Below are 820,067 nucleotides of genomic sequence, written 5' to 3'. Positions count from 1 at the left end.
TTGGTTGAATCGTGAGCTCGATCTGACTGAGACAAGTACCAATGGCGGCTCGAGCGATACCGACATAAACGCATTCGCGGTCATCCCTGCCGGTTGGCCGTCAGCGGTATAGGTGACAACCGTTACGCCGGTGGCGAAAAGTCCCATGGTCGCGCGCAACAGCTTCGGATCCACCGGACTCGTCGCCTGAGGGGAAGAAATATCGTCCATGATCACACCAGCGGGGTAACCGTGTTTTCCACGCCGAGCAGTGCCTTGCCGTACACCTCACTGCCGATTGCCGGAAGGCCGATCGCGTGACGGGCAGCGGTATTCGAATCGCGCCACCAGCGCTGCATCGGGCTGCCCTCGGCAAAACTGCCTGCGCCGTGGGCGGAAAGCAGAACATTGATCGCATCAGTGATTAGCGTCGTGATCATGCCGGTATCAGCGCGAACCCGGGCCTTGACCACGTAGTCGAGCTGCACACCGCGCTTTGCGGCGTCGTCAATTTCGTCTGCCGAACGGAATGCGCGCAGTTCGGCCGTATCGACCTTGAGGGCCGCATCGGCGATCTGCATCTGGAACACGGTGGAGTCTGTCTGCTTTTCGAACGACGTATAGGCGATTGCGCGTTGCGACGCTTTGTCGATGACGTACCTGAGCGCCGCGCGGCCCATTCCGAGTTGCGGCCCCGTGAGAATGAGCGCCGCGAGCGGTACAAACGCTGCGCGATAGCTTGCCTCGTCCTTGAGTTCGGTCGGGTAGACGCCCTTTACTGCCGCCATAATGTCCATCAGGCGGTGATCCGGCACGAACACGTCGTTACCGACGATGCAGTTGCTTCCTGAGGCACGCATACCCGCGGTGTACCAGGTGTCCTCGATTGACAGTTCGCTCATCGGAACGAGCGCCAGATACTGAGCCTTGAATGCGCCGTTCTGGTCGTGCTCGATGACGCCGACCATGGCCCAATCCGCGTGAAGCGAGCCCGATGAGAAATACCACTTGCCGGAAATGACCAGTCCGCCTGCGACGCGGCGCGACTGCTTCGACGGCGTGAAGACACCGGACACGCGGGCATCGGCATTAACGCCAAACACCTCGTCCTGTGCCTGCTGCGGAAACAGCCCGGTGAACCATGCGCAGACATTGATCAACGCAACCACCCAAGCGGTCCCGCCGCACGCTTCGCCGAGTGCGGCCGAGACTTCCAGATGCGACCGCACGTTACCTTCGTAGCCGCCGTAGCGCTTTGGCACCATCAGGCGGAAAAGGCCCGCTTCGGCGATCGCACGGATATTTTCTTCGCTAGCACGGCGATTCCTGTCGGATTCGGCCGCGTTCCTGAACAACAGCGGCTGCAACGCTTCGGCGCGCCGCGTGAGTTCCTGCAGGCTTGCCCCATTCATCGGGCGGTCCGGTACGTATGCTTCGGCGAGTGCCAGTGCTTCCTTGATCATTTTTGTCTCCGCATCATAATGTACATTGATGTTACTATTAAATGTCTGAGCCGACTGCCAGACACTAGGTGAAAAGCAACTAGTCAGACCGTCCATCACCAAGAATCTGGACGATTCTAAATGTTTCATATCAACACTTTTGTCACTCCGACACCTGAGTCAGATATTAGAAGCCCGTTGGGTGCTGTGCAAGCTAAACTGGCACCAGTTAGGGTTTCCGATTAGAATGATTTTGTCACTATGACAAAACGTCACTTCGGTATTTCGGCGTACTGCATTTCCATAAGGATGAGGAACGCGATGGTGGATCATCGTTCGAAGGTCGCGGAAAAAAAGCGCCTGCTGATGAGGGCGAAGCTCCTCGACGCCGCGATGCGTGTCTATGCTGATCATGTCGGCCCGGGGCCTGTCATCGACGACGTGATCCGCGAGGCGAAGGTCTCGAGGGGCACGTTCTACAAATACTTCGACTCGCTGGAACAGGTGCTCGTGGCGCTCGGCCAGGAACTCAGCAATCAGATGACGAGCGACATACTGCCGGTGTATGACCTGCTGACCGAACCGTGGCAGCGTGCCGCCGTCGGCTTTCGCGTCTTCCTCGTGCGTGCCCTTCTCGACCGGAAGTGGGCCGGCTTCGTCACGCGGGTCGACGTCTGGCCGCATCACACGCTCGTCGCGCAGTACATGGCCGCGGACCTGGAGAATGGGAAGGCGCTCGGTCAGTTCACGTTCGATCTCGTCGACGTCGCCACCGACTTCCTTATGGGTGCGTCCGCTCACGGAATACAGGCGATCCGGCAGGGCGTGCCTGACCCGATTCGATATATGGACGGGAGCGTGCGCATGGCGCTCTCAAGCCTCGGTTGTGACCAGCAGACCTGTGAACGCGGCGCTGCCTTTTCCTACTCTTATTTGAAATCGTGGGCGCGCGGCGAACTCGCCGCAGCCAGGCCTTTCTGGGCGCTGAACATGAATTCGAAGGACGGCAGACTGTTTCTCTCGCACACTCCCGGCTCGGTCCTCGACGCGTCCGGCGACGGGAGTAAGCCTGCTATCGTCGCAGATTCGTAGACCCACGACAGCGTCCGTAGATGCGGCACGCGCCACACGTTGCGCTTCAAAGGCAGGAAAGCGCAGCGCTGCCGACTCGCGTGGCCAGTGGGAGCACAGGTGGGATTGAATCCGGGCGCGGCAGGTTGCCGTGATGTGGATCATTGGTTTCAAGTGACGGAAATCGCAGTTGAATACATGACCTGCTTGAGCGCGACGCTGGAGCGGATGCTCCGGACGTTCGGGATCCTTGTGAGTTCATCGACGATGAGGCGCTCGAGCGCCTGTGTATCCCGTACGAGAACCCGTAACAGGTGATCCGCGTCGCCCGTCATCAGGTAACACTCCACGATGCTCGGCAGCGCGACAACGGCGCGTTCAAATTCGTCCAGTCCCTCGCGCCGTTGATTCTCGAGCGACACATCGATGAACACGCTTAGGTTCAATCCCGCTGCGCCCGGATCCAGGAGGGTCACGCGCCGGCGGATAATGTTGCACTGCTCCATTGCCTTCACCCGAGCCAGACAGGGAGACGGCGACAGATTGACTCGCGAGGCAAGCTCTACGTTGGTTAGACGCGCGTCCTCCTGCAGTTCCTTGAGTATTTTGCGATCGATCGCATCGAGTTCTGTTGAAGACACCATGAATTGCAAAGACGTCCACCTCAGGCAGGCTGCGGCGGCTCGCGCGCGCTCTTGGAGAATGCAGCCGCACGCTCGCACAACGCAACGTCAGCCGCGCTGTGCGCTGAGGAACTTTGCCTCGGGTTGGCATCCGCAGCTCAGTGTGGCCACGGGGCGTGGTGGCCAGAACAGCTTCCCAAAGGTAGCCTTGCGGATGACGCGCTACACGGTTGTGTACTGCGCGGATCAACCAATCCACCCCGGCGGGGCGTTCGGCAGAAAACAGTTCGTACAGGTCGCTCTCGCGGTCTCCAACACAGACAAACCGCGTCTTTGCACAACGTAACCTGAGTGCCGCGAGATGGTCGATCCCTTCAAGCCATTTGATGCTTTCTTTCTGTTCGATGGGGCGCGTAACTGCGGGAGCCCTCTTGCCGAACACCTCTTCGGGGCGCACCCAGGTCTTCATGCCAAGCACGCCTGGCGGCAAGCCCTCAGGCGTGACTGCCAGCAGACTGTGCAACATGAAGCCCTGCTCATTGTTGCCGGTGCCGCGACCCAGACCTTCCGTCGCGTGCAGATGCGACAGGTTGAACTCCGTTGTGTCCTGAACCGCCAGCACGATCGGCACCTGTCTCATGCGATCGAGCGTTTGCGCAATGTGGGGCGCGAGGATGCCGTTCGTGTCGACCTGCGTATTATCGAAGAAACGGTAGGCAGCCTTCAGTTCGGCAGGCTTGAGCGATTGTGGAAACGAACCTTGCGGACTGCACGCGAGTCGGCGAGCCAGCGCAACGAGACGCTGCGCCAGGCGCGCATCACCCAGATTCGCCTCGCCAAATTCGGCACTTGCCCAGTCATCTGTCTCGTTCTCGTCGAACAATCCCGACTACCGTTGCGAACAGAATGGGACAAAGTTAACATCGACATCGACGGTTTACAAGCGATCATTCATCACTCCGCTCGCAAGGTGTGGGTAATCCTGAGACATAGGGCGGCGTCCCGCAACCGGCTCAACCCAATACGCCTACGAGCTGGATCTCCCCGGCCTGCGGTCCTGGTCGCTTTCACGTTATCCCTACCTCGTTTTTTATTTTGAACGCGACGACCACATCGACGTATGGCGCGTTCTCGTCAGCTGCGAAGAACAGCGACGCGTCCAGCTCCGGACAGGTTCTGCCCACACGGATGAGCCGCGCGATACGCCACGATACGACCATGTACAGCGCGAGCGCCTTCTCCACCCGCTCCATCTGTGAGAGTTGCAGCGCCTCAACCCGGCAGGCGTTCTTCAGGACGTTGAAGACATTTCTATTTCCCACCTCGCGCGGTACCAGTCAACGAGTTCGATGAGCGCATGCGCATCGCCCGCGGCTCTGGTGCAAATAGTCGATATGACGAGATATTTTGTTATATAAAGGATACCTGATCAGACAGACAGGACGGCCATCCAGTTAGCGGGCGCAGCGGTATCTTTGAGGCGGAGTTTCGCGAGGCTGAATTGGCCCTTGCGAATGCGATGTACCAGTTCAATACCTGAGAGAGTGATCGCTGCGTTCCGGAAACGTTTGAAGCCAAGCATGACTTTCGTCCGGGACTTGATGTTGCGGTGGTCCTGCTCGACCAGATTATTGAGATATTTCGAGGATCCGACCTTCGTGTCCTCCGGCAGCAAGCCATCAGCCTTCATCTCGCGCACGGCGCGGTGCGAGGCGGCGTAGCCATCAAGCGTGATGGTCTTCGGTGGCTGGCCTTGATGTTTGATTGCCTTCCTGAAAAACGCTTTTGCCGCCTTCACGTCGCGCCTGGCGCTGAGCATGAAGTCGACCGTCTGACCAGCCCGATCCACCGCCCGATAAAGATAAACCCACTTGCCGCGCAGCTTGAGGTAAGTCTCGTCGACACGCCACGACTGGCCGGTGGGCCTGCAAAAGCGGTTCCACCGTTTGACGAATTCCGGCGCAAAGCGACGCACCCAGCGCAGGATCGTCGTGCGCGCCAGCGACAGACCCCGTTCCGCCATCATCTCGACCAGATCGCGCAGGCTAAGCTTGTAGCGCAGGTACCAGCGAACACACAGAATGATCACATCGCGGTCAAAATGACGGCCCGCGAACAGTTCCTCCAGACTCTTCAGCTTGCTCATCGGCGGCTCTCAATTCGTTCAGACCGACACCTAACCGATTCCCCCCCGCGCTATTTGCACCAGAGCCCTCAATATGATCGTGTTGTGGAACACCATCTATATCGAGGCCACCATGATGCAAGTCCTGTGTTGACTTCTGTTTGTCGTAAAAGACCAGGGTAAACATCCATAAGTATGCGCTTCCAGATAGTTGGTGTACGGAGTATATTCAGGCCAAATTGACATGCACTCCTGGAGAACCCTCATGCAGTTTCATCTGAACGGCTTTCACGTCGGCGATCCGATGATTGAGCCAGCCGCTGACAGCTCGCCGAGCGTCGCGATGTCCGATACAGTTGACGTCCTTATCGTCGGAAGCGGTCCCGCGGGACTCGTGCTCGCGGCGCAACTGTCGCAATTTCCGTCCATCAGGACACGCATCGTCGAACGTCGCAGCGGGCCAATGCAGATGGGACAGGCCGACGGTGTCGCGTGCCGGACAGTCGAGATGTTCGATGCATTCGGGCTCGCCGACCGCCTGCTGCACGAAGCTTACTGGGTCAATGAAACAGTGTTCTGGCGGCCCGACGCACTTAACCGCGGTGCGATCAGGCGTACCGGACGCGTTCAGGATACCGAAACAGGGTTGTCTGAGTTTCCGCATGTGATTGTCAATCAGGCGCGTGTGCAAGACCATCTGCTGGACGTGATGCGCCGCTCGTCGCAGCGACTGGAGCCCGACTACGACCTCGAGGTGATCGACGTGCAACGCGACGATTCCGGCGACTATCCGGTGTGCGTCACCATGCGCCGCATGGATGTCGCGCGTCTCGATCAGACCGTGAGCGTGCGGGCCCGTTATGTCGTGGGTTGCGATGGCGCTCACAGCTGCGTGCGCACCGCTATCGGTCAAACGCTACGCGGTGATGCGGCCAATCACGCATGGGGCGTAATGGACGCGCTTGCCGTTACTGACTTCCCCGATATCCGGTTAAAAGCGGCCATTCAGTCCGCGAGCAAGGGCAACCTCCTCATCATTCCGCGCGAAGGTGGATATCTGGTGCGCTTTTACGTCGATCTCGGCGACGTCACGCCCGACAACCGTGACAGCATCAGGCAGACCACGGTCGATCGCATCATTCAGACCGCACAACAGATCCTGCATCCCTATACCCTCGATGTAAAAGAAGTCGCATGGTTCTCGGTCTATGAAGTTGGACAGCGCCTGACGGACCGCTTCGACGATGCACTCGCCGCCAACGGCACAGCGCGCGAGCCTCGCGTTTTCATCGCGGGCGACGCGTGTCACACGCACAGCGCGAAGGCCGGCCAGGGCATGAACGTGTCGATGCAGGACGGGTTTAATCTCGGCTGGAAACTGGGCGCGGTGCTGCAAGGGCGTAGCGGCCCGAGCCTGTTGCGCACCTATTCGGATGAGCGTCAGCCGATTGCGCAGGAGCTGATCGACTTCGACAAGGAATGGTCGGCAATGATGGCTGCTCCGCCCAGGGATCCCGGTCGCCCCGAAGCCGGCGGCGTCGATCCCGAGGAGCTTCAGGCATATTTCGTTCGCGCGGGTCGTTATACTGCAGGCGTCGCGACACGTTACAGGCCCGGCATGCTGACAGGTGATGTTGCGCATCAGGCGCTTGCAAAGGGCTTTCTGATCGGTACGCGCTTCCATTCCTCGCCCGTAGTCCGGCTTGCGGATGCAAAGCCCTTTCAACTCGGACACGCGGCGCAGGCAGACGGTCGCTGGCGTCTGTACGCGTTCTCTGACGCGGATCGAAGCGCCCTTCATGCACTGTGTGACCATCTGACGACATCGCCCGAATCCGTTTTGCGGCTCGTCACTCCAGACGATGCCGATGCGGACAGCGTACTCGATCTGCGCAGCGTGCTGCAGCAGCCTCATCGCGAAGTGCGTCTGGAAGACCTGCCTCCGCTCCTGCTTCCGCGCAAGGGTCGCCACGGCCTGATCGATTACGAGAAGGCATTTACGAGCGAAGCAGCGACTGATATCTTCGACGAACGCGCAATTGATCGACAGCGGGGCGCGCTCGTCGTAGTCCGTCCGGATCAATACATCGCGCATGTTCTTCCGCTCGATGCCTATCCGGAACTCAGCGCCTTCTTCCGGCCCATATTTCTCACGCAATAAACAGCCCAACACTGACAAATTACCGATCAAACAGCACAATCACGATACGCTGGTGAAATTTACCGGCAGCCTCGTGCGCCGGGCCCAACAGCGTCACGTAGCGGTATGGCTCAGCGAAGTCTCCGCTGAAATCACGAGCGTCCAGTACGCGGCGCTCGAGATCTTGCAGAGAACACCCGGTGTCAATCAGCGGCAACTCGGCGACGAACTTGACGTGGACCGCTCGACGGTCGCTGATCTGGTCGCCCGCATGGTTCGTAATGGCCTGATCGAGCGGAGCGACGATCCCGTTGACAGGCGCAGCTATGTGCTGTCACTGGCGGCGGCAGGCAGCAACCAGCTTGCTGCGTTACGCCCGCGCGTCGAGGAAGTGGAGCGCATCCTCACTTCAAAGCTGACGCCCCGTGAGTCTGTTGAGTTGCGGCGGCTGTTGCTCGCACTCCTGCCGCAAGGGACATAGTGCGCGGGATGCTCGGGGAGACGTTGCTGCTGCCACGCAAAGAGCGTAACGACGATGCAGTCTGTCGCCGGATGCAAGCGGCCGGCGTACCCTGTTTCGGAAGTTCATGATTAAATTGTGCTGACCGTCTTCATCGCCCTGATGATGGCGGAATATGCTCAGGGATGTCCGAACTTATTCAATGTGGCGCAACTCGCTGATCGATTTGTCCTGCGCCCGTCAGACCCTCATCCTGAGGGACATCGGCCTACTTCTACCCACGAGCCCATCGAGCTACTCTTCCACAATGAAGAATTTCCAGGTCACAGTTCAGTCCAATGCCGAAACGTTTCAATTATGCGATTGCCTCAACTTTCTTCTGCCTCGGGTTCACTCGACCCTTAGTAGTATGGTCAACCATCACACGATAGGGGAGCTGGGCGTCACCGGCACGCAAAGCGGCATCCTGTGTATGTTGAGTAGTGGCAAGCTCCGACTTGCGTCCGAGTTGGCCCGAGAATGTGGCATTGACGCAAGCTCTACTACACGGTTAATAGATCGGCTGGAAAAGCGCCGACTAGTTACCCGCCAGCGCGGAGGACGCGATCGGCGGACCGCCCATTTGACGCTGACTCCGGAAGGTCAGGCCGTAGCTGCCCGCATGCCGGCCTTCTGCACGGTCATCATGGACCGTGCGCTGGACGGGTTTACTGCGCACGAAAAACGGTCTCTGACAGATATGCTTCGTCGGATCCTCGAGAATAGCGAGGATTTGGCTTGAGGGCTCAGTCAGTGGACGCGCTTGAACCAGATCTATGGCTAAAAGTAATCGTCCTAATTATTGACGAGGCTCCGCAGACCGACGAGCTACGTTTATTGTCTGCATCGGGACTTCAGCCTGTCGGCGAGGCCACCCATGCTTTGTGCCATTCGAGAGCGAGAGAGGCTAACTGCAATTGTGGGGCGCGAGATGCAGACGCCAAATGTTTGGGCCTGCGATATATATCCGATGCCCGTATCAGGCTTTGTCAAGATGACGACTGTGCCGGGTAAATGGCGGGATGAAGAACAGCAAATCACCTTACTACGGTTTCCGTTTCCCGGCATCGGTCATCAGCTGCGCAGTACGGTGGTACCACACGCTTCAACCTGGGCCTGCGGGCCACGAGGAATTACTACTCGAGCGCGGCGTAAGTGTCACATACGAATCGGTGCGCAACTGGTGCGACCGGTTCGATTCGCAGTTTGCGCGTTGCGCGAAGGGCGTGCGTGGCAGGGCGGGTTCGACCTGGCACCTCGATGAAGTGTTCGTGAAGCTGCGCGGCAAGCCGTACGTGCTGTGGCGCGCGGTGGACGAACACGGCACCGAACTTGACGTGCTGTTACAAAAGCGGTGCGACAAGGCTGCGGCCAAACACTTCTTCAGGAAGGTATTGCGCTCACACCCGGTGCCCCGAACGATCGTCACCGATCAACTGCATAGCTATCCGGCAGCAAAGGCGGAGGTCCCCAAACTGGCCGGCGTGAAACATGCATTCGTGAAAGCGTCTTGGGGCGATCCCGGAACTGTCGCCCCACTCACTGTCACTGCCAGGCGGCCGTTGGATTCTTCGTTCACAAGGTCCGCAAATTTGATCATGCCGCGCACTGTCGGTTGATCCGAGTTCAGGTGCGGCCGGTATTCCATGATCGTGAGCGTTTGTACCGGTTTAGCATGCGCCCATATCGGCTGCGCAATCAGAAGCGTTCCGAACAGCGCTCCGATAACGTCATGGCAAACTTGGTTCAGCGACCAGCCTGATTTGAACCGTGCAAATCGCTTCATCATGTTTCCAGCATCCTTCTAGACGATGAAGTGAGGGCGTAGATGAGCTGTGGACGGCGCATCTATCCAATTATCGCTCTGACAACCCGGCCCGGAACATCATCGCCAAAGTAATGATCCCGGCGCCCAGGGGCGGACTATAATTTCGGAAGCGCACAGCGCCGCGCATGGCATGACTGTCGCCACGGAATGCCCCCTCATCGAAGAAGCGCTCGTTCGGCCGTCAGATGACCATCGATGAGGGCGGGCGCCGTGACGGAATGCCACGTGCGGTCCTTGATGAGGTCGGACAGCGCGGCATTCACGGGGCAGTTGGCGTTACAAGATCGGGACCTTCTTGAATCTCAGCGCCCATCATTGTTTGTATTCATTTTAGCCTACAAAGACCACTTTCAACGCGTCTGAAGTGAAGATCGGGGATTCCCCTATTTCCGTCCGTGGCGAACCGGTGCACGATTGCCGCCTATATTGCCTACACTTATTGCATACCAAACCGCCGTCTAAAATGAATATAACGCAAGGAAGATCAGATTTTGGTTAGCTGGGTGAGTGTCCCTAAGTGGATTGAATAGGATGGATTTTTTATCTAAGGCTACGCTGAAGAAGCCAGCGTTTTCGCCAACAGCTTGTCGCTGAATTTCGGAATGCGAGATCAGCGACCCGACTGGTTCGATTTTCTGGCCCTGAAGGGCCTTGCAAGCGGGTCTCTCGACCCACTTTGGCTACTCATGGACGCAGCTGTGCCATCAGCCGCGTGCGGCTCATGTAGATGTTGGCCAGCGCGAGTGTGGTAAAGGCGCGCGTGGCGTTCTTCGCGAGGCCGCGATAGCGCACCTTGCCGAACCCCCACAGCCGCTTGACCACCGCAAAGACGTGTTCGACCCGGGCACGAATCTTCGACTTGCTGCGGTTTTTCGAGCGCCTGGCTTCATCGACTTCACCACTGCGATTGCGCACACGCTGGTTGGTGAAGTCCTTGGCTTTCGGCGCCTTGCTGGCGATGAGTTCCTTCTGGCTCGCATAGGCGCTGTCACCGTACACACGCTGCTCGCCGCCATGCAGCAGCGCCGGCAGCGGATGCTTGTCGTGCACGTTCGCCGCTGTCACTACCGCGCTGTGTGCCAGACCCGTCTGGCTATCCACACCGATGTGCAACTTCATGCCGAAGTACCACTGCTGGCCCTTCCTCGTCTGATGCATTTCGGGATCTCGCGCCTTGTCCGCATTCTTTGTGGAACTCGGCGCACCGATGATGGTGGCATCCACGATGGTGCCGCTGCCTACCTTCAGTCCGCGCCCTTGCAGTACCTCGCCGACCTTGGCGAACAATTGCTCGCCGAGCTTGTTGCGCTCCAGCAGCCGCCGGAACTTCAAGAGCGTCGTACCATCAGGAACGCGCTCGCGCCCCAGGTCAATGCCGACGAATCGCCGCAATGCGGTGCTATCCAGCAGCGCTTCCTCGCAGGCTTCATCGGCCAGGTTGAACCAGTGCTGCAGAAAGTGCATGCGCAGCATGCGCTCCAGACCCACTGGCGGGCGACCGCCCTGACCCTTCGGATAGTACGGCTCGACAACCTCGCACAACTGCGCCCACGGCACGATCTGCTCCATCGTCTCAAGGAACACATCGCGTTTGGTTGGCCGACGGTACTGTTCAAATCCGGCGCCTTGATCGGCCGCCATCGCAAGGGTCTGTTGTTTCATGCACATCTAACGATTGAGCGACCAATGCCGTTGACCTTTTTCAGCGTAGCCCTAATTCGATCGATGCGCTATCCAGACGCTCACTTTGTAATTCAGTGCTCTTAGAAGGCACCAAAAAGTAAACGTAATCAGGATACCTTTGCATGAAGAAGTTAGTCTATGCGGCACTTTGCGCGGCAACGCTTTTCTCGGGCGCAAACTATTCTTATGCCCAATCCAGTGTGACCTTGTATGGCGTCGTCGATGACAGCCTAAGGCTACGCTGAAGAAGCCAGCGTTTTCGCCAACAGCTTGTCGCTGAATTTCGGAATGCGAGATCAGCGACCCGACTGGTTCGATTTTCTGGCCCTGAAGGGCCTTGCAAGCGGGTCTCTCGACCCACTTTGGCTACTCATGGACGCAGCTGTGCCATCAGCCGCGTGCGGCTCATGTAGATGTTGGCCAGCGCGAGTGTGGTAAAGGCGCGCGTGGCGTTCTTCGCGAGGCCGCGATAGCGCACCTTGCCGAACCCCCACAGCCGCTTGACCACCGCAAAGACGTGTTCGACCCGGGCACGAATCTTCGACTTGCTGCGGTTTTTCGAGCGCCTGGCTTCATCGACTTCACCACTGCGATTGCGCACACGCTGGTTGGTGAAGTCCTTGGCTTTCGGCGCCTTGCTGGCGATGAGTTCCTTCTGGCTCGCATAGGCGCTGTCACCGTACACACGCTGCTCGCCGCCATGCAGCAGCGCCGGCAGCGGATGCTTGTCGTGCACGTTCGCCGCTGTCACTACCGCGCTGTGTGCCAGACCCGTCTGGCTATCCACACCGATGTGCAACTTCATGCCGAAGTACCACTGCTGGCCCTTCCTCGTCTGATGCATTTCGGGATCTCGCGCCTTGTCCGCATTCTTTGTGGAACTCGGCGCACCGATGATGGTGGCATCCACGATGGTGCCGCTGCCTACCTTCAGTCCGCGCCCTTGCAGTACCTCGCCGACCTTGGCGAACAATTGCTCGCCGAGCTTGTTGCGCTCCAGCAGCCGCCGGAACTTCAAGAGCGTCGTACCATCAGGAACGCGCTCGCGCCCCAGGTCAATGCCGACGAATCGCCGCAATGCGGTGCTATCCAGCAGCGCTTCCTCGCAGGCTTCATCGGCCAGGTTGAACCAGTGCTGCAGAAAGTGCATGCGCAGCATGCGCTCCAGACCCACTGGCGGGCGACCGCCCTGACCCTTCGGATAGTACGGCTCGACAACCTCGCACAACTGCGCCCACGGCACGATCTGCTCCATCGTCTCAAGGAACACATCGCGTTTGGTTGGCCGACGGTACTGTTCAAATCCGGCGCCTTGATCGGCCGCCATCGCAAGGGTCTGTTGTTTCATGCACATCTAACGATTGAGCGACCAATGCCGTTGACCTTTTTCAGCGTAGCCCTAAGCTACAACTCGAATTCCAAGGGGCACGCGATTTGGTCCCTCGCAAGCCAAAAGCGTTCGCCGAACTTTTGGGGTATGACGGGAACCGAGGACCTCGACAGCGGTTTGTCGGCGATCTTCAAGTATGAATCCGGTATCCAGTTGAATACCGCGTGGCTTCCAGTGAAGATCAACCTGGCCCAAAGGGATGCCGGGGGTTCAGGATTTGACGGACAAGCAGCGCGAGGCGATCGATCTGGTCACTCAACTTGCAGAAAGCGAGGAATTCGCAGTGTCGATGAAGTTCGAGCCGGGTGACATGCAATTCGTCAACAATTACGTATGCGTTCATGGCCGGACTGCCTTCGAGGACTACAAAGACGAGGGCTTGAAGCGCCACCTGTTCCGGCTTTGGCTCTCCATGCCAAACTCGCGAGAGCTACACGAAAGCCTAACGCCTACATATGGTGAGGTCCGCGCCGGTATGGTCCGCGGTGGAATCGGTGGCGAATGTGGTCTGAGAAAGTACCGGTCATATGAGGCTTTGGCGGACCAACAGGGTAAATTTCTTGACAATATGGATTCCTAAAGACGAGGCGTGACTGTAGAAATCTACGCTCCCGCCTCTCTCTTTTTTATTTCAGACGTTGGATGTTGAGGATGATATCAAAGTAGCCGGTTTGGCAAATTAAAACCTTGCATGGCTCCGCGTACCTGACGCTGCTGGTCATACCTGCGATGCCGGCATCTTGAGCCTGAATCAGGGGGCTAAATCTGCCGTTTATCGTCCGTAATGATCGAGAGGGCGGATATGCTGCTCAGCAGCCCGTTCGGCCCGGTCGAGTTGTGACTCTGAAGACGCAAGATCAATGGTTGAACTAGTCCTTTTAGGAGATGAAATGGCCAAATTAAATCGCAGATCGTTTATCCAGACCTCAATGGCATCAGTCGGCGGATTGATGCTGACTCCGGCGTCCGCTCATGCTGATGGGACGTTGGCACAGAAGTCCCCAGGACAGGAGTCCCCTGTGCCGGATGACATTGTTGTACTTGCAGATTATTGTTTAAAGACCGCCTACGACAACCTACCGAGTGCGGTGGTTGCCATAACAAAGAATCAGATTCTGGACACGGTGGGCGCGGCTCTAGCGGGCACCAATGAGCCCGGAGCCAAAGAGATACGCGAGTTCACCATCGATATGGCCGGCAAGCGCGAAGCCGCAATCTGGGGTACCAATATTCAGGTGCCCGCCCAAGATGCTGCTCGCGTCAATGCAATCATGGCTGACGCTCTCGACTATGACGATACCTATGAGCGGTCTTTCCTGCACCCCTCAGTCATCACGGTTCCCGCCGCATTGGCCGTAACTGATATGCTCGGCAATGTCAGCGGCAAGGATCTAATTGCGGCTACGGCTTTGGGCGTGGACCTTGCCTGTCGTTTGGCCAATTCGGCACAGCCTGGCGTCGATGCATTCATTGTCGGCTGGCACAACACCAGCCTCTATGGCTATTTTGCTTCGACTTTTGTCGCAGGTAAGCTGATGGGGTTGACGCGTGATCAGATGGTATCCGCACTGGGCATTGCATTTCACCAAGCTTCGGGTAATTCCCAGGCACATTTGGACGGTGCATTGACGAAGCGTATGGGCGCTGGCTTCGCTTCCTATGCCGGCGTAATGGCTGCGCGTCTATCAAAGCGTGGCGTCCAGGGCGCCAAAAATATTCTCGAAGGTCCCCGTGGTTTTTATTATCAGTATCACGGTAATAAGTATTCGCGCGATTTCCTCTTCGAGGGACTGGGAAGTACCTTTGCCGCGACTGATGTCTCGTTCAAACCATGGCCGTCGTGCCGTGGTAGTCATACGGCGGTGGATGCTGCACTGACTATGTTCGCCGAGAACAAAATTGAAACATCCGATGTGGAAAGCATCACCATCTACAATGGGCCGGGCGAGTATCCGCTGCTCGATAGTCCGTTGAGCAAAAAGCAGAACCTCACGTCTGTCGTGGACGCACAATTCAGCAATCCTTGGATTGTGACGTGCGCGTTGGTGGACCATAAGGTGGGATTCGAACATTTCACTACGACGGCAATCAAGCGCCCTGATCTCTTGGCTATGGTCAAACGCATTAACACGGTGGAAGATCAGAGCTTAGAACGTCCGGGCGGTGGACCTGGTGCCACGCGCCTTGAAGTTCACCTGAAGGACGGCCGGACGTTCACCAAGACGTCGGCCTATGCCAAAGGCGGACCCAAGAATCCAATGTCGCCCATCGAGTTCCGTCAGAAATTCCTCGATTGCACGGAAAAGGCGGGAATGAGTAGTGCACAGGCCCAAGCGCTGATGGTCGATATCCAACAACTGGAGACCCTGCCCAACGCTAAAAAGTTGACCACAGCCATGGTCTTGAAACCCTGATTCCCCACAAAATTCTGTAGGCGGATTTACTAATCCGCCCCAAAACCACTGTCGTAACGGAGCGGGGTTTCTTACTACTGCGAGCTGGTATCAAGTCGACAGTCGAAAGGCAACCACCATCGGCTTCTGGTCGCGGCCAATTTTCTGCAGTTTGCCTGCTTTTGCGGAACGTACCCAGCAACGTCTAGAGCGAAACCGACAGCCGGCGTGCCACTTCCGAAACACCGACGCGGTCAATGCCAGCCTGGCAGCCGCATCACAAAACCCTCTCGTGTTAGAGCGCCATGGAATCCAAATCATTCATACCTGCGTTTCACGATTTCACGAAACGTTGGCCATCCGCTTTTTTCTGCCGATCTCAAGGCGTTATCGGGCGCTCGTCACATGCATGACGGATGGGTTCCGACCGCGTTAGATGCCGCGCGCCGCGAGCACCGCCATCAGCCCTTCCAGCACGATGGAGCGACCCTTGTCGCAGGTCTCGAGCGGTAGCTTACGATTCTTCGTAGCGAGGGCCTCGACCAGATGCACTTCGATGCGCTCGTCGAGATGCGCTCCCTGGCGGGTACCGTCCCGGGCTCGCCGTTGTGTCTGATTTCTTAAAGTACCGGCGTGCCGCAACCTTGTCCCGGTGGGCTCACAACAGGAAATCGACGGTGGCGCCGTCCTTATCCATGGCCCGGCCCAGGTATCGCCACTGGCCGTTGATCTTGAGTAGAGTAAGAGACAGGGCGTAGTCGAACTATTTCCCTGCCTCTCCTCCCCGGTAGGGTCGAGAACTGGCGCGCGCACGGTAGGTCCCGGTGGCTTCTCCCTCGCTTTCGCGGTGGGCCTCAATCCGGTTGCCATGGTCACGTTTCCAGCTCCCGCCACGTCAAACGCAGCAGGCGGTTTTCCCGCACTACGCTTTCCTGCCTGCTTCATGTCAAGGTTTATGGGACCTATCGTGCTGGGGACGCTTTCGACGACGACCGTTGACGAACCCGATAGCCATTGAACAGCTTCAGTTCTTCATACAGCCAGCGCCTACTCCACCTCTTCCAACCGAAGCCCCGTCGATTCCGGGATCGACCCATGTGGCGGCGAATCTTCTTTTCCACCCAGTCTTTGATGAAGCTGAAGCACTCGCTGGAATGTCCTACAGCGAAGTAATTCACCCAGCCGCGTAACACCGGATTGATCAGTTCTACCACCCGATCTACCGGCTGCGACTGGTATCGCCGGAACACCTCTTTGAGCTTACGCAATAATGCCGTCCGCTTCTTCAGCTTGGGCGTGTAGTGCGCTCGCCACACGTGCTTCTTTACGCTGCGGAGTCGACGAAAGTCGAATCCCAGAAAGCCGAAGCTCTCTGCGCGGTCCAGATCCACAGTGCGGCTCTTCTCTTCATTTACTTCGACCTGCAGCTTGGCAAACTCTTCCCGAAGTCGCGTGGTCACCGCCCTCAGCAGCCACGCATGCCGCGGATGGGCATCGATCAGCACCACCAGATCGTCAGCGAATCGGGCATACTCGACGTAGGTGTACTTCCCGTTGCGCGTGGCTTCTTTCGCCCGCTCCAGCATACGGTCTACCTCAGTGAGATAGATGTTACTGAGCAACGGTGAAATCACCCCGCCTTGCGGAACGCCTTGTTTGCCCGACGCCGTCAGCATCAGCTTCAGCAGATGCATTACGTCGTCGTCATTGACCCGACGCGCAACCTTTCCAAGCAGTATGTGATGCCGAACTGTGTCAAAGTAAGCGCGTAAATCCAGATCTATGACGCGGGTCTTCCACTGAACAATTGCCGTCGCCACCCGATGCACCGCTTCATGCGCGGTACGCCTGGGGCGATAACCGTACGACCCCGGCTGGAAGTCTGCCTCGAAGATCGGCTCCAATATGAGCTTGAGCGCGCCTTGAACCACCCGGTCACGGATAGCCGGAATCGAAAGGACACGGACCTTGCCCCCGTCCTTCGGTATCTCCTGCCGCCGCGCCCGTAACGGCACGTAGGTCCGCCCGATCAGTTCGCCCTGTATCTGCTCAAGAAACGCCTCCACGCCCTGCGCCTCGATGGCCTCGAACGTCACCCCGTCGATACCCGGAGCGCCGTTGTTCTTTCTGGCCAGCGCATACGCCTCGCGCAGTGCGTCCATCTTGCAGACATGGACGTACAACCCCCAGAAACGCCAGGACGGTTCAGCCTTCGCCTTGACGTATATTCCCCGCCTCAGGTCCTGCAAACTGCTGGACGCCTTTGTCATTTCGTCCTTGCCTCCCATGTTGTCGAGGAAACTACAAACAGCAGGGCCCCTTCGCTCCACCAGCGTTACCCGGCTTCACAGCTACTACGGACCCATCCGCCACCCTCTCGCCTTCAGCCCACTTCCCGGGTTCGCCGGTTATAGGACCTACCTTGCTCCGGCGATTTCGCGCCGGGGCGAGGAGGGCTTCTCCAGTTGCTTAGCATGTCCTTGTCATCGTGCCGTCGCTTCCACCCCGCCGAAGTGGAATAGCCGTATCGGTCAGATTTCGGCTACCCATGCTGCCTTCACCCTCACGGTTGCGGGCTCGGCCCTCGGAGATTTTCATTTTCGAGGCCACATCTACGTTCACTTTTGTTACGGCCCGATGACTCGCGCATTCCCCAAGGAAATGCCTGTCGATAGGCTTCAAGGTCTTGGTTTCCCGCCACCCTGCTATCCAAGCTACGGGGCTTCTGACTTCTACCCCGGCAGGTCTATCCCCTGCTGAACACGCCAGCCTTAGCTGGACGCACATCCGGACGTGCACCTCTCAGCGCATCCGGCTCTCCATCCAAACGCCGCTCAAAGCGGAAAGCGAAGACAATCTACCGCTGGAGCCAGCGAGCATCCGTTGATCTCCACGCGGCATCTCATCAGTTTGCTTTGCATTTCACTGATTATCAAAGGTCTTCACCTCACTACGGTCAGTTAATCTGCCAGGCAAACCACTCGGACTGCCTCCCTTCGCCATGTGGCCGGCTTTCCCGGTCGCGGATTACTACGGAGGCTCCGCCAGCTTGCACATCATTGGGGGCACACTCCCTTAACATCTGTGCAAGCCTTCCCCAGTTCACATGCTGGACTCAATCGCACGGGCGAGGTTGCCTGTCGCAGTCTTTATCCTTGCTTTCCGCAAGTCGTCGCAGATATCACGGTCTAGCTGCGCGCTCTCCGTGATGCCCTGCTGGCCGGCTTGCATCTCCGGCCAGCATTCGCGGCGTCGGTCCGTACATGTGACCAACGCCGATCCGCGTCCTGCCTGTTAAGCGGTGTAGGCAGGGGTGACGATTCAACCCTCAGATGCGTTCAAACAGGTTCGTGTCCCTCAACCGTCCCATGCTCAGCCTGGAAGCTCATCTCGGCGTAACCGCTTCGCCTCAAGCTGCGTTTCCCACGGACTTCGTCACGTTGCCAGTGTCGGCAAGTCACCGCCGCTTCGGCTCACTTCCTCTCGCAGCAGAGAAAGGGCATGCCCCGGTACCGCAACATCAACTCCACCGGGTCTTGCATTCCAAGCATGCTCAAGCAACTTCACCCCCATGCGGGCGGGCTTCGTTGGCTGGGCGTACTATACGTTTCGTCCATGCACCAGCTCTTGCCCACCGGGCGTTTGCGTCGCCGAAAGAGCTTCTCCATCACCGGCAGCAACTTCACTGCCCATCGGTGCACGGTTGAATGGTCGACCGAAATGCCGCGCTCCGACATCATCTCTTCGAGATCTCGCAGGCCCAGCGGATAAGCCACGTACCAGCGCACGCACAGCAGCATCACGTCCAGCGGATAATGCAAGCGCTTGAGCACCCGCCCGAGCGCTGCATTCATCCCGTTGATCATCGTCCCTGTCGCCTCTGCTTTCATGACCTCAGCATATCAGATCGTCTTGTTGCGACAGAACCGCACAGACTTCCCCCAAACCGACCAGCGGTGGGTCCGACACGTCTGCCTATCGCGAGACAGCGCCGGCAATATCAGTGTTTCGACGCAAGCGGTACGTGCGGCGACGACCTAAAGTATCGCTGCGACAGAAAAATCCCCGTCGTGAACGGCGCCCCAGCAGTTGGACTTTGCCTAACTTCATGTGGTCAGTCCGTCGTGACGGGAATTCCTCTTTTTAAGCGATTAGGTCCGAGGTGATCCTCCGCAACGTCAACTCGACTATCCGATGGGGCCGAGTATGAAGCATGGGAAGTGACTGTAGCGTCGTCGCCACCAAAATGCTCGGCTAAATCCCGTCCGTAATCGTTGCTGACTGACGGTGCATTTCCCTTATTCATCGTTTTATCCTCGATTATCGCAGCTCAGCACCTTCATCAGCCGGAAGACGGATGAACGCGGCCGCTGACAGACAGCTCAAGGCTCCGACGATAAAGAACGTCATCGGAAAATCGCTCATCGTCAAATGTTCCTCGCTATGCCCGTGAGCCTGTGCGGTGATCGTCAGGCAGGAAGCACATAATGCGACACCAAAACTCATCGACGTCTGCTGCATCATAGTCGAAAGTGCTGTTGCCTTACTCATGATAGCCTTCGGAACACCCGAAAATCCGACCGTATTCATCGTGATCATACCAAGCGAGTTGACGATGCCCGCTATGAGGAGCACAGCACACATGAAGTAAATTGATGTTCCCGGCGAAAACAAACCATAGGCTGCAAATGAAGCACCCGACAATACGGTCGCTGTAATCATAAGAGGCTTAAACCCGAATTTATTAATGGCCCGCCGCATGATTGGGCGAATTCCAAAGGCACCAACCGAAAGCCAAGCACTCGTCAATCCGGATTGAATAGGCGTAAATCCTACCCCGACTTGCAAAAGCAGCGGAACGAAAATAGGAGACGAACCAACCGCTATTCGTAACGGCATACCACCGATATTTGTGATACTGAATGCTTTATATCGGAAAAGGCCGAGCGGAATGATCACGTCAGTACGATCTCGGCTATAGATCCAATAGGCGATCGACGCCACGATACCGATGCCCGTGACGCAAATTGTAGCGCTGAGAGGAACAAAATTGTGCCCGATAGTTTCCAGGCCGCAGATCACTCCAGAAAGCCCGATCGCCATCAGAACGCATCCTGTGAGGTCGAATCGTTCTGTTTTTTCTGATCGCGAATCCGGCACGAACTTTAGTGACAACAATATTCCCGCGACACCAAAAGGGATGTTGAGCAGGAATATCCAGCGCCATGACGCCAGCGTGACGATGAAGCCACCGACAAGTGGTCCCAGGACACGACCGATGGTCCCCGGCACGGTAAACCACACCATCGCCATTACCAACTGCGCAGGCGGGATGCTACGCAAGAGGATCAGCCGTCCGACCGGCACCATCATCGCGCCGCCGAGGCCTTGCAATATCCGGAACAGAACGATTTGGGTGATAGAGGTTGCGGCTCCGCACAGTGCCGACGCCAGCGAGAATATCGCGACTGCCGAACAGAAAACGCGGCGGGTACCGAAGCGATCCATGAGCCAGCCGCTCGCGGGCAGAAACAGCGCCAAACTCAAGAGATACGCGGTGATGGCAAAGTTGAGGTGAAGTATCTCAACGTTCAACGACGCAGCAATCGACGGAAGTGCCGTCCCCAGTATCGATGTATCGACAGCCTGCAAAAACATCGGCACAGCGACGATCATAGGAATCAGTCGCGTGTGCCGAGAGAACGACGCCAATTTGGCGCCTTGTTTTGCCCCGAGGCTTATATTTTTGTCAATCACCGAATTATCTAGCGCTTTGCTACCTGACGCCGGTAGATATCAAGAATTTTTGGATCGTAGTTGCGGAAGAATTGCTGCCTGACAGGCTCTGTCATCGCTTCCATCTTCGCAGTCTCTTCTGGCGAGAGGCTATAAACAATCATCCCTTGATGTGCAAGTGTGGCACTGTCCGTCTTCGCCTGTTCTCGAATCAGATCGCGTTCATAGCGTCCTGCTTCTACAGCCGCGTGTCGTAAAACATTTCGGTCCCGAACCGACAACCCCTGCCATACTGAGGAATTGACAACGACTGCAATCGCACTATAGGAATGATTCGTGACCGTCACGGCTGATTGAACATCATACAGGTGGCCGACCAAGATTTGTGAGTAAAAGTTGTCTTGAGCCTCCACTTGTCCTGACTTGAGAGCCTTATATAGCTCGGGATACGGAAGACCGATGACCTTGGCACCCAAAGCCTTAAACGTCTCGACGAATGCCGGTTCGGGAATTACACGAACTGGACGGTCCGTCAGATCATTAGCGTGTTTGAATGACCGCCCGGACGTCGTGATCTGGCGGAATCCATTTTCCCACCATGAGAGACCTACCAGTCCATGGCCCTGGAGACCCGACATCAATTTCTGCCCGAAGGGACCGTCCAGAAGTTCATGCGCTTGGCGATCGCTGTGGACCACGAACGGAAGGTCCATGATTTCGAATTCGGGTTCGACATGACGCAGTGCCGGTGTGACCAGCAGCATCATATCGGGGGCACCATGACCGCCGTTTTGCAACGTCTTGATCTGATCTTCGGGCGACCCCGGAACCGTCGCCCTACTCACTGTCACTGCCAAGTGTCCGTTGGATTCTTCGTTCACGAGTTCCGCGAACTTGATCATGCCGCGCACTGTCGGTTGATCCGAGTTCAGGTGCGACCGATATTCCATGATCGTGAGCGTTTGGACCGGTTGAGCATGCGCCCATATCGGCTGCGCAATCAGAAGCGTTCCGAACAGCGCTCCGATAACGTCATGGCAAATTTTGTTTAGTGACCAGCCTGATTTGAAACGTGCACATCGCTTCATCATGTTTCCAGCATCCCTCAAGGCGGTGAAATGAGCGTACAGATGCGCTGCGGACGGCGTATCAATCCAATTATCCTTCAGACAACGCCGCCCGGATCATCATCGCCAAAGTAATGATCCCGGCGCCTAGGGGCGGACCATAATCATAAAGACGCAGGTGGCGCACGAAGAAAATCGTCGAAGTAGAAATCACGATCAGCGTGACCGCCACTACGACTGCAAAAACCACAATGAAATCCTTTTTCATGACTCACTCCTCGGCTCAAGACCTTCGCGTTTCATCCCATCCCAAAACCAAAACGGCTTCGCTTTTATACGGCAAAAATTCGCGTAGTATCCGCCGTACGCCAGCAAGAGCGCGCCGTTCAGAAGCAACTCTTGAAGGCCGGTGAACAATTCACGCGGATCAGGCGAGACGAAAAGATTCAGAAAGACGATCGTTGCACTGATACCAGCCATGACGATCAGCGCCAGCGGCACCGCGATATCGAGTAGCAGCAACGTACCGAGTATAGTCTCAAGATACTTGACCATTTGATAGAAGCCCACGTCTGCCATCGCACCGATATAAGTGCCAACTTTCCCCGCGTGGCTGAAATCCGGCACGTATCGAAAAATTACGTAGTAAAGGCCTGACTCAAGATAGTGGAATGCGAAGTACAACCTCGCCCACATGACTAGGTATTTCCACGGTGATTCATGTGCCATCCTCATTGCGCTTTCCTTTGACGCAGATAAAAAGGGCTACGTCACCTATGCAACGTAGCCAACCCTCACTCGCGTACATCAGTTGCGAATTCGTATATCCGATATCCGGACTTACGCGACGTCCTGCTTGAAGATGTTCGGCAACCTCCTCCAGTCGGCGATACGGCCGATCGTCGGTTTGAACGTCATCATCGGAAAGTAGTACTTCATGTACCACACCATCAAAATCAGATTCATGTACAGACATCCGACGCCCATGTAAGGCGTGAACATCTTGTCGAAGCGTTGGTTCAACACGATCGCGTTGTACCAGACCACGAACGACACCGGCAGCAGCATCAGCAAGCCCACGGGCACAAAGCAGCCGGTAATCAGGCAAATACCGCCCACGATTTCGCAAGTCTTCACAATATGGAAGAAGTGCGTGTGAACCATCGTGACCAGCAGTTCGTTCGATGCGTGCAACGTGCCGAACGGTTGCGGGAAGATCGGCGCATGGCCCGTCGCCGCGAGCCAATAGCTTGTGCCGCTGACGCACATCCAGCCACCGAGATACAGGCGACAGAATAGGAGAATGACTTTGCCAACGAGTTGCGGCATCGTTTTCTGATCGTTATACATAATCTACACTCTTTATTGGTTATTCCGCAGATTTGGCCGGTGCTTCCGCCTTTGCCGGCGTAGCGACGCTCGTCTGTTCAACGCGATCGTGGCGGATGATCCAACCCGACCCGCTGATTTCGTAGACATCGACGACGTCTTGCGCAGGCTGACCGCGCGCGGCTCCGATCGTTTGGAAGACCGCGACGTCGTTACCTTCGACGATCAGTTTCTTCACCGTATGCGGGATCGGTTCGCCGTCTTGGTGATCGATTGTGTTCGGCGCGCTATCAACAGCCTTCTCTGCAAAGTATGTCTTGTATGCATCGACGCCCTTACCCTTTGCATAAGCTTCGTCCAAGAACTCCGTAACAATTTCATGCGGGAGCTTACCCGTGCCAGCGTGCCAGTGCCAACGCGGGTCTGAGTGGAGTCCGTGAGCGATCTGGAGAATGAACAAGACGCCCAGAAGCGCGGTGGCGACCCGTCCCTGCACACTGTCGAGCCACGCATCTGCACGCGTAGCACTGCTATTCGAGGAGAGATCCTCTTGGTTAACCGACATCCTGCCTCCTTGGGAGCATTTATGAAAAGAGGGACACGTAGCTCGCATTTTTGTATGCAATTTAGCCTACCGAATGGTATAGCACGCTGGCGAATCATGTAAACGCCGGGAAAACCCCCATTCGAATTCATGCCGGCTCATCTCGTGCGACCGGGGCTGTTCCGCCTCTGACTCTCGATGCTGAATTCCCGTGAACTGACGTGAGCCTGAAGCCGACGTATGGGAGGCGGGGCTGGCCAACTCTGTGCTGGCATCGGCAGTGAATGCGGGCTGCGCAAGTATTGCGAGTACGACCCTCTGGTAGATTGACCTTGTAAGAAATTGGAGGCGGGGAGTGTGGATCGCCACACTCCCGCCTTTTTCTGGATTTACTTCGGAATCCTACGTTAACTAGATGCATAAATAGCCCTGATACAGCATCTAGGGAATACCCGTGTGCACAACAGTTGTGAAATACCTGTCATTCGGTAGGCATAAAAGAATATTATTATGCATTCGTAACGTCGTGCCCGGACTGCTCTCCTGTTGCAGGGTGGTCCGTACTTTGCGAAAATAAATCCAATACGTAGGAGATACTTGAATTGCGTAAACTTCTTGTCAGCTGCGCTATTGCCGTAGCATTCGCGCCTGCGGCTCACGCGCAGAACAGCGTGACCCTGTATGGCGTTGCCGATACGTTTGTCGGCTACTTCGCTAACTCGACCGGTCAGCACGTCGTCAGCCTGAACAGCGGCGGTGGCGGTGGTTCACGCTGGGGCTTGCGCGGCAATGAAGACCTCGGTGGCGGTCTTTCCGCAATTTTCACCCTCGAAAGCGGCTTCAACATCAACAACGGCACGTCCGGCCAGGGCGGCCGTCTGTTCGGTCGCCGCGCCTATGTCGGCCTCGACAGCAAGCAATACGGTCAACTGATCGCCGGCCGTCTGCAGACGATGGGTTATGACTGGGGCGGCACGTTCGATCCGATGCTGCTCGCACCGGGATCGCCGCTGGGTTCGGTGGGCGGTGAAAACCCCCGTCCGTGGCTATACAACATGCTGCAAGACCCGGCACGCTCGGACAACACAATTCAATACTCGTCGCCTCAGTTCCACGGTTTGAGCGGCACCGCCACGTATTCGTGGGGGGACAACCAAGGCCTGCAAACTGCGCAGCATTTCCAGTTGGTCACCGTCCGTTATCAGAACGGTCCGCTGCTGACTGAATACGGTTTCGGCCACAGCTTGCAACCATCTGCTGCCGTTGCTCGTAACACGTACGAAAACGTGCTCGGCATCCGTTACAACCTGAACTTTATGGAACTGTACGCTACGGGTCAGATCCGTACGAACGATCCGGGCCGAATGGACAAGGGTTGGCAATTCGGTTTCACGGTGCCGACCGGCCCCGCTGGCACGATCCGCGTCTCGTATGGTGGCCTGAGCGATCAGAATATCGGTCCTGATGGCAAGCAGTTGACCACGAACAACTTCTACGGTAACTGGATCATCCGCTCGGCGGCTATCGGCTACACGTATTACGTCTCGAAATCGACAATGCTTTACGGCTTCTACAAGAAACTGTGGAACAGCGGCATCGCCAACCAAGCAGTCTATCCCCCGGGTGGTCTGGGTGCGCCGACTGGCCTGCACACCAACGTGACGGCAATCGGCTTGGGCATGGCAACGCGTTTCTAATAGCGCAGCTGTCCGAAGTATCAAAAAAGCACCTATCAAGATGAACTGCACCCCAAAAGTTGGACACCAATCCAACCTTTGGGGTGTTTTTCATGGCGAAGTACAGTGAGCAGTTAAAGCTGAAGCTGGTTAAGCAATACCTGGCTGGCGTCGCCGGTGCAGGTGTAATTGCACAGCGGTACGGTGTGGGTCCCTCTGTTTTGCGGCACTGGGTGGCGACTTACGAGCAGCATGGCCGTGATGGATTACGCAAGAAATTCAGTCACTACGACGCGCAGTTCAGGATGTCGGTCCTCACTCATATGTGGCGCAAGGATCTGTCGTGTCGGCAAGTGGCTGTGGTGTTCGACATTCGCAACCCCAGTTGTGTAGGGAAATGGGAACGCCGGTATCATGAGGGCGGTATGGATGCTCTGGCGCCCCGCCCACGAGGGCGCCCCAAAACAATGACCCACCCGACACCCGAACAGCCGACCGGAGAGAGTGCGCCGGATGAGCGCACACGTGAGCAGTTGCTCAAGGAAAACGAGTACCTGCGCGCGGAGGTGGCGTACCTAAAAAAGCTCGATGCCCTGCTTCAGGCGAAGAAGCAGGGCGCGCAAAAGAAAAAGCGCAAATAGTGCAGGAACTGCGGCAGCACCATGCGACGCTGGCCTTGCTCAAGGCTGCGGGTCTGGCGCGCAGCACGTTCTACTATCAGTTGAAGGTGATGGACGGCGTCGACCGGCACAAGGACCTCAAAGCCAGGATCAAGACGGTGTATGAGCGCCACAAGGGCCGTTATGGCTACCGGCGCATCACCCTTGAGATCCGGAAGGCGGGTCAGCTGGTCAACCACAAGACAGTGCAATGTCTGATGGGAAAACTGAACCTGAAATCGCTGGTGCGCGCGAAGAAATACCGCTCATGGCGCGGCGAAGTCGGGCGTATCGCACCGAATCTGCTGAACCGCGAGTTCAGCGCGTCGCAGCCCAATCAGAAATGGGTGACGGACGTGACGGAGTTCAACGTGCTCGGACAGAAACTGTATCTCTCGCCGATCATGGATCTGTATAACAACGAAATCGTGGCTTACCAGATGAACACGCGTCCGGTCTTTGAAATGGTGAACGGCATGCTCAGGAAAGCACTGGCGAAACTGGGAGACGAGGACAGGCCATTGCTGCATTCGGATCAGGGCTGGCAGTACCAGATGCGCGCTTATCGAAGGCTGCTGGATCAACACGGCCTGACGCAGAGTATGTCGCGCAGGGCAAACTGCTACGACAATGCGGCAATGGAAAGCTTCTTCGGCACGCTCAAATCCGAGTTCTTTCTTCTGAACAGGTTCGAGAGTATTGAGGCGTTAAAGGCGGGTATCAGACAGTACATCCGTTACTACAACCACAAACGCATCACGTTGAAACTGAACGGCCTGAGTCCTGTGATGTACAGGACCCAGGCCTGCCGGCCCTAGCCGAAAACTGTCCAACTTTGCGGGGTCAGTTCAAGATAGGTGCTTTTTCTTTTGTGCGCCCAGAATGGGCGCACTCCTGCGGGTGCAAGTCCCGCCATAAGCTGGTCATAGCGAATGAAGTGAAGCGCAAATGCATGAGGGCGACCGAGTGTGGGAAGGAAGCGCAGAGCGTAAATCGCGAGCCAATGAACAAGAACCGCAGAGAAGGCGCTGCCAAGACAGGGCAAGCAGCGCAAGCAGGCAAAACACCACAAAACTCTTGTGACCAAGGCAAAGTGGCGTAGATGAGGCGGTTGTGCGATGAAGGAGAGCGTTCTTACCTGGGATACTCGGCTTGCGCCTGAAAGGGCAACGGCGTCGAGCCGGAACGAGGAGTCAGCAGCGGCCATAGTAGTGAGCGGGGCAGCCGGTGAGGCTGAAACCGCGAACGAAGGGCCAAACGAAGAGAGGTGTTCAACGACATGCCGACGCAACAGGCCCGGTGTCAAATGCCCGCGCAAGCTGGCCGAGCGGTAGCGGCGCGCGGTGAAGCTGCGCGTGAAGCCGTGAGTGACGAAGTCTGCGACCCGCGGCGTGAAACGAGGACCACACAGGGTAGGCGCTGCTGGATGCGGTGCTGACTAGAGAGAACCCGTGGCAGGCGTTCAAAGAGGTGCGGGCCAACACGGGTGCGCCGGGAGTCGGTGGTCTAGACGTTGATCAGACTGCGCGGCATCTGGTGACGGCGTGGCCGGCCATACGCGAGCAACGGTTCTGTCGCAGTAAGGAAAAACAGGAAAAGTCGGGGTGAAACGAAGAGGAATGCTTATTTGGCAAGATCGTAGAACTGCTCGGCGACTGAACGATGCCGTCCACTGTCACACTTCATTTGCCCTTTTGCTATCATGTGCATGAGTTCGATACCGCCTAAAATGATGCGGGCACAACGAAAGCTCTGGAATCCTAGCATTGGTCGTACGATGCGTTTGATCGCTCGATGGTCCTGCTCCACCACGTTGTTCAGATACTTCGATTGTCGAATTTTGATCGGCACTTCGCGATCAGCATTGATCGCATTTAGCCCTGCAAGATTCGCCCCGCTCTTGTCGATCGTCACCGTCTCCGGTACGCCGTTTCCAGCGATCACCCTTCCGAAATAGCGCCGGGCGGCGGCCTTGTCCCGCTTGGCGCGGAACAGGAAGTCAACCGTGTCGCCGGCCTTATCGACGGCCCGATACAAGTATTTCCATTCGCCCTTGACCTTGAGTGGAGTAAGAGACAGGGCGTAGTCGAACTATTTCCCCGCCTCTCCTCCCCGGTAGGGTCGAGAACTGGCGCGCGCACCGGTAGGCGCCGGTGGTGATTCCACCGCTTTCGCGATGGCCGCAATCCGGCAACCGTAGTCACGTTTCCAGCTCCCGCCACGTCGAACGCAGCGGGCCGATTTCCGGCACTACGCTCTCCTGTGTGCTTCATGCCAAGATTTATGCGACCTATCAGGCTGGGCGCGCTTTCGGTGCGGCAGCACGACGAACACGATAGCCATCGAACAGCTTCAGTTCCTCATACAGCCAGCGCCTACTCCACCGCTTCCAGCCGAAGCCCCGCCGATTCCGGGAACGCCCCATATGGCGCCTGATCTTCTTTTCTACCCAGTCTTTGATGAAGCTGAAGCACTCGCTGGAATGTCCAACAGCGAAGTAATTCACCCAACCGCGTAACACCGGATTGATCAGCTCTACCACCCGATCTACCGGCTGCGACTGGTATCCTTGCTTTCCGCAAGTCGTCGCAGATATCACGGTCTAGCTGAGCGCTCTCCGTGATGCCCTGCTGGTCGGCTTACATCTCCGGCCAGTATTCGCGGCGTCGGTCCCTACATATAACCGACGCCGATCCGCGTCCTGCCTGTTAAGCGGTGTAGGCAGGGGTGACGATTCAACCCTCAGATGCGTTCAAACAGGTTCGTGTCCCTCAACCGTCCCATGCTCAGCCTGGAAGCTCATCTTGGCGTAACCGCTTCGCCTCAAGCTGCGTTTCCCACGGACTTCGTCACGTTGCCAGTGTCGGCAAGTCACCGCCGCTTCGGCTCACTTCCTCTCGCAGCAGAGAAAGGGCATGCCCCGGTACCGCAACATCAACTCCACCGGGTCTTGCATTCCAAACATGCTCAAGCAACTTCACCCCCATGCGGGCGGGTTATGTTGGCTGGGCGTACTATAGGTCTCGTCCATTCGCCAACTTCTGCCGACCCTCTGCTTTCGCGGTCCAAACGCCTTGCCGAGCACAGGCAGAAGCCTGATTGCCCAGCGGTGCACCGTCGAATGGTCGACCGACACTGCCCGCTCGGACATCATTTCTTCAAGATGACGTAGGCTCAATGGGTAGGCGACGTACCAACGTACGCATGTCAACATCACGTCCAGCGGGTAGTGCAGCCGTTTGAGGGCCTTGCTCACAGCGGCGTTCGGGGTCGTGATCATTCGTTACTTCGTTCGTCTCGGGACCGACCACCATAGCAGATCGGCTTACTGCGACAGAACCGTATCAAGTGCTACACAGAACACTTTAGTACGTGATCGGCATCATTCAATGAATTTTTAACTCAGGACTCTAGGTGGCGGTCCCCATTCGCACGATGAGCCGTCCGGTATTCCGTCGGCGTCTGCGATAAGCGCCTGCGAAAAACCCGCGAAATATGCTCGCCGCTGCCCATCCCGCACCGCCGTGCAATCTTATCGACTGGAAGAGTTGTCTCCTGGAGAAGCCGACAAACCATTTCGAAACGGACATCCAGAAGATATTCAGATGGAGTCTTGCCCGTTACGAGCTTGAAATGCCGCAGAAAAGTTCGCTCACTCGTTCCAGCCACCTCCGCCACTCGCGCAATTGAGATTGAACGCCTGCAATTCTTGCGAAGCCATTCCACCGCCGAATGAACTCTATCCGTCACGCTCACCTCATTGAGCGCGTCCTCATCGACACAGGACAGATCGAGGCTGGGCACAACCACATGCCGGTTAATTCGGTGTGCGATCTCCATACAAAGGTTCCCTGGAATAAAGGATAGTGCGGCGGCAAGCGAACTGCTCATACCGCAACCAACGATTGACTTCTTATTTCCCGAGGAACCTTGTTCCCGACGACATGATTCGAACCTGCCCCCCGCACCTGCCGAAGGGGGGTTGTAACCTGAAGCCGCGATGATCTCCCATCCCTGCTCGCTCCACTTCACCAGGTCCGCGTTCAAAAGCACTTTACGCAATGCCCGAAGATCCGCTGGGTCGATCGAGGCGGCATTCTCGGAGTCCCCACCAAAAACGAAGACCCCATCAAAACGCTCGAATAAGTGCTCGTCGATTGCGTCGGTCTTGATACGAACCGATAGCGAATTTGTAACGTAGCCTCCGCGCGAGGAAAGCATCGTGACTGAAGCACGATTGTCAATCGAGCGTGCAATGTCTGAAACCTGATTTACTTGCCGAAACACCTCAGCTACAAGACTAACGTCAAGCAGGGAGAAGCCGTCGCACAATACGATTGCCACATTACTCATAAGTCAGAAACATAGCGGACAGATGGATGTCTGAAGAAAGAGCGCACGAGTGTTGGGTCCCGTCCAATTTGAGCAAGCTGCTCGTGAATTCGCGGACCCAGCTTTTCGCCTTTTTGCAGAGGGCGTCGCGCAACGCCGGTGCGCTTGACGTGACTCCACACCAGCTCATCCGGATTGAGGTCAGGCGCGTAACCCGGCGGGAAATGCAAGCTCAGCTTGCCCTGGGTGCTGGCGACGTAGTCCTTGACGATAGCTTTCTTATGCGCCGGCAATCCGTCGACAATCAGATGGACCGGCTTCTTGCGATTGAACATCAACTTCCTGAGTAGCGTCACGAACAACTCACCGCTGAGGCCGCCTTCGTACGTTGCAAACCAGAAGGCCCCTTTCGAGTTAACGGCGGACGCCGCGCTCATGCTTTGCCTCTGGCCCGGGCGTTCAACGACTGGCGTTTCGCCGCGTTGCGCCCAAGTCCTGCCGTGCACCGAGTCGGCCCGAAACCCAGATTCGTCCCAGAAGAAGATGTCAGCACTTTCCTCGCGAGCCTGTCTGACAATGGCCGGATACGTGTCGCGCTGCCAGCGCTCGATCGCCTCCGGATCTCGCTGGTAAGCGCGCTGCAACGGCTTTTGTGGCGTCAGGTCCAAGCGCGCGAGCATCGCGCCGACCGATGCAAGGCTCAACGTGACACCGAACTCCCGCTGAACCAGTTCGCGAACCAGGTTGCGCGTCCACAGCCCGAATTCAAATCCATACTGCATTGGATTCTTGCCGTTGATCCAGCGTAGCACCTGCCGTTCCTGTGCTTGCGTAAGCTTGCGAGGGCGGCCCGTGCCTTTGGTCGAGAGCAGCACACGCACCCCCCGGCCGCGACCACGCGCCTGAGCCCGGATCTTATATGCCCAGGAACGATGCATCCCAAACGAGGCTGCAACGTCGTCCGGATGTTCTCCCTCAGCCATGCGCCGAACTGCCAGGATGCGCATCTCCTCTAGAGTGTTGTGAGTCAGGCCCCGGCCGTCTCGTTTCATGAGCGATCCTGTCAGTAACACTCGCTCAAGCATAGACTATATGTCCGCTAAATTTCTGACTTATGAGTAACTGCCGGCCTCGGCGCGTCGACCACTACACACTGATCCACTATTCCCCGCTGCCCCTTAGGGTTTATTTGTGTCTGCATAAACCGCACTCTCACCGGCAATTCATCTGGATCTGTCGCAGTAACGCGTCGGGTATCATGTGTCGTAACAATGCGAACGATCGGGCACTTGATGAAGACTCTGAATCCAGCCGTGGCACGGGTGCTCAAGCGTTTGCATTATCCCCTCGATGTCATCCTCACGTGCGTGCGCTGGTATGTGGCCTATCCGCTGAGTCTTCGACACCTGGAAGAGATGATGGCGGAGCGCGGAATTTCGGTCGACCATTCGACCGTGCACCGCTGGGCTATCAAGGTGTTGCCGGTTCTGGAGAAGGCGTTTCGCCGCCACAAGAAAACGGTCGGCCGGAGCTGGCGAATGGATGAGACGTATATCAAGGTCCGAGGCCAGTGGAAGTATTTGTATCGCGCAGTCGACAAGGAGGGCAACACTGTCGACTTTCTGCTGCGTGCCCATCGTGACAAGGCTGCGGCGCGTCGCTACTTCGAAAAGTCGATTGAACAAAACGGCGAACCCGAGACGGTGACAAACGATAAAAGCGGTGCGAACCTGGCCGCGCTGGATGCTCTTAACGCGGAGCGGGAAATACCGATCAAGATCCGCCAAAACAAGTATCTGAACAACGTTATAGAGCAAGATCACCGGGCGATAAAGCGGCGCACACGGCCCATGCTGGGCTTCAAGAATTTTCGTTGTGCCCGCATATTGCTGAGCGGCATCGAACTCATGCACATGATCGCCAAGGGTCAAATGGAGGAGCGAGGAATTGGATGCACTCGTGCCGAGCAGTTCCACCTCCTCGCTGCATAAATAATCCTTACCATAACGATGCATGTTTCGTCATCTCGCCCTTATCGCGACAAAACCTTTTTAACTATGGTGACTCAGGCTTCGCCCTTGATCTTGTCGCGGATGAGCACGAAGATGAAAAGCAGCCAGGAAATGCCGAGACCAAAGTAGTCGAAGTTGCGCAGCGGACGGTAGTCCGCCCAACCCCAACCCGTCGAGCCGTCGATGGCCAGCAGCGTCAGAGCGATACAGATGGCGGTTGCGATCCAGGTATTCTTTTTCATGCGAATGCTCCTTAAGCCGATTCTTTTTCTTCGATAGAAACGCCGACCAAGCTCGGGTTGGTGTTCACCAGACCACCTTTGCCCTTCAGGTGGAACCCCTTCCAACCGTCCCACAACCACATCGGATTCAGGCTCGGACGGAAGCATGCCGCCATGTAGCCGCTATACGCGAGCAGCAGCAAACCGTTCATCAGTAGTTCTTGCGGGCCCGAAAACAATTGACGCGGTGTTGCCGAAATGAACGTATTCAGCCAAAAAATCGTGACGGTGGTCGGCATTTCGAGAATCAGCGTCAGGAAGACAAAACGGTTTGTCAGAAGCAGGAGACCATAAATCGCTTCCATATATTTGACCCAGTGATACATACCGATTGCGTCGGCACCGGCCAGATATTCACCAGCGAGACCTGGAACCATCGGTACATAACCGTCGATCACGAATCGAATGCCGGAAAAGAAAAGGTGTGCGCCGAAATAAAGACGAAGCCACGTAATGACGTACTTCCAAGGGGAAGAATTAGCGCTTTGCATAGTGAAATAATTCCAAGAAGTTACTGCAGTACAGCGACGAAATATGCCGAGAGCATATCCCAAAGGTAGTGGCACAGCCGCTACCACCGGAGAGCCGGTTATACAATGCCTCTGCGACGATCGCGAATCAAGACGATGACGACGCATATCCATGGAATTGCCAGGCCGAACATATCGCGTGCGCGCAATGCTCGATATTCGGTATAGCCCAGTCCTGTGGACCCGAAGAATACCCAGCACGTCATGATCACACAGCAGGCGAGGCCGATATAAAGATTCCGATTACTTTTTTTCATTTGCGCACTCCTTTACGCGACGTCGCCCGATACTTCAACTGTCGCGGCCGGTTTAGCACCTTTACTCAGCCTCAGGTGCTCTTTCCAGACATCGACCTTGAAGCCTTCCCATACCGCGAGCGGCTTGTTTGGCTTGAACACGCTCGCCATATATCCGCCATACGCCAGCAGAATGAGGCCATTCATCAGCAGCTGATTCGGGCCAGAGAACAATTGACGTGGGGTTCCAACGATGAAGGTATTGATCCAGAAAATCGAGATCGATGTCGGGAATTCGAGAATCGCGCCGAGCAACACGTATCGGTTCGTCAGCAGCAGGATACCAGCCAGCATTTCCATTGCCTTCACGGCATAGAACATGTGAATGGCATCAAGTGCCTGCACGTATTGACCTGCGATGCCGGGAATAAACGGAACCCAGCCTGTGGAGAGATAGCGGAAACCAGACCACAAAAGATCGGCGCCGAAATAGACCCGGAGCCAAAGTACCGCGTATTTCCACGGTGGCGAAGCAAGTCCTTGCATCGAATTATCTCCTCTGTCGGATTACGTTTATGCGACGCGGCCGAATCGTGTCCGCCGCTGTGTGCTCTGCTATTGCGCTTCGGCGACCCGATGCTGCTGTCCCGGCGAATGAATCTTGGCCAGTAGTTCTTGATTCAATTCGAAGCCGAATCCGACGCCTTCACTCGGATATGCAAAGCCGCCGCTAAAGCGCTGGCCACCGAAAGCCAAGTCCTGATCTACCCGGATATCGCCACTGTTCCAAGCCGCGTGAATCGCGAGCGGCCCCATACTTTCGCTCATGAACTGGCATGCCCAATCGTTTGCGACCATGAGATGCGTGCTCGGCCCGGATTCGACGCCCGATCCGATCAGAGTGCTGCAAAACACAGGAATGTCGTACATGCGACATGCAGCTAGGAATCGCTGTGCCTTGACCAGTCCGCCTACCTTTTGAATCTTGAGAACGACGCCATCGGCCGAACGACGCTCTGCGATTTCACGCAGATCGCCCAACTCTTGCGCCCCCTCGTCTGCGTATATTGGCGTGTTGACACGCTCACGCAGTTTCGCCAGGCTGTCGCGGTATTGATGCGCCAGAGGCTGTTCCATGAACGAAAGGTTGTATTGATCGAGGCGTTTCATCGTCGTCAACGCCTGTTCATAGTTCCATGAGCCATTCGCGTCCAAGATGATCTTGGCTTCCGGCCCGAGCGCCGCTCGCACTTCGCGGACCGTAGCCACGTCGGTGTTGAACGTATGACGGCCGACTTTGAGCTTGACCGCCGAGAAGCCATTATCGCGGACCTGGATCGCCAGTTCTGCGACCTTTTCGGGCTCACCCGCCGACAATACCCAACCGAGCGGTATCTTCTCGCGAGTGCGGCCACCCAACAGGCTGTAGACTGGCACGCCCAAAGCTTTGCCCTTCAGGTCATGGAGCGCACAGTCAACCAACGCCTTCGCCTGATTGTTGTCGCGTGCGAGTTGATCCATCATGCCGACGATCTTCTCGATATTGCTCGGATCTTCACCAAGCAGGATTCGCGGCGCGAAAATATCGGAAATCATCGCCGTCATGGATGCCTGGCTTTCACCGCGATACCACGATGATGTGTCACCCGATTCCGCATAGCCGACGAGACCGTCGTCGGCTGTAATAGCCAAGAAAAGCGTATTCAGGCAAGTGATTGTGACATTCGGAAGCTTAATCGGCTTCTTCAGCGGCATCGAAATCGGAATGCACTCAACGCGGGTAATCTTCACCTGATTTAAACCTATATGAATTCGTAGAAAGGGACGTCAGACATGATGCCCCGAGACGACTACCAGTTATTGCACAACCGGCCCACGCAATGCACCGCAGACGCGGATCAGCAGAATCACCGCCAATGTCACGGAGACCACGTAGCAGATGACGAACGAGGCGCCGAGTGCATTCGGACCGTCGAAGAATTTAGCGACGAGCGCCACCACTGTAGGGCCGAGTGCCAAACCGACGAGATTCGTGATCAAGTAATAGATGGCGGTGATCTTGCCCATCATGTTACCGGGCGTGAAGTTGGCATTCGTTGCACCGCCTGCCACCGCGAACATCGCAAACATGAACATTTGGATGAAGTAGAGGACGATACCCGCGCTCATCGTATGGACAAGCGGGAAGCATGCCGTAGCGACTGCCGCGATTGCCGTTGTTACCGCCGCCACCCGAACAGGCGCATCGACCATACCGCGCTTGCGCAGCCGGTCCGCGATACTGCCGCAGATCAGAAGACCGAGCGGGGAAGCGAGCAGTGCAACGCCACCGATTGCCTTACCGATTTCCGGACGCGCAACATGTAGCGTACGAGCGATGATTTCCGGAAGCCATGCCATCTGCGAGCCGATGGCAATACCGTATAGACAAATCGCAGTCCAGAGCGGAATGTACACGCCACGATTCTTCCATACGAAGCACATGGTCTGCTTGTACGTCACCTCGGAAGTATCGGTCTGAAAGCGACGGGCCGGCTCACGCAGCAGCAAAAGGAGAATCGCGAACGGAATCCCAATGATGCCGGGCACCAGCAGCACATAGTGCCACGGCTTCATGCCGCCGACGAGGGGTAGACTATCGAATGCGCCTGCCGATGCTGCCTTCAACAGGACGGCACCGAGAGCCATCGACAAACCCGTACCCAACATCGGGCCGATATTGTAGATACCGAAGGCAATACTGCGACGATGCGGCGGAAATGCGTCACGAATCATCGACTGAGAACCGGGAGCCAGCGCCGATTCACCGACACCGAGACCAACGCGCGTCAAGAACAAATGGATATAGGTCGTGCTCAGACCACACAGCATCTGCACCACCGACCATGCCATGATCGCGCCGCCGAGGAGCGTCTTACGCTGGTACTTATCGACCAGTATGCCCATTGGAATACTGAGCACGCTATACAGCAACATGAAAGAAAGGCCAAGCAACAAACTGACCTGAAGATCGGAAATTCCGAGGTCTTCCTTGATCGGCCCGACGACGAGAGCCAGCGCGCCCCGATCGATAAACGAGATGACATACGTGGCCGTCAAGACGATGAGCATCCACCATGCACCTTTGGACGTCTTTGAATCTTCCACGTTGTCGGCGGGCGCCGACTTCGTTTGTACTTCTGCGGTCTCACTCACTACGGTGTCTCCTTGTTAATTATCCGTACAACTATTAGCGACTTTCCCGCGCCTCACTGTCGGCAAGTGCGGTTCTTGCCGCAGTCACGCCAGACACGATGAATTCGGCGATATCGCCCATCGAGTTGTAATACGGACCCCATAGCGATCCACACTCCCCGATTGCATAAAGACCGGCAATCGGCTTGTTCTGGTGATCGAGAACACGCTGACCGGCATCGTGCTTCGGACCGCCGTGCGTGTTCAGATATGTCGGTAGCATCGGCCCAATCGCGTAAAACGGGCCTTCATCGTTGAGCGGCACGAGGAACGTTTCGCGACCGCAATCTCGATCGACGTTGTTGCGGCATTGATCGTTGTAACGCTCGACCGTCTCGCGAAGTGCGGCCGGATCGAGGTGGCCTGCCTTGCACACACCCTTGATTTCCGGCCACTGGCACTTCAACGCCAGTTCTTCGAGCGTATCGGCCTTGATGATCAGACCTTCTTCGAGTTCCTTGACGTTGTCTTGCGACCACGGCGGCACGCGCGAATTCAGCGTCGTCATTGCCGCGCCACCGGAACGGACCTTCTCATCGAAGATGTGAAATGCCGGCACGTTCGTGAATTCCGGGGTGCCCGGCGTCGTTGCCAACCATGTATCGCGGTTTGCCAATCCGTGTTGAACAACCGATGTATCCACGGTTTCGTTATGGAAGCGCTTCGCCTGTCGGTTCACCCACAACAGACTGCCGCCGTCCTTAAAGGCACCGTTTTTGTAGCCGAAGCCCGCGACCTTGTTCAGATCGTACGTCACGTAGACGTAGCCTTCCTTCGTCTTGATGCCCATGTTTAGCGGGCCCGCTACGGCGTTCATGTGCCATAGTTGCGCACCAACTTCCTGCGCCATGCGGATGCCGTCGCCGGTCAGATTCGGGCTACCAAGGAAGTAGATCGGGCATGCAGTCAGGAACTGTTTGCACATGGCATCGTTGGCTTCAAAGCCGCCGCTGGCCAACACTACTGCCTTGCGAGCACGAACTGCGATCGTCTTGCCATCATGTTCGGCTTGAACGCCAAGGATCCGTTTCGTCACCGGGTGCTGAACCAACCTGGTGACCCGTGTATTGCACTGAACGCGGGCACCCGCCTTCTCCGCTTGTGCGGAGATCGCATTCCAGAGGCCTGCACCGCCCGGTGCGGCTACGACGCTCATACCCTTGATGCTTTCCCCGCCCGGAGCGCCCGGGAACTCGGGAAAAAACCCCGGTGCCGAGAACGGCTGCGGGTTATCCTTGAGCGGCAATTCGAGTTTGTGCTGCCACGACGGTATGTTCTTGAGACTCGAAACGAAATGGCGAAGAACGCTTTCATCTGTTTGGCCTCCGCACAGCCAATCCAGATATTTGAACGACTCGTCTTCATCCACGGAGGTCATGATCAGACCACCCGCGACACAGACCGAGTTGCCGCCGCCCTGCACACCCTTTTCGAGAATGAGCACGTCGGCGCCCTGTTCAGCGGCTTCGAATGCAAACACCGCGCCTGCGCCGCCATAGCCGACAACAACCATATCGGCTTGCTCATCCCATTGGGGCTCGGTCCAGTTCAATTCCATTTTCGTCATTCCCTGTGTCTCAGAAAACATACCAGCGCCGTGCGATCTACTTACGCTGAGGGCGCAGCCGCGGCTTGCTCAGTCTCCTCCGCCGAGCGAAGACGGTTGTAGATTTCGTTGTAACGCAGCACCGGCTGATCCATCACCAACATAATCATCTTGCGAGCCGGCGTTTTCGAGATCGTTGCCTGCTGCGTCTCGATGATTGCCCTGTCTTCGGCGAATGCTGCTTCGGCGATCGCGAAAGCGTGATCTGCCAAATCGGCATGCTCGTGATCCGGACCGAAGTTGTAGAAGAACATCGATTCCGTATCGTTGATCGGCGTGATCATCTGGCATGTGCAACGGCGAAAGATCGGCTCTTCTGCAGGCTTGCCATCGACGAGACGATCCTGAACGCCCGGTGCGTACGAATGGATCTTTAGGATGAAGACGCCCGGTACGAGGAACGTGCTGACCACGTTATCGTCGGAGGGGATTTCACCGAAGTAAGGATTTGACGGACGGCCCAGGTGCCAGCGGTCAGCAACGACGCCACGCTCGATCGTATCGATACCGCGTTTTGCTTCGCCTTCCTTCTGAATCTTGATCGACACCTTGTTGTTGGCACCGAACGTCGCTTCGTGAACATAAGGTGCGTGTGACAGGTCGAGCAAGTTATCAGCGACAATTTCCGCATTGCCCTTCCATACTTTCTTCGAGCATTTCATCGCGAAGATAGCGCTGTCCGGACCTTCGATCGGCGGAATCAGTGCGGGATCGGCCTTTGCAGCGTCACCCATCCAGACCCATGCAGCACCATGCTTTTCTTCGATCGGGTAGCTACGAACGCAGACCTTCGACGAGATACGATCGGTGCCCGGGATTTCAGTGCAGCGTCCATCTGCGGCGAATTTCAGGCCGTGGTACATGCAGCGCAGTTCATCACCTTCCTTACGGCCGACCGACAGCGGAACCAGGCGGTGCGGACACAGATCTTCGAGTGCTACCAGCGTGCCGTCTTCTTTGCGATAGAGCGCCAGTGCCTCGTTCATCAGCGTGAACGGGACGATATCAGTAGCCGACAACTCGCTCGACCATCCAACCATATACCAGCAATTCCGGAGGAACTTCATTTTCAGTCTCCTGAGAAAGGAATCGAGAACGGATAAATCGAGAACAAGGTGCGACACACAACGGACCTGCCAGTTTGCGCATCCGACCTCCTTGACCTAACCGGATCAGCATCTCATATAGTATTCAATTAAGTATTCTTCGAATCTTATCGCGTTACCCCCCGCGACATGACTCGGGATAACCCTGAAATGCACATAAACGGCGTTCTCAGTAACTAGAACGCCGTTTATGTCTACAAATTCGTTAGCTAAAGTAGACGCGTTCAGCTGTCGTATGCAGGACCTTCTGCTGATCTTCAGCCGACAGTGTGGACACGGAGTCCTTAGCCATCTGAACCATGTCCTTGTACTCGCCCTTCGACTGAGCGATGTCGGAACCCCACATCACACGATCGGCACCGAACGAACGCACCACGCGCTCAACAACCGGCGCGGACGGCAGGTCGAGCGCCTTCAACTTGCCGAGGTTGATCATGGAGTACAGCAGGAAGACGTTCGGGCTGTCCACGAACTTCAGCAATGCTTCGTCCACACCGTAGTCCGGTCCCGGGTCTTCGCCGACGATATTCGAGAAGTGATCGAGAATGACCGGCGTATCCGGGAACTTCTTCACGACGTCCTGGAGTGCTTCGAGTGCTGCCAGACGATTCCAGCGGTAGAAGTGCAGACGCACCGAGCCGCCGAGATCCGTCACTGCTGCCCAGGCACGACGCGCTTCCGTCGATGCGAACCAGCTGCTGTCTGCACCTTTCTTCGGTTCCGTCAGACGGATGCCGACAGACTTGCGCTCGCCGACCCAGTATTTCACCGTTTCTTCGACGTTCGGTGCCAGTGCGTCGAGCATACACAGCGAACGCAGACGATTCGGGTATTTCTGTGCCGAATCCACGACGTAGTCGTTGTGGAAGCCGTAGAGGTGCGCACGTTGGACCGCGAGCGCCTTATCGATACCCAATGCGTCGAGCAGGTCGATCAGGCGCTCGGCCGTCACGGGGTTGTCGAATGCGTTTTCTTCGAGAACACCGCTCAGCGGCGACGGCGGATACTTCTCACGGTCGGTCGAAATCAGGTGTGCGTGGCTGTCGATCATGAAGTTACCTTTATCAAATTCAGTTTAGCCAACGATGTGCGGCGTTACTTCCAAGGGTCCACGCACACGTGGATCGCACCTTGAACCCCCCGACCCGCGGTGGCCAGAATCGCTTCGTGAACCTGCGACAGGCCGAATGTGTGCGAGCACACTTCGTCGATCGGATAGCGGCCGGAGCCAACATAGCGCAGTGCCAGTTCGACCGCTGCGTAGCTACGACCACGCGGTGCACGAACGGTCAGATAGCGCTTCTTGATCTCGCCGATGGGTACCTGCTGCTCCAGGCCGTTCAGGCTCAAATAGGCGCCCTTTGCCGCCAGAGCGATCGACTGCTTGACGATCTCGCCCTTGGGGTCGCCGGTCGTATCAACCACGACGTCGACGCCCCGACCCTTGGTGATACGCATCACTTCGGTCTCGAGGTCTTGCGTTTCGACGTTGATTGCGTAGTCCGCGCCAACGCGCAGCGACAGATCGAGACGGCTTTGATCGCGTGTCATGCCGGCCAGAATCACCGTATATGAGCCTGCGGCCTTTGCCGCCAGCACGCAGCCCAAGCCCTGCTGGCCCGGTCCCCACACGAGTACGACCTTACCGGGACCTGCGCCGCCGTCGAGACACGCCCACTGCACGCCGTTACCGAACGGCACCGCCAGCGTTGCGTGCGTGGCCGGCATGTCTTGCGGAATCTTGTGCATCACCGTGTTGAGCGGCATATGCATATATTGCGCGTAGCCACCCCACAGGTGCGGTGCCTTGTTGGCAGTCGACATACCGAAACGATCGGTATTCAGGCGGTCCTTCACATTGAAGAAATCGACCTCCATACACAGACGGAAATCGCCCTTCATGCACCATTCGCAGTTCCAGCACGGGAGATATTCGTGGAGAGCAACGCGGTCGCCAGACTTGACGCCCCAACGCTTGGCCGCGACTTCCCCGACTTCCTCGATGGTTCCGACGTTTTCGTGGCCCATAATGACAGGAACGTGACCGGCCTTACGGTACAACTCAGGATCGCTGCCGCCGACTCCGCTGGCTTCGATGCGCAGAATTCCGGTTTCAGGCCTGACAGTCGGATAATCAAATTCACGGATTTCCGTGGTTTCGACATCTGTCTTGACTGCGGCCAGTACCTTTTTCGTCATGTGTTTGTCTCCTGCTCGTTTTCGATCTCAGAGTTTCGAAAATACGCGACGTGCGGTAGCGCCAAAGATCGCATTGAGATCCTCATTAGGTAATCCGTTGAGTGCAATACGGGTGAGTTTCAATGCATTCCCGTAGCCTTCGCGAGAACTCACGACGGGGAAATCGGAACCCCACATCAGGCGATTTGCGCCGAATGTAGTTACCGCCTCGTGGACAAGCGGCGACGTCGCGTCCCCGAAGGGGCGGTCCAAATGACATGTTTTCGGGTCGCGAGGCATCAATTCGCCGAGCCCCGGAACTTTTAGCATGACATTCGGATAGGCCGCGAGTTTGAACACCTGGCGACGAATAGCCAACTGCTCATCCGTCGTGACGGGGGTGCTGTTGCCGCCTAAGTGTTCGAGGACGACAGTCGTCCCTGCCAACTTCGCAACCAGTTCGATAAACCCCGGCGCGTTGAATGCTTCGGCCGACCCCACACAGCTGACGGGCAGTCCAGTTTCCTGAACTGCACGCCACGCTTCCGGAAGACGGCCGTCCGGAAGACACGAGGAGGGGCGAAGCCGAATACCGGACACGCCTTCGCGTGCCAAGCTTTCGATCGTCATTGCAACGTCCGGGGCTTCGACATCGACCCAAGCCACGCTCGATAGACGGCCTGGATATCGCTTGACGCAGTCTTGCTGATATCGGTTATCTGTCTGTCCGATCATCTGAGTGAGAATGGCCATATCGACACCATATTCATTCATTTGATCGAGCAACGTCCCGACAGGCTCGTACCAATAAGGCGAAACGTGCGCGTGACTATCGACGATCATGTGGAACTCAGGCCTTCAGGGCGACGTCCGGATTGAGGGGCACTTCTTCCTTCCACGTACGATCGTTCGCGAAGATCACCGTCGAAGCGTGAATCTGATTCCACGGGATTGTGTTCGTCAGCACGCTCGGCAGTTCGCCGCTTTCTGCGTAAGTACGAGCCGAACGGATCATCTGACGACGCCATGCAACAACCGCGACGTCCGACGTGCCGAGGTGTTCCTTCGTGCGGTCGAGAATACGCCCCTGCGTTTCGCTGACTGCGTGGTCCTGCGTCAGGATGCCCTTGATGCCCGACATCGACGACGTCTTCATGGCTTCGCGGTCCTGTTTGTACCAGTTGTCGATGTTGAGTCCCTTGCGGAAGTTTTCATTGACCCAGTGACCGCCTTCCTGAATACGATATTCGATATCGACAGGCTGCGTTTCGTCGAAGAACCACTGGATGTGCCACGTCGATTCGTCATCGCGCGGAACGAATGCATTGGCCATGCGACGGTTCTTGCGGACGCCGAAGCCATCGGGCGGGATCAGCGTGAAGAACGGCAGGATAACTTCCGTGACACGGGCGTGCAACTTGCCTTCTTCACGGAAATTGCGGACGCCGGCGTAGCGCAGGCCGTACAGGGTGTATTCGACTTCGATCTTCGGACGCAGATCGCGTTCGTGTTCGTACTTGGCCGGCTCCGACCACGGTTGTTCGCGGTGCAGGACTCCTGCGTGTGCGGAGTCGATCGTGCCTTCGACGGCTTGAGCGTAGTTGCAGTCTTCGAGTACCTTGAACGCAGCAACCTTTTCTACCGGGTACGACAGGAAGTCGAAGTCGGGGAATTGCGGAACCCTCGCCGGATCGCCCATGTACGTCCAGATCACGCCAGCGACTTCACGAATCGGATAGGCCACTGCCTTGATACGCGAGCACAGCTTCGAATCTTCCGGCTCCGTCGGGGTGTCCATGCACTGGCCATCGACGCCGAACTTCCAGCCGTGGTAGAGGCAACGCAGACCGCCGTCCGAGTTGTCGCCCAGTGCGAGCGACGCACGACGGTGCGGGCACTGTTCTTCGAGCAGGCCAACCTTGCCGTGGCTGTCGCGAAATGCCACGAGGTCCTCGCCCATCAGACGCAGACGCACGGGCTTACCGCCTGGCTCGCTGATTTCCGATGCCAGCATCGCCGGAATCCAGAATTGACGGATCATATCGCCGGTCGGCGTGCCTTTACCAACTTGGGTCAGGACGTCGTTATCTTCGCGGGAAAGCATGGGTTTGCTCCTAGATTTTCTTTATCTGTGAATACACGTGGGAGATATTTGCTCTCCCGCTAGCCTTAAACGAGTTCGACGGACTTCAGCAGTCGATCACGCGCGTCTACGGTGTTGCTGTCGTTGCCAATGAAATCGTGCGCGTCGACAATCAGTTTGCGCAGGGCAACAAGGTTCTGCACCTCCCGCGCATTCGAGCCCTGCCGTGCAGCGGCCACGATATCGTTATCGAGCAGCCGCCAGACTTCATCCAGCTCGGATTCGCGGTAAATCATGTGTTCGAACGTACTCGACTTGTCCACGCGCCCGATCAGTTCACGCAGCGTTTCCGGCGAGTAATCTTCGATCGAGTGAATATCATCCACGTTCATAGCTAATCCTTATTTCTTGAGACCAGGACCGAACTGCGAAGGCGGGAGGCCGAGCGCATGGCGACCAAAGGCCGTCAGCGCCGAATCCCACGTGAAAGCGAAGTGCTGTGCGGCGGAATTGACGTCGCGCCAGATACGTTGGAGGTCCGAAGCGTTGTAAATACTGGTGCCGCCTGCAGCTTCGAACGCACTGTTGGCCGCGCGACGAGCGGTTTGAGCCGAATACGCCCAATCGCGCGGAATACGCGACCATTCGAGTGCCGTCAGTGACTCTGCACTTTCTGCCGTATCGATGCGGCGCGTGTCTTCGAGAATCAACGCATAGGCCGCGTCGAGATCTGCCGTCGCATGTGCCAGGCGTTCGATCGTCGCCGACTGTTCTGCCATCTGATCGGCCGGCATTGCCTGGAGACGCGGTGCCAAACCCTCGCCGAACGACCGGAGTGCTGCGCGTGCCATGCCCAGCGGTGCACCGATGAGCGAGAACGGCGTGACGTTCTGGAACGGCATCCGGTAGATCGGGGCACGCATTGCGTCAGCGCCTTCGACGTTGCCCGTCATCATGTCTTTGACCGACACCGAACGATGCTTCGGAATGAACGCTTCCGCGACCTTGATCGTGCGGCTACCGGTGCCACGCAGGCCTGCCGTGTGCCAGTCATCGACAATTTCGATATCGGAACGGGGGATCACGAAGAAGCGCGGTTCAGGCGTGCCGTCCGGAAGCTGCACGGCGTTTCCGATGATGACCCATTGCACATGGTCGATACCCGAACAGAAGCGACCGTCGCCGTTCACGAGTTTGTAGCCGCCTTCAACTTCGGTAATCGTGCCGCCCAAGCGGAACACAGTCGCCGTCAGCGCGTGGCCTTCGCCAAGCACATCTTGCTGTGCTCGCAGAGGAAACAGATTCAACATCCAGCTATGACCGGCCAGAACGCCGAACACCCAGCCTGTCGAGCCACAGGCCGAAGCGATTTCTGCCGTAGCTTCGACGAGCGTCGTAAAGCCCAATTCGGAACCGCCAAACGATTTCGGCGTAATGATGTTGAAGAGACCCGAATTGCGCAGTGCATCGATCGTCTCTTTAGGCACTACGCGATCGCTTTCGGTCTCTTTGACGCGCGAACGAATCGCATCATGCAAACCACGAGCGATATCAAGGGCTTCCTCGCGACTGTTAATACGGCTCAAGACATTCTCCTGGTGGGACTTGCTGCCGTGGAACAGGGCCCGGCGCGCAGAATAGTTCTGTTTATAAATCGGTCAGTGTTCGTTGCGACCGTAACGACCCTCGACGTTCATACGCTCCTTGGCGTCGAGGAACCAGCGATAGTGCCCGCCCTTCGAGATCGGCGGGACATCGTCGGAAACGAGGTACCAGCTTTCGCCATCGTTTTCCGTCGCATAGATTTCGCCCGTTGCGGTACCGGCGATGAGCATGATCTTGTCATCCCAATGGTGCAGCCCCATGCCCTCGATGTTGCCGATCACTTCCTCGGGCAGACCATTGCGCATATGTCCCCAGGTAACACCACCATCGGTGCTCTTGAGAACAGTTGCGTTCGCCGACTTACGGGCGCCCCAATCACGCGGTGCGTTGCCCGGCCCGCCGAGATACAGAACGTTTTCGTCGCGCGGGTCGATGAACATGGCGTCGGGATAGCCGATAAGGTCTTGACGCGTCATCAGGTGAACCCACGTTTCGCCAGCGTCTGCGCTGTAATGCAGGCCTTCGCCGCCGCACATGAACATCTGCTTCGGGTTCGACGGGCGAATCAGCACGCGGTGGTTGTCGTGGTAGAACTTGTCGTTTTCTGATTCGTACGAACGCGGCTCGGTCCACGTCTTGCCGTCGTCGGTAGTCTTGAGAAGTGCGCCCTGTTCAATACAGACATAGAGCGTTTCCGGTTCGGCCGGGTGAAACGAAATGTTCTTGACGTGTGCAATATGCGGGGGCGGCGGAAACGTCCACTTGTCCTGGTCCGGTACCGTCATCATTTCGGGGATTTCGACCCACGAAGCACCCAGATCGCCGCTGCGATAGAGCGCGGACGGCTCGGTGCCCAGGAACAGGACGGTCTTCCCCTCGCGCTCCTGCTGCGCCATCGTATAGATATGCGTGCTGTTCAGGCCATTGTTGGCCGGTTCCCACGTCACGCCCAGATCCTTCGAGATCACGAGACCGCCGTGGCCGTGTGCGCCCGCGAACAGCAGGCCGGCATTCGGAACATAGAGCAATGCGCTCACGTGGCGATCTTCCAGCGTCTTACGCGTGAGATTCCACGGGGCACTGGTATCTGCACGCTCGAACACGAGCATGCCGCGAATCGTAGCAACCAGCAGCGTCGTTGCCGCGCCATCACCGTGCGTAACGGTCCCACCGTTGGTGGTCAGAACTGCGATCATTTCTCCTCCTTAAGGGAATACCCTATCTGATGTCGCCTGTTTTGCTCTGAAGAGCCTTTGACTTTTTTCTGTCTAGCCCAAATAATATGCAAAAAAGAATTCTTCGTCAAATGGGTTGAGAGAGACTTTCGATGATTGGTGATTGCGATGCAACAAGCCGGTACCTGAGAAAACGTGATGTGTAATGCTTGCGCACCATTGACGGGGTTCCGTGCGTTCTACGATTTTGGAGGTGACATGACCGAAGTTCATGATGTGATGACTCTGCGCTTAACAGCGAGTCAATATTTGGCGCGCAACACGCTGGCTCTGACATTTGAAGACCCCGAAGGCGAGCGTCTGCCCGCGGCCGACGCGGGTTCGCACGTCGCACTGTTCCTGCCGAACGGATTGACGCGTCAGTACTCCCTCCTTCAGTCCAGCAATAGCCTGACGCAGCGTTCGTACGTCATCGGCGTCAAACTCGACCCGCGGTCGCGTGGTGGCTCCCGCTACATCCACGAAACGATGCGTGTCGGCGACCTCGTGCAGGTCGAAACCCCGCGCAACAACTTCCCTCTCGACGAAGACGCTGAGCACACGGTTCTGGTTGCCGGTGGTATCGGGATCACGCCTATTCTGTGTATGGCGCGTCGCCTGAAGGAAATCGGAAAGTCGCCGCGTATCTATTATTCGTGCCGAGACCGGGTCGACGTCGCCTACGCCGAAGAATTGAAGACGTTCGAAGGTTCGGTCGTTCACGTCGATGCCGAAGTCGGCGCATTCCTCAATATCGCGGACGTCGTGAAGCAGGAGCCGGGGTCGGCCCACTTCTACTGCTGCGGCCCCGGCCCGATGCTTGAAGCATTCGAAAAGGCCTGCAACAGGTTGCCCCCGGAACAAGTCCACGTCGAGTACTTCAGTGCCAAGCACGAAGCCGCACTCGATGGCAACTTCGTCGTTGAACTGCGCAAGAGCGGCAAGACGCTGACCGTCCCGCAGGGCAAAACGATTCTCAACGTCGTGCGTGATGCCGGTGTACCGATTTCGTATTCGTGTGAAGAAGGCGTATGCGGCGCATGTGAAGTCCGCGTGCTGCAAGGCGAGCCGGACCACCGCGACGCCATTCTCTCGGAGCCCGAGAAGGCTTCGAACAAGACGATGATTATCTGCTGTTCCGGCTGCAAGGGCGATCGTCTCGTCCTCGATCTTTAAGAAACATAGGCGTGCCTATCGGCACACGTTAGTTTAGGAGACAAGTAAGTGATTATCGATTGCCACGGTCACGTCAGCGCACCCGCAGAATTGTGGGTATACAAGGCACACATTCTGTCGCATCGCGGCGAACACGGTCGCAAGATGCCGGAAGTGACCGACGAAGAAATTCTGCACTACGCCAACAAGAAGGAAATGGCACCCGTCGGCCACCTCGACATGCTCGACCGCGTCGGCACGAACGTCCAGCTGATGTCGCCGCGTCCGTTCCAGATGATGCACAGCCAGAAGCCGGGCAAACTCGTGCACTGGTTCACGGAAGAAACCAACAACATTATCTCGCGCACGGTCAAGTTGCTGCCGAAGCGGTTCATCGGTATCGGCGGCCTGCCGCAAGTGTCGGGCGACCCGATCGAAGTCGTGCTGCCGGAACTCGAACGCTGCATCAAGGAACTCGGCTTCAAGGGCGTGATGCTGAATCCGGACCCGTTCGAAAACAGCGGTGTCGAGGCCCCGGGCCTCGGTGACCGTTACTGGTACCCGCTGTACGAAAAGCTGTGTGAACTCGACGTGCCGGCCCACATCCACGCTACCGGCTCGCACTCGGCACGTTCGCCGTACACCGTTCACTTCATCAACGAAGAAACCATCGCGGTGTTCAACCTCGTCAACTCGAACGTCTTCAAGGACTTCCCGAATCTGAAGATCATGGTGTCGCACGGCGGCGGTTCGATTCCCTACCAGATCGGCCGTTTCCAGTCAGGCGCTTCGCGCGCCGGCCGCAACTTCCTCGACGGCATGCGTAACCTGTACTACGACACCGTCCTCTACTCGGAAGAATCGCTGCGTCTGCTGATCAAGACGGTTGGCGCTGACCGCTGCATGTTCGGCGCCGAGTGCCCGGGCGTGGGTTCGGCTATCAACCCGGACACCGGCCGCACCTTCGACGACATCAAGCCGTACATCGAAGGCTTCGACTGGCTCTCGCAGGCAGAGAAGAATGCGATTTTCTTCGGCAACGCTCGCGACTTCTTCAAGCTCAACCTTGCGGATTACGAATAATCCCGGCGGCCACAGGACTTTATATCATGGCAAAAATCGTATTGGGAATGGGAACGTCGCACGGCCCCATGCTCATCACGCCACCTGAGACCTGGGGCGCTCGCGTACCCGATGATCGACTGACCAAGCATGACTTCGAGGGCCGCGAATGGGCCTTCGATGAACTCGTCGAATATCGGCGTAACGAAAACCTCGCGGACCAGATCACGCCCGAGAAGTGGAAGGAGCGGCACGCTCAGTGCCGGGCGGCTATCGAGGAAATGGCGCGCGTGCTGGCTGAAGTCAAACCTGACTTCGTTGTCATTGTCGGCAACGATCAGATGGAAATCTTCACCACGGATTGCATTCCCGCATTTGGCGTGATGCACGGCCCGACGATCGTGAACAACATGATCAGCCACGATAAATTGATGCAAATGCCTCCGGGCGTGCGTCATTCGATGCCGGGTTACAAGCCGGAAGCTGCCACGCATGAAGGCGTTCCCGAACTTGCAAAGCACATCATCAAGAGCGCGATCGTCGACAACTTCGACGTGGCCGCACTCAGCCGCTTGTCGGAAACGGAAACACCGCATGCATACGGCTTCGTGTTCCGCCAGTTGATGAAAGACCAGGTCGTTCCGACCGTGCCGGTGTTCGTCAATACGTTCTATCCGCCGAATCAGCCGACACTCGCACGCTGCCACGCCTTCGGTGCATCGATTGCTCGCGCAATCGAATCGTGGGATTCGGACGCACGAGTGGCTGTCATCGCCTCCGGTGGTCTTACGCACTTTGTCATCGATGAGCGCGTTGACAATCTGGTACTCGACGCGATGAAAAAGCACGATCTCACGCCGGTGTTCGCGTTGGGCGAAGAGATCTTCCAGGCGGGCACTTCGGAAATCAAGAACTGGATTCCCGTCGCCGGCATGATGGATGAACTTGGCTTCAACATGACGGTGGTCGATTACGTGCCCTGCTATCGCAGCGAGGCCGGTACTGGCAACGCGATGGGCTTTGTGTACTGGAAGCCCCAGCCCGAATAAGGAAATATCAAATATATGGCAACCAAAGACGAATATGTCCACCGCCTTCGTCGGTTGGACTGCTGCGCTGTATCGGACGCACTGGACAAACTCGGCTTGTCCGGCGTCGTGAGCGGCGTCGCCCAAGCCTCAGGCACGAAGCGCATTGCCGGTCGCGTTATCACGATGAAACTCGGTGTTGGCGATCCGCCTCCGGGGGCGCCGCGTCATCTGGGCACCACGGCCATCGAACTCGGCGGCTCCGACGATGTGATCGTTGTCGAGCAGCGTACCGGTATTGAAGCCGGTTCGTGGGGCGGCATCCTGTCGTTGGGCGCCAAGGTTCGCGGGATCGCTGGCGTGATCGCGGACGGTCCGGTTCGCGACATCGATGAATCCCGCGAGATGGGACTGCCGGTGTTCGCGAATGAGTTCACCGCCCTCACCGCTCGTGGTCGTATCGTCGAAAAAGGTGTGAACGTTCCGGTTGAAGTGTTCAGGGTCTCGGTAGAAGCCGGCGACTACGTGATCGCGGATAGCAGCGCCGTGATCTTCATCAGCCACGTAAACATCGCCAAGGTGATCGAGACTGCCGAATCGATCGTGGCACGCGAAGCCTTGATGGCGAAGGCCGTATTGGCGGGCACGCCGATCCATGAAGTCATGGGCGGAAACTACGAACTTATGCTTAAGGATTAACCATGTCGGAAATCGAACAAGACACGAACGTTGCGCGCGCAGCGAAACTCGAAACGGCTACCCTGAGCGACGCACTGGACCGCATCGGCCTGAACGGTCAGTGCTACAAGATCAAGCCGCATGATTCGTCGTTCCGTATGGCCGGTCGGGCCTTCACAATTCTCTACGGCCCGGCCGCATCGCCCGCAGGCACCGTGGGTGACTTCATCGACGACGTTCCGCCCGGCTCGGTCATCGTCCTCGACAACGGCGGTCGCGAAGACGCAACGGTATGGGGCGACATCCTGACCGAGATCGCTCATCGCCGTGGTATCGCCGGTACCGTGATCGACGGCGTCAACCGCGACGTACACCTCTGCCTGTCGCTCGGCTACCCGGTTTTCTCCAAGGACAACTGGATGCGAACGGGCAAGGATCGCGTTCAGGTCGAAGCCACCAACGTTCCGGTGAATATCGGTAACGTGCGTGTTGCTCCTGGCGATCTGCTACGCGGTGACGCTGACGGCGTGATCTCGATTCCGAAGGAACACGAAGAGCGCGTGCTTGCTGCTGCTGAAGAAATCGATGCCGCCGAGAAGGCAATCCGTGAGGCTGTTGCAACAGGTATGCGCCTGGACGAGGCTCGCAAGCAGTTCAAGTACCACCAACTGCAAACACGCCGGATCGGAGAAAAAGCATGACGGGACCGCTTTTCAATCGTCACGAGACCACGCGCCTCGATATCCGGCGACCGGACATCACTCTGATTAACGCCGCCGCAAAACTGCCGGCAGCAACGCTTCACGAGGCTGCCGGAAAGATCGGAGTCCTTCCTTATGAAATTAAGCCCGTCGCGCCAGGATTCAAGATTTGCGGACCCGCCGTGACCGTCCATTCGCCCGGTGGCGATAACCTCTGGCTTCACCGTGCGATTTACTCAGCCGAACCGGGAGATGTTCTGGTCGTCTCTGTAAGCGAAGCGTATGAGCATGGGTACTGGGGCGAGATCATGTCAACGGCCGCAAAAGTTCGCGGGCTTGCCGGTCTCGTCATTAACGGCTGTGTTCGCGATCAGCGACTGTTGTCCGAGATCGGTTTTCCGGTTTTCGCTCGCGGACTTTGTATCCGTGGCACGGGAAAAGATTTCGGTGCCAGAGGTTGGATCAACGCCCCGACTCGGTTCGACGACGTGACGGTAAATGCAGGTGACCTGATCGTGGGTGATGAAGACGGTGTCGTGTGCATTCCGCGGGAGCGAATCGCCGAGGCGATCACAGCATCGGAAGCACGCGAAGCTGCAGAAGCACATCAGATGAAGCGACTAGAGGCGGGCGTGAGCACGCTCAGTATCTTCGGTTGGGACCAGTAAACCGGCTGAGACTTGCGGGTCTATCGCATGAGGTGGTGTCAGTAAAGATAACCACCCTATCATCTTGTCCGTCTAGTTTTTATGATTAGGAAGGTGAAGTGAGCGTAGAAGAATCTGAATTCAAACGCGCCATGCGCTGTTTGACCGGGCACGTGTGTTTGATCACCACTGGTTCTGACACGGACGGCCCGCTTGCCGGCATGACCGCGACCGCTGTGACGTCTGTTAGCGCGGTGCCCCCTATCCTGCTGGTCTGTATCAATCGTGCGAACTCGTCTCTGGCGCACGTGCAGGCCACTGGCAACTTCGTCGTCAACGTTCTGGCGCGCAGCGAGCAGGAATTGGCACAGCGTTTCTCGAGACCGATTTCGCCGCAGGAAAAGTTTCAGGCAGGGACGTGGAATCGTATTAAGACGGGTGCCCCGGCTTTGGCCAGTGCTATGGTCAATTTAGATTGCAGCGTCGAACGCATCATCGAGATAGGTACGCACGCCGTGATTTTTGGGCATGTCGAAGGCACGGCCATCAATGGCCACACAACGGCGCCGCTGCTGTATTCCCAAGGATCCTACGGCGAATTTCAGACGAATAAGGCCATCGATTTCCATGATTTGCTGTGGATCTCCAACTGGGGGGCAAACTAATTTAACAATTTCGGAAGGCGGTACGGCACGCATCATACTGCACGCAATAGAAAAACAGTTATACTAATAAAAAACAATAAGGCGGAGATGAATCTGGTTATGAGAAAAAGTTTTGGTATGGCTCTCAGTCTTTGTGCTCTCGCCGTGAGCGGTGCTCAGGCACAAAGCAGTGTTACGATCGGCGGCCTTCTCGATGAAGGCATCGCGGTGTATGGGAACTCGAATGGCAAGCGCTTGGTCCAGATGTAGGACTCAGCAATCTTTCCGTCGAAGTTCTTCTTCCGTGGTCGTGAAGACCTCGGCAACGGCCTGCGTGCGACGTTCAGTCTCGACTCGATGATCAGCATCAGCACGGGTGAGCTGGATCCGCAGTCGGGCGGCGCGTTGTTCGAAAACTCCGCGTGGGTCGCTTTGGGCAAGGCCGGTATCGGTGACGTCCGCTTCGGCCGTCAGAACGATTTCAATTTCGATGACTTCTTGATCACTGGCATCGATCCGGCAACGGGCATCGCAGGCGGTATGCTGAACTTCCGCACGGGTTCGTTCGGCTCCGATCTCGTCGGCCACCCCGGTTATGCCAGCGGCGGTCCGTTCGCGCCAATTACCAATGCACAGGGCATCCCCAACGGCATGGGCGCCATCGATTGGGATCGCGTCGGCGGCAAGCGCATGAGCAGTGCCATCAAGTTCATGAGCGATGACTTCGGCGGATTCTCTGGCGGCGTCATGTACAGTATGGGTGGTGTGGCCGGTGACTTTAACAATAGCTCGGGCAAGAGTGCGTCCCTGATGTATTGTCATGGCGACACCCGCGCTACCGTCGTTTACACGGTACAGAACTGGCCATTGATCAACGCCGGCCACGGCGGACTGGCCAACCTGACGGCAGGCGCCCGTACCAGGTTCGGCGGCCTGTCCGTAACGGGCTTATACGCTCAAGCACGCAATACGGAGTCGGGTGCGCGTATCTCGGCACTGGCGACCGGCGCTGGCTACGATCTGACGTCGGCGGTGAATGTCGGTGTGGCGTATACGTACGAATTTGGCAACAACCTGCTGAAGAACGTTCGCGTCAATCAAGTCGCCGTTCAGGGCACGCACACACTGTCGAGGCGCACGAGGGTCTATCTGACCAGTGTGTACCAGCATACGAATGGCGCCTATGCTGCTGAAATCGGCAACATCGTTTCCAGCGGCAAGGTTCAGAGCGTAACCGAACTCGGACTGCTGACGTCGTTCTAACGCGGGCTGTACATTAAAAAGGATACCCTCGGGGTGTCCTTCTTCGTTTATTCCCGGGCCGCAAGCACTCTCATCAATCCCTCAAGAACCACCGTCCGCCCTTTCTCATAAGTTGCAAGCAGCAATCCCCGGTCTTTGCTCTCCAAAGCCTTCACGAGTCTTGCTTCGATATTAGCGCTACGATGTTGCGGATGCGCTGAAATATCAGCAGCTAGCGCCCGATAACGATCGGTGAGTCGCATCAATCGTAGGACTTCCCGTTTAAACACCTTATTAGGCGAGAGGTCGAAAATCTTGTCGTGAAGTTCACGGTGTAATTCAATCCAGCCCTCACGATTACCCGCTTGAATCAATTCTTCAAGCCGGGCGAGCAAGATCTTGAATTCCCTGATCTGCGCGGATGTCGGCCATTGGACCGTCATGAGCACCTCCGCTTCGAGGAGTTGGCGCATCCGATACAATTGTCGGGCCTCATCGCTTGACAACTGAGCGACGAAGAATCCACGGTTCGGATCGTGTTCGATTATGCCTTCTGCCGCCAGCAGCTTCAACGCCTCACGCACCGGTACACGACTGATGCCGAATCGTTCAGCGAGGTCCGACTGTCGCAATTGAAAGCCGGGTGCGAGCGTTCCCCTATTGATCAGTTTCCGCGTCTCTGACGCCACCTGAGCTGGAAAGTCAATGCCATCCAGTTCGGGGAGGGTAGCGGCAGGCGCTCGGCTTTGCGTCACGATCGTATTCATTTTCATATTATATCGCAGAATTTTTGTCCGACAACGTTCGCAAGCAGGTTGTCAAGGCGATTCGTTAATCTCCCTCAATTAATGAGTCAACATCTTTCTGCCATCCTAGTCATGTGACTGATCCTGCTATGCCAGCCTGTTCTTGTTGAGTGAGCGAGTCAAACGAGTTTCCCGATCCGGGTTTCCAAAATCGGGATAGGGGCGAGCCTCACGGCCAGACCCCTCCACACAACTCCGTGCGTACGGGTCCGTACACGGCGGTTCGGATCAGTTGATCGACTATGAACCGACCGATGGAAGCCCAAGCGAGCGAAGTAGTGATTGGACAGGGCGATGCTCAGCGCAGGGCTGCACCTGAGTCGCCATCCCCCGTGAGGTGAACCCACCGTCTGGGCAACAAGATTACGGCTACCGCCGCGCGCCGTCAGTCCCTGGAATCGGGCAGGACTGTGTTTCCACTGCTTCCAGAAGAAGCAGCGCATGCGCCGTCTGATCCACTCATCCAGTTTCCGAAGCACGCCAGGTGTCTCGCAGTATCCAAAGTAACCACGCCAGCCCGTCAGATATCCCTTCAGCATGCCGATCATCTGGTCGACGCTGATTCCGCGCGTGCGCTGAGTCAGCTCCCGGATTCGATCCTTGAAGCGGGCCAGCGCCTTGGGCGCAATGCGCCGTGTGGCCTGATCCCGGTTCGAGAAGGTGAATCCAAGCAATTTACGCGTGTGTGGAAGCGCGACCGCGCTCTTCGCCTCATTGACCTTCAGCTTTAGCCTGCCGGTGAGGAAGGCCTTCAGCCCCGCCGTCACCCGCTTGCCTGCGCGTTCGCTGCGTACGTAGACGTTACTGTCGTCGGCGTACCTCACGAAGTGCAAGCCGCGTCGCTCATGCTCACGGTCGAGGTCGTCGAGCATCAGATTGGATAACAACGGTGACAGCGGACCACTGCGACGTCCCTTTGTCCGTTGCGCCAACTAGCCCGTTTTCCAGCACACCTGCCGTCAGGAAGCAGCGGATCAGTTTCAGGACACGGCTGTCGCCAACCCGCTTTGCGACTCGACTCATCAGAATATCGTGGCTCACGCGATCGAAGAATTTCTCCAAATCCAGGTCTACAACCCAGCGATACCCCGCCTGAATGTAACCCTGTACGCGTCCCACTGCCTGATGTGCCGAGCGTCCCGGACGGAAGCCGTAACTGTAATCCGAGAACGTCGGGTCCCACTGCCTTTGCAGCACCTGCTGCAACACCGCCTGCTGAACAAACCAGTAAAGCGCAGAGGGAATGCCGAGCTTGCGCACGCCACCTCCATCCGGCTTGGGTATCTCGACCCGTCTCACAGGCTGCGGCCTGTACATGCCATTCAGCAGCGTGGCCCGTATCGACGGCCAGTGCTCCCGCAGGTACGCCGGCAGTGCATGAACCGTCATACCGTCCACGCCCGGTGCACCCTTGTTCGCTTTCACACGCTTCAACGCCTGCTTCAGGTTCTCCCGTTCACAGAACGCTTCCATCAGTCGGTCACAAGCTGACGGACTTTCAGACTCCGGGTTCGCCGCCATAGGTTCAGCCCCTCGATCAGCGGCGCTCAGGGCTTCACCCCTGCCTCCGCTGTCAAGGACGCGATGCGTTTTCTGCTGCGCTCCCATGTCGGGTTCTCCGGCTTAATTGCCGCTCCTCTCCGTTTGGGCCGTCAGGCGTGTGCGCCCTACCTACTATGCCCGCTGCTGACTCCTGCACAGTGGTCGACGTCCCTCGCCGTCCGTTCAGTCCTGATTCCAGGACGTCGGGCAGGTCTCCCGAGGTAAGCTGAACCGCCTTCACCACACACCTGACAGATTTACCACCCCGGCCCTTGATGGCTATGGACTTCGCAATCACTTGCTTGCTCGTCCGTCCGGGTAGGCATCATATCTGGTTTCTGTTCGTCAGGTCGTGGCTTTGCTACACGCTTCTTTCAGACCCCGCCTCCCGGCGACACCCTCGTGTTTCGCTAGCCCCTCACCACCATCAGGTTGGACAGGAGACTCGCACCCCCAAGCTGTTGCGCATGCTCGGCACACAAGAAAAAGCCTGCACGATGCGGGCTTTCCCTCCTCGCTACCGGGATGCAAATCAGTACACGAAGCCGGGCATCACTTCGCTAGCGGTGGGGATGTCCTTGATTGCTGGGATACGCGCCGAACCGAAGACCACCAGGGGACGCATCTGACCATTCTTGATGTACGGGGCTGCGACATCGTACGGAACCGGGATCACTTGCACCTTCGCTTTCATCAAGCCTTCGATTTCTGTCGCTGTGTCTTTGTAGGACAACTTAACCATGCGAACGCCGTTACGCTTTTGCAATGTGGTCATCGCGGCCAGGTCGCGCGCACCGTCAACCGTCGTACCGAAGGTATAGCAATCCGGATTGTCTTTCAGGCGGCTAATCAGATCCGCGTAGTCCTTGATGTCGGTTCCGGACACGCCTTTGCCTGTTTCAGCGACCAAGACAACACCCGTGGGCGCAACAACCGGCGCAGGCGCTGCCGGTTTAGCCGCAGAAGCAGGTGCCGCTTTAGCAGGTGTACCCGCGAGGGCGACGCCCGAGTTCAGTGCGCCTACTGCGAGGACTGCCGAGAAGAAGAGTTTCCGGTTGAGTTTCAAGATCGATTGTCTCCACGTATTCGAAATGACGACTGAGAGGCGGGTCTGTTCGACCACATCAATGTAATACTGTTTTGTATTATATGTCAATCTACGTTGCCGTTGCGTGATATCATGCACTGGTCTCGTTGAGCAAAAGAGAGAGCGACTGAACACTCCCGGTTAAACAGAACTCCGGTTCGGGGAATCGACACAACCCGCTTCGAGACTGATGTTTCGATGGCTCATCTGTAGTCCTAGCATATATTTCCAAGCGCATACTGAAAGACCGCCGAATGCGCGGCGGCGCAATCCATACGAAGAATCTGAACCCCGCAAAAAAGCGCGAGCCTACCGTCGCGCCTTACGTCCATTCGCCGCTGGTGGAATCGCGCTGATATCCAGACCTCAGCCAATCCCTACAGTAAGAACACATGATCCTACCTCTGTGTGGCATCAAAATACGCGATCGGTTGTTTTCAGCTTTTCAATCGTCATCGTGCTCCTGTGCGCTTCCGCTGGCTTCGCGCACTACCAGGCCCACCAGATTCAGTCGCATCTGCTGGACATTAAAGACACCTGGATGGCTTCGGTCGAAACGATCAGCGATCTACGTCGAAATTTCGATGGTGCTCAGCGCGCTACATTGGGGGTGGTCCTGTCGGACAACTAGCAGTCCACAGATACCAACATCGCGATTCGGGCAATGGCGGCAGAGCGACTCAAAAAGGACATCGACACCTATGAGAGACTCCATCTTCCGTGTGAAGATCGTCAGTATTCTGAAAACGACAAGAAAACGATTGCTGCGTTTCTGGTGGTGTACGACGAACTCTACAATCTCGCGACGTCGGATATCCCGGACCTTGATGCCGAGCGGGTTCCGAGCAGCAACAAGAGCTTCGCACTGTTCAAAATAGCGGGGGAAGCACTCAGTGCTCAGAGCGACGCGATATTCACGAACGACGATGGCTCCGGCGTTATCCGCCTGCTGATGTTGACGTTCTCAGTGATGCTGATCGCAGTGCTCGTAGCAATATATATCTGCACTGCTGTCGCGACGTCGATCACTCATCCGCTGAATGTTGCCGCGAAGATTGCAGAGGCTGTTGCGGCGGGAGATTTGACCTCGCAGGTCACCGCATACACTCACACTGAGCTTGACCTGCTGATGCGCGCGCTTCGCAACTGAACAGGAATCTCATCGATATCGTCAGGCAGGTACGCGCCGGAAGTGAAGCTGTTCTCACGGGCGCTGCCGAAATCGCCGCCGGCGATGAGAACCTGAGTCAGCGTACCGAGGAACAGGCAGCATCGCTCGAACAGACGGTAGCCAGCATGGCTCAAATGACGGCGATGGTACAGAACAATGCAACGAACGCACAGCAGGGCCTTAAACTCGCGCAAAACACGTCCGATCTCGCAAACAGCGGCGGTCAGGTCATGGGACAGGTCGTCCAGACGATGTCCGGCATTGCGGGGCAGTCTAAGAAAGTCGCCAACATCATCATGACGATCGAGGGCATCGCGTTTCAGACCAATATTCTCGCCCTGAACGCAGCGGTTGAGGCCGCTCGAGCAGGCAACGAGGGACGTGGCTTTGCCGTTGTTGCACAAGAAGTCCGGACGTTAGCTCAGCGCTCTGCTTTAGCCGCCAAAGAGATCAGGGAGCTGGTGAGTCACTCGGTGGAACGCATTGATGAAGGATCCCATCTGGTGAACGATGCGGGGTCGAAAATCAACGATGTGGTGCGCGAATTCGCCCACGTTTCCGCCCTGATGGACGAGACCACCAGCGCTTCCAACGACGGCCACCAAGCCATCATCGAGAACAACAAGGCTATCGCCGAAATCGATCAGGTGGCGCAACACAACGCGGCCCTCGTCGAGGAAGCGGCGGCAGCTGCGCGTGGTGTTCACTCGGAAGTCGAACGCCTGCAGACGTTGGTCGAAAACTTCAAGATCCCACGCTGCATATGATCTAGCGCGTCCCAGGACGGCTGCTTAACGTGACCCCGGAAAACGCCGCTTCTCAAGCGGCGCTAATGAGATGGTCAGCCTGACCAAACGGCCCGATCGCCGTCCGCTGATCGGACCGTTTCCTCGTGGGCTATCTGCGAGGCGGCGTCGCGATCGTCCATGCGCTTCACGGCCGTCAATGCCCGAACAGCGAACACTGCTCGCTTCACAGTCTGCGCGATACACTGGTGGCCGAACGCAGGGTTACCACCAATCGGCTTCCCGGCTTTCTGCTCGAATGCGGTGTAAGCCTGAGCGCCCGCACCAGCATCCGCCTGCCTGCGCGGATCGACGATGCCGCCCATGAAACAGCTCTGGCTGCAGGCGAACCACGTAACGCTTAGAGCCCGCGCCCGGCAAGCACGGCCAGTATCGACTGATTTATTTTTTCTCGCTCGAGTTCGTAGACTCGCATGACTTTTTCACGCTCGCGAGTGCGAATTGCAGTCATGAGCCGGTGTTCGAGGTGCGCCTTCGGACGTTCGCCCGGCCGATGCGCTTCGGTCGCTAGTGCGCGGTACCGGTCGGTCAGTCGAATCAAGCGCAGGGCCTCGCGGCGTATAATCTTGTCGGGTGAAAGATCAAAGAGCAGCCCGTAGAATGCGTAGTATTCATCGAGCCATTCGGCGCGCTGATGGCTTGCCAGGTACTCGTCGAGCTTGGCAAGCATTCCATTGAGCTCGGCCATTTGAGTTCGATCGGGCCACTCTATGGATTGAAACAAATCGCGCTCTACCAAATAGCGGTAGCGGTAGAGCTGCGCCGCCTCATCCGACGATAGCGGCCCCACAAAAAAACCCCGGTTTGGATCATGCACGATCACGCCCCACGCTGCGAGCAGATTCAATGCCTCGCGTATAGGCACCCGACTGACGCCGAAGCGGTCCGCCAGTTCCGATTGGCGCATTTGTTGCCCTGGCGACAAGACGCCTCTGTTGATCAGCTTGCGCACCTCATCAGCAATCTGCGCCGGAAGATCGATATCAATGAGTTCGATTTTGCCCACGTGTGTAGTCATATAGTTCGCCGTGTCCGACGCAGCTCGTCGGTTTCGTCAGTTCGAATTTCGACCATATTGTATGCGATTCGCGAACCCATCCCCAAAAGCGGCGCATGTGTCGAATCCGCGAGGTACTAGACACAAAAAGCCCGCGGGACTACCCGGTCCGCAGGCTCTCACCATTCACCTAAAATCGGCGAAGCCATCGTGGGCACAGCTAGGACCTGGAATTCCAAAGACCCATCTGGGGCGATAGAAAGCCGGAATAGTGAAGATCGCGATAGATCGAAGAGGCAACGCAGGCCGACCCGGTATCGTCACCGAGCGCGAGAGGTGCGCGGCGGTGCGGACATTGCTCTTCGAGCAAGCCGACCTCACTGTCGCTATTGCGAAATGCGACGAAGTCTTCGCTGAGCAAGCCTCACGCGAACGGCATCGATTTGCGAGACCGCTTCAGCGAGCGACTGCGGCGCGGCGTCGCCCCCCCTGCAAACCTCAGGTTTACCCACATTTTTACTGAGCTTGCTATCCGCTTTGCCTGAAGAGCTGATACATCTTCGTAATTTCGTGCAGGACGAGAAATCCACGCCATATGACGGTCGGTCCTGGCGGCCGGTCATGCTTGCGATTCAGGTAGCCGCCGCGCATGCCTATCCAAACGATGGTTTGCTGCAGCGTTGGGACCTGCGCTGGCAGTTGCGTCGTTCGGTGGGTATGGCAATACAGCGCCTGCCATTCAACGGGTTGCAGCAGTACTTCGCAGCACAGCTCCGTATCAGTTCGCGCAAGCAGTGTTGCATACAGGATGTGCCACGCGATGACGGCAAACAGAGCAGTCGCTCTCACAAACCGGTCGAGCGTGCCGAACTGGCGCGCCTCGATTCGGCAGCCGCTTTTGAGCACACGGTGCCACGTCTCAATGGTCCAGCGCCGCGCGTACCAGGCCAGCCGTTCGAGAGCCTCTTCAAGCGAGGTCGTGGGTACCGAACTCAGCAGCATCCATTCAAGCGGTTCAACGCCGTGCGGTGGATTATCCTCAATAGCATGAATCGCAAAGACGTCCACCTCAGGCAGGCTGCGGCGGCTCGCGCGCGCTCTTGGAGAATGCAGCCGCACGCTCGCACAACGCAACGTCAGCCGCGCTGTGCGCTGAGGAACTTTGCCTCGGGTTGGCATCCGCAGCTCAGTGTGGCCACGGGGCGTGGTGGCCAGAACAGCTTCCCAAAGGTAGCCTTGCGGATGACGCGCTACACGGTTGTGTACTGCGCGGATCAACCAATCCACCCCGGCGGGGCGTTCGGCAGAAAACAGTTCGTACAGGTCGCTCTCGCGGTCTCCAACACAGACAAACCGCGTCTTTGCACAACGTAACCTGAGTGCCGCGAGATGGTCGATCCCTTCAAGCCATTTGATGCTTTCTTTCTGTTCGATGGGGCGCGTAACTGCGGGAGCCCTCTTGCCGAACACCTCTTCGGGGCGCACCCAGGTCTTCATGCCAAGCACGCCTGGCGGCAAGCCCTCAGGCGTGACTGCCAGCAGACTGTGCAACATGAAGCCCTGCTCATTGTTGCCGGTGCCGCGACCCAGACCTTCCGTCGCGTGCAGATGCGACAGGTTGAACTCCGTTGTGTCCTGAACCGCCAGCACGATCGGCACCTGTCTCATGCGATCGAGCGTTTGCGCAATGTGGGGCGCGAGGATGCCGTTCGTGTCGACCTGCGTATTATCGAAGAAACGGTAGGCAGCCTTCAGTTCGGCAGGCTTGAGCGATTGTGGAAACGAACCTTGCGGACTGCACGCGAGTCGGCGAGCCAGCGCAACGAGACGCTGCGCCAGGCGCGCATCACCAAGATTCGCCTCGCCAAATTCGCCACTTGCCCAGTCATCTGTCTCGTTCTCGTCGACCAATCCCGACTACCGTTGCGAACAGAATGGGACAAAGTTAACATCGACACCGACTGTTTACAAAGCGGCCATTCATCACTTCGCTCACGAAGATGTGGGGAATCCTGAGACCTTGGGCGGGTCGTTCACCAGAAGCTGCACATGGTCGTCCTCTCCGTCGAACTCCGCTAGCTCGGCTTCGAAGTCGGCGCACACACTCGCAAACACGACGCGCATGTCGTCCAGTATCCCTTTCGTGAAGACGCCGCGCTGGCACTTGTTCACGAAGACCAAATGGACGTGCATTAAGAAAACGCAGTGGCGTCCGTGTCGAAGGTCATTGTTAGCAGCCAGGTACCAAAATATACTTCTGGCTATGGAACGACTTCAAGCCTTCCGATTCGAACTCATGCCGACCGGCGAACAGGCGCGCAAGATGCGCCAGTTCGCAGGCGCGTGCCGGTTCGTCTATAACAAGGCGCTGGCGTTCCAGAGGGAAAACCACGAGGCGGGCGGAAAGTTCATCGGCAAGTTTGCGATGAAGAAGTGCTTCACGGAATGGCGTAACAGCGCGGAAACCCCGTGGCTTGCGGAATCTCCGCGTCATCCGGTAGACGAGGCGATTCTCGACCTCGATCGCGCGTTTCAAAACTTCTTCGCCAAGCGCGCGGACTTTCCGAAGTTCAAGCGCAAGGGGAAGTCGGCTGACAGCTTCCGCTATCCCGACCCCAAACAAATCAGGCTGGACCGCGAGAACGGCCGCATATCGCTGCCGAAGCCCGGCTTCATCCGCTATCGCAACAGCCGCATGGTGCTCGGCGACGTGCGCAGTGTCACGGTATCGAGCAGGTGCGCAAAGTGGCATGTCTCGATCCTGACGCGCCGCGAGGTAGAGCAGCCGGTTCCGCAGGGGTCTGCCGTTGGCGTCGATGTCGGTATCGCCCGCTTTGCAACCCTGAGTGACGGCACGTTCATCGCGCCGCTCGCAAGTTTCAAAAAGCACGAACAGCGGCTCGCAAAGTATCAGCGGCGCATGGCCCGAAAGGTCAAAAGCTCCTCGAACTGGAAAAAGGCGAAGGCCCGCGTGAACCGCATCCACGCGCGTATCGCGAACGCCCGCTACGACTTCCTGCACAAGGCATCAAACACGATCAGCAAAAACCACGCAATGATCGCCGTCGAAGACTTGCAGGTGCGCAACGTGTCCAGGTCAGCAAAGGGCAGCGCAGAAGCGCCGGGATGCAATGTCCGCGCCAAGTCGGGCCTCAACAAGGCGATTCTGGACCAGGGCTGGTTCGAGTTTCGTCGCCAGTTGGAGTACAAAACGGCGTGGCGCGGCGGATTCTTTGTCGCCGTCCCTGCTGCCAACACGAGCCGCACGTGCCCGTCATGCGGGCATATTTCAGCCGGGAACCGCAAGACGCAAGCCCTGTTCGCGTGCGTTCGCTGCGCACACGAAGCAAACGCCGATCACGTCGGCGCGATCAATGTTTTAGAGCGCGGACAGCGCTTGTTAGCCTGTGGAGACGGTGCAGTCGGGCCGCTCGAAGAAGCAGGAACCCGCCGAAGTGACTCAGGCCATCGCGGCCTGAGCGCTGTAGAATCCCCGCCGTTCACGGCGGGGAGATGGTATGAACACCTCCCTCCCCTCGGGGAAGTGCCAGGGCCGAAAGGGGCTCTCGCTTGACCGATGGCATCGATGTGCCAAAGTGAAAGTTCCACGAGTCACTTGAGGTAAGGAGAGCCCAAATGAATGCTACGACATATGGTCTGGATATCGCAAAGGCCGTGTTTCAAATGTACTGGGTAGATGGACAAAGTGGCGAGATCTGTAGTCGAAAATTCCGTCGTGAACAGCTGATCCGGTTTCTCGCAACCCGGGCACCAGGAAAGGTGGCGCTGGAGGCATGCGGAGGGGCGCACTGGTGGGCGCGAAAAATCCAGAGTCTCGGACATCAGGTGGTGTTGTTGCATGCGAAATACGTGCGTCCGTTCGTCAAAACCAACAAGACGGATGCGGCAGACGCCCAGGCGATCTGGACGGCGGCCCAGCAACCCGGGATGCGAACTGTGGCGATCAAGAGCGTAGACCAGCAAGCCATCCTGAGCCTGCACCGCATCCGGTCGGGCCTGGTGGCGACACGAACCCGCGAAACCAATCAGATTCGCGGGTTGCTTGCGGAATATGGACTGTACTTCCGATATGGCCGCAAGGCGCTCATGAATGAGCTCAAGGCACGTATGGCCGAGATAGAAGAGGTCGTGCCGCAGCTTGTCTGGCGGGCGTTGTTGCGTCAGCTCGAACAGCTCCAGCAGGTCGAGCAGGGGATTGACGAAGCCGAGCGGGAAAATCTGCAGTGGCTGAAATCCAGTCCCCAGGCAAAAACGCTCGATGACATAGCCGGCGTGGGTCCATTGACAGCCACAGCCACTGTTGCGGTCATGGGCTCGCCAAAGGCATTTCGCTCCGGACGCGCATTTGCGGCGAGTATCGGCCTGGTACCCCGTCAGAGTGGGACTGGGGGCAACGTCAGACTCGGCGGCATCAGCAAAAGGGGTGACCCCTATCTGAGACAGCTATTGATCCATGGCGCGCGAATGGTCGTGACCCATTCCAAACAACGTCCCCAGTGGGTAGAAGCGTTGCTGAAACGGCGTCCGGTCAATGTGGTGGTGGTCGCGTTGGCCAACAAGATGGCACGAACGGCGTGGGCGTTGCTCGCGCATAACCGGTCTTATGAGCGGGAATTTGTGAGCGAGCGACCAGCCGTCGCGGTATAGATTGAAACGATGAGTCTTTGAACACAGGAGTTGCGCAGAGCAAGGGTAACGTGTGATGGCAAACCAGGTCGGACCGTGGAAACGCAAACCTGATGACGTCCATGGGCGTGAAGCCCGCCGTGGGAGATGAGGTCGTTTCCAGCAGATTCCATCAAGGCCAGCGGGCACCGTCTCGCAATGAAGGTCGGATATAAGACTGCAACCGCTTCTGCTAGCCAAAACATCAACCCCCTGCCTTGCGGAACGGGAGGTGTTCATATAAGGATGTCAAGGTAGTGGCGAGCAGTGCGACATCGGTTACCAGAAAGTTGTGCTTGACGATCGGCCGGGTGATGCCGATCGTGTCGCATTCCTGGAAAGCGTCTTTGCCAATTGCGTCCGTGGGCACGTTACCCGAAATGACGACCAGCGGGATCGAATCGAAATACGCAGTCGCGATGCCAGTCACCGCATTGGTCACGCCAGGTCCGGACGTGACAAGTGCGACCCCTACTTTGCCCGTCGCACGCGAATAGGTTCTCAAGTTCCATATCCACGCCTGCAGAAAGGTCGCGCCCCCTCTGTGCCGGATGCTGTCAAACCCACCTTCAGGTTGCCGTTTGACTGATCCCGAGGCGTTGTCGAGTCCTCGGTTTTGACATCATTGCAATTATCGACACTTCTTCGATGATTCACTTTCGTTCGCCTCCTTACTGCACACCTGACGGGATTCATCCCGCCTTTTCCACAGACGCTCACCACACCCGCTCTTACCGAGTGCAGCTCTGGGTGGTTTGGTATCACCGCCTGATCGGCGACACCGAGGGGCCGGCCCTCATCACGGATACAGCATGTACAGCGACTTACTGTCGCTTTCCTTCTTGGCACACCGACATCTAGCTTGAAATTTACCGGTAGGCTGCCTTCAGTTCGGCTAGCTTGAGCGATTGTGGAAACGAACCTTGCGGACTGCACGCGAGTCGGCGAGCTAGCGCAACAAGACGCTGCGCCAGGCGTGCATCACCCAGATTCGCCTCGCCGAATTCGGCACTTGCCCAGTCATCCGTCTCGTTCTCGTCGACCAATCGCGACTACCGGTGCGAACAGAATGGGCCAAAGTTGACATCGACGACGACTGTTTACAGGCGACCATTCATCACTTCGCTCACGAAGATGTGGGAATCCTGAGATCTGCAACGTCGGCAGGGATTCGAACCGGTGACCTACCCGAGCGACGCACTCAGAACGGCCTTGGGACGAACGCTGGGTGTGCCGATCTTCCAGGAGCAGGTGATGCAGGTGGCTATCCTCGCCGCCGGATTCACTGCCGGCGAAGCAGATCAGCTACGGCGGGCCATGGCCGCATGGAAGCGCAAAGGCGGTCTTGAGAAATACTACGACCGCATCGTGCTCGGCATGCAGGAGCGTGGCTACGATCTGTCGTTCGCAGAGGCCATCTTCAGCAGATCAAGGGCTTCGGCGAATATGGCTTTCCGGAAAGCCACGCGGCCAGTTTCGCACTGCTCGTCTACGCCAGCAGCTGGCTCAAATGTCACGAGCCCGAGGCGTTCCTGGCGGCGATGCTCAACAGCCAGTCAATGGGTTTTTATTCGCCCTCGCAACTGGTGCAGGACGCGACGCGGCACGATGTCAAGGTATTGCCCCTCGATGTGACCATCAACGGATGGGATTCAGCACTTGAACGGAGCACCGGTGCGCCGCGACCCGCCGTCCGTCTGGGGCTATCACTGCTTCGCGGCATGAAGGATGGTGCCGCGGAAAGGATCGAGAACGCCCGGGCCGTGCGGCAGTTCGATAGCGTCAATGATCTCGCACGTCGGGCACAACTCGACAGGAAAGATCTGCAGGTACGGGAGGATGCCAACGCGCTGGTGTCACTCGCGGGGAACCGCCGGCAAGCACTCTGGCACTCTGTCGCAGCCGTACCCGACAGGGACATGCTTGCGAAAGCGGCTATCCAGGACGAAACGCCCGAGCTTGGCGCGCCGACTGAAGCACACGACATCGTCGCCGACGACCGTTCGGTCGGGCTAACGCTTGGCCGACACCCGCTGGAACTGCTCAGGCCTCAGTTAAACTCGAACCGGCTGATGCCGGCGTCGACATTGCGCACCTATCGCGATGAGCGACTTGCCCGAGGCTGCGGACTGGTGACGGTCCGTCAGCGTCCTGGAACGGCCAAGGGCGTCATATTTGTGACGCTGGAAGATGAGACTGGCAACGTCAACGTCATCATCTGGCCGGGTCCGCTTGAGAAGCAGCGAAAGGAGGCACTCGGGGCCTCACTGCTTGCCGTTTATGAAACATGGCCGTGTCAGGGAGAGGTCCGGCATCTCGTGGCACAACGGCTTGTGGATATGTCACACCTTCTGGGCGGTCTGATCACGGCAAGCAGGGACTTTTGCTAATCAGACAAAAGAACTGCGTATCATCGGAACACAAAACGGAGGATGCATGTGCTACTCGGCCCAGATTCAAGCTGACTACCGGAAATTCGTGCGTACCTTCGGCGCCATCATCGACATAGGCGAATTCGCGCGGCTATTTTTCGCGTGCTGAAGGTATTAGCAAGGCGAAGGTGCCAAGGCGAGGATGCGTTTGCCGAACCGCAGACTGAGGCAGAGGGAAAAATAAAAGCCGCCATCGAACGGTTCAATGCAGTTCAGAGCGCGAAGCTTGAGCAGGATCTGTTCAGGCAACGTAAGCGGCTGGCCGACGCGGATTGCGCGCTTCAAACTAAGGTCACGAAGGCCGCCACAGAAAATCAGCGAATCGCAACCGACAGGATTGCCCGGAGTCTCGGCAAGCTTGAGGACATGCAGCGAACCGTGCCCAAGCCACGCGACTCGCGCATTTTTCCGGGTTACTACGCGCCTGTGATGGTCATGGAAGATGGGCAGCGCGTTGTCAGGCCAATGCGATATCAGTGCCGCATTGCTGGCAAGCCTGCGAGCTATGATGTGAAGTACCCTGGCACCTTACAACGCTCGTCGAGACAACCTCACGGGCTTCTGGAAGCCGTGCTTCGGATATACGCAGGCGCGGTTGATCCAGCGCCGGAGCTCCTCAGTCGCCAGTACGCCGATACCGCAACTCCCTTTGGCTGCGAACAGCGGCCACCAATACGACGTCCAGCTCGGCCACGAACCGATACAGCGCCAGATAGCCATAGGCTCCATTCGAAATGACCAGCTCGCGCATCGTGTCACTAACAGGTCGCCCGATCTGCGGACTTGACTGCAGGATGTCTAGCGCCCGAACGATATCGTCAATGTGTTTCGCGGCGGCTTCGGGGGTGCGTTGAAACAGAAAGTCGAAGATCCGGTCAAAATCGTCGCGGACTTCAGGCGCAAGAACTACTCGCGCCATTTCTTGACCTTCGGTGCTTCCGGATCGCGCCCTGCGGCCCGCTGTCCCAAGTAGTCGCGCATGTCACCCCACTCAATGCCGAGGCCGCTTTCCAGCATACTTGCCAGGCGATCGTTACCTTCGCCAAGGAATTTACGGCGCAGCTCTTCGTTGGCAACCCTCTCGGCGATCGCTTCCAGCATGAAGCTGTGGGCGGTCGTTCCCGATTGTTCAGTCAGTCTCGAAATGCGATCGCGCAGATCCTGCGGCAGGCGAAGTGTGGTGGTAGACATTGGAAACCTCATAATGTGTCACATCTGTGCTACATCATACACGCTGACGCTCGTCAGCGCGCACGCCCGTTTGAATCCGCGCAGACAGGTCGAGCTGGATAATTTCTCCGACGCCGCTTATCGAGTTTGCAGACTTGACGTTAAAGTCGAGCCTATTCGACACTTTAAATTTGCTTCGGTCTCGTGCCACCCGCGCCCCGGGAAAAGAGTCCAGGATCCGGACACGGAGGGAGGGAGCGACGACACATGTCGCACGACCGCCGGAAACCGGCATCCTTCGAACTCTTTACCTTCCGTTGTCGGCCTGATCCGCCCCCGTTTCCGCAGCAGCCGGCGGATCGAACTTCGATCGCCTGTCCGATATCCGGACGTTTCGCGTCATCGGCGGAACGCGAGATTACGTGATGCTTCACAGGCTAAACCTGAACGGAATGCGAGCGGAATATGCGAACGCTGACCAACTGCCGCGCTGGGGAGTCCCGCCCGGGCGTACATGTGCCCTCCATTGAACTGCTGACGCATCAGACGCCAACATCGCCTCGTCTATAATCAGGAAGTCAGAACACAATGATTGCAGGGAGCCCTACTTTATGAGTCAAGCCCGCGGACGATATGCGGGTTCTCGGGACAGCGGCCAGCGCCAACCTCGCCACGGAAAAAAATCTCCGTCCAACCGGCAGGGACAACCGGACGTAAAGGCACCTCCTCGAGAGTCCGCCCAGACTGCCTCGATTTTCAAAACACGATCGTTTCAGTTCCTGGTCGATGCGGTAGGCGCAGAGAATATCGCGTTAGGACTTGAGTCGAACATGACGCGCGTGGCTGAACTGATGAAGGGCGAGAAATTCACGCCGGAAACCGCTTTTCATATGGAAACGACGCTTGGGCTGCCGCATGGCTTTTTCGACCAGCCCAATCCTGCGCTCGCGGCCGAAACGATCGCCCGCCTGAGGTCGCCGCTCGACTTCGTCCGAACAGACGAATCAGAAGTAGTGTCTGAAACGCCTGAACCAGCTCGCGCCGTGAACGGCGACCAACAACCATTTCTTAAAGATAGTCTGTTCGAGGAAGCGCAAATGCCCAAGAAAGCAACTGGCGGGTCACCCAGGGCCGTCAGGAATAGTCGAAGCGAGATGGCCGAACCGCCCAAGCCCCATGCGCTGCGGAAAGGTTCGTCTGCGAAAGACAGAACATCGCATGAAACGACGCAGCAGCAACCGCTGGCACTAGATGACAGCGCCGTGGTGGAAAACATTCGACGCGCTAACCTCCATGTCCTCACGGGTCGCAACGGATCGAAAGCAAGACTCGGTGTAGTCATGGCGATGAGCGGTTCCAATATGGCCCATCGGCTATATGGCAAGAAGCGTCTGGACAGTGTCGAAGCAAACCGTTTTACGCAGCGACTTGGTTTGCCAACGGGCTGGCTGGATACGCCGCGATCCGAAGCCGAGATCCCCGAGTCGGTGTCGCGTTTGCTTGCGCCGGCTTCGCGCGGGCGTGCATCCGTTGAACGACACGAGTCGCCCGAGGCTGCAACGAACGATGAGGTCTCAGGCAAAACTGCCGATGCGAAGGCGAAAATGCGGCGCACCCACGCGCGCGTCCCCGCCGATGCGGAAAGCTCCTCACCGCTTTCGGCGGATGTCGCGGTCGAGAAAGAGACGATCGGCGTCAGCCCGAACGATCATGTAAGTGATGCCCGCGACCAGCCGGCCGGTCGCTCAACTGAAGAAAGTGATGGCGACGTTCCGGCAGCCACACCGGCCGCCCTGCCGTCGCTCCCAGCCGCAGCAGCACCGCAGCGAAGCGCGGTGTTGCTCCCCTTCCCGTCCGTGACCAGCCTGGACAACCTTCGCGGTATCGAACCGATCGCGGAAGCATTGCTCAAGACGCTGGCAGGCAAAGCACGCACCGGTCGACTGGACGAATTCAAGGCTCTGGAACTTTTGCAACAGGCGGTCCTGTTGTGAGTCGGCGGTAGCGTGGCACGCCTTTGCCATGACGCATGAAGCGCATCGAGGTAGCCTGGGTACGGTGCCGAAGAATCACCCTGTTCATGACCGGCGGGTCGACGATTCACCGCGGATCCCGTCCTTGATCCACCACCTCGCGAGGCTTCTTGTGACGTATAGCCGCAAGAGGTCAGCTTCGCGGAGATATGCGGCATTGACATCCTCCCCGCCCTAAAGAGGACGGGGATCTACAACCCTAGGCCGCGATGGCGCTAGTAGTCTCGGCGGGTTCCTGCTTCGACGGGCGGCCTGACTGCGCCATCCCTCCACATGCAATAACGGCATGTCCTGCCGCTAGAATGTTGAGCGCGCCCACGTGATCGGCGTTGTTCTCGTATCTGCATGACACGCAGGCGAACAGCGCTTGCGTCTTGCGGTTTTCCTTCGAGGCATGCCCGCAACACGGACAGGTGCGGCTCGTGTTCTTCGGATCAACCGCGACGAGATATCCGCCGTGCCATGCCGTTTTGTACTCCAGCTGGCGGCGGAACTCACCCCAGCCCTGATCGAGAATCGACTTGTTAAGACCGGACTTCGCGCGCACATTGCGCCCTGGTGCGTTTGCCGTACCCTTTGCTGACTTGCTCATGTTGCTGATCTTCAGGTCTTCGAGCGCAACCATTGCGTGGTTTTTGCTGATCGTGCTCGAAGCCTTGTGCAGAAAATCATTGCGTGCGTCTGCGATACGCGCGTGACTCTTCTGGATGCGGGCCTTCGACTTTTTCCAGTTGCTGCTGCCTTTGACCTTGCGGGCCATCCGGCGTTGATACTTTGCCAGGCGCTGTTCGTGCCGGCGGAAGCTGGCGAGCGGCGCGATGAAACTGCCATCGCTCAGGGTTGCGAACCGGGCCACGCCCACGTCGATACCGACGGCGGGGCCATGCGGAACCGGCTGCTCTACGTCACGCTTCGTCAGGATCGACACGCACCACTTACCCGCGCGCAGAGACACGGTTGCCGAGCGGACTTCGCCGGGCACCATGCGACTGTTGCGGTAGCGGATATAGCCGGGCTTCGGAAGCGAAATACGGCCGGTTTCGCGGTCCAGCCTGATCTGATTCCTGTCGGGGTACGTGAACCCGTCGCTCACGCCCTTGCGCTTGAAACGCGGAAAGTCGGCGCGCTTCCCGAAGAAGTTTACATATGCGCGCTCAATGGCCTTCAGGGCGCACTGCTGCGTGTGGACTGGCGCATCTTTGAGCCACGGCGTTTCCGTGCCATTGCGCCATTCCGTGAGCCGCTTCGCCATCGGCACATAACCGATGAACTTCGCGCCTGCGGCGTGATTCTCTTTCTGAACTGCCAGCGCCTTGTTATAGACGAACCGGCACGCGCCTGCGAACTGGCGCATCTTGCGCGCCTGCCCGCCGGTCGGCATGAGTTCGAATTTGAAGGCCTGAAGGCGTTCCATGGCGAGCAATCCTCTACCGGATTCCCCTGGTTTACCAGGGGAAAAGTGCCATGCTGTTTACGGGCTACAGAAGGACGCCGTTGGCGCAACCACACCAGACCGTGCGATAGCCAAATGCTTTAACAGCGCGGGAATCCAATCCATAGCAGAGGTCTTCCATTTAGTTCGGGGCCGCCCGCTCCCTGTTCGCGCCGCTTATAAAGCAAGTAGCGGGAGCGCGCGGATACAGCAAGCTTTTCCGTGTTATCGGCTTCCGCCGTCGTTACTTGATCAACACCATTCCGACGACCTTAGAGGCGGTCACGTCGAAGGTCGCGGTGTACGCGCACTGCGCGACGTGCCCTGACCGCTCGATCAGGCAGTCCGCGAAATCCGCCTTGTCTGACGCCGCGAAAACGCGAAGTGCCTTTCGCACCGTGTCCGCACCTTCGATAACCAGTTCCTTCGTGCCAAGCATGGATTCGATGATGTCCTTCATCTGGCCTCGCTCGACGCCGTAACTGCGCCCAAGCACCCACACGACCTCGACTAGCGCGACCTGCGAAACGTAGCCCGGCCGCTCAGCCGAAAAGGACTCCATGAGCGTTGTGGCCTTCTTCGACTGCGCCGCATCATCCTGCGCGAAGTAGCGGACCAACACGTTTGTATCCAGTCCGATCATCGCGCGGATGCCCCCTGTTCGGCGATGGCGCGGTTCATGTCCTCAATCGAAACCGGTTTGGCAGGCTTCTTCACGATGCCCTTAAGCGACGCGAGCGAGCGAGTGACCGGATAGACTTCGTACCGGCCGGTTTCCTCGTTGAAACTGAATTCGATCCGGTCGCCGGATTCCAGGCCAAGCTGGTTGCGCACGTCCACCGGGATCGTGACCTGGCCTTTAGATGTGATGGTTGCTGCTGTCATGATGACCCCTCAATTATTCCTTACTTTAAGGTAAGGCGAGTCAAAATGCAAGTGCGATGCGAACACGCGCCACACGATTCGTCACTCTCAAATCACCCCGCTTACTATGGACGAAAGACGAGCCGGATCGCCTTGGATGAGGTTCTAAAGGCAGACAGGCTCGAAACTCCAAGCAGTTCCTGAATCAGTTTCAGCGAGCGACCGTCTCGATGCAGCCGCACGGCAAACGTGCGCCGTGCGGCCGATGCGTTACCGCCTTCGATCCCGGCTTGCTGATGAAGTCGCCGGGCGATCTCCGTCAGCGTTTCGCACGAGTAGCTAATCACGCCGCTGCCCGTCACGCGTCGCGTAAAGGCGAATGGCTCTCCGTCGCTCGCCCTGAATAACGACCCGTGAGGATCCAACCCGCGATACGCCGCTGGAGTGGTCGTAACGCCCTGCCGCGCGACGAGCCGGTACGACAGGTAGTCGTTAATTGCCTGGCAGATCTTGGAGCTTGCCCATATCAACGGGCGAGCCTTGCCGTTAAACGCGATTTCGGCGCGAAACGGTTGATTCAACCCGCACCGCGCCGTTCGCTTCCAGGTAGTCCGAGATAAGGAGTTTGGCGGCCTCATTCGGCATGGGACCTGTGCCATATAACAGCAGCAGAAGCGCAACATCGCGAACCGGCGTTTACCCCGTGACGGCTGCGACTTTCAACGCATGGCACATCTGATGAAGCTCAACGACCGGAGGCATTGCCATCGTGTAATCCCGAAGTTCTCGTGCTGCATTTTCGGGTATTACGAGGAAGTTTGCCTACACAGAAGGGTAAGCGCCACTGACAGCCTTGAACAACCTCACTTCCTCGGGAAACCGGCCGGCGGGCCGCCGCAGTCCCAAATTGCTATCCCGCCGGTACGGTAGGTGCTGCGTTACGTGAATAATCTCGCTGGAGGCCGCCCATGCAACCTGTAAATTTCGCTGGGATGACCGAGCGCGACGCCAGGCTGGCCGAAGCGATTCACGAGCGACCGCTGTCGCTTGTACGCGCGCCAGATGGCATCGGTGGCGAGCAGTTTTTCCAGAAGCATTCTGAGCGCTTCGGGATAGCCGGCGTCACCGAGTTGCCCGTCGCGTTGCATCCTGGCCACGCGCCGCTGATGGTCGCGAACAGTGCAAAGGCGCTCGTCGGGCTGGCCCAGATGGGCGTGCTTGAGCTGCACACCTGGAATGCCGTTGCACCGGACCTCGTCGCCCTGACCGTGTGATTTTCGATCTGGACCCGGACACCGCGCTGCCATGGACAACGATGTTTGAGGCCGCAATGCTGCTTAAGGTCGTGCTCGATGAACCGAGGCTTGCGTCCTTTCCAAAAACCAGCGGCGGCAAAGGCCTGCATCGTGTCGTACCGCTCACACGCAGGCACGGGTGGTCCGAAGTGAAGGCCTTCTCGAAAGCCGTCGCGCAGCACATGGCGAGTGTCGTCCCGAGTCGGTTCTCCGCCGTCTCCGGCCCGAAGAATCGGGCGGGGAAGATCTTTGTCGACTACCTACGCAACTCGAAAGGCGCCAGTACTGTCGCGGCATTTTCTGTTCGCGCCCGGCCCGGCATGGGCGTTTCGATGCCGATCTCGTGGGAAGAACTGAAAACCGTAAAGCGGGGCGACCAGTGGACCATGCAGACTGCCCTTGCCCGACAGCGCCGGCTTGGCGGCGACGCATGGGAAGGTTACTGGCGGGTGCGCCAGAACATCACGGCGGCGATGTGCCGCGCAGTGCGCGTGCGGTAGCCAGGCAGTGGATAAAATGAACGGAAAGTATGCAGAAAGAACGCCACGGTCGTTGGGGAACTGGCGGCCGGGCTCAGCAAGGGACATCGCGTCGCTGTCCGGGCGAATGTGAGCGAAATTTTGGCCTTCGCGGACGGTGCAGAGCAGTTAAAGCGCGGTGAACGCGCGTGGCGCCCCACATCCCTGGTACTATTCGAAAGCTGGAAAGACATGCAAGATTATGCGAGAACCTTTTCCAGCCGCGACCTGCTGCCGATCGTCAACATCATCGACACGCAGGGGACCGCCTACCTGCGCGCATTGCTCTCTCGCATCGAGCCCGATGAGTCGAAGGCCTCCTATGTGATCTCGACGGTGCATGGTGCAAACGGCCTCGAGTGGGATCGCGTACGTATTTGCGGCGACTTCCGCTTCCGCCCCATGACGTCCCCGCGTGCGCCGCTCACCCGCGCATCCAACGAACCGTAATCGGCGTGACCCCTGGGCGTCCCGCTTTCCCGTTTAGCGTCGCCCCAAAAGAAAAGGAAAAGGCCCACAACTCTCCGCATACGCGGGAAGCTGTGGGCCTTTTACATGTAGCGCCGATTACTGCACCGGCGTTGCCTCGTTCCAGAGGTTTTTCCAGTCGCGTGTAAAGCGGGTCGCCATCCGCGGGGCATTGCGAAATACGCAGGCATTCTCTGCGTGCTTGTTGGACGCCGCCGCAGGCGGTGTAATTTAGCGAGCCGGTCTCAACGGCCGTGCCGTTAAGAATCAGGTATTTCGAGTGGAGCATCGCAAGCGTGTTGTCGAAGCGAAACGGAATCCCGGCTGCGATCAAATCATGAACCTTCGAATACTGTTTTTCGTTCTCGGTGGTATCGGCGACCACAGCAACCGTCACGCCGCGCTTCTTCGCGGCAATCAGGGCTTGTGTGATCGGGCGCGAGGTGAACTCGTAGGCAAGCGACCAGGATTGTCGCTTTGGCGCCGCCGACGGCGTCGATTGCGCCCGTGACAGTTTCTAGCGAAGTTCCTTCCGGCGAAAAGCCGCAGTCCCAGGTCATACCAGGTTCCGAGACCTCTTCGGCAGAGGCGGCGAGAGACGCGACGGCGAGACCGGCCGCGAACGACAGGGCGAGGCTCGCTGCGATAAGGGGCATTTTGAGCAAGTGCGCGACAACCCTCCCACTTCAGGGGGAGGAAGGATAGCGCGGACGGCGCAGCCGTGACTCAGGCCATCGCGGCCTGAGCGCTGTAGAATCCCCGCCGTTCACGGCGGGGAGATGGTATGAACACCTCCCTCCCCTCGGGGAAGTGCCAGGGCCGAAAGGGGCTCTCGCTTGACCGATGGCATCGATGTGCCAAAGTGAAAGTTCCACGAGTCACTTGAGGTAAGGAGAGCCCAAATGAATGCTACGACATATGGTCTGGATATCGCAAAGGCCGTGTTTCAAATGTACTGGGTAGATGGACAAAGTGGCGAGATCTGTAGTCGAAAATTCCGTCGTGAACAGCTGATCCGGTTTCTCGCAACCCGGGCACCAGGAAAGGTGGCGCTGGAGGCATGCGGAGGGGCGCACTGGTGGGCGCGAAAAATCCAGAGTCTCGGACATCAGGTGGTGTTGTTGCATGCGAAATACGTGCGTCCGTTCGTCAAAACCAACAAGACGGATGCGGCAGACGCCCAGGCGATCTGGACGGCGGCCCAGCAACCCGGGATGCGAACTGTGGCGATCAAGAGCGTAGACCAGCAAGCCATCCTGAGCCTGCACCGCATCCGGTCGGGCCTGGTGGCGACACGAACCCGCGAAACCAATCAGATTCGCGGGTTGCTTGCGGAATATGGACTGTACTTCCGATATGGCCGCAAGGCGCTCATGAATGAGCTCAAGGCACGTATGGCCGAGATAGAAGAGGTCGTGCCGCAGCTTGTCTGGCGGGCGTTGTTGCGTCAGCTCGAACAGCTCCAGCAGGTCGAGCAGGGGATTGACGAAGCCGAGCGGGAAAATCTGCAGTGGCTGAAATCCAGTCCCCAGGCAAAAACGCTCGATGACATAGCCGGCGTGGGTCCATTGACAGCCACAGCCACTGTTGCGGTCATGGGCTCGCCAAAGGCATTTCGCTCCGGACGCGCATTTGCGGCGAGTATCGGCCTGGTACCCCGTCAGAGTGGGACTGGGGGCAACGTCAGACTCGGCGGCATCAGCAAAAGGGGTGACCCCTATCTGAGACAGCTATTGATCCATGGCGCGCGAATGGTCGTGACCCATTCCAAACAACGTCCCCAGTGGGTAGAAGCGTTGCTGAAACGGCGTCCGGTCAATGTGGTGGTGGTCGCGTTGGCCAACAAGATGGCACGAACGGCGTGGGCGTTGCTCGCGCATAACCGGTCTTATGAGCGGGAATTTGTGAGCGAGCGACCAGCCGTCGCGGTATAGATTGAAACGATGAGTCTTTGAACACAGGAGTTGCGCAGAGCAAGGGTAACGTGTGATGGCAAACCAGGTCGGACCGTGGAAACGCAAACCTGATGACGTCCATGGGCGTGAAGCCCGCCGTGGGAGATGAGGTCGTTTCCAGCAGATTCCATCAAGGCCAGCGGGCACCGTCTCGCAATGAAGGTCGGATATAAGACTGCAACCGCTTCTGCTAGCCAAAACATCAACCCCCTGCCTTGCGGAACGGGAGGTGTTCATATAAGGATGTCAAAATGGACATAATTTCCTTCAGAGTAAAGGGGATTGGGGCGCTTCTAGCGGGAAAGCCCCGTCTCCCGGTTAGGGAAAGACGGGGCGGTTGAACAGCGGGAGTCGATGCCGTCCGTGTGGGGTACGGACGGCATGGGGCTATAGCGCTAGTGCAGCGACGTCGATTACTGCGTCGGCCTCTTCCAGCAATTCAGGCGTGTGCGTGATGAAGAACTCACGCCCATACCCGCCTCGCTTGAGCACCTCACGCTTCATGCGAACGAACTGACGTTTCTTCTCGGGGTCGAGAGGACCGTCCGCTTCGTCCGTAAAAAGCGTTCCGTACGGCTGACCGGCGATATGCGCGATGTACAGCGCAATACCACGCGTCATGCACTCATTGATCCAGACCTTCTGACCACCAGACATGACTCCGACCACTTTGGTGTTGTCGCTGTCAGCGTCGTGAACGAGGATTTCGAATCCCTCGCGCAGTTCGCCGTTTGCCAGTGCCCGCTGAGTCCGGATTTCAACGGTGAATCGCATGCCATAGCACGCCAGCAGCAGGTCGTTCACCTCCTGCGTCAGCGCCGGGCCTGCGTCATCTATCGTGAGAGCGATCACACCATCGTTGCCAAGCCCCTTCGAGAGCAGCTTCCACTTCGCGATTTCGTCCGATAGCTGACTTGCACTCGCCTGCGTTGCGTCGCAGCCAACCAGTTCGGTCTTCATCGCTTGAGCTTCAGCCTCTCGCGTAGCTTGCGAGCGGATCAGTGCTTCAATCTGCCCATCGGTACGCGCCGTCTCGTCGCGGTTTGTCTGTAGCTGAAGATCCAGACCTGCGATCTCTCCGGCCAAATCGACAGCACCCAGGCGTGCGACCTCCGCGTTGACCTGCTCAAGCTGCGCGTTGAATTGCGCTGCCTGCGCAAGAAACCGGTTGACGATCTCGACCACCTCTTTGTCGAGCAGGGCGAGGTCAGCCTGGCACGAAGCCAACCCTTCCTTAGCCTGGTCAATAAGAGGGGCACGCGCCGCCAGCTCCGTCGCCTGTTGAAGATCCCGACGCGCCTGAACCAGGCCGGCGTTCACCGCTTCAAGTTCCGCGCGCGCGGTCTGAAGTTTGGCAAGCTCGGGCGCGAGAACCTTTGCCTGCGTTTCCTTCTCGTCATACACGGTGCGGAGTTTCTTGATCTCCACGAGCTGCAAGTCGTACCTGGCGTTTGCGTCACCAGCCTGCCTGTACAACGGGCAGGAACGATGCACGTCCATCTGGCTGCACGGAACCGCCTTGAAGTCGTCGGCCTGCTGCTTGAAGGAGCTCAAAACTTCCCTCTTCGACCGGCCTTGCTCCACCAGGCTTTTGACCTCAGCTTCGAGGGTCTTCAGCGTGAGCGGCGTTTGTTCGAGCGCCTTGATCTGCGTTTGCAGTTCCTGGGCTCGGGCCTCGCCGCGACTGATCCGAAGCTGCGCATCTTCACGCCGGGCAGTAGCGCCCTTGATGAGCGCTTCCTGTGCAAGCGTCGCGGTGAAAGCCTTGACCCCTTTCGCTATGGCGGCACGACGCTGGTCGATCCGCCCGGTGGCTGCCTTCTCTTCGTTGGCGTTCGCAGTGATCAAACCTGTGACTTCGGTCCGACGCTGAGTCAACTCACGAACCCGGGCTTCGACGGCCTTGCTTTCCGCCTGCTTCACAGCGAGCGTCGAGCGTTGCTGGCCGAGGGTGGCGGCTTGGGAAGCCAGCGTTTCACGCGCCCTGCGGGCAACGTTGAGCGCTTCACCATCCTGGTCAATTGCCTTTGTCGTTTGACTCAGGCGATCGCGCTTCGATGCGAACAGCAGAACCTCCTGCTGCGCGGCATCGAGACTGCGTTGAAGGCTTTTCGCGACGTCGCCAGCCCGGACGGCCAGCGCCTGCAGCTGGTCCACCTTGAGCAGTTCAGCCAGCAACGACTTGATCTCGCCTGTGCCATATGACGCGAGCGGCCGGCGGTTCTGCGCCGAGAAGACGCTGGTGAAAAACTGTTCGAGAGAACCGCACACGGCTTTGAGACAGCGGTCGTAGTTCTCCGCTTTCCCATCCGACGTGCGTCCGTCTGGCAGCGTGACAGGGCTCCAAGGCCCATCCGCATCCTGCACGGTCAGGTAGTAGTCGGCCTTGCCACTTTTCCCTGTCTTGCGGAACGAGAACGTTGAGCGGTAACGCTGCCCGGCGTGCTCCCAATCCAGTACCTTTTCCGCCTTGACGCCGTAGATGTGGTCCCAGTATGAGAACGAGTCAACCGATAGCTTCGACGCTTGGGAAGGCATGATGCGATACGGATGCATGTTGTCCATGATCGTCGTTTTGCCTGACCCGTTAGGGCCTGACAGGGCGATGAGCCCCTCGGGCAACGACTGGAAATCAATCGTGATCGACTCACGCTTCATCCCGTCGCGCACACCGATGAAACCGGTCAGGGTGATAGTTAGAGGACGCATGATGGGTCTCCGTCAAACGGCACATTGTCGAAAACCGGAACCCACGAATCGTCAGGGTAGCTGTCGAGTTCAGGGACAGGGTTCTCGGCGGTCGTCGCGGCTTGCGGCTCGTCCTCCCTGAGCGTGCCCGCGATCACCTGTTCGACCAGGCTGACCGTCCAACGGAACTTGCGGCTCGCCTCGATCAGCAGGGTGTCCCAGGAATCGACATTGGTCTGCGTCATGATCTTGAGCTCACGCACCGACCATTGCTCCGCATTGCCGGTGTTGAAGGCCCAGAGCAGATTTTGCAGGACCACGTCCGGCACCACGACAATTTCCGGCGCCGTGCCGATCAAGTCGGCCATGACCAGGAAACCGTGATGCCTTGCGATGACTGCGCCGCGCTGCGGACCAAAGGGCTCGGTCAGCGTTCCAGCCTCCATGCCGGCGAATGTCGTCAGGCGCTCCTGAATGACCAGAGCATCCTCCGACGAAGTCAGCTGGCGGCACCAGTTGGCGCCAGCGGGATAGATTCCAAACATGTTGCACTCCAGGAAAATGGACGAAGTGCTCCCCAACGGGGAGGTACCCCGTCAGGGTTTGAGAGTGACGGTTCAGCGCGTTACGCGGCGAAAGGGTCGCCTGCGCTGAGCCAGTCGAGGTCGTCAGCCTTGTCCGGCGACGCCGGCGTTTCGGGTGACGCCTGAAGCAGAGGAAGCAACTCAGCGGCCGAAGCCACCGCGGTATTGAAGAGCCGCGCGAGAGCGGCTTCGGCGATCGCTTCCGGATCGTCCATCGCAAGTAGTTGCAGGCGCTCGATCAGGGGTCCGGCGTCGACGTTGGCCAACTCACACCAGCGAGCGAGCTTTCGATCCACCGTTACCTCCTGGCTGATGCCCTCGGCACGGCTCCTCATAACGGGCAGGATGCGTGCGTCGAGCTTCAGGCCAGCGGACTTCGAGAACAGCGCCTCGATCGCACTGCGATCGACCACCTGACGATGCTCTTCATCGATCTGCCAGCGCACACGCACGAAGCGATCCGTGGAAGCGCTGGCGAGTTCGGTGAGCCGTTCCATATCGGGCGGCCCGTCGAAATCGATGGTGACCATCTCGCGCGACGGTGTTGCAACGAGCCCGGATTGCGCGTCGTTGGCGGCAACCTGCCACATGAGATATCCCTTGTCGCCCTCTTCACCGTAGTGAAAGCGGCCGATTGAACCCGGATAGGCGATCTGCTGCCCGGCATGGGTCCACGACTGCGACTTGTGGATGTGTCCCAGCATGAAGGCGTCACACTGCGCTTCGAACAGAGCCGTGACCGAAAATTCGTGGTCGAAGCCCGCCATCATGACGCCGTGCTCGGTCGTGCAACCATTGACGGTGCCATGCGACACACCCACAGTCGGCACGCCGGCCGCGCGCAGGACCGTGTTCACCTTCCCCGCACGCACGAGAAAGCCCGTGAGGACTTCCGCGAGTTCGGTCGAGGCGTCGGCCGCGCCTACGCTTATCGCCAGCTGACCCTTGTGGATGGTCGGCAAGCACGTGAACACGACCTCCGGGTGCTGCGAGAGCACAGATTCCAGCTCCCCAGCGTCGAAGACCGCCCCTGCAGACGCGACAAACTTGCGCTTGATGAGCGCAACCTGCTGGACCCGGTCCGCGACGAACACGTCGAAGCACCCACCCATCAACGCGAAGTTGTCGAGTGTGCCCGGCGGCTCGTGCGAGAACGTGCCCTGCAGCATGAGGACCGGCATCGCGTTAGCCATACGATGAATCTGCGTCGCCAGCGCGTTCAGTGCAGGAGCATGGGCATCGAGCCGATGATCCGTCGAGTCGCCCGAGATGACGCCGACATCAGCGCCCCTCGCGATCGCGTCACCTACCGCGAAACGGAAGCAGCGATCCGACTCGACCAGGTTCTCCGGCGAATAATGCAAGTCAGAACATTGAGCGATTTTCAAAGTCGCCTCCATAAAGACAAAGGGCCGTCCGAAGACAGCCGGATGGAAAGGTGCCGATCGGCACGGGGTAAAGGAATGTCCGCGTTAGCGGGATTGTCGATGCGTCAGCGACGCTTCGAATGCGGTGTGTTTCAGGAAGCCGGCACGACACCGCGCGGCTTTCCAAAAGGCACTGTCGTTCGTTGCGGGGGGCGTGAGGCACGGATGAGAAGTTGCGCGACTCCCGCCCGGCCGGTAGGCTGGACGGGGAGCGCACAGGTGTTCCCCTTGTGGGAGAACCCACAGAGGGAAAGGAAAAGCTCACGTGTACTGGTTGAGCCCAGCGGCCGTTTGCTTCATCTCTTCTTCAAACGCCTGACGATCGTGCAACGCCACCATGAGGTGGTCATTCATCGTGTCCAGGTCCTTCGGGCGAAATGCCCAGCCGTTCGCGTACTTCACGTTCGCATAATTGCTGAACATCACTTGCCGCTCGCGTGTGGTAACGCCGAGATCCTTGAGAAGCCAGGTCAGGCGTGCGCGCTTGTCATCGACCGACTCATCGAATAGCGACGGATCGTCAGCAGCTGGCAGCGGATCGGTCAGCTCCCCGGCAGTGGCCTCCGGGACTGCGCTTCCCTCGCCTTCTTCACCGCTGGCCGGAAAATCCGGCACGAGAGATTCCGACGCGCTGGAATCCCCCCGAACGGAGAACGGATCGACCAGTTCGGCATGGGCTTTGTCATCGGCCATGGTCGCCCTCACGTCCGCGATGTCGACCACGTTGCCTGCGCGTGCGTCACGCTGCGCCGGTTGCCTGCTGTCAATGCCTCTGGCGAACCCTTCGGAGAGGTCAACGTCGGCGTTCAGGATCGGAATCCACTGCAGCGTGCGGACGTACTCACCGTCCTTCTGGCGGGAGATATCGATCTGCTTCTTGTTGATCCAGAGCGCGTTGCCCGACAGACGGCCGTTCGCGTGGGCGAACATCTCCATCGCTTCACGTGCCTTGCCGATGCCGTACATCGAAGTCGTCACCAGTTCGATCAGACCCAGGCCCTTGATATCGGGGATCGCGAAGATCAGCGATGCGTTTAACTTGCACTGACCGGACTGAAATTCAGGACAAAGGTTTGTGTTGCAAACCCCGTCAGGAATCGCGTTGTCCTGTCGATGCACTTCGATGCGCATACCGAAGTTCTTGACCGCACGCTTCGCACGCTCGTCGTGCTCGACTTTCGGGTAGGTCTTGCAATACCGCACCCCACCTTCGTACGTCGAGAAAAATTTGCGGCCGCTTTGACCCCACGTCGTCAACTGATGCGGCGCATTCTCCAGCCAGTCGTTGAACGCAAAAACCACGGGAAACTTGTACAGCTTGACACCTTCACCGCGATCCTCTCCATACAGGCGGAGAATTTCGGTGGCAATGTCAGGATTGGTGAAGTCCGACCGTCGGCACGTGAAGTACTCGACGTTCTTCGGTACGAGCGAATTTTTGACCTTGCACTGACGTTCAATGACTGAGTCGATCGTTTCGAACGAATCGCCGGCCGCGACCATCTCGTCGTACAGCTTTACCGCCTGCGCATTCTGGCGCGCGGCGGACTTCAGCACCTTGATACCCGGCCGGATCTTCCCGATCGTCGGCGGGCGCAGTGGGCGCTCTTCGAACATGCTGCGAGGCGCCACATTGGTCATGCTATTGGCATTACTCATGAGAACTCCTTCAGAGGATTGAGCGCCGTGTGTGTGCGGTGGATTGCACACGTGGCTACTCGCGGGAGGGATGTGTCACGGTGGTCATTGGGAGATCGGCGACCGGATGACGGAGGGAAATGAACCCGCTTTTGGCAGGCTAAAACGAAAAAAGCGCGTCCATCCGTTGGGATGACGCGCTTTTTGCATAATTTGATGCGGCTTGTGCCGCGTGGGGACCTACAACGCCCCGACCCTTTCGGGGTCGAGGCGTGCAGGGAGCCAAAGGCTCATAACAGGTACGAGTATGTCGTACCGCGCGCACACGTTCACGGCGCGAGAAGTCCCTTTTCGAACCGAAGTTCGCCGCAGGAATCACGGATCAACCAACTACGTCGCTCTACTTTGAAGGCCCTTTGAGAGAGACTGCCGAATCAAAGCTCAAGCGAGTCGCGGCGCAATCCATGCGGCCAGAGACGAGTTTTACGGTTGCGTAAGGGGAGCAGGGGCATTGCTCAGAAAGAGATATATCCACACCGGTGCCAAACGGTCGGAGCATGCCAGGGGCACGTCTTGTCAGAGGACGGATTCCGGGCTACGGAATCATGTCGATGCGTCGTAGACGCAGGAAGTAAGGACGAGTATCTGCTATTCCCGGTGCGTCTACCCCCGGAATGATGCTGAAAATCGCATGTCTTTCCGAAATTCGCAAACTGAGGATTTGAATACTATCCCTGAGAGAGACTTTCTGCCGAGACGCCATGGACGCCCGCAACCGCAAGACAACCACATCTGGGGATGGTTCTGACCACGATCCGCTTACCCCGAATGAATCCGCCAGTGGCCTGAAGCCGATAGCGCGCCTGACGAATGACGACCGGATCGGCCGGATCGTTCCGACTGCCGATTACAGCACGGATATCGAATACTACTCATTGTTCGCACGGACGTTCATCCGCGCGCACTACAACTTCTGTGCCTCGAAGATGACCGTTGCGCGGGGGGGCAAGAGCTTGGCGCTGGACTTCATGTTCCGTGAGTCCGAAGAATGGATGGGCAAGGCGATTGACTGGGCGAACCGCTTCGAATTCCAGAAGATCCCGATGCAGTGCGAAACGGTTAGCGTGAGCATTACGATCCCGCTCGCCGGGCGCCTCGTGAGCCTGATCAACGACTACGATCAGTTGTACATAGCCACATCGGGCGCAACCTTCAGGGGCTCGATTACGAACACTGAGAGAGACAGGACGTTGCTGAACGCCAGTAGCAAAGTCATGGCGATCCATACCATCTGCGTGCCCGACTCGGAGTGCTACGACGTCGGCGGAAGCCTGCTCGCCACGACCCAGCAGTAGGTCAGACCTGTGTTTAACCCTGAGCGTCGAAGGCGTAACGCCCGTGAGAAGCGCTCGTCAGCACTGGGAGTGAAAAATTGCGAATAGAAGACATCAAAAGCCTGCACCTGGACTATGCCCGAGCGCAGATGAACTGCGGCGCGACCCCCTTGCCGCCGATCAACCCGAAGCGTGCGTCCGTCGTCCGGGAGTTGCCGGCTGTCGAGCCCGCCCCGGTCGAACCTTCCCCACGCTCGCCTTCGGTCGCCCAAGCCGTTTCTCTGCGCGCGGCAGACGTAGTGGACATCGCATCTCCGGTGCCTTCCGCCCGCGAGACCGTGCTGATCGAGACGGCGTTACCGGTTCTCGACACGCCGTTGGACGGGTTCCCATCCACTGCCGCGGATCCGTCCGTCGCCTTGTCCGCGCAGGAAGGAACAGCGCCCCGGTTAAAGGAGGCAATCAAGGCACGCTATCTTGTCATCGCCGCAGCGATGGGCGTCAGTGTCATCGTGCTCGCCTACCGGACCCCTCCCCAGGCGCACGTGAGCGGGCCGGTCAGGAAGGTTGACGCCAGCCCGCCCGCACGGCCCAAACCGCTCATGACGATCCCCGTTGTGCCGACGGCTGCATCCGCCACAAGTACACAGACCGGCCTTACTTCGCCGTACGATAACGTCGCCCCACCCGGGTCCGGAACGCAAATGAACGCAGCGCCGGCCCACCCGGTGGCGAGCGCTGCACAGCAACAGGCGGGCGTTCCCACAGCGGCCAACGGGCGTGTACCGCACCGGCTCACGGCGCAGGATCTTATGCCGGATTCGGCCACGCCCGACTTCGGGCATAGGCCCAGCGGTCTCGCACACGTTGATCCGCACGAATTCACCGGCCATCAGAGCAGGGCCGAACCGGAAACACGGGTCGTCGAGGTCCAGGCTGGCGGGGGCGACGACGCTCGTCCGGGCTCCGTCTATGAGGCCCCAATCCGCAAGGTGATCCGCTCGCTGCCCAGAGCGAATCAGCCGGCTCGGGTAGCCACCGGCAAACAGCCTGTGACAACGGCGGCGGCCGCCGCACCAACCGTAGCATCCGCAGCCGCCGCCCGGCATCCAGGCGCGACGTCTGGCGATGCAGGCGGCGACCAGCAACTGTTCTAGAAGCGACTGGCTTACTGCCCGCGCAGTTCATTTTCCTTCCGGGTTGGCCGGGTCGCCTGAAGGCCAGCGGACGGGCTCCGGTCTCTGCACCTGGCAGGCAAGCCGATCAGATGGAAGACGCAAACTCATCCTCAAGCTGCAAGGAGCGCATCATGGAAACCCAGGGGAATACCCAGAGTCGTGTCCCAGCCGAACCGACTTACCGCGAATTGAGTGTGTCGATCATCGCGCAGGGTTGTTCGATCGAAGGTAATGCGATCGCGGAGAAAGGCATTACGATTCTCGGACTCGTTAAAGGCGATGTCTACAGTCATTCCGGCCTTCTGCATATCGGCGATGATGGCCGTGTGTATGGGAATATCGATGGCCAGGACGTCCTGATCAGCGGCAAGGTCGAAGGTAACGTGCGGGCTCGCGGCACGCTGTCGATCAATGGCCATGTACGTGGCGATATCCGCTACGGCACGATCCGGCTCGGCGAGGACGCGGATCTTGATGGTTGCCGCGTACAGCGGATTCGCCTCGACGAGGGGCAGGCGATCGACAATCCCCTTCAGCATTCCGCCTTAACTGCCCTGGGGGGTAACTTGCCATCAGCGAGAGTCGAGAACCCTGCCCGGCCCGACGACGCCAATGTCACGCCGCTCACTCGTATGGCGTCTGCAGGCTGATTGTTGCCGCGTTGTAGGGACAACTCCGGAATGACGACGGTTTGGTGTCGTCATTCTTCATTTTGCCGGTAATCTAGATGTCCGACCCCCACCCCCGAAGTCGGAACGTTCCCCCGGCCCTCCCGGTATCCGACCTGGATTCCGTCGTCGGGAAGGCCGCGCCTGTCGCCACCATAGCTTGCCCGCACCTTGACATCGCATTTCTCGCTTTACTTTGGAATTTCAACCGGCTTTCCCCAGGCTCGCACGGCGCGGTGACAGTAGTGCGAGGGCGTTGTGCGCAAAAGATTCGCGCCGTGCCGCACCGGGGGCCTCGTGCGTTTGGCCCAAGCATAGTCCCCGACACCGTGCCATCGGCACAAGCAGCTTCCGCTCAGAAAAGTCGTTTCACGAGCCAGACGCCCGCGATCAACACAACCGTAATCAGGATCACGCCGCCCGCACCATGGCCGCGCATGAGAGCGCCGACAGAATGGCTGGTCGCGCTGCGTACGACGGCTCCAGCGACCTGATCGCCAATCGAGCTGTAGGTGAGTGTGTGCATGAGCATCGTTTCCCTGTCCGCCTTAAGAAATAGTGTGCCGGTTGTGAACTAACAGCGGCTTTTGTCGTTTGAAACAACCGCTTGCGCGCACGGGTGGCCATCGCAGTCGACGACCAGAGAACAACTCGCGCGAACCCTGATCAGACCTTCAAGGCGATTTTGAGGTTCGAGTTGCCAAGGGTCGCATCGACCATCGCGGCGCTAGCGCCGCGCAACGACCTGATCTCCGTATACGCCACAACGAGCACGGCATCTGCTTCCACATTCCCTCTGGAGTCCTCTTTTGCCATAACGCTCGCTGCGTGTTCCAGTTTGTCTTCCATGATTTATCATCCTCGCCGGCGCTCGGCCTCATTCGCGGCGCTCGCGCGCCATGTGATCCCTTCTTTCTGTGTTGACGGAGAAGGGTTTGGAACATGATGGACATGACGGGTACTCAGGCGGGTTCAAGCGTCGCGGTTTCGAGCTCGGCTTCCTGTACGAAGCGGGACGAAACACCCTTCTTCGTTGAGGTAATGACCAATGCCTCACGCGCGCGAGTCATCGCGACATAGAACAGACGGCGCTCTTCCGAGACGGAGCTTTTGTCGTCGGGACAGACGCCCTCTTCCGAGCGGATGATCCACACGTTGTCCCATTCGAGACCCTTCGAACTGTGCATTGTCGTCAGCACCAGCGCATCGGGCGTCGGATCGTTGTTGTCCTGACGCAAGTAGTTGATGCGGTCCGAGAACGACCCCGTAAGCCGCGACAGGACCGCGTGCGTCGCCTGGATCGCGCGGGTGGCCTGATCGTTCTTCGAAGCAGCCAGCATCCATTCGACCGCACCGGCCAGCACGAGACCATGGCAGTGACGCTTGTAGAGGTCTTTCCACTCGCCCAGTCGCTTCATGAACGCCCGGTAGGACGTCGCGGTGTCGTCATGAATACCGAAGGCCACGAGTTCCGCTTTCGTGCGCGTCTTGAGCACCGGACCCATGTCGTTGTGGAGGGCCGTCAGGTCGTGCGTACTCATGCCGCCAAAGCCAAGCACGGAATCCAGACCGGTCAGCTTCGCCCCCTGGATGTTCTCGAGAAGATTGCAGAACAGGGCGCTTTCTGGTCGCTCAAGCACGGATTTCCCAGATGCGCGGTAGTACTTGATGCCGTGGGAGCGCACGACCGCTTCGACGGCATCCAGGTGACGGTTCGTCCGCGCGAGGACCGCGCAGGTCTGATTGGCTCCCAGCCGCGGCTTAAGGAACGCTGACGCCGCCGTTGCCTCCGCGTAGTCATCATCACACCGGTACACGAGCACGGTCCCGCCCCTGCCCTTTTCTGCGACCAACACCTTTTCGATCCGGTCCTCGTTCTTCTTGATGAGACGATCGGCAGCGCCCAGAATCTCCGAACGGCACCGATAGTTACTGCCGAGGACAATCCGCTTCGCGCGCAGCTCGTCCGAGAAATCGTCCATGCCCCGGTAGCCAAGCGCAGCCCGGAATCCGTAGATGCTCTGGTCGTCGTCGCCGACGACGGTCACGATCGACCCGGCTTTCGCGTGTGCGATTACCCACCTGTATTGCGACACGTCCGTGTCCTGAAATTCGTCAACGAGAAGGTGCGAGAAGGGGTACGGCGTGATGGTCCCGCTCTCCATCCCTTCGACGGCGAGGCGGATCATGTCCTGAAAATCGATCTTGCCATTGCGCATGAGCGCGGCCTGGTAGGCAGCGTAAAGCTCTGCCTCGGGTTGACCGGGGACCGTCCGACAAAAGTCATTCTTGATCTTTTCGATCGCCTGAATCGCGTCTTCGACCTTGAGATCGATGCCGAGCTCGTTGACGACGCGCTCCACCATCCAGAAGCGGTCGCCCTCCTTGGCGATGTCTGGTTTTCTGCCCTGCGACGCGCCGGCGAGTTGCTTGTACGCAAGCGAGTGGAAGGTGCCGCCAATCAGCCGTTTCTTCGCGCCTTCACCCGCCAGGTCGAGAATGCGCTCACGCAATTCGACGGCGGCGTCTTTCGAAAAGGTCACCGCGCCGACAATCAGACGCGGCTCCTGAAGGAGAACCGCGGCCTTCGTCGCGATGGTCTTAGTCTTGCCCGCGCCCGGGCAAGCAACAGCGAGGCAGGAGGTGCGTGTTTCCACGACCTCCCGCTGGCGCGGATTGAGACCGTCGAGCATGCTGATCAGTGCAGGTTCTGGATCGTGAGCATGAGCTTGCGGTGCGTGTTGAGACCACGCACGCCGACCGGGCGCAGTTTGTTGAGAAAGCGATTCACCTCGTCGTCAACGTCGCTCTGGTCACGTACACGGTTGAACACCATGAAGTCGAAGTAACTCATCGCCTTGTCGAAGTTGATGATGGTCTGCAGCAGATCGTACGAGTACGGGGTAAACGCTTCGACCTCGATCACCAGCGACGGGCGGGTGATCGTCGGGCGCAACGGCTGACGGCCTTTCTCGATGATCAGTTGCTCGGCCTGCGTGCAGAAGGCCGCCGCGACGTCCAGTTGCTCGTCGGCGTATTCAGAGAGTTTCGTTTGCTGATCTTCGAACCACTTCTGGACAGTGTCGGCGTTACGCTGGTTGTCGAACGTGCTCCGACCGAAGCGACCGATATTGACGGACATACGGTTCAGGAAAGCCCACCATGTCAGGAGGACGGGCGTGAGGCGGTTGTGGTTCAGCGTCACCGTCTCAACGATCACCGGTGCACCGGAAACCTGCCTCTCAAGAAGGCGCCGACCTTGCTCCTTCAACCGGCGGTTAATCGCGCGCTTTTCGTCCGCAGACAGGTTTTGATAGCGGCGACGGGTCTGCTCAACTTCGACTACCTGCTCGGCTGCTTCGTCGACCGTCAGCAGACCTTGCTCCTGCAGCGCAGCAGCGGTCCTGGTCATCTGTTCGAGTTCGGCCGTGAACGGCGCGTCTTCGGCTTCTCCACCGGCCTCGCCACCAGCCTCGCCACCGACCGCTTTGACGATTGCTCCGCCCTGGTTGGCAAAATCGGGCAGTTCGTTGGCTGCCGCGCCATGGGCGGCGAGATCAGCACCGTTGTGCTCGAAGCCTGGTACCTCACCGGTTTCAATAGTCATGGTCATCCTTGTTGGTCAACGTACCGCGCCCCACGCGCGGGATGGACCATTTTCACAAGATGAGATGAGGATGACTGTTGGAAACAGCGGGGAATTTCAATAGCTTTCGGAGGATATGCCACTTTGGCGGCGGATCTTGACTATGATCGCGCTGCTGTACTCTCAAAGCACGTACCTGAGAGATAGCCCCAAGGCGAGAGGAGAAACCATGAACATCTTCACTGAAACGATCGTTTCACCGTGGAAGCGGGTGCCGCTGCTCCTGAAACTTCCGACGGCCCTCGCTGCGGCCTTCTGCTCCCTGAAACTGTCGGGCTGGGTTGATGAGCATGGTCACCCGCATATTAGCCTCGTCCTCATGTTTCTCGCGATGTATCAGCTTTTTTGGGGAGTTGGTTTGATCCCTCTCTTCATCGGCTTCCGCAAGCTCAACAGGAAGCTCTTCTGGGGCAACGAGAAGCCCACCCTGCGCAGATGGTACTGGCGCCACTACTGGCTGGGTACCTTCGATGATCCGGACGAGGAGTAGCAGGGATCGCGTTGGCGCCCCAGCGCCGCCCGCTCATCAGATTTGCTCCGAGAAACTCCGTCCTTCAGGACGGGGAGTGACAGGGGCGCCGCCTGCAGGCGGCATTCCCACGTTAAAATAGACGGCATGATTCGTGTTTACCGCTACCGGGTGAAATCGCTGAACGGCTTGCTGAACCAGCAAAGCCGCGCGGTGAATTACGTCTGGAAATTCTGCAACGACACGCAGAAACACGCGCTCAAGTGGGGCAAAAAGTGGCCAACAGGCTTCGATCTCAACGTACTGACGACCGGCAGTAGCAAGGAACTCGGCATCCACTCGGGCACGGTCAATGCGACGTGCGAGCAGTATGCGAAGTCGCGCAGCCAGCATAAGCGGCCATACCTGCGCTATCGCGGCCGCAAGACCCTTGGATGGGTTCCGCTCAAGGGGCGCGACCTGAAGCGCGAGGGGGACGCTTTCCGGTTTGCGGGCAACACATTTCGCGTGTTCAACAGCCGCCCTCTGCCCGAAGGCAGGATCAAGGACGGGTCCAACTTCGCGCAGGACGCCCGCGGCAACTGGTTCCTCGATATCGCGGTAGAGGTCACCGACGTCCCCGCACGCCCGATCAGCAGCGGTGTAGGCATCGACCTCGGTCTGGATGACTTTGCCGCCTTGTCCAACGGCGAGAAAACGCCCAATGACCGGTTTGGCCGTCGCGCAGCCGGAAAGCTGGCGACGGCGCAGCGCGCCCGCAAGCACAAGCGCCATATTGCGAAGTTGCATGCGAAGGTTGCGAATGCTCGGGCCGATTTTCAGCACAAGCTCGCACTCGATCTCGTGCGCCGGTTCGATTGCATCGCGGTCGGCAACGTGTCGGCCGTCAGACTCGCCAGAACCAGGATGGCAAAGAGCGTCTACGACGCATCCTGGTCGTCCTTCCGCGACAAGCTCCGTTACAAAGCGATTGCGCACGGCGCCACGTTCGAAGAGGTGAACGAAAGAGGTTCTTCCCAGACCTGCTCGACGTGCGGTTCCAAAGACAGCGCGACGCGGCCGAAAGGTATCGCAGGTTTGCGAATAAGAGAGTGGACTTGCTGTAGCTGTGGTGTTGTGCATGATCGCGATACCAATGCTGCCTTGAACATTCTCCGCTCGGGACGTCGAGCGCCAGTCGTGGGAATCCCCGTCCTTCAGGGCGGCGAGGACGTCAATGGTAGGACGCTGCGGCCCGCCAGACGAGAAAGACGAGGGTGGCCGAGACCGCAATCCAGAACGGAGCGAGAATCGGCATGGGAAGCATAAGGACCGTAAACACCACTCCGAGCACGAGCACAATGCCGTGCGCGGCCACGTGGAAATGAAGGGGGCGCACCACTCCACCCGCTGCCGCGTTCACCTTGCGCCTGGTCCCACCGTCGATGAAAGATGCGACGCACATCAGGATCGTACCCAGAACCCACACCCTCATTACCGAGGCACGGTATGTGATCCGGTAGATCAGAAACCAGAAGTTGTGCGCCCACCGCCGCGCGACCGGGTTCCCGATCGTATCGTCCATATCCTTGTGATCCGACTGGTCCATTGTGGCACGCACCGCACCTGTGTCGACAAACCACGATTTGAAGTCGGCATTGGCCCGTTCGATCGCACTATCCGCCCGGTCCGGGCCCAGCAGAGTCGACACAGAATCTGTCTCCTCCGGGTAGACCTTAAAGAGTTGTTCGTTGTCCAGCAGCGGCATCAGAAACAGTGCCAGCAACGGTGCAATGAAAAACCACCAGCGAATGTGGGATACGAAGCGGCTAGACATTGACTTTAAATGCGAGCTGACCGATCAGATAGAACGCAAAGAGCAGGAGGCCGAAAGTGCCTATCCCGCACTGGAGCGGGTAGTGACGAAGCACGAAGGCAAGCGCGTAGACGCGCGCCCCCTTGCCAGTGGTGAATTCAGGCGGAATCGCGTTCTCGACCGAATCCGCTTCGCCGGCAGAAAGCCAGGCGCGGCGAGCCAGTTGCTCGTCAATGCGCGACAGCTTCGCGATTACCGTTACGATGGCTGGCATCGTGGTCCTCCAGGAACAGGCGGAACAGTTCACCCGGAAGCGTCCGGGCCGCTAGTTGAAAGGCTGCGGAATGCGGCGTGATCTCGTCCGGGCAGCATTCCCCAATCGTGTCGATCTGCATCGTCTCGTGCCTGGTCTCGAACTGGGTGATCGACTCGATCATCGGCAACCAGACGAAGTACTGTTCGCCCTTCTTCGCGACATGACGGCGGCGATAGAGACGATCCGCGTGCTCGAAAAGCCCGTGCAGGAAAGCAAGGTCGGGGTTGCACTGCTTACTTGCGCCTTTGTGTTGTTCGAGGGCGCGCAGCAAGACCTCCTTGATAAGCGCATCCTGCTCGCCCTGAAAGCGAAGGCCAATGAAATCAGCGACGCGGCCAGCGGCCAACTCGAGCTGCGGCGACACAACGAAGATCTGGGCGAGTTTTCCAGCAAGCTTGTGTTCCCGTGCGGCGGTTTTTAGAAGTTCACTCACGTTTCTTAATTTGAAAGAATTGGAACACGGCCTTGGTAGACGGCTGCGCCCGAAATCCGCATGAAATATTGGAGGTTGGGCAAGCCGTGAATCAAGCGCGTCGGAATCAGTGGCGCCTTCTCCAGTTGTAGGGACCTCGAAATCGAACCCTGAAATTCTCCAATGTGTGACTCGGTTCCGGTGCTTGTGCTGCTATTGATGACGAGATTACGGATCGCGGTTTCTCCAACCTTGTCGGAGAACCACTGCGCCGTATCTGTGTCTTCCAATCTTAGGATGATCTGATTGTTCAGGTTGCCCAAAACCTGCAACATTTTCGACTCCTCTCCGAGGGTTGCTGTCAGATCGGACCGTGTCTGGAAGGCAACGAACGCCTTGAAGCCGGCGCCGCGACCCTTGTTGAGCACCTGGATCACCTGTTCGTTGATGGCTTCAGCGATCTCATCAATGATCAGAACGACGCTCGGCCGCTCCGCGTAGAAGTTGTAGACCGCCCCGCACACAGCTGCCACGTCGGCGAGCATCATCGACGCGATCGCCTGCTGCACGATCTTGTTTGACAGCGAATCAAGACCCATATAAAGCACGGCCTTTTGCTTGATGACTTTATCGATGTCCCATATCTCACGCTCATCCGAGAAATCATCGTTCTTCGGCGCGAGCATCAGACCGGTTTCGCCGGTTGCCAGCATCTGCAACAAAGGAAGCGCGGACGCGATGATCCGCATGTAGTGCTCCCTGTCGTGCGAGTGCGTAGCAATCAGACCTTCCAGCGCCTCGTGGCGGTTGCCAGAATTGCCGAAGCGTGTCTTGTACAGATCGACCATGCCGTCCACGCGACCCGCACCCTTTTGCTGTAGTCTTTGCATGCTGGCAGCCAGCTCTTCTTCCCAGTTCGCAAATTTCTCTTCCCGGAAGAACTTGATGAGCGCACGCTCAAGCAGCGTGGCCACCCCCGCCTGCGCGTAGTTCAGAATCGATCGCAGGTTCGGCTTGTCCTCGACGTACAGTTCGCCTTTCACCGCGCGGTCGATGAACAGGTAGGCAAAACTGCGGAACGGCCCCTCCTCCATCAGTTGGGCAATCCGGCTCGGGATTTCGGAAGGTTGCGACCAGTTTTCAAGAGGATTCAGGCGGATCGACAGCGACGGTTTCGACTGGTTGAAATAGAGAAACTTCCGGCCGGTCCGCGCGCATTCCCTCTCAACCCTTTGCTTCCAGTCCTCGTCGTTCTTTGGGTCGATGATGATGAGCACATCGTCCATGCTGTGGATGACCTGCGTGGAAATCACCTCGTACGTACGCGTCTTGCCGGACCCCGTCGTGCCGGCAACCGCGGTATGGCCACCCATTGCCTTGTAGTGGAATGGCACGTAGCCCTTGTTCTTCTCCATCCCGTGAATCCAGGACGATCCCTGAGGCATGCGGTCGAGCTTGCTGTTAGGCGGCGCAAAAATCTCTTCGATCCACGCCTCAAACTTGCGACCAGTCGGCGTTTTGTTAAGCCACCGTGGCAGGCCAGGAATGTCGGTGGTCGGCATGCGGAGGATGTCGTGAGCAATCTGGCAATGCTTCTGCGTCCATTCAAATCCGATGCCGAGGTACATCGAGTCGGACTCCTTGCGCATCTTTTGCTGGATGTCGAGCAGCTTCGGGACCTCCAGCGTCGTCAGCCACTTCGTCGAGATCGCCATTCGAAAACTGAGCGCCGACCAGACCTGAGCGGAGCGCACAAGGAAAAGGCACATCGCCAGCAACGCGAAGACCCAGCCATACGGCATTCCGCTGAGTGGCACGACGAGCATCGCGCCGAACCACGCGATCATCGCGCTCGACTCATAAACGGGGCGGAAGTGGTTGATGTAAGGGATCATGAGGAGGCTTCCTCACGCGCCTTGATGAGCCGACCGAGCCCCTGGGCGATGGTAATTTCGGTCTTGGTGTTCCCGAGCAGGACCCCTTTCTTCCGGAGCACCTCGATCAGTGAGTCACTGGCGATCCCGTACCCGCCAAGGATCCGCTTGGCGATGGTGAGTCCCATTGCCGCCCACGCGACTTTCACCTTTCCTGACTCGACGTCCTCTTTGAGCGCCCGGAAGAAGTCGACAATCATGGGCGGGTAGTCCTTCAGGCCGTCCTCCAGCGTCGGCACTTCGTCCCTGGTTGCGCCAGCAGAGCCGGCGTCGCCCGCGACCGCATCGAGCAGCGAGATTTGCCGAGGATCTACCGGCTTGCTGCCGGACGCCTTGGTCGTTGGCGCAGTGACTGGCCCAGGCGTTTGCTTCTCGCCGACCGGGGCTTGCGCGGCGACGGGTTCCTGAACCGGCACTAGGACGTTCGCGACATCGATCGCAGGAGGAACGCTGAACTCCACGGGAGCGAATTCTGCACGCTGGGCCTTCAGGTCAAAGTCGGTGGCGACCTTCACAGCCTCCCGCACCACCTTGTGCGTGATGGACTCTCCTTGCAGTGGCATGGGTGCGGGATTGATCGCTCCGAAGACCTGCGCGAGGACGACGGTATCGAGCGCGGACAGCAATTCCTGGCCAACGATCAGTTGGGCGAGCACGCCGGTACGCATGCGTTCAACCGGGAGCGGAACCTCGCGGCGGACAAGCCGGAATTCGGAGCCGCCGAGCCACGGATTCAACGCACCGTGCGCAGAGGGATTCCACCCCGCGTCATCCGACGCACGGAAAACACAGAAGTGGCGATGCGGCTCGTCCAGTCCCGAGCAGACGGCCGCGATGAACACGCCGTAGGTGTACTGAGGCTCGACGCGGCGACGTTCCTCGGACGTAAGGTTGGCCGCGAACTTTTGCGCACCGGCCAGGCGCATCGCGTAAAAGGCAAGCTCGATGGTCCAACGGAGGGCGCCGCCCGGCTCCCTGTAGAGTTCCGGACAGAGTGGCTGGCTCGAGTGCCACTCGGCGCATCTGATGAGTACGGCCATCCACTTCTGCTCGAAATAGACCGGCTTCGCTTCATTGGCGCACTGCTTGATGAGCTCGACCCGTTTGGAAAGCTCGCCGATCTTCTGCAAGGAATCGATCGCTCGGAAGTTCGTGGGCATGGTGGTGAATGACTCTATGTTCAATGCGTATGTCTTGATCTGGCGCCAGTCGTATCTTGCGCTGCCTCGTCGCGTAGCCCGCCCTGCTCAGGTCACACGGGTTTCTGGTCGCTACTGCCATCCGCATCGTCGTCACTCTTCTCATCGTCATCTTTGGGCCTGTCTTCGTCGCCGCGACGCGATGCGCCAAAGGCGCCGGCGGTAGCCGCCGCGACAAGCTTCCCGGCGATACCTGGGCCACCTGACACTCCGCCCGACCCGAACATGCCGGCAATCTTCGGAATCTCCAGCGACAACAGCATGATGAATATGGACGAAATGGTGACACTGATAACCGAGGCAAAGCTCGTCGAGAAGTTCAGGGTGCCCGAAGCGGTCTGCAAAGGCGCTAGAAACTGGCTGATAACGAGCGTATTCATGGCACCAGCGACCGCTGTGTACATCCCGGCGTGGACCATGAACGCAAGCCATGACGAGAAGAAACCCCGCGTCATATCATGAAAGCCGAGCGCTATGGCAATCTTCCCGAACACGATGCCAACACCAGACTGCACCGCCCCGACCATGGTGTAGTACAGGAAGATCACACCGGATATGCAGATCGCCAGAAGGCAGAGAAGCGCCAGAAGATCGATAGCGAAAATCTGGACGCACTGTGAAAAGCTCGCGCCATCGGCCGAATGAACAATGCCTAGCCAGACGGACCCCGCGGCCTTCCCGATTGCCTGCACCGGTGTCGAGCCGCCGTTCAGATTCTTGGCAAGCGTGAGAAACCAGTTGCAGAACCCGGGTGCGGCTGTTCCGTACCCAACGTACACGGTGGCGAACATGCCCAGGACGAGCAGGTTCTGAAACGCCTTCACCCAGGCGGATACCGGATGATGGGTGCCAGCGAACTCGACGAAAGTGAGCACGACGACAATGACCGCGAGCCCACCCGCTAACTTGTCTGATTCGGAATTGAGAGTTTGAGCAGCGCTTGTCGCGGCCCCGATAATACTTCCCGTGATCTGCGTGACCAACGCGCTAACTTTGTTAAAGGCATTCGTAATGTCGGCGGCTGTAGCGGCAAGACCCTCGCCGCTTACATCTGATCCGAGTGCGGCCGAGATTACGGTCGTAGCCGCCGTTGTGACGCCCGGACTCTCTGTATCGACCGGGACGCCGGTATTGGGGTCGACATCGGACACGTCGCCGGCTTGCGCGTGGACGAAACTCGACAACACCAACGCCATAATGAAGGCTACGCCAACCCCGTATAGAAATTTGGTCACATTCGGCATGCGGCCCCCCAGTGTCCTGAGTGCCCTGCCATTTTTGGGCGAGGTGATGCTTCCACTTTTTGTGCCCCCATATTAGCCAAGGGCACGCATCGTTGCGGCGGAGGCCGCTTTGTTGACGATCTTCGCGCCACCAGATGCGCCCGAGCCGAACATACCTGCGATCTTTGGGATTTCCATCGACAGGAGCAGGATGAAGAGCGATATGACAGTCAAGGCAATCACCGAGGCAAAACTGGTGGAGAAATTGAGCGTCCCGGATGGGGTGTTGCTTTGCAGCGTGGTGATGAACGTCTTGATCACGAGCGCATTCATAGCGGCCGATACGGCGGTGTACATCCCCGCGTGAATCATGAACGACAGCCACGACGCAAAGAAATTCCGGGTCATCTGGTGGAAACCCAACGCAATGGCAATCTTCCCGAAAACGATTCCAATTCCCGCCTGCACGACGCCAACCAGCGTGTAATACATGAAAACGACGCCAGAGACGCACATCATCAGGAAGCAAAATGCCGCGGCGAAGTCGATCACGACAATCGTAAGAATTTTTGAGCCGTTGGCGAGATCGGTAAAGCCCAGCCCATCAGTCGAGTGCTTCATCCCAAGCAGCACGGAACCAGCGGCATTGCCTAAGGCCTGGATCGTCGGCTGTCCTCCATTCAAGTCGTTCGCAAGGGTCACGAACCAGCTATAGAATCCCGGAGCTGCCGTCGCGTAGCCGACGTAGACGGTCGCAAACATGCCCAGGACCGTCAGATTCATGAACACCTTCACCCACGCACCCACGGGGTGGTGCGTCCCAGCAAACTCGGCAAAGGTTAATACGACAACCAGAACTGCGAGCCCGCCCGAGATTTTGTCGGACTCCAAATTCAGCGACGACGTAGTACTTACCGCAGTGCCGATAATCGATTGGGAGACCTGCTGCACTTGATTGCTAATGGCAATGAACGCGTTCGTGACGTCCTGGCGAGTAATAGCAAAACCGACACCAGTTGCACCGTCGGCAGATGCCGCTGGGGTAGCTGTGCTACCTGCCGCTGCAGAAGCCTGCGCGCGGCCGTCCGGCGAAAAAAGCAACCCCATCACCAGCATGAGGCCCAGTGCGCAGAGGAAGGTACGGGCTTTCAGCATGACAGTTTCCTGAGTCGAGACTAGGTCGACTTCAACTTAGTTCGTGGTCGAAATGCCCAGATTCGAAAGCTCCAGCTGCTGAGCCTGGAGTCGCTGCTGGAGTGTTTTCGCATCCTGACTTTTCTGCTGCGCTTCGATCCCCGCCTTTTGAGCAGCCTGTTGCGCGGCCTGCGTTTGTAGCTGGATCAGGTCGTTGTTCTGGGACGTAACGATATCGAGGTAGTGCGTCGTCGCCTCCGCCGTGGATTGCTGCGTCGGATTCATTGCGATGGAGTCCTGAAGCTGTTGCCGGCGCTGCATCAATTGCTGCTGGTGCTGTGCAATGCTGTTGCCGCTCTGGAAGAGGCTGATCGCCTGCTGATTGCCCTGACTGGCCAGAGTCGCCTGATCCGTAATGAACTGCTGCGGTGTTTTGCCCTGCGACGCGGCGAGGCCCTGCACCTTGTTGATCCATCCCTGGCCGCTTTGCAACTGGCCATAGAGACTCTGCAGATTGGTCACATAGCTCTGCATCGAGGTAATGTCAGAGGTGATCGAGTAGTATTGCTGCAGCAAGGCAGTCGGATCGATCCCCGTCGCCTGCTTGAGTTGATTCGCTTCCATCTGGTACTGGTAGACGATGTTGGTATCCTGATAGATCTCTCCCTGAACGGCTTTCGCAGCAGTGATGACATTCTGGGCAAAGTTCGTCGGGTCGAACACGATCCATTGTGCGTACGTCGACTGAGCGGCGAACGTCAGGACCAGGGCGACCAATGCGCCGAACGCGTGACGTTTGTTGAGAAATTTCATGTCTATCTCCCTACGCTCCATCGAGCGCCAAGATTTCATTAACGTAGTTTTCGCGCCAGTGCGGTTCGCCCGACTCGTAATGCTTGTCGAGGATGGTCTGCGCGCGACCATCAGAGCGGAGATACGCCAGCGTCTCCTGCGGAAACTGCGCCTGCAGCATGCGAGTCCGCGTCGGCGTGACGAGTAGATAATCGCGGTTCGGAACCGCGTTCGAGATCATGTTGACCTGATTGTCGGTCAACCCGAAAACCTCGCAATACAGGTGCCTGTTATTGCGCGCGTCGGCGTTCGGGAGGTAGAAGATGTTCGGGATGTTCTCCTTCAACACCTCGAAGTCCCTGATGCGCTCAAGCTGTTTGAGCGACTGGGTCGCAATCACAAGCGTTGCGTTCAGCTTGCGAATCGTCACCGCCCAGATTTCCAGCCTCTTGTAGAACCGCTCGTACTGGAAGAAGAAACCGCCCTCTTCGATTTCGATGATCGTGTAGCGGCCGGTGAGCCACTTGGAGATCCGGAAGAAGGCGTAGTCCATGAAGAGCGCGGCCGCCACGGGGTAACTCTGGAAGAGATCACCAAGTTCGATCGAAAGATCGTCTGACAGCGCGAAGGCATCCTCAACGTGATCGAAGAACCGGCCGTTCTTCTCACCCTCGGTCCAGACCGACAGGCGCTCACGCAGGTCCACCGGCAACAGCGTGATCAGGTTCGAGAGACGCCACATTTCCTCGGCGTAGCCTTCACCGAGGGTCTTAACCGCCATGAAGATCTGACTTTCCTGCGTTTTCGTGCACGTAAAGTTGTCGTCCTCGATCGCCATCTGCACCCAGCCGGCGACGTAGGTGAAGTTATCTTTGTCTTCGAGCAACGAGAGCGGGTTGACCGACGTGGCCGCAGAGAAACGCCCCGTCACGTCGATGAACTTACCGCCCGCCAGCACGGTGGGAATGCGCGTTGAGCGATCCTTGTCGAAGCGGATTCGCCGAGCGCCATGGCGACCAGCTTGTGAGAGCAGGAAGTTGAGAAAGACCGACTTACCCGCGCCGATCGGCCCGATTACGAGCGCGTGCGACTTGCCTCCCGGATGATGCAGGTGCAGACGCTGCAGTGTCTTGTGCTGCGTTGGCAGACACGTGAGTGCGCCTACCCGCTTACCGGCTTGGGAAGTCAACCATTCGTTGACGTCTCCGCCGTCGAGCACGCCACGAATCGGAGCGATGTCCGACATCGCCGGTGTCTCCACGAACTGGAGGCGCTTTTGCTGGTTCCACTGACCAGGAAGCGTCGACGCCCAGGCCGCGAACATATTGTTTTCTTCGAGAATCGCCCCGAAGCCTGCGTTGCCGACGCGCCCGACTACTTCGCGGGTCTTGTCGTCGCACTCCTGCTGCGTGTCACCATAAACAATAATCGAGATATTGGCGAACCCATACTGCTGACCATCAGCCATAAGCTTCGCGAGCGCGTTTTCGGCCTCGTTGGCCAGACGCTCACGGCCCTTGTCATTCTGCTGCTCTTCCTTCGCGAAATACTGCTTGATCATCGCCCACGGGTTGAACGCTGCTACCTTGTAGAAGTTCCGGATTTTCTTGATGTAGGCTTCGGCGCGGCCGGTGTTCAGGAACCGGAACATCACGCACACGTCCAGCTCGGCATCTACTTCGTTGAGGATGTCGAGCGCCGCCTCCTGAAAACCCAGCCACTCCTTGATGCTCACGATGCGCGCAAACCTGGAGCCATACGCCGACTTGAACTCGAGCATATTCGCGCCGATGTTGACCTGTGTCTCCGTGAGGTGTGTATCGAGCATGGTCACAGGGTAACGAACGCGACGTGGCGGCACATTTGGGTTCGCGGTCTGGTGCAGGAACGCCATCATGTCCTGCATCTCCAGGCGTTTAAGCCTCAGGCGTGTCACGCCCCCCTTGAAAGCGTCGAGCACCGACTCGAAACGCTTGATGTCGTCCTGCATCTTTGTCAGGTCAAACGCGAGCGCACTACGCGCAAGCAGCATGTCCTTGGCTGTTTCGAGGATAGCGAGCGGGACAGGTTTTCCACCAACCTTCATGTGGTAGGTGATCTTTTCGAAAATCTTGTCGATGCCCGACTCTGGCGTGTACGCGAGCGCCAGCGAGTGCGAGTTCCTGAAGAACTTGCCGCTCGAAAGGGTCTGCTGGTTGATCGCGTCAATACGCGCGTCGGCCGCTGAATGAAAGTCCCCCTCCAGCTGGGTCTTGATGCGACGGTGTGACAGGCGCCACCATGCCGTGATGCGATGGTCAAAATTCTTGCAGGCGTGGTCAAGGTTGTCACGCACGGAAGAGATATCGCTCAGATTCGGACTGTCCGCATCGATTCCATCGAAGACGAATTGCGTGAGCAACGACCCATCCTTGTCGAAAATGAGCTCGGGCGTGACCATGGTTGCCCACGGCGCAACTTCCTGAATCGAACGGGTCGTAATCCTTGGTTTTTTCTGCATTTGGCGGCCAACGTTAGCAAGAGAGATCCTGGTCGAAGCCATACGGGCGCCGGAAGCGGGCCGCGAATTTTGTGGTGGGCATGGGCTCGTAGATGTCCGGATAGCGGTTGTAGACGAGCATGATTTCCCGCCACCACGGGTCTTTCTGCGACAGCCAGCGAAGGAACCAGTGACCGACGAAGCCCACCGGGAAAAACGCGGGTGTCATAAAGCTATAGCAAAGGAGCAGCGTGACCATGCCGCTCGCGATAGCGAGCCCGCGATCGGCGCCGCCCATCTGGCGAGGCAACGAGAGCGAACGGCTAACCTTGACTGGTTTTCGGTGCGATGCCATGGGAGTCGATCAGCAGGTGTAGCTCAAACCGAGGTGGTTTTTCACGATGTTGACCGCGCAGGCCGCGATACCGAGGCCGACGAAGACGGTCGAAATCATCTTCGAGATGCTGCTTTCCGACGAGGAGATCGCCACGGCGCCGACGATGATCAGAACGATCCCGATGCCATACAGCCACGGACCGCTGATGTAGTCGGAGATCATGCAGATGATGCCGGAGGCCGTGCTCAGGTCAGAGATGTTGGTCGATGAACTGTCGGCCATCGATAGTGGCGAGAGGAACGAAAGGACGAGTGCGACGAGTGTCGTGACGAGTTCCTTCGGCGAGAGGTAATTGCGATATAGCGAGCGCAACGCGTTTTTCAACGGTTTCATTTGTCTTTTCCCTTTAAAAGACCCGGTTGAACATATAGTCGTTGTCCTGAAAGCCTTGGATTTCAACGATTTCTGAAACGTGTCGAAGCTCTCCCGTGCGCTTCAGATGCACGACATAGTTAAAGCAGTCGGCTATGTTCTTTCGCATGTCCCGCAGGTCCCATGAGGCGCCCCCGGGAATGCCCAGCATCGCGAGACTTTCGAGGCGGCCGAGGGCCATCCGTGCCGTATTGGCGTGAATCGATGCCAGACCGCCGTCATGGCCCGTGTTCAGGGCCTGCAGCAGGTCGTACGCCTCGCCACCCCGGACTTCGCCCACGATGATCCGATCGGGGCGAAACCGCAGACAGAGCGCAACCAGTGCGCGAGCCGTGACCTTCTTGTCTTCGTTAGAGAGCAGCCGGACCCGATTGGGAACCATCAGCTTCAGTTCCTGCGTGTCTTCGATCGTGATGACCCGCTGATCGTCCGGGACTTCCGCGATCATGGCGTTCAGGAACGTCGTCTTTCCGGTGGACGTACCGCCCGCTACCAGGATGTTTTTGCGCGCCCGCACCAGTGCCGCGAGTGATTCCATCAGGACTTCGTTCTCAGCACCCGCCGGGAAAAGGGTGTCGTTGCTGTGCTCCGGGCGCGCATGCACGCGAGAGAACGCCCCGCGAGTTACATAGTCCTTCAGGGACATGGTGGTTTCCCTGTGCTTGCGGATCGAAAGTGCGTGGCCATCGATTGCGGTCGGTTGCATCACAGCCGCAACACGCAGGCCTTTATGACCCGCGTTGATAATCCCCTGGTCGGTGCCTGCGAAAGCCGACTTGTCGACGGACGACGCCAGCGACAAAATCGCGCCGTTAAGCTTCGCGTAGTCCAGTTGCAGATCCAGCCGATGCATTGAGCCCCGGTGCTCGATCCAGACGTTGCGGAAGTCATTGATCATGATTTCCGCAATGTCGTGCGATTCAATCTCCCGCTTCAGCGGAGACAGCGACTCCAGAAACATCGCAAGCGCCGCCGCGGTCAGGGGCTGCACTTTCAGGAAGTCGTCGGCGACAGTGGTGGTTGTGCTCATCCATAAATTCTGGTGTTTCTCTGGATGAACACGTCTGCGAATGGTGCGCCAAATTCGCTATCTTTCCGGCCCCCCCGCGCGGATGATCGGGTCCGCGCCCCGCTCTCTGTGTGCTCGTTTTCTAAGCAGTTTCTGTTTCGTTTTGCCTACAGATGTAACGAGACTCGCGGAATGACGACAAATCGGTGCCGTCATTCTTCATTTGGTCGTACATCTGGATGTACGACCCCTCCCGTAAACGGAAAAACCCCGGCCGTCAGTGACGGTCGGGGTTGGTTGAACAGGGTGAGCGCGTCAGACAATGACCTCGATCGTTTCGCCGAACGGTGCCACGCGGGCGCGGTCCAGTTTCGTGGTCGAGGCCCAGAGAACCGGGTAGCCCGGATCGTCCGCGGGGAACGTGCCCTCCATGTCGGTCAGGTAGACCAGAAAAGCCGGGGTGATCGCCTCCTCGCCGACTCGAATGAACGGGGCGACGAAACTGGTACCGCCGCCGCCACGCACAGGCTTCAGCTCGATTGGGTCACCCCGCTCGAAAATCTGAACCTGCGAGACCGCCGTGTCGCAATCCATCACGACAAGGCGCCTGGGCTGCAACGTCTCGTACACGTTCACGATCTCTGCATCGAATTGCGCTTGCGTCTCGGACCACAGCGACCCACTCGAATCCCGTACAAAGACAGCATCCTCGAGGGCGGGCGCATGGAGCGATGGCAGGTACATGCCCATATGCAGGTAACGCCTGTTCGGCCGGGCAAACGTGTAGTCGGTCGAAGCGGCATCCTGCGCAAATCGCATCAGCAGGGAACGCCACTCGACTGCCGGCTCTGCGATTCCTTGGAGAGCACCTTCCAGCCAGCCGGGCGCCTGCCCGACCATCCGGGCAGCTTTAGCGGCTTGCATCACGGCAACCTTCCACTTTGCTTCCGCATTGGCAGCGTGCTCACCGGGATAGGGGCGAACCTCGCCACAACCAGGATCAAACTCCCCATGCTGGGGCTCGCCCTGACCGTCGGCGCGATTATCTGCGACGCCGGTCTGGTCACGCTTCTGGCCGCTGGCAGGCGTAGCCTGACCTTGATCCCGACCTTGCTGCTGATCCTGGCCCTGGCCCGCCCCCTGAGCCTGACGGGAGCCCTTCTGCTGTTGCTGCTGGGGCGCGGACTGCTTCTTCTGCTCCTGTTCGCGCTCCCGCATCAACCGTGCATAGTTCTCCTCAAGCGACCCGTTGTATGACGGATCGATCAACACACCTTTGGGTAGCTTCAAACCCGATGCGAGCACGTAAAGGTTAATGGGATAGTCAGCAGCCCGGTTCGCGATGTCTGGATCACGCCCTTCCATGCGGAAGATGTGTCCCAGTGCAGGGTGGAGAGTTTCGTGCGCGAGCACCCCCTTCAACTCATCATCATCCAGCATCCCGAGATACGCCGGGTTGTAGCCCAGGCTGATCCCGTCGACCCAGAATGTCTTGCAGGTCGGATCTTCGACAATTTTGAACATCATGAGGAGCGTCGCGAAGAAACGATAGCGGCGGTCCATAACGAGCGAACGCCGCGCTTTGGCTACGCGCGGATCCATGGCGACCTCAGGCGACGAGGCGCAGTTGCGGCGTCGCAACCGGTGCGGCGGTGTACACCGGTGCCGGAGTCGAACCCATGAAAGCCGCCATCATGCTTTCGATCTCGGATGCCTTAGCAGCAGCTTGCGATCGCAAATACGGCGAGTCCTTCAGATGTGCGCCCGAGAGGCTACCCAAGTGACGCTGGGCTTCATCGAGAATCCGGTTGAGCTCGGGGTCTCCGCTGAAGTTCAGTTTCGCCAAGAGCTCGCACAACGCGCGAACATTGTTCGCCACATCGAGCCGCGGACTCTCGTTGACGTACAGCGTCGACGCGAGCTTCGAGACCGCCTCGTACAGACGGCCAACGATATCGCGGTTCGCCGCTTTGATCGAAAACTCGACATGTTTGTCAATATCCGATTTCAGCGCCGTGAGCACATCCTCAGGCAGCGAAACGCCAAACTGCTCTGCGTTCGGGAACGGCAGGATCGTGAGGCGCACGCCGAATTTCAGGCGAAGTTGAGTATCGGTCGGGTAGTCCTCCTCCCGGAACAAAGGCCCGAGCGTTTCAGACGTGCGCGCCGCCTCCATGAGGTTCGGATAATCCGTCAGGAAGACCTTGACGGCCGAATCAAACTTCTCGCGAAGACGACGCAACTCCTCCACGAAATCCATGTACATCAGGGTGGGCAGCAGACGCACCGCGTCCTGCCTGTAATAGAGCGTGAACTTCTCCCAGTAACGCCGCATTTCACCTTCGATGCGTGTCACCTCGTTGTAGCTCTCTGCACCTCTTAGCAGAAGGCGCTTGTTGTAACGGCCTGCGTCCGCGACCTTGTGGGTCCGGTCGACTTCAGCCGTGATCTGGTCGTCGAACTTGCGGGCTTTCCAGGCGGAAACGCTCAGGCTGCACAGCATGACGTTCGATGCAACATCAGCAATGTTTCTGGACATAATGAGACTCCGGGAAAAATAGATGGATGAAACAGAAATGGAATGGAAGACGCGCGTGCTCTCGGAGAGGGAAAACACGCGCGATTAATGCAGGGAATGGTGGAAAGCCGTCAGACCGTCTCGAGCTCGCCGCCGAGGATCTTGCAAAGCTCGCCCGTCCACGATTCACGCTGAAACGTGCGGGTCTGCTGGAGCGAGGGGTCACGCGTCATGGCATCCTGAATGAAGAAGCCAACGAACTCGCGCATGTCTGCGGCAATCATGCGGTTGACGTAGAGCATGATCTGGTCGAAGTTGGAAGCCGTGACCCGGCCAGCAAGCATCGATACCATCGCCGTCGCCGTCGCCGGCTTATCCGCATCCGGAAGGCGCGCGCCCAGCGGGTTGAGCAAAATGTCCTCGAGCGTTGCGATTTCCTTGTAGATGTCCAGGAAACCCGCAAACTCAAGCGCGGCTGCTTCACCCACGGAACCTGCATACTCGCGAAGCTCCTGGCCCTTCGGAATGACGGGCATCTTCCTGCCGAGGAAGCCCCAGCCACGGGGCGTCGGGAAGTTCGCGATGTCGCGCCCCTTTTTCGGGACATAGAGCAAATCCTGGCGAAAGCGCAGGAACGCGATCAGCTCGTGGGGCGTGTTGTTCTCCACAGCCCACCTGGACCACGCCTTGATATCCGGCACCAGGTTCACGACCGTCGCGAAACGGGAGATCACCGGATCGAGAATGCCGCTCACGGCTGCGTTGTGACTGCGGTCGTTAGTGGCCGCGATGAAGGTCACACAATCCGGTAGGACGTGTTCACCGACACGGCGTGCGAGCAGCAACTGCATGTATGCCGCCTGCACAGCTGCCGAGCCTTGACCCAGATCGTCCAAAAACCAGATCGTCGGGCGGGTCGCGGTGAGGATTTTTTGCATGTTCCCGAATGGCAGGAATCGGGCGGACCGCCCATCCGCCGAAGGAAACGGCAACCCTTTCGGGTCGGTCGGATCTTCAGTGACGGGGTGGCTAATCACGAGATCGAAGCCGAGAATCCCGGCTACAAAGGCCACGATGTCGGACTTGCCCACGCCAGGTGCACCGGTAATGAGCACCGGAAAACTACGGGGAATGTAGGCGAGAAGAAGGGTTATCAGTTCGTCGGCTGTGATGTCGGCGAGTTTCAGCATTGCTGCAAAGGCGTTCATGGTGGTTTCCTGGAAAGAAAGCCCCGTTGAGACGCCATATCCCACATGCGGGATATGCGTCCCGCTGGGGATAGAGATAACATGCCGGTTGCCGGCGGTGAAAGCGTCAGATGCGCAGAAGTGCCAAAAGGCGTCGCGAGGACGCCAGTTTGCAGAAAGAATGGGAAGAGGCGTGAAGCCGGGATCGATGCGCCAGAAGCGCGAGGTGTAGCTAGATTTTAGGCTTCGCAAGCGGTCCGTTTGCCCGGAAAGACAAACGAATTGGGGGGCTTTCGTGAGCCAGCAGCGTGCGGACGCAATCGGCATAGGGGACGGCCATTAGGCCGCGCCCCTGCCACACCACCCGGCATGCGGGTCCGCACCGGGCGGTTCGGGAAGTTGAGGTTATGAGAGTCGGGGTACACCCAGTTGGTCGAAGTAGGCGATGGTCAGCACGCGCTTGAGCGCGGCTGCGCCCGCCAGAGCGACGGGTCAGTTCATGAGAGCTTTGCGGTTTCTTGCTCGCTCGCCCTGGTCGGCAACGCCTTTTATCCGGTTCCTGTTCGTCGGCTCGCAGTTTCGCTCCACGCTTCCTCCCCACACTCGGTCACCCTCGTGCAGTTGAGCTTCGCTTCGCTCGCTGTGATCAACTTGCGGTGGGACTTGCACCCACAAGAGTGCGCCCATGCTGGGCGCACAAGAAAAACCCCGACCGCTTGCGCGTGCCGGGGCTGGTTGTAGGGTTGCTGGAGCTCAAAGCCGTGCGCCGCCACAGCCCGCCGATGCCAGATCACAGCCGTTGCCGACTTTACGTGCGCTTGACTCGCGTCTTCCTCTTGCCCTCCCCTCCCCGATTCCCACCGCGCGTACCCGGTTTGCGGGCGATGCCTTGACTTTTCTGGAATCGGGCTAGGTTCGATCAGAATCAACCACACGAGGTATCTATGACTTCTGTCTTCCCAACTGTCACGTCCGAAACCGCACGCAGGGCGAAAGCCGCCAAGTGGATCGTCATCGCGGCCGGCGTAGCGATCGGCGCTCCAGCTGCCCTCCTGCTTCTGAAAGGGTTGATTGGCCCTTGTCGCCGCCGCCCTGATTGGCCTCGCGGCGATTTATCTCGGCCCCGTGGTCGAGATGAAGTTGCGCAACGCGCGCGTCAAGATGGTATTTCAGGAAGCCCACACCAATCCGGTCGAAACCCTGATCAATCAACTGGCGGACAAGCGGCAGGCAGCTGGCGAATTTGCCGATCGGATCACGGCCTTTCGCACGGAATTGACATCCTCCTCCCCCTCTCGCTGACGCTTGCCGGCCGAAGGCCGGGAAGGGGGAGGATTCTACTGCGCTACGTGATGCGCTACGTAGTCGCTTCGGCGGGTTCCTGCCACGACGCCCTTACCTCAGGCGAAGAATCAGCACAGGCTAACGAGCGCTGTCCGCGCTCTAAAATATTGATTGCACCGACCACGTCGGCGTGATTCCCGTATCCGCACGACACACACGCGGTAGGGTCGAGAACTGGCGCGCGCACGGTAGGTCCCGGTGGCTTCTCCCTCGCTTTCGCGGTGGGCCTCAATCCGGTTGCCATGGTCACGTTTCCAGCTCCCGCCACGTCAAACGCAGCAGGCGGTTTTCCCGCACTACGCTTTCCTGCCTGCTTCATGTCAAGGTTTATGGGACCTATCGTGCTGGGGACGCTTTCGACGACGACCGTTGACGAACCCGATAGCCATTGAACAGCTTCAGTTCTTCATACAGCCAGCGCCTACTCCACCTCTTCCAACCGAAGCCCCGTCGATTCCGGGATCGACCCATGTGGCGGCGAATCTTCTTTTCCACCCAGTCTTTGATGAAGCTGAAGCACTCGCTGGAATGTCCTACAGCGAAGTAATTCACCCAGCCGCGTAACACCGGATTGATCAGTTCTACCACCCGATCTACCGGCTGCGACTGGTATCGCCGGAACACCTCTTTGAGCTTACGCAATAATGCCGTCCGCTTCTTCAGCTTGGGCGTGTAGTGCGCTCGCCACACGTGCTTCTTTACGCTGCGGAGTCGACGAAAGTCGAATCCCAGAAAGCCGAAGCTCTCTGCGCGGTCCAGATCCACAGTGCGGCTCTTCTCTTCATTTACTTCGACCTGCAGCTTGGCAAACTCTTCCCGAAGTCGCGTGGTCACCGCCCTCAGCAGCCACGCATGCCGCGGATGGGCATCGATCAGCACCACCAGATCGTCAGCGAATCGGGCATACTCGACGTAGGTGTACTTCCCGTTGCGCGTGGCTTCTTTCGCCCGCTCCAGCATACGGTCTACCTCAGTGAGATAGATGTTACTGAGCAACGGTGAAATCACCCCGCCTTGCGGAACGCCTTGTTTGCCCGACGCCGTCAGCATCAGCTTCAGCAGATGCATTACGTCGTCGTCATTGACCCGACGCGCAACCTTTCCAAGCAGTATGTGATGCCGAACTGTGTCAAAGTAAGCGCGTAAATCCAGATCTATGACGCGGGTCTTCCACTGAACAATTGCCGTCGCCACCCGATGCACCGCTTCATGCGCGGTACGCCTGGGGCGATAACCGTACGACCCCGGCTGGAAGTCTGCCTCGAAGATCGGCTCCAATATGAGCTTGAGCGCGCCTTGAACCACCCGGTCACGGATAGCCGGAATCGAAAGGACACGGACCTTGCCCCCGTCCTTCGGTATCTCCTGCCGCCGCGCCCGTAACGGCACGTAGGTCCGCCCGATCAGTTCGCCCTGTATCTGCTCAAGAAACGCCTCCACGCCCTGCGCCTCGATGGCCTCGAACGTCACCCCGTCGATACCCGGAGCGCCGTTGTTCTTTCTGGCCAGCGCATACGCCTCGCGCAGTGCGTCCATCTTGCAGACATGGACGTACAACCCCCAGAAACGCCAGGACGGTTCAGCCTTCGCCTTGACGTATATTCCCCGCCTCAGGTCCTGCAAACTGCTGGACGCCTTTGTCATTTCGTCCTTGCCTCCCATGTTGTCGAGGAAACTACAAACAGCAGGGCCCCTTCGCTCCACCAGCGTTACCCGGCTTCACAGCTACTACGGACCCATCCGCCACCCTCTCGCCTTCAGCCCACTTCCCGGGTTCGCCGGTTATAGGACCTACCTTGCTCCGGCGATTTCGCGCCGGGGCGAGGAGGGCTTCTCCAGTTGCTTAGCATGTCCTTGTCATCGTGCCGTCGCTTCCACCCCGCCGAAGTGGAATAGCCGTATCGGTCAGATTTCGGCTACCCATGCTGCCTTCACCCTCACGGTTGCGGGCTCGGCCCTCGGAGATTTTCATTTTCGAGGCCACATCTACGTTCACTTTTGTTACGGCCCGATGACTCGCGCATTCCCCAAGGAAATGCCTGTCGATAGGCTTCAAGGTCTTGGTTTCCCGCCACCCTGCTATCCAAGCTACGGGGCTTCTGACTTCTACCCCGGCAGGTCTATCCCCTGCTGAACACGCCAGCCTTAGCTGGACGCACAACCGGGCTTGAGTCTTCCGGTTCTCCCTCGCGACGTGTGCGCAGCACGGGCACGTGCGGCTCGTGTTGTGCGCCGGTACCGCGAGCAGCAGGCCGCCGGACCAGGCCGTCTTGTACTCGAGTTGGCGCCGGAATTCGCGCCAGCCCTGGTCGAGAATAGACTTATTGAGCCCGGCCTTTGCCCGGACCTTCTTGCCCGGCGCCTCAATGCTGCCCCTTGCCGACTTGCCCAGGTTGAGCACCTGCAGGTCTTCGATACATACGAGCGCGTGGTTTTTGCTGATCGTGTTTGATGCCTTGTGCAGGAAGTCGTAGCGGGCGTTCGCGATACGCGCGTGGATGCGGTTCACGCGGGCCTTCGCCTTTTTCCAGTTCGAGGAGCTTTTGACCTTTCGGGCCATGCTTCGGTACAAGTGCGATGACGCAGGCGTATGGTTCGATGAGGTCGATGAAGCGTTTTCTACCCAGACCTGTTCGTGCTGCGCGAGCCGCACGGGGCCGAAAGGTGTCGCAGGTCCTGGAATAAGAGAGTGGAAATGCATCCATTGTGAAACGACACATGATCGTGATCGCAATGCTGCCCGCAACATTCTCGCGGTCGGACGTGACCGCCTCGCAGGAGGAATCCCCGCCCTTTCCGCGCAAGCGGCAGTCGGTCACGACTGAAGGCGGGGAGGACGTCAACTTGCATCGGTGGTTGCGGAACATGAGTTCCAGAACCTCGCCGCAGTCGTCCAACGCTGCCGCGAGATTCGACGGGATCTGGTTCTCAACGCGGGCCAGAATGTGGAAAGCGATCCCCCTTCACGGTAGCGCGCCGGAAGAGTTTGCGGAGCTCGCTTGCCCCGGCACACGGGCGCTCCCATACCCGCCTGTGACGTTGTCGAGATGCCTGTGATGTCACGGGTATTAGCCCGAGGCGGAACTTAAGGTTTGCTCTGCTCGAGCGTGAAGCGCGCCGCGACGCTTTTTCGTGCGCGGTGCCAGTAACGTGCCTCTGCAGTTAGCTGCACCACACAGGCAGGAGAATCGCTCACGAAGCGCGCGGGTGATTCGGCCGTCGACCATCAGTCCATAATCGATGCTCAGTTCCTCGCCTTCCCTGATCGTCCGCAAGGCGCAAATAAAGATCCGCCCGCCATAGTCGATCGCTTCGCAGTTCGGAGCGCACGAATGGTTTATCCACCGTGATGAATTACCTCCGGCAGCGCCGTCGATCACCGTACCGTCCCCGATGTCAAAAAAATACGTATGATCCGGGTTTTCCGGGTCAGCAGGCGCCCGGTTGGCCGCTATGTGCCAATCCACTCGCTCGCCCGCGTATTCGACCAACACCTCTTCCCGCTGAAGCCGGCGTAGCGCGAACACGCCACGTCCATGAATCACCGAGCGTCGTACAGCGAAGCGGCGCAGCTGACGGGCAACCTGAGGGACGACAATAACGTTAGACATGCTGGGCAGCGTTCCTCGTTTAGCGGGCGGCCTTGCGGCGAAGGGTCATTGCCAACCTCTCGCCACCGCCGTGCGCCTTCTTTGAATAAGACCCGATGCCTTCGATCGCTTCGGACGCAACTGGAAGGACATCGTGGTCTTCCTACGATACCGGGCCATCCTCAAGGACGCAATATTCGGGAGTTCCACACGCGCTCACGGCATCTTGCCGTGCGGAACACATGTACGCTCACAAATAGAAAAAGCCCGCAACACCCTCCTTGCGGGCGGGGTGTTGCGGGCTTGGTCAATCTGTGTTGTCGCGTTCAGGCGATCGAGACGTATTTCATCCATTCGTCGGCGGACGGCAGCGTCCTGATTACCGTGACAGCCGCCATTTCAGACTGGACGACTTCGACGAACGTGTCGTTGTTGATTGCCGCCTGCAGATGCAAAAGCAGCGAGAGGACTGCTGCACCGTACTCGTCGGCGATTGCGCCCACCGGCTCGACGCCGGCGAGCAGCTCGACGACGAAACGTGAAGCACGCACGGAACAGTCCATTTTGCCGAGCGCCTCCAGCACCAGAATCGCTTGGCCCTTGGGATCATCATCGGGAACTGACTCGGGGGTAATCGCGCCGCAATGGGCGAGGCAATTCAGGATATCGTCGGTAAAGTCCGAACAGGAGTAAGCCATTTTTGCTCCGAAAGGTGGTTTCGGCGCGGAGCACGCCCTTGCGGTAGGTGCCCCGCAAGGGTTTAAGGAACCCGCTCCCGAGGGAGTGGCTCGCACGGGAAAACAGCAGGCTGGTGGTCTGCTGACTCAATGCGTTTCAGTGACGACAGGGGCTGCGCGCACGTGGTTGGTATATCCGCTCACACCGACCGCCATTTCAGGATTCCAGATCGCAACAATCCGACCGCTGTCCATCCAGAAAACCAGCTCGTCGGTCCCGACAATACGTCCTTCCGCACGGATGGCATCGGGAAACTCATTGGCGATATCGACGAGCAAAAGATCAAAGGCACACGCCGTTTTTGCCTGGCGGAATCCCTGGCCGTACACCAGACCGAGCAATTCGCGTGACTTGTTGTACGCGGCCGCCGGCGAGACGGTTGCTTTCATAGGTTGCGTCTGAATATTCGTCATCGTTGCCTCAAAAGAATGGATAACCGTGCCCCATGGGTGGTTGCCCTACAGGGAGAAGGAAGTTGTGTGTTTCCTGGTACGGCAGCAGCGTGACCGCGAAGGAAACGAGCCGCAGTCAGGCTGCGCTACGGGCGATCGGTTCGACCGAAACAGGCAGCCATTTGCCGTCGACCAGCACGTCGCGATGCGCGTACCGTTCAATTCGTAGGTATGCGTCGTGCCCATGCGCGGTTGCGCCGGACGGATGCCGACCGCCAGAGTCTTAACAACACGAGTGGAATTGCGATTCGATTGCATGGCGTTCCTCGGAGAAAGAGAGCGAGAAACGTCCCGTACGGGCGCGTGCCCGCAAGGGAGATAGCGATTCGATCCGGGCCAATCGGCCAGAACCCGGTTTTCGGTGACTTCATGCACCAAGGTGGAAAAGCCACTGGGTTTAGGCGGGAGCCGTAGTCAGGCAGCGAATTCAGCGGCCTCCTTCTGTAACTCGGCCAGGAGATCCATACACGTCGTCCAGTCAATCTGTCCTTCGGCGTGACGCTGCATGATTGCGCTGCGCTTGACGCCTTGATCCCACCGAACAGTCGAGCCAAGTCGATCCAGAGCACCAGCATCGAGTTCCCGATAACCGGACCGAATCATGTCCTGAACAGCGTCGACTAAACTGTCGTAGCTGCCGTGACCTGAGAATCCGCTTTCGTCAAAGTACTGGATGCGCCACTTGCCCTCCCTTGAAACGTCCGGCAGGACGAATGCCCACCGATCTTGCGATGAGGTGGAGCACTCCACGCCGATCGGCTCGCCATTGAAACGGCGCATTAATCTGCGATACGCGAGTTGCTGCGGCATAGCGGCCTCGATGAGGTGACGCCGGAAGGCCGGGTCAATCTCACGACGGTCTGTAACGAGGCGTTCCCAGCTAGACGTGCGGTAAATCATCAGAAGCTCCTGAAGAGAAGGAGCGGCCCTGGAAGGGAACACGTCCCCTTTTGGGTTGAAAAAAGACAGTGCGAGAGTGGACAGGTCATCGGCACGGCGACTGCGTGATCGATGCTCCGTGACTGTTCGCGTTGCCGTTGCAGCGCAGTACGCGTAGAGGCTGGTCGCCGGCCAGCAACGCTATCTGCGCACTGTCCAGCGCTTTGAATCGCACGTCGTCGAAAAGGGTGAAAACTTCGACGAGCGCGGTCAGGGCAAACGTCGAACCGGGAATCGAAAGGGGTGTACATGGGTGAAAGCTCCGAAAAAATGGGCAATCACCCAGACAGGGCGAGAGCCCGTCAGGGTTGGAAGAACTGGCGCGTCGTGCTGGCGGTGTCAGCACGGCGGTTACGCCATCAGTGCGTGGTCTGGCGCCCAGCAAGAAAAAAGCCGCCGGCTGTCACGCGGGCGGCTTTACAGGTGTGGAAGATTAATGCTGGAAAATGTCAGCGTGGCGTGCGGGGGCGATGGCCACGCAACCGGTCATGCTTGCGGCCATTGTGGTCCAGAACCGCGCCGAACCCGGCGATGATTATCGAAATCACCAAAACGACGGTACCGAGACCCATCATCCCTCTCCTCTAACTGCAACCATTCCTGCGGCAAAGGTTAGCACAAACGCGAGAGCGAACTGTCCGAGCTTCAGGATTGCGGATACTGTCCATCCCGTCGTGCCGTACCAGCTCGCGACGCCACCGATCAACGCGGCAGCCGCGATGGTGTGGCAAAAGCGGCCGAACTGCTGCCGCTGATCTATGGTCGGTGCGATCACCCATTCCACAACCGCACGCCAGAAATTACCGCGTACCGGATCGAGACCCGGCTCGCCCGGCGCCACCGAAAGCCTGCTGTGGTCGGTCAGCGCGAGACTACGCCACTGGTCATCGATAACCGCCGAGATCACCGCATCTTCGCCGGGCGTGCACGAAGCACGCATGATCGAAGCGAGGTGATCGGAGACGGAAACCTCCTGCGTGTCGGAATTGAAAGCGCCTCGAAACGACAGGTTCAGGCCCGAAGGGCACTCAACGAAGATATCGATAATCTCCATCTCGCCCCCTATGGCTGTTCGAGGTCGAGTCCGGCCGTGAGGCGCAGCCCGCCGAGCAGCGTGTCATACGCCTCGCGGCTATCAAGTTGCTCGAGGGGCACATCGTTGTCCCGACCGCCTGACATGTCCTTACGGCCGCGTCGTGTACGAAAGCACACGGAGACCGGTCGGTTCACCGGCATGTTCGTGACATCGACCATCAGGCTGGGCGTGCGCAATGACACGCGGCATCCGACGCCGCGCCGCGCAGGCTCGCTCACTATTTCATGCTCATCACGCCGAAGGCGAAGATCGCGAGCGACTTTATGCAGGATCTCTTTCGCGCAGTTCTCAACCGCAGCGTCGGCGAGCGCACCGGCACTGCGCCGATCCGCGTAGAAGATTTTAGGAATTTTCAACATGATAGACATCTGAAGGCAACGCGGCATGCCTCCGTTTCTGGAGCGCATGCCGCGTGAGTAGAAGGCGCCGGCTGCTGCCGGCGTGAAAGTCAGTGCGTGATGCGCAGGCCCGAGTAGCTGCTCACGAGATACACCCGCTCGCCCGGCATGAACGCCTGATTCGCTGGCTGCACCACCACCAGCACGCGTCCATCTGTCATTCGAACGGCGAGTTCGAGACCGTCTTGCCGGGAAGCGGCAAGGGCAATGCCCTGACCGATCATGCCGCCCGCTAGGCCCAGCGCGAGCACAGTGAGCGAATGGCCATGCCTGCGGCCTTTCACCTGTGACCCGAGCAGCACGCCTCCCAGGACACCAACGGCGGTACCGACCACGGAATTACCCGGGTTCGCGTCGATCACGACCAGACGTGTCCGAAGCACCGTGCACGATTCCAGCGAACCTGCCCGCGCGACGTCGTACTGCTGGTAGACATTGGGCGAGCCAAAATCACCCACAGCACAGCCGGTGAGCGATGCCACAAGAGCGAGACTGAAAATGAATTTGAACTTCAGGTTGAACATGGTCGCCTTAAGAGAAATTTCGGCAACCATTCCCGAGGGCAGTTGCCCAGGAGGGGAGAGAAAAAGAAGGCGCCTAAGCGCCTTGGAACTTGTCGCTTAGGGAGCGACGAGGAGAGAAACCACACCAGCACACATGTCGGGCATGCATGCTTAAGTCGATGCGCCGAAAGCGCGAGGGATGCGAGCCAGTCTATCTCACGATCGCAAGTCCCAGGCAGGGAAAAGCTCACGACTTTTGTATGGCTTTCGAGGCGCGCCGACTTCCGGAGGCGCAAACGCTAAAGTTCAGGCGAAAGACCCGCCCTCAGATTGGTGGGCGGGTCAATTAAAAAACGGCGCGGCGACTGCCGAGCCGCTCGACCACGCCTCCCCTTTAACCACGCATCCTGCGTGCCGCGAGCCAGCCGAAGATGGACTCGCTGAACAAAAAAAACCGCCCGGGATGAGCTTTTTTTCATATACGCAATGCCGACCCCGCCGACCTTGCCTTTACAAAAGATCAGTCCAGTTCGAAGGCGAGCTGGAGGTCACGCTGCCAGTCATCGGCCGCGTCCTGTGCCTGTGACACCGGATCCACCTTCCCTTCGTCGTGCACTTCAAAAAGAACCTGCTCTCGCGGTAGCGAGCGGAGGTCATACAGGCGCTGCTCGTCACCGTGCAGCTTGTGAAACTGGAAGGAGAACTCCATCGGCGCTTCCCCCTCCGCGCCGACAACGCCCGCAGCAGCCGCGAGACGGTTCAGGGTCTCGATCCGCCATCCATGCTCTTTCCCGTCTTCGGGATCGCGCTGGATGGAGATGTGTGTGTCGTCGGGCAGCCGCGGCGCCTGCCGAAGCAGTTCGCGATACCAGGGGATCGCGACCTTGCCCCACCCCGGCGTTTGCAACTCATGCTCATAGGCGAGGTCCATGAAATTCCCGACTGCGTTGTAGTCCCAGCCGGCATGGCGAAGGGGCGACCCGTTGATTGAAACCACGAGGTCGTCCTTATCCAGGCGATAAGCCCGCACGCGCGGCATACAGTCTGCCTTCACGTTGCGCACCGGCTCGACCGCCAGAACCTGCCTCGAACAATGCACGTGCCCGAGTGCTCGCCACGGGAACAGCGGAGCGCTCTGCCCGTACAGCGCGAGTAGCAGATCAACGTCTGCGTGCAGTGACACCTGCAGCGAGCTTGCTTCGATCTGGCCGAACTGCGCACCAAATCCCCTTGAATCCATCAGGATACGAATCTCCTCGACGGCCGACAGCGGTATTGGCGACCGGTAGCTTTCGCCAACCGACAGTTCGATCTCCGTATCGAAAATCTCCTGCGGCTTCGCGAGATGCTGCTTCCAGGTTTCGACGTACGTTTCCGGCCTGATAGTTCCTGCCCGCGACCGCAACATCCCGCCTTCGCAGGAACTCGCGTGCTGGAAGATCCGCTGAAGGACATCTTTGCGCGGTCCGAATGCCGTTACGCTCCAGTTAGGCGTATGCGGATAGCAGTTTTTTTCGTAGCTCTCTTCGAAGAGCACGTAAACGACGGTCCCGTCTGCCTTCTTAAAGGCACCAGCCCGTTTGTTGGTTGTGACAGTTGCGCCCACGACTCACCTCATTGATTATGGGCGAGGCACGACCCGGAGGAGCGAGCCCCACCGTGAGATTTAAAAGAAAAATGGCCACTAACGCGGCCATTAGCAAAACGCGTCAGCGGATATATCCCGCCGCGCGGGAATGCGCTTCGCCACACGGTCCTTCGTAGATCAGCGCCACGTCCTCTGCCAGACACTGGCCGCCGGCAAACTCGAAGCGACGACCTTCCTTGAGCGCCACAAGCCGGTCGCGGTGTTTCCCGAAGACGACGAACGACCAGCGCTCACCTTCCTTCATGGAGAACCTCGGAAACGACATCGCGCAACGAAACCGGATGACCGCGTGCGTGCGATCGACATCGCGGATGCGATTGTCCTCTCCAAGAGCCACACCCCTTCGTTCATTCATCGACTACTCCATCAAAATAGCGGGGTAGCCCGGCGGGCTACGTGCCCGCCGGTAGGTTTCGGAAAATGGCGATCCGACCGCCCGAGTTTTCACCAGAGTCGATGGTCAGCTTCGCCGGTTCAGGCTGGATCCACGAAATGTCCTCGCAGCCCTGACACTCGACGCCAATCCGGCGCGTCTCGTCGTCAGTGAACAGCTCTCGGCCACAGTTGCCACAGCGCAACTGGTTCAGACCGGAAATCATGCCGCCACCTTCTTTCTGCGCTTGCGCTCAGGTTTCGGGGGCTGCACGTAACCGAACCGCGCCCATGCTTCGGGATCGACCTGAACCGGATTCGTGCGCCCTGTTGCCAGGTTGACGTACACGCCCGAAAACGGCAGCGTGCCCGTGCGGTAGAAGCTCCAGAGCATGTTGAACGCCTGCACCGCGATCGCCTGATTAATCACCATGGATTGCTTGCTCAGCGCTTCAGCCATCGAGCACGAGGGCGTGTCATCGCCCTTGTCTTTTTTAGCGTCCAGCAACTCGGGCAGCAGATCGCCTACATGAGGCAGTCGGTCGAACCGGGGCTTGCCGACTTGCCCAATAAAGACCTGCCCTCGATCCACCTCGTTGCCGCAGTCGAGGTAGTAGCCCACGGACCCGCGCTCTGATGCCTTGAGAATCGCGTGGCGAGCCTTGCGCGAATCTACGCAGCCGACCACGATGTCCGCGCGCAGACGCGTGCGCGAATCCACCCGAACCGGTTGCGCTTTCCATGCTGTTCCCATCAAGGCGTTCAGACGATTGACGAGAAGGAGTGCCTTGTGCTGGCCAACGTCGCACGGATAAAACCCCTGCCGTCCGACGTTGGTTTCGCTCACGGTATCGTCATCAAGCACCAGGCATTCGATGCCACCCGGATGACCGAGTGCCACCATCGCGTGATGCAACCGCGCGAGGTTCGGGAGAACAGCGCTACCCGTACCGCCCGCTCCAACGACGACGACCCTCCACGCGCCGCGCTGCATGTGATCTGGCAAGGCGTGAATGATTGATTCGGCCATCACACCACCTCCACATCAAGCACAGCACGCCACGACAGCGGCAATGCGCTTCTCTCAAAAATCCCCTTCGCGCAAAGACGGAGGGCCGTCGACACGCGTTCGGTGCCGCAATCACCGAGCACGAGCGCGAACTTCACATCGAACCTGTCATCCTTGTCGTCAGTCGGCGAGAAGAACGCCTCATAGGCGCCATGCGAATGGCAGTCAACGACCAGATGCTCGCCATCGGCAAGATCCGGGCGCTGGTAGCCCTCGATATGACCGGCACCTTGAGACCTGGCCGTGAGTTGAACAATGCGGAAAGCACCCGTAAGTGCGTTCCACACGATCCACGCCATGATCTCGATCGGGTGGCCGTTGCGCGCTATCGAACGAAATTCGGCGATGAGCTGCGGGGGCACCGGCCCACAGCGTTGCTGCGTGACTGGCTCGACACGGCCGTACGGGATCGCCGTAGGCACGTCGCATTTCGCAATACGGCGGACCACGCGAATCCACGGACGGACCACTTCAAGATAGACACCGTCAGCTGCGATGAGAAGACGCTCGCCCGGACGATCAAGTACCGCGACGCTTTCGCGCGTTGGCACCATCACGCTTGGAAACGACATCTGCAAAAGCGAATCGCCCGGGTTCATGCGACACCTCCGCAGACGACCTGCTTCGCTGTCACTTTCATCGGCACCAGCGTTTCCTCGGGAAAGCCCGCGGAAAACTTCCCGTCGAGCATGTCGCGCCAGAACGCAAATTCGCCGTTCGGGTAATTCAAGCGCTTGCCTCCCACGTTCGGATGCGTGAACGCGGAATCAAAGAAGCCCGCTTCCCAACCAGGAATCGATGCGACATCGATGCGCTTGGGTACCGAAGCAGTCCCGATGCAGATCGAGCCTCTGTCCCAGGTGTTAAAGTAGGGCGGCTCGAAGATCGGCGTATCGGCTTGCGGGCGTTCGCTACCCTTCACTGCGAACACTCGGAACCCGTTCGAACCGGCCCGGAAAATAAGCCCGGGATGCGGCACCTCCGCGGAACGATTGCCCAGTTCTTTACATTCGAAGAATACGCGCCGAGGCGCGGGAGGGCACCACCACGTGACCGCGACCATCGAAAGGCCAATCACCGTCGAAGGAAGGAACTCCGTCGCCGGCGAGGCCTCCTTTGCAAGGCTTCGTAGCGCGCCAAGAAGGGCGCCGCACGTCAAAGGACGGCCAGCACCGATGATCGGGCGCGACGTCTTCGGGTCAGTCAGGATTTCGTGAACCGTCGCATACTCCGGGCCACTATTCGGTTTGCCATACAGCAGCATCGCCGACGACAAGGCAACATCGGCGCCCACAGCGCCGGTCATGATCTGGTTCATGAGAACTGTAGGAAGGGTTTATCTGCTCACCAGCGACAACAGCACGTCGAGGCTTTGCAGAATCCTGATTGCATGGGCCCATCCCTCGTACTGTTGACGAATGGAACGGGCATTGGTTTCGAAAGGAATGAAGCCGGGATACGTCGTTGCGCCATTGCTGCCGCAATCGTCGAAGTGGATGTCCAGAAACTCCTCTGTGAAGCGGTTGTGCTCCCATACCAGCGAGCCGGCTTCATAGGCGTTCCTGGACCGGTACTTGAACGGCAACAGATCACGCTTCGGGCGTTGAGCCAGAGGCGTTTGCAGGTCCATCAACGCGGTACAAACGCGACGTGCGCGCCCTTTAAGCCGGGGGCGCAAGCGCAGCAGGTCGGGGGGCTTAAGAACGCTTTGGTAAAACTTCTTCGCGTCCTTCAGATCGCCATTGAAAAACACATCGTCCGGCACGATTCCCGGAAGCACTCTGGAGGGCAGATAGCTTTCAACGTCGTCGTCTCCACGTCGTTCGACCAGAATCTCTCTGGCCTCGTCGTCCGTCGGACACTCGCCATCGAAGTACCACACCGTGTACTCGTACCAGAACCAGTCCGGGTTACGTACAAACAGCGTCTGCCTCGACGCTTCGCGAATCGCCTCCATCACGGAGCGCATCAACATCGGATGCGCCGCGCGAAGCTCGCCCGCACCCGGTGAAAGCTCGTAGCAGTTTTCGTCGGGGACTTCGATCGCGAGAAACAGTGGCGCCGGATCTTCGCTGTTGTCTTCGTCCTCCGTGAATTGGAGCGTTTCGACAACCGCGGCCGAATCCATCAGCACCGGCACAAAGGTCAGGCGTTGAAACGATCCACTGCTTTGCCGACGCCACCAGACAAAAAACGCCTGCTGGAATGCGTCGGCGGCGCTGGTCGGGTCGCGCACGTCATATGCGCGCAACGGGCCATAGCGGAACTGACGCTCGATCGTCTCTGTGAGTTGCGCAGGATCGCGCCACTTCAGAAAGCCAGCGGCAGGAACTTGCGGCGACACAGCAGGCAGTGTCAGAAAATCAAAGGCAGATCGACGTCTGGCAACCGCAGGGCGTTCTGATTTCCAGGCGACACCTGTTTCGCCAGCGACGCCGAGACCATCCGGTGAAGGATCGAAGAACATGACTTGTTTTCCTCGTCGTGGATGAACACCGCCCCTTCGGGCGGTTGAGCGTGGAGGAAGCCGTCCGGTTCGGACAGCATCCTGAGCAGCGTCGTTTTACGCATCGGTACCTTTTGCACCGGCCGCGCGGACGAGTTTGTAGGTCATGGTCTCGCCACTCACTTCCGGGCCATCGACCGAAGCGGTCGTGAGTTCCGGATACTGCGCGGTGTAGAGATCACGGACGGATTCCGGCGAGAACGACGGACCGGGGTCCATCAGTTGGGCTCTTTTGAAAACTCAGTGGGTAATGCGGCTCAGCGGGCATGCGCGTTGAACGCGGCGAAGTTAAGTTTTCCAGCAATGAGAAACAAGACCGTGCGCATGGTTTCAAAGCGTGCATATCCACGAGCCTTGCGCTTTGCTGCCTGAAACAGGCCGTTGATGGCCTCGATGAAACCGTTGGTCTGACGGGTCTGGGTCCAGGCAACGATTCCATCGAAATGTCTGCGAATCAGGCTGACGACATCCTTCATGGGCTCGACCTTGGAGCGCATGACGTTCGTGCACCACTGGTGCAGCATCTCGGAGACGACATTGATTTGTTTGCGCTCGAGAATGTCGCGCAATTGTTCCCGGTAAAGCCAGGCTCGCGCGGTGCGATTGGTCGTGTACTGACTGACCAACGCTTCAAGGTCGGTGAGTTGCGCGAGGTTCAGTTTGTCGGCGTCCTTCAGCAACGTCCAACGCATGCCTTTAAGCTGAGGGTCGAGTTTCTGCTGCTGGCGACGTACTGCGTCGAGCGCCTTGGACGCGTGAGCGACGACGTGGAACTTGTCAAAGGTAACTCGCGCTTCGGGGAGATGTTCATTGACGCCCTTGATGAAAGCTGGCGACATGTCGATGCTGACCGAGCTTACTTGCCCGGGCGAGCCGCCATGCTCGCCCAGATACGTGGCAAAGCGCTCTATCGTGCTGGCATCCTTGCCTGTGGTGACGAACGCGACCCGCCGCGCCTGCATGTCGGCGACCAGCGTCAGATACTCATGACCGCGACGGTACGAGGTTTCGTCAATCGCCAGCGCCGTCACACCCGACAGGTCGGCCGCCGCGAGTGCGAGCTCCACATACCGCGAACAGATGGCATGTACTCGATGCCACGACAGATTGACCGCGCGTGCAACGGCGGCGAACGGCATCTGCTGCGCGAGCATCAGCACGAGCGCTTCGAACAGCAATGTGAAGCCGCTGAGCTGGCCCACCCAATCTGGCTCAACCAAACGCACTGAACCATCGGGCAGGCGCACCCTGGGCACCCGCACTTCGAGGAAGCACTCGTGCTGGAAGAAATTCAGATGCCGCAGGCGCTTGATTTGCGTGTCGTGCACGGGATTCTCGCCGGCCACTCCAGCATAGCCAAACCGGCTGCCTGCAACAAAGTCAACGGCGATGTTGAGGTGCCGCTGAGCAGCATCGAAGTCAACACTTCGGACATACCAAGGAGCCGTGATACCGAGGGCGGATTCGAACAATTGATTCGTCATAGCTGATTGGCTTTACATGGGTGATTCCCGCATTCTGCCGCAATCACCCAAGACTCATCTTACTGGGTGACTGCGCCTCAAGGGTTCGCTGCGCCGGGCTCACGCCCGCCCTTGACCCGCCAAACCCACCCACTCCAAATTCAAAAGAGGCATCAGTTGCATGCCGTTGTAGAGAAAGATGCGTGTAACAGCAGAGATAGAGAGCGCCATTGTTCACCTCACAGAAGAAGGGATTGCAAATCGGTACCCGGGCTTGCGACCGGCGCCTGCGACGTTGCAGCAGCACTGGAATCGGTCACCGGAGTGCCGCCCATGTCACTGGTCGCGCCGCTATCCTCGTCGTCATCCTCGTCGTCATCCTCGCCCGAATCATCTGGACGAGGCTTCGACCTGGACGGCGCCGGCAGGGCCGGTGTCGACTTCTTCTGCAATGCCTTCTGTCCCGCGCCGGCTTGCGACTTCTCCGCTTCCAGGAGGATCGAGGTGGTAGCCTCAACCTGCTCGGCAAGCGAACGATGTGCAACGCTGTACGACTGAACCGCTGCCACGAACCCTTCATCGAGTTCGTTGGGCAAGCCGGTGATAATCAGCGGCTGACGCAATGCTGCTTCCTTACCCTCCCCCATCGGCACTACGACCACGACCATCTGGTCGCCGTCCATGCGCAGGGTGAGATTAAGCTTGGAACCGGCGCGAACGAGCGCATCCAGAGTCTGGAACATGAAGTGAATCTCCTGAATCAAGTGGAAGCCGCGCGATGGCGGCATAATGAAGAAAGGCGTGCGATCGGAGACCGCACAGCCTTGGAGAACGATCGCAACAGCGGATCAGAATTGGAGGATCTTGAGGAGCTTGCCCGTGTAGTCGAAGCCGTCAACCGCAAGCAACGCGTCGACAACTTCGCCTCTGGACTTCGCGAAAACCTTTTTGAAGTTTTCGCCGAGCGCGGCACGGATGCCGAGTTCGTCTGCTATCACCATCATCTCTGCCTTGGTCACCAGCTCGAGCAATTCCTTGTCGAGCTTCCAGTGCTTCGTCAGATCAAGACCATGCGCTTTGCACAGCGCCGTCAGATTGTGAACCGCAAGCCCCTCGATCGCAGTGAACAGCATCGCGGTGGTGAGGCCCACCTGGCGATCAGACGGAACGCCCTTGACCACGTTGATCGCTTGTGCGATGTCGTTGTCAGGCACGTCGAGCTTCATTCCTTTCGTCAGGAGCTCCCGATACCGCGGACCGTCGATGTCACGTGCATGGCCGGCCATGACGAGCGCAATCAGGTACTCGCGAGCGAGGCCATGATCGAGCCCAATGTCACGGCGCAATGACTTGCGCCACAACTTCACGCGATAGGCTTTCACCCTCTCGGATTCCGCCACGACAGTTGCGGCCTGCGCCGGTTCCGGTGCAGCGCCGCCAGCGCCCGCCACTTTTTTGGCTGGCGCAGTCTTCGCCTTTCCTGCTGCGGGCGACGCCGACTTCTGTGCCGCCTTTCCGGCCTTCATGCGCGCTGCGACTTTGCGCATGTTGCAGACGGTATCGAAGCATTGACCGCGAAAGACCTTGCCCAACGAATCGGGAAGGCCGCTGACGGCTGCGCCGTAGCTTTGGCAAGCGTGACATGCGACGGCCTGCTCCTGTCCGACGCCACGCGGGCCATCGGGTGAAAGCTGGACACGGGTGTCGTTGTCGCCAGCACGGACGATCCGGACAACCGGATATTCGTCCTTCATGCTCTCGACTGTCCCTTCGAGCGCCCTCTCAGTCTTTTCGTTGTAGCAGCCCCGATTCGTACAGTTTCCTGTCGCAATCGATTCGCCAAACATTTCGGTCTGGGAAGATGAGTTATGCGGGCAAGCCGCACAACCCGCCTTGTCGAAGATCGCCGCAGACAGCGCGCAGGACGCACGCTCCAGGACGGTCTTGAGGTCGGAAATCGACCGCTTTTCAGCGATGATCACCGGCAGCAGCTTGTCCTGGTTCTCCTTGGTGAATGCCGCGAACAACTCGGCATGTCCCAGCAGGATCTGACGATTCGTCAGCGCATCCAGGACGGCGGACGTGCAGTTCATCAGCGCCAGTCTCTTGTCGAGCGTCTGGCGTGACCAACCGAACATCCGGGCGGCTTCGTCGCGGTCGCCCTTGAGAAGGCCGACCTGTTCGGCAGCGGCTACCGCTTCTTCGGCGGCCGACATATCCTGGCGCTGCACGTTCTCGATGAGAGCCATCGATTTGGCCGTGGCTTCATCGACGTCGTGCACCATTGCCGGGATCTCATAGAGCTCGCCGTGTACCGTCATAGCGGCGCGGTAGCGACGCTCGCCGGCAATGACGATGAAGTCGCCGCCGTCGGAGGGGCGAACGAGGATCGGTTGAATCACGCCCGTTTCCCTGACGGAAGCCTCCATCTCCGCCATCTTCAGCGGGTCGAAATACTTACGCGGGTTCGAAAGGACCTTGATGCGATTGAGAGGAATGGATTGTTGCATGACGAGTCTCAAGGAAAATGGGACTCATCCCCTGCCGGGATTGAGTCCCGAACGGGTTAAAAACGGATTCCGACGCGTGCGCCGGCCAGGTCGATAGCGCCTTTTCAGGCACCGGGTGTGAAATCAGAAGTGATGGGTCAGAGATGTGGACAATCCCGGATCTCATGATTCCTGAAGCAGAAAGAGCACATAGACGACGTCTCGAACCCGGCTTCGTTGCTGTTGACGCCTTCTTTCCAGGCGTCGGCCAGGTTCGGCTCATCGGCGGAGAAGACAGGCATCAACGGGGCGGCAGTCGGGCTGTTCTCCGCGTCGCGGTAGCCCAGCGATTGAGCGTCGGCCATCGCAATGGCAAAGCTGTCATCGTCGGGATCGACGATGCTGGCGATTTTGGCGAGCGCGAAAGCTGCCCGCACATCCAGATAGGAATTACTCACGTGACAGGTTCTCCTGAAAGCGAGACCTGCACCCGGTCGGGAGAGGTCCCGAGGGGCGTTGACGACGGATTGCCGGCCGGGGCCGAAGGTCGATGCGTCAGAAGACGCGGGTGATCGACTAAGGGTACGGCGCATTCGGGCGCACGACTGGCCGAAAGATGCGCTTTTTGAGGTAGCTTTCGGCTGGATCGATTCGCCAACGGCATGTAAGACTCGTTCGACTACACGTGTCGAAGCGCAAGAGCGCCGTGCCGCCTTTGAATTGAACATCGGTGGATTGCATGAGTTTCTCCAGGTGTGGACCGCAGAGCATCCCGGCGGGATGCCCCGCAGGGGAAGCGATAAGGGAGCACGCGGGCTACGCCACGTGCTCGCAGGACACAGCGAATGGCAAGTCAACGGTGAGTGCCTTCTTGTCTGCGACACCGCCAAGGACCAGGTAGGCCTCGCCGTTCTTGATGTAAGCGACGCGATGCAGGATCGACCGCTTCATGCGTGCAGCCTTGCGCCGGCCATCCGCCAACGTGATGACCTTGTACAGCCCACGGGCAGTCAAACCGGTCTCGTCGCGAACGACAGCGGTCGACGGCACGCGCTCGAAATAACGGATCATTGCAATCTCCAAGGTTTGAGCTCGGAGCTGCCCCTGAGCGGGGCATGCCCCGCAAGGGTAAGGAAGACGATCAGCGAACGATCAGGCCGGTAAGTTCGGCCGGATTCTCTGCGTCGCGTTTTAAAACGTAGAGAGTGGTCTTTTTGCTATCGTTCGCGTTCAGGTAATACTCGGACGCAAGCCAGGCGAGTCGACGCATGCAGTGATCGACGCCCGACCGGGTGTCACACGCGTGGAATCCGATCCGAAGTGCCTTGACGAAGGCGGCCGCGGTATTGGCGTCCATGACGTGTGTGTTGAGACTGATGCCGTCCGTGATGACTGGCTCGCCACTGTCCGAGCGCAATTCCGCGATCGGCTCGCCGCCCTCTACGTCGTAGATCGTCCGCTTCGCGCTGTCATATCGATAGCGCAGCAACAGGATGTCGTCGTCGGCCGTCTCGCCGTACGAATTTGTGTACATGTAGCCGAGAACCTGTTGCCGGATCCCGGCCGGGCGTTCGCCCGACCATTCCTCGAACCACTCCAGAGCGTCGACCTGGAATCTGGCAGGCAAGAACTGCGTCGCTGAAGTACCAGTCGAGGAACATCTGTAGCGTTGCCTTGCACTGCTTTGCAGCCCAAGCGCACCACCCTGGTAGAACAGCTCGCCGGTCAAGCACCAGCTGCCGGAAGCCCTCCGCCTGCGTGAGCGGCACCCCGCGAATGATCTTCGAGCTGCTGCCGTGCCCGAGTCAAGGCAGCTTTATCTTGAGCTCAGCACGTGGTTCATCCCCTGCGCGAACGGGCGTGAGACGCCGTGGCGTAAGGTGAAGGCGTACTACGGGATGAAGCTGCGCAAACTGGACCACCTCCCGGATACCGAACTCGTCAATGAGGTCCGCCAGACGGCTTCGCGTATGGTGACGTCGCCGACCATCAGCGAATGCTTTCCGTTCCTGCAGAACGCGCATACGCGCAAGGCCGACATCGTGGAGACGACATGGCACCTCGCTCGCAAGCAGGCGTCACAGCGCGAGCGCGTGGCCATCGCTGCGTGAGGCACGCGTCGCCATCCTCCATATGCTTCCATTGCGCCGGACCGCCGGCTCTTTCGCATTACCTGGTCCGCGTCCGCGCGAAATTAAAATTGAAACGGACATCGACAATTTCTGCGCTCGCACTCCGCCATCCGATCGTCTGCCAATACACGTGACGCCAGAGCGCTTTCGTGCCTTCCTGCGGGTCAGGAGCGGTGTTAGAAAACGCCCTCAAAAAGACGTCTGGCGGCACCCTCGTCGCAACCGACGCGCTCGATTCACCATCGTGGGCGGACGGGTGCAACCCCGCTTCTATGGACTCACGTTCCGCCAGCGTCTTCATCAGCATTACGAATATTCCGACTTGAGACGATTCCAGGAATACCGGCCTCAGTTCTTGCACCAAACGCGAAGCCCGTCGTCCCGAAGCCTTTTCCCGCATCGCCCACAAAGGAATGCCCTCAGGTCGCATCCGTTCCATGTCGACGAGGGTCCATCGTCGGTGGGTGGCAGCAAGCACATCGAGGAGAGGTGCCGACATGCGGGGGAATCTCCGCTCCAGCGGCAGGTACTTCCGATCGATGGCGCGTTCCGACAGCCGCCCGCCAACGAGAATTGCGGCCACAACTGGTAGGCCGACCCACCAGGACAAGGCGAACTCCCAACACCCGCCAACTATCACGACCGCAATGACTGGGGGCGCGATAATGGCCAATAATGTCCAACCCCGGCAGTTTCTCCAGTTCCGCTTTCTTGTCCAACGCGAGGCCCCTTCTCTGTCATTTTTTTCCGACTTGTGCGCGCCGAGCCGGTAGCTACTGTCAATCCAGCGCCTCGCCCATTCGATGCCCCGCTCGTAGGCTTGCTATCGATAGACCCGGTTTCCCAGATCGGAGAGCACGAAACGCTCGCCGTCGTCGCGTTCGATCACCACGCCTGTCTGAAAAAGCCGCTGCCTCACAAGGACGGTCGGAGATGCTTCGATCTTCCAGCCATCATATTCTGCGAACCGTTTCATCGAAACCTCCGATCCTAGTTCACCGGCCAAGGCTCTTTCCGGACAGTTAAAGCAGAACCGTTTCGGTTTTACCGACCGGTACTGCGATGCTCTTATTCAGCTGTTTGGTACGCCCGCCGAGAAGGAATTGATGACGACGCTACATTCAACTTTAGAAGCTCAGGCTCGTCGTCAATGCCGGCGGCCTTGCGATACTCCTTCGCTAGACGATTGAACGTTTCCGGGAAAACCTTGGCTTGGCGCCTGATGATTCGCTTATGCGCCCGGTCACCGTTAACTGAGAAGAACCCAAAGCCAAGGCCGGCGACACCCACGAGGCCGCCGCCGATAGAGAACCGGTCTGTGATTGAAAGACTCACCGAAATTCCCCTTTCTTTCCATTTGCGCCGGCGCAGGCCAGCATTTTTTCTATGCTTCGGGATCAGCTACCAGCTTGAGATTCCCTGACGCATCAAGGTAACGTTGGTAGAGACGAGCACGTCCGAGATTCGATTTGACCTGCTGGTTGCGGAAATCGAACACGTAGGCCGTTGAGTCAGGGATGGCAACATGTCGAAGGGGGACGTCGCTATTATTGAGGATGATTGTCTCGCGTTCGGAAGCCAGTTCGTAAATAACATAGCCGCCAATGCGAAGGATTGGCTCGTCTTCAACCGTGAGCGCCCCAACCTGCCATTCCAAGAGTTAAATTTCTTTCATTTTTCGTTCGCTCGCCTGTCTCGGCTCCCTTTTCCCTTGGATCAGTAGTGGTAGCGGCACGATACGATGTTGATCTGTGTGCCAGCGACTTCGTAGACCAGTCGATTCGTCTCATCGATGCGGCGCGACCAAAAACCCGTCAGGTTTTGCTTCAGCGACTCGGGTTTGCCAACACCATCGAACGGGGAGCGCTGCATATCCTTGACGAGTTGATTGATACGCTTCAACGTCTTTTTGTCCGGCCCCTGCCAGTAGACATAGTCGTCCCATGCCTCGGCGGTCCACAAGATGTTCAAAGCACCGCTCATTCGGCGTCTTCAGCGAGCTTGCGGGGCTTGACCTTGCCGGCGCGCGCCTGCGCGATCGATCGCTCAAGATGAGCTACGTTGGCCGGAGAGCGCAGCAGGTGTACCGTTTCCATCAGGCTGTCGTAATGCTCCTGAGACATGAGGATCGCATTGGGCGCGTCGCGCCGAGTGATAAGCGTAACGTCAACGTCATCGACTACCTGGTCAATGACGCGTTTTAAGTTCGCGCGTGCGTCCGAAAAGGGAATTGTGCGCATATGCCATCCTTATAGACTCGTACCGTAACAAGTACAAGTCTATCATGGGCCACTAACATGTACAAGTAATCGTATTTGGAGCATGTTCACGGATCAGTTTTCGCGTGGTGTTACGACGAAGTTTGGGCGCGCCACTCGGCAAACACTTCCGACAGCCTCGAATTGCCTCGCGTCATCGGAAAACCGGCAATGGCGCGCAAAAAAGAAAACCCGCCGAACGGCCCCAATATTCGGCGACGCGCGACGGGCGCGTTTCAGGTGGATCACTCAGGATGACGACGCCTCGCGGCTCATTAAAATAAGGCGTTTTTTGGGGACGAAGAAAAACCCGACATTGTCGGGTTTGGGGTAAGGAAAGAAGGCGGCGTTTTTCGATACCCGGGGGCCAATCCCGCCAGCAGAGGCGACAGGGATTGGAGAGATCCAGACCAGAGCCGGTTCAGGGCCTCTGCCACCCCTCGCAACATCGCTATCGCGAGGAGCAACCGGTTAGCCGCAGCTACCGACTTCGCCGCAATGCAGACACTTCAGGCAACCATCGATCTTGTGCATTTCGTGCGCGCCACAGGTGGGGCAATTTTTGCCAAGGCCATTGCCGTAAAAGGGCTTGCTCGTTTCGATCTGCACGTCGTTCCTCTCCACGAATTCCGTGCTCACACCAACGCGCCTGGCATAGGCCTGCGACAGCACGCGCACGGGCACCTGATTCCCATCGGCATCCAGGAAGCCACGCTTCGCGAGCATGCGCTGAAGCGCATGCGCCAGCGCAGCGACCTCCGAATCGTGATGACGCGGAATCTGCACACCATCCTCCCGGATTATGTGACCGCAACGAACCGGGCCTTTATCCCACACGGTCTCACGCAGGTTGGCGAGCGCTTTCGCGATCGATCCGCCTGACCGCGCAACCATCGACAACAGCCGCATGGAGGCCGTGATCCACTGCTGACCTTCCGTACGCTGACCGGCTGGCATGAAGAACTCAACCGGACGCTCGATCTCGACTTCCATTCCGTCGATGATGCCCTTGACGGTCATGAAGCTGATCGAGAGGTAGGCGCTCTGCTTGCCTTCCAGGTTGGTGTATTCGATCTTCGAGGTGATCGACTCAAGATCTCCTTCCGGACGGGCCTGAAAGCGCTTGACGAGAGGATCGTCGTCGGCCACGACGGAGACGGTCGCAACCGTTGCGACGGCTGTCGCGTCAGAGAGGACGGAACCCAACGTGTCGTTCGGGCGATACGTCGCCAGGCCCTTGAGTCCCGCCTTCCACGCATCGCGGTACAAGTCTTTGAACTCGTCGTACGGATAGTCTTCGGCGACATTCACGGTCTTGCTGATGGACGTGTCGATGAACGGCTGCACCGCTTCGAGCATCTGTACGTGCTCGGTCGCGCTGATCTCGCGTGCGTGGACGAAGTAGTCAGGCAAATCCCTGAACTCAATCGATCCGTCGTCGTTCGCCAGCACCTGACCGAGGCCGAGTTGCTCGTGATAGACGCGCAGCGCATGGTCATAGACCACCTGCGACTTCGTCGTGCCGTCGTCCTGACGCACCTTGCGGTTGTAACCCCACCCGAAGGCAGGCTCGATACCGTTCGACGCGTTGTCCGCGAACACAAGCGTAATAGTGCCGGTCGGCGCGATCGACAACAGATGCGAATTGCGAATACCGTGTTCGCGGATACCCGCCTTGATGTGCGCCGGCAGGCGAGAAGCGAAACCGCTTTGAAGGTACTTTTCCGCATCCAGCAACGGGAAAGCGCCCTTCTCGCGGGCCAACTCGATGGACGCCTCGTAAGCCGCATCACGCATGGCTTCCGAGATCGTCACCGCCCACTCTCTCGCGCGCGGCGAGTTGTACGGTACGCGCAGCATCACCAGCGCGTCGCCCAGACCGAGAAAGCCCAGACCGATACGACGCTTGGCAAGGGCCTCCTCGTGCTGCTTTTCGAGCGGCCAGTAGGACACATCAAGCACGTTGTCGAGCATGCGGATGCTGGTCTTGACCATCGACACGAAACCCGCCATATCGAATCGGGCATCGTCTGCAAACGGCGAGACCACGAACTTCGTCAGGTTACCCGAACCCAGGCAGCAGCAACCATAGTCCGGCAACGGTTGCTCGCCGCACGGATTTGTCGCGCTGATAACTTCTACGTAATGCAGATTGTTCTCTTCGTTCATCCGATCGATGAACAGTACGCCCGGTTCCGCGTGGTCGTAGGTCGACTTCATGATCTGCTCCCACAGATCACGGGCTCGAACCTTACGATAGACGTACTTTCCGTCGTCTCTCAGGTACGTGCCCTCAAGATCCGGGTGCGGCGCCGCGACGTGCACGAGCTCCACCTCCCGATCATCTTCGACGGCCTGCATGAACGCGTCCGTCACACCGACCGAGATGTTGAAATTGTTCAACTTCCCTTTGGTGCGCTTGCCGTTAATGAAGGCTTCGATGTCTGGGTGATCGCAGCGGAGCGCGCCCATCTGGGCACCACGACGGGCACCGGCAGACTCCACGGTCGTGCACGACGCATCAAAGACGTCCATGAAAGACAGCGGACCCGACGCACGGGAGTGCGTACCCTTCACGTAGGCGTTTTTCGGACGGATCGCTGAGAAATCGTAACCGACTCCACCGCCCCGACGCATCGTTTCAGCAGCTTCAGCAAGCGCGGTGTAGATGCCGACTTTGCCGCAGCTCTCGGCATTGACTGCGTCGCCGACCGGTTGAACGAAGCAATTGATGAGTGTCGCCTGAATGTCGGTGCCCGCAGCCGAGTTGATGCGACCCGCCGGCACGAAGCCACTTTCCATGGTATCAAGGAAGCGGGCTTCCATCTCGGAACGGATTTCCTGCGGCTCATTCGCCGCGAGGGCACGGGCGACCCGGAGGCGAACGTCCGTGATCGTCGTTTCGTCTCCCTTGGCGTATTTCTTCGCCAGTTGTTCGACAGAAATCGCTTGCGGTGCCAGCGCGCTGGTGAGCATTTTTTCATTTGCGTTCATGGTTGAAGCTCCAAAATGGATTGGCCGAAGGCCAGCCTGCCGTCAAGCGGGCATGGATCGGTCACAGATAAAGTGGATTTTCCGCGTCGCGCGATGCGAACCCGGAGGGGATGCGAGGGAACTGGGCGAAACGCGTGAGAGCGCAGGAAAGCGAAGCCCTGACCTACGCTTAGCCAAGGAGGTACAAAAAAATAGCCGCCAGGCGGCCGAGTCGATGCGACGGATCGCGGGTGGTAAATCGCAGAATACGTCGGCATAACCTTGCGCTCCCATGGAAAGATCGCCAATACAAAGGCCTTTTCGAGGCAATGGCCTGCGGCACCACCGTGAGTTATCCACAGTTTGTGTGCGTAAGGATGTGGATAACAATTCCTACTGCCTTGTGCCGAAACGACTATTCCCGGCGCGCCTACTTCCGGGGCACTGCCAGTTTCTTTTGCAATGAAGATCTTCCGGCCCCGAATGACGCTCAATTTCGCAGCTCTTCCCGGTTCTATCCGCCGACGCGTCCCGATAATGGTTCGATCCACTCTCGCCCAAACTCGCCATGTCGGAGATCTGCGATGCATTCGGCAGCCGCACGTATCCCCTGCAAGAAGTGCTAGAATTTTCGGCCAGGTATGTGCATGCGCTCGAACTTGCGCGCAAGACGCCCGGCTGGGCAGAGTGCAAATGCGCCCAGCGCAACAAGCCGCTGCGCCTGGTGATCCGGCGCTACGGCTCGATCTACCACCTCGCAGGCTGGCCGGACGATGGCCACCGCCACGCGAAGGCCTGTCCGTTCTTCAAGGACGGCACGACGACCGTGACCCGGGCAACGTCGCCGCACGCCGCAATCCGGCAAACTGCCACGGGCCTCAACACGCGCCTTGATGTCGTATTTGCCCCCGCAGCTGATCCGACCGGGCCCACCGCGTCCGCCCGACCCGAAACGGCAGGCGAGCGCACATCGAGGAGATCCGCTTCGTTGCTTGCGTTCCTGCAGTTTCTTGGCGCGAAGCGAGCCTGAACATCTGGCCAGAACCGTAGAAAGCCGGCACTGGGGCTTTCGCAACGCCGTGCTCCTGGACGCGGTTGGAGACGGTCCGATCAATGGACAGCCGGCTGAGCGCGTGCTGCACGTGATGCGCCGGTTCGAAGAGGCGCAGGCTCGATCGATCAACGACGAACTGCACCAGTTCATCGCCGCACTTGCGCCCGGCGGCGAGGCAGCACCATCCCGCCGCGGGCTGGTGCTCGGCGAGATCAACGAAATAACCGCGTCGAAGTACGGGCACGCCATCACCCTGCGTCAGAGTCGCCGTCGCTATTACATCGACAACCGGCTGCTGGACAAAATAGTGACGTCCTACCGGTCCGCCCACGCAGCCATCGGAAACAAACAGGCGCGCGTTGTGGCGCTGATGCTGCTCGAGTTGAAAAAGGGCTACGCCCGCGTGGTCGACATGTGCCTGATGCTCTGCCACCTTCCTGCCGTGCGACTCCTCGTTCGAGGTTGCGATCGCAAACAGACTGACGCGAGCGCCGCGCGTTTGAAAAGCCACTGTCGCCAAATGCCGACCACATCCTCCCCGACTTCGTTCTGACGGGTACGCCCCAGCGTGTCGAAATCGAGGTGGACTGCCTGAACGGACAGCCTGACTACGAGAAGCGCAAGCGCGAGAAGCAGGCGATCCGCGTGAGGAACAGTGTCCAGTGCGTCGAGTGGAATACCGATCTTGACGTCCTTATATGAACACCTCCCGTTCCGCAAGGCAGGGGGTTGATGTTTTGGCTAGCAGAAGCGGTTGCAGTCTTATATCCGACCTTCATTGCGAGACGGTGCCCGCTGGCCTTGATGGAATCTGCTGGAAACGACCTCATCTCCCACGGCGGGCTTCACGCCCATGGACGTCATCAGGTTTGCGTTTCCACGGTCCGACCTGGTTTGCCATCACACGTTACCCTTGCTCTGCGCAACTCCTGTGTTCAAAGACTCATCGTTTCAATCTATACCGCGACGGCTGGTCGCTCGCTCACAAATTCCCGCTCATAAGACCGGTTATGCGCGAGCAACGCCCACGCCGTTCGTGCCATCTTGTTGGCCAACGCGACCACCACCACATTGACCGGACGCCGTTTCAGCAACGCTTCTACCCACTGGGGACGTTGTTTGGAATGGGTCACGACCATTCGCGCGCCATGGATCAATAGCTGTCTCAGATAGGGGTCACCCCTTTTGCTGATGCCGCCGAGTCTGACGTTGCCCCCAGTCCCACTCTGACGGGGTACCAGGCCGATACTCGCCGCAAATGCGCGTCCGGAGCGAAATGCCTTTGGCGAGCCCATGACCGCAACAGTGGCTGTGGCTGTCAATGGACCCACGCCGGCTATGTCATCGAGCGTTTTTGCCTGGGGACTGGATTTCAGCCACTGCAGATTTTCCCGCTCGGCTTCGTCAATCCCCTGCTCGACCTGCTGGAGCTGTTCGAGCTGACGCAACAACGCCCGCCAGACAAGCTGCGGCACGACCTCTTCTATCTCGGCCATACGTGCCTTGAGCTCATTCATGAGCGCCTTGCGGCCATATCGGAAGTACAGTCCATATTCCGCAAGCAACCCGCGAATCTGATTGGTTTCGCGGGTTCGTGTCGCCACCAGGCCCGACCGGATGCGGTGCAGGCTCAGGATGGCTTGCTGGTCTACGCTCTTGATCGCCACAGTTCGCATCCCGGGTTGCTGGGCCGCCGTCCAGATCGCCTGGGCGTCTGCCGCATCCGTCTTGTTGGTTTTGACGAACGGACGCACGTATTTCGCATGCAACAACACCACCTGATGTCCGAGACTCTGGATTTTTCGCGCCCACCAGTGCGCCCCTCCGCATGCCTCCAGCGCCACCTTTCCTGGTGCCCGGGTTGCGAGAAACCGGATCAGCTGTTCACGACGGAATTTTCGACTACAGATCTCGCCACTTTGTCCATCTACCCAGTACATTTGAAACACGGCCTTTGCGATATCCAGACCATATGTCGTAGCATTCATTTGGGCTCTCCTTACCTCAAGTGACTCGTGGAACTTTCACTTTGGCACATCGATGCCATCGGTCAAGCGAGAGCCCCTTTCGGCCCTGGCACTTCCCCGAGGGGAGGGAGGTGTTCATACCATCTCCCCGCCCTCAGTCGTGACCGACTGCCGCTTGCGCGGAAAGGGCGGGGATTCCTCCTGCGAGGCGGTCACGTCCGACCGCGAGAATGTTGCGGGCAGCATTGCGATCACGATCATGTGTCGTTTCACAATGGATGCATTTCCATTCTCTTATTCCAGGACCTGCGACACCTTTCGGCCCCGTGCGGCTCGCGCAGCACGAACAGGTCTGGGTAGAAAACGCTTCATCGACCTCATCGAACCATACGCCTGCGTCATCGCACTTGTACCGAAGCATGGTCCGGAACGTCGACCAGCCCGCGTCGAGCACAGACTTGCTGTGCTGTCCTTTCGCGAGGGCCGAAGCATTCACGTTGCCGACAAAGATTGCACCGTACTCGCGAGCGAGCCGGCTGCTGGGTTGATGCAGAAAGTCCTTCCTGCGGTTCGCGATCCGGGCGTGGATCGCCTTCACCCGGCTCTTCCTGCGTGCTCGCTGGGCAGTGGCGAGCGCGGGTTCGAGGTCGCGGTAGAAGCGCTGCGCGTCGACATTGGGAAGACGTTCGTCCGAGAAGCCGGCAAAGGTCTTGAGCCCGAGGTCGATTCCCAGATCCGGGTTGGCTTCATTGGGCCGGGCAGACTTCACCTTGACCGTCACGTTCAGATACCAGCGGCCGCGGCTGTCCTCGGAGATGCAACCGGCGCCGAACTCATAGCCGGCCAGGCCATAGCTGTCCCAGACGCCAACATGCAGGCCCTGAAAGTGGGCCTGACCATGGCGCCATACAACCGAGCGGGCTTTGAATGGAATCCATCCCAGCGAGCGTCGCGCGCCGGCCGGGCGACGCCATCGAAGCTTTAACTTGCGGTGCTGTTTGCGGCGCGTCGCATACTCTTCGGCGATCTGCTGAAACACGGCCGAGCCGACCGCCAGGCCTTCTTTCGAGGCCCCGTTCAGATAACGCTGGAGCTCAATGCCAGAGGCAAAGCGCCGCTCGCGGCGAAAGATCTGGAGCGACAGGTCATTGCAATAGTTCCAGACAAAGTTCACAGCCCGCGCCATCCCGGCAAGCGACGAAGCATGCTTGTCCTTGATTCTTATGCGCAGAACTCGAACTGGATCCTTGCAACGTGTCACGGGTCGACTCATTCCGGTTTGGCTGTACGGATATACAGTACCAGATCAATACGAAAAGGCAAGTCGTGCTTCGCACGACGCGCTCTACCTCACCGCCCTGAAGGACCGATCGGGTCGGGGCTCGGCCGGTCGCGTCAGACGGAAGCCGGCCATGGAAAGACGGTCGACTGTGCTGCCCAGATCGTCGACACCGCTCACCGCACCCCTCGCCGAAAACGGACCGCAATGCTTGTTCGCCTGCTCACCGCATCCGACGCCCTATCGTTCCAATCTCTGCGGCTATCAAAGACCGGCGCGATCCGACGCTCGGCTGTCGACTAACAGCAGAAACTCCCGAGCATCGGCTTACTCTGCGACACTAGCCAGCTCGGCGGCACGAATGAGCCGTGTCTCCTGTGCTGTGATCAGATGGCCCGATGCCTTGAGATAGGCCGGGAAATCCGGATGGGTATCGCGTGCAAGGCACCGTCGTTCGTAGTCTGCCAGATCGTCATACCCCCACAGGTGGGTGAACTGGTTCTGCGGCCCGACCAGACTTGTCCAAAAGCCGAGCGGATGTCCAAGCGTCTCGCGCAGGATCGGCATGGCGAGCCCGTCAAACACCTCGAGAAACTCGGGCATCTTACGCAGCGCGATAGTGTAGACCCGGACGTCCACGACGGGCTTTGCCAGAAACATTGGGTGGGTACTCATGCGTGCACCTTCTCATTGCAGGTCATGGCTTTGGTGGCGATGGCGTTACCGGTGACATAGCCGAAAGTCATATTGGGCCCATGGGTGATACCGGCGCCCGGATAGTTGCCGCCCATCACGCTGCGCCGGTCATTGCCGACCGCGTAAAGGCCCTCGATCTGGCTGCCATCGGCGCGCAGCACCTCGCCGGCGACGCTAGTCCTGAGGCCGTCGAACGTGCCCAGATCGCCCATCACCACCTTCACTGCATAGAAGGGGCCGGTCGCGATCGGCGCAACGCAAGGATTGGGCTTGTTGTCAGGATCGGCGAGATAACGGTTGAACGATGTGCGACCGCGATGGAACGCCGGGTCCTCTCCGCGCTCGGCATCGAGATTGTAGGCATTGACCGTCATCTCAAGCGCATCAGGAACAATTCCGCAATTGCGCGCCAGTTCGCCGATCGTCTCGCCCTTGATGAGGTAGCCTTTGCGTAGCAACGGCCCCACCGGCATCGGCGCGGGCTTCGCATAGCCCAGTCCATACTTGCCCAGCGCCACCTTGTCGCAGATCAGCCACATCGCCGTCTCCCGCTGACCCTCGCAGGCGCGGATTAGGGCCGCGCCAACATCGTGGTAGGAGTTCGATTCATTGGTGAAGCGCTGACCGTTCCGCAGCACGCCGATCACGCCGGGCTTGTAGCGGTCGAGCAGATGCGGGAATACGCCTGTGCGGCCCTTGCCGAAGGGCACCTTTGAGACAGGCATCCAGGCCGACGCATCGGGGAAGCCGAGCTCCACGGCACCACCCACCTTCTCCGCCATGGTCAGCCCGTCTCCCGTATTGCCGACGGGCGTGGGCGAGAGATGCTCACCCCCACGCTTCACATGCGGATAGACCTGCGCGATGCGCTTGAGATCGTGCGGGAAGCCGCCGCAAGCCAGGACGACGCCGTGCCGGGCGGTGATCCGAAGGTCAACGTCCGCAGCGGCCGCGCGCACACCGACCACCTTGCCGTCCTCGCTCAGCAGTTCCTTCACGGGCGTCGAGGTGAGGATCGGAATGTCGATCGCCAGCGCCGATTTCGCGAGCCTCGCGGCGAGCGCGTTGCCGCTCGTTACGTTGATCCCCCGCCGGTAAAGCGCCAGCTCCTTGATATGCGTAGCCAGACGCCGGGCCACGTAGAGGAACGAAACAATGGACTTGGTCGCGCGGAAGAAGTGCTTGAGGTCCGCGTTCGAGGAATTGAACATCATTCCCATGAAGGTGATCGTCTCGAGCGGCGGCTTGAGGCGGCGCATGTCCTTGCCCAGCCCGCGAATGTCATAGGGCGCGGCGAGGATCGAGCGGCCGATGTCGACGCCGCCGGGCGCATCCGGGTGATAGTCCGGATAGAGCGTGGGCACGAACTTCATCTCGGTCTCGCGCTCGAAGAACTCGACCATTTCCGGTCCGTTCTCGATGAAGCACTGGACCGCGGCGGCATCGTAGTTGTTGCCCGTCTCGCTCGTCATGTATTGGCGCACGCGCTCGACGGTGTCAGCCGGGTTCTGCTGTCGACCATATCGGCTCAGCGGAATCCACAAGACCCCGCCCGACAGCGCGGTGGTGCCACCGAACACAGGCTCCTTTTCAAGCACGATGACATCGAGGCCGCGCTTGCGTGCAGTGATCGCGGTGGCGAGTCCCGCAGCACCCGATCCGACCACGACCAGATCGCAGGTGATCTCCTTGGCCATATCCACTCTCCTTGTCGTTATGGTGTGATGGAATTCAAGCGGCCGGGGTCGCGTTGAAACCGGGGCGCGGAACCATGTCCATCAGCATGCAATCGAGCCCGCCGTCGACGAGCACCTCTGCACCATTGACATAGGCAGCGAGGTCAGAGGCAAGGAACAGGGCCGGCCCGGCGAGGTCCTCCGGCTCGCCGATGCGGCGGCTCGCGGTGGCGGCGGCGCGGCGTGCCTCGAAGCCGGGCTCCTCGTAGAACTTCGCAGACAGCGCGGTGCGGATCATGCCGGGCAGCACACAGTTGCTGCGCACCCCACGTGCGCCCCATTCGGCCGCCAACTGCCGCGAGAGCAACAGCACGCCCGCCTTGCTCGGGCTATAGGAACCGCTATGGGTCTGCGGATTGAGCGCCGCAATCGAGGCAACGTGGACGATGCTGCCCTTGCCCGCCGCCAGCATGTCGCGCCCGAAAGCCCGCGCACACAGAAGATAGCCGGTGAGGTTCACGGCGATGGCCTGGTTCCAGTCCTCGATCGGGACCGTCTCCAGAGGTCCGGCGCGCAGAAGCCCTGCATTGTTGACGAGCACGCTGACCGGCCCGAGCGCTGCGCGAACCTCGCCAGCCGCTGCGACAACCGAAGCTTCGTCCGACACGTCGCAGCCGATCGCCTGCGCCACCGCACCGGCCGTCCGAAGTTCGGCGGCGACGGCTTCAGCGCCGGCAAGATTCCGATCCACGAGCGCCACCTGTGCGCCGGCACTAGCGAAGGCGCGCGCGATGCCGGCGCCAATGCCACTGCCCGCACCCGTGACCACGCAGACCTTGCCGTCCAGGTTCAGCGGGTATGCAGTCGAGGCAGCTGCACGATTATCAAGTTCCTGTCCCATGTCGTTATCACCCTTCCTGAAATTTTCCATGCGATTACGCTTCGTGAAATTTGCATTGCCATTGAACGCTTCAAGCGCGTATGGAACAATGGACAGAGACGACATATAACCGGACATAACATGCATCATGGCCCATGACCCACAGCGTCGCCGGACCGTTCTGCATTTCGCGCTCTATGGCGCGGAAGCCGACCAATCCTGGGTCGACATGGTGCATTACGAGCCCATTCCCCTGCGTGCCGGCCGTTTCGACTTCGAGATCAAGCCGCACGTCCACGATGCGCTGATCCAGGTGCTCTACGTCACCGCCGGGGGCGGCGAGACCTTCATCGACGGTAAGACCTGGGCCGTCGAAGCGCCATGCCTGATCGTCGTGCCAGCGTCCTCGGTCCACGGCTTTCACTTCCGCAGCGACGTCGACGGTCACGTCATCACGGCCGCGCAGTCTGCACTGGAATCGCTGGCGATGACGGCAGCGCCCGAGCTGCTGGAATTCATCCGCACGCCAACGGTGCTGGCGATCGATCCCAACGTCGAGCGCGGCACACCTCTGGACACCCTGTTTCAGTCGATCGCGCACGAGGCGGAGAGTCACGAGCGCTGGCAGTTCACCGCAGGCGCGGCACTGACGATCGCCCTGTTCGTCAAGATCGGGCGCCTCAGCGAGAGCGCCCGGCTTTCAGCCAGTTGCGAGCAGCGGACCATGGCCGCCCGGATCGAGCGGTTCCGCGCCCTGCTCGACCGCCATTGCCGTGAGCGGCGGCCCGTCGCCAGCTACGCCGACGAGATGGGCGTGACAACCGGCCAGCTCTCCCGCATCTGCCGGGCCACCTTCGGGGTCTCGGCGATCGAGGCGATCGATGCACGCTCGATCCACGAGGCCAAGCGGCTGCTCGGCTATTCGACGCTCAGCGTGAAGCAGATCGCCAGTGAACTGGGCTTTCAGGACGAGGCCTATTTCGGTCGTTTCTTCCGCAAGCAAACGGGATTCCGGCCAACGGAATACCGCTCTGCGGCCCACGATCGATCCTTGCCGCCTGAAAAGGGGAAAGCGGATTGATTCGACTTCCCCCTCGTCCGGTTCAGGCCGACAACCCACCCAGCTTCACGAACAGGTGCTCCGGCCCGGAGTTGGTCAGGTTGTTGCCCCGCACATACTGGATCGGCCTTGCCGGATCAAGCGCAATCGCGCCAACCTTGCGGGCCAGCGCCTTCGTCGCGATCAGCGTCTCCAGCTTGGCGAGCGGCGCGCCAAGGCATTTGTGCATGCCGTTGCCGAAACCCAGGTGGCCGCCGGTATCGCGGTCGATGTCGAACGTCTCGCCCTCGGCAAACTTGCTGCTGTCGCGGTTCGCAGCCGACAGCAGCAATCGCACCACCGCGCCCTTGGGCAGATCAACGCCCGCGACAGTGGTCGCCTCGGTGGTGATGCGGCTCACGCGCTGGACGGTGCCGCGATAGCGCGCCACCTCCTCGACGAAACGGTCAGCGTCGGCGGGTTTTTCGCGGATACGTCCCAGCAGATCTGGCTGTTCGGCGAGCATACGAAAAGCGTTGGCGACGAGGATAGTCGTCGTGTCGTGCCCGGCGATAAAGACGAAGGCGCACAGCTCCTTCGCTTCCTTTTCCGACAGCAACCCGTCCTTCCACATGCGCGCGATATGCCCGGCGATCGACTGGCTGTCGGTGAGAGCGAGCCGCTCCAGCGCCTCCTTAAGGTAAGCGAAGAAAGCCTGCGCGCTCTGCTCGTCGGTGCCGGTCCCCGGCGCATTGCGGGCGAGGCGTCCGAAGTAGCTAAAGGTCTCGTCCGACCAGAACTTCATCTTCTCCTCATCCTCGTTCGGCACGTCGATCATCGTGGAGATGGTCGAGATGCTGAGCGGGATGGCGAAATCGTTGACGACATCACCGCCGCCTTTCGCAATCATCGCGTCGAGCAGATCTTCCGCCCTTTGCTCGACCTGCTCGACAAAGGGATCGAGCGCCAGCGGCAGGAAAGACGGCTGGACGACCTTGCGTAACCGCGAATGGTCGGGTGCATCGAACAGCGTCAGGAACGTCAGCGGCGGCGGGCTGACGACCTCGGAGGAAAACAGCTTCGGGTTGCGGATCGCCTGGTAGACATCGTCATAGCGCGAGAGGAACCACACATCAGAAGTCGCCGACTGGCAACGCAGTACCGGCGCATGCTCCCGCATCCAGCGGTAGTGCTCGTAAGGGTCGCCTTGCGAGCCGTCATCGACCACCTTGAATGGCGCCAACCCCTCGGGCCAGTCCAGTTCGTGTGAATAGGCCGGAAGGGTCTTGGCCGTGAATGGGCAGACCTGCGGCACAGCAGACGGGGGCGAGGGGGGAGCTTGGACCACGGGTGCCATCTTGCCCATCGCCACACGCTCCAGCGCCCGGCTCATCGTGGCCTTGGAATGGAGCGCATGCAGTGCAATCACGTCCCGCGCCGCGTTCAGGTCGCCCAGTTCGAAGGCGGCAACAATGTCCCGGTGCTGCTGGACGATATCGCCGACGATCTCGATCTGGTCCGTCAGCGCGCGAGCGATGTAGTCCTGCACGGCCAGTTGCCGGTAGAGCGCGATCAGCTGGGCGTTCCCGGAAGCTTCGATCGTGAACAGGTGGAAGGCATGGTTTGCCTCGATGTAGCGCGGAACGTCGGTAAAGCGCCGTCCGGACACAAAGGGCGCCGTCGCCTCGGCGAGCTGGCGGAAGATGATCAATTGCTCGCTGGACAGCCGGCCCATGGTCAGCTGAGCCGCCCCCAGTTCGAGAGCCATGCGCAAGTCGAAGGCTTCATCGACATCAACAGGAGCGATGCGCTCCTCGCCGGTCTGGACCACCAGGCCAGTGCCGGCGAACTTCTCATAATAGAAATTGCACGGCGTCAGCCCTTCAGACGAGAGAAAACTGCGCACCGCATCAACCATCGGCGGCGGGCCGCAGAGGTAGACATCCGCATCGCCACCGTTGAGCTGGGAGGCGATGATGTGGTGGGTGACATAGCCTTTGTTGGGATGGGCACTGTCAGCGCTGGAGACGGTGCAGGCATAGGTGAAGTTCGGCAGGCGCTGCGCATAGCTTTCGAGCCGGTCGATGCCAACCAGATCCTCATCGCTGTTCACACCCAGGATCATGTGGATCGGATACGGGCTGCCGCCGTCCTCGACGATCTTGTCCAGCATCGAGAGGAACGGCGCGAGGCCGGTGCCACCCGCCAGAAACAGCAACGGGCGCTCAATGGGACGCAGGTAGAAGCTCCCCATCGGGCCGCGAAACTCGACTGGGTCCCCTACTTTGGCAGTTTCACAGAGCCAGGTCGACATCACCCCCTGACGCACATTGCGCACCAGGAAGGACAAGTGTGGCTCGGACGGCCCTGAGCTGAAGGAGTAGGACCGTGTCTGATCGGTGCCGGGCACTTGGATGTTGACATACTGCCCAGGAAGGAAGCCGAGATCCGCGCGGTTCTCGAGCTCGACCGAGAACGAAATCGTGGTGTCTGACGCTCGCTGGCAGGCGACGATTCGTCCGCTGTGGGAAGACGGGCCCGTACCCGAGACATCGGAGTTCGTGGCGATCTCGATCACGCAGTCGGAACGTGGGCTCATCTGGCAGGTGAGAACCTTGCGGGCACTCGCCTCCTCCGGGCTAAGCGCATCTTCCACGCAGTCGCCCAGAACGTATTCGCCGGACTCGCAGACCGCTTTGCAGGTGCCACACACACCATCACGGCAATCGAGTGGAATATTGATTCTCGCGCGAATGGCGGCATCGGTGACGCGCTCGCCCTCCTCGCACTCGATGAAGCGGGTCACTCCGTCCTCAAAACGGAGGGTGATCTGATGGGGCATGGCGGTGTCTCCTCTAGAGCCGCCCGAACCGACCGCTCCGCTGGCAGTATGTTCGGGCGGGTGGCGCGCGAGATAAACTTGTTTCTCGCAAGCGCCCGATGGGTTTAGTGACGCCAATTTAGAGCCTGAGCCGCGTTCCCCTCAATGGACAGAGACGACGTTCACCCGGACAAAACGTGCATGGCGATGGATGCCGGAGGACCGTAGTAATGGACCTCACCCGCCTTCCACTTTCAGAAAAAATACGCCTTGACCACATTAAATCCGCCGCGCTTCGGAGCGGGTTGATCGCCACTGCTTCAGTTCGCTGCGCGTGCCTATCGGCCGAGTCGGGCTACCTCACAGGGTGGGGTATTTCGAAAGGTGCGCTGATCGACCGCGCGACGCCAACGTGAATTGGACCCGGCAAATTTCTGTCCCCGGGCGCCCATCGCCGATGTAACCGCCCGCTCTCGGCTCTACGATCCGAAGTAGCTGATCCCCGGGACGATCGCCAGCACGTTCACGGCTCGAGCGAAATGCTTATCTGATAGCCGCTTGTGGAGCTCATGCCGACAGCGGTTCCGAGAAGCGCACAGGGTATGCTGACGGGTCCGCCGGCGCGAACCCAACCTGGCCGGCGGAATGTCGCAACAGACTGATCGTAGCGAGCGCGGCTACCAGCGGCGTTGCATTAAGGCCTTTACCTCTTTACCAGTTATTTTTGAAAGCCGCTGACAGGATCGGATGCGGTGTCATACGCGCAAAAAAACTTCGTCCGTGTCCGGAGAGGCTTTCTAGTTGCGTCCCTTCTAAACCTAACGCGTATAAACCTGCGGAGGCACGTCCCGAAGGACTGCCGTGCCGGGTTACATCACGAAGAAGGCTGTTTGCGTCAGCTTACGTCGAGTGCCCTTGCAGTTGAGACAGAGGACCGCTTGGGGTCGCTATGCAAAGGTTTACATAGCGAGCCCTATGCTCAGGTCGCAACTATGCGCAGATGGTCGGTGGCTGACGACGCGGACCCAAGTGTTGCAAAGCGTTGGCAAGGCGAACGGGTAAAGATCTGGACATAGTTCTCATCTACGGATGCAGTGGTGGTCCCACTTCTGGAGATCACCATGGGCATCGATCGCCGCTCCCACCGCACTGAGATAGACCATTTCCCCGACGGGCCGATCGGGCCATGCATTAGTGCGTTCAAGCAGTACCTGAGGCAACGCCGGTACGCTGTAAAGACGGTCGTTACCTATCTTCGCTACATCACGCATTTCGCTCAATGGGCGCACTTCGGGCACCGTCGGCGGCGAAGGATCGACGAAGTGTTGATTGCTGAGTTCCTCGACGAGCATCTGCAGCAGTGCGAGTGCGCCGGCACGATCCGACGCGATCGGGGTGACCACAGCGCGGCGCTAGGACATCTGCTCGTGGTGTTGCGCGCTCAGGGCGTCATCGCGGTGCCCGCAGACCGTGCAACACCGGTAGACGAGGAACTGCGCCGCTACGACGAGTACATGGATCACGTGCGCGGCCTGGCGCCTAAGACGCGGAGCATAGCCCTGCGCATCGTCGGACGGTTGCTGACGGCTCGTTTCGGCGAGGGTGCCGTCGACGTCGCCGCGATCAAGCCCGAGCACGTTCGGCGTTTCTTCGCCGGTCAAGCGAAGCTCTATAGCAAACCGGCGAATGCTGGGTCGGTCGTGGCATCGCTGCGCGGCTACTTCCGCTATCGCGCCTCGCTCGGCGATCTTATCCACGGACTGTTGGGCGCTGTGTCCTATCCTGCTAACTGGTCGCTGTCCTCGTTGCCCAAGTCGCTGACGGCGGAAGAGGTCGAGCGGTTGATCAGATCGCTCGGCCAACAGGGCCGCTCGATGAGACGAGCCGACGCCATCGTGCGCTGTGCGCTCGACCTCGGACTGCGCAGCGGCGAGATCGCCCGCCTTAGCCTAGACGATATCGACTGGCAAGCCGGTACGCTTGTCCTGCGCCACACCAAGGGACGCCGCGAGGATCTGCTGCCGCTACCTGCCACTACCGGCGAAGCCATCGCGGCCTACCTCAAGCAGGAGCGTCCCAAGACTTCCAATCGGGCCGTCTTCGTCCGCCATGTCGCGCCCCGCGACCAGCCCGCTGGTGCCGATCTCGTTCGCAAGACGATCCGCCAAGCCTTCGCCCGCGCCGGCCTTCCTTACACACGCTCGCATCTGCTGCGCCACACGATGGCCAACCGCTTGCTGGCCGGTGGCTCCTCGCTGAAGGAAGTCGCCGACGTCCTGCGTCACCGCTCGCTGAACACGACCATGATCTATGCCAAGCTCGATAGCCGCAAGTTGGTCGAGGTCGCGCTGCCATGGCCGGGGAGTGCAGCATGAGCACGCCGACTTCTGTGCAAGCACGCGTCGAACAGTTTCTGGTCGAGCGTCGCCAACTGGGCTTCTCCGATGATGGCTACGTCCTACGCAGCTTCGCGCGCCATGTCCACACTGCCGGTCATCGCGGCGCCTTGAAGGTGGAATTCATGGCCGCCTGGGCTCGAAGCGACCGCCACGAGGGCAATGACCCACGGACCTGGGCGCGGCGGCTGAAGAGGTTGCGCACGTTCCTGCGCTGGCTGCAGCAGTTCGAGCCGTGCACTGAGGTACCCGACGATTCGATCTTCGGACGGTTGCCGGCGCGGCAAGCGCCACACATCTTCAGCGAAGAAGAGATAGTTGACCTACTTGCTCGCTCGCGCCGACTCGGGCCTTCGCCGGGGCTCCGCGGTGCCGTCTACGAAACGCTGTTTGGATTGATCGCCGCCACGGGGCTGCGGATCGGCGAGGCGCTGTCGCTGCGCAACGGCGACATTGATCTCAAGGACGGGATGCTGACCATCCGTCGGGCCAAGTTCGGCAAGTCGCGCCAGGTTCCTATGCACCCAAGCACCGTGGATTGCTTGCGCCGGTATTGCTTGCAGCGCGACTTGACCGAGGGGCCGCCGGCGGAAGATGGCCCATTGTTCGTCAGCACCCGCGGTCGACGACGAGGTCTGCCACTCGGCGAGCGTCAGGTGCATCGCGTCTTCCGCGACCTAAGCCAGCAGCTGAGCTGGGGCAACCGCGGAGCGCATCATGCCCCACGCATTCATGACCTGCGGCATAACTCCGAGGCCAAGATTATTCCGAGTCCGATCTCGATAGTCGTCGGTATGAGGCGTCGTTGCTCGACTGAGCTCGGAAACGCCGCTCATTTTCTCGGCATTATTCTGTTGTCTCCATCCGGGAATATTTCCGGATTCTTAAGGAGGCGTCATGATGATGCTCACTTGCCACGGTGGAACAACCTCTCCCGATCGACAGTTTTGCAGCGGGCCGCTGGCCGCCCACGTTGGCGGTTTTACTGCTCAACTTTCGCGGACGGGGTATGCGGCGAACACAGTCCACACAAAGTGTGATTTTCTAGCCGCGCTGAGCCGATGGCTCGAACGGCGTCAGATTCCTTTGGCAAACCTAAATGAGGCGCGGCTAAGACAGTTCCAGGAAGCTCGCCGGCTCCAGAACAGCATACGACGAGGCGATCTCGCTACTGGTCAGCAATTTCTCACGTACCTTCGCGACCGCGGTGACATCGCTCCGGCAGCACAGAGGCTCGATCGAGCCCGATCGAACCGCCTTATTCTCGAGTTCGAAGCATTTCTCTATACTGAGCGTGGCCTGTCACTCTCAACTGTCGTCAGATACCAGCTCGTCATCCGGCGCTTCCTTGATGAGCGATTTGGGTGCAAGGTTCCGCATCCTGGCCAGTTGCGGCCGCAGGATCTGCACGATTTCATTCTCCGTGAGATCCAGCGTGTGAGTCGCAACCAGGGCAAGACAGTCGTCACCGCGCTGCGCTCGTTCCTTCGATTTCTACTGCAGCGTGGCGCTATCCAGACAGACCTGGCTTCCACTCTGCCTGGGGTGGCATGCTGGAGACTGTCACATCTGCCCAGGTCGTTGCTTCCCGATCAGGTCGAACGATTGCTCGCCTGCTGCAATCGCAGCACACCGGCCGGCAAGCGCGATTATGCGATCTTGCTGCTCCTGGCCCGACTCGGGTTGCGGGGCGGCGAGGTGCTGGCCATGACGCTGGACGATCTGGACTGGGAGCGTGGCGAGTTCGTCGTTCGGGGCAAAGGTCAGCGACTGGAACGCTTGCCAATGCCCTCGGAGGTTGGCGCGGCATTGGCGAGCTATCTTTGTGACGTCCGTCCCGCGTGTGCGACGCGTCGGGTGTTCATTCGGATGAAGGCTCCGCACCAGGGGCTTGCCGCGTCGGTCGCGATCTGCTGCATTGTTCGCCGCGCCCTTGGTCGGGCCGGTCTTGCCCCTGAGTTCAAGGGGGCGCACCTGTTCCGCCATTCCCTTGCCACCAATCTGCTTCGCCGCGGTGCGACGCTGGGTGAGATTGGTCAACTGCTGCGTCACCGGCAGCCGACAACTACACAGATTTACGCCAAAGTGGACATCGCAGCGCTACGTAATATCGCGCTGCCGTGGCCGGGAGGTGCATCATGATCAAGTTACAGATCGCACTCGATGAGTACCTCGCAGTCCGTCGCGCTCTCGGGTTCAAGCTGCGCCTATCCGGCCGACTGCTACAAGGCTTTGTCGACTTCGCTTCTCGAGAGGGTGCAGAATACATCACGACCGAGCTCGCAGTTGCATGGGCGATGCAGCCGGCCACCGCACAACCCGCCCAGTGGGCAAACCGCCTCGGCATGTTGCGTCGTTTCGCGCAGTATTGCGGCGCAAACGATCCGCGCAACGCCGTACCGCCGGCAGACCTGCTTCCCCACCGGTACCATCGTCCAGCTCCATACCTTTACCGCGACGAAGAGATCACACGGTTGCTTGCTGCCGCCCGCCGCCTTCCGACTCTCACTGGCCTGAGGCCTCTTACATTCTTCACGCTCTTCGGCCTCTACGCAACTACGGGGCTACGAGTCAACGAGGCCTTGCAACTTGATCGCAACGACGTCGATCTGGCCAACGGAGTGTTGACGATCCGTGGCGCGAAGTTTGGCAAGATGCGCTATGTACCGCTCCACGTTTCCACACAACGGGCACTGCAGCGCTACGCAGTCCTGCGGGATCGCTTGTGCAGCGATTTCGAAACACCGAGCTTTTTTGTCTCGGAACACGGAACCCGTTTAACAGAATGGTGCGTGCGATGGACCTTTGTGAAGCTGTCGCATGAGATCGGCCTACGCGGTGCCGGCGACTCCCGAGGGCCTCGTCTGCACGATCTGCGTCACCGGCTGGCCACTCGCACGCTGCTCAACTGGTATCGACGCGGTGTCGATGTCGAGCAACGCCTGCCGTTTCTGTCGGCCTACCTCGGGCACGCGCATATCACAGACACGTACTGGTATTTGACAGCGACGCCCGAGTTGCTGCGCTATGCGCTGCGCTTCGTGGAACGCTCCAGACAAGGACTACGGCCATGAGTACTATCAGCACGCTCCCCGCACTTCTGCAGGCGTTCTTCATGGATCGGCTCATGCAGCAGCGTCAGGCGAGTTCCTACACCGTCGCGAGCTATCGGGACACCTTTCGGCTGCTTCTCCAGTACGCGCAAAGACGTCTCGGCAAGGCGCCTTCAAATCTGACGGTCTCAGAACTTGACACGCCGCTGTTGGGCGCATTCCTCGATTACCTGGAGCACGAACGAAAGAATAGCGCCCGCAGTCGCAACGTGCGTCTCGCTGCAATCCATTCCTTCTTCCGCTACGTGGCGTTGCACGCGCCGGAGCATAGCGCGGTGGCGCAACGCGTCCTGGCGATGCCAAGCAAGCGCTACACGCGCAGCCCCATCGCTTATCTGACTCAGGTTGAGGTCGATGCGCTGCTTGCCGCACCCGATCTTACGACATGGTCTGGTCGCCGTGATCACGCGCTTTTGACGTTGGCTGTCCAGACCGGCCTGCGCGCCGCTGAGCTTATCGGGATTCACTGTGAAGATGTTTTGCTTGGCATCGGCGCGCACGTTCGATGCGAAGGCAAGGGTCGGAAGCGCCGTTGCACGCCATTGGGTAAAGCCACCGTTCTGGTGTTGCGCAGTTGGCTGCGTGAGCGACAAGGCAAGCCTCATGAGCCAGTCTTTCCGACCACGCGCGGAACCGCGTTAAGCCATGATGCCTTGCAATACATGTTGGACAAGCATCTCCGTATCGCGTGCCAGCACTGTCCATCACTCGTGCATAAACGCGTGACTCCGCATGTATTGAGGCACACCCTGGCCATGGATCTGCTCCATCACGGGGCCGAACAAACCGTGATCGCACTATGGCTGGGGCACGAATCGCCCGAAACAACAGCGATCTATCTGCATGCAGACATGCAACTGAAGGAGCGCGCACTTGCTAAAACGTCAAACAGGAAAGTCCAGATATCTCGATACCGACCTGATGATCGGCTCATGCAATTCCTGAAGAACCTCTAATAATTCCGAGTACCGGCACCGCCTCTCCGCAACGCAGTGCCGGGAATCCCGCGCCCAGAAAGGTCGCACTCGGAATAATCTTGGCCTCGGAGTTATGCCGCTAATTCCGCTTGCGGAATTAGCGGCACACCTTCGTCGTGCGCCGCATCGTGCAGTGGCAGGCCCAGGGCGTCGACATCGATCAGGCCATGCTGTCGCTGTCGACCTACGTGGGACATACGATGGTTACCAACACCTACTGGTACCTCTCGGCGGTGCCCGAGTTGATGGCGCTGGCTGCCGGACGTTTCAAGTCGTTCACGGCCAAGGGGGAGGTGCAAAATGCGTGAGACCCTAGCCCCGAAGCCGCCTTCGTTCGCTGCGCTGGTCCAGCAATTCTTTACCGAGTACCTGGTCGCGCAGCGGGCGCTCAGTCCGCGTACAGTGGCCTGTTACCGGGATGCCTTGCTGCTGTTTCTGCACTTCGCCTGCCGTCAGCTCGGCAAGGCGCCGACCACGATGCGGCTGGCCGACATCCAACCCGATCTGATTCTGGCCTTCCTTGACCATCTGGAGCAGGATCGGAAGAACTCGGTTCGCAGCCGAAACTTGCGGCTCACCGCGCTGCGCGCGTTCCTGAAGTTCGCCGGCCGCCGCGACGTGACGTCGTTGCACGACGTCGAGCGCGCACTGGCAGTGCCGATGAAGCGTTTCGAGCGGCCGATGCTGAACTACCTCACGCGTGCGGAGATGGTGACCGTACTCGGCCAGCCGGGCGAGAGCTGGTCCTCGCGGCGCGATCACTTGCTACTGACGATGCTCTACAACACAGGGGCGCGTGTCTCCGAGATCATCGGAGTACGGATCGTCGATGTGGTCCTCGACGGTGCAGCGTGCGTGCACCTGCGCGGCAAAGGACGCAACTATGACGATCTCGGGAATATGCGCAGTTCCGCGCCACAGACGCCAATTCGTTCTTCTGCGATGGGCTGTGGATGGCGGATCCGTGGTGTGAACTGCGCATAATTACAAGCTTTCCAGGAACTGCATCAAGCGATCGGGCGGTCGATATCGCGCGATTCTGCTGTGAGGTGGTTGCAAAGTATTGAGCGCACGCTCCTTCATCGCGAGGTCGGCCTCGACGTACATGTGAGTAGTCGCTGGGCTTTCGTGTCCAAGCCACAGTGCAATGACACTCAGGTCAACGCCCGATTGCAGCAGATGAGTCCCAGTCGAGTGCCGGATGACATGCGGTGAAATGGGATGGCTTGATAGTTGAGGGCATTGCCTGGTGGCTGTCCGCGCTGCGAGTTTGAGCCGATCCGTAACGTTGGATCGCGTCATCGGGTTCCCCGAGCGATTCGGAAACAGAATCTGATCAGGCGATGACCGGATCCGCGGCAACCAGCTTCTGATTTGGCTCGCGGTTGAGCGCCACAACGGTACGGTGCGCTGTTTCCGGCCTTTGCCGTGGATATGTGCACAGGGCGCCTTATCCAGAACGACGTCACCCACCCGCAGACCGATCAGTTCGGAAACGCGTGCGCCAGTATTGTATAGCGTTGCAAACAGTACCCGGTCCCGCTGCCCGCACCAGGTGTTGGGGTCGGGTGCGGCGAGTAGTGCCTCGATCTCGTCACGCGACAGGTGGCCGATGAGCGGCCTGTCGAAGCGCTTCATTGGGATAGCTAGAGTGCTTTGGATAACAGCCAGCGAAGAAATATCCTTGAGGGCTGCGTACTTCAGAAATGAACGGATGGCAACAAGCCGCGAATTCCGGGTGCGCGCGCAATTATGCCGGTTGTCCTCCAGATGACGAAGGAAGGCCAGCACCAGATCCACGTTGATGTCTGCTAACGCCAGCTCGACAGGCGACTTATGCAGACGCGCCTGAGCAAACTGAAGGAATAGTCGAAAGGTATCCCGATAACTGGCTATCGTCTGCGGGCTGACTGCCCGTTGTTGCATTAGCCGCTCAACGAAGAATTCCTGTAGCAGCGCGGCGAAGTTCGACGACGAACAATGGCTTTGCCTTTTAGACATGACAGACTCCTTCTGTAAAGTGCTCGAAGCGCTGAGCCGCAATTGCCATCAGTTCCGGGATGCCCGTTAGATACCAGTAGGTGTCGGTCACCTTGGCATGCCCTACGTAAGTCGAAAGCATGATCATTGCGTTGTCGACGTCCACCCCTTGCTGGTACCAGAGCAACACCCTTCGGCAGATAAACGAGTGCCTCAGATTGTGGATGCGTGGAGCCGGATGATCACCACGGGCGACCCATCCCAACTGCGAACGCAAGGAACTGAAGACCTCCTCAACGGTACTGATCTTCATGCTGCTTCCGTGCACGATGAAGAAGTGATCGCTTAGCGTGATGGGCCAATCGCGATCCCGCAGCTCTACATAGTGTGCAAGTGCTCGCACGACCGTTTGATGAAGTGGAACGACGCGGGACTTACGATACTTCGTTACCCGAATCATCAGCAGGCCTTGATCGAGGTCGACGTCTGCGCGCCTCAGGTTAAGCGCCTCAGAAATCCGCAGTCCGGTGGCCGCGATCAGCCCGAACAGGGTTGAGTAGGTCACGGGCCGCAGTTTCTCCTTCGAGGGCAACGTCGAAGCAGCGGCCAGCAGTTCCCGGATCTCCTCATCGGCATAGATGTGCGGTGTCAAACGGCGATGGGCTCGGCCGAAAAGATAAAGCGGAGGAACTTCGGTGGCAGGGTCAAATTGCTGGAGATACCTTGCGAACGGGCGAACGATCTCAATCCGACGCGCCCAGGTAAAGGGCACCTGACTTGATGCAGATCGAGCCCAGGACGCTGCCAGTTTTACGGTGAGCGGCCCCTGGTGGCCGATCCGGTCGGCAAAGCAGGCAAAATCAAGAAGCCGGCGTCCCGTACACCGCAGGTCAAAACCAAGGCGGCGTCTTGACGCAAGGTAGTCCTCGGCGAGCGATAGCATTCTCACTGAACGTTTCATGATTCGCTCCCCGGCCAGGGCAGCGCGACCTTGGCAAGGCTCCTGATATCGACCGTGGTGTAAATCGCGGTAGTATCGAGGCTGCGGTGTCGAAGGATATCGGCGATTTCCTTCATAGGGACTCCAGCGTTAATCAGCCGACTGCCTACGCTGTGCCGCAATACATGGGTTCCCCTGCAGCGTGGATCGCTGCCGCATCGCGCATGAGCGGCACGGACGGTATTGCGAACGACGCTCGAGCCGACGGGTTCGGTAAGTGGAGCGCGATGCCGCAGAAATACCGCCCGGCTATCGGAGACCGGGCGCCCGTCAGTCAGGTATTGAGCAATTGCGCGCCCGGTCCGGGGCGGCAACGGAAGCACATCTGTTCGCCGCGCCTTGCCTGCTGATAACCGCAACGTCCCGTCGTGCCAGTTCAGGTCGTCCAGCTGTAGCGAAGCGACTTCGCCGGCGCGTAGTCCCAGGTCGACCATACACCGGGCCATTGCGTAGTCTCTGCGGCCGATCGCGGATTTGCGATCGAATGCGTTAAGAAACCGTTCCAGCTCCGCCTCACATAGCGAGTCTGGTAACGATGCGAACCGCCACTGGGCGATTTGTGGAATCGCGGCAATAAGGCACCGGACGTGATCTCCGTGCATTCCTCGGAAATGCAAGTAGCTCCGTAGTGCACTCCCAAGGACTTTGCCGGTGCTCGGCTTGCATCCTTCGAGGTGGCTGACTACAAATCGATGAACATGTTCCGGTTTGACCTGTGCCATAGTGATTCTCGATGCACCGAATCGCTCCGACAGGAACGTCCGTACGATGCGTGTACGCAACCTTCTCGTAGATGCGGCCAGCCCGCAGACCTGGTCAAGGTGTGCGTCAAATTCCCTGATCTCCTCCCGTATCAGACGGGGTGTGAAGTCGGGCTGATGGCGTATGTCCGCCCTCTGGCGCAGCACGACAAGCAGATGCTTTAAGGCCGACCCGATATGGTTCCTGCTTCTTGGCGTGCGCAATGGGCAGTCGCACTGAGGCAGGTGTTCATCCAGAAAATAGCGGATCAGCGCTTCGTCAATCTGACTGAGTTTGATGCGTCGCTTGCGCAGCCAATAAGCAAAGTGCGCGACGCAGCACAAATACTTCCGGACGCTCCACGACGAATATCCGCGCCCAATCAAATACGTCGAATAGGCTTGATAGCTGGGTTTGAGCACGCCGTCCGTCAACCATGCCCGGGTCCGCTGCGGTAACGCGAAGTCGCTGTTCATGATACCCCTCCTCAAAAAGCCGAACTTGTCGACCTGCCTCCTGAGGAAAGCACTTTTATTATGCGCAGTCCACTACCGGTACCCGTGACCAAACACCCTTTACAAGGCGCCAAACGGACGTCCCTGGCGCGGAGCTGCGCATATTCCCGAGTTCGTCATAGTTGCGTTCATGCAAATATTTGCATGAGAACAAGCTGCGATCGATTCCCCTGTGGGACGCCACCGTCGCCGAGATTCGCAGTTGGTTGCGATCGAATCCAATAATGCGCGGCGAAGCCGCCTTGCTGCCCAACCGGGATGGGCAGGCGATGTCGCGCTCCAACGTCGCGCAACGCCTGGATCTTGCCGTGAGCCGCGCGAGTGTGGAGCAACCCAGCCTCCTCAAGAAGCGCGTTTCACCGCACATCTTGAGACATACGACCGCGATGCACCTGTTGCAAGCGGGCGTTCCATTCAACGTAATCGCCTTGTGGCTCGGTCACGAGAGCCCGATGACAACCCATCGCTACGTCGAGGCTGACCTCGCGATGAAGGAGAAAGCGCTCGGTCGGCTGGAGGCGCCCGATGCCAGGATTCGCCGGTATCAGGCACCCGACGCGTTGATTCGATTCCTGCGGACGCTGTAACTATGCGAAGGTGTCGCCAGCCTCAACCGCACCCCTCAAGGGGCTGGCATCGCCCGCGATGACCATCTGCGCATAGTCGCGACCTGAGCATAGGGGTCGATAAGGGCCCGTCCCGTTGCCGTGCCTCGGAGAAACTAGGGCAACGAAATCGAGAGACCGGGTGAGACGTTATTCGGCCCGGCGCGGACAGAACCGCAAGGCTATTGATAAAACCGGTTACCAAGAGTACGGTGCCCCACTCGAACGGTGAGCTTTTGCAGGTACCATCGGTGAGCCTTTTCAGGAGGCTGGCCTTATGACATCCGCCCACAATGGCGCGCACGGCGCCGTCCATCTGCTGACTGACAGCGACGCGCTGACCGCAAGCGTGCGGCGCACGGTGCGACTCGAAGCCACGCCCGACGGCAAGAGCGTTTTGCTGATCGACGTCGACCAGCGCAAACCCGGGACTCAGCGCGAGGTGCGCTACGAGATCACGCCCGCCGAACTGATCGCCGCGATCCGTGCGCACGGCACCGAGCTACCCGGAGAGAGCCATGGAGAGGCCGGCAAGTGAAAGCGCCCATGTTCCTGAACTGCGGGTGCCGGTATTGCTGACCCGTGCTCCGGAAATGGTCGGTCGCGGCTGCGGGCTCTGGCGCATGGCCCAGTTCCCCGGCCAATTTCGGCCGTTCGACATCAATGCGTAGATCGTCGACACCCGTTAGCGGTTCTTAGACAACGATATTGGTCAAACCAGAGAGAACGGCATGGCGAACGGGGATTTTGTCAAACTTGCGGTGCTGATTGATGCAGATAATGCCTCAGCAGCGGTTGTAAAAGAGCTGTTGGAAGAAGTGGCGAAGTATGGAACTGCAACGGTTAAGCGGGCCTATGGAGACTGGACCACACAGAATTTGGCGGGATGGAAGGACCAGTTGCATCGGCACGCAATCCAGCCTATTCAACAATTCGCCTACACAAAGGGCAAAAATTCAACGGACGCCGCCTTCATAATTGACGCAATGGATCTTCTGTATGCAGGTCGCGTTGACGGTTCTGTATCGTTTCGAGTGACAGCGACTTCACGAGGCTCGCAACTCGCCTCCGTGAAGCCGGTAAGTTGGTGTACGGCCTCAGTGAGCGAAAGACGCCTGAGGCGTTCATTGCTGCTTGCGACAAGTTCGTTTTCTTTGAAGTGTTGAGGAAGATCGGCGACCCGGCTGCGTCGGTGAGCGTGGCGGATGTGCCCGATTTGAAGGGTGTTTTGACCCACGCGATCAATGAAACGTCGCGCGACGGTGGATGGGCGCCGCTATCGGCAGTGGGCTCTTTCATCGGGAAGAACAATGCATCCTTCGACCCGCGCAACTATGGCTTTGCGAAGCTGGGTGAGTTGGTGCGAAGGCAAGATTATCTGGAATGTAAAGCGACACCGGATGCGTCCGGCGTGGCACATCATCTGCACGTTAAAATTAGGTGAATCGAAGTGGAAAAAGTTGAAGGCGACCCCTGTCTCACCGGCCATGAACCGACAGTCGCGAGGCGTAGCAAAACGGCAGATTTTAGGTTCACCTCAGTCATCCGAGTTTGATCGAACCCGTGATCCCCCGGCGTCAGACTAGTTGTCGTGTCTTCTCTTTCTTATAGACTTGGTCCGGGGGCGGTAAAATCAGGGTGAATGAAAGCCTACTCAGCAGAAAGAAAGGAAGCGCTGGTGCGTCGCATGATGCCGCCGGAAAACGCGGCGGTCTCGGCGCTTGCCAGAGAAACGGGGATTACGGAACAGACGTTGTACACGTGGCGCCGAAAGGCCAAAGGACAAGGAATCGCAGTGCCGGGCGATGGGAAGAATCCCGAAGGATGGTCTTCGGAAGACAAGTTTGCAGTAGTGCTGGAAACCGCCCCGCTCAACGCAGCGGAGCTGGCCGAGTATTGCCGGCGCAAAGGTCTTTATCCCGAACAGATCGCGGCGTGGCGGGCTGCTTGCCAGGCGGCCAACGCGAATGCCACCGAGCAGGCACGCGAGCAGCGCCATCAGTCGAAAGACGACAAGCAGCGCATCCGGCAGCTCGAGAAGGAACTGCAGCGCAAGGAGAAGGCGCTGGCAGAAGCGGCTGCACTGCTGATTCTGAGAAAAAAAGTCCAGGCGATCTGGGGAGACAAAGAGGACGATTAATCAACGTCCTGGATCGCCTGCTATGTATATCGTTGATTCGCGAGGCAGCGCAGTCGGGCTGCCGGTTGGAGAAGGCTTGCGAGGAGCTGGGCGTGAGTGTGCGCACATTCCAGCGCTGGGTGCGTGAGGGCGACGCGGTGCGCGCTGATGGCCGCACGACGACCGAGCGAGCGCCGCCGTCCAATCGACTGAGTGAGGCCGAACGGCAGCAGATTCTGCAGGTCGCCAATAGTGCGGAGTTTGCCAGCCTGCCGCCCAGTCAGATCGTGCCGAGCCTCGCCGACCGCGGCGTATATCTCGCGTCGGAGTCGAGCTTTTACCGCGTGCTGCGCAGCGCTTCGCAGCAGCATCACCGCGGCCGTGCGCGCAAGCCCTCGGCCCGCGTGGTGACCAGCCATTGTGCCACTGGTTCGAACCAGGTCTGGTCGTGGGACATCACGTGGATGCCGGCGGCGGTCAAGGGCCAGTATTACTACTGGTACATGATGCTGGACGTGTTCAGCCGCAAGATAGTCGGTCACGAAGTGCATGAGGCGGAATCGGCGGAACTGGCCGCGTTGCTGATGCGGCGTGCCAGTCTGGCGGAGGGCCTGGCAGGGCGCCCCCTGGTGCTGCACTCGGATAACGGCAGCGCAATGAAGGGCGCGACGATGCTCGCCACCCTGGAAAACCTGGGGGTCGTCGCCTCTTTCAGTCGGCCGCGTGTGAGTAACGATAACCCGTTCGCGGAGTCGCTGTTCCGCACCTGCAAGTACCGGCCAGACTATCCGCGCAGACCGTTCGGCAGCATTGATGAAGCGCGGGCCTGGACGCAGCAGTTCGTGCGTTGGTACAACCATGAGCACAAACACAGCGGCCTGAAATTCGTCACGCCGGCGCAGCGCCACAACGGCGTAGCCGCCGCAGTGCTCGCGCAACGTGAAGCCGTTTATGCAGAAGCCAGGGAGCGCAACCCACGGCGTTGGTCCCGATCGACGCGTGATTGGAAATTGAATGATGAAGTCTGGCTCAATCCGGAGCGCACGCAGCAGGTAGAACTAAAGCAGTTTGCATGAAGTGACACGACAACTACGTTGACAACTGCCGTGATGGAAACACTCAAGGCTCCGACTTGTTTTGTCCACTGAACGTTTGACTACGAATGGAAGAGGTCATCGACGATGCGCCTACCTGCGCTAGAGCCGCCGATGAGCGCGTCTGCTTCGCTTAGAAATGGCTCACCTCGTGATTCACCAAAACGCAGGGGAGAGCATACGGCTACGGCAGCACCAGCCTTGCAGATCCTCACCACCGCAACATATCCGACCTCGCCCGTCGCGGTTCGCCCGCCCTTCCAGGTGAAGTCAGCCTCAACGGCCACTTCGACGTCGAATCCTTGATACTGGTATGTGTGGCTCATGGGGTCAGGCCTCCGACTTGCTTCGGCATCAGCCGCAAGCCGTCGTGTTCGACATCGGCCATGTGTCGGAGCTCGACGATTCCCCGGGTCGGTACACCTGTAGAAAGCGTCCCGATCTTGACCGGTGCAAACCATTTGCATCTAGCGATCTCGTTGCTCGGCAGCGCAATCGAGTGATACGTCACGTTGGCGAAGAATACATGGTGCAGCGTGTTAAACCCGCTGAACTGAAAAAGATACGCTAGTTCGGTCGAGGTGAGTGTCGTTTCTTCCTCCAACTCGCGCAGCGCGGCTTCGTGAGCCGCTTCACCTCGACGGATTCGGCCGCCGGGCAGCGCCCATCGCGACCTCAGCCTGGCAACCAGCGAGATGCGGTTGTCTCGGACACACAAGACGGTTGCCCTCTTTTTCATTGGTGTCTGTCCGTTTGGGCACAAGATTCTAAATAACCTCAGTCATAATTTAGCTTGTTGATGACGTCTTTTTGGACGCGTACGCTGCCATCAGACCATGCGAATGCGGAACCCGCAGGCTGGGGTAATCAGGAAACGTCAGTGCGGGATCGGGGAGTATAGCGATGAAAATGTCTCACAGATTAGGAAGCCCTGATACGGCGGGGCCGGTGTGGGGGCTTGTATTTGGCATGTTCATGACGGCAATCGGAATCGGCCTCTTGTTCTATGCGACGTCGTCAGCGCCCCTCGGACAGCAAGATGAATCGTTGGCCGTAGCGGCCATACTCATCGGCCTGTTTTCGGCCGTCTACGCGGGGCGCGAGCTCCGCCACAAACGTCGGTAGATCGGCTGTCAGGACGATGGATGGTTGGACCGTCGGTTCTAGCCGACAACCATCAGGAGGTCGAGAGCGGCGATTCGTTTGGTAGTAGCGAGGTACCGTGCCGGTTGCCGCCTTCTTCCGGGTTTAAGTTTGTGATCCAGATACTCGCCGTCCTCCCCAAAAGCCGTTCGCTCAGCGCAAGGTCGCCTCGGCGACGCCGGCCAGCGCACAAAGCGCAACGACGGCGAGCGGTGGAAACTTCCAGCGGGTCAGCAGAAAAAACTTACGGCGGCAATCGCAAAATCCGTTTCCGAAAGAACTGCGCTGGTCCAGACAGGCGAGTACAGCGCGGTGGCCAACAGTCCAACGACTGCTGCGTTCACCCCGGCAAGCAGCGCAGCCATCGATGGCCGCGCTCGCAACGCTTGCCAGTACGGCAGCGCCGCGATCACGAGCAGCAGACCAGGGAGGAAAATACCCGTGGTCGCGAGCAATGCGCCGGTCCAATGATTCGGCGGGTCCGCCATTATCCAGCCGAGGAATGCGGCGAACGTGAACAAGGGGCCCGGCACTGCTTGCGCCGCACCGTAGCCGGCAAGAAAAGCGTTCGGCGAGACCCAGCCGGTCACTACTGTCTGCTGTTGCAGGAGCGGGAGCACGACGTGACCACCACCAAACACCAGAGCGCCCGAGCGGTAGAACGCGTCGAAGACTTTGACCGCCTGCCCGGTGTGGAGTCCAACTAGCGCCGGAAGGCCGAGCAGCAAGACAAAAAAGAGGATTAGCGCGGCGGCGCCCGCCGCCCGGGAAACGTGGATCTCGCGAGTCTGCTGTTGGGGGCGCTTGGCGTCTGGCGACCGTGTTGTCCGGCACAGCATCAGTCCAAGCGCAGCACCGAGGGCGATAACGATAAGCTGCGCATAGACGGTCGTTAGCATGCAGAGAATCGCGACAGCGACAAGCGCGATGGCCGCGCAGCGCCGATCTGGACACAGGCGCCGCGCCATATCCCAAACGGCTTGAGCGACGACTGCGACAGCGACGAGCTTCAACCCTTGACGTCCTTATATGAACACCTCCCGTTCCGCAAGGCAGGGGGTTGATGTTTTGGCTAGCAGAAGCGGTTGCAGTCTTATATCCGACCTTCATTGCGAGACGGTGCCCGCTGGCCTTGATGGAATCTGCTGGAAACGACCTCATCTCCCACGGCGGGCTTCACGCCCATGGACGTCATCAGGTTTGCGTTTCCACGGTCCGACCTGGTTTGCCATCACACGTTACCCTTGCTCTGCGCAACTCCTGTGTTCAAAGACTCATCGTTTCAATCTATACCGCGACGGCTGGTCGCTCGCTCACAAATTCCCGCTCATAAGACCGGTTATGCGCGAGCAACGCCCACGCCGTTCGTGCCATCTTGTTGGCCAACGCGACCACCACCACATTGACCGGACGCCGTTTCAGCAACGCTTCTACCCACTGGGGACGTTGTTTGGAATGGGTCACGACCATTCGCGCGCCATGGATCAATAGCTGTCTCAGATAGGGGTCACCCCTTTTGCTGATGCCGCCGAGTCTGACGTTGCCCCCAGTCCCACTCTGACGGGGTACCAGGCCGATACTCGCCGCAAATGCGCGTCCGGAGCGAAATGCCTTTGGCGAGCCCATGACCGCAACAGTGGCTGTGGCTGTCAATGGACCCACGCCGGCTATGTCATCGAGCGTTTTTGCCTGGGGACTGGATTTCAGCCACTGCAGATTTTCCCGCTCGGCTTCGTCAATCCCCTGCTCGACCTGCTGGAGCTGTTCGAGCTGACGCAACAACGCCCGCCAGACAAGCTGCGGCACGACCTCTTCTATCTCGGCCATACGTGCCTTGAGCTCATTCATGAGCGCCTTGCGGCCATATCGGAAGTACAGTCCATATTCCGCAAGCAACCCGCGAATCTGATTGGTTTCGCGGGTTCGTGTCGCCACCAGGCCCGACCGGATGCGGTGCAGGCTCAGGATGGCTTGCTGGTCTACGCTCTTGATCGCCACAGTTCGCATCCCGGGTTGCTGGGCCGCCGTCCAGATCGCCTGGGCGTCTGCCGCATCCGTCTTGTTGGTTTTGACGAACGGACGCACGTATTTCGCATGCAACAACACCACCTGATGTCCGAGACTCTGGATTTTTCGCGCCCACCAGTGCGCCCCTCCGCATGCCTCCAGCGCCACCTTTCCTGGTGCCCGGGTTGCGAGAAACCGGATCAGCTGTTCACGACGGAATTTTCGACTACAGATCTCGCCACTTTGTCCATCTACCCAGTACATTTGAAACACGGCCTTTGCGATATCCAGACCATATGTCGTAGCATTCATTTGGGCTCTCCTTACCTCAAGTGACTCGTGGAACTTTCACTTTGGCACATCGATGCCATCGGTCAAGCGAGAGCCCCTTTCGGCCCTGGCACTTCCCCGAGGGGAGGGAGGTGTTCATACCATCTCCCCGCCCTCAGTCGTGACCGACTGCCGCTTGCGCGGAAAGGGCGGGGATTCCTCCTGCGAGGCGGTCACGTCCGACCGCGAGAATGTTGCGGGCAGCATGCAGGCCCTGAAAGTGGGCCTGACCATGGCGCCATACGACCGAGCGGGCTTTGAATGGAATCCATCCCAGCGAGCGTCGCGCGCCGGCCTCACGCAGCAAGATGGCCGTCGCGGCGCCAGTCGCCGCGCTCAACCACCGCAACAATCGGGGCGTGACATGGAACGCCATCATCGAATGGCCAGTAGAGGACGTGTTCGCCGAGATCGCGGATGCCGGCCTCGCGTTGCATGAAGCCTACACCCGGCACGGTGCGTCGCGGGTCTCGTGCGCGTTCTGCATCATGAGTTCGCTCGGCGATCTTCGCGCTGCTGCCGGATGCGCCGACAATCACGAGCTCTACCGCGAAATGGTTGCTATGGAAGCCGGCTCTGCGTTCGCGTTCCAAGGCCAACGCTGGCTGGCTGACGTTTCGCCCGATCTGTTGTTGCCGTCTTCGTTGAAAGCGGACGTCGAGCGTGCGAAGGCAGCCGCGCTCCAGCGTCTGGCGATCGAGGCGGAAATCCCCGCACATCTGCTTTTCACAGCCGGTTGGCCGACTGTGCGGCCGACAACGCATGAAGCCGCGCTTCTCGCGAGCGTGCGCACACGCGTCGCGGCACTCATCGGTATTGATGTTGACTGCATCACAGCCGACGCGGTCACGCAACGCTATGATGCCCTCCTTGCCCTCCGCGCGAAGACCCTGCCTGCCGGGACGCCCACCATCGACCAAACAACCGCCGCACCGGGTCAGTCGGCGTTCGCCTTCTGATGGTTCGGCTATCCGCAAATGGCTTGTTGAATCGACTTTGTTTCGGCAAAGTGAAAAGCGGAATTTAGTGGGCAGCGGAGGACTTGATGGGCAATCACGCAGCAGGAAAAGCGATATGTCAGGCCGCTGAGCATGCGGTACTCGCTCGGCAACCGAACGAGCCTGCGCTTGCTATCCTAGACCGTATTTGCGGTCCATATTGTGACTGCGACGTGCAGTTTGAGTCGGAAGACCCCGGCAGACCGGGCAGGATTCATCCCGAGTTCGATGACGACACCGTGCCGCACGCCAAGGCTGCCTTGGGCATGCTGATGCCAGAGGCATTTTCGCCCAATGGGACGGCAGACCTACCCCAGTATGGCGCGATGTTAGTTCCTGGCGACCCGAGCGGCTACACCGCTTGTGATGCTTGGGCGGCGGCAGTTGACGAACCATTCCGGAATCGCGATGGGTTCTGGTTCCCCGCCCCCAAAGGTAGCCAACGATGACCTCTGAGCCAACCGCACCGCAAGGTCGGCCGAGTAACCGCACCACGGACAGGCGCATGCCGACCGAGGTTCTCCCTTATCCGCTAGCCATACGCCGCGCCCGCGATCCCAGCGACGACAACCGCCTGTATGGAATGGTGGGAGACCAGGCGGTGTTCGAGCACATCGGGCTTCGCCCAGGCGTCGACCTGCCGAGCTGGGACGAAATCAGGGCCTTTGGTGGTTGTCTGAACGACGCAATCTTTGCGGGGTTAAAGAACCTGTTTGGCGAGCAATTTAGCGACGTCTGACCGGGTCGATAGCTCCGCGCGTCGTACGCGCAAAAAAGAGCCTACGTCGCGGTGAAGCTCACGTAGCCAAGGCACCCATCTTAATCCTGGCAAAAAAAGATTCCCGCATTCGCGGAGAGATCTCATCAAATTCAAGTTCTCCAGTAATTGCTCTGAAATTCGCGGCAGAGATCAGAACGCCCCTGCCGACAGCTCGTCCCGGTTTCGAGCTTCGCATCACACACGCTTGACTTCCAGTTGGGCTTTGTACTCTGGGTGGAACAACGGCAGCTTTTCCTTCAGCCGCTAATTTCCCTTCCGGATGGCCCAATGAGCACGCTCCTACCCGTTCCAAACGTTCGCGAACTCTGGGATGTCTAGGGTGGCATCTACGCCGGCACGGTTCACCCGCGTGACGGCATGCCCGCCTACCCACTTGTCATCTCATTGTTGGACAAAGCGTACATTCACCCCGCGCAATACTGCGCTCTGGGGGCGACGCTCGCCCCGAGTTCGCATTGGGACGGACGAGGGAACATGCGCTCGCTGCTCGCTGCCGATCCGGACAACCTGATCGCGACGCAGATAAGGGCACTACGCATCGGCGGACATGCCGACTGGCACTGTCTGTCCAAACTTGAGTGCGCGGTGCTCTACGCCAACCTCGGCGATCTGATCTATGCCAATCTGCGCGCTCATCCGTTCGCGCCACAATGGGCGACGTGGATCTGCCAGCGCTCACGCGACAATGAACAGTCCTTTCTTCAAAACTGGAACAACGGCGCTCAGGCACAAACACGAAGGGCCAGCAAGTTCACCGCACTCGCGGTGCGCCGCGTGCACTCCTCGACAGTTCTCGCGCCCTGAACGGACGGATCCTTCGGAAACTACCGCTCTGAAAACGTCATTCCGTCGCTGTACATCGATAGACCGTCCAAATTCGACATCTTTCAAAGCCTTGACTTCGGAGGGAATCGTCTACATTCCATAGTACCTTTTGAGAGGAAATTTACTATGAACAGCGACATTCACGCCGCAATGCGAATCGTCAACACAGAGACGCACCGCGTCATATCCCGGCTCGGCCTCGATGCGGGGCTCCGGATCGCCATGCGAGCCCGCTACGAAGGACGAATGGAAGCCCTGCTTCCCGTTGACAACGATCGACTCAGAAAGCTGTCTGAGCCGATCGATCCGAACGCGCCCATCGATTCTTGGGAAGTCGAACTTTCGGTCAACGGGAGACCACTGCTCGCGCTGTCGGACAGCACGATGGCAGCCGTGGCGAACGCAAGCGAGTTCGCGCCCATTATCCGAACGATGGCACAGCGCACGCTTGCGTTCGTCGGTGACGGCCCTGACCGCGGCGGCCAGCACGTGGCAATGACAACGATGCCGGGCCACGTCGTATCCGCCGCCGATACGCATCAGCTTCGCGCCGCGGCCGAGTTTCTAGCAAAGCAACCGGGCTTCGAGGCTGCCGCAGCGCTGCTCCAATCGATCCTTCCCTGAGCGACACTGTTTCGCCTCTGGGCCGCTTCATCGGCGGCCCTTTCTATTTGCGCAACGCGCACAGCACTCGCGCACGTTGCAGTTCACTGCCTGATGCGCAACGCGTGGAATCAACGCGAAAATCATCCGCCTTTTCGCCGTGGACCGCCTCCCTATCGTTGGTAGCCTTGCCTGGTACATCAATACCGACACCCGCCATGACCAGCCCCGCTACCTACGCTCACCTCGACGACCTTATCGTTCGCGCCGTGACAATTGCGCCGGTATTTACTGACGATCTGTATTCGACAGCAATCGAAGCCGAATGCCAGCGGCTCGGCCCACTGCTTGGTGTCGAAGACGTCAAGCGGCTGCTTGATCGCCGCGTCATCGCGCTTCGCCGCGCAGGCAGTATCCGTTCGCGGCGTCGTCATCTGATACTGCCTTGAAACCCAACTGCCGGCGCGCTCAGCTGTACGAGCACCCATGCATCGCGAATCCAGAACGCACCCAAACATGACCCGAGAAACGTCCGTGGAACACGAGAAGAGGACACCCGTTGTCGAAGGTGAGCTTTTACAGGAGCCATGCGCCGGCTCCGCTTTGACCGATACCGACCGACTCGCGTGGCTAATGGCGCGCGTCTGTTGCGACGAGGTACCCGGCATCAGTATCCCTTTGGGACTCTCGAAACTGCAACACCGCGCGGTGTTTCGCTCCGAGATCGACGTCCAGATCCTTAAAGAGAGGCGCGGATGATCGCCACACTCATTCTTAGTGCCGCGCTGGGCCACGGACATGTTATCCACTATGAGCACGACTACCACGATGTAGCCGCATGCGAGTCGGCCTATTCAATCGCGAAACGGCAACTGAAGGAAGTCGGCGCAAAGACGACCCGCGGCGAGTGCCTCACAGAATCGAATGGCGATCAACTTACTCGCAAGCTCCACAAACGCTCGCGCTAACCGTACGACGGCTGACGCGCGAACTCCGCGGTTCGCCGGCAACGCCCTTTTTCCCGAGACCTCCATGCTCGCACTCACTCTCAATCGAACGGTCGTCGCCAGGGTCCGCCGCATCCTGGGCTCAACAGGCGGTGGCATTCACAAGCGGATCGACGAAAACATCGAACTTCTCGAACTGCTGCGCGACCGCGCGCCCGATTTTCTTGGACAGCATCCGTGGGTGGTCAACTGGTTCGAATCTCATGACGAGTTTCTGCGCCAACTCGCCAATGCGGTGCCGTTGAAAGAAGGCTTCTTCCTGCACCTCGTGACGCCACTGAACTACATTATTTCGATCCGCTGTACAGCGTGCGGTGAAACGATCCGCACGACGGCTAACCAATCGCCCACCGACAAAGATCGTATCGCCGCTGCCTGCGCTGCCGGCTGGGGACTCGCCATGCACGACGACACGCTGGTCTTCATCTGCACCGATCAGTCGTGCGCCACACAGGCCCTGACCCGGAAGCGCACACTACGCAGTCGCGGCATCCCATCGCACCGCACCTGCACCCTTGGGGAACCTGAATGAGCACGCCGCTCGCCGTCACGAACCACGACATTACCTCGCAACTGGCGGCTGGGCCGCAATCGGTCGAAGAACTGGGCCGCTCACTGGACCGCCCCCCAGCCAGATCGAAGATCGCCTCCATATGCTGCTCGCGGCCCGCGTCGTCTGCATCGATCCCCGCTGCCTGGGCGAAACGCGCTACATGCTGACCACGAAGGCGACGGCCGCGCGGACCGGTCCGATCCAGACCTCGATTGCCGACGTTCGCTACGCGCCACCCACGGACACTGCACTCACAGGCTATTCCCGAGCGATGCGCGAGTTCCACAGCATCTGCATGCTCGCGCGTCGCCGATTCTCTTGTGTCAACCGTGCGAGCTGAGCGGCACGGCGCTCGCACACGCCTGTATCGTCACGACCCAAACCGGCGCGACCGGCGTTGGGCACGCGACGACGTTCGCGCCGTTCCTGAGGCATCTCGCCCATCCCAAATAGAAACTTCAAGTGCGCCCCCGTCGATGCCGTTAACGATGCCGAGGGCCTAGCCGGGAGCACACGCTCGCGCCTTTCAGAAACCTGGTGCCGTGGGGGGGTCGCACATTTGAATTACCGGCAAAATGAAGAATGACGACACCATAACGTCGCCATTCCAATGGCCTAGTTACAAACACAAGCGTTTTGCATGCCAAAGCTTTCTGGTATCTTACGCAGCCTCAGTCCAAAACGTTCACGCATCAACGCTTGCTTGCCACTTTTATTCCTTCGACCCACCAGTTAATCGGGACTACACTTGCAACTCCGTTTTATTGATTTACGGGTCGAATAATCCTTGCAGATTCTCCATACCATCCGTCACTACTATGCTTGAAAAACTCTATCCATGTCCCTGCTGCGGAGGCGTTCCGAAAGCCGGGCGCTTCGATGAGGTTATTGAGGAAGAGGATAAGGACGTTTCGCCACTCAGGATCCGCGCTCACCCCCTGCGGCTCGTTCAGCGGCCTCGCACCCGGGAACTCGTGCGCGTCGTCTGCGGCTCCTGCGGCCTGGCCACGCCGTGGATTCCGATCGTGGACGGAAACGAGAATGCCGCGCTCGACGAATGCGGTCGCCTGTGGAATACCCGCACCGATCGCGTGCCAGTGCAAACTGGGTCGCTGGACGAGCTCATCGAGAACGAGATCAATGGGGACGACATCTCGTATGTCCTGGCTCTTATCGCGCGGAATGATACCGAGTGGGAAACGCGTGGCCCGATCTTCGCGAAACTCGCCCAGCGCCTGATCGACGCCACCATCGTGACACGTGACTGGTGGCCTATCACGCCGACGCTCGAGGACGCGTACCGTTACCGCAAACTGGTCAGTCACTCCCATCGCGAAGAACCCGAAGATGGTCCCGGCTCAGTCGCCTTCCAACCTATTGCGCTCGCCGACGATACGCGTACCTACGCTTATGAAGGACGCGTCGCCGCGGCAGTCGACGCGCTGCCCGACCGCGAACGCTGGTAGAGTCCGCGGCCGGGCACGTCGGCATCGCAACTTTCATTGTTGGGCTCGTTTTCCGAGACCGACTCATTTCCGCCCATAGAGGCGCCTCCAGGCCTAGCTTGCGGCGCCACTCTCCAATATGCGATAGAGATTTGTCCGCGCGATTCCCAACCGCGCTGCCGCTGCTTTCTTGTTACCGCCCGTCTCTTCAAGCGCCCGCCGCACGTCTACGATCGTAATCACCGGCGCCTTCAGCTTCGCCATCGCCGCTGGCGTCGAAATGTACATCCCCGACTTTTCCGGCTTAGAGTGCCCCACCTCTTCGATCATCACCCGCAAAGTGGCATCGTGCGTCGCGCGATCTGCCCGCTCCTCGCTTCCCTTGATCGGTGCCAGGCGTCCTGACAGCACTTCGTAGCGTTGGTGCATCCATCCATGCCGCAATCCGTGGCTTGTCACGCCCCGCTCGTCCTTTGTGATTCCATGCTGCCCCAAAAGCCCGTAGTACTTCCTCCGCCAACGCGGCCAGTCGTAGTCGGAGGGTATGGTCGAACCCGTCGTGTCGTTCGCGAGCCGCAGCGCCTCATGTAACACTTCAAGCTTCAGCTGTAATGGAACGTCACGCTCGCGCCCCCCTTTCGTTCCCTTGTCCACCTTGAATTTCCTGTCTTCTCTCGCCTGCAGTTCCAGAAGTGTCTTCCGGATGCGCAGCAGGCAACTTTCCTTCACGCGCAGACCAAACGCCGCCTGAAGCTTTAATTGCACGGCCACATTCGGGTCAGTCTGTGCGATCTGAGCGAACATCGCATCGACGTCGACCCCGTTCGCCTCCCACGACTTGTCTTTGGTCGTCACGTAAGTTCTCGTTCGGCCCATCGCCGCCAGCTCTTCTTTGGACCTGTAGTCATACAGCGACTTGACCAGTCCATACTTCCCCATCCATTCAGCAAACGCCTTCAGGTGCGAAAGCTTGGCCTGCATTGTGCCGACGGCTTCGCCGTTCTCGATCCATTGAGTAACCACTGCCCTCACATGTCGCCCTTCCACTGAATAAATGCTTTCGATCTTGAAGCCTAACTTGCGGATGCTTACAAGCGTCGCACAGATTGTGTTGGCCCGCTTTCCCTGACTCTGCGACGCCAGCCTGTTCTTGCTGATGCGCGTCCGACTCAGACTTTTTCCGATGTTGTCTCTGAACAAAACCTTCAGTTCATCGCGCATACGCTGTGGCAGACGGTACTTCTTCAACATGCTGTCCGCGTCGAACGTTTGGACCATTGCCATGATTTTCTCCATGACCTTGGACTACCACGGCCCCGCCGCGAAGTTGTCTTCCAGTCGATTTCTAACCCGTGAATTTTGTGGACAGCCGTCCCGAGCAATCCCGCTCGCATCGCCCCCTACCTGGACGACTCGTCGCTTCGCGCTTATGCCCGCCGTTTAGACCCCGGTCGGGTTCCCTCTACCGCTCGCTACTCTCCTGGACTTTAGTGATCCGTCTTGATCGATCGTGCGTGTGGAGAAGCCACGCTCGATCGTCCCTCGTGCTGCTCCGCGACCTTCCGGTCGAGGTTACTACCGCAGAACTTGGGATGACTGGCTGGAGACCGGACCTTCATCTCCGCGACGCTTGCTACTTCGTCTGCCACTCAACACTGTGCCCATTCGTGAATAGCTGGGCGGGCCATGAATACTTGCGCAAGAGGGCTGACCGCGCTAACGCAGTCCAAGGCCCTCCCGTCTCGAGTTCGATCTCTTGCCCGCCCGCGTTTGGGGAGCTCAGTCGATCGAACCAGCGTGACGCCGCTGAACGAGACGATTCGTGTGTTTGCCCTGAAGCCACGACAGACCGGACCGTGTCCGTGTCCGTGTCGGGACATTCGTTTTTCCTGTAGTGAGTGTCCGGAACGCCTCGCAAACCGGGACGTGATCACGTGTCCTGGGGTACTCAGCATCCGCTTGTATCCCATTGATGTGTCGCAAAAAAAACCGCATCAAGTGTGCGGCGCGGACAGACCGAAGATTTTTGCCCGTTGCGGGGCTGGGATTGAGATGCTTGAGGGAATGTGATTCGCAGCAAGGCCGGGAATCTGGACGCACCACTGGCGTGGTGTGGGTCTTCGATGCGCGGAAGCGCGGTAGGTGAATAGGAGTATATGGACCAGTACGGGTTTGATACAGCCGGAAAGATGCACAAATTGATGCCTCTTTCCCGAAAGCCCCCCGGGCAGGCCCGTATATCGTTTATTGAGCCTGCAGAGGGTTCCTCAACACCCTATCTCCAAGCTATCGGTGAGATAAGCACTACCCGTAACACATATCTGACCGCTATCGGATAGATAAGCACCACCCGCATCACCTATCTGTCCGTTATCGGATAGATAAGCACTACCCCTAGAGCCTATCTGTCCGTTGTGGGGTAGATAGCCCGCTTAGAACACAGGAGCATTGCAATTGAAAACGAACGTTCTCGCCGTTGATGTCGGCTACGGCAACACCAAATTCGCCTACCGGGCCGCTGTCGGTACCGTGGCCACTGGCATGTTTCCCTCCCTCGCTCAGTATGCCCCCGCTCGATCGATTTCCGGCGGCAATGGATCTGGGTTCAAGACCCGCGACGTTACCCAGGTCACGATCAACGGAACGCCGTACGAGGTTGGTCCTGGCGTCAGCCTGACTGCTGCCTACGGAAACACGGGCCGCATGCTGGTGGACGACTACGTGCTCTCCAATAACTATGCCGCCCTGCTTGCCGGTGCCATTTACCGCTCGGGCCACACGCGCATTGCGCGCCTTGTCCTCGGCCTGCCGGTGCATACTCTGGCGAAGTTCTCGCGCGAGTTGGTAGAGCGATTTGTTGGCGATCACGACTTCGGACAAGGCGTCATCACGATCGAGAAGGTCAACGTCATTGCCCAGCCACTCGGCACGCTCACATATGCGACGACCTTACGCGCAGACAGAAACGGTGCGTCGCAGCAGCATCTCGTTGTAGATGTCGGTTACTACACGACCGACTGGGTCTACGTTTCGGATTTCCAGATCGACGACCGACGGAGCGGCGGCCGTCCGGGAGGAATGTCGCAAATCCTTCAACGGATCGCGGAGAACATCGGCAAGGATCAGGGCGAAGCTGTCTATGACATCGAGCGTATCGATGTGTGCCTGCGCGAAGGTCTGCCCTTCCACTTTTACAATCAGGACATCGATATTCGGTCGTACCTGACCGACGCGCAACAGGTGATCAACGATGTGATGGTCGACGTCAAGAATAGAGTCGGCCCGGTCGAAGGCATTCGCTCCATCATCCTGTCGGGTGGCGGAGCAGATCTCTACCGCCCGATCATCCGCCAGACGTTCCCGCGCACGTTCATCGACAAGCTCGAAAACCCCTGCTTTGCGAACGCGAACGGATTCCTGATTGTTGGCGAGTCCGCAAGCCGCACAGTCCATTAAGGCCTTCCATGCCAAGCATCTATAGCATGAAGGTCCTGATCGACGAGGCCGAATTTCCGGAACTGCACGCCAAGCTGAGTGACGCCCGGCATCCTCGGGCCCGGGCGGAGATGCTGAGGCGCATGGCCTCAACGTATCTGATAGAGCGGGCCAGAACCGGACCCGTCACTGTGATGCCGGCTGCCACCGAAACGCCGGCTTCTTCAACGACGCCTGCCAATCAACCTCGCCCCACCGTCATTCAAGCCCCGACAGATTCGCGCTCGGAAGCTGATATTCCGAACGAAATCGCCGATCGCTTTGTTGGCAACATGGGGCGATTTCTGATTGGTAACGATCCCTAGCCGTTTGCTGGCTTGACATCGGTTTGTACGGCGTAGGATAAACACGAAACAGGTGTTGCACTTCAGATTTCAGGCCGCCCATACAAACACTGCGCAAGCGAAGGGAGAACAAAATGGTACTCGCGGATCTGACCGGCCTTTTCACCTTTTCGTGGGACGACCTGATGGCGCTGGACCTTTCGCAGCCGGCATCGTGGCTGATGGTTGGCGTGATCGCAATCTTTGCGAAACTGGGTATTGAGTTTGGCAAGGTACTGTTGATACTCGACGACAAGCTGATCGAATTCCTGGAACGCAACCTTTAGCAAACCTCGCGCCGGCCGAGTCCGGACGAAAAAAAAGGCCCGCAGGTGAGTGCGGGCCTTTTCTATTGGTGGCCGTCGTTCGTGCGGCGCAAAAACAAACGGCCCCGGAAAAAATCCCGGGGCCGTTTCAAAAGGTCAGTGCAGCGGGTGGACCATCGCCCTACGCACACAGATTTCAAAAGCGTCCTCGAACAGCTGGTCGCGACAGACGTATTGCGTATTGCCCGTCACACGCCGGTCGATCACATCGAATCCCGCCGCTTCCGACTTCGATGCAGGCATGCTGCCGTGTGCCTGACCGGTGGTTGCAACGATCTCGAACTTACCGACGAATACCTGAAAAGCACGCATGGGAATCTCCATAAGTTGACGCCCAATGCAACTCGCCCAATGGGGAGTTCCCATTGGGCGGAAGGATGTTTTGCCGGTTGCCCGGCAAAGATGAATCAGGCCGACAGTGCGATAGGCTCTGCGGCTCTGGATTTAGCAGCGATCTGTGCTCGAGGTGCCGCAACAGACTCCGTGCCCAGCCACTCGTCGGCAAAGTCAGTTCCACGCTTCTTCGGCCGATGGACGAAGACGGTGAACCCGTCCGCGCGAAGACGTCTGGACAGCACTAGCGCAGCTTGCATACCGGGCGACTTCCTGGTCTTCGGATCAATCTCATCAAAGTCAGCAAAGATGTGAATGGCTCGAATCCCAAGACCCTCCGGCACAACGAACTCGGCAAGCAGCCCGCAATTCAGGCAGCTCCACACGGGGACGCCGTAAATCATGTGAGCGGCATAGGCTGTTTCCAGCCCTTCCGCTATGCCGATTTCTCCGTTGACCGGATCCATCAAGCGTACAGCGCCGCCGTTCAGTTTGTTGAGCGTCAGGTCGTTCTTCTTGGCATCGAGAATCTCGCCGTCAGACGAGACAATCAACGCCTTATGCGGCTTGACCTGATCGAGGTACGTTCGATGCAGCGTCCCGAGACGTCCATCCGGAAGAATGAAGCGCTGTACGATGGCTGGCCACTTCCCGAGAGATCTCTTCTCGTGAAAGTATTCGAGCCTGCCAATCCGCAATGCCTTCGATGGCGAGACGGTCAGCCCTGGAACCCGCGCGACCAGGTAGTTCGTCCCGAGGTCACCAGCGGCCAGGGGCTTGCCTCTCTGCCACATCGTGTTCAGGCGATTCTCGATCCAGTCGCGGTCGATCTCCTTGCGGGGGCCGGGTGCGGGATTGGCAGGCACGGACGCGGAACGTGCCGGGAGTGCGTTGCCAGAGTTTGCATCGAGATCCCGCATAAGCTCACCGAAGGTCATTCCGGTCACCTTGCAGATCAGTTGCAAACCATCCCCAGCGGCGGCCCTGCCGTTGCTCGCACAGCCACGACAAACCCAATCGCCGCGGCCACGCTTGTTGTCATACGTGAAGCGGTCAGTGCCACCACATTCGGGACACGGGTGCCCTTTGCCATCCAGAATGGCCGCCGGCACACCGTAGCCGGTGAGAAGAGCGACCCACTGATCAGGCGTCAGGTGAAAGTCCTTAACATTCATTGTCACTCTCCTCATAGGGATTGTGGGTTGGTCGATGCCTGAGTCAGGCGTGAAAACGCTCGCCCAAAAAGCAGTCCGCGCGACTGGCGCGCAGGCAGCTTTGTCGGCAGGTGTTGTTCTCGGGTGATATCGGAAGATCGCAGTCGCTGTGGTCAGGCTGCGCTATGCGGAGGAAGAAGACGTGGTGCGGGCCGCGACGCACCGGAAGGTGCGCCGCGAGGCAGAAAAAAAACGACCAGACCTGTCGTCCCGACGACCGTCATGCAACGCCAGACGTCGGTTTGCCGCATCAGATGATCGACCACGCAGCGCGGCTATGAAAGCCGAGGAACGGTATGTCGTCGTCAAGGGAATCGAACCCACCGTCACGCGGGGCACCGCCGCCGGCACCGGACCGCGCGGGCTGCGAACATGATGCCGCCGGCCTGCCAGCACCAGTTCGACCAGCAACGGGCGCTGCGCCGCTTGGCGGGCGGGCACCCTGTTCGAACCGGTTATCGTCCTCACCGCTTTCACGCCGATCGCCACCGCTGCGGCCGCCGAGCATCTGCATCTGTTCGGCGACAATCTCCGTGGAGTAGCGGTCTGTGCCGTCCTGCGCCTGCCACTTGCGCGTACGGATACGACCTTCGATATAAACCGTTGAGCCCTTCTTAAGATATTCCGAAACGATTTCGGCAAGCCGTCCGAAGAACGACACGCGATGCCATTCGGTTGCTTCTTTCATCTCGCCCGACGCCTTGTCCTTGAAGCGGTCGGTAGTAGCGAGTCGAATGTTGGCCACAGCGTCACCACTGGGCAGATATCGTACTTCCGGGTCGGCGCCGAGGTTGCCGACGAGAATGACTTTGTTGACAGATGCCAATTTAAGAACTCCTCTTAGATATGTTTGATCGACCAGATCCACTTGTCGAAGTGGACGGGCTTGCCGTCTTTCATCCGGGCTTCGCCCTCTCGATTGAATGCCTGCACTTTCTCTTTGCGCAGACGCCTGATTCCAACCTGATCGCCCAATGCACAACCGCACTGAGTGATTGCATCCTTGAGACCTTCGCCCTGGACGATCTTTTCCTCGCCAGAACTGGTCTCGAGACGAATTGCGAACGAGGTGTAGAACTTATCCGTCCCCTCCTGCGCGTTACGACGGGCGAATTTCTCCTCGCCCCACGCGGTAATGAGACCCGCATAGTCCGGACGACTTCCGTCCTCCCCCAATGGTTGCCTGGGTTCGGGAGACCGAGGCGCCTTCACAGCGGCCACGGCTTCCGGCACACGTTGCGTCTTCGCCGTTACAGGCTCTGGCTTCGACCGTGCGGTCGCAGGTTCCTGCTCCCGGATGACGTTGAGGATGGCTTCCTTGAGCGAGCAGTGGTGGCCCCCCTTTTCCTGCCACCGCGGAAAAAGCTCCGGTAGGAGTTTCTTCCCCACAGGGGTGTCGCTGACGACCATGTCGAATTCCTGCTCAAAGTGAACGACGTGATCCGCTTCCTGTACGAACAGGTGCGTGATGTCCCGGATCGTTACGAACGTCTCGTTCGCGGCGCCCTGCCCCACCGCCTCGCCGTCCTCTTCGGACGGTTGAGCCGGTGGCGCAGCGGGAGGCTGCTTCGGGATCGGCCGGCTCGACGCCGACGAGGACGTCTGTTGGCCATAGCCGCAGAAGGCATCGAAGCCACGTGAAAAGAAGGTGAGCATGTCGCCTCCTAGATCAGCGTGCCACGCGACTTGGCCGTCAGACGATCCAGATCGGCCTTGAGCGCGGGAGTGCTCAGGATCACATCCTGAAGCGTCTCGGGATCGACACCGTTCGCACGGCACACGAACACATAGGGCAATGCACCGTCCCAGTAACCCATGACCCATCCCAACGTTGCGTTGTAGTCCGCGAGATCGATTTCAACGTTGCGAAGGCGTTGCGAGAGCAGATCAGCGCAATCCATCAGCGACTCGGGCATCGAGTCTCCCTTGCGGGAGTCGATTGCGAGTGTGATGAGCGCGTCGACCATTTGCTCCCGGATGCTTTCGCTCCACAGATACGGATCTGGGAGCGGGTCCGGCTTGACGACCGGCGTCATGCTTACGGCGGTGGCCTCGCCAAAAAAGTCGAGTTGCCAGGCACTTGCGGTTGCGGCTTCCATGGCAATACTCCAGGGTGCGCCAGGAAACCACTGCCTTGTCGGGAAAGGGCTCCCGGCAGGGTAATGAGGACGCCCCAACGGGGCGGCGATAGACGAAGCCTGTTTCAGGACTTCATGCTCGAAGGGGTAACTACCGCCGTCTTCGCGTATTTGCGCTTAGGCGATGGCGCTGCCTGTGGTTGTGCTTCCGGCACAGCGGCTTGTGCTGCCTGCTGTGCTTTGGGCGCAGCCGTGTCGATCTCCGACTTCTTCGCAGTGCCTTGTCCCTGCTTCTGTTGGGGTTTCGGCGGTAGCATGAAGCGGATGAAAGGACTCAGGACGCGGAAATAAAAGAACAAAACCCAGCCCAGAAACACTAGTGTTTGAAGCACGGGCGTCTTGCTCACTGCCATCAGGCTGAAATCCACCAACAGCAGCCAAACTATCGTACGGACAACTGCGTGGTACCCGAGCACAATTGGGTTACGCACTGCTTTTGCGGATGACATTGAAATCTCCCGAAGGTAGACAAGGGTTGTCAGGACTCACGCCCTGGATATTCGATGCTCGGACGAGCAAGGGAATCGCCGCCTGTGCTGCTTGGCTCAGCCCCATGACGCGCATGAAACTCAGCGAAGAGCACGACTCGGGGACTTCTCGCGTGGGAGGAGGCCGGGTAATACAGCGTAGAAGAAACTGGACAGGCAAAGCGTGGGCCTTGCGCAGCGTCGATGCGTGTTGTCACGCGGGTGGTGCTGCAAGAATAGCGCGCCAGTTCAGGCGTCAAGGTCCCGAATGGTGATGAAATCGGAGCCCCTTTCGCACGTTCCTCGGGGCCATCGAAACGGCCGACTCCAACAACGACCGGTTCAATTGAATGCGTAAATCCAATACGCATATAGCAGGCGTCTTATTACAATTAAATAACAGAAATCTTTAATGAAATTGCAATGCCTCGGCAAAACATAATAAACAAAATCGTTATGAAACTATTTGCCGGTTAGTGCAGTTATGATAGCGTCTAGAGCAATTACCGATCCGACATTGCGCCTTAGTGAAGCTCACGACCCGATGCCTTTCGGGCGTTCGTGACAATGTTGGCAGGGTCTATCAGCATTACGCACGTCCGATCGCGCTGGGGTTTGACTCGGCGCCAAGTTGTTAATCTGAGGGTGTCAAAAACAAATTAAGAGAGAAAGAAAATGCTTCTCAGGCTAATAGGCCTCGCGCTGCTCGTTTGGCTTGGGCTCAGGGGTTACCAAAATCTGAAACCGTCTTCGCGAAAGAAGGCCTTGCAGGCGCGGACGCAAGCCGCCGGCGAAGCGGGTGAAGCCGCCGTTTCCGACTGCCTCCAGGGGCTGCTGCAGGCCATCTCCGAGGGCCCTTTCTGCCTGCGCAATTCGCTCATCCTGAATCACGCGCCCGGCGCGGCCTTCCCCACTGCGGAAGTCGATCATCTGGCCGTGACACCGTTTGGGATCCTTGTACTCGAGACCAAGCATCGGTCGGGCAAGATTCTCCCGGCTGACGACGGTATGCTGCTCCGGGTCTCCCGCGACGGGACGTCAAAGGCGAGGAAGAACCCCGCGGTGCAGAACAGTTCGAAAGTCGCTTTTCTGAAGTCGATTCTTCCGTTGCATGCAAAAGCGATCCGAGGCGTAGGTATTTTCTCTCATCCGGATGTCCGGCTGGATATGCGGATCACGAGCGATCTCTTGTGTCTCGATGAGCTTGGGTACTGGTTGCGCGCCCGACGCGACGGCTACCGTGCCACTCGTATGCCTCCGATCGACACGGCAGAAGTTCTCCGGACGATCCTCGAACACGCCGATACCTCCGCTGACGCCGTCAGAAACCAAAAGCACCGCGTCGCAGCGATGGCCTGAATACGCATGGACGCTGTGGCGCGCCAACACCCCGAAACAGATAAGAAATTCCCTGGTTTTTTGCTACACCCTTCGTAAGACGTATGTTTTCCTGCGTCATTCCGATGGTCGCGTCGGGGCAGCGCGACGGAAAATACCAAAAAACCACTGGCCTTCTTTTTCCGAGGTCAACCCCATGTCTCATCGTTTGATCAGTCAACCTGGAAAAGAAAACCGGAACCGACGCCATGCCAGCAAACATCAAGAAGAAACCTGGAACCGCCCTCTTTGACCCCACCCTAACAGACGGGGATATCGACGGCATCATCGAACACGAGTCGAGTCTGGGCCATATCGTCAGCCCGACCCTCCCGCTGCACGAACGCCGCATAGCCGCACGGGAAATCCTGGCCGCGCTCTGTAGCGAGGACACAGTCGCGTCCCTTCTGACCCTCTCCGGGAACGTGGCAATTCATGAAGAAACGATCACCCGCGCGCGCATCGCCATTGGCGGTCACTTTCAGTCAATCCTTCACGCAATCCAGAAGGATGTGCTGGCAGACGCCGACGACTCCGCGGAGCGGAAAAAGTTGGCCCTGCAACTGACGTATGAATATATCCGCATAGTGCACGGCTACAGCCGGCCCGTGGCACGTAATCACATCCTGATCTACCAGCGTTTTGCTGGCAACGCCGAAGCGCAGCGCCTTCTTAGCTATTCTGAAATGCTGCTGCTTGCAGAGCAGGTCAAGACCGAGGACGGCATCGTACTGCTGATCGACGAAAAGCGGGACGCGAAACTGTCGCAGGCGGAGTTCAAGCTTCTCACGCGCGAGTACGCGGTGAAGCTTAAGCAAGCGGAAGAAGCCTTCGAGCAAATTGGCCAGGCGCTCAACCAAGCGCAGGGTGACCTGTTCCTGAAAGAGAGCGAAGCGGTACGCCTGCAAACCAGCAACACCGGACTGGAGAAGCAGCTTGAGGACGCCCAGAAGAAGATTCAATCAATAGAGGATGCGCGCGCCGAAGTGTCTTCGCGGCTCGTTGCCTCCCGCTCTGAAGCTCAAACCTCTCAAGATCGGGTTGTTGAACTGGAGGCTGGCGTCAGCGAGCTCCAAACCCAACTCGACGCAGCCAGGAACACGCCCAACGGCCACGTCGAAATCAAGGAGGTGGAGGTCCTCCCTCCCGAATACGCATCCAGGATCGATGCGATCCAGAAAGCTGAGGAGGCGCTACTCAGGAAGCAAGCCGAAGTGCAAGCGCTCGAGACCGCTGCCACTGAGAAACAGCAGCAGCTCGCCAGCACAGAGGAAACGCTTAGGGACAACAGCAAGCTGCTCGCCACAACGGACGCGATGACAGCTCTCATCGACACCTTCAGCCTGTTTCATACCGCCTACGTCACGGCTCGCCTCAAGGTCGCAGCGACCGGTGGTCCTGAAGCCTTCCGCGTGCTCCTCCTGGAAATCGACAGCAAGATCCAGAACCTGCACCTCGAAGTTCAGGCGGCTATTGGCCGCGGCGCGTAACCATAAAAGAACAAGCGAAGGGACCACACCATGCAACCCGATACCGATTTCAAGCGCGTCAGATATGCGTTCATTGAACCGAGCAGTGAGCGCAATCTTGAGGTTTTCAACATCGAGACGATCAAGGTGCTCGATACAGTCCTGCACCTGCATCCCGAGTACGAAACACTCACTTGCCTGAACAGCGGCCGTACGCAGGCGCTCCTCGAGGGCACCCGCCAGCTGTCGCTGCTCGTCACGACCCCGTTCAACCTTTTTGCGCCTGTTTTCAACGACCTTCAAAGCTGGGAAGCGCTCGTGGCGAACTGGGCGTCCGACTCGGTCATGCGGGTCAAGGAACTGGCGCCGAAACAGGTTGCCACTGTGCAGCTTTACCAGATCCGGCACGCGAACCAGTTGTACATCCACCTGATTCGTGAGTTTGCGGCGAACTATGTCCTCGCGCCAGCTATCTTTGGCATGAGCCGGGAGGTCATGACCTTCCTTGGCAACCTGAGCGCCTCGAATGAAATCGCCCTGCTTTACAACATCGGTCCGGTACCGCTCTTCAAGTGGCGCATGGATATCTCGCGTTTCTGGTTCGACCACTCGTCCAAGGCCTTGACGCGCGCGAAAACCTCTCACTACATCATGCAGACGTCGCCGCCCGAGAACAAGATCAGCAATCTTCCGCGCCAGGCCAACTGGGACGCCTACGGATTGAAGAAGGCCTTGCTCGAAGACTACATGGACGCTCTGCTCGCATACGGTTTCCGCGCGGCTTCGGTCTCAAAGATCATGCGCCGCGCAGCCGGCGAAGTACGCAATCGGTTCAAAAGTATCCATGGCCGCCCCTCGACATGTGGCAGTACCCCGAGGTCGGTTACGTGGATCCACTCGAATTCAAAACATCGACTGCATGCAACATTCTTTACGTATCTCTATCGCAACGCCAATAGCGATTCTTCACGTGCATACCTGCCGTTCCTTGCTTCGCTGAATCTCTACGAGAAGATGTTCAGCAACTTCGAGAACGAGCAACATCTTACCGTCGACCGCGCTTTCAACATGTTGCTCACGATGGCCTTCGATTCGAGCGTGAACATCGGGGCGTGCAAGCGATGCACCACCCAATATCTCATTGCCAACTCGGCCGAGAAAATCGAACTCGCGGAACGCTATTGGTGCCCGTTCTGTTCGCACCGCCAGCCCGGAAAGTTCAGCGGCACCTCGGCAACATCACCTTGAATGGACGCAACTGCACATGGAGAACGGATTGGAACTGAATCTTTGGGTTTACCGGGCAGACAAGACGCTGTGTTTTGCATATCGCGACGAGGAGGGTCACTTCTTCAGTGAGGCCGACGGCGCACCGATCACCGATGTCCTGGCCTTCGCCCGTTGGGTGCCTACCGGCCTACCCAACTAGCCCGCGACCCGACCATCACTTCGCGCAGGTGACAACGATATGGAAGACCTGGCCTACCTCGTACCCGATAGTTTCGCTGCCTGGCTCGGCGGGCAGGGCGACGGTCGTTTTCGCGCATACGAGCAGTACTATCAGCGCGAACTCGCGGTACGCAAAAGCAACTTCGACCTCGAGAAGGTGAACGACCAGTTCGGGCAGGCCGGCACTCGGCCTCCGCACGTTCCAATTTCGAGGCTGCTCGGCAAAGCCGCAGTCGGACTCTTCGCCATCTATGCAGTTTCACTGGTACTGAAGGCAGCGAGTCACATCAACCCTGCGGCCTCGGGCGTGGTTGTCATCGGCATCCTGATCGGGCTGCGCAAAATCCGCACGAAGATAGAGCAGACGAAGCAGGACAAATAGATGCGGTATTGCCCACTGCGGTTTCCGGGCAAAGGCACTGCAAGTCGGACCAGCCGGATTATTTCAACGACGGGAAGCGAATCATGCGACCGTGGCGTATCCGAGCGGCCACTTTCGTTTAACACCGTCACCAACATTGGGGCGACGAATGGCAAGGCATCTACTCGGCATTCCGCCTTCAGGACCGCGAATTAAATGGGCGAGGTCAGCGGACTTGACTTCGGCGACGGGCCGGTAAGATTAAATCAAGGGTGCGCAAGGGCGCGGACCCACTCACTAGAATGGAACCTTCAACCATGAAGAACAAGAACGGGTTTTCGGTAGTTGGCCTGACGGCAATCGCAATTGCAGCATCGCTTACGTTGGCGGCTTGCGGAGGCGGAGGTGGTAGCGGCTCGCCGAGTTCGTCCGGCACGTCTTCGTCGGGTTCGACTGGCAGCACGTCGACAACCACTCCGGCGGCCGTCACCGGCACGTTGACGACGCCGCAGTATGCGGCAAACAGTGCTCAACTCGCTGCGTTCACCCTGCTCAACCAGTACCGTCAGGAATGTGGTTTTCCGGCCCTTCAGGAGAACACTGAACTCGATCAGGCTGCTCAGGCGCACGCTAAGTACATGGGCTTAAACAACGCGGTGTCCGATTCTGAGGCAAGTGGCAATGCAGGCTTCACTGGCACAAGTTATATCGCTCGGGCCGTCGCGGCAGGTCTTCCATCCACGGTGAACGGTACGGGTGTTAGCGCTGCCTACTACACCAACTCGACGTTAGCCGAGTCGCAATACGGCAGTAACATGATTACGACCTGGCTCGCAGGCGTGTACCACAGCGGCGCGGTTTTCTATCCGTCCGGAATCGTCGGCATCGGCGAGTACGAAACTCAATACAACGGCTATCCGGATGCCTGGGGCAGCATGAGCCTCTTGAACACCGCTACACAGACGATGAGTAGCACACCACTCACTTTCCCGTGCCAAGGCACAACCGGCATTGCCTATAGCGGTGCCGGTGAAACTCCGACGCCGCCAAACGTCTCGAACACTGGTTGGGGTACGCCCGTGGTCGTGATGGGGAACTCAGGCGATGCGATCGTACTGCAAACCGCATCCATGACGGGGCCTGCTGGCAGTGTGACACTTCAGGTTCTAAACTCGTCAACGGACCCAAACAAGGAGATCGGCGCATATGAGGCAGTCGCGTATCCGACGTCGCCGCTCTCGCCGAACACGCAGTACTCTGTAAGCCTGACTGGCACGGTGAACGGGACGGCGTTCAGTCGCAGCTTCACTTTCACGACCGGCAACGTCGTCGGCTAACTCGGAATATCCCCTCGCCACGAAGCGTCTTCGGACGTTCGTGGCGATTTCGAGAGTCCCGCCCCGATGCTCCGCAAACCGTCGCGGTGTCACAAACGCACCCATTTCGGGCCGGTCCCTTGCGGCGCCGACCGATGTCGGTCGACGCCTCACCCCTGGGCCAGTCGCTTCAGTTGCCCCCACCGCTGCAGGTCGGGAAGAAAGCTTGAACTACCGCCAGGTACGCGAGCGTGCCGTCGCCGTTCAGGATGCACTCCAGTTCGTACGACGTGGTCGTGTCTCCGCAGACATCACTCTCCTCCGGCCCGTTCGCACCGAACATAATGCCCTCCACACCCACTCCGCCGGAGTATGGATAGCTGCCGTTGTACGTTTCAAATTGCTGGGTGATCTGAAATCCATTAGTGACTGCGGCGGCGTCACAGGCTGTCACTCCAGTCGGAGGCGGAGGTGTGGTCGCCTGTGGCCTGCATACAAGACCAACCCAACTTCCGCCATTCCAACTTGCAGCTTGAACTTGCTGCTGCCCGGCAGGACAGGCCGGCTGCCCTTTATAGGAGCACTGCGGCGTACTCCAGTGCGAACCTTGCCACACCGCAGACGAAACCGTCGTCCATCCGGCTCCTGACGAGCAGGTTGGAGCGGGGATCGGCGCATGCACGATCGGTGTCACGCAGGTGGCGTCCTGGTAACCAGGGGAACAGATGACCGGGTTGGCAAACGCCGACGTGCCGATCAGCAGCCCCGCGATGAACAGTACAGCCTGGAGAAGCTTCTTCATTTTCATCCCCGCCTAGTAGGTGCAATAAGTTGCCGCTGCCGCCAGCGCGCCGTTGATCCCCGCGCCACCGCCGTCAGTGATATAGATGATCCATTGGCTGCCGCTCGGGTTCGCGCCGTAATTGACAACGGATGTCGCGTCGACGGTGAAATTGGTCGGCGACAGGATGACCCCAGCCGTCCCGCCAGCAGGACAGGTAGGAATCGGGATCCCCCATCCATTCGCCACCACATACTTGTACATCTGCAACCAGCGGCCACCGATCGGCTCCCACTTTCCGTACTGACAGGAAAGGATCTGCCCGGATCCATCACTGTTAGCGCCCATGATTCCGTTCGCCGAACACGACGAGCCCGGGACGGCCACGTTGCCCGCCTGAAGCGTGCCTTGAACCTGAAGCGCACCCTGCCCGTTGGCAGCCTGAATCGACAGGTGATCGTTTTTGTCGTTGACGATCCGGACGTTAAAGTCCTGCACGCCCTGGCCAGCCTGGTGAAAGTCGATGTACGGCGTTCCGGTTCCCGCCTTCGCATTGTTGCCGCCCAGCTCAAGAGAGCCGCCCTGATCCGCCTGTAGCTGGCCGCCACCGTTGACCGAGAAGGTCGATGCCGTCGCTGTGTTCACGCCGGTAATGTTGTGCGCGTTACCGCCGGTGTCGGTCAGACCCAGATCGGTCTGCATGTTATTCAGCTCGGGGTGGTTCACCACGGGCACGCGATACAGGTACGCCGTGTTCGCCTGCACGTTCGTGAACTGCAGCAACGATGCAAGATGACCACTACCCGGATTCGAGAAGGCCGTGAGCGGCACACTCCACGCACCGTAGGTCCCGTACGCGGTGTTCGTGTTGAACGTATTACCGGCCTGGTTGGCATACGGTACAAAGCCGCCCGCCGCGCCCGTTTCGGCCGCGATCTGGGCAAGCTGCTTCGTGTCCCTGATCGGATTGCCGCCGGTCGACGTCACCAGCGTTTCGAGTTGTCCGGCTGTCGGCTGGAGCACTTGCGCCTGCCACGTCTGGCCGAAGCTGTTCGTGCCCAGATAGCCGGCTGGCAGATAGCCAGCGGTCGCCAGCTGCGCTGCGGTGATCGTGACCGGTACGGCTGCCGTCGCGCCTTGCGCAAGCGTGACGGCATTGTCCTGGACGTACTGTAGCGTTGCAGCGTCGAAGGTGTGCTGCTGGGAAGCTGTCGCTGCGGTTTGAATGTTCGTCACGCCCATTTTGGCGAATTGGGTAAAGCCCACAACGCCAAACATGGAAATCACCAAAGCGGCCAGTGCGCCGATGATCGGGTCCATACCGTCCTCTTAGTTAGCCGTCGTCGAGTAGTCGACCAGATCGCCCACCGGAATCTGATTCGGTACGGGCACCGCTTCGCCGGACACAAGAGAAATTGCCGCCCCCTGCCGCGTAACCCTGTACCAGATCAGGTTTTCGTTTGAGTCGCCCTGTACCTGCCCCACGGCGCCAGGGGCAGCCTGCATGTAGCCGTAGATATCCCGGCCACCCGTTCCGATCGGGGTGGTCACGCATCCCTCATTGGCGGGAGCGCTCACCCCAACCGGCAACGTCACCTGCACTGCGCTGCTCACCACGCCAGGCTGCGCCGATGCCGAGGCGTAGCACGCTTCCCCCCACATTTCGGCTTGCTGCGCACTGATGACCTGCCTGTTCTGCATCTGCCCGACCGGCCCGGCGCCCGGCACAGAGTTCGCCGCCTGCAGGCCCATCATCTGCAGGCCGAAGTAAAAGAGGAAAGCCACCATCGGCAGAATCGCAAAGCCCATGTCAGAACTCCCCCATGTTGCCAGGCATCTTCATCACCCGCTCCTGGCGCTCCACCTCGGAAACCATCTGTTCAAGGACGCCTCCGCGGATATGCGCCCGGATCGCCCCTTCGCTCACTGAGTTTTTAACGACAAGCGGCTTAGCCACAATGCGCCTGCGGTCCTCGCCGTTGATGTTTTCGAGAAGCATCTGTTGATGAACCACGGCCAGGAGACTGTCTGCGAAAAGCGACACGTCATAGCCAGACTCATTGACGAGGTTTTTAACGCGATCGATCACGGAAACGGGGTCGCGGCCGTGAACCGAGACCACAACGAGGTGCCCGCTTGTAGCTGCAAGCACTGCCTGGCCTGCCGCATCAGCAGTGCGCATCTCACCGAGCATGATGATGTTCGGCGCCGCACGCATGAAGTCCCTGATGCGCGGGCCGAAGTCCCTGTCATCCTTCACCTGCGTCTGGTAGCAAACGCCAGCAATTCCGTCGAGGCCTGCATAGCGGCCTTGCATCTGTACTTCGATCGGGTTCTCCGCCGTGACCGCTATCCCACCGAAGGTCCGCAGACGTTCGGCCACATAAGCGGTGAGAGAGGTTGTTTTTCCCGATCCTGTGCGCCCGGCAATCAGCACCAGCCCACCCTCATCGAATTCGGCCGCCATGAGGGCTCGCGAGAGTCGCGACGGATAGCCTATTTTGTGAAAATCCAGCGGTTTCTCGATGATCCGGCGAAACACATAGACCGGACCCTTAAGTGTTGGAAGGCACTTCGCTCGCAGAATAAGACCGCCCCATCCGAAGCTATCGTCATCGTTGAGCGTCATCTGCTCCACGTCCTGCAGCAGCGCTCGTGCTTCGGTCTGCAAGATTCCGCTCAATCGGTGACCTTGCCGGTCGTTCGGGGCTTTCTTGTACCAGGCCAGCCCGTCGGCTTCCAGATACAGATCGGAAAACGCGATCTGTGCGAGGGGTGAACCCGGTGACGCGAGCGTCACCGGCGTCGGTTGCGCCGACTCAAGGGCCGAGCGCGCCTCCGGAACCGTTCCAAAGGCAGCAGGCGGAGCCCCTGAAACCAGCGGCTCCGCACCCGACGCGACGACAGCTTCGATCGCGCTCATGTTGGGCTCGCCCGTCGATTACTGGAAGGTCAGAACGAAAGCAACCGCGCCCGTGCAGGCAGCCGCAGCCGTGACCGGATCAGCGGGAGTAGCCGTCGTAAAGGTCGCCGTACCCACCTTCAGCGTCACATAGTCCTTCAGGTTCTGCGCGAGGTTCACGCATTGCGACTGCGTTTCAGAGCCGCCGCCGCCGAACGTGATCGCACCTTGCGAGGTCCCGCCGGCGCCAGCGGCGAACGCGACCGTATTACCCCACGGGTCGACTGCATTCGTACCGTTCCACCACGTCGATGGCAGGATGCCGGCGGTGTTCAGGCTAGCCACGTTGGCTGTGGTGAACTTCGTATAGCCGGTCGCCGATTGCGTGAACTGCGCACGTGCGTTTTCGACAACCGTCGTCACACCGGTCGCGACGTCCGACGCCTTGCTGTTGGAGAAGCCGTTGTATGCCGCGTAGCCGACTGCGGCCAGCGCGAGCAGACCCAGCACGATGGCGACGATTCGCCCGAGAATACCTTCCATGTTTCCCACTCCCTGTTGTGATGCGCGGTTAGATAAGTACCCCTCGCAGTCGGGCTTTTACCGAGCTGGGGCATTACCATTTAAAGAGTTCGGCGCATCCTGAAACGTGCCAAAAGGTAGTGAAAATCAGGGGTCTTTCGCCCGGGTTGCGCGACCCGCCGCGCTCCCTTGCGCAGAACCGCCGCTCGCTCGCGACTGCGGGCGGGAAGAACGTTAAATCGCGCGTACAAATAGAAAACGGCCGCAGAACCTCTGCGGCCGTTGCGCGGCGGATTGCCTTTTCGTTAGCCGTGACTCATGTTCGCCGTGAGAATCGTGGAAATCGAGTTCGCCCCCAACTGCAGCACGACCATTGCTCCGAACATCACCATACTGAATAGGAACGAGATCATCGCGCCGCGTGCAATCAGTTGCTTCTCAAGGGTCTTCGCATATTGACGTGACACCTTCTCGATCATCTCCGGGAAGTTCGGGAATCCGACATAGGCGGAGATGTCATCGATCAGTTCCGGTGACGGGAAACCATGGCCCGACATGCGCATCGCCGTGGCGAGATCGCGACCGTCCTCGAGATGATGCAGGATCGGGCGCAACCGGGACGCAAGCCACGGCGAGTTGTTCCCGATCTGCCCCTTCAGCGCTACGGTATCCGCCACGCCAGCCTGTAGCAGCGCACCGAAGGACAGAAGCCAGGAAAAGCCTGCAACCTCACGGTAAGTCGTGAACGGAAAGATCCTTTCGTCGCAGAATGTTCGGCCCGCGCCAGTCCAGCGCGACGAGGCCCACAGCGCCCACACGGCATACGCCGCAATGCCGCCAAATACGATCGGCGTTTTCCAGCTCGTTGCCAGATCCCCCATCTGATACATCGTGTACGCCCAGCCAGTCCACTTCTTCACCGGCACGGCAGCGGTGAACTGCGGCACGATATAGTCGCCAATGATGAACAGTACGAGGTACATGGCAAGCATGTAGACGCCCGGTGCGAAGAAGCTCGAGCGCAACTGCCCGATCATGCGTGCGGTCATTTCACGCACGTCGAGCACGAGGCGCATCGACCTCGGTATCGAACCGGCCTTCTCGCCGGCCGATATCACGGTGCGTTCGAGATCGGTGATCTTTCGACCGAGCGCTTCGGTCAGGGTTTTTCCGTCCTCCACGCGCCGGTACACCTGATGGAAAGCAGCCCCCGCCTTCTTGCGCCCGCGACGGGTAAGCCGATCCCTAAAATCGCCCAGCACTTTCGTCAGGCCCAGCCCATTCTCGATCTGCGTCGACGCCTGCTCATAGAACTTTTTGCGCAGGCTCCAGGAAATATCAGCCATCAGTTACCCCTCCCATACTGGAATTTCATCCACTTCGTGTTCAGCATCAGATGGGTCCAGCAGCCCTTCGAGTACGAGGTCCATCGCGTGCTCGATCATCGACTTGTCAGAACCCGGCCTTTTCCGGTGATTGCGTCCCGCTTTCAGTACGCCGTTGTCAATGCAGTCCAGCATCAGGTGCTCATCGGTGACGACAACCTCGGCCACCGCCTGCTCCCGGATGATTCCGAGGAAATTGCATTCGCGGCATCCTTGCCCGCGTACCTTCACCTTCTCCAGCCCATAGGGACGAGCATTCGCCCACGAGCGCAGGGCACGTTGCAGGTAGCCCGGATACGTCTCGAACGCCTCCGCGCCCGCGTGACTACACTTGTCGCAAAGAATCGGAACACGCCGCTGCGAGATCAGTCCGATGACCTGTTTGTGGTTACAGGCCACCTGGCGCGAGAGGCGTACGTTGTCTAGCAGTTCCAGCCTGGAAAATGTTTCGAACGGGTCGGTCACGTGCAGCGTCGTCAGCACCAGGTGTCCGGTCATTGCGGCCTGGAGAGCGGCGAGCGCTTCGTCCACACCGCGGACCTCGCCCAGCAGAATCGCGTTAGGGTCCATCCGGAGCGAGTACCGCACCATTTGCGGAAACTCTTCGCTTTTGCACGCAAGCTGGATCGCCCACGGCATCGGATACTCAGGGGGGTTCTCGATTGTCACCAGCCGCGTATGCGGGAACAGCCGCGCCTGCTGCTTCGTGAGCTCGTACAGCGTCGTCGTTTTGCCCGAGCCGGTCGGCCCGGTCACCACGATGATGCCCATGGAACGCCGGATCAGACGTTCGAGCATTTCGACCTGCCGCGGGGTGAATCCCATCTTGCCGAGTCGAAAATCGCCATCCGGCTTCGCTGGCTCGACTAACCCGAGGCGTTCCGAGGCAACCTGGATCTGGGTGCTGTCGTACTTCTTCGCCGCGAGATATTGAAGACGGGCGACGGTGAACCCCCCGCCCGTCTCCACGGGGAACATGGGGCCGCGGATGATCCGGATGCTCGACAACATCGTGCCGGGCATGGAATCACCCTTGATCTGGGCATCCTGAAAACTGAGCGGGTTGTAAGTCGCTTCCTTGACGGTTGCGAGGCCGGTGTACATCGAGCGCACGAAAGCCTCGCCCTCGGCGGGGTTCAGGATCGCGCGCTTCATGGTTTTCAGGTCGCCCTTCACCCGTATCTGCATCTCCGTATGGTCTTCCCGCTGGAGCACATGCAGGTCACTGCCGCCGATCGTCGCGCAATACGAGAGAATCTGCTTTACGTTGTTGAGGTTGCCCTGTCCTTTCGACGCTTCCGCGACCTGCATCGAGGTCTTCGTCGCCCGCATTTCCTCAATCACACGGGCATCGACTTCCTCGAAACGCACGCTATGGTCGAGCCGGCGAATATCGTCCCGCCAGGTCTGGTAGGCGCTCTGTCCGACGTGACGCGCATCGACGTAGATCGTGCAAGCCCGAAACTGCAGCACCGCATCAATCTCTTCCTGAGCGATGCTCATCATCTCGCGGGCAATCATCGTTGACGTCATGCCCGTGGCAACTTGCAGGCGCTGCAACTCGCTCGCCCGCTCGGGCGTCAGCACGCCGATCGTCACGGCGACGTCAGCAAAGGGTGCGCCCGTCGTCTCGGGATAAATGACGTGTTCCTGCAGCAATGCCGGCGCCAGAGGAATCCTGTGAACCTTCTCGACCTCCACCTGACGCGCGGGTACCGTCCCGCCCTGTCTAGGCGGAATTACGCCACTTTGCAGGACCGGGCGTTCGGCGCCATCGGTGGTGGACGCTGGTGACGCCTCGCGAGCTGGCACCGCAGCGCCGCCCTCGCGCGTCGGCACCAGTTTTTTGACCGTGAGGCTCTCAAGAATGCCCATAACGGACTTCAATTCCCGACACCAGGCGGGATAGCCGACAGGCTCGGTCTCACCGCCTGCGTCGATGGTGAACCCGCGACAGCCGCGCCCGGGCCCTGGTTCGCGTTGTGATGCGCCTGTACAAGCGCAAGCGCTCCCATGCCACCCTGCGCGTTACCGGCGGTGGTGGACGGGGCAGCAGCCGGCGAGGCTGCCGACGTCAGCGGTGCGACCGCCGCCGGTTTTGGCGCCGGCCCAACCATCGTCAGGCTCGTGTCGGTCGCCTTCGGCTGACCTGCTGCTGGCCGGGTTACCGCGACGGCAGGCGTACTTGCCGGGGTAACCGGCCCGCTGACGACCGACGATGAAGGCACCGGAGGAACCGCCGCAGGAACCGCGACTGGAGCCGACGCCAGAACCGGCGTTGCAGCCGGCCCGGGCGATGCGATCATCGTCGGAACCGCGCCGGAAGCCGCAACCGCAGCTGCAGCCGCAGTCGCAGCCCCTAACGCAACCGTCGTATCGCGAATACCGTACAACGTGCCCATCGTGGTCCACACCCGCTTGTCGCTGTCGTATCCGATACTCGAGATACGCAGGCCGGTCACATGATCGAACTGCGCGGCCCCGATCTCGACCCACGGGGGTGCATGAAGCTCCATCGTCATCGGGTACGACAGCCAGGGCGGGGGCGGAGCCGCGTTCGGCACATCCGGGGTTTCCTTCGCAACCATCTCCACTGGCTTTACCAGCTGCATCTTGATGCCATACGTCTGCACCAGCGTGTACATTGCCCGCGGTGCTGCCTCGCCCGTCAGGGCGTCCTGGTTAAGGCCGCCAAACGTCTGCGCCATCACGGTCTCGTGTGTAGAGAACTCGCCGCCATCGTCCAGCCTGCCCGGCGCGTCACTGGCGACACCTCCGTTGCGCGTCCACTTCGTCGCGATCGTGATGCCAGCGGCGTCAGCACGACACGTCCAGGTGTTAAGCACCCAGCCTTTGATCGACAGGGCCTGCTGAGCCCACTGGGTCTGACACGCGCTGAACACGTCGTTCGTCAGCGGCAAAGACGCCCAGGGCATGATCGCCAACTTTGCATCGGCCGCAGCTTTGGCCGATAGCGCTGCAGCGCGCGCGGCAAGCGACTGCTGCTGCATGATCTCTTCCTGATGTCTGTGGTGGATGTACATCCCCACGCCCGCAACAGCCAGCCCCAGCAGACCGGCCGCGCCCGCTACGATATAGAGCATCGCCGGGTCATAACTGAGATCTCGCAGGCGTGGCACCTTGCTCTTGGACCTGACCGCATCTGCGATGATGTCGATCGGCTTGTCCGTGATCTCGGTCTTCCACTCGGGCAATCGGTCATGCTCTGCCCAAACGCGAGCCATGTCATCCTCGGTACCGACGACATCGCCATCGTTCAGAATTTCCTGGCCGTCCCGAACCGCGACATACCAGTAGAGACCGTGGCCCAGTTCGAAGATACCGCGCCACGGCTGGGTAAATTCCTCCGCGACAGCCGCCGCCAGCGAGCGCGCCTTGCCCGGGTTCTTCAGCCCCTCGATCGGGTCACAGAAGCCGACCTGCACCCCACCGCCGCTCGCCGTATAGACCGTGCCCCACTTGCCCATACTGGCTGCGAGTTCACGCAAGGCCTTTGCCCTGGGCACGGTTTCTTCATGGCGCCAGGACATGCCGACTGCGAACAGACCTTTGACGCCAGGGAGTGTCAGGACATGAGCCATTGATCAAATCCTCAGCGTACGCTGTTGCTTGCCGTTCGAAAGCCGGACGCTGGAGCTGCCGATCGCCAGGACTTTCCAGCCGTTGTCAATCGTGTCACCAACTTCGGCGATGACGGTACGGCCGTCCACGCTAAGGTACGCACGGTACGAACCGTCAGCACCGCCAACTGATACGAGGGCAACGTCCCCTGGGTCCTTGCGCGACTTCGCGAGTGGCTGGATCAGGCTCGTCAGGCCGGCGGCCGGCGCCGTCCCACCCGCTGCATTCGGACCTTGTTCCAGCTGCTTGATATCGGCGCGAAGCTTTGCGTTCGTCGCTTTCGCAATCAGTAGTGGCGTCTGCGCCTGCTCATTGGCCAGGAGTTCCGGAATTTCAGACACAGGCACGGGTGCCGTCGACATCGAGCCCGGTGTCGCGCTGGGGGAAGCCGCCAGCGCCCCTCCAGAGACAAGCGTCGCAAGCGCGATCGCGATTGTTCTTTGGTAAGTGTTCATGACGCTGTTCCCCTTAAAGAATGCGCGCGGTGATGACTACGGCGAGGATGGTCTGCTGGTGCGACGCATCCAGACCACCGCCGAGCAGAAAGTTCTGAGGAACACCGACACCGTTGTTGGTAGAAGAAGCCGACTGTTGACGCATGCCCGTCAACACCAGCGTTTCGCCCGGTTTCAGCGTCACGGACTGTTCGAAGCGAGCCATCTGCATCGTCGGCAGCTCCACGCTGGACTGCCCCGTTCCAGTGCCCGATGTGAAGGTTTGCAGGCTCAGCAGGTCCGAGAGCGTCATGTCGAACGCCATCAGGATGCGACCGTTGACCACCTTCGGCAGGAACGAACTCGTGAAGCCAGGCACCAGCGTGCTCGTTGAGATCGCGGTTGAACTACCAACCGAGGCGGTTTGGGTCGTCGTAGACGAAGAAACGTAGCCAACGGACTGCGCCGATTGCAGGGCCAGCACCTTGCCGTTCTGCGTGATGCCCGAGCGCGACACGACTTCCGAGACAGCGCCCATCGTGGACAGTGCCTGGATCGTCGCGCCGGTGCCAGCGAAAGGACCTTGCAGGATCGTGGCGCCGAATGTCATCGGCGTCGCTGAACTCGATACCGTCGGGATGGAGACGGTCGACGAGCCCGCGCTTGTGTGACCGGATTTCGTCTTCAGCGCGAGCGCGAGGTCAATACCGTAATTTTCCTCGCCCGTGGTGCGGACTTCGTACACGTGGACATCGATGGCCACCTGCTTGCCGAACATGGCAGCGAGGTTGTTCGTCAGCGCTTCGACGCGATCGCATTGCGGGGGCGATCCGGTGACTGTTAGCGTGCCAAGGTTCGGATCCACCGTGACCTGAGCGCCCTGACCCGCGATGGACTGTGCCGTATCCTTCAGGCTTGCCCACGGGCTCACACCGACGGCGAGGCTCATCTGCTGTCCGCTGCTTCCGCCCGAGCTACCACCCGAGCCGCCGCCGATGCCGCCCGGTGACGCGGCCGGCGTGATGGAGCCTGAACTACCCAAAGACTCAGAACCCGATCCACTGCTCGAATCACTCGTCGAGATAGAGCCTGACATCGAGGACTGGTCGGGCAGACTGCCGATCGTGAAGGTACGCGTCTCGGTCCTGTAAAAGCTCACCGTTCCATCGACGTAGTGCGACCACACACCGAAGCGGCCATCCACCACGTTGAGGAAACCGCGCAGCTGGCCGTGATAGCGGATTGGGCCGCCCGACGGCCCGCCGGCGGCCAAACCTGTGCCACCGGCGAAACTGGTAGCAAGGCCTGCTGGGAGGTCCGGTATGTGCCCCGCCGACCGCTGAGTCAGATTGATCGCCATCGGCGCGGCCGGGAGTGGCCCCGGCGTAGCCGCAGCCATACTGGTTGCCGACGAATCGACTTCGGCGCGAACGTGGACGACTTCCGACAGGTACGAGACGATGTCTGAGAGTGTCGGCGATGAGCTACCCGAATTGAAATCCACGATCCGGTTGTAAATCTCCGGCTGGGGCTTGCTGGCCTGGATCTTCTCGCCGAGTAGCCACGAACCGTCGTGAACCTGGAACACTGGACCGACCGGGGCCGCCGTATCAGCCGCGGAACCCGCCGCCTTGCCGATGTCAGTCTGTTCCTGGTGGATGGTCGGAACAGCGCAGCCGGCGAAGTTCATGGCCATCGCCAGAAGACATGCGCCCGCGCGAAGCGTCGGCGTGAAAATCTGCTTTCTATGAATCATCGGAACGCGCCCGCCTGATGGACAACCAGCGAGCGGTTGTCGGGATAAAGGTCACCGCGGATATCCGCGCCGTTGTTTGCCGCCTGCTCGATCACGTGCTCTGTGGCCAGAGCGAAGTCAATGCCATACGATTTGTTGCCTGGGACAATCCAGTCGTCGGGCAGATTCCACGTCAGCGTCCAGCCCGCGTCGTGTGCCCACGCCTGCAACTGCTGTTCGAGGGAAATTCCGGCCTGCAGGTCGAACGTATGGCCGACTGGCGCCGCGGCTGGCAACGCGGCTGGCGTTGCGTCAGAGGTCGCCACAGCCATCACCGTTTCCCCGCTCGACAGGCTGTTCGCGGTCGGCAACTTGTCAGCCGCGGGAATCACAGCCGGCGCGAGTGCTGCGACAAGGGAAACCGGCGCAGGTTGGGGCGGCTTCGGCGTCCCGACAAGCGCGACAGGCACGGCGGCAAGCGGAGTCGATCCCTTCGAGGGCTGCGAGGCGCTCGGCACGCCGACGGGCTTACCCGGCTCGACCTGTGCCGTGTACCTTGGGGGCTCGTCGGCGACCGGCGCTGCTACCGCCGCGGGCGCAGCGATCGGTGCAACGGCAACGGGTGCAGTCGGTGCGGGACCAGTGGGTGCCTGAAGCACTTGCCAGCCTGCACCGAACTGATCGTCATTCGGCTGGAAGACGCCCGAATTGCCGGCGTATGCGCTTGCCGCCGGGAGTGCGCTGATGGCCATGACCGCCGCGACTCCGAAGGCAGCGTGGCAGATTGTGGTTCGGATGTGATGTTTCATTGCTCGCTCGCTCGTTGTTCGAAAGCCCTGTTTCGAAGTCGTGTCCAGATGCTGTAGACGCAATTGGCGTACTTCAACTGCTTGTCGGAAGAGCTCGCGTTGTAAGCGCCAACTGCCTGCCACGTTTGCCCGAAACGTTCCACGTTCGAGCGGAGAATCCATGCGCCGACATAACCGTTCACGCAGGGATTCCTGAGCGATTCGGCCGTAATGCCCTTTTCCTGCAGTGTGGGCAACCACACCGAATTGATCTGCATGAGGCCGATGTCGAAGCTGCCGTTGCGATTCCGGTTCACCGCGTCAGGACGCATGTTCGATTCGTGCCTGGCGATCGCGTGCAGCAGCACCGGATCAAGGTCGAAGTAGACCGCTGCCTCATCAAGGCAGTCGGCATGCGCAACGCTCGGTATTCCGTAAGTAGTACTTATAACGACAAACAACGTGATAGTCGACATCCGCTTCATGACGGTGTCCTTTCGTAAAAGTGGGTTGCCGCGTGACGCGTAACCGTCGTGGTCCCGCCGTCCCCAGTCGCAACGAAGTGGTCGCCCGTGCCGTCGAACCTGTACAGCGCGCCTCTTTGCTCGCCCTTGCCCTGCCCTCCTGCATCGGTGACCGACGCCTGAATAACCGTGGGCGCGAACCGGAAGTAGGTCGCACCATCCGCCTCGAACGCCGCCTGGAGATGCGCCCCGTTACTGGATTCAAAGTCGAATACCTCGCCGGTCTGCCGTCCGATCTCGACCTTGTTCTTTCCGTCCGAGACAACGAGAACGCGAGCCCGGTCGATCGTGACGACGTTGCTGTCGCGATCCCAGTGGGGGTGGAGGGAATCCCCGGCAAGATTCCGGAAAGTCACGTCGCCCGTCGGCTTCGTTGCGAAACGGATCTGGATGTGCGAGTCGTCCGCGTCGCGGATCGCCTGAGCACCAAACACGCTCACCAGTTGCGACTGATAGTTAGCCGAACCTTTGACCTCTTCCCGGGGAGCGGGCGAATGGCTCGACGCGACCGGCCCGGATTCCGAGGTGTTCGGCGCATAGGCAACCGCGATCGACTTGGGCGCCGATCGTTCGAGGCGCACATGGTGGCTCGAAAAATCGACTGACGCGAAAAGCCCGTCCCGGTTCATGAGGCGATCCAGCGCCTGCATCCAGCTTTCGCCGTCCTGCGTCGTGAAGGCCACCTGGTTCGTCAGGTCGATATCCTTCTCGGCCGAACCGCTCCAGCCTTGCGGCACCAGTGCCCTGACAAGACTGCTAATGGTCATGGTGCTGCTGATACCGCGCACCGGTTCGATCGCGGAGACCTGCCCGACAATGACGAGATGATCACTAAAGCCAGCGAAACCGGCCGATTGATCGCCGCGGAATTGCGACGGCGACGACGGCCCACCGATGAACGAGTTCGCGCTCTTCCAGTGGGCGCTCGCTGGCCGGTTATTGACCCTGAACTCGATCGTATCGGGCGTGCCGTCGATCACGACGTAAGGGCCTTCGACGTGACCGCCGTCAGTGGTAATGCTCTGGTCGCTTCGGGGCTGGATGAAGGTTTGCGAGCCGTCGTTAAAGACCGATTCCGGACGGTCTGCGTTCGAGCCAATAATCGAGTAATCGAAGTCGAATGGATCGGTATTGGCCGCGTGGCATAACGCACCCGCCATGCACGCGCAAGCGATGGCGACGTTTCTGGCAATTCGCATCACGAGCCAGCCTCCAGTTGATCAAGGTGTTGAACGAACCGGGCAAGGTATTCACGGCCAGGTTCAGGGTTGGCGCTGTGGTAATAAGCCACCGCCTGCGCGACAGAATGGGTCTTGCGGTAGTACTCGTTGAGAATCGATTCGGCAACCTGAATGTTTGAGCTCGGCTTCAGCGCATCCCAGGGCGAGACGAACCGCTGGTGGTGGTAACACCAGTTCACCTGCATAAGCCCAACATCGAAATCACAACGATCCTGCGACAGCAGGTAAGTGATCGCGCGATATGCCCCTTCGCGCGACTTGAAGAAATAGCTGCGACCTGCAACGTTGAGCGTCCATGGCCAGGGGCGACCGGCGTAGTTCGACTCGTTCATCGCGATTCCGGCGAGCACCTTCGGGTCGACCGTGCCGTGCAAAAGATCGAAAGCGGCCTGATTGCCCGCACAGTTCCAGCCGCCGCGATGTTCGGTGATCGCGGCCTGCGCGTCGTCGCCCAGAGTGCCCGGCAGGAGCCAGCCGGCGCTGACGAGCAGCTTCTCGAGCTCGACTGGCCTCGAGTCGATCACCACGGTCAGCTTGCCGGACTTGTCGGCGTAGACCGCCTGCCCGAGAAGAGGCCGTGCCCAGTCCTTAAAGCTACGCATCCCGCAGAAGTACACGGGCTTGCCGGTGAGCGGCGTGATCGCCCTGGTCCCGTCCTTGACGAGGACGATAGAGTCGGGGCTGATGATGTCCTGGATCACCGGTCCGGTTCCTGCCGACGCTGCGGCAGTCGCCCCAATGCCCGCCAACGCGAGGGTTAGTGCGGCGAGCCTAGCCATGGTACGGCTCCAGGTGAATGTTCTGGTTCACCTTGATCATGAAGCGCGTGCCCGGCTCGACGGTGATCGTCGGCGGAATGCTCTGGTAGCGCGAGAGAATCGACTGCGATGTTTGCGCCGCAACCTGCCCCGCCGTATCGCCGACCTGCGTGACACCGTAGGGAGTCGCTGTCGATGAGACGGTCGAGCTCTTGTCAAAGGCGCCCAGCAGAATGGCGGTCAGGAATGATGCGCCGAAAATCTTGAAGAAATGGTTGTTGACGTCTCCAGAGAGCCCGGCTTCGCCGTCCTGATCCGCACCGGCGGCCCCGTTCAACGGCACTTCCTTCCCGTTGGGCAGGCGCAATTCGGTGCCCGCGATCATGATGCTCTCCGCACCGACACGAATATCCGACGAGTAAGGCGCTACGATTTTTGAGCCCTTGGGAATCATCAGGCACGTTCCGGCCACGCTGTCGTACACGTCTTCGGTGACGAGCAGCGACGCGGTGCCGGGACGGTCGGAATTCAGCTTCTCCATCGTCAGGACTGGAATGTGATTCGGAGGTGCGAGCGAGCAGCTTCTTTCCTGACCGACGAAGGTTGCCGTTGAGAAGCCCGCGCCGCTCTGCGAACTCGTTTTTGCTGTGCGCAGGAATCCCAGATCGCTTTGCTGCGAAGCAGCTGAACTGCCAGCGCCTGCCTGGTCCCGGGCCCCCTGTAGCTGGCTCTGCACCGCTGCTATCGCCTCCTGGGCACTGCGGCCTGCCGTCGCCCGCGCTGCCATCATGTCCTGTGGCGTCGGCACGCCCCCTCCCCCGCCGAGCGCCGGAAGATTGCCAGCGAGACCGGCAGCGCCGTTGGTGCCGAGCTTGCCCTGGATCTGATGACCACCGCCCTTGAACACGCCGGCCGAATAGATGCCGTCCTGATCGCCACCCGGGCTCACGGTTCTGTTACCGCGACTGCCATTTGCCGGATCGACGAAACTGTCTGCGCTCGGCGTATTGGTGTTTGCTGGGCGAGCGCGTTGCGCATTCTGTGCCTTCAGATCAGCGGCCGACTGCTGCTGATTGATAATGGAATTGAAATCCTGATTGCCGTTGTCCTGTTTGCGGCTGAACTGTTCCTGCTTCGTTTTCCTGGCCGCTGCATCGGCTTGTGCTTCCGCGTCCTGTCTGGCCTCGTAGTAAATGGCGAGACCGCCTGTCACGACGGCCGCGATCAAGCCAACCCCCAGGATCGCGTTGCGCGGGGTCTTCCCTTTGAAGAACGAGCCTTTCTGATCGTTGGGCGTGCTCATCAGATTTGCTCCGAGAAATCCCGCCCTTCAGGACGGGGAGTGAACGGGGCGCCGCCGGCAGGCGGCATTCTGACGTTAAAATAGACGGCATGATTCGTGTTTACCGCTACCGGGTGAAATCGCTGAACGGCTTGCTGACCCAGCAAAGCCGCGCGGTGAATTACGTCTGGAATTTCTGCAACGACACGCAGAAACACGCGCTCAAGTGGGGCAGGAAGTGGCCAACAGGCTTCGACCTCAACGTGCTGACGACCGGCAGTAGCAAGGAACTCGGCATCCACTCGGGCACGGTCAACGCGACGTGCGAGCAGTATGCGAAGTCGCGCAGCCAGCATAGGCGGCCGTACCTGCGCTATCGCGGCCGCAAAACCCTCGGGTGGGTACCACTTAAGGGACGCGACCTTAAGCGCGAGGGCGAGGCTTTCCGGTTTGCGGGCAATACATTTCGCGTGTTCAGCAGCCGCCCTTTGCCCGATGGCAAGATCAAGGACGGAACCTGCTTCGCGCAGGACGCGCGCGGCAACTGGTTCCTCAATATCGCGGTGGAGCTCACCGATGTCCCCCCACGCCAGATCGATAGCGGTGTGGGCATCGACCTTGGGCTGCATGACTTCGCCGCCCTGTCCAACGGCGAGAAAACTCCCAATGACCGGTTTGGTCGCCGTGCAGCCGGAAAGCTTGCGAAGGTGCAGCGCGCCCGCAAGCACAAACGGCACATCGCGAAGCGCCACGCCAAGGTTGCGAATGCTCGGGCCGATTTTCAGCACAAGCTCGCACTCGATATCGTGCGCCGGTTTGATTACATTGCTGTCGGCAACGTGTCGGCCGTCAGACTCGCCAGAACCAGGATGGCAAAGAGCGTCTATGACGCGTCCTGGTCGTCCTTCCGAGACAAGCTCCGCTACAAAGCGATTGCGCACGGTGCCACATTCGAAGAGGTGAGCGAAAGAGGTTCTTCCCAGACCTGCTCGGCGTGCGGGTCGAAAGGCAGCGCGACGCGGCCGAAAGGTATCGCAGGTTTGCGAATAAGGGAGTGGACTTGCTGTAGCTGTGGTGTTGTGCATGATCGCGATACCAATGCTGCCTTGAACATTCTCCGCTCGGGACGTCGAGCGCCGGTAGTGGGAATCCCCGTCCTTTAGGTCGGGGAGATGGACGTCAATGTGACTCCGGTTCAGAGACCGAACAAGCCGTTATGGCGACGGTTAACCTTCACCTCGTCGTGATTCGCGCGGAGCACGATTTCGTCGGCCATCTGTTGTACGACCAGGTACGGACCGCGGCGGCTGAAGTTCGGGCTAACGTTGTCGCCGTGATCCTTGATGATCGGAACGGCGTACGGTGCGTTGGCAGGCATACGCATCCAGATGAACTTGCCGTCATCAAATACTGTTTCTGGTCGGAACGCGGCGTCGCCGTGGACGTCCCAGTTGAAGTTCAACTTGTCCGGCGAGACGTTCAGGGCGCCAGAATTTGTTGCATCGGCGGAGGCATCGGTTTGCGAACTGGCTTGCTGGTGCTCGCGCACCTTCGCCATCAGGGACTCCGGATAGTTGAAACGGACGGTCTGGTAGAAGAGCCCGCCGAGAGGCGACGAGACGAGCGTGATGTCGTACTCGCGCAGATTCGTAGACAGGTGAAGCGTGTTGATGAGGCCCGGCTGATTCGGTTTCACGAACACGTGGTTGGCGCCGTCCGTGTCGATCGTCCACCTGATCGTGTCGCCCATCGCTGGATCCGCGATCAGTTTCTCAGTACCCGCAAATTCGATCGTTGTCGTCTTGAGCGGCGCAGTCATCACGCGAAAAATCTGATCGCGCGAGTAGGTGAAAACCGCCATACGTGCGTCGTTCGGCATCGTTACCGGATCGACGCCGCCGTTGAACTGACCCGCGGGATTGACCGACGCGCCGTCGCTCGCAGCGACCGGATCGATGTCGCCATGCTTTTCGGTCACGGCTGCATTCGCGCTCATGGTTGCAAAAATCAGCGACATACCAAGCGCTGCGACGATGGGCGCCGCAATGCGAGTCAAGGAGATCATGCGGATTTCTCGATCGTATAGAACGGGATAAAAATCCCGAAGGGATTGGAGCCCAGTGCAGCGTCCGAAGCTGGGGGTTGGACCTCGTACCGAAGCGTCAGGGAGAATCTCTGGACAACGGGTTGATCCGCTTCGCCTTGTGAAGTCGATGTCGTGAAGTTCACGACGACGGTCGAGTCTTCGAGCAAGGCGACATTGGTGACGGTCACCTGACGGGTCAGCTTCGGGTCAGAGGCGATCGCCTCAAACGGGGCATCGTTCTTCAGCCATTCGACGAACGATGACTGTGCCTTCCCTTCCATCTGCAGTTGGACGGCCCGGATGTTGCTGGCCATGCGCGAGTGCTTGATGTCGCCGGACAGGACCGGCTCGATCGTGAACCAGCGCTGGGTCGTTTCCTTGATGGCAACGCGGATCGCCAGTGCGTTCGGCTGGTAGGTCGTAAGCTCGCGCAACACAGGGCTACCGGCAGTGTCGGCTGAGACGCCGTAGGCCTTGATGACTGAGGGAGGCGGATTGCGCGTGGAAACGGCAACGAGGGCGACCACCGCCATGACGGCGGCAAAGATCTTCCAGTGGTTCGCTTCTACGAAGAGACGCGTCTTCACGTCGAAAATGATCTTCTCGGGATCATCTTCGCTGTAGTGGCCGGGGGCCTTCGCGAGCGCGATGTCTTGCTTCGAACGCTTAAAGAGGTTCATCTGAACGGGCCTGTTTTAGACTCGTCCATTAAACGTTCTGCGAAGCGGGAGGGATCCCCCGAAAGATCGCTGAAAATCACTCTCTTTCCAAGGGGCCAGATTGCGATGCACATCTGACGCGCGGCGATACGACGCGGCCCGTATCTTCCTCTTTCTAACTATTTCCCTTCATCTACCTGTCTTTGCAATATTTTAAAGCTTTCTTATTGGTTTCTTTTGTAACTTCACTCGCCGAATGGCGGCATCAACTTACGAGCTTTTCGCCGATGGTCGTACACCTAGATGTACGACCCGCCCTGTCGCCGACTTGACTTGAAAGGGTAACGAAAGTGCTAGTGTGTCTTCGGCCCTTCCGGAGAGTGCCGGGAGCCGTACCAAACCGTGCCCGGACCCGGGACGGGGACAAGCGTCAATTTATCGGCAGCGGCTTGACCAAGGGCGCAGCATGCGCCGCTTTGCGGATTCGCGTCGGTTCGTCTACAACAAAGGCCTAGCTGGCGCTGCAGATGGAGCCGCACGCTATGGGCGGGATGTGCCTGAGCTGGGTAGAGATGGCCGACTCCTCACCGCGGCGCGCAACAGCGCCGACACGAGGAAGCCATGGCTCAGGGATGCGCCCATCCACCCACTGCAAGAGGGGCTCAAAGACCCCGACGATCCCTACAGCGACTTCTTCGAGAAGCGTGCGGCGTTCCCCCGCCTCATGAACGAGGCCACGGCGATAGCTTTCGCTATCTCGACGCGAAGTAGATCAAGCTCGATCAGGCTAACAGCGGATCTTCATGCCCAAGCTCGCGCTAACCCACGAAACGAGTCCTCACCGTTCACTCGGGATTGAAGTTGACCCGCCAAAACGGATACCTATCCTTTTGATGAGGAGGTGCCGAAATGGGCAAACATCGTACCCCGTACCCGGCGGAATTCCGGGCACAGATGGTCGAGCTGGTGAAGGCCGGGCGTACGCCGGAGGAACTGGAAAAGGAGTTCGAGCCGACCGCGCAGACCATCTAACTGGGTGGCACAGGCCGGTCGCGACGAGGGCGTGCGCCATGACGGGCTGACGACAGCCGAGCGGCAGGAGCTTTCGCGGCTGCGTCGTGAGAACCGGCAACTGAAGATGGAAAGAGACATCCTCTCCCAGGCGGCCGCCTGGTTCGCCCGCGAGACCGGAGCCGTACCGCCGAAGGGTACGGATTCATGAAGGCGAACCAGGCTCGCTGGCCCATTGCCACGATGGCGCGGCTGCTGCGGGTCTCCACCAGCGGCTACTACGCGTGGCGGGTGCGTGAAGCGTCGAAGCAGGCTTGCAGTGATGCGCAACTGCTCGCGCGCATCCGTACCCTGCACGCGGGTTCGCATGGCACCTACGGGGCGCCGCGCATTCATGTGCAGCTCGCGCGCGAGGGGGTACATGTGGGACGCAAACGCGTGGCGCGTCTGATGCGCATGGCCGGTCTGTGTGGCGCAAGCCGGCGGCACTGGAAGCTCACCACGCGCCAACGCGCGGGAGCGCGGCGCGCGCCCGATCTGGTGCGCCGGCACTTCAGCGCCGAAGCCAGCAACGTATTGTGGGTGGCGGACGCCACCTACGTGCCGACCAGTGAAGGGTTCCTGTATCTGGCCGTGGTACTCGATGTGTTCAGCCGGCGCATCGTCGGCTGGGCCATGTCGAGCCACCTGTACACGGAACTGATGTTGCGCGCGCTGGACATGGCGCTGCAGCAACGACGCCATGACGGTGTCATTCTACATTCCGATCAAGGCTGTCAATACACGTCCATTGCCTTTGGACGTCGCTGCCGGGAAGCCGGTGTACAACCGTCGATGGGCACGGCCGGCGATGCCTATGACAACGCGATGTGCGAGTCGTTCTTCGGCACGCTGGAAGCAGAGTTGCTGATGCGCGAGTGCTTTGATACGCGAGACCAGGCCCGGCGTGCGATCTTCCGCTTCATCGAGGGGTGGTACAACATCCGTCGCCTGCACAGCAGCCTGGGCTACTGCTCGCCGATGGAATTCGAGCAGGAATACGAAAAAACACAAAATCCATCGCGGCGCGGGTTGCCCACCGCCGGGCAGCGTCGTGGTCGTGATATCCGACCCGCCGCCCGTCCGTGGACAACCCGCCACGCAACACCGAACGGAGGACACGTTCCGCTGTAAAACTCAACTGCAAATCTATCCGCCGAACCGGGTCAATCTCAGAATACGTGCATCGATGCGATCCGTCTTCGCCAGTTGCCCCATGGCGCGCGCGAAATCCCGTGCCTGTCTGGGGTTGATGATTGCTACCGCATAACCAACCGCCTGCAGTGCACAGGCCACCGCCGATTCAAGACCACCCGTGGCTTCCATGACGACAAGCGCGACCCGATGCGCAGCCAGTTGTTTCAGCAGGGCATCGAAGCCTTCGATGTCGTTGGTCAGGCTCAACGACGGAACATTCAGGCCTACGGCCACTTCCAGCGTGTCCTTTGCGACATCAATACCAACCGTGATCGGTGCAGAAGTTGGATCTGGCAGGCTCGTCATTACCCCTCCTTGTACATGCGAACTGGATTCAGACAACTGTTTGGGCTTCCGATGAGCGGCTCGGCTCGTGCGCCATCTGCTAAGAAACGGGCTTGCAGGCCCCAGGGGACAGCAGGCTGCACGAGCTTCGCCAAATCAACATCAACAACAAAAATCAACGGCAGGGTGTGGAGCTTGTGGACGATGCGCCTACGGCGCACCGGTAAGCTTACCGTGGACAACGCTGCGCGTTGCCCACCGCGCTCACCTTCGCCCACAAGCTCCACACCCTCCTACGATGATTAAAAATCGCGAACATCAAACCCAACTTCAAGATACAAGGGGACAAGGGACGCGCATCGCGGACGCAATCGCCTGTCCCGTCACGACATCATATACGACACGGTTCACTGTATTTTGGTCGATGGTGGTGGCGTGAGAAGATCAATTCTGGGACTTCCATGCAGTCTTGTGCAAGTGGCCCAGCGGCACTACCCGGACCAGCATGCGTCGGCTTGTATCGCGTCAGTCCGATGTCGGCGTGCGATAGGGTGAGCCCGGATGGAGGTGTGATGTGGAACAAGATGAATTCAGCGCCTTTGAGCGTCAGGGCTGGGAAACAGTCGCACAGCCGTATCACTCGTATTTTGGCGAACTGACGACGCAGTCCAATGCTGCGTTGCTCGATGCACTTGAGGTACGTGCCGGCGTCCAGTTCCTTGATGTCGCGTCAGGACCCGGGTATCTCGCGGCAGCAGCGGCGCGTCGTGGCGCCGATGCAGTCGGTGTCGATTTCGCGGACGCGATGGTTCAGCAAGCGAGACGCATTTTTCCCGACCTCGCATTCCGTCCCGGGAGCGCCGAAGATCTGCCTTTTCCGGATATGAGTTTTGACGCCGTTGGTATCAGCTTCGGAATGCTGCATTTCGCTCGTCCCGAGGCCGCACTTGACGAAGCGTTTCGGGTGCCGCGCCCGGGCGGCAGAATCGCGTTTACCGTTTGGGCGCCGCCGGACCAGACCGTTGGATTCGGGATGGTGCTCAAGGCCATTGAGAAGCACGGTCGCATGGATGTCCAACTGCCTCCTGGACCTCCCTTCTTTCGCTTCAGCGACTCGTACGAATCGGAGCGTGCGCTGCTTGACGCGGGCTTCGTTGAGCCCCGCACTACGGAAGTCAGTCAAACGTTGCGTATCCGCGCGCCCGAAACGCCTTTCGACGTCCTGATGCGCGGCGGTGTACGTGTCGCGGCGATCTTGAAGGCGCAATCACCCGAGGCGCTGGCTTCGATCCAGAAAGCTGTGTCCGATGATGCGGCAGAGTATACAGAGAACGGTGAGGTGCAAGTCCCGATGCCGTGCGTACTTGCGTTTGCGAGAAAGCCCTGAATAGTCGTCGGCAGTAGACGCCGACGCGACCGGGAAGCGGGGAACTTCGGTTACGTCAGGCCCGGCGGCGTGGGGCGGAAGGCCGCTGTAGAGCGCGGTAGTCACGCTCGCCGAAAGGACCTCAGAGGCCGGAACGGGTCGACTACTGTCAGGAGCGGCGCGAATGTCACGCAAAACGGACGGTTTGAAACTCACTATGCTGAAGACGGTCAAGCGGCAGGATCAGGGTCGATCTGGTCTTTCATCCGATAGCTTTTGCCTTCGATGACGACAGTCTCGGCGTGATGAAGGATGCGATCGAGCAACGCGGAGGTGAGCGTGGTGTCGTGGTTGAAGATCTCAGCCCAGTGTTTAAAGGCACGATTGGAGTTGATGATGGTTGCGCTCTTTTCATATCGTTGACTGATGATCTGGAACAGCGCGTCGGCACCCTGTTTATCGATGGGTAAATATCCCAGTTCATCGACAATAAGCAGGCGCGGTTTGACGTAGCGGCGCAATTCGCGTTTGAGGCCGCCATGCGCATAGGCGGCGTTCACCGAGTTAATGATATCCACCGCGTTAGCGAAGAGCACCGGGTAGCCGCGCAGGCACGCGGTATGTCCGAGCGCAATACTCAGGTGACTCTTGCCGAGCCCGACGCCGCCGAGGAAGATCACGTTAGCCGACTCTTCGATGAAGTTCAGCCGGAACAGGTTCTGGATCTGCAGCCGGTTGATGTGGGTGGGCCAGCTCCATTCGAACTGGTCGAGCGTCTTGAGTATCGGGAAACGGGCCAGGGCGATGCGCCGGGCGATACTACGATCCTCGCGACGATGCGCTTCGCCCTCGATCAGGTGGGCCAGATAGTCGACATGCGACCAGTGCTGCGCGCCCGCGTCGCCAGCCAGTGCCTCGTAATGTTGCAGCACGTAGCTCAGGTGTAGTTCCGTGAGTTGTGCAGGCAACGTATCGATGGCGGGTTTGCGCTGGTGCATGGTGGTGTGTTCAGCTTTCGTCATGGGGCTCCTCCGGTCCGTAGTGCGAGAGATCCGGTTGCGCGAGTTCGATGTCCAGCAGATCCTGATGGCGGACCAGGTGCAGCGCGCCGACTTCGGGAATCTGCCGGGCTTTCATCTCCAGAATGTTGGCGATGTACTCGCAACTGAAGGCGTGAAACGCAAGCCCATCACGCATGGCACGCCCGACCGCCTCGACGCCGTAGATCTCGCTTAATGCGATGATCTTTCGCACGTGCTGTCGCGCATTGGTACGTCGTTGATCGAGTCCGTCGTAATAGGCCTGGGCATGCGGGCCCAGTTTCAGGAACTGCATCATCAGCCGCTGTTCCCGGGCATTGCGGCGTTGTGCGAGCAGTGCCTTGGGATGTTCGGGATCCTCAATATCCTGATGGCGATCGTAGCTTCGCACATGTCGGGCGATCAGCTGGTTGTCGTGGTAGATGCAGACCCGCTCGGGATATGCCTTGAGCGTCACACGCGCACTCGCATACCGGGCCGGCACGGAATAATGGTTGGTGTCCAGCGCCACGCGAAACTGCTTGCTGGCACGCACCGTCACAATGCGTGCGACATCGTAGGCTGATGGATTCAGCGGTTTCAGATGCGCCTGCTCGGCTGCAAACAGATCGACGGGGCGCTGGTGCGTCTCACCGTGTATACGCACATTGGCGATGGTCTCGAGCCAGAGCTGGGCCGCGGGGTTGATCGCGCTGAACCCGGCGAGCTCAAGCCCGTTGAGGAGATTTTTCTTGACGTAACCTACACCATTTTCGACCCGTCCTTTTTCGTTGCCTTTTCCTACATTGCAGGCCACGATGTCGAATCCCCAGTGACGCGCCGCATCCAGATAGCGCGGATTGAACACCGGCGCCTCGCCCACCAGGCGCTGCAGTACCGCTGACTTCAGATTGTCCACCATCACCCTGGCCGGGCAACCATGGAAGGCTGCGAACGCGTGCTCATGGCATGCGAGGAAGTGCTCCATCGTCTGCGACACGGTGAATTCGACATACATCAGGCGGCTATAGCACAGCACCATGACGAAGAACGACAGTCGCCGGCGCGTCGAGCCCACATCAATCGTGCCGTATTCGCCCCAATCAATCTGGGCACACTCCCCGGGAGTGAAGGCAAGTTTCAGGAACGCCTCGTGTCGCGGTGGGCGGATTGCGCTCACATAGTCGCGCACAATCGTGTAGCCGCCTTCGAAGCCCGCTTCGCGCAGGCGCTGGAAGACCTGCTGAACGCTATACGGATGCGCATCGAGCCAGCGAACCACCTGCGCCTTGAACGGATCGAGCCGGCTCGCGCGCCGTGGCGAGCGGCGCGGCTGATACGCGCCCGCCCTGATCCATTTCGCCACCGTTTGCGCATGCAGCCCGAGCGCGCGCGCCGTCTGCGTGATCGTCAGATGCTGCCGGTCATGGCAGTCGCGGATCCTGCAGTACGTCTCGTAATCAAGCATGGCGTTTGCCCAGCGCCGCGTGCAGCCGCTCCAGATGGGTCGCCACGTCGGCTTGAGCAGGCGCGGGCGGCGCCGACTCCGGCGGCGGTGTATCGAGCGCCAGCACCTGATACAGCGGCCTTTGCCAGGCGATCAGGCCGATACGCACCAGATCGCTGCGCGCCATCGACAGGCGCGCCGGGGCCATCGACAGCCGCTGCGCAAGCGACGTGTCCGCGTAGTAGCTCAGGCCCTGGGCATCAGCAACGGTGACCAGAAACAGGTACAGCGCGGCAGCACAGGCGTCACAGCGCTCGATATACCGCTCGCGCACCAGCCGGTGATCGATCCAGCTGAACTGCGCCGGAACCTGCCGGATCCGCTCAGGGCAGATGACCCGCTTGATCACCATGCTCGCGTCTCCCGCTCAGAATGTCCTGTCCCAGTTGTAGCAGGCGCCGGGTGCTCAGCGCGATGTCTTCTTGTAACGCACTGTCAGTCAGATGGGCGATCAACCCAATCAGCACGGCGGGTTGCGCCGACAGGACATCTTGTAACGCATCGCCCGTTAAGAATGGCGATTCCTCTTTTGTTTCAATGGCTTGCACGCAGGAGTCATCTTGTAACGCACCGCCCTCCCGCACACCTGAACGCCGCCAGTATCCTGGATGCTGTTCGCGCCAGCGCTGCACCCGCGCGACGTTTTGCGGGCCGCGGAAGTAGTCCTGATTCTCAGATTGGGAAAGCCACTGGCGCTGACTGGCCGCCTTGCTCGCCTGACGGCACGCGAGGGCGCTGCAATACCGCTGGTGTCTGACGTTGCGCGGGTCCGGGCGGAACAACGCTCCGCAACCGGAACACTGCCGTTGTCGTTGGCGTTTCATGATCGGCCCCCTTGCGCCGATCATGCGCCACCACCCGCGAGCAACCTTAACCGGTTGATCCCGACAAACGGGACCAATAAAGGAAGAAAACGCCTAGGATGAACGAAGAAAATGCGCAAGAAGAGTCACGTCCTTGATAAATAGACGAACCCGAAGAAAACCAGCGAAGAGGTGGATTTCAGACCGACAGATTTAAACGACTTTCAGAACGCCAATGACAACTACAGTCCCTCCCGTCCAATTTGCTATAACTTTGGCGCGAAGATCGGCCAGTGGAACTGCATCATCGCCGGTGTTTGCGCGTGCCTGCCGCTTTTTCCGCGAGAGACCTTTTCCTTGACCGCGCCGGAATACTTCAGCTCAGAGTTCGAGGTCGAGAGGCTTGCGCGCATGACGGAGAGCGTCGCGTGATCCCGTTGCGCTGCAGCGTGGCGTGGCCAGTCAGCACGGTCAGGACCATATGGCCGATCTTGTGAATCATGACGTTCGACACGAACTTGCGATTGGCGTCTTCGGAGCCCGGTAGCACGCTCGCCTCCGACGTCCCGACGAAAAGCCAGGAACGGACGTTCATTATGGGCTGCCCCAGAGTGTTCACGAGCTTGCTCGGGTGCTATAGAAGTATTCGCCGGAGCAGGTACGAGTGCACCCATATCAGACGATTCTCGAACACTTTGAACGTGTGCGATAGAGCACCAAAACGGACCGGTGTTCGAGGGAGCATTGCCTGGCACCCTCGTGCTTCCGATGGCAGATCGGCGCTGCACCTTCAGTTCAGATTTCTTTCAGCTCCTGGCACTTCTTGACATAAACTTGTGAAGTCGTTAGGGATCGAAACATGTTAAACGTCAGCCTCAGGTCACAACTGCAGACGTATCTGCGAAACATTCGCAGACCTGTCGAATTGATCGTGTCGCAGGGCAGTAGTCAAAAATCGCACGAGATGCTGACGATGCTGAACGAAATCGCGTCGTTGACAGATCTGGTGACGGTAATCGAGGAGCAGCGGGGCAACCAACGCAAGCCGTCATTTTCAATCAGGCAGGCGGGAGGAAACCCCGGCATCCAGTTTGCCGCCACTCCGACAGGGCCTGAATTTTCGTCCCTTGTCCTTGCAATACTCCAGGTTGGAGGACATCCCGTAATAGCAGACCGTACGACCATTGAACAGATTCGAACGCTAGAACGTGACTACTATTTCGAGACCTATATTTCGCTATCTTGCAAAAGCTGTGTGGACGTTGTGCAAGGGCTGAACATGATGACGGTGATCAATCCACGGATTCACAACATTACGATCGACGGAGGAATGTTTCAAAGTGAGGTGTCGGCGCGTGATATTAGCGTTGTGCCGACGATCTACATGAACGGCGAGGTATTTGGCGAGGGGCGCAGCAGCTTTGTGGAGCTCGGCGCGAAACTTCACGACATAGAACTGAGCATGAAAGCAGCGATGCACGCGGCGGGAAAGCCGTAGCACTGACGTGCAGGTCATATCGGCGGCGAGTAACCCCTGCAAATCGGCTACGGGGCTGTCGTTATCTGAAACGCTGAAAGTCTGTCACGCGCGGACGTCAGCCGACCGCGTCGGGCTGTAGTCGGCCAGTTACGGACTTTGGCCCACGCTTTCTCCCGGACGTTCGAACGTCGGCTCCGCCCAGATCGCGGACCTTCGTGCGCGAATCATGTCAGTCTCGTCGTCGCCAGGAGTGGCCATTCTGCTCGACCCAAGACACTCGCTCGCCTCCGAAACGACCACGGGGAATACGTCGACGACGGGGTTATCTTGCGCCGTAAAAATGACGGTACTGCCACGATGCCTGCTTCTTCAACTCATCGTCTGGCCATGGCCCGGTGCCAAATCTGCTGGCAGAAAGAGGCGTCAGGTCAATTGGAGGTGCGCCGTCGATGATCCACGCGGCAAGCGCTTCGCCCAGTGCCGGGGCAATGGACAGGCCCGCGACATTACAGCCGCTCGCGAAGTAGAATCCACGAATTGCCGCAACTGGCCCGACAATGTGCTGTCCATCTGCAGTCATCGTTGGCAGCGCACCGCGATGCTCACGCACCGCTGTCTTGAGAAGGACGGGAAGCTGAGCCTCGACGTCCCGACCGTAGCGCCAGAGCACCTCGGCATCAAGCGACAGATCCTTGACGTCGAAGTTGGTGTCGAAGTCGTTCATGTCGAAGAACGTCGGATTGTCCTCGTAGACCCCCCAGAGAAAACCGCCGTCACAGGGCCGCATATAGACGGCAGCGTCCATGATCCGGACCATCGGCAATTCTGGTCGGGAACCGGGTACCGGCTCGGTGACGAACAATTGCTGCGCTGTCGGGATAAGGGGAATACGAATTCCGCTGGCTTCGGCCACTTGTCGCGTCCAGGCGCCAGCCGCATCGACGACAACCGGGGCGCGCATGCGACCGCACGTGGTGTCGACACCTGTGACCTCGCCATCCTCAATCAGGACGCGCGTGACCGGAGTCTTCGGCAGTACCTCCACACCGTGCGCCTGCGCCGCACGAGCGAAGCCGACAGCCAGTTGGGTGGGATTGAAATACATGTCGTCGCCGATGCGCATCACCGCCGCTACTCCCATCGTTTCGAGAAACGGGTTGAGCCGGTGGGCCGCGTTCAGGGAAAGCTCCTCCACGTCTAGGTCGTGGCGCCGGCCGCGCAGGATGTCTTCCTGAATGACCTCGGCATCTTGCGGGCGGCGCGCAACCTTGAGGCTACCCGACTGCACCCAATCCAGCGGCTGGCCGGTGTCCGCAGAGAATCGCCTGATCTTGCTTGCCGCCAACGTTATCAAGTTGATCATCAAGTCATTCTTGCGCAGGCAACTGACCATGCCAGCCGCTCGCGGAGAGGTCTGTGAGCCGATTTCGTGCCGCTCGAGAAGTGCGACGCGATGGGTGCCCCGTTTAGCCAGGTAATACGCTGTAGCCGCTCCAAGTCCACCGGAGCCAATCACGATCACATCCGCGGATTCGGCCATCGCTGCTTCTCCTGCTGGTCGCGCCGTCGACCTGTCGATCGGGGGCGTTTCAGCCATGATATGCCTCAGGAGCGGGACTGGGGACGGCCGCGAACTCACGGATGACGCTTGGACATCGAAAGCTGCCGTTCATCCGGTGTAACGTTCAACGGCAGAGGCGGGTCGGGAGTGTGAGTTCGCCGATGCAGGAAACTGCCGTCCGGCTGCTCGATGCCGTCACCGTCAGCAATCCGCCGCCGCATTGCTGACGTAGAACCCAGCCCGCCCCAATGACGGCTCAGGCCGACTTGCGGACACCAAGGAATTGGTCGCGCTGCGCGAGCTACCCCGCGTGATGCCACTGTCGCCGCGCGGCGACAGCGGGGTGTCGTCGCCGCTCCAAACCGGATCCACCAACGCCGTGTGCTCGAACGTGACGTCAGGAGGCTTCGATCGGATTCCAAGCCTCGAGGACATCGTACGGACACGGGATACGCAGGCGGACCGCATGTGTCGTGATCTAACCCACAGCGCCAGACGAAGAGTTGGATCCAACCCACCAGCCGCAGCGCGCGCGTCTGTCTACGAATTCGCACTGGTCACTATTTTCAACTAGTTGTGCGTTCGCTTACCGCGGTGCCCCCGTTTGGCACGCACTTTGCCTTAATCCCCATCGAGGAGTGGCGACACCCTCAAAACAAGCCCCGACATTCCTAACTGACTGATTTCCCTTGGAGAATCGAAATGAACACGCTGGTAATCAAAGACCTCCCCGTAGCCGTCGAGATGGATCGCACTGCAATGACCGCCGTCAGCGGCGGCAGGTTGCCGCAGCAGATCGTGAACATCATCCAGGCCGTTTCCGACTATGCAAACGACTCTCCTACCCAGCACAGTTTTAGTGGCAGTGGGGCTTCTGTGACGTACTAACCGAAACACGGTGATTTCGTAGCTCAAGGCCCCCTCCAACGAGGGGCCTCTTTGCATTCGCTTCCGGTGACTTTATCTGCGCTGCCCCGATACCGACCGTTCCGCTTCAGCTCGACGGGTTGTTAGCACGATTCTCCAGTTTCGCCATCTGCTCGAAACGCATGGTCTGGCGGGGCAAATACTCGCGCCGGCCAACCAGATCCTGACGGAGAAAGGCTTGATGCTATAGGCTGGCTCCGCAGTCGACGCCACGCTGACTGCCGCGCCCAGTTTTACAAAGAACGGTTCCAGTACCCGGGATCCAGAAATACAATCGACGCAGAAAGGCGGCCACTCTAACGCTAAAAAAGCTGCCGTCCGGCCAATCGATGCCGCCACCGTCAGTGATCAACCGCAGTCCTGACGTAGAACTCGGCTGGCCCCAATGTTGACTAAGGCCGATGACTTGCCTTTGATCGACGGTGCGCGGTGACCGCTGCACTCCGGTCTCCTCGGCGACGTGCGCATCCACAAGCTCGTTTTAGTTGGGTCCGTACCGCATGCCGCCCCCGTCTCGCCATAGAGGCCGCCGGCAACAAAGCAGCCAGCATCCGGGGCAGCAGCGGTTGACAAGTCCAAGGCCAGCATCTCCTCCCTTATAATTATCGATTGGACAGTGATTTCACCGGCGGAGAGCCCCACTATATGAGTCAGCCACATGGGCGATATTCGGGACCTCGAGACAAGGGTCCGCGCCAATCGCGCCAACCTTCGAAAACGACATCCCACCGACAGAACAAGCCATACGTAAAAACGCCGCCCGCGCGAGACCCGGCCCAGACGGCGTCCATTTTCAAAACGCGTTCGTTCAAGTGGCTGGTTGATGCCGTGGGCGCAGAGAATATCGCACTGGGACTCGATTCGAACCTAACACGCGTGAACGAGTTGATCAACGGCGAGAGATTCACACCCGAGACGGCCTTCCACATTGAAACGACGCTCGGTCTGCCCGACGGATTTTTCGATCAGCCCAACCCCGCTCTCACGTCCGGGACCCTCAGTCGTTTGAGGGCGCCGCTCGACTTTATCCACGCGAATGCCGAACCGGAACCGGTGGATGGGCAGGGATTGGAACCGGCTCCCGCAATACCTGCGAATCACCACCCTACTCCCACTGACCGATTGCCCAGGGAATCAGAAATGTCAAAGAGAACCGCCGGCGGCTCGCCACAGGCTGTCGCGCAGAGCAAACCTGCTGCAGCAAAGACTGCGACGGTTCCCTCGTCGAAATCGGCATCAGCGAAAGTCAAAGCATCCATGAAGTCGGGCGCCCAGCAATCCCTGCCGCTGAACGACGTGGCGGCTCTGCAGAGCATTCGTCGCGCCAACCTGCACGTACTCACCTCCCGCAAGGGCTCGAAAGTGCGACTCAGCGCGGTGATGGGTATCAGCGCCTCCAACCTGGACAATCGTCTGTATGGACAGAAGCGCATGGATGACGCTGAAACCAACCGTTTCACTGAACGCCTTGGGCTGCCAACCGCCTGGCTGGACGTTCCGCGTTCAGTCACGGACATTCCCGAGCCGGTGACCGCCCTGCTCGATCCACAGTCGATTGCACGATTGACCGCAGTGCCGATTGCGCCGGACGAGCTGTCGACGTGTTCGAGCGCAGGCGAAAGCCTTTCGAGCAGCACGACCGCGCCCTCTGCTGCGAGCGCGGGATCGGCGCGGGCGATCTGCCGGATTTCCGTCAGGGCTTCCTTCAGACGCTGGATCGGCAACGCGGACTTCCAGCCAAAGGCGCCACGGCGAAAGCGCGCAACGAAGACCCACTTGTGGGAGGCAGTACGTGTCATGTTCCAGGTCGCGGGTTCAAAGATGTTCATATAGGTAGCGTACACCGCTGCGCCAGGCGACTGCAGTTCGCGCCGCGCGATCGCCACTTCTTCCACAGCAAACTTGCCGGCCTCGTTGGCCGTCATGCAGCGGGGCACTACGGTAAGTGGCTCGTCAAACCCTCGCGCAAATCCAATGACGAGCTGGTCATCCGTGAATGGCCCGCCGTCCAGCGGATCATGGCCTCGCTCGGGCAGAAGCAGGTCTCGCAGGCCGCCATCGTGCGCAAGCTCTCGAGCTACAAGCGCCAGAACCAGGCGAAAAAGGCACTCTGGGAGCTCGATAACCTGTGCCTTACACGCCACATCCTGCAGTTCATCAACGATGCCTGACCCCGCGCACGGCTGTGTGGTCCTGGGCAACGACAAGGCGCTGATCGCAGACGGGGTTGCGACATCAGGTGCTATTCAGCTCAGATCCAGGCGGACTACCGAAAGTAAGTCAGGATGTTTGGCGCGTACATGAGCATCCGGGAGTTCGCGCAGCTGTACTGGGAGCGCGCCGAGGGCAGCAACGTGAAAATTCCGAAAGCGATGGACGCGGCGCTCTCTGCTCCCCAGACCGGTGAGGAACGGCGGATCAAGGAAGCGATCGACCCGTTCAACGGCGAGCAGGCAACCAGGCCGGAACAGGAATTGTTCAAATAGCGCGCGCGACTTCCCGGCGCGGAACGCACCCTCTATGAAAACGTGAAACGACGTCGCCTTGAAGGGCGCGTGCTCGTCGAAGGCGAACAGAAGGAAAACGTGGTCCTGGAGTTCAGGCCGCAGCCCGCTCAGGACATGCTCGTCGCCTACCTCTGGTCACACTGGCAGCCCCCTGGTGAGCCGGGACCTTCTGTCGTTCGCGGCCATTACCGATGAGCCGCCACCGGAGATCGCCGCTGCGGTCATGATCGCTGCATCATCCCAATCAAGCCGGAGAATATCGGCGCCTGGCTCTGCCACGAGAGCGGTAACCTTGCTGCACAATATGAGCGTCGAATAGCAGCTTGAGTTCGCCGGGGTCTAACGGTTTACGATTTTGTGAGCCCACTTCACACGTGACCGTCATCGGGCGAATCCGTCAGGAAAGAGCCCCGCCCTTTCACACACCTCCGAAAGAAGCATTTTTCCTCGGACTTCCTATGGCGCGCGAAGCGATTTTCGGCCATATGTTCGCAAACCTTCTCGGAATAGGGGCGAAACGACGGGTGTCCGAGTTCAAGGACTGTGACCGAGGCTTGACACTTGCTTTAGTCCCAAAATGGGACTAAGATGCATTGATGCGAATCATTGCGAAAAGAGTCCTTCTGACATTCTGCGACAAGCACCCGATCGCGCGGCAGTCGCTGCTAGCATGGCATGAGGAAGCGGTAAAGGCCGTCTGGATGACGCCGCAGGACATAAAGGCCAGATATGCGACCGCGAGCTTTGTTGGCCGAAACCGTGTGGTATTTAACATCAAGGGAAACGACTACCGGCTGATTGTTGCGGTCGCATATCGCATCGGGGTCGTCTACATCAAGTTTGTCGGAACGCATGGTGAATACGACAGGATTGATGCTGAAACCGTTGAACTGGAGTGACCAAGATGGAAATCCGTCCAATTCACAACGAACACGATTACAAAGAAGCCTTGCAGACAGTATCTGGCCTGGTCGACGCCGATCCGGCTCCCGGCACTCCGGAAGGAGACCGTTTGGAGGTGTTGGCCACCCTGGTGGAGCGCTATGAAGCTGAGCACTTTCCGCTCGATCTTCCCGATCCCATTGAGGCTATCAAGTTCCGCATGGAGCAGGCCGGGCTGTCTGCCAGCGACATGCAGCCGTATCTTGGCAACCTGAACAGAGTCTACGAAGTGCTCAACCGGAAGCGCGGGCTAAGCCTTGCCATGATTCGCCGTCTGAATCGCGAGTTGAAGATTCCAGCTGAAGTACTCATTGCCTAGGCAAAGCCATTGGCGATCATTGGTTAAGTTTCGCCGCCCAGTAGCAGGACGTGGGTATCGCGAAAGAGGACAAGCATGACATTCAAGATCAAGGCCGCCGATCAGAAGCGCATCGATGCAGCGTTCGGACAACTGACGGCACAGCGGAGCACGTTGGAAGAGTCTGTGCGTGCGTTCAATGAGGCGGTTGCAGCGGCACGTGCGAAGCTGCAACCAGACGTGGACACATATAACGAAAAGGTCGACGCGGCGCGGGGCATGCTCGATGACGTGCATCGCGCCTTTGAAGACGAATTCGATGATAGGTCGGCGAACTGGCAGAACGGAGACAAGGGAATCGCGACGAAGGAATGGATCGATTCGATCAACGCGTTGGCCGAGGCGCTAACTGAGGCAGCGCTCGACGTCTTCCCCGAGTCGCTCGAATTTGAGGATGTGGTCGGCGATGACCCCGTCGAGGACTACAACGAACTGGACAAGGAAGCGCCAGGCGCAGAATAATCCGCTGTGGCCTGAGATACCGAGGAAAAAGCCATATGAAACTCATCCCTATTGCGCTATTCCTGATCCTCACTGGCTGCGGCCAGGCATCGCATGATGCTTCTCCCATGGCATCAGGCCACTACCAACTGGCTGTGGATGGCGGCGGCAACGCGTGGAGATTAGATACAAACACGGGCGAAATGAAGCGTTGTTGGCAAGGCACCCCACCTGCAAAAACGGCACCGAGTTGCTATACCGCGACTCAGGAGTGACACGATCCCGTCGTGTCTAACGGAAGGAAACATGAGACAGACCCGTCGTCGTAGCAGCACAAGGGTCACCATTCCGAAAAGCCGTTTGGCGCAATAAGGGACCTGCTATGCTGAAGTCCCGAGAACGAACGATCGGATCGATGAAGCAGAACCTGAATCCAGCTGTGGCGAAGGTGCTCAAGCGTCTGCACTATCCGCTTGATGGTGCGACACGTGTCGCCGTCAGCCGCGCGTCAAGCGGCAGGTAGTTGACGGTAAAGCTCGTCCTGGTCTTGTCGTACGCGGCGATCGGAAACGATTGCAGTGCTGCGACCTGCTGTACGACCAGCAGTTGCCTATCCAGACATGCGCAGCCGGTAACGGTTGGGTGTGAAGCTCTGGAGACAACGTACCTCTTGACTGACGGTTCACCCCGGCGACGGGGAAGGAATCGACACTGCCAGCCGCCGTGCGGTGTGAGGTGCAAGGCAAGTTCCGCATGCGCAACATAGGTGAACTGTTGATAAACCTCGTGAGGATAGCTGGGCCAAAGCGGCTGTCAGGCCCAAACCAAAAAGGTGTGTAGCCGGTTGCTTCGATCATCTAACGGAGCACGTCGTCACAAGTGCTACCGGGGGAAAGACAGGCGCTAAACGGACAGGCCCGTCTGAACAGTCGGGTCGGCGGGGACGGGAACGTGGTAAGCCCAATTGTCCGCCAATGCCAGACCTTTGGCCATGGCAGGTGACCCGCGAGGGAAGCTGTTGGACAAGTGGGGATGAGAACGCGGAAAAAGCGAATGGCGGGTGGTAATAGCTCGCATAGGGGTTCAGGATTTGCCCCGACCCGAAAGGGTGCAGACTTCCGCGTGGTGCAGTTGTCGCAGGTCCGCATTAGAGATTCACTGAAGGGAAGCTTGTGAGAGGCCGGTATCGTTACGGTTCAGCGCCCTTCGTCTCAGCGATGAGGCGAATCAACAATGTGATGCTTGCGAAGGGCTCGTGCAGTTGGCGAGACCGGCGTCAGTGCGACGTTTAATGCTGTGCTCGAGCGCAGTGCGGTGAAAGTCGCATGCTGCGTTCTTCGGGGGCCGCGTTTCCGAGAGGGAATGTGGCTACCCTCTTAATCCTTCTCTGCGTGCGCTGGTATGTTGCGTATCCGCTGAGTCTGCGCCACCTCGAGCAGATGATGGCCGACCGCGGCATTGAGGTTGACCACTCGAGCGTGCATCGCTGGGTCATCAAGCTCGTACCTCTGTTCGAGAAAGCTTTTCGCCGGCACAAACGTCCGGTCGGCAAGAGCTAGAGGATGGATGAAACCTACGTTAAGGTGCGCTGCCAGTGGAAGTATTTGTATCGCGCAGTGGACAAGGCCGGTAATACGGTCGATTTCCTGTTGTGTGCGCATCGCGACAAGGCTGCCGCGCGCCGCTACTTCGAGAAGGCCATCGATCGAAACGGCGCGCCTGAGAGCGTGACCATGGACAAAAGCGGCGCCAATCTCGCCGCGCTCGAAGCAATCAATGCCAGTTGTGATGCGCCCATCAAGATCCGCCAGTCCAAATATCTCAATAATCTGGTCGAGCAGGACCATCGGGCGATCAAGCGACGCACGCGGCCCATGCTGGGGTTCAAGACTTTTCGCTGTGCCAGGATCCTTTGGCCGGCATTGAGGTTATGCACATGATCGAGAAAGGACAGAGAAAGTGTGCTCGCGGAACCCATCCGTCGGCCGCTGATCAATTCTATGATCTCGCAATATAAGTAGTGCTCCGCATATCGATTTCATTTGCCCCTTGATCCTTACCGCGACAAAGCCGGATCGAACGATTGTGTTTAGCGATGCGCCACGCGGCCCTTCTTTTTAAGGACAATCCCTACTATCCAGACGTGGAAGCGGCGCGCCGTAGAGGCTGAAAATGTGGCCCCGTTTCCGCGCGCTGCATGCGATGTTCCCGTCGGATAAAAAATGGTAATGTCCTCTCACCGTCTGTCCGGCAACTAACCCGCGAATGGCCATCGAGCTTGCTCGCGCGGTGCCGACAGGCCAATCATCGCTTTGTGCGCCCCAACCCCGTATCCAATGTGACGCGAACAACGATGATCCAGCTCAATCGGATTGCTATCGGCCTTGTCGAAACCGACGAGCACGCCCAATTCTCTGATTATTTCGCGAGGCCGGCAGCCCGTTCCATTTCATTAGGTAAACGTAACGCGTGGGCAGGCTTGAATCGCTCACGTGGCATCGTCACGGCAATCTGGGCCGCTTGCGCGCTGGTGTCCGGATTAGGCGCATGCAGCTCGCAAGTGCAGACATCGCCCGTTCCACCGTCTGCCCAGCCACCTGCAAGCGTCAAACTCTGGTGCGCCGAACCGCCCGGCTATTACCCGTCCGTACAGACCTGTGCGAGCGGCTGGCAGCGACGCGCGCCCGATCTGCCCGCCTCCGCGGTTTCTCCACCCGTGCTGGTAATTCCGGTCCAGCCTCCGGCAGAAGGACGATCCCAATGAAAACTATCCGACCGGTTCGTTGCACGCTCGCGCGTGCCACCTTTGTGACCGCAGCGCTCGCGCCGCTACTGCTGGCGGGATGCGGCGGCAGCAGTGACGACTCGACGGCGTCGAGCGGCACGAGCTCCGCGAAGCTCGCCGACACCTCGTCAGGCACGAGTTCGGTGTCGTTGTCGCCGCTGTCGAGCACGGTGGCGAGCACGCTGGTGAGGCCGGCGTTCTACACGGCCCCGGTGGTGTTGAACGCGCCTTCTGACATCGACAGCGCGGCGCCTTTCGCGTCGGCCAATCGGCCTCCTGCCACACAAGCGTGGACGTCGACAATGGCGCCCGTGTCGCTTGCGCAGTTGACGCCGCAAACGATTGCACGGTACGCCACGAGGACTGCGCGGGCGGCGTCGAATTCAACGCAGGTGACGACGTATACGCCGGCGCAGATTCGCGCGGCCTATCAGCTACCGCCGCTGCCGTCGTCGTGGAGCAATCTGAGCACGAGCGAGTCCACGCGAATGGGCGCCGGCCAGACGATTTACGTGATCGACGCAATGAGTGATCCGAACATCGTCAAGGAACTCGCGGCGTTCAACCAGAAATTCGGCTTGCCGGGCTGCACGACGACCACCATCGCGCCGAACGCGTCGCTGCCGCTCGCGGCCCCTAGCAGCAACGCGTGCCAGTTCTCGGTCGTGCACTCGACGACCAGCGGCGCGATGACGTCGAACGCGCCGTCGTACGACTCGGGCTGGGCCACCGAAATCGCGCTCGACGTGCAGTGGGTCCACGCTACCGCGCCGCTCGCGCGCATCGTGCTGATCCAGGCGCCGGATGCGTCGACCAGCAGCCTGATCGCGGCGGTCAACCTCGCAAACGCGATGGGGCCTGGCGTCGTGTCGATGAGCTTCGGCGCCCCCGAAGGCTCGTGGACCGGCTCCGTCGATTCGGCGTTCAAGCAGGCGAACATGACCTACGTGGCCGCTACCGGCGATAACGGCACCGGCGTCGAATGGCCGTCCGTGTCGCCGAACGTGCTGGCCGTCGGCGGCACCCATCTGAGTTACGACGGCACCACCAGGAACGAAACGGTGTGGTCAGGTACCGGCGGCGGAATTAGTCAGTACACCTCGGCACCGGCGTATCAGAACACGTCGGTGCCTAGCCTCGGCACGCTGACGACGCGCTCGGTTGCCGACGTGTCGTTCAACGCGGATCCGTTCAGCGGTCAGTATGTCGCGGTCATCACGCCCGACGCGGCCGCGCCGAGCTGGTACAGCGTCGGCGGCACCAGTCTGTCGACCCCGCAATGGGCCGGCATCGTCGCCATTGCCAATGCGCAGCGCGCGCGCGACAGTCTCGGCGCACTCGGCCTCATGCAGACGCAGTTGTACGGTACCGTCTCGACCGACGCGGGTCTGTACGCGACTGCGTTCTACGACGTCACTTCGGGCAACGACGGTTACTGCTCGAGCTGCTCGGCCCATACCGGCTACGATCAGCCGTCGGGTCTCGGCACACCGGCGGTCGGCAGCCTGCTGTCGACGCTCGGCGTGTCCAAGGCGCCGCCGCCGGTCGTGTCGGCCGCGACGGTCAAGGGCACGGCGGGCAACGCACTGTCGTTCACGGTGGCGGCCAGCTCGTCGGACCCGCTCAGCTGGTCGCTCGCGAATGCACCGCAGGGCATGAGTATAGATAGCTCCGGTCAGGTGACATGGGCGCAGCCGGTCGCCGGCACTTACAAGGTGACCGTGACCGCGAAGGATACGGTCACCGGCTCGACGAGCAGCGCGAGTGCGAACGTGACCATCGTCGCGGCATCGAAGCCGGTCGTGCAGGCAGCGACGATCGTGGGCCAGGCGAAACAGCCGCTCAGCTATCAGGTCGACGTCAGTGCGGCCGATCCGCTCAGGTTCTCGCTCAGCCGCGCGCCTTCGGGCATGTCGATAAGCAGCGCCGGCGTGATCAGCTTGAGAACGCCTACGAAGGGCACGTATAGCGTCAGCGTCAAGGCGACCGACACCAGCAACGGCCAGTCCGGTTCGGCGACGATGAGCGTGCGGATCTCGTCCGCGGCAACGGGCCCCGCGATCGCGGCTGCGCCGATCAGCGGTGTTGAGGGCCGCGCGGTCAGCGGCGTGATCGGTATCGAGGACCCTGGCGCGGACAACGTGAAGGTCGACATCAAGGGCGCGCCGTCTGGCATGGTGTTCGTCGAGAGCGGGCCGGGCTTCGTTGCCAAATGGCGGCACCCGGTCGCCGGAACCTACACGCTGACGCTGACGGCGGTCGATTCGGCGGGGCTCAGCTCGCAGGCAAATCTGGTGGTGACGATCGGCACGCGCCGAGCCGACTCGTCGCGCTGCCGCAACGTCGCTGCCGGCGACGTTGCGGCGCGCTGTTGGTGAAAGCGCAGCTTGGGAGTGGGAAGGCAGCGAGTCTGTGGGTCAGCATCGCGGCCGTACAGCGGAAATCTCCTTCGTTAAACTCAGCAACAGTCGTTCGTCGATGGCCTTTGCGAACGACTGCTTCCTAGCAGTGAGCGGTCTTTTCAGCGCCGGCGCACGAATGTCGGCTAAGGCCGAATTGTGCGCGTAGTTCGTCCGTCGGGTTCCGAGGGCTGCAGGCGTTGCAACGACAGGCCTCTCTGCTCACCGAACGGCAGGTTGTGGCCACACCCGGAAATTGGAGAGCAAACTTTCGACTCACACGGGCGGGTCGGCAATGGCTTTCCGCTGCCGACGCTGAGTTGACTGGCGCAGGGCAACGCATCTTGCAGGGTAAAACCGCAACTCGCTCGACGCAGTGCGCTATTTTTGTGCAACGAAGCTGACGCAGATCCGGTGGATGTCGCAAACGATCGGCGACAGGTAGTCGAGCCTCCATCCGTCTGCGAAAAGCGGTGCCAGCGATCGTTCCGTAGTTAGCGGGAAAGTTCGAAGGAGGACCGGCGCCAGTTCGGCGGCAGCGCCCGCCAGCGCAATCCGATCCTGCCAATGACATGTCGTGCCGTTCCCTTTCAGCCAGATACGCGAAAACTCGACCAGGTGATCTGTGCGTACCCAGCTGTCGGTTCGCGCCATTGCGACAAATTCCCCTATCACCAGGTAGCAGAGGAGCTCAGCGCGTGCCTCATCATCAAGCTTCTCAGGGTGTGACATGTCGAAGGACGCTCATCGGATGTATAAGCTGCCGTCAGGTGGCCCATAGCCGGGTTGTGAGGCGACAACCGGCCGCCACGGCGGGAAGCCTCCACGTGGTGCTCGTCGACGGACGGTCGGGTCTCACCGCTCGGTCTGCACGGGGGCCCGTCTGGATGGCATGCGCATCGTGCAGACCGAAGGTTCGTCCTACCGCGTGCGTGAGCGCGCCTATCTGCTGCTCGACCCTCTGCGCCACCGCCCATCCTCCCTGATCCCGTGCCCGCCGAACCCGCTCGCCGGCGGCCGGCCCGCCCACGATTGCCACTCCTGACTACGCCCTGCCGCACGGATACCGGGCAACGGCTATAGGTCGCCATTCAGCGAAAGTATTCTACGGATCGATTTCGCGATGATCGTCTCGTGGGACCGATCGACGAAAATATCGACCACGCCGTCAAGGAGCAAAGCAACGTCTTCCGCCTGCCTGCGCCACCGACGCTGGGCTACCTTTCAGTTCTTCGCGTGCCCGCTTGCGAATCGCGCCATGCGGCGCACGAGCATGTCCGCGATATGTTGGCAAGAGCGCGGCCGCATCCGGCTGAGCGGTGCCACGACAAGCGTGTCGCGCTTCTCGGGAAGGGGGCACTTTCCAGATTCGCGGCGTCCACGCTCATGGCCCCAAGTGACCAGCGACCGCAATCGACGCGTGCATGCCTGCGGTGGCGTTAGCGAAGTCGCCGAGTTGATCGAGGCAGGTGACCTGGTCCGTCAGCAGATCGAGATACTTGCGCGACGGGCATTACGGATGCGTCATCGCTAGCCACGCAGACCCGGCAGCCTCGCGGATGCGCGATACCCAATTCGAGTACACTGAACGCCCCAAATTTCGGCATTCCTGGGAGGCGAAATGTACGACAGACAGGCGCATCGGGGCTTCTCGATCACCGTCAGCACGCGCAATGACGCGGCGGGCGGCTCGCATGTCACGTTGCTCATCGAACAGATATGTGCGAACGGGGATGACGTCCGCGGTGGCGCGCCGATTCCCGAACCGGAACACTACCATTTGTTGCTTACCGGTCCCGCGGCAGCCGGGGAAGCAATGCAACGGGTGAAACGCGCTATAGACGATGCGCTGGGCGATCCCGATCCCTTGGATGAGCTATAGGTAAGAGTAAAGTAAAGGCTCGACACCCGGAATTACTGCCCGCCACTCCAGCGACTGTTCGAATAGGCTGTTGCTCCCGTAATCTTGATAGACCGCCGACCTTATGGTTGTGGGCACCCCCGTCTCGCCGGCAACTGTAAGGTTCGGGTCGACGCCGACGTCGCTTGCCCATGCAGTCAGGTCGTCGGTAAAGTCACAAGCTTCTTCGCGCGGCACACGCAATCTGATCGGTTTCCTGGCATCCCCGAGAACAGGTGAAAGACATTCTGACGGAATGGCTACGCGGAGGCGATGTATGTGTGCAGCGGCACCCGGATGTCGAGTGATTCCAGAACTCCCTCCACGCCTCGGGCGTTCATCGTTGAACGATGACGGCGATCCGACTGATCTCAACTGACCGATCTTGACTCTACGGATCGCCGGTGTAGCCTAAGCTGCACCCTATCTCAGGTCCTGGCTGTCTCTCGGAACCTAAACCTTTTCAAGCCGGCTTCGTGCCGGCTTTTCCAACAGGGAACACGCATTGACTACGTGTCTCACGTCACGAGGTAATCCTTCTTAAGCTTTCCTTCAGTATCCTGCAGTAAATTAGGTCCACACTGTCAGGCGCGGCTGATTGCAACTTGGGCCAGCTGTAGGCTTGGCAGTAGATGTGCGCGTACATAAAAAATTGAGAGATCTGATGCCACGGGGACAAACAGTCGGCGCCGCCATGGCAAATGCTCGCGCACTCTACATGCTTGAACTGGCACGCGGTCGTTCACACGTCAGCAGCACGTTGAGTCCGGCCACTCGGAACAGGGCTATCGAGGAAGCTCTCGGCGAATTTCGCGAACTGTACGGCAAACGGGAAGAAACACTCTTTCAGAAACTGCTTGCAGACGATCTGCACCGGCGAGGCAAAGGGGATGCAGCCACAGCAGTGCTTGCCTTCAGATTCGTCAGTTCGTGAGCGTGGCCGGCGTGCCTCCGACAGGCCTCTATGACTGCTGCGGTTGACCCGGGTATAGCACTCCGAAATATTGCTGGTGGGAGAGAAACGGAGCTGCGGCCACGTATCCATTGGAGATCAACGATGCGACTTCCCAACAGTAGCTTCTGCGTCGATAGCGTTCCCACGTTCTCCGTCGGCCGCTTCTTTGCGCAAGCGCGGATTTCTCAGAGCCACCCCGCCACCCATGAACAGATCGAGATCTACGCGGCGATCAACCTTCCAGATTTCGCCACTGAAGCTGAAGCCATCGCGTTCTCGAACAAATGGGCGGTCGCGTGGATCCATGAGAATTTTCTCGAACTCACTGCCACGAAGGGCGCATACGCCTAGCGAAACGCAGCAGATCCGGAGAGCCCCGATCTTGGAACGTCCCTGTTCAACTGCGGATTCAGCCGGTCGATTCAGCAGCTCGCTGAAATCGCCAAGCTGACTTTTTCTGTGCCGCACAAAAACTCTGACTGTATGGAACGGATACCGCTTGCGCGCCGCAAAGCGCTTGCCGCAGAACTGCTTTTGAAAGGAGAGCGTCCCACGGACATCTCCCGTAAGACTGGCTTGAGCTTCCCTACCTTACGCAAATACAAGGCACTGCTGGACAGCGGCGGCCCGGCTTCGCTTGCCCGGTTAAGCAAGCGTGGATCGAGATCACGGCTGGACGAGGAGGCTTTGAGCTGGCTTGTCAGCGCTATTAAACATTCACCGAATCTCCATGGTATTGCAGCGACCTGCTGGACTGTAGAGCAGGTACGCAATCTTATTCTTCAACGCTTCGGAGTCGACTACTCGGCTTCACACGTCGCGCATATCATTCGGGAACACGGCCTGGCCTATCGTCTCACTTTTACGGCGGCCGACGCGCATGCCCAGCGACGACAAAGGCCTGTTAGCGACAGAGATGCAGTCCGAAGAAAAGCTGCCGCGGAAATGCTTGTGGCAGGCCAGAGCGCGGAGCAGGTTTCGGAAGCACTGAACATCGGCTTGCGAACCGTCAAGACATATGAATCGATGGTGGGACGCGAGGGGCTTGTTGCGCTGGATCAGCTGGCAACCCGCGACCATCGTTCGACTCTCGATTCGAAGGCGCTTGAAAGGCTGAAGGTCGCACTGGAAAAAGGGCCACGCGTTCACGGTTTTGAATCTGACTTGTGGCGCAATCGCGATGTGCAGGCGCTAATCCAGCACAGATTCGGCATTTACCATTCCAACGGCTACGTTCGTCAACTGGTCACGAAGTTGGGACTCGCCGATCGCATGCACCCGCCGAAACGGCGCACCGAGAAAAAGCGTGTCACGATCAACGACGAGGTGCTTGGGTGGGTAGCCATGACCGTGAAGCAGTCACCCAGAGAGCACGGGATCGAGGGTGACCATTGGAATAACGCGCGCTTACGCGCAGTCGTTCAACAGCGTCTGGGGGTCGAATTTTCTCGAGGATATATCCGCGAGATTGCCATCCATGCCGGCGTGGCCGACATGGTTACAAGGCGACAGGACTGAATCTCCTGGGGCCCATACGGATGCCTTGGTGCGACGATAGCTGCCGCATGCGCAAACAGCCACGGAATTGCTGAGAGTCGTCGCCTGATCAAGCTAACGCCCCGCCTTTGAGCCACCGCCGACGGGGGCGTAAGGAGTAAAGCAGCGGTCATTCCGTTTGGCGCAACAACAATCCCTCAAGGAGGCTAAGGGAAAACCGGTCAACGTCGCCTAGCCAGGCAAACACTGTCCACACAGCCCCGGGAACCGAGAGTTGGCTATGCGATTAACCCCATGATATGGCTTGCCGCGCATTTTATCTGGCCGGGATTTGAGACGAAATGTCGTTACGGATCGTATGTGTCTCGGCCTGGCTCCCGTCCAACGTGCTCTCCCGATTGCAAATCCATGCAAATGCCCATTGTTGGGAGACCTCGATGGCCTCTTCCTCCGTATCGAACCAGGAAAGATTACGCTCAATGTACATTTCACTATCCATGTCAGCGTCGCTAGCGCGTACAAGCCGCGCATGCGCAAAGAATTTCCCAAAAGAAAAATTCGGGGCCGCGTCAATGATCCACCCACGGTATCCGCAGTTCATGATGACCTCCGATACAGTTCATCGATTCAAAAAGGGCAACGCATGGATATATCTGGCCGTGACTCACGCGTTTCCGGCTGGGCCGTAAAAAACCCCGCTCGACGTATGCTCGCGATTACTGAAACCGCTGAACAGGCGCGGCCTTTGGGCGCGTTTGCCACGCTGCGACAGGAGACGCAGATATGGCCTTCAATAGGACGAACGCCTTTCGCCGACCCAACGCGGATCGTGGCCCCAAGTGAGCGTGCGTCGATTACCTTTCGGAGCGGTCACTCCACGCCGTCAGGACGACTGAGCCGAACAATAGCCGGCTTTTGCCGCCTCTCACCCGCCCATTCGGACCAGCGTAAGAAGCGCCTCACAGAGCCCCGATTGGCACGAAACGCGATGGCCGATGCCTTTCCGGTGGTCGGCATTTGCATTCACGCGATATCGATGGCGCATCGGGAACGCCCGTTGCGTCAACTGCTTTGGAGAGCGCCGGCAAGGCGACTTCACGCGATAAGCCGCGCGCTCCGATTTGTTCTACTTCCAGCCAGCGGCGGGCCGATGGTATCTTCACGCGGGCGGGCGTCTGCTTTCTCCTTCCAGGAGCGTTCCATGAATGCAACTACTCTGAAATATCGTCCGCTCCGCCCCGGCAGCGCCGGAACGCTGAAAGTCTACGACTGGATGCTCGGTGCCGCTGCTGAGCTTGAGAAAGTGGCAAGTTTGAATTCACTTACCGTTAGGACCTCGCCGCACGAACAAAGATTTTCTGCTGAGGCGTCGCTTTATGCGCAGTCCGTTCGTGAAGCGATTGCCCTCCAGTCGAACCAGCTGCACGCCACGCTGATAAAAACATTCACTTATTGCCGGCACATCGAAGAGATCGCTGCAGAAAGTGGCGATTTCTTCGCTACTGTGATGCTGGTGAATGTTCAGAGTTTCGTGACGACAATGAGAGCGTTGATTGGCGCTCAGCCAGCGGAAAAGGAGCGTGCCACGTCAGAGCCGGTTAGGCCAAGTCTGCCCACGTATGCTGCCCGCAGGGAAATTGTGACCGCACCCGAATCAACAGCATTTTTCGCTGAGCGAGTGCCACGCGGGCGCATGCATTGAGAGGGAGCTGTCACGTTGAGTCTCGGCTTTCGCCGCTGGATAGCCGCGCAGCTGGTCGGTCACGATCTTGCGCGGTGCTCGATCGAGCGCAAAAGGCATGCATGCGCTTTAAAAACCGCTTGGCTGCTGCCTTAGCGCGGTAAAGCGATTTTGCATTCTTCAACACGCGCTCTTACTTGACCCTCTAATCAACGTGACAACGCCCTGCAAAGGCTCGGCACCCAGCAGCGCTGTCGGACTGCCAATTTCCGAATGCCGGAGGCGAGGATTGAGTTTCGTTTTCTTCAGTTGTGTCGAGGTCGGCGCCACGGATTAGCAGCAGCGGTCCCAATTAGGTGCGGACGTCGCATCGCCGGGGGTAAATGAGTAGATCTGATTGAGGTTGAGGCTACCGTCGCGAGTGAATTACTTTTTTCCGCACAGGGCTATGTCCTCAGAAACCTGGTTTTGACAACGTCCGGTTCAATCGACAAAGGCAGGCTCAATTCGATGAGTTCGGACGCAATTACCGATGATGGGGCACTGGCCCGAGGTCGGAGCAACACCTATACCTGATCCGTCACACAAAGCTGCTTACTAGCCGGTGCTGAAAGAAGTGTTGCAGTGCACCATTTATCCGCTTATGCTGGGGTCATCGTTGGACTTCTGGAGCAACGCGAACCCTTCGTCGGCGTGCTCTTGAGCGTTGAGTCCCTTCATATCTCCGACATTGCCGCGCTGGACTGTGGGCCTCGAGACCGGGACGGTCGCGTGGACTTTTGCCGCTTTTAATAAACAAAACGCTGTGCTGGCAATTTTCTCGCCTGTGCAAAAATTCAATATTTTTAGGCATCCATATCAAATGGATCTTCATATGGAAAACATAACACCTGGTTCGTCACGCCATGGACCCGTCTTCGACGTCTCCTGCAACTGGTTCCGTCTCTTTGCCGAGGTTTGTGAACTGCTCAATGCAACGACGCAAGTGGTGCGCCTGCGCACTCTGCGCATGGCATTGGCGGGTCCAGTGCCCAGTCCGCGTGACCGGGCTGAGTTCAGCATCATGGGTACCGAGAAACGTGAGGCCGCATCGGAATCGATAGAGGCGATGAACTCCGGGGTTATCAAGCTAGCCGTCGAGTTCACTAGCGATACCTGCAATCTGATCTGTGCCATGTCAATGGCGCCTACCGGATTCGCCTCAGGACGCCCCGTCACGCAAGGGCATGAACATCAGCCAGGCTTTTTGACGGCCGTCATTCAGACTCCCTCGAACCCCTTGTACCTGGCAAGTTCAATGACCTCTCTGGTCCGGAAAATGCTCGCACCGATTCATGGTCGTGCCACCGCGAATGCAAGACGCCTGGGCGCGGGATGACCGCCGCCATAGAGCGGCCGCGCGCGCGAGCTCGCCCTGCGTCGCGCAAACGAAGCAATCGAGAAATAGCCCGGATCCCCTCGAGACTGGAGGGTGTATCGGAAACGATGCTGTGGACGCTCTACGACCGGGCCTGCGAATCGCGTCGCGCCGACGCCATTCTTGTCGATCCGGACAGCGTGCGCATCTGCGACGCCATTGACTACGATTTCGCGGGCCACTTCGGCCATCCCGTTGGTTCCTTCTCTGCGCGGGCCGCGGAAATCGATCGGATCCTGAAAGACTGGCTCGACCGGCATCCGAAAGGACTGGTCATATCGCTCGGTGAAGGGCTCGAAACACAGGCTCATCGTGTAGACAACGGCCACATGACCTGGCTCACGGTCGACTTGCCGCCGGCGATTGAATTACGCGAGCGATTCCTGCCATCTTCGAGGCGCTTTCGCTGCATCGCTTCGAGTGTTTTCGAGCCAGACTGGGCAAATGGGATCAAAGCCAGCGCGGATGTTTTTGTCGTTGCGCAGGGGCTGTTCATGTATCTCCAGCCAGATGCGGTGAGACGCCTGTTTATCCGGATCGCCGAGCGCTTTCCGGGCGCCGAGATTGCATTTGACGCGATTCCGCGCTGGTTTTCCGGGCTCACCCACTGGGGTGTCATGACAACGCCGCGTTACCGTTTGCCGCCGATGCCATGGGGCATCAACGGCGATGAGATAGAGACGCTTATGCATGGCTGGTCGTCGGATATCGCAGTGCTGCGCACGTTCGAGTATTGCGCGCCACGTGGCTGGCCAAGGCTGGCGGCAGACCTTTGCCGCTTTCATCCGCTCGCGAAGAGTCATTTGCCGTTCCTGGTGCATGTGGAGTTGAAGGACCGTCGACTATCCGGACGCGCAGGATGATGGGCATCGATGTCGCAAGCGTCGCAGGAACGGACTGTGCGTCCGTTTCCTTAGTGAGGCCAGGGCCACGCGCGCCGCGAACTCACATCTTTCAGGCGAGCAATATGCAAGACAAGATTGTCACCGCTGACGACGCCATCGGATTGATCCGCGATGGCGACGCGGTCTGCTGTTCGGGTTTTGTCGGCATTGGTACGCCGGACGAGTTAATCACGGCTTTGGCCCGACGGTTCACGGCATCCGGCTTCCCACGCGATCTGACGCTGGTGTTCGCAGCCGCGCCGGGCGATGGCAAGGACCGCGGACTCAATCGTGTCGCGCTACATGGGTTGGTCAAACGCGCCATTGGCGGGCATTGGTCGTTAGTGCCAAAACTCGCTCGAATGGCGACCGACAATCTGATCGAAGCCTACAACCTGCCGCTTGGAACGATGTCGCATCTGTATCGTGACATTGCGGCCCACAGGGCAGGCACGCTTACTCAAGTGGGATTGGGCACCTTCGTCGATCCGCGTCAGGCGGGCGGGAAGATTAACGCGAGGACAACCGAGGATCTGGTTAGCACTATCGATCTCGACGGCAAGACCTGGCTTTTATACAAGGTTTTCCCGCTCAACGTCGCGTTGATTCGTGGCACAACGGCCGATCCGGAAGGCAATATCACGATGGAACGTGAGGCGCTGGTACTCGACGCGCAGGCGGTAGCGATGGCAGTTCACAATTCAAACGGTTTTGTGATCGCGCAGGTCGAGAGGATAGTGGCGAGCGGAACACTCGACCCGCGCGCCGTCGTGGTTCCGGGCATCTTCGTCGACCGTGTTGTAGTCGCAACGCCCGATGCGCAGCCGCAGACTTACGGGACGGCCTACAACCCGGCGTTTTCCAGCGAGATCAGGATTCCGACCGGAGCAAACGAATGCCCACTACTCGACGAGCGGAAAATAATGGCGCGTCGTTGCGCGTTCGAACTTCCGCTTGATGGCGTGATCAACCTGGGTATCGGCGTTCCTGAGGTCGTTGGCGCGGTCGCCGCGGAGGAGCGTCTGCTGAGCCATCTGACCTTGACAGCCGAGCCTGGGATCATCGGCGGCGTGCCGCAGGGCGGCCTGGACTTTGGCGCAGCCGTGAACATGGATGCGCTGCTTCACCAGAACCAGCAGTTCGATTTCTACGATGGCGGCGGCCTCGACCTCGCGTGCCTCGGTATGGCGCAGATCGACCGAAGTGGAAACGTCAACGTAAGCCGTTTTGGTCCGCGACTAGCTGGTGCCGGCGGCTTCATCAATATCAGTCAGAATGCTTCGCGGGTGGTATTTGCTGGAACTTTCACGGCGGGTGGCCTTGAAGTTGTGGTGGAGGCGGGGCGCCTTCGTATCGTCACGGAAGGCTCACAAAGGAAACTTGTCGAGTCAGTCGAGCAGATCACATTCAACGGACAGCTCGCTGCCGAACGCGGCCAGCCAGTGCTCTATGTGACGGAACGTTGTGTGTTCCGGCTAACGTCAGAAGGGCTCGAGTTGACGGAAGTCGCACCGGGTATGGACGTTGATCGGGACATTCTTCCGCACATGGACTTCGCCCCGATTGTGCTAAGTCCACGACCCATGAATTCACGAATCTTCCTGCCGCAACTGATGAATCTGGCAACCGTGTTGCTTGATTCGCAATTCGCTCAGAGACTCAGCTACGAAGCAGAGCAAAACACCCTGTTTGCAAATTTCGAAGGGATGGCGGTTCGCTCCGGTAGCGACATTGAAAGCGTGCGCCGCGTGTTCGAGGCATTCTGCAAACCCATCGGGCAGAAAGTCGCGCTAATCGTCAACTATGACGGATTCAGACTGGACCACGCAGTAGCCGATCAGTACTTTGAAATGGCAGCGCGGCTGCAATCGCAGTACTACCAGTCGGTGAGCCGCTTCACTAGCTGCGCGTTCATGCGCGCAAAGCTGCGCGCGGCTTTCTGCGACGCGAATTCTGCATCCCATGTCTGTGAAACGCATGCCGACGCCATGGCGTTTGCGACGGAGCAACACGAAGCTGGTGGCGACGGCGTGCTCCAGTTCCCACGCCGTCGCCACCAGCCGTTCTGAAGCGCCTGGCCGCATATTGAAGAAACAAGGAGTCTATTTGTGAAAGCATCCGACCTGTTCGTCAAGGCCCTGGAGAATGAAGGTGTCGAACGCATCTTCGCCGTGCCGGGCGAGGAAAACCTCGATGTCCTGGATTCGTTGCGGCGCTCGGGTATCGAACTCATCGTGACTCGCCATGAACAATCGGCGGCGTTCATGGCGGCCACTCATGGGCGCCTGACCGGAAAGCCTGGCGTTTGTATGGCGACGCTCGGCCCTGGCGCGTTGAATCTCGTGACAGGCGCGGCTTACGCTCATCTGGGTGCGATGCCGGTGATACTGATCACCGGTCAGAAGGCCATCATGACAGCGCGTCAGGCTCGCTTTCAGATTGTCGACATCGTGGCGACGATGAAACCGCTCACCAAGGCGTCCCGGCAGATTGTCAATGGCGCCAGCATTCCGACCATGGTGCGCGAGGCATTCCGGGTGGCTGCGGAAGAGCGGCCTGGTCCGGTGCATCTCGAGTTGCCGGAAGACGTGGCCGGCTCGGAGGTAGGTGGCGACATCCCGTTGATTCCATTGCATGCGGTCGACCAGCCCGTCGCCGGGCAGGCAGCAATCGAGCAGGCTGCGGCCTTGCTGAAGTGCGCCAGGCGTCCGCTGGTCATGTTCGGCGCGGCCAGCAACCGGCCCCGTCTTGCCGGGCAGTTGACCGACTTCATCCGGCGCACGGGCATGCCGTACTTCAACACGCAAATGGGTAAGGGGACCGTGTCCGCAATCGGTCGCGAAGAAGCGGCTGAACTCTGGATGGGAACGGCGGCGCTGAGCGAACGCGATTACCTGCACGAGGCGATCGATCGCGCCGATCTGATCCTCGCCATCGGCCACGACACGGTAGAGAAGCCGCCGTTCATCATGGGCCCCGGTGGCCCGATGGTTATTCACGTCGGATATACGCCGGCCAATGTCGAACAGGTGTTCTTCCCGCACGCGGAGGTGGTCGGAGACCTCGGTTTGAGTCTTGGCCGTCTGGCTGATCTGCTGGAGGGAAAACTGCCGCACGCGGCGGCGTTGGCGCCGCTGCGCGAAGATATCCTGAGACGCACGCTGGGACGGGCGGAGGAATCGCGCTTTCCATTGACTCCGCAACGCATCGTCCACGACGTGAGGAAGATCATGCCAGCCGACGGCATCGTTGCGCTCGACAATGGCATGTACAAGCTCTGGTTCGCGCGATGCTACAGAACCCGTAGCGCGAATACGCTCTTGCTCGACAATGCGCTGGCAACCATGGGAGCGGGCTTGCCATCGGCGATGATGGCCGCGATTCTTTATCCGGACCGTCGTGTCATGGCCGTTTGCGGCGACGGCGGCTTCATGATGAACTCGCAGGAACTCGAGACGGCGGTGAGACTGAAGCTCAATCTCGTCGTGCTGATCATTCAGGACGATGCCTACGGAATGATTCGCTGGAAGCAGGCCGTCGATAACTTCGCTGACTGGGGACTGACGTTCGGTAACCCTGATTTCGTCAAATATGCGGATGCGTACGGCGCAAAGGGCAGGCGCATTGAGACGGCGGAGGCTTTGGCTCCGGCATTGGAGAGCGCATTCGGCGAAGGCGGGGTACAACTGGTCATCGTCCCGGTTGACTACTCGGAAAACGTCCGCGTTTTTGTCGAGGAACTGGGCAATCGGGTCATGGAGGTCGGGCAATGAAGATCAAGGCAGCAGTTCTGGAAGCAATGGGCGCAGCGTATCCGTATGCCGTTTCCCGTCCGTTACGTATCGACGAGGTTAACCTTGCGCCGCCAGGGCCTGATGAAGTGCTTATCAAAATCGCCGCTGCGGGGTTGTGTCACTCCGACCTGTCCGTGATCAACGGCGATCGGCCGCGCCCCATGCCGATGGCGCTCGGACACGAGGCCGCTGGCGTCGTGGCGGAGCTAGGGACAGGCGTTACCGATCTACGGATTGGCGATCATGTGGTGGTGGTGTTCGTGCCGAGTTGCGGCCATTGCGCGCCATGCGCCGAAGGCCGGCCTGCCTTGTGCGAGCCGGGCGCGGCGGCGAACGGGGCCGGCACCCTGCTCTCCGGCGGGCGTCGACTTACGCGTGATGGCGAGACATTGAACCACCACCTTGGATGTTCGGTGTTTGCCGAATACGCGACCGTATCGCGGCGCTCGGTCGTCAGGATCGATGCCAGTGTGCCGCTCGACGAAGCCGCGCTATTCGGATGTGCCGTGCTCACAGGCGTCGGCGCGGTGGTGAATACGGCGCAAGTCCGAGTTGGCTCTTCTGTTGCCGTGGTTGGCCTGGGGGGAGTGGGGCTGGCAGCCCTTATTGGCGCGCAAGCGGCTGGCGCTCGCCAGATCATCGCGGTCGACCTGTCCGATGCGAAACTGGAGCAGGCGCGCGCCTTGGGCGCCACTCACACGGTCAACGCGGGTCGCGATGACGCCGTCGAGCAGATCCGCGCATTGAGCTCAGGTGGGGTCGAGTTTGCCTTCGAATTCGCAGGCGCCATTCGCGCGCTGGACCTCGCCTATCGCATCACCCGTCGCGGTGGGATGACCGTCACCGCGGGTCTGCCGCCGTCTACTGCGCTATGGCCACTGCCGGCAGTGAGTCTGGTCGCTGAAGAGCGCACACTGAAAGGCAGCTATATTGGCACGTGCGTGCCGGCTCGCGACATTCCCCATTACATCGATCTTTACATGCAGGGCAGGCTGCCGGTCAACAAGCTACTTACCGGCCGTCTGGCGCTAGATGAGATCAATCACGGCTTCGATCTGCTCCACGAAGGAAAAGCGGTTCGACAGGTCGTAGTGTTTGAATAGTTCCTGAATCGAACTCTCGCATTATAGTTTTCCTTCCGGGTACACGACCATACTGATCTTCCCCGCACTTGCATTTAGCGTCCATTAATCAACCAACGGCGACATCGTGCGATGGTCGGCGTACAGACGTAGACGAGAGCATGCAAAAGTTGGGGAGGCTCCCAAGGGGAGCCGAGTGGGTTGTGTCGCGCTAAGAGTGCAGGAGTAAAATCGAATCGGAATTACCTATGTCATGACGCGAGATGCGATCCGCGTCCGCTACGCGACTCCGGCGCTGCGATGGATCGAGCGCTGCCCGGGGCCTTCAGCGTTGCTGGCCTTTATTCTGTGCCTCGAACTCGTTACGCAGTTCGACGAGCTGCGCACGCTGGCGAGCAGTGTGCTCAAACATCTATGAACCACGCGTTGCGGTGCGGCGCTCGGAGCGTGTCGGTGGTGGCGCCGCCCGAGCGAGTGGCTCTTTAGAAGCCAGGTTCATTGACGCGACACGCGTCGTTGTGATCGAAACGGCCGCACAGAAAGCGAGCAGTCGCACGAATGTCCATGTGACGGTCTCGATGAACGTCGCTCCATGGCCGAGGCTGTGTGGAAACGCATTGATCGCCTAAACTGAATCAACGCGTTCAGGCCAGGTGACTCATGAAGCGATTTGTTGAGGGTGATGACCGTAAGCAGGTTGCGCTGCTTCCAGAATGCGTTGACGACTACATTGGACAGGACAACACGGTCAGAGTGGTGGATGCCTTCGTCGACGAATTGGACCTTCCGGCTCTCGGTTTCAAAGGCGTCACGCCAGCGATCACAGGCCGCCCCTCATACCATCCCGGCGTGATGCTCAAGATCTATATCTACGGGTATCTCAACCGGATCCAGTCCAGCCGACGCCTTGAACACGAATGTCAGCGCAACGTGGAGTTGATGTGGTTGACTGGCCGCCTGGCGCCAGACTTTAAAACAATTGCCGACTTCCGTCGCGACAACGGTCCGGCCATCCGCAACGTGTGCAGACGCTTCGTGGAGATCTGCCGCGAACTCAAGCTGTTCTCGCAAGCACTAGTGGCGATCGATGGAAGCAAATTCAAGGCAGTGAACAGCCGGGACGGAAACTTCACGGCTGGCAAGATCGAGGGACGTCGCCAGCAGATCGAGGAAAGCATCCAGCGCTACCTTGATGCGATAGAGACCGCCGACCGAACGCATACTCCTGGACTTGAAGCAAAGACCACACGTCTGAAAGAGAAGATCGCGAGATTGCGGCAGCAGATGCGAGAGCTTCACGAGGTCAAGGAACAACTGAAGCAGCAGACTGACACGCAACTGTCGCTGACGGACCCGGACTCGCGTTCGATGACCAGCAATGGTAAGGGTACAGGCACGGTTCGCTACAACGTCCAGGCAGCCGTTGACGCGAAACATCATTTGATCGTTGAGCACGAGGTGACTAATGTTGGCAACGATCACGGGCAACTCAGCAGGATGGCGTTGGCCACAAGTTCCGCAATGGGTAAGCCTAAGCTGTAATGGACTAGACTAAGAAGCTGTTGCGAAATTAGTTAAACATTGGCTTGAGTCGCGTCCAGCAAATCAAGGCACAAGCCAGAGACAGGAAGGCTTCATGGACATGGGCATAGCGTTCGTAGCGAATCTTCAGGCGTCGGAACGAGTGAAGCCAGGCAATCGAGCGCTCGACTGGCCAACGCGTTTTACCCAGGCCACTGCCATGGGGCGAGCCAATCTTTGCGAGTACCGGCGTGATGCCGCGTTCTCTCAAACGCTGCCGGTGCGGTTCCGAGCTGTAGCCCCGGTCGCCCTGAACGATTTGCGGTTTATGCAGTGGACGTCCCCGCTTGCCGCGAATGTGTGGAATGGCATCGACGAGTGCATCAAGCTGGGTGACGTCGTGACGGTTCGCCCCGGTCAGGATGACCGCGAGCGGGAGGCCTTTCGCGTCGACGATGAGGTGGTGTTTGCTGCCGAGCTTGCGCCGGTCCGTTGGATTCGGGCCGGTTTTTTTCCCGCCAGCATCGCACGAATCGACGAGCTGTCCACAAGCACTCGTGACAGGTCGATTTCGCCACGACGACGCAGTTCGGCCAGCAACGCTTCGTGGATGCGTTGCCAGACTCCTGCTTCTTGCCATGCCACGAGCCGTCGCCAGCAGGCGGTGCCCGAACCGCATCCCATCTCTTGCGGTAGCAGGTTCCACGCAATGCCCGAGCGCAACACGAATACGATGCCGGTTAGAACGGCTCGGTCCGGTGTCGGTTTTCGACCGGCATATTGGCGATTGCGCGGTGCTCGCGCAGGCAGCAGCGGTTCGATGAGTGACCACAATTCGTCGTCTATCAGTTCTTTCGGCATCGCTTCCTGTCAGGCAAAACAAGACAGAAAGTTAAGGAAGGTCTGCATAACCCGCTTTTGAAGCATTACTCTTCCTATCGAGCGCAGCCTCGGGGTTCAAATCTTTGTTGGTGAGTGGATGTCAGGGGGTTTTCTGCGCGCCCAAGCGCTCCGACCAGACATGTGGCCTTCATCGGCCCGGTGTTTCAAGCTTTGCGGAAAGCTCTACGCGCCATCCATAGATTGCCCAAAGCAAACAGGGTGGTGATCTGGGCGGTGTTCTTTGTCAAACCACGATAGCGGGTCTTCATGTAACCAAACTGCCGCTTGAGGATGCGAAACGGGTGTTCGACCTTGGCCCGAATACCCGCCTTCAGGCGTTCGATCTGATCGTAGATCGCGTCCAACGAATCACTCAGATCCAATTTCCTGCGCTTTGCTGGTCGCATTGCAACATGCCACCGAACCGCGTCAGTCTCACAACGCTTTTCGATACCCTGGTAACCGGCGTCCGCGTACACATCCGTTTCTTCGCCATGCAGCAACGCCTGGGCGACGGTGATGTCGTGAACATTGGCCGCCGTTCCAATGACTGTATGGACGAGGCCCGAGTCGGCATCCACGCCGACATGCATTTTCATCCCGAAGTACCAGTTGCCACCTTTCTGCGTGGATTGCATTTCTGGATCGCGCGTGCCGGAGCCATTCTTTGTCGAACTGGGCGCAGCAATCAAGGTGGCGTCGACTGCTGAACCAGCCTTAAGCATCAGGCCTTTCTCCGTCAGGATTTCATTGACCAGCGCCAGCATTTGCACCGCCAGTCCGTGCGTCTCCAGCAGATGGCGGAACCGAAGAATCGTGCTTTCATCGGGCAAGCGAACCATCCCGCCGTCGAGACCCGCGAACTCGCGATAAAGCGGCACGTCATAGAGTGCCTCTTCCATAGCAGGGTCCGAAAGACCGAACCATTGCTGCATGAAATGAATCTGCAGCATCGTTGCAATCGGGAACGGCGGCCGACCAGTTTTGCCCGAGGGATAGTGCGGCTCGATCAGCGCAATCAGTTTCAACCAAGGCACAACACGTCGCATCTCATCGAGAAATTCCCGCTTGCGCGTCCGCTTCGTTGACAGATCCAGACCAAGACCAAGCTGCGTCATCACGTCGCTCCTCACCTAATTCGCTCTGTTTCCAGGATAGCTTGGCAACGGCGCAATGCCAGGACTTTTGCAGACATTCCTTAACACCAAGTCGGAGAAGTTAACAGCCCCAAAACTTAATTTCGCAACAGCTTCTAATACTACAGCCGTAGATTTTTTACTATACTAACAATATTTAGTAATACTACATGAGAAAGCGATGCATTCGACGGCAATAGCGTGGGAGCGTGAACTGGAGGCGCTACATCAGCGGCTCGGAGAACTGTTCAGGCGACCCGAGCCCCGACATCGGTCTCTCGCTTACCTGAAGGGCCTGCTGGGCACAGTCGAGCGCAAGAACGGCTGGCAACTCGCCGAATGGATCGGCGAAGAAACGCCTGATGGCGTGCAGCACCTGCTCGAGCGGGCGCAATGGGATGCGGATGGCGCGCGCGATGTGCTCCGGGAGTACGTCGTTGAACAACTGGGCGAGCGCGACGCGGTGCTGGTTGTGGACGAGACCGGCTTCGTCAAGAAGGGGCAGCACTCGGCCGGTGTGCAACGCCAGTACAGTGGCACCGCAGGCCGTATCGAGAACAGCCAGATCGGCGTGTTCCTCTGCTATGCCGGTCGCGGCGGCAGCGCGTTTATCGACCGCGAACTGTATGTGCCCAAGGCGTGGACCGATGACCGTGTGCGCTGCGAGGCAGCGGGCATTCCCAAGGCGGTGGAGTTTGCAACGAAGCCGCAGCTCGCGCGCAGCATGCTTGAGCGGGCGCTGGACGCAGGTGTGCCGTGCGGCTGGGTCACGGGTGATGAAGTCTACGGCGGCGACCGTCACCTGCGGCTGTGGCTCGAGTCGCGCGGCCAGTCTTTCGTACTGGCCGTCGCGAAGAACGAACCCCTGTGGTGGCAGGGTCCCGACTACGTACGGTCCGACCGGATCGCCGAAGCCTTGCCGGCACGGGCATGGCGACGCCTGTCAGCAGGTGCCGGCGCCAAAGGCGAGCGCCTGTATGACTGGGCGTTGACTCCGCTGTGGCGTCTGCAGATCACCACAGAAGAGCGCCGCTTCGGGCATTACCTGCTGGTGCGGCGCAGCCTGGACGAGCAACGCGAGCATGCGTATTACGTCGTATACGCCCCGCGCAGCAAAGCCACACGGCAAACCCTGGTCAACGTCGCGGGCCGCAGGTGGGAAATCGAAACCGGCTTCGAGGCAACCAAAGGCGAATGCGGGCTCGATCAATACGAGGTACGCCAATGGCAGGGCTGGTACCGTCACATCACGCTGGCGCTGCTGGCCCATGCCGCGCTCGTCACCCTGCGGGTGCGCGCCAAAAAAACACCTGAAGATTCGGTGCCGCTCAGTGTGCAGGAGATCCGCCGGCTACTGTGCCGCCTCCTATGGCGCGGAGCTCACTCCATCGAGTACGTCCTGGCCTGGTCGGCATGGCGGCGCAGGCACCAGTACCGCGCCCAGCAGTGTCACTACCGGCGCCGCGGCTGCGTACCTCCTGCTTTGTTTTATCTACGGCTGTAGTACTAAGCTAAAGGTGCTGGCCGATCGTGGCTACTTCAGTGGCCTTGAAATTTTCGCCTGTGATACAGCTGGCATCGCGGCTTATGTGCCCAAACCGCTTACCTCCGCATCGCGTAAAAAAGAGCTCTTCACCAAATCAGACTTCGTCTACATCGCGGAAGACGACGAATACAAATGTCCGGCGGGTGAGCGCGCGATCTATCGATTCCCGACGGTCCACCAAGGATTGAATCTACGGGTGTACTGGACCAGTGCCTGCCCCCGTTGCGCTCTGAAAGAACAATGTTCGCCAAGCCCGTATCGTCGCATTCGTCGATGGGAGCAAGAAGAAGTACTGGAAGCCATGCAACGTCGCCTCGACCGGTGGCCCGACGCGATGACAGTTCGACGACGCACGGTCGAGCACGTATTCGGTACGCTGAAGCACTGGATGGGCTCAACTCACTTCCTTACTCGCTCGCTTGAGCGGGTGAGTACGGATTGCGCTACCCTGTCGCGTCAACGTGCAGTCACTACACCCCCCCGAAAAACGCGTTTCCACACAGCCTCGGCCGGTCCCGGCCCGCCGGCAACAAGCAGACCTCTACCTCCGTTAGCCATCCGCTCGACTGCCGGACTGTCACACACCTAGACCTCACTTCGCTTTAGCAGGTAATCGAGGCCGCCGACCCGATACCATCGATACCCGTACGGCTCGAGCACTACAGTATGCCGCCCGCCATCGGCTTCCACACTGTGGTCGTCGGAGAGAAGGTTGATGAGGCGGTTTTCGCCCTGCCCGCTGCAGCCCGAGCGGAACTTCACCGTGCAGGCCTCGGGTCCGAAGTTATGCACGCAGATCACCGAGTTGTTCCGCCAGTCGTAGCGCATCGCGAGAACCTCGTTGCGCGATGTACGCAGGACCGCGAAATCGCCCCAGCTTATTTCCGGCACTTCCCGGCGCATGCGGATCACGCGCTCGGTCCAGTTCAGGAACGAATTCGGGTCCCGCCGCTGGCTGGCAACGTTCACTCGCTCGAAACCGTACGCGCCACCCGATATGACCCGGCATGGCGGCTTCGGGTGCGTCGTGAAGCCGCCATGGGGTTCGGTCGACCATTGCATGGGCGTGCGCGTACATTCGCGCTCCGGCAGGCGCAGGTCGTCGCCCATGCCGATTTCATCGCCATAGCGAAATACGGGCGTACCTGGCGAGGTCAGCATCAGGCTGTAAGCGAGTTCGAGGCGGCGTCTGTCGCCAGAGAGCATCGGCGCAAGCCTGCGGCGAACGCCGCGCCCGTATAGCTGCATGTCGGGGTCCGGGCCGAACGCGGCGAACACGGCGGCGCGCTGCTCGGGCGTCAGACGGCCCAGATCCAGTTCGTCGTGATTGCGCAGGAATACACCCCATTGAGCGGTCGCGGGACGTGGCTTCGTCGCTGTCAGCGCTTTCTTCAAAGGACCCGTATCGCCGGTCGCGAGGGTGTAAAACGTGTTCTGGTTGACCTGGAAATTAAACATCATCTGCAGGCGCTCGCCGTCGTCGCCGAAATAATCGAGGTCGGTGTCGGGCAAAACATTCGCTTCGGCGAGGATGATCGCGTCGCCCTTGCGCCATTGCAGAAACTCGCGGAAGGTCCGCAACATGTCGTATTGCTCGACGGGCTTGCGGACTTTCGGGCCCTTGGTGGCAATCACGAACGGCACGGCGTCCATCCGGAATCCCGACACGCCGAGCTGGATCCAGAAGCCCATCACCTTGAGCAACTCGGCCTGCACATGTGGGTTCGCGGTGTTCAGGTCCGGCTGGAAGTCATAGAAGCGATGGAAAAACCAACGTTTGGCCTGCTTATCGTAGGTCCAGGTCGATTTCTGAACGCCGGGAAATACCACCCCGTCCTTAGCGTTCGGCGGTTGCTTGTCGGCCCATACGTACCAGTCGCGATACTTCGAGCCAGGATCGCTGCTTGCTTCCTTGAACCACGCGTGCTGATCGGACGTGTGGTTGACCACGAGGTCGATCATCACGCGCAAGCCGCGCTCGCGGCACGCATGCGAGAACTCGGCGAAGTCTCCCAAGGTGCCGTATTTCGGGTCGACATTGTAGTAATCCGAGATGTCGTAGCCGTTGTCGCGGCCCGGTGACGGCTGAAAAGGCATGAGCCAGACGGTCGTGGCGCCGAGCCCCTGAAGATAGTCCAGCCGGCGGATCAGGCCTTGGAAATCGCCGACGCCATCGCCATTCGCGTCCATGTACGTGCCGACGGAGAGGCAGTAGACGATTGCATTCTTGTACCAGAGGTCATTTAGCATACGGTACCCGCGTGGCTCCAAAACAATCGATCTGTGTGAGGAACAGCAATGCCCGAACTGGCGTGGTGGCAACGTGGCGTCATCTATCAGATCTACCCGCGCTCGTTTCAGGACACCAATGGCGACGGCATCGGCGACCTGGCGGGCATCCGCGCGCGTCTGCCGTATCTCGCGCTGCTTGGCATCGATGCCGTCTGGATCTCCCCAGTCTACCCGTCACCCATGGCGGATTTCGGCTACGACGTCGCCGACTACTGCAATATCGACCCGATGTTCGGCACGCTCGACGACTTCAAGCAACTTGTGGACCGCGCTCACGAACTCGGGTTGAAAGTGCTGCTCGACTTCGTGCCGAATCATTCGTCGGACCGGCATGCGTGGTTCGAAGAAAGCCGGTCCTCGCGCGACAACCCGAAGCGCGACTGGTATTTGTGGCGCGATCCCGCGCCCGGTGGCGCGCCACCGAACAACTGGCTGAGCCGGATGGGAGGCTCCGCGTGGCAATGGGATGCGCACACTGGCCAGTATTACTATCACGCGTTCTTGCGCGAACAGCCCGACTTGAACTGGCGCAATCGCGAGGTGCGCCGCGCGATGGACGATGTCCTGCGCTTCTGGCTGGATCGCGGCGTGGACGGGTTCCGCGTCGACGTGCTGTGGTTGCTGATCAAGGACGCCCGGTTCCGTGATAACCCGCCCAACCCCGCGTTCCGGCCGGGCGAGCCGGATCATCACCGGCTGTTGCAGACTTACACTGAGGATCAGCCGGAGGTGCATGAGATCGTGCGGTCGATGCGTGCCACGCTGGATGAATACGGCGAGCGTGTGTTGATCGGTGAAATCTATCTGCCCGTGCCGCAACTGATGACGTACTACGGCACGAACGGCGACGGTGCCAACATGCCGTTCAATTTCCAGCTCCTGAACGCAGCGTGGCATGCGGCAGATATCGGAAGGATGGTGTCGGATTACAATCGCGCATTGCCGAAGCACGCCTGGCCAAACTGGGTGCTAGGCAATCACGACAACCCGCGCGTGGCGTCGCGACTGGGGGCGGCGCAAGCGCGCGTGGCAGCAGTGCTGCTCTTGACACTGCGCGGGACACCGACGCTCTATTACGGCGATGAAATTGGCATGATCGACGGCGAGATTCCGCCCGACCAGGTTCATGACCCGGCCGAGCTTCGGCAGCCGGGTATCGGTCAGGGCCGCGATCCTGAGCGCACGCCGATGCAATGGGACTCATCCCTGCCCCATGCCGGTTTTACAAGCGGCCAGCCATGGTTGCCGGTCAGCGCGGCTACCAGCGTTTGCAGCCAGGACGGCGAGGCGCCGAGCATGTTGTCGCTGTATCGCCGGCTGTTGTCGATTCGGCGGAGCAACGCAGCGCTCATGGAAGGCGCGATTGAATACCTTACCGCGCACGGCGACGTGCTCACTTACAAGCGGCGTTCTGGCGATCAGCGGCTTTTAATGGCGCTAAACATGGGCGCCGCCGAAGCCACCGCCCCGTTGCCATCAGGCACGGTGCTGTTATCGACTTTACCCGGCCGCGACGGCGAGTCGATCAAGGACGGCGCAAATCGTCTCGCCGCCGGCGAAGCACTAATCATCAGGGTCGCCTGATCGCCGATGGTAGACAGGCCCCATGCTGGCTCGCTCGTCTCGGCTCCAAGGCTGAACGGCGAGGTATAACGCGCCCGCCGAACTGTTGCCGTTCCAGAAGACGGCGTGCAAAGGCTAGGCCGTGTCAAAACGAACATTCCCAAAATCGGCTTGCGAGAACGGCCTGCACCGGCTTCGGCGTGTAGCGCCAAGGGTGAAACGACCCCTCGAAACCTCGAGATCAAGTGTTTTGACGCGGCCTCGGCCGCTTCTGGCCGCGAGAGGCGCGCTACGACGAACTTCCATAGTCGACGCGCTGCGGGCGGTCGACCCAGCGCGACATATATGGCAGCTTTCCAGGTACAACGGACGGTCGTTTAGTCGTATTGGAAGACGGGAATTCGGCCTTATGCGAAGTTTTCCATAATGCAGAGGGTTTTTTGATTACCGATCGCGGACTGGCCCCGACCGGCCTGCTCACGCGTCAGGGGCCGCGATCGCCAATCAAAAAACCCTCTGCAATATGTGCTGAGAATGTCCGTCGCCGCAGCACGCACCCAATCGTGATCCGTGCGACATGTCCGCTTGGACCGCCGCGCATTCGGGTATTCGGCCTGACTGACGGTGTGCCCCATCAACAGGCCAAAATCGTAAGCCCGCTCAAGCGCGCGCTCGATGCTTGAAATTCGGACGAGCAGGATGTCTGTTGCAACTTTACCCGTCTCTTCGAAGGACCCAATTTCGAGTTCCTCGCTGGCGATGACGAGTAGCGGATCCAAGCCACACTCCTTCACCACCGCTTCGACCATATCGACCTCCGTCGTCTGACTCACCTCTTACTGTCTGTAATTTTATCGATTTAACGCAGATGCCTGCGCGACCGGCCGTCGCACCTGAGCCAGCATTCAATTAATTAAGTTGCGCCATCATCTACTTTACGTGACATTTCAGCCATATTCGGTTTCGGTCGGCCACTCAGTCGACACGAGCTGGCGGGGCCATCTACAAATAGGATGTAATCAGTGTTTCCGCTGCCAGCAGTCTCGCCTTCAGGAATTGACCGTCGCCCTTGACGACCGCCGGATTGGTCCAGAGCGCCCCACGCGAGCGCCCATGAAATCCGATGCATTCGAGTCGTGTCGTCGCGGCGGATGGTTCGCCACTCGGCCTGGCTGCGGTGAAGTTCTGGACACTTAAGCAGTTCAAGGGCGGCCCTGAACCCAAGCGCCACATCAGTCCCATGCGCGTCCCAATTGAAGAGACGGAAAGCTGGCGATGACTGGAGAACATGCGCCATGTCCACCACGCTGCTCCGGTTTGGCAAGATGGCGGAGTACGCTTCGCTTGCCGTCTACCTTGCGTCCGACAATCACCATCTGGTCGGTCAGATCCTTTTCACCCAACGGCGGTGCTGTGTGAGCATCGTTCTATATAATCGATCAATTCGTTCTATATTCCGCGTTGGAATATAGAACCAGTCGTCGCGATAATCCCTCCGTTTCTGGTCACTGAAATAGCGAGAACGCGATGTCGACTCCACTCGAACCCCATGCTCTAGCCGCAAGGCGCCTGGCCGAATCCGGCCCTCTGGCTTGGGTGCAAGCCCATGCGCCGGGCGTGGCCCTATGCATTGCCGTCACGCTGGCCGCTTTCGCGTTGCAACTGGCTGAGCAGCGCATATTCGGGCGCGCCTGGCTGGAAGCATTGGTCCTCGCCATTCTCATCGGCACGGCGGTGCGGAGTGTCTGGAAGCCGGCCGCTCACTGGAACGCCGGCATCAATTTCAGCGCCAGGACATTGCTGGAAATTGCCGTGGTCTTGCTGGGCGCCTCGCTCAGCACCCAGACCCTTGAAGCGGCCGGGGTGGGACTGCTGGCAGGCATCGTAGCGGTCGTCGCGGCGGCCATCGTGGTCAGTTACGGTACCGCGCGCCTCCTTGGTTTGCACCATCGGATGGCCTTGCTGGTCGCATGCGGCAACTCGATCTGTGGAAACTCGGCGATCGCCGCCGTTGCTCCAGTGATCCGGGCGCATAGCGATGACGTGGCCGCGTCGATTGCCTTTACCGCTGTGCTTGGCGTCATCGTCGTGCTCGGACTGCCGCTGCTGATTCCTGTGCTGCACCTTAGCAACCTGCAATACGGCGTACTGGCCGGACTGACTGTCTACGCGGTGCCGCAGGTGCTCGCTGCAACGGTCCCCGTGTCGGCCCTCAGTGCCCATCTCGGTACGTTGGTCAAACTGGTCCGTGTGCTGATGCTCGGCCCCGTGATTCTTGTCTTGTCAATTGGCTCGCGTCGTGGTGCAACTACTGCATTGCCGGGTGCATCGAAAAAAGCGCGCCTCGCCTGGCACCAAGTCGTGCCCTGGTTCATCATTGGCTTCCTGGCACTGGTCGTCCTCCGTTCGGCTAGCCTCATTCCGACGGAAGCGTTACCGCCGATCAGCACTATGGCTAATTTGTTGACAATAATTTCGATGGCAGCTCTCGGTCTGGGCGTCGATGTGCGAATGGTCGCCAAAGCTGGCCCCCGTGTGATACTCGCTGTGGTGCTGTCGATCGTCGCGCTCGCGCTCATCAGCCTCGTGCTGATTCGCTTGCTGGGCATGGCCTAAAAGGTTTGGGGTCCGCTGAAAAACATGACGCTCGATCAACTTCGTATCTTTGTTGCGGTTGCGGAGCAGCAACATGTGACGCGTGCGGCCAACGTACTGGCGCTTTCGCAATCGGCGGTGAGCAGTTCAATCGCCGCCCTCGAAGCGCAGTATGACGTAAAGCTATTCCACCGGATTCGCCGAAATATTGTGCTTACTGACGCCGGCCAGCAGTTTCTCTGCGAAGCACGCGCGGTGCTCGCCAGCGCCTCTTCGGCCGGAAACATGCTAGCCGATCTAGCCGGATTGCGGCGCGGTGCGTTATCGCTTGCGGCGAGTCAAACGGTGGCAAATTACTGGATACCGAAGGTGATGCAACGGTTCCACGCGGTCCACCCCGGCGTCTCGCTCAAGCTCTCAATCACGAATACCGGACAAGTCGTTCGGCAGGTTGCCGAGGGCGCCGTCGATCTGGGCTTCGTGGAAGACCAGGTGGATACCGATGGTCTTGAGGTGCGCGCGGTTGCCCAGGACGAACTGGTGTTAGTGGTCGCCCCGAGCCACCTTTGGGCCAGTCACGATTCGACGGCTGACAATATTGTTGACTTGCGCGATAGCGCCTGGGTTCTGCGTGAACAGGAGTCGGGTACGCGCGGGATCTTCGAAAAGATGGTGCGAAACTTGGGGGGCGATCCCTCCGGCTTCGAGATCGCGCTGGAGCTTCCGTCGAACGAAGCGGTACGCTCCGCGGTTGAGGCTGGCGCTGGCGCAACGGTGATGTCCCGTCTGGTCGCAGCTTCCTCACTCAGTGCCGGGACGCTGATAGCACTCCGTTGGCCGCTGCCGTCGCGCGATTTCCTGATGCTGCGTCACCAGCAGCGTTATGTGACGGAGGCGATGCGCGTGTTCTTTCAGATGGCGTCGGAATAAGACAGCCTTGAAAATCGAACACCGCGTTCTCACGCAAGACGAAAACCTCACTAAGTACGACGACGTGGTCAATGTACGCATGCCACTTCGGTATCCGCGCACATCTGCCAGACGGCGAAGTGCGCGCTACCTTCTGCAATCCGAATAATCCAGCCAACCGGTGAGTGATCTGTCCGAAGGCAGCCTCCGGCGGAGATCGACCGATTTAAAAAAATGCCACACCAGCCTTTCGCGTGTGCGTGGCGACCGTATGGTCAAACGATAGAACGAACCTGAAGGAGCCCCTCATGAAAGATGATTCCCACGGCGTGGACGCGCGCCGGCGCAAGATGCTTCTCGGTCTTGCCGCCGGCGGTGTCGCCGGCACCATGGCCGGCTGGAACCGCGGCGCGTGGCCGGCAGAAACATTCAACCTGCCATTCGCTGGCGGCGAGCGCGACCGGACGAGCGCGTTCCCGCAGAAAGGCGAGATGCTGCTGGTGCGCACCCGTCCGCCGCTATTGGAGACGCCGTTTCATGTCTTCGATCGAGGTGTCTTCACGCCAAATGACCAGTTTTTCGTGCGCTGGCATCTAGCCGATATTCCCACCAAGGTCGACGGCGCCGCATTTCGCCTAAACGTTCACGGACAGGTTGAACGAGCGCTAAGCCTGAGCCTGACTGAACTGCGGAACGAGTTCGAACCGGTTGAACTGGCAGCGGTGAACCAGTGCTCCGGCAACTCGCGGGGATTCTACGATTCGCGCGTGGCGGGGGCTCAATGGGCCAATGGCGCGATGGGCAATGCGCTATGGACCGGTGTCCGTCTGCGCGATATCCTGGATCGCGCGGGTATTAAGGGCGGCGCCGTGCAGGCTCGCTTTAATGGGCTCGACGCTGGGGTCCTCCCGGCCACGCCCGACTTTATCAAGTCGCTCGACATCGACCATGCGCGCGACGGTGAAGTGATGATCGCCTATGCGATGAACGGTCAGCCGTTGCCGCTGCTGAACGGCTTTCCGCTGCGCCTGGTTGTGCCCGGCTGGTACTCGACCTACTGGGTGAAAATGCTCAACGATATCGAAGTGCTGGATCACCCGGACGACAACTTCTGGATGTCAAAGGCATACCTGATACCGGATACCCCCCATGCCAGCATCACGCCTGGCCAGACCGGCGTCAAGATGGTGCCGATCAACCGGATGGTCCCACGCTCGTTCGTCACCAATCTCACGAATGGCCAGAATGTTGCTGCCGGCAAACCCCTCACCGCGCGTGGCATCGCCTTCGGCGGAGACACCGGCGTGCGCGACGTCAGCGTGTCGTCGGACGGCGGCGCAAGCTGGGCGTCCACGCGTCTCGGCCACGATCATGGCAAATACAGCTTCAGGCAATGGGAAACGCACCTGATACCCAAGGCCGGTCCCATGGAATTGAAAATCAGGGCGACGAACACAGCGGGGGTCGTGCAACCAGATGCCGCAAACTGGAACGCTTCGGGCTTCATGCGCAATGTTGTCGAGTCCATCACGCTAATGGCTTCCTGAGGAGCGGAACATGAAAAGTCCAAACGTGTTGATATTGATTCTGCTCGCTACCGTCGGCATCTCCGCCGCCTTCGCCGAACCCGCAGAGAAAGCGCCGTCGGCCGCAGCCTTGAATCGCACCGTCAGTGTCACCCTCCCCGACAGTAAGCAGGTTTTCCCGCCAGGCGCCGGTGCTGAGATCGCCAACTCGCAGTGCATGATCTGCCATTCGGCTGGCATGGTCACGCGCCAGCCGCCATTGCGCTTCGGAGAGTGGAAGGCGGAGATCAACAAGATGCGCACCGTATACGGCGCACCCATGCCCGCGGAGCAGGTAGAAGAACTTGCTACGTATCTGACCGCTATCAAGGGCAAACAGTAGAACTGCCGCTACACGGCGACACGAAGTTCCGCGTCGGCTGGCACGTCGAAGGCCAGCCCCCACCATCAAAAAGAAAGGACCCTACATGCAATCACCACGTCGTCACTTCATGATACTGGCCGCTTCGCTGGCCTCATCCATCGCACTCTCGGGCAAGGCGTCGGCCGAGACGCCTGCGGTATCCGAACGCGATCCGACCGCACAGTCGCTTGGCTATAGGGCGGACGCGACACAGGTCGACAAGGTTAAATATTCGAAGTATCAGCCAGGCCAGGCATGCGCCACCTGTCAGCTCTATCAGGGCAAGGCTGGCGATGCATCAGGTCCGTGCCCGATCTTCGCCGGTAAGCAGGTCTCGGCGAAGGGGTGGTGCAGCGCGTACGTGAAGAAGGCCTGAAGCCGCACCTTTGTGAGGCTGCCGGTCACACAACTCACGTTATGTGACCGGCAAGACTGCAGCCAGGCGTTCTTTCAGGTGCGCACCGCTTGAATGCGGCGCGCACCTGTCGCGCCTCGCCGATCAGCGCTCGCCCTTCAACTCGATCAGGAGATCCTTCGCGGCCACGCGGTCACCCGCCTGGATATGCACGGCGGCAATCTCACAGTCGCGCTCCGCCGCAATGTGGGTTTCCATTTTCATCGCTTCCAATGCGACCAGCGTCGTACCGGCTGCGACCCGCTGCCCCGGCTGTACCGCCACGGTCACGATCGAACCGGGCATAGGCGCTGCGACATGCAGCGGATTCGATGGATCGGCTACCGGGCGGCTATGACGCGCCGGTCCCGTAAGGACGGTCGTGCGTTGCTCGATCAAGGCCGTACGCGACTGTCCGTTCAACTTGAACTGAACCTTGATCATGCCGGACTCGGTGTCGACGTGCTTCCCTTGCAACGCGACGAGCAACGTTTTTCCTGGCGCAATGTCGATCGCCACTTCCTCCTGGCGGATGCCCAGTTCGAACACACGAGCCGCGACCATCTCGCCACATTGCATCTGATGCGAATCCGCCGGGCCATCGACGAATACCTCCAGTCCCGTAGAAGCGACGCCCTGCTCAAGGCTGGGATGTATGGCGCCGGAGCGACGACCCTGCTAGCGCTGGGGATCGCAGTTCTCTGCTCGTGCTCGACCGGTGGTTGGACAAAGCGCTCTCCCGACTTCTGAAGAGTCGTGTGCACGCAGTCGGGATCCAGTCTTTCGAGATCCTCCGTTCCGAGACTATCTGGAAGGCATTTCATGGCCTGATGCTTGCGATTGGCGTCGCGACCATCATTGTGTCAGCGTATGCATACTTGCATTACTTACTTGCGCTCTTTCCCTGGACCCGCCCCATCTCCAACGGCCTGTTCGACCTCGCCGCTGCCGCTACGGACAGATCATCACGGCAACCAAAGGAAGCAGGCTTATGCTTACGCTGAAGAATACCGGTTCCGCTGGCGTCGACTGTACTGCGTCCAAGCGGGCCAACTAGGCGGGCAACGAAAAGGCGTTGACGATGGCGAGTCACCGCCCATTTAGCAGGTTGCTTTGCCGTCGGAGCAAACGCGATCCAGAGACTGGGAGAACTGAAACGGAATCCGTTGTCAACTGAAGCTCCAAACGTCCTAATCTTCACGGGGCACGCCTGTCCGGAACCGCCTGGAGCGGCCATCAAGGTCTCGCTTGCCCGATGGGTCGAGGTGGGTCGGTTTGTGCCTTTCGCATACCCGCTCCAGTCCGCGATCGTTCCAAGGTCTGCGCCGGGCCGGGTAGACACAAAGTGACAGCCTTCAACCAAATGTGAACGACCGCTGTTCGCCTTTCACGCACCGCTGCGAATTCAGGCTGCCCCTCCTTCAAGTCCAATTGGCGTTGGTCCAATTGGGGTGGGTTGCGGTAAACGCATCACACATTTACCCTCCGTCTAAAACCGCGTGGGGTAATATCTCTTATCCCGCCTTGTGCCCGCGGCACGTCGCCGGATCGGATCTTGTTCATCCCTGACTCTACTGGCCAACCTCGCGAGGATGTATCCTCCATGCCTATGGTTATCGACGCCTTTGCTGTAGGGTTTGGAGCCTTCATCATCGTACTGCTGCTCATCCGTCAGTCACGGCGGCAAGATGCCGGGCACGGGCGGGTAAAGAGCGAGGTAAGTATCGGCGGCACTGCGCAATCGAAAGACGCCAGAATGTTTCGTTCGCACATCGCTAAGGTGATACCGTGCCGCGCCGAAGGCTCTCGTGCAAATCCTGCCGACGACCGCGTTTTGACGACTGAGCTGGAAGATCACGCCCAAGTGCGCGCGCCCGGGACGCCAGACACATCGAGAGACTCTGTCGGGCAGCAGCGAGTGGAGAAGTCTCTACCCGGGAGCGAAACGCGCTTCCGGGCGATGCTGGACGCGGCTCCGGTGATGATCTGGATGTCAGACACGACTCGCCTTTGCACGTTTTTCAACAGACCGTGGCTGGATTTTACGGGGCGTACGCTCGAGCAGGAAATGGGCAACGGGTGGTCGGAGGGCGTGCACCCGGACGACTTCGATCGGTGCCTGAATGTATATGTCTCATCGTTTGAAGCGCGCAAGAATTTCATTATGGAATACCGTCTGCGCAGGCGGGATGGGGCGTATCGCTGGCTCCTCGATACCGGCGTGCCCCAGGTGGACGCGGTCGGCACGTTTCTCGGCTTTGTCGGTTCCTGCGTCGACATCACGGATCTCAGACAAGCTGAAGAAAAATTTCGGGGTGCTCTCGAATTTCTGCCCGTTGCAATTCTTATGCTCGATCAACAAGGCCGGATCGTGCTGGCCAATGAGCAAACCGAAAGGCTCTTTGGCTATCGACGCCACGAACTGATCGGACAGCACGCGACGATGCTCGTCCGGCAACTGATGACCAGTAGCAGCTCCAGCCCCCTACCAGAGGCTTTAACGGTGGGAGAAACCCGCGATCTGCTCGCGCGGCGCGCGGACGGGACCGAGTTCCCGGTCGAGGTCAAACTCAATATGGTTCGATCCGAAGAGGAAGGGTTTGTGCTCGCGACCATCGTGGACAGGACCGATCGGATTGAACTGCATCGGCACCGGCAGGAACTGGCCCACCTTTGGCGAATCTCGACGATGGGCGGACTGGCGGCTTCGTTTGCCCATGAGTTGAATCAGCCGCTTACGGCCATCCTGAGCAACACCGAGGCAGCCCAGCAGCTTATGGAAGCCGATCCGGTTGATCTCGACGAAGTGCGCGAGATACTGAAGGACATCGTTCAGGACAACGCTCGCGCGAGCGAAGTAATCCGGGGAATTCGCGCTCTCGTCAAGAAAGGCGTCCCGGAATTTGCGTCGCTCGACCCCGCCGTTGTGATCCGCGATGCCGTGCGGCTGCTACATAGCGATGCCATCCAGCGCGGCATACGTGTGTCAGCAGACTTCCGCGGCGCCCCGGTCATGGTGTATGGCGACAAGGTCCAGTTGCAGCAGGTCATGCTCAATCTCCTGCTTAACGCGTTCGATGCAATGGACGGCGGCATGTCCAGCGACCGCCTCGTGACAGTACTCGTGACGCATGAGGGACCGCAGACAGTGCGCGTCGCTGTACGCGATAGCGGGTCCGGCCTTTCCGGCGACCAGCTCGCAGTGATCTTCAACCCATTTGTTACCTCGAAGCCGAACGGCCTGGGTCTCGGGCTGTCGATCAGCCGCAGGATTGTCGAGACACACGCTGGCAGCCTTTGGGGCGAAAACAACACGGGTCGAGGCGCGACGTTTTATTTCACGTTGCCGGTAGTGGACACTCCGTAGCCCGGGACATGCGAACGGTATTACAAGTCGAAGCCAAAGCAGCGCGTGAAATTGCACGTGCATCGGCTCATCTTGCGACCTTCACGGCTGAAAATGGCCAGCACATCCCGGTGCCGCCATGAAAGGTTAATACCCTTTCGTATAGAGCGTCAGATGGTTACTCACCGACGTTACACCCGACACGCCCTTCGCCACTTCCGCGGCCTGCTGGATCTGAAGACCGTCCGGCACGCTGCCGGATAGTGTCACCATACCACCGCGCGCCTTGACGAATACGTTCGACACGTTGAAGTTGGGCGCATTCGATAACGCCTTGCGTACATCGCGAGCCAGCTTCCTGTCCGCTGTCGTCGCCTTGCCTGAACTTGCGGCCGGATTCGACGCCGTCGGCATGGCGTCGCTGGCTTGCGCGTAGACGTTCGACATGAGCGTCACGCATCCCACGACGACGAGCAGATTCACAAGGTTGCATGCTTTCATGATTACCTCTCTGTTCGGCCTGCGGAATTAGCGATCGCACGGTCTGGGTCAGACCATGTTCGGCCCTGGGACGGTAGCCCCCGTCTTCACGCGGACAGTCGATGTCGTCTGCACCCCTCGCAACTGATATCCATGCGCGGATCACGTCCGTCGGGTGACTGGTAGGCATGCGCGTTCTCATCGTCTCGTTTGCGGGCATCAGGAGCTTGCTGGCCCTTAAAAATGACCTGGCGCTTTCCACGATCAATATACCGCGGGCATCCCCGGTGGACGATGTTTGAAGCGTCGATGCACCCAGTAATACTGGGCGGGAATTTTCATTATCTGCGTTTCAAGAAACGCATTCATCCTATGCGCATCATGGGCGTCACTTCCCGACGGGAAATCGCTCAGCGGCGGAAAAACGGTCAACCGATACCCTTTGAAGTCCGGCAGTACTTCCGTGACGAACGGCACAACCCGCGCGCGCCCCATTCTCGCGAGTCTTGAAACAGAGGTTAGCGTGCACGCAGGGACACCAAAGAAAGGCACAAAGACAGAGTTTTCGACGCCATGGTCCATGTCCGCAGCAAGCATGACCGGTTTGCCCTCGCGAAGGAGTCGCACGATCTTCCTCGCGCTGGTCGAACGTTCGATCATCTCTGCACCGAACCGGCCGCGCTGCCTCCTGGCCAGATCGCAAAGATGCGTGTTGGACATGTGCGTGTACAAGGAAGCGGCAGGCATCTTCAGTGAATAAATCAGGCATCCGATTTCGATGCCTACGAAATGAAACCCCATAAAGATCGTGGGCGGAGCGTTCCTGTCTTCGAGATCAATCGCGCTTTCAATCTGGACGAGATTCCTGATCCTTTGCGCGCTACCAAACCATTGAACGCCTCGTTCGAGATAGCTGCGCACAACATGCCGGAAGTGTTCCCTTGCAAGCTCATCGCGTTCATGTTCCGACTTTGCGGGAAAGCACAGGTGCAGATTGACAAGGACTATATGTTTGCGGCGGCTGGGAATCGCATACAGGGCCGCGCCGATCGCGCTGCCAAGTCTTGCGACCAGTTTGTACGGAAGTATCGAGAGCGCACGAAGTAAAGCTACGACGAGCAGATGACCGAATCGTTGCACGACCAGCTCCTGTGTGGCGGACGGCGTGTACCAGGCGGGTGTCTGGCGACAATTGCTCCGGCCGCCGCGTAGCAATTTTAGTTGACACCAGATACGTGGACCAACAACCCGACCGCGTCCTCGCGTAAGCGGATGACCGAATTGCCTTGCAAGCGGCCGTCATGCTAGCCCGGCCGCGTATGACCGGAAACGCTTGGGTGCTTCCCGCCCTCGAAGACGGCGAGCGGCTATCTACGACCTTGACCCACGCCGTGACGCGGACGTTCTGCCGTCGCCCCGACCCGGGCAACGGACCTTCGCGCGCGGATGGCGTCAGTCGCATCGGCCGGCGGATCGGCCTAATTTTACTGTGTCACAAGATATTTGATGAAGAGCAGAACGGACATCGTCGAAGGCGTTGGGCGATGTAGGCTGCGAGCCGCCAGCGCAAGCTGGCAATCGAATCAGCCACATGTCGTTGGGCGCGCTGGGGAGCCCCGTGGCACATAATCGTCGGGTAAGGTAAAGAGGCTGCCGATGGCGAAGTTTTTTTTACCAGCGCCCTGAATCAGGCGCTGTGCAACCAGAAAACCGTAGGCCGCGATGCAAAGCGACGCATGATGGTGAAACCCACGCCAACTGCGGCCTTCGAAATGGCCCAGACCGAACTCCTGCTTCAGATCCTGGTAGTCGCGCTCGATACGCCAGCGCATCTTCGCGACACTGACCAGACGTTCGAGGGACGTCACTTCCGGAAGTGTTGCGAGCCAATATTTAGCCGGTTCAGGGTCGCCCTGAGGCCATTCAATCAGGAGCCATTGCTCATCGCGCTGTGTAGCGCGCCAATAGTCACGGTGCGATGTCCGTACACGTACAGCGGCAAATCTGGAACTCAGGATGGTGCGGGTTCCTTCGCGCCAGTTGATCATGCGGTAGGAAGAAGCATCAAGACCACGCGCAAGCGCTTTGACTGATACTGGCTCGTGACCGGGCGCACGGCGCAGCAGTTTGCGCGGCCGTCCAGGCTGCCCGATGGGCGGCTCAACACTCAGAGGTGCCGTGCCGGGAGCCCAGACGCGGGCGCTGGACTGAATGCCCACTGCGTAAGTTAATCCCAGTTCGCTGATGGCGTCACGGAAGACACTGTCGTTCCCGTAACCGGCGTCTGCCAGCACAATACCGTCAGGCGCGCCGCTTTCGCGCGCTTCACGCAGTTGTGTTGCCGCCATTTGCGGCTTGGTCGAAAACGCGATTTCATCAGGCACGCCAGCGCGCTGACATCGTGCCGGATCTTCGCTCCATTCATGGGGCAAATAGAGTTGGTATGCGACGGGCAAACTGGCGTCCTCCGTGGCGACCGACAAGCTCACTGCGACCTGACAGTTGTCCTGCTTTCCTAACTGCCCGCAGTATTGCCGTGCGACGCCTACCGAATGTTTGCCCTGTTTCGGAAAGCCGGTGTCGTCAATGATCCAGAACAGTCCGTTGGCCGGATTCATGTGTGGCAATACCCAACGCCTGACCTGCTCAAGCAAAGCAGCGTCTGACCATTCCGACTTCGAAACAAAGTGATGTAAGGACTGGTGGCGCGCGCTGACACGTTCGGGTTCAAGGTGAGCGGCCAGCGGCTCAACACTCTTACGCCGCAGCGGCAACATCAAGCCTTGGCAGTACCCCACCAGCCCTGCATTGCGATCGCTGTGTCCGAGCGCTTCACAGAGATGTTCCAGGTACTCATCGAACGACGATTTCGCGTCCATTGTTTCCTCATGCCAAATCTGAAGAAGGTTCTATAATGGCATAAATTTATGACACAGTAAAACTAAGAAGCTGTTGCGAAATTAAGTTTTGGGGCTGTTAACTTTTCCGACTTGGTGTTAACTTTCTGTCTTGTTTTGCCTGACAGGAAGCGATGCCGAAAGAACTGATAGACGACGAATTGTGGTCACTCATCGAACCGCTGCTGCCTGCGCGAGCACCGCGCAATCGCCAATATGCCGGTCGAAAACCGACACCGGACCGAGCCGTTCTAACCGGCATCGTATTCGTGTTGCGCTCGGGCATTGCGTGGAACCTGCTACCGCAAGAGATGGGATGCGGTTCGGGCACCGCCTGCTGGCGACGGCTCGTGGCATGGCAAGAAGCAGGAGTCTGGCAACGCATCCACGAAGCGTTGCTGGCCGAACTGCGTCGTCGTGGCGAAATCGACCTGTCACGAGTGCTTGTGGACAGCTCGTCGATTCGTGCGATGCTGGCGGGAAAAAAACCGGCCCGAATCCAACGGACCGGCGCAAGCTCGGCAGCAAACACCACCTCATCGTCGACGCGAAAGGCCTCCCGCTCGCGGTCATCCTGACCGGGGCGAACCGTCACGACGTCACCCAGCTTGATGCACTCGTCGATGCCATTCCACACATTCGCGGCAAGCGGGGACGTCCACTGCATAAACCGCAAATCGTTCAGGGCGACCGGGGCTACAGCTCGGAACCGCACCGGCAGCGTTTGAGAGAACGCGGCATCACGCCGGTACTCGCAAAGATTGGCTCGCCCCATGGCAGTGGCCTGGGTAAAACGCGTTGGCCAGTCGAGCGCTCGATTGCCTGGCTTCACTCGTTCCGACGCCTGAAGATTCGCTACGAACGCTATGCCCATGTCCATGAAGCCTTCCTGTCTCTGGCTTGTGCCTTGATTTGCTGGACGCGACTCAAGCCAATGTTTAACTAATTTCGCAACAGCTTCTAATACTACAGCCGTAGATAAAACAAAGCAGGAGGTACGCAGCCGCGGCGCCGGTAGTGACACTGCTGGGCGCGGTACTGGTGCCTGCGCCGCCATGCCGACCAGGCCAGGACGTACTCGATGGAGTGAGCTCCGCGCCATAGGAGGCGGCACAGTAGCCGGCGGATCTCCTGCACACTGAGCGGCACCGAATCTTCAGGTGTTTTTTTTGGCGCGCACCCGCAGGGTGACGAGCGCGGCATGGGCCAGCAGCGCCAGCGTGATGTGACGGTACCAGCCCTGCCATTGGCGTACCTCGTATTGATCGAGCCCGCATTCGCCTTTGGTTGCCTCGAAGCCGGTTTCGATTTCCCACCTGCGGCCCGCGACGTTGACCAGGGTTTGCCGTGTGGCTTTGCTGCGCGGGGCGTATACGACGTAATACGCATGCTCGCGTTGCTCGTCCAGGCTGCGCCGCACCAGCAGGTAATGCCCGAAGCGGCGCTCTTCTGTGGTGATCTGCAGACGCCACAGCGGAGTCAACGCCCAGTCATACAGGCGCTCGCCTTTGGCGCCGGCACCTGCTGACAGGCGTCGCCATGCCCGTGCCGGCAAGGCTTCGGCGATCCGGTCGGACCGTACGTAGTCGGGACCCTGCCACCACAGGGGTTCGTTCTTCGCGACGGCCAGTACGAAAGACTGGCCGCGCGACTCGAGCCACAGCCGCAGGTGACGGTCGCCGCCGTAGACTTCATCACCCGTGACCCAGCCGCACGGCACACCTGCGTCCAGCGCCCGCTCAAGCATGCTGCGCGCGAGCTGCGGCTTCGTTGCAAACTCCACCGCCTTGGGAATGCCCGCTGCCTCGCAGCGCACACGGTCATCGGTCCACGCCTTGGGCACATACAGTTCGCGGTCGATAAACGCGCTGCCGCCGCGACCGGCATAGCAGAGGAACACGCCGATCTGGCTGTTCTCGATACGGCCTGCGGTGCCACTGTACTGGCGTTGCACACCGGCCGAGTGCTGCCCCTTCTTGACGAAGCCGGTCTCGTCCACAACCAGCACCGCGTCGCGCTCGCCCAGTTGTTCAACGACGTACTCCCGGAGCACATCGCGCGCGCCATCCGCATCCCATTGCGCCCGCTCGAGCAGGTGCTGCACGCCATCAGGCGTTTCTTCGCCGATCCATTCGGCGAGTTGCCAGCCGTTCTTGCGCTCGACTGTGCCCAGCAGGCCCTTCAGGTAAGCGAGAGACCGATGTCGGGGCTCGGGTCGCCTGAACAGTTCTCCGAGCCGCTGATGTAGCGCCTCCAGTTCACGCTCCCACGCTATTGCCGTCGAATGCATCGCTTTCTCATGTAGTAGTACTAAATATTGTTAGTATAGTAAAAAATCTACGGCTGTAGTACTAAGTCGAATGGGATAGGGGTAGGAAACGGCGATCGCCGTCCCCTCCCTCCGAACCCGGTGTGCAGTTTTCCCGCGACGGGCTCTCCAGTCAGTTGTTTCCACATCGGGATTGGCGCGCCAATCGAAGGGCCTCGGACATCGTGAACAGCCCAAGATTAGCGAAGAAGGCATTTGGCCATCGCGTGTGATCGCGAAGGCATCGACCCTGACCCGGACGATGAAGCTGTCGGCGCAGGATCGCTCGTAGACGGCGACGAACAAAGCCATCGACGGACGAGAAGGTGTATCGATGGGCATGCCGGAAATAGCCGAACCAGCCACGCAGGAGGGGATTGATCGAGGCAATGGTGTCCTCGATCGAGTCACCCCGGTTACGCCTGGTCAGGGCCCGGATTTTATCCCGCAGCCCCATGAGACTCTTCTTGCGCACCCAACGTTGGCCCTCCTCGAACCGGTAGCCCAGAAACTCGAACCCATGACCCTCCAGCCGGCAATCCCCAACGTGGGTTTTGTCAGGGTGCAGTGTCAAGCCGTTCGCATCCACCCAAGCCCGCATGCGAGTGAGTGCAGCTTCCGCTTCCTCACGGGTACGGCATAACACCACGGCGTCATCCGCGTAGCGCACCATGACCAGCCCTGCCTGTCGCATTTCCACGTCAAGCTCGTGCAGGTACAGATTTGCCAACAAGGGGCTGACAACCGCCCCTTGAGGACTGCCGGAAGTCGGCGTCCAGCGCGTCATGTCTTCCATGATGTCTTGCTTGAGAAAGTACTGGATGAGTTCCAGAACCCGGCCGTCCGAGATTCGCCCTGCCACTCTCGCAAGAAGAGGTGAGTGTGGAATCGAGTCAAAATAGCTTTGCAGGTCGGCATCGACCACCCAGCAGTAGCCCGCTTTCACATGCCGGTCCACTTCGCGCAGCGCATCCTTGCAACCCAAGCCCGGGCGAAAGCCGTAGCTTCTCGGCTCGAACTCATGCTCAAAGATCGGCTCGATTACCAGCTTCAGGGCCGCCTGAACGACGCGATCCTTTACAGCGGGTATACCGAGCGGACGACGTCCTTTACCTTTCGGTATGTAGACGCGCCGCACCGGCTGCGGGCGATAGCTACCATCCTGCAATGCTTGCGCCAGTTCAGCAAGGTAGCGGTCCCGCGCTTGCGCGAATCGCTTCACGCTCATGCGGTCCACTCCCGCCGCCCCGGCGTTCTTCTCGACCTGAGCCCACCCCAGCGCGAGCGTGTCCAGACGAAACACCTTGTCAATCAGACTGTGCCACTTACCTCCTTTAACTCCGTTTCGTAGAGCAGCCAACATAGCGTCCGTCCAGATTGAAGCTGACGCGAATTTCCGCTGCACGCAGCTTCCCAGCGCGTCTGCATCTCGTCTAGTCGTTTCCGACACTGGCGATGCTTCGATCTTCATCTCTGCTTCCTTCCGGTCTTTTGCTATCAACTTTCCTGCCCCGCTTCCCTAGTGCGCCTTTTGCTCTGACGCAGGTTTCCACGGCTCGACTCTTCCGTGTGCAGTACTATCGGGACTCTGACTCCTGCCAGCGTTCACCTCGCCGGCAGGTCTCCCCGCTTGCTTCGTGCCACCATCCCATCGTTCCGTCCTCAACCACGTGGTACGCCACCGCACCGCTTTATCCGCCATGACAGCGTGCTGTGTTACTTCCAGGCTTCGCCACTTTAGTGCAGGCTCGCCGCCATACCCCGCCGAAACAGGTTCGTTAACCTACGGACCGACAGTTCGCTTCCGGTTACTCCCCACCCCGCCTCACGACGACGCAGTTACCTTCAGCTACGGAGCTGTGGCCAACTCCGGCAGGGACTTGCACCCTGCAAATGGCACGCCATCACGGGCGTACACTAAACCGCTCGCGCGGTAAGGGGCTCCCTCCGGTCTCTGGCAGGATATGACAGGTCAGTGGCGCCGGTGGTTATGTTGGTGACTGAGGCAATCCGCATCGTTCTCCAGCAGGAGCCCCATCATGACCTCTTCCGACCCGGGCATCAGCGCGCTGCGCCGGCGCATGGTTGATGACATGCGCATGCGCAAGTTCGCACCCAGGACCCAGTCCGGATATCTGCGTGCCGTACGCCAGTTTGCCAGGTTTCTCGGGCGTTCACCCGATACTGCTACTGTCGAGGACCTCCGGAATTACCAGCTGCATCTGGTCGATCACGGCACGTCGCCGGTTTCGCTCAACGCCGCGATCTCCGGACTGAAGTTCTTCTTCGACGTCACGCTTGACCAGCCTCAGCTGATGGCCAGGATGCAACCCGTTCGTGTGCCCCGTACGTTGCCCGTTATCCTGAGCCCGGACGAGGTGCGCCGGCTCATCGCGGCAGCCGGGAACCTGAAGCATCAGACTGCGCTGTCGGTCGCCTACGGCGCCGGGCTGCGTGCGAGCGAAGTGGTGGCGCTGAAGGTCGGCGACGTCGACAGCCAGCGCATGACGCTGCGCATCGAGCAGGGCAAGGGCCGCCGCGACCGCTACGCGATGCTCTCGCCGGTCCTGCTCGAGCGCCTGCGTGTCTGGTGGCGCGTGGCCCATGCGCAGGGTCGCATGCTCGAAGGCGGCTGGCTGTTTCCCGGCCTCGATCCGGTGGACCCGCTCAGCACGCGGCAACTGAACCGCGCCATCCATGCCGCCGCAGAAGAGGCACACCTCGGCAAGCGCGTATCCATGCATACGCTGCGTCACTATGTACCCTTCCGGGTTATGTCGGGTGACACAATTGAACCTCGACGATCGACCGAAGATTGCGGGGTCGTCAAGCAGATCGCTCAAGCGATCACCCGACATAATTTGGTGAGGTTAAAGACTGTTCAGGAAGCCGAGGAGTTCGTCTGTCGGCTTGAAGCGTCCTGGCGTGCCGCGTCGCGGAGTTGCTTTCGCAAGGGCCTGTTCCTTCATCGCAAGGGTCGCTTCGACATAGATCTCCGTGGTTTCCACCGATTCATGCCCGAGCCACAACGCGATGACCGAGCGACGAACGCCTGATTGCAGAAGGTCCATGGCCATAGTGTGTCTCAAACAGTGGACAGTGACCCGCTTCTGCTTCAATGACGGGCAAACTTCACACGCGGTTTTGCGGTGCTTGTTTAGCAAGTACTGCACACCATGGACACTGAGGCGTTCACCCCGCTCGCTGGGAAAAAGTACTGCGCCATCGCCGCGTTGTGGTTCTCGCAGCCACGCTTTCAGTACGGCGCGAGTGGATTTCGCGATGGGGGTACAGCGCTCTTTGCGTTCATGCAAATATTTGCATGATCGGAACTATGACGAACTCGGGAATATGCGCAGCTCCGCGCCAGGGACGTCCGTTTGGCGCCTTGTAAAGGGTGTTTGGTCACGGGTACCGGTAGTGGACTGCGCATAATAAAAGTGCTTTCCTCAGGAGGCAGGTCGACAAGTTCGGCTTTTTGAGGAGGGGTATCATGAACAGCGACTTCGCGTTACCGCAGCGGACCCGGGCATGGTTGACGGACGGCGTGCTCAAACCCAGCTATCAAGCCTATTCGACGTATTTGATTGGGCGCGGATATTCGTCGTGGAGCGTCCGGAAGTATTTGTGCTGCGTCGCGCACTTTGCTTATTGGCTGCGCAAGCGACGCATCAAACTCAGTCAGATTGACGAAGCGCTGATCCGCTATTTTCTGGATGAACACCTGCCTCAGTGCGACTGCCCATTGCGCACGCCAAGAAGCAGGAACCATATCGGGTCGGCCTTAAAGCATCTGCTTGTCGTGCTGCGCCAGAGGGCGGACATACGCCATCAGCCCGACTTCACACCCCGTCTGATACGGGAGGAGATCAGGGAATTTGACGCACACCTTGACCAGGTCTGCGGGCTGGCCGCATCTACGAGAAGGTTGCGTACACGCATCGTACGGACGTTCCTGTCGGAGCGATTCGGTGCATCGAGAATCACTATGGCACAGGTCAAACCGGAACATGTTCATCGATTTGTAGTCAGCCACCTCGAAGGATGCAAGCCGAGCACCGGCAAAGTCCTTGGGAGTGCACTACGGAGCTACTTGCATTTCCGAGGAATGCACGGAGATCACGTCCGGTGCCTTATTGCCGCGATTCCACAAATCGCCCAGTGGCGGTTCGCATCGTTACCAGACTCGCTATGTGAGGCGGAGCTGGAACGGTTTCTTAACGCATTCGATCGCAAATCCGCGATCGGCCGCAGAGACTACGCAATGGCCCGGTGTATGGTCGACCTGGGACTACGCGCCGGCGAAGTCGCTTCGCTACAGCTGGACGACCTGAACTGGCACGACGGGACGTTGCGGTTATCAGCAGGCAAGGCGCGGCGAACAGATGTGCTTCCGTTGCCGCCCCGGACCGGGCGCGCAATTGCTCAATACCTGACTGACGGGCGCCCGGTCTCCGATAGCCGGGCGGTATTTCTGCGGCATCGCGCTCCACTTACCGAACCCGTCGGCTCGAGCGTCGTTCGCAATACCGTCCGTGCCGCTCATGCGCGATGCGGCAGCGATCCACGCTGCAGGGGAACCCATGTATTGCGGCACAGCGTAGGCAGTCGGCTGATTAACGCTGGAGTCCCTATGAAGGAAATCGCCGATATCCTTCGACACCGCAGCCTCGATACTACCGCGATTTACACCACGGTCGATATCAGGAGCCTTGCCAAGGTCGCGCTGCCCTGGCCGGGGAGCGAATCATGAAACGTTCAGTGAGAATGCTATCGCTCGCCGAGGACTACCTTGCGTCAAGACGCCGCCTTGGTTTTGACCTGCGGTGTACGGGACGCCGGCTTCTTGATTTTGCCTGCTTTGCCGACCGGATCGGCCACCAGGGGCCGCTCACCGTAAAACTGGCAGCGTCCTGGGCTCGATCTGCATCAAGTCAGGTGCCCTTTACCTGGGCGCGTCGGATTGAGATCGTTCGCCCGTTCGCAAGGTATCTCCAGCAATTTGACCCTGCCACCGAAGTTCCTCCGCTTTATCTTTTCGGCCGAGCCCATCGCCGTTTGACACCGCACATCTATGCCGATGAGGAGATCCGGGAACTGCTGGCCGCTGCTTCGACGTTGCCCTCGAAGGAGAAACTGCGGCCCGTGACCTACTCAACCCTGTTCGGGCTGATCGCGGCCACCGGACTGCGGATTTCTGAGGCGCTTAACCTGAGGCGCGCAGACGTCGACCTCGATCAAGGCCTGCTGATGATTCGGGTAACGAAGTATCGTAAGTCCCGCGTCGTTCCACTTCATCAAACGGTCGTGCGAGCACTTGCACACTATGTAGAGCTGCGGGATCGCGATTGGCCCATCACGCTAAGCGATCACTTCTTCATCGTGCACGGAAGCAGCATGAAGATCAGTACCGTTGAGGAGGTCTTCAGTTCCTTGCGTTCGCAGTTGGGATGGGTCGCCCGTGGTGATCATCCGGCTCCACGCATCCACAATCTGAGGCACTCGTTTATCTGCCGAAGGGTGTTGCTCTGGTACCAGCAAGGGGTGGACGTCGACAACGCAATGATCATGCTTTCGACTTACGTAGGGCATGCCAAGGTGACCGACACCTACTGGTATCTAACGGGCATCCCGGAACTGATGGCAATTGCGGCTCAGCGCTTCGAGCACTTTACAGAAGGAGTCTGTCATGTCTAAAAGGCAAAGCCATTGTTCGTCGTCGAACTTCGCCGCGCTGCTACAGGAATTCTTCGTTGAGCGGCTAATGCAACAACGGGCAGTCAGCCCGCAGACGATAGCCAGTTATCGGGATACCTTTCGACTATTCCTTCAGTTTGCTCAGGCGCGTCTGCATAAGTCGCCTGTCGAGCTGGCGTTAGCAGACATCAACGTGGATCTGGTGCTGGCCTTCCTTCGTCATCTGGAGGACAACCGGCATAATTGCGCGCGCACCCGGAATTCGCGGCTTGTTGCCATCCGTTCATTTCTGAAGTACGCAGCCCTCAAGGATATTTCTTCGCTGGCTGTTATCCAAAGCACTCTAGCTATCCCAATGAAGCGCTTCGACAGGCCGCTCATCGGCCACCTGTCGCGTGACGAGATCGAGGCACTACTCGCCGCACCCGACCCCAACACCTGGTGCGGGCAGCGGGACCGGGTACTGTTTGCAACGCTATACAATACTGGCGCACGCGTTTCCGAACTGATCGGTCTGCGGGTGGGTGACGTCGTTCTGGATAAGGCGCCCTGTGCACATATCCACGGCAAAGGCCGGAAACAGCGCACCGTACCGTTGTGGCGCTCAACCGCGAGCCAAATCAGAAGCTGGTTGCCGCGGATCCGGTCATCGCCTGATCAGATTCTGTTTCCGAATCGCTCGGGGAACCCGATGACGCGATCCAACGTTACGGATCGGCTCAAACTCGCAGCGCGGACAGCCACCAGGCAATGCCCTCAACTATCAAGCCATCCCATTTCACCGCATGTCATCCGGCACTCGACTGGGACTCATCTGCTGCAATCGGGCGTTGACCTGAGTGTCATTGCACTGTGGCTTGGACACGAAAGCCCAGCGACTACTCACATGTACGTCGAGGCCGACCTCGCGATGAAGGAGCGTGCGCTCAATACTTTGCAACCACCTCACAGCAGAATCGCGCGATATCGACCGCCCGATCGCTTGATGCAGTTCCTGGAAAGCTTGTAATTATGCGCAGTTCACACCACGGATCCGCCATCCACAGCCCATCGCAGAAGAACGAATTGGCGTCTGTGGCGCGGAACTGCGCATATTCCCGAGATCGTCATAGTTCCGACCCTTTCCGATTACCCTCACGTGTGCGCCGGTGCCAAGCACCACATCCTCGCGATTGAGTCCCGTCATCTCGGACAGGCGCAGACCGGTCTGTACCGCGACCAATAGAAAGGCGTGGTCGCGCCGGCCAGACCACGTGCCTTGATCAGGCGCGGCAAGCAAGGCGTCGACTTCTGGATGCGTCAGAAAGTGAATCAGCGTACGGGTGAAGCGCTTGCTGGGGATGGCAAGCACCCGTTGGATCTGGGCGGCATGGTCTGGTGCTTCGTAAGCGGCGTAGCGAAAGAAAGAGTGAATCGCCGCGAGGCGCAGATTTCTGGTGCGAACACTAACGCCCTGGTTCTTCTCAATTTCGTCCAGGAACGCGACGATCAGAGGAGTATCGATGTCTTCGAGGTTTAGCTGCGACGGTGACTTATGCAGGCGCTGCTGCACGAACTTAAGGAATTGACGATAGGAATCGCGATAGGCACCGATGGTGTGAGGACTCGCCTGACGCTCTTGCATCAGGCGCTGCGTGAAGAACCGCTCCAGTAACGGAGCAAAGGTGGCAGCTTTATTCATGGCCGGTCCTCCCAGAGTTGTTCGAGCCGGCGCATCGCCTCGCGCATCAGTTCAGGCGAGCCGTTCAGATACCACTGGGTATCCGCGACGTGAGCATGGCCGAGGTAGGCTGACAGGATGGGCAGACGGCGCTCCGGGTCATCTCCAGACTTGTACCAGCGCACAAGTGCGTTCGTCGCGAAAACGTGTCTCATGTCGTGCAGACGCGGCCCGCGACTGTCGGATGCCCCGCGCAAACCAATCTGTCGCGACAATGAATAAAAAGTGCGATGGATCTCACCGACATCCATCCTGTTACCCCAACTGGAAACAAAGAGATAGGGGGATACCGGTCGACCCGCCCAGTGATGCTCACGCCGCGTGATGTAGTCCGCGAGCACCTTGCATGTCGAGGCATGCAAAGGAATGAGTCTGGTCTTTCCGAGCTTCGCGCCTCGGATCGTCAATATCGCCTCCGTCAGATCCACATCCTGAAGTTCGAGATTGCGCACTTCACCCAGGCGCATGCCCGTCACGCTCAACAGCCCGAACAGGCAATGATAGGTCCAGGGCAGCAGTGCACCCCGTTCATAGTGGTATGGCATCTGCAGCGCCGCCTGTAGCAGGCTACGGATCTCGGCGGCCGAGTATAGGTACGGCCGAGCCCGCTTCGGTCGAAATGGCAATAAACCCGGTGCGGGTATTTCCGTGCGGGGATCGGTAGCACTACGATATCGCGCGAACCCACGCAACCAGCTCATTCGTTGCGCCCAGCGGTCGGGCTGGACATTTGCGGGTTGCCGAGCCCAGGCGAGGGCCAACGTCTGCGTAATGTAAGAAGCTCGATGCTGTTCCATGAACGCGACGAAATCTGGTAGCGCCGTGCTCTCCTCCCTCAATTTGAATCCCAGGCTATGCCTCAGATCGAGGTAATCCTGAACAGCCTGCCGAAGCGCGTTCATCGTACACCTCCGGGCCAGGGCAACGCGAGTTCACGCAATGCTTTGATGTCGACCCGAGTGTAGATCATCGTGCTCTGTGGGTGACGATGACCCAACACCTCGCCAATCTCGCTGAGCGAAGCTCCATGGTTCAGCATCTGGGTAGCCAGTCCGTGGCGAAACTGATGGGCACCCGTTGTGGGCGCGTCGATGCCAGCGCGCTTAAGTGCACGCCGAACGACGCAGCCGAGACCACTTGGCCCACGAAAGCCGGTGATGTGCGCGCGTGCACGTAAAAATACGCGGCGACTGGCGCTCTTCGGCCGCCCATGTTGCAAGTAGGCGGCGATGGCTTTGCCGACGTCCGCAGGTAAGGGTAGCTCGATGCGTTGTCCACCCTTGGTGCGCACGCTCAGTTGACCTGCGTCCCAGTCAATATCATCGAGCTCGAGGAAGACCACCTCACTGGAGCGCAACCCCAATCGCGCGAGCACCAGCAGGATCGCGTAGTCGCGACGACCGACTGCAGTCCGTCGATCGATGCTATCCAGCAACTTCCGTGTCTGGTCTGCTGAGATTCCCCGGGGAATTGACGGCATCGACCAGTTGGCGACCACGGGCACGGCGGCAGCGAGGTCCAGCGTAATGTCGCCGCGATAGCGCAAATAGCGCAGAAAGGATCGCAGGGCAGTGGTCATAATCTTCGCCTGTTTTAAATGCAGTCGTGGCGCCTGAACTTGCACAAAGTGCACGACATCGGCCGCACGTAGTTTCGATAGCATGACCTTCCCGTCGCCGAAACGATGTTTGAGAAACTCTCGGACGAACGGCACGTAATGAATGATTGTGGCTCTGGCGAGAGCTTGAATATTGCGCAAGTACTCCTCGTACTCCTGTACACACCGCTCAGCTGGCGAAATCCGAATTGTTGCCATCTGCTCAGGCGGAACCACGCCTTCGCCACGAAGAAAATCAATAAGCTGTCTGAGCGCTGCCCGATCATCGTTGCGAGGCTGGAAATGCAGGGCACGATAGCGTAAATATCGTGTTGCGTGATCGAGGCCGATATCCCGTACTTCGACACCTCTCTGTTTAAGCCATCGACTGAAACATGCGGCGATCCGGACCTTCCGTTTCAGGGACCACACGTTGTAACCCTGCGCGCTGATGGAGTTGGCAAAGGATGATAAATGGGCTGCGAGTGGACCTTCAGGTTCTCGCGAGAGAACGACCTGATCATGAATGATGTACTTCACGACGAACTCCTTCCCCGACCTGGGGAGCGGGTGGAAGGAGCCCAGATTATCTCTATCCCGCGTTGCGCATTTGCCCGGGAATACGCGCTATCACGCGGCTACAAGACATAACCCGGAAGGGTACATAGTGCCGCTTATCTACCCAGCGATATAAGCGTCACAGTTTCGCGACGCACCTGCTCGAACAGAAGGTCGACATCCGCGTAATCCAGGTGCTGCGCAGTGCCGTGAAGCAGTACTCCCAGTGGCTTAAGATCGAGTCGATCCTCGACTATCATGGTCGCAATCGCAAGAAGCGAAACCTCGATCCATAGTGGATCCGCCATCACCACTGACAGAGTCAAGAAGGGCAGCAGCACGATCGCGGCCCTCAAGAGCGCCCAGCCCTTGATTTCTCCGGCGAGCTGGACAGGCAACGGAACATTTCCCTGCATCAAAGGCTTTCCATTTCACTAACCGTAATGATCTGCGCAATGGCGGACATCAGCTTCATGGACGTCTGATGTTCCGTGTCGTCGACCGCAGCGCAGGCGTCCTCCGTGATGCAGACCTGATAGTCCCTGTCATGGGCATCACGTGCAGTAGCCTGCACAGCCCACGAACTGCTCACGCCGGCAACGACCAGCCGCTCGATCCTGTTTGCCCGTAATGCGGCATCAAGGCCTGTTGCGTAAAAGGCGCTGATGCGCGGTTTCACTATGACCAGGTGGTTTCCGGAGACCTTGAGTTCGGGGTGGAACTCGGTACCGTGCTCGCCGAGCTTCAGTGCACCAAACCGATCTGCGCGCCCGAACATCGGAGATTGCTTGGGTTGGTCGAGATAGTGCGGGTCGAACCCGACCTTGACCAGCACGCGCAACCATCCCTTTGCTTCCGCGATGGCGAGCGCGCGGTTTGCCTTGCTGATCACATCTCGCTGCGCAGCGTGCGCGGCCGAGCGGGCAATTTTTCCGTCTGGATGCATGATGTCGACGATGTAGTCAAGGCCAATGAATGCGGTGTTCATACTCTCTCCTTCTGCGGTGGGTTTGACGATGGGTGTTCAAAATTGGCGATGCGTTCCAGCAGGGTCCCTGCATCAACCAGAGCTGCTGCTCCGTGCGATTCAGGCAGACGCCTATGACCGCCGCAATCCATTGCTCGCGACGCATCTGTTCACCGCTCAGGGCGGCGTGATCCCGGATGCTCAGCCTCACACGAGTCTTGCGGCGGTCATAGGCGTCGGCCTGATGCTCAATGAGCGCATCGGCTTCCAGGTGCGCAAAAGCGCAGCTAGATTGGGACGACCGCAATTGCTCCAATGTTGCTAGCTGCGAAGGGGTAGCCTCTCCTGCCAGGCGATCGATGGCGCCCAGCAGGGCAAGGCGGGCAGTGACAACGAGCTGCCTTCCGCTTCCGGCGCACCCGGCGGACGATGCTCATGAAAATCTGTCCGCGCAAGCGAGTGACATCAATAGGGTTCTGCTCATGAAATTTATTACATGGTAGATATATAGACATAACAATAGGGCGTCCGTCATCTCTAAAAGGGTGTCGTTTGGTCCATGTGCAGGGCTCAAGTCCAAACCGGGATCGAACGATGCTAAGCCGACGCGACTTCCAGGAATGATCCGTTGACGCTCAGGCCTCTTCCGGTCGGTTGCCGCCGTTGAAACGGCCAAACCGACGCGCAAGGTAAAGACTCAGTAGCAATGCGCCAAGGGCCGCAGCCAACATGTCGATCCCCGCTCGAACATCGAAATTTCCCACGCGGCACAGCAGCAAATAGCCCGCGAGCAGGTTGACGAACCCCCAGCACACGTTTGCCGTCGACGACGAGTTTCCCTTCCCGCGCGGCCTCGCGAACGGCGTCTGAAATGCACGGCCCATCAGGCCGCTGACGCAATGCGGCACCGCATTGGCCAGACAGGCGCCGCCGAGGCACCACAGAACGAGATCAAGCACTTGCATGCAACAACTCCTCGAAATTAAAGGGGGCGCGACTTGCACTATTCGATATAGCCAAAAGGCTGGTCCATTTCACCGTCGATGTAGCGGCACGCGCCGACGCCACGACAGATCCCGAGTAAACCCTCCTTCAAACATCCTGTTGTTATGCTACTATAACAACAAGACAAGAAGCGAGCGATAATTATGCGCGACCGGCAGTGCACCTCCGCACGGGTCTTCCCGCTTCACCGATACGCCGAGGAGGCGCACCTTGAATCTTCCCCCTTCCATTCGTGCGCTGCTGAAGCGCCCGCAGTTGATTGTCGCGCCGGGCGTCTACGACGCCCTGACCGCAAAGCTTGCCGAACAGGCTGGCTTCGCAGCGGTCTACATGACTGGCGCGGGTACCGCGGCCGCACGCGGCTTTCCCGATTTTGGCCTGCTGACGATGTCGGAGATGGTCGACAACGCCGGCGTGATTGCCCGCAGCGTTGACGTGCCGGTGATCGCCGACGCGGACACCGGCTTTGGCAACGAGCTGAACGTCACGCGAGCGATCCGCGAGTACGCGATGCGTGGCGTGTCCGCGGTACACATCGAAGATCAGGTCATGCCCAAGCGCTGCGGCCATCTAGACGGCAAGGAAGTGGTGTCGCGCGACGACTTCATCGCGAACATCCGGGCCGCGTCGGCGGCACGCGAAGATCGCGACTTCACGCTGATCGCCCGTACCGATGCGCGTGCGGTGCTCGGCCTCGACGAAGCAGTGTGGCGCGCGAACGCCGCACTCGAAGCCGGCGCGGACGTGGCGTTCGTCGAGGCGCTGCAGGACCTGGACGAAGTCGCCGCCGTGCCGCGCAAAGTGGCTGGCCCGTGCCTGCTCAATCTGGTGCGCGGCGGCAAGACCCCCGATATTTGCTTGACGGATGTTCAGGAGATGGGCTACCGCATCGCCATCCTGCCGAGCCTGCTGCTCAGCACGGTGTACGAAGCATGCGATCAGGCGCTCGCGACGCTGCGCGACACGCAGAAGCCGCCGTCATCGCTCGGCGCGCCAAGCGTGCGCGCGCTTCCAGCGCATGGGCGCGGACCACTGGGACGCACTGCGCGCGCGCTTTCGCGATCCGGTGCCGGAGCCGAAAGGCCCCGCTGCATCGGCGCGTTGATGGAGGCACACCGTGATCGCAAAAACGCTTTTCGACAAGCTCTGGGACGCGCATGTCATCGAACAGGCCGATGACGGCTGGGCCCTGCTGCACATCGACCGCAATCTTCTGCATGACCTGTCGGGCAATGCTGGTCTCGCCGCGCTGGCCGAGCGCGGCTTGCAGGTGCGCCACCCCGAGATGGCGTTCGCGACGCCCGACCACGCGATCTCGAGTGCGCCGAACCGCGCCAGCGAAGCCGGTACGATCGGCGCAACGCTCCGCGCGCGGCTTAAATCGGCGACACAGGAAAACGGTATCCGCCTGTTCGACGTCGGCGAGATCGGGCAGGGCATCGTACACGTGATGTCGCCGGAACTCGGTCTCACGCTGCCCGGCGTCACGTTGGTCTGCGGCGACAGCCATACCTGCACGAACGGCGGGCTCGGCGCATTGGCGTTCGGCATCGGTTCGTCGGAAGTGCTGCACGTGCTCGCGACGCAAACACTATGGCAGCGCAAGCCAAAGACGATGCGCGTGAACTTCGCGGGTGGGCTTGCGCGCGGCGTGTTCGCGAAGGACCTCATCCTGTTCCTGATCGGGCATCTGGGGGCGCATGCGGGCACTGGCTTCGCGGTCGAATACGCGGGTTCGGCGATCGCCGCAATGAACGTGGAGGGGCGCATGACGATCTGCAATCTGTCCATCGAGATGGGCGCGAAGATCGGCCTGGTTGCGCCGGACGACAAGACCATCGCCTGGCTGCAAGGCCGACGCTATGCGCCTCGCGGCGACGCATGGGACACCGCGGTAGAGGCGTGGCGCGCGTTACCGTCGGACGCGGATGCGCGCTTCGATCGCGAAGTCACAATCGACGCCGCCGCGATCGCCCCGATGATGACGTGGGGCACGAGTCCGGAGCACGTGATACCAGTCGACAGCGTCGTACCCGATCCAGCCGGCGCACCCGATGCCGCGCATCGCGACGCGTGGCAGGACGCGCTCGACTACATGGGCTTGCGCGCCGGCCAGCCGCTCGCGGGTACCAGAGTCGACTGGGTGTTCATCGGTTCGTGTGCGAATTCGCGGCTGTCGGATCTGCGCGACGCCGCGGCCCTCGCGAAAGGACAGCGCATCGCGAAAGGCGTCAACGCATGGGTCGTGCCGGGCTCGGAAGCGGTCAAGCGCGAGGCCGAGGCCGAAGGTCTCGACGACGTGTTCCGCTCGGCCGGCTTCGAATGGCGCGAGCCGGGCTGCAGTATGTGCGTCGCCGCGAACGGCGAGACCGTGCCGTCGGGCGCCCGCTGCGTATCGACGTCAAACCGCAATTTCGTCGGCCGTCAGGGACCGGGCGCGCGCACTCACCTCGCGAGTCCGCAAAGTGCGGTAGCAGCCGCGATCGCCGGCGCGATCGTCGACGTAAGGGAGTTTTTGCATGGATAAGGTTAGCGTGGTCACCGGCGTGGCGGCGCCGCTGCTGCGCACGAACATCGATACCGACACGATCATCCGCATCGAGCGGCTCACACAAGAGCCACGCGACCAGCTCGGCCACTTCGCGCTCGAAACGCTGCGCCTGCGCCACGACGGCAGCGAGAATCCGGATTGCGTGCTGAACCAGCCGCCGTTCCGCGATGCGCGCATTCTGCTTGCAGGCGAGAACTTCGGCTGCGGCTCGTCGCGCGAGGGCGCGGTATGGGCACTGATGGCGATGGGCGTGCGCTGCGTGATCTCACCCAGCTTCGGCGAGATTTTCTACAACAATTGCTTCCCGAACGGCATGCTGCCGGTGCGGCTTTCCGCTGAAGCAATCGCGACACTCGCAGAGGGCGCGGCGTCGCGCGACGTGACCGTCGATCTGCCAGCGCAGACCGTCAGCGCTGGCGAAGCCCGGTTTGGTTTCGACATCGAGCCGATGCGGCGCGATGCGCTGCTCGAAGGGCTCGACGACATCAGCCGCACGCTCGTCCTACGCCCGCGCATCGAGGCGTGGCAGCGCAACGACCGGCTCCTGCGGCCGTGGATGTGGTCGGTGCTCGATGCCTGACGCCATGCGACCCACCGTGCGGCCTCATCGTCTAGCGCCTCGCCGGTGCGCGCTTCTTTGCGGCGGCCGAAGGACGCGGCACGTCGTGCACCAGTTGGCCGGTGCGCAGCGTGTTCATCGAGTCAGCCATCATGTCGACGACAATGCGGCTGTGCTCGGGGTTGACCGTCAGCGTCAGATGCTGCACCGGCGTGCGCGCGCCGTCGTAGACGATGCGGGAAAGCCGCAGCAGCGGCACGCCGACTTCAGTATCGAGCCAGCGCGCGAAAGTCGGGTCGGCGGCAAACGCCGTCACTTCCTGGATCACCCGGCCGAACTCGATACCCTGGTTGAGCAGGATCTCGTACATCGCCTGCTTCTTCAGCCTCGCCGCGGTAATCGACTTCGCGAACTGCTCCGGCACCCACGCATCGGACACCATCACGGGCACGTCGCCGATGCGCCGCAGACGCATGGCGTGAACCGCCTGGACATCGGGCGCCAGATGCATCTGCTGCGCGATCGTCGGTGGTGGCACGGTCTTTTCGACACTGAGCACCTCGACGCGCGTTTCCTCGGCGCTCTTGTGCAACGCTTCGACGAAGTTGAGCGTCGCAGCTTCCCGTGCGGCGGGCAGATCGGACGAAACAAACGTGCCGAGCCCTTGCTTGCGCCGCAGATATCCCGCTGCCTCGAGATCGTCCAGGGCGCGCCGCACGGTGATGCGCGACACGCCGAAGTAGTTGCACAGGTCCTCTTCGGTGGGAATCAGGCTGTCGGGCGGATAGCGGCCGGTGACGATGCGTTCGCGCAGCACGAGGAACATCTGCCGGTGCAGGGAGGTGCCCTTGGTACGGGGCAAAGGCTGGGTAACGGGTGCGGAACTGGCGGGTGCGGACATCGGAATCGTGGATCGACTGGATATGCACATTATGACATGTCGTTATAACAACGTGATCGGATTCCCGACACTGATCCGTGCACGTGACACGCAATCTCTAAATGGCTGCCATTGTGATTAGTTCAATTCGTATTACATTCTGCGAGGAAGCTTGATATGGCACTCCCCACCCAGTCGAACAGCCTCTCGACGCATGCCGGCGCTCCCACCGATCCGAACGGCCCGACCGGCCGGCTCGCCGCGTGGCTCGCGTCCGTCTCCGCCGACGACATCCCCGCGCACGTGCTGGAGCGTGCGAAGCACCTGTCGCTCGACGGCATCGGCTACGCGTTGGTCGGCGCCCAGCTGCCGTGGTCGAGCAAAGCCGTCGAGCTGGTGTGCGCGATCGAAGACGGCGAGCGTGCGACGCTGATCGGCCGCGGCCAGCGTACGAGCGCGCCCGCCGCCGCGTTGCTCAATGGGACCTTCATTCAGGGCTTCGAACTCGACGATTTCCATCCGCTCGCGCCGCTGCACGCCGCATCCGTCGTGCTGCCTTCTATGTTCGCGACCGCCGAGCTGCTCGGCGGCACCACGGGCGCCGAATTCCTGCTCGCGGCCACCTGCGGCTACGAAGTCGGGCCGCGGGTCGGGCTCGCGCTGCACGGGTCCGAAATGCTGTCGCGCGGCTGGCACTCGGGCGCCGTGTTCGGCACGCACGCCAGCGCCGCGGCGGCCGGCAAGCTGCGCGGCCTGTCGGCCGCTTCATTCGAAGATGCGTTAGGACTCGCCGGCACGCAATCTGGCGGGTTAATGGCCGCGCAGTTCGAGGCGATGTCCAAGCGTATGCACCATGGCTTCGCCGCGCGCGCCGGACTGTACGCGGCGACGCTCGCACACGGCGGCTATTCCGGCATCAAGCGCGTGTTCGAACGCGAATACGGCGGCTTCCTGTCGACTTTCGGCGAAGGGCACTCACCCGATGCACTACAGGTGTGCGGCCAGCTCGGCGACAGGTGGGAGACCGAGGCGTACATCATCAAGCCGTATGCCGCGATGGGCGCGCTGCTAGCCCCGATTGGCGCGATGCTCGAACTGCGCGAACGCCGGCGCTTCCGGCCCGACGACATCGAAGCGATCGAACTCGATTGCGCGAGCGCGGCGTTCCATCATGGCGGCTGGCAGGCCGAGCGGCCGCTCACGCCAATCGGAGCGCAGATGAACATGGCATACGCCGTCGCGGTCGCGGCGCTCGACGGCGCCGCGCTGATGAACCAGTTCCGTCCCGAGCGGATCAACGCCGACGACGTGTGGGCGTTCATGCGCAAGATTGCCGTACGCCATGAAACCGCGTTCGACGTGGACGGCCCGCTCGCGCGCGGCGCCGTGCTGATGCGCGTGACCTTCGCCGACGGTAGCTGTGAAGAGAAGCTGCTGCGGCATCCGCGCGGACAGCGCATCGAGCCGATGTCGAATCACGACATCGTCGAGAAGTTTCGCGCGCTGACCGGTGGCATTGTCGGGCCGGCGCGTCAACGCGAGATCGAATCGTTGGTGCTGAACATCGAGCGCCTAGCCGATGTACGTGTGCTGATCGACGTGCTCGCGCCGCCGGTCGAGAACGCGATGGCCTAGCGGCGGCCCCGCAGGCCGCAACGACACCCACCCACCTACCTAACGATTTCCACCCGGACTTGACCGGGACTGGAGGAGCACATGTCATCGACACATCATGCCCTGGGCAACATTGACTGCCGCTGCGCGAGCGCGGCGCCACTCCCGGCCGACGAGGCACAGGAAACCACCGGACTCATTGGCGCACGGCTCGACCGGCTACCCGCGACGCGGGCGATCTGGTCGCTGGTCGTGCTGATCTCGCTCGGCGGTTTCTTTGAGTTTTACGAGTTGTTCGCGACCGCGTACATTGCGCCAGGCATCGTTCGCTCTGGCGTGCTGCATGCGACGTCGAATAATTTTCTCAGCCTCGACAGCGTCGCCAGCTTCATTGCTGCCGCGTTTCTCGGCCTGCTGATCGGCACACTGATGTTCGGCACCGTCGCCGACCGGCTGGGCCGGCGCTCGGTATTCACGCTGTCGCTGTTGTGGTACACAGCGTCGGCCGCCATCATGGCGTTCCAGACCACGCCGCTCGGCCTGAACTTCTGGCGTCTGATGGTCGGCATCGGCCTTGGCGTCGAGCTCGTGACCATCGACAGTTACCTTAGCGAACTGGTACCAAAACACGTGCGCGGCCGTGCGTTCGCGTTGAATCAGCTCGTCACGTATCTGGCGGTGCCGGTCATCGCGTGCCTCGCGTGGCGTCTCGTACCACTGTCGCCGTTCGGCTTCGACGGCTGGCGCTGGGTTGTGCTAATCGGTTCAGTCGGCGCGGTTGCGGTCTGGGTGATCCGGTTGCGCGTGCCAGAAAGCCCGCGCTGGCTCGCCGCGCGCGGCCGCCACGACGAAGCGAACGCGGTGATGGAAGCGCTCGAGGCGCGAGTCGCGCGCGAATCAGGTGCACCGCTGCCCTCGCCTGCAGCAGAAACTGGAGAGATCGTCGAACTGGGAAGCCTGGGCGAAATCTTTCGTCCGCCGTATCGCTCGCGCACGCTGATGCTGTCCGTCTTTCACGTGTTCCAGACGGTCGGGCTCTACGGCTTTTCGAACTGGGTGCCGACCTTCCTGATGCATCAGGGTCTCGCAGTGACGGCGAGCCTCGCGTATACGCTTGGTATCACGCTGGTCATGCCGTTCGGGCCGCTAATCGCGATGTGGTACGGCGATCGCGTCGAGCGCAAATGGCAGATCGTTGGCTCGGCGCTGCTGGTGGCCGTCGCCGGACTGTGTTTTGCGCAATCGCGCACACCTGGCCTGACCGTGCTGACCGGCGCACTGGTGACGCTCGGTGCGACAACGCTGTCGTACAACTTCCACGCCTATCAGTCGGAACTCTATCCAACGCGAGTGCGGGCGCGTGCGATCGGCTTCGTCTATGCGTGGAGCCGGCTGTCCGGAATCTTCAGCGGCTTTCTGATCGCCTATGCGCTGCGCGGCGGTGGTGTGTCGGCAGCGCTTCTGCTGATCGCCGCTTGCATGGGCATCGATGCGCTGGTTGTCGGCGTGCTGGGACCGGCGACACGCGGGCGATCGCTGGAGTCGATTTCGCAGTAGGCTTTGCAAAGGACACCGCTTGCGCACGGCGCCGAAGGTCGCGTGCGTCCTGGCGCACTGCCCGGAGATTGTCTGCGCCGTCGCAACCTTCACACCGCATCAAAAGCGGCCCCGAAACATCGCATCCGATGCGTTGATACCGGAAAAAGACCGCGACCACGCGATCCCATCCGGTTTGCGTACAGGAATTCCGCCCATGCGTTCCTTTCTTCGCCCGCTCAAACGCTCGTCGTTTGTACTCGTTGCCCTCGCGGCGACAGTGGGCACATCTGCTGTCGCGTTTGCCGCTAGCCCCGCCGGCACGAGTGCCGAAGAGGCACCCTTCCTCGCCGAAAACGACAAGGCGATGACGAAGATGATGGACGACATGTCCATCAAGCCGACAGGCGACGTCGATCGGGACTTCGTGGCGATGATGGTGCCGCACCATCAGGGCGCAATTGACATGGCGCAGGCCGAGCTGCGCTATGGACACAATGAGCAACTGCGCCGCATCGCCCAGGAAATCGTGGTCGAGCAGCAGCAGGAAATCGTCGCGATGCGGCTCGCGCTGGGCCAGACGCTGCCGGCGCCCGCCCCTGCACCCGACCAGCCGACGCCCGCATCCCCGCCCGCGCCGGCACACTCGATGTCTCATGACACCACTCACATGAGCATGCAAAAGGAGCCTCAATGAAACCCACGTCCATCGCGGTTACCGCCTTTGCGGTCATCACCCTCACCGCAGCGCAGTCTGTGCTGGCTGGCCAGGCGCCAGGTTTACTGGCCGATCCAGACATCCCGGTCAGCCACCATGATCGCGTGTACGCGGCCGAGCAGTTCTCCAACACGGTCTCCGTGACCGATCCTGCGGACAACCACCTGGTCGGTGTCATTCGACTCGGCGATCCGGCGCCCGCCAACTTCAGCCCGCTGTACCGCGGCCAGGTGCTCGTGCACGGCATGGGCTTCTCGCCGGACCACCACACGCTCGCAGTCGTGTCGATCGGCTCCAATTCCGTCACGTTCATCGACACACAGACGAACGCGATCAGGCATGTCGCCTACGTCGGCCGCTCCCCGCACGAGGCGTTCTTCACGCCGGACGGCAAGGAGGTCTGGGTGACCGTGCGCGGGGAAAACTATGTCGACGTCCTTGACGGCAAGACTTTTGAAGAAAAGACGCGCATTACCGTTCCCGCGGGCCCCGGCATGCAGATCTTTTCTCCGGACGGCAAGTATGGATACGTGTGTTCGTCGTTCAATCCGGAGACCGAGGTAATCTCGGTAGCCGACCACAAGATTGTCGGCAAGGTCACACAGGCGAGCCCGTTCTGCCCTGACCTCGCGGCGACGCCGGACGGCAAGCAGGTCTGGTTCACGCTGAAGGATGTGGGCAAGACCCAGGTGTTCGATGCACGTCCGCCCTTTGCGTTGCTGAAGACGATCGACACGGGTCCGATCACCAATCACGTCAACATCGTGCACAACGCAAATGGGATGTTTGCCTACGTGACCGTGGGCGGCCTAAATCAGGTGAAGGTTTTCCGGACCGACGACTTCTCGCAGGTCGCGACGATTCCGGTCGGCAACCTGCCGCATGGCATCTGGCCGTCAGGCGACGGCAGCCGGGTTTATGTGGGCCTGGAGAACGCCGACGGCATGACCGCGATCGATACGCTGACCAACAAGGTCATCGCCAACGTGCCGATCGGGCAGGCGCCGCAGGCAGTGACCTACGTGCCGAACGCCGTGCCGGAGGGCGATGGCACTCAGAACACACAACCGCTCGGATTGGCGGGGCAGACCATCCATCTCGCGCTGATGCCCGTTGGCACGGGCAAACCGGGGGGCGCCGCGAGCGCCCCCACCACCGTCACTCTGTTCGATCAGGGACTGGTACAGGTTCTCCAGGCTGCCGTCACCGGGCTGCAGCCGAAGCAGGCCTACGTGCTGGGTTTCTCGGACAAACCCGATGGCACCGGCAATGTGGAACCGCTCGCGAACTTCACGACGAACCCGGCCGGCGCTGCGATTGTCAATGCGCTGGGCCAGATTCGCCAGGTAGTTGCACCGGGGGGAAGCACGGAAGGCGACAGGCGCCGCTATCTCGTAATCGCTCCGCAAGTATCGGGTAAGCCGGGCGCGGTGGTCCAGGTGCAGCCGCTTTAAAAGAGCTTATCCCTGACACTGCGTGCGTTCCGGCTCACGCGCTCGCCGCCACCGCGAGGACAACGTAAGGAATTCTTAGTCGGCGACACCGTTGGTTTCACCGACAAACCAAAGCACTAACTTCCGAGAAGGAACGAGCAACGCTCGAACAGTTCGGCCGCCTCTAAAAGACATACTTCTGCCCGTTTTTGTGGACAGTGCTAAGAATGGCTGTCTGGTACCGAGTGTCAACGATCTTGGCAGCGACGTCGACCGGCCGAAGTTGGCCGACCTCGGTCCGAGACATACCTCGAACGTTGAAAAGGAGAGCCGTGGGGCGGTCTGCAGCCCACGGGATCAGCGCTGCGCTGCAATGCGACGCGCGGTTGCTGCGCGCTAAGTCTGAGGAGGTCCGTAGTGGCTCCGGGGGCTTCTCACTTGGGTTGCAACTGCTTGCACTCCGTTTCGAACCAATGGTCGACCAGGCGCTGCGCCGCGTGTAGATTCGCTGGGTAGTGTGGGTCGTTGTGCCACGGTGACGGGTTGTAGCCCGCTTTCCTCAGGGCCGAAAGCTCGCTTTGGTGCTGCGACTTCGTCCGAGGCGCGTTGCTTCTAATTGCGGCCAGGTCACGGCACTCCGTTGGGCTCAGATGTGTCCCGCTATGTGGCGCGCCGGCGGCGGCATATCCAGTCAGCAGGAGCGCCAACGCAGCAAGCGTCGAGCAGTTTCTCGTGAGGTTTTCCATAGCGCATCTCCACCCGTCCGATTGGTGCGACGCGAACGGTGCGATGCCGCCGGTCGCGCGTGACTTCCGCGTTTATTTTGCCTTAGTCCAGTCCTCGGAAGAAGGCGCACTGTACAAAGAGAACGATCGCCGACCGAGAGTTTTATGCGAAAGGCATCAACCGACCCACTGCCGTCGGTCAGGCCCTTGCCACCTCAGCGGCAGGTTACGGGGTGGAGCGGTCACCCGTGCTTGGCTGCGGTCAAACAATTCTCCGCCATTGCTGACATCCAGCACATCGGGAAGCAGCCGTTAGGCGACGACCGGTTCAGTCGGCATGCACTTCGTAAGGGGCCGGTAATCCCCTCTCGACCGAAGCGGTGTAATTCAGCTCTGCGCTACGAATCTTAAAGAAGCGCTCAACAACATCGTCAAAGACAACAAAAACGAGTTGTCCCCGTTGACAGACATCGCGAAATGGACGACTGCCGAGCGCAAGCAGTTCAGCGGGGAACGGCCTGCCTAACGACAGGCCGTAGTCCCGTAGGCTCGTTGTAATCATTGTCTCGGTCTGAGAAAGCCCGGGCTGCGGACCGGCATTCGTCGGCACCCGCGGCGAAATCGCCTCCCCGGACCGCTTTCATTAGTCCGTGATCATTCAGATCGTGCGGATCGACAACTTCCATCGACCCGTAGCGACGGAAAGTGTCCCGACACCACTCGGCAACGTTGCCATAAAGATCGAAAAGCCCCCACGGATTGGGCTTACGGCCGCCGGCGCGGTGAGTTTGACCGTTGCTGTTGACACGATACCAAGCGTATTCTTCCAGCATCGCCTGATCGTCGCCAAAAAACCAGCGCTGAGTCGTACCTGCCCGGCAGGCATACTCCCATTCGGCTTCGTACGGTAAATCTACGTGCGCGTCGCTGCTAATCACGCCATCGACGCGCAGACGATCGGACAGATGTGAACAGAAGTTGCGCGCGTCATCCCACGTGATTCCGGAAACGGGATGTTCGTCGCTATTTGCCAGAGACTCAGGCGCCTGCGGCAATTGGCCCGCGATCTCTTGCCATTGCGTGCGCGTGACAGGAGTTCGAGCGATCCAAAAGCCCTGCGTCAACCGGATCGGCTGGCAAGGCTGTTCGATTGTTGGTGCATCCGCAAAGCTGCTGCCAACCACGCCATTGCCTGGAGGGCACCACACGAACTGGAAGGCGCACCCATGCACAAGCGTTACCGTGCGGATAGTCCCGGCAGGATGGACTTCAAGTAAGGGATTCAAATCTTGTTGGGCCATAGATTGCTCTTCATGTACACCGACTCAGTTCATGGGTCGAACCAGATTTCCGCCTTCTTGAATGTACCGTCTGGATTGCGCACCGACTTGGCATAGTCGATTCGAACCTTTGGGTAACCGCTGCGCTGCGCCATTTTGCCAGTGAACGTTGCGCCGGCGGCTTCCTCAGGTGTCATTTTCGCTTTCTCAGGTGTCGCTTTCATTTGGATGAGTTCATTGAAAGTAGCGAGATTGTCTCCCCCATACCATAAGCCACGAATGCCCCGGACGGTGTCTCCGCCAGAGCGGAACTCCTCTAAAATCGCTTCAAATACCTCGCCGCCTCGCACCGTGGTGTTTGCTTCCTTCGTATAGATGCCAAGCTCCAGATAGCCGTCTCCCGTTAGTTCTCCCAAGCCGAGCAGGTCATCCGTGACTGCGTCGCTAACACTGACTTTGTTGCCGGTACGGACGACCCGCACCTTCGGCGGTGCCTTAGGCACGACTTCGGGCGGCTTTTCTTCCGGCGGTTTGACCTCAGGCGGCTTCACCTCAGGCGGCTTCACCTCGGGCGGGTTGATGTCTGGCGGTACACTTTTGCCGCCGAATTTTCCCTTGAACGAACGAGCGCCGAGGCCGAGCGACACGAGTTGGAGCAGCCCGGACGCGATCATCTCAGCCCGGTCGAAGTCGCTCATCTTCGCTCTCAGGGTGCCGTCTGGATTGTGTTCGGCAAAAGCCCTGTATCCGACTATCCCCTCGACGACCTGCGGAATGCCTGTGACGTCAGCGATCCCCAGACCGACGAGCGCCAATCCTTCCCAAAAACCGGGCCCTCGTCCGTTGTCTTTTTCAAAGTTCGAAAACCGGGAATAGATGCCGAGTCCGATGCCGAGGATCAACGCACCGCCGATGATGAACGGTGCAGCCGCTTCAAAAAGCAGGCATAGGCCGCCGATGATAAGGAGCGGCACCAAAGCCGTGAGCAGACCATAGATGATGCCGCCCGCGATCTCGCCGAATGTGTCCTTGAACCAGCTTTTGATCGCCGCCGTCCACGACTTCGGCAGGAGCAACTCGAGGAACGTCTGGCCGCCATTTTCGGCGTTCTGTCGCTGATCGGCCGACGACCTGGAGTCCGCCTCGGACTTGAGCGACGTGTAGCTCGAATCAATATCGGCGTGCGTCGCCTGCGTTTTTCCCTGGACGACTGCAAGGTTGCCCTGCTGTTCCGTGGACGCCTGATCGACCGTCTTGCCGAGATCGGTTTGCGCCTGCTTCGCGCTGTCCTCCACTCCTGAAACGACGTGGGAACCCGCTTTGCCCATATCAGCCGATGCTTGAGACCCTGCCTCCGACAATAGCTGGCCCGTAGTCCGGACCGCGTTCTGGAACGTGCGCGAGGCGCCGGCCTGCCCAGAAGCAAGCTTCGTCGCAACGCCTGCGGCGCCGCTTTGCAGATTTACAGCGGCCGCGCTCGCAGCCCCGCCGATGGCGGCGACGCCATGCTGCGCGATTCCTCCGAACTGACCGGCGACGCGGGATTCCAGCCCCCCCAGTTCGGCAACTGCCCGCTCGGCTAGCTCGGCCATCTGAGATCGGGCCTGCGGCGCCAGTTCCGAAGCCGTCGATTCGGGTGCCGCAGCCACGGCCAATGCCGCCTGCTGTGCTCCCTGCTCGAGAGTGGCAGCCACTTGCTCGGCGTGCGTCGCGATTTCGGCGGCGCGCTGTTCGGCATGGGAGTCGAGGGCGCTGGCCAAAGCTTCAGCTCCGGACCGAACGCCCTGAACGACGGTTGCAGCACCGGCTTGCATCTTGTGTGCGGCCTGACCCGACAGCGCAGTCACGCTACTCTGGACGTTCGATGCCGCTTTTCCCAGACCCGACATCGCGCGGTGAACCAGACCAGCAATATGGCCTGTCACCTCGGGCACAGCCTGCCCGATGGAGGATACGAAATTCGTTACCTGCTCATCAATGAAACTTCCAAAGCTGCGAGCAGCGTCGCGGTTACCCTCATGGACCCGGGTGGCGTCCTGATTGAAGTTTGCACTCGCCTGGGCATCTGCTTTCTGCGTCGCCTCCTGTTTGAAGCTGTCCGTCTCGCCGCCCGCGCTGGCAGGCTGCCGTGCCTTGGCCGCCCGCGCGTCACTGCCATCCCGGAACACCGCCGCCTCGGACTCTGCTGTCGCGTCTACTGCGGCTTTCTTGTCGGCGGCGGTCCGTGATGCTTGCGACTGGTGCTGCTCGGCCTCTTTCGTGACGCGGCCTGTCTCGGCTGCTCCGCTTGCGTGGACATCGGCGGTGGCTGCGGCAAGTTCGGCTTGTACTGCCGCCACCGCAGCTTCTTCGCCGCCCGCGATGGCTGCGTGACCGGCGGCCAACTGTGCATCGATTTCGCCAGTCGCCGCAACCTGCGCAGTGCGAAGTCGAGTCGATCCCCGCTCGCCGACACTCACGACGGCTGACGCGACTGCTGCGGCCCGGTTCCGGATCTGTGCGGCCATGCGTGAGCCTTCGGCTGCGACATCGCGGCCGAGCGCGGCCGCCGGACCACGCACGCTTGCCAGCGCGTTGGCGTCGGGTGACGAAGCCGCGGCTCCCGGCGTCGCCCCGGGCGGTGGTACAAAGGGGACGGCGGCCGCCCTCGGTGCTTGCTGCCCAGCGTGCATCACAATTGCCGGCCGCCTCGCACCTGTAATGGATGGCAGTCTACGGGAGATCGCAGGCGCCTTCGGCGCCGGATACGCATGCGCATCCGAGCGCGGCTCTGGCCATGCGGACTTATGCTTCGCCCCTCCCTTGGCGGTCGGCGCAAGCGCGTGCACCCGTGCGTGGAGGGGCGGCCGTTGCTGCCGCCGAGCGCGGATCGCTTCCTTACTCTCTTTGGCGATGCGCGCTTCGACTGCTGCCAGCTTCGCTTCGGCTGCGTGGCCCCGCGCCACCTGGACCGTGCTCGACGGGATTGTCCGTTTACGTTGCGACGCCGAGGGGGCTCTGAGCCTGACGATACCGAGATCGCCGCGCGCTGTCGCCGGCCCCAGCCGCTCTGCTTCTGCTTCGGCCGCTACCGGATGGGCAGGTGTATCGGATGCCGGCCGCTCGACCGGTACCGCGCCTTGCTGAATCGTGTGAACCAGTTCATGACCGAGAATTTCTTCGGCGCCAGTTCGCTTTAATACGCCGTCTGCGAAGTGTATGTTGCTCCCGAAGGTGACTGCGCTAGCCCCGCGGCTTTCGGCGACGTCGTCGCCGCTGTGCACCGTGACGCCGCTGAAGTCCGCACCCAACCGCTTTCCGAAGTGCTGCGCCTTGCTTGGATCGAGCGGTTCGTGTTGCTCCGGAATTGTCTCTTCGGCCACTGAATCAGGTGAGCGGGAGATGGGCGCACTCCTCGGGGGGGCGCGGTCCACCTCCTTTGGGTCTGCTTTCGGGGTGACCTCACCCGGCCCCGAACCCAGATGCTCATGTTCCCCGGCTCCATTACGCCGACCCGTGACAACGTGCGCGGCCCATGTCCCCGCGATTTTGCCGTCAGCATCGAATTCACCTGTAGCATCCCGCGCTGCGGGTTCCGGTCGGCTGGACGAAATCACTTTCTGAAGGTGAAAGTTTCCGCGCAATTGTCCAATCCGGCGAGCAAGGGCCTGTCGTTGCGAAATGGGCTGCGCCTTGTCGTTCAGGAGCGCGCTCTGAATCTCGACACTCTCTGCGGCAGCGACAAGCAATCCGCCAGAAGCGAGCGCTTCGCGTGGTCGGTCAGTGGTAAATCCACTGGGTACTGGCGTGCTCCCTTCCGGCTGCCGTGACCGTTGATCGTTCTCGTGGCTAACGTTTACGGACACCTTCTCCATTACGGTCGCCGCACCGGAAGAGTTGTCTGGATCAGAGTCATGGCCGTTTGGTGAGCCGTCGTCAGACCGCCACAGACGAGGCTGCGATGGAAATCAGAAGTGCGCGCCATATTGACCCGGATGGGCAAACTGGCGCGTCATACCACCCCTTGCGACTCCAAGTTACGTAGGCAAATTGAGCGGCGCATGCCAACGACGGCGAGGCGATTTTGCCGGTGCCGCGGATGAGAGCCGCCAAGAATCTGGGCGCTCATCCACGCACCATTGTTTGCCACGACTGACGGTGTAGATGTGAGCCAAGCGAGCAGCACTAGCACTCTTTAGATAGGTGTTCCAACGCTTCTTTTGCATAGCGTTTTCCCGTCGCAACGATCCTGCAGTAACCGTTGCACTCGTCCGCGTCCCCTTCGCGTCCATCCCATCGCGCGACAGACTTCGCGCATGATGGACGCTGTGGTCGTTTCCGTGACGTGCAGATTGGCCGTGGCCTGCGGGGTGATTCATGCGAGCCCTCCTGTGGAAGCAGGAATCGAGCGCTAAGCTAGAATTTTCAGAAGTGTAGTCAGCGATCGCCTCGAATGCGAGGAAAGCTGCGCCTTCGGATGGCGGTTTCGGCCGAAGACGCGTGGGATCAATTTGTACGTGAACGTCTCATATCCGGACGTACCCGACGTTCGAATGTCCGCCCGAAGGTCTTGGTCAACGTCTCTTGATGGCCGTCACCTGCCCTGCCTCGGTCTTCCGAAATTGGGCTAACCAGTTACTGAAAAAATGATCACTTTAATTATGTCAAATATCAACGCGGGGAGTGACGTTGCAGTCCTGCAAACCGACGGCTGCGGAACGGAGCGGTTTTTCGTGAAAGCCTGTTTCATTCGCGAAACAGGCTTCCCCTTCTGTGCCATCTGAACGCCAGTTTCGCCGACTTGGATCTCCCGCTGCACGTCCTATACTGAAAGGGAGTCGCGCGGAAGCCGGCCCCTGAAGCAGTAGCGGACGAGAAATCGTCCATTGGGGCGCGGTAGCGGGGCCACGGAAACGCCTGCGTGAATAGCGCGGGCGTTTTCTTTGGAACCTCGATGAACCACAACCGCCAGTGTCGGCATGTTCACCAGCGCTGATCTTACGGGTCCCAGGCCATTCAGTGACATCGTTTCGGGCCCGGATCCTCCCTGATATGTGCGAAGTAGGGCTACGTGCACATGCGCGGGTGCAAGGCGACTTGCCACGGTCACACCCAGCGCAAGCGGGCTAATGCCCCGCTTTGTTATGCCCGTTGGTCAGCGGTCCTGCCTTGTGTCCCATACCCGGAGCACGAAGATTGTGCTAGGAGGGTCGGCGTATGCGGGTTTGATTTCGAGATGGATTTCGTATCGCCCGCCCAGGCACACCCACTTGTGAACCTCGCGGGGCGGCGGGCCGTCGTATCCGTCCAGTTCTTCCCCGAGCCGGTGGTGGTGGTCCTCGCCCAGCTTCTTCGCTTCGGCCAACAGTGCCTTAACTACCTTTCGCGCCACTGTGACGTCGTTGTAAAGCTTGACATGGTCAGCGATTTGAGCAAGGTCGGACATGGCCTTGCTGGTCAGTTCAACGGGCACGGTCATGCACGCGGCACGGGCCGTTCGTTTTGCGTTCCGAGGCTATCCGCCCACCCTTCGGCTTGCTCCATCGAAACCACACGGCCTGCGTCAACGTCGTCCAGGCCCTCCTGGATCAGACGTCGCTTTTCCTTTTCACGCGCCAGGTACGCGATCAGGGCTTTCTTGATGATCCATTGCTTCGGGCGTTCGATCTGCTCGGCCAGGGCGTCAACCTCCTCGGCCAACGCCACGGGTACCTGCGCAGTCAGGGTCCGGGTTGTCGCTATTGCGGTCATTGCAAGCCAGATTATGAGTTTTCAATAGTTTCTATTATAAAACAATAAACCCACGGTGACGAATCGTCTGAAGGCGTGCGTCTTCCCGGGGTCGACGTACTTTTCATGCAATTTCTGGCGGTTTGCTTGTAGACAGCCTTATCGATCAACGATTTGTGCATCCGCCTATTGCGTGAAAGCCGTGCGCCGCAGAGCCTTGCTGCGAGCGGCTCTGCGTGCGGCCACCGTCAGATTTCGCACGAATTGCACGATTACCCCGAGAACGGGAGGTTGTGCTTCAGGCGTGAACGTGCGCGCCGCCGCCTCGGGTTCGGCCTTTGACTGGTCATAGCAAACGGCTAGTTGCCACTTTTCAATTGATATTCGACGGGACGGCTGAGCTTTTGCAGGGGCCGCGTGGATGAACGGGACGGGAACACCGCCGGGAGTTGAAAGAACGGCGTCCAGTGAGAGTACACGGTCTCACGCGGCGAACTCGTGTTGACGGCGCCACTGCTGTCCGGGCAGAGATATCTTCTGCCCATTGTCACGGCCTTCCTCGCCGCTTACCCGCAGATTAACGTGCAGCTTCTTCTCTCGGACCGGAATTTGCACCTTCACGAGACAGCGCAAGGCAGCCCGAGCTGTGGGTCGTGTCCAGGGGAGAAACATCGATATCACACGCAACGAGGAAAAGGAACTGTCAAACCCGCTTGCGTTCGAATGAAACCCGCAACCACCTGCAGGCGCGACGCCGCAGTGAATCTGCGGCTCCGCGGTACTTGTTAGTTCCCTTTACATTAAGACTTCGACGCCAGGGCATCGAAAGTTCCGTCTTCAATAACGAAATCAGGATCGTCTCTGTTGCTTGACACCTCGCATCGACACGAGTGCACATGATGGGTCGCCCTTCATGACGACACGTCTAACCACAGGTGATTCATACGCTTCGCTACAGCTGCTCACTGACTGGCATTAGCCGACCGAGTCACCAGCATGCCCAGTCGCTACTCAGTCGCCGATCATAAAGGTCTCTTCGCGCTGGCGAATGTCTGTCTAGATATGTTCGGTGTCGCGCAGTCGCTCCAATGGTCGCATGGCGTAATCCGTTTGCACGCCGAAAGAATTTAGTTTGCAGGCGCAACTCGCCGCCGTGTGAAGTCATAAATAAAGGATTGCCATGCCTACGCGAACCGCCTCCCTCGCCGTGCGTGAAGCCTTTCGATGCTCTGGCCAACAGTTGGATGCCATACTGCAGTTTGCCCAAGAACGGGGCTTAGAGGAGCGGCCATTTTGGTCGGTGGTCCTTGAATGGTGCCGTGTCGTGACTCTAGCTAGCTCGCTCGATTTGCTTCGAGAAGGTCACCCAAAGTGACGCACCGCCGCCTAAAGGCGGCAGCGTAGCCAGACGGCTCGAACGTTAGCAGGAAAGCGGGCAGTTTCGGCTAAAAGCTTACGCGGAGAAGCGCCGACCAGAAATGCACTTCAAGTGCCTCGCGGCTAATCGCACACTCTGCGTCGCCAATCCGGCCGGACAACCGGAACGCAATTGCGCTTCCGTCTGACGACACGCCTGCGGCGAAATCAACAACGTCCATCACACACCTCGTGGATTCATTGGCGAACTATTGCTGTCCCTCGCCTCTAAATTTACCAGAGTGCGGATGGTCACAGACTGCGGCTGGCCAACACAGACTGTGGATTTGGCCGCGCGCATGCGGACATCAGGCCATCGCCCCGGCCCCCTGCTGACCGGGTTTGACGTCTATGGGTTACGGTTTCGTGGACGACAGTTAGTTGCATTGATGGGAATTGAGAAAAACGTGAAACGGTGAGCTATTCCGGGAGGCACTCGCTGGTTGATGTTCGTTTGCGCGACTCAAGGAAATGGCGAATGAGGACGGAACGTCACTTTCGCGGTGTGGCAGAATTCCCCACCGTGCGGCAGCCGCAGCACGCCCGCCCCGGCCCGCAGCCGACAGCGAACTGATGGATGACCGAACCGACCGTCGACACACCGATCCGCGATGCCATTTTCGAGCACGAGATATTCGGCGCAGGAAACACCAACTCCGGGTCCTGCTTGAAGGTATCCGCCACGTGGAAGCGACCTGGGTGGGTTTTCAGCCCCGCGGAGCTTGCGGACGAACTAAACTGCGGGGCGGAGGAAGGTCTCGTGCTGCGACGAGACGGTTTCGGCGGCGATATCCGCCAGTACTAGAAGGCGACGCGCGCTGGGCAGATAGCCCGGGAGTTACGCTGGCAGCAACGCAAACGGCGCCATCCGGCACTGGCGTCGCGCCCCCCCTGTGGAGGACCTCGTCATCGCAGTTATCGCGAGCGGTGGGGACGACTGCGACACGCTGGCCAGTGGCGGTCTCGTCGCGGAGGCCTTGGGGATTTACCTGTCCCACTTAGGTGAGACCGTTTGCAGCACCACATTCGATGCCCTGGTCGTGCGGGGCTTGGTCCGCCGCGATGACGAGGATCTGCTCGGCTGGCCATTCCGGGGGTGTAAGCCGGAACCGCCGAAAATTCCGCCGGGAAACGTGATCGGCGATATTTCGGTTGTCACAGCTATCCGACACTGTTTGCCGTACGCGTTTTTCCCGATCTGGGTTCCTATTCCCGGGCAGGTGTCACTCGTGCCGGGAAACATCTGTTTGGCGACAACCCCACCAATGGTGGCTTTTCGTTCACCACGGAATTTTCGGCGGTTCCGGCTTACACCCCCATTCCGGTTGATGCTCGCAGCGGATGGGCGCCGCCTGTACGCGCGCGACGTGGTCCCACGGCTGGGCCTGCGGCCTCCGGCGACTGTCCTCGCGCCGATCGAACCCGAGCGGCTGCCGTTCGACAATCTCGGCCTCGATCCGACGCTCGCCGACAACTTGCGATATCGATGGGAGGAGGCCGGGCGATGTGCCGGAGCTCGTGCGTGGCTCGCCGCGACCGTCTTGTATGTGTCGATTCTTGAGGTGTGGTTTTACCGGACTGGTTGGGACGGGACATTGAGCGAGCCAACGCGGCACGTGCGGCGCCGCAGGACAGGCAGCCGCGGGTGCTGCCGCTGGCGGACTTGTCACTTGCGGCGCTGATCAAGGTCACTACCGAACTCGGGTGCATTGATGAAAGTCTCGGGCGCCATGCCCAAGCATTGCCCGAGTCGCGCAATCTGATTCATCCAGACCGCCAGATCCGCGAACGCAGCACACCCGACGGCGAGCTCGCTGCGATCTCCCATCGCGTCGCGAGAGCCGTGCTCGATGCGCTTGCCCGTGCGACGTCGGCACGCGGCGCTCCACTCAATACAAAAGACTTCCCATGACGCGGACTAGGCAATTATCTGGCTCTCCACCGAGAGTATTCGATACGCTCAAGCTAACGCGAACATGCTTTGTGACCGCACCTCGGTCAGTGGGCAATTACGCTGCGCTCTTCGGAACGAGTCCTCGGCGATGCGAAAAACTGGACATTACAACGTAGCCAACATGTCGAAAATTCGCTCACTTTAATTCTGCAAACTTATAAACCAAAGGAAACGGCACGTCGTCCTGCAGCCGCTGGTTTGAATAAATCTGTTCGCAGTCCCTTGCGTGCAGGCCAAACCGACGGATCCAGTGCGTATCGATGAGTCGTCGCGCCAAGTGGCCGACGCAAGCATGTCAGGTGGATGAATCGATCCTGCTGCCCAACAGGCGTTGAAGGCTGGCGCCAGGCGCGTGCGACTCCCGGCGATGAGCGGTGTTCAGTCCGATGTTCGGCGAATACCGTTCGATGCCTATTCATTCGGCCCGCAGTCTTCCAGCGCTTGCAGAAACGTGGAACTCCACCAATGCACATCGAACTTGCGGATCCGGTTGAGAAGCGCTTCATGCCGGTTGATCCGCTCATCGAGCGACATCGTTAGCGCCCGCTGAATGGCCTGCGCCGTGCCTTGCGTGTCGTAGGGATTGACCAGCAGCGCTTCCTTCAATTGCTCCGCGGCTCCGGCAAAACGTGAGAGCACCAGCATGCCCGGGTCGGCAGAGTCCTGTGCGGCGATGAACTCCTTCGCAACGAGATTCATCCCGTCGCGCAAGGGCGTGACGAGCGCCACTCGACTTGCGCGATAGAGGCCCGGCAGACGCTTACGGGCCACGTTCCGATGAATGTAGCGCACCGGCATCCAGTCCAGTTCACCGAAGTCGCCGTTGATCGCGCCGCACAGGCTATCCATCTGACGCCGCAGATCGTCGTAGGCGCCGACATCCTCGCGACTGGGAGAGGCGATCTGGATCAGCGTCGCGCTATCGCGGTTTTCCGGATAGTAGGTCAGCAGTTCGCGGAAAGCATGGACGCGTTGCGGCAGCCCCTTCGAATAGTCCAACCGATCGACGCCCACCAGCAAACGCCGCCGCGAATATTCGTCACGCATCCGGACAAACATGTCGCGCCCTTCCTTCGAGTCGGCAAGACGAATGAAGTCGTCGACGTCGATGCCGATGGGATAAGCGCCGACCCGCAGCGTTCGATTGAACGCCCGAAGGCGGCCCGGATTCAACCGTTGCGCCTGCGCCTCCGATTCAACGTAGTGAGAAAAATGCGTCAGGTCGGCTTCGCTCTGGAAGCCCACCAGGTCGTATGCAAAGAGCGAGCGCATTAGCCATTCGTGTTCCGGAATCGCTGCCATGATCAGCGGCGGCGGCATCGGAATATGCAGGAAGAAGCCAATGCGGTTGGTACATCCCATTGCGCGCAACTCGGCCGCGAGCGGGATCAACTGGTAGTCGTGAACCCAGATGAGATCGTCCGGCTTCAATAGCGGTAGCAACTTGTGCGCGAATAACTGGTTGACCCTGCGATAGCCCGCTGCGAATCGCGTGTCGAAATTGGCCAGGTCCAGCCGGTAGTGAAATACCGGCCACAAGACATCGTTCGAGTAACCCAGGTAATACGTGTCATGATCCTCCCGGCTCAGATCAAGTGTCGCAAGCGTGACGTTGCCGGCCGTCTGGACGTGAACCTCACCATGGCCGGCTGGTGCGCCATCCGCCGCTCCGCGGATCTTGCCGCTCCAGCCGAACCACAGTCCACCGGTCTGTTGCAGGCTCTCCCGCACCGCTACGGCGAGTCCGCCGGCCGCGGGCTTTCTCGGGTCTGCAGTGCGATTTGAAACGACAACTAGGCGACTCATGAGGTCCTTGTATTGTGGCGTTCAGAATCACGTTCTGAACGAGTCAGTTTACTCTGTCGTTGTGGTTAGGGTACGGCGACGTCAGTGTCGTTACCGCGCGTTAGCAGACTGCTGAGAGGCTACCGCGCACCGCCGTCCTGCATCGTCACCAGCGCGAGCGACGCGGAGAGAATCGATTTTGCCAGGTTGTCGTCGTCCGCGGCGCGTGCAAGCGTAATGGCCCCCAGGATGGTTGCGACGATACCCAGCCCAGCGTCTTTGCTATCACTGGATGCGGCTTGCGCTATTTCAACAGGTTGCAGGTTTTCGGAGTCGGTGAGTTGCTGTTTCAGTATGGGGGAAGGCGGGAGAAAATGCGATGCGAGTGAAGCGTCAGGACGCGGTGCCCGGGGGCATGATTGAGGTATTCAGGCCTGACGGGGACGAACGAGATCCCGGCGCACGGCACCGAGGATGAAATACCCGTCATCGACGACGCATTTGGTTGCGGCAGTAGTGCCGCAGATTGATCATCGTGTAGGCGAGCGTCTTGAACGCGTAGTGTAGGTGACTCAGACGCTCGAAGCGCAGCAGCAGGCGGCGGAACTTCCCAGGCGAACACCCGCTCGACGGTGCGGAATCGTTCATCGAAAATGGCCGGGGCGAACAGCGGCTTGCGACTGCGCTTCGGAGTTTTGCGGCCACGCGGATTAAGATTGATGTTGGGCTTCATGCCGCGATTAAAAATGGCCTTGCGGTTGGCCCGGCAGTCGTAGACGCCATCCAGACTGACGATGGTGCCGCGCAGATCAAGGCCAATCGCGAGGGCGGTTTGCGTGAGCTGGGGCAACGCCTCGCGCAGCAGCGGCGCTTCATTGCGGTTGCCGGGTGCCGGAACGAACGGCGCGATCACATTGCAGTTGCGATCGCAGAAAGCGACGACCTTGTCGCCCTTCATGTGTTTGTGGCCGTTGAAGCCGAGGTTGTCGCCGCTTTTTTTGCCTCCGTTGTCGTGCCATCGCCGTGAATGACGGACGTATCGAGGAGCTGGTCCTGATACAGTTTGCATACCGAACTGAGTAGTATTGCGTCCAGACAGCCATCCGCTGTCCAGCGCCGGAAAATGCGGTAGACGCTCGTGGGATGAATTTCGGGGCGACCGGCATGCGATCCACGCTCCGGTTTCACGGACGCGAGCCATGAACGGCTTCAGAAGCGGGCCGGGTTACCGGGAATCGATGTCCGCTTCGTAGAAGAGAGAATGTCGGCTCAGGCTCATTAGCGTCAGGCCATTCTGCACCACTGCTGGAATGATCCGTCAGTCCGGCGCCCGGACATCCGGATCGCCGGGCTTGGCGGAGTCCGGAGCGGTCATCTCCTTCTCGACGAGTGCACGGGCTGTGCGCGAGTACTCGTCAGCGCACCCTTCAAGGCCGCCGTCCAGTTGCCAGAGTTCGTACGCGCGCGCCCGGATCTTCTCTTCCACAGTCGTGCCACTCATTGCAAAAATCTCCATTGGTCACAGGGACACAGAGGGATAGAGATGACGGGCACCAAAATCCACGCCGCGGCCACCGGAGAGCGCATTCAGCGCCGCCGCCGCATGACTTCCCAACAGTGGTGATGATCCATCCGCCTGAGCAGCCGCTGCCGCGTCCATTCCCGACGATAGTGGCCGATGACCATCAGCGCCGCGACGGCTAGTGCGAACGAACCGACGGCAATCCCCGTCCACGAGTCAGTCATGGAAGACTCCGTTCCGTTGAGGAATCTGATCAACGTTCGAACCGAACGCAACCGGATGGCCGCAGGCCACGATTCGTGCATGCCGGTTATCGCGGCACGTGCGGTTCGACACCGCCGCCTTTGACACACCCTTACCGGTGTCGGCTATCGCCGGATGCCGCGTCGCGACGTGGCTCGTTTACCCCGGCAGGCGACCTTCATGTTTTCGCGGCGCTCGATGCCCGCCGGCTTGCCTGCCGGTCTTCGATGCGTCGCTCAGCGTGGTCTCGATGTGTGTTGAATCAAGGCCTACTTTGCGAAATAATTCGCATACCCAAATAAACAGGGCTCTTCCTGATTTTCGCGACTTGATGCTCGATCAGACGCCGATCGAACTGCGTACCATACACGGATCGGGCGACAAACCATTTGACACAAGTGTCACTTACCGGACCCGCGCAGCCGCCTTGAGAACCGAGTAACCGTTGATGGTGATGAGAGGTCGCTGTTGCCCGTGAGCGAGCTGTTCCAGCGTGACGAGTTGGCGTTCGAGAAGGGCTTCGAGATCCGCACGGTCCAGGTCAATCGGGTCTGGAGCGTCCTTGAGCAGCATCAGGGTTGCGAATTCATGTGGACTCAGCATCTTCGTCTCCTGGCTTATAGGGGCTGCATTCGCTGGGAACTTGATTTGTTGCCGTCCCGCCGCGAGCCGGATCACCCATCGATCACGGATGCGAGACGTCTGTGCTGACCGGGTGCGTGCCGCACGCCGAGGAAGTCACTTTATGCTGTCTCTGTTCAATGATCAATATGTGGAATAAATATTTTTGAGATGACCTTGTCCGTCGGGACTGTGTGCGGGTAACGTGGGTCGCTACCGCTGCTGAGCAGGAGGAATCCAGTGCGAACGTCTGTGAACATGGAAGGCTTTTACCAGCGCACTGCCTAGCTGATGAAGGTGCCCGGAAAGCGATGGCGGTGATAGAGCGGCTTCGAGTTCTTCATCGTCTGACCCTACCAGCGCATCCAGTTACCGTGACAATGCCGTCGCGACGCCTCTGTTCGCGCTCTACTGGAACGTCACCATGGATAACGCGATCGCGCTAAGCCGGCATGCCACGCGGTGCCATTACCGGCATGGTAAATGCCAACCTTGCCATTGCTTCGTCGAGAAACCGTGACTTGCCGACGAATCGGGCCGACTGCGCCGCCGGCGGGATATTGATCTTCGTCGCAGATGTCGAACTCAACGATATCAAAGCAATGGCTTGCAGCAATCGATTCCGCGGCCTCTCGTTCGTCTTCACTGGAACTCATGAAACAGGTGAGATCGCGCTGCTCGACCGCCGCGAGACGCAGATGCGGCGCACCATCAAATCCACGGGCGTCCCGGACGCGCAGTCGCGCGACCAGAAGGTTGCTTGCTGTCCGTATGCCGAAGGTCAGAAGCTGTGGGTGCGCGAGGCGCACGAAGTCAACCGGATCAGATACGAGGAGAGCCGGGACGGAGCGCGCCGTTACGCAGGAGTTGCCTATCAGGCCGACGATGGGCGCGAGCAATTCGAAATTTCGCCGGCCTTATACCTCGAACTGGATGCGAAAGAAAGCGGAGGCTGGACGCCGTCGATCTACATGCCGCGCTGGGCCTTACGCATCGCCCTCGAGGTGATTGTCGTACGTGTCGAACGAGTGCAGGAGATCAGTGAGGCGGACGCGATCGCCGAAGGCTGCGAGTCTGGGCCCACCTTCACCGGCTGCGGCAACTATATTCGCCTGTGGGACAGCCCTAACGCCGCGCGCGGCTATCGCTGTGACGTCAATCCGTGGGTGTGGGTGATCGCGTTCCGGCGGCGCACATGATCGATTCAGAAGTCAAACGTCCCCACCACTATGAATTCACCCGAATCCATAACCGATGCGCTTCCCTGCTTAGCTGCGGCGACTCTGCAAATGGCCTCGCGTCCGCGATTAAAGGCGGCAATCCCATCACCTGCCGCCCCGTGTGTGTCGCCAAAATGGTCTTCAAGCGCTTCGTGCGATACAACGTAGTGCTGCACGCGACCATCAATGGTGAGCCAGAAATGCACGTCGCCGCTGACGGGTACCGGAGCCTTGCCCGGCGTAAGTTCGTAGGCCATGTTCGTCTCCACCGTTATTTTCGGGGATCGTAGCACGCTGCCTGAGCGCCATGCGCGTCGCACCACTGGATCGCCCAGCGCTGCGCCGCCTCGATAGCACCCGCGTCGGAGGGATAGTCGCCGAGGTCACCCGAATACTTCACTTCCACGGCATCTCCATCCGCCGAGGCACGCCGGTAGATCTTTGCGCGGGCGTAATAATGGCCGCCTTCATCGAGAGGCGACGCGTCGATGTGGAACTCTTTATAGTCGAACTTCATGGTCGTCCCCGAAAGAGTGCTCTACTCGTCGTCGCGCTGGACCAGCTGCGGACGCCCCGCTGCGTCTCGACCTATGTCCACCAGCTTGTTCCGGTAGTCGCAGCCAGGACAGATGAAAAAAAATCCTTCCTCGTCAATTTGGGGCTCGGCCTCATCAAAGGCGAACCGCGCATCGCAGTTTCGGCAAGTCCACATGGTTGTCTCCACCGCCGTTTTCGACGCTTCGCCGGTTGTCAAGGTTCGGATGGTGCGACGCGGCAATTCAGAACTCACGCTCTTCAAGCAACTTGCTGGCAGGAGCGCGCGCCGCATCTCGCGCTTGATCCTCACGCGCGAATTCCTGTTCAGTTTCGTGTGGATCGTCCGACTGGCTCTGATGTGATAAGCGACTCCCACCCTTCGCGGATAAGCATATGCCAAAGTGGAGAAGTCATGCCTTCCACGGCAAAGGAGCGTTCATGACATCAGAACGGCTCTAGCTGCCTCCGGATGATACCAGGACTCTTAAAGCCGGCTTTTATTGTCTGACGCGCGCTCTTCTCCTGCGGGCCACGGGTCGCTTGATGCACGGAACGCGGACGGCCTTAAACCTCCCTTCAGCACCCCGCGTTAAATCAGGTACGAACCGTAACAGTCGCCCGTTGTAACTGACCAATCGCTATGAACCCTGCCAACTTCAACAAATAGGGCTTTGACAGGCTGAATGTGCTTGCCGTAAAAGCTGCGCGCACGGTTCGCCGCCGCGCTGGGGGTCGTGGTGTTCTCCGCGTCAGGTGCGGACGACGGTCTTGAAATGGGCGGCCTGCCGTTGAAACAACTCGCCGACGTTCCGCTGGGCGGACGGCCGACCCGGCTCGACTACGCAAGCCTTGACCCGGACCGACACCTGCTATTCATTGCCCATCTAGGCGACGGCGAGGTGGTCGGGTTTGACACGCGCGCAGCGCGCGTGATCGCCCGGATTACGGACGTGGCCTTAGCGCATGGCGTGTTAGCGATTCCCGCAATGTCACGCGTGTATGCGTCGGCCACCGGTTCAAATGAGATCGTCGCGATCGACGAAACCACGCTAAAGATCACCGCGCGCATGCCGGGTCGTAGCTACCCGGACGGCATGGCCTACGCACCCGATGCGCACGTTCAGCGCATATTGTTTCGTTTCTGTCCTGACCGGTGAGAACAGGGCGCAGCCCGAAAACAGGACGACGCAGAGCATGATGAAGGTCGTCCTGCACGTTTCGACTTTCATTTTCCTTCCCCCGGCCCGAGTGGCCGCGGCGCGGTTCCACGAACCACGATTGACGGGTCTCGGTTGACCTTAGTCGCCAGGTCAGTGAAGGAACTGGACAGATTTTCAAGTTTGAACAGAGTCCTGTGCGCTTCCGGCAAGATTTGCGTCTGGAGCGCTGTCACGGCGTCATTGCTCGATTGCAGCAACGCGTGCGCCTCAGGCAAGGTTTGCGTTTGAAGCGCTCTCACTGCGTTATCGCTCGATTGCAGCAGCGGCTCAAAACGATGACTGGCGCGCTCAGTATTGGCAACGGTCGAGTTAAGCTTGCTGGTATTGTCCGCCAGTGCTTTGGTTACCTGCTGCAAACTGTCGGCGGATTGCTTCAACGATGCGATGGTTTTCGTGTCGAGTATTGATTTCAATGATTTCAGCAGTTCGGTGACAATCTGAAAATTCGCGTTGACCTGATTGATCGTCGTGTCGAGCGTCACGACGTTCGACGGTGCCGTCGGTATGATCGGGGAGGCCTCGCCAGACCGGACAGTCAGTGGCTGCGAATCGGTGCCGACATCTTCGAGAGCAACGTAAACGTAACCGGTAAACCCTCGTGTCGCGAGTCCTCGTGAGGTGATCGTCGCGACGCTTGCCGAAGTAACCGGGGCGGTCTTGTCGATACTCAGTACGATGCCCACCGTATGCGAATTGACCAGCCTGACGCTTTTCACCTTTCTCACCTCGACGCCGTGAAATTCGATCGGGGCATCGGCAATGAGACCGGAGACCGACTCCTGGGTATAGATCTGATAGGTCGTGTATTGGCTCAAGGAAACGACATACCAGACGGCTCCGGCGAAAGTCGAGACAAGCAGGAATGCCACGAACGCGAATCCCGCCTTCGCGTTGTTATCGTTTTTCATCGCGCGCGCCTCACACGGTTGTCCTGAACACCGTTAGCCAGGCGGCCGCCCGGGGCAGATGTCAGCCTGCTCCGGGACGAGCGACTGATCCCGCCGCCCAATTCAACAATACGGAACCTCCCAAACCACAGCTTTCCAGACATCTGACGTACGCATAAGTCCAAATTCTGATTGCACGCCGCTCCCAGCGCGTCAGCAGTAGTCAATATCCGCCACTACTGCTGCTGCCACAGCTCGATGTCGTGCCACCGCCATGCGAGCTCCCGCCTGATGGGCATCCCGTTAAGGCCAGCGAAGCAAGCATGAGGAATGCTAATAGAGTCTGGTTGCTTTCATCGTGATCTCCTGTCAGCGCGACCGGCGCGCGTTGCCCGACTACTGGCTTTGTCATGTGTTGTATGCCCTCGAAGCGATCACCGTGTGTGTCGCTGGCTTCTTGAGGCTTGCGCACGCGGGCAATTAGCTCGACGTGCCCGGCATAGTGTGGTCCTTAGTCAGCGACCAATCCGTGGTGCGGGATGGACTCGACGCATCGTGGGATCGCGCATGATAAACGTCTGGCGGAGCCACGATATTCCATTCGGAGCGGCCAGCGGCTGGCGTGGGGAAACGGACTTCGTTTTCGCCGCGAGGGCGCCACCTTAAGGTCGAGGCCTGAACTTTTGTTCATCGCCTGCGCTACACGCTTGTTCTGCGCGCACCAAGCCACCAAAGCAACGCGCGCGCCCTTGCGCGCGGACAGAGCGGATGAACGTCTGTCCTGTTTTTTGAAATTTACTTTGATCTTCAAGCCTTCATCGGATAGCGACCGACACGAAAATAGTTCTCGGACACGGGAATAAGCCCGCGGCACCGGTCGTTTTATTTCTGTAGTGAGCAGGCGGCCTGAACGATCAACGCTCGACACGTGTTCGCGCTTGACATTCGTAGCCTTGCGCGACGACTACGACCCGGACAGCGGCGCGAGCAACGTGCAAATATCAGTTACAGACCCATCTTGATGTCGATCGACTGCACGCCGCTCCTAACGCTTCGTCCGGACCTTCGGCTGGCGTCACGCGTGCGGGCGATTGGCCACTCTTTGATACTCGCGGTATTCGTAGAGGAAAACGTCATGTTCTCAAGCCCACGCACTGCAGTCTTCCTTGGTGTGGCCGCACTCGGCCTCGCTTGCAGTCCCAGTTACGCAGAGCAGACGATAAAAGCCACGCTGCTCACGAACACGATCCAGCTCAATGCTAGTGACGTTAAGGCAGGCACAGTCACGTTCGAGGTCAGCAACGCACCGGACACTGGTCTGAAACATGAGTTCGTCGTTCTTAAAACAGACTTGGCCGCCGATAAGCTGCCAGTTAAAAATGGACAGGTGTCCGAGAGCCAGTTCAAAAAAATGGGAGAGGTGGAGGACATCGCCCCCGGCAAAAACAAGCGTTTGACACTCAAGTTGGGACCAGGCCGCTACGTCCTAATCTGCAATCAGCCGGGCCACTACTCGATGGGCCTGCATACGTCTTTGCTCGTCACGCCCTGACCGCCTTGGGTCAATTGTTCGTCAACGCACCACGTTTCACTGATCCCTGTTGGCATGAGGCTGGCCGGAGAAGATTGGTGCGAACGGGTCAAGTGACGGTGCAGCCCTGGCACCTGCACAGCAACAATCTTTGCACGAAAAATGGAATAGACCACGGCGGCAAACCGTTTATACGACATATCCGAACCTGCAGCAGACTTCGATGAGCAATCGACAGTCGCATGTCATTCGATCCGCCAGCGGACTGCTGCGCGCGGCGCTTGAAGCGTAAGCCGTTGCGCACGCGGGAGCGAAGAGAAATGCGGGACTCGAGGGGCTTGGTGATCTCGTTCTGTCATACGCGGTAACGAATTTCCCCTACACGGCCCCCGGACATGCATGCCCCGCCGCGGTCTAAATCTTTAGCGGAGTCGTTCCGCCGTATTGGATGAGGTCTCACCGTGCAGCACATGATTTTGTCCCCTTTGACCGGGGTGTTTGCAGCCGCGGTGCTGGGCGGCTGCGCCGTGGCGCCTTACGACACATCGATGAATTCCTGTGATCAGGAGTACATGATGACCAATCCTGCGGGCGCCGAATATTATTGCGGTCTTGACTATGGGTACCCCCTGTACGAAGGGGGCTTTCTCGGTTTTGTCGATATCGACCATTTTCACCATCACCACCATGACCATGACCATGACCATGACTTCGATTTTCATCGCGGCTATGACCATGATCGTGACTTTCATCACGGCGGCACCATGGCACGCGGTGGCCACGGCGAAGCGCGCGCCGAAGGCCACGGCGGCGGACACAACTCAAGCGGTTTCGGCGGCGACTTCCAGCCATCGGGAGCGAGCGGGTCGCACGGGGGTGGTCCGCACAAGTAACCGGAATCACGCAACAGACAGCATCTCCACAGTCCTCCGCGCGAACGCCCGTTCTTCTTTGCCGGACAGATGGCAATCGTCGGGGTCGGGGTCGGGGTCGGGGTCGGGGTCGGGGTCGGGGTCGGGGTCGGGGTCGGGGTCGGGGTCGGGGTCGGGGTCCGGGCCGGCGCCGATGGTCAGCGCCTCGTCCCGGTCGCGACGCTCGGGCGGCGCACAATGCGTGCGATAAGCCCGTCCGGCGCCACCGGCGACTCGGCATAGAGATACGCCGCATCGCGCAGCGACTCGCCCGTCGTCGTCCGCGCCGCAAAGCCGTGCTTCGCCGCTTGAGCATGCAGGTGCTCGGGGCGGATGCCGACGGTCACGCGGTCCCTAATGCGCCCACGGCCGGCCCAGAGCGCGACGCGTTGTGCCTCGCCCCTCTCGTTGCGCACAAGCACATCGAACGGCACGCGCGTGCGCGCAATCTACGAAGAAAGGCACCATGGCAACACGTCATACCTTCCTTCACAACACGGCTGCTGTTGGCGCGGAAATCATGCTGACCCAGGAGCAAAACGTACATGCCGCAGAGGACACCGGGCACACCAATCAGCTCACAGACGCGGACACCAAATACGCCAGGAGCGAAACGCACGGCTCGCCGCTGGCAGCGTAGGCCACATCCGGGTCAGTCAACGCAGCAGGAGTCTGACTGCTGCATCGGGGGACACCTGTTGGTATCGTATGAGCAATACACACAACAATTTCCGGGTTTCGGCCTGAGCGTTGCCTTGCAATGCTCGCATTCGTAAAACCACACACAGGCGTTGGTGGACATCGTCTCGGCTTCCCTGTGCCCGCACGCCGGACACGTGATGATGGAATCCAGCACAACAGAAATCATTACTGCACCAGCCTTACGTGGGATGGATAGCCGGCATCGGCGTGGAATTCGTCAACGCGTCGACCGACGCCTTCTTTAGATCAAAGAGCACTTGCGCGCGTTTGCTTGCGAAGTCGACTTTGACCGGAATCACGCCGGGTAATTTTTCAAGTGCCCTGCGAACCGGTGTGGACGTCTCGCTGGGCACGGCGTCAGTGGAAACCGTATTCAGGGTTACGCCGATCAAAAGTGGGATCGCTCCAGTGATGAGGCGCGACGTCTTCGAAACGGATCAGCTCCACGAGGTCGCCGTGTTCGTCCCACGCGGCTTCGCCAAAGGGCCAGGGACGCCTGCCGGTCAGGTCGCTCAACTACACCCAGAACTCCGTCACCTTCAGCGACCGTGTCGCTGTCCCCTCCAGACATCCTGGCTTCGCCGATCAACCGCATGGTTTGCTCCAACCGTTGCGATGCCGGTCAGCGGATCCCACGCGACGCCGGGGCAAGTCCGACATGCGCGACCTGCCCTCCCCGGGAGCCCTCCCAGGTTTTGCACGCTCTCCAACGGGACGACCTGAGCGTCATGGCGGTACCCTGCGCGGGCCGCCGCCTCCCGCAGACCGGCATGCGTCGCGCCTCAATGCGCCAGGAAGTCCACCACCATACGGTTGAATTTCTCCGCATGCTCCCACTGCGCCCAATGCCCGCAGCGGCCAAAAATATGCATGTCGGCGTTCTGCATGCCGGCAACCAGACGCAAACCCACGTCCATTGGCACGAAGCGATCGTCGCGCCCCCAGATCACCAGCGTCGGCGCTTTGATCTCGCCAAGCCGCGGGCCATAGTCGTTGAACTGCTTCGGATTGGCCGCGAGACTCTTCACGAAGTTTTCCAGATGATCACGGCGCGCCAGCATATTGTTGAGGCGCGCCTGCATCAGTTCGTCGCTCAGCGCGCTGGTGTCGAACACGAAAACGTTCATCATCCGCTTCAGGTTTTCAATCGTCGGTTCGCGATACAGGCCTTGCAGCAGCTTGATGCCTTCTGTCGGCATCGGCACGAACTGGCTCGGACCGCCGGTGCCACCACCCATCAGGACCAGCTTGCCGACCCGCTCGGGATTGGCGAGCGCGAACGCCACGGCGCTGTGGCCGCCCATCGAATTGCCGATGATGTGCGCGCGTTCGATATCGAGCACGTCGAGCAGGCCCTTCAGCGAGCGCGCGTTGAGTTCGGAGCGCGAGCCGTCGCACACGACCGGATCGCTTTTACTCCAGCCGAGACAGTCCATCAGGATGACGCGATAGCCCGCGGCCACGAGCGGCTCGACATTGCGGTTGAAGTTCGCCCAGCCGCTCGCGCCAGGGCCGGAGCCGTGCAGCATCACCACGGTTTGCGCGCCCTGCCCGGCGTCGTTGTAGTGCAACTGCACTTCGCGGTCGCCTTCCTTGATACGCACGAATTTGCTGGTCGACGCTTCGGTGATAGCCGGTACATTTGAGGTCATGTTGCTTTCCTTTATCTGAAGAGAGTTGATTGACCGCGCACGCCGTTCAGTCGCACGCGGATAACATTCAGCAGCACTATTGCGCGGTAGCCGGCGCATAAGATGGCCCGGACTTGCCGACGACGAGCCACGCCGCGACCGCCGCGACAGCGATCAACGGAATGCTCGCGCCCAGCAGCACGGACGCGCTCTGCCCGATCGCCAGCAACTGCCCGGCAATCAACGGTCCGAGAATCGAGCCCATGCGTCCCACCGCCACCGCGGCGCCCACTCCCGTGCCACGCACGTGAGTCGGATAGATGCTGCTCGCGAGCGCATACAACACCGACTGTCCGCCGACCAGAAACAGCCCCGCGAGCAAGCCGCCGCACGCCATCGACGCGCCGCCGTTCGCCGCGACAAGCGCCGCCAATGCCGCGGCGATGCCCAAGTACATGCCGGTCACGGTGCGACGCCGACCGATCCGGTCCATCAGGCTCGCGATCACGATTGCACCGATGCCGCCGCCGATGTTGAACATCATCTGCACGACGCCCGATTGCACGCGCGTGAGTCCGCGGCTCAGCACCAGCGACGGCAGCCAGTTGATCAGGAAGTACAGCACGATCAGCGTGCCCAGATAGCTGATCCACAACGCGACGGTCGTGCCGGCTCGCCCTTCCCTCCACAAGGCCTGCGCGATGCTGGACTGCGCTTCGCCCAAACCACGCGAGCCGCCCACTGCCGAGCGCGCGGCAATGAAGTGCGCCGACTCGCGCATGAAGATCGCCAGCAACGGCAACACCAGCAGCGGTCCAACGCCGCCGACATAAAAGATATGCCGCCAGCTCGCATCACCCGGACTCACGATGCCGATCACCGCCGCGAGCGCGGCACCGAACGGCATGCCGCAATACATCGCGCCCACCGCCGTGTTGCGTTGATCCGGCGACGCCGCTTCCGAGCACAGTGCGATCAGGTTCGGCATCGCGGCACCCAGACCGAGCCCCGTCAAAAAGCGCGCGGCCAGCAGACTGTTCAGGTCCCACACCTGCGTGGTGGCAATCGAGAAGATGCCGAACAGCGCCACCGACAGCATCAGCACGCGCTTGCGGCCGAGCTTGTCGGCAAGCCGTCCACCGATCGCCGCGCCCGGTAACAGGCCGAGTGCGCCGATGCTGAACGCCCAGCCCATCTGCGCAACCGCGAGATGGAATTCGCGCGCCATGCGTGGCGCGGCTACGCCGGTCGATTGCAGATCCAGCCCTTCGAGCAACGCGACGATCAGGCATAGGCCGATCGTGACGGCACCGCTCGCGCGAGTGTTGGTTGATCGCTGCATAAGAAGTCTCCAATGTGTTTTCAGCATCGCTCTTGGCGGCGATAACGCTGGGTGGTGTCGACGGCGGCGCGGGCCGCCGGCAGGCTTCGAAAAAATGTGCTAAACACCGGCCGCGCGTTTCAGGTCCAGCGCCACGTCGACGATCATGTCTTCCTGGCCGCCGACCATGCGCCGCTTGCCCAGCTCGACCAGAATGTCGACGGCTTTCAGGCCGTACTTCTTCGCGGCCACTTCGGAATGCCGCAAGAAGCTCGAGTACACGCCGGCATAACCGAGCGCCAGGGTCTCGCGGTCCACGCGCACCGGACGGTCCTGCAACGGACGCACGATGTCGTCGGCGGCGTCCATCAGCGTGTAGAGATCGGTGCCGTGATGCCAACCGGCGCGTTCGGCCGCGGCAATGAAGACTTCCAGCGGTGCATTACCGGCACCCGCGCCCATTCCCGCGAGGCTCGCATCGATGCGGTCGCAGCCTTCTTCCACGGCGACGAGCGAGTTCGCGACGCCGAGGCTCAGGTTGTGGTGCGCGTGCATGCCGGTCTTCGTCTCCGGCTTCAGCACGGCTTTCAATGCGCGAAAGCGCCCGCGGACGTCGTTCATATTCATCGCGCCGCCGGAGTCGACCACGTAAATACAGGTCGCGCCGTAGCTCTCCATCTTTTTCGCTTCGACGGCGAGGTTTTCCGGTGTGGTCATGTGGCTCATCATCAGGAAGCCGACTGTGTCCATGCCGAGTTCGCGCGCATATTCGATGTGCTGCTTCGAGATGTCCGCCTCGGTGCAGTGCGTCGCGACCCGCACGATGCGCGCGCCGGCCTGGTATGCGGCCTTGAGATCGTGAATCGTGCCGATGCCGGGCAACAGCAGCGTCGCGATCTGCGCATGCTCGACCACGTCCGCGACCGCTTCGATCCATTCGAGGTCGCTGTGCGCGCCGAAGCCGTAATTGAAGCTCGATCCTTGCAGGCCGTCGCCATGGGCGACTTCGATGCTGTCCACCTTCGCCTTGTCGAGCGCGCGCGCGATCTGCTGCACGTTGTCGATCGAATACTGATGGCGGATCGCGTGGCTGCCGTCGCGCAGCGTCACGTCGGAGATATACAGTTTCTTGTCCATGCGAAGAGTCTCCTTAAGCCTGCACGAGGGATTGCGCCATGCGCTCCGCGGTCGCGAGCGCAGCCGAAGTCATGATGTCGAGATTGCCCGCGTACGCCGGCAGATAATGCGCGGCGCCTTCCACCTCGATGAACACCGAGGTTTTCAGGCCGCTGAAGCGGCCAAGGCCCGGTATGTTCAGCGGTGCGTCGGCGGGGATGACGTCGAACTGCACCTTCTGCTTCAGGCGATAGCCCGGCACGTAGACATGCACGGCGGCTGCCATCGCCTCGATCGAGGCTTCCACGCGCGCCTGATCGGCGAGTTCGGACAGCACGTAGACGGTGTCGCGCATCATCACCGGCGGCTCGGCCGGATTGAGCACGATAATCGCCTTGCCTTTGGCCGCGCCGCCCACCACTTCGATCGCCTTCGAGGTGGTTTCGGTGAACTCGTCGATATTCGCGCGTGTGCCGGGACCGGCCGACTTGCTGCTGATCGACGCGACGATTTCGGCGTAGTGCACCTTCGCCACGCGCGAGACCGCGGCGACCATCGGAATCGTCGCCTGGCCGCCGCACGTCACCATGTTGACGTTGCGCGCGTCGAGATGGTCGTCGAGATTCACCACCGGCACGCAGTACGGACCGATCGCCGCGGGCGTCAGGTCGATCAGGCGGATGCCAGGCTTGAGCGCGCGCAGGAACGCATCGTTCTTCACATGCGCGGCCGCCGAGGTGGCGTCGAACACGAAGTCGATGTCGTTGAACACCGGCATACGCGTCAGTCCTTCCACGCCTTCGTGCGTGGTCGCCACGCCGAGCCGCGCGGCACGCGCGAGACCGTCGGACGCCGCGTCAATGCCGACCATCGCCGCCATTTCCAGATGCTCGCTGTGCCGCATGATCTTGATCATCAGATCGGTGCCGATGTTGCCTGAGCCGATGATCGCGGCCTTGAGTTTTTCGCTTGCCATGTCAGTCCTCAATCGGGTGAATGCTTATGCGGAGAAAATTGCGCGAACGCTGCCGAGGCCTTCGATCCGCGCGCTGAAAGTGCCGGGCTGCGTTACCGCGACCATCGGACCAAGCGCGCCGGTCATGAGGACGTCGCCGGCTCGCAGCGGCGTGCCGAGTTGCTGCATCCGGTCCGCGAGCCACACGGCGGCGTTCAGCGGATTGCCCAGACACGCCGCGCCGTTGCCGCGCGAGAGCGCTTCGGTATCGTTCGAGAGGGTCATCGCGCATGCCGTCAGATCGACCTCGCGCAGCAACACCGGCCGGCTGCCGAGCACGAAGCGAGCACTCGACGCGTTGTCCGCGACGGTATCAACGAAGCGGATATTCCAGCCGTCGATGCGGCTGTCCACGACTTCGATGGCGGCGACCGCGTACGCCGTCGCGTGAATCAGATCGGCGTAGGTGTGCTTTTCATGCGTGAGGTCGTGTTCGAGCACGAGTGCGATTTCAGCTTCAACCTTCGGCTGGATGAGTTCGCCGAGCGGGATGGGTTGGCTGTCGCCATACGCCATCGACGCGAACAGCGCGCCGAAGTCCGGTTGCGCGACGCCGAGCTGGCGTTGCACCGCGGGCGAGGTCAAGCCGATCTTGCGGCCGACGATGCGCTCGCCGGCGGCCACTCGCGCCTCGACGTTGATCTGTTGCACGGCGTACGCGAGCTCGGCGGCATCGGCCGCGTTCAAATGGGCGAAGCACTCGTCGTCGCGCAACGGCGCGATGGTCTGACACGTGCGTTCGGATTCGCGCAGCCGCAGGGCGAGCGCTTCAGCGTTGCTTCGATGGTTCATGGCGGGTTCCGTGATTCGTCAAATGGTTTCGGCGATGGGCCGCGCGTGCATCGCGCCAAAGCCCGCGATCCACTCGGGAATCGGCCGGTAGTAATCGAGCGTCGCGCGATACGGTCCGTACGCCTGCAACGCACCGAATGCCGCGATCCACGTGCGCACCTCGTGCGCGGACTTGCCGGCGTCGCGTGTGATCGCGGTGTCGGTGAAGCCATCGAGCGCGGGCAGTTCACCCTCTTCGAGCAGCTTCAGAAACGCGCGGTCCCACTCGGGATTGAGCGGATGCAGGCGGCTGTCGCCCGCCGCGAATGCGCGAGCAGCCGCGACGGTGCGCGCCTGGCGCGCCGCCCGCGATTCGGCCGATGGATTGCGGCCGGCGATCAGGCGCTCGGCGACTTCGTCGGTTGCACCCGCAAGTTCAGGCACGGGAGGTTCGTGCGAGATGCCGCCGGAGCCGATCACCAGCACGCGCTGGTTGGAACGCGCGAGGCGGCGGCCCAGTGCGTCGCCGAGCAAACGCGCGCGGCGGCACGACGCCATGGGCGGTGCGACCGAATTGATGAACACCGGCACGACCGGATAACGATCCAGTGCGCCCGTGAGAATCTCCAGCGCCTGCGCGCAACCGTGGTCGACCTGCATCCGGTACGACACGGCGACGTCGACATCGGCGGCGAGCGCGGCTTGCGCGAGATCGAGCGCGCTGTCGGCGGGGACGGCAAGTTGCCCTGACAGACTTCCGAAGTCGCCGATCGCGCTCGCCGATGCGCCGATGCAGAACGGCGGCATCACGTCGTAGAAGAATCCGTTGTAATGGTCCGGCGCGAACACGACGACCAGTTGCGGATCGAAGGCGGCAACGCGTGCGCGCGCCGCTGCATGAATCCGCCCGACGTCAGCGACGACATCCGGCGCCGGGTCGTAATATCCGCTGAGCGGCGTGTGGGAGAGACATTCGAGCAGGATCGGCATGTCAGGCTCCGGCCGCGATGGTCGCCGCGCTTTCGGACACATCAACCGGCTCACTCGGGACACCCGCCGCCGCAGGCAGTTCAGCAGGCTTAAAGCTCAGCTTGACTGCCAGTTCCTCAATCGAGGCCGACACCTGCTGCGGCGTACACATACCCGCAACGAAACGATCCGGCCGCAGCAACACGACGGACTCCGGCACACGCGCGAACCATTCCTTCAGCCGCCCTTGTACGTCGCCGAGAGCGATCACGCCATTGGGCACGTCGTCATGAAAAGCGAGCTGCGCGTCGGGTTTCGCGAGCACGAAGCAGCCGCCGAGGCGCTGCCACGTTTCGCGCGCCGCTGGCGACATCCCGAACGTGGGATCGGAACCCCAGCCAATGATCGCGAAGCGATTGCCGAGCGCGTCGTCCAGGCGCACGATGCTGCCGTCCACGGTACGCACACGAGGTTGGATGAACATGCGGCCGACGGGCGAATGACACTGCGGGTCACCGCCATACACGAGGCGGCCGAGCAGAGACTCACGTTTCTCGCTCATCAGGCCGAGTAGCCGGCCGGGTGCGGAATGACCGGAGCGTTCCAGCACGCGAGCCAGCACGCCATGCTTGCGTGTGCGCTCCGCCAGCAAGACGACGCCCGTTTCGTAACGCGGCATCGGCTTGAAACGCATTTCCACGAAGTAGCGCTTCATGGCGGGCACCACGTTGAAGGTCCGCACGAAGGCGTCGCGGAATTTGATGCCGAAGCGGCTCGTCGGCGCGAAGATATCGCCGGCCACTTCCGACAGATGGATCATCGAGCGGGCGTGCGCGCGGCGCTCCGCCGTGTACGTGTCGAGCAGCGCGTCGCTCGCGAGTTGCTTGACCACCATCGCCAGCTTCCAGCCGAGGTTGCTCGCGTCGCGAATCCCGCTGTTGTAGCCCTGCCCTTGCCAAACTGGCATGATGTGCGCGGCGTCGCCGGCGAGCAGCACGCGATCCACGCGGAAGCGGCTCGCGAGCCGCGCATTGTGCGTATAGACGCGCTTGCGGATGTAGTCCACCTTCTGCGGATCGGCCACCACCTTGCGGATCAGCGCGGCCATGTTCTCCGGCTTCGACAGTTCCTCCTCGGTTTCGCCCGGCATCACCATGAACTCGAAGCGGCGGATGCCGTGCGGCAAGGCCGCAGACACGTATGGCCGTTGCGGATCGCAATGCATGTAGACGTGCGGCGAGCCGATCGGATCGTTGCGCACATCCACCACGATCCATTGATTCGGTTTCGTGCGTCCTTCGAACGGCACGTCGAGCACGCGGCGCACGAAGCTATTGCCGCCGTCCGCGCCGACCATGTACGACGCGCGCACCGTGCGACGGCCGCCTTTCTGAACTTCCGCCTCGATCGTCACACCCGTCTGGTCCTGCGTGAATGCGCTCACGCTGGTGCCGAACAGCACCTCGACATGCGGAAAACGGCTCAGCCCCTCGTACAACACGCGATCCGCGAGCGGCTGAATGAATGCATTGCGGCGCGACCAGCCGAACTCGTCCGTGCGCGGCTCGATCGACGCAAAGCAATGACCGGTGCGCGTGACGAAACGCATCCAGTGGTCAGGCGTGGTGTGCGGCAACAGGATGTCGGCGAGGCCGACCGACTGGAACACGCGCAACGCTTCATCGTCGAGGCCGATGGCGCGCGGATAGTCGATGATCTGCTCGAGCTTTTCCAGCAGCACCACGCGCACGCCCTGCAAGCCCAGGTAATTGGCGATCATCAGCCCGACCGGGCCGGCGCCGACAATCGCCACGTCGGCGGACACGGTTTCGCTGCGGCCGCTCGCGGCCGCCGGATCATTGGGTGGGAGCATACTGTCTCCTTGCTCGCGAGCGGCACAGCGCGCCGCCGCGTCAGATAGCGGACTTGTTTGAAATATCCAGGGAGAGCACGGCGTGACGATTGCGTATCGCCATGGCGAAAAAGTCGCGCATGGGATGCGGCATCTCGCGTCTCCTCGAATCGTTGATTTGCTTGCAGTCTATGGCGCATGCCGTACAGCCTCAACAATTTGTGGAAAATGTGCATAGAATGCACAGGATTGATTTAATGAGGTTTTTCGGTGACCAAATACACGAGCGTGCGGGGACTCACGCGCGGCCTGCAAGTGCTGCAGGCGCTCAATGCCATGGAAAGCGGCCGCGCCACCAGCCAGCAGATCAGTGACCTGACCGGGCTGCATCGCACCACCGTGCGACGGCTTCTCGAGACGCTGATGGAGCAAGGCTTTGTGCGGCGCAGCGCGTCGGACGACAGTTTTCGTTTGACGTTGCGGGTTCGTTCGTTAAGCGAAGGTTTTACGGATAACGAACGGATCGCAACGATTGCGCCGCCAATCATGGGCCAGTTGTTGCAGCGCGTTGCGTGGCCTTCGGATCTGACCACGCCGGACGGCGACGCGATGATCATCCGCGAGACGACGCATCGTTTCAGTCCGCTGTCGTTTCATCGCTCGATGGTCGGCCGCCGCTTGCCGATTCTGCTGACCGCCGCGGGGCGCGCATACTTCGCGATGTGCCCCGACGGCGAGCGCGAGGACATACTCGAATTGTTGCGCTCGGGCGTGGGCGGTGAAGAACAGAAAACGCTCGCCTTCAACGACGCCCTGATCAAAAGCCTGGTCAAACGGGTACGCGCGGATGGCTTTGGCTCCAATCACGGCGACTGGGCCGCGCAAAGCAAGATCGGGGCAGTGGCCGTTGCGATCGTATCGCGCGAACGTGTGCTGGCGAGTCTGAATGTGGTGTTCCTTTTGCGAGCGGTCACGCTCGCGGAAGCGACACGACGATATGTGCCTGAGCTTCAGGCCGCGGTGCGCGAGATGGTTGCTGCACTGGAATCGGAGGGTGGTCTTCCGTGAGATTCCGTAGGATGCTGGACAGGGTCACTGCTTAGCCTTGCTGGGGGTGTACCCCAAAATGGGCTATCAATCGGAGCTCGTGCCGCGGGACGTCTGTCTTCCTGGCATTCGGCAGCCGATGAATATTGTCTGCACGAGCGCGGCAAGCGCTTTGCCAATCTGCCGCCGGGGCAGCGCGACGAGGTACTTTCCGCACCGGAGAAATCAGGGAGCGAGTTTGACGATGTGCCTGCCACGCTCTTCTTCACGCAGTACTGCGGAGCATGCGTGAAAACTTTTTTGCGACCCGATCGACGGCGGCAACAAGCCTATGATTGGCTGGAAAGTGATCGGCTTGCCGGGCGGCCGCGCCGCTTTTATGGACTTCGTCACTCAGGGTGGAAACGCCTGTCCCTATGGCCCCGTTTCGATTTTGGGGGAGAACGCATAATGGGTGCCGTGTGCGTTTGCCGGCAACGGGCGCCCGGAATCTTTTAACCTTGGCGCGAAGCATCGCGTCACCGCCGCAACTATCCTGTGGCAATGTAAGCTCTGAAATCATCGAGGAGTGGACATATGAATACGTTCATGACGGCGCTGAACGGTCGCGTTGACAAACTGCTTCCGGAACTGGAAGCGGTCTACAAGGATCTGCATCAACATCCCGAACTGTCGATGCAGGAGGAGCGTACCGCGCGCCTTGCCGCCGACTACCTGGCTGCGCATGGATTCGAGGTAACTCGCGACGTCGGCGTGACTGGCGTGGTGGGCGTGCTGCGCAACGGTGAAGGTCCGACGGTCATGCTGCGCGCGGATATGGATGCCCTTCCGGTAACGGAGGCGACCGGGCTTCCCTATGCGAGCACCGTCACGGCCAGAGATGAAGACGGCGTCGAGGTGGGCGTTGCGCATGCCTGCGGGCACGATCTGCACGTAACGTGGCTGATGGGTGCGGCACGCCTGCTGGCGGAAAACCGACAATCGTGGAAAGGGACCGTGCTGGCCGTGTTTCAGCCGGGCGAAGAAGTGGGTCGTGGCGCGCAAAGCATGATGGACGACGGCATGGCAGACCGGTTTCCCAAGCCGGATATCATTCTCGGGCAGCACGTGATGGTCGGGGAAGCTGGCACGGTGGGATACCGCAGCGGCACGATTCTCTCGGCAGGCGACAGCCTCAAGGTCAAACTGTTCGGCCGCGGATCGCACGGCTCACAACCGCAAACGTCGATCGACCCGGTGATCATGGCTGCATCGACGACTATGCGCCTTCAGACGATCGTCTCGCGTGAAATAGCGCCGAGCGACAGCGCGGTGCTCACGATCGGTGCCCTGCAGGCCGGCACAAAAGAAAACATCATCCCCGATGACGCCACGCTCAAGCTGAACATGCGCACCTATGACGAGGACGTGAGAGAGTACATGCTGTCAGCGATCCGACGCATCTGCTGCGCCGAATGCGTTGCCTCCAATGCGCCACGCGAACCTGAATTCACCACGCTGAGCAGTTACCCGATGACCGAGAACGACAAGGAAGCGACCGGGCGTGTCGCAACGGCGTTCGAGGCCCAGTTCGGCGAACGCGCTTTCGAAACGCCTCCTGCCGCCGCCAGCGAAGACTTCAGCGTATTCGGCCGACGCTGGAATGCTCCCTACGTCTTCTGGATTGTGGGCGGCACCGATCCGAAGGTCTATGCGAAAGCAAAAGCGGAGAAGAAACTCAATCTGATTCCCAGCAATCACTCCCCGAAATACGCTCCGACGCTCGATCCAACGATGAAAACGGGTCTGCTGGCCATGCTTTCCGCTGCGGCTGTGTGGCTTTGCCAGGAGGCAAAATCTACGTGAGCGGGCATGGACTATATCTGCTGCTCGACCTGGTTGGCACATTCGTCTTTGCCATCAGTGGCGCAGTGGCCGCCAAGCAGCGTAACCTGGACCTGTTCGGGGTGGTTGCGGTTGCGTTCGTCGTGGCGTGCGGCGGCGGTATCGTGCGCGATGTCTGCATCGGTGCAGTACCGCCGGCGGGCCTGTCAAACTGGCGATATCTGGCGCCTCCGTCGCCGCCGCACTGATTACGCTCGCCGCCTACTCGAACGTCAGGCGACTGCGTCATCACGGCGTGCCGATTCGTCCGTGACCGTCAGGCTAATTCAACGTCGGAACGCGCGGCTGAAGCAACGACGCAAAATATGCCAGGACGCCGGAATACGTGACGAATCCCTGCGGTGACCGCAACTGCACATTGGTAGACAACGGCGACAGCGTGTTGATTATCGCATGCGAAAGCACCGAATTCTTCGGAGCGCCATGCACGCCTTGATAGATGCCTTCAAGATAGAAGTCTGTGCGCTTGCTAATCGCACAATCGGCATGAAGCATCGCGGCATTCCAGCCCGGTGACCAACCATAGCGGCAAGCAAGGGCCACGGATAGGCAATCTGGGGTTCGAGCGCTCGCGTGTGGCGTGGTGCCGAGGTTGCCTGCGTCACGGCTTTCGCATATTCAATGCGAGCGGCCGTTGGATGCGCCAGCAACGTCGCCAGATGGTCTCGACGGGCACGCTGCGCTGCCTTCATCAGCGAGCGGCAGATCCGCCCGAAGGCTTTCCGCGCTGAGCTTCCCCTGTCTTGCTGTCCGAGATAGCGTCCGACGACCTCCCGCGAGGAAAGCCCCGAGGACCGGGCACGCAGAGCAGCGCGCCCGTTCGCGACTAGAAAATCGGCGCGACAGGAGAGGGACATAATCCGAGGCACGCAAGCGCGTTTTCGTACACGTGGATTCCGCGCAAGAATACAGCAATCAAGATAGGGATACCTATCTTGTTGGCGGTATTTTACGAAGCTGCACGAACCCCGCAAAAGTGTCTGGACGGCCGCCTTAATCGACCATCGGCGCCGCTTAGGCTGTCGAGCCTGTTCTGTCTCATTCGTGGCGGCCGTACATCAACTGCAGCAGACGGGCAGATCGCGAAAAATACCAGATTGCGATTCCGTCGAGCACCGGGAACATGCAGCACAGACACGCAAGCGCCCAAAGCGCTGTAGAGAAGCCCATCGCGAACCCTTTGCGATGACCGCAGATGGCGGCGCACGGTGCGTGCATTGGTCGAAAGCCGACGGTCCGAACCGGCCGTCCGTGCACGGCAATCATTATGGCAACCTTAAGGCCGCGCATCGTTACGCTGTGTTACCGAAATCGCAACCCTCTTGCACCTGCATCCCGCAGTCCTACCTACACTGCGTTCATCTCCTCTGTCATCACCTCTCATACGGGCAACAAGAAAGTCATGCGCAAGAAGTTAATATCGATGGTTATGGGCGGTGCGATATTGGTGGCTTCGTCAATGGCATCCGCTCACGTGGATGTGGGCATCGGCATCGGCGTTCCGGGACCGGTGTTCGTGCCGGCGCAGCCAGTCTATGAAGCACCGCCACCAATCATCTATGCGCCCGCGCGGGTAGCCGCCTATGGCTACCCCGATGACTGGCGCGAACGCGACTGGCACGAGCGGCAGCAGTGGCGTGAACGGCAATGGCGCCATCATGAGCACGAACGCGAAAGGCGCGAGCGTCGTGGATGGGACGATGACTGACCGACGCGCGCGTGCTGCACGCGGTGGCTTTTGGGCTAGGTCGATAGAGGGAGGCCATTCACCGGCGATTGATCGTCATATTGAGTTCAGCCCCGGCATGCGCGTGTATACGCGATGGAGCCCGGTCGGCAAACAGATCGGTTGTTGAGCAGATGCTTTGACGGCCCACTCACTCCCGTCGTATTCGCCGAGGTTTTGCCATCCCGCAAAAGCTCACCGTCCAAATGGCCAATTAGAAGGCCCTATTCTCAGCAAAGTTCGTTCGGGGTACCAGGCGCAAAGCTTCGTACGCACCTCATTTGCCGAAGCTCTGCCACTTTACCGTTGCGAAGTTGCGGGTGTGCTATGTCAGCGGAGCAGTTTTGTGAACAACTACGCAGCGTAGGACGTTCCGTTCTTTAGAGCAGAATTTTGCCGCAACAGAAATTATATAAGTAAAATTACGCAAGCCGACGGCTTCGTTAATCCATTCAGTCATCCTAATCGCTTTGACATAAATCAAATTATCAACCGAACTGGTATGTTTGGAACTGTTGCGTTTTCAGGGCATCCGGCGACAGCAGCTCAAGGCTTCCAGCCGGATTCTGCGCAACAGAAAGCATAAGTTTTGACGCGCAACGATGAGTCGTCAATTTTCTCTTCAAAGACAACTCGAAGCCCTGACAAATGCTGTCGTCCGAGTTTGCTTGCCAAGGTTACGCAACCCCGTCCCATAGATGCCAGGAAACATTTTTTCGCAAAACGCTAAAAATTGAATCCGCCGGTCCGACATCTTGCCGATGACGCTCTGGCTTGCGTCACGCAAGCCTCTCAATAAGCTGGTAATATGTATCGCAAATGCATTACAGAGAGGTTTGCCATGAAGACTGCAACGATCCCTGCGCTGCGCGTCGAGCCGGAGTTGCGACAGGCTGCAGAAGAAGTTCTGAACGAGAACGAGAGTCTGTCCTCGTTTATGGAGGCATCGCTCCGCGAAAGCATTGCGAAGCGCCGGCTCCAGCGGGAGTTCGTTGCGCGCGGTCTGGCCGCGCGCGACGAAGCGCGCAATACTGGTGAGTACTTTGACGCTGACGATGTACACGCGGAACTGGCGAGCATGCTCCAGGCGGCCAGGACGGCAGGACAAGCCCATTGACGTACCGTGTACGCTATACCGCCGGAGCCCGGCGTGACCTGCTGCGTCTTTACGCGTATCTGCTGGACCGCGATATAGCGGCCGCGACGCGCGCGCTCGAGGCGTTGCGAAAATCTGCCGAAGTGCTGCAGGAATTCCCCTTCACGTGCAGGAAGGTGGATAGAGACAATCCCTTTCTGCGCGAACTGATCGTGCCATTTGGCTCGGCAGGATATGTTGTTCTGTTCGAGATTGACGACGCCAGTACGGTCACCATCCTCGCTGTCCGGCACCAGCGCGAGGATGACTATCACTAGGCAACCGTCTATCGGTCCGTTGCATCGTTCAGCAACCAATCACGAGCAGCGCGTAAGCGGCGAGTCGATCGGAGACAGTGAACGACGAATATCCTCTTTGGGCTCGGCCCACAGAGTCGGGCGAGACAGTATCACCAGGATCACGCCTCGTCACTCGGATCGAGCAGTTCAAGCCTGAACTGCCATCCTTCGAAGGCCATCAGGGTTGCGCCGAAATCGTTCCATTCCACACGCCTGCCGTCGATGACGACACAGGGCCGGCGTCCGTCTTCAACCCCATTCCATTCAATATGGCCTCTGACTATCGTACCAGCGACCTGCAGGCCGCTAGCGTCCTCGTGCAGGTGTTTCATCGACAATGCGCGCATCATCTTCTGCACAAGCTTCCGAGCAGGACGAAGGGATCCGATTGCGGCTCGTCGAGAATCTGGAAGCGGTATCCTTCTGATTCGTGGTTGCCCGCAAGTTCGAACGCTTCAAGCGAAAGTTGGTCCCCGAGCAGAAGGCTGCGGAAGTGGAATTCATGAGAGCGGCCATCTGCGTCGAGCAGACGAACCGGTGTGAACTGCGGATGTTCGAAACCGACAACGTCCGCCCACCGCGCCATGTCCTCATTGAAACACCGGCTGCAGAGCAGCCGGTAGGTGCCGTCTGATGACGCGGCGTTGACAGTATCGTACGGTGGCGTTCTGGCGCCGCAACGGGCGCAGGTGTGCTCGGTCATCAATCCACCACTACGGTTTTCGCCCGGTTGGGTCGCTGCGTGATTGTCGCACGCGCGTTTGTCGTCTTGCGGGGAGCCTGCGGATTCGAACTGGCCGAATGTCGACGCTGGATTGAAATGCTACCTTCTGCAACCACTTGTCGTAGCGGCGACCAACGGTTCGAGCGGGCCGGTGCGGCCATCCCCTGCCGTTCACCGCGCCGTCGCGCGGACATTTGAACGTCGGCTTCGAGTAGCAGCGGCCCTTTGGCGGACAGGTCGTCGGGGCAAAGCCGCCATTCGGATAGCGGCGGATTTTTCGCTCGCGAGCGGCGGCTTACACGATGACCGTATGAGTTGGTCGCTGTCGAGCCCCCGCCGAGACTCGAGAATCGAAAACTGGATGCCGTAGGCGAGCCTGTCAGCGACGACTCATAGGCGTCGGCACTGTTGTTGGCCCAACGCAGTCTGATCGATGACGCGCGCCAAAGCGCGCGACGGAGCCCATTGGCCTCCATGTGCAAGGAATCGGGACGTTGCGTCGACGACTGTCTGGTGGCTGTCATCATCGAATACGGCTACGACAGGTGCGACGACCGATTCCAGGAGGGCAAATTGCTGCTTTTCGAATCTGCTCGGGTCGACGCGGCCTTCGGCATCGAAATTAAGAATGGAAAACGTGCTCCGAACAACACGCACCGGGTTTCTGTCCACAAGCTCGACCTCGACGCTGGCCATTCGCGCCCGTTGCCCTGCAAAAACGGGCAGACAATGGCTTGCAGGATCTCGCAGCATCCGGTCGAAACTGGTGCCTGACAGCCGCCAGAGGGTATCGTCACGAGCGATCAGAAACGTTCGACAAGAAAAACCCATGGTTCTGCCCCTTGCATAAACGGTGATGCTCACCACGCTCGACAAGATTCCACAACGTGCCTACCCAGCACGAGATTCGCCCCGGTACCTTACGCCGAGCGCATGGCCAGGCTTCGCGTCGTTCCGGTCGAGAGCCCCTCGCGCCGGGCCTATCCTGCACGTGAACTCCGTCGCGGTTATCGCACTCGTGGAGTTGAAGTCCGTCGCGTCGGCGATCACGGTCGCGGGGAATCGCGCCACGTGTTTGGCTGCGCCACGCTGAGGGTCACGCGCGCCCTTCTCGTCCAGCAAGTGTCGTGCGTTATTGAATGCATGACTACGTTCGGCATGACGCGAGTACGGAACGCCTAAGCGCGAGAATTGAAGCGCTTGCCTCCTGAAGTCTCACTGTATGATCTTGCCGCTCCATCGATCACGGTTGGCCCAGAACGAACACTGCATACATTCTTCGCCGTCTGGGTAGTCAATGCCTTCCTCATGCGGGCAGCCGATGATGCGATCGACGGCCGCCACCGATTTGGCACCATGATGATCGATGAATCGAACGATTGCTTCGGTGACTTCTGGATCAGTTCTCGCATCGGTTGTTTTGCAGAACCATCGCTCAACAGGGTCCGCGTCAGCACCTTCGTGCGTGACGATGCCAACAGTGACCTTCGTCGCTCTGATGTCGTCTGGCCCGTAGAAGGCAACTGTTGCGACCGGATAGCCGCAGAAGCCTTTGCCACGTTTTTTCACAAACTTGTCCCGGTACCACTGGGCCTTGAATGTCATGTCCCCTCCCTCGCATGCCTTGCCAGGTGACGTAAGCGGCGTCACAGAAGTACACAAAGCGTATCAAGTTTCTACGCCTTGACCGCCCGCCCGACAAGCGGCTTCGGGGAGTAATAGCCGCATGGGCCGAGCAAGGGGCGTGCGCAGCATAGACGCGAGCGACCGCAATGAAGCGACACTCCAACCGTTCGGTGTTCGGCGGTAGACGGCCCAGATGGAATGGACACCGCCCTCCCTTCGGGGACCTGGGCATGATCGAAGGTCTCCGGAAGCCAACAGCATCAATGTGCCAGACTGGAGTTTCGACACGTCCACTTGAGGAACGGAGGCCCCAAATGAATGTTACGACGTATGGATTGGATGTTGCAAAGCGTGTATTCCAAATGTACTGGGTCGACGCGCAAACCGGTGAAGTTGCGAACCGCCGGTTCGGACGTGACGATCTGATCGCTTTCCTAGCCCAGCGCCCTGCTGGTCGAGTGGCGCTTGAGGCGTGCGGAAGCGCTCACTGGTGGGCCCGTAAGATCCAGTCGCTCGGGCACGAGGTGGTGTTACTGCATGCCCAGTTTGTCCGTCCGTTCGTGCAAACGAACAAGACCGACGCGGCGGATGCCAGAGCGATATGGACTGCTGTCCAGCAGCCTGGAATGCGCACGGTCGCAGCCAAGACGGAGGATCAACAAGCGATGCTTAGCCTACACCGAATGCGCTCACTGCTCGTGAAGTTCCGGACGATGCAGATCAATCAGCTCCGTGGGTTTTTGTACGAATTCGGCGTCACATTCCGAGCCGGACGCGTGGCAGGAATGTCCGAGATCCGTGAGCGCATGGCGGAACTGGAAGACACATTGCCGCGATCTATAGTCCTAAATCTACAAGAGCAACTACGACGTATCAACGCGTTTGAGAACGACATCGATCAACTCGAGAAGCGTATTGGAGCCTGGCAGAAGCAGGAAGCGGCGTGTCGTGCGATTTCCGAAGTGCCGGGTATCGGCAGGCTCACCGCGACCGCTCTGGTAGCAACAATCGGAGACGCGAGGACGTTCAAATCGGGCCGCGAATTCGCTGCGTTCCTCGGGCTTGTTCCCCGGCAAAACGGCACAGGTGGCAAGGTTCGATTAGGCTCGATCTCAAAGCGAGGAGACCCGTACCTGCGCACATTACTGATCCACGGGGCACGTTCCGTCCTGTGTCACGCAAAGATACCGTCCAACTGGCAGAAGGGAATGCAGGAGAGGCGCCCAGGTAACGTAGTAGCTGTCGCGCTCGCGAACAAGATAGCGCGTACTGCGTGGGCAATACTGGCCCATGAGAGTACTTACGAGGCGAGTCACATCAGTGTAAGACCGAACTAGCAGTAACAGGCATCTGGATATTGGGGGACCGGTAGGTTGCTTAGGTTGAATCCATGTGATGGCGAAACAGGTCGGACCGCAAGAACGTAAACCTGAACACACTCTTGTGCCTGAAGCACGCGGCCCAGATGAGGACGTTCTTGGCGAATTCCATCAGGGCTCGCGGCTACGGCTTGCGTAAAGCCGGATATAAGACCGCAGCCGATACCGCGTCGAGACGTCACATCAAAATCAACCTGGCAAACCGGGCGGTGTCCATATAAGAGTGTGTCAAAACACCTTTTTGAATTGCTAAAATATCTCGTCCGATAGCGGAGGGTGCGCGAGATGAAGCGGTTCGTTCAAGGCGACAATCGTACGCAAAGCTTTCTTCTTCCCGAAGCGCTCGACGACTACGTGACGGACACGAACCCCGTGCGCGTAGTCGATGTCTTTGTAGATGAACTTGATCTTCAGAAGCTTGGGTTTGAGGGCGTCGAACCAGCACTTACCGGCCGACCTTCATATCACCCGGAGGTGATGCTTAAGATCTATATCTACGGTTACCTGAACCGTATTCAATCCAGTCGTCGCCTTGAGCGCGAGGCCCAACGCAACATTGAATTGATGTGGCTCACCGGCCGCTTGGCACCGGACTTCAAGACCATTGCGCGGTTCCGCAAAGACAACGGCAAAGCGATCCGCAGCGTCTGCCGTCAGTTCGTCATGCTATGCCAACGCCTGGACCTGTTCTCCGAAGCGCTCGTTGCAATCGATGGCAGCAAGTTTAAGGCAGTGAACCATCGCGACCGCAACTTCACCAACGCAAAACTAGAACGGCGAATGCGGGATATCGAGGCAAGCATCAGCCGTTATCTTGTGCAGATGGACACCGCCGATCGCCAGGAGCCGACGATCGCGAAGGCAAAGACAGAACGGCTGCAAGACAAGATTGCGGCTCTCAAGGAGCAGATGCAAATCCTCAAGCAAGTCGAAGTTCAACTCGACGCAGCGCCGGACAAGCAAGTGTCGCTCACGGACCCGGACGCGCGTTCGATGAAGACGCGAGGTACAGGCGTCGTCGGCTACAACGTCCAGGTAGCGGTCGATGCAAAGCACCATCTGATTGTCGCGCACGAGGTCACCAACAACGGCATTGATCGTGACCAACTTACGTCGATGGCCAAGCTCGCGCGTAAGGAAATGGGTGTCGAGAAACTCACGGCAGTTGCAGACAAAGGCTATTACAAGAGCGAGGAGATACTCGCATGCCACGAGGCCGGAATCACGGCGTTTGTTCCCAAGACGAAGACCTCGGGCGCGACGTTCGACGGCCGCTTGGGCAAAGAAGATTTTATCTACGACGCTGAGAAGAACGAGTATCGATGTCCGGCGGGCGAGCGTCTCATATGGCGCTACAGGACAACTGAACGTGACCTGAAGTTAGATCGCTACTGGAGCTCGCAGTGCCAACAGTGCTCATTGAAAGATAAATGCACCCCAAGCACCGAACGACGGGTAACGCGTTGGGAGCACGAAGGATTGCTCGAAGAGATGCAGGTCCGGCTTGATCTCGCCCCGGACATGATGCGTATCCGACGACAGACCGTCGAGCATCCCTTCGGCACGATCAAGGCCTGGATGGGAGCGACTCATTTCCTGACGCGCACTATCGAGCGGGTGAGCACGGAGATGAGCTTGCACGTGCTCGCTTACAACATGAAGCGGGTAATCAAGCTACTCGGCTCAGATACGGTTATGAAGGCAATGCGGGCGTGAAACCTCGTGCGGCAGACGGTCCTTGCAACATGTTCGGCGCTGAATTGACGTTTAGGATGCCGCAACCGATAAGCCGCGATCTCCGCCGAGACAGCGCCTGGTCAAATTCCCGGCGGCCACGCGTTTTGACACGGTCTGGGCCAGTTACGGCCATTGCCTCGCAGTTTCGTCTAGACATTCGAACGGCAGCTTCGCACCAAACAACGGAACTTCGTGCACGGACTGTCGGAAGCATGGCAGCCGGCTTTTTACAGGCACACTGACCTGCGCGCAGCGTTACCGGGTGATCGCGAACGCCTGCTGAACCTGCGCGGGCGACGTGATGCCATTTGCGATCAGCAACTGCGTGAGTATCCGCGCCTTTTGCGGATTCAGATCGAGCGACACAACGAAACCGCTTTTGTCGTCGTTGACTTCGACGTTGCGGTTAACGAAGCCCGAGCCGACGCGCGTCGAGCGTACTACCACGATGCCTTTCTGCGCCGCGCGCTCGAGCGCGTCCAACGCCTCCTTCGACGTGTTGCCGTCGCCGACGCCTGCCAACACGATGCCTTTTGCCCCGTTCGTGATTGCGTTGTCGATCTGCAGCGCATCCATATTGCTGTGCGCGTAGACGATCTCGACGCGCGGCAACTGATCACCTGACGGCAACGCGTACTTCGCGCCGCTGCCCGGCGCGGCGGCTGTCACGAACCTCACGCTTGCAGGATCGACAAAGCCGATCGGGCCGGTCGTCGGCGACACGAAGGTCTCGACACTGGTCGTGTTGGTCTTCGTCGTCCAGCGCGCGGCCTGGATCTTGTCGTCGAGCACGATCATGACGCCGCGCCCGCGTGAACGGTTGTTCGCCGCGACTTCGACCGCCTCATACAGGTTGCTCGGACCGTCCGCGCTTATCGCCGTCGACGGCCGCATCGAGCCGACCAACACCACCGGTTTGTCTGTGCGCAGCACGCTGTCGAGGAAGAAGGCCGTTTCTTCGAGCGTATCGGTGCCGTGCGTAATGACCACGGCGTCCGCTTCGTTGCGATCGAAGATTTGCTGGATGCGCCGCGCGAGCGCGAACCAGACTTTGTCGTTCATGTCCTGCGAGCCGATTGACGCGACCTGCTCGGTGCTCAGGTGCGCGAGCTTCTCGATGCCGGGCACGGCCTGCACGAGCTGCTGCGCGCCGACCGCGCCGGCGTTATACGCATTCGCCGCACGTGTATCGGCCTGGCCAGCGATCGTGCCGCCAGTGGCCAGCACGGCGACGCGCGACAGATTCGCGGACGCTCCCGTATCGGCGGCGCCGGTGTCGGCCGCCCGCACCCACGAACCGCCCGGCAACGTGACCATGAAGGCCGTCACGGCCAGCAGGCCCCTCAACACGTGCCGCTTGACCGGCTGTGCAGCTATTGCTTTTTGCATGATCGCATTGCTCTCGCTGGTGACATAGAGTTGCGTGAAATAACCGATCGACGTTTAAAACGCATCACGACGTGAAAAACTGCATGGGAATCATCAACCATTATTGTTTGTTTCCGGTTAATTTCAATGTATGCGTATCTGTGAACGCCGACGTTCCCTGAGGCCGAAGTGGTTCGTCTACAGAAGTTCAGCGTGCGGCTAGAGGGGTACTGCTCGGACCGCCAATGGACTTCCGGGTTCGGCCATGAAGGGACACTCGATTACGCGACCTACATTGTCCACAATCGACCTTCATTTCGCTGGCAATACTGCGCTCGCGTCCCGGTTTGCGACGGACTCTTGGCGCTCGAAATTAAGACCCGCCCGTCCTATCAGAACTGCCCGCCGGGATTGGGCGATTGCCGCGCTCATCGTTGACCCTCTGATTCCCGGAGCGGGCGCTACGCGGGTCTATCCAACGCCGCGAGGACGACATTGCGCGCGTGGAGCAGGACAGATTTGAGCTCGTCTGAGGAAACCTCTGCAAACCCGAGTCCTCGGAGCAGAAAAATACCTTCAACAGCCAGCAGTGCGTGACGTACTTCAGCAACCCCGCCATGTTCGGATCGAAGCGGATCGAGCAGTGCACGGTAAAGGTTTCGGACCGGCCCCAGCATGTCAGGGGCGTGCACCAGGGCGGTTACGAGAAAAGCCGCCATTTGCGTCGAGGCGTCGTCCTCGTCCAGTGCTTCCTCGATATGCGCGAGGACCAATTCGACCGGCCCAGTTGGCCCGCTGCCAAGTCGCCGACACACTGCCTCCTGAAACCGAGCAATTTCTCGTTCTAGCGCAGCGTGTATCAATCCATCCTTAGTTGCAAAGCTATAGACGAGACCGCCCTTGCTGATTCCTGCGCGCTCGGCGACGGCATCGAGCGTGAAATTTCGGCCGCCAGATTCGAGGATTACGGCCTCGGCTGCATCTAAAACCCTGTCTTTGTCGATTTCCTTTTTTCGCGTCACAACAACCCCTTGCTTTTCTGACTGGCCAGTCGGATACTATTTCCGACTGGCCAGTCAGATTAGCGCAGCGACGCTCGCGGCGCAAGATTGTTTCTCAGCTAACTCTCTGGGGTACGTTATGAACGAACATGAACAGGAAGATCTGTTGCCTGCCGTGACCCTTGGTCACTTTGTTATGAAAGTGCAAGATGTCGAGGCGAGCTATCGCTTTTATATTGGTTTAGGCCTGCGCGCATTCGGCACCTTTCCAGGAATGGGGGTCGTTGAAATGCGTGGTGGCACGCATTTGCTGCTGTTCCAAAAGGGCGATGATCAGGCTGGCGCTTTGCTGAACAGTCAGAATGGGCAGAGGCCTGATTTCAGCAGCGAAAAAATAGACCTGATGATCGCGGGGCCTACAAAAGCGGATCTGGAATCCTACAGGGTCGGCCTGATCGGTAAAGGATATTCACCGTCAGCTATTGCGGATGGCGAGCTATACGGCCACCACTATTTCTCGATGCAGGATCCCGATGGCAATGGCATCAGTTTCTATACCAGCCACTGCAGCGATAAGCCCGTTTGATATTACAGCGGGTTAGTCGCGCAGCATCCGCCCATTTCGCTTTATTTCTCTTCACCTGGCCCGCTCTCGGTGTTCTCGCCATATCAACGTAGAACGGCCGCTTCCTGAGGATCTGAAGGGCCGTAAGGGGTCGACTGCTGACCGACGCGGCCGATCAGCGCGCCGACCCAGCCAGCAGTTCATCATCGGGCAGAGTTCGGCCCAGACCGTGTCAAAACGCTTCATGGCCTAGAGCCGACGATCATGGCTGCGTTGTCTCGCCGGCGGAGTCTTTGATCGAGAACATGGACATCAAACGCGACGAGGACGACCTGGTCAAGGCGTTCCGGCCGAGCACATTCAGGCCTGCGCCTGCATCGTCAGAATTATGGTTGTGTCGCGCTAAGGATGCAGGAGTAAAATCCAGGCGGACATTTTCCTGAAGTGAAGCGTGATATGAAGAAGGCGGCTGCGAGAAAAGCCCTGCCTGCCGGCGTAGCGAAGGTACTCAAACGCCTGCACTATCCGCTGGACGTGATCCTGCTGTGTGTCAGATGGTACGTGGCCTACCCGCTGAGCCTGCGCCACCTGGAGGAATGAAATGAACGCGTCCCACCCCGTGGCCGAGTGAGCAAAGCAAGGTGGATCCTCACGGGCCAACGGCATCGATGTGCCCACGTGGAAAATAGAGATTTTTCCAAGGCAACCGGAGGATCCAGTGGTGAATCGTACAGCAGTCGGTATAGACATCGCGAAAAACGTGTTCCAGGTGCATTACATCGATCAGGAAACCGGCGAGATTGTGAACAAGCCGGTCAAGCGGGCAAAGTTCCTTGAGCACTTCGCGAACCGTGCGCCGTGCCTGATCGGGATGGAAGCTTGCGGTGGTGCGCACCACTGGGCCAGGCAACTGACGAAGATGGGCCACGAGGTGAAGCTGATGCCTGGGGAGTTCGTGAAGGCGTTCAACATCCGTAACAAGAACGATGCGGCGGACGCCCGGGCGATCTGGCTGGCGGTGCAGCAGCCAGGCAAGCCGGTCGCGGTAAAAACCGAGATGCAGCAGGCGATGCTTGGGCTGCACCGGATGAGGCAGCAACTGATCAAGTTCCGAACGATGCAGATCAATAACCTGCGAGGACTGCTGACGGAATACGGCGAAGTGATGAGCAAGGGCCGGAGCAAGCTGGACAATGAGATACCGGTGGTGCTCGAACGGATCGCCGAGCATCTGCCTGCTGTGATCATTGACACGTTTCGCGAGCAGTGGAACGGACTGGCGAAGCTGGACGACCAGATAGCACAGATTGAGCGCCGCATGAGCGAGTGGAAGAAGGAAGACAAATCGGTAAAGGCAATCGGCGAGATCCCCGGCGTCGGACTGCTGACGGCAACAGCGGCGGTCGCGATGATGGGCGACCCGAAAGCGTTCAGTTCGGGGCGGGAGTTTGCCGCGTGGGTTGGGATCGTACCGAGGCAGACGGGTTCGGGCGGCAAAGTGAATCTGCACGGGATCAGCAAGAGGGGGGACACGTATCTGCGCACACTGCTGATCCACGGTGCACGTAGCGTCCTTGAGCACGCAAAGGAGCCAGGTGAGTGGCTCGAGCAGATGAAGAAGCGGCGGCCAAAGAATGTCGTGATAGTCGCACTGGCCAACAAGATGGCGCGGACGATCTGGGCCGTACTGGCCCATGACCGGCCATACCGGAAGGACTATGTGAGCGTAAAACCGGCCTGAATGACTCACGCGATGTAGAAGATCAACGTTTGACACAGGGTGAACGTCGAAAGGTTGCGCAGCAATCGAGTGTGATGACACCCATTAGCGGGTTCGTGTCAAGCGAGCAAGCAAAACCCACGGCTGTCAGCAGCCGGGTTCGATGCCTGATTGCAGTAGCTGAGCGCGCCCGTTTCTTCAATTCCTGGCTTGCGACGGATCGCGCCAGACACCCATCAGGATCAAGCGATCGGCGTACTGCGGTTGCCTGTCGCCCTGGTGGCTGCGCCACCCCAGAAGAACTTTGGTACCGCAATGCGTCCATGGGGTTCGCACAAGTGCAAGGGCTGCCGGGTTGTCGGCGCCAATCCACAGCTGGCTCGCATTGCGGGCGATCCGCTTTTACTGCATATCGGGGACGGCGGCACAGCATCCTATTCAAACCAAAGTGGTTGAATACCAGTCATCACATGAGGCTTGCGGCCGCCGTCGTTAGCTCTACGTAAAGCAGCGCGTTATATCGAATGGCTTGTGCTCCTTCAGCATGTGGAAGCATGCGCGGGCGAGCTTGTGCGCCAAAGCTTTGCGCGCCAGGATGGTATTGGTCTTGACCTTCTTTCGCTCGTAGAATCGTTTGGCCTCAGCGCAATAGCGCAGCGCGAAGTTGGCCGCTTCGATGAACGCCCAGGACAGATACGGGTTGCCATTCTTTGTATTGCCTTCGCCTTTCTTCTTGCCGTTGCTCATGTGCTGGCTGTCGACGCAGCGCGCATAGGAAGCAAAGGTGCCGGCGCTGGCGAACCGCTCAATAGTGCCCACCTCCAGCAGAATGACGGTTGCAAGAGTCTGACCTATGCCCGGCACCGTCGTCAGCAACGTGTAGTCAGGGTTCGGTGCGACTTTTTCGTGAAGACGTTTTTCCAGGAGGTCGATCTGCGTGCAAAGCGTTGTTATGACCGCGACGTTGGCCTGAACCGCGAGTGCGATGTCGTCTGGCAGGTGCATTTGTTTGATGGTTTCTCCGTCCAGTCGCTTGACCTGGTTGCTCGTGATTCGCTTGCCGAACTGGCGTGCCGTAATGTTCTCGACCGCGAGGATGTGGCTGGTGCGACTTCGTACGAGTTGCATCCGTTTCCTTGCAAGATCACGAACGGCACGCTGTTGTGGCGGCAGGATGGTCCCTGTCGGAAGTATCCCCAGCCGCAGCAGGTGAGCCAGGTAACGCGCATCGGTCTCATCGCCGCTGTGTTTGAGTCCATCGTATTTCTTGATAGCCGTCGTATTGGCGAGATGCACTTTGAAGCCCGCTTCCTGCAACCCGTCGACAAGCCAGTACCAGTTGAAGGTGGATTCGACCACGACGCCGGCCAGCTCCGCTCGCCATGGTGAAAGAAACGCAAGGATTTTTGGCAAGTCGTTAGGCATGCGCTTTTCCGCGACCACCCGGTCCGCCTCATCGGTCACAGTCACGACGCTGTTATTCGAATGCAGGTCAATTCCGCTATATTTCATCACAGCCTCCCTTCGGTTAAAGCAGTTGGCAAACTCACTTTAACCCCGCCGCCTCCATGACGACGGTGGGAGGCCCGCTAGATGATTTTCAAGCCAGGTAGGACCGGGGCCCGCCAAGCCTGAATCATCTCCAGAGCTTCGAGCTCGTTGGAAGAATGAGGCGCGGGCCAGCGGATTTCATAGGGGGCCGCAGCCTGTTGGGCTGCAATAAGCCCGGATATAGAGCAGCAGCCGATCCTGTCTGTCACAACAAGCGAGAACTAGCGCAAAGGGACGCGTTCATATAGAGATGATGGCCGAACGGGGTTTCGAGGTTGACCATTCGAGCGTGCATCGCTGGGTAATCAAACTCGTGTCGTTGTTCGAGAAAGCGTTTCGCAGGAACAAATATCCGGTCGGCAAAAGCTGGAGGATGGATGAAACCTACGTCAAGGTGCGCGGCCAGTGGAAGTACTTGTATCGCGCAGTGGACAAGGCCGGTAATACGGTCGATTTCCTGTTGCGGGCGCATCGCGACAAGGCTGCCGCCCGCCGCTACTTTGAGAAAGCCATCGATCGGAACGGCACGCCTGAGACCGTGACCATGGATAAAAGCGGAGCCAATCTGGCCGCCCTCCAGACCATCAACGCTAAGCGGGAAACGCCCATCAAGGTCCGGCAGGTCAAATATTTGAACAACATTGTCGAGCAGGATCATCGGGCGATCAAACGCCGAACCAGGCCCATGATGGGTTTCAAGGATTTCCGGTGTGCCCGCATCATCCTGTCAGGCATTGAGACGATGCATATGATCAGGAAAGGCCAGATGAAGGACAACGGCGTTACCCGAACCGCTGCTGCCCAGTTCTATTCGTTGGTGGCATAAGGACTCCTTACCATCGCGGAATTTTCTCGCCTCGCTGAACTTATCGCGACACAACCCCCGGCGCAAGGGTCGCGGCCAATCCGCTCCGCCGGCGTGATTTCGCCGCGCACCTCCGATAGATGCCGGACTTGGGCGAGGCCGAAGGGTACCGGGTTCGGTGGTCCAGTTGAGGAGGTTGACGTCGCCGATTCCCGATCTCACCACCACTGGACGTGCCGGTCGACCAGCACCGAGCTGCAGGTCTGCGGCGCGGGTCCTGCTGCAGGAGAAACACGGCGTCAAGTCGCCCCGCTGCTGGCGCAAGCTGCATCTGGCGTTCGATGTCGGCACAGGGCTGATCGTGGCGCACACGCTCAACGATCAGAGTGGGAACGATTGGTCACAGGTCACGCCGCTGCTCGATGAGATCCTGGCGAGATCGGGCCGTTCATCGTCGATGGCGGTATGACGGCGCACCGATCTACCGCACGGTCGCGCAAATCAGCGCGGCCGCGCTGATCGTCATTCCGCCACGATCAACTGCGATACGTGGCCGCGGGGCTGGACCGGCCACGCAGCGCGATCGGCATATGGAAGCGATGTAGGTGCACGGACGACCGGGCTGGCAGAAGGCCAGCGGTTATGGCCGGCGAGCCCTGAACGAAATGCCGATCGGCCGCTTCAAGCCGCTGATCGGCCCGCGTTTGCGAGCACGGGAATCCCAGTGCTCAGCATACCGAAGCAGCCATCGGTGTGGCGCTTCCAGCGGACCGACTTCGGGCGTGCGGCGGCCAGCATGCGCTTGAGGACAATTTGAGGCACCGCGATGAGCAAGCTGAGGAGGCTGCTCGTGCAATTACCCCCCCCGCGCGGCTACAGACAAGCCCGTGATTACGAAGGCCGGCGCCTGGCCGTCATCGGCAATTGCGGACAAATGGGGGGCGTCTGACGAAAGGGGCGTCAAAGTACGTTAAGGCGATGACGGCTCCCGAGGCGGGACAGGAACAGTTCTCTCGCAAATCCGCAAGACCTGTTCCGGCCGACATTCGATTGTGGCTGATGCGCGACCGACACCGAACGCGCGCGCATATACCGCGTCCATGCCACATCATTCGGTTCGATGCGGAACGTCGTTAGGAAAAGGATACGGTGCGTGGGGGCCCGGCCATTCTGGTGCGGGCGGTCCGGTGAACACGTCGCATCCCGCTAAGCTGGCCAGAAGCATGCATGTGAGGAAAACCGCCCCAGGCCGCCACAACGTCGTCCGAGCATTCATCTCGCACCTCCTGGCGCACCACACTGCTCTACTGGTTGGACCGGCAACTGGGGTACGAGTTGCGCCGCGACGGCCTGGACGAGCGATTGACCCCGCAGTGTTCTTTGACCTGATACGCAGGCGGTCGATAGTCCTGACGTCACCGCCTCCTGCCTATAGGATTCCCCGCCCTGTGGTTGGCAAGTTTCATGCAATCGGAACACGGCAACCGCATCGTCGAGGGCGCCCGCCTGATCTTCGAGCGACGCCGCTGCTGCCGCGGCCTGCTCGACGAGCGCGGCATTCTGCTGGGTCACATTGTCCATCTGCGTCACCGCTTGGTTGATCTGCTCGATGCCCCGCGATTGTTCTTCAGAAGCCACACTGATTTCGCTCACGATACGGGTTACGTTGCGCGCAGCGCTGACGATTTCCGCCATGGTGGCGCCGGCGCGGGTCGCGAGTTCTGCTCCATTCTGAACCCTTGCGACCGAGCCGCTGATCAGTTCCCTGATCTCTTTCGCCGCTGCAGCCGAGCGTTGCGCCAGTGCACGTACTTCGCCTGCCACCACCGCGAATCCACGCCCTTCCTCGCCGGCACGCGCAGCTTCGACGGCAGCATTCAGTGCAAGTATGTTGGTCTGGAAAGCGATACCCTCGATGGCGCCAATGATGTCGACGATCCTGTTCGACCCCGAGGCCATGTCCGCGATTACGCCAATGACCTGGTCGACGACTTTGCCGCCGCGCGCGGCCGTTTGCGACGCGTTGTCGGCGAGCGTGCTGGCTTCCCGTGCATTGTCGGCGTTCTGCCTGACCGTCGCGGTCAATTCCTCCATGCTCGATGCCGTTTCCTGCAGTGTCGCCGCCTGCTGTTCAGTGCGCGTCGACAGATCGGCATTACCGCCTGCAATCTCGCGCACGCCGTCTGCGATCGCCGCCGTCCCGTGACGAACCTGACTGACAGCAGCAACGAGCCCCTCCTGCATGCGGGCAAGCGCCCCCATCAGGCGGCCCATTTCATTCGTCTGCACGCCGGCGATCTGCCCCGTGAGGTCGCCGGCCGCGATCCGCTCGAAGTGCTGGATTGCCGCGTTGATTGGTCGCACGATCGACGCTGTCACCATGAAGCGCGCGAACAGCCCAAGCGCGATCACTACCAACCCGATCGCACCAAACAGCCAGCACAACTGCTGGAAATTCCGTTGGGCCGATTCGAAGCGGGCTTTCTGCTGCTGTGCCTGAACATTCTCTAACGCAAGCTGGGCGCTTTTGTAGTCGCTGAACACCGCGTCAGGGGCCTGGCGCTCCGTGGTCCGGAAGGTGATGAAATCGTTCTGGTCGAGCGCCGCGACTTCAGGAGCCAGCACCTGTTTCATCAACTGCTCACGCCTCGCGCGCAGTGCGTCGGCGAGACCCTTCTCTACGCCGTCCGACGGCGACTGCGTCAGGTAGGCCGCCAGTTCACGATCACTGTCAGCCAGCCCGGCGTGTACGCGGGCGAGCACCGCGTCGGTGGGTTTTCCCTGCGCGACGAGCGTTTCGTAGGCGCCGAGATCGACCCGCACCTGCAGAATCGCTTCGCCGCTCGCGGCAAGGTGACGCAAGGCGACCGTCTCTTCTGTGTACATCTTTTCGACCACGTGCTCCACGCACTGCGCGATGGATCGATCGATTTCGCGGTCGCCGCGCCAGCCGAAGACGAGATAAGCGGCGAATTCGATTTCGAACCGCTGCAGACGCTCGAGACGATAGTGGCATGCCGGCGGGGGACCCGCTGGAAAAGGCAACCGAATGGCAGCAATTACTCGATTGCCAATGGGTCATGAACCTCTCGCCCGGCAGTCAGCACACCAACCTGCTCGACTATCTGCGTCGATCGCAGCAACTGCTGCCTACGCGCATCATCCGGACCAACACGTACGGCGTCAGCTGGAGTCTGATGACGCGCAGTGACGCGCTGCTCGTGTGTCCGGCCGAGATGCTCAGCACGGAGCCGTATGGGGAGCAGGCGAGCCGGGTGCCACTACTGACGGCGTTGCCGCCGCTTAAGCTCGGCATCTTGAAGCTACGCGATGCGCCGCTTTCACTGACAGCGGAAAAGCTCGCTGAACTATTCAGGCAGGAAATTTCGTCGAACAGTGACGTATGCGGTCCAGAACGGACTGCGCGAAGACCGCACCGCCTTGACCCTTCGCGGCGTCGTGCCACGCCATGAGAAAGGCCACCTACCAGCGATCACCAAGCCTGCGGACACCGCCGTTCTTGTCCAGATCCTGTCCAAATTTGAGCCTGGACGGCGGACGAACCGAACCGGGAACCCGGTCACAGCGCGTACGTTGAAAAGCGCGCTCCCGCACTCGCATACCCCGTCCCTCACGGTGGCCGTTGGACGGCCAAGCAAAGGCCGCAAGTCAGACCCGTTGCGGCCAGTCAAGCCCTCATTTGCCTCCAATTAGGGACGAGCCGCAGGCGCGGCGGCCCGTTACTCCCCTTATTGCAGATGCGCGACGCGTTGCCATTGATCGACACACGCGGCCCCGTCCGGACCTGCTTCACTTTGGCTCCCACCCAGGATTTCCCCTGGCAGACACGCGCTGAACCGTGGTATTAAATAAATCAACTTGATTTAATTAATAGCCAGCCAGACAGCAATCACTCTGGAGTGAGACACGTGAGAAGTCCTCATATCGGTCGCGGCAGCAATTCAGCCAACGTGCGTCGTTACAACGAACGCCTGTTGCTGCAGGCGCTGCGTCGTACGGAACCCGCGTCGAAAGCCGACCTGGCACGCCAGGCGAACCTGACTGGCACAGCGGTGGGCAGCATCATCGCGTCGCTGGGCGAGGCCGGACTGATCGAATTCACCGGCCGCCGTCTGGAGGGCCAGCGCGGCCAACCCGCCTCCCTGATCCGCCTGCACCCGCGCGGCGCCTTCGGCATTGGCGTGCGGCTTGATCGCACCTCCATCGAGACGGTGCTGGTGAACTTTGCCGGAGAGGTGCTGGCTCGCCGCGCGCACGACGTGGTGCTGCCTCACCCCGCCAAGGTGCTCGAAATCGTCCAGGACGATATCCGCGGCATCCTTCAGGTGCTCACCTCGCACGAGCGCGAGCGGTTGACGGGCGTCGGCGTTGCGCAGCCATACAACCTGGGAAGCTGGCTGCGCGAACTTGGCCTGCCGGCCGACACGTTCCGCGCCTGGGACGGCGTGGACTTCGCGGGCGAACTCGGCCGGGCCCTGTCCCTGCCGGTTTTCAGCGAGAACGACGGCAACGCTGCCGCCATCGCCGAGTTGTTCTACGGCCACGGGCGTCAATCGGACGATTTCATTTACCTGTTTCTCGGGCCGGCAATAGGCGGCGGCATCGCGGTAGACGGCGATTGTCTGCGCGGCGTGAGCGGCAATGCGGGCGATATCGGCGTCATGCCGGTTCCGCCCAGCCGCCTGCCTTCGGCCCTTCAGCCCAGAGGGCAATGGGACATCCTGCTCTCACGCGCGTCCCTCAACGCGCTAACACGGCATCTACGCTACAGCGGCGAGTCGATTGAAAAGCGGGCCGATCTCGAAGCCTGCATGACGCGCGGCCTGCCAGCCGTCGACGAATGGATCGACGATTGCATCGACGCGCTCGCCCCCGCCCTGCGCTCGATGCTGTGCGTGCTCGATGTTCCGGTGGTGATCCTCGACGCCGACGTCGACTGCGGTCTGCTCAATACCCTGATGAAGCGCCTGCGCACCGCCATGATCGCGACCGCCCCGGAAGCGCGTGGCACTCCGGAGATGGTGCAAGGCACGTTCGGGCCGGATGCAGGCGCGATCGGCGCGGCAACGCTGCCGATGTTCTTCAACTTTTCGCCGCGCACGGGAATTCTCAAAGGCGCGGGTACTACACCCCAGGAGGTGACCCATGTCCAGTTCTGAATCCCGCCCCGCGCTGCTGGAAATGCGTGGCATCAGCAAAACCTTTCCCGGTGTGCGCGCGCTCGACAACGTGCGCCTCACCGTGTATCCAGGCGAAGTGCATTCGCTGATGGGCGAAAACGGCGCCGGCAAGTCGACCCTGATGAAAATCCTCTCGGGCGCTTATCAGGCGGACGCAGGCGGACAGATTCTCATCGACGGCAAGGTCGAGGTCATTGACGGCCCGCTCGCCGCGCGAGCCCTCGGTGTAGCTGTGATCTACCAGGAATTGAGCCTTGCGCCCAATCTGTCGGTCGCCGAAAACATCCATGCGGGACGCGAACTGCGCAAGGGCGGCCGCTGGGGCGTAATCGACCGCCCGGGAATGGAGCAGGCCTGCGAAGCCGTGCTCAAACGCCTGGGTGCCGCCTTCCGGCCGCACACCCTGGTGGGCGACCTGTCCATCGCCGAGCGGCAACTCGTCGAGATTGCACGGGCCGTGCATACCCGCGCACGTATCCTCGTGATGGACGAGCCCACTACACCGCTGTCGTCGCGCGAAACCGACCGCCTCTTCGATCTGATCCGTCAGTTGCGCACCGAAGGACTCGCGATCATCTATATCAGCCATCGCATGGCGGAGATCTACGAGCTTTCCGATCGCGTTTCCGTGCTGCGCGACGGCAGCTATGTCGGCACGCTGGAGCGCGACCAGCTCTCCGCCGAGAGTCTCGTGAAAATGATGGTCGGTCGCGACATCTCCGGCTTCTACAAGAAGCAGCACGCGCCCTACGATCCGGGCAAAGTCGTGCTGTCGGTACGCAATGTCGCAGACAAAGGACGCGTCCGTGGCTGCAGCCTGGATCTTCACGCGGGCGAAGTCCTCGGCATCGCGGGCCTCGTGGGCGCCGGGCGCACCGAACTGGCCCGCCTCATCTTTGGCGCCGAACCGCGCGTAAGAGGCGAAGTGGCGGTGGACGGCAAGGTTCTCGCGCTGCGCACCCCGCGTGATGCAATCGACGCGGGCCTCGTCTACCTCACCGAAGACCGCAAGGGCCAAGGCCTCTTTCTCGACATGAGCGTGCGCGACAACATCAACGTCGCGGTCTGCAACCGGGACGCGCGGCTCGGAGTACTCGATCTGGCACGCGGTGCTTCCCGCGCGCGCGATGCGATCGCCGCGCTATCCATCCGCGTACCGAACGCCAAGGTCAACGCGGGCGCGCTCTCCGGCGGTAACCAGCAAAAAGTGTTGCTGTCGCGCCTGCTCGAGACCAAGCCACGTGTGCTCATTCTTGACGAGCCGACGCGCGGGGTGGACATCGGCGCGAAGTCCGAGATCTATCGGATCATCAACGACCTCGCGCGCTCGGGCGTGGGCATCATCGTCATATCGAGCGAGTTGCCGGAAATCATCGGTGTGGCCGATCGCGTGCTGGTGATGCGCGAAGGCGAATTTGCAGGCGAACTCGGCGGGCACACCGGCACGCCGATTGTTCAGGAAACCATCATCGAACTGGCCACGGGCTCTCGCCCCGCGCTGGGCGAAGCTGCCTGATTCTTAAAAGAGACAGGATCTCGAGTATTTCGGAGGACGACATGAGCAATACCACCAAGCAGCACGACGCCGACCCGGTCCCAGTCCCGAAGGCGCCCACCCAGGCCCAGCGGCAATCGCGTATCGAACACCGCGAGCGCATGCAGTCGCTGATGCGAACGGCGGGCATGCTGCCCGTGCTCGTGCTGCTGTGCATCGGCTTCGGCCTCGGGACGGACAACTTTTTCAGTCTGCAGAACCTGTCGATCGTCACGCAGCAGGCATCGATCAACATCGTGCTGGCCGCCGGGATGACCTTCGTCATTCTGACAGGCGGGATCGATCTGTCAGTCGGCTCGGTGCTGTCGGCCGCCGCGGTGGCGGCCTTGCTGGCGTCGAACATTCCTGGCTGGGGCTGGCTCGGCATCCCGACCGCGCTCGCCGTCGGGATCGGCTTCGGCCTGATCAACGGCGCGCTGATCGCCCTCCTGAGGCTGCCGCCTTTCATCGTCACACTCGGCGCGCTCACTGCGGTGCGCGGTGTTGCCCGATTGCTCGGCCATGACACGACCGTCTTCAATCCGCAACTGTCGTTCGCTTTCATTGGCAATGGCACAGTCCTCGGTGTGCCCTGGCTCGTGGTGATCGCGATCGCCGTGGTCGCGCTGTCGTGGTTCATCCTTCGTCGCACCGTCCTCGGCCTGCGCATCTACTCGGTCGGCGGCAACCCCGAAGCCGCTCGCCTCTCGGGCATCAAGGTGTGGGGCATCGAGATGTTCGTCTACGCGATGTCGGGCCTGCTTGCCGGCCTAGGCGCCGTGATGTCCGCAGCCCGCCTGTATGCGGCGAACGGTCTGCAGATGGGACAGTCGTACGAACTGGACGCGATCGCCGCGGTGATTCTCGGTGGCACCAGCTTCGTCGGCGGCGTGGGCTCGATCGTCGGCACGCTGGTTGGCGCGCTGATCATCGCAGTCCTGACCAATGGGCTGGTTTTGCTCGGCGTATCCGACGTCTGGCAATACATCATCAAGGGCCTCGTCATCATCGGCGCCGTGGCGCTCGACCGCTTCCGTCAACGCGGATCAGCCCGCACCTGAAATACGCTTCACAAGCTGTTCCCGCCCGCTTCAAAAAACCATGGGTGCAAACCGGTCCCCTTGCGCCCCACTCACCCAATGGACCACCTTGGAGACAGAGAAAATGTTCAAGCAAAAAGTTGCTTTCGCCAGCATCGCCCTCGCAATGGGCCTCAGCTTCACGCTGCCCTCGGCGAGAGCCGCCGACAAGCCGCTCAAGGCGATTGGGATCACCGTCGGGTCCCTCGGCAACCCCTACTTCGTCACGATCGTCAAAGGCGCCGAGGCGAAGGCGAAACAGATCAACCCCGGCGTGAATGTCACCGCGGTGTCGGCGGACTACGATATGAACAAGCAGTTCACGCAGATCGATAACTTCATCGCCGCTCACGTTGACATGATCCTGCTCAACGCAGCAGACCCGAAGGCCATCGAGCCTGCTGTGAAGAAGGCCCAGGCCGCCGGCATCGTGGTCGTGGCAGTCGATGTGGCCGCCGCGGGCGCTGACGCCACGGTGCAGACCAACAACGTCCAGGCCGGAGAAATCTCGTGCGATTACATCGCCAAAAAACTCAACGGCAAGGGCAGCGTCATCATCGAAAACGGGCCGCCCGTCTCGGCGGTGGTCGACCGGGTGAAGGGCTGCAAGTCGGTATTCGCGAAGCATCCGGATCTCAAGGTGCTGTCTGACGATCAGGACGCAAAGGGCTCCCGCGAGGGCGGCATGAACGCCATGCAAGGCTATCTGACTCGGTTCCCGAAAGTCGATGCCGTATTCGCGATCAACGACCCGCAAGCAGTGGGCAGCGATCTGGCGGCCAAGCAACTCAACCGCAAGAACCTCTTCATTACGTCCGTCGACGGCGCACCGGACATCGAAAACGCTCTGAAGACCGACACCCTGGTCCAGGCTTCCGCGAGCCAGGATCCGTGGTCCATGGCGCAAACGGCCGTGACGGTCGGCTACGCCATCATGAACGGCAAGAAGCCTGCCAACTCGATGATCCTGCTGCCGTCGACGCTCGTGACTCGGGACAACGTGGGCAGCTACAAGGGCTGGTCAGCACCCCACTAGGCTCAAACCGCCAATTGCACGCTGGACAATGATGTCAAATCTTCACTCGGTCGCCCGCCTGGCGGGCGCTCGTTGAACATCGCGAGAGCATCGCGCGTATTTCGATAGCCATCGCCGGCATCCCATCTGCGCTTTTCTTCCGCTTGTGCAGCCGTGGTGTGTGCACAGCAAGGAGCCTATGCTCCCACCATCGACGAGGTGATTGCGCTGGCTGATTGGTAGGATTCCTATTCGACATTTTCTTCTGAGACCATGACGACAGCATCGACAAACCAGCCGGACATGCCCGGATTCGCCTTCGTCCTGTTCGGTGGAACAGGGGATCTGGCGATGCGCAAGATCCTTCCCGCGCTATATGCCGCGCACCGCGACGAGATGCTCGCGCCCGACGGCAGGATCGTCTCGGTCGCGGTGACGGCACTGGATCGCAGTGGCTATCTCGCATGGGTCGAGGAGCACGTCAAGCCGCGCATATCGGGAACCGCGATCGACGACGCAGTATGGCGAAGCTTTCTCGACCGAGTCACGTATGTCGCACTCGATGCCGGGCAGCCCGATTCGTACTCAGTGCTGGGCGAAGCGATCGGCGCGGCTCACGGCAGGCGCATTTTCTATCTGGCAACCGGACCGGCGCTATTCGAGCCGATCTGCAGCGCGCTGGGGGCCGCAGGGCTGACCGAAGGTGCGCGTGTCGTGCTGGAGAAGCCGCTTGGTTACGATCTGGAATCGTCCCGTGCCATCAACGATGCGGTCGGCAGGATCTTCAGCGAAGACCAGATCTACCGCATCGACCACTACCTCGGCAAGGAAGCGGTACAGAACCTGTTTGCACTTCGCTTCGGTAACTCGCTGTTCGAGCCGCTGTGGCGTCGTGAATGGGTCGAGAGCATTCAGATCACGGTAGCCGAGGAACTCGGCGTGGAAGGTCGCGGCAACTTTTATGATCAGACCGGCGCATTGCGCGATATGGTGCAGAACCACCTGCTACAACTCATGTCGATCGTTGCGATGGAGCCACCGCAATCGATGGACGCGGATGCGGTGCGCGACGAGAAGCTGCGCGTGCTGCGCGCACTCAAGCCGGTGCTAGGTGAGCAGATCAGGCAAAACGTCGTGCGCGGCCAGTATCATGCCGGCGCCATCAACGGCGTGTCAGTCCCTGCTTACCAATCCGAAGCAGGCGTCAGACCCGAGAGCAGGACCGAGACATTTGTCGCACTGAAAGTAGAGGTCGAAAACTGGCGGTGGGCCGGCGTGCCGTTTTTTCTGCGCACGGGCAAGCGGCTGACGGCCCGTGTCGCTGAGATTGTCGTCAACTTCCGGACCGTGCCGCACTCCGCGCTGGGGCCGACGGCCCTGCGTCCGGGTTCGAACCGGCTGACGATCCGTTTGCAACCGACTGAATCGATCCGGCTCTCCGCGCTCGCGAAGCAGCCGGGTCTAGGGATGACACTGCAGGGCGTCTACCTTGATCTCGCTTTCGATCAGTTCTTTCAGCAGGACAGGATGGAGGCCTACCAGCGCCTGTTGCTCGATGTCATCGCCGGACGGCTCGCGCTCTTCGTGCGGCGCGATGAACAGGAGGCGGCATGGCGGTGGGTCGCACCGATCATCGATGACTGGGCCACTCAGGAGAACCCTCCCAAACCCTATTCGTCGGGTACCTGGGGGCCGGCTGCGAGCAGCGCGCTGCTCGCGCGCCACAACACATGCTGGCTGGAAGAAGAGAACTGAGTGCAGTCCGGACGCGGTCTGGTTGAAGCCGCCCGAACGTGCCCCAGCCACTTGCTTCTCTAACGGCACACGCTATGCGGCGACGTTGCCTTTTGACGACCGCCTGGCGAAGTGCAGCTCTAACTCATTTCCCGTCAAGACAGCGATCATGGATAAATTCTGGCAACTTGAATGGCCACACGGCGCGCTTGATGTGCATGCCAGGGGCGGCATGCTCGGCGGGGTGGCGCTCAAGCGCGGTGACCGGCAGGTCCGGCCGTTTTACGAGCCTCCGTGGATCGGCGACGGAGCGCACCAGCGGCCGGAATTACTCAACCATATGAGAAGCGAATTCCCGTGTGTTCCCTTTGGCGTGCCCTATGCACCGGAGGCCGTCGTGGAAAGCTGGCAGGAGAGCGTCGCCACCCCCGTCCCCGAATCTCACGCCCTGCTGGATTCGAGCGATGATCTGCTGCATGGTTATGGCTGCGTGACCGACTGGACACTCGTGAGGCAGACGGACCTTGAAATTGAGATCGCGCTCGAATATCCGCCCGCCTCACCGATAGCACGTCTTGTCCGCGTGATCCGTGCCGATCCGAATGGTCCCGCGATTGATTTCTCGTTAGCAGTCGAGGCGCGCAAGGAGACACGCCGTCCGGTCGGTTTGCATCCCAATCTGGCGCTTCCATCACTCGCAGGCGCATTTCAGATCCATCCCGGCGCGTTTCGTTTTGGCGTCGTTCACCCGGGCGGGCCCGAACCCGGCGTATCTCGCGCAGAACCGGGGGCATTTTTTGACAGGCTTGATCAGGTGCCGCTGCGTGCCGGTGGCACAGCGGAGTTTGATCGCTTTCCGCTTCCTCACGATACTGAAGAAATCGTCCAGCTCTGTGGGGTAGACGGAGCGGTGATCCTGACGGATGACGAATCTCAGGTTGCTTATCGTCTCTGTTGGGATGCCTCTGTACTCCCGTCGCTTTTGCTGTGGATCAGCAATCGGGGCCGTAGCTACGGTCCCTGGAACAGCCACAATCTCTGCCTGGGCGTCGAGCCCGTGGCAAGTGCGTTTGAACTGGGCTGCCGTGCCGCGCTGGCGGCGAACCCGATCAATGAACGAGGTATTCCGACCGCGATAGCACTCGATCCGGGTCAACCGGTCGAAATCGCTTATCGATTCGAGGTCCTGACTCAATGAATACAACGCGGCCCGTTGCTTTAAACGCTGCGCGCCTTGAACGTTCTGATTCGGCACGACTGCCTTAACTTCTTCTCATCTTCCGGAGTCCTCATGACGATCGACCGCAATTCGCAACTCGCCCTGCACTTCCCCGCGCCTAACGAGATTCCGGCTGAACACCGCCTCAACGCACCCGTTCATCAGCGCGGTTTCCTTATCGACGGCCAGATACCCGTATGGAACGGGCCCTTCAAGACTGTGTTCTCGCCGGTCTGCACACGCGACCCAGCCACCGGTGACGTAAGCCAGATCGAAATCGGCAGCTATCCGCTGATGAGCGAGGTGCAGAGCGACGCCGCACTGGACGCCGCAGTAGCCGCGTACGACAACGGCAGAGGCAAATGGCCAACGATGACGGTCGCCGACCGCATCGCCTGCATGCACAAGTTCGCAAACGGCATGGTTGAGCGCCGGCAGGCGATCGTGAACCTGCTCATGTGGGAGATCGGGAAGAGCCTTGCCGACTCGTTCAAGGAGTTCGACCGGACCGTAGAATACATCCAGGCCACGATCGAGGCCCTGAAGGACATGGACAATGGCCATTCGCGATTCATGGTGGTCGAGGGGACCATCGGCCAGGTCCGCCGCACCCCACTCGGGGTGGTGCTATGCATGGGGCCATACAACTACCCGCTCAACGAGACCTTCTGCACACTCATTCCGGCGCTGCTGATGGGTAACACGGTCGTCCTCAAGCCGCCACAATATGGCACCCTGCTGTTCGAGCCGCTACTCGAGGTGTTTCGCGATGCGTTTCCACCCGGTGTTGTCAACACCATCTACGCACCGGGCGCACTGGTGGTGCCACGCATGCTGGCCTCGGGCAAGGTCAACGTGCTGGCACTGATCGGCTCGAGCCGCGTTGCGGACCATCTGAAAAAGCAGCACCCCAAATCCCACCGCCTGCGCGCAGTGTTGGGCCTGGACGCGAAGAATGCGGCCATTGTGCTGCCCGATGCTGACCTGGACCTCGCAGTCAAGGAATGCCTGCTCGGTGCACTGTCGTTCAACGGACAACGCTGCACGGCCCTCAAGATGCTGATCGTGCACAGGAGTGTCGTCGACACGTTCCTTGAACGCTTCACGGCTGAACTGGCGCGGCTCAAGCTGGGTATGCCGTGGGAGGCCGGCGTGCAGATCACTCCGCTGCCGGGGCCGCATCGCACCGCCTACATGACCGAGGCGATCGAGGACGCGAAGGCCCAAGGTGCGCGCGTCGTCAATGACGGCGGCGGTGACTTCTGCAGCACGCTGTTCTATCCGGCTGTGGTCTACCCGGTGCGCGAGGGAATGAAGCTGTACCGCGAGGAGCAGTTCGGACCGGTGGTCCCGGTGATGGTCTTCGACGCCGTCGAAGAGGCACTCGACTACGTGATCACCTCTGATCACGGCCAACAGGTGAGCATCTTCGGATCCGACGCCGCGCAGATTGGTGCGCTCGTGGATCCGCTGGTCAACCAGGTCTGCCGCGTGAACATCAACTGTCAGTGTCAGCGCGGGCCGGATGTATTCCCGTTCGCAGGGCGCAAGGACTCGGCTGAGGGCACGCTGTCGGTCAGCGACGCGCTGCGCGCGTTCTCGATCCGCTCGATGGTCGCCACCAAACAGACCGCGCCGAACAGGGAACTGCTGAATACCATCGTGCGCGAACACCAATCCAAGTTCATTAACACAGACTTCATCCTGTGAGGGGAGCGGACATGATGCATCGCAAACGTACTGCCAGAATCGTCGCCACGCTGGGGCCGTCGAGTTCCGACCTGACCGCGGTGCGCGGCCTGTTCGATGCCGCGGCCGACGTGTTCCGTCTCAACTTCAGCCACGGCTGTCCTGGCCAAGTTCGAGAAACCCACTGCAATCGAGTCGCTGGACCCGATCATTGATGCGGCCGACGCGATCATGGTCGCGCGTGGCGACCCGGGCGTTGAACTGCCTGCCGAACAGGAGCCGCGAATTCAGAAACACATCGTAAGGCCGCCACATCATCTCTCACCGCTATCGCGGGTCCCCTTGATCTACATGCAAATATCCGGTTAGGACGATCTAAGCCCGGTGCGGCCTTGCCTTGAGGCCCCAAATAAATATTTTTTTAAATCAATGCCTTGCTGACTACTCCTGAGCACGACGCTCATTCCGGTACCTCTACGTGCGTTCCGCCAAAACTGGTGGCGCAAGATGAGCGATCCTGCGCGCCTTTGACGTCGAATGTTTCCGCGCCGGGAGAAAGCATTCCACCGAGCGAGCCTCGGCGAATCTACCAGAGTGTGCAACAGGCCGACAGCGCAGAAATCCAGGCAATGCCGCGTGAAGGCGTCATTACATAGGTATCCTATATAGTTTGACTTAAGGTTTTTTATCAACCGTAAATTTGTCAGAGCTTTTTAGTAATGTCCGCTTTTTTTTTCGCGGCGTAAGCTGACTGGTCGCCGGCGTCCCGCCGAACATTCCGCGAGCGCTCCTGCCGGAATACATCGCTGCGTTGATCCTCAGCGATCGCCGGCGATCGGCAAGCTCCGCAACCTGAAGATCCTCTGACCAATCGGGCACCGCGACCGGTACGGTGGCCGCCGGGCTTCTCCGCGCCACGTGCTACGTTACCCCAGGCCCGGAGGTACCGGTCGTTGCAGCGCCGGCGTGCAGGCTGGCCACAGAGAGCCACCCGCGCATGGTCTCTGACCGGCTGCCACACCTTGTCCCGCCGACACCCCTCGACCGCAGGTCACGGCATTCAACTCAAGGGAACCCCCTTTCAGGAATCGCCGGCTCCTGTCAAAGGGGCAAGCCGCTTTTTCTGGAGCGGGATGCGCTGCAGGAGCCTGGGACTACCAGCTTGACTGATCTTTGGGGAGCTGCCCGCCAGGGTCGTTGACCTTAATCGAATTGTCGCCGTGAAGCCGGTCGCTGAAAACCACGACATTGGTTCCCCCGTCGTGCGTCTGACTCTGAAAAACAATGCCGGGGTATCCGCTTTCCCGAACCAGATCACCCAGAACCCAAGTGGGTGGCTCAATGTGCTGGTCAAACTTCCAGTATCGCCAATCCTCGCGCCAGTCGTGCCAGAGTTCGTCCCAGGAACTGCGGTCCAGCTGACGCAGATCCACCAGATCCCGGAGTTCAGCGGAGTACGAGCACATCGTGCATGGCGGCAGGAACGGCGACGTCTGCTGATACTCGCGCAGCGCTGTCAGTTCTTCCACAGAGAGGTATAGCGCTTCGACGCCTTCGCGGTTAAAACGTCCGCCTTTCAACGCGGCCCCGGCGCCGCTCGTGGGACGATCGGCCCACCGGGGCGCGTGGGCGCGGTAAAGCATTGTTCCCTTCGGCAGATCGGTCAGAATCATCCAACGAAACCTGCGCTGATGGACTCCAGATAGTCGATCGCATCCTCCGTCCGGCCGTCCTGGACCAACTGGAGGATCGTCTTGTGGCGGAATGCAGGGATCGGACTGTTTTTTATGAAAAACAGCGCGCGTTCGATGTCCGGCTGGACAGCAACAGCCGCTGATACGACCCGCATGAGGTCACGCAAGGCGGCCTGCAACCTCGGCGACTCGGGGTGCGTGCGCAGTGTGTTACGGTGGACACCCGCCAAGGTCGCAAGGTCCTGCTGCTGTAAGCCGAGAACGTTGGCGAGATTGACCGCGGAGAGTCGGGATGTTCCCGCTTCCCGTGCAGACTCCAGAACACCAGAAAAATTTTCAACAGTCATCTCGAACCTCCTTGCAACTCACATGCACATTATACGCACAGTTCGCGCACGGTAGAAATTTCGCGTTATGTGTGAATCGCACCCGCCTTCGGCGTGCCTAGCCGCACCTGGTGGAAAAAAGGACAACTTCAATTATTGAAATCGTTCGCTGCAGGCGGTATGACGGCGCGCCGACCTACCGCACGGTCGCGCAAATCAGCGCGGCCGCGCTGATCGTCATTCCGCCACGATCAACTTCGATACGCGGCTGCGGGGCTGGACCGGCCACGCAGCGCGATCGGCATATTGAAGCGATGTAGGTGCACGGACGACCGGGCTGGCAGAAGGCCAGCGGTTATGGCCGGCGAGCCCTGAACGAAATGCCGATCGGCCGCTTCAAGCCGCTGATCGGCCCGCGTTTGCGAGCACGGGAATCCCAGTGCTCAGCATACCGAAGCAGCCATCGGTGTGGCGCTTCCAGCGGACCGACTTCGGGCGTGCGGCGGCCAGCATGCGCTTGAGGACAATTTGAGGCACCGCGATGAGCAAGCTGAGGAGGCTGCTCGTGCAATTACCCCCCCCGCGCGGCTACAGACAAGCCCGTGATTACGAAGGCCGGCGCCTGGCCGTCATCGGCAATTGCGGACAAATGGGGGGCGTCTGACGAAAGGGGCGTCAAAGTACGTTAAGGCGATGACGGCTCCCGAGGCGGGACAGGAACAGTTCTCTCGCAAATCCGCAAGACCTGTTCCGGCCGACATTCGATTGTGGCTGATGCGCGACCGACACCGAACGCGCGCGCATATACCGCGTCCATGCCACATCATTCGGTTCGATGCGGAACGTCGTTAGGAAAAGGATACGGTGCGTGGGGGCCCGGCCATTCTGGTGCGGGCGGTCCGGTGAACACGTCGCATCCCGCTAAGCTGGCCAGAAGCATGCATGTGAGGAAAACCGCCCCAGGCCGCCACAACGTCGTCCGAGCATTCATCTCGCACCTCCTGGCGCACCACACTGCTCTACTGGTTGGACCGGCAACTGGGGTACGAGTTGCGCCGCGACGGCCTGGACGAGCGATTGACCCCGCAGTGTTCTTTGACCTGATACGCAGGCGGTCGATAGTCCTGACGTCACCGCCTCCTGCCTATAGGATTCCCCGCCCTGTGGTTGGCAAGTTTCATGCAATCGGAACACGGCAACCGCATCGTCGAGGGCGCCCGCCTGATCTTCGAGCGACGCCGCTGCTGCCGCGGCCTGCTCGACGAGCGCGGCATTCTGCTGGGTCACATTGTCCATCTGCGTCACCGCTTGGTTGATCTGCTCGATGCCCCGCGATTGTTCTTCAGAAGCCACACTGATTTCGCTCACGATACGGGTTACGTTGCGCGCAGCGCTGACGATTTCCGCCATGGTGGCGCCGGCGCGGGTCGCGAGTTCTGCTCCATTCTGAACCCTTGCGACCGAGCCGCTGATCAGTTCCCTGATCTCTTTCGCCGCTGCAGCCGAGCGTTGCGCCAGTGCACGTACTTCGCCTGCCACCACCGCGAATCCACGCCCTTCCTCGCCGGCACGCGCAGCTTCGACGGCAGCATTCAGTGCAAGTATGTTGGTCTGGAAAGCGATACCCTCGATGGCGCCAATGATGTCGACGATCCTGTTCGACCCCGAGGCCATGTCCGCGATTACGCCAATGACCTGGTCGACGACTTTGCCGCCGCGCGCGGCCGTTTGCGACGCGTTGTCGGCGAGCGTGCTGGCTTCCCGTGCATTGTCGGCGTTCTGCCTGACCGTCGCGGTCAATTCCTCCATGCTCGATGCCGTTTCCTGCAGTGTCGCCGCCTGCTGTTCAGTGCGCGTCGACAGATCGGCATTACCGCCTGCAATCTCGCGCACGCCGTCTGCGATCGCCGCCGTCCCGTGACGAACCTGACTGACAGCAGCAACGAGCCCCTCCTGCATGCGGGCAAGCGCCCCCATCAGGCGGCCCATTTCATTCGTCTGCACGCCGGCGATCTGCCCCGTGAGGTCGCCGGCCGCGATCCGCTCGAAGTGCTGGATTGCCGCGTTGATTGGTCGCACGATCGACGCTGTCACCATGAAGCGCGCGAACAGCCCAAGCGCGATCACTACCAACCCGATCGCACCAAACAGCCAGCACAACTGCTGGAAATTCCGTTGGGCCGATTCGAAGCGGGCTTTCTGCTGCTGTGCCTGAACATTCTCTAACGCAAGCTGGGCGCTTTTATAGTCGCTGAACACCGCGTCAGGGGCCTGGCGCTCCGTGGTCCGGAAGGTGATGAAATCGCTCTGGTCGAGCGCCGCGACTTCAGGAGCCAGCACCTGTTTCATCAACTGCTCACGCCTCGCGCGCAATGCGTCGGCGAGACCCTTCTCTACGCCGTCCGACGGCGACTGCGTCAGGTAGGCCGCCAGTTCACGATCACTGTCAGCCAGCCCGGCGTGTACGCGGGCGAGCACCGCGTCGGTGGGTTTTCCCTGCGCGACGAGCGTTTCGTAGGCGCCGAGATCGACCCGCACCTGCAGAATCGCTTCGCCGCTCGCGGTAAGGTGACGCAAGGCGACCGTCTCTTCGGTGTACATCTTTTCGAGTGCCGCGTTGGCCGTCTTCAGGCCAGCGACCGATGTGGCGATCACGAACACCAACGCGGCCGTATAGCAGGCGATCGTGACTGTCAGGGCGGTACGGATAGTGGTATTTCTGAACATGGTAGTCGTCCTCGACCCGCGGAACAGAAAAAAGCGGCGAACGGATTTATCCGTCGCCGCAAACAGGAGCACTTTTCGTCGATGAATGAGCCGGGAGGGCGGCGTCCAGGATCAGAAGCGGGTGCGCACGCCTGTCGTCAGTTCAAGCTGGTTGGTCGCGCCAAACGTGCTTCCGACCGTATAGCCGCCATGAAGCCTCATGTAGTCGCCGGCCAGATAGACTTCGGTACGCTTGGACAGATGATAGAACGCCGACCAGTACAGCGTTTCCTTGTAACCGTTGTGGAGGCCCGACGTCGGATCGAAAGCGCCGATGTTCGCGTTGGGGATATCGCCGTCCGCATTGTAAGCGGCGTTCTTCACGCGCATCTGCTGATAGCCGAGCTCATAATCGAACGGCCCCTTGGGGGACAGCTTGAGCGACGCCGTCCAGGCGTTGTCCTGACGTTGGCCGAGCGCACCCTGATTGCCCAGGTAACGGAAGTAACCCGCGTTCGCGCGCAAAATACCGAACTGATAGTTGCCGCCCACCGAGAACGTCTGGTTCGTGATACCGGCGCGATTCACATGGCTATAGAAGCCCGACACGTCGAACTGCCCGCCGTTATACCCGAGTGCTGCCTGGTAGTTGGAGTTGGAACCGAAGCTCGTCGAGTTGCCAAATGCGTAACCTGCGCTGGCGAAAATGCCATTGTCGAACAGTTTCTTCCATGCCACGCCGTTGTTATAACGTGTGCCGGTCGCGCTGGCCGCGTAGAAAATCATCTGCTTGAAGTTATTCGCATTGGTCCAGCCGCCCTCTTCCGTCGTCAGGCGAGCCGAGCCGTACGGGTCGCCATAGATCGTCGATGCGTCGCGCGCTATCGTGTTCTGGAAACCTGCCGTGATCTTGCCGAACGTGTCGTTCTCGATACCCACCCATGCGTCACGGTCGAAGATCTGGCCCGGATCCTCCATCTGGCCGTTGGCGACAACGTATTCGCTTTCAAGCCGGAAAATGATCTTCGAACCCGCACCGATATCTTCAGCGCCCTTCAGGCCCCAGCGGCTTCCGCTGAACCAGGGTTCGCCGCCGATACCCATGCCGATGACATGATCGCCGTTCGCGTTCGCGTGCGACTGATAGGTCGGCACGCTCAAATCCATTAGGCCGTAGAGTTGCACGCTCGACTGCGCGTACGCGCCGCTCGCCCCAAACGCCCCTGCTGCGACTGCCAGGGTAAGGTACTTTTTCTTCAAGATCGTCTCCTCAAGTTGCTGCGTTGAAAATCTGCTTTTTTTCTGTTTGCGGCTGGTGCAGCCCGTCTGGCCGGATATCCGCTCCGGTACGCCAATGAACGCAATCCTAGTTACCCCAATCCTTCACGCTCCTTTCCCGTACCTTTTGCACAACTAAGTGTATTCACTGATGTACGTGGCAGCGATTCTCCCCGTTATTCCGGATCCCTCTGCCGGAGGATATAGCCCAGGCCCCGCAGCGTCATGATCTGTGCGCTGGAGTGCACGAGATGTTTGCGCAAACGGTGGATGTAGATGTCGATGGCGTCTGCGCTCGGTTCGTCATCCAGACTGAACACGCTTTCCATCAGCATGGTTTTCGAGACTGTCTTGCCCTGTCGCAACATCAGCGTTTCGAGGACGGTGTGCTCGCGGCGCCGCAACGCGAGGGGGATGTCGTGGTGAACAAACTCCCGCGTATCGGATATGTATTGCAGGTCGCCGCAGGTGAGACGCGAAGACATTCCACCTGATTGCCGGCGGATCAGCGCCTTGATGCGCGCGACCAGCTCACGTGCTTCGAACGGCTTGACAACATAGTCGTCGGCACCCGCACTGAAACAGTCAACCTTGTCTTCGGTCGAACCATGCGCAGTCAGCATCAACACCGGCACCTTGTCGCCGCGGCGGCGTAGTCTGGCCAGCACCTCCTTGCCGTCCATTCGTGGCAACCGGAGGTCAAGCAGCACCACGTCATAGCGTTGCGTCGTCAGCATTCCATCCGCGCGTTCACCGTCAGGGGCACAGTCGACCGCGAAGTTCTCCTGGCGCAACAGATTGACAATCCAGTGCGCGAGCTCAATGTTGTCTTCTACCAGTAGCAATTTCATTGCGTCTTCCTCAATCACGCCATCTCGGCAAGCGGACCGTGACGACTAGGCCCACATGCTCCGCGTGCGGCCTCAATGCGACCGTTCCACCGTGCGAATGCGCGATTTCACGCACGATTGACAGGCCCAGACCCGTCCCTTCGATGTCAGTCGCTCCGCGATAGAAACGTTCGAACACATGGGCACGCACCTCGGCCGGAATGCCGGGACCGTTGTCGACAACCTGCAGTACAACTTCGTCGCCTTCCTCGCGGCACAGAGCGGTAACCCTTCCGCCCTTCTGCGTGTAACGGATCGCGTTATCGACCAGATTCGTCACGAGCGCCGTCAATAGGGTTTCGCTGCCTGGGACGGACACCGTCCCGCTGAACTCCGCGCCGAGATCGATCTGGCGTCGCTGCGCGGCGACAACCAGTTCTTCCAGTACGCGTGAGACGACAGCGGCCACGTCGACCCTGAGCGGAGTACGGCCAGACGGAGACGACTCGGCCTGTGCCAGCAGCAGCAGCTGGTTGGTCATTTCGGTCATCTTCCCGCTGCTGCGACGTATTCCCGCCAGCGCTTCGGTGAGCAGCGGTCCGCAATGGCCGCACGGGCGGGCGCACTCGATCTGTGCTCCCAGCAGCGCAAGGGGGGTACGCAACTGGTGCGCGGCGTCCGCAATGAATTTGCGCTGTGTCGTCGCATGCAGTTTAGGGCTACGCTGAAGAAGCCAGCGTTTTCGCCAACAGCTTGTCGCTGAATTTCGGAATGCGAGATCAGCGACCCGACTGGTTCGATTTTCTGGCCCTGAAGGGCCTTGCAAGCGGGTCTCTCGACCCACTTTGGCTACTCATGGACGCAGCTGTGCCATCAGCCGCGTGCGGCTCATGTAGATGTTGGCCAGCGCGAGTGTGGTAAAGGCGCGCGTGGCGTTCTTCGCGAGGCCGCGATAGCGCACCTTGCCGAACCCCCACAGCCGCTTGACCACCGCAAAGACGTGTTCGACCCGGGCACGAATCTTCGACTTGCTGCGGTTTTTCGAGCGCCTGGCTTCATCGACTTCACCACTGCGATTGCGCACACGCTGGTTGGTGAAGTCCTTGGCTTTCGGCGCCTTGCTGGCGATGAGTTCCTTCTGGCTCGCATAGGCGCTGTCACCGTACACACGCTGCTCGCCGCCATGCAGCAGCGCCGGCAGCGGATGCTTGTCGTGCACGTTCGCCGCTGTCACTACCGCGCTGTGTGCCAGACCCGTCTGGCTATCCACACCGATGTGCAACTTCATGCCGAAGTACCACTGCTGGCCCTTCCTCGTCTGATGCATTTCGGGATCTCGCGCCTTGTCCGCATTCTTTGTGGAACTCGGCGCACCGATGATGGTGGCATCCACGATGGTGCCGCTGCCTACCTTCAGTCCGCGCCCTTGCAGTACCTCGCCGACCTTGGCGAACAATTGCTCGCCGAGCTTGTTGCGCTCCAGCAGCCGCCGGAACTTCAAGAGCGTCGTACCATCAGGAACGCGCTCGCGCCCCAGGTCAATGCCGACGAATCGCCGCAATGCGGTGCTATCCAGCAGCGCTTCCTCGCAGGCTTCATCGGCCAGGTTGAACCAGTGCTGCAGAAAGTGCATGCGCAGCATGCGCTCCAGACCCACTGGCGGGCGACCGCCCTGACCCTTCGGATAGTACGGCTCGACAACCTCGCACAACTGCGCCCACGGCACGATCTGCTCCATCGTCTCAAGGAACACATCGCGTTTGGTTGGCCGACGGTACTGTTCAAATCCGGCGCCTTGATCGGCCGCCATCGCAAGGGTCTGTTGTTTCATGCACATCTAACGATTGAGCGACCAATGCCGTTGACCTTTTTCAGCGTAGCCTTAAGGCGCGCGATACACTGATTGATCGCGTCGACGACAGGGCGCAACTCGGAAGGCAGGCGCTCGACCCGCACAGGCACGAGTTGCAACGCGTCGCGATCGGCGACGTCATCCTTCAGTCTGACAAGCGGTCGCAATTCAAAGGTCAGCCCGAGCAGGACAAGTGCTAGCACGAGTGCCAGCATCAGAGCCTGCCGGACTAACTGGGGACGCCACAGTGTCAGCAGCATGGCCCGGTACGATGCCTGCGTCTTGGCCACGATAACTGTAACCGGCTCGGTCGCGCCGGAGTCGTAGAGTTCACGCGCGTAAGCGACCGCGCGAATGGGCCGACCATCAAGCGCCGTGTCGTAAAACACGGGCCCCGGTGTTGCCTGCGCAGGGAAGGCCAGGTCGGGATTGCCGCCGAGCAGGCCCGCACCACCCTTGACCACCTTGTAGAACACCTGGTCCTGCTCCGGCGACTCGAACATCTCGAGCGCCGCGGGCGGAATCCTGGCAACCAGCACGCCATTTTCCCAATTGACTTCCTCGCCGATAATGCGCGCTGATGCGAGCAATGCGTTGTCCTGCAGAAGGCAGGCAGTCTCGCGAGCCGCGTCATATGCCGTCATGCCAGTGACGAGTACAAACGCGGCGACCGGCACCAACAGCCACCCGAGCAGGCGCACACGCAGGCTATGCATCATTGTCGACTCCCGGGACCTTACGCGCGTGCCGTAACTGCGACCAGCACTAGTCGTTTCCTTCTCCTGGCTCATCGCAAGCGCAACCTTCCGCCTGCTGACGCTCAGAACGCAGCTGGCCTCCATTTGAGCAGGCGCTTTTCCAGCGTGGTAAGCAGATAGTCCGCAGTAAGGGCGACTACCGCGAGCACGATCATCGCTGCAAACACGCCACTGGCGTTAAATGCGCCCTGCGCGGTCGAGATCAGCAGACCAATGCCCTGCTTGGAGCCGAGAAACTCGCCAACCACAGCGCCAACCAGGGCGAAGCCGAAGCTCACGTGCAGGCTGGCGAGAATCCACGACAGTGCGGAAGGAATCACAACTGTGGTGGTCAGTTGACGCTTCGATGCGCCCAGGATCTGCGCATTCGCGATCATGTAGCGGTCAGCTTCCCGTACGCCCTGGAAGGCGTTGCCGAACACGACGAAAAAGACCATCACGACGGCCAGTGCCACCTTCGATGCCATCCCGAGGCCAAGCGCAATGACGAAAATGGAACCGAGGACAACGCGGGGAATTGAATTCGCGATCTGGATGTAGAGGCTGAACACGTCGGAGAGCAGCTTGTTGCGACCGAGCACAACGCCACAGACGATACCGCCAATCGAACCGATCAGAAACCCGAGAAATGTTTCCTCGAGCGTGACCCATACCTGCACCAGCAACGGGCCTTGCGACGTGCCGTTCACGAACCAGTCCACGATCTGCTGGAAGATCAGCGACGGCATCGAGAAGAAGAATGGATCGATCCACTTGGTCCGCCCGCCGATCTCCCATCCGCCGAGCACGACCACCAATACCAGGACACGCAAGCCGATGATCAGCGCGCGCCGTTGGCGCAGCCGTCGCTGTGCGATTCGTTCAACTGCGGCCAGCGAGGTAGCGTCGATGCCTGCTTCGGCCATGTATTCAGAGGTTGCCATGAGTGTTTTTAGAAGCTGGGTTTGTGTCATGCGATCTGTACTTCTTCTCGCAGGTCGTGCCAGATATCGCGGGAGATCTCGATAAAACGCGGCTCGTAGCGAACCTCCGAGGTGATGCGTGGACGTGGCAGATCGATTTCGTAGACCTTTTTCAGCGTCGCGGGCCGCGCACTCAGCACGAACACCCGGTCGGCCAGCGCAATGGCTTCTTCGAGATCGTGCGTGACGAACACCACCGAGCCCGCATTGGCCGACCACAACTGCAGCAGCTCATCCTGCATCAGCGTGCGGGTCTGCATGTCGAGCGCGGAAAACGGCTCGTCCATCAGCAGGATTTCCGGCTTGTTGATGAAAGTCTGCGCGAGTGCGATGCGCTTGCGCATGCCGCCCGACAGTTGATGCGGATAATGCTTGCCAAACTTCTCCAGCCCGACGCGGCGCAGCCATTCGTTCGCCTCGTCGTACGCGGCGGATTTCGAGCGGCCGCGATACAGCGGGCCAGCCGCCACGTTGTCGAGCACCGAGCGCCAGGGAAACACTGCGTCGGCCTGAAACACAAAGCCGATGCGTGGATCGATGCCATCAACCGGTGCGCCCATCACACGCACTTCGCCGGTGGTCGGCTTGAGCAGGCCGGTGATCATGCTGAGCGTCGTCGATTTGCCACAACCGGTCGGCCCGACCACCGCGACGAACTCACCTTTGGCGACGGACATGCTGAAGTTGCGCAACGCGACGGTCGCCTTGCCATCGTGGCTCACGAAGCGGCACGATACCGAGCTGAATTCGATCGCGGGTACGTCCCTGGAAACTACATGGTTCATGAAGTACATCCATTTGGATAATCTGAGGCGCAAACAAACCCGCAGGCACAACGGACACCAATGGCGTCCGTTGTGCCTGCGCCAGCGACCTATTTCGAGCCGACAAACTCGTTGGTGTAGGTTTTGCCCAGTTCGACATGCTTGCCCTTGACGGACGGGTTGAACGCCGAGAGCACCTTGAGCACAGTCGCCGGACCATCAGCCGGCATCTTGCCGTCGACCGTGTACATCGGCAACGACGCCTTCAGGGCGCTCACGTAAAGCTGCTTGTCCTTCTGATAGTCGTCGGGCATCTTCGCCGCAATCTCTTCCGCGCTATGCGTGTGGATGAATTGCATCGTGCGAACGAAGGCATGCGCGAGTTTGGCGGCTTCAGCCTTGTGCGAATCGGCCCACGCGGCCTGCACGTAGAGACTCGATGCGGGGTAGGTGCCGCCGAGCGCCGCCTTCGTGCCCTCGACCGAGCGCATGTCGACGAGCACTTTCGCCTCGCCGGATTTCAGTAATGCCGACACCGTGGGCTCCGTGGTCATGCCAGCGTCGATACGGCTTTGTTTGATCGCCGCGATGAAGCTGGCATCAGCACCCACCGGTAGCATCGTGTATTCCGTCGACTGGATACCGTGCTGTCCGGCGAGGTATTGCGTCAGGAAGCTGGTCGACGAACCCAGGCCCGTCACGCCGAGCGTCTTGCCTTTGACGTCGGCCATGGATTTGACCGTATCGGCAGCTTTGGTCGACACCATTTCGACTTCGCCTGGCACCTGACCGAACACGACAATCGCCTTGACTTCCTTGCCCTTGGTCTGGAGGTCGATCGTGTGGTCGTAGAAGCCGACGACGCCCTGGACGGCGCCGGCCAGCAGTTCGTTCTCCGCATCGACACCGGCCGGCTGCGACAGCAGTTCGACATCGAGCCCCTCGTCCTTGAAGTAGCCAAGCTGTTCAGTCAGGCGCGCCGGGAGATAGATCAGCTTCGTGATGCCCCCGACCATGATCGTGATCTTCCCGGTGTCGGCAGCCGTCGCGTGTTGCGAGGCAAGGCTGAACACCAGGCTGGAAGCAAGAGCAAGTTGGCGAAACACGCTCAGATTAGGTCGCATCGATAGTCTCCGTTATTGTCGGCAGCACGGTGCTGCCTGTCTGCATCGATGGCGGAATTATGGAAGCATGAATCCTTCTCACGGCTTTCACGACGAAGCCTTTCGATTAGGGGATTTCCATGAGACAGACCGTCGCCGGGTGCGAAGCACGGCCGCGTTACGGTCTGCGTCGATCTTTCGCCACCTGATTCAGGAAAGGCTGATTCCAGTCATGGAAAACCCCCAGCAGAAGTCACCGCCGGTGAAAGCGTTGAGAAGGTTTCGCCCTCTTAAAATCGCATGATTGACATGGAAGGGCCTCGCCTGAAAACGATTTTCAAGACCGGTGAAATCGGAAGAATGATCTTCCAGACCGGCAATCTCACGTCGAACGCAGCGTCGGACAAACTGCCCGAACACAAACATCCAGCCCGCTTCCTGACGGCGCACACGCGGGTGATTCCACCAACATGAGTGACGATGGGATTGACTGTTACCTGATCCGCGGCGTGACGTCGCAAGGCAAGCTGTTCCGGCCCGGCGATTGGGCCGAACGTCTGACCGGGGTTATCACGCTGTTCGTTGGAGAGCGCAGCCCCGGCATTCATGTCGCCTGCACGCGACTTGCGATACCGGTTGTGGAGCAGGATCTTAAATGCCTGCGCATCGCGCACGAATTGCGGTGCGTCTGTCCCGACGCATTCAATTTTGTGATGCGGTTCGCCAGGGACAACGACCTTGCAGTCGCGACCTGTCGTGTTTCCGGTGAATCGGCAGGATGAATTCAGAGGTGGGGGCGGATGACTTCAATAGAGCGAGGAAAATGACGAGGTAAACGCGTCGGCGGTTTCAACAGTTGCGACCGGCGCGATGGCTAGGAGACCGTTGATGGGAATACTCGCTGAAAATCGTTACACCTATGCGTGCGCAGCGTGTGGACACCATGCCACCGTGTGGGGGCCGGACGCGTCGCATGCGGGAGAACTGGCCATTTGCGCGCGGTGCGACGGACAGGTATGGCTGAGCAGTAGATAACTCTACAGGTGGCCATAAGCGGCGGTGGACGCCTCGACGGCCGTGGAGGGCTAAGCCGATGACGGCGGCCGAAATGGCCTGAAGCCGCCTTTCTCGACGCGCCGGTTCTGCCGCCAATTGTAGTCGCCCGTCAGGATGACATGGTTCCAGTGAACAGGCGCAACATGCTTGAGCAGCGCTTCGTCGATTTGGTGCCCCTGCGCGCGAAGCGCTGCCACGGCACGCTCCAGATAGACGGTGTTCCATAACATGATCGCCGCGACAACGAGATTCAGGCCGCTGGCACGATGACGCTTTAACTCGAACGTACGATCGCGGATCTGACCAAGCCCGCGGTCGACCGCGCTGGACACGTCGCACGCCTTCACCGGGGGCGAGTGGCAGCTCGTGAGCACCATCGTTGAGGGACTGGAGTGGTCCTACGGATGGGAGCCCCGGCCGCGCAGCGCCTGCGCTTTGTACTGGATCTGGCGTATTCGACCGGCCTGCGGACAAGCGAACTCGTCGGCACAAAGCTTGGTGGCATTCAGACCGACGCCCAGGGCGATCACTGGCTGCACCCGATCGGCAAGGGCAGCAAGGCTGGCAAGGTCGCGCTTCCGCCAATGGCCTGGTCAGCGCCGGATCGTAATTTGATGGAACGTGGCTTGTCGGTCTCGCCAGCACGATGGAACCCGAAGACGCCGCTGATCGGCAGCCTCGGACTCGACAGTGCGGCCGGCATCAGCGGTGTACGCCTGTTCGGAGGTCATGCGGCGCTTCTTCGTGCAGGCGGCCGAGATAGTCGGGCTCGACAGTCCGGTGCTGGCGGAAAAGCTGCGCCGCGCGAGCCCTCACTGGACTCGGCACACTCATGCCACACAGGCACTGACACACGGGGCGAACTCACAACGGTTCGCGATAACCTGGGTCACGCATCGATTGCGACGACCCCGATTTATCTGCACAGCGATGAAATCAAACGCGCCCAACAGCTCCGTCAGGCTTTTGCGGCCGGGTGACTGTGACGTCTCTGTACCTGACCCACCATGGTCTTAGCGTACTTTGTCGCCCCTTTCGTCAAACGCCCCCAAGTGTATCCACCATTCGCTCCGGGTCGAAGTATGCGCCCGCTGGAATGGGACACGTTCGGGGTGATGGAGTGACGGATGCCCGGTCAGGCGCCGCCAGCGAATATGCCAACGCTGAAGGTCGCCAAGCGGCCGATGATCAGCCTGGCGTAACCATGGTCGGTTCGCCCGCTCGGCACCCGTCGACCATCGCGGACACCAGGACGGCGACAATACCGGTGTGCAATTCGCCAGCTACCACGCACCCAACAGCGCGCGACCATCACGAGCAAATTGGGCCTGGCTGCATCCGGTGCCCTTTCGATCCTGCTCAATACGTGCGGCTGACGGGAAGGCGCGTCTCCACTGTGGGCCGCCGCCCGAAGACGTCTTCCGCAATGGCACCGGCATTGCAGGAGCCGGAACAACTTTGCAATTGACCGCCAGTTTCATACGCTAGAGGTGCGCCTTACATTGTTCGACTTCCTACGCTTACGCGCGACACGCTTCAAAAGGAGAATAGTGATGGCAACCGCGACAAAGTGGAACACGGTCCCAGGCCACTGCATTGCTGGTTCAAGTCGAAAAATAGCAAGTCGCGTTTCTTGTCGGCGCTTCCTTCGCGGCTGGCTCGGGGTGCTCTGCGCCCTTCTGCTGGCGGGCAATCTCGCCCACGCAGCTACGATCCATGGAGGCGATATCCTGGTTGTCGACGCCCAGGCAGGCAAGCTGTTTCTTGTAGATCCCAAAACCGGCGCCCGCACTGTCATCAGTGACTTTCTGGATCCGTCACAAGGGCCTGTAGACAGATCGTTTCTCGCGGGCGTTGCCATAGGACGGGGGAAGTTATTCGTCACCGCTGCCACCACCGGCATTTACGCGGTTGATCCGCGCACCGGAAACCGAACTCTTGTGAGCGACTTCACTACCGGGGCTTTTCGTGGAGACGTCTTTGGCTCGGCGGTGGATGCGTCCGGACGTCTCATGACAAATTGGGCGCAACCGCAATTCGGTGGCGCTCCGAGGTCAATTGTTCGCATAGATACACTGGCGGCCACTCGCGTTGTGATCAGCGATCTCACGAACCCCGCTCAGGGCGACGTGTTCAATTGTTGTGTCGCGTACTTTACCGATCTGGCGCTGGATAAAACCGGGATGATCGTCGCAAGCGTCACGTGGTTTGTCCCCGTCGGGCCCAACCGGGACGCAGGGGACGTATACCGGATCGATCCCGTTACGGGCCAACGATCGCTGCTCAGCGATTTCGCCAACCCGGCACAGGGTGCCACTGACTCGGTACCTTCAACCGGCATTGCCATCGAGACCTCTGGGCAGATCCTGGCCGATTCGCACGGGTCGGAAATCGCGCCTGGCCCCAAAAATCTACTTCTGCGAATTGATCCCAGTACCGGGAACCGTGCTGTCCTCAGCGATGTCGACAATGCCGCGCAAGGACCGCTGGGGTCGCGCCTCTCCGGCATTGCCCTGGAGGCGAGGACGGGAAGGATAATTGTCGGCGCCGGTAACCCCGCGAGCAGAGCCGCCGACCCAACCCTGCTCTTCCGAATCGACCCGCAGACCGGGCAACGGACCTTGCTCAGCAATTCAGGTGATGCGCATCAAGGACCGCCGTTCGCATGGATCTCTGAGATTGCAGTTGTGCCGGAAAAATCCAACGACTCGGGCTTTGTCGCCGCACCATCAACAAATCCGTTCGCGAGTCCGTTTGGACCAGTCAAATGAAATGCAGCGCAGACGCTCCTGCAAGCCCTTCCCTTCCGGGCTGACCGCCAGGGCCCCGCCGGCCTTCAGGCCACCCCGGTAGGTCGTCTAAGCGGGCCACGCCGGACATTTCATCGCTGATGGTCCTCAGCGCGCGATCCGCTGCGGCATCGAGTTTGGCAGTAACGCCTGATTGCGCTATCGAGGCGTTCGCCGACGACGTTGGGTTTGGCCAGTGCGCGGCGAGGACCTGGCGCAGGTGCTGAAACAGCGTAGCGAATACAAGGCGCTACCTCGAGTTTCGGCCCGCGCGTCGGCGGCGCAGCATCAGTTCCGTGCTTGTGCACGAAAGCGGCACGATGCGCATGGGTTCGCGGCGATGCTCTTCATCGAGGAACGCCAGCGACCGCTTGACCTGGTGGCTGCGCGAGACGATGCGCACGAGCCGGCCCGATGGCGAATCCGCCGCCACGGGTAAGCGCTCCTGCCCATGTACCGCCATGCGCGTGGCGACGATTCGGCAGGTCTCGTCCGACAGTGCTATCTCGGAGGTATTCCCGCCGAACACCCCGGCAGACGCATCGCATCGACGCACGCGTCCTCGCCGATGCCGGCGAGACCATTCAACCAGGTCCAGAACGCGACAAGTTCGTCAAACCGCTGCCGACCGCAGAACAGAAAGCCCAGGCGCCACTGGTCAAGCGCTGTCGTCAACTGACCGGCATGCTTGTCGTCGGGCGCAACCACGCCCCGAAAGGCGGCAGCATAACGTGAGTTAGCTCCCAGCCTTTCGTTGCGGGAAGGGCTGGGGACAAACCCGCGCCGCCGCCCCACATCAGAAATCTTTCCGTTACGATGGGCTTCCCATACAACGGGGGTTTTTTTGCGTAACCGTTCCACTGCGCGACGAACCCCAGTCCTGCCATTCTCCCGGGCTGTGGCATCGCGCTCTGATTGTTGACGTTGTCTCCCGGAATGCTGTGCGGTGCGCACTGCCGCATCCGGTGCATCTGCTCATTGGCCGCCGTAGAGCGCGTTCAGGCGATCCAGCGTGCCGTCCTTCTGGGCGCGCTGCAATTCCTGAACCACTTCCGCGCGAGTCTTGCCACGGAGGCCACCGCTGCCGCTACTGCCCACCGGGGTACCGCCGACTGCGTCCGACGTCATAGCTGCGTTGCTGTCGGAGGCCGTCCTGGACGTGTCGGAGGTGTCTCCCGCATAGGCGAGCGTCGTGCACAACGTCAATGCGGCAATAGGGACCAAAATCAGAGATTTCATCGTATTCTCCAGCAAGGTGCATGACATGCCCGACGCTAATCGAATACCGCAGTTTGCGCCGGGATTCCGTGCCGCTTCGAAAGCATCAAAGGTTCTTGCGAGGACTCGGCACGCTCTTGTAATACCACCGCGGAATTTCCTTTATTCCCGATCTATCTCTTTTTTGTATCGCGCCTGCTCCAGGATAGGACCCGGTATCTGGAGCCGGGCCCGTGGCAGGAGGTCACGCGCGACAAGATTCCACAATGTACCTTCACTGCACTGAAGTCTTCCCTGTACCCTCCACAGCACGCATGACCAAGATGGGAGCGACAGGTCATCTTCGCTCGGCAATGTGGAAGAGATCCAGATCAAGGGGCGCGCGTTAGCTTTTTGAGAAGAAACTTTGATGGCGCCACTCCCGTCGCGTATGCCGCACTTTTTCGATCCCGCAAAAGCTCACCGTTCGGGCAGATAGCACAAGCAAAAAGCAACTAATTGTTTGCCACAGCTCAACACGTGACAAAGTCAAGCCCAGCTTTGCAGACTTCATGGCGACGAACGGGTTTGCTCATCGTAGACGGCCGGTCGTCGACCCGCCCCGCGAAGGATTCGTCCGTTCGAAAAAAACTGGCCTCATTCTCAACTTGCGTTTCTTCCGAGTTTCGAACGTCAATCTTCATGGTCACCCGATCTGCAGAAGTGCTGCCGGTCGGGATACGAAATTGCGTGCTTCGCCTCCCGGCGGAGCTGTTTGGTGCGCAACTCGCGGTACAGGGGCCGTTCTGTCGTCGACACACGCCTCGTGCCCGAGATGTCAAAAACACATCGGGATACCAACATCAGCGTAATTTCATTCGTGATCCTACGCATTTGACATAAAATGAATGATCGACGTTTAATTTGCAATCCTATGTTTACCAAGACGAAGAGGTTCCAATTTGTGCAGGAGGCTGCTGCACAAATTCTGGATTCGGCCATGCCTTCAGGTTGCGCGGTGACAATTTGCGCAAGGCGGGGAGGGCTGGCTTGCGCTGGATCAGTGTGGCGACACGCTCTTCAAGTTTCTGGTGATCGAAACGTCGAAAGGGAAGATTGCCTGTCTCACGAGGCCACGATGAAGCGTCTCGAATCGACGATTGGTGACCTGCCCAAGGTGTTGGCCGTGCAGTACTACATGTTCCTGCGCCATGGATTTGAGGGTTACAGGCGGATCATGCAGCATACGCTGGACAATGCGATCGCGCTGCGCAAGACACTCGTGGACAGTGGTTACTTTACGATTATGAACGAGACTCAGCGAATTCCTGTGGTAGCTGTCACGCTCGACAAGAAAATCACGAAGTTTAACGAGTTCGATGTATCAAACAAGGTCCGCGAAAAGGGCTGGGTACTCTCGGCGTACACGATGCCCCCCAACGCCGAAGAGGTGCGGAGCCTACGGGTCGTGGTCCGCCCGCACGTCAATAACAATGTGGCCCAGTTGCTGGGGCATGACATCCTCGCTGCATGCAAATACCTAGAAGAGCACGGCGGAAACGCGACGCCGCCGAAGCTCCATGCGCACGCGGCAGAAAAGACAACATTGTCAAAATGTTAAGGAACGCATTCTCCTCTTTAAACCCGCGTTGAGGAGGAGTGGCGAACAGGGCGGCGACGGCGCCCGCGAATTGCGGGCGTCGGCCACCCGATCAACCGGGGCAGGCGTCGAACAAACCTGAACAGAAAGCGACGATCGCGATCACTAAGAATGGCCGAATTTGGCTGCGGATCAGCCAATCGAATGACGGATTTGTGGGATGAGCGAGCGGCAACAATTGGCCGATTGTTGTCGGATGAGCGTGAACGTGCCGGGACCGCGTAACAGTCGGCTGAGATCTTAGAGGGGAAGATTCTCGTGCTACAGATTTGCTACAGCAATGCCGTGAATCCATAGCTGATAGGCGTTGCGCCTGTCATTCCACCCCCTGAACTATCGCCGCCTTGAGACGACAAGTCAAAGCTACTTTGTCCGTCTCAGTGCGACCCCTTGCCGACGGTCGAGGCGTTAGAGGTGCAACGGCAGATATCTGAGTCGAGCGGTCGCTCACCACGGCCGCTCCAGCCAGGTACGCGGGTCGGCCACGGTTACTCATGAACCTGGCAAGGAAGGCCGGCGCCTAGAATACCAATCCGAACAGTCGCTTCAGCAGTTCTTCTAGGGACATCATCGTTAGTGCGAGCGGCACGATCGGGATAAGTACCGCAGCCGCGAGGCGTATGATCGCGTCTTTGGTGATGGGAGCAATACGCATCGTCCGCACCACGTCGAAACTATTGGCAAGATCCGCAAGCGACTGGATGTCGGCACTGCCCACCAAGGCCTCGCCCGTAGGCGAGCTTCCTCTTAACCACTTGGTGTCGAATTCGCGCACGTATCGTTCCGCCAACGAGCCGTACTCACTCAGGCCCGTCCGCTTCGCCTGCGCGAGCTGAGGCGCGAAGACCAGTAAAGGAGCGAAGACGAGGCATAGCAGGAAGAGGACCATCGCTCCGATCTCGACCTTGAATTCCGTGAGTGCCGCACCGGCGAAAAAAATTCGGTTGGCGAACTGTGCAGCGAGCATTGCGCCGTGCGCGACCAGGAGGGTCGTGAACGCGTAGACCGTATTGGCAAGAAATCCCAGGCCGCCGACGCGATCAGGGTGCGTCGGAACGAGCTCAGTCCGATGCGCGATACGTGCCACAGAAACCGCGTCCAGATGAACAGTCGGAAGTACCAGCGGATCAAGAGGAACTGGAAAATAGGCACACTCACATAGGCATACCAGAATCCGGCGGGCGAAAGCGACAATTCACCAGCGCCGGGTACGGCATACCATGACGTCGTCGTTTGCAGCGCAGTGTATTGACGCCAGACAACGAAGATACCCACGCCATACACAAAAGCGATCATCAGTAGCTCGGCGGCTATCGAATTGCGGAGCCGGAACGCCGACCTGATGGCCTCATCGAACCGTGTAACGGACGCTTCCGGAATGATCTTCCGGTCGAGGAATGCGCGCGCGATCGGACGTAGGCGCCGGTGCACTACCAGTTCGGCGAGGATCAGCAGGGGCACGGCCACAAGAAAACGGATGTGGACTTCAAAATCCACCAAGAACGGTACTGCCACGGAATGACCGAGCAGATGTCCGTCGAGCGCAGAGAGCGCCAGCAGCGGCAGCCAGGCCACAAGCGAGATGACGAGAACCCGCTGGCGGACCAACTCCAGTGCATCGTCGGCCATGTGCACCCTGCGCAGCAATTGGAAGAGCGGGCCGCCAAGAACCAGTGAGAAATTCTGCGTATCGCGCAGGATCTCCTCGGCGGTCGGGGCGGTATGGCCTGTTTTGTCTGGTCTCAAGCCTAAATAGCGATTCATGGCCTCGGCGCCTCCATCCCCTGATTCAGCCGGCAAGGTGGCCCGCGAGTCAGCGGCCGCACACCCCTCCTCGACTTGAGTCTCATTATAGGGCAGGGAGAATTCGCGAAAATTCCAGATCATCTGCTTGCCAAATAGGCACGTGTAAATTGAGGCCAGAGAAGAAACAGGAAACTCTCCATTGCTGCCAGCCAGGGGATCCCCAGGCGGGAGCTGCGTACGTGTTGCTTGAAGCACGGTTCGCCTGACATCGATGTTCGAAAGGCATATTTGACGTTGGCGGATCTGACCGCGGTCGTAATAAGGTGGGTGGAGCACATCGCGCCTTTTCGTATCGATGATTCGAACGGCTGCGCGCCTGGAAGACATCAAGGTCTGTGTAGAAAGCGTTCCAAGAGAATCGTATCTCTCGGTCTTGGCTTGAGCAGGCGAATGAGCACGATCCTTAAAATCGGTGCGACGACGATTGTCACAGTTGCCGGACTAGCGCATGCGCAGAGTAGTGTCACGCTTTATGGGCTAATCGACGCGGGCCTGACCTACACCAACAGCCAGATCAGCGGGACAGGCGGCGGCCACAGCAACTGGGAGATGACGAGCGGCCCGGTCCAGTACAGTCGCTGGGGTTTGCGCGGGGCTGAGGACCTCGGCGCGGGAGTAAAGGCCATCTTCACCCTGGAGAGCGGCTTCAATCTGAACAACGGGCAGTTCTCGTCGAGCAACCGCATCTTCAATCACCAAGCGTACGTTGGCTTGTCAAGCCGCGATTACGGCGCGCTCACGCTGGGCCGCCAAACCGATAGCACGGGCGATTTTTGTCGCGCCGCTTTCATTGACGGGAACGGAATACGGCGGCACGCATTTCGCGCATTCGCTTGACAGCGACAACCTGAACGATTCGTTGCAGATCAATAACTCGGTGAAGTATCTGAGCCCGGAATTCGGCGGCCTCAGGGTCGGTGCGCTGTATGGCTTTTCCGATCAGGCGGGTGGATTCACGAACAATCGCGCGTATAGCTTTGGCATGTCCTATGTTGGGAAGCGCTGAATTTCGGTGTTGGTTACCTCGGGCTCAGCAGTTCTGCCCGGACGCCCGGACAGTTGAATACGAACGGCGCAGTCACCGATCCAACCGGCGCGTCCCTGCAGGGCGCGCTCGCACCGACGGGTGTGCCTTTAGGCGTGCTGGCCAACAGTCAGAAGACATTCGGCGCTGGCGTGAATTACACCTTCGGTCCGGCTGTGGCGGGCTTCGTCTACTCGCACACCAAGCTCACCCAATTCTTCCAGACTGAGCTAAGTGGAACTTTCCGCGACGAGCCGCTCGTGGCAGGCGCCGGGGCGACCCATGCATGGTTGCACGTCTTTTTGCCAGGAGCCGGTTGGGTGCCATACGACCCGACCAACTCACCGGTCGGCGGGACTGACCTGATCCGGGTGGCGTTCACGCGCAAGCCCGAACAGGCCGCGCCAGTGTGCGGTTCCTGGCTCGGTGACGCGCAGGACTTCATGAGCATGGACGTCCGCGCCAGCGTGTGGCGAATCGAGCAGCAGGCGGAGCGGGGCATGTGTCGTTAAACGTTCGTAGTTGGCCAAAGAGCACTACGCACATGATCGCCGGTGTTGGGCCGTTACATGAGTTAAGCCGACGTCCGAGCGGCCGCTTCAGGGCATACTCGAATGGCAGCAACTGGCCCAGACCGTGTCAAAACGCGTGGCCGCCGGGAATTTGACCAGGCGCTGTCTCGGCGGAGATCGCGGCTTATCGGTTGCGGCATCCTAAACGTCAATTCAGCGCCGAACATGTTGCAAGGACCGTCTGCCGCACGAGGTTTCACGCCCGCATTGCCTTCATAACCGTATCTGAGCCGAGTAGCTTGATTACCCGCTTCATGTTGTAAGCGAGCACGTGCAAGCTCATCTCCGTGCTCACCCGCTCGATAGTGCGCGTCAGGAAATGAGTCGCTCCCATCCAGGCCTTGATCGTGCCGAAGGGATGCTCGACGGTCTGTCGTCGGATACGCATCATGTCCGGGGCGAGATCAAGCCGGACCTGCATCTCTTCGAGCAATCCTTCGTGCTCCCAACGCGTTACCCGTCGTTCGGTGCTTGGGGTGCATTTATCTTTCAATGAGCACTGTTGGCACTGCGAGCTCCAGTAGCGATCTAACTTCAGGTCACGTTCAGTTGTCCTGTAGCGCCATATGAGACGCTCGCCCGCCGGACATCGATACTCGTTCTTCTCAGCGTCGTAGATAAAATCTTCTTTGCCCAAGCGGCCGTCGAACGTCGCGCCCGAGGTCTTCGTCTTGGGAACAAACGCCGTGATTCCGGCCTCGTGGCATGCGAGTATCTCCTCGCTCTTGTAATAGCCTTTGTCTGCAACTGCCGTGAGTTTCTCGACACCCATTTCCTTACGCGCGAGCTTGGCCATCGACGTAAGTTGGTCACGATCAATGCCGTTGTTGGTGACCTCGTGCGCGACAATCAGATGGTGCTTTGCATCGACCGCTACCTGGACGTTGTAGCCGACGACGCCTGTACCTCGCGTCTTCATCGAACGCGCGTCCGGGTCCGTGAGCGACACTTGCTTGTCCGGCGCTGCGTCGAGTTGAACTTCGACTTGCTTGAGGATTTGCATCTGCTCCTTGAGAGCCGCAATCTTGTCTTGCAGCCGTTCTGTCTTTGCCTTCGCGATCGTCGGCTCCTGGCGATCGGCGGTGTCCATCTGCACAAGATAACGGCTGATGCTTGCCTCGATATCCCGCATTCGCCGTTCTAGTTTTGCGTTGGTGAAGTTGCGGTCGCGATGGTTCACTGCCTTAAACTTGCTGCCATCGATTGCAACGAGCGCTTCGGAGAACAGGTCCAGGCGTTGGCATAGCATGACGAACTGACGGCAGACGCTGCGGATCGCTTTGCCGTTGTCTTTGCGGAACCGCGCAATGGTCTTGAAGTCCGGTGCCAAGCGGCCGGTGAGCCACATCAATTCAATGTTGCGTTGGGCCTCGCGCTCAAGGCGACGACTGGATTGAATACGGTTCAGGTAACCGTAGATATAGATCTTAAGCATCACCTCCGGGTGATATGAAGGTCGGCCGGTAAGTGCTGGTTCGACGCCCTCAAACCCAAGCTTCTGAAGATCAAGTTCATCTACAAAGACATCGACTACGCGCACGGGGTTCGTGTCCGTCACGTAGTCGTCGAGCGCTTCGGGAAGAAGAAAGCTTTGCGTACGATTGTCGCCTTGAACGAACCGCTTCATCTCGCGCACCCTCCGCTATCGGACGAGATATTTTAGCAATTCAAAAAGGTGTTTTGACACACTCTGGGCCGACCTTTGCCTGATGACGCCAGCCTAAAACTGCCTCAGTTCACATCATGCCGCCGGCGGCGCTCCCTGTGCCACCAGTGCCGGATGAAGGTGTGGACGTCGTTGTGAGCGGATGGGCGAGACCCGCCGCGGACAGCAGCGAGACGGCAGCCGGATAGGTCATGCCATTGACGTTGATGGCGCCTGCTGTCGCCAGCGCGCCGAGATCGCTGTCGACCCCTGCTTGCCCGACGATAAACGGCGTCGTCAGAAACGCCGGTGCCGTCAGTGTGACCGCATAGTGCTGCTGCAGATTCGTGACGACTGCCGATTGCGCAGCCAGTACATCGGTCTGATTTGCCAGCACCCGCTGGAACTGCGAGTTGCTGGGGAAGCCTGCAATCAGGCTGGTCTCGTTTGTGCCAAGTTGCGAAGCTAGGTAGACGAACATCAGTTCGGTCTCGGGTGTCGTATTGAAAGTGCCGCCGACAAATGCTAGCGAATGCAGGGTCGTACCGTCGGAGGTCACAGCGAGGATGCAGGGAAGCGTGGCGTTGAACGTAATGCTGTAATGTCCACCGCCGTCTGAGAGGGTGGAGCCCGAACCCGACGCACAACTGACGGTAACCATCGCGCTGGCGAGCGCCTTGCCGATGGCTGCCGTGCCGGATAGAGCGACGTTTGGCATCCCGTTTTCGCCGCCACAGCCGTCGAGGCCGAAGCAGGCGCTTCCGCCACACGCAACCAGTGTTGCGAGCGAAGCCGCGCAAAGTGCGGCCAGCGCCGGGCGAACGAAACGCAGATCCTGAGTGTTCATGGCCGCCTGCCGTTGATGGACGAGGATAAGGCGAGCCGCCCCACACAAAGGGACCGGCGCTATTTTTAATTTTAGGCCCGATACGCCGAAGCCGTTTGTCGCATCAGTCACATTCGCCGCGCTATCGGCCATCGCGGTTATCGGAGATCCGCCCTTTCAGCATTCTGCGAATGTCAGCTTCCGACCGAGACGTGGGACCGGGGTCGACCCTCTCCAGTCACCGGCCCCCGGACCACCTCAACGGCAGCGATGTGAGTGTCAATGGCCATTACCGCCGCCGCGGCTGTGGACACTTGATCGGCGAATCCGCTAACAGGACAAGCACACAGGACTCGTCAGATGCGTCACGCACGAGCCGGCCAATTGAGATATCCTCGCGAGCATCGCGTGAGCTTCTAATCTGGATAGGTTTCATCTCGACAAGCCAAAGCCGTGAGTGCGTCGCGCACGCCGGAGGCGACGATCCACGCAACAGACGTGTCGTTCGCCCAGTCGGCGAAGGAGGTAAAGCCTATCTAAATGAACTCCACACGTGTTTCCACGTTCAGTTAGCGATTGAACCAACGGTATTGGAGCGCGACCGCGACGGTCTGGAAATTTCCGCCGATGCGTGTCGTTAACCCACGCGACCACGCGAGTTTGGTTGACCATTGTGCAGCAAGAGGAACCGACAACGTGATCCCATAGCGAGTACTGCTTTGCAGATCCTGGTTCTGGACTCCATTGATGCTTGTCCGGCCACCCGTGAGATACGTAACGTCTGCGGCAATCCACAGTCCGGGCCGCCATGTGTAGCCTCCATGCCATTGGAACACGGCCAGCGGAGCCTGGCTTCGTCGCTTGCCACCAAAAAAGTCTGTATTGTCGGTGAACACCCACACCCCAGCCGCGCCTTCTACAAACCAGTTGCCGACTGGCTGGGACAATCCGAGTTCAGGTTTGAACGCCCATCGGTTCGAACCCACATTAATGATACGGGCGGACTGATATTGGCCGGTCGGCGCCACCACGCTCAGGCTGGCACCCAGTATAGCGTTCGGGCTACGTTGGGCAAATTCCTCTGGCGTGAGCGCGCGACCACCCAACAGATTCACGGCAATCCGGAACCGTACATCGCCTAGCCCCGAACGCCAAGCCTGGCCAGGCACGCCTGCTACATTCCCCGTCAGGTTTGCATTGGCATACGGCAGCAACACAGCAATGCTGGCGAGATGTCCCGCGACGCCAAAGCTGTGAGAATAGCCCAGTGAATACGTATTGATTCGGGCTTGAAGATCGGTGATGGGCAGCGAAGGGTCCAGCGAAACGTCGCCGGTCGATCAAGCATAGCCCGCCACCACGAAGTTCGTTCCAACCGGGACGGCCGAATAGCTGCGCGGCTCCATTTCCTGCGCGGACGCTAGTATGGACCACACAAGCGCTATTCCCGCCCACCGAGACTGAAAGCGCCAAATATTTCTTTTTGTCGAACCGCAATCCGCAGGGCGTCCGGCACGGACTGCGCAATGCGAGCCGATCGACGCTCCCGGCATTGTCATAAGTTCCTCGCGCCCGCTTGCAAACTGATCGACGTACGGAGCGACCATTTTTGGCGCGATGCGCGAGCCCGATGCGCGCGTTTGACGTCCAAGAAAATCTCGAACTCGCGGAGCGGTGGAAATACGCCTGTCCGAGCAATACGCCAAGGTCCGGTACACGCGTCGACAAGTATGCCTTATCAGCAACGCGTGTTGGCCGGTGAAGTTGCACGTGGCAGAAAGCAATGAGCCGGCAAGCGCTGTTTTTGCCAGCAGGCCGGTCTCGCTAACGGGAAGCAGCAATCGATTGCGATAATGTAACGAATTGCTGTGCCGCGACCGCATTCTCTCCGATGTGCGACCGTGCACTCTGTCGAAACGCGATCGGTCAAAATGCGTTACGTGTCGTTCGATCGTGTGACTTCTCCGGAAAGAGACTGCCACGACAGGACTCCAGAGACCCGTCGCGAGGGATCTGCGATCTGCGATCCGCGACCGGAGGCAATCGTCCGTACAAGCAACGGTCGCGCTTTTAGGCGCAACGAGCAGCATAGGGTCGACATGCGCCTTTGGTGAGCTGAATCCCAGAACATGTAGAATCGATAGCGAGGTGCCGCCCGGCGTCGACGCTACGGCCAAGCCGAGCGCGGCGGGGGCTCCCGTCGATAGTCACAGCTTACGCCGAGAACAAAGCTGGCAACCGTGCCCAGCACGGGGACGGATCCGGAGGACCGATGACTCGATGGCCGACACCACCATGGCTGGTTCTTGCATTGTTGCTCCTGATCGGCGGCTGCGCCAGCCGTCCCATCAACCCGCCGATTACCCACGCCGATCCGAATACCGGCTACCGATTTGTCACGCGCCCGCAGTATTCGACGGCCAACGAAAATCTGGTGATCCTTGCCTTTTCGGGCGGTGGCACACGCGCTGCCGCGTTCTCGTACGGCGTCCTCGAGTTCCTGCGGAACACCGAAGTCGTTGGACCGAAAGGCAACCAGTCGCGCCTGCTTGACTATGTTGGCGTGATTACCGGCGTGTCGGGCGGCAGCTTTACGGCGCTTGCCTACGGCCTGTACGGTGACAAACTCTTCGACGACTACGAACAGCGCTTTCTCAAACGCGACGTGCAGGGGGAGATCACTTCACGCACTTTAAACCCGACCTACTGGCCGTCACTATGGTCAAGCGCTTGGGGTCGTTCGGAACTGGCGGCCGATCTATACGACGAAATCCTGTTCAACGGCGCGACGTTTGGCGATCTTGATCGCGGGAAAGGCCCGTTCATCATCGCATCGGCCACTGACATTTCCACCGGCGCCCGTCTCCCGTTCACGCAGACCACCTTCGACGTGCTCTGCTCGGATCTAAATGGGATACGTCTTTCCCGTGCCGCGGCCGCATCGTCGGCAGTACCGGTGGTACTCTCGCCCATTACGCTCAACAATTACGGCGGCACTTGCGGCTACGTGCCGCCCGCATGGATCAAGCCGTTTGTCGACTCCGTCGACCCGCCCCGGCCTGCCGCACGCGCGACCCGCCATTTGAGGGAGGAGGCGGATTTCGGTGACGGCGTCAACCGGCCATACATCCATGTCGTAGACGGTGGCGTTTCGGACAACCTCGGTATGCGAAGCGTGCTGGATTCCCTCGAGATCATGGAAGCGCTGCAATCAATTGATCAGCGCACGCCACTGGACCATATACGCAGGATCGTCGTCTTCGTCGTCAATTCACTGTCCACGCCGAAGACAGCCTGGGATAAGTCGGAATCCCCGCCGGGCACGCTGCAGATACTGGTGAAAGCGGCGGGCGTTCCGATCGACCACTATTCCTACGAGGCGACTGAACTGTTGAGGGACAAGCAGGCACAGTGGCAATCCATGCGCCGGATTCGGGAGTCGCATGCATTTGCCGCCAACAAGGATACGGCCATAACCAAGGCGTTGCGCACGCCGGACACGACGATCTATGCCATCGACGTGTCGTTCTCCCAGTTGACGGACCAGGCGGAACTGGATTACCTGAATGAGCAGCCCACGTCGTTCTCCCTGTCGGCCGAGGCCGTCGACCGCCTGCGCGCCGCTGCCGGGAAGATCATCATGGCGTCGCCCGAGTTCCAGCGGCTGCTGCGGGACGTCGGGGGCCGAATCCTGGCCGACCCACACCCCGGCGGGGCGGCAACAGTGGTACCGGCGGCGAAGTAGCGCACGCGGCCCCCTGCACTGCTTGAGGCCGACCCACACCATCCGCCCGGAGGCAAGACCCCGCGGGCTACCGGCAGCTTCCTATCAGAATGAGCCAGCGAGGCCATTTATGGTTCACCGCCTATGACGCTGGCCGTGAAGTTCCCGTGATGCTATGGTTGTCATGCCAGTTGTACCTTCGCGGTTAACGGTCGGATAGTGTTCGCGAACGCCACTCGCTATGGTCCTCAAGCACCGTTTCCCACCTCGCTCCGATAGATAAGGTCCCACACTTCTTCCAGGCCGCGTTCCGCTTCTTCCTCGCCACCGTCTGCCCGCGCTCTTCCGATCCACGTACGTGCTCAAGCGTCCCCTGAAACTGCCCAAGTTTCTGGCTTATCAAGCGGAGCCGCTTTTCGCCGTAGACCAACCAGAATGCCAAAGCTACTCCGGACAGCGGTGGTCAAGGAGTAGCAATATCTGTTTAATTACATCCCTGATTGTTCGCGGTCTTAACGCATGTCTTGCCGCTTGGGCTCTTGTATACGCCCTTGCCATTTTTGGTCTTGGCTTCTCCGCCCTTGCTCGTCTGGGTTGTGGTTACGCCGCCCGAATTCTTCTCAGACTTCCAGGCGGTACCGGTATTGCGGTTATAGCCGCCGGCTTTCTGCCCGTTGTCGCAGACTGTGCGCCCGGTGGCGCTTGTTCTGCACTCGGCGAATGCATTAGAAGAAAGTACTACACATGCCAATATCACCATGATTTTCATAGTCGTCTCCGGACATGGCCGGCACAAGACCGTTGTTTTGGCGTGTGCGTGATTGAATGGTAGTGCATCGCTAACGTTGTCCGGGCAATTGAAAGGGAGGGGCGACGGTAGCGCCACGACTGCGAGCACCATCGGCTCGCACTGTTCCGCAGTGGCAATCCTCGCATGGCAAGCTCCGCCGACAAGGGCCAGTCGCGATGTTGAAAATCGGTGCGAACGGTTCGCTCGATACGATAACGGCGACCGCACCAGTCAATGCGATCGTGCTGACCAATGCTGGTCTGATGGGAGATGTGTCGCTCTCGGGAACGAAGGTCTCGCGACTCAAAATTTGAGTGCGGCGAAGGCCGCGTTCGTTTCGCGAGGCCTCGGTCAGCTTGGAGAGACGAACGGCTGTTTGCGGGTGCGCAGGCGACACTTGAGCGTCGAGGCGACGATAGATTCGAATGGGTGTCCATATAAGGCCGTGTGAAAACGCGAAAGTACTCGGTTTTCGGGTGTCGTTTTACCCTTCCCCGGAGCCCCAGATCTGGTGAGCGATGAAACTCGGCCTGGTGATTGACGCCGCTCAAGGCAAATATTGCACCCCGTCTCATTCCGAATGCGAGGATCGAGCGTTCGCAGATACTGTGGAAATTCGGCGTGACATCGCCCGAGTACCAGCGCGCGGTGCGAGTGTTGTTATTCACTCAACGATTTTGAAATCATCACCGTCGATATATTGGCGTACACGACGCGTCACCCGATACTTGTTGTGCATGAAAACAGGCAAGCATTGACTAATCCGATGACCGCGTTCCCCACTCTCAACGGCGCGGCTCGATCACCTGGAATCCGGTAGTCACGGTCGGCGGCACCAACGGCAAGGGCTCGACCCGCATGGACTGTACCGGGCAACGCAAGCGATCGACCGTGGCCGCCGTTGCGGTTTTGCCGGGCCCCGCAGTCCTCCACAGCGGGTCCTCACTCTCGGTGACTACAGGCGGATGCCACCCATGCCCGCATCAGGCTTGTAGGCCCACGCACCGCTGCTGATCGAGAACTCCGGCGACAGCATGCAGCTGGCCTACCTTTTCGAAGTTCAGGTGGGCGCTCGTGCCGATCTGGTCCTCGGCATACGCCGGTGTGCCATCCGGTTTCGCGCGGTAGAGGATTCCCATATAGTCGCCCTGCCACATCATGTCCCTTACGTCGATCAGCGTCGGGAAATCGATGTCGTCGTGCACGAAGATGTCGCAATACGAGGCGACACGCAGTTGGGCGTCGACGACCTGCTGGTTGTCGTCTGCCAGCAAGCAGCGCCGGACCTCCTGCGCGACCCACGTGCTGAGCAGTTGATACTCGTCATCAAAGGTGGTTGCGGGCAGCACCGAACGCAGGTGGTGCTTGACGACTTCGTACACCGGCATCACCTGATCGGCGCGGACGTAACGCTTCAGCAGGTCGGCAATGCGCAGATAGCCCGCATGGCACTGAAGAACGACGAGCGGCGTCGACTGCTGGAGGTGGAATTCGATTTCATCGAGGTCGGCCTGCATCTCACCGAGGTGGTGATAGCCGAGAAACGATCCGAAAAATTCGTGGATTTGGTTACGCGTGGCGGAGAGTCCCAGGGATTCGAGCGCCTTCTGGGTGTGGAAAGCAGGTGCAGACAGGAAGGTGGCCATACAGCCTCCGATTTCAGTACAACGGGTGGCGCATAAAGCGATGGATGGTTGCCCGCCGACGAACGGAGTCGCTGCGATAACGAGGTGGTGCTGCAAATACGCGGGTCTGTGTCCCTGCGCAACCTTTTTCCGGCCATCCATGTCCGCGGCGGGCGCCATTGCTACTGAGCGCCAATAGATCGGGCGCCTACAGTGGTGTCAACCGGACTGGCGCCGTGGATCAGGTGGATGCGATCACAACCCTTGTCTCAAAGATTCGGGCAGCCGCATTTCGCGGTTCGCGGATTGGCAGCGCATCATCCGCACGCGGATTTGCTGACGCTCCGATCCGGTGTTTTTTCGAGGAACACTGACAGGACAAGTCCGCAATGCCAAACAACGGCACTGGTTACGAGCTTCAGCCGACGCGGTTCGGACCATGGTCAAATGCCTATGGAGCGCGTGATGGCTGGAAACCGGGTATCGAAGTCCGAGTTCAAGGCAAGGGCGCTTGAATACACCTGGCTGGTTGAGTAGTCAGGCGAAAGCGTGGGCGTGACCGATCACGGCGGACGACGCTGGAAGTCTGACGGTACCGCAGCCTTGAGCGCAATCCACTCGATATGCTGCGCGGCACGGCGCTACGACGATACGTCCGCGCCGGTGGATGTGAAGTGGGAGCCGGCTCAGTGTCGTCCTCGATATGCATGCGCCGGTCTGGTGGGCAAACGGCGACGATGTCCTGAGCAAGAAAGCCACGGCAGACATCCAGAGGGAGCTGGATGGCGGGCAGATTGTCGTGTCCGCGATCACGGCGCGTGAAATTGCGATGTTGTTCACAACGTTTCAACCCAACGACAGCTTGCCCGCGCAAGCAGCTCGCGAGGAAGAGGTGTATCTGCGATTTCGACGGGCAATGTATGCGAACGACATCGCCGCCGCAGTGGCGGATTCGCAAAACAGCGATGCAATTACAGCAGAACAGATCGAGGCAATGGTTCAGGCTGGTCCCGGGCGATACCCGCCCAACAACGAAGGCATCTGGACGGTGCTGACAGCGTTCCGATGCGCATAGCTCCGCGTCCGGAAGTCTACTTCGAAGACGAAAAATTTCGAGCGCAGATTAATGACCTAAGTCCGAGTGATACGCGACTCTCAACACTTAGTACTACAGCCGTAGATTTTTTACTATACTAACAATATTTAGTACTACTACATGAGAAAGCGATGCATTCGACGGCAATAGCGTGGGAGCGTGAACTGGAGGCGCTACATCAGCGGCTCGGAGAACTGTTCAGGCGACCCGAGCCCCGACATCGGTCTCTCGCTTACCTGAAGGGCCTGCTGGGCACAGTCGAGCGCAAGAACGGCTGGCAACTCGCCGAATGGATCGGCGAAGAAACGCCTGATGGCGTGCAGCACCTGCTCGAGCGGGCGCAATGGGATGCGGATGGCGCGCGCGATGTGCTCCGGGAGTACGTCGTTGAACAACTGGGCGAGCGCGACGCGGTGCTGGTTGTGGACGAGACCGGCTTCGTCAAGAAGGGGCAGCACTCGGCCGGTGTGCAACGCCAGTACAGTGGCACCGCAGGCCGTATCGAGAACAGCCAGATCGGCGTGTTCCTCTGCTATGCCGGTCGCGGCGGCAGCGCGTTTATCGACCGCGAACTGTATGTGCCCAAGGCGTGGACCGATGACCGTGTGCGCTGCGAGGCAGCGGGCATTCCCAAGGCGGTGGAGTTTGCAACGAAGCCGCAGCTCGCGCGCAGCATGCTTGAGCGGGCGCTGGACGCAGGTGTGCCGTGCGGCTGGGTCACGGGTGATGAAGTCTACGGCGGCGACCGTCACCTGCGGCTGTGGCTCGAGTCGCGCGGCCAGTCTTTCGTACTGGCCGTCGCGAAGAACGAACCCCTGTGGTGGCAGGGTCCCGACTACGTACGGTCCGACCGGATCGCCGAAGCCTTGCCGGCACGGGCATGGCGACGCCTGTCAGCAGGTGCCGGCGCCAAAGGCGAGCGCCTGTATGACTGGGCGTTGACTCCGCTGTGGCGTCTGCAGATCACCACAGAAGAGCGCCGCTTCGGGCATTACCTGCTGGTGCGGCGCAGCCTGGACGAGCAACGCGAGCATGCGTATTACGTCGTATACGCCCCGCGCAGCAAAGCCACACGGCAAACCCTGGTCAACGTCGCGGGCCGCAGGTGGGAAATCGAAACCGGCTTCGAGGCAACCAAAGGCGAATGCGGGCTCGATCAATACGAGGTACGCCAATGGCAGGGCTGGTACCGTCACATCACGCTGGCGCTGCTGGCCCATGCCGCGCTCGTCACCCTGCGGGTGCGCGCCAAAAAAAACACCTGAAGATTCGGTGCCGCTCAGTGTGCAGGAGATCCGCCGGCTACTGTGCCGCCTCCTATGGCGCGGAGCTCACTCCATCGAGTACGTCCTGGCCTGGTCGGCATGGCGGCGCAGGCACCAGTACCGCGCCCAGCAGTGTCACTACCGGCGCCGCGGCTGCGTACCTCCTGCTTTGTTTTATCTACGGCTGTAGTATTAGAAGCTGTTGCGAAATTAGTTAAACATTGGCTTGAGTCGCGTCCAGCAAATCAAGGCACAAGCCAGAGACAGGAAGGCTTCATGGACATGGGCATAGCGTTCGTAGCGAATCTTCAGGCGTCGGAACGAGTGAAGCCAGGCAATCGAGCGCTCGACTGGCCAACGCGTTTTACCCAGGCCACTGCCATGGGGCGAGCCAATCTTTGCGAGTACCGGCGTGATGCCGCGTTCTCTCAAACGCTGCCGGTGCGGTTCCGAGCTGTAGCCCCGGTCGCCCTGAACGATTTGCGGTTTATGCAGTGGACGTCCCCGCTTGCCGCGAATGTGTGGAATGGCATCGACGAGTGCATCAAGCTGGGTGACGTCGTGACGGTTCGCCCCGGTCAGGATGACCGCGAGCGGGAGGCCTTTCGCGTCGACGATGAGGTGGTGTTTGCTGCCGAGCTTGCGCCGGTCCGTTGGATTCGGGCCGGTTTTTTTCCCGCCAGCATCGCGCGAATCGACGAGCTGTCCACAAGCACTCGTGACAGGTCGATTTCGCCACGACGACGCAGTTCGGCCAGCAACGTTTCGTGGATGCGTTGCCAGACTCCTGCTTCTTGCCATGCTACGAGCCGTCGCCAGCAGGCGGTGCCCGAACCGCATCCCATCTCTTGCGGTAGCAGGTTCCACGCAATGCCCGAGCGCAACACGAATACGATGCCGGTTAGAACGGCTCGGTCCGGTGTCGGTTTCGACCGGCATATTGGCGATTGCGCGGTGCTCGCGCAGGCAGCAGCGGTTCGATGAGTGACCACAATTCGTCGTCTATCAGTTCTTTCGGCATCGCTTCCTGTCAGGCAAAACAAGACAGTAAGTTAACACCAAGTCGGAGAAGTTAACAGCCCCAAAAATTAATTTCGCAACAGCTTCTTAGAGTGCGGTTTAAGGTTTTCGACGAGCACACAAAGAGGCACTTAAAGGAACGCGTTGCAATTCGCAGCCTTGCGCTCGACGCGGAGCTGTAACGCACGCGAGGACCGCATCGCCCGGACTATTGTACGCAGCTACGCTCGCCGAGCGCCATCAACAGTGGCTTGAGAAGTAGTGGCTGGAGAACGGATCAAGAGCGTGGCCTGATGGGACGGCCCGCCACGGTGGACGGGTGGGATCGGCACGCGGGCCACCGGCTTCGTGGCTGCCGCGCGAGCCTCTGAACGACCGGCATCGAATGGTCAAGCGACCTTCGAACGTCCGCTCGAGGTCGTGCCTGAATGGTGTCGCTTGTGGGCCGTGTTTTGCCGGATGCTCACCCGCAACCGCCTTTCCGCACAATCCCACGCGGCCGCAGTGCGGCGAGGACCGTATCAACGCCACGTCTGTGTGAACGCAGGACTACGAGTCAGAAGGCGCCATACCGTCGCGTACGCTGTCGAATCCGGTGTTATGAGCAAACCTTCGGGTGCGAATCGCGTGCAAAGACGAGCATCTGGACCTGCGAACGGATTGGCTCCATGCGAGCTCCGAGCCGTTCCTTCAGAAGATGCTCGAACCGGTCGCTCAGTCCGCTTTTTCTTTGCGGGTCGACCGGCTGCGCAAGCGCGAGGAATAACGACGGCACAAAAGTGCAGCGAAAAAACGCAGCATACCGGCTCACCATCCGCTCGCCGTCCCCATCTTGCAGAAAATCGTCCCAGACGGCGTCGGGCAAGGGACGCCGCTCACAATGCTCGACAGATAACGCGCAAAACCGGCCGCCTATCGCGAATGCAGTGAGAAGTTCGTGCAAAGGTCGACCGAACGTCGCCAGCACCATATGCGCCCGTTCATCTTCTGTAAGGGCACCCTCGTCTGCCATCTGCGTCAACACATCGTTCGCGTCGTTCATGAGCGGTTCAAAACCCGTGCGCCCGTCGTCGTCCGCTCCTGGGAGCACAACGACGAGACGTCCGCCTGGCCGTAACTCGGCGGCGCGCAACGACAAGAACTTCTGCCAGTCTTGTTTCCCCTGTTCGCGGAACGCAGCGCTCGAAGCCCCCTTCATGCAGGGCACGTAGATATGGTCGGAGACTGACGTGGGAACGCGGCTTAACCACATCGCTGCGTACGAACTCCATCCGAGATGCACGTAGGCCGGCGGAAGAACGCTCTCGTAAAACGACCGGCCGATCGCACAAGGGTACACGTGCGGGTCGTCGCGGACATATCGGTCCGGGTCCGAGTCCAGCACCTCGAAAAGCGAGGCGAAATCGTTGATTGGCAGATCTTCGTGATAGACAAGAATGGGACGATCCGGGCCGACCCTGGAGCGCAACCCGGTAATCGCAACGCGCATCGGGAGCTGCGAATTTCTGCCCTGCGACGCTCCGTATTCGGCAATGACGATCGGCTGGTCCGCCGTCTCCAGCACGACGCTTGCAGCCGCCTGCTTTAAAGCGTTCAACGCGAGCGCGCCGCCGGCAGCCTGTAACCCCGCATGGCGGTTGTATGCGCCACGACCCTCCATGGCGCCTGACTTGGTCTTTGCCTCGGGCATGGTGGCACCCTCCAGCCGGAAACGGTGGCAACGCACTGAAGACCGCCTGCGGTGTCGCATCGTCGGGATAGCGCTGCATCATGGCGCCGGGCACTCGCGCAGTCTCGGACAGCGCCCGTGTTGTCACCGCGAGCAGCGTACACATTAAGATACGCTGGAATATGGACGACTACACAGATTCGGCAGAACCGAAATTCAGTTTAGGTATTTGGTGAATTGCAGTTAGCCGCTTAAAGCGATCTGAACGACCGCTGCCGAACGCTCCTTTCGCCCCACTGCCGCCGGTCGCGCTGTCAGGGGCTCAATGGCAGGTAACGGAGTGATCCGGTCATCCAAGCCGGCTTCCCAGGGCCGTGCGCCGATGGCAGGGCTGGTACCGTCACATCACGCTGTCACTGCTGGCTCGCGCTGTACAATTCCACTACCGGTGCCGTGGCTGCACACCTTCCGCTTCTCTACACCTATGGCCGTAGTAGTCATACTGCCAATGGCCCTGGCTGCTTGAGATAGTGGCTCTTGATCGCGTCTAGCGCCCAATAAGTCAGCGCGCCGATCGTGCCGGTCGGGTTGTACCCCCCGTTTTGCGGAAAGGCGCTCGCGCCAATCACGAATATGTTCGGCACGTCCCAGCACTGCAGGTACCTGTTGACCGCACTCGTCGTCGGGTTGGTGCCCATGATTGCCCCGCCCGTGTTGTGCGTGCTCTGGTACGGGACGATACTGTACTTGCCGGTGCGGCGATTCACATTCATCTTCGCCGAACCGATCGCGTTGCCGATCTGCTCGCATTTGCTGGTGAGGAAATCCGACATCCTGTACTCGTTCTCATGGAAATCGAAGGTCATGCGCAGTAGTGGCAGGCCGAAAGCGTCGCGGTAGACCGGATCGAGGTCGAGGTAGTTGCCGCGATAGCTTTGCACCGCGCCGTTCGAGCGGATGCCAATCGAACGGTTGTAATAGTGCGCCACGGCGTGCTTCCAGCCGGAGCCCCAGGGTGGCGTGCCACCCGGCACCGGGTGATATTCGATCGGGCGGGCGCCGCTCGAATCGCAAGTGATAAAGCCACCGCCGATGAATCCGAGGCCCGAGTGGTCAAAGTTGTCGCCGTTGAAATCGTCGATCGTACGCCCGAGCGCACCAGCGCCCATAAACTGGTTGAACACCTTGTCCTCGAAGAACATCGTCACCGAACTGTTGCACTGGTAGGCGTAGTTTCTGCCGACCACACCGCGGTTGCTCGCCGGATCGTAGGGCTTACCGATGCCCGAGAGCAGCATGAGGCGCACGTTGCTGAAGACGTACGAGGTTAGCAACACGATGTCGGCCGGCTGCTCGAACTCGCGCCCGCGCGAATCGATATAAGTGACGCTCACGGCACGCTTGTTCTCAAGATCGAGATTCACGCGGATGACGTTGGCGAATGTGCGTAGCTCGTAGTTTTCATTCGCCAGCAACACCGGCAGTACCATCGTCTGGGGGCTGGCCTTGGCGCCCATCTCGCAGCCAAAGCGTTCGCAGTAGCCGCAATACACGCAAACTCCCATCGTCGCCCCGTACGGGTTCGTATACGGGCGCGTCAGGTTTGCGGAGGGCGTCGGAAATGGATGGTAGCCGAGCGACTGAGCCGCCGTCGTGAATAGCGATCCCGCGTAGCTTTCCCTGGATGGCGGATTGGGATACTCACGCGAGCGCGGCCCCTCGAACGGGTTGCCGCCCGCCTGGATCCGGCCCTGCAGGTTGCCTGCCTTGCCGCAGATGCCGCAAATCTGCTCAAAGCGGTCGAAGTGCGGCTCAAGTTCATCGTAGGTCACGCCCCAGTCCTGGCTTGTGCAATCGGCCGCAAGCGCGTCCTTGCCATAGCGCGCGATCGTGCGACTTCGCGTCTCGAAGTCCCAGGGCAGAAAGCGCCACGTCAATCCGCTCCAGTGAACCGCCGCGCCTCCGACGCCCTCGCCGGGCAGGAACGAGCCCAACTGTCGCATCGGCAACGCGGCTTCGCTCGCGGCGTTGCGGAAAGTGAGCGTTTCGCGTGCGAGGTTCTGCATCAACTCGTGACGCAGGCCGTATTTCAACTCGTCGTGCGTGTTCGGCACTTCGAAGTCTGGATGCGTGTCGCGATAGCCGCCGCGCTCCAGCCCGACGACTTTCAGTCCCGCATCGGCAAGCTCCTTCGCCACGATCGAGCCGACGAGCCCGACGCCGACGGTGACGACATCCACCGGTTTCAGCCTGGTTGCCATTTGGTGTCCCTTCTTGTCATCCCTTGCGAAGCGAAGCATCTGCTTTATCGGAAACCAGATGCTTCGGACTCTTCCGGTGAGGTCACCGTCAATCGTTCTCGCTCAGCAGCACGTGCACCGGATGGCCGTGTTCGTCCACGCGCGCCAGGCCTTGCTGGACGTCGGCGATCGAAACCGGTACTGCGCGATAGGCCTGGTTGTGCTTCTCGATGAACTCCGTGTACACCGCGGCGACGCCGGGGAATCCGACCAGCTTCCAGCCAATCTTGTCGCGGTTACCACCGTACATCGGATCGGCGAAGAAACCCTGCTGAGTGTTCGCCCACAACATGCCGAAGAACAATCGCGCGGGCACGAGTTCCAGCGAGATCTTTCCCTCCTGAAGATCTCGCAACACTTCGTCCTGCTGCGCGGCGACGAGCGCGTCAAACGCGTTGCCGTACTTCGCGCTGCAATAGCGCTGGATCTCTGCAATCGCTGTCCGGTAAACCTCTCGCGGCGTCAGCAGCGATTGGTCACCCTGCGTCGGCGTACCCTCGGGCCACGGCCCCAGCCTGTAGGTGCGCGCGTGCGCACCCCACGCGCCGTCAAGTTGCTGGTCGATGAAATAGGCGACTCCAGCTTCCTTTGCACCGGGTCCGAGATCGTCGGCAGGAATCAGGCAGCTCACCGCGCCTTCGACGAAGGTCGCCTCCGTCTGCGTGAAATAGCTGTACGCCTGCAACACGGTCGCAGGTTGCGCGCCGTGTTTTTCCCGCGCGCCATGCTCCGGATGTTGGGAACGGGCGTCCGCTGCGACACCGGTGACCGGCAGGCCGACCGCGGTCAATGCGGTAACGGATTTGAGAAAGCGACGGCGACCAGGTGACCGTTCCATACATCCTCCCTGGAATGACAGGTTGAACAACCGGGAGAAAAACTCCCACGAGCCGACACGGATACGCGAGAAGGTGACCCACCGCTTCAAGTCTGCTTGTCAACTACAAAAACTTGCTTCGGCCCCTTGAGCGGGTTCTCAATCTGTTCATACACGGCCGATACGTCACCAGAGCGCACGATAAGCGAGACTCTATTGCGGAAAGAGCCCCGCCCAAAAGACGCAGCAGTAGTTCGAGGCGAAGTTGAAATTCGGGTCCCAGGAAATCAGGCGCCAGCGATTGGAATGCGTCCAGACCCGTTACGTAGCCAAACTGGGCCAAGTTCTGTCAGAGCACCTCCATGGATCCATACCATGACGGCGTGCCCACGAGGACCGGTCGGCGCTTGCTTTTCGTCGCCGGTCTGCGATCGACTGTTATCCCTGCCATCGGCAACGTAGACATTCCGGAACAAGCAATCTTCGCTGATGCTGGGTGCGCCAACGACCTCGGCAGTCTGCGCGCAATGACTGCCGAATTTCGTAACATCGAGAACGCCGGTCCAGGGTACGTGAGGTCGGGGAGGCGTCCAGCGCAGATCTCCCACTGGAGGAGCGGCATAGGGAATACCTAAATACTTGACTACGCCCTGCTTTGCCATACCGCGGACCAGGCCTTGCTCGGTTACAACGAGGGGTGTCGCGGCCGCTGTGTTCAGTAAGGCCGCGCAGCCTGCCAGGAGTCCCATAACGAGAAATCGACCTGCCACCACGTTGCTGAATACCTGTCTTGTGCCAGCCATGATCAGATTCCTCCCAACCGCCAATTTCACGAACCTTCACTTGAGTGCACGTCCGCCGCGACGCGAGTGGCCGGCCGCGCCCATCAGCTTCGGCCACTCGGCGTGATTCGCAGCCAACTCCTCGGGGGAAAGGAGCGCGCGCCTGGCAGCGACGCACGAAGTCGAGAAACATGTCTCATTTTTTTGACATGACTCTCCAGTGGCGAATACAGCAGTGCCCTTGCCACTGCGCAGAAGGGCACACGTGCATCGTCGCGCCTACGTCATTACTTCAGGTTGACGACATAGACGACAACTTCGGCTTTCCCGACGTTCCTGAGCTTGAATGGGTCGGATGGCTCAAAGTATTTCACTTCACCTGTTTTCCACTCGATGGTTTCCTTCTTGCCGCCGGCATAAATGCGGATGAGCGTACCGCCTTTTAGTGCGCGCGCGACCCGATAGCCACGCGAAGCATTTTCCAGTTCGGCGCCGGGCACGAACCGATTCTCGACAACTTTCACTTTGTCGTTATCTAACAGCACCTTCTGTTCTGCTTTTGGAGCCGCCACCGCGGCATCCTGCGCCATTGCCCGATTAAGGTCCGCGCCCACTAGCATCAGTGCGGGAAGCAGAAGTCCGAGGGAGAGTCTGGCTAATTTGTTCATCAGTTACCTTCCTTTCGAGTGCTGTGGGACATGGCCGAACACGACTCCTGTGTCGACCGGGCTAAAGCCTCGCCCTGAAGGGCAGACGCATATCGACGAGCGGACGCGCCCACATCAATTTCGGCCCCCTCTTCTCCGGGCATGAGCGTTAGCGATTGCTCACAACAGCGACGAATTAAGCGAGAGGCTTTCTCACGCAATAAAAGGATGGAAGAACCTTTAGTATCCCAATTTTTTCATCCACGGCGAACCAGTCAGTCCGGGACAACCGTATGGCAATGAAGTGACAGATGACATTCAAATACCTTTCTAGCATAATAATTTCGATGCCCTTTCAATGGCGCATTAACGTTGTGACCTGCTCCAGACAAAAAATGTGCAAACTGGGCCAAACCAGGTCGCCTTCCAGTTCCTGTCCATCAGGGGGCGATACCGGCCCGTGGTGCGAGGCAAGCGGTCTCCATGCCGGGCAGGCACCGCACGCCAAAGCTAAACCTCATCGCCTGGCCCGGTGGTTATTCTTCGACCAGAGACGGGTTGGCCTGTCAGTGAAGCACCAGGCTGGTTTGTCTTTGAGTGCTGCCGCAACCTGTCGATATATTTCTGATTAACCACTTACCGACAGCATTTCCAAAGACGCTTGTTAGCGGAATGTTGTCAAAATAACTATAGGGGCCGCAGAGCAGCCATGCAAGGACAGCGTTATGTGGCTGGGCCCGCGCCGCAGTAGTCCTCCAGCACCTGCCCGCTTTGTTTTTGGAAGTGAGCGCACGTCTCGGGGACGCGACTCGCGTCGGTCAGGAACCAATCGCACCAATGAAGCGCATCCTGGTCTCTTTGAAGGTTATCAAGCCAGGCACATCTTCACGGAGTAGAGATGCGTTTCAGTAAATGAAGGGGTCCGGGGAGCAATGGAACAGGGAAGTCAGTTAAGTCCGGTGAACTCGCCTGACGTAGAGTTCGGGGGGCAACGACCTGTAGAGGCCGCGCTATGTACCTTCTGGCTGAAGAGCGAGAGTTCGTTACACGGTTGGACGGGAGATCGAAAACAGCTCGGCTAGATCTGCGACTTTCAGCGATATATGGCGGGGAAATTCGAGCGCGATGTGACGCCGATAACGAGTGTGCTGTGGGCGGCTTCGACGCGATGATCGAAGGGCAGTTTACGACCCAGGTCGTGTAAAAACGCGCCGCGGACGCATGGACAATTTCACGCAATCAATGACAGGCCGTCAACGGCTTATTGAGCCCGTCTGACGGTTATCGGTTATTTTGATCTCTGTGCGAGGTAACGAGACGCCCAGCGCTGTAATGCGCGCCAACGCGGCCGGTTGATGCAGGCCGGTCCTCAGGCACGCATCTTTTGCAACATCGCCCCAGTGCCGAAGATCGCCACAACGCGTCTGAGGTTGTATGCGAGTACATGAAGGCTCATCTCGGTGCTGACATGTTCGCGTGTTTTCATCAGGAAGTGCGCCGCGCCCATCCAGAACTTCAGCGTACCAAACGGATGCTCGACGGTCTGACGGCGTATGCGCATCATGTCCGGCCTCTGGTCGAGCCGGTGCTGCATCGCATCGATGACGGCCTCATGTTCCCAGCGCTTTATCCGGCGAGCCTGTTTGCCTGATGTGCATTGTTTCCTGATGGTGCAGTTAGTACAGGCTGAGCTCGAATAGCAATGCAGCGTCATGCCATGTTCGATGTTTGTGAAACGCCAGTTGAGCCGCTGCTGGGCGGGGCAAAGATACTCGTCGTCCTCGGCAATGCAGATAAAATCCTGCTTGCCGAAGTAGCCGTCAGCGATCTTGCCCGAAGTCAGCGGTTTAGGAACGAAGGCCGTAATGCCCGCCTCGTGGCATTGCAGGACTTCCTCGCTCTTGAAGTAGCCCCGGTCGGCAACAACGGTTAGATCTTTGATACCGGTAGCCACCCGTGCCTGCTCGGCCATGTTCGTCAACTGGCTGCGATCGTTACCAACGTTGGTGACCTCGTGCGCCACGATCAGATGATGCGTGTCATCAACCGCCGTCTGAACGTTGTAGCCGACCATCCCCGTTCCCCGACCGCTGGTAGCCATTGAACGCGCATCTGGATCAGTCAGCGAGACCTGTCCATCTGGCGACTCGTGCAATCGCTGCTCCATCGCCTTGAGGTCCTGCATCTGCTGCCTGAGCTTGCTGATCTTGTCGCTGATGCGACGTGTCTTCGCCTCGGCAACATCGGATTGAGTCCGGTCTGCCGTCTCCATCACGGAGAGATATCGCGCGATGCTCTCATCGATCTGCTGCAGGCGCGCCTTGACCTTCCCGCTTGTAAAGTTCCGATCACGATTATTGACCGCTTTGAACTTGCTACCGTCGATGGCCACTATCGACTTTGAGAAGAGGTCCAGGTTACGGCATAGCACGATGAATTGACTGCAGACTTTGCGGATCGCCTTGCCGTTGTTACGGCGGAAGTCGGCGATGGTCTTGAAGTCAGGCGAAACGCGCCCTGTTAGCCACATAAGCTCAATGTTGCGCTGGGTCTCACGCTCCAGACGCCGACTCGATTGAATGCGATTCAGATAGCCATAGATATAAATCTTGAGCAGCACGGATGGATGGTACGAGGGTCGCCCCGTTGCTGCGGGATCGGTTCCGTCAAAGCCGAGATCACGAAGATCAAGCTCATCGACAAAGACGTCGACTACGCGCACCGGATTGTCGTCGGACACATAGTCCTTGAGATACTCAGGCAGCAGGACAGCCTGCTTACGGTCTTCGCCTTCAACGAATCGTTTCATGTACCCATCCGACCTGAACGCGTTGTTTCAGTTTAGGCGATGGGCGTGCGTTTTCACACAAGCTGGACCCTTTGCGGCCGATCAGGCTCACGCAGTCCCGACCGCCCGCTTTCGAATGTTCAACGGCGCCCCCAGCGCACATCTGGCCGGCCTAGTGCCCGGCCATTGCGGTCCTCTGCCCCTCAATCGCACGGGTAAATAACGCCACGGGATGTCCGAGTCAGAAAGTCGACCCGCTCGCCATCGACGGCGGCGCTCGGCCTCAGAGTGATCCATTTGCTCATACACTAAGCCAACTGTCGGAGGCTTTTTTCCACGGAGTGCATGAATTGATATACTTGGGAGGCGTTACTCAGCCTTTGTTTCTTCTCCGAGGTGGCTGCTAAGGCTGTAAATCCGAGCGCCTTTATGAACTCGCCGTAAAATTTTGGTGTCCACGGAGCTGCATCTATCTGGAGCAATTTCGACGTCGGATCGAGTATTTTTCCCCAGAAGCCCGCTTTTTCTGCAAGCAATTGGCGAACGTACTCCCGATAGTCGGGGATTAGCTTCGTCTCAATCGTCGATTGCGCGAAGCGTCTTATCTCGTCCATCTGCTCACCGCCCTTCAGTTTAGATTCTAGTCCCTCTGTCAATTTCTGAAGATGCATGCTGAAGCCCTCACGGGTATCCTTGACCTTCTCGCGAACCTGGAGGATTTGGTCCGGATGAGCCAGGGAAATTCGGGGTAAGAGATAGGTGAAAACACTTTCGGCTTCGCAGGCTTTCAGTACTTCTCGTGCCGGGTGCTTCGAAGTTGCGAGGAAAATTTGCGGATGTTTGATATCGGTGCGGCTTAGATGCAAGACAACGTCCTGCCGAAGCACCAACCGCCCGTCGGGCAATAAGATCCCGCTTCCAGTCAAACCGATCAAGCTCCCGAATAGAGAACACGTGTAAGAATTCCAGACGTCTTCCGTTGGGCCGGGAAGGCGAGAGATTACGCCTTCCTCGAAAAGGGCTGCGTTAGTTCGTTCCCATTCGATTATGTCTTCGCCTAAAACTCGCTTTGACGACCCCACGGTATACTCAACGCGGTCTTGTTTAATGCGCCCGTCTAGTGTTCCGTTCCGCTGATTCGCGAACAAAGTCTGTGTAGTTTTTCGAGGATGGAATCAGCGGAAGCAGTCCACATGAATGGCTTGCAGTTTTCGTTGTAGTGGGAAACGAACTGATCGATACGCTTGATCAGTTGTTTGACCGAGCCAAACGAGCCCCTGCGGATGGCCTTGTCGGTGATCAGCGCAAAGAAGCGTTCGACCTGGTTAAGCCACGAACTGTAGGTAGGAATGAAATGCATGTGCCAGCGGGGCTTTGCTGCGAGCCACGCCTTGACTTTGGGATGCTTGTGACTGCCATAGTTGTCCACGATGCAGTGCACGTCGAGTTCAGCCGGTACGGCCTTGTCGATTTCGCGCAGAAACGACAGGAACTCCTGATGCCGATGACGCGGCTTGCAGGTCGCGAGCACTGCGCCGTTGAGTACGTTCAGGGCGGCGAACAGCGTGGTGGTGCCATGACGAACGTAGTCGTGGGTAACGCCTTCGACGTAGCCGAAACCCATCGGCAGCATGGGTTGCGTGCGTTCGAGCGCCTGACACTGGCTCTTCTCGTCCACGCACAGGACCAATGCATTCTCGGGCGGGCTCAGGTACAGGCCAACCACGTCGCGCAGTTTCTCGATGAAGAATTGATCGGTCGAGAGCTTGAAGCTTTCGCTGCGATGCGGTTGCAGGCCCAGCAGCTTGAAGTACCGGTGCACACTCGTGGGCGAGATAGCCGTTTCGGCGGCGATCGTGCGCACGCTCCAGTGCGTGGAGCCATCCGCTGGCTTGGTGTGCAGGGTCTTGTGAATCAGCTGCGCCAGCCGCTCATCGTCAATCGTGCGCGGCTTGCCGGGACGTACTTCGTCATACAGCCCGTTGATGCGATGCTCCAGGAACCGCAGACGCCACTTGCCCACCGTGGCACGCGTGAGCTGAAGACGCTGGGCAATGGCGCTGTTGGGTTCCCCGACAGCAGCAGCCAGCACGATGCGCGCACGCGTCACCAGCGCCGCCGAAATCGAGCGCGAACGCGCTATCGAAGTCAGTTGCGAGTGCTCATCTTCACTCAACACCAGTTCGGCCTTCGGTCGTCCCATGGGCATGCTGGCATCTCCCGTTCCGTTGATACCAGCATGCTACGTGAACATAGATTAGTTAACAACAGAACGGCACACTAGGCACACTTCGAAAAAATGACCGTCGACCAAACCGCACTCGAGCATTTTGTGAACCGTATGCTCGGTCGAATGAGGATATTCACGTGACCGACACCACCCAAAAAGACGTTCCGGACTACCTGTCCTTGTTACGACTCGACGGGCGCGGTTTTGTGGTGCTTGGTGCGGGGCAGGGCATCGGCGAGCAGACCGTTCACGCACTGGCACAGGCCGGTGCTCGCGTGCTCTGCGTCGACCGTGACGAGACGCTTGCGCGAAATATTGCAGATGTCGTGGACGGGATACCGTGCGTGGCGGATGCAACATCTCGCGCAGACATGCAGCGTGTGTTCGACACGGCGCGCTAGTACTTCGGGCGCATCCATGGCGTCGTCGATATCATCGGTGTCGCGGGCCTGAAGCCACTCTCCGCCGTCGACGACGCGTCGTGGGACCAGCAACTCGATATCGTCGTCCGTCATGCCTACCTCGCGATTCAGATTGGCGGCGAAATGATGAAAGCCGATGGCGGAGGTACGTTTGCGTTTGTCGGCTCGCTCGCCGGCGATCTCGCCGTGCCGAACGAGGTTGCGTACGCTGCCGCGAAGGCCGCATTGCATCACCTCGTGCGCAGTGCGGGTGCCGAGTATGCGCCCCACAATGTGCGCATCAATGCCGTGGCGCCGGGTTTCGTCCGCACGCCGAGGCTGAATCAGCGCCAGGACGAAGCGACCTGGACGAGAATCGGCAACGCGATTCCAATCGGACGAGCTGCCATGCCGGCCGAAATCGCGGCCCCCCTGATGTTCCTTGCGTCCGACCTGAGCGCCCATATTGCCGGCGAGATCCTTGCTGTCGATGGCGGCCTTGGCGTCGTGGCCGCCATTCCGCCGGTTACGTTTGCTCCCTCAGCAACCCCCACTCCCTGAAAGCCGCGATGTCTTCTTCTCAAAATCACATGCGGAAATGGGCCGAAGCGGGTGTCCCGACAACGTGCGTGCGCTACCTCAGCATGCCACATAAGTTTTCCAGTAAACTCGGTCAAGTCGACGCGGCGACGTTGGCTTCGCAGCAGAAAGCCGACACGTTGCGCAACACGGTACAAGCGGCATAGCGATGAATGTGCGACCCCTTCAGCACGCCACTGTGCGGAGGCGCCGCGCCTCTCAGTTCGGGGTAATCGTCCTTTTCGTAAAATCTGGCGGTTTGTTTCCAAAAAACCATTGCCGATCAACGATTTGCGCATCCTGGGGTAATCGTCCTTTTCGTGCTTGTATGGACCCGGCGCGTTTTGCAAGCTTCCTGTTCGTCATCCCTGACCACGCCAACGTGTTTCCCGTGTTGCGTGCGCTTCCCTTGCGTACATGCTGTCGCCACTACCCCGGCGCAGCGACTGGGCGTCCTGCCTGCTCGTTCACCCAACCGTATCAGCCTTCCCCGATATGGCAGTCAGGTCGGCCTGCGCATCGTCCTTTTCGAGGCTTACTCAGCGTTCATTCGCGTTACGGCCTGCCCACTCGAGCTGTCACCGTGTCTCGTGACACGCTTCACCAAAGGCTTCGACCGCTTCGTTACCTCCACGATTGCTCCGGTTGCTTCCGGCTGGACCAGTTGCCGGTGGGGCTTACACCCACTGGGAAAGCGCCGCCTTTGCACGGCGCACGCCAAGAGCGGACGATGTGTTGACGATGGCGCCCCCGCCAGTTCGCAGCATTGCGCGTATCTCGTGTTTATGAAGAAAAATACGCTGTCGTAGTTGACGCTTTGAATGCGGCGCCACTGCGCAGCGGTCAAGTCGTGCAGCAAGGCGTTCGTTTGGGCGAGACCTGCGTTGTTGAACGCGCCGTCGAGCCGTCCGAAATTGTCTACCGCTGCCGCCACGAGCGCTTCGACCTGCGCTTCATCGGCAACATCGGTTGCTACGAAAATCGCCTCGCCGTCCTGTTGCCGATTTGCCGGTACGGTGTCCTCACCCTGCGCCACGCCAATGTCAGCCACCACTACGCGCGCTCTTGCCGCAGCGCAGGCAATGGCTGCCGCCCGCCCGTTGCCCGAACCACCGCCCGTGACGATGATCGTATTGCCTTCAAATGCCCGGTTCATGCGCTTTTGCCCCCTTCGCAATTAATGCGGGAACAGCGGCGTAACGTCGATGTAGATACGGTAGTCGTCGATTTGCCTGCTGCGCACCCGCCAGATCGTCACGGCTGGCAGTGTCAATGTCGATCCGTCCTTGCGCGTGTAGGTCACTTCGAGCCGCGAGACAATGACGTCTTCGAATGCCCAGACATCAAGCAGATGGTGCTCGATTCCCGCAATCAATGCCATGAACTTCTTCGAAGACTCGGCAACATTAGCGCGTCCGATGACAGGCTCGCTGTTGCCATAAACAAACGTGCAGTTCTCCGTCAAGAAGCGAGCTAACCGCTGCTCGTCGGTCGAATCAACCGCCTCGTACACTTCTGAAGCGTATTCGAATGCTGCTGTGGGCGCCTCAGTGGACATCTCGAGTTTCCTCCTCAAATGGTGAATGGGTACGACGTTGTAGATAACTTGGAGCACCACTTGCGCGGTTCCCGCTCTGTACGGGCCTTACGGCGACGGAGAGAGAATGCCGCGTACACGTCGGCCGCATCGTCAGCGATAGCAAGGACGACCGGCCAGTTAATGACTCAGCGATCCGACTCCGCCCTGCACCGTTCTGACGACGTGTGGCGGCGCAAGCTGCTTGACTAGCAAAGCGACAAAAGCGAGGGCTCCGGCAACGGCGATCGTCGTAAAGACACCCACAAACGTGAAATGCCAACGTACGAGTTCGGCTACGAGAAACGAGCCGGCGATGCCGCCAAAGCGCCCCATGCCGAGCATCCACGCGACGCCTGTGCCACGCCCTTCAGTCGGATAGAAGGTGGCCGAAAGCGCATTCATCGAGGCCTGTGCAGTGTTCATCAGCACGCCGGACACGAGTACGATTGGCACGAGCAGGCCTACATTTCCCGCCGTCGCTCCAATATAAAAGAGGCTGATCGCGGCGAGCGCGTAGCACGCGGCAATCACGAGATTTGCATTGAACCGATCCATCAGCACGCCGCACAGCACCGCGCCAATACCACCAAGCGAGAACAGTGCAGAAATTAACATCGCGCTCTTCAGGCTCAGCCCGGCATCCTTCAGCAAAATCGGCATCCAGTTGAATAACGCGTAGATAATCAGGAGTCCCATGAAGGCCGCGATCCATAGCATCAATGAACCGACGATGTATGAACGCGACAGCACGAGACCGAGTCCGTTGCCGCCCGTTCCCGGCGCGCTCTCGGTCAGTACGAAGCCGCGGGCGTTGATTGCTTCATCAGAGATGCGCGCCAGAATGGCACGAACGCGCTCTACCGGCTTGCCATTTGACACCATGAAGCGTACTGATTCCGGTATCTTGAGCAACAGCAGGACCCCGTGAAGGATCGGTGCGATCCCGCCAAGCATCAGAACACTTCGCCAGCCAGCATGGGGAACCAGCCATGCCGCAAGCAATCCGCCCAACGCCGCGCCGAGCGGGAATCCGCAGCACATCAAGCTGGTCACGGTTGCGCGGCGTCGGGTTGAACAAAACTCGTCCATCATTGTCACCGCGTTGGCCATCGCTGCGCCGAGGCCGATGCCCGTCATGAAGCGCAGCACAGTCAGTTGACCGATGTTCGTTGAGAACGCGGAAACGACACAGGCAACACCGAAGAGGAACACGGACCCGACCATCAGGGAGCGTCGTCCAACACGGTCGGACAAAGGGCCAGGCACGAGCGCACCGAGTGCGAGGCCGAACAGTGCGGCACTCAGGACGGGTGCGAGATCGGGCTTTGCCAGATGCCACTCAGTCAATAACGACGATGCGATAAATCCGATTGCCCCAGTGTCGAAACCGTCGAGCAGGACAATCACGAAGCACATGAAAAAAATGAGTCGTTGAAAGCGGCCGAACGGGTACTCATTGATGAACTCCTGGACGTCGACGACCGAAGCACGCTTCATCGTTTTTTCTCCTCGACCGGAGTTAGCGCACTCGCGCCTTCTGCGGTCTCACGCAAGATACTTGCTGCCAATCATGGAGGGCGCATTTGACCGCCTGAATCACGCCGATTGACGCTCGGCACCGACGCGCGAAACCTGCGCCGCGTGCCCAAAAAGCGGCACGTAACGCACGTGTCGGATGGAACCGTCTCCGAAGATGCGACCAATGCACTGATCAGCCGACTCGCACTCGTCGACCAGTCTGATCAGACTGTTCAATTGCGGACAAAACTTTGTGAAGTCCGAGCGCGTCATCGAAATTCGGCGCCGTGTGGGTTCCGAGGCGTAGATCGTCAGCCATCAAGCGATATATCCCCGCGACGTTTCGGGCTGCCAGAGCGTCTTCAAGACCGAAGTAATACGACTGCGGTATCTCGAGTTCGGTGTAGCCGTCCTGGCCTTTACGACCCGCTTCCACGCGCAACGGCGAAATGTTCACCACCGGGGCCTGTTCGACCGCCGCGGTGATGCGCAGATCCCCTTCGGTTCCATTGATCTCCCATAGCAGCCGGGTGCCGCGCGGCAAACCGCCGCGAAGCTGCAAAGACAGAGGCGCGCCAGATTGAAGCACTGCGTTGAGCATCACATGATCGGGCGTTTTCATTGGAATGCTCTCGCCCGTTTCGACGACGCTCACGGTTTGCCGACGCTGCGACAATACGGCATCGATCTCGCGAATAGGCCCGAGCACACTTTGCACCGCCGAAATAGCGTGTCCACCAATCACTGAAAGCAGCGTCGCGCCGTTTCTGGAATCCATGGCGTAGGTGTCGCCGCGTGGTATCTGGCCGCCCCAGCTGACCCCGGCGCTGATATACGTCGACGACAAGACGTCTCCGACATACCCCTGCGCAATGAGCTCGCGAATGAATCTAACTTCAGGTGACGCAATCGCCTGAGTTCCAATAACGGCCGGCACCTTTGCTTTTTTCGCAAGTTGAGCGAGTTCGGTCGCTTCAGCAAGTCCATTTCCGAGCGGCCATTCACAATAGACCGCTTTGCCTGCCTCGAGTGCCGCCGCGACAACTTCCTTATGATAGGGGACCTTTACCGTCACAACCACGACGTCAATGTCGGGAGACGCGACAAGTTCCGCCACGTTCCCGAAGGCGCGGGGAATGTCAAAGGCGGTGGCGGCGACCTGCGCGCTCGCCAAACTGGTGTTGGCCACACCGGCAAGCTCGAACACATCAGGCAAGGCACGCAGGGCCGGAATATGGGCGGTTGTCGCCCAGCCGCGCTCAGCGCTCAAACCGACGATACCCACACGAAAACGTTTTTCCATTGCATCCTCGAAAACCAATGAGTGACTTCCATCCCGACCATCAGGAACCGCTTACACCAGCCCGTACCTATATGACGGATCATCCTTATCGCGCCGCCCGACGTTCGCGTTCTCCAACGGTGCCGACTCGCCTGAGACCGGGTCCGCGCGCTGTGAATCGAGTACGACAACCCGGTCCGCAATGCGCCACTCCCCACTACGCCGCTCCATCCGGTCCACGTATCGCACGTTCACCACCCAATCCGATGCCATCGTGCCTTCGACGGGTTTTGTCCGGTGTATTGCCTGCGCGTAGTGCTCCGCGTAAGCCACGTCGCCATCCACCTGCACGTATTGATTGCCAGTGAAGTGCTGCGTGCACTCAAAGTTCGGCAGCAATTCCGCAGCCCACTCAATGAAGCCTTCGACGCCACCGTTATAGGCCCCGTGACGATCGATCGCGTCCGGGTGGTAGCACGAGCGCACCAGGTCCCAATCCATCCGGTCGATACCCCGGCAGTAGCGGATATGGACGCGCTTGATTTCCGCCTCGTCCAGAAACTGTTGAAGCCTCGTATCCACGTTATGTCTCCTGTTTTGCGTTATGAACGGCGCTGCTCGCTCGGATGCGGTCCGTATTCGCCTGTTTCCATCAACTGCGATGCTGCGATCGCGTTCGGCGTCCAGCGAAGCGTGGCTCGCGTTTCCAGCAACCAGGCCTGATAGGTCTCCGGAGCGTTCTCGGGTGGTCCATGGTGAATCACACCTTTCGGCACCCAGGTCAACGTGCCCGGCTCCGAGCACCCGCCCCAGACACCGGGTCCGCGCACGTAACAGATCACCTCGTCGAAATCCGCATTGATATGAATCGGCGGCCGATTCGAGATGCGTGAACTGAGGTTGAACATCAGAACATCGCCTGCGGTGGATGACAAAAATTGACTCGGCGGGCCGCCATCAGGCAAATAGGTGAGCCGCTGAATTTTGTTGAGATTCAGTTTCCACACCGGAACGGAGTCCGACAATTGCATGCCGAGCGAGAGCGGGTCATGCGGCATGGTGAACACCGTGTTCTCTCCGTCGATGGCCTTTAGAACTAGTTTCGTCGGACCGCCCGCGGGAATGTCGGGGCCCACCCTGGCATACTCCACGTCGCGCGCGACGTTGATCATTCCCGTGGGCGCCGGAGGCGAAAGTTTTAATGCCGATGGGCTTTCGACAATGACGCTGCGCATGGCGTCGCCCGTCGGCGCATATCGATACGCTATCGCACGCGGAATGCACACAAAGTCGCCTTCATCCGCCGTGATACGGCCAACGTCCGTTTCGAATCTGACCGTGCCCGACTGGATGAAATGAATTTCGTCCGCCTCGACATTTCGAACCACGAACGGCATGGGCATGCGCCGGCCGGACACATGCAACTTGACTCCCAGCCGGGACGTCGCCACGGTGGTCGGAAGTGCATTGCCGTTGTCCCGATCGTCAGGTATTAACTGGTCGAGGACCGCCCGCCGTGGTGCATGCGGACCTTCCACCGAGAGGTAATCAGGCGCGTACGTCGACCGGGTAACGACAGAAATAGCGCCCATAAACCCATCCCGGGTCCACAGTTGCACGGGAGGCTCTCCGCCTTTCGTCTGATCACTCATTTGCCACTCTCCTCGGTTGTGGAACGCTCACAGTCGGTGTGGCCCATGGCGCGTCCAGGCGTGCGTCGAACACGCCAAGGCCTGAAAAACCATTCGTTCTGACTTTGCAAGCAGCGACAGAATCCGATCACCAACGGTATCGCCAAGATTCCCCGCATTGCATGAGCGCGTCAACGTCGAACAATCACTCTTTCTAAACGGCGCCGCGCTGGCGGCGCCGTGGCAAACAAACACTAGCGTGCCGGTTTTCCGATCAACGCCCGGTACTCGTTCGCCGTTGCTGGCTGACGGCCGAGCAGGCCGGCGATGTCGCGCGCCATCGTGAACATCTCGAGATTGCTCTTGAGGCGCTCGTCGCTGTTCGGATACTTCCATGGCGTGTCTTCCGTGCCGACGCGGATATGCAGACCCATCATGGTGGCGAGCGTGGTCATATAGAGCGATGCGCGACCCGCCGCGCAGACGCTGATAACCGAGGTCGGATCGATCTTGCGGATCTGGTCGACCATCAGGAACATGTGCTGAGTCATGTCTTGAGCGTCGCTTACCCAGGTGCCCGACACCAGCGTGCGGCCGACGTTGAACGGCAGGCCGTACAGAATCAGCCAGTTGTACGGCTTCTTGAGAATGCCGGTATCGATCAGCTTGCGCTTGGCAAGCTCGATTTCGCCGGAACTATGGACCGCCAGCTCCGGTTTGACGCCCACTTCCTCGAGCGTTGCAACGGCCGGCACCGCAAAGGCCTCCGGATGGCCCGGCGCGCACGGCGCAACTTCGGTCAGGCCTTCGCGAGCGGGACTCATGCACATCTCGAACGTCGTGCCGTGCAACACGTTCACGTTCGGCACGAAATCGTTGCCGAAGCGGGAGCGCAGCGGCTCGATAACCTGCTTGTAGGCTTCAACCGGCAGGATGTCACGATCCATGCGGCGCCCCTGTGCGTCGGTCATGAACGAGAAGTCGATGTGAACGCCGCAGGCGCCGGCTTCGATCACGGTGGTCGCCTCATCCACATACGCCTTGAAGGACGTCGTGTCTTCAAAGCGTCCGGAGACCGCGGCGTTGATCGCGACTTTCTCCGGTACGTCCCACTTGGGCTGCAACTCGGGCCCTGCAATGAACTGGTACTCCTCCATTTCGCGTTTGGCGGCTTCCCAAAGTGGCAGTTTTTCCATGATGATGATCCTCGACGTAAGTAGCGAAGTAACGGTTCGAATCTCTTCGAACCAACGGCAATCAGACCGTTATCGGACGCTCCGACATGGCTGACGCCTCACCAAACGACAGAGCAGTAAGCTCACGACGGCCTACCACTCTCCCGATCGAATCATTTGTGCTAAGATGATTCCGTGCACAATCGATTTATATCGAATGATGCGTTTTGGAATTAACAAAGTCAAGGGCACCAGGGAATCCCCTGGAAGCTGCTAGGACAGAGTTTTTCTGGGGCGGCCCGGCGCGTAGCCGGCTCACACTATCTGTCGAGGAATGAACAAATGGTTAAGCTCTACCCCACCGCAATCGGTATGACCGACGAAACGATCGAGTCACCTTGCGGCTCAACGGAAAAGGAACGGCGAGAGATTTTCGACGATCGCGGCAGGACCGTCCCGTGGATGACGCGGACATTGCACCGGCTGTACAACGTCGAGGCACAGAAGATCCTCGACAGGGAGAAAGTCTCCATCGCGCATTGGTACTACCTGCGGGTGCTAGCTCAACGGGGTGAAATGAATCAATTGGAATTGAGCAGACGCGTGGGGATCGCATCGACCACTGCCGTGCCAGCTTTGGACAGCATGGAAAAGCGCGGGCTATTGACGCGAACTCGCGATCCGAAAGATCGGCGCAAGTACTACGTCAGCCTCACTGACGATGGTAGACGTCTAGTGGATGAACTGTTGCCGGAGATCATCCGGATGCTGTCGAGTTCGTTTGATGGAGTGACGCACGAGGAGATGTACGTCTTCTGGAAGGTCATGCATCAGATCGCTGGAAATCTCACGGATCCATCCAGTGACGGCACGGTCGTGGACTAGGTCGTGAGCGCCGGCATGCAGAGGCGCACAGTCATTGATCAGGCACATGCGGGGAAGCCAGGCGAACTGCGGCCCGGCCGCCGCAGTTCGCCTGGTTAAACGTTACAGCCCCTTTGCGTGGCCCGAATGGGAAGCTCCGGCCGTCGCGCCACCGTAGCCGGCCGCACCACCTTGCGCCGTGGCATTCTGCGCTGCGACCTTGGCTTCAGCAGCCTGAATGTTTTCCGGGTAGTGAATCGCATCTCGCGGGTTGTAGCCGGCGCTTTCGACCTGAGAGAGTTCGTCGCGCACCTGTGCACGACTGAGCACTTGACTGGACTGCGCGAACGACGCAACGGGCGCCGCGATCAAGGCTGCGATAAGGACCGCTTTAGTGAACGACTTCATGATCATTATTCTCTGAGAGGGTGTGAGCGGCGTGACGAAACAACTTCTGTGCCACGGCTAGCAGCAGTCTAAGAAAAAAAGGTCACTAGGGTAAGTACTCATTCCGTCGATTCACCGTTTCACCGCGGACAACAGTCCGTCCGCGATGCTCGCCTCATTTCTGGTTGGGAAGCATCTGCTTAGCTTTCCTCATCGACTATCGCTGCAAAACTACCTCTACATCCTCCGCTAGGGACATTCCCTAGGGTTCTTGACTTTGTTCATCCCGAAACACATCATTCGATATAAATCGATTTTATACAGCATGATTCCACGTCAAATTATGTCGTAACGGCCACTGGACGCCGAACGCGCGCTTTCTTGCCTATCCCGCGAAACCGGAAACACGGTTTCGCTAAATACATAAAAGAACACCACTGGGTTCGAGATTTTGCCTCAACTCATTTCGAATCCGATTTCATTACCTACCTTGAGGATCGTCATGTTCGATATGTTTGGAGTCTGGCAAGCTGCAGCGCCAAAAATGCAGACCCGGTGCATTGCAGAAGACGAGTTGCCGGCCGGGCAGAAAGTCTCTACGGATCGCTCGCCCCGGCCAGACGGCGCGCTCCTTGCGCACGGGCGAGTTGTTGCGCCTATGCTGCGCCATCTTGCACTGCTCATCTCGGCAGCCCTGATTGGTACTGCCGCACACGCGGCGGACGATTCCCTGACGAACCGCCAGAACGACATCACGCCCCTTTGCGGCACGAAGCCGATGATCGTCGGCGTGTCCGATGGGTACGGTGGCAATACCTGGCGCAAGACTGGTCTTGCCGAGGTCAAGGACGAACTCAGCCGCTGCAAGAACGTCAAGCGAGTCATCTACAGCAACGCCAACGGCGATCCGCAAAAGGCCAATTCCGACATCAACAGCATGGTCGCACAGGGCGTCAACGTGCTCATCATGCTTCCGGATTTTGGCGCCGTACAACTTCCGGCCATGCGCTCAGCCATGAAAGCGGGTGTATCGGTCGTACCGTATTCGGCACAGATACCCGGAGTAGCCGGACGCGACTATGTCGTCAATGTCGTCGGAGATTCCAAGCAGGTCGGCGTGCTTTGGGCCGACTGGCTTGGGACAACCCTCAAGAAAGGCAACGTCGTGTTCATGGGTGGATCGCCTGGCGCTGCCGGATCCCGGAACTTCATGGACGGTCTAAAGGGCGGCCTTGGGAAATACCCGAACCTGAAGCTGTTAAATGAGCAGTTCGTCGTAACCAACTGGAACCCAGTCGACGCGCAAAAAGCCACCGCTGGTCTGATTGCCCAATACCCGCACATTGACGCCATTGTCACCGACTACGGTGTGACTGCGCTCGCCGCTGCGAAAGCATTCGAGCAGGCCCACCTCCCGGTGCCCGCCATCGTCACCATCGCAAGCGACAACGAGCTGAACTGTCACTACCTGTCGGCCAAAAAGTCGGGGACAGCATTTCCTTACTACACGCTCGATGGCACGACAACTTATGTACGTTTCGCGGTACGGCATGGAGTCGCCAGCTATCAGGGCACGGCTGATAACGAATCGCCCTCAGTACTTCCTTTCGCCTACGCCGACAGCGCCAAGGGTCTTGATCCCAAGTGCGATCCCAGCGCGCCGCCTGACGCTGACCTGTCCTCCGCCCTTTCCCCTGAAAAGCTCAAGGCCGTTTTTGAGCAGTAACGTTCGAGACGAATCATGAACGACCAGAACACTCTGCTTCAGATTGATGGCGTCACCAAAGTTTTTCCCGGCGTACGGGCACTCGATAACGTCACGTTTTCGGTACTCGCGGGCGAAGTACACGGTCTCGTCGGTGAGAACGGCGCAGGTAAGTCCACGCTCATGGCGGTTGCGTCCGGCGCGCTCGTGCCGGAAAAGGGGCGCGTGCTTATCAACGGCGCGGAAACCAAAGGCGACACCGATACGGCGCGCCGGCTTGGTCTGGCCATCGTGCGGCAGGAACCGGCTCTCATGCCCGATCTGACGGTCGCCGAGAATCTCTATCTTGGCGTGCCAATCGAACAACGCACTTCACTGATGAGCACCACGCAATGGGCACAACAGCTCCTGCGGCAGTGGAGTGGCGATGTCGCGATCGACGCAAACGAGCGGGTCTTGAGCCTGAATCCAGAGCAGCGCTTCATCGTCGAGATCGTGAAGGCGCTTGCTGCCAAACCGAAGGTTCTCGTCCTGGATGAGCCAACGGAACATCTACTGGCGGAAGACGTCGACCGTCTTTTCGAACACATTCGAAAAGTGACGGCCTCCGGTTGCTCGGTCGTTTATATCTCGCACCGCATTCGCGAGGTGCAGAAAATCGCCAACCGCCTTACCGTTTTACGCGATGGCCAAGGACAAGGCACGTACGACGCTGCCGGGCTCAGCGAACAACAAATCGTCGAACTCATCGTTGGCGGGGCGCTTGATCGGGAGTTTCCCGCGAAAGCCGGAAACGACCGCGCCGGTGTGGTTCTCGACGTGGTATCGCTGCGCGGCGCCGGCTTCACTGACGTATCGATGCAGGTAAAGAGCGGGGAAATCGTGGGCCTCGCCGGTATCGACGGCAATGGGCAGCGCGAATTCATGCGCGCTCTCGCCGGTCTTACCCGAAACCGGGGCAACGTCGCGGTCAACGGCAAGCCAGCAAAAACTCAGACGTCTCAAGCTGCTGCCACTTCGGGCATTCGCTATCTCCCTGGTGACCGCCATCGTGACGGCATTTTCGGTGATTTATCCGTACGCGAGAATTTCTCGCTCCGCAGTCTTCCGTTCGATTCCATTCATGGCTGGATCAGCCAGAGAAGCGAAGCGAGACGCACAAAACTGGCAGTAAAGGGTTTCGCGGTCAAGACACCGACGGTCGAGACGCCCATTCGTTCGCTGTCGGGCGGCAATCAGCAAAAGCTGGTGCTGGCCAGTGTCCTTGCGAGCAATCCCGAGGTGCTGCTCGTCGACGAACCGACTCAAGGTGTGGACATTGGCGCGCGGATGGAGATTTACAAGGTGCTTCGCCAGGCCGCCGCGACCGGCACCGCCGTCATCATAGTCTCGTCCGATGCGCTCGAGGTGGCGGGCTTGTGCGACCGTGTGCTGATCTTCTCTCGCGGACATATCGTCAAGGAGCTGCGCGACGCCGCCGTCACCGAAAACAACATCACATCCGCGGTGCTGACTGCGACCACCGAGCGCGAGAGAGGTTCGGCAAGCATTCCTGGCTTCTGGAAGTGGGCGTCGGGAGACTGGGCACCTCTTGTCATGCTCGCACTGGCAATTTGCGCGCTCGGCATCTATGCCACGCACGTCAACGAAACCTATCTGTCCGCTCGCAACCTGAGTGGGGTGTTAGCGCTCGTGGCGACATTGGCCATCGTCGCATACGGGCAGCAGGCGCTCATGCTCGTGGGAGGGATCGATCTATCTGTCGGACCCCTAATGGGGCTGATGGTCGTCATACAGTCGTTTTTTCTCAACGACGGTGCGTCACTGGGACACCAGTTGTCGGGATGGGCAATTGTTATTGTGGTCGCCGTTGCAGTCGGAGTAGTGAACTGGATACTGGTGGACCCCTTCCGATTGCATCCAATGGTCGCAACGCTAGCTACCTATATGGCGTTGCAGGCGATATCCCTTTTACTGCGCCCCGTTCCGGGTGGACTGATCGCCGATTCGGTGGTCGAGACAATCGGCACGCAGGCTGGCTTCGTCCCAGTCATCACGATCTTCGCTGTTGTTCTCGCCGTCGTGCTCGAGTTCGTCCTCTTTAAAACCCGGCTTGGGCTTACGTTTCGCGGCGTGGGCTCGCGGGTTGAAGCCGCCCGCATGGCAGGCGTGCGCCCACATAGGACGTTACTTGCCGCGTATGTGGGTTGCTCGCTCCTCGCCGGTGTGGCCGCCGCGCCGATGATGGCGCAGGTCGGGTCCGGTGACCCGAGCGCCGGCATCAACTACACGCTGGCTAGCATTGCGGCCGTCGTCATCGGCGGGGCAAGCCTGTTTGGCGGACGCGGGTCTTTTGTCGGTTCCTTGCTTGGCGCGCTTCTAATCATTCAGGTCAATGTGGTCACGTCGTTTCTGGACATTGGAGATTCGTGGCAATCGTATCTATTGGGCGGAATGATTCTGGCATCTGTCGCCCTCTATTCCAGGAGTAGAGAAATGGCGGTGGCGAAATGAGAAAGGTCATGAACAATCAGACATACGTGATTTCGGATCTCTTGCGGTCATTTTTCGCGAAGTGGCGGTCGATTCGGGCTCCAGGATTCAGTGAATTCTGGTGGATCTGGGTCGGATTGATACTTCTCTTCTCAGTTAGCTCAGTAGTCGCGCCAGGCACGATGACGCGTGGTTCGATTCTGGCCATGCTTCCGTTCGCAGGCATCCTCGCCATTGTCGCAACAGGACAAACTCTGGTCATCCAGCAGCGAGGCCTCGACATGTCGGCCATCGGAATGGTCTCACTCTCCGGCGTGGTGATGGCCCGAACGGGATTTGGCTTCGATTCCATTGTCCTAGCGGCAATTCTCACGGTGTGCGTGGGAGCGATTGTCGGGATCGTCAATGGGACACTGGTATCGAGATTCGCTATCACACCATTAGTTGCAACCTTGGCGGTGAACGCGCTTCTGATTGGCGGCGTGCGTTCGTTGACCGGCAATGTTCCCGTCAACGTCCCGCTTGTTATGCAAACCATCTCGCACGCACAGTTTATTGGCTTGCCGGCTAATGTCCTGTTTGCGTTCGCTTTCGTGGTGACAGCCTGGGTCATCACCAGGAAAACCGCAATCGGCCGCAGATTTGTCGCTGTTGGCGTCAATCCGCGGGCGGCTGAGGCTGCGGGGGTGAGGGTTCTGCAGTATCGGATTGGTGCCTATGTCGCGTCTGCGGTGTGCTTCTCCGCCGCCGGGATGCTGCTCGCCGGATTCATTGGTAGCGCGTCGCAGACGTCGGGCAACGACTATCTGCTTCCCGCCATCGCGGCTGTCGTTGTAGGCGGTACGCCATTCACCGGGGGAAAAGGCAGCGTTATCGCCAGCGCGGTCGCGGCGCTGTTCATGGCGCAGCTCGGTCAACTTGTACTGGCACTCGGTGCAGGGCCCGCAGTTCAGTTGTTAGTGCAGGCGTGCGCGATTCTGCTCGCCACCACCGTTCGCCATCTGCCGGCGGCGGTAAAAACGTTTCACAAAAACGCATAGTGAAAAGTCGTAGCGGAAGTTTGATTCTCAGGGCCAATCGTCCGATCAGTTCAACGCCGTACGAACGGGTCTGAATTTTCAAGCCGATTGCATCGACCCACCAGAGGTCGGCACGCAATCCATGGAGACTCCTTTTTTAAGGATAACGAAATGAGAAAGATTATTTACTGCGCATCGTTGATGGCTTTCTGTGCCTGCAACACCTACGCACAGAGCACGGTGACCTTGTACGGACGCGTCGCATCAGGTCTCGATTTCGTCACGAACGTCGCAACGCCAAACGGCCAGTCGAAGAACAATTTCAGGTTCGGTAGCAACCAGTACGGATACAGCTGGTTTGGCCTGAAAGGTGATGAAGACCTCGGAGGCGGCCTGCACGCCGTCTTTAAACTCGAAAGCCTTTTTACCTCCGGTACAGGCCAGACCCCGCCAGACACGATTTTTACCCGCGACGCCTATGTGGGCCTGTCTCACGACACATACGGAAGTATCTGGTTTGGACGAGCCATGAGCCTCACGGATGAAACGGGTTGGTACATTGACCCACTCGGAGAACAAGTGGGCATTGGTGTGGGCAATTTCGCATACGGGCGAGCGTGGGGTCCACGATCGAACGTGGTCACCTACAATTCGCCAATCTGGAGCGGTTTCTCGTTCCGCGCTCAGGATGGATTCGGCAATGAGGCCGGCAACTTCCGCGGCGGCCGCCAGTTCAGTGTGAGCGCACAATACACGCTCGTGAACTTTGCTGCCTACGGCGTATACGAAGAAGTTCGCGACGCCAACGGCAAATTCTCCGACCTGTATGCCGCGTCGCGCGAATACATGGTGGGTGCCACCTACCAGGTGGGCGGACTGAAGTTCTACACCGGCTTTCAACAGCTTGTCTCGTCAGGGCAAGACACACTCGCGACTTCTTTCAACCCGGCCGCCGCGACGCGGAGCCAGCAAGAGTGGGTGGGCGCCTCTTATCAGGCAACCCCCGCCCTCGCCTTTCAGGCCGGCTGGTATCACGGCAACGTGAATCATGGTGGCGGCTCGGGAAATCTTGGTGCCATCGGCACCACCTACAATCTTTCGAAACGGACCTTCCTTTATCTGACCGTCGGAGAGATGTTCAACGGCAAGAATTCCGCGTTCCCGGTCGAGACGGCTGACTCTCAACCGCTGCCTGGCCACAACCAGCAAGGCGGCTACATCGGCATCATGCACTTCTTCTAACCGATGACTTGATGGCGTACAGACATCTGTACGCCAACGGAGATAGTTCGCCGCCCGTCTTACTCGATTTTGTAGCACATCAGGTAAGACGGGCAGCGTTGCATCAACAGAGTCTTTCGTGGTTAAACCAGCGGCGTAACCGTGTTCTCCACGCCTAACAGAGCCTTCCCGTAAAGCTCAGTCCCAATAGCAGGGAGGACAATCGCATGACGGGCCGCAGTATTCGAATCGCGCCACCAGCGTTGCATCGGACTCGTCTCGGCAAAACTTCCTGCGCCATGGGCGAAGATCAGCGTATTGAGGGCGTCGGTAATATCAGTGGCTACAACACCGGTATCAGCGCGGACGCAGGCCCGTGTGATGTAGTCCGGAGATGCATTGCGGCGAGCTAGATCGTCGATCTCATCTGCGGCACGGAAGGCGCGCAAATGTGCGCTATCGATCTTCAACGCGGCCTCCGCCACCTGCACCTGAAATACCGTCGAATCGGTCTGCCTGGTGAACGACGTGTACGCGATAGCTCGTTGAGGCGCCTTCTCGATAACGTACTTCAACGCAGCGCGGCCGATGCCCAATTGAGGACCGATGAGCAGGAGCGACGAGACTGGGCCGAATGCGGCACGGTACGCAACCTCGTCCTTGAACGGAGTCGACTACTCGCCGCGCACCGCCGTCATGATGTCCAGCAGCCGGCGAGGTTGTATTGCTGGCCGCCGCGCAGCGGGTAATGCACAAGATGACAATGCGGCCCCGCCCAAACGACGGACGCATTGATTTGCAGATCCTTGGACATGTTCTCGACATCGACGACTGCGCGATACACCACATGTCCCGTCACGCTATGCGCGTCTCCAATCAGCGCCTTGCGTATCGCCGACTTCACGCCGTCGCAGCCAATCACTGCGTCCGCGCTGTAGCGCTCGCCATGCTGGTCAGTCACGGTCACGCCATTGGCATCCTGATCCAGCGTGCAGACCTGCGTATTCGTGTGGAACTGAATCAGCGGATGATCCTTGACGGCTTCGAGAATCGACAGATGAATGTCAACGCGATGAATCACCGCATACGGATTGCCGAAACGCGCGATACGGCGCCCCCACGTCGATGCGCACGATTTCCCTCGCGTCGAGCGCGTCCCTCAGGCTCAGATAGTCGGTGAACACGGCCCGGCCGCGCGCCGCCTCGCCGACACCCAAGGCATCGAGCGCATTGAACGCGTTCGCGGCCAACTGGATGCCCGCGCCGATCTCCTGTATCTCCGGCGCCTGCTCGAGCAGTTGTACCCGAATGCCCTGCCGTGCCAGCGCTAGCGCAGCGGCGAGTCCACCGATACCGCCGCCGATCACCAGCACGCGGCGGCCATTGTTTGTCTCACTCATGATTGTCTCCCTGCAATCAAACAACGTAATCGGGCTGACGCTGCGGCTCCGCAGCAGCGAATGCCCGGTGCGTCGACGCATGCTCATACACCGCAAGGCTGCGCGGATAAGCGCTCAAATCACAGTCCATGCGCAAAGCGTTGGCGATCTGCGGCACGAGGGACACGTCGGCGAGCGTCGGCTGGGCGCCGAAGCACCACGGGCCCTTGTTGCCGCGTTCGAGCATGCGTTCGACGCCCGCCATCCCCTGAGCGATCCAGTGCCGATACCACGCGGTTTTTTGCTGCGGCGTCACCTTCAGTTCCGTCTCCAGATAGCGCAGCACGCGCAGATTGTTGACAGGATGAATGTCGCAGGCAATCAGCGTCGAAAGCTCCAGCACGCGCGCGCGCCGTGCGCGTTCAAGCGGGATCAGGCGCGGCTCGGGATGTATCTGATCGAGATAGTCGATGATCGCGAGTGACTGGCCGAGCTTGAAATCGCCATCGATCAGCGCGGGCACCGACGCGGACGGATTCACGTTCGCCACGTAATCCGCTGTGCGATGCTCGCCGACGCGGATATTGACGGGCAGCGTGTCGTACGTCAGACCTTTGAGCGCGAGCGCAATGCGCACGCGGTAGGACGTCGAGCTGTTAAAGAAGCTATGGAGTTGCACGAGTAGATCTCCGTCCATTGCAGATTGCGTCAATCAGACCACGCGTACCGTCACTTCACCCAGGCGCTCGACGCCGACCTTCATCGTGTCGCCCGTCTTCACTGCGCCAACCCCTTCGGGCGTGCCGGTGAAAATCACGTCGCCCGGTTCGAGGCGGAAGAATTTCGACAGGTCCGAAACGGTTTCAGCCACCGACCAGATCAGATTTGACACATCGCTCTTCTGTTTCGTCTCGCCATTGACGCTGAGCCACAACGCGCCGCTTTCAAAGTGACCGACAGTGCTGACAGGATGAATCGGGCCGATAGGAGCGGAACGGTCGAACGCCTTGCCGATTTCCCACGGACGGCCCATTTCGCGCATCTTCATCTGCAGGTCGCGGCGTGTCATATCGAGACCGACCGCGTAGCCCCAAACATGATCCAGCGCCTGTTCAACCGCAATATCCGAACCGCCCTTTCCAATTACCGCGACAAGCTCCGCTTCATAATGATAGTTCTGCGTCTGCGCCGGATAGGCCAGTTCGAGTGTCTCGCCATACGCGACCGGCACAACGGCATCGGCCGGTTTGCAGAAGAAGAATGGCGGCTCGCGATCGGGATCGAAGCCCATTTCGCGTGCGTGCGCCGCGTAGTTGCGGCCCACGCAATAGACGCGGCGCACCGCGAATTGAGCGTCACTACCGGCGACGGGAACGGCAACAGGTGCTTCGGGCGGGAAAACAAAAGTCATGTTGATGTCGACTCAATAGATAAGGGAGAGCACACACGCACGTACAACACGTGTGGTCAAAATACAGATGGGTCAGGCGCGTTCTTCGCGCAACAGATTCAGCGCGGCGAGCACGGGACGATCCGAATAACTGAACAGCACGCTTTCCGCCGATGCCGACAGTTGCACGGACGCCCACGACGGTGCGACGAACACGTCATGCGGTTCGAACGTAAATTCGTCATTACCGATCTTCGCGGTGCCTTTGCCTTCCACGACGCAATAGACGGTTGCATCGGTGCTGCGATAAGAGCGGCCCTTGAAGCCTGTGGGCAGGTATTGCATGAACGTCGCGATGGTCGGCATCGGCCAGCCGCCCGTCGCCGGATTCACATAGCGCAACTTCACGCCGTCCCACTCGTCGAGTTCGCCGTTGCGATACAGCGCGTCGAGCGCTTCGCGGCTGCGCTCATACGGGTAGCTGAATATCGGCGAAGTGGGATCGGACACGCGATGCCGCACGGGCACCATGTTGTGACCGAAGCGCGCGAAGCTGTCGCCCTCGGGGCGCGCAATCGGCTGCGTCGCCTCGGGGAAGTTCTCGGCAAAACCGGCATCCATCTGCGCAACTAGAGGAATATCGAGGCCGTCGAGCCACACGACGGGCTCGCCGCCGTCTTCCACCGACGGGTTGCCGTGGTCGTGCCACGTCCACGACGGCGTAATGATGAAATCGCCCGGATGCATGGTGGCGCGCTCACCGTTCACGGCCGTCCACGCACCCTTGCCTTCGACGATAAAACGCAGCGCCGACTGCGTATGCCGGTGACTCGGCGCAATTTCGCCCGGCAAGATCAACTGCAGTCCGGCGTACAGGTTCAGCGTCATACTGGACTTGCCGGGCAAGCCGGGGTTTTCGAGCACCAGCACGCGGCGCACGGCTTCTTCGGCGCTGATAATGGAACCGGCCTGCATCACGAGATCGCGCACCTGCGCATATTTCCAGATGGCCGGCTGGGCTTTGGGCTGCGGCGCCTTCGGCACGAGGTTGTGCAGCGATTCCCACAGCGGTGCCATACGCAACCGCGCGATCTGCTCGTAGTAGGCCGCGCGCGATGCGCCCGGATTGTCGTGTGTCATTCGCGTCTCCTTTCGGTGTCCCCTTGGTCAGGCACGTCGGCTATTCAAGCGTCGGTCTCATGGGCCCTGTGCATCATTTATATGCGACGAAGCTATATCCAGTAAAATGATGAAAACATCTAATTCATATAATTTTGGGTATATCTCCCGGCAGGAGGATTAGCCGATGGACTGGACTTACCGCCTTCGTCTGAGGCATTTGCAGGTACTGCTGAGTCTCGCGAGCACAGGCAATTTGAGTCAATCGGCCGCGGCGCTCAATACGACGCAACCGGCGTTGTCGAAATGGCTCAAGGAACTGGAGGAGGACGTCGGCCTGCCGCTATTTGACCGGCACGCGCGCGGCTTGCGGCCCACGTCGTATGGCGAGGCATTGATCGAACACGCGCGCCGCATCGAGGCTCATCTCGACGTCGCGCGCGACGACATGCAGGCCATGCGTGAAGGTGGCAGCGGTCTGGTGAGCATTGGAACGTCGGGCGTATCGGCGGCCGATACCGTGCCCCTCGCCGTATCCCGGCTGCTCGAGCGCATGCCGCACGCCCAGGTGCGGCTTGTCGAAAGCACGATGAACCAGTTGATGCCGCAACTCGCGCGCGGCGAGCTTGACATTGTTGTTGGACGCTCGGGTCAGCAGTACGACGATCCGCAACTGCAAACGGTGACGCTCTACACGGAGCCGATCAACTTCGTCGCAGGACCGCAGCACCCGCTCGCCGGACGCGCGGCGCTCGGTTGGGATGACGTGCTCGCCTATTCGTGGATCGTCTGGCCGCAAGGCACGCCCGTGCGAAATGCACTGGAAGCGGCGCTAGCGGCGGAGGGGCGCACGCTACCGGGCCATTGCGTCGAATCCAATTCCTCCATTCTCAACCTGACGTTGCTGAACAACACGGAACTGGTGGGCGTCGCATCGCACCGCGCCGCCCTTCGATTCGAACAATTGAACGCGCTTCGGATTCTGCCAATTCAACTGGCGGGCTTTGGATCCGTCTCGCTCTATTGGCACGCCGAAAACGTCAATCGCAATGCAGTGGCCATGGCACTGGAGAGCCTTCGTGAATTCGCGGACCCAAATATGCAGGAATGGCACACCGCTTAACGCGCTGCTCCCGTTCAATCCACGACCGAATCATCCTGGGCCTTCTGGATGAGGTTTGCCTCGATCTGATGCACGACTTTCCAGAAGACACGCATATCTCGCGGGGTGATTCCATCAAGCGAACCAGAGATCATCTCCGTCAACTCAGGCAGCAACTCATCCACGAGACGCTTGCCTTCATCCTTCAAACTGACGAAATACTTTCGCCTGTCGTTCGGGTCGCGCTTTCTCTCCACGAGGCCGCGTTTTTCAAGGTTGTCTAGCGCGGGCACCGCCGTAGTCGACGCAATACCGACGCGCTTGCTCAGTTCAAGCTGGTTCAATTCGCCGCGTTCCGCCAATACCCGTAAGTAGTACCAGTACGCAATCGCGATGTTCTCGCGGTCCAGAATCTTCTGCGCCTGGGCGTCGTAGAGTCTGTGCACGGTCCTGGCCATCCACGGGACGGTTCTGCCGCGATCGTCAAATACGTCAGAGGGCTGATTGTCCGCGGCGACCGGTGGTACGGCCGTTCCCCGGGTTGCTTTGACCGCAGCGGCGTTCGACTTGGGCATGGGTTCATTCCTCGACGTTGGAGTCCCGAGCCGGACACAACCCGACTGGAGAAAAGACGACAATCAGAAACATCGGACCAGGGTATTCCCTGGAGTCCTTGACTTTATTCATTCTAAAACACATCATTCGATATGAATCTATATTGGATGGAATGATCTTTTTGCAAATCATCCGCCACAAGAGAGATCATACAACAGACGGCCGAATTTGCGACCGCTTCGTGGTCTCGCACTGACAAAACGTTTGAGAACTCGTATGCAAAGAAAGATTCTCGTACTGATACTTTGGCTGATGCCAACCGCTCTGCGCGTGGCAGCGCGTCTGTTTCCGTCCGTACGGGAACATCTCGGTTCAGCGCATTGGGTCATCCAGCTCCGGCTGAGAGACAACAGCCTGGCGCGACAGCTCCATTTCAGAGACGGCACCGTGTCCGCGCGCTGGGGAGTGAACGCCAAGCCCGACGCCGAACTCGTGTTCATGGATGCGGCCACGGCACGCCAGATGCTTGCGCCCACGACCGATCACGCGTTCCTGATCGATGCGCTCAAGAACTTCAAGATCACGCAGGGTGGCAGCGATCAGGCTCTGGTCTGGTTCGGCCAGTTGGTGAACACGATGAAGACAGCGTCCTGGCGCACAGGCACCCGGATGAAAGATGGGACCACCCGTTATGTCACGCTCACCAATGGGGGGCCGGTCTTTGTCTTCGTGAAAGACGGCAAGATCATCCGGACAACGCCCATTGATCTGACGGCGGAAGACGGACCCAGTTGGACCATCACGGCGCGAGGCCGCCAGTTTTCACCGGCACGGCGTGCAACCGTCAGCCCGCACGCGCTCTCGCTCAAATCCCTCGTCTATTCGGACAAACGGATTCTTTCTCCCATGAAGCGGGTCGATTACGACCCGAAGGGAGAACGCAATCCTCAGACGCGGGGAATTTCGGGCTACGAGCGTATCAGCTGGGACGAAGCGCTCGACATTGTCGTTGGTGAGATCCGCCGTATGAAGCAGGAACATGGTCCCGGCGCGATCGCGATGGCCACGGGTGCGCATCATCAGTGGGGAAACGTCAACTACTACCTGAGCGCCATGCAGCGCTTCGGTAACCTGATTGGATATACCCGCATCGAAATGAGCCCGATTAGCTGGGAAGGCTGGTACTGGGGCGCCATGCACCACTACGGCAACAGTCTGCGTCTGGGCACGCCGAGCTTCTACGGTACGACGCAGGACTGTCTTGAACACGCGGAAGTGATCGTCTTCTGGTCGAGCGATCCCGAGTCGACCAATGGCGTGTACGCCGGCTTCGAGGGCACCGAGCGCCGGTTGTGGGCGAAGCAGCTCGGAATACAGTTCGTTCATATCGACCCGTACCTGACGCAATCCGCCCAGTTCCTCGGTGGAAAGTGGCTGCCCATCAAGCCCGGCACCGACTCGGCCCTCGCGATCGCCATCATGCATGAATGGATGATCAGCGGCAGCTACGATGAGCAATATGTAGCGACAAGAACAACGGGCTTCGACGAATGGCGTGCTTATGTGCTCGGCGAAGAGGACGGCACGCCGAAGACGCCGGAGTGGCAGGAAGCCGAAACCGGCATTCCTGCAAAAGACGTGCGCAGCCTCGCGCAGTTGTGGGCGTCGAAGAAAACGTACCTCGCTGCAGGTGGCCTCGGCGCGGGTTTTGGCGGAGCATGCCGCACGGAAACCGGAGCCCAGTGGACGCGCAGCCTCGTCATGATGATGGCCATGCAAGGATGGGGAAAGCCCGGGATCAACTTCGGCAATCTTCAGATCGGCGCCCCTCAGGACCTGAATTTTTACTTTCCCGGCTATGCCGAGGGCGGAATCTCGGGCGACCTGACCTACACGGCAAGCGCGGCTAACAACTATTGCCGCATGCCGCACATCATCACGATCAATCCGGTGAAGCAGTCCATCCCTCGCCAACGGTTTGCCGAGGCAATCACGCAGGGAAGCGCGGACGGATACTTTTGGGACGGCTTCTCAGCCGAAGGGCAATTTGGTCAATACTCGTATCCCAAGCTCGGCCATTCGCGCGTTCACATGCTCTACCGCTACGGATCGTCTTCATTCGGCACAGTTCCGGGCTCGAACAAACTTATCGACGCGTATCGTCATGCGTCGCTTGAGTTCGTTGTCAACCAATCCATATGGATGGAGAACGAGGCGCAGTTCGCCGACATCATCCTGCCGGCGTGTACCGCTCTCGAGCGTGACGACATATCCGAATGGGCAAACTGCGGCGGTTACATCCAGCACGCACAGAGCCAGCTCAATCATCGCATGACGATCATGCAGCACAAATGTATCGAGCCTCTTGGCGAATCGAAATCGGACTACCAGATTTTCCTGGAGATCATGACGCGACTCGGCTACGGCGGTATGTACTCGGAAGGCGGCGGGTCGGAACTGACCTGGTGTGAACGGATCTTCAACTCCACGGACCTGCCCCGGCAGACCACCTGGAAGAAATTCCTGAAGAAGGGCTATCACGTCGTGCCGCCTCCCAGCAACGATGACAAGCAGCCGGTGGACATGCGCTGGTTCGCGGAGGGTCGCACCAAGGACTTGCCGGAAGCGAATCCCCTTCCCGGCGTGTATTCCAACGGATTTAGCCAGGGCGGCCTCAAATCTGAAGTGCAACACCGTTTCGTATAAGGTGTTGCGATGCACGAAAGAACTCAGTACCAGCAACTTCAACCTGAAGAGCGCCTCATCATTGCAAGCCTGCATCTACAGGGTTCGAGTATCCGGGCCATGGCCCGGATACTCGGGCGCTCGCCGGCCACCGTTAGCCGTGAACTGACGCGAAACAGCTCTCCTGCGGGTTACGCATCGGTGCCGGCTGAAGCGCTCCGCGCCGCACGCCGCAGCGCGGGCCGCCGCCCCACAAAGCTTTGCCTGCAAAGCGTTTGCTGGCGCATTGTTCTTACCCTGCTCGAGTGGAAATGGTCACCCCAGCAGATATCGGGCACACTCAAGCGTATGTATCCGACTGACCCGACCCAGCAGGTTTCGCACGAAACCATCTACACGGCCATCTACGCCCAGCCGCGCGGCGAACTGCGCAGACAGCTCATTGCCTGTCTGCGCCATGGTCACAGCACGCGTATGCCGCGCACACGGGGCACAGACCGACGCGGACAGATTCCGGACATGGTCAGTATTCATGTGCGGCCGCCCGAAATCGAGGACCGGCTGCTGCCTGGACACTGGGAAGGCGACTTCATCAAGGGGGCTGGCAACCAGTCCTCGGTAGGCGTTCTGGTCGAACGGACCAGCCGCCTGGTGCTGCTCGCAAAGATGGAAGATGCCACCGCAGCGTCGGCGCTGGCGGGCTTCTCCGTCAAGCTCAATTCGATTGTCGCGCCACTACGGCAGAGCTTCACCTACGACCAGGGCAAAGAAATGTCGCGCCATAAAGAGCTCACCGCCGCGACCGGCGTGCAGGTGTACTTCTGCGACCCGCACAGTCCATGGCAAAGGGGCACCTGCGAAAACACCAACGGGCTGCTGCGACAGTATCTGCCCAAAGGCACCGACCTTTCTGTCTACAGTCAGGACGAACTCGACGCCATCGCCGACAGTCTGAACAGCCGGCCTCGTGCGACTCACGACTTCCATTCACCATTCGAGGTCTTCGCCGCGACCCTTGCATCAGCAAGCCAACCTCAAGGCTCTAAACATTAATCCCGCTGTTGCGCTTCACCCTTGAAACCGCCCAGGGATTGCCCACGCAATCGGGCAAGTTCGAGTTTGTCCCGTCCAGCCTGCGCCGTATCGAGCAGATCGATCCAGCGCGGCCGGCGGTCAACCGATACATCAACAGTCAGAGCGGCGTGAAGCAAAGGTTCCCGCTCCAACTCGTGACCAATCATCCGGTCTATAGCTTCCATACCCAGGCAGATGGAAAGAATAGCCACATCAGCACGATCAATGAGCACCGCATGAACGTTGGAGGCTATCGATACTGGGTGCTTCGAATGAGCCCCGCGGATGCGTCGGCGCGCAGTCTCGGGTCGGGCGATCTGGTCCGGGTCTACAACGCCCAGGCTTCGGTCATCTGCGCAATCGACGTTTCGCAACTCGTCAAAGAAGGCGTTGCACGCGGAAACGAATCATGCGGCGAACTCGATCTGATCCAGACCTCGATAGGCATTGTGGATCGCGGCGGTTGTCTCAACCTCCTCACGCCGGGGCGAAAAATGAGCGAAACCGCAGACGGGATTGTTCCCAACAGTTGCTGGGTGGAGGTAGAGAAATGGAACACCGCAATGGAAAAGGCAGCATGATCGGTTGGGCACTGGTCGTGGACGTTTCGCTCTGCATCAATTGCAGGAACTGCGTGATCTCGACAAAAGACGAGTACACCGGCAATGCGTTTCCGGGCTATTCGGCGCCCCACCCTCCACAAGGTCTCGAGACGATCCGCGTCGAACGCCACGTTCGCGGAGAGGGATCGCTGGTGGACGTGACTTACATTCCGAAAATGTGCAATCACTGCGATGACGCGCCTTGCGTGAAGGCGGCGGGCGATGGGTCAATCTATAAGCGCCCGGACGGCGTCGTCGTCATCGACCCGGAGAAGTCCCGCGGCCGACAGGATCTGGTGACGGCGTGCCCTTACGGCATGATCGAATGGAACGAACAGGAACAGGTGCCGCAGAACTGGAATTTCGATGCGCACCTGCTCGACGCCGGATGGAAAGAACCGCGTTGCGCGCAAGCCTGCCCGACCAAGGCACTACGTGCGCTGAACATGCCGGAGAGCGAACTGCAAGAAATGGTGAAGAAGGAACAGTTGGCGGTCATTCGCCCGGAACTCGGCACGAGGCCTCGCGTCTTCTACCGCAATCTGGATGACGCGTTAAGCCATTTGGTGGCAGGCAACGTTTGCGAAGTTACTGGAGACGGTCGCCTGCGCAATCTGGAGGGTGTTGAAATCGTGCTGCGCGATTCCGCCGGCGGCGACGAACGCACGACCACCACTGACCATTTCGGCGATTTCCGCTTCTCAGGACTGACTGAGCAGACTTCGACAATCGAACTGCGGGTCCGAAAGAACGGCAATGAAAAAATCGTTGCAACCAGAGAGCGCGTAGGCAGCGTCAATCTCGGCACGTTGCTGTGTTGATGTCCATTCCACGGTCTGGCATTCACAGGAGGCACACACATGGAGTTGAACGACAAGGCGGCGGTTATCACGGGCGGAGACAGTGGGATCGGGCTGGCTTCGGCACGGCTGTTCCTCGAAGCGGGCGCGGATGTCGTCATCATGAGCAACAATCCGGAAACGCTTGGTGTCGCTCGCAGTCAACTCAACGAGAAGGTCGTGACGATCGAGGCCGATGTCACGGATACTCAAGCTCTCGACGTCGCCTTTGCAGAGGTGGGTCGCCGGTTTAATCATATCGACGTCCTGTTTGCCAGCGCCGGCGTTGTGTCGCCCACGCCTTTGGAGAACACGTCCAGCGAGCTCTTTGAACGTATCCTCAGAATTAACGTCGCCGGGAGTTTCTACACGGTTCAGGCCGCGCTGCCTTATCTGCGTTCGGGAGCATCGGTGATCTTGATAGGCTCCGTGGTGGCAACCATGGGAATGGCAGGATTCGGGGCGTATGCGGCGAGCAAAGCCGGACTATCGGGGATGGCACGCGCGCTGGCCTCGGAACTTACGCCTAAAGACATTCGCGTGAACACGCTGGTTCCTGGCCCCACTCGCACGCCAATCTGGAGCACCATCGCTCATACGCAGAGCGAATTACAGGAGCTCGAAAAAAGTCTGATCAGAAGTATTCCAATAGGCCGTCTCAACGAAGCCGACGAGGTCGCCCAAGCCGCGCTGTTCCTCGCTTCGGATCACTCACGTAGCATGCAGGCGGCGGAAATCGTTATCGACGGCGGCGCATCTCGTGCCCCGCAAGGCGCGCCCGCGTATCGCGTTTGAATGTGCACACCGGCGCGTCAAAATCGGACGCGCCGGTATTTTTCTCGGCCAAACTCTCTCATCGGCTGCCTTCGCTTCAAAGTCCCTCAGGCGTGCGCCGTTATTACGGCACGCGCCATCTTTCTTTAAATTGCGAAGCTTTCCAGGCTGGCCGGATGGAATAACTCACTGGGTTCGAGGCGGCGACTCGACAAGCCCTCTGCGAAATGACGCGCGAGAAAACGGTCGATTGCGTGCTCGTTAGCCGAAAAACCATATGACCAGAAGTCCGTACCCATCAGTTTTCGAGCGGCGCGTAGCTGGTCTTCGACGAACGGCAGCGTAACCTTGGTGGCCGCCGTATCACTCAGCCTCGTCAACGCAAGGGCCTTAGACTTCTCGAATGCCTTAATCACCGCGCCGGGCAGCCAAGGGTGGCTCTCCGCCAGCGTTTTACGGATTCCAAGCGTGTGCATGATCGGAAACAGCTTTGTGCGCGCGTACCAGTCTGCTGCGGCTTTGTGCGGATCGTCGAACAGATACTTGACCTGCGGATGCCCTCGGTCAAAGCATGAAGGCGCTCGCGGTCCAATGACAGCATCGATTTCTCCATCTGCGAGCAGGTTCGAGATGGTCTTGCCTTCGGGCGCGCTCTCCAGTTTGACGTCCGCAGGCAAATTCAGCGTGATTTTCTCCACCCTACCCGGATCTTCGTATCCACCGCGCACCCAGGTTACGTCAGAAGGTTTGACACCGTACTCCTCTTCAAGAAGAAGCCGGACCCAGACGTTTGCCGTTAGCTGATATTCCGGCACGCCGATGCGCTTGCCCTTCAGATCTTGCGGACTGTTAATGCCCCTATCCGTGCGCACGTAAACCGATGTATGCCGAAAAGCTCTCGACGGAAAGACCGGCACCGCGATGTAGGGTGACGTGCCCGCAGCAGTCTTCACTGAGTAGCTGCTAAGCGAGAGCTCGCAAATATCAAAGTCCGCATGTCTGAACGCGCGAAAGAAGATCTCCTCGGGATCCTGCAGCATGAAGACGGGATCCACGCCCTCGATCTGAACCTCACCGTCGACCAATGGCCTGATCCTGTCGTAATTGCCTACGGCGACGGATAACTGAAGCTTGCTCATTGTTGCTCCTGTGTGTTGCTGTGTGTTGCCGAAAACGCTCTGTTTCGCCTGCAACCATGCACTGTGCAGAAAGGCGCACGACGCTGGTTTCGATCTTCAGTCATCCATATAGATCTATATCGAATGATCCTTCATGAATCTATTAATGTCAAGAGCTTCGAGACTCCGTCGACAACTTCACGATATCGAAACAGAAGGGGTAGTCTGGTGAATCAAGGCAGGACGCAAGACATGTGCATACGCAGCAAGTGGAGCCGACAAATTTGCCTGGGGGATTCCCTGGAGTTTCTTGACATTGTTCACCTCAAATTACATGATTCGCTATGAATCAATCTTTTCTAGCATTATGCTATATCGAATGATGTGGTTGTAGCGCGACTGATTTCCAAAGCACGCACGCCGACCTTCGAATACATCTGACAGAAACGCTAGCAAACAGGACACATGCCATGGGCACCGCAACGACGCAGAATTGGGACCGCGAGGTCGACGTCATCATCATGGGTGCAGGCGCCGCCGGTATGACGGCAGCGATCGTGTCGAAGAACGAGGGGTTGGTCCCGCTCGTTCTCGAGAAGACCGATCAGGTTGGTGGAACGTCCGCGTGGTCGGTGGGCATGATGTGGTTCGTCGACAGCGCGCCAATGCAGGCCGCCGGCTTCAAGGACTCATTGGATAAAGCGCGCGAATACTTTGCAGGGACAGTTGGCACGAGTGTCGAGCGCTCACTGCAGGAAGCCTACGGCTACGCTGAAAAAGGTCAACGGCATTGGTCGCTCAATCGTTAGATGTGCATGAAACAACAGACCCTTGCGATGGCGGCCGATCAAGGCGCCGGATTTGAACAGTACCGTCGGCCAACCAAACGCGATGTGTTCCTTGAGACGATGGAGCAGATCGTGCCGTGGGCGCAGTTGTGCGAGGTTGTCGAGCCGTACTATCCGAAGGGTCAGGGCGGTCGCCCGCCAGTGGGTCTGGAGCGCATGCTGCGCATGCACTTTCTGCAGCACTGGTTCAACCTGGCCGATGAAGCCTGCGAGGAAGCGCTGCTGGATAGCACCGCATTGCGGCGATTCGTCGGCATTGACCTGGGGCGCGAGCGCGTTCCTGATGGTACGACGCTCTTGAAGTTCCGGCGGCTGCTGGAGCGCAACAAGCTCGGCGAGCAATTGTTCGCCAAGGTCGGCGAGGTACTGCAAGGGCGCGGACTGAAGGTAGGCAGCGGCACCATCGTGGATGCCACCATCATCGGTGCGCCGAGTTCCACAAAGAATGCGGACAAGGCGCGAGATCCCGAAATGCATCAGACGAGGAAGGGCCAGCAGTGGTACTTCGGCATGAAGTTGCACATCGGTGTGGATAGCCAGACGGGTCTGGCACACAGCGCGGTAGTGACAGCGGCGAACGTGCACGACAAGCATCCGCTGCCGGCGCTGCTGCATGGCGGCGAGCAGCGTGTGTACGGTGACAGCGCCTATGCGAGCCAGAAGGAACTCATCGCCAGCAAGGCGCCGAAAGCCAAGGACTTCACCAACCAGCGTGTGCGCAATCGCAGTGGTGAAGTCGATGAAGCCAGGCGCTCGAAAAACCGCAGCAAGTCGAAGATTCGTGCCCGGGTCGAACACGTCTTTGCGGTGGTCAAGCGGCTGTGGGGGTTCGGCAAGGTGCGCTATCGCGGCCTCGCGAAGAACGCCACGCGCGCCTTTACCACACTCGCGCTGGCCAACATCTACATGAGCCGCACGCGGCTGATGGCACAGCTGCGTCCATGAGTAGCCAAAGTGGGTCGAGAGACCCGCTTGCAAGGCCCTTCAGGGCCAGAAAATCGAACCAGTCGGGTCGCTGATCTCGCATTCCGAAATTCAGCGACAAGCTGTTGGCGAAAACGCTGGCTTCTTCAGCGTAGCCCTACATCCAGGATGGCCGAACCGCCCTCGACTATATGCTGCGCAACTCCGCGCTTGAGGTCGTGGCAGTCGACTACCCCGACTACCACCCCGAGTTGGAGGGAGCCATGTTCGGCCGTGCTCACGCCCCGTTGGAATTCGACGCGCGTAAGCTTGGGGAGCAGTTCAAGCACTTGCGTGCGCCGCTGCCGGCGTTCGCACCGTTCGGCGGCATGATGCTCGACCTCGTCGACTTGCTCCACTTCCTGTCCTTCACGAAGTCGGCGAAATCGTTCTTCCACGTGCTGAAGCGCTTCTTGCGCTATGGCGTCGACCGGCTGAGCTACCACCGTGGCACCCGGCTCGTGGGCGGCAATGCGCTCATCGCCCGGTTGTACAAGACCATACTGGACCGTCAGATCGAAGTCTGGCTGAAGTCGGCCGCCACCAGGCTGATCGTGGAGGACGGCGCCGTCATCGGTGCCGAAGTGGTCCGCGACGGCCGCGCACTTCGAATCCGCGCTCGCCAGGGTGTGGTCATTGCGACCGGCGGGTATCCGGGCAACCTGGAAATGCGTCAGCAACACTCACGCAAGCCCACCGTCGAATTGGGACTCGGATTGCCCAGCAATGTAGGCGAGGGAATTCGCTTGGGCGAATCGGCCGGTGGACGACTTGACCACAACTCGGAGGACACGGGTTACTACGTACCGATGTCCGTGCTGTCGAACGGGACGGGCGAAAAGACGCTCTGGGGCCACTTCATGCTCGACCGTCCCAAGCCTGGCTTTATCGCAGTGGGCAAGGACGGGAACCGCTTCACCAACGAAGCGGCGTCGTACCACGCTTTTACCCTCGGCATGTTCGATGCCGGCGCTATCCCCGCCTATCTGATTGCCGATGCGGCGACCGTAAAAAAGTACGGTATTGGCGTCATCCTTCCGGGCGGTATGTCGCTGCGACGCTACGAGAAAACGGGATACATCGTCAGCGGCCGGACGCTGGCTGAACTTAGCGGCAAGATCGGCGTGGACCCCGCCGGGTTGGAGCGCAGCGTCGCGCGCAACAACCAGTTCGCCGCCACCGGCGTGGACACGGATTTCGGCAAGGGATCGTCCGCCTATAACATTTACAAGGGCGACCCGACCCATTCGCCCAATACCTGCCTGGGCCCCATCGAGCGTGGTCCTTTTTACGCCGTCAAGCTGATGCCGGGAGATTTCGGTACTAGCCGTGGCCTCGTGACCGGAAGTCACGGTGAAGTATTTGATCAGGACAACCGGCCAATTCCGGGGCTCTATGCCTGCGGCAATGACATGAACTCGCCGGTCGGCGGACACTATATTGGCGCTGGAATTACACTCGGCCCCGCGTTGACGTTCGGTTATCTGGCCGCCATGGCCATTGCCGGAAGCGGTCAACCGAAGGCCGGCAGCGCAGCCAGCAGCCCCGCTTCTTCGAGCGCTGAAGCGCGCATTAGCTAATGCGTCAACGCTCGCGGTCCAACAGAAAATGTCGGTTCGGGCGATGCGTTGAACGCCTCGGCTTCGAGATAAGTGCCTGTTGCGCCGCGACATTCGACCAAACGAGGAGACTGTCATGAATTGGCCTGTCTGGGTGCTGAGTTTGCTTGCCGCCGTGGGTCTTGCCGCTCTGGTGCTCGTGTGGAGTGAGCCGGAACCATCGGACGAACAGTCATGCGCCTATTACGGCCAGAGTTGCGTGCCTCCGGCGGTTTTCTCCGGAGCCTTTTTCCGTCTGTTTTCGTGAGGTCTTTGATCGCAGTGGCCGGCTGGTGGATTGCGGAGAAAATCGGAATGAGCCATTTGATCCTTAAGCGATACCGGCTGGTCCATCATGGCGAGTTGGGACGCCAGCTTGCCGCAACCCCGATCAACTGCCGCGCGCAGAGCGTCGAGCATTACCGACGGCGAAGGATTCGAACTGGTCGTCGATACAATTAGCGATGCCATGCTTGATGCGCCGTTCGCTGCGGTCAGGCACTTCGGGCTCGTAGTCAGTGCGCTCGTTGGGTACACACGCGCTCGCACCGCTCTCACTTCGCGAAGCGACCTACTACGGCATCTTCACGCTGTACGGCATTGTCAAGTTGACGGGTGCCACCGACAAACGCCCTTAAAACGTAGTTATCCTTATCAGATAGTGTTGGATACCGCGGTGGTGACTGTCCAGTCATACCATTTGGCGAAGCGTTCCTGCAGCATTCCGCGATGACATGCTGCGTTCATCAGATGTCTGGGCAACGCGAAGTGCTGCCGGATCGGTCCGGAGCATGAGAGAAACGCCTGCGTGCGACGCGCATCGCGAAAGCCACACATCTGCCGTTCGCGCCTGCGGGTCGGTTGGTGGCTGTTCTCTGCGCGGTTGTTCACCCGTGCAGCCGCCTTGACGAGAACGTGCTTCACATGAACAAGCTCGGGAATCTCTGCCTTTGCCGCTGGATAGCTGCGTAGCTGGTCGGTGACGATCTTGCGCGGCACCGGGTTTGAACGTAGCACCCTCCGGAAAAAGCGCTTTGCCGCAGCCTTGTCGCGCCGCTTTTGCACCAGCACGTCGAGTTCAGCACCATGCTAGTCGACCGCTCGCCACAGCAGATACGGCTCGCCGCGCAGCGTCACGAACATTTCGTCCAGATGCCATGTGCTACCCGGCTTGCGCCGTCCGGCTTTGGCGCGCTGGGCGAATCCAGCGCCAAACTTCTCGCACCAGCAACGGATCGTTTCGTAGCTGACCACGACACCACGTTCGAGCAACGACTCCTCAATGTCGCGCAGGCTCAGGCTGAACCTGAAATACCAGCGAAGCGCGCAGCTGATGACAGCGGCGGGGAAGCGGTGACCGTGATAAAGCGATTTCGTTTTCTTCATCGCTTCATTCTACCGCCGCCTCTCCATCAACCTGACAGAGCCCCCGCGTGGGCGAAAAACACCGAAGCGGGGCCGCAAGCAGCACTTTGATCCGGCGATCTTCGATGAGCGCTTCAGGACCATCGAACGCGTCTTTGCATGGGAAGATAAGTTCCGTCGTCTGCTGCTGCGCTTCGAACGCATCAGTGACGTGCACTACGCGTTAAAGACACTCGCCTATACGATGATCAATCTGCGGCACTACTGCCAAAACTGATCTCAATTTCTGGCTTAGCGTAGCACCGTCGGCGCCCGGCTCAGCGTCGCGATTGTGCTCGACCTGTCGATACCTTCATCTTCGCATAACGAAACATGTCGTCGCATCTTCAGCGTGCCGTACCCGACATCGATTTGCGCCTCAGGATTTCGAGCGCCCTCTACGAAATCAGCGTCAAAACTCGCAACCAGTTGACAGTTCGGAGAACCAGCGCCAGAGCGTGGCGTCTTCTTTATCGGCGAGCTTGGCGGCTTCGCTCCGAACGTTGTCGCGGGTTATCGCCAGCATGGATTTTTGCATCTCAGGCTAGTGCGTTGGCGAGCTCGGGAACGGCGGTGAACAGATCGCCAACGAGGCCGTAATCCGCGATGCTGAAGATCGGCGCTTCTTCGTCCTTGTTGATTGCGACGATCACTTTCGAGTCTTTCATGCCGGCCAGATGCTGGATCGCGCCTGAAATGCCGACGGCGATATAGAGTTGCGGCGCGACGATCTTGCCCGTCTGACCGACCTGATAGTCGTTCGGTACGAAGCCAGCATCGACGGCTGCGCGTGAGGCGCCTAGCGCGGCTTGCAGTTTGTCGGCTAGCGGTTCGAGAACCTTCGTGTAGTTCTCGCCGCTGCTGAGCCCACGACCGCCCGATACGATGATGTTCGCCGACGTCAGTTCCGGACGGTCGAGCTTCGTCACTTCTCGGCTCACGAACTGCGAAATGCCTGCATCGGGTGCTGCTTCGATTTTTTCAACTGTTGCGCTGCCACCTTCCCCGGCAGCGGGATCGAAACCTGTCGCGCGCACGGTGATGACCTTGATCGCGTCGTGTGACTGAACCGTCGCGATTGCGTTGCCTGCGTAGATCGGGCGTTCGAACGTGTCGGCGCTGATCACGGCGGTAATCTCGCTGATCTGTGCGACGTCGAGCTTTGCTGCAATGCGCGGCGCGATGTTCTTGCCGTAAGCCGTCGCCGGCGCGAGGATGTGCGAGTAATTCTTCGCGATATTCAGTGCCGTAGCTTCGACGTTTTCCGCGAGGTCTTCGGCCAGCTGCAGCGCGTCGGCGAATAGTACCTTCGATACACCTGCCACCTTCGCAGCCGCTTCAGCCGCGCCTTGCGCATTGTGGCCAGCCACCAGCACGTGCACGTCACCGCCGATCTTCTGTGCAGCAGCAACCGTATTCAGCGTCGCTGCCTTCAGCGCCGCGTTGTCGTGTTCAGCAATTACCAGAATCGTCATTTCATTCGTCTCCGTGTGCCCGAAAATTCACAGCACCTTGGCTTCCGTCTTGAGTTTCTCGACCAGCGTCTTCACGTCGGCAACCTTCACACCAGCGGAGCGCTTCGGCGGCTCGACAACCTTCAGCGTCTTCAGGCGCGGCGTGACATCGACACCGAGGTCTTCCGGCTTGACGATTTCCAGCGGCTTCTTCTTCGCCTTCATGATGTTCGGCAGCGTCACGTAGCGCGGCTCGTTCAGGCGCAGGTCGGTCGTCACCACTGCAGGCAGCATGAGCGACAGCGTCTCGGCACCGCCGTCCACTTCGCGCGACACAGTGGCTTTACCGTCGGCCACGACCACTTTCGATGCGAACGTCGCTTGCGGCAGGTTTGCCAGGGCGGCCAGCATCTGCCCGGTCTGGTTCGAATCGTCGTCGATAGCCTGCTTGCCGAGGATGATCAACTGCGGCTGTTCCTTGTCGACCAGCGCCTTGAGCAGCTTGGCCACCGCCAGCGGCTGCAGTTCTTCCGAAGACTCGATCAGGATCGCGCGGTCCGCACCGATCGCCAGCGCCGTGCGCAGCGTTTCCTGCGATTGCGTCACACCCGCCGACACGGCGATCACTTCGGTCGCCACGCCCGCTTCTTTCAGGCGCACGGCTTCTTCAACCGCGATTTCGTCGAACGGATTCATCGACATCTTCACGTTCGCGATGTCGACGCCCGTGCCGTCCGATTTCACGCGGACTTTCACGTTATAGTCAACCACTCTCTTGACTGGTACAAGAATCTTCATATCTGGTTTCCTTTTATTGGCACGACCGACACTCAGGCCGCCATAGCCGAACCCATCTCGATATATCGCGCGAGATGATGATCTTCATCGCCGAGCTGATGGTCGATCATCACAAGACGCTTCGCGTAGTGCGAAAGCGGCAGTTCCCACGTCATGCCGATCCCACCGTGCAGCTGGATCGATTCTTCCGCGACGCGCGCGCCGATGCGACCGATTGAGTATTTTGCCGCCGACAATGTCCGTTCGCGATCGACGCCTTCGGCAGCCACGGCAGCCGCCGCGTTGATCGCTGCAGAACGCGCCTGTTCGATATCGAGCGACAAATCGGCCATACGATGCTGCAATGCCTGAAACGTGCCGATTGGGGCGCCGAACTGCTTTCGCGTGCGCAGATAGTCGAGCGTGTGCTCCTTCGCGACGTCCATCGCGCCGACCGCTTCCGATGCGAGCGCAACAAGTCCATAACCAATTGCCAGCGTGAGCGTCGCGAGTCCGGTTCCCTCTTCGCCGACGAGCGCGACGGCGTCGAGCGCGACGTCATTGAGCGCCACCTCCGCCGCCCGTCCACCATCGATCTTCCGGTAGCCGCGCACCTCCACGCCCCTGGCAACCCGCGGTACCACGAAGAGGGAAATGCCCGCTTCGTCGTGCTCTCCACCCGACGTACGTGCCGACACGAGCAGCACATCTGCCTGTTCTGCCTGATGCACGACACCTTTCGCGCCACTCAGCACCCAACCCTTATCGTTGCGCACGGCACGCGTCGCAACACGCGCCGGCTCATAGTGGGAGCCTGGCTCGTCGTGTGCCAAGGCAGCGATGGTGTCCCCGTCGATCAGCTTCGCGACGATACCGCGCTGAACCTGATTGCCTGCGCGAGCAAGCGCCCGTCCGACGATCAACACATCCAGAAATGGCTCGACCACGAGTCCGCGCCCAAGCGCCTCGAACACGACGGCGATATCGACGCCATCGCCGCCGAAGCCGCCGACGGACTCATCGAAGAATGCGCCGACGATGCCGAGTTCGCAGAACCGCTTCCACATGTCGAGGCTGAAACCCTCTTCCGATTGCGCGATGTGGTCGCGCACATTGAATGGATACTGATCCGCGATGAAACGGTTGAGCGAATCCGCAAGCATCCGCCGATCTTCCGTGTGCTGAAAATTCATGGTACGAATCCTTTAGAGCCCGAGGATCATCTTGGAGATGATGTTCTTCTGAATTTCGTTGGAGCCACCAAAAATTGACAGCTTGCGATTGTTGAAGTACTGGGGCGCCGCGCTCGACCCATCGACATCGTCGGCGCCGTCAAGCGCCTCTTCGACGAGCGGTTGCGCATACGGCCCCATCGCGCGGCGCATCAGCGACGAAATCTCCTGGCGAATCTCCGTGCCGCGAATCTTGAGCATCGAACTCTCTGCGCCCGGCACGCCTCCGCCTACCACGGCCGCGATCACGCGCAGGTTCGTCGTTTTCATGTTTTCGAGGTCGATCTCGACGCGCGCTGGCCGCGCTGCGAACAACGGGTCTGCGATGAGAGCGCGGCCATTGCGCTGGACCTTGCTTGCGACCGCCTTCAGGCGACGCAGCGCCGCGACCGAGAAGCCGACACCTGCAATGTTGGTCCGCTCATAGGTCAGCAGATACTTCGCGTGCGTCCAGCCCCTGTTTTCCTCGCCGACGAGGTTCTCGACAGGCACGCGCACATCGGTGAAGAACACCTCGTTGACTTCATGCTCGCCGTCGAGCGTGATGATGGGCCGCACTTCGAGACTTCAGCGCGAAACGCCTCTTCCTCTGCAGTGAATGTCAGATCCATGACTCAGTTCCATCTGGAGATTGAAATTGTGGATGCCCCGAGGCTGTGACTACATTCTCGGGGGGATAAGCACATTTAACAATCACATGGAGAATTGACATACCGTCAAGTTTTCTTTGACAAACGCGATTATCACGACCTGCACGGAAGAGGTCAGCGAACCAGCCGTCCAGTCAAGATTCTCCATGCTGGTAGTCGGAGGCAGGCGCGAACCTGACATACGGAACGGGCGACTCTCATCTATCAATCCGAACCCGCGCTACTAAGCCCGTTATGGCTAGCTGCCCACATTGCCCGACTGAAACAACCCTCGGTACCTCTTACTCAATTGAGCCGTGACGCAGTCTTCCGGACACCGGCGCGCTGCCAGAATGAAGCAGCCCGGGGATAGTGCCTGCCCTGCAGGTTTATCTCGGAGGGGCAGATCAGCCTTAGCCGAGGTTCGTTGACGGACTTTGATACGGCTGTTGACCGCAAGACACCGACCAGTCCTGCCGCTGCATCGAGCATCAACTCCTCCCTGATGAATCGCGAATTCGTCCCCCGAGTCACAGTTCGAGGTGCTGATTGCTGGGACCGTTTTATGAAACAAAGCGCGGACGGGCCGCATTGGCCGCCGCTTCGAATCAGAACTTGTGACGTATGGCAAAACGTAACGCAGTTTGCTTGTCCGTACTGGATGGAGTGATCTGGCTGAGAGACGCGACTGCCAGTTTCCCGCTGGAATCTGTCCCGCTTGCCTTCTGGAACGCGACCACCGCATAGATATCGGTTCGTTTGGAAAGGAAGTAATCGATGCCCAGAGCACCTTGGTGATACGAGGCGTCACCCACTCCGTTAGGGCCGCTTCCTTTCGTGTACACATACTCGGCACCCACGAGCAGCGCAGGCGTGAACTGGTATTTGAAGTTCAACTCCACGTTGTTCAGCGTCGCGCTGCCGCTTACGCCTCTCACTGGAACCGGCCCGGACGATACATCGCCCAGTCCCTTGAAGCGGGTATTGGAATACAGTGCGCCGAGCGTGGATGCCCCAAACGTGTATGCCGCCCCCGCGCCGATCACCTGTAGCACATGCGCTGACGCATAGCCGGAGATAACAGGCGAGTTGCCGAAGTTCGAGCCCGGAACGCCTCCACTCGTGGCCGCTACGGTGCCGCCGGACCCATAGAACGATACGTTCGGATTTCGTACGTTGAGATATGCCGCGCCCAGAACCAGCGGACCGCTCGTATAGCCGGCGCCGAACGACCATATCTGATTGCGTGTCGGGTCTCCGGCAAGACCGCCGAGGCTGTACATGCCCCCGAAGGTCAATCCACCCAGGCCCCTGCTCGTGAATTTGACCGCGTTGTTGACGCGGTTAGTATTGTTGAAATTGTCATTGTCCGCCGGATGCGCGCCGAGGTATCCTGCCCACTGATCGCCTGCTTCAAGAATCCCGACGAAATCGACCACTGAATCGTACTGGCGACCGAGCGTGACGGTACCAAGACTGTTCGACAATCCGACATAAGCTTGTCGACCAAACTCGAGTCCACCCTGACCCAGTTTTCCGGTATTCTCATCGAAGCCGTTTTCGAGCACGAACATCGCTTTCAGGCCACCGCCCAGATCCTCGTTCCCTCGCATGCCCCAACGGCTGCCATTCAATTCGCCGCTCGCCAGGTAATATTGACGATTTCCTCCTGCATTGCTGTTGAATTGCACTCCTTCATCAAGGATGCCATACAGCAATACGTTGCTTTGTGAATGTGCGACGCCACTGACCGAGCACAAAAAGGCACAGGCAAGAGGAAGCTTCCGCATATGAAGATCTCCAATAAAGTCTTTGTTTTTTAGGGACACTGCTGGTTGAGACGAGACTGCAAAACAGTTTTCAAACCCACCCAGTGAGGTAATACACGGAGATGACGAATGCCACGGCCATCGTCTTGATGAGGGTGATGGCGAAAATCTCCCGATACGACTGACGATGCGTCAGCCCGGTCACCGCCAGCAACGTGATGACGGCGCCGTTGTGCGGCAGCGTGTCCATGCCGCCACTCGCCATCGCGACGACGCGATGCAGGACATCCAACGGTATATGCGCGGCGTGGGCATTCCTGATCAACAAATCGGATGTCGCGGCAAGCGCGATACTCATACCGCCAGAGGCCGAACCCGTGATGCCTGCCAGCGTGCCCACCGACACCGCGGCATTGACAAGTGGGTTAGGTATTGTCTTGAGTGCGTCGCTTACGACCATGAAACCCGGCAACGCGGCGATTACCGCACCGAAACCATATTCCGACGCCGTATTCATTGCGGCCAACAATGCGCCGCCTGCGGCAGCGCGCGTGCCATCGGCGATAGTGGCGGAGACCCGCCTGAAAGCTGTCAACACCACGAGCGCGATGCCGAGAATCAATGCAGCCTCGACGGCCCAGATCGCGGTAACCGCCTTGATCGACGTCGTAACCTGACCATGCACGCCTGGCAGCACCTCCGGTGCCACGGTGTACGAAGGTCCATACCAGTGCGGAATCCACTTCGTGAAGCAGTAGTTCGAGACGCCGACCAGGATCAGCGGCATGATCGCCAGCACCGGGTTGGGCAACATGTTCTCTGCCAGGCGCTCTGGCTCGTTAACGAGTGACGTGCCGTACCCTTCGCCCTTTGCCATCGCGCTCTTTCGACGCCACTCGACATAGATCAATCCGATGACGAGCATGAATACTGAACCGCTCACTCCAAGCGCAGGTGCGGCCCAACCCGTAGTCCTGAAAAAGGTGGACGGGATGATGTTTTGAATCTGCGGCGTGCCTGGGAGCGCGTCCATGGTGAAGCAGAACGCACCGAGCGCGATAACGCCTGGCATTAACCGCTTCGGAATATTGCTCTGCCGATAGAGTTCTGCAGCGAATGGATAAACCGCAAACACGACAACGAATACCGATACCCCGCCGTAAGTCAGCAACGCGCAAACCGTGATAATCACGACGTTTGCACGCGAACGACCGATATATCGAATGGCGGCAGCAACGATGGCTGCGGCAAATCCCGATATTTCGATCACCTTTCCGAATAGCGCGCCAAGCAGAAACACCGGGAAGTAGAGCTTCACGAAACCAACCATCTTTTCCATGAAGATGCCCGAGAACACCGGCGCGACGGCTGCGGGTTCCGTGAGGAAGACGGCGCCGAGCGCTGCGATCGGAGCAAAAAGAATGACGCTGTAGCCGCGATATGCCGCGAGCATGAGAAACGCCAGAGAAAACAGAACAATTACCAAGGCCATACCGGTCTCCGATCTTGACTACTTTTTTCGGTTTCAATTCTCAAACTAACTGTTACATTTTCGAATTCCTCAACACGTATTTGTTAGATTAATAATTAGGTATGCAAATTTATAACCGCAAAGTATTACGTTAGACGATCTGCGTTCTAGGCATACGCGCTGGAGTCTCGCTGCTTGTGCGGTGAGCAGTCGAAATGCTCATCATCACATCGAAATTCATTTCGGTCGCGAGCAGGTAGTCGAGCGCGTGCCCTTTCCGGACATCCATCGCACCGAGCACCTTCGAGTCGGCGCGACGATGTCGTAATCCGTGGCGCGATCAGGCGCTTCGGTTTCCGGGTACCGCGTTGGCATCGACACGCACGTTCGCGAGCAACACCTCCACGGCACAGGCACTGTCGATCTTCGTGCCCGTCATGAAATCGAAAAACCGCCATCGATTGCGAAGATCTGGCCTGTCGTCTTCCTCGATTCGTCCGATGCCAGGAACAGGGCGGTCATCGCCACTTCCTCTGGCTCGACGAGGCCGAGCAATTGACGCTCGCTCGTCTTGTTCATCACCTCCGGTTGCGTTTCGATGAGACCGAGCACGCGTCTGGTCGTCGTTACCGCCGGGGCGAGCGCATTGACGCGGATGCGATGGGGCGCGTACTCGACGGCCATCGAACGTGTAAGCGATGCGATGCCGCCCTTAGTGGCCGTATACGCGTCTTTTCCTCGCGTGCCGACGAGTGCAAACACGGAGCAGCTATTGATGACCGAACCTCCACCGCTCTCAAGCATGGCCGCGATCCCATACTTGCATGCTATCCAGGTGCCGAAAAGATCGAGTTTGACCGCTCGCCAGAACTCGTCGGCCGGGCAATCGGTGACACGTGCGTCGATCCTGCTCGATCCACCTGCGTTGTTATAAAGCACGTCGATCTTGCCGCCGAATTCAACTGCCGACTTGATGGCCTCACGCACGCTATTTTCGTTCGTGACGTCGGTCCGAACGAACTTCGCCGTGCCGCCGTGTCCGAGGATCGCTTCGGTAACGGCTTCACCGCTGTCTGCGTCGAATTCCGCAATGATGACTGCCGCGCCCTCAAGTGCGAACCGCTCGGCCGCGACCCGTCCAATACCGGCGCCCGCGCCCGTGATGAACGCCACCTTTCCTGCGAGTCGACCTTTCGTTTCGATCATTCTGCCTCCGGCGATGTGTGCAATGAGTTCCGTCCGTTGATAGAACGGACGCAACCTTCGTATGCGTTCAGTTGCTGCCGGAGAGACACATGACTCGCGCATCTGCATTACGCAGTCTTAGCGGCAGGATGTCCTGATAAGCAGTCGATGCATACCATTCTTCCGCGCGTTGGGAGCTTTCGAATTCGAGTACGACGATAGTGGCACCATTCGCCGTTCCTTCCAGCACGTTTTGCGTGCCGCCGCGGATCAGGAATACACCGCCGTATGCATCGAGCGTTGCTTGTACCTTGCTGCTGTATTCGCTCCACTCCGAGTTGGCGGAGCGAATATTAACTTCGGCAAAGATGTAGCCCTTGGTCATTTGAAGTTCCTCTGCGTTCGATATGTCGTTCAATGTCGGCTCATGTTGGCATGCATCCACGAATCCATTACGGTTGGGAAGCGAAGGCCTCGGGCGGGTCGCAGGCTACCGTGCCCATCTTCGCCGGCGGAAGTTTTCCAGCTAGTTGTCGCCTCGACGTTTTGAATTCAGGCTGCTTTTAATTCCTGGTTACGGGGTCGTCGAATGTTGACCGTCGGCTCAGCACGATCGGGATTCAGATGCACGACATGAACGCGCTGCCAGTCCCGCGTGGCACCTTTCCATCGTAGCGGATGACGTTCGCGCGCACCCTCGTAGAGCGCCTTGCGGCGCTCGAGGATGTCCTGATCAAGATTCGCATGGCGCTGGGCCGGCGTCACGAAACGGATCGCACTGTGGCGGTGTTCGTGGTTGTACCAGCGCACCAGTTCTGCAACCCAGGTGCGGGCGGCGAACAGGGTATCGAATGCCTCTAACGGATAAGCGGGCCGGTACTTCAGCGTTTTGAACAACGATTCCGAATAGGGGTTGTCGTTGCTCACGCCGGGGCGACTCAACGACGGCATCACGCCCAAGGCCTGCAAGGTGGCAAGCATCGTGGCGCCCTTCATTGGGCCGCCGTTGTCGGAGTGCAAAATTACCTGGTTGGGCTGTATCGCCTCACGCGCGCATAGATCCTTGAGCACCTCGCTGGCCTGGGCGCTACTCTCTTCGGCGTAGACCTGCCAGCCGACGATCTTGCGGCTGAACACGTCCATAAACAGATACAGATAAAAGTACTGCCCGCGGATCGTCGCCGGCAAGTACGTGATGTCCCAACTGTAAAGCTGATTCGGCGCGTCCGCGCGAACCGCTCGTGGTTTGCCGCATGATTTGACCGGCCGTTCACTGCGCCGATGGGCAAGCTGCTTCTCGGCTTTCAGCACCCGATAGAACGTCGACTCCGAGGCGATATAGCGTTGCTGGTCAGCCAGCCGAGGCACGATCTGGCTCGGCGGCAAATGACCAAACTCGGCCGAGTTCGCAACTGCCAGCAGCTCGGTGCGTTCCTCGGCGCTCAGCTTGTGAGATGGCTCATGGTGTCGTAACGAGCGCCCGTCCACCGCGTCAGGTTCGCCACCTTGCCAACGCTGAACCGTCCGTGCGCTCAGCCCCAGCATCTCACACGCGGGCGCCTGGCGAGCCCCCGCCAGGGTCGCCTCGCTGATCAGGCCGATCAATGTCTTGCGCTCTTCAAGGGCTGTCATTCGGCCTCGCCCTCGAACAGCGCACGATACTTTTTTTGCAGCACCAACAGCGCCGCCGCCTCCGCCAGCGCTTTCTCCTTGCGGTTCAATTCGCGCTGTAATTGGACATTGGCTTGCTTCAGATCCCGTACTTCCTGGCCGTTCTCACGCCGACCGCCGGTCCCGCCGACGGCGCAAAAATCCATGCGCCACTGCGTGAGATGATGAGCGAACAGCCCCCGCTCACGACACCACGCGTTCAGTGCTTCGTCGACCAGGCCGTGGCTCTCATGCAAAGCCAGCAGCCGTTCTTCCGGCGACCAGTCTTCTGGACGTTTTGCTAGTCCGGAGCCTGAGCTCCGACCCGCAGCGGCGCTACCTCTCATCCACTTCCTTAATGTCAGTAAATTCATGTTCAATTCGTCGGCCACCGATCCAACCGTGCGGCTCCCGCGCTGCAAAACTTTCGACAGCGCTTGCTCTTTGAACTCGACAGAATACGTTTGTTTCGCCTTCAACCTGCACCTCTGACTCTTCAATTTAAGAAAATTCAGAGGCGACAACTATTGTGACACCGGGGGCCGGCACGGACACTTCGAGAAGCTCAAAGTCTTGCGAGATGGCGATCTCGTTATGCTTGAGCCCACCCGGAATAAGCAGCGATTCGCCTGCGCTCACGCGAATCTTCCGGCCATCCTCAATCAGGAGATCCACCCACCCTCGCAACGTGAAGATGAATTGGGACTCGCACAAGTGGTAATGCCATCCGGTCTGCTGCATGTCGCCCGTGGCAATAGTGAGCTGCGCGCGCATGCGCCCGTCCGTGGCATCGGTGACGCCAAGATCGCGGTATTTGAAAAATTCGCGGCGCCCCGGCACCAGCGGTGCGGTCTCCGGGGTGGCGTAGGCAAGTTTTGCAATCAGCTCGGCGCTATCGCTGGCTGTCGCAGGAGAAGCGGCTTTATCGCTGTCGACGGAATTCATGATTTGCTCCGTTGTGTGAAACTGTTGGCGGGGTAGGGAAATCTCGCGGCGGGTTATTGTCGTGGTACGCCACGAACCACTACGCCGCCGCGTGATTCCACGATTTTGAGGATGGACGTGAAGTCGTCGCGTCCCCGGCCCTGTTCGATTGCGACATGCCAGAGATCTCGCGCTTCGTTCAGCACGGGCACCGGCACGTCGAGTGCTCTCGCTTCGTCAATGGCGAGCTCCACGTCCTTTGCCACGATCGACATGTGCGCACCAAAGTCAAATGCACCGCAGATGGCGAAGCGGGCGAGGATATCCGCGGCCGCGCTGTTCCCGGTGCTCGACCGGATCACCTCGATCATGGCGTCCGCGTCGAGTCCTGCCTTTGCGCCGATGGTAAGCGCCTCAGAAGCCACGACCATATTGGCTGCGAGCATGATGTTGTTCACTAGCTTCATTGCCTGGGCCTGGCCGGGCTGTTCGCCAAGTCTGCAGATCTTCTTTGCGATGAGTGTGAGCCATGGCATCGCGGTGGCAACGACATCGTCGTTGCCCGACAGCATGATGGACAAGGTGCCCGCCCGCGCCGCAGCGGGGCCGCCGCTGACTGGTGCATCGATGGTCACGATGTTCGAGGCAGCGAGCCGCTTCGTATTCGACGAGACCACAGTCGGCCCCAGCGTGGACATCTCGATATATGTTTGCACTCTCCTGCCCGCAGCCACGGCATCCTGCCCGAACAGCACGCGTTCACACACGTCACTGTTCGGCAGACAGGCCATGACAACGGACGCCGCATCCGCCACTAAGCGGGGGCTGGCATGCGCCGTCGCGCCAGCTTCGACCAGCGGCCTGACTGCTTCGGGATTCGGGTCGAACACATGCAGCGTCGAGCCTGGATGAATGAGCCGCAGGGCAATCGCGGCGCCCATGTTTCCGAGGCCCAGAAAGCCGAGATGCGTGATATCGCTCACGTTGATAAGTCTCCGTCATTTATCCGGCGCCGTGCGTGACATTGCTTTGGCTACCGGCTCTTTTCAGATGATCAGTTCGATCAGGAATGGACCGTTCTGCAAAAAGCTCTGCTTCATCAGGTCCGCACAAGATTCCAGTGTCGTCGCGCGCGCTGCTTCCACGCCCATGCCATTGGCCAGCTTGACCCAGTCGAGATCGGGATTGGAGAGATCGAGCATGCCCATCGCAGTCGGGCCAGGAGTGGCACCCACATTCTGGTATTCGCCGATCAGAATGTTGTATTTCCGGTTGCTGAGAAGGATCGTCGTGCAGGGCAGCTTCTCGCGGGCCTGCGTCCACAAGGACTGTAACGAATACATGGCCGAGCCGTCCGCCTGCAGGCTGATGACTCTCCTTGAGCCACTGCTTGCCACTGCCGCGCCGGTCGCCACAGGAAGGCCGTCGCCGATGGCGCCCCCAGTCAGTTGAAGCCAGTCGTGCGGCGCGGCACCATGAGTGAGCCGGTAAAAGCCGCGTCCGAACGAAATGCTCTCGTCGGACACGATGGCGTTCTCAGGCATCAGTGCGGCCAGCGTCTGCGCGAGGCCTTCCTGCGTTGGTGTGCCCCGGCCCGCTTCGGGTCGCGGACCGGCATCGGGTATGTCTGCGGGCGGCGCATTCAGCGCTTCCGCGAGCGCCAGCAGTGCGGAAACGGGATCCTGATCGACGCGCGACAAGGTGTGGATCTGTGCGGTGCTCGAATATTGAATGGAAGGCTTGCCTGGGTACGCAAAGAACCCGACCGGGGCTTTCGCATTGACCAGAATGATGTGCTGGAACGGCTCCAGTAGCTTTACGGCCTGATCGGTGTTGTACGGCAGACGCTCGATCGGCAGGCGTCCACGTCCGCGCGCCACGCGTCCGTTCACATACTCGTACTTCAGCGTCGCGCCCGTCGCGCTGGCGATGCGCCATGCCAGTGCTTGCGCTTGCGGCATCGCACAGTGTCCGCCAAGCAGAATGAGCACGTTCGTATTGCACCTAAGGATACTTGCAGCGGTCTCGACCGCAAGCGGGTCGATGGCGGGCGCTGCGGGGACGGCCATCGCGCGCGCGGCGACGCCGCCCGCATCCCAGGAGGTGTCCGAAGGCAGAATGAGCGTGGCGATCTGTCCGGGGGCGGTTCGCGCGGCGGCCACCGCCGCCGCCGCGTCCCTGCCCACGTCGGCCGCGTGCCGGCTCGTGCGCACCCAGCGCGAAACGGCACTTGCGAGGCCAGCGGTATCGGCGGTGAGCGGTGCATCGAACGGGTGATGATAGGTCGCCTGATCGCCCACGATATTGACGATGCCGCTATTGGCGCGGCGAGCGTTGTGCAGGTTGGCCCACCCATTGGCGAGCCCCGCGCCGCAGTGCAACAGCGTACTTGCCGGCTTGCCGGCGATACGATAGTAACCATCGGCCATGCCGGTCACGATGTTTTCCTGTAGGCCGAGCACGCAACGCATACCCGGGATCTGATCCAGTGCCGCAACAAAGTGCATCTCACTGGTTCCAGGATTGGCAAAGCAGGTGTCGATGCCTGACTCCAGCAACGTGGTAACAAGACTCTCAGCGCCGTTCATGCTGTACTTTCTCCGATTCAACGATATGCGCCCTGGCTGGCAAAGAACGCCGGCCCGGTTCGCGATTGCAGCTGTGCCGTTCTTTCATACGATCGCGCGCACGCGCAGCGCCTCGATATCGCCCGCACGCATCCCGCAAAGCGATGCGAGCACCTCGTCGGTATGCTGACCGAGCGTTGGCGGTGGTGTGACGCTTATATCGCTGGGTAGATAAGCGGCACTATGTACCCTTCCGGGTTATGTCTTGTAGCCGCGTGATAGCGCGTATTCCCGGGCAAATGCGCAACGCGGGATAGAGATAATCTGGGCTCCTTCCACCCGCTCCCCAGGTCGGGGAAGGAGTTCGTCGTGAAGTACATCATTCATGATCAGGTCGTTCTCTCGCGAGAACCTGAAGGTCCACTCGCAGCCCATTTATCATCCTTTGCCAACTCCATCAGCGCGCAGGGTTACAACGTGTGGTCCCTGAAACGGAAGGTCCGGATCGCCGCATGTTTCAGTCGATGGCTTAAACAGAGAGGTGTCGAAGTACGGGATATCGGCCTCGATCACGCAACACGATATTTACGCTATCGTGCCCTGCATTTCCAGCCTCGCAACGATGATCGGGCAGCGCTCAGACAGCTTATTGATTTTCTTCGTGGCGAAGGCGTGGTTCCGCCTGAGCAGATGGCAACAATTCGGATTTCGCCAGCTGAGCGGTGTGTACAGGAGTACGAGGAGTACTTGCGCAATATTCAAGCTCTCGCCAGAGCCACAATCATTCATTACGTGCCGTTCGTCCGAGAGTTTCTCAAACATCGTTTCGGCGACGGGAAGGTCATGCTATCGAAACTACGTGCGGCCGATGTCGTGCACTTTGTGCAAGTTCAGGCGCCACGACTGCATTTAAAACAGGCGAAGATTATGACCACTGCCCTGCGATCCTTTCTGCGCTATTTGCGCTATCGCGGCGACATTACGCTGGACCTCGCTGCCGCCGTGCCCGTGGTCGCCAACTGGTCGATGCCGTCAATTCCCCGGGGAATCTCAGCAGACCAGACACGGAAGTTGCTGGATAGCATCGATCGACGGACTGCAGTCGGTCGTCGCGACTACGCGATCCTGCTGGTGCTCGCGCGATTGGGGTTGCGCTCCAGTGAGGTGGTCTTCCTCGAGCTCGATGATATTGACTGGGACGCAGGTCAACTGAGCGTGCGCACCAAGGGTGGACAACGCATCGAGCTACCCTTACCTGCGGACGTCGGCAAAGCCATCGCCGCCTACTTGCAACATGGGCGGCCGAAGAGCGCCAGTCGCCGCGTATTTTTACGTGCACGCGCGCACATCACCGGCTTTCGTGGGCCAAGTGGTCTCGGCTGCGTCGTTCGGCGTGCACTTAAGCGCGCTGGCATCGACGCGCCCACAACGGGTGCCCATCAGTTTCGCCACGGACTGGCTACCCAGATGCTGAACCATGGAGCTTCGCTCAGCGAGATTGGCGAGGTGTTGGGTCATCGTCACCCACAGAGCACGATGATCTACACTCGGGTCGACATCAAAGCATTGCGTGAACTCGCGTTGCCCTGGCCCGGAGGTGTACGATGAACGCGCTTCGGCAGGCTGTTCAGGATTACCTCGATCTGAGGCATAGCCTGGGATTCAAATTGAGGGAGGAGAGCACGGCGCTACCAGATTTCGTCGCGTTCATGGAACAGCATCGAGCTTCTTACATTACGCAGACGTTGGCCCTCGCCTGGGCTCGGCAACCCGCAAATGTCCAGCCCGACCGCTGGGCGCAACGAATGAGCTGGTTGCGTGGGTTCGCGCGATATCGTAGTGCTACCGATCCCCGCACGGAAATACCCGCACCGGGTTTATTGCCATTTCGACCGAAGCGGGCTCGGCCGTACCTATACTCGGCCGCCGAGATCCGTAGCCTGCTACAGGCGGCGCTGCAGATGCCATACCACTATGAACGGGGTGCACTGCTGCCCTGGACCTATCATTGCCTGTTCGGGCTGTTGAGCGTGACGGGCATGCGCCTGGGTGAAGTGCGCAATCTCGAACTTCAGGATGTGGATCTGACGGAGGCGATATTGACGATCCGAGGCGCGAAGCTCGGAAAGACCAGACTCATTCCTTTGCATGCCTCGACATGCAAGGTGCTCGCGGACTACATCACGCGGCGTGAGCATCACTGGGCGGGTCGACCGGTATCCCCCTATCTCTTTGTTTCCAGTTGGGGTAACAGGATGGATGTCGGTGAGATCCATCGCACTTTTTATTCATTGTCGCGACAGATTGGTTTGCGCGGGGCATCCGACAGTCGCGGGCCGCGTCTGCACGACATGAGACACGTTTTCGCGACGAACGCACTTGTGCGCTGGTACAAGTCTGGAGATGACCCGGAGCGCCGTCTGCCCATCCTGTCAGCCTACCTCGGCCATGCTCACGTCGCGGATACCCAGTGGTATCTGAACGGCTCGCCTGAACTGATGCGCGAGGCGATGCGCCGGCTCGAACAACTCTGGGAGGACCGGCCATGAATAAAGCTGCCACCTTTGCTCCGTTACTGGAGCGGTTCTTCACGCAGCGCCTGATGCAAGAGCGTCAGGCGAGTCCTCACACCATCGGTGCCTATCGCGATTCCTATCGTCAATTCCTTAAGTTCGTGCAGCAGCGCCTGCATAAGTCACCGTCGCAGCTAAACCTCGAAGACATCGATACTCCTCTGATCGTCGCGTTCCTGGACGAAATTGAGAAGAACCAGGGCGTTAGTGTTCGCACCAGAAATCTGCGCCTCGCGGCGATTCACTCTTTCTTTCGCTACGCCGCTTACGAAGCACCAGACCATGCCGCCCAGATCCAACGGGTGCTTGCCATCCCCAGCAAGCGCTTCACCCGTACGCTGATTCACTTTCTGACGCATCCAGAAGTCGACGCCTTGCTTGCCGCGCCTGATCAAGGCACGTGGTCTGGCCGGCGCGACCACGCCTTTCTATTGGTCGCGGTACAGACCGGTCTGCGCCTGTCCGAGATGACGGGACTCAATCGCGAGGATGTGGTGCTTGGCACCGGCGCACACGTGAGGGTAATCGGAAAGGGTCGGAACTATGACGAACTCGGGAATATGCGCAGCTCCGCGCCAGGGACGTCCGTTTGGCGCCTTGTAAAGGGTGTTTGGTCACGGGTACCGGTAGTGGACTGCGCATAATAAAAGTGCGGCTCTTTTGAAAACTCAGTGGGTAATGCGGCTCAGCGGGCATGCGCGTTGAACGCGGCGAAGTTAAGTTTTCCAGCAATGAGAAACAAGACCGTGCGCATGGTTTCAAAGCGTGCATATCCACGAGCCTTGCGCTTTGCTGCCTGAAACAGGCCGTTGATGGCCTCGATGAAACCGTTGGTCTGACGGGTCTGGGTCCAGGCAACGATTCCATCGAAATGTCTGCGAATCAGGCTGACGACATCCTTCATGGGCTCGACCTTGGAGCGCATGACGTTCGTGCACCACTGGTGCAGCATCTCGGAGACGACATTGATTTGTTTGCGCTCGAGAATGTCGCGCAATTGTTCCCGGTAAAGCCAGGCTCGCGCGGTGCGATTGGTCGTGTACTGACTGACCAACGCTTCAAGGTCGGTGAGTTGCGCGAGGTTCAGTTTGTCGGCGTCCTTCAGCAACGTCCAACGCATGCCTTTAAGCTGAGGGTCGAGTTTCTGCTGCTGGCGACGTACTGCGTCGAGCGCCTTGGACGCGTGAGCGACGACGTGGAACTTGTCAAAGGTAACTCGCGCTTCGGGGAGATGTTCATTGACGCCCTTGATGAAAGCTGGCGACATGTCGATGCTGACCGAGCTTACTTGCCCGGGCGAGCCGCCATGCTCGCCCAGATACGTGGCAAAGCGCTCTATCGTGCTGGCATCCTTGCCTGTGGTGACGAACGCGACCCGCCGCGCCTGCATGTCGGCGACCAGCGTCAGATACTCATGACCGCGACGGTACGAGGTTTCGTCAATCGCCAGCGCCGTCACACCCGACAGGTCGGCCGCCGCGAGTGCGAGCTCCACATACCGCGAACAGATGGCATGTACTCGATGCCACGACAGATTGACCGCGCGTGCAACGGCGGCGAACGGCATCTGCTGCGCGAGCATCAGCACGAGCGCTTCGAACAGCAATGTGAAGCCGCTGAGCTGGCCCACCCAATCTGGCTCAACCAAACGCACTGAACCATCGGGCAGGCGCACCCTGGGCACCCGCACTTCGAGGAAGCACTCGTGCTGGAAGAAATTCAGATGCCGCAGGCGCTTGATTTGCGTGTCGTGCACGGGATTCTCGCCGGCCACTCCAGCATAGCCAAACCGGCTGCCTGCAACAAAGTCAACGGCGATGTTGAGGTGCCGCTGAGCAGCATCGAAGTCAACACTTCGGACATACCAAGGAGCCGTGATACCGAGGGCGGATTCGAACAATTGATTCGTCATAGCTGATTGGCTTTACATGGGTGATTCCCGCATTCTGCCGCAATCACCCAAGACTCATCTTACTGGGTGACTGCGCCTCAAGGGTTCGCTGCGCCGGGCTCACGCCCGCCCTTGACCCGCCAAACCCACCCACTCCAAATTCAAAAGAGGCAAAAGTGCTTTCCTCAGGAGGCAGGTCGACAAGTTCGGCTTTTTGAGGAGGGGTATCATGAACAGCGACTTCGCGTTACCGCAGCGGACCCGGGCATGGTTGACGGACGGCGTGCTCAAACCCAGCTATCAAGCCTATTCGACGTATTTGATTGGGCGCGGATATTCGTCGTGGAGCGTCCGGAAGTATTTGTGCTGCGTCGCGCACTTTGCTTATTGGCTGCGCAAGCGACGCATCAAACTCAGTCAGATTGACGAAGCGCTGATCCGCTATTTTCTGGATGAACACCTGCCTCAGTGCGACTGCCCATTGCGCACGCCAAGAAGCAGGAACCATATCGGGTCGGCCTTAAAGCATCTGCTTGTCGTGCTGCGCCAGAGGGCGGACATACGCCATCAGCCCGACTTCACACCCCGTCTGATACGGGAGGAGATCAGGGAATTTGACGCACACCTTGACCAGGTCTGCGGGCTGGCCGCATCTACGAGAAGGTTGCGTACACGCATCGTACGGACGTTCCTGTCGGAGCGATTCGGTGCATCGAGAATCACTATGGCACAGGTCAAACCGGAACATGTTCATCGATTTGTAGTCAGCCACCTCGAAGGATGCAAGCCGAGCACCGGCAAAGTCCTTGGGAGTGCACTACGGAGCTACTTGCATTTCCGAGGAATGCACGGAGATCACGTCCGGTGCCTTATTGCCGCGATTCCACAAATCGCCCAGTGGCGGTTCGCATCGTTACCAGACTCGCTATGTGAGGCGGAGCTGGAACGGTTTCTTAACGCATTCGATCGCAAATCCGCGATCGGCCGCAGAGACTACGCAATGGCCCGGTGTATGGTCGACCTGGGACTACGCGCCGGCGAAGTCGCTTCGCTACAGCTGGACGACCTGAACTGGCACGACGGGACGTTGCGGTTATCAGCAGGCAAGGCGCGGCGAACAGATGTGCTTCCGTTGCCGCCCCGGACCGGGCGCGCAATTGCTCAATACCTGACTGACGGGCGCCCGGTCTCCGATAGCCGGGCGGTATTTCTGCGGCATCGCGCTCCACTTACCGAACCCGTCGGCTCGAGCGTCGTTCGCAATACCGTCCGTGCCGCTCATGCGCGATGCGGCAGCGATCCACGCTGCAGGGGAACCCATGTATTGCGGCACAGCGTAGGCAGTCGGCTGATTAACGCTGGAGTCCCTATGAAGGAAATCGCCGATATCCTTCGACACCGCAGCCTCGATACTACCGCGATTTACACCACGGTCGATATCAGGAGCCTTGCCAAGGTCGCGCTGCCCTGGCCGGGGAGCGAATCATGAAACGTTCAGTGAGAATGCTATCGCTCGCCGAGGACTACCTTGCGTCAAGACGCCGCCTTGGTTTTGACCTGCGGTGTACGGGACGCCGGCTTCTTGATTTTGCCTGCTTTGCCGACCGGATCGGCCACCAGGGGCCGCTCACCGTAAAACTGGCAGCGTCCTGGGCTCGATCTGCATCAAGTCAGGTGCCCTTTACCTGGGCGCGTCGGATTGAGATCGTTCGCCCGTTCGCAAGGTATCTCCAGCAATTTGACCCTGCCACCGAAGTTCCTCCGCTTTATCTTTTCGGCCGAGCCCATCGCCGTTTGACACCGCACATCTATGCCGATGAGGAGATCCGGGAACTGCTGGCCGCTGCTTCGACGTTGCCCTCGAAGGAGAAACTGCGGCCCGTGACCTACTCAACCCTGTTCGGGCTGATCGCGGCCACCGGACTGCGGATTTCTGAGGCGCTTAACCTGAGGCGCGCAGACGTCGACCTCGATCAAGGCCTGCTGATGATTCGGGTAACGAAGTATCGTAAGTCCCGCGTCGTTCCACTTCATCAAACGGTCGTGCGAGCACTTGCACACTATGTAGAGCTGCGGGATCGCGATTGGCCCATCACGCTAAGCGATCACTTCTTCATCGTGCACGGAAGCAGCATGAAGATCAGTACCGTTGAGGAGGTCTTCAGTTCCTTGCGTTCGCAGTTGGGATGGGTCGCCCGTGGTGATCATCCGGCTCCACGCATCCACAATCTGAGGCACTCGTTTATCTGCCGAAGGGTGTTGCTCTGGTACCAGCAAGGGGTGGACGTCGACAACGCAATGATCATGCTTTCGACTTACGTAGGGCATGCCAAGGTGACCGACACCTACTGGTATCTAACGGGCATCCCGGAACTGATGGCAATTGCGGCTCAGCGCTTCGAGCACTTTACAGAAGGAGTCTGTCATGTCTAAAAGGCAAAGCCATTGTTCGTCGTCGAACTTCGCCGCGCTGCTACAGGAATTCTTCGTTGAGCGGCTAATGCAACAACGGGCAGTCAGCCCGCAGACGATAGCCAGTTATCGGGATACCTTTCGACTATTCCTTCAGTTTGCTCAGGCGCGTCTGCATAAGTCGCCTGTCGAGCTGGCGTTAGCAGACATCAACGTGGATCTGGTGCTGGCCTTCCTTCGTCATCTGGAGGACAACCGGCATAATTGCGCGCGCACCCGGAATTCGCGGCTTGTTGCCATCCGTTCATTTCTGAAGTACGCAGCCCTCAAGGATATTTCTTCGCTGGCTGTTATCCAAAGCACTCTAGCTATCCCAATGAAGCGCTTCGACAGGCCGCTCATCGGCCACCTGTCGCGTGACGAGATCGAGGCACTACTCGCCGCACCCGACCCCAACACCTGGTGCGGGCAGCGGGACCGGGTACTGTTTGCAACGCTATACAATACTGGCGCACGCGTTTCCGAACTGATCGGTCTGCGGGTGGGTGACGTCGTTCTGGATAAGGCGCCCTGTGCACATATCCACGGCAAAGGCCGGAAACAGCGCACCGTACCGTTGTGGCGCTCAACCGCGAGCCAAATCAGAAGCTGGTTGCCGCGGATCCGGTCATCGCCTGATCAGATTCTGTTTCCGAATCGCTCGGGGAACCCGATGACGCGATCCAACGTTACGGATCGGCTCAAACTCGCAGCGCGGACAGCCACCAGGCAATGCCCTCAACTATCAAGCCATCCCATTTCACCGCATGTCATCCGGCACTCGACTGGGACTCATCTGCTGCAATCGGGCGTTGACCTGAGTGTCATTGCACTGTGGCTTGGACACGAAAGCCCAGCGACTACTCACATGTACGTCGAGGCCGACCTCGCGATGAAGGAGCGTGCGCTCAATACTTTGCAACCACCTCACAGCAGAATCGCGCGATATCGACCGCCCGATCGCTTGATGCAGTTCCTGGAAAGCTTGTAATTATGCGCAGTTCACACCACGGATCCGCCATCCACAGCCCATCGCAGAAGAACGAATTGGCGTCTGTGGCGCGGAACTGCGCATATTCCCGAGATCGTCATAGTTCCGACCCTTTCCGATTACCCTCACGTGTGCGCCGGTGCCAAGCACCACATCCTCGCGATTGAGTCCCGTCATCTCGGACAGGCGCAGACCGGTCTGTACCGCGACCAATAGAAAGGCGTGGTCGCGCCGGCCAGACCACGTGCCTTGATCAGGCGCGGCAAGCAAGGCGTCGACTTCTGGATGCGTCAGAAAGTGAATCAGCGTACGGGTGAAGCGCTTGCTGGGGATGGCAAGCACCCGTTGGATCTGGGCGGCATGGTCTGGTGCTTCGTAAGCGGCGTAGCGAAAGAAAGAGTGAATCGCCGCGAGGCGCAGATTTCTGGTGCGAACACTAACGCCCTGGTTCTTCTCAATTTCGTCCAGGAACGCGACGATCAGAGGAGTATCGATGTCTTCGAGGTTTAGCTGCGACGGTGACTTATGCAGGCGCTGCTGCACGAACTTAAGGAATTGACGATAGGAATCGCGATAGGCACCGATGGTGTGAGGACTCGCCTGACGCTCTTGCATCAGGCGCTGCGTGAAGAACCGCTCCAGTAACGGAGCAAAGGTGGCAGCTTTATTCATGGCCGGTCCTCCCAGAGTTGTTCGAGCCGGCGCATCGCCTCGCGCATCAGTTCAGGCGAGCCGTTCAGATACCACTGGGTATCCGCGACGTGAGCATGGCCGAGGTAGGCTGACAGGATGGGCAGACGGCGCTCCGGGTCATCTCCAGACTTGTACCAGCGCACAAGTGCGTTCGTCGCGAAAACGTGTCTCATGTCGTGCAGACGCGGCCCGCGACTGTCGGATGCCCCGCGCAAACCAATCTGTCGCGACAATGAATAAAAAGTGCGATGGATCTCACCGACATCCATCCTGTTACCCCAACTGGAAACAAAGAGATAGGGGGATACCGGTCGACCCGCCCAGTGATGCTCACGCCGCGTGATGTAGTCCGCGAGCACCTTGCATGTCGAGGCATGCAAAGGAATGAGTCTGGTCTTTCCGAGCTTCGCGCCTCGGATCGTCAATATCGCCTCCGTCAGATCCACATCCTGAAGTTCGAGATTGCGCACTTCACCCAGGCGCATGCCCGTCACGCTCAACAGCCCGAACAGGCAATGATAGGTCCAGGGCAGCAGTGCACCCCGTTCATAGTGGTATGGCATCTGCAGCGCCGCCTGTAGCAGGCTACGGATCTCGGCGGCCGAGTATAGGTACGGCCGAGCCCGCTTCGGTCGAAATGGCAATAAACCCGGTGCGGGTATTTCCGTGCGGGGATCGGTAGCACTACGATATCGCGCGAACCCACGCAACCAGCTCATTCGTTGCGCCCAGCGGTCGGGCTGGACATTTGCGGGTTGCCGAGCCCAGGCGAGGGCCAACGTCTGCGTAATGTAAGAAGCTCGATGCTGTTCCATGAACGCGACGAAATCTGGTAGCGCCGTGCTCTCCTCCCTCAATTTGAATCCCAGGCTATGCCTCAGATCGAGGTAATCCTGAACAGCCTGCCGAAGCGCGTTCATCGTACACCTCCGGGCCAGGGCAACGCGAGTTCACGCAATGCTTTGATGTCGACCCGAGTGTAGATCATCGTGCTCTGTGGGTGACGATGACCCAACACCTCGCCAATCTCGCTGAGCGAAGCTCCATGGTTCAGCATCTGGGTAGCCAGTCCGTGGCGAAACTGATGGGCACCCGTTGTGGGCGCGTCGATGCCAGCGCGCTTAAGTGCACGCCGAACGACGCAGCCGAGACCACTTGGCCCACGAAAGCCGGTGATGTGCGCGCGTGCACGTAAAAATACGCGGCGACTGGCGCTCTTCGGCCGCCCATGTTGCAAGTAGGCGGCGATGGCTTTGCCGACGTCCGCAGGTAAGGGTAGCTCGATGCGTTGTCCACCCTTGGTGCGCACGCTCAGTTGACCTGCGTCCCAGTCAATATCATCGAGCTCGAGGAAGACCACCTCACTGGAGCGCAACCCCAATCGCGCGAGCACCAGCAGGATCGCGTAGTCGCGACGACCGACTGCAGTCCGTCGATCGATGCTATCCAGCAACTTCCGTGTCTGGTCTGCTGAGATTCCCCGGGGAATTGACGGCATCGACCAGTTGGCGACCACGGGCACGGCGGCAGCGAGGTCCAGCGTAATGTCGCCGCGATAGCGCAAATAGCGCAGAAAGGATCGCAGGGCAGTGGTCATAATCTTCGCCTGTTTTAAATGCAGTCGTGGCGCCTGAACTTGCACAAAGTGCACGACATCGGCCGCACGTAGTTTCGATAGCATGACCTTCCCGTCGCCGAAACGATGTTTGAGAAACTCTCGGACGAACGGCACGTAATGAATGATTGTGGCTCTGGCGAGAGCTTGAATATTGCGCAAGTACTCCTCGTACTCCTGTACACACCGCTCAGCTGGCGAAATCCGAATTGTTGCCATCTGCTCAGGCGGAACCACGCCTTCGCCACGAAGAAAATCAATAAGCTGTCTGAGCGCTGCCCGATCATCGTTGCGAGGCTGGAAATGCAGGGCACGATAGCGTAAATATCGTGTTGCGTGATCGAGGCCGATATCCCGTACTTCGACACCTCTCTGTTTAAGCCATCGACTGAAACATGCGGCGATCCGGACCTTCCGTTTCAGGGACCACACGTTGTAACCCTGCGCGCTGATGGAGTTGGCAAAGGATGATAAATGGGCTGCGAGTGGACCTTCAGGTTCTCGCGAGAGAACGACCTGATCATGAATGATGTACTTCACGACGAACTCCTTCCCCGACCTGGGGAGCGGGTGGAAGGAGCCCAGATTATCTCTATCCCGCGTTGCGCATTTGCCCGGGAATACGCGCTATCACGCGGCTACAAGACATAACCCGGAAGGGTACATAGTGCCGCAGCGAATGCGGCGTGATGGGTTTCTGGATACCGCTGCGCCGGCGCGCGATCCGGCAAGCCAGCGCTACTGCGGACCGGGTGATAGGGTGCCCGGGGATGTCGCCCGGAAATAGCCACTCCCTGGGGTGAGCATCGTGCCAGTACAGTCGCAGGATCTCGAGCAGCCGCGGAGACAGCATCACGTAGCGATCCTTACGATTTTTACCCTGATTCACACGGATCACCATGCGCTGGCTATCAATATCGCTGACCTTCAGGTGCACGGCTTCCGACACGCGCAGCCCGGCTGCGTACGCGGTCATCAGGATGGTGCGCTGCTTGAGACTGGCGATCGACTCGAAGAAGGTGGTGATTTCCTCCAGGCTCAGGACGACCGGCAGTCTGAACGGCTTCTTCGGCAACGGAAAATCCTCGTCGCTCCAGGGTCGCTTGAGCGTCACGCGGTAGAGGAAGCGCAGTGCGCCGATCGTTGGACCGAGGCTGCTGGGGGCCAGCTTGCGCTCCTCGCGAAGATGGACAAGCCAGGCCCGGATCTCTTCGGGGCCGAGTAGTTCAGGCGAGCGCCGGAAATGCCGGGCGAAACTGGAAACCTGCAACAGATAGGACTTCTGGGTGTTGTCGGCGAGGTTGCGGATCTGCATGTCGTGCAGCATGCGTTGGCGGAGCAGTGTCATGGCGTACCTCCTGGGAACATTGGATGGCATGCCCGGTCGGGCACCTCCATGCTGCTCCTGGCCGCCTGCTCGTCCCTTCCTCGTGGCCCGGCATCCGATAACCGTCCTGACCGAACGCCAGGCACTGACCTCCGCTTCCCTCCCACTACCGCGTCAGCGGTTTAGTACAATGCCGGTAATCAGCAGGCTCAGGTAATGCGCAGGAGCGCGGCGGAACCGGCGCCGTTGCTGGCGTCACGTTGCCGGTTCCTTCACATTATGGCGATGGTGCCATCCTATAGGTGCGACCAACCGCTTAAGGAGGCGCGCCATGTCCGATCAGCAAACAAGGCACGAAACGCTGCTCAGCAAACTCGAACAACATCTGGTAGCCGAGCGATATTGTGTCCACATCCGCAATCGCTATCTGGCGGTCGCGGCAAACTTCCTTCGATTTCTCGATAGACGACGAATACGCGTTGAGGCGGCGAGGGCAGCAGACATATCGGCGTATCTTCAATGTGAACTTCGACGCTTCCGGCGCCACCGCGGGCACTCGCCAGTTTCGCTGCGGGGCTGGGAAGCTTCTCATACCACCGGCATTCATCAGTTGCTGCGATTGGCCATTGGCAAGTGGCCGCGCGATCCAATTCCTTCCAGTGTGAATGCAAGATTTGATCGGACACTGTGCATGGAATACGGTCAATGGCTTCGGGAGTGGCGGGGACTGGCAGCCGAAACGGTCGACGGTCTTCTTGCCGAAGCACAACGATTCTTGTGTTCCAATGGACGGTGCAAAGGCGCCGAAACGTTGATGCATATGACGGTGTCGGATATTGATGCCTATCTGCAAAGCCGTGTTTCATCGCTGCGTCGGGTATCGCGTAAAAGTATCGCGTTGCTGCTTCGCAGCTTCATTCGTTACCTGTATGAGACGGGGCGTACCGATCGCGATCTTTCTCGGTTCATCATTGTCCCAACAACGTATGCGTACGAGTCTATTCCCTCGGCGCTAAGCCCCGCTGACATCAGCGCTGTCCTAGGCTCCACGCGCCAGGACCGTTCCCCGATAGGGCTGCGCGACTACGCCATTCTGATGATGCTGTCGACGTACGGCTTACGTGCGGGAGAGGTGACGCGACTGCGTCTGGAGGATATCGACTGGAGATCTGATCGATTTTACGTCCGTCACACCAAGACTGGATCGCAGTCAGTCTTGCCGTTGCTTCCGAGTGTCGGTGATGCTCTGCTTGACTACTTGCGACGAGGACGACCAGCCTCAGATGTGCGCGAGATATTTGTTCGCGCCCGGGCACCTTATCGTGGATTTCACAGCGGTTCCAGCTTGTACACACCAGTGCGTCGGCGACTCGAAGCGGCCGGGATATATCCAGCTGGCAAACGCGGGCCGCACGCATTTCGACATGCACGCGCTGTCAGCCTGCTTCGCGCTGAGGTTTCGGTAAAAGGGATTGGGGACCTATTGGGACACCGGTCGGCCGGGTCTACGGCCGCGTACCTGAAGTTGGCTACGGAGCACCTGCGTGGCGTAGCTCTCGAAGTCCCGAACATGGAGAAGCAGCCATGAAGCGAATCTGGCCAGACGCTGACGGACGTTGCATCGAACGCTTTATTCGGGGATTGGGAACTCGCAACGCAACGACGCCGATCGTTTATCGATGCGTTCTCTCCGGCTTCCAGCGGTTTGTCATGCAGCGCGATCGCGGACGATCGCTGGATCAGCAAACGATCGAAGTATGGTTGCACGAGCGAATTACACAATGGCCTTTGCACATCGTGTTTCATCGCGCGCGTCTCGTCGACCGGTTCCTTGATTTTCTCGAAACAGAGGGATCGATTACGAGCAACCCGCTACATGAACTGCGGATGCAATACGGTCAGCGAACGACAACGCCAGTAGTACGTGCACTACTATCGTTTTCCCCAGAGACAGCGCTTGAAACCTTACGTCCACTTCCCCGCTTTGGAAGCTTTCTCGGGCCACTCATGCTCTACCATGTCACGTTAATGCGCGCCATGGGCTACCTCTACGAGACGCCAGCAAACCGATTTTTATGTTTCGATCGCTATCTGCAGAAGAATCCGCATCTGGAGGGTCAACCTCTGACCGTTCTTCTCCAAGAATGGCGAGCCATACTTCCGACGCCCGAGCACGCGTGGCAGTGCCAGGAGTTGGGGCGCGATCTCGCCAGGGCGTGGCGACGCTTCGAGCCAACGATTCCCGTGCCCACGCGCGACCGTCGACTCTGTCAACAGTTGACGCAACAGCGACGACGTCCCCACATTTACACGGAGCAAGAGATGCGGCAACTGCTCGAAACCGCACGGCGATTTCCCTCACCGTATGCACCGCTTCGACCTTTGAGCTTGTACACAATGCTCGTTCTTGCATACTGCGTCGGACTACGCCTGGGAGAGATCGCAGGTCTCAACCTGGGTGACGTACATCTCGATGTGGGCGAGATCGACATTCGGGAAACGAAGTTCTTTAAATCGAGGACATTACCGGTTCCCGACAGCGTCGTGGCTGCACTGCGCGACTACTTAAAGGCGCGGCGACTGGCGGGCGGCCCACAGCAGGCCGCCTCAGGGCTGTTCTGGCATCAGCAACGGGCCGGGCGCTACTCTTACGTGATGACCGAGAAGCTTCTGGTACGTGTGCTGCGCCTCTCTGGCGTAAAGCCTGACAGAGGCGGGCTTGGACCACGCATTCATGATCTTAGGCACACGTTCGTGGCGAACCGAATGCTTGCGTGGTACCGCGAGGGAATCAATCCCCAGGCTCGCCTTCCTTATCTCGCCACGTATCTCGGCCATAAGGACATTAACTCGACTCTGGCCTATTTGACCATCACCAATGATCTGCTGCAACTGGCAGGCGCGCGCTTCCGTGCTTTCGGCGCGCACAGTCTGCACGTCGCCGAAGGAGTGGACAATGAGACCGATTGATCCTTTGCCCAGATTGCTGCAAGAATTTTTTTACACACACATGCTGGAACAGCGCAATCTCTCAGCACATACGGTGCGATCCTATCGCGATACCTGGAGACTATTCCTGCGGTTTTCGGCTACGAGGCGCAAACGGTCCGTAGCCGCACTCGTGCTCGGCGACCTTACCGCAGCCATGGTAGGAGCCTTCTTGCAGCAATGCGAGCAAGAGCGCAAGGTCACGATCGGCACTCGAAACTGCCGACTCGCCGCGCTGCACAGCTTCTTCTCTTTTGTCGCTGAACGGGAGCCCATATACGCAGCGCAGTGCGCCGAAGTGCTGCGCATTCCCACCAAGCGTGAAGCCGTTCGCGCGCCATTCTATCTTGAGCTGGACGAAGTTGATGCGATCATGTTGCAGCCGGATCGCACAAGTCTTGAGGGCCTACGCGATCACGCGCTGCTTTGTTTTCTCTACAACACGGGCGCACGCATCCAGGAAGCGCTCGATGTTAGCCCACAGCGCATTCGCTTCGATCCACCGTCTTACGTGCGATTGGTCGGCAAGGGTAAAAAAGAGCGGGTTTGTCCTCTATGGCCAGAAACCGTTCTCGTGCTTAAGGCACTACTCAAGCGGCAACCGCGCGCGGACAACGATCCCATTTTTGTCAATCGCTATGGCGCACCTCTGGGGGCGTCCGGAGTGCGCTATAAGCTCGCTCAGTACGTTCAGGCGGCCGCAAAGACTGCTCCTACCTTGTCTTCGAAGCGCGTGTCTCCTCACAGTTTCCGGCACGCGGCTGCCGTCCACCTCGTAGCAGTGGGCGTAGACGTCACTGTGATTCGCAGCTGGCTCGGTCACGTGAGCCTGGACACGACCAATCACTATGCCCAGGCAAATCTGGCTACGAAGCGCGCGGCACTCGAGCGTCTCGAACCGAGCTCGAAGAGACAGAGACCGCCGCGATGGAAACGCGACGCTGACTTGCTTGCGTGGCTAGATTCACTTTAAGCCCCCGCGTAATGTGAAGGAGCCGGCGACGCGACGCCAGTGACGGTGCCGGTTCCGCTGCACTCCTGCGCATTACCAGAACCTGCTGATTACCGGCACTGATCGTGCCCGACAATCCCCGCGCCCTGATCGCCGAGGCGAACCGTTACGAGCCGCGCGCCAACGACACCGTGCTCGACTTCGCCCGTCATTACGGCACCTCGTTTCTTCCAGCGCGCCCCTATCACCCACAGGACAAGGCCAAGGCGGAATCGGCGGTCCAGATCGTCGAGCGCTGGATCATGGCCCGCCTGCGCCACCAGCGCTTTGCGAGCGTAGGCGAGGTGAACCAGGCGATTGAGCCGCTCTTGCAGCGGCTCAATGAGCGTCCCTTCCAGAAGCTGCCGGGCAGCCGCGCCAGTGCCTTTGCCCAGCTGGATGCCCCGGCGCTGTCGCCTTTGCCGATGCAGCGTTACGAGCTGGCCACCTTCAAGCCTGTCAAGGTGCACATTGACTATCACGTCGAGATCGACCTGCATCGTTACAGCGTGCCGCATGCGCTGGTCGGACAGTCCCTGGAGGCCCGTGTTACACGCACCACGGTCGAACTGCTGCATCGCGGGCAACGAGTCGCCTGTCATGCCCGCAGCTCGCAAGCTGGCAAGTTCTCCACGGTGAACGAGCACATGCCGGCCGCTCACCGTGCCCACCGCGAGTGGAGCCCGCAACGCCTGATCGACTGGGGGCAGCGCATCGGCCCGGCCACGGCGGAAGTCGTCACCCGGCAGCTGGCCGAGCACAAGCATCCGGAGCATGGCTACCGCGCCTGCCTGGGCTTGCTGTCGCTGGCCAAGCGTTATGGCCGCTCAAGGCTGGAAGCCGCCTGCATGCTCGCGCTGCAGTTGGGCGCCTGCAAATACCGGCATGTGCGCGACATCCTGGCCAACAACCGCGATCAAAGCGCACCGGCTCCCGCCGGCGACTGGGTCAGCCCCGATCACACGCACGTGCGCGGCCCCGGCTATTACCAATAAGGATAACGACATGATGATGCATCACACCCTGGCCCACCTGCGCAGCCTGAAACTGGAGGGCCTCGCCGGCGCGCTGGAGGAACAACTCATCCAGCCGGGACTGGCGAACCTGAGCTTCGAGGAACGGCTCACGATGCTGGTGGACCGCGAGGTCCACCACCGCAACGAGCGCAAGCTGATGCGCCTGTTGAAGAACGCGCGGCTCAAATATGGACAGGCGACGCTGGAAGATCTCGACAGCCGGGCCGGCCGGGGCGTCGACCGCTCGCAGATCATGAGCCTGGCCCTGGGCGAGTGGGTCAGCGCCGGCCACTGCATCCTGATCACCGGACCGACGCGCGTCGGCAAGTCCTGGTTGGCTTGCGCACTGGCGCAGTATGCGTGCCGGCGCGGCCACTCCGCGCTGTATCAACGCGTGCCACGCCTGCCGGAAGAGCTGCGCATCCGCCACGGCAGCGGGGCGTTCGGCAAATGGCTGCTTCAACTGGCCAAGACCGACGTCGTCGTCCTGGACGACTGGGGCATGGGTGCCATCGACAGCATGACCCGCTCCGACCTGCTGGAAGTCGTCGACGACCGGGCCGGGCGCAAAGCCACCATCATCACATCACAACTGCCGATCGAGCACTGGCACGCGTGGATCGGCGACGCCACGATAGCCGATGCCATGCTCGACCGGCTGATGCAGCACCATCACCGCATTACGCTGACCGGCGATTCGCTGCGCTCGAGAAAGGCCCAGCCAGCACAGGGTAGCGAAGCAGGCATCGCCGCACCGATCGTCGTTGGCACACAGGGATAAAGAAGAAATGGCAAAGACAGTAGCGCAGCGTCAGGCCCAATACCGAGCCAGACGCCAGATGGCAGGACCCGATCGCAACGGCGAACGTCAGTTGAGCATGTGGATCGGCACCAGCGCCTTCCTTGGATTGGCCCGGCTCGCATGCCGTTACGGAGTAACGAAACGGGAATTGATCGAAGGCCTCATCAAGATCGAGGACGACCGCGTGATCGCGACACTCGAACTGGATACGCCAGAATGGGACGAGTACTTTGCTTCCTCAACCGTTACGCAGTAACGCTTCGAAAAACACGAAAATAGGAGGGAAAAAACAACTCATCGTGACCGCCCCGTCTACAATCTGAACCGCGTAACACCCACCCGTGCGCAACGGTCACGTTGCGCCGGAATTGGCGGTCACGTTCACCGGAATACGCACATGAGATGGCGTTGCCACGCATCGGCGTCGTAATGTTCGTTCTTTGCCAGCATCGCTCCCCGCATCGCAGTTATGCCAAGCATTGGCGGAACCCCGCTTCGCAGCAAATATTGGATTTCCCGAACCGGTTCTTCGATGCGGATTGAGCGACCTGTGGCCGAGGAAGGAAAGCCGGACACGACTGATCTCTTCGGCCAAAAGCGCTATACAGACCACGTCATTTTCTACGACTCCGCTTCGACTGTGGAGTTTCTTCGAAGGCTTGAATCCGCGGGTCACGCAGCAGGAAAGTACGGCGATGGTACGCCGCTGTACCGGATGGCTCACGCGCTCGCGCGCGCAGTTATCGAAGTCGGACGTGGCACGCTGGCAAACTGGATCATCCGGCCCGCTGAACTGCATTACAGCCGGCTCTACGAGGCACTGCGCAGGACGCTGCTGTCGCAGCCATTGATCCATGGCGACGAGACAACGGTGCAGGTGCTCAAGGAACCTGGCAAGGCCGCGCAGAGCACATCGTATATGTGGGTCTACCGCAGTGCCGAAGGCTGTGCGCAGCCGGTCGTGCTGTTCGACTATCAGCCTGAGCGGGGGCAGGAACATCCCCAGGCGTTTCTCGCCGGCTATCAAGGCCTGCTGATGACGGACGGATACGCCGCCTGGCGCACGCTCGAAGGTCCAACCCACTTCGGCTGCCTGGCTCACGCCCGTCGAGCCTTCGTCGACGCGCTCAAGGGCATGAAGAAACCCGGCGGCCGCGCCGCGCAGGCACTGGAATACTTCAAGGCGCTTTATCAGGTCGAGGCGCTGGCCAAAGCCGATCTGCCCGAAGGCAAGATGCGCGTTAACTACACATACCAGCTGCGCCAGCAGCACTGCGTGCCACTACTCGAAGCGTTCAGAAAGTGGCTGGACGAACAGGCGCCGCAGGTCCTGCCAGAAAGCCTGCTGGGCAAGGCGATCTCATATACACGCAACCAGTGGACGTATAACAGTCGCTACGTGAGCGACGGGCATGCGCCGGTTGACAACAACGTCATCGAGCGAGACATCAGGCCATTCTGTACAGGCCGATCCTCATGGCTGTTCAGTGACACGGTTGCCGGAGCGAAAGCGAGCGCAATCGTCTACAGCCTGATGCTCACGTGTCGGGCCTGCAATGTCGAGCCCTACGCATACCTCGTTCGACCCAAAGGAATTGAACGGCAGCTTGCCATTGCGCAGGTATCACTGGTAGAAAAGGCTTGGTCAAGCAATCATCGGCGTGGGCGCCGCATATGTGCACGCTTGCATCACTGCTGGACCGACTCGGAACGGCGTATTCGTTGATTCATCACTTTCAACACCGTAGATCAATCGCCAACGCCTTATGCGCCTCAACCTGAAATTGAGTGGGTGTCACGCCGGTCTGATTGCGAAAATACCGGCTGAAATAGGCGACGTCGGCAAAACCTAAACCATGCGCGATCTGCTTGACCGACATATGTGAATAGACTAAATCTCGTTGCGCTTCACGCACGAGATGTTCGTTGATGACGGCGAGCGGCGAACTTGAGATTTCCTCGCGGCAGATGCGCCCCAGTTGCGCGACGGTCATGTCAAGCTTCTGGGCATAGAACTCTACGGGCCGGTGCTCGCGAAATTGCGCGGCGACGAGTTCCCTGAAGCGCCTGATCTGCGCGGCGCGCCGCTCCGTGGCCGAAACACTCGCCGCAGCAGTCGCGCGAGCCGCAGACGCACGTTCGCACATACGCGCAACATGCACAAACAGTGCAATCAATAGCGGCAGGCCCGCCGCCATGTGCCCGCGATCCGTCGCGCGATATTCCCTCTCCAGCAAGTCGACGAGCGGCATCAGCACGCTGTCATGTGTCTGAGGATTCACGCGCGTCACGCCCGCATGTTGCAGCACCGGCACAAGCGCGGGCGCGACCATCGTTGCGAGCGCCTCAAGCGAACGCTGCGCCGCTGTTACGACGAGGCCGTCCACATCGGACGCGAAGTTAAAGCCATGCACCGTCTGCGCGGGCAGCATGATGACGCATGGCGGCTCAATGCGCAGGCGGGTGTTTTCGATCAGCACGTCGCCGTTGCTACCGCCGCCGCGAATGTACAGAAACTGCAAGAGGGCGTCGTGACGATGCGGGTCGATATGCCAGTCGTTCGGTGCGCTGCGCTCCGCGATCCATTCGAAGTTGAATGCGTCGTACCACGGTGGGCGCGCGGATTCGCCATAGAGATTGTAGTTAGGGATATTCCTGGGCACGTCGCGTCTCCTTTGCACAAATTGTCCTGTTGTCTGCCTCCTTTGTCCAATTTTTTGTGCAAGGCCGTGAATATACTTTTTTCATAGGAAAGGCGTCATGCGGCAGCCCGACAGATGCCTCCTTTTCAAGCCTATCAGGAGACAAGGATGACTAATCACGTGACGCGGGATCACGCCGCGACGCATTGGCTCGGCCTCGAATCGAGCATATGCGTGGTGACCGGCGCGGCGGGCGGCATCGGCCGTGCGATCGCCGCGACGCTCGCCGATGCTGGTGCGCGCCTCGCATTGCTGGACCGCGACGAATCCGGCTGCCATGAAGCGGCGCAAGTCTTGCAGGCGCGGGGCATACAAGCGCTTGCCGTCGCGTGCGATATCAGCGATGCGTCAAGCGTCAATCGCGCACGTGAACAGGTGGAGCGCAAGCTCGGCCACGCGGACGTGCTCATCAACAACGCGGGACTATTGCGCGCCGGCGGCATCGAGGATATTGGACTCGACGAATGGAACGCGATGCTCGCGGTCAATCTCACCGGCTACATGCTGTGCGCACAGTCGTTCGGACGAGGCATGCTCGCGCGCGGCACGGGCAGCATAGTACATATCGCATCGATCGCCGCGCATCATCCGCAGACGTGGAGCGGCGCGTATAGCGCCAGCAAGGCCGGCATCGCGATGCTTTCCCGGCAGGTCGCTGCAGAATGGGGACCGCGCGGCGTTCGGAGCAATACGCTCTGCCCCGGCATGATTCGCACGCCGCTTTCAAGGGCCTTTTATGAACAAGGCGATATCGAAGCGCGCCGCAGCGCGATGACGGCGAGCCGACGCATCGGCGAGCCCAACGATATCGCCGATGTCGCGGCCTTTCTCGCAAGCAGACGCGCGGCGTATGTGAACGGCGCGGAAATTGTTGTCGACGGCGGCTTTGAATGCATGTTGATGGACCTCGTGCCGCGCCCCGGTTTCGAAGCGATCCGCGCCGCGTAACACGACTATCTACGGGCGCACCCGCGCTCGAATCAATGTTAAAGGACATGACGATGACTACCGTGACACGGTCGTCCGACCTCGCTTGCGACGTGCTTGTGATCGGCTCGGGCGCAGGCGGTCTTTCCACTGCCATCACCGCGAAAAAGCAGGGCCTCGACGTGATCGTCGTCGAGAAGGAGGCTTATTTCGGCGGCACGACCGCGTTTTCCGGCGGTGTGCTGTGGATTCCCGGCAACCCGCATGCGAAGCGAGCCGGCATCGACGACACGCGTGACGCCGCGATTGATTATCTGCGCCATGAAACCGGCGCAATGTTTGATCAGACCGCGATCGATGCGTTCCTCGACAACGGCCCGCGAATGATCGAATTCTTCGAACGTGAGACGTCGGTCGAGTTTTTGCCAACGCTCTATCCCGACTATCATCCCGACGCGCCGGGCGGTGTCGATGTCGGCCGCTCGGTCGTCGCGAAGCCGTTCGATGCGCGCGCGCTCGGTGCGGATATCGCGCGCTTGCGCCCGCCGCTCCAGACGATCACGTTCATCGGCATGATGTTCAATTCGTCGAGTGCGGATCTCAAGCATTTTTTCAACGCGACGAAATCGCTAGCTTCGGCGTGGTATGTCGCCAGGCGACTGACGAGCCATCTCAAGGAGCTTGCGCTCTATAAACGTGGTGTGCAGGTCACCAGCGGCAATGCGCTTGCCGCACGACTCGCCAAGTCCGCGCTCGATCTTGGCATTCCGATTCACACGAACACCGGCGCAAAAGAACTCACCACGACCAATGGACGTGTAACGGGTGCGGTCATCACCGCGAAGGGTCAGGAGATGCGCGTCATCGCGCGGCGCGGCGTAGTGCTGGCATGCGGTGGCTTCTCACACGACGTCGCGCGCATTTCGATTGCCTATCCGCACGTGCAGCGGGGTGGCGAACATGTGTCGCCCGTGCCTGCGGGCAATACCGGCGACGGCGCACGCATGGCGGAGCGTGTCGGTGGACGCGTCGATATTCGCTATCCGCAGCCCGCCGCATGGATGCCCGTATCGCGTGTGCCGTTGAAGGATGGACGATATGGCGTGTTTCCGCATCTGCTCGACCGCTACAAGCCAGGCGTGATCGGCGTGACCCGCAGGGGCGCTCGCTTCACCAACGAATCGAACTCCTATCACGATGTAGGCGCGGCGATGATCGAAGCCTGCCGGGACGAGCGCGAAACCGCGATGTGGCTGGTCTGCGATCATGCGACGATTCGCAGGTACGGACTCGGGTTCGCGAAGCCCGCGCCGCTTTCGCTCAAGCCGCACCTGAAGAACGGCTACCTCGTCAAAGGGCGGACCCTCGCCGAGCTCGCGCAGCGTGCGGGTATAGACAGCGCCGTGCTGGAGGAAACCGTGCGCGAATACAACCAGGGCGCACCCATCGGCCTGGACCGCGCGTTCGGCCGCGGAACGACTTCCTTCAACCGCTATCTCGGCGATTCCGCTCATACACCGAACCCCTGCGTCGCGCCCGTCGGCAAGGGACCGTATTACGCGCTGAAGCTCGTGATGGGTGATCTCGGCACCTTCGACGGCATCGCCACGAACGTGCATGGACAAGTGCTCAAGGGCACGGAACCGATTGACGGTCTTTACGCCGTCGGCAACGACCGCGCGAGCGTCATGGGCGGCAACTATCCGGGCGCGGGCATCACGCTGGGCCCCATCATGACGTTCGGCTATCTCACGGGATTGCATCTGGCTGGCCGCGTGCATGCGCGAAGCAAGGTCAGCGAGTTCAGGAGTGCAGCATGAGCAACAAGCCTTTCATCGATCACCGCATCTACACGATCAAGCCGCGCGGCATGGCCGAATTCATCGACGTATTCGATCGTCTCGCGATGCCCATTCAGCTCAAGTATCTCGGCGCGCCCGTCGGCTTCTTTATGAGCGACATCGGCGCGTTGAATCAGGTCGTGCACCTGTGGGGATACGAAAGCATCGCGGACTACGACCAGCGCCGTACCGCACGTGATAACGATCCCGAATGGCCCGCGTATCTCCAGGCATCGGCGCATCTGATCGTCGCGCAGGAGAGCCGCATCATCAAGCGCGTCGAATTCAGAAGCCTGTCAGCGGCAGTGCGCTAGATCGCGAGGGAGAAGACCATGAACGAGGAACGGCAACGCGTGGCGCTTGTCACGGGCGGTGCGAGCGGCATCGGTTGGGCAACGGCTCGTGCACTGGCCGCGCAAGGATATCGCGTCGTGATAGCGGATCTGCATCGCGATGCGGCGCGGCATCGCGTCGAGGAACTCGGTGGTGGGGGACATGTGGCCATCGGCGGCGACGTGTCGTCGGAGAGCGATGTCGTCGCGATGATCGACGACACCTTGAAGGCATGCGGACGGCTCGACGTGCTCGTGAACAACGCAGGGATCGGCGAGCAGGCAAAGCCCACCATTGAACAGAGCGTCGATGCCTTCGACGTACTGATCGGCGTTCATCTGCGCGGCGCGTTTCTTGCCAGCCGCGAGGCCGCAAAATCGATGCTCGTCCAACGCTCGGGCGCCATTGTAAATCTGTGCTCGATTGCCGGACTCTCCGGCATCCCGCAGCGCAATGCATACGGCGCGGCGAAGGCGGGCATCGCGGCAATGACCCGCTCGATGGCATGCGAGTGGGCGCGGGATGGCATTCGCGTGAATGCCGTGGCGCCAGGCTATGTCGCCACCGAACTCGCACAACGGCTCGTAAAGAATGGGCAGATCGACTTGCCGTCTATCGAGCGTCGCACGCCGATGGGACGACTCGCGCGTCCTGAAGAGATCGCTCAAGCCATCCTCTTTCTCGCCTCCGATGCGGCGAGCTATATCACCGGAACTGTGTTGAGTGTGGACGGCGGTTGGCATGCATCGGGATCGGCATAGCGGTTCATAGAAAACCGCATTCCTGCAGCCGCCTGGAGATAAATCAATGGAGACGAACCGCAATGAAAAAGCACACCCTTGAAGTCCAAAGCTTCGTAGATAGTCAACGCTTCTCCCCCTATCAATGGATCATCTTGATCCTTTGCTTTCTGGTGGTCGCCGCCGACGGCTTCGATACGGCGGCCGTCGGCTTCGTCGCGCCTTCGTTGATCGGCGAATGGGGCATCACACGAGCCGCGCTCGGTCCGGTGATGAGCGCGGCGCTCGTCGGCCTCGGCATTGGCGCGCTCGCCGCCGGTCCCGCCGCGGATCGCATCGGGCGTAAGGTCGTGCTTGTGCTGTCGGTGTTCTTTTTCGGCGCGTGGAGCCTTGCTTCATCGCAGTCGGGCTCGATCGAGTCGCTCACTGCCTGGCGCTTCCTCACCGGGCTCGGGCTCGGCGCGGCCATGCCGAACGCGGTCACGCTGATGTCGGAGTACGCGCCAGCACGCATTCGGGCCATCGTAGTCAACGCGATGTTTTGCGGCTTCTCGGTGGGGCTTACCATCGGCGGATTGTGCGCAGCGTGGCTGATACCGGAATTCGGCTGGCAAAGCGTGCTGATCACCGGCGGCATCGGACCGCTCGTACTGGCTGTGCTGCTCGTTGCGCTGCTGCCCGAGTCCGCGCAGTTCATGGTCGTACGCAAGTGGCCGGCAGAGAAGATCGCGCGGGTTCTGCGCCGCATCTCAAACGACCCGCGTCTCGCCCATGGCGCCGCCCTCAACTTCATCGCCGCCGATACGCACGTCGCAACGGAGAAGAAATCTTCGCTGGCGCTCATCGTGTCGAAGCCGTATAGCTTCGGCACCGCGATGCTGTGGCTCGCCTACTTCACCGGTCTGATGATTTATTACCTCCTCACCAACTGGCTGCCGACGCTTTTCAAGGACGCGGGCTTCACGGCGCAAGGGGCCGCGCTCACCACTTCGCTGTTCCCGCTCGGTGGCATTCTGGGCAACTTGTGTCTCGGCTGGGTGATGGGTCGCACCAATCCGCGACGCGCCAACGCCTGCGCCTATGTACTGTCGGCAGCGCTGGTGTTGACCATCGGATGCGGCGTTTCTGACCGGTTCTGGCTTGCCGTCCTGATCTTCCTGACCGGCGTGGCAGTGACGAGCGCGGTCACCTCGATGTCGGCACTCGCCGCGGCCTTTTATCCGACGCAAGGGCGTGCGACCGGCGTCGCGTGGATGCTCGGCATCGGACGCATGGGCGCCGTGGCCGGCGCACTGTCCGGTGGCGTAATGATGAGCCTCGGCCTGCCATTTGGCGCAGTCTTCACGCTACTCGCGGTGCCTGCGTTCGTCGCAGCGTTCGCGCTTTTTGCGTTTGGCCGTCGCAACGATGCGACAAAGGAAATCTCTCTCTCCGAAGATGTGATCGTTCCCATGGAATAGCGCCTTCGCGTCTATATCCGCGGCGGCTGCGATGCTCCATACAAGACTACTGACTTGACGACGCGGGCCGGCCGCTGACGCGTCGTCGTTTCTGTCCATCTCGCCAGCGACGGGACTCGCGCACTGACCGTTACCGATTCAGCAAGCGACGTTCGGCGGTTTGTCATAGGCGTCCGGCTGGGGTCGGGAGGGTGAGTTCGCTGATCGAGGAAGCTGGCATTCGGCTGCTCGATACCAACGTCGTCAGCAAAACGGGAGGGGACGGTCGGGTCGCACCGCCAGCGAATGCGTGCTCTCGACCCCCGAGCCGCCTGTCGGACTCGTCCCCCCGCAACGACCGCTTGGCCGGCTTCTGCCGGTCGCCATCTTACGACCCTGGCGGGGGATTCCGGAGAGTCAACCGGACATCCGTCCAAGTCACCATGAGATTAATATCACAGCGCGAATGACCATCAAGTGCCGCGCCACTCCATCTCAACTATCCGACGACCATCAAAGTCGTTCGTCCGAAATCTATCCAAAGGTTGAAAGCTGTTTCGCTGATAGAACGATAGTGCCGGTCCAGTGTGGCACCAGAGGCGGACTACCGCAGCATGCGAATCTGCTCTTGCCCATGCTTCGGCCGTCTCCGGGTAGCCAACTGCCTGCATCCAGAAGCGCATGCGCGGCCAAGCAACTACGCCACCACGTGTCCGCATCGCACAAAATCCGGCGTGTGCTGTTCAGACTTTATCCGACGTTTGAGGCGTGACGAGGCACTAGGTCGGCAACACGGCGAATTTATGCGACACCCAGATCACCACAACTGTCAAAACAAGCACAAGATAGGGAAGGTATCCTGCGTGCCGCTGCACGCCTTCGTCCTGACGTAATTCGAGATCATCGAGCATCGCGTCGGGAAATTTGCCCTTGTCCTGAACGTAATGGCGAAACACAAAGACGGGAATGATGAGTGCGATAGCAATGAGGCCGTTGCGCAGTGTCCCCGGACCCCAGATATCCGCGCCCGCGCCGATGCAAACGAGGTCGATGAATCCGCAGAGCGCACCGAGCGCCAACAGCCAGTTTGGGCACTTGAACGGCCGCGCCCAGTGCGGGCGATCGAGCCGGTGAATCCAGCCCGCCTGAAGATTCAGAAACACAAAGGCGAAATAGCAGACGTTGGACATGGCCAATATCGCGACATTGTCCGACATCAGCAGCAAGATCAGGTTGAAGCACAGATCGGTCCACATGGCGCGCGTCGGGGCACCATGTTCGTTCACATGCGACAGATAACGTGGCAGCCATCCGTCGACCGACGCCTGGTACAAGGTTCGCGACGACCCCATCATCGAGGTCATCACCGAAAGCAGCAAGGTGAAAACTAGCATCACCACGATCACATAGAAAACGATGGCGCCACCGCCGATGATGTTAGCCATCGCTGCAGCCACGCCAGTGCCGTCATAGATGCCTGGTTCCAGCAGCCCCTTGAGTCCCATCGCTCCCTGAAACGACAGCGGCACCAGAATATAGACGCCGAGGCACAGCAGTCCGGAATAGAAGATCGCCTTGAACGTATCGGTTTTCGGGTTCTTGAATTCTCGCGTGTAGCAAACCGCTGTTTCGAAGCCATAGGTCGACCATCCGGCGACGAACAGCCCGCCGATCGCAAGCGTCCAGCCGGCTGCATTCCAACTCCCCATGACCACATTTCCGTGTGCGTCGTGGGCCAACGGCAGCAACGGAAACCAGTTATGCATGTGCACGCCGCCGGTAACCAACGGTACGATGCCGAATAGCGTCAGCGGAATCAGCGCTGCAATCCCCATATACTTCTGGAGCTTCGCCGCACGTTGCGCACCGTGGTGTTGCACGAGAAACGTCAGCAGCAGGAGCGCGGCACCCAGCACGAAGGTAGCGTTGATTCGCAGGGTCAGTCCATGCTTGACGGCGTCCAGGTTCAGCAGGGTAATCGACCAGGTGTTAATCGCGGCGTCGGCCGGAAACAGCGTCGAGAGAACGTAGCTGGCGCCGAGCCCCGTGCCGAGCGCCAGCACCGGCGACCACGCGAACCAGTTGCACCACACGGAAACAGGCGCAAGAAATTTCGAATACCGGACCCAGGCAATTGCGCCGTAAATCGACGCGCCGCCCGATTTGTGGGGGAACAGACCGGATATTTCGGCGTAGGTAAAGCATTGGACGAAACCTATCACAATCGAGGCTATCCAGATGATCCACGCAGGCTGCCCGACGGTTGCGGCGATGGCGCCCAGCGTAAAGAGCACAAACGCGGGCGATCCACTCGCCACCCAGAATGCGTCCTTCCATGTCAGGGTCCGCCGCAGCGTCGCCGGCGTCCCGGCGCCGGGTATGCCTTCCAGGCCGCTTATCTTTTCGGTTGCGCTCAATTCCAGTCTCCTCAATGCAGTTCTTTCATGACTTCAACGCGGCATTCATCCATTCGTTCTTGCGAATGACGTGACGCGGCGTCTTCGGCGAAGACGATTGACTCGATACATCAGTCAGCGGCATCACTCACGGTTCTAATTCGTTACATCCTCATCGATGCTGATGTCGGCCATCAGCTCGTTAGCCAGGTTTTCGATCATGTCGCGCAAAACAACGACGTCGAGTTCTAACGGTGCGCGTAAGCGGGCTCGTGCCTTGAACAGGTTTTCACCGGAAAACGAGCCACTGACAAGATCAGTCTCAAGTTCTTCAATGCTGACCTTGTTTCCTGCTAGCAGGCCCGCAATTTCGCGCACGATACCTGGCCGGTCATGACTGACCAGTTCGAGCTTAAGGGCGCGCGCCGGCGCCAACGCAGCGGCGTCGGCGCGCCGTTCGAGCGTGAGACTCAAGCTGTTTGAGCGAAGACTTTGCAACCCGCCGACCAGTGCATCTGCGTTTGCTTGTGACACGCTGACCAGCACGATGCCAGCGAACTTTCCTCCGAGACTGACGAGGCGAGTGTCCAGCCAGTTAGCGCCGAATTCGGTGGTTTTTTCGGCGATGGCATTGACCAATCCCGGCCTGTCTTCGCCAATGACAGTCAATACGAGCGTTATCGTCAGAGTCATGTTTGTCCCACTCCTTGTTGATCGGCGCGCGTGCAGTTACCCAACCACCGCTGAGCGTTCAACCCTTCGCCAGGCGCTTGGTCTTCTCGGGATCATCGAACGGCAGCGTGTGGCTCGACGCGCCTAGCACATAGTCCTTGCCGCGCACCTCCAGCGTCGCGCCATGAACGGCCAACGCAGGATCCAGGCGGGCAATCGCCATCGACTGGCCGGTGAGTCGCGAGACCATGCCGCACGTGATAACGCCAACCTGCCGCTCACCCACCCACAATGTGTCGCCGCCTTGGGTCGCCCTCGTTCCGTCTACCAGCACGCCGAAGATCCTGAAGCGCTCCTTTCCTGCCAGGCGAAAATGTTCAGCCGCACCACGGAACTCACGCTTGTTCTTAGACACCGTGAAGTCGAGTCCCAACTCCCACAGCGTGTCGCCCGCAGGCTGATCCGCGAATGGATGCATTTCGGAATGGTCGAACGGATAGAACAGGAGACTGCTCTCCACTCGCAACCAGTCGAGCGCCGTGAACGAACAGGGGATGATGCCCAACGACCGGCCCTTCTCCAGAACCGTATCCCAGATCAGCGGCGCGTCCGCGCGCTTGCAGAAAAGCTCATAGCCGCGTTCGCCGGTATAGCCCGTTCTCGAGATCGTCACGGGCTTGCCGAACAGCGTCGTCTGAGTGTGATGGAAATACTGCAGATCGCGAATGCCACGCACATGCTCGGCTAAAAAATCAACGGCGACGGGGCCTTGCAGCGAAAGGTCCTGCAGGTCGTCGTCGAATAGCACAGACACGTTGCGACCTATCGCGCCTCGGTGCAGGAGTTCATGCCCCTCGCCTGAACCATGCACAACCATGAAAGCGTTCGGACCGTTTCGATAGATGACGCAGTCGTCGACGAAGTGGCCACGCTCATTGAGCATGGATGCATAAACCGACTTTCCCGGATACAACAGCGAGACATCGCGAGTCGTCGCGTAATCAATCAGCATTTCCGCATGCGGACCCACTACGTGCACTTTTTTCAAGCCGGAAACGTCCATCAGGCCCGCGCGCGTCCGAATCGCTTCATGCTCATCGGCGACGCTCTGGTTATAGGTCCATGCTGTCGGCATGCCGTTCCAGTCTTCAAGCCTGGAACCCAGTGCTGTATGTCGTTCGGCGAGTGCCGCCTGCCGCCATGATTTGGCCATTCCGTACCTCGCCATTGGTTCAATATAATCAGGACAACGTTTCACCGATGCGCGACAACCGTGTCACGCGTTGGGCGTCTGATCATTAGAACCGACTGGTTTTGGCGGAGCAATGCTCCGGAGGGAGTACACCATTGGCACAAGTAAGGGGCGTTTCTGGCCGAGCGATTTGCCACACGGCATCGCTTAACGAACCCTCCGGAATCCATTAACGGACACGCTTGCCACGGCCAAAGGCGCCGCGCGGCGTCAGCCGATCCAGGCCGAACTCAACGGGTATGAAAACGCCGGCTGTCAGGTGTCGACGCCTTGCGTCTGCCCGTACATGATGATCGTGATAAACCGGATCGGCAGCTTGATGAGCCGCTCCGGTCCATGCGGTACGGAGCCGCGGAACGTGAACGAATCGCCCGGTTGCAACAGGTAGCTGCGGCTGCCGTGCCGATACTCCATCTTCCCTTGCAGCATGTAGATGAATTCCGTTCCCGGATGTTCGAAGGTCGGGAAAATCTCAGCTTCGTCGTCCATCGAGATGAGAAACGGTTCGAACAGTTTGACAGGCCCCTGGTCATAGGCGAGCAGATGATAGGTATGCCCTTTCGTCGTGCCGCGCCGCACCACTTCCATGCCCTTGCCTGCTTTCACGTGCTGCGCGTTCCCCTCGCGGCCTTCGAAGTTCCGGAACAGCGTGGACATTGAAATGCCGAGCGCATGCGCGATGTTCACCATCGAATCGAGGCTCGTCGACACCTGGCCGTTTTCGATCTTCGACACCATGCCGCGCGACAAGCCACTTTGCTCCGCGAGTTCGGCGATCGTCAGGCCCTGGTTGGTGCGATTTTCGCGCACGACCTTGCCAATGAAATGCTCGACTGACACCGTCTGGCTATCGTCGTTCTGGGCCGTTTCCGCTGGATCTCCAGCCTGCTGCCGAATCATTAGTTTTTCTCCTGTTAGGCCGCCGTGGTCGACGGGCCAGGCGTATTGCCAGTCTCGCCCATCTCGCCCGCAATCGGCGCCGCGCCGGCCGCCGCCATCGCACAGTCGAGCAGTTGTTGCGCGCTGGTCAATTCGCTCTGCGCCACGGCCCAGCCGATCCGAACCGACACGTTGAACTCATACCCCTCGAGACGCAGCGGCCGGCAGACAACATTCTGCAAGCCCGTGGCAAGCAGACTGAGCGAGGCCGCGCTCATGGGTGACGCGGACTGCGCGATCTGCTCGGCCGATTCGCACCATGCGAGCGATGCCGCCTCGAAATCCGCAACCATCATCGCAAAGTCCTGCTTGTCGAGCAACGTTACGCAATTCAGCTCGCTTTGCGTCAAATGCAGTCGTCGGCCGAGTTCAACCAGCGCCCGGTCCGCATATTCCTGACCGAAACGCTCTGCCACATGATCGAACCCCCGCACGCGCACGGCGAAAATCGCGCAGGGCTGGCCGGTGCGGCGCGCGAGCGCCGTGGCAAAGCTCAGGCGGTCCATGAACATGCTGGCGTTGGTAAGGCCCGTCGAGCGGTCGAACACCAGTCTGCGGCGCGCACTTTCTTCCGCGAGCCGACGCCGCGTCACTTCGATGATGAAGCCCTCGAGTCCAACCAGTTCGCCCCGCGCCGAGAAAATGCCGCGCCCCTGATCCCACACCCACTTGGTGTCGCCTGAACGGTCGATGATGCGGTACGTCAATTCATACGATTCGCCGGCCAATATGCGCGACTGTACTTCATTCCAGACAAACTCGCGGTCCTCGGGATGGATCAGCGAACTGAAGCTCATGCGTGCGTCGTCGAGCAGTTCACTCGGCTCGTAACCGGTCAACTCGAAACACCCTTCGCTGACGAATTCCATCGACCAACGCCGGTCGTTCTGTCCGCGATAGATCATCGCGCGCATGTTGGCAAGCAACATCCTCAGACTGCGACGGCTCGCACGCAGCGCTTCTTCGCTGCGACGCCGATTCGAAATGTCCATCGCGAGACCCGCCGCGCCGATCAGCGTGCCTTCCTCATCGGTCACACCGTGACAGCGCAGTTCGACGTGGATCATCGTTTCGTCGGCGCGAATCATGCGCGCCTCGGTAATCAGCTCGCTGATATGCCCGTCGAGCAGCGTAGCAAGCCGGGCGCTCAGCGTCTGACGATCTTCAGGATGGAAGAAACCGGCAAATGGCGGACACTCGGCACTATTGCCCACAGTGCGCAGCAGGTTGCGCCAGGCCGGGTTCGAGAAGATCAGATGCAACTCGCGGTCGACCCGAAACAGCGCCTGCGGCAACTGCTCCACGACATCGTGACAATGGCGCTGGATCTGCGCTTCGCTGCGCTGTGCGTTGGCGCTCGCATAGGGCGCGGGGAATTGCAGCAGTGTCAGACGTGAGCCTTGCCCACGCAGCGCCGTCACCGGATGCAGCCTGAACGTGCCGTCGCCATAGGCGAGGCGCAGCGAACCGGACGTGCGTTCTTCGCCATCTCCGGCCTCCCCGAGCAGCTTCGTCAGATCCAGCAGCGATTGTGGGTGCACGAGGTTGCTGAACGGCATGCCGACAATTTCGTCGGCGTAGGCCTCCCAGCGCGCGTGCTTGAGGAAGGCGCCGTTGACGAAGACCAGCGCGTCGTTGTCGAGCAGCACCGCAGGGGTCGAAAGATTCGCGGCAAACGCGCTCAGTTCCGGCGATGCGGAACCTGGCGTGCCGCGCCGCGCCGCACGTTTCGCGCCGAACGCGAAGGCGAGTATGAGAAGACCCGCGGCAAGACCACCTGCCAGCGCCAGAGCGACATACAATAATGTGTCTCCGCGCGGGTTTAGACCGAGCCGTGGAAACACCAATGCAGCCACTGCCAGCAGCAGCGCAGTGGAAAACAGATAGACTGTCATGAACCTTTGGTCTCGCGAAACCGGAACATGGGGTATGGACGCGGACCGTTCCCCACCTCTCCTCGCAACTATTCTTGAATGAACGCAGTCGACCCCGCCCCGTTCCGCCGTTACCCGCTTTACGCGAAGACGTGCATCGTGCTGGCTTGCCTCGTTGCGCTGGTCGCGCTGCTGTTCGTCAGCACCCGGGTGCAACTCGATGGCGAAGCCGCCTACAGTCAAACCGCGTTTACCCTGCGGGAAGCGGCGCGGCTGCAGCGCATTGCCGGGCATATCGAGGCCCGTTCGCCGGACGCGGCGGCGACGCTACTCGCGCAGGCCGACCAACTCGTACGCAACGATACGTTATTACAGGGCTGGAGGCAACGCGGTGCGCCCACGCCGGAGCTAGGCAGGCAACTCAGCGCACTGAACAGCGCCGGCCGCGAACCAACGGGCACACACGCCGCGCCCGATGCCCTCGACCAACTGAGGACACGGATCGAGAGCGAAAGCGAAGTGCGTAACGCCGTCATCGCCCTGCTCGAAGCGTGCGCGGCTGCGCTATTGCTCGGCGGTTTCGTCGCGCTCGCGTGGGGTGCGCGACGCTCGCTTGTCGTACGTCCCGCCCTCACGTTGCAGAACCTCGCGCAAACGGGCCACCGGCCACCCGATGGCCTGGACGAGATCGACCGTCTGCTCAAGCTGCAGAACGACCTCTCCGTGCGGCTGCGAAGCGAGCAGGACGAGTCCGCGCGCCTGAAACGCATCGTCGAAGACCATATCGCGTTTGCGGACCAATCGCTCGATCTGCTTCACTACATCTGCGCGCAACTGGCCGAAGACGTGCCCTCGCGCGGTACGCTCGAAGCACTGCTGCAACGTCTGGTCGGCGTCTCGCGCGTCCAGCGCATTGCGCTCGTCCTGTCGGAACCGTCGGCGCAGTTGCTCGGCGTCGATGTCGTCGTGTCGCCAGGCGGCGACGCTCCGCTGATCGTGCGCGACCGTGTCGCGCATGAACTGATGTCGCTCGCCGGTGTGCGCACCTTCCCGGCCGGCAAGGATAGCGGCGTCATGCTGCCCATCCTGGCCGCGCCCGTGCGCGTGCCGTCGGAGAGCTACGGCCTGCTGATCGGCGAAGGCGCGCCGGACACCCGCTTCGAGCCGCGTCACCAGCATCTGATGGAAACCATCGCCAGCGTGCTCGCTCATGCCATCTCCAACCTGAGCCGAGACGTGCGCGATCACCGCATGGCGCTACTCGAAGAGCGCAACGCCATCGCGCGTGAGCTTCATGATTCGCTCGCCCAGTCGCTGGCTTACATGAAGATCCAGCTGGCACGCCTCCAGGCCGTGCTGCCGCCGGAGCTGGCACAAGACGACGCCGGCCAGATAGCGCGGGCCATCCGCGAAGGTATCGACAGTGCCTATCGGCAGCTACGCGAACTGCTGACGACGTTTCGCACATCGATGCACGCGCATGGTCTCGCGTCCACGCTCGAGGAAGTCGCGGATGAACTGTCGTCGCGCAGCCAGGTGCAGATTTCCATCGACAACCGGATTCGCCGAATCCGCCTCACGGTGAATGAGGAATTGCACGTCGCGCAGATCGTGCGCGAGGCGCTCACCAACGTGATCCACCACGCGCGCGCGTCAACGGCGCTCGTGCAACTGTCGTCGAGCGGCAATGAGGTCACCGTGTTAGTCGAGGACAATGGCCGTGGCATCACGACCGAGGACGGCGGCGAACATCACTACGGACTCTCGATCATGCGCGAGCGCACACGCAGCCTCGGTGGCAAGCTCGACATCCGCGCAGTGCCGAACGGCTCGCGCGTTGTGCTGACCTTTGTGCCCGCAGTGATGATGGCGGAGAAAGCGCGCAGCGGAACCAGCGGCGCGCCGCACTAAAAAAAAGATCCTGATGAACGACATGCGCCTCGCAATCAGCAGGTGCACGTCGCCGCTCAGGATCGGGTGAAACAGGGATTGCTAACGGAAGAACTACGTGTAGATCTGCTCGCGCTCGGGCAGTTCGCCAGGCATTTCCGCATCCGCCTGCACACCCATGAAAGCAGCAAGCCGGCGCGAGAAATGATCCCGCACGAACAGATGTCGTCCGCAACCCGCGCAGGCCACAACATTGCTCGTCACCCGTTCGTTCAGCGCGCGGCAATGAACGCAGTAGACGCGGCGGAACAGGCCGCCGCTATGCGCAACGCGCACTGCTTCCGCCGCGATGGCGTAGCGCGCCGCCAGCTGATGGACCGACCAGATGAACGGTTCACTGCCGAGCGCATAGATCCTGACGCCGATACTCGCGTCGCGCATTGCCTGCTCCAGTGCGGCGAGCAGGCCCTCTTCGCTGTCGAAACGCCGTGGCGCCTCAGCCAGCGCATGCAATGGATCGGCATCCGCGCGAGGCGCGTCCGCCTGTACAACCCAGACCTGGAGCGGCGCCACGCGACTCAATGCGGCCACCGCCCGCGCGCGGTCCTGATCGGTCGCGCCGGAGGTAATGAACCAGTGCTCAGTGCCGCGCGGGTCCGCATCGAGCGGCGCGTACACGGGGCGGCTCTTGTTGGGAGAAGTCATCATCGTGGCGCCATCCGTATCAGTAGATCGCGAGACTGTGCGTGACCACGATCACGGCGATGCCGGCCACGACGGTTACATAAGGCAGGATCCCGGCGCGTTTGGTGACGCTGCCGCCGCCTGCCAGCTGCATGTCCTCTTTCATCGCCTCCGGGAAGTGACCTTTGTCGACCACGTAGTGGCGGAACAGGAATACGGGGATGATCAGTGCGGCGAAGCACAGCCCCGATACCAGCGTCCCCGCACCCCAGATATCCGCGCCCATGCCGAGCAACGCGAGGTTGACGAACGAGAACAGCGTGCCGAGCGCGAGCAGCCAGTTCGGTGCGCGGAACGGCCTGCTCCAGTCAGGTCGGTCAAGCCGGTGAATCCACGCGGAATTCAGGTTCAGGAAGTTGAAGATGATGTAGCCGACGTTGGACATGGCCAGCACGAAGACATAGTCCGACATCATCAGCAGGACCAGGTTGAAACACAGATCGGTCCACATCGCGCGGGTCGGTGCGCCATGCTCGTTGACGTGTGACAGATACTTCGGCAGCCAGCCGTCCACCGAGGCTTGATACAGCGTGCGCGACGAGCCTGCCATCGACGTCATGATCGCGAGCACGAGCGCGAGCACCAGCATCACCACGAGCACCCGTTCCACCAGCAAGCCGCCGTGGATCATCGGCGCCATGGCTTTCGCCACGCCCATGCCACTGTAGATGTCGGGCGACAGCATGCCGTTGTACACGGCGGGCGTCACGACATGACCTGCTGCGTCCTTCACTTCCGGGCTCACCAGGTGACCGAGACCCAGCATGCCCTGGAACGACAGCGGCACCACCGTGAAGACGAAGATGCAAAGCAGACCCGAGTAGAGAATCGCCTTGAACGTATCGACCTTGGGATCGCGAAATTCACGCGTGTAACAGACTGCCGTCTCGAACCCATACGTCGACCATGCGGCGATGAAGAGGCCGCCTGCCATCAGCGTGATGCCGGCGCGCCCCCACGTTCCGTCGACGATCTGCCCCGCGCTGTCCTTTGCGAATGGCACCAGCGGCAGCAGGTTATGCAGCGGCAGATCGCCTGTCACCAGCGGCACGGTACCGACAAGGATCAGCGGAATCAAGGCCGCCACGCCGAGAATCGCCTGAATGCGCGCGGCGTTCAGGATGCCCCGGTGTTGAATCGCAAACGTCACCAGCAAAATGGCCGCGCCGAGAATGAATGTCGAGTTGATCCGCAGACTCAGTCCGCTGCGCAACCAGTCGAGACTCACGAGTGTGACCTGCCACGTGTTGATTGCCGCATCGGCCGGGAACATGATCGACAGGACATAGCCCGCCGCGAGCCCCGAGCCGATTGCAAGGACAGGCGACCACGCGAACCAGTTGCACCACACCGACAGCGGCGCAAACAGCTTCGAGTAGCGCACCCATGCGATCGCCCCGTAGACCGATGCGCCACCCGCCTTGTGCGGAAAGAGCCCCGCGATTTCCGCATACGAAAAAGACTGGATGAAACCCAGCCCGATCGAAATAATCCACACTGCCCACGACAACTTGCCGACTGTCGCTGCAATCGAGCCGATCGAAAACAGCACCAGCGCAGGGACGCCGCTTGCTACCCAGAACGCGCCGGTCCAACTGATTTTTCTCTGTAGAGCGCCGTCTGTTTCGACGGCGTAGTCTTCGGAAATCGCACTCATCGCTGCCTTCCTTTTCCGGTCAGGCGCCGGGTTGGTTACCAACAGGTGGGTTTCGTCTCAAGCCGACATCCCGTGGCCTGCCATCAAAGGCCAACCCAGGCGTGAGACGTTGCGTACGTACGGGTCAAACAAAAACGTGCCACAACGATCTCGGTCCGTTGCTAGACCAGCTCCGTGGTGAGCTGTTCGATCTCGGGCTGGGTGCCGGTACTGGTCGGCGTGCCGTCGTCGAACGGCGCGAGCCATTGCAAAGCGACGTCGCGATAACGGGTCAGCCCTTTGTATTCGATGAGCTCCGGCGGCAGCGTAGCGAGCACCCGATGCAGGCGCTTGCCCCATTTCGGCACGCGCGCCAGTTCGTCGAGCGCAATCAGGTAGCAGCGCACGCAAAAAAGGATCGCATTGCTGCGCGGCAATCTGAACAGGGTCTGCAATTCGACGCGCAGATGGAGCTTATGGCCGACGTTCACAGGCGTGATGCTCGCGCGGTCCGGTCCCCACTCGGGATATTGTTCGGGCGACGTGTCCAGTCGCGGGTTGACCGTCATCGTCCAGTTCAGCCGCCGTACCGGTGCGCCGAGTTGCAAACGCAGCAGGAATTTCAGCGCACGTTCGAAGATCCCTGCCTGGTGCGCGAGCGGCACAGGACCATGCCATTCCATGAAACTCATGCCGAGATCGAAGTCGAGCGACCAGTCCGCCTGGGTCGTCACCGTGCCGCCGTCCATGAACAGGTTGTCGTCGCGATGGTCGAGCAGGCAGAAGTCGCCCTGCCCTTGGCGCGTGATGTATTCAAAGGGGGGGCATGGCAGCGTGCTTGCGTCACCGAACACGAATTGCTGCGTCAGGCCCAGCGGCCGATTCGTCCAGCGCCAATGATCGCCATCGCGTTCGAGACGAAATTGCTCAGGGTAGTCGCGTGCGAGACTTTCCATCATCAACTCAAGCGTGTCCCACTGCGCAGCGCCCATGTGATCGAGCACCTGACAGCGCAGCGGATCGCGCTCCAGCGTGAGCGCACGGTCGCGACATTCGGCGACGTAATGCTCATCGACATCGAAGGCGCTCCGGAATACCGGCGATGAGCCGCCTGGCACATGCGGCTCGATGTTGACCGAGTACATGTAGCGGTCTTCCGGAAACGGAAACGGAAACCGCATGATAGCGTCGTCGCTGTTGCGGAATGTGTAGGTATCTCGAAAGGTTTCTTCGGTTTTGAAAGCGATGGACATGGCGGCTCCGCTCCTCGTGTTCATCAGATGTTCAGGACGATCCGGGCGCTGCGGGCGCGCGAAACGCAGGGCAGTACGTTGCAGTTCGTTGCGCGCTCAGCCGCGCTCTGGAAAAAGTCACGATGCTCCGGCTCGCCTTCCAGCACTTCCAGCGCGCAGGTGCCGCATGCGCCACCGCGGCACATATAGGGCGCGTCGACGCCTGCCGCCTCGAGCGCTTCGAGCAGACTCTGATCTGCACCGACCGCGACTTCCCCGCCGCTCTTTGCCAGTACCGCGACGAACGGTTCGCCGTGCGACGCACCGCCAAAGCTCTCCTGGTGAAAATGGCTTTCCGGCCAGCCCAGCGAGCGCGCGGCAAGCGCAACCCCGTCCATCAGTCCCGCGGGACCGCAAGTGTACAGATGCGTACCGGCGGGCTGCGCCGCGAGCAATGCGCCAAAGCGCTCGCCCGCGTCCTGCGGCTCCACGTAGACCGCGATCCCGCCCGTGGTGCGTGCGGCGATCAGATCCGTGAACGCGTCGGCGTCTTCCGGGCGGCAGCACAGGTGCATCTCGACGCGAGCACGCGCATTGGCCAGTTCCGGCAGCATCGACAGAAACGGTGTGACGCCGATACCGCCCGCGATCATCACATGCTTGCTACCGCGTCTGGCAAGTGGAAAAAAATTCGACGGCATCGAGATGTCGAGCGTCGTGCCTTCGTTGACTTCTTCATGCATGAACACTGACCCGCCACGCGACGCGGGCACGCGGCGAACCATGATCTGGTAGGCGTCGCGTGCGCCGGACGGCGTCGTCAGTGAATAGGCATTGCGCCACACGCGTGTTTCGCCGCGCATCGTGACGACAATGTGGCTGCCCGCCGAATACGCCGGCAAATGCCCGCCGTCGGCCGGCACGAGCGTGAAGCGCCGTACGTCGCTCGCGATTGGCTCGATGTGTGCCACACGTACTGGGATCGTTCTCGGTCCGTTCATGCCCGCTCTTCCTCGCATTGGAATTGGCACGCACCCTGTACCTCGGGAGAACCCCAAGTCAGGCCACGCATCTCTGCAGCGAATTCACGTAACTAGAATCGAGCGGCAAAAAAACGATATCAATGATTCGTTGGAGGTAGCCCCGGCGCTGTAGGTATCGCGTTGCCGCGAACGGCTGAGATGTCCGTTTGATGCCGCTTCCGGGCGATACATGATCGATGTCCCTACCGCCTGCCCTCCTGTTTTTCTGTTTTTTGGGCTTAAGCGAAGTAGTGCGCCTACCCACTCGGAGGTAGCGCCATTGGGCGATTGTGACGCCAATTTTTACAGCCGAGACTTGCTGTCATCCAGCGGCCCAAGGTCTGGCCTTCCGCGGCCCAGGCGCACCGGCCATCACTCACGTACGGTCCACTCTCGGGAAAACGCTATGACAAGGCAATCAATTCTGAATATCCGCCATCGTGAACTCGGCTCAAAACTTGACGGCGATAGGTGGAACGACATGCCGCTGCCCTGGTACTACAACAGCGATCCCAACGACGAAGTCGTCGCCGTACGCACGGGAGCCGGTCTCTACGATATCAGTGCGCTGAATATTCTCCACGTGAGCGGCCCGGATGCCGCAGCAGTGATCGACAGCATCTGCGCGATCGATGTCACGAAGATGAAGCCGGGCACCGCGCGTCTGGCCGCCGAAGTCGATGAACGCGGCGCGCTCTGCGACGACCTGATGGTGATCTACGATGCGCCGAATCGCTACCGGATTTCGCACGGCGGTGGTTCGACTCAGGAGAATCTGCGCCGCGCCGCGGAGAAACGCGACGTGGAGTGGCACCAGGACTTCGACGTGCACATGCTGTCGCTGCAAGGCCCGCGCGCCACGGCGATCCTGCAGCCGCATATCGGCATCGACCTGAACGAGCTGCCCTACTTCGCTCACGTCGAAACGAAACTGTTCGATCGCAAGATCGTCATCTCGCGCGGCGGTTATTCCGGTGAGCAGGGTTTCGAAGTGTCGTGCAGCGCAGACCATGCGATTGCGCTGTGGGACGCCATTCTGGAAGCCGGCAAGCCGCATGGCATCGTGCCCGCATCGTGGACCTCGCTCGAACTGGCACGCATCGAAGCCGCGTTGCTGTTCTATCCGTTCGACATGCCTGAAGGCGACACCACCCCGTGGGAGTTGAACCTCGACTGGATGATCGACCTCGACAAGCCCGGCGACTATACCGGCAAGGCCGCGTTGCTCAACGCGCGCGGCAAGGCGCGGTTCAAACAGGCGGGCGTGGTCGTCAAGCACGACGGCCCCGTCACCGCAGGCGCGAAGATTTTCATCGGCAAGGAAGAGGTGGGCGTCGTGACGAGCGCATCGTTCAGCCGCTACCTCATGCAGTCGCTCGCCATGGTGCATCTGAAGCCCGGTCATACCGCGCTCGGCACCAAGGTCGAGATCCGCGATGCCGCGGGCAACTTCAGCGGCGTCGTCACCAAAACGCCGTTCTACGACCCGATGCGCCTGCGCACCCGCGTCGCCGCCTGACGCCCGTCTCAGGAACTGCCGTCGACGGAGGGTGCTTCGAAGCATCCCAGGCATCCCTCCGTTTGGTTCCCGACGGCGCGCAAGCCGGCCAGCCATATCCACCCCGACTTACGTAGTCAAAAAGCCAGCCAGGAGAGACACCCCCCATGCCACGCGATCCCCGCTACGACGTCCTGTTCGAACCCATCCAGATCGGCCCGAAGACGTTGCGCAACCGTTTCTATCAAGTTCCCCATTGCATTGGCGCCGGCAGCAACCTGCCAGGTTTCCAGGCCGCCCACCGGTCGATGAAAGCCGAGGGCGGCTGGGCCGCGATGAACACCGAGTACTGCTCGATCCACCCGGAATCCGACGATACGCACCGTCTGTCGGCGCGTATCTGGGACGAGGGCGACGTGCGCAATCTGCGCGCGATGACCGACGAAGTCCACAAGTACGGCGCGCTCGCCGGAATCGAGATGTGGTATGGCGGCTCGCACGCGCCCTGCATGGAAAGCCGCGCGACGCCGCGCGGCCCGAGCCAGTTCGCGTCTGAATTCGAAACGCTCACGTACTGCAAGGAGATGGACCTCGACGACATTCGCGACGTCCAGCAGTTTTACGTCGACGCCGCGCTGCGCGCACGCGATGCAGGCTTCGACATTGTCTACGTGTACGGCGCGCACTCGTATCTGCCGCTGCAGTTCCTCTCGCCGTACTACAACAAGCGCACCGACGGCTACGGGGGTTCGCTTGAAAACCGTGCGCGCTTCTGGGTCGAAACGCTCGAGAAAGTGCGCCGTGCAGTCGGCCAGGATTGCGCGATCGCGACGCGCTTCGCTGTCGATACGCTGTACGGCAGCGGCGGCATCGAAGTCGAAAAAGATGGCATGAAATTCGTCGAGATGGCCGACTCGCTGGTCGATCTTTGGGACGTCGATGTCGGCGATATCGCCGAGTGGGGCGAAGACGCGGGCCCGTCGCGCTTCAACCTGCAAGGCCACCAGATTCCATGGACCCGCTTCATCAAGGAAGTATCGAAGAAGCCGGTGCTCGGTGTGGGCCGTTTCACCGATCCGGAAAAGATGACGGAAATCGTCACGAAGGGCATTGCCGACATCATCGGCGCAGCGCGTCCGTCGATCGCCGATCCGTTCCTGCCGAAGAAAGTCGAAGAAGGCCGTATCGACGACATTCGCGTTTGCATCGGCTGCAACGTGTGTATCTCGCGCTGGGAAATCGGCGGCCCGCCGATGATCTGCACGCAGAACGCCACGGCCGGCGAAGAATATCGCCGCGGCTGGCATCCGGAAAAGTTCGCCGAGTGCAAGTCGAACGATTCGGTGCTCGTGGTCGGCGCGGGTCCGGCCGGCTCCGAATGCGCGCGCGTGCTGATGCAGCGCGGCCACACGGTTCACCTCGTCGATTCGGCCGACAAGATCGGCGGTCATCTGAACAGCGTCGTCACCCTGCCGGGCCTCGGTGAATGGGGTTATCACCGCGATTACCGCGAAACGCAGATCGCCAAGCTGCTCAAGAAGAACAAGCAGAGCCAACTCGCCCTCGGCCAGAAGCCGCTCACCGCCGACGACGTGCTCGACTACGGCGCCGACAAGGTGGTGATCGCCACGGGTTCGCACTGGGTCACGGACGGCACGAACTGCCTGACGCACGATCCGATTCCGGGCGCGGACGCCTCGCTGCCGGATCAGCTCACGCCGGAACAGGTGATCTCGGGCAAAAAACCGCTCGGCAAGCGCGTGGTCATCCTGAACGCGGACACCTACTTCATGGCGCCGAGCCTCGCCGAAAAACTCGCGACAGCAGGCCACGAAGTCACAGTCGTGAGTGGCGTGCATCTGGCGAACTACATGCACTTCACCCTCGAATATCCGAACATGATGCGCCGCCTGCACGAACTCGGTGTGCACGAACTCGGCGATCACTTCGCGAGCCGCATCGAAAAAGGCCGGATCGAGATCTACAACATCTGGGGCGACGGGTCGCGCCGCACGTACAAGGGTGCGGGGCAACTGCCGCGCGATGCGAACAAGACGCACCGCTGGCTCGAATTCGATTCGCTGGTGCTCGTTACGGGCCGCCGCTCGAACGACACGCTGTATCGCGAACTGAAGGCGAAGCAGGACCAGTGGGCCGAGAAGGGCATCAAGTCGGTGTACCTGATCGGCGACGCCGAAGCACCGCGCCTGATCGCCGATGCAACCTTCACCGGGCACCGTCTGGCCCGCGAAATCGAGGAGCCGAACGCGCAGATCCCGCTGCCGTACAAGCGTGAAGTGGCCGTGTGGGGCACACCGTATCAGCCTGGCGGCACCTTCGAGATCGCCTACAAGAAGTAATCACGAAGCGTGGTCGCGGCTGTGCGATGGCCGAGCATCCACAGCCGTTCTGCCGGACGCAAGACCGGCAGAACACGCGAACCACGTCAACAAGGCCTCACCACGAAGGCCATGGAAGGGCACGCAGCGCGCGCCCTTCCCCTCCCCAATCCAACGGACGAGTCCCATGCTGAGCGCAGCGAATTTCGATCAAGCCACCGTGACGCGCATCCTGTTCGAGGATTTCCCAGCGTTCGCGATCGTGCTGTTTTATCTGGTAGGCGTGGCAGCCATCGCGGTGTTCGCGTGGGGCGTCTACGTGCAGATTCGCAAGTACCGGCGCGGCCAGGCCGTGAAGGGGCCAATCGACTTGCGCGCGCGTTTCGCCGACATGGTGCGCGTGGTGCTAAGTCACCGCACCGTGGCGCGCCGCGACCCTGCAGCGGGCCGCGCTCACCGGCTGATCTTCTACGGCTTCGCCGTGTTGTTTCTCGGCACCGCGACGGTCACGGTCGACTACGACATCACCGCCCGCTTCCTGGGCTTTCACTTCTGGAACGGCAACTTCTATCTGGGCTTCAAGCTCGCGATGAACCTGGCGGGTGTCTCGCTGATCGGCGGCCTGATCTACATGATGGCGCGCCGTGGCTGGATCAAGCCGCCGAAACTCGACTACAAGCGCCCTGACCGCCAGCCCGGCGATCCGGACTACGATCGCAGCGGTTATCGCCGCGAGGACTGGGCGTTCCTGTGGACCCTCATCCTGATCGGCATCACGGGCTTCGTGTTGAGCGCGCTGCGGCTGGTGTGGTTGCAGGACCGTGCGGTGGTGTGGGACACGCGCTGGTGGTCGCCGGTCGCCGCGTTGCTCGCTGAAGGCATGCGGGGCGCAGGACTTGATTCATCTGCAGCCTACGTGATCCGCACCGGCCTCTGGTGGTTCCATGGACTGCTAGCGCTCACCTTCATCGCGCTGATCCCTTACACGAAGGTCAAGCATATCTTCACCGCGAGCGGATCGCTGATGATGCGCGATCCGCTCGCCGCTCAGCGTCTGCCGCGCATCCCGGCGGATAGCGAACGCGTTGGCTACAAAACGATCACCGATTTCACGTGGAAGCATCTACTCAATCTCGACGCCTGCACGAAGTGCGGCCGTTGCCATGAGGCGTGTCCGGCCAACGCCGTCGGCGCGCCGCTGTCGCCGCGCGACGTGATCCTGTCGCTGCGCGAATTCGCCAACGAAGCCTTGCAAAAGAACGCCCTGCCCGACGAGGTCAAACTCGATGTGCACGGCAAGGACATCGGCCAGGTGTTCATGGAAACCGTCTGGTCATGCCGCACTTGCATGGCGTGCGTCGAGATTTGCCCGGTGGCGGTCGAACATGTGCCGATCATCGTGCAACTGCGTCGCAAGCTGGTCGAGGACGGCGAGATGGAACCCCAGGTGCAGAAGACGCTGCAGGCCATCCACAAGAACGGCAACTCATTCAATGAATCGAAGCGCAAGCGCGCCGCATGGACCAAGCCCCTGCCCTTCCAGATCAAGGACGCGCGCAAGGAGCCGGTGGAATTGCTGTGGTTCGTGGGTGACTATGCGTCGTTCGACCCCCGCAATCAGCGGGTCAGCCAGGCGTTCGCCACGCTGCTGCACGACTCGAACGTCGACTTCGGGCTGCTGTACGAAGGCGAATCGAACGCGGGCAACGACGTGCGCCGCGTCGGTGAAGAAGGGCTGTACGAACTGCTCGCCGAAAACAACATCGCGATGCTGGGCGCCTCGACCTTCAAGCGCATCGTCACCACCGATCCGCACTCTTACAACACCATTCGTAACGAGTATCCCGACTTCGGCGGCAAGTACGAGATCGAGCACTACACGAGCGTCGTCGCGCGCATGCTGGCTGACCACCGCATCACGCCGAAACGCCCGCTGGGATACCGCGTGACGTTCCACGATCCCTGCCACCTCGGACGCTTCAACAAGGGCTACGACGCGCCACGGCAGATTCTGGCGGCGCTCGGTTGCGAACTGATCGAGATGCCCCGCTCGCGCGACAACTCGTTCTGCTGCGGCGCGGGTGGCGGACGCATCTGGATGAGCGATCCGGTGGGTGCCGAAAAGCCATCGCAGAACCGCATGCACGAAGCGGCGCGCCTTGAAGGACTGGAGGTGTTTGTCGTGTGCTGTCCCAAGGACCTGACGATGTTCGAGGATGCGCTGAAGACGAGCGGCTACGAAGGCCGGTTCGTCGTACGCGAGCTCATCGAACTGATCGCCGAGAGCCTCGTCGATGCGGACGGCGACGGACCCGCCGCCGGCGGTGCCCGCGAAATCGTCGCGGCGTGAACCTGCGAGGAACGGCGAACATGTCGACTCCCGTCGCAGACCCCGGCCACGCAGACGGCGCACCGACGCCTGTCGTGCGTACGGCCACGATGCGGCGTCACTGGCGTGAACTGATCGGTCTCGCGCTCGACGCTGACGATGTCTACGGCGCAGCCGCCCTGTATCCCTACGCACGCGCCGCTGATCGCGAACGGCTCGGCGCGCGCCTGTTCGGCACACGGCGCGAGCGCCTCGCATTGGCGGCCTTCGCGTTCGCACCACCGGCCGTGCTCGCCCAGCTTGCCGTGCTTGCCGACGCCCAGCAGGACGAAACGCTGAAGCTGCGGCTCGCCCGAAATCCGTCGACACCCGGCAGCGCGCTCGAACGGCTTGCCGGCGCGGACCAGCCCGTCCCCGTGCGTCTCTCGCAACTGCTCGCGCGCCACGCTCATGCGCCTCACGCGCTGCTCGCCGGCATCGCCACGCACACCGACGACGTCAGCATCCTGCACGCGCTGTGCGAGAACGTCGGCGTACCGTCGGATCTTCTTACCCAACTGGAGCGGCGCGGCATCGCATTGCTGCAACGCGTGCTGGCCATTCATCTGGCCACCGACGCTCAGACGCTCACGCGCCTCTGGAAAAGCACCCGTAGTAGCGCCGTGCGCGCCCAGGTGCTGCGGCATCCGTACTGCCCCGACGCGCTATTGCAGACGATGCCAGCTTCCGTGGCCGAACGGCGAAGTCTCGCGCTCCATCCACGCACCCCCGCCAACGCCCTGATCCAGCTCGCCCGCGACGATGACGCAGCGGTGCGGCGCGCCACTGCCCTGAACGTCAACACGCCGGCCAGTGCGCTGATCGCTTTGTGCTTCGACGCAGAGGCCTCGGTACGGCGCGCGGTGGCGGTGCGCGACGATATCCCGCTGAAGGTCGTCGACTGGCTCGCCGACGATGCCGATGCGTGGGTCCGGCGGGCACTGGCACGCAACCTGGCCTGCCCGGCACTTTGGCTCGAACGGTTTGTCGAGGATCGCGAATCCGAGGTGCGTCGCGCGGTCAGCCGGCATCCGCGCTGCCCCGCGCGCCTGCTTGCGATACTCGCCAGCGACGCGGTGTCATGGGTGCGCGCGGGCGTCGCCTATCGCGACGACCTCGGGCGTGCCGTGTTGAATCGGCTGACGGCAGACCACGATATCGACGTGCTATCCGGCGTCGCCCGCAATCCGGCGACGCCGCAGGCGCAACTCGCGCGACTCGCCGAGCACGCGGCGCCCGACGTGCGACGCGGTGTGATCCTGAACCGGCACGCGACACGCCGCGTCCTCCTGCCTCTGCGTGACGAAGGCTACCCGCTGCACCGCGTCCTGGTGTTCGAGCATCCCAATCTCACCGACCCGGATCGCTGGCGCATGCGCTTCGACCCGGACAGCGAGGCGCGCGCCCGCATGTTTGGCTATTTCGGCCGCACGCTCGGCCCAGCGATATCCGCCACTGCGGCCGCGAAGCGGCGCCGCCGCGCGCATGAGCACCCCATTTTGCAGCCCACCCCGGAAGCAGGTTCACCGCAAAATTCAACGCAACATGACCCGCCCTATCCGCATTACCCGACGAACATGATGGAGCCAAGATGAAAATACTCGTAACCATTAAGCAGGTCGTGTCGCTCGATGAGGATTTCGAGCTACGTGACGACGGCCGCGATGTCGAAGCCGATTTCCACGTCTTCGATCTGAACGAATGGGACCATTACGCGCTGGAAGAAGCGATGCGGCTCAAGGAAGGCGCAGGCGGCGACGTCGAGGTCGTGGTAGCCACCATCGGCCCCGATAGCGCCGACGAAGAACTGCGTAAGTGTCTGGCCAAGGGTGCCGACCGCGCGATCCGTGTCTGGAGCGACGACTTGGAGGAATCGGACCCGATCGCCATCGCTCGCGTGCTGGCCGCGCTCGCGCGTCAGGAAGCGCCCGATATGATCTTCGCCGGCGTGCAGGCGTCGGACCACGCCTACGGGGCGACCGGCATGGCGCTAGCCGGACTGCTCGACTGGCCGCATGCGGCGGTCGTCGCGGGGCTCGACTATGCGCCGGGCGCACAGACGGCGACCGCCCGCCGTGAACTCGAGGGCGGTGCGTACGCGACGGTGACGGTGCAATGTCCCGCCGTGCTGACGCTGCAACTCGGCATCAACACACCACGCTACGCATCGCTGCGGGGCATCAAGCAGGCCGCGGCACGGCCGATCGAAACCGTTACGTCCCAGGCACTTGGGCTGGCGGCCGCGCAGACCGGCGCAGCCGGTTCACTGTCACGCGTGCGGCGTGTCTATGTACCGAGCGTCGGCCGGGCCAAAATGCTCGAGGGCACACCGGCCGAGCAGGCCGCACGCCTGGCCAATCTGATCAAGGAATTCCGGGGAGAAGCGAAATGAGCGGCATTCTGCTAGTCGTTGAACATCGCCAGGGGCAACTGCGGCCTGTGAGCCTCGAAGTAATTGGCGCCGCGGTCGCGGCAAAGGAAGCGAGCGGCGAAGCCATTACGGTCGCCGTACTGGGGACCCAGCCCGATACGTATGTCGAGGCGCTGAAACTCGCGGGCGTCGACGAAATCGTCACCGTGCGAACGGCGCACGACGCATTCGATCCCGACACCTATGAAGCCGTCACGCGCGCACTGATCGATGCGCGTTCACCTTCGCTCGTGCTGCTGCCGCACACGATCGATACGCTGGGCTACGCGGCGCCGCTCGCGGCCAAAGGCAACTACGGCTTCACGACCGACGCATTCGCCCTCGCGCGCGATGGCGACGCGTGGCTGGCAACGCGATCCGGCTACGGCCAGAAGGTCAACATGGAAATCGAATTCCCGGACAAGGCGACCGTCGTCGTGACCTTGCGGCCCGGCTCGTTCAAGGCGCCCGAAGGCGCGGCCACGCCCAATGTCTCCACGTTTGCCGCGCCGGCCGTCACGCCGCGCAGCACGCACGTCGAATTCGAAGACCCGGCTGTCAGCAGCGCGGTCGATATTCCGGGCGCCGATTTCATCCTGTCGATCGGCCGTGGTATCGGCGAAGAAACCCATGTCGAACAGTTCAAGGAACTGGCCGACTCGGTCGGCGCGACGCTCGGCTGCTCGCGTCCAATCGCCGATTCGGGGTGGTTGCCGAAAGCGCATCAGGTCGGGCAGTCGGGCAAGACCGCTGCAGCCTGCAAGCTGTACATCGCGATGGGTATCTCGGGCTCCGTGCAGCACATGGCGGGGATGAAGCACGTCGACAACATCATCGCCGTCAACACCGATCCCGAGGCGTCCATCTTTACGATCGCCCGCTATGGCATCGTCGGCGACATCTTCGAAATTGGTGAAGAACTGCGCGGTCACTTCTGAATCCGGGTATACGTGAACCACCCCATCGGCCGGCGCGTCGCGAGATGCCCGGCCTGCAATTTTCTTTAACGCTGAACATTTTTTCAAACGCCATCCACAGGTAGACTAACCGGCATCTCAAAAAATTACAGTCCCCAGCCGGCACGACGCACCGCACACCGCGTCCCATGCCTGGCTGCAAGATTGGAAACAGGCCGTTCCAGTAGAGACAGGCAGTCTGGTCAATGAGCCAAGGAAAAAAGTCGATGGACCCCAATACAGTTCTTCTCATCGACGACCATGCGTTGTTTCGCAAGGGCGTCGCGCAACTGATCCAGATGAACCCGGCTTTCACGATCGCCGGCGAGGCGTCGTCAGGACGTGACGGCGTCGAGATGGCCGTCCGCCTGAAACCCGATGTCGTGTTGATCGACCTCAACATGCCGGAAATCACCGGCATCGAGACCCTTGGACTGATGCGCGAGGCCGGCGTGGATGCGCGCTTCATCATGCTGACGGTCTCGGACAACGAGCGTGATGTCGTCGCGGCGCTGCGAGCCGGGGCACACGGCTATCTTCTGAAGGATATGGACCCGGAGGATCTCTGCGTGAGCTTGCAAAAGGCCCTCAAGGGCACCGCCGTACTGAGTGAGGCGGTGACGGGGAGCCTCGTGCATGCGCTCTCGGGTGGCCAGCGCATGCCGGCCAGCCAGACCGACCTCACGGCGCGCGAACTCGAGGTGTTCGACTACCTGGTCGCCGGCCTGTGCAACAAGGCGATTGCGCGCAAGCTCGATATCAGCGTCGGCACGGTGAAGGTGCACGTCAAGCATGTGCTGCGCAAACTCGATCTGCACTCGCGGCTCGAAGCCGTGGTGTGGCGGCACGAGCAAGGCGCACGGGGACACTGAGGCTCCCGGCCTCGCCGCTGCGCTAAAAAAATGCGCGACTACCTCCAAGGAGGTAGTCCCTTAAGGCGAATTGTCACTGGAAATTCGACCACGAATAATCGGACTCAGGGTGAAGGCACTGCCCTGTCCGTCCTTCATTATTCGGAGATGCGCAGCATGCAGTCATCCCAGTTCATCGAGGAGTGCGTAGCGGAGCGCAGAGGCCGGGTCGACGACGTTCTGCGCCAACGGCTCGGACGCTTCGAACCGAGCGCGCCCGTGGTCCGTTCCTGGACACGTTGCCTGCAGGAGTATGGGCTCGATCCCGAGGTCTGCAAACCACCGCCTGTGCTCACCAGCGCCGAATTCGCGGTGCGCCGCGACCGGCAGAGCGATCTGATCGGCTGCGCGAAACTCGAGATGACGACGCTTTATCAGCAACTCGGCGATGCCGATCTCGCGGTGGTGCTGACCGATGCCGATGGCGTGATTCTGCATCTGGTGTCGTCGACCGATTTTGCGGAGCAGGTCGAGGACTGGGGCTTCTGCGTCGGCGCCGTATGGAGCGAGCGGGAAGCCGGCACGAACGGCATGGGCACGTGTCTCGCCGAAGGCGAAGCGATCGCCGTGCGCCAGCATGAGCACTTCTTCTCACGCTATACCGCGCTGACCTGCTCTGCCGCGCCGGTGTTCGACGAACACGGCAAGATTGCGGGCGTACTCGACGTCACCAGCCGCTCGCAGTTGCAGCAGCAGCATTCGCTCGTGCTGGTCGGGATGTCCCGGCAGATGATCGAGAATCGCCTGCTCGATGCGCGTCACGCCCAGGCACACATGGTGCATTTCCACAGCCGGCCCGAATTCGTCAACACACTGCACGCCGGCAAGCTCACGATCGCCGACGACGGCACGGTGCTCGCGGCAAACCGCAGCGCGCTGTTCCAGCTGGGTTTCAGCACGCTTGCCGAGGTTGCGGGCAAAGCCATTACCGAGCTGTTCAATGCATCGCTGTCGGATATCGTGGCGCGCAGTGTGCGCAGTTCGTTTCATCCCGTCGCCATTTACCGGGCGCATGCGTCGAATCGCTTTTTTGTCGTTGCCCAGGAGCCGCGCAGTCAGACGGCGGCGGCGGTGGAATCCGCCGCGCGAAACCGGGTGCCGGCTCCGTCTGTGACACCCGAACGGCTTCGCCGTCCTGGTGCGCCGCGCGTTGAATTCGGCGATACGCAACTCGCCGGCCAGTTCAGTCTCGGCGAGCGCGTGATCGATCGTGGCATTGCGGTACTCGTGCATGGCGAAACCGGCAGCGGCAAGGAAGTATTCGCGAACGCCCTGCACGCGGTTAGTGCCCGTCATCGCGGCCCATTCGTGGCGGTGAACTGTGCGTCACTGCCTGAACATCTGATCGAAAGCGAGTTGTTCGGCTATCGCGCGGGCGCCTTCACGGGCGCACAGCGTGAAGGGCGACGCGGCAAGATTCTGCAGGCCGACGGCGGCACGCTCTTTCTAGACGAAATCGGCGACATGCCGCTTGCGCTTCAGGCGCGCTTGCTGCGCGTGCTTGAGGAACGCGAAGTCACGCCGCTCGGTGCGGAAACGGTCATCAAGGTCGATTTTCAGCTGGTCAGCGCGAGCCATCGCAATCTCGCCGAATTGGTCGCCAATGGGCAATTCCGTGAAGACCTGTACTACCGGCTTAACGGCGTCTCCCTGCATTTGCCGCCGCTGCGCGATCGCGAAGACAAACTCGCGCTGATTCACCATCTTCTCGAACAGGACAGCGACACGCCGCTCTCGCTCAGCACAGACGCACACCAGATCCTGCTCGATTACCCGTGGCCCGGCAACATTCGGCAGTTGCGCAATGTGCTGCGCACGGCCGCTGCGCTCTGCGACGGGGCAGAGTTGACCCGTGCGCATCTGCCTGCCGACCTCGTGCGCAACGCGGGCCGCCCGACACGCGAAGCCAGCGCGAACCTGGCGGCGCAGATCACCACGGAGGCCACCGACGACACCGTTCCCGCCGCACCGACGCTCAATGCAATCCTGCAGGCCGAGCGCGACGCGCTGCTCACCTTGCTCGACAAACATCATTGGAACGTGAGTCAGGTGGCGCTTGCGCTGGGCGTCACGCGCAATACGCTGTACCGGAAGATGCGGCGCGTCCATATCAAGCCCTGACGCACCGCACGTTTCAGCTCAGATCCACGGGCTTGCCTGCTCGTCCGCGCGATACGCAGCACTTGCTGAGTGTGTCCGTTGCCGCCACCGGCGCGGACCGCCGATCAGTTCGGGCAATTCGGCGAGATCGTCGATGACGCGCAGGCACGGCAATTCCGATACCGGATGGTCAGCGCTATAGCCGTAGCTCACGCAGATCATCGCCATCCCGGCGGCCTGCGCGGCTAACGCATCATTGACCGAATCGCCGACATAGAGCGTATGGGCCGGCTCCACGCCCAGCGCGTCGCAGGCATGCAGGAGCGGCGCCGGGTCGGGCTTGCGTTGCGCGAGCGTGTTGCCATCGACGATGATATCGAACCATGCCGACAAGCCGAAACGCTGCAGCAGCGGCGCGACAAAGCGCTGTTCCTTGTTGGTCACGAGACCGAGCTTCAGCCCCATCTGCCGCAGTCCGTCGAGCGCAGCCTCGACACCTTCAAACAACTGCGTCTGATACCCATCCGCACTCTGGCAGATTGACTGATAGCAGGTCTCGTAGCGCCGCAGCACGAGATCGTGCGTATGCGCCTCGTGGGGGGCGCCGAGCCAGGCGAACGCACGCTGGACCAGCACGGCCGAACCACCGCCGATCAGCGTTTGCGTCACATCCGTGCTGAGCGCGGACAAGCCACGCTCAGTCAGCGCGCGATTGAGCGCGCTGCCGATGTCGGGCGAGGTATGCAACAACGTGCCGTCAAGATCAAACAGGACGGCGTCGACGGGCAGGTTGCGCGACATGACTTGCATGACTGTATCTCCTGTAAACGGGTATTCACTGCATGGTTGGATAGCGCACGTGCGTCAAGCCGCACGTCGTTGCCGGTCGATCATCTGCAGGATCATCGGCGTGAAAATCAGTTGCATCGCGAGACCCATCTTGCCGCCGGGCACCACGATCACGTTCGGCCGGCTCATGAACGAGTCGTGCAGCATCGTCAACAGATAGGGGAAATCGATACCCTTGGGATTGGTGAAGCGGATCACGACGAAACTCTCGTCGGCGCTCGGAATATCGCGTGCCGTGAACGGATTCGACGTATCGACGGTCGGCACGCGCTGAAAGTTGACGTGCGTGCGGCTGAACTGCGGACAGATGTAGTGCGCGTAGTCGGGCATACGCCGCAGGATGGTGTCCATCACCGCCTCCTGCGAATAGCCCCGCAGCGTCTTGTCGCGATGCAGCTTCTGAATCCATTCGAGGTTGATGATCGGCACCACGCCGACCAGCAGATCAGCATGCTGCGCCACATCGATGCCATGACCGACGAAGCCGCCATGCAATCCTTCGTAGAACAGCAGATCAGTACCGGGTTCCACGTCCGCCCAAGGGGTGAACATGCCCGCCTGCAAATCATATTGAGCGGCTTGCGCCTCGTCGTGCAGGTATTGGCGCACACGGCCTCGTCCCGACACGGCGTATTGCTGGAATAGTTCAGCAAGCTGTTCCAGCAGATTCGCCTCCGGCCCGAAGTGGCTGAACTGCTCGCGGCTCTCCTCCGCTTCCTTCATCGCCACGCGCATCGTCGCACGATCGTAGCGGTGAAACGCGTCGCCTTCGACGATCTGCGCGTTCAGCTTTTCGCGTCTGAAAATATGCTGAAAACTATTCATCACCGTGGTGGTGCCGGCACCGCTCGAACCCGTCACGGCCACAATCGGGTGTTGGATCGACATAATGTCCCGCTCATCAGGCAAAGCCTCGCAGGCGCGCAAAACACGCGCGGCGAAGCGCTGGTCAGGTCAAGTTTCATGGATCGACGCCGAAACTGCGCCGGGTCGAATCCGCGGTCCATTCCGGCGACACGCGTCAGGCGCGCGCTTCCGGGCGAAACAGCGAACGTTCGTTGAAAAGCGGCGAAATGAATGGCGCATCCGCGCCACTCTCATATTCTCGGTGATAGCGCTCAAGCCGTTCGACCTCGCAGGGCGAGCCTAGAATCACCGGCACGCGCTCATGCACGGTTTGCGGCTCGAGGTCGAGGAGCCGCGCGCGCCCGGTGCTCGCCATGCCGCCGGCCTGCTCGACCAGAAACGCCAACGGGTTCGCCTCATGGAGCATCCGCAAGCGGCCCGGACGCGCCGGCTGCCTGCGCTCACGGGGCTGCAGATAGACGCCGCCCAACATCATCAAACGGTGCACGTCGGCGACGGTCGAGCCCGTCCAGCGTGTGCTGAAATCCTGCTTACGTTCGCCCGTGCTGCCCGCCCTGCACTCACGCACGAAACGCAGCACGGGGGGCTCCCACAAGCGCTCCCTGGCGCTATTAATCGAAAATCCGGCCGCTTTCTCAGGCAGCCGGATCGATGGATGCGTCAGCATGAACGTGCTGGTTTCGCGATCCAGCGTGAAACCGTGCGCGCCGCTGCCGGCCGTCAGGACAAGCATCGTCGACGGACCATAGATCGCGTAGCCTGCTGCAATCTGTTCGCGGCCCGTTCGCAGGAAAGCGGCGTCCCCTGCGGTTTGGCGCCCGTGCTGACGCAACACCGAAAAAATCGTTCCGGTGGTCACGTTCAGGCCGGCTTGCGCGGCGCTATCCAGCGGCTCGAATGCGACAAGGTACTTTCCGCATGCGCTGTCGACAGGCGTGGCCGCCTCCATTCTTGTCGAGGCGAAAGCGGCCACTAGCGCGCTTTGCTCGCACATCGAGGCGAACATATCGTGCGCGGCGACATCGAGCGGCTGATGTCGCGTCCCCTGCCCGCCGAGCGCGCCCCGGCTCACGAGCGACGAAATCCTGTTGACCGTCTGGGCAATCTCGCCGAGCAGGAGGTCGAGCCCAGCACGGCCCGCCTGATCGACCATTGCGCCGGCCGGTTCGCGAAGCTCGCTGGTCAGACAATCCGCCAGCGTCATGTGTCTGTTCTGCATAGTCGCCTCGTTTCAGGATGGTTGAATGGATTGACCGGCTTCGCGCGCGGCGGCGAACACACGGCTCGCGCGGAAATCGGCGGCGTCGAGCCGCGCCAGTTCGTCGGGGGTGAGTGCCGCGCCTGTGAGCGCTGCCTCAAAAACGCGGTTCGCCTGGCGCAATCGCGCGCGCTCCAGCGCGTTGCGCACCGACCGTGCGTTCGCGAAATGCGGCTGCTGCAGGCGTCGTGTCAGGTAGTCGGCGAATGCATCGCGCGCGGCTGCATCGAAGTGGTAGTGCTCGGTGCCGAGCATGTTGTCGGCAATCGCCATCAATTCGCTTTTGCTGTAGTCGGGGAAGTCGATGTGATGGGCGATCCGCGACTTGAATCCGGGATTGCTCTGGAAAAACGTCTCCATCCGGTCCCGGTAGCCCGCGAGAATCACCACCAGATCGTCGCGCTGGTTTTCCATCACTTGCAGCAGGATTTCGATCGCTTCCAGTCCGTAGTCGCGCTCGTTCTCGGGGCGGTACAGGTAGTACGCCTCATCGATGAACAGCACCCCGCCCATGGCCCGCTTGAGTACGTCCTTCGTTTTTGGCGCCGTATGGCCGATGTACTGGCCAACCAGATCGTCGCGCGTCACCGACACCAGATGATTCCGGCGCGTATAGCCCAGCCGGTGGAGTACGTCGGCCATGCGTAGCGCCACCGTTGTCTTGCCCGTCCCAGGGTTGCCGGTGAAGCACATATGCAGCGTCGGCGTGCCGCCCGTCATGCCGAGTTCGGCGCGCACCTTCTGGACGACGAGGTAGGCCGCCACTTCCCGCAAGCGCGTTTTGACTGGCGCCAGTCCGATCAGATCCCGATCGAGTTCGGCGAGTGCGTCGCCGATCCCCGCGTCGCGATAGCGGCCTGCGAGATCGATAGTCTGCGCAGTATGGGCAGCGTGCGGCGCGTGGGCATCATGCGGCGATGCGGGCGCGTCGCCAGTCTCAGACGGACGCGGCGTATCGAGGGATAACGCTGGCGATGCGGTCATGTCTCCTCCTGTCTGTCATGCAAGTCGCGCGTGCCGTGAACCGGCATCGTCGCCTGGCAGGTAGCGTATGCAAGATACCTGCCGGCGTCCGCGTCGTGTATGGCCTATCGTGGCCTGCATCAGTAGCGCGACCCACCTGCCTTGTCGGCGGCATAGCCGCGCAGGCTGTAACGCTGGACGCGGCCAGGCCCTTGCTGCCGGTCGAGGTTGAAGCCTGGCTCAGCTGGCGGACGGTTGACGATGAATGACATCCGCATCGTTTCGAAGCCGCGTGTCGAATCGAAGGCGTTGACCTTGATGTAGTGATGCGGGTAGGTCTTCCGGCAGGCATTGACTTCCAGCAGCACGCCCGCGGCGTCGCGCAGATCGAACATCGGCAACCCCCACATCTCCCAATACGAGTTGCGCGGGTGCGGATCGTCGGTGAATTCCACCGAGCACGCCCAGCCCTGGTTCAACGCATAATCGATCTGTGCCGCAATTTCGGCATCGGTCAGTTCGGGCAGAAACGAAAACGTCCCCTGGGTCAGCTTCATTCGTGTCTCCTTCAGTGCTTACGGAACGCGTGCTTATGCGGCGGTCGGTGTGGCGACGTAGTCGGGCGTATCGGTCGACGTGTAGTTGAAGCTCACGTCCTTCCATGTATCGAGTGCCTGCGCGAGCGGCCTGCACCAGCGCGCCGCCGCCTCGAGAATCTCCGTACCTTCGTGGCGGATGTCGCGCCCCTCGTTGCGCGCCTTGACCATGGTCTCCAACGCTACGCGGTTGGCCTGTGCGCCAGCCTGAATGCCTGCCGGATGCCCGATCGTTCCGCCGCCGAATTGCAGCACCACGTCGTCGCCGAACAGGTCGAGCAACTGGTGCATCTGTCCCGCGTGAATGCCGCCCGACGCGACCGGCATGACGCGGCGCATGCCCGCCCAGTCCTGCTCGAAATAGATGCCGCGTTGCAGGTCCACGGGGTTGCGCATTTCGCGCAGCACGTTGTAATAGCCCTGCACGGTCATCGGATCGCCTTCCAGCTTGCCGACCGCCGTGCCCGCGTGCGTGTGATCGACGCCCGCGAGCCGCAGCCACTTCGCGATCACCCGGAACGACACGCCGTGGCTTTTCTGCCGCGTATAGGTGCCGTGACCCGCGCGGTGCATATGCAGGATCATGTCGTTTTCGCGCGCCCAGTTAGAGATCGATTGCGTCGCCGCCCAACCGACGATGAGATCGACCATCACGATGCAAGAACCCAACTCCTTCGCGAACTCCGCGCGGCGATACATCTCTTCCATCGTGCCGGCGGTGATGTTGAGGTAGTGTCCCTTGAGTTCGCCGGTTTCGGCCTGCGCACGCTCCACCCCTTCTATCGAAAACAGAAAGCGGTCGCGCCAGTGCATGAAGGGCTGCGAGTTGATGTTCTCGTCGTCCTTCATGAAATCTAGCCCGCCCTTGAGGCCTTCGTAGACCACCCGTCCATAGCTTTTTCCCGACAGGCCGAGTTTTGGCTTCACGGTGGCGCCGAGCAGCGGGCGGCCGTACTTGTCGAGCCGCTCGCGCTCCACGACGATGCCGGTCGGGGGCCCGCGAAACGTCTTCACGTATGCGACAGGCAGACGCATATCCTCGAGCCGCGCCGCCTTCAGCGGCTTGAAGCTGAACACATTGCCGATAATCGAAGCGGTCAGGTTGGCAATCGATCCCTCTTCGAACAGATCCAGGTCGTACGCGACGTAGGCGAAATATTGCTGCTCGGTCGCACAACCCGGACCCGTGTTCGGCACCAGATCGACCCGATACGCTTTGGCACGGTACGTCTCACATGCCGTGAGGCGGTCGGTCCAGACTACCGTCCATGTCGCGGTGGACGATTCGCCAGCGACAGCCGCAGCGGCCTCTTCCGGATCGACGCCAGCCTGCGGCGTAATGCGAAAAAGCGCGATCAGGTCTGTTTGTTTGGGCTCATAGTCCGGTTGCCAGTAACCCATTTCACGGTACTTCATCACGCCGGCCGCGTATCGATTCCTCAGATTTTCCGTTGGCGCATTCATCCTGGCTCCTGTTAGGGGTGAACCCTCACGCATCATGAATTCAATGGCTTGGGTCCGATGCATGGGTTCGACGATAAGCGCTCGCACGACCAAGATAAATTCATATATTCTTAGTCATCCTATAAGCGATGCGTTATCTGTCACTCGACCCACTCATCCGCTCATGCTCAACTTCGTCCGCACGCTCACGCTGCGTCAACTGCAGATCTTCGCGACCGCCTCGAGGCACAGCAGCTTCGTGCGCGCCGCGGAAGAACTGCATTTGACGCAACCCGCGGTCTCCATGCAGATCAAGCAACTGGAAGAAACCGTGGCGCTGCCGCTGTTCGAACGCATCGGCCGCCGGCTTACGCTGACCGAAGCGGGTGAAACGCTGTCTCACCATGCGAACCGGATTCTCGGCGAGGTCAAGGACGCCGAAGATGCGCTGCAGTCGCTCAGCCTCGCCGACAGCGGCGCAATCTCGATCGGTCTCGTCAGTACCGCGAGGTACTTCGTGCCGATGCTGATTGCGCGCTACTCAGCGCAGTTTCCCAAAGTGGACGTGCGGTTCTCCATCGCCAATCGCGATGCGTTGCTGCGCCTCCTGCAAGACAACGCGATCGATCTCGCGGTAATGGGTCGCCCGCCGCGCGATCTCGATGCTGTCGCCGAGCCGCTCGCCTACAATCCGCAGGTTATCGTCGCCTCGCCGCGACACCCGCTTGCCAGCGCCCAGCGATTTGACTTGCAGGAATTGCGCCACGACACGTTCCTGATGCGTGAAATGGGTTCGGGCACGCGCACGGTCGCCGAGCAGATGTTCAAGAATCATCTCTTTACGCCCGCAAAACTTGTCACGCTCGACAGCAACGAAACCATCAAGCAGGCCGTGATGGCGGGTATGGGCATCAGCCTGTTGTCGCTGCATACGCTGCGGCTGGAACTGCGCACGCGTGAGATTGCGCTGCTCGACGTGAGCGGCACACCGATCGATCGCGCCTGGCAGATCGTCCATCTCAACGCGAAGCAACTCTCGCCGACCTGCCAGACATTTCGACGTTTTGTGATCGAGCAGGCCGGTCCCTATCTCGCCGACGAATACGCGAATGCGCCGAGGCAGGTCACCCTACGCGGATCGGATGGGGCCGCCGCGCGTGACACTGTGTCACTGATTCGGCACAACAACGTGACGAACAGCTAACGCCGCGTGCGCATGAATCGCGTGAATTGCTCGACGGCGTAGCCTGCGAATCGCCGCCGGCATCGCATGCCCGCATGGCATGACGCTTGCGTTGATCGGTCAGGACCCGCCGTCCGCTCACCGATCGAAGGAAGCGCTCATGACGCAAGACGCCGTATCCACACAGTGTGCGAAACACGCGAGCGCCGTCACCGTGAATGCGCCCGGACGGCTGCATCTCGGTTTTCTGGATCCAGGCGCGTCGCTCGGGCGGCGCTTCGGCAGTCTCGGCCTGGTGGTCGACGGCATCAGCACGACACTTGAAGCTCGCCTGTCCAGCGATAATCAGGATCACTACACAGCACCACCCTATGCACGCGATGAACTCCCTCGCATTCGGGCCCACATCGACACACTCAAGCGGCTGACCGGCAAACGTGAGGCCATCGACGTACGGCTGCGACACGCGTTGCCCGCCCATGCAGGTCTCGGCTCCGGCACGCAAATCGCGCTCACGGCCGGCCACGCATTTGCGCAACTGCATGGGCTGGCGCTCGACGCGACACAACTTGCGCTAGCACTCGCGCGCGGCGGACGCTCGGGCGTCGGCGTGGCCGGTTTCGAACAGGGCGGGCTGATCCTCGACGGCGGCCCGCGCAGCGCGACAGAATTGCCACCCGTCCTCGCACGCTTCGCCTTCCCCACTGAATGGCGCGTGCTGCTCGTACTCGACGACACGCGTACGGGGCTCTCGGGCAATGCTGAGCGCAACGCACTGGCTGAGCTGCCGCCATTTCCACAATCGCTTGCCGCCCACGCGTGCCACCTCACGCTGATGCAGATCCTGCCTGCCGCCGCAGAGCACGACTTCGTGCCGTTCGCGCGCGGCGTCAGCGAACTGCAAGCGGGTGTCGGCCGCTATTTCGCCGCGTCGCAGGGCGGCGTCTATACCAGTCCGGCGGTAGCCCAAGTACTCGACTGGATCGGCGCGCGCTATCGCGCGGGAATCGGACAAAGTTCGTGGGGCCCCACCGGTTTTGCGATCCTGCCTTCACAGGACGAAACCGCGCACGTCGTGGCCTCAGCACGCGCGGCCGGTGTGGTCGGCGCGTCGCTACGGCTTGAAATCGTCAAGGGGCGGAACGTGGGCGCGACTGTTATCCATACGCCCGCCGCCAGTTGAATCCCTTCTATGCGTCACTTCTCTTTCGTTGAGGAAAAATGGAACGCCCCTTCATTCTCCATATGTTCACGCCCACCCGGCAGATGAGTCCGTTCGACGTGAACATGGCCGTCGATGCCGGTTATCAGGTCGTCGTACCGTACGCTGATGTCGGGATCGACAACGTCGCCGCGCTCACGCAGGACGCGATCTTCTCGCGCGGACCGAAAGGGGTCGCGCATACCGGCATTTTCATCGGCGGGCGTGACGTCGTGCTCGCCGCCGACATGCTGAACCGCGCGCGCGAGGCGATGGTCCCGCCGTTCGAGGTGTCGGTTTTCGCCGACCCGAGCGGCTCGTACACAACGGCCGCCGCGCTCGTCGCAACGGTTGAATGGCATCTGCAGCGCAGCTACGCTACCGGACTCAAGGGAAAGCGGATTCTCGTGCTGGGCGGCACGGGGCCGGTCGGCGTCATTGCCGGCGTGCTGGCGGCGCGGGCCGGCGCTCAGGTTGCCATTGCAAGCAGCCGTGGTCTGGACGCCGCGCAGGCCGCGAGCGAGCGCATCAACGCGCGCTTCGGCGTGCAGACGACCGGCGCAGATGCTCAATCGACGGACGCGCTGGAAGCCGCCTCGGCCCGCAGCGACGCCCTGTTCGCCACCGCCGCGGCCGGTGTGCAGGTCATGAATGCGCGGCAGGTCGACGCGGCAGCGAAGTTGCTGATTGCAGCCGACGTCAATGCCGTGCCGCCCGCAGGCATCGAGGGCGTGGGCGTCATGGATGACGGCAAGCATTTCGGCAAGCACGGCGCGCTCGGCATTGGCGCGCTCGCGATCGGCAACGTCAAGTATCAGGTACAGCGGCGACTGTTCGAGCAGATGCTCGCCACGAACCACCCCTTGCAGCTTGGCTTCGAGGAGGCGTTTGCGCTCGCCCGCGACGTGCTCGCCGAGCGGACGGCGCAGGCGGCCTGAACGGACCGCTGCCTCCTTTCGACGGCGCGACTCGATAATCTGCTTGCTGTCGACGGTAACCCACCACCCCGCGTGCCCATGAATCAGCCCACCCTTGTCGTCGCCGGACTATCGGCGCGCATGCTCGCCGAGTCGGCACGGCGTGCCGGCTGGCGCGTCATCGCCCTCGATCTGTTTGGCGACGTCGACACCCGCGCCGCCGTCGACGACTGGCATCAGATCGGCGACCCGGCCACGCTGCAGCTCGACCCGGCACGCACGTACGCCGCGCTTGAACGTGCGGCCAGCTTGCCTGGGGTGATGGGTTGGGTCGCGGGCAGCGGCTTCGAAAGCTGCCCGGAACTGCTACAGGCGAGCTTTACGCCGGCATTGCCGTTGCTCGGCAATTCTCTGCACGCCTACCAAGCGGTACGCACGCCAGCCCGCTTCTTTGGACTGCTCGCCGCGCACGGCATTCCATTCCCGGAGACGCTCGCGCGGCGTCCTCGTGAAACGAACGGCTGGCTGCGCAAGGATGCACGCGGCACGGGCGGCTGGCATATCCGGCGAGCCGGCGCACGCGGCGATGCGGTGTGCGAAAAGCATCCAGACGTGTATTTCCAGCGGTCCTGCCCGGGCCGCTCGATGTCGGCACTGTTTATCGCCAATGGCAGCAGCGCCACCGTGCTGGGCTTCAACGAACAGATCATCGTGCCGCAGCGCCGCCATCCGTTCACCTGGCGCGGTGCGATCGGGCCGGTTCAGTTGCCCCCCAGTCTCACCACACAGCTACATCACGCCATACAGACGATCGTCGCCAGTACGGGTCTGGTTGGTCTGAACAGTCTGGACTTTCTGTTCGACAGCGAGCGCTTCTTCGTGCTTGAGGTCAACCCCCGGCCTTCCGCGACGATGGCGCTGTATGACGCTCACCTGCTGCCGTCGCTGCTTGCGCTGCATGTCCGTGCCTGCAAGGGTGAAGCGCTCGATCTGCCGGCGCCCGCCACACACACCCCGCCTACGCCGCAGATTCGCGGTGAACAAGTCGTTTTCGCACGGGCCAGCCACACGGTTTCGCCGGCGTTCGTCGCGAGAACCCGGCAACGTGGCTGGTGTCACGATATCCCGGCCGCCGGCAGCGCGATTGCAGCTGGGACGCCGCTATGCAGCGTGTCGGTCACCTGCGCGCCCGGCACCTCCTCTGAAGCCGTACGCGCCGAACTTGCCGCTCGCGCGTCCACCATCGAACCCATCATGAAGGTTTCCCATGACGACTTCATCGCCCTTCGCTGACGCCGTATCCGGCGCCGCGCCGCTCAGCGTCAACGCGCTCACTCAACCTCTGCTCGCGAAGCTGCTCGAACGGCTGCCGCAACTCGGCCTCACGGCGCGCCGCGACGCGCGCGGCGTGCTGATCGTCGATGCCGGCATCGACACACCCGGCAGCGTCGCAGCGGGCGCCGCCATCGCTGAAATCTGCATGGGCGGACTCGGTGAAGTCCGCGTGCGCGCGGCAAGCTCGAACAGCGCGCGCGACGAATGGCCCACCGTCGTGGAGATTGCCAGTGCACAACCCGTGCTGGCCTGCCTTGCGAGCCAGTACGCCGGATGGAGTCTCGCGGCGAGCAAGGAAGAAACCGGCGGCAAGAAGTTCTTCGCGCTCGGCTCCGGCCCGGCGCGTTCGCTTGCCTGCAAGGAACCCCTCTACGAAGAACTGCGCTATCGCGACGACGCATCTCACGGGTGCCTTGTTCTGGAGGTAGACCGCGCGCCGCCCGAGGTTGTCATCGACAAGGTGCTGCGCGACTGCAAGCTCGACCCGCGTCACCTCACCCTGATTCTCACGCCGACGGCGAGCCGTGCGGGCACGACGCAGGTGGTCGCACGCGCGCTCGAAGTCGCGCTGCACAAGGCGCATGTGTTGGGTTTTGCACTCACCGACATTGTCGAAGGCACCGCCAGCGCACCGCTGCCGCCGCCGGGTCACGAGCCCATCGACGCGATGGGCCGCACCAACGACGCCATTCTTTACGGCGGCCGCGTTCATCTGAGCGTGACGGGCAGCGACGACGCGGCACGCGATCTCGCCCAGCGATTGCCTTCATCGGCGTCACGTGACTTTGGCCGCTCGTTCGCCGATATCTTCACGGAATACGACTACGACTTCTATCGCATCGATCCGGCGCTGTTCGCACCGGCCGAGGTGTGGGTCAGCAATCTGAGTACAGGCCGCACGTGGCACGCGGGCGCAACCCGCTTCGATCTGCTGCACCCACTCTGGCTCACCGAGGCTTGAAATGAGCACTCATGTACTGCGCGTAGCGATCATGTGCGACGAAACCGGCTGGCATACGTCGCGGCTCAAGAAGGCATTACGCGAGCGCGGCGCGCAAGGTCGCTGCGTGGATCTCGCGGACTGCCGCTTCGACACGACCTGGGCCCCACATGGCCTCGTGATTCCAGGCTATGGACGCGCACTGCCGGACGCGGTGATCGTGCGTGGCATTGCCGGGGGCACCTTCGAACAGGTCACCGTGCGGCTCGGCATTCTGCATGCGCTGCGGGAACTCGGCATTCCCGTCTACAACGATGCGCGCGCGATCGAGCGCAGTGTCGACAAGTCGATGACCACGTTTCTGTTGCATCGCGCCGGCATTCCGACGCCGGCGACATGGGTCAGCGAATCGGCGCCGCAAGCGCAGCGCATCGTCATGCGCGAAGCGGCGGCAGGACGACAGGTCGTCCTCAAACCGCTGTTCGGCTCACAGGGCAAAGGGCTGCTGCGGTTGGGCGCGGACGACACAGGGTGCACGCCGCTACCCACGCTGAAGGCCTATGGGCAACTGGCCTATCTGCAACGCTTCATCGAACCACGCGAGACGCCGGGCTTCGACTGGCGCGTATTGGTGATCGGTGGCAAAGCGGTGACGGCCATGCGGCGAGTGAGCGAACACTGGGTGCATAACGTCGCGCAAGGTGCGCGCTGCGAAGCGGCGCCGCTGACGGCCCCGCTCGCGCAACTGGCCGAGTGCGCAAGCGCCGCGCTCGGGCTCGACTATGCGGGCATCGATCTGATCCCCTGCGGCGACTCGCCCGCTGGCGCACAGGTGATCGAAGTCAACGGCGTGGCCGCGTGGCACGGTCTGCAGTCGGTCACGCCTTTCGATATCGCCGGGTGTATCGTCGACGATCTGCTGAACCGCAAGCTCGCGCTAAGTCCCCGCGTCGTGCCGCACGACATCCGGCATGCGGAGGTTGCGTGAACGCGCAAGCAGCCACAGCGGCCACCGCGGCGATCGAAGCGGCGTTTCTGTGGGCTTGCGAGCTGGACGTCGCCTGCGCGAAGCCGGGCAACGTCAGTGTCGCGTCGCCGGGGCACCGAATGACCGCCGATCTTTTCGTGGCGAGCGCCCGCGCGGCATGCGGCCCGCTCGCGCAGCGCGGTGCGCCGGTCGGTGCGCGGATTGAAGCCGCCATCTCGCGCACACACGAGGCAGCCGGGTGTAACACGAACCTCGGCATCGTGCTGCTATGCGCGCCGCTTGCTGCCGCCTTTGAGACGCAACCGGCTTCGCCCGCTGCGCTCGGTCTCGCGCTGCAACGGGTGCTTGCGGCATTGAGCGTCGACGATGCGAGCGCCGCCTATCGGGCAATAGCGCTGGCCAACCCTGCCGGCCTCGGCAAAGTGCCGAGCCAGAATGTCGGTGCACCGCCGACCATCGATCTGCGCGCGGCGATGCGCCTCGCCGCCGACCGCGACAGCATCGCGCGCCAATATGCAGTCGATTTCGCCGACGTGCTGGGCTTCGGCCTTGCGCGGTTTCATGCAACGCTCGCGGCGCGGCGTGGGTCGCCGTCCGCATTGTCCGACGCCGTGCTCGCAACATGGCTCGCGTTCCTCACGCGATGGCCAGATTCGCACATCGCGCGCAAACACGGACTCGCCTGGGCAGAGTGGGTGATGCGCGAAGCCGTTGGCTGGCTCACGCAAGCCACGCAGGGCCCGCTTGATCCGCATGCACTCGAAGCATGGGACAACGCGCTGAAGTCAGACGGGATCAATCCTGGCACCAGCGCGGACCTTACCGTGGCGACACTCTTTGCCGCCGCGTGCCTTGACCCGTCGTTGATGCAACTGCCGTTTCCTCGCGTACACACGTGAGCCTCGCCAGCAGAACCACCGCGTGCGATGGCACGCGGCCCTGCTCTCTTCACAAAGCGTTCTCCGGCGGAAACATACCGGCGCCGAGCAGCGCGAGACCGGCACCTTCGCGCCTCGGTGTGCTGCTGGCCTCGCGGCGGCGCCGTTCAATCACGACCCCCACCGCCTTCACATTCGGAAACTTGTGCGGCTTCACGAGCGCGACCCGCGCCCAGTGCGCGCCGAAGTCGACGAGCAGCATCTGCGCAATCGCCTCGGCCAGCGCTTCGAGCAACTGCACGCCATGGTCCGCCAGCAAGGTTTGCAGCGCGCCGTGCACCCGGCCGTAGTCGATCGTGTCGAGAATCTGGTCCGTGTCGCACGCGAGACTTCGCGGCAAGCCGGCCCATAGATCGATCTGCACCGGCTGCGGTTGATGCAGCTCTTCCGGGTCGATGCCGATCACGGTTTCGCCTGTGAATCCCTCGATGAAAATGATGTCCATCGGCTGAGCCGCCTCCGCATCGGCGTGCCGGGTGGCACTGCCGGCATGCTTCGAATGCCGTTCAAACATGCTTGTGTCGATCGCGTTCATCGATGCTCCTTTCGCTTGCATTGGAAGTGTCAGCCCTTTTCCTTCGCGCCTCGCTTTTCGTGATCCGCGAGAAAACGCGACGGCTCGTGGCTCACCGTCATGCAAGAACCGGCCCAGGCACGAATGTCGCAAGAGAGCGCAGTGTGTGCGGCCGGGCGCTGGTTCCATCGCGCCGGCAATCCTCAGCCAGCCGCACGCACAGGCCGATCGTCGGCGCAGTGCTGTCGCTGGATGTTCCGATGGCGTGCATGCCGGTGGTCACACTCTGTATCGCAAACTGCACACACTGCCTGCCCAGGTGGCCGATGACCCAGTCGCACGAAACGTCGCACACGCTCCCGGCCACCCGGCCGCGCCTCGCATGGGCCATTACCGGATCGGGGCATTGTCTGGAAGAGTCCCTCGCGCTTGCGGCCGAGATGCCGAACGTCGACCTGTTCCTCTCGCGTGCGGCCGAGGAAGTGCTGCCGCTTTACAAAATCCACCTCGCGCAACTGAAGGAACGCTTCCGCGTGTTTCGCGACAACAGTGCGAGCTCAGTGCCGGTCGGAATGTTCTATGAGGCCGGCTACTACCACACCGTCGTGATCGCGCCCGCCACCAGCAACACGGTTGCGAAATGCGCGCTCGGCCTGTCCGACACGCTGCCTACCAACATCTTTGCGCAGGCCGGCAAGCTCGGCATCCCAGGGATCGTGTTTGCCTGTGATACGGAGGCCGTGGTCGTCACGAAGAGTCCGCAGGACTGGGTCGAACTGCGGCCACGCAACATCGAACTGGACAACGTGGCGCGCCTGCGGCAAATCGATCATTGCCAGGTCGTCTGTTCGGTCGACGCTTTGCGTGAAGCGCTCAACCTCCGTCTCAGGTCGCTGGGTACACCCGCGTGCCTGAGTCCCGTCTGACATCCGGCTCACCGAGTTCGCCATGGAACACATTGTCTTTCTCACCGGCCGCCTCGCACAGAACGGGCTTGCGCGCGTGCTGCAAAGCCTGGAACCGGCCTCTTTCACATGGGAGATACGCGAGATCGGTTTGCAGGTCGCCGCGTTGATGACCGCGGACATGATCAAGCGCCGGGTATCCGCTCCTATCGCCGCCGACCGTGTGATCGTACCCGGCCGCTGCCGCGGCGATCTCGACGCGCTGTCGTTGCACTACGGCATGCCGGTCGAACGCGGACCAGAAGAACTGAAAGACCTCCCTGCCTACTTCAACCGCGCGGCACGACCGGTCGATCTGTCGAAGTACGACATCGCGATTTTTGCGGAGATCGTCGATGCGCCGAGGCTAACGGTCGACGCGATCTGCGCGCGCGCCGCGCAGTTGCGGGCAGACGGCGCCGATGTAATCGATCTCGGCTGCCTGCCCTCCACACCGTTCCCGCATCTGGCGGACGCCGTGCGCGCGCTGAAGGCGCAAGGGATGAAGGTCAGCGTCGACTCGATGGACACGAAAGAACTCGTGCGCGGCGGGCGCGCGGGCGCCGACTATCTGTTGAGCCTGAACGTCGATACGCTGTGGCTCCTGAATGAAGTCGACTCGACGCCGGTGTTGATCGCCCGTGAACCGGGCGACGAAGCGTCGCTCTTCGCCGCGGTCGACATGATGACGCGCACAGGTCGGCCATTCCTCGCCGATCCTATTCTCGACCCCATTCCGTTCGGCCTGATGAAGTCGCTGATGCGTTATCAGCGGCTGCGCGATGCGTTCCCCGAAGCGCCGATCCTGATGGGCGTCGGCAACGTCACAGAGTTGACTGAAGCCGATACCTCCGGCATCAACGCAGTCCTGCTCGGTATTGGCGTGGAACTCGGGATCGCCGGCATCCTGACCACCCAGGTCAGCGGCCATGCACGCCGGGCCGTGCGCGAAGCCGATGTGGCGCGGCGCGTGATGTACGCCGCCCGCGAAATGCAGACGCTCCCCAAGGGCCTGTCAGACGCGCTGATGACCGTGCACGCAAAGCGTCCTTTTCCCGATACACCCGACGAGATCGCCGAGACGGCCCGCGCGATCCGCGATCCGAACTTTCGCGTGCAGGTAGCGCTCGACGGTGTGCATGTCTACAACCGCGACGGTCACCACGTCGCACACGATCCGTTCGCGCTATGGCCGCGCCTGAAGCTCGACGACGACGCCGCGCATGCGTTCTACATGGGTGTGGAACTGGCCCGCGCCGAAGTCGCATGGCGCCTTGGCAAGCGCTATGCGCAGGATCAGTCGCTCGACTGGGGATGCGCCGCGCCGCGCGACGCCGGCACGCTGCTTGCACAATGCGCGCCGGGCACCACCTTGCGCAAGGAGGCTTGACGATGATCCACGAAACAGTTGTCACAACCCTATCGAAGCAAGGCACGGCGCATGTCGCGCCGATGGGCGTGCGCTTCGATGGCAACAACATAATCCTGATGCCGTTCCGGCCATCACTGACCTACGACAATATCATCGCGACCCGCTGTGCCGTCGTCAACTTCACGACCGACGTGCGCGTCTTCGCGGGCTGCGTGACGGGCCGACGCGACTGGCCGACGCTGCCCGCGAGAGAAGTGCCATGCGTGCGGCTGGCCGGCGCACTCGCGCATGCCGAATTGCGATTGACCCGCGCGCGCGACGACCCTCTTCGACCCACCCTGACGATGCAAAGAGTCGTCGACGCCACCCACGGCGCCTTCACGGGTTTTAACCGTGCGCAGGCCGCGGTCATCGAAGGCGCCGTACTCGTCAGCCGGTTGCACCTGCTGCCGCGCGAGAAGATCGACGCGGAGATCGCCTACCTGAAAATTGCCGTCGACAAAACCGCCGGCCCCGCTGAGCACGAAGCCTGGCAATGGTTAACCGACGCCATTGCCGCCCACTATGAATCCGACGAACCTGCCCACCAGCGAGCGCTATCATGATCCGACTCCTCACCAGTGTGCGCGACCTCGATGAGGCGCGCGAAGCCGCCGCAGCAGGCGCTGATTTCATCGACCTCAAGGAGCCGCATGCCGGCGCACTCGGCGCGTTGCCGGCCACGCGCATCTCGGCCATCGTGCGCGAGTTGCGCATGACGTATCTGGGCATACCGATCAGCGCGACGATCGGCGACCTGCAACCGGGCGATGACGCTGCCGTCGCCTATCACGCGGCGGTCATCGGGCAATGCGGCGTCGACTATGTGAAAGCGGGCGTCTCGCCCGGGCCCGGTGCGCGCGACACGCTCACACGCATGCGCGCCCTGCCGTGGAACATGGTGCCCGTGCTCCTGTGCGACGATGGGCTGGACCTCACGCTGGTCGAGCTCGCCTGCGAACTGCGCTTTTCTGCGGTGATGGCCGATACTGCGCGCAAAACGGGAAGCCTGTTCAACGGCGTATCGCTGGCCGTACTCGACAGCATGGTGCAGATTGCCCGCGCGCATGAAGTAATGGTGGGTCTTGCCGGCGCGCTGAGGCTCGAGCACGTGTCGCGCCTGCGGGCGCTCGGACCGGATTTCGCCGGGTTTCGCAGCGCGCTGTGTAACGGGCCTCGCACCGGCAAGCTCGAGGGCGCGCGTGTGCGCGCACTACTCGAACAGTTGACAGGCGTGTCTGAATCCGCAGCATGCCACGCAATGCCAATCAATCAGGGCGTCGCCGCATGAAGCAACTGGTCGCGCACGCGCGACCAGTCGTTCTTGTTCACCAGTTCGACCAGATAGGACGCGTCGCGCGTAAACTCCGCGAAGCGCCGGTCGAGCACACCCTGCGCGGTGTAGTGAGCCATGCTTTGCCCCGGTTCGATCTCGCACGATTTGACGACAAAGAGCCGCTCGGCATTCAACCGGCTGGCCAGCCACGCGGCCAGACTGTCCGAACTCACGTCCCAGTTGGTTAGCAGATTCGCTTCCTGACGCAACATGCCGAGCGGCGCCCAGACGGCCGCGCGGCCATCGTGCAGCGCGCGCCGGATCTGCCCCTCGGTGGCCGCGACAACCAGATTGCGGCACACGCCCTGCATCAGCAGCGCATGCTGCGCCATCGCGAGCACCGCCATGTTGTGGGCCGCGACATCGTCGAAACGCCACACGGCCTGATGCTCGCGGACCTGATCCGCGAAACCGCCGCCACCCGGTACGATCACGACGCGGCCGGCGCCCAGGTCGCTTAGCTGGCGCAACCATTCTTCCAGCAATGGATCGCGGCTCAGACTGCCGCCAATCTTCACCACCCACATACGCGCTCCCTTCGCAGCTTCGGCGATGCGGTTGGTTCAGGCGAATGCCATATCGATCTCTTCGGCGAGCAGCATGCCGACCGCTACACTCGGCGCGCAGACTTGCGCCCATTCGGCGGCTGGTCCATCGACGTCGAGCAGCGTCTCGAAGCGCACCACGTCGCGGCCGAACGGCGCGGCCAACTCATCCGCGAGAAACGCGCCGCAACCGGCCGCCACCAGCACGACACTGTGTGCAAGGCCGCTGCGGCCGAGCACCCGCGTGAGGTTCGACGACAGGTGCGCGAGTTGCGCGCTGCGCCACTGGCGCGCGAAGCTGTTCCAGTCGGTGTCCACGGCTTCGCGCGCGTCGCAACCGATCATCCGCGCGAGACGCTGACACGTCGCCGTACGATCCTTGCGGCCATTGTCAGCGGCCGGATACTGATCGTGCAGCGGATTGAGCTCGCCCGTGAGCCGGTAGATGTCCGCCGTCGTAGCAAAGTATTCGTTCATCACGTTGTATTGCTCGCCGCGAAAGCGTATGCGCTGCGCAAGCGCGCACAGCGGCGTACGCACCGCGCCCTGATAGACCAGTTCGCCCGAGCGCAGGCGTCCCGCATCATCGGCGCCGCGCGCGACGATTTGAGCGCCGAGAATCGGGATCAGGTCCGTCGTGGTGCTGCCAATATCGACCAGTACGGCATCGGGTAGCCGGCTCGCGATGAGCTCGGCAGTCGCGAGCCAGTTGGCTGAAGCGATCTGGGCCCAGTGAGCGGCCACTGCGTCATGCCGGTGCCAGCCCGCCGTGCCTGCATAGAACGCGACCCGCGCGCCGAAACGTGCGGCGAGCCGCTGCGCGAGTGCCGCGACGCCCGCCTCTCGATGCTCGAATAGATCGGCCATTTCACCTGTCATCGTCACCGCGTGATCGGCCTCTGCGTAGTCGGGCCATCGTGCGGCGGCCTGTTCCAGCGCGCTATCGACATGGCTGAGGCCCTGCCACAACGGACAGGGCCATTGCACGATATCGCGCACACGCCCGGCCTCGATGCGCGCCGCCTTGATGTGCGCGCCGCCGATATCCCAGCCGATCACGCATTCACGCGGCATGGCGGTTCCGTTCGACATCAGCTTGTCCAGCGCAATGGTTGGCGAGGATGTTGGCCGCGAGGTTGAGGTCGGCTCGCTTCGCCAGATCGACGTAAGCACAGGTCGCGCGCGGATTGATTTCGATCACGACCGGACCGCGCTCCCGATGCCACACCACGTCGATACCCACAAACCCGGCAAGACCGGGTAGCGTCGCCGCGATGCGCCGCACAAGTGCGCTGCATGAATGGCCGACGAGGCTGTTCAAGGTAATCGAGCCCACCGTTACGCCGTCATACCGGAGCCGTCCTCCCGCGACGCTGATGTGCTGCCAGTTGATGCTCAGCAAGTCGGCGCGGCCGTGGTCGCAGATTAGCGACAAGCTCAATGCGTCGCCTTCCACCCACTCTTCGAACGTCACGCGCTCGTGCGCCGCCGCGCGATGCAGGAACGCATATTCGGCGGTACGAAAGTCGTGGTAAACAAGCGTGTCGACGGCGCCCGCGCCGTCGTCGGGTTTCACGACCCATGCGCCGGGGCCGGGCTGTAACGGCGCATCCACCGACCACGCACGCGTCGTGGCGATGCCCGCCTGCGCAAGACGCTTCGCGGTGCAGCGCTTGCTGCTCGCGATCCGGATCGACTCCGCGTCGCAACCGATCCAGCGCGACGTGTCGACTGCGTCACACAACCCGGCTAGCACACCGTCTGTTTCCGGCGCGATCACCCATACCACGTCATGACGCAGGGCCTCTTTGCGGATGAACTGATAGGGGTCGTTGCCGTCCGGCGGGAGGCAGTACGCCAGTTGCCGTGTATCCGGTCGGCGCCAGCTTGCATCGCCGGCCTCGCTTGCCGTCGTCGCGCACGTTACCGAGACGCCGGGCACGCGGGCGAGGTCACCGGCAATCGCGTTGCGCATCGCGCGTCCCGTCGGCAGCAGCTCGCGCATGACGTCGGCATCCGCGCAACCACCGCCACTGATATATTCGTACACCAGCACTTTCGTCATCACTCGCTCCTCATGCAGATCATTCCAGTCATCGATTTGCTCAACGGCTCGGCGGTACGCGCCGTGCGCGGTGAACGCAGCCGCTATCAGCCGGTCGAATCGCAGCTATGCAGCGGCAGCGATCCCGTCGATATCGCGCGGGCCCTTCTCGACTACAGTGCCGCGTCGGCGCTCTACGTCGCGGACCTCGACGGCATCATGCGCGGCGCGCCGCAACGCGACACCCTGGCGCGTCTTGTCCGCGCATTGCCCGGTATCGAACTCTGGCTCGATGCCGGCTTCACCCATCCCGCCGCTGCCGACACGCTGATTACACCGCTGCGTGAAGCCGGCGCGACACTGACACCCGTGTTCGGCAGTGAATCGCTGCGCAGCGAATCGGCACTGGACGGTTACGCCCGCGCACCCTTGCTGCCGTCCGTCTCGCCCACTCATCCCCCGCTCCCTGGGTGCCCGCCTCCGCGCTTGCCGGAGGACGCCATCCTGTCTCTCGACCGCCGCCACGACACGCTTCTAGGCGATCCGCTGTACTGGACCGACACCGCGAACTGGCCTGCCCGGCTGATCGTGATGACGCTCGAACGGGTCGGCTCGTTCGAGGGCCCCGACCTCACCGCGCTCGCCGACGTACGGCGTCGGGCAGGCCAACGCCAGATCATCGGCGCGGGCGGCGTGCGTCATACCGAGGACTTGCGCGCCGCCGCGGCGGCCGGCGCGGATGCATGGCTGATTGCGTCCGCGCTGCATGACCGCCGTATTCCACCCGCTACGATCTGATCGCTCCTCAGCGGGTTGCCTACCGCATGACAGTGCTGACTATCATGTTTCATGCCAATGGCCCTGGCGCACGACGCCGCCGTCTCATCTGAGCACAGGCCTCACGCAACACGTCCACTCGCGTGACAGTTTGTGACGGCTCGCACACGGCGCACGGCACATTGTGTGTCGCGCGTTGCACGTCATCTCGCCGGCGTTGTCCGCAAACGTTGAAGCGCGTCGCATGGCATATGCCTTGCTCGTCAGCCCGCATGACTTCGACTCAATCCCCCTCGCTCTGGACCTGCCCGTTCTGCGCTTTGCTGTGCGACCGCTTCGGCGTCGACACAGCCGGGACGCTAACGCCGGCCGGCACACACTGCCCTCGCGCAACGCATGCGCTCGCGCAGTTCGAAAACCGTCCGTCGGCCGTAACGCCGCTCTTGAACGGACAGCCTGCCGATCACCGGACCGCGCTCGATGCAGCCGCTCAATGGCTTCGCGCCGCGCGGCAGCCGCTCTTTGGCGGCATGGCCACCGACGTTGCCGGTGCGCGCGCACTCTACCGGCTTGCGAACACCACTGGCGCGATCATCGACCACGCGCACGGCCGGGCCATGATGCACGGACTCACCGCCATGCAGGACCGCGGCAGCTTCACGACGACGCTCGCGGAAATCCGCTGCCGTGCGGATCTGATCGTCTGTATTGGGTCGATGCCGTCGGCACGGCATCCAGAATTCTTCGCGCGTTGCGGGATCGGCTCGGGCGCGTCCGATGCCGGACCGGCGCAACGCGACATCGTGTTCGTGGGTTGCGACGTCGATCCTGCGATCGCACAGGCCCACGGTGTAGCGACCCACGCCATCCCGCTGCAAGGCGACCTGTACGACACGCTCTCGACCTTGAATGCCCTGTTGAGCCGCAAACCGCCGCAAGCGGCTGACCCCGCGCTCGCCTCGCTCGTCGAAAAACTGCGCGCCGCCCGTTATGCGACGCTCGTCTGGACACCTGCCGATTTGCCAGGCGCGCATGCAGCGCTTCTGGTCGAAGCACTCGACCGTCTGTTGAAAACACTCAACCGCACGACCCGTGCAGGCGGTCTCGCACTCGGCGGCGACGACGGCGGCGCAACGGTGAACCAGACACTCACCTGGCTCTCGGGCCTGCCGCTACGCACCGGCGTTCACCGCGGCGGACTCGAACATGAACCGCATCGCTACGACACCGCGCGCCTGCTCGCCGACCGTGCGGTCGACTCGCTTCTATGGATCGCGAGCTTTACCGCCGATCTCGCGCCGCCACCCACCGAGTTGCCGACCATAGTCTTAGGCCACCCACGCCTTGCCGGCGCCTGCATGGACCGCCCTGGCCCGACCGTCTTCCTTCCGGTTTCGACGCCGGGCATCGGTTCGCCCGGTCATCTGTTCCGTGCGGACGGCGGCGTCGTGCTGCCGCTCACGCCGGTCTACACGGACACGCTGCCGAGCGTCGCCAGCGTCGCGATAGAACTCGACCAGCGGCTCGCCGCGCAACGGGAGGGCAGGGTATGAGCACATTTCGTTTGCGCGGCGGCCGGGTGTTCGATCCGGCCAACCGGATCAACGGACAGATCGCGGATATCGGCGTGCGCGACGGCCGCATCGTCGAGCTGGCCGCTGAAGAAGCCGTGGATCGCGAATACGATGTCAGCGGCATGGCCGTGATGGCGGGGGGCATCGATATGCATTCGCACATCGGCGGCGGCAAGGTCAATCTCGCGCGCATGCTGATGCCGGAAGATCATCGGTCGCGGGCGCGACGGGAGGCTGAAGCCAATTCTGGCGAACTCGCGTCGTGCGGCGTCTGCACGCCCGGTACGCTCGCCACCGGCTATCGCTACGCCGAGATGGGCTATACCGCTGCGTTCGAGCCGGCGATGATGGCTTCGAATGCGCGTCACACCCACCTTGAAATGGGCGATACACCGATCATCGATCACGGTGCGTACGTGATGCTCGGCAACGACGAGCTGTTTTTGCGCATGCTTGCGCAAGGCACGGACTTCGAACGCATTCGCGACTATGTGGGCTGGACGATCAACGCGACGAAGGCGCTCGGCGTCAAGGTCGTGAATCCCGGTGGGATCTCAGCGTTCAAGTTCAACCAGCGCGCGCTGGATATTGACGAAACCCATGTGCATTACGCAATTACGCCGCGCCAGGTTCTGCAGACACTGGCCCGCGCGCTGACCGACATGCGTGTGCCGCATCCGCTGCACATTCATGCCAGCAATCTCGGTGTGCCGGGTAACGTCGAGTCGACGCTCGCCACCATCGACGCCCTCGAAGGACTGCCGGGGCATCTCACGCATATTCAGTTTCATAGCTATGGTGTCGAGGGTCCGCGCAAGTTTTCTTCGGCGGCCGAGCGGATCGCCGACGCGGTCAACGCGAATCCCAATGTGTCGATCGACGTCGGCCAGATCATGTTCGGACAGACGGTGACCGCATCTGGCGACATCATGAAGCAGGTCAAACAGGCCGAGTTTGCGTCGCCGCGCAAATGGATCGCTGGCGACATCGAATGCGATGCGGGTTGCGGTGTCGTACCGTTTCGCTATCGCGAGCAAAGCTACGTCAACGCATTGCAATGGACGATCGGGCTCGAACTGTTCCTGATGGTGAAGAACCCGTGGCAGATTACCTTGACCACCGATCATCCGAACGGCGGCCCCTTCACCAGCTATCCCCACCTGATCCGACTGCTGATGGACAAATCGTTCCGTGACGAACAGCTCGCGAAGCTGCATCCCGATGTCGCGCAGCAAGCCGCGCTGGCGAGCATGACGCGCGAACTGAGTTTCGACGAGATCGCCATCCTGACGCGCGCCGCCCCAGCCAGGTTGCTCGGCCTGCGCGACCGTGGACGTCTGAATGCGGGCGCTGCCGCCGATATCGCCGTGTATCGCGAGCAGGCCGACCGTGAGGCGATGTTTACCGCGCCCGAGTATGTGTTCAAGGATGGCGAACTGGTCGCGCGCAACGGCCGCATCGTCGCGACGCCCGCCGGCGGCACGCACTATGTCGAGCCGGAGTTCGACCGCTCGATCGAGCGCACGCTGGCCGAATACAGCGATACCTATCTGGCGTTCAACTTCCGTCACGCCGCGATCGGCCGCGACGAGTTGTGCTCGTGCTGCAACGGCGGCCGGCTGCTGCCCGCCGCGTGCAGCGTCCACCCGCACGAGCCTGCGGGACAGCAATCATGAGCGGCGCCGTTAGCATGCAGCCCGACACCGCCGCGACGGTGACGCCGCTCGCCATCAACGGCGTGACAATCGACGACACGTTCGCCGAAGCGTTCCCGATGAAAGCGACGCGCCTCATCATCACCGCCCGCAACGAAACCTGGGCACGCCACGCGGCAATCGCGGCGACGGGCTTCGCAACGTCCGTGATCGCCTGTGGCTGCGAGGCGGGCATCGAGGGGGCGATCCCGCCGGAGGAATCGCCGGACGGCAGACCGGGCATCGCCATCCTGCTGTTTTCGATGTCCGGCAAGGAGTTGGCCAAACAGGTCGAACGCCGCGTGGGCCAGTGCGTGCTCACTTGTCCGACCACCGCTGTCTATGCGGGTATCGCAGCGGGAGAACCCATCGCCCTGGCCAAAAACCTGCGCTTTTTTGGGGATGGCTGGCAGATTTCGAAGATGATCGACGGCGTGCGCTACTGGCGCATCCCTGTGATGGACGGCGAATTCGTCGCCGAGGAAACGACTGCGGTCATCAAGGGAGTGGGCGGCGGCAACCTGCTGTTTCTCGCGCGCGATACGGATGCGGCGCTTGCCGCAGCGGAAGCTGCCGTCAACGCGATGCGGTGCGTTCCGAACGTGATCATGCCGTTTCCAGGTGGCGTGGTGCGCTCCGGCTCGAAAGTCGGCTCGAAGTATTCGGCGCTGCCCGCCTCGACCAACGACGCGTTCTGCCCCACTCTCGCCGAACTCGCGCCTCGCACCGAACTGACTGCGGATACGCGCAGCGTGCTGGAAATCGTCATCGACGGACTCAGCGACGCCGATGTCGCACAAGCGATGCGCGCAGGCATCCAGGCCGTGACGGCGCGTGGTGCGGCGGCGGGCGTCCTGCGTATCTCGGCGGGCAATTACGGCGGCAAGCTCGGACCGTTTCACTTCCACTTGCGCCAACTGTGCGGCGACCGGGAGGTTTCATGAAGCGCATCACGCTGAGCCTCAGACACGTGCCTGCGCTACGCATCGATGCGCGAGATTTATTGCCCGCTGCGCTCGCCGGGCTTACGGTTCACGAGATCGAGAGTCTGCCGCTGTGGCACGGCACGGAACGCCTGGCGCTGGCCGAACTCTTCGACGTTCTTCTTGACGACAACGCTTCAGGCGACACGCCTTGTCTCGTGTTCGCCGGCGATCTGCGCCGCTTTGATCGCGTCGGCGAGAAGATGGACGGTGGGCAGTTGATCGTCGAAGGCAGTGTCGGCGATCTGCTCGGCGCGCAGATGACGGCGGGCTCCATCGTCGCTTCCGGCGACAGTGGCAGTTTCACTGCCTGCGAACTGACTGGCGGCCGTATTGAAATCGGCGGCAATACGGGAGACTTTGCCGCTGCCGCGTTGCCCGGAGACATGGACGGCATGCGCGGCGGCACGCTCATTGTGCGCGGCGATGCGGGCGAGCGCTTCGGCGACCGGATGCGACGCGGCATTGCGCTGGTGTTCGGCAGTGCCGGCGCTTTCGCGGCGTCGCGGATGGTAGCGGGCACGATTGGGATCGCGGGCCAGGTGGGCGAACATCTCGCCTACGGCATGCGGCGCGGTTCGCTTGTGTTGCCGGGCGCACAACCGTTGCTCGGGAATCGCTTTACAGAAAATCACGGCGACGTCGACGTGTTCTGGCGACTGATGTCACGCAGTCTTGCTCGTGAAGGTGGCGCGTTTGCAGCGCTGGCGGAGACTACGCCGCGGCGTTGGGTGGGAGATGTGTCGGTCGAAGGGAAGGGGGAAGTGCTGGTTGTGGCGTGATGGCGCTGCGGGTGGCGGGCGGCCACCTCTTAGGCTGCACGCCGTTACCCTTACCCTTCCCCCACCGCCCGCGCCGCCTCCGCCAGCAACGTGTCTTTAAACGCATCCGCCGCCGCCGACAAATGCTTGCTCTCGCGATGCACGACGTACAGATACCGGACAATCGGAAAGCGTTCCACGTCGAGCACCTTGATGCGTAGCGTCTCCAGCTCCGGCATGATGGTCTGCAGCGGGACGATGGACAAACCCATCCCGGCATGCACGCCGCACTTGACCGCATCGTTGCTGCTCACCTCCATGCCCGGCCGGAACGTGATGCGATGCTCGGCAAAAAAACGCTCCATCGCGCGCCGCGTGCCGGAACCCGGCTCACGCACCAGAAAGATCTCACCTTCCAGCGCTGACAGCGGAATCGCGCGCTGCCGGGCGAGCGGGTGATCGGGTGGCGCAATCACCACCAAGGGGTTCTTCATGAACCGTTGCGCGACGAGCCCCTGCCCCTCCGGCGGCTGCCCCATGATCGCCAGGTCCGTTTCGTTGCTCGCCAGCTCGCCTAATACCGTTCCCCGGTTGGCGACGTTCAGATGCACGCGCACACCGGGAAACGACTTCGTGTACTTCGCGATGAGTTGCAGCGCCAGGTAGCTGGCCGTCCCCGACACCGCAGAGATTTTGATCTTCCCCTGCTTCGTGTCGCGCAACTGATCGAGCGACTCTTCGAGAATCGCCAGTTGCTGTTGAATCGAGCGGGTGTGGCTGTATACCTGCTGGCCCACTTCCGTCAGAAAAATACGCCGACCCATTTGCTCGAAAAGCGGCATGCCGACGCTTTCCTCCAGATGTTTGAGCTGGCCCGAAACGCCAGGTTGCGTCATATGCAATTCTTCCGCGGCGCGGGAAAAGCTCAAATGGCGCGCGGCTGCCTCAAAGACCCTCAGTTGACGCAATGTCAAATGCAGCATCCGCCTCTCTCCTCGCACAGCTCCATTGGCTCCGTTCTGGTGCCACCACTGTATCAGCCGTGGTTACGACGGCAATGCCCATAACGGAGTACAGCTTTGTGTTCGATGCCCGCCGTCATTGGGCCGCAGGGCAGGTTATGGGTTGGATAAGAAACCGGAATGAGTCAATTCGGCGGCACGCCACTACCATCGTTTCAACAGGCAAGGCAGAGCACGAAACTCTGCGAAGCCTCATGACCTATCTGCTCGACAGATTACCGACAACAGACAAGAGGCGTGCCCATGTTCAGCTTCAAACAAACCATCGCGGCAACCGATCCGGAATTGCATCGGGCCATTTTCGCGGAATCGCTCCGCCAGCAACATCATATCGAATTGATTGCATCGGAGAACTATGCGTCGCCTGGCGTGCTGGAAGCGCAAGGGTCGCTGCTCACCAACAAGTATGCCGAAGGCTATCCCGGCAAGCGGTACTACGGTGGTTGCGAGCATGTGGATGTGGCCGAGCAGTTGGCGATCGATCGCGCCAAACAGCTTTTCAACGCCGACTACGCGAACGTGCAGCCGCACTCCGGTTCGCAGGCGAATCAGGCCGTCTACCTCGCCATGCTGAAACCCGGCGACACGATCCTCGGCATGTCGCTTGCCCACGGTGGACACCTGACTCACGGCGCCTCGGTGAACGTGAGCGGCAAACTCTTCAAGGCAGTCTCGTATGGCCTGCATCCCGACACGGAAGTCATCGACTACGACGAAGTCGAACGGCTGGCGCATGAACACAAGCCACGCATGATCGTCGCAGGTGCGTCGGCTTATTCGCTCGTGATCGACTGGCAGCGTTTTCGCGCCATTGCGGACGCGGTGGGCGCGTATCTGTTCGTCGACATGGCGCACTACGCCGGCCTGATTGCCGCCGGCCTTTATCCGAGCCCGGTGGGTATCGCCGACTTCGTGACGTCCACGACCCACAAGACGTTGCGCGGACCGCGCGGCGGTCTCATCCTGTCCAGCGCCGAACACGAGAAGGTGCTCAATTCGACCATCTTCCCGGGTATCCAGGGTGGGCCCTTGATGCACGTGATCGCCGCGAAGGCCGTTGCATTCCGCGAAGCGATGACCGACGAGTTCAGGCAATACCAGCAGCAGGTCATCACCAACGCGCGAATCATGGCCGAAACGCTACAGGCACGCGGCCTGCGCATCGTGTCGGGGCGCACCGACTCTCACCTTTTTCTCGTCGACCTGCGGCCGAAAAACATCACCGGCAAGGACGCTGAGGCGGCGCTCGGCAAAGCCTCGATCACCGTCAACAAGAACGCAATTCCGAACGATCCGCAAAAGCCGTTCGTGACGAGCGGCATCCGCGTCGGCTCGCCCGCGATGACGACGCGCGGTTTCGGCGACCACGAAGCGCAGCAGCTTGCCAATCTGATCGCCGACGTGCTCGAAGCGCCGCAAAACGATCTGGTGATCCGCCGCGTAACGGATGCGGTGAATGCACTGACCAGTCAGTTTCCGGTTTACGGCGACGCGCCGAACCATCCGCACGAAGCCATCGCAGGCCATACCGCGATCTGAACATACCTGTCAATACCGCTGCAAGAACGGAGGAGTCAAGACATGTCGAATACATCAGGCACGCGCATCCCGGGTCGCAATTTTCTCGCCGTTCCGGGCCCCACGAATATCCCCGATGCTGTGTTGCGGGCGATGATGGTCTCAATGGAAGACCACCGTTCAAGCCGCTTTCCCGAGTTAACCAACGGCATATTGAGCGATCTCAAATCGATCTACAAGACCACGAGCGGCCAGCCGTTCGTCTTTCCGTCATCGGGAACCGGCGCATGGGAAGCGGCGCTCACCAACACGCTGTCGCCGGGCGATAAGGTGCTGGTCGCGCGTTTCGGACAGTTCAGTCACCTGTGGGCCGATATGGCGCAACGCCTCGGTTTCGAAGTCGAAATCATCGACGTCGACTGGGGTGAAGGCGTGCCCGTCGAGCGTATCGAGGAGGTGTTGCGCGCGGACAAGCAGCATGCGATCAAGGGCATTCTCGCGTGTCACAACGAGACCGCGACCGGCGTGACGAGCGACATCGGCGCGCTGCGCCACGCGATGGATAGCGCGCACCATCCGGCGCTGTTGTTCGTCGACGGTGTGAGTTCGATCGGCTGCATTGACTTTCGCATGGACGACTGGCGCGTCGACCTCGCGGTCACGGGTTCGCAGAAAGGCCTGATGCTGCCGGCGGGTCTCGGCATCCTGTGTGTCAGCCCCAAGGCGTTGAAGGCCATCGAACACGCAAAGTCGCGGCGCTGCTACTTCGATCTCACCGACATGATCAAGGCCAATGCGACCGGCTACTTCCCCTACACACCGGCGCTGTCGCTGCTCTACGGTCTGCGCACTGCGCTCGATCTGATTCTTCAGGAAGGTCTCGACAACGTCTTCGCCCGTCATCATTACCTCGCGCAAGGCGTGCGCGTCGCAGTGACCGAAGGCTGGGGGCTCGAGTTGTGCGCCAAGGCGCCCAAGTGGCATTCCGACACGGTTAGCGCGATCGTCGTACCCGAAGGTTTCAATGCCGCGCAGGTCATCGACATCGCGTTCCGCCGCTACAACCTGGCACTCGGCGCGGGCTTGTCGAAAGTCGCGGGCAAGGTGTTCCGCATCGGCCACCTTGGCGATCTGAACGAGTTGATGCTGATGGGCGCCATCGCGGGCGCGGAGATGGCGATGCTCGACATCGGCATCAACGTACGCCCGGGCAGTGGCACCGGCGCCGCCGCGCAGTACTGGCGCACTCACGACCGCGCGCAGAAAGCGCAGCCCGCGCGCATCGCCGCCGCGGCTTGAGCCTCTATTGCCTATCCTCAACCAGGACCTTGCCGCCAGGACGCCGACAGTATGCGACATGACATTGTTTTTCTCGATCGCTCCACGTTGAAGGCCGACGTGCGGCGTCCGGCCTTCGAGCATCATTGGCAACAATATGCCGTGAGCGCGGCGAACGAGGCGGCGGACCGGCTCGAAGGCGCAACCATTGCGATCACGAACAAGGTGCCGTTGCGCGCCGAAACGCTCGCCAGGCTGCCGCGTCTAAAGCTGATCGCGGTGGCGGCAACCGGCCATGACGTCATCGATACCGTGTACTGCAAGGCGCACGGTATCGCCGTGACGAACATCCGGCAATACGCGACGCACACCGTGCCCGAACATACGTTCGCGCTCATTCTCGCGCTGCGCCGCAATCTGCTGGCGTATCGCGACGATGTGCGGCGCGGCCGGTGGCAAAACTCCAAGCAGTTCTGCTTCTTCGATCATCCGATTCGCGACTTGCATGGCGCGACCATCGGAATCATCGGCGAAGGCTCGCTGGGACAAGGCACCGCCGCCATTGCGCGCGGCTTCGGCATGCGCGTGCTGTTTGCGGAGCACGCTTCGTCGAAGGCGAAGGAGAAGGCACACGACATCGCCTACACGCCGCTCGATACGCTGCTGCGCGAAGCGGATGTCGTGTCGTTGCACATGCCGCTCAGACCGGAAACGCACCATCTGATTGCGCTCGATCAGTTGCGCATGATGAAGCGCAGCGCCTTGCTCATCAACACCGCACGCGGCGGCCTCGTGTGCGAAGCGTCGCTCGCCACGGCACTGCGCGAAGGATTGATCGCGGGCGCAGGCTTCGACGTCCTGACCACGGAGCCGCCCAAGGAAGGCAATCCGCTGCTCGAACTGGACCTGCCGAACTTCATCCTGACACCGCACGTCGCGTGGGCGTCGGACGGCGCGATGCAGTTCCTCGCAGACCAGCTGATCGACAACGTGGAGGCATTCGCGCGTGGCGAGCCGCAGCATCTCGTCGTCTGATCGCGGCTGGAACACACATTCGACGCACCCCATCATTTCATTCGTTCGGGAAGACCACCATGGATATCCATGAATATCAGGCCAAGGAACTGCTGTCCGGCTTCGGCGTGCCGATCCAGCGCGGCGCAGTCGCCTATACACCCGACCAGGCCGTGTATTGCGCCACGGAACTCGGCGGCTGGCATTGGGCCGTGAAAGCGCAAATTCACTCCGGCGCACGTGGCAAGGCAGGCGGCATTAAATTGTGCGAGACCTATCACGAGGTGCACGAAGCGGCGAGCGGACTGTTCGGCAAGCGCCTGGTGACGGGACAGACCGGACCGGAAGGCAAGATCGTCGAGCGGGTCTATGTAGAAGTGGCCGAAAAATTCGAGCGCGAAATTTATCTGGGCATCGTGCTCGATCGCAAGGCCGAACGCGTGCGTGTGATCGTGTCGGCACAGGGCGGCATGGACATCGAGGAAATCGTCCACACTGCGCCGGAGGCCGTTTTGCAAACGGTCGTCGAACCGGCTGTCGGTCTTCAGCCGTTCCAGGCGCGCGAGCTGGCGTTCGGGCTCGGTCTGAACAGCAAACAGGTGAGCCGTGCCGTTGCCGCGATCATGGGCGCTTACCGCGCGTTCCGCGATCTCGACGCGACCATGGTGGAAATCAATCCGCTCGTCGTGACCCATGACGACCGTGTCATCGCACTCGACGCCAAAGTTTCCTTCGACGACAACGGCCTGTTCCGTCATCCGCATGTCTCCGAGATGCGTGACGCCGCGCAGGAAGACCCGCGCGAAGCTGAAGCCGCTCAATTCGGGCTCAACTACGTCGGGCTGGAAGGCGACATTGGCTGCATCATCAACGGCGCCGGTCTCGCGATGGCCACGATGGACACCATCAAATACGCGGGCGGTGAACCCGCGAACTTTCTCGACGTGGGTGGCGGCGCTTCGCCCGAGCGGGTGGCCGCCGCGTTCCGGCTGGTCCTGTCGGATCCGAATGTCTCCGCGATTCTGGTGAACATCTTCGCCGGCATCAACCGCTGCGACTGGGTTGCCGAAGGGGTCGTGCAGGCGGCAAAGAATCTGCGGGTGCCGCTTGTCGTACGCCTGGCTGGCACCCATGTCGAAGAAGGACGCCGGATCGTGCGCGACAGCGGACTTCCCATCATCGCGGCCGAAACCCTGCTCGAAGCAGCGCAAAAGGCCGTCGAAGCATCCAAGGCGCACCGCGCCAGAAAGAGTCACTAGGAGCGCATCCATGAGCATCCTGATCGATGAAAACACCCCGGTGATCGTGCAGGGCTTCACCGGCGACAAAGCCACCTTCCACGCACAGGAGATGATCGCCTACGGCACCAATGTGGTCGGCGGCGTGACGCCGGGCAAAGGCGGCCAGCGGCACCTCGACCGTCCGGTATTCAACACGGTGAAGGACGCCGTGCGTGCCACCGGCGCCACCGCCAGCCTCGTGTTCGTGCCGCCGCCTTTCTGCGGCGACTCGATCATGGAAGCGGCGGACGCCGGCCTGCAACTCGTCTGCGCGATCACCGACGGCATTCCCGCCCAGGACATGATGCGCATCAAGCGCTATCTGCTGCGCTATCCCAAGGAAACCCGCACGATGGTCGTGGGGCCGAACTGCGCCGGCATCATCAGTGCGGGCCGAGCCATGCTCGGCATCATGCCGGGTCATATCTACCGGCGCGGCTCGGTCGGGATCGTGTCGCGCTCGGGCACGCTCGGTTATGAGGCCGCCGCCCAACTCAACGAGTTTGGCCTGGGTGTCACGACGAGCGTCGGCATCGGCGGCGATCCGATCAACGGTAGTTCCTTTCTCGATCATCTGAAGCTGTTCGAGCAGGACCCGCAGACCGAGGTGGTCATCATGATCGGCGAGATCGGCGGCCCCCAGGAAGCAGAGGCGTCCCGCTGGGTCAGCGAGCACATGACCAAGCCGGTGGTCGGCTATGTCGCCGGGCTCACTGCGCCCAAAGGCCGCCGCATGGGCCATGCCGGTGCAATCATCTCCGCGACCGGCGACAGTGCCGCTGAAAAAGCCGAGATCATGAAGTCGTATGGCCTGCTGGTGGCGCCGAGCGCCTCCGAGCTGGGCTCCACTGTTGCTATGGCGCTGGCTCAAAATGTTACCCGCCGCGTCGCTTGAGCGGGCGCCCGCCCCCACCCCTCCCGACCAGGCGGGCGGCGAACCGCCAAACCGGGAACGCATCGGCGAGCCGGCGCGGCAGCCGCTGCCGTCAGCTTCGCAGATCGAGCGGCTGGCGGCGGCTTCCGCCGCGCTGCCCGCGCTGAATGCGAAGGCGTATGAACCCTGCGTCGTCAACCTGCTGTTCGGCTTGTTATGCGACGTTGCGCGCCGTCGTCAGCCGCAGGTTGAACTCGCGTTACGCGGCGAGCCGTTGCCCGCCGACGTACCGCGCGCGGTGTGGCGCCGCAGTTTGCAGGCGCAGGGAATCTGGTTCCAGTTGCTGAGTATTGCCGAGCAGAGCACGGCGATGCGCCGGCGTCGCGAGATCGAGATCGAGAGCGGCTATGACAGGCTACCCGCCTCGTTCGCGCGGGTGGTCGCGGAAGCGGCCGCGGCGGGCGTGCCGGTCGAGGAAGTCCGCTCGGTGCTTCAGCGTCTGAAAATCCGCCCGGTCATCACGGCGCATCCGACCGAAGCGAAGCGCGTCACCGTGCTGGAAATCCACCGCCGCATCTACCGGCGACTCATGGATCTGGAATCGCCGCGCTGGACACCCCGCGAGCGCCGCGCGCTCGTCAGCGCGCTCGGCAACGAAATCGAACTGCTGTGGATGAGCGGTGAACTGCGCCGCGAAAAGCCCACCGTCGCGCAGGAAGTAGCATGGGGTCTGCACTTCTTCGGCGAGACGCTTTTCGAGGCGGTGCCGCTTCTGTTCGACAAGCTCGACGACGCGCTGCGCCAATCGTATCCCGGCGAAAACTTCGAGACGCCGCGCTTTTTTCAGTTCGGTTCATGGATCGGCGGCGACCGTGACGGCAATCCCTTTGTCAACAATGACGTCACGCGGGCGACGTTGCACGAAAATCGTCTGGCGTGCCTGAAGCGCTATCGTCAACGGTTGATCGAGTTGACGCAAACGCTCAGCATCACCGCTGAAGCCATGCCCGTGCCGCAGAGTTTCCAGAAGGAACTGGCGCGTGCACTCGAACAAAGCGGCGACGGCGCGGCCATTGCCGCGCGCAATCCGGGCGAGTTGTTTCGCCAATATCTGACCTGTATCCAGCGCCGGCTCGACGCGACGCTCGCCGATGCGCAACGGCGCGGCGCGGGTGAACCGGTTGAGGGCGGCTATGCGAGCGCGGATGAACTTGCGGCCGAGCTTCGCGTAATCGAGCAGGCGTTGCTTGCAACCGAAAGCGCCGCATTGGCCGGCTCGCTGGTGCGGCCGTTGCGGCATGAGGTCGAGACGTTCCGCTTCTGCACCGTGCAACTCGACCTGCGCGAGAACACGACAGTGACAGGAAAAACGCTGGCAGCGCTCTGGCGTGCCCAGGCGGAACCCGGCGATGAGCCGCCGGCCATTCCGTCGCCCGAGTGGAAGGCATGGTTGCTGGCCGAACTGGCCCGGCCTCGCGAAAAAGAGGCATGCCGTGATGACTTGCTGAAAACGCTGCCTGCAGTCGAAGCGGAGACCTTGCAAATTTTCCGCACGGTGCGCGACATGCGCAAGCAGGTGGATCGTAATGCGTTCGGCGCGTTCGTTTTGAGCATGACGCATCACGCGACGGACGTGCTCGGTGTCTACCTGCTCGCGAAGGAGGCCGGCCTTTTCACCGACGCGGCCGGCGTCGAAAGCTGCACGCTGCCGGTGGTGCCGCTGCTCGAAACCATCGACGACCTGAGGCGCGCGCCCGACATTTTGCGTGAACTGCTGGCGGTGCCAATGGTCCGGCGCAGCATTCGCGCGCAGGGCGGTGTGCTCGAAATCATGATCGGCTATTCGGACTCCAACAAGGACGGCGGATTCTTCGCGAGTAACTGGGAGTTGTCGAAGGCGCAGACCAGGATCACGCGGGTCGGCAATGAACTGGGCGTGAGCATCGCCTTCTTCCATGGCCGCGGCGGCTCGGTCAGCCGGGGTGGCGTGCCCGCGGGCCGCGCCATCGCGGCGCTGCCGGCCAGTTCGGTCAACGGCCGCTTTCGGGTCACGGAACAGGGTGAAGTCGTCTCGTTCAAGTACGCGAATCGCGGCACGGCGCAGTATCACGTCGAATTGCTCGCGTCGAGTGTGCTTGAGCACACTTTCAAGTCGGAGCGCGAAGACGAACTCGTGCCGAGAGGCGAATTCGACGAGGCGATGGAAGCGCTCTCCGGCGCGTCGCGCGCCGCCTACGCGAAGTTTATCGAACAGCCCGACCTGATCACCTACTTTCAGGCCGCCAGCCCGCTTGAAGAGCTGTCCATGCTGAACATGGGATCGCGCCCTGCGCGGCGCTTCGGAGCACGCAGCATGCAAGACCTGCGCGCCATTCCGTGGGTGTTTGCGTGGGCGCAGAACCGGCACGCGCTGACGGGCTGGTATGGGGTTGGCAGTGCCATTGCCGCGTTTCTCGAGGTCCGCAAGGAACGCGGGCTCGACCTGCTGAGCCGGATGTTCAACGAGTCGCGGCTGTTCCGTCTGATCATCGACGAAGTCGAGAAGACACTCGCACAGGTCGATCTCGACATCGCCCGCGGTTACGCGGATCTCGTGCCTGATGAAGCGGTGCGCGAGGCCATCTTCGCGCAGATCGAAAAGGAACATCGCCTCACGACCGAGATGGTGCTCAAGCTGAGCGGTGGACGTGAAGTCGCCGAGCGCTTTCCGCAATTCCGCGAGCGGCTCGCGCGCCGACTGCCGGCTATCAACCAGGTCGGACGTCAGCAGATCGAGTTGTTGCGGCTCTATCGGCAAACCGTCAACGATCAGGAACGAAGGAGCTACCTGATGCCGCTCCTGCTGTCCATCAACTGCATTGCGTCCGGCTTTGGCGCCACGGGTTGATGCCCCCTGACATTCGAAACGAAACCCGCGGCGGTCGTTGCGCCGTGAGCGAACCCTCAACAAGGAGATCCACTATGAGCTTTACCGTGATCGAACAGGCGACACCGCGACTGCATCGCTCGGAACTGGCGGTGCCCGGCTCCAATCCGGCGATGTTCGAAAAAGCCGCCAAATCCGCCGCCGATATCGTCTTCCTCGACTGCGAGGACGCCGTCGCTCCCGACGACAAGGAGCAGGCGCGCAAGAATATCGTCGAGGGGTTGAACGATATCGACTGGGGCACGAAGACGACGATGGTCCGCATCAACGGTCTGGATACACACTACATGTATCGCGATGTGGTGGATATCGTCGAAGCCTGTCCGAGGCTCGATATGATCCTGATTCCGAAAGTCGGGGTCGCGGCGGATGTGTATGCGATCGACATGCTGGTCACGCAGATCGAAAATGCGAAGAAACGCAGCCGCCGCATCGGCTTCGAAGTGCTGATCGAGACCGCGCTCGGCATGGCGAATGTGGAGTCGATCGCGCAATCGAGCAAGCGGCTCGAAGCAATGTCGTTCGGCGTGGCGGACTATGCAGCGTCCACGCGGGCGCGCACCACCGTGATTGGCGGCGTCAATCGCGACTATGGCGTGCTGAGCGACAAGGATGAGCGCGGCGAGCGCGATTATTTCTGGGCCGACCAGTGGCATGCCGCGCAAACACGCATGATGGTCGCGTGCCGCGCGTACGGATTGCGTCCAATCGACGGGCCGTTTGGCGATTTCAGCGATCCCGACGGTTACGACGCCGCGGCCCGGCGCGCCGCCGTGCTGGGCTACGAGGGCAAGTGGGCAATCCATCCTTCGCAGATCGAACTGGCCAACCGGGTCTTCACGCCGACGGTCGCCGAAGTCACCCGTGCACAACGCATCATGGAGGCTATGGCGCAAGCGGCAAAAGACGGCAAGGGCGCGGTCTCGCTGGATGGCCGGCTGATCGACGCGGCAAGCATCCGGATGGCTGAAGCGCTGCTGGCGAGCGCGAATGCGATTGCTGCGTCGGCCAAAGCTGCATAGGCCAAAGTTGCATAGGGCAAGCTTGCGTCGGCCGAATGGTACGCACCGGCGCGGGCGGCGCGGCCCTGTGGCGAATGAGGTCATTCATTCGTCCGCGGCGCGCCGCTATGCCTGCATGGCCGTCCGCCTCTCATCAAGGACCTCCTTGGCATGGCGGCCCCGCACTCCTCGCCACGCTGCGATCATCGAATCGGCGGCCCGATCGATGTCCTCTTCCGTGGTCGGCCACGAGATCACCGACACGCGCATCACCTCGCGTCCGCGCCAGCGTGCGCCGGCGGCATGGCACACCCCTGCCGCCTGGATCCGCGCAATCGTTTCGACGGTCAGCGCGTCGTGCTGCTGCGCCGCTTCGCCCGCGCCGAATTGCACGACGAACTGATTCAATGCGACTTCGTTGAGAATCTCGATGCCGGGTACCACGGCCAGACGCTGCGCCATGCGTCCCGCCAGCACGCAGTGCCGCTCGATCATCGCCGCAACGCCCTCCCGGCCGAATGCGCGCAATAACGCCCACAACGCAAAGCCGCGTGCGCGTCGGGACAACTCAGGGGCATAGTGCAATGGATCGCGGATCGCATCGCCGGCGTCCGGCAGGTAGCTCGCACCGATCGTCATGGCGCGCCGATGCGCGTCCGCATCCCGTACGAATGCGCAACCGCATTCGTACGGCGCCTGAAGCCATTTGTGCGCGTCGGTGGCCCACGAGTCCGCACGGTCGAATCCCCGTGCGAGGTGCGCGCGCGCCGGCGAGGCTCTGGCCCACAAGCCAAATGCGCCGTCGACATGCAGCCAGCCACCGCGCGCCTGCGTGAGCGTCGCGATGTCGTCGATGGGATCGAATGCGCCCGTCATGATATGGCCGGCCTGCGCGATCACGATGAGCGGACCAGGACAACGAGCAAGCGCCACGCGCAAGGCGGCGACCTTCATGCGCCCGGCCTCATCAGTCGCGATCCTGACGACGCGGCGCTCGCCGAAGCCGAGATAGCGCAGCGAGGCCAGCACGCTGGCGTGCGCATCGTCGCCGATACACACCGTGATCGGTGGCGCGCCGAACATGCCGTCCAGTTCGACGTCCCAGCCCACGCGCCTCAGCAACGCACCGCGCGCGGCTGCGAGGCACACGAAGTTGCTCATCGTCGCACCCGTCGTGAAGCCCACCGAGCACTCACGCGGCAGGTGCAGGATATCGACCAGCCATTGCGCCGCGACCTGCTCGGCCACCGCGCCCGCAGGCGCGCCTTGATAGCAGCCTGCGTTTTGCCCCCAGACGCTGGTGAGCCAGTCCGCCGCCACGCCCACCGGATGAGAGCCGCCGACGACCCAACTGAAAAAGCGCGCGCCTGCCGTTCCCATCAAGCCGGGTTCGGCGGCCACGACAAGGCGCTCGATGACCTCGGCGGCCGGCGCGCCGGTTTCGGGCGTGGGGCCGCCAAAGGCTTCAAGCAAGGCGTTGAAGTCCGCTGAGGCCGCGGGCGGCTGTGAGTGGCGCGCTTCATGAAAGCGCAGCGCATGGCGATAGGCGGTTTCGAGCGCGGCGCTGGAATCGCTCAAATCGCTCGAATCGCCAGTGTTGCCTGAATCGTTGAATTTGCGGGACACGATGGTTTCCGCCCTGCCTGCGGAGTGAACACAACTCGCCGCCATGTCCTGACCGGCTAACGCGCGGGAACCTGCCAGAACGGCTGCGGCGGATGAAACGCCTGACCGTCCGCAAACCGCTCTGCCGAGCGCAAGGTGTTTTCGATGAGCATCGTCACCGTCATCGGCCCCACTCCGCCCGGCACCGGCGTAATCCACGCCGCACGCTCGCGTACCGCGTCGAAATCGACATCGCCGACAATCCGGCCGTCAGCCACGCGGTTGATGCCGACATCGATCACGATGGCCCCCTCCTTCACCATTTCCGCCTTGATGAGCCCGGGCTTGCCGGCGGCCACGACGAGAATGTCCGCGTGAATCGTGTGGTGCGCGAGATCGCGTGTCTTCACGTGGCAGACCGTCACAGTCGCTTCTTTCTGCAGCAGCATCAGCGCCATCGGTTTGCCGACAATATTGCTCGCGCCAACCACCACGACGTTCTTGCCCGCCACGTCGATCCCCGTCGTTTCGAGTAGCAGTTGCACCCCATACGGCGTGCACGGCGGAAAGACCGAATTGCCGATCACGAGCGCACCAACGTTGTACAGATGAAACCCGTCCACGTCCTTGTCCACGACGATGCCCTCCAGCACCCGCCGCACCTCGACCTGAGGCGGCAGCGGCAACTGCACGAGGATGCCGTGTGTGGTGGGATCGACATTGAGCGAGGCAATCCGGTCGAGCAGGTCGGTCTCCGCGCAATCGGCGGGGAAGCGGTGCATGAACGAACGCACACCGCTTTCCTCGCACGCCTTCACCTTGTTCGCGACGTAGACTTGCGAAGCCGGGTTGTCGCCGACCAGCACGACGGCGAGTCCGGGCACGATGCCGCGCGCCGAGAGCGCGGCGACGCGTTCACGAAACCGAACGCGCAGCCGCCGTGCGAGATGCTTCCCATCGATGATCTGCGCCGTCATCGCGATCAGACCGCGCCCGGAATCCAGCTTGTTCCCGCCAACGGCACACGCGCCATAGCCGCGGCTTCAACGGTCAGCGCGACGAGATCCTCCCGCTCCAGGTGGTGCACGTTCTGCTTGCCGCACGCCCGCGCGATCGTGGTCAGTTCCATATTGAGCGTCTTGAGATAGTTCTTCAGACGCTTCGCGCCGATCTCGGGTTGCAGGCGCTCCTGCAACACCGAATCCTGCGTCGTGATGCCGACCGGGCACTTGCCGGTATGGCAATGATGGCAATAGCCCGGCGCCGTACCAAGGTTCGCGTAGTCGTCGAGTGCGGACACATGCTGGCCGTTTTGCATATACGTGGCGCTATTGCAGCCCAGCGAGAACAGCACGCCCTGCCCGATCGCAACCGCATCCGCGCCCATCGCGAGCGCCTTGGCGATGTCGGCGCCGCTGCGAATGCCGCCCGACACGATCAGCTGCACGGTGCCCTTCATGTTCAGGTCTTCCAGCGCGTCGACCGCCTGGCGTAATGCGGCCAACGTAGGAATACCCACATTCTCGATGAAGCAGGTTTGCGTCGCCGCTGTGCCGCCCTGCATACCGTCGACCACGATCACGTCCGCGCCGGCATGCACCGCGAGCTTCACGTCGTTGAAGGTGCGGGTCGCGCCGACCTTCACATAGATCGGCGTTTGCCAGTCGGTGATCTCGCGCAGTTCGTGAATCTTGATCAGCAGGTCGTCCGGTCCCGTCCAGTCGGGATGGCGCGATGCCGAGCGCTGGTCGATGCCTTCGGGCAGCGTACGCATCTTCGCGACGCGCGGCGAGATCTTCTGACCCAGCAACATGCCGCCGCCGCCCGGTTTCGCGCCCTGACCGATCACGACTTCGATGGCATCGGCGCGGCGCACGTCGTCCGGGTTGAAGCCGTAACGCGACGGCAGGCACTGATAGACGAGCGTCTTCGACGAGCGGCGTTCCTCCTGTGTCATGCCGCCGTCGCCGGTCGTGGTCGAGGTGCCCATTTCGGTCGCCGCGCGGCCAAGCGACTCCTTCACGTTGGCCGACAACGCGCCGAAACTCATGCCCGCCACCGTGATCGGAATCGCCAGTTCGATCGGCTTTTTGGCGAAGCGCGTGCCAAGCACGGTCTTCGTCACGCACTTCTCGCGATAGCCTTCGAGCGGATAGCGCGACAGCGACGCGCCGAGAAACAGCAGATCGTCGAAGTGCGGCACGCGCCGCTTGGCGCCGAGACCGCGGATTTCATACAGACCGTGTGCCGCCGCGTTCTGGATGTAATCGATGGTCTTGCGGTCGAAACCCCAGGATTCTTCGGTGGCGATTTGCTTGATTTGGATGGGCTTGATTTCCATGGCGAGGATCCTTGGGTCAATATTCCTGGTTCGCGTCCGCGTTCCAGTGATACAACGAACGGGCCGAAGCGATGCGCTTGAACGCCTTCGGATCGATGCCGGCGAAGGCCGGACCGGCTGCGCGCAACAACTGTGCAACCGCCTCGACGTCGGCGCCGGTCAGCGGCTCCTCGCGTGCGTCGGCGCCGAGCGACTTGATGCTGCCGCGCACGTAGAGCACTGCCTCGTACAGCGAATCGCCGAGCGCGTCGCCTGCGTCGCCGCACACCACGAGGCGTCCCGCCTGCGCCATGAACGCCGAGAAGCTGCCAACCGAACCCTTGACGACGATATCGGCGCCCTTGAGCGAAATGCCGCAGCGCAAGCCCGCATCACCTTCGATCACCAGCAGTCCGCCATGCGCCGAGGCCCCCGCCGCGTTCGACGCAAAACCCTTCACGTGGACCCGGCCGCTCATCATGTTTTCGGCGACGCCGGTACTCGCGCTGCCGCTGATCGTCACCTTCGCTTCCTTGTTCATGCCGGCGGCGTAGTAGCCCGCGTGGCCGTCGATTTCGATCTCGATCGGCAGGTCGAGTCCCACCGCGATGTTGTGCGCGCCATCGGGATTCGTGATGCGCACCATGCGGGTGCCCTTGTCAGCGGCGTCCTTGTGCAGGAAGCGGTTGAGCTCGGTCACTGGCGTGCTCGCCAGGTCAAAGTTCACACTTTCCATACGTACATCTCCTCGGGAGCCGGTTCGAACACGCGTGCATGCTTGATGTCGGGCAGATGGGCCAGCGAGCGGAACTCGGAGGCAATCGCCACGTAGTCGTCGGTTTCGGCAACGACGGCCGGCTTGCAGGCGAACGGATCGCGAATCAACGCGAGCTTGTCGGGCGTGCCCATCAGGAACGTGTAAAACCCGTCGAGCTGCTCGAAGCCCTTTTGCAGCGCGACTTCGAGATCGTCACCTTCGCGCAGGCGGTATTCGAGGAAACGGCATGCGGCTTCGGTATCGTTGTCCGTGTCGAAGCGGATGCCGTGCGGTTCGAGCATCCGGCGCACGCCGTAGGGATTCGACAGCGATCCGTTGTGCACGAGGCAGAAGTCCTCGCCCGCCGTGAACGGGTGGGCGCGATCCGGCGTGACTGCCGATTCGGTCGCCATCCGTGTGTGGCCGACGAGGTGCGTGCCCGTCAGGCCGCTGAACGCGTACCGGTTCGACACTTCCTCCGGCGTGCCCACGTCCTTGTAGAGATCGATCGTGCGACCGGTCGACAAGATGTGCAGCTGCGGATGCTGTTCCTTGATCCAGCGCTTGACCGTATCGGGCGCCAACCCGACGTTCAGCACCGCGTGGTTGCCCTTCGCATGCACGGATGCTTTGGCGCCCATGTGGGCGTTCAGTTCGTGTACAAGCCCTTGCCAGTTGAAGTCTTCGCCGTCATCGGTCAGACCTGAATAGAGACTGATCTTGCGGGTGCCTTCGCTCACCGGATCGGTGAACACGGCAAGGCCCGCCGAATCCGGGCCGCGCTCAGTCATACCGAGCAGCATGGGCACCATTAGTTCGCCCAGCCGCTCGCGCAGCGCCGGCTGCTTGACGAGTAATCCGACAATTCCACACATGGTTTTTTTCTCCTGCGCACAGTCCTGCGTTCAATTGATTTTTGGCGATCGGTGAGACGTTAGAAAAATTCGAGGTAGGACTTCTGTTCCCAGTCCGAGACATGGCGCATGTACTCGATCCATTCCATATGTTTGAGACGAAGGAATTCGCCACCCGCCGGCCCGAGCGCCTCGAGCATCACCTCGTCCCGCTCGAGTGCGTGCAGCGCATCCTGGAGGTTCTGCGGCAGGATGCTGATGCCGTTGTCCTTGAGTTCCTGCGGGTTCAGCTCGTACAGATTCAGATTGCACGGCTTGCCCGGATGCAGCTTGTTGTTCACGCCATCGAGGCCCGCCGCGATCACCGCCGCGGTCGCGAGATAGGCGTTGCAGGCCGCATCGGGCAGACGCAACTCGATCCGGCCGCCAGGAATGCGCACCATCGACGAGCGGTTGTTGTCGCCGTAGCTCACGTACGCGGGCGCCCATGTTGCGCCCGTCAGCGAGCGTCCCACCACCAGCCGTTTGTACGAATTCACGGTCGGGGCGCAGATCGCCGCCAGTGCCGGAGCGTGCTTGAGCAGTCCGGCCGTCCAGTGATAAGCGAGCTTCGAGAGACCGAGCCCGTATTCATCGCGATCGTCGGCGAACAGGTTGCGCTCGCCGTCCGAAATCGACATGTGCATGTGCATGCCGTTGCCCGGCCGGTTCGCGAACGGCTTGGGCATGAACGAACAGATCAGGCCAAGTTCATTAGCGATCTCAGATGCGGCCATCTTGAAGAACACGTAGTGATCCGCGGACTTCAGGCAGTCCGTGTACGTGTAGTTGATTTCGAACTGGCCGTTGGCGTCTTCGTGGTCGATCTGATAGACGTCGATGCCCGCCTTGATCAGCGATTCAGTCAGGCGTTCGAGGAAGACGCGCGAGCGCGACAGACCTTTGTAGTCGTAGCAGGGTTTCGGCAGCGAGTCCGAATCGTCGCATGGCACGATGCGGCCTTCTTCCGTGCGCCGCAGCAGCGAGAACTCCGGTTCGAGCCCGGTATTCAGAATCCAGCCGTGTTCAGTCAGACGCCGGACCTGCTTTTTCAAAGTGACGCGGCTTTCGAAATCCCACGGCTGCTTCTTGACGTGGCCATCGCAGGCGATGCGAGCATAGCCCGGTTGCCACGGCACCAGCGCCAGCGTGTCGAGATCGCCGACCGCCATGAAGTCAGGGCCCTGCGGATCGATCCCGAGGCCCCAGACCGCGAAGCCCGCAAAACCGGCACCTGCCGTCAGGATGCTGTCGAGGTGCGCTGCCGGCACCGACTTGGTCTTCGCGACCCCGTGGATGTCGACGAACTGCGCGAGGATGTATTTCACATCGTTGTCTGCAAGGAATTTCTTGGCTTCTGCGGGGGTCATGTCGATTGTCCTCAAGCGTCATGGTGCTATGTCGGAGAAGCGCCCGACGCGCTGTGCCAGCGCACGGCCAGCGTGCTCGGGCCTTCCTGTCGTTGGCCTACCGGGATGCTGCCTGGTCGATTTCGGTGATCGTGGCGAGACCGACCGGCCCGCCGCCCAACTCGGCAGCAATGCCGACGAGGGTTTCCCACAGGTACATGCCGTACGTGCCGTCGGCCCACAAACGGTAGTACGGCCGGCCTAGCCGCTCGCCCGGCAGCACCGTGACGGCGACACCCGCCATCGACGTGAGCACGACGGGTCTCGCCTCCAGGTCCAACGCGCGAAAGTTGACATTGCAGGTCTGCAGCAGCAACTCGTGCAGGGCCTCCCCGCACAGGGCCAGCGCCAGGTCCTGGCGCAGCACCGGGTAGACACGCAATGCCGGCTCGCGATGGGCCAGCTTCGCCGAGGTCCGGCCACGGAGGCCATCCTCGATCAGGTATTCGGTCAAGCCAAGTCGCGCGATGAAACCGCTCTGCGCCAGCGGCTGCCACGTATTGGGCGTCTCAGGCACAGGGACGCCCTGTTCGGCGAGCCATGCCGCCACGCCCTGCCCTTTGAAGCCGGTGCGGTGCAGATACGACACGTCGGCGATGCCGAGTGTGCGGGCCAGCGCGGCGTCGCCGGCTCCAAAGCGCTCGGCCACCTGCATGTTCTCCAGCACGGTCCACTGCGCGTGGGCCGCCTGCTGGGCATCGCGCGCGGGACTGGCGCGCAACGCCATTGCTGCGTTCGGTGCTTTCATGCGGCCTCCTTCCTGGGTGCGGCGGTCTTCGACGGCGCGGCCTCTTTCTGCCGCAGGTTCTCAGGGTCGTAGAACGGCGTGGGCACGACGGTGGCCGGCACCATGCTGCCGTCGCTCACGCGAAACGTGATACGAGTGCCGGCTGCGGTCAGCGCCGGGCGCACAAACGCGAGACCGATCGTCTTCTGCAGCGTCGGACTCCACGCGACGCTCGTCACGCGCCCGGCGATTTCGCCGCCGTCGATCACGAGATGGCACTCGCGCAAGCTCGCATTCTTCACCCCCTCATCCAGGGCGAAACCGACGAGCCGTTGTTGGGCAGACTGCTTGTCGATGATCTTCAGACTGCGCTGGCCCACAAAAAACGGCTTGTCCATCTTGACCGCCCATTCCATCCCGGCATCGCGGGGCGTCGTGAGACCATCGGTATCCTGGCTGACGATCACGTGGCCTTTTTCGAGCCGCAGAAGTCGTTGTGCTTCGACGCCGAACGCACGGATGCCATATTCGGCACCCGTTTCGACGAGCGTCGTCCATAACGCTTCGCCGTATTCGGCGGGAATATGAATTTCGTAACCCCATTCGCCGACGAAGCCGACCCGCATCAGCCGCGCGGGGACGCGATGCGTGCCAAGTGCGATACCGGTGACTCGAATGCCGAGATACGGAAATGCTTCGGAGGACAGATCGAGATCGACCAGCTTTTCGAGCACGGCACGCGCCTGGCTACCCGCCAGGTTGACAGCCGCATAGCCACCGGTCACGTTGACGATGCCGCAGTCGAGACCCCAGATCGTGTTCAACCGCGACAGCTCGCGATAGATCGCAGCAGCTCCCGACGTCGTGGTGGTGAAGTAGAAGTGATCGTCGGAGAGGCGCGCGATCACGCCGTCGTCGATCACCACGCCCGATTCGTCGCACATCAGCGCGTAGCGTGTCATGCCGGGCTTCAGACCTGCATACTTCGACACGTAGACGCGTTCAAGGAACTCTGCGGCTTGCGGTCCGCGCACTTCGAGCTTGCCGAGTGTGCCCACGTCGATGATGCCGACGCCGTTGCGCACCGCCAGCACTTCCTCCTGGATGCACGTCGCGCGATCCTTGCCCGCCACCGCGTAGTACTCGGGACGCTGCCAGACGCCCGCCGGCATCCACTGCGCGCCGAGCCTGTCATGTTGGGCGTGCAACGGCGTGCGCCGCTCAGGATTGAATCCGCGTCCGGCCAACAACGACATTGGCACGGGATGGAAAAACGGACGCGCCGTGGTCGTGCCGACCTGCTGCGGTTCCTTACCGGTCAGTTGCGCGAGGATGCGCAGGCCGTTCATGTTGGAATGCTTGCCCTGACTCGGGCCCATGCCGTTGGTCGAAAAGCGCTTGAGCAGTTCGATATTGTCGAAACCTTCCTGCACGGCGTTGGCGAAGTCCTTGAGCTGCAGATCTTCATCGAAGTCGACGAAGTTCTTGCCTGCCGCGTGCGGGACGATCGGCCATGCATGCGAGGGCGATTCAGGCTCCGGCGCGACGACGACCGCGTATTCACCGAAAGTACCCGCGCTCGACGCATGACCGCTGTGTATCGCGGCGAGTTCACCGGCGCGACGGCCGTCCTGCAGTTTGCTATCGAAGGTGAACACGCCGTTCACACGGCCGCAGGCGAACACACCTTCCGGTAGCCGGTCAGGAACGAACTGCTCGACAGGCTTCGCGTAGCGCATGCTCGTGCCGGCCTGATACAACAGGTTGGCCGCGGGCGCCCAGCCGACGCTCATCAGCAACGTATCGCATCGGATCTCCCGCGTCTGCACGGGAACGGCCTCCATCCCGACGGGCGGCACCGCGCCGACCCGCACGGCCACCAGCCGGTTGCCTGCCGCATTCGCTACAGCCTCGATCACGCAACTGGACGTCATCACTTCGACCCCGCGTGCTTCGAGTTCGCGGGCGAGTTCTCCAAAGCGGTGCGATACGCGCAAGTCGACCACGGCCGCGACAGCCATTCCGCGCGCCAGCATGTCGAGCGCGGCGCGGTAGCCGTCTGCGTTGGCAGTCAGTACGACCGCGCGCTCGCCTGGCCTCACGGCATAGCGATACGCCAGCCGCTGCGCGGCGGAGGCCAGCATCACGCCAGGCAAATCGTTGTTGTGAAACACCGCAGGTTGCTCGAACGCGCCGCTCGCCACCACGACCGCCTTGGCACGCATCTTTGTGATCCGCGTGGCATCCACGAGCGGGACCCAATGATCCGCGTAATAGGCTGCCGCGAGCGTGCCAGTCAGCACGCGGATGCGCGGATGAGCGCGCACGGTATCGTCAAGCTTGCGCACCGCATGAAAGCGCGCCTCGTCGCCACCGAATTGATACGTGCCGCTGCCACCCGAGCGAGCGTTTTCATCGACGATCACGACGTCCGCGCCACGTTGCGCCGCCGCCAGCGCGGCAGACAAACCAGACGGTCCCGCGCCGATCACCAGCACGTCGCAAAAGCCATAGCGCTTGGGCGTACGAATATGCGGTGCGTCGAACTCGACCTTGCCCAGCCCGGTCATGTTGCGGAACATGCGCTCCCAGCGTGGAAACCAGCGCTTGCTGTAGAACGCCTTATAGTAAAAACCGACTGGCAGGAACGGCGCGAGCTTGCCGATCCAGCGGGCGCGGTCACCGGCCACGCCGCCGACCGTATTGACCGAATGCCAGTTGGCCCCCGCAATGAGTTCCGTGACGTCAGCCCGCACGTTGATGCGCGCACCGTCCTGCAACATCACGTTGACATCGTGATTGGCGAGCGACAGCACGCCACGCGGCCGGTGATATTTGAAACTGCGCCCCAGTACCGACACCTCCGACGCCCACAGCGCACTGGTAATCGTGTCGCCAGCGAAGCCCTTATGGCCCTTACCTTCGTACGAGAAATCGAGCGTCGTATTGCGATCGATCCATTCGCCTGCGTGCTTTGCCAAACGCATTTACGCCTCCCCGCCACTCAGATAGGTTCGGACGACACGATCCTTCGCGGTGTCACGTTCGGCGATAAACCACGTATTGCTCGGCGTATGGCACCACCATTCTTTCTTGAAGCCCGCTGCGCCGTTGCGGCAAAACACGTAGTCCGCCCATTCGTCGTCGGTGGCTGCCGCCGGGTCGGGAATCTCGCGGATCTCGCCCCAGTAGGCAAACTCGGACACGGGTCGCGCGCCGTTGACAGGACAGGTCATGATCTTCATTGCCGTCGCTCCCCGATCAATGGCCAACCGACGCCGCGCCCTTCTCGCCCGTCAACGAGAACTGACGGAAGCGGTCGAGCGTGAAGCCGGTAATGAGCGGATGGTTCGTGTCGTTCACCACTGTGTGCGACATAGTCTTGCCGCAGATCGGCGTGGCCTTGAAACCCCAGGTGCCCCAGCCGGAATCAAGGTAGAAACCCTCGACCGGCGTCTTGCCCATCACTGGCGCAAAGTCAGGCGTCATGTCGGCCATGCCGGCCCACTGACGCATCACCTTCACCTGCGACAGGAATGGGAACATTTCGAGCATGTGTGACGTCAAGCCTTCCACGAAGTCGAGCGTCGAGCGTGTGGAATGCAGTTCATACGGATCGAGCGAGGCGCCCATCACGAGTTCGCCGCGCGCCGACTGACTGATGTAGACGTGCAGGCTGCCGGAGACGAGGATCGGATCGAGCCATGGCTTGAGCGGCTCACTCACCATCGCCTGGAGAGGATGAATGTAGATCGGCGTGCGCAGTCCAACCATATCCGTCATGCGCGGCGTGGAACCGGCCACGGCGCACAGCACCTTGTTGGTCGAGATGTAGCCGCGCGAAGTCTTCACACCCTTCACCTTGCCGCCCACCACGTCGATGCCGAGCACTTCCGTCTGCTGATGGATCTCGACGCCGCGCTGATCGGCGCCTCGGCCGTAGCCCCACGCCACCGCGTCGTGCCGCGCGACCGAACCCGGCGCGTGGTAGAGGGCGCCGAGAATCGGCGCGACCCCGCCGCACGACAGGTCGATCATCGGCGCGGACTGCTTCACATCCTTGGGGCCGACGACTTCGGAGTCGACGCCGTAGTGCTTGTTGACCTCGGCACGCCAGCGCATCGTGCGCATCGCCGAATCTGTGTGGGCGAGCGTGTAGTGACCGCGCGTCGAGTAGAACAGGTTCAGGTCGAAATCCTGCGCCAGGTCTTGCCACAGCTTGACGGAAGCGTCGTAGAACTGCACGCCTTCGGGTGTCAGGTAATTCGAGCGAATGATGGTCGTGTTGCGGCCGGTGTTGCCGCCGCCGATGTAGCCCTTCTCCAGCACGGCGACGTTCGTGATGCCGTGTTCGCGAGCGAGGTAGTAGGCCGACGCTAGACCGTGACCGCCCGCGCCGATAATCACAACGTCATAAGAACGACGCAAAGTGTCATGCTGCGTGAACATCCTCGGTTCGGGATGTTGCTTCGACATTGCGAAACGCGCGAGACGCCACGGCATAGCTTGCTCCTAGTGCGGCCCCTTGCTGCCCGTTGCAGCGCAAGGCCGGGACGATCCTGATCAGGGTTTTGACTACTCACTGACTACCGCAACACCACCGTCTTGTTGCCGTGAATCAGCACGCGGTCTTCGAGGTGATATCGCAAACCCCGTGCCAATACGGCCTTCTCGATATCGCGGCCGAGGCGCACCAGATCGTCAGGACGGTCGGAATGACGCACGCGGATCGTGTCCTGTTCGATGATCGGCCCTTCGTCGAGGTCTTCCGTCACGTAGTGGCACGTCGCGCCTGTCAACTTCACGCCGCGCCCATACGCCTGGTGATACGGCTTGGCACCCACAAAGCTCGGCAGGAACGAATGATGGATGTTGATGATGCGGCCCGGATACGCCGCGCACAGCTTTGGCGATAGCACCTGCATGTAGCGCGCAAGCACCATGGTGTCAGCGCGCGCGTCCTCGAAGAGCCGCTGCACTTCGTCATAGGCGTGCGCCTTGTTGTCGGGTGTAACCGGCACGTGGTGAAACGGGATGCCGTGCCATTCGACAAAGCTGCGCCACGTGTCGTGATTCGAGATCACGCAGGGAATGTCGATGTTGAGTTCACCCGCTTTCCAACGGGCAAGCAGGTCGTACAGACAGTGTTCGAGCTTCGATACCAGAATGACCACGCGCTTTTTCACCGAATGGTCGGTGACTTTCCAATCCATCGAGAACTCGCGCCCAATGCGCGCAAACCGTTCGCGAAACGCGTCGACGCTGAACGGCAACGAATCGGTCGCGATCTCATGGCGCATGAAGAAGCGCTTCTCGATCTCGTCGGCGTGGTGCGTCGCCTCGATGATCCAGCCATGATGTTCGGCGAGAAATGTGCTGACCGCGGCAACGATGCCAATGCGGTCAGGACACGACAGAGTCAGCGTAAAGCGGCGAGGTGCTGGCATGTGGGGTCCAGTTCTCAGTAGGAATAAATGTTGATTCAGAGTAACCATGAAAAAACGACAGGTCAATACAGATAAACTTTATTTCCTATCAAGAAACACCTTATGAGTACCACCTTGGAGATAGGGTTCGGCTCAAGGCGAAGCGTTCGCGCTAAAGCGAGGATGCGAGCCGACGTTGTCTGAACAGCTCCCACCGATAGCGGGCGGTCATGTAGGCATCCATCACGGCGATCGCATAGACGAAGAGACCGCCCGCGTGCCGGCCGATGAACGATCGTCCCGGCGCGGCGAGTTCCATCGTGACGATTCCGAGGGAGAGCATGAAGAAAATCATGATCAGCCCGCGCGTGGGCATCCGGTTGAGCACCTGGCCGCCACCCGGCAGGATCACGGCGGCAGCCAGCACGAGGTACGGATGCAAGGGGCGCCGCGGGCGCGGCGCCGCCGCATTCTGTCCGGACTTGGGTTCCGGATTCGACCCATCGCGGCGGGCGGAAGGTGGCGTCGATTTACCCACGCGCATGAGCACCTCCTGCCGCAAGATCGACGCACATGGCTACGGCCTGATCGAGCAGCGACCTGAGCAGCGCCGCTGGCACGTGCGCCTCGCGAAACGCCGCGGAACGCATCACCAGATATTCACTGCGATCCCCGCTGTGCGCCTGATAGACGATTCTTACGCCACGCCGCGTGACGACCAGTTCCTTCGACCGAGGATCGCCAAAGAGCACCCTCACATGCGGATCCAGTAGCTTCATGGGCAATTCAGCGGCGGAACGGTCAGCTCTGAGCGTCGTATGGCGGGGCCATGCATCCGGCGTGGCGATGCGCACCTGGAGACTATCCGCAGGCGAGTAGAACTCGACGTTTTGTGCACGTGCAAGCAGGTCGAACGTACCTTCCACCGGCAATGCGTGTTTGACGGTGACAAGCAGCCACAACGAAGGAATCTTGCGAAAAACCACGTGATCGGCCAAGGGTTCGATGCGGACCTCGAATCCGCCGTACGACCCCGTGAGTACCGGGAAATTCACGGCATCCTGGGTCAGCTGGTAATTGTCGAATAGCGCGAGACACGCTTCAAACAGCTTGAGACGCCGTTCTTTCAGCGCGTTCCGGTCGCGCCAGTAGATGAATCCGAGTGCAATGACGAACAGCGCGGCCAAGACGGTGCCGGCGAGGTGCATGGTGTGACACTCCGTTCCTGCGGCGCCACTTCTTCCACAGTCGCAGCGGCGCCGTCCCGGTATCAGTAATTTTTCGGCCGGGGCCAGTCCATCGTGAATTGATCCCCACGTTTGACGAATTTATAGCGATGCAATGCGAACCAGATGGAAGCGACGATGTAGAACGCCATGATCGACAGCAGCGATGCGCCATAGCCCAGGTAAGTCGCGAAGTAGGTCGCTACGCACAGGACCAGCAGCACAATCGCCGGAATCGGGTGAAACGGATGGACATAGCCCCGGTTGATGCTGCCAATCGGCCATTGCCGGCGGAACTTGACGATATTGATCGACATGAACGTGTAGCCGAGCAGGCCTGAGAGGATCGAAAACGTGATCACCTGGTCCAGTAAGCCCGTGAAGGCAAACGAAATCGCAATCGGCACAAGAAAGATAATCGCGCGGTAGGGCGTGCGATAGCGCGGGTGCACGGCGCCGAACCACATCGGCATGTAGCGATCGCGCGACATCGAAAACCACGCGCGCGATGCGTCGTTGATGCAGCCGTTGGCCGACGCGACGGCGGAGAACAGCGTGCCCACGAACAGCAGCGTTTGCAAACCCTTACTGCCCGACAGGCGCGCAGCGTCGTATAGCGGTGTCACGGCTTGACCGAGGTATTCCCACGGCATCAGTCCGCTCGCGATGTACCAGGTCATCGCGGCGGCGACCAGTAGCGTGATCATCCCGCACATCGTGCCAAGCGGAATCGATCGACCGGCCGAGCGCACTTCCTCCGCCGCCTGACAGGTGCCTTCGATACCGAGGTAATACCACATGCCGAACTGCAACGCGGCCACCACGCCCAGCCATCCATAAGGCAACGGCGTCAGCAATTCGTGATGCAGCAGCGTATGCCCGGGGTTCCAGGGCTGCACGCCAAAAAACAGCACCACGATAGCGACGAATGCGACCGCCGTGATGACGAAATTGACCGTCAGCGTGACAAACACCCCGCGGTAATTCAGCCACGCCAGAAACGCAATGGTGACAAGTGCGAACGGTCGCGAATCCAGACCCGGGAAACCCGAATCGGCGGCGACAGCCTTGATCAGGTCGCCGACCACCAGCGCATCGGCTGCCTCAAGCATGGTGTAGGCCATGACGAGATACAGGCCGACATTGAACGCCATCAGCGGTCCGATGATGTGTTTCGCCTGCGTGTACTGGCCGCCCGCCGCAGCGACCGTCGAGGTCACTTCGGAATCGATCATCGCTACACAGGTATAGAGCAGGCCGATGATCCAGCACGCGATCAGCGAACCATACGCGCCGCCTTTGGCGACAGAAAAATTCCATCCCATGAATTCGCCGACCAGTACGATACCGACGCCGAGCGCCCATACATGAATCGGCCCAAGCACTTTCAGCAACGCGATTCGCTCGCCTGGCTGTCCTGTTACCGCGGTGTCACTCATGAGTTGCTCCTGAACGTCTTGAACGTCTCGAACGGGTTGAGCGCAATCGCGCTGCTATTCCTTTCCTTCGGTTGAACTCATCAGGAAGTCGTCGTTGTATTGGCGACGGACCTTGAGCGCATCGATCAGAATCCACAGGAACAGCAGGATCGACAGGCCCCACGCGGCATGACTCAACAGTTGCCAGAAATTCATCGGTTCACTCCGAAAATTTTTCAGCGATGACCTGCCGGTACTGCCGGTCGGACACAAACAGGACGAAGCCGAAATAGCCGGCAATGACGAGAACCGTCACGATTAACGAGGCCGGTTCGATCTGATAGTCGAACTTGCTCGTGATGATCGGCTTGGCTTGCTCACTGTCGTAGCCGAGCTTTTGCCACTGCGCCTGCATCGTCGGGTTCTGGCCTAGCTCCCGCCAGGACACCTGGGTCTTCGCTGCCGAAGCCTCGGGCTGTTTCTCCGGCGCTTTCAGAAGGAGCGGCGCGAGTAAGCTGCAATACACGAGCACAAGCAGAAACAGGCTGTCGACCAACTGGCCGAAACCTTTCTGCACGGGGGGAACGTATTCGGCTGCCATGGGACGCTTTCCTCGTGGATGGGTGCTTTAGGGGCACTGCAGAGATGCTTCACCTCAGGGCTGCGCGAGGACCTCATCCTGGGCTGAAACGAGTTCGGCTTTGCGCGCACGATTTTCATCGAGGTGGCGAATGTCGAGACCGTAGATATGATTCTTGTCGTCCTTGTAATGCCGGATCATCGCCAGAATCGAAGCGGTATTGAACACCAGCACGCCCGTCACGCCGATCGAAAGCGCAATCCGCACAGCCGGATCCGTCGCGGACGCAGTCACTGCAATGTAGACGTAACCGAGCGTGACCCATAGCAGCAGCAAAGCGACGCATGCCATCCGGCGATCTCGGGTAAACATTCGATCGATGCGCTTTTGCATTCCGTGTTCCATCTTCAAACCCTCCTCGGTCGTGCCGGCATGTGCCGGCGGTGTGGGTAGTTCGGGCAGACAGACAAGCTAATACGGGGCTTCGCTAAATGACGTCAATAGATTCCCTTTCGGCAACAAAGTTTCTCCGTGGTATTTAGCGTGCGGAGGCACTTTCTTGTCAATATGCTTTGTGTGGGTAGACGCGGATCGACTCGAACGAAGCCCGTTGATGCAGCACGGCAAGTTGCAACGCGCCAAGGGTGGTTCGCGTCGCGGTGTGCAGCCAGTAAAAAGCACACAAGGGGAAGGTCGGCCGACGTTGCCTCGCTACTTGCCAATGCGGCCCACGCGAGTCCTGGCCGGGCGCACCAGTCGAATGGCTTTCGATGACAAGGAGAGACGCACAGGTCAATAGCGTGGTCGTGCGCGCATGTGCTTGATGTGCGGTTGCCGGTATGTCGCAGAGCAACATGAAGCCATGCTCCACCCCGTAACAGGCCTAGGAAGTCGTCACTGCATCCGGGGTAAACGACAGGTTCGACGAGCGCCCGTTGCATCACACGACATGCAAAGCACTCTGAAGCTGCTCTGCGGCACGCGACAATCTGCCAGCAATCGGGACGCCACGTTCGGCAACTCGCCAGGACTCACTGCTGACCGTTTCGACGCCCACCCTCGCCTACCAGCCTGACTCGGTTCGACGCATTGAGCGCCTCATCCAAGAGGCGCTCGATCACCTCGGCCGCCGACGTGCTCGCATTCACGAGAGCGGCTGATTCCCCTGCAAATAGCGCCATCTTCTCAACGTCGCCCGTGGTACTGCGCAATGGCGAATCGGTGCTGAACTTGTAGATTGGCCGTCCATCGTCATGCGCGATCACTTCGCGCGGTAGCGTGTCTGGATGATTGCCGAACAAATGGTCCGCCGCTTCTTGCGTCACGCTATTTACCAGCACACGGACCGGGGAATGCGGTGGCCAATTGATCGCGAAGAGGTCGTTGTACACCGTATCCCCAGCCCGGGCATCGAGAATGCGCTGCTTGTGATAAGCGTGCGCAAACGATTCATGCGAGGCAAGAAAAAGAGTCCCGCAATGAATTCCCGAGGCGCCAAGCGCGAGGGTGGCAATCAACCCTCCTCCGGTCGCAAACCCACCGGATGCGACTACCGGGACGCGCACATGCCGTATGACCTCAGGCAGCAACGTCAGAATGCCGGTACGTCCGCGCACGTGGCCGCCGGCCTCGATACCCTGAGCGATGATCACATCCGCGCCGGCCTTCGCGGCGGCTAGCGCGTCGTCAACGGAGCCAACCTGATACAGCACGATCGCGCCGGCGTCCTTGGCTCGCCGTATCGCTTCGGGCACCACGTCCCAGAAGAAGCACAGCGCCGGCACACGTGCCGCCAGGCACGCGTCAAGCTCCGCGGCAAAGAGCGTCGGTTCTGTCGCGGACGGAATGAGATTCACGCCGAACGGAAGATCCGTCACGGCCCGCACTGCGGCAATTTCACGCTCGATCAACTCAGGTAGCTCGCGAACCATGCCGAGCAAGCCGAACCCACCCGCTTTCGAAACGGCCGCAGCAAGTTCAGCGCGTGCCGGCCCTCCCATTCCAGCCGAGATGATAGGGTGCCGGCAACCCAGCGCCAAGGTCAGTTCAGTGGCAAACGGTCCAGCGTCGATAGTCATGGCAACCGCCCTATTGCAGGTACGAAGATGTCTTCTGCGCGAGAAACGCCAGACACCCTATTCCGGACCTTGACGATAATACCGTTCAGAACGAATGCCGCATCCCTATCCGCACATCGGCCTGAGTCGTTGTCGTGGACGGCGTAAAGCTGTAGCCGATCACGGCGTTCACACCGCTCGACGCCTTAAGGTAGTCTCCTGACACATACACGTCGGTACGCTTGGACAGCAGATAATGTAGCCCCAGCGTGCCCTGGTTCCAGTGATGCCCTTCGAACGACGTGTACTGATAGCCACCGATCGCGCTGAATGCCGGTGTCACCTGCCAGATCGCGCCGCCCTCGCCGACCTGCATGTGCGATGAGTTACCGAATGCCTTAATCGTCGTATACGTATAGTTGCCGTTCAACGTGACCGTGCCGATCGCATAGCTCGCGCCCACACCGAACGTGCCTTGCTTGTCCACCGCGAACGGGCTACTCGCATAGAGATCGGTGATCGCGCCTGTCGCTGGATCGACGCTGATCGTCGGCCGGCCGAGGAACGTGCTCGTGCCAATCATCGCATACGGATCGAACGCATAGATGCCGAAGGGATTGTTCAACTGGGTGTACGCAGCGCCCATCGTGAACGCGCCGTGGGCATAGTGCGCGCCCACGCTGTACGCGCTGTTCTGATGGAAATTCCCCGCCTGATTGCCGAATGAATACATACCGCCGAACATGAAGCCGCCAAACTCATTCGAAAGGAATTTCACCGAATTTGGCAGACGATCACCATTGAAGCGGTCGAAATCGCCCTGATGAATCGCGTAGCCACTGCCCCATGCCGAAATGTTGTACGCGAATACCATTTCCTCGGTCATATCGAGCTGATTGCCGAACGACAAGGTGCCCCACGAAGTCGCCAACCCAACATAGGCCTGACGGCCGAACTCCGCACCGCCGAAGCCGAGCGTGCCGTTACCGAGATGGAATCCGCTTTCCAGCGTGAATACTGCGGACAAGCCGCCGCCGAGATCTTCAGTACCCTTGATGCCCCAGCGGTTGCCATATGAAATGCCGTCGTCGAATTTGACGACGTGCGAACCGCCGGTATTGCTCACATAGGTGACGCCGGCATCGACGATCCCATACAGCGTTACGCTGCTTTGAGCCTGGCTGGTAATCGGGGCGCTCGCGAACGCGAGGGCTACGCCGGACAGTGCTGCGGCATTCAGTTTTTTCATTATCTGATATTCCCTTGTCTTGTCTTGCTGAAGTCTTGCCAGATAGATGGCGAGTTTCACGCGCTTCCATGCGCAAACCGTCGGATACTGAGTGGCTAGAGCGACATTGATGAAGCGACCGCCTCACACTGGCCAAACAGGACGACATCAGCGTCACACGCGAGAAATGGCTGAGCAAGGGAGCGGGCGGAGCGCTATGAGCCAGTGACTCGACAAATGCGATGCAGCATAGGATGACCGCATCGAGAAGCGACAAAGGAAAAGAATGTGTTCGCCAATTGGGAAGGCGTCGTCATTCGAAGTCTGGCGGCCATTCGACGCGTATGTCGGGGTTCGCGCTCAATCGCGCCTCGAGTTGCCCCTACCGCTTGCCTATGCTGGCGAATACCCCTCTTATCGCGAAGGGAGTAGGTCTTCGTCTACCCCCTCATTGGGCGGTTCCTGTCGCCTTTTTCGTCGTGTTTTTTTCACACCCGGATGTTGATCTAAGGGCATTGCTTTGAGGCCGCCTCCATCAGAGCCGTAACCTGCGCTAGAGACCGCGTACTCTCACCGCCGCTCTCACATCTGAAAAATTCGAGTAGCACGCGTTCGTGCTCATATAGCCAGCGAAGCACAGGTTTGTCGGCGCCTGCTGCGCTTTCCGCCAGGAGGCGGTATCGGGCCACGTACGGAGGCAGTTCCCTTGCAAAGGCGGCTGCGAATTCCAGCCAGCTCATGGCACAGTACGCCTTTGCGCGCTCAATACCCTCTTGCCGCTTGCCATCCGGTTCGTCCGTGGACATTCCCCAACGAGCAAGCAACACCTTCAGCCTTGCTCTTGTTTCACTTTCGAGGCGTGCGAGTACCATCAGCTTCTCGTGCTCGCTCGCGAATGGCGCGTGCTCTGCCAGCTTCAGAAATACTGTCTCTCCCCAAATTTCATCGTGATATGCAGCAAGAACGCTTGCCCTGGTTTCCTGCGAATATTCAATCGCGCGAGAAGCTTGTTCTCCGCAGCCGTGATCAATGCACATTCGGCATCCTCCCTCCGTGAATTGTCCTGTTCGGATCGGTTCGTTTCCCACCGTGCGTCGCATCCTCTGCGAGTCATTCAACTTCCCGGTCGACCGACTGTATCAGCAGCAGTATTGGCTTCGACAATACCCAACGTGAGGTATGGCGCTGGAGAATTGATCCGCGGCTAACCGATAAATTTCGCGATTCGGGCTCGCTATATTCCATGTGATATAACGAGACTGGCATGTGCAAACCGCATCTGCCGGAATCCGGGGAGCACATGTTCATCCGTCAACTTCATTATCTGGTTACGCTTGCGAAGGAGCAGCACTTCGCCAAGGCCGCCGAGGTGAGCCATGTTTCGCAACCGGCGCTGTCCTCGGCGATCCGAAGTCTGGAGGCAGAGCTGGGCCTGGTCATCGTCAGGCGTGGCAGACGTTTCATCGGTTTCACCGAGGAAGGCGAGCGGGTACTCGGATGGGCCCGCCAGACGCTCGCCACACTTGAGCATATGCGGCAGGATGCGTCGGCCGCCCAGGTGCGGCTGACTGGCACGATACGCATCGGTGTCATTCCAACGACAATGCCCATCGTCGGTTTGTTGCTGGGCGCGTGCCGCTCGGATCACGCTTCGATCCGATACTCGGCGCGCTCGCTCAGTGCCGACACGATCCTTCGCCAACTGGACGACTATGAACTCGATATAGGGTTCACCTATCTGGACGATCGCGTCCAGGCGGGGTTCGCGGTTCTTCCTCTGTATCGCGAGCGTTATTTTCTGCTCTCTCCGCCTTCCTCGCCTGCCCGGCCGGGCGTGAATCGTTGGGACGCGCTCGGCGAACTACCGTTCTGTCTGCTGGGCACCTCGATGCAGAATCGGCAGGTCATCAACGCGGCTTTTCGCAGGGCCGGCGTTCAGCCAACGGTCGTGCTCGAAACGGATTCTTTGCTAGCGTTGTATTCGAACGTTCAGCATGCCGGCCTGTACAGCATCCTGCCGCACAGCCTGTTAAGCGTGCTCGACGCACGAACCGGCGTCAACGCAACGCCATTGCTGCCCGAGTTGACGCGTGAGATCGGCCTGATCACGCGCAACTCTCCTTCCATGCCGCCGCTCGCGGCGGCGATGTGGAGTGCAGCGGAACGTCTGGACCTTCAGAAGGCTTTTGATGCATTGCTCAACACGGCAGACATTGCTGCGCTGGGATAGCGAACGTTTGATAAGCGCCGGTTATCAGCCAATCCGTCCAAACGATTGGACCGGTCTCGCTTCTCTCAAAGACACTGTGTTCATCGATGCCGCGCATCGATCCAGCCGGCAAACAAGTGACGCCGGATCACAATTGAATTGAGTGGAGCGAGACAAATGGCGAAGGTTCTTTGTGTACTGTATGACGACCCCGTCGGCGGCATGCCGAAAAGGTATGCACGTGACGACGTTCCGGCAATCACCCGTTATCACGATGGTCAAACCGCGCCGACACCCGAGGCGATCGATTTCACCCCGGGTCAACTGCTCGGCAACGTGTCCGGCGAACTGGGGCTGCGCCGCTATCTTGAGTCGCAAGGTCACACGCTGGTTGTCACGTCGGACAAGGATGGCCCCAACTCCGTGTTCGAACGCGAGTTGCTCGACGCGGAGGTGGTCATTTCGCAACCGTTCTGGCCGGCCTATCTGACGGCGGAGCGCATTGCCAAAGCACCGAAACTCAAGCTCGCCTTGACCGCTGGCATCGGCTCCGATCACGTCGATCTGCAGGCGGCGATCGAACGCGGCATCACCGTCGCCGAGGTGACTTACTGCAACAGCATCAGCGTCGCGGAACACGTGGTGATGATGATTCTCTCCCAGGTGCGCAACTATCTGCCTTCGCACGAATGGGTCAAGCGAGGCGGCTGGAATATCGCCGATTGTGTTGAACGGGCTTACGATCTGGAAGGCATGCACGTCGGCACCGTTGCGGCCGGACGGATCGGCGCCGCGGTGCTGCGCCGGCTCAAGGCTTTCGATGTCAAGCTTCACTACACGGATCGGCATCGTCTTCCCGCCGACGTCGAACGCGAGCTGGGCGCGACCTGGCATCCGGACGTCGAATCGATGGTGAAAGTATGCGATGTCGTGACGATCAACTGTCCGCTGCATCCGGAAACCGAGCATCTGTTCGATGAAAGGATGATCGCGAAGATGAAGCGCGGAGCGTACATCATCAACACGGCACGCGGCAAGATCTGTGACCGCGACGCGATCGTGCGCGCGCTCGAAAGTGGACAACTGGCCGGCTACGCGGGCGATGTGTGGTTCCCTCAGCCCGCGCCGCGCGATCACCCATGGCGAACGATGCCGCATCAGGGCATGACGCCGCACACGTCAGGTACGACCTTGTCCGCGCAAGCGCGCTACGCTGCGGGCACGCGCGAAATTCTCGAGTGCTGGTTCGGCAACCGACCGATTCGCGACGAATACCTGATTGTCGACGGCGGGTAACTCGCCGGTGTGGGCGCCCATTCATACTCTGCGGGCAACGCCACGAAGGGTTCCGAAGAAGCGGGCCGCTTCAAAGCCGCCTGACCCTTTCGCCGCGTACTGTCGCGCGTCGGTGAGCCGCGCTGACGGCACGCGGCTCAAGCCGGATTATTCATGCAAAGTCCTTCTCCGTCGACGCTGGTTGGCTCTCGCGCCACGTTTCGCAGCCACGTCATGGCGGCCGTGCTAGGGTTTCTGGGCGGCACGCTTGCCATCGGTGTGCTCGGCGCGATCGGCAAACTGACAGGCTTGCCGCTATTGATCGCGCCATTCGGTGCATCAAGCGTGCTGTTGTTTGCGGCACCCGATAGCGCCTTTGCCCGGCCGAGAAACCTCATGCTGGGACATCTGATCGCCTCGGCGATCGGGCTGGCCGTTTTTTGGGGCGCGGGCGCGGGTATCTGGCAAGCCGCAGTGGCCGTCGGCGCCGCCATTGCCGCCATGCAACTGACCCGGACCGTGCATCCCCCCGCGGGAGCTGATCCGCTCGTGATCATGCTGGCCGGTGGGATGTCCCCACGCTTTCTCCTTCTCCCTATCCTCGCCGGCGTGTTGCTGTTGCATCTGATCGCGATCTTGTTCAACAACAGTGTCCGCAAGCGCGCGTCGCGGCAAGCGGAATGCTCATTGCAAGCAAGCAGGCGCGGTGGGCATCAGAATCCTGATGGCATTTGGGAGCCGTGACAGCAGTGACGGTAGCGAACTGCAATCCAGCACGGGTCAGATCGGTTCGACGTCCAGAAGCGATCTTAGGCTGAGTGTGTCGAGTAGCGCATAGGAATCTCACCCGCACGCTCTAACAGATCCGGACGTGAATGTCTCGATTCATCCGGCTCCTATCGTTCAACCGACACCCCCAACGCGTGATGCGCTCGCAACAGGAAGTCCACCGAAGATATTGAAGAAAATTGCGACCCGCCCTGACAAGAAACCCCTCAATGAGTCGGCCTTGTTGCGACGTCGCGATGTGGAAACGATAGCCGGCGCATTCGTTGCAAATGAACTCATAGTCAAGCTGAGACAGAAACCTGATTCATGCGCCGCGGTTTCATCGGTTGATACAGCGCGAAAAACTGCCATGCCGGCTGACACCGATCTGGTCGAACGAGCGCAGTTGTGAAATATGCCTGCAGCGCACCGCAGATTACGTTGTCGCTGAGCGCCATACTTCACTCACTCCAGCGCGACTGAATCGCCATTACCGGTAGCTAACGTGCCATTAAATCCGCTGCTGCGACGTCCCGACAATCAGGCTCCTGCATCGGGAACCCGTTAGGCGTCTGACAGCGGCGATATCGTCGTCGGTCTAGCAAATCAGCTTGTCCAACGTGATGGGCAGATCTCGAACCCGCTTGCCGGTAGCGTTGAAAACCGCATTCGCTACAGCTGCACCCACACCTGTAATTCCGATCTCGCCCACGCCACGCGCGCCCATCGGCGTGTGAGGATCCGCTTCCTCATTCCAGATGATGTCGATCTCCGGCACATCGAGATGAACCGGCACGTGATAGTCGGCGGAGTGTGGGTGCGCCACCGCGCTTCGCTGGCAGGCGTCGAACGAACCTCGATGGAGGAAACCACGGAGTGCCCCGATGCGCTCGGAGTCTTGACGAAGTCCCGCAAGTTGACAGTGCCCAGTGGACTCAAGGACATGACGCGGCGCTTCTGGGGCGCCGCTGGGTTTTGATAATCATATAGCCGGCCTGCCTCCGTTCCGTTAGAACGGCTGACATATAGTCAGGGTGCAGACCCACCGACTTGACGCACAGGAGGCCGGCTATATGATTACCAGAACCAAGCCAGAAACACCCCCACTCTTGCCGCCAAAAAGTTTGGCAACGGTCGAGCGACTTCAGTTTCTTCATCGCCAATCTGGGTCAATCCGCTGCACGCATCCGGCAACACTCAGCACTGCCGGATACGCAGGCCCGAACTCTGGTCGAAGAAATAAACACGCTCGCGGTTCGCCCGCAGGCCGACCTCCGTACCGATCTCTCCAGCAAACATGTTCGACACCTTCACGGCTATCTGCTGCTCTCCGACGTTCAGTGTGACGAGCGAATGATCGCCGATCAATTCGACCGAATAGATGTGTCCCCGGAACTCACCATCAGACGCGGTGACGAGCATGCAGTCTTCGGGACGCACGCCAAGCACCGCCTCCCCATGATGATTTACGTCCGCAACCAACGCCAGGTCTTCCGACTCGAAGCGGTTGTTCGCCAGCGTGCCGCGCAGAAAATTCATTGGCGGCGAACCAATGAAGCCCGCGACGAACAGATTGGCGGGGTCCGAATAAATGCGCGCTGGGGCGTCGAGTTGTTGCAGCACGCCTTTGTCGATCAGCGCAACACGATGCGCGAGGGTCATTGCCTCGATCTGGTCATGCGTGACGTAGATCGTAGTGACACCGAGTTCATGCTGCATGTGCTTGAGTTCGGCACGCATATGGCCGCGCAGCTTCGCATCGAGGTTCGACAGCGGCTCGTCCATCAGAAACGCCGCGGGGCGGCGAACAATGGCGCGAGCGAGCGCGACGCGCTGCCGCTGGCCGCCCGATAACTGACGCGGATACCGGTCGAGCTGCGGTTCAAGATGAACGCTCGCCGCCACCTCGCGCACCGCCGCATCGATCTCGGCCTTCGCGCGCTTTCTCACGATCAGCGGGTAAGCAATGTTCTCGAACACCGTCTTATGCGGATACAGCGCGTAAGACTGAAATACCATCGCAACATCACGATCGCGCGGCAGTTGCTGTGTCACGTCGTTGTCGCCGACGTAGATGCTCCCCTCACTCGCCGATTCGAGTCCCGCGATGATGCGCAACGCGGTCGTCTTGCCGCAACCAGATTCGCCGAGAAGGACAAGAAACTCGCCCGCCTGTACGTCCAGTGACAGGTCGTGCAGTACGCGCACGTCTCCGAAGGTCTTGCTGACGTTGCGCAGCGAGACGCTCTTCGAATGCGGCACCGTCGAACTCGCAAAATGCGACGGGCGTGGCGCCCGCATCTCCATGTCGTTCATCCTTTGACCGCTCCCACGAGAATGCCTTTGACGATGAAGCGCTGTAGCGTGAGCGTGAGCAGCATCACCGGCAGGATCATGATCAGAATCAGCACCGACATGTTCCACCACTGTGGCCCCCGAGTGGCGTTCTGCGCGGCGACGAGAAGTGGCAGGGTTTGCGCGTTGGCCGTCGACAGAAAGAGCGCGAACAGATACTCGTTCCAGGAGAGGATCAGCACGAGCAGGCCTGTCGCCACGATACCCGGCGCGACGAGCGGGACCACGATGCCAAACAGGATGGCAAAGCGTGTCGCGCCGTCGATCTGTGCGCTCTCCTCGATTTCTTTCGGCACGCTGGCGAAAAAATCGAACATCAGCCAGACGACAATCGGCACATTCGCTGTCGCATAGGTGATGATCAGCGCGGTCCGAGTGTCGAGCAACCCGATGCTCTTGAAGGTCAGGTAGATCGGGATCACCGTGACGACCGGCGGCAAGATGCGTTGAGAAATAATCCAGAAGAGAATGTCGTCGTTGGCGAAATGGCGCCTTGCGCGTCGGATGATCGGGCGCAGCAGCAGGATAAAGAGCGCGCCGCACACGGCCACTGCGATCCGCAGGTCCACACCGCCCCAGCCGACGGCGGCCACCACCACGGCCAGCATCAGGACGCCGAGACCCACCGCTGCGACGGGCGGCCTGTACTCGATGCGCGCGAGGGCGTAAGCCGCTATTGAGCCCAGGAACACGGCGGCAGCCGTGGAGAACGTGGCAATGATCAGCGAATTCACGTAGGGACGAAACGTATCCGGCCCGAGGTCGACGAAGATGTAATGCCAAGCGTCGAGACTCGGCTTGAAGTCGATGAATGGCACGTAGGCCGGCCCGTTCGATACGTCGATAGGCAGCTTGAACGACGTGATCGCCATCCAGTACAACGGAAACAATACGACCAGCGTCCATAGGCCAAGCAGGCCGTAGGCAATCACCCGGGTGCCGATGGGGATCTCATCGAGCCGTGCGGGAACAAAGAGGCGCCGGATCATGATTGCCCCCCTCTCGCGCGCCGCACGACGAGTTGAAAAAATGACACACACGCGATCGTCGACACGAAGAACAACATGTAGGCGACGGCCGACGCACCGCCGAGATTCAGCGTGCGCCACTCGATGAATGCGTGCAGTGTCATTGATTCTGTCGCAATGCCGGGGCCGCCATTGGTCAGCACGTTCGGCAGGTCGACCACCTTGAACGCTTCGATCAGGCGAATCAGCACCGCGCTCGCGGCGACCGGTGCGATCGATGGCCAGGTCACGTCGCGAAAGATCCGCCAGCTCGACGCGCCATCGAGTTGCGCGGCCTCGATCTGGTCACGCGAGGTGCCTTCCAGCGCGGCCAGCAAAACGAGAAACATGAAAGGCACCCACTGCCACGTATCCCCAATGATGACCACGATGCGCGCAAGCCACGGGTCCGCCGCCCACGAGATCTGCCCCAGCCCAAGCCACGCCCAAACCGGCGCAAGCGGGCCAACTGCGGTATCCGCCATCATGCGGAACATGTACGCGATGCCAACGGGTGTCACCATCAGCGGCAGAAAGAACAGAATCCGGAAAAATCGGCCGCCCTTGAGCGGCAACGTGCACAGGTAGGCGAGTCCGAGACCCAGCAAGAACTGCAGCGCCACGCCGAACACCACGTAAAAGAGCGTCACCATCAGGCTGCCCAGCTCGCCGCCGTGACCGACCGTATTGGCGGTAAGCCACACGAGCGCCAGCAAGGACGCAGCAGCGATCAGCCGGCCGATGCCGCCGACGACAGAGCGATGCCTGCCGCGCAGGTAACTGAGGAGCCACCAGCCTGTAGCGAGCGCGACAGCGACCATCATCGAGAGGCTAATAAGGCCAGGCGGCCGGAATACACCGACAAAGTGAAATTGCTGGCTGCCGCTGAAAAGCCTCACGTAGTTGCGCATGCCGACGAACTTCAGTTCGTAGCCTCCCTCGCCGAGCGAGAACCGCATCAACGACAGATAGGCGGACGTGACTAGCGGAAAGATCGAAAAGCCGAGAATGAGCAGCACGGCCGGCAGCACGAACACATAGGGAGCCTGACGATCCAGCCAGTTGACAACGGATGACCTGCGCGACGCGCGTCGCTGTGAAGCAGGTGACGAAACGTGCGACGAAGATTGCATGAGCCAGTCTCGTGTCATCGTTACGGCAGACGAACGACGTTCGGACGCCGTTCGTCATCGCCTCTCCGGAAGCGGCGCCGGTTGCCGCAGACCGGCGCGGCATGCGGCTATTTGGCGCCGATCGACGCCTTGTAGGCCTTCAACTGGCCGTCCTTTCCAAGGTCATCGGTAATTTCATCCCAGCCTGTCTGGATCGCCTTCATGGTGGCGTCGGCATCAAGTTCCCCCGCGAGAAACCGCGCCACCGCGGTATCCAGTACAACTTGCTCGTAGCGCTGGTTCTGCGGGATACGCAGATCGATGATCATATTCGGGCTTTGCAGACTGGCCTTGATGGCGCCGAGGTAGGAGGCCGCCGCCGCGTCGCTCATGCCGGACTTCTTCCAGATCGACATGTCCGTGAACTGCGATCGGCGATACGGATTGAAGCCGGTCGCACCGATCGTCACGTCAACATTCGATTGAGCAGGCTGGCTCATGTACGAGAGAAACGCGTAGGCTGCATCCTTCACCTTGGGGTTGGCCTTGGCATTGATCCCGCCGGACCACCCGCCGAATGCTGCAAAAGGCGCATGGTTGACGCCCTCCACCGCATACGGGCAGGTACTCTTGTCGCACGCCACCAGCTTGCCGGTGTCACGGTTCAACACCTTCGTCGAGCCCGGCAGGATGACCGCGCCGACCTTGTCGATCACCTTCGACTGCTTCGGGTCGATCGCCAGCACGCCGACGTCACCCCAGTCGAGCGTCAGCGCGCAGTGTCCTGAAATGAAGGCGCTGCGCGTATCGCCGACGTCGAGATTGATTTCGTTCGGCGGCCCGTATTGGGTCGATTCCTTGTAGACGTTCAGCGCGGCCTTGAACGCATCATTGTCGACGAGCGGCTTGAAGTTGACCGGATCGAAGAAGGCTCCTTGCGCCGTCCCTTTCGACTGGATGTAGCCACCCGCAATCGAGATGATCGCCCAGTACGCCTGCGCGTTGCGCTTCTTCGAAATACAGGAACCCGCAACCGGTTTGCCGTCGCCGCCGAATACCTTGCCGTTCGCTGCCTTCGCGATGTCCAGGTAATCGTTCCAGGTTCTCGGCGGCTGCTTGCCGAGCTGTTTCAGAATGTCGGTCCGGTAGTAGACCATCTGGAAGTCGCCGTCGAGCGCAACCAGATAGGTCTTGCCATTGAAACGCTCCGAGAAATCGCGGAAGAACGGCATGACGTCGTCTTCCTTCAGCGCCGGATCATGGGCGACGCGCGCCGACAGGTCCTCGAGGAAGCCGCCCTTCGTATAGTCGACCATCCATTGCGGGGCGAACACCGCGGCGTCGACCGAGTTCGTACCGGAGGCCCAATCGGTCAGCAGCTTCTGGTACAAGTCGGAGAACGGCACGGTCAGAATGTTGACTTTGGCACCCGTGAGCTTTTCGAAATCGGGCGCACGGCGCTGCAGCGGCTCCGCGATTTGCGGACCCACGAACGTCATCACATTGATGGTGACGCCATGGAAATCTTCTGCAGCGAGCGCATGTCCCGCTGCCATGAACCACGCAGCCGCCAGGGCGACGGCCACGCTTGCACGTTTGACGAGTTTCATTTTTTGTCTCCTTCATATCGAGTTGACTACGCTGCGCTCGGCGGCTGGCGAGCAGCCCACCCGATGCGCCCGGACTGCGGCGGTCCGGAAACTCCTACGAAGACTCCTACGAAGACTCGCGCGAAGGCCCGGTCTACTCCTCGAACAAATCGGGCCTTTCGCTGGCAAAGCGCCGCAACTCTGCAACGACTTCCTCCAGATGACAGTGCATCGCGTGGGCCGCAGCTTCGGCGTCACGCTCCGCGATCGCCTCGAAGATGCGCACGTGCTCCTCGAGTGTATGAATATGACGTTCCGGACTCCCCAGCAACTGGCGCGCACGATCAAGCGCGCCGCGCGACGTGGCGACGATTTCCTTCACGCGAGGCAAGTCGATAGCGTCGAGCAGGATCGCGTGAAAGGCGAGATCGAGCAGGTGAAATTCATGGCGCAATCCTTTGGCCACGGCTTCGCGTTGCTTGTCGAGGTTGGCGGCGAGCGCCTCCAGAGTCGCATCGGAACGCGTCGACGACAGGCCGCGCACGGTCTCGACTTCGAGCGCGCTGCGGATAAACAGATGCTGGCGGATGTCGTGAATCACGATCGGCTTCACACGCGTGCCGCGTTGCGGCAACACCTCGACGAGCCCAGCGGTTGCAAGCTTCGCAAGCGCCGCGGACACCGGAAAACGCGACACGCCCATCCGTTCGCAAACCGCCTGCTTGTCGATCATCATTCCCGGCTCCAGCGCCAGCGTGACGATAGCCTCGCGCAACGCCTCTGCCACGGCGTCGGTCAAACTACTCCGTTCCCCGCCCTGCAGTTTCTGCAATGCGGCATAAGGGTCGATGGCCGCTGACTTCATGGATCAAGAGGCTCACGGAGAGCTTGATTTACGACTAACATGCTAGCATGCTAGGTGGAGAAATCAGTGCTGTCAACGCGTGCTAACGCTTGGAGTGTGGCCTCGTATGTGCTTGCCGGCGGCGCTTAGTGCGAGCCATACGCGCGTACCAGCCTGGCTGCCGCACCCGGTCACCCTTGGGGGGCGTCCAATGACCACGATCACGAACCTGTCCGTTCGGGACATTCGCTTCCCGACCTCCCGCTCACTCGATGGCTCCGATGCGATGAATGCGGCGCCGGATTATTCGGCCACCTACGTCGTGCTCGAAACAGACTCACCGGAACAGATGGCGGGACACGGACTCACCTTCACTATCGGCCGGGGTAACGAAATTTGCGTGACCGCGGCGAACTCGCTGGCGCCGCTCATCGTCGGCAAGACCCTCGAAGACATCGTTGCCGACATGGGTTCGTTCTGGCGCGCCTTCACGTCAGACAGTCAGTTGCGCTGGATCGGTCCGGAGAAAGGCGCGATTCACCTCGCGACTGCCGCTATCGTGAATGCCGTGTGGGACCTGTGGGCGAAGACGGAACACAAACCGGTCTGGAAACTCCTGGTGGACATGAGCCCGGAGGCGCTGGTGCGCTGTCTCGACTTCCGCTACGTCACAGATGCACTGACACCCCACGAAGCGCTTGCGATCCTGCGGCGCCACGCGGCCACCAAAGCTGAGCGCGAAACGGAGATGCTGGCAAACGGCTATCCGGCTTACACCACGTCGGCGGGCTGGCTCGGTTACGACGATGAAAAGATCCGCCGCCTCGCTCGCGAAGGCGTGGCCCAGGGATGGACGCACTTCAAGCAGAAAGTCGGCGGCAATCTCGACGAGGACGTGCGGCGCGCGCGCATTCTGCGCGACGAAATCGGCGCTGATCGCAAGCTGATGATGGACGCCAACCAGGTGTGGGAAGTCGACGAAGCCGTCGCCAACATGCGGCGCCTCGCAGAGTTCGATCCCTGGTGGATCGAAGAGCCGACGAGCCCCGACGATATCCTGGGGCACGCGGCCATCCGCCGGCGCGTCGCCCCGATCGGTGTGGCGACCGGCGAACATTGCCAGAACCGCATGATGTTCAAGCAGCTATTGCAGGCGCAGGCGATCGATTTTTGCCAGGTCGACAGTTGCCGGCTCGGCGGTCTCAACGAGGTGCTCGTCGTGTTGCTGATGGCGGCGAAGTTCGGTGTGCCGGTATGCCCGCACGCGGGTGGTGTCGGGCTGTGCGAGTACGTGCAGCACATCGCTCTGTTCGATTACATCGGCGTGTCGGCATCGCTTGAAAACCGCGTACTCGAATACGTCGACCACCTGCACCAGCACTTCGTCGACCCCGTCGTGATTCGCAACGGACGCTATAAGCCGCCGCAACTGCCCGGCTATAGCATCGAGATGCGCGCCGAGTCGCTCGACGAATTTCACTTTCCGCAAGGCGCGGCGTGGCGGGCGTGAATTTTTCCCAGGCATTCCCAGAATATCGAGCGACCGTCCGAGAACGTACACTCGTCGTTACTCCCTGTGCTGAGAAAAACTGTGTCTGCCATCACCTGCATCGAAGATTTACGCGTGCTCGCTCAACGGCGCGTGCCGCGCATGTTCTACGACTACGCCGACAGTGGCTCATGGACCGAGAGTACCTACCGCGCGAATGAAAGCGACTTCCAGCGCCTCAAGCTGCGCCAGCGAGTGGCGGTCAACATGGCGGACCGCAGCACGCGCACGGAAATGGTCGGTCAGGAGGCCGCCATGCCCGTAGCGCTCGCGCCGACAGGCTTGACCGGCATGCAACATGCCGACGGCGAAATCCTCGCTGCACGCGCGGCGGAGAAATTCGGCGTCCCGTTCACCTTGTCCACGATGAGCATCTGCTCGATCGAGGACGTTGCCGCCGAGACCAGCAAGCCGTTCTGGTTCCAACTCTATATGATGCGCGATCGCGATTTCATTGTGCGGTTAATTGAGCGGGCTCGTGCGGCACGGTGCAGCGCCCTGATGCTAACGCTGGACCTGCAGATCCTCGGCCAACGCCACAAGGACATCAAGAACGGGCTGTCGGCGCCGCCCAAACTGACCCCAGCGAACCTCATTAATCTGGCGACCAAGCCGCGCTGGTGCCTCGGCATGCTTGGCACCCGGCGACGCACCTTCGGCAACATCGTCGGTCATGCAAAGGGTGTAGGCGATCTATCGTCCCTGAGTTCGTGGACCGCCGAACAGTTCGATCCGGCGCTGAGTTGGGCGGACGTCGAGTGGGTCAAGAAGCTATGGGGTGGCAAACTCATTCTGAAAGGCATCATGGATGTCGAAGATGCGCGCCTTGCCGCCAACAGCGGTGCCGACGCGCTGATCGTCTCCAACCATGGCGGCCGCCAACTCGACGGTGCACCCTCTTCGATCTCGGCACTCCCCGAGATCGCGCGTGAGATCGGCTCGCGCATCGAGGTGTGGATGGATGGCGGCATCCGCAGCGGCCAGGACGTGCTGAAAGCCGTTGCGCTCGGCGCCAGGGGCACGCTGATCGGCCGCAGCTTTCTCTACGGCCTGGGTGCGATGGGAGAGGCTGGTGTCACACAGTGCCTGCAGATCATCCAGAAGGAATTAGACATCACCATGGCCTTTTGCGGCCACACTGACATCCGTCAGGTGGATGAGCGGATCCTTCTGCCTGACAGGCGTTGAAGACCGGCGCCAGGCGCGACATCGTCTTCTGCACACAACGGCCGGTGCGCACCGAATGTGCTCCTCGGCACCTTGCCGAACCGACCGTTGAAGTCAGCGATGAAGTGGGACGCGTAAGCGTCGGCCGCCTCCTTCGTACTGATTTCAGCGTGTGCTGACACGATGCCAACGATCAGACTCGCCGTCGATATGATCCAGTCGTTCGCACCGAGCAGCGCGGCGCGCAGCCAGCCAATCGAGTTGATGCGATGGGCTTCTTCATGTCCCTTGCGCAGCCTTTGCGAGACCTCAGTAGTTTCGCTCGCCATGGTTTTGCCCAGACGGCGCTGCTTAAGGCAGCATCCGCTGCAATACATGGTCTCTTAGAACAAAGCGATGGAACAGAGCCGCGCCGACATGCAGAGCGATCAGTGCGAAAAGCACCCATGCGAGGATGCCGTGCACATCGCCCATTTTGTGACCGAACGCCGAGCCTGGAGCGCTCAGCGCCGGATAGGGAACGACGCCCAGTAAGCGAACCGTCCACCCGCGTGAGGATGCGTTGATCCAGCCGAGCACTGGCACCGCGAGCAAGGCGGCATAGAGCAGAAGATGCGTGACGCGGGAGAGGATGCTCAGCACCGGCGGCAGGTCGTCCGGTATAGGCCTATGGGTCAACCGCCAGATCGCCCTGACCACTATCAGTGCGACAAGTGTCGAACCTACGCCGAGGTGCCACGCGATCAGGCCAACGAGCTGCGTGTCCTTGTGGACGTCGGGCATCGTCCAGCCGATCACAAACTGCATTGCGATCAACAAAACGGTGAGCCAGTGGAGCGCACGCGCGACCGCGTCATATGCCGGGCGCGTACTTGCGTTGACCTTGATCACTCCCAATCCCCCGTTTTTCAGCACAACGTTGTATTCGATAATAGGAGCGGCCACCGACGCCCAGATCAACTGCCGGCACATGCTCGTCGCCCATACTAAACGATGCTAACCGCCTCCACCTTAAGGAAATCTGATGCTCCGCACGGAGTGATCCATCTGTCCAGGCTCGATCGCTGCGAACACGTTTCGATCCTAGAACGAGCTTATCGTGCCAGCTTTCGATCGCGCGCACGTTACACGACTTGGTGAAGAAAACGCATTCCGGCCTGCGCCAGCCGCGGATTACCGACCTCAGATTGCCAATCGATGGAGGCCGGTCGCAAGCGCCTCGAAAAGCACCGTGTTGCTGAAGGACTTCCGCGACCCACCTGGCTCTAACAAAGGCGGTGCGGCTGCTCATGCGCAGACACCGGCCATTTCCGCCGTTCCCGCGTGCAATTGTGTCGGAATGTCGCGGCGAAATGCATTCATCACAGCACGTCGAAATGCACCATTTTTACGCATCAAACGATGCTATAATTCGTGCATACATTTCCGGAGATTCCCCATGCGTACAACTATTGCGCTTGATGACGACTTGATTGCCAAGGCTCAGGCCTATACGGGCGTGGAGGAAAAAACGGCCCTCGTGCGCGAGGCGCTAAAGGCCTTGATCCAGCGTGAAGCCGCGAAACGACTCGCGAACCTTGGCGGTAGCCAACCGGGCATCAAGGGCGCGCCGCGTCGCCGGCAGGACGTCGAATGATTCTTGTCGACACGTCGGTCTGGATTGACCACATCAGCGCTTCTGATCCTATGCTGATTACCCTGCTCGCCCAGGAGCGTGTGCTGGCTCATCCATATGTCATCGGCGAGATTTCGCTCGGTAGTCTGCGTGACCGTGACGTCGTGCTTGGCGCCTTGCTCGATTTGCCGCGCGCGCCAGTTGCAACACCGGAGGAGACGTTTTATCTGATCGACCATGAAGGGTTGTTCAATCGTGGAATCGGCTATGTCGATACGTCACTGTTGGCGTCCGCGCGCCTACAACCCGGCATCACCATCTGGACGCGCGATAAGCGATTGAAGAAAGTAGCCGATGAACTCAATCTCGGTGCGTTGCTCGCGCACTAGATAACGGAAGAGCCCACATGCCTTCAATCTATCCTTGTTTGCACATCGACTGCACAAGCGACGCAGCGATGTGCTGGGTCCCTTCGCTGAGGTTGACCTGACGTATAGCTCGCTGCGGGTTACGACTGCCGACGGCAGCGAAGAGGTGATTTCTCGCCGTGTTGATGGGATCGACGCATGGGAATATCGCGGCAGCTAATAGTCACCGTTTTGTTTGTGGACTCGCCTTCGGCTCCGCCAGTTACCGAAATCGCGATCAATGCAAGTGAGGTCTGACGCCGCCGAAAAGCACGACATGTTGATAAAACCGAAAAGGTCTCTTGGCAGCGTTGCCTCTGGCTCTCGCTGTGTTGGCAATTCTGATTGTCGCCCCTCGCCGCTTAAGCGCGTTTCTCGCATCCTCGCTACATTGGGTGCGGCCTCGACGCGCGTCGGCCGCCCTCCAGACGCCACGGCAGTTGCCCCGAACACCACCCCTCGCCTACCACTCAGTAGGCCGCGCGTAGGGCCTCAGTGGCGAGAGCAAGCCGCGACGCGATGACCTTCACCAGAAAGCGATGAAACTGCTGCGCGGCTGCAGGGTTGTCTCGCTCGAGAGCAACGAGCGCGGCCAGCGACAGCCTGCGCACGCGCGTCGGCACCTCGGCGAACACGTCAGCGCTGCGCGGCTGCTGCGTGTACACGGCCATTTCCCCAACGACCGTGCCCGCGCTGGAGGCGCGCAGCCTCACCGACCGCCCGTTACCAAGCGGCAGCGAAACCGCGACCCGCCCGCGCTCGATGATGTACAGCGCATCGCCCGGCTCCCCGCGAAGAAACAGTGGCTGGCCACTTGGCAGGTCATGCACTTCGAGATAGGTGAACAGTGCGTTCAGCGAGCCGGCCGTGAAATACGGCGCGAGCATCGCGTGGATGTCGTCACCGCGTTTCAGCGCGACCGCGCTTGACTCGAGCAGTTTGTCTTCGACCCATTCGAGGCCCGCATCGAGCGTGTCGAATTCACGAATCCGCAGATTGAGCGTACCGGTTTTAGTAAGCAGATCGCGCGAGCGCGGCGGCAGCGCGGTCAAGACCAGGTCCGTCTCCGTCGCCGCGCAGAGCTGCCGCAGCTTGACGAAGCTGATCGATACGGACGCGTCCATGCCCTGGGTCGACGCGAAGTCAAGCACGACGAATCGGACCGCCGCCAGATCGCGCGCGACGAGCCGCTCGCGTATGCGTTGGAGGATCGAATTGGCCGTGCCGAAGAACAGAAACCCTTGCAGGCACATTCCGCACACCTGTGCGCCAAGTCCGCGCAATGCTTCGGTCTCCTCGATGTTGCGCTCGACATTGGATGTCCGGGTGCGGAGGTCGAATTCCATCCGGATGCAACTGACCCGGCCGTAGAGCAATGTGAACATCACGCAAGCGGCGACGACGCCTGCGACCACGCCGACGATCACGCCCCAGCCCGCGATCGTGCCGAGAATGATGGGCACGAGCAGGTACTCATACCAATTGAGCTTCGCATAGGCGCCGACCACCCACTGCACGAGGAGGCGCAGCCCCATGAAAAGTTGGAGGCCGACGAGCACCGGCACGGGAAACAGCGCGACGAGACCCGGTGACGCGGCAAGTACCACGAGGCACGCGAGCGACGCGAACACGCCCGCCATCCGGCTCGTCGCGCCGACGCGCGCGTTGAGCATCGAGCGATTGAACGATTGATAGCCGACCATTCCACCCAAAAGCCCGCTCGCGAGATTGGCGAGGCCCGCAGCCCGCATCTCGCGATTGAGATCGACCTCCTCGCCCGTCGCCGCACCGATTGCCGTCGAATTCATCAGGATTGTGACAGCCGAGGCCGACGTGACCACGAGGCTCTCCGGAAGGTGTGCAGCGATCGCCGGCCAGTCGATGCCACCGTGCCGGAGCTGCGCTGTCAGGTGCAGCTCCGGCAGCCCGGCGAGCCGCAGTGCCACGCGCGGCAACAGCAACCCCATGCCACGCGCTTCGTCGATCGACAGGTCCGCAGCGCGCAGCAGGACGTAAAAGAGGGCGATCCCGAAGGCCAGCGTGAGCGGCAACGCGGCGACGTGCATCCAGGTGCGCATCAGGATGGTGGCCAGCACGCCTACGACGAGCGCGGGGAGCCACGCGAGCCAGTGAAGATGAGTCAATAGCACGAGCGTCTGCCATTTCAGGGACTCGCCCGTCATCACGCGGAACGCGCCGGCGAGGAGCAGATAGCCCGTGCCAGCGAGGAAGCCGCCGAGGACCGGATAAGGCAGGAACTGCAGCGAGCGGCTGCGCTTCGACGAGCCGATTGCGTAGAGCACGATGCCGGTCACGAGCGAACAGAGCGCGATCGCGATCAGCACGGTCAGGAGGAGAGTCTGTGGGGAGCCGCCGTCCGCGCGCACGCTGCTCGCGACGCCTGCCGCCACACCCGCGAGAAATGCCGCCGCATTGCTGTCGGGGCCACCGATGTTCAGGCGCATCGAGCTCGTCAAGGCAATCACGAGCGCCGTGACGACACAGCTGACGAGCGCGGTGGGCACGCCGAGCATCGCGTAGCGGGCCAGATCGGCGCTGAAGATCATCGTGCCGAGGCTCATCGCGTAGCACAGCATGACCAGTGCCGATACCGCCCCAGCCGCCAGATCGCCGGGCAGCCCCGCGAGACGCGAGCGCGGCCGGACATCGGAGACGGAAACGGTCTTGCCCGGCTTCACGTGAATTCCCGGTGGAATGCAGTGGCACGATGGGGAGCGATCCAGTATCCGTCCTCGATCGATAGCCTGTCAAACGCCAGACGTGGTGCGTGGCGGACGCCTACACTGGGTAATCATCGGCACGATCCCCGACAGGTTCGGGGCCGTTCGCATCGGCCATCGGCGTGGGGCTTTCGTCTGCGCTTTGAGCCCATGGGAAGGAACCGGAAGCGACCCGCGCGGCAGAGCGGCGCGCGCCGCCCGGCATTGGATGCAGGCGGCGAGCATGGATATTGAGCAATGGCTGGAGGTCCTGGGGCTTGAGCAGTACGCGCAAGCGTTCGCGGCGAACGACATCGATCTGTCGCTGCTCGCGCAGCTGACCGATGGGGATCTGAAGGAGCTCGGGGTACAGTCGCTCGGCCACCGCAAACGCATCCTCGCTGCGGCCGCGCGGGACTCGGCCGCAGCGGCCCCGCCAGCGGCGCAGGCGCCCAACGCCCTGGACACCCCCGCGGACGAACGCAGGCAGGTCACGATCCTCTTTGCCGATCTCTGCGGCTTCACGGCACTGTCGCGCACGCTCGATCCGGAGGAACTGCGCGCGCTGATCGGCCGCTACACGGCGCTCGTCGACGGCATCGTGCTCGCCTATGGCGGCACGACCGACAGACACATCGGCGATGCGGTGATGGCGCTGTTCGGCGCTCCCCGCGCGCACGATACGGACACGCTGCGCGCAGCCCGCGCGGCGCTCGACATCCATGACGCGCTGACACAGCTGAGCGCACAGGCGGCGCGGACGTTGCAGGCGCACATCGGCATCGCCAGCGGCGAGGTGGTCGCGGGCACGCTCGGCTGCATCGACGCGCGGGACTACACCGTGACCGGCAATCCAGTGAACCTGGCCGCGCGGCTCCAGGCCGCGGCGCCGGCCGGTGAGACCTGGCTTTCCGATGACGTGGCGCGCGCGCTCGGCGACGCCGCCGTCTGCGACGCGGTGGGTGAGCAACGCTTCAAAGGCATCGACACGCCGGTGCGGGCCTGGCGGCTGCGCGCCATCTCGAGCGAATCGCCGAAGGCGAACCAGAGCCGCTTCGTCGGACGCCAGGCCGAGCTCGAGCAATTTCACGGTATCGTCCACGCGTGCGTCGCGAGGCGGGCCGGCCACGTCGTCCATGTGCGCGGCGAAGCGGGCATCGGCAAGACGCGTCTCGTCGACGAGATGCGCCGCTACGCGCAGTCACAGGGCTTCGCGATCCATCGGGGCCTCGTGCTCGATTTCGGCGTGGGCAAGGGGCAGGATCCCGTGCACGCGATCGTCGGCAGCCTGGCCGGCCTGCCGGCCGGCGCATCGAGCGACGCGCGGCAAGCCGCCGTCGCGCGTCTTGCCGCCGACGGCGTCGTCAAGGCCGAGCAGCACGCCTTTCTCCACGACCTCCTCGACCTGCCGCTCGCGGGAGAATGGCGGGCGCTCTACGACGCGATGGACCACGGCGCGCGCAAGCGCGGCAAGCAGGCGCTCGCCACGAGACTGACCGACAACGCGTGCACGCAGGCGGCGACCCTGATCGTCGTCGAAGACCTGCATTGGGCTGACCCCGAAGTGCTCGACTATCTCTCGGCATTCGCCTCGGGCATCGCGAACGGCCCGGGTCTCCTCGTAACGACCTCGCGCGTGGAAGACGATCCGATCGATGCGACGTGGCGCGCGCGTTGCCGGGACACCCCTTTTGCGACGATCGATCTCGGGCCGCTCCGAAAGGACGAGGCCCTGAGCCTCGCGGGCAACTTCATCGACGCGACGCAGCGTGTCGCGCTCGTCTTCATCGAGCGCGCGGGCGGCAACCCGCTGTTCCTGGAGCAGCTATTGCGCAACGCCGAGGAAGGCAGCGGCAGCGCCGTGCCGGCCTCGATCCGGAGCCTCGTGCTCGCGCGGATGGACCGGCTCGCGCCGCGCGACCGCCTCGCCTTCCAGGCGGCCGCCGTGATCGGCCAGCGTTTCGACATCGCGTTGCTGCGACGGCTCATCGACGATCCCGGCTACGTCTGCGACGGCCTACTCGCCAATGCGCTCGTGCTGCCGGAGGGCGAGGACTTCCTGTTCGCCCATGCGCTGATTCAGGAGAGCGCGTACTCGACGCTGCTGCGCGCGCGCCGGCGCGCGCTGCACCGCTGCGCGGCCGACTGGTTCGCCCACGGCGACCCCACGCTGCACGCCCAGCATCTCGACCGCGCCGAGGACGAATGCGCGTCGCAGGCCTATCTGGCCGCCGCGGACGCGCAACGCGCGGCCCACCTTGTCGAGGCCGCGCTACGCCTCACCGAGCGGGGCCTCGAGATCGCGCACACAGACGCGGACCGCCACGCCCTCAACTGTTGCAAGGGCGAGCTCCAGCGCGATCTCGGCGACATCGCGGGATCGACCGCCACCTATCGCGCGGCGCTGGCGGCCGCTCCCGACGACGCCAGTCTGTGCCGCTGCCAGCTCGGGCTTGCGGAAGGCCTGCGCGTGAGCGAAGGTCTCGACGAAGCGCTAGATCTGCTCGCAGCCGCGCAGCGGATCGCGGAGCGCGACGACCGTGTCGCCGAACTCGCGAGCCTTCACCATCTGCGCGGCAACATCCTCTTTCCGCTCGGGAAGATCGACGCCTGCAACGACGAGCACGAACTCGGACTCGCCTATGCGCGGCGCCTCGGCCTGCCGGAGGCGGAGGCCCGCGCGCTCGGCGGCCTCGCCGATGCCGCGTACGCACAGGGACGGATGCGGACAGCGTTCCGCCATTTCAGCGATTGCGTGGCGTTGAGCCGCGAGCACGGATTCGGCCGCATTGAAGTCGCGAATCGTTCGATGCAGGGCTTCAGCCGCATCTATCTGAACGACGCGCGACAGGCGCGCGAAGACGCCGTGGCCTCCGCGCACGCCGCCGGGCTGATCGGGCAGCCGCGCGCGCAATTGCTGGGCGAGACGCTCGGCGTGTTCGCCTGCTACGAGCTCGGCGATATGCAGGCTGCGCGAGTCCATCTGGAGCAGGAAATGCGGGTGATCCGGCAGTTGGGTGCGCGCCGCTTCGAAGCGCAGAATCTGGAAATGCAGGGACGTGTATGGCTGGACGATGGATGCCGAGGCGAAGCGGTGAAAGCGCTTCGCGAGGCGCTCGCGATCTCGCGCGAAGTAGGCACGCAGTTCTGCGCGCCGAAGGTCCTGGGCGCCCTCTCCCGCGCGGTCGACGAGAACGACGAGCGTGCGCGGCTCCTGGCAGAAGGCGAGAACCTCCTGCGCCTCGGCGCGGTCGGCCACAACCACCTCTGGTTCTACCGCGACGCCATCGAAGCGATGCTGTCGGCCGCCGATCCAGCCGGCGCGCTGCGCTACGTGGCGGCACTGGAGGACTACACGCGGCGCGAACCGCTGCCTTGGGCCGAGCTGTTCGCGGCGCGCGGTCGCGCGCTCGCGCACACCCTGCAGGAGCCCGCGGACGAAGCCGTGCGATGCGAGCTTGGGCGCGTGCGAACCGTGCTGCTACAGGCGGGCTTCAGGCAATACCTGGCCGCGGTCGATGGAGCACTCGCCGCGTGAGGCGAGCGTCACGCCAGTACCGCGTGCCTATTCGTCCGGCCGGTTGAGGTCGCGCGTTCGCCAGTCGCAGCCCTCAAGGGAACGATACCGCGCGGACAGAATCGTTTAATGGGCCAACGCCCGCTCGGGCTGGTAGGCGCAGTTGCTGCAGCGATCCCGATACTCGCGTCTGCCAAGGTGCGAGTGTCAGGAAAGGAACCTGTCGGCAAAGTCTGATGGCTTCCGGACGATACGGGCACGAACGACTGTTATCCGCTTGGAACCTGACCTTGACGTGGCGCCGAGACGAATGACGGGGCTGGGTCCCGCGCTGCCGATGCCAGCCTTGCAAGGGTCTGGCCGCCTATGCCGATTTCATGGATCAGCAGTCGGCCACAAGACGTCATTTGTCGTCGCCTTCATGCGGCCATCCGGGATGGCTGCTCCGATCAGACAGCGGACCCTCAGACCCAAACGGTAAGGATGCCGCTCATCGTAAATGATTCACTCTGCTGTTGGCGGGCGCGTCCGATTACGATGCCCGTCGCTGCCTCGTCGATTCTGCAGTCACGCACTCGGCAGTTGCGGGCGCTTTGGCTGCGCCGTGGGACGATCGGCGAAGTCGGGCGCCTGGACTGTCACCGTTGCCTGCAGGGCGAAGAGAAGCACGCGTGATCCGCTTAAGATCCGGCCTGCCGCACCAATAGGATCGCGTGGCCACGACTTTACCGGGCAGGAGTGGCCGACGATACAACTCACACCGTCCGCACACGAAAGTCCGCTGACAGGCGTAGCTGACGTGTGAACCCCGGGTGCAAGCGTTGGTCATTGAACGTTCATGGCCGGATTTTGCCTTTGCTCGTCAGTCAGTTTTCAGCTCTTTCTGGAAGTTTTCGCGACAAATGGCGTGGGTGTGTGCTGAACCTTCTCGCTTCCACACTTCGGACAAGCTGGACGAGCGGTTTCATGTTCAGCAAGATGCTCGGCATGTTCGAACATTTCACCGCACTTCTCGCACCTGTACTGGTAAGTCGGCATGGCATTCCTCCAACGAGAATCCCGCACGTCGTGCTGGCCAGATACTGCCAGCGACGCCCGGCAGTGTAGTAATAACCCATTGTAGTGCAGGAAAGTGCAGGAAACGCCCGAGTACGCGTGTCGCGCAGCGCTCATCGTACGCGCGGCAGGCAACACCGGTACCCCGTCCGCGGCCTGGTGATTGCAAGCACCAGCGCCCCGCATTGGTCGCGTGCTGCTCGCCGTGACGGGCCGCACACCCGACCGGGCCTGTATCTCTTTCCAACCGCTTGCGGACGAAGGCGCAACCCATGGATGCTCACGAACTCGTGACGCGGCCGGCACAGCCTGTCCACCGTCTGGTGCTGGTCTGGGACGCGCCGGTGCGACTGTTTCACCGGCGGGTGGTCATGCTGGTCACGGCGGCCTATGTCACTTTGAAGCTGAACTGGATCGACTGGCACGTCCGGGTCGGCGAGACTCTGCTCGCGTTGGTCATTTCCCGGCTGCTGTGGGGCTGCTTTGTCAGTGCGACCGCGCGCTGTCGCAGTTTCGTGGCACCGCCCGCGGCTGCACTTCGTCATTTGCGTCACCTGTTTCGCCGCGACACGCTAACGCGGCGGTGCTGACGGGCGGCGGGTCAGGCAATACACCGGCTACCACCCCAGGAAGTCAGCGCATACCCGGTGGATTTCGCATACTGTCGGCGATACATAGCGATGCGGCGCCCCGCGTCGAAACGAGGGCCGTTCGATCGCCTGCTCCGGAGTTCCCGCAGGCGTCTGCGGGTTTTTCCCAGTAGATGGGCGGTTTGGTCAACATGTATGCCCAGTCCCACCGGTCGTTCTTTTGTTCGGTTACCTAAACGATGTAGTTGACCTCGTTGTACGAGAAATTGTGGCTGGCCATGAAGGTTTACATCGGGATTTTCGAGGAATGCTGGCATGAAGGAGCTATCCGTACGCCGGCTCTCCGTCGCAGGTGAATCAGTGCTGCCTCGCGTTCAGCAACATCCAGACTTGTCGCGTCGGCGGCCCGGCGAGTGCGCGCAAATACGCCGCAGCAGCGCTCGCAGGTGCAGTGCTCCCCGATGCGCGCATGCTTCACGTTGCCAACACCATTAAGCGTCATCTCGTCGTACGGGTTTGTGGCGGCATCTGGCCGCAAAGGTCAGTGCACGCCGCGCAAGGCTGAATCCACAGATCCATTCAAAGAGCGATAACCCGCCTCGCTTCAGACTCGGCAACCGGCTACGGCGGTCACTCCATCGACGGCGGTTCCATTGGTCCGGCAAACAGTGCGCGGTCGAAGAACGAGTCGTCCAGTTCCAATATTTCATCGTCGCCCAGAAGGATCACGACTAACTGCCGTGAACCGTTCCCGGGCACTTCCGCGACCTCTCCGATGGTCTGCTTCGGCGTCCGGTCGTCCGTAAATCGCACCCAGTAGTAGCCCGGCACTACGGGTCGCGCGTCCATCCACTCCATAACTAATGCCCCTTTGATCTGGCGAAATCGATCGTTGCCGCATCGTCGAGGTTATCGCTGCGGCCTGGACGGCGGTTTCACGCAAGTATAAGTCTGGATCGCTGCGTCGGGCGAACTGCCGAGTCCGGCCACTCTGCCAACTCGTACCGTCGATCAGTGGCTGACTCCGGGCGAAAAACACATGCGGGCCGTGCGATCGTGTCGGGGCACTGATCCTTTGTTGCGGGCGACGCAGTGCCCAAGTGCGTCGTAGCGGCGGCTCAGGTTGTGAAAGCCGAATGCGATGCGCTTATCTGGTTCGATCCAGTCGCAGTCGGGAATCACCAGCGTGCAGCTTTGGTGCACGCGCTCGATGGAAAACTGTCCGGAGAGTTTTGTCATAGTTGCTGCCATCCTTCATGACCCGTCGCAATTTGCATCGGTGCGTATCGCCATAAGCGGTCGAAACCGCCTGCACGTGCCGTAAAGACGCAAAGCTACGTTCGAGATATGTCCCTTCTGCGTAAGGCCCCTGCGCTGAACCATGTCATCGCGTGACGTTGTCACGCCCGGGGCTTGTTTGCACGGTGCCACTATCAGTAGCAATCGCGCAAAGCGCCCGAGCTCGTATCTGTGCCGACAGCAGCGTCTGCTCGCTGGACGAGCCGATGCGAATGGACGGATCAGCCCAAGCACAGACCAAAAGTTGAGGCTCGCTGGCCACAACAGGGCTACACTCAAAATGGGACAAATTCCGGAGCAATACCATGACCGACGCTACCCCCCAAAGCACATTTCGCGGTCTTCCCCTGACGCCGGAGCAGGACGCAGAAGTCAGGCACTACATAAAGAAAAAAGAGCAGCACGGCGCGCCGTGGGACACGCCGGAGTTGGAGGCCATGCTTCGAGACATGCTGGAGCCGCCGAGCGACGACGACGGAGGACTCGGTTCCGCCGTGGACGAAACGAAAGCGGCCACAGAACGCGCGACAGCTTCGATCGACGAGACCATGGAACCCATTGAAGCCTCCGAAGAGCGGAATGCCGCGATGGAAAACGAGGGCATGAGGGGACCGAGGCGTTGAATCCCAGGCAGCGCTCGCGACTGATGTTGAAATTTGCCCTACGCGTTAGGACCGTAGCATGACCCTGTTGGGAACCCGGAATCACATCGATTGCGGCGCCGCCGGTCAGCTCTGCAATCAGCGCCCCGCACCGGCGAGAAGACGGGACTCGCCGTGTACTTCGATGCCTGCGCCCCAAAGACTACTTCCGGAGGACAATGAGACATCTTCTATCGATGTACCCTTATCCGTACCGGATTGCGCGGATGTTGTATCCGTGGCGCCGTTTCGATGTATGTCCTATCCGCGACAGGGGGGATCGTGAAACGCGATATGAATCTGGCATTCGCAATACTGAAGACTCTCGAGGAAAACAAATCCCCGCACCTCAGCGAATTTGACATTGAAAGCGCGCTCAAGGATGCGTTCGATGTTTCGAACCGGGGTGTGTGGTATCAGTTGAACCTGCTGTCCGACGCAAATCTCGTCCGCTCGACGGGTAGCGATTGGCGGCTAAGCTGGGATGGTCACGAGTTTTTGAAGTCGGCGGTCCCGAAATCTTCGAAGGCGCCTGAAGGGTGACCTAAGCGCTGGAAACATCCCCCGGCTTTCGCGAAGAAAACCCGATTGCCGGGGCATCGCACAGCAGGCGCGGAACGCAATAGCAGTTTGCCGAAGCGCGTTCGATTCCACGACTTGATGACGGCCGCGCCCCAACGTCCAGCCAGCCGGCTTTGTACAGCGGCATGTGCGGATACTCCTGGTCTGAGGGGAATATGGACCAGTTAAAGCATGCGATGTTTGAATATCACGAGCGCAGCAAGCATCGCCTCAGCGGCTATGCCCCCGGCCCCGGGAAACTCGACTGGGCAACCCAACCGAATCCGTTCCGGGTGTTTGACGGCGCACCGCGCATTGGTCTGCCGTTAGCTGCGGATAGCCTGACTACACGCTACAACGAACTGCGCTGCGGCGCTTTGCCACCCGCGCGCAGATTCGATCTTTCCAGTCTGGCAATCCTGTTCGAACTTTCGCTCGGCCTGTCGGCGTGGAAATCCTACGGCGCCCAGCGGTGGGCTCTGCGCTGCAACCCTTCGAGCGGAAATCTCCATCCGACCGAGGGCTATCTTCTGTGTCCGACTCTGCCCGGCTTGTCCGGTGGGGTCTACCATTACCTGAGCCGGGACCATTCCCTCGAATGTCGCGCTGCCGTTAATGACGAGCGATGGAGCGAGGCGTTCCCGCCAAGTGGCGTCCTGGTCGGCATAAGCTCGATCCCCTGGCGCGAGGCGTGGAAATACGGCATGCGCGCCTGGCGCTACTGCCAGCACGATTGCGGCCATGTCATCGCCGCGGTGAGTTACGCAGCGGCAGCGCTTGGCTGGCAGACGCGGCTGATGGAGGCGGCTGCGGACGACGCAGTGGCCAACCTGCTTGGATTGAACCGCGGAGAAGATTTCGGGAAGGCAGAAGCAGAGGTGCCGGATGTCTTGCTCTGGATCGGCAACCCTGCATTGCGGCCTGCTCTTGAGCGCATGCTGATCGTCCTGGATAGCGCACAGTGGCACGGACGCGCGAATCAGCTGAGTCCGGGACATGTGAAGTGGCCGGATATCGATTCTATCCATCTCGCCACGCATAAGCCCCGTTCGCGCGAACCGACCTTGCCGAATCCGGAAGAGCACCCGTCGCCCGCGTCGCCCGCCCTTGACCTCAGCTTTGCCCGGATCGCTCGGCAGCGCCGCAGCGCGGTGAATTTCGACGGTACGACGTGCATCGCCAAGGCGGCGTTTTTCAGCATGCTGGCGTGCCTGTTGCCACGTCATGATACGCCGCCGTGGAACGCGCTGATGTCTCCTGCTGCAGTGCATGCAGCGCTAATGGTGCACCGCGTGGGCGACCTGGAGCCTGGCCTGTATATGTTCGTGAGAAATCCGGGCGCGCTGCCGGATCTCAAGCGGTCTCTACGTCCAGAATGGCTGTGGCAAAAGACCGGCCCCGATCATCTGCCGCTCTATTTTCTGTTGCCTTACGATTTGCGCGCCACGGCAAAGTTGATGTGTTGTCACCAGGATATCGGCGCCGATGCCTGCTTTGCGTTGGGGATGATCGCGGAATTCGGAATCGCGTTGAAGCAGCCATGGCGTTATCGCCATCTGTTCTGGGAATGCGGCATTCTTGGCCAGGCGCTCTATCTCGAAGCCGAAGCCGCCGGCGTGCGCGCGACAGGGATTGGCTGCTTTTTTGATGATGAAATGCACGCACTGCTCGGTGTAGAGGATCACACCTGGCAAAGCCTGTATCACTTCACCGTCGGCCGTGCGATAGACGATCAGCGCCTGTCCACATGTCCACCGTATGAGGTTCAGCCTTGAAGCAAGAGCCTCACCTCCCGATCGTGGTGAGGCGATATTTCCGACGAGCGCCCGGCGATTGAAAGTCACCCATAGTCCTCGTTTTCCTTATCAATGCGCGGCGAACCAAATGACCAGGCCGGGCCGCGTGGCTGATCGCGCAGTAGCATCGCCAACCGCGGTTTGAACGCCTGGAATGTCACGACTCTCTCCCAGTGGATGCACAACCTTCGGCAGGAAAAATGCCTAGATCTCGTCAGGTACTTCCTCGCCGAACTTGTCTGCAACATAGGCACGCATGGCTGCGATCAGCGGAGTGTTTCCGTAGAAGCAAAAACCCGCCGGTGTGGATGCTGCGTAACCGCCATGGTGTAGTGCGCCAGCATTAGTGTTGACCCGGGGCAGACAGTAGTCTTCGCGTTCGATGATCGGCCCGGCCTGAGCCCAGTCCGTCGACGGCGAAAAGGCTGCATCAATCTCGACAGACTTCCCTTGTTTGTTGTCGCAATCAATATACGCCACCCAGCACAGGCCATCCTCCACCCTTGGGTTTGATAGGCCTTCCGCTCTGGCAACCCAGTAATCGAGTTGCGCAGCTTCCAGATTACTTGTCTTCACAGGCTCTCTCCATCGGGCACTGCCTAGCCGAACTTCCTAACGACATAGCAACGCATAGCCGCTGCCAGATCACAATCTCCGAGCCGCCAACCACTCCCCGACAGTGCCTGGGCCGCGATCCCGCAGGCCGCCCGACCTGAGCGATCCACTGTTCGACAACTGAATCAACGATAGAACTGATCTCGTTTTTGCTCGTGCTCAATGATCGGTTGCGCCTGCTCTGGGTCCGTCGATGGGCCGAAAACTTCCCGCTCGACGGATCGCCTGACATCGACGCCGCTTCCCGACACCATTGCCAACAGGATGGTACTGGCCGGTTGCCGTCTGTGGCAAAGTTCGCTGATCGATCCACAACTGCCCATCGCACTGATCGCTTTACTGTCCGGAATTGAATGTATAAGGGACCTACAGATGGGACACGATCGAGCCCGTCTCGGTCCTTCACCATCCGGAAGCGGCGACATGAATTCAATCATTGATCTCTCTGGCAAACGTGGGCTGATCGTCGGGCCTAGCGAATTTCCCTGGCCACGGTCTGCAACTGCCTGAAGGCGCGAAACCGCGCCTCGTGCAGTGCCGCAATGTCACCCGTGTCCGACTCGTAGATCCTACAGATCTGCGACATTCTGGCCATCCCCGAGCGCACGTCGTCGAACAGGCCGCCAGCCACGCCGCCCAGGATCGCCGCGCCCAGTAACACGGGCTCTTCCGCCTGCGTCGCAAGCACGGGTTTTCCCGTCGCATCGGCAAGCAGTTGCCGAACGAGATCGAGTCGCCCCGCGCCGCCGCTGATCACCACCCGCTCGATCGGTGCACCCGCCATCGCTTGCGCTTCGATGATCTGGCGAAGGCCGTAACCGATGCTGCAAATGCCGGCAATGTAGAGCGCGACCAGACTGTTCAGGTCGTCCTCCATTCCAAGGCCCGCAATCACGGCTCTTGCGTGGGGGTCGGCCAGCGGGGCGCGGTTTCCCAGGAACTCCGGGACGACATGCAGGCCGTCGGCCAGCAACGCCGCCTCCGACAGGCTGTCCGCCGCCTGCACCGCGAGACCGGCGAGCATCACCGGCAGCGGGTGGCCCTCGTGCTCTGCTCGACGTCTGGCGTCCGGGGCTGCGGGGTGCATCGAAAGCAGTCGTTCGATCGCCGCGCCCGCTACCGATTGGCCGCCCTCGTTGAGCCACACGTCCGGCACCATCGCCGAAAAATAAGGCCCCCACACGCCGGGCACGAAGACCGGACTGCGGGTCGTGGTCATCGTGCACGACGAGGTGCCGAAGACGTAGGCGAGGCAGGACTCGGGCTCGCCGTCGGCGCCGACCGTGCCGATCCCCCCGGCATGGGCATCGATCACGCCGGTGGCGACCGGCGTTCCGGTTCGCAGGCCGAGCTGCGCGGCGGCGTCTGCGGTCAGTCCGCTGCCCAACGGCGTTCCCGGGTCGACGACGGTCTGGCCGATGCGCGCAAAGGCCTCGTCCGCCAGCACGCCGAGGCCGACGCTCCGAAAGTAACTCTCGTCCCAGCGCCGCTCGTGCGCCAGGTAAGTCCATTTGCAAGTGACCGTGCAGGTGGATCTCGACAGATCCCCGGTCGCGCGCCAGGTCAGGAAGTCGGTCAGGTCGAAAAACTGCCACGCCGCCTCAAAGACGCCCGGCCTGTTCTCGAGGAGCCACAGCAGCTTCGGTGTCTCCATTTCCGGCGAGATCTTGCCGCCGACAAACTTCAGCACCTCGTGGCCGGTCGTATTGATGCGCTCCGCCTGTGCAACGGCGCGGTGGTCCATCCAGACGATGATGTCGCGCTCTGTTTGCTCGGAAGGGCCCACCGGCAGGGGCTGGCCGCCCTTGCCCAGTACGACGAGCGAGCAGGTGGCGTCGAAGCCGATGCCGGCGACCTGAGCGGGTGAGACGACGGCCTGCGACAGCGCATCCTCCACGGAATCGCAGACGGCGTTCCAGATTTCGCTGCTCGACTGTTCGACGATGGAGCCGCTCGCATGGAACAGCGTGATGTCGCGCTTGGCCGAGGCGACCATGCGACCGGCAATGTCGAAGATTCCGGCCCGGGCGCTGCCCGTGCCCACATCCACGCCGATGACATAGCGCGCATCGCGCGTGCTGCCTGTCGCGCTGGAGGTCGGGTTTTCTGAGGTCATAGCTCGCTGCCTGTTGACTGGCTGCTCATTGCCTTTTCGGGGAGGCGTTTCACGTTGACGGCGAGCCACGCCAGCGCGCCCGCGTCTGGCACGCGTTTCAGAGATCGACGTTGTTGGGAAGAATCACGAGATCGCGGATGGTCACGTTGCGCGGCCGCGTCAGCATGAAGAGCACCGCATCGGCGACCTCCCTGGCCTGCATCAGGCTGCCCGAAGCGAGCGCTTCGTCCATCTTCGCTTTCGGCCAGTCGTCGAGCAGCGCCGTGACAACCGGGCCCGGGGCTACCGCGCCGACCCGCACACCATGCTTGGAGAGCTGGCGTCGGGTCGTGTGGACGAAGGCCTGCACCGCAAATTTGGACGCGGTGTAGATCGGCTCCCACACAACCGGGACGATGCCCGCAATGGAACTGGTAAAGATGATGTCACCCGATTTCTGCGCGACCATGTGCGGCAGCACGGCATGGACCGATCGGAACGCGGCATTGACGTTCAGGTTCAGTACGCGATCCCACTCGTCCGGGTTTCCGTCCACAACATCGCCGCCGACGTAGGCGCCGGCGTTGGCATGGAAGATGTCGAGGCCACCTGCCAGCTCGAGGATTCTCGGTACCATCCCGGATACTTCCGACGGCTGCAACAGATCCACGGCCAGCGGCAGTGCGTTTGGCCCCAGTTCTGCGCACAGTTGCGCGAGCCTCTCCTTCGCACGGTCGATCAGAACGACCTTGGCGCCTTCCGCGACCAGGGTGCGCGCGCACTCCAGGCCGATGCCCGATGCCGCGCCCGTGATGGCGGCTACTTTTCCCTTCATGGATTCACTCATTGACTGGTCTCCTGTGTCGACCGCAGTGAGCGCTTTAGCGCTTACTCCGGCCCCAAGCAACTACGGTCCCGTGCAAGATCATTGCTGGATTGCTCGAATTACGCGCGACCGTGCGAGACGCGAGACTGCCGGGCAAGCGAGTCGACGATCACCGCGATCGCCAGCACCGCGCCGGTGATCATGAAGCGCAGCGAGGACGACAGGTTCAGCAGCGTCAGGCCGCTGGCGATCGACTGGATCACGATAATGCCCAGCACTGCCGAATACGCGCTGCCTCGGCCGCCGAACAGGCTGGTGCCGCCGATCACGGCCGCTGCAATGGCGTTCAGGTTCACGTCGCCGGTGCCGGCCTGCTGACTGGCCGAGGCGAGCCGTGCCGCGGTCAGCACGCCGCCGAGTGCGGCGAGACTGGCGCACAGTACGAAGGCGCTGGTGTAGATGGCGCCGACATTGATACCGGCGCGTCTCGCGGCCTCGTGATTGCCGCCGACCGCGTTCATCGATCGGCCCCAGCGCGTCCTCTTGAGCGCATAGTCCATCGCGACCGAGAGGCCGAGAAAGATACCGAACATCAGTGGAACGCCACGTCCCTGGTTGAGGTAGGCAACCACAGCCTCCAAAAGTACGGTGATAGCCAGGGCGCGCACAAAAAGGCTGCCCAGCGAGGGCGCCGAGAGATTGGATGCTCGCCGGCGCTCACGCGTGCGCAGCCCGATCACCAGCATCACGACACCTGGCACCAGTGCAAAGAGGTACGAAACGACAGCCGGGATGATGATGAGTTGCCCGAGGTTCACCATCGTCGAACCATAGGGGAGGTTGATCGACCCGGTAGCGCCTAGCACATACAGTTGCATCCCGAGGATCGCGAGCAACCCGGCCAGCGTCGCGACGAAGCTCGGCATGCCGAGCCGGTTGAGCAGAAACGCGTACAGGGCGCCGACCACCGCACCGACGACGATCGCAGCGACGATGGCCAACAGCACCGGCCAGCCGTGGTTGACCCAGAGCATCCCGACGAGGGCCGAAGCAAAGCCGCTCATCGAACCTACCGACAGGTCGATCTGCCCCACCATCAGCACGCAGACGATCCCCAGCGAGATCACGCCGACCGTCGAGCAGTCGAACAGCAGGTTGACCAGGTTGTCGGCCGAGAGGAACACCGGGTTCAGGCTGGTGAACACGGTCCAGATGATGATCAGGCCCGCGACGACCGGCAGCGATCCCAGATCGCCCGAGCGCACCCGCTCGACGAAGGCGGCCACGGTGCCGCCGACTCCAGTGGCGTGTTTGACGCGGACATCGCTGCGGTCGAGCAGCGTCGACGGCTGTGGCGCGCCTTGCGGTTCAGGCTGCGAGCCGCCTTGAATATCGTTGCTCATGATGGTTCCTTAGTCTAGGTGCCCTGTTCGGCCTGGCGTCGGCCGGCGCGACGCGACACGGCGTTCTCGGTGGCGCCGGTGATCGCCGCCACAAGTTCCTGATTCGAGGAGTCGGGATAGAAGACGCCATTGTTGCGGCCCAGCCGCAGCACCACGATCCGGTCCGCCACGGCGCGGACGTCCTCCATGTTGTGGCTGATCATGATCACCGCGTGACCGCGGTCGCGCACCCGCTCGATCAGATTCAGCACCTCGGCGGTCTGGGCCACGCCCAGCGCTGCTGTCGGCTCGTCGAGCATGATCAGCTTCGGATCCAGCAGCAACGAGCGCGCAATTGCGACGGTCTGGCGCTGGCCGCCCGAGAGCGACGCGACCACGTCGCGCACGCTCGGAATGCGCGCCGAGAGCTCGTTCAGCAGCGTCCAGGCCTTCACCTCCATCGCGACCTCGTCGAGGCGCAGCGGATTCAGCTCGCGCCCGAGGTAGATGTTCGCGACGACGTCAAGGTTTTCGCACAACGCCAGGTCCTGGAACACCGTGGCGATGCCGAGATCGAGCGCCGCGCCCGGATCGGACAGCGTGACCTCCTTGCCGCCGAAGGTAATGGTGCCGGCGCTGGGTTGATGGACCCCGGCTAGAACTTTCACCAGCGTCGATTTGCCCGCCCCATTGTCGCCCACCAGGGCGACCACTTCGCCGGCATGCACGTCGAGTTCGATGTCCGTCAAAGCCGAGACCGCTCCGAAGTGCTTCGAGACGCCGCGCAGGCTGAGCACCAGTTCGCCGCGCCTGGATCGTGATGTGGAGTTGTCAGTCATGGGACGGATACCTCATCGAGAGTAGAAGGACCCGGCACGAGCCGGGTCCGTGCGGCGATTGCGTCGCAATTGCGTCGGGTATGCGCCGGATCAGTAGGTGATTCCCAGCTTCTTGCATCCTTCGGCATAGCGATCGGTACACAGATCCTTGCCGCTCGCGAACCCTTTGTCGACAACTTCCGCCTTGAGGTTCTTCGCCGTGATGACCGCCGGCTTGAAGAGCTGGGACGGCGTATTGAAGAGCGTCGTTTCAGCCTTGGGCGTCTGGCCGGAAAGGAAGCCGACGGCCACCTTCGCCGCTGCGGCAGCGACGATCTCGCTCGGCTTCAGGATCGTGTTGTACTCGTCGCCCGCGATGATCAACTGCAATCCCGCGAGCGTCGCGTCGTTGCCGGTTACGGGGGGCACCGGGTTGACGCCGGCTGCCTTGAAGGCCGCGACTGCCCCACCGCCCGTGCCGTCGTTAGCGGCCACGACACCGACAATCTGGGAGCCGAAGCGCGTGATCTGCCCGCTGACCCACTGCTGGGCTTTCGGCGGCGCCCAGTCCGGTGTGTCGTACTCGGCCAGCGTCTTGTAGCCGCTCCCCTGCAGTCCAGCGTGGATACCCTTCTTGATCAGTCCCGCGGCCGCGTCGGTCGGCGAACCGTTGACCTCGAGCACGCCGCCCTTGGTGGTCGGCACGCCCGTTTCCTTCAGGTGCTGGACGAGTGACTGCGCGATGGCCTTGCCGATACCTTCGTTGTCGAACGAGACGTAGTAGTTGGCCGGCGTCGAGGGCACGGGCCGGTCATAGGCGATAACCTTGATACCCTGACCCTGCGCCATGTGGACCAGCGACGCGGCGGCTGTCGAGTCGACCGGGTCGAGGACGATCACCTTGGCGCCTTGCGCGATTACCGAGTTGAACTGCTGCTGCTGCGTCGAGACGTCGGCATTGGCATTCTGGTAGAGCACCTTGCAGTCGGGGCAGAGCTTGCTCATTTCGGTTTTGAAGCCGGGGAAGTCGTGCTGTTCGTAGCGGGTCGACGCCTGGTCGGGCATCAGAAAGGCGACCGTGCCACCGGGCGCGGCCAGTGCCGCCGTGTTACTCAACAAGCTCAGACTCAGGGCGCTAGCGCCGATTAGTTGGTTCGAAAGTCGGGTCATCGAATGTCTCCATTATTAGAAAAATTCCGGCGTAGCTGCTGTCGTGTCTGTGTCGCGAGTGAGCTCCTTGCATTTTTTCGTCTTTGCTGGCGGCTTCCAGATTAATGCCAATCACTTGCCTCACTTGCGTTGGCCCGAATATGGGAAAGTTGCCGCGTCGTGTTTCATATTCTATGTAGTGCGCGATATCTCCATTCCAGGTGCTGAAGGTGTTGCGGCTTTGTTTGTCGGGTAGTCATGGGCGGTCTTGTGCAACGGCTCCAGAGTAGACGCTAGCCGGACACTTCCGAGGCACGGGCGGCGTCAGGCGGTTCAGTAGCACTGGCAGCATTGAATTGTTGAAATGCGCGCCATCGCGAAGGCGACATGTCCTTCAGGGAAAGGAACTGGCGGTTGAAATTCGACAGGTTATTAAAGCCGACCTGATAGCAGATATCGGTGATGTTCAGTTCACCCGCCATCAGTAATTGACACGCGAGATTAATGCGCAGCCGGTTCACATACTGCACGAAAGGCACGCCGGTGTGCCGACGGAAGTATCGCGAGAAGGCACTGACGCTCTGTCCCACGAGTCCGGCCAACTCCGTTTCGCGCAACTCCTGCGACAGGTTCTTGCCAATGTAGGAAAGCACGTGATTGATGCGCGTCTGCGCGTAGCGCGCCGGGTCTGCACAATAAGCTGCACTCGCCAGCTTCACCGGCGCGACGCATTGCACGAGCAAGTCAAGCAAAGCAAGAAACAACGTGATGCGCCGCATGCCTTTCGCGCCCAGCATCTCGCGCATGATCGGTTCAGCAGCCGCGCCCGTTTCCGGTGTGAACAGTACACCCCAACGCGATGCATCGAGTAACAACTCGACGCGCTTGCACTCCGGGAAAACCTTGATTACGCGCGTAACGAACTCTGCATCGAATTGCAGAATAAGACAGCGTTCATCCACACGGTCGCCCTGCGGCACATTGCTGACCCAGTTATGCGGCAGATTCGATCCAACCATCACGAGATTGCCGGGCGCGAAATTGCCGATGTAATCGCCTACGAAGTATTTGCCCGTCGTCGACGTAATCAGCTGAATTTCGTATTCAGGATGGAAATGCCAGCGCACCGTGCGATAGGGATACCCATGGGACCAGATCTTGAACGACTCATCGCGCGGCACGGCGACCAGTTCCAGATCCGGCTGGGCGATTTTGGCATGGCCGGCATCGGTACGCGCCGTGACACCCAGCGTCGTGTGCATCTGTCCTCCTCCTCAGCCTATTCTGCTTTTGCCAGCCGCATACGTCGTATTGCGTCCGCCATGAGAGAAAGCTAGCCCTGCCTCGGATATCTCGCCACTGAAAATAAGACGGCGAACTGATACTTTATTGCATTCGGGTAAGTCCGTACGGCAGTGTGGGTTGTTTTTTATGCACTGCGCGGGTCCGGTAATCAAGCTGCGCGAGGCTCTCTGCAACGCCCGGCGTTTGTGGCACGATCACCCGACAGATAGTCAAGATCCCCCGCATCCGGCTCAGGGCTTTATCGGGCATCGCACGAAATCGCCTTGGAAAGCCGATCTCGACAGCAACGGCCGAGTCTGCGTCAATCAGGTGTTGAACCAGCGTATGTGCAAGCGGCAACAAATGCGCTGGTCACCGCGGGGAGTCCATCTTGCTTGCCCAGGTCCGATGTGCCTTCGTCAACGGCGATCTCATGGACCGACTCACGAGGTGCAGGGAGCCAAAGACACCTTTGTCCAACGAAGCTGTCGAGTTCATCGAGTTCTTTGGCCGTGCATCTGAGTTACAACCCCAAGGTTTTAACGCTCCCCACGCACGCGGTTTGCCTCGCCCATGCTATGCAGAGTGGTGACCGATTCGCTTCGGTCTACGGCGGCCAAATAGACTGTCGAAACGAGATCATCGAAAAAAACAGGGCGAGTACAGCGAGCTTTAAATAGCCGACCCACTTTTCGTTCTAACGACAAAGCATTCCGCATCGGGGAATGCAACCGAGCGCGAGGCAAGTGATGCGAGTCATCCTGTCTATCTGTGCCATTGCGCTGTCGAGCCTGTCGGCTAGCGCCTTCGCGGACCCGGACACCTATCCGCCGTTGCCCGCGCTCAACATCGATATTGCGCAGACGTCGGTCTCCGGCGCGAGCGATGCCACCGTACCGCGACCCGTGGTCAATCAGGTGCAAGCGTTCTACGCCGCACTGGGCGTGCCGGCGCAAAGCGTCTCGACGGTCGAACTGGACGACGCCGGCCACGTCACGCCCCCTCTGAACTACGGGGTGGCGTGCATACAGCGCGAATCGCCGTTCATCGGCAAGTGCCAGGTCGATGGCGCGAAAGCCATACTCGGCTGGATCTACGGACCTGATCCGTTCGCGTCGCCGGTCACCATGACACCCAAAGGACGCTACGTCCGCTTCGGTCAAACCTACCATCTGCCAGCCAATCGTCCTTCGAGTTTCACCTGGACGACGGCCACGGACAGCACCGGCTGGGTCTATGCGCCGAGCAAATGCGACGCCGGAGCGCCGTGCAGTCTGCACGTCACGCTGCACGGCTGCGAGCAGGGCCAGGACTTCTTGCCGCTCGACTCGCCGCTGGACGGCGGCCTCTTCTTCGGCACGACGTTCGTCCGGCATGCGGGCTATACGCAGTGGGCGGATAGCAACCGGATCGTTGTGCTGTTTCCGCAAGCTCAGTCGATCCCCGGTCTGAACCCGTATGGGTGCTGGGACTGGTGGGCCTACACCGACAATCACTTTGCCGACCAGCAAGGCATTCAGATGCGCTCGATCCGCAACATGAGCGTCCAGTTGACCGCGTGCGCCAGCCATTGATTGGACGGAAACGCGGGACCGTGGTGAATCGAGGAGTTGCACGCGATGAAACTCAACACCCTGCTTCGGGCGGCGACGGCTGTCGGTACCGTCTTGCTGATCGGCGCCGCTCACGGCGCGACTTCCGGTGAGGCGTTCGGCAATCCGGGCGCGGCGGCGATGCACGGGCCGTCGCAAAAGTCCTTTCTCGGAACGGCGCTGAGTCCGGCTTCACAGATCTATTTCACGGGTTATCGCGGCATCGTGTCGGAGGTGTACTACCCGGTGCTCGACACGACGGAGACGGTCGATCTGCAGTTTCTCATCGGCGATGCGGCAGGCACTTTCGTCGACGAGGAGAAGCTCGCGCCCTACACCGCCGCCCAGACCGATCCGCGCACAATGAGCTGGCAGGTCACAACCGGCAATGCCGCCCACAACTGGCGGATCAGCAAGACGATCTATAGCGACCCCACACGCAATTCGCTGATCGAACGCGTGACTTTCCAGGCGCTCAACGACACACATTTGAGCGACCACAGGCTGTATCTGCTGTTCAAGCCCCATCTCGACAATGCCGGCTCGGGTAACACGGCGTTCACAGCGGCCGCCAGCAATAGCCGGACGATGCTCGTCGGCAACCGCAACTCGCGCTACTCGGCGCTCGCTTCTTCATTACCGTGGACGGTCCAACACGGCACGACGTTGGTGTCGAACGGCTTCGTCGGGCAGAGCGACGGATGGACCGATCTGCTCGGCGGGACATCACCGGACAAAACGATGGATTGGACCTATGCGTCGGCCACCAATGGCAACGTCGCGCAGATGGGCTGGCTCGACCTCGGCACCGGCAACGCCACTAGCATCTCGTTCAGCGTCGTGTTGTCGTTCGACAGCATCTCCGCGAACAACGCGATGCAGACCGCAAGCGCCACGCTCGGCGACAACCTCGACGGCCTGCGCACGAAATACGACGCGGGATGGCACAGCTATACCGCAGGCCTCTCGACGCAGAACGGCACCGCTGACAATGAGTACTACCTCGCCGCGATGACGCTCAAGACAATGCAGGACAAGAGCAACGGAGCGATGATCGCGGGCATTGGCACGCCGTGGGGCGAAACGCAGGGCGACGGCAACAGTGGCGGCTATCACCTCGTGTGGTCGCGCGATCTCTTCAAATTCGCCAATGCACTGATTACGGCCGGCGACGCCACCACGCCCGCCACCGTCGTGCACTATCTCTTCGACACGCAGCAACAGAAGACCGACTGCGGCACCGCCGAATACAACGCCAACGGTTGCGCGCAAGGTTTCAGCCGCGTCGGCCGCTTCCCGCAGAATTCCTGGGTGAGCGGCTGGCCGTACTGGCAAGGCACGCAGATGGACGAGCAGGCCATGCCGATCCTCCTCGCGTGGCGGCTCGGGCCTGGCGTCTATAACGCGTTGTGGCCGAGTATTCGCCTAACCGCAGACTATATTCTCAGCACGGGGCCGTGGACCTATCAGGATCGTTGGGAGGAAAACTCGGGCTATTCGCCCTCCACCATCGCGGCCGAAATCGCCGGACTCGTGGCCGCCGCGCGCATGGCCGAAGACAGCGGCGACAATCCACGCGCGAGCAGCTATCTCGCCGCCGCCGACTACTGGCAACAGAACGTCACACGCTGGACCTACACCAACACCGGCTTTTACAGCGGCGGGCATTATTACGTCCGCATCAATCCGTCGAGCATGAGCCACGCTGGAAGCGGGCCGCAGGTCTATGAGCCGATCCTCCTTCCGGACTCCGGACAAAGCTTTCTCGTGAAAAACGGCGGCGGCACGCAGGATGAGCGCGCGGTGGTCGACGGCGGCTTTCTCGAACTGGTGCGCATGGGCGTGAAACGGGTCAACGATCCCACCATCGCCAGCACGCTCGCCGCCTATGACGCCGTGCTCGCGATGACAATCAGGAACGCCAACCAGGCCTGGTTCCGCTATAACTTCGACGGCTACGGCGAACACAACGACGGCAGCAACTTCGACGGCACCGGCGTCGGCCGCGCATGGCCCATCTTTACCGCCGAGCGAGGTATGTTCAGCATCGCGCAAAGCGGCACGGGCAGCAGCGGTGCCGCTTACCTCAACGCCATCAGAACCTATGCGACACCGGAAGGCTTCATCCCCGAACAGATCTGGACGCCGACTGCAACGCTGCCCGGCAACTGGCAAGTCATAACGCCACAGGGATTCACGGCCGGTGCGCCAACCAAATCGATTGCGCCGCTCAACTGGGCGATGGGCGAATACGTCAGCTTGCTGGCGTCGATCCAGGCAGGCAAGGTCGTCGATATTCCGTCCATCGTGTGCGCTCGCTATAGCAACTGCGTGATAGCGCCTGTGAGCGGGCAGGCCGCAGTCACCATCAACGTCAATGCGATAACGCAGCCGGGACAGTACATGTACGTGACTGGCGGCACCGAGGCTCTCGGTAACTGGAATACCGATCTCGGCTTACCCGTGGACCCCGCCAACTATCCGGTATGGAGCAACACTGTGAATCTGCCGGCGGGCAGCAGCATTCAATACAAGTACTACCGTAAGAACGCTGACGGCACCGTGACGTGGGAGAACGTGCCGGGCGGGGGCAATCGCACGTTGAATGCGCCGGCCTCGGGCAGCGCCATCTTGAGCGACACAGTCGGTTGGTGAGCCGGGCGCGCCCGGCGCGCGTCCTTGGTCTTCTATCACCAATGGCATATATAGCCGCGCCCGTGCCCGCCAACGCAAGACGAGCCGCTTGTCCGGCGAGGCCAAATGGCTCCGTATTCTGCGCGCCGTCGCCTTCCCGCACCGCGTTCGGCACATAGGTCACCGCCTGCGCGACCTAGCCGGTCGGCACCGTCGCTATCACCTTGTTCGACAGCGTTTCGATCGCGACCATCTGATCGGCATGTTCAAGCCCGACATACACGCGCGTGCCGTCATCCGACGGCCAGATGCCATGAGACAGATTGCCGACGGGGATCGTAGCGACCAGTGGGCGGCGTCGGACACCAAGCTGACTATTGGCCGTCAGGGCGTACTCAGGTGTTGCCCTAGTTTTCCACTGTCTGCTCGACGGTGCGACAATAAAAAAGAACAAGCCACTTCGGCACTGTCTGTCGAAGGTCCGTTCAAAAAAGGGGACAAGATTATGCGTCGATACATCTATCTGGCGGCGTTGCCTGCCGCCTTCATTGCCGGCATGTTTGCGTCCCATCTGGGCACCCCCGCGCACGCTCAGGCGTCGGACGTACCGCTGACGGCGCAGATCATCGACTTGGCCGCCGCAACCGATGCCGATCTTGGCCCGCAGATTCCGAACATGGGCACCCTGCGGTCGAAGGGCCTCGTCGTCACGCCGAGCGGAACAGTCGCCGTGCAGACCGGTAACGTACCCAGGCATACGCATAGGGGTTCTGACGAAATCCAGTATGTGATTTCGGGAAGCGGTACTTTCTGGCTGGGTAACGAACAACGCGAGATTCACACCGGCGACCTGATCATTATCCCGAAGGGGACGGTGCATGCGGGGTCCAAGCCGACCAGCGGCGAATTCAAGGTCCTGTCCATCAAGCTGCCGCCGCAAGCGCCAGGCGACATGCAGATGGTTCCCTGAGGGGTCGACGATATCTGGCTATCGTGGTCATTCAAAGAATCGCCGCGAGCTTCCGTGCCGGCCGGGACCTGTCCGTCTCGCTCGCAGCCTCCTGAAGATAGCAATGAAAGCTATCCCGGCACGCCCGAACAAACACATGCAGAATCATCCAGCGATCAACGGTCCCGCTCCACTGCGCAAGCCCAACCGGAGCAAGCAAAGACAGCCAGGTCAGAATGCCGAATGCTACGTGCTCACGCCACCGCTGGCCTTCCGCGTGAACCTGTCAGGACTTGGGAAGCAGCTACCGCCGCGCCGTGCAGCCGATGCACGCGGAAAGCCGCACCCAGTTATTTATATAGATCTCAAGGGCAAGCCCGCCAGATGATCCGCTACTGACAACGCGTGATGAACGTTGTGAGTAGTCAGAATAACGGCCATTCCGCTCGCGCGGGCCTGATGGATCAGCCGCAGCCGATTTCAGCTTCCTTAACGCCGAGAGCGGACGTTGGCTCATCCAAGATTAGTACCCTACCCCCGAAGTAAACTGCGCGTGCGATCACCATTGCCTGTTTCTCACCACCTAACATTACGCCGACGAGCCGGCTACCGTCGCGCACTCGCCGGATCCCCATCGCAGACATCTACTAGAGGGCAACTCGGTCGATTTTCTTGTGGTCTATACGCTTCAATGGGCCCCACCCTTTGGTGGGCTCAACGCCTAGAAAAAAGTTGCGGGATACACTCATCAACGATATGACCCCGGCGTACTGGTGAACCGTCGCAATTCAAAGATCCTGCGCATCACAAGGCGAGCGAAAATCGAGCGTTTTGTTGTCGACAAAAACCTCACCAGACGTCGGACGATGCACGCCCGACAGAATTTTTATCAGGGTCGATTTGCCGGCGCCGTTATTCCCCCAGCAAACACAGCACTTCACTTAGAGCAACGTTGAGGTGATGTCGTTCAGCGCAGCGATTCCAGCGAAGTGCTTGCAAGCATTCTTGAACTCCATAACGGGGCTATATCCTTTGGCTGTGCCGGCGCTTATCCAGGAGCAATGTCCAATCAATAACAAAGCTGACCCAACCTAAGTGACGGGGCAGAGCAAGGAAACATGACGACTCGATATTTTCTCGACACGGAGTTTAACGGCGTCAAGGGTGAACTGCTTTCCGTCGATCTCGTCTCGAAGCGCGACCGCGGCCTCCCTTACATGCCTTGGGTGGCGGATCACGTGGTGCCCTTTCTGTACTCGAGCCGGGTGCCGGACAAGACAGTTAGTTGCAAAGAAGCGCAAGCCGCACTCACCGAATACTTTTCCGATGAAGCGGAGATCGCGGTGGTCGCCGATTGGCCGGTCGACGTCCAGTATTTCAGTGAGCTTCTGCTGACCGGTCTCGAGACGATGATCGATATCCCCGGCATCAAGTTTGAAGTCCGTGGTATCGACGCCGACCCAACGATCTGCCCGGGTGCGGTCCAACACAATGCCATGTCGGATGCGATCGCACGGCGGCAGCGAGTACTTACTGACGAGATGATCCCGGCGCTCGAACAGCTTGCTCACGCGAACATGAACTCGATCCCTGCTGACGTCTCGGTAGCGCCAACATGCCGTGTCTGGCTTGACAACACGTTCTGCCAATCATCGCCGGCATCGTTCGACCAGATGTTGCGCATGCCGATGGTGCATCTCGCCGACCTCATGCCTTTTTAGGTGCCGGCTGGATCAAGGTAGGGGGCTGGAATGCAACTAACAGGGAAGCAGACAACAAGCCCACCAAAGACAGCGTGGCACGACTTGAGGCCGTAGCCACAGTCTTCTGCTCTCTCATACATACGGGCACAGACGTCTATCCGCCAGCCGTAGACGAAAACGATGCAACCGCTGATTAAAGGAAGGCGGAGATGCCTAGCTGGAGCGTTGGCCGACTCAGGCCAGACTCGATACGACGCGCCCGATGTTCCGCGCGGTGATCAGCGCAGATGAGCGTGGTCGTGACCGTGCGATTCAAGAATCGCCGACAATCTCTCGATCGCGCTGGGTCTATAACGCCATGAAGGTCGGCCCTGCCCGTGGCAAGACCCTGAATTTCGAAGAAGTCGCGCATGTGCTGAAGATCGGTCTGCTGGATTTGCAGAAGCTCGCGAGCCGCGGCGTGTTCCCCGCGTGGGAACTTGTGGTCAACGACTGGAACGCTTGGACGGAACGCAGCGTACTTGCGTGGATCGCCAAGCAGCCGCAGCGTATCTGAGCACATCAGGCCCAGCTGTAAAAGCTCACTGCACTGCTGCTTGCCATGCGAGAAACACTCGGGGGCCCCGCTTCGAGTGATTCAAGCAACACCGGTTTCAATCCCGCCTACCGTCTCCTTGTGCGGTGGACAGCGCGTGAGTCGGTGAAGTGTTCGTTGCGTCGCGTGGTTGGTGACGCAGGTGTCGCGGCCGGCCTTCGGGGCGGCCTTTATGCCGTCGTCGTGTGAGTCACCGGATTTCAACGACATACAACTCACTCGAATTTCAATTAGTATTCCTCTTCAACGTGCTAGGCGAGACCAAAAGAAAGCCACGCGGCATGAGGAAATCTTCATAGAAACATACTGACCACTTCGAAGCGAAGCAGGCGCTGGACGCATACCTGCTCGCACATGGCCCCATGAGCACTTTGACTCAGAAGCTGATCGCAGCACTCGCGCAAATGCTCGCCAACAACGCCCTGTCACGAGTCGAAGTCGTCATGGGCAAAAACATGGTCATGGGTCGCAACCCTGCATCACCGATCCCCGTGCATCCACACGGATCCCGGGTGGCTCGATCTGTCGCCTGGCACCCCCATCTGTCTCGCGATTGTCTGGGTTTCGCCGCGACTCAACCAAAGGTTTTTGTAATGTTCTCATTAACTTAGATTTTCCAGGAAGCCATCTTGAACAGACTTGCTATTACTCTTATGTTTTTTGCCGTTTCCTCGATGGCCACCGCCGCGCCGAAGTGGGTTGGAATTGACAAAGACGATTACGTCATGGCCGCGATCGACGCGTCATCGGTCGGACGGCTGGCAGACGGCCGCGTTACCTACTGGCTAAAGATGATCACCGACGTCGGGCGCAGCTCGGAGGGTAAGGATTTCACCTATCTCTACACCGCGAAATGTGACGCAAGCGGCTTCGAAGTCCGAGTGGCGCGTGCTTACGACAACAACAAGCTCACCTGCTCCGACGGCGAGCCGAGAAAGTCCCCCAGTAGGTACCAAAGTGCCTGACGGCACGCCTGGGTCTGAGAAAGCGGTAGCGCATGTCTGCGTCCGTCTTCCCGCCAAATAACTGAGAGGAACTGATGATGCCTGAGACGGCACAAACAACGAGATCGTGTCCTGCGTGCGGACTCATGGAAATTTCACACGTGATCAACGGTGGAGGCAAAGAGCAGTTTGTAGGTGACAAGTGTGTCCACGCCTATGGCCTGTTGCAGCACACTCACGACGCGCTTGGTGACTGGAACACTGAACACGCAACAATCGTTGACCAGCGCGGGCAAGACTACTTCGTCACCACGACGAAAAACACTGGCCTCTTCCGGCGCGACACCCTAGAACAGTCCACCTGCAACCTTGTATCTCTAGTCGGCGCCGACACGGTCCACCGTCGGAAGGGTTCGCGCGGCAACCTGTTCACGAAGTTCACGCGAAAGGCTTCAGCGTCTACGGGAGTGCGTCGAACACAATCCTCTCACTCTCTCGCGCGCTGAGAAAGCAGCGCCAGTAGCCTTGAGGGCACACCCCCGCGGCGTGCTTTTTGCCGGCCAAAGCGTACTTCGTCACCCCCCGCTGGTGGTCACGCACTGCCTTTCTTCGCATTGCCGGAGTCTCGATATCTCTTTGCTTGACTTAAGAGGTTGAGCATCGCGCCCTGCAATCCGTCAGAGCCCAACCAGCTCGTCCCATTAACAACCGGATCCGACCGGTCCCAGAAAAACGCCGCCCGGTCTATCAGATCATCTGCGGCCAACTTGAATCTCTCCTCGTCGCGGTTGTGATGTTTCTTAATGAGCCCGACTAGCCAATACGCCGTTTCCTCATCATCGTCGCCCGTAGAACCGCTGCCTCCGTGAATGCCACTCTCCGCATCAATCACCTGAAGAATGTCAGACCAATCGCAGCGACAGAGTGAATTGCGCTGTGGAACGCCGTCGCGGCCGATATCACCTTTACCGCACTCTTGACTCGGTCAGCATGCTTTTTACCGCCTTTCTTAGCGCGCTACGGCTTGCGCACTTATGGACTCCACAGTGGTCTTTCCAGCCAACGCGGGGTTCTTGCAGTTCTGACCGCATTGTAGATGGGCACTGCACCTCTTTCCCTTTCCGAGGGTAGTCGGCGAGCTTCCCTCTCTATGTAACCAGTCGTTTTGCATCAGTGTCGAATTGACCCGAAAAGCGCGCAAGCCCTCTCCGTTGGGCGACCCATAGAAGACCCTTTTTATTTGGATCCTTGAGACTATGGACCGACGTTTCGTGAAGGGTCATTCCCCAAGGAGCAGACCATGGAAGGCGGGATTGAATAGGCAGCGGTGGACCGGTTCGAGGATGGTTGATTCATTCAGGCAGGCGCTAATAACCCGAGCGACGTGGCGCGTGCGTTAGTGCTGGCGCGCGAGGATCCGGCGGTGCGCTAATCGTCCATCAGCTCGCATTCTCTGCGGAGTCTTTGAGATCGACAACACGCTGGATGTGATGGGAAGTTGAACGAGGAATGGAAAGTCGAGGACGGAGCACAAAAACCGCCCGTGCGGCGACGAAAGAAAGCACACCGAACGCGGTTTAGGACCAATGCTACTAAATAAAATAGCATCGCAAAATCAAGGGCTTAAAATTTTTAAGCTCGCGGTGGACGAATAACGAAAGCCGAATAGGAGAGTGCGTCGCCTGCTCCCAAGGCAGAAATGTTTTGCATGTCGCAGGGGACCGACAAACCGGAAGCCTATGATCTGCCCCCTTATTCGCGATAAATCGCCGAAATTCTTAACCTGTTTCTAGCTTTTTGGCTCAAAACCAAGCGCGAAGCGGGTTTCGGCGGGGTCGGAGCGTGCAAAGTTTACTTGCGTTTACCCAGCGCGCAGTCTACATTGCACGGAATTCGACAGCCACAGGCATTTTTCCACCCCGCTGTCCAAAAGACCACGGAGCATCCTGATGACATCAACCACGCGCACATCCGACAGTTCGGTAGCCGACGAAGCGCCCATTGCGAAGCCTTCGTCAGCTGATGCTGGATCGCTTTCGCTCTCCGCGCCTGGCGACACCACGGCCGAAGATTTGCTGCTGCTCGCGAACCGCTCGACGGTGATGCTCAAGAAGATTCGCGATGAAATTCTGAAGCCCGAGCCGCGCAAGGTCCCGCCCCTAGTCTCCTCGACCCGAGTCCAGGAAATGTGCGGGATAGATCGCAAGCGGATGGCCTACGCGCTGCAAACGACATCCCTCCCGCAGGGAACGCAAACACGTGCTGGCGGAGTTCGGTCTTTCACCATCGAGGAGACTATCGAATGGGTGAAGGCTGAACTGAAACCGACTCCACGCCGCGGCAAGGGCAAGGTTATCACCGTCGCCAATTTCAAAGGTGGCGTTACCAAGACCACGACTTCGACGCTGCTCGCGCAGGGCCTGTCCATGCGTCGCGGCCGCAAGGTCTGTCACATCGATCTCGACCCGCAGGGCAGCGCCACGACCCTCTACGGCTACAACCCCCACGCCGAGATCGAGGAGGACGACACCATCATTCCGCTGATTCAAGCGTACGTGGACGGTACAGATTTTGACATGCGCACCCTGCCGGTCAAGACCTACTGGCCGAACCTCGATCTCATCCCCGCTTCGCCCCAGTTGTTCAATGCCGAGTTCATGTTGCCGGCGCGAGCGAATCTGGCGAAGGAGGGTGATTTGCGGTTCGAGCAGGTCCTGCATCGTGGGCTGGAGGCTCTCACCGAGGAATACGACTACATCATCATCGACACGGCGCCGACGCTCAGCTACCTGACGATCAACGCGGTGTTCGCAGCCAATGGCGTGATCGTACCAGTGGTGCCGGACATGCTGTCTTTCGCGTCCATGGTCCAGTTCTGGCATCTGTTCTCGGACCTGATCACGGGCATGGAAGAATTCGGTGACACAGAGAAAAAACGCTTTGAGTTCGTAGATGTGCTCGTGACCCGCGTGTCTCCGAACAAGGCCGCTACCCGCGTGCTACAGCAGTGGATCGCGAACTTGTACGGCTCGCGCGTGATCCCGGTCGAGATTCCAGAGACCGATCTTGCCCGCAACACCAACCTTCACTTCCAGACCATCTACGACATCGACAAGTACGAAGGTGGGCTTGAGACACTGCGACGGATCCGCAACCCGATCGACCAATTCGTAGATTTCGTTGATGAGAAGGCAAGTGCGTCGTGGCTGATGGGAGGTCGGGCATGAGTTTGAAAGACAGGATGGCGAAGGGGTTGGCGATCACGCTGACGGCTGAGGACGAGGCGACAGCCGCGTCCATGAAGCCGACAATGCCGACGACAGGCCCAGGGCAAACGATGCAGATCACCGCCCTGAGAAAGCAGATCGAAGAACTCAAAGGCGAACTCGAGAAGCGGGAGGGAGCGAGCGGCGCGACGGAAACCCGGTTGAAGGAACTAGAGGCTCAACTGGCCTCTGCCGCGATCGAGGTAGAGATCGCACTCTTGGTAGAGGTCCCGGGACGTCGCCGGTACAAGCCTGAAGAAAAGAAACTCGAACTGCGCGAGAACCTTCGCCACAACAAACTTGTTGAGCCGATCGTGATCCGGCGAATGGCGGATGGTCGTCGGTTCGAGATCGTCTCGGGCCACAACCGAGTGGACCAGTACAAGGCACTGGGTCGGGACAAGATCAGGGCAGTGATCGAGGAGTCGACAGACGACGAGGCAGCAGCTAGTGCGTTCTATTCGAACTTGCTGCAGTCCGACCTGACCGACTACGAAAAGTATCGCGGCTTCAAACAGATGCAGGAGCGGTTCCCGACTATCACCCAAGCCAAGATGGCTGAACAGTCGGGACTCTCTGAGGCCATGATCTCGTACATCCTCGCGTTCGACGATCTGCCCAAGGAAGTCATCGCGGTGCTGGACGAGAATCCCGCACTGATCGGCTCGCACGCCGGGAAGACGTTGGCAGGGCTGGCCAAAACCGGCCGCTCCGCGGAGGTCATCGCCGCAGTCGGGCAACTGGCAGAAGGGAAAATCGATCAGACGCAAGCCGTCAAATTGGCGTCGGCCAAGCCGCCGAAAGCAGCGGCGCCAGCTGAGACAGTGAAGATCAAAGCCGGAAAGGCGGACTACTGCGTGATGCGCAGGGCTGCCAATGTCGTGCGTTTGCAGTTCAAGTCAGATGAAGAAGCGAGCCGGGTGCAGTTGGCGCTGCAGAAGGTTCTGGAGGCAGAAAGCGCGAGGTTCACGGCTGGTGAGCGGGATTCGTAAAAACAGATCGCTTTAGAATCATGGACTTAAAAATTTTAATGATCGACTGCGGAGATCTTTGATGATCCATTGACCCTAGAAAAACAAAAGCCCCCAGTTGGCGCTGGAGGCTTTTGAATCACCGGGCTTGACGACTTTGGAAGTGGTCTGTCCGCAGTACTCTCCGCTTGGCGGCGGTGAGTTGTACAAAGGTTGGCACCACATGTACGGCTCTGAGTGTAGCGGATAGATCAGGTCAGTCAAGTTTTTCCAATCCATTTTTCGAAAAATGGACGACTGACATGTGTATCGCGCAACACTTCGTTGCTGGCGAGGAAGAACTTCGCCCTACTGCAAATTCGGACACGGAGACACTCTCCACGGACGCAATCAACCTGCCGTGGGTGATCTTGCGCGCCGTCCATCAGGCATCTCGCATCGACGGAATCCCTGCGCGCGCACGCGCTGTTTTGGCAGCACTTGCGCGCACCGTGGATGCGAAAAATCCGTACGGCCAGATCTTCGCCCGGCGTGAGTTGCTGACCGAGCGCGCGATGCAGTCCGAGCGCACGTTTTATCGCAGCCTTGCGGACCTGGAAGCAGCGGGACTGGTCGAGCGGCCAGCGCAGCGTCGCTACGTCCAAGCAGGTCTCTTTGGACGTGCCTACCTGCACCTTACCGAACGTGCAGCGATCCTCCTTGGTCTTATCGAAGCTCCCGGCGCTCAAGGGGAGGAACCAACCGCTGCCGCCCCCGCTGAAGGTTTTCCGCCACCGTCTGACAAGGTGGCAGGCGGTGGTATATCTAAGGATCTTTTCCCACCTTCTTTTCAAAAGAGACAACCGGGCCAGCCCCCTTTGGATCTTCAGCGCCTGCGGTCCTTGGGATTTCGAGATTTCCTGATTTTCAAACTGATGCGTGAAGCTCGTGAAAAGGGCAAGCGTTTGTCCGATGTCGTCGAAGCGACGTGGGAGCATCTCAAAAAGGCCAACCGGCCGATCTGCTATCTGCGCGCACTGCTCACCAACACCGTCGATTTCTCCTTCCAGGTCCGCAGCCGGCACGCCCAACTTAACGCTGAACGTGCCGCCGTTGAAGAACGGCAGATCGCTGACTCATTGGTCCGCCAGGTTGCGGGCGCGGCCTTCGTCGACGCTAGCGGTCAACGCAAGTTCTTAGTCGATGCCGATGGTCTGTCACTGTCGGTCTACCACGTGGAGGAGGGCGTTGCGCGCCGTGAGGCGGGTCAGTGGCAACTGCGTTTCGCAGAAGCGCTTAGGTCTGGCAAGATCCGTGTGGCTGAGGAGGCCGACATCGAGGCGTTCGCTCAAGCCCGGCGCCAGGTGGCCGCTGCGAGCAGGACAGTAGCCGAAGCACCCCGCGTGGTAACGGAGACGATCACAGACCATTTGACACTTCTAAAAGGTGCGTTGCGGCGATTCTCGCCGGCTTTAGCGAAGACTGCATAAGCGGGAGGAGGGCACAAAAAGGCCCGCCTCGCGGGCGGGTCTGCGGCCAGCTTCATCTACTTCCCGGTTGCACGGACGCGATATCCGACGAGCCCTGCAACGATGCCCGCCACGACTACTAGCCGCTGCAATTGCTTATCGCTCACCGAATTGAACAACAGGACACAGACAACGCCGAGGAAGACCACACCAACCCCGGGTACCGCCTCCAGCAACAGGAATATCTCTCAGCGATTCGCATGTTGGCTTCCTGCCGCTCCAAAGCGCGGCGGTGTTGTGCATCTTCCCTCGTCACCTGTTTTTCGAGTAAGTCAATCACAGCCTGCAATGCGTCCTTTGGTTCATCGTCCTACTTCTTCATTTTGCAGAATTCCTTTTACCAACCCGCTGCGGATGCCCAGCCAGCGAGCCAGTCTCTGCTACTTGCTCGGGGTTGGTCCTCACCCGCAAGGCCCCCAACTCTTTCGCTGCTGGGCGTACCAATGCACGCGGGAGCTTTATAGTTCTTTCGGTACATCCGCTCGATGCCTCTGCGCCAAGGATGGAGATGCTCTTACTCTAAGATTATTCTCAATATTGCGTTACATCCAGCGCCCAACTCAAGGCCTTTTCCGGCCGGCGGCGAAGTGCGTCAGATGACCCAAATTCGCAACCGTGAAACATTGGGAATTTTTTATCGGGGAGCCGAAACGTATGCCTGGCATTGATTTGAAGCCCCGCGCACTGGATTGTTTCACGGACTTCGGGCGACGTCCGCACGTGAGGCGCGGTAGAAACGCCCCGAAAAACGCTAACGTACAAATCTGTACGGTTTAAGTAGTAAACGTTACGAACGTACGAGGGCGCGTATTGCATTGTGCAGCCACTGAGTTGGCTACAGTAAGAGGCGCGTCACTTCGTAGCATTGAATCGATCCAATGGGCGCTCGAAAGGCGCCGAAAATGCACGTCTCTCTGCCGAAGTGGGATTTACACGTTAATCCCACTCGGCGACCTCATCGCTCTCCGCGCAGCGCAAATCCCTACGGCCAAAAGGCGCTGAAATCTCGGTGCCTTTCGTCGCTAATCTCGACTTGAAAATTGTTCCAATGGTAGCCATTCATCAACGGTTGCCATGTGTCTTTTCAGTAACTGTATAGACCGGAGACATAGCTGACAGGTGTGCGGGGACATGGTTGACACTTCCGGGTACGAAAACTCCCGGTCCCGACCATGCCCTGGAACGCAAGAGACACCATGAGCCTCAGACAGGAATTTGTTCATCTGGCCAGTCAGCGCACGCTCACGATGACCGAGCTGTGCGAGCGCTTTAACATCAGCCGGCAGACCGGCTACAAATGGCTCAAACGTGGCGAAGACTCATTGGCGGATCAGTCGCGTCGCCCAGCCAGTAGTCCCTCGAAGACCGCCGTTGCCATGGAGCAGGAGGTGGTACGCCTGCGTCAGGCCCATCCGCGCTGGGGTGGCCGCAAGATCAGCCGGCGCCTTCAGGATCTGGGCTTTGAAGCGGTACCGCAGCCCAGCACCGTCACCTCTATCCTGCACCGTCATGGCCTGATCCTGCCCGCCGATTCAGCGATGAGCGAGCCCTGGAAACGCTTTGAGCACGAGCAGCCCAACGTACTCTGGCAGATGGATTTCAAGGGACACTTTGACACCCTGGAACAGGGGCGCTGCAGTCCCCTGACGGTACTCGACGATCACTCGCGCTTCAGCATCCTGCTACGCGCCTGTGGACCAACCGACACCGCCACGGTGCAGGCGGGCTTACGGGAGGCGTTTGGACACTACGGCTTGCCGTTGCGCATCAACACCGATAACGGCTCGCCGTGGGGCTCACCTGGCAGCCCGGGGCAACTCACCGAACTGGCCATCTGGCTGATCCGGCTGGGTATCCGCATCAGCTACAGCCGGCCTTACCATCCACAGACGAACGGCAAGGACGAGCGGTTTCACCGTACGCTGAAGGCAGAAGTGCTGAACGAGCGAAGCTTCGCCACCCAGGAGCACGTGCAACGCGAACTGGACCGCTGGCGCACCATCTATAACTGCGAGCGCCCGCATGAGGCGATCGGCATGGACACGCCGGTCAGCCGTTACAAGCCTAGCCCCCGCGCCTATCCATCGATCCTGCAGGAGCCGGAATATGGACCTGACGACGTCGTGCTGCGGGTCAAGGCAAATGGCCAGCTACGCTTTGACGGACGGCAACTGAAGGTCTCCAAGGCCCTTTATGGGCTGCCAGTTGCGGCACGTTCCAAGCAAGGCGAAGACGGCGTATTTGAATTATGGTTTGCCCACCACCGCATCATGACGCTTGACCTCAGAAGCGAAACACAATCACCATAAAGTGTCAGCGATGTCCTCGCACGTATGTCAATCATGTCTCCGGTCTATACAAGTAACAAGCGTCAAACCGCGCTATCGACGGCCCCCGGCATGTATGCCGAGGAAGATCCGAGCACAGTGATCTTCGAAACAAGCACGAGGCTAAAGGTCGAGTCGAATCGCTGGATGCTGATGGCCTTTGTCCTCGCCGCCATAGCTGGCGGTGCTGTCTGGACCCGGCAGTCGCCCCCGTCGGTTACGCGCGTGGTCGGAGTTTCTGCTGACGTGAGCGGGCATCTCGTCGTGACGGAACTCGTTGCGTACAAGCCCGACTCCCAGGCAACACGGACGAGCATGATGGATATGGTTGTCCGATGGTTCACCATCGCACCGGTTCTGACCGACAGCCTTCAGACATCCCGCATGTCGGCCAACATCAATTCGGTGAAAGCACAGATGATTGGCGCTGCCGCCGACCAGTTCAAAGGCTGGCTGCATGACGACGCTCCCTTTCAGCAAATCACGGCCAATCCAAAACTGATCCGCGAAGTCAACGTGCGAAACATCCCACTCCTTGAGGATCAGACCGCTCTCGTTGAGTTCACAACGACAACCTCTCAGGCGGGTGCGACGGGCAAGCCGGACGTCAAATTGTATGCGCTGACGCTGCGCTACCAGATCGTCGCACCGACCGCCGACGCAGCCCTGACGGTTAATCCCTTCGGCATCTATGTCCCGTTTTTCCGCCTCGAGCGGACCGGTGGAGCTTGACACCAACGATCACGAAACACCAACGGCCGACTCTCGGTTTCTTTGTCATGCTCGCAGCGACTGTCTTTGCAACCCAGCCGGTCTGCGCCAAGAAGCCACTGGACACGGGAACACTGAGCCCGGCATTGATCGTGGGCGACACTATGAGCCCAGTGAGTCCAGTGAGTCCCTTCAACGGTGGTGCGAACCCGCTCACGATGCCTGGCGATGCCCGGATCGGCGTCTTTCCGTACAGCCGTGACCAGATCTTCCGCGTCCTCACCGCGCCGCTGAAACTGACCACAATCGAACTGGAGCCGGGCGAGAAGCTGATTACCGATCCCGCGATGGGCGACAGCGTCCAGTGGGAAATCGACGACGACAAGATGAACCACGTGTTCATCAAGCCGCATCAGGCGGACCGGCACTGTCAGGTTGATGGGGAGGCGGCGGTAGAATGAAGTGATAAAGAAAACGAAATCGCTTTATCACGTCCACCGCTTCCCTGCCGTCGTCATCAGCTGCGCGGTTCGGTGGTATTTCCGGTTTAGCCGATCACATTCGGACTACGAAATTTTTCGTACGTAATTCTTGCCGAATGAAAAAAGACGGAATATCTTGAAGCGATTCCGCAAATCAGTTCTGCCTATTAGCATTCCCGTATTTCTTATAGAAAGGGGTATGAAATGGCAACATCGGGTCACAGCGCCCTCGGCGATAGTGCCGCGCGGCAGTTAGCAAACGCCACCAAAACTGTTCCTCAGCTGCCACCATTACGCCTCGCTGGCTCACGCACCTGCTGCAGTGGGTTCCGGTCGAAGCGGGCATCTATCGGCTCAACCAGGTCAAGAATCCAGAGGCCGTGATCGCGGCATGCACCGCGCGCGAAGATGAGAGCCAGTTGCCCACCACCTACGTGCCTTACGAAGAAGAGCCACGCGAATATTTTCTGAACGCGGTGAGCACGATTGTCGAAGTGCACACCCGCATCTCCGATCTGTACAGCAGCCCGCACGATCAGATCAAGGAGCAACTGCGCCTGTCGATCGAAACGATCAAAGAATTGCAGGAGAGCCAGTTGATCAACAACCCGGATTATGGGTTGCTGGCGAACGTCGCGGACGAGCAGCGCCAGGTGCCGCTCACCGGTGCGCCGACTCCGGACGACCTCGACGAGCTGTTGACCAAGGTCTGGAAGGAACCGGCGTTTTTCCTCACGCATCCTTGGGCGATCGCAGCGTTCGGCCGCGAGTGCACGCGCCGTGGCGTGCCGCCTCCAACCGTCAGCCTGTTCGGTTCGCAATTCCTCACGTGGCGCGGCATTCCCCTGATTCCTTCAGACAAGGTGGCGATCGAAGACGGCAAGACGAAAATCCTGCTGCTGCGGGTCGGCGACAAACGTCAGGGTGTAGTCGGTCTTTACCAGCCGGGTGTGGCAGGCGAGCAAGGGCCGGGATTATCGGTGCGTTTCATGGGCATCAACAACCAGGCGATCGCTTCGTACCTGGTGTCGCTGTACTGCTCGCTCGCCGTGCATACGCCGGACGCGCTGGCGGTCCTCGAGGACGTTGAAATTGGCAAGTACCATGACTATGCCGATAAATACCTCTAGTTCGCCGACAGCTTATCCCGATCCGACGCCAGCGCTTCCTGCCGGTTTGCCCGATCCCGCGACACTGACGCGGCTCGCAAACGAGTTTTTTGCCGCGCTGCCGGGTAGCACGCCAGTCGGTCGCGGCGTACCTGGCAGTGCGCCTTCCGAGCTTGCGGCAGCAGCGCCCGCGTTGCCGGCTTCGACGAATCCGGTGCCGCCGGGCTCGCCGTTCGCCGGACCGTCGGGCGCAGGCAGTGGCATACCCGGCGCGGCGATACCGCAAGGCAAGGTGCCGGGCGCCAACCTTGCTCCGTCGGCGCCGACCCACGTGCTATCGCTCGGCAATCGTGCGCCTGCCTTGTTGCCGCATGCCGCCGCGCAGAATGGCCTGCCCGACAACCTGGTGACGGTCGCGCCCGCGCTCGACAGCCGCTACGGTGGCGTGGCGCTCGGTGTGCCCGAAGCCGCGGCAGCGAATGTACCGGCTGGTGGCGCACCCGGTCGCAGTAGCGCGTCGCCTTACTATTTTCTTGATCTCGACCGGCCGACGGCGCACGGCGGCGACGGTGCGCCGCTGTCCGCGACGTCCCTGCTTGACCCGTTGTGTATTCCATCGCTACTGCCTGACAGTGAGCCTGAGAGCGATGTTGCGCGCCGAGGATCTCCGTTCCGATTGCCACGCGAGGTCGCGGATGCGACACCCGCGCAATCGAACGCCACGGAGCGGTATTTCCTGGACGATCTCCGCTCGCCCTCGACCGGTGCACCGACCTTAGGCCGCACCCGTGAGCCAGCCGCACAAGGGCAGTCCGGCCACCCTCAGTTCGACGTGAACGCGATCCGGCGCGACTTCCCGATCTTGGCAGAGCGGGTCAACGGGCGGCAGCTGGTGTGGTTCGATAACGCCGCCACCACCCAGAAACCGCAGGCGGTCATCGATCGTCTCGCCTATTTCTATCTGCACGAGAACTCCAACATTCATTGTGCGGCGCATGCGCTGGCTGGGCGCGCCACCGATGCGTACGAGGGAGCGCGCAGCAAGGTCCAACGCTTCATCGGCGCCTCGCAGCCGGAGGAGATTGTGTTTGTGCGCGGCACGACGGAAGCGATCAACCTGATCGCGAAGTCGTGGGGCGTGCAGAATGTCGGAGCGGGTGACGAGATCGTCGTGTCGCATCTCGAGCATCACGCGAACATCGTGCCGTGGCAGCAACTGGCGTCGCTGACTGGCGCGACGCTGCGGGTCATTCCGGTTGATGATTCAGGGCAGGTGCTACTTGAAGAATACAACCGGCTGCTGAGCGACAAAACGAAGATTGTCTCGGTGACGCAGGTGTCGAATGCGCTGGGCACTGTCGTGCCGGTCAAGGAAATGATCGAATCGGCGCATCGCGTTGGTGCGGTCGCGCTGGTCGACGGCGCGCAGTCCGTTTCGCATATGCGTGTGGACGTGCAGGCGCTCGACGCGGACTTCTTTGTTTTCTCGGGGCATAAGGTGTTTGGATCGACCGGCATCGGCGCGGTCTACGGCAAGCGGGCGCTGCTCGATGCGATGCCGCCGTGGCAAGGCGGCGGCAACATGATCGCGGACGTTACGTTCGAGCGCACCGTGTTTCAGCCTGCACCGCATCGCTTCGAGGCTGGTACAGGCAACATCGCGGACGCCGTCGGTTTGGGGGCGGCGCTCGACTATGTGACGCGCGTCGGCATCGAGAACATCGCGCGCTACGAGCACGAGTTGCTCGACTACGCCACCGCCTTGATGAAGCCGATTCCGGGCGTGCGTTTGATCGGCACGGCGCGGGACAAGGCGAGTGTGCTGTCATTCGCCCTGAACGGCTATACGCCCGAAGAAGTGGGGCGCGCGCTTAGCGAAGAGGGCATTGCTGTGCGCGCTGGCCACCATTGCGCGCAACCCATCCTGCGGCGCTTCGGACTCGAGGCGACCGTGCGGCCGTCGCTCGCGTTCTACAACACGCCGGAAGAGGTCGACCGGATGATTGCCGTGGTGAGGCGACCGGCAAGGCACTGAGCGGCGAGATTGCAGTGCGGCCGGACGCGTGCTACGGGTCCTTGTATTCACCTACGCCAGTTTCGCGCTCAATGCAAATGGTGGGCTGGATACGGGCTATGCCGGCAACCTCTACCTGAAAGGCAGCGAGCAACGCGGCGTTCAGCTTTTTCCATGGTCACGCTTTCAAGAAGACGCTCAATGGAGACAACTCCATTCCCGTGTCGTTTGGCGGCGGCGACGCAAATGTCAGCCTTGAAGAGAACGTGGTCGGAATCGGCTTCGGCAAGCAGTTCTAGCGCTTCCGGTGACGGGACAATGGATCGATCGGCCGCAGGCGGCGTTCGCATGGTACTTTGTTAAGGTGGCCACCCGCTTCAGGGAACGCTCGACCCCAATGGAATCTTTCACACCCTATAGCGCGCTGGGCGGCGGTCTCCTGATTGGGCTCTCAGCCACGCTGCTGCTCTGGTTCAATGGCCGGATTGCCGGTGTCAGCGGCATCGCGCGGGGGCTCATGTCGCGCGATCGCAGTGGGCTTGCGTGGCGCGCGCTGTTCCTCGTCGGGCTCGTCGGCGGGGCTTGGCTTTACTATTGGCTCGCCGCCCGCGCTGGATACGGCGGCGTTATACCGCGCGCAAGACCCGCTTTCCCACGAGGATTGCTGGTCGCCGGGGGCCTCGCAGTGGGTTTCGGCACGGCCCTCGCGCGTGGTTGCACGAGCGGGCACGGCGTATGTGGCATTGCTCGTCTCTCGCCGCGATCGATTGTCGCGACGTTGACCTTTCTCGCGACAGGCATCGTGACGACCTATGTGGTACGCCACGTGTTGGGGTTCCAATGAAGCTGCAGCGCCACCTGGCCAGCCTCGTGTGCGGACTCCTGTTCGGCGCGGGGCTTGCGCTTGCAGGAATGACGCGTCCGCAGAAGGTGCTTGGCTTTCTGGATGTGGCTGGGTCCTGGGATCCCAGCTTGTTACTGGTGCTGGGCAGCGCGGTCGCGCTCGCCGCCGTGGGCTTCCATTTCGTCCTGCGGCGGAGTTCGCCGCTGCTGGCACCGTCTTTCGATTTGCCAAAGGCAAAGGCGATCGACCTCCATCTGATTGGGGGCGCCACGATTTTCGGCGTGGGCTGGGGGCTCTCGGGCTATTGTCCTGGTCCGGCGATCGCACTGCTGGCGGCGCCCGATACAGAGGCGCTCTATTTCTTGCCGGCCATGCTGGCGGGGTGGTGGCTGTACGAGCTTGTGGCGAGTCGGCGTTAGCACATTCAGGCGCAGCCCACCGAGCGAACGGTAGCGGAGGCGTCGATCGCCGTGGCCGAAGCGCGCGCGCTCACCACGACCGTTTCGCTAGATGCCGGTTCGCGTCTATTCGAACTCGCCGGCACAGCTGCGACACTTGACGGTCTTGGCCTCGACCGTTTCTGGCGCAACGCGCGCACTCACACGCTGCACGACCCGGTGCGCTGGAGGTATCACGCCGTGGGCAACTTTTATCTCAACGGCAAGCTGCCGCCGCGACATGGCGCCTTGTGAGTTGGACTGGCCTCGCGCGTACGCGGCAGCGGATTTGCGGCAGCAGACAGCGGAGGTGATATAAAAACGGCCGCGCTATCGTTCCTGCTCGACGCGGCCCGAGCCGAAATGCCGGTAAGCAAGACGTGCCGCGAAGTCGAGAAGAAACCCAAGCGCACCGATCACCAGAATGACCGCCGTCAACTCTGAATACGCGAGACGGTCGCGAGTATCGAGAATCAGATAGCCAAGGCCTGAGCTCACACCCAGCATCTCCGCCGGCACCAGTACGATCCACAAGATGCCGATGGCGAGCCGCACGCCGGTCAGCACATGCGCAGCGATGCCGGGAACGTACACGTGCCAGAGCATTTCGCGGCGCGTAGCGGCGAGACTTTCGCCGAGCTGCAACCAGCGCCTGTCGATCGGTGTCATTGGCGTTCTGAAAGTCGTTTAAATCTGTCGGTCTGAAATCCACCTCTTCGCTGGTTTTCTTCGGGTTCGTCTATTTATCAAGGACGTGACTCTTCTTGCGCATTTTCTTCGTTCATCCTAGGCGTTTTCTTCCTTTATTGGTCCCGTTTGTCGGGATCAACCGGTTAAGGTTGCTCGCGGGTGGTGGCGCATGATCGGCGCAAGGGGGCCGATCATGAAACGCCAACGACAACGGCAGTGTTCCGGTTGCGGAGCGTTGTTCCGCCCGGACCCGCGCAACGTCAGACACCAGCGGTATTGCAGCGCCCTCGCGTGCCGTCAGGCGAGCAAGGCGGCCAGTCAGCGCCAGTGGCTTTCCCAATCTGAGAATCAGGACTACTTCCGCGGCCCGCAAAACGTCGCGCGGGTGCAGCGCTGGCGCGAACAGCATCCAGGATACTGGCGGCGTTCAGGTGTGCGGGAGGGCGGTGCGTTACAAGATGACTCCTGCGTGCAAGCCATTGAAACAAAAGAGGAATCGCCATTCTTAACGGGCGATGCGTTACAAGATGTCCTGTCGGCGCAACCCGCCGTGCTGATTGGGTTGATCGCCCATCTGACTGACAGTGCGTTACAAGAAGACATCGCGCTGAGCACCCGGCGCCTGCTACAACTGGGACAGGACATTCTGAGCGGGAGACGCGAGCATGGTGATCAAGCGGGTCATCTGCCCTGAGCGGATCCGGCAGGTTCCGGCGCAGTTCAGCTGGATCGATCACCGGCTGGTGCGCGAGCGGTATATCGAGCGCTGTGACGCCTGTGCTGCCGCGCTGTACCTGTTTCTGGTCACCGTTGCTGATGCCCAGGGCCTGAGCTACTACGCGGACACGTCGCTTGCGCAGCGGCTGTCGATGGCCCCGGCGCGCCTGTCGATGGCGCGCAGCGATCTGGTGCGTATCGGCCTGATCGCCTGGCAAAGGCCGCTGTATCAGGTGCTGGCGCTCGATACACCGCCGCCGGAGTCGGCGCCGCCCGCGCCTGCTCAAGCCGACGTGGCGACCCATCTGGAGCGGCTGCACGCGGCGCTGGGCAAACGCCATGCTTGATTACGAGACGTACTGCAGGATCCGCGACTGCCATGACCGGCAGCATCTGACGATCACGCAGACGGCGCGCGCGCTCGGGCTGCATGCGCAAACGGTGGCGAAATGGATCAGGGCGGGCGCGTATCAGCCGCGCCGCTCGCCACGGCGCGCGAGCCGGCTCGATCCGTTCAAGGCGCAGGTGGTTCGCTGGCTCGATGCGCATCCGTATAGCGTTCAGCAGGTCTTCCAGCGCCTGCGCGAAGCGGGCTTCGAAGGCGGCTACACGATTGTGCGCGACTATGTGAGCGCAATCCGCCCACCGCGACACGAGGCGTTCCTGAAACTTGCCTTCACTCCCGGGGAGTGTGCCCAGATTGATTGGGGCGAATACGGCACGATTGATGTGGGCTCGACGCGCCGGCGACTGTCGTTCTTCGTCATGGTGCTGTGCTATAGCCGCCTGATGTATGTCGAATTCACCGTGTCGCAGACGATGGAGCACTTCCTCGCATGCCATGAGCACGCGTTCGCAGCCTTCCATGGTTGCCCGGCCAGGGTGATGGTGGACAATCTGAAGTCAGCGGTACTGCAGCGCCTGGTGGGCGAGGCGCCGGTGTTCAATCCGCGCTATCTGGATGCGGCGCGTCACTGGGGATTCGACATCGTGGCCTGCAATGTAGGAAAAGGCAACGAAAAAGGACGGGTCGAAAATGGTGTAGGTTACGTCAAGAAAAATCTCCTCAACGGGCTTGAGCTCGCCGGGTTCAGCGCGATCAACCCCGCGGCCCAGCTCTGGCTCGAGACCATCGCCAATGTGCGTATACACGGTGAGACGCACCAGCGCCCCGTCGATCTGTTTGCAGCCGAGCAGGCGCATCTGAAACCGCTGAATCCATCAGCCTACGATGTCGCACGCATTGTGACGGTGCGTGCCAGCAAGCAGTTTCGCGTGGCGCTGGACACCAACCATTATTCCGTGCCGGCCCGGTATGCGAGTGCGCGTGTGACGCTCAAGGCATATCCCGAGCGGGTCTGCATCTACCACGACAACCAGCTGATCGCCCGACATGTGCGAAGCTACGATCGCCATCAGGATATTGAGGATCCCGAACATCCCAAGGCACTGCTCGCACAACGCCGCAATGCCCGGGAACAGCGGCTGATGATGCAGTTCCTGAAACTGGGCCCGCATGCCCAGGCCTATTACGACGGACTCGATCAACGACGTACCAATGCGCGACAGCACGTGCGAAAGATCATCGCATTAAGCGAGATCTACGGCGTCGAGGCGGTCGGGCGTGCCATGCGTGATGGGCTTGCGTTTCACGCCTTCAGTTGCGAGTACATCGCCAACATTCTGGAGATGAAAGCCCGGCAGATTCCCGAAGTCGGCGCGCTGCACCTGGTCCGCCATCAGGATCTGCTGGACATCGAACTCGCGCAACCGGATCTCTCGCACTACGGACCGGAGGAGCCCCATGACGAAAGCTGAACACACCACCATGCACCAGCGCAAACCCGCCATCGATACGTTGCCTGCACAACTCACGGAACTACACCTGAGCTACGTGCTGCAACATTACGAGGCACTGGCTGGCGACGCGGGCGCGCAGCACTGGTCGCATGTCGACTATCTGGCCCACCTGATCGAGGGCGAAGCGCATCGTCGCGAGGATCGTAGTATCGCCCGGCGCATCGCCCTGGCCCGTTTCCCGATACTCAAGACGCTCGACCAGTTCGAATGGAGCTGGCCCACCCACATCAACCGGCTGCAGATCCAGAACCTGTTCCGGCTGAACTTCATCGAAGAGTCGGCTAACGTGATCTTCCTCGGCGGCGTCGGGCTCGGCAAGAGTCACCTGAGTATTGCGCTCGGACATACCGCGTGCCTGCGCGGCTACCCGGTGCTCTTCGCTAACGCGGTGGATATCATTAACTCGGTGAACGCCGCCTATGCGCATGGCGGCCTCAAACGCGAATTGCGCCGCTACGTCAAACCGCGCCTGCTTATTGTCGATGAACTGGGATATTTACCCATCGATAAACAGGGTGCCGACGCGCTGTTCCAGATCATCAGTCAACGATATGAAAAGAGCGCAACCATCATCAACTCCAATCGTGCCTTTAAACACTGGGCTGAGATCTTCAACCACGACACCACGCTCACCTCCGCGTTGCTCGATCGCATCCTTCATCACGCCGAGACTGTCGTCATCGAAGGCAAAAGCTATCGGATGAAAGACCAGATCGACCCTGATCCTGCCGCTTGACCGTCTTCAGCATAGTGAGTTTCAAACCGTCCGTTTTGCGTGACATTCGCGCCGCTCCTGACAAGAGGAGACCGATGGCGATGCGCCGCAGGCTGGTGGCAATGTGGACGGCGAGGCGATCGTCGGTGAAGAGTGACGGCAGCGTTGCCACTGCGCGCGCCGGAGAAAACTGCGCGGCCAGCGTGCCGGGTCCGGCGAGAAGATCAACCGCCAGCCACCATATGGCGACGATGCCGACGAGTCCACCCAGCCCTGGCGCGACACGTCCCAGCCAGCGCGAGGCAAGGCTATCCGCGCGTGTGGAAGAGTTGAGGGCATGCGCAACGTGAGAGTGCGTCGGTAGGCTAGACAACGATCGCGTGACACGAGCAGTATTCGGCGTGCTGGTGCTCGTCCAGGATTGGAGCGACAGGATCGCAAGTTCGGCTGCTTGACCCGCTCGTTTGACGCCCGCCCGCGCCTGCCAAACTCGTAGCCCTCAGCACTTTACGAAGCGTGGATGGAGGCGGATCGAATACGCGAGAACACTTCCCCGGAAAGCAACGCACGAGGCCGCGATCCGATACGCGGAGCGGCGAACGATGCGGCTGCGCTAGCGGCTGGGGCACAGTCAACCGCATCAGACTGCGTTTTCGCGCTCCATGCGCTCGTGGCCATCGCCGGCTTGCGGAGTGTGCTCTGCCTCCAGATAGCGCGTGAGCTCGGCGTTAGTCACGAAGCTGGCGGCGGAAGATGCCGCGAGAATGTCGCTGGCCTCTTGCGGTTTCGCGATCGCAAAGCCCTGCACATAGTCGACGCCCAGTTCATTCAGCGCGCGTAAGGTTTCGAGGTCTTCCACCCATTCCGCAATACTGCGCATGCCGAGATTGCGTGCGAGGCCGATGATTGCCTCGACGATCGCGATGTCGGCCGGGTGGTTACACATCGTGCGCACAAACTCGCCGTCGATCTTTAATGCATCGGCCGACAGCTTCTTCAGATAACGTAAGGATGTCTGACCCGCGCCGAAATCGTCGATCGCGATTTTTGCGCCCATGTCGTGCACGCGCGCGATGAATCGCTCTGTATTCTCGAGATCGTGCAGCGCGACGCTTTCGGTGATTTCGATGCACAGGTAATGGATGACGTCCTTGTGACGCGAGAACAGGGTGAATAGCTCGTCGAGAAAGAGTTCGTCGTTGAGCGACCCCCCGCTCAGGTTCACGCAGACGAAGCTGGTGTTGGGGAGAGCCGCGCGGTTTTCGCTAAGCCAGGCAAGCGTCGTCGAGAGCACCCAGCGGTCGATCTGAATGATCGTGCCGGAGTCCTCGGCGGCGGCGATCACTTTCGCGGCTGTCGTCACCGAGCCGTCCGGCGCGCGCAGCCGCAGCAGCACTTCGAAGTCAAGGGCTTCTGATGGTGCGCGCATCGACATGATGGGTTGCATGACGAGGAAAAGCCCCTCGGGCAGCCGGCTCTGTCCCAGCGCCTCGATCAGATTGATCTCGGCGGCGCGCTCCTCGAAGGCTTGCGCTCCCTTGCGCAGCGCGACAAGCCGCGCATTGCCGCCGCGCTTGGCGGCGCGACACGCGCGGTCGGCAAAGGCGAGGGCGTCCGGTACCCGTTCACCTTGCGAGCACTCGACCACGCCGATCGATCCCCGGACCTGAAACGCTCGTGTGCCGACCTGAAATGGCGCGGCGTTCAACGCCGAGACGAGTTCCCGGCAGCGCGCGATGGCATCGTCGATGGCCATGTTCGCGAGTACGCACACGAATTCGTCACCACCGATGCGCCCAATCGGGATGTGCGAGCCAAGGCGCTCGACGAGGCGCGTGGCGACATGGCGCAATATTTCGTCGCCGGTTCCGTGGCCGAACAGGTCGTTGAACAGCTTGAAGCGGTCGAGGTCGAGATACGCAAGTGCCCACGGGCCGCTTTCGTCACATTGCCGGCCGATTGCATGCTCGATGCCGCGACGGTTCAGGAGACCGGTGAGGGGGTCGTGTTCGGCCAAAAAGTGCAGCCGCTCCACTGCTTTCGAGCGGTCCGTCACATCCTCGAGCGAGCCTTCGATGAAGCTGTTCGCGCGAATCGCCCGCAGTGAGTAACGCCGCGTGTCGGTCTCCGTGCCGGCTGCGCCCTCAATCTCGATCGACGCCGAGTCCTCGCGCGCGAGGAGTTCACCAAGGACGCGCTCGGCGCCCGGGGCAAAATAGTCGGCCCAGCGATGCATGCCGTCGTGCTGAGGGGACAAGCCCAGCATCGAGTGCAGTGCGGGATTGGCGCGGACGAAGCAGTTTTCCCCGTTCAGCGTGAAAAGGCCGATCGGCGTGACGTCGTACGTGTTGCGCAGTTCGACCTGCATTTGGCGGCGGCGTTCGCGCTCTTCGCGCATGCGTTCCGCAATCGCAAACGCGCAAAGCATGCTCGATGACAGCGCTGTCACTACGGGGGTGAACGCGCTTGCCAATGCTTTCACGCCGAAAGCGGCGGCGAGCACTTGCGACAACGTTGCGAGCAGCACGATTGCCATCGAAGCGACATACCAGAGCACCGTGCGCGAGCGCGCCTTGATGAACAACTGCACGAGGAAATAGGTCAGCACCAGTATGCAGAAACTGGCGCTTACCCACAGCACCGGAATGAAGTGCGCGTAGTTCAGCGTGAAGGCGGCGACCATCAGCACGACGCCGCCATACCGGACGGCGTGCAAGCTCCAGCGCAGGCCGATGGCTTTCAGCTCGCGGCGAAACAGTTCTACGAAGAGCGTCGTGGTCAGCACGTAATAGGCGGCGAACGTGAATTCTCGTAAGAGCGCGATATGGTCGGGTGGGATGAGCCAGCCCATCCATTCGGTATCGAAGCCCATTGCGTTGGCGCTCAAGCGAAGGTTGCCGACCAGCCATGCGGCAAAAATCACGTAAGTCCATTCGCGATTGATGATTGCGGTAACGAACACGAAAATCGCCAGCGTCAGCAGGCCGCCGGTGATCAGCGACGCGCTCTCGTGGAAATCGAGGGTTGTTACTTCGAGCTTGTCACGCGCCGATGCGGAGGCCGTGATATACGCGGGCCCGGAAAAGGTGCCCCGGCACAGGATTTGCGAATGGGAGACATGCTCGTCGAGGCCGAGCGTAAAGCCGGCCTTGTTAAAGCGCATCTCGCCGCTCGTGCCGTGGCGGTCGCCCGCGCCGAGCAGCGAAAGGTCGGGAGCTGTCCGCCAGCAGGATAACGTCTCGGCGTGCCGCGACGGCAGGTCGATGAACGTGGCGCCGTCGGTCGCCAGGGCAGGCGCCGTGAGCAGGAACCAGAATGGCGTTTCCGCGAGATGGGTGCTGAAACGTGTGGTGGGCGCGGTATCGCGCAGGCGGGCGATGGCGGCGGCGGGTGACAGTGTTGCCGACGGATCCGCAATCACAGGAAAGCTGAGCGTGACTGTTCCCGTTGTATCGAACTGACGCGGCGCCCAAAGCATGACCGCGACGCTGCCAAGCACAATCACAAATGGCGCTACGTATACTGAAAACCGCTGGAAAGCCCAGCCGGTCAGTCGGTCCCGAAACGTCCACTTCACGCGTGTCATTTGCTGCCCTTCCCCAATGACTTCATTCTCGACTTCATTTCGATACTGCGGTAGTCGGCGGCGAAAGCAGGACTGCGCTGACGCCACCGACCTGTCGTCCGCCCGGATCCCCTCGGGCGGACGCTTTGCTTTACGCTTCGCTCAGCGCTCGCGGACGATCCGGGACGCTGCCCGGCAGGCTGCCCGGCAGGCTGCGGCAATCGGTGCCATGGCCAGCCTCACGCTGCTCTGATGCGACGCTGACGTCGATGTCGAGGTGATCCGTTTCGAAAAAGAATCCGAAGAACGGATGGTTGACCTTCGCCCAGCGCTGACGGACTAAAGCAACCGGTTTCGCCATCACCCGATGCGGCATCCCGCCAACGTGCGCCATTGGCAGGAATTCGTTCTGGCCGTATACGTCGCCGAAGAGCATTGCTTCGTATTCGCGATCCAGCGGTGAACGCGCGGTAATTAACATCCAGTCGACCCCGTTCTGCGCGCAATACATGTAATACGCCTTGCACAGCGCCACCTTTACCATCCGCCCGATCCCACCGCGCGCGACGCCGAGGCGCGTCGCCTCGGCGAGACGCGCCTCGCTCAACCAGTCAGGCAGGCGGACCGATTGTTCGACTGCAAGCGGACCGAATGCATTTGTCTGCACCCGCATGGTGCCGAGCGGGCCGCCATCCAGCCGTGACTGCGCGAGCAGCACGACCGTGCCGGGCGCGCCATCCAACGCCTCGACGCCCATGGTCTCGGCGAATTCCGGCAGGTGGCGCCGATAGGCGGCGCGACGCATCTCGACGGCCTTGTCGAGGTCCGCCAGGTTGCTTACCACCTTTATCGTAAACGGCAACCTCTCGGTTTTCTTTACGATGCGATGATTAAAGGGTTCTCCGAGTGACGTGTAACCCGTATTTTGCTGCAAAACGACTGAATCGATGCGGTCCATTTCAACCCCGTAGGTGAGTGGGAAAAAAGTTTGTCGCTTTCAAAGCGGTAGAACCGCTCCTACGCGACAAACTAGATTCTCATGAACGCAAACGGGGTGATATGGATAGCCGGCAAAATTCGCGGAGCCGAGTTTAAAAAGAAACCTATCCTTTGGGTTCCGAAAAAATTCGACACCAGAAATCCTGAATCTCCGGTCTAACCGTGGTGGTGAGCGCGGAGGTGCGCCTGAGGCAAAATTGGCTCAATACTCGAAGTCAATCCGTGGACTCTCGAACTGAGCGGTCGCTGCCGCACGGGTCTGCAAGACAATGTGCGCTGGGATAAGGACACGCTGGCGAAGAGTCATGCGCAACTGGTTACGCGCACGGCTTCATTGTGCGGCAAATATGCCCGGACGGTGGCGAGCGCTGCCCAAGCGTGTCGAATGCTGGATCTTCCAGCCAGATAGGCCGACGGGACGCGCCAACGTGCCTGGCGTGCCGCGCGCATGCCGCCTTAATCCGGTTGATCAGGATTGGCCGCCTGGCGTTCGGTCGACGTCGTCACTTCTCCAGGGCGGCGCAGCATCTTGTCGACTTCGCCCGCGTGCATCTCTTCGACATGAATCATCTGACGGGCGAACTCCTCGAGTGCGACGGACCGGTCCTCGACTAGCGCGAGCAGTTCGCGATAAAGCGCCAGCGCGAGGTTCTCGGCTTGCAGCGATTCGCGGAGGATCGACGAGATATATTGGTATCTCCTTTTATGTCACCGCGGCAGACACATTCCGCGATTCGCCGCTCTTATCGCGCCATATTGTCTCGACGGATACGGATTCAATGTAGTCCCGCAAGGCAATCTCGCAAAGCGTTAGTTCGAATGTACCCATTTGCGTCGTCCGGCGGCGAGGGGACGTACTTTCCCTGCAGAACCTGGCGATAGCGGAGCGCAGAGCCTTGCACGTGAAGCGGGCGACGTCAGGCCGGCACCTGTCCGGGCGGACCGTCAAGAATACGGAGCTTGTCACCGATGTCAGGAATATTGCGGCCGCCCGAGCGGGATTCGTTGTCAAGTCGATGCGCGGTTGCACGACAATGCACAAGCGTCTCATGCAGTCGGGGTTCGGCCTGAAGGGCGGTCACCACCCTTTCCAGCTCAGCCGGGGACTCACTCAGAAGGGCAGGGACGACCTCTTCCGGCGGTATCAGAGAGCCGCTACTTAGAAGCTGTGCGGTCCAGTCGCATCCGTAAAGAAGCGCGCGTCGCTCGGCCCTTTGCGCTTCTTCCTGATCCAGTGTGGCAAGGCTGTGCCGGTTTCTGTGAAGCGAAGTGCGCCAGGTCGTGAGGATGTCAGTGCGGAGTCTTGCAATGGCGTCACCGAGCGGCGCGTTCTGCCCACCCGCCGCGAGGCGGCGTTCATCGAGCCGGTCGACGTAGTCCCGATATCCGTCGAGGAACGACTGCCAGTTCAGCGGCAGTTCGGTCGTTTGGGCGAACGAGTGGCTGAGCTCACCAAGCTCGTTGCTGATTTCGTGAAGGGCCTGGGTGTCGGCAAGACGCCCTTCATAGACCTCATGAGCCGTCACCATCTGGCGGTGCAGGGGAAACAGGGGATTGCTGTGGCGTCGTTGCAGATGTCGCTCGGCAGCACCGGGATGGGCGCTCCATTTCCAGTTGGATAGCGATTTCGCGTCAAAGTCGACCTTGTCTATCATCGCCCGGAACACTGCTAGCGCCTCCCCGGTTGCGTGGCGAAAGCAGTCAGCGAGCTTGTAGTCATTGCCTTGCAGACTGGCGCTCTCATTTACTCCGGCATAAGGAGACTCGGGTGCGAGTCGGAGGAAACCCGTGGCCAGAAAGAATTCCATCGGCAGCTCTACCGGCAGGCTTTCCAGACGGAACGTGCGCTCCCCGGAGGAAATTCCCTCGATAGAATGCGCAAGGCGATTTTCGAAGTCGAGGAGCGCATCAATCCTGTCACCGGATGACGGTTGCGCCTCCTCAGCGAACAGGCAGAAGGACTCACGTACCATTCGTGCCGCGATGGTGCCGTGCTTCTCGGCAAAGAGCCAGAACCAGAGGGCGAGCTGATATCCGCGGACTCCGTTTCGCAGGACCGGTTCGACATCTGGCGTGAATGTGATGCCGGGTGCGGCCCAGCCTGCGAACGGTGCTGCATCGCTGCTGAGGTACATGCCCAGAAGCTGCTTTATCGACTGATTCGTATCGCTGGGCCAGCTTTGCGTCCCATCTTGCCGCTTCTCGGTTTTCCAGAGTCTCCAAACCATCCTGAACCTCGCAAAGGGATGTGGTGTGCGCTTCGGCAACGATACTTGCACACTCGGCCGCCGATCACTGAACTGGTGCCGCCAAAAACAAGGCTTTTTCCGCCCGCTCCCTGGCGAAAGGACAAGGCGACAGAGTGACGGAGCAGCAAGAAAGGTCGCACGAAGAGTGCGAATCGGGTTACGCAATTGCGAAGCACGACGCCGTTCGTGTGTACGGTCCATGCTACCGGCTGTCTCGTGTGAAACAAAACCTCCCGCGCCCGGCTCCCTCAGACGCTCATCTTTCAGGCGCATCCTTCATGGCCGTTGTTGCGGGCGCGGCACCGAAAGCCGCATCAAGCTGACGAGCCCGTTTTACCTCGTCACCTGGACAAATACGTAGCCAGTTTTTTCTCGTTAATGTACTAGGGCTACGCTGAAAAAGGTCAACGGCATTGGTCGCTCAATCGTTAGATGTGCATGAAACAACAGACCCTTGCGATGGCGGCCGATCAAGGCGCCGGATTTGAACAGTACCGTCGGCCAACCAAACGCGATGTGTTCCTTGAGACGATGGAGCAGATCGTGCCGTGGGCGCAGTTGTGCGAGGTTGTCGAGCCGTACTATCCGAAGGGTCAGGGCGGTCGCCCGCCAGTGGGTCTGGAGCGCATGCTGCGCATGCACTTTCTGCAGCACTGGTTCAACCTGGCCGATGAAGCCTGCGAGGAAGCGCTGCTGGATAGCACCGCATTGCGGCGATTCGTCGGCATTGACCTGGGGCGCGAGCGCGTTCCTGATGGTACGACGCTCTTGAAGTTCCGGCGGCTGCTGGAGCGCAACAAGCTCGGCGAGCAATTGTTCGCCAAGGTCGGCGAGGTACTGCAAGGGCGCGGACTGAAGGTAGGCAGCGGCACCATCGTGGATGCCACCATCATCGGTGCGCCGAGTTCCACAAAGAATGCGGACAAGGCGCGAGATCCCGAAATGCATCAGACGAGGAAGGGCCAGCAGTGGTACTTCGGCATGAAGTTGCACATCGGTGTGGATAGCCAGACGGGTCTGGCACACAGCGCGGTAGTGACAGCGGCGAACGTGCACGACAAGCATCCGCTGCCGGCGCTGCTGCATGGCGGCGAGCAGCGTGTGTACGGTGACAGCGCCTATGCGAGCCAGAAGGAACTCATCGCCAGCAAGGCGCCGAAAGCCAAGGACTTCACCAACCAGCGTGTGCGCAATCGCAGTGGTGAAGTCGATGAAGCCAGGCGCTCGAAAAACCGCAGCAAGTCGAAGATTCGTGCCCGGGTCGAACACGTCTTTGCGGTGGTCAAGCGGCTGTGGGGGTTCGGCAAGGTGCGCTATCGCGGCCTCGCGAAGAACGCCACGCGCGCCTTTACCACACTCGCGCTGGCCAACATCTACATGAGCCGCACGCGGCTGATGGCACAGCTGCGTCCATGAGTAGCCAAAGTGGGTCGAGAGACCCGCTTGCAAGGCCCTTCAGGGCCAGAAAATCGAACCAGTCGGGTCGCTGATCTCGCATTCCGAAATTCAGCGACAAGCTGTTGGCGAAAACGCTGGCTTCTTCAGCGTAGCCCTAGGACAATACTTTCCATGCTCTATGTGGCGGCAATATCAGGGGAGTGCGTTAATGCAGACCCGAAATTCGCGGAGGGCAACGGTGATCGAGCAGTGGCGGGAAGCCGTGCGCGCGGTGCACGGCGTGGAATCGAAATACAAGCGGCTGGTCAAGGCGATCGCAGGCGACATCGAAAGCGAGTCGTTGCCGGCCGGCGCGCGGCTGCCGCAGCGTGACGTCGCTGCAGAACTGTCAATCAGCGTGCAACGGTCACGAACGCTTATAAAGAGCTGGAGCGGCAAGGGCTGATCCGCTGCGAGGTGGGACGCGGCAGCTTCGTGGCGAGGCGCGTCACCGAGACCATGTCGAGCTATATGCTGGACACCGCCGAGCGCTCGGTGGTCGACTTTTCGATCGCACGCATCATTCATACGGCGGAGCACGACGCCATGTGGCGCAAGGTGTGCGCGACGCTGTCCACGCTCGACGACCAGCCATGGATTCGCGCGTTCCGACCCATCGCGGGCTTCGAGCACCATCGGCAGGCGGGAATTGCGTGGCTCGCGTCGCTGGGCATGCCGGCTTCGGCGGATACGTTGCTGGTCACGAACGACGCCGCGCATGGCATCTTTCTCGCACTCGCTTCCCATCGACGCCCAACGGCCTGCATTCGACACTGGACCATCTGTCTCGCGAACAGGGCATTTCACTGAACATTGTGATGGAGGTCGATACGCTCAGGCCATGAAGGACGTTACAGTCAGTGGCCATGCGCTAACAATCCTGCCCGTGCCCGCCATCAGGGAAGAGCAGCATGCCGGGGTGCTGAAGGGTGTTCGTATCGAGAAACCGGCGATCAAACGCACAATTTCCCTGGGATTCACCCGGCAAAGGCCGCTTTCCAAGGCAGCGCGGTTTGTGGGGAAACGGCTGCGGGAACTGGCTGTGGCGCTTCTTGAACTTTAACTGCGTCGTCCGTACGAGCAAGCGAATGTCCGCAGGAATTTGGGCACGCGGGAGTGCGTTGATTAGCGCACTCGCAGCGCAAGCGGATTTTGCTCGCCTAATTACGTGCAGTACTAGAAAGCGGCCTCTTCGTCGTTTCGCCCACCGGCTGATTTTCGCTTCCTTTGCAGTGAAGGAGACCGTTCGGTCAAGCGAGCCGCCGCGTCCTGATCCGGAGAACCCGCAGCCGTGAACTGCCGCCGATATTCAGCCGGCGTCGCTTCCTTCGCGGCCTTGAACTGCCGATTGAAATTGGCGACATTCGCAAAGCCCGAACGGGCGGCGATGACGGCAATGGGCAGGGACGTGTCAGCCAGCATCCGGCACGCGTGGCCGATTCGAACGCGGGCGATATAGCGCCCCACGCTCTCACCAATATGTTGAACGAAGTAACGTGTGAGCGTGCGTTCCGACAGGCTGGCCGCGGCACAAAGTTCTGAGAGCCGCAGCGGTTCGGCAAAGCGCGCGTCGATCATCGAAAGGACACGGTTGATCTGCTCGGGTTCGTGGCCGGATGGGCCCATGTTCGCCTGATGGAAGGCACTCGGCGAGGCGAGCGGGTGGCCTGGCGCATCGGCGAGGGTGCAGAGAATATCGAGCGCTGTACTCAGGCGGTCGCGCGCCACGTTCGATAGCAATTGCGAGAGGCGGCCGCGCATCCAGTTACCCGCAGGTGGCTCAAAGGCCAGCCCACACGCGGCCCTGCGTAACAGCTTGCGCAGCGGTTCGTATTCGCGGCAACAATCCGCCATACGCCGTGCCCATTCACCGTCGAACCAGATAACGATGGCGACCTGCGGCAATGACGGCTCGATCGAACGATTCGACGCCCATGTGTGCGGTAAATCCGGTGGCACGAGGACGAGATCCTCAGCTTCATACTCGTTGACCGAGTCGCCGATGTAGCGCTTGCCATGACTGTTCATCGTCAGCGTTAACTCGTACTCCGGATGGTGATGCCATTCGAACGGAATACGCGGGAGCCGCCGATGGTAAACCCGGACTGAACAGTCCTTGCCAAACTCGACGTGCTCATAGGCTGGTTTCATGGCCGAAAGCGCAAATGAATTGCCTGAATAGTATCACCACGTCCCCCACGCGCGTCATATGCTAGGGCACACGAAATTCATACGGAGACAATCATGGCGCTGAAAATCGAAGACTTGCCTGGCGCAATCCGGCAGGCAAAAAAGGAATTGCGCGCGGCGTTGCCGAACTACCGGGAGGTCTTCGCGGAAGTCGAAGAGGCGATCGGTGCGGAGGCGAAGCGAATTGCCGGGCAGCGGGATCGCGGGGAAGACGTCATTCCCGAGATTCAGTTTTCCGACATCACCGAAAAGCGTATTAGTGCGGAACAGATTGCCGTTGTCAAAACACGCGGCGCATGCGTGATTCGCAATGTATTTCCTCGCGCGCTGGTGCAGAGCTGGGACGATGACATCGCCAACTATGTCGAGCGCAATCATCTCGACAAACGCCTCGAAAACCGTGCCGAGGACAAATACTTTGGCCAGTTGGCGTCCAGTAAGCCGCAAATCTATGGCGTGTATTGGTCGAAACCTCAAGTGCTAGCCCGTCAGTCTGAATCGCTGACCGCGGCGCGCGTGTTCATGAACAAACTCTGGCGAAACGAGAGTGACGGACGCGTTCACTTTGATCCAGACCATGTGCCTGTCTATGCCGACCGTCTGCGTCGCCGGCCACCGGGCTCGGAGTCGCTCGGCTTGTCGGCGCATTGCGACGGCGGGTCGGTCGAGCGCTGGATCGAAGGCAATTTTCGCAAGGTGTACCGCCACGTGTTTGCTGGGAACTGGCGCGACTACGATGCATTCGATGCAGCTTTCCGACCCGACGTGGAGGAGATCGCGTCGCCAGCCGTCTGTTCGATGTTCCGCACCTTTCAGGGCTGGACAGCCTTGACGCCGCAAGGCCCCGGCGACGGCACGTTGCAACTCGTACCCATCGCCAATTCAATGGTCTATATCCTGCTGCGGGCGCTTCAGGACGATGTCGCCGAGGACGACCTATGTGGGGCAATGCCCGGACGGGCGCTCTCGATCAAGCGGGAATTTCATGCGCCATTGTACGAGGCGCTGTCGTCGATTCCCAAAATGGAAGCGGGTGACACTGTGTTCTGGCACAGCGATGTCATCCATGCGGTCGAAGACGAGCATAAGGGGGCGGGCTACAGCAATGTGATGTACATCGCCTCGGCGCCCGCGTGCGCCAAAAACGACGCTTACCTGAAGCGTCAGTTGCCGAGCTTCCTGAGGGGTGAGAGCCCGCCTGATTTCCCGACTGACCATTTCGAAGTCGATTTCACCGGCCGCGCGACGGCGGACGACCTGACACCGCTTGGCAAGTCACAGCTCGGGTTCGATCTGTAAATCAACGAAAGGGCCTCACTCGCCTGAAAACGGGCACGCATGCACGGCCGCTTTGACCGCACATGAGTCGCTCGATCGATAACGAAAAATTCGGAGACTGCGATGAAACAATCACTGACATTGGTTGCGACGGCTGTTGCATTGTTCACGGCTGGAACGCAGGTAGCCTGTGCGGCAGAACAGCTTTCGGTACTGCACTGGTGGACCTCCGGCGGCGAATCGAAAGCGATTCGCGTGCTGAAGGACGATATGAGCAAACAGGGCTACGAGTGGAAGGACTTCGCTATCGCGGGAGGAGCCGGCGCGGCGGCCATGACGGCGCTGAAGACGCAGGTCATCTCGGGCAATGCGCCGTCGGCCGCGCAGATCAAGGGGCCGCTGATTCGGGACTGGGCCGAGCAGGGGTCGCTGGTGACGATCGATCAGTCCGCCACCGACTGGAAAGCGCATACCCCGGCCCAAATAGACAGTGCGATGAAGGCCGGCGGTCACTATGTGGCGGCACCATTCTCCGTACACCGAATCAACTGGTTGTGGATCAACAAGGCCGACCTGGACAAAGTCGGTGGGACGCCCCCCACGACCTGGCCGGAGTTCTTCGCGCTTGCCGACAAGTTTCGCGCAGCGGGCATCACACCCGTCGCGCATGGAGGCCAACCGTGGCAGGACATGACCATCTGGGAGACAGTCGTGCTCTCCCAGGGCGCGGACTTTTACCGGAAAGCCCTGGTCGATCTCGACCAGAAAACGTTGACCTCGCCGCAGATGGTGCAGGTGTTCGAGACCGTCCAGAAGATCCGGACTTACTTCGATAAGGGCTACCACGGCCGCGACTGGAACCTCGCGACCGCAATGGTGATTTCCGGTTCGGGCGGCATGCAGTTCATGGGCGACTGGGCGAAAGGGGAGTTCGCCAACGCGAACAAGAAGGCGGATGTCGACTATATCTGCGCGGCTGCGCCCGGAACGTCGAACGCTTACACGTACACAGCGGATGCATTCGTGTTCTTTCAGCAGAACGGAAAAAAAGAGGCAACGCCGGGGCAGCTTGCCCTTGCCAAAACGATCATGTCGGTTGATTTCCAGCAGCAGTTCAGTCTCTACAAGGGTTCAATCCCTGTACGGCTCGATGTGCCCATGGACAAGTTCGATCGCTGTGCCAAGAAATCGCGTGCGGATGAGCAGGCCACGATTAAATCGGGTGGATTCCTGCCGTCATTGGCCTTCGGCGAGCTTCAGTCCTCGGTTACCGCTGGCGCCATTACTGACGTCGTCACGAATTTCATGAACTCGAATGAGGATGCGAAAGAGGGCGTGCGCAAGCTTGCCGCTGCGGCGAAGGTCAAGTGAGGGGCTCAGTGTTAGTCCATTGCGAAACGCGCAACTTCACTCGTGAAAGGGGATAAAAATGGATCCAGTAGCAAAGCGAAAATGGCCGCGTTCAGGGCTCGAGACAACCGTGATGGGTTTTGGCGCCGCACCGATCGGCAACATCTTCAGACCGATCAGTGAGGAGGACTCGGGCGCCTTGATCAAGGCAGCGTGGGACGCGGGCGTTCGCTACTTCGACACCGCGCCGATGTACGGCCACGGGCTGAGCGAGGCGCGTTGCGGGCAAGGGCTGCGCTGGTATCCGCGCGATCAATATGTGCTGTCGACCAAGGTTGGGCGCTTGCTAAAGCCCCGCAAGCGCGCCGAGATCAACTTCGAGCCGTGGGTTGACGGGCTGCCGTTCAACCCCGTTTTCGACTACAGCTACGACGGCACGATGCGCTCGATCGAAGACAGTCTGCAGCGTCTGGCGCTGGAGCACATCGATATCGCGCTGATTCATGACATCGACGTCTTTACCCACGGCGAGCGTCAGCCCGAGATGTTCGAGGCTGCGATGGCCGGTGCGTCGAAAGCGCTGCTGAAGCTTCGCGACGAAGGGGTGGTGAAAGCAGTGGGCCTTGGCGTCAACGAATGGCAGGTCGCACACGAAGCGATTCGCCAGCAGGATTTCGACTGCCTGCTGCTGGCCGGCCGCTACACGCTGCTTGAGCAGGACGCGCTGGACGGCTTTCTGCCGATGTGCGAAGAGAAGCAGGTGTCGGTCATTCTCGGCGGCGGCTACAACAGCGGCATTCTCGCGACGGGCGCGGTGCCCGGTGCGAAGTACAACTATGCGCCGGCACCGGAAGCCATTCTGGAACGCGTGCGCAAGATGGAGCAGGTGTGCCGGGAATACTCGGTGCCGCTCAAAGCCGCAGCACTGCAATTCGTCCTCGGCCATCCAGCGATTCCGACCAACATTCCGGGCGTGCGCACCGTTGCACAACTGGAAGACAACCTGGAAACCTTCCGGGCTGATATTCCACCAGAATTCTGGGCCGAACTGAAGCGCCGCGAACTGATCCGCCAGGATGCACCGACGCCTCAATAGCGTCTGGCTCAGACCACTGCCGCGCAGTAATGAACTGCCTGGCTCGCGACAGACCCACGAGCAGCACCGCCGCGGTTCGCCATGGCGGAGGGACGGTGTCGTCCTCGCGCTTTATCGTCAGGGAGAAAGTCATGAAAGCTGCTGTTGGCGGTAAGCCGCGGATCATCGCACCTTGATGTAATACGGCCACAAACGGTGGTCGACTCTTGTGGCAAAATTCAGCTGCATGTGATTCTTGGCGGTAAAGCGCGATTGCATCGCGCACCGAAACCCATTCTATCGAGACTCACCTTCCCCTCGAAACCGATGAGCGACATCCATAAACGAATCGCGGAGAGCTTCAACGCACAGGGCCTGATGGCAACCATCGGTGCACGACTTGGTTTGGTAGCCGAAGGTGAGGTCCAAATCGAGTTGCCCTTCTCAACGGGCCTTTCTCAGCAGCATGGGTACCTGCACGCGGGGGCGACCACAAGCATTGTCGACACCGCATGCGGCTATGCAGCGTTAACGAAGGCACCGCTTGAATGCGAGGTTGTCACGGCGGAGTTCAAAATTAACCTATTGCGACCCGCCGTCGGCGAGCGCTTCTTGGCCATCGGACGGGTGCAGAGTTCAGGAAAGCTCCTCACGGTCTGCACCGGAGAAGTCCGCGCGTTCTCTGGACCTGGCGACGACTACAAAGTGGTTGCCCTGATGCAGGCGACGATCGCCAACGTTCGGCGGTAGCTCCGGTTCTCGATGATCGGTCGCTAGCATCTGGTCGACGTCTCGGGGCTGTGGCCGGAGGCTCTGATGTGATGGACGACTCCCTCCCTTTGGGGTTCGGCATATGCCAAAGTGGAGAAGTCTGTAGTGGTCAAGTCCATCACATCAGAGCCCCATCGCCACCTCCACCGCCGAGTTCCTGCGACGTGGTCAGCGTGCTGTTGAGGTTGCTGTCCGGAACCGTCGCACGTCCATTGCGGCCTTCGGTAACGTGCGCATGAGCGCGATCCAAGACTTTTTCAATCGACCTTTGAGCCTCCACTGGTGTGTGGATAGTCGACGACTCCGCAGTGCGGTTTTTGAGGTCGCGCCATGAAACGTCACACACAGGAATACTCAAGGCGGAGTCAACCCGCGCGGTCGGGTCTGGATTGCTGATCGCAATTGCAGCCAAGGCGTTTGGCACAGGTAGGTTTGTGGCCTGCCCCAACACGTCGATCGACGAGTGGGTTCGATTGACGGATCGCCGATAGCCGGATCGGGAATCGGCCGGGTCGGATTCAGGCATCAAAGAAGGAGCAACGTTGCTTCCTGTATAGGCTCACCTTTCGGTCCATTTTCACGAATGTAAAACGCAACTAACCGTCTAGAGGAATGTGCCACCCGACAACTTCGAACCGCGTCTGCAGAAGCGGGGGCTACTGAGTCAGCAAGGAATGAACTAACTATGCTGCAATCCAGCCTCAGTCCGGGCCGTTTTGCGGGTGTTCAGAACGGGCGGACAAGCGGGAAGGGCGCAAAATGCTTGATGGCTACGGGGGTAGAAGCGCGCCGCTATAATCGGGCCGTTATCAACCCGCTTCCTGCAACTTTAGCATCCGTGTCTTCCAGGCGAACCAGGTCCGGCAGTTCCCGCAGCCATAAACCGTTGACCAGGCACTCCTGTTGCCGAAGGATCGGGCGTCGGCAAGCGAACGGTCCCTTGCCAGTCACCTTGCGCTGGTTGCGTGCCGTAGCGGTCACGCAAACGCACACCTTATCAACGAATTGATGCGCGTCGTGTATCTGAGCTGGTTTCTCCAGCGTGGTCGTAATGTCGACCATCTTTCAACACGGTTTTGTACGATGCCATGGTTGGACATCGTGTGACAGGTTCAATGCGGAAGCGGGTTCGTCGATATGCGTTCAACGTCCGCGGCTGAATAGGGCCGCGGCACGGCATTCTCTGCTGTGTGCGTGTTGTGCAATACGGGCGCATGCTGCATTAATTGTTCGATCATCGCTTTTGCGGCGGCTGTCAACGAACGGCCGCGCAGCGTGCCGATGCAATGACTGAGCTTCGCCCAATCGCCGGCGAGCGGCACCGTAGCGAGCTCTGCATGGTCTTCCGCGGATAACATGCATCCTGGTTGCACGGTAATGCCTAGGCGTGCCCTAACGAGACTGCGTGCGGATTCAACCGTATTCACGCTGTATTTCACGTGAAGTTCCCGGCCAATGCCAAGCGCTGCCCGCTGAATGCCCGTGATGACGGTTGTGTGGTGCGCCACGAAGTCGAGATCGAGCAGTTCGTCGAGCGCCAGACTACCGCGGCTGCTCAACGGATGACTCGGCGGCAGCACGGCGACCAGTCGGTCGGGCCGATATTCGACAATGTCGAGTGTGTCGTAGGGCAATTCGTTGTTTGCAACGAACACAGACAGATCGACGTCGCCCGCGGCGACCGCCCGCACCGCATTCGCGTTGCTATCTTCCAGCACCTCGACGTTGACCAACGGGAAGCGCCGCGTGAATTCGCCGATCTCGTTGCCCAGAAATCCGGTGATCATCAGACGTGGGGCACAGATGGCGACATGGCCGCGGATACCTTCGGTAAATTCGCCGATTTCGCGGCGCATGTCGTCGAGATTGCCGAGCATCATCCGGATGTGGCGCGCAAATACCTTGCCCGCCGCGCTTGGCACGACGCCTTTCGGACTGCGGTCCAATAGTTTGAGCCCGGCGAGATCTTCCAGATCCTGGATGCGCTTGGTAGCGGCTGATGGTGCGATGTGCTCGCGAACCGCAGCTCGCCCGATTTGACCTTCTTCGATCGCGGTGAGAAAGAGCTTCAACGTGAAGAGATCGACTTTCCTCACCAGATTGTGAATGCTGAGCCCGTTCATCGCGCCTCCTGGATGACTTTTTATTATTTTTGTCGTTAGCTCAAAAAGCTAACACGTTCCCGTATTCATGGTCAACGGAGGGTATACGCGCTGGAGGCACCTCGGACCAGCACGTGAGCGAATCGTCGAATGTCGCGGTACCAAAGGGCGCTATGCGAGAAGTGCAAGCGGGATGCGAAAGAGCGACACATTGTGTTCTCGACGCACAATGTGCCGCTCATATTTCACGCCGTTTGTCAGGGCCACTCAAGTATCTCCGTATTGTGTTCGCCCAGTACGGGCGGGGGACGAACGTGAGTCGAGCGCTCTCCGTCGAAGCTAACCGGGCAACGTACCGTACGGAACTCGCCCATCGTTTTGTGTTGCGCCTTGATCAGCAGCTCCAGATGCTTCGCCTGAGGATCTTCGAGTGCGTCGCTTGCGTCGTACATGGGTGAATGTGGCACATCCGCCTTTTCAAGGCGTGTGCACCATTCGGCGCGGTCGAATCGGACGAAGACATCGGCCAGCACGTCGGCAAGAATAGCCTGATTGGCGATGCGTCCTTCGCGGCTGTCGAAACGAGGGTCCTGCAGCAGCGTGGGACGCTCGATCACATTCGCAAGACCGACCCAAAACTTTTCCGGCGACGACATATGCAACGCGATCCATTTACCGTCGGCGCATTGGAGTGCGTAGGTTTGCGACACGCTCGGTCGGGTGTAGGGTCCAACGATTTCGCCCGCCTGGTAGAAGTGGGTGAAGGCATCAAGGTTGAAGTGAGTCATGGCTTCAAGCATCGATAGTTCGACTTTGCGGCCGTGGGCGGTTCGTTCGCGCTCGTAAAGCGCGCCGAGTATTCCATACGTCGCGTAGAACGCGGTCAGGGAATCGGCAAGTGCGGGGCCGACTACGCGCGGATTCTCAGGGGTGATCAGCAGGCTGAGCAATCCGCTTGCGGCTTGCGCTACACCGTCGTAGGCGGGCCGCTGCGCTGACGGTCCGGTTGGCCCGAAGCCGCTGATCGAGCAATAGATCAGGCGTGGATTGATTGCCTGCAGGCGCTCGGCGCCCGCGTTGAGCCGCTCGGCCACGCCCGGCCGGAAGTTCTGGATGTACACGTCCGCATCGCGAATCAGCGCATCGAACTTCTCCAGGTCGGCCGGAAGTTTCGTATCGAGCGTGACGCTTCGTTTGTTTCGATTGCACGCCTGAAAGTGTGGGCTGTACAGCCCGCCCTTGAAGGCTCGAAACGGATCACCACTGCCTGGTTGCTCGACCTTGATGACGTCAGCGCCAAGATCGCCGAGCAGCATGCCGGCGGCGGGACCCGTGATGAACGTGCCCTGATCGACGACTTTGACGCCCTGCAGAACGCTTGCCATAGCATTGTCTCCACGTAGTTATCTTTGAATTGAGAGTTCTGAGTCAGGTCGCGTGCAACGCGTCCGTTTCGTGAACTTGCCGCTCGAGTTGTTCACGGAAGTCAGGATGGGCAATCGCGGTAAGAGCGGCGGCGCGTTCTCTCAAACTCTTTCCGCGCAGTTCGGCGATGCCCCATTCGGTAACGACAATGTCGACGTCGCTGCGCGGGGTCGTGACGACTGCGTCCAGCAGGCGGAAAACGATGCGGCTGACCGTACCATTGCGAGCAGTGGACGGCAGCAGCATGATCGAGCGGCCAGTGGGCGAGCTGTTAGCGCCTCGCACGAAGTCGACCTGGCCGCCCACCGCGCCAACGTATTTGCCGTCCAGGCTCTCGGCGTTCACCTGACCGGTCAGGTCGATCTCGATTGCGCCGTTGATAGCAATGAAATGCGGGATCGCGCGCAGTACACCGATATCGTGAGTTTCGCTCGGAGCAGCGAGGAAGACGCTGCTATTCCGGTGCGCAAAGTCGAGAAGCCGCCGGCTGCCCATGAGTAACCCCGCAACGCTAACGCCGCGAAAGTTTGTCTTGCGAGCGTTGTTGATCACGCCGAGCTCCATCACGTCCGCGACGCCGTCGCCCAACACGCCGGAGTGGATTCCGATATCGCGATGGCCATGCAACGCATGCAGTACCAGATCGGGCAAAGTCCCGATCCCAAGCTCGAGCGTTGCTCCGTCCGGGATCAGCGATGCGACTAATTGTGCAATGGCGCGATCTTGCTTGCTGGCATCGCCGGGTTGTTTGCGCGGCAGGTAGATGGGATCGCGAGACGTGTGCACGACGACGTGTGGCTGGATGTCGGCGGGCAATTCGGCGCCGTGGACCCACGGCAGGCGATCACTGATTTCGGCGATGACGACCCGCGCACGCCGCGCCGCGTCGACGACGTAATCGTTGACCAGTCCCAGGTTGAAGCGGCCGTGTTCGTCGGGTTCGCTCAGCGTCAGGAGGACGACGTCAGCCGGAAAGATGCCTTGTGCGAAAAGACGCGGCAGATCGGAGTAGTGCGCGGGCACGACGTCGAGCGCCCCGGCGGCCTGAAGCGGTGCGTTACAGGCGGTGCCGCAATAGCTCGTAAACGCGATTGAATCGCCATGCCCGGAATCGAAACTGTCGCTGTACGTCGGCCCGATGAAAAGACTGATCGGACCAATCGATTTCCGTTGCGCGACCAGTGCCCGCGTCAGTGTGACGGGTTCAGCCAGTCCCTGGCTACAGACGACGGCGTCGCCTGCGCGAATCAAGGCCGATAGGTCCAGCATGTCGACGCTGCTGCAAACAATCATTGTTTTCTCCTCCAGTGGCCGAAGCGCATCGCTCCCGCACCGGGAAGCGGATCGTGTACTTCAGATACTAGGGAGAGGTCCACATGCGTTCAATTTGTGTGTCGAGAAGCGTCGCTTCGCGAGTTAAAAATTGAATCAGCCCGTGGGCTATGGAAACGCGGTCAGGGGGAGGCGAAAGGGGCGACCCTGACACGCGCCCCGAGGCCATTGCGCGATCGCGACGCGCTTGCGCCGCTCTGCGCTCACAGATACTGTTTGAAGAAGCTATCGAGCTTTTCCACCGCCGGCCCGACATATTCTTCCTTGTCGTACAGGTCGATATGCGATGCACCCTCGATCAGGAACAGCTCTTTGGGTTCCTGCGCCTTTTCGATTGCCAGTTCACTGAAATAGCGCGTGTCGGCGTTCGTGCCGGCAATCATCAGCAACGGGTGCGGCGAAATCAGATCGACACGGTCGTAGGACGAATAGGCGGCGATCCGGTCGACACTCCTGAACACAAACCAGTTCGGCGAATTGGGGTGCTGTGCTCGCGGCGTGCGGTAATAGTCGGTGCCTTCGGCATACAGGGTCGGCGTCTCCTTGGTGATTTCCGCAGGCGTGTTGGGCACGACGTGTTCGAGGTGGGCCGGTTCGCCCTTTGCCTCTGCAGTGCGCGCTTTACCCGACTGCTCCAGCATGGCCTGCAGCGCCGCTGTGCTGCCTCCGCCGCCGAGTCCTTCGCGGAACAGCGCGCCCATGTCGGCTCCGCTCACCGCGGCAACGGCCTTGATGCGCCGTTCGGTTTGCGCCGTATAGGGCACGTAGCCGCCTGAGGCGCAGATACCCAGTGCCCCAATACGCTCGGCGTCTACTTCGGGGCGCGTGGTGAGAAACGTTACCGCCGACTTGATGTCTTCGGCGCGCGTGAAGGGATCTTCCAGGTAGCGCGGCTCTCCTCCGCTTTCGCCCTGATAGGAGGCGTCGAACGCCAGCGTCACGAAGCCCTTGTTGGCAAGCTTCTGCGCATAGAGTCCGGCTGTCTGCTCCTTCACGCCGCCGAACGGATGGCTCGTCACGACTGCGGGCCGTTTTTCGCCGTCCTTGTAATCGTCTGGAAAATAGAGATGGCCTGCAATTTTCAGACCGTTACTGGTAAACGTGACGATCGTTTTCATCGGTCATCCTTTAGTGAAATCGGCGAGGCGCCGGTGAATCAATGTTAGAAGTCGAGGGCTCAAAAGCGAATGATGAAATCTCGAAGAATCTTGCCTGTTTCTACAAGTCTGCAGACGAGACGGAACCAATATGAAAGAATTCTGGCTCTTTAATATCTGGAGCAAACGCCGTAATGACCGATTGCCAGCATGACGCCGCCAGTGCGAACGGTTGCTCCCCATTGGGGATGCTCGATTTATTGGCCACGCTTGCTCCCAACGAGGGTTCGACGCAGTCGCGTCTGGATTCCGTCAAATTCGTGCGCGCGAACCGGTCGATCGCACGAACGCCGATCATGTACGAGCCCAGTATCGTTTTCATCTGCCAGGGCCGCAAACGTGCTTATGTCGGTGAACGCGTCTACACCTATGACCCTAACCAGTACCTGGTATTGTCCGTGCCGCTGCCGCTCGAATGTGAGACCCAGGCAAGCGAGGACGCCCCGATGTTCGCCGTTTGCGTGCGCGTCGATATCGACGTCCTCGTGGATCTGCTGGAGTTGCTCGACACACGATACGGACGCCCTAGTGCTGCGCCGACCAGCATCTTCGCCACCGCCTTGTCTGATGAAATGAGCGATGCTGTCACGCGTCTACTCAAATCGTTGTGCAGTGCCGTTGACGCGGAGGTCCTTGGCCCCTCGATCGTCCGTGAAATCTGTTACCGGGTACTGACGGGGGAGCAGGGTAACGTGTTGCGCGCAGCGTTGGTGCGTCGCAGCGATTTCGGCCAGATCGCCCACGCGCTGCGGCGTATCCATGTCAATTTTTCCAGCAATCTGAGCGTGGGGATGCTGGCGGACGAAGCGCACATGAGCGTTGCCGGCTTTCATGCAAAGTTCAAGGCCGTCACGGCGACGTCGCCATTGCAGTATCTGAAGACTACGCGTCTTCAGAAAGCGCGCTTGCTGATGCTTCACAACGGCATCGGCGCCGCGGCAGCGTCCGCTGAAGTCGGCTATGAAAGTCCGTCGCAGTTCAGCCGGGATTTCAAGCGTCTATTCGGCCGCACTCCGATCAAGGAAGTCGAGCATGCGAACAGCCATGCTGCGCTCTTGCCTTCGGAGAGTACGTCTGTCTACGTGACAAGCTAAAGCATGATGACCGCGTCGCTGTTAGCTCAATGCCTCGAGCGTTTCGTCCGAGTGCCTGAGCGCGTCGCGGAAGTGCGGGTGCGCGATTGCAATCATGGCCGCCACACGCTCTCGCAGACTCTTGCCGCGCAATTCTGCTGCACCCCATTCGGTCACGATGACGTCCGCATCGCTGCGCGGCGTGGTCACGACGTTGTCGGGCATACGGGGAACAATACGGCTGAGCGTGCCATTGCGGGCGGTCGAAGGCAGCAGCATGATTGAGCGCCCACCAGGTGACCCGTTAGCGCCCCGAACGAAATCGAGCTGGCCGCCGACCGTGCCGATATAGCTGCCGTTGAGGCTTTCCGCGTTGACCTGGCCTGTCAGGTCCACTTCGATAGCGCCGTTGAGCGCGACGAAGTTAGGGATTGCCCGCAACACACCCGGGTCGTGTGTGTGCGATGCCGGCGCAAGTCGAATGCAGGGGTTGCGATGTGCGAAGTCGAGCAGGCGCCGGCTGCCCATAAGTAGCCCCGCGACCGTCGTACCTGTGTCGACGAGCTTGCGCGTGTTGTTGATCACGCCCGCCTCCATCAGTTCGACGACGCCGTCGCCGATCACCCCCGAATGAATGCCGAGATCGCGGTGGCCGCGCAGCGCCTGCAAAACGAGATCGGGCAGTACGCCGATGCCAAGCTCCAGCGCCGCGCCGTCGGGGATCAGTTGGCTGACTCGCGCTGCAATGGCGCGCTCGACCTCGCTCGCCGCGCCGCTGCTCTTCGACACAAGCGACAATGGTTCACGGTCGGTACGCACCACAATGTCCGGCTGGATGTCGGACGGCAGTTCTGCCCCAAATACCCACGGAACACGACTGCTGACCTCGACGATGACGAGCCGCGCACGGCGCGCTGCCTCGATCACATAGTCGCGGGTCAGGCCGAGGTTGAAGCGGCCCTGCGCATCGGGCTCCGAGGCCGTCAACAGTGCCACGTCGCACGGCAGCGCGCCCGTGGCAAAAAGGCCTGGGAGTTCAGAGTAGTGCGATGGGACGATGTCCAGCACGCCGGCCGACTTGAGCGCCGCGTTCCGGCCCGTGCCGCAATAGCTCCGGAAGGCGATCGCATCGCCGTGTTCGGGGCGGAACGTGTCGGAGAATGTCGGGCCGAGGAACAGCTGGACCGGCCCGAACGTGGCTCTTTGCTGAACTAGCCGCGTCGTCAGGGAAACCGGTTCGGCCAGTCCCTGGCTGCACACAATGGCGTCCTGCGGCCGCAGCAGTGCTGGCAGGTCGAGCTCGTCCGGATGATCGAGAACGAGCATGATCAGGCGACCTTGAGCTGGATGCGTTGCTGGGCTTTGCGGAGTGCCTCGACGGTTTCGTCGACCAGCCGGTGCAACAACTCGCCAGCGGGCGGCAAGTCGCGGATCAGGCCGGAGCCCTGTCCAGCGGGTAAGGCCTGGTGATCTTTCAGGTCGGCTGCGGCGGCCGCGAAGCGCGACGGTGCGATTACGATGCGCTGAATGGGATACGGCTGGAGCTCAGCCTCATGACCTTCCCAAACTTCAGTGAAGCGATTTTGCAGTTGACGCACATAGAGGCCATCGAACAGCAGCGAACGTATCGTGCTGTCGTTTTCAGCCTCGACCAGCGACTGTTTGTAATTGGGCCCGACGCTCGACTCCTGACTGCCGATGAAGCGCGTGCCGACCCAGACACCTTGCGCGCCCTGGGTCAGGACACCCGCGATCTGCGATCCGTTGACGATACCGCCGGCGGCGACCACCGGCACTGTCGAGAACTCCAGCACTTCCGCAAGCAGGGTGATGAGACCGATATCGCCGGTGTGACCGCCGCCTTCCGTTCCTTGGACGACCACGATGTCGGTGCCATTGCGGATCGCAGTCTGGGCATGTGACGCACGGCCGACGATGCTGATGACCTTCACGCCACGCGCGTGGCATGCCTCAACCACCCACTTTGGCGTGCCGAGGGCGCAGGCAATCACCTCCACGCCGTGCCTGAAACAGATCTCCAGCTTCGTCCTGGCATCTTCGATGCTCATGGCCTGGTCGTCGGCCGACTTGATCTCGACGCCGAGTGCCTCGATTTCCTGATGGAGTTGCTTGAGCGGGCCGGGCAATTCCGGAAGCTCGATGTCGGATTTCTCTTTTGGTGCGCGCAACGGGAAACCGATATCTACACAGATCGGTTTGTCGGTCAGGCTGCGGGCCAGGATGATCTCCTGCTCGACCCGTTCCGGAGTCGGGGAAATCGCGGCGATGGTTCCGAGTCCACCGGCCTTGGAAACCGCCGCGGCCAGGGGGCCGAATGCGACGCCACCCATGCCGGCCTGAAGAATGGGGTATTCGATGTTGAGCAAGTCGCAGATCGGTGTCTTCAATGTATTCATTTGCGTGTCTCCTTGGGAAATAGGCGTCGCTGCTCCCGCGATGAAGGGCGATCGCGAGAGTGCATGGATGAATGCTATGGACGAGGGCAGGCGGATTCAACTTGCAACTGGCGAACCTCGGGTTTCGCGTTCGACGAATGAGACGGATCTAGTTTTATGGGCTCCGCGGGCGATCTCGTCCCGATCGTCCGAATTCGTGAAAAACGAATCATGGCGTTCGGCACTTACAAATTGAAGTTCGAACTCGCGCCTCATACGATCTCTACAAACGCGGCGACAAGAGTTGGAAGGCAGCGCAGCCACGGCGGATCAAGAGGTGCCGAAGATCGACGCACCGTTCAGAACACATTCAAGGAGACGGAAGTGCAATACGCGGATTTTGAAAACAAGGTCGCCCTCATTACCGGTGCATCTGGCGGGCTCGGGTTGCGCGTGGCTGAAAAGCTCGCGGCCAACGGCGCCATCGTGGTGATTAATAGCCGCTCCGAGGAAAAAGGCGAGAAGGCCGTTGCCGAACTCAAGAAAGTCTCTGACCGGGTGAGCTTTGTGATCGGCGACACCACCGACTATGAAGCCACCTTGAAAGTGGCAAGCGCCGCCGCGGCAATCAATGGCGGTATCGACGTGGTCGTGAGTTCCGGCGCGCAGGGCGCGGTGCGGCCGATGCCTTTCGCTGACATGAGCGGGTCGGAACTGGTGTCCGCGTTCAATTCGCGCTTCTTTGCCCGGATCTTCCCTGTTCACGCCGCATTGCCTTATTTGCGGGTGCGCGGTGGCTCGGTCGTCATGGTCGGCACCGATGCCGGTCGTCACGCAACGCCAGGCGAATCGGTGGTCGGTGCGTTCGGTGCGGGGGTCATTCTGATGACCAAGACCTTGGCGAAGGAATTCTCTCGCTGGCAGATCCGCGTCAACAGCGTGTCGTTGACGCTGACGTCCGACACGCCGTCGTGGGATCGGATCTTTGGAGAGAAGACTTTCCAGACGGGACTTTTCTCAAAGGCACTGGAGCGCTTCCCATCTGGACGGGCGCCGACCGCCGAAGAGGTTGCGCGCGTCGCCGTTTTCCTCGCATCGGACCAGAGCTCGCAGGTCACCGGGCAGACTGTCAGCGTCAACGGTGGCTTGTCCTTCGGCGGCTGGTGAAGCTGCCCGAAGCGAATTATTTCTCACGGGCGCATCCAGACGTCCGGATCGGTTGTATGGGAGACAGATGTGGAAAAAGACAAAACGGGCCCGCTCGCAGGGGTCAAGGTGGTAGAACTCGGCGGTATCGGACCAGGACCCTTTGGCTCGATGATTCTGTCCGATATGGGCGCTGAAGTCTTGCGCATCGACCGGATCGTTGCGTCCGACAGCGGTGTACCGATGGACGATCGCTTCAATCTGCTGAACCGCGGCCGCCGCTCGGTCGCGATGGATCTGAAGAAGCCGGAATCGGTCACGCTCGTTAAACGACTGCTCGGCCAGGCTGATGCCGTCATCGAAGGATTTCGCCCCGGCGTTGCCGAACGGCTCGGCCTCGGTCCCGACGATTGTCTCGCCGCGAATCCCGCACTGGTGTATGGCCGGATGACTGGCTGGGGGCAGGAGGGCCCACTTTCGCAAGCACCCGGTCACGACCTCAACTACATCGCGCTAACCGGCGCGCTGCACTCGATCGGAACCAGGAATGGGCCGCCGGTTCCGCCGCTGAACCTCGTTGGCGATTTCGGCGGCGGCGGACTCTATCTCGCCTTCGGCATTGTCTGCGCGATCCTCGAAGCGAGACAGTCGGGCAAGGGTCAGGTGGTCGATGCTGCCATGGTCGACGGCGCCTCCTCGTTGATGACACTGATCTACGGCATGCGCGCGGCTGGCGCGTGGACCGATGAGCGCGGTACGAACCGTCTGGATTCCGGCGCGCCCTGGTACAACGTCTACGAGACAAAGGACGGTCGGTACATCGCACTCGCTTCCAACGAACCTCGCTTCTACAAAGTGACGCTGGAACTGCTGGGTCTGGACGGTGAAACGCTGCCCGGCCAGCACGATCGAGATGGCTGGCCGACACTGCATAACCGCTTCGCGGAGGTATTCAGGCAGCGCACGCGGGACGAATGGTGTGCGCTTGCCGAGGGTGCTGAAACCTGTCTTTCTCCGGTGTTGTCACTCGCTGAGGCGCCGCTTCATCCGCATAACCGCGCGCGCGGGACGTTCGTCGAAGTCGACGGCGTTGTCCAGCCAGCGCCGGCGCCACGCTTCAGTCGCACCAAAGCTACGATTCAGCGAGGTCCCGCCGCAGTCGGAGAGCACACCGACGAAGCGCTCACCGACTGGGGACTGTCGGCCAGTGAGCTGGCCGCGTTGCGAACCGCCGAAGCAATCATGTGACGACACAGCAGACCAACCTCACGAGAAGTGATACTGGAGCCGTAATGAACCAACAAGTCCCGAACGCTGCTGTGTTGGACGTGGAGCGTTCCCAGTCGAGACCGCTCGCCGGTGTGCGAGTCCTAGCTGTTGAGAATTTTCTTGCCGGGCCGTTCGCTTCGATGTGGCTTGCGGACGCCGGCGCTGAAGTCGTAAAAATAGAATCGCGCGAGGGGGGCGACTTTTCGCGCAGCACAAGTCCGGTCAGATCGGATGAACAGGGAAACGACCGAGGCATTTCGTTTCTTCGCTCGAATCGCAACAAGAAAAGCGTCACGCTGGACCTGAAGAACGAAGAAGGCAAGAAGATCTTCAAGGAGCTCGTTCTGCATGCCGATGTCGTAATCGAAAACCTGCGTCCGAACGTCATGGACCGGCTGGGTCTCGGCTATAGCACTCTACAGAAGGTAAATCCGCGCCTGATCTATGCAGCGATATCAGGCTTCGGACACGGCGACGTCCTGCCGAGTCCCTATGCCGATTATCCGGCATTCGACATCATCGGCCAGGCGTTAAGCGGCCTCATGTACCGGCCGGAACGTAGTGACGACCGGCCCACGTACCTAGGTTTCTCGCTCGCCGATATCGAAGGCGGAATTCTTGCCGCGTATGGCGTGATGCTGGCCCTGTATCAACGCGAGCAAACGGGCAAAGGCAAGAAGATCGATATCTCGCTGTACGACGCGTCGCTGATACTCAATGAGATTTCGATCACCATGTACTCCGCGCTCAAGCAGCAGGCAAAGCCGGGCGTGCACGCGGTTACCGCCCCGTTCGGCACTTACCGCGCCAAAGACGGCTTCATCGTGATCGCGGTGCTCGGGGAGCATATCTGGGAACGCTTCTGCGACACCATTGGCCGGCCGGAACTGACGCACGACGCCCGTTTTGTCGACGGCGTGGCGAGGCGGGCCAACGTGATCGCGCTGAATGGTTACATCGATGCGTGGCTGTCTACGCTAACGCGCGCCCAGGCAATCGACATCCTGCGCGCGGGGAGCGTCCCGGCGTCGTTGGTGCAGGACATTCCCGACGTATTCGATTGCCCGCACGTTGCCGCGCGCAACATGCTGATGACACTCGACGATCCCGTGTGGGGGCACGTCAAGGTGGCGGGCAATCCGATCAAGATGTCCGACGTCCCCGAAGCTGACTGTCACATGCCACCCGAACTCGGCCAGCACACCGACAGCGTGCTGAGCCAGTGGCTAGGCAGAAACGATAGCGATATCGCCCGTCTGCGGGAGCAGAACGTCATCTAGGGCCGCCTGTGAGGCTCGATACGAATCAAGGACGCAGCAATCATGCAAGACATTCCGCAATTCCTCGTTGATGGCTTTCTACTTGGCGGTCTTTACATGCTGGCATCGGTCGGTCTCGCGCTGGGTTTTGGCGTGGTCCGGTTCGTCAACTTCGCCCAGGGGGAGATGTTCATGCTGGGCGCCTACGGTGCTTTCTGGGCGAGTCACTTCTGGGGATTCGATCCGCTGGTATCGCTAATTCCGCTCATGCTGTTCGGCGGCGCTGTTGGTTTCGGCCTGTTTCGTGTGCTGTCCCGGTCTCTGGTGAACGCGCCGCATATCAATCAGATTCTGGTCACATTTGGATTCGGGCTGATTCTGCAAAACGTCGCCTTGATTGCATGGAGCGGAGACCAGCGCTCGACCAACCCGCCCTATGCGCTGACCTCGTTGCAACTCTGGCACGGCATGCTGTTCGTTCCCGTCGGTCGACTGGTTGCCTGCGCGGCCGCTCTGGTGCTTGTCGCGCTTTTATTTGTCTGGCTGAAATACAGCGAACTCGGCCGTGCGAGCCGCGCATTGTCCGAGAACCGCATGGCGGCAACCTTGATGGGTATCCCGGTCGAGCGCATGTACGCATTGACGTTCGGCGTGAGCGTAGCGCTTGGCGTCGCAACGGGCGTGTTGATCAGCTCGGTCTTTCCGATTGCGCCTTTCATGGGATTCGACCTGCTCATCAAAGGCTTCGCCGTGATCGTGCTCGGTGGCATGGGAAGCATCCTGGGTGCGGTTGCGGGTGCTTTCATCCTCGCGTATGGCGAAACGTTCTTCGCGTATTACGTGCCGGATGGAACGGGTTGGGGGGAGGGCGTCGCTTTCGCGCTGCTCTTCCTGGTCCTGTTGTTTCGTCCTCGCGGATTGCTTGGGCAAGCGGTGGAGGCCTGAGTCATGACGCGACTATCAATCACAACAGCATCCCTCGCTGCGCTTTCCGTCCTGTGGATCGCGTCTGCCTATGTTGCCACTCCAAGCCAGGCGGATCTTCTGTTCCGCGCCTCCACATTGATCGTGATGGGGATCAGCTGGAATCTGATGGCGAACGCGGGACTCATCTCGCTTGCGCATGCCAGCTTCTTCGGGATTGGGGGTTATGTGGCTGTGATCGTTGCCCGATCGTTCGGGTTTTCGCTGCTCGCCGCGTTGCCGCTATCGATTGTTGGCGGCGCGCTGCTCGGCGTGTTCCTAGCTATCGCAACGGGCCGGTTGAGTGGTCTCTTCTTCGCCATCGCGACCCTGGCCGTGTCGGAGGGCCTGCGAGTGATTGCACTCATGGTGCCGGCATTGACGGGCGGTGCACAAGGGCTCGACATGCCACAGCCGTTGCGATACAGCGTTCATGTCATGTCAGTTAACGCGGCATTGCTGGCAGCAGTATCGGCGGCAATCTCTCTGTTCCTTTCGCGCTCGAAGTTTCACTACGCATGCCGTGCCATGCGCAGCGGCGAAGGTGCAGCGCAGATGCTGGGGCTGAATCCACGCCGCTATCGCCTGCAAGTGCTTGCGATCGCAGGTGGGCTCGCGTCGTGCGTCGGTGGATTGAGCGCCTGGTACGCCGGTTTTCTCGACCCGCGAATCGCGTTTGGCCTGAACCTGACCATCGTTGCACAGATTGGCCCCATTCTTGGCGGTCTCTATACCGTTGCGGGCCCGGTGGTGGGGGCGCTGGTGCTGACTGGCATCTCTGAAGCCACGCGCGTTGTCTTTAACTCTAACGAGGCGTTCGGCCAGTTGCTCTACGGCGCCATTCTCGTCGTCGGCATTCTGCTGATGCCGCAGGGGATATGTGGTGCATGGAGCGGCGTGCGAAGGCGTTATCGGTTATCGCGGCCCGGTCTCAAGCTTGGCGCTCGCTCTCGATCCAGCGTCGTTCAGGGTCATGCCACGGGAGAAGAATCATGAAGCCGCATGACTGCGCTCTGTTATCGCTCCGCGACGTCAGCGCGGGATACAACGGATCGGTCGCGATAGAAGGAATCTCGCTCGATGTCCACCCCGGCGAAGTCGTTTGCCTTCTGGGTGCAAACGGCGCCGGCAAGACCACCACCATGGCGGCAATCACGGGGTTGATCGATTGCAAGGGAAGTGTCGTGTTCGAAGGTGCCAACCTGCTGCGACACAGCGCTGCCGCACGGGTGAGTCAGGGCGTTGCCCTCTCGCCCGAAGGCCGTAAGGTGTTTCCGAATCTCAGTGTTCATGAAAACCTCCTGCTCGGAGGCTTCAACCGCACTGCGCGACCAAACCGCAATCGCAAGCTCGAAGAGGTCTACTCGCTGTTTCCCAAGCTCTTCGAACGTCGCACTCAGGCGGCCGGTCTCATGTCAGGCGGAGAGCAACAGATGCTCGCCATTGGCCGCGCGCTGATGGCCTGTCCGAAACTGCTGCTGCTCGATGAGCCGTCGCTTGGCCTGGCACCAAAGATCGTGTTGCTGATGTTCGAGGCAATCCGGAAGATTGCTCAATCGAACGTCAGCATCCTGCTCGTTGAACAGAACGCCCATGCTGCGTTCAGCGTTGCCGACCGAGGCTATGTTCTCTCGGCGGGGCGGATCGTTCATACGAACACAATCGATCAGTTGCGCAAGCTCGATATCGTACGCGAGGCGTTTCTTGGCGGCCGGTCAGCCGGCGTGGTTTCGCGCGCTTCAAATGGAGAGGGCGATGCTTAAGGTCAACCAACTGGCAAAGAGCTTCGGTGGGTTAGCGGCGGTCAGTGACGTTAGTTTTGAGGTTGCACAAGGTGAGTTTGTCGGCGTCATCGGCCCTAACGGCGCTGGCAAGACGACGTTGCTCAATCTGATCACCGGGTATCTGCGGCCCGGCTCGGGCGAAATCACGTTCGAAGGGACACCAGTCCACCGTTTGCGGCCGTACGAAATCTGTCATTTGCGCATCGGTCGGACGTTTCAGGTAGTGCGCCCGTTCGCGGAGATGTCCGTGCTCGACAACGTAACGGTCGGAGCTTTGTTCTCCTCAGGCCTTGGCACCGGTATCGCCCAAGGGCGTCTCGCAGCAGAGCAACCCCTGAAGCTGACAGGCCTGTGGCAGAAGCGAGACCAACAGGCCGGCACGCTGACGATCGGCGAAAAGAAGAAGCTCGAACTCGCTAAAGCCCTTGCTACAAGTCCGCGATTGCTGTTGCTCGATGAGGTCCTCGCTGGGCTGACACGGGCGGAGGTCGACGAAATGGTGGGGGTGCTGCGTGACGTCAACGCGGTAGGCGTCACCATCATCATGATCGAGCATCTTGTCCACGTGATCATGAGTTTGTGTCAGCGGGTCGTCGTGCTGAATTTCGGCAAGTTGATATTCGAGGGCGACACGCACAGCGCCATGGAGCATCCGGAAGTCGTCCGGTCGTATCTCGGGCAGCCTCTGGAGCAATGCGAAACCTAGCCCCGTGTTACTTGGGGCGAACACCTGGCCACGCGCCAAGCGGTATTGGCATAGCCGCGCGCGGCGGGCCACTACAGGAGGAGACATGAGTAAAGAAACCCAGACACACGGCGGCAAACACAAGCCGCTGACACAGGCATTTCTCGGCGCGGTTGCCATGCTGTGCGCGACGCTGGCGGCCGCACAGGAAACGAAGCCGCCGATCGAGATCGGCGTTGTGCTGGAATTGACGGGGCGCCTTGCAAACTATGGTGAAGCGGGTAAGCGCGGCATCGACATGGCCGCGGACGCCTTCGGCGACACTAAGATCGGTGGACGTAACGTCAAGTTTGTCTATCGCGACGTTCAGTCGGAGCCGCAACTCGTCATCTCCGCGATCAACGATCTGACCAACTCGGAGCACGTCAATTACATTATCGGCCCGTGCGCGAGTCCGCTCGTGTCCGCGGCGGTACCGGCATGGCGCCAGACGAAACCAGTCTGGATGGAGTTCTGCGGTACCTCACCTCGGTTGCAGGAAGCGGTGGGAGCGGAAGCCAACTTCTTCCATACCTTTCCGTACTCGTATCACTATCACAAGGCCGAGGCCGGTGCTCTGCGGCAGTATCTTGGACCCGGGAAGAGAGCCGTTGTCATCTATTCCGACGACGAGCTCGGTCGTGGTCATATCGAGGCGATTGAAAAGTACTATCAGGATGCCGGAATCAAGATCATCGGCACGGAGGTGGCTCGTGTCGGCACGACTGATTTCAATCCCGTGCTGACCAAGCTTGGCCGCGCCAATCCGGACATTCTTGTCGCGATGGTGCAGGGCGGCGACCTCTCCACTTTGACCAAACAGATCTATGCGCGCAGGTTTGCCGCGCCATACCGTGTGTCGACAGGAGCCGTGCAGTTCGACACGTTTGTGAAGGCGGTGGGCAACGACGCACAGGAAGGATGGATCGGTCCGTCCACCTATGTGCCGGGCATCGATCGGCCGGCGGACCCTCAATATCCGAAGCTATTTCCGTCGTCGCGTGAATGGAACGACCGGTTTGTCAAACGCTACGGTAGGGAGCCCGACTTGCTCGACGTTGGTTCCTATGTCTCAGCTGCAATGTTGCTCATTGCCCTTCAGCATGCCGGAACAGATAACCGGGAGAAGGTGGCGATCGAGTTGGCGAAGCTCGACGTCATGACGCCATTGGGACGCGGTCACTTTGTAGACAGCGACGGAACGAAGCATCAGGCCTTCACGGACATGATGGTTTTCCAGCGTCAGGGTGGGCGACCGGTCGTCGTCTTTCCGCCGGAAGTCGCGACGCGCAAGCTGCAGCCCGCCCAGATTGCTCCGTAAGCGAGCCCAAGGCGCGGATGAAAGGCCACGCGGCCGACATTTGCCGAGGATGCCACACTCACTCTGGCGGTAAATCCGATGCGGGCATGGAATCGGGGAAAGACCGCCAGACGTCAACCGGCCGCACATCCGTCGCGCAAGGGTATTTCCCATACAAAAATAGAGCCGTTACCTGTCCCTGTCGATTGACGTCCACCGGCCTGCCCGCTAGTCTGAGCCAAGTATCGCGGCATAAAAAATCAGACGTGGAAAGGAGGAGTGATGAGCGGACTCAGCATTCAGGGCTTGATCCGAAGGGTGGACCTTTTCACTCTTAAACTGTTTCTTTCGGTTGTAGAGGAACGGCAGATCGGACGCGCGGCTATTCGGGAGAATATCGCCGCCTCAGCAGCAACAAAGCGAATCCAGGATCTGGAGGATGTAGCGGGCATCCGGCTTTTCGACCGGAACCCGAAAGGCGTCGTGACGAGCCAGGCAGGCGAGGTACTCGCGCGGCACGTTCGGGTCATGTTCGCTAGTCTCGACGAGATACGGCGCGACATCGGCGAACTGATAGACGGTGTCTCCGGGCACGTGGGCATTGGTGCAACCGGCTCGATCATTATCCAGTATCTCGCGCGCGAAATTGCCGAATTCACGCGGGATTTCCCCATGGTGCAGGTCGAATTGCACGAAGACGTCAACGCGAAGGTGATGCGTGCGGTCGCCTCGGGCGACATCGACGTAGGGGTGTTCGTCGCCACTGCAAATCTCGCGAACGAGGCGATCGACAGCGTCGAGTACCGCACCGACGATCTTGTGGCGGTAGTGCCGCTCGGTCATCCGTTGAGCGAGCGCGCGAGCGTCACACTGGTCGACCTGATGCAGGAGGACATTATCGGCATCGCACCCAATACCACATTAATGACCGAGTTGCACAAAGCGGCGGCGCTCGCAGGACGGGAACTCCACCCGAAATACAACGTGAATAGCGTCGAGGCGGCACGCAGTCTGGTTCAGGAGGGACTCGGCGTGACGATTCAGCCTGAGTGCATGCTGTCGCTCGAGGATTACGAGCGGCTATCGACTGTGGCATTGGCAGAGCCGTGGGCCCATCGGAGCATTCATATCGGCACGCAACGCGGGAAGGCCTTGTCGAGCGCGACCACAGCATTGATCAAACAACTCACTGAGCGGCCGCAACCGCTTGGGAGCGACGAATCACACCTCACAACTGACGCACGCACGCAGCAGGATAATTTGTCACGGTCGGTTTAGCCGCCGCGTCAACGCTGCGCATTCCACCGCGCGTCGCTAGCCAATTTAAAGCGACTTTCCTGTCCGGATCACAGACTGGCTTCAATGGAAGATGCTCAATAATGAACGCGCGGAGCGCTCGAATCGTTCGAACTGCAAGCTGTACCCGCGCCGGCGATACCGGCGCGAGTCCAGGATTAGCCGATCAGAACTTGTGACGGATACCGAGCCGGATCAACAATTGATTCTTGCTCGTCGACGCGTCGGGCGCGTAGGAGCCGCCGGCACCGAAGGTGTCAGGCGCAATCGACGCGACAGTCGCGCCGCCGGCTGCCCGCTGATACGCGCCGATCAGATAGACGTCGGTGCGCTTGGACAGGAAGTAGTCGCCGGTCAATGTCACCTGGTGGTATTTCGGCTCGACGCCGGACGAGTCCAGTTTTCCGTCGGTGAAGCAATAGCTGCCCGAAAGTAGGGCGAACGGTGTGATCTGATAGCTGACGTTGGCCTCGTAGTTATCGAACTTCAGCGAGTCCTGTGCGGAATTGAACTTCGAATGGCTGTACACGAGGCCGAATTTCAACGCGCTGAACTGGTAATTGGCGGCGGCGGCCCAGACATCCTCGCGCAACACGGCCGACGCCAGTCCTGCTGCATGTAGCGCCGAGGTGTTCGTGACGTTGATGTAGTCCCCGGAAACCGCCCCGGTTGTGTTCGAGTTCGGCGCGTTCAGATGGATGTAGCCCGCGCCAAGGCTGAGCGCTCCCCCCGAATAGCTGGCGCCGAGGCTCCACGTCCGGTTGCTGGCGAAGCCGGAGCCTTCTGTGCCGTTTGGCGCGTTGCTGAACGCGTACAGGCCGCCGAACTTGAACCCGCCGTAGTTAGAGCTCGTGTATTTGATTGCGTTGTTGATGCGGAAGTCGTTGTCCAGGTTATCGTTGTCGAAGGGGTGTGCAAGACCCGTGTAGACGATGCTGCTCAGTACCTGAACGTAGTCGACCACGGAATCATATTGGCGGCCCAGCGTCACCGTGCCGTACCTGTCGCTGCTCACGCCGACCCATGCCTGACGTCCGAATTCGCGGCCGCCTTGTCCCAATGCGCCACTGCCGAGAGAGAAGCCGTTTTCGATCTGGAAAATCGCACGCATACCGCCGCCGAGGTCTTCGATGCCTTTCAGGCCCCAGCGATTCCCCTGAAGCACGCCCGTGGTCATGGTCCAGTTGGCCTTGCCGCCGTCGTTGCTGATGTAGTTCACGCCGGCATCGAGGACGCCGTACAAGCTCACGCTGCCTTCCGCATAAGCATTGGCTATTGAAAATGTACCAAGTAATACTAATGAATAAGTTGTCTTTTTCATCAAAACGATCCCCTTGAACAATGGTTGCTTAAGCTGGTTTGAAAAGGTACAGACAATCAGGAATGGCTCTGCCGACGGGTTGGTCCGATGCCAGCGCCGGCTTCATCAGGACGCGCTTGCCGACCGCTCCTCATCGAGCCTTCTGCGGTAGTGCGGCAGCGCCGTGAACATCAGCCACGCAGCCGTCAAAGAAGCGATGGAGCAAACGATGGCGATCGAATAGCCCAGCGCCTTGGGATCGTGGAACACCTTATCGGTGACGAGCGCGATGGAGGTCGGTCCAAGGCCGAAGCCAATGAGTTGCCCAAAGAAAGTGTAGAGTGCGCCGACTGCACCGCGCATGCGGCTAGGCGAGGCAAGTTGCATCGCCGCGGCCATGATGCCGGTGGGCAGGCTGAAAAAGAAGACCGCGCCTGCGCTGGCCACGAGCGCTCCGACCGAACCCGGCGCGAACGGAATGGCGACACAAAAAATGAATATGCCGATCATGGAATAACCTGCTACGCGCAACGCTGCGTCTTCGTACCCGCGCTTTTCAAAGGCCCGTGCTATCCAGGGCCCAATGAGTACGCCGGCCGCACCAAACGTGACCACCAGCAACCCAAAGCGGAAACCCACCATTGCGGGTGCGACGCCGTGTACGCGAATCAGGTAGGCAGGGAGCCAGGCGGGCATGCCGAGCAGTACGATGCCGAGCGTGCCGAGACCGAGATAGATGCGACCGTAAAATCCTCGGCGTTGCCAGATAAACGAGGCAGCCTCACGGACCGTGTAATGCCGGTCATCTACCGCTGCTTTCAGTGTGTGGCTGCGAGCCGGCTCGCGTACCGTCACGAACAGTATGGCCGCCACCAGAAGCCCCGGCAGGCCGATCATCACGAAGGCCAATTGCCATGTGGCGAGCGCTGCCAGAATGGGGAGCTGCGCACGCATATTGCTCGCAAAGGCAATGACAAGACCGCCCGCAAGGAGCGAGAAGCCGCCGCCCAGCAGAGGCCCGAGCAGGAAAATGCTCAGTGCCCGAGGGGCGCGTCGCGCGCTGAACAGGTCGGCAATCATCGAACAGGCCACCGGGAAGACGCAAGCTTCGCTTGCGCCGACGCCGAAGCGGGCGACGAACAGTCCGAGATAGGTATCCGCACGTCCGCAGAGCGCTGTACAGATGCTCCACAGACAGATGCCGACCACCAGAATGTTGCGCCGGTTGGTGACGTCGACGAGACGTCCGAATATTGGTGCCGCCAGCAGGTAGGCTGAGACGAAGGCGATGCCTTGAACAAGGCTCAATTGCGTGTCGGAGATTGCCAGCGAATGGCGGATCGGGTCGACGAGCAGATTCAGCAACTGACGATCGATGTAAGCCAGCGAATATGACAGGGCCAGAAGGGCGAGGGTGTACCACGATCCTGCGCTATCCGGATGGATCGCCGCGGCGGATCGATACGTTAGCGGTCCTTCATGGCGGCCATGTTCGGGCACTGCAGCGTGCGTCGGATTTCTCATCATTTCTCCAGGCTTTCGCAACATTCGGATTGAACTGATTTCAGCGCTGTTCGGTGTTCAATTTTTTAACCACACTAATGTTAGGTAGTGTGAGATGAGACAAAAACTCAATCCATGGGTGTTAGCCCTGGAGCGTCGTCACACTTCAATGAATGTGCTCAAAAAATAAGTGGATTTCGAAAAAAACGACGTCCGAAAATATACGTAGGATGACGACATAATTGAGGCGCGAGACCGCGGAGCCATCTGTCTCACGACTTGGTTCGTGAAGCATGCGTGCTTGTGTCAAGTTCGCGCGGCAGCGGCGGCAACTGATAGCTATCGCTGAGGCAGTGGGTTTGGTTTCGGGTGAAACCAAGGCGTCCATGGGCGCAACGGCGGCCGACCAGGCAACCTCTCAACCGCGACCCGATGCGGCTGCCACGTCCACTGCTGCATCGGCACGTGGTCGCGGCTGCCCTTCACCGTGCTGCAGTCGTCGACGAACACGAGCTTCGGCTTCCCAACTCTTTCGGTACTTGCCTATTGCGCACGCGAGGGCTGCGAGTGCGCGTGACATCGGCAGAATCTGGCGCGCGTCTTTCCTAAGGTCGCGGTTGGACGGGCGCCCGTCAATCTCGTACGGCAATGTGTTCCGTACAGTGATGGACGAGAAGCGGTCACACTCACGCGCCGGGCGTTTGGGTCGCTGTGCGACGGAGGGGAGCAGGTCAACCGTGAGGGCGTTCACAACGTGGCTGCGCTGCGGCGGTGACGCCGATGAACATTCGCGCAAGCGATCTTGACCGGTTTTCCGGCGCTGTCACAACACACCATGCCGAAAGGATCCGGCAGTTGATGCCGGGCCGCCCGCGGCGGCGGCCCCATCGGCTAGCTTGCGGGGCCAAAATAGGATAATCTTTCAAGCACAAAGCGCTGCGGCAGCGCGCGTAACTTGACTAAAGAAACCACAATCAGACGCTCGAGCCGTGTTGCAGATGGTGGGGCAAATGCGCCGGCCGTCCCTAAGCGCGACTCGGGTCGGGACTCCATCAATCACGACTCTTTTGAGTCGACTCCAGGCAACTAAAGGCCAGAGTCGCGCGCCCAGTGCGGCGTGATGGTGACCGTTTTTATTTCAGAGGGCGAAGACACACGTGGGCAAGCGAAACGTCAACTCGAACGTGGATATGCGGGAGACCCTTTTGCAACTGGCCGCCCGCTCGTTCGTCACGCAAGGATACACCGCGACGACAATGCGTTCCCTCGCGGACCAGGCCGGCATTGAGGCTGCAAGCATCTACTACCATTTTTCTTCGAAAGAAGAACTGGTGGAGGTTGTCGTTGCACACGGCGGGGATAGCATCGTGCAGCATATCCGGGAACACCTGGACGCACTGCCGCCGAACGCCTCGGCGGAGACGCGGTTCAAGGCGGCGGTGCTTGGGCAGATGAGCGCGCTGATCAAGTTCGGCGACTATGCGCTGGCGCATGGAAGACTGCTCGCCCAATTGCCCGACAAGGCGCGCGAAGGCCAGGTGAAGCGTCATGAGCAGAATCAGAGGCTCTGGACTCAACTGCTCGAGGGTCTGAGGACGGAAGGCATGCTGCGTCCCGACGTCGATATCGCCTTGTGCCGTGTGTTCCTGCTCGGGTGCATCAATTCTGTGCAAGGCTGGTTCAATCCTCGAAAGGGCGCTCTGGATCAAGTCGCGGAGCAGATCTGCGGCATGTTTTTCGAAGGGGTCAAGCCGGCCGCGAAGGCACGCAAAGCATCTCGTCGTCCTGAGGCGGCTGCGTCGTCCTGAGGCGCGCGTTACTGTTCCGATCAGGCAGGCGAGCCGGCCGACATTTCGCCGGTTCGCACATGACGCAGCAGAAAATCGATCGCTGCGAGGCCGAAAGCATCGTTGCGGTCACCGGCCACCATATGGCCAGCCTCACTCACGTTCACGTATTCGGCCCGTGGACAAAAACCGAGAAATTCTTCGACGCCCGCTTCGCTGACTACATCGGAATTGCCGCCGCGCACCAGCAGCGTAGGTAGCGTCAAGCGGCGCGCGCACGCCGACAGGCGCGCATGGCGACGGTTCCGGTCGTGCTGGTTTCCGATGAAGCGAGGATCCCAATGCCAGCGGAATTTGCCGTCCTTCCCGAGGCGCACATTCTTGGCGAGGCCATCCAGACTCTGCGGGCGCGTCTGCTGCGGCCGGTACTGTGTGATCGCATCGGCTACTTCATCGAGTGATCCGAAACCTTCTGGCCTCTGCTGCATGAAGGCCTGGATGCGGGCAACGCCCGCGGGCTCGGTGTGCGGCACGATGTCGACGAGGATCAGCGCGCGAGCGTCAACACTGTCCTCGCCCACTGCGACGAGGCTGGTGCATCCGCCCATGGACGCGCCGACGAGCACGGCCTGCTGTCCGCCGAGCGCTGTCAGGACGCAATTCAGATCGCTCACCATCGCGTCCTGACTGTAGTTCCCGTCGGGGCACCATTCGGAATCGCCGTGACCTCTCGCGTCGAAGGCAACAGCGGAATAGCCGGCCGCACCAAGACGCTTGCCGGTCCCGCCCCATGCGTGGCGGGTTTGGCCGCCGCCGTGCAACAGGACGACAAGCGGCCCATCGGGATTGCCCCAGGAGTCTCCGGCGAGTTTGACTCCATCCGTGCCGATCCATGTATGCATCGGGGTCGGTGTTCCCGGAAGGCGTTCTCCTGCTTCCATCTTGTCCTCATCAATCGATATTGCGCGCCATGTCCGGCACGCACAGCATGTCCTCGGCGAGCATCCCTCCTGGCCGCTAGTGCGTCAACGTCTCGCGCATTGTTGTTCCGTACTTCGAGCGTAACTCAGGTCGCGTAAAGATTCGGGAGCCGGTGCCGACCATCACGTTTGGCCGAACACTTCGCCCATCCGGCGAGGCGGAAGCGGCCGGGCGATCATCGCGCCAATCGCCGGATCGGGGTTAACACTGCTTGTAGGCCGTACTGTCAGCGACCAAACTACCTAACGTTAGTAAGGTAAATCAGACAACGATGATGAAAGGGTGACCTTGTATGAGTGCTAGTCCGATGAAACCCATTAGATCCTTCCTGTTCGTACCTGGGAATAAACCGAGCTGGATGGAGAAGGTGATCGTCGCCAAGGCCGACGCACTGATTCTCGATCTGGAAGACAGTGTGCCGGCGGAGTTGAAGGTGGAAGCGCGCGACATTGTTCAGTCGAAACTTGCATGGCTTGCAGAGCAAAAGCAGCGTGTGTTCGTGCGGATCAACCGCAGCCCGCACCTGTATGACTTCGACGACATCCTCGCCGTCGTCGGGCCGCACGTGGAAGGGATCGTGATCTCGAAACCTTGCGGACCGGAGGATGTGGACTGCGTGTCGATGATGCTGTCTGAGGCCGAATATCGCAACGGGCTGCCGGTCGGCACGACGCGCGTGATTCCGCTGCTGGAGACAGCCCGCGCACTGCAGTTCGCTTACGAGATCGCACAGCGAGACCGGGTTGCGGCACTGTGCGGTGCGACAGCAAAGAACGCCGACGTGGCCCGCGCGCTCGGCTATGTTTGGTCGCCGGGCGGACGAGAAAGCTTGTATTTCAAGTCGCGTGCCGTCATGGCCGCGCGCGCCGCCGGCAAGTTGCCCATTGGCGGTGTGTGGCAGCAGGTGCATGACGTCGAGGGTCTCAAGAAATCGGCGCAACGCGACCGTGCGCTGGGCATGACGGGCGAACTGCTGCTGCATCCGTCGAACGTGGCGGCCGTCAACGAAATCTACAGCCCTTCAGCCGAAGAGGTGGCCTTCTACGAGGGCATGATTGCCGCGCTCGAGAAGGCCGAGGCGGAAGGACGCGCTTCGACGATCTATGACGGCGAGCACATCGACATCGCCCATGTGAAAACCGCCCGGGAAATCATCGCACTGGCGCGGACCTTCAACAGTTGACCGGTAGCACGAACTTTTTCAGCGACGGTCCCTCGTTCGGGGCCGCCACGCCACTATTCAGGAGACGCATCATGGCTGGACTTTACTTCGAAGATTGCAAGGAAGGCCTTGTGATCGATCACGCAATTCGCCGAACCGTGACCGAGACCGACAACGTTCTGTTCTCGGCGATGACCTACAACTGCGCACCGCTGCACATCGACGCCGAATACAGCAAGAACTCCATCTACGGCCAGCGCCTCGTCAACAGCATGTTCCTGCTCGCGCTGGTGGCGGGCGTGACGGTAGCTGAGACGACGCTCGGCACGACGCTCGGCAACCTGGGGTTCAAGGAGATCACGTTCCCGAAGCCGACCTTCCATGGCGACACGATCCGCGTGCGCACGGAGATTCTTAACGCACGGCTCTCGAAGAGCCGCAATGACTCGGGCATCGTGACGTTCAAGCACGTCGCCCTGAATCAGCGTGACGAAATCGTCTGCGAAGCGGTGCGCGTCGGCCTGATGTTGGTACGCCCGGAGCAATAAGCGATACGAGCGAATACGAGCTAATACGAGCGGCAAGAAGGCCAGGACAGCAACTTTTCTACAAAACATCGTCGCATAAAAATGGATAAAAATTAGTCATCCATATCTATATTCTGCTGGAGAAATCATGAGTGAATCAAGTGTAGTGAGTGAGGCGCAAGAAGAGCGCGAGTCGCATTTGAAGGATGTACGGGAGGCCGCACGCACCCTTGCACGCCGTTTCGATCTGGCGTATTGGCGTACTTGCGACAAGGAAGAAAAGTATCCCTGGGAGTTCGTGAACGCGTTTGCGCAGGCTGGCTGGATGGGCGTCATGACGCCGGAGGAGTACGGCGGCATGGGTCTGGGGCTAAGTGAAGCCGCAATCATGCTGAACGAGATCGGTGCCTCGGGTGCGGGCATGAGTGGCGCGTCGGCCGTTCACTTTTACGTGTTCCCGCCGCAGCCGATCATGCGGCACGGTTCGGAGGAACTCAAGCGCAGATGTCTGCCGGCCATGGCGAAGGGCGAAATGCTGATGGCCTTCGGCGTGACGGAGCCGACTTCGGGTGTCGACACGTCCCGCATCCGCACGAAAGCGGAGCGCAAGGGCGACCGCTGGGTCATCAACGGCCAGAAAGTGTGGACGACAAACGCGCAGAACGCGACGAAAATTCTGTTGCTGGCGCGCACCTCGCCCCGCGACGAAAAGCGGCCGCTCGACGGCATGACGCTGTTCTTTGCCGATCTCGATCGCAAGCACTGCGACGTGCGCGTAATCGACAAACTGGGCCGTGCGGCGGTGGACTCCAACGAGGTGTTTATCGACGGTCTGGAAGTCGCTGACGAGAATGTGGTCGGCGAGGTCGGACGTGGGTTCCATTATCTGCTGGACGGCTTGAATCCGGAGCGGATCGTCGTGGGAATGGAAGGGATCGGTATTGGGCGCGCGGCCTTGAATCTGGCGGTTGAATACGCGAACTCGCGAGTGATTTTCGACCGTCCAATCGGCAAGAATCAGGCCGTCGCGCATCCGCTGGCGGAGAACTGGATCCGGCTGGAAGCGGCTGAACTGATGGCGCTTCGGGCAGCGGCACTCTACGACAGCCACCAGTCGTGCGGCGCCGAGGCGAATGCCGCGAAGTTCCTGGGCGCCGACGCCGGATTCCAGGCTGCCGACCAGGCCATGCAGACCCACGGCGGCTTCGCTTACGCCAAGGAATACCACGTCGAACGGCTCTGGCGTGAAGTTCGTCTGCTGCGCCTCGCGCCGATTTCGCAGGAGATGGTGCTCAACTTTGTTTCCAACAAGGTCCTCGGCCTGCCCAAGTCCTACTGATCGGTGATGGGCCCCTGCGGGGGCGACCGTTCATTCCAAAGTGGAGGCTGGAGACAAAGATGTCAAATCAGAATTCACGTCCGCTCGACGGCATCCGGGTCCTCGACCTGACGGTCGCCCTTGCGGGGCCGTACGCGTCGATGGTGCTGGGTGGCATGGGGGCTGAGGTCATTCGCGTGGAGGCGCCGGGAGGCGGCGATATCGCGCGCACCAATCCACCGTTCGTCGGCAAGGACGGTATCAATTTCGGCGCGAAGGCCGACGATGAAGTTTCGCTCACCATCCTGAACCGCGCGCGCAACAAGAAGAGTATTACCCTCGACCTGAAAAGCGAACGAGGCCGTGAGATCTTCATGAAGCTCGCGGAACAATGCGACGTGCTGATCGAAAACGTGAGCGAGGGGGCGACGGCGCGCCTCGGCATCGACTACGCGCAGGTTCAGCGCCGCAACCCCAAAATCGTCTACGCGTCCATCAAGGCGCTGGGCGAGCCGAGCGCCTATCCCGGTCTGAAGGGCATGGACATCATCGTGCAGGCCCTGAGTGGCGTCATGGAAGTCACCGGCTTCGCGGACGGCCCGCCCACGCGGTGCGGCCTGCCTATCGCGGATCTGGTGGCGCCGCTCTATGCGCTCAATGGAATCCTCGCGGCATTGATTCAACGTGGCCGGACGGGCGAGGGTCAGCTCGTGAAGGTTTCCATGCTCGATTGCCTCGCGTCGTGGGTCGCGGAGGAGCATTTCGATGTGTTTGCCAAGGCGGGTTACCGTACGCGAACGGGCAATTTCCAGGACCGTCTGGTCCCGTTTGGCGTCTATCAAACGAAGGACGGCTACGTGTCCATCGCGGCACTTCATCCAGACTGGCTGCGAGGGCTGCTCGACGCGCTGGATCAACCGCACCTGATGGACGACCCGCGTTTCAGCAGCCGTGGACCGAGACTCAAGCATGCCGCGGAATTGAACGCGATCATCGAAGCATGGACACGGCAGCGGACCTCGGACGATGTCGTGCACGAACTGCTGGAGAAGCGTTCCGTGCCGTCCGCACGCGTGCGTCGGCCCGACGAGGTGCTGAACGATCCGTTCCTGCATGAAAGCGGTGCGGTCATGAACCTGGAGCATCCAACGCTTGGGCCAATTGGCGCGATCGGCATGGGCTTGCCGATTCAGTTCTCGAAAAGTACAGCCCAGTTCGACCAGCCGGCGACCGAACTCGGTTCCGCGAACGAGCAGATCTACGGCGACTTGCTGGCTTTCTCGAAGCGCGACATCGACGAATTGCGTGCTGTGGGGATTATCTAGGCGAAGCACGCCGAAACCGCCGTTGGCACTTCGCATCTCATGTCAGGCTTGAAAACGAGGGGACGTAAATTGGGACCGTTAGCAGGGGTACGTATTGTTGAATTGGCGGGGATCGGGCCGGGACCGGTCGCAGCCATGCTGCTCGCCGATCTCGGGGCGACCGTGATCCGTGTGGATCGCAAGGAGCCTTCCGGGCTAGGTTTGCCGCGCCCGGTTCAGTTCGACGTGGCGCTACGCAACCGCAAGTCGATCCGGGTCGACCTCAAGGATCCGGCGGGGATCGCGCTCGTGCTGGATCTCGTCGGCAAGGCGGATGCCTTGATCGAAGGCTTTCGCCCCGGCGTGACCGAACGTCTTGGACTAGGGCCGGGCATTTGCCTGGAGCGCAATCCGAAGCTGGTGTATGGGCGCGTGACGGGGTGGGGGCAGGACGGGCCGCTCGCGCAGTCTGCCGGGCATGATATCAACTACATTTCGATCACCGGCGTGCTGAATGCCATCGGCGAACGCGGCCAGGCGCCGGCGATCCCACTCAATGTGATCGGCGACTATGCGGGCGGGTCGCTCTATCTCGCACTCGGGATCCTCGCGGGCGTGCTTGAGACTCGCACGTCGGGCAAGGGGCAGGTGGTGGACGCCGCGATCGTCGACGGTGTGGCGTCGCTGATGACGGTTCTTGTCGGCTTGCGCGAAGCCGGCATGTTCAGTGGCGAGCGTGGCGCCAACCTGGTTGACTCCGGTGCGCCCTTTTACCAGGTCTACGCCTGCGCCGACGGCAAGTACCTGTCGATCGGGCCCATCGAGCAGAAGTTCTATGTACAGTTGCTCGAGTGTCTCGGCTTGAATCCAACGGACCTGGGCGATCAGATGGACCAGCGGAACTGGCGGGAGAACAAGGCGATCTTTACGTCGAAGTTCAAGGAAAGAACCCGGGCCGAGTGGCTGGCGCTGTTCGAGAGTTCGGATGCCTGTGTCGCGCCGGTGCTGGATCTGAAGGAGGCGTACGAGCATCCGCATATCAAAGCACGTGGGACCTATATCAACGTCGCGGGTGTCATGCAGCCGGCGCCCGCACCCCGATTTTCCCGCACGACGCTGCCTACTCCAGTGCCGCCTGCCGAACTGAATCGAGAGAATGGGTCCGCGGCACTTGGCGACTGGCTGTCGGATAGCGAAATTGCTGAACTAGCTGACGCGGGAACGTTTAGCTAACCGTGAAAAACGGCGATCCATACCCCACATGATCGACACCGCCCGGTGCAACTTCTCTAGTGGCAGTGAATCGGAAGGGTTTGGACGAGCATAGGCACCCGATCATCGTTCACATAGTTCATATAGTTTGGCCACCTGTGTCGTGGTCCTCTTGAGGCAAGACGGAGTCAGCGATGTCCTTGCAGACGCGCAACATTGTTCGGTTTGTTCCGTCATCCAAAGGTTCGGACCCGGACCCGGACCCGGCCGTGGTCGAAGACGATAGCGGGAAAACCGTCAGGCGTGAAGGCGGCGGCCATGCGATGGTCATGCCGCTTGCCCGAAGCCTCTCGATTCTGTCCGCGTTTACACCGGCATCCCCTTGGCTCGGCAATCAGGAGATCGTCTTCGAGACGGGAATTCCTGCAGCCACTGTGTCGAGAATGCTGCGCTCGCTAGTGGCGGTGGGCTATCTGCATTACTCGTCGGAACGACGCAAATACCGCCTGACTGCCGCAGTGCTCTCGCTCGGCTACGCTGCGATTGCGCACTCCACCGTCCAGCGCGCGGCTCGCCTCGAAATGCAGTCGTTTGCCAATGCGAACGAGGCGTTTATCGTGCTGGCCACACGGGATCGCCTGGACGTGGTCGTGCTTGAGACGTGCGCGAGCAAGCCGGCCGCACTGGATCTCAAGCTGTATGCGGGCACGCGGCTGCGCATCGCGTCCTCTCCGATGGGCTGGGCCTTGCTAGCTGCGTTGCCGGAGCTTGAACGGTTCTATCTGCTGGGCAACATCGAACGGAAAATGGGCCGCGATTGGCCGTATCTGCGCCGTAATATTAGCGAAGGTATTTCGCAGGTGCATAACGGCGGCTATTGCACGTCGCTTGGCGAATGGGAACCCGAACTCGCCATTGTTGCCGCGCCGCTTGTGGTTCCGGATCACGCGCCGCTCGTGCTGGCGTGCATCGGGCGAGGCGCGCGCATGGGGCGTGCGAGAGTCGAGCGCGAACTGGGTCCCCGGCTCGTTGCAACGGCTCGGTCTTTGCAGGAACAGGCGCTTTTTGCAAACTGAGGCGATCATGAAAAATGCTGGTGAGTCTCCCGAGATCACGTTGACGGTCGAACGCGGACTCGAAGTGCTGCGCGCGTTTCACGCGGACAGGGCTCCGCTGTCCAACGCTGAACTGGTGCGCCGGACGGGCCTGCCGAAAGCAACCGTTTCCCGGCTGACAACGACCCTGATACGCATCGGTTTCCTGCGCAGAGCGGGCGGTGGCCGGCAGTTCGAACTGGGCGCTGGTGCGCTCGGCATCGGGCACGCCTATCTCGAAGTGAATCCGGTGACACGCATCGTCAATCCGTTTCTGCAGGAGCTGGCCGACAAGCTCGACGTGTGTGTGGCGCTCGCCGTGGCGCATCACCTCGACATGCTTTACATCGCGTGTGGAATCAGCGCGAAGATCGCGACGCTGCGCACCGGTGTTGGCTCGTCGATACCGATGGAATCGACTGCGGCTGGCCGTGCGTACCTATACGGATTGCCGCCGGCGGAGCGCCGCGCGCGAATGGCCACGGTACTCGAAGACGCAGGTGAGAGTGCAAAGCTGGTTCAGCACAGCATTGAAGCGGCCTTCGACGATCTCGCGGAGTCCGGCGTATGCGTATGCGTCGGCGAATACCAGCGCAATGCCTTCGGGATCGCGCTACCGGTGCGGCTCGGGCGCTCCGGTACTTTGATGGCGCTGAATTGCGGTGCAGTGGAGTTGCAGCCTGACGTTGCGAAGATTCGCCGCCGGTTCATGCCGGCGCTCAAGGCCGCCGCCCACACGCTGACCGAACTGCTTGAAGACGTCGACTGCACGCCTTGATCGATCCGGGGAGTGCCGGGCGCCGCGCCGTTTGTTATTCACGTTCGGGGCGTGCCCGGCTGCATTGCTTCAGATGACACCCAGTTCACGAAGCGAATCAATCTGCACCTTGCTGTAGCCGGTCTCGGTGAGGATCTCGTCGGTGTGCTCGCCAATCGTCGGCGGGCGCGATTCGATCGACGGCGGTGTACGCGAAAGCGTGGCCGGCGATTCAACAATCGGTGCGGGGCGTGACAGGCCCGGATAGTCGAGCCACTTGAAGGCGCCCGATGCCTGGACCAGCGGATCTTCGAGTGTTTCGCGTGGCGAATAGACCGGTCCGGCCGGAATCTTGGCTTTCTCCAACGCGGCAAGGGCTTCGGTACGTGTACGAGTCGCACACCATTTTCCCATCCGCGCGCTCAGCACTTCACCGTGCTCGCCGCGGCTCAGGTCGTCGCTGAAGCGCGGGTCGTCGATCAGCTCGGGCGCGCCGATCAGGGTCGCCCAACGCTTGAACAGCGGTTGACCGATGACTTGAGCGATGATCCAGCCGTCGGTCGTGCGAAAGATGTCGGACGGACCGTAGTTCGGGCTGCGGTTTCCCGTGGCCTGCCGGTTCAGACCGAGCACCGATTCCTCTATCAGTGCGCCGCTTGCAATGGTTAACGCTGTCTGCAGCAGCGACACCTCGACCATTTGACCGCGTCCGCTCGTGCGGCGCTCGTACAGCGCCATCATGGTCCCCATCGCGCAGGACAACGCGGTCGCGAAGTCGACGGCCGGCACCATCGCCTTGGTCGGACTATTGGGCATGCCTGACATGTGGACCGCACCGCTCATGGCCTGGCCGACGCCGTCGAAGCCGACGCGGTGCGCCGCGTCGGCATGCGAGCCGAACGCAGACGATGCGGTCAGGATGATGTCCGGCTTGATGGTGCACAAGGTCTCGTAGTCGAGGCCGAGATTGCTCAGCGTTTTAGGCGGCATATTGGCGACCACCACGTCCGCATTGCGGATGAGTCGATGCGCCACCTCACGTCCCTCGGGCCGGTCGATATCAAGCGTCAACGAGCGCTTGTTACGGTTGGACTGCAGAAAAAAAGCGCCTTCGCCGGTGTCCGTCACCGGCATCACGAACCGGTCTTCGCTTCCGCCGGTCCGATCGATCCGGATGACATCAGCGCCATAGTCGGCAAGCAGCGCTGCGCAAAACGGCCCCGCAATATAGCGGCCGAAATCGAGAACGCGAATTCCGTGAAGTACTTTTTGCATCAGTCGTTCTTCCACTGTGAATGTCAGGTCGTCGCGGTTTGCGTAGCAAGGGAGATTCGGACTCTCCTATCGCTTACTGCATTACGCATGCGAACCGCAAAATGCCTGCGGTCGCATTCCGGTGTGGCTATGAGTCAATCATGGACGCGAGCGATCTATACAGTCAACGCGATCACACAAGTCGTTCCGTACGTCGGAAGCGGAAAGGCCGTGCAGAACCCTTATCGACGTACTGCCCTTCGCGTTTGCAAGAGGCGATCCGCTGATTTTGAGTAACCGGCATTTCTAAAGTACGGAACGGTCACCTCTCCCGCATTGATCTTTGTCGCGCGACGGTTCTCAATAGCCGACATCGCCCCATGCGGCAAATCAAATGAATCGAGTCTCTACAACGATCGTCTTGCCCACGATGCAAAGCGATTTCGAAAATAGTCAGGAAAGATCCGTTGGACACGCTACAAACGATGAGGGTATTCATGCGCGTCGCCGAGGAGGGCAGTTTCACCGGCGCGGCGCAACGACTGCAGGTCAATACGGCGCATGTCTCGCGAGCCGTGGTCACCCTCGAGAACCGCTTGCGCACGCGTCTGTTCCATCGCACGACTCGCCGCGTCGCCTTGACCGAGGCGGGCGAACGTTATTTGCGGCGGTGCGAACAGATTCTTGCCTGTGTCGATCAGGCGGAAGCCGAGGCGGCGGATGCACACGCCCGCCCGTCCGGCCGCTTACGCGTGCATGCGACGACCGGCTTCGGCCAGGCCTATGTGGTGCCGGCGGTGCTGCGCTATCAGCAGTGTTACCCGTCGGTGTCCGTCGAGTTGACGTTATCCCAGCATGTGCCGGATCTTCTCGATGAAGGCTATGACGTGTCGCTGCAGTTGAGCGCGAGGGATCTCCCGGATTCGGGATTGGTGTGCCAGCAGCTTGGCGTCCTGCATAGCGTGCTGTGCGCGGCGCCGGCCTATCTGCAGGAAAGAGGCGTGCCGCGCAACGTGCCGGAACTGGCCGGGCACACGTGCTTGCAGATGCTGACGTCCGTATTTCCCAGCGATCAGTGGCATCTCTTTGGCCCGAAACGAGACGAGATGTTTCGACTACCTGCTGCGGTTTTTCAGGTCAACATTGCCGAGGCGCTGGCTGTCGCGCTGCGTGAAGGGGTCGGCATCGGTGCATTGCCAGTATCGACCGCGCTGCCGGCGTTGCGTAGCGGTGCGCTCCTGCGTGTCTTGCCCGACCATAGGCTCCAGGCGTTGACCGCCTACGCGCTCTACGCATCGCGCCAATACGTCGATGCCAAGATCAGGACGTTTGTCGAATCGTTGCGCGAATGGATTCCGCAGGCGCTTAGCGCCGATATGGCGATACTGCGCTCAATGAGCGATACGCGGCCGGCAGAAAACCGGTCGGCTCCTTGACGATGTTTTTCGAAGCGGTACCCATGGGTGAAATCGACTTCGAAAATGGAAAATCGCGCCTTCGCCGAATACAAATTGCGCAGTTCATCGGGGTGCAACACACTCACATTCATCGTGCGGTCGTGCGGTCGTGCGTCGCAACGAACGAAATAACGAAGGAACAGATTGCGCGTAGTCAGTGACGCGCACACTTGGGAGGACACTGGGATGGATTTGCGTTATACCGCGGCGGAGCAGGGATTCCGTGACGAAGTACGCGTATTCGTCGAGGCGAAGTTACCGAACGACATTCGGGACAAGGTGCTGGGCCACCGTCGCGTCGAAAAGGATGATTACGTGCGCTGGCACCGGATCCTGCACGCGCAGGGGTGGGGCGCGCCGACGTGGCCGAACGAATTCGGCGGCACGGGCTGGAACGCGCTGCAACGGTTGATTTTCGAAATTGAGGCGTTCAGGTCTGGCGCGCCGCGCCTGCTACCTTTCGGGCTGACAATGATCGGCCCCGTGCTGATGAAGTACGCGTCGCCGGAAATGCAGGCGCGCTTTCTGCCCCGCATTCCGACCATGGAAGATTTCTGGTGTCAGGGCTATTCGGAGCCTGGCGCCGGCAGCGACCTCGCGTCGCTGAAAACGCGCGCGGTTCGTCGCGGCGACAAGTACATCGTGACGGGTCAGAAGACCTGGACGACGATGGCGCACTTCGCCGACTGGATGTTCTGCCTCGTGCGCACGGATACGGAAGCGAAGCCGCAGGAAGGCATCTCCCTCTTGCTGATCGACATGAAGTCGCCCGGCGTGACGGTGCGCCCGATCGTGACGCTCGACGGCGGTCATGATGTCAACGAGACATGGCTCGAGGACGTCGAGGTGCCGGTGGAAAACCTGGTGGGCGAGGAAAACCGCGGCTGGACGTACGCGAAGTACCTGCTGGGTCATGAGCGGACCGGCATTGCGGGCATCGGCCACTGTCATCGCGAGTTGCGGCAGCTGAAGCACTACGCAACGATTACGCCGGACGGCAAAGGCGGCCGTGTGATCGACGACGTGCGCATGCGCGACAAGATTGCGCGCATCGAGATGGACGTCATGGCGCTCGAAATGCTCTTGCTGCGGGTCGCTACACAGGGCGCCGGCAAAGAACCGGGCCCGGAAGCGTCGGTCGTGAAGATCCGGGGCTCGGAGATTCAACAGGATATCGCGATGCTCCAGCAGGAAGTTGCCGGCCCGCACGGCTGGCCGTATTCGCCGCAGTGGCTGGAGGAGGGCGCAACGCAGCCGGTGAGCGGGCCGGACTGGGCCTCGCCCGCTGCATCGACTTACTTCGACATGCGTAAGGTATCGATCTATGGCGGCGCGACCGAAGTGCAGAAAAACATCATCGCCAAGATGATCCTCGGTTTCTAGGAGCGGGCATGGACTTTACCTACAGCGAAGAGCAGCAGATGATGGCCGACAGTCTGCGCCGTTTCGTCGACACCGAATACACCTTCGAGCGACGCCGCAAGCGCTCGCGCCAAGGTGGCGCGTTCGAGCGCGCGATCTGGTCGGCGTTCGGAGAACTGGGCGTGCTGGGCCTCACGATTGACGCCGACTACGGCGGTTTTGGCGAAGGGGCGGCGAGTCGCCTCGTGGTGCAGCGCGAGCTGGGCCGCGGTCTCGTGCTCGAGCCGGTCGTGCCGTGCGCCGTGGTCGCGGCTGCGGTGATCGGCGAATTCGGCAGTGACTCACAGAAGGCAACGTGGCTTCCGGCCATCGCGAGCGGCAAGAAGATTGTTTCGGTCGCGTACCTTGAACCCGATTCGCGCTTTCGGCCCGATGCGGTGAAAACGATCGCGGAACGCAGTGATGACGGCTACGTGCTGAACGGCCAGAAGTCACTCGCCTGGCACGGCGAAGTAGCCAATGCGCTGCTCGTTACCGCGCTCGTCGGCCGGTCCGGCGACATCGGCCTCTTCATCGTGCCGCGCGACGCGAAGGGCGTTGCGCTGACCGGCTATCCGACAATCGACGGCCTTCGTGCCGCCGACCTGACGCTCGACAACGTGACGGTCGGCGCCGACGCGCTGATCTGCGGCCCAGCGGACGGCCTCGATGCGCTCCAGCACGGGATCGACCACGGCATTGCCGCGCTCTGTGCGGAGGCGGCCGGCGCGATGGAACGGCTGATCGACATCACGGCCGAGTTTTTGCGTACGCGCAAGCAATTCGGCCAGCCGCTCGGCAAGTTCCAGACGCTGCAACACCGCATGGCGGACATGCTGGTTCAGAAGGAGCTCGCGCTGTCGATGGCCTACGTCGCGGCGCAGGCGCTCGACGAACCGGACGCGGCGCAACGCGCGCGCATGCTTTCGGCGGCCAAGGTCATGGTCGCAAAGGCCGGGCGTTACGTCGGTCAGCAGGCGGTGCAACTGCACGGCGGGATGGGGATGACCGACGAGCTGGAAGTCGGCGACTACTTTAAACGTCTGACGATGTTCGATCCGTTGTTCGGCGACAGCGACTATCAAGTCGCCCGCTACAGCGACGCGATGGCATCGTAAACCGGCCGCGTTGCCCCGGTTTCTGGAACGCTGTCCGGTTCCCGGGTGGCAGTGGCAACGCGGGGAAGGTCGATCATGATGCACGCGCTCAACTCGACGGCAAGCGCACACGTGGCGCGCGTGCCTGGCCGCGGATCGCATCCCGGCCGGGTGCGTCTGCTGCGTGTCTGCAATATCCGGTTACCGTTCCAGGTCGAGTTCGTGGCGCGCCGTGGGCAACATCTGCTCGCCGGCGAGCGGCGCCGAGGCGTGCTTGCGCAGGGCGAGTCGGTGGTCGTCGAGCGGTACCGCACGGTGCACTACGAAGGCGCGACGCTGATCGATGCGCGCGTCGGGTACGAGCTTCATCTGATACTGCATGACGTCCCGCCTATCATCGACGTGGGAGAAGCCTGCACGGCGCCCGCCCTCGGAGCGGTTCTCGCGTATGCGGTCTTTTGCGAACCCGCGTGCGACTGGTCGGTCGCGCTCGCGGCTGAGCGGATGCAGATGAGCACGCAGCATCTGAAAGCGCAGTTGTTCCGCGAAAATAACGCCTTGACGGCGATCCTGCGCGAGCAGCGCCTGATGCGCGCTTTGCTGGCTCTGCTCGCGCAGCCTCATGCCCGCCAGAATCTACCTGCACTGGCCGGTCAGTTCGGCTTCGGTTCGGCGGCGCGTCTTGATGATGCGTTCGACGAACGTTTCGGCAGCACCGCGTCGCAGATCGCGACGCTTGCGTGGTATCCCGCGCTCACCTGGTCGTTCGCCGCCTCGGCGGCGGAACAGGGGCGCGCGGCGACGGCCGAAGCGGCAGCAACATGATCCGCGACGGAGCCGCGGTCAATCCTAACGCCCCAATCCATCCTCGACGAGCAAATCGACGAGATTGCGTGCGAACAACGGCAGCGCGCCGAGATCCGCGACGCAGATCTGCAGTTGGCGTTCGGCCCAATCGTCGTCGAGCTGGACGATGCGCAGCGCCATGGTCTTTGCGTGGCGGCGTGCCGTGCGTTCGGGCAGCACGCCGACGCCGACGTTCGCCTCGATCATCCGGCAGGCGGTCTCGAAGTTGCTGACCTGGATACGCCAGCGCAGCGTGCGCTGCAAGTCCGCCGCCGCACGCTTGAGAAAGCTGTGGATCGCGCTCGCTTCCGGAAGGCCGACAAAATCGTACTCGAGCGTATCGACAAAGGCCGTGTGCGTATGGGCGGCGAGTGGATGGCTCAGCGCACAGGCGAGGACCAGACGATCGCGCTGATAGGGCATCGCTTCGAGCCCTTCGGTGCGCACATTGCCGGCAACGATGCCAATGTCCACGACGCCTTCCTGCACCGCCCGGACGATGTCCGGACTCAGCCGCTCCTGCATGTCCACGGTCACGTCCGGATGATTGACCAGGTAGCTGCGCAGCACGCCGGGCAAGAACTCGCTCATTGCGGTTGTATTTGCAAAGACGCGGACGTGCCCCTTGACGCCGGACGCGTATTCCTGAAGGTCTCCGGTCAACTGTTCGAGTTGCCGCAGCACGCGGCGCGCGTGCGCAAGCAGCGTCTCTCCTGGCGCCGTGACTTTGACCCCCTGGCTCGTGCGGCTCAGCAGCTTGACGCCGACCTGTTCCTCCAGATTCTTGACGCGCGTACTAGCCGCCGGCAGGGACAAGTGCGAACGCTCTGCACCGCGCGTGAGGCTGTTGGCCTCTGCGATGTGAGTGAAGAGATTGAGATCGATCAGATCGAAACGCATGAAGGGATTCCTGAATGTCATTTTGATTGTCGCCATGAATCTACCTAACGTAAATTAGGTAAAGTACGGAGACGTCCTGATGGCAACGCTTGCGAACCATGTGCAAGCACAATTTCGATCGATCGGTCTGATTCCGGACGATTCGTCTCGCGGAATGAAAGGCGAGCGTGTCGCGGCGCATCCGGTTAACGCGCGACGAATCCCGGATTCGCGAGATACAAATTGTCGAGCCTGCACGCATGCGTCAATCTGCAGACATCTGAAGGCAATCGACGGATCAAGGAGATGAAGTGATGGCGGAGCAACGCATGATGGATGGCAAGGTCGTAATCGTGACGGGCGCGGGCGGCGGCATCGGCCGCGACATCGCGTTGCTGATGGCGCGTCAGGGCGCCAAGGTCGTGATCAACGACGTCGGCGCATCACTCACGGGCGAGGGGCACAGTGCCGGTCCCGCGCAACAGGTCGTTGAAGAGATCAAGGCTTTTGGCGCTGAAGCGACGGCGAACACGGACAGTGTCGCGGACCCGGCCGGTGCCGCACGCATCGTCGAGCAGGCCGTGGACACGTTCGGCCGCGTCGATTGCGTCGTCAACAACGCCGGCATTCTGCGCGACCGCTTCTTCCACAAGATGTCCGAAGCCGAATGGGACGCAGTCCTGAAGGTCCATCTTTACGGCAGCTTCTATGTGTCGCGCGCGGCGGCCGATCGCTTCAAGGAACAGGGCAGTGGCGCCTTCGTCCACATGACGTCGACCTCGGGCCTGATCGGCAATCTCGCGCAGGCGAACTACAGTGCGGCGAAACTGGGGATCGCCGGCCTGTCGAAGTCGATCGCGCTCGATCTGCAGAAATTCGGGGTGCGCTCGAACTGCATCGCGCCGTTCGCATGGAGTCGCATGATCAATTCGATCAAGGTCGACACACCGGAGCAGGAGGCGCGCGTCGAGAAAATCAAGCAGATGACGCCAGCCAAGATCGCGCCGCTGGCCGTGTATCTCGGCAGCGAGGCGGCGCAGTCGGTCAACGGCCAGATCTTCGCGGTGCGCAACAACGAAATCTTCGTGATGAGCCAGCCGCGTCCGGTGCGTTCGGTGCATCGCAGCGAAGGCTGGACGCCGGAGCTGATCGCCGAGCACGCGATGCCGGCGCTTCGCTCGAGCTTCCATTCCCTCGACGTGTCGGCTGACGTGTTCAGCTGGGATCCGGTGTGACGCGGCATCGCTGCACCCACTTCTGACACGTGCATCTTTAACGAGAGGAATTCAACATGAGACGAGCAGCGATCGTGGCACCCTTGCGGACTCCGGTCGGCACGTTCGGCGGCAGCCTGCGCGGCGTGCCGGTCGAGGCGCTGGCGGCGACCGTCATCCGTGCGACGCTCGAACGGAGCGGCATCGACCCCGCCCGCATCGAAGACGTCGTGTTCGCGCAGTCATACGCGAACAGCGAGACCCCTTGTATCGGCCGTTGGGCCGCGCTGGAAGCCGGCCTGCCGGTGCAGGTGCCGGGCATGCAACTCGACCGCCGTTGCGGTGGTGGCCTTCAGGCGGTGGTGACCGCCGCGATGATGGTGCAAAGCGGCGCGGCCGATGTCGTCATGGCGGGCGGCGTCGAGAGCATGAGCAACATCGAGTACTACACGACCGACATGCGCTGGGGCTCGCGCGCCGGCTCGGTCAAGCTGCACGACCGCCTGGAGCGAGGTCGTGAGCGTTCGCAGCCGGAGGCGCGTTTCGGCTACCTCTCCGGGATGATCGAGACCGCCGAGAATCTCGCGCGCGACTACGGCATTTCCCGTCAGGAGGCGGATGAGTACGCAGTGCGCAGTCATCAGCGCGCTGCAGACGCATGGACCTCCGGCCGCTTCAACGACGAAATCGTGCCGGTGAGCGTGCCGCAACGCAAGGGCGAGCCGGTACTGTTCACACGTGACGAAGGTGTACGCGTGGAGGCCACCGTCGAGTCGCTCGGCAAGCTTCGCCCGCTGATGAAGGACGGCACGGTGACGGCCGGCAACGCCAGCCAGCAGAACGACGCGGCCGCGGCCTGCCTGATCGTCGCCGAGGACAAGCTCGCGGAACTGAACCTCACTCCAATCGCATACCTGACGGGCTGGGCGGCCGCCGGGTGCGAGCCTTCGGCGATGGGCATCGGCCCGGTGCCCGCCGTCCAGAAGCTGTTGGGTAAAACCGGGCTCACGCTCGATCAGATCGACCTCGTCGAATTGAACGAGGCCTTTGCCTGCCAGGTGCTGGCCGTTCTGAAAGGCTGGGGCTGGAACGATCAGTCGCGGCTCAATGTAAACGGCTCGGGCATCTCGCTCGGCCATCCGATCGGCGCCACCGGCGTGCGGATGCTGGCGACGCTGCTCCACGAACTGCAGCGCCGCAAGGGCCGCTACGGTCTCGAAACGATGTGCATTGGAGGCGGTCAGGGGATCGCCGCGATTTTCGAGCGCGCGTGATCCCACCCCGTCGACTGATTGGAGCACCACAATGAATGAAGAAAACCCCTTGCTGGTCGACATGACGGACGGCATCGCGACGCTGACGCTCAACCGCCCGCAGCAAAAAAACGCGCTGAACGATCCGCTGCGCCATGCGTTGCGGGCTGCGGTCTATGCGATTCGCGCGGACCGCTCGGTGCGTGCGGTCATCTTGCGCGGCGCGGGAACGGACTTCTGTTCCGGTGGCGACATTCGCTCGATGAACGTCGCGGATGCCCAGGCAGGACGTGAGCGCATCGACGATCTGCACGGCTGGATCAGCCTGCTGCTCGACCTGGACCGACCCGTCATCGCGGCAGTCGACGGTGTGACCTATGGCGCGGGCTTCAGCCTCGCGCTCCTCGCCGACCTCGTGATCGCGACGCCGCGCACGCGTTTCTGCATGCCGTTCATGAAGGTGGGGCTGCTGCCGGACTGCGGTGCGTTTTATACGCTGCCGCGCGTGGTCGGCATGTCGCGCGCGAAGGATCTGGTCTTCAGTGCGCGGGAAATCGGCGCGGACGAGGCGCGCAGCATGGGTGCGGTATTCGAGATCGTGCCGGAAGACACACTGCACGAACGCGCCCGGCAACTGGCGACAAGCCTCGCAGGGGCATCCCCGGTCGCGTTCGGCCTTGCGAAGCGTGCGATCAACCAGTCATACGGCAGTGACTTGCGCGCGATGCTCGAGGTCGAAGCGCTCGGGCAAGGTATCGCGTTCACCACCGACTACCACAAGGAAGCGGTACGACGCTTCAAGGAAAAAGATACACCGCTGTTCCAATGGCCCTTCAAGATCGATGCCTGACCGACCATCATGACCATCAGCTACCACAACCTGAAAAACTGGCCGTTCGAGGACATCGAGCAGCATTACTCGGCCCGCGACGCAATCCTCTATAGCCTCGGCGCGGGCTATGGCATGAATCCCCTCGACCCCGACGAAAGTGCGTTCGTGTACGAGAAAGAACTGCGCGTGCCGCCGACATTTGCGGTCGTGCTCGGTTTTCCAGGCTTCTGGGTCAAGGATCCCAGGAGCGGGATCGACTGGGTCCGCATGCTGCACGGCGAGCAGACCTTGCACATTCACAAGGCGCTACCCTCTGCTGCCACCGTGATCGGCCGTTCGCGTATCGCGCGCATCGTCGACAAGGGACCGGGCAAAGGCGCGCTCGTGCTGATCGAACGCAAAGTGACCGACAAGGCCACAGGCGAACTGCTGGCGACCATCGAACAACTGAACTTCTGCCGCGGTGACGGTGGCTATAGTGCCGGCGGCGACCCGAGCGACGAAGCGCCGACCTCGCCGCCGCCGGTGCCGGAGCGCACGCCGGATGCAGTGTGCGATCTGCCGACACGCCCGGAGATTGCGCACATCTACCGCCTGTCGGGCGACGACAATCCGCTGCACGTCGATTCCGATGTGGCCCGCAACGCTGGCTTCGAGCGGCCAATCCTGCACGGTCTTGCCACCTGGGGCGTCGCGGCGCACGCGGTATTGAAGACGACGTGCAACAGCGATCCGGCGCGCCTTTCGCTGTTCCGTGCACGCTTCACGGCGCCGGTTTATCCTGGCGAAACGATCCGCACTGAAGTGTGGCGCGAGGGTGACGTCGTGCAGTTCCGTTCCAGCGTGATCGAACGCAACGTGGTCGTGCTCAACAACGGCTACGCGGAACTGCGCTAAAGCGCTACCTGGTTCAATCGGCTCGATCTTTACGGAAGCAACTCATGGTCCGTCAACCGAAACCGCTGGTGCGATCCGATATCGCCTACAGCCTGCCCGATCGCATCGTCGTGCGCGGCAAGGATTTGCCCAACGAAATACTGGGGCATATGAACCTCGGTGATTTCGCGTTCCTGCAACTGACCGGCAAGGCCGCGACACCGGAGCAATCGGCGGTGTTCAACGCGATCCTCATCACGCTCGTCGAACACGGCATGACACCGAGCGCGATCGTCGCGCGCATGACCTATGCAGGCGCCCCCGAATCGCTGCAGGCCGCGGTCGCGGCCGGTCTTTGCGGGCTCGGCTCGGTGTTCGTCGGCAGCATGGAAGGGGCGTGCCGGATGCTGTCCGAGGCACTGCCGTATAGCACGAAACATGAGGACCTTGAGCAACTCGCACACGACACGGTTGCCGCGTGGCGCGGGCGCGGCGCGACGATTCCCGGCATCGGGCATCCCCTTCACAAGCCGGTCGATCCGCGTACGCCGCGGCTCTTCGAAATGGCCGCGCAAAACGGCCTGTCTGGCGATTACGTGAAGCTGATGCAGCTGATCGGCGCCGAAGCGGAGCGCGTCTCGGGCAAGTCGCTGCCGGTCAATGCAACCGGCGCGATCGGCGCGATCTGCTGCGAGTTCGGCTTTCCATGGCGGATCGTGCGCGGCTTTGGGGTGATGGCCCGAGCGATTGGGCTCGTGGGGCACCTGGCCGAGGAGGCGGAACGGCCGATGGCCTACGAGATATGGCAGCGCGTCGAGGACGAGGCTTCGGCCTATCTGCGCGGCGAAGCTTAGTTTGCATTTGCATAGCAACATTGAAGAAAGGAGATGAGCGTGAAAATCCTGGTGCCAGTCAAAAGAGTGGTCGATGCAAACGTGAAGGTCAGCGTGAAATCCGATCAATCGGGCGTCGATCTCACCAACGTGAAGATGTCGATGAACCCGTTCGACGAAATCGCAGTAGAAGAGGCCGTGCGTCTGAAAGAAGTGGGCGTAGCGACCGAAGTGATCGCCGTGTCGGTGGGCGTCGCGCAGGCGCAGGAAACGCTGCGCACAGCGCTGGCGATCGGCGCGGATCGGGCGATCCTCGTCGAGTCGAAAGACAGCGTCGAGCCGCTCGCGGTCGCGAAGATCCTGAAGGCGCTCGTCGACAAGGAACAGCCGCAGCTGATCATTCTCGGCAAGCAGGCGATCGACAACGATTCGAACCAGACTGGCCAGATGCTGGCTGCGCTGGCAGGCTTGCCGCAAGCGACGTTTGCCTCGAAGGTTGTCGTCGCAGACGGTAAGGCTACGGTGTCGCGCGAAGTGGACGGCGGTGCTGAAACGCTGTCGCTGACGTTGCCCGCTGTGATCACGACCGACCTGCGCCTGAACGAGCCGCGCTACGTGACGTTGCCGAACATCATGAAGGCGAAAAAGAAGCCGATGGACACGATCAGGCCGGAGGATCTCGGCGTCGATGTGACGCCCCGCCTGAAGACGCTGAAAGTCGCCGAGCCGCCTAAGCGCTCCGCCGGCGTGAAGGTGGCCGATGTGCAGGCGCTGGTCGAGAAGCTGAAGAACGAAGCCAAGGTGCTTTAAGTAGAACACGGAGACAGACGAAATGACGAATCTTGTATTGGCGGAACACGACAACGCGTCGATCAAGGCTGCGACACTGAATACGATCGCAGCGGCGCAGAAGATTGGTGGCGACATTCACGTGCTGGTGGCAGGGCACAACGCGCAGGCGGCTGCTGACGCAGCAGCGAAAATTGCAGGTGTGTCGAAGGTGCTGCTGGCCGACGCGCCCCAACTCGAAGCGGGCCTCGCGGAAAACGTCGAAGCGACGGTGCTGAACATCGCGAAAGACTACTCACACATCCTTGCGCCGGCGACGGCTTTTGGCAAGAACATCACGCCGCGTATTGCCGCAAAGCTCGATGTCGCGCAGATTAGCGACATCACGGCTGTAGACAGTGCGGACACGTACGAGCGTCCGATCTATGCCGGTAACGCCATCGCGACGGTTCAATCTCAAGATCCGATCAAGGTCATCACGGTCCGCACGACCGGTTTCGACCCGATTGCGGCAGAAGGCGGCAGCGCCGCGGTCGAGAAGATTGAAGCGGCAGCGGATACCGGTCTGTCTCAGTTCGTGAGCCGTGAAGTAACGAAGCTGGACCGTCCGGAACTGACCTCGGCGAAGATCATCGTTTCGGGCGGCCGCGGTCTGGGCAACGGCGAGAACTACACGAAGGTACTCGAACCGCTAGCGGACAAACTCCAGGCCGCACTCGGTGCCTCGCGCGCGGCAGTCGATGCGGGCTTCGTACCGAACGACTATCAGGTTGGTCAGACCGGCAAGATCGTCGCGCCGCAGCTGTACGTGGCCGTCGGTATCTCGGGTGCGATTCAGCATCTGGCCGGGATGAAAGACTCGAAGGTGATCGTGGCAATCAACAAGGACCCAGAGGCGCCGATTTTCAGCGTTGCCGATTACGGTCTGGTCGGCGATCTCTTTACGCTCGTGCCGCAACTCGAAACAGCGCTCTAAGTTCCACCGCAGTACGTATCGTGATGCCATGCTCGCTCGCGGAAACGCTCGAAGCCCCGCGACATGCTGCGCCAACCCATCGTTTCCATACCTGAACGTTTGCCCCGTATGCAAACGTCGCCTCATCGCATCTGAAGCAACTGCTTCGCCAGTGCAGAACCCGCCCTTCGTGATTCGTCAATTGCAGATCGATGCCACAGTTCGTAGCATTGGGACAAGCTTCGCGGCATGGTGCCCGCATGCGCCCGTCGTGACCAACGGGCGCTTTGCATCGCTGCCTCGCGAGACGTTTTTGCATGAACAATCAGAAGCAACACATCACCCGCAAAGGGCCCCCTGAAGGGAGCGGCCACCGCGCACGGAGAGAGAGACAGGATGGAACAGGTTAACGACAACGCGGAAATCGTCTGGCGTCCCGACCCGGAACTCGCGCAATCGAGCAATCTTGCCGCGTTCATGCGCCGGCTCGGCATCGACGAGGCAAATCCGGATGGGTACCGGAAACTGCTCGAGCTTGCCGACACCCAGCCGGAGCATTTCTGGAACGAGGTGATCGCGCACATGGGCATTCGTTTCGATCGCCCGTATTCACGCGTATTCGACGACAGCCAAGGCGTCGAATGGACGAAGTGGTGCGTGGATGCGACGGGCAACGCGGTGCTCAATTGTCTCGACCGCCACGAGGGTGAAGCGCACGCATCGAAGGACGCGGTCGTGTGGGAGGGCGAGGACGGCAAGAAGCGCCGCTGGAGCTACGCGGAACTGGGTGCGCAGACGAGCCGCCTCGCCGAGGGCCTGCGCGCACTGGGTTTCGGGCCGGGCGACGTGATCGGCGTGTACATGCCGATGGTGCCGGAAGCGGCCGCCGCCTTGCTCGCAATCTCGAAGATCGGCGGTATCGTCTTGCCGCTCTTTTCGGGCTTCGGTCCTGCCGCTATCGCTTCGCGTCTGAACGACGGGCGCGCAGTCTGTCTGTTGACGGCCGACGGTACGTGGCGCCGCGGCAAACGCATCGACATGAAACCGACGGTCGATCTCGCCGTGCAGGACGTGCCGGCGCTGCGTCACGTGGTTGTGCTGAAGAACATCGATAGCGCGTTGCCCTGGGACGCGGATCGCGATCGCTGGTGGCAGGAGATCTGTGCGGGTCGCGCGGACGACGCGCCAACCACCATGGTCGATGCCGACGCGCCGATGATGGTGATGTACACGTCCGGCACCACCGGCAAGCCGAAGGGCACGGTGCACAGCCATTGCGGCTTCATCACGAAGCTCGCGCTCGACATGGGGCTGTGCGCCGACTACAAGGCGAGCGACCGGATGATGTGGATGAGCGATATGGGGTGGCTGGTCGGCCCGATCCTGATCTATTCGACGACTCTGCTGGGCGCGACGATGGTGATGGCCGAAGGCGCGCACGATTTTCCCGATACCGGCCGGTTCTGGCGCCTGATCGAAGAGAACCGGGTCAGCGTGCTTGGCATTGCGCCGACCATCGTCCGCAGCTTTATCCAGGCGGGCGGCGCGGGCATCGAAAAATATGACCTGTCGTCGCTGCGCATCGCGTTGTCGACCGGCGAGGCCTGGAACGCAGACGCGTGGCACTGGATGTTTGAAAAGGTCTGCGGAAAACGCGCGCCGATCATCAACTATTGCGGCGGCACCGAAGTAGGCGGCGGCATCGTGACCGGCACGGTGCTGCATCCGATGAAACCATGTTCGTTCGCGGGTCCGGTGCCGGGTATGGGCGCGGATATCGTCGATGAAACCGGGCGCTCGGTCGGCGCCCGAGGCACAGGTGAACTCGTGCTGCGTCGTTCGTCGATCGGTCTGACGCGCGGACTGTGGCACGACTCGGAGCGCTACATTGAGAGTTACTGGAGCAAAGTGCCTGGCGTGTGGTGGCACGGTGACCGTGCGCATATCGACAGCGACGGTTACTGGACCATCCTTGGCCGCTCCGACGACACGCTCAAGATCGCAGGAAAGCGGACCGGTCCGTCCGAGGTCGAGGCGCTGGTCAGCGCAACGTGCCTCGCGGCCGAGGTCGCCGCGATCGGGGTACCCGACGCCGTGAAGGGCGAATCTTTGGTGCTCGTGGCAACGCTGATGCAGGGTGTCGCCGCGACGCCGGAGACCGGCAAGAAACTGTCCGAAGCGGTTGTCGTCGGTCTCGGCGTGGCATTCCGGCCATCGGCAGTGGTTTTCGTGCCGGACCTGCCGAAGACCCGCAACATGAAGATCATGCGCCGCGTCGTGCGGGCCGTCTTCGTCGGTCAGCCACCGGGGGATATTTCATCGCTGGCCAATCCTGAAGCGATCGAAACGCTCGCCGCCGCCGTGCGCGCGACGCGGGAACATTGAGCGCGAAGATCCTCGCAATCCGACATAGGCACACGGCGGGCATGAACCGCAGTGCGCCAGTAACCAGGGAAAATTTTCATGAGCCGCGAATACCACGACATCGTTTTCAAGGTCAACGCAGGCGTTGCCACGATCACGATCAACCGGCCGAACGTGCTCAACGCGATGCGAGCGGAAACTGCCGAGGAGTTGATTCACGCCTTCTCGACGGCCGGTTGGGACAAATCAATTGGCGTGATCGTCCTGACCGGCGCCGGCCGCGCGTTCTGTACCGGCGGCGATCAAAGCGCGCACAACGGCCAGTATGACGGACGCGGCGCGATCGGCATTCCGGTTGAGGAACTGCAATCGATCATCCGCGACGTGCCCAAGCCGGTCATCGCCCGGGTGCACGGTTATGCGATCGGCGGCGGCAATGTGCTGGCGACGCTCTGCGATCTAACGATTGCCAGCGAGAGCAGCAAGTTCGGGCAGGTAGGGCCGAGAGTCGGATCGGTCGATCCTGGCTTTGGCACTGCCTATCTCTCCCGTATCGTCGGCGAGAAGAAGGCCCGCGAAATGTGGTACCTGTGCAAGCGTTACAGCGCGCGCGAGGCAGAGGCCATGGGACTCGTCAATGCCGTTGTACCTGACGAGGAACTCGACGCCGAGGTGGCGCGCTGGTGTGCGCAGATCCTCGAGCACAGCCCGGCGGCGATCGCCCTGGCCAAGCGGTCGTTCAATGCCGATACGGAGAGCATCCGAGCCATCAGTTGGATGGGCATGCAGACTCTGTCCTACATGTACGACTCGGAAGAGTCTCGTGAAGGAGTGAAGGCCTTCCTCGAGAAACGCAAACCGGAGTTCAGGAAGTTCACGCGCTGAGCCTTATTGATGCCCGGAGTAGGCTGGACTATGGCGAGCGTGCGATGGCATGCCGCGGGGCTGCCGTACGCTCCTTCTCTGACACTTCTCCAACGGTGAATCGGCGTTTCTCGAGTGACAAATTGAAGTACGTCTCTATCGACCGTAGGATTTTCTCACGGGTCCCATCACGGGGCGGTCAAAACGATCTTTGGAGATAGAACGTGCAGTATGCAAACTTTGAAAACAAGGTAGCCCTCGTCACCGGCTCGTCGGGGGGACTTGGCTTGCGCATCGCTGAGAAGCTCGCGGCTAATGGCGCGACTGTGGTGATCAACAGTCGTTCGAAAGAAAAGGCCGAGCAGGCTGTGGCCGGTCTGCGCACGATTTCCGACAAGGTAAGCTACGTGCTCGGCGATTGCGGTGACTATGCAGCCGCTACGCATATCGCCGAAGCTGCAGCCGCTATCAATGGCGGCATCGATATCGTTGTGAGCTCGGGAGCGCAAGGGTCGGTCAGCCCGATGCCGTTTGCCGAGATGACAGGCTCACAACTTGTCGAAGCGTTCGAATCCCGCTTCTTTGCGCGGGTTTTTCCGGTTCATGCCGCTGTGCCGTATCTGAAGGTGCGCGGCGGTTCGATCGTGATGGTCGGTACCGACGCAGGTCGGCACCCGACGCCCGGCGAATCGATCGTTGGTGCTGTGGGTGCCAGTGTGATCCTGATGACAAAGGCGCTGGCAAAAGAGTTCTCGCGTTGGCGCATACGCGTGAACAGCGTCTCCTTGACCCTCACTTCCGATACCCCTTCCTGGGAGCGCATTTTCGGTCAGGAGAATTTTCAGCATCGACTTTTCAGCAAGCTGGTAGAGCGCTTTCCGTCCGGCCGCGCGCCAACCGCCGAAGAGGTGGCGCGGGTTGCCGTGTTCCTCGCGTCCGAGGAAACGGCACAGGTCACGGGACAAACCATCAGTGTGAACGGCGGACTGTCGTTCGGCGGCTGGTAATCGTAGCGGGCATGCGGCGGCCGATTCCAAACATGGTCAACTGCGAGACCAACGACCTGTTCTTTGACAAGCTTGTGGGCGCCGCTAGGCGTCGACTCGGCCATCACTGCGTGGAATGCACCGATGATGCTCACCTGCTGCGTTGAGATCGATACGCAGCGGCGGGATACCCAGGCGTTCGTCAAAGACGAATTGCCCCTTCTCGACTCACTAATTGAAGGCCGTCCGCGCAGCTTCTAACATTCAATGCAAGGACCGATCAACTTGCTTCTCGCAACAGGAGGCATACGGTCCGGCAAATGCGAAACGGATAGAGGCAGAGATGAAAACCGGAGAGAAGTCTTTACGTTTTCTGGTCGAAAAGTGGCTTGCTCCTAGTGCGACGATGCCGGCCAGGGTGACGCAATTTATCCACGCGCGCGGCGATCCGTGGCGCTATGTGCGCGTGGAATCCTCACAGCCCGGTGGCGTCCTTGCGATCTTCTTCTTTCGGCACGACGACGGTTCATGGTGCGCTGCTTCCAGGAGTTGCACGCTCACCCGATACGGCGCTTCGTAGCCGCAGCGCCGACATGCTGTCTCCAACGGCCGACGGTGGGCGGGACAGACACTGACGCTCTCCATCTGACGAAGCATGCTGTGGTACCCGATCGCCATACAGCGGCGGCAGTGTCGAAACCCTGGGTTATAACGGCGGGCTCGGTCGCGATAAACCGAAGGGGTAAAATCCGGAGCAGACGAAATTCCCCGAATGGCACGATGAAGAAGACGCAGACTCCGCGAAAGGCACTGGCCTCGGGCATAGCCAAAGTTCTGAAGCGACTTCACTATCCGCTCGAAGTGATATTGGTCTGCGTGAGATGGTACGTGGCCTACTCGCTGAGTCTGCGTGATCTCGAGGAAATGATGGGTGAACGCGGTATTTCAGTCGATCATTCGACCGTGCACTGCTGGGTGATCAAGCTGGTGCCATTGCTCGAGAAAATGTTTCGCAAACACAAAAGGCCGGTTGGCAAGAGCTGGCGGATGGACGAGACCTACCTCAAGATCAGGGGTCAGTGGAAGTATCTCTACCGCGCCGTGGACAAGGCCGGCAACACCATCGACTTCCTGCTGCGCGCCCATCGCGACAAGCCTGCAGCGCGCCGCTTCTTCGAGAAAGCGATTGGCCAGAACGGCGCCCCGCAGACGGTCAACATGGATAAGAGCGGTGCAAATCTGGCCGCCATCCAGGCGATCAACGCCGCACGCGAAACACCTATCCGCGTCCGTCAGGTCAAGTATCTGAACAACCGCATCGAGCAGGACCACCGGGCCATCAAACGCCGAACCCGACCGATGCTCGGCTTCAAGGATTTTCGTTGTGCACGCATCATTCTGGGCGGCATTGAGGTGATGCATATGATCCGCAAGGGGCAAATGAAATGCGCCAAAGGGACCGGCGCGTCCGCCGCACAGCAAGATTGGCCGGGACATCCTGGCGCGGCAGCAGCAGCAAAGGTGGGGCGCCCGGGTGGTTGATCAGCTTGCGCGCGACCTGAAGGCGGCATTTCCCGACATGAAGGGCTTTTCTCCGCGCAACCTGAAGTACATGCGCGCGCTCGCCCAGGCGTGGCCGGAAGCGGAATTTGTGCAGCAACCTGCTGCACAATTGCCGTGGTTTCACCTGTGCACGCTGCTGGACAAGGTCAAGGATCCGGCCGCGCGCGACTGGTATGCAAACAAGTCGCTTGAGCACGGCTGGTCACGAAGCACACTCGCAATGCAGATCGAGACTGGCGCGCACGCCCGCACCGGAAGCGCCATCACGAATTTTGAGGAAAGGCTGCCTCCACCTCAATCCGATCTCGCCCGCGAGGCGCTGAAGGATCCGTACATCTTCGACTTCCTCAACCTGACGGAGGACGCGCAGGAGCGCGACATCGAGCAGGCACTGACGAGACATATCACGCGGTTCCTGCTGGAACTTGGCGGTGGCTTTGCGTTTGTCGGGCGCCAGTACCGGCTCGAAGTCGGCGGAGATGATTTCTTTGTTGACCTGCTCTTCTATCATTTGAAGTTGCGGTGCTACATCGTCGTGGAACTCAAGACGACACCGTTCCGGCCAGAATATGCCGGCCAGCTCAACTTCTACCTGTCTGCTATCGACGCGCAGGTGAAGGCGCCCGAGGATCAGCCGACCATTGGCCTGCTGCTGTGCAAGGAAAAAAACCGGCTGGTCGCCGAGTACGCCCTGAGGGGTGTCGCAAAACCCATGGGCGTCGCGGAGTACCAGTTACTGCGCGAGGTGCCGCCTTCTCTGGAAACAACACTGCCGTCCATTCGCGAAATCGAGGCGGAACTGCACCCCGACTTGCCAGCCGATTCGTGACGCTTTCTTCACGCGTCTTAACTGACCCGGGCTGATCACTCGATACAGGAAAGATCAAGGCTGCGCTATTGGGAGGTGAAACAGTTCGGTAAATCATATTGCTGAACACTTGTGATCAGTCTCAGGCTCGCCTCAATGCGACTATCTGGCGCGTCATCATGGCGATCTGCTGACCGACGAGGTGTCGACAACGGATGCGAATGCTGCCGACAATCGCGTCTCCGATACAGAGTAAAACTATCAATCGCGTGTGTCTGTGTGCAAAGGAGGTGTTGCGTCAAGCCGGTCGCAGGATCGACAGATGATTCTGCCACGGTGTATTGATAACCGTGTCAGCATCATTTATAGGTCGTCCCATGAAAACACTCGACGTGTCGCAAGCGACCGCCGCTGCCCAGGCCGGCGGCGTTCTCTCCGCCATCCTGAAGGCCGAAGGTGGTGCGTTCTATGTCGAGCTGGAGACCCGTACCGCCGGTACCGCCCTGCTGGTCACGTCAAACAACCGCCGCCCGCGGGCGTTCCGCAACCCGGTCAAGGCGCTCGAGGTGATCCGCGAACTCGGCCTGCAGACGGGGCGGTTTTCGCTCGAGGCGTGGCGGCCGGACGAGGTCGGATCCAGGCGGCAGAGCGGGCCGGACCGCGCCGAGGCGATGAAGGCCACGCATGCGAGCGCCGCCGCCTATGACGAATGGGTCCGTCAGCAGGTGCAGGAGGCGATCGACGATCCGCGCCCAACGGTCGCGCACGACGACGTGATGGAAAAGGCCAGTGCGCGCATCGAGGCGACGCGGAAGGGCAAGCGTGCGAAGGCTTGAATGGAAGGTCCAGGCGGGAAACGACCTGTTTGACATACTCGACTACATCGGCCACGACAATGCCGATGCGGCCGTTGAGCTGGTGCAGAAGATCCGCACCAAGGTTGAAGGCCTGCGCGGGCGCCCAACGCTGTACCGTGCCGGCCGGTTGCGCGGTACGCGCGAGATGATCGTTCACCGCAACTATGTCGGTGTTTTATCGCGCAAGCGATGAAGTCGTGACGATCCTGCGCGTGAAGCACGCGCGCCAGCAGTGGCCGTGAGTGCGAGACGGCCTCATCTACTCCGAAGGGCGCCATGAACGGCTATAGCGGCTGTGCGGGTTGGGCGGTGAAGGCGCGATGCCTGACGCACATCCAGTGCTCAAAGACAGTCATCTTCTCAGCAACCTGAAACGTGACGTGTGTTGAAAAAGGCGGCCGATTCCCTGGCGGCACGGCCGCCGCAAAATTCCGTGCAATTTTCGTCCAGGTCAGAGCGACACGATCTGTCGCAACAGTTCCAGCGCTTTCATTTCGTCCAGACGACCGGTTCGTGCTTTACCTGCGAGCGTCTTGATCAGCGCCTCTGCGATCGGTTCGATCCCTATCAGATCGTCCAGGCTGGTGACGGACGCAGAACGGCGCGGTTCCTCGATGACCTCTGTGATGGAAGCCGGCGCTGGCTGCAGGTGAGAGGCGGACGGTGAGGCATCGTTGTCAACAGGTTGCCGGGTTACCAGATCTGAGGCAGGCGGGACTTCCGCATCCTGTTCCTCCAAGACTGCCTTCGTCACGGCGGCGGCGCCGGTGTGATCCGGCTCAGACGGTTGAGCGTGTCGATCGCTCGCGGGTTTTGCTTTTCTACCCGCGGACTTTCTTGCCACCGCTGCTTCCGGCTCTACCGCGGCGGGCAAATCCCGCTGATCAGGTGCAGATCGACCCGACTGCGGATCGAGCAGGACCGTCACCGGCTCAGGAATGTCCGTGACTGAACGCGGAACGTCCAGCCAGGCAGTTGGCAGCCCAAGGCGTTCAGTGAAACGGTTGGCTTCGGCTTCGTCCATGCGCTTCTGGCCATACAGACGATTGTCCAGATTAGAGGCGCTGATACTCATCACCTCGCTGAGTCGCACCTTCGAGCCCTTACGGGAGGTGAGCACGTGCAGGTTCGCGCGACGGATGTTTTGCCGAGCCGCCATGTCGTTTAGTGGCAGGGATTGCTGAGCCCCCGACTTCATCGACGATCTGGGCTTCGCTGATGCCGGTTTCGACGAGGGAACCGTGGCAGTCTTTGCCGCAGCAGGTTTGCTCTTCGCGGCGGCCTGTGGCGAGCCGCCAGCGGTTCTCTTTGACATTTCTGATTCCCTGGGCAAACGGTCAGTGGGGGTAGGGTGGCGAATCGCGGCTATTACAGGAGCCGGTTCCAATGCTTGCGCGTCCGATGATTCCGGTTCTGTATGCGCGGCGATAAAGTCGAGCGGCGCCCTCAATCGACTGATTGTCTCGGACGTGAGAGCAGGGTTGGGTTGATCGAAAAACCCATCGGGTAGCCCGAGCGTCGTTTCAATGTGGAAGGCCGTCTCGGGTGTGAATCTCTCGCCGTTGATCAACTCGGCTACGCGTGTCAGGTTGGAATCGAGTCCCAGCGCGATATTCTCTGCGCCCACCGTGTCGACCAGCCACTTGAACGAACGCGTTTTGAAAATGGACGCCGTCTGGGCCTGGTCTCGCGCGGGCGGCGTTTTTACATAAGGCTTGTTTTGCCGGTGGGATGTCGTTTTCGAAGGTTGGCGCGATTGACGCGGACCCTTGTCTCGAGATCCCGAATGTTGCCCATGTGGTTGACTCATAAAGTGGGGCTCTCCGCCGTAAATCACTATCGATTCGGGAATTATAAGGGAGGGGAGACTGACATCGCACTCGCTGGCGTCCAGGGAACTGCTGGTGCCCTGCACACTGAGTGTCTTGCTCCTGAGACCTCTATGCCAAGAACGAGAGGAGAGCATGGGGCAAATGAAGCCAACGAAAGCGATCAAATCGATTCGCGCGCAAAGGAGGGTATCGGAGTGCAGCGGTCATTGCATACCGGCGATCAAGGGCAAGTTATCGGCCATAGCTGACGTTGGAGGGGGCTCGGTTCTACGTCAGCTATGTGGCGGCGAATTGCTGCTAATGGCGGTGTCGAACAGTCGGACGGCAGCTTCCTCGATCAGTGCCTTCACACTCTCGACCCCATTGAGCATCTGTTTTATCGATCGTATCGGGCGTTTCAGATAGCGAGTTGGCCTATCGCGACACAGCCACCCAGGTTAACTACCCTGATAGATATCGCACGACAGGCCCACCACGCACGGTTGACCGTCTCGGGTTTTGCCGTAACCATTTCGTCCGCCCGGTTGGGCCCCATAGTCCCACATACTGTCGCCGTCCATCGGTATCGCCCGCTGCGATGAATTTATTGACTGCTGACTGGATGAGTGGCTGGCGATGTCTGACGGTTGCATTTCCTGAGAGTCGGCAGCGCCGGCCGCGGCGAGCAGGAATAGCACGATGGTTCCAGTCGAGGGTTGCAGTTTCATTTCTTCACCTTTTCGTCATCAACGGGTTGCGTTAGCGACGCCGAACTTGCGGACTGGGAAAGAATTCCCAGAAACGCGCGGCCGAGACGTCGTTTTAAGTGAGCGGTCCCGCGAAGGCTCAATTGACGCGAAGAAGGGTTGGCCTTGGCACGCACCAACGTTGACGTCCTGCCAGTTGCAACTGACGCAGCTATTTCGAACTCAAGCTTAGCGACCGCCCAAATGTTCGTTATGACGCCCATTCCGCTTGCTGTTGAAGCCGTCGCGCCTCTCGTGTGTCGAGGCACCTCCCCTATCAGGAGGCGCCATCTGAAAGAGTGACAGCGAACTCGGTAAGCCGGACCAAGGATTTCGTCCCCTTCGCGATACGGGCATCGGGTACTTTCCAGTCATGGCTCGTACGACGTTATATCTTTGTTAGCTCCCTCCGAAAAAAACGTTGCATTGTGGATCTATCCGGCACGGTCTGGCAGGTTTTGCACCGCTTTGTACCCGGGTGTCGGGCGTGCCGCCGTATGCTTCCATCCCCGCACTCGGGTCAGAGGCTTGTGTTGCGGCGTTTTCTTGCGGCGCGGGTTGAGAGGCTTGCGGTGTGCCTTGCGAATGCGCAACACCGGCCATGACAAACAGCACGACAGCTGATGCGACTATCAGTGGTGATTTCATGTTGGTTCCTTTATCTACGTTGAGTTTTCCATTCATGCGATTCGTTATTCGCGTACCCTGAGCGCGAAATCCAAGCGCATCGAGCGTGTCGCGCACGAGCCGCAAGACAGATGGTGATCGATTGGTAAGGTTTCCTGAGAGAGCTCGTTTGGAGTTAAAGCAATCAGCCTGTTTACTTCATGCCGACCTACAGCAGTCTTCGCACGGGCCAATGCCGGTTTAGCTCGTCACGACGACCAACCGCTCCGGGTACACTCGACGAATGCCCCCTCAGCGTTGCTGTCATATTCATTCTTGGTCAGGCGAAACGCCGTCGCAACGCACATGTGTAGGTGGTGGACAGCAATCGTCGGCGAAAGATGTATGCACTGTCATCGTCCGATTCCGGTGACATGTCGGATACTCGCCTCCCGACGGCGCTCCTTCCTGAACTGTTTAGGTTTGTAGGATGCCTGCCCTTGACCGTGCGCATGGGCGGACGCCACAGGAGCATGCGGGCAGGCGTCGTACAAACCCCGATGGAGGAAACCGCGGAGTGTCCCGATGCGGCCGGAACCTGTATCGCTATGGGGATTGGAGCGGTCGCATACGACGTCGGGCTGATGGTGAGGTCAGGCGAAGCGGGTGGATGTCGACGGGATGCACGTTGACGAAGCGGTCCGGCCGGCGTTCCTGGCGGTGCACAGGGCGCGAAACCGCCTGATGCATGTGAAGGACGCAACCGTCCGCTATCGGGTCCCGTTGCCGGAGAGCCGACGGTCGGTCTGGACGTCTCGAAACACGTGCGCTCATGCTGCGGCTCGCTGTGCGGGTGGTGCGCGGATCGGTGCGCTGCGCTGGAGGACCTCGATGACGATCATCGGCGCGCCACAGTGCCGGCAGATGAAGCGCGGCGGGAGATTGCCGGGTGGGTCATCGGTAGCGGCGGCCTGCGCGCCGGCGGCCGCGACATGCAGCAGCTCGCGTATCTTCGCGAGATTCTGCCGCCGCACGGGATTGGCGAGCAGGCCATAGTGGCGGATGCGGTGGAAGCCGCCGGGCAGCACGTGCAGCAGGAAGCGGCGCATGAACTCGTGCGCGCCCAGGGTCATGGTCTTGTAGCGGGTGCGCCCCTTCGCACGATAGTCCTTCCAGCGGAAGGTCACGCCGCGTTCATCGAGCGCAACGAGCCGCTGGTTGGAGATGGCCACGCGATGCGTGTAGCGTGACAGGTAGGCGAGCACGGCCTCGGGTCCCGCGAACGGGCGCTTCGCATACACGACCCATTCACATGCGCGTAGCGGCGCGAGCCACTGGGCGAAGACGGCAGGATCGGCGAGCGCGGCGTACTCGCCGAAGAACCGCAACTGGCCACGACGATGCACTGCAGCGAGTTCTTCCAGGAAACGTCGCCGGAACAGCCGTGAGAGCACGCGCACGGGCAGGAAGAAGCCGGGCCGGCAGGCGACCCACCGCTCACCGTCGGGTGACAGGCCACCACCGGGGACGATGCCGTGGACGTGGGGATGGTGTGTGAGTGCCGAGCCCCACGTATGGAGCACCAGCGTCGCGCCAGTCTGCGCGCCCAGATGCTTCGGATCGGCTGCGATGGTACGCAGGGTCTCGGCGGCAACATCGAACAGCAGGCCGTAGATCACCGCCTTGTTGTACCAGGCGATCGCGCTGATCGTGGCGGGCAGCGTGAAGACCACGTGGTAATACTCCACGGGCAGCAGGTCGGCCTGACGTGCCTCGAGCCACCGGTGTGCGGCGCTCGCCTGGCACTTCGGACAATGGCGATTGCGACACGAGTCATAGGAGATCTCCAGCTTTGCGCAGCCGGAACAGCGCAACACATGTCCCCCCAGCGCCGCGGTGCGGCACTGTTCGATGGCCGACATGACCTTCAGCTGTCCCAGGCTCAGCTGTACAGTCTGTCGCCACGCTGGCCCGTGGACGCGGAAGATGTCCGCGACCTCCAGCACGGGGCGCTCCGCGCGGTGCTGGCCTACTCGGAAGGCAGGCGGTCCAGCGGGCTGATCACCTTGCGCAGCAGGTCGGTGGCCACCTGGGTATAGAGTGAGGTGGTCTCGAGCTTCTTGTGCCCCAGCAGCACCTGGATCACACGGATATCCTCCTTCTGTTCGAGCAGGTGTGTCGCGAAACTATGACGCTTATATCGCTGGGTAGATAAGGCAGAGGTTTTTTTGGTTGGCGGTCGCGGCAACCAGCGCATCGCCATGTCGTCGGACCTGATCCGCGACCGGTAATCAAAAAAACGTTTGTGCTAAACCGCTCCGCAGGCGGTGGCCGCTATGGGCATTGAATGACCGCCGCGGTAATTTGTGATGTCTTGCAGGGGTGATCAGACACGGACTTCCGGCGAGAGTGGGAAGCATCACGTGTAAAGGAAGCGGGAATGTGCGCGTGAAGCGGCAAATCACCCGCCATTCTGGAGTACGCTGGTGCGCCAGCAGATCGAAGGCACGAGTGCAGCCGCGTTGGCCTCGTCAGGAAAGGCGAACGTGTACGGAAACAGGTGCGGTGGCAACTAGCGCGCATGGGTGGGACCTGGCGGGGCTCGTGGAAGGCTGCCGGGCATGTCTTCGATGCGGAGCATGTGTCCCTTGCCACATACGGGGCAGTCGCGCAGTGACTTGCCGGTGAGTCGCTGGTAGCGGTCACGGTAGTCTTCCCCGGGCTCGGCTGCGGCAGCAGCGGGAGCCTCGACACCGAGCAGCTGCCTGCAGGTGGCGAGCTTGTCGGCACGGTGGCAGTTGGCGAGCCACCCGTAGCTGCGAATGCGCTTGAAGCCGTCAGGCAGCACATGCAGCAGGAAGCGACGGATGAACTCGTCGGCCGTGAGCGTCATGGTCCTTTGTCTGGACTCGTGCCGGTAGTCCTTCCAGCAGAACTGCACGGTGTGCCCGTCGAAGGCGAGCAGCCGGTTGTTGGAGATGGCGACGCGGTGGGTGTAGCGGCCCAGGTAATCGAGCACGTGTTCGGCACCGCCAAAGGGTGGTTTGGCGTAGACCACCCACTCCGCCCGTGCCGCGGGTGCAAGCCAGGCTGCGAATTCGACGGGATCGCTCAGGGATTCGAACTGACCGTGCAGGCGCAGCCCGCCGGCGTCGTAAGCGCGGCGCAGCTGTTGGAGAAACAGGCGGCGAAAGAGCCGTGACAGGACCCGCACGGAAAGGAAGAAGCCGGGACGGCAGGCGATCCAGCGCTCGCCGTCCGGGGAGATGCCGCCGCCCGGCACAACGCAATGCACATGAGGGTGATGCTGCAGATTCTGTCCCCACGTATGCAGGATCGTGAGGAAGCCGATCTCGGCGCCCAGGTGCTTCGGATCGGCGGCGATCGTGCGCAACGTTTCGGCGCTGGCGCGGAACAGCAGATCGTAGAGCGTCCTCCTGTTCTGGAACGCGAGAGCGGCGATGGTTTCGGGAAGCGTGAAGACGACATGGAAATACTCGGTCGAGGGGAGGAGTTCCGCATGCCGGCGTTCGAGCCATTGCGCGCGGGCGAGTGACTGGCATTTCGGACAGTGCCGGTTACGACACGAGTCGTAACTGATGCGCTGATGGCCGCATGCATCGCACTGCTCGAGATGGGCACCAAGCGCTGCGGTACGACACAGCTCGATGGCACTCATCACGCGTCGCTGCACACGACTGAGCCCCTCGGCATGGGATAGCCGGAAACTGGGCCCACACTGGCGGAAAATGTCCGCCACTTCGAGCGCCGGCCGCATGACTGCGCTCAGAAGTACTCGGGCGCAGGTGGCGGGGATGGAATGGGTGCAGGGTGCGGTAGCAGATCGAAGGGACTGGTGGTGGCGCACACGGTGCTGGTGGCCACCTTCAGGTAACGGCACGTTGTCGATAGGGACCTATGGCCCATCAGCAGCTGGATCCGGCGCACGTCAGTACCGGCTTCCAGCAGATGCGTGGCGAACGCGTGCCGCAAAGAATGGGGTGTCACGGGTTTGGCGATGCCGCTGCGCTTGCGCGCAAGCTCGCATGCGTCGCCCACGGCATGGCGGGTGATGGGCCGCCCCGGAATGCTGCCTGGAAAGAGCCATTCCTTCGGATGGGCGTCCTGCCAGTACAGCCTCAGGATGTCGAGTAGCCTCGGGGAGAGCATTACATAGCGATCCTTACGGTTCTTCCCCTGGTTCACACGGATAACCATGCGCTTGCTGTCGATATCGGTGACCTTCAGATGCACGACTTCCGACACCCGCAGTCCGGCGGCGTACGCGGTCATCAGGATGGTGCGGTGCTTGAGACTGGCGACCGACTCGAAGAAGGTGGTGATCTCCTCCAGGCTGAGGACGACCGGCAGTCGGAACGGCTTCCTCGGCAAGGGAAAATCCTCGTCGCTCCAGTCGCGCTTAAGCGTCACACGGTAGAGAAACCGGAGTGCGCCGATCGTTGGGCCGAGGCTGCCGGGTGCCAGCTTGCGCTCTTCCCGGAGATAGATGAGCCAGGCCCGGATCTCGTCGGGGCCCAGCAGTTCGGGCGAACGGTGAAAGTGACGGGCGTAACTGGATACCTGAATCAGATAGGACTTCTGTGTGTTCTCGGCGAGATTACGGATCTCCATGTCGTGCAACATGCGTTGGCGCAGCGGCGTCATGACTAACCTCCTGGAAGCAGTGGTGGAGCCCGGTTGGGCATCCACATACTGCTCCTGGAGGTATCTGCGTCCCCTCGTTGGGATCCTGCGTCAGCTCACCGCGACAATGAACGTCAGCCATCAGCTCTCGCACTCCTCCCACTACCGCGTCAGCGGTTTAGTACAAGCGGCACTATGTACCCTTCCGGGTTATGTCTTGTAGCCGCGTGATAGCGCGTATTCCCGGGCAAATGCGCAACGCGGGATAGAGATAATCTGGGCTCCTTCCACCCGCTCCCCAGGTCGGGGAAGGAGTTCGTCGTGAAGTACATCATTCATGATCAGGTCGTTCTCTCGCGAGAACCTGAAGGTCCACTCGCAGCCCATTTATCATCCTTTGCCAACTCCATCAGCGCGCAGGGTTACAACGTGTGGTCCCTGAAACGGAAGGTCCGGATCGCCGCATGTTTCAGTCGATGGCTTAAGGCTACGCTGAAAAAGGTCAACGGCATTGGTCGCTCAATCGTTAGATGTGCATGAAACAACAGACCCTTGCGATGGCGGCCGATCAAGGCGCCGGATTTGAACAGTACCGTCGGCCAACCAAACGCGATGTGTTCCTTGAGACGATGGAGCAGATCGTGCCGTGGGCGCAGTTGTGCGAGGTTGTCGAGCCGTACTATCCGAAGGGTCAGGGCGGTCGCCCGCCAGTGGGTCTGGAGCGCATGCTGCGCATGCACTTTCTGCAGCACTGGTTCAACCTGGCCGATGAAGCCTGCGAGGAAGCGCTGCTGGATAGCACCGCATTGCGGCGATTCGTCGGCATTGACCTGGGGCGCGAGCGCGTTCCTGATGGTACGACGCTCTTGAAGTTCCGGCGGCTGCTGGAGCGCAACAAGCTCGGCGAGCAATTGTTCGCCAAGGTCGGCGAGGTACTGCAAGGGCGCGGACTGAAGGTAGGCAGCGGCACCATCGTGGATGCCACCATCATCGGTGCGCCGAGTTCCACAAAGAATGCGGACAAGGCGCGAGATCCCGAAATGCATCAGACGAGGAAGGGCCAGCAGTGGTACTTCGGCATGAAGTTGCACATCGGTGTGGATAGCCAGACGGGTCTGGCACACAGCGCGGTAGTGACAGCGGCGAACGTGCACGACAAGCATCCGCTGCCGGCGCTGCTGCATGGCGGCGAGCAGCGTGTGTACGGTGACAGCGCCTATGCGAGCCAGAAGGAACTCATCGCCAGCAAGGCGCCGAAAGCCAAGGACTTCACCAACCAGCGTGTGCGCAATCGCAGTGGTGAAGTCGATGAAGCCAGGCGCTCGAAAAACCGCAGCAAGTCGAAGATTCGTGCCCGGGTCGAACACGTCTTTGCGGTGGTCAAGCGGCTGTGGGGGTTCGGCAAGGTGCGCTATCGCGGCCTCGCGAAGAACGCCACGCGCGCCTTTACCACACTCGCGCTGGCCAACATCTACATGAGCCGCACGCGGCTGATGGCACAGCTGCGTCCATGAGTAGCCAAAGTGGGTCGAGAGACCCGCTTGCAAGGCCCTTCAGGGCCAGAAAATCGAACCAGTCGGGTCGCTGATCTCGCATTCCGAAATTCAGCGACAAGCTGTTGGCGAAAACGCTGGCTTCTTCAGCGTAGCCTTAAACAGAGAGGTGTCGAAGTACGGGATATCGGCCTCGATCACGCAACACGATATTTACGCTATCGTGCCCTGCATTTCCAGCCTCGCAACGATGATCGGGCAGCGCTCAGACAGCTTATTGATTTTCTTCGTGGCGAAGGCGTGGTTCCGCCTGAGCAGATGGCAACAATTCGGATTTCGCCAGCTGAGCGGTGTGTACAGGAGTACGAGGAGTACTTGCGCAATATTCAAGCTCTCGCCAGAGCCACAATCATTCATTACGTGCCGTTCGTCCGAGAGTTTCTCAAACATCGTTTCGGCGACGGGAAGGTCATGCTATCGAAACTACGTGCGGCCGATGTCGTGCACTTTGTGCAAGTTCAGGCGCCACGACTGCATTTAAAACAGGCGAAGATTATGACCACTGCCCTGCGATCCTTTCTGCGCTATTTGCGCTATCGCGGCGACATTACGCTGGACCTCGCTGCCGCCGTGCCCGTGGTCGCCAACTGGTCGATGCCGTCAATTCCCCGGGGAATCTCAGCAGACCAGACACGGAAGTTGCTGGATAGCATCGATCGACGGACTGCAGTCGGTCGTCGCGACTACGCGATCCTGCTGGTGCTCGCGCGATTGGGGTTGCGCTCCAGTGAGGTGGTCTTCCTCGAGCTCGATGATATTGACTGGGACGCAGGTCAACTGAGCGTGCGCACCAAGGGTGGACAACGCATCGAGCTACCCTTACCTGCGGACGTCGGCAAAGCCATCGCCGCCTACTTGCAACATGGGCGGCCGAAGAGCGCCAGTCGCCGCGTATTTTTACGTGCACGCGCGCACATCACCGGCTTTCGTGGGCCAAGTGGTCTCGGCTGCGTCGTTCGGCGTGCACTTAAGCGCGCTGGCATCGACGCGCCCACAACGGGTGCCCATCAGTTTCGCCACGGACTGGCTACCCAGATGCTGAACCATGGAGCTTCGCTCAGCGAGATTGGCGAGGTGTTGGGTCATCGTCACCCACAGAGCACGATGATCTACACTCGGGTCGACATCAAAGCATTGCGTGAACTCGCGTTGCCCTGGCCCGGAGGTGTACGATGAACGCGCTTCGGCAGGCTGTTCAGGATTACCTCGATCTGAGGCATAGCCTGGGATTCAAATTGAGGGAGGAGAGCACGGCGCTACCAGATTTCGTCGCGTTCATGGAACAGCATCGAGCTTCTTACATTACGCAGACGTTGGCCCTCGCCTGGGCTCGGCAACCCGCAAATGTCCAGCCCGACCGCTGGGCGCAACGAATGAGCTGGTTGCGTGGGTTCGCGCGATATCGTAGTGCTACCGATCCCCGCACGGAAATACCCGCACCGGGTTTATTGCCATTTCGACCGAAGCGGGCTCGGCCGTACCTATACTCGGCCGCCGAGATCCGTAGCCTGCTACAGGCGGCGCTGCAGATGCCATACCACTATGAACGGGGTGCACTGCTGCCCTGGACCTATCATTGCCTGTTCGGGCTGTTGAGCGTGACGGGCATGCGCCTGGGTGAAGTGCGCAATCTCGAACTTCAGGATGTGGATCTGACGGAGGCGATATTGACGATCCGAGGCGCGAAGCTCGGAAAGACCAGACTCATTCCTTTGCATGCCTCGACATGCAAGGTGCTCGCGGACTACATCACGCGGCGTGAGCATCACTGGGCGGGTCGACCGGTATCCCCCTATCTCTTTGTTTCCAGTTGGGGTAACAGGATGGATGTCGGTGAGATCCATCGCACTTTTTATTCATTGTCGCGACAGATTGGTTTGCGCGGGGCATCCGACAGTCGCGGGCCGCGTCTGCACGACATGAGACACGTTTTCGCGACGAACGCACTTGTGCGCTGGTACAAGTCTGGAGATGACCCGGAGCGCCGTCTGCCCATCCTGTCAGCCTACCTCGGCCATGCTCACGTCGCGGATACCCAGTGGTATCTGAACGGCTCGCCTGAACTGATGCGCGAGGCGATGCGCCGGCTCGAACAACTCTGGGAGGACCGGCCATGAATAAAGCTGCCACCTTTGCTCCGTTACTGGAGCGGTTCTTCACGCAGCGCCTGATGCAAGAGCGTCAGGCGAGTCCTCACACCATCGGTGCCTATCGCGATTCCTATCGTCAATTCCTTAAGTTCGTGCAGCAGCGCCTGCATAAGTCACCGTCGCAGCTAAACCTCGAAGACATCGATACTCCTCTGATCGTCGCGTTCCTGGACGAAATTGAGAAGAACCAGGGCGTTAGTGTTCGCACCAGAAATCTGCGCCTCGCGGCGATTCACTCTTTCTTTCGCTACGCCGCTTACGAAGCACCAGACCATGCCGCCCAGATCCAACGGGTGCTTGCCATCCCCAGCAAGCGCTTCACCCGTACGCTGATTCACTTTCTGACGCATCCAGAAGTCGACGCCTTGCTTGCCGCGCCTGATCAAGGCACGTGGTCTGGCCGGCGCGACCACGCCTTTCTATTGGTCGCGGTACAGACCGGTCTGCGCCTGTCCGAGATGACGGGACTCAATCGCGAGGATGTGGTGCTTGGCACCGGCGCACACGTGAGGGTAATCGGAAAGGGTCGGAACTATGACGATCTCGGGAATATGCGCAGTTCCGCGCCACAGACGCCAATTCGTTCTTCTGCGATGGGCTGTGGATGGCGGATCCGTGGTGTGAACTGCGCATAATTACAAGCTTTCCAGGAACTGCATCAAGCGATCGGGCGGTCGATATCGCGCGATTCTGCTGTGAGGTGGTTGCAAAGTATTGAGCGCACGCTCCTTCATCGCGAGGTCGGCCTCGACGTACATGTGAGTAGTCGCTGGGCTTTCGTGTCCAAGCCACAGTGCAATGACACTCAGGTCAACGCCCGATTGCAGCAGATGAGTCCCAGTCGAGTGCCGGATGACATGCGGTGAAATGGGATGGCTTGATAGTTGAGGGCATTGCCTGGTGGCTGTCCGCGCTGCGAGTTTGAGCCGATCCGTAACGTTGGATCGCGTCATCGGGTTCCCCGAGCGATTCGGAAACAGAATCTGATCAGGCGATGACCGGATCCGCGGCAACCAGCTTCTGATTTGGCTCGCGGTTGAGCGCCACAACGGTACGGTGCGCTGTTTCCGGCCTTTGCCGTGGATATGTGCACAGGGCGCCTTATCCAGAACGACGTCACCCACCCGCAGACCGATCAGTTCGGAAACGCGTGCGCCAGTATTGTATAGCGTTGCAAACAGTACCCGGTCCCGCTGCCCGCACCAGGTGTTGGGGTCGGGTGCGGCGAGTAGTGCCTCGATCTCGTCACGCGACAGGTGGCCGATGAGCGGCCTGTCGAAGCGCTTCATTGGGATAGCTAGAGTGCTTTGGATAACAGCCAGCGAAGAAATATCCTTGAGGGCTGCGTACTTCAGAAATGAACGGATGGCAACAAGCCGCGAATTCCGGGTGCGCGCGCAATTATGCCGGTTGTCCTCCAGATGACGAAGGAAGGCCAGCACCAGATCCACGTTGATGTCTGCTAACGCCAGCTCGACAGGCGACTTATGCAGACGCGCCTGAGCAAACTGAAGGAATAGTCGAAAGGTATCCCGATAACTGGCTATCGTCTGCGGGCTGACTGCCCGTTGTTGCATTAGCCGCTCAACGAAGAATTCCTGTAGCAGCGCGGCGAAGTTCGACGACGAACAATGGCTTTGCCTTTTAGACATGACAGACTCCTTCTGTAAAGTGCTCGAAGCGCTGAGCCGCAATTGCCATCAGTTCCGGGATGCCCGTTAGATACCAGTAGGTGTCGGTCACCTTGGCATGCCCTACGTAAGTCGAAAGCATGATCATTGCGTTGTCGACGTCCACCCCTTGCTGGTACCAGAGCAACACCCTTCGGCAGATAAACGAGTGCCTCAGATTGTGGATGCGTGGAGCCGGATGATCACCACGGGCGACCCATCCCAACTGCGAACGCAAGGAACTGAAGACCTCCTCAACGGTACTGATCTTCATGCTGCTTCCGTGCACGATGAAGAAGTGATCGCTTAGCGTGATGGGCCAATCGCGATCCCGCAGCTCTACATAGTGTGCAAGTGCTCGCACGACCGTTTGATGAAGTGGAACGACGCGGGACTTACGATACTTCGTTACCCGAATCATCAGCAGGCCTTGATCGAGGTCGACGTCTGCGCGCCTCAGGTTAAGCGCCTCAGAAATCCGCAGTCCGGTGGCCGCGATCAGCCCGAACAGGGTTGAGTAGGTCACGGGCCGCAGTTTCTCCTTCGAGGGCAACGTCGAAGCAGCGGCCAGCAGTTCCCGGATCTCCTCATCGGCATAGATGTGCGGTGTCAAACGGCGATGGGCTCGGCCGAAAAGATAAAGCGGAGGAACTTCGGTGGCAGGGTCAAATTGCTGGAGATACCTTGCGAACGGGCGAACGATCTCAATCCGACGCGCCCAGGTAAAGGGCACCTGACTTGATGCAGATCGAGCCCAGGACGCTGCCAGTTTTACGGTGAGCGGCCCCTGGTGGCCGATCCGGTCGGCAAAGCAGGCAAAATCAAGAAGCCGGCGTCCCGTACACCGCAGGTCAAAACCAAGGCGGCGTCTTGACGCAAGGTAGTCCTCGGCGAGCGATAGCATTCTCACTGAACGTTTCATGATTCGCTCCCCGGCCAGGGCAGCGCGACCTTGGCAAGGCTCCTGATATCGACCGTGGTGTAAATCGCGGTAGTATCGAGGCTGCGGTGTCGAAGGATATCGGCGATTTCCTTCATAGGGACTCCAGCGTTAATCAGCCGACTGCCTACGCTGTGCCGCAATACATGGGTTCCCCTGCAGCGTGGATCGCTGCCGCATCGCGCATGAGCGGCACGGACGGTATTGCGAACGACGCTCGAGCCGACGGGTTCGGTAAGTGGAGCGCGATGCCGCAGAAATACCGCCCGGCTATCGGAGACCGGGCGCCCGTCAGTCAGGTATTGAGCAATTGCGCGCCCGGTCCGGGGCGGCAACGGAAGCACATCTGTTCGCCGCGCCTTGCCTGCTGATAACCGCAACGTCCCGTCGTGCCAGTTCAGGTCGTCCAGCTGTAGCGAAGCGACTTCGCCGGCGCGTAGTCCCAGGTCGACCATACACCGGGCCATTGCGTAGTCTCTGCGGCCGATCGCGGATTTGCGATCGAATGCGTTAAGAAACCGTTCCAGCTCCGCCTCACATAGCGAGTCTGGTAACGATGCGAACCGCCACTGGGCGATTTGTGGAATCGCGGCAATAAGGCACCGGACGTGATCTCCGTGCATTCCTCGGAAATGCAAGTAGCTCCGTAGTGCACTCCCAAGGACTTTGCCGGTGCTCGGCTTGCATCCTTCGAGGTGGCTGACTACAAATCGATGAACATGTTCCGGTTTGACCTGTGCCATAGTGATTCTCGATGCACCGAATCGCTCCGACAGGAACGTCCGTACGATGCGTGTACGCAACCTTCTCGTAGATGCGGCCAGCCCGCAGACCTGGTCAAGGTGTGCGTCAAATTCCCTGATCTCCTCCCGTATCAGACGGGGTGTGAAGTCGGGCTGATGGCGTATGTCCGCCCTCTGGCGCAGCACGACAAGCAGATGCTTTAGGGCTACGCTGAAGAAGCCAGCGTTTTCGCCAACAGCTTGTCGCTGAATTTCGGAATGCGAGATCAGCGACCCGACTGGTTCGATTTTCTGGCCCTGAAGGGCCTTGCAAGCGGGTCTCTCGACCCACTTTGGCTACTCATGGACGCAGCTGTGCCATCAGCCGCGTGCGGCTCATGTAGATGTTGGCCAGCGCGAGTGTGGTAAAGGCGCGCGTGGCGTTCTTCGCGAGGCCGCGATAGCGCACCTTGCCGAACCCCCACAGCCGCTTGACCACCGCAAAGACGTGTTCGACCCGGGCACGAATCTTCGACTTGCTGCGGTTTTTCGAGCGCCTGGCTTCATCGACTTCACCACTGCGATTGCGCACACGCTGGTTGGTGAAGTCCTTGGCTTTCGGCGCCTTGCTGGCGATGAGTTCCTTCTGGCTCGCATAGGCGCTGTCACCGTACACACGCTGCTCGCCGCCATGCAGCAGCGCCGGCAGCGGATGCTTGTCGTGCACGTTCGCCGCTGTCACTACCGCGCTGTGTGCCAGACCCGTCTGGCTATCCACACCGATGTGCAACTTCATGCCGAAGTACCACTGCTGGCCCTTCCTCGTCTGATGCATTTCGGGATCTCGCGCCTTGTCCGCATTCTTTGTGGAACTCGGCGCACCGATGATGGTGGCATCCACGATGGTGCCGCTGCCTACCTTCAGTCCGCGCCCTTGCAGTACCTCGCCGACCTTGGCGAACAATTGCTCGCCGAGCTTGTTGCGCTCCAGCAGCCGCCGGAACTTCAAGAGCGTCGTACCATCAGGAACGCGCTCGCGCCCCAGGTCAATGCCGACGAATCGCCGCAATGCGGTGCTATCCAGCAGCGCTTCCTCGCAGGCTTCATCGGCCAGGTTGAACCAGTGCTGCAGAAAGTGCATGCGCAGCATGCGCTCCAGACCCACTGGCGGGCGACCGCCCTGACCCTTCGGATAGTACGGCTCGACAACCTCGCACAACTGCGCCCACGGCACGATCTGCTCCATCGTCTCAAGGAACACATCGCGTTTGGTTGGCCGACGGTACTGTTCAAATCCGGCGCCTTGATCGGCCGCCATCGCAAGGGTCTGTTGTTTCATGCACATCTAACGATTGAGCGACCAATGCCGTTGACCTTTTTCAGCGTAGCCTTAAGGCCGACCCGATATGGTTCCTGCTTCTTGGCGTGCGCAATGGGCAGTCGCACTGAGGCAGGTGTTCATCCAGAAAATAGCGGATCAGCGCTTCGTCAATCTGACTGAGTTTGATGCGTCGCTTGCGCAGCCAATAAGCAAAGTGCGCGACGCAGCACAAATACTTCCGGACGCTCCACGACGAATATCCGCGCCCAATCAAATACGTCGAATAGGCTTGATAGCTGGGTTTGAGCACGCCGTCCGTCAACCATGCCCGGGTCCGCTGCGGTAACGCGAAGTCGCTGTTCATGATACCCCTCCTCAAAAAGCCGAACTTGTCGACCTGCCTCCTGAGGAAAGCACTTTTATTATGCGCAGTCCACTACCGGTACCCGTGACCAAACACCCTTTACAAGGCGCCAAACGGACGTCCCTGGCGCGGAGCTGCGCATATTCCCGAGTTCGTCATAGTTCCGATCATGCAAATATTTGCATGAACGCAAAGAGCGCTGTACCCCCATCGCGAAATCCACTCGCGCCGTACTGAAAGCGTGGCTGCGAGAACCACAACGCGGCGATGGCGCAGTACTTTTTCCCAGCGAGCGGGGTGAACGCCTCAGTGTCCATGGTGTGCAGTACTTGCTAAACAAGCACCGCAAAACCGCGTGTGAAGTTTGCCCGTCATTGAAGCAGAAGCGGGTCACTGTCCACTGTTTGAGACACACTATGGCCATGGACCTTCTGCAATCAGGCGTTCGTCGCTCGGTCATCGCGTTGTGGCTCGGGCATGAATCGGTGGAAACCACGGAGATCTATGTCGAAGCGACCCTTGCGATGAAGGAACAGGCCCTTGCGAAAGCAACTCCGCGACGCGGCACGCCAGGACGCTTCAAGCCGACAGACGAACTCCTCGGCTTCCTGAACAGTCTTTAACCTCACCAAATTATGTCGGGTGATCGCTTGAGCGATCTGCTTGACGACCCCGCAATCTTCGGTCGATCGTCGAGGTTCAATTGTGTCACCCGACATAACCCGGAAGGGTACATAGTGACGCTTGTACTAAACCGCTGACGCGGTAGTGGGAGGAGTGCGAGAGCTGATGGCTGACGTTCATTGTCGCGGTGAGCTGACGCAGGATCCCAACGAGGGGACGCAGATACCTCCAGGAGCAGTATGTGGATGCCCAACCGGGCTCCACCACTGCTTCCAGGAGGTTAGTCATGACGCCGCTGCGCCAACGCATGTTGCACGACATGGAGATCCGTAATCTCGCCGAGAACACACAGAAGTCCTATCTGATTCAGGTATCCAGTTACGCCCGTCACTTTCACCGTTCGCCCGAACTGCTGGGCCCCGACGAGATCCGGGCCTGGCTCATCTATCTCCGGGAAGAGCGCAAGCTGGCACCCGGCAGCCTCGGCCCAACGATCGGCGCACTCCGGTTTCTCTACCGTGTGACGCTTAAGCGCGACTGGAGCGACGAGGATTTTCCCTTGCCGAGGAAGCCGTTCCGACTGCCGGTCGTCCTCAGCCTGGAGGAGATCACCACCTTCTTCGAGTCGGTCGCCAGTCTCAAGCACCGCACCATCCTGATGACCGCGTACGCCGCCGGACTGCGGGTGTCGGAAGTCGTGCATCTGAAGGTCACCGATATCGACAGCAAGCGCATGGTTATCCGTGTGAACCAGGGGAAGAACCGTAAGGATCGCTATGTAATGCTCTCCCCGAGGCTACTCGACATCCTGAGGCTGTACTGGCAGGACGCCCATCCGAAGGAATGGCTCTTTCCAGGCAGCATTCCGGGGCGGCCCATCACCCGCCATGCCGTGGGCGACGCATGCGAGCTTGCGCGCAAGCGCAGCGGCATCGCCAAACCCGTGACACCCCATTCTTTGCGGCACGCGTTCGCCACGCATCTGCTGGAAGCCGGTACTGACGTGCGCCGGATCCAGCTGCTGATGGGCCATAGGTCCCTATCGACAACGTGCCGTTACCTGAAGGTGGCCACCAGCACCGTGTGCGCCACCACCAGTCCCTTCGATCTGCTACCGCACCCTGCACCCATTCCATCCCCGCCACCTGCGCCCGAGTACTTCTGAGCGCAGTCATGCGGCCGGCGCTCGAAGTGGCGGACATTTTCCGCCAGTGTGGGCCCAGTTTCCGGCTATCCCATGCCGAGGGGCTCAGTCGTGTGCAGCGACGCGTGATGAGTGCCATCGAGCTGTGTCGTACCGCAGCGCTTGGTGCCCATCTCGAGCAGTGCGATGCATGCGGCCATCAGCGCATCAGTTACGACTCGTGTCGTAACCGGCACTGTCCGAAATGCCAGTCACTCGCCCGCGCGCAATGGCTCGAACGCCGGCATGCGGAACTCCTCCCCTCGACCGAGTATTTCCATGTCGTCTTCACGCTTCCCGAAACCATCGCCGCTCTCGCGTTCCAGAACAGGAGGACGCTCTACGATCTGCTGTTCCGCGCCAGCGCCGAAACGTTGCGCACGATCGCCGCCGATCCGAAGCACCTGGGCGCCGAGATCGGCTTCCTCACGATCCTGCATACGTGGGGACAGAATCTGCAGCATCACCCTCATGTGCATTGCGTTGTGCCGGGCGGCGGCATCTCCCCGGACGGCGAGCGCTGGATCGCCTGCCGTCCCGGCTTCTTCCTTTCCGTGCGGGTCCTGTCACGGCTCTTTCGCCGCCTGTTTCTCCAACAGCTGCGCCGCGCTTACGACGCCGGCGGGCTGCGCCTGCACGGTCAGTTCGAATCCCTGAGCGATCCCGTCGAATTCGCAGCCTGGCTTGCACCCGCGGCACGGGCGGAGTGGGTGGTCTACGCCAAACCACCCTTTGGCGGTGCCGAACACGTGCTCGATTACCTGGGCCGCTACACCCACCGCGTCGCCATCTCCAACAACCGGCTGCTCGCCTTCGACGGGCACACCGTGCAGTTCTGCTGGAAGGACTACCGGCACGAGTCCAGACAAAGGACCATGACGCTCACGGCCGACGAGTTCATCCGTCGCTTCCTGCTGCATGTGCTGCCTGACGGCTTCAAGCGCATTCGCAGCTACGGGTGGCTCGCCAACTGCCACCGTGCCGACAAGCTCGCCACCTGCAGGCAGCTGCTCGGTGTCGAGGCTCCCGCTGCTGCCGCAGCCGAGCCCGGGGAAGACTACCGTGACCGCTACCAGCGACTCACCGGCAAGTCACTGCGCGACTGCCCCGTATGTGGCAAGGGACACATGCTCCGCATCGAAGACATGCCCGGCAGCCTTCCACGAGCCCCGCCAGGTCCCACCCATGCGCGCTAGTTGCCACCGCACCTGTTTCCGTACACGTTCGCCTTTCCTGACGAGGCCAACGCGGCTGCACTCGTGCCTTCGATCTGCTGGCGCACCAGCGTACTCCAGAATGGCGGGTGATTTGCCGCTTCACGCGCACATTCCCGCTTCCTTTACACGTGATGCTTCCCACTCTCGCCGGAAGTCCGTGTCTGATCACCCCTGCAAGACATCACAAATTACCGCGGCGGTCATTCAATGCCCATAGCGGCCACCGCCTGCGGAGCGGTTTAGCACAAACGTTTTTTTGATTACCGGTCGCGGATCAGGTCCGACGACATGGCGATGCGCTGGTTGCCGCGACCGCCAACCAAAAAAACCTCTGCCTTATATCGCTGGGTAGATAAGCGGCACAGTTTTGCGACGCATCTCCTCGAACAGAAGGTGGATATCCGCGTGATCCAGGTTCTGCTCGGCCACGCCAAGCTTGAGAACACCGCACTTTATGTGCAGGTGGCCACCGACCTGCTGCATGAAGTCACCAGTCCACTGGACCGCCTGCCTCCTGGATAAGCCCATACCCTGTAGCATCTCATGCTGGAGGTTGCGGACATCTTCCGCAGCCTATGCGCAAGTCAGGGACGATTTCCTGGTACTCGCAGGCTGTGTTAAAGCGGACATCCCCACAAACACAGCAGAGGATCTGCATGATGACAGCAAGACGAACTACCATCCGGCTACTGGCACTGACCGAGGTCGTTGACCGCGACACACCCGGTTCGACGCCAGTCAGCATCACTGCACCCGAAGGCGGCACGATCTATCACACGGTCCCGCTCGCAGACCCCGACACCGGCGGGCGGCGCGACGCCCGCCCGCGGTGGATCGCAGACACCTTCCCTCTCTTTCCTGTTATCCGACTCGCTGACGGCGCACCGTGGGCCGAGGCGAACGTCTGGCTCGTCGATATGATGGAGTCGAAGTCGTCGCCCAACATGCTCACGTTCGCCAACATTGCAGACGACCTGGTGGCGTTCCGTCGTTATCTGGATGACGAATGCGTCGACTGGCTGGTGTTCCCCGTGAACAAGCGGCAACGTCCGACCTACCGCTACAGCGCCTCGATCAGGCTGGCCGTGCAGGCAGGCGAACTGTCTCCGGGCGTCGCCAGGCGTCGTATGGGCGCTGTGGTGCGCTTCTATCGCTGGCTCATGACCGAAGCAGGCTTCCGGCCCGCGAACGCGCCGTGGGTCGAATCTGAGCGCTTCATCGCGTTCAAGGACCAGAAGGGCTTCAGCAGCGTGATCGAAGTCAAGACCACGGACCTGTCGATCAGTGGCCGGCGTGCAGAAGACCCGTGGGACGATCACATTCAGGACGGCGGTCGCTTGCGCCCGCTCCCGTCTTCCGAGCAGTCAGTACTGCTGGAATCGTTGACCGCACTCGGCAACACCGAAATGACGCTCATTCATCTGTTCGCGCTGTTGACAGGTGCTCGCATCCAGACAGTACTGACCGTGCGCGCGAAACACGTGATGCGCGAGCCGGGAGAGTTTCACGGTGACGACATCCGGCTCGCCTGCGGGCCAGGTACGGGCATCGACACGAAGGGCGGCGTCAAGGGCGTGCTGCACCTGCCGCGCGGTTTCTATGAGCGGCTGTACATCTACATGCATAGCGATCGCGCGCGCAAGCGTCGCCGTCTGGCAGACGGCGATGATCACCCCGACCAGCCGCTCTTTCTGAGCCATCGCGGTGCGCCACTCTACGAGGATCGCACGTCGCGCAGCCCGGTCAGCACTGGCCCGCGCGTTCGTCGCCACGTCAAGACCGGGCAGGCCGTGCGCCAGTTCATCAGGGACGAACTGTTGCCCATCATGCGCGCGCGGCTTGGCAACCCCAGGTACGAGTTCAGCTTCCATGACATGCGCGCGACCTTCGGGCTGAACATGGTCGACTCGATGACCGCGAACGGGACGAAGTACACGCGCGCGCTCGATCAGTTGCGGCAGCTGATGTGGCACGTACAACCGTCTACGAGCGAGCGCTACCTCGCTTACCGCGATAATCGCAAACTGTTCGACGCTGTGCAGGACTCCTGGGGAGCGCACCTGTCGACGCTGGTCACGCGCACTCTCAACACCGCGGTGGCATCATGAGCCGCCAGTACGAGGAAGTGCTTATGCCGCTCGCGGAGGGCACGACGCTGCTGCACCCCGAGCGCGTGCTGCTCAGGTGGGAAGGCATGAGGAGGCGTTCCGATATTGGTCAGATCTGCTACCTGAAACGTGACACGTCAAGCTCGCACCGCACGCGACGCACTTTCGACCACTCAAGCTTCTGCAGCGAACGCGCCAGGGGCGTACGCCTGCTGGTGACGCAGCTTTCCGGGCGTATGACCCTTGGCGCGATGCGCCCGAGGACGGTCCACGGTGCTTTGCGCGGCGTGCTTGAATTCGCCAACTGGGCCGACAGGCAGGGCTTGCATCAGGCGCTCTGTGACGAGAAGGCTACCGCAGAGGCTGTTCATCACTACTTCCACGAGAAGCGCGAGCAGGTCTCGCTGGGTAACCTGAACCGAAATTCCGTCGCCAGCGATCAGCGTAATCTCTTGTCGATGCTGCGTGAGCTCTTCCGAAACGACGACTTCTGCGCTGATGCCAAGGTGTTGCGCCACCAACAGGATGCCTGGGTACCGACGGCGGTGCCTGACGCCGAGGCACAAGCCGCCCTGCTCGCATGGGCTGACGCGCTTTTCAGCAGCATTAGCGCGATGGTGGTCGACTTCCAACCGTACCCGGTGCGCGTGACCACGGTGCGAGGCGAGACTCTTTGTCTTGTTCCGCGCAACTACGGCCGTAGCGTCGGCGATGACTCGCGCAGCCTCTTTGGCTGGAATCTGGAGACAGGAGAGCCTCACACGCGGGAGGAACTCAGGACGCGGATGGTTGAGGCAGGCGCTAACAGACCGCTTGAGCGTTCGTGGAACATCGCCAGGCGTGCGGCTAGACATCTTGCGGTGGCGAACGCGGACGCGCAGTCGCCAATCCGACGCTCGCACGCTTCGATAGCAGTCTCTTGTTTCGCTGCGCTGTTTCTCGCCGAAACAGGCATCAACCTCGCGCAACTGTTGGCCATGAAGTGGAGTCCGGAGCTTGCCGCGAGCCTGCAGGATGCGTCGGTCGCGCGTCAGAAGTTTCGTGAGGTCAAGTACCGGGCAGGCGGGAAGGAGGTTACGTTCACCGTCTCGCTGAGCTTCATGCCAAAGCTCAAGACGTATCTGGCGTTGCGCGAGTATCTGGTGCAGGACGCAGACCGGGACGCGTTGTTCGTTGTAGTCGGACACCATGCCCAGCTGCGGCGGCTAACGGGTCTCACAACCCACTTTCTGGATCTGCTTTACTGTCGACTCGACACGCTCGGGATCGCGCTGACGCATATTAGCGCACGGCAGTGGCGTGCAGCAAAGCAGGATTGGGCGGTGCGCAACCACGACCCGCTCGTCGCAGCCAGACTGATGGGGCACTCGCTGGCCACGGCGCTGCGCTCATACTCAAACGGCACGGATGCTGCGCACAAGGCCGAGATGGGCGCCTTCCTCGCATCGGTTGAGAAGACCGTGCTGAAGCCCGGCAATGACCCGGCGGGCAGCATCAGGAGCGCGGTGGGCGTCTGCATCGAGTTCCGCAAGCCTGCGCCGATCGCGGCGTCGGTCACCGTACAACCTGACTGCCGCTCGACCGAAGGGTGTCTCTTCTGCGACCAGTACCGCGTGCACGCTGACGCCGCCGACATTCGCAAGCTGCTGAGCTGCCGTCACTGCGTCAGGCTCGTGAGCGGGCGTGCTGGCTCGATCGAGCAATACGACAGCTCGTTCGGCGCGGTGCTGCGGCGCGTTGGGTTCCTGTTGGATGAACTGCGCAAGCGCAACGCCGCGATGGTCGATCGCATCGAGCAGGACGTTGACGTCGCCGGGAATCTGGACGCTTTCTGGTCGGCCAAGCTCGACCAGCTTTTCGAACTGGGAATGGCATGAACAACACGTTGATTGCGCCGATCGCTGACCGCCCTGACTGGTACCGGGTCGAGGACGATACGGTCGTCACGCGCGACACGGCTGGGAACACGGTTTCGCTGTTTGGTGACGACGCCTGGGACGTCCGTGCATACGCGGTTGGGCTGCGCTGGACCCATATCAATTTCAGGGGCCACGTGCCTGACGACGTGAGCCGTGCCCTTTCAGAGGCGACTACGCGTCAGTGGAAGCAGATCATGTACTTTCTGATGCATGAAGCGACAGATACGGTACCTGCGTCCAATACGCTTCAAACTCGTTCAATATACCTGAGGGATTTCACGTTCTTTGCCGCCGCACGTCAGCTTACGCTTTACGAGGGGCTGTCCAATGTCGTCGTTGTTCTTGACTATGTCGCGCAAGCCGGGATGGAGACGAAGGCCCAGCGCCTTCATTCGATTCTGGTGAAGCTTCACCGTCTGGGTGTCGGGACCACGGGGCTGCGCGTACCGCTGGCCCAACTGCACAAGCCTCTGCTCGAACGCTACGCGCAACGTGCTGGAAGCTCACAACACCCTGTCATCCCGACGCGGATCTACCAGCACTTCCTGTCAACCTGTGAGCATGACCTCAGCGTCGCTGAGGGCGTCGCCGACATGCTGTCGGATTACCTCGCACGACTGTACGCCGACGAGAGTCCGGTTGTCCCTGCAGAGCTAGTAAGGACAACCACATACTTCGGGGGCGAGGACTCCCCTTACGTCGTGTCATCGCTTGTGGCGTCGATCAGGGCATTATGCCAGCTTGTCATCCTGTCATTCACCGGCATGCGTGCGATGGAAGCGGAGAACCTGCCGTACGACTGCCTGAGCGAGACCCGTCTGGATGGCGTGACCCACTACACCATCGACGGCATCACGACCAAGCTGTCGGGCGGTCGTCCCAGGCGCGCATGCTGGGTGACCAGCCCTCTCGCTGCCCGCGCCATCAGGCTCGCGCAACGGCTGTCGGGCGAGGCGCACCGTGCGCAAGGCGCACAAGATTACGCCGAATCGACGGATGGCTCGCACCTGCTGTTCTGCCGGATGGGTCTGCGTAGGGAGGGGTACGTGGCAAACCGGGCCGCGAATAACGTACATGACGATATCGAAGCCTTTCGTGAGCGCGTCTTCCCGACGATCACGGTCGAGGACATCGCTGAGCTGAAGCGTGTCGATATGCATCGCGCGTGGGAAGACGAGCCGAAGTACGCGGTCGGGCAGCAGTGGCCATTCACGCGTCACCAGCTTCGACGCGCGCTCGCGCTTTACGCGCACCGCAGCGGTCTCGTAACGCTACCGACGCTCAAGCGTCAGTTGCAGCACATCACGCAGGAGATGAGCATGTACTACGCCCGCGGCTCGGCGTTCGCGAAGGGCTTCATCGACGCCGACAAGACCCACTTCGCTAAGGAATGGGCCGAAGCACAGGACCTGTCGGGATACCTTGCGTACGCCGAGCAGGTACTGTTCTCTGACGAGCGGCTGTTTGGCGGGCACGCAGCGTGGACGCAGAGCCGTGCCGTGCAGGCATCGCCTGTGTCGGTCTACTCACGTGAGCAGACGGTGAGGATGTTCGGGAAGGGTGAGCTGGCGTACCGCGAGACGGTGCTGGGCGGCTGTGCCAGCGTCGAACCATGCAAGTCGACGCCGCTCGACTGGATGCATCTGGATTGCCTTGAGTCGAACTGTCGTAGCCTCGTAATCGTGCCGTCAAAGCTTCAGCGCGTGATCAAAGCGCAGCAGGCTACAGTCGGGAAGCTGCGCGCGGTCGATGAGACGAGCGTCGAATACCGTATCGAGGCGCAGACGCTGCAACGACTGCTTGACGCGCAGGAGAAACTGATCAACCCGGAGGCGGCATGAGCGACGCCATGACCGACTACTACGCCGCCCTTGAGCGACTGAAGAAGCGCAAGGGTGCGCGTATCAACAATGACACCGTGGCGATCGAGGCAGGCCGGAAGAAAGGCAGCATCAAGAAATCGCGCCCGCAGTTCACCGAACTGATCGCAGCGATCGACGCGGCCAATGCGGTAGCTGGGCGTCCGAAGCTCGAACTCACCGACCGTCTGAACCGCGCGAAGGGCGACGCAAAGGATCTGCAGGCACAGCTTGACGAATCGTTGGCTCGTGAGCTCGCACTACTGCGTCAGGTGTTCAACCTGCGCAAGGAATTGGCCGCGCTGCGTGGCGGTAGCGTCCTGCCCCTGCAGCCGCGCTAGATCGGAGCAGCCGTCTTCGCTCAAATCAGCATGTGAAACCTGCGACTGAAGATGGACATTCCGACGAACGTTGTGTCCATTTTTTCTGCTAACTTTATGGACACCCCGCAGCCTGCCGATTCCAGTATTTTCAAGGCTCCGGGTGATGTCCATTTTTTCTATCTTGCGCGTAGCAGCCGCGGCCCGCAGTACCGGCTAACGCATGCCGGTGTGCTCAGTCGCGCCCAACGGCGCGTGATGAGTGCGATCGAACTATGCCGCACCGCCGCACTCGGTGGCCATGTCGAACAATGCGATGCCTGCGGCCATCAGCGCATCGCCTTCAACTCGTGTCGCAATCGCCATTGTCCCAGGTGCCAATCGCTTGCCCGCGCCCAATGGCTTGAACACCGCCAGGCCGAACTGCTTCCCGAGGTCGAGTACTTCCATGTGGTCTTTACTCTGCCCGAACCGATCGCCGCGCTTGCCTACCACAACAAGAAAGCGCTCTACGACATCCTGTTTCGCACCAGCGCCGAGACCCTGCGCACGATCGCCGCTGATCCGAAACACCTGGGTGCCGAGATCGGCTTCATCACGCTCCTGCACACCTGGGGGCAGAACCTGCTACATCATCCGCACGTGCACTGTGTGGTGCCGGGCGGCGGCATCGCCCCGGACGGCGAGCACTGGATCGCCTGTCGCCCCGGTTTCTTCCTGCCCGTGCGGGTCCTCTCGCGCCTGTTCCGGCGTCTGTTTCTCGAACAGCTGCGCCGTGCCTTCGACACGGGTGCGCTGCATTTCTACGGCAAGCTTGAACCGCTTGCCGACGCCCAGGCGTTCGCCGCCTTTCTCGCACCGGCCGCACAAGCCAAGTGGGTGGTCTATGCGAAGCCTCCCTTCGGCGACGCCCGGCACGTACTCGACTATCTGGGCCGCTACACCCATCGCGTCGCCATCTCCAACAACCGGCTGATGCGCTTCGACGGCGACGATGTCACCTTCCAGTGGAAGGACTACAAGCATGATGCCGCGCACAAGACCATGACGCTCAACGCCGACGAGTTCATCCGCCGTTTCCTGCTGCATGTGCTACCTGACGGGTTCAAGCACATTCGCAGTTACGGCCTGCTGGCCAATCGCCACCGCGCAGCCAGACTTGCCACCTGCCGCCGGCTACTCGGCGGCGTCGCCCCCGCGCAAGAAACATCCAGCTTAACGGAAGACTACCGTGACCGTTACCAGCGACTCACCGGCCGGTCATTACGCGATTGCCCCGCCTGCGGCAAGGGCCACATGGTGTGCATCGAAACCTTTCTGCCCGGCGCACTGCCGCGTGCACCTCCACACATTCACCATGGTCACTGATCCGCTTTGGCGCGACTACCAATCACGTTTCCATTCATTCCTGGTGGCGACTCGCCCGGGCTTGCGTCATCGAGTCTTCGCCGTATACCCACGACCCGGAATCTACGTCATTCATCTCGTCAGAACCACGTTTGCACCACCGTCGCGTCACCGTCGACTCCGCTTCATCGTCGCGCGGTGCCCGGCTAACGTGCGTGGCGCGCGCTGAATGACCGCAGCGACGATTCAATGCCCATACCACGACCGCCTGCGGAGCGGTTCAGCACAAACGGTTTTTTAGTTACCGATTGCGGTCCGACCTGTACGGACTCGCTTATACGTCTGTAGCCGCAATCGCTAACCAAAAAACCCTCTGCCAAATCACCAGCTGGCGATTTTGCCGGCACGCCACCATAAAACGCCAGGGCGCGCCCCGTCGAGTCGAGCCAGTCGGCCATCGTTTCGCGTTCGGTGGCGCAGGCGAACGTATAGCTGGATGCCCCCATCGCGGCGACGTAGATATGGGCGCGACCGCCATCGGCCAGGGCGAGAGTCGGGCCGGCGAAGTCGATGAACAGCTTCTCGCCGCCGCGGTGGATCTGCCGCATGGAGCGCTTGAGCCGTTTGGCGAAGTGCCGGTAGTTCTCACAGAACTGCGAATAGCCGTAGGTCTGGCGCTCGGCGTATTCGGCCCGGTACTCCTCCCACAGCAGCATGAGCGTCACGCCCTTGCGTCGCAGTTCGTGATGGATGCGCCCGAAGTCGGGCTGCACATGGTGACGCGGCTTCTCGGGGGAGGCCAACAGGCGCCGCTCCAGCGTCACGTCGTCGAGCGACTGGACAGCGGCCCAGTCCAGCCCGGCTGCAGCGGCCAGGCCGACATATTTGGTCACGACGCCTTTGGACAGATCGAGGGCGGCAGCGATCTGCTCGTGAGACAACCTGGCGTCAAGTTTCAGACGCAGTACTTCCTTGATCTTACGCATAGCGATCCTCGTTGCGGGCATGCTTGTCCCAGACAAAAAATCTGGCAGCGTACCCGTCGGGGTTGTGGATATGCGTAACACCATTACGGCGCTGTACGACACCATTCCGGTATCGTGACCGCCGATTCCGGCATCGTGACCGCGGATTCCGGAAAACCCGGGAAATCGGTCACGTTCGCCCGGAATGACCGGTCACGATCAATCGGAATGCTCGGTCACGTTCGTCCGGAATCGTCGGTCACGTTGGGCCGGAATACCCACTCATGCATCCGCCGTTACCATCCGCTACAGCATGATCCGTTAGCCTGAAACTCAACTACTGCTCGACGCGATAGCAAGACGAGGTCGGACCGAACGGGAGAAGAACCCGACGATTCTGTTGGCGAATCATCATCGCACGCGGCGTATCACCGCGCGCCTGCTCGCCGGTTTTCAAATAGGGTTCTCCTGTGCGGCTCATATCGTGGCCGGCCCGATACGTTTCGGGCCACAAGGCCGTTTGCAAAGACGCAGTCTGTTCCTGGTATTGCTTCGAAGCGCGAGCCTTAGCTGACAACGGAGAAGTGATATGACCGCCCAACCAACTGGACCACCAGCAACATTGGCGCTGCACATTTGCTGGCGCCAACCAATCTCACCCCGATCTTGACTTTCGGGGGAAGTCCTTGCAAAACAGTATCGGTCCGACACGAGACGGTCGTGCCTCCCCGGTCGCTGCCCGGGGCAGGTTGGACCGGGGACGTACCATCTCAATTAGAATGCTCGCGAAAACCGTACTGCTTTCGCGAGCCCCAACTGGCGGATAATGTAATCTGCAATTCAGCCAGAAGGAATACCCGTGCGTGTCGGTCGCCCGATCAAGGCATTACCCCAGCCCTTGTGCGATTATTGCGGCGCTCGCGCCGCGCTCGTGAAATACCGTGAAGCGGAGTACCCCTACCGCGAGGATCACGGCGCGCTATGGGCCTGCACCGCGTGTCAGGCGTGGATTGGTATCCACTCGCGCAGCACCCGGAACGTTCCGCTCGGACGTCTCGCCGACGCCGCCTTGCGCGACGCGAAGGGCCGCCTGCACGACGCGCTCGAGCCGCTTGTCGCTGGCAAGGTCAGACGCGATCGCGTCAACACGTTCGAGGCTCGCGCGAAAGCAATCCGCTGGGTCGCCGGCGAACTCGGCTTTGAGCCTGTTCCGGGATCGATCCACAACCTGTCACTCGACCAGTGCGAACTGGCGATCCGGCATGTCGAAGCGTTCGTCGCGCAGCGCGGCGCTGCTTCGCCGGACAGCAGCGTTTAAGTAACTGGCGGCCCAAGAAATCACCAACGAAACCTGATGCCCAAGACCCTCCCTTTCGCGCACAATCCCAACGCGGCACGCGCGCGACGCACATAACGTCAATACACGGTTAACGATTTCTTCATGTTCTGTCGATGGCACAGGCTCGCGCTTCTGACCACCATGAATCAGGTCAGCGTGAGCGGCGCGGTGCGCCGCCGCTGGCCAGCCTCTGCCTAACGCTTTGTGCCTGTGCATGCGCCTCGACATCACGCACACGCCAGCGAAGCGGCCGCGGTCGATGACAAGGAGATGAACATGAAAAGCAAGCGTTTGACCTGTGCGGCGGCCGTTGCGGCCACCCTTCTGTCGTTGAGCGGTGCGGCGCACGCCAACGGCCCCACCTGTTCCAACGAAACGCTGAGAGGCCCGTATGGATTCAGCGCCCAAGGCGAAATACTCGGCATCATCGGCACGGATGGTGCGGTTCACTACGCGAAGTCGAGGCTGCCGCTCAACGACGTCGCCATCGTCAACTTCGACGGCAACGGCAACTTCACGCGCAACGATGCGGGCAATATCGGCGGCTTGCCGAAAATGGGCGGCGCCTTCAATTCCGTGCAGTTCGGCACCTACAACGTGAATAGCGATTGCACGGGAACGATGACGATCAACTACGGCACGAAAGCGAGTCCCGCAGGCGTCGTGCTCGTAGTGAATATTGTTATCTCTTCGGATGCGACACTGGTGATGGGCCAGATGACCAGTGAGACGGTTCCCTTCGCTGCTGCGCCCCCCACCGTCGATGGCACGTGTGGGAACCCATGCTCCGAAGCGGTGCAAATCAGTTTCGAGGGTAAAAAGGTGCTCGTCTACGGATTCCGTTAGGCGGACGGACGGGACACGGCTTCAGGGGAAAAGCGGCAGCGACATCGGTACGTCGACGCTTGCCGCTTTGGTGCGCAGGCCGCCCGGCGCCCGGCTTTCGCTGGCGCAGCGGCGCGCTCGCCCGCTCGAAGCTGCGGCAGACGCGACCCTTGAAAATGCCGATCTGATCGCATCTGGCTCACGGTCCGTTGAGGGCCGACTGCGATCTTCCCATCGACGCATAGCTCCGGTACCTGAGCGGCAGGTGACATCGTTAGAGTTCGGCCATCTAGAGCCGCTCACCGTGGCTTGCGCATGGACGGTCGAGCGTCAACTACGCGCTCGACAACGGACCGTCGGAGCGCCACACGGCTCGTATAAGACGAACGGAGTGGACAAACACTCTAGCGTACCGGCCGTCGCGCCAGTGGCATCGCCGGCTAGCCAGGTTCGCAAGAGATAACCACTGGAAGCCACGACGCGGGAAACTCGCCTCATCGAGAAAGGGCGCGCGGGCCGACGCTGTTGCGCTGGCCCGTGCACCCGACGCGGGGCCGCGGCGAAAAGTATGAACGGGTCTTTAGAACATCGTGCGAAGTCCGATTGCCACGCCTACCTGATTGGTCCGGCCAATGGTGTTGGTCGGAACGCCCTCGCCGTTGACCCCGCCCGGGTAGTCGGCGGAGAAGGCGCCGGTGCCGCGCGCGAAGTCCGTGATCCCGTAGACTTCCGTGCGCTTCGTGAACGAGTATTCGGCGAGAACAGTAGCCGATTGGTTCACCCCCCTGCCGAGCGTGCCGTCGAGCAGTTCAGCATTGCGCGTCTGCCCGTAGTAGTAGGCGAACGTGAACAGCAGCGCAGGCATGGCGTGCCAGTTCGCACCGACGTAATAGGTGTCGTCGATACGGTTGGGGCTGCCACCCTTCAGTGTCGGCGCGCCAGATTGCTGCATGTAGCTGTCAGTCAAACCAGTCTGGTCCTGCCCCCGCAGCCAGCCGGCCAGGAGGCGGATGTCGTGGGTGACCTGAAACGCGCCGCTGATGTGCAGGAAGTTGGTCTTGGCGCCATTGACTAAGCTGCCGACACTGGTGCCAACCGAAGAGCCAGTCGCAGATGTCGGAACGGAGACCTGCTGGAAGCCTGCGTTGAGCATGGCAGGGCCGTACGTGTACGTCAGTTCCACGGCATAGGTGGCGCCGAGACCGACCGCGCCCGGCTGGTTGCCAAAGCCGTAAAGGGCATTGACATCCAAGCCATCGAAGCTGCCCTTGTACTTGACCGAGTTGTTGACTTCGAGGTAAGGGCCGATGCCGTTATACATCCAGCTGTTTTGCCAATAGTTGCCAACGGTCAGCGGGTCGAAGATATCGCCCAGGGTGTCGTAGGCCGGCGCGTATTGCCTACCGAAAGTCAGCGAGCCCCACGTTTTGTTCGACAGACCCACGAAAGCTTGTCGACTGAACAGTGTGCCGGGGACGTGTAGTTGCCCATTGAAGGCTTCGAAGCCGTTTTCGAGGCGGAAGATTGCGGACCAGCCGTCCCCCAGATCCTCACTGCCCCTCAAGCCCCAGCGGCTGTGGGTTTCCGGGCCGGACGTCATGGCGACCTGATCGTTGCCACCCGGGCCAGCATTCGTCTGATACCGGATGGCTTCATCGACGATGCCGTACAGCGTGACCGAGCTTTGTGCGAATGCCGACGACACCGCAACAGCGAAAAGTGCGCCAGTGGCGTTGGAAATGAGGATTTTTTTCATTAGTAATCCACAGTAATAAGTGATCTGACTGGGAAAATTCTTCCCAGGCTCGAACAATAAGACCGTGAACGGGAGCGTAGCCTGTCATTTCATTGAGGCACAGGTATTTGTTACGGAGTGTTGTTTATTTGCTGTGTCGGGACAGGTATGTGCAAATCGTCTAATAACTATATGTGCAGGCTAACGACCTATCAGTTTAACCTTGATGCGCCGCGCTGCGCTGCTTTGAGCGCGAGGCACTGCCGATGCCGAGGCGGCCAGGGAATGGAGAAGGACTACTTTTTATTGCTGTTTCAGCAGAGCTTTTATATAAAAAACGAATTAATCGACACAATACTTTCGACGACGCGAAGTCCACCGCTCACCGTTTCTGAAAACAAGGAAAATCGGAAAATGGCGGGTTTGACTGAGGCAAGCGACAGGCGCATGCATGCCAAGTGGCGACCCCGGTCCGCAGGGCAGATGCGGGTCGACACCGGTCTTGGTATCCTCGTGGAGGATCGCGCGGTACTGAACGAATCGACGCGATGAAGCGGCTCACGCAGGCGGGGCGAGGCCACGGAAAGCTGAAGAACCTGCCCGACCTCGAGTCGCAGCCGGTCCACATACTGCGGACTGCCGGTCACCACAGGCAGCAGGCGCGCTCGTCAGTGTCATTCCTTCCTCGGCCTCGGTTGTTCTGGCTGCTGCGGGTCACGTCCACGTTGCGTTGGCGCCCGCGTGCACGCATCCGGGGGCGTCACAGAGGTCACGTCGTCGCAGCAGCAAGCATAGACCGGAAACCCGTATGAATTCGTGCGGATTATCGTCGTTGGTCCGTGCAGCGGGCACACCGCGTTCGCGTTCACACCGCCTCCTGAAATTCATGGCTGACCGGTGATATCGTACACGCGGCGCGTCCGTTCGGTAGGGATCAGTGCTCAGATTATATCGACCTGCAGGGTATGCTGGAGCGACAGTGTATAAACGACATCCGTACCTTGCCGCTCTGCCACGAGAACCGGGTAAGCGCCTAGAGTTCCTGCTCGCTCTCATGTCTGCCGGAACAGACGGAGAATGTGGTCTTTTCTACCTGCACCCAATCGCCAGCGACTGTGTTACCAAGGTGTCAAGTTCCGTTTGAGAAGGAGCGGTCCAGAATATCCTGTGCGTCACAACTCGTCGTGTTAAAACGACTGATCATGGCGAGACGATACCGACGGCAAACTCCTGCAACGTGTACGAGCTCGCCGTATCGACCGGGACAGAAGTGATCCTGGTCAGAAAACTGGCTCGACCTCACCACTAAAGTCGGGATCAGACGGGTGGAAATACCGGAAGCTCCTGTCTTGAACCGTCCACAATGCAAGACGACGGACAGGTTCGGTGACAACTCCTCGCCGCTGCGTGAGCGTTTATAACGCCGCGTCGGCTCCAATTGTCTGAACCGGCTTGCGCTGATAGCCCGTGGTCGCGAGCAGCAGGCTGCGCGTATACTCGTGCTCAACCTGTTGCGCGCGAATGGACGCGATATCGCGCTGCTCGACGATTTCGCCATTGCGCATGACCGCGACGCGCGAGCAGAGAAAGCCGACCACCGCCAGGTTGTGGCTCACGAGGATCATCGTCAGATTGCGTTCGCGATGAAGCCGTCGCAGCAGGTTGAGAATCTCGGCCTGCACGGACACATCGAGCGCGGACGTCGGCTCATCGAGCAGCAGCACGCGCGGTTCGACAATCAGTGCCCGTGCGATCGCGACGCGCTGCCGCTGGCCTCCCGATAACTGATGCGGATAGCGGAAGCGATACGCCGGACCCAGGCCGACTTCGCGCAGCGCATCCACGATGCGTTCGTCCTGCCGGTCGATGCCGTTGATGGTCAGCGGCTCGCGCAAGGTCTGATCGACCGTGAAGCGCGGATGCAGTGAGCCGTACGGATCCTGAAAGACCATCTGCACGTCGCGTCGAAAGGAGCGGTTGATCTTCTTTCCAGGCACATGCGAGCCGATCTTCATATGGCCGCCGGCGATGGGCGCAAGTCCGGTCAACGCGCGCAGGATCGTCGACTTGCCGGAACCCGATTCGCCGACCAGCCCGAACACTTCTCCTGCGTCGACATGAAAGCTCGCCTCGCGTACAGCGTCGAAGTAACCGGTCTTGGTCCTGAAGCGGACCGTCAGGGCGTTGACGTCGATCATGCTGACGCTCCTGCCGATTGCGTGAGCCACGCTGCGTCCCGCTTCAGCACGGGCAGTTCATCGGGCGGATTGATGAGCGGTGGATTCGCCGCGAGCAGGCCGCGCGTGTAGGGATGCTGGGCGTGAACGAGATCGCGTGCCGCGCAGGTTTCCACAACGCGACCCGCGTACATCACAACGACTCGGTCGCAGAACGACATCACGAGCGGCAGGTCATGGCTGATGAAAATGAGGCCCGTGCCGTGCTTTTCGATCATTTCGTCGAGAATCCCGAGCACCTGCATCGAGACGAGCACGTCGAGCGCGCTGGTCGGCTCGTCGGCGACGAGGAGTCGCGGGCCGGACGACACCATCATGGCGATCATCACGCGTTGTCCCATGCCGCCCGACAACTCGTGCGGGTAGGCATCGGCGACACGCTCCGGATTGCGGATGTGCACCGCTGCCAGCGCCGCGATGATCTTCTCGCGCATCTCGCGGCGGCCGAGCTTCGGGCCGTGCAGTTCGAACGCTTCGCGCATCTGCTGCGCGACGGTCATCACCGGGTTCAGTGAGTACTTTGGATCCTGCAGGATCATGCCCATCTGCTGGCCGCACAGTTGCCGGCGCTTGCGTGCCGACATCGCCAGCAGATCCTGACCATCGAACTTCATCGCCTTCGCATGGCATTGCGCGGCAGGCGGCAGCAGGCCGAGCAGCGCGCGCCCGGACAGCGATTTGCCCGAACCGGATTCGCCGACGATGCCAAGCCGCTCGCCGCGATGGAGCGTCAGCGACAGGCCGCGTACGGCTTCCGTCAATTTGCCGTCGTGATCGCGAAAGCCGACTCGCAGGTCGTCGATTTCACACAGGGGTTGTGTCATATCGGCTGGCATGTCAGCCTCCATGGTGCGGATCGAAGACGTCTCGCAGACCGTCGCCGAGCAGGTTGAAGGCAAGACTCACCAACAGAATGGCAAAGCCCGGAATGGTGGCCACCCACCACGAATCGAGCAGCACGTTCCGGCCCGACGCGACCATGTAACCCCATTCGGGGCTCGGCGGTTGCGCGCCGAGGCCGAGGAACCCAAGACCCGCGACGGTGAGAATGATGCCAGCCATATCGAGCGTCGCACGCACGATCACCGACGACGAGCACAGCGGCACGATATAGCGCAAGAGGATGCGTATCTGCGACGCACCCTGCAACCGCGCGACGTGAATGAAATCGGCTTGCACGAGCCGCAAGGTCTCCGCCCGCGCGAGGCGTGCATACGACGGCCACGCCGTAATCGAAATCGCGATCACCGCGTTGATGACACCCGGTCCCAGCGCGGCCGCGAACGCGAGCGCCAGCACGATCTTCGGAAACGCGAGGGCCACGTCGGTGATCCGCATCAGCGCGTTATCGACCCAGCCGCCAAAAAAGCCGGAGGTGGTGCCGATCAGGAGGCCGACTGGAACCACGATCACCACGACGAGAATCGCAATCGAAAGCGTGAGCCGCGAGCCGTAGATCAGCCGCGAGAGGATGTCGCGGCCAAGCTGGTCGGTGCCGAACCAGTGCGATGGCGAACCCGGCGGCAGAAGGCGGTCGGAGAGGACTTGCTGCAGGGGATCGTGCGGCGCGATCAGCGGTCCGATTGCCGCGACGATGATCAGCAAGGCGAGAATCACAAAGCCGAACACTGACAGCGGATTTCTCGCAAAGCGTCGCCAGCGCCGATAGGCAAGGCCGAGCGCGGCCTGTTTGCGTGACGCGGGCGTGTCGCTCAGCAGCCAGTCTTTCCATCGTCGGGGCGCGGCATTCATCGGCCAGTCCTGCGTTTGCGTTGATTGATCGAACGGGGGAAGCACGAAAAAAACCTGCGGAACATCAGCGGGCGCGCGGATCGAACACGCGATACAGCGCGTCGGTCAGCAGATTGAGCGCGATGAACGTGACGCCGATCACGAGCGTGCTGCCAAGCACGGCGTTCATATCGGCATTCAGCAGCGCGCCAGTCAGATACGAGCCGATACCGGGCCAGGCGAAGACGATTTCGGTCAGCACCGAGCCTTCGAGCAGATAGCTGTACGTGAGTGCGATGACGGTCAGAAGCGGCACGGCGATATTGCCGAAGGCGTGACGCCAGATCACCCGGCGCTCGGGCAAGCCTTTTGCGCGTGCCGTGGTGATGTACTCCTGGTTCAGCTGCTCGAGCATGAACGAACGCGTCATCCGGCTCAGATAAGCGACCGAGTAGTAGCCGAGAATGGCCGCAGGTAGCGCGATATGGGAGAACGCATTGAAAAACACATCCCATTCGCCCGCGATGAGTGAATCGACCAGCAGGCTGCCCGTATGCGTATCGACCATACCGTCGAATACGGGATCGACGCGCCCCGGGCCGGCTACCCAGTGCAGCTTCGCGTAGAACAACAGCAGTCCCATCAGTCCAAGCCAGAACACCGGCACCGAGCTGCCAACGAGACCGACAAAGCGTGCAACATGATCGATCCAGCGGTTGTGGCGCACGGCGGCGATCACGCCCAGCGGCACCCCTACCAGCACGCCGATGATCGTCGATAGGGTCGCGAGTTCGAGCGTCGCGGGGAACACGCGCTGGATGTCTTCGATGACAGGGTGTGCCGTCAGCAGCGACATGCCGAAGTTGCCATGCAGCACATCGCGCACGTAGATCAGGAACTGCACGGTGAGCGGCTTGTCGAGCCCGAGCTGCAGGCGTGCCGCCGCGTAGGCCGTCGCCGAGGCGCGATCGCCGAGAATCGCCAGCACCGGGTCGATTGGTATCTTGCGGCCGATCACGAACGTGACGGCCAGCAAGCCGGTGAAGGTAATCACGAGCGTGAAGATCCAGCGCACGAGGCGCAAGGTCCAGCGCACGCTGGCGCTTTCAGCCGAAAGCGCGCGCATGCGCTCGCGAGTCGTGAGGGGAGTCGACATGATGGGTTCCTCGGCCGAAGGCGAAGCCAGGACAGTTTCGCCTTCGCCGCATACGTTACTGCTTCTTCAGGTCACGATACGACACGAGGTCGTTGATCGGACCCACTTCGAGCCCCGTCACGCCCGGCCGCGCGGCTACCTGCGAGACCTGTTGGAACATGATCACGAAGGGTGAGTTCGCAAGCATCTGCTTCTGCATCGTCTGGTACAGCTCGGCGCGCCTGGCGGTCGACGATTCGGCGAGCGCCGCGTTGGTTTCCTTCGTCAGATCAGGAATATCCCACGAGTTGCGCCACGCGAGCATCTTGTAGGCCGACTTGTCGGAGTTGTCCGGACTCCAGGCGAAGCCCTGCGCATTGCTGTGCGGGTCGATATAGTCCGCCGACCATTCGCCGATATAGATGTCGTGCGAGCGCGAGCGGTACTTCGCAAGCGTCTGCTTGTTGTCGCCCGGGATGATCTGAACTTTGATGCCGCCCTGGGCGAGATTGGCCTGCACGGCTTCGGCGATTTCGCTGTACGGGTAGCCGTTACGCACGTCCATCGTCACGGAGAAGCCATTCGGAAGCCCGGCTTTTGCCAGCAGCGCCCTGGCCTTGGCGACGTTCTGCTGGTACGGATTCGTGTTCAGCACGCCGAGAAAGCCTTCCGGGAGGAACGTTTCGTGTACCTTGTAGGTGGTCTTCGCGATATTGCTCTGGATGCCGTTATAGTCAATCAGCCACTTCATCGCTTCCTGGACTTCCGGTTTTGCCAGGTTCGGATTCTTGACGTTGAGCCCGAGGTACAGAAGCGTCGCCTGCGGCACGGCGGTCACATGCGCCTTGCCGGACTTTGTCAGTGCGGCGAGATCGTCCGGGCTCAGATTGCGCGCTACATCGACATCGCCGTTCTCGAGCAGCAGGCGCTGGCTCGATGCTTCCGGCACGTGACGCAACACAATGCGCTTCATCGCGAGCGGTAAGCGATAGCCGTCGAAGCGCTGCAGCACGATGCTGTCGTTGGCCGTCCACTTGACGAGCTTGTAGGCGCCAGAGCCCGCCTCGTTCGTGCGCAGCCAGTCGTTGCCGAAGTCATTCGCTTTCTGGTGCGTGAGCAGCAACTGCTTGTCCACCACCGATGCAGGCCACGCGCCGAGCACGTTCAGGACAAACGTCGGGGCGTATTTCTGGTCGGTCGTCACACTGACAGTTGTGTCGTCAGTCTTTTTCACGTTGTTGAGCACGTTGTCCCTGGTCAGACCGATGCCTTGCAGCACGGCGGCCGCACCTTTGTCGAGCAGGACCGTGCGCTGGATCGACCAGGCGACGTCGTCGGCGGTCAACGGATTGCCCGAGTGGAACTTGAGACCCGGACGGATCTTGAACGTGAAGGTCAGGCCGTCGGGGCTGACGGTCCATGATTGCGCGACATCGCCGTTGAACTTCGACGGGTCTTTCAGATCGACTCGCACCAGCCGGTCATAGGTATTCGCCACATATTCTTCTGGCACCAACTCGTAGACTTCGCCGGGATCGAGCGTGGTGAATTCGTCGAGGAACGTCGCCATGACGAACATGTCTTTCGGCGTCGCCGCCGTAGCGGGGCTGGCCGCTGTGAACGACAGAGTCAAGGCGGAGGCGAGCGCTGCCGCCGCCAGTGCATTGCGCAGTACCAGTTTCATACTCGCTCCATGAGGGAATGGGGTAGAGCCTGTCAGGGACCAACGGATGGGAAAATCGAAAGCCACTACATGAGACGTAACGGACCGCTTTCACTGTTATCGATCAGAGGCAGAGCACGGGAGCGTGGCAGCTCGTAATGCCACCATTCGTTCTTGATGTGCGCGAAGCCCGCGGCGTGCATGATGCCGAACAGTAACAGGCGGTTGCGCTGCACGTGCTCGGGTAGGCCCGGATGGAAGTGCTCGGATTGGATCGTCATGGCGTCGAAGCCCGTGCCCATGTCGAGTTCGTTGCCGCCGGCATCGAGCAGCGTCAGGTCGATCGCCGTGCCGCGGCTATGGTTCGAACCACGGCCAAGCTCAGCGACGTAGGTGGGGTCGGGCAGGAAATCCCACAGCACCTGCTGCGCCTGGGGCGGACGGTAGGCATCGAAAATCCGCAGCGTCAGGCCGGCGTCGCGGGCAATCGTCACTGCCTTCCGCAAACCGGCTTCGGCCGGTTCGAGCAGCAGGCAGTGGGCCTCCTTGTAGATGGGCTTGCCGGTCAGGTTGCGCTCGGTGGCATAGACGAGGTCGATGTCGACGCCATGCGTGGCGGGCGTGATTTCGATGAGTCGCGGTTCTGTCATGGAGGGCGCGGTGGAATTTCGAATGAGAGGTTTCAGCGATCGAACTGGTAAATTCGCCTTGCAGATTCGCAGCTATGGCCGCGTCAAAAGCCCGAGGATGCGCGGATCCTGGCGCACCTCAATGGCCATGGTGATTTCAATGCGTAACGCATCTTGGTGGGCGGGATTGAGAATGAAGTTAAAGGCAAAAGGCATCACGGCACTGGGCACCTTGAGAAGGGCAGAAGTCGCATGCGCGAGCCACTCCGTCCCGGCGGCCTGGGTCCAAGCCTGGTCGTCGCGCCAATCGGGCGGAAAACCACCCTCTTCCATTTCGGCGATCGTAATGCCGTCGTCGACCTCAACCTTCAGCAGCTGATAGGTATCGGGGAGATCCGCGGTACCGCTGATTTCCTGATGCACGAGCGTTTCCAGAAGGGCGCCAGCAGGGTGCTCTGCCAGATAGACCACAGGTTGCCCTGCAAAATGCCATCTCCCGGGTGCGCGAAGGCCGCCAATTCCTTTCAGATCGGCAAAGTTGCTGATTCTCCATAAGACCATCAGGCGAAGTATCCTTCGTCGATCTGGATCAATGCGTCTTCAACCAGACGCGCCCCGTGTTCGGTGCTGGCCATCTCAAGGGCACTGCGGCCTGTGAAGCGCTTCTGCGGGTTTCGCAGCCAGTGCATCGCTTTTGCAGTGTTTCCGAAGACCGCCGCCGCCTGTGCCAGGATGCGCGCCAGACGAATCGCCCGGTCGGATTCGTCGGTTGAGAGACGTTCGTGCTGCTGACGCCTATGAGTTAGGGTGCGACGTGGGATGATGAATGCGAGTTCATCCGCCTTCAGTCCCTGAGCCGTCAAGCGGTCGATCACTTCAACGGCCACGCGCTCGCTAGCCAACTCGGCGAGATCGGTCTCGTTGCGAATGCGCGCGTCAAGCAACTGCCCGAGCATCGTCAGTTCCGCCCGGCGCGGATTGCCGGCTCCGGTGGGCACGAAGGCAATTGTGGTCATGACAGCTCCGTTTCGGCAAAATGCTCACTCATTATAGGCATTTTGCCGAAGTTGCGCTTGGCGGATAGTGGCATCCGACTGATCTAGTCCGGCCATCGGGGTGTCGTTGCCGTCGGCTTGCATGGTTTTTATTCCCACGCGTGGCCAATTCGAAGTGCGGCTGGCAGGGCGTCGAGAACATGCTTCCTTCAGGAGGTTTGCAGAAAGCTGTTCCCAAGGGCAACCTACGAGGTGATTTTGCACCTTTTCAGCCAGGCTCCTAGTGCAACGCTGAATGAATTCCGATGATAGCGCCCGATGCGGGTGCCGGTGTAATGCGGGAGAAGTAAGGCCTTGGTTAACAAGTGACGCCTCCTTCAGGTCTGAAGACGACGAAAAAGAAGAGAAGCGAGTCGAACGCACTGTATATCCGCCGATTTCGTTGGATAAAACATGACAAATTCGGAATTGCGTCTCACGTGGGATTCAGAGTGTCCCGCGCCTTACGAATCGATGTGGAGCTTGGCAGCGAAAGTGCAGGCACTCAATTTTTTGCGAGAAAGCGAAATGCGAGCCTTGTTGTTGCCGACAGAGCCTGCTGACTGCCTTGTGCCCGGTGACCTTCATGGCAAGAGCAAGGGGACAGCAAGCGGCAAAAGAAGTCAACGAAAGCGACCAAGCCGATGCGCGCACAGACGTGGGTATCGGAGTGCAGCGGTCATTGCACACCACCGACCAAGGGCGAGTCATCGGCCTTTGCCGACATTGGGACGGGCTGCGTTCTACGTCAGGAATGCGACGGGTTGCTGACGGTGGCGGCATCCAGCAGCCGGATGACAGCTTCCTGCATTAGCGAACTCACACTCCCGACCCGCTGCCTTCGTCTGAACCAAATCTGTGACTGACCGCTGTCCGATGTGAAAGCGACCGTCATCAGTCGTCACATGGGGCATCGCCAGTCCCCCCGCTCGTACCTGGGTCATTGACGCTCGGTTCCCGCTATCATCCTGCGTACGATACCGTTACCAAGCGAAGCCGTTCGATGAAGATTCAGCATTTGCGATGCTTTGCTTACGTTGCAGAAAAAGGCAGCATGCGCGCGGCGGCCGAAGAACTCGGACTGTCCGCTACAGCCGTTAGCCTCGCCCTCCGCGAACTGGAGCGACACACGGGTGCTCCACTCTTTACCCGCCAGCCGCAGGGCGTGGCGCTAACTTATGCTGGCCGCAGGCTGCTGGCCCACGCGCGGTTGATCCTCGCGCAGATCGATCGCGCGGAAGAAGAGATCGAGCAGATTCGTGGCCTGAAAGGCGGGGCCGTGACGGTCGGCGTCACGCCCTGGATAACGCAGACCATCTTGCCGCGAGCACTCGCCGATTTCCAACGCCTGCGCGCCGATGTGCGCCTCGATTTCACAGAGGCAATCGGCACCTCGCATGCCGGTCTGCGAGACGGGACGCTTGATTTTTCGATCGGCCTCGCGCCGCCCAAAGCCCAGAGCGCCAACTTCATTTCACGCGACCTGTTTTCCTGTGGGTTGGCGGTCGTCGGACGCATTGGTCACCCGTTTTCCAGTTGCACTTCGCTTCGGGACCTCGCGGATCAGAGCTGGGTCATGACGATGCGCGAAGACATGCACGAGCAGAGGCACAGCAACATGCTGGCACGTCATGGTCTCGCGCTAAAGCCCGACCAGGTGCACTACGCGCGCTCCACGCTGGTTTCGATTGCGATGATGGAAGGCAGCGACATGCTGACCGTCTGCCCGTGGCCGCTGGTTGAATCGCCGCTGTTACGCATGCGGATGGCCGCGTTGCCCATCCAGGACGAACTACCCGAGATGACAACCAGCCTTGTCATGCGACGCGGAGATACCCCAAGCGCCACAGCGCAACTGATGGTGGAATGCTTTATCGAAGCCGGCAAAGCCTGCCGTGATAGCACCGAGCCAGCCATTCGCCGGATGATGACGTCAGTCGAATTTGTCGAACCCGACTGAACGGCGGCGCCGACGTGTAAAGTAAAACATTACACCAAATTGTTTCGTTGGCTATGACCGCCCGCCCGGTCACTCTACGATCGTGACACTGGTTCCTGAATGAACCGAATTTTCTGTCACGAGGCGCCAATGGCAACGCAAGAGATATCTCCAGCACTGACCATCGCACCGGGCGCTCGCCGCCGTGCGATCGTTTCATCGGTAATCGGCAATGGGCTGGAATGGTTCGATTTCGGCATCTTCAGCAGTTTCTCGATCATCATTTCGAGGCTGATGTTCCCGCCGCAAAGCGGTCCGGCGATGCTGATGGTCGCGTTCGCAACATTCGGGATCGCGTTTGTGGTCCGGCCTTTTGGGGGCGTGCTGCTGGGCATGTACGCTGACCGCGCGGGCCGCAAGGCCGCGCTGTCAGCAATCATCATGATGATGTCGGCGGGCACGCTGCTAATCGGCCTCACGCCGACTTACGCGACTATCGGAATCGCTGCGTCGGCTCTGATCGTGTTTGCACGCATGCTGCAGGGTTTTTCGGCTGGGGGCGAATTCGCCAGCGCCACCGCGATGCTGCTCGAATATTCCCCACTGGGACAGCGCAATCTGATTGGCAGCTTCCAGGCGTGTTCGCAGGCGTTGTCATTCGCTCTTGGCGGCGCCGTCGCCTATCTGTTACTGCACAATCTGACGACCACATCGCTGCACGAGTGGGGCTGGCGTCTGCCGTTCCTGTTCGGCTCGCTGATCGGCCCAATTGGCTACTACATCCGCTCGCGCGTCGATGAGTCGCCAGAATTCGCTGCGTTCATCAAGCAGAAGCGACATACACCACGCGACCGACTATCGTTAGTCGGCATCGTGCGATGCTATCCCCGGCAAATGCTCGGGACCCTGGGCATTGTCGCGGTCTGCACCGCTTCGTCGTATGTCGGACTCATCTACATTCCGCTGTTTGCCAGCGGACAACTCGGCATCGACGCGGGCACGGGCCAACTTGGCATGCTCGTCGGTGCACTCGTGCTGCTTGTGATGTGTCCCATCACCGGTTACCTCGCCGACCGATATGGCCGCCGCCGGGTGATGGTACCCGGGATGCTGCTTTACGGCGTGCTCGCCTACCCATTGCTCGCGTCGCTGATTCACACACCGGGCGGATCCAGCCTGATCCGCTTCGAACTGATTTCGGCGTTTCTCATGAGCTTCTTCTGGGGACCGTCAGCGGCAGCACTCGCTGAAGCCTTTCCAGTGCAAATCCGCTCGACCGGCATGGCGATCGTCTACAACCTCGGCGCGATGTGTTTCGGCGGTCTTGCGCCGTTGATCAACACCTGGCTCACAAGGGTTACGGGTGACCGGCTCGCTCCCGCCTGGTACATCGCCGCGAGCGTCGTCCTGGGAATTACCGGTGTGTTGGTGATGACCCAGCGCGAATCACTTGCGCAGCACTCCCGCCAGCACGCCTGAGCGACAGACACCCCCCGGTTTTTTGACTACACCCGTTTCGCAATGAAGGTTGCCGGCCCAAAGCCGGCCGACCGGCTCGGCTTCGTGCCGACGATTGCGCCAGCTCGCATCAACAACACTGGAGACAATTCTTGAAGCGCCTTATTGCAGCGACGTTAGTGCTACCTGTCTTATGCCCGACCGCCTGGGCTCAATCTTCAGTGACGCTGTTCGGCAGTATCGACAACGGGCTGACCTACGTGAACAACTACGGCGGCCACTCGCTAGTGAAGATGCAGGACGGCATCAACAAATCGAATTCGCTCGGCTTTAGCGGTTCGGAAGACCTCGGCGGCGGGTTGCGCACATTCTTCAAGCTCGAAAACGGCTTCTCGGCGAACACTGGCGCGCTCGGCCAGGGTGGCCTGATGTTTGGCAAGCAGGCTTACGTGGGCATCGGTGACCGATCGATCGGGGAGCTAGCGATGGGTCGCCAGTACGACTACACGGTGCTGCTGGAACACTATCTGCCGTGTCTGAACTGCGGACTGTTCGGCGTACAGAACGCGGACCTGGATCGTGTGTCCGGCGAACGCCTGAACAACGCGGTGCAATTCAAGAGTGCGACGTTCGGAGGCTTCACGGGTGGCGTGATGTACGCATTCGGGCAGAACTCGGGCAACCTGTCGACCAATCTCGGCCGCGCGATCAGCGCAAACGTCCAGTACGCATACGATGGATTTTCCGCTGGCGCGGTGCTGACCGACATCAACCAGGCGCCCGTCTTTGCAGGTCTGACGGGCGCAGCGACGGTGCTGGGCCGAGCCGTCACACCGACCACCACGCTGGTCGTCGACAACCAGCGCATCCTCGGCATCGGCGCGAACTACGCATACGGAGCGTGGAGTGCCGCTGCGCTTTACACGAACACTCATCTGAAACTCGCCGGCCGCACCGCGACCGACCAGGTGCTGCATCTGGGCGGCGACTGGCATGTCCGGCCCGACGTGGTTTTTGCGGGCAAGGTGTCGTTCGACCGCTTCGAGGCGTCGCGCTGGTACACGGCAACCGTGGGTTTTGACTACCTGCTCTCCAAGCGTACCGACGTGTACATCGATCTCGACGCGCAAAAGGCGAGCGGTCCGGGCACGGTCGCATCGATCGCGCTGACTGCGCCGTCTTCGACCGACCATCAGTTCGTGTCGCGCGTGGGCATCCGTCATCTGTTTTAAGGCGCTGCCGGCGCGCGTTTGCCGGTATGCCCGACGTCAGATGACGGCGGGCATATGTCTTTTTCGAGGATCTCAAGATGGGAAGCATGCAATCCGGAATCGCAGAAACCACCCTGCCGACCGACCTCTGGCGCTGGGACGCGTGGCAGATCGCGCAGGCAATCGCCCGCGGCACGATCTCAAGCCGCGAGGCGGTAACAAGTTGTCTCGCGCGCATCGACGCAGAAAATCCACGCATCAACGCGCTGACGCACATCAATCGCGATTCAGCCTTGCTCGCCGCCGATCAGGCCGATGCACAACGCGCTGCCGGTGCAACGCTGGGCACGCTGCATGGCGTACCGATCACCGTAAAGTGCAATGTTGACGTAACAGGCGAACCGACGACGCATGGCGTCGTCGCCAAACGTGACCTGCTTGCGCAGACGCACAGTCCGGTCGTTGCAAATCTGCTGAATGCGGGCGCGGTGATCGTTGGACGAACGAACACGCCGGCATTCTCGATGCGTTGGTTCACCGAGAACGCTCTGCACGGTCGCACGCTGAACCCGTGGCGTGACGACATCACGCCAGGCGGCTCATCGGGTGGCGCCTCGGCGGCAGTGGCCGCTGGCATGTGTCCCATGGCACACGGCAACGATCTGGCCGGTTCGGTGCGCTATCCCGCCTACGCGTGCGGCGTCGTGGGGCTGCGTCCGACCGCCGGCCGCATTCCGTCGTTCACGCCAAGTTCCGGCGAACTGCGAACGTTCGCCGCTCAATGTTTTGCCGTTCAAGGTCCGATAGCCAGGTCGGTGCAGGATCTGCGCATCAGCCTCGCGGCGATGTCCGTCGCAGACGGCCGCGATCCGAACTGGGTGCCCGCACCGCTTGCCGGCCCGGCTATCACCGGTCCCATCAAGGTCGCGCTCGTCGACGAAATCGACGGCCTGCCTATCGACCCAAAGGTGTACGAAGCGTTGCAGCAGTCCGCACGCTGGCTGACGGAGGCCGGCTATGTGGTCGAACGCGTAGCCCCGCCCGAGATGCGTGAAGGCTTCGACATCTGGATGACAATCGCGATGACTGAGATATCGACAGGCTTCGCAGATGCCATCGACACATACGGGGACGATGGCGCGCGGCAGGCCCTGCGCGGCATGCTGGCCCGGTTCGGCACCGACACCTCGCTTGAAACCTATGTGCAAGGCCTGGCGCGGCGTGATCGGCTGCGTCGCAAATGGAATGCGTTCTTCGAGCAGTATCCGGTCGTCCTCATGCCGACGTCGCTCGACACGCCGTTTCGCTGGGGTCTGGATCAGGAAGGTGACGACACGATGTCCCGCATTCTCGATGCGCAGTTACCACTCAAGCTCGTTGCGGCACTGAATTTCCCTGGCGTGAGTGTGCCGACAGGCGTACACGATGGCGTGCCCGTCGGCGTGCAACTTGTCGCGGGCGCGTTCCGCGAAGACCTCTGCCTCGCCGCTGGCGAGGCAATCGAGCAACGCGCGCAGATGCCGTTCGCTTTCTGATTTCCCGGGCAGCGTTTGTTGGGCGTGCGGCCGGTTGCGGACGCCTGGCATCGCTGTCGATTTGACCTCACCCGACCCGATCTGTTCACATGACTCATCCACTTATCGAGGCGCTGCGCGAACAGGCCTCACAGTTCATTGCACTGCGCCGCGATCTGCATCGTCACCCTGAGTTGGGTCTCGCCGAAACTCGTACGTCCGATCTGATCGCAGGACAGTTGACCCGCTACGGCTACCATGTCACACGCGGCATTGCACAGACGGGCCTCGTTGCCACCCTAAAACGCGGTGACGGGCATAAGCGTCTCGGGCTGCGTGCCGATCTCGACGCGCTGCCAATTCACGAGGCCACCGGCATGCCCTGGCAAAGCGTGAACGATGGAGTGATGCACGCATGTGGCCACGACGGTCACACCGCCATGCTGATGGCCGCCGCACATTATCTTGCCAAAGAAGGCCGATTTTCCGGGACGCTGCACTTGATATTCCAGCCCGCCGAGGAGCATCCCGGCGGTGCCAGAATCATGATCGAAGAAGGGCTATTCGATCGATTCCCATGCGACGCCGTGTTCGCGATGCATAACATGCCCGGCATTACGCAAGGGCATCTGGTATTTCGGGAAGGTCCCACGATGGCATCGAGCGACGACGTCACGATCATCCTCACGGGTCGCGGCGGACACGGCGCGATGCCGCATCGCGCATCGGACCCGATTGTCGCCGCGTCCAGCATCGTGATGGCGTTGCAGACCATCGTGTCGCGCAACGTCGACCCGCAAGAGACGGCGGTCATCACCGTCGGCGCATTGAACGCAGGCAAAGCCAACAATGTGATCCCCGACAGCGCACAACTCGAGCTAAGTGTGCGGGCACTCGATCGCGGTGTGCGCGATCTGCTGGAAACGCGGATATGCGCTCTCGTCAGCGCACAAGCCGGGAGCTTCGGTGTAGACGCCGAAGTGCGCTATAAGCGCGACTATCCGGTACTCGTCAATTCGGCCGACGAAACCGCCTTCGCGCGAAACGTCGGGATCGAACTACTGGGCACGGAACACATCACGCCGCAAGGCCCAGCACTGACGGGCAGTGAAGACTTCGCGGTCATGCTGGAACATCGCCCCGGCAGCTATCTTCTGATTGGCAATGGTGCGGGCGACGGTGGCTGCATGGTCCATAACCCCGGCTATGACTTTAACGATGATAACGTCGCCATCGGCGGCGCCTATTGGGCACTGCTTGCCGAACGTTATCTGAACAACTGAGCGACTGAGGAAAGACGGTGCGCACCTGGGTGGTGTTCACCCGCGCACCCTGAAAAGCTATGGATGACATCGACCAGAAACTAATTGCCTTGCTACGTGCAGACGCGCGTACCAGCGTGGCGACGCTCGCGGCAAAGCTGCGGGTCGCACGCGGCACGATCACGCACCGGCTGCGCCGCCTTGAAGGCGCCCAGGTGATTGTCGGTTATACCGTGAAGCTTCGTCCCGAAGCTGCGCCCGACGAAATCCGCGCGTGGATGGGCGTCCAGGTGGAAGGCAATCAGACCCGCGAAGTGATTGCGAGTCTGCTCGGCGAACCCGGGGCCGTCGCATTGCACGACACGAATGGCCGCTGGGATCTGTGGGCGGAACTGCGCGCAAGTTCACCGGTAGAACTGTCGAAAGTGCTTGAACGCGTTCGCCTCATCAAAGGCATCCGGCACACCGAAACGAGCATCCTGCTGAAAAGCTACAGATAAGAGCGGCCGCCTTGTGACGGCCGCTCTTATCGCGCGTCAGGCGAGCGCAGCGAGCTTGATGTCGGCGCATTGCGACTCGAGCACGCCGAACAGATTCTTCGGATCGGATGTCTGCGGGATCAGCTCAACCATGTCGCCGATTCCAAATTCGGCAGCCATATCGCGGATGAATGTCAATGCGGACAGGTCCTCCAGAGCGAAGCCAACCGAATCGAACACGGTCACATCAATGTCGTGCCTGCGGCCAGCAGCCTTGCCAGATAGGACCTGCCACAGTTCAGTCACCGGAAAGTCCGGCGCCATCTGCTGGATATCGCCCTCGATGCGCGTTTGCGGTTCGTACTCGACGAAGACATCAGCGCGGGCAAGGATATCCGCGTGCAATTCCGTTTTCCCCGGACAATCGCCGCCTACCGCGTTGATGTGCATTCCCGGCACAACCATATCGGACGTGAGGATCGTTGCGTTGGCTTTATCAGCTGTCACGGTCGTAACGATGTCCGCGCCTCGTGCTGCTTCCGCGGCGCTGCTGCAGACGATCACGTTCAGGCGCTGGTCGACGAGATTGGCGACGAGTTTAGCCGTTGCGTTCGGATCGACGTCATATACACGCAATGTGTGAATGCCAAGAAGGTCGCGGAAAGCGATTGCCTGAAATTCGCTCTGTGCACCGTTTCCGATCAGCGCCATCACCCGGCACTCCGGACGCGCCAGCTTGCGCGCTGCGAGCGCCGACGTTGCAGCTGTGCGGATCGCTGTCGTCAGTGTCAATTCAGACAACAGGCGCGGCGCGCCCGTATCGACGTCGGCCAGTACGCCGAACGCCATCACAGTGGGCAAGCCTTGACGCGTGTTCTTCGGATGTCCGTTTACGTATTTGAAGGCAAATTCTTTTGAGTCCGCGATCGGCATCAGTTCGATCACGCCGTCCTCGGAGTGACACGCGACCCGTGCGCTCTTGTCGAAATCGAGCCAGCGCAAAAAGTCGCGCTCAATGCGTTCGGCCATACCTGCGATACAGCGCGACAGACCGGCGCGTTGTACAAGGCGAACGACGTCATCGGCGCCCAGATAGACGCAACGGGGAAGGTTGGAGTGCATGGGTTATCTCCTGATGGGTTGAATGATGAGAAGAGTTTCCCAAAGTCGCGCGTCAGTCGATAGCGACTCAAATGCAGCTTTTCTTGCAGGTTTTTGTCGAACTGACAAGATTGGCTGCCAGAGTGACCGGTCCCGCTTTGTTTTGCACGAATTTCGCGCTCGCACGAAGTGGGGCGATTGCACAAACATAGCGTCGGATGCTCGTTGTCGGGCGTCTCTTGTCGGACATGCTCACTGGCATCTGATATGAACGGGTACTACCGGCCAAGAGCGGTCCTTGGTCAGCGCAGTCGCGTTGCCATTCGTACGTCACCTCCACCTGGCATCAGTGGATGACATAGTCGCGCAACTGAAGGCTGAGACGGGCAGCGATGTACAGGGTTTTGCGGGCGATCTCAGTACAGCCGCGGCGGCCGACGAACTCGCAAGACGCTATCCAGACGTGGAAATCCTGGTCAACAATCTGGGTATCTTCGAGCCCAAGCCGTTTGAGGAGATTCCCGACGCGGACTGGTTGCGTTTCTTCGACGTCAACGTCTTGAGTGGCGTACGCCTCGCTCGTCTGTTTCTGCCCGCGATGAGGCGTGCCAACTGGGGGCGCATCATTTTCATTTCGAGCGAAAGCGGGGTGCAGATTCCAGCCGAAATGATTCACTACGGGATGACAAAAACCGCGCAGCTTGCGGTCTCGCGTGGGCTCGCTGAAGCCGTTGCCGGCACGGGCATTACAGTCAATAGCGTGCTGCCGGGGCCGACGAAATCGCGCGGTGTGGGCGAGTTCGTGGAGGCCCTTGCAAGCGCGGACGGCAAGTCGTTTGAAGTATTCGAAAAGGAGTTCTTCGAGAAGGTCCGTCCCACATCGCTCATCAAGCGCTTTAGTTCGCCGCAGGAAATTGCGTCCCTCGTGGCCTACATTGCCAGTCCACTTTCGTCGGCAACGACGGGAGCAGCATTGCGGGCCGATGGGGGAGTGATAAAGAGCGCGTTCTAGCCTCACGCCGGCGCTGCGCCGGCGTCTCCCCAACTTTTCCTGCTCAATATTCCGACGCGATCGGCCGGGACTTCTCTTTTTTTGCGCCGTTGACGATCAGGCGTGGGTCCAGAGGGTCCATCGGCGTTTTTGGGGTAAATATTCCCATCAGGGTGCTTGCTGGCAATTACCACCCGTCAACGGGTACGGGAAACGCCGACATTTTGCCGACCGATGTCACCGTATGAATGACCGTTGTACTCTGAAGTGCCGCCTTGGCCGCGGCGCCGGCTTGATCGGCAAAAGTGGGTCGATGACGGTCGGTCGTCGCGAATCTCGCGGCACGCCGCCGCGGAGTTAGTACCCCTGCCTGAAGCACGTGTGAGGCGATCACCGTCCGCTTAAATTTGGCAGCCCGGGCCTCTTTTGTCGTTCGTCAGTCCGTGGCACTACCGTCCAATGCAGCGCCGCTCTCGCGGTCCTTGTCCCGAGTCGCGGCGCCGACTGTCTTCCTGCGCCATGTCGCTGGCGGCTCACCGAACTCCCTCTTGAACGCGCGATTGAATGAGGCTTCCGATTCGTAACCAACAGCCTCGGCGACCGACGCTAGCGACGAATCAGTGAGGCGAAGCTGCCGCGCGGCGAGTTGCAAGCGCCACAAAGCCAGATACTGCATCGGTGGTAGCCCGACCAGTTCGGTAAAGCGCTGTGCCAGCCCCGAACGCGAGATGCCTACCTCGCGGGCGAGAGCTTCAACAGTCCAGGCGTACACCGGCCGAGCATGCATCAGCGCGAGCGCCCGTGCGACGAAACGATCACGCAATCCCGCCAGCCAGCCCTTGCGGTCCCCGGCCATCGTGCCTACGTAACGACGCACCGCTTCGACGAAGACCAGCTCCGCAAGCTTGGCCAGCACCGTGGCGCTGCCCGCCTGCGCCGAGGCCGCCTCTTCGGTCGCAAAGCGCAGTGACGATTCGAGCCATGACGCGCCGGGTCCGCGCATGCCCACCTTGAACAGCCTCGGCAGCGCGGAAAGCAAAGGATTTCTCGAATTGTCCTGCGTTGCGAGAAAGCCGCACACCATGCGAGTGAGCTCCCCGCCGCCGCCGTGGACGAGTGTCATGACTTCACCCGGTTTCGCCTCGACCTGATTTGCCAATAGCGGCGCCAGGAACTCCGGCAACAGATCGGTGGAACTGCCTAACACGTGGGTCTCGCCCTGCGGCACCACGATGACATCCCCTGCCTCCGCCTGCAGCATGCTCGCCGGATCGCCTGGCAGCATCGCCCAACACCTTCCTTCTGTCACGAGATGGAACGAGACGACGCGCTCGGAGCGCGGCAAGTATGCCGAACAAAGCGCCGAATCAGCTTGCCCGATGACGCACCAGGGCGCAGAGAAGCTGCCGTCGAGGTGGACTGCCCCGGTCAACTGGATGACGCGCAAGACATCGGAGAGAGCATCCATGGCAGCGGTTGCGCGATGTTGGGGCCACGCACAAGAAAGCTGGACGCCCGGCTATTCAATGTCGCGCCTACCGTCGGGATACTAGCACCATGCCTGAAGGCCAACACACGACAAGAAGATTCGATCGGGGAGGGCAGCCATGAGGGTCGTGGCGTACTCCGCGAACCAGGCGGGTCAAGTATGAGTTGTATGCGCCTGCTCCAAACGAACTTGGTGATTTCGCAAACCCATGTGGCCGTCGTGCCGTCGACGAGCGCTCCCACTGCTTTGCTCACATCAACCGCAACGCCGTGAGGTTGAGCGGCGCAGGCGTGGAGGGACAAATGCGAATCACCGGCTTGGACCCTAGCCGACGTCGTCAGTCTTTAGACATGCCTCGACCGCGTTTTCACAGCAAAATCAGCCCGTCTCTCAGGAGTGTGTCATGTCCGCAGTCAATTCACCTTCCTTGCACAATACCGATCTCGCCACAATCGGGATCCGGCATGCCGTTGCCGACATTCATCAACCTGTCTCGCAACCGTACGTCGATACCGTGCGCTACGCGAAGTGCGTGGAAGTGTCCAAGCGCATCCGGTGGGACATTGATCGTGACGTGCTTCGCCATCGCGAATTCGACTTCACGATGAAGTTTCTGCCTGACGGCCTGTCGTTCGTCGATCGCCTGCCGTTCCTTGACGTCATCGAGCGCCGCCTGCTGTCGCAGATCCAGGGTCGCTCGTATGCCAATATCTTTGGCCTGGTCGAGCGTTTCATCGGCGCCAAGATGCTCGAAGTGAGCCGCGACCACTGGCTTGGCGACCAGATCGCACTCGAGGCGCTGGTTCGCTTCACCGACGAAGAGCTGAAGCATCAGGAATTGTTTCGCCGCATCGAGACGATGATCGGTGCCGAGATGCCTCCGGGGTACACGTTCGAGCCGCGGCCCGATGACGTCGCATCAGTCGTGTTGGGCAAGTCGACCTGGTCGGTTCTCGCGCTGACGTGCCTCATTGAACTATTCACGCAGGCGCACTATCGAGCCAGCATCGAGCCCGACAGCGAGCTTTCGCCCCTGTTTAAGGATGTGTTCCTGTTCCACTGGAAAGAGGAATCGCAGCACGCGATTCTGGATGAACTGGAATGGGTACGCGAGAACGCGAAACTCATGCCGCACGCGCGCGATGCAGCCGTGGACGACCTGATTGCGCTGGTGGGCGCCGTGGACGCGATCCTGCAGGCTCAGGCGGCGGCAGACACGGGCTACTTCATCGGACTTTGCGACCGCTCCATGACGCCCGTCGAGATCGAGACCGTGACGTCCACTGTCCTTGCCGCGTATCGCTTCCAGTACATCGTGTCGGGCGTGCAGATTCCGCGGTTCGGCGAAATGCTCAATGCAATGATCTCGCCGGAACAAGCGCTACGGATTAGCGCCGCGCTCGCACCGATCAGGGGTTGACCGTAATCCAGAACACGGAGTTTCAATCATGGCATTAACATTCCCCTCCGGATTCGACGTCGCCGCTTTACGCGCAGGTCATAGCAACTTACGACCGTGTCGCGCGCGACCCCGCCGGCGAGTTTCACTTTCATCGCGGCCCGCGTCACGCGGCCGACTACCTACGATATGACGCTCACGAGCTGGCGTCCCTGCCCGATGCATGCACGGCTCGCTTTGCCGGCGTCGGCAATCCGCTGCGCATCGGCCCGATCCAACCAGGCGAGACAGTCCTCGACCACGCCTGCGGCGCTGGCATGGACCTGCCGCTGGCCGCTCGTCGTGTTGGACGAGGCGGCCATGCCATGGGCCTGAGCTGTCGCAGCCGAAGTGTTCGGGTGCGACGAATTCATAGCTCGAGTCGAGCGCGGTGCCGAACTGCCGCCATTGCCCAGCACCCGCACCCGAGCAATGCAGTGCAATCTTGGCGAGAACGACGGTCAGCGACTTTTTCAACAGCATCGTCTGTGAGCCGACGTTCGGAAATCGGTCACGCCTTGCCAAAAGATTGGACCAGAGCCCGAGCTGGAACATCCGCGGCTATGGGCGTATCACCGCGTTCACACGTCAGTGGAAGTTAGAGCGAGACCAGAGCCGTCAGCGAGACGGTACGGCCTGTTGGCTGCCACACCCGTGTTGTGATTTTGCTGATTCTGTCGACGAAGGAAATCGGTTCCATCAAGCCCTCTGGCACACCATAATCCAGACCGTGGGGAACGACAGCCCGGACCCTGGAAGGGCTGTTCATGCAAATCAGTACACTGTGTTTATAAAAGGGCTATCCATTTAGCTCCACATTTTCGCATTGTGGAAGCTGTTGACCTTTACGGCGTGATTTCCGAACCACTACATCGTCGTATGTAATGGGTGGAGTCACGACCGCTTGCTCAAGCAAGCGATAAAAGAGTAGCCCGCGCGAGCGCGAGGTGCGGCGGTTGAAGCGAAACACGAACTCGTCCAGGTAATGGTCAAGCTGCTCAGGCTTGACTGCGCCTTGATGCGTACCGAGCAGCCACCGCTTGAGTAGCGAGGCGACCCGGTGTACGCCTGGCAACACCACATGCGCCGGCGCAAGCGAACCCGGCGTGACCGTTCTCACGATCGTCCGCTCGTGTCCATAGATCTCGCCCAAGGGGAAATAGATCGGTGCACCGTCGGTCCGAATCATGGAGCCCGGCACTACGACCTCCTTCACAAAAGGTAGAACGTTAGCGGCACTTTCCCCGTCAATCCGTCGCAAGCGGATGCGTCCGAAGCCTTTGGGCTCCAGGATCTCTACGGCGATGACGATCACTGCTTTGGTTGTGCGCTTACTCTGGGTGGCATCACGAGCGCTTTCCCGACGTTCCCGGATAGCCAGATAGCTTTGATCGACCTCGACCAGGCCCTTGAGCTGTTCGCGTCCGGGACGAACCATCGCACGGCGGAAACGATGCAACATGGTCCATGCCGTCTGGTAGCTGCCCAGCCCGAGAACCCGTTGCAACCCGAGCGCGCTGACGCCTGACTTCTGACTCGTGATGTACCACGCCGCAGCCAGCCACACTTTCAGTGGAGTGCGGGTTTTGTCGAAGATCGTGCCCGACGTGACGGAGCATTGAAACCGGCATGCCCGGCAGACCAGCCGGGAGCGATCGGCCCGATATGGCTCATCGCGGTATCCGCAGCGCGGACAAACAAAGCCTTCACGCCAGCGCAATCGTTCGAGGTAGCGCAGGCAATCAGATTCACTGGAGAACCAGTCTTCGAACTGGCTCCACGTTTGCGGATAGTCTTGGCCGGCGACTGGCGTATGCTGGGCTTCGCTCATGCCGCCATCATGGCTCAGGTGGAGCTAGATGGATAGCCCTTGTTTATAAACAGTGTTTTGGCGTGTGCCACGAATTGCCACCGGACAAAGGTCATGATCCGCAAACCCGTACGGACTCTGTGGGCGGCTGTAGGGGTGACGGCGGCTTTGTCGGCTTGCGTGCAGTCGGGTCCGACGTACACCGTGTCGGCGCAGCAGCCGCTGATCGGCGGCGATACCGAGGTGCAGTCCGACACCGGCCTGTCGAGGGCAGTCCGGCTAGCGCTGGCTCGCGCGCCTGGTTTCAATGTGGCGGGCGTGTTTGTCCGTGCGCGCGACGGCGCGGTGTTCCTGAGCGGGACTGTGCATAGCGCCGATCAGATCCGCCAGGCAGAGCAAATTGCGCGGACCGTCCCGGGGGTACTTGTCGTGTCGAACAAACTGACGTTGTGGCACGGTGGGAATGGCTAAGCGTCCGCATCGCGTTGTGCAGTCGTCGCACGGCGAGTAACGCGTGCCGGGCACGTTATCCGAGGAAGATTCAATTCCGACCATTCGGACATATGTGCTGCTTACTTTCGCGATATCGCGGTCCAGCTCGGTCAGCCCGACCTTTTTTGTCATTGAGCGGGGAACGGACCAACGGCTACGTTCGGCCAACATGAAGCGTCATTCGCACGCACCGTTGCTCGGAAGTTCAGACGTCGGATCCACCCCAGAAAGCGGCCACTCAATTCGCGACGATGAACGTTGCTTCATCGGCCTTTGCATGGGTGCGCGGCGGCCCCCGCCGTTTCAATCGCAATCAGAGACGGCGGAGACGGAATGGCGTCCTTTGCTTGCAGGAAGCTGACCAACATCAACGGTAACGCCGTCGCGCCTGTCTGATTTCGCAGTCGGGCACCTTCACCGCGCCAGCCATTCGGGCTTGCTCGAACCCCGTGGCACGAGCACCGTCCTGAAGGTCCCGGGAGTCTTCGACAACACCACCTGGTCGGTCATGCCCTGATACGTGCCCAGCGGAGTCTCCGCCGTGAACAGATCGGGGGCGACGTAGGCATGCTCGTCGGAAGCTCCGGCGGTCGCTCGGGCATAGTCCCTGTCGAAGATGCCGAGCGAGAACGGCCACAGCACGGTTCGGGTCAGAGAAACGGTGACTCGATAGCTGCCACCCTCGATCGCACGCCGGCGCAGCGCCGCGAGTACGCCGACCGTGCCGAGCCAGCCCACCACGTTGTCGACAATGGGGATGATCGGCGGCGATTTCGGACGCGCGAGCGTACCTTCCGAATTGGGGTCGTTGCAGCAAAAGCATCACACATTTACCATCCTCTAACAACCGCGTGGGTAGTACCATTACCCCGCCTTGTGCCGCCGGCACCTCGCCGGATCAGACATCCGACTGTCATTTTATTGCCACAGAATCAAGTTGACCCCCACCCAGCGCATACGGGGCGGAATTTTGATTGTCCCTGACGCTACCCTGCCCAAACTCACGAGGGCGCACCCGCCATGTCTATGGTCATTGCCGCCGTTGCTGTAGGGTTCGGAGCCTTAATCATCGTACCGCTGCTCATACGGCAGTCACGGCGGCAAGATGCCGGGCACGGGCCGGTAAAGAGCAAGGTATGTATCGGCGGCACTGCGCAATCGAAAGACGCCAGAATGTCTGGTTGGCGCATCGCTAAGGTGATACCCGGCTTCGCCAAAGGCCGTCGTGCAAATTCTGCGGTTGACCGCGTTTTGACGACTGAGTTGGAACATCACGCCCGCGCGCGCGCAGCCAGGACGCCAGACACATCGAGAGGCTCTATCGAGCAGCAGCGAGTGGAGAAGTCTCTGCCCGGGAGCGAAACGCGCTTCCGAGCGATGCTGGACGCGGCTCCGGTGATGATCTGGATGTCAGACACGACTCGCCTTTGCACGTTTTTCAACAAGCCGTGGCTGGATTTCACGGGGCGTACGCTCGAGCAGGAAATGGGCAACGGGTGGTCGGAGGGCGTGCACCCGGACGACTTCGAGCGGTGCCTGAATGTATATGTCTCATCGTTTGACGCGCGCAAGAATTTCACTATGGAATACCGTCTGCGCAGGCGGGATGGGGCGTATCGCTGGCTCCTCGATACCGGCGTGCCCCAGGTGGACGCGGTCGGCACGTTTCTCGGCTTTGTCGGTTCCTGCGTCGACATCACGGATCTCAGACAAGCTGAAGAAAAATTTCGGGGTGCTCTCGAATTTCTGCCCGTTGCAATTCTTATGCTCGATCAACAAGGCCGGATCGTGCTGGCCAATGAGCAAACCGAAAGGCTCTTTGGGTATCGACGCAACGAACTGGTCGGACAACCCGCGACGATGCTCGTCCCGCAACTGATGACCAGTAGCAGATCCGGGCCGCCGCCGGAGGCTTTAACGATGGGAGCAGCTCGCGATCTGCTCGCGCAGCGCGCCGACGGGACGGAGTTCCCGGTCGAGGCCAATCTAAATATGGTTCGATTCGAAGTGGAAGTGTCTGTCCTCGCTACCATCGTGGACAGGACCGATCGAATTGAACTGCATCGGCACAGGCAGGAACTGGCCCACCTCGCGCGACTATCGACGATGGGCGGACTGGCGGCTTCGTTTGCCCATGAGTTGAATCAGCCGCTTACGGCCATCCTGAGCAACACCGAGGCAGCCCAGCAGCTTATGGAATCCGATCCGGTTGATCTCGATGAAGTGCGCGAGATACTGAAGGACATCGTTCAGGACAACGCTCGAGCGAGCGAAGTAATCCGGGGAATTCGCGCTCTCGTCAAGAAAGGCGTCCCGGAATTTGCGTCGCTCGACCCCGCCGTTGTGATCCGCGATGCCGTGCGGCTGCTACATAGCGATGCCATCCAGCGCGGCATACGTGTGTCAGCAGACTTCCGCGGCGCCCCGGTCATGGTGTATGGCGACAAGGTCCAGTTGCAGCAGGTCATGCTCAATCTCCTGCTTAACGCGTTCGATGCAATGGACGGCTGCATGTCCAGCGACCGCCTCGTGACAGTACTCGTGACGCATGAGGGACCGCAGACAGTGCGCGTCGCTGTACGCGATAGCGGGTCCGGCCTTTCCGGCGACCAGCTCGCAGTGATCTTCAACCCATTTGTTACCTCGAAGCCCAACGGCCTTGGTCTCGGGTTGTCGATCAGCCGCGGGATTGTCGAGACACACGGTGGCAGCCTTTGGGCCGAAAACAACACGGATCGAGGCGCGACGTTTTATTTCACGTTGCCGATAGTGGACACTGCGTAGCTCAGGACGTCGCAATCGCGGTCGACTTCACCCGGTGCGATGTCTTTCCCCGGTTTACGAGCGGTCAGCGCCTCATCACTTCGACTTGTGCTGCGGTATGCGGGGACGCGGACTACAAGAATTCTTACTAGGCCGAATACCGGACGTTTCGCCGCATCCGCTCTTATGCCCGCCGTGGTCGAACTGAGCCGACCGCGTCAGGCAGCGGTCGGCTCAGGCTATGTCAAAACGCACGCCGCTTCGGCTCAACGCAAAAAGCGGCTCGTCAGAACGCCCTATATCGGCCTCGCGGCATCTCGGGAGGGGTAAAGTGATCTGGTCCCCGAAAAGTGGGCGCCATAAGGTTAATACTCGGCCTTGTGGAGGATGCGATGAAATCGGTATCGAGACGGAAGTACACGGAGGAGTTTCGCGCGGCGGACTGCGCAGCGAAGTGGGCGTGATCAACGAGAAGCGGGTTGGTCGTCTGATGCGTCAACACGGTTTGCAAAGCCCGGGCGGTTGAACCGGTGCCCAAGGGGGCCGACTGTCCAGAGCGGCGCGGATCGGATAGGGTGGCGACTTATCAACCCTTGATAGGGAAGCACGCAATGAACAAACAGGAACTGGTGGATGCCGTCGCCGCGCAGACCGGCGACAGCAAGGTCGACACAGGCGCGACGGTCGACGCGGTGATCGCGGCCATTAGGGGCGAACTGACGAAGGGCAAGACGGTGCAACTGATCGGCTTCGGGCGTTGCTGCGCTACCGGACACGCATAGTGCGTGTCGTCGCGGAAGCGCGTGGGCAGCGCGCGATGATCGAATCGCTCGACACCACGGGCAGGACCTTCGTGAGCACGGTGAAGTGGGGCAGCCTGCGCGAGCTTGGTGCCCAGCTTTTCTGAATTCGGTTAGCGTTCTGGGCAACTGACGATCATTCTGACTCGAATGTCGCTGCGGATCAGAATCTGCGCGATGCCCAAGACTAAAATGCGGCCGCCGGGGCGCTGAACGTTTTAAATAACGATATCTTCCTTCCATCAGTAGTGGCGGAAATTGGCCGCCCTGTATTTGCGCATGAACCACAGTCAGGGCAACACAATGCGACGCGTCATCGTCCGGAGATCGCCAGTTCACGGCAAGAGCGTATTTGCGATGCGCCCGCTTGCAGCGGGCGAACGTGTCCTTGAGTAAAAGGGTGAAATCACAGCGTGGCGGAACGCATTGCGCCGCCACCGGCGTGAAGGCGTCGCGGGACATACGTTCCTGTTCGGCCTGTCGGACGGGCGCGTGATTGATGGCAGTCGGGGCGGCAACAGTGCCCGCTGGATGAACCACGCCTGTACGCCTAACTGTGAGACCATCGCAGCGCCCAGACCGGCACGCACTTCGATCCGGTTTCCGTGAGGGACAGGAACTTGTCTTCGGTCACGTCCACCGTCAGCGGCGCGTCTTTTTCCTTCCAGTCCGGAATCAGTTCGTTGATCGCGCGCGGATCCATCACCGCGCCCGACAGGATATGAGCCCCGATCTCCGAGCCTTTTTCCAGTACGCACACGCCAAGTTCGGCGCCTTTTTTTCAGCCGCCAGCTGTTTCAGGCGGATCGCCGCGGACAGGCCAGCCGGGCCGCCACCGACGATCACGACGTCGTATTCCATCGACTCGCGCGGGCCGTACTGCTCAATGAGATTTGCGTCTGTCACGATGCGATGCCTTTTGTTTAGAACTGGTCTTCACTCAGCGCCAACATGCCTTCGTTGTTCTTCGCGCTGACGATGGATGCCTCGAGCGCGACGGTTTGGGGCAGGATGTGATCGGCAAAGAAGTGCGCGGTTGCGATCTTCGAGTCGTAGAACGACCTATCCTCAGCGTGCTTCTCAGAAGCTACCAGCAGGGCGCGCGCAAATTGCCAGCCCACCAGAACGATGGCAGCCAACTTCAGGTACGGCACGCCGCCAGCAAATACCGCATTCGGATCGCTTTTGGCGTTGGCGAGCATGAATTCCACTACGCTCGCGAGAGCTTGGCGGCCTGTCGCGAGCCACTTGTGCAGCGACCGGAACGCAGGGTTGGACGAAAACGACGCACAGTCTTGCAGTTCGCCCAGCGTTCGATCAATCTGGGCGAGGATTGACTTCGCGACCGCGCCGCCGTCGCGCAAAGTTTTGCGCCCGATCAGATCGTTCGCCTGAATCGCCGTGGTGCCTTCGTAGATCGTCAGGATGCGGGCGTCGCGATAGTACTGTGCAGCGCCCGTCTCTTCGATGAAGCCCATGCCGCCGTGGACCTGCACGCCCAGGCTCGCCACTTCGATCGAGATTTCCGTGCTCCAGCCCTTCACAATCGGCACGAGATATTCGTAGATGGCCTGGTGTTCCGCCTGCACGGCTTCGTCCGTGTGGCGATGCGCGATGTCGCTATGCGTGGCTGCGACGTAGGCGAGCGCTCTGGCGCCCTCTGTCAGCGCGCGCATTGTCAACAGCATGCGGCGCACGTCCGGGTGCTGGATGATCGCCACAGACTGCTTCGCGGATCCATCCACCGGCCGGCTTTGCACGCGATCCTTCGCATACGCGACGGCCTTCTGATACGCGCGTTCAGCAACGGCGATACCCTGCACACCCACACCGAAGCGGGCCGCATTCATCATGATGAACATGTATTCGAGGCCGCGATTTTCCTCGCCGATCAAATGCCCGATTGCGCCACCATCATCGCCGAACTGCAGCACCGCGGTCGGGCTTGCCTTGATGCCGAGCTTGTGTTCGATCGACACGCAATGCACGTCGTTGCGCTCGCCCAATGAGCCGTCTTCGTTGACGAGAAACTTCGGTACGGCAAACAGAGAGATGCCCTTGACACCCTCGGGCGCATCGGGTGTACGAGCCAGCACGAGATGGACGATGTTTTTCGCCATGTCGTGTTCGCCCCACGTGATAAAAATCTTTGTGCCAAATACGCGATACGTTCCGTCGCCTTGGGGCTCGGCGCGTGTGCGTACCATTGCCAGATCCGAGCCGGCTTGGGGTTCGGTCAGATTCATGGTTCCGGTCCACTCGCCGGAGATCAGCTTCGGCACGTAAGCGCGCTTCTGCGCTTCGGTGCCGGCCGTCAGGAGCGCCTCAATCGCGCCGTCGGTCAACAGCGGGCAGAGGCCAAGCGACAGGTTCGCGGCGTTCAGCATCTCGATACACGGTGTCGAAAGCAGTTTAGGCAAGCCCTGGCCACCGTATTCGACGGGGTGCACGACACCTTGCCAGCCGCCTTCGGCAAACTGGCGGAAGGCTTCCTTGAAGCCCGGCGTGGCGTAAACTTCGCCGTCGCGCCAGGTACTCGGATTTTTGTCGCCTTCAAAATTCAACGGCGCAATCACGTCCGCGTTGAACTTCGCCGCTTCATCGAGCACCGCCTGCGCAGTGTCGGCAGTAGCGTCCTCGAAGCCCGGGAGCGCCGATACGCGATCAAGATGGGCAAGTTCATTGATGACAAACAGCATGTCCTTGACGGGCGCCGTATAGCTCATGATGGATTTCCAGAAAACAATCGAAGAGGGGACGCGGGCAGGGCAGACGAGATGGCCCGGCACAGCAACAGTGAGCCGATCGTAGTCCCGATTGGGTGCGAATCGACTACCTAAATCGGCCCATCTATTGACAAAATCGGCCACGACTTGCGAAGCGGTCGGTCGTCGACGCGCGTTCTCCCCATTGCGCGAGTCAGCGGGTTCGGATGCCTTTCTTTGGTCCCGCCAGGCGGGTGCGGTCGCGCTCAGGGTTGCCGGCGGTACTCACCAGGCGTGCTGCCAGTCCAGTGCCGAAAGGCCCGATGAAATGCGGTGGGGTCGTCAAAGCCGACATCGCCCGCGATCGCGGCGATGGGGTCGTTGGTACCGGTGAGTCGCTGGATCGCGATATCACGCCGCAGTTCGTCCTTCAGCGTCTGAAACGCGGTTTCTTCTGCGGCGAGGCGCCGGCACAATGTGCGGACTGAATGGTGAAGACTCCGCGCGGCGTCTTCGACGGTCGGCACGTCCGGCAAACGGGACGCGAGATACTGTCGGATACGATGGCTCGTGAGTTGCTCGCTGAAGGAAACAAAAATCCAGTCCTCCGGAGCCCGTGCGAGAAATTTGCGCAAATTTGTCTTGCGCTGACGGATGGGCATGTCGAAATATGCCGCGCTGAAACGCATCTGCGTTTGCTGGCAGTCGAAATGAACAGGTCCGGGGAACAGGTACAGATGATCCACCGTGTGCGGTGGGCAGGAAAACGCGAACTCAACTTGCAGCAAGGGAATCTTCTGACCGATCAGCCACGATGCCACGCCGTGAGCGAGTTTTAGCATGAGCTGCTGCCCAAGCGTGCTGACGGTCGACGATGGATCAGGGTGAAGGGCAACGCCCGCGATCAAGCCGTCCCTACGCGATTCGAACCTGAAGTCATCGAGAACAATGTGAAAGAATTGCCCAAACCGATGCATGGCAATTTCCAGGTTGGGCGCATCGAGCAGGCTCAGGCAGAGAAACTTCAGTGTGCCGCTGCGCATCGGACGGGCGAAGATACCCGGCATTTCATCGTCGAATTCAATGGCGAGGGCACGGTATAAGGTCGAAAACTGTTCCTCTGTGACTCGCGCGCCTGGCTCGGTCAGAAGCGCCGGTGAGATGCTGGCTTCGTCCAGATATTTGCCGACCAGCCCCGGCCGTGCACCCGCGGCGGCAAGGAAACCGTTGACAAGTGAGATCGGGACGGTGGCGCTAGGTGAATGCATGGGCGTTGACGAGGGTCGTTGATGTCGGTCCACCACGACTGTCATTGTACGGCACCGTTCAGACCAGGTAGCAGGCCACCTGTATCTACAGGTCAAAGTCAGTGACGCCTAGCTGGACCGAGGGGGTATGCCAGTCCATCCAGTCGAAGTGTCCGGAAGTTTCAGCCCAGGCCCAATGTGTTTTTGGCATGCGCGTGGCCGGCGTTTCTGTTGGCGGCGCGTTCCTTTCGTGCTCGTTTTTTGCAACCGGGTAGAGACCGGTCGCACTCGCGTTTTCGTTCACTTCGTCCGGCTCGCGATTAAACACAGTTGATTTGCAAGACATAATAAATAGCAGGGTAGATGATTGAAGAAATCGATTGGGCGTTGCCGCCAATGTCACGCCGCAAGCAGTGAAAGCAATATCGCCCCGTGCCCAGAGAAGGATTTCGAGGCATCGCGAAAGTTTGCGGAATGAGTTCGACTCCGTGGGGACAATGCGCGCGACCCGAAAGGAGGTTACTGGCCGAATGTCTTCTCAACCACGATCTGATTCTTGACCGATGTCACACCTGGGACCGCTTTCGCGATGGCGGCCGCTGTGTCGATCTGAGACGCGGCCGGCACGGTTCCGTAAAGGGTAACCGCGCCGCTTTTTGCTTTCGCGCTGATGTTTGCGGCGTCGATGCTCTTCTCCTTGGCAATCGCCGTACGAACTTGCTTGGCCAGTTCGCGATTCGCTCGTTTAGCGGCTTTGGCATCGACTCCAGCCGATGCCGCTTTTGCAGATCCGGTTGAAGCAGCGGCTGTCTGGCCGGACTGAGCCCACGCGGTGATAGACGCCAGCGCGATCATTCCGCTAGCCGCCAACTTGAGTACAGTTGCTTTTTTCATCGATTTATCTCCAGTTTTATTGGTTAAGTGTGACAGTTCGTTTTCCTGCAATCTCGAATCGACTCGAGCATGAATTGACGTCGCCCTATCTTGCGTGCGTGCTGTCAGGCCCGGAGTTCATACAAGTCAGGTTTTCCCCGTGGCGGAGTTCGCCGCCGTTGCGTCGAATGCCATTACGATGTCGTTCCAGTCCTCGTCTCGCAAATAGCGCCGCGCGATGGGTAGTACCACGCCTTCTTCCCGTCCCAGATGCTCCCAGGTGAATTGCGCGTAAGCGCCTAGAGCCTGTTCGAGCCGCCTAACGATGACGCCCGGTTCCGAGTCACGCCCGACGAGTTCGGAGAGTTCGGCCAGTTCGTCGAGGAGTTGTTTGTCGCGCTGATGCCGGCATTCGAGTTCATCCAGCTCAGCATCCGCAACGGAAGTGCGCTCGCGCAGCCGCGGGAATAACCTGGCATCTTCCTTAAGACTATGCCGGCGTATCTGAAGATCACGCAGGCGTTTGACCGTTTCACGCATCGATATCGGCTCGGGCTGCTGACCGGCGGCGCGTGCGGTGCGGACCATGTCCAGCAGCGCGTGGACGGTGTCGGCGATGGCGCGGTGTTCGTCGAGGAGTCTGCCGATCGCGCGCGAGGTTGCTGGGCGACTGTCTGCCGCGAATATCAGGACTGCCACGTTGGCCGTACCAGAGTCATCGGACGGTGCAAGCGCGACGTCGCTCGCTTCGGTCAGCCGTTGGCCAGGGGCGATGCAAATCAGATCGCATCCGGACTTGACTGCCGCCGCGACGATGCTGTCGAACGACGTTTCTTCGCTGGCAGCGATGGACGAATACGGCACGCCTTGCGCGCGCGCCGCAGCCTCGGCCCGAGCCAGCAGTTCCAATGTGCGCTCCGTGACGTTGCCTGCGCGCGAGGCCAGGCGGTGCAGCGTGGCAGCATGTTGGTACAAAATGGGCAGGAAGGTCACGCGCGCACCCATCGACTGCGCAAACGCGACTGCGTGACCGGTTGCTTCAATGCATGAACCCATATCGCCCACAGGGACGAGAAAGTGTCGATACATGGTATCCCTCATGCTGCATTCAACGTTTGCAGTTCCTGCTGTCCAGTTTCGAATTCGCCTGCTGGTTTCGCATCCGATGTCTGTTAGAACTTATCTTAGTCTGCGGTCGGTTCGCTCACCCCTCCCACGAAGGGAGGGGGCTTCGAGCGTGCGGGTGGTACGCTGGAGCCTTCCCCTTATTTCGCTCCCTGCGGCAGCCGGAGATGGCCGTCAGGAGCCTCGACAGGCTCTGCAAGATGGCATCGACATCGACAAGCGCCGGTAGTGTAGCCACCGAACTGGTCCTGAAGACCATCGCGCCGCGCGCGCCGGCCCATTTGCTGGTTCGTGAGCGGCTGGCCGCGCACGCGTTGCACTTCGGCGATCAATCAATCGCTCTTGTGCAAGCGCCGGCTGGGTATGGCAAGACTTCTCTGCTTGCGCAATGGCGCCGGGAAACCCTGGCGCGTGGTGCCGCGGTCGCCTTCCTTTCAGTGGATGAGCGGGATGATCCTCAGCGGCTCCTGCAAGGACTCGTCCATGCCATGCGGGCAGGCTGCGCCCGCCCCGCGTTCGGACGATTGCTGCTTGACGGCGCCGTGGGGTCGGTCGGCGAACTGGACGCCGTGACCGCCTGGCTCGCCGAAGTCGCCCAATTTTCAGGCGATGTTCTGTTGATCGTCGACGAGGCCGACCGTCTACCCGAAGCCGGCCTGACTGCACTGATCTATGTCTTGCACAATGCCCCGCCAAATCTTCACGTGGCCGTTGCCGCGCGCCGCAGAATCGATACGGCCGTTGCCGATCTGATCGCCTACGGGCAATGCATCCTGGTCGATCCCGAGATGCTGCGTTTTCGTCTCGAAGAGACGATTGCACTGATCGCCAACCGGTTCGGGTCGCGTTTCGACGCCGACGCGTGCGCCAGGCTGTTCGAGTTGACGGACGGCTGGCCGCTTGGGTTGCAGCTTGCAATGGCGGCCATGGCGCGAGCCCGGGATCCTCGGCAAGTCGTGGAGACCATGGCGGCCAATCAGGGCGGACTGCGTGAACACCTTGTCGGGACGCTGATTGCGGAGCTTTCGTCGGAAGATACCGATTTCCTCACGCGCACCAGCTTAGTGGATTCGCTGCACCCGGAACTCTGTCAGGCGTTGACCGGGGATCCACAGGCACCGGAGCGGCTCGCGCGCCTCGTGCGTGAGACGCCCGTGTTCGTCACCTCTGAGGACGGCGCATGGTGCTGGCTTCACACGCTTGTGCGCGACGTCCTGCAAGGCCGCCTCGCTCATCTGGCCGCCGCCGAACGGGCTGCTCTGCATGGTCGTGCTGCTGCCTGGCTGACCCGGCACGGCATGATCGAACAGGCAGCAAGGCATGCTCATGCCGCGGGCCAGCACCAGACTGCCTACGAACTGGCGGAGCGTTGCCTGCATGACGCAGTCAAGGAGGGACGCCTGACGGCGGTTCTCGAATGGCTCGATCTGCTCCCCGCGGATGAACTCGAGCGGCGTCCGCGCTTGTTGTTGGCAGCGGCCTGGGCATTGGCGCTGGGTGAGCGGCACAAGGAGGCGGAACTTCAGGTGCAGCGCGTCCTCGCCAGCCCCGACGCCGACGCTCAACTGCGTTACGAATGCGCGCTCATCCTGTGCGCCGCCGCCTATTACGCCGATGAGATAGACCGGTTCGTAGAGCTGTTCGCGCCCTGGGCGGAGTTCGCTCCCGCCGCCGATTCCTGGCTCGCCCAGGTTCACGCAAACCGCCTCGCAGTACGTGCGATTCTGCTCGGTCAGCCCGCGCAGGCGCGTCGGTTCCAGCTGACGGCAAAGCGGGCCGAAGTCGGCAAAGGGATCGGCTACGTGGTGCGCTGGGCCGATTACATTGTGAGCTTCAGCTACGTATGGGAAGGCCAGCTTGTGCTTGCCGAGGAGGTACTCCGTCCGGCACTGGCAAGCGCGGAAGCGGACCTCGGCCGCCGTCATCCGCTCTCGTGTATGTTTGCCGCGACTTGCGCCGCGCTGAGCTATGAAGCCGATCGTGTCGACGAGGCCGCCGCGCTACTGGCCAATCGACTTGACATCCTGGAGCGAGGCGGCACGCCAGACGCCGTGTTGCTCGCCTACCGCACCGCGGCGCGTATCGCAGCGGTCAAAGGCAACGAACACCGGGCGTTCGATCTCCTCGAGGCAATGTACGCGATGGGTGTGAGCCGGCGCCTGCCGCGTCTGTGTATTGCCAGCATGGCAGAACAGGTGCGTATTCACGCCGGCCGCTATCGCGCGCAAATGTGCGACGCGCTGGTGCGCCGTATCGACGATATGGTGACCGAGGAGGAACCGAAAAGGGGGCCGCTGTGGAGGCAGTCGGTCGGGCTGCTAGTCGGGTTGGCGCATGCCGGCGCTGCCATCGCGGCGCGTCGCTGGCAGCAGGCGCTTGACGACCTCGCGCAGGCCGGCGAGGCCGCTGAGGCGATGAAGCTTGGTCGATATCAGATTGAAGTCATGGCGATGCGCGCCTTCGCGCTGGAGCAGTCCGGCGCGAACGGGCTCGCATTGCTTCGCGAGGCGATGAATCTCGCGCAGACTTTCCGTTTGACCCGCACGCTGGCCGACGCGCATCCTGCCCTCGCCGACTGGGCGCGGCGCGTCAGCGAAGAGCAGCCTGAATCCGGCGAAGTCACTCGCGCGATCGCGGCAGCGCGCGTAGCCGTGCCGCCACTGGGCCGCCAGGCCACCGTGCCGCGAGCTGTGCCGAGCGTTGTGCTAACGCCCAAAGAGCGCGAGATCCTTGAGCTGCTGGCGCGAAATATGTCGAACAAGGAGATTGCGGTTGCGGCCGCAGTGGGAGAGGGCACGGTGAAGTGGCACCTCAAGAATCTCTTTGGAAAGCTCGACGCCAGCTCGCGAAAGCATGCGGTTCGAAGAGCGTTGGTGCTGGGTTTGCTCGAAGGCGCATAAGTTCGCGCTGCGCGGCTCTGTTCACCAAGATGTTCTGCCCCTCCCGCTTTGGGAGGGGCCTGTACGAACTCCTTTACGTATTCTTCCCTGCACGACGCGCCACAATGCGGCGAATTCCGTCACACCTACGCGACTTGAGTTCAATGCAGGGAATGACCGGCTGGCCGCAGTCGAAACAAAACTATCAGGAGACAAAATGCAGATGAAACTGATCGGAGCGGCAGCGCTCGTCACATTCGCCAGCGCCGCTCACGCGCAATCTTCGGTGACGCTTTACGGCATCCTCGATTCGGGCTTCTTGTATCAGAGTACTTCCGCAGCGTCGTTTAACCCGAAGGCGCCGAATACGGGATCGGTGTACCGACTCAAGGACGGCGGCATTTATTCGAGCCTGTGGGGAATCAAGGGAAGCGAAGACATCGGCGGCGGCTACCATGTCAATTTCAGACTCCAGGGTTCGTTCGACAGTAGCACCGGCAAATTCGGCCTGAGCGATACACCAGGTGTCGCGGCTGCGTTCAACCAGTTTGCGACCATCGGCGTATCGGGACCGTTCGGCACGTTCAACGCGGGCCGGCAGATCATCCCGATGATCTATGCCATGGCCGAGACGGATGTACGGTCCTCCCAATACTTCGGCAGTATCCTGACCGCGTGGCTGGGTATGAACCAGTCAGCCGGTTGGCCGGGCACCAGCACCAATGCGCCAATCGGCGCACTGTATGACAGCAACGCGCTGGTTTACCAGTCGCCCTCTTTCGGCGGCGCTTCGATCGGATTGGAGTACGCACCCGGCGGCGTGGCAGGCCAGTTTCAGGGGGGGACGCGCGAGTCCGCGGTGCTCAAGTACGCGAACTACGGTCTGAGCCTGTCCGCTGTGTACTACAACGGACACGATACGAATCCGGCTCCCGGTGCGCCGTTGACCGGGCTCGACAACAACCAGTTCGTGTATCTCGGCGCACTTTATACGCTCCATGGATTCTCGGTGTCGGCGTCGTACAGCAACGGCAAGAATCCTGCGCATTCCAATCAGGTCAATATCGATCTCTTTTCCGCGGGGTTGGGTTATCGCTTCTCCCCGACGCTTCAGGTGACCTCGGGTCTCTACTACCTGAAAGACAAGAATAACTCGGCAAATCGTTCGACGGAAATTGCGCTCGGAGCCGAATACAAGCTCTCCGTCAGAACCATGGTTTACGGTCAGGTCGGTCACGTCGTTAACAAGGGGACCATGAACCAGACGATCGTCTACGGTCAGCCGGTGGCTCCAGGCCTGACAACGACGGCGGCTATGATCGGCTTGCGCCATAGCTTCTGAACGAACGGTGCATGTGCATATCTACGAGTTTGAGGCGTGGACGAGAGCATGGTTGAAGCGGCCATTAGAATGAAGTACATTCAGCCGCCGTTCATGCCTGACTGTGCACGGATGGACCGGCTGCGCTACTTTTTCCGCGCCGGCTTCTCGCCAGATGAGGCGGTACAGGCTTGCTTTGGCACCAGACACTGATACCCGTTTGAAAAAGCGGACGGCTGCTCGTATGCATAACCCGGAATGCATCCGGGTATCGAGGTTCAACAGCCGCCGCTGTCTGTGAAGTACTCGTGCGATTGAGGCGCTCGCGGTGTAGCGCGAGAACCTCTGGACGATGTGACGTCCCGCTGTGCAAATGCAAAACCTATCCTCGGCAACAGGTTCGGCAGGCTGTGCTTGTGTTCGCATGTCCCGGCAGGTAGTTTCACCCACTGGCTCTGAAGGAGTCCGGACTTACACCGAAACAATAGCTGGGGATTGGTGGTGACCTTCATCCGCATAGATCGTGTCGGCGCGCTACGGTTACTTGGCCTATCTCAAACGGTTTGAGGTCGACAAACTGAAGATCGACCGCGCGTTCGTCCGTGACCTGTGTCAGAGCGGCAATGACGAATCTATCGTACGCGCCACTATCCAGATGGCTCGCGCACTTAACCTTCGCACGATAGCCGAAGGCGTCGAAGACGAAGTAACGCTCGCGTGCTTACGACGCCTGGAATGCGATGAAGTGCCGGGCTGCCTGATGGTCAGGCTGATGCCTGGGGATCAGGTAGCGGCGTTTATCTGTGAGCACGCGTTTGCGTGTCGCCATCGGCGTCGCTGCCCGAACCCTGTGGCTCCCTGGGTCGAGCGACAGACCGGACGTGACGGCGCCGGCGAATGGATCGTGTCCTGCCGGGGCCGCGCTGCCCAGAGCGAGCACTATGCCGTGCGAACTTTCATATAACGCCCGGGCGCCGGTTCGATCGGCTTATGGCGGGCGCTTCCCGGCCTCGTGCGCGCCTTGATCGAATCTCCAGCGTACGGCTTCAGCCACTCGATCCAGTGGGGCCACCAGCTACCCGGCCGTGTTTCGGCTGACGCCAGCCACGCATCCGGATCGCCGCTCGAATCGCTACCGGCCCTGAAACTTCGCTTGTTCTTCGACGCAGGATTGACGACCCCAGCTATGTGGCCGCTCGCGCCAAGAACGAACTGAACCGGGCCGCCAACCAGTTGTGTGGATCGATAAGCCGACCGCCACGGCACGATGTGATCTTCCTCGGTTGCCAGTACGTAAGTCGGGGTGTCGATGCGTCCCAGGTCGACTGGCGTGCCGCACACTGTCAACCGCCCCGGTTTGCACAGGTTGTTCTCCAGATACATGTTGCGCAAATACCAGGTGTACATGGGCCCCGGCAGATTCGTGCTGTCGGCGTTCCAGTACAGCAGGTCGAATGCCGGCGGCGACTTGCCCTTCAGGTAGTTGTCGATGACGTACGGCCAGATCAGATCGTTTGCTCGCAACGTCTGGAACGCGAACCCAAGTTCCTTGCCGGAGTAGATGCCGCCTCGACCGATTGCACCCTCACGCTGAGCAACACCCGCTTCGTCAATGAAGACGCCCAGCTCGCCAGGTTCTTCGAAATCGAGCATCGTGGTGAGCAACGTAAGGCTAGCCACATTGTCGTCGCCGCGTGCTCGGGAGATCGCCGTGGCCGACGACAGAATGGTGCCTCCCACGCACCAGCCCACCGCGTTGACCTGATCGGCGCGGGTGATCGCGAGCGCGACATTGATGGCCGTCAACGCACCCTGTTCGACGTAGTCGTCCCATGTCGCATGGGCTATCGGGGCATCCGGGTTGCGCCACGACACCATGAACACTGTCATCCCCTGTTCGCAGCCAAAGCGCACAAAGGAATTTTCGGGCTGCAGATCGAGAATGTAATACTTGTTGATACAGGGCGGCACGATCACCAGCGGGCGTTTGGCTACCTTGTCGGTGAGCGGAGCATACTGGATCAACTGGAATAGATCGTTTTCGAATACGACCGCGCCCTGGGACGCCGCGACGTTGTGCCCGACCTCGTAAGCGGCTTCGTCAGTGATCGAGATGTTGCCGCGCTGCAGATCGCCAAGCAGGTTCGTGAAGCCGTCACGCAAGCTGTCGCCGCTGGATTCGAACGCGAGCTTGAGCGCCTCGGGATTGGTCGCGGGGAAATTGGCCGGGCTTAGCAAGTCGATGAACTGCCGCATGAAGAATTCGAGCTTCCGTTTGTCCTTTTCACTCAGGACAACCGAATCGACGACGTCTTCAAGCAAGCGCGCATTGAGCAGGTAGTTCTGCTTGAGCAGGCTGTACCAGGCGTTTTTGCGCCAATCTTCAGCAAGAAAGCGGCGGTCATTGCGGTTCGGGGCAATCACAGGCTCGGTTTCCGCGCCCATTGTGCTCGCCAGCGTGCGGGTCCAAATCGACGCCAGCTGTGGCCAGTAGGCCGAGTGCACCTCGAGCAGTGCCGCAGGAACGGCTAGTGCTTCCGGTTGCTCCGCTCCGCTGTGCGTGTCGTCCTGCGGATCGCCGTTCGCCTCCAGACCGGCCATGGCACGCCAGAACTGCTGCCCGGACTTGAGGAAGCCCTGTACATATTCAGTGGGAACGTTTATCGACATGGTCACAACGCCTTGCTTGATTGACTCACGATTGCAGACGGTTCGGCACTGGCCGCGCTTTCAAGCAGGCGCCGCGCACGAGACGTGGCCAGGACGACCGCTTCGCCGTCGATCACCACTTTGTCTCCAACCGTACAGACTGTCGACATCACGACGCGGTTCTTTTCCGGCTGCAGTTCTTTCACAGCGACCGTTGCATGCACCGTCTCGCCAGGCCGCACCGGTGCCTTGAAACGCAGGTTCTGTCCGAGGTACACGGTACCGGGGCCCGGGAGGTGCCCGGCAAGGGCCGCGGAAATCACACCCGCGGTCAGCATGCCATGCGCAATGCGCCCTTTGAACGGGGTGGTCCGCGCGAATTCCTCGTTAATGTGAACGGCGTTGTTGTCACCCGATGCGGCCGCGAAGAACAGGATGTCCGCTTCCGTGATGGTTTTAGCAAAGGTGGCGCTCATGCCGGTTTCAAGGTCTTCAATGTCGTAGCCGCCGATTTCGTTCATCTGTTTCTCAACTGGTTATTAACTGAATAAAGTGGACAATCTCATTGATGACAAACGGTGCGTCCTTGAAATGCACCGTATGGCTCATGATGGAATTCCACAAAACGATCGACGAGGGCGCGCGGGTTGGGCAGAGTTGATGGCCCGGTGCGGTAACCGTTGAGCTGATCGTAGCCCCGATTGGACGCGAATCGACTACCTAAATCGGCCCATCTATTGACAAAGTCGGCCACGACCTGCGAAGCAGGGGCACCGATGCATGTTCACCCCATTGCCCAGTTCAGCGGGTCCGGCTGCCGCTCGACAGTTCCGCGACGGGTAGGGTGCGCTCATGGTCGCCGACGGTACTCACCGTGCGGCTTTGTTTGGAAGGTTAGGATCCCGATTGGCGCGGACGCAATACGTTTCGCTTCGATTCAGGATCCGGTGGCCAATCTCTTCAGGCCCGCTGCGGGTATGCCGCGACGAATGACGGGCTCATCATCGGTGCTTCGCTCCTTGGTGGGTACACGTTCCACGAACCGTCGCCATGCCGGAAGAAGGTAATCGCTAAAGAACTTTCGGAGCGGCCTCCGCCAACGCGTATGTAGCGGCTTCGATTCGAAGATGTTCGACTGAACTCGATCACTTGCACGGTCCCGCTGCCGAAGTGCCCAAGCCACTTGTCGATCAACCTCCGCAAAGAACTCTCACCGTTTCGCATGGCGCTCTCCCCGAAAAGGCACACCGGACGCCTGCCTGGCGCCGCTGCGACCAGGAACGCCGCGTGCCCGAAATCATCGAGACGGTTGTGTCCAATGATTTTTTCCGCCTCTGGCGGTGGACGGCGTATCCAGGCCTTTCCCTTATTGCTCAAGTGAAGTCTAGGGCGTGCCGTTCCTGGGCGCCCCCCTCGGCATGGGAGGGCGGAGACCGTCTGAGCGCGCGACATCGACCCGTTGCGCCCAGGCTGCGTTTACTCTCGCTTCATTACACGTCAATGCGCTCAGCATTGGTGACCGGCGCATGCAGCGCCTCCCCTCCTAAATTCTACGGAATGTTGGCGTCTACTTTCTCCGACCGACCTCAGTTGACCATTCCTGATTCGCCGCAGATGCCATCACGACCTCCGAGCATTTTCACTTTCGGTGGCGACTGCGCCAGTCACGGGGCGTCAGACCAAAACGCTTCTGGAACCAGACCGTAAACGCCCCCTGGTTTGTGTAGCCCAACAGGGCTGCGACCCGGCCGATCGGATAGCGTGGGTTGAGCAGGTAGCGCACGGCAAGATCACGCCGCACTTCTTCAACGATGCCCGAGAAACGGGAGCCGGCTGAATCAAGCTGGCGCTGCAGGGTGCGCACCGTAAGATTCAGTTGTCGCGCCACCAGTTCGATTGAAGCCTGACTGAGGGGCAATAGCAGGTAAATCGTCTTGCGCACATCCAGCGCAATAGAATCTGCCGCCGTATCGTTGAGCGGATTGGCGAGGCTTTCCGCATAACGGACCAGCACGGGGTCTGCATTCGGATTCGGATAATCGAGGTCCGCTGCCGCACAAACGAATCCGTTGAAGTCGCTTTCAAATGTGACCGGACAGCCGAAGAACCGGCGATGGAAGGTCAGGTCAGGCGGCGCCGCATGAGTGAAATGCACACTGTGCGGTTTCCAGTGGGCACCGAGGAGCGCGCTGGAATGGCGGGACAGCACGCCGACGGCCAGTTCGATCGCCTGGACTGTCCGGGTGCCCGGTTCGGCGACAATCTCTTCGCGGATCGTCACCGTGTCGCCGGTCGTTTCGACGTAAACACCCAGGGCTTCGTTGAGCAGATAGCGGTACTGGGCAGCGGCCAGCAGCACCTCACGGAGCGTGCGCTTGTGGGCGAGCAAAACGTTGACGACGCCACTACCGAACTGCTGGCGGGTTTGCGCGATCCGCAGCCCCAGTGTCAAACACGACGCTTTCTCCGCAGTCGCTTCGAGCAACCGACAGGCGCCGTCAGCCGGGATCCGTTCCTCGGGGTTCGCCAGCGCCACGGCGTCGAGACCGACCGCCTGCACAAGCTCGTAGGGGTTGAGACCCAAGCCTCTCACCACGTCGAAATACCCGTGCAATGTCGACGACCTCACCATGCTTTGCATTCGACCTCCTTCCGTTCCTCACGCGCGAAGTCCATTGGCGCGGGATTGGTGTTAACACTCGGTGTCGTCAAATCATAAAACAATGTCGCCGGAAACGAAATCCGTATCGCTGGATTGCCGTATCTTCGCCTTACTGATTTATTTCCTGACGCGTCGACATGCACCCGACGCCGAAGAAAAACATCCAACTATTTCTGGAGGAAACGATGCAATTTCTCGACGACTCGCTGCACCCGGAGAATCAGGACAAGGTAGTCATTACGACGGCTCCGTACGGACCGGAATGGGCGCCTGAGGATTTTCCTGAAGACATTCCAGTGACGATGGAAGAGCAGATCCAGAAGGCCGTCGACTGCTACAACGCGGGCGCGACCGTGCTGCACCTGCACGTGCGCGAGCTGGATGGCAAGGGCTCCAAACGCCTGTCGAAGTTCAACGAACTGATCGCGGGCGTGCGCGCCGCCGTGCCGGACATGATCATCCAGGTGGGCGGCTCGATCTCGTTTGCACCGGAAGACGACGGCCAGGCCGCGAAGTGGCTGTCCGACGACACGCGTCACATGCTGGCCGATCTCGACCCGAAGCCCGATCAGGTGACGGTCGCGATCAACACCACGCAGATGAACATCATGGAATTGCTCTATCCGGAGTACCTGGAAGGCACGTCGCTGGCCAATCCTGCACTCATGGCTGCCTACAGCGAAATGACGGTGCCCGCGGGTCCGGCCTGGGTTGAGGAACACCTGCGCCGCCTGCAGGCCTCGGGCATCCAGCCGCACTTCCAGCTCACCGGTATTCATGCGCTCGAAACGCTCGATCGCCTGGTGCGCAAGGGCGCCTACAAGGGGCCGCTGAACCTGACGTGGATCGGCATCGGCGGCGGCTTTGACGGTCCGAACCCGTTCAACTTCTTCAACTTCGTCCACCGTGCGCCGGACGGCGGCACGGTCACGGCCGAGTCGCTGCTGAAGAACGTTTTGCCGTTCAACATGATGGCGATGGCCATGGGCCTGCACCCGCGCTGCGGAATCGAGGACACGATCATCGACCAGCACGGCAATCGTATGAGCTCGGTGCAGCAGATCGAGCAGTGCGTCCGCGTGGCACGCGAACTGGGCCGTGAGATCGCAAGCGGCAAGGAAGCGCGCGAGATCTACAAGATCGGCGTGCAATACAAGACGGTGGACGAGACCCTCGCGGCCAACGGCATGGCACCGAGTCGCAAGGCAGGTGTGAAAAACCTGCCCCTGCGCGCCGCGTAACAGGGTGGGACTCGCCAACGGCATGATATCTCGCGCCGATGGTGATTGAAGAAGGAGGCTCCTCGGCTCGCATCGGGGGGCGACACAAATATCGGCCCCTTTTGTCCATCATGGGAAAAGGGCGCTGGACGCGCGAGACGCGGAGGAGACGAAATGCTTTTACAGCATGCAGAGCCCACGACGGGCGATGTTTCAGCAACACAATCTGGGATACCGGCCTACGCATGGGTGGTATGCGCGCTCACGATCGGCCTGCTGCTTTCCGACTATATGTCGCGCCAGGTCCTCAACGCGGTCTTTCCGTTTATCAAGTCCGCGTGGAACCTCTCTGACACGAAGCTCGGCTCGCTCAGCAGCGTGGTGGCACTCATGGTTGGCGTGCTGACCTTTCCGCTTTCGGTTCTCGCGGATCGCTGGGGCCGGGTCAAGAGCATTGTACTGATGGCGGCGCTGTGGAGTCTCGCGACGCTCGGATGTGCCATCTCGACGACTTACGGCGAGATGTTGCTCGCACGCGCGTGCGTCGGTATTGGCGAGGCGGCCTACGGAAGTGTGGGCATCGCGCTAGTCCTGAGCATTTTTCCGCCGCGTCTGCGCGCCACCCTCACCGCCACTTTCATGGCAGGCGGCGCATTTGGCTCTGTGATGGGCATGGCGCTGGGTGGCGCTGTCGCGACCCGCCTTGGATGGCGCTGGTCGTTCGGCGCAATGGCTTGCGTCGGTATCGCGCTCGTTGTCATTTACCGTTGTGTTGTCACGGAGAAAAGGCTGGCGGCACTGCAGCCGGCGACCGCCGGGCAGAAGGGTAGCCTTGGCGTGCGGATGAGCTTCCGCGCGCTGATGAAGGGGCTGTTTTCCACGAAGTCCGTCGTTTGTGCCTACGTGGGCAGCGGTGTGCATCTGCTCGTCCCGGCGGCCGTGTGGTCATGGATGCCGAGCTTCCTGAATCGCTATTACGGCATGGCGCCGGATAAGGCCGCCGTGCATGGTGCGGTGTTCGTACTCGTGACCGGCCTTGGCATGATCGCGTGCGGCTGCCTCTCCGACCGGCTCAACAGGAAGGTTGTACAAAGAAAGTGGCTGACCGCGATCGTGTACTGCCTGTTGTGCGGCGTCCTGCTCGGCATCGCTTTCCAGTTGCCGGCCGGCCGGCTGCAGCTCGTCCTGATCGGTTGCGGCATGTTCTTCTGTGCTGGCGCGACGGGGCCTTCGGGTGCCATGGTGGCGAACCTTACCCCGCCGTCGATCCACGCGTCGGCATTCGCCACCCTGACACTGGCCAACAACCTGCTGGGGCTGGCGCCTGCGGCCATCCTTACGGGCATCGTCGCAGATCGGATCGGCTTGCTCGGCGCCTTGCAGCTGGTCCCGCTGGCGCCGTTGTTCGCGGCGATCGCGTTCGCCATCGGCCGTGGCAGCTACAAGCGCGACCTTGACCTCGTGAATACACTACGTGAGAAGGCCTCGCTCTGAGCGGCTTCCTCGCGCTTGCCGCGGCGTCCGCCTGGCGAAGCGGCGGCGCGGTCGGTTAAGTCTGGTCAATAAAGCAGTACCCAAACACTTTGCGGTAATCGGCACCTGCGCCGGGACGTGATGGTCCTCCAGCAGGCGCATTCCGCTTCTGTAAATCGAGAAACAAACTGGAGAACGAATCATGGCGAAAGCAGTCCGCTTTCATGAAACCGGCGGTCCTGAGGTCTTGCGTTACGAGGACGTTGAAGTCGGTGATCCGGGACCGGGCCAGGTTCGCCTGCGCCATGAGGCAGTTGGTCTGAATTTCGCGGATACCTATTTCCGGTCAGGGCTGTACCCGGTTCCGCTGCCTGCCGGCATGGGTGTAGAGGCAGCCGGCGTGGTCGAAGCAGTGGGCGAGGGCGTGACGAACGTCGCGGTAGGTGATCGTGTCACCTACACGGGCTTTGTCAACACGCTTGGCGCTTACAGCACGGAGCGCCTGTGTCCGGCGGCACCGTTGATCAAGCTGCCTGAAGGCATTACCTGCGAGACGGCGGCAGCCATGACAATGCGCGGCCTGACCTCCTCATATCTGATGCGACGCATCTACGACTTCAAACCTGGCAATACGATTCTGCTTCATGCCGCCGCGGGCGGCGTCGGGCTGATCGTATCGCAGTGGGCCAAGCTGCTGGGGCTCACGGTGATCGGCACGGTTTCGAGCGAAGCTAAGGCGGAAATCGCCCGCGCGCATGGCTGCGAACACACCATCAACTACAGCCATGAAGACGTCGCCGTGCGCGTACGCGAGCTGACCGATGGCGCCGGGGTCAATGTGGTGTTCGACAGTGTCGGTAAGGATACCTTTGAAGCGACTCTGAATTCGGTCAAGCGCCGCGGCCTGATTGTTTGCGTCGGCACGGCATCGGGGCCGATTCCGGCATTCAATCCGCAGATCCTGGCAATGAAAGGATCGCCGTACCTGACCCGTCCGGCGCTCGCAGACTACATCGCCGACCCCGCCGAGAAGGCGGACCTGGCCGGGGAAATCTTCGGCCACGTTGCGGCTGGCCGCATCAAGATCGAGATCAACCAGCGCTATACGCTCGAGGATGCCGCACAAGCGCACCGTGATGTCGAATCGCGCAAGACAACCGGTTCATCAGTCTTCGTCATCTAAGGAGGGCACCATGCTTGTCGAACAACTCAACAACGCCATTGGCGCCGAACTGGTGGGCGTCAAGCTCGCCGACGCGATCCACGACGATGGCCTCTTTGCCGAGATCCGGGCGAACCTGCTCAAGCACCGTGTCCTGTTCCTGCGCGATCAGGACATTAGCCGTGCTGAGCATGTTGCTTTCGCGCGCCGCTTCGGTGAGCTGGAGGACCACCCGGTCGCGGGCAGCGATCCAGAGCATCCGGGCCTCGTGCGAATCTACAAGTCGCCGGATCAGCCCAATGACCGCTACGAAAACGCGTGGCATTCGGACGCCACGTGGCGCGAAGCCCCGCAGTTTGGCGCCGTGCTGCGCTGCGTGGAATGCCCGCCCGTCGGCGGCGACACGATGTGGGCGAACATGGTGCTCGCGTATGAGAACCTGTCCTCGCACGTGAAGGAGCAGATCGCCGACCTGCGCGCACGCCACAGCATCGAAGCGAGCTTCGGTGCCGTGATGCCGATCGAGAAGCGGCATGCCTTGAAAGCCCAGTATCCCGACGCCGAACATCCGGTCGTGCGCACGCACCCCGAGACGAGCGAGAAAGTGCTGTTTGTCAATGCGTTCACCACGCACTTGACGAACTACCACACGCCGGCGCGCGTGCGCTTTGGCCAGGACGCCAATCCCGGCGCGTCCGATCTGCTGCGTTATCTGATCAGCCAGGCGTACATCCCGGAGTACCAGGTGCGCTGGCGCTGGAAGCCGAACAGCATCGCAATATGGGACAACCGCTCCACGCAACACTACGCCGTGATGGATTACGCGCCGTGCCATCGAAAGATGGAGCGAGCTGGAATTATTGGCGACAAGCCGTACTAACCTGAAGGACTCAGCGTCGTGACGCTCAATACCGCACCTACCGTACTTATCGTGCCTGGTCTGCGTGACCATGTCGCCGAACACTGGCAGACACTGCTGCAGGCTCGTCTTCCCAAAACGGCTTCGGTGCCGCCGCTCGAGCAGGACAAGCTCAGCTGTGCGGCGCGCGTCGCGGCGCTGGACGAGGCCATCGCGAAGATCGATGGCCCGATCGTACTGGTCGCTCACAGCGCCGGCGTCATGATTACCGTGCACTGGGCGCAGCACCACAACCGCCCGATCCAGGGCGCGCTGCTGGCCACGCCGGCGGACCTGGAAGCTCCCATGCCCGCCGGTTATCCGACGCTGGACGTGCTCGAAGAACACGGGTGGCTGCCGTTTCCGCGCAAACCGCTGCCGTTCCCGAGTATTCTCGGCGCCAGCCGCAACGATCCGCTTGCAGGGTTTGAGCGCGCTGCCGGTATGGCGGCAGACTGGGGCAGCCGTCTCGTTGACCTCGGCGAAGTCGGGCACCTGAACCCCGCGGCCGGCTATGGCGACTGGCCACAGGCGGACACCCTGATCCGCGAGCTTCTCTGACATGGACGGTGCACTGAAAGCGGAGCAGGGCACGGCAGTGAACAACAACGTGTCGGTGACGGTCGATGTCCACTTCGATTTTGTCTGCCCATGGTGCCTGATCGGCAAGCGCAATCTCGATGCTGCCGTCAGTCGCCTCGCAAGCTTGCGTCCCGACGTCAGCGTCAAGGTGCGGTGGCATTCGCATCAGTTGCTGCCCGATACGCCCGTCGGCGGGGTCCCTTATCAGGCGTTCTATGTGGCCCGTCTGGGGAGTCCGGGCGCGGTCGCTGCGCGGCGCGCACAGGTTCAGGAGGCGGCTCACGCGGCTGGCATCGAACTGGCGTTCGACAGGATCGAGGTCATGCCCAACACACGGGCAGCGCACAAACTCGTTGCCTCGGCCACTGCCACAACCACAGGCGCGGTATGTAAGCGCGCGCTTTTGATCGACCGGCTGTTCACAGGCTATTTCATGGACGGCGAAGATATCGGCAACCCGGACGTGCTTGAGCGAATTGGCCTCGCGTGCGGCCTCGACGCCGCGAGCCTCGCTGACCATCTCACGACGTCGCGGCGAGAAGACAACTTCGCGTTGCCGCGTTCTACGCAGGCTGACGACGTCAGGGGCGTGCCGCATTTCGTGGTTAATTCGGCACTGTCGCTGTCCGGGGCGTACTCGCCCGGCGCGATCGCGGATGCCATGTTGCGTTCGATCGGTGAGCAGGAGAACAGATAATGTCACGCCAGATACCGGTCGGATCAGCCGATGAGCTCGCGCCAGGACAACGCAAGCTAGTCTTCGTCGACGGCCGCAGCGTCGTGCTCTTCAATATCGACGGCGAACTCTGCGCCGTCGACAACTCCTGTCCACACAATGGTGCATCGCTTGCAGGCGGCCAGATCGAAGGGCGCCTGCTTCGCTGCCCCGCCCACGGACTTCGCTTTGACGTCTCGACCGGTTGTATGCCGGGCAACGGCGGTTTGAGTCTTGCGACCTTTCCCATCCGGAACGTCGCCGGCAGGCTCGAACTCACCGTTGACGACACCCCGGCAGATCGGTGTCACGCGCAACCAGGCTGAATCTGGATAAATCAGGAAGATACTTATGTATGGTTTGATGATGCAGCAACCGCTGCTGGTCGCGTCGCTCCTCACCCACGCCGAGCGGCATCACGGCGGGCAGGAAATCGTGTCGCGACGGGTCGAAGGCGACATTCACCGATATCGCTATCGCGATCTCGCGCAACGCGCCAGAAAGCTGGCCAACGCCCTTGCTGGGCTCGGCATTGCTCAGGGCGAGCGCGTCGGTACGCTGGCTTGGAACGGCTACCGCCACATGGAGCTGTACTTTGCGGTGTCGGGTTCCGGTGCCGTACTCCACACGCTCAACCCCCGGCTGCACGTCGATCAGCTCGCCTACATCATCGATCATGCTGACGATCGCGTAATCTTCTTCGATTTGACCTTCCTCCCGCTGATCGAGTCTGTCGCATCGCGTATCAAGAGCCCGAAAGTATTCGTCGCGATGACCGATCGCGCAAACATGCCAGCAAAACACGATCTGCCGATCATGTTGCTGTGCTACGAAGATCTCATTGACGGTCACGGCGACGATTTCGCCTGGCCCCTCCTTGACGAGAACAGTGCGTCGTCGTTGTGCTATACATCGGGCACTACCGGCAATCCAAAAGGGGTGCTGTACAGCCATCGTTCAACGCTTCTGCACACCTATGCGGCGGCATTGCCCGACTCACTGAATTGCTCGGCACGCGACGTGATCCTCCCGGTCGTCCCCATGTTCCATGTGAATGCGTGGGGTCTGCCCTATATCGCATGCATGGTCGGCGCCAAGCTCGTGTTCCCGGGCCCCGCTCTCGACGGAAAATCGCTCTATGAGCTGATCGAGGCAGAACAGGTCACGCTCTCCGCGGGTGTTCCGACCGTATGGCAGGGACTGCTTCGACATGTGGCCGAGCGTGGCACCACGTTTACTTCCATGCGCCGCACGATCGTGGGCGGGGCGCCGTGCCCGACGGCCATGACCACAGAATTTCAGGAGCGCTACCAGGTCGACGTCCTGCATGCATGGGGGATGACGGAACTGAGCCCAATTGGTACGGTTTGCAGTTTCAAAGGGCACCACCAGTCATTGTCGACGCAGCAGCGCTACGCTATCCAGGCCAAGCAGGGCCGCGCCGTGTTCGGTATCGACATGCGAATCGTGGGCCCGGACGGCGAGGAGTTGTCATGGGACGCTCAGGTGACCGGCGACCTGCAGGTGCGCGGGCCGTGGGTGACGTCCGGCTATTTCGGCAGTGAAGAAGCGTCGCCCCTATGCGACGGCTGGTTTCCGACCGGTGACGTAGCGAAGATCGATTCCGACGGCTTCATGCAGATCACCGACCGCAGCAAGGACGTCATCAAGTCCGGCGGGGAATGGATCAGCTCGATCGACATCGAGAACGTGGCGTACCTGCACCCGGGGGTTGCGAGCGCCGTGTGCATCGCCGCAAGGCATCCGAAATGGGATGAGCGCCCGTTGCTGCTGATCGTAAAAAAGCCGGAGAGCGCGCTTGGAACCGACGAGCTGCTCGAATTCTTCGACGGCCGGGTGGCGAAGTGGTGGAAGCCCGATGCCGTTGTGTTTGTAGAGGCCCTTCCTCTCGGCGCAACCGGCAAGGTGCTCAAGAACCAGTTAAGGGATCAGTTCAGGGACTACTACCTGACGGCTTGACGCGGCCCGCGATAGTATGGACACCCGCATGTGACGGCATGTCGGGCGACCGTTCTTCTGGCTGCCTTCAGATTCGCCTGTGTATCCCCATCTCGCAATATTGGCCGCGATCCTATGGGTCCAGACAAATGACGCGAAATGGGTGCCGGGCCAACAAGTTGCAGGCGCCGAGTGTCGTGGGGCTCTCTGGGGTGTCATTGGCGTTCTGAAAGTCGTTTAAATCTGTCGGTCTGAAATCCACCTCTTCGCTGGTTTTCTTCGGGTTCGTCTATTTATCAAGGACGTGACTCTTCTTGCGCATTTTCTTCGTTCATCCTAGGCGTTTTCTTCCTTTATTGGTCCCGTTTGTCGGGATCAACCGGTTAAGGTTGCTCGCGGGTGGTGGCGCATGATCGGCGCAAGGGGGCCGATCATGAAACGCCAACGACAACGGCAGTGTTCCGGTTGCGGAGCGTTGTTCCGCCCGGACCCGCGCAACGTCAGACACCAGCGGTATTGCAGCGCCCTCGCGTGCCGTCAGGCGAGCAAGGCGGCCAGTCAGCGCCAGTGGCTTTCCCAATCTGAGAATCAGGACTACTTCCGCGGCCCGCAAAACGTCGCGCGGGTGCAGCGCTGGCGCGAACAGCATCCAGGATACTGGCGGCGTTCAGGTGTGCGGGAGGGCGGTGCGTTACAAGATGACTCCTGCGTGCAAGCCATTGAAACAAAAGAGGAATCGCCATTCTTAACGGGCGATGCGTTACAAGATGTCCTGTCGGCGCAACCCGCCGTGCTGATTGGGTTGATCGCCCATCTGACTGACAGTGCGTTACAAGAAGACATCGCGCTGAGCACCCGGCGCCTGCTACAACTGGGACAGGACATTCTGAGCGGGAGACGCGAGCATGGTGATCAAGCGGGTCATCTGCCCTGAGCGGATCCGGCAGGTTCCGGCGCAGTTCAGCTGGATCGATCACCGGCTGGTGCGCGAGCGGTATATCGAGCGCTGTGACGCCTGTGCTGCCGCGCTGTACCTGTTTCTGGTCACCGTTGCTGATGCCCAGGGCCTGAGCTACTACGCGGACACGTCGCTTGCGCAGCGGCTGTCGATGGCCCCGGCGCGCCTGTCGATGGCGCGCAGCGATCTGGTGCGTATCGGCCTGATCGCCTGGCAAAGGCCGCTGTATCAGGTGCTGGCGCTCGATACACCGCCGCCGGAGTCGGCGCCGCCCGCGCCTGCTCAAGCCGACGTGGCGACCCATCTGGAGCGGCTGCACGCGGCGCTGGGCAAACGCCATGCTTGATTACGAGACGTACTGCAGGATCCGCGACTGCCATGACCGGCAGCATCTGACGATCACGCAGACGGCGCGCGCGCTCGGGCTGCATGCGCAAACGGTGGCGAAATGGATCAGGGCGGGCGCGTATCAGCCGCGCCGCTCGCCACGGCGCGCGAGCCGGCTCGATCCGTTCAAGGCGCAGGTGGTTCGCTGGCTCGATGCGCATCCGTATAGCGTTCAGCAGGTCTTCCAGCGCCTGCGCGAAGCGGGCTTCGAAGGCGGCTACACGATTGTGCGCGACTATGTGAGCGCAATCCGCCCACCGCGACACGAGGCGTTCCTGAAACTTGCCTTCACTCCCGGGGAGTGTGCCCAGATTGATTGGGGCGAATACGGCACGATTGATGTGGGCTCGACGCGCCGGCGACTGTCGTTCTTCGTCATGGTGCTGTGCTATAGCCGCCTGATGTATGTCGAATTCACCGTGTCGCAGACGATGGAGCACTTCCTCGCATGCCATGAGCACGCGTTCGCAGCCTTCCATGGTTGCCCGGCCAGGGTGATGGTGGACAATCTGAAGTCAGCGGTACTGCAGCGCCTGGTGGGCGAGGCGCCGGTGTTCAATCCGCGCTATCTGGATGCGGCGCGTCACTGGGGATTCGACATCGTGGCCTGCAATGTAGGAAAAGGCAACGAAAAAGGACGGGTCGAAAATGGTGTAGGTTACGTCAAGAAAAATCTCCTCAACGGGCTTGAGCTCGCCGGGTTCAGCGCGATCAACCCCGCGGCCCAGCTCTGGCTCGAGACCATCGCCAATGTGCGTATACACGGTGAGACGCACCAGCGCCCCGTCGATCTGTTTGCAGCCGAGCAGGCGCATCTGAAACCGCTGAATCCATCAGCCTACGATGTCGCACGCATTGTGACGGTGCGTGCCAGCAAGCAGTTTCGCGTGGCGCTGGACACCAACCATTATTCCGTGCCGGCCCGGTATGCGAGTGCGCGTGTGACGCTCAAGGCATATCCCGAGCGGGTCTGCATCTACCACGACAACCAGCTGATCGCCCGACATGTGCGAAGCTACGATCGCCATCAGGATATTGAGGATCCCGAACATCCCAAGGCACTGCTCGCACAACGCCGCAATGCCCGGGAACAGCGGCTGATGATGCAGTTCCTGAAACTGGGCCCGCATGCCCAGGCCTATTACGACGGACTCGATCAACGACGTACCAATGCGCGACAGCACGTGCGAAAGATCATCGCATTAAGCGAGATCTACGGCGTCGAGGCGGTCGGGCGTGCCATGCGTGATGGGCTTGCGTTTCACGCCTTCAGTTGCGAGTACATCGCCAACATTCTGGAGATGAAAGCCCGGCAGATTCCCGAAGTCGGCGCGCTGCACCTGGTCCGCCATCAGGATCTGCTGGACATCGAACTCGCGCAACCGGATCTCTCGCACTACGGACCGGAGGAGCCCCATGACGAAAGCTGAACACACCACCATGCACCAGCGCAAACCCGCCATCGATACGTTGCCTGCACAACTCACGGAACTACACCTGAGCTACGTGCTGCAACATTACGAGGCACTGGCTGGCGACGCGGGCGCGCAGCACTGGTCGCATGTCGACTATCTGGCCCACCTGATCGAGGGCGAAGCGCATCGTCGCGAGGATCGTAGTATCGCCCGGCGCATCGCCCTGGCCCGTTTCCCGATACTCAAGACGCTCGACCAGTTCGAATGGAGCTGGCCCACCCACATCAACCGGCTGCAGATCCAGAACCTGTTCCGGCTGAACTTCATCGAAGAGTCGGCTAACGTGATCTTCCTCGGCGGCGTCGGGCTCGGCAAGAGTCACCTGAGTATTGCGCTCGGACATACCGCGTGCCTGCGCGGCTACCCGGTGCTCTTCGCTAACGCGGTGGATATCATTAACTCGGTGAACGCCGCCTATGCGCATGGCGGCCTCAAACGCGAATTGCGCCGCTACGTCAAACCGCGCCTGCTTATTGTCGATGAACTGGGATATTTACCCATCGATAAACAGGGTGCCGACGCGCTGTTCCAGATCATCAGTCAACGATATGAAAAGAGCGCAACCATCATCAACTCCAATCGTGCCTTTAAACACTGGGCTGAGATCTTCAACCACGACACCACGCTCACCTCCGCGTTGCTCGATCGCATCCTTCATCACGCCGAGACTGTCGTCATCGAAGGCAAAAGCTATCGGATGAAAGACCAGATCGACCCTGATCCTGCCGCTTGACCGTCTTCAGCATAGTGAGTTTCAAACCGTCCGTTTTGCGTGACATTCGCGCCGCTCCTGACATGGGGCGAGTCAGGGCAAGACCGATGTCGGCTTTCACTCGGTGCCTGCAAGCTGGCGACGATCGGCGCCCGTGACGATAGTGCAGGCCTTCGTTCGGGGGTGAGGCCAACGGGGTCAGAAGGGCTCGGCTATGTACTTGTACGGATAGCCCGGATCTTTATAGCCATTGGGTTCTTGTCTCTTCGGCAGGGTAATTTTTTTACGCGGAGGCGCTTGATAAGGAATCCTTCCAAGCAGGTCGCTGATGATGTTGAGTCGAACGCGCCGCTTGTCGTTCGAATTTGCTACATACCACGAAGCGATCTCGGTGTCCGACGCCTCGAACATCGCGTCGCGTGCACGGGAGTAGTCATGCCATCGGCTATAAGATTTCAGATCCATTTCCGTCAGCTTCCAGACCTTGCGTCCGTCGTGGATGCGAGCTTCAAGGCGGCGCGTCTGTTCTTCGGGGCTGACCTCCAGCCAGTATTTAAGCAGAATCACCCCCGAATGGACGATTGCACGCTCGACCAGCGGCACCGCCTTGAAGAAGCTCTCGACGTCCTCATCGGAACAGAAACCCATCACTCGCTCGACTCCCGCGCGGTTGTACCAACTGCGATCGAAGATCACAACTTCCCCCGCGGCCGGCAGGTGCGGCACGTAACGTTGTAGGTACATCTGGCTCTTCTCGCGTTCACTTGGCGCAGGCAACGCAACCACGCGGAATATCCGCGGACTCACCCGTTCGGTAATCGCCTTAATAGTGCCGCCCTTACCTGCGCCGTCGCGTCCTTCGAAGACAATGCAGATCTTGCTTCCCGTTTGCACTACCCATTCCTGAAGCTTGACCAGTTCAACGTGCAGCTGGAACAACGCCTTCTGGTATTCCTTGTACGAAAGGGCTTTGCCCTCTGCGGAAGGGACTTGTTTCCCCCGAGCTTTCGCCATTCCCATATCTCCACGCGGACGTGACCTGCGTAATTTTCCCGTGATCCTCTAGCAAGGTAGGATGCTGAACACCGGAAAGCCATACGACCTTGGTCCAATATCGTCGCTAGATCGTGCGCAGTATCTTGCGTGAGTCCGCCGTGGGATCGTGGATCCAATGGTCGTCGCCATGCCACGCCGGCGCGTTGATTCGAACGGCACCATCGCCGTCAATAAAAAGGCGCTGGTCACCGAAGCAGCTTTAGGACTGCTGCCCCGTTTGTGATCGGCGCGACGAAGATTTCCCATCCAACGGCATCCGCCCGGAGCCGCGTGTTGACATGCCATGAGCGCGTTCGGCCAGGTCGGACACTAATCACATGCCAACCGCGGCGAGAGACCTCATGTGCGCTACCGGTCTAGTGGATCAGGAAAACATCGACGCTCGCGAGCCGGTTCTGGATACCGTCGATCGGGTGTCCGAATTGTGTTTTGGTCTATTCATGGCGCTAACGTTTGTCGGCGCCGTGTCGGCCGTCACAGCCGGCGAAGGTGCTGGGCGAAAAATGTTTTACACGGCACTTGGCTGCAACCTCGCCTGGGGCCTCGCCGATGCTGTGATGTTTCTCGTACGCACGTTGACGAATCGCGGTCGGCGGCTTAGGCTTGCGCTGACCGTGAGACATGAGCTGGATGCGGCGGCTGGAGTTCACGCGCTTCGTGAAGCATTGCCCAGGTGGGTCACGCCGCTGATCGCCGATACGGAACTGGAACTCATCCGGGCGCGCCTTGCCGCTATCCCCGATTTGCCGCACCGGCCGCACTTTTTGCGGGCTGACATAGTCGGAGCGGCGGCCATCTTTCTGATCGTGGTCTCCTCGACTTTCCCGGTTGCCTTGCCATTCGTCGTGTTCAGGGACGTCCCGACTGCCTTGATCGTCTCGCGTGCGTTGACGATTGCCATCCTGTTTGGAAGCGGAATAGCGCTGGGCCGCCACTCCGGGTTCGGTGAATGGAAGGCGGGATTTGCTATGGCAGCGCTTGGCGTAGTGCTGACCGTGGCGATCATTGCCTTGGGAGGATAAAGCAGGCGCGGCTCTCCCGGGCTGCGCTCAAGGCATTGGTACCTGCTCCTGGAACCTCTATCCGCTACCAGCACTTTGAAGCGACCGGTCGATTATGCTGTTCCGCGCGCGTTGGGCCAGAATTCGCCGGCAGGGCCTAGAGTGGTAGTGCGCCCAGGCCTCCGTCCGGCTCCGGACATTTGTGCGCCATCCTCGCCTATGTTCGAGAATTGACGCGTTGCAATTGACCGCGCATCGGGTCGACTGCAAACCTCTCGTGATTGGCCCCCAACGCTGCTGCCGCGGATCCGGTCGCCCGGCGTAAGACCAAGGTCCGATTTTCCGATTGTCGCATCGTGACATCATGCAGTCGGAGGCATCGCCACCGACGCGCCCGGTCACCGAAGCGTAACGGTTTGCATGTTCGCGGCGGCTGGGCGTCTGTGCCGTGCAGAAAGGAGCGGTAGGCCCAGTGATGGCTCCACGGGTCGCTGTATACCGCCCCGTTGCTCGCTGGATGGGCCAGCACGGCGAGCCAAATTGCGGGCAACTGGTGGATTGCGATTGGGCAAGGGACCGAAGCGGCCAAAAATGGGGGCTGGCGATCCGCACCGTAACCACAATGGAGGTCGATAATGAACAGACGGAATTTTATGCAACAAATCGCGATTTCAACCGCCGCCGCGAGTTTGGCTTTGACGGGTTGCACCGCGACATCCGGGAGCGGCAAGAGTCCCGAAACTGACGCTGCAAGGCGGCAAGAGATCAATTCAGCCGTGGACGGCACGTTGTCACGATTGGCCGCGACAGTAAAAGGTTCGAGTGAACTCATATCGAAGGCCCAGGGGGTGTTGGTTTTCCCATCGGTGAAAAAGGCGGCCTTCATTGTCGGCGCCGAGTACGGCGAGGGCGCGTTGCGTGTCGGCGGCGCGACAGTCGGCTACTACAATACGACCTCCGCTTCATTTGGATTTCAGGCGGGCGCCCAGTCGACCGCAGTCATATTTCTCTTCATGACGCAATCCGCGCTGGACGGATTCCGCAATTCGTCGGGGTGGTCCGCTGGAGCCGACACAGGAGTCTCGATCGCGAAAGTAGGCGCCAACGGCGCGATAGACACAACATCAGCGACCTCGCAGGTGGTAGCGCTGGTCTTGACCAACGTCGGTCTGATGGCGGATCTGTCGCTAGCCGGAACGAAGGTGACCAAACTTGACCTTTGAGCGTGTGCTACGGCTCTGCCATGCAGAATTAATCAGCATGCTCAATGACTGCCCCATTGATTCGAAACCGGCCATAGCGGACGGCAGGGTGCGGTACGAGCAACGTGTGTGAGTCGGTCGGGCGGCATCCGTTTCGCGCGTGTGTCGGTTCCTCTATTCATGTTCTACAGCGACTCCGCAACACTGAAGGTGGCCGATCTGGCAAGAGCGCTGGCCAGCGGAATCCATGTGTAGCCGTGCGGCTGCGCGCGTCGGATCGGTCTCGACGGAGCCGCGACGCCTGGGCGCAATATCATCATTGACATCAATGATTTCAACGAGACTCTATTGGCGCCTTCTCGTCCTTCCACGCGGATAGGAATGACCTCGACGCGAGCTGGTCGGCGCGTCTTTATTACCATTTGGCGAGCCGCAATGACTCGCTATTCATGGCGCAGTGGAGGGTGATTTTACTTGGAGATTCATATTCTGATTCACGCACTACCCGCAGATTTTTTGCCGGCGCAAGAAGCTCGTCCTGCATCCAGTATGGCGATAGGACGAAACGCGGAATATATCTAAATAGTCCTTTAGACGTGTCGGGCCGTCGCTGCCTGGATATTGGCTCGTATAAGCTATGTGACGCGAAATTCTCCTCCGGTGTTGGTGGGGGCATACGTAAATGTATGCAGACCTGGCCGCGATTGACGCGAGAAAATGCAGCCGCCAAATTGCCTTTCGCAAGCGCGGGAGGATAGGTCGGTCGACCCTCAAATGCTATGCACGTCAGTCCGAAAAGCCACTGCCTCACGCTTGCCCGCTTCCGACCAGAAATACGGTCGCGCACAGTTATCGCACATATATACAAACACGCCGATTGACCGGGATCAAATCAATTATTCAACGTTTTAAATAATTGATGATGAATCTCCGGTTCAGAACGCCCGCAGAGCGTGGATTGCAAATTGCAAAAAAATTCTTTCAATGTCCCTCAAATTTATTCTTGAGGTCCTATACTGCTCTCAAGTTACCGATGGCCCGCACCAGATGCCGCGAATCGGTATAGTTGACCGTGACCGAACATGGCGAGACGGTGGCTTTGGATATGCACTAACCATTGGTTTCGGAGATACCAATGATCACTCTGGTTGTGCGTGGCAGAGACCTGGTGCAAAGCATGGTCAGTTTTGCTATGGCCTGCTGCGGGCAACAGCGTCCCTCGCCTCGAAGTGTCCACCGCCCGTTGCATGTGTCACCCATCAGCGCTCGTTCGCTTCGGGAACGAGGATATTGGCGGCTGAGAACACCAGGCGCTAAATCATTGGCGCTCCTCGGCGACGTTGCGGATCAGCCCAAAAAGCGGATCGCTGCCGATGAACGTGAGCTTGCCAATGCAAAGCCGGGACGGCAAGGACATACAGGCGCCAGCGCGGCAGGTCTGCCAGAAGAAGGATGCGGCAGGCGCGGGGTTCTGGACGAAAGAATTCACTTGAGGGACGCGCTTGAGATGTTGCCGGTCGCGACGCTTACGATCGATCAGAAAAATCAGATAATCTTTGCGAACGCCAGTGCGATAGAACTGTTCGGCTATACCGGCGAAGAATTGACCGGCGCACGGATCGAGATGCTGTTCCCGATCCATGCTTGGCGGGGTTGCGATTCTATGGCCGAAGACCGTGGCGTCGAACACAAGATCACCGACGGGACAACGACACAGGTGCTGGTCGCGCGCCGGCGCGACGGTGAAGGTTTTCACGTGGAAGCCAATACCACGAAATACAGCGCGTCCGATCAGGGTTTGCAGATCATCGCCATAGCGGGTCGCGTCGCGTGCCGCGAAATCGATCGAAACCGGACGGAAATGGCTCATCTGGTGCGAGTTTCATCTTTGGGAGAACTCGCAAGTTCTCTCGCACACGAGCTGAATCAGCCGCTTACCGCTATCTTGAGCAACGCGGAAGCCGCGCAGAAATTCATCGAAGCGGAGAAGATCAATACGGCAGAGCTCCGCGAGGCATTGGGCGACATCATTCTGGATAACCGTCGCGCGAGCGAAGTTATCCAGAAGATCCGGACGATGGTACGAAAAGGTGACCTGGAGTTGCAGCCGGTAGACGTTGGCGAGGTGGTCCGAGACATCGCCTTGCTCGTACATAGCGATGCGGTGGCGCGGGAAGTTCGCACGAAATTCGACATTGCCGACAATCTGGCAACGGTGTTCGGCGATAAGGTTCAACTGCAGCAGGTTTTGCTCAATCTGCTGCTGAACGCCTTCGACGCGGTGAAGGAATGCGATCCAAAGGAGCGCATCATCGAGACAACGGTGCGAGAAGAGGTTGGGGGAGGCGTACGGGTTACGGTGAAAGATCGAGGTCAGGGGCTGACCGTCGACCAGATGAATAAAGTATTCCGGCCGTTCTTCTCGACCAAGCCTCAAGGGCTCGGTCTCGGCCTTTCCATCAGCCGCACGATCGTGACAGCGCACGGAGGCCAGTTATGGGCGGAGAACAACGAGTGCAAGGGAGCGTCGTTTCACATAACGTTGCCTCAGAAAGCGGCCATAGGAAGGGATCCCCGCGGGCCGTCATGAATCCGGGCGCCGCTCGTGTTTTCCTCGTCGACGACGATGAGCGAGTTCGATGCGCGCTCGCCCGACTGCTGCGCGCATCGGGCTACCTGGTTGAATCTTTTGACAGCCCTGAAGCTTTTCTAGATAGAGCCGACCTGGCCAGCGTACCCGCATGCCTCGTTCTCGATTTGCAGATGCCGGGAATGTCGGGGCTGGAAGTGCAGCGCAATCTCAATCAGCTCTTGCCCATCATTTTTTTGACAGGGCACGGCGGCGTCGGGTCAAGCGTTGAAGCAATGAAGGGTGGTGCGCTCGATTTTCTGCCCAAGCCGGTATGCCAATCCTTATTGTTTGCCGCGGTGGACCGCGCGCTCGAGTGCGCTTGCATAGAGTGGGCGAAGAGGTGCGAAAAAGCTGAGTTGCAGGAACGGGTCAATCTTCTCACGCACCGCGAGCGCGAAGTCATGGCGCTCTTATTGACTGGGCGTCTGAACAAACAGGTCGCCAGCGAACTTGGCGCGGCTGAAAAGACAATCAAGATTCATCGCGCTCGGGTGATGAAGAAGATGAAGGTACGATCGATTGCTGAACTCGTTCGGCTTGCGGAAAAGGTCGGCGTGGACGCAGCCGACGACATATAAGTCTGCATGGGCCGATCGGGATTTCGCGGGAGGGATGTCGGCCCCATTCCATCCTGTTGATGCCGCTAGTGGACCAAGGTCCTATATCTCGCTTCATCACCTCACGCTACGCTGGTACTCCGAATGAGCTTACTCATGGAGCGACCGCACTTTCGCACGTTCAAAATGGTCAACCCCAACCAGATCGTTGCCGTAGTCGACGATGATGAATCGGTATGCCGAGCCATCAAGCGTCTGCTGCACGCCTCAGGTATTGAGTCGGAGACGTTCCTAAGCGGCGATGAGTTTTTGAGTACGCTATCGGCGATTCCGTCGTACCGTCCTGCGTGTGTCATTCTGGACATCCAGATGCCGGGAACAAGCGGACTGGAGGTTCAGCGTCAACTTGCGTCGATAGGCCTGCCGGTCATCATGATTACCGCGCACGACGAGCTTTCCGTTAGACAGGCCGCGCTCGCGTCTGGCGCTGCCGCGTATCTACGAAAACCGTTCAATGCCGCCATCCTGATCAGGGCTGTGGAAATGGCGATCAACGGTCCGCTACGCCCTTGAGCACGTGCGCGTCGCCGGGCGATATGAGACCAAGGTCCGATTGCCTCCCTGTATTTCAGCTACCAAACTGACCTACATCAGCGCGTCACTCAAACGACCAGCCGTTTCGAGTTGGGGCGCGGCTAAACGACCTGACGCGTGCGCCTGCCGTCGTCGCGTGCGGGTTCACTGCGCGAGCAGCGCTCAAAGAAAACGCAGGAGTACGTGATGAAATTAGGGTCAACCTTACTCGCCTCTGCTATCACAATTCTGCTCAGCGCCATTGCACTCGACACGTGGGCCGCCGACTTCGATGGAAGCAAACGACTCCTCTGCGCGACGGTCGACGCGCATTCATGCGATCCGGGACTAACCTGCACGCGTTCGTTGCCGGCGGATATTGGAGCGCCCCGGTTTCTTTCGCTCGACTTCGACAAGAAGGTGATCATCGGACCCGCGCGAACGACGCCCATGCGTATCGCCAGCAAAGATGCCAATCAGATCATCATGGAAGGTACAGAGATGGGATATGGGTGGACCTTGGTGCTCGATTCCGCCGACGGATCAATGACGTTGATGATCGTGAATAGCGAGGATGCGCTGGTGCTCTTCGGCAACTGTGCGGTCTTGTGATCAGGCGGTCGCGCAATGAAAACCGTCGCCATCCTTCATCCCGCACGGTGGCCGTATTTTCTCGGGCCTGCGGACACTTCGCGTGCTTTTCATCGTTCGTGGCGTGCGCTGCTGCTGATGGCAGCGGCTATGATCCTGCTCACCGCTTGCAAGAAGCAGGCCGCCGCGCCGACGGCTGCCGCGCCCGAAGTGACGGTCACGACGGTTGTACAGCAGGATACGCCCGTCGACTTCCAGTTTACCGCTCAAACCCAGAGTTCCCGCGAGGTCGAGATTCGTGCCCGGGTGGACGGCTTTCTCGAGAAACGCATGTACGTCGAGGGGGCACTCGTCAAGGTGGGGCAGACGATGTTCCAGATGGACCGCAAGCCGTTCGAGGCCGCGCTCCAAACCGCGAAAGGACAACTCGCGCAGCAGCAGGCGCGTTATCAGGTTGCCAAGGCGAATCTGGCGCGGGTAGAGCCGCTCGCTGCTCAAAACGCGTTGAGCAAGAAAGATCTCGACGACGCGATAGGCAACGAAAAGCAGTCCGCTGCCGCAGTGATCGCGGCAAAGGGGGAAGTCGATACGGCACAGCTCAATCTCGGCTATACGACGATCAAGTCCCCCCTCGCGGGTCTGTCGAGCTTTGCACGTCAGCAGGACGGCAGCTATGTCACGGCGACTGCCAACGGCTTGCTGACCTACGTCTATCAACTGGACCCGATGTGGGTGAACTTCAGTATCTCCGAAAACGAGATGTTGAAGTACCGGGACCAGATTGCAGCAGGGCAACTGAAATTCCCGGAGCACAACGATTTTGTCGTCCAGCTGATTCTGGCCGACGGATCGGTGTTCTCGGAGTCCGGGCGTATTGACTTTGCGAATCCTGCTTTCAGCACCGAAACGGGGACCTTTCTGGTGCGGGCGGTCTTCGATAATCCGAAGGGAACATTGCGGCCCGGCCAATTCGTGAAGGCACGCGTTTCCGGGGCCATCAGGCCCAATTCGATTCTCGTGCCGCAGAGGTCCGTATTGCAAGGCTCGAAGAGTCACTTTGTGTGGGTCGTCGACGACCAGGCGAAAGCGCACCAGCGGGTCGTCGAAGTGGGGGATTGGCACGGCGACGACTGGTTCGTGTCAGAAGGACTCAAGGCGGGCGAACGCATTGTCGTGGACGGCGCACTGCGTGTCGCAGCGGGAGCGCAACTCAAAATCGTCAAAGGTGCATCCCCCGCGAAAGACGCAGCGCCGCCCGGACCTCCAGACACTGAAAGTGCGGCACCTGCATCTGCATCTTTCACGCCGGCTAAGGAGTCCGTGGCGCAAGGAACCGGCAGCGGTTCGACCCAATGAAAGGGCGACCGATATGAGCATCTCGCATTACTGCATCGATCGTCCGATTTTCGCGTCGGTTATTTCGATTGTCATTACGCTAGGCGGCGCCTTGGCGATGTTCGCCCTGCCGATCGCGCAGTATCCCGACATCACCCCGCCGCAGATCACTATTTCCGCCACGTATCCGGGCGCCAACGCGGAGGTTGTGGCGAATAATGTCGCCGCGCCGATCGAGCAGCAGGTCAATGGCGCGGACAACATGATCTATATGAACTCGTCGAGTTCGTCGACCGGAAACCTGACGATCAATGCGTATTTCCAGATCGGAACAAACCCGGAACTGGCTCAGGTCGATGTGCAGAACCGCGTTAATCTCGCGTTGCCGCAGCTCCCGCAATCCGTCCAGGCGCAGGGCATTCAGGTTCAGAAGAAGTCGTCCGCCTTCATGATGGTGATTGCGATCTATTCGCCTTCCAACCGGTACGATTCGGTCTACATCGCGAACTTCGCCAACGTCTATGTGCTGGATGCGATCAAGCGGGTTCCCGGCGCGAACCAGTCCAGTATTTTCGGTAATCCCGACTACGCGATGCGTATCTGGCTGAAGCCCGATCGCATGGCGCAACTTGGCGTGACAGCCGCCGACGTTCAGCGCGTGGTGGCGAATCAGAATCAACAGTTCGCCGTGGGTAGCATCGGGCAATCGCCTACGGGAACAGCGGTTGAACAGTCGTTTGCCGTCACGACGACTGGCCGTCTGACCGAGCCGTCCGAGTTCGAAAATATTATCGTGCGCGCGACGAACGGTGGAGCAGCGATCGTACGGATCAAGGACATTGGGCGGGCCGAGCTGGGGCAAAAAGATTACTCCATTCGCAGCCGGTTCCAGGGCAAGCCCGCGACCGTTCTCGCCGTCTATCAGCAGCCGGGCGCGAATGCACTGGATGTCTCGAAGAACGTTCGCGCAACGCTGACAGAACTGAAAAAATCGTTTCCGGAAGGGCTGACTTATGAAATCGCCATGGATACGACCGAGTTCACCCGGTCCTCCATTTCGGACGTCATTCACACCTTTTTCGAAGCGCTGGTGCTCGTCGTCATTGTCGTTTTTGTGTTTCTGCAAAGCCTGCGCGCGACGCTGATTCCGATCGTCGCGGTGCCGGTCTCGATTGTCGGGACATGCATGTTCATGCTTCCGCTGGGCTTCTCGATCAACATGCTGACGCTGTTCGGGATGGTGCTCGCCATCGGGATCGTGGTGGACGACGCGATCGTTGTGATCGAGAACGTCGAACGAAACATAACTGTGCTCAAGCTGAATCCAAAAGATGCCGCCAAGAAGGCAATGGACGAGGTGGCCGGACCGGTCATCGCCATTGTGCTCGTGCTGTGCGCAGTGTTCGTGCCGGTGGCGTTTCTCGGCGGAATCACAGGGCAGATGTACAAGCAGTTCGCCATCACGATCGCGATATCGGTGGTGCTGTCCGGCATCGTGGCGCTGACCTTGTCGCCGGCGCTCGCCGCGTTGTTATTGAAGAGTTCCCATCACGAGAAGAAGGGCTTCTTCCGCTGGTTCGATAACCAGTTTGCCCGGATGACGGCGGGCTACTCGCGAGCGGTCAGGTTGGTGATCAAGCGATCGATCCTCGCTCTGGTGTTCTTCGTAGCCATGATCGTACTCGCGGTGCTCATGGTTCGATCGATTCCGTCCGCATTCCTGCCACCGGAGGACCAGGGCTATCTGCTCGGCGCGGTCATCATGCCCGACGCGGCAAGCCTCGACCGTACCGGAGAAGTGTCCCAACAGGTCACCGACTACTTCATCAAACAGCCGGCAGTCGGCAGCATCACGGTGGTCGACGGGTATAGCCTGCTTGATAACCAGAATAAAAACAACGCCAGCACTTTCTTTGTCGGTTTCAAGAGCTTCGATGAACGCTACTCTTCGGCGAACATCAAAACGCAGAACGCACGGACAGTCTTGCAAGATGCGTACCGCCATTTCGCGAACGTGAAAGAGGGCGTGGTGGTTCCCGTCAACCCGCCGTCGATTCCCGGTCTCGGCACGACTGGCGGCACGGAAGTGTGGATTCAGAGCAAGGGCGACGCGAGCATCGCGCAACTCGCGGAGGTTGCGCAAGACTTCGTTCAGAGGGCAAAGCAGCGTCAGGAGCTCACCGGTGTGACTTCGACGTTCAACGCGTCGTCGCGGCAATTGCTGGTGAAGGTGGACCGCGACAAATCCGAGACGCTCGGGGTGCCGGTCGAAGACGTGTATGGCGCGATGCAAACGATGTTCGGCTCGCTCTATGTGTCGCAGTTCAACCGCTCGAGCCGGCTCTGGCAAGTGATTTTGCAGGCGGAGCCGTCGTACCGGTTGACGCCTCGCGACCTCGATCAGATCTTCGTGCGCAGCAAGACCGGCGCGATGATGCCAATCACGTCGGTGTCCAGTTACCAGTTTGTCGTGGGCCCCGATCTGGTCACGCGCTTCAACAATTTTCCCGCGATCAAAATCACGGCGAACGCCGCTCCCGGATTTAGCTCCGGCCAGGTGATCGCCACACTGGAGGAACTGGCGACGCAAATGCCGTCCGGCTATGACGTCGCCTGGAGCGGAGAGGCCTACGAGGAACGGCAATCGGGCGGCACGTCGGGGCTCGTCTTCGTGTTCGGGTTGGTGATGGTGTTCCTTATCCTCGCCGGGCAGTATGAGAAGTGGAGCTTGCCGGTCGGCGTGCTGATGGCGGTCCCGTTCGCGCTCTTTGGCGCACTGCTCGCCATTTTGCTGCGCGGCCTGAGTAACGACGTCTACTTCCAGATCGGACTGACGATGCTGGTCGCGCTCGCCGCCAAGAACGCGATCTTGATCTTCGAATTTGCGGTGCTGAACCGGGAGACCGGGGCGTCGGTGTTCGACGCCACCATGACGGCGGCGGAAGAGCGCTTGCGTCCGATCGTGATGACGTCGCTGGCCTTCATTCTCGGCTGCGTGCCGCTTGCCATTGCGACGGGCGCGTCGGCCAACAGCCGCCATTCGATCGGCACCGGGGTGATTGGCGGCATGATCGGCGCGACGGCCATCGCCGTATTCTTCATTCCGATGTTCTATTACCTGCTTGAGTCGATGTCGTCGCGCTCCAGCGGCGGCAAGCAGAAGCCGGACCAGGGCGCAGCCGGAACGGCGCGGGAGTCGGGCGCGGCAGAGCCCGGCTTGCCGCCGCACACGCCGTCTCAAGAGAGTCCTTGACATGAACGCGACGGCTTTGACGCGTCTGCTCGCTTCCGCCACGTTGCTTGCGCTGAGCGGCTGCCTGCTTGGCCCCAACTACGTGCGGCCCACGGTGGAGGTGCCGGCAACGTATCGCTTTGCGCAGGGCGAGGCCGCCGAAATTGCCAACGTGGAATGGTGGGAGCAGTTTCAGGATCCGGTGCTCGACCAGCTGATCGCAACCGCGCTGCTGGAGAACCGCGATGTCAAGATCGCGGCCGCGCGGGTCGACGAGTTCCAGGCGCAGTTCGTGACGACGCGTTCCGCGCTGTTTCCCCAGGTGGTGGCGGGCGCGGATGCATCTCGCCAACGCGCGTCTCAGGCGAGCGGAATACCGGTACCGAACGGTGTCAGCCCGATCTACAACCAGTTCGACGCGACAGTGTCGGTGGCGTGGGAAATCGATCTTTTCGGCAAGGTTCGCCGCCAGACCGAGGCTGCCCGCGCTAACCTTTTGGCCAGCGAGGAAGGCCGCCGGGCCACCATCCTGACGCTGGTCAGCGCCGTTTCATCCGCCTACATTAACTTGCGCAGTCTTGATCGGCAACTTGAGATCGCGAAGTCGACCGTGGAAAGCCGCGACGAATCGGTCCGGGTCTTCACGTTGCGCTTCAGGGGCGGCGAGGTGTCGCAAATGGAGCTGGCGCAAAGCCAGTCGGAATACGAGGCAGCGAAAGCCACCATCCCGCTGCTCGAAACGCAGATCGGCCAGCAGGAAAACGCGTTGTCCGTGCTGATCGGCAAAAACCCGGGCGCGATTCTGCGCGGTCGCGAACTGTCGATGATGGGCTCGCCGCAGATTCCGAACGAGCTGCCTTCGGAGTTGCTCGAACGCCGTCCGGATCTGCTGCAGGCCGAGCAGACCCTGGTGTCGGAAAACGCGCTGATCGGCGCGGCCAAGGCGCTTTACTTTCCGTCCATCTCGCTGACTGGGCTGTTTGGCACGGTCAGCTCGCAGTTCTCGAATCTTTTCACCGGGCCGGCGCGGGTATGGTCTTTTGCCGGCAGCGTGACGCAGCCCATTTTCACGGCGGGCAATATCTCGGGGCAGGTGCGGCAGGCCGAGGCGCGTCAGCAGGAAGCGCTGTTCGCTTATGAGAAAGCGATTCAGGTGGCATTCCAGGAGGTCGAAGACGCGCTCATCTCCGTGCAGAAGACGCACGAGCAGCTGGCCGTGTTGGCCAACCAGGTCGAGGCGCTGCACACGTACGCGCGGCTCGCGCGTCTGCGTTACGAAGGCGGTTACACGAGTTACATCGAAGTGCTCGACGCCGAGCGAAGCCTCTTCAACGCACAACTGAGCTATACGCAGACGCAGGGAGCCGAGCTGACCTCATTCGTCAACCTCTATAAGGCGATGGGCGGCGGCTGGGTTCTCGCCGCGGAGAAACTGTCGGTTCCACCGCCCGCACCAGCAACGCCGCCGCCGGACACCGCGCCCGTCGCACCCGTCGCACCCGTCGCGCGCGGCACGGCGCCGAGGGGCGAACCGGCGGTAGCCCTGGAGGCGAGATGACACACCGGGAAATCATCGCCTGCGAGGAGTGCGACCTGCTTCAGCTTGCAGCGCCTCTCACGCCTGGCGCATCGTTGCGTTGCTGTCGTTGTCGCGCGGAGCTTGGAAGGGGGCGTACGAACGGGCCCGAACGGGCCCTCGCCTTTACCCTTGCGTCCGCCGTGCTGCTCGTCATCTCCAACGCGTTTCCTATCGTAGGTTTGTCGGTCAACGGCCATCTCGTCCAAACGACGCTGGCCGGGTCGGTCCGCATGCTTTACACGCATGGCACCTGGCCGCTCGCGGTGCTGGTCTTCCTGACGACGATTCTGACGCCGGTGCTGCAGACCGTGGCCATGCTGTGGCTGCTCGTGCCGCTGCGTCTGGGGCGTGTGCCGTGGCACGCGGTCGAGGGCTTCCGGCTGTTTCAACTGGCGCGGCCGTGGGGCATGACCGAGGTTCTGATCCTCGGTCTGCTGGTCGCGCTCGTCAAGCTGACGCACATCGCGAAGGTCGTGCCGGGCACGGCGTTGTGGTCGTTCGTGGTGCTGATGTTGCTGCTCGCTGCGGCGTCTGCGACGTTCGATCCGCGCGAGATATGGTCGCGCATCTGCGCCCGCAAAAATGCCGACGGCGCGTGGAGGCTGCCTCCCTTCGAGCAGCGCCGCACGGCGGTGACGGCCTCCGCATACGGGCTCGTGCTGTGCGAAGAGTGCGGGCTACTGGTACGCGATCCGGCACGATCGGGCGAGCAGGGCTGCCCGCGTTGCAGAGCGCGCTTGCATATGCGCAAGCCAGCGAGCCTCTCGCGGACGTGGGCGTATCTGTCGGCTGCAATCGTGCTGTATATCCCCGCCAATGTGCTGCCCGTGATGAATACGAGTTCGCTCTTCGGGGCGCAGAAAGACACGATCATGAGCGGCGTGGTCTATCTGTGGGTATCCGGTTCATGGCCGCTCGCCGTTCTCGTGTTCATCGCAAGCATCGTGGTGCCGATGCTCAAGATCCTGGGCCTTGCGTATCTGGCGGTCTCCACCCAGCTTCACTCGCAATGGCTTCCCGAGCAGCGCACCAGAATCTACCGCGCGATCGAACTGGTTGGGCGCTGGTCGATGCTCGATATCTATGTCATCACGATGCTCGTCGCGCTGGTGCAATTCCAGGCGCTGGCGACGATCGAGGCCGGTCCGGCATCGATAGCGTTCGGGGCGGTGGTCGTGTTGACACTGCTGGCGGCGATGGCTTTCGACCCGCGCCTCATCTGGGATGCAGCGGAGAGGGCTCATGTCAAGACCAAATGACGAGCCGGATCTTCCCGAACTCCCGCTGGCGGATTCGATTCCACGCTCGCGCTGGCGTATGCAACTGGTGTGGCTCGTGCCGATCGTGGCGGTGCTGATCGGCGGATGGCTGGCTACGAAAGCGATCCTGGAACGCGGCGAGAATATCACCATCAGTTTCAAGACCGGCGAGGGCCTTGAAGCCGGAAAGACAAAGGTCAAGTTCAAGGACGTCGATATCGGCGTGGTCGAGGCCGTGAACCTGTCGCCGGATCATAAGAGCGTCGTGGCGAAGGCAGAGGTGGCTCGCGACGTGGCGAGTCTGCTGGTCGAAAACACACGGTTCTGGGTAGTGCGCCCGCGCATTTCAGGCGGCACGGTCTCGGGGCTCGGCACGCTGCTCTCCGGGTCGTACATCGACGTCGATGTCGGGAATGCAGAGAAAGCGCGGCGTGATTTCGTCGGGCTCGAAGAGCCCCCTGTGTTTGCGAGCGACGTCCCAGGACGGGAGTTCATTTTGAAGGGTGCGGGTCTCGGCTCGCTGGACGTGGGCACGCCCATCTATTTCCGCAGACTCCGGGTCGGCCAGATTGCTTCTTACCAACTGGACCCGGACGGCAGAGGCGTCACGCTGAAGGCGTTCGTCAATGCGCCTTACGACCAGTTCGTGAAGACCGATACGCGCTTCTGGCACGCAAGCGGGGTAGACATGGCGTTCGATACGAACGGTCTGCGTGTCGAAACCCAGTCGATCGTTTCCATCATCATCGGCGGCGTGGCGTTCGAGTCACCGCCGGAGTCGCAGGAAGAGACCAACGCCGCCGCCAATGCGGGATTCGAACTTTACGCAACGCGCGCCGACGCGATGAAACAGCACGATCGGATCGTCGATAAATACGTCGTTAATTTCATGGATTCGGTGCGAGGCCTGACGGTTGGCGCGCCGGTCGATTTTCGCGGTGTAGTCATCGGCGAGGTGACGGCGATCTATACACGCTTCGAGCCGGCACAAAATCGTTTCAGCATTCCCGTCGAAATACAGATCTATCCCGAGCGCTTTACGTCACGCTATCAGAACGGACAGGCCGGGGGGCGTATAAGCGACCACCCACGCGGACTGGCGGACTATCTGGTCGAACATGGATTCCGTTTCCAGCTCAAGAGCGGCAATCCACTCACGGGTCAGCTTTACGTCGCGCTGGACTATTTCCCGGATGCGCCCAAGGCGACGATCGACTGGAGCAAGTCGCCGCCGGAATTGCCTGCCATACCTCGCACGCTTCAGTCGCTGCAAGACTCAGTTACGCGCTTGCTGACCAAGCTCAACAATATTCCGTTCGAGGCGATCGGCAACGATGCGCGCACGACGCTACGCACGACCAATTCGATGATCTCCCAGCTCAATAGTGAGGTCGTGCCGAAGGCGCGTGACACGTTCACGTCGGCGCAAACCGCGCTCGATTCCGCGAATACCGCGCTGCAACCGGATTCGTCGCTGCAGCAATCCACGGAACAGGCGATGCACGAAATGACCCGGACGGCAGCCACGCTGCGTACGCTGGCCGACTATCTGTCCCGGCATCCGGAAGCGCTCGTGCGCGGCAAGTCTGAGGACAAGCCATGAGGTATGCGACGGCATGTCTGATTCTGGCACTGGTCACCGGCTGGTTCGGCGGATGTAAATCGCCATCGGCCAGTTTTTACACGCTGAGCCCAGACCGCTCTCTCGTCAACTCCGGCGCAACGCGCTCGATCGCTGCCGTGATCGGTCCCGTTACGATACCGGACCTCGTGGATCGGCCGCAGATCGTGACCCGGGTCGGCGACAACGAGGTCGATGTCAACGAATTCGCCCTTTGGGCGCAACCGTTGAGCGGCGACATCGGCCGCGTGATTGCCGCCAATCTTGCCGTGCTGTTGAACTCACCGCAGATTTCAGTGTTCGATCTGACGCACGAACCGGCTGGCGTATGGCGCGTACGTATCGACGTGATGCGCTTCGAGTCCGCACCGGGGCGGGACGTCACCGTCGACGTGCTATGGGCCGTGCGCCCGCCGGGTAAAGGCCGTCCCGTCACGGGCCGCTCTGTTGCGCGCGAGGCGGTGTCCGGTCCGGGCTTCGAACCGCTCGTTGCCGCGCACGATCGCGCGCTGGCATCGGTGAGCCGCGATATCGCGGCGGCGCTGCAGGCGAGTCCGGCTCAGTGACGCGGCGTGCGGATCGTGCATCGACTTCGTGGTGCAGCGCCGCGCGTAGGGTAATGATCGAGGAGCAAACATCATGGCTGAACTGATGCTGGGCAACGTGGAAGAAAGCGTCTCCGATGAGGAAATCGGGGAGTTCCTTGTACGGTACGGCTTCCCCCAATTCAGTACGATCCGCCGTATTCCGGGCGCGGGCTCCCGGCCCGCGGCGCTGGTGATTTTCGACGACGTGACGGCGAACGGGCTGCGCAACCTGCAGCCGCGCATCCACAACCTGTTCTGGAAAGGCCGTACGATCACCGCGCTGCTTCTTCCGGAGCGCGATGAATCATAAATTGCCAGGAGCCGCGCATGGGTCTGCTGTCGTGGTGGTCGTTGAGGCGCCGCGCGTTGGCAACAGACGATCTCCAGCAGGAGAAGGAAATCGTCGAGCGGATTGTCAGGCTCGGCCCGCAACTGCGCCTGGCGCGCGATTACGAGGCGCGTCTGGCGCCCGCCGTGCACCAGGCAACCGGTTATCTGCGCCGCCTCGTCGCGCAGGTGCCGGCTGCGCGGGAAGCCAGCGTGGCGGCGTGGGCAACGGATCCGTATATCCACGCGTTTTTTGCCACGCCCGACGACGTGGCTCCAGTCTTCAGCCACTCGGAGGCATTACGCAACTGCTTGCGCGATCATCCTGCGGTGGACGAAGTATTCGCTGTGCTCGGCATGGCCGTCGACGAGCGTCGCACCCTCGGCGTCGCGCAAGATGGCGCAATCACGCGTACCGACGTTGCACAGACGACCGTCAACTTTAGCGACCACCAGGTTCGCGTGTGTGCTGTGTCGGAAGTGGCGTTGCGGGAGGAAATCGTTTTGCGGGTCCTCGATCAGCTTACGCTTCAGGGACTCGGAGAGATCGAGGCGGACACGCTACGGCGCGATTCGCTGGAGCAGGAGCGGGCGTTGTTGAGAACGCGTTTGAAAATCCTCGAACGGCAGGGGATAGGGGTCCGGTCGCTGTTGGGGAGCGAGGCATCGTGCAGCTTCGCGGAGGTGGCGCGACTGCAGGCGCAACTCGACGAGAACGACCGGGCTCTGGCCAATCTGGGCCTGAAAACAGAGGCGCTGGAGCGTGAGCTGCAGATGGTTTGCAAGGTACTCGCGTTGCCGGATGCCCATGTCTACGTGCAAAAAAAGAAGTTTCTGCTGGACCGGCTGAACGTCGTCGTTGAAGACGGCGACACTCGCCCGGCGCAGGAAATGGAACTGCAAATTGCACGCATGCCGGCGAGTCCCAATGCGATTCGCGTCTTTTCGATGGTGCGCTTCAAACGCCAAGATCTTCTGCCCGAGCGCGACATATTGGCGGAAGCCCGGCGGCTGCTGATTTGACGGAAGGCGGTCGCGTGTTCTCGCCTCAATCGGTCCGGTGGGGGACGAGGTGGGCCTGACTGTCCGGCTTGCCTCGTGCTGCCAACTCATCCGGCTGGTCTGCTGCTGAGCCAATGAGGGGGCGACGGAAGCGCGTAGCCAGGCAGGCCCTCCACGAAGTCCATGATGTCGGCCGTATGGCCGGCGAGCGTAGACACCGCGGCGTAGGTTGGGATGCATATCACCACGATTTCCAGCAACAGCATGACGGTGACGGCGAGTCCGCGCCGTCCTCCGAGCCACCGCTGGATTCCGAGCGTCGGACTTGCGGGCTGCACGGCCAGATTGAGCGCAACCGGCGAAGAAGAACAGAGCGAGCCGCGATCTTCCGACGCGCGTCGCGCGAGCCATGACTGGCCGGCGTTCGCCGCGGCACCTGGGTGGCTATTTGGCTTGAGGTTCGACGGAAATTGCCACCGCCTCGTTGTAGAGCACTTCCATCTGATCACCCTTTTTGATCAGCTTGAGCTGGTCAGGATCCTGTACGACAAGGTCCACCGAATTGCCTTGCGGACCTTTCAACGTCATCGCGCCGGTCTGGTGGTTGACGGCAGTCACGTTGGCCATGATCGTCATCTCCCTGCTTGCCGTGCCTCCTGGTTTGGCGCCCAACGGCGCGCGCTCGAGAGTGTGACTTTCGTTGACGGCAAGGGGTGCGCCGCCCTTCCTGAGCGTGACGGTAACGGCCTGCGAATACTCCGCCGTGACGACGTCGCCGATCTTGAGCTGGTCGAAGTTGCGTGCTTCCTCACTCACCACGAGTTGCACGACCTTGCCTTTGGCGTCCTTTAGCAAGACCGTTCGGGTGGCCGGTTCGATACCTACGACAGTCGAGCGCGTCTTCACTGTGCCCGTCATGGATACTTTGCCGGGCGCGCTGTTGACCGCCACTTGCGGCTCTGTCTGGGCGAAACCCGTAGTAGCGAGAGACACGAGCGCCACCGCGACGATGAGTTTGCTGTTTCTCATGCTGCTCTCCTTGAACGCCTGCGCGCACGTTGACTTTGGGCCGAATGGCCGCCGGTCTTTCATGACGGGGCGCATTACCCGGCTTACACGCTAAAGTTCATTTGATGGAGTAGCCACGACCTTCCATACATGCGGCATAGCCGCGATTGAATGTGTCCATCGCACCCTGCGTCTGTGACTGTGTCGATGCCGCGGCCGCGCGCCGGTTCTGCCGCGCACGCGATCCGCCGACCATCGTACCGGTTGCGGCTCCGATCGCCGCTCCTTTGCCCGCGTCACCCGCTATGGCTCCGATGACAGCGCCTCCGGCAGCCCCACGCGCGGCGCCCTGAACGCGCTCACCGCCGCCCACTGCCGGTCCGGAAGGCGGAGGCGGGGCGTTGGCCATCGCCGCCGGGTCCACACCGGTGTTGCTCTTGGCCCACGAATAACATGCGCCGTCATCCTGCTGTTGCATTTGCGGGCTTTGTCCTTTCGCGGGATAGGCAATGGGTTTCGATTGCGCCATACCATCGAATGACATCGAACCCGCTAAAGCGGCGACAAGAATGTACTTTGTCAACGTAGTCACGGCGACTCCTTGCGTAAGTCCACGCCCATGCGGACCGCCGGCTGGCTCTTCGGGCGAGCGTGAAGTCGAAGCTGGCACAGGCTGTTGCGGTCCTGTCAGGATCAAGCGCTCGGCGAGGTGCCTGCAGCGATGGCATTTTCGCTCTCATCATTGCGTCCCAGACATGCGGTGCGCAATCGGACCAAGGTCGTATTTGCAACAGGGCACGCGTTTGGTCCAAACTGTATCTGTACGGCACGTGTGTCTCGTTTCCATTGCTTCGGATAACTGTCTTTTAAAGATCGCAAGCCGATTTGAGTGGTGAAGAGTGAGGGGAAGCATCAATGGACCGCGTTACGCGTGCTTTTGAACGGATCATCCCGTTTGAGTGGGCGCTCGGCAGGTGGCCGCGAGCGGTCGTCGTTCAGGAGCTAAAGTTGCCCCGGATCTCGATCCATGCGCTTATCGTCGCAATGCTGGCGCTCTACGCCATGTCGTCCACGACGGTCTCAATTGCGCAGGCTCCCGCAGCGGACGTCGGCGCGGCCGCCGTTCCCGCTGCGACGCTCGACAAACTTGTCGGGCCCATTGCGTTATATCCAGACGATCTCGTCGCCATCATTCTTCCCGCCGCGACTTACCCGGTGGAGATCGTGCAGGCGGATCGCTTCCTCGATCAGCGCAAGAGTGACAAGTCGCTCAAAGTCAACGAAAGCTGGCACGATCCCGTGAAGGCTTTGCTGAATTACCCCGAGGTCGTCAAAAGAATGAGTACGGATCTCGACTGGACGATCAGCATTGGCGAAGCCGTCGTCGCCGATCAGGGCGCGGTACTGGAGGCGGTGCAGCGCTTCCGGCGTCAAACGCAGGCGGCGGGTCAGCTCAAAACCGACGACAAGCAGGTCGTGGTGGTCGAGAAGGAGGTGATCAAGATCGTCCCGGCCGATCCGCAGGTGATTTACGTGCCGCAATACAACCCGACGACCGTCGTGGTAGCCGGCGCACCTCCGAGCTATGCCTACCTGCCCGCACCTTATCCGGCCTACTACTATCCCTACGCGCCGGGTGCGGCGCTCGCGACGGGCCTGATATGGGGAGCGGCGATTGGCGCGGCCTGGAATGGCGGACACTATGAGGCTCATTACGGAGGCGGCGGCAATAACAACATCAACATTAACCGGGAAAGGAACGTCGAGCGAGGCGATCGGGAAAGGAATGTCGAGCGAGGCAATATCAACACGGGCGATGTCAACCGCACGCGAGGCCAGGGAGGGCAATCGTCCGCATGGCGATCCGAGAAGAAGCCAGGCCAGGTCAGCGGCACGACAGGCCGCGCCGCCGGCACGCAACGAGTCGGCGATGCACCGGCCCGCAGCGCCGCGGGCGGCGGTAATGCGGCTTCAGGAGGACGGCAGCAAGCGGCTCAACGCCCCGCTACGCCAGCCACGAGAGACCAGGGTGCTCAGCGCCCCGCTTCGGCAGGCACGCGGGAGCAAGGCGCGGGGGCCTCGCAAAGGGGTGGGGGCGATGCGTTTAGCGGCTACGGATCGGCGCGCGACGCACAGGCGGATAGTTCAAGGGGCGCGGCGAGTCGTCAGTCTTTCTCCGACTCCCGCAACCGGGCTTCTGGCCATTCCGGTGGTGGATTTTCATCGGGAGGCGGGCGCGGCGGTGGCGGTGGCGGTACCGGGTTCTCCCGTGGCGGTGGTGGCGGCCGCGGTGGTGGACGGCGATAGGGGATGACAATGACTGACCGGATCAGGACCGGCACGAACCGGCGCGCGAAATCGCGGCCCAGCCTGGCGCTATGGTGCGGGTTATATGCCATGGTTCTCGCGCTGCTGGTTCCGTTTGATGCGTTCGCCGCAGGGCAACGGACGTTCGCCACGCCGGAGCAGGCGGTCACCGCTTTGTCCGAGGCGCTGAAGGCCAACGATGAAGCGACGCTGGTCGCCATTTTTGGCGAGGCGCACAAGCGCCTCGTGGTGTCGCCGGATCAGGCGGAGAACGCGGCGAATTGGGCCAAGGCGAGCGCGGAGCTGGATGCCTTCCACGTCCTCGATGAAGCCGGACCGGATCGCCGGATTCTGCTGGTCGGCGACGAAGCCTGGCCGATGCCGATCCCCATCGTGAAGGATAACGGTAGTTGGCGGTTCGCCACGGAACTTGGCGAGGAAGAACTCCTGAATCGCCGTATCGGTGCAAACGAACGCGAGGCAATCAAGGTGCTGCGCGCCTATCTCGACGCACAGCGAGAATATGCGTCACGTGATCGAAACAAGGATGGTCTGCTGGAATACGCGCAAAAGCTTGCCAGCACGCCCGGCAAGCAGGACGGCCTCTACTGGCACGCGGACGAGAGTAGCGGTGAAGAAGCCAGTCCATTCGGACCGCTGATCGCCGCCAGCTCGGTGTATCTGAAGGGCCACCAGGCGGGTGACGCTTATCGGGGATATCACTTCCGCATCTTGACGCGGCAAGGCAAGAACGCGGCGGGCGGGGCCTTCAGCTACATCGTCAACGGGCACATGCTCGCCGGCTTTGCGATGGTCGCCTATCCAGCCCTATATGGCACGAGCGGCGTGATGACTTTCGTGGTCAACAACAACGGGGTGATTTACCAGAAGGATCGTGGCGCGAACGCGCCGCCTGTCACGGTGTTCGATCCGGATCAAACATGGAAGCGCGTCAAGGATCCCTATTGAGGCGGTCGCCGCGCTTGATGCCCGACTCTAGTGGGTCGCCGGCAGCTTCGACGGTACGACTGTACGAAAGCGCGGCAACGCAGCCATCTAGGACCAAGGTCCGATGTGGACCGCGCAGACCACCGACTATGCTTGAGGAGCAGCGCGGGCCGGCCCGGGAGCGTCGCGCGCCGGATCGTGGAACGGCGTGCGCCCGTGCTCCTGTCGAGTTTGCTTCCGTCTGCGAGGCGCTACGTTGACCAACGAATCCAGCGTCACCGATCCGGTGACGGACCACTTGCCCGCGCGCGGGCGGCGCAACGCGTTTCCGCCCGCACAGTGGCTGCGAGCCTATCAGCCTCAATGGCTCGTGAAGGACGCGATAGCCGGAGCGACGCTCGCGGCCTACGGGATTCCGGTTTCGCTCGCGTACGCATCGCTGGCCGGCTTACCCCCGCAATATGGCATCTACGGTTATCTCGTCGGTGGGCTCTTCTACGCACTGTTCGGCTCGTCGCGCCAGCTCGCGATCGGTCCGACTTCGGCGATCTCGATGCTGGTCGGCGTTACCGTCGCGGCGATGGCCGATGGCGATCCGGCGCGCTGGGCTTCGATAGCGGCGCTCACTGCCGTGCTGATCGCATGCATGTGTCTGGTGGCCTGGCTGCTACGCTTGAGTTCGCTGGTCAATTTCATCAGCGAGACGATCCTGCTCGGCTTCAAGGCGGGCGCGGCGTTGACCATCGCGATGACCCAACTGCCTAAACTCTTCGGGGTCAATGGCGGCGGAGAGTCGTTCTTCGAGCGGATTGCCGTGCTCGGCGGGCAGCTAGGGCAGACCAATCTCGTCGTGCTCGGATTCGGTCTGGTCTGCATCGCATTGCTGCTGCTCGGCGAAAAATATCTGCCGGGGCGTCCGGTTGCTCTCTTCGTCGTGATCGCGTCGATTGTCGTGTTGTCTATCACGCCGCTGGCCGGTTCTGGATTCAAGCTGGTGGGCGCCCTGCCTCAAGGGTTGCCCGAATTCCGCCTGCCAGGGCTGCGGATACGCGATGTCGATGGAGTCATTCCACTCGCTTTTGCGTGCCTGTTGCTGGCGTACGTCGAGAGCGTTTCGGCCGCGCGCGCGCTCGCACAGGCACACGGTTACGAGATCGACGCGCGCCAGGAACTGCTCGCTCTGGGAGCCGCGAATCTGGCTGCCGGATTGTTCCAGGCGTATCCGGTCGCAGGCGGACTTTCTCAATCGTCAGTGAATGACAAGGCGGGCGCGAAGACTCCGCTTGCGCTCGTATTCGCGTCGATTGCGATCGGGCTCTGTCTCATGTTCCTGACAGGTCTGCTCGCCAACTTGCCCAATGTCGTGCTGGCGGCCATTGTGCTGTTGGCCGTGAAGGGGTTGGTCGATATCGGTGAGCTACGCCATGTCTGGCGCGTCAGCCATTTTGAATTCGCCATCTCCATGGTTGCGTTCGCGGCGGTGCTGGTACTGGGAATTCTGAATGGCGTGATTGTCGCGGTCCTTGTCTCGATGCTCCTGATCATCCGGCGTGCCGCGCACCCCCATGTGGCGGTGCTAGGGCGTATCCCCGGCACGCGCATTTTCTCGGACATCGAGCGGCACGCCGAGAACGAGGCGATTGCGCATGTGCTGACCGTGCGCGTCGAGGCATCGCTGCTTTACTTTAATGTCGAGCACGTGCGCGAGACCGTCTGGCGGAAAATCCGGGCGGCTTCCGAGCCAGTCGAACTGGTGATCTGTGACCTGTCCGCGTCGCCGGTTGTCGACCTCGCGGGCGCGCGGATGCTGAAGGCGTTGCACGACGCGCTTCTGGCCGCCGGCACGGCGATGAAAGTGGTTGCCGCACACGCGGACGTGCGGGACATGCTTCGTGCCGAGGGACTCGAAGATCGTTTTGGCCACATCGGTCGGCGCGGCTCGGTGGCAGACCTCGTCGACGAGTTTCAGTCGCAGGGGGATATTGCCGATGGCCCAGGTGTGGCACCACAGGCCACTACGTGACGAGTGGCCGGATCCGCTATCAACGGAGATGACCTATGCGAGCCCAATTCCACACGGCCGTACACCTGTTCCCGCGCCGGATCGTCGGCGCCGCGCTGCTGGTCGGCGCGACTTTTAGCCATGCCGCGAATCTGAACTTCCTGAAAGACACGCCGGTGAGCTACATGAAGGACGCTGACCGTAAAGCGCTCAACGATGCAGCCCAGGTGGCGCTCGAAACAAGGAAGGATGGCGAATCGTTGGAATGGAATAATTCGGGCACCGGCAACTCGGTTTCGATCAAGGGCACGGTGACTCCGCACGATACATCGAAGGAAGGCGACAGAACCTGTCGGACCACGACGCTTGTCGCGATTGCAAAAGGCCAGACGCAAAGCTGGACGCCGACCGTTTGCAAACAGGGCAGCGGACCCTGGAAGATCCTCAGGCAATGAGTGCTTGGGGCTGAGCGGTTTACTTGATTGCGCACATACGCTTGAAGCCGCCGGAAAGGCCTGAATGACCTGGGGTTGGTTCGTGGGACCAAGGTCGTATTGTCTGGTGAGGAGAGAAAAACCATTGTAGCTATGGAGAGACCGGTCCGAGAGGTCTGGAATTTTCGGATGAAACTCGGCGGCCATGTCATTTACAACACACCCGCTTCCACATCCGTGTCGACGGGCGAACCGCAGACGAGGGCTACGATGGCATGGATAGCTGCAACGCTACAACGTTATCCCGAGATCGCTATATTCCTGTCACTCGCAATCGGCTATTGGGTTGGCGGAAAAAGCTTCAAGGGATTCAGTCTGGGCGCCGTCACGGGGACATTGCTGGCTGCGGTAGCAATTGGGCAGCTTCATATCACCGTCTCGCCCAACGTCAAGTCGGTGTTCTTCCTGATCTTCCTGTTTGCAGTGGGCTACGGAGTTGGGCCGCAGTTTGTCCGCGGCATCGCCAAAGACGGCTTGCCGCAGGCCCTGTTTGCCGTCGTGCAAGGTCTGCTGTCTCTGGGCGCGGCGATCCTCGCTGCGAAACTGGCGGGTTATGACCTTGGTTCCGCAGCCGGACTTTTCGCCGGTTCCCAAACCATCTCGGCCTCGATGGGCCTCGCAACGGACGCCATCAACCGGCTGGGGTTACCGCCCGATCAGACCAAGGTGATGCTCGATGCGATGCCGACCGCGTACGCCATTTCCTACATTTTTGGCACGGTCGGCTCCGCCCTGATTCTGGCGACGCTCGGGCCCATCATGCTGCGCATTGACCTGGTCGCGGCGTGCAAGGAGTACGAGGCGATTCTCGGCGGAAGCCAGGAAACGGGTGGCGCGGGCCAGGCATGGCACCGGTATGAATTGCGTGCATATCGTGTCGTGCCGGACAGCCGGGTGTGCGGCAAAACGGTCAGCCAGGTTGAAGCGCTCCAGCCGGGAGATACGCGGTTATTCATCGAACGGGTCCGGCGCGGCGGCACTATCCACGAAGCGACCCTCGATCTGGTCCTGCAAGCCGACGATGTGGTCGCGATAGCAGGTCCCCGTGACCAGCTGGTCATGGTGCTCGGTGCCAGCGACACGGCCGGGCGCGACGTGGACGGTCAGGCCGTCGCGGTTCACGCGGCGCGGGCGGTGGAAGTGGACGATCCCGAACTGCTGGCCGTACAAACAGAAGGCGTGGACATCTACGTCACGGGCAAGTCGGTGCATGGCAAGACCTTGCAGGAGCTTGCAAGCTTGCCGCTGGCGCGCGGCATCTATCTCCTCAAAATCAAACGCGGACCCACCGAGACGCAGATTCCCGTGCTTCCCAGCACGAAGCTGTATCGCGGCGACACGATAACGATCGTCGGACGGACTCAGGACACCGGCGCCGCCGCCAAGGTTCTCGGCGTGTTGGACCGGCCGACCAACATGACAGACGTGGCTTTCGTGAGCCTCGCAATCACCGTCGGCGCGATGGTGGGCGCAATCGTCATCAATGTCAGGGGTATTCCGCTCACGCTGTCGACGGCTGGCGGAGCGCTGATCGCCGGGCTCGTGTTCGGCTGGCTGCGCGCGATTCATCCCACCTTCGGCCGCATTCCGGAGCCGACCGTATGGTTCATGAATTCGGTCGGCCTGAATGTGTTCATCGCCGTGATCGGTCTTACGGCAGGTCCTGGGTTTATCGCAGGGCTGCAACATCTCGGCGTTGGTCTGTTCCTGTGGGGGATCATGGCGACCAGTGTTCCCCTGATCCTCGGCATGTTGATCGCGCGCTACGTCTTTCATTTTCACCCCGCCATTCTGCTAGGTGTGTGTGCCGGCGCAAGAACCACGACCGCGGCGTTGGGGATGATCTGTGATGCGGCGAAAAGCCAGATTCCAGGACTGGGCTACACCGTGACCTACGCCGTGGGCAATACGCTCCTGACGATCTGGGGCATGGTCATCATCATGATTCTGGCTTGAGCCCGGGGCGTCGCAACGGGCGACGCCGACCCGGGAAACTTCTTTCTGGAGAGCGCAAATGAGCAAGCGGGAAAAGCAGGATACCGAGAAGGCGGCGGGGCTCGCCGCGCTCAGTCCGTTCGAATTCAAAGACGAATTGATCAAGGCGGCGGGTGGGGGCGCGGTCGAGCGCGCGGCGAACTTGGCGATGCTCAATGCGGGACGGGGCAACCCCAACTTCCTCGCCACCATTCCGCGTCACGGTTTCTGGCAACTGGGTCTCTTTGCGATGCGCGAAGCGGAGCGGTCGTTTGCTTACCTGCCAGAAGGCATCGGCGGCTTTCCGAAGCGCGACGGACTCGTCGAGCGGTTTGAGCTGTTTTTGCGCGGCAACAAGGGCGTGCCCGGCATCGACTTCCTGGCGAGTGCCCTGTCGTACGTCCGCGATCAACTGGGACTGTCCGACAACGACTTCCTGTACGAGATGTGCGAGGGCATTCTTGCGTCGAACTATCCGGTGCCCGACCGGATGCTGAAGCTCTCGGAGATCATTGTCGGCCAGTATCTGCGCCGCGAGATGATCGGCGATCATCCGTTCATCGGCGAGTTCGATATCTTCGCGGTCGAAGGCGGAACGGCGGCGATGACGTACATCTTCAACACGATGCGCGAGAACCGGCTGATCAAACCCGGCGATACGATCGCGCTCGGAATGCCGATCTTTACGCCCTACATCGAAATTCCGCACCTGAACGACTATCAACTGAAGGTCGTCGAGGTCAATGCCGACGTGGAAAAGAACTGGCAATACTCGACAAAGGAACTCGACAAGCTCCGCGATCCGGCGGTGAAGGCGTTCTTTCTGGTGAACCCGAGCAACCCGCCGTCTGTCCGGATTAACGACGAGAGTCTCGACTATATTGCCGCTATCGTGAATGAGCGGCCGGACCTGATCCTGCTGACCGACGACGTGTACGGCACCTTCGCCGACGGCTTTGTCTCGCTGTTCGCGCTAGCGCCGAAGAACACCATCCTCGTGTACTCGTACTCGAAGTACTTCGGCGCAACGGGCTGGCGGCTCGGCGCCGTCGCCACGCACCGTGACAACGTGCTCGACAGGTTGATCGCCGAACTGCCCAAGGACGTCAAGAAGGAGTTGCATACGCGTTACGAATCGATCACGACCGAACCGGACAAACTCAAGTTCATCGACCGCCTGGTGGCCGATAGCCGCACCGTTGCACTCAATCACACAGCGGGTTTGTCGACCCCTCAACAGGTGCAGATGGTCTTGTTCTCGCTGTTCTCACTGATGGACACGCCCGACGCGTACAAGAAGGCACTGAAGCGGCTGATTCGCAACCGCAAGCGCGCGCTTTACGAAGAGATCGGCATTTCATTCGACGACGACGACACGAATCAGGTCGATTACTACACGATTCTCGACATGGAGTTTCTCGGCGAACGTGCGTATGGGCGCGATTTTGTCGATTGGCTCATGAAGAATACCGAGCCGTCCGAATTGCTCTTCAGACTTGCCCGTGAAGCGCGCGTCGTGCTGCTGCCGGGACGAGGATTCGGCACGCAGCATCCGTCGGGGCGGGTCTCGCTCGCGAACCTGAACGAGTCCGACTACCGAAAGATTGGCCGCGCCATTCGCGCACTGCTGGGCGACTATGTCGAGCGATACAACGCCGCGACCGGCAACAAACTCGACAAGAACCGGGTGCTGTAAGTGGCGGCTGCGAAATGGCTGGCGATACTGCCAGCCAATCGCGGCGCGTACGGCAGCAACGATTGCGCCGCCCATCAGTGGGGTTCGCCTCGCTTTCTCGACCGGTGGTTTGCCATGGGATTTAGCGCTATGACGAATGTCACCACGCCAATGACGAGTGCCAGGACGCCATAGCGGAATTCTTGTGGCACTTCATAGACCAGACCCCGGATCGTCGCATAGAGTCCCCCGATCCAGATGAAAACGCCAACCGCAGCACAGCCGATTCTAAATTCAGAGCGTTTCATTAACGTCCCCCGGCATTCGCGCGAAGTTGACTTTCAGTTTAGGACATCAGATGCCGCTGCGGGAGCGAGGGATTGCTTTTAGGTCCGGATAACGCGGGGTCGGTTCGTGGGACCAAGGTCGTATTGCCTGTTGTCGGGAGAAGGGCCATTGTAGTGAGCCGTATCAATCGGCAAACCACAGACTGGCGTTGCGACGGCATGACGCTACAACGTTGGCCATTATGTGGAGGGTCATGCCATGATGGACGCAAAAAATCGGATCTCCCGGAGTCAGGAGATCAACGCAAAGGTTGCGCGTCTTTTTCAGAAGCGCTCGCAAATCGCGCAGCAGGGTTTCAGCCAACGCGCACATGATGCCGCGACCCATCTCGGAGCCGACCGCAGCACCGCGTCGCCAGGCAGCGCATGGGCCGCCGCGCTCGACCCGTGGGCCGGCTACCGCCATGCCGTCGACGTGATGCAGCGCACGGTACTCTTTTGGGACACGCTGCGCCAGCGCGGAAATAGTTTTGTCGACCAGACGTCTCGCGGATTGCAGCCGGTGCTGCATTTTGATTACGAGACCGTGCTCGACGCCCGCCTGTTCGCGCGTCCTGTCAACTATGCGTTGCTACGTATCCTGCCGCCCGAAGGCGTGCCGATCGACGTGCGCAAGCGCCCTTATGTGATCATCGATCCCCGCGCGGGTCACGGTCCGGGCATCGGCGGTTTCAAGGACGATTCACAGGCGGGGGTGGCGCTGAAGGCCGGGCATCCGGTGTATTTCGTCATCTTTTTTCGCGACCCGGAACCTGGCCAGACAATGCTCGATGTTTGCGCGGCGGAGCAACAGTTCGTCAGGAAAGTGTGCGAGTTGCATCCCGACAGCGCGAAGCCCGCGATCGTCGGCAATTGCCAGGGTGGCTGGGCCGCGATGATGGTGGCGAGTTCCGACCCGGACCATACGGGGCCGCTCGTCATCAACGGCGCGCCGATGTCTTACTGGAGCGGCGCGTGGAGCGAAGGGGAGGGCGACAACCCCATGCGCTATTCTGGCGGCATGCTGGGAGGCACCTGGCTCGCGTCACTCACCGCGGATCTTGGCAACGGCAAGTTCGACGGTGCCCATCTGGTTCAGAACTTTGAGAACCTCAATCCCGCCAATAGCTTGTGGGACAAGTATTACCACCTCTTTGACAACGTCGATACGGAGCCGCCGCGTTTCCTTGACTTCGAACGCTGGTGGGGTGGGTACTATTTGATGAACCGCGAAGAGATCCAGTGGATTACGCAAAATCTGTTCATCGGCAACAAACTGTGGTCCGGGGAAGTCAGAGGCGTGGGTGGCGGCGCATTCGATCTACGCGACATCAAGTCGCCAATCATTCTGTTCGCCTCGCTCGGCGATAACATCACACCACCGCAACAGGCGTTCAACTGGGTCGCCGACATTTACGGCAGCACCGAAGAGATCAAGGCGCGCGGCCAGGTGATTGTCGGGCTCATGCACAAGAGCATCGGCCACCTCGGCATCTTCGTGTCAGGACAGGTGGCGAGAAAAGAGCATACGCAGATCACGTCGGTGCTGGAGACGATTGAGACATTTCCGCCCGGCCTGTACGGCATGGAGATCACCGAACGCGAAGGAGCGAACGGCACGACTGAATACGACGTGGAATTGCGCGAACTTCGGCTCGAAGAAGTCAGCGCGCGTTTTAACCGGTTCGAACGCATGGACGAGCAGCCATTCGAGGCCGTTAAGCGGGTCTCGGAGTTGAATCAGCGGGCGTACGAATTCTTCGTTCAGCCATTCGCGCAGACCATGTCGAACGAGACGACGGCCACTTTGCTACGGCAATTTCATCCGCTGCGCGCGCAGCGTTGGGCATTTTCAGACATGAACCCGTGGCTCGCCTGGCTTGGACCGGCCGCCGAAGCGGTCAGCGCGACACGCAAAACGGACGCACAGGCTGACATGCCGTTGCGGCAGTTCGAACGATATGGCGCCGACATGGTCAGCGCTTCACTCGATTTCTATCGCGCGATGCGTGACGCCGCGACCGAAAGTGCATTCTTTTCGCTCTACGGCAACATGTTTTCCGCGTACGAGGGCGGCGAGCGGAACGATGCGCTTGAAAAATCTGCTCAAGCCGAGGCGAATCCGCGAGACCTGCCGTTCGTTAAGGATGCGCTTTCGTCGATGACCGAGGGCGGCTACAGCGAAGCCGTTGCGCGGGTGGCCTGTCTGCTGGCGCGACGAGGCGAAGCACTTCCGCTTGCGCGGCTGGTGTTGCGCCAGCAACTCGCTGAGGATTACGCGGAGTACCTGCCGCAACTTCCGCCGGATCAGTGGCGGCGCATTCGCGGCGAGCAGGAAATCATCGTGTCCTACGAGCCGGATCAGGCGCTTGCGACGCTTCCCGTCCTGCTCGGCGACCACGAAGATCGCAGGAAACTGCTCAGGCTGATCGCCAAGCTGCTTGCCGATAGCCGTGTGCAAGGCGCAGAGCCGACGCCCGCGCAGTTGAGCATGCTAGAAGGCATTCAATCGATTCTACCTGTGAAGGCCGGGCGCGGCCCTCAAGCATCTGCATCCGCGCGTTAGGTCCTTGACAGCGATGCCAGCCAGCCGGGCTTCCGGCACGAAGGAGATCTCATGGATCGCGAGCATGACAAGTACCAACGGCTCATCGACTTTTGCCGTACGCAACAGCCAGTCATCACCGCAGTGGCGCACCCATGCGATCGAAGCTCGCTGGAAGGGGTGATTCAGGCAGCGGAGCTTGGGCTGATCATACCGATTCTCGTTGGGCCGCAGCAGCGCATCCGCGCGATCGCCGCGCAAGAGAACCTGCATATCGCGGACTTCGCCTTCGTCGATGCACCGCACAGTCACGCCGCCGCGGCGAAGGCAGTCGAACTGGTGCGCGAAGGCAAAGCGGAGACGCTGATGAAGGGCAGTCTGCACACGGACGAACTGATGGGTGCGGTCGTGAGCCGCGAACGGGGGCTGCGCACGGCGCGTCGGGTAAGCCATTGTTTCGTGATGGACGTGCCTGGGCACGAGAACGCGCTGATTATCACGGATGCCGCCATCAACATCGCGCCCACGCTTGCGGAGAAAGTCGACATTCTGCAGAACGCTATCGATCTTGGGCGCGCGCTGCAGATGCCTGAGGTGCGCGTGGCCATCCTGTCGGCAATTGAAACGGTGAGTCCGAAGGTGCCATCAACGATAGAGGCTGCGGCCTTGTGCAAGATGGTCGACCGCCATCAGATCACGGGCGCGCTCGTCGATGGCCCTCTTGCGCTCGACAATGCAATCGATCTCGAAGCGGCACGAACCAAGAAGATCGACTCTCCAGTAGCCGGCCGCGCGAACGTGCTGATGGTGCCCGATCTGGAAGCGGGCAACATGTTGGCAAAAAGTCTGTCTTTTCTTGCGGGCGCGGATGCTGCGGGCATCGTGCTCGGCGCGCGCGTGCCGATCATTCTGACGAGTCGCGCGGATTCGGTCAGGACGCGGCTAGCATCCTGTGCAGTGGCGTCGATGGTGGCGTGGATGCGCAAGGAAGAAGCCAGACTCATGGGGTGAAGCGATGGCCGATGTCATTCTCGTACTTAATGCCGGCTCGTCCAGCATCAAATTCAGCGCCTTCGATGCCGAGTCGCAAGATCTGGCGCTGGTGCTGCGTGGCCAGATCGAAGGCCTTTTCTCCGCGCCCCGGTTCCTGGCGTTCGACCAGTCCGGCGAACAACTCGGTGTCAAAGAGTGGGGCGCTGGCGCGCGGCTCGAACATGAAGGCGCGATTGCCTATATCGGTGAGTTCTTGCGCAGTCATCGCGGCGGCAATCGCCTTATCGCAGTGGGGCATCGCGTCGTGCATGGAGGCCAGCATTTCGCGCAACCGGCGCTTGCGACCACCGACGTACTCGACGAACTCGACAAGCTTGCACCACTCGCGCCGTTACATCAGGTCCACAATCTGAAGCCGATTCGCATCATCGCGACGCAGAATCCGGCGATGCCTCAGGTGGCCTGTTTCGATACCGCATTCCACGCGACCCAGGCGGAACTCGCTCACGCCTTCGCGCTGCCCGAGTCGATTACGTCGCGAGGCGTGCGGCGCTATGGTTTCCACGGTCTTTCATACGAATACATCGCGAGAGCGTTGCCGCACATCTCACCGGAGGCCGCGAATGGGCGCACCGTGGTCGCCCATCTGGGCAACGGCGCGAGCATGTGCGCCATGTTGGGAGGCCGCAGCGTCGCGAGCACGATGGGCTTTACCGCTGTAGACGGACTGCCGATGGGCACGCGCTGCGGCAATCTCGATCCCGGCGTCATCCTGTATCTGTTCGACGAACTGGGCATGAACGCCCGCGAGGTGGAAGACCTGGTGTATCGCCGGTCAGGTCTATTGGGTGTGTCCGGCATATCGAGCGATATGCGTACTCTGCTCGCGAGCGACGACGCCCGCGCGCATTTCGCGATCGAGCTGTACACGTACCGGATCGGGCGCGAACTCGGATCGCTCGTGGCCGCGCTCGATGGACTCGATGCACTGGTCTTCACTGCCGGCATCGGCGAGCGGTCGGCGGAAATCCGCCGGCGCGTCGGTGAAAAGGCGCGCTGGTGTGGCATTGAGCTCGACGAGAACGCAAATGCTGCGGACGGTCCACGCATCAGTGCGCCTTCGAGCAAGGTCAGCGTATGGGTCATTCCCACCAATGAGGAACTGATGATCGCGCGGCACACCCGTAATCTGATTGGCGCTCACTGAACGGGCGTGAGAGTGTAAGGAGATCTGTGATGAGTCTGGACCATCCACAGCCTGTTCTGAAAGGCGCGAAAGCGCTCGTGACGGGTATTGCGAACGAACACTCGATCGCTTATGGCTGCGCAAAGGCGTTTCGCGAACTGGGTGCCGAGCTGGCCATTACCTACGCCGATGAAAAGGCGAAGCCTTACGTCGAACCGCTTGCCACGGGTCTGGACGCACCGATTTTCATGCCGCTCGACGCGTCGAGCCAGGAAGAGCTGGAAGCCGTATTCAGGCGGATCACGAGTGAATGGAATCATCTGGACATCATGGTGCATTCGATCGCGTGGGCGCCGAAGGCCGACCTTCAAGGGGGGCTGCTCAACAGCTCGTCTGAAGGGTTTGGCGCCGCGATGGATATCTCCTGCCATTCGTTCGTGCGCATGGCGCGGCTTGCTGCACCCTTGATGAAAAATGGAGGCTCGATGTTCACGATGAGCTATCACGGTGCGAACAAGGTCGTCCCGAACTACAACCTGATGGGCCCCGTCAAGGCTGCGCTCGAAGCTTGCGCGCGCTATCTTGCCTATGAACTCGGACCGCAGGGTATCCGCGTACACGCGATCTCGCCTGGCCCGTTGAAGACGCGCGCGGCATCGGGCCTGAAGGACTTCGACCTTCTGCTGACAGAAGCGGCCGAACGCGCACCGCTCGGCGAGCTGGTCGACATCATGGACGTCGGTGCACCTGTGCCTTTCTCGCGACGCCGTATGCGCGACGTCTCTCGGGCGAGACGTTATATGTCGACGGAGGGGTACACATCATGGGGTGATTCGCCCGATCGCATCAGGAGAAAGCGGCAAGGGCAGGACGGACGACGCGCGTCGCGCCTGCTCGCCACGAGGCGGTGCTGGACGCGCTTCAGCCCGGCCGCCGACGGTCGGTGTGTGCGGCACTTATTGAGCTTCGGACGCTGGTTTGGCGTTCTTTTTGATCCGGGACGTCCGTGCTCTGCCGAGCGTTGCTTTTTGACTCGCGAGCCTTCTGGTGGGCTTTGCGCTGAGTGTCCTGCATCTGCTTGGTCGCTGCAACGCCGGTTTGAGTGAATGCCACAGGCGTCGACAGGAGCGAAAGGACCACGTAGGCAACAGACGAACAAGTAAGTACGCGGCGTCAGTTCATATTGATCTCCTGGAGTGGAACGAGTGCCGATAGATTTCGCGGATGCCGGTAGCGGTTAACCTCAAACGCATCGACCTGACAGAGATCACAGGCTTGTCGCTAGAACCGGTTGCGCATGCTGGGATCGAATCTCGGATCGGGCTGTCTCTGCGTCTGTCGCAGGATGCCCTGATCATCGAAGTAGAAGTGGTAGAGCAGATGTTCGATGTTGTTCTCCAGGTACCGGTATGACCAGACCTCTCGATTCGTTCGCTTGAAGTAGGCGGTTTCGAAGGGGCGGCCAAAGTTGACGAGCACGTCGTTGCGGGTCCACTTACCTATCTCCGCGCGATGGAACTCATTGTCCTGAAGTACTTGTCGAACAACTAGCACTTTGCCGGAAGCGTCGATGTCGGCTGCGGTTGTCGTCGTACCCATGGGCTGGGTCGGCCACATCAGCCGCTTGCCGCCGTTCGGCAGATCGTAAGTTTCCTTGGGTGGACCCAACCGGCCGATAAGTACGGACTGGTCTGCACCCGCTTCGACCTGCCGGTGCGGCTCGGTGCAACCCGCGAGCAACAGCGCCGCGGTACACACTGTTAGGAATGCGAGTTGGTTAAGCATGGAAGTGCTCCGGTGCGGGTGATCGGGCCTGGCAGTCTCTGTTCATGGAACATTGCGCCGCGCGCTTAATAGACGAATGCAGGCATGAGTTGCTATCGAATGTGTTTACTACGCTTGAAACAATGAGGCTGCGATAACCGTATTGACCAACGAGTCTTCAACGACGCCGCCGGAATTCTGTTGCAAACTTCATTGCTCTACATATCATTGCATAGTGCATAAGAGGTGCTCGGTTTGATGATGACGCGTCAAGCCAGACTCAGTACTTGATGTTTCGGGCCGCCTCTCGCCCGTGCTCCTTGGTGTGCCGCTTGTCCTGCCGGCATTGCGAATTGCTTTGCTGATTGGCGGCGCGGCAATCCTGCTTGGTGTGTCGCGCACCCTGGCGAGTCTCCTCGCGAACATCGCGTCCGGCGCGGCGTTGTTGCGTCTGCTCCGTCGCCCAGCACGTTCCGGTCGAAGCCGTTAGAAACATCGCGATTACAAGCCCGGTGAATCGACGGTCCCATTTAGACATGGTATGACCTCCAGCGGAGTGGGTGCGGACATCGCCGCTTGTTCTCAGCGCTACGCCTGTTGCAAAAGAAGACCGCACGACGCTGCATATTTCCTTTGAACACCTGGTTATTGGCCGCTCGCAGTTCTAGTGGGATGGCTTTTGGGAAACCCTGTGGGTGACCTGTCCCGGCGGCATGATGTCAATTCACGGAGACACCTTATCCCACCCGGGTCCGGGATCGAACGACGTCATCGCCTCAGCCTTCTTCGCGCTACGGCGACCCAGGTCTCGTTCAACCACCTGGCCGTCGTGACTGACCATGAAGCTCTTGATGCCTGTTTCGCCGTAACGGGCTGGCCACGCAATAACGGCAAGACCGCCGTATAGCCGGCCATTCACCATGTAATCGTACGCACCGCCTGGCGCATGGGATCCCTGGGCGCGCAGCAGCTTATAGTGATACCCGTAGTAGCCGGACTCCGCCGCATTGCGTGCGCCTGCAGTCATGAAGGCTGGCCCGAGAGGGCTCGGTGCCTCGTCGGGCACGGTCGGCCAGTAGAGTCCGTCGTGCTTTCCCGGGCTGCTTTCGAATTTGTCCGCATAGAGGTAGACGTTCCTGCCGTCGTGATATGTCGACACGTAGTCCCGCTGGGCATCGCAGATGGCAAGCATCGTCTGGATCACTGCGAGCTCGTTCCGTCCGATGCGGCGAACATCCATTTCATCGGCGCCTGCGCGCATGTCGAATCGCCAGCCTTGTGGCGTCTTCAGAAGCGGAATAGGAAGCGTCCAGCCCTCGTTGCCCACGGCGATGCGGGCATGGTCGTCGTCGGTCGCCTGTATCGAATGGGACGCCTGCCATTCGCTCAGGAACTTGTCCCGGACCTCTGCGCCCACCGGAGGAATCACATGGCGGAAATCGGCGCCGAGCAAAGCCCTCAGTGCTTGCTGATCGTTGTCGGCCACTGCCGTTCCAAACGCGTTCATCGCTGCTTCAGGTGTCGGGAAGAACTTCTGCGCGCTCATGGCCGGCATCGATGCAAGGCCGATGGCAAGCACGATGATCATCGAACTTCCGAACCCGGCGAGGGCGAGCCTGATGCGCGATAGTCCCTTCATGGTCGATCTCCTTAACGCCGGCCGCCGCCGCCTCGGGCGCCGCCACCACCGCTCGCCCCTGCACCGGCCGCGCGGTTACCGCCCGAGGACTGCACGCTCGCACGCCCGCGATTGTAGTCGCGCTGCGCGTTCGCGCCTCCGCCGACGCCCTGGAATGCCGAGTCGCGCCCACCGCCCGAGTAGCCGCCGCCCGTAGGACCGGTCTGAGCGCTCATTGCACCGGCACGAGCGGGCGTTTGGGTGCGATTGCTCGTTGCCGCGCTTCGATTTGATGCCTGGGCGCGATTGCCGGCGGCGGCGTTACGGTCGGCCGTTTGTGCGCGATTGCCGGCGGCGGCGTTGCGGTCGGCCGTTTGTGCGCGATTGCCGGCTGCTGCGTTGCGGTTGGCCGTTCGCGCGCGATTGCCGGCTGCTGCGCTACGGTCGGCCGCTTGTGCGCGATTACCGGCTGCGCCGCCACGCCCGGACGTGTTGGCCCGATTGCCCAAACCCGCGGTATTCGCTCCACCGGTGCGGTTCGCGACATTCGCGTTATTCGCGCGTCCCGTGCGGTTGCCGGCTCCCGGGTTGCCAGTCGCGCTCCGATCGGCCACGCTGGTGCGTCCGCGATAGTCGCCCCGCGCGTCGGCGCCCTGTGCGCCGCGCGAGTACTTGTCGCGTGTCGCATTGTCGCGGTAGGCGACGCCTTGACGGTGCCGCGCGTCGTGCTGCCACTTGCCGCCCTCCACCTTGCTGCGGTCGAAGTTGCGGTCGATGTTCGTGGCCCGGTTGACATTCACGTTGACGTCGCCGTTGTTCCAGTTGCAATCGCTGAAGATCGCGCCCGCAGCGGCGATGCCCAAACCCCACGCGAATCCGGTCGCGAGCGCGGCGCCCGGGTAGTACGCCGGATACGGTGGCCAGTAGGTCGGCGGGTAGGCCGGGGCGCTCCAGCCGCCATAGACGGTCGTCGGATTGTACGAGGGCACGTAGATGACCTGCGGGTTGGCCGGTTCGATGCGCACGATGCTCTGTGGCGCCTGGACCGCTTGTCCGCCCTGGCCGGCCGGGGGCGCTTCGACAATCACTTTCTGTTGTGGGTTCGTTGTCAGGTTTCCAGCCTGTTGCGCGCGGATCCTCAATCGTTGCACGGCGGCAAGTACATCTTTTTCCTGGGCGAGGAACGCGTCCCCGAGCCTCTGAGTCCAGTCGAGCTTGTCGTTCATAGGTTGCAGCACCTGAGGAAACGCAACCAGGGACTTGACGCTGACGTCCCACTGCTGATCTTGCGCCGCTTTCACTGCAGCGTCGCCCTTGAGGCCGGGATGCGCCTTGATCCAGCGTGCGGCGTGCACGACTTCGAGCGGATAGGTCGACGCCATGAGGACCTGAGACAGCAGTGAATCGGGATAGAGCGCGATGGGCGCGACCAGCGCCTCGAGTTCTTCCGGCGGGTATTGCTGGGCCTGAGGCTGGGATTCTGATGCCGGAGCCGGAGCTGCCGAGGCGGGAAGGGGGGGCGCGGCTACCTCTGCCGACGCAGGAGCAGAAGGCTGCGCCGCCGCCGAGGCTGCCGGCGTCGGAGTCTGAGCCTGTTGATCCGGTTGTTTTTGACAGCCCGCCAGAAAGCTGACGACGAGGCTGGCACTCAACAGTCGCGCAATCCATATCGTCATGGCAGCTTCCCTGTTCGATACGTCAGGCTGTGGCGGCGGGTATCGACCTGCCGGCGACGACTGGTGGCTGAGCGCGATCTCTGGAGTCGTCTACGTCACCGTCTTCCTGCTGTCCACGACGCAAAGGGCGCGCGCAGGCGCCGTCGAGCGCGAGGTTGTCGACGGCGCTTATCGCATCGCGCCTGCCACACTTTCCGCCTCGAGTCCGACGATCAGGTCTAACTCGCCGGTGCTGAAGGATTGGGTTGCGGGCACGTCCGCCGCCCTCAGCGCCGCAGTGTCGAGTCGGGACGGGTCGTTCAGCACGACACGCAGTCGCGTGGCAGCAAGCGCTTCAAGCTTCTGGATGTTGGCGGCGCCGCCGAGCGCCGCGCGGATTTTCTCCGCACGGGCTGCCTGCTGCGTCGGGTTGGGTGCGCAAGCCACACTCGCCGCAACGGGAGACGCGGCTTCAACGGCAGGCATACCGACCGGGGCGAGATCGGCATCGCTGCCCGCCGTCTTCAGGTATTCCTGCATGTCGGTCTTCATGTTCTCCGACAGCGGCCCGAAGATTGCCTGTACACCGTTGCCGACGCGCACCACGCCCGCCGCTCCGAGCGCCTTGAGCCGGCGGTCGTCGACCAGCGCCGGGTTATCCACCGTGATGCGCAGACGCGTGATGCAGGCGTCCAGGCTCTTGATGTTGGAACGGCCACCGAAGGCGAGCACGAGATCGCGCGAACGTCCGCCAACCCCGCTCGTGGCGACTGCTGCTGTTTCGACTGTATCGTCCTCGCGGCCCGGCGTCTTGAGGTCGAAGCGGCTGATCACAAAACGGAACACGCTGTAGTAGATGACAGCGTAGATCGGACCCAGGATGAACACGTACCACGCGTGAGTCGCCTTGTTGCCGATCAGATTGAACATCAGGAAGTCGATGCCGCCCTGCGAGAAAGTGAATCCCATGTGCATGCCCAAGGTGTTGGCAACGAACTGCGCCGACGCCGCGAGGCAAGCGTGGATAAAGTAAAGGACCGGGGCAACGAACAGGAAGGCGAATTCGATCGGCTCCGTGATGCCGGTGAGGAATGAAGTCAGCGCGGCCGAAACCATGATGCCGCCGACGACGACCTTATTCTCTGGCTTGGCGCAGTGCCAGATTGCGATCGCGGCGGCCGGCAGGCCGAACATCTTGAACAGGAACGCGCCCGACATGATGCCGGCGGTGGGATCGCCCGCGAAAAAGCGGTTAATGTCACCGTGAACAACCTTGCCGGTCGTTGGGTCCAGGAAGCTGCCGGCCTCGAAGAAGAACGGCACGTTCCAGATGTGATGCAGGCCGAACGGAATCAGCAGACGTTCGACGAAGCCATAGACTGTCGCCGCGGTGCGTGGATCTGAAACGGCCGCCCACTGCGAAAACGCCTTGATCGCGCCGCCGATCGGCGGCCACACGATGGACAGAATCCCCCCGAGCGCGATTGCGCCGATTGCCGTCACGATCGGCACGAAGCGTTTGCCCGCGAAGAAGCCGAGATAGGCCGGCAGCGTGATCCTGTAGTAACGGTTGAACATCCATGCCGCCAGGCCGCCCGCGAGGATGCCGCCGAACACGCCGGTCTGGATCGACGGAATGCCCATGATGGTGTCGGGCTCGACGCCTTCGGCCTTGGCGATCACGCCCAGGGTTGCCGTCATGACGAGGTAGCCGATCGTCGCGGCGACGCCCGACACGCCATCGTTCTCGGTGAAGCCGAGCGCGACGCCGATCGCAAAGATCAACGGCAGGTTGCCGAAGATCACGTCGCCCGCGTTCTTCATCAGCGCGAGCACGATGGCCGGAACGTAACCGTGAAAGTCGGTCGCGCCGAGGCCGAGCAACAGTCCGGCCACGGGTAGGACCGCGACCGGCAGCATCAACGATTTGCCGACCTTCTGCACGACTCCAAACGCATTCTTGAACATGGTGGGTCTCCCGTCGGCCCGCTTATTCGGCGTAGGGGGTGAGGAGGGCGCGGACTTCGGCGGCGGTGCCGAGTTGCAGCACGCTGGCGGCGAGCTTGCGTGCTTCCTCCATCGTCAACCGCGCGAGCTGGGCCTTGATGGAGCCGACGGCGGGAACGCTGACCGACAGTTCGTCCACGCCGAGGCCCACGAGCACGGGCACGGCCATCGCATCCGATGCGATGCCGCCGCATACGCCGACCCATTTGCCGTGCTTGTGCGCACCATCGACCGTCATGCCGATCAGGCGCAGCACCGCCGGATGAAGCGCGTCGGCTTGCCTCGCAAGCTTCGGATGCCCGCGGTCCATCGCGAGCGTGTATTGCGTCAGATCGTTGGTGCCGATCGAGAAAAAGTCGACTTCGCGCGCGAGCGGTTCAGCAATCAAAGCGGCAGACGGCACTTCGATCATCACGCCCACCTTGACATCATTCGCGCGATCGCCGGCCTCTTCCAGTAAGATCTTTTTGGCGGCGCGCACTTCCTCGATCGTGGCGACCATCGGAAACATCACGTGCAGATTGCCAATTGATGCGGCGCGCAGGATTGCCCGCAGTTGCGTGCGGAAGATGTCCGGGCGGTCGAGGCTCACGCGCACGCCGCGCAGGCCGAGGAAGGGGTTGTCTTCCTCGGGCAGCGGCAGGTACGAGAGCGGTTTGTCGCCGCCGACGTCGAGCGTGCGGACCACGAGCGGCCGTTCGCGGCCGAGGGCTTCGGCCACAGCGCAGTATTGCGCGGCCTGCTCATCCTCGGACGGCGCCGTGTCGCGGTTGTCGAACAGGAATTCGGAGCGCAGCAGGCCGACGCCTTCCGCGCCGGCGGACACTGCATCGCGCGCTTCCTGTGCATTGCGGATGTTCGCGACCACTTCGACGCGGTGACCGTCGGCTGTCATCGCAAGCTTGACCGCAGCGAGTTTCTCTTCCTCACGTTTGGCGATCTGACGGTCAATGCGTTCGCGCGCTTTCTCGATCTCCCCGGCGCCCGGATTGCGCCGCAAGCTGCCACGCGTGCCATCGAGCACGACGAATGTGCCATCGGCAAGCTGGAGCGCTTCTTCGTCGATGCCGCAAATCGCCGGGATACCTAACGAGCGCGCGAGGATCGCGACGTGACTCGTGGCGCCGCCGGTCGTGGTGCAGAAGCCGACCACTTTGGTCCGGTCGAGCGAGGCGGTGTCCGACGGTGAAAGCTCCTCGGCGATCAGGATCGAATCGGCGGGCACGTCGATGTGCGCCTGCTTCACGCCCGCAAGCAGCGCCAGTACGCGGCGACCGACGTCGCGGATGTCGCCGGCGCGTTCGCGCAACAGTGGGTTGTCGAGCGCCTCGAGCGTGCGCGCCTGCTTCTCGAAAGCAGCGCGCCACGCGAAGCCCGCGCTCTTGCCTGCGCTGACTGCGCCGATTGCCAGGTCGTTGAGGTCGGGATCATCGAGCAATTCGAGGTGCGCGTCGAGGATCTGCGCTTTTGAGGGATCGGTAAGCCTCGTTTTGACGGCTTCGATCTGCTGACGCGCTTCGTGCCGGGCCGATTCGAGCCGCGCACGTTCGCGCTGCGGCGATTCGCCCGCTTCCGCGACGTCGATGACTTCCTGGCGGAACTGCACGACCTTGCCGACTGCGAGCCCGGGCGAGGCCGATACGCCGGCCAGTTCATCGGCGTCGGCGGGGGCCGTGCGCGAGGCCGCGACGGGTGCGGGCGAGGCGGTGGCTGGAGGGGCAGCGGGGGCGTCGCCGGGCTTCTCGCCCGAGCCTGACGCGAGCAAACGCGCGATCGCGCCGGCGGCTTCGGCTGCGTCGGGACCGGCCGCCTGGACGCAGACCTTGTCGCCGAACTGCGTCGCGAGCCCCATGAGCGACACGACCGACTTCGCGTTCGCGCTGTCGCCGCCACGCAGCAGGCGGATGTCAGATTTGTACTTCTTCGCCTCGACGGCGACGACCGCGGCGGGCCTCGCGTGCAAACCTGCGGGGTTCGGCAGGGTGACTTCGTCGGAGACGATCGCACCGGCAGTGCTGTCCGTCTCTTCCGCGAACCCGTTACCGACGAGTTCGACGAACAGCGCCGCGTCTTTGCCGGCAGTGACGACTCCCTTCGCGGGCATGTAGCGTGTCACGAGATCGCCATTGGCGATCACCATCTGCGTGAGCAGGCTCGCCGCCTTCGCGCCGACGAAAAGCGGATCGAAGCGGATCAGCGGCTGGCCCGTCGTGACGGTATCGCCTTCCTTGACCAGCGGAGTGAAACCTTCGCCGCGCAGCACTACCGTGTCGAGCCCGATGTGAAGCAACACCTCGAGGCCGTTATCGCCTGTTACCGTCACGGCGTGGTTCGCACGATGCAGTTGCGTGACTTTGCCGGAGAGCGGGGCGAGCAGTTCGTCCGAGATCGGGTCTATGGAAACGCCGTCGCCGACCATCTTCTGCGCGAATACCGGATCGGGCACGGATGCAAGCGGCACCATCACGCCCGAGAGCGGCGCCGCCAACTCGATGCGTACAGGACGCTGAGGGGCCTTCATTGGCGCGACTCCTTTTGGTTAGACGCCTCCTGAATAATAGGCAACGACTTGATGGTTCGCTGCCCAAATTAATGCTCTGGCTCCGCTTACCATCGTAGTTCAAGCCACGAGTTGCCGCCTGCTGCCAAGGCATCGGACCATGGTCGTATTGTCATTCCAGGTCTTTAAACCTAGATTGAAATTTCGCCTTCAGACAGTCGAAAAGATTTAATCCCAGCTTATGTGACCGGGCGAGCGTCAAGCGGGTGGAGCGACCCAGGTGCGGCGGTTCGATACGCTGCAGCGTCCTTGCGCCTCGAAAGGAACTGTTATGGATGCACTCAGGACGTTGCTCGAAACCCAGCAACTCTTCACGTTGTTTCTGACGGTCGCGTTGGGTTATCTGGTCGGCGAGATCAGCATCAAGGGGGTGTCGCTCGGCGCCGGGGCGGTGCTGTTCGTCGGGTTGGCCATCGGCGGTTTCGCGCCCAAGGCTGCACCGCCCGCGCTGCTCGGCACGCTCGGGCTGCTGCTCTTTCTCTACGGCATCGGCATCCAGTACGGCGACCAGTTCTTCAAGGGCCTGACGAGCATCGAGGGTCTCAAGGCCAATGCGGCTGCGGTGCTCGGGGTCGTGATCGCTGGGCTTGTGTCCATTGCGTTGGTGCCGCTGTTCGGCGTGAAGCTGGAAGAGGCGCTAGGCATGTTCGCGGGCGCGGGCACCAGCACCGCGAGCCTGCAAGCAGCGATGGCCGCCGTGAAGAGCGACGGCCCGACGGTGGGCTACAGCGTCGCGTATCCGGTGGGCGTCGCGGGGCCGATCCTCTTCCTGTATGCCCTTAGCGCACTGCTAAAGCCGACCATCGTACCGCCGCAGCCCCGGCTCATTGAGACTGCCGAGATCGCGCTGAGAAACCCGGCGTTCATCGGTGTGACACTGGCGGAGTTCGCGGCGCGCATGCCGTCCGGGCTTGGGATCGCCGCCGTGCGCCGCGACCACCGCAATCAGCCGCCCGCCGACGATCTCGTCCTCGCCGCCGACGATGTCCTTCTCGCGACCGCCACGGACCCCGCCGTGCTGCGCGAGGCAACCTCGATGTCCGGCGAACTGCAGCCAGGCCGCATGTCGAGCCATCGGGAAGATCTCGACTACGCGCGTGTGTTCGCATCGAGCCCGCGCGTGGTCGGGCGCATGTTGCGTGACATCCGTTTCCCGGAGGGCGTCGCTTGCACGATCGCGCACGTGCGCCGGGGCGACGCCGACCTGATGCCGAACCCGGATCTCATCCTCGAATCCGGCGACCGCGTCGGCGTCCTCGTCAATCGCGCGCAGCTCAAGCCGATTCGTGCGTTCTTCGGCGATTCCATCAAGGGCACGGCCGAGCTGAACTTCATCTCGATTGGCACCGGCGCGGCGCTCGGCCTTCTGGCGGGCGCGATTCCGCTCACGATTCCGGGCTTCGGCAAGCTTGCGCTCGGACTCGCGGCGCTCCTTCTGATAGCGCTTGTCCTCGGCCGCGTGCGGCGCTTCGGGCCGTTCGTCTGGACGATGCCGCTCTCCGCCAATCTCGTACTGCGCAACTTCGGTCTGACCATTTTCCTCGCGCAGGTGGGCATTACCTCAGGACCAAAATTCTTCGCGACCATCGGCGTGACGGGCGTGTCGTTCCTGCTCTATGGCGTCGCCATCCTTCTCGCGCTCGTCGTCGTTACCGCGCTCGTCTGCCTATGGATTTTCAGGCTGCCGTTCGACATGACGGTGGGCGTCATCAGCGGTGCGACGGGCAATCCGGCGATCCTCGCTTTCGCTAACCGTGTCGCACCGACCGATCGGCCAGACGTCGGCTACGCAATGATTTTCCCGTCGATGACCATTGTGAAAATCCTGTTCGTGCAGGTCGCCGTGCTACTGACGGGCGGATAGTGCGTCAGCCAAATCCCCGAACCTCGACCAGCCACGGAGGCCCACGATGGACATAGCCGTCTTCAGCGCGAAGCCCTACGACCGCGAATATCTCAACGCCGCGAACGCGGCGCACCGCCATCGCCTTCAGTACTTCGACGTGCCCCTCGACGTCGAGACGGCCGGGCTCGCCGCGGGGCACGGCGCCGTGTGCATCTTCGTCAATGACCTGGCGGATTCGGCCGTACTTCAGGCACTCAAGCAGGGCGGCACGAAGCTTGTCGCTCTGCGCTGCACCGGGTTCAACAACGTCGATCTGAAAGCGGCGGAGGGCCTCGGGATCAAGGTGGTTCGAGTGGTGGACTACTCGCCGAACTCGGTGGCCGAGCACGCCGTCGCGCTGCTGATGGCGATCAACCGCAAGATCCACCGCGCCTACAATCGCACGCGCGACTTCAATTTTTCCCTCGACGGCCTGATGGGCTTCGACCTGTGCGGCAAGACGGTCGCCGTGATCGGCACAGGGAAGATCGGGCGGGTCTTCGGCAAGATCATGGTGGGGTTCGGCTGCAACGTGATCGGCTATGACAGGTTTCCGTCGCCGGAATTCGAGGCATTGGGCGGGCGTTACGCGCTGCCGGGAGAAATCGGCGAGAGCGCGGACATCATCTCGCTGCATTGTCCGCTTACGCCCGAGACTTATCACGTCATCGACGCCGATACGCTTTCGCGCGCGAAGCCCGGCGCGCTGCTGATCAATACGAGCCGCGGCGCGCTCATCGACACCGAGGCGGTTATTGCCGCGCTGAGAAGTGGCCAGTTGGGCGGTCTTGCGATCGATGTGTACGAGCAGGAGGCAGAGTTGTTCTTCCGCGACCTGTCCGGCACCATCATCGCGGACGACATGCTCCAGCGGCTCATCACTTTCCCGAACGTGATCGTGACGGGACACCAGGCTTTTCTCACGCGCGAGGCGGTCACGACGATCTGCGGAACGACTCTGCAAAGCGTCACGGAGTTCGAGACGGGCAAGCCGCTTTCGAACCAGATTAGCGCGAACTGAATGCAACCGCTCTGCGGGCGGGAAGATCTAGCCGTGCTGCCGGCTGCTGCTTTCGCATTCAAGCTTTGTGCGTCGATGAGGGGCGATAAATCCCGCCCATCAAATGATCACGCCTGTGATGACCCTATGAACGAACGCTCAGGAGACCCGAGATGGAAACTACCGCGAGGCTTGTGCCGGAGTTCGACCTCGACCAGTTCTTTTCGGCAGCCGAGGCACGGGTCGATCGGTGGCGCAGCTTGAACCGGATCGTGCGCACCCTAGCTACGCAGCCGCAACGGGATGCCTCCGGCTTGCGCGACAAGGCGCTGGCGGTACTGGATGAACTGGGTCCGCTCGAGGATCTGAACGGGTATCCTGGCCCCTTCCTGATGGCGCAGGTGCATGCACGACTCGCGGCGAGCGAGTGGGATACCCTGTCCCGTCTCGTGCAGCGAATCAGTGCGGCCTTGATGTCCAATAGCTACCGTGATGACCAGGAAGCGTGGAAGGCGGAAGAGGAGGGCGAGCTACGGCTGCCGGATTTTCTTCCCCCCTCGATCGGCCACGGACAAAGTCGCAAGCCCTATTTCGAAGTGCTCGTGGTGGCTGCCGGCGAGCGATCCACCTGGCCTGATCTCCGCGAGGGCTTCCACCGTCTGCGCCGTGACGACGACTGCTTCGTCTACGAAATGGTGGTGGTTGGCAGCTTCGAAGACGCCGTGCTTGCGAGCATTTTCAATTACAACCTGCAGTCGGTAGTGATTGTCGACGGCTTTAGCTTTGCCTCGCAATATACGTCGGCGGCGCTGCGCGACATCATCGAGCGCAATACGCCTGCGGGAACGGGCGCAACGATGGAAGACATGGGTTCCGCACTCGCTAGCCTGGTGCGAGGCCTGCGCCCTGAACTCGATGTGTTTCTCTCCACCGACCACGACATAGGCCAATTGGCGGGCTCGGACGCCGCCGCGCCTCTGCGCCGGATCTTCTACGGCGCGGAAGAACCCATGGAGATCCATCTGGCCATCCTGGACGGCATCAAGGACCGTTACGATGCGCCATACTTCGACAACCTCAAACACTATGCCGCCCGTCCCATCGGCACCTTCCACGCGCTTCCGGTGGCGCGGGGCAAATCGATCTTCAAATCGAACTGGATCCGCGACATGGGCGAGTTCTATGGCGCCAACCTGTTCCTTGCCGAATCGTCGGCAACGACCGGGGGCCTGGACAGCCTGCTCGAACCCACCGGCAACATCAAGGCGTCCCAGGACAAGGCCGCGCGCGCGCTGGGTGGAGACCGCTCCTTCTTCGTGACCAACGGTACCTCTACGGCAAACAAGATCGTGCATCAGGCGCTGCTGATGCCGGGCGACATTGTTCTGATCGACCGCGACTGCCACAAATCGCATCACTATGGCATCGTGCTGGCCGGCGCACAGCCGCTCTATATCGACGCCTACCCGCTGACCCAGTACTCGATGTACGGCAGCCTGGCGATACGGCCCATCAAGCAGATGCTTCTGGCTCTCAAGACCGAGGGCAAGCTCGACCGGGCCAGGATGCTGGTGCTGACCAATTGCACCTTCGACGGCCATGTCGCCAACGTGGAACAGACCATGCTCGAATGTCTGGCCATCAAGCCGGACCTGATCTTCCTCTGGGACGAAGCCTGGTTCGGCTACGCCCGTTTCTCGCCGCTACTGCGCATGCGGACGGCGATGGGCGGTGCCGCGAAACTGCGTGAGATGATGCACGATCCCGCTTACCGCGACAGATACGAGGCCTTCCGACAATCCACAGCCGACATTGGGCCAACCGACGCGCGACTGCTCGACATGCAGCTCCTACCCGATCCGGACCAGGTAAGCATTCGCGTCTATGAAACCGACTCGATCCACAAGTCGATGTCGGCCTTGCGCCAGGCTTCGATCATCGTCGTGGCGGACCAGGCTTTTCATACCGTCGAAGCCCAGTTCAAAGAGGCCTTCTTCACCCATACCTCGACTTCTCCGAACCTGCAGATCATCGCGTCGATCGACGTCGCGCGACGGCAGATGGAGCTCGAAGGCTACGAACTGGTACAACGCGCGATTCAACTGGCAATCGAGATCCGCAGGGAAATCAACGATCATCCGCTCATCTCGCGCTTTTTCCACGCAGCCACGCCCGCTGAGATGATCCCCGAGGCGTTTCGGAAGTCCGGCTTTGCCGATTACGGCATGGCCGGAAAAACCATCTCCGACGCCACTCAGGCCTTGCGCAACGACGAGTTCTTTCTCGATCCCACCCGCATCACATTGCTGTGCGGCAACGCGGGTTACGACGGCACCCGCTTCAAGGGTTTGCTCGCCGAGACTTATGACATCCAGATCAACAAGACTTCACGCAACAGTGTGCTGGTTCAGATCAATATCAACAATACGCGCAGCGACTTGGCGCACCTGATCAAGGCGCTTGCCGACATCTCCCGTGGACTGGAGCGCGAGTTGGAGCAGGGCGGTGAAAACGAGCGCGCCAGTTTCGAGGCGCGGGTAAAGGCCCTTGTCGAAGACGTGCCGGAACTGCCGAACTTCAGCTATTTCCACAAGGCGCTGCGCGAGAACAGCGAGAGCGCAACGCCGGAAGGCGATATGCGCGCGGCCTACTATCTGGCGTACAGGCCGGAGGCATGCGAGTGCCTCAAGTTGAACGACGAGCGCATCGACGATCGATTGAAGCATGGCCCGGAACTGGTCTCGGCGAGGTTCGTGATTCCCTATCCGCCTGGATTTCCAATCATGGTCCCGGGCCAGGTCATTACGCCGGAAACCATTGCGTTCATGCGTAAACTGGATGTGAAGGAGATTCACGGCTATAACGCCGTGCGAGGGCTGGAACTGCTCAAGCCGGAAGCCCTGGACGCCCTCCGGCGCAAGACCGCGATAGCAGGATGAGCCTCGCCCGCATGCCGAGGCGGTGGATAACATGCTGATGAACTGGCTCGTAAAGGCACTGCAGGCTTCGCCCGAACTGGCGATGTTCCTCGCTGTCGGCATCGGCTATTGGGTCGGCGGTATCAAGCTAGGCAAGTTCGCGCTGGGCACGGTCACCGCGGCGCTGATCGCCGCGCTGGCGATCGGGCAACTCCACGTCGAGGTCAACCGCGAACTGCGCTCGGGTCTGTTCCTGCTGTTCCTGTTCGCCAATGGTTATTCTGCGGGGCCGCAGTTTTTTCAGGCGCTCAAGGAGGATGGCGTCAAGCCGATGCTACTCTCGGTCGTGGTGATGATCGCGGGGCTCGGCACGGCGTGGGCAATGGCGAGGCTATTCAAGCTCGACGCAGGCACGGCCGCCGGGATTTTTTGCGGCGGACTGACTCAGTCAGCGGCGATCGGCACCGCCACCGACGCGATCATGAACCTTCCGTTGCCTCTGGCGGAGCGCAAGCTGATGGCAAATCACGTCGCCGTCGCCGATGCATTGACTTACCTGTTCGGCGCGATCGGCATGATCCTCTTCGTCAGCTCCTGGGCTCCGCGCCTTCTTCGCGTCGATCTGCGCGAGGAGGCCGCCGCGCTGGAGCGCAAATTTGGAATCCAGCGGGAGACGGCTGGCGTATTCACGGCGCACCAGAGATTCGCTGTGCGCTCGTATCGTCTTTCGAGTGGCGAATTTGCAGGCAAGCGGGTCGACGAAGCCGAGCGCAGCGAAACGCCGATGCGCTATTTCGTTGAGCACATATTGCGCGGCGGCAGTGTTGTCGAGGTGCGGCCTGAGACCGTGCTGCGAGCCGACGACACGGTCACCCTTTACGGACAGATGCCAGCTCTGGTGAAGATCGGCCCACGCCTGGGCACCGAGTTGCATGAACCTGGACTGCTGCAATTTCCAATCGAAATGTTGAAGGTCGTGGTGACGAACAAAGCGCTGTGCGGGACTGGCCTCGAAGCGTTGATGCAGGCGCCGGAGTTCGACTTTCGAGGCGTAGGGCTGCGCTCGATCACGCGTGGTACGCAACAGATCCCGATCGGTACCGCGACCGTCCTGAATCGCGGTGATGTGCTTGAACTGATCGGCCCGCAGCGGGCGGTCGAACGCGTGGCCGGGGAGATCGGCCATGCGCTGCGTCCCAACCATGCCGCCAGTCTCTCCATGCTCGGACTTGGCATACTCTCCGGGGCGCTGATCGGGCTGCCTTATATCATGGTGGGCAACGTCAGGCTGACGCTGAGCGTCAGCGTCGGCACGCTGCTCGCGGGCCTGCTGCTGGGTTGGCTGCGCTCGTTGCGGCCGACACTTGGCGATATTCCACAGCCGGCCCTAGACCTGATGATCAACTTCGGGCTGGCTGCCTTCGTCGCCTGTTCCGGCCTCCAGGCGGGCCCCGAGTTCGTTCACGCGGTGAAGGAACTGGGTCTGGGCATCCTGCTGGCGGGTGCTGTGGTGACTTTGCTGCCACAGGCGGTCGCGCTTCTGGTTGGTCGCTACGTGCTGCGAATGAATCCGCTGATGCTGTTGGGCGGACTGGCGGGCGCCCAGACATTTACGGCCGCCTTGGCCGCCGTGCAGGAGAAAGCCGGTAGCCGCATTCCAGTGCTGGGCTACACGGTGCCCTACGCAACGTCGAACATCCTGCTGACTACCGGCGGATCAATCATGGTCGCCTTGATGGCCTATTGATTCGGTGGCTGGAATGAGGCGATCAGAAAAGACGGACGGGGTGGGCGTCGTTTTTAGCGCACGTGCCACGTGGTACTCGTCTCATCGCTGGACGGCGAACCTGCAACTCAATCACGTTCAGGTAACGAACGGGCCCTCGACCACTGCGGTCATGTTCGGTATCGGCTATCAGCTTGACACACCGGACATGCCGGGGCCGCGTGAGTTTGCACTGCCTCGCACGAACAAGGTCACGGACAATGAAATCACATTGCTGGCTGGCGCGACGATCCTGAATAGTCCGAGCTCGGAAACATCCGCCGCTGAGGCGATCGAATACAGGCGTGGGCTGACCCGCTACCTCGACGCCACGCTCGGCTATCTGCATGAAGGCAACGGCATGACCGCGCAACTCTGGCTCACGCGGGCTTTCTTCAACGAGCGTCTGGCACTTGGCATCGGTGTGGGAGCGTATGCGGCAATTCATCATGGCCACTCGACGGAAAATGGCGACGCGGGAGGCGACGGCATACTGTCTGCACTCGTGTCGGTATCGGCGTCGTATCGCATCACGCGCAACTGGTCGGCGCGCGTGATGTGGAATCGCGTGGTCACGCGCTATAGCCACGATACGGATGTGATCCTCGCTGGCATCGGGTATCGCTTTTAGCTCGTCGTGCACGAAGACTGTGACGAAGACGCTTTACAGTGAAGCGGCTGCTGGCATTCCGGAAGGGCGCGGGTTGGTGGTGATATTAGCTTTAGCCCATAATCCATGTACGAAACGCAGATCGGGCGCGGCAGGGCTTTTCGCAAGAGCATTAGCCGGGCGACCCGGCTCTCACAGGGGCGACCTTTCGGAAGGGATCTCCATGACCGCATCGATACCCTGTGAATCCAGCCGTTCCATGGGCTTCGCCAGACTGTCGGTTCCCGCCGTTCTACCGGCAGATGTGTGGCGCGCCGTCAGGTTCGCCTGCTTATGGCTGAGCGTGACAGGCTTCCTCGTTCTGTCGGCGGCGGTCATCAATCCGGCGGCCGCCGCGTTGCCATCCGGGTTGCAAAACCTCGTCAACAATGCGACGGGTGGCTCCGCGCCGGCCGCCTCGGCGGCACAGGCTGCATCGGCACCCACGCTCGCGAGTCAGGCCGAATTGGCGCGCTCGCTAGACAGCCTGATCGGCACGCTCGAGAGCGACCCACAGCGCAAAGCGCTGGTCGCCCAGTTGAAGGGGCTTCGTGCAGGTACCCAAAGTGCCGCACCCGTGGTGCCGGCATCGTCCGCACAGGACAACAGCGATCTGCTCGGCGCGATTGCTTCAGGCATTGCGTCTGTCGAGACGGATCTGAGCGAGGGCCGCACACCGTTGCATTACTGGGCGGCCCGTTCGAGCGCGGCGGCCAACGATCTTTGGACCATTCTCAGAGGCGTAGGCGGAGAGTCGTTCGGCAACGTCCTGCTTGGCCTGATCGGGACGCTTGCGGGCTGGGGCGCGTGCGCTGGCCTGTTGATCTATCTCCGGCGGCGCGTCAGTGCACGTTATGGCTGGAAGCTCACGCTCGAACCGAGTCCAACTTCGTTCGAACTTTTGAGTTTTGCATTTTGGCGCACGGCGCCATGGATCGTCGCATTCGTGGCGGTGGCGCTGTTCATGCGAGGAATGCCTGACGCGCTCGGCAGCACGCTAGGGCTTGTGATCGTCTATGCAATAGTCGCGGGTTCGATCTTCTCGGCGATCTGCCTGATCGTGTTCTCGGCGTTCAATACGGCACACCGGCGTGTCGCAGTTCATCAGTTGCTCACGCAAAGCCGCTGGCCGCTTTTCGCGATCGGTGCATGTGGCGCGCTCGGCGACGCGACGGCCAATCCGGACGTCACGGGCCTGCTCGGCGTGAATCTCGCCGGGCTCGTGTCGGCATCCGCAAACGTGGCAGCGGCCGTCCTGATCGGTTATTTCGCACTCGCTTACCGGCGGCCCGTCACGCATCTGATACGCAATCGCCCGTATGCGGGAAGGCGTGACCACAAACTCGCCACGGAAGCACTCGATATCCTCGCATCGCTGTGGCACATCCCGATCCTTTTAATCGCGATCGCGTCGGTCGTTGCGATCATCGATGCGCGCGGTTCGGAAGAGAACGTATTACAGCCGTCGCTTCTCAGTGCGTTGTTACTCGTGCTCACGCTGTTCGTGTCGGCGCTGCTAATGCACGTGACGCGTCGAAGGGACACCCGTGCACACCGCCGCACGCCGCACCTGATGCGACTCTTGCGCTTCGCGAGCACGCTACTCGTCCTTCTGATGTGGCTCGCGTTCATTCAATTCGAACTGGACCTGTGGAGCGGTCCGATTGCGCGGATGATCAAGCACGGTACGATGACACCCAGTTTCAAGCACGCGCTGGTGACAGTCATCGCGACGGTTTTCTGCGCCTGGTTCATATGGATACTTTGCGATACCGCAATCCTCAACGCGCTGGGCCCGAGCAGTTCGCGAAACAAAGCACTCGATCCCGGCGTGCGGGCACGCACGATGTTGCCGCTCGTACGCAACGCAGTTTCCGTGACGGTGGTGACCCTCGCTGCCATCGTTGCCGCTGCCACTCTGGGCGTCAATCTGACACCTCTCCTTGCGGGTGCGGGCGTGATCGGTCTTGCAGTCGGCTTCGGTGCGAAGGCACTCGTCACGGATCTGATCACGGGGCTCTTTATCATTATCGAGGAGACGATCTCTGTCGGCGACTGGATTGAGATTGACGGCAGCCATGCTGGCGCCGTTATGGACCTGACGATCCGCACGGTCCGGTTGCGCGACGGACAAGGCGCGGTTCACACCATTCCCTTCTCGCAGATCAAGATCGTGAAGAACCTGTCGCGCGACTTCGCCAACGCGGTGTTCGAGGTGCGGGTTCCCTTCGCCGTTGAACTCGATGACGTCACACGCATGATTGTGGAAGTGGGCGCCGATCTGCAGGAAGATTTTCGCCTGCGCAACGAAATACTTGCGCCCGTCGAAGTGTGGGGACTCGAACGCTTTGAGTCTAACTGGATGGTTGTGAAAGGGCAGATCAAGACGCGCCCGCTGCAGCAGTGGAGCGTGGCGCGCGCTTTTAACGCTCGACTCAAGCGCAAGATGGATGAAGCGGGTATTGAAATTCCTGTACCGCATATGCGGCTTCACACCCCGGCGAACGGGCCCAATGCATGGTCGCAGCCTGACGAGGGCGCCCAGGACGACAGCGGGCAAACGAACGACGCGAACAGTGAGGCTCCGCGCAGCCCGGCTAGTACCGTGCCAGTGGAACTGCGGGTGCTTAAGGAGCCGCCCGCGACTCAGCCCGTGGTCCAGACAGGTTCCAAATCGTCCATCAATTCCCCCGGGAGCGATACCGAACGTCTTTAAGATGCGGTTACCTTCTGGGGCGAAAGGCTGAGCGCTGCCATTACGTGGCGTCGGCGCAGCGCACGAGGTCATCTGACAGGCGTCGTCATCCTGCGTCATTGGTAGCAAGAGTGACTACCGCTATTTCTGCGGCAACGATGGTGGTGTCCTGTAACGTGTATGCCGATGAACAGCCGCTCAGGTTCACCGATCCTGAAGACGGGCAACTGGACATGAGCGACTTCCTGCTCAAACACAAAGGCGCGCTGCCGGTACCCGTTGTGATCACCGAACCAGCCATCGGTTACGGCCTTGGACTCGGATTGTTATTCTTTTCCGGCCCGATAACCGGCACTGGTTCGGAATCAATGGACGATAACTTTAGTGAGTTCGCGCCAAGCGGCGAAGCGGGTCTCGCCGGCTGCCTCCACGGCCGCACAAAGTTCAGATCAGCGAAAGGCGTATGCGAGGCCAACGCCGTACGTGATCTGATTACGTGAACCGCGCTGGGAAACAATTGGGCTGTTGGCAGCTTCGTCCATCAGTCTCTGGTAGTAGACCATCGCGCCCGCATACCAACTTGGGCTGATCTGATAGATCGCCGCGATCCAGCTGGTTAGCTGATTCAGACCGCTGCCTGGTGTGTATGCGGAAAGTCCGCTCTTCGCCGAATCCTGTGCCGTGACGCCGTAATACGTTTCATTGAAGCCGCCGCTTACCCAGGTGGCGCCGAGTCCGCCGCCGACGAATACGCGCGCGTGCAGCGGGAACCATGCACTGGTGTTTAGAGATACGCGCGCGCCCGTATAGACGACGCCCGCGTTCGTCACCACCGTCATCTCGCCGCGTAGACGATACGGCAGAGTGCCAACATGGCTGTACTCGTAGCCGACGAATCCGCCACCTTCGAGGGTCGTAGCCACGCTGTGAACCTGGGCAACGACGGGATCGTCGACATCGTGTCGGCCGAGGCGCAGCGCAAGCGCTGGCCCCCATTGGAAGCCCGTCACGCTGCCAAAGTCGTATTGCGCGTAAGTGCCATACCACTCGAAGAGATGGCCGCCGTTCGTCACATAGCGCATGCCCGGGACCGCCCCAACGATGCGGTCCTTTGCGCCGGCGTACTCGGTGGTTGAACCGACACCGCCGCCGAAGAAGTTAGGCAGCGCATTCGAGAGATCGATCGGGCTCGCGATGGCGTTCTGCAAGACCACAACCGAAGCGACTGCAGCGATATGCCTCAACAGCTTTACCATTGGACACCTCACGCCGATTGCAATGGCAATTCGTAGTCGTATCAAAGGTCACGGCGACTTGTTGCCATGCGCTGCCGACCTGAATGTAGAACGCGGTCTGGTCCTCACCATGCGCGATGTCTTCCCCGATGTCCTGTGTGTCGCCAAGGCAATCCTCGCGCGCTGCGCCTCAAGTTCGGCAAAGCTCCCCTTGTCGGGTAAGGAAATATTGTCACGCGAATCGTAGTCGACCACGACGCTCGTTGAGCCGATGCGCCGGTCCCTCCGAAAGCCCGAGAATCCCCACGGATATTAACCGAGCTGAACGTGGAAGCCGAGTCGAAGAACAGATAACGCTGACCCATATACCAACGGCTGTTGCCAATGCGCACCAGATGCCGCTGGATCAATGCCGCGCCCTGCAGGGTATAGGCGCGCGGCTGGCTGGACAGGCGAAGGAGTGGAGATGCGCGTCAACTTTTTACGAGTGCACTCAGGTAACGTAACGGTCGACGCCCCACGTTTGGAAGGGAGCTGCCGTTACTGCCAGTGTGCCGTTCTCCGTGTAAAGGCCACTCAATGCCGTCACATTCTGCGGCGAGGCAAGTGATGCTGCTCATGCCGGATAACCAATGGGTGCTGTCCAGGGAACTGCTTGCCGTATTGATCCGCGCCGGACTCATTGCTGTTCTGGCCGTCGCTTCGAGAATATGCCCGCGACAAATCGCGGCGTGGCGTGACCAGGCCGGCGCCATACAGATAGCGGAGGAAGCACGCGCTGACGCCGACGCCCCTTCGCTATTGAAGCTGATCCGCCGGTTGGACTCGGGGCCAACATCGTGATCGCGAACGTGCGAAAGTCCCGCAGACACGTGAGCAATTGAAAAAAATAAGAATACTTTTACTGGCTCGTGCCGTGTTGGGCGGCTTCAACCGCAGTGTCGCGCTTCTTTTTCGCTTCCGCTTTCTTGTGGTCGTAGACTTTTTTGGCAGCCGCGACCTCACGGTTGTATTCGCGATTCGCTGCGGCAACCTGCTGGTGCATCCTAACGATCTCATCAGGATGTTCAGAGGTTGTCGATGGACTCGCGCCAGAACTTTGTTGAGCCCAGGCGCCAGGAAGGGACAACAGTGCAGCGGAAGCCGTGATGACGGCCGCAATCGTGCTTTTCATGAAGAACTCCACGTTGGTCTGCCAAGCAGCGGACTTCAGCCTATACAGGTTGAGCGAAATGTTATATAGGACTTTGGTCCAATGAGACGGTTGGGCAGCCTGCACGCTGTGCGGAGAGTCGGCCAGACGCTCGCGACGTGCTGCTGGCAAACCGGGATCTGGGGGCCGACGGTCCAAAAGAGCTAGAAACTCATTGCAAACCCGAATGAAACGCCATGCACGTTGTGTCCGAACACGTACCGCACCATCGCGCGCGTGCGAGTGATGATGATGGGATACTTGCTGCTATCGAGTTCAAGCCCGACTCCCAACGACGTGAGGTCGTTGAACCCCAGCACGCCGGCGCTGTCACCATAATAGTGTGAATAAGCGGCTTCCAGCACATAGCGGATCGGCCGGTCCAGCGCGTGCCAGCCGGTGGGCGCTCGCCAGCGTGTCCACAGGCTCATTTGCTGCGCCATGGCCGATCCCTGAACTGCCTCCGACGAACCGCCGAAGCTGCGCAGGTAGATGTCGGTGGCACGTAGTTCGGCATCGATTTCGTAGTCTTCGCGGTAGTGCTCGTAGTCGAGCACGAGTGAGCCACCGTAGCCGTACGCGTCCAGCGAGCCATTCTCGAGGAACTGTAGACTGCTGTCAGTGACGTGATTGAATATCGACTGCCCCACCTTCAGATCGCTTGAAACACGTCCGATCGTACCGTTCAGGATCGGACGGAAGACCAGTTCATCCGTGATCCGGAAATCCCAGCCGACGCCCACCGTGCCACTGAAAGTGTTCCATTTTGTCGGCACCGCACGCTGCTCCGCGCCCTCCGTAGCGATAAAGGTCGGATCGTAACGGCTGTAGGCGAGCGTGCCCTCCAGGTACAACGGGAAGGATTTGCTGATAGTGAAGCCGCCCCCGAATTGCGTCTGACCGAAGCTGGGATTGCCCGTATTGCCGCTATTGACCGACAGGTTGCTGGTCGTAACGTCGGGCACTGTCGTGTAGGTCATGATGGAGAGCACGGCGTTGGCATGTTGCTTCACATTGCCACCGATCACGGCACTGCCCGTCGATTGGCTCGGCGCGGTCTGCGCATTCGACGGACACGGCAGCAGGGCGAAGGTCAGAGCGCCGCACACCCATGCTGAGCGGCAGGATCGATGCATCCGGAGCGCGGGCATTTCAAGCGACCTCGCCATTGCCCGCACAATTGCAAGCCGCCACACAGCGTACCGAACGAGCATGACACACTCCTGTCAGTTAGATCGTTCTGCTTGTCTTCCACGAGACCGCCATTCCGTGCCAGCACAACAGTTCCAGACAACCGACCTAGCGCGTAACGACCGCTCAACCGTTCGCAGCACTCGGAGTAGGCTACATCGAAGCCCGCCCAATTGTATCGCTGAACGAGCCGATAGATTTTGGCGCCGATTTACGGTAGCTGAGGCCTTAGCGCGGCGCTGCGATCAGTATGGCGTCCCTGTTCGCGTACGATGCCGTCTGCCATTGCCATTCCACAAGCCATCCGGGCGCCATCCTGGGAGGCTCGACGTCGTTATCCTGTGGGCCTAAGGTCTCATTGACCGGCCTGAAGTACAGGGATCATATTGTATCGGGGAGGTTCACGTGTCCGCCGGTCGCGCTCCGCGGCTAAAGCAGGAGGTCCAGGACGTTGCCGCGGCGCTGGACTGAACACCGACGGCTCACCCAGCCGACGACCGAAGCAAGCCACCGTGAGACGGAGATAGCAGTGCGCGCCCGGTCGGTAAGCCTCCTCTGCGTGACACCTGGCGAACTGCGCACGTCTCGATGTCCGCTGCAATATGAATCGTAGGGAGAAAGCAGGCATGGACTGGAATCGCTGGTACAGTTTGAAGAGCAATCTGAGATCTTCGCTGTGGACCGTGCCGCTCTTCGCAGTCGCGATCTATGCCGTGGTGAAACCTGTGGCCGAAATGGTGGGAAGGTGGATGATCAGGCAGGGGAGCCTTGACCCTAAAACCGGCTTTCTTGGACTGTCCATGACTGGGTCGCGGTCGTTGCTCGGTGACATCGTTTCCGCGGACATGGCATTTCTGGTGTTTACGTTCGGTTCGCTGCTCGTCGCAATCCAGGTCGCTGGCGGGCAGTACACCCCGCGGATCATCGCGACGACACTGCTGCGCGATAACATCATCCGTGGCATCTCGGGATTATTCGTTTTCACACTGCTGTTTGCAAATAGAACGCTGGCGTGGATGG

Annotated in this window: 706 protein-coding genes, 75 pseudogenes and 1 other annotated feature (1 of these 782 cut by a window edge); of the genes and pseudogenes, 382 read left to right on the top strand and 399 right to left on the bottom strand. The window is 60.4% G+C overall.

The features are described 5' to 3' along the window. Nucleotides 1-21 precede the first annotated feature (21 nt). Nucleotides 22-147 (bottom strand): annotated as a pseudogene (locus HF916_RS52020) (flavin reductase family protein); the annotation flags it as partial. A gap of 65 nt (nucleotides 148-212) precedes the next feature. Beyond that, nucleotides 213-1,538 carry an acyl-CoA dehydrogenase family protein gene (locus HF916_RS11740; RefSeq protein ID WP_240975440.1) on the bottom strand — a complete coding sequence of 442 codons (1,326 nt, stop codon included), beginning with the start codon at nucleotides 1,536-1,538 and terminating at the stop codon, nucleotides 213-215. A gap of 207 nt (nucleotides 1,539-1,745) precedes the next feature. On the opposite strand from HF916_RS11740, the gene HF916_RS11735 reads away from it, so the two are divergent. Continuing rightward, entirely contained in the window at nucleotides 1,746-2,513 is a 768-nt protein-coding gene (locus tag HF916_RS11735; protein ID WP_206001738.1) for a TetR/AcrR family transcriptional regulator, read from the top strand. A gap of 149 nt (nucleotides 2,514-2,662) precedes the next feature. Here HF916_RS11735 and HF916_RS11730 read toward each other — a convergent pair whose 3' ends face one another. Both HF916_RS11730 and HF916_RS11725 read right to left on the bottom strand, forming a co-directional pair. Beyond that, complete coding sequence (locus HF916_RS11730; protein WP_206001737.1) at nucleotides 2,663-3,136, bottom strand: Lrp/AsnC family transcriptional regulator; 474 nt, start codon at nucleotides 3,134-3,136, stop codon at nucleotides 2,663-2,665. 58 nt (nucleotides 3,137-3,194) lie between these two features. Further along, nucleotides 3,195-3,998, bottom strand: a pseudogene (locus HF916_RS11725) (IS4 family transposase); the annotation flags it as partial. Between the two features lie 106 nt (nucleotides 3,999-4,104). Here HF916_RS11725 and HF916_RS50865 point away from each other — a divergent pair. Further along, nucleotides 4,105-4,248 (top strand): annotated as a pseudogene (locus tag HF916_RS50865) (type II toxin-antitoxin system RelE/ParE family toxin); the annotation flags it as partial. Here HF916_RS50865 and HF916_RS11720 read toward each other — a convergent pair. Next, a pseudogene (locus HF916_RS11720) lies at nucleotides 4,246-4,463 on the bottom strand (IS4 family transposase); the annotation flags it as partial. The pseudogenes HF916_RS50865 and HF916_RS11720 sit on opposite strands and share 3 nt — an antisense overlap. Nucleotides 4,464-4,544: 81 nt before the next feature. Beyond that, the gene (locus HF916_RS11715; RefSeq protein ID WP_431311401.1) at nucleotides 4,545-5,252 is read right to left on the bottom strand and encodes an IS6 family transposase; all 708 of its coding nucleotides are present in this window, start codon (nucleotides 5,250-5,252) and stop codon (nucleotides 4,545-4,547) included. Nucleotides 5,253-5,505: 253 nt separating this feature from the next. Between HF916_RS11715 and HF916_RS11710 the strand changes: the two genes are divergently transcribed. The 4 genes and pseudogenes from HF916_RS11710 to HF916_RS11695 form a co-directional block, all read left to right on the top strand. Further along, nucleotides 5,506-7,401, top strand: a complete 1,896-nt coding sequence (locus HF916_RS11710) for an FAD-binding monooxygenase (RefSeq protein ID WP_168788920.1) — start codon at nucleotides 5,506-5,508, stop codon at nucleotides 7,399-7,401. Nucleotides 7,402-7,450: 49 nt separating this feature from the next. Further along, nucleotides 7,451-7,861: a MarR family winged helix-turn-helix transcriptional regulator gene (locus tag HF916_RS11705; RefSeq protein ID WP_431311400.1), complete on the top strand. Its 411-nt coding sequence runs from the start codon at nucleotides 7,451-7,453 to the stop codon at nucleotides 7,859-7,861. A 286-nt stretch (nucleotides 7,862-8,147) separates the two neighbouring features. Beyond that, on the top strand, nucleotides 8,148-8,621 hold the full coding sequence (locus HF916_RS11700; protein ID WP_168788919.1) for a MarR family winged helix-turn-helix transcriptional regulator: 474 nt from the start codon (nucleotides 8,148-8,150) through the stop codon (nucleotides 8,619-8,621). Between the two features lie 280 nt (nucleotides 8,622-8,901). After that, nucleotides 8,902-9,390: pseudogene (locus HF916_RS11695) on the top strand (IS6 family transposase); the annotation flags it as partial. Nucleotides 9,391-10,391: 1,001 nt separating this feature from the next. Here the strand turns inward: HF916_RS11695 and HF916_RS11690 are convergent. Further along, entirely contained in the window at nucleotides 10,392-11,369 is a 978-nt protein-coding gene (locus HF916_RS11690) for an IS5 family transposase (RefSeq protein ID WP_168787361.1), read from the bottom strand. A 143-nt stretch (nucleotides 11,370-11,512) separates the two neighbouring features. On the opposite strand from HF916_RS11690, the gene HF916_RS51475 reads away from it, so the two are divergent. Then, nucleotides 11,513-11,635 (top strand): hypothetical protein, encoded by a 123-nt coding sequence (locus HF916_RS51475; RefSeq protein ID WP_277352260.1) that lies wholly within the window; start codon nucleotides 11,513-11,515, stop codon nucleotides 11,633-11,635. A gap of 125 nt (nucleotides 11,636-11,760) precedes the next feature. Here HF916_RS51475 and HF916_RS11685 read toward each other — a convergent pair whose 3' ends face one another. Continuing rightward, nucleotides 11,761-12,738: an IS5 family transposase gene (locus HF916_RS11685; RefSeq protein ID WP_168787361.1), complete on the bottom strand. Its 978-nt coding sequence runs from the start codon at nucleotides 12,736-12,738 to the stop codon at nucleotides 11,761-11,763. Between the two features lie 259 nt (nucleotides 12,739-12,997). Between HF916_RS11685 and HF916_RS11680 the strand changes: the two genes are divergently transcribed. Then, on the top strand, nucleotides 12,998-13,360 hold the full coding sequence (locus HF916_RS11680; RefSeq protein WP_168788918.1) for a TauD/TfdA family dioxygenase: 363 nt from the start codon (nucleotides 12,998-13,000) through the stop codon (nucleotides 13,358-13,360). Between the two features lie 310 nt (nucleotides 13,361-13,670). Continuing rightward, nucleotides 13,671-15,194: an MmgE/PrpD family protein gene (locus tag HF916_RS11675; protein ID WP_240975258.1), complete on the top strand. Its 1,524-nt coding sequence runs from the start codon at nucleotides 13,671-13,673 to the stop codon at nucleotides 15,192-15,194. A gap of 640 nt (nucleotides 15,195-15,834) precedes the next feature. On the opposite strand, the pseudogene HF916_RS11670 reads toward HF916_RS11675, so the two are convergent. The 9 genes and pseudogenes from HF916_RS11670 to HF916_RS11630 form a co-directional block, all read right to left on the bottom strand. Continuing rightward, nucleotides 15,835-15,915, bottom strand: a pseudogene (locus tag HF916_RS11670) (IS6 family transposase); the annotation flags it as partial. Between the two features lie 220 nt (nucleotides 15,916-16,135). Then, nucleotides 16,136-17,443 carry a group II intron reverse transcriptase/maturase gene (gene ltrA / locus HF916_RS11665; RefSeq protein ID WP_168787617.1) on the bottom strand — a complete coding sequence of 436 codons (1,308 nt, stop codon included), beginning with the start codon at nucleotides 17,441-17,443 and terminating at the stop codon, nucleotides 16,136-16,138. A 1,332-nt stretch (nucleotides 17,444-18,775) separates the two neighbouring features. After that, nucleotides 18,776-19,027 (bottom strand): annotated as a pseudogene (locus HF916_RS11660) (IS6 family transposase); the annotation flags it as partial. A 466-nt stretch (nucleotides 19,028-19,493) separates the two neighbouring features. Beyond that, on the bottom strand, nucleotides 19,494-20,930 hold the full coding sequence (locus tag HF916_RS11655; protein ID WP_240975257.1) for a DHA2 family efflux MFS transporter permease subunit: 1,437 nt from the start codon (nucleotides 20,928-20,930) through the stop codon (nucleotides 19,494-19,496). An 8-nt stretch (nucleotides 20,931-20,938) separates the two neighbouring features. Next, entirely contained in the window at nucleotides 20,939-22,000 is a 1,062-nt protein-coding gene (locus HF916_RS11650; protein ID WP_240975256.1) for a DctP family TRAP transporter solute-binding subunit, read from the bottom strand. Between the two features lie 67 nt (nucleotides 22,001-22,067). After that, nucleotides 22,068-22,244: a hypothetical protein gene (locus HF916_RS11645; RefSeq protein WP_168788917.1), complete on the bottom strand. Its 177-nt coding sequence runs from the start codon at nucleotides 22,242-22,244 to the stop codon at nucleotides 22,068-22,070. Then, the gene (locus HF916_RS11640; RefSeq protein ID WP_168788916.1) at nucleotides 22,241-22,711 is read right to left on the bottom strand and encodes a hypothetical protein; all 471 of its coding nucleotides are present in this window, start codon (nucleotides 22,709-22,711) and stop codon (nucleotides 22,241-22,243) included. The genes HF916_RS11645 and HF916_RS11640 overlap by 4 nt, the downstream gene beginning before the upstream one ends. 105 nt (nucleotides 22,712-22,816) lie before the next feature. Next, nucleotides 22,817-23,305, bottom strand: a complete 489-nt coding sequence (locus tag HF916_RS11635; protein WP_240975255.1) for a DoxX family membrane protein — start codon at nucleotides 23,303-23,305, stop codon at nucleotides 22,817-22,819. 40 nt (nucleotides 23,306-23,345) lie between these two features. Beyond that, nucleotides 23,346-23,870, bottom strand: a complete 525-nt coding sequence (locus HF916_RS11630; RefSeq protein ID WP_168788915.1) for a hypothetical protein — start codon at nucleotides 23,868-23,870, stop codon at nucleotides 23,346-23,348. 581 nt (nucleotides 23,871-24,451) lie between these two features. Here HF916_RS11630 and HF916_RS11625 point away from each other — a divergent pair. Next, nucleotides 24,452-25,546, top strand: coding sequence for a porin (locus HF916_RS11625; protein WP_240975254.1), 1,095 nt, complete (start codon nucleotides 24,452-24,454; stop codon nucleotides 25,544-25,546). 92 nt (nucleotides 25,547-25,638) lie between these two features. Continuing rightward, nucleotides 25,639-27,002 (top strand): IS3 family transposase gene (locus HF916_RS11620; RefSeq protein ID WP_168789116.1). Its coding sequence is split into 2 segments (ribosomal slippage): nucleotides 25,639-26,101 and nucleotides 26,101-27,002, totalling 1,365 coding nucleotides; the frame shifts between segments, so codons are not numbered across the junction. 805 nt (nucleotides 27,003-27,807) lie between these two features. Here HF916_RS11620 and HF916_RS11615 read toward each other — a convergent pair. The 5 genes and pseudogenes from HF916_RS11615 to HF916_RS11600 form a co-directional block, all read right to left on the bottom strand. Next, nucleotides 27,808-28,254 (bottom strand): annotated as a pseudogene (locus tag HF916_RS11615) (IS6 family transposase); the annotation flags it as partial. A gap of 223 nt (nucleotides 28,255-28,477) precedes the next feature. Further along, nucleotides 28,478-28,690, bottom strand: coding sequence for a group II intron maturase-specific domain-containing protein (locus HF916_RS11610; protein ID WP_240975439.1), 213 nt, complete (start codon nucleotides 28,688-28,690; stop codon nucleotides 28,478-28,480). Between the two features lie 510 nt (nucleotides 28,691-29,200). Next, a pseudogene (locus HF916_RS49905) lies at nucleotides 29,201-29,464 on the bottom strand (IS6 family transposase); the annotation flags it as partial. 122 nt (nucleotides 29,465-29,586) lie between these two features. After that, nucleotides 29,587-30,528, bottom strand: coding sequence for a helix-turn-helix domain-containing protein (locus HF916_RS11605; RefSeq protein WP_168788914.1), 942 nt, complete (start codon nucleotides 30,526-30,528; stop codon nucleotides 29,587-29,589). A 5-nt stretch (nucleotides 30,529-30,533) separates the two neighbouring features. Next, nucleotides 30,534-31,568, bottom strand: coding sequence for an IS630 family transposase (locus HF916_RS11600; RefSeq protein ID WP_206001735.1), 1,035 nt, complete (start codon nucleotides 31,566-31,568; stop codon nucleotides 30,534-30,536). A gap of 240 nt (nucleotides 31,569-31,808) precedes the next feature. On the opposite strand from HF916_RS11600, the gene HF916_RS11595 reads away from it, so the two are divergent. Continuing rightward, a complete protein-coding gene (locus tag HF916_RS11595; protein WP_168788912.1) occupies nucleotides 31,809-32,507 on the top strand; it encodes an IS6 family transposase in 699 nt (232 codons plus the stop codon). A 74-nt stretch (nucleotides 32,508-32,581) separates the two neighbouring features. On the opposite strand, the gene HF916_RS11590 is transcribed toward HF916_RS11595, so the two are convergent. The 15 genes from HF916_RS11590 to HF916_RS11520 all read right to left on the bottom strand — a co-directional run bounded on the left by HF916_RS11590 (nucleotide 32,582) and on the right by HF916_RS11520 (nucleotide 46,583). After that, a complete protein-coding gene (locus tag HF916_RS11590) occupies nucleotides 32,582-32,770 on the bottom strand; it encodes a hypothetical protein (RefSeq protein ID WP_168788911.1) in 189 nt (62 codons plus the stop codon). A gap of 11 nt (nucleotides 32,771-32,781) precedes the next feature. After that, nucleotides 32,782-33,300 carry a hypothetical protein gene (locus HF916_RS11585; protein WP_240975253.1) on the bottom strand — a complete coding sequence of 173 codons (519 nt, stop codon included), beginning with the start codon at nucleotides 33,298-33,300 and terminating at the stop codon, nucleotides 32,782-32,784. A 98-nt stretch (nucleotides 33,301-33,398) separates the two neighbouring features. Continuing rightward, the gene (locus HF916_RS11580) at nucleotides 33,399-33,596 is read right to left on the bottom strand and encodes a hypothetical protein (protein ID WP_168788910.1); all 198 of its coding nucleotides are present in this window, start codon (nucleotides 33,594-33,596) and stop codon (nucleotides 33,399-33,401) included. A gap of 12 nt (nucleotides 33,597-33,608) precedes the next feature. Further along, the gene (locus HF916_RS11575) at nucleotides 33,609-34,121 is read right to left on the bottom strand and encodes a hypothetical protein (protein WP_168788909.1); all 513 of its coding nucleotides are present in this window, start codon (nucleotides 34,119-34,121) and stop codon (nucleotides 33,609-33,611) included. Nucleotides 34,122-34,190: 69 nt separating this feature from the next. Next, entirely contained in the window at nucleotides 34,191-35,366 is a 1,176-nt protein-coding gene (locus tag HF916_RS11570) for a mandelate racemase/muconate lactonizing enzyme family protein (RefSeq protein ID WP_168788908.1), read from the bottom strand. Between the two features lie 66 nt (nucleotides 35,367-35,432). Further along, entirely contained in the window at nucleotides 35,433-36,686 is a 1,254-nt protein-coding gene (locus tag HF916_RS11565; RefSeq protein WP_240975251.1) for an MFS transporter, read from the bottom strand. A gap of 118 nt (nucleotides 36,687-36,804) precedes the next feature. Further along, nucleotides 36,805-38,367 carry an FAD-dependent oxidoreductase gene (locus HF916_RS11560; RefSeq protein ID WP_168789114.1) on the bottom strand — a complete coding sequence of 521 codons (1,563 nt, stop codon included), beginning with the start codon at nucleotides 38,365-38,367 and terminating at the stop codon, nucleotides 36,805-36,807. A 50-nt stretch (nucleotides 38,368-38,417) separates the two neighbouring features. Beyond that, on the bottom strand, nucleotides 38,418-39,539 hold the full coding sequence (locus HF916_RS11555; protein WP_240975250.1) for an aromatic ring-hydroxylating dioxygenase subunit alpha: 1,122 nt from the start codon (nucleotides 39,537-39,539) through the stop codon (nucleotides 38,418-38,420). Between the two features lie 187 nt (nucleotides 39,540-39,726). Continuing rightward, on the bottom strand, nucleotides 39,727-40,572 hold the full coding sequence (locus HF916_RS11550) for an amidohydrolase family protein (RefSeq protein ID WP_168788906.1): 846 nt from the start codon (nucleotides 40,570-40,572) through the stop codon (nucleotides 39,727-39,729). A gap of 44 nt (nucleotides 40,573-40,616) precedes the next feature. Next, a complete protein-coding gene (locus tag HF916_RS11545; RefSeq protein ID WP_168788905.1) occupies nucleotides 40,617-41,720 on the bottom strand; it encodes a zinc-dependent alcohol dehydrogenase in 1,104 nt (367 codons plus the stop codon). Nucleotides 41,721-41,747: 27 nt separating this feature from the next. Further along, nucleotides 41,748-42,542 carry an amidohydrolase family protein gene (locus tag HF916_RS11540; protein WP_168788904.1) on the bottom strand — a complete coding sequence of 265 codons (795 nt, stop codon included), beginning with the start codon at nucleotides 42,540-42,542 and terminating at the stop codon, nucleotides 41,748-41,750. Nucleotides 42,543-42,549: 7 nt separating this feature from the next. Continuing rightward, nucleotides 42,550-43,803: a Rieske 2Fe-2S domain-containing protein gene (locus tag HF916_RS11535; protein ID WP_168788903.1), complete on the bottom strand. Its 1,254-nt coding sequence runs from the start codon at nucleotides 43,801-43,803 to the stop codon at nucleotides 42,550-42,552. Nucleotides 43,804-43,868: 65 nt separating this feature from the next. Then, entirely contained in the window at nucleotides 43,869-44,174 is a 306-nt protein-coding gene (locus HF916_RS11530; protein WP_168788902.1) for a hypothetical protein, read from the bottom strand. 9 nt (nucleotides 44,175-44,183) lie between these two features. Then, nucleotides 44,184-45,368 (bottom strand): acyl-CoA dehydrogenase family protein, encoded by a 1,185-nt coding sequence (locus HF916_RS11525; RefSeq protein WP_168788901.1) that lies wholly within the window; start codon nucleotides 45,366-45,368, stop codon nucleotides 44,184-44,186. Nucleotides 45,369-45,440: 72 nt separating this feature from the next. Next, entirely contained in the window at nucleotides 45,441-46,583 is a 1,143-nt protein-coding gene (locus HF916_RS11520; RefSeq protein ID WP_168788900.1) for a WD40/YVTN/BNR-like repeat-containing protein, read from the bottom strand. 237 nt (nucleotides 46,584-46,820) lie between these two features. On the opposite strand from HF916_RS11520, the gene HF916_RS11515 reads away from it, so the two are divergent. The 8 genes from HF916_RS11515 (at nucleotide 46,821) to HF916_RS11480 (ending at nucleotide 53,779) form a co-directional block, all read left to right on the top strand. Continuing rightward, nucleotides 46,821-47,777 carry a PDR/VanB family oxidoreductase gene (locus tag HF916_RS11515; RefSeq protein ID WP_168788899.1) on the top strand — a complete coding sequence of 319 codons (957 nt, stop codon included), beginning with the start codon at nucleotides 46,821-46,823 and terminating at the stop codon, nucleotides 47,775-47,777. 48 nt (nucleotides 47,778-47,825) lie between these two features. Further along, on the top strand, nucleotides 47,826-48,839 hold the full coding sequence (locus HF916_RS11510) for an amidohydrolase family protein (protein WP_168788898.1): 1,014 nt from the start codon (nucleotides 47,826-47,828) through the stop codon (nucleotides 48,837-48,839). Nucleotides 48,840-48,865: 26 nt separating this feature from the next. Continuing rightward, nucleotides 48,866-49,867, top strand: coding sequence for a protocatechuate 3,4-dioxygenase (locus tag HF916_RS11505; RefSeq protein WP_168788897.1), 1,002 nt, complete (start codon nucleotides 48,866-48,868; stop codon nucleotides 49,865-49,867). A 15-nt stretch (nucleotides 49,868-49,882) separates the two neighbouring features. Beyond that, complete coding sequence (locus HF916_RS11500; RefSeq protein WP_168788896.1) at nucleotides 49,883-50,545, top strand: RraA family protein; 663 nt, start codon at nucleotides 49,883-49,885, stop codon at nucleotides 50,543-50,545. Between the two features lie 2 nt (nucleotides 50,546-50,547). Beyond that, nucleotides 50,548-51,225, top strand: a complete 678-nt coding sequence (locus HF916_RS11495; protein WP_168788895.1) for an RraA family protein — start codon at nucleotides 50,548-50,550, stop codon at nucleotides 51,223-51,225. Then, nucleotides 51,222-51,893 carry a 4-carboxy-4-hydroxy-2-oxoadipate aldolase/oxaloacetate decarboxylase gene (locus HF916_RS11490; RefSeq protein ID WP_168788894.1) on the top strand — a complete coding sequence of 224 codons (672 nt, stop codon included), beginning with the start codon at nucleotides 51,222-51,224 and terminating at the stop codon, nucleotides 51,891-51,893. Before HF916_RS11495 ends, HF916_RS11490 begins: the two co-directional genes overlap by 4 nt. A 98-nt stretch (nucleotides 51,894-51,991) precedes the next feature. After that, nucleotides 51,992-52,537: a flavin reductase family protein gene (locus HF916_RS11485; protein WP_240975249.1), complete on the top strand. Its 546-nt coding sequence runs from the start codon at nucleotides 51,992-51,994 to the stop codon at nucleotides 52,535-52,537. A gap of 258 nt (nucleotides 52,538-52,795) precedes the next feature. Continuing rightward, a complete protein-coding gene (locus HF916_RS11480) occupies nucleotides 52,796-53,779 on the top strand; it encodes a porin (protein WP_240975438.1) in 984 nt (327 codons plus the stop codon). 47 nt (nucleotides 53,780-53,826) lie between these two features. On the opposite strand, the gene HF916_RS11475 is transcribed toward HF916_RS11480, so the two are convergent. From HF916_RS11475 to HF916_RS11460, 4 genes are all read right to left on the bottom strand, one after another. Next, nucleotides 53,827-54,525, bottom strand: coding sequence for a GntR family transcriptional regulator (locus HF916_RS11475; protein WP_168788893.1), 699 nt, complete (start codon nucleotides 54,523-54,525; stop codon nucleotides 53,827-53,829). Between the two features lie 158 nt (nucleotides 54,526-54,683). Beyond that, nucleotides 54,684-55,436, bottom strand: a complete 753-nt coding sequence (locus HF916_RS50855) for a group II intron maturase-specific domain-containing protein (protein ID WP_168787336.1) — start codon at nucleotides 55,434-55,436, stop codon at nucleotides 54,684-54,686. Then, the gene (locus HF916_RS51470) at nucleotides 55,414-56,172 is read right to left on the bottom strand and encodes a reverse transcriptase domain-containing protein (RefSeq protein ID WP_277352259.1); all 759 of its coding nucleotides are present in this window, start codon (nucleotides 56,170-56,172) and stop codon (nucleotides 55,414-55,416) included. Before HF916_RS51470 ends, HF916_RS50855 begins: the two co-directional genes overlap by 23 nt. A 466-nt stretch (nucleotides 56,173-56,638) precedes the next feature. Further along, a complete protein-coding gene (locus HF916_RS11460; protein WP_206001734.1) occupies nucleotides 56,639-57,292 on the bottom strand; it encodes a tripartite tricarboxylate transporter substrate-binding protein in 654 nt (217 codons plus the stop codon). Nucleotides 57,293-57,857: 565 nt separating this feature from the next. On the opposite strand from HF916_RS11460, the gene HF916_RS50845 reads away from it, so the two are divergent. Together HF916_RS50845 and HF916_RS50840 are read left to right on the top strand one after the other, a co-directional pair. Then, nucleotides 57,858-58,343, top strand: a complete 486-nt coding sequence (locus HF916_RS50845; protein WP_240975248.1) for a HAMP domain-containing protein — start codon at nucleotides 57,858-57,860, stop codon at nucleotides 58,341-58,343. Between the two features lie 146 nt (nucleotides 58,344-58,489). Further along, on the top strand, nucleotides 58,490-59,131 hold the full coding sequence (locus HF916_RS50840; protein WP_240975247.1) for a methyl-accepting chemotaxis protein: 642 nt from the start codon (nucleotides 58,490-58,492) through the stop codon (nucleotides 59,129-59,131). A gap of 74 nt (nucleotides 59,132-59,205) precedes the next feature. Here the strand turns inward: HF916_RS50840 and HF916_RS11450 are convergent, their stop codons facing one another. From HF916_RS11450 to tnpA, 5 genes and pseudogenes are all read right to left on the bottom strand, one after another. Beyond that, nucleotides 59,206-59,475 carry a hypothetical protein gene (locus tag HF916_RS11450; protein WP_168788891.1) on the bottom strand — a complete coding sequence of 90 codons (270 nt, stop codon included), beginning with the start codon at nucleotides 59,473-59,475 and terminating at the stop codon, nucleotides 59,206-59,208. A 35-nt stretch (nucleotides 59,476-59,510) separates the two neighbouring features. Continuing rightward, nucleotides 59,511-60,176, bottom strand: a complete 666-nt coding sequence (locus HF916_RS11445; RefSeq protein ID WP_240975246.1) for a GntR family transcriptional regulator — start codon at nucleotides 60,174-60,176, stop codon at nucleotides 59,511-59,513. 211 nt (nucleotides 60,177-60,387) lie between these two features. Then, entirely contained in the window at nucleotides 60,388-60,537 is a 150-nt protein-coding gene (locus tag HF916_RS51710) for a hypothetical protein (protein ID WP_346777717.1), read from the bottom strand. A gap of 158 nt (nucleotides 60,538-60,695) precedes the next feature. Next, a complete protein-coding gene (locus HF916_RS11440; RefSeq protein ID WP_168788889.1) occupies nucleotides 60,696-62,078 on the bottom strand; it encodes an IS4 family transposase in 1,383 nt (460 codons plus the stop codon). Between the two features lie 102 nt (nucleotides 62,079-62,180). Beyond that, nucleotides 62,181-62,408 (bottom strand): annotated as a pseudogene (tnpA, locus tag HF916_RS11435) (IS200/IS605 family transposase); the annotation flags it as partial. Between the two features lie 22 nt (nucleotides 62,409-62,430). Between tnpA and HF916_RS11430 the strand changes: the two are divergent. Both HF916_RS11430 and HF916_RS11425 read left to right on the top strand, forming a co-directional pair. Further along, nucleotides 62,431-63,646 (top strand): annotated as a pseudogene (locus HF916_RS11430) (RNA-guided endonuclease InsQ/TnpB family protein). A 157-nt stretch (nucleotides 63,647-63,803) separates the two neighbouring features. Further along, nucleotides 63,804-64,835 (top strand): IS110 family transposase, encoded by a 1,032-nt coding sequence (locus tag HF916_RS11425; RefSeq protein WP_168787386.1) that lies wholly within the window; start codon nucleotides 63,804-63,806, stop codon nucleotides 64,833-64,835. Nucleotides 64,836-65,091: 256 nt separating this feature from the next. Here HF916_RS11425 and HF916_RS11420 read toward each other — a convergent pair. Next, a pseudogene (locus HF916_RS11420) lies at nucleotides 65,092-65,349 on the bottom strand (thiamine pyrophosphate-binding protein); the annotation flags it as partial. Between the two features lie 373 nt (nucleotides 65,350-65,722). Continuing rightward, a complete protein-coding gene (locus HF916_RS11415; protein WP_240975245.1) occupies nucleotides 65,723-65,899 on the bottom strand; it encodes an IS4/Tn5 family transposase DNA-binding protein in 177 nt (58 codons plus the stop codon). 106 nt (nucleotides 65,900-66,005) lie between these two features. Here HF916_RS11415 and HF916_RS11410 point away from each other — a divergent pair. After that, nucleotides 66,006-67,243, top strand: a pseudogene (locus HF916_RS11410) (error-prone DNA polymerase); the annotation flags it as partial. Nucleotides 67,244-67,289: 46 nt separating this feature from the next. Next, nucleotides 67,290-67,886: pseudogene (locus tag HF916_RS50835) on the top strand (SOS response-associated peptidase family protein); the annotation flags it as partial. Between the two features lie 15 nt (nucleotides 67,887-67,901). Here the strand turns inward: HF916_RS50835 and HF916_RS11405 are convergent. Further along, entirely contained in the window at nucleotides 67,902-68,204 is a 303-nt protein-coding gene (locus HF916_RS11405) for a type II toxin-antitoxin system RelE/ParE family toxin (protein ID WP_168788888.1), read from the bottom strand. Next, a complete protein-coding gene (locus tag HF916_RS11400) occupies nucleotides 68,192-68,476 on the bottom strand; it encodes a CopG family ribbon-helix-helix protein (RefSeq protein ID WP_168788887.1) in 285 nt (94 codons plus the stop codon). The genes HF916_RS11405 and HF916_RS11400 overlap by 13 nt, the downstream gene beginning before the upstream one ends. 590 nt (nucleotides 68,477-69,066) lie before the next feature. On the opposite strand from HF916_RS11400, the gene HF916_RS11395 reads away from it, so the two are divergent. Then, entirely contained in the window at nucleotides 69,067-70,449 is a 1,383-nt protein-coding gene (locus HF916_RS11395; RefSeq protein ID WP_168788886.1) for a hypothetical protein, read from the top strand. Between the two features lie 238 nt (nucleotides 70,450-70,687). Here the strand turns inward: HF916_RS11395 and HF916_RS11390 are convergent, their stop codons facing one another. The 4 genes from HF916_RS11390 to HF916_RS11375 all read right to left on the bottom strand — a co-directional run bounded on the left by HF916_RS11390 (nucleotide 70,688) and on the right by HF916_RS11375 (nucleotide 73,365). After that, nucleotides 70,688-71,902 (bottom strand): RNA-guided endonuclease InsQ/TnpB family protein, encoded by a 1,215-nt coding sequence (locus HF916_RS11390; RefSeq protein ID WP_168788885.1) that lies wholly within the window; start codon nucleotides 71,900-71,902, stop codon nucleotides 70,688-70,690. A gap of 262 nt (nucleotides 71,903-72,164) precedes the next feature. Next, complete coding sequence (locus HF916_RS11385; RefSeq protein WP_168788884.1) at nucleotides 72,165-72,563, bottom strand: PIN domain-containing protein; 399 nt, start codon at nucleotides 72,561-72,563, stop codon at nucleotides 72,165-72,167. Continuing rightward, nucleotides 72,560-72,805: an AbrB/MazE/SpoVT family DNA-binding domain-containing protein gene (locus tag HF916_RS11380; RefSeq protein ID WP_168788883.1), complete on the bottom strand. Its 246-nt coding sequence runs from the start codon at nucleotides 72,803-72,805 to the stop codon at nucleotides 72,560-72,562. The genes HF916_RS11385 and HF916_RS11380 overlap by 4 nt, the downstream gene beginning before the upstream one ends. A gap of 104 nt (nucleotides 72,806-72,909) precedes the next feature. Further along, entirely contained in the window at nucleotides 72,910-73,365 is a 456-nt protein-coding gene (locus HF916_RS11375; protein WP_240975244.1) for a hypothetical protein, read from the bottom strand. Between the two features lie 444 nt (nucleotides 73,366-73,809). On the opposite strand from HF916_RS11375, the pseudogene ligD reads away from it, so the two are divergent. Together ligD and HF916_RS11365 are read left to right on the top strand one after the other, a co-directional pair. After that, a pseudogene (ligD, locus tag HF916_RS11370) lies at nucleotides 73,810-74,579 on the top strand (non-homologous end-joining DNA ligase); the annotation flags it as partial. Nucleotides 74,580-74,687: 108 nt separating this feature from the next. After that, nucleotides 74,688-75,047 (top strand): hypothetical protein, encoded by a 360-nt coding sequence (locus tag HF916_RS11365; protein WP_168788882.1) that lies wholly within the window; start codon nucleotides 74,688-74,690, stop codon nucleotides 75,045-75,047. On the opposite strand, the gene HF916_RS11360 is transcribed toward HF916_RS11365, so the two are convergent. Beyond that, nucleotides 75,022-75,579 (bottom strand): phospholipase D-like domain-containing protein, encoded by a 558-nt coding sequence (locus tag HF916_RS11360; protein WP_168789111.1) that lies wholly within the window; start codon nucleotides 75,577-75,579, stop codon nucleotides 75,022-75,024. The genes HF916_RS11365 and HF916_RS11360 overlap by 26 nt on opposite strands. 388 nt (nucleotides 75,580-75,967) lie before the next feature. Here HF916_RS11360 and HF916_RS11355 point away from each other — a divergent pair, with 388 nt between their 5' ends. Continuing rightward, nucleotides 75,968-76,999 (top strand): IS110 family transposase, encoded by a 1,032-nt coding sequence (locus tag HF916_RS11355; protein ID WP_168787386.1) that lies wholly within the window; start codon nucleotides 75,968-75,970, stop codon nucleotides 76,997-76,999. A 408-nt stretch (nucleotides 77,000-77,407) separates the two neighbouring features. On the opposite strand, the gene HF916_RS11350 is transcribed toward HF916_RS11355, so the two are convergent. The 4 genes from HF916_RS11350 to HF916_RS11335 form a co-directional block, all read right to left on the bottom strand. Then, the gene (locus HF916_RS11350; RefSeq protein WP_168788881.1) at nucleotides 77,408-79,729 is read right to left on the bottom strand and encodes an AAA family ATPase; all 2,322 of its coding nucleotides are present in this window, start codon (nucleotides 79,727-79,729) and stop codon (nucleotides 77,408-77,410) included. After that, nucleotides 79,717-80,253, bottom strand: a complete 537-nt coding sequence (locus HF916_RS11345) for a hypothetical protein (RefSeq protein ID WP_168788880.1) — start codon at nucleotides 80,251-80,253, stop codon at nucleotides 79,717-79,719. Before HF916_RS11345 ends, HF916_RS11350 begins: the two co-directional genes overlap by 13 nt. Before the next feature lie 80 nt (nucleotides 80,254-80,333). Continuing rightward, the gene (locus HF916_RS11340; protein ID WP_206001733.1) at nucleotides 80,334-81,680 is read right to left on the bottom strand and encodes a metallophosphoesterase family protein; all 1,347 of its coding nucleotides are present in this window, start codon (nucleotides 81,678-81,680) and stop codon (nucleotides 80,334-80,336) included. A 300-nt stretch (nucleotides 81,681-81,980) separates the two neighbouring features. Next, the gene (locus tag HF916_RS11335) at nucleotides 81,981-83,378 is read right to left on the bottom strand and encodes a hypothetical protein (protein ID WP_168788878.1); all 1,398 of its coding nucleotides are present in this window, start codon (nucleotides 83,376-83,378) and stop codon (nucleotides 81,981-81,983) included. Between the two features lie 740 nt (nucleotides 83,379-84,118). Here HF916_RS11335 and HF916_RS11330 point away from each other — a divergent pair. The 3 genes from HF916_RS11330 (at nucleotide 84,119) to HF916_RS11320 (ending at nucleotide 86,519) form a co-directional block, all read left to right on the top strand. After that, a complete protein-coding gene (locus tag HF916_RS11330; protein ID WP_168788877.1) occupies nucleotides 84,119-84,712 on the top strand; it encodes a DUF1845 domain-containing protein in 594 nt (197 codons plus the stop codon). Nucleotides 84,713-84,789: 77 nt separating this feature from the next. Further along, entirely contained in the window at nucleotides 84,790-85,848 is a 1,059-nt protein-coding gene (locus tag HF916_RS11325; protein WP_168788876.1) for a hypothetical protein, read from the top strand. A gap of 152 nt (nucleotides 85,849-86,000) precedes the next feature. Then, nucleotides 86,001-86,519 (top strand): bactofilin family protein, encoded by a 519-nt coding sequence (locus HF916_RS11320; RefSeq protein WP_168788875.1) that lies wholly within the window; start codon nucleotides 86,001-86,003, stop codon nucleotides 86,517-86,519. A gap of 373 nt (nucleotides 86,520-86,892) precedes the next feature. Here HF916_RS11320 and HF916_RS11315 read toward each other — a convergent pair whose 3' ends face one another. The 4 genes from HF916_RS11315 to HF916_RS11300 form a co-directional block, all read right to left on the bottom strand. Next, nucleotides 86,893-87,063, bottom strand: coding sequence for a hypothetical protein (locus tag HF916_RS11315; protein WP_168788874.1), 171 nt, complete (start codon nucleotides 87,061-87,063; stop codon nucleotides 86,893-86,895). Between the two features lie 140 nt (nucleotides 87,064-87,203). After that, nucleotides 87,204-87,386 carry a hypothetical protein gene (locus HF916_RS11310; RefSeq protein ID WP_168788873.1) on the bottom strand — a complete coding sequence of 61 codons (183 nt, stop codon included), beginning with the start codon at nucleotides 87,384-87,386 and terminating at the stop codon, nucleotides 87,204-87,206. A gap of 113 nt (nucleotides 87,387-87,499) precedes the next feature. Continuing rightward, nucleotides 87,500-89,230 (bottom strand): ATP-dependent helicase, encoded by a 1,731-nt coding sequence (locus HF916_RS11305; RefSeq protein ID WP_168788872.1) that lies wholly within the window; start codon nucleotides 89,228-89,230, stop codon nucleotides 87,500-87,502. A 5-nt stretch (nucleotides 89,231-89,235) separates the two neighbouring features. Then, the gene (locus tag HF916_RS11300; protein ID WP_168788871.1) at nucleotides 89,236-90,144 is read right to left on the bottom strand and encodes an ATPase; all 909 of its coding nucleotides are present in this window, start codon (nucleotides 90,142-90,144) and stop codon (nucleotides 89,236-89,238) included. Nucleotides 90,145-90,352: 208 nt separating this feature from the next. Here HF916_RS11300 and HF916_RS11295 point away from each other — a divergent pair, with 208 nt between their 5' ends. Together HF916_RS11295 and HF916_RS11290 are read left to right on the top strand one after the other, a co-directional pair. Further along, nucleotides 90,353-90,673 (top strand): hypothetical protein, encoded by a 321-nt coding sequence (locus HF916_RS11295; protein WP_168788870.1) that lies wholly within the window; start codon nucleotides 90,353-90,355, stop codon nucleotides 90,671-90,673. A 126-nt stretch (nucleotides 90,674-90,799) separates the two neighbouring features. Then, nucleotides 90,800-91,849: pseudogene (locus tag HF916_RS11290) on the top strand (RNA-guided endonuclease InsQ/TnpB family protein); the annotation flags it as partial. 16 nt (nucleotides 91,850-91,865) lie between these two features. Here HF916_RS11290 and HF916_RS11285 read toward each other — a convergent pair. From HF916_RS11285 to HF916_RS11215, 15 genes are all read right to left on the bottom strand, one after another. After that, nucleotides 91,866-92,468: a DUF4400 domain-containing protein gene (locus HF916_RS11285; protein ID WP_168788869.1), complete on the bottom strand. Its 603-nt coding sequence runs from the start codon at nucleotides 92,466-92,468 to the stop codon at nucleotides 91,866-91,868. Beyond that, nucleotides 92,461-92,721 (bottom strand): hypothetical protein, encoded by a 261-nt coding sequence (locus HF916_RS11280; RefSeq protein ID WP_168788868.1) that lies wholly within the window; start codon nucleotides 92,719-92,721, stop codon nucleotides 92,461-92,463. The genes HF916_RS11285 and HF916_RS11280 overlap by 8 nt, the downstream gene beginning before the upstream one ends. Further along, nucleotides 92,678-93,196, bottom strand: a complete 519-nt coding sequence (locus HF916_RS11275) for a hypothetical protein (RefSeq protein ID WP_168788867.1) — start codon at nucleotides 93,194-93,196, stop codon at nucleotides 92,678-92,680. Before HF916_RS11275 ends, HF916_RS11280 begins: the two co-directional genes overlap by 44 nt. 5 nt (nucleotides 93,197-93,201) lie before the next feature. Further along, nucleotides 93,202-95,070, bottom strand: coding sequence for a conjugative transfer system coupling protein TraD (gene traD, locus HF916_RS11270; RefSeq protein WP_168788866.1), 1,869 nt, complete (start codon nucleotides 95,068-95,070; stop codon nucleotides 93,202-93,204). Next, complete coding sequence (locus HF916_RS11265; RefSeq protein WP_168788865.1) at nucleotides 95,067-96,269, bottom strand: TraI domain-containing protein; 1,203 nt, start codon at nucleotides 96,267-96,269, stop codon at nucleotides 95,067-95,069. The genes traD and HF916_RS11265 overlap by 4 nt, the downstream gene beginning before the upstream one ends. A 92-nt stretch (nucleotides 96,270-96,361) precedes the next feature. Continuing rightward, entirely contained in the window at nucleotides 96,362-97,552 is a 1,191-nt protein-coding gene (locus HF916_RS11260) for a type IV secretion system protein (RefSeq protein WP_168788864.1), read from the bottom strand. A 72-nt stretch (nucleotides 97,553-97,624) separates the two neighbouring features. After that, on the bottom strand, nucleotides 97,625-98,686 hold the full coding sequence (locus tag HF916_RS11255) for a type IV secretion system protein (RefSeq protein WP_168788863.1): 1,062 nt from the start codon (nucleotides 98,684-98,686) through the stop codon (nucleotides 97,625-97,627). A gap of 36 nt (nucleotides 98,687-98,722) precedes the next feature. Beyond that, the gene (locus HF916_RS11250) at nucleotides 98,723-99,478 is read right to left on the bottom strand and encodes a DUF4141 domain-containing protein (protein ID WP_168788862.1); all 756 of its coding nucleotides are present in this window, start codon (nucleotides 99,476-99,478) and stop codon (nucleotides 98,723-98,725) included. 10 nt (nucleotides 99,479-99,488) lie between these two features. Next, nucleotides 99,489-101,957 (bottom strand): VirB4 family type IV secretion system protein, encoded by a 2,469-nt coding sequence (locus HF916_RS11245; RefSeq protein WP_168788861.1) that lies wholly within the window; start codon nucleotides 101,955-101,957, stop codon nucleotides 99,489-99,491. Between the two features lie 13 nt (nucleotides 101,958-101,970). Beyond that, complete coding sequence (locus HF916_RS11240; protein ID WP_236078643.1) at nucleotides 101,971-102,234, bottom strand: conjugal transfer protein; 264 nt, start codon at nucleotides 102,232-102,234, stop codon at nucleotides 101,971-101,973. Nucleotides 102,235-102,300: 66 nt separating this feature from the next. After that, complete coding sequence (locus HF916_RS11235; protein ID WP_168788859.1) at nucleotides 102,301-102,666, bottom strand: TrbC/VirB2 family protein; 366 nt, start codon at nucleotides 102,664-102,666, stop codon at nucleotides 102,301-102,303. 13 nt (nucleotides 102,667-102,679) lie between these two features. Further along, entirely contained in the window at nucleotides 102,680-103,735 is a 1,056-nt protein-coding gene (locus HF916_RS11230; protein WP_168788858.1) for a CpaF family protein, read from the bottom strand. 294 nt (nucleotides 103,736-104,029) lie between these two features. Next, nucleotides 104,030-105,316 carry a vWA domain-containing protein gene (locus tag HF916_RS11225; protein WP_168788857.1) on the bottom strand — a complete coding sequence of 429 codons (1,287 nt, stop codon included), beginning with the start codon at nucleotides 105,314-105,316 and terminating at the stop codon, nucleotides 104,030-104,032. A 7-nt stretch (nucleotides 105,317-105,323) separates the two neighbouring features. Beyond that, nucleotides 105,324-106,331: a hypothetical protein gene (locus HF916_RS11220; protein ID WP_240975243.1), complete on the bottom strand. Its 1,008-nt coding sequence runs from the start codon at nucleotides 106,329-106,331 to the stop codon at nucleotides 105,324-105,326. A gap of 32 nt (nucleotides 106,332-106,363) precedes the next feature. Next, entirely contained in the window at nucleotides 106,364-107,440 is a 1,077-nt protein-coding gene (locus tag HF916_RS11215; RefSeq protein ID WP_240975242.1) for an ATP-binding protein, read from the bottom strand. 1,050 nt (nucleotides 107,441-108,490) lie between these two features. Here HF916_RS11215 and HF916_RS11210 point away from each other — a divergent pair. Then, nucleotides 108,491-108,721 carry a hypothetical protein gene (locus HF916_RS11210; protein ID WP_168788856.1) on the top strand — a complete coding sequence of 77 codons (231 nt, stop codon included), beginning with the start codon at nucleotides 108,491-108,493 and terminating at the stop codon, nucleotides 108,719-108,721. Nucleotides 108,722-109,099: 378 nt separating this feature from the next. Here HF916_RS11210 and ltrA (HF916_RS11205) read toward each other — a convergent pair whose 3' ends face one another. Next, complete coding sequence (ltrA, locus tag HF916_RS11205; RefSeq protein WP_168787617.1) at nucleotides 109,100-110,407, bottom strand: group II intron reverse transcriptase/maturase; 1,308 nt, start codon at nucleotides 110,405-110,407, stop codon at nucleotides 109,100-109,102. Between the two features lie 508 nt (nucleotides 110,408-110,915). Further along, nucleotides 110,916-111,329 (bottom strand): annotated as a pseudogene (locus HF916_RS11200) (RNA-guided endonuclease InsQ/TnpB family protein); the annotation flags it as partial. Between HF916_RS11200 and HF916_RS11195 the strand changes: the two are divergent. Then, nucleotides 111,262-111,588 carry a zinc ribbon domain-containing protein gene (locus HF916_RS11195; protein ID WP_206001732.1) on the top strand — a complete coding sequence of 109 codons (327 nt, stop codon included), beginning with the start codon at nucleotides 111,262-111,264 and terminating at the stop codon, nucleotides 111,586-111,588. The pseudogene HF916_RS11200 and the gene HF916_RS11195 sit on opposite strands and share 68 nt — an antisense overlap. Nucleotides 111,589-111,831: 243 nt before the next feature. Here the strand turns inward: HF916_RS11195 and HF916_RS11190 are convergent, their stop codons facing one another. The 22 genes from HF916_RS11190 to HF916_RS11085 form a co-directional block, all read right to left on the bottom strand. Next, the gene (locus HF916_RS11190) at nucleotides 111,832-112,374 is read right to left on the bottom strand and encodes an SET domain-containing protein (RefSeq protein WP_168788855.1); all 543 of its coding nucleotides are present in this window, start codon (nucleotides 112,372-112,374) and stop codon (nucleotides 111,832-111,834) included. Between the two features lie 305 nt (nucleotides 112,375-112,679). After that, the gene (locus HF916_RS11185; RefSeq protein WP_168788854.1) at nucleotides 112,680-113,051 is read right to left on the bottom strand and encodes a hypothetical protein; all 372 of its coding nucleotides are present in this window, start codon (nucleotides 113,049-113,051) and stop codon (nucleotides 112,680-112,682) included. Between the two features lie 126 nt (nucleotides 113,052-113,177). Next, nucleotides 113,178-113,504 carry a hypothetical protein gene (locus HF916_RS11180; RefSeq protein ID WP_168788853.1) on the bottom strand — a complete coding sequence of 109 codons (327 nt, stop codon included), beginning with the start codon at nucleotides 113,502-113,504 and terminating at the stop codon, nucleotides 113,178-113,180. Between the two features lie 453 nt (nucleotides 113,505-113,957). Then, nucleotides 113,958-114,443, bottom strand: coding sequence for a hypothetical protein (locus HF916_RS11175; RefSeq protein WP_168788852.1), 486 nt, complete (start codon nucleotides 114,441-114,443; stop codon nucleotides 113,958-113,960). A gap of 610 nt (nucleotides 114,444-115,053) precedes the next feature. Continuing rightward, nucleotides 115,054-115,536 carry a hypothetical protein gene (locus HF916_RS11170; RefSeq protein WP_168788851.1) on the bottom strand — a complete coding sequence of 161 codons (483 nt, stop codon included), beginning with the start codon at nucleotides 115,534-115,536 and terminating at the stop codon, nucleotides 115,054-115,056. 8 nt (nucleotides 115,537-115,544) lie between these two features. Then, nucleotides 115,545-115,946, bottom strand: coding sequence for a hypothetical protein (locus HF916_RS11165; RefSeq protein WP_346777701.1), 402 nt, complete (start codon nucleotides 115,944-115,946; stop codon nucleotides 115,545-115,547). Between the two features lie 80 nt (nucleotides 115,947-116,026). Next, nucleotides 116,027-116,500: a hypothetical protein gene (locus HF916_RS11160; RefSeq protein ID WP_168788850.1), complete on the bottom strand. Its 474-nt coding sequence runs from the start codon at nucleotides 116,498-116,500 to the stop codon at nucleotides 116,027-116,029. Between the two features lie 499 nt (nucleotides 116,501-116,999). Then, a complete protein-coding gene (locus tag HF916_RS11155) occupies nucleotides 117,000-118,085 on the bottom strand; it encodes a hypothetical protein (protein WP_168788849.1) in 1,086 nt (361 codons plus the stop codon). 103 nt (nucleotides 118,086-118,188) lie between these two features. Beyond that, nucleotides 118,189-118,482 (bottom strand): hypothetical protein, encoded by a 294-nt coding sequence (locus HF916_RS11150; protein WP_168788848.1) that lies wholly within the window; start codon nucleotides 118,480-118,482, stop codon nucleotides 118,189-118,191. 37 nt (nucleotides 118,483-118,519) lie between these two features. Next, nucleotides 118,520-118,726: a hypothetical protein gene (locus tag HF916_RS11145; RefSeq protein WP_168788847.1), complete on the bottom strand. Its 207-nt coding sequence runs from the start codon at nucleotides 118,724-118,726 to the stop codon at nucleotides 118,520-118,522. Then, nucleotides 118,723-119,529 (bottom strand): PRTRC system ThiF family protein, encoded by an 807-nt coding sequence (locus HF916_RS11140; protein WP_168788846.1) that lies wholly within the window; start codon nucleotides 119,527-119,529, stop codon nucleotides 118,723-118,725. Before HF916_RS11140 ends, HF916_RS11145 begins: the two co-directional genes overlap by 4 nt. Beyond that, on the bottom strand, nucleotides 119,529-120,167 hold the full coding sequence (locus HF916_RS11135) for a PRTRC system protein A (protein ID WP_168788845.1): 639 nt from the start codon (nucleotides 120,165-120,167) through the stop codon (nucleotides 119,529-119,531). Before HF916_RS11135 ends, HF916_RS11140 begins: the two co-directional genes overlap by 1 nt. Continuing rightward, nucleotides 120,164-120,886 carry a PRTRC system protein B gene (locus HF916_RS11130; protein ID WP_168788844.1) on the bottom strand — a complete coding sequence of 241 codons (723 nt, stop codon included), beginning with the start codon at nucleotides 120,884-120,886 and terminating at the stop codon, nucleotides 120,164-120,166. The genes HF916_RS11135 and HF916_RS11130 overlap by 4 nt, the downstream gene beginning before the upstream one ends. Before the next feature lie 18 nt (nucleotides 120,887-120,904). After that, nucleotides 120,905-121,912: a PRTRC system protein F gene (locus HF916_RS11125; protein ID WP_168788843.1), complete on the bottom strand. Its 1,008-nt coding sequence runs from the start codon at nucleotides 121,910-121,912 to the stop codon at nucleotides 120,905-120,907. 11 nt (nucleotides 121,913-121,923) lie between these two features. Then, complete coding sequence (locus tag HF916_RS11120) at nucleotides 121,924-122,139, bottom strand: hypothetical protein (protein WP_168788842.1); 216 nt, start codon at nucleotides 122,137-122,139, stop codon at nucleotides 121,924-121,926. Further along, the gene (locus HF916_RS11115) at nucleotides 122,132-122,293 is read right to left on the bottom strand and encodes a PRTRC system protein C (RefSeq protein WP_168788841.1); all 162 of its coding nucleotides are present in this window, start codon (nucleotides 122,291-122,293) and stop codon (nucleotides 122,132-122,134) included. The genes HF916_RS11120 and HF916_RS11115 overlap by 8 nt, the downstream gene beginning before the upstream one ends. Before the next feature lie 38 nt (nucleotides 122,294-122,331). After that, nucleotides 122,332-123,558: an ISL3 family transposase gene (locus tag HF916_RS11110; protein ID WP_168787774.1), complete on the bottom strand. Its 1,227-nt coding sequence runs from the start codon at nucleotides 123,556-123,558 to the stop codon at nucleotides 122,332-122,334. 218 nt (nucleotides 123,559-123,776) lie between these two features. Next, the gene (locus HF916_RS11105) at nucleotides 123,777-124,280 is read right to left on the bottom strand and encodes a PRTRC system protein E (protein WP_168788840.1); all 504 of its coding nucleotides are present in this window, start codon (nucleotides 124,278-124,280) and stop codon (nucleotides 123,777-123,779) included. Nucleotides 124,281-124,385: 105 nt separating this feature from the next. Continuing rightward, the gene (locus HF916_RS11100) at nucleotides 124,386-126,047 is read right to left on the bottom strand and encodes a PRTRC system ParB family protein (RefSeq protein ID WP_168788839.1); all 1,662 of its coding nucleotides are present in this window, start codon (nucleotides 126,045-126,047) and stop codon (nucleotides 124,386-124,388) included. A 137-nt stretch (nucleotides 126,048-126,184) separates the two neighbouring features. Continuing rightward, a complete protein-coding gene (locus HF916_RS11095; RefSeq protein WP_168788838.1) occupies nucleotides 126,185-126,484 on the bottom strand; it encodes a hypothetical protein in 300 nt (99 codons plus the stop codon). 358 nt (nucleotides 126,485-126,842) lie between these two features. Further along, nucleotides 126,843-127,097 carry a hypothetical protein gene (locus HF916_RS11090; RefSeq protein ID WP_168788837.1) on the bottom strand — a complete coding sequence of 85 codons (255 nt, stop codon included), beginning with the start codon at nucleotides 127,095-127,097 and terminating at the stop codon, nucleotides 126,843-126,845. A gap of 70 nt (nucleotides 127,098-127,167) precedes the next feature. Next, on the bottom strand, nucleotides 127,168-127,755 hold the full coding sequence (locus HF916_RS11085) for a hypothetical protein (protein ID WP_168788836.1): 588 nt from the start codon (nucleotides 127,753-127,755) through the stop codon (nucleotides 127,168-127,170). Between the two features lie 67 nt (nucleotides 127,756-127,822). On the opposite strand from HF916_RS11085, the gene HF916_RS11080 reads away from it, so the two are divergent. After that, nucleotides 127,823-128,137: a hypothetical protein gene (locus HF916_RS11080; RefSeq protein WP_168788835.1), complete on the top strand. Its 315-nt coding sequence runs from the start codon at nucleotides 127,823-127,825 to the stop codon at nucleotides 128,135-128,137. A gap of 58 nt (nucleotides 128,138-128,195) precedes the next feature. Here the strand turns inward: HF916_RS11080 and HF916_RS11075 are convergent, their stop codons facing one another. The 7 genes from HF916_RS11075 to HF916_RS11045 all read right to left on the bottom strand — a co-directional run bounded on the left by HF916_RS11075 (nucleotide 128,196) and on the right by HF916_RS11045 (nucleotide 133,410). Next, nucleotides 128,196-128,768, bottom strand: coding sequence for a hypothetical protein (locus tag HF916_RS11075; protein WP_168788834.1), 573 nt, complete (start codon nucleotides 128,766-128,768; stop codon nucleotides 128,196-128,198). 213 nt (nucleotides 128,769-128,981) lie between these two features. Beyond that, a complete protein-coding gene (locus tag HF916_RS11070) occupies nucleotides 128,982-129,134 on the bottom strand; it encodes a hypothetical protein (protein WP_168788833.1) in 153 nt (50 codons plus the stop codon). Between the two features lie 92 nt (nucleotides 129,135-129,226). Continuing rightward, nucleotides 129,227-129,493 (bottom strand): hypothetical protein, encoded by a 267-nt coding sequence (locus HF916_RS11065; protein WP_168788832.1) that lies wholly within the window; start codon nucleotides 129,491-129,493, stop codon nucleotides 129,227-129,229. Nucleotides 129,494-129,542: 49 nt separating this feature from the next. Then, a complete protein-coding gene (locus tag HF916_RS11060) occupies nucleotides 129,543-129,815 on the bottom strand; it encodes a hypothetical protein (protein ID WP_168788831.1) in 273 nt (90 codons plus the stop codon). Between the two features lie 59 nt (nucleotides 129,816-129,874). Beyond that, nucleotides 129,875-130,141, bottom strand: a complete 267-nt coding sequence (locus HF916_RS11055) for a Txe/YoeB family addiction module toxin (RefSeq protein WP_168788830.1) — start codon at nucleotides 130,139-130,141, stop codon at nucleotides 129,875-129,877. Next, the gene (locus HF916_RS11050; RefSeq protein WP_168788829.1) at nucleotides 130,138-130,398 is read right to left on the bottom strand and encodes a type II toxin-antitoxin system Phd/YefM family antitoxin; all 261 of its coding nucleotides are present in this window, start codon (nucleotides 130,396-130,398) and stop codon (nucleotides 130,138-130,140) included. Before HF916_RS11050 ends, HF916_RS11055 begins: the two co-directional genes overlap by 4 nt. Nucleotides 130,399-130,887: 489 nt before the next feature. Further along, nucleotides 130,888-133,410: an adenosylcobalamin-dependent ribonucleoside-diphosphate reductase gene (locus tag HF916_RS11045; RefSeq protein WP_168788828.1), complete on the bottom strand. Its 2,523-nt coding sequence runs from the start codon at nucleotides 133,408-133,410 to the stop codon at nucleotides 130,888-130,890. A gap of 622 nt (nucleotides 133,411-134,032) precedes the next feature. Between HF916_RS11045 and HF916_RS51465 the strand changes: the two genes are divergently transcribed. Next, nucleotides 134,033-134,419, top strand: a complete 387-nt coding sequence (locus tag HF916_RS51465) for a DUF1173 family protein (RefSeq protein WP_168788827.1) — start codon at nucleotides 134,033-134,035, stop codon at nucleotides 134,417-134,419. After that, the gene (locus HF916_RS51460) at nucleotides 134,400-134,996 is read left to right on the top strand and encodes a DUF1173 family protein (RefSeq protein ID WP_168788826.1); all 597 of its coding nucleotides are present in this window, start codon (nucleotides 134,400-134,402) and stop codon (nucleotides 134,994-134,996) included. The genes HF916_RS51465 and HF916_RS51460 overlap by 20 nt, the downstream gene beginning before the upstream one ends. Nucleotides 134,997-135,399: 403 nt before the next feature. On the opposite strand, the gene HF916_RS11030 is transcribed toward HF916_RS51460, so the two are convergent. The 5 genes from HF916_RS11030 to HF916_RS11010 form a co-directional block, all read right to left on the bottom strand. Then, nucleotides 135,400-136,431, bottom strand: coding sequence for an IS110 family transposase (locus HF916_RS11030; protein WP_168787386.1), 1,032 nt, complete (start codon nucleotides 136,429-136,431; stop codon nucleotides 135,400-135,402). A 133-nt stretch (nucleotides 136,432-136,564) separates the two neighbouring features. Beyond that, nucleotides 136,565-137,584, bottom strand: a complete 1,020-nt coding sequence (locus HF916_RS11025; RefSeq protein ID WP_240975240.1) for an RNA-guided endonuclease InsQ/TnpB family protein — start codon at nucleotides 137,582-137,584, stop codon at nucleotides 136,565-136,567. Between the two features lie 432 nt (nucleotides 137,585-138,016). After that, nucleotides 138,017-138,364 carry an NIPSNAP family protein gene (locus HF916_RS11020; protein WP_168788824.1) on the bottom strand — a complete coding sequence of 116 codons (348 nt, stop codon included), beginning with the start codon at nucleotides 138,362-138,364 and terminating at the stop codon, nucleotides 138,017-138,019. After that, nucleotides 138,361-140,082, bottom strand: coding sequence for an FAD-dependent oxidoreductase (locus tag HF916_RS11015; protein ID WP_168788823.1), 1,722 nt, complete (start codon nucleotides 140,080-140,082; stop codon nucleotides 138,361-138,363). The genes HF916_RS11020 and HF916_RS11015 overlap by 4 nt, the downstream gene beginning before the upstream one ends. A 34-nt stretch (nucleotides 140,083-140,116) precedes the next feature. Further along, nucleotides 140,117-140,962 carry an SDR family NAD(P)-dependent oxidoreductase gene (locus HF916_RS11010; RefSeq protein ID WP_168789107.1) on the bottom strand — a complete coding sequence of 282 codons (846 nt, stop codon included), beginning with the start codon at nucleotides 140,960-140,962 and terminating at the stop codon, nucleotides 140,117-140,119. Between the two features lie 127 nt (nucleotides 140,963-141,089). On the opposite strand from HF916_RS11010, the gene HF916_RS11005 reads away from it, so the two are divergent. Then, nucleotides 141,090-142,022 carry a helix-turn-helix domain-containing protein gene (locus HF916_RS11005; RefSeq protein WP_168788822.1) on the top strand — a complete coding sequence of 311 codons (933 nt, stop codon included), beginning with the start codon at nucleotides 141,090-141,092 and terminating at the stop codon, nucleotides 142,020-142,022. Nucleotides 142,023-142,044: 22 nt separating this feature from the next. On the opposite strand, the gene benC is transcribed toward HF916_RS11005, so the two are convergent. After that, nucleotides 142,045-144,822: a benzoate 1,2-dioxygenase electron transfer component BenC gene (benC, locus tag HF916_RS11000; RefSeq protein ID WP_168788821.1), complete on the bottom strand. Its 2,778-nt coding sequence runs from the start codon at nucleotides 144,820-144,822 to the stop codon at nucleotides 142,045-142,047. Nucleotides 144,823-145,922: 1,100 nt separating this feature from the next. Here benC and HF916_RS10995 point away from each other — a divergent pair. From HF916_RS10995 to HF916_RS10965, 7 genes are all read left to right on the top strand, one after another. Then, a complete protein-coding gene (locus HF916_RS10995; RefSeq protein WP_168788820.1) occupies nucleotides 145,923-147,176 on the top strand; it encodes a site-specific integrase in 1,254 nt (417 codons plus the stop codon). After that, a complete protein-coding gene (locus HF916_RS10990; protein WP_240975239.1) occupies nucleotides 147,173-148,237 on the top strand; it encodes a tyrosine-type recombinase/integrase in 1,065 nt (354 codons plus the stop codon). The genes HF916_RS10995 and HF916_RS10990 overlap by 4 nt, the downstream gene beginning before the upstream one ends. A gap of 397 nt (nucleotides 148,238-148,634) precedes the next feature. After that, nucleotides 148,635-149,339, top strand: coding sequence for a site-specific integrase (locus tag HF916_RS50825; protein ID WP_240975434.1), 705 nt, complete (start codon nucleotides 148,635-148,637; stop codon nucleotides 149,337-149,339). Then, the gene (locus HF916_RS10980; protein WP_168787487.1) at nucleotides 149,336-150,271 is read left to right on the top strand and encodes a tyrosine-type recombinase/integrase; all 936 of its coding nucleotides are present in this window, start codon (nucleotides 149,336-149,338) and stop codon (nucleotides 150,269-150,271) included. The genes HF916_RS50825 and HF916_RS10980 overlap by 4 nt, the downstream gene beginning before the upstream one ends. Further along, nucleotides 150,268-151,266: a tyrosine-type recombinase/integrase gene (locus tag HF916_RS10975; protein ID WP_168788819.1), complete on the top strand. Its 999-nt coding sequence runs from the start codon at nucleotides 150,268-150,270 to the stop codon at nucleotides 151,264-151,266. The genes HF916_RS10980 and HF916_RS10975 overlap by 4 nt, the downstream gene beginning before the upstream one ends. Before the next feature lie 137 nt (nucleotides 151,267-151,403). Continuing rightward, the gene (locus HF916_RS10970) at nucleotides 151,404-151,595 is read left to right on the top strand and encodes a hypothetical protein (protein ID WP_240975237.1); all 192 of its coding nucleotides are present in this window, start codon (nucleotides 151,404-151,406) and stop codon (nucleotides 151,593-151,595) included. Continuing rightward, the gene (locus HF916_RS10965) at nucleotides 151,588-152,271 is read left to right on the top strand and encodes a tyrosine-type recombinase/integrase (protein WP_240975236.1); all 684 of its coding nucleotides are present in this window, start codon (nucleotides 151,588-151,590) and stop codon (nucleotides 152,269-152,271) included. Before HF916_RS10970 ends, HF916_RS10965 begins: the two co-directional genes overlap by 8 nt. Here the strand turns inward: HF916_RS10965 and HF916_RS10960 are convergent, their stop codons facing one another. The 3 genes from HF916_RS10960 to HF916_RS10950 are packed head-to-tail and all read right to left on the bottom strand — an operon-like array spanning nucleotide 152,272 to nucleotide 155,484. Beyond that, the gene (locus tag HF916_RS10960; protein ID WP_168787993.1) at nucleotides 152,272-153,288 is read right to left on the bottom strand and encodes a site-specific integrase; all 1,017 of its coding nucleotides are present in this window, start codon (nucleotides 153,286-153,288) and stop codon (nucleotides 152,272-152,274) included. Beyond that, nucleotides 153,281-154,228: a tyrosine-type recombinase/integrase gene (locus tag HF916_RS10955; RefSeq protein ID WP_168787992.1), complete on the bottom strand. Its 948-nt coding sequence runs from the start codon at nucleotides 154,226-154,228 to the stop codon at nucleotides 153,281-153,283. The genes HF916_RS10960 and HF916_RS10955 overlap by 8 nt, the downstream gene beginning before the upstream one ends. Continuing rightward, nucleotides 154,225-155,484 carry a site-specific integrase gene (locus HF916_RS10950; protein WP_168787991.1) on the bottom strand — a complete coding sequence of 420 codons (1,260 nt, stop codon included), beginning with the start codon at nucleotides 155,482-155,484 and terminating at the stop codon, nucleotides 154,225-154,227. Before HF916_RS10950 ends, HF916_RS10955 begins: the two co-directional genes overlap by 4 nt. A gap of 161 nt (nucleotides 155,485-155,645) precedes the next feature. Here HF916_RS10950 and HF916_RS10945 point away from each other — a divergent pair, with 161 nt between their 5' ends. The 6 genes and pseudogenes from HF916_RS10945 (at nucleotide 155,646) to HF916_RS10925 (ending at nucleotide 159,323) form a co-directional block, all read left to right on the top strand. Further along, entirely contained in the window at nucleotides 155,646-156,110 is a 465-nt protein-coding gene (locus tag HF916_RS10945) for a tyrosine-type recombinase/integrase (RefSeq protein ID WP_346777700.1), read from the top strand. 295 nt (nucleotides 156,111-156,405) lie between these two features. After that, nucleotides 156,406-156,666 carry a hypothetical protein gene (locus HF916_RS10940; RefSeq protein WP_168788818.1) on the top strand — a complete coding sequence of 87 codons (261 nt, stop codon included), beginning with the start codon at nucleotides 156,406-156,408 and terminating at the stop codon, nucleotides 156,664-156,666. Further along, nucleotides 156,647-156,799: a hypothetical protein gene (locus HF916_RS10935; protein WP_168787335.1), complete on the top strand. Its 153-nt coding sequence runs from the start codon at nucleotides 156,647-156,649 to the stop codon at nucleotides 156,797-156,799. The genes HF916_RS10940 and HF916_RS10935 overlap by 20 nt, the downstream gene beginning before the upstream one ends. Before the next feature lie 60 nt (nucleotides 156,800-156,859). After that, a pseudogene (locus HF916_RS51705) lies at nucleotides 156,860-157,221 on the top strand (NYN domain-containing protein); the annotation flags it as partial. After that, a complete protein-coding gene (locus HF916_RS51700) occupies nucleotides 157,216-157,572 on the top strand; it encodes an OST-HTH/LOTUS domain-containing protein (RefSeq protein ID WP_346777716.1) in 357 nt (118 codons plus the stop codon). The pseudogene HF916_RS51705 and the gene HF916_RS51700, both read left to right, overlap by 6 nt. A gap of 198 nt (nucleotides 157,573-157,770) precedes the next feature. Then, nucleotides 157,771-159,323, top strand: a protein-coding gene (locus HF916_RS10925; protein WP_240975235.1) for an IS3 family transposase whose coding sequence is annotated in 2 segments (ribosomal slippage) — nucleotides 157,771-158,233 and nucleotides 158,233-159,323 — 1,554 coding nt in all. Because the reading frame shifts where the segments join, the coding sequence is not laid out codon by codon here. A gap of 340 nt (nucleotides 159,324-159,663) precedes the next feature. Here HF916_RS10925 and HF916_RS10920 read toward each other — a convergent pair. From HF916_RS10920 to HF916_RS10910, 3 genes and pseudogenes are all read right to left on the bottom strand, one after another. After that, on the bottom strand, nucleotides 159,664-160,080 hold the full coding sequence (locus HF916_RS10920) for an NUDIX domain-containing protein (protein WP_168788817.1): 417 nt from the start codon (nucleotides 160,078-160,080) through the stop codon (nucleotides 159,664-159,666). A 557-nt stretch (nucleotides 160,081-160,637) separates the two neighbouring features. Then, a pseudogene (locus tag HF916_RS10915) lies at nucleotides 160,638-161,500 on the bottom strand (chromate transporter); the annotation flags it as partial. A gap of 271 nt (nucleotides 161,501-161,771) precedes the next feature. Further along, nucleotides 161,772-162,803 (bottom strand): IS110 family transposase, encoded by a 1,032-nt coding sequence (locus tag HF916_RS10910; protein WP_168787386.1) that lies wholly within the window; start codon nucleotides 162,801-162,803, stop codon nucleotides 161,772-161,774. Nucleotides 162,804-163,129: 326 nt separating this feature from the next. On the opposite strand from HF916_RS10910, the gene HF916_RS10905 reads away from it, so the two are divergent. The 4 genes from HF916_RS10905 to HF916_RS10890 all read left to right on the top strand — a co-directional run bounded on the left by HF916_RS10905 (nucleotide 163,130) and on the right by HF916_RS10890 (nucleotide 166,049). Then, entirely contained in the window at nucleotides 163,130-163,780 is a 651-nt protein-coding gene (locus HF916_RS10905) for a hypothetical protein (protein ID WP_206001731.1), read from the top strand. Between the two features lie 544 nt (nucleotides 163,781-164,324). Continuing rightward, nucleotides 164,325-164,558, top strand: coding sequence for a hypothetical protein (locus HF916_RS10900; RefSeq protein WP_168788816.1), 234 nt, complete (start codon nucleotides 164,325-164,327; stop codon nucleotides 164,556-164,558). A gap of 516 nt (nucleotides 164,559-165,074) precedes the next feature. Next, nucleotides 165,075-165,404: a hypothetical protein gene (locus tag HF916_RS10895; RefSeq protein ID WP_168788815.1), complete on the top strand. Its 330-nt coding sequence runs from the start codon at nucleotides 165,075-165,077 to the stop codon at nucleotides 165,402-165,404. A 147-nt stretch (nucleotides 165,405-165,551) separates the two neighbouring features. Next, nucleotides 165,552-166,049: a hypothetical protein gene (locus tag HF916_RS10890; RefSeq protein WP_168788814.1), complete on the top strand. Its 498-nt coding sequence runs from the start codon at nucleotides 165,552-165,554 to the stop codon at nucleotides 166,047-166,049. Nucleotides 166,050-166,228: 179 nt separating this feature from the next. On the opposite strand, the gene HF916_RS10885 is transcribed toward HF916_RS10890, so the two are convergent. Then, the gene (locus HF916_RS10885) at nucleotides 166,229-166,462 is read right to left on the bottom strand and encodes a hypothetical protein (RefSeq protein WP_168788813.1); all 234 of its coding nucleotides are present in this window, start codon (nucleotides 166,460-166,462) and stop codon (nucleotides 166,229-166,231) included. A gap of 321 nt (nucleotides 166,463-166,783) precedes the next feature. Between HF916_RS10885 and HF916_RS10880 the strand changes: the two genes are divergently transcribed. From HF916_RS10880 to HF916_RS10865, 4 genes are all read left to right on the top strand, one after another. Continuing rightward, nucleotides 166,784-166,996: a hypothetical protein gene (locus HF916_RS10880; RefSeq protein ID WP_168788812.1), complete on the top strand. Its 213-nt coding sequence runs from the start codon at nucleotides 166,784-166,786 to the stop codon at nucleotides 166,994-166,996. 64 nt (nucleotides 166,997-167,060) lie between these two features. After that, nucleotides 167,061-167,567, top strand: a complete 507-nt coding sequence (locus HF916_RS10875; protein WP_168788811.1) for a hypothetical protein — start codon at nucleotides 167,061-167,063, stop codon at nucleotides 167,565-167,567. A 121-nt stretch (nucleotides 167,568-167,688) separates the two neighbouring features. After that, a complete protein-coding gene (locus HF916_RS10870) occupies nucleotides 167,689-167,928 on the top strand; it encodes a hypothetical protein (protein ID WP_168788810.1) in 240 nt (79 codons plus the stop codon). Nucleotides 167,929-168,406: 478 nt separating this feature from the next. Next, a complete protein-coding gene (locus HF916_RS10865) occupies nucleotides 168,407-169,054 on the top strand; it encodes a Lar family restriction alleviation protein (RefSeq protein WP_168788809.1) in 648 nt (215 codons plus the stop codon). A 93-nt stretch (nucleotides 169,055-169,147) separates the two neighbouring features. Here the strand turns inward: HF916_RS10865 and HF916_RS10860 are convergent, their stop codons facing one another. Further along, nucleotides 169,148-170,317, bottom strand: a complete 1,170-nt coding sequence (locus tag HF916_RS10860) for an integrase domain-containing protein (protein ID WP_168788808.1) — start codon at nucleotides 170,315-170,317, stop codon at nucleotides 169,148-169,150. Nucleotides 170,318-171,487: 1,170 nt separating this feature from the next. On the opposite strand from HF916_RS10860, the gene HF916_RS10855 reads away from it, so the two are divergent. The 3 genes from HF916_RS10855 to HF916_RS10845 all read left to right on the top strand — a co-directional run bounded on the left by HF916_RS10855 (nucleotide 171,488) and on the right by HF916_RS10845 (nucleotide 173,138). Then, complete coding sequence (locus tag HF916_RS10855; RefSeq protein WP_168788807.1) at nucleotides 171,488-172,489, top strand: PRTRC system protein D; 1,002 nt, start codon at nucleotides 171,488-171,490, stop codon at nucleotides 172,487-172,489. A gap of 26 nt (nucleotides 172,490-172,515) precedes the next feature. Next, on the top strand, nucleotides 172,516-172,833 hold the full coding sequence (locus HF916_RS10850; RefSeq protein ID WP_168788806.1) for a hypothetical protein: 318 nt from the start codon (nucleotides 172,516-172,518) through the stop codon (nucleotides 172,831-172,833). 113 nt (nucleotides 172,834-172,946) lie between these two features. After that, a complete protein-coding gene (locus tag HF916_RS10845) occupies nucleotides 172,947-173,138 on the top strand; it encodes a hypothetical protein (RefSeq protein ID WP_168788805.1) in 192 nt (63 codons plus the stop codon). A gap of 135 nt (nucleotides 173,139-173,273) precedes the next feature. On the opposite strand, the gene HF916_RS10840 is transcribed toward HF916_RS10845, so the two are convergent. The 6 genes from HF916_RS10840 to HF916_RS10815 form a co-directional block, all read right to left on the bottom strand. Beyond that, on the bottom strand, nucleotides 173,274-173,489 hold the full coding sequence (locus HF916_RS10840; protein WP_168788804.1) for a hypothetical protein: 216 nt from the start codon (nucleotides 173,487-173,489) through the stop codon (nucleotides 173,274-173,276). Nucleotides 173,490-173,584: 95 nt separating this feature from the next. Further along, nucleotides 173,585-174,685, bottom strand: a complete 1,101-nt coding sequence (locus HF916_RS10835) for a DUF7146 domain-containing protein (RefSeq protein ID WP_240975234.1) — start codon at nucleotides 174,683-174,685, stop codon at nucleotides 173,585-173,587. 289 nt (nucleotides 174,686-174,974) lie between these two features. Then, a complete protein-coding gene (locus HF916_RS10830; RefSeq protein ID WP_168789106.1) occupies nucleotides 174,975-175,550 on the bottom strand; it encodes a single-stranded DNA-binding protein in 576 nt (191 codons plus the stop codon). A gap of 14 nt (nucleotides 175,551-175,564) precedes the next feature. Continuing rightward, nucleotides 175,565-176,380 (bottom strand): hypothetical protein, encoded by an 816-nt coding sequence (locus HF916_RS10825; protein WP_168788802.1) that lies wholly within the window; start codon nucleotides 176,378-176,380, stop codon nucleotides 175,565-175,567. A gap of 8 nt (nucleotides 176,381-176,388) precedes the next feature. After that, nucleotides 176,389-176,823 carry a hypothetical protein gene (locus tag HF916_RS10820; RefSeq protein WP_168788801.1) on the bottom strand — a complete coding sequence of 145 codons (435 nt, stop codon included), beginning with the start codon at nucleotides 176,821-176,823 and terminating at the stop codon, nucleotides 176,389-176,391. 104 nt (nucleotides 176,824-176,927) lie between these two features. Beyond that, nucleotides 176,928-177,311: a hypothetical protein gene (locus HF916_RS10815; protein WP_168788800.1), complete on the bottom strand. Its 384-nt coding sequence runs from the start codon at nucleotides 177,309-177,311 to the stop codon at nucleotides 176,928-176,930. A gap of 693 nt (nucleotides 177,312-178,004) precedes the next feature. Between HF916_RS10815 and HF916_RS10810 the strand changes: the two genes are divergently transcribed. From HF916_RS10810 to HF916_RS10785, 6 genes are all read left to right on the top strand, one after another. Continuing rightward, nucleotides 178,005-178,688 (top strand): nuclease-related domain-containing protein, encoded by a 684-nt coding sequence (locus tag HF916_RS10810; protein ID WP_168788799.1) that lies wholly within the window; start codon nucleotides 178,005-178,007, stop codon nucleotides 178,686-178,688. Between the two features lie 227 nt (nucleotides 178,689-178,915). Further along, complete coding sequence (locus HF916_RS10805; RefSeq protein WP_168788798.1) at nucleotides 178,916-180,196, top strand: hypothetical protein; 1,281 nt, start codon at nucleotides 178,916-178,918, stop codon at nucleotides 180,194-180,196. Nucleotides 180,197-180,226: 30 nt separating this feature from the next. Next, on the top strand, nucleotides 180,227-181,423 hold the full coding sequence (locus tag HF916_RS10800) for a FlhC family transcriptional regulator (protein ID WP_168788797.1): 1,197 nt from the start codon (nucleotides 180,227-180,229) through the stop codon (nucleotides 181,421-181,423). A 28-nt stretch (nucleotides 181,424-181,451) separates the two neighbouring features. Then, entirely contained in the window at nucleotides 181,452-181,604 is a 153-nt protein-coding gene (locus HF916_RS10795) for a hypothetical protein (protein ID WP_168788796.1), read from the top strand. A 39-nt stretch (nucleotides 181,605-181,643) separates the two neighbouring features. Further along, nucleotides 181,644-182,006 (top strand): hypothetical protein, encoded by a 363-nt coding sequence (locus HF916_RS10790; RefSeq protein ID WP_168788795.1) that lies wholly within the window; start codon nucleotides 181,644-181,646, stop codon nucleotides 182,004-182,006. A 296-nt stretch (nucleotides 182,007-182,302) separates the two neighbouring features. Then, nucleotides 182,303-183,322 (top strand): CAP domain-containing protein, encoded by a 1,020-nt coding sequence (locus HF916_RS10785; protein WP_168788794.1) that lies wholly within the window; start codon nucleotides 182,303-182,305, stop codon nucleotides 183,320-183,322. A 169-nt stretch (nucleotides 183,323-183,491) separates the two neighbouring features. On the opposite strand, the gene HF916_RS10780 is transcribed toward HF916_RS10785, so the two are convergent. From HF916_RS10780 to HF916_RS10710, 15 genes are all read right to left on the bottom strand, one after another. Further along, nucleotides 183,492-184,103: a hypothetical protein gene (locus HF916_RS10780; RefSeq protein WP_168788793.1), complete on the bottom strand. Its 612-nt coding sequence runs from the start codon at nucleotides 184,101-184,103 to the stop codon at nucleotides 183,492-183,494. 12 nt (nucleotides 184,104-184,115) lie between these two features. After that, complete coding sequence (gene pilV, locus HF916_RS10775) at nucleotides 184,116-185,402, bottom strand: shufflon system plasmid conjugative transfer pilus tip adhesin PilV (protein ID WP_168788792.1); 1,287 nt, start codon at nucleotides 185,400-185,402, stop codon at nucleotides 184,116-184,118. A gap of 9 nt (nucleotides 185,403-185,411) precedes the next feature. Next, nucleotides 185,412-185,891, bottom strand: coding sequence for a hypothetical protein (locus HF916_RS10770; RefSeq protein WP_168788791.1), 480 nt, complete (start codon nucleotides 185,889-185,891; stop codon nucleotides 185,412-185,414). A 1-nt stretch (nucleotide 185,892) separates the two neighbouring features. Beyond that, nucleotides 185,893-187,005 carry an ATPase, T2SS/T4P/T4SS family gene (locus HF916_RS10765; protein WP_168788790.1) on the bottom strand — a complete coding sequence of 371 codons (1,113 nt, stop codon included), beginning with the start codon at nucleotides 187,003-187,005 and terminating at the stop codon, nucleotides 185,893-185,895. Nucleotides 187,006-187,023: 18 nt separating this feature from the next. After that, nucleotides 187,024-187,527 carry a prepilin type IV pili gene (locus HF916_RS10760; RefSeq protein WP_168788789.1) on the bottom strand — a complete coding sequence of 168 codons (504 nt, stop codon included), beginning with the start codon at nucleotides 187,525-187,527 and terminating at the stop codon, nucleotides 187,024-187,026. A gap of 284 nt (nucleotides 187,528-187,811) precedes the next feature. After that, complete coding sequence (locus tag HF916_RS10755) at nucleotides 187,812-188,852, bottom strand: type II secretion system F family protein (protein WP_168788788.1); 1,041 nt, start codon at nucleotides 188,850-188,852, stop codon at nucleotides 187,812-187,814. Between the two features lie 3 nt (nucleotides 188,853-188,855). After that, nucleotides 188,856-190,766 carry an ATPase, T2SS/T4P/T4SS family gene (locus tag HF916_RS10750; RefSeq protein ID WP_168788787.1) on the bottom strand — a complete coding sequence of 637 codons (1,911 nt, stop codon included), beginning with the start codon at nucleotides 190,764-190,766 and terminating at the stop codon, nucleotides 188,856-188,858. Nucleotides 190,767-190,774: 8 nt separating this feature from the next. Continuing rightward, a complete protein-coding gene (gene pilO2, locus HF916_RS10745; protein ID WP_168788786.1) occupies nucleotides 190,775-192,493 on the bottom strand; it encodes a type 4b pilus protein PilO2 in 1,719 nt (572 codons plus the stop codon). 3 nt (nucleotides 192,494-192,496) lie between these two features. Further along, complete coding sequence (pilP, locus tag HF916_RS10740; RefSeq protein ID WP_206001730.1) at nucleotides 192,497-192,988, bottom strand: type IV pilus biogenesis protein PilP; 492 nt, start codon at nucleotides 192,986-192,988, stop codon at nucleotides 192,497-192,499. A 13-nt stretch (nucleotides 192,989-193,001) separates the two neighbouring features. Next, the gene (locus HF916_RS10735; protein WP_168788784.1) at nucleotides 193,002-194,723 is read right to left on the bottom strand and encodes a pilus assembly protein PilN; all 1,722 of its coding nucleotides are present in this window, start codon (nucleotides 194,721-194,723) and stop codon (nucleotides 193,002-193,004) included. Next, nucleotides 194,720-195,511 carry a toxin co-regulated pilus biosynthesis Q family protein gene (locus HF916_RS51455; protein ID WP_277352258.1) on the bottom strand — a complete coding sequence of 264 codons (792 nt, stop codon included), beginning with the start codon at nucleotides 195,509-195,511 and terminating at the stop codon, nucleotides 194,720-194,722. The genes HF916_RS10735 and HF916_RS51455 overlap by 4 nt, the downstream gene beginning before the upstream one ends. Next, a complete protein-coding gene (locus tag HF916_RS10725; protein WP_168788783.1) occupies nucleotides 195,508-195,975 on the bottom strand; it encodes a lytic transglycosylase domain-containing protein in 468 nt (155 codons plus the stop codon). Before HF916_RS10725 ends, HF916_RS51455 begins: the two co-directional genes overlap by 4 nt. After that, entirely contained in the window at nucleotides 195,972-196,994 is a 1,023-nt protein-coding gene (locus tag HF916_RS10720) for a hypothetical protein (RefSeq protein WP_168788782.1), read from the bottom strand. The genes HF916_RS10725 and HF916_RS10720 overlap by 4 nt, the downstream gene beginning before the upstream one ends. A gap of 218 nt (nucleotides 196,995-197,212) precedes the next feature. Next, nucleotides 197,213-198,034 (bottom strand): transglycosylase SLT domain-containing protein, encoded by an 822-nt coding sequence (locus HF916_RS10715; protein ID WP_168788781.1) that lies wholly within the window; start codon nucleotides 198,032-198,034, stop codon nucleotides 197,213-197,215. Beyond that, entirely contained in the window at nucleotides 198,027-199,316 is a 1,290-nt protein-coding gene (locus tag HF916_RS10710; RefSeq protein ID WP_168788780.1) for a TrbI/VirB10 family protein, read from the bottom strand. Before HF916_RS10710 ends, HF916_RS10715 begins: the two co-directional genes overlap by 8 nt. Nucleotides 199,317-199,405: 89 nt before the next feature. Here HF916_RS10710 and HF916_RS10705 point away from each other — a divergent pair, with 89 nt between their 5' ends. After that, nucleotides 199,406-200,458, top strand: a complete 1,053-nt coding sequence (locus tag HF916_RS10705; RefSeq protein ID WP_168788779.1) for an RNA-guided endonuclease InsQ/TnpB family protein — start codon at nucleotides 199,406-199,408, stop codon at nucleotides 200,456-200,458. Between the two features lie 32 nt (nucleotides 200,459-200,490). On the opposite strand, the gene HF916_RS10700 is transcribed toward HF916_RS10705, so the two are convergent. Both HF916_RS10700 and HF916_RS10695 read right to left on the bottom strand, forming a co-directional pair. Further along, nucleotides 200,491-201,360: a TrbG/VirB9 family P-type conjugative transfer protein gene (locus HF916_RS10700; protein ID WP_168788778.1), complete on the bottom strand. Its 870-nt coding sequence runs from the start codon at nucleotides 201,358-201,360 to the stop codon at nucleotides 200,491-200,493. Then, a complete protein-coding gene (locus tag HF916_RS10695) occupies nucleotides 201,357-202,061 on the bottom strand; it encodes a type IV secretion system protein (protein ID WP_168788777.1) in 705 nt (234 codons plus the stop codon). The genes HF916_RS10700 and HF916_RS10695 overlap by 4 nt, the downstream gene beginning before the upstream one ends. Before the next feature lie 888 nt (nucleotides 202,062-202,949). On the opposite strand from HF916_RS10695, the pseudogene HF916_RS10690 reads away from it, so the two are divergent. Next, nucleotides 202,950-204,092: pseudogene (locus HF916_RS10690) on the top strand (IS3 family transposase); the annotation flags it as partial. Between the two features lie 171 nt (nucleotides 204,093-204,263). On the opposite strand, the pseudogene HF916_RS10685 reads toward HF916_RS10690, so the two are convergent. Next, nucleotides 204,264-204,593: pseudogene (locus HF916_RS10685) on the bottom strand (IS110 family transposase); the annotation flags it as partial. 553 nt (nucleotides 204,594-205,146) lie between these two features. On the opposite strand from HF916_RS10685, the gene HF916_RS10680 reads away from it, so the two are divergent. Then, complete coding sequence (locus HF916_RS10680; protein ID WP_168788776.1) at nucleotides 205,147-205,959, top strand: class I SAM-dependent methyltransferase; 813 nt, start codon at nucleotides 205,147-205,149, stop codon at nucleotides 205,957-205,959. Nucleotides 205,960-206,168: 209 nt separating this feature from the next. On the opposite strand, the gene istB (HF916_RS10675) is transcribed toward HF916_RS10680, so the two are convergent. From istB (HF916_RS10675) to HF916_RS50820, 4 genes are read right to left on the bottom strand one after another with little or no spacing between them, the layout of a single operon-like run. Then, the gene (gene istB / locus HF916_RS10675) at nucleotides 206,169-206,960 is read right to left on the bottom strand and encodes an IS21-like element helper ATPase IstB (RefSeq protein WP_206001714.1); all 792 of its coding nucleotides are present in this window, start codon (nucleotides 206,958-206,960) and stop codon (nucleotides 206,169-206,171) included. Beyond that, nucleotides 206,947-208,425 (bottom strand): IS21 family transposase, encoded by a 1,479-nt coding sequence (gene istA, locus HF916_RS10670; protein ID WP_168787653.1) that lies wholly within the window; start codon nucleotides 208,423-208,425, stop codon nucleotides 206,947-206,949. Before istA (HF916_RS10670) ends, istB (HF916_RS10675) begins: the two co-directional genes overlap by 14 nt. Continuing rightward, entirely contained in the window at nucleotides 208,418-208,816 is a 399-nt protein-coding gene (locus HF916_RS10665) for a hypothetical protein (protein WP_168787652.1), read from the bottom strand. Before HF916_RS10665 ends, istA (HF916_RS10670) begins: the two co-directional genes overlap by 8 nt. Then, a complete protein-coding gene (locus HF916_RS50820) occupies nucleotides 208,788-209,288 on the bottom strand; it encodes a hypothetical protein (RefSeq protein ID WP_240975187.1) in 501 nt (166 codons plus the stop codon). The genes HF916_RS10665 and HF916_RS50820 overlap by 29 nt, the downstream gene beginning before the upstream one ends. A gap of 171 nt (nucleotides 209,289-209,459) precedes the next feature. On the opposite strand from HF916_RS50820, the gene HF916_RS10655 reads away from it, so the two are divergent. Next, on the top strand, nucleotides 209,460-209,699 hold the full coding sequence (locus HF916_RS10655) for a hypothetical protein (RefSeq protein ID WP_168788775.1): 240 nt from the start codon (nucleotides 209,460-209,462) through the stop codon (nucleotides 209,697-209,699). 427 nt (nucleotides 209,700-210,126) lie between these two features. Continuing rightward, the gene (locus HF916_RS10650) at nucleotides 210,127-210,765 is read left to right on the top strand and encodes an alkyl hydroperoxide reductase (RefSeq protein ID WP_168788774.1); all 639 of its coding nucleotides are present in this window, start codon (nucleotides 210,127-210,129) and stop codon (nucleotides 210,763-210,765) included. A 304-nt stretch (nucleotides 210,766-211,069) separates the two neighbouring features. On the opposite strand, the gene HF916_RS10645 is transcribed toward HF916_RS10650, so the two are convergent. Then, the gene (locus HF916_RS10645; protein WP_168788773.1) at nucleotides 211,070-212,287 is read right to left on the bottom strand and encodes an NAD(P)/FAD-dependent oxidoreductase; all 1,218 of its coding nucleotides are present in this window, start codon (nucleotides 212,285-212,287) and stop codon (nucleotides 211,070-211,072) included. A gap of 723 nt (nucleotides 212,288-213,010) precedes the next feature. Between HF916_RS10645 and HF916_RS10640 the strand changes: the two genes are divergently transcribed. After that, on the top strand, nucleotides 213,011-213,196 hold the full coding sequence (locus HF916_RS10640) for a hypothetical protein (RefSeq protein WP_168788772.1): 186 nt from the start codon (nucleotides 213,011-213,013) through the stop codon (nucleotides 213,194-213,196). Between the two features lie 124 nt (nucleotides 213,197-213,320). Continuing rightward, nucleotides 213,321-213,530, top strand: a pseudogene (locus HF916_RS49895) (IS5/IS1182 family transposase); the annotation flags it as partial. 1,255 nt (nucleotides 213,531-214,785) lie between these two features. Here the strand turns inward: HF916_RS49895 and HF916_RS50815 are convergent. Then, nucleotides 214,786-215,034, bottom strand: a pseudogene (locus HF916_RS50815) (hypothetical protein); the annotation flags it as partial. A 63-nt stretch (nucleotides 215,035-215,097) separates the two neighbouring features. Here HF916_RS50815 and HF916_RS10630 point away from each other — a divergent pair. From HF916_RS10630 to HF916_RS10595, 8 genes and pseudogenes are all read left to right on the top strand, one after another. Beyond that, nucleotides 215,098-215,400 (top strand): annotated as a pseudogene (locus HF916_RS10630) (Tn3 family transposase); the annotation flags it as partial. Nucleotides 215,401-215,520: 120 nt separating this feature from the next. Continuing rightward, nucleotides 215,521-216,069, top strand: a pseudogene (locus HF916_RS10625) (hypothetical protein). A 269-nt stretch (nucleotides 216,070-216,338) separates the two neighbouring features. Continuing rightward, complete coding sequence (locus HF916_RS10620) at nucleotides 216,339-216,641, top strand: type II toxin-antitoxin system HigB family toxin (RefSeq protein ID WP_168788770.1); 303 nt, start codon at nucleotides 216,339-216,341, stop codon at nucleotides 216,639-216,641. Nucleotides 216,642-216,646: 5 nt separating this feature from the next. Beyond that, nucleotides 216,647-217,003, top strand: coding sequence for a helix-turn-helix domain-containing protein (locus tag HF916_RS10615; protein ID WP_168788769.1), 357 nt, complete (start codon nucleotides 216,647-216,649; stop codon nucleotides 217,001-217,003). A gap of 75 nt (nucleotides 217,004-217,078) precedes the next feature. Then, nucleotides 217,079-217,504 carry a hypothetical protein gene (locus HF916_RS10610; RefSeq protein WP_168788768.1) on the top strand — a complete coding sequence of 142 codons (426 nt, stop codon included), beginning with the start codon at nucleotides 217,079-217,081 and terminating at the stop codon, nucleotides 217,502-217,504. Nucleotides 217,505-217,539: 35 nt separating this feature from the next. Then, nucleotides 217,540-217,758, top strand: a complete 219-nt coding sequence (locus HF916_RS10605) for a hypothetical protein (RefSeq protein ID WP_168788767.1) — start codon at nucleotides 217,540-217,542, stop codon at nucleotides 217,756-217,758. Nucleotides 217,759-218,808: 1,050 nt separating this feature from the next. Then, nucleotides 218,809-219,500: pseudogene (locus HF916_RS10600) on the top strand (IS6 family transposase). 743 nt (nucleotides 219,501-220,243) lie between these two features. After that, nucleotides 220,244-222,646, top strand: a complete 2,403-nt coding sequence (locus tag HF916_RS10595; RefSeq protein ID WP_240975232.1) for a S53 family peptidase — start codon at nucleotides 220,244-220,246, stop codon at nucleotides 222,644-222,646. 402 nt (nucleotides 222,647-223,048) lie between these two features. On the opposite strand, the gene HF916_RS10590 is transcribed toward HF916_RS10595, so the two are convergent. Beyond that, the gene (locus HF916_RS10590) at nucleotides 223,049-223,399 is read right to left on the bottom strand and encodes a hypothetical protein (protein ID WP_168788766.1); all 351 of its coding nucleotides are present in this window, start codon (nucleotides 223,397-223,399) and stop codon (nucleotides 223,049-223,051) included. Between the two features lie 889 nt (nucleotides 223,400-224,288). Between HF916_RS10590 and HF916_RS10580 the strand changes: the two genes are divergently transcribed. The 4 genes from HF916_RS10580 (at nucleotide 224,289) to HF916_RS10565 (ending at nucleotide 228,721) form a co-directional block, all read left to right on the top strand. After that, nucleotides 224,289-224,549, top strand: a complete 261-nt coding sequence (locus HF916_RS10580; protein WP_168788765.1) for a hypothetical protein — start codon at nucleotides 224,289-224,291, stop codon at nucleotides 224,547-224,549. Between the two features lie 1,075 nt (nucleotides 224,550-225,624). Next, nucleotides 225,625-225,873 (top strand): hypothetical protein, encoded by a 249-nt coding sequence (locus tag HF916_RS10575; protein WP_168788764.1) that lies wholly within the window; start codon nucleotides 225,625-225,627, stop codon nucleotides 225,871-225,873. Nucleotides 225,874-226,005: 132 nt separating this feature from the next. Further along, nucleotides 226,006-227,040: a winged helix-turn-helix domain-containing protein gene (locus HF916_RS10570; RefSeq protein ID WP_168788763.1), complete on the top strand. Its 1,035-nt coding sequence runs from the start codon at nucleotides 226,006-226,008 to the stop codon at nucleotides 227,038-227,040. Between the two features lie 1,180 nt (nucleotides 227,041-228,220). Continuing rightward, nucleotides 228,221-228,721 carry a phasin family protein gene (locus HF916_RS10565; RefSeq protein ID WP_168787978.1) on the top strand — a complete coding sequence of 167 codons (501 nt, stop codon included), beginning with the start codon at nucleotides 228,221-228,223 and terminating at the stop codon, nucleotides 228,719-228,721. Nucleotides 228,722-228,742: 21 nt separating this feature from the next. Here HF916_RS10565 and HF916_RS52015 read toward each other — a convergent pair. Continuing rightward, a pseudogene (locus HF916_RS52015) lies at nucleotides 228,743-228,860 on the bottom strand (IS6 family transposase); the annotation flags it as partial. 585 nt (nucleotides 228,861-229,445) lie between these two features. Between HF916_RS52015 and HF916_RS10560 the strand changes: the two are divergent. The 7 genes and pseudogenes from HF916_RS10560 to HF916_RS10530 form a co-directional block, all read left to right on the top strand. After that, nucleotides 229,446-230,078, top strand: a complete 633-nt coding sequence (locus HF916_RS10560) for a polyhydroxyalkanoate granule-associated phasin (RefSeq protein ID WP_168788762.1) — start codon at nucleotides 229,446-229,448, stop codon at nucleotides 230,076-230,078. 107 nt (nucleotides 230,079-230,185) lie between these two features. Then, nucleotides 230,186-230,980, top strand: coding sequence for a class I SAM-dependent methyltransferase (locus HF916_RS10555; RefSeq protein ID WP_240975230.1), 795 nt, complete (start codon nucleotides 230,186-230,188; stop codon nucleotides 230,978-230,980). A gap of 104 nt (nucleotides 230,981-231,084) precedes the next feature. Beyond that, nucleotides 231,085-233,070, top strand: a complete 1,986-nt coding sequence (locus HF916_RS10550; RefSeq protein WP_168787980.1) for an acyl CoA:acetate/3-ketoacid CoA transferase — start codon at nucleotides 231,085-231,087, stop codon at nucleotides 233,068-233,070. Between the two features lie 39 nt (nucleotides 233,071-233,109). Beyond that, a complete protein-coding gene (locus tag HF916_RS10545) occupies nucleotides 233,110-234,774 on the top strand; it encodes an acetolactate synthase large subunit (RefSeq protein ID WP_168787981.1) in 1,665 nt (554 codons plus the stop codon). Continuing rightward, on the top strand, nucleotides 234,771-235,898 hold the full coding sequence (locus HF916_RS10540; protein ID WP_168787982.1) for a zinc-dependent alcohol dehydrogenase family protein: 1,128 nt from the start codon (nucleotides 234,771-234,773) through the stop codon (nucleotides 235,896-235,898). The genes HF916_RS10545 and HF916_RS10540 overlap by 4 nt, the downstream gene beginning before the upstream one ends. Before the next feature lie 214 nt (nucleotides 235,899-236,112). Then, a pseudogene (locus HF916_RS10535) lies at nucleotides 236,113-236,295 on the top strand (phosphatase PAP2 family protein); the annotation flags it as partial. A gap of 242 nt (nucleotides 236,296-236,537) precedes the next feature. Beyond that, nucleotides 236,538-237,416 (top strand): annotated as a pseudogene (locus HF916_RS10530) (transposase); the annotation flags it as partial. Nucleotides 237,417-237,447: 31 nt separating this feature from the next. On the opposite strand, the gene HF916_RS10525 reads toward HF916_RS10530, so the two are convergent. Then, nucleotides 237,448-238,259, bottom strand: a protein-coding gene (locus tag HF916_RS10525; RefSeq protein ID WP_168787739.1) for an IS5 family transposase whose coding sequence is annotated in 2 segments (ribosomal slippage) — nucleotides 237,448-237,920 and nucleotides 237,920-238,259 — 813 coding nt in all. Because the reading frame shifts where the segments join, the coding sequence is not laid out codon by codon here. 185 nt (nucleotides 238,260-238,444) lie between these two features. Next, nucleotides 238,445-239,398, bottom strand: coding sequence for an IS5 family transposase (locus HF916_RS10520; protein WP_168788399.1), 954 nt, complete (start codon nucleotides 239,396-239,398; stop codon nucleotides 238,445-238,447). A gap of 199 nt (nucleotides 239,399-239,597) precedes the next feature. On the opposite strand from HF916_RS10520, the gene HF916_RS10515 reads away from it, so the two are divergent. Beyond that, nucleotides 239,598-240,920 carry an IS701 family transposase gene (locus HF916_RS10515; protein ID WP_168788760.1) on the top strand — a complete coding sequence of 441 codons (1,323 nt, stop codon included), beginning with the start codon at nucleotides 239,598-239,600 and terminating at the stop codon, nucleotides 240,918-240,920. A gap of 7 nt (nucleotides 240,921-240,927) precedes the next feature. Further along, nucleotides 240,928-241,401 (top strand): annotated as a pseudogene (locus HF916_RS10510) (transposase); the annotation flags it as partial. A gap of 146 nt (nucleotides 241,402-241,547) precedes the next feature. On the opposite strand, the gene HF916_RS10505 reads toward HF916_RS10510, so the two are convergent. Beyond that, entirely contained in the window at nucleotides 241,548-243,212 is a 1,665-nt protein-coding gene (locus HF916_RS10505; RefSeq protein WP_168788759.1) for an alpha-amylase family protein, read from the bottom strand. Between the two features lie 48 nt (nucleotides 243,213-243,260). Between HF916_RS10505 and HF916_RS10500 the strand changes: the two genes are divergently transcribed. After that, nucleotides 243,261-244,838, top strand: a complete 1,578-nt coding sequence (locus tag HF916_RS10500) for an alpha-amylase family glycosyl hydrolase (RefSeq protein WP_168788758.1) — start codon at nucleotides 243,261-243,263, stop codon at nucleotides 244,836-244,838. Between the two features lie 386 nt (nucleotides 244,839-245,224). On the opposite strand, the gene HF916_RS49890 is transcribed toward HF916_RS10500, so the two are convergent. Continuing rightward, nucleotides 245,225-245,626, bottom strand: a complete 402-nt coding sequence (locus HF916_RS49890; RefSeq protein ID WP_206001729.1) for a DUF6900 domain-containing protein — start codon at nucleotides 245,624-245,626, stop codon at nucleotides 245,225-245,227. Nucleotides 245,627-246,344: 718 nt separating this feature from the next. On the opposite strand from HF916_RS49890, the gene HF916_RS10490 reads away from it, so the two are divergent. The 5 genes from HF916_RS10490 to HF916_RS10470 all read left to right on the top strand — a co-directional run bounded on the left by HF916_RS10490 (nucleotide 246,345) and on the right by HF916_RS10470 (nucleotide 250,626). Beyond that, the gene (locus tag HF916_RS10490) at nucleotides 246,345-247,433 is read left to right on the top strand and encodes a YeiH family protein (protein ID WP_168788757.1); all 1,089 of its coding nucleotides are present in this window, start codon (nucleotides 246,345-246,347) and stop codon (nucleotides 247,431-247,433) included. A gap of 24 nt (nucleotides 247,434-247,457) precedes the next feature. Next, on the top strand, nucleotides 247,458-248,342 hold the full coding sequence (locus tag HF916_RS10485) for a LysR substrate-binding domain-containing protein (protein WP_168788756.1): 885 nt from the start codon (nucleotides 247,458-247,460) through the stop codon (nucleotides 248,340-248,342). 287 nt (nucleotides 248,343-248,629) lie between these two features. Next, on the top strand, nucleotides 248,630-249,868 hold the full coding sequence (locus tag HF916_RS10480) for a molybdopterin-dependent oxidoreductase (RefSeq protein WP_168789104.1): 1,239 nt from the start codon (nucleotides 248,630-248,632) through the stop codon (nucleotides 249,866-249,868). A 10-nt stretch (nucleotides 249,869-249,878) separates the two neighbouring features. Next, nucleotides 249,879-250,229, top strand: coding sequence for a c-type cytochrome (locus tag HF916_RS10475; protein WP_168788755.1), 351 nt, complete (start codon nucleotides 249,879-249,881; stop codon nucleotides 250,227-250,229). An 85-nt stretch (nucleotides 250,230-250,314) separates the two neighbouring features. After that, entirely contained in the window at nucleotides 250,315-250,626 is a 312-nt protein-coding gene (locus tag HF916_RS10470; RefSeq protein WP_168788754.1) for a high-potential iron-sulfur protein, read from the top strand. Nucleotides 250,627-250,749: 123 nt separating this feature from the next. Here the strand turns inward: HF916_RS10470 and HF916_RS51450 are convergent. Further along, nucleotides 250,750-251,172: pseudogene (locus HF916_RS51450) on the bottom strand (biotin/lipoyl-containing protein); the annotation flags it as partial. Nucleotides 251,173-252,199: 1,027 nt separating this feature from the next. Between HF916_RS51450 and HF916_RS10460 the strand changes: the two are divergent. Beyond that, nucleotides 252,200-254,011: a PAS domain-containing sensor histidine kinase gene (locus HF916_RS10460; protein ID WP_168788753.1), complete on the top strand. Its 1,812-nt coding sequence runs from the start codon at nucleotides 252,200-252,202 to the stop codon at nucleotides 254,009-254,011. A 126-nt stretch (nucleotides 254,012-254,137) separates the two neighbouring features. On the opposite strand, the gene HF916_RS10455 is transcribed toward HF916_RS10460, so the two are convergent. From HF916_RS10455 to HF916_RS10445, 3 genes are all read right to left on the bottom strand, one after another. Beyond that, nucleotides 254,138-254,491, bottom strand: coding sequence for a BON domain-containing protein (locus HF916_RS10455; RefSeq protein ID WP_168788752.1), 354 nt, complete (start codon nucleotides 254,489-254,491; stop codon nucleotides 254,138-254,140). A 243-nt stretch (nucleotides 254,492-254,734) separates the two neighbouring features. Continuing rightward, the gene (locus HF916_RS10450; RefSeq protein WP_168788751.1) at nucleotides 254,735-255,610 is read right to left on the bottom strand and encodes a lipid A biosynthesis lauroyl acyltransferase; all 876 of its coding nucleotides are present in this window, start codon (nucleotides 255,608-255,610) and stop codon (nucleotides 254,735-254,737) included. A gap of 443 nt (nucleotides 255,611-256,053) precedes the next feature. Beyond that, entirely contained in the window at nucleotides 256,054-257,349 is a 1,296-nt protein-coding gene (locus tag HF916_RS10445) for an IS701 family transposase (protein WP_168787740.1), read from the bottom strand. A 152-nt stretch (nucleotides 257,350-257,501) separates the two neighbouring features. Between HF916_RS10445 and HF916_RS10440 the strand changes: the two genes are divergently transcribed. After that, nucleotides 257,502-258,313 (top strand): IS5 family transposase gene (locus tag HF916_RS10440; RefSeq protein ID WP_168787739.1). Its coding sequence is split into 2 segments (ribosomal slippage): nucleotides 257,502-257,841 and nucleotides 257,841-258,313, totalling 813 coding nucleotides; the frame shifts between segments, so codons are not numbered across the junction. Between the two features lie 210 nt (nucleotides 258,314-258,523). Here HF916_RS10440 and HF916_RS10435 read toward each other — a convergent pair. Beyond that, nucleotides 258,524-259,657 (bottom strand): IS701 family transposase, encoded by a 1,134-nt coding sequence (locus HF916_RS10435; protein WP_168788689.1) that lies wholly within the window; start codon nucleotides 259,655-259,657, stop codon nucleotides 258,524-258,526. Between the two features lie 151 nt (nucleotides 259,658-259,808). After that, complete coding sequence (ltrA, locus tag HF916_RS10430) at nucleotides 259,809-261,146, bottom strand: group II intron reverse transcriptase/maturase (protein ID WP_168788750.1); 1,338 nt, start codon at nucleotides 261,144-261,146, stop codon at nucleotides 259,809-259,811. A gap of 568 nt (nucleotides 261,147-261,714) precedes the next feature. Between ltrA (HF916_RS10430) and HF916_RS10425 the strand changes: the two genes are divergently transcribed. Then, nucleotides 261,715-262,731 (top strand): tyrosine-type recombinase/integrase, encoded by a 1,017-nt coding sequence (locus HF916_RS10425; protein WP_240975229.1) that lies wholly within the window; start codon nucleotides 261,715-261,717, stop codon nucleotides 262,729-262,731. Here the strand turns inward: HF916_RS10425 and HF916_RS50805 are convergent. After that, nucleotides 262,714-262,989: pseudogene (locus HF916_RS50805) on the bottom strand (tyrosine-type recombinase/integrase); the annotation flags it as partial. The gene HF916_RS10425 and the pseudogene HF916_RS50805 overlap by 18 nt on opposite strands. 179 nt (nucleotides 262,990-263,168) lie before the next feature. On the opposite strand from HF916_RS50805, the gene HF916_RS10415 reads away from it, so the two are divergent. The 3 genes from HF916_RS10415 to HF916_RS10405 are packed head-to-tail and all read left to right on the top strand — an operon-like array spanning nucleotide 263,169 to nucleotide 266,381. Beyond that, nucleotides 263,169-264,428 (top strand): site-specific integrase, encoded by a 1,260-nt coding sequence (locus HF916_RS10415; RefSeq protein WP_168787991.1) that lies wholly within the window; start codon nucleotides 263,169-263,171, stop codon nucleotides 264,426-264,428. Beyond that, entirely contained in the window at nucleotides 264,425-265,372 is a 948-nt protein-coding gene (locus HF916_RS10410; RefSeq protein WP_168787992.1) for a tyrosine-type recombinase/integrase, read from the top strand. The genes HF916_RS10415 and HF916_RS10410 overlap by 4 nt, the downstream gene beginning before the upstream one ends. After that, complete coding sequence (locus HF916_RS10405) at nucleotides 265,365-266,381, top strand: site-specific integrase (RefSeq protein ID WP_168787993.1); 1,017 nt, start codon at nucleotides 265,365-265,367, stop codon at nucleotides 266,379-266,381. The genes HF916_RS10410 and HF916_RS10405 overlap by 8 nt, the downstream gene beginning before the upstream one ends. Here HF916_RS10405 and HF916_RS10400 read toward each other — a convergent pair whose 3' ends face one another. The 5 genes from HF916_RS10400 to HF916_RS10380 form a co-directional block, all read right to left on the bottom strand. Then, nucleotides 266,382-267,053: a tyrosine-type recombinase/integrase gene (locus HF916_RS10400; protein WP_168788487.1), complete on the bottom strand. Its 672-nt coding sequence runs from the start codon at nucleotides 267,051-267,053 to the stop codon at nucleotides 266,382-266,384. After that, a complete protein-coding gene (locus HF916_RS10395; RefSeq protein ID WP_168787615.1) occupies nucleotides 267,050-267,994 on the bottom strand; it encodes a tyrosine-type recombinase/integrase in 945 nt (314 codons plus the stop codon). The genes HF916_RS10400 and HF916_RS10395 overlap by 4 nt, the downstream gene beginning before the upstream one ends. Further along, the gene (locus HF916_RS10390; protein WP_168787614.1) at nucleotides 267,991-269,229 is read right to left on the bottom strand and encodes a site-specific integrase; all 1,239 of its coding nucleotides are present in this window, start codon (nucleotides 269,227-269,229) and stop codon (nucleotides 267,991-267,993) included. Before HF916_RS10390 ends, HF916_RS10395 begins: the two co-directional genes overlap by 4 nt. Before the next feature lie 134 nt (nucleotides 269,230-269,363). Continuing rightward, nucleotides 269,364-269,663: a hypothetical protein gene (locus HF916_RS10385; protein WP_168788749.1), complete on the bottom strand. Its 300-nt coding sequence runs from the start codon at nucleotides 269,661-269,663 to the stop codon at nucleotides 269,364-269,366. Then, on the bottom strand, nucleotides 269,663-270,235 hold the full coding sequence (locus HF916_RS10380; protein ID WP_168788748.1) for a cysteine hydrolase family protein: 573 nt from the start codon (nucleotides 270,233-270,235) through the stop codon (nucleotides 269,663-269,665). The genes HF916_RS10385 and HF916_RS10380 overlap by 1 nt, the downstream gene beginning before the upstream one ends. Here HF916_RS10380 and HF916_RS10375 point away from each other — a divergent pair. Continuing rightward, nucleotides 270,219-270,539 carry a hypothetical protein gene (locus HF916_RS10375; RefSeq protein ID WP_168788747.1) on the top strand — a complete coding sequence of 107 codons (321 nt, stop codon included), beginning with the start codon at nucleotides 270,219-270,221 and terminating at the stop codon, nucleotides 270,537-270,539. The two genes, HF916_RS10380 and HF916_RS10375, sit on opposite strands and share 17 nt — an antisense overlap. Before the next feature lie 310 nt (nucleotides 270,540-270,849). Here the strand turns inward: HF916_RS10375 and HF916_RS10370 are convergent, their stop codons facing one another. Beyond that, nucleotides 270,850-271,179 (bottom strand): hypothetical protein, encoded by a 330-nt coding sequence (locus HF916_RS10370; RefSeq protein WP_168788746.1) that lies wholly within the window; start codon nucleotides 271,177-271,179, stop codon nucleotides 270,850-270,852. A gap of 250 nt (nucleotides 271,180-271,429) precedes the next feature. On the opposite strand from HF916_RS10370, the gene HF916_RS10365 reads away from it, so the two are divergent. The 3 genes from HF916_RS10365 to leuD are packed head-to-tail and all read left to right on the top strand — an operon-like array spanning nucleotide 271,430 to nucleotide 274,350. Further along, on the top strand, nucleotides 271,430-272,398 hold the full coding sequence (locus HF916_RS10365; RefSeq protein WP_240975228.1) for an isocitrate lyase/PEP mutase family protein: 969 nt from the start codon (nucleotides 271,430-271,432) through the stop codon (nucleotides 272,396-272,398). Continuing rightward, on the top strand, nucleotides 272,337-273,746 hold the full coding sequence (gene leuC / locus HF916_RS10360) for a 3-isopropylmalate dehydratase large subunit (protein WP_168788745.1): 1,410 nt from the start codon (nucleotides 272,337-272,339) through the stop codon (nucleotides 273,744-273,746). The genes HF916_RS10365 and leuC overlap by 62 nt, the downstream gene beginning before the upstream one ends. After that, nucleotides 273,739-274,350: a 3-isopropylmalate dehydratase small subunit gene (gene leuD, locus HF916_RS10355; RefSeq protein ID WP_168788744.1), complete on the top strand. Its 612-nt coding sequence runs from the start codon at nucleotides 273,739-273,741 to the stop codon at nucleotides 274,348-274,350. Before leuC ends, leuD begins: the two co-directional genes overlap by 8 nt. A gap of 31 nt (nucleotides 274,351-274,381) precedes the next feature. Here leuD and HF916_RS10350 read toward each other — a convergent pair whose 3' ends face one another. Continuing rightward, on the bottom strand, nucleotides 274,382-275,230 hold the full coding sequence (locus HF916_RS10350; protein ID WP_168788743.1) for a GntR family transcriptional regulator: 849 nt from the start codon (nucleotides 275,228-275,230) through the stop codon (nucleotides 274,382-274,384). A 156-nt stretch (nucleotides 275,231-275,386) separates the two neighbouring features. On the opposite strand from HF916_RS10350, the gene HF916_RS10345 reads away from it, so the two are divergent. The 4 genes from HF916_RS10345 to HF916_RS10330 all read left to right on the top strand — a co-directional run bounded on the left by HF916_RS10345 (nucleotide 275,387) and on the right by HF916_RS10330 (nucleotide 280,531). After that, nucleotides 275,387-276,844: an MmgE/PrpD family protein gene (locus tag HF916_RS10345; RefSeq protein ID WP_168788742.1), complete on the top strand. Its 1,458-nt coding sequence runs from the start codon at nucleotides 275,387-275,389 to the stop codon at nucleotides 276,842-276,844. 81 nt (nucleotides 276,845-276,925) lie between these two features. Next, a complete protein-coding gene (locus HF916_RS10340; RefSeq protein WP_168788741.1) occupies nucleotides 276,926-278,380 on the top strand; it encodes an MFS transporter in 1,455 nt (484 codons plus the stop codon). A 196-nt stretch (nucleotides 278,381-278,576) separates the two neighbouring features. Next, complete coding sequence (locus HF916_RS10335) at nucleotides 278,577-279,056, top strand: DUF305 domain-containing protein (protein WP_168789103.1); 480 nt, start codon at nucleotides 278,577-278,579, stop codon at nucleotides 279,054-279,056. Beyond that, nucleotides 279,053-280,531 (top strand): YncE family protein, encoded by a 1,479-nt coding sequence (locus tag HF916_RS10330; protein ID WP_168788740.1) that lies wholly within the window; start codon nucleotides 279,053-279,055, stop codon nucleotides 280,529-280,531. The genes HF916_RS10335 and HF916_RS10330 overlap by 4 nt, the downstream gene beginning before the upstream one ends. 413 nt (nucleotides 280,532-280,944) lie before the next feature. Here HF916_RS10330 and HF916_RS10325 read toward each other — a convergent pair whose 3' ends face one another. The 5 genes from HF916_RS10325 to HF916_RS10305 form a co-directional block, all read right to left on the bottom strand. Further along, nucleotides 280,945-281,256: a DUF4148 domain-containing protein gene (locus HF916_RS10325; RefSeq protein WP_168788739.1), complete on the bottom strand. Its 312-nt coding sequence runs from the start codon at nucleotides 281,254-281,256 to the stop codon at nucleotides 280,945-280,947. Nucleotides 281,257-281,738: 482 nt separating this feature from the next. Further along, nucleotides 281,739-282,536, bottom strand: a complete 798-nt coding sequence (locus HF916_RS10320) for a formylglycine-generating enzyme family protein (protein WP_168788738.1) — start codon at nucleotides 282,534-282,536, stop codon at nucleotides 281,739-281,741. 29 nt (nucleotides 282,537-282,565) lie between these two features. Then, nucleotides 282,566-286,369, bottom strand: coding sequence for an eCIS core domain-containing protein (locus HF916_RS10315; RefSeq protein WP_168788737.1), 3,804 nt, complete (start codon nucleotides 286,367-286,369; stop codon nucleotides 282,566-282,568). 1,280 nt (nucleotides 286,370-287,649) lie between these two features. Next, complete coding sequence (locus tag HF916_RS10310) at nucleotides 287,650-287,973, bottom strand: type II toxin-antitoxin system RelE/ParE family toxin (protein ID WP_168787751.1); 324 nt, start codon at nucleotides 287,971-287,973, stop codon at nucleotides 287,650-287,652. Continuing rightward, nucleotides 287,970-288,200 (bottom strand): CopG family ribbon-helix-helix protein, encoded by a 231-nt coding sequence (locus HF916_RS10305; protein WP_240975227.1) that lies wholly within the window; start codon nucleotides 288,198-288,200, stop codon nucleotides 287,970-287,972. The genes HF916_RS10310 and HF916_RS10305 overlap by 4 nt, the downstream gene beginning before the upstream one ends. Before the next feature lie 2,017 nt (nucleotides 288,201-290,217). Here HF916_RS10305 and HF916_RS10300 point away from each other — a divergent pair. After that, nucleotides 290,218-290,445: a hypothetical protein gene (locus HF916_RS10300; protein ID WP_168788735.1), complete on the top strand. Its 228-nt coding sequence runs from the start codon at nucleotides 290,218-290,220 to the stop codon at nucleotides 290,443-290,445. A gap of 840 nt (nucleotides 290,446-291,285) precedes the next feature. Continuing rightward, a complete protein-coding gene (locus HF916_RS10295) occupies nucleotides 291,286-291,552 on the top strand; it encodes a hypothetical protein (protein ID WP_168788734.1) in 267 nt (88 codons plus the stop codon). Nucleotides 291,553-292,005: 453 nt separating this feature from the next. On the opposite strand, the gene otsA is transcribed toward HF916_RS10295, so the two are convergent. The 5 genes from otsA to HF916_RS10270 all read right to left on the bottom strand — a co-directional run bounded on the left by otsA (nucleotide 292,006) and on the right by HF916_RS10270 (nucleotide 295,747). After that, nucleotides 292,006-293,400 (bottom strand): alpha,alpha-trehalose-phosphate synthase (UDP-forming), encoded by a 1,395-nt coding sequence (gene otsA, locus HF916_RS10290; protein WP_168788733.1) that lies wholly within the window; start codon nucleotides 293,398-293,400, stop codon nucleotides 292,006-292,008. Between the two features lie 328 nt (nucleotides 293,401-293,728). Next, complete coding sequence (locus HF916_RS50800; RefSeq protein WP_240975226.1) at nucleotides 293,729-294,337, bottom strand: hypothetical protein; 609 nt, start codon at nucleotides 294,335-294,337, stop codon at nucleotides 293,729-293,731. Between the two features lie 360 nt (nucleotides 294,338-294,697). Continuing rightward, nucleotides 294,698-294,880, bottom strand: coding sequence for a DUF2934 domain-containing protein (locus HF916_RS10280; protein WP_168788732.1), 183 nt, complete (start codon nucleotides 294,878-294,880; stop codon nucleotides 294,698-294,700). An 86-nt stretch (nucleotides 294,881-294,966) separates the two neighbouring features. Further along, nucleotides 294,967-295,125, bottom strand: a complete 159-nt coding sequence (locus tag HF916_RS10275) for a hypothetical protein (protein ID WP_168788731.1) — start codon at nucleotides 295,123-295,125, stop codon at nucleotides 294,967-294,969. Between the two features lie 424 nt (nucleotides 295,126-295,549). Beyond that, nucleotides 295,550-295,747 (bottom strand): hypothetical protein, encoded by a 198-nt coding sequence (locus tag HF916_RS10270; RefSeq protein ID WP_063496100.1) that lies wholly within the window; start codon nucleotides 295,745-295,747, stop codon nucleotides 295,550-295,552. 470 nt (nucleotides 295,748-296,217) lie between these two features. On the opposite strand from HF916_RS10270, the gene HF916_RS10265 reads away from it, so the two are divergent. After that, entirely contained in the window at nucleotides 296,218-296,964 is a 747-nt protein-coding gene (locus tag HF916_RS10265) for a hypothetical protein (RefSeq protein ID WP_168788730.1), read from the top strand. A gap of 5 nt (nucleotides 296,965-296,969) precedes the next feature. Here HF916_RS10265 and HF916_RS10260 read toward each other — a convergent pair whose 3' ends face one another. The 3 genes from HF916_RS10260 to HF916_RS49870 are packed head-to-tail and all read right to left on the bottom strand — an operon-like array spanning nucleotide 296,970 to nucleotide 297,832. Further along, nucleotides 296,970-297,242: a DUF1488 family protein gene (locus HF916_RS10260; RefSeq protein WP_168788729.1), complete on the bottom strand. Its 273-nt coding sequence runs from the start codon at nucleotides 297,240-297,242 to the stop codon at nucleotides 296,970-296,972. 14 nt (nucleotides 297,243-297,256) lie between these two features. Then, a complete protein-coding gene (locus tag HF916_RS10255) occupies nucleotides 297,257-297,502 on the bottom strand; it encodes a hypothetical protein (protein ID WP_168788728.1) in 246 nt (81 codons plus the stop codon). Nucleotides 297,503-297,523: 21 nt separating this feature from the next. Continuing rightward, nucleotides 297,524-297,832, bottom strand: coding sequence for a hypothetical protein (locus tag HF916_RS49870; RefSeq protein WP_206001825.1), 309 nt, complete (start codon nucleotides 297,830-297,832; stop codon nucleotides 297,524-297,526). A 463-nt stretch (nucleotides 297,833-298,295) separates the two neighbouring features. Between HF916_RS49870 and HF916_RS10245 the strand changes: the two are divergent. Then, nucleotides 298,296-298,640 (top strand): annotated as a pseudogene (locus HF916_RS10245) (YncE family protein); the annotation flags it as partial. Nucleotides 298,641-298,747: 107 nt separating this feature from the next. On the opposite strand, the gene HF916_RS10240 reads toward HF916_RS10245, so the two are convergent. Next, on the bottom strand, nucleotides 298,748-299,650 hold the full coding sequence (locus HF916_RS10240) for an MlaD family protein (protein WP_168788727.1): 903 nt from the start codon (nucleotides 299,648-299,650) through the stop codon (nucleotides 298,748-298,750). Nucleotides 299,651-300,764: 1,114 nt separating this feature from the next. Between HF916_RS10240 and HF916_RS10235 the strand changes: the two genes are divergently transcribed. Next, on the top strand, nucleotides 300,765-301,181 hold the full coding sequence (locus tag HF916_RS10235; RefSeq protein ID WP_168788726.1) for a cupredoxin domain-containing protein: 417 nt from the start codon (nucleotides 300,765-300,767) through the stop codon (nucleotides 301,179-301,181). Between the two features lie 440 nt (nucleotides 301,182-301,621). Beyond that, complete coding sequence (locus HF916_RS10230) at nucleotides 301,622-302,053, top strand: hypothetical protein (RefSeq protein WP_168788725.1); 432 nt, start codon at nucleotides 301,622-301,624, stop codon at nucleotides 302,051-302,053. 176 nt (nucleotides 302,054-302,229) lie between these two features. Here HF916_RS10230 and HF916_RS10225 read toward each other — a convergent pair whose 3' ends face one another. Further along, nucleotides 302,230-302,418, bottom strand: coding sequence for a hypothetical protein (locus tag HF916_RS10225; RefSeq protein ID WP_206001728.1), 189 nt, complete (start codon nucleotides 302,416-302,418; stop codon nucleotides 302,230-302,232). A gap of 119 nt (nucleotides 302,419-302,537) precedes the next feature. Here HF916_RS10225 and HF916_RS10220 point away from each other — a divergent pair, with 119 nt between their 5' ends. Beyond that, nucleotides 302,538-302,711 carry a hypothetical protein gene (locus HF916_RS10220; RefSeq protein WP_168788724.1) on the top strand — a complete coding sequence of 58 codons (174 nt, stop codon included), beginning with the start codon at nucleotides 302,538-302,540 and terminating at the stop codon, nucleotides 302,709-302,711. A 12-nt stretch (nucleotides 302,712-302,723) separates the two neighbouring features. Here the strand turns inward: HF916_RS10220 and HF916_RS50795 are convergent, their stop codons facing one another. The 9 genes from HF916_RS50795 to HF916_RS10175 all read right to left on the bottom strand — a co-directional run bounded on the left by HF916_RS50795 (nucleotide 302,724) and on the right by HF916_RS10175 (nucleotide 311,469). Next, nucleotides 302,724-302,873: a GDCCVxC domain-containing (seleno)protein gene (locus HF916_RS50795; RefSeq protein WP_431311370.1), complete on the bottom strand. Its 150-nt coding sequence runs from the start codon at nucleotides 302,871-302,873 to the stop codon at nucleotides 302,724-302,726. Nucleotides 302,874-303,130: 257 nt separating this feature from the next. Beyond that, a complete protein-coding gene (locus HF916_RS10210) occupies nucleotides 303,131-303,289 on the bottom strand; it encodes a hypothetical protein (RefSeq protein ID WP_168788722.1) in 159 nt (52 codons plus the stop codon). Between the two features lie 266 nt (nucleotides 303,290-303,555). Continuing rightward, nucleotides 303,556-304,425, bottom strand: coding sequence for an alpha/beta fold hydrolase (locus tag HF916_RS10205; protein WP_168788721.1), 870 nt, complete (start codon nucleotides 304,423-304,425; stop codon nucleotides 303,556-303,558). Nucleotides 304,426-304,501: 76 nt separating this feature from the next. Beyond that, nucleotides 304,502-305,746, bottom strand: coding sequence for a 3-(3-hydroxy-phenyl)propionate transporter MhpT (gene mhpT / locus HF916_RS10200; protein ID WP_168788720.1), 1,245 nt, complete (start codon nucleotides 305,744-305,746; stop codon nucleotides 304,502-304,504). 99 nt (nucleotides 305,747-305,845) lie between these two features. Further along, nucleotides 305,846-306,862, bottom strand: a complete 1,017-nt coding sequence (gene mhpE, locus HF916_RS10195; RefSeq protein ID WP_168788243.1) for a 4-hydroxy-2-oxovalerate aldolase — start codon at nucleotides 306,860-306,862, stop codon at nucleotides 305,846-305,848. Nucleotides 306,863-306,875: 13 nt separating this feature from the next. After that, nucleotides 306,876-307,817 carry an acetaldehyde dehydrogenase (acetylating) gene (locus HF916_RS10190; RefSeq protein WP_168788244.1) on the bottom strand — a complete coding sequence of 314 codons (942 nt, stop codon included), beginning with the start codon at nucleotides 307,815-307,817 and terminating at the stop codon, nucleotides 306,876-306,878. Between the two features lie 24 nt (nucleotides 307,818-307,841). Further along, complete coding sequence (locus HF916_RS10185) at nucleotides 307,842-308,648, bottom strand: fumarylacetoacetate hydrolase family protein (protein WP_168788245.1); 807 nt, start codon at nucleotides 308,646-308,648, stop codon at nucleotides 307,842-307,844. An 18-nt stretch (nucleotides 308,649-308,666) separates the two neighbouring features. Beyond that, entirely contained in the window at nucleotides 308,667-309,617 is a 951-nt protein-coding gene (locus tag HF916_RS10180; RefSeq protein ID WP_168788246.1) for a 3-carboxyethylcatechol 2,3-dioxygenase, read from the bottom strand. Nucleotide 309,618: 1 nt separating this feature from the next. Continuing rightward, a complete protein-coding gene (locus HF916_RS10175) occupies nucleotides 309,619-311,469 on the bottom strand; it encodes a bifunctional 3-(3-hydroxy-phenyl)propionate/3-hydroxycinnamic acid hydroxylase (RefSeq protein WP_168788247.1) in 1,851 nt (616 codons plus the stop codon). Nucleotides 311,470-311,718: 249 nt separating this feature from the next. On the opposite strand from HF916_RS10175, the gene HF916_RS10170 reads away from it, so the two are divergent. From HF916_RS10170 to HF916_RS10160, 3 genes and pseudogenes are all read left to right on the top strand, one after another. After that, entirely contained in the window at nucleotides 311,719-312,516 is a 798-nt protein-coding gene (locus tag HF916_RS10170; RefSeq protein ID WP_168788719.1) for a DNA-binding transcriptional regulator, read from the top strand. A gap of 555 nt (nucleotides 312,517-313,071) precedes the next feature. Then, nucleotides 313,072-314,340: a M20 family metallopeptidase gene (locus HF916_RS10165; protein WP_168788718.1), complete on the top strand. Its 1,269-nt coding sequence runs from the start codon at nucleotides 313,072-313,074 to the stop codon at nucleotides 314,338-314,340. Continuing rightward, nucleotides 314,337-314,605: pseudogene (locus HF916_RS10160) on the top strand (trimeric intracellular cation channel family protein); the annotation flags it as partial. The gene HF916_RS10165 and the pseudogene HF916_RS10160, both read left to right, overlap by 4 nt. A gap of 93 nt (nucleotides 314,606-314,698) precedes the next feature. On the opposite strand, the pseudogene HF916_RS10155 reads toward HF916_RS10160, so the two are convergent. Further along, nucleotides 314,699-314,901: pseudogene (locus HF916_RS10155) on the bottom strand (porin); the annotation flags it as partial. A gap of 880 nt (nucleotides 314,902-315,781) precedes the next feature. On the opposite strand from HF916_RS10155, the gene HF916_RS10150 reads away from it, so the two are divergent. The 3 genes from HF916_RS10150 (at nucleotide 315,782) to HF916_RS10140 (ending at nucleotide 317,518) form a co-directional block, all read left to right on the top strand. Continuing rightward, a complete protein-coding gene (locus HF916_RS10150) occupies nucleotides 315,782-316,087 on the top strand; it encodes a hypothetical protein (RefSeq protein WP_168788717.1) in 306 nt (101 codons plus the stop codon). Between the two features lie 859 nt (nucleotides 316,088-316,946). Beyond that, nucleotides 316,947-317,222 (top strand): YlcI/YnfO family protein, encoded by a 276-nt coding sequence (locus tag HF916_RS10145; protein WP_168788716.1) that lies wholly within the window; start codon nucleotides 316,947-316,949, stop codon nucleotides 317,220-317,222. Further along, nucleotides 317,219-317,518, top strand: a complete 300-nt coding sequence (locus HF916_RS10140; protein WP_168788715.1) for a type II toxin-antitoxin system RelE/ParE family toxin — start codon at nucleotides 317,219-317,221, stop codon at nucleotides 317,516-317,518. Before HF916_RS10145 ends, HF916_RS10140 begins: the two co-directional genes overlap by 4 nt. 140 nt (nucleotides 317,519-317,658) lie before the next feature. Here the strand turns inward: HF916_RS10140 and HF916_RS50790 are convergent, their stop codons facing one another. Further along, nucleotides 317,659-317,889 carry a DUF7713 domain-containing protein gene (locus HF916_RS50790; protein ID WP_431311399.1) on the bottom strand — a complete coding sequence of 77 codons (231 nt, stop codon included), beginning with the start codon at nucleotides 317,887-317,889 and terminating at the stop codon, nucleotides 317,659-317,661. After that, nucleotides 317,886-318,242 (bottom strand): DUF7686 domain-containing protein, encoded by a 357-nt coding sequence (locus HF916_RS50785; RefSeq protein ID WP_240975222.1) that lies wholly within the window; start codon nucleotides 318,240-318,242, stop codon nucleotides 317,886-317,888. The genes HF916_RS50790 and HF916_RS50785 overlap by 4 nt, the downstream gene beginning before the upstream one ends. A gap of 495 nt (nucleotides 318,243-318,737) precedes the next feature. Between HF916_RS50785 and HF916_RS10130 the strand changes: the two genes are divergently transcribed. Continuing rightward, a complete protein-coding gene (locus HF916_RS10130) occupies nucleotides 318,738-319,037 on the top strand; it encodes a hypothetical protein (RefSeq protein WP_206001727.1) in 300 nt (99 codons plus the stop codon). A 441-nt stretch (nucleotides 319,038-319,478) separates the two neighbouring features. Here the strand turns inward: HF916_RS10130 and HF916_RS10125 are convergent, their stop codons facing one another. Continuing rightward, the gene (locus HF916_RS10125) at nucleotides 319,479-319,868 is read right to left on the bottom strand and encodes a hypothetical protein (RefSeq protein WP_168788713.1); all 390 of its coding nucleotides are present in this window, start codon (nucleotides 319,866-319,868) and stop codon (nucleotides 319,479-319,481) included. 335 nt (nucleotides 319,869-320,203) lie between these two features. Here HF916_RS10125 and HF916_RS10120 point away from each other — a divergent pair, with 335 nt between their 5' ends. Then, nucleotides 320,204-321,226: an IS110 family transposase gene (locus tag HF916_RS10120; protein WP_168788712.1), complete on the top strand. Its 1,023-nt coding sequence runs from the start codon at nucleotides 320,204-320,206 to the stop codon at nucleotides 321,224-321,226. Between the two features lie 327 nt (nucleotides 321,227-321,553). Next, a complete protein-coding gene (locus HF916_RS10115) occupies nucleotides 321,554-322,984 on the top strand; it encodes an IS1182 family transposase (protein WP_168787994.1) in 1,431 nt (476 codons plus the stop codon). Nucleotides 322,985-323,260: 276 nt separating this feature from the next. Here HF916_RS10115 and HF916_RS10110 read toward each other — a convergent pair whose 3' ends face one another. Then, nucleotides 323,261-324,394 carry an asparaginase gene (locus HF916_RS10110; protein ID WP_240975221.1) on the bottom strand — a complete coding sequence of 378 codons (1,134 nt, stop codon included), beginning with the start codon at nucleotides 324,392-324,394 and terminating at the stop codon, nucleotides 323,261-323,263. Nucleotides 324,395-324,834: 440 nt separating this feature from the next. Beyond that, nucleotides 324,835-325,395, bottom strand: a complete 561-nt coding sequence (locus HF916_RS10105; protein ID WP_168788711.1) for a TetR/AcrR family transcriptional regulator — start codon at nucleotides 325,393-325,395, stop codon at nucleotides 324,835-324,837. Nucleotides 325,396-325,513: 118 nt separating this feature from the next. Between HF916_RS10105 and HF916_RS10100 the strand changes: the two genes are divergently transcribed. From HF916_RS10100 to HF916_RS10090, 3 genes and pseudogenes are all read left to right on the top strand, one after another. Continuing rightward, nucleotides 325,514-325,960 (top strand): VOC family protein, encoded by a 447-nt coding sequence (locus HF916_RS10100; RefSeq protein WP_168788710.1) that lies wholly within the window; start codon nucleotides 325,514-325,516, stop codon nucleotides 325,958-325,960. Nucleotides 325,961-326,395: 435 nt separating this feature from the next. Further along, a pseudogene (locus HF916_RS10095) lies at nucleotides 326,396-326,536 on the top strand (IS6 family transposase); the annotation flags it as partial. Nucleotides 326,537-326,660: 124 nt separating this feature from the next. Continuing rightward, nucleotides 326,661-327,680, top strand: a complete 1,020-nt coding sequence (locus tag HF916_RS10090; RefSeq protein ID WP_168788343.1) for an IS110 family transposase — start codon at nucleotides 326,661-326,663, stop codon at nucleotides 327,678-327,680. 477 nt (nucleotides 327,681-328,157) lie between these two features. Here the strand turns inward: HF916_RS10090 and HF916_RS10085 are convergent, their stop codons facing one another. Next, on the bottom strand, nucleotides 328,158-329,171 hold the full coding sequence (locus tag HF916_RS10085) for an IS110 family transposase (RefSeq protein WP_206001709.1): 1,014 nt from the start codon (nucleotides 329,169-329,171) through the stop codon (nucleotides 328,158-328,160). A gap of 286 nt (nucleotides 329,172-329,457) precedes the next feature. Here HF916_RS10085 and HF916_RS10080 point away from each other — a divergent pair. Together HF916_RS10080 and HF916_RS10075 are read left to right on the top strand one after the other, a co-directional pair. Next, nucleotides 329,458-330,036 (top strand): annotated as a pseudogene (locus HF916_RS10080) (IS6 family transposase); the annotation flags it as partial. 175 nt (nucleotides 330,037-330,211) lie between these two features. After that, nucleotides 330,212-330,484, top strand: coding sequence for a transposase (locus tag HF916_RS10075; RefSeq protein WP_168788709.1), 273 nt, complete (start codon nucleotides 330,212-330,214; stop codon nucleotides 330,482-330,484). Between the two features lie 803 nt (nucleotides 330,485-331,287). On the opposite strand, the gene HF916_RS10070 is transcribed toward HF916_RS10075, so the two are convergent. Then, entirely contained in the window at nucleotides 331,288-333,060 is a 1,773-nt protein-coding gene (locus HF916_RS10070) for a methyl-accepting chemotaxis protein (RefSeq protein ID WP_277352257.1), read from the bottom strand. Between HF916_RS10070 and HF916_RS10065 the strand changes: the two genes are divergently transcribed. From HF916_RS10065 to HF916_RS50770, 10 genes and pseudogenes are all read left to right on the top strand, one after another. Then, nucleotides 333,030-333,488, top strand: a complete 459-nt coding sequence (locus HF916_RS10065) for a LysR substrate-binding domain-containing protein (RefSeq protein ID WP_168788708.1) — start codon at nucleotides 333,030-333,032, stop codon at nucleotides 333,486-333,488. The two genes, HF916_RS10070 and HF916_RS10065, sit on opposite strands and share 31 nt — an antisense overlap. A 456-nt stretch (nucleotides 333,489-333,944) precedes the next feature. Then, the gene (locus HF916_RS10060) at nucleotides 333,945-335,195 is read left to right on the top strand and encodes an ROK family transcriptional regulator (RefSeq protein ID WP_168788707.1); all 1,251 of its coding nucleotides are present in this window, start codon (nucleotides 333,945-333,947) and stop codon (nucleotides 335,193-335,195) included. Beyond that, nucleotides 335,182-336,732 carry a sugar ABC transporter ATP-binding protein gene (locus HF916_RS10055; RefSeq protein WP_168788088.1) on the top strand — a complete coding sequence of 517 codons (1,551 nt, stop codon included), beginning with the start codon at nucleotides 335,182-335,184 and terminating at the stop codon, nucleotides 336,730-336,732. Before HF916_RS10060 ends, HF916_RS10055 begins: the two co-directional genes overlap by 14 nt. A gap of 41 nt (nucleotides 336,733-336,773) precedes the next feature. Further along, nucleotides 336,774-337,811 (top strand): ABC transporter permease subunit, encoded by a 1,038-nt coding sequence (locus HF916_RS10050; RefSeq protein ID WP_168788089.1) that lies wholly within the window; start codon nucleotides 336,774-336,776, stop codon nucleotides 337,809-337,811. 103 nt (nucleotides 337,812-337,914) lie between these two features. After that, nucleotides 337,915-338,865 (top strand): ABC transporter substrate-binding protein, encoded by a 951-nt coding sequence (locus HF916_RS10045; RefSeq protein WP_168788090.1) that lies wholly within the window; start codon nucleotides 337,915-337,917, stop codon nucleotides 338,863-338,865. Nucleotides 338,866-339,147: 282 nt separating this feature from the next. Beyond that, nucleotides 339,148-340,599 (top strand): glucose-6-phosphate dehydrogenase, encoded by a 1,452-nt coding sequence (gene zwf / locus HF916_RS10040; RefSeq protein WP_168788091.1) that lies wholly within the window; start codon nucleotides 339,148-339,150, stop codon nucleotides 340,597-340,599. A gap of 148 nt (nucleotides 340,600-340,747) precedes the next feature. After that, the gene (locus tag HF916_RS10035) at nucleotides 340,748-341,776 is read left to right on the top strand and encodes a hypothetical protein (RefSeq protein WP_240975220.1); all 1,029 of its coding nucleotides are present in this window, start codon (nucleotides 340,748-340,750) and stop codon (nucleotides 341,774-341,776) included. A gap of 93 nt (nucleotides 341,777-341,869) precedes the next feature. Continuing rightward, nucleotides 341,870-343,507, top strand: a complete 1,638-nt coding sequence (locus tag HF916_RS10030) for an NADP-dependent glyceraldehyde-3-phosphate dehydrogenase (RefSeq protein WP_168788092.1) — start codon at nucleotides 341,870-341,872, stop codon at nucleotides 343,505-343,507. Nucleotides 343,508-343,521: 14 nt separating this feature from the next. Beyond that, nucleotides 343,522-343,644, top strand: a pseudogene (locus tag HF916_RS50775) (pyruvate kinase); the annotation flags it as partial. Between the two features lies 1 nt (nucleotide 343,645). Further along, nucleotides 343,646-343,792: pseudogene (locus tag HF916_RS50770) on the top strand (pyruvate kinase); the annotation flags it as partial. Between the two features lie 848 nt (nucleotides 343,793-344,640). Here HF916_RS50770 and HF916_RS10020 read toward each other — a convergent pair. From HF916_RS10020 to HF916_RS09965, 12 genes and pseudogenes are all read right to left on the bottom strand, one after another. Further along, the gene (locus HF916_RS10020; protein ID WP_168788706.1) at nucleotides 344,641-345,159 is read right to left on the bottom strand and encodes an RES family NAD+ phosphorylase; all 519 of its coding nucleotides are present in this window, start codon (nucleotides 345,157-345,159) and stop codon (nucleotides 344,641-344,643) included. Then, a complete protein-coding gene (locus HF916_RS10015) occupies nucleotides 345,156-345,527 on the bottom strand; it encodes a DNA-binding protein (protein ID WP_168788705.1) in 372 nt (123 codons plus the stop codon). Before HF916_RS10015 ends, HF916_RS10020 begins: the two co-directional genes overlap by 4 nt. A 966-nt stretch (nucleotides 345,528-346,493) precedes the next feature. Then, on the bottom strand, nucleotides 346,494-348,233 hold the full coding sequence (locus HF916_RS10010) for a methyl-accepting chemotaxis protein (RefSeq protein WP_168788704.1): 1,740 nt from the start codon (nucleotides 348,231-348,233) through the stop codon (nucleotides 346,494-346,496). Between the two features lie 111 nt (nucleotides 348,234-348,344). Further along, nucleotides 348,345-349,472 carry a porin gene (locus HF916_RS10005; protein WP_168788703.1) on the bottom strand — a complete coding sequence of 376 codons (1,128 nt, stop codon included), beginning with the start codon at nucleotides 349,470-349,472 and terminating at the stop codon, nucleotides 348,345-348,347. 194 nt (nucleotides 349,473-349,666) lie between these two features. Next, nucleotides 349,667-350,341 (bottom strand): response regulator, encoded by a 675-nt coding sequence (locus HF916_RS10000; protein WP_168788702.1) that lies wholly within the window; start codon nucleotides 350,339-350,341, stop codon nucleotides 349,667-349,669. A gap of 10 nt (nucleotides 350,342-350,351) precedes the next feature. Further along, a pseudogene (locus HF916_RS09995) lies at nucleotides 350,352-351,032 on the bottom strand (sensor histidine kinase); the annotation flags it as partial. 141 nt (nucleotides 351,033-351,173) lie between these two features. Next, entirely contained in the window at nucleotides 351,174-352,151 is a 978-nt protein-coding gene (locus HF916_RS09990; RefSeq protein WP_168787361.1) for an IS5 family transposase, read from the bottom strand. Between the two features lie 53 nt (nucleotides 352,152-352,204). Next, nucleotides 352,205-352,891: pseudogene (locus tag HF916_RS09985) on the bottom strand (sensor histidine kinase N-terminal domain-containing protein); the annotation flags it as partial. Between the two features lie 101 nt (nucleotides 352,892-352,992). Then, nucleotides 352,993-353,835: an ABC transporter permease gene (locus tag HF916_RS09980; protein WP_168789101.1), complete on the bottom strand. Its 843-nt coding sequence runs from the start codon at nucleotides 353,833-353,835 to the stop codon at nucleotides 352,993-352,995. Between the two features lie 44 nt (nucleotides 353,836-353,879). Continuing rightward, nucleotides 353,880-354,677 carry an ABC transporter ATP-binding protein gene (locus tag HF916_RS09975; protein WP_168788701.1) on the bottom strand — a complete coding sequence of 266 codons (798 nt, stop codon included), beginning with the start codon at nucleotides 354,675-354,677 and terminating at the stop codon, nucleotides 353,880-353,882. 89 nt (nucleotides 354,678-354,766) lie between these two features. Beyond that, a complete protein-coding gene (locus tag HF916_RS09970; RefSeq protein ID WP_168788700.1) occupies nucleotides 354,767-355,780 on the bottom strand; it encodes an ABC transporter substrate-binding protein in 1,014 nt (337 codons plus the stop codon). 189 nt (nucleotides 355,781-355,969) lie between these two features. Continuing rightward, on the bottom strand, nucleotides 355,970-356,209 hold the full coding sequence (locus HF916_RS09965) for a hypothetical protein (RefSeq protein WP_168788699.1): 240 nt from the start codon (nucleotides 356,207-356,209) through the stop codon (nucleotides 355,970-355,972). 20 nt (nucleotides 356,210-356,229) lie between these two features. On the opposite strand from HF916_RS09965, the gene HF916_RS09960 reads away from it, so the two are divergent. Continuing rightward, nucleotides 356,230-356,541 carry a DUF3579 domain-containing protein gene (locus HF916_RS09960; RefSeq protein ID WP_168788698.1) on the top strand — a complete coding sequence of 104 codons (312 nt, stop codon included), beginning with the start codon at nucleotides 356,230-356,232 and terminating at the stop codon, nucleotides 356,539-356,541. A 303-nt stretch (nucleotides 356,542-356,844) separates the two neighbouring features. On the opposite strand, the pseudogene HF916_RS09955 reads toward HF916_RS09960, so the two are convergent. After that, nucleotides 356,845-357,123, bottom strand: a pseudogene (locus HF916_RS09955) (Tn3 family transposase); the annotation flags it as partial. A 13-nt stretch (nucleotides 357,124-357,136) separates the two neighbouring features. On the opposite strand from HF916_RS09955, the pseudogene HF916_RS09950 reads away from it, so the two are divergent. Further along, nucleotides 357,137-357,795 (top strand): annotated as a pseudogene (locus tag HF916_RS09950) (tyrosine-type recombinase/integrase); the annotation flags it as partial. 573 nt (nucleotides 357,796-358,368) lie between these two features. Next, nucleotides 358,369-359,586, top strand: a complete 1,218-nt coding sequence (locus HF916_RS09945; RefSeq protein ID WP_168788696.1) for a hypothetical protein — start codon at nucleotides 358,369-358,371, stop codon at nucleotides 359,584-359,586. Between the two features lie 268 nt (nucleotides 359,587-359,854). On the opposite strand, the gene HF916_RS09940 is transcribed toward HF916_RS09945, so the two are convergent. Both HF916_RS09940 and HF916_RS09935 read right to left on the bottom strand, forming a co-directional pair. Then, on the bottom strand, nucleotides 359,855-360,160 hold the full coding sequence (locus tag HF916_RS09940; RefSeq protein ID WP_168787333.1) for a hypothetical protein: 306 nt from the start codon (nucleotides 360,158-360,160) through the stop codon (nucleotides 359,855-359,857). Nucleotides 360,161-360,579: 419 nt separating this feature from the next. Continuing rightward, nucleotides 360,580-360,843: a DUF4148 domain-containing protein gene (locus HF916_RS09935; protein WP_168788695.1), complete on the bottom strand. Its 264-nt coding sequence runs from the start codon at nucleotides 360,841-360,843 to the stop codon at nucleotides 360,580-360,582. Nucleotides 360,844-361,939: 1,096 nt separating this feature from the next. Here HF916_RS09935 and HF916_RS09930 point away from each other — a divergent pair. After that, complete coding sequence (locus tag HF916_RS09930) at nucleotides 361,940-362,422, top strand: hypothetical protein (RefSeq protein ID WP_240975219.1); 483 nt, start codon at nucleotides 361,940-361,942, stop codon at nucleotides 362,420-362,422. A gap of 559 nt (nucleotides 362,423-362,981) precedes the next feature. Here HF916_RS09930 and HF916_RS50765 read toward each other — a convergent pair. After that, the gene (locus HF916_RS50765) at nucleotides 362,982-363,236 is read right to left on the bottom strand and encodes a hypothetical protein (RefSeq protein ID WP_240975218.1); all 255 of its coding nucleotides are present in this window, start codon (nucleotides 363,234-363,236) and stop codon (nucleotides 362,982-362,984) included. 29 nt (nucleotides 363,237-363,265) lie between these two features. Next, nucleotides 363,266-364,225 carry a hypothetical protein gene (locus HF916_RS09925; RefSeq protein WP_240975217.1) on the bottom strand — a complete coding sequence of 320 codons (960 nt, stop codon included), beginning with the start codon at nucleotides 364,223-364,225 and terminating at the stop codon, nucleotides 363,266-363,268. Nucleotides 364,226-364,657: 432 nt separating this feature from the next. On the opposite strand from HF916_RS09925, the pseudogene HF916_RS09920 reads away from it, so the two are divergent. Next, nucleotides 364,658-365,542 (top strand): annotated as a pseudogene (locus HF916_RS09920) (porin); the annotation flags it as partial. Between the two features lie 517 nt (nucleotides 365,543-366,059). Here HF916_RS09920 and HF916_RS09915 read toward each other — a convergent pair. The 3 genes from HF916_RS09915 to HF916_RS50760 all read right to left on the bottom strand — a co-directional run bounded on the left by HF916_RS09915 (nucleotide 366,060) and on the right by HF916_RS50760 (nucleotide 369,602). Beyond that, the gene (locus HF916_RS09915; protein WP_168787994.1) at nucleotides 366,060-367,490 is read right to left on the bottom strand and encodes an IS1182 family transposase; all 1,431 of its coding nucleotides are present in this window, start codon (nucleotides 367,488-367,490) and stop codon (nucleotides 366,060-366,062) included. A 109-nt stretch (nucleotides 367,491-367,599) separates the two neighbouring features. Next, entirely contained in the window at nucleotides 367,600-368,355 is a 756-nt protein-coding gene (locus HF916_RS09910) for a hypothetical protein (protein WP_168788694.1), read from the bottom strand. Nucleotides 368,356-368,903: 548 nt separating this feature from the next. Continuing rightward, entirely contained in the window at nucleotides 368,904-369,602 is a 699-nt protein-coding gene (locus HF916_RS50760) for a transporter (RefSeq protein WP_346777715.1), read from the bottom strand. 1,004 nt (nucleotides 369,603-370,606) lie between these two features. On the opposite strand from HF916_RS50760, the gene HF916_RS09900 reads away from it, so the two are divergent. Next, the gene (locus HF916_RS09900; RefSeq protein WP_168788693.1) at nucleotides 370,607-372,079 is read left to right on the top strand and encodes a patatin-like phospholipase family protein; all 1,473 of its coding nucleotides are present in this window, start codon (nucleotides 370,607-370,609) and stop codon (nucleotides 372,077-372,079) included. Between the two features lie 463 nt (nucleotides 372,080-372,542). On the opposite strand, the gene HF916_RS09895 is transcribed toward HF916_RS09900, so the two are convergent. Next, complete coding sequence (locus tag HF916_RS09895) at nucleotides 372,543-372,827, bottom strand: hypothetical protein (protein ID WP_168788692.1); 285 nt, start codon at nucleotides 372,825-372,827, stop codon at nucleotides 372,543-372,545. Nucleotides 372,828-373,018: 191 nt separating this feature from the next. Between HF916_RS09895 and HF916_RS09890 the strand changes: the two are divergent. After that, nucleotides 373,019-373,162: pseudogene (locus HF916_RS09890) on the top strand (BPSL1445 family SYLF domain-containing lipoprotein); the annotation flags it as partial. 669 nt (nucleotides 373,163-373,831) lie between these two features. On the opposite strand, the gene HF916_RS09885 reads toward HF916_RS09890, so the two are convergent. Beyond that, nucleotides 373,832-374,494, bottom strand: coding sequence for a hypothetical protein (locus HF916_RS09885; RefSeq protein WP_168788690.1), 663 nt, complete (start codon nucleotides 374,492-374,494; stop codon nucleotides 373,832-373,834). Between the two features lie 682 nt (nucleotides 374,495-375,176). Between HF916_RS09885 and HF916_RS49865 the strand changes: the two genes are divergently transcribed. Both HF916_RS49865 and HF916_RS09875 read left to right on the top strand, forming a co-directional pair. After that, a complete protein-coding gene (locus tag HF916_RS49865; RefSeq protein WP_206001725.1) occupies nucleotides 375,177-375,548 on the top strand; it encodes a hypothetical protein in 372 nt (123 codons plus the stop codon). 152 nt (nucleotides 375,549-375,700) lie between these two features. After that, on the top strand, nucleotides 375,701-376,834 hold the full coding sequence (locus tag HF916_RS09875; protein WP_168788689.1) for an IS701 family transposase: 1,134 nt from the start codon (nucleotides 375,701-375,703) through the stop codon (nucleotides 376,832-376,834). Nucleotides 376,835-377,044: 210 nt separating this feature from the next. On the opposite strand, the pseudogene HF916_RS09870 reads toward HF916_RS09875, so the two are convergent. From HF916_RS09870 to HF916_RS09830, 9 genes and pseudogenes are all read right to left on the bottom strand, one after another. Then, nucleotides 377,045-377,855 (bottom strand): annotated as a pseudogene (locus HF916_RS09870) (IS5 family transposase). Between the two features lie 597 nt (nucleotides 377,856-378,452). Continuing rightward, the gene (locus HF916_RS09865) at nucleotides 378,453-379,544 is read right to left on the bottom strand and encodes a class I SAM-dependent methyltransferase (protein ID WP_168788688.1); all 1,092 of its coding nucleotides are present in this window, start codon (nucleotides 379,542-379,544) and stop codon (nucleotides 378,453-378,455) included. Between the two features lie 476 nt (nucleotides 379,545-380,020). Further along, the gene (locus HF916_RS09860) at nucleotides 380,021-381,784 is read right to left on the bottom strand and encodes a GMC family oxidoreductase (RefSeq protein ID WP_168788687.1); all 1,764 of its coding nucleotides are present in this window, start codon (nucleotides 381,782-381,784) and stop codon (nucleotides 380,021-380,023) included. 88 nt (nucleotides 381,785-381,872) lie between these two features. Beyond that, nucleotides 381,873-382,661 carry a gluconate 2-dehydrogenase subunit 3 family protein gene (locus HF916_RS09855; protein ID WP_168788686.1) on the bottom strand — a complete coding sequence of 263 codons (789 nt, stop codon included), beginning with the start codon at nucleotides 382,659-382,661 and terminating at the stop codon, nucleotides 381,873-381,875. A gap of 266 nt (nucleotides 382,662-382,927) precedes the next feature. After that, on the bottom strand, nucleotides 382,928-383,302 hold the full coding sequence (locus tag HF916_RS52010; protein ID WP_431311398.1) for a carboxylesterase family protein: 375 nt from the start codon (nucleotides 383,300-383,302) through the stop codon (nucleotides 382,928-382,930). A 407-nt stretch (nucleotides 383,303-383,709) separates the two neighbouring features. Continuing rightward, the gene (locus HF916_RS09845) at nucleotides 383,710-384,090 is read right to left on the bottom strand and encodes a hypothetical protein (RefSeq protein ID WP_168788684.1); all 381 of its coding nucleotides are present in this window, start codon (nucleotides 384,088-384,090) and stop codon (nucleotides 383,710-383,712) included. Between the two features lie 1,348 nt (nucleotides 384,091-385,438). After that, nucleotides 385,439-386,878 carry an IS1182 family transposase gene (locus HF916_RS09840; protein WP_168788683.1) on the bottom strand — a complete coding sequence of 480 codons (1,440 nt, stop codon included), beginning with the start codon at nucleotides 386,876-386,878 and terminating at the stop codon, nucleotides 385,439-385,441. Between the two features lie 287 nt (nucleotides 386,879-387,165). Next, nucleotides 387,166-387,792, bottom strand: coding sequence for a hypothetical protein (locus tag HF916_RS09835; RefSeq protein WP_168788682.1), 627 nt, complete (start codon nucleotides 387,790-387,792; stop codon nucleotides 387,166-387,168). Nucleotides 387,793-387,974: 182 nt separating this feature from the next. After that, nucleotides 387,975-389,066 carry an IS630 family transposase gene (locus HF916_RS09830; RefSeq protein ID WP_168788681.1) on the bottom strand — a complete coding sequence of 364 codons (1,092 nt, stop codon included), beginning with the start codon at nucleotides 389,064-389,066 and terminating at the stop codon, nucleotides 387,975-387,977. A 158-nt stretch (nucleotides 389,067-389,224) separates the two neighbouring features. On the opposite strand from HF916_RS09830, the pseudogene HF916_RS09820 reads away from it, so the two are divergent. Further along, a pseudogene (locus HF916_RS09820) lies at nucleotides 389,225-390,049 on the top strand (SDR family NAD(P)-dependent oxidoreductase). Nucleotides 390,050-390,602: 553 nt separating this feature from the next. Here HF916_RS09820 and HF916_RS09815 read toward each other — a convergent pair. The 7 genes from HF916_RS09815 to HF916_RS09785 form a co-directional block, all read right to left on the bottom strand. Beyond that, entirely contained in the window at nucleotides 390,603-391,223 is a 621-nt protein-coding gene (locus HF916_RS09815) for an SDR family NAD(P)-dependent oxidoreductase (RefSeq protein WP_240975214.1), read from the bottom strand. A 21-nt stretch (nucleotides 391,224-391,244) separates the two neighbouring features. Continuing rightward, nucleotides 391,245-391,625, bottom strand: a complete 381-nt coding sequence (locus tag HF916_RS09810) for a nuclear transport factor 2 family protein (protein WP_168788679.1) — start codon at nucleotides 391,623-391,625, stop codon at nucleotides 391,245-391,247. Nucleotides 391,626-391,784: 159 nt separating this feature from the next. Beyond that, nucleotides 391,785-393,143 (bottom strand): MFS transporter, encoded by a 1,359-nt coding sequence (locus HF916_RS09805; RefSeq protein WP_168788678.1) that lies wholly within the window; start codon nucleotides 393,141-393,143, stop codon nucleotides 391,785-391,787. Between the two features lie 214 nt (nucleotides 393,144-393,357). Beyond that, the gene (locus HF916_RS09800) at nucleotides 393,358-394,467 is read right to left on the bottom strand and encodes a Gfo/Idh/MocA family protein (protein ID WP_168788677.1); all 1,110 of its coding nucleotides are present in this window, start codon (nucleotides 394,465-394,467) and stop codon (nucleotides 393,358-393,360) included. Nucleotides 394,468-394,518: 51 nt separating this feature from the next. Then, nucleotides 394,519-395,028 carry a nuclear transport factor 2 family protein gene (locus tag HF916_RS09795; RefSeq protein ID WP_168788676.1) on the bottom strand — a complete coding sequence of 170 codons (510 nt, stop codon included), beginning with the start codon at nucleotides 395,026-395,028 and terminating at the stop codon, nucleotides 394,519-394,521. Between the two features lie 20 nt (nucleotides 395,029-395,048). Beyond that, entirely contained in the window at nucleotides 395,049-396,098 is a 1,050-nt protein-coding gene (locus HF916_RS09790) for a homogentisate 1,2-dioxygenase (protein WP_168788675.1), read from the bottom strand. 233 nt (nucleotides 396,099-396,331) lie between these two features. Beyond that, a complete protein-coding gene (locus HF916_RS09785) occupies nucleotides 396,332-397,276 on the bottom strand; it encodes a 3-keto-5-aminohexanoate cleavage protein (protein ID WP_168789099.1) in 945 nt (314 codons plus the stop codon). A gap of 318 nt (nucleotides 397,277-397,594) precedes the next feature. Between HF916_RS09785 and HF916_RS09780 the strand changes: the two genes are divergently transcribed. Then, the gene (locus HF916_RS09780; RefSeq protein ID WP_240975213.1) at nucleotides 397,595-398,137 is read left to right on the top strand and encodes a MarR family winged helix-turn-helix transcriptional regulator; all 543 of its coding nucleotides are present in this window, start codon (nucleotides 397,595-397,597) and stop codon (nucleotides 398,135-398,137) included. Between the two features lie 102 nt (nucleotides 398,138-398,239). Here HF916_RS09780 and HF916_RS09775 read toward each other — a convergent pair whose 3' ends face one another. Further along, nucleotides 398,240-398,524 (bottom strand): DUF4148 domain-containing protein, encoded by a 285-nt coding sequence (locus HF916_RS09775; protein ID WP_168788674.1) that lies wholly within the window; start codon nucleotides 398,522-398,524, stop codon nucleotides 398,240-398,242. A 481-nt stretch (nucleotides 398,525-399,005) separates the two neighbouring features. On the opposite strand from HF916_RS09775, the gene HF916_RS09770 reads away from it, so the two are divergent. The 4 genes from HF916_RS09770 (at nucleotide 399,006) to HF916_RS09755 (ending at nucleotide 404,962) form a co-directional block, all read left to right on the top strand. Beyond that, the gene (locus HF916_RS09770; RefSeq protein WP_168788673.1) at nucleotides 399,006-400,229 is read left to right on the top strand and encodes a substrate-binding domain-containing protein; all 1,224 of its coding nucleotides are present in this window, start codon (nucleotides 399,006-399,008) and stop codon (nucleotides 400,227-400,229) included. A gap of 15 nt (nucleotides 400,230-400,244) precedes the next feature. Then, nucleotides 400,245-402,722 (top strand): ATP-binding cassette domain-containing protein, encoded by a 2,478-nt coding sequence (locus HF916_RS09765; protein ID WP_168788672.1) that lies wholly within the window; start codon nucleotides 400,245-400,247, stop codon nucleotides 402,720-402,722. A gap of 8 nt (nucleotides 402,723-402,730) precedes the next feature. Further along, the gene (locus HF916_RS09760) at nucleotides 402,731-403,741 is read left to right on the top strand and encodes an ABC transporter permease (protein WP_240975212.1); all 1,011 of its coding nucleotides are present in this window, start codon (nucleotides 402,731-402,733) and stop codon (nucleotides 403,739-403,741) included. A gap of 150 nt (nucleotides 403,742-403,891) precedes the next feature. After that, complete coding sequence (locus HF916_RS09755) at nucleotides 403,892-404,962, top strand: porin (RefSeq protein ID WP_168788670.1); 1,071 nt, start codon at nucleotides 403,892-403,894, stop codon at nucleotides 404,960-404,962. Between the two features lie 122 nt (nucleotides 404,963-405,084). Here HF916_RS09755 and HF916_RS09750 read toward each other — a convergent pair whose 3' ends face one another. The 5 genes and pseudogenes from HF916_RS09750 to gtdA all read right to left on the bottom strand — a co-directional run bounded on the left by HF916_RS09750 (nucleotide 405,085) and on the right by gtdA (nucleotide 408,850). Continuing rightward, entirely contained in the window at nucleotides 405,085-405,537 is a 453-nt protein-coding gene (locus tag HF916_RS09750) for a hypothetical protein (protein ID WP_206001724.1), read from the bottom strand. A 119-nt stretch (nucleotides 405,538-405,656) separates the two neighbouring features. Continuing rightward, a pseudogene (locus HF916_RS09745) lies at nucleotides 405,657-406,341 on the bottom strand (FAD-dependent oxidoreductase); the annotation flags it as partial. 16 nt (nucleotides 406,342-406,357) lie between these two features. After that, complete coding sequence (gene maiA, locus HF916_RS09740; RefSeq protein WP_168788669.1) at nucleotides 406,358-406,999, bottom strand: maleylacetoacetate isomerase; 642 nt, start codon at nucleotides 406,997-406,999, stop codon at nucleotides 406,358-406,360. Nucleotides 407,000-407,032: 33 nt separating this feature from the next. Then, the gene (locus HF916_RS09735; protein ID WP_168788668.1) at nucleotides 407,033-407,731 is read right to left on the bottom strand and encodes a fumarylacetoacetate hydrolase family protein; all 699 of its coding nucleotides are present in this window, start codon (nucleotides 407,729-407,731) and stop codon (nucleotides 407,033-407,035) included. A 72-nt stretch (nucleotides 407,732-407,803) separates the two neighbouring features. Beyond that, nucleotides 407,804-408,850, bottom strand: coding sequence for a gentisate 1,2-dioxygenase (gtdA, locus tag HF916_RS09730; RefSeq protein WP_168788667.1), 1,047 nt, complete (start codon nucleotides 408,848-408,850; stop codon nucleotides 407,804-407,806). Between the two features lie 166 nt (nucleotides 408,851-409,016). Here gtdA and HF916_RS09725 point away from each other — a divergent pair, with 166 nt between their 5' ends. Continuing rightward, on the top strand, nucleotides 409,017-409,952 hold the full coding sequence (locus tag HF916_RS09725) for a LysR family transcriptional regulator (RefSeq protein WP_168788666.1): 936 nt from the start codon (nucleotides 409,017-409,019) through the stop codon (nucleotides 409,950-409,952). A gap of 14 nt (nucleotides 409,953-409,966) precedes the next feature. On the opposite strand, the gene HF916_RS09720 is transcribed toward HF916_RS09725, so the two are convergent. Further along, nucleotides 409,967-410,506: a MarR family winged helix-turn-helix transcriptional regulator gene (locus HF916_RS09720; RefSeq protein WP_168788665.1), complete on the bottom strand. Its 540-nt coding sequence runs from the start codon at nucleotides 410,504-410,506 to the stop codon at nucleotides 409,967-409,969. A gap of 256 nt (nucleotides 410,507-410,762) precedes the next feature. Between HF916_RS09720 and HF916_RS09715 the strand changes: the two are divergent. From HF916_RS09715 to HF916_RS09695, 5 genes and pseudogenes are all read left to right on the top strand, one after another. Further along, a pseudogene (locus tag HF916_RS09715) lies at nucleotides 410,763-413,156 on the top strand (molybdopterin-dependent oxidoreductase); the annotation flags it as partial. Nucleotides 413,157-413,201: 45 nt separating this feature from the next. Then, nucleotides 413,202-414,224 (top strand): IS30 family transposase, encoded by a 1,023-nt coding sequence (locus tag HF916_RS09710; protein WP_168787491.1) that lies wholly within the window; start codon nucleotides 413,202-413,204, stop codon nucleotides 414,222-414,224. A gap of 8 nt (nucleotides 414,225-414,232) precedes the next feature. Next, on the top strand, nucleotides 414,233-414,826 hold the full coding sequence (locus HF916_RS09705) for a molybdopterin dinucleotide binding domain-containing protein (protein ID WP_240975211.1): 594 nt from the start codon (nucleotides 414,233-414,235) through the stop codon (nucleotides 414,824-414,826). A gap of 227 nt (nucleotides 414,827-415,053) precedes the next feature. After that, on the top strand, nucleotides 415,054-415,668 hold the full coding sequence (locus HF916_RS09700; RefSeq protein WP_240975210.1) for a 4Fe-4S dicluster domain-containing protein: 615 nt from the start codon (nucleotides 415,054-415,056) through the stop codon (nucleotides 415,666-415,668). Between the two features lie 39 nt (nucleotides 415,669-415,707). Then, nucleotides 415,708-416,481 (top strand): SDR family NAD(P)-dependent oxidoreductase, encoded by a 774-nt coding sequence (locus HF916_RS09695; protein ID WP_168788664.1) that lies wholly within the window; start codon nucleotides 415,708-415,710, stop codon nucleotides 416,479-416,481. A 125-nt stretch (nucleotides 416,482-416,606) separates the two neighbouring features. On the opposite strand, the gene HF916_RS09690 is transcribed toward HF916_RS09695, so the two are convergent. After that, a complete protein-coding gene (locus HF916_RS09690; protein ID WP_168788663.1) occupies nucleotides 416,607-417,599 on the bottom strand; it encodes an ABC transporter substrate-binding protein in 993 nt (330 codons plus the stop codon). Between the two features lie 449 nt (nucleotides 417,600-418,048). On the opposite strand from HF916_RS09690, the gene HF916_RS09685 reads away from it, so the two are divergent. The 4 genes from HF916_RS09685 (at nucleotide 418,049) to HF916_RS09670 (ending at nucleotide 421,255) form a co-directional block, all read left to right on the top strand. After that, the gene (locus HF916_RS09685) at nucleotides 418,049-418,387 is read left to right on the top strand and encodes an FAD-binding protein (RefSeq protein ID WP_240975209.1); all 339 of its coding nucleotides are present in this window, start codon (nucleotides 418,049-418,051) and stop codon (nucleotides 418,385-418,387) included. Nucleotides 418,388-418,393: 6 nt separating this feature from the next. Beyond that, nucleotides 418,394-419,371 carry an IS5 family transposase gene (locus HF916_RS09680; RefSeq protein ID WP_168787361.1) on the top strand — a complete coding sequence of 326 codons (978 nt, stop codon included), beginning with the start codon at nucleotides 418,394-418,396 and terminating at the stop codon, nucleotides 419,369-419,371. 170 nt (nucleotides 419,372-419,541) lie between these two features. Then, on the top strand, nucleotides 419,542-420,969 hold the full coding sequence (locus tag HF916_RS09675; protein WP_240975208.1) for an FAD-binding protein: 1,428 nt from the start codon (nucleotides 419,542-419,544) through the stop codon (nucleotides 420,967-420,969). A 115-nt stretch (nucleotides 420,970-421,084) separates the two neighbouring features. Beyond that, nucleotides 421,085-421,255 carry a hypothetical protein gene (locus HF916_RS09670; RefSeq protein ID WP_168788662.1) on the top strand — a complete coding sequence of 57 codons (171 nt, stop codon included), beginning with the start codon at nucleotides 421,085-421,087 and terminating at the stop codon, nucleotides 421,253-421,255. A 386-nt stretch (nucleotides 421,256-421,641) separates the two neighbouring features. On the opposite strand, the pseudogene HF916_RS09665 reads toward HF916_RS09670, so the two are convergent. From HF916_RS09665 to HF916_RS09600, 14 genes and pseudogenes are all read right to left on the bottom strand, one after another. Then, nucleotides 421,642-422,373, bottom strand: a pseudogene (locus HF916_RS09665) (IS6 family transposase). 430 nt (nucleotides 422,374-422,803) lie between these two features. Further along, on the bottom strand, nucleotides 422,804-422,929 hold the full coding sequence (locus tag HF916_RS51445) for a hypothetical protein (RefSeq protein ID WP_277352256.1): 126 nt from the start codon (nucleotides 422,927-422,929) through the stop codon (nucleotides 422,804-422,806). Nucleotide 422,930: 1 nt separating this feature from the next. After that, nucleotides 422,931-423,866 (bottom strand): electron transfer flavoprotein subunit alpha/FixB family protein, encoded by a 936-nt coding sequence (locus HF916_RS09655; protein WP_168788661.1) that lies wholly within the window; start codon nucleotides 423,864-423,866, stop codon nucleotides 422,931-422,933. Nucleotides 423,867-423,893: 27 nt separating this feature from the next. Beyond that, complete coding sequence (locus HF916_RS09650; RefSeq protein WP_168788660.1) at nucleotides 423,894-424,643, bottom strand: electron transfer flavoprotein subunit beta/FixA family protein; 750 nt, start codon at nucleotides 424,641-424,643, stop codon at nucleotides 423,894-423,896. A gap of 32 nt (nucleotides 424,644-424,675) precedes the next feature. Continuing rightward, nucleotides 424,676-425,815: an acyl-CoA dehydrogenase family protein gene (locus HF916_RS09645; RefSeq protein WP_168788659.1), complete on the bottom strand. Its 1,140-nt coding sequence runs from the start codon at nucleotides 425,813-425,815 to the stop codon at nucleotides 424,676-424,678. A gap of 12 nt (nucleotides 425,816-425,827) precedes the next feature. Beyond that, nucleotides 425,828-426,418, bottom strand: a pseudogene (locus HF916_RS09640) (acyl-CoA dehydrogenase family protein); the annotation flags it as partial. Nucleotides 426,419-427,091: 673 nt separating this feature from the next. Next, nucleotides 427,092-428,273 carry a porin gene (locus HF916_RS09635; protein WP_168788658.1) on the bottom strand — a complete coding sequence of 394 codons (1,182 nt, stop codon included), beginning with the start codon at nucleotides 428,271-428,273 and terminating at the stop codon, nucleotides 427,092-427,094. A 70-nt stretch (nucleotides 428,274-428,343) separates the two neighbouring features. After that, nucleotides 428,344-429,744, bottom strand: a complete 1,401-nt coding sequence (locus HF916_RS09630) for a GntP family permease (RefSeq protein WP_168788657.1) — start codon at nucleotides 429,742-429,744, stop codon at nucleotides 428,344-428,346. Between the two features lie 414 nt (nucleotides 429,745-430,158). After that, complete coding sequence (locus HF916_RS09625) at nucleotides 430,159-430,929, bottom strand: SDR family NAD(P)-dependent oxidoreductase (protein WP_168788656.1); 771 nt, start codon at nucleotides 430,927-430,929, stop codon at nucleotides 430,159-430,161. A gap of 67 nt (nucleotides 430,930-430,996) precedes the next feature. Continuing rightward, nucleotides 430,997-431,293, bottom strand: coding sequence for a DUF1330 domain-containing protein (locus tag HF916_RS09620; protein WP_168788655.1), 297 nt, complete (start codon nucleotides 431,291-431,293; stop codon nucleotides 430,997-430,999). Nucleotides 431,294-431,460: 167 nt separating this feature from the next. Next, a pseudogene (locus tag HF916_RS09615) lies at nucleotides 431,461-433,037 on the bottom strand (IS3 family transposase). Between the two features lie 22 nt (nucleotides 433,038-433,059). Then, on the bottom strand, nucleotides 433,060-433,503 hold the full coding sequence (locus tag HF916_RS09610) for a cupin domain-containing protein (RefSeq protein WP_168788654.1): 444 nt from the start codon (nucleotides 433,501-433,503) through the stop codon (nucleotides 433,060-433,062). A gap of 53 nt (nucleotides 433,504-433,556) precedes the next feature. Further along, entirely contained in the window at nucleotides 433,557-434,423 is an 867-nt protein-coding gene (locus HF916_RS09605; RefSeq protein WP_240975207.1) for an NAD(P)-dependent oxidoreductase, read from the bottom strand. Between the two features lie 105 nt (nucleotides 434,424-434,528). Then, a complete protein-coding gene (locus HF916_RS09600; RefSeq protein WP_168788652.1) occupies nucleotides 434,529-436,070 on the bottom strand; it encodes an acetolactate synthase large subunit in 1,542 nt (513 codons plus the stop codon). Between the two features lie 348 nt (nucleotides 436,071-436,418). Here HF916_RS09600 and HF916_RS09595 point away from each other — a divergent pair, with 348 nt between their 5' ends. From HF916_RS09595 to HF916_RS09585, 3 genes are read left to right on the top strand one after another with little or no spacing between them, the layout of a single operon-like run. Continuing rightward, nucleotides 436,419-437,657, top strand: a complete 1,239-nt coding sequence (locus tag HF916_RS09595) for a site-specific integrase (protein ID WP_168787614.1) — start codon at nucleotides 436,419-436,421, stop codon at nucleotides 437,655-437,657. Further along, complete coding sequence (locus tag HF916_RS09590; protein ID WP_168787615.1) at nucleotides 437,654-438,598, top strand: tyrosine-type recombinase/integrase; 945 nt, start codon at nucleotides 437,654-437,656, stop codon at nucleotides 438,596-438,598. The genes HF916_RS09595 and HF916_RS09590 overlap by 4 nt, the downstream gene beginning before the upstream one ends. Further along, complete coding sequence (locus HF916_RS09585; RefSeq protein ID WP_168788651.1) at nucleotides 438,595-439,266, top strand: tyrosine-type recombinase/integrase; 672 nt, start codon at nucleotides 438,595-438,597, stop codon at nucleotides 439,264-439,266. The genes HF916_RS09590 and HF916_RS09585 overlap by 4 nt, the downstream gene beginning before the upstream one ends. 41 nt (nucleotides 439,267-439,307) lie before the next feature. On the opposite strand, the gene HF916_RS09580 is transcribed toward HF916_RS09585, so the two are convergent. Then, nucleotides 439,308-440,534, bottom strand: a complete 1,227-nt coding sequence (locus HF916_RS09580) for an ISL3 family transposase (protein WP_168787774.1) — start codon at nucleotides 440,532-440,534, stop codon at nucleotides 439,308-439,310. A 208-nt stretch (nucleotides 440,535-440,742) separates the two neighbouring features. Here HF916_RS09580 and HF916_RS09575 point away from each other — a divergent pair, with 208 nt between their 5' ends. From HF916_RS09575 to HF916_RS09565, 3 genes are read left to right on the top strand one after another with little or no spacing between them, the layout of a single operon-like run. Next, on the top strand, nucleotides 440,743-442,002 hold the full coding sequence (locus tag HF916_RS09575) for a site-specific integrase (protein ID WP_168787991.1): 1,260 nt from the start codon (nucleotides 440,743-440,745) through the stop codon (nucleotides 442,000-442,002). Next, nucleotides 441,999-442,946 (top strand): tyrosine-type recombinase/integrase, encoded by a 948-nt coding sequence (locus HF916_RS09570; RefSeq protein ID WP_168787992.1) that lies wholly within the window; start codon nucleotides 441,999-442,001, stop codon nucleotides 442,944-442,946. The genes HF916_RS09575 and HF916_RS09570 overlap by 4 nt, the downstream gene beginning before the upstream one ends. Further along, a complete protein-coding gene (locus HF916_RS09565) occupies nucleotides 442,939-443,955 on the top strand; it encodes a site-specific integrase (protein WP_168787993.1) in 1,017 nt (338 codons plus the stop codon). The genes HF916_RS09570 and HF916_RS09565 overlap by 8 nt, the downstream gene beginning before the upstream one ends. Here HF916_RS09565 and HF916_RS09560 read toward each other — a convergent pair whose 3' ends face one another. The 4 genes from HF916_RS09560 to HF916_RS09545 are packed head-to-tail and all read right to left on the bottom strand — an operon-like array spanning nucleotide 443,956 to nucleotide 447,611. Continuing rightward, complete coding sequence (locus HF916_RS09560) at nucleotides 443,956-444,627, bottom strand: tyrosine-type recombinase/integrase (protein WP_168788487.1); 672 nt, start codon at nucleotides 444,625-444,627, stop codon at nucleotides 443,956-443,958. After that, a complete protein-coding gene (locus HF916_RS09555) occupies nucleotides 444,624-445,568 on the bottom strand; it encodes a tyrosine-type recombinase/integrase (protein ID WP_168787615.1) in 945 nt (314 codons plus the stop codon). The genes HF916_RS09560 and HF916_RS09555 overlap by 4 nt, the downstream gene beginning before the upstream one ends. Continuing rightward, nucleotides 445,565-446,803, bottom strand: coding sequence for a site-specific integrase (locus HF916_RS09550; RefSeq protein WP_168787614.1), 1,239 nt, complete (start codon nucleotides 446,801-446,803; stop codon nucleotides 445,565-445,567). Before HF916_RS09550 ends, HF916_RS09555 begins: the two co-directional genes overlap by 4 nt. 52 nt (nucleotides 446,804-446,855) lie before the next feature. After that, entirely contained in the window at nucleotides 446,856-447,611 is a 756-nt protein-coding gene (locus tag HF916_RS09545; protein WP_240975206.1) for a tyrosine-type recombinase/integrase, read from the bottom strand. A gap of 310 nt (nucleotides 447,612-447,921) precedes the next feature. On the opposite strand from HF916_RS09545, the gene HF916_RS09540 reads away from it, so the two are divergent. The 7 genes and pseudogenes from HF916_RS09540 to tnpC all read left to right on the top strand — a co-directional run. Then, on the top strand, nucleotides 447,922-449,178 hold the full coding sequence (locus HF916_RS09540; RefSeq protein ID WP_168788313.1) for a site-specific integrase: 1,257 nt from the start codon (nucleotides 447,922-447,924) through the stop codon (nucleotides 449,176-449,178). Beyond that, nucleotides 449,175-450,560 (top strand): tyrosine-type recombinase/integrase, encoded by a 1,386-nt coding sequence (locus tag HF916_RS09535; protein ID WP_168788314.1) that lies wholly within the window; start codon nucleotides 449,175-449,177, stop codon nucleotides 450,558-450,560. The genes HF916_RS09540 and HF916_RS09535 overlap by 4 nt, the downstream gene beginning before the upstream one ends. Continuing rightward, the gene (locus tag HF916_RS09530) at nucleotides 450,547-451,551 is read left to right on the top strand and encodes a tyrosine-type recombinase/integrase (RefSeq protein ID WP_168788315.1); all 1,005 of its coding nucleotides are present in this window, start codon (nucleotides 450,547-450,549) and stop codon (nucleotides 451,549-451,551) included. The genes HF916_RS09535 and HF916_RS09530 overlap by 14 nt, the downstream gene beginning before the upstream one ends. A gap of 89 nt (nucleotides 451,552-451,640) precedes the next feature. Further along, nucleotides 451,641-452,564, top strand: a pseudogene (locus HF916_RS09525) (Mu transposase domain-containing protein); the annotation flags it as partial. A 10-nt stretch (nucleotides 452,565-452,574) separates the two neighbouring features. Continuing rightward, a complete protein-coding gene (gene istB, locus HF916_RS09520; protein WP_168788312.1) occupies nucleotides 452,575-453,366 on the top strand; it encodes an IS21-like element helper ATPase IstB in 792 nt (263 codons plus the stop codon). Between the two features lie 7 nt (nucleotides 453,367-453,373). After that, nucleotides 453,374-453,643, top strand: coding sequence for a hypothetical protein (locus HF916_RS09515; protein ID WP_240975168.1), 270 nt, complete (start codon nucleotides 453,374-453,376; stop codon nucleotides 453,641-453,643). Between the two features lie 420 nt (nucleotides 453,644-454,063). Continuing rightward, a pseudogene (gene tnpC, locus HF916_RS09510) lies at nucleotides 454,064-454,969 on the top strand (IS66 family transposase); the annotation flags it as partial. A 154-nt stretch (nucleotides 454,970-455,123) separates the two neighbouring features. Here tnpC and HF916_RS09505 read toward each other — a convergent pair. Beyond that, nucleotides 455,124-456,050 carry a helix-turn-helix domain-containing protein gene (locus tag HF916_RS09505; protein ID WP_168788650.1) on the bottom strand — a complete coding sequence of 309 codons (927 nt, stop codon included), beginning with the start codon at nucleotides 456,048-456,050 and terminating at the stop codon, nucleotides 455,124-455,126. Between the two features lie 147 nt (nucleotides 456,051-456,197). On the opposite strand from HF916_RS09505, the gene HF916_RS09500 reads away from it, so the two are divergent. The 5 genes from HF916_RS09500 (at nucleotide 456,198) to HF916_RS09480 (ending at nucleotide 461,390) form a co-directional block, all read left to right on the top strand. Beyond that, complete coding sequence (locus HF916_RS09500) at nucleotides 456,198-457,037, top strand: SDR family NAD(P)-dependent oxidoreductase (protein WP_168788649.1); 840 nt, start codon at nucleotides 456,198-456,200, stop codon at nucleotides 457,035-457,037. Between the two features lie 53 nt (nucleotides 457,038-457,090). Beyond that, a complete protein-coding gene (locus tag HF916_RS09495; RefSeq protein WP_168788648.1) occupies nucleotides 457,091-458,836 on the top strand; it encodes an FAD-dependent oxidoreductase in 1,746 nt (581 codons plus the stop codon). Beyond that, nucleotides 458,833-459,171 (top strand): NIPSNAP family protein, encoded by a 339-nt coding sequence (locus HF916_RS09490; protein ID WP_168788647.1) that lies wholly within the window; start codon nucleotides 458,833-458,835, stop codon nucleotides 459,169-459,171. The genes HF916_RS09495 and HF916_RS09490 overlap by 4 nt, the downstream gene beginning before the upstream one ends. An 18-nt stretch (nucleotides 459,172-459,189) precedes the next feature. Beyond that, nucleotides 459,190-459,951 carry an SDR family NAD(P)-dependent oxidoreductase gene (locus HF916_RS09485; RefSeq protein WP_168788646.1) on the top strand — a complete coding sequence of 254 codons (762 nt, stop codon included), beginning with the start codon at nucleotides 459,190-459,192 and terminating at the stop codon, nucleotides 459,949-459,951. A gap of 62 nt (nucleotides 459,952-460,013) precedes the next feature. After that, a complete protein-coding gene (locus HF916_RS09480) occupies nucleotides 460,014-461,390 on the top strand; it encodes an MFS transporter (RefSeq protein WP_168788645.1) in 1,377 nt (458 codons plus the stop codon). A 758-nt stretch (nucleotides 461,391-462,148) separates the two neighbouring features. Here HF916_RS09480 and HF916_RS09475 read toward each other — a convergent pair. The 5 genes from HF916_RS09475 to HF916_RS09455 all read right to left on the bottom strand — a co-directional run bounded on the left by HF916_RS09475 (nucleotide 462,149) and on the right by HF916_RS09455 (nucleotide 468,523). Then, nucleotides 462,149-463,786: an APC family permease gene (locus tag HF916_RS09475; protein ID WP_168788644.1), complete on the bottom strand. Its 1,638-nt coding sequence runs from the start codon at nucleotides 463,784-463,786 to the stop codon at nucleotides 462,149-462,151. A 135-nt stretch (nucleotides 463,787-463,921) separates the two neighbouring features. Beyond that, complete coding sequence (locus tag HF916_RS09470; protein WP_168788643.1) at nucleotides 463,922-464,458, bottom strand: glycine cleavage system protein R; 537 nt, start codon at nucleotides 464,456-464,458, stop codon at nucleotides 463,922-463,924. A 58-nt stretch (nucleotides 464,459-464,516) separates the two neighbouring features. Next, complete coding sequence (locus tag HF916_RS09465) at nucleotides 464,517-465,650, bottom strand: aminomethyltransferase family protein (protein ID WP_168788642.1); 1,134 nt, start codon at nucleotides 465,648-465,650, stop codon at nucleotides 464,517-464,519. A gap of 294 nt (nucleotides 465,651-465,944) precedes the next feature. Further along, nucleotides 465,945-466,589, bottom strand: a complete 645-nt coding sequence (locus HF916_RS09460) for a helix-turn-helix domain-containing protein (protein WP_168788641.1) — start codon at nucleotides 466,587-466,589, stop codon at nucleotides 465,945-465,947. Nucleotides 466,590-466,603: 14 nt separating this feature from the next. After that, on the bottom strand, nucleotides 466,604-468,523 hold the full coding sequence (locus HF916_RS09455) for a sensor domain-containing diguanylate cyclase (protein ID WP_168788640.1): 1,920 nt from the start codon (nucleotides 468,521-468,523) through the stop codon (nucleotides 466,604-466,606). 78 nt (nucleotides 468,524-468,601) lie between these two features. Here HF916_RS09455 and HF916_RS09450 point away from each other — a divergent pair, with 78 nt between their 5' ends. Next, complete coding sequence (locus tag HF916_RS09450; RefSeq protein ID WP_168788639.1) at nucleotides 468,602-470,413, top strand: histidine kinase; 1,812 nt, start codon at nucleotides 468,602-468,604, stop codon at nucleotides 470,411-470,413. 93 nt (nucleotides 470,414-470,506) lie between these two features. On the opposite strand, the gene HF916_RS09445 is transcribed toward HF916_RS09450, so the two are convergent. From HF916_RS09445 to HF916_RS09430, 4 genes are all read right to left on the bottom strand, one after another. Beyond that, nucleotides 470,507-471,100: a dimethylamine monooxygenase subunit DmmA family protein gene (locus tag HF916_RS09445; protein ID WP_240975205.1), complete on the bottom strand. Its 594-nt coding sequence runs from the start codon at nucleotides 471,098-471,100 to the stop codon at nucleotides 470,507-470,509. A 16-nt stretch (nucleotides 471,101-471,116) separates the two neighbouring features. Beyond that, nucleotides 471,117-472,793: an APC family permease gene (locus tag HF916_RS09440; RefSeq protein ID WP_168788638.1), complete on the bottom strand. Its 1,677-nt coding sequence runs from the start codon at nucleotides 472,791-472,793 to the stop codon at nucleotides 471,117-471,119. 161 nt (nucleotides 472,794-472,954) lie between these two features. Further along, nucleotides 472,955-474,025 (bottom strand): heme-dependent oxidative N-demethylase family protein, encoded by a 1,071-nt coding sequence (locus HF916_RS09435; RefSeq protein ID WP_168788637.1) that lies wholly within the window; start codon nucleotides 474,023-474,025, stop codon nucleotides 472,955-472,957. A 23-nt stretch (nucleotides 474,026-474,048) separates the two neighbouring features. After that, entirely contained in the window at nucleotides 474,049-475,005 is a 957-nt protein-coding gene (locus HF916_RS09430; protein ID WP_168788636.1) for a PDR/VanB family oxidoreductase, read from the bottom strand. Nucleotides 475,006-475,432: 427 nt separating this feature from the next. Here HF916_RS09430 and HF916_RS09425 point away from each other — a divergent pair, with 427 nt between their 5' ends. The 8 genes from HF916_RS09425 to HF916_RS09390 all read left to right on the top strand — a co-directional run bounded on the left by HF916_RS09425 (nucleotide 475,433) and on the right by HF916_RS09390 (nucleotide 487,629). Further along, entirely contained in the window at nucleotides 475,433-476,545 is a 1,113-nt protein-coding gene (locus HF916_RS09425; RefSeq protein ID WP_168788635.1) for an aminomethyltransferase family protein, read from the top strand. Between the two features lie 146 nt (nucleotides 476,546-476,691). After that, nucleotides 476,692-478,884 (top strand): FAD-dependent oxidoreductase, encoded by a 2,193-nt coding sequence (locus HF916_RS09420; RefSeq protein WP_168788634.1) that lies wholly within the window; start codon nucleotides 476,692-476,694, stop codon nucleotides 478,882-478,884. Between the two features lie 166 nt (nucleotides 478,885-479,050). Next, nucleotides 479,051-481,213 carry a heterodisulfide reductase-related iron-sulfur binding cluster gene (locus HF916_RS09415; RefSeq protein ID WP_168788633.1) on the top strand — a complete coding sequence of 721 codons (2,163 nt, stop codon included), beginning with the start codon at nucleotides 479,051-479,053 and terminating at the stop codon, nucleotides 481,211-481,213. A 20-nt stretch (nucleotides 481,214-481,233) separates the two neighbouring features. Then, nucleotides 481,234-482,826 carry a hypothetical protein gene (locus HF916_RS09410; protein WP_168788632.1) on the top strand — a complete coding sequence of 531 codons (1,593 nt, stop codon included), beginning with the start codon at nucleotides 481,234-481,236 and terminating at the stop codon, nucleotides 482,824-482,826. Next, nucleotides 482,823-483,623 (top strand): electron transfer flavoprotein subunit beta/FixA family protein, encoded by an 801-nt coding sequence (locus HF916_RS09405; protein ID WP_168788631.1) that lies wholly within the window; start codon nucleotides 482,823-482,825, stop codon nucleotides 483,621-483,623. The genes HF916_RS09410 and HF916_RS09405 overlap by 4 nt, the downstream gene beginning before the upstream one ends. Then, on the top strand, nucleotides 483,620-484,579 hold the full coding sequence (locus HF916_RS09400; protein WP_168788630.1) for an electron transfer flavoprotein subunit alpha/FixB family protein: 960 nt from the start codon (nucleotides 483,620-483,622) through the stop codon (nucleotides 484,577-484,579). Before HF916_RS09405 ends, HF916_RS09400 begins: the two co-directional genes overlap by 4 nt. A gap of 245 nt (nucleotides 484,580-484,824) precedes the next feature. After that, nucleotides 484,825-485,469: a two-component system response regulator NarL gene (gene narL / locus HF916_RS09395; RefSeq protein WP_168788629.1), complete on the top strand. Its 645-nt coding sequence runs from the start codon at nucleotides 484,825-484,827 to the stop codon at nucleotides 485,467-485,469. A 156-nt stretch (nucleotides 485,470-485,625) separates the two neighbouring features. After that, nucleotides 485,626-487,629, top strand: a complete 2,004-nt coding sequence (locus tag HF916_RS09390; protein WP_168788628.1) for a sigma-54-dependent Fis family transcriptional regulator — start codon at nucleotides 485,626-485,628, stop codon at nucleotides 487,627-487,629. An 18-nt stretch (nucleotides 487,630-487,647) separates the two neighbouring features. Here the strand turns inward: HF916_RS09390 and gph are convergent, their stop codons facing one another. From gph to HF916_RS09360, 6 genes are all read right to left on the bottom strand, one after another. Then, complete coding sequence (gene gph / locus HF916_RS09385; RefSeq protein ID WP_168788627.1) at nucleotides 487,648-488,418, bottom strand: phosphoglycolate phosphatase; 771 nt, start codon at nucleotides 488,416-488,418, stop codon at nucleotides 487,648-487,650. A gap of 54 nt (nucleotides 488,419-488,472) precedes the next feature. Continuing rightward, nucleotides 488,473-489,345, bottom strand: a complete 873-nt coding sequence (locus HF916_RS09380; protein ID WP_168788626.1) for a phosphoribulokinase — start codon at nucleotides 489,343-489,345, stop codon at nucleotides 488,473-488,475. Between the two features lie 133 nt (nucleotides 489,346-489,478). Beyond that, entirely contained in the window at nucleotides 489,479-490,543 is a 1,065-nt protein-coding gene (locus HF916_RS09375) for a class 1 fructose-bisphosphatase (protein ID WP_168788625.1), read from the bottom strand. 12 nt (nucleotides 490,544-490,555) lie between these two features. After that, on the bottom strand, nucleotides 490,556-491,566 hold the full coding sequence (cbbX, locus tag HF916_RS09370) for a CbbX protein (RefSeq protein WP_168788624.1): 1,011 nt from the start codon (nucleotides 491,564-491,566) through the stop codon (nucleotides 490,556-490,558). Between the two features lie 119 nt (nucleotides 491,567-491,685). Further along, nucleotides 491,686-492,102: a ribulose bisphosphate carboxylase small subunit gene (locus tag HF916_RS09365; RefSeq protein ID WP_168788623.1), complete on the bottom strand. Its 417-nt coding sequence runs from the start codon at nucleotides 492,100-492,102 to the stop codon at nucleotides 491,686-491,688. Between the two features lie 33 nt (nucleotides 492,103-492,135). Then, on the bottom strand, nucleotides 492,136-493,605 hold the full coding sequence (locus tag HF916_RS09360; RefSeq protein ID WP_206001723.1) for a form I ribulose bisphosphate carboxylase large subunit: 1,470 nt from the start codon (nucleotides 493,603-493,605) through the stop codon (nucleotides 492,136-492,138). A gap of 163 nt (nucleotides 493,606-493,768) precedes the next feature. Here HF916_RS09360 and HF916_RS09355 point away from each other — a divergent pair, with 163 nt between their 5' ends. The 7 genes from HF916_RS09355 to HF916_RS09325 all read left to right on the top strand — a co-directional run bounded on the left by HF916_RS09355 (nucleotide 493,769) and on the right by HF916_RS09325 (nucleotide 501,047). Next, nucleotides 493,769-494,788, top strand: coding sequence for a LysR family transcriptional regulator (locus HF916_RS09355; protein ID WP_168788622.1), 1,020 nt, complete (start codon nucleotides 493,769-493,771; stop codon nucleotides 494,786-494,788). A 139-nt stretch (nucleotides 494,789-494,927) separates the two neighbouring features. Continuing rightward, nucleotides 494,928-495,950 carry a beta-ribofuranosylaminobenzene 5'-phosphate synthase family protein gene (locus HF916_RS09350; RefSeq protein WP_168788621.1) on the top strand — a complete coding sequence of 341 codons (1,023 nt, stop codon included), beginning with the start codon at nucleotides 494,928-494,930 and terminating at the stop codon, nucleotides 495,948-495,950. A 38-nt stretch (nucleotides 495,951-495,988) separates the two neighbouring features. Continuing rightward, nucleotides 495,989-496,906 (top strand): NAD(P)-dependent methylenetetrahydromethanopterin dehydrogenase, encoded by a 918-nt coding sequence (locus tag HF916_RS09345; protein ID WP_168788620.1) that lies wholly within the window; start codon nucleotides 495,989-495,991, stop codon nucleotides 496,904-496,906. Between the two features lie 78 nt (nucleotides 496,907-496,984). After that, complete coding sequence (locus HF916_RS09340; RefSeq protein WP_168788619.1) at nucleotides 496,985-498,178, top strand: ATP-grasp domain-containing protein; 1,194 nt, start codon at nucleotides 496,985-496,987, stop codon at nucleotides 498,176-498,178. Then, nucleotides 498,153-499,181, top strand: coding sequence for a methenyltetrahydromethanopterin cyclohydrolase (gene mch / locus HF916_RS09335; protein ID WP_168788618.1), 1,029 nt, complete (start codon nucleotides 498,153-498,155; stop codon nucleotides 499,179-499,181). Before HF916_RS09340 ends, mch begins: the two co-directional genes overlap by 26 nt. Nucleotide 499,182: 1 nt before the next feature. Further along, nucleotides 499,183-500,148 carry an ATP-grasp domain-containing protein gene (locus tag HF916_RS09330; RefSeq protein WP_168788617.1) on the top strand — a complete coding sequence of 322 codons (966 nt, stop codon included), beginning with the start codon at nucleotides 499,183-499,185 and terminating at the stop codon, nucleotides 500,146-500,148. After that, nucleotides 500,145-501,047 carry a triphosphoribosyl-dephospho-CoA synthase gene (locus HF916_RS09325; RefSeq protein ID WP_168788616.1) on the top strand — a complete coding sequence of 301 codons (903 nt, stop codon included), beginning with the start codon at nucleotides 500,145-500,147 and terminating at the stop codon, nucleotides 501,045-501,047. The genes HF916_RS09330 and HF916_RS09325 overlap by 4 nt, the downstream gene beginning before the upstream one ends. A 49-nt stretch (nucleotides 501,048-501,096) precedes the next feature. Here HF916_RS09325 and HF916_RS09320 read toward each other — a convergent pair whose 3' ends face one another. Next, nucleotides 501,097-501,600, bottom strand: a complete 504-nt coding sequence (locus HF916_RS09320; RefSeq protein WP_168789093.1) for a dihydroneopterin aldolase — start codon at nucleotides 501,598-501,600, stop codon at nucleotides 501,097-501,099. Between the two features lie 326 nt (nucleotides 501,601-501,926). Here HF916_RS09320 and HF916_RS09315 point away from each other — a divergent pair, with 326 nt between their 5' ends. Genes HF916_RS09315 through HF916_RS09300 form a run of 4 tightly spaced genes read left to right on the top strand, consistent with a single transcriptional unit; the run spans nucleotide 501,927 to nucleotide 505,246 of the window. Beyond that, nucleotides 501,927-502,526, top strand: a complete 600-nt coding sequence (locus HF916_RS09315) for a flavoprotein (RefSeq protein ID WP_206001722.1) — start codon at nucleotides 501,927-501,929, stop codon at nucleotides 502,524-502,526. 22 nt (nucleotides 502,527-502,548) lie between these two features. Beyond that, nucleotides 502,549-503,934, top strand: coding sequence for a DUF6513 domain-containing protein (locus HF916_RS09310; RefSeq protein WP_168788614.1), 1,386 nt, complete (start codon nucleotides 502,549-502,551; stop codon nucleotides 503,932-503,934). Between the two features lie 2 nt (nucleotides 503,935-503,936). After that, nucleotides 503,937-504,521 (top strand): DUF447 domain-containing protein, encoded by a 585-nt coding sequence (locus tag HF916_RS09305; RefSeq protein ID WP_168788613.1) that lies wholly within the window; start codon nucleotides 503,937-503,939, stop codon nucleotides 504,519-504,521. Then, nucleotides 504,518-505,246, top strand: coding sequence for a (5-formylfuran-3-yl)methyl phosphate synthase (locus HF916_RS09300; protein ID WP_168788612.1), 729 nt, complete (start codon nucleotides 504,518-504,520; stop codon nucleotides 505,244-505,246). The genes HF916_RS09305 and HF916_RS09300 overlap by 4 nt, the downstream gene beginning before the upstream one ends. Here the strand turns inward: HF916_RS09300 and HF916_RS09295 are convergent. From HF916_RS09295 to HF916_RS09285, 3 genes are read right to left on the bottom strand one after another with little or no spacing between them, the layout of a single operon-like run. After that, nucleotides 505,228-505,818 carry an aspartate kinase gene (locus tag HF916_RS09295; RefSeq protein WP_168788611.1) on the bottom strand — a complete coding sequence of 197 codons (591 nt, stop codon included), beginning with the start codon at nucleotides 505,816-505,818 and terminating at the stop codon, nucleotides 505,228-505,230. The two genes, HF916_RS09300 and HF916_RS09295, sit on opposite strands and share 19 nt — an antisense overlap. Before the next feature lie 36 nt (nucleotides 505,819-505,854). Further along, the gene (locus HF916_RS09290; protein WP_168789092.1) at nucleotides 505,855-506,910 is read right to left on the bottom strand and encodes a hydantoinase/oxoprolinase family protein; all 1,056 of its coding nucleotides are present in this window, start codon (nucleotides 506,908-506,910) and stop codon (nucleotides 505,855-505,857) included. Next, nucleotides 506,900-507,901, bottom strand: a complete 1,002-nt coding sequence (locus HF916_RS09285) for an ATP-grasp domain-containing protein (protein WP_168788610.1) — start codon at nucleotides 507,899-507,901, stop codon at nucleotides 506,900-506,902. The genes HF916_RS09290 and HF916_RS09285 overlap by 11 nt, the downstream gene beginning before the upstream one ends. A 12-nt stretch (nucleotides 507,902-507,913) precedes the next feature. On the opposite strand from HF916_RS09285, the gene HF916_RS09280 reads away from it, so the two are divergent. The 5 genes from HF916_RS09280 to HF916_RS09260 all read left to right on the top strand — a co-directional run bounded on the left by HF916_RS09280 (nucleotide 507,914) and on the right by HF916_RS09260 (nucleotide 513,690). Next, nucleotides 507,914-508,678 carry a HisA/HisF-related TIM barrel protein gene (locus HF916_RS09280; protein WP_168788609.1) on the top strand — a complete coding sequence of 255 codons (765 nt, stop codon included), beginning with the start codon at nucleotides 507,914-507,916 and terminating at the stop codon, nucleotides 508,676-508,678. A gap of 251 nt (nucleotides 508,679-508,929) precedes the next feature. Further along, nucleotides 508,930-510,210, top strand: a complete 1,281-nt coding sequence (locus HF916_RS09275; protein WP_168788608.1) for a formylmethanofuran dehydrogenase — start codon at nucleotides 508,930-508,932, stop codon at nucleotides 510,208-510,210. Next, nucleotides 510,207-511,907, top strand: a complete 1,701-nt coding sequence (locus HF916_RS09270; RefSeq protein ID WP_168788607.1) for a formylmethanofuran dehydrogenase subunit A — start codon at nucleotides 510,207-510,209, stop codon at nucleotides 511,905-511,907. Before HF916_RS09275 ends, HF916_RS09270 begins: the two co-directional genes overlap by 4 nt. Before the next feature lie 14 nt (nucleotides 511,908-511,921). Continuing rightward, entirely contained in the window at nucleotides 511,922-512,869 is a 948-nt protein-coding gene (gene fhcD, locus HF916_RS09265) for a formylmethanofuran--tetrahydromethanopterin N-formyltransferase (protein ID WP_168789091.1), read from the top strand. Next, a complete protein-coding gene (locus HF916_RS09260) occupies nucleotides 512,866-513,690 on the top strand; it encodes a formylmethanofuran dehydrogenase subunit C (RefSeq protein WP_168788606.1) in 825 nt (274 codons plus the stop codon). The genes fhcD and HF916_RS09260 overlap by 4 nt, the downstream gene beginning before the upstream one ends. A 50-nt stretch (nucleotides 513,691-513,740) precedes the next feature. Here HF916_RS09260 and HF916_RS09255 read toward each other — a convergent pair whose 3' ends face one another. Continuing rightward, a complete protein-coding gene (locus HF916_RS09255) occupies nucleotides 513,741-514,652 on the bottom strand; it encodes a LysR family transcriptional regulator (protein ID WP_168788605.1) in 912 nt (303 codons plus the stop codon). A gap of 282 nt (nucleotides 514,653-514,934) precedes the next feature. On the opposite strand from HF916_RS09255, the gene glyA reads away from it, so the two are divergent. The 7 genes from glyA to HF916_RS09220 all read left to right on the top strand — a co-directional run bounded on the left by glyA (nucleotide 514,935) and on the right by HF916_RS09220 (nucleotide 524,603). Further along, nucleotides 514,935-516,230 (top strand): serine hydroxymethyltransferase, encoded by a 1,296-nt coding sequence (glyA, locus tag HF916_RS09250; RefSeq protein ID WP_168788604.1) that lies wholly within the window; start codon nucleotides 514,935-514,937, stop codon nucleotides 516,228-516,230. A 42-nt stretch (nucleotides 516,231-516,272) separates the two neighbouring features. Then, nucleotides 516,273-517,508, top strand: coding sequence for an aminotransferase class V-fold PLP-dependent enzyme (locus HF916_RS09245; RefSeq protein WP_168788603.1), 1,236 nt, complete (start codon nucleotides 516,273-516,275; stop codon nucleotides 517,506-517,508). A 51-nt stretch (nucleotides 517,509-517,559) separates the two neighbouring features. Next, a complete protein-coding gene (locus HF916_RS09240) occupies nucleotides 517,560-518,522 on the top strand; it encodes a D-2-hydroxyacid dehydrogenase (protein WP_168788602.1) in 963 nt (320 codons plus the stop codon). A gap of 59 nt (nucleotides 518,523-518,581) precedes the next feature. Then, on the top strand, nucleotides 518,582-519,760 hold the full coding sequence (locus HF916_RS09235; protein ID WP_168788601.1) for a malate--CoA ligase subunit beta: 1,179 nt from the start codon (nucleotides 518,582-518,584) through the stop codon (nucleotides 519,758-519,760). A 10-nt stretch (nucleotides 519,761-519,770) separates the two neighbouring features. Continuing rightward, on the top strand, nucleotides 519,771-520,676 hold the full coding sequence (sucD, locus tag HF916_RS09230) for a succinate--CoA ligase subunit alpha (protein WP_168788600.1): 906 nt from the start codon (nucleotides 519,771-519,773) through the stop codon (nucleotides 520,674-520,676). After that, nucleotides 520,654-523,542, top strand: a complete 2,889-nt coding sequence (locus HF916_RS09225) for a phosphoenolpyruvate carboxylase (RefSeq protein ID WP_168788599.1) — start codon at nucleotides 520,654-520,656, stop codon at nucleotides 523,540-523,542. Before sucD ends, HF916_RS09225 begins: the two co-directional genes overlap by 23 nt. A gap of 74 nt (nucleotides 523,543-523,616) precedes the next feature. Continuing rightward, complete coding sequence (locus HF916_RS09220) at nucleotides 523,617-524,603, top strand: HpcH/HpaI aldolase/citrate lyase family protein (protein WP_168788598.1); 987 nt, start codon at nucleotides 523,617-523,619, stop codon at nucleotides 524,601-524,603. A gap of 105 nt (nucleotides 524,604-524,708) precedes the next feature. Here HF916_RS09220 and HF916_RS09215 read toward each other — a convergent pair whose 3' ends face one another. The 20 genes from HF916_RS09215 to HF916_RS09120 all read right to left on the bottom strand — a co-directional run bounded on the left by HF916_RS09215 (nucleotide 524,709) and on the right by HF916_RS09120 (nucleotide 545,265). Next, complete coding sequence (locus tag HF916_RS09215) at nucleotides 524,709-526,208, bottom strand: pyridoxal phosphate-dependent decarboxylase family protein (RefSeq protein WP_240975203.1); 1,500 nt, start codon at nucleotides 526,206-526,208, stop codon at nucleotides 524,709-524,711. A gap of 56 nt (nucleotides 526,209-526,264) precedes the next feature. After that, on the bottom strand, nucleotides 526,265-527,164 hold the full coding sequence (gene folD / locus HF916_RS09210; protein WP_168788596.1) for a bifunctional methylenetetrahydrofolate dehydrogenase/methenyltetrahydrofolate cyclohydrolase FolD: 900 nt from the start codon (nucleotides 527,162-527,164) through the stop codon (nucleotides 526,265-526,267). Between the two features lie 5 nt (nucleotides 527,165-527,169). After that, on the bottom strand, nucleotides 527,170-528,528 hold the full coding sequence (locus HF916_RS09205; protein WP_168788595.1) for an FMN-binding glutamate synthase family protein: 1,359 nt from the start codon (nucleotides 528,526-528,528) through the stop codon (nucleotides 527,170-527,172). A 16-nt stretch (nucleotides 528,529-528,544) separates the two neighbouring features. Next, on the bottom strand, nucleotides 528,545-529,243 hold the full coding sequence (locus HF916_RS09200) for a protein glxC (RefSeq protein WP_168788594.1): 699 nt from the start codon (nucleotides 529,241-529,243) through the stop codon (nucleotides 528,545-528,547). After that, complete coding sequence (locus HF916_RS09195; protein WP_168788593.1) at nucleotides 529,231-530,139, bottom strand: amidophosphoribosyltransferase; 909 nt, start codon at nucleotides 530,137-530,139, stop codon at nucleotides 529,231-529,233. Before HF916_RS09195 ends, HF916_RS09200 begins: the two co-directional genes overlap by 13 nt. 59 nt (nucleotides 530,140-530,198) lie before the next feature. Continuing rightward, the gene (glnT, locus tag HF916_RS09190; protein ID WP_168788592.1) at nucleotides 530,199-531,527 is read right to left on the bottom strand and encodes a type III glutamate--ammonia ligase; all 1,329 of its coding nucleotides are present in this window, start codon (nucleotides 531,525-531,527) and stop codon (nucleotides 530,199-530,201) included. Nucleotides 531,528-531,624: 97 nt separating this feature from the next. Further along, on the bottom strand, nucleotides 531,625-532,314 hold the full coding sequence (locus HF916_RS09185; RefSeq protein ID WP_240975202.1) for a hypothetical protein: 690 nt from the start codon (nucleotides 532,312-532,314) through the stop codon (nucleotides 531,625-531,627). Further along, nucleotides 532,311-535,280: a glycine cleavage T C-terminal barrel domain-containing protein gene (locus HF916_RS09180; RefSeq protein WP_168788591.1), complete on the bottom strand. Its 2,970-nt coding sequence runs from the start codon at nucleotides 535,278-535,280 to the stop codon at nucleotides 532,311-532,313. The genes HF916_RS09185 and HF916_RS09180 overlap by 4 nt, the downstream gene beginning before the upstream one ends. After that, nucleotides 535,281-535,538, bottom strand: coding sequence for a sarcosine oxidase subunit delta (locus HF916_RS09175; protein ID WP_168788590.1), 258 nt, complete (start codon nucleotides 535,536-535,538; stop codon nucleotides 535,281-535,283). Nucleotides 535,539-535,554: 16 nt separating this feature from the next. Beyond that, nucleotides 535,555-536,796 carry an FAD-dependent oxidoreductase gene (locus HF916_RS09170; protein WP_168788589.1) on the bottom strand — a complete coding sequence of 414 codons (1,242 nt, stop codon included), beginning with the start codon at nucleotides 536,794-536,796 and terminating at the stop codon, nucleotides 535,555-535,557. 83 nt (nucleotides 536,797-536,879) lie between these two features. Beyond that, a complete protein-coding gene (gene purU, locus HF916_RS09165) occupies nucleotides 536,880-537,740 on the bottom strand; it encodes a formyltetrahydrofolate deformylase (RefSeq protein ID WP_168788588.1) in 861 nt (286 codons plus the stop codon). Between the two features lie 151 nt (nucleotides 537,741-537,891). Continuing rightward, a complete protein-coding gene (locus HF916_RS09160) occupies nucleotides 537,892-538,263 on the bottom strand; it encodes a hypothetical protein (protein WP_240975201.1) in 372 nt (123 codons plus the stop codon). After that, a complete protein-coding gene (locus tag HF916_RS09155) occupies nucleotides 538,250-538,927 on the bottom strand; it encodes a hypothetical protein (RefSeq protein WP_168788587.1) in 678 nt (225 codons plus the stop codon). The genes HF916_RS09160 and HF916_RS09155 overlap by 14 nt, the downstream gene beginning before the upstream one ends. Nucleotides 538,928-538,989: 62 nt before the next feature. Further along, nucleotides 538,990-540,384 carry an APC family permease gene (locus HF916_RS09150; RefSeq protein WP_168788586.1) on the bottom strand — a complete coding sequence of 465 codons (1,395 nt, stop codon included), beginning with the start codon at nucleotides 540,382-540,384 and terminating at the stop codon, nucleotides 538,990-538,992. 54 nt (nucleotides 540,385-540,438) lie between these two features. After that, nucleotides 540,439-540,579, bottom strand: coding sequence for a hypothetical protein (locus HF916_RS09145; RefSeq protein WP_168788585.1), 141 nt, complete (start codon nucleotides 540,577-540,579; stop codon nucleotides 540,439-540,441). Between the two features lie 4 nt (nucleotides 540,580-540,583). After that, on the bottom strand, nucleotides 540,584-540,964 hold the full coding sequence (locus HF916_RS09140; protein WP_168788584.1) for a hypothetical protein: 381 nt from the start codon (nucleotides 540,962-540,964) through the stop codon (nucleotides 540,584-540,586). A 54-nt stretch (nucleotides 540,965-541,018) separates the two neighbouring features. Beyond that, a complete protein-coding gene (locus HF916_RS09135; protein WP_240975200.1) occupies nucleotides 541,019-541,294 on the bottom strand; it encodes a hypothetical protein in 276 nt (91 codons plus the stop codon). Nucleotides 541,295-541,974: 680 nt separating this feature from the next. Beyond that, a complete protein-coding gene (locus HF916_RS09130) occupies nucleotides 541,975-543,021 on the bottom strand; it encodes an NAD(P)H-dependent flavin oxidoreductase (RefSeq protein ID WP_168788582.1) in 1,047 nt (348 codons plus the stop codon). Nucleotides 543,022-543,106: 85 nt separating this feature from the next. Further along, complete coding sequence (locus tag HF916_RS09125; protein WP_168788581.1) at nucleotides 543,107-544,249, bottom strand: porin; 1,143 nt, start codon at nucleotides 544,247-544,249, stop codon at nucleotides 543,107-543,109. Nucleotides 544,250-544,734: 485 nt separating this feature from the next. Continuing rightward, complete coding sequence (locus tag HF916_RS09120) at nucleotides 544,735-545,265, bottom strand: hypothetical protein (RefSeq protein ID WP_168788580.1); 531 nt, start codon at nucleotides 545,263-545,265, stop codon at nucleotides 544,735-544,737. 227 nt (nucleotides 545,266-545,492) lie between these two features. Here HF916_RS09120 and HF916_RS09115 point away from each other — a divergent pair, with 227 nt between their 5' ends. The 4 genes and pseudogenes from HF916_RS09115 to HF916_RS09100 all read left to right on the top strand — a co-directional run bounded on the left by HF916_RS09115 (nucleotide 545,493) and on the right by HF916_RS09100 (nucleotide 548,892). Then, entirely contained in the window at nucleotides 545,493-546,458 is a 966-nt protein-coding gene (locus tag HF916_RS09115) for a LysR family transcriptional regulator (protein WP_240975198.1), read from the top strand. A gap of 156 nt (nucleotides 546,459-546,614) precedes the next feature. Continuing rightward, nucleotides 546,615-547,817 (top strand): annotated as a pseudogene (locus HF916_RS09110) (NAD-dependent formate dehydrogenase). A 69-nt stretch (nucleotides 547,818-547,886) separates the two neighbouring features. Continuing rightward, a complete protein-coding gene (locus HF916_RS09105) occupies nucleotides 547,887-548,456 on the top strand; it encodes an HPP family protein (RefSeq protein ID WP_168788579.1) in 570 nt (189 codons plus the stop codon). Nucleotides 548,457-548,583: 127 nt separating this feature from the next. Beyond that, complete coding sequence (locus HF916_RS09100; protein ID WP_168788578.1) at nucleotides 548,584-548,892, top strand: hypothetical protein; 309 nt, start codon at nucleotides 548,584-548,586, stop codon at nucleotides 548,890-548,892. Nucleotides 548,893-549,078: 186 nt separating this feature from the next. On the opposite strand, the gene HF916_RS09095 is transcribed toward HF916_RS09100, so the two are convergent. From HF916_RS09095 to HF916_RS09070, 6 genes are all read right to left on the bottom strand, one after another. Further along, entirely contained in the window at nucleotides 549,079-549,306 is a 228-nt protein-coding gene (locus HF916_RS09095; RefSeq protein ID WP_206001720.1) for a xanthine dehydrogenase family protein molybdopterin-binding subunit, read from the bottom strand. A gap of 371 nt (nucleotides 549,307-549,677) precedes the next feature. Then, a complete protein-coding gene (locus HF916_RS09090) occupies nucleotides 549,678-550,796 on the bottom strand; it encodes an ABC transporter ATP-binding protein (protein WP_240975197.1) in 1,119 nt (372 codons plus the stop codon). After that, entirely contained in the window at nucleotides 550,793-551,824 is a 1,032-nt protein-coding gene (locus HF916_RS09085) for a carbohydrate ABC transporter permease (protein WP_168788577.1), read from the bottom strand. Before HF916_RS09085 ends, HF916_RS09090 begins: the two co-directional genes overlap by 4 nt. Next, nucleotides 551,821-552,975: a carbohydrate ABC transporter permease gene (locus HF916_RS09080; RefSeq protein ID WP_168788576.1), complete on the bottom strand. Its 1,155-nt coding sequence runs from the start codon at nucleotides 552,973-552,975 to the stop codon at nucleotides 551,821-551,823. Before HF916_RS09080 ends, HF916_RS09085 begins: the two co-directional genes overlap by 4 nt. Nucleotides 552,976-553,082: 107 nt before the next feature. Beyond that, nucleotides 553,083-554,564 (bottom strand): extracellular solute-binding protein, encoded by a 1,482-nt coding sequence (locus HF916_RS09075; protein ID WP_168788575.1) that lies wholly within the window; start codon nucleotides 554,562-554,564, stop codon nucleotides 553,083-553,085. 133 nt (nucleotides 554,565-554,697) lie between these two features. Then, nucleotides 554,698-555,408 carry a GntR family transcriptional regulator gene (locus HF916_RS09070; RefSeq protein ID WP_168788574.1) on the bottom strand — a complete coding sequence of 237 codons (711 nt, stop codon included), beginning with the start codon at nucleotides 555,406-555,408 and terminating at the stop codon, nucleotides 554,698-554,700. 190 nt (nucleotides 555,409-555,598) lie between these two features. Between HF916_RS09070 and HF916_RS09065 the strand changes: the two genes are divergently transcribed. Both HF916_RS09065 and HF916_RS09060 read left to right on the top strand, forming a co-directional pair. Then, nucleotides 555,599-556,897: an L-fuconate dehydratase gene (locus HF916_RS09065; RefSeq protein WP_168788573.1), complete on the top strand. Its 1,299-nt coding sequence runs from the start codon at nucleotides 555,599-555,601 to the stop codon at nucleotides 556,895-556,897. Between the two features lie 141 nt (nucleotides 556,898-557,038). Beyond that, complete coding sequence (locus HF916_RS09060) at nucleotides 557,039-558,124, top strand: alpha-hydroxy acid oxidase (RefSeq protein WP_277352255.1); 1,086 nt, start codon at nucleotides 557,039-557,041, stop codon at nucleotides 558,122-558,124. Here HF916_RS09060 and HF916_RS50750 read toward each other — a convergent pair. Together HF916_RS50750 and HF916_RS09050 are read right to left on the bottom strand one after the other, a co-directional pair. Beyond that, on the bottom strand, nucleotides 558,085-558,432 hold the full coding sequence (locus HF916_RS50750; protein WP_168787332.1) for a hypothetical protein: 348 nt from the start codon (nucleotides 558,430-558,432) through the stop codon (nucleotides 558,085-558,087). The genes HF916_RS09060 and HF916_RS50750 overlap by 40 nt on opposite strands. A 22-nt stretch (nucleotides 558,433-558,454) precedes the next feature. Beyond that, nucleotides 558,455-559,075, bottom strand: a complete 621-nt coding sequence (locus HF916_RS09050) for a cytochrome b (protein WP_168788571.1) — start codon at nucleotides 559,073-559,075, stop codon at nucleotides 558,455-558,457. Nucleotides 559,076-559,541: 466 nt separating this feature from the next. Here HF916_RS09050 and HF916_RS09045 point away from each other — a divergent pair, with 466 nt between their 5' ends. Then, nucleotides 559,542-559,739, top strand: coding sequence for a type II toxin-antitoxin system VapB family antitoxin (locus HF916_RS09045; RefSeq protein ID WP_046565138.1), 198 nt, complete (start codon nucleotides 559,542-559,544; stop codon nucleotides 559,737-559,739). Further along, nucleotides 559,736-560,107: a type II toxin-antitoxin system VapC family toxin gene (locus HF916_RS09040; RefSeq protein ID WP_168788570.1), complete on the top strand. Its 372-nt coding sequence runs from the start codon at nucleotides 559,736-559,738 to the stop codon at nucleotides 560,105-560,107. Before HF916_RS09045 ends, HF916_RS09040 begins: the two co-directional genes overlap by 4 nt. Before the next feature lie 488 nt (nucleotides 560,108-560,595). Here HF916_RS09040 and HF916_RS09035 read toward each other — a convergent pair whose 3' ends face one another. Next, the gene (locus tag HF916_RS09035; RefSeq protein ID WP_168788569.1) at nucleotides 560,596-562,824 is read right to left on the bottom strand and encodes a SulP family inorganic anion transporter; all 2,229 of its coding nucleotides are present in this window, start codon (nucleotides 562,822-562,824) and stop codon (nucleotides 560,596-560,598) included. A gap of 265 nt (nucleotides 562,825-563,089) precedes the next feature. Between HF916_RS09035 and HF916_RS09030 the strand changes: the two genes are divergently transcribed. Then, nucleotides 563,090-566,383 carry an adenylate/guanylate cyclase domain-containing protein gene (locus tag HF916_RS09030; RefSeq protein WP_168788568.1) on the top strand — a complete coding sequence of 1,098 codons (3,294 nt, stop codon included), beginning with the start codon at nucleotides 563,090-563,092 and terminating at the stop codon, nucleotides 566,381-566,383. An 852-nt stretch (nucleotides 566,384-567,235) separates the two neighbouring features. Here HF916_RS09030 and HF916_RS09025 read toward each other — a convergent pair. Beyond that, nucleotides 567,236-567,400 (bottom strand): FmdB family zinc ribbon protein, encoded by a 165-nt coding sequence (locus HF916_RS09025; protein ID WP_168788567.1) that lies wholly within the window; start codon nucleotides 567,398-567,400, stop codon nucleotides 567,236-567,238. A 290-nt stretch (nucleotides 567,401-567,690) separates the two neighbouring features. Here HF916_RS09025 and HF916_RS09020 point away from each other — a divergent pair. Further along, nucleotides 567,691-567,987: pseudogene (locus HF916_RS09020) on the top strand (cytochrome b/b6 domain-containing protein); the annotation flags it as partial. 651 nt (nucleotides 567,988-568,638) lie between these two features. On the opposite strand, the gene HF916_RS09015 reads toward HF916_RS09020, so the two are convergent. Together HF916_RS09015 and HF916_RS09010 are read right to left on the bottom strand one after the other, a co-directional pair. After that, a complete protein-coding gene (locus HF916_RS09015; RefSeq protein WP_168788566.1) occupies nucleotides 568,639-568,866 on the bottom strand; it encodes a hypothetical protein in 228 nt (75 codons plus the stop codon). Between the two features lie 153 nt (nucleotides 568,867-569,019). Then, nucleotides 569,020-569,247 carry a hypothetical protein gene (locus HF916_RS09010; RefSeq protein ID WP_168788565.1) on the bottom strand — a complete coding sequence of 76 codons (228 nt, stop codon included), beginning with the start codon at nucleotides 569,245-569,247 and terminating at the stop codon, nucleotides 569,020-569,022. Nucleotides 569,248-569,612: 365 nt separating this feature from the next. Between HF916_RS09010 and HF916_RS09005 the strand changes: the two genes are divergently transcribed. The 3 genes from HF916_RS09005 to HF916_RS08995 all read left to right on the top strand — a co-directional run bounded on the left by HF916_RS09005 (nucleotide 569,613) and on the right by HF916_RS08995 (nucleotide 572,284). Next, on the top strand, nucleotides 569,613-569,930 hold the full coding sequence (locus tag HF916_RS09005) for a hypothetical protein (RefSeq protein WP_168788564.1): 318 nt from the start codon (nucleotides 569,613-569,615) through the stop codon (nucleotides 569,928-569,930). Nucleotides 569,931-570,230: 300 nt separating this feature from the next. Further along, a complete protein-coding gene (locus tag HF916_RS09000; protein ID WP_240975196.1) occupies nucleotides 570,231-570,491 on the top strand; it encodes a DUF2513 domain-containing protein in 261 nt (86 codons plus the stop codon). A gap of 194 nt (nucleotides 570,492-570,685) precedes the next feature. Further along, nucleotides 570,686-572,284 carry a SagB/ThcOx family dehydrogenase gene (locus HF916_RS08995; protein WP_168788563.1) on the top strand — a complete coding sequence of 533 codons (1,599 nt, stop codon included), beginning with the start codon at nucleotides 570,686-570,688 and terminating at the stop codon, nucleotides 572,282-572,284. Nucleotides 572,285-572,509: 225 nt separating this feature from the next. Here HF916_RS08995 and HF916_RS08990 read toward each other — a convergent pair whose 3' ends face one another. The 7 genes from HF916_RS08990 to HF916_RS08960 all read right to left on the bottom strand — a co-directional run bounded on the left by HF916_RS08990 (nucleotide 572,510) and on the right by HF916_RS08960 (nucleotide 580,452). Further along, entirely contained in the window at nucleotides 572,510-572,881 is a 372-nt protein-coding gene (locus HF916_RS08990) for a phage protein NinX family protein (RefSeq protein ID WP_168788562.1), read from the bottom strand. 511 nt (nucleotides 572,882-573,392) lie between these two features. Then, entirely contained in the window at nucleotides 573,393-575,036 is a 1,644-nt protein-coding gene (locus HF916_RS08985; protein ID WP_168788561.1) for an FGGY-family carbohydrate kinase, read from the bottom strand. A 97-nt stretch (nucleotides 575,037-575,133) separates the two neighbouring features. Further along, nucleotides 575,134-575,862 carry an SDR family oxidoreductase gene (locus tag HF916_RS08980; protein ID WP_168788560.1) on the bottom strand — a complete coding sequence of 243 codons (729 nt, stop codon included), beginning with the start codon at nucleotides 575,860-575,862 and terminating at the stop codon, nucleotides 575,134-575,136. 98 nt (nucleotides 575,863-575,960) lie between these two features. Further along, a complete protein-coding gene (locus HF916_RS08975) occupies nucleotides 575,961-577,127 on the bottom strand; it encodes a sugar ABC transporter permease (protein ID WP_240975195.1) in 1,167 nt (388 codons plus the stop codon). Nucleotides 577,128-577,258: 131 nt separating this feature from the next. Further along, complete coding sequence (locus HF916_RS08970; protein WP_168788558.1) at nucleotides 577,259-578,062, bottom strand: ATP-binding cassette domain-containing protein; 804 nt, start codon at nucleotides 578,060-578,062, stop codon at nucleotides 577,259-577,261. Between the two features lie 90 nt (nucleotides 578,063-578,152). After that, nucleotides 578,153-579,211 (bottom strand): ABC transporter substrate-binding protein, encoded by a 1,059-nt coding sequence (locus HF916_RS08965; protein WP_168788557.1) that lies wholly within the window; start codon nucleotides 579,209-579,211, stop codon nucleotides 578,153-578,155. A gap of 272 nt (nucleotides 579,212-579,483) precedes the next feature. After that, a complete protein-coding gene (locus tag HF916_RS08960) occupies nucleotides 579,484-580,452 on the bottom strand; it encodes an AraC family transcriptional regulator (protein ID WP_168788556.1) in 969 nt (322 codons plus the stop codon). A gap of 771 nt (nucleotides 580,453-581,223) precedes the next feature. On the opposite strand from HF916_RS08960, the gene HF916_RS08950 reads away from it, so the two are divergent. Further along, nucleotides 581,224-582,048, top strand: a complete 825-nt coding sequence (locus HF916_RS08950; RefSeq protein WP_168788555.1) for a poly(3-hydroxybutyrate) depolymerase — start codon at nucleotides 581,224-581,226, stop codon at nucleotides 582,046-582,048. A gap of 45 nt (nucleotides 582,049-582,093) precedes the next feature. Continuing rightward, nucleotides 582,094-584,721, top strand: coding sequence for a glycoside hydrolase family 15 protein (locus tag HF916_RS08945; RefSeq protein ID WP_168788554.1), 2,628 nt, complete (start codon nucleotides 582,094-582,096; stop codon nucleotides 584,719-584,721). Nucleotides 584,722-584,776: 55 nt separating this feature from the next. Here HF916_RS08945 and HF916_RS50745 read toward each other — a convergent pair. Continuing rightward, nucleotides 584,777-585,046: pseudogene (locus tag HF916_RS50745) on the bottom strand (YncE family protein); the annotation flags it as partial. 159 nt (nucleotides 585,047-585,205) lie between these two features. Between HF916_RS50745 and HF916_RS08935 the strand changes: the two are divergent. Both HF916_RS08935 and HF916_RS08930 read left to right on the top strand, forming a co-directional pair. Then, the gene (locus HF916_RS08935) at nucleotides 585,206-585,670 is read left to right on the top strand and encodes a cupin domain-containing protein (RefSeq protein WP_168789085.1); all 465 of its coding nucleotides are present in this window, start codon (nucleotides 585,206-585,208) and stop codon (nucleotides 585,668-585,670) included. A gap of 103 nt (nucleotides 585,671-585,773) precedes the next feature. Then, on the top strand, nucleotides 585,774-586,037 hold the full coding sequence (locus HF916_RS08930) for a hypothetical protein (RefSeq protein WP_168787331.1): 264 nt from the start codon (nucleotides 585,774-585,776) through the stop codon (nucleotides 586,035-586,037). A 76-nt stretch (nucleotides 586,038-586,113) separates the two neighbouring features. Here the strand turns inward: HF916_RS08930 and HF916_RS52005 are convergent, their stop codons facing one another. Both HF916_RS52005 and HF916_RS52000 read right to left on the bottom strand, forming a co-directional pair. After that, nucleotides 586,114-586,239 carry an ATP-binding cassette domain-containing protein gene (locus HF916_RS52005; RefSeq protein WP_431311397.1) on the bottom strand — a complete coding sequence of 42 codons (126 nt, stop codon included), beginning with the start codon at nucleotides 586,237-586,239 and terminating at the stop codon, nucleotides 586,114-586,116. Nucleotides 586,240-586,437: 198 nt separating this feature from the next. Continuing rightward, complete coding sequence (locus tag HF916_RS52000; protein ID WP_206001719.1) at nucleotides 586,438-586,590, bottom strand: ATP-binding cassette domain-containing protein; 153 nt, start codon at nucleotides 586,588-586,590, stop codon at nucleotides 586,438-586,440. 177 nt (nucleotides 586,591-586,767) lie between these two features. On the opposite strand from HF916_RS52000, the gene HF916_RS08920 reads away from it, so the two are divergent. From HF916_RS08920 to HF916_RS08850, 15 genes and pseudogenes are all read left to right on the top strand, one after another. Further along, entirely contained in the window at nucleotides 586,768-587,370 is a 603-nt protein-coding gene (locus HF916_RS08920; protein WP_168788553.1) for a hypothetical protein, read from the top strand. 244 nt (nucleotides 587,371-587,614) lie between these two features. Next, the gene (locus tag HF916_RS08915) at nucleotides 587,615-587,908 is read left to right on the top strand and encodes a hypothetical protein (RefSeq protein ID WP_168788552.1); all 294 of its coding nucleotides are present in this window, start codon (nucleotides 587,615-587,617) and stop codon (nucleotides 587,906-587,908) included. Between the two features lie 668 nt (nucleotides 587,909-588,576). Further along, nucleotides 588,577-588,912, top strand: a complete 336-nt coding sequence (locus tag HF916_RS08910) for a hypothetical protein (protein WP_168788551.1) — start codon at nucleotides 588,577-588,579, stop codon at nucleotides 588,910-588,912. A 1,928-nt stretch (nucleotides 588,913-590,840) separates the two neighbouring features. After that, on the top strand, nucleotides 590,841-592,118 hold the full coding sequence (locus tag HF916_RS08900) for a ParA family protein (protein ID WP_168788549.1): 1,278 nt from the start codon (nucleotides 590,841-590,843) through the stop codon (nucleotides 592,116-592,118). Continuing rightward, nucleotides 592,115-593,149 (top strand): ParB/RepB/Spo0J family partition protein, encoded by a 1,035-nt coding sequence (locus HF916_RS08895; RefSeq protein WP_168788548.1) that lies wholly within the window; start codon nucleotides 592,115-592,117, stop codon nucleotides 593,147-593,149. The genes HF916_RS08900 and HF916_RS08895 overlap by 4 nt, the downstream gene beginning before the upstream one ends. 281 nt (nucleotides 593,150-593,430) lie before the next feature. Beyond that, nucleotides 593,431-594,597 (top strand): hypothetical protein, encoded by a 1,167-nt coding sequence (locus HF916_RS08890; protein ID WP_168788547.1) that lies wholly within the window; start codon nucleotides 593,431-593,433, stop codon nucleotides 594,595-594,597. 1,211 nt (nucleotides 594,598-595,808) lie between these two features. Further along, nucleotides 595,809-596,945: an IS481 family transposase gene (locus tag HF916_RS08885; protein WP_168788546.1), complete on the top strand. Its 1,137-nt coding sequence runs from the start codon at nucleotides 595,809-595,811 to the stop codon at nucleotides 596,943-596,945. A 33-nt stretch (nucleotides 596,946-596,978) separates the two neighbouring features. Continuing rightward, nucleotides 596,979-597,695 (top strand): type IV secretion system protein, encoded by a 717-nt coding sequence (locus tag HF916_RS08880; protein ID WP_240975194.1) that lies wholly within the window; start codon nucleotides 596,979-596,981, stop codon nucleotides 597,693-597,695. Nucleotides 597,696-597,742: 47 nt separating this feature from the next. After that, a pseudogene (locus HF916_RS08875) lies at nucleotides 597,743-598,084 on the top strand (TrbG/VirB9 family P-type conjugative transfer protein); the annotation flags it as partial. 55 nt (nucleotides 598,085-598,139) lie between these two features. After that, nucleotides 598,140-598,247, top strand: a pseudogene (locus HF916_RS50740) (IS6 family transposase); the annotation flags it as partial. A gap of 113 nt (nucleotides 598,248-598,360) precedes the next feature. Continuing rightward, nucleotides 598,361-599,286, top strand: a pseudogene (locus tag HF916_RS08870) (family 2A encapsulin nanocompartment shell protein). After that, nucleotides 599,261-601,300: a family 2A encapsulin nanocompartment cargo protein cysteine desulfurase gene (locus tag HF916_RS08865; protein WP_168788545.1), complete on the top strand. Its 2,040-nt coding sequence runs from the start codon at nucleotides 599,261-599,263 to the stop codon at nucleotides 601,298-601,300. Before HF916_RS08870 ends, HF916_RS08865 begins: the two are co-directional and overlap by 26 nt. Before the next feature lie 376 nt (nucleotides 601,301-601,676). After that, a complete protein-coding gene (locus HF916_RS08860; RefSeq protein WP_168788544.1) occupies nucleotides 601,677-602,123 on the top strand; it encodes a YeeE/YedE family protein in 447 nt (148 codons plus the stop codon). Further along, entirely contained in the window at nucleotides 602,120-602,542 is a 423-nt protein-coding gene (locus tag HF916_RS08855; protein ID WP_168788543.1) for a DUF6691 family protein, read from the top strand. The genes HF916_RS08860 and HF916_RS08855 overlap by 4 nt, the downstream gene beginning before the upstream one ends. A 6-nt stretch (nucleotides 602,543-602,548) precedes the next feature. After that, a pseudogene (locus HF916_RS08850) lies at nucleotides 602,549-602,815 on the top strand (SfnB family sulfur acquisition oxidoreductase); the annotation flags it as partial. Between the two features lie 75 nt (nucleotides 602,816-602,890). On the opposite strand, the pseudogene HF916_RS08845 reads toward HF916_RS08850, so the two are convergent. Beyond that, nucleotides 602,891-603,220 (bottom strand): annotated as a pseudogene (locus HF916_RS08845) (ABC transporter permease); the annotation flags it as partial. A 223-nt stretch (nucleotides 603,221-603,443) separates the two neighbouring features. Between HF916_RS08845 and HF916_RS50735 the strand changes: the two are divergent. From HF916_RS50735 to istB (HF916_RS08825), 4 genes are read left to right on the top strand one after another with little or no spacing between them, the layout of a single operon-like run. Continuing rightward, complete coding sequence (locus HF916_RS50735) at nucleotides 603,444-603,944, top strand: hypothetical protein (RefSeq protein WP_240975187.1); 501 nt, start codon at nucleotides 603,444-603,446, stop codon at nucleotides 603,942-603,944. Beyond that, the gene (locus HF916_RS08835) at nucleotides 603,916-604,314 is read left to right on the top strand and encodes a hypothetical protein (protein ID WP_168787652.1); all 399 of its coding nucleotides are present in this window, start codon (nucleotides 603,916-603,918) and stop codon (nucleotides 604,312-604,314) included. The genes HF916_RS50735 and HF916_RS08835 overlap by 29 nt, the downstream gene beginning before the upstream one ends. Further along, on the top strand, nucleotides 604,307-605,785 hold the full coding sequence (istA, locus tag HF916_RS08830; RefSeq protein ID WP_168787653.1) for an IS21 family transposase: 1,479 nt from the start codon (nucleotides 604,307-604,309) through the stop codon (nucleotides 605,783-605,785). The genes HF916_RS08835 and istA (HF916_RS08830) overlap by 8 nt, the downstream gene beginning before the upstream one ends. After that, nucleotides 605,772-606,563 carry an IS21-like element helper ATPase IstB gene (gene istB, locus HF916_RS08825; RefSeq protein WP_206001714.1) on the top strand — a complete coding sequence of 264 codons (792 nt, stop codon included), beginning with the start codon at nucleotides 605,772-605,774 and terminating at the stop codon, nucleotides 606,561-606,563. The genes istA (HF916_RS08830) and istB (HF916_RS08825) overlap by 14 nt, the downstream gene beginning before the upstream one ends. Nucleotides 606,564-607,182: 619 nt before the next feature. On the opposite strand, the gene HF916_RS08820 is transcribed toward istB (HF916_RS08825), so the two are convergent. Together HF916_RS08820 and HF916_RS08815 are read right to left on the bottom strand one after the other, a co-directional pair. Further along, entirely contained in the window at nucleotides 607,183-610,128 is a 2,946-nt protein-coding gene (locus HF916_RS08820; RefSeq protein WP_168788542.1) for an EAL domain-containing protein, read from the bottom strand. Between the two features lie 130 nt (nucleotides 610,129-610,258). After that, a complete protein-coding gene (locus HF916_RS08815) occupies nucleotides 610,259-611,065 on the bottom strand; it encodes an N-acyl amino acid synthase FeeM domain-containing protein (protein ID WP_168788541.1) in 807 nt (268 codons plus the stop codon). Nucleotides 611,066-611,314: 249 nt separating this feature from the next. Between HF916_RS08815 and HF916_RS08810 the strand changes: the two are divergent. After that, a pseudogene (locus HF916_RS08810) lies at nucleotides 611,315-611,515 on the top strand (3-keto-5-aminohexanoate cleavage protein); the annotation flags it as partial. Nucleotides 611,516-611,562: 47 nt separating this feature from the next. Here HF916_RS08810 and HF916_RS08805 read toward each other — a convergent pair. Both HF916_RS08805 and HF916_RS08800 read right to left on the bottom strand, forming a co-directional pair. Continuing rightward, nucleotides 611,563-611,793 (bottom strand): annotated as a pseudogene (locus HF916_RS08805) (ferritin-like domain-containing protein); the annotation flags it as partial. Between the two features lie 230 nt (nucleotides 611,794-612,023). Further along, nucleotides 612,024-613,334: a tryptophan leader peptide gene (locus tag HF916_RS08800; protein WP_168788540.1), complete on the bottom strand. Its 1,311-nt coding sequence runs from the start codon at nucleotides 613,332-613,334 to the stop codon at nucleotides 612,024-612,026. A gap of 459 nt (nucleotides 613,335-613,793) precedes the next feature. Between HF916_RS08800 and HF916_RS08795 the strand changes: the two genes are divergently transcribed. The 3 genes and pseudogenes from HF916_RS08795 to HF916_RS08785 all read left to right on the top strand — a co-directional run bounded on the left by HF916_RS08795 (nucleotide 613,794) and on the right by HF916_RS08785 (nucleotide 615,855). Beyond that, nucleotides 613,794-614,771 (top strand): IS5 family transposase, encoded by a 978-nt coding sequence (locus HF916_RS08795; protein WP_168787361.1) that lies wholly within the window; start codon nucleotides 613,794-613,796, stop codon nucleotides 614,769-614,771. 220 nt (nucleotides 614,772-614,991) lie between these two features. Then, nucleotides 614,992-615,536: pseudogene (locus HF916_RS08790) on the top strand (GntR family transcriptional regulator); the annotation flags it as partial. 97 nt (nucleotides 615,537-615,633) lie between these two features. Then, nucleotides 615,634-615,855: a hypothetical protein gene (locus tag HF916_RS08785; protein ID WP_168788539.1), complete on the top strand. Its 222-nt coding sequence runs from the start codon at nucleotides 615,634-615,636 to the stop codon at nucleotides 615,853-615,855. 113 nt (nucleotides 615,856-615,968) lie between these two features. Here HF916_RS08785 and HF916_RS08780 read toward each other — a convergent pair whose 3' ends face one another. Continuing rightward, nucleotides 615,969-616,943, bottom strand: a complete 975-nt coding sequence (locus HF916_RS08780; RefSeq protein ID WP_168788538.1) for a helix-turn-helix domain-containing protein — start codon at nucleotides 616,941-616,943, stop codon at nucleotides 615,969-615,971. A 93-nt stretch (nucleotides 616,944-617,036) separates the two neighbouring features. Between HF916_RS08780 and HF916_RS08775 the strand changes: the two genes are divergently transcribed. The 4 genes from HF916_RS08775 (at nucleotide 617,037) to HF916_RS08760 (ending at nucleotide 621,435) form a co-directional block, all read left to right on the top strand. After that, nucleotides 617,037-618,281, top strand: a complete 1,245-nt coding sequence (locus HF916_RS08775) for a DUF1479 domain-containing protein (protein ID WP_168788537.1) — start codon at nucleotides 617,037-617,039, stop codon at nucleotides 618,279-618,281. A 102-nt stretch (nucleotides 618,282-618,383) separates the two neighbouring features. After that, on the top strand, nucleotides 618,384-619,631 hold the full coding sequence (locus HF916_RS08770) for an ABC transporter substrate-binding protein (protein ID WP_168788536.1): 1,248 nt from the start codon (nucleotides 618,384-618,386) through the stop codon (nucleotides 619,629-619,631). Between the two features lie 58 nt (nucleotides 619,632-619,689). Next, entirely contained in the window at nucleotides 619,690-620,706 is a 1,017-nt protein-coding gene (locus HF916_RS08765) for an aldo/keto reductase (RefSeq protein WP_168788535.1), read from the top strand. Nucleotides 620,707-621,012: 306 nt separating this feature from the next. Then, complete coding sequence (locus HF916_RS08760; RefSeq protein ID WP_168788534.1) at nucleotides 621,013-621,435, top strand: PaaI family thioesterase; 423 nt, start codon at nucleotides 621,013-621,015, stop codon at nucleotides 621,433-621,435. Between the two features lie 139 nt (nucleotides 621,436-621,574). On the opposite strand, the gene HF916_RS51995 is transcribed toward HF916_RS08760, so the two are convergent. The 5 genes from HF916_RS51995 to HF916_RS08735 form a co-directional block, all read right to left on the bottom strand. Beyond that, on the bottom strand, nucleotides 621,575-621,982 hold the full coding sequence (locus HF916_RS51995; RefSeq protein ID WP_431311369.1) for a hypothetical protein: 408 nt from the start codon (nucleotides 621,980-621,982) through the stop codon (nucleotides 621,575-621,577). 586 nt (nucleotides 621,983-622,568) lie between these two features. Then, complete coding sequence (locus HF916_RS08750) at nucleotides 622,569-623,579, bottom strand: LysR family transcriptional regulator (RefSeq protein WP_168788533.1); 1,011 nt, start codon at nucleotides 623,577-623,579, stop codon at nucleotides 622,569-622,571. Nucleotides 623,580-623,815: 236 nt separating this feature from the next. Further along, the gene (locus HF916_RS08745) at nucleotides 623,816-624,943 is read right to left on the bottom strand and encodes a CaiB/BaiF CoA transferase family protein (RefSeq protein WP_168788532.1); all 1,128 of its coding nucleotides are present in this window, start codon (nucleotides 624,941-624,943) and stop codon (nucleotides 623,816-623,818) included. A 43-nt stretch (nucleotides 624,944-624,986) separates the two neighbouring features. Next, nucleotides 624,987-626,252 carry an acetyl-CoA hydrolase/transferase family protein gene (locus tag HF916_RS08740; RefSeq protein WP_206001717.1) on the bottom strand — a complete coding sequence of 422 codons (1,266 nt, stop codon included), beginning with the start codon at nucleotides 626,250-626,252 and terminating at the stop codon, nucleotides 624,987-624,989. A 266-nt stretch (nucleotides 626,253-626,518) separates the two neighbouring features. Further along, nucleotides 626,519-627,433: an alpha/beta hydrolase gene (locus HF916_RS08735; RefSeq protein ID WP_168788530.1), complete on the bottom strand. Its 915-nt coding sequence runs from the start codon at nucleotides 627,431-627,433 to the stop codon at nucleotides 626,519-626,521. Between the two features lie 173 nt (nucleotides 627,434-627,606). On the opposite strand from HF916_RS08735, the gene HF916_RS08730 reads away from it, so the two are divergent. Continuing rightward, nucleotides 627,607-628,566, top strand: a complete 960-nt coding sequence (locus HF916_RS08730) for an AraC family transcriptional regulator (RefSeq protein ID WP_168788529.1) — start codon at nucleotides 627,607-627,609, stop codon at nucleotides 628,564-628,566. Between the two features lie 21 nt (nucleotides 628,567-628,587). Here HF916_RS08730 and HF916_RS08725 read toward each other — a convergent pair whose 3' ends face one another. Both HF916_RS08725 and HF916_RS08720 read right to left on the bottom strand, forming a co-directional pair. Then, on the bottom strand, nucleotides 628,588-629,871 hold the full coding sequence (locus HF916_RS08725; protein WP_168788528.1) for an acetyl-CoA hydrolase/transferase family protein: 1,284 nt from the start codon (nucleotides 629,869-629,871) through the stop codon (nucleotides 628,588-628,590). 2 nt (nucleotides 629,872-629,873) lie between these two features. Next, on the bottom strand, nucleotides 629,874-630,962 hold the full coding sequence (locus HF916_RS08720) for an NAD(P)H-dependent flavin oxidoreductase (RefSeq protein ID WP_168788527.1): 1,089 nt from the start codon (nucleotides 630,960-630,962) through the stop codon (nucleotides 629,874-629,876). Nucleotides 630,963-631,118: 156 nt separating this feature from the next. On the opposite strand from HF916_RS08720, the gene HF916_RS08715 reads away from it, so the two are divergent. The 9 genes from HF916_RS08715 to HF916_RS08675 all read left to right on the top strand — a co-directional run bounded on the left by HF916_RS08715 (nucleotide 631,119) and on the right by HF916_RS08675 (nucleotide 640,664). After that, nucleotides 631,119-632,108: an SDR family NAD(P)-dependent oxidoreductase gene (locus HF916_RS08715; RefSeq protein WP_206001716.1), complete on the top strand. Its 990-nt coding sequence runs from the start codon at nucleotides 631,119-631,121 to the stop codon at nucleotides 632,106-632,108. Between the two features lie 69 nt (nucleotides 632,109-632,177). After that, nucleotides 632,178-633,335, top strand: a complete 1,158-nt coding sequence (locus tag HF916_RS08710; RefSeq protein WP_168788526.1) for a CaiB/BaiF CoA transferase family protein — start codon at nucleotides 632,178-632,180, stop codon at nucleotides 633,333-633,335. A 44-nt stretch (nucleotides 633,336-633,379) separates the two neighbouring features. Beyond that, nucleotides 633,380-634,636 (top strand): CaiB/BaiF CoA transferase family protein, encoded by a 1,257-nt coding sequence (locus tag HF916_RS08705; RefSeq protein WP_168788525.1) that lies wholly within the window; start codon nucleotides 633,380-633,382, stop codon nucleotides 634,634-634,636. A gap of 42 nt (nucleotides 634,637-634,678) precedes the next feature. Beyond that, complete coding sequence (locus tag HF916_RS08700) at nucleotides 634,679-635,560, top strand: branched-chain amino acid ABC transporter permease (RefSeq protein ID WP_168788524.1); 882 nt, start codon at nucleotides 634,679-634,681, stop codon at nucleotides 635,558-635,560. Between the two features lie 3 nt (nucleotides 635,561-635,563). Next, complete coding sequence (locus HF916_RS08695) at nucleotides 635,564-636,574, top strand: branched-chain amino acid ABC transporter permease (protein ID WP_168788523.1); 1,011 nt, start codon at nucleotides 635,564-635,566, stop codon at nucleotides 636,572-636,574. A 17-nt stretch (nucleotides 636,575-636,591) separates the two neighbouring features. Next, complete coding sequence (locus HF916_RS08690; RefSeq protein ID WP_431311396.1) at nucleotides 636,592-637,341, top strand: ABC transporter ATP-binding protein; 750 nt, start codon at nucleotides 636,592-636,594, stop codon at nucleotides 637,339-637,341. After that, complete coding sequence (locus tag HF916_RS08685) at nucleotides 637,334-638,068, top strand: ABC transporter ATP-binding protein (protein ID WP_168788521.1); 735 nt, start codon at nucleotides 637,334-637,336, stop codon at nucleotides 638,066-638,068. The genes HF916_RS08690 and HF916_RS08685 overlap by 8 nt, the downstream gene beginning before the upstream one ends. Nucleotides 638,069-638,225: 157 nt before the next feature. Next, nucleotides 638,226-639,407, top strand: a complete 1,182-nt coding sequence (locus tag HF916_RS08680; RefSeq protein ID WP_168788520.1) for an ABC transporter substrate-binding protein — start codon at nucleotides 638,226-638,228, stop codon at nucleotides 639,405-639,407. Nucleotides 639,408-639,668: 261 nt separating this feature from the next. Then, entirely contained in the window at nucleotides 639,669-640,664 is a 996-nt protein-coding gene (locus HF916_RS08675) for a LysR family transcriptional regulator (RefSeq protein ID WP_168788519.1), read from the top strand. A gap of 184 nt (nucleotides 640,665-640,848) precedes the next feature. On the opposite strand, the gene HF916_RS08670 is transcribed toward HF916_RS08675, so the two are convergent. Together HF916_RS08670 and HF916_RS08665 are read right to left on the bottom strand one after the other, a co-directional pair. Then, complete coding sequence (locus HF916_RS08670; protein WP_168788518.1) at nucleotides 640,849-642,003, bottom strand: porin; 1,155 nt, start codon at nucleotides 642,001-642,003, stop codon at nucleotides 640,849-640,851. A gap of 105 nt (nucleotides 642,004-642,108) precedes the next feature. Then, nucleotides 642,109-643,506, bottom strand: coding sequence for an MFS transporter (locus HF916_RS08665; protein ID WP_277352254.1), 1,398 nt, complete (start codon nucleotides 643,504-643,506; stop codon nucleotides 642,109-642,111). 1,169 nt (nucleotides 643,507-644,675) lie between these two features. Between HF916_RS08665 and HF916_RS08660 the strand changes: the two genes are divergently transcribed. Further along, entirely contained in the window at nucleotides 644,676-645,293 is a 618-nt protein-coding gene (locus HF916_RS08660) for a TetR/AcrR family transcriptional regulator (RefSeq protein WP_168789080.1), read from the top strand. Between the two features lie 20 nt (nucleotides 645,294-645,313). Here HF916_RS08660 and HF916_RS08655 read toward each other — a convergent pair whose 3' ends face one another. Continuing rightward, complete coding sequence (locus tag HF916_RS08655) at nucleotides 645,314-646,213, bottom strand: alpha/beta fold hydrolase (protein ID WP_168788516.1); 900 nt, start codon at nucleotides 646,211-646,213, stop codon at nucleotides 645,314-645,316. A gap of 347 nt (nucleotides 646,214-646,560) precedes the next feature. Between HF916_RS08655 and HF916_RS08650 the strand changes: the two genes are divergently transcribed. From HF916_RS08650 to HF916_RS08620, 7 genes are all read left to right on the top strand, one after another. Continuing rightward, on the top strand, nucleotides 646,561-647,436 hold the full coding sequence (locus tag HF916_RS08650; protein ID WP_168788515.1) for an HpcH/HpaI aldolase/citrate lyase family protein: 876 nt from the start codon (nucleotides 646,561-646,563) through the stop codon (nucleotides 647,434-647,436). Between the two features lie 71 nt (nucleotides 647,437-647,507). After that, nucleotides 647,508-647,963: a MaoC family dehydratase gene (locus HF916_RS08645; protein ID WP_168788514.1), complete on the top strand. Its 456-nt coding sequence runs from the start codon at nucleotides 647,508-647,510 to the stop codon at nucleotides 647,961-647,963. A 127-nt stretch (nucleotides 647,964-648,090) separates the two neighbouring features. Beyond that, on the top strand, nucleotides 648,091-649,281 hold the full coding sequence (locus HF916_RS08640; protein WP_168788513.1) for an acyl-CoA dehydrogenase family protein: 1,191 nt from the start codon (nucleotides 648,091-648,093) through the stop codon (nucleotides 649,279-649,281). Nucleotides 649,282-649,340: 59 nt separating this feature from the next. Next, entirely contained in the window at nucleotides 649,341-650,585 is a 1,245-nt protein-coding gene (locus tag HF916_RS08635; protein ID WP_168788512.1) for a CaiB/BaiF CoA transferase family protein, read from the top strand. 39 nt (nucleotides 650,586-650,624) lie between these two features. After that, the gene (locus tag HF916_RS08630) at nucleotides 650,625-651,797 is read left to right on the top strand and encodes a CaiB/BaiF CoA transferase family protein (RefSeq protein ID WP_168788511.1); all 1,173 of its coding nucleotides are present in this window, start codon (nucleotides 650,625-650,627) and stop codon (nucleotides 651,795-651,797) included. A gap of 173 nt (nucleotides 651,798-651,970) precedes the next feature. Further along, the gene (locus HF916_RS08625) at nucleotides 651,971-652,852 is read left to right on the top strand and encodes an IclR family transcriptional regulator (protein ID WP_168788510.1); all 882 of its coding nucleotides are present in this window, start codon (nucleotides 651,971-651,973) and stop codon (nucleotides 652,850-652,852) included. A 7-nt stretch (nucleotides 652,853-652,859) separates the two neighbouring features. Next, nucleotides 652,860-653,648, top strand: coding sequence for an IclR family transcriptional regulator (locus tag HF916_RS08620; RefSeq protein ID WP_168788509.1), 789 nt, complete (start codon nucleotides 652,860-652,862; stop codon nucleotides 653,646-653,648). 69 nt (nucleotides 653,649-653,717) lie between these two features. On the opposite strand, the gene HF916_RS08615 is transcribed toward HF916_RS08620, so the two are convergent. Beyond that, nucleotides 653,718-654,902: a CaiB/BaiF CoA transferase family protein gene (locus HF916_RS08615; RefSeq protein WP_168788508.1), complete on the bottom strand. Its 1,185-nt coding sequence runs from the start codon at nucleotides 654,900-654,902 to the stop codon at nucleotides 653,718-653,720. Between the two features lie 446 nt (nucleotides 654,903-655,348). Here HF916_RS08615 and HF916_RS08610 point away from each other — a divergent pair, with 446 nt between their 5' ends. The 4 genes from HF916_RS08610 (at nucleotide 655,349) to HF916_RS08595 (ending at nucleotide 659,661) form a co-directional block, all read left to right on the top strand. Beyond that, nucleotides 655,349-656,317, top strand: coding sequence for a LysR family transcriptional regulator (locus HF916_RS08610; protein WP_168788507.1), 969 nt, complete (start codon nucleotides 655,349-655,351; stop codon nucleotides 656,315-656,317). A gap of 207 nt (nucleotides 656,318-656,524) precedes the next feature. Then, nucleotides 656,525-657,721 carry an acyl-CoA dehydrogenase family protein gene (locus HF916_RS08605; RefSeq protein WP_168788506.1) on the top strand — a complete coding sequence of 399 codons (1,197 nt, stop codon included), beginning with the start codon at nucleotides 656,525-656,527 and terminating at the stop codon, nucleotides 657,719-657,721. 8 nt (nucleotides 657,722-657,729) lie between these two features. Continuing rightward, nucleotides 657,730-658,857 (top strand): acyl-CoA dehydrogenase family protein, encoded by a 1,128-nt coding sequence (locus tag HF916_RS08600; RefSeq protein ID WP_168788505.1) that lies wholly within the window; start codon nucleotides 657,730-657,732, stop codon nucleotides 658,855-658,857. A gap of 75 nt (nucleotides 658,858-658,932) precedes the next feature. After that, nucleotides 658,933-659,661, top strand: a complete 729-nt coding sequence (locus HF916_RS08595) for a hypothetical protein (protein WP_168788504.1) — start codon at nucleotides 658,933-658,935, stop codon at nucleotides 659,659-659,661. A 24-nt stretch (nucleotides 659,662-659,685) separates the two neighbouring features. Here HF916_RS08595 and HF916_RS08590 read toward each other — a convergent pair whose 3' ends face one another. Continuing rightward, nucleotides 659,686-660,582: a LysR substrate-binding domain-containing protein gene (locus HF916_RS08590; RefSeq protein WP_168788503.1), complete on the bottom strand. Its 897-nt coding sequence runs from the start codon at nucleotides 660,580-660,582 to the stop codon at nucleotides 659,686-659,688. A 308-nt stretch (nucleotides 660,583-660,890) separates the two neighbouring features. On the opposite strand from HF916_RS08590, the gene HF916_RS08585 reads away from it, so the two are divergent. From HF916_RS08585 to HF916_RS08520, 14 genes and pseudogenes are all read left to right on the top strand, one after another. Then, nucleotides 660,891-661,796, top strand: coding sequence for an SDR family NAD(P)-dependent oxidoreductase (locus tag HF916_RS08585; protein ID WP_168789079.1), 906 nt, complete (start codon nucleotides 660,891-660,893; stop codon nucleotides 661,794-661,796). Between the two features lie 56 nt (nucleotides 661,797-661,852). Further along, the gene (locus HF916_RS08580) at nucleotides 661,853-663,049 is read left to right on the top strand and encodes an acetyl-CoA C-acetyltransferase (protein WP_168788502.1); all 1,197 of its coding nucleotides are present in this window, start codon (nucleotides 661,853-661,855) and stop codon (nucleotides 663,047-663,049) included. 31 nt (nucleotides 663,050-663,080) lie between these two features. Further along, the gene (locus tag HF916_RS08575) at nucleotides 663,081-663,878 is read left to right on the top strand and encodes an enoyl-CoA hydratase/isomerase family protein (RefSeq protein ID WP_168788501.1); all 798 of its coding nucleotides are present in this window, start codon (nucleotides 663,081-663,083) and stop codon (nucleotides 663,876-663,878) included. 9 nt (nucleotides 663,879-663,887) lie between these two features. Further along, nucleotides 663,888-664,757 (top strand): MaoC/PaaZ C-terminal domain-containing protein, encoded by an 870-nt coding sequence (locus HF916_RS08570; RefSeq protein WP_168788500.1) that lies wholly within the window; start codon nucleotides 663,888-663,890, stop codon nucleotides 664,755-664,757. A gap of 44 nt (nucleotides 664,758-664,801) precedes the next feature. Then, on the top strand, nucleotides 664,802-665,590 hold the full coding sequence (locus HF916_RS08565) for a citryl-CoA lyase (protein ID WP_168788499.1): 789 nt from the start codon (nucleotides 664,802-664,804) through the stop codon (nucleotides 665,588-665,590). Nucleotides 665,591-665,629: 39 nt separating this feature from the next. Next, nucleotides 665,630-666,379: an electron transfer flavoprotein subunit beta/FixA family protein gene (locus HF916_RS08560; RefSeq protein ID WP_168788498.1), complete on the top strand. Its 750-nt coding sequence runs from the start codon at nucleotides 665,630-665,632 to the stop codon at nucleotides 666,377-666,379. A 22-nt stretch (nucleotides 666,380-666,401) separates the two neighbouring features. Beyond that, nucleotides 666,402-667,334, top strand: coding sequence for an electron transfer flavoprotein subunit alpha/FixB family protein (locus tag HF916_RS08555; RefSeq protein ID WP_168788497.1), 933 nt, complete (start codon nucleotides 666,402-666,404; stop codon nucleotides 667,332-667,334). Between the two features lie 375 nt (nucleotides 667,335-667,709). After that, nucleotides 667,710-669,698 carry an AMP-binding protein gene (locus HF916_RS08550; protein ID WP_168788496.1) on the top strand — a complete coding sequence of 663 codons (1,989 nt, stop codon included), beginning with the start codon at nucleotides 667,710-667,712 and terminating at the stop codon, nucleotides 669,696-669,698. Nucleotides 669,699-669,776: 78 nt separating this feature from the next. Continuing rightward, nucleotides 669,777-670,562 carry an enoyl-CoA hydratase-related protein gene (locus HF916_RS08545; protein ID WP_168788495.1) on the top strand — a complete coding sequence of 262 codons (786 nt, stop codon included), beginning with the start codon at nucleotides 669,777-669,779 and terminating at the stop codon, nucleotides 670,560-670,562. Between the two features lie 203 nt (nucleotides 670,563-670,765). Next, nucleotides 670,766-671,548, top strand: a complete 783-nt coding sequence (locus HF916_RS08540; RefSeq protein WP_168788494.1) for an SDR family NAD(P)-dependent oxidoreductase — start codon at nucleotides 670,766-670,768, stop codon at nucleotides 671,546-671,548. A gap of 759 nt (nucleotides 671,549-672,307) precedes the next feature. Further along, nucleotides 672,308-673,069: an IS6 family transposase gene (locus HF916_RS08535; RefSeq protein ID WP_168788493.1), complete on the top strand. Its 762-nt coding sequence runs from the start codon at nucleotides 672,308-672,310 to the stop codon at nucleotides 673,067-673,069. Beyond that, nucleotides 673,008-673,919 (top strand): annotated as a pseudogene (locus HF916_RS08530) (PDDEXK nuclease domain-containing protein); the annotation flags it as partial. The gene HF916_RS08535 and the pseudogene HF916_RS08530, both read left to right, overlap by 62 nt. Before the next feature lie 356 nt (nucleotides 673,920-674,275). Beyond that, nucleotides 674,276-674,734 carry a hypothetical protein gene (locus HF916_RS08525; protein WP_168788492.1) on the top strand — a complete coding sequence of 153 codons (459 nt, stop codon included), beginning with the start codon at nucleotides 674,276-674,278 and terminating at the stop codon, nucleotides 674,732-674,734. Continuing rightward, nucleotides 674,721-674,997 (top strand): annotated as a pseudogene (locus HF916_RS08520) (type II toxin-antitoxin system RelE/ParE family toxin). The gene HF916_RS08525 and the pseudogene HF916_RS08520 overlap by 14 nt, the downstream one beginning before the upstream one ends. A gap of 209 nt (nucleotides 674,998-675,206) precedes the next feature. Here HF916_RS08520 and HF916_RS08515 read toward each other — a convergent pair. The 7 genes and pseudogenes from HF916_RS08515 to HF916_RS08485 all read right to left on the bottom strand — a co-directional run bounded on the left by HF916_RS08515 (nucleotide 675,207) and on the right by HF916_RS08485 (nucleotide 682,583). Further along, nucleotides 675,207-676,565 (bottom strand): hypothetical protein, encoded by a 1,359-nt coding sequence (locus tag HF916_RS08515; protein ID WP_168788491.1) that lies wholly within the window; start codon nucleotides 676,563-676,565, stop codon nucleotides 675,207-675,209. 459 nt (nucleotides 676,566-677,024) lie between these two features. Continuing rightward, on the bottom strand, nucleotides 677,025-677,294 hold the full coding sequence (locus HF916_RS08510; RefSeq protein ID WP_168788490.1) for a hypothetical protein: 270 nt from the start codon (nucleotides 677,292-677,294) through the stop codon (nucleotides 677,025-677,027). Nucleotides 677,295-677,711: 417 nt separating this feature from the next. After that, nucleotides 677,712-677,996, bottom strand: a complete 285-nt coding sequence (locus HF916_RS08505) for a hypothetical protein (protein WP_240975190.1) — start codon at nucleotides 677,994-677,996, stop codon at nucleotides 677,712-677,714. 752 nt (nucleotides 677,997-678,748) lie between these two features. Next, entirely contained in the window at nucleotides 678,749-679,924 is a 1,176-nt protein-coding gene (locus HF916_RS08500; protein WP_168788489.1) for an IS91 family transposase, read from the bottom strand. Nucleotides 679,925-679,947: 23 nt separating this feature from the next. Then, a pseudogene (locus tag HF916_RS08495) lies at nucleotides 679,948-680,112 on the bottom strand (tyrosine-type recombinase/integrase); the annotation flags it as partial. Between the two features lie 378 nt (nucleotides 680,113-680,490). Continuing rightward, on the bottom strand, nucleotides 680,491-681,696 hold the full coding sequence (locus tag HF916_RS08490) for an IS91 family transposase (protein ID WP_168787612.1): 1,206 nt from the start codon (nucleotides 681,694-681,696) through the stop codon (nucleotides 680,491-680,493). 8 nt (nucleotides 681,697-681,704) lie between these two features. Then, nucleotides 681,705-682,583 (bottom strand): tyrosine-type recombinase/integrase, encoded by an 879-nt coding sequence (locus tag HF916_RS08485; protein WP_168787613.1) that lies wholly within the window; start codon nucleotides 682,581-682,583, stop codon nucleotides 681,705-681,707. Between the two features lie 515 nt (nucleotides 682,584-683,098). On the opposite strand from HF916_RS08485, the gene HF916_RS08480 reads away from it, so the two are divergent. The 4 genes from HF916_RS08480 (at nucleotide 683,099) to HF916_RS08465 (ending at nucleotide 686,900) form a co-directional block, all read left to right on the top strand. Further along, the gene (locus tag HF916_RS08480; RefSeq protein WP_168787361.1) at nucleotides 683,099-684,076 is read left to right on the top strand and encodes an IS5 family transposase; all 978 of its coding nucleotides are present in this window, start codon (nucleotides 683,099-683,101) and stop codon (nucleotides 684,074-684,076) included. 354 nt (nucleotides 684,077-684,430) lie between these two features. Beyond that, nucleotides 684,431-685,291, top strand: a complete 861-nt coding sequence (locus tag HF916_RS08475; RefSeq protein ID WP_206001715.1) for a site-specific integrase — start codon at nucleotides 684,431-684,433, stop codon at nucleotides 685,289-685,291. Next, entirely contained in the window at nucleotides 685,288-686,232 is a 945-nt protein-coding gene (locus tag HF916_RS08470; protein WP_168787615.1) for a tyrosine-type recombinase/integrase, read from the top strand. The genes HF916_RS08475 and HF916_RS08470 overlap by 4 nt, the downstream gene beginning before the upstream one ends. Beyond that, nucleotides 686,229-686,900 carry a tyrosine-type recombinase/integrase gene (locus HF916_RS08465; RefSeq protein WP_168788487.1) on the top strand — a complete coding sequence of 224 codons (672 nt, stop codon included), beginning with the start codon at nucleotides 686,229-686,231 and terminating at the stop codon, nucleotides 686,898-686,900. Before HF916_RS08470 ends, HF916_RS08465 begins: the two co-directional genes overlap by 4 nt. Here the strand turns inward: HF916_RS08465 and HF916_RS08460 are convergent, their stop codons facing one another. From HF916_RS08460 to HF916_RS08440, 5 genes are all read right to left on the bottom strand, one after another. After that, the gene (locus HF916_RS08460; protein ID WP_168787993.1) at nucleotides 686,901-687,917 is read right to left on the bottom strand and encodes a site-specific integrase; all 1,017 of its coding nucleotides are present in this window, start codon (nucleotides 687,915-687,917) and stop codon (nucleotides 686,901-686,903) included. Next, on the bottom strand, nucleotides 687,910-688,857 hold the full coding sequence (locus HF916_RS08455) for a tyrosine-type recombinase/integrase (protein ID WP_168787992.1): 948 nt from the start codon (nucleotides 688,855-688,857) through the stop codon (nucleotides 687,910-687,912). The genes HF916_RS08460 and HF916_RS08455 overlap by 8 nt, the downstream gene beginning before the upstream one ends. Then, a complete protein-coding gene (locus HF916_RS08450; protein ID WP_240975430.1) occupies nucleotides 688,854-689,498 on the bottom strand; it encodes a site-specific integrase in 645 nt (214 codons plus the stop codon). Before HF916_RS08450 ends, HF916_RS08455 begins: the two co-directional genes overlap by 4 nt. Nucleotides 689,499-689,958: 460 nt before the next feature. Beyond that, nucleotides 689,959-690,936, bottom strand: a complete 978-nt coding sequence (locus tag HF916_RS08445; protein WP_168787361.1) for an IS5 family transposase — start codon at nucleotides 690,934-690,936, stop codon at nucleotides 689,959-689,961. 40 nt (nucleotides 690,937-690,976) lie between these two features. After that, nucleotides 690,977-691,282 (bottom strand): site-specific integrase, encoded by a 306-nt coding sequence (locus tag HF916_RS08440; protein WP_168788486.1) that lies wholly within the window; start codon nucleotides 691,280-691,282, stop codon nucleotides 690,977-690,979. Between the two features lie 179 nt (nucleotides 691,283-691,461). Between HF916_RS08440 and HF916_RS08435 the strand changes: the two genes are divergently transcribed. From HF916_RS08435 to HF916_RS08395, 9 genes and pseudogenes are all read left to right on the top strand, one after another. Further along, a complete protein-coding gene (locus HF916_RS08435; protein ID WP_168788485.1) occupies nucleotides 691,462-691,905 on the top strand; it encodes a tyrosine-type recombinase/integrase in 444 nt (147 codons plus the stop codon). A gap of 287 nt (nucleotides 691,906-692,192) precedes the next feature. Continuing rightward, nucleotides 692,193-693,071 (top strand): tyrosine-type recombinase/integrase, encoded by an 879-nt coding sequence (locus tag HF916_RS08430; protein ID WP_168787613.1) that lies wholly within the window; start codon nucleotides 692,193-692,195, stop codon nucleotides 693,069-693,071. A gap of 8 nt (nucleotides 693,072-693,079) precedes the next feature. After that, entirely contained in the window at nucleotides 693,080-694,285 is a 1,206-nt protein-coding gene (locus HF916_RS08425; protein WP_168787612.1) for an IS91 family transposase, read from the top strand. Between the two features lie 378 nt (nucleotides 694,286-694,663). Further along, a pseudogene (locus tag HF916_RS08420) lies at nucleotides 694,664-694,828 on the top strand (tyrosine-type recombinase/integrase); the annotation flags it as partial. Between the two features lie 137 nt (nucleotides 694,829-694,965). Further along, nucleotides 694,966-696,414, top strand: coding sequence for a site-specific integrase (locus HF916_RS08415; RefSeq protein ID WP_168788484.1), 1,449 nt, complete (start codon nucleotides 694,966-694,968; stop codon nucleotides 696,412-696,414). Beyond that, entirely contained in the window at nucleotides 696,411-698,291 is a 1,881-nt protein-coding gene (locus tag HF916_RS08410) for an integrase (protein WP_168788483.1), read from the top strand. The genes HF916_RS08415 and HF916_RS08410 overlap by 4 nt, the downstream gene beginning before the upstream one ends. Then, on the top strand, nucleotides 698,288-700,174 hold the full coding sequence (locus tag HF916_RS08405) for an integrase (protein ID WP_168788482.1): 1,887 nt from the start codon (nucleotides 698,288-698,290) through the stop codon (nucleotides 700,172-700,174). Before HF916_RS08410 ends, HF916_RS08405 begins: the two co-directional genes overlap by 4 nt. Beyond that, nucleotides 700,171-700,533, top strand: a complete 363-nt coding sequence (locus HF916_RS08400; RefSeq protein WP_168788481.1) for a hypothetical protein — start codon at nucleotides 700,171-700,173, stop codon at nucleotides 700,531-700,533. Before HF916_RS08405 ends, HF916_RS08400 begins: the two co-directional genes overlap by 4 nt. A 51-nt stretch (nucleotides 700,534-700,584) precedes the next feature. Then, nucleotides 700,585-701,880, top strand: coding sequence for an IS91 family transposase (locus HF916_RS08395; RefSeq protein WP_240975189.1), 1,296 nt, complete (start codon nucleotides 700,585-700,587; stop codon nucleotides 701,878-701,880). 380 nt (nucleotides 701,881-702,260) lie between these two features. Here HF916_RS08395 and HF916_RS08390 read toward each other — a convergent pair. Next, a pseudogene (locus HF916_RS08390) lies at nucleotides 702,261-702,866 on the bottom strand (IS21 family transposase); the annotation flags it as partial. Between the two features lie 817 nt (nucleotides 702,867-703,683). Here HF916_RS08390 and HF916_RS08385 point away from each other — a divergent pair. Beyond that, nucleotides 703,684-704,142 (top strand): zinc-finger-containing protein, encoded by a 459-nt coding sequence (locus HF916_RS08385; RefSeq protein WP_168788480.1) that lies wholly within the window; start codon nucleotides 703,684-703,686, stop codon nucleotides 704,140-704,142. 297 nt (nucleotides 704,143-704,439) lie between these two features. Next, nucleotides 704,440-705,009, top strand: a complete 570-nt coding sequence (locus HF916_RS08380) for a hypothetical protein (RefSeq protein ID WP_168788479.1) — start codon at nucleotides 704,440-704,442, stop codon at nucleotides 705,007-705,009. A 337-nt stretch (nucleotides 705,010-705,346) separates the two neighbouring features. Continuing rightward, nucleotides 705,347-705,485: a sequence feature (23S ribosomal RNA rRNA prediction is too short), on the top strand. Nucleotides 705,486-705,568: 83 nt separating this feature from the next. On the opposite strand, the gene HF916_RS08375 is transcribed toward HF916_RS08380, so the two are convergent. After that, nucleotides 705,569-706,744 carry a porin gene (locus HF916_RS08375; protein WP_168788478.1) on the bottom strand — a complete coding sequence of 392 codons (1,176 nt, stop codon included), beginning with the start codon at nucleotides 706,742-706,744 and terminating at the stop codon, nucleotides 705,569-705,571. Nucleotides 706,745-707,008: 264 nt separating this feature from the next. On the opposite strand from HF916_RS08375, the gene HF916_RS08370 reads away from it, so the two are divergent. Then, nucleotides 707,009-707,275 carry a hypothetical protein gene (locus tag HF916_RS08370; protein ID WP_168788477.1) on the top strand — a complete coding sequence of 89 codons (267 nt, stop codon included), beginning with the start codon at nucleotides 707,009-707,011 and terminating at the stop codon, nucleotides 707,273-707,275. Nucleotides 707,276-708,138: 863 nt separating this feature from the next. On the opposite strand, the gene HF916_RS08360 is transcribed toward HF916_RS08370, so the two are convergent. The 8 genes from HF916_RS08360 to parS all read right to left on the bottom strand — a co-directional run bounded on the left by HF916_RS08360 (nucleotide 708,139) and on the right by parS (nucleotide 715,134). Next, complete coding sequence (locus HF916_RS08360; RefSeq protein ID WP_168788475.1) at nucleotides 708,139-708,921, bottom strand: ABC transporter ATP-binding protein; 783 nt, start codon at nucleotides 708,919-708,921, stop codon at nucleotides 708,139-708,141. Further along, complete coding sequence (locus HF916_RS08355; RefSeq protein ID WP_168788474.1) at nucleotides 708,918-709,796, bottom strand: ABC transporter ATP-binding protein; 879 nt, start codon at nucleotides 709,794-709,796, stop codon at nucleotides 708,918-708,920. The genes HF916_RS08360 and HF916_RS08355 overlap by 4 nt, the downstream gene beginning before the upstream one ends. Nucleotide 709,797: 1 nt before the next feature. Next, nucleotides 709,798-710,712 (bottom strand): nickel transporter permease, encoded by a 915-nt coding sequence (nikC, locus tag HF916_RS08350; RefSeq protein WP_168788473.1) that lies wholly within the window; start codon nucleotides 710,710-710,712, stop codon nucleotides 709,798-709,800. Between the two features lie 64 nt (nucleotides 710,713-710,776). Then, nucleotides 710,777-711,847 carry an ABC transporter permease gene (locus HF916_RS08345; RefSeq protein WP_168788472.1) on the bottom strand — a complete coding sequence of 357 codons (1,071 nt, stop codon included), beginning with the start codon at nucleotides 711,845-711,847 and terminating at the stop codon, nucleotides 710,777-710,779. A 55-nt stretch (nucleotides 711,848-711,902) separates the two neighbouring features. Continuing rightward, nucleotides 711,903-713,510 (bottom strand): ABC transporter substrate-binding protein, encoded by a 1,608-nt coding sequence (locus tag HF916_RS08340; protein ID WP_168788471.1) that lies wholly within the window; start codon nucleotides 713,508-713,510, stop codon nucleotides 711,903-711,905. Nucleotides 713,511-713,575: 65 nt separating this feature from the next. Next, the gene (gene ddpX / locus HF916_RS08335; RefSeq protein ID WP_168788470.1) at nucleotides 713,576-714,139 is read right to left on the bottom strand and encodes a D-alanyl-D-alanine dipeptidase; all 564 of its coding nucleotides are present in this window, start codon (nucleotides 714,137-714,139) and stop codon (nucleotides 713,576-713,578) included. Nucleotides 714,140-714,211: 72 nt separating this feature from the next. Further along, a complete protein-coding gene (locus HF916_RS08330; protein ID WP_168789074.1) occupies nucleotides 714,212-714,682 on the bottom strand; it encodes an RES family NAD+ phosphorylase in 471 nt (156 codons plus the stop codon). Further along, nucleotides 714,679-715,134, bottom strand: coding sequence for a type II RES/Xre toxin-antitoxin system antitoxin (gene parS / locus HF916_RS08325; RefSeq protein WP_168788469.1), 456 nt, complete (start codon nucleotides 715,132-715,134; stop codon nucleotides 714,679-714,681). The genes HF916_RS08330 and parS overlap by 4 nt, the downstream gene beginning before the upstream one ends. Before the next feature lie 1,021 nt (nucleotides 715,135-716,155). On the opposite strand from parS, the gene HF916_RS08320 reads away from it, so the two are divergent. The 6 genes from HF916_RS08320 to HF916_RS08295 all read left to right on the top strand — a co-directional run bounded on the left by HF916_RS08320 (nucleotide 716,156) and on the right by HF916_RS08295 (nucleotide 723,036). Then, nucleotides 716,156-717,112 (top strand): LysR family transcriptional regulator, encoded by a 957-nt coding sequence (locus HF916_RS08320; RefSeq protein WP_168788468.1) that lies wholly within the window; start codon nucleotides 716,156-716,158, stop codon nucleotides 717,110-717,112. Nucleotides 717,113-717,241: 129 nt separating this feature from the next. Beyond that, nucleotides 717,242-718,570, top strand: coding sequence for an MFS transporter (locus HF916_RS08315; protein ID WP_168788467.1), 1,329 nt, complete (start codon nucleotides 717,242-717,244; stop codon nucleotides 718,568-718,570). Nucleotides 718,571-718,701: 131 nt separating this feature from the next. Beyond that, nucleotides 718,702-719,781, top strand: a complete 1,080-nt coding sequence (locus HF916_RS08310; RefSeq protein WP_168788466.1) for a porin — start codon at nucleotides 718,702-718,704, stop codon at nucleotides 719,779-719,781. Between the two features lie 86 nt (nucleotides 719,782-719,867). Continuing rightward, nucleotides 719,868-721,295: an amidase family protein gene (locus HF916_RS08305; RefSeq protein ID WP_168789073.1), complete on the top strand. Its 1,428-nt coding sequence runs from the start codon at nucleotides 719,868-719,870 to the stop codon at nucleotides 721,293-721,295. An 89-nt stretch (nucleotides 721,296-721,384) separates the two neighbouring features. Then, complete coding sequence (locus HF916_RS08300; protein WP_168788465.1) at nucleotides 721,385-722,557, top strand: M20 aminoacylase family protein; 1,173 nt, start codon at nucleotides 721,385-721,387, stop codon at nucleotides 722,555-722,557. 59 nt (nucleotides 722,558-722,616) lie between these two features. After that, the gene (locus HF916_RS08295) at nucleotides 722,617-723,036 is read left to right on the top strand and encodes an Lrp/AsnC family transcriptional regulator (RefSeq protein ID WP_168788464.1); all 420 of its coding nucleotides are present in this window, start codon (nucleotides 722,617-722,619) and stop codon (nucleotides 723,034-723,036) included. Between the two features lie 36 nt (nucleotides 723,037-723,072). On the opposite strand, the gene HF916_RS08290 is transcribed toward HF916_RS08295, so the two are convergent. After that, entirely contained in the window at nucleotides 723,073-724,137 is a 1,065-nt protein-coding gene (locus tag HF916_RS08290; protein WP_168788463.1) for an ornithine cyclodeaminase, read from the bottom strand. A gap of 277 nt (nucleotides 724,138-724,414) precedes the next feature. Between HF916_RS08290 and HF916_RS08285 the strand changes: the two genes are divergently transcribed. After that, nucleotides 724,415-725,128, top strand: coding sequence for an SDR family NAD(P)-dependent oxidoreductase (locus HF916_RS08285; protein WP_431311368.1), 714 nt, complete (start codon nucleotides 724,415-724,417; stop codon nucleotides 725,126-725,128). Between the two features lie 415 nt (nucleotides 725,129-725,543). On the opposite strand, the gene HF916_RS08280 is transcribed toward HF916_RS08285, so the two are convergent. Then, entirely contained in the window at nucleotides 725,544-726,575 is a 1,032-nt protein-coding gene (locus tag HF916_RS08280; protein WP_168788462.1) for an AraC family transcriptional regulator, read from the bottom strand. Nucleotides 726,576-726,999: 424 nt separating this feature from the next. On the opposite strand from HF916_RS08280, the gene HF916_RS08275 reads away from it, so the two are divergent. Next, nucleotides 727,000-728,016, top strand: a complete 1,017-nt coding sequence (locus HF916_RS08275; protein WP_168788461.1) for a hypothetical protein — start codon at nucleotides 727,000-727,002, stop codon at nucleotides 728,014-728,016. 161 nt (nucleotides 728,017-728,177) lie between these two features. On the opposite strand, the gene HF916_RS08270 is transcribed toward HF916_RS08275, so the two are convergent. Both HF916_RS08270 and HF916_RS08265 read right to left on the bottom strand, forming a co-directional pair. Continuing rightward, entirely contained in the window at nucleotides 728,178-728,408 is a 231-nt protein-coding gene (locus tag HF916_RS08270; RefSeq protein WP_168788460.1) for a hypothetical protein, read from the bottom strand. Nucleotides 728,409-728,833: 425 nt separating this feature from the next. Then, a complete protein-coding gene (locus HF916_RS08265) occupies nucleotides 728,834-729,865 on the bottom strand; it encodes an IS1595 family transposase (RefSeq protein WP_168788459.1) in 1,032 nt (343 codons plus the stop codon). 93 nt (nucleotides 729,866-729,958) lie between these two features. Between HF916_RS08265 and HF916_RS08260 the strand changes: the two genes are divergently transcribed. After that, on the top strand, nucleotides 729,959-730,315 hold the full coding sequence (locus HF916_RS08260) for a BON domain-containing protein (RefSeq protein WP_168788458.1): 357 nt from the start codon (nucleotides 729,959-729,961) through the stop codon (nucleotides 730,313-730,315). A 435-nt stretch (nucleotides 730,316-730,750) separates the two neighbouring features. On the opposite strand, the gene HF916_RS08255 is transcribed toward HF916_RS08260, so the two are convergent. After that, nucleotides 730,751-731,074 carry a hypothetical protein gene (locus HF916_RS08255; RefSeq protein WP_168788457.1) on the bottom strand — a complete coding sequence of 108 codons (324 nt, stop codon included), beginning with the start codon at nucleotides 731,072-731,074 and terminating at the stop codon, nucleotides 730,751-730,753. Between the two features lie 282 nt (nucleotides 731,075-731,356). On the opposite strand from HF916_RS08255, the gene HF916_RS08250 reads away from it, so the two are divergent. The 4 genes and pseudogenes from HF916_RS08250 to HF916_RS50715 form a co-directional block, all read left to right on the top strand. Then, a complete protein-coding gene (locus HF916_RS08250; RefSeq protein WP_168788456.1) occupies nucleotides 731,357-733,120 on the top strand; it encodes a PAS domain-containing sensor histidine kinase in 1,764 nt (587 codons plus the stop codon). Between the two features lie 590 nt (nucleotides 733,121-733,710). Next, nucleotides 733,711-733,854, top strand: a pseudogene (locus HF916_RS08240) (HU family DNA-binding protein); the annotation flags it as partial. Between the two features lie 26 nt (nucleotides 733,855-733,880). After that, on the top strand, nucleotides 733,881-734,006 hold the full coding sequence (locus tag HF916_RS51440; protein ID WP_277352253.1) for a hypothetical protein: 126 nt from the start codon (nucleotides 733,881-733,883) through the stop codon (nucleotides 734,004-734,006). Between the two features lie 196 nt (nucleotides 734,007-734,202). Then, nucleotides 734,203-734,466, top strand: a pseudogene (locus HF916_RS50715) (SET domain-containing protein); the annotation flags it as partial. A 1-nt stretch (nucleotide 734,467) separates the two neighbouring features. On the opposite strand, the pseudogene HF916_RS08230 reads toward HF916_RS50715, so the two are convergent. The 5 genes and pseudogenes from HF916_RS08230 to HF916_RS08210 all read right to left on the bottom strand — a co-directional run. Next, nucleotides 734,468-734,805 (bottom strand): annotated as a pseudogene (locus HF916_RS08230) (NAD(P)/FAD-dependent oxidoreductase); the annotation flags it as partial. A 17-nt stretch (nucleotides 734,806-734,822) separates the two neighbouring features. Next, nucleotides 734,823-736,625: an acyl-CoA dehydrogenase gene (locus HF916_RS08225; RefSeq protein ID WP_168788453.1), complete on the bottom strand. Its 1,803-nt coding sequence runs from the start codon at nucleotides 736,623-736,625 to the stop codon at nucleotides 734,823-734,825. Nucleotides 736,626-736,870: 245 nt separating this feature from the next. After that, nucleotides 736,871-737,872 (bottom strand): AraC family transcriptional regulator, encoded by a 1,002-nt coding sequence (locus tag HF916_RS08220; RefSeq protein WP_168789072.1) that lies wholly within the window; start codon nucleotides 737,870-737,872, stop codon nucleotides 736,871-736,873. A 498-nt stretch (nucleotides 737,873-738,370) separates the two neighbouring features. Then, complete coding sequence (locus HF916_RS08215; protein WP_168788452.1) at nucleotides 738,371-738,745, bottom strand: BON domain-containing protein; 375 nt, start codon at nucleotides 738,743-738,745, stop codon at nucleotides 738,371-738,373. A 126-nt stretch (nucleotides 738,746-738,871) separates the two neighbouring features. After that, nucleotides 738,872-739,780 (bottom strand): hemerythrin domain-containing protein, encoded by a 909-nt coding sequence (locus HF916_RS08210; RefSeq protein ID WP_240975429.1) that lies wholly within the window; start codon nucleotides 739,778-739,780, stop codon nucleotides 738,872-738,874. 269 nt (nucleotides 739,781-740,049) lie between these two features. Here HF916_RS08210 and HF916_RS08205 point away from each other — a divergent pair, with 269 nt between their 5' ends. The 3 genes from HF916_RS08205 to HF916_RS08195 all read left to right on the top strand — a co-directional run bounded on the left by HF916_RS08205 (nucleotide 740,050) and on the right by HF916_RS08195 (nucleotide 745,013). After that, the gene (locus HF916_RS08205) at nucleotides 740,050-742,749 is read left to right on the top strand and encodes a LuxR C-terminal-related transcriptional regulator (RefSeq protein ID WP_168789071.1); all 2,700 of its coding nucleotides are present in this window, start codon (nucleotides 740,050-740,052) and stop codon (nucleotides 742,747-742,749) included. Between the two features lie 196 nt (nucleotides 742,750-742,945). Continuing rightward, nucleotides 742,946-744,070, top strand: a complete 1,125-nt coding sequence (locus tag HF916_RS08200) for a porin (protein WP_168789070.1) — start codon at nucleotides 742,946-742,948, stop codon at nucleotides 744,068-744,070. 502 nt (nucleotides 744,071-744,572) lie between these two features. Next, nucleotides 744,573-745,013: an EAL domain-containing protein gene (locus HF916_RS08195; protein WP_240975188.1), complete on the top strand. Its 441-nt coding sequence runs from the start codon at nucleotides 744,573-744,575 to the stop codon at nucleotides 745,011-745,013. Here the strand turns inward: HF916_RS08195 and HF916_RS08190 are convergent. The 3 genes from HF916_RS08190 to HF916_RS08180 all read right to left on the bottom strand — a co-directional run bounded on the left by HF916_RS08190 (nucleotide 744,989) and on the right by HF916_RS08180 (nucleotide 749,339). Beyond that, nucleotides 744,989-746,719: a PHA/PHB synthase family protein gene (locus HF916_RS08190; RefSeq protein ID WP_168788450.1), complete on the bottom strand. Its 1,731-nt coding sequence runs from the start codon at nucleotides 746,717-746,719 to the stop codon at nucleotides 744,989-744,991. The two genes, HF916_RS08195 and HF916_RS08190, sit on opposite strands and share 25 nt — an antisense overlap. A gap of 2 nt (nucleotides 746,720-746,721) precedes the next feature. Further along, a complete protein-coding gene (locus tag HF916_RS08185) occupies nucleotides 746,722-747,219 on the bottom strand; it encodes a MaoC family dehydratase (RefSeq protein ID WP_168788449.1) in 498 nt (165 codons plus the stop codon). A 1,118-nt stretch (nucleotides 747,220-748,337) separates the two neighbouring features. Next, nucleotides 748,338-749,339 carry an AraC family transcriptional regulator gene (locus HF916_RS08180; RefSeq protein ID WP_168788448.1) on the bottom strand — a complete coding sequence of 334 codons (1,002 nt, stop codon included), beginning with the start codon at nucleotides 749,337-749,339 and terminating at the stop codon, nucleotides 748,338-748,340. 206 nt (nucleotides 749,340-749,545) lie between these two features. Here HF916_RS08180 and HF916_RS08175 point away from each other — a divergent pair, with 206 nt between their 5' ends. The 12 genes from HF916_RS08175 (at nucleotide 749,546) to istB (HF916_RS08120) (ending at nucleotide 760,922) form a co-directional block, all read left to right on the top strand. After that, complete coding sequence (locus HF916_RS08175; protein ID WP_168788447.1) at nucleotides 749,546-750,601, top strand: 3-keto-5-aminohexanoate cleavage protein; 1,056 nt, start codon at nucleotides 749,546-749,548, stop codon at nucleotides 750,599-750,601. Between the two features lie 153 nt (nucleotides 750,602-750,754). Beyond that, the gene (locus HF916_RS08170; RefSeq protein WP_168788446.1) at nucleotides 750,755-752,074 is read left to right on the top strand and encodes an MFS transporter; all 1,320 of its coding nucleotides are present in this window, start codon (nucleotides 750,755-750,757) and stop codon (nucleotides 752,072-752,074) included. Between the two features lie 181 nt (nucleotides 752,075-752,255). After that, nucleotides 752,256-753,236, top strand: a complete 981-nt coding sequence (locus HF916_RS08165; protein WP_168788445.1) for a quinone oxidoreductase family protein — start codon at nucleotides 752,256-752,258, stop codon at nucleotides 753,234-753,236. Nucleotides 753,237-753,246: 10 nt separating this feature from the next. Then, nucleotides 753,247-754,095, top strand: a complete 849-nt coding sequence (locus HF916_RS08160) for a TauD/TfdA dioxygenase family protein (protein ID WP_168788444.1) — start codon at nucleotides 753,247-753,249, stop codon at nucleotides 754,093-754,095. A gap of 18 nt (nucleotides 754,096-754,113) precedes the next feature. After that, on the top strand, nucleotides 754,114-754,674 hold the full coding sequence (locus HF916_RS08155) for an RBBP9/YdeN family alpha/beta hydrolase (protein ID WP_168788443.1): 561 nt from the start codon (nucleotides 754,114-754,116) through the stop codon (nucleotides 754,672-754,674). 1 nt (nucleotide 754,675) lies between these two features. Then, nucleotides 754,676-755,392 carry a DsbA family oxidoreductase gene (locus HF916_RS08150; protein WP_168788442.1) on the top strand — a complete coding sequence of 239 codons (717 nt, stop codon included), beginning with the start codon at nucleotides 754,676-754,678 and terminating at the stop codon, nucleotides 755,390-755,392. After that, nucleotides 755,392-755,736: a Rieske (2Fe-2S) protein gene (locus HF916_RS08145; protein ID WP_168788441.1), complete on the top strand. Its 345-nt coding sequence runs from the start codon at nucleotides 755,392-755,394 to the stop codon at nucleotides 755,734-755,736. Before HF916_RS08150 ends, HF916_RS08145 begins: the two co-directional genes overlap by 1 nt. A gap of 25 nt (nucleotides 755,737-755,761) precedes the next feature. Then, entirely contained in the window at nucleotides 755,762-757,390 is a 1,629-nt protein-coding gene (locus HF916_RS08140; RefSeq protein ID WP_168788440.1) for a 3-(methylthio)propionyl-CoA ligase, read from the top strand. 412 nt (nucleotides 757,391-757,802) lie between these two features. After that, nucleotides 757,803-758,303, top strand: a complete 501-nt coding sequence (locus HF916_RS50710) for a hypothetical protein (RefSeq protein ID WP_240975187.1) — start codon at nucleotides 757,803-757,805, stop codon at nucleotides 758,301-758,303. Then, entirely contained in the window at nucleotides 758,275-758,673 is a 399-nt protein-coding gene (locus tag HF916_RS08130) for a hypothetical protein (protein ID WP_168787652.1), read from the top strand. Before HF916_RS50710 ends, HF916_RS08130 begins: the two co-directional genes overlap by 29 nt. Then, entirely contained in the window at nucleotides 758,666-760,144 is a 1,479-nt protein-coding gene (istA, locus tag HF916_RS08125) for an IS21 family transposase (RefSeq protein WP_168787653.1), read from the top strand. Before HF916_RS08130 ends, istA (HF916_RS08125) begins: the two co-directional genes overlap by 8 nt. Next, on the top strand, nucleotides 760,131-760,922 hold the full coding sequence (istB, locus tag HF916_RS08120; protein WP_206001714.1) for an IS21-like element helper ATPase IstB: 792 nt from the start codon (nucleotides 760,131-760,133) through the stop codon (nucleotides 760,920-760,922). The genes istA (HF916_RS08125) and istB (HF916_RS08120) overlap by 14 nt, the downstream gene beginning before the upstream one ends. Before the next feature lie 177 nt (nucleotides 760,923-761,099). Here istB (HF916_RS08120) and ppk2 read toward each other — a convergent pair whose 3' ends face one another. Beyond that, nucleotides 761,100-761,915: a polyphosphate kinase 2 gene (gene ppk2, locus HF916_RS08115; RefSeq protein ID WP_168788439.1), complete on the bottom strand. Its 816-nt coding sequence runs from the start codon at nucleotides 761,913-761,915 to the stop codon at nucleotides 761,100-761,102. A gap of 359 nt (nucleotides 761,916-762,274) precedes the next feature. On the opposite strand from ppk2, the gene HF916_RS08110 reads away from it, so the two are divergent. The 14 genes from HF916_RS08110 (at nucleotide 762,275) to HF916_RS08045 (ending at nucleotide 779,476) form a co-directional block, all read left to right on the top strand. Continuing rightward, entirely contained in the window at nucleotides 762,275-762,979 is a 705-nt protein-coding gene (locus tag HF916_RS08110; protein ID WP_431311367.1) for a hypothetical protein, read from the top strand. Nucleotides 762,980-763,593: 614 nt separating this feature from the next. Beyond that, the gene (locus HF916_RS08105; RefSeq protein WP_168788438.1) at nucleotides 763,594-764,181 is read left to right on the top strand and encodes a BPSL1445 family SYLF domain-containing lipoprotein; all 588 of its coding nucleotides are present in this window, start codon (nucleotides 763,594-763,596) and stop codon (nucleotides 764,179-764,181) included. A 1,114-nt stretch (nucleotides 764,182-765,295) separates the two neighbouring features. Then, complete coding sequence (locus HF916_RS08100; RefSeq protein ID WP_168788437.1) at nucleotides 765,296-766,750, top strand: sensor histidine kinase; 1,455 nt, start codon at nucleotides 765,296-765,298, stop codon at nucleotides 766,748-766,750. Beyond that, nucleotides 766,747-767,370, top strand: a complete 624-nt coding sequence (locus HF916_RS08095) for a response regulator transcription factor (protein WP_168788436.1) — start codon at nucleotides 766,747-766,749, stop codon at nucleotides 767,368-767,370. The genes HF916_RS08100 and HF916_RS08095 overlap by 4 nt, the downstream gene beginning before the upstream one ends. A gap of 165 nt (nucleotides 767,371-767,535) precedes the next feature. Continuing rightward, complete coding sequence (locus HF916_RS08090; RefSeq protein ID WP_168789067.1) at nucleotides 767,536-767,922, top strand: response regulator transcription factor; 387 nt, start codon at nucleotides 767,536-767,538, stop codon at nucleotides 767,920-767,922. Between the two features lie 138 nt (nucleotides 767,923-768,060). Next, nucleotides 768,061-768,534 (top strand): hypothetical protein, encoded by a 474-nt coding sequence (locus tag HF916_RS08085; protein WP_240975186.1) that lies wholly within the window; start codon nucleotides 768,061-768,063, stop codon nucleotides 768,532-768,534. Nucleotides 768,535-768,651: 117 nt separating this feature from the next. After that, on the top strand, nucleotides 768,652-769,869 hold the full coding sequence (locus tag HF916_RS08080; protein WP_431311395.1) for an efflux RND transporter periplasmic adaptor subunit: 1,218 nt from the start codon (nucleotides 768,652-768,654) through the stop codon (nucleotides 769,867-769,869). A gap of 13 nt (nucleotides 769,870-769,882) precedes the next feature. Then, nucleotides 769,883-773,101, top strand: coding sequence for an efflux RND transporter permease subunit (locus HF916_RS08075; protein ID WP_168788434.1), 3,219 nt, complete (start codon nucleotides 769,883-769,885; stop codon nucleotides 773,099-773,101). A gap of 1 nt (nucleotide 773,102) precedes the next feature. Next, a complete protein-coding gene (locus HF916_RS08070) occupies nucleotides 773,103-774,638 on the top strand; it encodes an efflux transporter outer membrane subunit (RefSeq protein WP_168788433.1) in 1,536 nt (511 codons plus the stop codon). After that, the gene (locus tag HF916_RS08065; protein ID WP_168788432.1) at nucleotides 774,635-775,918 is read left to right on the top strand and encodes a paraquat-inducible protein A; all 1,284 of its coding nucleotides are present in this window, start codon (nucleotides 774,635-774,637) and stop codon (nucleotides 775,916-775,918) included. The genes HF916_RS08070 and HF916_RS08065 overlap by 4 nt, the downstream gene beginning before the upstream one ends. Beyond that, entirely contained in the window at nucleotides 775,902-777,521 is a 1,620-nt protein-coding gene (locus HF916_RS08060) for an intermembrane transport protein PqiB (RefSeq protein ID WP_168788431.1), read from the top strand. Before HF916_RS08065 ends, HF916_RS08060 begins: the two co-directional genes overlap by 17 nt. Then, entirely contained in the window at nucleotides 777,518-778,105 is a 588-nt protein-coding gene (locus tag HF916_RS08055) for a PqiC family protein (protein ID WP_168788430.1), read from the top strand. The genes HF916_RS08060 and HF916_RS08055 overlap by 4 nt, the downstream gene beginning before the upstream one ends. 73 nt (nucleotides 778,106-778,178) lie before the next feature. After that, the gene (locus HF916_RS08050; RefSeq protein ID WP_168788429.1) at nucleotides 778,179-778,436 is read left to right on the top strand and encodes an RNA recognition motif domain-containing protein; all 258 of its coding nucleotides are present in this window, start codon (nucleotides 778,179-778,181) and stop codon (nucleotides 778,434-778,436) included. A gap of 17 nt (nucleotides 778,437-778,453) precedes the next feature. After that, nucleotides 778,454-779,476: a hypothetical protein gene (locus HF916_RS08045; protein WP_168788428.1), complete on the top strand. Its 1,023-nt coding sequence runs from the start codon at nucleotides 778,454-778,456 to the stop codon at nucleotides 779,474-779,476. Between the two features lie 423 nt (nucleotides 779,477-779,899). Here HF916_RS08045 and HF916_RS08040 read toward each other — a convergent pair whose 3' ends face one another. Next, nucleotides 779,900-780,484, bottom strand: a complete 585-nt coding sequence (locus HF916_RS08040) for a hypothetical protein (RefSeq protein ID WP_168788427.1) — start codon at nucleotides 780,482-780,484, stop codon at nucleotides 779,900-779,902. 97 nt (nucleotides 780,485-780,581) lie between these two features. Beyond that, nucleotides 780,582-781,007, bottom strand: a complete 426-nt coding sequence (locus HF916_RS08035; RefSeq protein ID WP_168789065.1) for a glycine zipper family protein — start codon at nucleotides 781,005-781,007, stop codon at nucleotides 780,582-780,584. Between the two features lie 371 nt (nucleotides 781,008-781,378). On the opposite strand from HF916_RS08035, the gene HF916_RS08030 reads away from it, so the two are divergent. The 6 genes from HF916_RS08030 (at nucleotide 781,379) to HF916_RS08005 (ending at nucleotide 789,884) form a co-directional block, all read left to right on the top strand. Then, the gene (locus tag HF916_RS08030) at nucleotides 781,379-782,770 is read left to right on the top strand and encodes a DUF3300 domain-containing protein (RefSeq protein WP_168788426.1); all 1,392 of its coding nucleotides are present in this window, start codon (nucleotides 781,379-781,381) and stop codon (nucleotides 782,768-782,770) included. Between the two features lie 3 nt (nucleotides 782,771-782,773). Further along, a complete protein-coding gene (locus tag HF916_RS08025; RefSeq protein ID WP_240975185.1) occupies nucleotides 782,774-783,739 on the top strand; it encodes a DUF2950 domain-containing protein in 966 nt (321 codons plus the stop codon). 235 nt (nucleotides 783,740-783,974) lie between these two features. After that, complete coding sequence (locus tag HF916_RS08020) at nucleotides 783,975-785,741, top strand: SulP family inorganic anion transporter (protein WP_168788425.1); 1,767 nt, start codon at nucleotides 783,975-783,977, stop codon at nucleotides 785,739-785,741. Nucleotides 785,742-785,776: 35 nt separating this feature from the next. Continuing rightward, nucleotides 785,777-786,175: an RT0821/Lpp0805 family surface protein gene (locus HF916_RS08015; protein WP_168788424.1), complete on the top strand. Its 399-nt coding sequence runs from the start codon at nucleotides 785,777-785,779 to the stop codon at nucleotides 786,173-786,175. Between the two features lie 249 nt (nucleotides 786,176-786,424). After that, a complete protein-coding gene (gene aspT, locus HF916_RS08010; RefSeq protein WP_168789063.1) occupies nucleotides 786,425-788,170 on the top strand; it encodes an aspartate-alanine antiporter in 1,746 nt (581 codons plus the stop codon). Nucleotides 788,171-788,228: 58 nt separating this feature from the next. Next, nucleotides 788,229-789,884, top strand: coding sequence for a bifunctional aspartate transaminase/aspartate 4-decarboxylase (locus HF916_RS08005; protein ID WP_168788423.1), 1,656 nt, complete (start codon nucleotides 788,229-788,231; stop codon nucleotides 789,882-789,884). A gap of 74 nt (nucleotides 789,885-789,958) precedes the next feature. Here the strand turns inward: HF916_RS08005 and HF916_RS08000 are convergent, their stop codons facing one another. After that, nucleotides 789,959-790,171, bottom strand: coding sequence for a DUF2964 family protein (locus tag HF916_RS08000; protein ID WP_168788422.1), 213 nt, complete (start codon nucleotides 790,169-790,171; stop codon nucleotides 789,959-789,961). Nucleotides 790,172-790,412: 241 nt separating this feature from the next. Between HF916_RS08000 and HF916_RS07995 the strand changes: the two genes are divergently transcribed. The 4 genes and pseudogenes from HF916_RS07995 (at nucleotide 790,413) to fabI (ending at nucleotide 795,745) form a co-directional block, all read left to right on the top strand. Continuing rightward, nucleotides 790,413-792,755 carry a DUF3141 domain-containing protein gene (locus HF916_RS07995; protein WP_168789062.1) on the top strand — a complete coding sequence of 781 codons (2,343 nt, stop codon included), beginning with the start codon at nucleotides 790,413-790,415 and terminating at the stop codon, nucleotides 792,753-792,755. 51 nt (nucleotides 792,756-792,806) lie between these two features. Then, entirely contained in the window at nucleotides 792,807-793,745 is a 939-nt protein-coding gene (locus HF916_RS07990; RefSeq protein WP_168788421.1) for a phosphate acetyltransferase, read from the top strand. Nucleotides 793,746-793,749: 4 nt separating this feature from the next. Further along, entirely contained in the window at nucleotides 793,750-794,934 is a 1,185-nt protein-coding gene (locus tag HF916_RS07985; RefSeq protein WP_168788420.1) for an acetate/propionate family kinase, read from the top strand. A 29-nt stretch (nucleotides 794,935-794,963) separates the two neighbouring features. Next, nucleotides 794,964-795,745, top strand: a pseudogene (gene fabI / locus HF916_RS07980) (enoyl-ACP reductase FabI). Between the two features lie 449 nt (nucleotides 795,746-796,194). Here the strand turns inward: fabI and HF916_RS07975 are convergent. The 6 genes from HF916_RS07975 to ptsP form a co-directional block, all read right to left on the bottom strand. Then, a complete protein-coding gene (locus tag HF916_RS07975; RefSeq protein WP_168788419.1) occupies nucleotides 796,195-796,698 on the bottom strand; it encodes a hypothetical protein in 504 nt (167 codons plus the stop codon). Nucleotides 796,699-796,957: 259 nt separating this feature from the next. Continuing rightward, nucleotides 796,958-797,215, bottom strand: coding sequence for a hypothetical protein (locus tag HF916_RS50705; protein ID WP_168788418.1), 258 nt, complete (start codon nucleotides 797,213-797,215; stop codon nucleotides 796,958-796,960). A gap of 186 nt (nucleotides 797,216-797,401) precedes the next feature. Next, a complete protein-coding gene (locus HF916_RS07965) occupies nucleotides 797,402-798,316 on the bottom strand; it encodes a DUF2950 domain-containing protein (protein WP_168788417.1) in 915 nt (304 codons plus the stop codon). Nucleotides 798,317-798,327: 11 nt separating this feature from the next. Beyond that, nucleotides 798,328-799,971 (bottom strand): DUF3300 domain-containing protein, encoded by a 1,644-nt coding sequence (locus HF916_RS07960; RefSeq protein ID WP_168788416.1) that lies wholly within the window; start codon nucleotides 799,969-799,971, stop codon nucleotides 798,328-798,330. A 168-nt stretch (nucleotides 799,972-800,139) separates the two neighbouring features. Next, complete coding sequence (ptsG, locus tag HF916_RS07955; protein ID WP_168788415.1) at nucleotides 800,140-801,918, bottom strand: PTS glucose transporter subunit IIBC; 1,779 nt, start codon at nucleotides 801,916-801,918, stop codon at nucleotides 800,140-800,142. A 22-nt stretch (nucleotides 801,919-801,940) separates the two neighbouring features. Continuing rightward, on the bottom strand, nucleotides 801,941-804,478 hold the full coding sequence (gene ptsP / locus HF916_RS07950; protein ID WP_168788414.1) for a phosphoenolpyruvate--protein phosphotransferase: 2,538 nt from the start codon (nucleotides 804,476-804,478) through the stop codon (nucleotides 801,941-801,943). 310 nt (nucleotides 804,479-804,788) lie between these two features. On the opposite strand from ptsP, the gene HF916_RS07945 reads away from it, so the two are divergent. From HF916_RS07945 to HF916_RS07915, 7 genes and pseudogenes are all read left to right on the top strand, one after another. Beyond that, complete coding sequence (locus HF916_RS07945; protein WP_168788413.1) at nucleotides 804,789-806,381, top strand: aspartate:alanine exchanger family transporter; 1,593 nt, start codon at nucleotides 804,789-804,791, stop codon at nucleotides 806,379-806,381. 46 nt (nucleotides 806,382-806,427) lie between these two features. Beyond that, entirely contained in the window at nucleotides 806,428-807,423 is a 996-nt protein-coding gene (locus HF916_RS07940; RefSeq protein ID WP_168788412.1) for a 2-hydroxyacid dehydrogenase, read from the top strand. 152 nt (nucleotides 807,424-807,575) lie between these two features. Further along, nucleotides 807,576-810,341: a decarboxylase gene (locus tag HF916_RS07935; RefSeq protein WP_168788411.1), complete on the top strand. Its 2,766-nt coding sequence runs from the start codon at nucleotides 807,576-807,578 to the stop codon at nucleotides 810,339-810,341. A gap of 37 nt (nucleotides 810,342-810,378) precedes the next feature. Further along, entirely contained in the window at nucleotides 810,379-812,067 is a 1,689-nt protein-coding gene (gene aspT / locus HF916_RS07930) for an aspartate-alanine antiporter (RefSeq protein WP_168788410.1), read from the top strand. A gap of 13 nt (nucleotides 812,068-812,080) precedes the next feature. Beyond that, on the top strand, nucleotides 812,081-812,716 hold the full coding sequence (locus tag HF916_RS07925) for a hypothetical protein (RefSeq protein WP_240975184.1): 636 nt from the start codon (nucleotides 812,081-812,083) through the stop codon (nucleotides 812,714-812,716). 238 nt (nucleotides 812,717-812,954) lie between these two features. Further along, a complete protein-coding gene (locus HF916_RS07920) occupies nucleotides 812,955-815,450 on the top strand; it encodes a mechanosensitive ion channel family protein (RefSeq protein WP_431311394.1) in 2,496 nt (831 codons plus the stop codon). A gap of 167 nt (nucleotides 815,451-815,617) precedes the next feature. Next, a pseudogene (locus HF916_RS07915) lies at nucleotides 815,618-815,774 on the top strand (BamA/TamA family outer membrane protein); the annotation flags it as partial. A 104-nt stretch (nucleotides 815,775-815,878) separates the two neighbouring features. On the opposite strand, the gene HF916_RS07910 reads toward HF916_RS07915, so the two are convergent. Further along, on the bottom strand, nucleotides 815,879-816,685 hold the full coding sequence (locus HF916_RS07910; RefSeq protein WP_168788408.1) for a MipA/OmpV family protein: 807 nt from the start codon (nucleotides 816,683-816,685) through the stop codon (nucleotides 815,879-815,881). 588 nt (nucleotides 816,686-817,273) lie between these two features. Between HF916_RS07910 and HF916_RS07905 the strand changes: the two genes are divergently transcribed. Further along, nucleotides 817,274-817,507, top strand: a complete 234-nt coding sequence (locus tag HF916_RS07905) for a hypothetical protein (protein WP_206001713.1) — start codon at nucleotides 817,274-817,276, stop codon at nucleotides 817,505-817,507. A gap of 58 nt (nucleotides 817,508-817,565) precedes the next feature. Here the strand turns inward: HF916_RS07905 and HF916_RS07900 are convergent, their stop codons facing one another. Further along, complete coding sequence (locus HF916_RS07900; protein WP_168788406.1) at nucleotides 817,566-817,838, bottom strand: hypothetical protein; 273 nt, start codon at nucleotides 817,836-817,838, stop codon at nucleotides 817,566-817,568. A 182-nt stretch (nucleotides 817,839-818,020) separates the two neighbouring features. Beyond that, nucleotides 818,021-819,007 (bottom strand): autotransporter outer membrane beta-barrel domain-containing protein, encoded by a 987-nt coding sequence (locus HF916_RS07895; RefSeq protein ID WP_168789061.1) that lies wholly within the window; start codon nucleotides 819,005-819,007, stop codon nucleotides 818,021-818,023. 666 nt (nucleotides 819,008-819,673) lie between these two features. Here HF916_RS07895 and HF916_RS07890 point away from each other — a divergent pair. Further along, nucleotides 819,674-820,067 carry the beginning of a DUF2254 domain-containing protein gene (locus HF916_RS07890; protein WP_168788405.1) on the top strand. Its footprint extends 920 nt past the window's final position, so the window shows 394 of its 1,314 coding nt (coding positions 1-394); the start codon lies at nucleotides 819,674-819,676; its stop codon lies off the right edge, out of view.

The organism is Paraburkholderia aromaticivorans (assembly GCF_012689525.1).
In the GTDB taxonomy this organism is placed as follows: Bacteria; Pseudomonadota; Gammaproteobacteria; order Burkholderiales; family Burkholderiaceae; genus Paraburkholderia; species Paraburkholderia aromaticivorans_A.
Note: the sequence above shows the minus strand (reverse complement) of the source record. Positions and strands in the feature narration are given on the sequence as shown.

Excerpts from the sequence above, each read along its gene's own strand:
- HF916_RS08585 (WP_168789079.1), top strand. The coding sequence starts at position 660,891 with ATGATGGATGGCAAGGTCGTAATCGTGACGGGCGCGGGCGGCGGCATC.
- HF916_RS10610 (WP_168788768.1), top strand. The coding sequence starts at position 217,079 with ATGACATTCAAGATCAAGGCCGCCGATCAGAAGCGCATCGATGCAGCG.
- HF916_RS10515 (WP_168788760.1), top strand. The coding sequence starts at position 239,598 with ATGCATTCGACGGCAATAGCGTGGGAGCGTGAACTGGAGGCGCTACAT.
- HF916_RS09290 (WP_168789092.1), bottom strand. The coding sequence starts at position 506,910 with ATGCCGCGTGAATGCGTGATCGGCTGGGATATCGGCGGCGCGCACATC.
- HF916_RS08730 (WP_168788529.1), top strand. The coding sequence starts at position 627,607 with ATGACCGATTGCCAGCATGACGCCGCCAGTGCGAACGGTTGCTCCCCA.
- HF916_RS09030 (WP_168788568.1), top strand. The coding sequence starts at position 563,090 with ATGGATATTGAGCAATGGCTGGAGGTCCTGGGGCTTGAGCAGTACGCG.
- istB (WP_206001714.1), top strand. The coding sequence starts at position 760,131 with ATGACGAAAGCTGAACACACCACCATGCACCAGCGCAAACCCGCCATC.
- HF916_RS50800 (WP_240975226.1), bottom strand. The coding sequence starts at position 294,337 with ATGAAGGGCGACAAGGTCGTCGCTTTCTGCGATCGCAACTGCAATGTG.
- HF916_RS08770 (WP_168788536.1), top strand. The coding sequence starts at position 618,384 with ATGAAACAATCACTGACATTGGTTGCGACGGCTGTTGCATTGTTCACG.
- HF916_RS09860 (WP_168788687.1), bottom strand. The coding sequence starts at position 381,784 with ATGGCAACCAGGCTGAAACCGGTGGATGTCGTCACCGTCGGCGTCGGG.
- HF916_RS10980 (WP_168787487.1), top strand. The coding sequence starts at position 149,336 with ATGATCAAGTTACAGATCGCACTCGATGAGTACCTCGCAGTCCGTCGC.
- HF916_RS11630 (WP_168788915.1), bottom strand. The coding sequence starts at position 23,870 with ATGTCGGTTAACCAAGAGGATCTCTCCTCGAATAGCAGTGCTACGCGT.
- HF916_RS50840 (WP_240975247.1), top strand. The coding sequence starts at position 58,490 with ATGGCTCAAATGACGGCGATGGTACAGAACAATGCAACGAACGCACAG.
- HF916_RS08455 (WP_168787992.1), bottom strand. The coding sequence starts at position 688,857 with ATGAAACGTTCAGTGAGAATGCTATCGCTCGCCGAGGACTACCTTGCG.
- HF916_RS11215 (WP_240975242.1), bottom strand. The coding sequence starts at position 107,440 with ATGAACGCCTTTGCAGCAATGCTGAAACTCGCCGACATCACAGCCGAC.
- HF916_RS09350 (WP_168788621.1), top strand. The coding sequence starts at position 494,928 with ATGACGCAAGACGCCGTATCCACACAGTGTGCGAAACACGCGAGCGCC.
- HF916_RS10425 (WP_240975229.1), top strand. The coding sequence starts at position 261,715 with ATGACCTCTTCCGACCCGGGCATCAGCGCGCTGCGCCGGCGCATGGTT.
- HF916_RS08525 (WP_168788492.1), top strand. The coding sequence starts at position 674,276 with ATGAAAACACTCGACGTGTCGCAAGCGACCGCCGCTGCCCAGGCCGGC.
- HF916_RS10270 (WP_063496100.1), bottom strand. The coding sequence starts at position 295,747 with ATGCTGAGTCCACATGAATTCGCAACCCTGATGCTGCTCAAGGACGCT.
- HF916_RS10725 (WP_168788783.1), bottom strand. The coding sequence starts at position 195,975 with ATGAAGCGGATGTCGACTATCACGTTGTTTGTCGTTATAAGTACTACT.
- HF916_RS09480 (WP_168788645.1), top strand. The coding sequence starts at position 460,014 with ATGAAAAAGCACACCCTTGAAGTCCAAAGCTTCGTAGATAGTCAACGC.
- HF916_RS08555 (WP_168788497.1), top strand. The coding sequence starts at position 666,402 with ATGACGAATCTTGTATTGGCGGAACACGACAACGCGTCGATCAAGGCT.
- HF916_RS10770 (WP_168788791.1), bottom strand. The coding sequence starts at position 185,891 with ATGGGCTTTGCGATTCTGCCGATGGTGGCTTTCCTCTTTTACTTCGGC.
- HF916_RS08515 (WP_168788491.1), bottom strand. The coding sequence starts at position 676,565 with ATGAGTCAACCACATGGGCAACATTCGGGATCTCGAGACAAGGGTCCG.
- HF916_RS11045 (WP_168788828.1), bottom strand. The coding sequence starts at position 133,410 with ATGAACGCAAATGAAAAAATGCTCACCAGCGCGCTGGCACCGCAAGCG.
- HF916_RS10605 (WP_168788767.1), top strand. The coding sequence starts at position 217,540 with ATGAAACTCATCCCTATTGCGCTATTCCTGATCCTCACTGGCTGCGGC.
- HF916_RS08705 (WP_168788525.1), top strand. The coding sequence starts at position 633,380 with ATGAACCAACAAGTCCCGAACGCTGCTGTGTTGGACGTGGAGCGTTCC.
- HF916_RS10175 (WP_168788247.1), bottom strand. The coding sequence starts at position 311,469 with ATGCTCCCACCCAATGATCCGGCGGCCGCGAGCGGCCGCAGCGAAACC.
- HF916_RS11310 (WP_168788873.1), bottom strand. The coding sequence starts at position 87,386 with ATGGAAGACAAACTGGAACACGCAGCGAGCGTTATGGCAAAAGAGGAC.
- HF916_RS09970 (WP_168788700.1), bottom strand. The coding sequence starts at position 355,780 with ATGCGACCTAATCTGAGCGTGTTTCGCCAACTTGCTCTTGCTTCCAGC.
- HF916_RS08075 (WP_168788434.1), top strand. The coding sequence starts at position 769,883 with ATGAGCATCTCGCATTACTGCATCGATCGTCCGATTTTCGCGTCGGTT.
- HF916_RS11255 (WP_168788863.1), bottom strand. The coding sequence starts at position 98,686 with ATGCTGAAAGCCCGTACCTTCCTCTGCGCACTGGGCCTCATGCTGGTG.
- HF916_RS11650 (WP_240975256.1), bottom strand. The coding sequence starts at position 22,000 with ATGATGAAGCGATGTGCACGTTTCAAATCAGGCTGGTCACTAAACAAA.
- HF916_RS08300 (WP_168788465.1), top strand. The coding sequence starts at position 721,385 with ATGACTCATCCACTTATCGAGGCGCTGCGCGAACAGGCCTCACAGTTC.
- HF916_RS09305 (WP_168788613.1), top strand. The coding sequence starts at position 503,937 with ATGATCCACGAAACAGTTGTCACAACCCTATCGAAGCAAGGCACGGCG.
- HF916_RS07985 (WP_168788420.1), top strand. The coding sequence starts at position 793,750 with ATGGCCGATGTCATTCTCGTACTTAATGCCGGCTCGTCCAGCATCAAA.
- HF916_RS10255 (WP_168788728.1), bottom strand. The coding sequence starts at position 297,502 with ATGAAGTTCGACTATAAAGAGTTCCACATCGACGCGTCGCCTCTCGAT.
- HF916_RS11175 (WP_168788852.1), bottom strand. The coding sequence starts at position 114,443 with ATGATTTACCGCACGTCTAGCTGGGAACGCCTCGTTACAGACCGTCGT.
- HF916_RS08450 (WP_240975430.1), bottom strand. The coding sequence starts at position 689,498 with ATGCACGGAGATCACGTCCGGTGCCTTATTGCCGCGATTCCACAAATC.
- HF916_RS08405 (WP_168788482.1), top strand. The coding sequence starts at position 698,288 with ATGAACAACACGTTGATTGCGCCGATCGCTGACCGCCCTGACTGGTAC.
- HF916_RS08265 (WP_168788459.1), bottom strand. The coding sequence starts at position 729,865 with ATGAGCGAAGCCCAGCATACGCCAGTCGCCGGCCAAGACTATCCGCAA.
- traD (WP_168788866.1), bottom strand. The coding sequence starts at position 95,070 with ATGATCCCTTACATCAACCACTTCCGCCCCGTTTATGAGTCGAGCGCG.
- gph (WP_168788627.1), bottom strand. The coding sequence starts at position 488,418 with ATGCAAGTCATGTCGCGCAACCTGCCCGTCGACGCCGTCCTGTTTGAT.
- HF916_RS10085 (WP_206001709.1), bottom strand. The coding sequence starts at position 329,171 with ATGAAATATAGCGGAATTGACCTGCATTCGAATAACAGCGTCGTGACT.
- HF916_RS10885 (WP_168788813.1), bottom strand. The coding sequence starts at position 166,462 with ATGACGACGCCGCGAACGGATACTGCCTGCGCGGCGAAGCGCGATGAC.
- HF916_RS08880 (WP_240975194.1), top strand. The coding sequence starts at position 596,979 with ATGTCTCCGGTCTATACAAGTAACAAGCGTCAAACCGCGCTATCGACG.
- HF916_RS09445 (WP_240975205.1), bottom strand. The coding sequence starts at position 471,100 with ATGATGACTTCTCCCAACAAGAGCCGCCCCGTGTACGCGCCGCTCGAT.
- HF916_RS08320 (WP_168788468.1), top strand. The coding sequence starts at position 716,156 with ATGAAGATTCAGCATTTGCGATGCTTTGCTTACGTTGCAGAAAAAGGC.
- HF916_RS08215 (WP_168788452.1), bottom strand. The coding sequence starts at position 738,745 with ATGAAAAAAGCAACTGTACTCAAGTTGGCGGCTAGCGGAATGATCGCG.
- HF916_RS07945 (WP_168788413.1), top strand. The coding sequence starts at position 804,789 with ATGGATGCACTCAGGACGTTGCTCGAAACCCAGCAACTCTTCACGTTG.
- HF916_RS09775 (WP_168788674.1), bottom strand. The coding sequence starts at position 398,524 with ATGAAGTCGTTCACTAAAGCGGTCCTTATCGCAGCCTTGATCGCGGCG.
- HF916_RS09170 (WP_168788589.1), bottom strand. The coding sequence starts at position 536,796 with ATGCCGTGGCGTCTCGCGCGTTTCGCAATGTCGAAGCAACATCCCGAA.
- HF916_RS09650 (WP_168788660.1), bottom strand. The coding sequence starts at position 424,643 with ATGAAGATTCTTGTACCAGTCAAGAGAGTGGTTGACTATAACGTGAAA.
- HF916_RS11320 (WP_168788875.1), top strand. The coding sequence starts at position 86,001 with ATGGAAACCCAGGGGAATACCCAGAGTCGTGTCCCAGCCGAACCGACT.
- HF916_RS09045 (WP_046565138.1), top strand. The coding sequence starts at position 559,542 with ATGCGTACAACTATTGCGCTTGATGACGACTTGATTGCCAAGGCTCAG.
- HF916_RS10520 (WP_168788399.1), bottom strand. The coding sequence starts at position 239,398 with ATGACGCAGCTTGGTCTTGGTCTGGATCTGTCAACGAAGCGGACGCGC.
- HF916_RS11425 (WP_168787386.1), top strand. The coding sequence starts at position 63,804 with ATGAATGCTACGACATATGGTCTGGATATCGCAAAGGCCGTGTTTCAA.
- HF916_RS08000 (WP_168788422.1), bottom strand. The coding sequence starts at position 790,171 with ATGAAACGCTCTGAATTTAGAATCGGCTGTGCTGCGGTTGGCGTTTTC.
- HF916_RS09310 (WP_168788614.1), top strand. The coding sequence starts at position 502,549 with ATGGAACACATTGTCTTTCTCACCGGCCGCCTCGCACAGAACGGGCTT.
- HF916_RS51470 (WP_277352259.1), bottom strand. The coding sequence starts at position 56,172 with ATGGGAGCGCAGCAGAAAACGCATCGCGTCCTTGACAGCGGAGGCAGG.
- HF916_RS09315 (WP_206001722.1), top strand. The coding sequence starts at position 501,927 with ATGACCCAGTCGCACGAAACGTCGCACACGCTCCCGGCCACCCGGCCG.
- HF916_RS10950 (WP_168787991.1), bottom strand. The coding sequence starts at position 155,484 with ATGAACAGCGACTTCGCGTTACCGCAGCGGACCCGGGCATGGTTGACG.
- HF916_RS11590 (WP_168788911.1), bottom strand. The coding sequence starts at position 32,770 with ATGAAAAAGAATACCTGGATCGCAACCGCCATCTGTATCGCTCTGACG.
- HF916_RS09145 (WP_168788585.1), bottom strand. The coding sequence starts at position 540,579 with ATGAATTTCTGGCAACTGTTGAGTCATGCCGCGTGGGGCCTGTCGATC.
- HF916_RS11640 (WP_168788916.1), bottom strand. The coding sequence starts at position 22,711 with ATGAGGATGGCACATGAATCACCGTGGAAATACCTAGTCATGTGGGCG.
- HF916_RS08775 (WP_168788537.1), top strand. The coding sequence starts at position 617,037 with ATGGCGCTGAAAATCGAAGACTTGCCTGGCGCAATCCGGCAGGCAAAA.
- HF916_RS08765 (WP_168788535.1), top strand. The coding sequence starts at position 619,690 with ATGGATCCAGTAGCAAAGCGAAAATGGCCGCGTTCAGGGCTCGAGACA.
- HF916_RS09855 (WP_168788686.1), bottom strand. The coding sequence starts at position 382,661 with ATGGAACGGTCACCTGGTCGCCGTCGCTTTCTCAAATCCGTTACCGCA.
- HF916_RS09345 (WP_168788620.1), top strand. The coding sequence starts at position 495,989 with ATGGAACGCCCCTTCATTCTCCATATGTTCACGCCCACCCGGCAGATG.
- HF916_RS07995 (WP_168789062.1), top strand. The coding sequence starts at position 790,413 with ATGGACGCAAAAAATCGGATCTCCCGGAGTCAGGAGATCAACGCAAAG.
- HF916_RS11055 (WP_168788830.1), bottom strand. The coding sequence starts at position 130,141 with ATGAGCGGTGCTTTGAACATCTTGTGGACCGCCGAGGCATGGGACGAC.
- HF916_RS09220 (WP_168788598.1), top strand. The coding sequence starts at position 523,617 with ATGAGCTTTACCGTGATCGAACAGGCGACACCGCGACTGCATCGCTCG.
- gtdA (WP_168788667.1), bottom strand. The coding sequence starts at position 408,850 with ATGACACACGACAATCCGGGCGCATCGCGCGCGGCCTACTACGAGCAG.
- HF916_RS10115 (WP_168787994.1), top strand. The coding sequence starts at position 321,554 with ATGAAGCGGTTCGTTCAAGGCGACAATCGTACGCAAAGCTTTCTTCTT.
- HF916_RS09270 (WP_168788607.1), top strand. The coding sequence starts at position 510,207 with ATGAGCACATTTCGTTTGCGCGGCGGCCGGGTGTTCGATCCGGCCAAC.
- HF916_RS08100 (WP_168788437.1), top strand. The coding sequence starts at position 765,296 with ATGATCACTCTGGTTGTGCGTGGCAGAGACCTGGTGCAAAGCATGGTC.
- HF916_RS11585 (WP_240975253.1), bottom strand. The coding sequence starts at position 33,300 with ATGCAAAGCGCTAATTCTTCCCCTTGGAAGTACGTCATTACGTGGCTT.
- HF916_RS10555 (WP_240975230.1), top strand. The coding sequence starts at position 230,186 with ATGCTGTGGACGCTCTACGACCGGGCCTGCGAATCGCGTCGCGCCGAC.
- ltrA (WP_168787617.1), bottom strand. The coding sequence starts at position 17,443 with ATGACAAAGGCGTCCAGCAGTTTGCAGGACCTGAGGCGGGGAATATAC.
- HF916_RS09180 (WP_168788591.1), bottom strand. The coding sequence starts at position 535,280 with ATGCGTTTGGCAAAGCACGCAGGCGAATGGATCGATCGCAATACGACG.
- HF916_RS09485 (WP_168788646.1), top strand. The coding sequence starts at position 459,190 with ATGAACGAGGAACGGCAACGCGTGGCGCTTGTCACGGGCGGTGCGAGC.
- HF916_RS11120 (WP_168788842.1), bottom strand. The coding sequence starts at position 122,139 with ATGCGTAAAACGACGCTGCTCAGGATGCTGTCCGAACCGGACGGCTTC.
- HF916_RS08680 (WP_168788520.1), top strand. The coding sequence starts at position 638,226 with ATGCTGTGCGCGACGCTGGCGGCCGCACAGGAAACGAAGCCGCCGATC.
- HF916_RS10500 (WP_168788758.1), top strand. The coding sequence starts at position 243,261 with ATGCCCGAACTGGCGTGGTGGCAACGTGGCGTCATCTATCAGATCTAC.
- HF916_RS09340 (WP_168788619.1), top strand. The coding sequence starts at position 496,985 with ATGAATCAGCCCACCCTTGTCGTCGCCGGACTATCGGCGCGCATGCTC.
- HF916_RS11230 (WP_168788858.1), bottom strand. The coding sequence starts at position 103,735 with ATGAGCACAACCACCACTGTCGCCGACGACTTCCTGAAAGTGCAGCCC.
- HF916_RS08380 (WP_168788479.1), top strand. The coding sequence starts at position 704,440 with ATGAAAAGCAAGCGTTTGACCTGTGCGGCGGCCGTTGCGGCCACCCTT.
- HF916_RS10920 (WP_168788817.1), bottom strand. The coding sequence starts at position 160,080 with ATGAAAAAGAGGGCAACCGTCTTGTGTGTCCGAGACAACCGCATCTCG.
- HF916_RS10965 (WP_240975236.1), top strand. The coding sequence starts at position 151,588 with ATGCGTGAGACCCTAGCCCCGAAGCCGCCTTCGTTCGCTGCGCTGGTC.
- HF916_RS11520 (WP_168788900.1), bottom strand. The coding sequence starts at position 46,583 with ATGATCGCAGTTCTGACCACCAACGGTGGGACCGTTACGCACGGTGAT.
- HF916_RS10415 (WP_168787991.1), top strand. The coding sequence starts at position 263,169 with ATGAACAGCGACTTCGCGTTACCGCAGCGGACCCGGGCATGGTTGACG.
- HF916_RS11490 (WP_168788894.1), top strand. The coding sequence starts at position 51,222 with ATGACGGGACCGCTTTTCAATCGTCACGAGACCACGCGCCTCGATATC.
- HF916_RS09465 (WP_168788642.1), bottom strand. The coding sequence starts at position 465,650 with ATGGCCAAATCATGGCGGCAGGCGGCACTCGCCGAACGACATACAGCA.
- HF916_RS09355 (WP_168788622.1), top strand. The coding sequence starts at position 493,769 with ATGCTCAACTTCGTCCGCACGCTCACGCTGCGTCAACTGCAGATCTTC.
- HF916_RS08640 (WP_168788513.1), top strand. The coding sequence starts at position 648,091 with ATGAGTGAATCAAGTGTAGTGAGTGAGGCGCAAGAAGAGCGCGAGTCG.
- HF916_RS11675 (WP_240975258.1), top strand. The coding sequence starts at position 13,671 with ATGGCCAAATTAAATCGCAGATCGTTTATCCAGACCTCAATGGCATCA.
- HF916_RS50855 (WP_168787336.1), bottom strand. The coding sequence starts at position 55,436 with ATGCTCGACGACCTCGACCGTGAGCATGAGCGACGCGGCTTGCACTTC.
- HF916_RS09105 (WP_168788579.1), top strand. The coding sequence starts at position 547,887 with ATGCAAAGTCCTTCTCCGTCGACGCTGGTTGGCTCTCGCGCCACGTTT.
- HF916_RS08260 (WP_168788458.1), top strand. The coding sequence starts at position 729,959 with ATGATCCGCAAACCCGTACGGACTCTGTGGGCGGCTGTAGGGGTGACG.
- HF916_RS08570 (WP_168788500.1), top strand. The coding sequence starts at position 663,888 with ATGACCATCAGCTACCACAACCTGAAAAACTGGCCGTTCGAGGACATC.
- HF916_RS10590 (WP_168788766.1), bottom strand. The coding sequence starts at position 223,399 with ATGTCACACCCTGAGAAGCTTGATGATGAGGCACGCGCTGAGCTCCTC.
- HF916_RS08280 (WP_168788462.1), bottom strand. The coding sequence starts at position 726,575 with ATGGATGCTCTCTCCGATGTCTTGCGCGTCATCCAGTTGACCGGGGCA.
- HF916_RS08305 (WP_168789073.1), top strand. The coding sequence starts at position 719,868 with ATGCAATCCGGAATCGCAGAAACCACCCTGCCGACCGACCTCTGGCGC.
- HF916_RS11710 (WP_168788920.1), top strand. The coding sequence starts at position 5,506 with ATGCAGTTTCATCTGAACGGCTTTCACGTCGGCGATCCGATGATTGAG.
- HF916_RS09725 (WP_168788666.1), top strand. The coding sequence starts at position 409,017 with ATGGACTGGACTTACCGCCTTCGTCTGAGGCATTTGCAGGTACTGCTG.
- HF916_RS10805 (WP_168788798.1), top strand. The coding sequence starts at position 178,916 with ATGCCAGCAAACATCAAGAAGAAACCTGGAACCGCCCTCTTTGACCCC.
- HF916_RS11110 (WP_168787774.1), bottom strand. The coding sequence starts at position 123,558 with ATGACGAATCAATTGTTCGAATCCGCCCTCGGTATCACGGCTCCTTGG.
- mch (WP_168788618.1), top strand. The coding sequence starts at position 498,153 with ATGACGACTTCATCGCCCTTCGCTGACGCCGTATCCGGCGCCGCGCCG.
- HF916_RS08795 (WP_168787361.1), top strand. The coding sequence starts at position 613,794 with ATGAAACAACAGACCCTTGCGATGGCGGCCGATCAAGGCGCCGGATTT.
- HF916_RS09280 (WP_168788609.1), top strand. The coding sequence starts at position 507,914 with ATGCAGATCATTCCAGTCATCGATTTGCTCAACGGCTCGGCGGTACGC.
- HF916_RS11335 (WP_168788878.1), bottom strand. The coding sequence starts at position 83,378 with ATGAGTAATGCCAATAGCATGACCAATGTGGCGCCTCGCAGCATGTTC.
- HF916_RS10205 (WP_168788721.1), bottom strand. The coding sequence starts at position 304,425 with ATGACCTCAAATGTACCGGCTATCACCGAAGCGTCGACCAGCAAATTC.
- HF916_RS08600 (WP_168788505.1), top strand. The coding sequence starts at position 657,730 with ATGGACTTTACCTACAGCGAAGAGCAGCAGATGATGGCCGACAGTCTG.
- ddpX (WP_168788470.1), bottom strand. The coding sequence starts at position 714,139 with ATGACAGAACCGCGACTCATCGAAATCACGCCCGCCACGCATGGCGTC.
- HF916_RS10780 (WP_168788793.1), bottom strand. The coding sequence starts at position 184,103 with ATGAAGAAGCTTCTCCAGGCTGTACTGTTCATCGCGGGGCTGCTGATC.
- HF916_RS08995 (WP_168788563.1), top strand. The coding sequence starts at position 570,686 with ATGGACCAGTTAAAGCATGCGATGTTTGAATATCACGAGCGCAGCAAG.
- HF916_RS07925 (WP_240975184.1), top strand. The coding sequence starts at position 812,081 with ATGAGGCGATCAGAAAAGACGGACGGGGTGGGCGTCGTTTTTAGCGCA.
- HF916_RS09815 (WP_240975214.1), bottom strand. The coding sequence starts at position 391,223 with ATGAACCGGGCATTTGAAGGCAATACGATCATCGTCACGGGCGGTGGT.
- HF916_RS09935 (WP_168788695.1), bottom strand. The coding sequence starts at position 360,843 with ATGAAATCTCTGATTTTGGTCCCTATTGCCGCATTGACGTTGTGCACG.
- HF916_RS11475 (WP_168788893.1), bottom strand. The coding sequence starts at position 54,525 with ATGAATACGATCGTGACGCAAAGCCGAGCGCCTGCCGCTACCCTCCCC.
- HF916_RS08935 (WP_168789085.1), top strand. The coding sequence starts at position 585,206 with ATGCGTCGATACATCTATCTGGCGGCGTTGCCTGCCGCCTTCATTGCC.
- HF916_RS11280 (WP_168788868.1), bottom strand. The coding sequence starts at position 92,721 with ATGCCAGCCATCGTAACGGTAATCGCGAAGCTGTCGCGCATTGACGAG.
- HF916_RS08460 (WP_168787993.1), bottom strand. The coding sequence starts at position 687,917 with ATGTCTAAAAGGCAAAGCCATTGTTCGTCGTCGAACTTCGCCGCGCTG.
- HF916_RS10550 (WP_168787980.1), top strand. The coding sequence starts at position 231,085 with ATGCAAGACAAGATTGTCACCGCTGACGACGCCATCGGATTGATCCGC.
- HF916_RS11535 (WP_168788903.1), bottom strand. The coding sequence starts at position 43,803 with ATGCTTTCCCGCGAAGATAACGACGTCCTGACCCAAGTTGGTAAAGGC.
- HF916_RS10375 (WP_168788747.1), top strand. The coding sequence starts at position 270,219 with ATGAATGCGGTGTTCATACTCTCTCCTTCTGCGGTGGGTTTGACGATG.
- HF916_RS50795 (WP_431311370.1), bottom strand. The coding sequence starts at position 302,873 with ATGTCCACCAACGCCTGTGTGTGGTTTTACGAATGCGAGCATTGCAAG.
- HF916_RS10785 (WP_168788794.1), top strand. The coding sequence starts at position 182,303 with ATGAAGAACAAGAACGGGTTTTCGGTAGTTGGCCTGACGGCAATCGCA.
- HF916_RS11515 (WP_168788899.1), top strand. The coding sequence starts at position 46,821 with ATGACCGAAGTTCATGATGTGATGACTCTGCGCTTAACAGCGAGTCAA.
- HF916_RS11020 (WP_168788824.1), bottom strand. The coding sequence starts at position 138,364 with ATGAGTACCCACCCAATGTTTCTGGCAAAGCCCGTCGTGGACGTCCGG.
- HF916_RS10875 (WP_168788811.1), top strand. The coding sequence starts at position 167,061 with ATGCTCGCACTCACTCTCAATCGAACGGTCGTCGCCAGGGTCCGCCGC.
- ltrA (WP_168787617.1), bottom strand. The coding sequence starts at position 110,407 with ATGACAAAGGCGTCCAGCAGTTTGCAGGACCTGAGGCGGGGAATATAC.
- HF916_RS11505 (WP_168788897.1), top strand. The coding sequence starts at position 48,866 with ATGGCAAAAATCGTATTGGGAATGGGAACGTCGCACGGCCCCATGCTC.
- HF916_RS10505 (WP_168788759.1), bottom strand. The coding sequence starts at position 243,212 with ATGCTAAATGACCTCTGGTACAAGAATGCAATCGTCTACTGCCTCTCC.
- HF916_RS08480 (WP_168787361.1), top strand. The coding sequence starts at position 683,099 with ATGAAACAACAGACCCTTGCGATGGCGGCCGATCAAGGCGCCGGATTT.
- HF916_RS09460 (WP_168788641.1), bottom strand. The coding sequence starts at position 466,589 with ATGATTCGGCAGCAGGCTGGAGATCCAGCGGAAACGGCCCAGAACGAC.
- HF916_RS10485 (WP_168788756.1), top strand. The coding sequence starts at position 247,458 with ATGACGCTCGATCAACTTCGTATCTTTGTTGCGGTTGCGGAGCAGCAA.
- HF916_RS11500 (WP_168788896.1), top strand. The coding sequence starts at position 49,883 with ATGGCAACCAAAGACGAATATGTCCACCGCCTTCGTCGGTTGGACTGC.
- HF916_RS11645 (WP_168788917.1), bottom strand. The coding sequence starts at position 22,244 with ATGAAAAAGGATTTCATTGTGGTTTTTGCAGTCGTAGTGGCGGTCACG.
- HF916_RS10220 (WP_168788724.1), top strand. The coding sequence starts at position 302,538 with ATGGCAACACGTCATACCTTCCTTCACAACACGGCTGCTGTTGGCGCG.
- HF916_RS10180 (WP_168788246.1), bottom strand. The coding sequence starts at position 309,617 with ATGCCGATCCTGCTCGAATGTCTCTCCCACACGCCGCTCAGCGGATAT.
- HF916_RS09300 (WP_168788612.1), top strand. The coding sequence starts at position 504,518 with ATGATCCGACTCCTCACCAGTGTGCGCGACCTCGATGAGGCGCGCGAA.
- istA (WP_168787653.1), top strand. The coding sequence starts at position 604,307 with ATGCTTGATTACGAGACGTACTGCAGGATCCGCGACTGCCATGACCGG.
- HF916_RS08985 (WP_168788561.1), bottom strand. The coding sequence starts at position 575,036 with ATGACCTCAGAAAACCCGACCTCCAGCGCGACAGGCAGCACGCGCGAT.
- HF916_RS08425 (WP_168787612.1), top strand. The coding sequence starts at position 693,080 with ATGCGGCCGGCGCTCGAAGTGGCGGACATTTTCCGCCAGTGTGGGCCC.
- HF916_RS09690 (WP_168788663.1), bottom strand. The coding sequence starts at position 417,599 with ATGAGCAAGCTTCAGTTATCCGTCGCCGTAGGCAATTACGACAGGATC.
- HF916_RS10615 (WP_168788769.1), top strand. The coding sequence starts at position 216,647 with ATGGAAATCCGTCCAATTCACAACGAACACGATTACAAAGAAGCCTTG.
- HF916_RS09975 (WP_168788701.1), bottom strand. The coding sequence starts at position 354,677 with ATGAACCATGTAGTTTCCAGGGACGTACCCGCGATCGAATTCAGCTCG.
- HF916_RS11530 (WP_168788902.1), bottom strand. The coding sequence starts at position 44,174 with ATGAACGTGGATGATATTCACTCGATCGAAGATTACTCGCCGGAAACG.
- HF916_RS11250 (WP_168788862.1), bottom strand. The coding sequence starts at position 99,478 with ATGAAATTTCTCAACAAACGTCACGCGTTCGGCGCATTGGTCGCCCTG.
- HF916_RS51455 (WP_277352258.1), bottom strand. The coding sequence starts at position 195,511 with ATGAAACATCACATCCGAACCACAATCTGCCACGCTGCCTTCGGAGTC.
- HF916_RS11495 (WP_168788895.1), top strand. The coding sequence starts at position 50,548 with ATGTCGGAAATCGAACAAGACACGAACGTTGCGCGCGCAGCGAAACTC.
- HF916_RS09530 (WP_168788315.1), top strand. The coding sequence starts at position 450,547 with ATGAGACCGATTGATCCTTTGCCCAGATTGCTGCAAGAATTTTTTTAC.
- HF916_RS10150 (WP_168788717.1), top strand. The coding sequence starts at position 315,782 with ATGCGCAAGAAGTTAATATCGATGGTTATGGGCGGTGCGATATTGGTG.
- ptsP (WP_168788414.1), bottom strand. The coding sequence starts at position 804,478 with ATGAAGGCCCCTCAGCGTCCTGTACGCATCGAGTTGGCGGCGCCGCTC.
- HF916_RS09375 (WP_168788625.1), bottom strand. The coding sequence starts at position 490,543 with ATGCAGAACAGACACATGACGCTGGCGGATTGTCTGACCAGCGAGCTT.
- HF916_RS08415 (WP_168788484.1), top strand. The coding sequence starts at position 694,966 with ATGACAGCAAGACGAACTACCATCCGGCTACTGGCACTGACCGAGGTC.
- HF916_RS08025 (WP_240975185.1), top strand. The coding sequence starts at position 782,774 with ATGACAATGACTGACCGGATCAGGACCGGCACGAACCGGCGCGCGAAA.
- HF916_RS08465 (WP_168788487.1), top strand. The coding sequence starts at position 686,229 with ATGAATAAAGCTGCCACCTTTGCTCCGTTACTGGAGCGGTTCTTCACG.
- sucD (WP_168788600.1), top strand. The coding sequence starts at position 519,771 with ATGAGCATCCTGATCGATGAAAACACCCCGGTGATCGTGCAGGGCTTC.
- HF916_RS11105 (WP_168788840.1), bottom strand. The coding sequence starts at position 124,280 with ATGTTCCAGACTCTGGATGCGCTCGTTCGCGCCGGTTCCAAGCTTAAT.
- HF916_RS11575 (WP_168788909.1), bottom strand. The coding sequence starts at position 34,121 with ATGCAAGGACTTGCTTCGCCACCGTGGAAATACGCGGTACTTTGGCTC.
- HF916_RS11190 (WP_168788855.1), bottom strand. The coding sequence starts at position 112,374 with ATGTCTAACGTTATTGTCGTCCCTCAGGTTGCCCGTCAGCTGCGCCGC.
- ltrA (WP_168788750.1), bottom strand. The coding sequence starts at position 261,146 with ATGAAGATCGAAGCATCGCCAGTGTCGGAAACGACTAGACGAGATGCA.
- HF916_RS09680 (WP_168787361.1), top strand. The coding sequence starts at position 418,394 with ATGAAACAACAGACCCTTGCGATGGCGGCCGATCAAGGCGCCGGATTT.
- HF916_RS51475 (WP_277352260.1), top strand. The coding sequence starts at position 11,513 with ATGAAGAAGTTAGTCTATGCGGCACTTTGCGCGGCAACGCTTTTCTCG.
- HF916_RS09410 (WP_168788632.1), top strand. The coding sequence starts at position 481,234 with ATGTCGACTCCCGTCGCAGACCCCGGCCACGCAGACGGCGCACCGACG.
- HF916_RS11090 (WP_168788837.1), bottom strand. The coding sequence starts at position 127,097 with ATGATCCGTTATTTCGAGCGCGTGCCGTCGACCGCTGTCGTTCGCGAC.
- HF916_RS09405 (WP_168788631.1), top strand. The coding sequence starts at position 482,823 with ATGAAAATACTCGTAACCATTAAGCAGGTCGTGTCGCTCGATGAGGAT.
- HF916_RS09655 (WP_168788661.1), bottom strand. The coding sequence starts at position 423,866 with ATGACGATTCTGGTAATTGCTGAACACGACAACGCGGCGCTGAAGGCA.
- HF916_RS10445 (WP_168787740.1), bottom strand. The coding sequence starts at position 257,349 with ATGGACGCGAAATCGTCGTTCGATGAGTACCTGGAACATCTCTGTGAA.
- HF916_RS10835 (WP_240975234.1), bottom strand. The coding sequence starts at position 174,685 with ATGAATGTTAAGGACTTTCACCTGACGCCTGATCAGTGGGTCGCTCTT.
- HF916_RS10020 (WP_168788706.1), bottom strand. The coding sequence starts at position 345,159 with ATGATTCTGACCGATCTGCCGAAGGGAACAATGCTTTACCGCGCCCAC.
- HF916_RS09380 (WP_168788626.1), bottom strand. The coding sequence starts at position 489,345 with ATGTCGATCCAACACCCGATTGTGGCCGTGACGGGTTCGAGCGGTGCC.
- HF916_RS08050 (WP_168788429.1), top strand. The coding sequence starts at position 778,179 with ATGGCTGAACTGATGCTGGGCAACGTGGAAGAAAGCGTCTCCGATGAG.
- HF916_RS50710 (WP_240975187.1), top strand. The coding sequence starts at position 757,803 with ATGAAACGCCAACGACAACGGCAGTGTTCCGGTTGCGGAGCGTTGTTC.
- HF916_RS08550 (WP_168788496.1), top strand. The coding sequence starts at position 667,710 with ATGGAACAGGTTAACGACAACGCGGAAATCGTCTGGCGTCCCGACCCG.
- HF916_RS11070 (WP_168788833.1), bottom strand. The coding sequence starts at position 129,134 with ATGAAACGGTTCGCAGAATATGATGGCTGGAAGATCGAAGCATCTCCG.
- HF916_RS08225 (WP_168788453.1), bottom strand. The coding sequence starts at position 736,625 with ATGAGCTATACGGCGCCCGTCAAGGACATGCTGTTTGTCATCAATGAA.
- HF916_RS10395 (WP_168787615.1), bottom strand. The coding sequence starts at position 267,994 with ATGAACGCGCTTCGGCAGGCTGTTCAGGATTACCTCGATCTGAGGCAT.
- HF916_RS09720 (WP_168788665.1), bottom strand. The coding sequence starts at position 410,506 with ATGCCCAAGTCGAACGCCGCTGCGGTCAAAGCAACCCGGGGAACGGCC.
- purU (WP_168788588.1), bottom strand. The coding sequence starts at position 537,740 with ATGCCAGCACCTCGCCGCTTTACGCTGACTCTGTCGTGTCCTGACCGC.
- narL (WP_168788629.1), top strand. The coding sequence starts at position 484,825 with ATGGACCCCAATACAGTTCTTCTCATCGACGACCATGCGTTGTTTCGC.
- HF916_RS10845 (WP_168788805.1), top strand. The coding sequence starts at position 172,947 with ATGGTACTCGCGGATCTGACCGGCCTTTTCACCTTTTCGTGGGACGAC.
- HF916_RS08655 (WP_168788516.1), bottom strand. The coding sequence starts at position 646,213 with ATGGAAGCAGGAGAACGCCTTCCGGGAACACCGACCCCGATGCATACA.
- HF916_RS09400 (WP_168788630.1), top strand. The coding sequence starts at position 483,620 with ATGAGCGGCATTCTGCTAGTCGTTGAACATCGCCAGGGGCAACTGCGG.
- HF916_RS08295 (WP_168788464.1), top strand. The coding sequence starts at position 722,617 with ATGGATGACATCGACCAGAAACTAATTGCCTTGCTACGTGCAGACGCG.
- HF916_RS11245 (WP_168788861.1), bottom strand. The coding sequence starts at position 101,957 with ATGCAGAAAAAACCAAGGATTACGACCCGTTCGATTCAGGAAGTTGCG.
- HF916_RS10320 (WP_168788738.1), bottom strand. The coding sequence starts at position 282,536 with ATGGCCCAACAAGATTTGAATCCCTTACTTGAAGTCCATCCTGCCGGG.
- HF916_RS50735 (WP_240975187.1), top strand. The coding sequence starts at position 603,444 with ATGAAACGCCAACGACAACGGCAGTGTTCCGGTTGCGGAGCGTTGTTC.
- HF916_RS09545 (WP_240975206.1), bottom strand. The coding sequence starts at position 447,611 with ATGACACTGCTCCGCCAACGCATGCTGCACGACATGCAGATCCGCAAC.
- HF916_RS08645 (WP_168788514.1), top strand. The coding sequence starts at position 647,508 with ATGGCTGGACTTTACTTCGAAGATTGCAAGGAAGGCCTTGTGATCGAT.
- HF916_RS11305 (WP_168788872.1), bottom strand. The coding sequence starts at position 89,230 with ATGCTCGACGGTCTCAATCCGCGCCAGCGGGAGGTCGTGGAAACACGC.
- HF916_RS08290 (WP_168788463.1), bottom strand. The coding sequence starts at position 724,137 with ATGCACTCCAACCTTCCCCGTTGCGTCTATCTGGGCGCCGATGACGTC.
- HF916_RS09865 (WP_168788688.1), bottom strand. The coding sequence starts at position 379,544 with ATGCCCGAGGCAAAGACCAAGTCAGGCGCCATGGAGGGTCGTGGCGCA.
- HF916_RS09990 (WP_168787361.1), bottom strand. The coding sequence starts at position 352,151 with ATGAAACAACAGACCCTTGCGATGGCGGCCGATCAAGGCGCCGGATTT.
- HF916_RS10645 (WP_168788773.1), bottom strand. The coding sequence starts at position 212,287 with ATGGCCGAATCCGCGGATGTGATCGTGATTGGCTCCGGTGGACTTGGA.
- HF916_RS11595 (WP_168788912.1), top strand. The coding sequence starts at position 31,809 with ATGAAGACTCTGAATCCAGCCGTGGCACGGGTGCTCAAGCGTTTGCAT.
- HF916_RS10260 (WP_168788729.1), bottom strand. The coding sequence starts at position 297,242 with ATGGCCTACGAACTTACGCCGGGCAAGGCTCCGGTACCCGTCAGCGGC.
- HF916_RS51995 (WP_431311369.1), bottom strand. The coding sequence starts at position 621,982 with ATGCCTGAATCCGACCCGGCCGATTCCCGATCCGGCTATCGGCGATCC.
- HF916_RS11405 (WP_168788888.1), bottom strand. The coding sequence starts at position 68,204 with ATGGCGCGAGTAGTTCTTGCGCCTGAAGTCCGCGACGATTTTGACCGG.
- HF916_RS09255 (WP_168788605.1), bottom strand. The coding sequence starts at position 514,652 with ATGCTGCATTTGACATTGCGTCAACTGAGGGTCTTTGAGGCAGCCGCG.
- HF916_RS10235 (WP_168788726.1), top strand. The coding sequence starts at position 300,765 with ATGTTCTCAAGCCCACGCACTGCAGTCTTCCTTGGTGTGGCCGCACTC.
- zwf (WP_168788091.1), top strand. The coding sequence starts at position 339,148 with ATGCCCGGATTCGCCTTCGTCCTGTTCGGTGGAACAGGGGATCTGGCG.
- HF916_RS10120 (WP_168788712.1), top strand. The coding sequence starts at position 320,204 with ATGAATGTTACGACGTATGGATTGGATGTTGCAAAGCGTGTATTCCAA.
- HF916_RS08275 (WP_168788461.1), top strand. The coding sequence starts at position 727,000 with ATGTCCGCAGTCAATTCACCTTCCTTGCACAATACCGATCTCGCCACA.
- HF916_RS08700 (WP_168788524.1), top strand. The coding sequence starts at position 634,679 with ATGCAAGACATTCCGCAATTCCTCGTTGATGGCTTTCTACTTGGCGGT.
- HF916_RS10905 (WP_206001731.1), top strand. The coding sequence starts at position 163,130 with ATGGCCGTCGCGGCGCCAGTCGCCGCGCTCAACCACCGCAACAATCGG.
- HF916_RS09540 (WP_168788313.1), top strand. The coding sequence starts at position 447,922 with ATGTCCGATCAGCAAACAAGGCACGAAACGCTGCTCAGCAAACTCGAA.
- HF916_RS08440 (WP_168788486.1), bottom strand. The coding sequence starts at position 691,282 with ATGAACAGCGACTTCGCGTTACCGCAGCGGACCCGGGCATGGTTGACG.
- HF916_RS11350 (WP_168788881.1), bottom strand. The coding sequence starts at position 79,729 with ATGCGTCCTCTAACTATCACCCTGACCGGTTTCATCGGTGTGCGCGAC.
- HF916_RS10570 (WP_168788763.1), top strand. The coding sequence starts at position 226,006 with ATGGAACGGATACCGCTTGCGCGCCGCAAAGCGCTTGCCGCAGAACTG.
- HF916_RS08205 (WP_168789071.1), top strand. The coding sequence starts at position 740,050 with ATGGCATCGACATCGACAAGCGCCGGTAGTGTAGCCACCGAACTGGTC.
- HF916_RS08670 (WP_168788518.1), bottom strand. The coding sequence starts at position 642,003 with ATGAAAAAGACAACTTATTCATTAGTATTACTTGGTACATTTTCAATA.
- HF916_RS09915 (WP_168787994.1), bottom strand. The coding sequence starts at position 367,490 with ATGAAGCGGTTCGTTCAAGGCGACAATCGTACGCAAAGCTTTCTTCTT.
- HF916_RS09685 (WP_240975209.1), top strand. The coding sequence starts at position 418,049 with ATGGGCACCGCAACGACGCAGAATTGGGACCGCGAGGTCGACGTCATC.
- HF916_RS10540 (WP_168787982.1), top strand. The coding sequence starts at position 234,771 with ATGAAGATCAAGGCAGCAGTTCTGGAAGCAATGGGCGCAGCGTATCCG.
- HF916_RS08980 (WP_168788560.1), bottom strand. The coding sequence starts at position 575,862 with ATGAGTGAATCCATGAAGGGAAAAGTAGCCGCCATCACGGGCGCGGCA.
- HF916_RS08965 (WP_168788557.1), bottom strand. The coding sequence starts at position 579,211 with ATGACCCGACTTTCGAACCAACTAATCGGCGCTAGCGCCCTGAGTCTG.
- HF916_RS08595 (WP_168788504.1), top strand. The coding sequence starts at position 658,933 with ATGATGCACGCGCTCAACTCGACGGCAAGCGCACACGTGGCGCGCGTG.
- HF916_RS09600 (WP_168788652.1), bottom strand. The coding sequence starts at position 436,070 with ATGAACGGCGCTGAGAGTCTTGTTACCACGTTGCTGGAGTCAGGCATC.
- HF916_RS08920 (WP_168788553.1), top strand. The coding sequence starts at position 586,768 with ATGACGACTCGATATTTTCTCGACACGGAGTTTAACGGCGTCAAGGGT.
- HF916_RS10100 (WP_168788710.1), top strand. The coding sequence starts at position 325,514 with ATGAACGAACATGAACAGGAAGATCTGTTGCCTGCCGTGACCCTTGGT.
- HF916_RS11015 (WP_168788823.1), bottom strand. The coding sequence starts at position 140,082 with ATGGCCAAGGAGATCACCTGCGATCTGGTCGTGGTCGGATCGGGTGCT.
- HF916_RS10975 (WP_168788819.1), top strand. The coding sequence starts at position 150,268 with ATGAGTACTATCAGCACGCTCCCCGCACTTCTGCAGGCGTTCTTCATG.
- HF916_RS10010 (WP_168788704.1), bottom strand. The coding sequence starts at position 348,233 with ATGTTCAGAAATACCACTATCCGTACCGCCCTGACAGTCACGATCGCC.
- HF916_RS09425 (WP_168788635.1), top strand. The coding sequence starts at position 475,433 with ATGACAAGGCAATCAATTCTGAATATCCGCCATCGTGAACTCGGCTCA.
- HF916_RS10955 (WP_168787992.1), bottom strand. The coding sequence starts at position 154,228 with ATGAAACGTTCAGTGAGAATGCTATCGCTCGCCGAGGACTACCTTGCG.
- HF916_RS11400 (WP_168788887.1), bottom strand. The coding sequence starts at position 68,476 with ATGTCTACCACCACACTTCGCCTGCCGCAGGATCTGCGCGATCGCATT.
- HF916_RS09205 (WP_168788595.1), bottom strand. The coding sequence starts at position 528,528 with ATGGAAATCAAGCCCATCCAAATCAAGCAAATCGCCACCGAAGAATCC.
- HF916_RS09140 (WP_168788584.1), bottom strand. The coding sequence starts at position 540,964 with ATGGCAGCCGAATACGTTCCCCCCGTGCAGAAAGGTTTCGGCCAGTTG.
- HF916_RS10335 (WP_168789103.1), top strand. The coding sequence starts at position 278,577 with ATGCGTTCCTTTCTTCGCCCGCTCAAACGCTCGTCGTTTGTACTCGTT.
- HF916_RS11730 (WP_206001737.1), bottom strand. The coding sequence starts at position 3,136 with ATGGTGTCTTCAACAGAACTCGATGCGATCGATCGCAAAATACTCAAG.
- HF916_RS11130 (WP_168788844.1), bottom strand. The coding sequence starts at position 120,886 with ATGAACCAGATCATGACCGGCGCTGTGGGCGCCGATGTTGCCTTGTCG.
- HF916_RS11285 (WP_168788869.1), bottom strand. The coding sequence starts at position 92,468 with ATGTCTAGCCGCTTCGTATCCCACATTCGCTGGTGGTTTTTCATTGCA.
- HF916_RS09560 (WP_168788487.1), bottom strand. The coding sequence starts at position 444,627 with ATGAATAAAGCTGCCACCTTTGCTCCGTTACTGGAGCGGTTCTTCACG.
- HF916_RS09585 (WP_168788651.1), top strand. The coding sequence starts at position 438,595 with ATGAATAAAGCTGCCACCTTTGCTCCGTTACTGGAGCGGTTCTTCACG.
- HF916_RS08650 (WP_168788515.1), top strand. The coding sequence starts at position 646,561 with ATGAAACCCATTAGATCCTTCCTGTTCGTACCTGGGAATAAACCGAGC.
- HF916_RS09195 (WP_168788593.1), bottom strand. The coding sequence starts at position 530,139 with ATGTGTGGAATTGTCGGATTACTCGTCAAGCAGCCGGCGCTGCGCGAG.
- HF916_RS50750 (WP_168787332.1), bottom strand. The coding sequence starts at position 558,432 with ATGGCGAGCGAAACTACTGAGGTCTCGCAAAGGCTGCGCAAGGGACAT.
- HF916_RS07960 (WP_168788416.1), bottom strand. The coding sequence starts at position 799,971 with ATGACGATATGGATTGCGCGACTGTTGAGTGCCAGCCTCGTCGTCAGC.
- HF916_RS10910 (WP_168787386.1), bottom strand. The coding sequence starts at position 162,803 with ATGAATGCTACGACATATGGTCTGGATATCGCAAAGGCCGTGTTTCAA.
- HF916_RS09470 (WP_168788643.1), bottom strand. The coding sequence starts at position 464,458 with ATGACTCTGACGATAACGCTCGTATTGACTGTCATTGGCGAAGACAGG.
- HF916_RS10900 (WP_168788816.1), top strand. The coding sequence starts at position 164,325 with ATGCCGACCGAGGTTCTCCCTTATCCGCTAGCCATACGCCGCGCCCGC.
- HF916_RS08960 (WP_168788556.1), bottom strand. The coding sequence starts at position 580,452 with ATGCACACGACGCTGGGTGTCACGGCGCGTACCGATGCCGGCCATGCC.
- HF916_RS10890 (WP_168788814.1), top strand. The coding sequence starts at position 165,552 with ATGAACAGCGACATTCACGCCGCAATGCGAATCGTCAACACAGAGACG.
- HF916_RS08105 (WP_168788438.1), top strand. The coding sequence starts at position 763,594 with ATGAACAGACGGAATTTTATGCAACAAATCGCGATTTCAACCGCCGCC.
- HF916_RS08180 (WP_168788448.1), bottom strand. The coding sequence starts at position 749,339 with ATGCAAAGCATGGTGAGGTCGTCGACATTGCACGGGTATTTCGACGTG.
- HF916_RS09555 (WP_168787615.1), bottom strand. The coding sequence starts at position 445,568 with ATGAACGCGCTTCGGCAGGCTGTTCAGGATTACCTCGATCTGAGGCAT.
- HF916_RS11450 (WP_168788891.1), bottom strand. The coding sequence starts at position 59,475 with ATGGGCGGCATCGTCGATCCGCGCAGGCAGGCGGATGCTGGTGCGGGC.
- HF916_RS07935 (WP_168788411.1), top strand. The coding sequence starts at position 807,576 with ATGGAAACTACCGCGAGGCTTGTGCCGGAGTTCGACCTCGACCAGTTC.
- istB (WP_206001714.1), top strand. The coding sequence starts at position 605,772 with ATGACGAAAGCTGAACACACCACCATGCACCAGCGCAAACCCGCCATC.
- HF916_RS10435 (WP_168788689.1), bottom strand. The coding sequence starts at position 259,657 with ATGCATTCGACGGCAATAGCGTGGGAGCGTGAACTGGAGGCGCTACAT.
- HF916_RS11685 (WP_168787361.1), bottom strand. The coding sequence starts at position 12,738 with ATGAAACAACAGACCCTTGCGATGGCGGCCGATCAAGGCGCCGGATTT.
- HF916_RS08865 (WP_168788545.1), top strand. The coding sequence starts at position 599,261 with ATGACTATGCCGATAAATACCTCTAGTTCGCCGACAGCTTATCCCGAT.
- HF916_RS08370 (WP_168788477.1), top strand. The coding sequence starts at position 707,009 with ATGGAGAAGGACTACTTTTTATTGCTGTTTCAGCAGAGCTTTTATATA.
- HF916_RS09695 (WP_168788664.1), top strand. The coding sequence starts at position 415,708 with ATGGAGTTGAACGACAAGGCGGCGGTTATCACGGGCGGAGACAGTGGG.
- HF916_RS09790 (WP_168788675.1), bottom strand. The coding sequence starts at position 396,098 with ATGAGTGATCAGACGAAAGGCGGAGAGCCTCCCGTGCAACTGTGGACC.
- HF916_RS07910 (WP_168788408.1), bottom strand. The coding sequence starts at position 816,685 with ATGGTAAAGCTGTTGAGGCATATCGCTGCAGTCGCTTCGGTTGTGGTC.
- HF916_RS10620 (WP_168788770.1), top strand. The coding sequence starts at position 216,339 with ATGCGAATCATTGCGAAAAGAGTCCTTCTGACATTCTGCGACAAGCAC.
- HF916_RS08400 (WP_168788481.1), top strand. The coding sequence starts at position 700,171 with ATGAGCGACGCCATGACCGACTACTACGCCGCCCTTGAGCGACTGAAG.
- HF916_RS10325 (WP_168788739.1), bottom strand. The coding sequence starts at position 281,256 with ATGGAAAACCTCACGAGAAACTGCTCGACGCTTGCTGCGTTGGCGCTC.
- HF916_RS08005 (WP_168788423.1), top strand. The coding sequence starts at position 788,229 with ATGAGCAAGCGGGAAAAGCAGGATACCGAGAAGGCGGCGGGGCTCGCC.
- pilP (WP_206001730.1), bottom strand. The coding sequence starts at position 192,988 with ATGAACACTTACCAAAGAACAATCGCGATCGCGCTTGCGACGCTTGTC.
- HF916_RS10700 (WP_168788778.1), bottom strand. The coding sequence starts at position 201,360 with ATGATCTCCTTGACTCGCATTGCGGCGCCCATCGTCGCAGCGCTTGGT.
- HF916_RS08510 (WP_168788490.1), bottom strand. The coding sequence starts at position 677,294 with ATGAAACTGCAACCCTCGACTGGAACCATCGTGCTATTCCTGCTCGCC.
- HF916_RS08545 (WP_168788495.1), top strand. The coding sequence starts at position 669,777 with ATGAGCCGCGAATACCACGACATCGTTTTCAAGGTCAACGCAGGCGTT.
- HF916_RS09805 (WP_168788678.1), bottom strand. The coding sequence starts at position 393,143 with ATGAAGCGTGCTTCGGTCGTCGACGTCCAGGAGTTCATCAATGAGTAC.
- HF916_RS08430 (WP_168787613.1), top strand. The coding sequence starts at position 692,193 with ATGACGCCGCTGCGCCAACGCATGTTGCACGACATGGAGATCCGTAAT.
- HF916_RS09450 (WP_168788639.1), top strand. The coding sequence starts at position 468,602 with ATGAACGCAGTCGACCCCGCCCCGTTCCGCCGTTACCCGCTTTACGCG.
- HF916_RS11100 (WP_168788839.1), bottom strand. The coding sequence starts at position 126,047 with ATGCAACAATCCATTCCTCTCAATCGCATCAAGGTCCTTTCGAACCCG.
- HF916_RS11265 (WP_168788865.1), bottom strand. The coding sequence starts at position 96,269 with ATGCCCACGAACTTCCGAGCGATCGATTCCTTGCAGAAGATCGGCGAG.
- HF916_RS10380 (WP_168788748.1), bottom strand. The coding sequence starts at position 270,235 with ATGAACACCGCATTCATTGGCCTTGACTACATCGTCGACATCATGCAT.
- HF916_RS08445 (WP_168787361.1), bottom strand. The coding sequence starts at position 690,936 with ATGAAACAACAGACCCTTGCGATGGCGGCCGATCAAGGCGCCGGATTT.
- HF916_RS09390 (WP_168788628.1), top strand. The coding sequence starts at position 485,626 with ATGCAGTCATCCCAGTTCATCGAGGAGTGCGTAGCGGAGCGCAGAGGC.
- HF916_RS11545 (WP_168788905.1), bottom strand. The coding sequence starts at position 41,720 with ATGACGAAAAAGGTACTGGCCGCAGTCAAGACAGATGTCGAAACCACG.
- HF916_RS10815 (WP_168788800.1), bottom strand. The coding sequence starts at position 177,311 with ATGTCATCCGCAAAAGCAGTGCGTAACCCAATTGTGCTCGGGTACCAC.
- HF916_RS08930 (WP_168787331.1), top strand. The coding sequence starts at position 585,774 with ATGAAAGCTATCCCGGCACGCCCGAACAAACACATGCAGAATCATCCA.
- HF916_RS09490 (WP_168788647.1), top strand. The coding sequence starts at position 458,833 with ATGAGCAACAAGCCTTTCATCGATCACCGCATCTACACGATCAAGCCG.
- HF916_RS09885 (WP_168788690.1), bottom strand. The coding sequence starts at position 374,494 with ATGGCCACCTTCCTGTCTGCACCTGCTTTCCACACCCAGAAGGCGCTC.
- HF916_RS08855 (WP_168788543.1), top strand. The coding sequence starts at position 602,120 with ATGAAGCTGCAGCGCCACCTGGCCAGCCTCGTGTGCGGACTCCTGTTC.
- HF916_RS08735 (WP_168788530.1), bottom strand. The coding sequence starts at position 627,433 with ATGAAAACGATCGTCACGTTTACCAGTAACGGTCTGAAAATTGCAGGC.
- HF916_RS09130 (WP_168788582.1), bottom strand. The coding sequence starts at position 543,021 with ATGACTATCGACGCTGGACCGTTTGCCACTGAACTGACCTTGGCGCTG.
- HF916_RS09610 (WP_168788654.1), bottom strand. The coding sequence starts at position 433,503 with ATGAATTCCGTCGACAGCGATAAAGCCGCTTCTCCTGCGACAGCCAGC.
- HF916_RS10640 (WP_168788772.1), top strand. The coding sequence starts at position 213,011 with ATGAACACGCTGGTAATCAAAGACCTCCCCGTAGCCGTCGAGATGGAT.
- HF916_RS10580 (WP_168788765.1), top strand. The coding sequence starts at position 224,289 with ATGTACGACAGACAGGCGCATCGGGGCTTCTCGATCACCGTCAGCACG.
- leuD (WP_168788744.1), top strand. The coding sequence starts at position 273,739 with ATGGATAAGGTTAGCGTGGTCACCGGCGTGGCGGCGCCGCTGCTGCGC.
- HF916_RS09960 (WP_168788698.1), top strand. The coding sequence starts at position 356,230 with ATGAGTGACGATGGGATTGACTGTTACCTGATCCGCGGCGTGACGTCG.
- HF916_RS09320 (WP_168789093.1), bottom strand. The coding sequence starts at position 501,600 with ATGTTTGAACGGCATTCGAAGCATGCCGGCAGTGCCACCCGGCACGCC.
- HF916_RS08630 (WP_168788511.1), top strand. The coding sequence starts at position 650,625 with ATGTCAGGCTTGAAAACGAGGGGACGTAAATTGGGACCGTTAGCAGGG.
- HF916_RS09005 (WP_168788564.1), top strand. The coding sequence starts at position 569,613 with ATGACCGACGCTACCCCCCAAAGCACATTTCGCGGTCTTCCCCTGACG.
- HF916_RS08660 (WP_168789080.1), top strand. The coding sequence starts at position 644,676 with ATGCGGGAGACCCTTTTGCAACTGGCCGCCCGCTCGTTCGTCACGCAA.
- HF916_RS09620 (WP_168788655.1), bottom strand. The coding sequence starts at position 431,293 with ATGACCAAGGGCTACATCTTTGCCGAAGTTAATATTCGCTCCGCCAAC.
- HF916_RS08970 (WP_168788558.1), bottom strand. The coding sequence starts at position 578,062 with ATGACTGACAACTCCACATCACGATCCAGGCGCGGCGAACTGGTGCTC.
- HF916_RS10880 (WP_168788812.1), top strand. The coding sequence starts at position 166,784 with ATGATCGCCACACTCATTCTTAGTGCCGCGCTGGGCCACGGACATGTT.
- HF916_RS10895 (WP_168788815.1), top strand. The coding sequence starts at position 165,075 with ATGCGCTCGCTGCTCGCTGCCGATCCGGACAACCTGATCGCGACGCAG.
- HF916_RS11030 (WP_168787386.1), bottom strand. The coding sequence starts at position 136,431 with ATGAATGCTACGACATATGGTCTGGATATCGCAAAGGCCGTGTTTCAA.
- HF916_RS10715 (WP_168788781.1), bottom strand. The coding sequence starts at position 198,034 with ATGGCTAGGCTCGCCGCACTAACCCTCGCGTTGGCGGGCATTGGGGCG.
- HF916_RS11690 (WP_168787361.1), bottom strand. The coding sequence starts at position 11,369 with ATGAAACAACAGACCCTTGCGATGGCGGCCGATCAAGGCGCCGGATTT.
- HF916_RS10045 (WP_168788090.1), top strand. The coding sequence starts at position 337,915 with ATGTTCAAGCAAAAAGTTGCTTTCGCCAGCATCGCCCTCGCAATGGGC.
- HF916_RS09080 (WP_168788576.1), bottom strand. The coding sequence starts at position 552,975 with ATGCAATCTTCGTCGCACGTTTCGTCACCTGCTTCACAGCGACGCGCG.
- HF916_RS11225 (WP_168788857.1), bottom strand. The coding sequence starts at position 105,316 with ATGGATCCGCGCGTAGCCAAAGCGCGGCGTTCGCTCGTTATGGACCGC.
- parS (WP_168788469.1), bottom strand. The coding sequence starts at position 715,134 with ATGACCACAATTGCCTTCGTGCCCACCGGAGCCGGCAATCCGCGCCGG.
- HF916_RS10050 (WP_168788089.1), top strand. The coding sequence starts at position 336,774 with ATGAGCAATACCACCAAGCAGCACGACGCCGACCCGGTCCCAGTCCCG.
- HF916_RS08145 (WP_168788441.1), top strand. The coding sequence starts at position 755,392 with ATGTCACGCCAGATACCGGTCGGATCAGCCGATGAGCTCGCGCCAGGA.
- HF916_RS09910 (WP_168788694.1), bottom strand. The coding sequence starts at position 368,355 with ATGAACACTCAGGATCTGCGTTTCGTTCGCCCGGCGCTGGCCGCACTT.
- HF916_RS09675 (WP_240975208.1), top strand. The coding sequence starts at position 419,542 with ATGCTGCGCAACTCCGCGCTTGAGGTCGTGGCAGTCGACTACCCCGAC.
- HF916_RS08175 (WP_168788447.1), top strand. The coding sequence starts at position 749,546 with ATGCAATTTCTCGACGACTCGCTGCACCCGGAGAATCAGGACAAGGTA.
- HF916_RS07895 (WP_168789061.1), bottom strand. The coding sequence starts at position 819,007 with ATGCCCGCGCTCCGGATGCATCGATCCTGCCGCTCAGCATGGGTGTGC.
- HF916_RS11740 (WP_240975440.1), bottom strand. The coding sequence starts at position 1,538 with ATGGACGGTCTGACTAGTTGCTTTTCACCTAGTGTCTGGCAGTCGGCT.
- HF916_RS09160 (WP_240975201.1), bottom strand. The coding sequence starts at position 538,263 with ATGCGCGTGGGTAAATCGACGCCACCTTCCGCCCGCCGCGATGGGTCG.
- HF916_RS08750 (WP_168788533.1), bottom strand. The coding sequence starts at position 623,579 with ATGAACGGGCTCAGCATTCACAATCTGGTGAGGAAAGTCGATCTCTTC.
- HF916_RS09635 (WP_168788658.1), bottom strand. The coding sequence starts at position 428,273 with ATGCGGAAGCTTCCTCTTGCCTGTGCCTTTTTGTGCTCGGTCAGTGGC.
- HF916_RS08685 (WP_168788521.1), top strand. The coding sequence starts at position 637,334 with ATGCTTAAGGTCAACCAACTGGCAAAGAGCTTCGGTGGGTTAGCGGCG.
- HF916_RS09275 (WP_168788608.1), top strand. The coding sequence starts at position 508,930 with ATGACTTCGACTCAATCCCCCTCGCTCTGGACCTGCCCGTTCTGCGCT.
- HF916_RS08055 (WP_168788430.1), top strand. The coding sequence starts at position 777,518 with ATGAGGTATGCGACGGCATGTCTGATTCTGGCACTGGTCACCGGCTGG.
- HF916_RS08090 (WP_168789067.1), top strand. The coding sequence starts at position 767,536 with ATGGTCAACCCCAACCAGATCGTTGCCGTAGTCGACGATGATGAATCG.
- HF916_RS09075 (WP_168788575.1), bottom strand. The coding sequence starts at position 554,564 with ATGAAACTCGTCAAACGTGCAAGCGTGGCCGTCGCCCTGGCGGCTGCG.
- HF916_RS10310 (WP_168787751.1), bottom strand. The coding sequence starts at position 287,973 with ATGACCGTGCCCGTTGAACTGACCAGCAAGGCCATGTCCGACCTTGCT.
- HF916_RS50705 (WP_168788418.1), bottom strand. The coding sequence starts at position 797,215 with ATGTCTAAATGGGACCGTCGATTCACCGGGCTTGTAATCGCGATGTTT.
- HF916_RS09830 (WP_168788681.1), bottom strand. The coding sequence starts at position 389,066 with ATGCCCATGGGACGACCGAAGGCCGAACTGGTGTTGAGTGAAGATGAG.
- HF916_RS09115 (WP_240975198.1), top strand. The coding sequence starts at position 545,493 with ATGTGCAAACCGCATCTGCCGGAATCCGGGGAGCACATGTTCATCCGT.
- HF916_RS10065 (WP_168788708.1), top strand. The coding sequence starts at position 333,030 with ATGCCGGCGGGGGACCCGCTGGAAAAGGCAACCGAATGGCAGCAATTA.
- HF916_RS08340 (WP_168788471.1), bottom strand. The coding sequence starts at position 713,510 with ATGAAACTGGTACTGCGCAATGCACTGGCGGCGGCAGCGCTCGCCTCC.
- HF916_RS09070 (WP_168788574.1), bottom strand. The coding sequence starts at position 555,408 with ATGAAGTCAGCGGCCATCGACCCTTATGCCGCATTGCAGAAACTGCAG.
- HF916_RS08045 (WP_168788428.1), top strand. The coding sequence starts at position 778,454 with ATGGGTCTGCTGTCGTGGTGGTCGTTGAGGCGCCGCGCGTTGGCAACA.
- HF916_RS09015 (WP_168788566.1), bottom strand. The coding sequence starts at position 568,866 with ATGGAGTGGATGGACGCGCGACCCGTAGTGCCGGGCTACTACTGGGTG.
- HF916_RS08015 (WP_168788424.1), top strand. The coding sequence starts at position 785,777 with ATGCGAGCCCAATTCCACACGGCCGTACACCTGTTCCCGCGCCGGATC.
- HF916_RS08580 (WP_168788502.1), top strand. The coding sequence starts at position 661,853 with ATGAGACGAGCAGCGATCGTGGCACCCTTGCGGACTCCGGTCGGCACG.
- HF916_RS10110 (WP_240975221.1), bottom strand. The coding sequence starts at position 324,394 with ATGCAAAAAGCAATAGCTGCACAGCCGGTCAAGCGGCACGTGTTGAGG.
- HF916_RS08210 (WP_240975429.1), bottom strand. The coding sequence starts at position 739,780 with ATGGGTTCATGCATTGAAGCAACCGGTCACGCAGTCGCGTTTGCGCAG.
- HF916_RS09840 (WP_168788683.1), bottom strand. The coding sequence starts at position 386,878 with ATGAAACGATTCGTTGAAGGCGAAGACCGTAAGCAGGCTGTCCTGCTG.
- HF916_RS11560 (WP_168789114.1), bottom strand. The coding sequence starts at position 38,367 with ATGGAATTGAACTGGACCGAGCCCCAATGGGATGAGCAAGCCGATATG.
- HF916_RS08715 (WP_206001716.1), top strand. The coding sequence starts at position 631,119 with ATGGGCTCCGCGGGCGATCTCGTCCCGATCGTCCGAATTCGTGAAAAA.
- HF916_RS07965 (WP_168788417.1), bottom strand. The coding sequence starts at position 798,316 with ATGAAGGGACTATCGCGCATCAGGCTCGCCCTCGCCGGGTTCGGAAGT.
- HF916_RS11540 (WP_168788904.1), bottom strand. The coding sequence starts at position 42,542 with ATGATCGTCGATAGTCACGCGCACGTTTCGCCTTATTGGTACGAGCCT.
- HF916_RS08620 (WP_168788509.1), top strand. The coding sequence starts at position 652,860 with ATGAAAAATGCTGGTGAGTCTCCCGAGATCACGTTGACGGTCGAACGC.
- HF916_RS10300 (WP_168788735.1), top strand. The coding sequence starts at position 290,218 with ATGACCGAACCGACCGTCGACACACCGATCCGCGATGCCATTTTCGAG.
- HF916_RS10790 (WP_168788795.1), top strand. The coding sequence starts at position 181,644 with ATGGAAGACCTGGCCTACCTCGTACCCGATAGTTTCGCTGCCTGGCTC.
- HF916_RS09980 (WP_168789101.1), bottom strand. The coding sequence starts at position 353,835 with ATGGCCGAAGCAGGCATCGACGCTACCTCGCTGGCCGCAGTTGAACGA.
- glnT (WP_168788592.1), bottom strand. The coding sequence starts at position 531,527 with ATGACCCCCGCAGAAGCCAAGAAATTCCTTGCAGACAACGATGTGAAA.
- HF916_RS08665 (WP_277352254.1), bottom strand. The coding sequence starts at position 643,506 with ATGAGAAATCCGACGCACGCTGCAGTGCCCGAACATGGCCGCCATGAA.
- HF916_RS11140 (WP_168788846.1), bottom strand. The coding sequence starts at position 119,529 with ATGGCCGAATCAATCATTCACGCCTTGCCAGATCACATGCAGCGCGGC.
- istA (WP_168787653.1), bottom strand. The coding sequence starts at position 208,425 with ATGCTTGATTACGAGACGTACTGCAGGATCCGCGACTGCCATGACCGG.
- HF916_RS07975 (WP_168788419.1), bottom strand. The coding sequence starts at position 796,698 with ATGCTTAACCAACTCGCATTCCTAACAGTGTGTACCGCGGCGCTGTTG.
- HF916_RS10145 (WP_168788716.1), top strand. The coding sequence starts at position 316,947 with ATGAAGACTGCAACGATCCCTGCGCTGCGCGTCGAGCCGGAGTTGCGA.
- HF916_RS08035 (WP_168789065.1), bottom strand. The coding sequence starts at position 781,007 with ATGTCATTCGATGGTATGGCGCAATCGAAACCCATTGCCTATCCCGCG.
- HF916_RS09500 (WP_168788649.1), top strand. The coding sequence starts at position 456,198 with ATGACTAATCACGTGACGCGGGATCACGCCGCGACGCATTGGCTCGGC.
- HF916_RS09605 (WP_240975207.1), bottom strand. The coding sequence starts at position 434,423 with ATGGGCGCCGCGATTGCCCTGCGGCTCATTCATCCAGGCTCGACGCTG.
- HF916_RS08395 (WP_240975189.1), top strand. The coding sequence starts at position 700,585 with ATGGACATTCCGACGAACGTTGTGTCCATTTTTTCTGCTAACTTTATG.
- HF916_RS08110 (WP_431311367.1), top strand. The coding sequence starts at position 762,275 with ATGCCAACCGCGGCGAGAGACCTCATGTGCGCTACCGGTCTAGTGGAT.
- HF916_RS09135 (WP_240975200.1), bottom strand. The coding sequence starts at position 541,294 with ATGGCATGCGTCGCTTTGCTGCTGCTATGGGTCACGCTCGGTTACGTC.
- HF916_RS09330 (WP_168788617.1), top strand. The coding sequence starts at position 499,183 with ATGAGCACTCATGTACTGCGCGTAGCGATCATGTGCGACGAAACCGGC.
- HF916_RS11700 (WP_168788919.1), top strand. The coding sequence starts at position 8,148 with ATGAAGAATTTCCAGGTCACAGTTCAGTCCAATGCCGAAACGTTTCAA.
- HF916_RS10575 (WP_168788764.1), top strand. The coding sequence starts at position 225,625 with ATGCGACTTCCCAACAGTAGCTTCTGCGTCGATAGCGTTCCCACGTTC.
- HF916_RS10940 (WP_168788818.1), top strand. The coding sequence starts at position 156,406 with ATGACATCCGCCCACAATGGCGCGCACGGCGCCGTCCATCTGCTGACT.
- HF916_RS09245 (WP_168788603.1), top strand. The coding sequence starts at position 516,273 with ATGTCGAATACATCAGGCACGCGCATCCCGGGTCGCAATTTTCTCGCC.
- HF916_RS09285 (WP_168788610.1), bottom strand. The coding sequence starts at position 507,901 with ATGACGAAAGTGCTGGTGTACGAATATATCAGTGGCGGTGGTTGCGCG.
- HF916_RS10755 (WP_168788788.1), bottom strand. The coding sequence starts at position 188,852 with ATGGCTGATATTTCCTGGAGCCTGCGCAAAAAGTTCTATGAGCAGGCG.
- HF916_RS10870 (WP_168788810.1), top strand. The coding sequence starts at position 167,689 with ATGCTGCTCGCGGCCCGCGTCGTCTGCATCGATCCCCGCTGCCTGGGC.
- HF916_RS08165 (WP_168788445.1), top strand. The coding sequence starts at position 752,256 with ATGGCGAAAGCAGTCCGCTTTCATGAAACCGGCGGTCCTGAGGTCTTG.
- HF916_RS09185 (WP_240975202.1), bottom strand. The coding sequence starts at position 532,314 with ATGAAAGCACCGAACGCAGCAATGGCGTTGCGCGCCAGTCCCGCGCGC.
- HF916_RS08040 (WP_168788427.1), bottom strand. The coding sequence starts at position 780,484 with ATGAGAAACAGCAAACTCATCGTCGCGGTGGCGCTCGTGTCTCTCGCT.
- HF916_RS09670 (WP_168788662.1), top strand. The coding sequence starts at position 421,085 with ATGAATTGGCCTGTCTGGGTGCTGAGTTTGCTTGCCGCCGTGGGTCTT.
- HF916_RS07990 (WP_168788421.1), top strand. The coding sequence starts at position 792,807 with ATGGATCGCGAGCATGACAAGTACCAACGGCTCATCGACTTTTGCCGT.
- aspT (WP_168788410.1), top strand. The coding sequence starts at position 810,379 with ATGAACTGGCTCGTAAAGGCACTGCAGGCTTCGCCCGAACTGGCGATG.
- benC (WP_168788821.1), bottom strand. The coding sequence starts at position 144,822 with ATGCCCCATCAGATCACCCTCCGTTTTGAGGACGGAGTGACCCGCTTC.
- HF916_RS50820 (WP_240975187.1), bottom strand. The coding sequence starts at position 209,288 with ATGAAACGCCAACGACAACGGCAGTGTTCCGGTTGCGGAGCGTTGTTC.
- HF916_RS08360 (WP_168788475.1), bottom strand. The coding sequence starts at position 708,921 with ATGATCGACGTCAACGCCCTGACGGTCCGCTTCAGGACCAAGACCGGT.
- HF916_RS09565 (WP_168787993.1), top strand. The coding sequence starts at position 442,939 with ATGTCTAAAAGGCAAAGCCATTGTTCGTCGTCGAACTTCGCCGCGCTG.
- HF916_RS49865 (WP_206001725.1), top strand. The coding sequence starts at position 375,177 with ATGCATGCGCCGGTCTGGTGGGCAAACGGCGACGATGTCCTGAGCAAG.
- HF916_RS08760 (WP_168788534.1), top strand. The coding sequence starts at position 621,013 with ATGAGCGACATCCATAAACGAATCGCGGAGAGCTTCAACGCACAGGGC.
- HF916_RS10695 (WP_168788777.1), bottom strand. The coding sequence starts at position 202,061 with ATGAACCTCTTTAAGCGTTCGAAGCAAGACATCGCGCTCGCGAAGGCC.
- HF916_RS09895 (WP_168788692.1), bottom strand. The coding sequence starts at position 372,827 with ATGAAAATCATGGTGATATTGGCATGTGTAGTACTTTCTTCTAATGCA.
- HF916_RS11180 (WP_168788853.1), bottom strand. The coding sequence starts at position 113,504 with ATGACGAATATTCAGACGCAACCTATGAAAGCAACCGTCTCGCCGGCG.
- HF916_RS08740 (WP_206001717.1), bottom strand. The coding sequence starts at position 626,252 with ATGCTGGACCTATCGGCCTTGATTCGCGCAGGCGACGCCGTCGTCTGT.
- HF916_RS09845 (WP_168788684.1), bottom strand. The coding sequence starts at position 384,090 with ATGAACAAATTAGCCAGACTCTCCCTCGGACTTCTGCTTCCCGCACTG.
- HF916_RS09590 (WP_168787615.1), top strand. The coding sequence starts at position 437,654 with ATGAACGCGCTTCGGCAGGCTGTTCAGGATTACCTCGATCTGAGGCAT.
- istB (WP_206001714.1), bottom strand. The coding sequence starts at position 206,960 with ATGACGAAAGCTGAACACACCACCATGCACCAGCGCAAACCCGCCATC.
- HF916_RS09810 (WP_168788679.1), bottom strand. The coding sequence starts at position 391,625 with ATGTCCACTGAGGCGCCCACAGCAGCATTCGAATACGCTTCAGAAGTG.
- ppk2 (WP_168788439.1), bottom strand. The coding sequence starts at position 761,915 with ATGGCGAAAGCTCGGGGGAAACAAGTCCCTTCCGCAGAGGGCAAAGCC.
- HF916_RS08720 (WP_168788527.1), bottom strand. The coding sequence starts at position 630,962 with ATGAATACATTGAAGACACCGATCTGCGACTTGCTCAACATCGAATAC.
- HF916_RS09755 (WP_168788670.1), top strand. The coding sequence starts at position 403,892 with ATGAGAAAGATTATTTACTGCGCATCGTTGATGGCTTTCTGTGCCTGC.
- HF916_RS09415 (WP_168788633.1), top strand. The coding sequence starts at position 479,051 with ATGCTGAGCGCAGCGAATTTCGATCAAGCCACCGTGACGCGCATCCTG.
- pilO2 (WP_168788786.1), bottom strand. The coding sequence starts at position 192,493 with ATGGCTCATGTCCTGACACTCCCTGGCGTCAAAGGTCTGTTCGCAGTC.
- HF916_RS50845 (WP_240975248.1), top strand. The coding sequence starts at position 57,858 with ATGGCGGCAGAGCGACTCAAAAAGGACATCGACACCTATGAGAGACTC.
- HF916_RS11145 (WP_168788847.1), bottom strand. The coding sequence starts at position 118,726 with ATGATTTCCGGTCTGAACCAGTTGCGCTGTGGCAACTGTGGCCGAGAG.
- HF916_RS10385 (WP_168788749.1), bottom strand. The coding sequence starts at position 269,663 with ATGCAGGGAAATGTTCCGTTGCCTGTCCAGCTCGCCGGAGAAATCAAG.
- HF916_RS10810 (WP_168788799.1), top strand. The coding sequence starts at position 178,005 with ATGCTTCTCAGGCTAATAGGCCTCGCGCTGCTCGTTTGGCTTGGGCTC.
- HF916_RS08030 (WP_168788426.1), top strand. The coding sequence starts at position 781,379 with ATGGACCGCGTTACGCGTGCTTTTGAACGGATCATCCCGTTTGAGTGG.
- HF916_RS08625 (WP_168788510.1), top strand. The coding sequence starts at position 651,971 with ATGTCCTTGCAGACGCGCAACATTGTTCGGTTTGTTCCGTCATCCAAA.
- HF916_RS11295 (WP_168788870.1), top strand. The coding sequence starts at position 90,353 with ATGAACATCTTCACTGAAACGATCGTTTCACCGTGGAAGCGGGTGCCG.
- HF916_RS11300 (WP_168788871.1), bottom strand. The coding sequence starts at position 90,144 with ATGACTATTGAAACCGGTGAGGTACCAGGCTTCGAGCACAACGGTGCT.
- HF916_RS07940 (WP_168788412.1), top strand. The coding sequence starts at position 806,428 with ATGGACATAGCCGTCTTCAGCGCGAAGCCCTACGACCGCGAATATCTC.
- HF916_RS09050 (WP_168788571.1), bottom strand. The coding sequence starts at position 559,075 with ATGTGCCGGCAGTTGATCTGGGCGTCGGTGGCCGCTCCTATTATCGAA.
- HF916_RS08250 (WP_168788456.1), top strand. The coding sequence starts at position 731,357 with ATGTCTATGGTCATTGCCGCCGTTGCTGTAGGGTTCGGAGCCTTAATC.
- HF916_RS10165 (WP_168788718.1), top strand. The coding sequence starts at position 313,072 with ATGAATACGTTCATGACGGCGCTGAACGGTCGCGTTGACAAACTGCTT.
- HF916_RS10185 (WP_168788245.1), bottom strand. The coding sequence starts at position 308,648 with ATGAACCATCGAAGCAACGCTGAAGCGCTCGCCCTGCGGCTGCGCGAA.
- HF916_RS10665 (WP_168787652.1), bottom strand. The coding sequence starts at position 208,816 with ATGGTGATCAAGCGGGTCATCTGCCCTGAGCGGATCCGGCAGGTTCCG.
- istA (WP_168787653.1), top strand. The coding sequence starts at position 758,666 with ATGCTTGATTACGAGACGTACTGCAGGATCCGCGACTGCCATGACCGG.
- HF916_RS11355 (WP_168787386.1), top strand. The coding sequence starts at position 75,968 with ATGAATGCTACGACATATGGTCTGGATATCGCAAAGGCCGTGTTTCAA.
- HF916_RS08535 (WP_168788493.1), top strand. The coding sequence starts at position 672,308 with ATGAAGAAGACGCAGACTCCGCGAAAGGCACTGGCCTCGGGCATAGCC.
- HF916_RS10475 (WP_168788755.1), top strand. The coding sequence starts at position 249,879 with ATGAAAAGTCCAAACGTGTTGATATTGATTCTGCTCGCTACCGTCGGC.
- HF916_RS10860 (WP_168788808.1), bottom strand. The coding sequence starts at position 170,317 with ATGGCAATGGTCCAAACGTTCGACGCGGACAGCATGTTGAAGAAGTAC.
- cbbX (WP_168788624.1), bottom strand. The coding sequence starts at position 491,566 with ATGACCGCATCGCCAGCGTTATCCCTCGATACGCCGCGTCCGTCTGAG.
- mhpT (WP_168788720.1), bottom strand. The coding sequence starts at position 305,746 with ATGCAGCGATCAACCAACACTCGCGCGAGCGGTGCCGTCACGATCGGC.
- HF916_RS10490 (WP_168788757.1), top strand. The coding sequence starts at position 246,345 with ATGTCGACTCCACTCGAACCCCATGCTCTAGCCGCAAGGCGCCTGGCC.
- HF916_RS09780 (WP_240975213.1), top strand. The coding sequence starts at position 397,595 with ATGGTTAAGCTCTACCCCACCGCAATCGGTATGACCGACGAAACGATC.
- HF916_RS09800 (WP_168788677.1), bottom strand. The coding sequence starts at position 394,467 with ATGGAAAAACGTTTTCGTGTGGGTATCGTCGGTTTGAGCGCTGAGCGC.
- HF916_RS08695 (WP_168788523.1), top strand. The coding sequence starts at position 635,564 with ATGACGCGACTATCAATCACAACAGCATCCCTCGCTGCGCTTTCCGTC.
- HF916_RS11550 (WP_168788906.1), bottom strand. The coding sequence starts at position 40,572 with ATGATCGACAGCCACGCACACCTGATTTCGACCGACCGTGAGAAGTAT.
- HF916_RS09150 (WP_168788586.1), bottom strand. The coding sequence starts at position 540,384 with ATGAGTGACACCGCGGTAACAGGACAGCCAGGCGAGCGAATCGCGTTG.
- HF916_RS09225 (WP_168788599.1), top strand. The coding sequence starts at position 520,654 with ATGTTACCCGCCGCGTCGCTTGAGCGGGCGCCCGCCCCCACCCCTCCC.
- HF916_RS09025 (WP_168788567.1), bottom strand. The coding sequence starts at position 567,400 with ATGCCGACTTACCAGTACAGGTGCGAGAAGTGCGGTGAAATGTTCGAA.
- HF916_RS09580 (WP_168787774.1), bottom strand. The coding sequence starts at position 440,534 with ATGACGAATCAATTGTTCGAATCCGCCCTCGGTATCACGGCTCCTTGG.
- HF916_RS10350 (WP_168788743.1), bottom strand. The coding sequence starts at position 275,230 with ATGTCCGCACCCGCCAGTTCCGCACCCGTTACCCAGCCTTTGCCCCGT.
- HF916_RS09125 (WP_168788581.1), bottom strand. The coding sequence starts at position 544,249 with ATGAAAAAACTGAATGCCGCAGCACTGTCCGGCGTAGCCCTCGCGTTC.
- HF916_RS08835 (WP_168787652.1), top strand. The coding sequence starts at position 603,916 with ATGGTGATCAAGCGGGTCATCTGCCCTGAGCGGATCCGGCAGGTTCCG.
- HF916_RS09120 (WP_168788580.1), bottom strand. The coding sequence starts at position 545,265 with ATGTGCATTGATCACGGCTGCGGAGAACAAGCTTCTCGCGCGATTGAA.
- HF916_RS09435 (WP_168788637.1), bottom strand. The coding sequence starts at position 474,025 with ATGTCCATCGCTTTCAAAACCGAAGAAACCTTTCGAGATACCTACACA.
- HF916_RS07920 (WP_431311394.1), top strand. The coding sequence starts at position 812,955 with ATGGGCTTCGCCAGACTGTCGGTTCCCGCCGTTCTACCGGCAGATGTG.
- HF916_RS09760 (WP_240975212.1), top strand. The coding sequence starts at position 402,731 with ATGAACAATCAGACATACGTGATTTCGGATCTCTTGCGGTCATTTTTC.
- HF916_RS08605 (WP_168788506.1), top strand. The coding sequence starts at position 656,525 with ATGGATTTGCGTTATACCGCGGCGGAGCAGGGATTCCGTGACGAAGTA.
- HF916_RS08345 (WP_168788472.1), bottom strand. The coding sequence starts at position 711,847 with ATGTCGACTCCCCTCACGACTCGCGAGCGCATGCGCGCGCTTTCGGCT.
- HF916_RS08080 (WP_431311395.1), top strand. The coding sequence starts at position 768,652 with ATGGCAGCGGCTATGATCCTGCTCACCGCTTGCAAGAAGCAGGCCGCC.
- HF916_RS08410 (WP_168788483.1), top strand. The coding sequence starts at position 696,411 with ATGAGCCGCCAGTACGAGGAAGTGCTTATGCCGCTCGCGGAGGGCACG.
- HF916_RS09060 (WP_277352255.1), top strand. The coding sequence starts at position 557,039 with ATGTTCTACGACTACGCCGACAGTGGCTCATGGACCGAGAGTACCTAC.
- HF916_RS09765 (WP_168788672.1), top strand. The coding sequence starts at position 400,245 with ATGAACGACCAGAACACTCTGCTTCAGATTGATGGCGTCACCAAAGTT.
- HF916_RS09090 (WP_240975197.1), bottom strand. The coding sequence starts at position 550,796 with ATGAACGACATGGAGATGCGGGCGCCACGCCCGTCGCATTTTGCGAGT.
- HF916_RS08355 (WP_168788474.1), bottom strand. The coding sequence starts at position 709,796 with ATGCCAGCCGATATGACACAACCCCTGTGTGAAATCGACGACCTGCGA.
- HF916_RS11330 (WP_168788877.1), top strand. The coding sequence starts at position 84,119 with ATGGACGCCCGCAACCGCAAGACAACCACATCTGGGGATGGTTCTGAC.
- HF916_RS08470 (WP_168787615.1), top strand. The coding sequence starts at position 685,288 with ATGAACGCGCTTCGGCAGGCTGTTCAGGATTACCTCGATCTGAGGCAT.
- HF916_RS08565 (WP_168788499.1), top strand. The coding sequence starts at position 664,802 with ATGGTCCGTCAACCGAAACCGCTGGTGCGATCCGATATCGCCTACAGC.
- mhpE (WP_168788243.1), bottom strand. The coding sequence starts at position 306,862 with ATGGACAAGAAACTGTATATCTCCGACGTGACGCTGCGCGACGGCAGC.
- HF916_RS08150 (WP_168788442.1), top strand. The coding sequence starts at position 754,676 with ATGGACGGTGCACTGAAAGCGGAGCAGGGCACGGCAGTGAACAACAAC.
- HF916_RS11395 (WP_168788886.1), top strand. The coding sequence starts at position 69,067 with ATGAGTCAAGCCCGCGGACGATATGCGGGTTCTCGGGACAGCGGCCAG.
- HF916_RS08725 (WP_168788528.1), bottom strand. The coding sequence starts at position 629,871 with ATGCTCGTTCTCGATCATCCGGACGAGCTCGACCTGCCAGCACTGCTG.
- HF916_RS09930 (WP_240975219.1), top strand. The coding sequence starts at position 361,940 with ATGAAGCGTCTCGAATCGACGATTGGTGACCTGCCCAAGGTGTTGGCC.
- HF916_RS08140 (WP_168788440.1), top strand. The coding sequence starts at position 755,762 with ATGTATGGTTTGATGATGCAGCAACCGCTGCTGGTCGCGTCGCTCCTC.
- HF916_RS08745 (WP_168788532.1), bottom strand. The coding sequence starts at position 624,943 with ATGGCAAGCGTTCTGCAGGGCGTCAAAGTCGTCGATCAGGGCACGTTC.
- HF916_RS08780 (WP_168788538.1), bottom strand. The coding sequence starts at position 616,943 with ATGAAACCAGCCTATGAGCACGTCGAGTTTGGCAAGGACTGTTCAGTC.
- HF916_RS08820 (WP_168788542.1), bottom strand. The coding sequence starts at position 610,128 with ATGACACGCGTGAAGTGGACGTTTCGGGACCGACTGACCGGCTGGGCT.
- ptsG (WP_168788415.1), bottom strand. The coding sequence starts at position 801,918 with ATGTTCAAGAATGCGTTTGGAGTCGTGCAGAAGGTCGGCAAATCGTTG.
- HF916_RS10130 (WP_206001727.1), top strand. The coding sequence starts at position 318,738 with ATGTGCAAGGAATCGGGACGTTGCGTCGACGACTGTCTGGTGGCTGTC.
- HF916_RS11345 (WP_168788880.1), bottom strand. The coding sequence starts at position 80,253 with ATGTTTGGAATCTATCCCGCTGGCGCCAACTGGTGCCGCCAGCTGACT.
- HF916_RS10330 (WP_168788740.1), top strand. The coding sequence starts at position 279,053 with ATGAAACCCACGTCCATCGCGGTTACCGCCTTTGCGGTCATCACCCTC.
- HF916_RS09260 (WP_168788606.1), top strand. The coding sequence starts at position 512,866 with ATGAAGCGCATCACGCTGAGCCTCAGACACGTGCCTGCGCTACGCATC.
- HF916_RS07905 (WP_206001713.1), top strand. The coding sequence starts at position 817,274 with ATGCTGCTCATGCCGGATAACCAATGGGTGCTGTCCAGGGAACTGCTT.
- HF916_RS09575 (WP_168787991.1), top strand. The coding sequence starts at position 440,743 with ATGAACAGCGACTTCGCGTTACCGCAGCGGACCCGGGCATGGTTGACG.
- HF916_RS09440 (WP_168788638.1), bottom strand. The coding sequence starts at position 472,793 with ATGAGTGCGATTTCCGAAGACTACGCCGTCGAAACAGACGGCGCTCTA.
- HF916_RS09155 (WP_168788587.1), bottom strand. The coding sequence starts at position 538,927 with ATGCACCTCGCCGGCACCGTCTTGGCCGCGCTGTTCGTCATTGCACTC.
- HF916_RS11160 (WP_168788850.1), bottom strand. The coding sequence starts at position 116,500 with ATGTTCAACCTGAAGTTCAAATTCATTTTCAGTCTCGCTCTTGTGGCA.
- HF916_RS10935 (WP_168787335.1), top strand. The coding sequence starts at position 156,647 with ATGGAGAGGCCGGCAAGTGAAAGCGCCCATGTTCCTGAACTGCGGGTG.
- HF916_RS08270 (WP_168788460.1), bottom strand. The coding sequence starts at position 728,408 with ATGAATTCGTCGCACCCGAACACTTCGGCTGCGACAGCTCAGGCCCAT.
- HF916_RS08505 (WP_240975190.1), bottom strand. The coding sequence starts at position 677,996 with ATGAATGGAAAACTCAACGTAGATAAAGGAACCAACATGAAATCACCA.
- pilV (WP_168788792.1), bottom strand. The coding sequence starts at position 185,402 with ATGGACCCGATCATCGGCGCACTGGCCGCTTTGGTGATTTCCATGTTT.
- HF916_RS08375 (WP_168788478.1), bottom strand. The coding sequence starts at position 706,744 with ATGAAAAAAATCCTCATTTCCAACGCCACTGGCGCACTTTTCGCTGTT.
- HF916_RS08575 (WP_168788501.1), top strand. The coding sequence starts at position 663,081 with ATGAATGAAGAAAACCCCTTGCTGGTCGACATGACGGACGGCATCGCG.
- HF916_RS09710 (WP_168787491.1), top strand. The coding sequence starts at position 413,202 with ATGCACGAAAGAACTCAGTACCAGCAACTTCAACCTGAAGAGCGCCTC.
- HF916_RS09430 (WP_168788636.1), bottom strand. The coding sequence starts at position 475,005 with ATGAACGGACCGAGAACGATCCCAGTACGTGTGGCACACATCGAGCCA.
- HF916_RS09085 (WP_168788577.1), bottom strand. The coding sequence starts at position 551,824 with ATGATCCGGCGCCTCTTTGTTCCCGCACGGCTCGATGAGATCCCCATC.
- HF916_RS10405 (WP_168787993.1), top strand. The coding sequence starts at position 265,365 with ATGTCTAAAAGGCAAAGCCATTGTTCGTCGTCGAACTTCGCCGCGCTG.
- HF916_RS08095 (WP_168788436.1), top strand. The coding sequence starts at position 766,747 with ATGAATCCGGGCGCCGCTCGTGTTTTCCTCGTCGACGACGATGAGCGA.
- HF916_RS11195 (WP_206001732.1), top strand. The coding sequence starts at position 111,262 with ATGCGGTTCACGCGGGCCTTCGCCTTTTTCCAGTTCGAGGAGCTTTTG.
- HF916_RS08945 (WP_168788554.1), top strand. The coding sequence starts at position 582,094 with ATGAAACTCAACACCCTGCTTCGGGCGGCGACGGCTGTCGGTACCGTC.
- HF916_RS10035 (WP_240975220.1), top strand. The coding sequence starts at position 340,748 with ATGGATAAATTCTGGCAACTTGAATGGCCACACGGCGCGCTTGATGTG.
- HF916_RS51445 (WP_277352256.1), bottom strand. The coding sequence starts at position 422,929 with ATGCAAAAATCCATGCTGGCGATAACCCGCGACAACGTTCGGAGCGAA.
- HF916_RS10820 (WP_168788801.1), bottom strand. The coding sequence starts at position 176,823 with ATGGAAGCCGCAACCGCAAGTGCCTGGCAACTCGACTTTTTTGGCGAG.
- HF916_RS09010 (WP_168788565.1), bottom strand. The coding sequence starts at position 569,247 with ATGACAAAACTCTCCGGACAGTTTTCCATCGAGCGCGTGCACCAAAGC.
- HF916_RS10650 (WP_168788774.1), top strand. The coding sequence starts at position 210,127 with ATGTTAAACGTCAGCCTCAGGTCACAACTGCAGACGTATCTGCGAAAC.
- HF916_RS10760 (WP_168788789.1), bottom strand. The coding sequence starts at position 187,527 with ATGGAAGGTATTCTCGGGCGAATCGTCGCCATCGTGCTGGGTCTGCTC.
- HF916_RS10470 (WP_168788754.1), top strand. The coding sequence starts at position 250,315 with ATGCAATCACCACGTCGTCACTTCATGATACTGGCCGCTTCGCTGGCC.
- HF916_RS07900 (WP_168788406.1), bottom strand. The coding sequence starts at position 817,838 with ATGAAAAGCACGATTGCGGCCGTCATCACGGCTTCCGCTGCACTGTTG.
- HF916_RS08060 (WP_168788431.1), top strand. The coding sequence starts at position 775,902 with ATGTCAAGACCAAATGACGAGCCGGATCTTCCCGAACTCCCGCTGGCG.
- HF916_RS08065 (WP_168788432.1), top strand. The coding sequence starts at position 774,635 with ATGACACACCGGGAAATCATCGCCTGCGAGGAGTGCGACCTGCTTCAG.
- HF916_RS10765 (WP_168788790.1), bottom strand. The coding sequence starts at position 187,005 with ATGAGCGCGATCGAAGCTGTCGTCGCGTCGGGTGCGGAGCCGCTGGTT.
- fhcD (WP_168789091.1), top strand. The coding sequence starts at position 511,922 with ATGCAGCCCGACACCGCCGCGACGGTGACGCCGCTCGCCATCAACGGC.
- HF916_RS52005 (WP_431311397.1), bottom strand. The coding sequence starts at position 586,239 with ATGTTAGGTGGTGAGAAACAGGCAATGGTGATCGCACGCGCAGTTTAC.
- HF916_RS09455 (WP_168788640.1), bottom strand. The coding sequence starts at position 468,523 with ATGACAGTCTATCTGTTTTCCACTGCGCTGCTGCTGGCAGTGGCTGCA.
- HF916_RS10705 (WP_168788779.1), top strand. The coding sequence starts at position 199,406 with ATGATTCGTGTTTACCGCTACCGGGTGAAATCGCTGAACGGCTTGCTG.
- HF916_RS52010 (WP_431311398.1), bottom strand. The coding sequence starts at position 383,302 with ATGGCAAAGCAGGGCGTAGTCAAGTATTTAGGTATTCCCTATGCCGCT.
- HF916_RS08315 (WP_168788467.1), top strand. The coding sequence starts at position 717,242 with ATGGCAACGCAAGAGATATCTCCAGCACTGACCATCGCACCGGGCGCT.
- HF916_RS11135 (WP_168788845.1), bottom strand. The coding sequence starts at position 120,167 with ATGAACCCGGGCGATTCGCTTTTGCAGATGTCGTTTCCAAGCGTGATG.
- HF916_RS10995 (WP_168788820.1), top strand. The coding sequence starts at position 145,923 with ATGGGCATCGATCGCCGCTCCCACCGCACTGAGATAGACCATTTCCCC.
- HF916_RS10565 (WP_168787978.1), top strand. The coding sequence starts at position 228,221 with ATGAATGCAACTACTCTGAAATATCGTCCGCTCCGCCCCGGCAGCGCC.
- istB (WP_168788312.1), top strand. The coding sequence starts at position 452,575 with ATGATGATGCATCACACCCTGGCCCACCTGCGCAGCCTGAAACTGGAG.
- HF916_RS08800 (WP_168788540.1), bottom strand. The coding sequence starts at position 613,334 with ATGGTTTGGAGACTCTGGAAAACCGAGAAGCGGCAAGATGGGACGCAA.
- HF916_RS08490 (WP_168787612.1), bottom strand. The coding sequence starts at position 681,696 with ATGCGGCCGGCGCTCGAAGTGGCGGACATTTTCCGCCAGTGTGGGCCC.
- HF916_RS08815 (WP_168788541.1), bottom strand. The coding sequence starts at position 611,065 with ATGGACCGCATCGATTCAGTCGTTTTGCAGCAAAATACGGGTTACACG.
- HF916_RS09875 (WP_168788689.1), top strand. The coding sequence starts at position 375,701 with ATGCATTCGACGGCAATAGCGTGGGAGCGTGAACTGGAGGCGCTACAT.
- HF916_RS10825 (WP_168788802.1), bottom strand. The coding sequence starts at position 176,380 with ATGCTCACCTTCTTTTCACGTGGCTTCGATGCCTTCTGCGGCTATGGC.
- HF916_RS10840 (WP_168788804.1), bottom strand. The coding sequence starts at position 173,489 with ATGCGTGCTTTTCAGGTATTCGTCGGTAAGTTCGAGATCGTTGCAACC.
- HF916_RS10125 (WP_168788713.1), bottom strand. The coding sequence starts at position 319,868 with ATGACATTCAAGGCCCAGTGGTACCGGGACAAGTTTGTGAAAAAACGT.
- HF916_RS08885 (WP_168788546.1), top strand. The coding sequence starts at position 595,809 with ATGCCCTGGAACGCAAGAGACACCATGAGCCTCAGACAGGAATTTGTT.
- HF916_RS11390 (WP_168788885.1), bottom strand. The coding sequence starts at position 71,902 with ATGGAACGCCTTCAGGCCTTCAAATTCGAACTCATGCCGACCGGCGGG.
- otsA (WP_168788733.1), bottom strand. The coding sequence starts at position 293,400 with ATGAGTCGCCTAGTTGTCGTTTCAAATCGCACTGCAGACCCGAGAAAG.
- HF916_RS11260 (WP_168788864.1), bottom strand. The coding sequence starts at position 97,552 with ATGCCGAATGTGACCAAATTTCTATACGGGGTTGGCGTAGCCTTCATT.
- HF916_RS10800 (WP_168788797.1), top strand. The coding sequence starts at position 180,227 with ATGCAACCCGATACCGATTTCAAGCGCGTCAGATATGCGTTCATTGAA.
- HF916_RS09625 (WP_168788656.1), bottom strand. The coding sequence starts at position 430,929 with ATGATCGAAACGAAAGGTCGACTCGCAGGAAAGGTGGCGTTCATCACG.
- HF916_RS10345 (WP_168788742.1), top strand. The coding sequence starts at position 275,387 with ATGGCACTCCCCACCCAGTCGAACAGCCTCTCGACGCATGCCGGCGCT.
- HF916_RS11185 (WP_168788854.1), bottom strand. The coding sequence starts at position 113,051 with ATGGCTTACTCCTGTTCGGACTTTACCGACGATATCCTGAATTGCCTC.
- HF916_RS10595 (WP_240975232.1), top strand. The coding sequence starts at position 220,244 with ATGAAAACTATCCGACCGGTTCGTTGCACGCTCGCGCGTGCCACCTTT.
- HF916_RS09645 (WP_168788659.1), bottom strand. The coding sequence starts at position 425,815 with ATGAATTTTCAGCACACGGAAGATCGGCGGATGCTTGCGGATTCGCTC.
- HF916_RS10455 (WP_168788752.1), bottom strand. The coding sequence starts at position 254,491 with ATGAAAGCATGCAACCTTGTGAATCTGCTCGTCGTCGTGGGATGCGTG.
- HF916_RS11580 (WP_168788910.1), bottom strand. The coding sequence starts at position 33,596 with ATGAAAAAAAGTAATCGGAATCTTTATATCGGCCTCGCCTGCTGTGTG.
- HF916_RS50790 (WP_431311399.1), bottom strand. The coding sequence starts at position 317,889 with ATGATGCGCGCATTGTCGATGAAACACCTGCACGAGGACGCTAGCGGC.
- HF916_RS11005 (WP_168788822.1), top strand. The coding sequence starts at position 141,090 with ATGGCCCATGACCCACAGCGTCGCCGGACCGTTCTGCATTTCGCGCTC.
- HF916_RS08590 (WP_168788503.1), bottom strand. The coding sequence starts at position 660,582 with ATGCGTTTCGATCTGATCGATCTCAATCTCTTCACTCACATCGCAGAG.
- HF916_RS09735 (WP_168788668.1), bottom strand. The coding sequence starts at position 407,731 with ATGACTTTTGTTTTCCCGCCCGAAGCACCTGTTGCCGTTCCCGTCGCC.
- HF916_RS08900 (WP_168788549.1), top strand. The coding sequence starts at position 590,841 with ATGACATCAACCACGCGCACATCCGACAGTTCGGTAGCCGACGAAGCG.
- HF916_RS09065 (WP_168788573.1), top strand. The coding sequence starts at position 555,599 with ATGACCACGATCACGAACCTGTCCGTTCGGGACATTCGCTTCCCGACC.
- HF916_RS08160 (WP_168788444.1), top strand. The coding sequence starts at position 753,247 with ATGCTTGTCGAACAACTCAACAACGCCATTGGCGCCGAACTGGTGGGC.
- HF916_RS10190 (WP_168788244.1), bottom strand. The coding sequence starts at position 307,817 with ATGGCAAGCGAAAAACTCAAGGCCGCGATCATCGGCTCAGGCAACATC.
- HF916_RS09770 (WP_168788673.1), top strand. The coding sequence starts at position 399,006 with ATGTTCGATATGTTTGGAGTCTGGCAAGCTGCAGCGCCAAAAATGCAG.
- HF916_RS08890 (WP_168788547.1), top strand. The coding sequence starts at position 593,431 with ATGTGTATCGCGCAACACTTCGTTGCTGGCGAGGAAGAACTTCGCCCT.
- HF916_RS08895 (WP_168788548.1), top strand. The coding sequence starts at position 592,115 with ATGAGTTTGAAAGACAGGATGGCGAAGGGGTTGGCGATCACGCTGACG.
- HF916_RS08675 (WP_168788519.1), top strand. The coding sequence starts at position 639,669 with ATGAGCGGACTCAGCATTCAGGGCTTGATCCGAAGGGTGGACCTTTTC.
- HF916_RS08185 (WP_168788449.1), bottom strand. The coding sequence starts at position 747,219 with ATGAACGAAATCGGCGGCTACGACATTGAAGACCTTGAAACCGGCATG.
- folD (WP_168788596.1), bottom strand. The coding sequence starts at position 527,164 with ATGACGGCGCAGATCATCGATGGGAAGCATCTCGCACGGCGGCTGCGC.
- HF916_RS10240 (WP_168788727.1), bottom strand. The coding sequence starts at position 299,650 with ATGAAAAACGATAACAACGCGAAGGCGGGATTCGCGTTCGTGGCATTC.
- HF916_RS08070 (WP_168788433.1), top strand. The coding sequence starts at position 773,103 with ATGAACGCGACGGCTTTGACGCGTCTGCTCGCTTCCGCCACGTTGCTT.
- aspT (WP_168789063.1), top strand. The coding sequence starts at position 786,425 with ATGGCATGGATAGCTGCAACGCTACAACGTTATCCCGAGATCGCTATA.
- HF916_RS11050 (WP_168788829.1), bottom strand. The coding sequence starts at position 130,398 with ATGCGCACAATTCCCTTTTCGGACGCACGCGCGAACTTAAAACGCGTC.
- HF916_RS11385 (WP_168788884.1), bottom strand. The coding sequence starts at position 72,563 with ATGATCGGACTGGATACAAACGTGTTGGTCCGCTACTTCGCGCAGGAT.
- HF916_RS09295 (WP_168788611.1), bottom strand. The coding sequence starts at position 505,818 with ATGTGGGTGGTGAAGATTGGCGGCAGTCTGAGCCGCGATCCATTGCTG.
- HF916_RS49890 (WP_206001729.1), bottom strand. The coding sequence starts at position 245,626 with ATGGTCGAAGCGGTGGTGAAGGAGTGTGGCTTGGATCCGCTACTCGTC.
- HF916_RS09420 (WP_168788634.1), top strand. The coding sequence starts at position 476,692 with ATGCCACGCGATCCCCGCTACGACGTCCTGTTCGAACCCATCCAGATC.
- HF916_RS10750 (WP_168788787.1), bottom strand. The coding sequence starts at position 190,766 with ATGGGCATTCTTGAGAGCCTCACGGTCAAAAAACTGGTGCCGACGCGC.
- HF916_RS11170 (WP_168788851.1), bottom strand. The coding sequence starts at position 115,536 with ATGGAGATTATCGATATCTTCGTTGAGTGCCCTTCGGGCCTGAACCTG.
- HF916_RS11010 (WP_168789107.1), bottom strand. The coding sequence starts at position 140,962 with ATGGGACAGGAACTTGATAATCGTGCAGCTGCCTCGACTGCATACCCG.
- HF916_RS10265 (WP_168788730.1), top strand. The coding sequence starts at position 296,218 with ATGCCACGCGGTGCCATTACCGGCATGGTAAATGCCAACCTTGCCATT.
- HF916_RS08485 (WP_168787613.1), bottom strand. The coding sequence starts at position 682,583 with ATGACGCCGCTGCGCCAACGCATGTTGCACGACATGGAGATCCGTAAT.
- nikC (WP_168788473.1), bottom strand. The coding sequence starts at position 710,712 with ATGAATGCCGCGCCCCGACGATGGAAAGACTGGCTGCTGAGCGACACG.
- HF916_RS08615 (WP_168788508.1), bottom strand. The coding sequence starts at position 654,902 with ATGCAAAAAGTACTTCACGGAATTCGCGTTCTCGATTTCGGCCGCTAT.
- HF916_RS10400 (WP_168788487.1), bottom strand. The coding sequence starts at position 267,053 with ATGAATAAAGCTGCCACCTTTGCTCCGTTACTGGAGCGGTTCTTCACG.
- HF916_RS50785 (WP_240975222.1), bottom strand. The coding sequence starts at position 318,242 with ATGACCGAGCACACCTGCGCCCGTTGCGGCGCCAGAACGCCACCGTAC.
- HF916_RS09040 (WP_168788570.1), top strand. The coding sequence starts at position 559,736 with ATGATTCTTGTCGACACGTCGGTCTGGATTGACCACATCAGCGCTTCT.
- HF916_RS09900 (WP_168788693.1), top strand. The coding sequence starts at position 370,607 with ATGACTCGATGGCCGACACCACCATGGCTGGTTCTTGCATTGTTGCTC.
- HF916_RS10000 (WP_168788702.1), bottom strand. The coding sequence starts at position 350,341 with ATGAAATTGCTACTGGTAGAAGACAACATTGAGCTCGCGCACTGGATT.
- HF916_RS10960 (WP_168787993.1), bottom strand. The coding sequence starts at position 153,288 with ATGTCTAAAAGGCAAAGCCATTGTTCGTCGTCGAACTTCGCCGCGCTG.
- HF916_RS08170 (WP_168788446.1), top strand. The coding sequence starts at position 750,755 with ATGCTTTTACAGCATGCAGAGCCCACGACGGGCGATGTTTCAGCAACA.
- HF916_RS09360 (WP_206001723.1), bottom strand. The coding sequence starts at position 493,605 with ATGAATGCGCCAACGGAAAATCTGAGGAATCGATACGCGGCCGGCGTG.
- HF916_RS09570 (WP_168787992.1), top strand. The coding sequence starts at position 441,999 with ATGAAACGTTCAGTGAGAATGCTATCGCTCGCCGAGGACTACCTTGCG.
- HF916_RS11380 (WP_168788883.1), bottom strand. The coding sequence starts at position 72,805 with ATGACAGCAGCAACCATCACATCTAAAGGCCAGGTCACGATCCCGGTG.
- HF916_RS10850 (WP_168788806.1), top strand. The coding sequence starts at position 172,516 with ATGAAGGTCCTGATCGACGAGGCCGAATTTCCGGAACTGCACGCCAAG.
- HF916_RS08915 (WP_168788552.1), top strand. The coding sequence starts at position 587,615 with ATGTTCCGCGCGGTGATCAGCGCAGATGAGCGTGGTCGTGACCGTGCG.
- HF916_RS09365 (WP_168788623.1), bottom strand. The coding sequence starts at position 492,102 with ATGAAGCTGACCCAGGGGACGTTTTCGTTTCTGCCCGAACTGACCGAT.
- HF916_RS10710 (WP_168788780.1), bottom strand. The coding sequence starts at position 199,316 with ATGAGCACGCCCAACGATCAGAAAGGCTCGTTCTTCAAAGGGAAGACC.
- HF916_RS08785 (WP_168788539.1), top strand. The coding sequence starts at position 615,634 with ATGAAGGACGTTACAGTCAGTGGCCATGCGCTAACAATCCTGCCCGTG.
- HF916_RS10015 (WP_168788705.1), bottom strand. The coding sequence starts at position 345,527 with ATGACTGTTGAAAATTTTTCTGGTGTTCTGGAGTCTGCACGGGAAGCG.
- HF916_RS08860 (WP_168788544.1), top strand. The coding sequence starts at position 601,677 with ATGGAATCTTTCACACCCTATAGCGCGCTGGGCGGCGGTCTCCTGATT.
- HF916_RS11235 (WP_168788859.1), bottom strand. The coding sequence starts at position 102,666 with ATGAAACCGTTGAAAAACGCGTTGCGCTCGCTATATCGCAATTACCTC.
- HF916_RS09630 (WP_168788657.1), bottom strand. The coding sequence starts at position 429,744 with ATGGCCTTGGTAATTGTTCTGTTTTCTCTGGCGTTTCTCATGCTCGCG.
- HF916_RS08190 (WP_168788450.1), bottom strand. The coding sequence starts at position 746,719 with ATGTCGATAAACGTTCCCACTGAATATGTACAGGGCTTCCTCAAGTCC.
- HF916_RS10735 (WP_168788784.1), bottom strand. The coding sequence starts at position 194,723 with ATGATTCATAGAAAGCAGATTTTCACGCCGACGCTTCGCGCGGGCGCA.
- HF916_RS10410 (WP_168787992.1), top strand. The coding sequence starts at position 264,425 with ATGAAACGTTCAGTGAGAATGCTATCGCTCGCCGAGGACTACCTTGCG.
- HF916_RS11165 (WP_346777701.1), bottom strand. The coding sequence starts at position 115,946 with ATGTCTATCATGTTGAAAATTCCTAAAATCTTCTACGCGGATCGGCGC.
- HF916_RS09945 (WP_168788696.1), top strand. The coding sequence starts at position 358,369 with ATGGCAACCGCGACAAAGTGGAACACGGTCCCAGGCCACTGCATTGCT.
- HF916_RS09495 (WP_168788648.1), top strand. The coding sequence starts at position 457,091 with ATGACTACCGTGACACGGTCGTCCGACCTCGCTTGCGACGTGCTTGTG.
- HF916_RS11150 (WP_168788848.1), bottom strand. The coding sequence starts at position 118,482 with ATGAATGAACGAAGGGGTGTGGCTCTTGGAGAGGACAATCGCATCCGC.
- HF916_RS10480 (WP_168789104.1), top strand. The coding sequence starts at position 248,630 with ATGAAAGATGATTCCCACGGCGTGGACGCGCGCCGGCGCAAGATGCTT.
- HF916_RS08200 (WP_168789070.1), top strand. The coding sequence starts at position 742,946 with ATGCAGATGAAACTGATCGGAGCGGCAGCGCTCGTCACATTCGCCAGC.
- HF916_RS09240 (WP_168788602.1), top strand. The coding sequence starts at position 517,560 with ATGCGACATGACATTGTTTTTCTCGATCGCTCCACGTTGAAGGCCGAC.
- HF916_RS10340 (WP_168788741.1), top strand. The coding sequence starts at position 276,926 with ATGTCATCGACACATCATGCCCTGGGCAACATTGACTGCCGCTGCGCG.
- HF916_RS09535 (WP_168788314.1), top strand. The coding sequence starts at position 449,175 with ATGAAGCGAATCTGGCCAGACGCTGACGGACGTTGCATCGAACGCTTT.
- HF916_RS10865 (WP_168788809.1), top strand. The coding sequence starts at position 168,407 with ATGCTTGAAAAACTCTATCCATGTCCCTGCTGCGGAGGCGTTCCGAAA.
- HF916_RS10055 (WP_168788088.1), top strand. The coding sequence starts at position 335,182 with ATGTCCAGTTCTGAATCCCGCCCCGCGCTGCTGGAAATGCGTGGCATC.
- HF916_RS10030 (WP_168788092.1), top strand. The coding sequence starts at position 341,870 with ATGACGATCGACCGCAATTCGCAACTCGCCCTGCACTTCCCCGCGCCT.
- HF916_RS09235 (WP_168788601.1), top strand. The coding sequence starts at position 518,582 with ATGGATATCCATGAATATCAGGCCAAGGAACTGCTGTCCGGCTTCGGC.
- HF916_RS08950 (WP_168788555.1), top strand. The coding sequence starts at position 581,224 with ATGCGAGTCATCCTGTCTATCTGTGCCATTGCGCTGTCGAGCCTGTCG.
- HF916_RS09175 (WP_168788590.1), bottom strand. The coding sequence starts at position 535,538 with ATGAAGATCATGACCTGTCCTGTCAACGGCGCGCGACCCGTGTCCGAG.
- glyA (WP_168788604.1), top strand. The coding sequence starts at position 514,935 with ATGTTCAGCTTCAAACAAACCATCGCGGCAACCGATCCGGAATTGCAT.
- HF916_RS08635 (WP_168788512.1), top strand. The coding sequence starts at position 649,341 with ATGTCAAATCAGAATTCACGTCCGCTCGACGGCATCCGGGTCCTCGAC.
- HF916_RS11315 (WP_168788874.1), bottom strand. The coding sequence starts at position 87,063 with ATGCACACACTCACCTACAGCTCGATTGGCGATCAGGTCGCTGGAGCC.
- HF916_RS11115 (WP_168788841.1), bottom strand. The coding sequence starts at position 122,293 with ATGGACCCCGGTCCGTCGTTCTCGCCGGAATCCGTCCGTGATCTCTAC.
- HF916_RS10990 (WP_240975239.1), top strand. The coding sequence starts at position 147,173 with ATGAGCACGCCGACTTCTGTGCAAGCACGCGTCGAACAGTTTCTGGTC.
- HF916_RS08220 (WP_168789072.1), bottom strand. The coding sequence starts at position 737,872 with ATGCATTCACCTAGCGCCACCGTCCCGATCTCACTTGTCAACGGTTTC.
- HF916_RS11565 (WP_240975251.1), bottom strand. The coding sequence starts at position 36,686 with ATGCTCATCGTCTTGACGGCCACGTATGTCATCTCGTTTATCGATCGG.
- HF916_RS10275 (WP_168788731.1), bottom strand. The coding sequence starts at position 295,125 with ATGACTGACTCGTGGACGGGGATTGCCGTCGGTTCGTTCGCACTAGCC.
- HF916_RS11635 (WP_240975255.1), bottom strand. The coding sequence starts at position 23,305 with ATGCCGCAACTCGTTGGCAAAGTCATTCTCCTATTCTGTCGCCTGTAT.
- HF916_RS11240 (WP_236078643.1), bottom strand. The coding sequence starts at position 102,234 with ATGGGCGGCGCCGATCGCGGGCTCGCTATCGCGAGCGGCATGGTCACG.
- HF916_RS10370 (WP_168788746.1), bottom strand. The coding sequence starts at position 271,179 with ATGCAAGTGCTTGATCTCGTTCTGTGGTGCCTCGGCGGCGCCTGTCTG.
- HF916_RS10315 (WP_168788737.1), bottom strand. The coding sequence starts at position 286,369 with ATGGAGAAGGTGTCCGTAAACGTTAGCCACGAGAACGATCAACGGTCA.
- HF916_RS09925 (WP_240975217.1), bottom strand. The coding sequence starts at position 364,225 with ATGAATCGCTATTTAGGCTTGAGACCAGACAAAACAGGCCATACCGCC.
- HF916_RS11600 (WP_206001735.1), bottom strand. The coding sequence starts at position 31,568 with ATGAAACGAGACGGCCGGGGCCTGACTCACAACACTCTAGAGGAGATG.
- HF916_RS08130 (WP_168787652.1), top strand. The coding sequence starts at position 758,275 with ATGGTGATCAAGCGGGTCATCTGCCCTGAGCGGATCCGGCAGGTTCCG.
- HF916_RS09200 (WP_168788594.1), bottom strand. The coding sequence starts at position 529,243 with ATGGAAAGTGTGAACTTTGACCTGGCGAGCACGCCAGTGACCGAGCTC.
- HF916_RS10280 (WP_168788732.1), bottom strand. The coding sequence starts at position 294,880 with ATGAGTGGCACGACTGTGGAAGAGAAGATCCGGGCGCGCGCGTACGAA.
- HF916_RS09515 (WP_240975168.1), top strand. The coding sequence starts at position 453,374 with ATGGCAAAGACAGTAGCGCAGCGTCAGGCCCAATACCGAGCCAGACGC.